This window comes from Pseudomonas sp. Y39-6 (assembly GCF_023651955.1).
Taxonomy (GTDB): domain Bacteria; phylum Pseudomonadota; class Gammaproteobacteria; order Pseudomonadales; family Pseudomonadaceae; genus Aquipseudomonas; species Aquipseudomonas veronii.
Window position 1 is genome coordinate 3,708,540 of sequence record NZ_CP069594.1, and the last position, 922,746, is coordinate 4,631,285.

A 922,746-nucleotide genomic window follows, 5' to 3' on the forward strand; every position below is an offset into this window, starting at 1 on the left:
GGCCTTTTTGCAAAGATCCGCACTTTGCCCAACTGATGGCGGACCTGCCGGTGTATGTACGTCAAAGCCATGCCGAGCGTGACCTGGCCGCCCTCGGTGAACAGGTTGCCGCCGAGCCACCTGGGAGGTGGCAGTTATGAAAGCCAATCCGATCGTGGGCCAGGGCACGTCGCTGCATCAGTGGCAGACCTCGTCCCACATGGCCGAACTGGCGCCGATCAGCGTCGAACAGTTGGTACCCGAAGGGCATCGCGCAGTGATCATCGCACCGCACCCGGACGATGAAGTGCTGGGCTGCGGCGGCCTGTTGCAAGGCTTGGCCGCACTGGGTCGGGCGATCCAGTTGATCTCCGTCACCGATGGCAGCGCCAGTCACCCCGGTTCGCGGCGCTGGTCGGTGGAGCGCCTCAGCGTGGTGCGCCCGCAGGAGTCGGCCCAGGCCTTGCACCGCCTCGGCTTGCCGCTGCACCGGTTGAAGTGGCTGCGCGCCGGGTTTACCGACAGCCAGGTCGCCGCCCGCGAAGCGCAGTTGGCCGCGTTCATTGAGCGCCACCTCAAACCCAGGGACGTGGTGTTCACCACCTGGCGCGAAGACGGCCACTGCGACCATGAAGCCGTCGGCCGCGCCAGTGCCAGTGCCGCACTGGCGGTCGGCGCGACCCTGTACGAGTTGCCCGTGTGGACCTGGCACTGGGCAACCCCGGAAGACAGCCAGGTACCGTGGCATCGCGCGCGCAAACTCCCGCTGAGTTGCCAAGTCGTCGCGCGCAAGCGCCATGCCATCCACGCGTTCGCCAGCCAATTGGAGGGCGATCCGCAGATCGGCTTGCCGCCGGTGCTGGCACCGTATGTCGTCGAGCGTTTGCTGCAGCCTTTTGAAGTGGTGTTTGTATGAGCGTGGCGACACCGTATTTTGATCGGCTGTTCGCCGACAACGATGACCCCTGGGCCTTCCGTCAACGCTGGTACGAGCGGCGCAAGCGCGCGCTGACCTTGGCGCTGTTGACCCGCCCGCGTTACGCCGCGATTTTTGAGCCCGGCTGCGCCAATGGTGAACTGAGCGTCGAACTGGCGCCGCGTTGTGACCGCCTGGCGTGCTGCGATACCGCGGCCGCAGCAGTGGCCCTGGCCAAGACACGTCTGATGGGATTTCCCCATGCCCAGGTGCAGCAGAGTCGCCTGCCCGCACAGTGGCCTGACGGCCGCTTCGACCTGATCGTCCTGAGCGAGCTGTGTTACTACCTCGACGCCGATGACCTCACCCGCCTGATCGACTGCGCCCTCGCCGCGCTGAGCGACGACGGTCAACTGCTGGCCTGTCACTGGCGCGCGCCGATCGACGGCTGCCCGCAAACCGCCGCCCAAGTGCACGCGCTGCTCGAGCAACGGCTGGCCATGCCGTGTGTTGCGCGGCACCACGACAGTGACTTCCTGCTCGACCTCTGGAGCCGCGACGGTACGTCGGTCGCCACCCATGAGGGCCTGCGTTGAGCGGCCTGAAACGGGCCCGTTAAAAAAAATCGAAGTTACAAGATGTGAAAGCAGCGAATCCTTGTCTATGCTGAGGACGCCTTGCTGGCAATCCAGGATTGAAATGCCGAGCAATCGCTGCAGCGGAGCCTGCGGCGACTAAAAAGAGCGTCGTCCCGTCCACGGGCTACGACCCAGCATCAATTGACAAGGACGTGCCCGCCATGAAACCCGCCTCCCTCAGCGAAAGCCGCCGCGGTCCAGCGCAGATCTGGAACAGTGCCCCGCAGTTGGCGCAAATCCCCGCCATTCATCCTCACTCGCTGGTGCCTGCGGGTGCGCGAGTGGTCATCGTCGCGCCCCACCCCGGCGATGAAGTGTTGGCCTGTGGCGGTTTGCTGCAACGGCTGAGCACCCTCGAACACCCGATGCTGTTGATTTCCATCACCGACGGCAGCGCCAGCCACCCCGGCTCGAATGTCTGGCCGGCGAGGCGCTTGAGCGTGGTGCGGCCCCAGGAAAGCGTCGAAGCGCTGCGCCGGCTGGGCATGCCGCTGCACAGCTTGAAGTGGATTCGCGGCGGCTTTCGCGATGACGCGCTGGCCGCCAGCGAACACCCCATGAGCCAACTCATCGCCCGATATCTGCAGCCCGGCGATGTGGTCTTCAGCACCTGGCGCAACGACGGCAACGCCGACCACGACGCCGTCGGCCGTGCCAGCGCCAAGGCATGCAGCCTGGTCGGGGCGCGTCTGTATGAGCTGCCGATCTGGGCCTGGCATTGGACGGCGCGGGAAGGTTCGATGATCCCCTGGCAGCGTGCGCGCAAGGTGCGCCTCGACACCTGGAGCGTGGCGCGCAAGCTGCATGCGGCCCATGCCTATGCCAGCCAACTGGCCGGAGACCCGGAGATCGGGCTCGCGCCGATGCTCGCCCAGGTGTTGCTGGAGCGGATGCGCGAGCCCTATGAGATCGTGTTCGTCTAGAAGCTCACTCGTCTATACCTGTTATTTCTGACAGTGGCGGCCCGTTTGATGTGCGACTAAGGTGCAAAAAACCTGCACTGCTTAAGGCGCAGTCGAGAAAGCCATGCCAACCCTTTGCATTGGCCGATGTTTTCAGAATCGGGTAACCGGTACTCCCTGATCCGTATCGTTCGTTGTTGCCATGGTCCGAACGCACCTGCTTGTCCAGGTGCCGGGAGATGTTCCCTTCGAACGAGGACGGGTCATGCGCGCACCAACATCTTCTTTGTTGTACCTGGGCATCAGCTCAATCATCGCCGTGACGGCGTGGCCACTCCCCTCTTATGGCGCATGCACGATCAACAACAGCGCCGGCGACGACATCTCCACCTGCGACAGTGCCTCGGCACCGGGGTTTACCGACACCGGTGGCAACAACACCCTGAATATCAGCGGCAGCGGCGCCATCAACGGCAATGTCACCTTCGGTGCGGGTAACGACCTGGTGGACGTGAACGGGCCGACGGCGGCGCTCAACGGTGCGCTGAACCAAGGCGACGGCGCGAATATTTTCCGCCTGAACCTGGGCACCGTCACCGGTTCGGTCACCCAAGGCGCAGGCGCGGATGTGGTACAGATCACCGGTGGGCAGGCGGGTGCAATAAGCCAAGGCGGCGGCATCGACAGCTTTGCAATGAGCGGCGGCACCATCGCTTCCCTGGCCCAGGGCGATGGCCTGGACACCTTCAACATGAGCGGCGGGGTCATCACCGGGGCGTTTGAAGATGGCGACCAAGCCACGATGAGAAGCGGCACCATTGGCCGGGTCGATATGAAGCTTGATAACAACGTGTTCGACATGCAAGGCGGCACCATCCTGGGCAATCTGGTCACCGGGTTCGGCAATGACCATATTCTCGTCTCGGGCACCAGTTACATCGGCGGCAACATCAGCACCAGCGGCGGCGATGACTTGATTGAAGTCAGCGGCGGCACGGTCAACGGGCAAATCCTCGCCAGTTTCGGCAAGGACCAGTTGATCTGGCACGATGGCGGCAAGGTCAACGGTTTGATCGTCATGGGCGCCGACGACGACACCGCGCTGCTGAAAAACCTCAACGAAACGTCGCTGTCCTCCAACCCCTTGGTGGATGGTGGCCTGGGTAACGACACGCTCACATTCGACAACACCCAGACCGACGTCCCCGCACGCTATACCGGCTGGGAACAGGTGCTGCTGGATAACGGCTCGGACCTCAAGCTGGGCGGTGCCTTCGTGCTGGGCGACAGCGCAACCGGCAGCGGCATCATGACCCTCGACGGTTCGAGCAAATTGACCGTCACCAGCGGTTCGATCGACCCCTTTACCGCCGGCCAATCCGTCACCTTGAACAACGGCGGCCTGATCGACATGACCACCGGCAGTACCAGCGCCACCGACACCCTGACGGTGAACGGGAACTACGACGGCAACGCTGGCCGACTCGCCTTGCAAAGCGTCTTGGGCAGCGACGGCTCACCCAGCGATTTGCTGGTGATCGGCACGGGCCAGATCAGTGGCACCACCGCTATCAGCGTGACCAATCTCGCCGGGCCGGGGGCCGAAACCGTGCAGGACGGCATCCAGGTGGTCCGCGCAATCAACGGCGCCAGCGGCGCCGGCACCCAGTTCACCCTGGCAAACCGGGTTTCCGCAGGCGCCTTCGACTACTACCTGTTCAAAGGGGGCGACAACGCGGGCACGGGCGAAAACTACTACCTGCGCTCTTCAGTGCCGGTGGCGCCGCTGCCGGGCCCGGTGACGCCGCTCCCCGAACCGGTGGTGGGCACCCCTGAACTGCCGACCAATCCGGGCCTCACGCCGATCCCGATCTATCGCCCGGAAGTACCGATCTATGCGGTGTTGTTTCCTGCCGCGCAACAAATCGTACAGGCCATGCTCGGCACCTATCACGAACGCATGGGCGATCAGCGCCAACAACAGCAGACCGGTGCGTTTCCTGCCGGTTGGGGGCGTGTGTATGGCAACAGCAGCCGCCAGAGCTTTGCCGGCACGGTGAGCCCGACGCTGGACAGTTCGATCTCCGCCTTCCAGATCGGTACCGACGTGTACGCGAGCGCTACCGCCAACGGCGCGGTGCAGCGAGTCGGCTTCTTCGTCGGCCACAGTCGCTTGAAAGGTGACGTGAAAGGCTTCAACGGCGGCTGGCAAGACAAGGCCGCTGGCAACACCACCTTGCGCGGTGACAGCCTGGGCGTTTACTGGACACTGATCGGCGCCAACCAGGCCTACCTCGATCTGGTGCTGATGGGCACCCGTTTCGATGGCAATAACGAATCGGACCGTGGGGTGAAGATGAAAACCCGCGGGCATAACGTCGCCGCATCCGTCGAGGTCGGCAGGCCGTTCCAGATGACCGCCGATTGGGTGGTTGAACCGCAGGCTCAATTGATCCTGAGCCGAACCAAACTGGACAGTCAGAACGATGGCATCTCCGACGTGGCCTACAACGCCGACACCAACGTCACCACGCGCCTGGGCATACGCCTGCGCGGCGACTATCAGGTCCGTGGCCTGCCGTTGCAGCCCTACGCGCGGGCCAATATCTGGCACAGCGCCGCCGGGCAGAACACCGTCACCTTTAACCGTGTGACAGACATCGACACCGAACAGAAATCCACCACCCTGGGCCTGAGTCTGGGCGCCACGCTGGAAGTGGCCAAGGGCGTCAGCCTGTACAGCGAAGTCGGCTATAACCGCAACCTGGACAGCCAGATGCTCAACGGCCGACAAGGCACCGTGGGCCTGCGAATGGAATTCTGACGGCGATTTTTTTCGCGGTGCCGTCGATTTGAGCGCCAGCCCATTGGCACCCGCGAGCCCACGCAGCGGCGGATGATTTCGCGCTGGGAGGGTGATCTGTCCCCCCGACAGATGTGAAAAATTTGTTAAGTAATTCTCCCCCAAGTCTTTTTTGCGCGGATTCAATCTGCCACACTCACGCGAATAATTATCAATACGTTTATTATTCGCCATGGATGGCGCTCGGGGGAGGCTCAGATTCATGTCCGTTCAACAACCTGTCGGTACGCGTTTTTCACCCAGCCTATTGGCATTGGCCATCTGCCTCAGCGGCACCCAGACAACGCTGGCGGCCGATACCGAAAAGGCCGCGGCACCGCTTGAACTGGGCGCCACCGAGATCAGCGGCCAGGCACTCGGCGAGACCACCGAAGGCACCCAGTCCTACACCACCGGTGCTATGGCCACAGCCACCAAGTTGCCGCTGACCATGCGCGAAACCCCGCAGGCCGTGACCGTGATCACCCGCCAGCGCATGGACGACCAGGCCATGACCAGCGTCAACGATGTGGTCAAGAACACCCCCGGCCTGTTCCTCAGCCAGTCCAGCGGCCCCGGCCGGCAGACCTACAGCTCGCGCGGCTTCGACATCGACAACATGATGTTCGATGGTCTGCCCAGCGCCTACTCGGGCTACGCCAACAGCGTGCAGCCCAACCTGGCGATGTTCGACCGGGTCGAAGTGATCCGCGGCGCGACCGGCCTGGTCACCGGCGCCGGCAACCCTTCGGCGGCGATCAACTTCGTGCGCAAGCGCCCCACCGCTACGCCGCAGGTGTCGATCACCGGCGCGGCCGGCAGTTGGGATGACTATCGCATGGAGCTCGATGCTTCCAGCGCCTTGAACGACAGCGGCACCCTGCGCGGCCGCGTCGTCGGCTCGTACCGCGACGCCAACAGCTTCCGCGACAACGAAACCAGCGACCACGGCCTGTTCTACGCGATCAGCGAAGCCGACCTCAGCGAAGACACCACTGCCACCCTCGGTTTCTCCCGGCAGGAAGACCAGACCAACTTCTTCTGGGGCGGCCTGCCCATAGGCACCGATGGCCATCACCTGAACCTGCCCCGCTCCACCAACCCCGGCAGCGACTGGGAAAACAAGGAGCTGACGATCAACACTGTATTCGGCGACGTCCAGCACCGCTTCGACAATGGCTGGAAACTCAACGTCGCCGGCTCCGCGTCGCAGCTGGACGGCGTGTTCACCGGCAGTTACCAATCGCGCTACCAGACCGAGCTGGCGCGCACCGCCTACCAGTCGCATCAGGACGACAAACAGTACGCCTTCGACACCTTCGCCAGCGGCCCGGTCGACGCCTTCGGCCGCACCCACGAAGTGGTGGTCGGCACCAGCAAACGCATCTACGACGCCACCTCCAAGGAATACAGCCCTTACGACACCAATTACCCGCTCAACGGCGCCAAACCCGACTTCCAGCGCAACGGCAAAACCCACACCCTCACCACCCAGGACGGCGTCTACCTGACCACGCGCCTCAACTTGGCCGACCCGCTCAAGGTGATCCTCGGCGCACGCTTGGACTGGTACGACTATGACGACCGCCAAAGCCAGGACGGCGACTACAAAGTCACCCGCAACCTGACGCGCTACGCCGGGGTGATCTACGACCTCGACGCGCACCACTCGGTCTACGCCAGCTACACCGACATCTTCAACCCGCAAAGCAGCAAGGACCTCTCGGGCAAGGTGCTGGAACCGATCGTGGGCGAAAACTACGAAGTCGGCATCAAGGGCGAATATTTCAACGGTGCGCTCAACGCCAGCCTGGCGGTGTTCCAGATCGACCAGAAAAACCGCGCCACCACCGCCGCCACCCAGGCCGGTTGCCCGGTGCTCACCTGCTACGCAGCCGCCGGCCTGGTGCGCAGCCAGGGCATCGACCTGGAACTGCAAGGCGCCCTCACCGAAAACTGGCAAGTCGGCGGCGGCTTCACCTACACCCGCGCGCATTTCATCAAGGACAGCGACCCGGCCAATGACAACCAGCGCTTCAGCTCCGATACACCGGAGCGCCTGTTCAAACTCACCACGTCCTACCGCTTCCAGGGCCCGCTGGAAAAACTGCGCATCGGTGGCAACGTCTACTGGCAGAGCCGCATGTACAACGACATCGCCCTCACCAACGGCAGCTATCGCCTGGAGCAAGGCAGCTACGCGGTGGCGGACGTGATGGCCGGTTACCAAGTGAACCAGCACCTGGACCTGCAAGTGAACGCCAACAACATCTTCGACCGCACCTACTACTCGGCGATCGGCAACAGCCCGATCTGGGGCTCCAACGACACCTACGGCAACCCGCGCAGCTTTGGGGTAACGGCGAAGTACAGTTTCTGACGCTGATGAGGCCGCTCGGGTAGCCGTTCTCGATCTTCAGGCAGGCGCAAAAGACGCACGAACGCGGGTTTCATCCGTGCGTTGAGAGTGGCGCGCAAGCCCCATCAGTAGAGCGATGCAAGCCCCTGCGCGCCGCGACGCTCAAACATCGCTGTTTCCGTCTCGCGCGTGGCCAGTTCGCCTTTGTACTCCAACTGGCTGAAAAAAAAGCCGTCGACATACTCCTGAGGAGGCACCGAGCCTGGTTTGTTGAACAATGGCACCAGGTCAATCGTGGCGGCGAAGTTCTCCTTGGTCAGGCTGTAGCGGCCCAGGTAGTTCCCGGACCACGGCGAATCAGCATCGACCATATCGATAGATGCATCGCGGAACGTAATGGCGGCGGCTTTCAGATCCTTGGATTGATTAAGCAGCAGGGTCAGCCGCTGAGTCTGCGAACTGCTGAGCTGACCGGCTTCATTGAGCACCTTCAACGCGCCATCGGCCTCCACCGTAAAGCCATATTTCGTGCCGGCCAAATCCGGATAAGTCGCCGCCAGCGTTGACTGGAATGTCTTGAACGTGGCGTTCAGCACGCTTTGCGCGCCTTTGGCGATCTCGATGATCCGAGGAAGCGCCCGTGATGCGGAGCGGCCGACCCACGTATCGATAGCCTCCAGCGACTGCATTGGTTCAGCGTCTGCGCTGGGATGGTAGACAGCCGCCGGGCCGGCGCTGGCCACGGCGTCCTTCGCGAGGTCCGTCAGAGGCTTGGCCACGAGTATCTGGTCGGCAGGCGTAAGGTGGGTATTGGCGGGCGGGATATAGGTAGAACTGAGGGTAAGTACCATTTCATCGGTCCATGATTGAGTGGTTCACAGCGGTTATCGACGTCAAGGGGGCAAACTTTAGGACATGGATTGTCTTCCCCCCTCAAGCCCCTTTATCCTCGACCCTCCCCGCCAGAACCCGGAACCGCCATGGACCTCACCACCCTCGTCCTCTTCCTACCCGCCTGCTTCGCCCTGAACATGGCACCCGGTCCCAACAACCTGCTGTCCGTCAGCAACGCCACGCGCTACGGCTACCGCACTGCCTGCCTCGCCGGCATCGGCCGCCTGCTCGCCTTCGCCGGCATGATCGCCCTCGCCTCCGCCGGGTTGACGGTGGTGCTGCAAACGTCGGAGTTGTTGTTCTACGCGATCAAGATCGTCGGTGCGGCGTATCTGTTCTATCTGGCGTTGCAACTGTGGCGGGCCGATCCGCAGGCGCAGGACGAATCGATTACGGCCAAGGTAGGAACATGGGCGTTGGCGCGTCAGGAGTTTCTGGTAGCGGCGGGCAAACCTCATGAAGGGCAATATGAATCCTCTCGATAGACCACTTTCGGCCAGAAGCTGCCACTCAACGCGACTCGATAATTCCCACCCGAGCGTGCATCATCGCGCTCGCCACGATCCCGTCGTGGCATCGAAGCCATCAGTGCAGAACCTGCCCGTCCGCAAAAACGAGCCTTTTGAAATGGAAGTCATCTCATGTTCGAACGTAACAAACTGGTTCCGGAGTTAATGGTCACCAACCTGGATAGCAGCCTAGCTTTTTGGGTTTCTCGTCTGGGGTTCAAAGTAGCTTATCAACACCCGGAAGATGGATTTGCATACCTTGATTTGAATGGTGCTCAAGTAATGCTTGAGCAGGTTGATTCGGACGCGGGTCAATGGCTGACTGCGCCGTTGACCAAGCCGTTTGGAAGAGGCATCAACCTACAGATTGATGTTGAGGCTGTCGCACCCATCATCCAAAAACTTGATCAGGCTGGATGTCCACTCTATCGAGAATGCAAAGACACCTGGTATCGGGCTGACAAGGTAGAAGTAGGCCAGCGCGAATTCATAGTCCAGGATCCCGACGGTTATCTCGTAAGGTTGGTAGAGAGGTTGGGTGAGCGACCGGCTTGCTCAATGTGAATCTGAATCTGAGCCAAGCCGACCGTCAGTTTTGGGTCGTTTTCTGCCTTTCGCAATGGGCAGAAAACGGCCAATAGCGGTAGTTGGAGGTGCCTACAAAACCAATAGCAATTCAGTAGGCAGCGCGACGTTTACTTTCGTGACACTCCTTCTTTGATAGAGCTAACCGTCTCAAACGGAGCGGGCGGTTGGCTCAGAGCCTATTGAGATCGACCTCAAGTCCGGCCCCCTTCAGTTCCTTCGCGAGCGAGTAGCGCCAAGCTCCGCCATTATCTAGCTCGATATAAACCACTCCGTAGTAGTCCGAAGGCAGTTCCACTCCTTTTTCATAGAGAACGCAGACGCGCCTGCGATTGATCTTGCCCATGAAGTAACCCAGCTCGAGGACCACGTTCTGTCTCGCACGATCTTGCAGCGTTTGGTCCGCTACATTCTTCTTACCGCCTACGTCGTCAGCCGTCATGAGCACCACGGCGAAATGGACATTGGCATATCGTTCCAACTTCTCAATGACGGTGTCGCTAGCGCTAGCCTGCTCATTGAGAATAATGACCTTCAGGCCCAGCTTTTCAAGCAACCGGGCCGACATCTCGCGGATAGCCTCGTTGTGCCCGTGAACCAGGAATACTGTGCTCGGGCCTTGAACGTGCTGGGCTGACGCCCCTGCTGAGAGGTCATCGCGAATGACGTTTTTTAGAACTTCGATCTCCATAACCGGGGACTTGGGTGTGACCTTGTCACCAATCTTTACGAACATCTTCACTACTCGGCCAGATAGCGGTGACGGCAGTTCGATTGAAGCCTTATCACACTCAAGCGTGACGTACGTATCGCCCTGCACTAGAAAGTCCCCAGCACTGACGGGGATCTCGATCACCACGAGGTCACCGATGCCCAAATCCTCGCCAGGCAAGCAATCGGCTTCCAAGTTAGGACACAACACAATCTGCGTCTTATCGCTCACTACTCGCCCTCCCTGATTTAAATCTAGCTTTGCATCTTCACAAGGACTGTACGCGTTCAGGGAGACCGGACACAATCCACTGCTTTGCGTACGCACAAGTACGATTGGGAAGCTGTACTCCACTTGACCACCCGTTTACCTCTTACGTCAGTCCACAGCTGCAACGGTTGGTAATTGCACGGCCTGACCCGGCTTTTTGCATTCACCCTGACCGGCCATCTGCATCCGATTCAATCATGAAGATCGAACCCATTACCGGCCGAAATCGGCCAAAGGCGGTCATGCGACGCCCCAACGTTGCAACCGCTATCAAAATAACATTACTCTGACCTCTTGAAGCTATGACGCAGTCAAAAACTATCTAACTGCGCGAATTGCATGGATGTGTAGAAGAAAAATTATGTTCAATTTTTTAACAGGATTGAAATTAATGCGCAGCAGTGATGCGAAGCCGGTTACTAAGAATGAGGCTGTTCAGATACTCGTCCCTCCCACGAAAACAGCTCTAAATCCCACTCCCAAGGTATGCCTTGTCGATATGGAATCTAGTGTTAACGAGCTATTGAAAAAAAGACTGTACGATTGTACGCCTGGGACATTGGGTGCATATGTCGACGCACCCAAGTCTAGATCCGGCATGCAGAACTTAATTGTGCCATTGACTTCATTACCCGCGAATCTTCACGAGTACGACGTCGCAGTCATTGATCTCGCGGCTAAAAAGCACGTGGATGTGAGTGAAGCTACCGCGGACCTGAAAAATGTCAGTGGTAAATCGACGTATGCTTTGTTGAGTGCTTATCCCGAGCAGGTCTTCAACTCTAAAGCTTTTGGCGCCAAAAAATTTAGCAGTAAAATTTCGGAAATGCTGGAGAAGGAATCGGTACTGATCGTATTCGCATCTGAGAATGAAAACGTCGTATACGATATTGTGGAAATAGGCAATCATATTAACTCTGTAGTCGATCACTCGCATTGCGATACACTAAGATTATGCGATGGAATTGGAGAGTTTAAAAATAAGCACGGAAGAAAAATAGCATTAGCAGAACCTTCATCTAGATTCAGTTCAATACTGGGCAAATATTTGAATGGAACTGAATATTATGTAGTTTTCCCCCACCCCAAAACTTGGGAAAACGGAAAATATGTGGCCAGCAGTGAGTTTCACCCATTACTTGTAAATGACGCTGGCGAAGTCGTAGCCTATTTAACATCTGTGGGGCAGGGCTTCTTGTTTGTATTACCTCAAATCAAGAATAAGGCTGAGTTTCTTGAAGAGTTTTTCGACTCCTTAGCCGCGGTTTTTCCTAAGCTGTTCCCCTATAATGGATTATTTTCCTGGTTGAACGATGGCAGCTACCCGTTGCCTGGCGAACTGAAGCTTCTCGAGCAACGCAAAATTATAGAAGAAAAATACAAAACTGACATTTCAGATAATGAAACTGCTGTAACCAGCCTGAAAGAAGAGTTTAAATTTCTCAGAGACATGCTTTCTGAGTCTGGAGATCCCTTAGTAGATGCGGTGCAGGAATACTTTAGATGGCTTGGATTTTCCTCAGTAAAAAGCATGGACGAACATAGTGCCGACGTTCTGGAGGAGGATATACAAGTCGAGTTGGGAAATGGATTATTGATAATAGAGGTTAAAGGAATAGGTGGTACCTCTAAGGATAAAGAGTGTGCACAGATTTCCAAGATCAAGCATCGGAGAATGGAAGAACGCCAGGCTTTTGATGTTTCAGCTCTATACGTGGTAAATCATCAACGCTACATTTCTCCTCGAAATCGCATCAACCCCCCCTTCACCACGAACCAAATAAAAGATGCTCAGCTTGACAAGCGGGGACTCGTCACAACATTCCAACTTTATAACGCATACTTCGATATCGTCAGTGGATTATTTACGAAAGAAAGCATCAGAAACCAGCTATTAACTTTTGGGCTTGTAGAGTTTACTCCTCCGGAACTACTGGAAGTTGGGGTCGCAGACGAGGTGTTCAAAAACGGCACCATTGCAATTCTCAACCTTACAGGACAACGGATTACGAAAGGAATGAAGTTGCTCGCAAAGAAAAATGGAAGCTACACTTCGACGAGAATAATTGGATTACAAATAAACAACGTTCATGTTGACGAAGCAGAAAATGGCGAGGTTGGAGTGGAACTGGATGATGCTATAAAAAGGGGCTCGAACATTTTCGTGCCGGCCTGAGGCAGCCAGGACTGTGAGTAATCTCACAACGGTAGAGCTGTGACTTTCCGCAAGGCATTAATTCATCCCTGCGTGACCGGCTGCTGTGGGTCCAGGCTGTGTGAAAACGCATGCACCGTTTTGAAGTCTGCGTTGCTACGTAAAATCTGCCAGCGTTTGGTTAGTCAGCAGACCTGCAATTTGCGTAGGAACGCGACTTTCGTTCCGATTCTCACTGTCAAACTTGCTCTAAAACGTTTTCACACAGCCTGGGTCGAATGCGGCCATCCAGCCGCTGAGAATCAAGCTGGGCCCCAGCAACCCGAAAGCCATCCTGATCTTCACCGCCTTTCTCCCGCAGTTCGTGGTGCCCGGCCAGCCCATCACCCCACAGTTCGCCCTGCTCGGCGCACTGTTCCTGGTGCTGGAATGGATCGCCATCAGCCTCTACGCCTATATGGGCCTGCACATGCGCCGCTGGTTCGCCGAGCCACGGGGCAAGCGGTTGTTCAATCGCTGCTGCGCGGGGTTGTTGTCTGCGGCGGCGACGGTGTTGCTGATGGCGCGGCGGGCTTGAATGGCGTTCTCAAGGCGGCGGGATACGCGCGGTGTTGCCTGTCGGCCTCATGGGTTGCTAACACCGCGTTTTCGGGACGAATAAGCAGCAAGCCACGTTCAGGCCCTACTGAGTAGAGGTCTAGCCCCGCGCCTTTGTACCTAAACATCCGTTTACAACAGCAATAGCCAAATGCCACCATTCGCTCATCTACGATTTGCTACAAGGACGTCGCGTGAGCCACAACTTCAAGTTCTTGACCCTGCCCCACCGCTCCGGCGAGGTCGCCAACATCTTTATCCACGGCTACTCAGCCGGCCACGATATAGAAGACCGGTGCGCGCTGAGCAAATGTATCCCGTCATCCCTCCACGAGTGCATCAACATCTTTGCGTTCTGGCCTTCCGGTCATTGGAGCCAGTTCGATAAGTTATCCAGCAGTAGCGTGGCGGCAATGGCTCGGTTGAACATCTTCGCGGGTACCGCGGCAGCAGTGGCCGATCGCGCCGTCCACTTCAACACCAGCCGCAAGCGCGCCACCGCCATGGGCAAGACACTGCTCTCGCAACTTGAGGGCTACCTGCTCAAACATCACCCCTACGTGTCGAAGGTCAATCTGGTCGGGCACTCGCTCGGCGGGCGGGTCGTCGTGAGTGCGCTACTCGATCTGCTCGACAGGCCAACTGATCACGATCTTGAAATTGGCGATGTGTTGTTGATGGCGGCAGCGGCCGAATTGTCGGGAGACGAGGCTCGAGCCATCCGCAAGCGCACAAACTGCAGGCTGTACAATGCTTACTCAAAAGATGACGACGTTCTGCGGTTGAATATGGGCGAAAGCAGCGCGGGTCGCCAGCCAATCGGTAACTGCAAAAACGTTCGGATGGAGTCCTTCGGTCATACAGACTATTGGCCGCGTCTGGAGCAAGTACTCAGGGCATCAGGCTTCCATGGCTACAAAAGTGGCCTGCCGGCGTCGAATCAGCCCCAACTGATCATCAAGAATCCCGATCCGGTCGTGACCGACCATTTCATTTATGACCTGCTCGAACTGACCAGCGATCGAATCCGCAATCAAGTCGCCAAGCACCTGCGTAGCAGCAGTTGGACGACCCTTGAGACCGACCATTCACTGTATCTGCTGACCAAGGAATTCCAACTACTGGGCGGCCACTGCTTGGCCAACCTGGCGCGTAGACGCGGTCTCAAGTATCTACAGATCCTGCTCATGCTGACAGAACACTACGACTTGGTAGACGAGTTGCACGATTGTGCTCGGGTGATTGAGATGGAGGGGTTGCTCATCAGCAAATGCTTCCACTCTTCTTTCGGTGAGGGTCATGTACTCGCGTCAAAACACGACATTGTCCAGCATTTGGAGGTCATGTCCGAGAAAGCTTACTTTGAGCAGGTCGATGCGTTGGCGGCAAGCCTGACCGTTACGTCTTACTTCTCGACCCCTAGCGCACCTGCCCCTGTGTATCGCAAGGCGCACTCAACGCTGACCAGTAAGAACAAGGAGTTAACGCTGGCATCTGCAACGCGACTGCCCTCCCTCACTCATCTGGTTTCGACCGAGCGCATCAAGGCGGCGGTTACGAACCTGAAAAGTGCAGTCAAGCCCGGCTACTCGGCCTTGATTCCCGCGGTTGCGATTCTCTTCTATGCGCGCTTGAAGCTGAATAACGAAGGGCTGCTCTAACCCTAGCGTGCTCAATGGCTGTGCCTCGCCCTCGACACCTCAAACTGTTATTTGAGTACCGCGAAGTGCAGATCATTAATCACTGAGGGGATTGGGAATGACTGGCAGGGATGCCTTAAAACTAAAGAATGATGGGCGACAGCCGACAACCTGAGCGTGCGAAGGGGGATTTTAGAAGCCCAACCAAGTATCAGATAAGCAAAGTACGCAGGATCGCGATGGGATTTCAAACTGGAAGATCAGAAACTCACGCGACGGACATGGATGCTCAATCGACGCTTTCCGGATCATTCCGGGGTACGGCCTTTAGTGCAGACCCGACGAACATATTCTAAAAACCAACACAACCCACATAAGGCCGCACATGATTATTGTCGTAATAGCCGGAATTATTTTAGCCGTCGTTATGTTCAAGCTATTGCTTCCACTTTTAGGGGAAATGGTAGGCGTGATAATCGGCGGGCTGCTGCTACTTGGCGCAATCGCTTTGTGCGTAGCTTTTCCACCGATCATTATTCTTTTTTTGATCATCGGATTCATTGTTGCCGGCAATAAAAAAACGAAGGACAAGCAATGAGCGTAACGACAGAGAAAGAACTAGCCGACGCGGTAAACCGCAATGAAGACACCATCGTGATTGAAGGCGATCTTGCAAAAAAAACCATTCGGATAAAGGCTACCGGCACGGTTGCATGGGCTGTGGCCATTGGTTCTATATGCATAGTCTTTTATGGCGTCATAGCCACCGTCGGTACGGGTGGTGTTGCCACACCGGTTGCTGGCTTCGCAGCGGTTGCCGGGTCAGGCGGAGCCCTCAGCGTTCTAGGGGCTGCAGCAACTTCGGCGGCTATATCCATGGCCGTTTCGGTGAGAAGCCTTAGCGTGTTAAAAAAGTTAAGAGGCAACTATAAGATAGTGAGTAAGTCGGACAACAAAGTCACGCTTAAGCGCAGCTAAAACAGTGCTTCGCAGTTGGCCCCGGCACTTCACCCAAAACGACCACTTCCGAGCCAATAAGTTTATTGCTCGGCGGTCGAATACAATTCATGTTCGGTACTTCGCCAGCTGCTGCGCAACATTCTATTAGCACTCGAATGAGTTTGGATTCGGGTGTTGGTCACTATTTGCTTAATGCAAACAGCATCGCGCGAGTACCCGCAAGGATCAGCTAACGCCAGCACCTACATCCGATGATGTTCCAGCAGGAAGTCCACGAACAACCGCACCCGCGCCGGCATTGCCGAGCCACCCACGAACACCGCATGAATCGGTTCCTCGTCGCCGGGGTTCCAGGTTTCCAGCAGCGGTATCAGATCGCCACGCTGCAGGTCCTCGCTCACGCTGAATTCGCCGATACGCGCAATGCCGGCACCTACTCGCGCGAGTTGGGCCAGCGCTTCGCCACTGCTGCATTCGATGTTGCCGCTGACCTTCAGGGAAAACGCTTTTCCGTCGCGGATGAATGGCCAGTTGGGTTCGGCACGTCGGAAGTTGAAGCGTAGGCAGTTGTGCCGCAGTAGATCCTCCGGTTCCAGGGGGATGCCGTGGCGCTGCAGATACGCGGGCGATGCCACCACTACCTGGCCGGTGGCGCCGATCCTGCGTGCGGTCAGCGGGCTGTCGGGCAGATAACCAAAGCGTACCGCCACGTCGGCCTGGCCGCCGAGAATGTCGACCACTTCGTCGCCGAGGGTGAGGTCGACGACGATGTTCGGGTAGCGCACGCTGAATGCCGCCACCAAGGGCACGATCGCCAGCCGCCCATGACCAAGCGCGGCGCTGACGCGCAATCGCCCCCTTGGGACGCCCTGGTCGGCGATGGCTTCTTCGACCTCGGCCATGTCGGCCAGGATGCGCCGGGCACCGCGCAGGAATGCCTCGCCCTCGGCGGTGAAGGTGAGCGATCGAGTGGTGCGCAACAGCAGCCGAGTGCCAAGACGCTGTTCAGTACGGGCGATGATTCGACTGACCGCCGAGGGTGTCAGCCCCAATGTCCGCGCGGCGGCCGACAGGCTGCCTTCCTGCGCCACGCTGACGAACACGCCCATTTCACCCGATCTGCCGTTGAAGTCCATTTGTGCTCCTTACGCAAAGGTGATTGCCAAAAATGCTATCTACCGCCTGAAAAGGCTGAATCGTAGCATTGGCGGCATAGATAAGGAGCCTTCCATGCGTATCAATCCACCACTTGTCGCACTCGCCATGGGTGCCTTTGGCATCGGCGTTACCGAGTTCGCCCCCATGGGCATGTTGCCGGGCATCGCGGCGGATCTCGGTGTTTCCATTCCCGCCGCAGGTCTGTTGGTCAGTGCTTACGCCCTGGGCGTACTGCTCGGCGCGCCGCTGATGACCCTGACCACCGGCAGGATTCCACGGCGCTATCTGCTGATCGGACTCATGGCGATTTTCACCCTGGGGAATCTGATGTCAGCCCTGGCGACCGATTACTACAGCCTCATGGTCGCCAGGGTGGTGACCTCACTGAACCACGGCGCGTTCTTTGGCGTCGGCGCCATCGTCGCCGCCAGCGTGGTTGCCCCGCAGAAACGTGCCGGAGCGGTTGCGGCCATGTTCATGGGCCTGACCCTGGCGACCATCGGCGGTGTGCCGCTGGCCGCCTGGTTCGGCGAACTGTTCGGCTGGCGCAGCGCATTCTGGGGGATTACCGGCCTCGGTGTGGTGGCCATGGCCGCGTTATGGTTCGCCCTGCCCAACCTGCCGGCGCCGCAAAGCGGCGGTGTACTGGCCGAAATTCGGGTATTGGGCCGTGGCCCGGTGCTGGGGGCGCTGGCCCTCACTGTCGTCGGCTCGGGGGCAATGTTTACCGTCTTCACCTACATCGCGCCGATTCTCAGCAGCGAGACCCACGCGTCCACCGCCTACATCACCGCCATGCTGGTGCTGTTCGGTGTGGGGTTGACGCTGGGCAACATGTGGGGCGGCAAGGCCGCCGACCGCTCGATAGATCGCACCCTGATCGTTTCGCTGAGCGTGCTCATTCTCGTCTTGCTCGCGTTCACCGTACTGATGCGTTGGCCGCTGCCGGCCGCCGTTGCCATCCTGATATGGGGTATCGCCAGCTTCGCCCTGGTGCCGCCGCTGCAGATGCGCGTCATGGAAGCGGCCAAGGACGCGCCCAATCTGGCCTCGGCGGTGAACATCGGCGCCTTCAACTTAGGCAACGCGATTGGTGCGGCACTGGGCGGAGCGGTGATCAATGCCGGGCTGGGTTATCCGGCGATTTCCCTGGCCGGGGCAGCAATGGCGGGGCTGGGGCTGCTGATGGTGTTGGCTTTTGCCTGGCGTTCCAGAACGCTTGCAACTGCGGTGCTGTGACGTGCGCGCTGTCACAGCCCAACGGTTCAGGATGAAGCGCTTTCGGTACCGCGCCCTTGCGTAATCACTGGCCAGATCATCCCCCGGTGCCTTCCGGCAGCTTGGCAATCACCTTGATCTCGAACTGGTAACCATACAGCCACGTGACACCCACGCCGGTCAGCGTCGGGTGTGGCGCCCGGCCCCAGAACTCCGGCACAACCTTCCAGATCGTCTCGAACGTCGACTCGGGATCGACGATGAAGACGGTGACGTCAATCACATCGTCGAAGGTGCAACCGGCAGCGACCAGGATTGCATTCAGGTTGGTGAACGCGCGTCGGACCTGGGCCTCCAGATCGGGTTCGGGCGAGCCGTCTTCGTGGCTGCCGACTTGCCCCGACACAAATAAAAAACCATTGGACTTGATCGCCGGCGAATAGCGATTGCGCTCGTAAAGCGCCTGGCGTCCAGGTGGAAAAACAACATCACGCTGCGTCATAGGTGCCTCCATCAATGGGTCAAAGCCGACCCGGAACTAACGATGCAGAGACTGTATGGACTTGTACCTGGGCGATAAACACGCAACCTTAGCCAGCACTGTTTGTAAAATCCAAACAATCCAATCGAGAGCGGGGGTTAGCAATGGACCGTTTTGATGCGATGCAGGCGTTTGCTCGCGTGGTGGAAGCTGGCAGCTTCACCAAAGCGGCCGAAACACTGCACATGAGCAAGACCACCGTGACACAACTGGTACAGCAGTTGGAGGCACGGTTGCGGGTTAAATTGCTTAACCGCACCACGCGCAAAGTCAACGTCACGGCCGACGGTGCAGTCTATTACGAGCGAGTGTTACGACTGCTGGCCGACATGGACGACGCCGAGACCAGCCTGTCCGGCGCCTCGACACTGCCCAGGGGGCGATTACGAGTGGATGTGCCAAGCCCGCTGGCCAGCATGATTCTAGTCCCCGCATTGCCCGAGTTTTACCTGCGCTACCCGGACATCCAGATCGACATGGGCGTCAGCGACCGGATCGTGGATATGATCGGTGAGAACATCGATTGCGTGGTGCGCGGCGGCGAGATAAAGGATCAGTCGCTGATGGCCCGGAAGGTTGGCGACCTCCAGCTTGGCGTTTTCGCCGCACCGAGCTACCTGGCCCGCGTCGGTATCCCCGCGCATCCGCGGGAGCTGGAAGATTCGCAACACCGTATCGTCGGCTTCTTGTGGGCGCGCACCGGTAAAGCCCTGCCCTACTCCATGCGCAACCACGCTGAGAGCCTCCAGGTCAAAGGCCGCTATGCGCTGGCAGTCGACGATGGCAACGCCTACCTCGCGGCCGGCCTGGCCGGGCTGGGTGTGCTTTGGCTGCCCAAGTACATGTCCACGACCTACGAAGCACGCGGCGAATTGGTGCCCCTGTTCAAGGACTGGCGTTTCGACCCGATGCCGATCTACGTGGCATTTCCGCCGAACCGGCATATCAGCATCAAAGTGCGCGTGTTCATCGATTGGGTCGCGGAGCTAATGGCGCAGCATGCGCCTGTCAGCGAGCAACGAGGTTCGTGACGGTGGCGTTGGGGGCGCGCAGACGTTTTGCTCATCTGCGCGTTCTTCGTCCTTGACGATCGGCTTGAGAGAATCGTGGGTGTTGCTGGCCCCAGCATGCTGATTTTGTATGCGGCCTCTGTCGGCGAGGCCGCGGTACTCGGTTCGCAACACCGCATCCGCCCTTCACCCTGATCTAAACTCCACACACCCATTCACCGTGGAGACCGAACATGAACAACAAAAACACCCTGTGCCTCTGGTACAACGGCACCGCCCTGGACGCTGCGACGTTTTATGCCAAGACCTTCCCGGACAGTGCGGTGAAAGCGTTACACCGCGCGCCGGGGGATTATCCCGCAGGTAAACAAGGCGACATTCTGACCGTCGAGTTCACCGTGCTGGGCATCCCGTGTCTCGGCCTGAATGGCGGTCCGGCATTCCCGCACACCGAGGCGTTTTCCTTTCAGGTGGCTACCGATGACCAGGCCGAGACTGATCGGCTGTGGAACGCCATCATCGACAACGGTGGCCAGGCCAGTGCCTGCGGTTGGTGCAAGGACAAGTGGGGCCTGTCGTGGCAGATCACGCCGCGTGTGTTGTCGGCCGCCGTGACCCATGCCGACCCGGCGACGGCCAAGCGAGCCTTCGAGGCGATGATGACCATGACCAAGATCGACATTGCCGCGATTGAGGCCGCAGTGGCTAATCCCTGACCGACAACGATCGTTTCACCGCCCAGGCACTGTTCAAGTGCCTGGGCCGTGCAACCTGCCGGTAACTACGCAGGGCTTGACACATTTACTCACACCCCCTGAAGATGGAGCCCTCATTCAGGGTGTGTCAGCTCATGCTTGCAACGTCTTTCGTTAACCTTTCCGTCATTGGCTTGATCGCCAAGGCGCAAGGTTGCGTTGCGCGCGCCCTCAAATCGAAGAAACAGTCGCTCATGTGACCGGGGCGCGCTGTCCCGTCAGATGAGCTGACAGGACATTGAGCGCGACGGACACCCTGCCCTTGCACAATTCCTTCTGCCCTTCTGACGGTGACTTAATCGGTCAATCATCAGGAGAGAGTGCATGTCAGCGTTTCAAGGTATCTGGGTTCCCGTGGTCACGCCGTTTCAGGACGGCGCCATCGACTTTATCGGCTTGCGCCGGCTGGTTGAGCATCTGCTGGAAAAGCACGTGGCCGGGATCATGGTCTGCACCACCACGGGCGAAGCCGCGGCGTTGAGCCGCCAGGAACAACTGGCGGTGCTGGATGCGGTGTTGCAGTGGGTGCCGGCGCACCGCGTGGTGATGGGCCTGGCGGGATATAACCAGATTGAGCTGTTGCAGTTCCAGGGCGAAATCCTCAAACGCCCGGTGGCCGGGCTGTTGGTGCCGGCGCCCAGCTATATCCGTCCGTCCCAGAGCGGCCTTGAAGCGTTCTTCCGCACGGTGGCCGATGCCTCCGGTGTGCCGATCATTCTCTATGACATTCCCTATCGCACCGGCGCGACCTTCGAACAGGCCACGCTGCTGAACATCGTCGCCCATCCGCGCATCGTCGCGGTCAAGGACTGTGGCGGCAACCTGGGCAATACCCTGGCGCTACTAGCCAGTGGGGCGGTGGATGTGCTGTGTGGCGAGGACATCCAGATCTTTAACGCGTTGTGCCTTGGCGCCACTGGGGCGATCGCAGCGTCGGCACATGTACACACCGAGCGGTTCGTGGCGCTGTGGCAGCAGGTGCGGGATAACCAGTTGAGCGAGGCGCGGCAGACGTTTTTCCAGTTGCTGCCGTTGATCGATACGTTGTTTATGGAGCCCAACCCGGCACCGGTCAAAGCCGCGCTGGCCTTGCAGGGGCTGATCGGCAGTGAATTACGCGCACCGATGCAGCGGGCCGGCGATGCCACCGTCAGCCGTCTGCAAGCGTTGCTGTGAAGCCGGTTGATTGAGTGTCCCGCGCCACCTGCAACCGGTGTAACGTGATGTTGCGCACCTGCTGCTTGCTCAGTTCGATATGCCGCTTGAGCAGCTGCTGCGCCTCTTCACCGCGCCGTTGCAGGATAGCGTCGAGTATCTGCGCGTGTTCTTCGTAGGTCGCCGCGATCCGCGATGCCTGGGTAAAGTCGAGCCGGCGGATGATGCGGATTTTTTCCGTAATGGCGTAGTGCATGCGCGCCATTTCGCGGTTGCCGGTGGCTTCCACCAGGGCGCAGTGAAAGCGCTCGTCCAGCGCGGACACCTCCTGGGTGTCCTGCTGGCGTTCGCCCTCCTCCACCTGCCAGATCGCCTGTAACCCTTGCAACAGCGCAGGGCGCGGTTCATCCATCAGGCATAAACGGTTGACCGCCGCCAGTTCCAGAATGATCCGCAGGTCATACAGCTCTTCGAAGTAGGTGAAGTCGAACGGTTTCACCTGCCAGCCACTGCGGAAGTACACCTCCAGGTAACCTTCCTTCTCCAGACGATAGAGCGCCTGACGCACCGGGGTGCGACTGACGTTCATGCGCTCGGCCACTTCGCCTTCGCTGAAGCGGTCGCCCGGCAGCAGGCGAAAGTCGAAGATATCCGCCTTGAGCTGCGCGTAGATGCGTTCGGCCAGGCTGTCGGGGCGCGCCTTGGGATTTTTCAGGGTTGAGCCCGGCATGCTTAGCCCCGGCTCGCGATAAAGGCGCGCCAGCCGCCGAATTCGGTGATGTCGAGCGCATCGGCCAGGGCCCAGGGTTCGCAGATAAAGCCTTTGACGCTGCGCCCGTCGGTCAGGCTCAGGTTGCCAATGCCCAGCGGTGCGGGGACTTCGGCGACGAACTCGCCAAAGCGGGCGATGGGCATGTCCCACAGCTCGACGATGATCGAGCGGCCACTGTCCGCCCTGGCCAGCCCAGGCTTGGGCGGCACGGTGCCCGGTAGCGCGTAGAGTCGATAGCTGTCGGCGGTCAGCGTTTGCTCCACCAGCACCGCATTGCGCGTGGTCAGTTGGAAATTCAGCGGCATGCCGCTCAGGTGTGCGCCGACCACCGCCAGGCGCACGCTGCCGGGCGCGGGGGTTGGTGCGGCCGGTGCGGGCAACTCGCGCGCAGTGGCGCCCAGCGGCAGGCCGAGGCCGGCTTGCCAGCGCTTGCCCAAGTGGGCCAGGGCCGTGTCGTGCCAGGCCGGCGCCAACAAGGTGATGCCGCTGGGCAAGCCATCTGCGCGCAAGCCGGCGGGCAGCGCCAGCGCGCACAGGTCCGCCAGGTTGGTGAAGTTGGTGTAATAGCCGAATTGCGAGTTGTAGCGCACCGGCTCCAGCGCCATCTCGGCCTGGGTGCGAATCGTCGGCGAGGTCGGCACCAGCAATGCGTCGAAGCCCGCCAGCGTGTCGTTGATGCGCCGGCTCAGGTCGGCGCGCAGGTATTCGGCTTTGTAGGCGTCGCAGGCGCTGTACTCAAGCCCGTTTTCGACGATGCCGCGCACCACCGGGTTGATCGCGTCCGGCTGCTGTTCAAGCATGCTGTGCAGGGCGACCGTGCGCTCGGCGACCCATGGGCCGAAATACAACTGGTCCGCCAGCGCCTTGAACGGGCTGAAATCCACTGGGGTGATCTGCGCCCCCAACGCCTTGAAGCGCTCGACGGCCTGCTCGAATACGGCCTGGTTCTGGGTATCGCCGAAGAACTCCAGGGTCGCCGGAATGGCGAGTTTGATCGCACGCCCCACCGCCACCGGCGCGGTATGGGGGTTGGCGCGGGAATAGGCGTCGCTCGCGTCGTAGCCTTCGGCCACTTGCGCCACGGATTCGGCGTCTTCCACGGTCAGGGCAAACACCGAGATGCAATCCACCGTGCGGCACGCAGGCACCAGGCCGGTATTGGACAGGCGGCCTTTGCTGGGTTTTAACCCGACGATGTTGTTGAACCCCGCCGGCACCCGACCGGAGCCGGCGGTGTCGGTGCCCAGGGAGAACGCCACCAAACCCCGGGCGACCACCGAGGCGGAACCGGAGCTGGAACCGCCGCTGACATACGCCGGATTGAAGCTGTTGACCACCGCGCCATACGGCGAGCGGGTGCCCACCAGGCCGGTGGCGAACTGATCGAGGTTGGTCTTGCCCATCAGGATCGCACCGGCCGCACGCAGCTTGGCGACGACGCTCGCATCCGACGCCGGGGCGTAGGCAAATTCCGGACACGCCGCCGTGGTCTCCCAACCGGCCGCGTCGATGTTGTCCTTGATCGCAAACGGCACGCCATACAACGGCAACTGGGTCATATCGCCACCGACCGCCGCCAGCCGCTCGCTCAATTGCGCCAACTGCGCCGTCAGTTGTTCAGGCCGCGCGCGGGCGATCCAGGCGTTGTCGGCGGCGGCGTATTGCGCGGCCAGGGTCAGCACGATGTCCGGGGTGATCGTCCCGTTGCGATAGGCCTCACGCCATTCGCCGAGGGTCCAGCCGATAACACTCTGCATAAGGGTCTCCATCTTGTATCCAAGTTTGGATTTGTTTCTAGCAAACCCCAGGCCAGCTGCGCACACCCAACGATTGCGCGGGTTCGCGCCCAGGCGGCGCGGCAAGACTGCCCACCGATGGCGCACCGAGCCTTCGCTCATGCGCCAAAAAAAGACAGCCGGCCGACCGCGCAGTTGCGACCCGTGCAATAGCGGCCTATGTTCCAAGCCACGCTTTGCCGTTTGCTGTCCCCCCACCCTACACCCAGGTGACGACATGCCCACGCTTGCCCGCCCCGCCGTGCTTGAACTGATCGGCAACACTCCGCTGGTGCGGATCAGCCGCTTCGACACCGGCCCCTGCACGCTGTTTCTCAAACTCGAATCGCAAAACCCCGGCGGCTCGATCAAGGATCGCATCGGCCTGGCGATGATCGACGCCGCCGAGCGCGACGGCCGCCTGCGCGTCGGCGGCACGATTGTCGAAGCCACCGCCGGCAACACCGGGCTGGGCCTGGCGCTGGTGGGCCGGGCGAAAGGCTACCGGGTGGTGCTGGTGGTGCCCGACAAGATGTCCACCGAAAAGGTGCTGCACCTCAAGGCCATGGGCGCCGAAGTGCATATCACCCGCTCCGATGTCGGCAAGGGCCACCCCGAGTACTATCAGGACGTGGCCGCGCGCCTGGCCAAGGACATCCCGGGCTCGTTCTTCGCCGACCAGTTCAATAACCCGGCCAACCCGCTCGCCCACGAAACCAGCACCGCGCCGGAGCTCTGGGCGCAGACCGAGCATGACCTCGACGCGATTGTGGTCGGCGTCGGTTCGGCCGGCACGCTCACCGGGCTGACGCGCTTCTTCAAGCGGGTGCAGCCGGCGCTGGAGATGGTGCTGGCCGACCCCGTCGGTTCGGTGATGGCCGAGTACAGCCGCAGTGGCACCCTGGTCACCCCGGGTTCCTGGGCGGTGGAAGGCATCGGCGAAGACTTCGTCCCCTCGATTGCCGACCTGTCTAGCGTGCGCCACGCCTACTCCATCAGCGATGAAGAGAGCTTCGACCACGCCCGCCAGTTGCTCAAGGCCGAAGGCATTCTCGGCGGCTCGTCCACCGGCACCCTGCTCGCCGCAGCCTTGCGCTATTGCCGCGCACAGACCGCGCCCAAGCGCGTGGTCAGCTTCGTCTGCGACACCGGCACGCGCTACCTGTCGAAGGTCTACAACGACCAATGGATGAGCGACGCGGGCTTGCTGCACTACAAGCACTACGGCGACCTGCGCGACCTGATCGCCCGGCGCTTCGAAGACGGCCGCGTGATCAGCGTCAGCCCCGACGACACCCTGCTCACCGCCTTCCAGCGCATGCGCCTGGCCGATGTCTCGCAATTGCCGGTGCTGGTGAACGGCCAGGCACTGGTGGGTGTGATCGACGAATCCGACATCCTGCTGGGCCTGCACCACGACGCCGCGGACTTTTCCATGATCGTCGCCAGCGCCATGACCGAAACCTTGCACACCCTCGACCCCAGCGCCAGCCTCGCCGAGTTGCAGGCGGAGCTGGATCGCGGCCTGGTCGCCATCATCGCCGACGCGTCGGGCTTCCATGGCCTGATCACCCGTGTCGACCTGCTCAATCACCTGCGGAGATCCCTTGCATGAGTCAGCCCGATAAAAGCGCGTTTGCCACCCGTGTGATCCACGCCGGGCAATCGCCCGACCCGACCACCGGCGCGCTGATGCCGCCGATCTACGCCAATTCCACCTACCGGCAAGACAGCCCCGGCGTACACAAGGGCTTCGACTATGGCCGCTCCCACAACCCCACGCGGTTCGCCCTGGAGCGCTGCGTGGCCGACCTGGAGGGCGGCCGCCAGGCGTTTGCCTTTGCCTCGGGGCTGGCGGCGATTTCCACCGTGCTGGAGTTGCTGGATGCCGGCAGCCATGTCGTCTCCGGCAACGACCTGTATGGCGGCACCTTCCGCCTGTTCGACAAGGTGCGCCAACGCAGCGCCGGGCATCGTTTCAGTTATGTCGACTTGAGCGATGTGCAAGCGTTTGAAGCAGCGTTGCAGGACGACACGCGCATGGTCTGGGTCGAGACGCCCAGCAACCCGCTGCTGAGCCTGACCGACCTCAGCGCCATCGCGCGCATCTGCCGCGCCCGCGGCATCCTCTGCGTGGCCGACAACACCTTCGCCAGCCCGTGGATCCAGCGCCCGCTGGAGCTGGGTTGCGACATCGTGGTGCATTCCACCACCAAATACCTCAATGGCCACTCCGACGTGATCGGCGGCATCGCAATTGTCGGTGACAACCCCGAACTGGCCGAGCGCCTGGGCTTCCTGCAGAACTCGGTCGGCGCCATCGCCGGGCCGTTCGACGCCTTCCTGACCCTGCGCGGCGTGAAAACCCTGGCCCTGCGCATGGAGCGCCATTGCAGCAATGCACTGGACCTGGCGAGCTGGCTCGAACACCAACCGCAGGTGGCGCGGGTTCACTACCCGGGCCTGGTCTCGCACCCCCAGCACGCCCTGGCACGTCGGCAGATGCGCGGGTTTGGCGGGATGATTTCGGTGGTATTGAACAGCGACCTGGCCGGCGCCAGGCGTTTCCTGGAACACGTCAAACTCTTCGCCCTGGCCGAAAGCCTCGGCGGCGTGGAAAGCCTGATCGAACACCCGGCGATCATGACCCATGCCAGCATCCCGGCAGCGACGCGGGCGCAATTGGGCATTGGCGATGGGTTGGTGCGGTTGTCGGTGGGGGTTGAAGATGTGGAGGACTTGCGCGCAGACCTCGCGCAAGCCTTGGCCTATATCTAATGTGGGAGGGGGCTTGCCCCCTCCCACACTGGGTACCGCGTCAGGCCAGGGTGACGTTGGCCCGCGCGCTGTGCAGTTTTTTATAGCTCTCGATCAAGCGCAGATGCCGGTCCAGCCCTTCCAGCTTCATGCTGGTCGGCGTCAATCCATAAAAGCGCACACTGCCGTTGACCGAGCCGATCACCGCATCCATCCGCTCGTTACCAAACATCCGCCGGAAGTTGGCCTCGTAGTCCGCCAATTCCAGGTCTTCATCCAGTTCCATCTCCAGCACCGCGTTCACCGCCTGGTAGAACAGGCCGCGCTCGACGGTGTTGTCGTTGTACTGCAGGAACATTTCCACCGCTTCCTTCGCTTCCTCGTACTGTTGCAGGGCGAGGTAGATCAGCAGCTTCAATTCGAGGATGGTCAGTTGGCCCCAGGCGGTGTTGTCGTCGAACTCGATGCCGATCAAGGTGGTGATATCGGTGTAGTCGTCCAGTTCGCTTTCCACCAGGCGTTCGGCCAGGGCCTTGAGTTGCGCGTCATCCAGGCGATGCAGGTTGAGGATGTCGGCACGGAAAAACAGCGCTTTGTTGGTGTTGTCCCAGATCAGGTCGTCCACCGGATAGATTTCCGAGTAGTCCGGCACCAGGATGCGGCAGGCGGTGGCACCGAGGTGCTCATACACCGCCATGTACGATTCCTTGCCCATGTTCTCGAGAATGCCGAACAGCGTCGCGGCTTCTTCGGCGTTGGAATTTTCGCCCTGCCCGGAGAAGTCCCACTCGACGAATTCGTAATCCGAGCGGGCACTGAAGAAGCGCCACGAGACCACGCCGCTGGAGTCGATAAAGTGCTCGACGAAGTTGTTCGGCTCGGTCACCGCGTGACCTTCGAACGTCGGCTGCGGCAGATCGTTCAGGCCTTCGAAACTGCGGCCTTGGAGCAATTCAGTCAGGCTGCGTTCCAGTGCCACTTCCAGGCTCGGGTGCGCGCCGAACGAGGCAAACACACCGCCGGTACGCGGGTTCATCAAGGTCACGCACATCACCGGGAACTCGCCGCCCAGCGAGGCATCCTTGACCAGCACCGGGAAGCCCTGGGCTTCCAGCCCCTGGATCCCGGCCAGAATACTCGGGTACTTGGCCAGCACGTCAGCCGGCACATCCGGCAGGGCGAATTCACCTTCGATGATTTCACGCTTGACCGCCCGCTCGAAGATCTCCGACAGGCACTGCACCTGGGCTTCGGCCAGGGTGTTGCCGGCGCTCATGCCGTTGCTCAGGTACAGGTTTTCGATCAGGTTGGACGGAAAATACACCACCTCGCCGTCCGACTGGCGCACAAACGGCAGTGCCACAATCCCGCGGTCTTCATTGCCCGAGTTGGTGTCGAACAGGTGCGAGCCACGCAACTCGCCGTCGCGGTTGTAGATGTTCAGGCAGTAGGCGTCGAGGATTTCCGCTGGCAGTTCATCCTTGCGCCCAGGCTGGAACCAGCGCTCGTCCGGGTAATGCACGAACGGCGCATTGGCCAGTTCTTCGCCCCAGAACTGATCGTTATAGAAGAAGTTGCAGTTGAGGCGCTCGATGAACTCGCCCAACGCCGAGGCCAACGCGCTTTCCTTGGTCGCGCCCTTGCCGTTGGTGAAGCACATCGGCGAATGGGCATCGCGGATATGCAGCGACCACACGTTCGGCACGATATTGCGCCACGAGGCGATCTCGATCTTCATGCCCAGGCCGGCCAGGATGCCCGACATGTTGGCGATGGTCTGCTCCAGCGGCAGGTCCTTGCCCACGATGTAGGTGCCCGCCTCGGAAGTGGAATTGGGCATCAACAGGGCCTGGGCGTCGGCGTCGAGGTTTTCCACCTCTTCGATCACGAACTCAGGGCCGGCCTGTACCACTTTCTTCACCGTGCAACGGTCAATGGAGCGCAGGATGCCTTGGCGATCCTTGTCGGAGATATCTGCCGGCAACTCCACCTGGATCTTGAAAATCTGGTTGTAGCGGTTTTCCGGGTCGACAATGTTGTTCTGCGACAACCGGATATTGTCCGTGGGGATATTGCGTGTCTCGCAGTACAACTTCACGAAGTACGCCGCACACAATGCCGACGAAGCCAGGAAGTAATCGAATGGCCCCGGCGCCGACCCGTCGCCTTTATAGCGAATCGGTTGATCGGCGATCACCGTGAAGTCATCGAACTTGGCTTCAAGTCGAAGGTTGTCGAGAAAGTTAACCTTAATTTCCATGCGGGATTACCAAAATAGCGAACTTCAAATTGGCCGCTATTATCCGGCATTTGCGTTTGAAGTCTTGTGCTTTCGCGTTTCGGCCGCCGACTGACAGGGCTGAATACCTGATTTCGACCGCTGCAATGTTGCTGTTTGAGATTGTCAGACAAACAGTCTTCAACTTATCTGAACGGGTGCCGATGTCCTACAGGCAATTCTGGGAGTAGTCGAATGCGCAATAACCAACCCGTGACACAGCGCGAGATTTCGCTCGCGCCTTCGCAGAAGCTCATCTCCGCAACCGATGTTAAAGGGATGATCACTTACTGCAACGATGCTTTTGTCGATATCAGCGGTTTTGAACGCGCCGAGTTGATCGGCGCCCCGCAGAATATCGTGCGCCATCCCGACGTCCCGTCAGCCGTTTTTTCCCATATGTGGTGCGCGCTCAAGCAAGGCCTGCCGTGGATGGGTATCGTCAAGAATCGCTCGAAAAACGGCGACCATTATTGGGTCAATGCTTACGTCACACCGATCTTCGAAGGCAGCCGCGTGGTGGGCTTCGAGTCGGTACGGGTCAAGCCGAGCGCCGATGAGATCCGACGTGCCCAGGCGCTTTACCGGCGTTTGAGCCAGGACAAATCGGCGGTTTCGCGCCGGGACAGTTGGCTGTCGACGTTATTCGACAGCGTGCCCTACGTCGCCACCGGGCTTGCCGGCGCCGTGGGCGGGCTGTTCCTCAGTGCGCCGCTGGCCATGGCCGTGGCGGTAGCCGTTGCGGTACCCGTGAGCATGATCGGCGCGCAGGTGCGTCGGCGTGCAACGTTACGCTTGCTTTCGGGCGTCGAACCGTCGACCTCGGATGCGCTGATTGCGCAGATGTACAGCGATGAACACGGCCCCCAGGGTCGCCTGGAAACCGCGTTCCTCAGCCAGAACGCCCGGCTGAAGACCTGCCTCACCCGCCTGCAGGACAGTGCCGAGCAGCTCAACGCGCTGGCCGGGCAATCCAACCGACTGGCCACGGCCAGCTCGACCGGCCTTGACCGTCAACGCGTCGAAACCGAGCAGGTCTCGGCCGCCGTCAACCAGATGGCCGCAACCACCCAGGAAGTCGCCAGCCATGTGCAGCGCACCGCGGATGCCACCCAGCAAGCCAACGTGCTGACCGGGCGTGGCCGCGAGGTGGCCCGCGATACCCGCGAAGCCATCGAGCGCCTCTCCGCCGTGGTCGGCGAAACCGGTGTCACCGTGGCGCAGTTGGCCCGCGACAGCGACGAAATCGGCACTGTCGTCGACGTGATCAAAGGCATCGCCGACCAGACCAACCTGCTGGCCCTCAACGCCGCGATCGAGGCGGCGCGTGCCGGGGATATGGGCCGCGGCTTTGCCGTAGTCGCCGACGAAGTCCGCCAATTGGCGCAACGCACGTCGCACTCCACCACCCAGATCCATGACTTGATCACCAAGCTCCAGGCGTCGTCCAGCAACGCTGTACAAAGCATGGAACACGGCCAGCGCCAGGCGCAGGAAGGAGTGGCCCGGGTACTTGAGGCCGACCAGGCGCTGGTCGGCATCAGCGAAGCGGTGTCCCACATCACCGAGATGACCACCCAGATCGCCGCCGCCACCGAAGAACAAAGCGCGGTGGCCGAAGAGATCAGCCGCAACATCACCACCATCGCCGAACTGGCCGACCAGACGTCGGTCCAGGCCCATCAATCCGCGGACCTGAGTAAGGAACTGACCCACACCGCGTCCACCCAATACGCACTGGTTGAACGTTTCAACCGCTGACGGCGGATAGGCACGCGCCCATTCTCCACATGCCGCAGGCAACTGGAGGATGGGCGCCTTCGGCCGACCTCGCCTCAACTCACCCCCAACTCCACCACCCCCGCATTCAACCGCACCGGCCATACCCGCAAGCGCTGCTGCGGTGCCTCCAGGCATTGGCCGTCCGCCAGACGGTAATGCTGTTTGTAGATCGGCGCAGCCACCACCAGATCGCCCTTGATACTGCCGACCAGCCCGCGGCCGATCACGTTCGCGCCGGATTCCGGGTCATGGTTGTCGATGGCGTAGAGGGTCTGGTCCGGCGCGTCCGGCAGGTAGAACAGCGCGACTTGTGCGCCGTCGTACCACACCACCACGCCGGAATTGTTCACCAGGTCGCTTTCGCTGCACACGCTTTTCCAGGTGGCAAGGTTACGCAAAGTGTTGGACTGGCTCATCAGGCAAGCTCCTCGATGACGGGAATCAGGTTGAGTTCGGCGGCCATGATCGGCCGGCGCTGGCCGCGTTCGTGGACAAAATGGATGTCCGGATCCGGGCGTTTGTCGTTGACGAAGGTGCGGAAGCGTTTGAGTTTTTCCGGGTCTTTGAGGGCATTGGCCCATTCGCATTCGTACCGGTCGACCACCAGTTGCATTTGCGCTTCGAGTTCGGCGCCCAGGCCCAGGCTGTCGTCGAGGATCACGTCCTTGAGGAAATCCAGGCCGCCTTCCAGGCTTTCACGCCACACCGAGGTGCGTTGCAATTTGTCGGCCGTGCGGATGTAGAACATCAGGAAGCGGTCGATGTAGCGGATCAGCGTGGCGTCATCCAGGTCGGTCGCGAACAGCTCGGCGTGGCGTGGGCGCATGCCGCCGTTACCGGCGATGTAGAGGTTCCAGCCCTTCTCGGTGGCGATCACACCGACGTCTTTGCTTTGCGCTTCGGCGCATTCGCGGGTGCAGCCGGACACCGCGAACTTGAGCTTGTGCGGCGAACGCAGGCCCTTGTAGCGGTCCTCGATCAGCAGCGCCATTTTCACGCTGTCCTGCACGCCGTAGCGGCACCAGGTGCTGCCGACGCACGACTTCACCGTGCGCGTGGATTTGCCGTAGGCGTGCCCGGTTTCAAACCCGGCGTCGATCAGCTCGGCCCAGATGTCCGGCAACTCATGCAGTTGCGCGCCAAACAGGTCGATACGCTGGCCGCCGGTGATCTTGGTGTAGAGCTGGTATTTCTGCGCGACCACACCGATGGCGATGAGTTTTTCTGCGGTGATTTCGCCGCCCGGAATACGCGGCACCACCGAATAGGTGCCGTTCTTCTGCATATTGGCCATGAACGTGTCGTTGGTGTCCTGCAACGGCACCAGCGAGGCGTCCATGATCGGTTGGTTCCAGCACGACGCCAGAATCGAGCCCACCGCCGGTTTGCATACATCGCAACCAGTGTGGCCACGGCCGTGCTTGGCCAGCAACTCTTCGAAGGTGATCACCCCTTCCACGCGTACCAGCGCATACAACTCCTGACGGGTGTAGGCGAAGTGTTCGCACAGGCTCTTGTCGACGCTGACGCCACGGGCGACCAGTTCATGCTCGAACACCTGCTTGAGCAAACCGGCGCAGCCGCCGCAACCGGTGCAGGCCTTGGTCTGCGCCTTGAGCAGGCCAAGGTCGGCGCAACCGCTGTCGATGGCCGCGCAAATCGAACCTTTGGTGACGTTATGGCAGGAGCAGACGGTGGCCGACTCCGGCAACGCGCCAGGGCCGAGGCTCGGTGCGCCGGCGGACGACGGCAAGATCAGGCCGGCCGGTTCGGATGGCAACGCAATGCCGTTCTGCATGTACTGCAGCAAGGTGTCGTAGTAGCTGTTGTCGCCGACCAGCACCGCGCCGATCACCTGCTTGCCGCTGGCGTCCACCACCAGGCGCCGGTAGCTGGCGCTGGCCTCGTCGATGAACTGGTAGCTGCGCGCACCGGGGGTGTGTGCATGGGCGTCGCCGATGGAACCCACGTCCACCCCCAGCAGTTTGAGTTTGGTCGACATGTCCGCGCCGACAAAGGGCTCGGCGGTCTGCCCGCACAACAGGGCGGCCACCCCTCGGGCCATCTGGTAACCCGGCGCGACCAGGCCGAACAGGCTGCCGTTCCACGACGCACACTCGCCGATCGCGTAGATGTCCGGGTCGCTGCTCAGGCATTCATCATTGATCACCACCCCGCCGCGCGGGCCGATCTCCAGGCCGGCCTGGCGGGCCAGTGCGTCCTGGGCGCGGATGCCAGCGGAGAACACGATAAGATCAGTTTCCAGAAATTCGTCATTGGCAAAGTTCATGCGATAGCGGTACTGCTCGCCCGCGCTGATCGATTGAGTGGCGCGGGACAAATGCACGCCCACGCCCAGGCGCTCGATCTGCGCCTTGAGCGCCAGCCCGCCGAAGTCATCCAGTTGCACCGGCATCAAGCGCGGCGCGAACTCCACCACATGGGCTTCAAGGCCCAGGCTTTTCAGGGCGTTGGCGGCTTCCAGGCCGAGCAGACCACCGCCGACCACCACGCCACGCCGCGCATTCGCGGCGGCGCCACGGATGGCATCGAGGTCTTCAAGGGTACGGTAGACCAGCCGCGAATCGCCTTGCGCGCCGTCGATCGGCGGCACAAACGGGTAAGAGCCGGTTGCCAGGACCAATTTGTCATACGCCACGCTGCCTGTGGCGGTGATCACCTCACGGCGGGCGCGGTCGATTTCCAGTACCGGCGCCCCCAGGTGCAGGGTCACGCCCGGCGTCTGGTACAGCGAAGCGTGCGACAACGCCAGCGACTCGGCATCACGGCCAGTGAAGTATTCGGACAAATGCACGCGGTCATAGGCACGCATCGGCTCTTCGCTGAACACATGCAGGCGATAGTGCTCCAGGGCGCCGCGCTCGATCAGTTGCGCCACACAATGATGGCCGACCATGCCATTGCCGACGACGATCAGGGTTTTCAGCTGTTTCAGACTGGCGAGAGTGGAATTCATATCAAGCACCCGACAAAGCTCATCACGGTTTAAAAAGCAAAAAAAAACGCCTGAAACCTTGCGGTTCCAGGCGCCTTTGCCTGTTCTGATGCGGGGTCGATCCGGACGTCTTCGCCGGTTCTACCGCTGGTGCCCATGACCTGTATGGCCTGTCGATCGTCGTTGACCGAGGTGGGTTGTACAGTGTGCTTGCAGGCTCTGTGCCAACCAGCCGCCATGCCCGTCGCAAAGGCTGCAAACGGTGCTCAACCCTGCCAGACACCGCTGGTTGTGCCTCCAACTGGTGCGCTCCGGCGTCATAAAAGTGCATTTCTGCGCGTGACGGGCCCGCGCTGGGGGCAACCAGGCCCGTCACAGCGGCGTGTGAAAAACCTGGCGCGTGACTTGCTAGGAATACGCATACCAAGCAGTCAACGCAGACTGCCACTCACGACAAAGGCGCCGTGTAATCCCCGTTTCCAACGGAGGGTTGCAGGGCGTTTTTTTATGGGCGGCAGAAATGATCCGAGGGTTACCGATGGCAAACCAAAGTGTACGCAGCGTGTGTCCTTATTGTGGCGTGGGCTGCGGCATCGTCATGCAGGTCGAGCACAACCGCGTGGTCAAGGTGATCGGCGACAAGGCCCACCCCACCAACGCCGGCCGGCTCTGCACCAAAGGCACCACCTGCGGGCAAGCCATCGCCGAGTCCGGCCGCATGGAAAACGCCTACCTGCGCCAGGCGCGGGAGCATGACCCGGTGCGGATCGGCATGGACAAGGCCATCAGCGAGACCGCCGGCCGCTTGCGCGCCGTCCTCGACCGCGATGGCCCGGACGCCCTGGCGTTCTACGTGTCCGGGCAGATGTCGCTGGAAGCCCAGTACCTGATCAACAAATTGGCCAAGGGCTTTGTGCGGACCGCGCATATCGAATCCAACTCACGCCTGTGCATGGCCAGCGCCGGCAGCGGCTACAAACTCTCCCTCGGTGCCGACGGGCCGCCCGGCTCGTATGAAGACTTCGACCGCGCCGACCTGTTCTTCGTGATCGGCGCCAACATGGCCGACTGTCACCCGATCCTGTTCCTGCGCATGATGGACCGGGTCAAGGCCGGCGCCAGACTGATCGTGGTCGACCCGCGGCGCAGCGCCACGGCCGACAAGGCCAACCTGTTCCTGCCGATCAAGCCGGGCACCGACCTCGCGCTGCTCAACGGTTTGCTGCACCTGCTGGTGAAAAACGGGCACACCGACCCGGCCTTTATCGCCGCGTTCACCGAAGGCTGGGAGGCCATGCCCGGCTTTCTGGAAGACTACCCGCCGCAGCGGGTCGCCGAACTGACCGGCCTGGCCGAAGCCGACATCCGCCAAGCCGCCGACTGGATCGGCCAGGCCGCCGAGTGGATGAGCTGCTGGACCATGGGCCTCAACCAAAGCACCCACGGCACCTGGAACACCAACGCGCTGTGCAACCTGCACCTGGCCACCGGCGCGATCTGCCGCCCCGGCAGCGGGCCGTTCTCCCTGACCGGGCAACCCAACGCCATGGGCGGTCGTGAAATGGGCTACATGGGCCCCGGCCTGCCTGGGCAGCGCTCGGTGCTGGTCGACGCCGACCGCGCATTTATCGAAGCACTGTGGAACCTGCCCGCCGACAGCCTGCCGCGCCAGGCCGGCAGTGGCACCGTGGGCATGTTCGAACAAATGGCGGCCGGGCAGATCAAAGCCTGCTGGATCATCTGCACCAATCCGGTGGCCAGCGCACCCAATCGCCAGACCGTGATCGAAGCGCTGCAAAGCGCCGAACTGGTGATCACCCAGGATGCGTTCCTCGATACCGAGACCAATCGCTACGCCGACATCCTCTTGCCCGGCGCGCTGTGGGCCGAAGCCGAAGGGGTGATGATCAACTCCGAGCGCAACCTGACCCTGATGCAAAAAGCCGTGGAGCCACCCGGCGAGTCGCTGGCCGACTGGCAGATCATCGCCAGGGTCGCGTGCGAAATGGGCTTCGCCGACGCCTTCACGTATGCGTCCGCCGCCGAGGTGTTCGACGAGATCAAGCGCGCCTGGAACCCCGCCACCGGCTACGACATTCGCGGCGCCAGCCATGCGCGCCTGCGCGAACGACCGCTGCAATGGCCGTGCGCGTCGATTGAGGCCGCAGAGCGCAACCCGATCCGCTACTTGAACAACGGCATCAACCAGCCCCTCAAGACCGACGCCGACGGCCGCCAGCCGACGATCGTTTTCGCCACCGAACACGGCAAAGCCCGGTTTTTCCCACGCCCGCACCTGTCCCCGGCGGAAATGCCCGATGAAGCGTTCCCGTTCGTGCTCAACACCGGCCGCCTGCAACACCAGTGGCACACCCTGACCAAGACCGGCAAGGTCGCCACGCTGAACAAACTCAACCCCGGCCCTTTCGTGGAAATCCACCCCGACGACGCCGCCAGCCTGGGCATCAAGCACAAAGACCCGGTCGAGGTGCGCTCACGACGCGGCCGCGCCGTGCTGCCCGCAGTGATCAGCGACCGTGTGCGGGCGGGCAACTGTTTTGCGCCGTTTCACTGGAACGATGTGTTCGGCGACAACCTGGCGATCAACGCCGTGACCCATGACGCGGTCGACCCGATTTCGCTGCAGCCCGAGTTCAAGTTCTGTGCGGTCGCCCTGCAACGGGTCGAGCTGATCGAGCACCAGTTCCTCGATGTATCGGCACCGGCCGCCCACCCCGTTTCCCCCTTAACAGAGGAACTCGCCATGTCGCGCCTCGACGCCTTCGCCGACCTGGTCGGCATCCGCAACCTGCCGTCGCCGTCATTGAGCGACAATGAGCGTACCTACCTCGCCGGTTTTCTCAGTGGCCTGCAATCCAGTGCTGCGCGCCAGGCCAGCGGTGTTCCGACACTGCCGGCGAATGCGCCCGTGGCCAGGGACGCGCGGCTGTGGCTGGACGGCCTGTTGGGCGGCTTGTTCAGCCGCACCGAGGCCAGCGCCGTGGCACCGGCGCCCGCTGCCGACACCCCGGCCGTCACCTTGCTGTGGGCCTCGCAAACCGGCAACGCCGAAGCCTTGGCCGAGCGCTTTGCCCAACGCCTGCGCGCCGGCGGCATCGCGGTGGAGCTGAGCGCGATGGCGGACTTCCCCGCGAGCAAACTGGCGCACACGCAGAACCTCGCGCTGATCAGCAGCACCTTCGGCGACGGCGACCCGCCGGACAATGGCGAAGGTTTCTGGCACAGCCTGACCCTCGCCGAAACCCGCCTGGAGTCGCTGCGCTTCGCGGTACTGGCGTTGGGTGATCCCAACTACGACCAGTTCTGCCAGCACGGCAAACAACTCGACCGGCGCCTGCTCGAATTGGGCGCCACGCGCTTGCTGGAGCGCGTCGACTGCGATACCGAATTCGAAGAGCGCGCCGATGCCTGGTTCACACAGTTCCTACACACCCTCAGCCCGGCAACGCCCGTCGCGCTCGCCACGCCGAGCGGCAAACCCAAGCCTCATGCGTCACGGTTGCTGCTCAACCTGCACCTGAACCAGCAAAGTCCGCACAAGGAAACCCGCCAGTTCTCCCTGGACCTGGCGGACTCCGCGCTGACCTACGAAGCCGGCGACGCCCTGGGAGTGATGCCACGCAACTGCCCGGAACTGGTCAGCGAGTTGCTCGAGCTGACGCGCCTGGGTTCCAGCACCTGCGTAAACATCGACAGACTCGGCGACGTGCCGCTGCACCAGGCCCTGACCGAGCACTTTGAAATTGCCCGGCCCAACAGCGAGACCCTGGCCTTCATTGCCGCACGCAGCGCCAACCCAGGCCTTAAACACCTGCTCGAACCTGAGCGCAAAGCCGAACTGAAAGATTGGCTGTGGGGCCGGCAACTGGCGGACGTGCTGCACGAATACCCCGTCGACTGCTCGGCGGACGAACTGCTCGGCACGCTCAAGCGCCTGCAACCGCGCTTGTATTCGATCGCGTCCAGCGCCAAGGCGTACCCGCGTGAAGTCCACCTCACCGTGGCGGCCGTGCGCTACGGCAAGCGCAAGGGGGTGTCGTCCACCTTCCTCGCCGACCGTGCCGGCAACGGCGAAGTGCCGGTGTTCGTGCAGCCCTCCAAGCACTTCCGGCTTCCCGCCGACGGCGATGTGCCGATCATCATGATCGGCCCCGGCACCGGCGTGGCGCCCTTCCGCGCGTTTTTGCAGGAACGTCGGGCCCTGGGGCATCAGGGCCGCAACTGGCTGTTTTTCGGTGAGCAACATGCGGCGAGCGATTTTTACTACCAGGATGAACTGCAGGGCATGCAGCGCGACGGTTTGCTCAGCCACCTGAGTCTGGCGTTTTCCCGCGACCAGGCGCAGAAGATCTACGTGCAGGATCGCATCCGCGAACACGGCGCCGAGCTGTGGCGCTGGCTGCAGGAAGGCGCGCAGTTGTATATCTGCGGGGATGCCAGCCACATGGCCAAGGATGTCGACCAGGCGCTGCGCCAGGTTGCCCATCGCCACGGCGGGCTGGGCGTCGAGAGCGCCGTCGATTACTGGCGGCGGATGAGTGAGCAGAAGCGTTACTTGCGCGATGTCTACTGAGCCGTGACAGAACGGTCACGCCGCGTCAGTGTCGGCGTGACCGATGACATCAGCGCTGAAATCCCGCTGGCCATTCCATGCTCATGGGCGATGGACCTCAATGACCAAGCCCTCGTCCTCACTCGGCACACAGAAGTGGCGGGTGATCAGTTCGAACTCGGCATCGGTCGCGGCAAAGTCATGCTCACCCTGGGCATTGCGAGCATGCAGGCGACTGCGGCAGGTGTCGTCATCCAGCTCCAGATAGTGCAGGCGATGTTCCACCTGTGCGGCCTGGGCCAGGCCACGCAACCACTCGCGACTGGCCAGGGTGTTCGCCGGGAAGTCCAGCACCACGTTGACGCCCGACTGCAGCAGATCGATCACCAGCGGCCCCAGGACCCCGCGAATGCGTTGGGCGCAGCGCACGTAATCGGCCACCGCGAGTATTTCACCGGGATAGAGTTGTGCCAGCCACAGGTCTTCGCTGAGCAAGATGGCGGCGTGTTCACTGACGAGCGCCTTGGCAAGCGTCGACTTGCCCGAGGCGATCTTGCCGCACAGCAGGTGCAGGGTGGGCATAAGGAAAGGCTCCGTTTTCGCTGTCGAAGGATGTTTGAAATACGCGTAGAACGCTTACATTGCCACATGGTTGGCGCAAGCGATTTCGCTCCCGTCAGCCCTCATTCTGCAACTGCGCCTCAAGCCAGGCCAACAGCGCCATCACCTCGGGGCGGTTGCCGCCGCCCCGCTGTCGGTAGACCGAGAGCGCCTGCGGTAAATGCACGCTCTCGACACACGGCCTTACCAGCGCCCCGCTTTCAATCAGCCGGCTCGCGGTGCGCCGCCAGCCCATGGCGATCCCATGCCCTTCGACAGCGGCCTGGAGCATTAGCGGGTAGCTGTCGAACGTGGCGCTGCGCGCGTCGCTGGCCAACGTCTGACCGAACACCTGCAACCAGCTGTTCCACTCCATCAAATGGGGCGGCTCGGAGCTGTGGTGCAAAAACGTACAGGGCTGCAGCTCGCTGAGGTGCAGCGGTCGTTCCGCACTCAGGTAGGCCGGGCTGCACACCGGGAACACCTCGTCGGCGGCAGAGAACATCAACGCATGCGGCCCGCTGGCGCGCCGCGTGCTTTGCAGGGCCACATCGAAGTGGTCATTGAATTCGGCGAGTGGCCGGGTGGACGTCACCACTTGGATTTCGATGGCCGGGTATTGCTGGTGGAAGCTCGACAGCCGCGGCATCAGCCAGTAAAACGCTTCGCACAACTGACAGAGCAGGACCACACGGTTGCGCTGGGGCGTCGCACGCAGAGCGGCGGCCTTCTCGCTGATGCTGAGCAGTGCCTGGCTGACCACCTGCGCCAGTTCACGCCCCTCTTGCGTGAGAAACACCGCGCGATTGCGCCGGCAGAACAGCTTCACCCCGACGTTGTCCTCAAGCCCGCGGATCTGCCGGCTGACGGCGGCCTGGGTGATGTGCAGCTCATCGGCGGCCCTGGAGAAACTCTCCAGGCGCGCCGCCGCCTCGAAGGGCAACAAGCTGGCGAGCGGCGGTAAGGTCTTGCCGAACATATTCATAATCTGAAGTTATGCGTTCAGGGCCGAGAACTCGTTTGTAGCACAGCATCGGGGTTATGCACCATGCAGGCACGGCCTCATGGATAAGCCTGATGACCGCCGCGCATTCCTCAACATTCGCCGGTGTCGGGCGGCGTGTTCATAACCGTTCGCATCATCCTCACAGGAGACTCATCGATGACCATCGCGCGTGACGCCATTGCATTACCCGACACCTTTGATTTCCACGGCCAGGCCGTGCGCTGGGGGCACATCGGCACGGCGGGACCGGCGCTGGTGATGGTTCACGGCACGCCCTTCTCGTCCCAGGTCTGGCGGCGTATTGCGCCGTTGTTCGCGCAACGGTGTCGCGTGTTCTATTACGACCTGCTCGGCTACGGCCAGTCGGAAAAAGCCCCCGGCCAGGACGTCTCCCTCGGCATGCAAAACACCCTGCTCACGGCGCTGCTCAAGCATTGGCAACTGGACCGCCCGCACGTGCTCGCCCACGACTTCGGCGGTGCCACGGCGCTGCGCGCCCATCTGCTGGATGGCTGCAACTACGCCAGCCTGACCTTGGTCGATCCCGTCGCGATGGCACCCTGGGGCTCCCCGTTGATCCAGCACGTGCGTCTGCACGAATCGGCGTTCAGCGAAGCACCGGCATATATCCACGAGGCAATTGTGCACGCCTACATCCAAGGTGCCGCCTTCAAGCCACTGCCGGCCGAGGTGCTGCAAACCTATGTCGCACCGTGGACCGGCGAAACAGGTCAGATGGCCTTTTATCGACAGATCGCACAGATGGATCAACGCTACACCGACGCGATCGAACAGCGACTCGCCGAGATCCGCTGCCCGGTGACGCTGCTGTGGGGCGAGGAAGATCAGTGGCTCGCCGTGGCGCAAGGCGATGCACTCGCGAGCCGGCTGGCGGAGCCGACCTGCATTCGCGTCCCGCACGCGGGGCATCTGGTGCAGGAAGACGCACCGGAAGCCATCGTTGCCGCGCTGATGAAGGTGCTGTTCGGCTGAATTAAACATATTGACATAATTGCCTAAGGCAACAATATAATTGCCCAAGGCAACTATTAGAGCGCACATCATGTCCACTCCCCTGCTTGTGCAGCGCGCCGGTATCGTGCGCGGCTTCAACCGTTTCTATACGCACCAGATCGGCGTGCTGCAGGAACACCTGCTGCAAAGCGACTTCTCCCTCACCGAAATCCGGGTGATGTACGAACTGTCCTCGCGTGGCGACCTGACCAGCGCCGACTTGTGTCAGATGCTCAGTCTCGACGCGGGTTATTTGAGCCGGTTGATCAGCGGGCTAGAGAAGAAGGGCTTGATCCAGAAAGTCCGCTCGATCACCGATGCGCGCGCGGTGCAACTGCACCTCAGCGACCTCGGCCGGTCAGTCCTGGCTCCGCTGGAAGAGAAAACCCAGCAAGAAGTCATGGCCTTATTGAGTGCCTTGCCCGAGCCGCAACAACAGCAATTGACCGCAGCCATGCAGCGCATTCAGACGTTGCTGCAAGGCAGCACGCCGAACTACGTGTTGCGCGACCCCCAACCTGGCGATATGGGCCTGGTGGTGCAGCAGCAATCGGCACTGTATGCGCGAGAATACCAATGGAATTGGGAGTTCGAAGCGTTGGTGGCGGAGATTGTCGCCAAGTACCTGCGCGAGTTCGACCCGACCCGTGAGCGCTGCTGGATCGCGGAGAAAGACGGCGCGGTGGTAGGCTCAGTGTTCGTCGTGCGCCATGACGACAGCACCGCTAAGTTGCGCATGCTCTACGTCGACGCGAGTGCGCGGGGCCTGGGCATCGGCCAGCGTCTGGTGGACGAATGCCTGCGCTTTGCCCGACATGCCGGGTACACGCGCATGATGCTGTGGACCATGAGCGCCCTCACCGACGCACGCAGGCTCTACCAGAAAGCCGGTTTTGAGCTGGTTGAAGAAGAGCCCACCCTCAGTTTCGGCAAGCCATTGGTCAGCCAGACCTGGGCGCGTGCGTTGTGATGCGGGGCTGGCACGACTCAAGCCCCGCCCGGTTTACAGATCGGTGATTTCTTTGTGGCGCGGCACGAGCGTCTTCATCACGCTCCAGGCCACCAGGTACGCCAGCGCACAGATCGCGAACATGATCATGTAGCCGGTGTGGATATCGCCGATGGACTTGTAGTAGTCAAACACCCAGCCGCCGACCTTGGTCATCACCACCCCGCCCAGGCCACCGGCCATGCCGCCGATACCGACCACCGAGGCCACAGTTTTCTGCGGGAACATGTCGGACACGGTAGTGAAGATATTGCACGACCACGCCTGGTGCGCCGACGCTCCCACGCCGATCAGCAACACCGGCACCCAGAAGCTGATGTAGCCCAACGGTTGCGCCAGCAGCACCACCAGCGGGAACAGCGCGATGACCAACATGGCTTTCATGCGGCCGTCGTAGGGCGCATCACCACGCGCCATGAAGTAGCTGGGGAACCAGCCGCCGCCGATGCTGCCGACCATGGTCATGCTGTACAGCACCGCCAGCGGCATGACGATATCGGCGCCTTTCATGCCGTACTGCGCCGACAGATAAGTCGGCAGCCAGAACAGGAAAAACCACCACACGCCGTCAGTCATGAACTTGCCGAAGGCAAAGGCCCAGGTCTGGCGATAGGTCAGCAGCTTGAACCATGAGACTTTTTGCGACGCCGCGCCTGCAGCCTGCGCGGTGAACGGCTGGACCGTCTGATCGCTGCGGATGTAGGCCAGTTCCTCGGCCGACAGGCGTTTTTGCTGATCGGGCTTTTCATACAGCGCGGCCCACACCGCGACCCAGATGAAGCCGAGCATGCCGATGATCATGAACGCCGCTTCCCAGCCCCACACCCCGGCGATCAGCGGCACACAGATCGGCGCCAGGATCGCGCCGACGTTGGCGCCCGAGTTGAAAATGCCGGTGGCCAGCGAGCGTTCTTTCTTCGGGAAATACTCGGCGGTGGCCTTGATCGCAATCGGGAAGTTGCCCGCCTCGCCGATCGCCAGTACCGCACGGGACAGCATAAAGCCCGCGATCGACACCGGAATCACCGCCAGGCCAATCGCGCCGCTCACGGCCGCGATCCCCTCACCCATCGGCACCGCGAACGCATGCATGATGGCGCCGGTGGACCAGATGCCGATTGCCACGACATAGGCCGCCTTGGTGCCGATCTTGTCGACGAACCGCCCGGCGAACAGCATGGAAATCGCATAGACAAACTGGAACACCGCCGCAATGTTCGCGTAATCGGTGTTGCTCCAGCCAAATTGCGTGGACAACTGTGGCGCCAACAGGCTGAGCACCTGGCGGTCGAGGTAGTTGACGGTGGTGGCGAAGAACAGCATCGCGCAGATGGTCCAGCGATAGTTGCCTACCGCTTGGCCCACGCGATGGGCGTTGATGGGCTCGTTCAAGTTCATGGCATCACTTTTTATTTTTGTTAGATAAGACATATGTAACGTCATATGTCGTCGTACAACTGTGACTTTTATAGCCGGCGCCCTCTGCGCTGTCAATCTGAAAGATTGCCGTTTATCTGGGTATTCTGCGGATACAGCGCTGACCATGAAAACCATGGTTGTAGGATGACACGCCAAATCGCCAAGTTCGGCGCCTCACTGAGGACATCGTCGAGCACGCCGCATTCCCTGTGTGAGAGGGAGCGCAAAAACACGTTCAGGAAGTGGCTGTCTCGTAAAGGCGAATCTTCCGACATTAATCACCGAGACCAAATCTTTACTCTTCGGGCTTTCGCGCCTAGGAGTAAAAGGAATGGCTTCCAGCGGATTACCGAGCGTTTTCTTCGATCATCGTCGGCACACGCTCACTGTTTGCGATGTTGACGAGTCGCTCGACGTCCTGGACTTCGAGGGCACAGAAGGCCTGAGCCAACCGTTCAACTATGCTGTGGAATTCACCAGCACCGACGGCGACATTGCCGCTGAAAAGATGCTCGGCCAAAACGCCTGCTTCAGTCTGTACGGGGCGCCGCAGCCTCCGCCCTTTCGCGGCCTGAGCGTGCCCTCGAGCGAACCGCTGCGTGTCTTGCACGGCGTGGTCACCGGCTTCAAACGACTGTCCGGCTCCGTTGATGAAGCCCGCTACGAAATCACTCTGCAACCGCGCCTGGCCCTGCTTGGGCGAGGCCGCCAGTTCCGCATTTATCAACACCAATCTGTCCCGCAGATCGTCGAAAGCATCCTGCGCAGCCGCCACGACTTTGAAGGCCAGGACTTCCTCTTCAAGCTGGTGCGCGAATACCCCAGGCGCGAGCAGGTCATGCAATATGGCGAAAGCGACCTGGCCTTTATCTCGCGCTTATTGGCCGATGTGGGCATCTGGTATCGCTTCACCCACGATGAGCGGTTGAACATCGACGTGGTGGAATTTCACGACGACCAGCGTCATTACACGTTCGATGTCGAGCTGGCCTACCGTCCGCAATCCGGGCTCAGCAGCGGCGGAAAAGACAGCACGTGGGGCCTGCAATCGAGCCACCACGTGGTGGAAAAACGCGTCAACATCCGCACCTACCATCACCGCGTGGCCAACGCTCACCTGAATGGCGAGATCGACCAAACGCGTGGCGCCAGCGGTACCTACGGCGAGGCTTATCACTACGCCGAAGCGTACACGGGGATGGGCGACCGATACGCCCATGACGAAGACCTGCAAAGCGAAAGTGGCTACTTCTATGCTCGCCTGCGTCACGAGCGTTACCTCAACGGCCAGACCCGACTCAGCGGCGTCAGCAGTAGCGCCGCCCTGGCGCCCGGCCAGGTCCTGAACATCTCCGGCGGCGCGCCGCAGGCCTTTGCTCCCGGCGCGGTGATCACGCAACTGACCACCCACGCCGCCCGCGATCGCAGTTTTGAAATCAACTTTGAAGCCATTCCCTACTCGGAAACCGTGTGCTTTCGCCCAGCACTGCCGCCAAAACCTCGGATCGCCGGCACCATCCCGGCCCGCGTCACCAGCCCGCAGGAGCACGACCCCTACGGCCACATCGACATCGAAGGCCGCTACAAGGTCAATTTCCTGTTCGACCGCGACACCTGGAAACCCGGCGAAGAAAGCCTCTGGCTCCGCCTGGCCAGGCCCTACGCCGGCGACACCCACGGCTTGCACCTGCCGTTGATCCCCGGCACCGAAGTGGCGATCTCCTTTGAACAAGGCGACCCCGACCGGCCCTACATCGCCCATGCCCTGCACGACAGCCAGCATCCTGACCATGTGACCTTGCGCAACTACAAACGCAACGTCTTGCGCACCCCCGCCAATAACAAATTGCGCATGGACGACACGCGAGGGCAAGAACACGTGAAGCTCAGTACTGAGCACAGTGGTAAGAGCCAGCTCAACCTGGGGCATTTGGTTGATGCCAAGCGCCAACCGCGAGGCCAGGGCGCGGAGTTGCGGACCGATGGGCATGCCGCCATTCGTGCCGGCAGTGGGATCTTGATCAGTGCCGACGCACAACCCAAGGCTCAGGGACACATGCTGGAAATGAGCACCGCGCTGGGCCGGTTGCAACAGGCGAGTGACCAGTTGGAAGGATTATCGACCGATGCCCAGGCCGCCAACGCAGGTCCAGCGGATGTGCAAGCGCAACTGAAATTGATGCGAGACCAGCTCGATCAACTCAAGGCCTCGGTCGTATTGCTCAGCGCCCCCCAAGGCGTTGCCGTAACCAGCGGCCAGCACCTGCAATTGGCCGCTCAGGACAACCTGATGATCAACGCCGGAGCCGAGGCGGATATCAGTGTGGTCAAGCGCCTGTTCATCGGCGTGGGACAAGGGGTAAGCCTGTTCGTGCGCAAGCTGGGCATCCAATTGATCGCCAACCAGGGCCCGGTAAAGATCCAGGCACAAAACGACGCGCTGCAACTGATGGCCCGCCATGGTTTGGAGATCATCAGCAGCGAAGATGAAATCCGTATCGTCGCGAAACAGAAAATCACCCTGAATGCCGGCGGCAGCTACATCACCCTCGATGCGAGCAGCATCGAGTCAGGGACCCTGGGCGACTACCTGATCAAATCGGCGTACTTCGAAGCCCTCGGTCCAGCCAGCCAGAAAGCCGCAGATCCGGAGTACCCACAAAGCCTGTTCAAACAAGCGCTGCGGTTCAACGTGCCGCAAACCCCCAATGCCCCTGATCAAGGCTGGGCAGGCATGCCCTACACGCTCTACGCCGATGGTGCAGTGCTCAATCACGGCGTATTGGACAAGTCCGGGCAAGTGTCGATCGACCACGCGGTCGTGACGCAGCAGTACCGAATGGTGTTAGCCAACGGGGTGAGCTACCAGATCCCGGTGCCTACTGACTATCGCAATGCCGAACAAGCACACCTGGCCAATGGCGGCATGCACAACCACCTCTCGCGAGCCGACACCGAGGTGAGCCAACCCACATCGCACACGGATCACCGTGCCCTGTATGCCGCCGTGATCAATGACCAGGAAGGGAAAACTTCATGACTGAACCCGATATCGTCGCCCCCGTTGCCCTGCAACACACACAGCAGGTGACCTGCTCCGCGCCCTGGTACGTGCCGAACACCGAGTACCCTCCTGCGAAAGCCACCTATAAGCCGCTGATCAACGGTGAAGAAGCCTTCGAGGCCGTGCATCTGGCTATCGCCCAAGCCACTAAAACCATCGACATCATCTGCTGGGGGTTTCAACCGTCGATGTACTTTATCCGCGATGGCAGTGCCCCAAGCATTGGCGAACTGCTGATGACCAAAGCCGGGAAAGGGATCGAGGTTCGGGTGCTCGGTTGGGAGATGCCGTTCAATGCTGCGGGCGCAGGGGGCGAGGCCAACCTTCCCGGTAAAGGACCGCTTCGTATCAAGGATCGGGCGATGCAGAGCTCCACCGCTGACCAATATACCGAAGATCGGAAATGGTTTTCCCGATGTGCATTCGCCGATCACTTAGCGCCCGCGATCCGAGTGGCTCGTAATGTGCCGGTGTTTGTCGGCCGCGGTTTCAGCATGTATGAACGGGCTGAAATTGCCTATCAGGCCAAATACAAAAGCCTCGACCCACAGCTCAGCCTCAGCACGTTGGGCGTGCTGGCCAGCACTGCGACCCACCATCAGAAGACCGTCCTGATCGACTATGAACAGACAGGCCGCGCCGTTGGTTTTGTCATGGGCCACAACATGCTCGACGAGTACTGGGACACCGACAAGCACTCAGCACTGAACCGCACCGAGGGCAGCAAGCCTGCACCCAATCGCGGGCCGCGTGGCAACACACCACGCCAGGATATTTCCAGCCAGATCAGCGGGCCGATTCTGGAGCACCTGCACCATAACTTCGCCACCGCCTGGCGCAAGGAAACCGGCGAAGACCTGCTCGCATCGCGCAAAGCGATGGCGGTGGCCCCCCAACTGCAATGCGCCCCCGGCGTCACCCGCCAGCTGGCCCAAATCGTGCGTACCCAGGCACAAGACGGCAAGCGCGATATCGAAAAGATCTACCTGAAGGCGGTCAACAACGCGACCCAATTCATCTACATCGAGAACCAGTACTTTCGCTGGCCGCCATTGGCCGAGGCCATCAAAGCGGCGGCCGAAGTCCAAACCGGCGCTGGGCGTGATCCGGGCCTGCATGGAAATTTACACCTGTTTGTAATCACCAATGCCAGCCCAGACGGCGTGGGGCCGGGGAGCTTGAACACCCAGCGCATGCTCGAAAGCCTCGGACGCGGCGATACCATTCCTGAAATCACCAAGTTGCAGCGCATTGAACAGGCCAAAGCCCAAGCCAACGCGCAGACGCCGACCTTGGCTGAACTGCTTGAGCGACAAGCCTTGCTCACGTTGACCAGCCTGACCGACGCACTGGGGGGTGGCGAGATAAGCGATAAGGCCCGTGAAGCCCAACGGGACGCCGCCAGAAACAATGCGTCTCGACAGATAGCTCTCAAAGCCCAGATCGCGGCGATTGAGCAAAGCACGCTTGAACCAGAGTCGCGCCCAGGCCTGAAAATCCACGTGTGCTCACTGGTCGCGCCTGATTCGCCGGCGGGGCAGCAGTGGATGCCGGTGTACATCCATTCCAAGCTGATGATCGTCAATGACGTGTTCACCACCCACGGCTCGGCGAATATCAACACGCGCAGCATGCAGGTGGATAGCGAGCTGAACATTGCGCATGAGTGGATGAGTGTGACGCGGGCGTTGCGGCGCAGGTTGTGGGATCTGCATACGGATGGGAGGGGGGCGCAGGATGATCCGAAGGAGGCGTTCGATGCTTGGACGGGCATCATCAAAAAAAACAAAGATCTCCAGGCAGATAAGAAAACAGGAGTGCCCTGGGCCCCACTTGTCAAATTTCACTACGGCGAAAAGATCGTGAAGGACCTTGACTGATGTGCAGACTCCTATTGCTGACAAGCCTGCTGCTGGCTGCCTGCGATAACGGCAGCGCCCCTACTCACCCTACTCAGGACCCTGCCGTGAACCCACTGACCGAGATCAAAACCAAGCTGGCCTTTACCTGTGTACACGAGCAAATTCCTTCGCCGTCCGCCGAGGCCGATGAGCTATTCCAATACGCTCGCTGGCTCCAGAAAAACAACCTGCTCAAGCAGGATAAGGCGGTCGATCTGGAGATCGAACGGCTGTACCGTATTGCGTCCGAGAATGGCCATTACAAAGCCAACATCAACCTGCAAAACGGCACCATGCGCGGCCACTTCACGCTCAGCGGTGCCGAACACCTGCGCCTGAGTCAGCAACTGATCGACGTGAACGTGGCAACGGGATATTACTTTATCGGCGTTTTCCTGAAGAACGGTTCTGCCGGACTGAAGCAGGATACGGCTATGTCATTGCGCTATTTTCGCAAGGCGGCCGATCAGGGCAGTGCCCACGCTCAGTACTCTGTGGGTGACAAGCTGGCACCGAGCGACATGGCCCCAGAGGTCGCCCGCCAGATGCGCCGTTGCGCCGCCGAGCAGGGACATGGTGATGCGGCTTCCGACCTGGGTGTCAATCTTCAAGGACTGGGCCAGTACCAGAGCGCACTTGAGGCATTCCAATTGGGAGTGGCTGCGGGAGATGACACCTCGGCATCTTTTTTGAGTAAAGGCTTCCTTGGTCCTCCTTCTACCGATGGACTGTACTACCTCGGCCAACAGAAAGACCTCGAACGTGCTGACCGCTATAAAAAAATCTGGAGCCTGCTAGCGGACTACTCCTACGCCAACCCCAAAGTCCCCGAAATCAACGATATCCTCCCCTTACCTCCCGCCAAACTCCCCACCTGGGACGGCAAACTGCAATGGCTGGAAGCACGCCTGGCCAACGTCCCACCAGAAAAGCCCAGCGAAGCGCTGATCCAGCAGTTGGCCAAAGCCAAACTCCTTGAACCTGCAACCGGCAGACCCACACCCGACTCCCCCGCGTTCATCAAGGCCAGCTACCCCGAACCGACCTGCACCAGCGGCCAGGCCTGCCCCCAGACTGGCTATTGGCGGGCATTCAGCCTGAGTCGCGATGTTTATGCGCGGCTCAGCGATGGCGTGATCCGCCGTTTCGAGAAGAACGAGATCATGCCCACCCTGCAGGTTGAGAGTCACAAGCCGCGTTTTTTGCTGCCCGACATCATCACAGTCAATGAGGAAAGCATCGAATGGCGGCTGTTGGGGTGAGGCATGCAAGGCATTTTTCGCGTCGGCGACAAGACAACCGGCGGCGGTACGGCTCTATCGGTCGCGTCGACATTATTAGGATGGAAAGACCGTGAAGGAACTCGATTGATGCGCCGATTGCTTCTGCTATCAAGCCTGCTGTTGGCCGCCTGTAATAACGGCGATGCCCTTACTTACCTGAACCAGGACCTTCCCATGAACCCGATCGCCGAGGCTAAGGAAAAACTGACCTTTACCTGCGTACACGAGACCATTCCCCAACCGTCGGCCGGAGCCGACGTTCTATTCCAGTACGCCCGCTGGTTGCAGAAAAATAACCAGCTCAAGCAGGACGAGACCGTTGATGCCGAGATCGAGCGCCTGTACCGGATTGCTGCCGAGAATGGCCATTACAAAGCCAACATCAACCTGCAAAACGGCACCATGCGCGGCCACTTCACGCTCAGTGGCGACGAACACCTGCGCCTGAGTCAGCAACTGATCGACGTGAATGTGGCGACGGGGTACTACTTTATCGGCCTCTTTCTGAAAAGCGGCTCGGCTGGGCTGAAGCAGGATACGGCCATGTCATTGCGTTACTTTCGTAAGGCCGCCGATCAGGGCAGCGCGCAAGCCCAATACGAAGTGGGGGACATACTGGCGCCGATTGACATCGCGCCGGACGTTGCTCGGCAAATGCGCCGCTGTGCAGCAGAACAGGGCTATGGTAAGGCCGCTGGCGCTCTGGGCGTAAACCTTCAAAGCAATGATCAGTACCAGGAGGCACTTGAGGCATTTCAATTGGGCGTGATGGCGGGTGATGAAACCTCTGCGGGTTGGTTGGAAGATGGCTTCCGTGGTCCTCCTCCCTCCGATAAATTGGACTACCTCGGCCAGCAGGAAGACCTTGAGCGCGCCGAACGCTATGAGAAAATCTGGCGAATTCTCGCAAACTACTCCTATGCCGCCCCCAAAGTCCCCGAAATCAACGACATCCTCCCCTTACCTCCCGCCAAACTCCCCACCTGGGACGGCAAACTGCAATGGCTGGAAGCACGCCTGGCTAATGTCCCGCCAAAAAAACCCAGCGAAGCGCTGATCCAGCAGTTGGCCAAAGCCAAACTCCTTGAACCTGCAACCGGCAGACCCACACCCGACTCCCCCGCGTTCATCAAGGCCAGCTACCCCGAACCGACCTGCACCAGCGGCCAGGCCTGCCCCCATACTGGCTATTGGCGGGCATTCAGCCTGAGTCGCGATGTTTATGCGCGGCTCAGCGATGGCGTGATCCGCCGTTTCGAGAAGAACGAGATCATGCCCACCCTGCAGGTTGAGAGTCACAAGCCGCGTTTTTTGCTGCCCGACATCATCACAGTCAATGAGGAAAGCATCGAATGGCGGCTGTTGGGGTGAGGCATGCAAGGCATTTTTCGCGTCGGCGACAAGACAACGGGCGGCGGTACGGCTCTATCGGTCGCGTCGACATTATTAGGATGGAAAGACCGTGAAGGAACTCGATTGATGCGCCGATTGCTTCTGCTATCAAGCCTGCTGTTGGCCGCCTGTAATAACGGCGATGCCCTTACTTACCTGAACCAGGACCTTCCCATGAACCCGATCGCCGAGGCTAAGGAAAAACTGACCTTTACCTGCGTACACGAGACCATTCCCCAACCGTCGGCCGGAACCGACGTTCTATTCCAGTACGCCCGCTGGTTGCAGAAAAATAACCAGCTAAAGCAGGACGAGACCGTTGATGCCGAGATTGAACGACTGTATCGAATTGCCGCTGAGAACGGTCACTACAAGGCCAATATCAACTTGCAGAACGGGACCATGCGTGGAAAGTTCAAGCTCAGAGGGGATGAGCATCTGCGCCTGAGCCAGCAACTGATCGACGCGAATGTGGCGACGGGGTACTACTTTATCGGCCTCTTTCTGAAAAGCGGTTCGGCTGGGCTAAAACAAGACCCGGAAATGGCTCTGCGCTACTTCCGCAAGGCTTCTGATCAGGGGAGTGCCCTGGCCCAAGCCTTTGTAGGCGACAAGCTGGCACCCATTAATATCGCCCCTGACATTGCTCGACAAATGCGGCGCTGTGCCGCTGAGCAGGGGCACGGTGATGCAGCTGGCGCCCTCGGCATCAACCTAAAAAATATGGGGCTCTTCCAGCAGGCACTCGAAGTGTTACAGATGGGGGTGGCTGCCGGCGACGAAAGTTCGGCCTCTCGTTTGGGCAAAGGCTTTCGTGGCCCTCAGCCTGATGACCAGTTGTACTACATTGGTCAACAGGAAGACTTGGAGCGCGCCGAACGCTATGAAAAAATCTGGCGAATTCTCGCAAACTACTCCTATGCCGCCCCCAAAGTCCCCGAAATCAACGACATCCTCCCCCTACCCCCCGCCAAACTCCCCGCCTGGGACGGCAAACTGCAATGGCTGGAAGCACGCCTGGCCAACGTCCCACCAGAAAAGCCCAGCGAAGCACTGATCCAGCAGTTGGCCAAAGCCAAACTTCTTGAACCGACAACCGGCAGACCCACGCCCGCCTCTCCCGCGGCCGTTAAGCCGCGGTTTTTGCTGCCCGACATCATCACAGTCAATGAGCAAAACATCGAATGGCGGCTGTTGGGGTGAGGTTCCATGCCTCGAATCAACTAAGGGCACCCGCCCACACTTGAGCCAGGTACCGGGAGAATGGGCGCGCCGCGCCTCAAACGCTCATTTTCTGCGTAAGGCTGCCGATAGCCTGTCATCACCCTGACAAGCGGCGACGCCCTGCGGGAATCAATGCCAAATACCTTCGCCCCGATCATTCGTAACCTTTCCCAACGCACCAGCCTGTCGATGGCGCGCACGTCGTTGTTCCAGTGCGTGGTGCTGCTCGCCTGTGTGTTTGCGGCGGCCAGCTATTCGCTGGTGTACCTCGCCCAGGAACTGAACCGATTCGAAGACAGCGAAAGCGCCTTCTACACGCGCAAGGCGGTGCAGTCCCTGGAAAAATCCCAGCGCCTGACCGTCAAGGATTACGCATTCTGGGGCGATGCCTACAAACACCTGCACGTTTCCGTGGACACGGATTGGGCCTATACCCGCGAAAACGTCGGGCCCACGCTGTTTCATGATTTCGGTTTCCAAGGCGTGTTTGTCGTCGACGACCTGGACCGCACGGTATACGCGTTGGTCGAGGGCAAGCTGCAACCGATTGAGCTGACCGAATGGCTCGACCAGCCCGTCGCGGCGCTACTCGAACAAGCGCGCGCAGGCGCCGCGACGGACACACCGGTCACGACGTTCATTAACGTGCGCGGCAACCCCACGCTGGTGGCGGCAGCGGCGATAACGCCCGGCACTGACCCCAGCGTGATCGCCGATGACCGAAAAGCCTCGGTATTGCTCTTCATCAACATCCTCGACAGCGCCAAGCTGACCGAAATCGGCAACGACTTTGGCGTCGATCACCTGCACATCGCCACACCCGATGAAATCGGCAAGACCTTGTTGTTCGCCCTTGGTGAGAACGGTGCCGCCGGCAGCCTGCACTGGCACCCCGAGCGGCCCGGTATGCGTTTGATGGCTGTCGGTTTGCCGCTGCTGGGCCTGGCGGCGTTGCTGGTGTGCCTGATGACCTGGCTGATTGTGCGCCGCACCACGGCGGACGCCCAGGCCCTCGACAACAGCCACACCTCGCTGCAAGACAGTCAAAACGCGCTGGCCACCAGCGAAGCACGCTTTCGCGATGTGGTGGAAGCCAGTTCGGACTGGGTCTGGGAAATCGACGGCGAGTGGCGTTTCACCTACCTGTCGGAGCGTTTCGAAAGCGTCACCGGCCTGGACCGCCAGGCCTGGATCGGCGCCACGCTGTACGACCTGCTGGACACCGATGCCGGCGCCCTTTCTCAGTGGCTGACCACGCCCGGGCGGCTCGCGGATATCAGCCTGCAGTGTCGCTACGTCGACGCCCGGGGACGGGAGCGCACCACCCGGCTGTCGGCGCGCGAGATGCCCTGCGGCGGGTTTCGCGGAACGGCCACCGACGTCACCGAAGAAGTCGAGGCGCGCCGCCGCATCGAGTTCCTGTCCCAGCACGACGCCCTCACCGGGCTGCCCAATCGCACGCGCCTGCAAGCGTTTCTGGACGGTAAACTCAAAGCCTTGCCCACCCTCACCCACCCTTTGGTCATGCTCAGCCTGGACCTGGATCGGTTCAAACCGGTCAATGACTTGCTCGGGCATGCCGCCGGCGACCGGGTGCTCAATGAGGTATCGAGCCGCCTCTCTGATTGCGTGCGCCACGGTGACCTGGTCGCTCGGGTCGGCGGCGATGAATTTGTACTGATCCTGATCGATGCCGGCGCCCAGGACGAAGTCGAAGCCCTGTGCCGGCGCTTGATCGAGTCCGTCGAGCGGGTGATCAGGGTCGACGAGCAGGACGTGTTCATCAGCGCGAGTATCGGCATCGCCCTCGCGCCCAATGACGCCAACGGCGTCACCGAGTTACTGCGCTACGCCGATATTGCCTTGTACGAAGCCAAGGCCGCCGGGCGCAATACCTGGCGTTTTTACTCCGGCGAAATGAACGCGCGGATCATCGAACGGCGCCGCCTGGAAAGCGACCTGCGGTTTGCGATCAAGCACGCAGAGCTGCGTCTGCACTTTCAACCGCGCTACCGCATCAGCGACGGGCAAATGGTCGGCGCCGAAGCGCTGGTGCGCTGGCAACACCCGGAGCGTGGCCTGATCGCACCGGACACGTTCATCCCGATTGCCGAGGAATCGGGGTTGATCCTCTCGCTGAGCGACTGGGTGCTGGAAACCGCCTGCGCGTGCGCCGCGCAGTGGCCGGATGAGCTGTTTGTGTCGGTAAACCTGTCACCCACCGAATTCAAGCGCGGCAACCTGGTGGAGCGCGTGCGGTACGCCCTGAATAAGTCCGGCATCGAGCCAACGCGCATGGAGCTGGAAATCACCGAGAGCGTGATGCTTGAAGATGCCGTCGGCGCGCTTGAAGTCATGCACACCCTCAAGCACCTGGGTATCCGCATCGCCATGGACGACTTCGGCACCGGCTATTCCTCCCTGAGCTATTTGCGCGCGTTCCCGTTCGACGGGCTGAAAATCGACCGCAGTTTCTTGAACCGGCTGGAGGACAGCGCCGATGACAAGGCCATTGTGCAGGCGATTGTCGGCCTGGGACGCGCCCTGTCGCTGACAGTCACCGCGGAAGGAATCGAAACCGCCGAACACCTGGCACTGCTCAAGGCGGTGGCCTGTGACGAAGGCCAAGGCTACTTCCTCAGCCGACCGCTGGACATCGACGCCTTCAACGGCCTGCTGGACGTGTGCGCGAGCACCCCGCCGTGTTAGCGCTCGACAGGCCTTGCGCTAGCGGAAGAAATGACTCGGCGTCTTGCCAAACTGTTTCTTGAACATACTGGTAAAGGCGCTCGGGCTTTCATAGCCCAGCTCAAATGCCACATCGATGATCTTCTCGCCCACGGCTATGCGCTCCAGCGCCAGCAGCAACCGCGCTTGCTGGCGCCACTGGCCGAAGGTCAGGCCGGTTTCCCGGCGGAACAGGCGCTGGATGGTGGTCTGGTCCAGGCCCAGGCGCTCGCTCCAATCCGCCACGGTCGAGGCATCGCCCGGGTCGTCCTGCAACGCCAGGCAAATCCGGCGGATGCGCGGGTCTGCAGGCTGGGGCAAGGACAACGGCAAGGCCGGCAATAGCGCCAGTTCGTCGAGGATCAGGTGCATGATCCGCGCGTCGCGCGAATCCTCGGCATACGGCGGCTTCAAGCTGACCGACGCCTTGATCAGTTCGCTGAGCAGCGGTGAAATGCTGACGGCCTTGGTTTCGCTCGGCAGGTTCGGAAAACTCGCGGGGCGCACAAACACACTGCGCATTTTCAACGCCCCGACGCAGCGCAGCGAATGCACATGCCCACTGGGCATCCAGAAGCCGCGATTGGGTGGCACCGTCCACTGATTCTGCGCCGAATGCACCACCATCACGCCTTCGGTGGCGTACAGCAGTTGATGCTTCTCGTGGCTATGGTCGGGAATCACCCAGCTCTCCGGATAGTCGGTGGCCGAGCTGATGACGGCCCACTCGCCCTCATCGATATCCCGCAGAAATTTATCCAGTGTTTTGATGGCTTCGCCTCTTTTGCGATGTTTGCTGCCCGAATTTCGCGAGACAGGCGTTTTCGACAAATCTAGCATAAACGCCGAGTTCATCCATGGAGCGGCGGTTTAAATCATCGCTGCCCGTCCCCATCGTTCACTGCCTTGTATGGAATGCCTGCATGTCGACCTTGACCGCGTCTCCCGCTGCCACCTCCAGCCCGCCCCAAGTCAGCCCCTTGGTCATGCGCGTCCTCGGCGCCTGCGCCCTGGCGCATTTGATCAATGACCTGATCCAGGCCGTGCTGCCCTCGATCTACCCAATGCTCAAGGCCAACTACGGGCTGAGCTTCACCCAGGTCGGCCTGATCACCCTGACCTTCCAACTGACCGCCTCCCTGCTACAACCGTGGATCGGCTACCACACCGACCGCCACCCCAAGCCCTGGCTGCTGCCGGCGGGCATGGTGTGTACTTTGATTGGCATCCTGATGCTCGCGTTTGTCGGCACGTTCCCGGCGATCCTGCTGGCGTCGGCGCTGATCGGCGTCGGCTCGTCGACCTTCCACCCGGAAACGTCGCGGGTGGCCCGCCTGGCTTCCGGCGGGCGCTACGGCCTGGCGCAATCGACCTTCCAGGTCGGCGGCAACGCTGGCAGCGCGTTCGGCCCACTGCTGGCGGCGGCGATCGTCATTCCCTACGGCCAGGGGCATATCGCCTGGTTCGGCCTGTTTGCGGTGTTCGCGATCCTGGTGCTGTATGGCTTGAGCCGCTGGTACCGCAACCACCTCAATTTGTTCAAGCTCAAGCAAGGCAGCAAAGCCACCCACGGCCTGTCGAAAGGCCGCGTGACCTTTGCCTTGGTGGTGCTGGCCTTGCTGGTGTTTTCCAAGTACTTCTACATGTCCAGCCTGACCAGCTATTTCACCTTCTATCTGATCGAGAAATTCAACCTGTCGGTCGCCAGTTCCCAGCTTTACCTGTTCCTGTTCCTCGGCGCGGTGGCTGCGGGCACCTTCTTTGGCGGGCCGATCGGCGACCGGATCGGACGCAGGACCGTCATCTGGTTCTCCATCCTCGGCGCGGCGCCGTTCACCCTGGCCCTGCCGTATGTCGACCTGTTCTGGACCGCGATGCTCAGCGTGGTGATCGGTTTCATCCTGGCGTCGGCGTTCTCCGCCATCGTCGTATTCGCCCAGGAGCTGGTGCCGGGCAATGTCGGGATGATCGCCGGCGTGTTCTTTGGCCTGATGTTCGGCTTCAGCGGTATCGGCGCGGCATTGCTGGGGTTGCTCGCGGACAGCCATGGCATCGAGTACGTCTACACGCTGTGCTCGTTCCTGCCGTTGCTGGGGGTTCTGACGATTCTGTTGCCGTCGACCAAAGGCGTTTGATCGGTTGAGCCTGCCGGGGCATCCGGCGGCTCGATCGCACGGGGCCGGCGCCTACAGCTAGCGCTTGAGGACGCCGGTGCCCTTCATATCATTTTCAACACGAGCATCGCGCCCAACCCGATCAGACACGCCACGCCCACCCCATAGGCCAGCGTGCGCCAGGGCTGGCACTCCATCAGGTACATGAGCGTGTGTGCCACCCGCGCCAGGGTAAAAACCCCGAACAGCACTCCCGTGGCTACCGAAGCGGTGCCCGCCACGACACACAGCCCGCCGAGGACAAAAAACAGCGGAATGTTCTCCAGGTCATTGGCCCACGCCCTGGCGGCACGGCCGACTTGCGGCAGTTCGTCTGGCTGCGGCGCACGGTTGAAGAAAGCCGCATCTTCGGGATTAGTGAACGCCCGCGCGCGCAGGCGGAAGAAGCCCTGATAGCAGGAAATCGCCAGCATCTTCAGGCACAGCATCAACACGCACAGTGCATAGACACGCAATAGCTCATTCATCCCGCAACCCCGTGATGACGATATAGAGCAGCGGCCCCACCGAAACGAACAGCGCCGTCAGCACCCAGTAAGGCAGCACCGACGCCACCGACCGCCCTCGCCGCCGGGCGTCGCGGTACATCCACACACAAGCCAGCAGCGCCATCAGGTACAGGTCGATCACCACTTGCGCGGTGTCCGGGCGCGACAGCAATTGCCGGCCAAACGCCAGCAGCGACTGCTCCGCGGTCAGCATCGTTATCAGCGTATACAGCGAAAACCCGAGCAAACCGGCCAGGGCGATAAAGGGTCTGTGCATGGTCTCTTCCTTGAAGTGATCGAGGCCCACGATAGTGATAAGGTTCAGCCCCTCGCAATGACCTCGGAGGTCATGGTCACGCCATGGACAATCCTGCTACCGCCGGCGAACACTTGCGCCGGCTGCGCCGCCAGGCACAGTTGAGCCAGCTCGACCTGGCCCTGATCACCGGAGTCTCGCAGCGTCATCTCAGTTGCCTGGAAACCGGCCGCGCCAAGCCGAGCCCCGGCACCCTGCACAATCTGCTGAGCGCGCTGCAGGTGCCCCTCGACCAGTGCAACCGCGTATTCCTCGCCGCCGGCTTTGCCCCGCGTTATGCCGCCACCCCCCTCGCCTCGCCGGCCATGGCGGCCATTCGCGAAGCGGTCAGCCATGTGCTGCACGCCAACAACCCCGCCCCGGCGATTCTGCTCGGCAGTGAGTGGCAGGTGCTGGCGGCCAACACCAGCACTGCCGTGCTCTTTGGCTTGGTCGGGATCGACCCGGGCGCCGCCGATGGCGTGAACCTGCTGAGCACCCTGCTGCAATCGGGCGGCCTGGGCGATCACCTGATCAACGCCGAAGAGATCCGCACCCTCGCCTGGCAACGGGCAACCCGCGAGGCCTTGACCAACCCATCGTTGGCGGCACTGCTGACCAGCCTGCCGGTGCCCGCCCACACCGAACTGCCCAGCGACATGCCGCCACTGGTGTTGACCCGCGCGCGCTCGACCCAGGGCGAGCTGAACTTTCTATCGACCTTCACCACCTTCGGCATGCCCCAGGACATTACCCTCACCTCGCTGCGGATCGAGCATCTGATTCCCGCCGACGACTTCACATGGCAGGTCATGCGCAGCGCTTTCGAAGGTTATGCGGCGCTGGTTTTGTGAAATATCTGTCCGTAGACTGCCGCCATACCCCCACTTGAAGGCGGCGAAAAAAACCTGATGCAAGTTACCGAAGTCTCCATTGCCCAATTGCGCGCGGCGCTTGAGTCCGGCCAGACCACGGCCGTCGAACTGGTCCAGGCTTATCTGGCGCGGATCGACGCCTACGACGGCGCGCAGACCGCGACCGCGCTGAATGCCGTAGTGGTGCGCAACCCCGCGGCCCTGGACGAAGCCGAGGCGTCCGATGCGCGCCGGGCCAAGGGCGCAACGCTGGGACCGCTCGACGGCATTCCCTATACCGCCAAGGACAGTTACCTGATCAAGGGCCTCACGGCGGCGTCCGGCAGTCCGGCGTTCGCCAAACTGGTTGCCCAGCGCGACGCCTTCAGCATCGAACGGCTGCGGGCCGGTGGTGCCATCTGCCTGGGCAAGACCAACATGCCGCCGATGGCCAATGGCGGCATGCAGCGTGGCGTGTACGGCCGCGCGGAAAGCCCGTATAACGCCGCCTACCTGACGGCACCGTTTGCCTCCGGCTCGTCCAACGGCGCCGGCACCGCGACTGCCGCGAGCTTCGCGGCATTCGGTCTGGCGGAAGAAACCTGGTCGAGCGGGCGTGGCCCGGCGTCCAACAACGGCCTGTGTGCCTATACCCCGTCCCGTGGGGTGATTTCGGTGCGCGGCAACTGGCCGCTGACCCCCACCATGGACGTGGTGGTGCCTTATGCGCGCACCATGGCCGACCTGCTGGAAGTACTCGACGTGGTGGTCGCCGAAGACCCCGACACCCGCGGCGACCTGTGGCGCCTGCAACCTTGGGTGCCCATCCCCAGCGTCGCTTCGGTGCGCCCGGCGGCTTACGCTGAACTGGCCGCGACCGCAGCATCCCTCGCCGGCAAACGCTTTGGCGTACCGCGCATGTACATCAACGCCGACCCCGACGCCGGCACCAGCGAGAAACCCGGCATCGGTGGCCCGACCGGGCAAAAGATCATCACCCGCGCCAGCGTAATCGCCCTGTGGCAAGCCGCGCGCCAGGCCCTCGAAGCGGCCGGCGCCGAAGTCATCGAAGTGGACTTCCCCCTGGTGTCCAACTGCGAAGGCGACCGCCCCGGCGCACCGACGGTGTTTACCCGTGGCCTGGTGTCCAAGGAATTCCTCCACGATGAGTTGTGGGAACTGTCCGCGTGGGCCTTCGATGACTTCCTGCGCGCCAATAACGACCCGAACCTGAACCGCCTGGCGGATGTCGACGGGCCGAAGATTTTCCCCCATGACCCCGGCACCTTGCCCAACCGTGAAGACGAACTGGCCGCCGGCATGGACGAATACGTGCGGATGGCCCAACGCGGGATCACCCCGTGGAACCAGATCAGCACCCTGCCCGACGGCCTGCGCGGCCTCGAACAGACCCGGCGCATCGACCTCGAAGACTGGATGGATAAGCTCGGCCTCGATGCCGTGATCTTCCCCACCGTCGCCGACGTCGGCCCTGCCGATGCCGATGTGAACGAAGCGTCCGCCGACATCGCCTGGAGCAATGGCGTGTGGGTGGCCAACGGCAACCTTGCCATCCGCCACTTGGGCGTGCCGACCGTTACCGTGCCGATGGGCGTGATGGCGGATATCGGCATGCCGGTCGGGCTGACCTTTGCCGGGCGCGCCTACGATGACTCCAGGTTGCTGCAGCTGGCGTCAGCGTATGAAGCCACCGGCAGCAAACGCCTGATTCCGCCGCGCACGCCGGCGCTCACGCCACGCTGACGCGCGGTCCAACGGTGGGAGCCACCGCTCCCACCTGGTTGCGCTGCTCATTCAGGCAACCAGAGGCACGGCAATCAACAGGATCGCCGTGCCATGGGCGAGCGTCGCGGCCAACACACCATGACGCATGCGCAACAACGCGCAGGCCAGCCCTTCGATCAGGGTAAACAGCAACACCGGCCAGCCCAATTGAGTGACGCTCAGGGCCAGGAACGCATGGCAGGCCGCGAACGCCACGCCGCTGATCAAGGCCGCCCGCAGTGGCGTCAGTTGTTGTTCCAGATACCCCTGCAGATAACCGCGAAACAACACCTCTTCCAACGCATTGGCGCCATAGGCCAATACCACCATGCCTGGCAGCCACACCCAGTAATCGTGGATCGCTTGCGTATCCACGCCCTGGTAAAGCCGCAGCGGTACGCCGATCAGGCAGCCCACCGCCAGGCCCCTCGCCAGTCCGACGGCGCAATTGCCCTTGGACCACAAGACCAGCCGCGACAAGTCCGGCGCTACCCACGCGAGCCCGGCAACCAGCAACAGCGATAGACCGCCCAGCGCCGCCAGCACAAAGGTGTTGGCGGTGAATGCTATCTGCACATCGTCACTGAGCGCCCACATGCGCAACGGCGTCATCGCATCGCGCATCAGCACAAACGCCGCCAACAGAATCAGGATGCGGATCGCCGTCATCGACCTGGGTGTGAGCGCGAACCACGCGCCGAACAGCAGCAGGCCTGGCGTCAAATGGGTGCCGTAGTTAACCAGTGTCGCCATGCCTTGAGTAATCATAAGCCGGCGTTTCGACGCTGCCACTCATCCACCATATCGCCGAGGGTTTTGGCCGTATCGTTGCGAATCCAGGCCATGAATGCGCGGTCGAACTTAAACCCCGGGCCGCAGTGTTCAAGCATGAAACGGCGCACGTTCTGGGTGTTTTTGTAGCGCGGGGTGATCGGGGTGCTGCGGGTGATGGGGTCGCTGTGCCAATTAAAGTCCATGTTTTCTCACAAGGCGGTTTGTTGTTTTCGCCGTAGCATAGCGATGTGCCAGTTAAGCAGGAAGTGCCGGATAGCTTCACCACGCCACCACCTTGCGTACCGCCAGCAAGGCCTCGCGCAGCGCCGTCATGTCCACCGAGCCCAACGCCAGGCGCAGCGCATGCGGTACATGGGCCGATACGGCAAACGGTTCGGCGGTGGACACGGCGATATTTTCGCGCTGCAAGGTCATGGCGATCTGATCGGCGCGGGCCTCTTCCGCCAGGGGCAACCAGAGAAAATACGACGAAGGATGGCTGATGTACGTCAGCCCCTTCAGCACCTGTGCCGCCAATGCCTGGCGCGCCCGGGCATCCTGGCGTTTCTGTGCTTCCAGTTGAGCCACCGTGCCGTCGTCGAGCCAGGCCACGGCAATCGCGCTCATTACTCCCGGCACATTCCAGGTCGTGGCCATGATGCTGCGTTCCAGGGCCTTCACCCACGCTGCCGGGGCTGACACAAAGCCGACCCGCAGGCCGGTGGCGACGCTTTTCGAAAAGCCGCCGACATACACCGTGCGTTCCGGCGCGAGGGTCGCCAACGGCGGTGGCGCGTGTTCTGCCAGAAATGCGTAGGCCGCGTCCTCGATGATCATCAGGTTGTGCTGACGGGCGATGGCTACCAACTGCTCGCGTTGCTCCAGGCTCATCACCCAACCCAGCGGGTTATGCACGGTCGGCATGCTATACACCGCGCGGACCGGATGCTTGCGACACAGGCTGTGCAGATGATCGAGGTCGGGGCCGCTGGCAGTGAGCGGGATCGCCAGCATTTCCAGGTGCAGGGTCTCGGCCAGCACCTTGAAGCCTGAATAGGTCAGCGCATCGACGGCAATCACATCCCCCGGTTTGAGCAGCGCCATCAGCGTCACGGCCAACCCATGTTGCGCGCCGCTGACCAGCAGCACCTGGTCGGCCTCGACCGTCAGCCCTCGACTCAGCAGATGGCGCGCCACCGCCGCGCGTTCATGCTGGCGCCCGGCGTGGGGCTGGTAACGCAGTAACGCTTGCAGATCGCCGGACAGCGCCAGTTGACGCAATGCCGTGCGCAGCAGCTCGGCCTGGCCCGGCAATGACGGGTAGTTGAAATTCAGATCCAGCATGCCCGGCGCCACGCTCATCTGCCCACTGCCCTGCCCCGGCGGCAGCGAGATCTCGCGCACGAAGGTGCCGCGACCGGTTTCACCGCTGACCAGGCCCATCGCCGCCAGCTCGCTGTACACGCGGCTCGCGGTGACCAGCGCGAGGCCGTGGCGCGCGGCCAATTGCCGATGGGTCGGCAGACGCTCGCCGGGCGACAGCCTGCCGCTGCGGATGTCCTCGGCGAAGGTGTCGACCAGGTTTTTGTAACGGGCGCGGGGCATGGGCGATGTATCCATGACAATTTTTTGATTGTCTTAATCTTCCTGCCTAGCATGGCCCGCACGCAACCTCTCCTTTTTTCGGGCCCCCTTCATGGAACAGACCTCACCGCTCAATCCCCTGGCCAACAGCACCCAGGGTTGGATCAATGGCTTTATCGGCGTGGTGATTTTCAGCGGTTCGTTGCCGGCGACGCGCCTGGCGGTGATGGAATTCGAACCGGTGTTCCTCACCCTGCTGCGCGCCACCCTGGCCGGCGTGTTGGCGTTGTGCCTGTTGGTTTTTTTCAAGGAAAAACGCCCAACACGCGCGCAATGGCTGCCCCTGGTCATCGTCGCCCTCGGCGTGGTCATCGGCTTCCCCTTGCTGACGGCGCTGGCCCTGCAATACGTGACGTCCGCGCACTCCATCGTGTTTATCGGCCTGTTGCCGCTGGCCACGGCGCTCTTTGGCGTACTGCGCGGCGGTGAGCGGCCACGCCCGGTGTTCTGGTTGTTTTCGATCCTGGGCAGCGCGCTGGTGATGGGGTATGCCGTCGCCCAGGGCCTGAGCGCCGCCCCGGCCGGTGACCTGCTGATGCTGTTGGCGGTGCTGGTGTGCGGCCTGGGTTACGCCGAGGGCGCCAAGCTGTCGCGCAGCCTGGGCGGCTGGCAAGTGATCTGTTGGGCGCTGGTGGTGTCGTTGCCGGTGGCGCTGCCGTTGAGCCTGATGCTCGCGCCGCCGACCTTCACTGGCATCAGCCTGCCGGCGTGGCTGAGCCTGGGCTATGTGGCGCTGTTCAGCATGTTGATCGGGTTTGTGTTCTGGTACCGCGGGCTGGCCCAAGGCGGCATCGCCGCGGTCGGCCAGTTGCAGTTGCTGCAACCGTTCTTCGGCCTGGCGCTGGCGGCGGGCCTGCTGCATGAGCAGGTCAGCCTGGGCATGGTGCTGGTGACAGTCGCGGTGATCGGCTGTGTGGCCGGAGCCAAGCGGTTTGCGCGCTAGCGTCTGCGGCGATGGCATTATTCCCATCCGGCGCGCGTCCTGTTAAACAGGACAGTCCCCTCCCAGAACAATAAGGACTTGGCATGCACACCCCGTCACTGCAAGACACCACCGCCCCCGAAGGCATCTGCTACGGCTGCGGCGGCAACAACCCCCATGGCCTGCATATCAAGAGCCGCTGGGATGCCGACGGCATTCACGTGGTCGCCGAGCACCAACCGGAAGCGAAATACAGCGGCTGGCCGGATCTGGTCTACGGCGGCCTGATCGCCATGCTGGTGGACTGCCACTCGAACTGGACCGCCATGGCCTACCACTACCGCGCCGAACAACGCGAACCCGGCAGCCTGCCGCGTATCGACTGCGTGACCGGGCATCTCGGGATCAAATTCATCAAGCCCACGCCCCTGGGTGTCACGCTGACCTTGCGTGCCCGGGTCGAGGGCGATGTGGGGCGTAAAAGCCGCGTGGTCTGCGAGGTTTACGCCGGCGATGTGCTCACGGCGATCGGCGATTCGGTGTTCGTGCGCGTCGATACCGGGCAACTGGCCGCCGCCGCCCACGCTCGCAACGCGTGATCCTGGTCTACATTGACTGGCACCGCTAATCGAGGACTGCACCGATGACTCGTCTCACCGCGAAAGACTTCGCCCCCGAACTGCTGGAGCTCTACGACGGCTACGCCCACGGCAAGATCAACCGCCGCGAGTTTCTCGACCGCGCTGCACTGTTCACCTTCGGCGGGCTCACCGCGTCGGCGCTGCTCGCCGCCCTGAGCCCCAACTATGCGCTGGCCGAGCAAGTGAAATTCACCGACCCGGACATCGTCGCGGACTACATCACCTACCCTTCGCCCAAGGGCAACGGCACGGTGCGCGGCTATCTGGTGCGCCCGGCCAAGACCACCGGCAAAGTCCCCGCCGTGGTCGTGGTGCATGAAAACCGCGGCCTCAACCCGTATATCGAAGACGTCGCCCGCCGCCTGGCCAAGGCCGGCTTTATCGCCCTCGCGCCGGATGGCCTGACATCCGTGGGGGGCTACCCCGGCAACGATGAAAAAGGCGTAGCGCTGCAACAAAAAGTCGACCCGACCAAGCTGATGAACGACTTCTTCGCCGCCATCGAGTGGCTGATGCACCACGACAACAGCACCGGCAAAGTCGGGATTACCGGCTTCTGCTATGGCGGCGGCGTGGTCAATGCAGCAGCCGTGGCCTACCCGGAGCTGGGCGCCGCCGTGTCATTTTACGGGCGGCAGCCAGAGGCCAAGGACGTGCCGCGCATCAAGGCACCGATCATGCTGCATTACGGCGAACTGGATACGCGGATCAACGAAGGCTGGCCGGCCTATGAAAAGGCCCTGAAGGCCGCGGGCACTACCTATGAAGCGTATATCTACAAGGGCGCCAACCACGGTTTTCACAACGACTCGACGCCGCGTTATGACGAGGCGGCGGCGAACCTGGCGTGGCAGCGCACGCTGGGGTGGTTCAACAAATACCTGGCCTGACCGCCTCTGAATGTGTAGAGGTTAGCCGCCGACAACTGTTTCATTTTGCTTCTTGATGAAAATCTCAGCCCTGCGCCGCCATCACCGTCAGCCAGGCCTTGAACGCCTGCATCGCCGAGGTTTCGGCGCGTGACTGCAGGCGCGTCAACCAATAGCTGCCGGTGCTGATGCACACGTTGAAGGGCTGGCGGATCGCATCACTTTCCAGTTGACGCGCGAACATCGCCGCCGGGGCCAACGCCACACCGACGCCCTGCAGCGCTGCTTCCATCATCGCCAACGATGAGTCGAACACGATGCTGCGCGGCACCAGGGTGTCGGCAGGCAGCCCGGCGGCCTGGAACCACAGGTTCCACTCATCGGCGCGATAGGAGCGCAGCACTGTGTGCTTCAACAGCTCAGACGGCGTGTGTAACTGCTCGGCGATTGACGGCACGCAGAGCACCGTCAGCGGCGCTTCGAACAATGGGCAGGCGTCGGTGCCATGCCAGGCCCCGGCGCCGAAACGGATCGCGTAATCCAGGCCTTCGGCGGCGACATCGACACGGTTGTTGTGCGTCGACAGGCGCAGGTCGATAAACGGGTAGCGGTGCTGGAAGTCCGCCAGCCGCGGCAGCAGCCAGCCCACCGCAAAAGTGCCGACCGCGCCAACGCTGAGCACTTCGCGGTAGTGCCCGCCTTCGAACTGGCCCAGGGTGTGGGCAATGCGGTCGAAGGATTCGCGCAGCACCGGCAACAACGTCTCGCCTTCGCGGGTCAGCATCAGGCCACGCGGCAGGCGTTTGAACAGGGTGACGTTCAGTTGCGCCTCCAGGCTCTTGACCTGGTGGCTGACCGCCGCCTGGGTGACACATAACTCAATGGCGGCCCGCGTAAAACTCAGGTGCCGGGCGGAGGCCTCGAATGCGCGCAGGGCATTGAGAGGCAGATGGGAACGCAGCATGCTTGCCCCTAATTTTTCTAATGGCTGGTGCGAAATATCATCGTTTGCCCAGGCCCGGCGAACTGTCTACCTTTGGCACGCCCGCGCAGGCTGTTCATTCAATCGATCATACTCATGGAAGCGATATCATGCCCCAACAAGCGGTATTTGGAGTGCGTCATTTAACGGCGCTGGCAATGTTTCTCGGCGCCGGCCAGTGCCTGGCCGCCACCGACCTGCAGGCCGTGGTAGACGCCAGCGTCAAACCGCTGATGCAGCAACAGGCTATTCCCGGCCTGGCGGTGGCGGTGGTGCAGAACGGCAAGGTGCAATACTTTAACTACGGCATGGCATCGAAAGAAGCGCAGCAACCGGTCAACCAAAACACCTTGTTCGAAATCGGCTCAGTGAGCAAAACCTTCACCGCAACCCTGGGCGGTTACGCCCAGGCCATCGGCAAGCTCACGCTGTCGGACAAGGCCAGCCAATACTGGCCTGCGTTGGCCGGCAGCGCCTTTGACCGCATCAGCCTGCTGCAACTGGCGACCTACACCCCCGGCGGCCTGCCGCTGCAGTTTCCGGATGCCGCCGACAACGCCGACGCCATGCTCGGCTACTTCCAGCGCTGGAAACCCAGCTACGCCCCAGGCGCGCAACGTCTCTATTCCAACCCGAGCATCGGCCTGTTTGGCTACCTCGCGGCGCGAAGCCTGGGCCAGCCGTTCAATGTCGCCATGGAGCACACCCTGCTGCCCAAGCTGGGGTTGAGCAACACCCACCTCAGCGTGCCCACCGCGCAATCCGGCGAGTACGCCCAAGGCTACGACAAGCAGCAGAAACCCGTCCGTGTAAGCCCGGGCGCACTGGACAGCGAAGCCTACGGCATCAAGACCAGCACCCACGACCTGGCGCGCTATGTGATCGCCAACCTGCACCCGCAAACCCTGGAAAAGCCGCTGCAACAAGCCATCGCCAGTACCCACGCTGGTTATTACCGCGTGAACGGCATGACCCAGGGCCTGGGCTGGGAGTACTACCCCTACCCCATCGCCCTGCAAGCGCTGATTGACGGCAACTCGACACCGATGGCCATGGAACCTCACCGCCCCGATTGGCTGGCGACGCCGCAAGCGCAACCGGCCAACGTGCTGTACAACAAAACCGGCTCAACCGCAGGCTTTGGCGCGTATGTGGCGTATGTGCCAAGCAAGGACATGGGCGTGGTGATCCTGGCGAACAAGAACTATCCGAATGCCGAGCGGGTCAAGGTCGCCCATGCGATCCTGAGCGCGCTGGATCACTGAGCAAGGTGGGAGCCAGGCTCCCACATCGTGAGGTCTACATCCCCAGCCAGTGCGGCAGCGCCAGCGAGATGAACGGCAGGTAGGTGACCATGATCAGGAACACCAACAGGATCATCAGCCACGGCATCGCCGCACGAATGGTCTGCCCCAGCGTCAAGCCGGTCACCGCCGAGGTCACGAACAGGTTCAAGCCCACCGGCGGGTGGACCAGGCCGATTTCCATATTCACCACCATCACGATCCCCAAGTGAATCGGATCGATGCCCAGCTTCATCGCGATCGGAAAGAAGATCGGCGCCAGGATCAACACGATCGCCGACGGTTCCATGAAACTGCCGGCGATCAGCAAGACCACGTTGACCATGATCAGGAAGCCAATCGGCGTGAGCCCTTCGGACAGCACCCAGGCGGTGATTTCCTGGGGGATCTGTTCGGTGGTCAACACATGGGCGAAGAGCATCGCATTGGCGATGATAAACATCAGCATGATCGCCAGCCGCCCGGACTCCAGCAGCACCTTGGGACAGTCGCGCAGACTCATGTCCTTGTAGACGAACAGCGCGACAAACGCCGAGTACACCGCTGCCACCGCCGCGGCTTCGGTCGGGGTGAACATCCCGCTGTAGATGCCGCCGAGGATGATCACCAGCAGCAGCAAGCCCCAGAACGCACGGCGCGCGCAGGCCAACCACTCGCGAAAGCTCGCCCGTGGCTGCGCCGGCAACTTCTTGATGCGCGCCACAATATAGATCGCGACCATCAGCATCAGGCCCAGCAGCAGCCCCGGGATCACCCCGGCCATGAACAACTTGCCGACCGACGTTTCCGTGGCGGCCGAATACACCACCATCACGATCGACGGCGGAATCAGGATGCCCAGGGTGCCGGCGTTGCAGATGATGCCCGCGCCGAACGCCTTCGGGTAACCGGAGCGCACCATCCCGGCCACCGCAATCGAACCGACGGCCGCCACGGTGGCCGGTGACGAACCGGACAGCGCGGCAAACAACATGCACGCCAACACCGCCGCAATCGCCAGGCCGCCACGGATATGTCCGACACACGCATTGGCGAAGTCGATCAGCCGCTGCGCCACGCCGCCGGTGGTCATGAACGCACCGGACAGCAGGAAGAACGGAATCGCCAGGAAGGTATAGGCATCCGAGGTTTCGAACAGCTTGATCGCCAGGGAACTCACCGAGTCCTGGCTGAACATCAGGATCGACACCGCGCCAGACAATCCGAGGGAAATCGCGACGGGCACGCCGAGGAACATGAACACAAACAACAGCAGAAACAGACAGAGCACGGCCATCAGTGACGCTCCTCATGGCCGCCGGCCAATTTGCTCGCCTCACCGGCCTCGTCGGCCAGCCCCAACCCGACCTGGCGGTGGGTGAACAGGCGATAGAAAATTTCCAGGTAGCGGATAAACACCAGGGCAAAACCGACCGGCACGATGAGCACGATGTCGCCGACATCGATGCCGAACTGGTCGAGGTCTTCGGCGCCGATGTGTGCTGTCATCACCGCACTCACCCACCTGTAACTGGCGACCATGAACAGCCCGGCGTAGGCCAGGCAGCACAGGCAGGCAAGCATCCCAAGCAAGCGCTGCACCCGGCGTCCGGTCAGCTTGACCAGCGCATCCACCCCAAGGTGGCCGGCGGTACGCACGCCGTAGGAAATGCCGAAGAAAATCAGCCAGCCGAACATGGCCTTGGTCAGCGCCACGCTCCAGGTCATGTCCTGGGCCCAGGTCATGGTGCCGTCGCCCAGGGCGTTGAAAAAATGGCTGCTCCAGGCCCACTGGTCGGCCAGGGCAAAGAACAGCGTGTAGATGTTGTTGAGCATGACGTAGACGAATGTCACCAGGGTCATGGCGGCCAGCAGGAAGGCAATGACGCCTTCCTCCAGGTGCTCCCAGACGCGCCTGAGCGTTTGCATGGCAAAACCTCGCGAAGCGGGAATAGGTTTCAGAGTGGAAACCGGATCAACCTGTGGGAGGGATCTCGGTATGCCCCGGCATTACAGGTTGGACGCATCCGCCGCCTTGATCAGGTCAGCCCCGATCTCGCCTTCGAACATCTGCCAGACCGGGCGCATGGCTTCGCGCCATTGCTGGCGTTGCGCGGGGGTCAGTTCGATGATTTCGCTGGTCTTGGCGTCGACGATTTTCTGTTTGGCCGACTGGTTCAGCGCCTCGGCCTGCTTGTTCACCTCAACGGTGACCTCGGCCATGATCTGCTCCAGGGTGCTGCGCACATCCGCTGGCAGGCCGTTCCAGAACTTCGCGTTGGTGATCACCATGTAGTCGATCAGGCCATGGTTGGACTCGGTGAAGTACTTCTGCACCTCGTTGACCTTCTGGCTTTCATAGTTCGACCAGGTGTTTTCGGTGCCGTTGACCGTACCGGTCTGCAAGCCCTGGTAGACCTCGGCAAAGCTCATCTTGCGCGGGTTGGCGCGGATCGCCTTGAACTGTTCTTCAAGCACGCTGGAGGCTTGCACGCGGAACTTCAGGCCACGGGCGTCCTTGGGTTCGTGCAGGGCTTTGTTGGCCGACAACTGCTTGAGACCGTTGTGCCAATAGGCCAGGCCGAGGATGTTCTTGTTCTGCATCGAGGTCAGTAACTGCTTGCCTTGGGCGGCCTGGAAGCGGTCGACGGCGGCCAGGTCGTTGAACAGGAACGGCAGGTCATAGATCTGCACCTGTCTGGTGTATTGCTCGAACTTGGCCAGGGACGGCGCGAGCATCTGCACATCGCCCAACAGCAGCGCTTCCATTTCCTTGCCGTCGCCGAACAGCGACGAGTTCGGGTACACCTCGACCTTGACCACGCCCGGCAGGCGTTCTTCGGCAAGTTTCTTGAACAGCAACGCGCCTTGGCCTTTGGGCGTGTTTTCGGCGACCACATGGGCGAACTTGATCACAATCGGGTCCGCCGCCTGGGCCAGGCCCACGACGAACAAGGTGGCGGCGCAGAACAGCGCCCGGGAGAGCTTGAGCATGGGAAATCACCTTCTTATTGTTGTGTTGTAGGGCAAGGTGCCTGATATGGCGCGTGTAGTGAATTTCGAATTTTTGATACCTGCGTTCGGCCTAGATGAACGCCAACCCGAACGAAAATGCAGATCCTCTCTCGCCTCTGGCTTCGGCTGCGGTCAGCGCTGGGCGGCGAGCAGCCGTTGTGCGCGCAACAGAACCGGGGCATCCACCATCTGCCCATCGATCTGATACGCGCCTGCCCCGTGGGCTCCGCCCGCCACCACGCGCTTGGCCCAGGCCAGGTCTGCGGCGCTCGGTGCCAAGGCCGCATGGATCACCGCCACCTGCCGGGGATGGATGCACAGCGCGCCGGCAAAACCCATTTCATAGGCATGCCGGATCGAGCGACGCAGGCCTTCAGGGTCGTCGATGGCCGGGTGGACGCCGTCCAGCGGGGCCACCAGGCCGGCGGCGCGAGAATGCACGATCAGCGCCAGGCGCGCCTGGTCCAGGGCAAAGTCAGCCGCTGGCGAAGGGCTGCTCAGATTCAAGTCGAGCGCCAGGTCCAGGCCGCCGAACGACAGGCGCTCCACCTGCCGCGCATGGGCAATCGCGGCCACCGCCAGCAGGCCCTTGGCGCTTTCGATAATCGGCCAGATCCGTTTGCCGGCGGCGGCCACCACCGCGACCTGGGCGGCACTTTCGACTTTCGGCAGCAGCACGCCCGCCACGTTTGCATGGGCGTTGCAGAACGCCACATCGTCAGCGTGTTCGGCGTGCTCCGGCGCGTTGATCCGCACCCACACCCGGGCGTCGGAGTGGGCGCGCAAAAACGCGCCAAGGTTCTCCCGCGCCTGCCGCTTGAGCGGCTCTTCTACCGCGTCTTCAAAATCCACAATCACCGCGTCGGCACCGCTGGCCAGCGCTTTGGAAAACCGCTCCGGGCGGCTGCCGGGAACGAACAGGGCTGAACGAACTACAGGCGTTGGCATCACCACACTCCTTGTCAGATAACGCCGCGCGCGCGCAGGTCGTCGATGGTTTCGCCCGAATAACCGAGCTGATCGAGAATGCCCTGGCTGTGCTCGCCTAACGCGGGCACCGCATCCATGCGCGGGCTGAATGCCGTATTGCGCGCTGGCGGCAACAGCGCTGGCAGCGGACCGGCCGGGCTCGCGACTTCGCGCCAGCTGTCACGTGCCTTGAGTTGCGGGTGGTCCCACACGCCGTGCATATCGTTGACGCGGGCACTGGCGATCTGCGCATGTTCCAGGCGCTGGATGACGGCCTCGGCGTCGAGTCGGGCGAAGCTGTCGACGATGATCCGGCGCAGCGCCTCGCGGTTGGCCGAGCGCTTGAAGTTGGCGCAGAAGCGCTCGTCCGTGGCCAGCGCCGGGGTGAGCAGCACCTTGTCGCAGAACGCCGCCCATTCGCGCTCGTTCTGCAAGCCGAGCATCACCGTACCGCCGTCGCCGGTGGGAAACGGTCCGTAGGGATAAATCGTCGAATGCGCCGCCCCGGCACGCGGCGGTGGCGGTGCTCCGTCGAAGGCGTAGTACATCGGGTAGCCCATCCACTCCACCAGGCTTTCCAGCATGCTCACGTCGATACGGCTGCCCTCGCCGGTCTTGCCGCGCAACAACAGCGCCGAGAGGATGCCGCTGTAGGCGTACATGCCGGCGGCGATGTCGGCGATGGAGCAACCGGCCTTGGCCATCTGGTCGTCAGCGGGCCCGCCGGTCACCGACAGAAAGCCGCCCTCGCTCTGGATCAACAGGTCATAAGCCTTCTTTTGCGCGTAGGGCCCGCCTTCGCCATAGCCGGAAATATCGCAGACGATCAAGCGCGGGAAGCGCGCATGCAGTGTCTCGAACGACAGGCCCATGCGCGCCGCCGCACCGGGTGCGAGGTTCTGCACCAGTACATCGGCGTCGGCGAGCAAGCTGTCGAGAATGGCGCCCGCCGCGTCTTGCTTGAGGTCCAGGGTCAGGCTTTCCTTGGAGCGGTTGGTCCACACGAAATGCGACGCCAGGCCGCGCACGCGTTCGTCATAGCCACGGGCGAAGTCACCGCTGCCGGGGCGTTCGATCTTGATCACACGCGCGCCGAGATCGGCCAATTGGCGTGTGCAAAAGGGTGCGGCAATCGCATGTTCCAGGCTGACAACGGTGATACCGTCCAGCGGTCGTTGATTAGCAGTCATGACGATTCCTCAAAGCCAGTGGGCCATGCACGGGGTGTTGCGCAACTGCCAGACCTTGGCGATCAACGCGTCGGCCTCGGCCGGGGTGCGTGCGCCGCTGAACTGGCTGAGGCGCTGGAATTTATCCGCCAGCTCGGCGCGGCTCAGGCTGTTGCCGGGGTCGCCCTTGGGCTCGTCGATAGCGCCGTGCAGCGTGCGGCCATCCTCGGTGGTGACGGTGACGCGGCCCAGCCAACGCTGCGGATAGGCGTCGTCGACTTCGCGATCGAGGGTCATGCTGACCTTGTCGCGAAAGGCCGAGACGGCGGGATCGCTCAGTGCCAACGTGTTGAACTCAACCAGCCCGGCCTTGCCATGCACGGCGATCAGGCCCAGCACGGTGCCCATGGAGAACTTGGCCTGGTGGACGGTGGCCGGCGTAGTGACGCGCCCCAGCACATCGATGGCGCCCTGATGCACGCGGGTCTGCACCTTGGCGATCGCGGCGGCATCGAGGCCTTCACGCTGCATCAACTGCAGCAGCGCATCGGCGGCAGGATGGGTGTGGCGACACGAGGCATGGAACTTGAACGAGGTTTCCAGCAGCGCCCAGCGCCGGCCGAGGTCGGCGGACAGCTTGTGCGGTTCGGCATCGCGGGACATCCCGGCCGCCAGGCCCTGGTCGCCTTCGAGGATATTGCGCGCGCCCGTCAGCCCGTCCGCCGTCAGGTACGCGGCGAGCAAGCCATCCGCCGCCGCCTTGGCCGTGTGCAATTGCTTGGAGTCGGCGGCATCGCGCAAAAACTCCCACAGCCCGGCAGCCTGGGTGCCGGCGCTGCCGAGCAGGTTGATGAATTGCTCCTGATCGAACCCCAGCAATTTGCCCACGGCCACCGCCGCCGCCAAGGTGCCGACGGTCGCGGTGGTGTGGAAGATGCGGTAGTGGGAGCGGCCCATGAATTCGCCGATGCGAATCCCGGCTTCATAACCGGCCACCGCGGCCAGCAGCAGTTCACGGCCGGATTTGCCGAGGTCCTGGGCCGCCGCCAGGGCCGCGGGAAAGACCACCGTCGCCGGGTGCAGCACCGAGCTGTTGTGCAGGTCATCCTGCTCCACCAGGTGCGACGAGGCGCCGTTGACCAACGCGGCGAAATACGCGCTGCTGCTGCGGCCATTGACGATCACCTGCGCCGGGCCGCTGCTCGGCCCCATTTTCTGCGCGTAGCGCTCAAACAGCGGGATCGGGTGCGCGCCCTGGCTGGCCAGCGCCGACGCCAGCCAATCGAGAAAAAGGTCTTCGGTGCGCGCCAGCACCGGTTCGGGTAACTGCGCATAGGTCAATTCGGCGAGGAACCGACACAGGGCTTGGGTATGGCTCATGTTCAGGCCCTCAGAAACTGCGTGGCAGCTCGAGCAAGTGCTCGGCCACGTAGGACAGGATCAGGTTGGTGGAGATCGGCGCCACCTGGTACAGGCGGGTCTCGCGGAATTTGCGTTCCACGTCGTACTCGCAGGCAAAACCAAAGCCGCCGTGGGTTTGCAGGCACGCATTGGCCGCCTCCCAGGACGCCTTGGCCGCCAGGTACTTGGCCATGTTCGCGCTGGCCCCGGCAGGCGCGCCACGGTCGTATTCCTCGCAGGCACGCCAGCGCATCAGGTCGGCCGCTTCGATTTCTATATGCGCTTCGGCAATCGGGAACTGCACGCCCTGGTTCTGCCCGATGGGCCGGCAGAACACCACGCGGTCGCGGGCATAGGCGCTGGCCTTTTCGATAAACCAGCGGCCATCGCCGATGCACTCGGCGGCGATCAGGGTGCGCTCGGCATTCAGGCCGTCGAGGATGTACTTGAAGCCCTTGCCCTCTTCGCCGATCAGGCTGTCCAGAGGCAGTTCGAGGTTGTCGAAGAACAGCTCGTTGGTTTCGTGGTTGACCATGTTGGCGATGGGTTGCACGGTCAGGCCGTTGCCGATCGCCTCACGCAGGTCCACGAGGAAGATCGACATGCCTTCGGACTTTTTCTTCACATCGGCCAGCGGCGTGGTGCGCGCCAGCAGGATCATCAGGTCGGAATGCTGCACCCGCGAGATCCAGACTTTCTGGCCGTTGATTACGTACTTGTCGCCGCGCTTGATCGCGGTGGTCTTGATCCTGGTGGTGTCGGTGCCGGTGCTGGGCTCGGTGACGCCCATCGATTGCAGTCGCAATTCGCCGCTGGCCAGCTTGGGCAGGTAGAAGCGTTTTTGCGCGGCGCTGCCGTGGCGCAGCAGGGTGAACATGTTGTACATCTGGCCGTGGACGGTGCCGGAGTTACCGCCGCAACGGTTGACCTCTTCAAGGATCACCGACGCTTCAGCCAGGCCGAGGCCGGAGCCGCCGTACTCTTCCGGGATCATCGCCGACAGCCAGCCGGCGGCGGTCAAGGCCTTGACGAAGGCATCGGGGAACGCTTTTTCTTCGTCGATCCGACGCCAGTACGCCGCATCGAATTCGGCGCACAAGGCGCGCACGCCCGCGCGGATGGCATTGAGTGCTTCATTGTCATTCGGGTTCATTAACGGCTCTCCGCCTGTTGTTCTGGTGTTATTCGAAATGCACACGGGCCTGCTGGGCCAAGCCATCGTGATTACCGGCCCACAGTTCTGCCACGCCGGCTTGGCTGATACGCCCGGCGACTTCAAACGGTTGCGCAGCGATCAGCGGGCGCACGCCGCGATAGTCGAAACGGCGCACCGTGGCGCGGGGATGGGCCCGACAAAAGGCGCGCAGGCTCAACGTGGCAATCAACGGCCCATGCACCACCAGGCCCGAATAGCCTTCCGTGCCGGTGACGTAGGGATAGTCGTAGTGAATGCGGTGGCCGTTGAAAGTCACGGCGCTGTAGCGGAACAGCAGGGTCGGCGTCGGCTCGATCGCTTCGCACCACTCACCCGCCGCCAGCGCCGCGCCGTTGCCCGGCTTGGGTGGGGTCGGTTCGCGGTAGACGATGTCTTGTTCTTCGCGGATCGCCAGGCGGCCGTCCTGGGTGTAGTCATGGCGCACGGTGACAAACAGCAACGCACCGGTGCGGCCGGTCTTTTCTTCGACCTGGGTGATGGTCGACACACGGCTGGCCGCCTCGCCGGCGCGCAGCGGATGCAAGAACTCGAGACGCCCACCGGCCCACATGCGATTGCGGTTATCCGCCGGCGGCAGGAAGCCGCCCCGGGCCGGGTGGCCGTCGGTGCCCAGGGCCGATTCCGGCAGCGGGTCCTGGAAGAAACACCATTGCCACAACAGCGGCACCGCCGCGCCGTGTTCGGGCACGGGCTCGCCGAATGTCGCGGCGATGCGTGTGAGCAGGTTGTGGCTCAGGTGGTCGTGGGCCGTTTCGTTTCGGCCGATCCAATCAGTGGCGCTCATCGGGTGCAGGTCCTCGGGCTGTGAATGTGTGCCCCGGATCATGCAAGCGCCCGACCGTTCTGAGAATTTGCATTTCAATAAGCCAGCGTTCGGCTATGCTGAACGCCACGCATTGATGGGCAACGGGCTTGCTTCGGTTGGTTGGCATTTTCATCGCCGGCACACTGTCAGCGCAGGCAAGCCCCGCACCGCCGTTGCACCGAACAGCCCTGTCCACCCCGGAGCCGCCATGCACTTCGATCTCGCCGACCTGCGCCTGTTTATCCATATCGCCGAATCGCCCAGCCTGACCCAGGGTGCCAAGCGCGCCTTCCTCTCGCCGGCGGCTGCGAGTGCGCGCATCAAGGCCCTGGAAGGCCAGTTGGAAACACGTCTGTTGTACCGCGACAGCCGCGGCGTGGAGATCACCCCGGCAGGCGAGCGGCTGCTGCACCATGCGCGGCTGATCATGCGCCAGGTGGACTACCTGAAAAGTGAGTTCACCCAATACGGCGTCGACTCTGCCGGACATATCCGCATCTTCGCCAACACCACGGCGGTCACTGAGTTTCTTCCCGAAGTGTTGGCCGGTTTCCTCTCCCAGCGGCCCGGTGTCACTGTCGACCTGCAGGAGCGCCTGTCCCGCGATATCGTGCGCGGCGTGCTCGATGGCACCAGCGACATGGGCATCATCGCCGGCCCTGTGGAGGCCGCGGGCCTGCAGGTGCTGCACTTCAGCACCGATAAACTGGTATTGATGGTGCCCGTGGGCCACCCCTTGGCGGACCAACCCTCGGTGACGCTGGAACAGACCCTCGCCTACCAGCACATCGGCCTGCACGAAGGCAGCACCTTGCTGAGTTTCCTGCGCGAGCACGTCGAGCGGGTCGGCAAGCAGTTGTCGCTGCGCATCCAAATGTCGAGTTTCGAGGCGATCTGCCGGATGGTCGAGGCGGGCGTGGGCATTGGCATCATCCCGGAATCCGCCGCCGTGCGGCACAGCCGGACCATGCAGTTGGTGGCGGTGAAACTGAATGAGCCATGGGCGATTCGCGAGCGCAGTATCCTGGTGCGCGAGCTGGAAGCGCTGCCGGGGACCATTCGTGCCCTGATCGCGACCTTGATGCCACAAAGCGCCTAGACTCCAGAGTCACCTTGCCAGAGGAGACTGCCCATGCAACTCGAAGGTTCCTGCCATTGCGGCGCTGTGACGTTCAGCCTGACCAGTGCCCACCCCTACCCTTACCAGCGCTGCTATTGCTCGATTTGCCGCAAGACCCAGGGTGGCGGCGGTTACGCGATCAACCTCGCGGGCGACAGCAACAGCCTGAAAGTGCGCGGGCACAAGCTGATCTCGATCTACCACGCCAGGCTCAAGCCCGAAGGCGCCAGCCGCGCCCATGCCAGCAGCGCCGAGCGGCATTTCTGTTCACAATGCGGCAGCGCGCTATGGCTGTTCAGCCCGCAATGGCCGGAGTTGATCCATCCGTTTGCCTCGGCCATCGACACACCGTTGCCGGTGCCGCCGCAGCACACGCACCTGATGCTCGGTTCCAAGGCGCCCTGGGTCGAAGTCAGCGTGCGCAAGGGCGACCTGCAGTTCGATGAATACCCGCAGGAATCGATCGCGCAGTGGCATGAGCGGTTGGGGTTGGTGCGTTAACAGTCTTTGACAGTTTTCCGACAAAGCTTGCAAAGATTGTCGGACAGCCCTTCCCTAGCATTCGAGCATCCAAACAGCCATCTGGGTGCTCTTCATGTTTCGCACATTGCGCGGTATTCCGCTGCTGGGCTGCCTGCTCGGCAGTATCGGTTGCCATGGCCAACCGCCTGCCCCGCCGCCGATCCCCAAGGGCGACTACAACGCGATCATTCGCTATCTACAAACCCGCATTCCGTGGGAGATGGCCCGGGAGCAGGTGCCCGGGTTGTCCATCGCCCTGGTCAATGGCCAGGAGCTGATCTGGGCCAGTGGTTTCGGCGTGGCCGACAAGGCCCGGGGCGTACCGGTGACGCCGAATACGGCGTTTCGCGCCGGCGCGATCTCCAAGCTCCTCACCGCCGCCGCCGCGCTGCAGCTGGTGGAACAACAGCAACTGGCGCTTGACGCACCGATCCAGCAAACCTTGCGCGAGTTCTATGTGCGCTCGCGCTTCCATGACGAGCAGGCCGACGCCGACCGCGCCATCACCCTGCGCCGCTTGCTCAGTCATCAGTCGGGCTTGCCCAGCGAACACCTGCGCGGCCTGCGCAACACCTTCGCCATGGGCCAGATGCCAATGCGTATGTCGGGCGTGTGGCTGAGCACCCCGCCGGGTTCGCAGGTGGCCTACTCGAATCTCGGCTATGCGCTGGTGGGCGCGGCTATCGAACGCAGTAGCGGCAAGGCATTCGAGACCCAGTTGCAAAACAGCCTGTTCAAACCGTTGAAGATGAACCAATCGAGTTTTGTCGGCGTCGGCGCACACGTGGCCCACCGCGCGCTCGGCTATCAGGACGGCAGCGCCAGCACCGATGCCCAGGTGCGCGACCTCGCCGCCAGCGGCTTGTGGACCAGCCCCAAGGACCTCAGCCGCTACGTACAGATGCTGTTCGCCCAAGGCCTCTACAACGACACCCGCGTAATGGACCGCGCCTCCATCGAGCAGATGTTTACCCAACAAAATATCGGCAACGTGCTGGACTTCGACTGCCAGATGGGCCTGGGCTGGTTTCTCTCGCCCTGTGGCGACAAGCCGGTCAGCCCCGGCATACGCACGTTCCAGCACAGCGGCGGGGGCGACGATTTTGCCGCGCAGGTGACAGTGCTGCCGGACCAGCAGTTGGCAGTGATCATCATGGCCAACGACAGCAACGCCGAAGACATGGTGGTCGCGCTGAGCACCGACACCCTGCGCCTGATGCTCCAGGCGCAAACCGGCGCGCCGGTATGCGCCGACGACTGCCAGGCGCCCAAGCACGGGGGCAAGTTGCGCCAGGTGCCCGCCGCCATCGACCGTAAGCGCCTGGCCGGGTTCTACGCCACGGCCTGGGGCGTATTCAGGATCAGGGATACCCCTACGCGATTGTCCGGCGAGTTGGCCGGATACACCTTCGAACTGCTGCGCGATGAAGACGGCTGGTTGCGCGCGCAGCAAAAAGTCCTGGGGTTCTGGCTCAAGGATCTCGGCGGGCTGGGCCGCGTGCAACTGGACGTGGTGACGGTGCAAGGCCGGCAGATACTCACCGCGCGCAGTCACGGCCAGCGGGTGGCCGTGGGCGAACGCATCGACCCACCGTCCCTGCCACTGGCCTGGGCCGACACCGTCGGCACCTATCAAGTGCTCAGCACCCACGAACCCGACGCGCCACTCAGCGGCATCAGCGTGCGCCTGGAAGAAGGCTTCCTGGTGATTCGCGGCCAACTGCACGACAAGCCGCTGACCGATTACATCCTGCTGCCCGTGGACAACGCCCATGCCGTGCTTGCCGGCAACGGCTATGGCCTGGGCGACACCGTCAGCCGCCAGGTCAACGGCCTCAGTGCCTCGGGCTACGCCTTCAAACGCACGCACGCGCCCCGTAAACCCTTGATTTTATAACCACGGATGAACCTCCTTATGCGCTCGAAACACCTTTGCCTGTCCATCACCTCAGTGTGCCTGTTGGCAGGCGCCGACACGGTGCTGGCACAGGACTGGGCATACAGCTTGAAAGCCGGCGTAGCCAGCATGCCCCGGTATAGCGGCAGCGATGAACGCAGGACCGAACCGCTGCTCGGCGGCGCCATCGTCAGCCCCTGGGGGATTTTCCTCGACTCCGACAAGGGCCTGGGCTGGCGTTATAAAGACGATGCCCTGAGCTTCAGCGCATACGTCGGCGCGAGCGCCTCACGCATGGACAAAAACGAACGCCTGCGCGCCGGCTCGAAACGGCTCAAGGGCATGGGCGAAATCAAATCACGCACGCAATTGGGCGTGAGTGCGAGCTATAACTTGGGCGGCGTGATTGTCGGCGCCACCTTGGAACATGCACTCAAGGAAGATGATCACAAAGACAGCGGCAAGGCATTTACCCATCTGGAACTAAGCGTTGGCACCAACCTGTATGACGGGCGCTATGGCGTGATCGACGCCAGCCTCAGCAGCCACTTCGGAGACCGTGACTACCTGCAGACCTGGTACGGCGTGACCACCGGCCAGGCGGCACAGAGCCGCTTCAAGGCCTACAACGCGGAGGGGGGCAATATCAGCAACGGCATGAGCCTGACATGGAGCGTGCCGATCAGTGAGCACACCCAGTTCTCGACCTTGCTGGATGTGCAGTACCTGGCGAATGAAGCGGGCAACAGCCCGATCGTGGAGCGGCGGTTGCAGACATCGGTGATGGGTTCGCTGAAGTACAGCTTCTGATCCGACAACCCGATTGAAACGACGGAAGGAGCCAACCGTGGCGAGGGCGCTTGCTGCGGTTGACTGCACAGCGGTCTCCGGTTTTTTAACCATTACCCCCAAAAAGCCTTATTCGGTATACGCCCAACTCATCCGAAACGACGCCCCGCCCCACTCCGAATCGAATACCTGGACCTGCCCGCCATGCCATTGGCAAACCCGCTGCACCAGCGCCAGGCCGAGGCCGAAGCCGCCGGTGCGGCGGTCGCGACTGGCGTCGAGGCGGATGAACGGCTGGAAGATCTTCGCCCGGCCTTCCTCGGGGATGCCGGGGCCGTCATCGCACACCCGCACTTCATAACCACTGCCGAACTTGACCAGCGACACTTCCACGCGGCGCTCGGCGTAACGAATGGCGTTGCGCAGCAGGTTGATCACCGCACGTGCCATGAAGCGCGGTTCGATCTGGATAAAGTCGACTTCACAGGTACGCAAGGACAACTGCACGCCTTCCGCCTCGGCCTCCAGGGCCACGCTGCCGATCACACTGTCGAGCCAGCTGTGGGCCTCGATATTTTCCTGCGTGACCTGGGTGGCGCCGCGCTCCAGGCTGGCGTAGGTCAACAACTCAGAGACCATTTCCTCCAACTCGCCAAGATCGGCGTACATGTCGGTGATCAGTGCAAGGCACTGCCGGGGATCGGCCTGTTGTTTGAGCTGGTCGAGTTCGAACGACAAGCGTGCGATGGGCGTGCGCAGTTCGTGGGAGACCGCGTTGGTCAACTCACGCTGGTTGGCGATCAGGCTCTCGATGCGTTCGGCCATCTGGTTGAAGTGCCCGGCCAGTTCGCGCACGGTGGAGCGACGCGGCAACAGAATGCGCGAGCCGAGGTCGTTATCGCCGAAACGCTGGGCGGCCAGGCGGATATGTTCCAGGTCGCGCCAATGCGGGCGTACCCAAAAATACAGCACGATAGCCAGGCACAGCCCGAGAAGAACATAGGCCCAGAGGTATATCTTGGGTTCTTGCGGCAGTTTGATTTCCAGCAACTGCGCGCCACCGTCGATAGGAGTGATGAACTCGCTAAAGTCACCACGCACCAACAGCGAGCCGTCGGTCAGGAGTTTTTGTTCACGCTCGGTCAGCGCCAGAGCGTCCTTTTCAATCAGCTTCAGGTGCAGCCCATAATGGCGTTGCAACTCAGCCAAGCGGGCTTGCCGCGCTTCGCCGAGCAGCGGCCGCAGTTGTTCGACCAGACCATAGGCGGGGCCGCGCAGGATCTCGCGGCTATACGTTTCGTTAGCGTCGGGCAGCAACTCGTCGAACGTGTAGTTGACCAGCCAGATCGCTCCCGCCAGGCCCAGGGCCAGAATCACATACAAGCGTAGAAACAGGCGCAGCATCTAGACCTCCCACGCAAACGGATTGAACAGATAGCCCTTGCCCCAGATGGTCTTGATGCACACCGGTTCACGGGGGTTATCGTTGAGCTTGCCGCGCAGTTTGCTGATGTACACGTCGACGCTGCGGTTCAGGCCATCAAAGGCGATGCCGCGCATGCGGTTGAGGATGTCATCGCGCGAGAGGATCTTGCCGGCGCTGCTGGCCAGCAACCACAACAGTTCGAACTCCATGGTGGTGAGGTCGATCTTCTCGCCGCCCAGGCTGACCACCCGGCAACTGCGATCAATGACCAGGCGCCCGAACTCGATGGCGCCGCGCACCGTCGGCTCTGGCGCCTGGCGCCGTTGCAACGCTCGCAGGCGGGCCAGCAGCACCGGCGGTTTAATCGGTTTGATCACATAGTCGTCGGCACCGGACTCCAGGCCGAGAATGTGGTCCAGGTCGTCTTCCTTGGCGGTGAGGATCACGATCGGCGTGTCGGACACCGCGCGAATCGCGCGACACACATGCAAGCCGCTCTGGCCCGGCAGCATCAGGTCGAGCACGACAATCTTGGGCTTGAAGTCAAGAAAGGCCGCCAAGGCCGCATCGCCGCGATGCACCGCCCGTACCTCAAAACCGTGCTGTGCCAGAAAGTGCGCGATCAGCCCTGCCAGCTTCTCATCGTCCTCAACGAGCAATACCTTGCCCAGCCCCAGGTTTTCCATAAGTTCTCAGTGCACAACGCGGATTGAAGTGCGCGCATTATAGGTGGCAAGTTGCCCGCCGGCAGCGCTTGACCGGCTACACGCGATGAAGCTTCATGCTTTTAAGAGTTTTTAACAAATAGCCTGCAATTTTTAACGCCGTCGCCGGGCGTTGTATGCGCAGCCGTCGCCTCAGGCTGGCACGCCACTGTGAAAGCGGAACTCGACGTCAGGGGACTCGATCAGTTCCTGCTCGGCCGCCCTCACCCGTTCGATCACCTGGGCAATATCCTTGGCCTCGCCATACTGATAAGCCAGTTTCAAGTAACCCTGGTAGTGCCGCGCCTCGCTTTTGAGCAGGCCGAAGTAGAACTTGCCGAGTTCTTCGTCCAAATGTGGCACCAGCGCCTCGAAACGCTCGCAACTGCGCGCCTCGATAAAGGCGCCGACCACCAGGGTGTCCACCAGTTTGACCGGCTCGTGGCTGCGCACCACCTTGCGCAAGCCCGAGGCATAACGCCCGGCGTGCAACTGACGCAGCGCGACCTTGCGCTTCTTCATCAGGCGCATGACCTGTTCGTGATGGACCAGCTCTTCCCGGGCCAGGCGCGACATCATATTGATCAAGTCAACATGGCTGTGATACTTAGCGATCAGGCTCAAGGCAGTGCTGGCGGCCTTGAATTCGCAGTTCTTGTGGTCGATCAGCAGGGTTTCCTGATCGGCCAACGCGGCCTGGACCCAGGCGTCAGGGGTGGGGCAACCGAGGAATTCGTGGATTTCGGGCAGGTTCATCGGGCTCACGGGCAAAGGATCACAAAAGGTCGCCGATTATACCGACCGCGCCGCAGACCACCAGCCACTGGCCTTGATGTGCATCAACATGACGTCTGGCGGGCAGCAACTATAGTTGTTCAACGCCCCCTTTCTGGAGAGTCCCGACCATGCAAGCCATCCGCAGCATCCTGGTGGTCCTTGAGCCCGAGCATTCGGAAAGCCTGGCCCTCAAACGCGCCAAACTGATCGCCGGGACTACCGGCGCGCGCCTGCACCTGCTGGTGTGCGACAAGAAACATGAGCATTCGGCGCTGTTGAGCCTGCTCAAGTCCGGCCTGACCGAAGACGGCTACAGCGTCACCACCGAACAGGCGTGGAATACCAGCCTGTATGAAACCATCATCGAGGTGCAGCTGGCCGAAGGCTGTGGCCTGGTGATCAAGCAGCACTACCCCGACAGCCCGCTGAAAAAGGCGCTGCTGACCCCGGCCGACTGGAAGCTGTTGCGCTACTGCCCGGCGCCGGTGCTGCTGGTCAAGACAGCAACGCCATGGAACGACGGCGTCATTCTCGCCGCCATCGATGTAGGCAATACCGACACCGAGCATCGCGCACTGCACCACATGATCATCGACTACGGCTTCGACATCGCCAGCCTGGCCAAGGCGTCACTGCATGTCATCAGCGCCCATCCATCGCCAATGCTCTCGGCCGGCGACCCGGTGTTTCAGCTCAAGGAAACCATCGAGGCGCGTTATCGCGAGCAGTGCAAGGCATTCCAGGCCACGTTCGATATCGACGACGCCCACCTGCATATCGAAGAAGGCCCGGCGGATGTGCTGATTCCCCATGCCGCCTACACCTTGAAAGCCGCAGTGACGATCATCGGCACCGTGGCACGCACCGGGCTGACCGGCGCGCTGATCGGCAATACGGCGGAAGTGGTGCTCGATGCGCTGGAAAGCGATGTGTTGGTGCTCAAGCCCGAGGCACTGACGGATCAACTGGAAAAGCTGGCCAACAAAGCCTGATCGTCAGGCGCCCAACACATCCTTGAGAAACCCCGGCGCAATATAGCGCTGGTAGTGCGCCTCGGACAGGATGAAAAACTCACGGTCGATGGCATCGCGCAGCTGCGGCAGGTTCCACTCGCGGAACTCCGGCAGCAGCACCATGCCATAGGCCTCCAGGTTGGAAATCACCCGTGCCCCGCGGGCGATCAACTGGTAGGCCCAGCAGTACTCGGACTGGTGCGGCACAAAGCGGATCTTGCGTTGCTCCAGCTGGCTGCGCAGGGTCTTGGGGTCGAAAACCTCCAGCTTGCCGGCCATGACCTGCACCAACAATTGCTCGAGCCGCAGCCACACCGCACGTTTTTCTTCTTCGTTATAGCCGTTCCACTGGATTACTTCGTGGTGGAAACGCTTGCAGCCGCGACACACGAGGTCACCGTAAACCGTGGAGCACAGGCCTACGCAGGGGGTCTTGATGGCTTGGTTGGACATGGGCGGCAACACGCAAATCAGCGAAACAGGGCGCCATGTTAGCCCTTTGTCTAAGGTTGATCACCCAGCAAACTTGGCTTGGCAACTTACGTTTAGATTTTTTTTGCCGTAGAATCATCCGGCCTTATAAGGCGCCAATAATCCGCTGGAAGCTGTTTTCAAAGCGTCACGAGCACAGTCGTTCCTTCAGAACGGTGTTGGCGATGGTCAATGACCCGGCAGGTCAAGCCAGCGCCAACCCTCATCAGCTCCGTTCTGCAGGCGTAAAACTTTGAAAGCAGCTTCTGTGAGGAATGTCGGCAGCGCTGGCTTTGCGGCCCAAAAAGCCCCCGAGCGCATGCGTGCCGTTCATTTCTGGATGAGCGTCCCGTGGGACCACTGATGAGGGTAATAACTGTGCTTGAAGCCTACCGCAAACATATCGAAGAGCGTGCAGCCCTGGGTATTGTTCCCCAGCCGCTTAATGCCGAACAAACCGCAGGCCTGGTCGAGCTGCTGAAAAATCCCCCGGCTGGCGAAGAAGAATTCCTCGTTGACCTGATCACCAACCGCATTCCACCAGGCGTTGACGAAGCTGCCTACGTCAAAGCCGGTTTCCTGTCTGCCCTGGCCAAGGGCGAAGCCACTTCTCCCCTGATCGACAAGAAACGCGCCGTTGAACTGCTTGGCACCATGCAAGGCGGCTACAACATCGTGACCCTGGTCGAGCTGCTCGACAACGCCGAACTGGCGCCTGTTGCCGCCGCTCAACTCAAGCACACCCTGCTGATGTTCGATGCGTTCCACGACGTGGCTGAAAAAGCCAAGGCCGGCAACGCACACGCCAAGGCCGTGATCCAGTCCTGGGCCGACGGCGAGTGGTTCAAGAACCGTCCGACCCTGGCCGACAAGATCAGCCTGCGCGTGTTCAAGGTCTCCGGCGAAACCAACACTGACGACCTGTCGCCTGCGCCGGACGCCTGGTCCCGCCCTGACATCCCGCTGCACGCCCTGGCCATGCTGAAAATGGCTCGCGACGGCATCGTGCCGGACGAGCAAGGCAAGACCGGCCCGATGAAGCAGATCGAAGAAATGCGCGGCCAAGGCTTCCCGATCGCCTACGTCGGTGACGTGGTCGGTACCGGTTCGTCGCGTAAATCGGCAACCAACTCCGTACTGTGGTTCTTCGGCGACGACGTTCCTTACGTGCCGAACAAGCGTGCTGGCGGTTTCTGCTTCGGCAGCAAGATCGCTCCGATCTTCTACAACACCATGGAAGATGCTGGCGCACTGCCGATCGAATTCGACGTCACCAACATGAACATGGGCGACGTGATCGACCTGTACCCGCATGCTGGCAAAGTCTGCAAGCACGGTACCGATGAAGTCCTGACCACCTTCGAAATGAAGACCCCGGTGCTGTTGGACGAAGTCCGTGCCGGCGGCCGTATCCCGCTGATCATCGGCCGTGGCCTGACCGAGAAGGCGCGTGCCGAACTGGGTCTGCCACCGTCCGACCTGTTCAAGAAGCCGGAAGCTCCGGCCGAAAGCACCAAGGGTTTCACCCTGGCGCAGAAGATGGTCGGCAAGGCATGCGGCGTGACTGGCGTTCGTCCAGGCACCTACTGCGAGCCTAAGATGACCACCGTGGGTTCCCAGGACACCACCGGTCCTATGACCCGTGACGAACTGAAAGACCTGGCGTGCCTGGGCTTCTCGACCGATCTGGTGATGCAGTCGTTCTGCCACACCGCGGCGTATCCTAAGCCGATCGACGTGACCACCCACCACACCCTGCCTGACTTCATCATGACCCGTGGCGGCGTGTCGCTGCGCCCAGGCGACGGCATCATCCACAGCTGGCTGAACCGCATGCTGCTGCCGGACACCGTCGGTACCGGTGGTGACTCCCACACCCGTTTCCCGATGGGCATTTCGTTCCCGGCCGGTTCCGGCCTGGTAGCGTTCGCCGCAGCCACTGGCGTGATGCCACTGGACATGCCGGAATCGATCCTGGTGCGCTTCAAAGGCAAAATGCAACCTGGCATCACCCTGCGTGACCTGGTTCATGCCATTCCTTACTACGCGATCCAGGCTGGCCTGCTGACCGTAGAGAAGAAAGGCAAGAAGAACGCCTTCTCCGGCCGCATCCTGGAAATCGAAGGCCTGGACAACCTGAGCATCGAACAAGCTTTCGAGCTGTCCGACGCCTCGGCTGAACGTTCGGCTGCCGGTTGCACCATCAAGCTGTCGAAAGAGTCGATCACCGAGTACCTGAACTCCAACATCACCCTGCTGCGCTGGATGATCGGCGAAGGCTACGGCGATGCACGTACCCTGGAACGTCGCGCCCAAGCGATGGAAGCCTGGGTTGCCAACCCGGAGCTGATGGTGGCCGATGCCGACGCGGAATACGCCGAAATCATCGAGATCGACCTGGCCGACATCAAGGAGCCTGTGCTCTGCGCGCCAAACGACCCGGACGACGCCCGTCTGCTGTCCAGCGTTGCTGGCGAGAAGATCGACGAAGTGTTCATCGGTTCGTGCATGACCAACATCGGTCACTTCCGCGCTGCCGGTAAACTGCTGGATCAGGTCAAGGGTCAGCTGCCAACCCGTCTGTGGCTGTCGCCGCCGACCAAGATGGACGCTCACCAACTGACCGAAGAAGGCTACTACGGCATCTACGGCAAGGCTGGCGCGCGCATGGAAATGCCGGGCTGCTCGCTGTGCATGGGTAACCAGGCACGTGTAGAACCGAATTCGACCGTCGTGTCGACTTCGACCCGTAACTTCCCGAACCGTCTGGGCGATGGCGCCAACGTCTACCTGGCTTCGGCCGAGCTGGCGTCGGTGGCTTCGATCCTGGGTCGCCTGCCGACCGTCGAGGAGTACATGGAATACGCCGCGAAGATCAACACCATGGCCAGCGATGTGTATCGCTACCTGAGTTTCGATCAGATCGCCGAGTTCCGTGAAAGCGCTGCAAACGCCAACATCCCGGTGCTGCAAGCCTAAGGGTGTGTTGATGTAAAGGACGCCGCGTATCGCAAGATACGCGGCGTTTTTTTATGCCTGGGGATGGCTGTGCAACGCCAGTTGCACCGCACCATCGACGCTCAAGCCGCTGAGCAACACCTCGGGCGCCTGGGCCTCGGGCAGCGCCTGCAAGACTTCATGGGCGTCATGGCGCACCCGCGCCAGCACCAGTTGCTTGCCCTCCCCGCGCACCTGGGCAAAAAAAGCGGCCAGCGCTTCGACGCTGGTGCCGTCGAGGTCGGGGGATTCTTCCAGGCTCAACACCACCGTCTGCGCGGATGACTGACGCATCAGGCGCAGGGCGGCGCCGAGGATGCGCTCGGCATTCGCAAAAAACAGCGCCTCGCTTGGCCGTATGATCAACACGCCGGGAACGGTCAGCGCATCGGCATGGTGTTGACGGTCCACGAAATCATGAGTGTCGCCCAGGCGCCCAAGCACCTGGATATCCGCCGCCGACATCTGGCGCAACATCAACACCACGCTGATCCCGACCGACAACAACAAGCCATCCAGCACGCCGAGCACCAGCACCGCCGCCACCGCACACACCACCAGCAAACGGTCGCGTCGCCACAGGAAGTAACGCCCCAGGGGCTGCAGGCTCAAACCCCGGCCCAGGGCATAGATGACCACCGCCGCCAACACCGGCTCCGGCGTGAGCGCAACATACGGCAGCACCGTCAACACAATCACCAGGATCACCAGCGCCGCGACGATCCCCGCCAAACGCGAATAGGCGCCAGCCGCCTCATTCGCCGAAGTCGCCGAATACCCGGCGCCCGTCGGCATGCCGTGGAACAACCCAGACACCAGGTTGGCCGCGCCCAGCGCCAGCAAGTCGCGGTTGGACGACACCCGGTCGCCGTGCTTGAGAGCGAACGAACTGATGGACCCGTAGGACTCAGCGTACAAAATCATGACCAACGCAAACGCCAACTCGCCCAGGCGCAGCCAATCGGCAAACGGCAGTACCGGCAAATGCCCCAGCTCCAGGCGCAGGTCGATCAGGCCGATCAGCGCGACGCCGTGGGCCTGCAGGTTCAGGCCCTGGCCGGCAATAACGCCGAGCACGATCACCACCAGCCCGCCGGGCAGGCGCGGAACGCGGGCGCATAACCACAACACCAACAAGGCCACCGCAGCCACCAGCGCGGCGGGCCAGTTCCAGTGCGGCAGCTGCTCCAGCAACTGCGGCAGGAAGCGGATCAGGTTGTTATCGGTCAGGTGGACGCCCACCACACTGGCCAGTTGCTTGAGGATGATGGTCAGCGCCAGGCCGAAGGCAAACCCACGCAACACCGGCTTGGCAATAAACGAAGTGACGCCACCGAGCTTGAACAGCCCGGCCAGCAGAAAAAACACGCCAATGATCAGCACCAGCCCGAAGGCCAGGGACAGCCTCAGCGCCGGGTCATCCCCCGCCAGGCTGGCCGTTGCCGCCGCCAACACCGCTGCCGACGACGAAGTCGCCGAGACGATCGCGAAACGGCTGGTGCCGAACAGGCCGTAGCACACCAGCCCGGCAAACAAGGCAATCACACCGGCCTGGGGCGGGAGCGCGGCAATGCTGGAATAGGCCACCGCCTCCGGCAACAGCAAACCGGCAATCGATAAGCCGGCAATTATGTCCTGGGTTCGCTTCGACGCAACGACAACGGGCGTATCGGTTTCAGTTTTCAATCGGCCCCATCCATCCTGGCTAAAAATGTGTTCCAGCTTAGCGCCCATTGCCGCGCGGCGGTTGCGCCGCGTCAGGTTTTCCGAGCGAAAAAAAGGCCGACTCGCCACGCGTGCGAATCGGCCCTGTTCGGTGCAGCGTGCGGTCAGGAGAGCAGCGAGTAAATCAGCGCAGTAATCGCCACCAGGCCGACCGCCGTGACAAACACGTTGGACGCCTGCCCGCGGTACTTGGCCATCGCCGGCACCTTGCGGATCGCGTACATCGGCATCAGGAACAGGATCGACGCAATGATCGGCCCGCCCAATGTCTCGATCATGCGAAGGATGCTCGGATTGAGCGTGGCGACGATCCAGCACACCACCAACATGAAGGCGGCGGTCATGCGGTCCAGGGTCTTCGGTGCCGGACGCCGGCCGGTTTTCGCGACCAGGCCCTTGAGGCCTTCACTGGCGCCGATGTAATGGCCCAGGAACGACTTGGCAATCGCCACGAACGCAATCAGCGGCGCGGCGAAGGCGATGGTCCGGTTGTCGAAGTGGTTGGCCAGGTACGACAGGATCGACAGGTTCTGTGCTTTCGCTTCAGCCAGTTGCGCCGGCGACAGGGTCAGCACGCAACTGAACACGAAGAACAGCACCATCGCCACCATCAACAGGTGCGCGCGCGACAGGATCTGCGAACTGCGCTCATCGGCATGCGCGCCGTACTGGCGCTTCTGGTCCACCGCAAAGGCCGAGATGATCGGCGAATGGTTGAACGAGAACACCATCACCGGAATCGCCAGCCACAAGGTGTTGAGCAACGCCGAAGGTGCCGGCACCACGTTGGCGGTGCTGAGGATGCCACCGTTCCAGTGCGGGATCAGGTACACCGCCAGGAACAGCAAGGCGACGATGAACGGGTACACCATCAGGCTCATGGCCTTGACGATCGCCTGCTCACCGCAACGCACCACGGCCAGCAGGCCGAGGATCAGCACAAACGCCAGGATCGCCCGTGGCGGCGGCATGATGTGCAACTGGTGCTCCATGAAGCTGCCGACGGTATTGGTCAGCGCCACGCTGTAGATCAGCAGGATCGGGAAAATCGCCAGGAAGTACAGCAAGGTGATCAGCGCGCCGGCCTTGACGCCGAAGTGCTCTTCGACCACGTCGGTGATGTCGGAACCTTCACGGCCGGACAGCACGAAACGCGTCAGGCCACGGTGGGCAAAGAACGTCATCGGGAAGGCCAGCAGCGCCAGGATCACCAGCGGCCAGAAGCCGCCGAGGCCAGCGTTGATAGGTAGAAACAAAGTGCCGGCACCAATCGCCGTGCCAAACAAGCCAAGCATCCAGGTGGTGTCCTGACGACTCCAGCTTGTAAGGATTACAGGTGTCGTGACATAGCGTTCGTCGACGCTATTGGCCTGATCATTCATCCGGTCGGATCTCCGCATTTCCACAGCCGGCACGAGTCAGAAAAACCTGACAGGCAGCGCCCCGGCTATAACAGGGGCGCGATTGTCCGGGATTCTTTTAAATAAGCAAAGGCTTAGCTGAGGAATGGTTAAGCGGTGCAGAGGCTCAAGGACGAGGTTGTCGGCTATTTTTTGCGCATTTGGCACGGAGAGCCCCCTGGGTAGTCGCGTGTCAGACGAGTCCCTTGTGGATGCCCGAAACATCGTCACGCCTTATAAGAAGTTGCCCGCGACGCTTGACAGCCAAACTTATGCCCCAGCATGATCGGTCATGAACCTTTTTCAGCAGCACCTCACCCGCACCACCACCACGACCGCTTCTGGCGGGTCGTGCGGTTGCTGTGGGTGCTTGAACTAGACACCTCACGGATTCAACCCAAGGCCCCGCCAGCAATGGACGGGGCCTTTTTTATTGCGCCGCCATCCGGCACGCGAAAGGAGCAACACCATGGCTGACGCCCTGCTGATCATCGATATGCAAACCGGCCTGTACGCTGGCCCGGAGCACCCCTTCGAACGCGAACGGGTGCTGCAGACCATCAACCAACTGATCGGGCGCGCGCGCCACGCCGGCGCACCGATCTTCGTCGCCCGCCACACAGGCCCGGCGGGCTCCGCGATTGCCGCGGGCAGCCCGTATTGGCAGGTGTGGCATGAGCTGGATGTCGATGAAGCGCGTGACCAGTTCTTCAACAAAACCCGGCCCAGTTGTTTCCTCGGCACCGATCTGGCGCAGCGACTGCGCGCGATGCAGCTCAATGAGCTGGTGATTGTCGGGATGAAAACCCAGTTCTGCATCGATACCACTTGCCGCGTCGCAGTCGAACTGGGGTTCTCGGTGATACTGCCCGAAGACGGCCACACCTGCATGGACACTGCGACGCTGTCGGCGGCGGCGATCATCGAACATCACAATGCCACGTTGGCCGGGGCGTTTGTGCAACGCGTGAGCGCCGCCGCGATCAGTTTCTGACAACGCAAATACCGTAGGGGGCACGCGTCGCCCCCAACACCTGCAAGCTCGGCCCTACGACGATTTTTCTGCCACAGCAAAGCGATTTTGCTGACAAATCCCGCATACTCTTGCTCTCAAAACCTTCAGGAAGAGCCGTCCGATGACAACCACTGTTCTGGTCCTGGTCGAAACCATCAACGAATACCTGCCCATCATCGAAAGCAATGACTTTCATGTGATCCTGGCACCGACGCCCGCCGAACGCGCCCAGGCCATCAAGGCCCACGGCGGGCAGATCAAGGCCGTACTGACGCGTGGCCCGCTGGGCCTGTATGCCGAAGAAATCGCCGCGCTGCCGTTGCTGGAGATCATCTGCGTGATCGGTGCCGGCTATGAGCATGTCGACCTGCAGGCGGCAAGCAACCGCGGGATCGTGGTGACCAACGGTGCCGGGGTGAACGCGCCTTCGGTGGCGGACCACGCCATGGCCTTGCTGCTGTCATTGGTGCGCGGTATTCCGCAAACGGACGCGGCAGTGCGCCACGGCGAATGGCCCAAGGTGATGCGCCCTTCCCTGGGCGGCAAGCAACTGGGGATTCTCGGCCTCGGCGCGGTGGGCCTGGAGATCGCCAAGCGCGCCGCCCTCGGGTTCGGCATGCAGGTGAGTTACCACAACCGCCAGCCGCGCGATGACGTGGACTACATCTATTGCTCGACCGCCGTGGAGCTGGCACACACCTCGGACTTCCTGATCCTGGCCACGCCCGGCGGCCCAGGCACGCGCCACTTGATCGATCGGCATGCCCTGGATGCATTGGGGCCGAACGGCTACCTGGTGAATATCGGCCGTGGCAGCGTGGTGGTGACCGCCGACCTGGTCGCCGCCCTGGAACAGCGGCGTATCGGCGGCGCGGCACTGGATGTGTTCGACGACGAGCCCAAGGTGCCCGATGCCCTCAAGCGCCTGAGCAATACCGTGCTGACCTCCCATGTGGCCGGGCTGTCGCCGGAAGCCGCGCACGATACGGTGCAACGGGTGGCCGACAACCTGCTGGAGTACTTCGCCGGCCGGCCGGTGCTGACGCCGGTCGCCTTGCCCCCGCCCGAAAAATGACCGATCAGGCACGCTGATCATCATCCAACACGCGAACCTATTAAGCCGCCCCGACCTTGTGGCCGGGCGGCTGGGCGCATTAGATTAGCCAATAGTCCGAGGCCTTTAGAATAAGCAGAAGGGATAAGCATGGCGCTGAACGACCAATCGACCCAGATCCGCCCAGGCGAAGAACTTGATGCCAGCCTGATCGATCCCTACCTCAAGGCCCATATCCCGGGCCTGAGCGGCACGCTCAAGATCAGCCAGTTCCCCGGCGGCGCGTCCAACCTGACCTACTTGCTGGAATACCCGGGCCAGGAATTCGTGCTGCGCCGCCCGCCGTTCGGGCACAAGGCCAAATCGGCCCATGACATGGGTCGCGAGTTCCGCATTCTCAATCAGCTGAAAGACGGCTTTCCCTACTGCCCCAAGGCCTACGTGCATTGCACCGATGAATCGGTGATCGGCGCCGAGTTCTATGTGATGGAGCGCGTCAACGGCATCATCCTGCGCTCCGACCTGCCGGCCGAACTGGGCCTGGACGCGAGCAGGACCGAAGCGCTGTGCAAAAGCTTTATCGACAAGTTCGTCGAACTGCACCAAGTGGACTACAACGCCTGCGGCCTGGCCGACCTGGGCAAGCCCGAGGGGTACGTGGAACGCCAGATCCGCGGCTGGAGCGACCGCTACGAAAAAGCCCTGACCCCCGACGCACCTCGCTGGGAGGCCGTGCGCGCCTGGCTCAACGACAAGATGCCAGCCGACCATCCCACTTCCAGCATCGTGCATAACGACTACCGCTTCGACAACGTGATCCTCGACCCGCACAACCCGATGCAGATCATCGGCGTGCTGGACTGGGAGCTTACCACCCTCGGCGACCCGCTGATGGACCTGGGCAACACCCTCGCCTACTGGATCGAAGCCGCCGACCCGGCGCCCGTGCAACTGATGCGCCGCCAGCCGAGCAACGCGCCGGGCATGCTCACGCGTCGCCAGTTCGTCGACTATTACGCCGAGCGCGCCGGCCTTGAGATCGACAATTTCGACTTCTACTACACCTACGGCCTGTTCCGCCTGGCCGGCATCGTGCAGCAGATCTACTACCGTTTTTTCCATGGACAGACCCAGGACAAACGCTTTGCGCAGTTCATTCAGATGAACAAGCTGCTGGAGCAGATGAGCCTGAATGTCATCGGCAAATCCGCCCTCTGATCGACCGAGCCAAGACCCACAAGGAACCCCCATGTCCAAGACCAACCTGTTCGACCTCGACGGCAAGATCGCTTTTGTCTCCGGCGCCAGCCGTGGCATCGGTGAGGCCATCGCCAAGTTGCTGGCCCAGCAAGGCGCCCACGTGATCGTGTCCAGCCGTAAGCTGGAAGGCTGCCAGCACGTAGCGGATGCGATCATCGCCGACGGCGGCAAGGCCACTGCGGTTGCCTGCCATATCGGTGAAATGGAGCAGATCAGCCAGGTCTTCGCCGGCATCCGCGAGCAGTTCGGCCGCCTGGACATCCTGGTCAACAACGCCGCAACCAACCCGCAATTCTGCAACGTGCTGGACACCGACCTGGGCGCCTTCCAGAAAACCGTGGATGTGAATATTCGCGGCTACTTCTTCATGTCGGTGGAAGCCGGCAAGCTGATGCGCGAAAACGGCGGCGGCAGCATCATCAACGTGGCCTCGATCAACGGCATCTCGCCGGGCGTGTTCCAGGGCATCTACTCGGTGACCAAGGCCGCGGTGATCAACATGACCAAGGTGTTCGCCAAGGAATGCGCCGAATTCGGCATCCGCTGCAACGCCCTGCTGCCGGGCCTGACCGACACCAAGTTTGCCTCGGCGCTGGTGAAGAACGACGCGATCCTGAAAATGGCCCTGGCGCAGATCCCGCTCAAGCGCGTGGCGGACCCGAGCGAGATGGCCGGCGCGGTGCTGTACCTGGCCAGCGATGCATCCAGCTACACCACCGGGGTGTCGCTGAACGTGGACGGTGGTTTCCTGTCCTGACCACATAAGCAGCACAATCCCCAGGTGGGAGCAGGCCCGCTCCCACTTTTTTTATCGCGTTGTCATACAGCCCCTTTGGAGCAAACGTCGCCAGCGAGTAGTCTTGGACCGACTCAGCCCCTCAGGAAAAACATGGAACTGCACGTGATCATCAACGGCCGCAAGGACCTGGCCGAACAGCTTTACCAGCAACTGCGCGAAGCCATCGACTCCGGCCGCCTGGCCGCCGGGGCGCAATTGCCGCCCAGCCGCCTGCTGGCCGCGCAACTGGGCGTGTCACGCAAGACCGTGTCCGACACCTACGCCACCCTGACCTACGAAGGCCTGCTGGTTGGCAAGATCGGACGCGGCACGTTCGTCAACAGCCGCACTCCGCCGACCGAACGCCTGCAAACCGCCACCGACCTGGCCTGCGCCGCCAACCTGGCGAAGTGGCAGGCACTGCCCTCGCCCATGCATCACCCCACGCGCGACAGTGCCCTGCGCTACGAGTTCCTCGGCGGCGCCACCAGCCGCCACCAATTCCCCCAGGACGAATGGCGACGCTGCACCCAGGACGCCCTGCGCCGTATTGCCCAGAACAGTGGCCTCTACAGCCAGACCGAAGGCCTGCTGGCGTTGCGCAGCGCCATCGCCGGGCACATTGCGTTTTCCCGTGGGGTCAAATGCAGCGCCGACGACATCGTGGTCACCAACGGCGCGCAGCAGGCTCTCGACCTGATCGCCCGCGTCGTGCTGGAGCCGGGCAGCATCGTCGCCATGGAAGACCCCGGCTACACCCCGGCGCGCCAGTTGTTCATGGCGATGGGGGCAAACGTCATCGGGGTGCCCGTCGACGATCAGGGCATTCAGGTCGAGCGGATCCCCGACGGTGCGCGGCTGATCTATGTGACACCGTCCCACCAGTTCCCCCTCGGCATGCCCATGAGCCAGGCACGCCGTGAAGCCCTGCTGGCCCGTGCGTTCGAGCTGGGGGCGATGGTTATCGAAGACGACTACGACAGCGAATTCCGTTACGAAGGCCGTCCCACCGACTCCCTGCAAAACATGGACACCCGAGGCGTGGTGACTTACGTCGGCACCTTCTCCAAAACCCTGCTGCCGGAGTTGCGCCTGGGCTATGCGGTACTGCCGCCAGCCCTTTATGGCGCGGTGCTCAAGGCCAAGCAATTGACCGATCAACACAGCTCCACCTTGCCGCAATGGGCGTTAGCCAAGTTCATCAGCGAAGGCTATCTGCTCAAGCATATTCGCCGCTGCCACAGCGTGTATGCCGGGCGCCGCGAGCGCATCCTGCAGCGCCTGGCGGGCGACCTGGCGCCGTGGTTCGAAGCGGTGCCCACCGTGGCCGGCTTTCATATGGCGGCCCTGTGCAAGGTGCCGGTGAATATTGCGTTGTTGATGCAGCTGGCACGCCAGGTCGACGTGGGCCTGTACCCGCTCGACGTGTTTTTTCACGACACGCCGGTACGCCCGGGCCTGATCATCGGCTTCGGCGCGATCGAAACCCTGGACATCGACCCGGCCCTGGACAAGGTGCGCGACATTCTCCAGCAGATTGGCTAGAGGTTTTTCGGCTGGATTGGTCATTGGTCGGCGGGAGCACGCGGCGTAGGGTGAAGACCTCTCGAACGACTCGGAAACTCGCCATGAAACGCTCACTCGCAACCGCCCTGATACTGGCCTCGTTCAGTGCCTTCGCCCATGAACCGGTGTACAACCAGGAGTCGATCAAGGTTCTGCAAGAGCACGCCCTGAGCAACGTGCCCGGCAAGAAAACCATCATGCTGAGCGTCGATTACGCCGCGGGCCAGGCCACCGTGCCCCACAGCCATACCGGCACTGCCGTGGCTTACGTGCTGGAGGGCGCCATCACGTCGCGGGTCAACGATGAACCGGCGATCACCTACACGGCCGGCCAGTCATTCTACGAGCCGGCGGGCTCGCGGCACTTCGAGTCGAGCAATGCCAGCCAGACCCGACCGGCGAAACTGCTGGTGGTGATGGTGCTGGATGACAAGGCTGAGGTGCTCACCCCTCTGGCGCACGAATAGCACCGCTGCGAGACTCAAGGGCGATTGAATCGACGGCGCAGTGCTTCGATCGGCTCGCGGCAGGCACAACCTTCAAGATGGTCATTGACCATCCCCGTCGCCTGCATCAACGCATACATCGTGGTCGGCCCCACGTAGGTCCACCCGCGTTTCTTCAAGGCCTTCGACAAGCGCACCGAAGCCGGTGACGTCGGGTTGGCGCGCCAATACGCCAGATCCACCCGCGCCGGGCGTTCGTCAGGCGTCGGTTCAAACGACCATAGCCATTTCGCCAACGAACCGCTTTCGGCCACCAACTCGCACGCCCTGCGCGCATTGTTGAGGGTCGAGACGATCTTCGCGCGGTTGCGCACAATGCCAGGGTCAGCCATCAGGCGTTCGATATCCGCTTCGCCGTACTGCGCCACACGGCGGAAATCAAAACCGTCGAACGCCCGCCGAAAATGCTCGCGCTTGCGCAGGATGGTGATCCACGCCATCCCCGCCTGAAACCCCTCCAGGCAAATCTTCTCGTACAACTGAATGTCATCCGCCACCGGCACGCCCCATTCATGGTCGTGGTAATGCGGATATTCCGGCGCAGCGGTACGCCAACTGCAATGGGTCAGCCCTGCGTCGTTGGTGCTCAGTCCTGGTTTGTCCATCCGTCACCTCGCGTACTCAGCGGCGGATGATAAGCGAAAAAATTTGCGCCCCGTCAACCGCTCAAGCACCGCCCTCGCAGAGCAACTGGTCAGACCGCAACCGGACAAGCCGCGAAAATCACTTGTGACCTGGAAAAAACCCAGCGTAGACTGGCCACGCACTGGACTTACCGGTATGACCACAACAATTAAGCCCTGGACCCACCAGGGCACCGAATAGAGATCCCTCCCATGTTCAGATGGTGCTCGCGTTCGATTTTCCTGCAAGTCGTGATCGGTCTGATGCTCGGCATCCTCTGCGGCCTGGCCCTTCCCGAATTCTCCTCGCAACTCAAACCCCTGGGTGACGGTTTCATCAAACTGATCAAGATGTTGATTGGCCTGATCGTGTTCTGCGTGGTGGTCAGCGGTATCTCCGGCGCCGGCGACTTGAAAAAGGTCGGGCGCATCGGCCTCAAGTCGGTGATCTATTTCGAAGTGCTGACCACCGTCGCCCTGGTGATCGGCCTGCTCATGGCCTTCAGCACCGGCATCGGCAGCGGTGCGAATATCCACCTGGAGCAATTGTCCTCCGCCGGCTTGCATGAACTGGCCGACAAGGGCCAACACATCAAGGGCACCAGCCAGTTCCTGATGGACCTGATCCCCAACTCGGTGATCGGTGCATTTGCCGACAACAACGTGCTGCAAGTGCTGCTGTTCTCGGTGCTGTTCGGCAGCGCCTTGAACCTGGTGGGTGAAGCGGCGTCGGGCATTTCGCGGCTGATCAACGAGCTGAGTCACGTGATCTTCCGCATCATGGGCATGATCGTGCGCCTGGCGCCGATCGGCGTGTTCGGCGCGATCGCCTTTACCACCAGCACCTACGGCCTGGACTCACTGCAGCACCTGGGCAGCCTGGTAGGCCTGTTCTACCTGACCTGCTTTATGTTTGTCGGGGTGATCCTCGGCCTGGTGATGCGCCTGTCCGGCCTGCGCATGCTGCCGCTGCTCAAGTACCTGCGCGAAGAGCTGCTGATCGTGATGGGCACCGCCTCGTCCGACGCGGTGCTGCCACAGATCATGCGTAAACTGGAACACTTGGGCATCGGCAGTTCCACCGTGGGCCTGGTGATTCCGACAGGCTATTCGTTCAACCTCGACGGTTTCTCGATCTATCTGACCCTGGCCATCGTGTTTATCGCCAACGCTACCGGCACACCGCTGTCGATGACCGACTTGCTGACCATCCTGCTGGTATCGTTGATCACCTCCAAGGGCGCCCATGGCATTCCGGGGTCAGCGCTGGTGATTCTGGCGGCGACACTCACGGCCATCCCGGCGATTCCGGTGGTCGGCCTGGTGCTGGTATTGGCGGTGGATTGGTTCATGGGCATCGGCCGTGCATTGACCAACCTGATCGGCAACTGCGTCGCCACCGTGGCCATTGCGCGCTGGGAAAAAGACATCGATATCCAGCGCGCCAACAAGGTACTCGCCGGCCAGCAGGGTTATGCGTTCCAGGCTAAAAAGCCGGTAGTGCCCGCGCACCAGGAGTTCTGACCCATTGGCATGAGCGACACAGATCACCAGTGGGAAGGAGCTTGCTCTCTCCCACACTCAATCGTCGCCTTTGTGGCAATTGTATTCGCAACATCAAGGAGCAATCGACGTGGTCACCCCCTCAACCGTCGTCAATTCAGTCGTAGAAAAACTCCGCGCCTCCCTGGCGCGGGGCCAGTGGCGGCGCGGTGAAATGCTGCCCGGTCAGCGTGAACTGGCCGAACAGCTGGGCATCAGCCGCCCCAGCCTGCGTGAAGCCGTGATCGTGCTGGAAACCCTCGGCCTGGTGCGCTCGATGCCCGGCAAAGGCGTGGTGGTGCTCGAAACCCACGTCAACGAGGCGCAATCGAGCGACGCCGTGGCCGACGCCAGCCTCGAAGATATCCTGCAACTGCGCTACACCCTCGAACCGTTTATTGTCGGCCTGGTGGCCCAATCCATCAGCAGCAAAGAGGTTGGCCAACTGCGCCTGACCCTGATGGACATGCGCGAAGCCCTCGACGCTGGCGACGCCGAAGCCGGGATGAATGCCTACATTGCCTTCCACGAAGAACTGTTCGCCCTCACCTCCAACCCGATCTTCCAGAACGTGGTGCAACAAACCAGCAACGCTCTCAAGCAAAGCGCACAGGTGCTGCGCAACTCCCCGGAACACCTGGCAGAACGCCTGCAGGAAAACGATGCCGTGGTGCGCGCCATCCGCAACAAGAACAGCGCCCTGGCCAGCGCCGAAATGCGCAAGCACATCCTCCAGGAAGGCCTGCGCATGGGCATTCGCTTGACCATCCCGGACGACCATCTGGGCAGTTGATTTTTGGAGACCGGCCATGACCGCCCACGCCTTGCCACGCGACCTGCCCATCACCGGCCTGCCCGCCATGTGCCTGGTGGCCGGTAAAAAGCCCTCGGTGAATGACATCTACCCACGGCTGTTCGACGCCATTCTCGAACAGCGCATCGCCCCGTCCACCAGGTTGACCGAGGAAAGCCTGGGCCAAACCTTCGGAGTGAGCCGCAGCGTGATTCGCCGGGTATTGGCCAAGTTGTCGCACCAGCACGTGATCATCCTGCGCCCCAACCAGCGCGCCCAGGTAGCCGCACCGGATGCCCAGCAAACGCGGCAGATTCTGGAAGCGCGGCGGTTGACGGAGATCACGGTGGTACAACTGGCCTGCGCCCAGGCCACACCGATGCAGATCCGCCAGTTGCGCGAGTTGATTGCCCGCGAGCGTGATTGTATTGAACGCGACCAGCGTGGGCCGGCGATTCGCTTGTCGGGGGAGTTTCATCTGCAATTGGCGGCGATGGCGGGGAATGCGCCGTTGGCGCAGTTTCTCAACAGCCTGGTGCCGTTGACGTCGCTGATCATTGCCCAGTACGAGGCGCAAGCCAGCAGCTATTGTGCGTGGCAGGAGCATGTGGCGATTGTCGATGCCATCGAGCAACGGGCCTCTGGCATTGCGGTGAACTTGATGACCCGGCACCTGGATCACCTGGAGACCCGACTACTCAAGCACCACTGATCCCAAGTCGATGGCGCTCACAATGAAAAAGGGGGCTTGCCCCCGATAGTGGTGGATCAGTCATACCGGTGTTGACTGATCCATCGCTATCGGGAGCAAGCCCCCTCCCACAGTTGTTTACCGCTCGATCAAACCGATGCCAGCACCGACTGACCGCTCAACGCCAGGTCCAGCAACTCACGGTTGGCCACCGCGTACATGGCGTAGTCCGTGCCGACCGCGGCACGGATTTCCACCATCATTGCGCGCCAGCGATCGGCCATGTCCTGGTGCTGCTCAAGCCACAGGGCCACGCGGGCTTCCATGTCTTGTGGCGCTTCGGCCATTTGCAGTACGGAAATGGTGATCGCCCGTTGCTGCCAGTCCACGTCGTCGCGGAAAGCTTCGCGAGCCTGGGCCTGCCAGTTGTTGGCGACCGGCAGATCGCTGATCTGCTGCAGGTACCATGGCAAGTCCAGGGCGCTGCCGACGGCGAAGTAGGCCTTGGCCACTTCGGCGGCGTCATGCCCGGTCACGTCGGCGGCTTCGATGATCGGCAGCAAGGTGTACAGGTGCGTCGTGCCTGCAACCATGCGTGCCAACAACTCCGGTACGCCGGCTTCGGTGTAGGCCTGGTAACGGGTCTGCCAGCCTTCACGGGTCGGGCCTTCGAGCAGTTCGTCGAGTTTGAGACCCAGTGCGGCCAGGTGCGGACCGAAGTGCGCGGTGTCACGCCCGGCATCCTGCTCGTTGCGACGGCTGCGCAGGAACCAGCGCGTGGCACGACGGCCCAGGCGCATCAGCTCGTCCATCAGCTCCAGTTGCACGTCGGCGGAGACCTGGTGGTCCAGGGCTTCGATCTGACGGAACCAGTGCGGGAGATGGAAAATGTCGCGCACGATCACATAGGCGCCCGCCACGTTGGCCGGGCTCATGCCGGTCGACTCTTTGAGCCGCTGCACGAAGGTGATGCCCATGTGGTTGACCAGGTCGTTGGCGATCTGGGTGCTGACGATCTCGCGCTTCAGACGGTGGCGACGCATCGCCTCGCCGAACTTGGCCACCAGGCTCGGTGGGAACGCGGTCTCCATGTCACGGGTCAGGTACTCGTCATCCGGCACCTGCGACTTGAGCAGGGCTTCCTTGAGGTCGATCTTGCTGTACGAGATCAGCACCGACAGCTCCGGACGGGTCAGGCCCTTGCCGGTGGCGGCGCGTTCGGTGAGCTGCTCCTCGGTCGGCAGGTACTCGATGGCGCGGTCCAGCTTGCCACGGCTTTCCAGGTCGCTCATCAGGCGCTTGTACTCGGCGGCACGCTCGTAGGCACGGCGTGCGGCCAGGGACAGGGCCTGGGTCTGCTTGTAATTGTTGCCCAACACCAGGCTGCCGACTTCGTCGGTCATGCTCGCCAGCAACTGGTTGCGTTGCTTGTCGGTCATGTCGCCAGCCTGCACCACTTCGTTGAGCAGGATCTTGATGTTCACTTCGTGGTCGGAGCAGTCCACACCGCCGGCGTTGTCGATGAAGTCGGTGTTCGAACCGCCGCCATTGAGGCCGAATTCCACACGCCCCAGTTGGGTCATGCCGAGGTTACCGCCCTCGCCCACCACCTTGCAGCGCAGTTCGTTGCCGTTGACGCGCAGCGCGTCGTTGGCCTTGTCGCCCACATCGGCATGGCTTTCGGTGCTGGCCTTGACGTAAGTGCCGATACCGCCGTTCCACAACAGGTCCACCGGCGCCTTGAGCAAGGCGTTCAGCAGTTCAGTCGGGGTCAGTTTGTCGGCCTGGATGTCGAAGCGTTCTTTCATCTGCGCCGAGATGGCAATGCTCTTCGCGCTGCGCGAGAAGATACCGCCGCCTTCGGACATGATGCTGGTGTCGTAGTCGCTCCACGCCGAACGCGGCAGCTCGAACATGCGCTGACGCTCGACGAAGCTGGTCGCCGGGTTCGGGTTCGGGTCGATGAAGATATGCAGGTGGTTGAAGGCCGCGACCAGTTGCAGCTTGTCGGACATCAACAGGCCGTTACCGAACACGTCGCCGGCCATGTCGCCGACGCCGACCACGGTGATGCTGTCTTCCTGCACGTTGATGCCGCGCTCACGGAAGTGACGCTGCACACCGACCCACGCGCCCTTGGCGGTGATGCCCATTTTCTTGTGGTCGTAACCGGCCGAACCGCCGGAGGCGAATGCATCGCCGAGCCAGAAGCCGTAGTCGATGGCAATGCCGTTGGCGATGTCGGAGAAGGTCGCAGTGCCTTTGTCGGCCGCGACCACCAGGTACGGGTCATCGCCGTCATGCCGCACGACGTTGACCGGCGGCACCAGGGCGCCATCCTTGAGGTTGTCGGTGATGTCCAACAGGCCGGAAATGAAGATGCGGTAGCAGGCGATGCCCTCGGCCGCGATCTCGTCGCGACTACCGCCCAGTGGCAAGCGGCGCGGCAGGAAGCCGCCCTTGGCGCCCACCGGCACGATCACCGAGTTCTTCACTTGCTGGGCTTTTACCAGGCCGAGCACTTCAGTGCGGAAGTCTTCTTCACGGTCGGACCAGCGCAGGCCGCCGCGCGCGACATTACCGAAGCGCAGGTGGACACCCTCGACCCGTGGCGAGTAGACGAAGATTTCAAACTTCGGCACTGGCTTGGGCAGCTCGGGAATGGCCCGCGGGTCGAACTTGAAGCTGAAGTACGCCTTGTTCTGGCCGTTGGCGTCGGTCTGGTAAAAGTTGGTGCGCAGGGTGGCCTTGATCAGGTCCAGGTAGCGACGCAGGATGCGGTCTTCGTTGAGCACCTGAACCTCGTCCAGGGCGCTGAGGATCGCTTGTTCCAGGCGTTGCTGCTTGTCTTCCAGGTCGTCGGCGGTGAGCTTGCGCGCCAGGTAGAAGCGCGTCTTGAACAACCGGGTCAACTCGCGGGCGATGTCGGTGTGGTTGTTCAGGGTGCTGGCGATGTAACCCAGGTCGAAGCCCAGGCGGATCTGTTTCATGTAGCGCGCGTAGGCACGCAGCAGCGCCACGTCGCGCCACGGCAGGCCGGCGGTGAGTACCAGGCGGTTGAACGCATCGTTCTCGGCATCGCCGTGGACGATATGCACGAACGCGTCCTGCAGGGTGTCGTTGAGCTGCTGGATATCCAGGTTCACGCCTTCGGCGGCGATGAACGCGAAATCATGGATCCAGAACTCACGGCCATTGGCATGACGCAGGCGGTACGGGAATTCACCCAGCACGCGCAGGCCGAGGTTTTCCAGGATCGGCAATACGTCGGACAGCGCCAGCGGGGTGTCGGCATGGTAGAGCTTGCAATGCAGCTCACGCTGGCCGGACACCTGGCCCAGCGGCTGATAGAAGCTCATCACCAACGGGCTGGCTTCGGTGAGGCTGAGCAAGTGCTGCATGTCGACCACCGCCGAATGCGCAGCAAAACGCTCGCGGTAGCCGGCCGGGAAACCTTTCGGGAAATCCGCCAGCACGTTGGTGCCGTGGGCCTCGCCGAAGCTTTCGACCACCAGGCTGGAATAGTCGTCCTGCCAGCTGCGGCAGGCCTGCACCACTTCTTTTTCCAGTTGCAGTGGGTCGATGTCCAGGCGGTTCTTCGGGTCGACCCGCAGAATCAGTTGCACACGGGCCAGCACGGACTCGGAGAAGAACGTCCAGAATTCGCAGTCCGAGGCTTTCAGGCGATCCATCAGCACTTGCTGGATCTTCTGGCGCACTTCGGTGGAATAGATATCGCGCGGCACGTAGGCCAGGCAGTAGCAGAAACGCCCGTAGGGGTCTTTGCGCAGGAACACGCGGATCTTGTTGCGTTCCTGGATCTGCACGATCGACATCACGGTGCTGAACAGCTCGTCGACCGGGGTCTGGAACAGGTCGTCACGCGGCAGTACTTCGACCACCTGCGCCAGTTCCTTGCCCAGGTGCGCCTTGGCCTGGAAGCCCGAGCGGCGTTCGATTTCCGCGACCTTGCGGCGGATATAAGGAATCACCCGCACGCTTTCGCCGTACACCGACGAGGTGTACAGGCCCATGAAGCGGCATTCCTTGATGACCTTGCCGTCGGCGTCGATCTCGCGGATCGACACGTAGTCCGGATAAGCCGGGCGATGCACGCGGCTCGGGTGGGCGGCCTTGGCGAACGACAACACGGTCGGCTCGCGCAGGTAGGACACGGCGTAGTCTTCGATGCGCAGGTCGTCGGCGGTGAGGCCGGCGCGCAGCAGCTTGGTCAGACCGAGGAAGGAGCCGGCGTCATATTCGATATGACCACCGTCCGCCTCGTCACGTACCACGAACTCTTCATAGCCGAGGAAGGTGAAGTGGTTGCCCACCAGCCATTCCAGGAAGTTCTTGATCTCGGCTTTTTCTTCGCCGTCGATGCTGAACCGGCTGGCGTCGATACCGACCAGCAGTTCCTGGACCTTGGCTTTCATCGGCTCGAAATCGGCCACGGCCACGCGCACTTCGCCCAGTACCTGCTCCAGCTCTTTGCTCAGCACGTTCAGTTCGGCGGCGTTGGCGCAGCGGTCGATTTCCAGGTACATCAGCGATTCTTGCTGGATGCCTTCGCCCTGGGTGCCCTTGGCCAGAATTTCCTGCAATTCGCCCTTGCTGCCACGGCGCGTGCTGAGCACGGTGGTTTGCAGGGTGTGGATGCTGTAGCCGCGGCGGTTCAGCTCGGTACGCACCGAGTCCACCAGAAATGGCAGGTCATGGTGCAGCACTTCGACCGCGGTGTGGGTCGACTGCCAGCCATGACGTTCGTAATCGGGGTTGTAGACCCGCACCTGGGGTTCGGTGTGGTCGAAGCGCTCAAGCAGGCGCCAGGCAGACAGGGTGCAACCGGCCAGGTCGGAAAGGCGACGTTGGGTCAGTTCGTCCAGGGAAATGATGCCGAAAAATTGTTCAGCGAACAGCGCCACTTGTGGCAGTGCCTGTTCACTGATGTGCTGCGCCAGTGCCGCTTGCAGTTGATGCTGGAAGTCGGCCTTGCTGGCTGCGGTGAAGAACGCCATCTGTGGTACTCCGCTTGGGCTTGTTATTGATGGAAGCGTCGCGTGTTATCCCCTTTGGGGGAGACCGTCAGCCCTGTTCGCAGGTAACGATACAAGCACCATAAACGAATCAGGGTGACAGGTGGGTGAAGCTGGACAAGACGATCAGGTCACATACAACTTCCATTGGACGTACACCTTGCCAGGCGACGGTGTGACGGGCAGGTCAGGCTCCCAGCAGTGAGCACATCCGTTGCGCAGCTTAACGAGTGTAGGAAGACAGCTGCTTGCGGCGCTGCGACATATTCGGTCATCGGCTGGCAACGAAGGGTTGCACAAAGGGCAACCACACACACCGAACGACAAAAAAGCCGGTCACCGGCGCTGATTTCAAGCCAATGATAGCTAACACACGCGAAGCCCGTCGGCACATACCTACGGCACATCAAGCAAGGGACCTCAAACATCAGGGAACTTTTCCTGCGCCAACCGCCAATCAAAAAAAACACAGGGAGCGTGGTTAACCGACTGTCATCTATGCAGGCCCGTCATGATTACGCCAACAGCCCCCTCGCCCATCATTTCGCAACCCACCTCGTCACCGGATAACATCAATCCGCCGATTTCGTTCGCCGACAGCGGCGTATATTCTGCGCAATGGGATAAATATAACCAGGCGGCCCCCAGGCCACAGCCGATCAGTGACGAAGAGCGGTTCGAAACGTGGAAACTGCAAAACGCTGGCAAATCATCTCAATGGAAACTCGATAATCTCCCGGATTACGCGCCCCCCTCATACGCCAAAGAAATAAGAGCATTTCACGGGCACCCTGATGGAACCCCCTCCTCCGACTACCGAGGTTCCTTCGTTCGAAACCCGGCGCTCGAAAACCACATAATGGAAACTGCGCCCCCGGTTATGGGCCCGAGCCACCTTGTGGCAGCGCACGTCAAGTTTCAGATAAAACAACAATTTGGATTAGACGTTGATCCAGATAAAACCTACTTGACGACCATCGCTTACGACCACACTTCGCACAAGCGCCCCCACAAGGGATATATCGTAAGAAAAATTTCGCTCACCGATGCAGCCATGCGAAACATCCAGGGAGAAGAACTACCGTCAGGCGTGCCGCCGTTTAGATATTCAACCTATAAACAAGGCAAACCCAGCTTCGATATACATGAAGACTCAAGGCACTCCAAAGACCAGCCCAGTATCACCGGCGTCTTCAACGCGCCTGACAGAGGAAGGATTTCAACGCATTACACCGGCATTTATACCGAGCCCTCCAGTTCGTCGCCCAATTCGTACAGCGCTGAAAACCAGGTTTCCCTCTCACCTGACGATTTTATGAAAATGACATGGGACCACGCCTATAAAAAGCCTTACGACACGTACATTGATCAATACTGGGACGCAAACCGGAAAGAGTATCCGACACGTATAAAGTTTAATTTCATACACGCCGCCAATGAGCAATATCACAATCACTCCCTGAGCAAGGAAGACCTACTACTCGCTGAGCGGGCGGCCGGAACGCCACACGGCAAATCATTCGCACAACTCACACCAGATGACCTAAACAAGCCCTACCAGCCAGACCCCGGCCTGGAAACGAAATTCCTGAGTTACAGCGGCGCCCAGTCCTCAGACATATTTTATGTTCGAGACAAGAAAACCCAGAGAACACTTCTCTTCATGCCGGGAAACGCCCCTCAAATCATTTCGTCCGACTCCCCCGAAGCAATGAATAAGTGGCTCGGCGCACACACTGCCGACCCCAACAATGAAAACTCATTTATGAGCCATTTTCTGATGGAGGACGCACCCAGCACCCTGTTTTATGGCGGTATTCAAAAGCGCTTGCGGATCCACCAGGCCCTGGCAAAAGAACAAGGCGCCGATGCCTACTACGAACGGCTCCACGCTTGGGAAGAGGGCGCTATGTTCGACGGAAAGAGAGTGGCCGACCCCTTCACGGAAACTCAGAAACGCACCGAGTCTGCCACTCGCACGGATGCGTACTACCAATTCGTGCTCAATACAGACCATACAAAAAACACCGTCATCCGAGCGTTGGGGTATCTGAGCCTGGGTACCACGGTACTCGCGCCACTCGGGATCGCATTTCCTCCCGTAGGTTATTTACTGACCGCCTTCTCACTAGGTGCGGGACTGGGGCGGGTGGGTATCGGAATAGATGACACTGCCAACAACAGGCCTGGCGGACCTGAGCGCATACTCGACGGTGCCTGGCGTTCCGTGACGCCCATCGCGTCTAGTGCGCTTGGCAACGCAGCGGCCCCCTTCGGCACCGCGATTAAAAACGTTGTGTTCAAACCATGACGCACGGATGAAATTCACACCGACATAAATATGGCAGCAGTGGCAAAATCCCCCTTTTGCGGCCAATAAACTCATAGGACTGCCATGCAATTGATCACTACCGACCTGATCGCCAACCCATGTGACGAAGAAGAAGACAACATGGCCATGCTCTGCTGCCATAGCGCTAAGGGCGAGATGTTCATACTGGCCCGTTACCCGGATGAAGACGAAGTGGAGCTGACCTGGGACGACGAACCATCGACCCTCGCGGGCCTGAAGGTCACGCTGAGTGACAGCACGTTGCTGATTGAGCTGGCGGCAGGCGATGCCGATGCGCTGGGCGGCAAGGATCACCTGGAGATTCTGCACAGCACCGCCCCTGAGGATTTGGCTGAAGTTGAAGAAACCCTGCAGAACATTCTCAGGGGCACAGGCACTTATATCCGTGCCTGAGGCTACTGCCACACAAAATTCCTACACGTTTTGCGAAAAATACCCCGCGCGCCGTTAGTCGCCGCCCCCCCCGATGCATTAAAGTAAGCCCCCCAGGCCCGGCGTTTTTTCTCGACGCTCGGGCTCATCTCTCCAGGAACCGTCATCGATGGAACATCGTGAAGCGCTGCTTGCGCTGCGAACCTTTCTTTCTACGCAGATTCTCGGCCAGGAAAAACTCATCGAGCGCCTGCTGATTGCCTTGCTTGCCGACGGCCATATGCTGGTGGAAGGCGCGCCGGGCCTGGCCAAGACCAAGGCCATCAAGGAGTTGGCCGAAGGCATCGAAGCGCAGTTCCATCGTATCCAGTTCACCCCCGACCTGTTGCCCGCCGACATCACCGGCACTGAAATCTATCGCCCCGAAACCGGCAGCTTCGTGTTCCAGCAGGGGCCGATCTTCCACAACCTGGTGCTGGCGGACGAAATCAACCGCGCCCCGGCCAAGGTGCAGTCGGCCTTGCTCGAAGCCATGGCCGAGCGCCAGGTCAGTGTGGGCCGCAGTACTTACGAGCTGTCGCCGCTGTTTCTGGTGATGGCCACGCAAAACCCCATCGAGCAGGAAGGCACCTACCCGCTGCCCGAAGCCCAGCTCGACCGTTTCCTGATGCACGTCAAGATCGGTTTCCCGGACGCGGCCGTGGAGCGGCGCATCCTGCAGCAGGCCCGTGGCGAGGCGCTCAACGGTGAAACCAAGCCCGAACGCCGCGTCAGCCAGCAGGCGATCTTTGCCGCGCGCAAGGAAATTCTCGGCCTGTACATGGCCGATGCGGTGGAGGAATACCTGGTGCAATTGGTCATGGCCACACGCACCCCGGCCAAATTCGACCCGGAAATGGCCGAGTGGATCGCCTATGGTGCCAGCCCCCGCGGCTCCATCGCCCTCGACCGCTGCGCCCGTGCCCACGCCTGGCTGGCCGGGCGAGACTTTGTCAGCCCGGAAGACATCCAGGCGGTGCTGTTCGACGTGCTGCGCCATCGCATCATTCTGTCGTTCGAAGCCGAAGCCGCCGGGATCGACCAGGACCGCGTGGTACAACGCATTCTCGACGTCGTAGCCGTCGCTTGAAATCGATGAACGCCAGCGATGGAGTGCGCGTCACGCTCAGCGAATTGATTGAGATGCGCCACCGCGTGCGCGAAGTGCAGCTGTTTTCCACGCCAAGCCAGCGCAGCCCGCTGATCGGCCTGCACCACTCCAAGCTGCGCGGGCGCGGGGTCGACTTCGACCAGGTGCGCGTCTACCAGGCCGGCGACGATGTACGCACCATCGACTGGCGCGTGACCGCGCGCACCCAGGAACCGCACACCAAGCTGTTCCACGAAGAGCGCGAACGCCCGATTTTCATCATGGTGGAGCAAAGCTGCCGCTTGTTTTTCGGTTCGGGGCAGATGTTCAAGTCGGTGCTCGCGGCCCAGGCGGCCAGCCTGATCGGCTGGGCGGCGCTGGGGCATAACGACCGCGTCGGCGGGCTGGTCTTCGGCGACAACGAGCACTACGAAATCAAACCGCGGCGCAGCAAACAGAGCCTGCTGCAACTGCTCAACCGCCTGGTGCGGGTCAACCAGAGCCTGAGCACCGAAAGCGGCCCCGAAACCGACGCCCTGGGCCTGGCCCTGCGCCGTGGCCGTGAAGTGCTGCGCCCCGGCAGCCTGGTGATCGTGATCTGCGACGAGCGCGCACTGACCGAAGGCGCCGAACAACAGCTGAGCCTGTTGTCACGCCATTGCGACCTGCTGCTGTTGCCGATCTCCGACCCGCTCGACCACGCCCTGCCCGCCGCTGGGCTGCTGCGCTTTGCCGAACGCGGTGCGCAACTGGAACTGGACACGCTGAACTTCGATTTGCGCCAGGCCTACAAGGCCCAGGCCGAAGCGCGCAGCGCCCGCTGGGAACTGCTCGCGCAGAAACTGCGGGTATTGCTGATGCCCTTGAGCACCCAGAGCGAAATGGTCGAGCAACTGCGCGAATACCTCAACCCGCAACGCCCGGCTAAAAAGCAATGAGCAGCCTCGACCAACTCCAACCGCTGATCGCCCCACCGGCGATCGGCTTCTGGCCGCCTGCGCCAGGCTGGTGGCTGTTGCTGCTGGTGATCCCGCTGCTGGGCTGGGGCGTGTGGTGGCTGCGCCGCTTCCTGCCCACGCGGCGTCCCGTGTCCCGCGCCGAACAACCGCTCGACCCGCTGCGCATCGCCGCCCTGGCCGAACTGGCGCTGATGCCCAAACCCTACGACGGCGCGCCCGCCGGGGCCTGGCTGCAGCAACTCAACGGCCTGCTCAAGCGCCTGTGCCGCAACGACTACCCCTACAGCCAGAGCCACACCCTCAACGGCCGCAAATGGCTGGCGTTTCTCGATAACCGCTGCCCCGCCGCCGGCCTCACACGCTGGATGGTGCTGGTGGAAGGCGCCTATAAGCCCGAATGCAAACTCGACGACAAAGCCATCGCCGGCCTGACCCAGGCCGTCGACACCTGGATTCGCAAACATGTTTGAGTTCGCCTGGCCGTGGATCTTCGCCCTGCTGCCGCTGCCCTGGTTGATGCGCCTGGTGCTGCCGGCGGCCGACAGCGGCGAGCCCGCGCTGAAAGTCAGCTACCTCAGCGACCTCGAAGGCCTGGCGGGCCGCCGGGCACGCTCGAACCTGCCCGGCTGGCGGCAACAGGCGCCTTTCGTCGTGCTGTGGCTGCTGCTCTTGACCGCCGCCGCCCGCCCGGAATGGCTCGGCGAACCGCTACCGATTGCCGCCAGCGGCCGCGATTTGCTGGTGGCGGTGGACGTGTCCGGCTCCATGGATTTTCCCGATATGCAGTGGGAGGACGATGACGTCAGCCGCCTGACCTTGGTCAAACACCTGCTCGGCGACTTCCTTGAAGGGCGCGAAGGCGATCGCGTCGGCCTGATCCTGTTCGGCAGCCAAGCCTACCTGCAAGCGCCGCTGACCTTCGACCGCCACACGGTACGCACCTGGCTGGATGAAGCGCGCATCGGCATCGCTGGCAAGAACACCGCCATCGGTGACGCCATCGGCCTGGCCTTGAAACGCCTGCGCCAGCGCCCGGCGCAAAGCCGCGTGCTGATCCTGGTGACTGACGGCGCCAACAACGGCGGCCGGATCGACCCACTGACCGCCGCGCGCCTGGCCGCTGAAGAAGGCGTGAAGATCTACCCGATCGGTATCGGCGCCGATCCGGAACAAACCGGTTCCCTTGGCGTGCTGGGCGTCAACCCGAGCCTGGACCTCGACGAACCGGCGCTCAAGGCCATTGCCGAGGCCACCGGCGGCCGCTACTTCCGTGCCCGCGATGGCGCAGAGTTGCAAGCGGTCAAGGAAACCCTCGACCAACTCGAACCGGTCGAACAGCAACCGACCCAGGCGCGCCCGGCCCAGGCGCTGTACAGCGGCCCCCTGGCATTGGCGCTGATCCTCAGCCTGTTGCTGGTGGTGCAGGAGCGTTGGCCGAACAACGCGCTGCAACGGCTGTTCAACAAACTGTCGACCAAGGGGCATTTTCTGCAACAGCACCCAGAATGGCGCCAGCGCCTCAAACGCCTGCGTTTGCGGAGGCGTCGATGATCGACCTGTGGCCGCACTGGTTCCGTCCCTGGTGGCTGTTGCTGCTGCCGCTGCTCGGCTGGTTGCTGTGGCAGCTGTGGCACCGGCAAAAGCGCGCCGGGCGCTGGCAGATGATCCTGCCGCCGGCGTTCCATGCCGTGCTGCTCAGCGGTGGCAATGGCCGTGAAAGCAAATCGCCGTGGGTGCTCCTCGGTATTGCCTGGCTGCTGGCAGTACTGGCCTTGCTCGGCCCCAGTTGGCAACGGGTGGAACAGACCAGCCAGAAGCCTTCCGACCCCTTGGTGGTGCTGCTCGAACTGACCCCGGAAATGCTCGCCACCGACAGCCCGCCCAGCCGCCTGGAGCAGGCACGGCGCAAGCTGTATGACTTACTGCAGGCGCGCAGCGACGCACAAACCGCCATCGTCGTGTATGCCGGCAGCGCCCACACCCTGGTGCCGCTGTCGGACGACCTGGCCACCAGCCGCAACCTGCTCGAAGCGCTACGCCCCTCGTTGATGCCCGAGCCCGGGCACCGCGCCGACCTGGCCGTGGAGAAAGCCCTCGGCCTGCTCAAGCAAGGCGGCCTCGGCCAGGGGCGTCTGCTGCTGATCGGTTCATCGCTGTCCAAGCAGGAACGCCAGGGCATCCGCTTGCTGCTGCAAGGCGGCCAGGCGCCAAGCCTGTCGATCCTCGGCATCGGTAGCCGCGAAGGCACGCCGGTGACCCTGGAGAGCGGCGAATTCCTCAAGGACGACCAAGGCGCCATCCTCGTGCCGCGCCTCGACAGCCCGACGCTCAAAGCCTTCGCCAGCGAAATGGGCGGCCGCTACCGTGCCGCGCGCCTGGACGACAAGGACCTGCGCCAACTGGGCATGCTCGACGCGCCGCAAGCCCTGCGCAACGACGGCCAACTGCTGCACCTCGACACCTGGGCCGACCAGGGTTACTGGCTGCTGCTGCCGTTGTTGCTGCTGGCCGCGTGCGCCGGGCGGCGTGGCTGGTTGTTCTGCTTGCCGTTGCTGCTGCTTGGCGCACCGCAGCCCAGTTATGCCTTCGAACTCCAGGACCTGTGGCTGCGCCCCGACCAGCAAGGCCAGTACCTGCTGAAGAAAAAACGCCCCGCAGAAGCCGCCGAACGCTTCCAAGACCCGCAATGGCAAGGCGTGGCGCTGTACGAAGCGGGTAACTACGCCGAAGCCATCAAGCGTTTTGCCGAGGGCAGTGACGCCTACTCTCACTACAATCGCGGCAATGCACTGGCCAGGTCCGGTGAGCTGGAAGCAGCCATCGATGCCTACGAACAGGCGCTGGAAGCCCAGCCCGATCTGCTGCCGGCCCTGAAAAACAAGGCCCTGGTGGAAAGCCTGATACAACAACAGGCGCAGCCCGAGCCGGCCCCGCCCGCAAAAAACGAAGATGACGAAACCACCCAACCCGGCCAAACTGCGCAACCGGGCGCCAGCGCGCAAAGTGCCACGGGTGGCGAGCAATCGCCGCAAAACCAGGGTGAAGCCGGCACCGCCGATACCCAGGCCGGCGCCACGCCACAAGCGGGCGGCAATGACGTGCCGGGCAGCGAGCTGGAGGACGAGCAAACCACCACCCCGCCGTTGCGCCCCAGCGGCGCCAGCCTGGACGACGAACATCGCCAGGCCCTGGAACAATGGCTGCAGGAGATCCCGGACAACCCCGGCGAACTGCTGCGGCGCAAATTCTGGTACGAACAGCAACAGCATCAGGACAAGACTCGATGAGCCGCCGCACCACCCTTCTGCTTCTGCTCGCGTTGTCGGCAAGCCACGCCCAGGCGGCGAACCTGGTCGCCAGCGTCGACCGCAGCCGCCTCAATTCCGGGGAAACGGTGGAGCTGACGGTGGAATCCGGCGACGTCACGCAGTTCGGCAAACCCGACCTGTCGCCGCTGGAGGCGCAGTTCGAAGTCAGCGGCACGCGCCAGATCAACCAACTCACCACCCTCGGCGGCGATAACCACGCCACGACGCGCTGGATCATTACCCTGCTGCCCAAGCAAAACGGCACCGTGGTGATCCCGCCGCTGCAAGTGGGCGAATACACGACCCAGCCGATCAGCCTGCAAGTGCTGGAAACCACCAGCCAGGACACCAACGCCGAACTCGCGCCGGTGTTCGTCGAATCCAACCTCGACCAGAACACCGTGTACGTGCAGGCCCAGGCCCTGTTGACGGTACGCGTGTATCACTCGGTGTCGCTGTACGACGACAGCAGCCTCACACCGCTGCAGATTCCCGATGCGCGCATCGAGCAACTGGGCGAATCACGCACCTACGAGAAGGTCATCAACAGCATTCGCCACGGCGTGATCGAAACCCGCTACGCGATCTACCCGCAGCACAGCGGCAGCCTGACGATTGCCGCCCAGACCTTCAGCGCGACCCTGGTGGAGTCGCGCCCGCCGCAGGAGAACACGCTGCAGGGCACCAAGCCGGGCAAGCTGATCCACGTCAGCTCCGCGCCCCTCGAGCTGACGGTCAAACCCAAGCCCGAGCTGTACCCCGCCGAGGCGCCGTGGCTGCCGGCACGCAGCCTGACCCTGAGCGAAAACTGGAACCCCGAGCCGGACCACGTGCAGGTCGGCGATTCCCTGACCCGCAGCCTGACGGTCAAGGCCGAGGGACTCTCCAGCGCACAACTGCCGGCACTGCCGAGCACCGAGATCAATGGCCTGCGCCGCTATCCGGACCAGCCGGTAGTCGGCAACCAGAACAACGACCGTGGCCTGATCGGCAGCCGAGAAGACCGCGAAGCCCTGGTGCCCACCCGCGCCGGCGCGCTGGACTTGCCAGCGGTGGAAGTGGTGTGGTGGAACACCCATGAGGACCACCTCGAACGCACCAGCCTGCCCGCCCGCACGCTGCAAGTAGCGAATAACCCGAGCCTGGTGGTGGACACACCCGCGACACCGACCGTGATCACCGCCCCCGACGATAGCCGCCTGTGGCTGTGGCAACTGAGCACCCTGCTCCTTGCCTGCACCACGTTGCTAGGTTTCGGCCTGTGGTGGCGCGCACGCCGCCAACCGGCGGTGCAACGCGCCGCACAAACCGGCCCGAGCCCGCGCACCCTGCTCGACGACCTCAAGCGCGCGACCCAGGCCAACGACCCCCAGGCCACGCGCCAGGCCCTCGACGCCTGGGCCCGGCAACAACCGGAAACCCTGGCCGACATGGCGGCGCGCTTCGTGCCGCTGTCCGACGCGCTGGATGGGTTGAACGGCGCGCTGTACAGCGAAAGCGGCCATTATTGGCTGGGTGAAGAACTGTGGCGTGCGGTAAAAGCCATTCCAATGGCCGAACGCGAGCAAGACCCGACGACCGACACCACCAGCTTGCCGCCGTTGTATCCCAAATAGCCCCCCTGATACGTCACGAATCGAGAGTCGGGACGGGGGGTGGGCCAGTCAACACCGAGCAAGCGGACCCACCACCACCACCACCACCACCACCACCACCACCACCACCACCACCACCCCGATAGCGGTGTATCAGTCAATTATGATGTCGACTGACACGCCGCCATCGGGGGCAAGCCCCCTCCCACACTGGACCTGCGTCGTCTGATCTACATAGCCCGAACCCTGTCCTTCCGCGCCCTGGATTGCCTGCCCGCCAAGACATAACGCGTCCCCCTCCCACACTGGATCTGCGTCGCCTGGTCGACATAGCCCGAACCTGTCCGACCGCGCCCTGGATTGCCTGCCCACCAAGACATAACGCACACCGCATACCCCTGTGGGAGGGGGCTTGCCCCCGATAGCGATGGGCCAGACAACACTGCTCAAGCGGACCACCACCATCGCAGGCAAACCACCTCCCACACTGGATCTGCGTCGTCTGGAGCAGCGTGTGCGCAATACAGGTAAACTCCCCTCCTTTTCATCTTCTCCACGGAGCTCGCCTTGCGTCTGTTTCACACCTCCGACTGGCACCTTGGGCAAAACCTGCATGGCCAGGAGCGCGACTTCGAACACGCCTGTTTCCTCGAGTGGCTGCTGCGTCAGCTCGGCGCGCACGCGCCGGACGTGCTGTTGATCGCCGGCGATATCTTCGACACGGTCAACCCGCCGCTCAAGGCCCAGGAGCGGCTGTACGATTTCATCATCAGCGCCCACGAACAAACCCCCAACCTCACGATTGTGATGATCGCCGGCAACCACGACTCCGGCTCGCGCATCGAACTGCCCGCGCCGTTGATGCGCCGTTTGCGCACCCATGCCCTGGGCCGGGTGTTGTGGCTCGATGACAGGCAACTGGATACCGAGCGCTTGCTGATCCCGCTGCCCGGCGCCGACGGCAAGATCGCCGCCTGGTGCCTGGCGCTGCCGTTCCTGCGCCCGGCGGAAGTCACCGGGGCGCAACTGGGCGACGATTACCTGCGCGGTATCGGCCAGGTGCATGAGTGGCTGATTGCCGCAGCCAACGCCAAACGCGAGCCCGGCCAGGCGCTGGTTGCCATCAGCCATGCACATATGGCCGGCGGTTCGGTGTCGGAAGACTCCGAGCGCAGCCTGATCATCGGCAACGCCGAAGCGCTGCCCGCCAGCCTGTTCGACGCCAGCGTCAGCTATGTCGCCCTCGGCCATCTGCACAAGCCGCAGCGGGTCAACGGCGAAGAACGCATTCGCTACAGCGGTTCGCCGATTCCGTTGTCGTTTTCCGAAATCGGCTACCAACACCAGATTCTCGACGTGACGTTCGACGGCGCAACCCTGCTCAGCGTCGAACCGCGCCTGATCCCGCGCGCGGTCAACCTGCAACGCCTGGAAGCCGCGCCGCTGGCCGATATCCTCAAGCAGCTCGGCGACTTGCCGGACATCGACCTGCTCGCCGAAACCCAACGCCAGCCGTGGCTGGAAGTGCGCGTGCGCCTCGACGAGCCGCAGCCCGACCTGCGCCAGCAAATCGAAACCGCCCTGCAAGGCAAGGCCGTGCGCCTGGTGCGTATCGCTGCCGAGTACGCCGGCAAACGCGGCAGCGACGACACCGACAACGAGCGCTTGATCGAACTCGACCAGCTCACCCCCCAGGAGCTATTCAGCCGCGCCTGGCAGGACAACTACGGCAGTGAAGTGGATGAACAGACCTTCAAGGACTTCGCGGTGCTGCTCCAGGAAGTGCAACAGGAGGGCGAACAGCCATGAAGATCCTCGCCATCCGCCTGAAAAACCTCGCCTCCCTGGCGGGCCCGTTTGAGATCGACTTTACCGCCGAGCCCCTGGCCAGCGCCGGGTTGTTCGCGATTACCGGGCCGACCGGCGCCGGCAAAAGTACTCTGCTCGACGCGCTGTGCCTGGCGCTGTTCGGTGCCGTGCCACGCCTGGGCGATACCGGCCAGGCCAAGATGCCCGACGCCGACAGCGATATTTCCATCGGCGACCCGCGCACGTTGCTGCGACGCGGCACCGGCGGCGGGTATGCCGAGGTCGACTTTGTCGGCGTCAACGGCCGCCGCTACCGTGCGCGCTGGGAAGCCAACCGCGCCCGCGACAAAGCCAGCGGCAAGTTGCAGAACAGCCGGCAAAGCCTGATCGACCTGGACAGCGACCAGTTGCTGGCGAGCCAGAAAACCGAATACAAGACCCAGCTGGAGTTGGCCCTGGGCCTGAACTTCGAGCAGTTCACCCGCGCGGTGCTGCTGGCGCAGAGCGAGTTCAGCGCCTTCCTCAAGGCCAACGACAACGAGCGCAGCGAACTGCTGGAAAAGCTCACCGACACCGCGCTCTACACCCAACTCGGCCGTCGCGCCTTCGACAAGGCCAAGGACGCCAAGGACGCCCACAAACAACTGCAGGACCAGGCCACCGGCGTGGAACCCCTGGCCGAGCAAGCCCGCGCCGAGCTGGACCAACAATTGGCCCACGCGCAGCAACAGCTCAAGACCGAGCAAGCCCAGCTCAAGCAGCTGGAGCTGCAGCACACCTGGCTCAAGGAACTGCGCGAATGGCAGGAGCGCAAGCTCAGTGCCGTCGAACAGTTGCAGCAAGCCCAGCAACACTGGGACAGCCAAGGCCCGCAGCGCGAGGACTTGAGCCGCCTGGAACAGTTGGCGCCGCAGCGCCATCACTTCGCGCGCCAGGCTGAGCTCGACACCTTGCTCACGCCGCTGGCCGCGCACATTCAAGCGCAGATCGAGCAGCAAACCGATCTGCATGGCCGCCAGGAGCAAGCCCTACAACAGCAGGCATCGGCCCAAACAGCGCTGGCCGCGGCCCTGCAAGCTCAGGTCGACGCCGGGCCTTTGCTGCGCCAGGCCTTCGAGGAACAGAACACCCTCGCCCACCTGAACAAGGAACTGGCCAAGCGCAACGAGGACCAGCAACAGCACGAAACGGCCTGCGCCGAAGGTCAGGCCTTGCTCAAGGGCTTGCAGGAAAAGCACACCCACGTCGCCGAGCGCCTGCAACGCCTGGCCGCCGGCCTGGAACGCAGCGCCGCCCTCGCGCCGTTGAGCGAGGCCTGGAACGCCTACCGCGACCGCCTGCAACAACTGATGCTGATCGGCAATCGCCTGAACAAAGGTCAGGCCGAACTGCCGCAGCTTGAACAGCGCGCCACCGCCGCCGCCGAGAAGTTCGCCCAACAACGCGATGCCCTCGACCTGCTGTACCAGGAGGCCGGCGCCGAACCTCACGCCGTCGCCGAGCAGATCCAGTTACTCGCCAGCCTGCTGCAAGACAATCGCAAGCAGCAACGCGCCTTCGAAGACCTGACCCGGCTGTGGGACAACCAGCAACAGCTGGACCAGCAAGCCAGCGTGTTGACGCAAAAACTCGCGGACGCGCAACAACAACGCGATCAGTTGAACCAGACCGGCCTGCACACCAAAGCCGAACTCACGCGCGCCGAACAGACCCTGACGGTGACCAAGCAACTGCTGGAGCGCCAGCGCCTGGCCCGCAGCGCCAGTGTCGAGGAGTTGCGCGGGCAATTGCAGGATGACCAGCCCTGCCCGGTGTGCGGCAGCCAAGCGCATCCGTATCACCAACCCGAAGCATTGCTGCACAGCCTCGGTCGCCACGACGAAAACGAAGAGGCGATGGCGCAGAAAGCCGTCGACAGCCTCAAGGAAAAACTCACCGAGCTGCGCGGTGAAGTCGGCGGTTTGATCGCCCAGCAAAAGGAATTCCTGCAGCAACAGGAGCAACTGGCAATCCAACAGCAAGCCCTGGCGCCGAGCCTGGACGCGCACCCGCTGGCGGCCGCACTGTTCAATCAGGAGGCGGCCCGGCGCAGCACCTGGCTGGCCCAGCAGCTCAGTCAACTGACGCAAAACATCACCCAGGACGAGCAACGCCAAGGCGCCCTGCTCAACCTGCAACAAAACGCCGGGCGCCTGCAGCAACAGCTGCAAGCCGCCCAGGACGCCAGCCAGCAGGCCCGCCAGTTGCTGATCGACCAGCAACGCGAACTGGCCAACGACCGCGAACGCCTCGACGAAGAACTGCAGGCGTTCGCCAGCCTGTTGCCGACCGAGACACTCGAGGGCCTGCGCAGCGAACCGGCGGCGACCTTCATGCAGTTGGACCAACAGGTTGGTCAGCGCCTCGAACAGTTGGCCCATCAGCGCGATGAACTGGCCGAGCAACAAGCGCGTCAGCAGGCGATCGAGAAAGAACACACCCATCAGCAACATCGCCAGCAGCAACTCGACGCATTGCGCCAGCAGGTCAGCGAACTGGCCGCCCAGCAACACGCGGCCCAGGAAAAACTCACCCGCCTGCTCGGTGAACACCCACGCGCCGAAGACTGGCAACAGCAACTCGAACAGGCAGTGGCGCAGTCTCGGCAAAGCGAAGCCGACGCCAATCAACAGCTGCAGGACATCCGCAACGCCTTGATCCAACTGGCCGCCGACCTCAAGGCCCAGCAAGACCGCCAGCACACGCTGCACGCCGAACAGCACGCGCTCGCGACGCGCTTGGGCGAGTGGCGCGCCCTGCACCCCGACCTGGACGACGCCGGGCTCAAGCGCCTGCTGGCCTTGGACGAGGCCCATGCCAGCGCACTGCGCCAGCAACTGCACAACAGCGAAAAAGCCGTCGAGCAAGCCCGGGTTCTGCTGCAAGAGCGCGAACAACGCCTGGCCGAGCACCAGGCGTTGCACAACGGCAACCTCGACGCCGAACAACTGGACGCCCAACTGGCCACGCTCAACCAGCAACTGGCCGAGGGCGAAAAACACTGCGCCGAACTGCGCGCGCGGCAATCCGAAGACCAGCGCCGCCAGGACGCCAACCACGCCCTGGCCGAACAGATCACCAAGGCTTATGAAGAATGGCAACGCTGGGCGCGCCTCAACGCGCTGATCGGCTCGGCCACCGGCGACACCTTCCGCAAGATCGCCCAGGCCTACAACCTCGATTTGCTGGTACACCACGCCAACGTGCAACTGCGCCAACTGGTGCGCCGCTACCGCCTCAAACGCGGCGGCAGCATGCTCGGCCTGCTGGTGATGGACACGGAAATGGGCGACGAACTGCGCTCAGTGCATTCGTTGTCCGGCGGCGAGACGTTCCTCGTCTCCCTGGCGCTGGCGCTGGGCCTGGCGTCGATGGCCTCGAGTACCTTGAAGATCGAGTCGCTGTTTATCGACGAAGGTTTCGGCAGCCTCGACCCGGAATCCCTGCAATTGGCCATGGACGCGCTGGACGGCCTGCAAGCCCAGGGCCGCAAGGTGGCGGTGATTTCCCACGTACAGGAAATGCACGAGCGCATTCCGGTGCAGATCCAGGTCAAGCGTCAAGGCAATGGTTTGAGCACCGTGGAGGTGAAGTGAGCGAGGCGCTGCTGTACTCGTTTCGCCGTTGCCCCTACGCGATGCGCGCCCGCCTGGCCCTGCGCTATTGCGGCGTGCCGCTGCGGATTGTCGAAGTCAGCCTCAAGGCCAAGCCGGCCGAGATGCTCGCGCTGTCGCCCAAAGGCACGGTGCCGGTGTTGAGCGTCGACGGTCGGGTGATCGACGAAAGCCTGGACATCATGCGCTGGGCCCTGGCGCAAAACGATCCGCAAGACTGGTTGCTACAGGGTGATCCCGCGGTGCTGGCGCTGATTGCCGAGAATGACCTGGGCTTCAAACATCACTTGAATCACTACAAGTATGCCGAGCGCTACCCGGAGCGGCCGATGGAAGCGTATCGGGCCGACGGTGAGGTGTTTTTGCAGAAGCTGGAGGCGTTGCTGGCTGACCGTGCGTATTTGCTCGCCGATCATCCAAGCCTTGCGGATATGGCTGTGGCGCCGTTTGTGCGGCAGTTTGCCCATGTCGATCGGGAGTGGTTTGCGCGCACCTCATATCGACGGGTGCAGGCGTGGTTGCAGTGGTTTCTGGACTCGCCGCTGTTTATCGCGGTGATGGCCAAGCCTGAATCTGCCTGAATCGATGTGGGAGCGGGCGCGCCGGCTCCCACAGGGCGCTCAGTACTGGGTTTTGTGATCCAGTGCGGCGTAGAAGTTGGCACTCTGTTGCAGGTATTTCTGGGTGTAGGCGCTGGTGCTGGATTGTTTGCCGATGATGTTCACGCTGGCCGCAGCTGGCAGTGCAACAGTGGCGGAAACAGCGGAGGCGGCGATGATCGAGAAGAGATTGAAGTTCATGTCGGTAACCCTTGTGTTCGTTTGGTTGAGTGGCCGGGGAGGCCTTGGAACTCAACTTACGCCCGAGGGTTGGGCCTTAGAAATGCTTTGAAACAGTAGCTGTTATTAATCGAATTAATAAAGAGGATCAGGCCCCGACGTGCGGGGCCTGTGGCTTATTGACGCACCAGGAACTTGAGGTCGCTGGGCGCATCGATCGGTAGTTTTTGCACGGTTTTGCCGAGCAGGCCGGTGTGTGGGTCGCGTTCGACCACCACGATTTCATTGCTTTTCTGGTTGGCGATCAGCAGGAACTTGCCGCTCGGGTCCAGGCTAAACTCGCGCGGGTGGTCGCCGTCCACGGAACGGCGCTGCAGTTCCTTGAGATGCGCGGTCGCCGGATCGATGCTGAACACCAGCAACTGATTGGCCGTGCCGCGATTGCTCACGTACAGAAACTTGCCATCGCTGGAAGCATGCAGCGCCGCGCCGGCCTTGTCGGACACCGGTTGCCCGGCGGCGAAGTCCACCAGTTGGGTTTGGCTGAGCGTGCCGTCGTGGTAATCGAACACCGCGACCTGAGCGCTCATCTCGGTGGTCAGCCAGGCATGCTTGCCGTCCGCGCTGAACAGCAAATGCCGCGGGCCGCTGCCCGGCGGCAAAGGCACCGATGCCGGGTTGGCCGGGGTCAGGGGCTGCTCAGGGTTGGCCTTGGGATCGTAGCGGTAGGCAAACACCTTGTCCGCGCCGAGATCCTGCACAAACACATACTTGCCATCCGGCGCCGGCACCACCGAATGCACATGGTTGGACGCCTGGCGTTGCGGGTTGACCCGGCTCGCCGGGTGCCCGCTCAACTGCACGGGCGCCGCCAGTTTGCCTTGGGCGTCCAGCGGCAGAATCGCCAGGCTGCCGCCCGGGTCTTCAAGCACCGAATAGTTGGCGACGAACAGGTAGCGGCCATCGGCGGCCACGCTGGAATGCGTCGGCTCGCTGCCCAGGCTTTGAACCTGATTGATCAGCGTGAGCTGATGGTTCTGCGGGTCGATGCGGTAGCTGCTGACGCGACCGACCGCGTCCTGTTGGCCGGGGCCGTTTTCATTGACGACAAACAGATGCTGCTGATCCTTGGAGACGGTCAGCCAGGACGGGTTGGCCGTTTTTGCCGCCAATACCGGCTGGCCCTGGAACCGCCCGGTGCGGCTGTCGAATTGCAGGCGATAGATCCCTTCGCTGCTGCCGGCGGTGTAGCTGCCGACCAACAGTTCATAGGTGTCGGCCGGTGCGGCCTGTGCCGACATCGCCCCGACGCTGCCCGCGATCAACAAGGGCCAGAATTTACGCATCAGCATCCGCTTCATCCTCTTCATTATTATTGGCGGTGATTGCGCTCATGCAGACCAGGCGGTGCTCGCCCACATCACCGGTCAGCGTCCAGCTTTGCAGAGTCTCATCGAAGACCGCGGCCTGCAGCTGTTCCAGACTGAAACTCCAGCGTTTTTGCGCACGGCCATCCATGGCGATGATCAGCAGCTTTTTTTCATCCAGTGCGAACTCGAAGGCATGCAGCCCGTCGATTTCAAGCATGTCGCTGGTGGCAAGGACGGCCGTCAAAGTAGTAGTCATCACAGTCTTTCATCAGGTTCAAAGGGCTAATGATAGGCCACTTTGCCGCCAGGACCTAAAACCATAACCGGCTACCGCATCGGCGCCACACCGCGGATTACCGTGCAAGGGCACGTCTTTATTCAACGTAAAGGAATACCCATGCCAGACCGCAATCCCCCCCTCGCCGCCGACCCGCAGCGGGAAGCGCTTGAAGCCCAGTTTCTCAAGCGTCCGACACTGCGCGCAGTCACCGCGCAGATGCTGGCGCGCAACCTGGCGGAGAAATATCCGCCGTTGACACACCCCCTCGCCGACCTGCGACTGGCCGTACCCCGTGACGGTGGCGGGCGGGCGTTGCTGCCGTTGCTGGAGGTCGCGCTGAACCATCTCGCCGACGGCAGCTTTCCCGATGTGTCGACGCGCCACGGCCTGGATAGCTACTTGAGCGATGCCAGCGGCACGCGGCTCGGTTATCCGGCCAATGGCGCCCACGCCTATGATCTTGACGTCATCGAAGCCGTCATTCGCGAACTGCCGTCGCTGCTGTTTATTGGCTTCCAAGACGCTGTGGCCACCTATTGGGGCGAAGACAGCGACGCCGGCGGCAGCCGCTGGAAATGGCTGGCCGACGTGCTGCAAGGCACGCTGCTCGACGCCGCCGCACGCCACGCCCAACCGCTGGACATCCTCAATACCCTGGCGCGCTACCCAGACCGTGCCACCCGCGCACGCCGCCCGGCCCCCGACAACGCGATTCATGCCTATACGCTAGAGGCGCACCTGACGCGCGCAGGCAGCCTGCTCACGCTGCAAGCGAGCGACCTGCTGGTGGTGTGCCGCGAGCAGGTGTTGCTGTGCCGTCTGTCCGGCGCAATCGAGGCCTACCCTGACCTGGACGCCTTCGGCCAGGCCTGGGCCGACCACCTGCAACAGCGCTTCAGCGTCGACAGCATCACCTGGCAGCAGTACGAACCCGACGGCAATATTTTCGAGGTCCAGGCCGCGCTGATCCTCAACCAGCAATTGGAGGACCTGGCCGCCCTGCAACTCCCGGCCAACAGCACGGTGCAGGCCTTGGAACAACAGTTTGCCGCCATCACCCAACCGGCGCGGTTTTTCGCCAGCGCCCGCGGCACGGCGCTGGTCACCCTGGCGTCCCTCCAGGCCGCCCTGCCCGACTGGCTGCAACGCGCCAGCGCCGCCGACCGCCTGGCTTACCGCGAATGCCTGCTTGAACAGGCCGGGATCAAGCGCCAGACCCTCGGCGATTCCGACTTCGATGGCCTGGAAAGCCTGCATAGCTATGCCGCCGAGCACTTGAACCATCAACTGTGCCTGGATCGCGCTGTCGCCCTGGGCGGCCAGCGTACCTGCAACGACGCGGCACGCGCTGCCGGCTACCGGGCCGACGAGTTGACCCTGACCTTTCATGTCGCGGTGGGCAGCCTTGCAGGCGGTTACCTCGCGCCGGTGTCCATGAGCCTGGTGGACCTGGCGCTGAAGAACCTGTCGGGAAGCCCCAGAGGCCGCATGACGCTCAGCCATCGCAGCGGCCGGGCGCTCGAAGCGTGGTTGACGCCCGCCTACGTGCTGCAACTGGTCCAGCGTGTGGACATCGGCAACAACTATCCCGCCTACCTGCGCCGAGAACTGATGGGCGACACCGCCGCCGCGCGCAAACGCCAGCGGCTGTTCAACCAACAGCGGCCCCTGCACCTGAAAACCCAGGCGCTGGAGCACGCGCTCCGCGGCGAAGCCGGCCTGACCGCGCGCGGCGCGCGCTGTGTGCGGGCACTGCTCGCAACCAACCCGCTGGCACGCCGGGTCGATGGCGACGAAATGGTCATCCGCCCCCTGGCCTTTCTGCGCACGCCGTCGGCCACGGCGGACGTGGCGCAGAACATGTTCATCATCGAACCGCTCGACACCCGGCTGGGGCCGCACCTGCTGTACCGTCCGGCCTATCGCGACGCGCTGCTCGAGTTCAGCAGCCGCGAACACCTGCTGGCGGCCATTGTGCAACCCGGTGCGCTACAGGACAGCGTGCTGACCTGGCTGCCCGACCCGGCCAGGGCGATCTACAGCAACGGCGGGTTCAGCCAGCCGCACATCCTGCGCATCGGCATCGGTTCGGAGTTCGACCGGCTGCCCGAGGTGCCCAAACCCGCAGAATTGGCGCCAGCCGGCGATGCGAGCGGCGACGAAATCCTGCAAGCGCTCAACCACGGCAGCCTGATGGACTATCTGTTCGGCTGCGAAACCCGCCAGTTGCTGGACCAGGCCGAGCGCGAATCGACCTCGAATGCGCAAAGCCGCTGGGCGTTGATCCTCGAAGGCATGCAATTGGGCTTCAACACCTTGTTGATGGCCGTGCGCGGGCCCCTGGCGACGATCGGCTGGCTGATCCAGGCGACGCAAAGCCTGACCCAGGACCTGCCGGCGCTGGAGAGCCCTGACCCTACGGCGAAAGAGCTGGCGTGGGTCGACCTGCTGCTCAATATCGGCATGCTGCTGGTGCATCAAGGCCCCCTCAGCGCGCACAGTGCCAGCCCGCCGCTCGACGAACAGCCCGTCACGCGCACGCCCTTCCGACGCCCGCCCGGCCTGGCAACCCGCCATGCGGCGGCGGTCGAACGCGGCGTCATCGGCCTGCCCAGCGAACCACCCGGCGGTGGCCGCACGCCGTTGGACTTCGACCATTCGTTGGCCGGCGACACCGCCGCGGCCGCGCTGCTGGAGAAACTGCGCGCCATCAACGTGCCGTGGCCCGTGCCCGCTCCCGCGCCACTCGACACCGGGCCTCACCAAGGCTTGTACCGCATCAACGGCCTGTGGCATGCCTCGGTGGCCGGGCTGTTATTCAGGGTCAGCATCGTCCCGGGTTTTGCTGACGTGTTCATCGTTCATCCGCAAAAACCCGAACATCCCGGGATTTTGCTGAGAACCGATGGCAACGGCCATTGGTCGCTGGACCGCGGGCTCAAACTGCTGGGTGGCGGGCCCAAGCGCCTGGCCGCCTTGCGCGAAGAAAACCTGCGCAAGAAACAAGAAGTGCTCGCCCGGGTGCAAGTGCTCAGTGAAGACATGCAGCACCTGATGGCGCCATTCCAGGCAGCGAGCACGCAGATATCTCCCGCCCTGGACGCCTTGGTCAAACAACGCAAAACCGCGCAGTTGGTGTGGAACCTGCTGCAAAAAGCCAGCGACCAGCAAAGGCCCGCCCTGGAAACACGGCACCAGCGCGAAACCCTCAAGCATCAGCAATTGCGCACCGAGTTTCAGATTCTGCTGGAGAACCTAGAATTGCTGTTTGCCCAATCACTGGCCCCGCGCCTGGAGATGGTCAAGCTCGGCGTAGAACTGGAAAAAGTCGGCGGTGCCGGCGTGCATGTGCATGACCGCGCGAAAATCCTCAAGACGGTCTGGGACCAACAACTGTTTATCCACGAGATGCTCCTGGGCCGGTTGAACGCCATGCGCTTTTCCGGCGCGGGCGAACCCATGGCGCGAATGGCGCGCCGCATGTTCGTGAATAACTTGCTCGGCGACTCCACGGTCTACGACGAATACGTGCGCAACGCCACCGAGTCAGCAAACATCCGCCAGCACATGGCCGAGGTTTCCGTTGCCATGGAAACCACCCTGGAACAGCTGGAAAACGATTCGCTGGCGGGGCGCACGATACGCCAGGAGTTGCTGGCACAGATCGAATACCCGCAGAATTTTTTCCCCGACAACCTGCGGCTCAACGCCCTCGACTACCTGGCCGTCAGCAGCGTGGAGATGACCGATGTACGCCTGCCACCGCAGGAAGAGCTGTACGTCAAACGCCTGGAGCAAACCGACCTGAGCGCGGCGCTGCTGTCTCACGTCGAAGTGCGCAGCAGCACCGAATACACCCTGGTCGAACAACGGCAGGTGTACGAGAGCGTGCTGAAAAAGTACCGCCGTTATGAAGAGGCGATCCGCGTACTCAAGGCGCTCAACCCGAGCCGCCTGCGCCCGCAGGCCGAACGTCTGCTGGCGGGCCTCGAATACGCCCAGGCGCTGGCGAACAGCGAGCTGGAATCGGTGGTGCGCAAGCAGGAAGCGTTGGAGGTGGTGCTGCCGCTGTCGAAAACCCTGCGCGCCAAGGCGCCGACAAAGCGCGTGTTCAAGACCCGCAAAAAAGAGTATTTGATCGGCGAACTCAAGCCGGCCGATGCGCAGAACGCCGAGGAGCACTTCACCCTCACCGATACGCTGACCGGTGAAGCCGTTGCCTCTTTCAACAAGCACGCGGACGGCTGGGTGACCACCGCCGAACCGCCTTCCCAAGCCCCCACGCAGCCCCCGCGAGGCCGCACGCTGGCGACCCTCAAAGGTTTGGCCCAGACGCTGATCGAACAGCGCCGCGACATTGAACGCGTCATTACCGCCGACCGGCAAAAGCTCGACTCGCCGCGCACACGCCAACAGGTCAACCCGGGCGACTGGGATGAGCTGCTCAGCGGGCACGCGGACAAGCTCACCGCGCTGGCCGAGGAAATCCAGCGCGACCACCTCGACAAACCCTCGGCCCAGGACCTGATCGATGAGTACCATGCCCAGGCCCGCGATATGCTGCGGCTGGCAGAACGGGTGTGCAGCGAGGGCTACAAGCGTCAATGGCCGACCCAGGAGAGCCTCGAGTATCTGTGGCAACACCAGCAGATCGATATCAACCTGACCAGCCTGGCCGACCCGCAACGGCCGACCCTCAGTGGCGATTTCTTCACCGAATACGCGGTGTATGACAAAGCGAAAAAACCGCCGACGGTGCTGTGGTATGCCCACTTCCATTACGCCAGCGCCGACGCCCCGCCCGCGCGCTATACCCGCGCCCATCTGAAACTGGCGGAGCAGCGCAAATACACGCAGAAGGATTTGCTCAAGCAACACGTCCAGAGCAGCTTGCGCAACCCCCAGGAGCCGGGCGCCGAGCCGATCAGGCGGATTGTCTACGTATTGATCACGCCGCCGGTGGATCAGTTGTTCCTGGCGATCGCGCCCATACCGCGCGCAACCCGGTGAGCGCAGTGTGACGTTGCAGGTGGGGGCGCAACCGCCCCCACCGCTGCACTCAGTGGGCGAACAGCGAATTGCCTTTCTGCCCGGCCAACTTCTCCGGTTTGATCAGGAACCGCGCCAGCGCCGGCAGCAGCCACAGCGCGCCGAACATGTTCCACAGCAGCATGAAGGTCAGCATCAGGCCCATGTCGGCCTGGAACTTGATCGCCGAGAAGATCCAGGTACACACGCCGATCGCCAGGCACAACCCGGTGAACAGCACCGCCTTGCCTGTGGACTTGAGCGTCTGGTAGTACGCCTCTTGCAACGGCAGGCCAGCGCGCAGGAAACTTTCCAGACGGCTGTAGATGTAAATGCCGTAGTCCACGCCGATGCCCACGCCAAGGGCCACCACCGGCAAGGTCGCGACCTTGACGCCGATGCCCATGAACGCCATCAGCGCGTTGCCCAGCACCGAGGTCAGCACCAGCGGCAGCACGATGCACAGGGTCGCCGCCCAAGAGCGGAAGGTGATCATGCACATGGTCGCCACGCACAGGTACACCAGGATCAGGATGGTCAGCTCCGACTCCTTGATCACCTCGTTGGTAGCGGCCTCGATCCCGGCGTTACCGGCGGCGAGGATGAACTCCAGGCCGTCCTTGTTGTTTTCCTTGGCGAAGTCCTGCACCGCATGCACGGCGCGGTCGAGGGTTTCGGCCTTGTGGTCGTTGAGGAACACCAGCACCGGCGCCAGGGAGCAGTTGTTGTTGTACAGGCCATCGGCGCGGGCGATGGAGTTGTTCAGCACATCCGGGTTGCGCGACAGGGTTTCCCATTTCAGGTTGCCCTCGTTCATGCCCTTGATCATCTGCTTGGACACGGTCACCAGCGAGATCGCCGACTGCACGCCCTCGGTGTTCTGCATCTTCCACATCAACTGGTCGATGGGCGCCATGGCTTCATAGCGCGAGCAGCCTTCGGCCTTGGTCTTGACCATCACCACCAGCACGTCGGAACTGGTGGAGTAGTTGCTGATGATGAAGTTGTTGTCCTTGTTGTAGCGCGAGTCCGGGCGTAGCTCCGGCGCGCCCTGGTCCAAGTCGCCGATCTTGAGGTGCTGGCTGTACCAGAGGCCGCCGCTGAACGCGACCAGCGCCAGGGCGACGGAAATCGGCGCGACCTTCGGGTTGGCGAAATTCGACAGCAGGCGCCAGAACGGGTGTTCGCGATTCGCGTCTTTCTTGCTCCTGGCCACGGCGCGCTTGCTGATGCCCGCGTAGGAAATCGCCACCGGCAGCAGGATCAGGTTGGTAAACACGATCACCGCCACGCCGATGGACGCGCCGATGGCCAGTTCCCGGATCACCCCGATGTCGATGATCAGCAGGGTAATGAAACCCACCGCATCCGCCAGAATCGCGATCATCCCCGGCAGGAACAGTTGCCGGAAGGTACGCCGTGCGGCAGTCAGCGCATTGTCCGCGTCGCTCGATTGCAGGGCGATACCGTTGATCTTCTGCACGCCGTGGGAAATACCGATGGCGAAGATCAGGAACGGCACCAGCATCGAATACGGATCGAGCCCGAAGCCGAAGAAGTGCATCAAGCCGAGTTGCCAGACCACCGCCACCAGCGTCGTGCTCAACACCGCGACGGTGCTGCGCAGGCAGTTGGTGAACCACAGCAACAGCACCAGCGTGATGACGAAGGCAACGCCGAAGAACAGCACGACCATCACCAGCCCGTCGATCAGGTCGCCGACCTTCTTGGCGAAACCGACGATGTGGATCTTGACGTTGGGGTTCTGCGCTTCGAACTTGGTGCGGATCTTGTCTTCCAGTTCATGGGAGAACTGCCGATAGTCCAGCGCCAGCAACTTGCCCTGGTCCTGCGGGTCCGGGTAGGACTCCAGCAGCGGGATGTCGACAATGCTCGACTTGAAGTCGTTGGACACCAGGCGCCCGACCTGGCCGGACTTGAGCACGTTGTTGCGCAGTTGATCGAGGCTTTGCGGCGAGCCGTTGTAGCTCTGCGGGATCACTTCCCCGCCGGCAAAGCCTTCCTCGGTGACTTCGGTCCAGCGCACGCTGGGGCTCCACAGCGACTTGAGGCCCGAGCGGTCGACGCCAGAGATGTAGAACACCTCGTCGTTGATCTGCCGCAGGGTCTCCATGTAGTCCTTGGTGAAGATGTCACCGTCCTTGGCCTCCACCGAGATACGCACCGTGTTGCCCAGGTTGGCCAGGTCGTTGCGGTGTTCCATCATCTTTTCGATGAAGGGGTGCTTGAGCGGGATCATCTTTTCGAAGCTGGTGGAGGGGCGAATCAACGTCGCCTGCCAGAACAGGAAAATACTCACCAGCAGGCAGATGACGATCACTGCCGGGCGGTTGTTGAAGATCAGGCGCTCAAGAAAGGTCGCTTTATCGTTGTGATGACTGCTCATTCTTTCCCCGCCTTCTTATTGTTTTGTGGGTTCGGCGCCGGTTGGCGTAGCAACACGAACACCCCCCTGCCCGACCAGAATCAAGTTGCCATTGCCCGCCGCCGTCACCGCCGAGAGTGAAATACGGTCCGGGCGATTGAATACGCTGAAGGTCTGGCCGTCGTCATGGCTGACCACCACGCTGCCGCCGTTACCGACCACCACCAGCGCGCCGTCATCGAGCAAGGTCGCCCCGGACAAGCCGAACTCCAGGGCGCCGCGCGCCGCATTCAGTTCGACCTGCTCCCAGGTGCTGCCGAAATCCGTGGAGCGGTACAGGTTGCCACGCAAGCCGTAGGCCAACAGGGTGTGCGGCTGGGCGGTGCCGATCACGCCGAACAGTGAACCCTCGTAGGGGCCTTCGAGTTTTTCCCAGGTCTGGCCGTCGTCGCTGGAGCGGAACATGCTGCCCTGCTCACCGACGATAAACAGGCCGGCGTCCTTGATCTGGGCAATAGCGTTGAGGTGGAACTGGTCTTCGTTGTCGAGGCGTTCGCTGACGTCTTCCCAGGTTTTACCACCGTCGGTGGTTTCGATCAGCGCCCCGTAGGCGCCGACGGCCAGGCCGTGGTTGGCGTCGTTGAACCAGACGTCGAGCAACGGCGCTTCGCGCTTGAGGTCCTGGTATTGCTGGGCCCAGGTGGCGCCGCCGTCGACGCTGGCGAGGATCTGCGCATCGTGGCCGACGGCCCAGCCGTGTTTGTCATCGACAAAAAACACCGCCGTGAGCAGTTGGCGGGTGGGGACTTTGGCTTGGGTCCAGGTGCTGCCCTGGTCATCGGAATAGAGGATGTGCCCGCGATCACCGACCGCCACCAGGCGCGAGCCCGCGTGGACCACGTCGATCATCAGGCCCTTGGCGGCCTTGGGGGATTCAATTGCAAACACCGGCTGTGCGGCGGTATCGCTGGCTGCCAACAGCGGTGGCGACAACGCGGCACCGGCCAGCAACGAGAGCGCTGTGGCCAGCAACGCAACCCTGCGTGCGGCGCGTGGGCGGCAAACAACCCAACCCATGACAGGCTCACTCATAGACCTTTCTCCCATTTATTATTGTTAGGTCGTCTTACCTTCCCGGGCTCTGAAACCTGCAATCTAGAGCGCCTGGAGGAAGTAGGGGCCATCCTATCGGGCTTTCGAATCGTCTGACAATCGGCGCTACGTTATCTTTTGTTAACTGGCGGCTTTTAACCCTGCGCTGAATATAACCACATCAACTGCAATGATATAGCCGCAGAAATGAATTATTTTTTCCACATATTGAATTATGAGAATTTATATTCCATTAATAGCCTCCCTGAAAACAATAATCCAAAGGACCACGGCTATGCGCAAACTCGGAATCGGCCTGATCGGCACAGGCTTCATGGGCCGCGCCCATGCCCTGGCGTTCAATAACGCCCGCACGGTATTCGAGCTGCCGGTCAGCCTCAGACTGGCCGCCCTGGCCGATGCCGACACCGAACGCGCCCAGCGCTGCGCCGATGCCTGGGGATTTGCCCAGGCCCATGGCGACTGGCAAGCGCTGGTCAACGACCCCACGGTCGATGTGGTAGCGATCACCACACCGAACCATTTGCACTACCCCATGGCCATGGCCGCGCTCGCCGCGGGCAAGGCGGTGTACTGCGAAAAACCGCTGGCGGTCAGCCTGGCGCAGGCCGACGCCATGCGCCACGCCGCGAGTGCGGCGGGCGTGGTGACGCGGGTCGGCTACAACTACCAGCACAACCCGATGATCGGGTGGGCAAAGCAGATCATCGCCAACGGCGAATTGGGCGAAATCATCAGTTTCCAGGGTGAGTTCAGCGAAGACTTCATGGCCGACCCGGCGTCACCCTGGTCGTGGCGCTGTGAGGTGGAACATGCCGGTGGCGCCCTGGCAGACCTGGGCAGCCACTTGCTGTCGATGGCACGCTATCTGGTGGGCGATGTGGTCAGCGTGTGCGCCGATACGCAGACCGTGCATACACAGCGCCCCGCCGTCAAAGGCGGCGACACACTCAAGTCGATTGCCGTGGACGACCAGGTACACGCCCTGCTGCGTTTCGCCAACGGCGCGCGCGGCACGGTGAGCAGCAGTTGGCTCAAGCACGGTTACAAGAACCACCTGGCGTTTGAGATCAGCGGGACGCAAGGCACGTTGGCCTTCGATCAGGAGCGCTTGAACGAACTGCGCCTGTGCCACAAGGGCCAGGACGGCTTCCAACGCCTGCTGGCCGGCCCCGCCCTGCCCGGCTACGCGGCGTTCAGCCCGGCCGCCGGCCATCAGTTGGGCTACAACGAATTGAAGACGCTGGAAGTGCACGAGTTGATTCTGGCAGTGACCGGCCAGGGCGCGGACGGCAGCGACTTCGACGCGGCGTGGGCGGTCGAGCGGCTGGCGACGGCGATTCGCGTGGCGGCTCGCGAACAACGCTGGGTCAATGTGAACTCGGTCTGAAATGTGGGAGGGGGCTTGCCCCCGATGGCGGTGGATCAGTCGATAGGCTCGGTGACTTCAACTCCGCTATCGGGGGCAAGCCCCCTCCCACATTTAGATCACCTAGAGATTCAAGTTAACGCAGCGCGCGGCGCAGCACCTTGCCCACTGTGGTCTTGGGCAGCTCGGTGCTGCGAAACTCCACGTACCTGGGCACTTTGTACCCCGTCAGGTATTCCCGGCAATGGGCCAGGATCTGTTCCTGGGTCAGGTTCGGGTCTTTGCGCACCACGATGATCTTCACCCTCTCGCCGGTCACGCCATCTTCCACACCGATTGCCGCCACTTCAGCAACGCCGGGGTGCAGCGCCACCACGTCTTCGATTTCATTGGGGTACACGTTGAAGCCCGAGACCAGGATCAGGTCCTTCTTGCGGTCGACCAGGCGGATATAGCCGCGCGTATCCATCACCCCGATATCGCCGGTCGACAGCCAGCCCTCGGCATTCAGCACCTCGGCGGTTTCCTTGGGCCGCTTCCAGTAGCCCTGCATCACCTGCGGGCCGCGCACTTGCAATTCGCCCTGCTCACCGAGGTCAGCCAATTCGCCGTCTTCGCGCATAAAACGCACCCAGGTCGACGGCAAGGGCACGCCGATGCTGCCGGTGAATTCCATCTCGCGCATGCGGGAAATGTCGATGGGGCTGATGCTCACCACCGGCGAACATTCGGTCAGCCCGTAGCCTTCGATGATCGGCAGCCCGGTGACTTCCTTCCAGCGCTTGGCCACCGCCGTGTGCGTGGCCATGCCACCGGCGATCACCATGCGCAGGTCGGAAAAGTCCCGCGCACAGAACTCCTGGTTCTCCAGCAAGCCGTTAAACAACGTGTTGACCCCGGCAATCCCGTTGAAGCGCTCCTTGCGCAGGATCATCTGCACGCGCTTCACGTCCCGTGGGTTGGCGATCAGGATGTTGCGCCCGCCCAGGCACATGAACATCAGGCAGTTCACCGTCAGCGAAAAGATGTGATACAGCGGCAACAAGGTGACGTTGGTTTCCTGCGTGTCCTGGTCCAATTGGTTGCCGACCCAGGCCTTGGCTTGCAGCAGGTTGGCGATGATGTTGCGATGGCTGAGCATCACGCCCTTGGCGTCACCCGTGGTGCCGCCGGTGTATTGCAGGAAGGCCAGGTCGTCGAGGTGCATGTCCACCGGGAAATGGGTCAGCGCCCTTCCTTGCTTGAGCGCCTGATTGAAGCGTACCGAACCGCGCAGGTTGAACCTCGGCACCTGTTTCTGCACGCGGCGCAGGATGAAGTTCATCGCCGCGCCCTTGAAGGTGCCGAGCAAGTCGCCGATGGCCGCCACCACCACGCGCTTGACGCTGCTGCCGGGCATGGCTTTTTCCAGGGTGTGGGCGAAGTTCTCGAAGATCACCACCGTCTCCGCGCCGCTGTCCTTGAGCAAATGCTTGAGTTCATGGGCGGTGTACAGCGGGTTGACGTTGACCACCACCGCACCGGCCAGGATCGTCCCCAGCAGGCAGATCGGGTACTGCAAGCAGTTGGGCATCATCAGCGCCACGCGGTCGCCGGTCTTCACACCCTGGCCTTGCAACCAGGCGGCAAACGCAATGCCCTGCATGTGCCAGTCGGCATAGGTCATTTCGGTGCCGATGCTGACGTAGGCCACCCGTTCGCGGAATTTTTCCAGGTGCTCCAGGAACACCTCGCGCAGCGACGGGTAGTCCTCGATACCGGCATCGATGTCCGCCGGGACGCCGGGCAGGTAGGCGTTCAACCAGATGCGTTCGGTGTGTTCCAGGCTGATAGCGTTCATGGCAATTTCCTTGTTGTTGTTTTGGATAGCGCTACTTTTCGACGATGGCGGTAATGCCCAGCCCGCCCGCCGCGCAGATCGAAATCAGGCCGCGCCCGCCGCCACGCTCGTGGATCGCCTTGGCCAACGCTGCCAATTGCCGGCCCCCGGTGGCGGCGAAGGGATGCCCGCAGCCCAGGGAGCCGCCGTTGACGTTCATCTTGGCGCGGTCGATGGTGCCCAGCGGTGCGTCCAGCCCCAGCCGTTCGCGACAGTAGTCGGCGTCTTCCCAGGCCTTGAGCGTGCAGAGCACCTGGGCGGCGAACGCTTCGTGGATCTCGAAGAAATCGAAGTCGGCAAAGCCCAGGCCCTCACGCTTGAGCAGGCGCGGCACGGCATAGGCCGGCGCCATCAGCAGGCCTTCGCTGCCGTCGACAAAGTTCACCGCCGCGGTCTCGCCGGTGCGCAGGTAAGCCAACACCGGCCAGCCGTGTTCGGCGGCCCACGCTTCACTGGCCAACAGCACCACCGAGGCGCCGTCGGTCAGCGGTGTGGAGTTGCCCGCCGTGAGCGTGCCGTTCTGGCGGTCATAGGCCGGGGACAGGCTGGCGAGCTTCTCCAGGCTGGTGTCGGCGCGCAGGTTGTTGTCCCGCGCCAGGCCGCGATAGGGGCTGATCAGGTCGTCGAAGAAACCGCGTTGATAGGCGGCATCCAGGCGCTGGTGGCTGCTGAGGGTCAATTCATCCTGGGCCAGGCGCTTGATCTGCCAGCGCTTGGCCATTTCTTCGCAGTGCTCGCCCATCGACAGACCGGTGCGCGGTTCGCCATTGCGCGGCAGCAGCGGCTTGAAGAACATCGACGGACGCACCTTCAGCAGCGCCTTCACCTTGTCGCCCATGGCCTTGGCGCGATTGGCCGCAAGCAAGGTGTGGCGCAGCGCTTCATTGAGGCCGATGGGCGCGTCGGACGTGGTGTCGGCGCCACCGGCGATGCCCACATCGATCTGGCCGAGGGCGATCTTGTTCGCCACCAGCAAGGCCGCTTCCAGGCCCGTGCCGCAGGCTTGTTGCAAGTCGTAGGCCGGGGTTTGCGCAGACAGCGTGGTCGATAACAGCGACTCACGCGCCAGGTTGAAATCCCGCGAGTGCTTGATCACCGCGCCCGCAGCGAACTCGCCCAGGCGCTGGCCATGCAGGTTGTAGCGGTCGACCAGGCCTTGCAGCGCGGCCACCAGCAAATCCTGGTTACTGTCGTGGGCGTACACCGTGTTGGAGCGGGCAAACGGAATGCGGTTGCCGCCGATGATCGCCACGCGGCGGGCCGGGGCCGGGTTGAAGCTGTAGTCATTCATTTAAGGCGCTCGTTCCAGATAAAAAGCCCGCGCATGTGCGGTTTGTCACCGGCGAAGTTGCGCACTTCGAACTCACGCCGCGGGCCGCTCACGGGGCGGCGCCACAGCGCGACCTGGCCGGGCAGGAAGATCGGCAGCTTGAAGTCGCAGTGCGCTTGCGCCTGATCCAGGCCGCCCGGCGGTTGCTCGGCGGCCAATGCGCGGCCCAATGTCCACATGCCGTGGGCGATGGCGCGGCGAAAGCCAAAGAGTTTTGCGCCGATCAGCGAGGTATGAATCGGGTTGAAATCCCCCGAGACCTTGGCAAACCGCCGGCCCAGATCGGCGGGCAGCACCCAGCGCTGGGTGCGCAACAGGCCTTCTTCCTGCAAGGGCAGCACGTCCGCCCATGGCTCACCCACCGGGTTTTTCACGTCGCGCCGCAGGTACAGGCTGTCGCTTTCCCACAGCAGCGTGTCCGCACCGTAGGCCCGGGTGGCGATGCTCAGCGCCTGGCCCTTGGGGTGCGCCACCCAACGCTCGCAATACACCTCCAGGCGCAGGGCCTGGCCCGCGTGCAAGCGCTGGTGCTGACGAATGCGATTGGCCAGGTGGACCATGCCGCTGGCCGGGTACGGGAAACTCGGCCGGGTCAGCAGCATCAGGTGCAACGGGAACGCCAGCACCTGCGGGTAGGCCAGCGGCACGCCCTGCTCATGCCGGAAACCACAGGCGCGGCCATACGCGGCGATGCCGGTGGCCGACAATTCCACCGCCGAACGCACCAGACGCGCCTTGGGCAACTCAGGCGCGCCGTCGAGCTTGGGTTTGCGCAAGGCGCGCAGGCCGTCCAGCAACAACTGGGGCTGCGACGGCGGCGGGTCGATGATCTGCGTCACGTAGTCCATGGCTCAAGCTCCCAGCAGGCTTTGGCCGCACACGCGCACGACTTGGCCGTTGACGCCGCCGGACGCCGGGTGGGCCAGCCAGGCGATGGTCTCGGCCACGTCGATCGGCTGGCCGCCCTGGGACAGCGAATTCATGCGCCGCCCGGCTTCGCGGATCAGCAGCGGGATCTTCGCGGTCATCTGGGTTTCGATGAACCCCGGCGCCACCGCGTTCACCGTGACCTGCTGCGCCGCCGCCAACGGTGCCAGGCCGTGGACCAGGCCGATCACCCCGGCTTTGGAAGTGGCGTAGTTGCTTTGCCCGAGGTTGCCGGCGATGCCGGAAATCGACGACACACAGACGATACGCCCGCCCGGGTTCAGGCCCTGGCATTCCAGCAGCGCGTGGCTCAGTTGCAACGGCGCTTGCAGGTTGACCGCCAGCACATTGCGCCACGCCGCTTCGGTCATCTTGGTGATGGTCTTGTCGCGGGTGATCCCGGCGTTATGCACCACCACGTCAAAGGCGCCGGATTGGCTGACATGGGCCTGCAACAGCGAGGCCGCATCTGCTGCGGTAATGTCCAGTGGCAACGCCGAGCCACCGACGCTGGCGGCGGCATGTTGCAGCGCGTCCTCGGCTTGGGGCACATCCACGCACACCACATGGGCGCCGTCGCGGGCCAATACCTGGGCAATCGCCAAGCCGATGCCACGGGAGGCACCGGTAACCAGCGCGCGGCGGCCGGCGAAGGGGGTGTCCCAGTTGACCGTGACAGGGCCGTCCAGCGGTTTTTCCAGGCGCACCACTTGCCCCGACACATAGGCCGAACGACGCGACAGAAAGAAGCGCAGGCTGCTGTCCATGGCGTCTTCGGCCCCCGGCGCGACGTAGATCAATTGCACGGTGATCGCCCGGCGCAGTTCCTTGGCCAGCGAACGCACCAACCCTTCGAGGGCGCGCTGGGCGATGGCCTGGGGCAAATCCCGACAGTCTTCGGGAGCAGTGCCGAGCACCACCACGCGGCCATGCTGGGCGAGGCGCTTGGCGTTGGCGTGGAAAAATACGTAGAGCTCATCGAGCTGCTGCAGGTCGACGACGCCAGTGGCATCGAACACCGCGCCCTGCACCTTGACCGTAGACGGCGCCTTGAGGGTCGCTGCAGTGGCGGCGACCGTGTCGGTGGCGCTGAAAATCTGTTGCACTTGCACAGCCAGGCGCCCTGCCCCCGCGACGATCACCGGGTTGGCCAGGCCTTGCTGGCCACGGCGATGACGTTGCAGCAGCAACGGTTGCGGCAGGCCGATGGCCTGGGCCAGGCGTCGGCCCCAGGGGGAATTGACGAACGATAGGTAGCTGTCACTCATATAAACATCCACTCACGATACGGTATCGGTATGAACGCCCGAGCCATGTAGGCGCGTTCATTCAGTGCCACTCAATTGACCGAAGCATTCTCGCCCTGGCTGGTACGACGCTGGGTAGATGGTTGCAACACGTGCTTACGCTGCTGCAACGCCTCGAGCAGACCGAAGTCCTGCGGGAAGTCGTCGACCTGGATGCCGTGGTCGGCATATTCCACATAGCGCGCGAGCAAGGCGTCTTCATCGCTGCTGATCAAGTCCAGCGCCCGCGCCTTGACGCGCCAGGCGGCAAAGGCCGTGGCGGCGATCGGCATCGGTTCGAGCAAGCCCTGTTTGATCGCAGGCTTGAGCCGTGCTTCGATCAGCTCCACCTGCGGCAACAGGCGGAAAGCCAATTCGCCGTAAGCCAGCTTGTCGATTTCCGGACGTGGGATATAGGAATTGGCCAGCAAGCGCTCACGGGTTTCGCCGGAGGTCTGCACCACATCCGCCACCTGGGCCAACAGCCGGTCCGAGGGTTTACGCAGGGGAATACCGAACGGAAAACTCAAGCCGCGCACCACCGCTGCCGCGGCTTTCGACGGATAGTTATCGAGTGTTTCGGCGAGGGCTTCATGGGCGCGCAGCAACGCATCCTGGGCCGACCAATGCACCAGCGGCAAATCCGCCTGGGGCCGGCCGTCATCTTCAAAGCGCTTGAGCACGCAAGACAAGATGTACAACTGCGAAAGAATATCGCCCAGGCGCCCGGTGATACTTTCCTTGCGCTTGAGCGCACCGCCGAGCACACCCATGGAAACGTCCGAGATCAAAGCCAACACCACCGACAGCCGATTGGCCTGACGGTAGTAGGACGCCAACGCCGGCTCGGTCTTGGTGGGTGCGGAAATCAGGCGCCCGCCAGTGAGCGAATGCACTGCGGCGCGCACCGTATTGGCCAGCACAAAGCTCACATGGCCGAACATTGCGCTGTCAAACGCTTCAAGCGCCTTGCGCCGATCGGGGTTGCGCGCCGCTTCCATCTCGCGCAACACATAGGGATGGCAACGGATCAGGCCCTGGCCAAAGATGATCAGGCAGCGGGTCATGATGTTCGCGCCTTCCACCGTGATCGCAATCGGGCTTTGTTGATAAGCGCGGGCCAGGAAGTTGTTGGGGCCCATGCAGATGCCCTTGCCGGCGACGATGTCCATGCCGTCGTTGACGATCATCCGCGCGCGCTCGGTGACGTGGTATTTGGCGATGGCGGAGATCACCGAAGGTTTCTCGCCGGCATCCAGCGATGCCACCGACACCTTGCGCACCGCGTCGCAGGCATACAAATGCCCGGCCATGCGCGCCAACGGGGCTTGCACGCCTTCGAACTTGCCGATGGGCAGGCCGAACTGTTTGCGCATCGCCGCATACGCGCTGGTGCCGCGTACTGCGACCTTGCCCAGGCCGACGTTGGCCGACGGCAAGGAAATCGCCCGACCGGCCGCCAGGCATTCCATCAGCATGCGCCAGCCGTTGCCGACCTGTTCGCGGCCGCCGATGACCCACTCCAGGGGAATGAACACATCCTTGCCGGTGGTGGGACCGTTCTGAAACACCGCGTTGAGCGGCCAGTGCCGACGACCGCTGTTCACGCCCGGATGGGAGGTTGGGATCAACGCGCAAGTGATACCCAGCGAACCCGGCTGGCCGAGTAGACCTTCCGGGTCTTGCGCACGAAACGCCAGGCCAAGCACTGTGGCAATTGGGCCAAGGGTGATGTAGCGCTTGTCCCAGGTCACGTTGAAACCCAGCACTTCCTCGCCTTCGTGCAGGCCTTTGCAGACGATGCCCAGGTCCGGAATCGCCCCAGCGTCGGAACCGGCATACGGGCTGGTCAGCGCGAAACACGGAATGTCTTCGCCACGCGCCAGGCGCGGCAGGTAGTAATTACGCTGGGCATCGGTGCCGTAATGCAGCAGCAGTTCCGCCGGGCCCAGGGAGTTGGGCACCATCACCGAAATCGCCGCCGCCGAGCAGCGTGTCGACAGCTTCATCACCACTTGCGAATGCGCGTAGTGGGAGAAGCCTTTGCCGCCGTACTGCTTGGGAATGATCATGCCGAGGAAACCGGCGTCCTTGGTGTACTGCCAGCCCTCGGGGGACATGTCTTGCCAGACCTGGGTGGTTTCCCAGTCGTTGGCGATGTCGCACAGGGTTTCGACTTCGTTGTCGAGGAAGGCTTGCTCCTCGGCGCTCAGGCTGGCCGGCGCGGCTTGCAGCAGGCGCTGCCAGTCGGGTCGGCCGCTGAACAGTTCGGCATCCCACCACACGGTGCCGGACTCGATGGCCGCGCGCTCGGTGTCGGACATTGCCGGCATGACTGTACGAAACAGGCTCAGAGCCTTGCTGGTCAACAGGCTGCGGCGCAGCGGTTTGATTGTCATCAGCAACGCGGGCAAGACCACTAGCAGCGCCACGACGGTGGTGCCGAAAACGGCGACCACGTTGAACAGGTAGCCGGCCGCCAGCCAGGCCAGGCCGGCGCCCAGCCAGTGGACAGCGGCGGCTTGTCGATACGCCAGGGCAATCGCGGCTGCGAAACCCACCAATAACCAGATCACCATGGGGATACCTCTACTCGATTCAGGGCGTGGCGAACGCGCGGATCAGTCGAAATGACCTGCGGTGCAAAACCACGCTACAAACTCAGAAAACCAGATTAAAATTTTATTTTGAAATTTTTATTTAATGCTTTGATGAAAACATTCGAAGCTGAGCGAGTCAGCCGTGTTGAGCCCATGTGAAAGAGAGTGGAACGGGTCGCCTGCGCGACCCGTCGATGCCATGCTGGGACAAACCGTGCAGAAAGATGCGCTGACTGCTCGTTTCCAGCGTCGCGGCAAGGCTAAAACGATGAATCAGAACTCGTAGGTTGCCGACATGCTGACCACTTCACCCTTTGCTTCAGACTTGCCATCCAGCGAACCACCACCAAGGCGATCCACATTCTTGGTTTTGAGGTTGACGGTTTCCACGAACTGCCGAGAGTACGCCCCATCAATGCTCAACCCAGGAATCGCACGGATCTTGTAGCCAAAGCCCAAGGAAGCGAACGTCCGATCACCATCCGGAATACGCGGGTCACGCGTGGAGTTACGGGTTGGCGTCTGGTCAAAGGCCACGCCGGCGCGCACGGTTAAATCATCGGTGAGTTTGTAGTCTCCGCCGAGCGAGTACATCCATGTGTTTTTGTAGTTATAAGGAATCGACACAATGGTGCTGCCATTGGACTTCAAGGTCAGGTCCTTGAACGACGACCACTCGGTCCACGTGACGCTCGCACCCAAACTCAAGCGATCAGAGAACTGATGTACCCAGTCAATGGATGTATTGGCCGGGATGTCCAGTTGCGTCGTAGCGTTGGCGCCACCGGGATAGAGGTGCAAGCCCGGGTATGCCAATTCCACCAGGGTTTTGCCATCAACCACCGGTGTGGTCATCAACGCTTCCGATCCCGGATCGGCGTAGATATTGTATTTGCCCTCCAGTTTGTTCTTGATTTTGGCGTGGTAATTCAGGCCGAGCGTGTCGAATTCCGTGGGTTTCCAGACGACACCGGCAAACCAGCCAAGGGAGTTGTTGTCCACCTTGACCCGCATCAGCGCATGCCCCATGCCTGCCGGAAATGGAATACCCCCCAACCCTGGCGACTGAGCGGCGGCGGCATAGAGATCGACGTTCTGACTTACAAAACCTTTGGTGTGCTGAAGAATGGTACCGCCACCCACGGAAAACTGATCATTGACCTTGAACGACAGAGAAGCGGTCAAGCCAACCGTTTCGATTCGGGTATCCACGGCAAAATCACGGCCTTTCCAGTCCGGGTCCCAAGTCGTGCGTGCGCCCATGGGCACCACTTGGCTCAGGCCAAAACTGAACCGGTCATTGATGGGGATCACCATGAAACCGGTAGGCACCCAAGCCTCGAAACCACCCTGGCCACCGTCCCCGGTGCGGTCGTGATAGACCGGCGAAAAGTTTTCATCAAGGGTGGTATCCGACATCGGACGGCCTGAATAATCGTAAGCCGAGCCTTTGTACTTGATGTTGATGTCCGCGTAGTTGATGGTGAATTGCGAGATGGTTTTATCAATGAACGCCATCGCCGCCGGGTTATTGAACGCCGATGATGGATCGTCCTTGAACATCGAACCACCACCGAATGCCCGGCCCCACCCGGCTGTGTTAGCGGTAGGAGTCATGAAGCCACCTGCCTGAGCCGCCCCTGCTGCCACCAGACATCCCAGCAATGTCAGGCCGATGAATGCGTGTGCCTGCTGTTTCTTATTATTCATGCTCCACTCCTTATTGTTTTTATCCGTAACGCTCAGCTGATACGTCGGGCTTTTGCGCAACAGACGCCTCTGACGAGGCGCCTGCCTTTGCACGGGTGATCAGTCCGTTGTTCTTATTGCATGTGCAGAGTCGGCGCCTTGACGGACAACGACTGAACAGCACAACTGCCCGAGAGCGACTGGCTGGAAGTCGTCGAGAGCGTTTGAGTGACTTCATCCCAAACCAGATTCAGCGTGCCTGGGCCACAGTTGGAAGGCGGGAAAGCAACGGTCCAGCCAACATTGGTCACAGTAGCGGTGCCCTTTTTGGTGACTGGGTCGTAACTGGTTGCGCTTAATACCCAACCTGGAGACGGAATGTTCTTCAGGACAGGCAAGCCACAGAGTCCGCCGCCAGAGAGAGTTGCCGCAGTGATGGTGACCACACCGCTAGTCACCGTGCCGCCAAAAGTGACTCCGCACGTGATAGGGGCGCCCGCAGACGAAGGAGACGTCACCACAATGGTGCCGGCACTAGTAGTGAAAGGTCCCGCAGGCGTGATCGTCGCCGCGTTGGCCATCGAAGCCGCGCCAAAGCACAGAGCAAGCGAAGTTGCACAAACGAGGGTTTTCAAACTTTTCATTATTTTTCCTCACATGTTATGGCGAGTCATTCGCCAGGGGTAATGGCCATGAACGAGAGGTCACGGAGAAACTGCAGAACTTCCCTTTCCAGCCAAATTTCAATTCAATTACCGCTGCAACTATCGGATATATCTATTCGACAACTTTGAAGTTGGCCGGCATCTTGATCGACACCGTCTTGATCTTGCAGTCTTCGCCAATCGGCACATTGACGGCTTCCAACTTGCCGGTGGCGTTATCCCAGGTGCCGTCGGCCGTGGAAGGGCCGCACTTGCCGCCCAGGCCGAAGGCGTGGACGTCCACGCTGATCTTCGACATCGAGCCGCTTTGGGTGTCTTTGGCCACCAAGATCCACGGCAGGTTGATCGCTTCGACCCGGCTGCACTTGAGGCCGCCGTCGAATTCGACCTTGTCGACATTGACGGACGAACCGTCGGCGGCAACCTTGCCCGCCACCTTGATGGTGCAGTCGGCACTGATCAGCTTGCCTTTGGAAAAACTGATGGGCCCTTGGGCAGTAAACGCACTACCGGCAGGTTCAATACGGGCAGCCTGGGCTTGCTGATAGACAATCAGACCCAATGCCGCCAATAAGATATGGGCGGTGAACTTGGCAGGTGTTTGCATGGTGAACGTCCTTCCCTTGCTTTTATTTTTTTGGGGTCAAACAACTCTCTTGCAATGAAATCGATAAACGCTGGGCGATAAGAAACCGCGCGAGACAAAGATCCCGAGCACGCCAGGTAACTTTTTCAGTTCATCTCAGAACGTTTTGCTATTGCCGCCGTATTGTTTCAGATAGTGCAGACGCTTGGACGGTTGAAGATTGGTCAGGGTGATATCCCCGGCATAATGCCTGAGCACCCGATGGTCCATCCGTCGTCGCCACAAATACGGCACGTAAGCCCAGACAATCATGCTTGCATAACCGTAGGGAAGTTGCGGCGATTCATCGAAGTGACGCAACGATTGATAACTGCGCGTCGGATTGGCGTGATGATCGGAGTGCCGTTGCAGTTGGAACAGAAAGATATTGGTCACGATCCGGTTACTGTTCCACGAATGTCGCGGCGAGCAACGCTCATAACGGCCGTTGGGCAACTTCTGGCGTTTAAGGCCGTAGTGTTCGACGTAGTTCACCACTTCCAGCAGCGAGAAGCCGTAGATGCCCTGGATGATCAGGAACGGAATCACCGCCGCCCCCAACCAGGCAATCATCGCGCCCCACAACACCACGCTGTACAGCCAGGCGCTGAGCACGGCGTTTTTCCAGTGCCAGGCCGGCAGGCCGAGTTTGCGCAGGCGTTCGCGCTCCAGGTTCCACGCCGAGCGGGCGCTGAACCACACCGAGCGCGGCAGGAAAGCCCAGAAACTTTCCCCCAGCCGCGAGCTGGCCGGATCTTCCGGGGTGGCGACACGGACGTGATGGCCCCGGTTGTGTTCGGTATAGAAGTGCCCGTAGAACGTCGGCGCCAAAGTGACTTTGGCCAGGAACACTTCCAGCGGCTTGGGTTTGTGCCCCAACTCGTGGGCGGTGTTGATCGCGATGCCAGTCGCCGCGCCCGTGGACATGGCCATGCCCAGGTACGTGAAGGCACTGACCTGGCCGTGCAGTTGGGTGCGCGAGGTGAGATAGGCGGCCGTTTTCGCCAGCCAGCTCGAAGGTTCCAGCGCGGCGGTGGCCTGGAGCAAACCGCCGTTGATGATCCAGTCAATACCGCCGGCAGCCAGCCAACCGGTGATCACCACCGAAGCGATGACGAACAGCACGCCGGTGTAGATGATCCAGCGGTAGTAGCGTTGCGATTCGAGGTGGTTGACGGCGGACTCGGGCGGGTTACTCACGTCTTCGCCCAACAGGCCATCGATCAGCGGGATGAGGCCGAAGATCACCAATACGCCAACCCACCACAGTTGTTGCACGCCGCTGGTGATTGCCAGTGTGCCGGCGAGTAAAGGCGTTGCCAGGGGCAGGATGCCGAGCCACCACAGGTGGCGTTTGCCGTCGGCCCAGACCTGCGGGGTGGCCAGGGTCTGATTCATGGCAACCTCCGGACGAGGCAGGTGCAAAACAGGTTCGAGGAGCGCGGAAGGCTCCGGGAAATCAACCATGCGATAAAAGACGTTTTTTTCATTGTTATTCGCTCTTAGGCATTTCAAAAATCATTTCAAAACAAACATTGAAATATTTTTTTAAATAAATAACGCGGAATCGTTAGGTCGTCAACTAGTTTATCGAGCCCTTTTTTGCGTGACCGAGCAGTCTCTTTTTCAGCTGGCTGGTCAGGTGTCTAGAGCGCGCATTGACGCCGTTGTGCCGCGACTCGGATGGCCCGATTATTTGTTCGCCAGGGCCAACGGTGGATGCAGGACGGTGGTGTTTTGCGGTGATCGGGCCCGTTTGGCCACCTGTTCCACCACCGCCACAACACGCTCCGTCGCGGTGATCGGCAACATATGGCCGCGCCCCTCCACCAGTTGCAGCTTGAGGCCGGGCACCCGGCTCGCGAGGGCCTGGCCGTGCTTTTGAAAGTCCAGCACCTTGTCCTTTGCGCCGTAGATCAGGCCGATGGGCAGGGTCAGTTGCGGGTAGCGCTTGACCATGCCCGGCAGGTGATCGTTGACCTGGTTGATCTCGGTGGAGGCCGCGTAGAAGTTGGCCGGGCGCATGCCGAGCAGCCCGCCGCCGCGTGTGGCGAAGTCCGCTGGTGCAGGATCGGGGGCAAATACGCCCTTGACCACCGAGCCTTTGGTCAGCAGGCCGATCGGCATCGTCAGCGTGTGCGACAGCCAGCGACGCAGCCACGCCGGGCGCACCGCCAATGACAGGAACACCAGCGGCAACAGGCGCTGGGGATGGGTTAGCGGTGCCACCAGGATCAACCCGGAGACCGCGTGGGGATGGTCGAGGGCCAGCGCCAGGGCCACCGCGCCACCGAGGGAATGCCCCAGCACCAGCGGTCGATCCAGGCCCAGCGCCTGGATAAAAGCCGCGATTTGCCGGGCCTGGGCCGGCAGGTCCGCCGCCGTGCCGGGATGCCGGGTCGAATAGCCCGAGCCAGGCCGGTCAAGCGTGATGACCCGGAAATGCTCGCGCAACTGCCCCGACAAGGCGTAGGTCAGGTTGCGACTGCTGCCCATCAGCCCGTGAATCATCACCAGCGGTGGGCCCTTGCCCTCGTCGAGATAATGAAAGCGCTCGCCATCGACGTCCACAAAGCGCCCGTTACTTGGAACGGCCGCTTCGATGCGCCGTGTCATCCAGGCACTGAAGCCCCATGCCACCACGCTCGCACCGACCAGCACACCCGCAGCAATAACCCATTCGACAGCCATAGCTCGGTCCTCTGCTTCCCTGCTGCCGACCGCCCGACCGGAATTGATCAAGGCCTCAGCCATCGCCCACACCCTGGACCTAAACTTCGTGCATACCGTCGCACATAAGGAGCCAGGGACTAGCCTAGGCGATATTTTCAGGTAGATTATTTAAAATCTTTTTTAAAATAAGTAATTCAATTTTCCTTTGCAATGGTGTTCTATCTAAAAAGACAAAACAAAAACAGGAGCACATCCGATGCCCACGCAGGTCCGCCTATGAATGCCCACAGTGATTCCATCGACATCGCCATCATCGGTTCAGGCTTCGCCGGCCTGTGCATGGCGATCAAGCTCAAGGAAGCCGGCTTTAGCGACTTCTTTATCGCCGAACAGGCCGAGACACTCGGCGGCACCTGGCGCGACAACCACTACCCTGGCTGCGCCTGCGATGTGCAGTCCCACGTCTATTCGTTTTCGTTTGCGCCCAACCCGGACTGGACCCGCCAATTCGCCGCGCAAGCGGAGATCCGCGCCTACCTGGAGCAATGCGCCCGACGTTTCGCGCTAGCGCCGTATCTGCGCTTCGGCATGGGCCTGCAACGTGCGGTGTTTGATGAGCAGCAACAACGCTGGCAACTGAGCTTCAGCAATGGGCGCCAGGTCAGCGCGCGGGTGCTGGTGTCGGGCATGGGCGGCTTGTCGCGCCCGGCGCTGCCGGATATTCCGGGGCTGGACAGCTTCAAGGGCCAGCGCTTTCACTCCCAGCAGTGGGACCACGCCTATACCCTGAAGGGCAAACGCGTGGCGGTGATCGGCACCGGCGCCAGTGCCATTCAGTTCGTGCCGCAGATTGCGCCGCAGGTCGCTCATTTGGACCTGTTCCAGCGCACCCCGCCATGGATCATGCCCAAGCCCGACCGAGCGATTTCCCGCGTTGAGCGCTGGGCATTCAAGCACCTGCCCTTCACCCAACGGCTGGTGCGCGGCGCCTTGTATTGGGCGCTGGAAGGCCGCGTGGTGGGCTTTGCCCGGCACCCACGGCTGATGAAGATGGTGCAGAAAGTCGCCCTGCGCCACTTGCACAAACACGTCACCCGCCCTGCCCTGCGCAAGGCGCTGACGCCGGACTACACCCTCGGCTGCAAGCGCGTGCTGATCTCCAACGACTATTACCCAGCGTTGTCGCGCAGCAATGTGCAGGTGGTGACCGACGACGTGCTGCGCATCGAAGCCGATGGCGTGATCACCGCCGACGGCGTCAAGCACCCGGCCGATTGCCTGATCTTCGGCACCGGGTTCCAGGCCACCGACCCGCTGCCCCGCGACTGCATCATCGGGCGTCACGGCGTCGACCTGATGGACGCCTGGCACGACGGCGCCCATGCCTACAAAGGCAGCACGGTGCCGGGCTACCCGAACCTGTTCCTGATCATCGGCCCCAACACCGGCTTGGGGCATAACTCGATGATCCTGATGATCGAAGCCCAGGTCGCTTACATCCTCGATGCGCTGCAACAAATGCAGCGCCACCGCATTGCCACAGTGGAGGTCAAACCCGCGGTGGAACAAGCCTACAACCACCAATTGCAGGACAAACTCACGCGCACCATCTGGAACACCGGCGGCTGCCGGAGCTGGTACCTCGACCCTCGCACCGGCAAGAACACCACCCTGTGGCCCGGCTCAACCTGGCGCTTCAAGCAGATCACCCGGCATTTTGCGCTCAAGGATTATGTCGCCAGCATGGCACCGATTGACGCGGCGCCCCGCGCAATGGCTGCGCCACATTCCACCGCAGAAGGGAGCCTGTCATGAAGTCATTCAACGGCCGCGTGGCGGCGATCACCGGCGCGGCATCCGGCATGGGCCGCGCATTGGCCCTGGCCCTGGCGCGCGAAGGTTGCCACCTGGCGCTGGCGGACAAGAACAGCCAAGGCCTGGACCAGACCGTGGCGTTGATTCAAACCGCCACCCTGGCGCCGGTGCGGGTGACCACCCAGGTGCTGGATGTGTCCGACCGGCACGCCATGCAAGACTGGGCGGCGCGTTGCGCTGCCGAGCACGGCCAGGTCAACCTGATCTTCAACAACGCCGGAGTGGCGCTGTCGAGCACCGTCGAAGGCGTGGACTACAGCGATCTGGAATGGATCATCGGCATCAACTTCTGGGGCGTGGTGTACGGGACCAAGGCCTTCCTGCCGTATCTCAAGGCCAGCGGCGACGGCCATGTGGTCAACACGTCCAGCGTGTTCGGGCTGTTTGCCCAGCCCGGCATGAGCGGCTACAACGCCAGCAAATTCGCGGTGCGCGGCTTTACCGAAGCCCTACGCCAGGAGTTGGACCTGCAACGTTGCGGCGTCTCGGCCAGTTGTGTCCACCCCGGCGGCATCCGCACCGATATCTGCCGTAGCAGCCGCATCGACGCCAACATGACCGGCTTTTTGATCCACAGCGAACAGCAGGCCCGCGCCGATTTCGAAAAGCTGTTCATCACCGACGCCGACCAGGCCGCCAAAGTGATCCTGCAGGGCGTGCGCAAGAATAAACGCCGCGTGCTCATCGGCCGCGATGCGTATGTTCTCGACCTGCTCACCCGCTGCCTGCCGGCGGCCTATCAAGCGCTGGTGGTGTTCGCCAGCAAGCGCATGGCCCCCAAACGCCCAACGCCGCTGTTTGACAGCAACGACGAGAGCCGTCTCTGAACAGGAGCAAGCCCCATGCTACCGATCCGTCGCGATATCCGCTTTGCCTTGCCGGCCGAACGCATCAAGGACTGGCACGAACAAGGTCCGTTCATCACGCATTTTTTCAATGCGTTGTCGCTGCTGTTTCCCCAGGGCGAGCTGTTTTTCATGGACAGCGTGCGCCACTACCGCCAACGCATCGATGACCCGGCGCTGAAACAGGAGATCCAGGGTTTTATCGGCCAGGAGGCCATGCACAGCCGCGAACACCTCGCCTATAACGACTTGCTGCAAGCCGCAGGCCTGCCGGCACATCGCCTGGACCGGCGCCTGAAATTCTTCCTCGACCTGCAGAAAAAACACCTGCCGCCGGCGTTCAACCTGGCGGTGACCATCGCCCTGGAGCATTACACCGCGATGCTCGCGGAAATCCTCCTGAGCGACCCTTCGCGCTTCGGCGATTCACACAAGGGTTACCAGCAGATGTGGTACTGGCATGCCCTCGAAGAAACCGAGCACAAGGCGGTAGCGTTTGACGTGTGGAACCGCGTGATCAAGCCGGGCCCCCTGCGCTACCTGCTGCGCACCGGGAGCATGCTGACCACGACGCTGCTCTTCTGGCTGGTGGTGTTCGACTTCCACCTGCGCCTGCTGATTGCCGACCGCAAGGCCGGCGGGCATGTGCAAGGGTTCTGGCGCATGCTCAAGTTTTTGTATGGACCCAAGGGCGTGTTCCCGCGGATGCTGCGGCCGTGGCTGCACTACTTCAAGCCAGGCTTTCATCCGTGGGACCACGACAACCGTGCGCGCCTGGCGAGGATCGAGGGCTTGGTCGAAGAGATCGAACAGACCCAGCGCGAATACCGATCGGCCCAGGCCTAGACCCGCCGCGCACGCAACCTGGTACAGCACCACGACCACCCTGATCGCCGTGGGTGCTCGGGTCGGCGTCGAGGCGCACGCCGCTGACGCCGAATAACGCACAGCGCGCCCTAACGGCCGGCGCGCAGCCCCTCAAAGACAGGGCCGGGAACACACCGGCCAACGCCACACATGACCAGGCGCGGCACGAAAAGCCGTTGCGGTCGCCCAGTTGATTTTTCAGGTTTCTCAGCACGCTCATGTGCGCGCTTGCGCTTTAGCGACGGAACTTTCTGATAAAAACCAGCCCCTAAGCCTGTTTCAAGATGTAATATCTGCGACTTTTTCAGGGTTCCCGGATCGCGCAGCAAGGGGAACACGCTGAAATCGCCAGCAGCAAGGAGCTTGGCTTGAGATGCAACACAAACGGTCTAATACTATGCACCCACTGATGTTTAACGCACTGCTGTGGTTATGTGGGGTTGCCTTGCTCTACCTGGCCAAGGCGGTTATGGAGCTGTTTTTAGGGCCGATCAGCGAAACCTGGATCGACCTGACACTGGTGCTGACCGCGTACCTGTTACTTTTCGTCCTCGACCCCATACGCACCCGGATAAACCGCCGCATGCGCAAACGCGCCCGGCGTAGACAGGCTTGCCAAGACGCCGGCGCAGATGCCTGACTTTTTTTCGAGGAACCCACCTGTGTCCCAACCCGGCGATACCCATCAACTCGCGCTGGACCGATTTCTGCAGGCACACCCGGATGTCCTCACCCAACTGGACACTCTGAACCCGCTGGCCGCCCAGGCCAAAGGCGAAACCCTTGCGCAATACCGCGCCGAACGCCTGCATGAGGCGTTCGAAGCCGAAGCCGAGCGCCTGGGGCTGTTTGCCTGGGAGCTGACCCTCAAGCTGACGGCCGAATCCGCCCAGGCATTCGAAGCGCAACGCCTCGAAGTGCATAAGGAAGTGGCGCAGATGGCGGGGATGAGCTGGGACGAATACTGCGAGTTGCATGGCGTGAGCGGCTGACGCGGCACGCCCCATGCTGGTTTTATCGCCTCACACCATCGCCAGCGGATGCTTGCGCTTGGGCGCTCCGAACACCCGGTCGATGGCGTCGAGGTCGTGTTCGTCCAGCACCAGTTGAGCGGCGGCGGCGTTGAGCCGCACATGCTCTTGCGTGACGGCCTTGGGGATGGCGATCATCCCGTCCTGACGCACTACCCAGGCCAGCGCGACCTGCGCGGGCGTCGCCTGATGCCGATGGGCGATCTGCTTGAGGGTCGGGCTGGACAGTAATTCGCCGCCTTGCGCGATCGGACAGTAAGCCATCAACGGCAAGTGATGTTGTTGCCACCACGGCAGCAGGTCGAATTCGATGCCGCGCTCCTGGATGTTGTAGAGCACCTGGTTGGTCGCGCAGGCCGGTGACGCAAGTTCCTGCAGGTCGGCCACATCGAAGTTGGAAACACCCCAGCGGCCGATCTTGCCGGCTTCGCGCAAGCGCTCGAACGCCTCGACGGTTTCTGCCAGCGGGTACTGACCGCGCCAGTGCAGCAGGTACAGGTCAATGTAATCGGTGCCCAGGCGCTGGAGGCTGGCATCGCACGCGCGCGGTACGCCCCGGCGGCTGGCGTTGCGGGGGTAGACCTTGCTCACCAGGAACACCTGCTCGCGCTTGCCGCGAATGGCCTCGCCGACCACGCTTTCGGCGCCGCCTTCGCCGTACATTTCGGCGGTGTCGATCAAGGTCATGCCCTCGTCGATACCGCACTGCAACGCCGCGACTTCGGCGCGGCGCCGGTCCGGGTCTTCGCCCATGCGCCAGGTACCCTGGCCGATGACAGGGACCGGAACACCGGCCAGATCGATGGTTCGCATGACAATCTCCTGATGCGTTCGCGGGTTAACAGTGTGGCATTCACCGGACAAACGGGTTCAATCGAAGTATGGTTGCCTTTTGCCAAATCGCCGGAAGGGCCTGCAATGCTGTTTGTCGTGATGCTCGGGGGCAAGCACCCACGGGCCAGGATCGAAGTCCATGACGTGGTATTCGCCGTGGCGGATACGCTGGAAGCCACCTACCCACAGTTACGCGATGCCTGGTTTGGCAGCCCCAAGGGCGTGCATATCGATTCGTGGATGGCGGTCGATGGCGTCGACGGTTGGAAAGTCGAACTCAGCCACCTGGCGCCCCAGGCCGGCGCGCAGCGCCTGTACTTCATCAACCTGGGCGGCTATGAGACCAACCGCTTTGGCGAGGCGCATCACTACCTGCTGGTGGTTGCCCGCGACAAAAAGGAAGCGACGGGCAAAGGCAAGCAACAGCTGCTGCGTCACTGGTCACAGGCCCACACCGACGGCGTGCTGGACATCGACGACTGCCTGCCCATCGATCTGGTCGACGGCCGTTACCTTCACCTCGTCCAAGCCCCGCACCGGCCGGTGCTCCAGCAGAACGACTACATTGTGCTGGCGTGAACCGGCTTTACCCGCTCCGCCGACGCTCAACCGCCGGCACCGGATGAACCGCTGCCGGAACTCAATTTACCCTATGGGCACATAGACGATGCCCTGCATGATCGGCTCCACGCTCCCGGTCAACACCACGCCGCCCTGCCCGTCCCACTGCACGGTGACTGTGCCGCCGTCGCATTGCACCTCGACGCGGTCGTCGAGCAAGCCGCGGCGAATCCCATTCACCACCGCGCCGCAGCAGCACGAGCCGGACCCGAGCGGCACGCCGCCGCCGCGCTCCCAGATCCGCAGGCGAATATGCCCGCGATCGATGACCTGGACAAAATGCACATTGGTCCCGGCGGGGAACAGCACGTGGGTTTCCAGGGCCGGGCCCAGGGTTGCCACGTCGACAGCGCCGAGGTCCGCGACAAAGAAGGTGCAATGGGGGTTGCCCATACTGCACGCCGCCGGGTCGCCTTCGAGGGGCAAGTACAGTGTGTCCATCGACTCGGCCAGCGGCACCGCGGCCCAGCCCAGCGATGGCGCGCCCATATTCACCGACACCCGCCGCCCCGCCTCACGCACACAGGTCAGCAAACCGCGGTCGGTACGCAGCACGATGGAATCGGTGCCGGCTTCATGCATCAGCCGCTCGGCCACACCGCGCGTAGCGCTGCCGCAGGTTTGCAGGAGCGTGCCATTGGGGTTCCAGAATTTGATCCGTGCGGCAGCGTCTGCGCAATCGAGCACCACCGCCAACTGATTGAAGCCGATGCCGGTGTGACGATTGCCGAGACGGCGAGCGACCTGCGCGCAGATCGGATCATCCAGACCACGGCGATCAATGATGAGGAAGTCGTCGCCATGGGCGTGCATCTTCACGAAAGACAGCGTCATGGCGTGTTCTGTGAGCGGTGACAAATCAGAGCACGCTCCCCATGGCTTTCATCAACACGGGGTCACGCCCGTAGATATCGGGCGCATACACCAACTCGCCCTGGCGATCCACTTCCACGGTCCAGTACCCGAGCAACACCGGCACCGGCGTCGCCAGGCGGAATTCATGGGTCACGCCGGTGGCCAGCAATTCATCGGTGCGAACGCGCTCCGCCGGGCTCACCAGCAGGTCGCGCAGCAGCAACGGTTGTTCGACCCGCACACAACCCGAGCTGAACGCACGCGGGCCTTTGGTGAACAGCGGTTGGCTGGGCGTGTCGTGCAGGTACACCGAGTACGGGTTGGGGAAACGCAGCACGATCTTGCCCAGCGGGTTGCGCGGGCCGGCTTCCTGGCGCAGCAGGATGTTGCCGGGGCGGGCCCAGTCGATGTGTTCGGGCGCCAGCGGGCGGCCCTCGGGGTCGAGCACTTGCAGGTTCTGCTGGCGCAGGTATTCGGGGTTGAGGCGGATGGCCGGGAGTTTGTCCTCGCGCATGATGGTGGGCGGCACGGTCCAGGTCGGGTTGAGGGTCAACCGGTTGATGCGTGATTTGAGCAGCGGTGTCTGGCGTTCGGCGCGGCCGACCTGCAAGCGGGTTTGCCACACCGGGATGCCACTCTGATAGACACTCAATTGCGCCGCGGCGACGTTGACCACCACGCCTTCGGGCTCCAGGTCCTGGCTCAGCCAGCGGAAGCGCTCCAGGTTGATGCGCAACTGTTCGCGGCGCACCGCCGGGCTGATGTTGAGTTCGGCCACGGTGCCGGCGCCGATCACGCCGTCGGATTGCAATGAGTGACCGACCTGGAAGGCCTTGACCGCCTTGACCAGTTCGTCGCGGTACAGCTTGCCGTTGTCCTTGGGTTCGCTGGCGAGATAACCACCACGGTAGAGGCGCCGCGCCAGTTCCGGCACGCGCGGGTCTTCCATGCCGGGGCGCAACAGCGGCCCGCCGGCGACCGCGTCCCAATGCGGTAATGGCTGCTTACGCAGCGTGGAATAGACGTTGCGCAGGCTGCGATATAAATCCGCGCTGGGCCGGGCCTGGTCGAAGGCTTGCGCCATGTCGTGCAGCCCGGTGGCGGCGAAGGCCAGCACCTCGGTATCCAGGTCGCGGGTGGGCGGCTGGAAATGCCACAGCGGTTCGAAGCGCGATTGCTGCAGGCGTCCGTAATGCAAATCCTGCAGGGCTTGCAGGTACTGTTCGCTGCTGCCGATATCGCTGCACAGCACGTTGTCCGTGGCGTTCGCCGGGGGCAGGCTATAGTGGGTGGGGTCCAGGCCGTCGTCGGCCAGCATCAGCAACTGCGCTTGCAGTGCCTGGCGGCGTTCGGCGACCCACAGCGGCACATCGCCCTGCTGCCGATAGAATGCCTGCAGACGCGCCAATGTCGCCGCGTCGATGCGCGACGCAAGGCTGGGGCACACGCTGGGCAACTGCGCGAGGGCCTGTTGGACCGGGCTGGCTGGAATCACCGGTAACGTGCCCATCGGTACTTCGTCGGCTGTAGCGACCAGCGGTGCAACGAGCAAGCAAATGCTCAAGTAACATGCGTGTTTTTTGAACAATAGCTTTGCTCCAATCCACAGTGGGGGGATGTACTGTAGATGCTGACTTTTATGTGCCGCCTCGGCCTGATGACCTTGACCGTGGCTACGCTGAGCACCGTTGTGCTCGCCGCCGACGGCAACCCTGTTTCCTTGTATAGCAGCCTGGCGCGCTCGGCTCCAGAACTCAATCCTACTGTACTCAAAAGCGCGCTGAACGCGGTGCAGTGCGCGGTCAATAATGGTGAAGAGCGTTCCGAGCGCCTGGCCGTGATTGACTATTCCCAGCCTTCGACCGCTCGTCGGCTATGGATTTTCGATTTACGCAAAAAGACCCTGGTGCTGCGCGACCTGGTGGCCCACGGTGCGAAGTCCGGGGAAAACTTCGCCACCCAGTTCTCCAATCGTGAAGGCAGCCACCAGTCCAGCCTGGGCCTGTTCCGTACCCAGGAAAGTTACCTGGGCACCCATGGCTATTCGTTGCGCATGGACGGCCTGGAGCCTGGCTTCAATGATCAGGCGCGCGACCGTGCCCTGGTGATTCACGCCGCCGACTACGTCAACCCATTGTGGAGCAAGCGCGAAGGCCGTATCGGCCGCAGCCAGGGCTGCCCGGCAGTGCGCCCGCAGGTGGCGCGCCAGGTGGTGGACAAACTCAAGGATGGGCAGTTCATGTTCTCGTGGTACCCGGACCAGCGCTGGTTGAAGTCTTCGACCTACCTCAACTGCAAACCCCAACAGGTGGCGAGTAGTCGTACAATCCGTGGCGGTTAGCCTGTCCCCACCGATAAAGAGAGCGTCGCATGCTTCTACATAAGTCCACCTGGATCGAGATCGGGCAGTTTCTGGAGCGCAGCCGCACGGTGGTGATCCCGATCGGCTCGAATGAGCAACACGGCCCCACCGGCCTGCTGGGCACCGACTGGATGTGCCCGGAAATCATCGCCCACCAAGCGCAGCTACACGCAGACATCCTGATCGGCCCGACCTTCAATATCGGCATGGCCCAGCACCACCTGGGTTTTCCCGGCACCATTTCACTGCGCCCTTCCACCTTTATTGCCGCGATTGGCGACTGGGTGCGTTCGCTGGCCGGGCATGGTTTCGAGAAGATCCTGTTTCTCAATGGCCATGGCGGCAACATCGCCACGATCGAAGCGGCGTTTTCCGAGCTGTATGCCGCCGCCAGCTTCGCCCGCCAACCGGCCGGGTTTGCGCTGAAACTGGTGAACTGGTGGGATCTGGACGGCGTCAACGAGCTGGCTCACCGGCAGTTCCCGGTCGGCCACGGCAGCCATGCCACGCCGTCGGAAATTGCCGTGACGCAATGGGCTTATCCGGAGTCGATCAAGTCTGCCGATTATTCGCCGCAGATCGCCAACACCGGGCCGATCCGTGAAGCGTTGGACTTCCGCGCGCGCTTCCCCGACGGGCGCATGGGCTCGGACCCGGCCCTGGCGACCGTGGAGAAAGGCGCTGAGTTGGTGGCGTTGGCGGCTCAAGGGTTGGTCAAGGTTGTCGACAGCTTCAGCCACGAAGCAACCCCTTGAGCCAACCCTCGCGCCCACCGAGTTATGGGTGGCCTGCGGTTACTTGCACTCTTGCGCCGTCAATTCCAGGCGCGACGGCGTGATGGTCGACGCGAGCGGCTTGCGCTCATACAGGAACACCTTGGTGCCGTCCTGGCTCTTGTAGGCCTCCAGTACATCATCGGCGGCAACCTTGCTGGTCAACACCACCTTGGCGTGGCGCGAATTCTGCGTCACGGTCGAGGTGAGGTTGTGTTTTTCAAGCTTGGGCAACACGCATTGCATATAACCTTCGGGGGTCTTGGCGGTATGCAGGGTCAATGTCGGAGCATTCGGAGCGGAAACACAACCGGCCAGTAACAAAGAAGCGACAGCCAGGGCCGGGGCAAAAAAAGAGCGCATAGAAATCCTGAATATATAAAAGGAAAAGTTCACATCAACCCGCTCGGACTAATGCCTTGAGCGACGCATCAAATTGTTTCAAGGCATCGAGCTGTACATCGCGCTGCTGCTCGATCTGCGCGGCAATCTCCGGGGCCGCCTTGTCATGCGCCCACACCGACGGCACCTGCTTCTGCACCGAGCCTTCGGCCTTGGCGATGTACTGCAGGTCCGCGTCATAGAAGCGCGCGATAAAATGCGCCTCGACCAGGTCGTTACGCGGGGTCAACAGTTGGTTATGGGTGTCGAGCATCACCACCACATCGGGGTGAGCCTGCACGAGCGCATCCAGCGTGTCGTAAACGGTCACCGACAAAAACGTGCCTTGCAACGAATTCATCAACCAGTCAATCGCCAACTCCGGGTCGGAACTGTTGACGAACGCCGCACGGATGCGCCCATCAAGGGCATCTCTGGCGCCATTCAAGGCTGTGGCGTGGTAGCGTTCAAGGTAGCTGAGGTTGTCGACCGTATTTTCGCTGTACAGCACCCCCACTGACTGCTCGTGCCGCAGCGAGTCTACGCTACCGCCGAGTGACAGCAAATGGCCTGTACGCAGTTCATCGGCGATTACCGGGTTGATCATGACCACAGTGCTCATCATCAGGGTCATTAAAGCCAGTTGAATAAACGTCCTCATCGCGCGATTTCCTTGAACTGCGTCTCGATGGGGAGATTTTCCGCCTTTGTGGAAAAAACAGAACTTGCAATCTTTGATGCTGACTATTATCTGAATCAATAGTGCTTACATAAAATCTATAAGGACCACGCTATGAAACCCCACCAGAAAACCTTCGACCGCATCCGCGAAGCCGTATTGCCGGATTTTCGCGATCGGGTCGCCGATTACCTGGTTGTCTATGAAGACGTGCTGCTGGACGAGGCCGCCGACCCGGACCAGGCCTACGCCATCGCCCAGCAATTGCTCGGTTACCTGCGCGGTTTGAACACCACCCGCGTGCTGGGCATGGCGGACTGGGAAGAGCTGGACCGGCGCGTCGCGCAGGAATGGCCTAAAGCGCGGGCCTTGGCAGATTGACCCATTCCTGCACCGATGGCCGCTGCCATTGGCGCTGCGCATAGCTCACCAAGTCGGCCGGCACAGGGTCGCCGTTGAGGATCAGGCGGTTGAGCATCACCGCCAGGTCCACATCGGCAATTGACCACTCCCCGAACAAGTACGCCGGATTCCCCGCCAACAGCACCTGCGCCGCACCGATCAAGCGATGGGCGGCAGCTTCGGCCAATGGCGACAACGGCGGCATCTTCTGCCCATAGAACACCACCAACGTCGAACGCTCCTGGCGAATCGGCAGCAAATCGCTGCGCAACCACGCCTGGACCTGCCGCGCCCGCGCCCGCAGCTTCGGATCGGCCGGGTACACCGCCGTTCCGGGGTAGGCCTCGTCGAGGTATTCGCTGATCGCCGAGGACTCCGACAGGGAGAAATCACCGTCCACCAGCATCGGCACGCGTTGGGTCATGGACAGTTGGGCAAAGCCCGCCGTCTGGTGTTGCGCGGCGTCGAGGTCGAGGGGCACGGTGTCGAACGCCAGGCCTTTTTCGCGCAGGGTGACGAACACCGACATCGCGTAGGGGCTGGTGAACAGCGAATCAACGTAGAGGCGCAGCGCAGCTTGGTTCATGGTGGATCTCCTTGAGTGAAACCCCACGCTACGAGATCGGCGGCGATAAAGACAATGCGCAGTTTTTATGGGGGCATTCCCCGGCGGAATAGCGCCTCAACCGGCAAACCCGCCCTGCTCCAGAAAGGCCCGTTCCGCCTCCGTGGTCGTCCTGGCCAGCACCTCATTGCGGTGGGGAAAGCGCCCGAAACGTTCGATGATCCGCGCGTGTTCCTTCGCCCAACGGTAAGTGTTGGCATCCAACTGCTGGTTGAGGAGCAGGGAGCGTTGCTGGTCTTGCGCGTCTTCGGAATGCTCAAACGGCAGATAGCAAAACGCACGCAATGCCGGTTCGATCAATTGATCCAGCCCAGCATCCACCATGCGCCGCGCATACAGGCGCGCCAACGGGTCCGTGGCAAACATATGCGCCGTGCCGCGAAACGCGTTGCGCGGGTACTGATCGAGCAGGATCAGCAAGGCCAGCGCACCTTGCGCCGAGTCCAGCCAGCCCTCCAGCTCACGCCGCGCCGCTTGCAGATGAGTTGCGTTGAAGGTGTCGCGAAACGCCGCGTCGAACGCGGCGTCCTTGGCGAACCAACGCTTGGGGCCGGCCTGCGTCCAGAAATCGACGACGGTGTGCGGGGTGTCGTTGTGTGGCTTGCTCATGATCAGCCTCTCCCGATGCCAGGCGCGAACCTGTTCGCTCTCGATGACTTCGCGCAGCGGCGCGCGCATACGTTATAGGATAACATTCGCTTTCCATCCTGCCCTTGTGATCCACGCCCATGACCGACGCTGCTCCCCTGCGCCAACGCCTGCTTTCCATCGACGCCCTGCGCGGCCTGGTGATCCTGTTCATGCTGCTGGACCACGTGCGCGAAACCTTCCTGCTGCACCGTCAGGTCAGCGACCCGATGAGCCTCGACAGCACCGAGCCCGCGCTGTTTATCAGCCGTACCCTCGCCCACCTGTGTGCGCCGGTGTTTGTGTTGCTCACCGGGCTGTCCGCCTGGTTGTACGGGCAAAAATACCAGGGCCGTGGCGATGTGTCGGCCTTTCTGTTCAAGCGCGGGCTGTTCTTGATCGTGCTGGAGTTCAGCCTGGTCAACTTTGCCTGGACCTTCCAACTGCCGCCCAGCGTCATCTACCTGCAGGTGATCTGGGCGATTGGCCTGAGCATGATCGCCCTCGCCGCGCTGCTGTGGTTGCCGCGCCCGCTGCTGATCAGCTTGGCACTGGTGATCATGGCCGGGCATAACCTGCTGGACGCGCTGCACTTCGCTCCAGGGACAGCGCTGCAGACTGTGTGGGCGCTCCTGCATGAGCGTAGTTGGATCGAAGTGTCCGATCACCTGCGATTGCGCATCACGTACCCGGTGTTGCCATGGATCGGTGTGATCGCGCTGGGTTACGGCCTGGGCCCATGGTTTGCCACGGCCATGGCGCCGGCCCTGCGCCAGCGTTACCTGTTGCGGGCGGGATTTGGTGCGTTACTGGGGTTCGTGTTGTTGCGGGCGGCCAATGGCTATGGCGAGCAGCCGTGGCACGCGTATGACAGCGGCGTGCTGACGTTGATGAGCTTTTTCAATGTCACCAAGTATCCGCCGTCGCTGCTGTTCCTCGCGTTGACGCTGGGCATTGGCCTGTTATTGCTGCTGGCGCTTGAACGCGTGGGGCAGCGGCGCTGGATCGGCGTGCTCGCGGTATTCGGCGCAGCCCCGATGTTCTTTTATCTGTTGCACCTGTATGTGCTGAAGATGCTCTATGTCGCGTGCGTGGCGCTGTTGGGCCTCAACCATGGCGCCTACTTCGGCTTCGACAGTGTCGGCGCGGTATGGCTGGTCGCGCTGCTCTTGCCGATGGCGCTGTATTGGCCGGTGCGCTGGTTTGCCGGGCTGAAGGCGCGGCGGCGGGATGTGGCGTGGCTTAAATACCTGTGACCTGTCACTGCGCCTGCGGTGAAAGGGCGCAAGCGCCCTCTCACCTTGTCGGGCCGTGTTACGCCAGTTCGGCGCGCAGTTGCCGCGCCGCCGCGACCATATGGATCAGGGCCGCTTCCGTCTCCGGCCAGCCGCGCGTTTTCAAGCCGCAGTCGGGGTTCACCCACAAGCGTTCTGCCAGAATGCGTTTGGCGGCCTTGCGCAACAGGTTGGCCATTTCCGAGGCGTCCGGCACCCGTGGCGAGTGGATGTCATAGACGCCCGGGCCGATGTCGTTCGGGTAGGCGAAAGCTTCGAACGCGTCCAGCAGTTCCATGTCCGAGCGCGAGGTTTCGATGGTGATCACGTCGGCATCCATCGCCGCGATGGACTCGATCACATCGTTGAACTCGCTGTAGCACATGTGCGTATGAATCTGGGTTTCGTCACGCACGCCGCAGGCGCACAGGCGGAACACTTCGGTGGCCCAGTCCAGGTAGTGCTGCCACTGCGCCTGGCGCAACGGCAAGCCTTCACGGAACGCGGCTTCATCGATCTGCACGATCTGGATGCCGGCGGCTTCCAGGTCGACCACTTCGTCACGGATCGCCAGGGCGAGTTGACGCGCCTGCACTTCACGGCTCACGTCTTCACGCGGGAAGGACCACATCAGCATGGTCACCGGGCCGGTCAGCATGCCTTTCATCACCTTGCGGGTGAGGCCTTGGGCGTAGCGGATCCACGCCACGGTCATCGCCTGCGGGCGGCTCAGGTCGCCGAAAATCACCGCCGGTTTCACACAGCGTGAACCGTAGCTCTGCACCCAGCCGAAGCGGGTGAAGGCGTAGCCGTCCAATTGCTCGGCGAAGTACTCGACCATGTCATTACGCTCGGCTTCACCATGCACCAACACGTCCAGGCCGAGGTTTTCCTGCACCTCAACGGCGTGACGAATCTCGCTGTGCATCGCCTCGACGTATTCGGCTTCGCTCAACTTGCCTTGTTTGTAGGACTGACGCGCCAGGCGGATCGACGCGGTTTGTGGGAACGAACCGATGGTGGTGGTCGGGAACAGCGGCAACTTGAGACCGGCGCGTTGTGTCTCGATGCGCTGGGCAAACGGCGACTGGCGCTGGCTGTCCTGAGCGGTGATCGCCGCCACGCGGGCTTGCACCGCCGGTTTATGAATGCGCGGCGACGCGGCACGGGCCGCCTGTACGGCGCGGCTTTCGGCGAGCGCGGCGAGCACGTTCGGCGCGTCGGGCTGGTCGACGGCCTGGGCCAGCACGGCCACTTCGGCGCACTTCTGGACGGCGAACGCCAGCCAGCTTTTCAACTCGTTATCGAGCTGGTCTTCACGGCCCAGGTCGACCGGGCTGTGCAACAACGAGCAGGACGGCGCCACCCACAGGCGATCGCCCAATTTTTCATGGGCGTGCCGCAAGGTGGCCAGGGCATTGTCCAGGTCGCAACGCCAGACGTTACGCCCGTTGACGACCCCAAGGGACAACACCTTATAGGCCGGCAGGCGGTCGAGAATGGTCGGGTACTGCTCCGGTGCGCGCACCAGGTCGATGTGCAGGCCATCCACCGGCAGGTTGGCGGCCAGGCCGAGGTTTTCTTCCAGGCCACCGAAGTAAGTCGCGACCAGCTTTTTCAGCGGGTCACGCTGGATCAGGTTGTAGGCACGCTCGAAGGCGTTTTTCCAGGCTTGCGGCAGGTCGAGTACCAGAATCGGCTCGTCGATCTGCACCCACTCCACGCCCAGGTCAGCCAAGCGCTGGAAGATCTGGCCGTACAGGGGCAGCAGGCGGTCGAGCAGCTCGAGTTTGTCGAAATCGCCGCCCTTGGCCTTGCCCAGCCACAGGTAGGTCAGCGGGCCGATCACCACAGGTTTGACGGTGTGCCCCAGGTCAAGCGCCTCCTTGACCTCGTCGAAGAGCTGGTCCCAGCCGAGGTGGAAGTGCTGGTCGACGCTGAACTCAGGCACCAGGTAGTGGTAGTTGGTGTCGAACCATTTGGTCATTTCCTGGGCGTGCGCCCCGCCGCAGCAATTGTCACTGACGCCACGCGCCATGCCGAACAAGGTCTGCAAGGTGGCTTTGCCATCGGCCGGGCGGAAACGCTCAGGGATCACACCGAACATCAACGAATGGGTGAGTACCTGGTCGTACCAGGCAAAATCGCCGACGGGCAACAGCTCAATGCCAGCCTGTTTTTGCAGGGCCCAATGTGCCTTGCGTAAATCGCGGCCGACAGCGTGCAGGCCGGCTTCGTCGAGTTCGCCCTTCCAAAACGCTTCCTGCGCTTTTTTCAGTTCACGATCGCGTCCAATGCGCGGAAATCCGAGGGAATGAGCGACTGCCATGACTTACAACTCCACTGTAGGTAGTAATGGCAGCCATTGTCGGCAGATGACGATAGTGAGACAAACTCATTTTATTCCTGATGATCACAAGATCTACTCATGTTAATACCGCGCTCACGGCGCCTGAACACCTGACCCTTGTAGGAGCGAGCTTGCTCGCGAAGAACCCAAGTGCACCGCGTACCGTCAGGCAGCCCGCATGATCGTTGGCGTTCTTCGCGAGCAAGCTCGCTCCTACAGGCTGTTACATCAATGGAATCGAATAGCTCACGAACAGCCGATTCTGATCCTGGTCCCGCGCGACCTCACTGCGCGACATACCGTTGCGCCAGCCGAACCCGACGTTCTTGAAGGTGCCGCTCTGCACCACATAATCCAACGAGATATCCCGTTCCCACTCGCTGGCGTTGTTCCCGCTGGCGGTGAGGATATGGTCGCCTTTCAAATACATCATCGACGCCTTCAAGCCCGGCACGCCCAACGCTGCGAAGTCATAGGCGTACTGCGCAAAGGCCGTGCGTTCGCCCGCCTGGATAAAGGTTTGCACTGTCCGGTCGGTGTAGAGGTACAGGCTGGAGCCGCCCTCCCCTTTGTTCACCAGGCCGCCCTGGTTGAGTTGGGCAAAGTTGCTGTCATCGGACACTTGCTGGTAACCGGCGGTAATCGCGTGGGACCCCAGGGAGTAGATGAAGGCCGCACTCCAGGTGTTGTTGTCGATTTCACCGCTGCCGTTTTTGGTATAGCCGCTGAACTTGTAGCCTTCGGCGCGCCCGGCGGCGCTGCTGTTTTTGCCGTCGGAGGTGGTCTTGAAGTAACGCAGGTCGGTTTTCAACGAACCGTAGTCGCCCAGCGGCAATACATGAATCAAGCCGGCAAAGTGTTGTTGGTAATAGTCTTCGAGGTTGGCGTAGTAGTACTGGACCATCAGGTCCTTGGTCAGTTGGTAGTCGGCACCGGCGTAGGTGAATTTATTGCTTTCCTGGGTGCCGCCCGCCGCCGCCAGGCCGCTGCGGTCGCTGGAGCCGCGCCCGGTGGTGTGTTGAAGCTGACCGCCGATCAGGGTCAGGTTGTCGATGTCTTTGCTGGTGACCTGCCCGCCTTCGAACGATTGCGGCAACAGGCGGCCATCGTTGCTCACCAGAATCGGCAGGTTCGGGCGCAGGTAGCCGTAGCGCGCTTCAGTCTTGGCGAAGCGTGCCTTGGCGGTGGCGCCGCCGCGAGCCCAGTTGTCCACGGCCTTGCCGTCGTCGGTAGGGATCATCGAGCTGCCCACATGGCGCCCAGCGCTGCTGTCGAGGGTCATGCCAAGCATGCCGACCGCGTCCAGGCCAAAGCCGACGGTGCCGTCGGTGAAACCCGATTGGTAATTGAGTATGAACGCCTGGCCCCACTCTTCAGTCTTCGACGGTGCGGCGCTGCCGTCACGGTTGTCGTTGTTGAAGTAGAAGTTGCGCATGCTCAAGTTGGCTTTGCTGTCGCTCAAGAAATCGGCCGACGCCAGGGGGCTCAGGGCGATGCCCAGGCTGCCGGTCAATAGGCTTAATACATTCAAAGTAGCTTTCATCAGGACGAACTCCGGCGCGGAATCCAAGTTCCGGGCGCTAAAAATGGACAGCAGGAAGCACACGGCCACACGTGAGTTGGCCGTTGCGTTAACTAACGTTCAGTTACTTGGTTGGGTGAAGTGAACCTCCGTAAAACCTCAGTCAATCAATCCATGAGCGTCATAAAACGGATATGGCCCCGGGTAGTCCCCAAATACGCCGTTGTGGCTGACCAACCCTTGTTGCGCATCCCAGCGATGCAACAAGTAACCCGCCGGTTCCAGGTTGAAATGCGCCGGCGCGGCGTCTTGCAGGTCCAGCACGATCTGATGCGACGTGCCAGGGCATACACAGCTCAAACTGCCGCCGAAACGCCGCTGCATCGACCGGTGCAAATGCCCGCACAGCAAGCGTTCCACCTGCGGGTGGCGCGCCACAACGGTTTCGAGGGCGGCGGCATTGATAAAGTGCTCGCGGTCCATATGGCCGATGCCGCTGATAAACGGCGGGTGATGCAGGATCAGCACGGTCGGCGCTTGCGGACGCAGTGCCAACTGCTGGTCGAGCCACTGCAACTGGCTGTCCAGCAGTTGGCCGCCATGGCCGCCGGGAATGGTGGAATCGAGGCCGATCAGGCGCAGCGGGTGGGCGTCGACCACCCAATCCAACGGGCCCGCCGCCGAACTCGGCAAGTAGGTGTGATCGCGGAACGCATCCAGCAACGGCCCGCGCGTGTCATGGTTGCCGGGCACCAGGTAGCAAGGCATGTGCAGGCGCGCCAGTTCAGGGTGCAGCACGGCGTATTCATCGGCGCGGCCGAAGTCCACCAGGTCGCCGCTGATCACCACGATATCGGGGCGCGGGTGGCTGGCGTTCAGATGGTCGACGGCACGGCGCAGCGCGCCCAAGGTGTCGACCACGCCGTAAGTCAGGCGCTGGCCGGCTTTAAGGTGCAGATCGCTGATCTGTGCAACAAAAAACGGACGGTTCACAAGGCAACTCTCACGCATTCAGGGTGAACAACATGTGCGGCGCGATGGCCAAGGCAATCGGCGCGCCGACGGCGTACAGCTGGTTGTCGCTGCTGTCGACCAGCAACGGTTGCGGGCCGCCCACATCCACCAGCAGGCGGCTTTGCGCGCCCTGGAAAAACTGCGCCAGCAGATGGCCGTGCAGATGCCCTTCGTGTTCCATCACCCGCAAGTGTTCGGGGCGGCAATACACGGTGCCGGGCAACTGCGCTGCATGCCACGGCAATTCGCCGCCGCAGACTTTCAAACCATGGGGCGACGGCTCAATGACCTGGAAGGCATTCAGGTTGCCGACAAAGCCTGCGACGAAGGCGTTGGCCGGCTTCTGGTAGATGTCCCGCGGGCTGGCCAGTTGCGCGACGCGGCCGTGTTCCATCACCAGGATGCGATCCCCCAGGGCCATGGCTTCGCCCTGGTCGTGGGTGACAAACACCGAGGTGATACCGAGGCCGCGCAACAGTTGATTCAACTCACTGCGCAGGCGCTCACGCAATTGCGCATCGAGGGCGGCCAGGGGTTCGTCCAGCAACAGCACCTTGGGGCGCGGCGCCAACGCACGGGCCAAGGCCACGCGCTGGCGTTGCCCACCCGACAGTTCATGAATGCTGCGCTTGCCGTGGTGTTGCAAACCGACCAGTTCCAGCAGTTCCTCGCAGCGCTTGTTGCGCTCCGCTGGCGACACGCCGCGAATCTTCAGGCCATAGACGATATTCCCGGCCACATCCAGGTTGGGAAACAGCGCATAGTTCTGGAACACCATGCCCACATCGCGGCGCTCGATGGGCAGGCGCGTGACGTCCTGGTCGCCAAAGAACACCTGGCCCACATCCGGGCGTTCCAGGCCGGCGATCAAGCGCAACGTCGTGGTTTTGCCGCAACCGGACGGGCCGAGGATGGCCAGGGTTTCGCCGCCTTCGACGGTCAGGTCCAAGTCATGCACGGCGACGGTGCCGTCGGCGAACGCCTTGCGGCAACCTTGCAGGCGGATAGTGATAGCGGTCATCGACGCTCTCCACGGGACAAACGGGCACTGATGGCCTGCAACGCAATCAGCAGCGGCACGATCATCAGCAAAAAGATAAGGGTGTAGGCGCTGGCGATTTCCAGGCGCGCCGAGGCGTAGCTGTCGGCCAGGCCCACCGGCAGGGTCTTGGTCATGGGCGTATGCAGCATCCAGGTCAGGTTGAATTCACCCAGCGACAAGGTGACCACCATCAGCACACCCGCGAGAATCCCTGCCCGGCAGTTGGGCACCACCACGCTGAAAAAGCGCTTGATGGGACCTGCCCCCAGGCTCGCCGCCGCCTCCTCCAGCACCGGCAGTTGCTGGCGTTGCATCACCGCCATCACCGGGCGCACCAGGAACGGCAAGGTGAACAGCACATGGCCGACCAAAATGAACAGCCAACTGCTGCGAAACGCGCCGAACTGGCCGTAGGTCAAGAGTAAGGCCAACGCGCTGGCCAGCCCCGGCATCGCCACCGGCAGCACCATCAGTTCCTCGAAGGCGCGACTGAAGCGATTGTTCATGCACACCAAGGCGTAGGCCGCCGGCACGCCGATCACGCAGACGCACACCGCGCAGGCCAGGGCCAGTTGCAGCGACAACCACACCGTCGGCGAATAGGCCTGCCAGACCTGAATCAACCAATCGAAGGTCAAGCCACTGGACAGGCCCACAAAGAAATTGCGCGTGAGCCCGGCCAGCAACGACATCAACACCGGCACCAACATGAAGGCGCACACCAGCAGGGTAAACAGCAGTTGCATCACGAACAGCGATGAGCGCTTCACAGGACAGTCCCCGCGTTTTTCACCCAGCGCCGGGTGAGCAGCAACACTGCCCAGGTCAGCGCGCCCAACACCACGGAAAGCGCCGCGGCGACGGCAAAGTTGGCGTAGTTGGTGAACACGTTGTAGATCGCCACCGGGGTCACGTTCAGCCGGGTGCCCAAGGTGAACGCGGTACCGAAGGCGCCCATGGACGTGGCAAAGCAGATCGCCCCGCAGGACGCCAACGCCGGTGCCAGGCCCGGCACGATCACATCGCACACCACGCGCCAATGCCCTGCGCCCAACGAGTGCGCGGCTTCTTCCAGGCTGCGGTCGAGGCTTTCGCACGCGGCCATCACCGTGAGGATCACCCGCGGGATCGAGAAGTACAGATAGCCGATAAACAACCCGGCCAGCGAGTAAGCGAAGATCCAGCGCTCACCGGCCAACTGCAGGCCCAGGGACGCCAGCAGGCCCTGGCGCCCGGCCAACAGGATCACCAAAAAGCCCACCACGACACCCGGGAATGCCAACGGAAACGTCAGCAACGCAACCAGCGCCGAACGCCCGAAAAACTGCTGGCGCGCCAGGAATACACCGCTGATGCCGCCGATCAGTAACGCCACGAGAGTGACGAACACCGCAAGCGCACAGGTTTGCGCCAGGCTGCCTAGATACTGCGCGCTGCTGAGGACCTGCCAGTAACCGCTGCCGTTGCTGTCGCGGCTCTCGGCGCCGAGCACCATCAGGTGCGCCAGCGGCAACAGCCAGAACGCGAGCAGCACCGCAAAGGCCGGGGCCAGGGCCCAGGCGGTATGTCTTGCCGATGCGGCCACTTACTTGACCTCGTTCAGGTAACGAGCGGCAAAGGCTTCCTGCACGGCAGCCATTTTCTGGTAGTCCACCACGCCGGCGCGGGCGTAATCGCTGTCGGGCAGGAACTGCGCGGCGACTTCGGCCGGCATCTGCACCGGGCGTATCGGGCGCAGGTAAGCCTTCGCCCACAGCGCCTGGCCGGCATCGGACAACACGAAATCCAGCACTTTTTCGCCATTGGCGCGGTGCGGTGCGTTGGCCACCAGGCTCATCACGTAGGGCACGCTGATGCTGCCTTCCTGGGGAATCACGAACGCGACGTTGGCGTTGTCTTTGTAGCGTGCGCGGTAGGCGTTGAAGTCGTAGTCCACCAGGATCGGCAACTCACCGGACAACACCCGCGCATAGGCGGTTTGCTTGGGCACGATGGGGGCATTTTTCGCCAGTTTCTGGAAGTAGTCGATGGCCGGGGCGAAGTTGTCCAGGTCGCCGCCCAGGGCGCGGTTGATTGCCACCGCCGACACGTAGCCGACGAAAGCGCTGGACGGGTCGAGGTAGCCGACCATGCCTTTGTATTCAGGCTTGAGCAGGTCGGCCCAGCTTTGCGGCACCGGCAAGCCACCCAGCGCATCGACGTTGACCATGATGCCCAAGGTGCCGGAGTGGATCGCGAACCAGTGGCCGGTCGGGTCTTTCAAGCCGGCGGGAATCTGCTCCCAGCCTTTGGGTTTGTAGCCATCGACCACCTCGGCCTTTTGCGCCTGCAGGCCGAAGGTCACGCCGTAATACACCACGTCGGCCACCGGAGCGGCTTTCTCCGCCACCAACTGCGCCAGGGACTGGCCGGAGTTCTTGTTGTCCAGCGGCACCTGCACGCCAGTGCTGGCGGCGATGGCCTTGAGCTGGGTGCCCCAGTCGGCCCAGTCCGGCGGGCAGTTGTAGCAAATCGCCGTGTCGGCGGCCTGGGCCAGGCTGGCCATGCCGCACAGCAGCACGGCGGCCAGGGTTTTACTGAATACGCGCATCAAGGGTCTCCTCATGGGGTTGAGTGCTTTCACCCGGCCGGATATGGCAAGGCAGGCAATGGGAAATCGGGGCGTTGCCGGCGATCTGCGCCAGCAACTGGTCAATCACGGTGCTGGCAAGCAAGGCGATGGGCTGCACCACGCTGCACAGCGTCGGGTGCATCTGGGTGCCGAGGGCGATGCCGTCGAAACCCATCACTGACAGTTGCTCGGGTACATTCCAGGCGTTGCGGCGCAGCTCGGCGATCAGGCTGATCGCCAGGAAGTCGTTGGAACACACCAGCGCGGTCGGGGCATCAGGGCCGTTGAGAAACGGAGCGATGGCGGCGAATTCGGCCTGGGTGTGGGCCGGCATTTCGATCACTGGCCGGGGTTGGAGGCCATGCTCTTTCATCCCATCGCAATAACCGGCGTAACGCAGACGTGCGCGGTCGGACTGCAACGCGGGGCCGGCGACCATGCTGATGCGCCGGTGCCCCGCTTCGAGCAAATAGCGCGTTGCCTGGGCCATACCGGCGCGGTTGTCGACGGACACCGCGCTGTAGTCGGGGTTGCTGGGTTGGTGGTAGGCGAGCACGAACGGCGTCTGCTCGGTAGCCAGGCTGTGTAGCACGCTGTTGCTTTCGGCATCCGTCACCGTCAGCACCAGACCGTCGACGCGCTGGCGCAGCAACTCTTCCACCACAATGCTTTCGCGCTCGCTGCTGTAGTCGGTGGTTGCCAGCAACAGGCTGTAGCCGCGCAAACGGGCCGCTCGCTCCATGGCCTGCAATTGCTCGGCGAAGACCGGGTTGAGCAGATTGGGCACCACCACGCCGATCAGGTTGGTGGTTTGCAGGCGCAGTTGGCGGCCGAGCAAGTTGGGCCGAAAACCCAGTTCACGGGCAGCGGCGAACACCTGTTCGCGGGTCGCCGGGCGTACCTGGTCGGGAGAGGCAAAGGTGCGGGCAGCGGTCGCACGGGAGACCCCGGCCAGCCGTGCAACGTCTTTCAAATCAGTCATGGTCACTCGCTTGAGATCGATCTCATTGGCGAGGACATTAGCGGCGCAATGTGGCAGGAACGTGGTGGACAGATGACGGTTTGATGTCAGCGCCCTGGACACACCGCGATCCGAATGTGGGAGGGGGCTTGCCCCCGATGGCGGTGGATCAGCTGGCCTATCGGGCGTCTGACACAACGCTATCGGGGGCAAGCCCCCTCCCACATTGGGTCGATGCATGCCGTTGGAGAGTCATATTCCGGGGCTATGCTTGGAAACCCGACGCGCAAAATCCGCCCGCTAACCTTTCGATCTGCTCCAAGTGCGGGCACAATGCGTGTCCTTTTTTGGCAGGCACCGCCGCAGGCTCTCAAAAATGATCAAAACGCCGTACTACCTCATCGATAAACAGAAACTTCTGATCAACATGCAGAAGATTGCTTACGTGCGCGAACAGTCCGGCGCCAAGGCGTTGCTGGCGCTCAAGTGCTTTGCCACCTGGTCGGTGTTTGACCTGATGCAGCAATACATGGACGGCACCACGTCGTCGTCGTTGTATGAATTGAAGCTTGGTCGCCAGAAATTCCAAGGCGAGGCGCACGCCTACAGCGTGGCCTGGGCCGACGATGAAATCGAAGAGATGCTGGAAAACTGCGACAAGATCATCTTCAACTCCATCAGCCAACTGCAGCGTTTTGCCGAACGTAGCGAAGGCAAGACCCGCGGCCTGCGCGTCAACCCGCAGGTGAGCAGTTCGGATTACCTGCTGGCCGACCCGGCGCGTCCGTTCAGCCGCCTGGGCGAATGGGACCCGGTGAAGATCGAAGGCGTGATCGAGCAGATCTCCGGTTTCATGTTCCACAACAACTGCGAAAACGACGACTTCAGCCTGTTCGACAAGATGCTCGGCACCATCGAAGAACGCTTCGGCGCGCTGCTGCACAAGGTCGAGTGGGTCAGCCTCGGCGGCGGCATCCATTTCACCGGTGAAGACTATGCTGTGGACGCATTCTGTGCGCGCTTGAAGGCGTTCTCCGAGAAGTACGGCGTGCAGGTGTACCTGGAACCCGGCGAAGCGGCGATCACCAACAGCGCCTCGCTGGAAGTCACCGTGCTCGACACGCTGTACAACGGCAAACACCTGGCCGTGGTCGACAGTTCCATCGAAGCCCACCTGCTGGACCTGCTGATCTACCGCCTCAATGCCAAGCTGGCGCCGAGCACGGGTGAACACACCTACATGGTGTGCGGCAAATCCTGCCTGGCCGGGGACATTTTCGGCGAGTATCAATTTGATCGTCCGTTGGCCATCGGCGATCGGCTGTCGTTCATCGACACCGCGGGCTACACCATGGTCAAGAAAAACTGGTTCAACGGCCTGAAAATGCCGTCCATCGTAGTGAAACAACTCGACGGTACAGTCGAGGTGGTTCGTGAATTTGGTTACGACGACTACCTGTCCAGCCTTTCGTAAGCTGGCGGATAAAGGAGAGATAAAGCAATTGAAAAAGAACGTTCTTATCATTGGTGCAGGAGGTGTCGCCAAGGTGGTGGCCCACAAGTGTGCGCAGCACAACGACGAACTCGGTCGTATTGCTATTGCGTCGCGCAACATCTCCAAATGCCAGGCCATCATCGACAGCGTCAAGGCCAAGGGTAGCCTCAAAGTACCCGCCGACATCCAAGCCTTCGCGCTGAACGCCCTGGACGTGGAAGCGACCAAGGCCCTGATCCGCGAGACACAATCGCAGATCGTCATCAACGTCGGCTCCGCCTTCCTCAACATGTCGGTGCTGCGTGCCTGCATCGATACCGGCGTGGCTTACCTCGACACCGCCATCCACGAAGAGCCGGGCAAGATCTGCGAGACCCCGCCGTGGTACGGCAACTACGAATGGAACCACCTGGAAGAGTGCAAACAGAAGAACATCACCGCCATCCTTGGCGTGGGCTTCGACCCGGGTGTCGTCAACGCGTATGCCGCGCTGGCGCAGCAACAGCATTTCGACCGCATTGATTCGATCGACATTCTCGACGTCAATGCCGGCTCCCATGGCAAATACTTCGCCACCAATTTCGACCCGGAAATCAACTTCCGCGAATTCACCGGACAGGTGTGGAGCTGGCAGAACAGCCAGTGGACCAGCAACACCATGTTCGAAGTCAAACGCACCGACGACCTGCCTGTGGTCGGTTCGCAGAACCTGTACCTGACCGGCCACGATGAAGTTCACTCGCTGTCGAAAAACCTCGACGTGCCCAACGTGCGTTTCTGGATGAGCTTCGGCGAGCATTACATCAACGTGTTCACCGTGCTGAACAGCCTCGGCCTGCTCTCCGAAAAGCCGGTCACCACCGCCGAAGGCCTGCAAGTGGTGCCGTTGAAAGTGGTCAAGGCCGTGCTGCCCGACCCGTCTTCGCTCGCCCCCGGCTACACCGGCAAGACCTGCATCGGCGACCTGGTCAAAGGCACCAAGGATGGCCAGCCGCGCGAGGTGTTCATCTACAACGTGGCCGATCATGAAGAAGCCTACGCCGAGACCGACAGCCAGGGCATCTCCTACACCGCCGGCGTGCCGCCGGTCGCCGCTGCGCTACTGGTAGCGCGTGGTGAGTGGGATGTGAAGCGCATGGCCAACGTCGAGGAACTGCCGGCTGAGCCGTTCCTGAAAGCGCTGGACGTGATGGGCTTGCCGACTCGGATCAAAGACGAGCACGGCGATCGGGCCTGGGATGCGATTGCCTGATAGGCGATAGCAGACCGAACCAAAATGTGGGAGGGGGCTTGCCCCCGATAGCGGTAGATCAGTCACAGCTGTATTGACTGACACACTGTAATCGGGGGCAAGCCCCCTCCCACATTTGGATTCGTGATGCTTCCTGCACACACGGGAGCGGCCTCAAAACACCGACCACCCAATCCGCTCACTCAACAGTTCCAACGCCTTGATCCCCGCCAGCGAATTCCCCGCCGCGTTCAACTCCGGCGACCACACGCACACCGTGAACTGCCCCGGCACCACCGCGACAATACCGCCGCCGACCCCGCTCTTGCCCGGCAAACCCACGCGATAGGCGAAGTTCCCCGCCTCGTCATACAGCCCGCTGGTGGCCATGATCGAGTTGACCTGCTTGGTCTGGCGCGCGGTCAGGATCTGCTCGCCGCTGTGGGCACTCACCCCCTCGTTGGCCAGGAAACTGAACGCCCTGGCCAGGTCCAGGCAGCTCATCTGCAACGCGCAGTAGTTGAAGTAGCTGTGGAGCACCGCGTCGACGTCGTTATGGAAGTTGCCGAACGACTTCATCAGGTAGGCCATGGCCGCGTTGCGCGCGCCGTGTTGCGCTTCCGATTCGGCGACGACGCTGTTGACCAGGATCTGCGGGTTGCCCGACAGGCGCCGCACAAAGTCGCGCATCGACAGAATCGGCACGGCAAAGCGTGACTGGTTGATATCGCAGATCACCAGCGCGCCGGCATTGATAAAGGGGTTGCGCGGGCGGCCGCGTTCGAATTCCAGCTGCACCAGGGAGTTGAACGGTTGCCCCGAGGGCTCGTGGCCGAGGCGCTCCCAGATGGTTTCGCCGCCGTGGTCGATGGCTTGCACCAGGCTGAACACCTTGGAAATACTCTGCACCGAGAACAGGGTATCGGCATCTCCGGCGCAGTAGGCTGCGCCGTCGTTGCCGTACACGGCGATCCCCAGTTGATCGGCGGGCACGTCGGCCAGCGCGGGAATGTAGTCGGCGACGTTGCCGAGGCCGATCAGTGGACGAACTTCGTCGAGAATCGACTCCAACAGCGCCTGCATGTCTTGTCCTGTCATCGTTCTTTGAATCAGTGGTAAGCGGGGCGCGGAGGATACTTCAATGCGCTCGGCAGTCCCACTGGCGGGAGGCGGTGTATGGCTTAGAAATACGTCACATCCGACACCTGCTCATCCAGCACATCCCGCGCCAGCGCCCACGCCTGGTCATTGGACGCCACCATCAGCAGCGGATAACCCCAGGCATTGCCAAACGTCGCGGCGAACGGCTTGAGTGCCCGGCGCTTGGCCGCGCAGGGCTCCACCTGGATCATGCCTTTGACATACGCACGCAGGGCCTGCCGGTGTGTCTTCATCCAGTGCGAGGCGTGCTCGCGCTCTTCGTAGGAGTGCGCGTGATTCAGTTCGTCCAAGGCTTTTTCATACAGCAACACAAAAGATTGCTGACGTGCCAGCAGGCCTTCGAACATCACGAAGCTGTCCTGCGACCCGCCTTCATTCGGCGCATCAAAAACGATCTTCACCACGGGAAATGCTGAACTGTCGAGTCGCATGGCAGAGTTCCTTAATGAGAGGGAGTCTCACTATAAGGCTGACGAAGCTGGACGGCATTGCACAGAATAGCCAGAATGTTTCGCAATTCAGCCAAGCTGCGAGCTCACCATGAAACGCCATCGCCTGGACCTGCATGATCCGTTGTTAGCCAAGGATGCCGATCTGGTCCAGCGTGCGGTGGTGGCCGTGAGCGCGACCAGTACGTCCGAGCGTTGGGAGCACGTTCAGCACACCCACCGCAAAGGCCAGTTGATGTACACACTGCGCGGGGTGATTCATTGCGAAATCGAGGCCGGCATCTGGATTGTGCCGCGCCAGTGTGCGCTGTGGATTCCCGGCGGCATGCCCCACGCCGCGCGTGGCGCCGGCGAAGCTGAGTTGTATTGCCTGCTGATCGACCCTGAGGCTGCCGGCGCCCTGCCCTCGCAATGCTGCACCCTGTCGGTATCCGGCCTGTTGCATGAGTTGATCAGCAAGGCGGTGAGCTTCCCGCAGTTGTACGACGTGAACAGTGCGCAGGGGCGTTTGATCGACACGCTTTTGGACGAACTGGCCCAGGCGCCCATCGAAGGCCTGCACCTGCCGATGCCCCAGGACCCGAGGCTGCGTCGCCTGGCCGACAGCCTACTGGCCAACCCCGGCGACAAGGCCACGCTCGGCCAATGGGCGGCGCGCATCGGCATGAGCGAGCGCAGCATGACGCGCTTGTTGCTGGAGGAGTCAGGCCTGAGCTTCGGCCGCTGGCGTCGGCAGTTGCATGTGATCCTGTCGTTGCAACGACTGGCCAGGGGCGAAAGTGTGCAGCGGGTCGCCCTGGACTTGGGCTATGAAAATGCCAGCGGTTTTATCACCATGTTCCGCAAGGCCGTGGGCCAGCCGCCAGCGCGTTACCTGGCGGGCCGCGTCGGGGTGTCGACGTCAACCGAGGCCCCGGCGGCCATCGCATTGCACTCGCTCCAGGCGCCCGATCAGCGCTGAACCGGAATGCGGATATCACCGTCCCGGCACTGGGTTTTCACACTCTTGGGGCAGCCGGCAAAACGCAGTTCCTTGCTCAGACACACGCGCACTTCGGACAGCACCTTGCCCTTGCAGATCACCGCCACGCCATGGTTGCCCATGGCCGGGTTACTCTCGCGAAAGAGCGCCTCGATCTCCCGTGCCTCCAGGTAACCCGGCACGTTGAACGGCTGCAATTGCTGCGGGATCTGCACCGTGGCCAAGGCCGCATCGGTGGCTTGCAGGTAACGCGTGGCTTCCAGGCCGCTGCAGGTGCCATGTTTGGACCATTCATGCTTGAGCAATGCCTGCGTGGGGAATATCAACGCGCCTTTGGCCAACTCATCCGCCGACAGCCGCGACTGCGTATCGCACGACGCCGGCCAGCCACCCCGCGCGTATTGCGGCCATAGCCCATGCAATACAAACCCGTAGCCTTTGCCGCTGCATTGCTCGTTGTTCGGGTGCGCCAGGCAGAACGTCGGCGACCACGACAGCGACAGCACATAAAAATCAAAGTCCCCCGCCGGCCGTTGCTCACGTGGCGCCGCCTGCGTCGCCATGCTTGCCAGTACCCACCCCACGGCCAGCCAGGCTGCCTTGTATTTCATCCGTCTGTTCCTTGAAAAAAATAAGCCCGCATTGTGAGTGCAGGCCAGGGTCCGGCGAAAGTGGTGAATGCAACGCCGGCGCCAGGAAAACTACTCAGGATGATAGGGATTGCGTTGCAGCACCTTGTCCAGAATCCGGTCGGTCTTCAATGCCTCGATCGCCAGCGAGGGGTGCTCGGCTTCGCCGCGAATATGGGCGTTCATGCCCAGCACATGGTGCCACTGGATATGCGTGTGGCAAGGCACCTCCAGCACTTCGTCGACCGCCCCTTCAAGCCGCAACGGCTGGTCGTCGAACACCGCAAACGTGATCCGCCCCAGGGTGCCGATCAGCTCGACGCGATCTTCACGGCGGTCCGCGACAAAGTTCCAGCAGCCCATGCCCAGCGCGCCGGAGCTGAAAGTCCAGCAGGCGGTCACCGCGTCTTCCGCCGCATACTGTCCGGCCTGTCGCGCGGTAAACCCGGCAACCTCGACAATGTCGCCGGCCAGGTACTGGAACAGATCAAAGCCGTGGCTGGCCAGGTCGGCAAAGTAGCCGCCGCCGGCAATGGCCGGGTCGGTGCGCCAATTGGCGGCACTGGTGTCTTCGACGGCTGGCGGCTTGCACAGGGACCAGGTCAGGTGACGCAGTTGGCCGATGCGTCCATCGCGCAACCAGTCGCGCACTTGCTGGAAGCGCGGCAGCGAGCGGCGATAGTAGGACACAAACAAATGCAGCCCGGCACGTTCGAAAGTGCGCTGCATCAATGCGCCCTGCTCGGCATTCAGCGCCATGGGTTTTTCGACACAACAGTGCTTGCCGGCGGCCGCGACCATCAGGCTGTATTCGAGGTGGCTGTCGGGCGGTGTAGCGATGTACACCGCGTCCACCTCAGGGTCGTTGATCAGTGCCTGGGCGTCGGTATAGAAACGACCAATGCCGTGGCGTGCCGCATAATCGCGCACAGCCTCTTCGCGGCGCCCCATCACGGCCACCAGGGCCGAACCTGGCGCTTTGTAGAAAGCAGGTCCACTCTTTAACTCAGTGACGCTGCCACAGCCGATCATGCCCCAACGTACCGTCTTCATCTGCTCCCCTCGTGCGTTGTCGTCAATCGACCAGTATCTATATCCTCACGCAGATGCGCCACCACCACCCAGCATGACATTTGCATTACACTTTTATGACAGACATCTCGCTGCGGGGCACAGACGATGAAAATACGCGCAACGGTGATTTGCGAACACGAGGGGCATATCCTCTTCGTGCGCAAAGCCAGATCTAAATGGGCGTTGCCGGGCGGTAAGGTCGAACGCGACGAGCGCCCGGTAGGCGCCGCCGAACGGGAGCTGGAAGAAGAAACCGGGTTGAACGTCGACGGACTGCTGTACCTGCAGGAATTGAAGGCGCGCGACACGCTGCACCATGTGTTCGAGGCGTCGGTGGTGAACATCGCGCAAGCACGGCCGTGCAACGAAATCATCGATTGCCGCTGGCACGCCTACAGTGCGATGGACGAGCTGGACACTACCGATACCACCCGGCACATCGTCAAATCCTTTCTGCGACGCCTGTAGTTCCGCGCTCTGTCCGGCGGCCTGTGCAGATTCTGCGTCGGGGCGCTTCACTCGAATGTGCTCAGGCAGGTTATCGACTTGCTCGCCACCGAAATCGGTAATCTCATCCAGCGAGTTGGATGGAACAGTGTGATGCTCGAGTTTGCCGAGAACATCGACGAGTTGCTGTACCAAGCCAAGCACAATGGTCGGATGCGCGCGGAGCTTGTTGATGCCGACAACAAATCCCAGGCAAAAAAAATCCCAAGTAGCTGATGGAAACTTGGGATTTAAAAAATGCATAAACCGTGGGAGGTGAACGCCCGGCTATAGTACCGATTGCCTAATCCCGTAACAAGATGGTTTTAATCCTTTCGTCGGAATAAAACAATCGTAAGTCCTTCAATAACCACACATTTATCAAGGTAGGGAGGTATATAAGTGCCACTTTTTGGTGCAAATACCATCGCGACTTTGAAGTACTATTCCCCTTTATAAAGAAGGGTTATCAATCGATCTCGGCGTCAGACTTTTCGATGACTGTCCGCTCAACTGTTTGCACGTATTGCTAAGTTCAATCCTGTTTGCCGACGCGGCACTGGCCACGCGCTCCACTTGCCTGCAGAGAGCCAGGTACTCGACGGTCTGTTCACGCTGGCGGTCGACTTTGGCATTGAGTTGTACGAAATAGATCCCCAGCAACACCGCAACGCACAACACCGCGACTGCGAAGTAGCGCAAGCTGTCGGGCGACCGGGGCTCCGGAGGGGTCATCATTTTAGTGCGCCCTGCTCTTCCGGCAGCGAACGTCGGCGATCAGGAACAGCGCGGCGACATCATCCGACGTCGCCCCGGGAAAAAGCGTTTGCATACCAGCCTCCTCAATGACGGGGGCAATTGTATGCAAATAGAAACACTGAGATTGTCGTGGATTTGTAAACCGCGCTGCTCGACCAGCAAGAAGCGCCTTATTTGCGCGCCACTTTGTAGCGCACGCAATCCTGATAGAAACTCAGGCGAATCGCCTCGGGCTTGAGCCGTGAACGGCTGTCATAGGTCTGCTCGGTGATGCCCATGGCCATCATCCGCATCCATGACTTGTTGAACTTGATGGTCTGGATCTTCTGCCGCGCGGCATACAGTGAAACGCCCGACAGCTTGAGTTCCTGTGCCCTGGCGGCCGTGCCCGCGCCCCAACTGCACATGTACTTGTCGCCCTCGCGCAACTCCCGCGCCTGTACGGCAGCCGCGCCGCCGGCCAGGGAACAGGCGATCAGCATGATTCCTACATTGCGCATTTGCTTCCTCACCTAACCAGCTGAAAATAAAAGCGATTCTGGCGAGAATTTTGTTACAAAGGGGCCACTAAATTGCCTTATCGCACGGATTGAAGGATCGCCACAACGCGGGCTCAACTCGCCGGCCGATATCTGGAAACCGGGCGGCAAGACGAGTGGTTTTATTTGCGCGAACGATGACGGGCGGTCTCGCAATCGGTCGGATCGACTTTTTGGGTAGCCCTTTCAATTGCTTTTTCGCGGGATTTTCCCTGGGTGTGTCAGCCCCTTCTGATTTTTCCAGCCGTTCGTCCAGCGTCTTTTTTCCGCGGCAGACTCCGACGTCTTACCCTTCGCCGAGACGTCACGGATGACTAACGCTTCCCACATTGCCTTTATCACACCTGAGCTGGATGGCATGCATCAACGCCGGGCCGAGTATCCCCAGCAGGTCAACGCCGGGTATGGCGCACTGGATTCGCTGAGGCTGACCGATGCCGCACTGGACGGGCTCCTGCCGTTCGAATGGACGCGGTGCTATCACCCCCGTGCGGTGGATGTGGACTGCGGATTGGGGGTTTGCTGGAGCCACTCGCTGGCGCATCGGCTGACGCTGACAGACGCCTCGGCGGTGTGGATCGACCATGAGCACCGATCGACCGCCCTGCCCTTACCGACCGAGGCGCGACCGACAACCGGCAATCGCCAGGCCGACGCCGCGATCTACCTGGGGGCGCCGCCGGATGAGCTGGTGCTGTGCCAGGCATCGCGCTTCTACCACTTCTGCCACGGTGTGCTGACCGCGATCAGCGATGCCTACGGCAACCGGCTGCGAATTGTCCGCGATGTGTTGGGGAACATTGAACGCCTGGATAACAGTGTCGGTCGCTCGCTGTTTTTCCGTTATGAGCGCGGCCACTTGGTGGCCCTCGATTACCAGGTTCAGCGGCCCGCGGGCGGTGCGGCAGGGGATTGGATGACCGAACAGACCGTGGTTTCCTACACCTATGACGACATTGGAAGACTGGTTTCGGCGACCAATGCCGTAGGGGAAAGCGAGACCTATCGGTACGACGAGCAACACTTGATCCTTGAACGCCAGTTAGCCGGCGGCGCGCGCTTCTTTTGGGCTTGGGAACGAGCTGGCAAGGCGGCGCGATGTGTCCGGCATTGGGCGAGTTTCTTGCAGATGGACACGCGGTATGCCTGGGGGGACGACGGTAGCGTGACCCTTCACAACGCCGATGGGAGTCAGGAAACCTATGTTCATGCCCCGCAGGCACGGCGGGTGCAGCGGGTGGGTCCGGATGGCGCCAAGCATTTCAGATCCTATGACGACAAGGGCCGTCTCACAGTCGAGCAAGACCCCCTCGGCGCGGTAACGGCGTATCAGTACGACGACGCTGGATGCTTGGTCGCTTTTTTTCCGGGGGAAGATGAGCCAATGTCCTACGAGTATGACAATGGACTCTTAAGAGTTGTACGTCGTGGCCAGGCAGTTTGGAACTACGCACATAACGACCAAGGCAATGTCATTCGTCAGACCGACCCCGATGGCAACGTTACCGACTATAGCTACAACCAGTATGGCCAACTGATCGGGGTATGGTTTCCCGACCATAGCTGCCTGCGGCGGTGGTGGAATGAGCGAGGGCAGTTGCTTGAAGAACACTGGCCAAACGGCAGTGTGAAGCGCTATCGCTATGACGATCTCGGTCGGAGGGTGGCGCAAGAGGACAAGCATGGGGTGGCGACCCAGTACCAGTGGGATGGTGTCGGACGATTGGTTCGTGTGGTCATGCCCGGCGGTGGCACGCGGGAATACAGCTACAACCCCTACGGAAGAATCACCGCCGAACACGATGAACTGGGGCACGTCACTCGCTACGAATACACCGACGGTCTGCCCCTGATCAGCTGCCGCATCAATGCGGACGGCACCCAGGTCAACTACCGCTACGACCACGTGCGATTGTTGCTCGCCGAAATCGAAAACGAAGTCGGCGAAATCTACCGCTTCGACTATCACCCCAACGGCCGGCTCCAGCAGGAAATCGACTTCGACGGCCGACGCACCGCCTATGCCTACGACCTCAACGGTCACCTGCTGGAAAAAACCGCACACGGCACCGACGGCAGTCAGCTCGTCACCCGTTACCGGCGAGACCACGCCGGCCGGTTGGTCAGGAAAACCCTGCCCGATGGCGGCATTGTTGAATATACCTACGACCGCCAGGGCAACCTCCTCAGCGTCGACGACGGCTACCGCCCGCTTACCTACGAATACGACCCGCAAAACCGCCTGATCGTCGAACACCAGGGCTGGGGCACACTCCGTTATGGCTACGACGCCTGCGGCCGACTCAAATACCTGCGCCTGCCAGACAACAACCAGCTAGGGTTCAACCATGACAAGGGCGGCCACCTTGCGACCGTTGAACTCAATGGCGCGCTGTTGACGTCTCACCTGTTCGACGCCGGCCGAGAACACCAACGCGCCCAAGGCAAACTGCTCAGCAGTTACCAATACGATGAGCATGCACGCCTGTTCAACCATGGCATCTGCGATATCGAAGGCACTCGCTACCGCCGCCAGTACAGCTACGACAAAGCCGGCAACCTCAGGTACTTGCTCGACACCCGCAAAGGCGAGCACCGCTACCACTACGACACGCTAAACCGTCTGGTCCGAGCTGATCATTCCCAGGCCCCACAGGAACGCTTCGCCTACACGCCGGCGGGTAGCCGTCTGACGCTCCAGGATGACCGCCACTACGACTACGACGCCTTTGGCAATCTCATCCGCGAACGGCGTGGCCAGGCCCACTCTGTCGTTACCGAATACCGCTACGACTGCCAGCAGCGCCTGATCGGCCTCACCCGCCCCAACGGCCAAACTGTCCACTACCGCTACGACCCGTTTGGTCGCCGCATCAGCAAAACCGTCGCCGGCACGACCACCGAGTTTTTCTGGCAAGGCGACAGACTGATCGCCGAGCACCACGCGCAACGGCATCGCAGCTACGTCTACGAACCCGACAGTGTCCGCCCACTGGCCCTGCTGGAAGGCTTCGGCCCACAGCACACCACGCCTTTCCACTACCAACTGGATCACCTTGGCACCGCGCAGGAACTCACCACGCCCGACGGCGAAATCGTGTGGTCCGCGCACTACCGCGCCGATGGCCGGATCACGCGATTGGACGTCGAAAAAATCGAAAACCCGCTGCGCTTCCAAGGTCAATACTTCGACCGGGAAAGCGGGCTGCACTACCATCGCCACCGCTACTACGATCCGGATAACGGGCGCTGCCTGACGGGTGGGCAGGATCAACGCCTATCGGTAAGCGCCCAACCCCACGGGGCGGGTCTGCAGGCGGGTGAACGCTCGCGGCGCGATCAGGCGATCAACTCCACGCCACCACCAACAACCCGGCGCCCAACAACAGGCACAACGGCGAATAAAAATACGTATCCCACCGTGCAAACCGCGAACCACCGACCTTTTTGAAAAAACCCACCAGCTCCGAATCGCCGATTGCCCTGGCAAACATGATCACGGCAATCGCGCTGATGCCCCATTGCAATGCGCCATGGGACACCGGCGAAAAATACAGCCCGGCCCGCAGGCAAACGAGCAAGGCGATTGCCACCAGGCCCATCGCCACCAGCAAGGTGCCCAATGCCGAAGGCTTGAACGCCAGGCGGGGGCCGCTGGCGAATTCGCCGGGAAGTTGAGGGATGGCGGCGAGGCTGCCGAGCTTGCCACCGGCGGCCCAGTACAAATGCACCATGCTGACAAAGGTGAAAATACCGACGATCCATCGTGCGACGATAAAGCTCATGGCGGCCTCTCCCGGAATTTGTGCGAAGTAGGATAGTCCCCCTGAGATTTTTTGCAGGCATTTCGTCGGCGGCCGATGGTAAAGTGCCACCCCATGAAAATCACCCGTGCCGACCGCTCGCTCATTGCCTGGATGCTCTACTGCAGCGTCCTGTTCAATGTGTTCGCGTGCAGCATTGGTCATGGGCAGATGGTGGGCATGCAGCTCAACGGCATCGGCGGGCAGTTCTGTACCGTCGACCCACGCACCCAGGCGCCCAAGCCGTCCACCCCCGCCGATGAAAGCCTGCCGACGCTGTCCAAGGCGTTTGGTTGCCCGCTGTGCTCGACCGGCGGCATGGGCCCGGCGCTGAACTCCAGCCTCAACGTCGCGGTGTTGCCGCAACCCCACGCACCGCCGCCGGCTATCGTACTGGCGGCTGACATTCCTGCCCGCTTCACCTGGCCCACGGCCCACCCACGGGCGCCGCCCGCCCTCGCCTGATCCTCGCGCTTTCTGATCTGCACTGACACCGTTTCCGTAAGGAAGTACGGGCGACTGTGCGTTGTTTTCAAGCAGGTTTTTCAGGATTCAAGCATGAAACATTTACCTCTGTTGGCAGGCCTGTTCGGCTGCCTGCCAGTCTGTGCCTGGGCGCTCGAACTGGCCCCGACCACCATCGATGGCGAACCCTCCCACGAACCCGGCCTGGCCCTGGACCAGTCCAGCGGCGTGGCATCGCGACTGGGGTTGAGCGTGCGCGAAACGCCCGCCTCGGTGGCGATCGCCAACCGCAATGACATCGAGCGCCATGGCGCCAAGACGTTCCGGGATGCAGCCAATACCTTGCCCGGTGTCAACGCCAGCGCACCGCCGGGGTTTGGGGGTTTTGTCTCGTATCGTGGGTTTACCAGCAGCCAGATCACCCAGATGTTCAACGGCATCAACGTCGCCACCGGCCTGGCCCGGCCGGTGGATGCGTGGATCTATGATCGGGTGGAACTGGTCGGCGGCCCCTCGTCCTTGATCAACGGCGCTGGCTCCGTGGGCGGTTCGCTGAACTACGTGACCAAGCTGGCCACCCGCGAAGAACAGGCCGCCGAAGGCCAACTGACCTACGGCAGCTACGACACCGCCGGCATGGCGTTCGGCCTGAACCACGCGCTGACCGACCCCAGCGCCGACGTGCAGCATTACGCACGCCTGGACGTCAGCCGCAACACCAACCACAGCTACATCGACCGCGACCAGCGCGACGCCTGGAGCGTAGCGTTTTCCCTGCTCAGCGACCTTACCCCCAACCTGTCCCATACCCTGGCCCTGGAATACCAGGACGAACATGAAGACAGCCCGTACTGGGGCACGCCGGTGCTGAACCCCAAGGCCGGCGAGCTGAAGATCGATAAACACAACCGTTTCAACAATTACAACGTCGCCGACGGTCGTTACGAACAGCGCACGCTCTGGGCGCGTTCGATCATCGACTACCGGATCAACGACAGCACCACGCTGAAAAACACCCTGTATCACCTGGACAGCCAGCGCGATTACCGCAACCTCGAGACCTACCAGTACAACGCCGACAACAGCGCGGTGAACCGCTCGACCGCGTACCAGGTGCGTCATCAGGGTGAGCAGAATGGCAACCAGTTCGAGCTGCGCCACGACAACCGCGTCTTCGGTCTCGCCACCACCTGGTCCGGCGGCTTCGAATACAAGGTCAACAGCACGACCAACAGCCCGCTGAGAGCCGCAGGCAACAGCACGGTCGATCCTGACCATTACGACCCGGGGTACTTTTACGACATCCCAGGCACCCGACCGGGCTTTATCAGCGACAAGACCAACGAGGTCACCACCAAAGCGCTGTTCGTGGAAAATCGCCTGGGCCTGACCGATAAACTGACATTGCTGACGGGCCTGCGCTACGACGCCATCGACCTGGATGTCACCAACCATGGCGCGATAACCGCCAGCAGTCCACGGCACTTCACGCGCAGTTGGGAGCCGGTGACCGGGCGCGCGGGCCTGACCTACCAGTTCATCCCGACGGCCAACGTGTACGTGCAATACAGCACGGCCGCCGAACAGCCGAGTACCACCACCCAGGTATTCGACGTATCGACCGGCAAACAGTGGGAGGTGGGCAGTAAATTCGATTACCTGGACGGTCGCGGTTCGGCCACCGTCGCGGCTTACAAAATCGAGCGCAAGGACTTTGCCGTCACCGACCCGCTGGACCCCACCAACAGCATCCCGGTAGGCGCACAGTCGTCCAAGGGCATTGAGTTGGCCAGTTCGTTGCGCATCACGCCGCGACTACTCGCCGAAGGCAACTTCGCCTGGGTGGACGCCGAGTACGACGAGTTCAACGAAAAAATCGCCAGCGGCGCGGTGGTCTCACGCAAGGGCAATACGCCGACCAATGTGCCCAAGCGCGTCGGCAACCTGTGGCTGACCTATGATTTTTCCGAGGATTGGCAAGGCGGCGTGGATGCGCGGTATGTGGCCCAGGTGTATGCGGATAACGCCAACACTCAGACAGTGCCGGCCTACACCCTGTTCGGCACATTCCTGCGCTACAAGGTGGACGCCCACACCTCGGTGACCGGCCGCGTGCGCAACCTGACCAACGAGGTGTATGCCGAGTTTGCCCATGTGTCGCCGGCGTATTACCTGGGGTCGCCGCGCACGTTTGAAGTGGCGGTGCAAACCCGCTTCTGAGGCTGGAATGCTAGCCAATGTGAAAGCGGGCACACGCTGACAAGCCCGCTTCCACATTCTTGCCCCGCGTTCTGCCGCAGGATGGGACGCTATTTCAGGCTGGCTTCAACCTTCTGTGCCACATCCTCCGTCAACCAGGCCTTCCACACATCAGGATGCGCCTTGAGAAACGCCAGCGCGACGTCCCGTGGCGCGGTGTGATTCTCGCTCATGCTCGCCAAGGCTTTGTTCAGCGGCTCGATCGGGAACTCGACTTTCTCGAAGAACCCGACAATCTGCGGATGTTCTTTCTGGAACGGCGTGGACACGCCGATACTCAACTTGGACGCCAAAGACCGTGTCGGCTTCGGATCGGGATTGTCCGCATCCGTCAGCGTCTTCCACGCCTCGGCATCGAACGCCGGCTCTTCCAGCTGGATCAATTTGTAGCGCCCCATCAAGGGCGTCGGCGACCAGTAATAGAACAGCACTGGCTTACCGCGACGAATCGAGGAAGTTATCTCGGCATCCAACGCCGCCCCCGAGCCACTGCGGAAGTTCACATAGCTGTCGTCCAGGCCGTAGGCCTTGAGTTTCTGTTTGTTGACCACTTCCGAGGTCCAGCCAATGGGGCTGTTGAGAAAGCGCCCTTTGCCTGGGGATTCGGGGTCCTTGAACACGTCCTTGTAACGCGCCAGGTCCGCGACACTTTTGAGGTCTGGTGCCAGGGGCTTAAGGCCTTTGGCGGGGTCGCCCTTGACCACGTACTCCGGCACCCACCAGCCTTCGGTGGCGCCCTTGACCGTATCGCCCACCCCGGCCACCTTGCCTTCGGCCTCGGCCTTGACCCACACCGGACTGCGGCCTGCCCATTCTTCGCCGATCACCTGGATGTCATTCTTCGCCAGGGCGGTTTCCAGGGTGATGGTGGTGCCGGGCAAGGTGTCGGTGGGCAGGTCATAGCCCTTCTCGACGATATAGCGCAGCACTTCGGTGATCAGACTGCCACTTTCCCAGTTCAGGTCGGCAAAATGCACAGGCGCCTGTGCAGCCGAAACCGGCAACGAAGCCACCGACAGACTCAGGCTCGCCAGGGACGCCGCCAACAGGGATCTCAATCCTTTCATGCCTTTGCACCTCACGTGTTCGCTGCAATAACGGACGGCTTGGCCGCCACTGCGCGAAGCCTCTGAATAGTTAAGTCAACTCAACTGTAGTAGAGGTTCCGGGAGATAAAGGCTGTTTGCTGTACGAGCGGGTTATTCGCTGGCCTTGAAGGTCACCAGTTCACCCTTGCGCCACTTGGCGGCCTTGCCGGTCACGGCCTTGAGGGTTTTGGTCAAGCCTTCCTGCAATTGTTCGTTGGCGGCAAACACCAGCATCACGCTGTGACCTTCCTTGAACACAATGCCCTGGCCTTCGGCCGAGGAAACAAAGGCATAGTCGCCCAAGCCATACACCGTCAACTTGATATCGCGGAACTTCAATTCAAACTTGCCACCTTCGCGACTGGGCAATACCGCGGCACGAAAATGATCACCGACCTTGAGTTCAAGGCGTTGTTTGTCATCCACGACCAATGCCGATTCAGTATCGATCTCGGCGATATAGATGCCTTCCGGTGTCTGTTCAGTGATGTAAACAAAACGGGATTGAAACTGCTTGACCAACTTTGCGCGCAAATCACCCAGCACGAATAACGCGTGCATATCCAGATTACTGACTGCCAAGGAAACGCCCCCAGATCAAAAAAAGCACTGTCCGCCGAAACGGGCAGCACAAAAAAGCGGCCATACCGGCACGCTGACACAACGCATTGATTAAAAACCCTGAAAAAACGCCCCTGCGGTGCCATAAGACTAATACAGGCATACACGACGAGCCTTATGCAGGCCATCGATCTTCACAGCAAATCACAGGTTTAACAGCCCGAGAAGACGGGTCGACCAGCTTCAGAGAATAACCCAATTAAAAAGCGCAGTTTCCGACAACCTGCACAAAACAAAACATCTGGAATGGAACCGAGAACCGATTGCCGACGACAATATTAAAACAGCAACACGGGTCAAAACCACCCGTTCCGCTGCTGGCGGGCCAACCAGATCGATCGACAGGAACTGACCATGCAACGACGTCAACACAACGCTACGTCTTCCAGCACTCACTCATCCTATCAAGACGAGCGCCAATACTACTGCTTGCACAGCCATGATGGGTACTCAAACTCCGTGCTTTATCAAGTTGTACCGGCCGGACGCAACTTCTTTCATATTCTGGAAGTCACCAGCGGCAGGATCAAAGGCTTTCGCAGCAACCATATCCGCGCCTGCGAACTGGCAAAAACCCTCGAGGCCGCCCTGCACGCCCCGCACGGCGGGATCGTTTCGTCACCTGGATGACTTTACCGCGCCGTCGCCCCTCAACAACTGCCATACTGGCCCGTCCATTGAAGTTTGCCCCGTGCGGGTCAGGTTTCATCAGTGCAGTTACCTTGAAGGGAAGGTTATACGTGACGGAATTTGATATTGGCGAATTTTTTATCCATGGCGAAGCCAAGGAAGTAGACGGAGAATTCCAAGCAGTTATCGTAATGCGTGCCAAGCCCCCCTTGACCACGATCACAATGCACCAAGTGGAAAAAGATCGTTGGTTCAAGACCGCGGACGCCGCCGCCGTCGCGGCAAAAGAAGCCGCCAGGGCCCTCAAGACAGCGGTGGACTCAGGGGCGTTGACCTCCTGAGAATCCGATAGAACTCTACTGCGCGACAAGCCTCCGATGCATACCCCCCCAAAACCGGCATGGAGAACGATATGGATGCGCCAGTACCAACCCTTGAAACCCTGTTTGATCAACTGGGCCTGGATTCCACCCCGAAGGACATCGACGCGTTTATCGCTGCCCATCCTTTGGCCGACGACGTCAAGCTGATCGACGCGCCCTTCTGGACGCCCCAGCAGGCTCAGTTTCTCAAGGAAGAACTTCGGGAAGACGCTGAATGGGCGATGGCCGTGGATGAACTGAACCAGCGTCTGCACCAAGCGCAATAACACCCCTCAATGCAGGCTGTCTGACTGTTCCATGCGCAACAGTGCTTGCCAGGCGGCCCTGCACTCCTCGGCTTCATCACGGCTGGCGAAGACGGTGCCACGCTGCTCACCGTTGAGCAGCACGACCCAACAAGCCTTCTGACCCAGCGCACGCAGGGTTTCGGGTACGCCACTGCCAATCATCACAGCGACATCGACTTTGTTTTGCATGGAGCTTCTCCGCAACAATCGTTAGCTAACTAACAACGGCGGCCATGCTACGTTTTTCCTACCCTCAGAAAAAGCTATCCCCTGGATAGCTCTATTGCGCAAACAGCAACAATCTCTAGTGCCTGGCCTTCGTGCCTTCGGGTTTATAGCCCAGGCGCAACCCGCCCCAATGCCGGCCCTTGACCATGATCGGCACCGACAAGTCGTGCATCAACTCACCGGTATCGCGGGTGTAGGTCTGCAACAGTACCGCTTGCTGATGGCTGCCACAGCGAATCCCGGTACGGTCGTCGAACTTGCGCTTGGTGCGATTCTGTAACGCATCCACCTGTACATCGCCGGTCAAGGGTTGGGAAAACGCCTTGTTGTGTGTCGGCACATACCCCTGTTGCGTACAGGCGATGGCAAATACCAAACCTTCGTGTCGCGGCAGCAGCGCCTCTTGAATCGCCGGCAAAACCTGATCGGTGTAGCTGTCAAAACGCGTGTGGTACTTGCTGGGGTGGGTGTTGGGGATCGCCGCGTAGTTGCGGTCGAACAGATCCTCCAGGCTGACGCGGTTTTGCAGTACATCAGCCTCGAACTGTTCGGCGATGCGGCTCGCGCCTTCGCGGGCGAGGTCGTAGACGCGCTGGTGATAGTCATCCAGCCCGACGGCGGCCAGGCGTTCGCTGATGGTTTCGGCCTGCCCTTCCATTTGCACGGCGGCATCGGCCAGTTGACGGGTTTGCTCGTCGCTCACCGTCAGGTCGCTGCGCATTTGCTCCACGGCATGGAACAGGCTGTCGAGTTGCGCCCGATTGGTCTCGGTGCCTTGGGCGATTTCGTTGACCTGCCCTTCGACATCCGCGGCCAGGCTGGCGATGTTCTGCAGTTGCTCACCGGCGTGCTCCACCTGCTCCACGCCGGTGTGCAGGTCCGCCGACAGTTGGCGAATCTGCTCCACCACCTGGCCGGTGCGTTGCTGGATATCGGCCACCATCACCCCGACTTCCTCGGTGGCGGTAGCGGTACGGCCGGCCAGCCCACGGACTTCATCGGCCACCACGGCAAACCCGCGCCCATGCTCGCCGGCACGCGCGGCTTCGATGGCGGCGTTCAAGGCCAGCAGGTTGGTCTGGCTGGCGATGGACTGGATCACCAGGGTCACCCGCTGGATTTCCTCGCTGCGCTGGCTCAGGGCTTCAATCATCTCGCGGCTGGCATTCGCGCGCTGGCTGAGTTGGTGCATGCGGGTGATCGACTGGGCCAGCACTTCGCGGCCCTCGGTACTGCGCTGATGCGCCTGGCTGGCGGCGCCCAGCGCCTGGTGACTGAGTTGGGAGGTGACTTGTTCGGTGCCGATCATCACTTCGGCGCTGTTGACGATCTGCTGGGCAGCGCTCAACTGCGACTGCAGGCGCGCAGCCAGTTGCTTGACCGAATAGGCCACGCCGGCCGCCGACAATGCGTTATGGCTGGTGGTATAGGACAGGTCGCGGGTCAAGTCGCCAATCGCATCGACCGCTTCGGACGGCGCCGCGCTGGGCGTGCGTTTTTTCAGACGGGGCAGCCAGATCACCAGCAAGGCCAGTGTCAGGCAGAGATAAATCGGCAGGCTGGCAAACGCAAGGCCGAGCAGGACCAGCACCACGGCGGTGCTCTGCAAAAGCGGCGTCAGCCAGCCGGGCAACCCGCGCACCACCGCGTGCGGTGGCACTGCTGCGCCCATCAGAGATCCGTCTCCAGCCATCTTCGTCACCCCACTGCTTGTCATTATTGTCTCTGCATTAAACGCCACTATCGGGCCATTATCTATGGGCCTTTAGTGGGGGAGCTTGCAACAGATCAATATAGCGGGCGTAACGGATATTTTCCCTGGGGAGCGCAGTACTCGCCCCCCAGCTTCAGCGCATCAGGCTTGACGCTGGTGCTTGTCGATCTGCTCGTGGCGCTCTTGCGCTTCGATGCAGTACTTGGTGGTCGGGCTGATCAGCAGGCGCTTGAGGCCGATAGGCTCGCCGCTGTCATCGCACCAGCCAAAGGAATCTTCCTTGATGCGCTCCAGTGCGCGCTCCAGTTGCGGCAGCATGCGCTGGTCGCGATCAATGGCATTCACCAACCAGGTGCGCTCTTCTTCCACGGAGGCGGCATCCGCCGGGTCGGCCGGGGTGTCCAGGCTCTCAATGGCGATGCGGTTCTGTTCAATGCGCTCGTGGTGTTCCACTTTCATGTCTTGCAGCAACTGCTCGAAAAAAGCGTGCTGTTCGGCATTCATGTAGTCATCCGCCGGCATGGCCAGCAACTTTTCCTTTGTCATTGATTTCTCTATAAAAAATACGTGCATTAAGGCGAATAAGGGAGCGTTCCGGTCAACCTCTGCAGGTCTCGGAAAGGCGCCATCCATTCCAAGCGCCACCCGGCACTCAATTTACGAGGGGCGGCAGTCTAAGGCCGACTTGAGGGCGCAGCAACTGAAAAGACAGGCATTTTTTCCAAGATAACCCCCAAAGGCACCAGGACGGGCTTGGCGAATGGTCATCGGAGTGCGTTTATAGCAAGAAATTCAGTGTTGTGGAGCTATATAGAAGACAAACGGTTGGATCTGACGAATACAGGCCTGAATGTGGGAGGGGGCAGGCCCCTCCCACATTTTGCACTGCGTCAGCGTTTTAGCTTGCGCTTGTTGCGATATTGGTCGATCACCACCGCCGCCACGATAATCAGGCCCTTGATGATGTCCTGGATATACGCGTCGACCCCGACAAAGGTAAACCCGCTGGCCATCACCCCAAGGATCAGCGCGCCGATCACGGTGCCGGTGATGCGCCCTACTCCGCCGGCCAGGCTGGTGCCGCCGATCACCGCGGCGGCAATCGCATCCAGTTCGTAGGACATGCCCATGCCGGCCTGGCCGGTGGCGGCACGCGCCGAGGCCACCACACCGGCCAGGCCCGCCAGGAGCCCGGCGATGCTGTAGACGATGATCAGGTGGCGCTTGACGTTGATCCCCGAGGTGCGCGCCGCCTGCATATTGCCGCCGATGGCGTAGGTGTACTTACCGTACTTGGTGTAGCGCAGGGCGATATGGAAGATCACCGCCACCACCAGAAAGATGATCACCGGCATCGCGCCATGCCCGATGGCCGTGTAGGAATCCGAGAGCATGCTCACTGGCTGGCCTTCGGTGTAGTAACGCGCCAGGCCACGGGCCGACACCATCATCCCCAGCGTTGCGATAAACGGCGGGATACCGGTCACCGCGATAATACTGCCGTTGATCGCGCCCGCCAGCAGCCCCACGCCGAGCCCCGCCACCACCGGAATCCACACCGGCAGGTCGGTCAGGGACGGAAACACCGCACGGGAAAAATCAGATGTTTGCGCAAGACTGGCAGCGATCATCGCCGATAACGCCAAGACCGAGCCGGAAGACAAGTCGATCCCGGTGGTGATGATCACCTGGGTCACACCGATGGCCAGCAGGCCGATGATCGACACTTGCAGGATCATCAGCACCAGACGCTGGGAGTTCATCAGGAAGCTCTGGTCTCGCACGATCCAGCCAAACAGCTCAAACACCAGGCCGATGCCGATCAGCACCAGGAAGATGCTCAGCTCGGTGGGCAAGCGCCGACGGTGCTTGACCGCTGCCGTGGCAGGCTTGTTGTCTGTTATTGCGTTCATAGCCAATCACCTTTTTATTCTATGGCGCAGGCCAACCGCAGGCCCGCGCGGCTGTCAGTGGACCGCGGTCATACCGGAGGCCAGCTGCATGACTTTTTCCTGGGTCGCGTCTGCACGGTCCAGGGTGCCCATCAGTTCGCCTTCATGCATCACCATCACCCGGTCGCTCATACCCAGCACTTCAGGCAGCTCCGAGGAAATCATGATCACCGCCATGCCCTCGCTGGCGAGGAATGCAATCAAACGGTAGATCTCGGCCTTGGCGCCGACATCGATGCCACGGGTCGGTTCGTCGAGGATCAGCAGGCGCGGGTTGGTCATCAGCCAGCGCGCCAGCAGGGCTTTCTGCTGATTGCCGCCGGACAAGGTGTCGATGCATTGCTCCAGGGACGGGGTTTTCACCCGCAGCTTCTTGCACATGTCTTCGCACAGCGCACGCAGGGCTTTCTGCTGGATAAACCCGTTGCCCGAGTAATGCGGCAACACGGCCATTTCCATGTTTTCCAGGACCGACAGGCACGGGAACAGCCCGCTGAGCTTGCGGTCTTCGGTCAACAGCGCAAAGCCTTTGTCGATGGCCATGTGCGGGTCGGTGATACGCAGCGCCTTGCCATCGAGGGTTATCTGCCCGCGAGTGCTTGGGCTGATGCCGAAAAGGGTTTCCGCCACGTTGGTGCGGCCCGAGCCCATCAGCCCGGCGATGCCGAGGATCTCGCCGGCATGCAGGTCGAACGAGACGTTGTTGAACACGCCGTCCAGGCCCAGGTCGCGCACCGACAACAGCAACTCACCGATGGGCGTTTCGCGCACCGGGAACAACTGGCTCAGTTCACGGCCGACCATCATCGAGATCAGGCTGTCGCTGTTCATGCTGTCGGCGCGCTGCAGGCCGATGTACTGGCCGTCGCGAAACACCGCCACTTCATCGGCGATGGCGAACACTTCATTCATCTTGTGCGTGATGTAGACGATGCCTTTGCCCTGGGCCTTGAGGTCGGCAATGATCGAAAACAGGTGGGCGACTTCCTTCTCGGTGATGGCGGACGTCGGCTCATCCATGATCAGGATGTCGGAATCGTAGGACACCGCCTTGGCAATCTCGACCATCTGCCGCTCGGCGATGCTCAGGTTGCCCACCTGCTCCTCGGGGTCGAGGTTGATGCGCAGGCGGGCGAGCAATTGGGCGGTGCAGCGGTGCATTTCGCGGTGGTTGACCATGCGCAGGCTGTTGAGCTGCTCGCGGCCGATCCAGATATTCTCGGCGATACTCATGTGCGGCATCAGGTTGAGTTCCTGGTGGATCATCGCGATCCCGGCCTTTTGCGCGGCCAGCGGCGTCTCAAACACAATCGGCTTGCCGCGCAGGCGGATTTCCCCGGCGTCGGGCTGGTAGATGCCGGCGATGATTTTCATCAGGGTCGACTTGCCCGCGCCGTTCTCGCCCATCAGCGCCAGCACCGAGCCTGGGCGCACACGCAGTTGTACATCGGCCAGGGCCACCACACCGGGAAAGCCTTTGCTGATGTTGAGGATTTCCAGCAGGTACGGTTCTTCCAGCAGCGACGGCTGGATACCGGGCGGCTGCGAGACAGTGGCTTGAGCAAGCATAGGGCGGTACTCCATCGACAGGGCGGGCACGACCGCCCTGCCGGCTTATTGTTGTGATGTAAGGGCTACTTGAAGTCTTTGACGTTGTCCGGGGTGATCAGCTTGAACGGGATGACAATGTTCTGCTCGATCGCTTCCTTCTTCGCCATCTTGCGCGCCGCCTCCACCGAGCCGACTGCCTGGCCCTTGGCATCCTGGAACACCGACACGGTCATTTCGCCCTTGGTGATCGCATTCAAGCCGTCCGGCGTGCCGTCGACCCCCGCAATCAAGACGCTGCCCGGCTTGGTGCCGGCCGATTTCAACGCCATGGCCGCGCCAATCGCCATTTCATCGTTGTTGGCCAGCACGGCATTGAATTCGCGGCCCTGGGTCAACCAGTCGTTGACCAGGGTCATCCCGCGGTCACGCAGCCAGATGCCGGTCTGTTCCTGCTCGATCTTGATCTGCGGGTACTTGGCCAGGACTTCTTTGATGCCCTTGGTCCGGTTGGTGGTGGAGTTGTTCGCCAGGTCACCGAGCAGGATCACCACCTTGCCCTTGCCCCCCAGTTTTTCGGCGATGTACTGCATTTGCAGCCTGCCGGCCTCTTCATCATCGGAGGTCACGGCCGCCACGCCTTTGGGCAGGTCTTTCTGGTCAGGTCGGCGGTTGACATAGACCAGCGGAATACCCGCTTCGAGCGCTGACTTGCTGATCCGCGCCGTGGACGCCGTGTCCACCGGGTTGACGATGATCGCGTCGACCTTCTGGCTGATGAAGTTCTCGACCTGGCTCAATTGCTTGACCACGTCGGCGCGCGCGTCTTCGAACTGCAGTTGCACGCCATCGCCCTTGGGGTAGGCCTTGGCTTGCTTGTCCATGAATTCACGCACATTGGTCAGGTAGGTGTCATCGAACTGCGACATGCTCACGCCGATCTTCAGATCGGCAGCCATGGCAAAACCGCTGGCCAGCAGCAGGGACAACGCCAGCGCGGTAAAACGGATCGGGGTCTTCATGAACGGTCTGTCTCCACTTTCTTGTTGGTTTTTTGGACGTTGCGTTTTTCAGAGCGAGGATGACGGCAGGCGGACGAGCGGTGCTCCCGGAATGCAGCACACCAGGGCGCCTTGGTTTTCGACGCACAGCACGTTGAGGAAGGAGAAGTAAAACGGCCGGGTGCGGGGCAGACCGCGTGGCGCAAGAGCTGGGCGTAAAACTCGCAGTACAGCGTTGAAGATTTTCATCTGACGGTACCTGGTTGTTTTTGATCTTGTTTTTGTTGAGTCGTCGGGATCGAGTCCGGAACGTACTTTATGCAACCTGGAAAAGACTTTATTGGAAAATAATTTCTATATCAACCTATTTTAGAATTTTATTCTATTTTTGTCGAAACCACCTGCTGGCGCTCGGCGCTCAGGCGTGCGGCGTCCAATATCCTTGTGGTTTCCAGCGCCTCGTAGGCGTCCACCGGCAGCGGCCCCTGCCCTTGCACGGCGGCCTGCCACTGGCGATAGAACTGGGTCCAGCAGCCTTTTTCCGACGGCACACGCTCGCGCTCGGGGCCTTGTTCGAACCAGCCCCAGCGGCGGTGCTCCTCGGCCCCCCAGTGCTCGCCCTCGGTTTTGGGCGACTTGCCGGCCATCAGTGCGTCTTCCTGACCGTCCAACCCGTCGACGGTGTAGCAACCCAGGGTGCCGCTGACCCGCAAGCGCGGTGCCGGGCTGTTCTGCAAGGCGTTGCCCCACAGGTGGGAAATCACCCCGTTGGCGTGGGTCAGGGAGACAAAGAAGCCGTGGTCGATGCTGGGGTGTTCGGCGCTGTAGTGCAGTTGCGCGAAAACCCGATCCACCGGGCCGAACAGTTGCAGCGCCTGATCCACCAGATGGCTGCCCAGGTCGCGCAGCCAGCCGCCGCCGCTGGCATTGCCCACCGATTGCGGGCTGAAACGCTCGACGCGGGATTCAAACCGGGTGACAGCGCCGAGGGCGCCGGCGTCGATCAGTTTGCGCAAGGTCAGGAAATCCGAATCCCAGCGCCGGTTCTGGTAGACGCTGAGCAACACGCCCTGGCGTTCAGCCGCGGTGATCAGCACCCGGGCCTGCTCGGCGTTGGCGGCGAAAGGTTTATCGCTGACCACGGCGACGCCGTGCTCGATAGCCTCCAGCACCAGCGCCGGGCGACCTTTAAGCGTGGTGGAAATCACCAGGGCGTCAACGCCGGCCTCGACGATCTGGCCGATGCTGTCAAAGGCTTTAACCCCTGGAAGATCAGTGCTCAATTGCTGACGGCGCTCGGGTGAACGAGTCACCACACCAACAAAAGTAGCGCCGGGCAGGGTTGCAATCAGTGGCGCATGAAAGAAGCGCCCTCCGTGGCCATAGCCGACCAGTCCAATTCGCATACATTCACTCCTTCATTGAAGTGCACACCCAATCCAACTGTGGGAGGGGGCTTGCCCCCGATGGCGGTGGACCAGATCCAGATTCATTAGCTGACCCACTGCTATCGGGGGCAAGCCCCCTCCCACATTGACCGCGTGTTAGCCGTAGAAGGCAGGGTTGCAGTCAGTGGCGCATGAAAGAAGCGCCCTCCGTGGCCATAGCCGACCAGTCCGATTCGCATACATTCACTCCTTTATTGAAGTGCACACCCAATCCAACTGTGGGGGGGGCAAGCCCCCTCCCACATTGACCGAGTGTCAGCCGCAGAAGGCAGGGCTGCAGTCAGTGGCGCATGAAAGAAGCGCCCTCCGTGGCCATAGCCGACCAGTCCAATTCGCATACATTCACTCCTTCATTGAAGTGCACACCCCTCCCACATTGACCGCGTGTTAGCCGTAGAAGACAGGGTTGCAGCCAGTGGCGCATGAAAGAAGCGCCCTCCGTGGCCATAGCCGACCAGTCCAATTCGCATACATTCACTCCTTTATTGAAGTGCACACCCAATCCAACTGTGGGAGGGGGCAAGCCCCCTCCCACATTGACCGAGTGTTAGCCACAGAAGGCAGGGTTGCAGTCAGTGGCGCATGAAAGAAGCGCCCTCCGTGGCCATAGCCGACCAGTCCAATTCGCATACATTCACTCCTTCATTGAAGTGCACACCCAATCCAACTGTGGGAGGGGGCTTGCCCCCGATGGCGGTGGATCAGATCCAGATTCATTAGCTGACCCACTGCTATCGGGGGCAAGCCCCCTCCCACATTGACCGAGTGTCAGCCGTAGAAGCGCGGACGCTCAGGCAGGCTGACTTGGACAATTTGCCCACTGCCCTGCGCTTCAATACATGCATCCGCCGCGACCGCCGCTGCAAACCCATCCCACGCCGACGGCCCGCCCACTTGCCCGGCGCGCACGCTGTCGATGAACGCCTGCAACTCGACGTCATAGGCGCCGATAAAGCGGTCTTTCCAGTCCATCAGAATCGCATTGGACAGCTTGGCTTCGCTGCGCAATTGCACCTGCGACGGCTCCGGCAGCTTGGCGATACCGGTCTCCCCCACCACTTCGCACTGAATGTCGTAGCCGTACTGGCAGTTCACAAACACTTCCACATCGATGCGCGTGCCCTTGGCGGTTTCCAGCAGCACGATCTGCGGATCGCGCAGATGGGCCAGGGCCTTGCTGGTCTTGCGCGGGAACACCACTTGCACCGACACATAGTCGTCGTCGAGCAGCCAACGCAACACATCCAGCTCGTGGATCAGGGTGTCGGTGATCGCCATGTCGGTCTTGTAGTTCTCGCCCACCCGCGGGTTACGGTGCGCGCAGTGCAGCATCAGCGGCTCGCCGATCCGGCCGCTGTCGATCACCGCTTTGAGGGCGCGATAACCTTCGTCATAGGGGCGCATGAAGCCCACTTGCACCAGGCGCTTGCCGTGCGCCACTTCGGCCTCGACGATCCTGCGACAGCCTTCGGCGGTGACCGCCAGGGGTTTTTCGCAGAACACCGGTTTGCCCGCCTCGATGGCGGCGAGCACGAATGCCTCATGGCTCGGGCCCCAGGAAGTGACAAGAATGGCTTCGACCTGAGGCGAACGGATCAGCGCATGGCCGTCCGGATACACCTCGGCGTCCAGTTTCAGATCCGCCACCACCTTGGCGGCCTGCTCCAGGTCGATGTCGGTCACCGCCACCACCTGGCTGTTGAGCAAGGTCTGGCTGCAACGACGAATATGGTCCCGGCCGATAGCGCCCGTACCGATAACACCCAGCTTCAACGACATACATTCACTCCTCTTGTTATTAGTACTGCCGGGCCTTGGCCAGCTGTTCATTGAGTTTTTTCGCCGCCGCGTTGGTGCGTTCGCTGGTGGAGACCTGCGCCACACCCACCCGCCACCACGACAGGTAGCCGTGGATCATGGTCTTGGGCAGCACCTTGATATCGATCAGCGTCGACACCGTTTGCGTGCGCGCATCGGCCAGCGCCGCTTCGAGCTGTTCGACGCTGCTGACCTTGTAAGTCTTGCAACCGTAGGCCGCCGCACTCATGGCGAAATCCACCGGCACCAGGCCGCCGTCGAGCTTGCCGCTCTCGGGGTTGCGGTAGCGGAACTCGGTGCCGAAGCTGTCCATGCCGTTGCCGATCTGCAGGTTGTTGATGCAACCGAAAGCCATGTTGTCCAGCAGCACCACGTTGATCTTGCGGCGCTCCTGGATCGAGGTGGCCAGCTCCGAGTGCAGCATCATGTAGGAGCCATCGCCGACCAGCGCATAGACCTCGCGCGTCGGCTCGGCGAGTTTCACGCCGAGGGCGGCGTTGATCTCGTAGCCCATGCACGAATAACCGTACTCGACGTGGTAAGTGTTGACGCCCTTGCTGCGCCAGCTGCGCTGCAGGTCGCCGGGCAGGCTGCCGGCGGCGGCGACGATGATCGCGTCGTCGGCCAGCGCCTGGTTGAGCACGCCGAGGACCCGGCTTTGGGTCAGGCACGAACCGGTCAGCTCGATAAATTCGCGCAGCACGCCGCGGTCGAGGTGGTCGTCGACCTCGGGGACGAAGTCGTCACCGGCGTATTCCAACTGATGCACCCGGTCGACTTCAGCATCCAGTTGCGCCCTGGCATCGCGCACCTGCTCGCCCCAACCGGCGCGATAATCGCCCAGCGCTGCGGCCAATGCCTCAAGGGCGACTCGTGCATCCGCCAGCACTTGCACGCCATCGAGTTTCAACGCATCGCCGGGGCTGATGTTGAGGTTGAGGAACCGCACCTCGGCGTGCTTGAACAACGACTTCGACGACGTGGTGAAATCGGTGTAGCGCGTGCCGATCCCGATGATCAGGTCGGCCTCGGCGGCCAACAGGTTCGCGGCCAGGCAGCCGGTTTCGCCGATCCCGCCGACGTTCAGCGGATGGCTGGACAGCACCGCGCTCTTGCCCGCCTGGGTTTCGGCGAAGGGCATCTCGAAGCGTTCGGCAAATGCCTGCAGGGCCGCATTCGCCCCGGAGTACTTGACCCCGCCGCCGCAGATGATCAACGGCTTGCGCTTGCCCTCGAAGGCCGCCACAGCATCGCCGATCATCGCCTCGGTGGGCGGGCGCCGGTCGAGGCGATGGACACGTTTTTGCAGGAAGTAATCCGGGTAATCCCAGGCCTCGGCTTGCACGTCCTGCGGCAGCGCCAGGGTGACGGCACCGGTTTCGGCCGGGTCGGTGAGCACGCGCATGGCGTGGATCGCCGCGCTCATCAATTGCTCGGGGCGGTTGATGCGGTCCCAGTATTTGCTCACCGAACGGAAGGCGTCGTTGGTGCTGATGCTCAGGTCATGGAACTGCTCGATCTGTTGCAGCACCGGGTCGGGCTGGCGGCTGGCGTAGACATCGCCAGGCAATAGCAGCAACGGAATGCGGTTGGCCGTGGCAGTCGCGGCAGCGGTCAGCATATTCGCCGCCCCCGGGCCGACCGATGCGGTACACGCGTAGATCTTGCGGCGCAGGTGCTGTTTGGCAAACCCGATGGCGGCGTGGGCCATGCCTTGCTCGTTGCGGCCCTGATGCACCACCAGGTCGCCGCTGTCCTGCTCCAGCGCCTGGCCCAGACCGAGCACGTTGCCGTGGCCGAAAATCGTGAACACCCCGGCCACGAACTTGCTCTGCACACCATCGACTTCGATGTATTGGTTATCCAGAAATTTCACCAGGGCCTGGGCCATGGTCAAACGAGTGGTGGTCATGTCGCGCCCCTTAAAGGTCCAGCAGCCAGCTGTGCTGCGGGTCGTTATGAAAATGCCAGGCGCGCTTGGGGCCGGCCATTACGTTGAGGTAGTAGGACTCGTAGCCATACGGCACGCTCACCGGGTGGTACCCCTTGGGCACCACCACCAGGTCGCTGTTTTCCACGGCCATGGCCTCATCGATGCTGCGATCGTCGGTGTACACCCGCTGGAACACGAAGCCCTGGGGCGGGTTGACCTGGTGGTAATAGGTCTCTTCGAGAAAGCTCTGGTGCGGCAGGTCGTCGGTGTCGTGCTTGTGCGGCGGGTAGCTCGACGAATGCCCGGACGGCGTGCGGACTTCCACCACCAGCAGGGAGTGGGCGGGCTCGCTGTCGGGCAGGATGTCGCACACGTAACGGGTGTTGGCGCCTTTGCCGCGCACGCTGCGCTTGCACTGTTCGGGGCGGATCAAGCGCGGCGCGAAACCCGTCGCGCCAGGCGCGGCGCAGACCGCGAGCTGCACGTCGCTCAATGCCGTCACCTGGGCGTCGGTGCCCGGCGGCAGGTAAGCGGCAAAGGGCGATTTGTCTTCAAACACCGACTGACGATCGCCGAGGTTCTGCCAGTTGAACCCCTCGCCTTCGATCGTCACCCGGCCGCTGAGCAGCACCAGGCACAGCTCCTGATCGCCGGCGGCGACTGGCAGGGTTTCGCCCAGGCTCAGGCGGTAGGCGGCAAAGCCGACATAGTCCAGGCGGCCCGCTTCGAGGGCGACCATGGTTTGCCCGCGCTTATTGCTCTTGACCAGCAAGCTCATTGCCCCGTCCTCTCGTTCAGCAGCGCACGCAAGGTGTCGTAACCTTTTTTCGCATAGATATAGCTCGGCGCGACAGCCGGGTCCTGCTCGGCTTCGACCACCAGCCAGCCTCGGTAATGCGCGGCCAGCAGCACGTCGAGCAACGCGGCAAAGTCGATATCGCCGTCACCCGGCACGGTGAAGGTGCCGTTGACGATGCAGTCGGGGAAGCTCCACATCTGGTTGCGCGCCAGTTGCACCACCGCTTTGCGCACGTCCTTGAAATGCACATGGCACACGCGGTCGATGTGCTTGCGCAGTACGTCGAGGGGTTCACCGCCACCCATGTAGCAATGGCCCGAATCGAACAGCAGGCCGACTTCGGGGCCGGTGCGGCGCATCAGTTGATCAATGTCCTCCGGCGATTCGACATAGGCGCCCATATGGTGGTGGTAGGCCAGGCGCACGCCCTGGGACAGAGTAAAGCGCGCCAGCTCGGTGAGCTTGTCGGCGTAGTCCTGCCAGGCCTGCTCACTGTGGAAACGCGGGCGTTCGATCAGGCGGATGCGGGAGCCCTGGATCGAATCGGCCACTTCGCCGTAGACCAACACCGTGGCGCCATTGTGTTTGAGCAACTCGACGTGAGCGGCGATGGCTTCGATTTCCTCCGCCACCGACCGCTGGGCCAGACGGCTGGAGTACCAACCGGAGACCAGCGCCAGGTCGTAGGGGCGCAACACATCGGCGACGCCCTTGGCGTCCTTGGGGAATTTGCCGTTGAGTTCAAAACCCTCGTAGCCGATCTGCTTGCCTTCGCTCAACGCCGTGCTCAGGGGCGTTTCGCCGCCCAGGGCCGGCAGGTCGTCGTTGCTCCAGGAGATCGGGTTGATGCCAATTCGGATTGCGGGCATGGCTGCACCTTTATTATTTTCAGGTATCACTGAGATCTGCATTATGTGGGAGGGAGCTTGCTCCCGATGGCAGTGTGTCAGGCAACACTTCTGTAACTGCACCACCGCCATCGGGAGCAAGCTCCCTCCCACATTGGATTACATTTCAAATTAAGAACTGCGTTCAGCCTCTGGCACTGCACCAGGCACTGATCAATTGCTCGAAAGTGGCCCGGACTTGGCGGATCAGGGTCTCGTCATCAATCTCCCCCGCCATCCACGCGCGACTCGGCTCCTGGAAAATCGTGCGTCCCACGGCAAAACCACGGCAGGTGCGACTCTGGCTGGCTTGGCGGAAGCCCTCGGCCAGGCACTCGGCCGAGGCATTCAGGCCCAGCAGCACCACACCGCGGCAGTACGGGTCGCGTTCCTCGATCAGTTCGTCGAGTTTTGTCCAGTCCTCGGCCGACTGTGCCTCGATTTTCCACCACGCCGGGTAGATCCCCAGGTTGTACAGGCGCTTGAGGCTGCGGTAGAGCACATCGGGGTAGGTCGAGGGGTGATCCTTGGGCGGGATGACTTCCAGCAACAGTTCATGCCCGCTGACCAGCGAAGCCTCGTACACCGCCTTGAGTTGCGCTTCCTGTTCCAGACGCAGCAGCGGTTCGTCATCGGGGTGGTATTGCACCAGGCATTTGATGATTTGCTCCTGGGGCCAGGCGATCAGGTTGCTGCCGATCGAGCGGCCGTGTTCGAACGCCAGGGGCCGCGAGTTCTGCACCTCCACCGGGCGTGCGATCCACCAGCCGCGACCGCTGGCGGCGTTGAGTGCGTCCTGGCCGAAGCGCTGGTCGGCGAGCAAACCGACATCGGCCTCGATGCCCTGCCCGCGCAGCGTCTTCTCCACGCGTTCGACGGCCTGGATAAACAGCTGCTTGATCGTGCTGATGCGGCTCGGGTCCTGGCCGCCGCGTTGCGCCAGGTCGACCAATTGCCAGCGGTGGTCGAAGGCGAACACGAACAGTTGCTTCCAGGCCTTGCGTGGCACCGTGACCCGATGCAGGCGCTGCAGGGTCACGTCTTGATCGGGACGGGTGATCGGCACCGGGCTGTTGAACAGGTAATCCAGTTCGGCCGGCGTCGGCATGGCCGGTGCGCAGGCGTGGCGCGACACCACCAGGCCGCCGCAGGCATTGGCCAACTGGCTGCATCGCGCGTCGCTGGCATCGTTCAGCCAGCCGCTGAGAAAGCCCGCCATGAACGCATCGCCGGCGCCCAGCACGTTAAGCACTTCAACGCGCACGCCGGGGTAGATCGCACCCTCTTCCAAACGGGCCGGGATCGCGCCGTGGATCACCGTGCAGCCCTGCGGGCCGAGCTTGACCACCAGGGTCGCCGGGGTCAGTTCACGGACGGTGCGCAGGGCGCCGAGCAAATCTTCACTGCCGCCGGCGATCAGGAACTCTTCTTCAGTACCGACGATCAGATCGAAGCGCGGCAGGATACTCTGCACGTGCTGGCTGACGCTCTGGTCGGCGACAAACCGGGTTTCGCCATCGGCCTTGCCCGCCAGGCCCCACAGCACCGGGCGGTAGTCGATGTCGAGCACGCGCTGGACGTTGTGTTTGGCCGCGTAATCCAGGGCCTGGACGCTGGCCTTGTACACAGCGTCGGTGGAGAAATGCGTGCCGGTGATCAGCAGGGCCTTGCTCGAGGCGATAAAGGCTTCGCTGATGTCTTCGGCGCGCAGGGCCATGTCGGCGCAGTTTTCGCGGTAGAACACCAGGGGGAAGGTTTCGCGGTCCTTGAGGCCCAGCAGCACCAGCGCGGTAAGGCGTTGCGGGTCAACCTTGATGCCGCTGACATCGCAGCCTTCACGGGCCAGGGATTCCGTCAGGAACCGGCCCATATGGTCGTCCCCTACCCGGCTCAACATCGCCGACTTGAGGCCCAGGCGCGCGGTGCCGAAGGCAATGTTGGCGGAAGAACCGCCGAGGTACTTGGCAAAGCTGGACACATCCTCAAGCCGCGCACCGACTTGCTGCGCATAGAGGTCGACGCCCAGGCGCCCGAGGCAAATCAGATCCAATTGACGCCCACTGGCAAAACGAGTCTGGCCCATGCTGGCTCCTGTTATTTTTATCAGCCTGCGTTGTGCCGCCGTGGCGACGGCACACGCTCTTGGTGGGAGCAGACTAGAACGTTCAGCGAGCCCAATCAATATTTATTCCATAATTATTTTTGGTAGAATATTTTTTCCAATACGTCAGCATAGGGGCACGCCAGCGACAGTGCATCGTTTCAGCCGTCCATTCGCTGGCGCATGCTGGGGTATTTTTTTGCGCCTACCCTGTAGACTTGCGCCCACTATCAGCGCACCAGATGAACCCGCCAGAAGGATTGCCCATGTCCCGCACCGATCAGCCGGCCACGCCCGAGACCGCTTCCCACGACACTCTCGCCAGCCCTGCGATCAATGCCGAACGCCTGTTGCAGCTGATCACCGACGAATACGAAAGCCTGCCACGCCAGCTCAAGCGCATCGCCAGCTACATGAGCCAGCAGAGCGACCGGATCATGGTCGACCGCATCAGCGACATCGCCCGCGAATGCGAAGTGCATCCGTCGGCCATCGTGCGGTTCTCCCAGCGTTTCGGCTTCAGCGGGTTCAGTGAGATGCAGGCGCTGTTTCGCGAGGCGTACACCCACAAGACCACGCCGGTGCAGAACTATCAGCAGCGCATCCGCAGCATGATCGCCAACAAGTCGCAGAAGGCCAGCGGCGGCGACCTGGCGCGCGAGTGTGTCAATGCCACGCTTTCGGGCATCGAGCGCCTGGGCCTGGAACTGGATGACGCGGCGTTCGAAAAAGCCGTCGACCTGGTGGTCAACGCCGACAACATCTACGTGGTTGGCGTGCGCCGTTCGTTTGCGGTGGCCGATTACCTGGTCTACAACCTGCAGCACACCAACAAGCGCATCCACCTGATCTCAGGCCTGGGCGGCAGCTACCGCGAGCAGATGCGCAGCGTGCGCGCCAATGACCTGGTGATCGCCATCAGCTTCACGCCCTACGGCAAAGAGACCCAGCACTGCCTGCGTATCGCCCAGCACCACCAGGCCAAGACCCTGATCATTACTGACAGCAACCTGTCGCCCCTGGCCAAGCGCGCGAACGCAGTGCTGTTGGTCAATGAAGGCTCGTCGTTTGCCTTCCGTTCGTTGAGCGCCACGTTGTGCCTGTGCCAGGCGCTGTTCATTGCGGTGGCGTATCGCCTGGAGTTGAAGGTGGATGAGATTCATGAGCAGGTGGGCTTCGACGACTGACTCGCCAGGGATCTGCAGGCGCGGGCTTGTTCGCGCAGAGCGTTAACGATGACGCCCGAGCGCCGCGTCCCCGGGCGCAGGCCGGTCATTGCACAAGGGGACTGACGACTTGGGCTTGATCAAGCCTCAAACCTACTCGGAAATATCAAAATTCACCCTCACCGCAAACGGCGTCTCCTCGTTCCTCTGCACCATGCAATCCACACTGCCCACTGTACGCCCGGTCTCAGGCAAGGCAGTAAATTCAAGGCTGCCACTGATGGAATGGGCAAAACCGAAAGAGTTGATTCGGCCAAATTGAACTTGCACTTCCTTGCTGGTGGCCAGGTCAAACGCCATACCCTTCGCCTCTTCTCTCACCACAATCAGCACCAGATTCTGAACCCGTGAAAGATCGTCATATTGGCGACCGATTACCTGCCAGTAAGTAAACGTGCTTACAACCTTCCTGAGACTCACTTCCGTCGCGTCGAACTCAGGCGCCGGCATCGGCCCGCCGGGTACTGACCCGCGCATATAGCCGGTGCCGGTGATCTGCGGTGTGCACATTCGCGAACTCAAGCCGATCAGGTTAATCACGCCCTGCGTGATTTCAACGTCCTTGCTGCCATGCTTGGCCGAAAAACTGAACGTGCCGACCAGCCGGTCCTGTGAGTCAAGGGACAGACTGAGACTCCCTGTGAACGCTACGTAGGGTGCACTGCCGAGGTTTTCGTGCGCCCAATAAGTGCCCGTGGCCTGACTTCCAAGGGAATACGTTCGCTCCTCGCCATCGTCCAGGACGTCCGAAACAACAAAATCGAAGCCGAGCCGCTCGTTGATATCGGGGCCGATTTTTTCGGTCGCACTGATGTACAACTTGTTATCCAGGAAATACATCATCATCTGATCGGCGTCCCCTTGAAAGGAATGCTCGGGAGGACTGACCTGAGGGTTATTGATCTTGGCGGTAAAACTTCCTGTTGTCTGGTTCATGGCTACGCCCCTTGAACATGATTGGTCGACTCACGCTATTTGCTTCGAGCGAGGGCGTAAACTGTCAAATCTCACAGGTTTAAAAACCACGGTTTTAATAACGATAAATAACCGACCTACGGGGGCTGGCGCGCCAGGCGGTGTTTATGAAAACTGTGTCAGTTTTGCCAACATGAAGTTTTATTTAGGAAGCGTTCAGCCATTTCTTGGCAAAATGCCCACACTTCTAGTGTGAATCGCTCACCAGGTAATCCTATGACCCGCATTTTGACCATTGAGGATGACGCCGTAACGGCCCGCGAGATCGTCGCCGAGCTGAGTAGCCATGGACTGGATGTTGATTGGGTGGACAACGGCCGCGAAGGCCTGGTCCGCGCCGTGAGTGGTGATTACGATCTGATCACCCTCGACCGTATGTTGCCGGAACTCGATGGCCTGGCCATCGTCACCACCCTGCGCACCATCGGCGTGTCGACGCCAATCCTGATGATCAGCGCGCTCTCCGATGTCGACGAGCGGGTGCGCGGCCTGCGCGCCGGTGGGGATGACTACCTGACCAAGCCGTTCGCCTCCGATGAAATGGCCGCCCGCGTTGAAGTGCTGCTGCGGCGCAAAAGCACGGTCAAGGAATTCGAAACCGCGCTGCGCGTGGCCGACCTTGAGCTGAACCTGATCAGCCGTGAAGCCAGCCGCGCCGAGCAGCCGCTGAGCCTGCTGCCCACCGAATACAAACTGCTGGAATTCCTGATGCGCAACACCGGGCAGATCCTGTCGCGGATGATGATCTTCGAGGAAGTCTGGGGTTATCACTTCGACCCCGGGACCAACCTGATCGATGTCCACATCGGTCGCCTGCGCAAGAAGATCGATCCACCTGGCCTCACGCCGCTGATCCGCACGGTACGAGGTTCCGGGTATGTCATTGCTGAACCCCTCTAAGGGCTGGCGTTCCTCCAGCAGCCGCTTGCTGGCGCTGTACAGTTCGCTGTTCGTGGCTTGGAGCTGCATCCTCATGGGGGTGCTGTATTACGAGGTGTCCGGTTACCTCAGCGACCTCTCGCGCCATTCGCTGATGCAGCGCCAGCACCTGTTCCAGCGGTTCGACGGCGAAGAACTGTTGGAAGCCCTGACCACCAGCATGACCTTCGACATGAAGGGCGTGGACGCCTATGGCCTGTTCGATGAGCAATTTCGCCCATTGAACGGACCGATCCAGGCGATACCGCCCGACTTGCCCCTGGACGGCAAGATCCACGCCCTGGCCAATTGCGTCGACTCCGACGACCCGAAACTGCCCAAAGACAGCTGCGACGCCGTGGTCACCCACACCGCCGATGGCCGCTGGCTGGTGCTGGTGCGCGCCAACGGTTCGCTGTTCGGCGTAACCCGGATCATCTGGCACGCGCTGCTGTGGGCGGTGTCGCTGACCATCATCCCCGGCGCCGCCGGCTGGCATTTGCTGCGCCGCCGCCCATTGCGACGGATTCGCGGGATCCAGGCCAGCGCCGAGGCCATCGTCGCCGGCGACCTCACCCATCGCCTGCCGCTGTCGAACCGGCGTGACGAACTGGACATGCTCGCCGCCATCGTCAACGCCATGCTCGACCGCATCGAGAAGCTGATGAACGAGGTCAAAGGCGTGTGCGACAACATCGCCCACGACCTGCGCACCCCGCTCACCCGCTTGCGCGCGCAGCTCTATCGCATCAAGCAACAAGCCGAACACGACTCGGCCCACGCGGTGCAGCTGGACGACGCCATCGCGGAAACCGACACGCTGATGGCGCGCTTTCGCGGGTTGTTGCGGATCTCGGAACTGGAAGACCACCAACGCCGCTCGGGCTTTCTGGTGATGGACCCACTGCCGCTGCTGCGCGAACTGCACGACTTCTACCTGCCCCTGGCCGAGGAAGGCGAACTGCAACTGGTGCTCGACACCCCGCCATCCCTGCCCTGGATCACCGGCGACCGGGCCTTGCTGTTCGAGGCCCTGGCCAACCTGCTGAGCAACTCGATCAAGTTCACCCCAGCGGGCGGCGAAGTGATTTTGCGCGCGGTCAACGATGCGGGCAGCACGCGTATCGAAGTCCACGACTCCGGCCCCGGCATCCCAACAGCGGAACGCAAGGCGGTGTTCCAGCGGTTCTATCGCGTGGATGAAAGCGACCAGCAAGGTGGGTTTGGGCTGGGCTTGTCGATTGTCGCGGCGATCATCAATCTGCACGGTTTCAAGCTGGACGTCGGCACCAGCCAACGCGGCGGTGCGCGGTTGGTGCTGGAGTGTCGCCAGCAACTGATGCCCAAATAAACCAGACACGACACCGATCGAAACGGTGGGAGGGGGCTTGCTCCCTCCCACATTGGGTGTCGGTTGCCCGATCGATCAGGTCAAGCCGGGAAGTTGGCGCGCAGCGCCTCAAGCCCACCGCGGTACACGCCGGCAAACAAAGCCTCCACCGCCTCGTCGGTGGTGCCCGGCACCGGGGTGAACACGCCCGACCACGTCACCTTCGCCGACGACTCCGTCAGGGCTTCGACCCGCAACGTCGCCAGGTAGGCACTCACCGGAAACGGCGACTCCTCGATGCTGTAGCTGTAAGTGCGGGCCACGTTATCAAAGGTCTGCAAGCGCTCCACCACCACGCCGCCATCGGCGGTCTTCAGGTGACGCAGGCGCCCGCCGTCGCCCGGCTTGCTCTCGACGATCAATGGCAGCCAGTCCGGCAGCGCGTCAAAACCGCCGACCAATTGCCACACCTGATCGGCCGAAACCGGAACTTCAATGACAGAAGAAGCTGTAGGCACAATCAATACTCCAGACAATAAACAATTCAGATCGCCAGATCTGTCGCACCGACAGTTGCTGGCGACCGGGGTTGAACAATGTACGCCAGCCGATTCGTCACTTCACCCCCTATTCGTGGCGCGATGGATGCTCGAGATTGACGCCATGCCGTACCGGACCACTGAAATCATCTGCGTGCCTGGACGGCCCGCAGGGCGCAAAAACACCGATGCTAACGCACAGCCACTCGTTCTGTACCTGTTAGAAATGACAGTTGTAACGCCCCCATCTCCAGCGTTTACTGGTACGCAACGGCGCCTGTCCATACGGCACCGACAGGTAAACACTCCAGGGAGGGACTCATCATGCCGCGTTATTTCAAAACCTCGATCACTGCGCTGACACTGCTCGGCGCCTCGCTGCTGTACGGCTATGGTGTAACCGCCAGTGCCGCCACATACGTCGACTCGGGCAGTGCGGCCGGGGCGCAATGTTCAACCAGTAGCGTCAACGATAGCGCACAAGCCGTGGGCAATTGTTCATCCGCTACGGTCAGCGCCAACAGCAATCCTTGGTACGCCGCATCGCTGAGCGGCCCTCAACAGGTCTTGCCGCCGCTGGTGAACGGGCAACCGTGCAGCGTCGAGGCAATCGCTAACAGTGGCTGGATGCTGGGAAGTTGCGCCAACGCCGCCAATCTCAGTTTTGCCGTATTCTGGAATGCAGCGACGCCCAGTGGCCTGCCGACGGCGACGGCCCCCTTGCCTGGCACCTTGCTGTTTCCCCTGCTGCGACCCGCCGATGTCCAGACCGTGCCCACCGCCCTGAACCTGCTAGGCGCGGCCCTGGCTCAAAGCATCAGCGCCACGTTACAGGCAACCGTGGTGCTGTATACCCCGGGCAATGCCACGCCCCAACGCGTTTCCAACTATGGCGACAACTGTGCCGGGATCGACGTGAACAACACCTTGATCAACGGCTATCCCAGTGTCGTCATGAACTGTCCGGGGGCCAATGCCACGCCCAAACCCACCGTCGCCACCTGGAACGGCAGCAGCTACGTGTTGACCGCGCTGGCCAGCCCCTCCGGCGCCAGCTATTGCTGGGCGGTGGGCATGAACGATCAGCTTCAGGTGGTCGGTACCTGCGTGTTCAGCGGCGCTACCGGCGATGTGCCGCAAACGGCATTCTGGGGAACACCCAGCAGCGCGCCCCTGCTGCTGACCATGCCCCTCAATGCGCAGAATTACGCGGTGTCGATCAACAACCCCGGGCATATACTCGCGTATGGCAGGGACCCGTCGGGTTTCGAGAAAGCACTCTTTTGGCCAGACCCCACCAACTCGTTCAGCGTGCAGTCGATCCAGCCGCTGCCTGGCAGCGCCCAGACCAACGCGGTGGGTTTGGCGGATAACGACACCGTCGCCTTGAACAGTTTCGATGCCAACCAATACCCCAGCGGCGCCTACTGGGACGGCGTCAACGGCACCGTGGAGATCAACCCTCTTTTGGACGGACGGATGAGCCGGCTGGAGGGCATTACGCGCTCCGGGGCGATCGTGTATGGCACAGCAACCGATTCCACGCTCAACTACAGGGCCGTAGGCGCAACCTTGCCATGACGAGGAAAAGCGGTTTTCCTTGCAGCCTTAGGTGCGGCTCAATCCAACCGCCCCCATGCGGCGGCAGCTCATCACTGCAGGGTCTCCCGCAACCGATACCACAGCATCCCCAACGCCAACAACGGCGAGCGCAAGACCTTGCCGCCCGGAAAGGTCATGTGCGGCACCTGGCTGAACACCTCCAGGCCCTGGCTGTGCCCGGCATGGATGGCTTCAGCCAGCAGCCGCGCACACCAATGGCTCACGTTCAGCCCATGGCCGGAATAGCCCTGGGCATACAACACGTTCGGGTACTGTTTTAGCCGCCCGACCTGGGGAAAGCGATTGGCGGTGATGCCGATCTTGCCGCCCCACTGGAACTCGATCGCGGTATTGGCCAGTTGCGGGAATACCGTGAGCATCTTCGGTTGCATATACGCGGCGATGTCCTGCGGATCACGCCCCGAATAATGGCAGGCGCCGCCGAACAACAGGCGTCGGTCGGCGGTCAGTCGGTAGTAGTCCAAGCCGACTTTCTGGTCGCACAGCGCCAGGTTCTGCGGGATCAATTGCTCGGCCAGCCCTTCCGTTAACGGTTCGGTGGCGATGATGTAGCTGCCGGCAGGCAGTACCTTGCCGCTCAAGCGCGGCTCCAGTTCCTCCAGGTGCGCGTTGCAGGCCAGCACCAGATTGGCCGCGCGCACCGTACCGCCGGCGCAGCGTACCTGCACGGTGTCGCCGTGGAGCAGTTCCAACGCTGGGGTGTGCTCGAAAATCCGCACCCCCAGGGACTCGGCGACCCGCGCCTCGCCCAACACCAGATTCAATGGGTGCAGGTGCCCGGACCCCATGTCCACCAGGCCGCCGGCATAGACCTGCGAGCCGACGACCTGGTGCATATCCTGCGGACCTACCACACGGACCTCATGGTTGTAGCCCTGCGCCAATAGGCGCTCCTGCTCGCCCTTGAACGCGGCGAACTGCGCCGCGGTATTGGCCAGTTCGCAAAAGCCCCAGCGCAGGTCGCAGTCGATACCCTGCGTGCGAACGCGTTCACCCACCAACGTGACCGAATCAATCCCGGCCCGCTCCAGATAACGCACGCCCTCCTCGCCCACATACTTGGCAAAGCCCGACACGTCGTGGCCGATGCCGCGAATCAATTGCCCGCCGTTGCGCCCGCTGGCGCCCCAACCGATGCGCCGCGCCTCCAGCAGGATCACCGACAGCCCGCGCTGGGCCAGTTCGATGGCGGTATTGACCCCGGTGAACCCACCGCCGATCACACACACATCCGCGCTCAAGTCGGCGGCCAAGGCCGGACGCTCGGGCATGGCATTGGCCGAGGCCCGGTAATAGGACCGGGCGTGGTCGTTCGATTGGATCATTTGTCGGTCTTCACTTTGCTCCAGGCGCGGGTCATCAGGCGCATGGTCGCCGGGGTCGGCGTGGTGGAAATATAGAGTTTGTCGAGCACGGCCTGGGACGGGTACACCTCAGGGTTGTTCACCAGTTCCGGGTCCATGAAGGCATTGGCTGCCGGGTTGGCGTTGGCATAGCCGACCGAGGCGCTGACTTTGGCGATGACTTCAGGGTCGAGCAGGTAGTTGATAAACGCGTGGGCTGCTTTCGGGTTGCTCGCATCGGCGGGGATCGCCAGCAGGTCAAACCACAGGTTGGAGCCTTCCTTGGGAATCGAATAGGCAATGTTCACCCCGTTCTTGGCTTCCTTGGCGCGGTTGGCGGCCTGGAACACGTCGCCGGAATAACCGAACGCCACGCAGATATCGCCGTTGGCCAAATCCGAGATGTACTTGGAGGAATGGAAGTAGGTGATGTAAGGCCGCAACGTCAACAGCTTGGCTTGCGCCTGTTTGTAGTCTTCAGGGTTCTCGCTGCGCGGGTCCTTGCCCATGTAGTTGAGGATCGCCGGGAACAACTCATCCGCCGAGTCGAGGAAGGCCACGCCGCACTGGTTGAGCTTCTTGAGGTTCTCCGGCTCGAACAGCACCGCCCACGAATCGATATGGTCGATGCCGAGCACCTGCTTGACCTTGTCGACGTTGTAGCCGATGCCGTTGGTGCCCCACAGGTACGGCACCGAGTGCGCGTTGCCCGGGTCGTTTTTCTCCAGCAGCTTGAGCAGCTTGGGGTCGAGGTTCTTGAAATTGGGCAACTGCGCGCGGTCGAGCTTGAGGAACGCGCCGGCCTTGACCTGGCGCGCCAGGAAGTGGTTGGACGGCACCACCACGTCATACCCGGTGCGCCCCGCCAGCAGCTTGCCCTCCAGGGTTTCGTTGGAGTCGAACACGTCGTAGATCACCTTGATCCCCGTCTTGGCCTGGAAGTCGGCCAAGGTGGTTTCGCCGATGTAGTCGGTCCAGTTGTAGACACTGACCGTCGGCTCCGCCTGCGCGGCGCTGCTGAATGCTGCCACCAGGGCCAGCGGGAGAAGTTTTTTCATCAGACGCATATCGACACCCCTTTATGATTGTTTAGACGCTCAACAGCAGGAACTCACGCTCCCAGGAACTGATCACCCGCTTGAAATTCTCATGCTCGGCGCGTTTGACCGCGACGTAGCCGCGCACGAACTTGTCGCCCAGGTATTGCTTGACCGTCGCGCACTCCTCCATACGCACCAGCGCATCCTCGAGCGTGATCGGCAGGCGCAGGTTGCGCCGCTCATAGGCGCGGCCTTCCACCGGCGCGCTCGGCTCGATCTTTTCGATCATGCCCAGGTAGCCACACAACAGGCTGGCGGCGATCGCCAGGTACGGGTTGGCATCCGCGCCGGGCAGGCGGTTTTCCACGCGCATGGCGTCGGGGTTCGATGTCGGCACGCGCAGGCCGACAGTGCGGTTTTCTTCGCCCCATTCCACGTTGACCGGCGCCGAGGTGTCCGGCAGGAAGCGGCGGAACGAATTCACGTTGGGCGCAAACATCGGCAGCAGCTTGGGGATGTACTTCTGCAGGCCGCCGATGTGGTGCAGGAACAGCGTGCTCATCTGGCCGTCGGCGTCGACGAACACCGGCTTGCCCGTGGCGATGTCGACCACGCTCTGGTGCAGGTGCATCGCGCTGCCCGGCTCGTCGGCCACCGGCTTGGCCATGAAGGTCGCGGCCACATTGTGCTTGAGCGCGGCTTCGCGCAGGGTGCGTTTGAACACGGTGATCTGGTCGGCAAGATCCAGGGCGTCACCGTGGCGGAAGTTGATTTCCATCTGCGCCGGGCCGTCTTCGTGGATCAGTGTGTCGAGGTCCAGGCCCTGGGCTTCGCACCAGTCGTAGACGTCTTCGAACAGTGGGTCGAACTCGTTGGCGGCGTCGATGGAGAACGACTGGCGACCGGTTTCGGCCCGCCCGGAGCGGCCGACCGGGGTTTTCAGCGGCAGGTCCGGGTCATCGCAGCGCTGGGTCAGGTAGAACTCCATTTCCGGCGCGACAATCGGCTGCCAGCCCTGCTCGGCGTAGAGCTGCAACACCTTTTTCAGCACGTTGCGCGGCGACAGCTCGATGGGGTTACCCTGCTTGTCGAAGGTGTCGTGGATCACGATGGCGGTCGGTTCAATCGCCCATGGCACCACGTAGGTGGCGTGGGCCACCGGGCGGCAGACCATGTCGATGTCGGCCGGGTCGAGCAGGTCGTAGTAGACATCGTCGTCGACAAAGTCCCCGGTTACCGTTTGCAGCAACACACTTTCCGGCAGGCGCATGCCTCGCTCATGCAGGAACTTGTTGGTGGGCGCAATCTTGCCGCGTGCGATGCCAGTCAAATCACTGATCACGCATTCGACCTCGGTAATCTTGTGTTCTTTCAGCCAGGCGGACAGCTGATCGAAGGGGGCGTTCATAAGGACCTCGTCATGGGTGGGAGACTGCACCGGCTTGTACTCCCGGCGCATTGAGGTCTATCTTGGGCTCGCCGCGCCACGGCATCTATCCACTTTGCTCCGAACACAACGCACCAATAGAGTGCGAGCAGGTTCCCCCCATGACAGAGGCAACCGCTTTGCGCGTACAGGCCTTCACCACCGGTGATGTGGCCGCTCAATGCCGTGCGACACCCGGCTGGGTGCAGCACTACCAGCAGATGTCCCCCGGGCATTTTGCCGGGCAGATCCGCTACCTCGACCTGCACGGCGTGGAGGTCTACGAAGAGAGCATGAACACCCGGGTGGAGCAGCATTTCAACGCGCCGCCGGGGTCCCTGGCGTTCTGTTTCGACGGCAGCGACAACGCGCTGTACCTGCTCAATGGCGAGAGCCGCAACACCTGGATCACCCCGGAGAACTACCGTGAAGTGGCGGTGGTATTCGGGCCGCAGTTCGTGCAGCGCCATCGGTTGGATGTGGCGAAACTCGAAGGGTTGTTCATGGCGCCGCTGACCTGCCAGCAGAATGCGTTATTCAGCCGCTGGCTCAGTGGCACGCTCACACGGTTGTCCGGTACCACCGACCCGATCAGCCGCGACGCCCTCACCCAACAGTTGCTCGACGATTGCCTGTTCATTCTCGACAACGCCTGCATATGCCTGGACCGCCAGTCATTGCAGCGCCGCAGCGAAGAGCGCCGGCTGATGACGCGCATCGGCGAATGGGCGGTCGATGCACCGGATGACACCGTCAACCTGCTGGAGCTGGCGCAGATCGCCGGCGTGCCGTTGCGCCAGTTGCAACAAGGCTTCAAGACCTACACCGGAATGAGCCCGGCGCAGTGGTTGCGTTTGCGCCGCTTGAACGGGGCGCGGCAGGAGTTGTTGAGTTCAGCCGCGGCCACAGTGGCGCAAGTGGCGATGAACTGGTCGTTCTGGCATTTGGGGCGGTTTTCCAATAGCTACCGGGCGTTGTTCAAGGAGCTGCCGAGCGAAACCCTCAAGCGCGCCGTTTGAAACGCACTCTAAATGGTGGGAGGGAGCTTGCCCCCGATGGCAATGGGTCAGTCACCAGGAATATTGACTGAGACACCGCTATCGGGGGCAAGTCGAATCGTCGCACCGCCCCTCCCACATTGGATTGCATCAAGGCTGGACGTTGAGGAAGGTTGCCATCAACGGGTTGACCCGCTCCGCTGCCTCCAACTTTTGAAATGCACTCTAAATGGTGGGAGGGGGCTTGCCCCCGATGGCAATGGGTCAGTCACCAGGAATATTGACTGAGACACCGCTATCGGGGGCAAGTCGAATCGTCGCACCGCCCCTCCCACATTGGACTGCATCAAGACTGGGCGTTGAGGAAGGTTGCCATCAACTGGTTGACCCGCTCCGCCGCCTCCAACTTTTGAAATGCACTCTAAATGGTGGGAGGGGGCTTGCCCCCGATGGCAATGGGTCAGTCACTAGGAATATTGACTGAGACACCGCTATCGGGGGCAAGTCGAATCGTCGCACCGCCCCTCCCACATTGGATCGCATCAAGGCTGGGCGTTGAGGAAGGTTGCCATCAACGGGTTGACCCGCTCCGCCGCCTCCAACTTTTGAAATGCCCTCCCACATTGGACTGCATCAAGGCTGGGAGTTGAGGAAGGTTGCCATCAACTGGTTGACCCGCTCCGCCGCCTCCAACTGCACCATATGCCCCTGCCCCGGCAGGATTTCCACCTGAGCCTCAAGCCCCTCGGCATGTCGGGCCGGGATGATTGCGTCGTCGCTGCCCCAGATCACCAGGCTTGGCTGCTGCCCGACAATATTGCGCAGATCCAGGCGCTGCCGCCCGCCCTCGAACAGCTGGGCATTGAGCTGGCGCAACGCTTGATCCACGCCTTCGAGGCGCTTGAACTTGAGCATGTCCTCCAGCATCTGCCGCGTGACCAGCGCCGGGTCGCTGAACAGTTGAATCAAGTGCGGCTTGAGCGCGTTGCGGTTAGTCGCGTCGGTGAAGCCGTGCAAGTAGTCCGCGTTGATCTCTTCGCCGAGCCCGGCGCTGGCGATCAGGGTCAGCGAGGCGACCCGCGCGGGGGCCTGGCGCGCCACGGTCAGGCTGACCAGGCCACCCATTGAGTGGCCGGCCAGGTGGACGCGGTCGAGCGCGAGATGATCGAGCAACGCCAGCAGCGCCTGGCTCAACTCGTCGGCATCGCCGCTGCGCAGTTGCTTGCCCGACTCGCCATGGCCCGGCAGGTCCAGGGCGATCACCCGGCGCTGCGCCGCCAACCCCGGGTGGTTGAACAGCCAGTTGTTCAAGTCGCCGCCAAACCCGTGGACCAGCACCAACGGCGTGCCGCCCTCACCGAGGTCGAGATAACGCAAAAGCCGCCCGCCCACCTCGACTTTCTGCGCGCTGGGCCCGGACGCTTGCGCCTCGGCCGCACTCGACACGAAGCTGGCCTGGAAACCCTCGATTACCGCATCAATCTCGGCTTCCGTGGCCTCGCCCTCCACCACGATCCCGAGCAGCCCGCCCACCGGCAAGGTCTCGTCGCTCAGCGCCAGCACGCGGCGCAGCACGCCACTGAATGGCGCCTCGACGCTGCTGGAGATCTTGTCGGTCTCCACGTCGAGCACTTCCTCGCCCTTCTCCACCCGGTCGCCCGGCTGTTTGAGCCAGACATCCACGCGGCCTTCGGTCATCGACAAGCCCCACTTGGGCATGGTCAAGATATGGATCATGCGGCAGTCCTCTTATCGGCGATCTTCAACACCGCGGCTTCGATCTTCGCTGCGTTGGGGATGTACAGATCCTCCAGCGCATCGGAGAACGGCACCGGCGTGTGCGGCGCGGTGACCATTTCGATCGGCGCGCGCAAGAACGAAAACCCGCGCTGCGCGACCAGCGCGCTGATATCGGTGGCGATCGAGCAGCGCGGGTTGGACTCGTCGATCACCACCAGGCGGCCGGTCTTCTCCACGCTTTCCAGGATGCTGTCTTCGTCCAGCGGGCTGGTGGTGCGCAGGTCGAGTACTTCGCAGTCGATGCCTTGGCGCGCCAGGTTGGCAGCGGCTTCCAGGGCGATATGCACCATGCGCCCGTAGGTGACCAGGGTCACGTCATTGCCTTCGCGCACGTAATTGGCTTCGCCGAAAGGCACGGTGTACAGCTCTTCCGGTACTTCGCCCTGCAGGCTGTAGAGCATTTTGTGTTCGAGGAAGATCACCGGGTCGTTGTCGCGGATCGCCTGGATCAGCATGCCCTTGGCGTCATAGGGCGTGGCCGGGCACACCACTTTGAGGCCGGGGATGTGCGTCCACATCGAGGTGAGCATCTGCGAATGCTGCGCGGCGGCGCGCAGGCCGGCGCCGTACATGGCGCGCACCACCAGCGGCGTGGCGGTCTTGCCGCCGAACATGTAGCGGAACTTGGCGGCCTGGTTGAGCAACTGGTCGAGGCAGCAGCCGAGAAAGTCGACGAACATCAACTCGCACACCGGGCGCATGCCGCGGGTGGCCGCGCCGACCGCCATGCCGACGTAACCGATTTCGGACAACGGCGCATCCAAGACGCGGTCGGGAAACTCCGGGTACAGGCCCTTGGTCACGCCGAGCACGCCGCCCCAGGCATCCTGCTCGCCGGGAGAGCCGGTGCCGCCGGACACGTCCTGGCCGATGATGAACACACTCTGGTCGCGACGCATTTCCTGGGCCAGGGCTTCGTTGATTGCCTGCTGATAACTGATTTTGCGAGCCATGATCAATTCTCCACGGATTATTTTTGTAGTGGGTGGCGATTAGCGGTAAGCGACGTAGACATCACTGAGCAGGTCTGCGGCCTGGGGCTTGGGATCGGACTTGGCCAGGCGCACGGCGTCTTCGATCAGTTGCGCGACCTCCGCGTCGATGCGCTCGAACTGCGCCGCATCGAGCCAGCCTTCGGCGCTGCAGCGTTGGCGAAACAGCACCAGGCAATCGTGGGATTCGCGCAGGTTCTTCACTTCGTCGGGGCCGCGATAAGTTTGCGCGTCGCCTTCGAAGTGGCCGTAGAAACGGCTCAACTTGACCTCCACCAGCGTCGGCCCCTGGCCGCTGCGCGCACGTTCCACGGCTACCCCCAGGGCCGCGTGGACGGCGAAGAAATCATTGCCGTCGACGATCACCCCCGGCATGCCGAAGCCCACGGCGCGCTCGGCGATGTCTTTGCACGCTACCGACCAGCCCGAGCCGGTGGCTTCGGCGTAGCCGTTGTTTTCAGCCACGAACAGACACGGCAGTTTCATGATCGCGGCCAGGTTCATGGCCTCGAACACCGCACCCTCGTTGGAGCCGCCGTCGCCGAAAAACGCCACGGCCACGCCCTGGCTGCCCTTGAGCTTGGAGGCCAGCGCCGCCCCGGCCGCCAAGGGCGCGCCGGCACCGACGATGCCGTTGGCGCCGAGCATGCCTTTCTCCTGGTCGGCAATGTGCATGGAACCGCCCTTGCCACCGCACACCCCGGTTTTCTTGCCGTAGATCTCGGCCATCATGCCGAACACGTCCACGCCCTTGGCGATGCAGTGGCCGTGGCCACGGTGGTTGGAGGCGATGCAATCTTCATCGTTGAGGTGAGCCATGACCCCGGCGGCGCTGGCTTCCTGGCCGGCATACAGGTGGACGAAACCTGGGATCTCGCCAGTGGCGAATTCCACGTGCAGGCGTTCCTCGAAATCGCGGATGGTACGCATCACAGTGTAGGCATGGAGCAGTTGATCAGTGGACAGGTGAGTGGACATCTTGTTGTTCTCCAGGTTGTCTCGACACACAAAAGGCTGGCTGCAGCCAGTTGCAAGACCTTCAGCACAGCCTGTGCCAACGCCTCGAAAAACCTCGCACAGGCTTGATCCAGAGCAGTGCCATACGGTTGTGCGGTGGCGGCCGCCAACCACAGAATGAGACGCGCCATTGCAACCTGCCCGTGGCGTGCGCGGCCGGATGAGACGCTGCGTCTCACACCGGGCAGTTGGTCAGGCCGCCCTTGTCCCCCTGCGCGCATGCGCGCTTAATGGCGGGCATAACAACAAAAGATCGAGAACCGGAGGCCTTATGCTCGCCGCGAACTCCAAAGACCATGTCGACTGCGTCAGTCGCGTGGTCCGCAATGCCGATCGCCTGCCCCAGGCTCCGGTGCCGTCGCTGATTTTCGATTCATGGCGCCGTTCCATGGAGCAACACCACCTCGACCCTGGCTCGCTGCAAGGGCCACGCATTCTCAGTGAACCGCTGCTCAAGGAATGCCGTGAGCGCGCCGAACTGTTCATGCACATCGCCAGCGAAGAAGTCGGCCAACTCCACCACCGCGTGCGCCATGCCGACTACTGCGTGATGCTCACCGACGCCCAGGGCCAGACCATCGACCACCGCGTGGACACGGCGATTCGCACCGATTGCCGCAAGGCCGGCCTGTACCTGGGCACCTGCTGGTCGGAAGCCGAAGAAGGCACCTGCGGCGTGGCCACGGTGCTGACCAGCAAGGCTGCCGTGACGGTGCATAAGCGCGATCACTTTCGCGCAGCATTTATCGGGCTGACCTGCTCCGCCGCGCCGATCTTCGACCCCCAGGGCAACCTGCTAGGGGTGATGGACGCCTCGGCGCTCAAATCCCCGGATGACCGGCGCAGCCAGCATCTGGTAAGACAGATGGTGGCGCAGAGCGCACAAGCCATCGAAAATGCCTTCTTCATGCACAGCGCCCGTCAGCACTGGGTGCTCCAGGCCCACAGCACGCCCGGCTATGTCGACAGCCAGCCCGACCTGCTGCTGGCCTGGGACCAGGATGGGCGCCTGCATGCGTTGAACAGCAAGGCGCGCCAGGCCCTGCGTCGGCGCTTTGGCCAGGTGCCGGCGCATATCGGCGAGGTCTTCGACCTGGATGCGTTGCGCGCGGTCACCGATCAATCGGCGCAACAGCTGCACTGGCTGGGCGAGCCCGGCGCATTGCATGTGCGGGTCAGCGCGCCGCGGCGTAAGCCGGCGCGTCCAGCGAAGGCCGTAAACAATCAGGTCGACCCCCGGGTGGAAGAACACCTGCGCCTGGCCTTGCGGGTCAAGGACCGCAACCTGCCGGTGCTGGTGCAGGGTGAAACCGGCGCCGGCAAGGAAGTCTTCGCGCGCCAACTGCATGAGCGCAGCGCTCGTCGCAACGGGCCCTTCGTGGCGGTGAACTGCGCGGCGATCCCGGAAAACCTCATCGAAAGCGAGCTGTTCGGCTATGTCGCCGGGGCCTTTACCGGCGCGTCGAACAAGGGCATGCCCGGGCTGTTGTTGCAGGCCGATGGCGGCACGCTGTTCCTCGATGAAATCGGCGATATGCCGCTGGCCCTGCAGACGCGCTTGCTGCGGGTATTGGCCGAAGGTGAAGTGGCGCCGCTGGGTGCGGCAAAAACCCGTGCGGTGGATATCCAGGTGATCTGCGCCAGCCACCGCGACCTGGCGGTGCTGGTCAGCGAGGGGCGCTTTCGCGAAGACCTGTACTTTCGCCTGGGCTGCGCACGGTTCTGCCTGCCACCCTTGCGCGAGCGCAGCGACAAACTGGCCTTGATCAATCGGCTGCTGGAACAGGAGGCGCACAGCGGCGCAATCTCCGTGGGCATCGGCCCCGCCGCGCTGGAGGTGCTGCTCGGGTATGCCTGGCCGGGCAATGTGCGGCAACTGCGCCATGTGCTGGCGTATGCCTGTGCGGTGTGCGACGGCGGCACCATCCAGCTGGCTGACCTGCCCGTGGAGGTGCGCGGCGAGCAGATCGAGGCCGACGTGGAAGAACGTGTCAGCCCGGAACGCCAGGTGGTGCTGGATGCACTGATCCGGCATCGCTGGAAGCCGTCGCCGACGGCCCAGGCGCTGGGGATTTCGCGGGCGACCCTGTATCGCCGGGTCAACCAACTGGGCATCGACATGCCGGGCAAACATATCTGACCCAGCACCGTCAAACATGTGGGAGCGGGCTTGCCCGCGATGGCGGTGTATCAGCCACCGATGCCGTGACTGAACCGCCGCCTTCGCGGGCAAGCCCACTCCCACCTTTGAACCGCGTTATCGGTACACAATCCCACCATCGATCAACGGCGACTGGCCGGTCATGTAGTCCGCATCCGGCCCCGCCAGGTAAGACACCAGCCCGGCCACATCCTCAGGCGTTTCCGCACGGCCCAGGGCAATCCCGTCCACATACTTCTTATAGGTCGCACCGACTTCGGCGCCGGTAATCTCGGCCATGCGCTTGTCGATCTCGACCCACATATCGGTGCCGACCACGCCCGGGCAATAAGCATTGACCGTAATCCCGGCGCTGGCCAGTTCCTTGGCCGCCGCCTGGGTCAGGGCGCGCACGGCGAACTTGGTCGCCGAGTACACGCCCAGCAGCGCAAAACCTTCATGCCCGGCGATCGAGCAGGCGTTGATGATCTTGCCCTTCTGCTTGAGCGCCTTGAACTTCTTGCCGGCGGCCTGGATGCCCCACAACACACCCTGCACATTGATGCCCAGGGTGCGCTCGACCTGCTCGGGGCTGACGTCCAGCAGTGAATCGATCTGCGCCACCCCGGCGTTGTTGACGATGATGTCGAAACCACCGAGGGTCTGGTATGCATGTTCGACGGCGGCCACCACCTGTTCGCGCTTGGACACGTCGGCGATAAACACCGAGGCCTTGCGCCCTGCCGCGACGATTTCAGCAGCCACGGCTTCGAGCTTGGCGCCATTGATATCCACCAGCGCGATATCGGCACCGTCCCGTGCCAGGCGCAGGGCGATGGCGCGGCCGATGCCCTGCCCGGCGCCAGTCACCAGCGCAACTTTTCCAGCGATGAGGTTTCCAGCGGTACTCATAACGACCTCCTGCAACGATGAGAGAAGCCTCGTCTATCGCAGATGCACGCCAGGGCTGTCGAGGCGCACATGAATCGGCGTGCGCGCTGAGACCGGATGTCTCAATGCGCGAATCCTTGTAAATGCGCGCACTTATGCCTAGCTTATGCGCCCCCCGTCCTGCGCTTTAAGGCCTTGCCCCATGGTTCTGCGTTTTCGCCCCGTCGTCACGTCACGTTTCGCCCTCGGCCTGCTGCTCAGCGGTGGCATCGGCAGCAGCCTGGCTGCGGAAATTGAACTGCCGGCGGTACAGGTCCAGGGCCAGGATGAGTCCGGTTATCGCAGTGAAACCGCCTCGGTCGGCGGTTTCAATGAAGCGCCGCTGCTGGACACTCCCGCCTCGATCAGCGTGATCAACGCCGCCCTGATCAAGGACCAGCAAGCCCGCCTGCTCAGCGAAGTGCTGCGCAACGACGCCTCGGTGGGCGACAGCTACGCACCGATCGGCTACTACGAAAACTTCGTGGTGCGCGGCTTCTCGCTGAACGCGGCGAGCAGCTACAAGATCAACGGGCGCACCATCACCGGCGAGCAGAACGTCGCCCTGGAAAACAAACAGCAGGTGGAAGTACTCAAGGGCCTGGCCGGCCTGCAAAGCGGGATCTCCGAGCCCAGCGGCGTGATCAACTACGTGACCAAGCGCCCGCAAGACGTGCGTTCGGTGACGGTGTCCACCGACGACCGCGGCAGCGGTTATATCGCCACCGACGTCGGCGGCTGGTTCGGCAGCGAGCGGCAGTTCGGCCTGCGCGCCAACGTGGCCCATGAAGACCTCAATTCCTACGTGGAACACGCCAACGGCCAGCGCGACTTCCTGTCCCTGGCGTTCGACTGGAACATCAGCCCCGACGCGGTGCTGCAACTGGATGCCGAATACCAGAACAAACAACAGCGCTCGGTGCCGGGCTACCAACTGCTGGGCGGCAGTGAAGTGCCCCACGATGCATCGCCGAAACAGCTGCTGGGCCATCAAAGCGGTTCCAAGCAGGTCGGTATTGATTCGCTGAACCTCAACGGCAAGTTCGAATACCGCTTCAGCGACCAGTGGAAAGGCAGTGTCAGCGCGGCGCGCAGCAAGGTGGTGATCGATGACTACAGTTCGTTCGCCTGGGGCTGTTTCTACGTGAACACGTGCAACGCCAACACGTTCAGCCCCGAGGGTGACTACGACATCTACGACTACCGCAGCCCCGACGACACCCGCCGCGACGATGAAGTGCAGGCGGCCATGACCGGGCTGTTCGACACCGCCGGCCTGGGCCATGAATTGACCTTCGGCACCAGCGCGTTTCGCCGGGTGATCGACAAGCGCAAGGCGGTCAACGAGTACATCGGCAGCGGCAATATCAATCAGGACGCGCCGACGTTTGCGCCGACCAACGTACCGCTGAACGACAGCCATCGCACCCTCGACAGCCGCCAGTACGGCGTGTTCGTCACCGACCGCATCCGCTTCAACGAGCAGTGGCAAACCCTCCTCGGCGGTCGCGAAGTGCGCCTCGATGAACAAGCCTTTGACAGCAATGGTGACCAGGCGCGCCACACTCAGCAATATGTGTTCCTGCCCCAGGCCTCGCTGATCTATAAGCCGATTGAAAACATCTCGCTGTACACCAGCTACAGCAAGGGCCTGTCCCTGGGCGGCACGGCGCCGTGGTTCGCGAACAACGCGGACGAGACCCTGGCCCCGACCGTGTCGCGACAAATAGAAGCCGGCGTGAAATACGACTGGCGCCGCATCAGCTTCGCCGCGGCCGTGTTCCAGACGCGCCAGGCCTACCAGTACGCCAAGCCAGATGGCGCCGGGAGTTTCACCTACGTGCAACAAGGCGAACAGAAGAACACCGGGCTAGAACTGTCGGCGAATGGTTGGGCCACCGACCGCCTGCAGATCGCCACCAGCGTCGCGGCGATTCGGGCGCGGGTCAGCGGCAGCGGCACGCCGGACTACGAAGGCCACCAGGCGATCAACGTGCCCAAGCTGCGTGCCAGTGTCTACGCCGACTATGCGCTGCCGTGGGTCAACGGCCTGGCGGTCCTGGGCGGCGTGCAATACAGCGCCAAGAAGTACGCCAACCGCAGCGGCAACGTCGAGGTCGGGGACTATGCGGTGGTCAACGTCGGCAGCCGTTACACCACCAAAGTCGATGGCTATGAAACGGTGTTTCGCCTGAGTGTCGACAACCTGTTCGACAAACGCTACTGGCGCGACGCGGGCGAGTACATGGGCGATGACTACCTGTTCCAGGGCGCGCCGCTGACCGCGCGCCTGAGTGCCTCGGTCAACTTCTGACCGCGCACGGCCCCGGGCTTACTTGGGCATCTTGCGAAAGCCCACCGCCAGGCGGTTCCAGCTGTTGATGGTGGCGATGGCTACGCTCAGATCGACCTGTTCCTGGGGGCTGAACTCGGCGGCGAGTGCGTTGTAGTCTTCGTCTGCGGCGCGGGTCTGGCTGACCAGGGTCAGGCTTTCGGCCCAGGCCAGGGCGGCGCGTTCACGCGGGGTGAAGAACGGCGTTTCGCGCCAGGCCGACAATGTGTACAGGCGGCGTTCGGTCTCACCGCCCTTGCGCGCATCGGCGGTGTGCATATCGAGGCAGAAGGCGCAGCCATTGATCTGCGACACGCGCAGGCGCACCAGTTCCAGCAGGGGCAGTTCGATGGACAGTTTGCCCACTGCGGTTTCCAGGGCGAGCATGGCTTTCATGGCGTCTGGGGAAGCGGTGTAGAAATCGGTACGGGGTTGCATGGTAGAGCTCCTGAACACTGGAAATTGGTGGCCAGATTAGTCAGCGCAGCACTCAGGAGAAATAGCCAATTCCGGCAAAGATCAGGTAGCCAATGTGCCCACGGGCTCAGCCCCTCAGCGCGGCAGCGGAATCACGCGCAAAGGCCGCACCGATTTGTAGGAAAAGCTCGAGTAGATCTCTTTGACGCACGGCAATGTCTGCAACACCTCCCGCGCGAATTCGCCAAACGACTCCAGGTCCTTGGCCACCACTTCCAGCAGGAAGTCATAGCGCCCCGAGACGTTATGGCAGGCGACGATTTCCGGAATGTCGAGCAAGCGCTGCTCGAACGCCCGCGCAATTTCCTGGGTATGACTCTCCATCATGATGCTGACAAACGCCGTCACCCCATAGCCCAACGCCTTGGGCGACAGGATCGCCTGGTAACCGCTGATCACCCCGCTCTCTTCCAGGTTCCTGACCCGCCGCCAACACGGGGAGGTGGTCAGGGACACGCGCTCGGCGAGCTCGGCCACGGTCAAGCGGGCGTTGCCTTGCAGTGCGTTTAAAAGCGCCTTGTCAGTGCGATCCAGACTGAGGGGCATAACGTGCCTCTAATCATTATTTTTAGGAAGGTTTCATCCCATTGCGCGGGATTTGTCAGCAAATATTGCAAAGTTCAGCTGTGGTTATGAGCATAGCATTGTAGGAAATAAGGAGTGTCCGACATGAACAATAAACACAATGCATTCGGCTTTTCCACCCGTGCCATCCACCACGGTTACGACCCCAAGGACCACCACGGCGCCCTCGTACCGCCGATCTATCTCAGCGCCACGTTCGCCTTCCCCACCGCAGAATACGGCGCCGCGTGTTTTGCCGGTGAAGAAAGCGGGCACTTCTACACACGCATTTCCAACCCGACCCTGGCCCTGCTGGAAGCGCGCATGGCGACCCTGGAAAACGGCGAGGCCGCCGTCGCCTTCAGCTCCGGCATGGGCGCGATTGCCGCCACCTTCTGGACCCTGCTGCGCCCCGGCGATGAGGTGATCGTCAGCCAGACGCTCTACGGCTGCACTTTCGCCCTGCTGCACCATGGCATCGCGGAGTTCGGCATCAAGGTGCGCCATGTCGACCTCACCGACCTGGATGCACTGCACGCCGCGCTGTCCCCGGCCACGCGTATGATCTACTGCGAAACCCCAGCCAACCCCAACCTGCAACTGGTCGATATTGCCGCCGTCGCCACGCTGGCGCACCAGCAGCCCAACGTCATCGTGGTGGTCGATAACACTTACTGCACGCCCTACCTGCAACGCCCCCTGGAGTTGGGCGCCGATGTGGTCGTGCATTCGGCCACCAAGTACCTCAGCGGGCATGGCGACATCACCGCCGGCATTGCGGTGAGCAACCATGCACTGGCGCAGCGCATTCGTCTGCAAGGGCTCAAAGACCTGACCGGTGCAGTCATGTCCCCGCAGGACGCATCGCTGCTGATGCGTGGCCTCAAGACCCTGGCCCTGCGCATGGACCGCCATTGCAGCAACGCCCAGGCAGTGGCCGAAGCCTTGCAGGCCCACCCCGCCGTCGAGCGCGTGACGTACCCGGGGTTGCGCTCATTTCCCCAGTACGAACTGGCGGCGCGGCAGATGCGGATGCCCGGCGGGATGATTGCCTTCGAGCTCAAAGGCGGGATCGCGACCGGCCGGCGCTTCATGAACGCACTCAAGCTGTTCAGCCGCGCGGTCAGCCTGGGCGATGCCGAGTCCCTGGCCCAACACCCGGCGAGCATGACCCACTCCACCTACACCCCGCAGGAGCGGGCAGCCCACGGGATCAGCGAGGGGTTGGTGCGTCTGTCGGTCGGGCTGGAGGACATCGCCGACCTGCTGGCGGATGTGCAGCAGGCTTTGACCAAGTGTCTGCGGGCTGCGCCGCGTGCGACACAGGTGGTCGAGCATGCGATGAAATAGCGCTCAGTCCACGGCCACCGTGGCCTCGCCGCAGGCCCCTGTCTGCGGCACCAGGTGAATATCCACGCGACGGTTCGCGGCGCGCCCGACGTCGGTTTCATTGCTGGCAATCGGCTGACTGGCCGCGAAGCCCTGGACGGCAAAGCAACTGTCGGCGATGTCGCCCATGCGCTGCATCCAGTCGCGCACGGCAGAGGCGCGGGCATGGGACAGCGCCAGGTTCTGTTCGACGGAACCGGTCGCGTCCGTATGCCCGGCGACCACGATCAGCCAGCCGGGTTGGGCTTTGATGTCGACCAGGGCATTGATCAGCACCTTGGCCGAGCCTGGCTTGAGCGTGGCACTGCCGGCATCGAACAGCGACAGGCTGTCCAGTCGAACGGGGTCGGGCATAAGGGGTTCAGTGCCTGGACCGGCCAACCACATGCGCCAACCGATCCCTGCGAGCAAGGCAACGATCAGCGCCCCGAGCAGCCCCCACAGCGCGATGCGTGGCCGGCGCGCCACCACTGCGGGTGGCGGCAGGATCACCACGGGGCTCACCAGCGCCGGCGCCGGCAACCTGAGCGGCGCGAGCATCGTGCCGTCCGGCGCGGGGCTTTGCTCCAGCCGCTGGATCAAGCCGCCGACCTGATAGCGCAGGGCGTGCAGCGGTTGTAGAGGGTGGTCTAGATGAGCCCGCAAACGCACCTGCAAACGGGCCAACTCAAGGTCCAATTGAACCAGCGCGGGCACGCCGTGGGCGGTCATCGCCCGGCTGCGCAGCACCAGTTGCAGTTGCTCGAACAACCATCCCAGCAAGTCCACGCGCGCCGACGCCATCGGCGGCCACAGGCGCACCCACTCACCGCCCAGCGCCTCGATCAACGCCACACCTTGGGTGATGCCCTCGACCCCATGACGCTGGCCGCGAGCCAAGGTGTAAAAGCACGCGCTGTGCAACTCCGCGCCGTTTTGCTGGAACAGCGCAAGGCAGCCTTGCTCGACCTTGGCCCAGTCCACATCCGGGCAGGCGGGATGGCTGAGCTTGGCCAATTCCTCGCGCAAAGCGATAAACTCACTGAAGCCGCGCGGATCACCGCCGACTTGAATACGCATCTCAAACAACGCCGTCATCGGGTTTCCCTTGCGTTATCGGTTCAAGGCTTCGACAGGTAATGCTGTCGCTTCAAGTGACGCACCAGCACCCGGCCTTCGGGTGTCAAGCGGGTACCGAAGGTCGCGTGCTGCCCATCCTTCAATTGCATGTCCAGGGCGTACTCCAGATGCCCCGGCAGCACCTGGGGCAGCAGCTCGATGGTGATCGCCGCCAGACGCGGCTCGTACTTGAGCAACGTGTCGGTCATGACGCCGATCAGGCCTTGGGCCGTGGCGGGCAACCCTTGCAGGATCAGGCCCATGTCCGGCAGCCCGTAATCCGGCAGATGGCTGAGCGCGCCCGCTCGGCTGTTGAGGATGCGCTGCAGGTTGTCCAGCACCGAGAGGGTGTGCTGGTCCGCCTCGCAGACCCGCTGCAGGTCCAGTTCACCGGCGAAATTCTGCAACAGGCGTTCGTAGAGCGAAGGGGTGTACTCGGTCATGGCTCAATCCTTCGTCAATGGGCGCAGGATCAAGCGGTTATCGCCCAGTTCGATCACCCGTGCGCGATCCGGGTCGAGGTCGTCACGCGTCAATGTCAGGCGCCAGCTGTTCTGCCGGGTATCGGGGTCGCGAAACAACGCCACCAACGTGACAAACTGCGTGTCCTTGTCCATCGGCACGTTCAACTGAGCGCCTTCTTCGGGCTTTACCACCACCGAGTGTTTGTCCAATAACTCACGCGCGAGCAAGCGCTCGTCATCGCCCAGCAGGCCTTCGTAGGTCGCCAGCTCCACCGCCTTGCTGTCGCGCAATTGGTAAACCCGCACCAGGGTCGGCACCGACAACGCACGCATGTCCGTGGCATCGGTGTTCAGCGCCGTGCGCGCGCTGAAATCCAGATGCAGGGTGTTGACCTGCTTGTAGAAGATCGCCTTGGCGGTGGATGCCGTGCCATCCGCCACGGTCTGGGCCAACCCACAACCGCCGAGCGGTAGCGTGAAAGCCGCCAGCAGCACAAGATTAAAAACGGTACGCGACATGCTGTGTCTCCCTGTTGCGCGGGTTAATCGAAAGGCCTTGGTAGCGCCCCAGGTTGATCGTGAGGGTCTCGTGTTCCGTCGTGCGCCAGGCGCTGTCTCCCAAGCCCAGTACACCGGTCATGCCGAGCCGGAGGGTGGCCAGCCCCAACACCGGCGCAGGCAGGCTGTGCAACGGCAGCGACAAGCGCAGTTTCGCCGTGCAACGCCACCCCAGGTAAACGCGCAACAGCACCCGCAGGTCGCGGTGTAGCTGGCCGTCGGGGAGCCAGCCACGGGCTTCCTGCGCGTGCTCGGTATAGAGCGTCAGACCGAACTGGCTGTTGGCGTCGCGGCCGATACGCCCCAGCGGCGTGCCCTGGGCCAGGCTCACCGGACGTTGCCGGGAGAGGCTGGCCGGCGCCGCCAACGTAATGTTCTGCGGCCAATGCGGAGTCACCTGCACCTGGGTGACGGGGGCGAGCAATTTGACCAGTGCGACGATGCCTTGTGCATTCCGCGTGGGCAGGCGCATCACGCTGAGCAAGGCCAGAAAGCGCGAGACCGGCGTGGCGACCTGTTGCGCGGTGCCGGGAATGCCCAGGCCGATCAGGCCCAGCAGGCATTGCGAGGTGGCATCGGTGCCGCCCGCTTCGAACGTCGCCGGGTAGGAGTACTTGCGCCAGATCCGGTAGAACTGGGTGAAGATCCGGTGATTGAACATATCCAGGAAGGCTTCCAGCGCTTCATGCCCCTCCCGACGCTGCGCGATGTCATCCAGGTACACGGTCGGCATCGGCGAATCGACCCCGTACAACCCAAGCAAGCGCGTGCGTACCGTCGCCGCTCGCTCCGGGTGCGCTTCATCGATTTCAATCGACTTCAACTCGCCGGCCGGAAAGCCCATGCCCGGATCGGGCCGAAAGCGCACGGCGTCATCCGCCGGGTGCGCGGTGCTGCCCAGCGGCGGATGGTCGGGCAAGGCCTGTTCCAGCAACTGGCAAAAACGCTGCAGATTGGCCTCGGCCACCTGCCCCTGTAAGGCATCCAGCAAACCGCTGGCTTTCAGCCGGGAATACGCTGACTGTGATTCTCGTTCCATCGCAGGCACTTTCCAGTAGGTTGCAGGATCAGCGTGAGCTGGGTGTACACATGAATGTCGGCATACAAGGCGAAGAAGCGATTGAGCATCTCGCCGAACAGGCTGATGTCGCCCTCCCCTGAAAAGCCGTTGGCGTCGAGGGTGATCTCGATATCCACGCCGCGTAGCAAAAAGCCTTTCTCGAAACGTTGGACCAAGTGATGACGGACCTCGACGATCGCCGCCAGACGACGACGGTTGAGTTCGCTGCCCGTCCAGTCGTACAAGGCCAATGTGCCGCGCAACACCTCGGCGTTGTCGAGCATCGGCAGGAAGTTCGAGCCCAGGTGACTCAGCACCCGCCAGTGAAAGCGGTCGCGGTTCGGCGGGTAGCACGGCAAGCTCGGCGCACACAGGTTGCGCACCCGCAAACCGGCCTGGGGGCTTTGCACCAGCGTGTCGAGCACGGTGCTTTGCAGTGCCTTGCGCGGCAATTGGCCGTGGGTGCCGGTCAGTCGCAACGACAGGCTTTCACGCGTGCGCAGGCGGTCGCTGTCGAAGCCCTCGCCGCCGAGGATCAGCCAGGTGTCATGCAAGCCATTGGCGGCGCGCTTGAGGCGCGTATGGAAGTAGCGTTCGGGAGCCTCGTCACGCAGCATGCCGCCTTTGTGGCGAAAGCTGCTGAATGGCACATAGTCCTGGCGCTCGGCGTTTCGCGAGGCGGTCACGCGGTCCACCGAATAGATCTCGGTATGGCCGTCCTGCAAACGCATGGGGCGCAGCAGGTAGTCGCTTTGCAACGGTGCCAGGGTCAGCGGGTCGGCCTCCAGCGCGAACAGGTTGATCACCGGCACCGCATGCAGGCGGATATGCTCGCGGCTCAGGTCGAAATCGGCCGGCCAGGGTTCGCGCAACACCACTTCAAGCTCGAACCAGGCGGCGTCGGGAGCAATCTGCAGGTGCTCCAGGCCACACAGGGTCACGAACATGAATTTTTCGCGGAAACTGAAATACTCCAGCAATAACTGATAACCGCTGAACGCACTGTCGCCCTTGGGCCACAGCCGGTCTTCATCGGCAAACCCCTTGGGTGCAAAATGCCCGGCGACCGGCTGGCGTTCGGTCTGGCCGGGCCAATGCACGAACATCGCTTGCACATTCAGGGTCAGCGCCTGATGCAAAGCACTGGCCAAAGGGCCTTCTGCATTCAGGTACAGCGGCACGCGACTCAGGTCGATCTGGCTCCAGTCGGTCAACGCGCCGCAGGCAAAACGCAGGCGCAACACGGAGCGACCATCCGGGGCGAAGCCGCGCCCGACCGAGGCCAGGGCCAGCGGGCGCAGGGCCAGGTCCTGGGTGGTGGTGTAGCGGCAACGGGTACTTTGGGGCCCGATGGGTTGCGACAGCACTTCAAAGCCCTGCGCGATCAACTCGCTGTGCTTCATCTGCGCCAGTTCCGGCACCAGTTCGACGATCGACAGCGACGGGATGGTGCGCAGGTAGTGTGGCCAGAGCAGGCTGACCAGGCCTTCGGTCAATTCCGGCAGGTCATCGTCGAGTTTTTCCCGCAGGCGGCCCATCAGGAACGCGAAGCCCTCGAACAGGCGCTCCACATAGGGGTCTTGCGCCCCCGGTTTGTCCAGGTTGAGCTGTGCCGCCCGATCCGGGAAGGCCTCCGCGAATTCCTTGCCGGCCTCGCGCAGGTAGCGCATTTCGGCATCGAAATAGCGCAGTGTGAGATTGTCCATGTTCACAGAACGACTCCTGATAGATAAGGGTTAGCCGCACAGCACGGCGGCGCGTACCGGGTCGATGGCGACCAGCGCCGCCAGCAGGGTTTCCATGCGCCGCGCCAGGCTGGGTTTGTCGGCGTCGTTGCGTTGGGCTTTCACGCGCAGCAGCTTGAGCAGGCGCGCCTTGACCTCGAAATGCAGCGCCGGCTCCCAGTCGGCCAGGGCCTGGCGTTGCGCGGTGGCGTCCAGTTCCCCCAGCAGGTGAATGGCCAGGTCGCTCTTGCCATGCTGTTCGGCCACCCGCGCCATCAGCAAGCGCAGCAGCCAGCGCTGGCGCCCGCTGTCGATACCGGGCCGCGCAGCCAGCCACGCCAGCGCGTGATCCACGCCGTCGCTGTCGGCCTGGGCCACGGCCTCACCTTCCAGGGACAAGATGTCCGCATCACTGCTGGCCACGGCCGCCGAGGGTACGGGCAGCCATTGCTGGGGTTGGTTGCCGCTGACGTGCTGGGCAATCCATTCGCGGGTGGTTTCGTCGGCGAACGGGGTGCCGTCACTCCAACTCAGCACCTCCAGACCCGGCAGGCGCTCGAGGAACATGCCCAGGTCACGTTTGGTGATAGCGGCCCAGCGGTCCTGCGGTGCGGGTTGTTTGCTCAAGGCCTGATACAGGTACCATTGCAGGTCGAGCCAGAAATGGTTCACGCCTTCGGCATACATCCGCTCGACCTGTTCGATCAACTCCGCCCAGTTCTGTTGCAGGTACAAACGCTTGAGCTGTGCCCGATAGTCTGCACGCGGCGGCGTCAGGCGCGTGTTGCCGTTGGCCTCCTGAGGCGGCGTCTGATGCACGGTGTCCCAGCGCAAGCTCTTCATCAGTCGGTGAGCGGCCAGCCAGCCCAAGGGTTGCTCGCGCAGGTAGCTCGTCAGGGCCCGGCCGCTGTCCAACAGGTCCCGTCCGGATTTGATCATCGTCGGCGGCGACGCGTTGGCATGCACAGTCGACTCAAGGCTGGCGGTGTGTTGCGGGACCAATGCGTCCATCCCGCCGGACTGCGCCAGTCGCGCCGACAATGCCGCGTACAGCGGCTGCAGATCCGGACGCTGCTCCGGCGCCCACCCACTCAAGCCGCGCTCCAGCCAGGCGAGCGCGGCGGCGGTGCGCTCGGCTTCGGCCTTGACCACTTCCGGGTACAGCGACAGCGTGTCCAACACCTTGCCACTGGCCAACCATTCCAGGGCCATCTTGCGGCTGTTCGGACGGCTGGGCAGCACCGCGTCGGCAAAGCGCTCCACCAGCGCGGCCAACAGACTCAAGCCATCCGCCAAGCCGAGTTCGCCGTCTTTGTGCAAGCGCGCCCACAGGTAGTACGTGGCGACGCGCAAGTCCTTGCAGCGCTGGGTCAGCAGCTTCTGCGCCAGTTGGGCAACCTGCTCGGCATCGGCACCCGACAGTTTGTTGACTTCTTCGCGCATGCGTTGGAAGTCATCGTCGTAGCCGGGGTCGTCGCCGACGGGGGATTCGGTGCTGATGGGGTGTAGCCAGGGTTGCCAGTGGGCGGCGTGTTCGTGTGCGACAGACAGTGCGTCACGCTCCCCAAGGCAGCGGGCGATCAAGGCGCGCAGGCTCATTCGGACCCCTCGCTCACGCCAGCGGGCTGTGTTACACCCTCATGCTTGCCGCGCGTCTGCACACGCTTCTGGAATGGATATAGATGCTGACGCAGAATGCCGTCCGGCAACGGCTCGCCAAACACTCCGTAGCGCGTTGGCCAGTCCTTTGCGGGCAATTTGAATGTTCCAAACACCCTATCGATCAGCGGCAGGTGAATCGCATAGTTTTTGTAGCGGTAGTCTGGATGACGGGCATGGTGCCAATGGTGGTAGCGTGGAAGTACCAATACGTATTCCAGCCAACCACCTTTGATGCACACATTGGCATGAGCCAGCACCGCCTGGACGCCGACCAGCACCACATAGGCATTCAATGCCTGCGCAGAAAAGCCCAGCAACATCAGCGGCATCAGTACGGCGGTGCACGTCAATAGCACTTCGACAAAGTGGACACGCGAGCCGGCCAGCCAATCCATCGCCGTACTCGAATGGTGCACCGCATGGAAGCGCCATAACCACGGCACCGCATTCTTGGCATACAGCTTTTCCAGCGGAATAAAGACCGCCGCGGAGATGAGGAGCGCCAATCCGAGCAGTAGCAGGCTACGCACCAATTGTTCGTTGTAAACCTTGCGCAGTTCGGTCGTGGTCAGCCACTCGGGAAGCAAGAAACACAACACGGCCAGCAGACTCAACAGCCCGAGCGCAGCGCAGATATAACCGCTGATACGCCCCTCGCCGAATTTGAATGGAGCGTGGCCATGGTCCCGAAGATACGTTTTAATTTTTTGCATTACACATCCTTTGTATCCAATACCTGTTAAGGGTGTTCCTTGGTTACGTCAGCGCGCCGATGGAACAGTGATTCACCGGAGTTCGAAACTCCCGTTCTGCGCATAGGGTTCTTCTGCGGCGCCCTCATTGAGAAATATCTGTTGCGGCAACCTGAAATCACGCAGCTTGAGCAACGCCAGCGGCCCCGCATCCAGTTCGGTGCGCAGGTGCCACGTCAGGCTCAGGCCGTCGGGCGCCTTGAGGGCCAGGCGGTAGCGGCTGTTGCCGTCGTCCAATGGCGTGACTTGGGCGTTTTCCAGCAGGCGGATCAGGCCCCAGGTGCCGGGGTAGTCGCCAAACAGCCGCTCGCCGGCATGTATGCTGGTCCAGCTGAGGCTCACGCCGGGATAGTCGCTGCGCCCCGGCCAGTTGAAACGCTGCCAGTTTTCTTTCTGGTTGAAGTACTGGTGCCGGTCGCCGTTGAGGATGAAGGTGGTTTGCACCACGTCGCGCACGGGTTTGCCTTGCAGTTCAAAGCTCAGCCCCATGCCGCCTTCGGTGTAGAGCACATCGGCCAGTTCGCTCAGTTGATTGATCGCGCTAAGAAACTGCGGGTTGAAACGCAGGCCCTGGCTGTGGCGCGGATCGGCTACCCAACGGCTACCTTCCTTGCGCAGCACGCCGCTCAATTGCTGCTGAAAAAACTGTGCGATGCGCCCGGAGTCCGCGCGGATCATCTGCCCCAACATCGGCAACGACGCATCGCTGGTGGTGGCGGCAAACGGGTAACGGCTGGCGAAGGCGGCGTTCCAATGGCTGACGATCGAGCGCTGCCAGTGGCTGTTGAGGCCCGCGGCGGAGGGTTGCAACACGCGTTGCCAGGCCTGTTCCAGCGGCTGCACGAACAGCGTCTGCGCCGCCCCGCCCCACTCCGCGCCCAGGCTGGCGGCCAGCAGGGCACCGTAGGATTGGGTGTCGGTGAGGTCGATGCTGCGGCCTTGAAACACGCTTTGTGCCAGGGCCTGGGTCATTTCCAGCGGGTCGGGCGCGGTGCTGATCTGCTGCAGTTTCAAACGCACCCGTGTCACGCGGGTGAGGAAGGCCGGGAGACTGAGGCCGTCTGTGTTGGACTTGTCCAGCAGCGCCAATAACGGGCCGAAGGTCGCCGCCAGCGGCCCCGTGGCGGCCTGGGCCAACGGTTCGATCGCTGGAGCCTTGTCCGGCCCGATCAACTTTTGCGCAGACTGCACCAGCGAGTCGGCCAGGGCCTGGGGTCGGCTGCCCGCCTGCGCCTGGTAGGCCACGCTGTTCAGCAGCGCGATCAAGGGCGATTGGCGCACGTCGCTCATCAGCGTCAATTGGTCGATTGACTCATCGAGACTCGCGGCCTGCTGCCAGCGCAGGCTGTTGAGCAGATCCTGCCAGGCGCTGGCGTAGTCCTGGAAGTAGCGTTCGGTGAGGCGGGCGCGCAGTTGGTCAGGGCTCAGGCGGGTGTCGACATCGGCAGGTTGGTCGCTGAGCACCCAATCGATTTCCTCGCGGCGCGCCTCGGCGATCGCATCGATGGCTTGGCGCACCGAGCCTTCCCAGGCCTGGCGGGTGAACACGCCGGGCACGCTGGCCTCGGTGGTGAACAGGGCCTGGGCGTCGGTGTCGCCGACCAGTTGCGGCAGGCCCAGGGCCGGGTAGTGATGGGCGGCGTCATCGAGCAATTGTTGGTACAGATTGGCTTCGGCATTGCGTTGACCCAGTTGGCCGAGCAGGACCTGCCGGACTTGCGCGACCAGCCGCGCGTCGGTGTCGATGCGCCAAGTGGGATTGGCGGCCAGGTGTTCAGCGTAAAACTGCCACAAAGTGGGGCCCAGGGCTTGCCAGAGGCCCGCGCGGGAAGGCTCGACTTCGCCGAGGGTTTTCACCAGCAGACTGGCGTCGGCTTTTGCCGGACGCGCCATCATCAGGTAGGCCTTGAGCTGGTCGTAGGCAGCACGGGCGCGTTCGGCGCGCTCGGGATTGTCCGGGGCCAGCTTGACCAGGGCCGTGAGCTGCTGGCGTAAAGCGGCGACGGCCGGGTCGCGGATCAGGCGGTTGTTGGCTTCGACGTAGCGCGGCCAAACAGTTTCAAGCAGCGCTGGGTTTTGATTCAGGCCGAAGCGCTGATACCACGGAGCGCCGCCTTGAACGCGATCATCCAGGCGCGCCAATTCGCGGACCAGTTCATGGAGGGCCAGGAGCTGTTCGTCGCCTTGTGATGCGCGTTGCAAGGTCGACAACGAGCTGTGTACCTGGGCGATCTGCGTGCGGTTGCTGATGAATGACAGCAGCAGTCCTGCGCTCCACAGCATGGCTAAGCCGAGGGCCAATGCGTAGCCAACTCGCGGCACGCTCCAGCCCAGTCGGCGGCCACGGGGGTTATCGCCGAGTACGCCGTGCCACACCGGGGCCACCGACCACGCCTGTTGTTGATCATGCGGCGAGCGCTGTACCGGCAGGCTGAACCACAACCCCCGCAACGGCACGCCACGGGCAAATTCGCCGGCCAGATGCGCCAAGGTGTGACGCCAACGATCAATGCCCTCGCCCTTTAAATCTCGCGACAAACGCAGCAGAAAATCATCCTTCATCACCGCGTTCATCTGCGCCAAACCCGCGCGACGCAAAGGCTCCAGCAAACGATTCAGCGCGGCGTCCAATGCCGCCGCCGAGAAGCGCGCGGGCAACTGACAGCCCACCGGCTGCGCTTTGCGCGTGTCCTGCGCCCATGCACTGCCGCAGACCTGCCAGAGGGATAACGGCAACTGCCAGCGCAAGTCACGGGCAAGGCGCTGCACCTGGCGTACACCTTTGCCCATCGCGACATCGTCGGCGGCCTGGGTTTCGTTCAGCGCCCAGACGACTCCGTCCAGCGCACGCCAGCGGCTCAGCCCACGCCAGTGCTCAGGGAATGATTGATCCAGCGCGGCCTGCGCACTACCGCCCCACAGCAGGACGGTGCCTTGGCCTTCGAGCCATTGGTGAGCGGCCAGGGTGGGGGCGATGGCTTCGATTTCGGTGGGTTCGCCGATGATGAGCAGCAGGCGGGTTTTGTGGCGCCAGAAGAGGCCGTAGTGCTCGCGTAGGTGCTCGCGCACTTTTACCGCATCTGGCGATGCGGGTTCCCGGGTCAATCGCGAGTTCGGCGTTTGGGTGACCGCCCTCACGACCTGCTGTGCCTGGCGAAACGCCAGACGATCCCAGGCCAGCAAAATGACCGGGCAGAACCAGCAGAGCGCGAACCACACCCCCAGCCCCCACAGCAGCAATTGCTTGAGCGGCATTTTCGGCCAGCCCAGATAGCCGCTGCACAAGCCATACAACAGACCACCGAGCAGTACCAGTAGCGTCATGATCAGCAGATAGCCCAACCCCACACGAACCAACGAGCCCTTACCCACGTCCTTAACTGTTGCCATAAGGCACCGCCACTCCAATCGCCAATCGTTGGTTTCCATCCTGGCTCAGCCAACCACAGGGCTGACCCGCCGCCCCCGCTTGCAGCAATGCCAGGGACATCCCGATAAACGGCGCCAGGTGCGCCAGCACGCCCCATTGCCCGGCCAGTTGATGTTCGACTGCCGACCAGCCGCCCTCTACAAACGCAGCCTGGCTGGCTCGATCCAGTGCCAGGCAGGTGGTCGGCGCAGATTGCAGTCCGGCGTAACGCTGCATCTGTGCACACAGCTCGGCGGGCGACTGGCTTGCAAGGTATTCACCGCGATGCACCAACTGCTGCCCCTGCCAGCTCACTCGCCAGAAGAAACCCGCTTCACCCCCCAGTTCGCCCTCTTCGGCACTTGCCACCGACGCCACGCCCGCGCACAACAACCAGTCGTCCTCGCCACGACAATCGCGATGGAAGGTATCGATCAGGTCATCCAAATCAGTCAGGTTCTGTAGCAGCAAACGGGCCTCGGGCAACACCACTCCCGCCCGGACCAACGCCTCAACGAAAGCAGCCTGGCCGCTCTCATCCCCCACCCAGGCAATTGCCCGCAACTGTGGCCAGCACTCGGACAACCCCGGGAGGGCCAAGGTTAAACGGGTGAGATGCCGTGCCAGTGCAGGTTCACGCTCGCTGATCAAACTCAGCGACAGTGGGCAACGCAACATGGGCTGTGTAGCGCCGGGTATCGCCAAGGGTGGCGAGACGCTTGTCATCAAGTTCAGGTAGTCTTCTTGCATGTCACCCGCCGGGCCGAGCAACAACACATCCTGCACCGGTAAACCCAGCGAGCGCCGTTGCCACCAAGCCTGCATGGCGGCCTCCAGCGCGCGCAGATACACCTTGCGGTTGAACAGCTCGATCTGCCACACCAACACACGCACCGCCAGGATCAGCGCCCAGCACAGCGGCAGCACCGCACTCCACAGCCACCATTCCAGGCGCGGTTGCTCCTGGGGCCACAGCATCAGCAAAACGGCCGACTGCACTCCCCACGGCAGTGCCAACCCCAACCACCAACTGCGCCAACGCGGCTCGCCCGGTTCGATAACGTCGGGGTACTCAGGCGGACGGTTCATGGCGCAACCACCATTGAAGTGGCCGGCAGGCTGCTGACCAACTGGCAACCACACGCGCAACGATGGCCGTGCAGCGCCACAGGCTTGCCGTCCATGGTTGAACCCGAAGCGCCTTCGGTAATGTGCGTAATGCCATGCAGGTTGCAGCGAACTTGATCATCCACGCAGGCCACTGGTTTGCCGAAGGCTTTGTAATGCCCCGACAACACCTCACCGCCAAACGGGTGCAGTGGGTCGCCCATGCGTACCAGGGGCATCATGACACCAGCTCCTTAACCTGCTCGACCAATCCGCCCGTGCGTTTCAGATAGTCCAACATGTTCTGCCTGCGCAGGGCTTCTTCACCCTCGATAATGGCTTGTGTTTGCTGTGCCACCACCTCACCGATCGCGAAGGTCGGTTGCAGGATTTTCTCCGCCCCTGGCAGGAAAGGCTCCACTTTGCCACTGACGACATCGATCACCTGGTAGCCCACTGATGCACCAGCCAGCGTGCCAGCCAGTCCTTTCCAGCCATGACGACGGATGCTGTACACCCCGCCCAGTACCAGTGCGATGCCCACCACACGCCCGGCCACCACCACCGGGGTCATGCGCTTGTTGGTTTCGTCGCCGAAATACACCATGCGGTAACGAAAATAATCCCCCCACAACTCCCGCGAACTCGTAGCGTCGTGCATAAACCAGGCACGCGAGTCATGCATCTGGTCGTCAAACAGCGCGACCAGTGCAGCTTTCTGCGGCGAATCGCTGACGCGAAACTTATTGCTGTTGTTCCCGAGCTCAACAAACAGCTCCTTGGCGCGCATTTCACCCTCGGCCTTGATCCGCTCATACTCCTGCTGCTCGTCGTCGTCATTGAGCAGGTACACCGTGTCCCTAAGCGCCACATCGACGACCCAGCCTGCCACGCTGGTCTGATCGCGCCGCCAACCTTGGTAGTCGTGTTCGAACTCCACAGCGGCCTCGCGGATCTGCTGCTGATCCCTTACCGGTTCGTAAGCCGGCGGGCTGGCCGTTCCCAACAGAAGCTGTGCTTCGTTCTCCTGACCCCGGGCCGCCTTGCGCTTTTCTTTGGCGATGGCTATCTCAGCCTCACGTTTGGCTTTTTGCGCCGCTTCCAGCGATGCATTGGTCTGTGTGGCTTGGCCGTAAAAAGGTTGATTGACGTAACTGCCACGGGCCAGACGCTCGATGCGCCAGCCAGTAAGCCAGGCCAATTGCGCGGCCATGGCGTCTTCGAGGGAGTGGCCCAGGCGTAGGAATGGGCCGTTAGACGGGGTGGTTTCTTCGGTTAGGCCCAGGGTATTGCGCCAGGCGTTGAAGCGGTCGATGAGTTCTGGAGTAATGTCAAACTCTTCTTTTGTATCAAGAGTCATATGTCGCGTAGGCAGCATCTGCCGGAGCTTATCTGGCAGCACCGCCTCAGGCACCGTCAACGGCGCTCCAGCCGCAAAAGCCTCCGCATACAGGTCATGTAGCACAATCTGCGACAGCAACTCGCCCGAACCGCCTCGCGCCTTGCCTTGATCCCCCGGTGGGTAACCGCCGCCCACATCCGAGTGCACTCCGAGGTAGACCACCTCTCGGGCATAAGGGGGATAAAGGCCATCTGCATAACGGATCGAGTCCAACGGGAAGCACAAGCGCTGCTCATGGGCCGCAACAAAATGCCGGCAGACCTTGATCCACTCGGGGAATGTCTTGACATCGGGTAACTGCTGCGTGCCATCGGCCCAGTCCATATGCCCGTCGGCAAAGGGCGCGGCATGGGCGCTGCCCACCGAAGCCACGGTGTCGAGCAAGCCAAGAAACTCGATGGTCAACGGCAGTCCCAATAATGCCTGCTCTGGGTGTTCGGCCCCTTGCGGGGTATCGAACAGCTCACTCAACCAGGTAACGAAGGTCCGAGCCTCGGCCGCCCCACGGGAAAAACCATAGACGAACAGCTTGATCGCCAGCACCTTGGGCTGCACGGTCGCGACCCTGGTCCGCAAGGGCTCCAGCAGCGAGGCCATGACCTGGCGCCGGCTGCTTTTACCCTGCGCAGTCAGCGGCCAGGTGCTGGCCATGGCTTTGAGCTTGGCCTGGGCGACTGGCAGATCCAACCCCTGCTTGTTGTTCAGGGCGAAGGACAGCGCATCGGCAATTTGCAATAGCCCCCAATTAACCCGGTCCTCCCCTCGATTGGCGAAGGCCAACCCGCGCATGCTGAAGTCCAGCTCGCCAATTTCAGGAAAGGGGGTGCCCACACCGGGGATGTAATAACGAAAATAGCCACTTTCCGGCTGCTCCAGAGTGGCGTGGTAGAGCCGAGCGATATTGGTCGGATGGGGCGGCGTGGCCTTATGGGTGTCGTAGGGTTCGTTGTTGTTAGTACCGTCAAAGAACAAGCTGATATGCAAGCTATGTGCGCAGGTAGAAGCACCACGTAAACCACGCAGGGCATTCAACTCTTGGCGGTACTGTTCCACCTCGATCATTTGTAGATCGTAGTTGGCACTTACGCTCTGCAAATCGCTGGGCAAGCGCCTTTTCTTGGGAAATATGGCCGGCACATAAACCGACTCAGCGTTCTTCACTTCGGACATACGACTGGCTCCTTCATTTCCAATGGTTCCTTGATGGGGCTATTGGGTGATGGATAGCGCCAACAAGACGTGGAGACCTTGACTTGATTGCAGGGTAAAAAATGCACTTCCAACGCACACAATCTGCCCTCATAAGGAGGGAGCTCTACTATGGTGCTATATCTCCCATAGTTTGCCTCATGCCTAGCCAACGCAACCTCATCAAAATTAAATCCATCAGGTTTACGCTTAATTTTTTCGTAAGGGCTCGGATCAGTTTCCCACTCCACTTCAAGTTTCAAGCCTGGCTGCCATTGCCTTGGCAACATCGCACAGCACATCCCACCACCATAACCATGCGGAGATATATTGGCGCCACCATAGCCATTCACCGAAAAGTAATTAATGGCCGCTGACGTGTGGTTCACTCCATTCAAATTACCCGCTAAAAACTTGGAGTCCCCCACCGAGCACCCAGCCAGTAACAAAAGTAAACAACCGCCCAACCATCGGCACATAGCACTGCCTTCTAAATAGTTCATCCCATGTTCCTTATTCACACTTAAGCTCTGTAAGAAAAATACCTGCGCCAAACCTCTTTCATTCAGAACCTCCTGCGACTCACTGGATAAACATCCTTTCTTGGAAAAAGTCAGACACATAAACCGATTCGGCGCCCTTCACTTCGGACATACGGCTGGCTCCTTCATTTCCAATGGTTCTTTAATCGGATATCCAGGTTGGCCATAAGCCATACAGGCAGTTGTGACTTTGATCTGATTGCACGGCAAGAAATGAACTTTTAATGAACACAGCTTTTCTATCTCATAAGCTGGGAGATCTACTATGGCACTGTGTTGTTTGTAGTTGGTTTTATGTTTGGCCATAAAAGTTCGAAATGCATCCGAGCCTAAAGGCGGAGATTTTGCATAGGGGTTCGGGTCAGTTTCCCACTCCACTTCAAGCTTCAAGCCTGGCTGCCACTGCCTTGGCAACATCGCACAGCACATCCCACCACCATAACCATGCGGAGATATATTGGCGCCGCCATAGCCATTCACCGAAAAGTAATTAATGGCCGCTGACGTGTGGTTCACTCCATTCAAATTTCCCGCTAAAAACTTGGACTCCCCCACCGAGCACCCAGCCAGTAACAAAAACAAACAACCGCCCAGCCATCGGCACATAGCACTGCCTTCTAAATAGTTCATCCCATGCTCCTTATTCACACTTAAGCTCTGTAAGAAAAATACCTGCGCCAAACCTCTTTCATTCAGAACCTCCTGCGACTCACTGGATAAACATCCTTTCTTGGAAAAGTCAGACACATAAAACGATTCGGCGCTCTTCACTTCGGACATATGGCTGGCTCCTTCATTTCCAATGGTTCCTTGATGGGGCTATTGGGTGATGGATAGCGCCAACAAGACGTGGAGACCTTGACTTGATTGCAGGGTAAAAAATGCACTTCCAACGCACACAATCTATCCTCATAAGGAGGAAGCTCTACTATGGCACTGTGTTGTTGGTAGTTGGTTTTATGTTTGGCCATAAAAATTCGAAATGCATCCGAACCTAAAGGCGGAGATTTTGCATAGGGGTTCGGGTCAGTTTCCCACTCCACTTCAAGCTTCAAGCCTGGCTGCCATTGCCTTGGCAACATCGCACAGCACATCCCACCACCATAACCATGCGGAGATATATTGGCGCCACCATAGCCATTTACCGAAAAGTAATTAATGGCCGCTGACGTGTGGTTCACTCCATTCAAATTACCCGCTAAAAACTTGGACTCCCCCACCGAGCATCCGGCGAGTAAAACAAGAAAACAACCGCCCACCCATTGGTACATAGCGCTGCTTTTTAAATAGCTCACCCTCTACTCCTTATTCGCACCAAAGTTCGGCATGAACCCACTTGCATTGCTCAACAGACAACTAAGGCCTATCAGCTAGACAACATCCGCCCTACTCCAATGCAACTCTGCGTATAATTTCAAGTCACCAAAATAGTTTTCTTGACTGGCTTGCAGCACTACGCGATAACAACATGCAAAACACTGCTCATGGGAAAGTTCCGAAAACCTCGCCCTGGCAACTTCGAACAGATTCTGTGCGTCACTGATGCTGCCCAACCGGTCAAATTGAGCGTCAGCCAAGTTGATGGGAGGAAAGGTTTCAGCCAGGGGCTGATTCGACCGATAGGTACCAGGCTGCCAGACAGGCTGCTGGTCCCGGTTCAGCCAACTCCAGAACAGGGTCACCCGCAGAAATTGCTCTTTCTGTTCTGGGCTCAATACGCTGGCCAACACTTCGGGCATTACGCGGGGGTCATAGAAGCGCAGCAATCCCGACTGGCCTCCCCACTCAAGCTGCGAGAGCCCTTGAAGGGACTTAGCCAAAACATCAAACGGCATAGGTGAAATCAACAGCATGAGGCGTGGCAGATGCCCGACTTGCTCAATCAGTTCTTCCAGCCAGGCTTTGTGCCGCCAGTCGTCGAGGTTGATTCGCATCAAAATGGGCGCCTGCGTCAACAGTGCCTCTTCTGGTGTTGCACTGAATAAAGAAAACCAGCGCATGCCCGGTTCCATAAGGCGAAGGGCCGGCAATAGGGATACATCCCAGGCGGCTTGATCAACCACGACATCGACATGCCCCACGTTCGCGGAACCGCACAGGCTTTCTATTTGCTCGATCCAGCGTGTGTAGTGTTCTTGCATTTTTCTACCCTCAGTCGGTGGCGCGCATGACCGCGCCCGCTGCTTGCGTTTGAGCAATTTTCAGGCACTCTTCGCACACCGAATGCGGCAACTCACGCAAAGGAAAGCGCTGGCTGGTCGTGGTTTCCCAGACGTGTTGGCCTTTAAGGTTGAGCTTGCCCGGGGTGTGGATGTCGATAGCGCCGCCGGGTGTGATGCGGATATACCCGCCACCACACGCCAAGGTGATGCCGTTTTTAGCCGTCAGTTGCAGATGCCCCTGTACGGTCTGCAGGGTGATGTCTTGCTGGGCAATCAGATTCAACACGTCGTTGTGGGATTCGATTTCCAGCGGCCCCTTGCCGGACACCAGGCGCATGCCTTCCTGCTGGGCAAGCAGGGAAATGGCCTGATTCGCGTGGACGGACAGCCGTTGAGCGGCTGCCAGGTTGATCTCATCGTTGCTTTGCACATACATCGCCTCGCCGCTTTTGAGCAGCAGGCTTTCAGGGGTTACCGCACCAATGCCCTTGGGCGCACTGAGTAGGATGGCTGAGGCGTTCAGGTCTTTGGCGTGGTCCTGGAACTGTTGCAGACCATCAATGGCGGGTTTGCGACTGCGATGAGACTGGGCGATTGCCTGCCAGTCAGCGATTTGTTGTGTGGCTCCCGCGACCAGATCGGTGGCTGGCGCCATGGTGAGCACATCACCAGAAGCCTTGGCCTGTATATCCGTACTGATGAACAACCCTTTGCCTGCACGAATGCTCCCCCAAGCATCTGTACGTAGCTCAAACCCTTCCCCACGTTTTTTACGCTGACCATCCACCAAATGCCCAAGATTCAGCTGGCTCTTACCACTGTGCTCAGTACTGACCTTGACGTGCTCCCGCCCCCGCGTGTCATCCATCCGCAGCTTGTTGTTCGCCGGGGTACGCAGCACGTTGCGTTTGTAGTTACGCAAGGTCACATGATCGACATGCTGGCTATCGTGCAACGCGTGCGCGATGTAGGGCCGGTCTGGGTCGCCTTGTTCAAAGGCGATGGCCACTTCGGTGCCGGGAATCAACGGCAGATGCAGGCCGTGGGTATCTCCGGCGTAGGGGCGGGCCAGGCGTAGCCATAGGCTTTCTTCGCCGGGTTTCCAGGTGTCGCGGTCGAACAGGAAGTTGACCTTGTAGCGCCCTTCGAGGTCGATGTGGCCGTAGGGGTCGTTGGCCTGTGGGCTGGTGACGCGGGCCGGGACGGTGCCGGCGATTTGGGGTTTGGGCTGCAGTGCGGGGCGAAAGCACACGGTGTCTGAATAGGGTATGGCCTGGAAGGTCGCGACCAAGCTGCTGTCGCGGGCGGCGGTGGTGGTCAGGCCGGTGATCACCGCGCCCGGTGTGAAGGCTTGGGGCGCGCCGCCGGAGATGTGCAGCACCTGCCCCGGCGCCAACGTGGCGCTGCTGGTGATGCCGCTGAGTTGGGTCTGGGCGTTGAGGTAACGCTCGTGGCGCAGGCGTGCGTAGAAGTAGCCGCTTTCACTGAGCAGGTCTTCGTCCTGATCCAGCCGGTCGCCGAGGGTCGTGTAGGGCTCGGCGTAGTGGTAGGCCTCGCCGTAGGTGCCGCTGGCGCCGCGGCTCTGGTCGATCTCGCCGCTCAGGTGGGCGCCGGCGTCGCGGGGGTGGTAGGCGCGGATATGCACCTGTTGTTCGACCACCTGGTGGTTCGATTGCAGGTGCCACACCGCGTCCTGCCCGCTGCTGCCCAACCCGGATTGCGGGCGATACGGCAGCGCGATGTCGAACTGGTAGAGGCGCTGATCGTCGCAGAACTCGACCACATCGATACCCAGGCGTTCGTCGCTGGTGAAGCGGTACCAGATGCCGACGTCGGCGAGCAGACGGTCGATGAAGGCCAGGTCGCTCTCGCCGTATTGCATGACCTGCTCGCGCCTGGGGTAGTCGCGTTTCAGGCTGAACAGAAAGTCCTGGCCTTCAAAGTCGTGGCGGCTGCGCAGGATGCTTTCGACGATCTGCGGCACGGATTGATGCTGGTAGACGCGAAATTGTCTGCCTTGGCCGAGCAGGGCCAGGCGCGGCTGCAGAGTGATTTCATAACGGGCCTGGTCGTTCGAGCCGGACTGACGCTTGAAGCCGGTGACCACGCCGTGCAAGGTGCGCAGCGGTTTGACCGCGGGCGCGCTGAAGCCTGAGGCCGGTGGTTTTTGCGGGGCGGCGTGCAGGCTGAAACGGGCGTCCTGGCCAAGCAGGGTTTCGGCGGCGAGGTCACGTTCGGTGCTGGTGAATTCCACGCGATAGGTGAAGGGTTGGCTCAGGTGTTCATGGCCTTCAAAGGCCAACACGTCGAGACGGGCTTCGATGTTGCGCACACTCAGGGTGTGCCGGCTGTGATCGAAAAGAACCCTCGGCAGTACGCTGGAAGTCATTCCCTTTACTCCTGGACGCGAAAGCCCAGAGAGTAAAGATTTGTTATCGGTGATTAATGTCGGAAGATTCGACTTTACAAGAGCGACACTTCCCGATCTGGTTTTAGAGCCTAAAAACTATCGATATGTCGATAATCCAAATACAGGTGCTGAGCCAGTTCTCGCGCCCTCCCCAACCGAATCGGCCCGCGCTCGATATCGACCAATAACCCCGGGCACTCCAGCGATGGCAACGCGGCAATCTCCTTGAGTCGCCCGTCGGTCACCACCAGCAACCGCTGCTGTTCGGTGGGGAAACGCGTTCTGCGTGCCACCAGCCATTGCGCCGCCTCGCCCAGCGCTGCCAACAGCGGCGTACCGCCACCCGCGCCGAGCTGATCGAGCCAGCCAGCCAGGCTTTTCGCGGCTTTCAGGCCCTGCACCTGCCACTTCGGCGACTGCCCGCTCGCCGTCAGCAATGCCATGCGCGCCCGCTGGCGGTAGGCGTCATCCAACAGTTGCGCCAATAACCCTTTGGCATCGGTCAATGCACGATGCCGCCGCGTCGATGCCGACGCGTCGACAATCACCAACCATAACTCCTGGGCCGAGCGGCTGCGCAGGTGGAAACGCAGGTCCTCACGAGACTGCGGCCGCCCGCCGAGCAAGGTGCCCGGCCAATTGATCGAGCCCTGCTGCGCGTCGCGCGACTTGCCGTGCCTGCCTTTATCCAGTCGCCCCGCCTTGGGCCGGGCATCCGCCCCCGCGTCAGGTCGGGGGCGGATGCCTAAGGCTTTTTTGGCCAGGCGGGCACGTCTCGGCGAGCGCCCGTGGGCAAGGCCGGTGCGGGCATATCGCCCCACTGGCCTTGGCCGGGTGAAGTGTCGGACGCTTGAGGCGCCTGGCCCTCACGGTTGGGCGGGCTGGGCGGCGGGGACTGCGCCTGGCGACGATGGCGCAAGGCAAACTCGGCCACGGCTTCGATATCTTCCTCGGCGATGGCGGTCGCGCCGCGCCAGGCTGCATGCGCTCTTGCGCCACGCAACCAGACAAGGTCGGCGCGCAAACCATCCACGCCCGCGGCAAAGCAGCGTTGGGTGATCTGTGCCAGCGCCTCGTCATCCAATGCAATGGCCTCGAGGCAGGCCCGCGCCCGGGTGCAACGCTCGCGCAGGGCGGCCTGCGGTTCGGCCCACAACGCGCAGAAGGCCACGGGGTCGCTGTCGAAGTCGAGGCGCCGGCGGATGATCTGCCCACGCTCGGCCGGCACGGTTTGCCCGCTCAAGGCCACATTGAAGCCGAAGCGGTCGAGCAACTGCGGACGCAACTCACCCTCCTCCGGGTTCATCGTGCCGATCAGCACAAAGCGCGCCGCATGCCGGTGGGAGATGCCGTCGCGCTCGATCAGGTTGGTGCCGCTGGCGGCCACGTCCAGCAGCAGGTCCACCAAATGATCGGGCAGCAAGTTGACCTCGTCGACATACAACACCCCACCATCCGCCTTGGCCAGCACGCCGGGTGAAAACTGCGCGCGGCCTTCGCCCAATGCTGCATCCAGATCCAAGGTGCCGACCAGGCGCTCTTCGGTGGCGCCCAACGGCAAGGTGACGAATTGACCGCTGGCCAACAGGTCCGCCAAGCCACGTGCCAGGGTGGACTTGGCCATGCCGCGCGGGCCTTCGATCAGCACGCCGCCGATCTTCGGGTCGATGGCGGTCAGGCACAGCGCGAGTTTCAGGTCGTCGGCACCGACCACGGCCGACAGCGGGAAATGGGGAATATCAGTCATCAGCTGTCTTCTTCTATATCCAGCAACAGGTTTTCCAACGCCTCGCGATACGCCCCCGGCGCTTGCCACATGCCACGCTGCTGGGCTTCGAGCAGGCGCTCGGTCATGTCCCGCAGGGCATCAGGGTTGTGCTGTTGCACAAAGGCGCGGGTGTCGGGGTCGAGTAGGTAGGCGTCGGCGAGCAAGGCGTATTGGTGATCGTCGATCAGCGCGGTGGTGGCGTCGAAGGCGAACAGATTGTCCACGGTCGCCGCCATCTCGAACGCACCTTTATAGCCATGACGCTTCACGCCTTCGATCCACTTGGGGTTGGCGGCGCGGGCACGGATCACCCGGTTCAGCTCCTCCTTCAAGGTGCGGATCTTCGGCACGTCCGGCTGGCTGTGGTCGCCATGGTAGCTGGCGGCCTTGTCGCCGCTCAGGGTTTCCACGGCGGCGAGCATGCCGCCCTGGAATTGGTAGTAATCGTTGGAATCGAGCAGGTCGTGCTCGCGATTGTCCTGGTTTTGCAGCACCGCCTGCACCTGGCTCAGGCGTTGGGCGAATTGCCCGCGGGCGGCGGTGCCCTCGTCGGCGCCACCATAGGCGTAGCCACCCCAATTCAGGTAGACCTCGGCCAAGTCCTCGCGGCTTTGCCACAAGCGACCGTCGATCGCGCCCTGCACGCCAGCGCCATAGGCACCCGGCTTGGCCCCGAAAATACGCCAGCCCGCCTGTTTCGCCGCCGCGGCCTCGTCCAGGCCGGACTCAAGCAACGCCTGGCGCTCGCAACGGACCTTGGCGGCCAGCGGGTTCATATCGTCAGGCTCGTCCAGCGCCGCCACCGCTTGTACCGCCGCATCGAACAGGCGGATCAGGTTGGCGAAGGCATCCCGGAAGAACCCGGACACGCGCAAAGTCACGTCGACACGCGGGCGGTCCAGCAGGCTGATCGGCAGGATTTCGAAGTCGTCCACCCGCTGGCTGCCCGTGGCCCACACCGGGCGTACCCCCATCAGGGCCATGGCCTGGGCGATATCGTCGCCGCCGGTACGCATGGTCGCGGTGCCCCACACCGACAGGCCGAGCTGGCGCAGGTGGTCGCCGTGGTCTTGCAGGTGCCGCTCGAGAATCAGGTTGGCCGACTGGAAACCGATGCGCCAGGCAGTGGTGGTTGGCAGGTTGCGCACGTCGACGCTGAAAAAATTGCGCCCGGTGGGCAGCACATCCAGACGCCCCCGGCTCGGCGCGCCGCTCGGGCCCGCCGGCACGAAGCGGCCGCCCAGGGCATCGAGCAGGCCGCGCATTTCCGCCGGGCCGCACCCATCCAGGCGTGGCGCCACGACACTGCGCAGACTTTCGATGACGGATTTGACGTCCTCCCAACCGGGCTCTTCCAGCTGTTCCAGCGGCCCCGCCAGCGCCTGCTCGATCAACCGTGCAGCGTACAGTTCCAGGCGCTCGCGGGTATCACCGGCGGTGCGCCACAGCTGTAGATCGATCCTTTGCAAAACCTCCGGGCGGCGTCCGGTCCAGGGTTCGGCCAGGGCGCAGTCCAGCGGGTCGAAACCCAGCTCGAAGGCCTTGGCCAACACCCGTAACAGGCTCGATTGCGCGCCTCGGCCGTCGCCACGCGGGATACGCAGCAACGCGAGCAAGGTGTCGATACGCAAGCGGCCCTGGGGCGACTCGCCGAAGATATGCAGGCCGTCGCGGATCTGCGATTCCTTCAGGTCACACAGGTAGGTATCCAGGCGCGGCAGCCAGATCGCCGCGTCGGCCTCGCTGTCCAGCTCAAGCTCCTGGTCGATACGGGTTTCGCGCACCAGCTTGAGGATGTCCTTTTGCAGCTCGCGGGCGCGGCGCGGGTCGAGCAGTTGCGCTTCGTAGTATTCGTCCGCCAACAGCTCCAGGTCGCGCAGCGGCCCGTAGGTTTCGGCACGGGTCAGCGGCGGCATCAAGTGATCGATGATCACCGCCTGGGTGCGCCGCTTGGCCTGGGCGCCCTCACCCGGGTCGTTGACGATAAACGGATAGATATTCGGCAGCGGCCCGAGCAGCGCGTCGGGCCAGCAATTTTCCGACAGCCCGACGCCCTTGCCCGGCAGCCATTCCAGGTTGCCGTGCTTGCCGACGTGGATCACGCCGTGAGCGCCGTAGGTGTGGCGCAACCAGAAATAGAACGCCAGGTAAGCGTGAGGCGGCACCAGGTCCGGGTCGTGGTACACCGCGCTGGCGTCCACCTGATAACCGCGGGCCGGCTGGATGCCGATAAACGTCAAGCCCAGGCGCAGGCCGGCGATCATCAGGCGGCCGTCGCGGCACATCGGGTCGTTGTGCGGCGTGCCCCAGCGTTCCAGCACCGCCTGGCGGTTGGCTTCGGGCAGGCGCTTGAACATCGCCTCGTAGTCGTCCAGGCCCAGGCTTTGGTGGCACGGGCGCAGGTCGAGGTTGTCCAGGTCGTTGGTGACGCCACCGAGCAGTTCGTGGATCAGCGCGGTGCCGCTTTCCGGCAGGATTTCGGGCAGCGGATAACCCTCGGCCTGCAAGGCCCGCAGGATATTCAGCGCCGCCGCCGGCGTGTCCAGGCCGACGCCGTTGCCGATGCGGCCGTCGCGCGTCGGGTAATTGGCCAGGATCAGGGCGATGCGCTTGTCGGCATTCGGCACCCGCGCCAGTTCGACCCAACGGCGCGCCAGTTCAGCGACAAAGTCCATGCGTTCCGGCGCTGCGCGGTAGCACACCACGTCCGACTGGCTGCGCTCACTGCGCCAGGCCAGGTCCTTGAAGCTGATCGGTCGGCTGATGATGCGCCCGTCCAGTTCCGGCAAGGCGATGTGCATCGCCAGGTCGCGCGGGCCGAGGCCTTGTTCGCTGGCCTGCCAGGCGGGTTGGTTGTCCTGGGCGCAAATCGCCTGGATCACCGGGATATTGCGGCGAAACGGGCGCAAATGCGGCGCTTCGGGGCTGGACTGGGCAAAGCCGGTGGTGTTGAGAATCACCGCCGCCCCGACCTCATCCAGCCAGTCCTCGACCACCGTCAGGCAGCCGGGCTCCTTCAGACTGGCCACTGCCATCGGCAACGGATTCAGGCCCGCCGCCTGCAGACGCTGGCAGAACACATCGATAAAACCGGTATTGGCCGCTTGCAGATGGGAGCGGTAGAACAGCACCGCCGCCACCGGGAACTCAGGATTCCAATCCAACTGCCAGTCGTTGAGGCACGCATTGGCTTTACGCGGGTGATAAATCGCGCTGCGCGCCAGGGTTTGCGGCTCGGCCCAGGCATAGTCGCGGCCCAGGTAGGCGCTGGCCAGGCAGCGATAAAAATCCAGCGCATTACCCAGGCCGCCCTGGCGCAGGAACTGCCACAGGCGGTCACGCGCTGCGGCATCCACGGTGCTGAGGCCGCTGAGTTCCGGGTCGGGGCGGTCATCCCCCGGCACCAGGATCAGCGTGACCCCGCGCTCGGCCAACGCCACCAGACGCTCGACGCCGTAACGCCAATAGCCGATGCCGCCGTGCAGGGAAATCAGGATGACCTTAGCGTGGCGCAGCACTTCATCGACGTACAGGTCCACCGATGCATGGTTCTGCACCTGCATCGGGTTGGCCAGGCGCAGGCTCGGGTAATCCTCGGGCAACTGCTGGGCCGCTTCGGCCAGCAGCGCCAGGCTGGAGTCGCCGCTGCACAGGATCACCAGCTCGGCGGGGGTTTGCCCAAGGTCGGCAATGTTGTCGTCCGCGACGAAACCGCCGGGCTGGGTCCTGAGCAGGTGCATGGGTTAAACGCTGAGGGCGGCGCGCAATTGCGCTTCGAGGCCCGCCGCGTCGAGGTCCTGGCCGATCAGCACTAGGCGCGTGATGCGCGCTTCATCGGCGCTCCAGGCGCGGTCGAAGTGTTTGTCGAAGCGTGTACCCACGCCCTGGATCAGCAGGCGCATCGGCTTGTTCGGGATCGCCGCGAAGCCTTTGACGCGCAGGATGCCGTGCTGCACCACCAATTGGCTCAGGGCGTCGAGCAGCAGGGCTTCGTCGGACTGGGGCAAGTCGATGGAAATGGAGTCGAACGCATCGTGATCATGATCATGATCGTCTTCACCTTCGTGATGATGATCGTGATGGCTATGGCGACCGTCGATGTGCTCTTCGGAGCCGGCGCCCAGGCCGATCAGCACGTCCAGCGGTACCCGACCGCTGCTGGCTTCGATGATCTTCACCGCCGGCGGCAACTCTTCGGCGACTTCCAGGCGCACGCGGGCCAGGTCGTCGGGGCTGATCAGGTCGCACTTGTTGAGGATCACCAGGTCGGCGCTGGCCAGTTGGTCGGCGAACAGTTCATGCAGCGGTGATTCGTGGTCCAGGTTCGGGTCGAGTTTGCGCTGGGCGTCGACCTGATCCGGGAAGGCGGCGAAGGTGCCGGCCGCCACGGCGGGGCTGTCGACCACGGTGATCACCGCATCGACCGTGCAGGCGTTGCGGATTTCCGGCCACTGGAACGCCTGGACCAAGGGTTTTGGCAGGGCCAGGCCGGAGGTTTCGATGAGGATATGGTCAAGGTCGCCGCGACGGGCAACCAGTTCGCGCATCACCGGGAAGAACTCTTCCTGCACGGTGCAGCACAGGCAGCCGTTGGCCAGTTCATACACGCGGCCGTTGGCTTCTTCCTCGGTGCAGCCGATGGAGCACTGCTTGAGGATTTCACCGTCGATGCCCAGCTCGCCGAACTCGTTGACGATCACCGCGATGCGACGGCCCTGGGCGTTATCGAGCATATGGCGCAGCAAGGTGGTTTTGCCCGAGCCGAGAAAGCCGGTAACGATGGTGACGGGGAGTTTGGCCAGTGTTTTCATCGGATGCCCTTGGGGGCGGGCATACGGGACGATAGGCCCTGCGCGACGCGCAGCAGCAGATTTCGTCACCGGATCACCCCGCCCGGTTGAATTGAAAAATCGGTTGCGAGGCAGGTCTCCTGGCTTGGGGCTTGCGGGTCTTGCGACCGGCGCTGGCTGCGCCTTCCCGCCTTGATGGCAGTGGCGTGGCAGTCAGATAAACCCTTCACAGTTGCGGGGGCAGCCGCGGCTTGAACCGCGTTCCCTTCTTAGCTCCGGCCTGGGCCGAAGAACCTCGAGGGTGCAAGGCTACAGGGGCTCAGTCAATTTGACTACCGTCGCCCTGCATGCTTTCCTACACACCTTGTTTCGGGTGCCCTTCACAGGGTGAAACGGGAAACCGGTGCGTCATAGCGATATGACCAGTCCGGTGCTGCCCCCGCAACGGTAAGCGAGCGAAGCGTCACGGCCACTGTGCTTTGTGCATGGGAAGGCGATGCTTTCAGGACTCAGTTCAAGAGCCCCCTCGCAAGCCCGGAGACCGGCCCGAAAAAATCATCTAACAAACCCGCGGTGGGCGGGCGCTGTTTGAACCCTGCGTGCCTGGCTCGCGGGTTTTGCATGCGCTCGTGTCACCCTGAACCCCTGAAGGGACGCGCCATGTCGATCATCAGCAGCACCTCGCCTAGCACCAGCAGCACCGCCACCCTGAGCCAACGTCTGGGCGCCGCCATCGGCGCGTCGATCCTCGGCGCGTGCCTGGTGTATTTCGCCGGGTTCTCGCATATCGAAGCGGTACACAACGCCGCCCACGATACCCGCCACAGCGCCGCGTTCCCGTGCCATTGAGACCTGCCGACATGATCAAGCGTATTGCGCAAACCGCAGGTTTCAGTGGGCTGCTGGCCGCCCTGTTGTTGACCTTGCTGCAAAGTTTCTGGGTCGCCCCGCTGATCATGCAGGCGGAAACCTTTGAAAAAGCCCCAGCCGCGACACAAGTGGCACACGAGCACGCCGCTGGCACCGCTGCACACACTCATGACGCCGAAGCCTGGGAGCCGGAAGACGGCTGGCAGCGCGTGCTGTCGACCACCGGCGGCAATCTGGTGGTGGCGGTCGGTTTCGCCTTGATGCTCGCCGGGCTCTACACCCTGCGCGCGCCGACTCGCACGGCTCAAGGCCTGCTGTGGGGCCTGGCCGGTTACGCGACCTTCGTGTTGGCGCCAACCCTGGGCCTGCCGCCGGAATTGCCGGGCACTGCCGCCGCCGACCTGGCACAACGGCAGATCTGGTGGATCGGCACGGCGGCCTCAACCGCGGCCGGTATCGCGCTGCTGGTATTCGGTGGCAACTGGCTGCTCAAAGCGCTGGGCGCGGCAATCCTCGCGGTGCCTCATGTGATTGGCGCTCCGCAACCTGAAGTGCATTCGATGCTGGCCCCTGAGGCTCTGGAAGCGCAGTTCAAAATCGCCTCGCAACTGACCAACGTCGCGTTCTGGCTGGCGTTGGGGCTGATCAGCGCCTGGTTGTTTCGCCGCAACCGCGACGATCGATACATCGCATGAACCTCGTGGTCGGCCTGGGCTGCCAGCGCGGCTGCGAGTTTCAAGCCCTGCTGGACCTGCTGGACGCCGCCCTCGCCGAGGGCGGTATCGAGCGCCATCGCATCACCGCCCTGGCCAGCCTTGATCGCAAGCAGGATGAACCGGGCTTGCTGGCCCTGGCCCAATGGCTGAACCTGCCGCTGCACTGCTTCAGCGCGGCGCACCTGGCGATGTATGACGACCGCCTGAGCCACAGGTCTGCCGTCGCCTTTGCCCATACCGGTTGTTACGGCATCGCCGAAAGCGCCGCCCTGGCCCTGGCCGAACAACTCGGCGACGCCCCTGCGCGCCTGTTGGTCCCGCGCAAAAAATCCGCCCGGGCCACCTTGGCATTGGCCTGCGTCGACTGAAACCGCGATAATCGCCGCTTCCGATCATGAGCGTTCCTCATGCTCGCGCGTTTTTTCACAGGATTTCTCCATGACCGTCTACTTCATCGGCGCCGGCCCCGGCGACCCGGAATTGATCACCGTCAAAGGCCAGCGGCTGATCCGCAGTTGCCCGGTGATCATCTATGCAGGGTCGCTGGTGCCGGCGGCGGTACTGGAGGGGCATCAGGCCGAACAAGTGGTCAACAGCGCCGAACTGCACCTGGAACAGATCATCGAGCTGATCAAGGCCGCCGATGCCAAGGGCCAGGATGTGGCGCGGGTCCACTCCGGCGATCCAAGCCTGTACGGCGCAATTGGCGAACAGATCCGCCTGTTGCGCGAGTTGGGCATTGCGTTCCAGATCATTCCCGGCGTCACCGCCGTGGCCGCCTGCGCGGCGCTGCTGGAGACTGAACTGACCCTGCCGGACATCGCCCAGAGCGTGATTCTCACCCGCTACGCCGATAAAACCCGCATGCCCGCCGGTGAAGACTTCGACAGCCTGGCCCGCCACGGCACGACCATGGCGATTCATCTGGGGGTCAATCACCTGGAGAAGATCGTCGCCGAACTGCTGCCGCACTATGGCTCGGATTGCCCGATTGCCGTGGTACACCGCGCGACCTGGCCGGATCAGGATTGGGCTGTCGGCACCTTGGCGGACATTGCCGAAAAAGTCGCGGCCAAAGGCTTCAGGCGCACGGCGCTGATTGTGGTGGGTCGGGTGCTGGCCAGTGACAGTTTCAGCGCGTCGTCGCTGTATCGGGCCGGGCATGCACACCTGTACCGCCCCTAATCAAAAACATCAAAAAACAAACATAAAACACTGATTTAATTAAATAAACACAAAAAAATGTGGGAGGGAGCTTGCTCCCGATAGCGGCGGGTCAGTCGACTTATCAATCGACAGATACACCGCTATCGGGAGCAAGCTCCCTCCCACACTTAATGTTCAGCGTTAGGTAGGTCGCGTAAGCAGCTGAATTTTAAGCATAAAAAAACGGCGCTCACGGGGCGCCGTTTTTTTGCTCGCAGCGAACACCTGACTCAGTAGTAGGCGTTTTCTTTCTGCGTATGGTCAGTCACATCGCGGACGCCCTTGAGCTCCGGAATGCGCTCCAGCAAGGTACGCTCGATGCCTTCACGCAGGGTCACATCCGCCTGGCCGCAGCCCTGGCAGCCGCCGCCGAACTTCAATACGGCGATACCGTCATCCACCACATCGATCAAGCTGACCTGCCCACCGTGGCTGGCCAGCCCAGGGTTGATCTCGGTTTGCAGGTAGTAATTGATGCGCTCGTTGACCGGGCTGTCGGCATTGACGTTCGGCACCTTGGCGTTCGGCGCCTTGATGGTCAATTGGCCGCCCATGCGGTCAGTGGCGTAGTCGACCACCGCGTCGTCGAGGAACGCTTCGCTGAAGGCATCGATATACGCGGTGAAGCTTTTCAGCCCCAGCGCGGTGTCTTCCGGCTTCTCTTCGCCCGGCTTGCAGTAGGCGATGCACGTCTCGGCGTACTGGGTGCCAGGCTGGGTGATAAAGACGCGGATGCCGATACCCGGGGTGTTCTGCTTGGACAGCAGGTCAGCCAGGTAATCGTGGGCGGCGTCGGTAATGGTTATGGCAGTCATGGAAACTCCTCACAGGCTTGCTGGCAGTTTACGCCAAAATATTACGCAGATACAAAGCCCCAGTAATTTTGTCGGAAAAGCCTCGCCATCGCCGTCAGAGGTTTTCATAGCGGTTCATATCCAGCACACCCTCTTCCAACGGCGTGGTTTCGCGGATGTAGGTCGACAGATCGTGGAAGTACTCCCAGAACTGCGGATGACTGCGACGCACACCCCAACGATCGACGATCTTCTCGAAGTGCTGGGCGTCGCGGGCACTTTCCATGGCCGCGACGAACGCCGGCACTTGCTCGGCCGGGATATTGAACATGAAGTTCGGATAACTGCTCAGCACGCCGGGGTAGACCGTCAACGTGTCCAGGCCCGGTTGATAGCGAGAAGCCTCACCCAGCATGAACGCGACATTACTGTGGGCACGGTTGCGCAGCAGGCTGTAGACCTCGCGATGACCGGTGCGGGTTTCGATGCGCAGCATGGTCGCTTCCGGCAATTGGTCGATGACCTTGAGCCCCGCCGCCGGGCGTGACGTCAGGCGACTCAGGGCCTGCTCGGCATCGCGCAGCACCGGTTCGAGGCCCGGCCGCGAGCAGTAGGCGCCGACACAGCGATTGATCGGGTCTGGGCTGGCATTGAGGTCACCATAACGCGCCAACAACTGGTTGACGAAATCGCGTTTCGGGTCTTTTTCATTCAGTTTCAGGCCGGTGGGTTTATCGTCGTCGATCGACTCATAGTCCATCCACAACTTGACCTTGCCGCCGTTCTGATACCAATCGTCGAGGAAATCGTCCCGCGAATTGGCCGGCATCAGGCGCAGGAAGTTCTGTTCGGCGCCATTGCGGATCAGGTCGAAGTACAAGCGGGTCTGGGCCTGATGGGAGACGTTGCCGAACACGTCGAAGTTGACCACCAATTGGTAGTAGGTGCGCTCCAGCAACGGATAATCGAACAACCACATCGTCTGCGGGACTTCACCGATCAGGCCTTTATTGACCGACGCGCTGTCGAAGTGACGGAAGATGCTCAACAACGCATTGTCGTTGCCGGCCCACAGCGTCGACCAACCGGGCGCCGGCAACTCGCCATAGCGGTAGCGACGCAGCGCTTCGTACTCGTTGCGCTTGTCACGGTACTTGAGCCACAGGCTGAGCACGCTGCCCACGTCGTCGTTCTGCCCGGGCATTGCCAGCAACGGCGTGGCACGGCCGCGATAGAGCGGATCGGTGATGTACAGGTCGTGTTCGGGGGCCTGGAACAGCGCCCAGAAGTTGTCGCGGATCACGTCCGTGGCGATCTGGCCCCGGCACACCGGGCCGCGGATGAAGGTGCGGACAAAGTACTCGGCATTATCGAGCATGAACTGGTAGCGCGCCTGGGCCGGAATCGCCTCGAACGTCTCGAACGGGTTGGCACGACGGCCCGGACCGTAGCCTGGCAAGGCGCTGACCTGCCAGTCGCCGCTGTAGAACAAGGCTTTGACCCGTTCCATTTTCGCCGCGCTGAGTGGGTACGTGATGTGGGTCTTATGGACGATCACCCCTTGTATCGGCCACAGCCGGTAGTAGATCCGGGTACCGGGATCGTCGTTGGGGCGACGGGTATTGATCAGGTCGATCGGCTGCCCACTGGGGGTGCGCGAGCGGACCCACTGGAAGAAATGCCCCGGCTCACCGCCTTCGAAATACAGATGTGCGATAAACAGGTGTTCAAACAGCCAGCGGGCGACCAGGCTTTCGCGGGCGCCGGGGGCGTTGAGCAGGTTTTCCCACTGCAGCACTTGCGCGGCTTCCTGGGCACTTGGCGCCACGCCCTGCTGGTCAATCGGCGCACCGGAGGCCAGCCAGCGTCGCAGGGTCTGGTACTGCTGGTCGCTCAAGCCGGTCACGGCCAGCGGCATGCCTTCATTGGGGTGCACGTCGGCGTAAGTGTCGAACTCCTCTGGCCGCGGGCACATGTTCTCGCGGTTCAGGCCCAGCACGATGTCGTCCGGCAGCTTGCCGTTGGGCTGCAACGGCGCGCGGCTGTGGCCCAGTTCGAGCATGCGCGCCATCAACGCAGCCTGGCTGCCTTGGGCGTCGAGCACGGAAGTGAAGCCTTCGTGCCGCCAGGCAGCCTTGCCGAACGCGTCGTAGAACAGACGCGTCGGCTTGGTCGCCTGACTGCGATCACCATCGTAGACCAGCACCTTGGTCGCCCCCCGCGCCGCGCCCTCGCCACTGCCCAGGTTCAACTGGCAGGCCGAGTCGTAGCAGGCATGGCACGCCACGCACTTCTCAGTGAAGATCGGTTGGATATCACGGGTGTAGGAAAGCGCCGGAGCGGGATCTTGGGCCTGTGTAGTGCTGCCAATCAGCAACAGAACGAAGCTGATGATGATGCGATACGGCATGAGCCTGGTCCCGATATGAAGCCAAAATGGAAAATCCCGCGGATTCTACCGATCTAACACGCGCACCAACATGAACGATATTCATGCAAAACCTGCACATGCTCCAAATCCACACAGGTTTGCTATGATCCACGCCCTCCGTAATGCCTGAACAGAGTAGTCCCATGTCCGATCGTAGCGCTCGTCTGCAAGCCCTTCACCAAGCCCTCAAGGAACGCATCCTGATCCTCGACGGCGGCATGGGCACGATGATCCAGAGCTATAAGCTGGAAGAACAGGACTACCGCGGCAAACGGTTTGCCGACTGGCCGAGCGACGTCACGGGTAACAACGACCTGTTGCTGCTCAGCCGTCCGGACGTCATCGCCTCCATCGAGAAGGCGTACCTGGATGCCGGCGCCGACATCCTCGAAACCAACACCTTCAACGCCACCCAAGTGTCCCAGGCCGATTACGGCATGGAGTCGCTCGCCTACGAGTTGAACGTAGAAGGTGCCCGCGTCGCGCGCAAGGTGGCCGACGCCAAGACCCTGGAGACGCCGGACAAGCCACGCTTCGTCGCCGGCGTGCTCGGCCCGACCAGCCGTACCTGCTCGCTGTCGCCGGATGTGAACAACCCCGGCTACCGCAACGTGACCTTCGATGAACTGGTGGAGAACTACACCGAGGCCACCAAGGGCCTGATCGAAGGCGGCGCGGACCTGATCCTCATCGAAACCATTTTCGACACCCTCAACGCCAAGGCCGCGATCTTTGCCGTGCAGGGTGTATTCGAAGAGCTGGGCTTCGAATTGCCGATCATGATCTCCGGCACCATCACCGACGCCTCCGGCCGTACCCTGTCGGGCCAGACCACCGAAGCGTTCTGGAACTCGGTCAGCCACGCCAAGCCGATTTCCGTGGGCCTCAACTGCGCCCTGGGCGCCAGCGAGTTGCGTCCGTACCTCGAAGAGCTGTCGAACAAGGCCAACACTTATGTGTCCGCGCACCCTAACGCCGGCCTGCCCAACGAATTCGGCGAATACGACGAATTGCCGGCGCAAACCGCCAAAGTCATCGAAGAATTCGCCCAGAGCGGCTTCCTGAACATTGTCGGCGGTTGCTGTGGCACCACGCCGGGGCATATCGAAGCCATCGCCAAGGCCGTGGCCGGTTACGCGCCGCGCCAGATCCCGGACATTCCCAAGGCCTGCCGTTTGTCGGGCCTGGAGCCGTTCACCATTGATCGCCAGTCGTTGTTCGTCAACGTCGGCGAACGTACCAACATCACCGGCTCCGCCCGTTTCGCCCGGCTGATCCGCGAAGACAACTACACCGAAGCCCTCGAAGTCGCCCTGCAGCAGGTGGAAGCCGGCGCCCAGGTGATCGACATCAACATGGACGAAGGCATGCTCGATTCGAAGAAGGCCATGGTGACCTTCCTCAATCTGATTGCCGGCGAGCCGGACATCTCCCGCGTGCCGATCATGATCGACTCCTCCAAGTGGGAAGTGATCGAAGCCGGCCTCAAGTGCATCCAGGGCAAGGGCATCGTCAACTCCATCAGCATGAAGGAAGGCGTCGAGCAGTTCATCCATCACGCCAAGCTGTGCAAACGCTACGGCGCCGCCGTGGTGGTGATGGCCTTCGACGAAGCCGGCCAGGCCGACACCGAAGCGCGCAAGAAAGAGATCTGCAAACGCTCCTACGACATCCTGGTCAATGAAGTCGGCTTCCCGCCGGAAGACATCATCTTCGACCCGAACATCTTCGCGGTCGCCACCGGTATCGAAGAGCACAACAACTACGCCGTCGACTTCATCAACGCCTGCGCCTACATCCGCGACGAGCTGCCGTATGCGCTGACGTCCGGCGGCGTGTCCAACGTGTCGTTCTCGTTCCGCGGCAACAACCCGGTGCGCGAGGCGATCCACTCGGTGTTCCTGCTGTATGCGATCCGCAACGGCCTGACCATGGGCATCGTCAACGCCGGCCAGCTGGAGATCTACGACCAGATCCCCGCCGAACTGCGCGACGCGGTGGAAGACGTGGTGCTCAACCGCACCCCGGACGGCACCGACGCCCTGCTCGCCATCGCCGACAAGTACAAGGGCGACGGCAGCGTCAAGGAAGCCGAAACCGAGGAATGGCGCGGCTGGCCGGTCAACAAGCGCCTGGAACACGCACTGGTCAAGGGCATCACCACGCACATCGTCGAAGACACCGAAGAGTCCCGGCAGTCGTTCGCGCGCCCGATCGAAGTGATCGAAGGCCCGCTGATGTCCGGCATGAACATCGTCGGCGACCTGTTTGGCGCGGGCAAAATGTTCCTGCCACAGGTGGTGAAATCGGCGCGGGTGATGAAACAAGCCGTGGCCCACTTGATCCCGTTCATCGAACTGGAAAAAGGCGACAAGCCGGAAGCCAAGGGCAAGATCCTCATGGCCACGGTGAAGGGCGACGTGCATGACATCGGCAAGAACATCGTCGGCGTGGTGCTGGGATGCAACGGCTATGACATCGTCGATCTGGGCGTGATGGTGCCGGCGGAGAAGATCCTGCAGGTGGCCAAGGAACAGAAGTGCGACATCATCGGGCTGTCCGGCCTGATCACCCCGTCCCTCGATGAGATGGTCCACGTCGCCCGCGAAATGCAGCGCCAGGACTTCCACCTGCCGCTGATGATCGGTGGCGCCACCACCTCCAAGGCGCACACGGCGGTGAAGATCGAACCCAAGTACAGCAATGATGCAGTGATCTACGTGACCGACGCCTCGCGCGCGGTGGGCGTGGCCACGCAGTTGCTGTCCAAGGAATTGAAGGCCGGTTTCGTCGAGAAGACCCGCCTGGAATACATCGAAGTGCGCGAGCGCACCTCGAACCGCAGCGCACGCACCGAACGCCTGAGCTACCCGGCGGCGATCGCCAAGAAGCCGCAGTTCGACTGGAGCACTTACACGCCGGTCACGCCGACCTTTACCGGCGCCAAGGTGCTGGACAACATCGACCTCAAGGTGCTCGCCGAATACATCGACTGGACTCCGTTCTTCATCTCCTGGGACCTGGCCGGCAAGTTCCCGCGCATCCTCACCGATGAAGTGGTGGGTGAAGCCGCCACGGCGCTGTATGCCGACGCCCAGGAAATGCTCGCCAAGCTGATCGACGAGAAGCTGATCAGCGCTCGCGCGGTATTTGGTTTCTGGCCGGCCAACCAGGTGAACGATGATGACCTGGAAGTCTACGGCGACGACGGGCAGCCCCTGGCAACCTTGCACCACCTGCGCCAGCAGATCATCAAGACCGACGGCAAGCCGAACTTCTCCCTGGCCGACTTCGTCGCGCCCAAAGACAGCGGCATCACCGACTACGTGGGAGGGTTTATCACCACCGCGGGCATCGGCGCCGAGGAAGTGGCCAAGGCTTACCAGGACGCGGGCGACGACTACAACTCGATCATGGTCAAGGCCCTGGCCGACCGCCTGGCCGAAGCCTGCGCCGAATGGCTGCACCAACAGGTGCGCAAAGATTACTGGGGTTATGCCAAGGACGAGCAACTGGACAATGACGCGCTGATCAAGGAACAGTACAGCGGCATCCGCCCTGCCCCCGGCTACCCGGCGTGCCCCGACCACACCGAGAAAGGCACCCTGTTCCAACTGCTGGACCCCGAGGCCCGCGAGATGCATGCCGGCCGCAGCGGCGTGTTCCTCACCGAGCACTACGCGATGTTCCCGGCGGCTGCGGTCAGCGGCTGGTACTTCGCCCACCCGCAGGCGCAATACTTCGCCGTGGGCAAGGTCGACAAAGACCAGGTGGCGAGCTACACCGCACGCAAAGGCCAGGACCTGGCCGTGACCGAGCGCTGGTTGGCACCGAACCTGGGTTACGACAACTAAGCACGCGCAGATTGTCTATGCTTGCCTCACACATCTTGTGTCGAGGCACGTATGGACGATCCAGCCAACAACAAACCGCCTACCCTGTGGCAGATGCTGCACAGCGTCGTCGCCGCCGCCTTTGGCGTGCAGAGCGGCAAGAACCGCGCCCGCGACTTTACCCATGGCAAGCCCAGCCACTTTGTGGTCCTGGGCATTCTGTTCACAGTGGTGTTTGCCTTGACGCTGTTCGGCATCGTCAAGCTGGTGTTGCTGCTGGCCGGGGTCTAGTGCAGCAACAGACGCATGCTGAAGGGGTAACCATAGGACGCAGGCTTGCCCAGAGCGGACAGTGCGCGGAAATTTACCGTCGGCATGGGCCCCAGCAAGCGCCGCGCCTGGGCGGAATCGATCAGTTGGAATAGCGCCTCCTGGCGGTCGCGCCCGCCGTGAGCGCCGATGTCCACGCCCTTGGCATCATCATTGATCAGCACCATCGCCCACCCGCCCACGGTGAAATGCCCGGCGACCAGGGACGACAACTGCCCGTTCAGACGCGCCTGCAAGATCTCCGGCGAACTGTTGACCGCACTGAACAGCGCGTCCTTGCCAGGCACGCGCCCGCTGTCCCGAAACGCCTGCATGGCACCCAGTGCCATCTGATCGTTGGCCGACCACACCAGCGCCGTGTGCGGGTAACGCTTGAACAGCTGCGTCGCTTGCTCGAAGGCGCGCTCACGGCTCCACTCGCCATAAACCAACTGACGCAGGCGCACCTCGGGGTGTTCGGCCAGCGCCCGGCGCATGCCCTGCTCTCGCAACAGGGCAACGGGAGTGGTCTTGATGCCGGAGAAGGCCAGCAGGTCGAGGGATTCGCCGGGCGCAACACGGCCGTGCTGGCGCAACATGTCCTTGAGCATCAGGTAGCCGGCCTCTTCGTCGTCGGCGACCAGGCTGCCGATCAGATCGATGCCCGTGCGGGCGCCCAACAACTGCACCTGGTCGGCGGTCAGCGCGCTGTTCACCACCAGTAATTTGACCCCACTGCCCTGGGCCATGCGCAGAATCTGCGGGGCGACATACTGCTCATTGACCAGCACCAGATAATCCGGCCGCTCGCGGCCTTGCAGTTCCTCCCGGGCCTGGACCAATGTGGTGTGAAGATCGCGCTCGCCATAGCGCACGCGCAAATCCAGGCCGAGGTCCTTGGCCGCGGCCTGCATGAATTGCGCGTAACTGACCCAAAAGGTTTCCGTCGACATGCCCGGGTTGAGAAACACCACCGACGCTGCCTGGGCCACGCCACAAAATGCTGGCCCCAGCAACCACACACACGTAAACAGAACCTTCACCATGGTTATTCAAGCCTTGAACATTGACCGCCATGATACTGGCAATCGGACAGTCATTCGAGGCTCAGTCAACGCTGTTTACTGGTGGCCGACCCAGAACACCGCCGTCCCTACCACGAGAATGATCAGAAATAGAATGGCCCAGGCATCCACGGTACTGTCGGGTTTACGGGCTTTTGTCGGATGGCTCATCGCATCGCCTCTTGTCGGTTTTATAGGTGATTGCATTCAGACTCGCCCACAGTAAAGTCGATGATTGCCCGCATGACAAATGCGTGTATACCGACAATCGCTCCCATTAGTCGATTTGGTTCTTTGCATATATTCAAACATCACTTTTGCGCATAAACGCAAACTGGTATCGTGCCCCGGCTCCGTTGGGAGTGCGCGGCCGTGCGCGCAGATTTGCCGAGAACAGGACCTATATGTACGTATACGACGAATACGATCAGCGCATCATCGAGGACCGCGTCAAGCAGTTCCGTGATCAGACCCGACGCTACCTAGCAGGTGAACTGAGCGAAGAAGAGTTCCGCCCTCTGCGCCTGCAAAATGGCCTTTATGTTCAGCGCTTTGCGCCGATGCTGCGGGTGGCCGTGCCCTATGGCCAACTGACTTCGCGCCAGACGCGCATGATGGCCAAGATTGCCCGCGACTTCGACAAGGGCTACGCCCACATCAGTACCCGCCAGAACGTGCAGTTCAACTGGCCGGCGCTGGAAGACGTGCCGGACATCCTGGCTGAGCTGGCCACCGTGCAGATGCACGCCATTCAGACCAGCGGTAACTGCCTGCGCAACGTGACCACCGACCAATTCGCCGGGGTTGCCGCCGACGAACTGATCGACCCGCGCCCCTGGTGTGAAATCGTCCGCCAATGGACCACGTTCCACCCAGAATTCGCTTACCTGCCGCGCAAGTTCAAGATCGCCATCAATGGCTCGACATCGGACCGTGCGGCGATCGAAGTACACGACATCGGCCTGGAGCCGGTCCACAACGCCGCCGGCGAGTTGGGCTTCCGTGTACTGGTAGGCGGCGGCCTGGGGCGTACCCCGGTGGTCGGCGCGTTTATCAACGAGTTCCTGCCGTGGCAGGACCTGCTGAGCTACCTCGACGCGATCCTGCGGGTCTACAACCGCTATGGCCGTCGCGACAACAAATACAAGGCGCGGATCAAGATCCTGGTCAAGGCGCTGACCCCTGAGGTGTTCGCGCAGAAAGTCGACGCCGAGATGGAACACCTGCGTGGCGGCCAGACCACCCTGACCGACGCCGAAGTCCACCGCGTGGCCAAACACTTCGTCGACCCCGAGTACAAAGCCCTGGGCAATCAGGACGCCGAACTCGCCGCGCTCGACCAGCAGCACCCAGGTTTCGCCCGCTGGCGTGTGCGCAACACCCTGGCGCACAAAAAGCCGGGCTATGTCGCCGTGACCCTGTCGCTCAAGCCTACCGGCGTCGCCCCCGGCGATATCACCGACAAGCAGCTGGACGCCGTGGCCGACCTGGCCGAGCGCTACAGCTTCGGTCAACTGCGCACCTCCCACGAGCAGAACATCATTCTCGCGGACGTTGAGCAGAGCCAACTGTTCACCCTGTGGGGCGAACTGCGCGAAGGGGGTTTCGCCACGCCGAACATCGGCCTGCTGACCGACATCATCTGCTGCCCGGGCGGCGACTTCTGCTCCCTGGCCAACGCCAAGTCGATCCCGATTGCCGAATCGATCCAGCGCCGTTTCGACGACCTGGACTACCTGTTCGACATCGGCGAGCTGGACCTGAACATTTCCGGTTGCATGAACGCCTGTGGTCACCACCACGTCGGCCACATCGGCATCCTGGGCGTGGACAAGAAAGGCGAAGAATTCTACCAAGTGTCCCTGGGTGGCAGCGCCAGCCGCGATGCGAGCCTGGGCAAGATCCTCGGCCCATCCTTCGCCCAGGAAGCCATGCCCGAGGTGATCGGCAAACTGATCGATGTGTACATCGAGCAGCGCACCGAAGATGAGCGTTTCATCGACACCTACCAGCGCATCGGCATTGACCTGTTCAAGGAGCGCGTCTATGCAGCGAATCATTAAGAACAACGAAGTCGTCGACGAAACCTGGCACCTGCTGCCCAAGGACGCGACCTTCGACGGCATCTCCAACTGCGACGACCTGATCGTGCCGCTGGCGCTGTGGCGCGAGCACGGTCATGCGCTCAAGGCCCGTGACGGCGGCCTGGGCGTGTGGCTGGACGCCGATGAAGAAGCCGAAGAGATCGGTGACGACGTGGCTCACTTCCAGGTCATCGCCCTGAACTTCCCGGCCTTCACCGACGGGCGCAACTACTCCAATGCGCGCCTGCTGCGTGACCGCTACGGTTACAAAGGCGAATTGCGCGCGATTGGCGACGTGCTGCGCGACCAACTGTTCTACCTGCACCGCTGCGGGTTCGATGCCTTCGCCTTGCGCCCCGACAAAGACCCGTATGAAGCGCTGGAAAGCCTCAAGGACTTTTCCGTGACGTACCAGGCTGCAACGGACGAGCCGCTGCCGCTGTTCCGTCGCCGTTAAGCGTTAGCATCGTGAAAAGCCCTGGCATGCCAGGGCTTTTTTATACATCGATTTTGATCGACGCCAGCACCTGCTTCTGCTCCATGGAACACGGCACACCCTCCGGCTGCGCGCGCACCGCCGCGATCACGCCCAGCAACTGCGCCTTGCTGTGCGCCAGTTGCGCCTGCATCCCTTCGATCTGCTGCACCTTACGCTCCAACGCCTCAATCAGCGCCTCGCGCTTGTGCTCGCCCGGCGCCGGCATCAGCGCCTTGAGTTCCTGCAAGGTAAACCCGGCCTGTTGGGCGCTCTGGATCAGTTGCAGGGTTTGCAGGGCCTCGGGGGCATAACGCCGATAGCCGTTGGCCTGCCTGCCCACCTGGCTGATCAACCCTTCGGCCTCATAAAACCGAATACGCGACGCCGCCAGCCCGCTCTGTTTCGCCAGTTCACCAATATTCATCGCCATGCCCGCTTGACATTAAAGTTAACTTTAAGCTTAGCCTGAGGCCTCCCCCCTTCAGGAGTCAACCATGTCACCTTTCGAACCCTTGCAACTGCCCAACGGCCAAGTCCTTGTCAACCGTATCGCCAAGGCTGCGATGGAGGAGAACATGGCCGACGCCCAACAAGCGCCGTCCCGTGAATTGAAGCAGTTGTACCAGGCCTGGGCGGATGGCGAGCCCGGCTTGCTGCTGACCGGTAACGTGATGATCGACCGCCGCGCCATGACCGGCCCCGGCGGCGTTGCGCTGGAGGACGAGCGGTCACTGGACAGCTTTCGCGAATGGGCGGCCGTCGGACGCAACAACGGCGGGCACTTCTGGGTGCAGCTCAATCATCCGGGGCGCCAGACGCCGGCCAACCTGCGCCAGCAAGCCTTGGCGCCGTCCGCCGTGGCCCTCGACCTGGGTATTTTTTCGAAGATGTTCGCCAAGCCCAGGGCTATGTCCGAAGACGAGATCCAGAACGTGATCACGCGCTTTGCCACCAGCGCGCGCCTGGCCGAGAAAGCCGGGTTTACAGGCGTGCAGATCCACGCAGCGCATGGCTACTTGCTCAGCCAGTTTCTCTCGCCCTTGAGCAACCGGCGCACCGATCACTGGGGCGGCTCGCTGCCGAACCGCGCACGCTTGCTGATTGAAGTGATCAAGGCCGTTCGCGCCAGTGTCAGCCCCTCGTTTTGCGTGGGGGTGAAACTCAACTCGGCAGACTTCCAGCGCGGCGGCTTCGACGCGGACGATGCGCGTGCCGTGATTGAGCTGCTCAATGCCCTGCCCATCGACCTGCTGGAGCTGTCCGGCGGCAGCTACGAAGCACCGGCCATGCAGGGCGAAGCCCGAGACGGGCGGACCCTGGCCCGCGAAGCGTATTTCCTGGAAATGGCCCGCGAACTGGCGACCCTCGCAAACATGCCGGTGATGGTCACCGGTGGCATTCGCCGCTTGCCGGTGGTGCAGCAAGTCCTCGACAGCGGCATCGCCATGGCCGGTATCGCCACCGCCCTGACCCTGGAACCGCAACTGATCAAACACTGGCGCGAAGGTCGCGACCCCAACCCGCAACTCACATCGATCAGTTGGAAGCGCAAGCCCCTCGCCGCCCTCGCCGTGGTGCGTCACCAGATGCGTTGCCTGAGCCGCGGCCATCGCCCCAATCCCAAGGTTGCGCCGTGCATGGCACTGGTCCGCGATCAATGGTTTATCGCCCGGCGCACTCGCCAATACCGCGCAACCATGACGCAATCTTCACATTAAGCACGGAGCATTCGCCGTGATCGAACTGTCCTCTATTGATCAGCCACTTTTAACCTCACTGACGATTGGAGTTCTTCATGGCGAAAATCAACCTGGCCCAGCAATTGGCAACCACCCTTGAACAGGCGGGCATCAAGCGCATCTGGGGCCTGACCGGCGACAGCCTCAATGGCCTCACCGACGCACTGCGCACCATGGACAGCATCGAGTGGATGCATGTGCGCCACGAAGAGGTCGCCGCGTTCGCCGCCGGTGCCGAAGCCGCCGCCACCGGCGAGTTGGCGGTGTGCGCCGGCAGTTGCGGGCCGGGGAATCTGCATTTGATCAACGGCCTGTTCGACTGCCATCGCAACCATGTACCGGTGTTGGCCATCGCCGCACAAATCCCGTCTTCCGAAATCGGCTTGAACTACTTCCAGGAAACCCACCCCCAGGAACTGTTCAAAGAGTGCAGCCACTTCATCGAACTGGTGACCAACCCCGAGCAGATGCCCCAAGTGCTGCATCGCGCCATGCGCGCAGCAATCCTCAATCGCGGCGTGGCGGTGGTGGTGATCCCCGGGGATGTGTCGCTGCTGGAAGTGGAAGACACGCTCAAACCCTGGCCGGCCCTGCATGCGCCGCGCACCCTGCCGGCGGAACAGGACCTGCAACGCCTCAGCGAAATCCTCGACAGCAGCCAGAAAGTCACCTTGCTGTGCGGCAGCGGTTGCGCCGGCGCCCACGCCCAAGTGGTGGCCCTGGCCGATGCCTTGGGCGCGCCAGTGGTACACGCCTTGCGCGGCAAGGAGCACGTGGAATGGGACAACCCGTTCGACGTGGGCATGACCGGCCTGATCGGTTTCAGCTCCGGTTACCACGCCATGCTCAATTGCGACACGCTGATCATGCTCGGCACCGACTTTCCGTACCGCCAGTTCTACCCCACCGACGCGAAGATCATCCAGATCGATCGCAACCCCCAGGCACTGGGCCGGCGCGCCACCCTGGACCTGGGCATCGCCGCTGACGTGAGCGAGACGATCGATGCACTGCTACCGCGCCTGACCCGCAAGGCCGACCGCAGCTTCCTCGAAACGTCCTTGAAACACTACGAGAAAGCCCGCCAGGGCCTCGATGACCTGGCGCAAGCGTCGAAGGCCAACCGGCCGATTCACCCGCAATACGTGGCGCGCCTGCTCAGCGAACTGGCCGACGACGATGCGATCTTCACCGCCGACGTCGGCTCGCCCACCGTGTGGGCGGCGCGCTACCTGAAAATGAACGGCAAACGGCGCCTGATCGGCTCGTTCAACCACGGCTCGATGGCCAACGCCCTGCCCCAGGCCATCGGTGCCCAGGCGGCTTTCCCCGGGCGACAGGTGATCTCAATGTCCGGCGACGGCGGTTTTACCATGTTGATGGGGGATTTCATTTCGTTGGCGCAGCTGAAACTGCCGGTGAAGGTCATCGTGTTCGATAACGCATCACTCGGTTTTGTCGCCATGGAAATGAAAGCCGCCGGCTACCTTGAGGCCGGCACCGAGCTGAAAAACCCGGACTTCGCCGCCATGTCCAACGCCATGGGCATCCTGGGCATTCGCGTGGAGCAATCCGAAGACCTCGAACCGGCCCTGCGCCGCGCCCTGGCCCATGACGGCCCGGTGCTGGTGGACGTGGTGACGGCGACCCAGGAGCTGGTGATGCCACCCAGTATCAAGCTGGAACAGGCCAAGGGTTTCAGCCTGTACATGCTCAAGGCAGTGATGAGCGGGCGCGGGGATGAAGTGATCGAGCTGGCGCGCACCAACTGGTTACGCTGACGTGAACACAGGCTGACGGGCTTGCTCGCGATTGCGCGGCTTCAGTGCATGCATCTTCAACTGATACATCGCCATCGCGAGCCAGCCCGTTTCCACATCGGCGATCAGCCGTGCTGTTTTTCTACCCACTTGCCGTAGGCATCGATAAACGCCTGCAGGAACGGCTTGGTTTTCTCCGACAGCTTGCCCGCCTCGTCGAACACACTGCCCGCGCCGCCCAGGTAGGCTTCCGGCTGCTGCATGCACGGCACGTCGAGGAACACCAGGGACTGGCGCAGATGGTGGTTGGCGCCAAAGCCGCCGACAGCCCCCGGCGACACACTGATAATCGCCCCCGGCTTGCCGCTCCAGGCGCTTTGCCCGTAAGGGCGCGAGCCCACATCGATGGCATTCTTCAGCGGGGCGGGCACGGAGCGGTTGTATTCGGGGGTCACGAACAGCACTGCGTCGGATGAACGCACTTGTTGACGGAAAGTACTGTAGGCTGCGGGCGGTGATGCCCCGTCGATGTCCTCGTTGTAGAGCGGCAAATCGCCAATTTCGACAATGTTCAATGTGAGGTTGGCGGGGGCCAGTTCGGCCAATGCCAGGGCGACCTTGCGGTTGATCGACTCTTTTCTCAAGCTGCCCACCAGGACGGCAATCGTGTAGACCTTGCTCATTGAGGTTTCCCGACGTCTGACTAAAGGAGCTTGTAGTTATAGAGCCTTCGCGACGCGTTCACCAGAAGGTTTTGATAATTCCCCCGGCGTCTGCCTCGCGACCACCCGCGTAGGAAGCGTCTGAAAACATCAACGAATAGTATTTTTTTTCCATAGGTAAACTACCCCGCTCCATGACGGTCTACAGAACCGCAAATCGAGTGTTTATCTCCAGAGGTTCTAAACAGATGGCAGCAGTACTTGTCGGACAGTTCCATGCCAGAGACGCAGAAGGACGCGTGTATTCGGTGCATGAGTTCCAGGAATCCACCCCGCCGCTAGACGGCCTGGCTGGCTCGGCGCCCACCACAACCTACAAGCTGGCCATTGGCGACCGTGTAGAAAAACTGGAAGGCGATGAATTCAAATTGATTCAGTCCGGGACCATTATCGTCCGCGAATCGGAAACCGTCCGCGCGCAATAAGCTTGAGCCCCCGAGCGTACCTGCTCAGTCCTGGCCATTGACGGCATTGACTGGGCCGGGCGATCACGGGCGGCGAACCTCCGTCACTTCAATCCCCGGGTCTCCCTCAACCTGTTTGAGCGTGACCATCAGTCGCCCCTTCTCGCCCTCGACGTCATACATCAAGCGCTTGTAGCCCGGCGTACCATACGCGGGATACGCCACCACCTGCCTGACCAGCGTGATGCCCAACACCGCACCCACCTGCGCGCCCACCTGTTCCTGGGAACGGATGAACGCATCGAGTGCGAGGTTTTCGGACGTAGTGTCGTCGGGATTGCTCAAGAGATAAGCGGCCACGCCTCCCACGGTCACCAGGACCAGCAGTTGCCTGGCCGTTACCCCGAAGAAGTTCGCGGGCATCGGCATTTGAGACCAGACCTGTTTTTGTTGTAAGTACCGGGTAACCGGCATTGGTCGTTGATGATCAGACCAACCATTCTAAACAGGTCGATGGGTAATGCCAGATGAATCAGTTGTCGCCGTAGGTAATATCCTTGTTATCCCCGACACCGCCCAACGTCCGATCCTTGCCGAAGGAGAACAGGTCGAACGGAACCTGGGGTTGGCTCGGCGGAAAGTGATACTGATAAGCAACACCCCACGGATCGGTCAGCAGCTCCTCGTTGACATAGGGGCCTTTCCAATTCGCGTCGGCGGCAGGCGGCTTGATCAACCCCTCCAGGCCTTCCTCATCGGTCGGATAGCGGCCAGTGTCTTGATGGAAGTGCTCGACGGCCTTGCCCAGCTCGGCGACCTGGGCCTTGGCCGTAGCGATTTCCGTCAGGGTCATCTCGCCAAACAGCCGCGGCCACAATGCCAGGGCCAACACGCCGATGACGACGAGTACCACCAGCACCGCCCACCGCGTAAAGCCGCCGTGGGTGTGCCGGTTGCCGACTATGACTGGTGCAGACATTCTGAGCTCCCTTGTCGCTCGGTTGATACGCTCGTTATATGCCCTGCTTGTTGCAGTTGCGCAAGGCTAACGTAAGTCGATGCGAATCAACGCTCCCGCTGTTTTTTTCCAGGCCATTGAATCCCGGCCCTGCTGACCCTAGACTCCGGCCATGCGTTTACGTCATATCGAAGTGATTCAGGCCATCTTGCAGACCGGACACCTCGGCACGGCCGCCGAATGGTTGCAGCTTTCTGTGGGCGATGTGGACGCGACGCTCAAGGACGCCGAGCAGCAATTGGGCTTTATGTTGTTCGCCAGCGTGCGCGGACGCCTGCAGCCAACACGGGAAACCCTGGAGTTACAGGCGCAAATCGCCCATGTGTATGAAGCGCTGGAGCCGGTACAACGCTTGGCCAGCCGCCTGAAGCACCATCACGCGCCAACCCTGCGTGCGCTGTGTACGCCGCCCCTGGCCAATCAACTGCTGCCGCAAAGCATCGCCGTGCTGCGCCGACGCTTCCAGGACACGCCGTGCAACCTGTCGAGCCAGCCGACCCGCGAGATTGTCAGGAGCCTGTTGCTGCACGAGGCCGACGTGGGCCTGAGCCTGCATGACCCAGAACATCCGCAAATCCAAAGCAGCGTATTGGCCCAGGGCAAACTGCAACTGCTCGCGCCCCATGGCTGGCTCAAACCCAAGCAGAAGTACATCGCCCTGCAGGACCTGGCCGGGCAGTCGATGATCGGGCTGGAGGGCCAGGACCTGCTCAGTCGCCTGCTCGACGCCAAACTGCAAGCCCTGCGCCCGCTGCCGGTGGTGCAGACGCGGGTGCAGACTTACCAGATGATGCGCAGCATGGTGGAGGCCGGTGAAGGCCTGGCGATCGTCGATCCGTTCACCGCGTTCGGCGCCCGGGAGGCCGGGCTGGACGCGTGCCCGGTATCGCCGCCGATCATGGTCAGCCTGTATGCGCTGACCCTCCGGGAGGGCGTGACCTCACCGGCACTGAATGCACTGCTGGAGATTGTCACGCAGAAAGCCGAAGGCCTGCTCGCGAGCTGAACGCGTCAGACCGCCTCGACTTCCGCCTTGAACAAGCGATACCAGAAAATCGCCACCTCACGGGTTTGCGGGTCGATCCCGCGATAGCGCAGGTGGTCGATCCCGCCCACCACATACCCACAACGCTCATACAGGCGGCAGGCGCCGAGGTTGTTGTTCTGGGTCTCCAACATCATGCCCGGCAGGTTTTTCTTGCGACTCCAGAACTGCGCCACGTCCAGCAGCGCCTTGGCCACGCCGTGACGGCGCGCGGGCAACGCCACGGCCAGCTCATCGACGTGCGCGAAGCCATTCCAATTGGTACTGACCACGACATGCCCGACCGGTCTGTCGTCCAGAAAGGCCATGAAGACCGCGCTGTCGGGCGCGTCGCGAAAGCTGGCGAACTCCTCCGGGTCGATGCCGTAGCACTTGCGGTACGGCAGGATGCGCTCCACGAGCCACTGTTCGACCCGCTTGCCCAGCTCCGGCACGCCATAGGCACTGACCTCAAAACTGAAATCATTGCCCCACACGTAGGCGTCGAAGCCCTCGTCGGCGACCCGCACACTGAGCCCTGGATACTTCGGGTTCATTACAGCTTGCATAAACATCCTTATCCCTTGATGCAATCGACGGTGTAACAACGACCACTGCCGTCGTCTTCGTGTTGCAACCCATGAACATCCGCGACAAAGCCGGGGAAACTGCTATCGAACGTGCGGGCAAAGGCCAGGTAGTCGATGATCGAACGCGTTGACTCGGTAAAGCGCTCACCCGGCATGATCAACGGAATGCCCGGCGGATAAGGCACCAGCATCACCGCGGCGATGCGCCCAGCCAAGGCATCGATGGACACCGCCTCGACGTCGCCCCTGACCAATTGGTCATAGGCGTCGGCCGGTTTCATCGCGATGTCGGGCAACACGGTGTACATCCGCTTGAGGTGTTTGGCGGTGGCGTTGCTACGGTAACAGCTATGTAATTGGTCGCACAGGTCGCGCAGCCCCAGGCCTTGATAACGCACCGGGCCCTGGGCAAATACCGAAGGCAGGCAACTGGCAAGGCTGACATTGGCGTCGTAGTTGCGTTTGAATTCCAGCAATTCGGTGAGCAAGGTACTCCATTTGCCCTTGGTGATGCCCATGGAAAACAGCACGAGGAACGAATACAGGCCGGTCTTCTCCACCACCAGACCACGCTCCCAGAGGAATTTGCTGACCACCGCAGCGGGAATCCCGCAGTCGCTCAACGCGCCGCCGGCAGTGAGCCCGGGCATCACCAACGTGACTTTGATGGGGTCCAGCAGCACGTAATCTTCGGCCACGTCGCCAAAGCCATGCCAGTCATCCTCGGGCTGCAACAGCCAATCCGCCGTGGCGACCCGGTCGATGCCGGCCACGGACGGCGGCTGCCAGATGGAAAACCACCAGTCTTCGGCGGCGATGTGCTGGCGCAGGTTGGCCAGGGCACGGCGGAAGCTCAAGGCTTCGTCGAACATTTCCTGCAGCAGCGAGCGCCCCGCCGGGCCTTCCATCATCGCCGACGCCACGTCCAGCGAGGCGATGATGCTGTATTGCGGCGAGGTGGAGATATGCATCATGAACGCTTCGTTGAACCGATCGCGGTCCAACTGCCGCGCGCCGCCGTCCTGCACATGGATCATCGAGGCCTGGCTGAATGCCGCCAGCAACTTGTGCGTGGAATGCGTGGTGAACACCAGCGGGCTGTCCGGCGTGCGCGACGTGCCCATGCCATAGCGCCCGGCAAAGAACTCGTGGAACGCCGCGTAGGCGTACCAGGCCTCGTCGAAGTGCAGCACCTCGACACTGTTGCCCAATTGCTGCTTGATCAGCTCGGCGTTGTAGCACAGGCCGTCGTAGGTGGAGTTGGTGACCACCGCCAGCTTCACTTTCGCCGGCCGCCCGCGGGTCAATGGGCTGGCCTCGATCTTGGCGCGGATCGACGCGGGGCTGAATTCACTGAGGGGAATCGGGCCGATAATGCCCAGTTCGTTGCGCTCCGGGCACAAGTACAGCGGGATCGCGCCGGTCATGATGATCGAGTGCAACACCGATTTGTGGCAGTTGCGGTCGACCAGCACCAGATCATCTCGAGCGACCATCGAGTGCCAGACGATCTTGTTGGCGGTCGAGGTGCCATTGATCACAAAGAAGGTGTGATCGGCACCGAAATTCCGCGCAGCACGCGCTTCGGCTTCGGCCAGCGGCCCGGTGTGATCAAGCAGCGAGCCCAGCTCCGGCACAGACACGGACAGGTCGGAGCGCAGCGTGTTTTCCCCGAAGAACTGATGAAACGCCTGCCCCACCGGGCTTTTGCGATAGGCCACGCCGCCACCGTGACCGGGGGTGTGCCAGGAATAATTGGAGTCGGCGGTGTGTTGCACCAGGGCTTTGAAGAAGGGCGGCAGCAGGCCATCTAGGTACGTGCGCGCGGCGCGGGCGACTTGCCTGGCGAGAAACGGCACGGTGTCTTCGAACAGGTAAAGAATGCCGCGCAGTTGGTTGAGTTCGCTCATCGCATCAGCCGGGGCGTTTTCCAGGGTGACTTGTTCACCCAGGGCGAAAATCGGCAGGTTGGGCGCCCTCAGCCGCGCCAGGCGGATCAGTTCGACCATGTTTTGCAGCAGGTGGGTGTTTTCCCCAGCACCTTCGGCGGCGATCAGCATGCAGGCCAGGCCATGGTGGGTCGAGGCCACCAGCCGGCCTTCGGCGTAGTCCACCGCAGAAAAGATACTGAAGCCCTCTTGTTCCAACTCTTGAGCGATACCCCGAACCCGGTCGCCGGCAACGGTGTCGGCCTTGATGTCGCGATGCACGATAAGGATGGGGAACTTCAGGTCTTTGTACATGGGGGCTTTGAGTCCTGAGGATGATGCACTCAGGGTAGAAGCTGTGAGCGGATGTAGCGAATGAAGATTTTGAAAGCCGCGACTCACCAATGTGGGAGGGAGCAAGCCCCCTCCCACATTGTTTGACTGCGCTCAGCCAGATTATTGCTGGGTCAGTTGGGTCCACAACGCAGGCGCGCCCGCCGACTTGGCAATCGCTTCGAGCCGCGCCGCATGCTCGGCGAGGTCCTGCGCGCTGGCGCGGATGATCGGCGTCGGTTTGCGATCCGCCGGCAGGCGACGGATTTCCGAAGGGCGATTGCCCGAACCTTCCGCCGAACCGGCACCGTCAGAAGCATTGCCGGCCAGGGACAGGCTGGTCTGCCCGCCGGTCATGGTCAGGTAAACGTCGGCCAGGATCTCGGAGTCGAGCAACGCGCCGTGCAGCTCACGGCCGGAGTTGTCGACGCCATAGCGTTTGCACAAGGCATCCAGGCTGTTGCGCTGGCCCGGGTGACGCTCACGGGCCATCATCAGGGTGTCGAGGATCGAGCAGTGCCGGGAAATATCCGCGCGATCCGTCTGCCCCATCAGGGCAAATTCGTTATTGATGAAGCCGACGTCGAACGCCGCGTTATGGATGATCAACTGCGCGCCGTTGATGAACTCGAAGAACTCGTCGGCGACTTCCGCGAAGCGCGGCTTGCCTTTGAGGAATTCGTCGGTGATACCGTGGACGCCGATCGCGCCCTCGTCACTTTCGCGGTCCGGTTGCAGGTAGACGTGGAAGTGACGACCGGTGAGGCGACGGCCCATGAGTTCGACACAGCCGATTTCAATGATCCGGTGACCATCGGTCACCGGCATGCCGGTGGTTTCGGTATCGAGTACAACAGATCGGATGGCCATCAGGGTTCAGCTCTCAACGGTGTGGTGTATTTCAAGGGGCGCAATCTTAACACGTCAGCCGGCATCAGCCCTGCTTGTAGCCCCGCACTTCGTCGACGCCACGGTTGGCCAACTGGTCGGCACGCTCGTTGCCATGGTGGCCGATGTGCCCGCGCACCCATTTCCAGGTGATGTTATGGCGGTTGCATTGCTCATCAAGCAGTTGCCAAAGGTCGGCGTTCTTGACCGGCTCTTTGGCCGCCGTCTTCCAGCCGCGTTTCTTCCAGTTGACCATCCACTCGTTGATGCCCTTCATCACATATTGCGAGTCGGTCACCAGCAGCACGTCGCAACGCCGCTTGAGCTCTTCGAGGCCGCGAATGGCGCCCATCAGCTCCATGCGGTTGTTGGTGGTGTTGGCTTCGCCGCCCCACAGTTCCTTCTCCACGCCCTTGCACACCAGCAAGGCGCCCCAGCCGCCGGGGCCAGGGTTGCCTTTACAGGCGCCATCGGTGAAGAGTTCAACGCTATCGGTCATCGGTTACATCCATCAAAACGGGTTGCCGGGCTTAGGCCGGCAGTATCCCGAGGCCGACTGATCCGGCCTGAAATCAAAAAGAGGGTTCTACGGTTGGCTTTGCTTGCGGTTGACCTTGGCCATCGGCATCGGCACCAGCTTGCCCATGGGTTGGCGTAGCACCTGACGCACCGGCCGCAGCCCGACCACGATCTTGCGTGCGACCAGTAAATAGAAGCCGCCACCCGACAGCTGCCAAGCCCCCGCCCGACGCTCCCAGCCGGCCAGACGGGCCTGCCACTTGGTCGACGCCAGCGGCGGACGATAGCACCCGAAGCGGCGTTTCTCCAGCGCGAAGCCCAGCAGGTTCAGCCAGTCCCCCACCCGCGACGGCGAAATGCAACGGGCCTGGCGCAGGCCGTCATGGGCGAACACATGGCGCAGGCCCCAGCTGCTCCAGGGGTTGATACCGACAATCAGCAAATGGCCACCTGGGCGCACGCTGCTGGCGGCTTCGCGCAACAAACCATGGGGTGACAGGCAGAAATCCAGGCCATGCTGCAGCACCACCACATCGGCGGCGTGCTCGCTCAACGGCCAGGCCTGCTCTTCGCAGACGATCTCCACCCCCGGCAACGGCGCGCCCAGGCGCACATTGCGTTGCACCTGCGGCGCGGACGGCGGCGTCTGGGCCGACGGGCCGTAATGCACCAGGTAACCGCCAAAGAACCGGCCCAGCTCGTCTTCGAGCATGCGCCGTTCTTCATCCAGCAAAAATTGCCCGATCGGCCCGGACAGCCAGTCACGGGCCGCGCTGATCAGGGCCAGCCATTCAGGATCGGCCTGGGCGAACGCTTTATCAGTCATTGCATTCTCCAACTCGCCTAGACGTTCTAAGATGCACCAATGTGTTCAGCTTGGCGAATCGAAGAATGATACAGATCAGTGCCCTGCCCGCCTTCACCGATAACTACATCTGGTTGTTACAGGAACCCCAGTCCCGCCGCTGCGCCGTGGTCGACCCCGGCGACGCCGCCCCCGTGCTGGCCTGGCTCAAGCAGAACCCGGGGTGGACGCTCAGCGACATCCTCGTCACCCACCATCACCATGATCATGTGGGCGGCGTCGAAGCGCTGAAACGCGTGAGCGGCGCCACGGTCTACGGCCCGGCCCACGAAACGATCCCGGCGCGGGACGTTGCCCTGCAGGACAACCAGCGCATCAGCGTGCTGGGCTGGGACTTCGCTGTGTACGCCGTCCCCGGCCACACCCTCGGCCATATCGCCTTTTACCACCCAGGCGTGCTGTTCTGCGGCGACACGCTCTTCGCCGCCGGTTGCGGCCGCCTGTTCGAAGGCACGCCGGCGCAAATGCATGCCTCGCTGCAACGCCTGGCCGCCCTGCCCGCCGACACGCGGGTGTACTGCACCCATGAATATACACAGAGCAATCTCAGGTTTGCCCAGGCCGTGGAACCGGACAACGCCGATATCGCCGAACGGGTGGAAAACGTCAACCGACTGCGCGCCCGTGGCGAGATCACGCTGCCGTCCAACCTGGCCCTGGAAAAACGCACCAACCCGTTTCTGCGTACCGCTGAAACATCCGTTAAACAAAAAGCGGACGAACGGAACGGCCGCGACAACCGCTCTGGGGACGAGGTATTTGCTAGCTTGAGGGCTTGGAAAGATAAGTTCTAACGTGACGCAATCTGATACGTAATTTCTGAATGGTTGACCGGAACCAAAGCGCTTTCTAGAATCGCCCGACATTTTTGCCCGGAACTTACTTCCAGCCAATGTCGTCATCTACTCGTAAATCCAATCATTCAGACGCATTGACCCGCCTGGCTCAAGCCGTGGCGGTGGCTGTCTCCGCAACTCTGGCGGGCTGCCAATCGACAAATTTCGCTGCACAATCCACCGTGCAACCCAAACCGAATCTTGCTGCCAAGATCAAGCAAAAACCTATTTGGCTCTCAGAGAAGCCGAGCCCCGAAGCGCCCCAGGATGTCTGGGAACGCATGCGTCGGGGCTTTCAATTGCAGGACGGTCTCGGCGTCAACCCGCGTATCGAGCAACAACGCCTGTGGTTCGCCAGCAACCCGTCCTTCCTGGAGAACGCCGGCGAACGCGGCAGCCTCTACATTCATTACATCGTCGAACGCCTTGAAGAACGCAACATGCCCCTGGAGCTGGCGCTGCTGCCAGTGATTGAAAGTGCCTACAACCCAATGGCCTATTCGCGCAGCGATGCCGTCGGCTTGTGGCAGTTCATTCCCTCCACCGGGCGTTACTTCAACCTGCGCCAGACCCGCGCCTACGACGGTCGTCGTGATATCACCGCGTCCACCACCGCCGCCCTGGACTATCTGACACGTCTGCATGACATGTTCAACGGCGACTGGCTGCTGGCCCTGGCCGCGTATAACGCTGGCGAAGGCACGGTAAGCCGGGCGATCGAGCGCAACGAGAAGCTCGGCCTGCCGACCGACTACTGGAACCTGCCCCTGCCCCAGGAAACCAAGGACTACGTGCCCAAGTTCCTGGCGCTGTCCCAGGTGGTGCTGGCCCCGGATGCCTACGGCGTCAACCTGAACCCGATTGCCAACACGCCGTACTTCGAAGTGGTTGAAGTCAAGCAAAGCATGGACCTGTCACGGGTCGCCGCGCTGGCCGAGATCGACGAAGACGAACTGTTCCAGCTCAACCCGGCCCTGAAGCAACGCACCACCCTGGACGGCCCCCAGCATTTGCTGGTGCCCAGCTCCAAGGCGCAACTGCTGACCAGCAGCCTTTCGGCGATGAAGCCTGAAGAGTTACTGGCATTACGCCCTAAAAAGCCGGTTTTCGACGAAGTCGAGAGCAAATCCGTGGCCGGCCGCAGCCGTAGCTACAAAGTGCGCAACGGCGACAACCTGACGCTGATCGCCAAGACCAACAAGGTCGACGTGCATGACCTGCAGCGCTGGAACAAGCTCAACGGCCAGGCACTCAAGGTCGGCCAGACCCTGGTGATGCAGGACACGCGCAAGCTGGTGGCCAAGGCCGACAGCAAGAAGCCAGTGCAGTACAAGGTCAAGAAAGGCGACTCGCTGTATATCGTCGCCAAGCGTTTCAACGTCGAGATGCAACATCTCAAGCGCTGGAACCCACGCACTGGCATGGCGCTCAAGCCTGGGCAGATGCTGGTGGTTTCCGGGCCAAGATAAACCGCAGGCAAGCGCGCTCCTGTGGGAGCTGGCTTGCCTGCGATGCAGACACCGAGGTGTATCAGTTACATCAGGGTGATGCCATCGCAGGCAAGCCAGCTCCCACATTTGATCTCTACGCCGCTCAATACCTCGCCAGCCTCCTGCCACCCTTCCCAACAGCCTTTTTCCAACCGGAACAAGCTGTTACTGTACCGATCATAAAGCCCAAGCTGCCTGGATCGGATCTCTGACTTGACGCGTCCCCTCCTTCTACTAATAAGTCTGGCCTTGAGCTTTGCTGCGCACGCGACGATTACCGAAAGCCACGGTTATGCGCAGTTCGGCACGCTCAAGTACCCGACCAAATTCACCCACTTCGATTGGGTAAACCCTGCAGCGCCGAAAGGCGGGACGTTGCGGGTCATGGCGTTTGGCACGTTCGACACCCTCAACCCTTATACCTTCAAGGGTTCGAGCCCGGTTTCCACACCGAACTTCCTGCAATACGGCGTCAATGAGCTGAACGAACCGTTGATGGTCGGCACCGGCCAGTACGCGCCGTCCGGCGATGAGCCGACGTCCAGCTACGGGCTGATTGCCCAATCGGTGGAGTACAGCGAGGACCGCAGCTGGGTGGTGTTCAACCTGCGCCCGGAAGCGCGCTTTCACGATGGCAAGCCGATCACCGCGTATGACGTGGCGTTTTCCTATCGCACCCTGCTGACCGAAGGTCATCCGCAGTACCGCACCAACCTGCAGGAAGTCGCGCGGGTCGACATCCTCAACCGCCACCGTATCCGTTTTGTGTTCAAGCGCGCCGGCAACCCGTTGCTGATCCTGCGCCTGGGCGAACTGCCAGTGCTGCCCCAGCATTACTGGAAAAACCGCGACTTCAAGGCCACCACCTTCGAACCACCGCTGGGCAGCGGGCCCTATCGCCTCAGCAAGGTCACCCCGGGCCGGCAACTGGTGTTCGAGCGGGTCAAGGATTATTGGGGCAAGGACCTGCCGGTCAACCAGGGTTTCTATAACTACGACAAGGTCGAAGTGGAGTTCTACCGCGACAGCGACGTCGCCTTCGAAGCCTTCAAGGCCGGCGAGTTCGATATCTATATCGAGCATCAGGCCAAAAACTGGGCGAATGGTTATGACTTCCCGGCGGTCAGCCGCGGCGACGTGATCAAGGCGCAGATCGCCCACCAGATCCCGACCCAAAGCCAGGGCCTGTTCATGAACACGCGGCGCCCGACGTTCAGCCAGGCCAAGGTGCGTGAAGCCCTGGGGCTGATGTTCGACTTTGAATGGACCAACCGCACCCTGTTCAGCAACGCCTATAAACGCACCTTGAGCTATTACCCCAACAGCGAATTTTCGGCGACCGGCGTCCCGGTCGGCCATGAATGGTTGATGCTCTCGCCCTACCGCGACCAACTGCCGGCCAATCTCTATACCCAACCGTTCAGCCTGCCCCAGACCGACGGGCACGGCATCCCCCGCGACACCTTGCGCCGTGCCCTGGCCCTGCTCGGCGAAGGCGGCTGGAAGCTGTCCGGGCAGCGCCTGCTCAACAAGGACGGGCAGCCGCTGCGCTTCGAGATCCTGCTGGTCAACCCGAACCTGGAGCGCATCTTGCAGCCCTACGTGGAAAACCTGAACAGTATCGGTATCGACGCGCACCTGCGCACGGTCGACCGGGCGCAGTACAAACAGCGCCTCGATCAGTTCGATTTCGACATGATCCTGATGACCCTCAACCAGACCCTCAGCCCCGGCCTTGAGCAGTGGCAGTACTTCCACTCCAGCCAGGCGGCGATCAAGGGCAGCAAGAACTACGCCGGCATCGCCAACCCGGTGGTCGACCGCCTGCTCGAACAACTGCTGGCGGCACAGACCCGCGACGAACAACTGGCCGCCGGCCGGGCCCTGGACCGGGTCCTGCTGTGGCAGCATTACAGCATTCCCAACTGGTACCTCAACTATCATCGCCTGGCCTACCGCAACCGGTTCGCCTTTGTCACCACGCCGCCCTACAGCCTGGGCCTGAGCGCGTGGTGGCTGAAAGCTTCGGAGAAAGCCCAATGATGTCTTTGCGTACAGCACTGCTCGGCAGTCTGTTGCTCTGCACGGCGGCCAACGCCGCCCCGCAACATGCGCTGACCCTCTACAACGAGCCGCCCAAGTACCCCGCCAGCTTCAAGCACTTCGACTACGTCAACCCCGACGCGCCCAAAGGCGGCACCTTTCGCGAGTCGAGCATGGGCGGTTTCGACAGCCTCAACCCCTACATCAGCAAGGGCGTGCCGGCGGACAATATCAGCCTGATCTACGACACCCTGGCCATGCAGAGCCTGGACGAACCCATCACCGAATACGGCCTGGTGGCCGGCAAGATCGAAAAAGCCCCGGACAACAGTTGGGTGCGCTTCTACCTGCGCCCCGAAGCACGCTTCCACGATGGCCACCCGATCCACGCCGAAGACGTGGTGTTCACCTTCCAGATGCTGATGAAGGAAGGCTCGCCGCTCTACCGCACTTACTACGCCGACGTCGACGAAGTGGTCGCCGAAGACCCGCTGCGGGTGCTGTTCAAGTTCAAGCGCACCAACAACCGCGAATTGCCGCTGATCCTCGGGCAACTGCCGGTATTGCCCAAGCATTGGTGGGCCACCCGCGACTTCACCAAGGGCAACCTGGAAATCCCGCTGGGCAGCGGGCCGTACAAGGTCGCCGAGGTCAAGGCCGGGCGCATGATCCGCTACGAGCGGGTCAAGGACTACTGGGCCAAGGACCTGCCGATCACCCAAGGTTTCTACAACTTCGATCAGCGCATCACCGACTATTACCGTGACAACACGGTAGCCCTGGAAGCCTTGAAGGCCGGGCAGTTCGACTACTGGCTGGAGTTCAGCGCGAAGAACTGGGCCAACGCCTACAACATTCCGGCGGTGGCCGAGGGGCGCCTGGTCAAGGAAGAGATCCCCAACGGCAACCCCACCGGCATGCAGGGTTTCGTGTTCAACACACGCAAGCCGATGTTCCAGGACGTGCGCGTGCGCAAGGCCATCAGCCTGTTGCTGGATTTCGAATGGAGCAACAAGCAGCTGTTCAACGGCGCCTACACCCGCACCCGCAGCTACTTCGAGAACTCGGAGATGGCCGCCACCGGCCTGCCCGGCCCGGACGAACTGGCGATCCTCGAACCGCTGCGCGACAAGATCCCCGCCGAAGTCTTCACCCAGGCCTTCGAACCATCCAAGACCGACGGCAGCGGCATGATCCGCACCCAGCAGCGCGAGGCCTACCAGCTGTTGCAGGAAGCCGGCTGGCGCATCGTCGACGACAAGATGGTCGACGCCACCGGCAAACCGGTGAGCATTGAATTTTTGCTGGCGCAGACCGAGTTCGAACGCATCCTGCTACCCTTCAAGCGCAACCTGGCAGACCTGGGCATCGACTTGGTGATTCGCCGGGTCGACGTCTCGCAATTCGTCAACCGCCTGCGCTCGCGGGATTTCGACATGCTGGTGGGCAGCTTCCCGCAGTCCACCTCGCCGGGTAATGAACAACGCGAGTTCTGGAAATCCTCCAGCGCCGACAAGCCCGGCAGCCGCAACTACATGGGTCTCAAGGACCCGGCCGTCGACCAACTGGTCGAAGAACTGATCGACGCCGACTCGCGCAAAAGCCTGATCGCCCATGCCAAGGCCCTGGATCGCGTGTTGCAATTTGGCTACTACGTGATCCCCAACTGGCACATCAAGACCTTCCGCGTGGCGTACTGGGACCATCTCGGTCATCCCAAAGTGCCACCGCGTTATGACGTCGGCACCGCCACCTGGTGGGCCAAACCCGACGTCAAACCTGCCACCACCCTGGACACGAGCGCCGACCCGGCGAGCGGAGGCGATTAAATGCTGGCCTATATCATTCGCCGCCTGTTGCTGATCATCCCCACGCTGTTCGGGATTCTGCTGATCAACTTCGTCATCATCCAGGCCGCCCCGGGTGGCCCGGTGGAGCAGATGATCGCCAAGCTCGAAGGCTTCGAAGGCGCCACCAGCCGCATTGCCGGCGGCGGCGCCGAAGTCGCAGTGGCCGGCTCCAGCTACCGTGGCGCCCAAGGCCTGGACCCGGCACTGATCAAGGAAATCGAAACCATGTACGGTTTCGACAAGTCGGCACCGGAACGCTTGTGGATCATGGTCAAGAACTACGCCCGGCTGGATTTCGGCGACAGCTTCTTTCGCGACGCCAAGGTCATCGACCTGATCAAGGAAAAGATGCCGGTGTCGATCTCCCTCGGGCTGTGGAGCACGCTGATCATGTACCTGGTCTCGATCCCGCTGGGGATCGCCAAGGCCACGCGACACGGCAGCCACTTCGACGTATGGACCAGCTCGGCGATCATCGTCGGCTACGCGATCCCGGCGTTCCTGTTCGCGATCCTGCTGATCGTGGTGTTTGCCGGCGGCAGTTACTTCGACTGGTTCCCCTTGCGCGGGCTGACCTCCAACAATTTCGATGAGCTGAGCTGGGGCGGCAAGATCCTCGACTACTTCTGGCACCTGGCCTTGCCCATCACCGCGCTGGTGATCGGCAACTTCGCGACCATGACGCTGCTGACCAAAAACAGCTTTCTCGACGAGATCAACAAACAGTACGTGGTCACCGCCAAGGCCAAGGGCCTGACCAACCACCGCGTGCTCTACGGCCATGTGTTCCGCAACGCCATGCTGCTGGTGATCGCCGGTTTCCCCTCGGCGTTCATCGGGATCTTCTTCACCGGCTCGCTGCTGGTGGAAGTGATCTTCTCCCTCGACGGCCTCGGCCTGATGAGCTTTGAAGCCGCGATCAATCGCGATTACCCGGTGGTGTTCGGCACGCTGTTTATCTTCACCCTGCTCGGGCTGGTGGTGAAACTGATCGGTGACCTCACCTACACCCTGGTCGATCCGCGTATCGACTTCGCCAGCCGGGAGCATTGAGATGAATCTGTCCCCCCTCAATCGCCGCCGGTTCGAGCGGTTCAAGGCAAACAAACGCGGCTGGTGGTCGCTGTGGCTGTTCCTGATCCTGTTCGGCCTGAGCCTGGGCGCCGAGCTGATCGCCAACGACAAACCGCTGGTGGTGCATTACGACGGCGACTGGTATTTCCCGGCGCTCAAACGCTACCCGGAAACCACCTTCGGCGGCGAGTTCCCCCTGGAGGCCAACTACAAGAGCCCGTATATCCAGGAGCTGCTCAAGGCCAAGGGCGCGTGGACGCTGTGGGCGCCGATCCCGTTCAGCTATCAGAGCATCAACTACGACCTAAAGGTACCGGCCCCCGCGCCGCCGTCTTCGGTCAACCTGCTGGGCACCGATGACCAGGGCCGCGACGTCTTGGCGCGGGTGATCTATGGCTTTCGCGTGTCGGTGCTGTTTGCCCTGACCCTGACCGTGCTCAGCTCGATCATCGGCGTGATCGCCGGGGCCCTGCAGGGCTTCTATGGCGGCTGGGTCGACCTGGCCGGGCAACGCTTCCTGGAGATCTGGTCGGGCTTGCCGGTGCTGTACCTGCTGATCATCCTCGCCAGTTTCGTGCAGCCCAACTTCTGGTGGCTGCTGGGGATCATGCTGCTGTTCTCGTGGATGAGCCTGGTGGACGTGGTCCGCGCCGAGTTCCTGCGTGGGCGCAACCTGGAATACGTGCGCGCGGCCAGGGCGCTGGGCATGCAGAACGGCGCGATCATGTTCCGCCATATCCTGCCCAATGCCATGGTCTCGACCATGACCTTCATGCCGTTCATCCTCACCGGCGCCATCGGCACCCTGACCGCCCTGGACTTCCTCGGCTTCGGCCTGCCGGCGGGTTCGCCGTCGCTGGGGGAACTGGTGGCCCAGGGCAAATCCAACCTGCAAGCGCCGTGGCTGGGCATGAGTGCCTTTGCCGTGCTGGCGATCATGTTGAGTTTGCTGGTGTTTATCGGCGAGTCCGCTCGCGATGCCTTCGACCCGAGGAAATGAGATGAATCAGGACAATCTGATCGAAGTCCGCGACCTCTGCGTCGAGTTCGTCACCGGCGAGCATCACCACCGCGTGGTGAACCACGTCAGCTTCGACATCAAGCGCGGCGAAACCCTGGCGCTGGTCGGCGAAAGCGGCTCCGGCAAATCGGTGACCGCCCACTCGATCCTGCGCCTGCTGCCCTACCCCTTGGCACGGCACCCCGCGGGCACCATCGAATACGTCGGCCAGGACCTGCTGACCCTCAACGAAAAAACCATCCGGCATATTCGCGGCAACCGCATTGCGATGATCTTCCAGGAGCCGATGACCTCGTTGAACCCGCTGCACTGCATCGAGAAGCAGATCAACGAAGTGCTCGGCCTGCACAAAGGGCTGACCGGCAAAGTCGCGACCCGGCGCACCCTCGAGTTGCTCGAACTGGTGGGCATTCCCGAGCCGCATAAACGCCTCAAGGCGCTGCCCCACGAACTGTCCGGCGGCCAGCGCCAACGGGTGATGATCGCCATGGCCCTGGCCAACGAGCCGGAGCTGTTGATTGCCGACGAACCGACCACCGCCCTCGACGTGACGGTGCAGTTGAAGATCCTCGAGCTGCTCAAGGAACTGCAGGCGCGCCTGGGCATGGCGTTGCTGCTGATCAGCCACGACTTGAACCTGGTGCGGCGCATTGCCCACCGTGTGTGCGTGATGCAACAGGGTTGCATCGTCGAGCAAGCCGATTGCGAAACCTTGTTCCAGTCGCCGCAGCACCCTTACACCCAGGAGCTGCTCGCCGCCGAACCCAGCGGCGGGCCGGCCGCCACCGCCGTCGGGCCACCGTTGCTGGAAGTGGACGACTTGAAAGTCTGGTTTGCGATCAAGAAAGGCTTTTTGCGCAACACCGTCGATTACGTCAAGGCGGTGGACGGCATCAACTTCAGCCTGCCCCAGGGGCAAACCCTGGGCATCGTCGGCGAAAGCGGCTCGGGCAAGTCCACCCTCGGCCTGGCGATCCTGCGCCTGATCGCGAGCAAAGGCGGGATTCGCTTCGAAGGCCAGCAACTCGACCGCCTGAGCCAGCAACAGGTGCGCCCGTTGCGCCGGGAAATGCAGGTGGTGTTCCAGGACCCGTTCGGCAGCCTCAGCCCGCGCATGTGCGTCAGCGAGATCGTCGGCGAAGGCCTGCGCATTCACAAGATGGGCAGCCCGGCGGAGCAGGAAGCGGCGATTATCGCAGCGCTCAAGGAAGTCGGCCTCGACCCGCAGTCGCGGCATCGCTACCCCCACGAGTTCTCCGGCGGCCAGCGCCAACGCATCGCCATTGCCCGCGCCCTCGTGCTCAAGCCGCGCCTGATCCTGCTCGACGAACCGACCTCGGCGCTCGACCGCACGGTGCAGCGCCAAGTGGTGGAATTGCTACGCGGTTTGCAGGCCAAGTACAACCTGACCTATCTGTTCATCAGCCATGACCTGGCGGTGGTCAAAGCGTTGAGTCACCAGTTGATGGTGGTCAAGCATGGGCAGGTGGTGGAACAGGGCGACGCGCCGGCGATTTTCGCCAACCCACAGCATGCCTATACCCGGCAGTTGCTGGAGGCGGCGTTTCTGGTGCCGACGCCTTAGCCCAGGGCCGTGACCTATCCGTTCAGCGCGAAAGGATAGGTCGTTCGCCTCAAGCCGCCAGCCCGCGCCCGGCCCGCTCCAGGTTGCGCCACAACCAGCCCGGCAATACGTCCGGGTCCAGGCTGTCGATCAGGTTCTTCAAGCCCAGCCCCAACTCCGTGTCGCCTTCAATCACCAAGCGACGCCGGAAGAACAAGGTGTCCGGATCTTCCTGGCGACTGGCCAGCAACAAGAACTCGCGCCAGTTACCACTGATGGTCACCTGGGCCTCGGCTTTTTCAGCGATGCGCAAGCCATCCCGCGCCAGCGTCAGGTACCAGCACAGCCCAAGGTCGGGGATGCGCAGGCACATCCAGCGCCCGCGCAGCAGGTCGAAGCCACCGTCGCGCAACGGCTCGGCCAGGCAGCGGTTGAGGCCTTGCTGCAAGGCCAGGCGCTGCACCCGGAACGGCACGTGGCGCACCAGCGGCAACAAGCGATCGGCGCCCTTGAGCAGCCATTGTTTGCGACTCAACACAGGCCCACCTCCTCGACCCGCAGCATGCCGGCCTGGCCATGCCAGTAACCGTTGCAACCGTCGACGCACAACGGCGGCATCGCGCCCTGGCGCACCTGGTCAAACGCCTGGACCACGCCGACCATCCCTTCGGCGCGTGGGCTCAGGCGCAACAGGTCAGCGCCACACGCGACCAGGCCGGGGTAATCGGCGAGCAGGTTGGTGACATCGGCCGACATCGTCTGAATCCCGTTCAAGGTGAACAACGGTTGCCCTTCCTGGCTGGTCAGGGCCATGCCGTCGGGGTAGTTGATGCAACAGAACTGGCAATCGTCCTTGGGCCGGTTTTCCGCGCGGGCGGTGAAGCAACGGGCCGAGTACGCCAGGGGCAAATGCCCATAGGCGAAGATCTCCACTTCGGGCAGCGGCCGGCCGAGTTCACGCACCTGTTCCAGCACATCGGCGATCAGGCTTTGCGAGCATTCCACCGGCGGCACCCAGCGCTGCATGCCCGCATCGAGCAATTGCGCCAGGGCGTGGCCGTTGTACAGGTTGAGCGCCGGACCGCCGACAAAAGGCAACTTGCGCTCGATCAGCAACTGCACCGCGCCCATGTCGTTGGCCTCGACCAGCACCTCGCCGTTGTCGCACAGGCGGCGCAGGCTCGACAGTTCAGAGGCGGCTTCGATCAAGGTCAGGCTCGACAGCACGATCTGCGCCGAGCTGCACGACTGCAACTCGCGGCCCAGGCCCAACCATTGATCCAGGGAAAACGCGCGGCGTTTGGAGCACACGGTTTCCCCCAGGTAAATCACGTCCAGGGGCAAGCCGGCCATGTCTGAATAGAAGCGCCCCAAGTGTTCCTTATCCCAATAAAACAGCACCGGTCCCAGGCTGAGCTTCATCTGTGTTTCCTCATTGCCATGCGCGATGGTAAGCACCCAGGGTGGTCTGGCTGCCTTCGGAAAGTCCGGCCAGCACCTGGCGCCACTGGTCCTTGACCACAAAATTGGCCGGGGCGCTGCGGTGGGCGTCGAGGGCGGCGCGCCAGACTCGGGTGACTTGTTCCACATAGGCCGGGCTGCGTTGCCGGCCTTCGATCTTCACCGCCTCCACGCCGATGGCGCTGAGTTCGGGCAACAGGTCCAGGGTGTCGAGGCTGGTCGGTTCTTCGAGGGCATGGAAGCGCTTGCCGCCGACCAGGAAGCGGCCTTTGCACAAGGTCGGGTAGCCGGCCGGTTCCTCCGGGGTGTAGCGGTCGATCAGCACTTCACTGAGCCGCGCGCTGAGGCCATCGGCGTCGTCGCTCCAGCGCACCGCCTTGGCCGGCGAGCACACGCCGCACAGGTTGGGCGACTCACCGGTGATATACGACGACAAGTGGCAACGCCCTTCGGCCATGATGCACAGGCTGCCGAAGCCGAACACTTCGATCGGCACCACGCTGCTCGCCGCCACCTGTTTGACCTGGGCCAGCGACAGCACCCGCGGCAGCACCGCGCGGCGGATGCCATAACGTTCGACGTAGAACTTCAGCGCCGCCGCATGGGTGGCCGAGCCCTGCACCGACAAGTGCAACGCCATCTGCGGATGATGCGCGGCAGCATAGCCGAGCACACCCGGGTCGCCGGCGATCAGCGCATCCACGCCATGATCGGCCGCACGGTCGACGGCGCGTTGCCAGCGTGACCAGATCTTCGGTTGCGGGTAGGTATTGACCGCCACATACAGCTTGCGCTGGTGCTGGCGGATATGGGCGACGGCGGCGTCGAACTGCTTGTCGTCCATGTTCAGCCCGGCGAAATGCCGGGCATTGGTGTCATCGCGAAAACCGACATACACCGCATCGGCGCCTTGGCGCACCGCGGCTTTCAGCGCAGGCAGGTTGCCTGCCGGGCAGACCAGTTGCATGGAGACTCCTCATTGAAACTCGGCGAAGGACAAGAAAGGCACCGGTGCATCCTTGAGCAGCAGTTGCTCGCGCTCGACAATCACCAGGCCATCGGCCCAGCAGGCGGCGGTGAGCATCGCCGAGCTTTGCTGGGGGTGCAGGACGGCGCGCAATTGCCCATCCGCGCCGGGGCTCAAGCGCGCGCGCAGGTACTGGCGGCGCTTGTTAGGGGTAGGCCATTCAAAACCGGCCGGCACCTGGACCGGCACCGGCAACACGCGCTCGACGCCCTGGGCGCGCAACAGGAACGGGCGCACCACCACCAACGCAGTGATCAGCGCGGCAGACGGGTTGCCGGGCAGGCCGATCCACGGTTTGCCCGCCACTTCGCCAAACGCCAGAGGCTTGCCGGGCTGGATCGCCAGGCGCCAGAAATCCACGCGACCGAGTTCCTGGATGGCTTGTTTGAGATGATCCTCCTCGCCCACCGACACACCGCCGGTGGTCAGCAGCAGGTCGCATTCGGACGACGCGAGGATCAACGCGTCGCGGCTGGCGGCCAACGCGTCGGCCATCACCCCGTAGTCGAGCACCTCCACGCCCCAACCGCGCAATAACGCGGTCACCAGGTGGCGGTTGCTGTTGTAGATCTGCCCCGGCGCCAGCGACTCGCCCGGCTCGCGCAGTTCATCGCCGCTGCTCAGCAGGCACACGCGCAGGGGGCGATAAACCTTGACCCACGGAATGCCGGCCGACGCCAGCAGGCCGACTTCCTGGGCGCGCAGGCGCTGGCCGACACGCAACAGGCGTTGCCCGCGCTGCATTTCTTCACCGCGCTTGCGCACGTGTTCGCCCAGGCGCAGCGGCGGGCACCAGATACGCTGGCCGTAGACGCGGCAACGCTCCTGGGGCACCACGCTGTCGGCGCCGGGCGGCAGCGGCGCACCGGTGAAAATCCGTACTGTCTGCCCGGCCTGTAAAAGCTCATCGCTGCTGTGCCCGGCAGCAATCCGCCCGGCCAGCACCAAGTAGCCGCCCTGCTCCGGCACATCGGCGGCGCGCAGGGCGTAGCCGTCCATGGCGCTGTTGTCCCAGCACGGCAGGTCGAGAGGTGAAAACAATTCTTCGGCGATCACCCGACCCGCGGCCTGGCCGAGGGGGATGACTTCGGTGGGCGGCGCAGGTGGCGCCTGCGCCAGCAGTTGCTCGATCGCCTCGTCCACCGGCATCAATTGCCCGCTGTCGCACACGCGGGTGTTCATGACCGCGCCTCGCAGGCGCTGAGCGCTTGTTCGAACTGAGGCTTGAGGTGCGCAACGAAGTTGCACGGGCCGGTGCGGCTGTCCAATTGACTGAGCAGAATCTGGTCCCAGGCGGTACGGCACGCGCCGGGCGAACCGGGCATGCAGCACACCAGCACGCCATTGCTCATGCCCGCCAGGGCGCGGGACTGCAAGGTGGACATGCCGATTTCCGCCAGGGACACCTGGCGGAACAGCTCGCCGAACCCGTCCACTTGTTTATCCAGCAGCGGCAACACCGCTTGTGGCGTGTTGTCGCGAGCGGTGAAGCCGGTGCCGCCGGTCATCAGGATCACTTGCACCTGAGGGTCGGCGATCCACTGCGAAACACGGGCGCGGATCTGGTAGATATCGTCCATCACCAGGCCACGGTCGATCAGCACATGGCCGGCACCTTCTAGGCGCTCTACCAGGGTCTGCCCGGAGGTATCGGTGTCAAAGGTGCGGGTGTCGCTGATGGTCAGTACGGCAATGTTCAGGGAGACAAAACTGCGTTGGGTCAAATGGGCCATGATCAAGGCTCCAGGCAGATAAAAAGATGCGCTCAGCCTGCGCCGCAACGGGCGCAGGGCCTATTCCTCGAAGGAGGTACCTCGTCAGGGCGCCAGCCGTGTGCGCTGCCAGGCGCCGTCTCGCAGGCGGTAGTCGAGGCGGTCATGCAGGCGGTCGGGGCGGCCTTGCCAGAACTCGATGCGGCGCGGTTGCAGGCAGTACCCGCCCCAGTGCTCGGGCCGTGGCGGTTGCTGGCCGGCGAACCGCTCGGTGACCTCACGCAGCAAACCTTCCAGCTCGCTGCGGTGGGTCAGCGGCTGACTCTGCGGGGAGGCCCAGGCACCAAGTTGGCTGGCGGCCGGGCGGTCGAGGAAATAGGCGTCCGACAGCGCCGGATCGAGGCGCTCGACCGCGCCTTCAATACGCACCTGGCGCTCCAGGCCGGGCCAGAAAAACGTCATCGCGGCATGGGGGTTGCTCGCCAGTTCCTCGCCCTTGGCGCTCTGGTAATTGCCAAAAAACACAAAACCTTCGGCGCTGAAGCCCTTGAGCAGCAGGATGCGGCAATGGGCGTACCCTTCCCTGTCGACCGTGGCCAGGGCCATGCTGTTGGCCTCGGCGGGAGGCGCTTCGGTCTTGCGCGCCTGGCTCAGCCACTGGCCGAACAACACCAGCGGATCGTCTTGCTCGCCGTCGTCCCGCAGGCCGTAGAGGGTGTAGTTGCGGCGCAGTTGCGCGAGGGACAGGGGCATGGGACGAACCTCCAGAGAATTCGCCACAGTGTGGGAACTGCGCAGGTTTTAGCCCTTGACCGCGATCAACAATCCGCCGCGTCATGGCGCCGCAGGCGGCTCACCACAATGACTTCGCCAGCACCACAATCACCACCATGTGCGCGAGAATGCTGCGTCGTATCCACAGCGCACGCTTGGGGCTCAGGCGCTCGCGGGTCAGCCAGTAGGCCAGCAGCAGGTAGTGCCCGATGATGCTCAGGGCGAGGAAGATTTTCAGGCTCAGGAACAGTCCGAAATGGCTGTTCCATGGCAGACCGCGGTAATGCCAGGCCAGGCCGATACCCGCGCCATACAGCAGCACCACCACGCCATGCAGCACCCGCCGCGAACGCCGGGCGATCGCATGTTCCGCGGTGAAACGCGCCGACCACGCCAGCTCCTCGCGGGCGCTGTGCCAGATCACCACTTCAAAGAACAGCGTGCCGATAAAGGCGATCGCCGCCAGCAGATGCACGATCAACAACCACGAATACAGCATGCAATGCTCCTAACCGGGGTGCCCGTCGACCCGCGCCCGCCACAACATCGGGCCATACCGCCACAGGTACAAGCCCAGGCCGACCGACCAGCACAGCCCCGCCAGCCACAAGGCCGCCACGGGCCAGATCAACACCAGTGCCACCCGGCACACAGCCGCCAGGTTCAACAGGGCGAACGCCAGGGTCATCCCGCCCGGCGGCTGCAACGGCCGACCGGTATGGCCCAGGCTGACGCGCGCCACCATCGCCAGGATCAGCCCGGCCATGGCGCCGATCGTCAGCGCATGCACGGCCAGGCTCGGGTTGAGCGGCGCACCGAAATGCCACAGCGCCATGCCCAGGCAGGCCACGGCCAACCATGCGTAGGCCAGGTGCAGCGACCACAGCAGCGGCACGCGCCACAGGCCACGGTCATGCCAGCGCGCCAGGCGCAGCAAGTGGCCCAGGCCGAGCACAGCGAACAGTACGCCGCTCCACCGGCTGGGGAACACCGCCAGCCCGCTGGCGTAAAGCAACGCCACCAGGATCGAACCGCCCAGCAACACACGGTCCAGCCACGGCCACGGCTTGACCGCATCGACCCGGCCCAGGCCACGTTGGGTGAAGAATGGAATCACCCGACCGCCGATCAGCCCCATCATCGCCGCCACCAGCCACAACCCCGTGAGCACCGCCTGGCGCTCCACGCCTTCGTCATGGGTCAGCAACCCATACAACGCCAACGCGTCTGCCACGGCGAGCAAGCCCAGCACCAGTACAATCGGGTAGTTACGGGTTTGCCTGACCTTCCACAGCGTCCAGCCCATCACCCCGGCCACGGCCAGCGGAAAACTCAGTTCCAGCACCGCCAGCAGCGGCCACGGCAGGTTCAGCAACCAACCCAGGCGCGCCGCCAGCCATAACCCGGCGAGCAACGCCAGGGGCGCGCCGCTGAGGCCGGGGCGGCCGGTCCAGGTCTGCACCGCGGTCAGCAAAAAGCCGGCGATGATCGCCACGCCAAAGCCGAATAGCAGCTCATGCCGGTGCCAGGCCAGCCAGCCACCGGCCGGTTGCCAAGTACCGGTGGCGCCGCCCAGGGCGAACAGCCACAGAGGAATGACCAGCACCGCCAACAGGCAGGCACCGAGGAAAAACGGACGGAATGCCAGGCGAAACAATGGGGGAATGGCCATGGCCTTGCGTCGATCGAGCACTTGCATAGCACGGCTCCTAAACAGATGAATGCGACAATCTTGCGCTGCAGCCTGCGCTTTGCCCTTGTCGTAGATCAAGCACGCCCGCCACGGACAGGGGAACTTTGCCAGGAAATAACCGCCCGAATCCGGTACGCTCAGCGTTTTTACTCAAGGAGTTAATTCCCATGGCCAAAGCCACCGCCCGTCACATCCTCGTTGCCACCGAAGACAAGTGCAACGAACTCAAGGCCCAGATCGAAGGCGGCGCCGATTTCGCAGAAGTCGCCAAAGCCAATTCCAGCTGCCCATCCAGCCGTCAAGGCGGCGACCTGGGCTCGTTCGGTCCAGGCCAGATGGTTAAAGAATTCGACACCGTCGTGTTCAGCGCCCCGGTCAACACCGTGCAAGGCCCGGTGAAAACCCAGTTCGGTTATCACCTGCTGGAAGTCACCAGCCGTCAGGACTGATTCAGTCCACGCTGATGCTTGAAACAACGGCCCGCCTTTTGGTGGGCCGTTGTGCATGGGATGACTGGCGATGCTCAGGCCGTTAGCGTACAAATCCCTATTCTCCTTCACCCGGCGCTCAAGGCAGATAATGCGACTGGCTTTTTCGACTCTATTCAGCTCCACCCTGGCCCTGCTGCTGGCCAGCACCGCTGTGATCGCGGCCCCGCAAACCTACCTGACCGTGTATGGCGAACCGGCCAAATATGGCACCGGCTTCAGCCATTTCGACTATGCCAACCCCAACGCGCCCAAGGGCGGCAGCCTGCGGCGTTCGGCCATCGAGATCGGGCGCTTCGACCATGTGCTGCCCTATATCGACAAAGGCATCGGCGTGTCCCAGATCGACGGCTGGCTCTACTCGCCCCTGGCCCTGCGCTCCCTGGACGAGCCGTACACGGTCTACGGCCTGGTCGCCGAGAAGATGGAACGCGCGGACGACGGCCTGTCGCTGCGCTTCTACCTCAACCCCAAGGCCCGTTTTGCCGATGGCACACCGATCACCGCCGAAGACGTGCGCTACAGCTTCGATTTGCTGATGACCCAGGGCAGCCTGCGCTTTCGCACGCTGTTCGCCGACGTCAAACACGTCGAAGTCGAAGGCGAACGCCAGGTGCGCTTCGATTTTTCCAGCGATGAAAACCGCACCCTGGCGCTGGATATCGCCACCCTGCCGGTGTTCCCCGAGCACTGGTGGAAAACCCGCGACTTCGCCAACGGCGGCGGCTACGAAGCGCCGCTGGGCAGCGGCCCGTACAAAATCAGCAAGATCGACGCGGGCAGCACCATCACCTTTACCCGCAACCCTGATTGGTGGGGCAAGGACTTGCCGGTCAGCCGCGGTCTGTACAACTTCAATCACCTGAGCCTGGAATATTTCGGCGACACCGAAGTGGCGCGCCAGGTGCTGCGTGGCGGCGCGTATGACTTCAACCGCGAGTTCTCCGCCACCGGTTATTCCATCGGCTACAACGGCCCGGCGCTGGACGACGGGCGCCTGCAACGCGCGCACCTGGCCAAAGAGATGCCGCAACCGGCCCAAGGCTATGTGTTCAACGTGCAGAAACCGATGTTCCAGGACCGCCGCGTGCGCCAGGCCCTGGCGATGCTGTGGGATTTCGAATGGGCCAACCGGCAGATGATGCGCAACCTGTACATCCGCCAGCAGAGCTACTTCTCCAATAGCCCGCTGGCCGCGAGCGAATTGCCGACCCCGGAAGAGCTGGCGATCCTCGAACCCCTGCGCGGCCAGGTGCCCGACGAGGTGTTCAGCCAGGTCTTCAAAGCCCCGGTCACCGACGGCAGCGGCATGATCCGCGACAAGCAACTGCAAGCCTTGGCCCTGCTGGAAGAAGCCGGCTGGAACCCCGACGGCGACAAGCTGGTCAACGCCGAGGGCGAGCCGCTGGAATTCACCTTCCTCTATGCCCAACCCGGCCTCGAGCGTCTGTTGCTGCCGTACAAGCGCAACCTGGCGCAGATCGGCATCACCCTGATTATCCGCCGCATCGACTCCTCGCAGTACGTCAACCGGCTGATGACGCGGGACTACGACATGATCGTCACCGGCTTCCCGGTCACCACCTCGCCGGGGATGGAGTTGTACAACTACTTCGGCTCCAGCGCCGCGTTCGACCCGGGCGCCAACAACTACATGGTGCTCAAGGACCCGGCCGTCGACAGCCTGATCAAGGGCCTGGTGAAAGCCAACACCCAGGCGCAGATGCTCACCTACGCCCACGCCCTGGACCGGGTGCTGCAATGGAACTACCTGTGGATCCCCAATTACTACCCGCCCGGCACGTCCGCCGCGTGGTGGAACCGCTTCGGCCGCCCGGCGATCGAGGCGAAGAATGACGAAGCCCTGGAAACCTGGTGGGAAATCAGCCCCACGCCACTGACAAACGCACAAATGAGCGCGGAGCTTAAAAAACGCGGAGGGATGCGCTGATGTTTGCCTATATCGTGCGGCGCCTGCTGTTGATCATCCCGACGCTGGTGATCATCCTGCTGGTCAATTTCGTGATCGTGCAGGCCGCGCCCGGCGGGCCGGTGGAACAGGCGATCGCCCACCTGCAAGGGATCGGCGGCGGCGGCATCGGCGGTTCCGCCGGCGAAGGCCTCGGCAGCGGCTCGCGGGCCAGCCGTGGCCTGGACCCGAAACTGATCAAGGACATCGAAAAACAATACGGCTTCGACAAGCCGGCGCCGGAGCGCCTGTGGCTGATGCTCAAGAGCTACGCCCGGCTGGACTTCGGCAACAGCTTCTTTCGCGGCGCGACCGTCACCGACCTGATCCTGGAAAAGATGCCGGTGACCATCTCCCTCGGCCTGTGGGCCACGCTGATCACCTACCTGGTGTCAATTCCCCTGGGGATCCGCAAGGCGGTGCGCCATGGCAGCAACTTCGATGTGTGGAGCAGCACAGCCATCGTGATCGGCTATGCGATGCCGGCGTTCCTGTTTGCGATGTTCCTGATCGTGGTGTTCGCTGGCGGCACCTCGCTGAACTGGTTCCCGGTGCGCGGCCTGGTCTCGGAAAACTTCGACGAACTGAGCACGGTGGGCAAGGTCGCCGACTATTTCTGGCACCTGGTCTTGCCGGTCACGGCGCTGGTGATCGGCGGGTTCGCCACCCTGACCATCCTGACGAAAAACTCGTTCCTCAATGAGATCACGCGCCAATACGTGGTCACCGCCCGCGCCAAAGGCTTGAGCGAACGGCAGGTGCTGTACGGGCATGTGTTCCGCAATGCGATGCTGCTGGTGATCTCGGGGATTCCCCAGGCGTTTATCAGCGTGTTCTTTGCCGGCTCGCTGCTGATCGAGGTGATCTTTTCCCTCGACGGTCTCGGGCGCATGAGCTACGAAGCCGCGGTGTCCCGCGACTACCCGGTGGTGTTCGGTTCGCTGTTTATCTTCACCCTGTTCGGCCTCTTGATAAAACTGATCGGCGACCTCTGCTACACCCTGGTGGACCCGCGTATCGACTTCGCCGCGAGGAACGCCTGATGTTCAATCTATCTCCCGTGGCCCGTCGGCGTTTCGAGCGGTTCAAGAAGAACCGCCGCGGCTGGTGGTCACTGTGGCTGTTTATCGGCCTCTTCATCCTGACCCTGGGTGGCGAGTTGATCGCCAATGACAAGCCCTTGGTGTTGAGCTTCAAGAACGAGCTGTATTTTCCGGTGTTCAAGCGCTACACCGAGCAGCAGTTTGGCGGGCAATTACCGTTCCAGGCCGACTATCGCAGCGACTACGTACAGAAGCTGATCAAGCAGGACGGCGGCTGGATGCTGTTCCCGCCAGTGCCGTTCAACGACGACACGCCCAACTACGAACTGACCCGCCCTGCCCCCAGCCCGCCCTCGGCGGTGAACTGGCTGGGCACCGACGACCAGTCGCGCGACGTGGTGGCGCGGGTGATCTTCGGCGCGCGGGTGTCGATCCTGTTTGCCCTGGCGCTCACCGCGATCAGTGCGAGCATCGGCATCGCCGCGGGCGCGTTGCAGGGTTACTACGGCGGCTGGGTCGACCTGATCGGTCAGCGGGTGCTGGAAGTGTGGTCCGGGTTGCCGGTGCTGTACCTGCTGATCATCCTGTCCGGCTTTGTCGAACCGAACTTCTGGTGGCTGCTGGGGATCATGGCGCTGTTTTCCTGGCTGGCCCTGGTGGACGTGGTGCGCGCCGAGTTCCTGCGCGGGCGCAACCTGGAGTACGTCAAGGCGGCGCGGGCCCTGGGTTTGAGCGACGCCAAGATCATGCGCCGACACATCCTGCCCAATGCAATGACGGCCACCCTGAGCTACCTGCCGTTTATTTTGACCGGGGCGATTTCCACCTTGAGCGCCCTGGATTTCCTCGGTTTCGGCATGCCGGCGGGCAGCGCGTCGCTGGGTGAGTTGATCGCCCAGGGCAAGCAGAACCTGCAAGCGCCATGGCTGGGCCTGACGGCGTTTTTCACCTTGGCGCTGATTCTGTCGCTGCTGGTATTTATCGGCGAGGCGTTGCGCGATGCCTTCGACCCCCGTGCATGAGTGAGTCTGTATGAGCGACAACCTGATCGAGATCCGCGACCTCTGCGTCGCCTTCAGCGGCCAGACCGTGGTGCGCAACCTGAGCCTGGATGTGCGCCCCGGCGAGTGCCTGGCGCTGGTCGGCGAGTCGGGCTCGGGCAAGTCGGTGACGGCCCTTTCGATTCTGCAACTGCTGCCCGAAGCCGGCACGCAAACCAGCGGCTCCGTGCGCTATCGCGGCCAAGAGTTGATCGGCGCATCGGCGGCCACCCTGCAAAAGCTGCGTGGCGACCGCATCGCCATGATCTTCCAGGAGCCGATGACCTCCCTCAACCCGCTGCACAGCATCGAAAAGCAGATCGGCGAAACCCTGCTGTTGCACAAAGGTATGGGCGGCAAAGCAGCACAGGCGCGCATCATTGAACTGCTCGAACTGGTCGGCCTCCAGAACCCCCAGGAACGGCTCAAGGCCTATCCGCACCAACTCTCCGGCGGCCAGCGCCAACGCGTGATGATCGCCATGGCCCTGGCCTGCGAGCCGGAACTGCTGATCGCCGACGAGCCCACCACCGCGTTGGATGTGACCGTGCAGCGCAAGATCCTGCTGCTGCTCAAGTCCTTGCAGCAACGCCTGGGCATGTCGCTGCTGCTGATCAGCCACGACCTCAACCTGGTGCGCAGCATGGCGCAGCGCGTGTGTGTGATGCATACCGGCGAGATCGTCGAACAGGCCGACTGCGAAACCTTGTTCAACGCGCCACAACACCCCTACAGCCGCTTGCTGCTCGACGCTGAACCGGCGGGCGAGGTGCTGTGCGGCGAAACGCGCGAAACGGTGTTGCAGGTCGACGACCTGAGCGTGCAATTCCCCCTCGGCGGCGGCCTGTTTCAGCGCAAGACCTACCTGCGCGCGGTGGACGGCATCAGCCTCAGCGTGCAGCGCGGCAAGACGCTGGGCATCGTCGGCGAGTCGGGCTCGGGCAAATCCACCCTGGGCCAGGCGATCCTGCGCCTGCTGGACTCCACCGGCAGCATCCGCTTCCAGGGCGTCGCCCTCGACGCGCTCAACCACAAACAGATGCGCCCGTGGCGCAAGCAGATGCAGGTGGTGTTCCAGGACCCTTACGGCAGCCTCAGCCCGCGCATGTCGGTGCAGCAGATCATCAGCGAAGGCCTGGAAGTCCACGCACCGTGCAGCCTCGCCGAGTGTGACGCGCAGGTGATCCAGGTGCTCAAGGACGTCGGCCTCGACCCGGCCAGCCGGTATCGTTACCCCCACGAGTTTTCCGGTGGCCAGCGCCAGCGCATCGCCATCGCCCGCGCGCTGGTGCTCAAGCCGGCGCTGATGCTGCTCGACGAACCCACCTCGGCCCTCGACCGCACGGTGCAGAAGCAAGTGGTAGCGTTGCTGCGTGAGCTGCAGGACAAGTACGGCCTGACCTACCTGTTCATCAGCCATGACCTGGCCGTGGTGCGCGCCATGGCCCACGACATGATCGTGATCAAGGACGGCAAGGTGGTGGAGCGCGGCGCCAGCCATGATGTGTTTGAATCGCCGCAACACCCGTACACCCAGGAACTGCTGGCCGCCGCACACATCCCCTTGTAGGAGCGAGCTTGCTCGCGAAAAGCGCAAGGACACCGCGTTCAACCAGCAGGCCGCGTCATCGTTAACGTTTTTCGCGAGCAAGCTCGCTCCTACAGGATTCTGCACGCATGAGTACCAGCCTCAAGGACTACCAACAGGTTCGCGGCCTGGCCATCCAGTCGCTGTTCGAGATCATCGAGCAGTCCAGCGAAGGCACGGTGATTGTCGACCGCGACGCGAACATCGTGTGGATGAACGAGCGCTACGCCAAGCGCTTCGGCCTCAAGAGCGCCGACGAAGCCATCGGCCAACCCTGCGAACAGGTCATCGCCAACAGCCTGTTGCGCCAGGTGGTGCGCAACGACCAGCCGATCCTGCTGGATATCCAGGACACGCCCAAAGGCCCGTTGGTGGTGATGCGCCTGCCGATCCACAACGACGCCGGCGCGGTGATCGGCGCCATCGGTTTTGCGCTGTTCGATGAGCTGCGCAACCTGTCGCCGCTGATCGAGCGTTACCTGAGCATGCAGCAAGAACTGGCGTCCACCCGCTCGCTGCTGCGTTCACGCCAGAGCAAGTACACCTTTGCGCACTTTATCGGCACCAGCGCCACCAGCCTCGAAGTCAAACGCCGCGCACGGCGCAGTGCGAGTGCCGAGTCGCCGGTGTTGCTGCTCGGCGAAACCGGCACCGGCAAGGAGTTGCTGGCCCAGGCGATCCACGGCGCCTCGACGCGGGCGCACAAGGCATTTGTCAGCATCAACAGCGCGGCCATTCCCCATGACCTGCTCGAAGCCGAGTTCTTCGGCACCGCGCCCGGCGCGTTTACCGGCGCCGACCGCAAAGGCCGCCCCGGCAAGTTGCAGATCGCCCAGGGCGGCACGCTGTTTCTCGATGAAATCGGCGACATGCCCCTGCCGCTGCAAAGCAAGCTGTTGCGGGTGTTGCAGGAGAAGGAATACGAACCGGTCGGCTCCAACGACATGCGGCACAGCGACGTGCGGGTGATCGCCGCCACGTCCATGGACCTGGAAGCGGCGATCAAACGCGGCGAGTTTCGCGCCGACCTGTATTACCGGCTGAATGTGCTGCCGATCCAGGTGCCGCCGTTGCGCGAACGCCTGGAGGATATTCCGGCGCTGAGCGAAGCGATCCTCGAAGACCTGCGCAGCCACCACGAACTGGACCGCGAGGCCCTGGCGCTGTTGGCGCGGCATGCATGGCCGGGGAATATCCGTGAACTGCGCAACGTGCTGGAACGCGCGGCGTTGTTGAGCGATGACCGGGTGTTGGGCGCGGCTGAGATTCGCGCCGCGATCGGCACGTTCAGCCCGGTGGCGCGCGAGGCGATGGAAACGTTCGAAGGCGAGACATTCGCGGCGGCGCGGGAGCGCTTCGATCGGCAGCTGATCACCGCGGCGCTCAAGGCCTGCGGCGGGAATGTGGTGGCCGCGGCCCAGCGCTTGGGGCTGGGCCGGTCGACCTTGTACAAGAAAATGGTCGCGCTGGGCCTGGCCACATCTCAATAAAGAGACAAAATTCTCAAAACAAAGACAATCCTTGTGGGAGGGGGCTTGCCCCCGATGGCAGTGCCTCAGTCAGCCTATTCTTTACAGAGCCACCGCTATCGGGGGCAAGCCCCCTCCCACCTTTGATGTGTTTTTGTCTCTGAATTGAGACCAGATCTGAAAAGCTTGTTCATGGATACAATAATATCTATTTATTTCAATAGGTTATGAACATGGCACGCATCTCGCTATAGCCCTCCTCCAACGCATCACCCCACAAAAATAACAATCTGATGGAGACACACCATGAGTGTGATCATTGCCTTGGCAGCCCTCGCGCTGCTGATGCTGGCTGCCTACCGTGGCTACAGCGTCATCTTGTTTGCCCCCATCGCCGCCCTCGGCGCTGTCCTGCTCACCGACCCGTCCGCGGTCGCTCCGGCGTTTACCGGGGTGTTCATGGAGAAAATGGTCGGTTTCATCAAACTGTATTTTCCGGTGTTCCTGCTCGGTGCCGTGTTCGGCAAGCTGATCGAGCTGTCGGGTTTCTCGCGCTCGATCGTGGCGGCCGCAATCCGCTTGCTCGGCACGCGCCAGGCGATGCTGGTGATCGTGCTGGTCTGCGCCCTGCTCACCTACGGCGGCGTGTCGCTGTTCGTGGTGGTGTTTGCGGTGTACCCGTTCGCGGCGGAGATGTTCCGCCAGAGCGACATCCCCAAGCGCCTGATCCCGGCGACCATCGCCCTCGGCGCGTTCTCGTTCACCATGGACGCGCTGCCCGGCACGCCGCAGATCCAGAACATCATCCCCAGCACGTTCTTCAACACCACCGCCTGGGCTGCGCCGTGGCTGGGGCTGATCGGCACGATCTTCGTGTTCTGCAGCGGCATGCTCTACCTGGCGCGCCAGCGCAACAAGGCGCAACGGGCCGGTGAAGGCTACGGCACCGAACTGCGCAACGAGCCGGAAACCGCCGAGAACCTGAGCCTGCCCAACCCCTGGATCGCGCTGTCGCCGCTGCTCCTGGTGGGCGTGATGAACCTGCTGTTCACCCACTGGATCCCGCAGTGGTACGGCAAGACCCACAGCCTCAGCCTGCCGGGCATGAGCGCGCCGGTGACCACCGAAATCGCCAAGCTCACCGCGATCTGGGCGGTGCAGGCGGCGTTGCTGGTGGGCATCGTGATGGTGCTGGTGTTCGGCTGGTCAGCGATCAAAAGCAAGCTCGCCGAAGGCAGTAAGAGCGCGGTCAGCGGTGCGCTGCTGGCGGCGATGAACACCGCCTCGGAATACGGCTTCGGTGCGGTGATCGCCTCGCTGCCGGGCTTTCTGGTGCTGGCGGACTGGCTCAAGGGCATCCCCAACCCGCTGGTCAACGAAGCGATTACCGTGACGCTGCTGGCCGGTATCACCGGCTCGGCGTCCGGCGGCATGAGCATCGCCCTGGCGGCGATGTCCGAGAGTTTCATTGCGGCGGCCCATGCGGCGAATATTCCCCTTGAAGTGCTGCACCGGGTCGCGGCCATGGCCAGCGGCGGCATGGACACCCTGCCCCACAACGGCGCGGTGATCACCTTGCTGGCGGTCACCGGGCTGACCCACCGCGAAGCCTACAAGGACATCTTCGGCATCACGATCATTAAGACCCTCGCGGTGTTCGTGGTGATCGGTACTTTCTACGCCACCGGCATTGTGTGAGGTTTTCATGACGAATTTGAACGGCAAGACCGCCCTGGTCACCGGCTCCACCAGCGGTATCGGCCTGGGCATAGCGCTGAGCCTGGCCGAGGCCGGCGCCAACCTGATCCTCAACGGCTTCGGCGACGCCAGCGCGGTGATCGCCCAGGTACAGGCGTTCGGCGGCAAGGTCGGGCATCACCCGGCGGACGTCAGCGACCCGGCGCAGATCGCCGACATGCTCGCCTACGCCGAGCGCGAATTCGGCGGCGTGGATATTCTGGTCAACAACGCCGGCATCCAGCATGTGGCGGCGGTGGACGAGTTTCCGGTGGAGCGCTGGGATGCGATCATCGCGATCAACCTGTCGTCGGTGTTCCACAGCACGCGCCTGAGCCTGCCGGGCATGAAGGCCAAGGGCTGGGGGCGCATCGTCAATATCGCCTCGGTGCATGGCCTGGTGGGTTCGGTGGGCAAGGCCGCCTACGTCGCGGCCAAGCATGGCGTGATCGGCCTGACCAAAGTGGTCGGCCTGGAAACCGCCACCAGCAACGTGACCTGCAACGCGATCTGCCCCGGCTGGGTGCTGACGCCGCTGGTGCAGAAGCAGATCGATGATCGCGCGGCCAACGGCGTCGACCCGCAGCAGGCGCAACATGATTTACTGGCAGAGAAGCAGCCGTCGCTGGAGTTCGTCACCCCGCCGCAACTGGGTGAGCTGGTATTGTTTTTGTGCAGCGAGGCCGGTGCCCAAGTGCGCGGCGCGGCATGGAACATCGATGGTGGTTGGCTGGCTCAATAGACCAAACACAGAAAATCCAATGTGGGAGGGGGCTTGCCCCCGATGGCGGAGTATCAGCTAGCACATGCGGTACTGACCCACTGCCATCGGGGGCAAGCCCCCTCCCACATTGGAACGCTATTGTTTGGAAGACCTGTACAAGAATAAGAGACGTGCTTATGTCCGAGATCCTCTGGCAACCCTCCGCCGAACGCATCCGCCACACCCGGATGGACCAGTTCCGGCGCTTTATCAATCAGCGCTACAGCGTGCAGCTCGACGACTACCCGGCGTTGCACCAGTGGAGCATCGACCAGCGCGCCGACTTCTGGCAGGCGATCGTGGCGTTTTTCGACGTGCAGTTTCGCAGCCCGCCCAGCGCGGTATTGATCGAAGGCGCCGCGATGCCCAGCGCCGAGTGGTTCCCCGGCGCAACCCTGAACTTTGCCGAGCACCTGCTGCGCCGTCGCGACGCTCACCCCGCCGTGGTCGCCATCAGCGAAGACGGCCAGCGCGAGCAACTGAGCTACGCCGAACTGGCGGCCCACGTCGCCGGCCTGCAACGCAGCCTGCGGGCGGCCGGGGTCGGGCTGGGCGATCGGGTTGCCGCGTGCATGCCCAACACCTGGCAAACCCTGGTCGGCATGCTGGCCACCACCAGCCTGGGCGCGATCTGGTCGTGCTCATCGCCGGACTTCGGCACCCAAGGCGTGATCGACCGTTTCGGCCAGATCGAGCCCAAGGTGCTGATCGCCTGCGCCGGTTACCGCTACGCCGGCAAAACCATCGATCAGAGCGCCAAGCTCAACGAGATCCTCGAACGCCTGCCCTCCCTGCAGCACCTGATCGTCGTGCCGTATGCCCGGCCCCAGGCGCGGGTCGAGGACTATCGGAGCGACGCCAATGTCGCGCTGTGGAGTGACTTCTACCAACCCGGCGGCACGCCTGAGTTCGTCGCGGTGCCGTTCGACCATCCGCTGTATATCCTCTATTCCAGCGGCACCACCGGCGTGCCCAAATGCATCATCCACGGCACCGGCGGCGTGCTGCTCACCCACCTCAAGGAGCACGGCCTGCATGCGGACCTGTCCCGCGAGGATTGCCTGTTCTACTACACCACCTGCGGCTGGATGATGTGGAACTGGCTGGTTTCGGTACTCGCGCTCGGCGCCACCGCCGTGCTGTACGACGGTTCGCCGTTTCACCCTGGCCCCGAGCGCTTGATCGACCTGATCGACGCGGAACGGATCAGCGTGTTCGGCACCAGCCCCAAGTTCCTCGCCACCCTGGAAAAAGCCGGCCTGCAGCCGCGCCTGAGCCATGACCTGAGCAGCCTCAAGGGCCTGATTTCGACTGGCTCGCCGCTGTCGCCGCAGAGCTACGACTACGTGTACCGCGAGATCAAGGCCGAGGTGTGCCTGTCATCGATGTCTGGCGGCACCGATATCGTCTCCTGCTTCGTCATCGGCAACCCGGTGCTGCCGGTACGCCGCGGCGAAATGCAATGCAAGAGCCTGGCGATGGCCATCGAGGTGTGGGACGACCAGGGGCGGCCGTTGCTCGGTGAAAAAGGCGAACTGGTGTGTACCCGGCACTTCCCCGCCATGCCCATCGGCCTGTGGAACGACCCGCAGCAGAAAAAGCTGCGCGCCTCCTATTTCAGCCAATTCCCCGGCGTGTGGGCCCAGGGCGACTACGCCGAACAGCGGCCCAACGGCAGCCTGCTGATTCACGGGCGCTCCGACGCGGTGCTCAACCCTGGCGGCGTGCGGATCGGCACCGCCGAGATCTATCGGCAGGTGGAAAAAGTCCCGCAAGTGCTGGAAAGCCTGGCCATTGGCCAACGCTGGCAAGACGATGTGCGAGTCGTGCTGTTCGTGCGACTCGACGACGGCGTCGAACTGGATGACGCCCTCGAACAGCAGATCCGCCAGGTGATCCGCGCCAATACCACACCACGCCATGTACCGGCGAAGATCCTCGCTGTCAGCGATATCCCGCGCACCATCAGCGGTAAGATCGTCGAACTGGCGGTGCGCAATGTGGTACACGGCGAACCGGTGAAAAACACCGACGCGCTGGCCAACCCGGAGGCCCTGGCACAGTTTCGCGACCGACCTGAGCTGGCGCTTTAAGATGAAAGGTTTCAGCGCCAACGCACTCATTTGCAGAAAAAAGCCCAATGCATGCTATTTTTCGGGGGTAGTCACCCACCGTTATCCCACCGGATAATCGCTGTTGTCATTTTTCAAAGCGTTACGCTCAGGGCTTTTTATGAAGGAAACATCCACCGGTAGCGAAGCCGCCGCATTGATTGCGCGGCTGGACTGGGCCAAAAACCCCCTCGGTGAGGCCAATGATTGGCCGCAAAGCCTGCGTACCGCCGTGGATATCGTCGTCCACTCGCCGATGCCGATGCAGCTGTTGTGGGGCCGCGAACTCATCCAACTCTACAACGACGCCTTCGCCCTGCTGGCGGGCAACAAGCACCCCGACGCGATGGGCCAGCCGGCGCACCAGACCTGGCCGGAATTGCACAGTTTCACCGCGCCGATCTATGACGCGGTCTTCAGCGGCCAGGTGCGCGCCTTCAGCGAGCAGCGCTTTGTGCTGCAACGCAACCAGCGCGACACCGAGATCTGGCTCGACCTGACCTACAGCCCGATCCGCGATGAACGCGGCAGCGTCGCCGGCATCCTCGTCACCGCCATCGAAACCAACGAACGCCGCCAGTTCACCCAGGAACTGCAACAGCGCTCCGAAGCCAGCCTCAAAGCCCAGCAAAGCACCGAGCAACGCCTGCGCCACCTCAACGAAAACCTCGAAGAGCGTGTGGCCCAGCGCACCCTGGCACTGGCCGAGGCCAACCAGCGCCTGCAAAACGAGATGGTCGAACGCGAACGCGCCGAAGACGCCCTGCGCCACGCGCAGAAGATGGAAGCGGTGGGCCAACTCACCGGCGGCATCGCCCATGACTTCAACAATATGCTCACCGGCATCATCGGCAGCCTGGACCTGATGCAACGCTACATCGCCGCCGGGCGCAGCGACGACATCGGCCGCTTTGCCGACGCCGCCGTGGCCTCCGCCCATCGCGCCGCCGCCCTCACCCACCGCCTGCTGGCGTTCTCGCGGCGCCAGTCACTGGACCGCCGCCCGCTCGACCCGAACCAGTTGGTGGCCTCGCTGGAAGACTTGTTCCAGCGCACCAAGGGCGCGCACATCACGCTCAAGGTGCAACTGGGCCACGATATCTGGCCGGTGAACAGCGACGCCAGCCAGTTGGAGAACGCCCTGCTCAACCTGGTGATCAACGCGCGGGATGCGATGCCCGATGGCGGCGAACTGCTGATCGAAACCGCCAACAGCTACCTCGACGGCACCGACATCACCACCCCGGAACCGGTCAAGGCCGGTGATTACGTGATGCTCGGCGTGCGCGACAACGGCACCGGCATGGCGCCGAAAATCCTGGCCAAAGCCTTCGATCCGTTTTTCACCACCAAGCCCATCGGCCAGGGCACCGGCCTGGGGCTGTCGATGATCTATGGCTTCGCCCAGCAATCCGGCGGCCATGTGACCCTCCACAGCGAACCGGGCCAGGGCACCTGCGTGCGCTTGTATCTGCCGCGCCTGCACGGCACTTCCCTGGCAAGCAGCTTGCCGGCCAGCCTCAGTGAGGCCGCGCCCGTGGCCCTGGCCGGAGAGGCTGTGGTGGTGGTCGAGGACGACCCGGCGGTACGCATGCTGGTGGTCAATGTCCTCGATGAACTGGGCTACACCGCGCACCAGGCCGCGGATGCACGCACGGCCTTGCCGCTGCTGGAATCGGACTTGCGCGTGGATTTGCTGGTGACCGACGTCGGTCTGCCGGGCATGAACGGCCGGCAACTGGCGGAAATCGCCCGTCAGCACCGCCCGGGCCTGCGCATCCTGTTCATGACCGGTTATGCGGAAAAAGCCGCCGAACGCCAGGGCTTTCTGGAAGACGGCATGGACATGGTGGCCAAGCCGTTTTCCATCGACGTGCTCGCCACCAAAATCCGCAGCATGATCAGCGTCGACGATCCAGTTCAGGCATAATCGCGCGCCGTCGCACACCCCGGTAGAGAACCATGAAAGCCCAAGCCCGCCATATCCTGGTGAAAACCAGTGAAGAAGCCGAACAGCTCAAGCAGCGCATCGCCAAGGGCGAAGCGTTCGACGTGCTGGCCAAGAAGTACTCCACCTGCCCGTCCGGCAAGCGCGGCGGCGATCTGGGCGAGATCCGGCCGGGGCAGATGGTCGGCGCGATTGATGCGGTGATCTTCAAGAAGCCGCTGCGGGTGGTGCATGGGCCGGTCAAGAGCAAGTTTGGGTATCACTTGGTGCAGGTGTTTTATCGGGATTGAGGGGTTGGCTTTAGGGCGCTATCGGGGGCAAGCCCCCTCCCACAGTTGACCGCATTGCGCGCACTGTGGGAGGGGGCTTGCCCCCGATCCGCCGCAGGCGGCCATTCACCGACTATCTAGGAATCAACGCCCCCGGCACCTGGATCACCCGGCTCGCCAACCGATGCCCGGCCAAGGCCGCCTCTTGCGGCGAGCCGCCCTTGATCCGACTGGCCAGGTACGCCGCGCTGAACGAGTCCCCCGCCGCCGTGGTGTCCACCACCGTCTCGACCGGCAACGCCGGCACCGCAAAACGCTGGCCTGCGCAACGGAGCAAACAGTCCTCGGCGCCGCGCTTGAGCACGACTTCCGCGACTGCCGGATACGCTGCGAACACCTGCTCGCTGTCGGCATGACCAAACAACGCGCGCTCGTCATCCTCGGTCAGCAAGGCCATATCCACCTCGGCCAACACTTTGTGATAGGCCGCACGCGCCGCCTCGACACTCGCCCACAAACGCGGCCGGTAGTTGTTGTCGAACACCACCCGGCCGCCGCGCCGACGGGTTTCGATCAAGGCCTGCAACAAGCGCTCGCGCCCGACTTCACCGAGCACCGCCAGGGTGATGCCGCTGAAATACACCACGTCATAGCCCGGCAACGCTGCCAGGATCGGTGCGGCGGCGGGCGTGGTGAAGCAGTCGCGCACGGCCGCTTCGTTGCGCCAGTAGAGGAATTTGCGCTCGCCGTTGGCGTCGGTCTGGATGCAGTACAACCCCGGCAACCGCCCGGGCAGGCGCTGGACCATGCTCAGGCCCAGGCCTTCGTCGGTCCACTGTTGGCACATGGCGTCGCTGAAGCTGTCATCGCCCAGGGCGGTGACGTAGTCGACGTGGCCGAGCGCCCCCAACTCGCGGCGCAGGTACACCGCGGCGTTCAGGGTGTCGCCGCCGAAGCTCTGGTGCAGGCTGCCGTCGGCGCGGTGTTGCAGTTCGATCATGCATTCGCCGATGAGGGCGATGCGGGGTGTGGTGTTCATGCCTGTTGTCTCCGGTGCGGCTGATGGCCCCTTCGCGGGCGAGCCCGCTCCTACCTTTGAATGTGTTCACACATCCAAAGGGCGCAGCGGGTTTGCTCACGATGGAGGCGACGCGGTCTAGAAGCAGGTATGCAGTGACTCGATCACCTGCAGTTGCTCATCCACCAGGCAACCGACCTGCCACTTGTCGAACGTCAGACACGGGTGGGAAGTGCCGAAGGAAATAATGTCGCCGATGCGCAGTTCAACCCCCGGCGCGACGCTCATGAACGCATGCTGGTCCATCACAGCCGTGACCTTGCACGCGCTCACATCATCGCCTTGCGCCGGCACGATCCCGGCCTTGTAGCGCTTGAGCGGCACCGGCAAACCGGCGTCGTAGGCCACATCGCGCTTGCCCAGGGCGACCACCGCGAAGCCAGGCTCAGGCAACGATTGCACGTGGGCCCAGACTTCCAACGCCGGGCGCAGGCCTTCGCTGAGGTCGCTGCGCCGGTCGAGCACGCAGCATTGCGCGTCTTTGTAGATGCCATGGTCATGGGCCACGTAGCTGCCGGGACGCAGCACGCTGAGGAAACGCCCGGCGGCGTTTTGCGCTTCGAAGGACTCGGCTATCAGGTCATACCAGGCCGATCCCGACGCGGTGACGATGGGCTTGGCCAGGTCGAACGAGCCGTTGTTCTGCAGGTCCACCGCCAGGCGCACCAGGCTCGCGGCGAAGTCGCGGATGCCAGTGATGGCGTGTTCGCCGTGGATCACGCCTTCGTAGCCTTCGATACCGGTCAGGGCCAGCGCCGGCTGGGCCTTGATCGCCGTGGCCAGGTCGCGCACCTCTTGCTCGCTGCGGCAACCGCAACGGCCGCCGACCACGCCGTACTCGATCATCACGTTCAGGCGCAGGCCACGGGCGGCGAAGAACAGGCCCAGGTCGGCGACGTTGTCCGGGTGGTCGACCAGGCAGTGGAAGTCGAAGTCCGCGTCGGCCAGCAAGTCGGCGATCAACGCCATGTTCGGCGCGCCCACCAGTTGGTTGGCCATCAACACACGGCGCACACCGCCGGCATAGGCGGCGCGGGTCTGTACCGCGCTGGCCAGGGTGATGCCCCAGGCACCAGCGGCGATCTGGCGCTGGAACAGGGCCGGCATCATGCTGGTTTTGCCATGGGGCGCAAGCTCGGCGCCGCTGTTGCTGACAAAGGCCTGCATCCAGCGGATGTTGTGTTCGAGGGCGTCGCGGTGCAGCACCAGGGCCGGCAGGCTGACGTCACGGACCAGATGGGCGCCGACAGCGGCGGCGCCCTTTGCAACGGCGTTGATGGCAGGCATGAACTGCTCCTATTCGTTGATGCGACGGGCCAGGTTGTTGGCGCTTTCGATCAACACCCGGCGGTAGTCGTTGTAGTTTTTACTGGCATCGGCGCGGGGCGCGACGATGCACAGGGTCGCAATGCTGACGCCCTGCGCGTCCCGGACCGGGGCGGCAAAGCAATGGGTAAAGGTGTCGGCCACGCTGTCGAAGGAAAAGAAGCCATCGACGCTGGCCTGACGGATCTGTGCGAGGAAGGTCTCCAGCGGCAAGCGCTGGCCGTCCGGCAGGATGAAATCGTCGGGGTCGATCAGGTCGACGATCTGCTGGTCGCTCAAATGCCCCAGCAACAGACGCCCGGACGCGGTCCACGGGATCGGTGCGTTTTCGCCGATGTCCGAGGAAATCCGGAAATGCCGCTCGCCTTCACGCATCAGCGCCACCGTGTATTTGCGCCCGTTGAGCAGGCACATCTGCGCGGTTTCGTGGGTCTGGCTGACGATTGCCTGCAAGGCGTGGTCGGCCTCGCGGGTCAGGTCGAAATGGCGCAGGTGCGCCTGACCGAGGAAGTACAGCTGACGGCCGAGGTAGACGTGCCCGTCCTTGCCCACGGTTTCCAGGATGCGGCGTTCCAGTAAGGAGGCGACCAACTCGTAGACCGTGGACTTGGGGCTGCCGATGCCGCTGGCGATATCATTCGGGCGCAGGGGCTGGCCGACTTCCTTGAGGAAATCGAGGATATCGAATGCACGGTCCAGGCCTTTGGCGCGGCGTTTGATGGTGTCTTCGGTCATGGAAGTTTCGGTCCGCTGAAAGGTATGTGCTGCACAGTGATCCCTTGTGGGAGGGGGCTTGCCCCCGATTGCAGTGTGTCAGTCAACACATCTGTTACTGGAGTACCGCTATCGGGGGCAAGCCCCCTCCCACATTGGATCTACTGTGGTTTCAAGAGTGGGGCATTTAGCCCTTTTTCTTGTAGGCCACGCAATCGATCTCGACCTTGCAATCCACCATCATGTTGGCCTGCACGCAGGCACGTGCCGGGGCGTGTTCGGGGCTGAAGTATTCGCCGAAGACTTTGTTGAAGCTCCAGAAATCCCGTGGGTCTTCCAGCCACACGCCGACGCGCACCACGTCGTTCAAGGCGTAGCCAGCCTCTTCGAGAATCGCCACCACGTTGCGCATCGTCTGGCGGGTTTGCTCGACGATACCGCCGCTGATGATTTCACCGTCCACCGCTGGCACCTGGCCCGAGACGTAGAGCCAGCCGTCCGCTTCCACCGCGCGGGCGAAAGGCCGAGGCTGGCCGCCGCCGGCGGTGCTGCCGGTGCCGTAACGAGTAATGCTCATAAATAGTGCTCCTTGACTGACAGTTAAAAACGAATGTTCTTCAGGAATTCCGCCAGGCGCGGCGACTGCGGGCGTTCGAAGATGTCCTTCGCCGAGCCCTGTTCTTCAATGCGCCCCTGGTTCATGAAGACGATTTTGTCCGAGACTTCGTAGGCAAAGCGCATCTCATGGGTCACCAGCAACATGGTCATGCCCTCTTCCGCCAGGCCCTTGATCACACTGAGTACTTCGCCCACCAGTTCCGGGTCGAGGGCCGAGGTGACTTCGTCGAACAGCATCAGGCTGGGGTTCATCGCAATCGCACGGGCGATGGCCACGCGCTGTTGCTGGCCGCCGGACAACTGGCCGGGGAAGTGATTGCGGCGTTCCAGGAGCCCTACACGGTCCAACCATTTTTCCGCCAAGGCCACGGCTTCGTCCTTAGGCATTTTCTTAACTTTCAACAAGCCCAGGGTGACGTTCTGCAGCGCCGTCAGGTGCGGGAACAGGTTGAACTGCTGGAAGGCCATGCCGGTCATGGCGCGGTGCTGGGCGATCACCCGCTCCGGGTGGCGCACGCGCTTGCCGGCGATGTCGCTGTAGCCGATGGACTCGCCATCCAGGCTGATCTGCCCGCCCTGGAACTCTTCGAGCAGGTTGACGCAGCGCAGCAGCGTGGTCTTGCCCGAGCCGCTGGAGCCGATCAACGTCACCACGTTGCCGCGCTGCATGGACAGGTCGACGCCCTTGAGCACTTCCACCGTGCCGTATTGTTTGCGCAGGCCGCGAATGTCCAGCAGCGGTTGGGTCGTTTGAGGTTGGTTCATGGCAAGGCCACCCGCTTTTCAATGTAGCGCCCGAATAACTCGATGGCGTAGTTGATGACAAAAAACAGAACACCCGCGAACAGGTAGAACTCCAGGGTCATGAAGGTGCGCGCGATCACCTGCTGGGTGCTGAGCAGCAACTCGGCGACACCGATCACCGACAGCAGGGTCGAGGCCTTGACGATTTCCGTGGAGGAATTGACCCAGGTCGGCAAAATCTGCCGCAGCGCCTGGGGCAACAGCACGTAGCCCAGGGACTGGTGGAACGTCAGGCCAATCGCCTTGCCCGCTTCCATTTGCCCGCGGGGAATGGCCTGCAGCGCACCGCGCACGATCTCGGCGACATGGGAGCCGCAGAACAGCGTCAGCCCGACCGCACCGGCCTGGAACGCGCTGATCTGCCAACCGAGCGCCGGCAGCATGTAGAAACACGCCAGCACCAGCACAAACACCGGCGTGCCACGGATCAGGTCGACATACAGACGAAACGGCAGGCGCATCCAGAATCTGCCGTAGGTCAGGATCAACCCGGCGACGATGCCGATCAGGGTGCCGAAGATAATCGCCAGCGCCGAGACATAGACGCTGGCCTGGAACCCGGCCCAGAGGGTGTCCCGGGCGATCCACAACTCATGCAGCCAGTTGGGGGATTGGTACATGCGAGCCTCTTCTAACGACGGATTGCCAGACGCTGCTCCAGGTAACGCAGCAGCATGGCGATCAGGTAACAGGCGGCCACGTAGAGCGCGGTCGTGACCAGCCAGGTTTCAATCACCCGGTAGCTTTCGACGTTGATCTTGCGGGCGTAATAGGTCAGCTCCGGCACCGCGATCGCGGCGGCCAGCGAGGTGTCCTTGAACAGCGAAATGAAGTTGTTCGACAGCGCTGGCAGCACGTTGCGCAGCATCACCGGCACGGTGATATAGGCGCGGATCCGCCACTCGCCCAGGCCGATGGCCAACCCGGCTTCGCGCAAGCCCTTGGGAATATTCAGCAGCCCGGCGCGGAACACTTCGGTCAGGTAGGCACCGGCGTACAGCGACAGGGTGATGATGAACGACGGGATCTTGTCCAGGCGGATACCCAGGCTGGGCAAGGCGAAGTAGATCAACAGGATCAGCACCAGGATCGGCGTATTGCGCACCACCGTCACATACACCGAGGCCAACAGGCGCAGCGCGCGGTGCTTGGACAGCATGGCAAACGCCATCAGCAGGCCGATCACGCAACCGATGGCGATCGACAGCAGCGCCAGTTCGAGGCCCAGCCACAGCCCCGCCAGCAAGGTGTCGAAGTCGCGCCACACGGCGGCAAAGTTCAACTGATAGTTCATAGTCGACAGTACCTGATGGGGGCGCCGTTCGCGGCGCCCCGGTTTTCACGAATCACTTGAACTCGACGGGGAAACCAATCGCCGGCTCCGGCAGGTCGACGCCAAACCATTGCTTGAACGAGGCCTTGTAGGTGGGGAATTCCACACCGGTCATGGCTTCGTGCAGTGCGGTGTTGACGAAGTTCAGCCAGTCCTGGTCGCCACGCTTGACCGCGCACGCGTAGGTTTGCGGGCTCCAGGCATACGCCGGGCTGCGGTAGCGCCCAGGGTTCTGCACCATCAGGTACTTGACCGAAGACTGGTCGGTGGCGGCGGCATCGGCGCGGCCGGAGTTCACCGCCTGGTACATCAGGTCGACGCTGTCGTACTGGTCGACCTTGGCCTTGGGCAGCGCCTGGTGGACCAGTTCTTCGGCGTAGACGTTTTGCAGCACGGCCACGGTGACGCCGTCGCCAGCAGCCTGCAGGTCCTCGATTTCCTTGTATTTGCTGTTGTTCGGCAGCAGCAGGCCGACGCCTTCGCGGTAGTACGGCAAGGTAAACGCCACCTGCTGCGCACGGCTGGCGGTGACGGTAATGAACTGGCAACTCATGTCGACTTTGTCGGTCAGCAGGTTGGGAATCCGCGCGTCGGAGGACTGCACCACAAACTCGACCTTGCTCGGGTCATTGAACAAGCCCTTGGCCACGATGCGGCCGATGTCGATATCAAACCCCTGCAACTTGCCATCCGCTCCCTGGAAGTGCCACGGCGCATTGGTACTGCCTGTACCCACGATCAGATGCCCACGCTTGAGCACATCATCGAGCTTGCTACCCGCCGCCTGCACAGTGCTTGCGAGGGAAGCCGATGCGGCGAAGAGAAAAACACACGCTTTGAACACGGAAGGTCGGTGATGCATGACAAGCACTCCAGGAATTGTGTATTCCGCTATACCGGAACTTAGTATGTAACAACGGAATAGACAGCAGAAAGTGTGCCATACGCACGAGTGGGAAAATAGGTTGGGAATAAACTCGTTTTAAATCAGCGATATAAACATTCATGCGGCACAAGGCGTATCGCCAGCAGGTGCAATCCCTCTGCTACCCAAGGCCCCACACTGTGGTGACAGGCTCACCTGGGTGCACCAGCCTGGCGTTACCGCGCACCGTGGCAGTGCGCGCACTTGAACGGGTTCTGACGGGCGTGCGAGCGACCTGTGAAGTTTGACAGTAGACGCAGGCGTTCTTCCCACCTAGCGTAAGCGCAGGTGCAACAGGGAGAAGCCCTCGTGAACTATGTCAACGCGGTGGTTGAGGACAAGGCTGCGTTTGAACGGGAACTGAATACCCCGCAGCCTGTGTTTATCGTGTTCATGTCACATGACTGCACCGCGTGCAGTGACGCGATGCCGCGCTTCATGCGAATCAGCGAGCGTTACAAGGACCAGGCCAAAGTCTTGATCCTTGACTGCGTCAACACGCCCAAGCATCCGCGTGTCGACCGCATTCCAATGCTGCTGATCTACCGCGACCAGGTACTGCTCGACGCCCTCCCCGGCCTTGCCGAAGACGCGCTGGAAAGCGCCTTCAAGCGGTACACCCAAGCCTATCCGGCCACGCCTGTGGCACCGCCCCCCGGAAAACCTGCATGAACCGTGGCGTCCGGCAACTCGCCGGCAATGGACTCAAGAATATCGGTCATGCTCAACACGCCGATGAACTCACCGCACTCATTGATCACGAAGGCGATGTGGGTCGAGGCCTGGCGCATCTGTTCCAGGGCGTTGAGGATCGAGCAACTCGCCAGCAAGTTGATCGCCCGGCGCGCCAGTTGCTCAAGGTCCGGTTCGTTGCCGGCCAGGTAATCCTTGAGCAATTCCTTCTTATGCACAAAACCTAATGGCTCATCGACAGCACCGTTGCGGATCAACGGCAGGCGCGAGCAGGACGAACGCATCAGTTTCAGGCGGATAGTATCGCGATCGTCCGCCAAATCGATAAAGTCGACCTTGGCCCGTGGCGTCATCAAGCTGCGGATCGGCCGCGCGGCCAGTTGCAGCACGCCGCTGATCATTACGCGCTCACGTCGGTCGAACAGCGGGCCCTGAGTCACATCCGGCTCACCCAGCAGGTCAGCCACCTCTTCGCCCAGCTCTTCCTGCGCCAGACTGCGACCGCCGAGCAAGCGCATCACCGCATGGGCGGTGCGCTCACGCACGGGCAACACGCCTTGCGCCGACTTCTTGCGCCGGGCCCGGGCAATCTGGTTGAACACCTCGATCAGGATCGAGAAACCAATCGCCGCATACAGGTAGCCCTTCGGAATGTGGAAGCCCAGGCCTTCGGCGGTCAGGGCGAAACCGATCATCATCAAGAAGCCCAGGCACAGCATGATCACCGTCGGGTGCGCGTTGACGAAGCGGGTCAGCGGCTTGCTCGCGACGATCATCAGGCCGATGGAAATAATCACCGCGATCATCATCACCGCCAACTCATCGACCATGCCCACGGCGGTAATCACCGCGTCGAGGGAGAACACCGCGTCGAGCACCACGATCTGCGCGACGATCGGCCAGAACATCGCATAAGCCACATTGCCCGAGCGTTGCGCCACATGGCCTTCAAGGCGTTCATGCAATTCCATGGTGGCCTTGAACAACAGGAACACACCGCCGAACAGCATGATCAGGTCACGCCCGGAGAAGCTCTTGTCGAACACCTCGAACAACGGCTGGGTGAGGGTCACCAACCAGGAAATACTCGCCAGCAAGCCCAGGCGCATCAGCAAGGCCAGGGACAAGCCGATCAACCGCGCACGGTCGCGCTGCTCCGGCGGCAACTTGTCCGCCAGGATCGCGATAAACACCAGGTTGTCGATGCCCAGCACCAGTTCCAACACAATCAACGTCAACAGGCCAAGCCAGGCCGTAGGGTCCGCTAACCATTCCATTTATAGAGTCTCTTTATCGGTGTTCAGAATGCCGGGCACGGCAAAGCGCGGTCAGGGGACCGGGAAAGGGTTAACCATTGGAATACGAGGTGCTTCAGCGGGAACAGCGACAGCGGTTGTCTTGGAGAAAGACGACTGGGGGGCTCCGAAAGGGCGTTCATGCAAGTCCTGAAATAACAAAAGGACCTCAATCCTACATTCGAAATACAAATTCCCTACAACACAAAACCATTACAAAACCTGTCCCCCCCCCCCCCCTAACACCCCATGTGGGAGGGGGCTTGCCCCCGATGACGGTGTATCAGCCAGCATATGAGTAACTGAAAAACCACTATCGGAAGCAAGTCAAATCGTCGCACCACCCCTCCCACACTTTGACCTGTGGCGTGTCAGGCTTTACGGGTCGCTTCATCCAGCGCCAATATGGTATGAGCATTCGTGACCGTGGTCGCAAGGGTGTTGATCACCCCCGACCGCAACGCCCCCAACGTGGCCGCCGCCTTGGTGTTCTCGCTGGCAATCGCCACCACATCCGGAATCCGGAACAACTCCTGCACCGTCAGCCCGATCACCCGCCCCTGGATGGCGTTGACCGCCGGCTGCCCGTGGATATCGATAAAGTCATACCCCATCATGTCGCCCACCGTGCCGGACAACCGCGCCTGGGCAATCTCCTGGGGCGAGAACCAGCCCATGCGTACCATGTTGCTGTTCTCGCTCATGTCGCCGATGCCGATCAGCGCAATGTCGGCACGCCGCGCCCGATCGAGGGTCGAGCGCACCGTGTCGTTATTGATCAGCACGCCGCGCAGTTCCGGGTTGGCCACCAGGGCCGGCGCGTACAGGCTTTCACTCTCGCCGCCAAAGCGCAGGGCCAGGCGCCGGCAGATATGGTCGGGGTTCATGTATTCGCCAGCCTTGAGCGAACCGCCGATGGCGCAGACAAATGTGCAATTGCGCGTCACCGGCAGGAACACGTTATCGGCCACCGCGCCAACGTTACGGCCCATGCCCACGGCGACGATCATGCCGTCGCTCAAAGTCTTGTTCAGGTAATTGGCCACCAGGCTGGCGACGGCCGAGCGCTGGGTGTCGGGGTCGCTGTGGTCGACGGCGATCAGGGCACGGTCGAGCTTGAAGCGCTCCACCAAGGCGCGTTCCAGCTCATTGTTCATCGCCGGGTGCTGCAACACGCGCACTTCGACAATGCCTTCATCGCGCGCACGTTTGAGCAGGCGGCTGACTTTTGCCCGCGACAGGTCAAAGCGCTTGGCAATGGCTTCCTGAGTGACGTTTTCGAGGTAATAGAGCATCGCCACTTCGGTCATCTGATCGATATCGCTGGCAATGCGCTGGCTACTGTCACTCATGGGGACGGGCTTCCGTTTCGGCGTCAAAGGCACATTCTCCCGACTCTTGCCCCGCCACGTCCACTACTGATGCCCATCGCGCTCGATCGCATTGATGCGCGCGACCTTGGCCCCGGAACGCGCCGCCTCGAACTCCGAGGCCAGGAACGCAGTGACGATGCTCTTGGCCAGCTCGGCGCCGATCACCCGTGCGCCGATGGACAGGATCTGCGCATCGTTGCTCTTGCGCGCGCGCTCCGCCGAGTACGTGTCATGGGCCTGTGCCGCGCGAATCCCCAACACCTTGTTCGCCGAGATGGCCATGCCGATCCCGGTGCCGCATACCAGCACGCCCAGGCGCTGCTGCCCGGCATTGATGGCATTGGCCACGGCCAGCGCGATGTCCGGATAGAGCACCGGCGCGGTGGAATGGGTGCCGAAGTCGGTCACCGGGTAGCCCAGCGTCTCGATATGGCGCTTTAACAGCTCTTTGAGCTCAAAACCCGCTTCATCGCATCCGATAGCCACCGGGAAAGGTGTGTTCATGGCGTCTGGCTCCGCTGCCGAGGTCGTACTTATGACTGATCAGATGATCACTCAGTGAAATATCGTTCAGTCATTTCGCGGGCATCACCCCCTCTCTGTCAAGCATGATTTAACTGACCCGGCAGTCAAAGCGGTCTAGAAAGGCGTTATTGGCGAAAAACATCAGAATCCCAGCTTTTACATGAAAGAGATTGACTGATCAGAATTTCATTTGATACACATATGCTCACAGCGAAACATGACTGTGCGACCTAATAAGAATTCACAGCACGAGGACACGCCGATGGCCACGCCATTACTGCTCCAGGCTGAACACGTCGCCAAGGCTTACGCCGGTATCCCTGCCCTGCGTGACGGGCGCCTCTCTCTGCGTGCCGGCAGCGTCCACGCCCTGTGCGGCGGTAATGGCGCGGGCAAGTCGACGTTCCTGAGCATCCTGATGGGCATCACCCCGCGCGACGCCGGCACCATCCTGCTCAACGGCACAGCGGTGCAGTTCAACCGCCCGAGTGAAGCCCTGGCATCGGGGATCGCAATGATCACCCAAGAGCTGGAACCCATCCCCTACATGACCGTCGCCGAAAATATCTGGCTGGGCCGCGAACCACGCCGCGCCGGCTGCATCGTCGACAACAAGGCCCTGAACCGGCGCACCCGCGAGCTGCTCGAAAGCCTGGAGTTCGACGTCGACGCCAGCAGCCCGATGCACCGCCTCAGCGTGGCGCAGATCCAACTGGTGGAAATCGCCAAGGCGTTCAGCCATGACTGCCAGGTGATGATCATGGACGAACCCACCTCAGCCATCGGCGAGCACGAAGCGCAGACCCTGTTCAAGGCGATCCGCCGCCTCACCGCCCGTGGCGCCGGCATCGTGTATGTATCGCACCGCTTGAGCGAACTGGCGCAGATCGCCGATGACTACAGCATCTTCCGCGACGGCGCCTTCGTGGAAAGCGGGCGCATGGCAGATATCGACCGCGACCATTTGGTGCGCGGCATCGTCGGCCAGGAACTGACGCGCATCGACCACAAGGTCGGCCGCGAATGCGCCGCCGCCACCTGCCTGCAGGTCGACAATCTGAGCCGTAAAGGCGAGTTCCACGACATCAGCCTGCAACTGCGCCAGGGCGAGATCCTTGGCATCTATGGCCTGATGGGTTCGGGGCGCAGCGAGTTCCTCAATTGCATCTACGGGCTGACGGTGGCCGATTCCGGCAACGTCACCCTGCAAGGCAAGCCCATGCCGATCGGGCAGCCCAAGGCAACCATCGACGCCGGCATGTCGCTGGTCACCGAAGACCGCAAAGACAGCGGCCTGGTGCTGACCGGCAGCATTCTGTCGAACATCGCCCTGTCGGCCTACAAACGCCTGTCGAGTTGGTCGCTGATCAACGCGCGCAAGGAAACCCGCTTGGCCCAGGACATGGTCAAGCGCCTGCAGATCAAGACCGCCTCCCTGGAACTGCCGGTGGCCTCCATGAGCGGCGGCAACCAGCAGAAAGTCGTGCTCGCCAAATGCCTGTCGACCGAACCGGTGTGCCTGCTGTGCGACGAGCCCACTCGCGGCATCGACGAAGGCGCCAAGCAGGAGATCTACCACCTGCTCGACCAGTTCGTGCGTGCCGGCGGCGCCGCCATCGTGGTGTCGTCGGAAGCCCCGGAACTGCTGCATTTGAGCGATCGCATCGCCGTATTCAAAGGCGGCCGGCTGGTGACCATCAGCACCGACACCGCCCTTTCCCAGGAAGCCTTGTTGAGTCTTGCCTCATGAATGCCAAAACCCTGTCCACCCCAGCCACCTCCATCACCGCCGCGCCGCGCAACCGCCTGCGCCTGTCCCTCGACCGCTTCGGCCTGCCGCTGGTGTTTATCCTGCTGTGCGTGGTGATGGCGTTTTCCAGCGAATACTTCATGACCTGGCGCAACTGGATGGACATCCTGCGCCAGACCTCCATCAACGGCATCCTCGCCGTGGGCATGACCTACGTGATCCTGACCAAGGGCATCGACCTGTCCGTGGGTTCGATCCTGGCGTTTGCCGGACTGTGCAGCGCGATGGTCGCGACCCAGGGCTACGGCCTGCTGGCGGCGGTGAGCGCCGGGATGTTCGCCGGGGCGATGCTCGGCGTGGTGAACGGCTTCATGGTCGCCAACCTGTCGATCCCGCCGTTCGTGGCCACCCTCGGCATGCTCAGCATTGCGCGCGGCATGACCTTCATCCTCAACGACGGCAGCCCGATCACCGACCTGCCAGATGCCTACCTAGCACTGGGTATCGGCAAGATCGGCCCGATCGGCATCCCCATCATCATCTTTGCCGTGGTCGCGCTGATCTTCTGGATGGTGCTGCGCTACACCACTTACGGCCGCTATGTGTACGCGGTGGGCGGCAATGAAAAGAGCGCGCGCACCTCCGGCATCGGCGTGCGCAAGGTGATGTTTTCGGTGTACGTGGTCTCGGGCCTGCTCGCCGGGCTGGCCGGCGTGGTGTTGTCGGCGCGCACCACTTCCGCCCTGCCCCAGGCTGGGGTGTCCTATGAGCTGGACGCGATTGCCGCCGTGGTGATCGGCGGCACCAGCTTGTCGGGCGGCACCGGCAGCATTGTCGGCACGCTGTTCGGCGCGCTGTTGATCGGCGTGATCAACAACGGGCTGAACCTGCTCGGTGTGTCGTCCTATTACCAGCAGGTCGCCAAGGGCCTGATCATCGTGTTCGCAGTACTGATCGACGTGTGGCGCAAGAAAAAACGCTAGAGAACGACCCAACTACAACAATAACGGAGTTCCCCTCATGAAACTTGGTACCACCTTGGCCGCCGTGGCGGCCCTCTCCCTGCTCGCCAGCAGTATCGCCGTGGCCGCCGACGGCAAGACCTACAAGGTCGGCGCAGCCGTCTACGGCCTCAAGGGCCAGTTCATGCAGAACTGGGTCCGCGAGCTCAAGGAACACCCGGCGGTCAAGGACGGCACCGTGCAATTGACCGTATTCGACGGCAATTACGACGCCCTGACGCAGAACAACCAGATCGAAAACATGGTGACCCAACACTACGACGCGATCCTGTTCGTGCCCATCGACACCAAGGCCGGCGTCGGCAGTGTGAAGCAGGCCATGAGCAACGACGTGGTGGTGATCGCCTCCAACACCAAAGTGGCCGACGCCGCCGTGCCGTATGTGGGCAACGACGACGTCGAAGGCGGCCGCCTGCAGGCCCAGGCCATGGTCGACAAGCTCAACGGCAAGGGTAACGTGGTGATCATCCAGGGCCCGATTGGCCAGTCGGCGCAGATCGACCGGGAAAAAGGCGAGCTGGAAGTGCTGGGCAAACACCCCGGCATCAAGATCATCGAGAAAAAAACCGCCAACTGGGACCGCGCCCAGGCCCTGTCGCTGACTGAAGACTGGCTCAACGCCCACCCCAAAGGCATCAACGGCGTGATCGCGCAGAACGACGACATGGCCCTGGGCGCTGTGCAGGCCCTGAAGTCCCACGGACTGACCTCCAAGGACGTGCCCGTCACCTCGATCGACGGCATGCCGGATGCGATCCAGGCGGCGAAGAAAGACGAAGTCACCACCTTCCTCCAGGACGCCCAGGCCCAGTCCCAAGGCGCATTGGACGTGGCATTGCGCGCCCTCGCCGGCAAGGACTACACACCGCAATCGGTGATCTGGGAACGTTATGCCAAGGACGTGAAATGGGCTGACGGCACCGCCAAGACCTACATCCTGCCGTGGGTGCCGGTGACCAACGCCAATGCCGACGCGCTGTACCAACAAGTCAGCGGCGGCAAGTAACTACTGGCTTAAAACACACTCAAGTGTGGGAGCAAGTGTGGGAGCAAATGTGGGAGGGGGCTTGCCCCCGATAGCGGTGCACCAGTGATAGATCAGGTGACTGACACACCGCCATCGGGGGCAAGCCCCCTCCCACATTGAATCTCCAGTGCTATTAAAAGAGGAGTCATTCATGTCTGGATTCTGGAACCAAGCCTTCGACCTCACCGGCCGTTGCGCGGTGATCACCGGCGGTGCCGCCGGCATCGGCCTGGCCTGCGCCAGCCTGCTGGTCGAACGCGGCGCGCGGGTGGCGCTGCTGGACCGCGACCCGGCGGTGGTGGCCGTGGCCGCCAGCCTCGGCGCCGAGCATCTGGGCATTGCCGTCGACCTCAGCCAGATCGACCAGGTGCAACACAGCGTCGACCGGGTTTTCGCCCACTTCCAACGCCTCGATTACCTGATCAACAGCGCCGGCGTGGCCTTGCTGGACAAGGCCATCGACGTCAGCGAAAGCGCCTGGGACACCACCCTCGACATCAACCTCAAGGCCAGCTTCTTCGTCGCCCAGGCCTGCGCCCGGCACATGCTCGCCCAGGGCGGCGGGCGCATCGTCAACCTGGCCTCCCAGGCCGCGGTGATCGGCCTGGACCGGCATGTCGCGTATTGCGCGAGCAAAGCGGCCATCGTCGGCATGACCAAGGTATTGGCCATGGAATGGGCGCCACAGATCAACGTCAACGCCATCTCCCCCACCATCGTCGAGACCGCGCTGGGCAAGCAGGCCTGGGCCGGCGAAGTCGGCGAACGGGCCAAATTGCAGATCCCGGCGGGCCGCTTTGCCCAGCCGGAAGAAATCGCCGGGCTGGCGCTGTACCTGCTCAGCGACGCGGCACAAATGGTCACCGGCGCCAACATGGTGATCGACGGCGGCTACAGCATTCAATAATTCATCTATTTGTCGTGAGGTTTTGTCATGTCCACCGTTACCGAACGCACGCCCGAGCAACTCACCCCGATCATCCCGAAAACCATGCAGGCCGTGGTCTGCCATGGTCCGGAAGACTACCGCCTGGAAACCGTCGACGTGCCCACCCCCGGCCCCGATGAAATCCTCACCAAGGTCGAGCTGTGCGGCATTTGCATGGGCGACATCAAGACCTATCGCGGCGCCCCGTCGTTCTGGGGCGACGCCGAGCAACCGCGCTACGTCAAGCCGCCGATGATCCCCGGCCACGAATTCGTCTGCCGCGTGGTGGCCCTCGGCCCCGGCGCGGAAAAGCGTGGGGTGAAGGTCGGCGACCGGGTGATCTCGGAACAGATCGTGCCGTGCTGGGGTTGCCGCTTCTGCAACCACGGCCAGTACTGGATGTGCCAGAAACACGACCTGTATGGCTTCCAGAACAATGTGCAGGGCGCCATGGCGCAGTACATGATCTTCACCAAGGAAGGCATCATCCATAAGGTGCCGGACTCGATTGCGCCGGACGAGGCGATCCTGATCGAACCGCTGGCCTGCTCGCTGCACGCGGCGGAGCGCGCCAATGTAGATTTCGACGACGTGGTGGTGGTCGCCGGCGCCGGTACGCTGGGCCTGGGGATCATCGGCGCGGTACGCATGCGCAATCCGAAAAAACTGATCGTGCTCGACATGAAACCCGAACGCGCCGCCCTCGCCCTGCGCATGGGCGCCGACGAAGTGTGGAACCCGGCCGAGGTGGACGTGCTGGCGAAGATCCGCGCAATCACCGACGGCTACGGCTGCGACATCTATATCGAAGCCACCGGTCATCACAAGGCCGTCAACCAGGGCCTGGCGATGCTGCGCAAACTCGGGCGTTTCGTTGAGTTCAGCGTGTTCAACGACGAGGCTACGGTGGATTGGTCGATCATCGGCGACCGCAAGGAACTGGACATCCTCGGCTCGCACCTGGGGCCGTACATGTACCCGCGCGCCATCGACTTTATCGGCAACCGCAAGATCGACATGCGTGACGTGGTGACCCACAAGTTCGCCCTGGCGGACTTCAAGGAAGCGTTTGCGGTGATGGAGCGAGGCGACAAATCACTCAAGGTCGTCCTCGAACCCTAAGCACACCACACTGAACAGCTGTGAACCCTTAAAACAAGAACACAGGAACCCGCGTTATGAATCGAGTCATCAACGATCCGGACCACGTGGTCGAGGACATGCTGCGCGGCATCCTGGTCGCGCATCCGCAATTGCGCCAGTACGAAACCAATCCACGGGTCATCGTCAAAGCCAAACCGTCGGGCCAAGGCCGCGTCGGCATCGTCACCGGCGGCGGCTCGGGCCATGAGCCGGCTTTCCTCGGCTACGTCGGCCCCGGCCTGGTCGACGCCGTGGCCGTCGGCGAGATTTTTTCCTCGCCCACCGCCAAGAGCTTCTTCGATGCGTTCCGCGCCGCCGACCACGGCGCTGGCGTGGCCTGCCTGTACGGCAACTATGCCGGCGACAACATGAACGTGAAGCTGGCGATGAAAATGGCCGCCAGCAAAGACATGCGTATCCGCACCGTGGTCGCCAACGACGACGTGGCGTCCGCGCCCAAGGCCGAGATCGCCAAGCGGCGCGGCGTGGCCGGGGAAATCTTCATGTGGAAGATCGGCGGTGCCGCCGCTGCCCAGCACTACGACCTGGACGGTGTGATCCGCGTCACCCAGAAAGCCGTCGACCATTGCCGCTCGATCGGCATCGGCCTCACCCCCTGCACCATTGCCGCCGTGGGCAAGCCGAACTTCGAGATTGCGGACGGCCAGATGGAACTGGGCATCGGCCATCACGGCGAACCGGGCATCGAAGTCATCCCGATCGAACCCGCCGCCGCCATGGCCGAGCGCATGCTCGCGCCGATCCTCGCCGACCGCGACTTCAGCCAGGACGACAGCGTGGTGGTGCTGGTCTCCGGCCTCGGCGCCACGCCGGTGATGGAGCTGTATATTTTCTACGCCGAGGTGGAACGCCAACTCACCGCCAAGGGTTTGAAAATCCACCGTTGCTACGTGGGCAACTACTTCACGTCCCTGGAAATGATGGGCGTGACCCTGACCCTGCTCGGCCTCGACACCGAGCTGAAAACCCTGATCGACCAACCCTGCCGTTCCATCGGCATGACCCAGGCGGAGTGAACCATGAGCGAGCATTTTTCCACCCGCGACGGCAGCGCCATCGTCGCCGACCTGGTCAGCGTGATCGTGGCCAACCGTGAGTACCTCAGCGAAATCGACGGCGCGATTGGCGACGGCGACCACGGCATCAACATGGCCAAGGGCTTCGCCCATTGCGGGCGCGCGATCGAAGGCCGCCAACTGAGCCTGGCCGAAGCCCTGGACGAACTGACCCTGAGCCTGATGGAAGGCATCGGCGGCTCCATGGGGCCGTTGTACGGCAGCCTGTTTATCGGCATGGCCGATGAAGTGCGCGGCTGCGAAGACATCGACGCGGCCACCTTCGCCCACCTGCTGCGCGGCGGCCTGACCTCGTTGCAAGACATCACCGAGGCCGGCGTGGGTGACAAGTGCCTGATGGACACCTTGATCCCGGCGGTCGAAGCGTTCGAGCGGGCCCATGCGCAGGGGGCGTCCTTCGGCGATGCGCTCGACGCGATGAAAACCGCCGCCTCACAGGGGCGCGACTCGACCAAGGACCTGGTGGCCAAGATCGGCCGCGCCAGCCGCCTGGGCGAACGCTCACTGGGCGTGCTGGATGCCGGCGCGGTGTCGTGCTGCCTGATCCTCACCCGCCTGGCCGATTCCGTGCAGCCGCGGCTGGTGTAACGCCTCAGGCTGGCGCTTGCTTGACCTGCTGGATATACCGCGCCACCGCCGGCGCTTGCTCGAAGCGCCGGTGAATCAACGACAGCCACGACGCCGCCTCACTGCCCTGGATACTGCGATAGACCACGCCCGGCAGACTCACATGCCCGACCACCGACGCCGGCACCACAGCCACGCCCTGCCCCAACGACACCAATGCCACCACCGCGACCAACCCGCCCGGCTGCGGCCCCAGGCGCGGCGCATAACCGCCTTGGGCGGCGACGTGCAACGTGCCGCTGATCTGCTCCGGCAGGATAAACGTCTCGTTTTGCAGATGCTCGCAACCGATGCCCTTCAACCCCAGTAACCAGGAATCCTGGGGCAGCGCCAGCACGAAACCTTCGCGGTGCAGGCGTACCGCCTCCACGCCGTCGGGCAACGTCATCGGCGAACGGATGTAGCCTATGTCGTAGCGCCCATCCGCCACCGCGCCGGGCAAGGTCGCCATCGCACATTCGCGCACGTTCACGCTGACGTCGGGAAACGCCTGGCTGAACCCGTGCATTTGTCGCTGCAACAACCCGGAATACACCGCCGAAGCCACGTAGCCCAATTCGATGTGGCCGGTCTCGCCACGCCCGGCACGCTGGGCACTGCGCTGGGCAAATTCGAATTGACGCACGGTGGCTTCGGCCTCGACCAACAGCGCGGCGCCGGCTTCGGTCAGGCTGACTTCGCGCTGCTGACGGATAAACAAGCGCGTGCCCAGGCTGGTTTCCATGTCCTGGATCTGCCGGCTCAAGGTCGGCGGGGCGATGCCCAACTGCTCGGCGGCGCGAGTGAAGTTGCGCTGTCGGGCCACGGCCAGGAAGTAGCGAAAATGGCGGATGTCCATACGAGGATTAGCTCAAAGGTAATGAAGTGCTTCGCCGTGGCTAACAAAGGCAGCAGCGTGCGGGGATAAGCTCAAGGTACTTCAACAGTAGAGAGCCCTTGCGATGTCCGTCAACTGTCTTTTCCATATTGCCTGTAGGGTAATTACAGCATGAGCCGGGTCAGTCCACGCCTGACACTGCTGACCGCTTCCGGCGTCTGCTCGCTGATTGTGCTCGACACCAATATCGTCGCCGTCACCCTGCCGAGTATCGCCCGCGACCTGGGGGCCAACTTCGCGGATATCGAGTGGGTGGTCAGCGCCTATATGCTCGCCTTCGCCGCGCTGTTGTTGCCCGCCGGCAGCGTCGCCGACCGCTTCGGCCGCAAGAGGAGCCTGATCTGGGGCCTGGGTATTTTCATCCTCGCCTCCCTCGGCTGCGGCGCCGCGCCCAGCGCGCTGTGGCTGGATATCGCGCGCGCCGTCAAAGGCGTCGGCGCCGCGCTGCTGCTCACCTCGGCGCTCGCCTCCATTGGCCACACCTTCCACGACGAAGTGGAACGGGCCAAGGCCTGGGCGTTCTGGGGCGCGTGCATGGGCGTGGCAATGACCGCCGCACCGACCCTCGGCGGCTTGATCACCGAGTACCTGGGCTGGCGCTGGATTTTCTACCTCAACCTGCCGGTGGGCCTGGGGTTGATGGCGCTGGTGCTGCACGCCATCCCCGAGTCCCGAGATACCCTGGCTGCGCGGCTCGACCCGTGGGGCAGCCTGGCGTTCAGCGCCAGCCTGCTGTGTTTGATCTGGGGGTTGATCGAGGCCAACCGCATCGGCTGGGACAACCCGCTGACCTACGCGCGCCTGCTCGGTGGCGGGTTGCTCCTGGGCGTGTTCGTGCTGGTCGAGCGGCTGCAGCAGCGGCCGATGGTCGACCTGCAACTGTTCCGTCACCCGCGCTTTATCGGCGCCCTGCTGGGCATGTTCGCCTACGCCGGCTGCGCCCAGGTGATGATGACGTTGCTGCCGTTTTACCTGCAGAACGGCCTGGGCTTTTCGGCGATTGCCTCGGGCCTGGGCATGCTGCCGTTCGCGCTGACAATGCTGATTGGCCCACGGATCGGCGCACGCCTGGCGCGACGCTTGGCGCCGGCGACCATGATGGCCAGCGGTTTGACCCTCGTCGGCTGCGGCAACCTGTTGAGCGCCTGGGCGCTGAATGTCGGCGGCTACCTGCCCTTCGCCCTGGCGATTGCAGTCACCGGGGCCGGTGCCGGTTTGCTCAACGGTGATACGCAGAAAAACATCATGGCCTGCGTGCCACGGGAGCGTGCGGGGATGGCCTCGGGCATGAGCACCACCATGCGCTTCAGCGCGATCATGTTGGCGATTGGCGTGTATGGGGCACTGCTGAGCAGCCACAGCGAACAGTTGTTGCGCGCAAGTATCGACCCGCAATGGCAGGCGCAGGTGGCGGGAATCGCTTCGCGGGTGGTGGCGGGTGATATGCCGGCGGCGCTGAACCTGGTGCCCGAGGCGGCGCGGGTGAGGCTGCAACCGCTGGCGCGGCAGGCATTTGTGGACGGGTTCAGCGGGGTGTTGTGGGTGGCAGGGTTATTGGGATTGCTCGGAGCGCTGGTGGTGGGGAGGCTGATGCGCAAGCCGATACCCACACCGAACTAAATGTGGGAGGGGCAAGCGCCCTCCCACAGGTATTACCTATACCCCAAAGAGGCTTACCAGAACCGCTGCTGGGTCAACCGGCTCCACCAGGTCAGCAGCACGCGGTCCACCGAACCGCTGGCCGCCAGGCCCACGCGCTCTTGCAGGCTCTTGCGCTCAGAGTAATGCAGGTGGAATACCTCGGCGGTCTTGGCCTTGGTGGCCAGGTATTCGTCGCTGGTTTGCAGCTCGTCGACCAGTTGCTTGTCGAGGGCTGCAACACCCAGCCACACTTCCCCGGTCGCCACTTCGTCGATCGCCAGCTGCGGGCGATAGCGCGACACGAAGTTCTTGAACAACTGGTGAGTGATGTCCAGGTCTTCCTGGAACTTCTCCCGGCCCTTATCGGTGTTTTCGCCAAACACGGTGAGGGTGCGTTTGTATTCGCCGGCGGTCAGCACTTCAAAGTCGATATCGTGCTTTTTCAACAGGCGGTTGACGTTGGGCAACTGCGCCACCACCCCGATGGAACCGAGGATCGCGAACGGTGCGCTGATGATCTTCTCGCCAATGCACGCCATCATGTAGCCGCCGCTGGCCGCGACCTTGTCGATGCACACGGTCAACGGCACGCCCGCCTGGCGAATCCGCGCCAGTTGCGACGACGCCAACCCGTAGCTGTGAACCATGCCGCCGCCGCTTTCCAGGCGCAGCACCACTTCGTCCTTGGGCGTGGCCAGGCTCAGCAAGCCAGTGATTTCATGACGCAGGCTCTCGGTGGCCGAGGCCTTGATGTCGCCGTCGAAGTCGAGCACGAACACCCGTGGCTTGGCCTCGGGTTTCTTTTTGCTGTTCTTCTTTTCGGCTTTGCTTTCAGACTTGCGCAGGGCCTTGAGCTGATCCTTGTCGAGCACGGTCGATTCAAGGCGCTCGCGCAGGCCTTTGTAGAAATCATTCAGCTTGCTGACCTGCAACTGGCCAGCCGATTTGCGACGACCTTTGCTGCGCAGTGCCGCGAAGCTGATCAGTACCACCAGAATCGCGACCACCAGGGTGACGGTCTTCGCCAGAAAGCTCGCGTATTCAGCCAAAAAATCCATGTGTCTCCTTAACAATGCACGGCGCCAGGCGCGGATCGCCCAAGCATACCGACGGGACCGCCGGGGAGCCAGTGCTCAAACCGCCAGCAGGCAGGCGCTCTAACACGCTTTTAAAACAAGCGTATGTTTTTTCATTGACAGCTCGCAGGCATCCTCATAACCTCGCCAGACTTTCAACGTACCGGGAAAACGGACGTGGGCAGCATCTATCTGATTCGACATGGCCAGGCCTCCTTCGGTGCAGACGACTATGACGTCCTGTCGCCCGTCGGCGTGGAACAAGCGCAAATCCTCGGTCGCCACCTGGCAGACATGGGCGTGACGTTCGACCGCTGCGTCGCCGGCGACCTGCGCCGCCAGCAGCACACCGCCACGGCCGCGTTCGATCAATACAGCGCCCTCGGCCTGGCGGTTCCAGCCCTGGAAGTCGACAGCGCCTTCAACGAATTCGACGCCGACGCGATCATCCGCGCCCTGCTCCCCGACCTGCTCACCCGCGAACCCGACGCCCTGGACATCCTGCGCAACGCCGCGCAGAACCGCAGCGAGTTCCAGCGCATCTTCGCCCTGATCATCGAGCGCTGGGTGGCCGGCACTTACGATACGCCGGGGCTGGAAAGCTGGCTGGGGTTTGTCGAGCGCGTCCAGGGTGGCCTGCAGCGTCTGCTGGAAGCGGCCGACAACACGCACAAGATCGCCGTGTTCACCTCCGGCGGCACTATTACTGCCCTGCTCCACCTGATTACCCGGATGCCGGTCGCCCAGGCCTTCGAACTGAACTGGCAAATTGTTAACACCTCGCTCAACCAGCTGAAATTCCGCGGTCGCGAGGTGGCACTGGCTTCCTTCAACAGTCATACCCACTTGCAACTGTTGAAGGCGCCGCAGCTCATCACTTTCCGATGAAGTGCGGCCAACCGTGACCCCAAGGTCGCTGGACTCTACCCTAAAGGATCGAAACCATGACTGACGTAGCTAAAGCCGTAGAAGCAATGAAAGCCAAATTCAACCCAGCCGCTGCTGCCGGCCTGGACCTGGTATTCGGTTTCTGTATCGATGACAGCGAACACTTCTCGCTGATCGTCAAAGACGGCACCTGTGAACTGCAGAAAGGCGAAAACCCAGACGCCCTGGTGACCCTGGTCATGAACGGCGAAACACTGAAAGGCATCGTCAGCGGCGAAACCGACGGCATGCAGGCCTTCATGAACGGCAACCTGCGCACCGAAGGCGACATGATGCTGGCGATGAAGCTGAGCGATCTGTTCCCTTCCTGAGAACGCTGGCTGTAACGCACGCATTGAAACGACAAATCCCGCCAATGGCGGGATTTGTCGTTTCTCGGCCGGCGATCAGCGGCGTCGACTTTCTTGAACTGCTCCAAATCTGGTGGGGGATGGCAGCGTTCGCCATGTTCTACATCCCTGTAAAAGTCGGGGCGGCGAATTTACCCGATTCAAGGCATGGACGGTACATGCAACAGCAACGCCACCAACGCACTCCACCCCGTCTGGTGTGACGCCCCCAACCCGCGCCCGGTCTCCCCATGGAAATACTCATGGAACAACACCAGATCACGACTGGCCGGGTCCGCCTCCAACTGCGCATACCCGGCCATCGACGGACGCAGGCCATTGTCATCCCTGAGGACCAATCGGCTCAGACGCTGGCTGAGGCTGTCGGCGACTTCCTCCAGGGACGACAGATAACCACTGCCCGTCGGGTACTCCACCGAGAAGTTATCCGCGTAGTACCGATGAAACTCGCGCAACGATTCGATCAGCATGTAATTCACCGGCATCCACAACGGCCCGCGCCAGTTGGAATTGCCGCCGTACAAACGCGAATCGGATTCACCGGGTTGGTAGCGCGCGCACAACGTGTCGCCGTTCATCTTCAGCGCCAGGGGCTGCTCGGCAAAGGCCTTGGACATTGAGCGCACGCCAAACGCCGAAAGAAACTCATCGTCATCCAGCATGCGCCGCAGCAAGTCCTTGGTGCGCTCGCCGCGCAATAACGCCAGCAACAGGCGATTGCCCTGCCCCGGTTCGTTCCAACGCGAGACCAGCTTGGCCAGGTCCGGCCGGTGGTGCATGAAGCCCAACAACCGCTCACGCAAGCCTTCGAGGCCCTCATGCTCGCGCTGTTCCAGCACCAGCACGGCGAACAGCGGCATCAGGCCGACGATGGAACGCAGGCGCACCGGTTCGTTCTGACCGTCGGGACGGTGCAGTACGTCGTAGAAGAACAGGTCCTGTTCGTCCCACAGGCCCTCGGCGCTGTCGTCGACACGGTTGATCGCGCCAGCGATATACAGGAAGTGCTCGAAAAACTTCACCGCGATATCGACGTACACAACATTGCGCTTGGCCAGTTCCAGCGCGATACGCATCAGGTCCAGCGCATACGCCGCCACCCACGCCGTGCCGTCGGCCTGATCCAGTTGGTAGCCCGGCGGCAGTGCGGCCGAGCGGTCGAACAAGGCGATATTGTCCAGGCCGAGGAACCCACCCTGAAACAGGTTGCGCCCTTCGGCATCCTTGCGGTTGACCCACCAGGAGAAATTCAACAGCAACTTGTGGAAGATCCGCTCCAGGAAATCCATGTCGCCGACGCCGGTCAACGCCTTGTCCTGCTGATACACCCGCCAACAGGCCCAGGCATGCACCGGCGGGTTGGCGTCGTCGAAGCGCCATTCATAGGCCGGCAACTGGCCGTTGGGGTGCATGAAGCGGTCCTTCACCAGCAGCAACAGTTGTTGCTTGGCATACCCCGGATCGATCAGCGCCATGGCCACCGCCTGAAAGCCCTGGTCCCAGGAGGCATACCACGGGTATTCCCAGGTGTCGGGCATGGAGAGGATGTCGAAGTTGGACAGGTGCCGCCAATGGCTATTGCGCCGTTGCAGGCGTTCGGGCGGCGGCGCGGGTTGGGTCGGATCGCCGTCGAGCCATTGGTTCACGTCGAAATAATAGAGCTGCTTGGACCACAGCAAACCGGCCAGGGCCTGGCGCTGCACATTGCGCGCGTCGGCGTCGGCGATACCCTGTTGCAACGCGGCGTAGAAGTCATCGGCTTCCTGGCGGCGCTGTTCAAACAGCTTGCGCGCATTGACCTCGGGCGCGTCCTTGGGCGCAAAGCGCAGATACACGACTTTGCGCTCCAGACCCGCCAACTCCAGGACGAAACGCGCGGCCGCCTTGGTGCCGCTGTCGCGGCGAATCGCGGTTTCCTGCCCCGCCACCACGTAATCGTTGATCCCATCCTTGAACGGCCCCGGCGCCGGTTGCCCGTCCAGCTTGGGGGCGTTGCTTTCGTTTTCGCAGAACAGCCATTCGACGCCGTCCTGGCCCCAGGCGCTGAGGTGGCGGTCCGGCAATTCATGATGCCGCGCCAGCACGCGCTCGCCGTCCAGCCGCAACTGCGGTTTCGGCGCGCCGACGGTCCAGCTCCAATCATTGCGCGCCCACACCTGCGGCAGCACTTGCAGGCGTGTCGGCTGGTCGGAGCGGTTGTGGACGCTGACGCGCATGAAGATATCGTCGGGCTGGTGCTTGGCGTATTCGACGCTGACGTCGCAATACCGGTTGTCTTCGAACACGCCGGTATCGAGGATTTCGTACTCGGCGTCCGCCAGCCCGCGCTGGGCGTTTTCGGCGATCAGGTCGGCGTAGGGAAACGCCGCGTGGGGATATTTGTAGAGCATACGCATGTAGGCATGACTCGGCACACCGTCGACGAAAAAGTACAGTTCCTTGACGTCCTCACCGTGGTTGCCCTCGGCGTTGTTCAGGCCGAACAGGCGCTCCTTGATGATCGCGTCATGCTCGTTCCACAGCGCCAGGCCCAGGCACCAGCGTTGCGCCTTGTCACTGAACCCGGCCAGGCCATCCTCGCCCCAGCGGTAAGCGCGGCTGCGCGCATGTTCGTGCGGGAAGTAACGCCAGGCATCGCCGTCGGCGCTGTAGTCCTCGCGCACCGTGCCCCATTGGCGTTCGCTCAGGTACGGGCCCCACTCGCGCCAGCACTCGGCGGAATCGGCGGCCAGGCGCTGGCCTTCAGTGGTTTGCACAATAGTGGCGCTCATCCAATCCTCCCTCAGCCATCGCGTAAGGCCAGTGTAGAACCCATTCCCGGCGGGATGCACATGAAGACGGTTTTACCCCACTCATTCGTTTGCAGAATGAAGTCCAGAGGAATCTTCGTTTGCGCGGGCCTGCGGCGCCCAACAGAATCGGGGGTAACGGCATTCATTACTCTTACCGCAGCCAGGAATTTTTCTATGCCCAGCACCGCGTTTATCAGCCCCGACGACATCCGCAAAGGTTTTTCCAAGGCCATGTCCGACATGTACCGCGATGAAGTGCCCCTGTACGGCGCGCTGATGGAGCTGGTGGCCGACATCAACCGCCGCGTGCTCGACGCCGACCCGAGCCTGGCGCAACAACTGCAACGGACCGGCGAAATCCAGCGCCTGGACATGGAACGCCACGGCGCCATTCGCCTGGGTACCGCCGCCGAACTGGCGACCATCCGCCGCCTGTTCGCGGTGATGGGCATGCAACCGGTGGGCTACTACGACCTGACCCCGGCCGGCGTGCCGGTGCATTCCACCGCATTTCGCGCCGTGCATGAATGCGCGCTGCAAACCAGCCCGTTTCGCGTATTCACCTCGTTGCTGCGCCTGGAACTGATCGAGAACCCCGAACTGCGCGCCTTCGCCGAAGCCGCCCTGGCCAAGCGTTCGATCTTCACCTCCGGCGCCCTCGCCCTGATCGAACAAGCGGAACGCGATGGCGGCCTCAACGCTGACGACGCCGAGACATTCATCCGCCAGGCCCTGGAAACCTTCCGCTGGCACCACACCGCCACCGTCACCGCCGCGCAGTACCGGCAACTGAGCGACCAGCATCGCCTGATCGCCGACGTGGTGGCCTTCAAGGGCCCGCACATCAACCACCTGACCCCGCGCACCCTGGATATCGACCAGGTCCAGGCCGCCATGCCCGGCAAAGGCATCACCCCCAAAGCCGTGATCGAAGGCCCGCCGCGCCGCCACTGCCCGATCCTGCTGCGCCAGACCAGCTTCAAGGCCCTCGACGAAACCATCGCCTTCACCGACGCCCAAGGCAGCCACAGCGCGCGTTTCGGCGAAATCGAACAACGCGGCGTCGCCCTCACACCCAAAGGCCGCACGCTGTACGACCAACTGCTGAATGCCGCCCGCGACGCACTCGGCGCCTTCCCCAACGAAGCCAACGCCGCGCATTACATGCACTTGATGGAACAGCACTTCCAGGCCTTCCCGGACGACCACACACAAATGCGCGAACAAGGCCTGGCCTACTTCCGCTACTTCGCCACCGACAAAGGCCTCGCGGCACGCGGCCAAGCCGACCAACCGCGCACGCTGGACGCGCTGATCGCCGCCGGTCACGTCGATGTAGAACCGCTGGTGTATGAGGATTTTCTGCCGGTGAGTGCCGCGGGGATTTTCCAGTCGAACCTGGGGGATGCAGCGCAAAATCACTACACGGCCAACTCGAACCAGGCCGAATTCGAACAGGCACTGGGGCGCAAGACCCTTGATGAGTTGGCGCTGTATGCCGAGACGCAACAACGCTCGATGGATGAATGCACTCACACGCTACTGGCCTGAAACAAACTGCCCGCCCGGCTCAGCAGCGCAATCCTCGCGCCCTATAACCCCCCAGAGCCGGGTGGACGGCGGGCATCATAAGTATCGGCGGGAAGGATGTCGTTCAGCCAAATCTGAAAAAATGTGCAAGGGAGCGACTGACGCGCTCCCTGCGGGGTGAATGGATCGCGCGCTTTACTCCAGCAAACCCTTGATCTCATCTTTAACCAACAAGCGTTTTTCCTTTAACTTCTTCAGTTCCTCATCGCTGCCGGCCGCCTTTTCAGCGCTCACCACCAGTTCGTCGACGGCGTTGTATTTATCAAACAGCGCGTTCAGACGCGGATTTTTCGCCCGGTGTCCATCGACTTCGTCCTTGCTCAAACCCAAGTCCTGATACAGGTCGTGTTTCACTGGCATGGCCTACCTCCGCAAGTTGATCAATGATTACGCCCTTGAAGCTAGCCCATTCCAGGGGGTCTTGTCATGTTTGCGGGCAAACCAGTTCCGTTCGTCGCTACACCGGCGATGGAATCAAACCTTTGCCGCGCCCTGCCCTCCACTGTAGATCGCCACCCGAGGGAGACCGGTTTCATGAATCACGCCGCCACCGCTGTCGACACCCAATGCATCAACACCCTGCGCACCCTGGCCATGGATGCCGTGCAGAAGGCCAATTCCGGCCACCCCGGCACGCCCATGGGCCTGGCGCCGGTGGGGTATACGCTGTGGAGTCGCTTCCTGCGTTATCACCCGGAGCATCCCGACTGGCCCAACCGCGACCGTTTTGTGTTGTCGGTGGGGCATGCATCGATGCTGCTGTATTCGTTGCTGCACCTGGCCGGCGTGGTCGAGATCGATGCCCAGGGCCAGCGCTCGGGGCTGCCGGCGATCAGCCTGGACGATATCCAGCAGTTCCGGCAGATGGGTTCCAAGACCCCAGGCCACCCCGAGTACCGCATGACCACCGGCGTAGAAACCACCACCGGCCCCCTCGGCCAGGGGTGCGCCAACAGCGTCGGCATGGCCATGGCCGGGCGCTGGTTGGGCGAGCGCTTCAACCGCGACGGCCAAGTGCTGTTCGACTACAACGTCTACACCCTGTGCGGCGACGGCGACATGATGGAAGGCATCAGCAGCGAAGCCGCCTCCCTGGCCGGGCATTTGCGGTTGGACAACCTGTGCTGGATCTATGACAACAACACCATCAGCATCGAAGGCCACACCGAACTGGCCTTCAGCGAGGACGTGATCCAGCGTTTCCAGGCCTATGGCTGGCACACCTTGCATGTGACCGATGCCAACGACCTGAGTGCTCTGAGCACGGCGCTGGAAACCTTCCAGCACAATACCGGTGCGCCGACCCTGATCGTGGTCGACAGCGTGATCGGCTACGGCTCGCCGCACAAACACAACACCGCCGCTGCCCATGGCGAGCCGCTGGGCGAGGCGGAGATCCGCCTGACCAAGGCCGCGTATGGCTGGCCGGAAGACGCCAGCTTCCTGGTGCCCGAGGAGGCGCGCACGGTGTTGCGTGATGCATTGCACGCGCGGGCCGAGCCGTTGTACCGACAGTGGCAGCAAACCCTGGCGTCCCTCGACCCGCAACTGACCGACGAACTGCAACGCATGCGCGCCGGGAACATGCCCGAGCAATGGCAGGCTGAACTGCCCAGCTTCGACCCCGACGCCAAGGGCGTGGCCAGCCGTGCCGCCGGCGGCGCGGTGCTGAATGCCTTCGCCCGGCAGATTCCCTGGCTGCTGGGCGGTTCGGCGGATTTGTCGCCGTCGACCAAAACCAACCTGACCTTCGACGGCGCCGGACGTTTCAGTGCCGACGACTACAGCGGACGCAACCTGCACTTCGGCATCCGTGAACATGCCATGGGGGCGATCGCCAATGGCATGGCGCTGTCCTACCTGCGCCCGTACACCTCGACGTTCCTGGTGTTCAGCGACTACATGAAGCCGCCGATCCGCCTCGCGGCAATCATGGAATTGCCGGTGGTGTTCGTGTTTACCCATGACTCGATCGGCGTCGGCGAAGACGGCCCGACACACCAGCCGATCGAACACCTGAGCCAACTGCGCGCCACGCCGGGGTTGCTGACCCTGCGTCCCGGCGACGCGAATGAAACCCTGGAACTGTGGAAGGTTGCCCTGGCCCAGACTCACCGGCCGAGCTGCATGGTGTTGTCGCGCCAACCGCTGCCGACTCTGGACCGCACGCAGTACGCAGCCGCGTCCGGTGCCGCCCAGGGAGCCTATGTGCTGGCCGGCGCCGCACACCCCGAGGTCATCCTGCTGGCAACCGGCAGCGAAGTCAGCCTGGCGGTGGCGGCGTATGAACAGCTCAAAGGCGAAGGCATTGCCGCGCAGGTGGTCTCGATGCCCAGCTGGGAGCTGTTCGAAGAGCAGCCCACCGCCTACCGCGACAGCGTACTGCCGCCAGCGGTGACCGCGCGGGTGGTGGTGGAACAGGCCGGCCCCTTGGGCTGGGACCGCTATGTCGGACAGACCGGCGCCAAAGTGGTGATGAACAGCTTTGGCGCATCGGCGCCCCTGGCCAAGTTGCAGGAGAAGTTCGGGTTTACCGTGGAGAATGTGGTGAAGCTGGCCAAGCAACAGATCCAACGGCAGGAACATTGATCACAACGGTGACTGACACTCCGCTATCGGGGGCAAGCCCCCTCCCACATTGACCGCATTCCCTTGGTTGATCGGCGGGGTTAGTGGCATTTGCTCATGCTCGGGTGCCGGCGGTGAGCCCCACTCTCCCATGTGGGAGGGGGCTTGCCCCCGATAGCGGTGCATCAGTCACTGCATGAGTACCTGAACCACTGAAGTGCGCCCCATTGATGGTCAGACCAGCTCTCGGGCGAGGAACGGCGCGGTGCGGCTTTTCTTGCTCTTCGCCACCTGTCGCGGCGTGCCGCTGGCAACCACCTTGCCGCCCAGGTCCCCAGCGCCCGGCCCGATATCAATCACCCAGTCACTCTGGGCCACCACGCGCATTTCATGCTCCACCACAACCACCGTATGCCCGGCGTCGACCAGATGGTTCAACTGGCGGAGCAAGCGGTCCACATCCCGTGGGTGCAGGCCGGTCGTCGGCTCGTCCAGCACATACAAGGTGGCGCCCCGGGCATTGCGTTGCAGTTCGGTGGCCAGCTTGATGCGCTGCGCTTCGCCCCCGGACAGTTCCGTCGCCGGTTGGCCGAGGCGCAGATAGCCCAGGCCGATGTCGCGCAGCACCAGCAACGACCGCAGCACTCCCGGCTGCTCGGCAAACACCTCCACCGCCTGCTCGACGGTCAAGCCGAGCACTTGGGCAATGTTCAAACCTTGCCATTGGATCGCCAGGGTCTCGGGGTTGTAGCGCGCCCCGTGGCAAGTCGGGCACGGCGCATACACGCTGGGCATGAACAGCAACTCAACGCTGACGAACCCTTCGCCCTCGCAATTCGCGCAGCGGCCCTTGGCGACATTGAAAGAAAACTGCCCCGCATCGTAATCGCGCTGCTTTGCGGCCGCTGTGGCAGCGAACAGTTTGCGCACGTTGTCGAACAGCCCGGTGTAGGTCGCCAGGTTGGAGCGCGGGGTGCGGCCGATGGGTTTCTGGTCCACCTGCACCAGCCGGTGAATCCGTTCCAGCCCGGCGCTGATGCACCCGCCGCTGGTGGGCGGGGCATCGTCTTCCAGGCTCGGTTCGTCGTCGCTTTCCGGCACGCGGCCGAGGCCGCTGCCCACCAACTCCAGCAGCGCCTGGCTGACCAGGCTGGATTTGCCCGAGCCGGAAATACCGGTCACCGCAGTGAAGCAACCCAGCGGGAAATCGACACTCAAATCCTTGAGATTATTACGTGTGACGCCCTCCAGGCTCAGCCAGCCGGCCGGTTCGCGGCGCCGGGGATTGGCCGGGCGCCGTTCGGCAAACAGGTACTCACGGGTCTGCGACGCTTCAACCTGCGCCAAACCCGCCGGAGGTCCGCTGTACAACACTTGCCCGCCGTGTTCACCGGCCGCCGGGCCGACGTCGATCAGCCAGTCGGCGCGGCGCATGGTTTCCAGGTCGTGCTCCACCACAAACAACGAATTGCCGGCGGCTTTCAAACGCGCCAACGCAGTGAACAGCGCTTCGCCATCTGCCGGGTGCAGCCCCGCCGACGGCTCATCCAGCACATAGATCACGCCGAACAACTGCGAGCCCAGTTGCGTAGCCAGGCGCAAGCGCTGCAACTCGCCGGACGACAAGGTCGGCGTGCTGCGCTCCAGGGACAGATAGCCCAGCCCCAGCTCGGTCAGGGTGCTGACCCGTTCGAGCAGATCCTCGGCGATGCGCTGGGCGGCCAGGCGCTTTTCCAGCGACAGTTTCATCGTGTCCTGCCCCGCCGCCACCGGCCGCAGCAGCTCGGCCAATTGAGTCAGCGACAGTTGCGAGAGTTCGCCGATGTCCACCCCGGCAAACTTCACCGACAACGCCGCCTGGGTCAGCCGCTTGCCGTCGCACAACGGGCAGGCGCTGCCCTGCATGAACTGCGCGACACGCTTTTTCATCAGCGCACTTTGGGTGTGGCTGAAGGTGTGCAGGATATAGCGCCGCGCGCCGCTGAACGTGCCCTGGTAGCTCGGCTCCAGCTTGCGTTTCAGCGCCTCGCGGGTCTGCTCCGGGGTGAAACCGGCGTACACCGGCACGGTCGGGGTTTCTTCGGTAAACAGGATCCAGTCGCGCTGCTTTTTCGGCAAATCACGCCACGGGATGTCGACGTCATAGCCCAGGGTCACCAGGATGTCGCGCAGGTTCTGGCCTTGCCACGCCAAGGGCCAGGACGCGACCGCACGCTGGCGGATGGTCAGCGAGGGATCGGGCACCATCAGCGCCTCGGTCACCTCATACACGCGGCCCAGGCCGTGGCATTGCGGGCAGGCGCCCTGGGGCAGGTTCGGCGAAAAATCCTCGGCATACAGCATCGCCTGCCCCGGCGGATAACTGCCGGCGCGCGAATAGAGCATGCGGATCAGGCTGGACAACGTCGTGACACTGCCCACCGACGAACGCGCACTCGGCGTGCCGCGCTGTTGTTGCAGGGCCACGGCAGGCGGCAGGCCTTCGATGGAGTCCACATCGGGCACGCCGACCTGATCGATCAGGCGTCGCGCATAGGGCGCCACCGATTCGAAATAGCGCCGCTGGGCCTCGGCATACACCGTGGAAAATGCCAGGGACGACTTGCCGGAACCCGACACGCCGGTAAACACCACCAGGGCATCCCGGGGGATATCCACATCGACGTTACGCAGGTTATGTTCGCGAGCGCCGCGAACCCGGACGAACCCAAGGTGTTGGGCATTGATCTGAGGGATGTTGCGCGATGAAGTCATGGTCAACCTTGTGGTGCGGCAAGCACGCGGCGCACCCGATGCGTCTGGGTTTCGGGGTTATAGGGCTTGCTCAGCAGATGAATGTCGGGGCTCAGCAGGTGCGGGATTTCGTTTCATTGCATATAGCTTATCCACGCAGGCCGGGGCAACTGCGCTCAGTGAAAATCCCGGCTGCGCACAGCGATGCCTTGCAGCAACGGCGACAGGTCGGTGAGGCGCCCGGCGATCAGGTGCCGCACCTCGCCCACCGCCTCCCAGCGCCCGTCCACCTTGAGCAGGCGCGAGCCGACCAGGGCCTGGCGCTGACGTTCTGCCAGGTCACGCCAGACCACCACATTCAGGTTGCCGAATTCATCCTCCAAGGTGACAAAGGTCACACCGCTGGCGGTGCCGGGGCGCTGGCGACCGGTCACCAGGCCGGCGACGCTGACAGTGCGGCCATGCTCCACCGCCATCAGCTCACGGGAACTGCGGCAGCGCCGTTTGCGCAATTCTTCGCGCAACAACGCCAATGGATGCGGGCCCAGGGTGGTGCCGAGCGTGGCGTAATCGGCCTGCAGGTCTTCGCCCATCGTGGGTGTCGGCAACTCCACCCGCGCTTCGTCGGGGCTGGGCAGGCCGGCGAACAGCCCGAGTTGTTTGTGTACCCCCGCCACTTCCCAGCGCGCCGTGTGCCGGTTGCCGGCCAACGCCCGCAAGGCTCCGGCATCCGCCAGCAAGGCTTGGGCGCGGGGATCCAGCCCGGCGCGTCGGTCGAGGTCGGCAATGTCGCTGAATGCACGGTGCTCGCGCGCCGCTTCGATCCGTCGCCCATCCTCTTCGCGAAACCCCGCGATCATGCGCAACCCCAGGCGAATCGCCGGTTGCGCGCCAGCGATGGGTTCCAGACTGCAATCCCAGTCACTGGCCTGCACGTCCACCGGGCGGATCTGCAAACGATGGCGCCGCGCGTCCTGCAGGATCTGGTCCGGGCTGTAGAACCCCATGGGCCAACTGTTGATCAACGCACAGGCGAAGGCCGCCGGTTCATGGCATTTGAGCCAGCAACTGGCGTAGGTCAACAAGGCAAAACTGGCGGCGTGGGATTCCGGAAAGCCATAGCTGCCAAAACCCTTGATCTGCTCGAAGATCTGCGCGGCGAAGGCTTCGCTGTAGCCGTTTTTGAGCATGCCGGTGCGCAAGCGTTGCTGGTGCGGTTCAAGGCCGCCGTGACGCTTCCAGGCCGCCATGGAACGGCGCAACTGATCAGCTTCACCGGGGCTGTAATCGGCGGCGACCATGGCGATCTGCATCACCTGTTCCTGGAACAACGGCACGCCGAGGGTGCGTTCGAGCACCGCTTCAAGCTGCGGCGACGGATAGGTGGTGGGCTCCTCTTTGTTCCGCCGCCGCAGGTACGGATGCACCATGCCGCCCTGGATCGGCCCCGGGCGCACGATGGCGACTTCAATCACCAGGTCGTAAAAGGTCTGCGGCTTGAGCCTGGGCAACATCGACATCTGCGCCCGCGACTCGATCTGGAACACGCCGAGGGTGTCGGCCTTGCTGATCATTGCGTAAGTGGCCGGGTCTTCCTTGGGGATCGTCGCCAGGCACAGGTCGTGGCCACGGTGGCGACGCAGCAGGTCGAAACAGCGGCGGATCGCGCTGAGCATGCCCAGGGCGAGGATATCCACCTTGAGCAGGCCGACGGCGTCGAGGTCGTCCTTGTCCCACTGGATGATGGTGCGCTCGGCCATCGCCGCATTTTCCACCGGCACCAGGGTGTCCAGCGGGTGTTCGGAAATCACGAAGCCGCCGGGGTGCTGGGACAGGTGCCGGGGGAAGCCGATCAGTTGCTGGGTCAGCGCGAGTATGCGGCGCAACACCGGGCTGTCGGGGTCGAAACCGCCCTCGCGCAGGCGTTCCAGGGGTGGCGCTTGGTCACTCCAGCGCCCGCAGCACTCGGCCAGGGCATTGACCTGGTCCGGCGGCAAACCCAGGGCCTTGGCCACATCGCGCACCGCGCCGGCACCGTGGTAGCTGCTGACCACCGCCGTCAGTGCTGCGCGGGTGCGGCCGTAGCGCTGGAATACGTATTGCAGCACCTCTTCGCGGCGTTCGTGCTCGAAGTCGACGTCGATGTCCGGCGGCTCGTTACGCTCCCGGGACAGGAAGCGCTCGAACAGCATGTTCATCAGGCTCGGGTTGATCTCGGTGATGCCCAAGGCAAAACACACCGCCGAGTTGGCCGCCGAACCCCGGCCCTGGCACAGGATCGAACGGCTGCGGGCAAAGCGCACGATGTCATGCACCGTGAGGAAATAGCTTTCATAGCCCAGCTCGCTGATCAGTTCCAACTCGCGGTCGATCTGCTGCCGGGTCTTGGCGTCGACCCCTTGCGGCCAGCGCCGGGCGATGCCTTCTTCGGTGACGGCGCGCAGCCAGGATCGGGCGTCATGGCCGGCGGGCACCAGCTCACGCGGATAGTGGTAGCGCAGTTGGCTGAGGTCGAAGGTGCAACGGCGCGCGATGGCCAGTGTTTCGTCGAGCAACGACGGCGGATACAACGCCTGTAACGCCGACAGGCTGCGCAGATGCCGCTCGCCATTGGGATGCAGGCGCGTGCCGGCTTCGGCCACCGGTACGTGATGGCGGATGGCGGTCATGGTGTCTTGCAGGGCGCGGCGGCCGCGGGCATGCATATGCACATCGCCGCAGGCCACCGCCGGGAGCTGCAGGCTGGCGGCCAGTGCCAGGCGTTGCTCCAGGTGACGCGCATCGTCCTGCCCGCAATGCAGATGCACCGCCAGCCACAGGCGCTCGGCGAAGGTACGGCGCAGCCATTGGATCGAGGCCTGGGTGTCGCTGTCTTCGGCAATCCAGAGCGCCAACAGGCCGGGCAGCGGTTGGTCGAAGTCTTCTGGCAGCAGGCGATAACGGCCCTTCTCCGCCCGTCGTCGGGCCAGGGTGATCAAGCGGCACAGGTGCTGGTAGCCGCTGAGGTCTTCCACCAGCAGTAGCAGTTTCGGGCCGTTTTCGACGCGCATCTCACTGCCGATGATCAGCGGCAAACCCACCGCTTTCGCCGCCTGCCAGGCGCGCACGATGCCAGCCAGGGTGCATTCGTCAGTGATCGCCAGGGCGCTGTAGCCCTCGCGCTTGGCCCGCTCGAACAACTCCAGCGCCGTGGAGGCGCCGCGCTGGAAGCTGAAGTTGGACAGGCAATGCAGCTCGGCGTAACTCATGCGAACCAGCCTTGCAGCCACAGCCCGTCGCATTGTCCCACGGTGCGGTAGGCCCAACCTTGCTGGCCGGCGCGGGTCTGGATCAGGTAATAGTCGCGGCGGATATCGGCGCCATCCCACCAGCCCGATTCGATGCGCTCCGGGCCCTTCAGGATCTGCACGCCCGCCTCGGCCAGCAAGGTCGGCTCGGCGAGCAGCCAGCCGGGGCGTTGCACGTTGTTCAAAGTGGGGCACGGGTTTTTATCGGTCGCCGCTTGCCAGGCACATTCGGGGCGGTGGTCGGCGTGAAAGCGCAGGCCGTGTACCGCCTCATCGCCAAGCCGGGCGCGCAGGCGTTCGCGCAGTTGCGCCCAGGGCAGGGTCTGTTGCGGGCGGTCGTCGAACAGGTCCTGGCGTTGCGGCACGAACACCGGCAGGTCCTGGGCCACCAGGCGAACACCGCGCACGGGGGACGTCACTTGCACCTGCTCCAGACGCCCGCGGGCCAGTTCGAACAGCATCGGCGCTTCACGCTCGGCGCTGAGCAGGCCGACCGGGATCACGCTGTCGGGGGCCTGGGCGTGCTCCAGGTGCAGGGCGAAACGCTGGACGCCACTGTCGCGGCCACAGAGGAAGGCGGACAGGTCGCCGGTCAGGCGGCGCAGCGGGAATAACAGGGCTTGGTGGGATTGCACGTCGTAGTTCAGCTCGATGCGTACATCGAAGCGGTCCGGCGGCTGATAGAAGCCCAGCGCCAACGGCCGCTGCCCGCTCAGGGCATCCAGATGCTTGAGCAACGCCGCATCGAAGCGCCGCGCCAGGGTGTGCCGGGGCAACGCCTGCACCTGGGCCAGGCTGCGCAAGCCCATGCGCGACAAGGCGATAGCGGCCTGCGGGTCCAGGCCGGCGCGGTCGATGGGCAGTGGCGCCAAGGCCTGCATCAACGCGTGATCATCGGCCACGGCCAGGCCATCGTAGCGGTTCGCCAGCACCCGCGCCGCCGCCGGGTTGGGCGCAGCGACGATGCGATGACGAAAGCCCAGCTCGCTCAGCTCTTTGCGCAGACGGGCCTCGAAGCGCGGCCAGGGCCCGAACAGGCCCAGGCTCGACTCGATCTCAAACAGCAAGGCACGCGGGTAAAACACGCTGACCTGGGAACTGAACTGGTAGGCCCAGGCCGCCAGAAACTGCTGCCAGCGTTCGATCTCCACGGGGTCATATTCGGCGCAGGCAAAGGTTTTGACCAGCGCATGCGCCGCCGTCAGCGATTGACCGGAGCGCAGGCCCAAGGCATGCGCGGCCGCGTTGACGGTTTGCAGGACGCGCCGCTGCGGCGTGCCGGCCAGCAGCGCCAGCGGCTCGTGCGGCGTCGGATGCATACGCTGCACCGCGTCCAGCGCCAATTGCGGGAAGACAATACACACCCAGCGCATGCCAACCTCAGTGCCCGGCCAGCGCAATCGGCGCCGGGTGGGCCAGCCCGCCCCGGCACTTGAGCACCCGCACTTGCGCGGGCCGGGCGTCGACCGCCAGGCGCAGAGCGGCCGGCGAGGCGTTGAGCGCGTCACTCAGGGCGCGCCAGGCAAACGCCAGGGTCTGCCCGGTTTCCGCCGCCACCTGCAAGCGCCGCAAGGCACGATCATCGGCCTTGCGCGGCCAGCACAACACCGCACCGCAACTGCCCGAACGCAGGCACTGCTCGACCGCCCACAACGCATCCCGCTCCTCGGCCCGGACCACCGTGAGCTGACGCAAATCCACCCCGGCGTTCTGCCAGGCGTGGGGGTACGGCGTGTAGGGCGGCGCCACCAGCACTATGCGCTCCCCCGCCGCCGACAAACGCGCCAGGGTCGGCAACACCAGTTGCAGTTCGCCCACGCCGTCCTTGGCCATGAGGATTTCGCTGAGGGCCGACTCTGGCCAGCCGCCCGTGGGCAGCACCGCATCCAGCGCCGCCAGCCCCGTGGGGTGAACACTGGCCGGTGGCGCGGCGGGCCGGCCCTTCCACACGCGCCCGCCATTGAACAGCGCGTCCAGGGCAACGACGGCGCCCATCAGCCTTGCCTCACCAGGCCGCAGAACACGCCTTCGATGGCCAGGTCCTGATCGGGCCCGACCACGATGGGTTGATACGCGGGGTTGCGCGGCAGCAGCCGCACGCTGTCGCCATTGCGTTCGAAACGCTTGATGGTGACTTCACCGTCCAGGCGCGCCACCACAATCTGCCCGTTCACGGCTTCGGCACTGCGGCGCACGCCCACCAAATCGCCGTCGAGGATGCCGTCTTCGATCATTGAGTCGCCCTGCACCCGCAACAGATAGTCCGGGGTTTTCGCGAAAGTGGCCGGGTCGAGTTGCAGGCGGCTGTGGACTTCGGCATCGGCGCCGATGGGCAAACCGGCGGCGACACGGCCCAGGACCGGGACGTCCAGCCATTCGGGCCGCGCTGGCGGGTTGAGCAGGCGAATGCCACGGGCCTGGTTGGGGTTGACTTCGATAAAGCCGGCTTCGGTCAGGGCCACAACGTGTTTACGGGCGACGCTGCGGGAGGCGAAGCCGAATGCCTCGGCGATCTCGGCGAGGCTGGGGGATTGGCCTTGTTGCGCGATGCGGTCGCGGATGAAGGTCAGGATGGCGGTGCGGCGGGGGGTTAGGGTTGTCATGGAGTACATTTGTACTCCTGTGGGAAATTTCTGACAAGAGCCGGTAGTCGGGGGTCGGGGTTGGGGTTGTGTGTATATCCGTTATTTAGGTAACGGCAGCTATTGGTTCCGCTCTTACAGCGGGTCACTTTGGAAAAAAAGCCCCAAAGTAACCAAAGGGCTCTTGCCCCACCACTCGGCACCTCGCTAGTGCTCGGTGTGCCCTCACTCCGGCCAGCGTGGTTTGACGGGGCGCCTAAGATCAAGATCAAAAACCAGAGCCAGAGCAGAACGAGTTCTATCTGATCCATGGAGATCAAAATGTAGGAGGGGGCTTGCCCCCGATGGCGGTCTGTCAGCCAATACATGCATGGCTGATCCACTGCCATCGGGGGCAAGCCCCCTCCCACATTTCTGACCGAGTTCGGCTTGCAGGATCAGGTTGGCTATAAGGCCGCCGCGCGTTGGTTACTTTTCGGGTTGGCCATTACCGAAGAAACGCATCGCCACACCACCTAAACCTTAAACCGCGCCACCGTCTGATGCAGTTCCCCCGCCATCCCCGCCAGATCATGCCCCGCCGTTTCGGTATGCAAGGCCCCTTGCAATACCTGTTGCGACAGGTTCCGAATCCCCACCAGGTTGCGATCCACTTCCCGCGCCACCAGTGCCTGTTCTTCGGTGGCGCTGGCAATCATCAAGTTGCGCTCATTGATCTGCGAAATCGAGCGGGTGATTTCATCCAGCGCCTCCCCCGAGCGTTGCGCTACGCCCAAGGTCGCCTGTACCCGTTCGCTGCTGCTGTGCATGGCGGCCACGGCGTGTTCGGTGTCCTGGCGGATGTTGCCGATCATCTGCTCGATCTCCTGGGTCGAGGTCTGGGTACGATGGGCCAGGGCGCGCACTTCATCGGCAACCACCGCAAAACCGCGCCCGGCATCGCCGGCCCGGGCCGCTTCGATCGCGGCGTTGAGAGCCAGCAGGTTGGTCTGGTCGGCGATGCTGCGGATCACATCCAGCACGCCGCTGATGTCTTGCACGCGGCCGGCGAGTTGCTGGATGCGTTCGGAGGTTTCCACCACGCCGGTGGCCAGGGTGTTGATCGAGGCCACGGTTTCCTGCACCTGCGCCCGCCCAAGCTGGGCGGTCTGTTCCGACAGGCGTGAGGCTTCGCTGGTGCTCACCGCGTTGCGCGCGACTTCATCGACGGCGGCGGTCATTTCGTTCACTGCGGTGGCGGCCTGTTCGATTTCCTGGCCCTGCAACTGCAGGCTGCTGCTGGTCTGGCTGCTGACTGCGCTCAACTCTTCGGATGAACTGGCCACGCCATCCACCGAGGCGGCGATCTGCCGGACCATCTGGTTGAGGTTCTGCTGCATCTGGTGCAGGTTGCGCATCACGCTGCCGTCGGCACTGTTGCCCAGCGGCACCTCGATGGTCAGGTCGCCCTGGGCGATATGGCTGAGCACCCGCGCCACCTCGTCCGGCTCGCCGCCCAAAGGCCGGGTGACGCTGCGCGTGACGATCACGGCGGCCGCCACGACCAGGCTCACGCATAGCAGCAACAGCCCGATCATCGTGCGGCGCGCATCGTCGTAGAGAATTTGCGCAGCCTGCTCGCGCTCGACGAACAGTCGGCCTTGCATGGCCATCAACGCATCGAGGCTCTTGAACACCTCAAGCTCGGCCGGCACCACCTGCTGTTTGAGCTGGGCCAGGCCCTGCTCGCGGGCGCCCTGCTTGATCAGCGCCTGCACCTGGGTAAAGGCCGCGACGTAGGTTTCCCGATGGGTTTTCAACGCGGCATAGGCCGCCTTGCCTTCGGCGGTATCGAACAGTGGCTCCAGGGTGGCGAACGCCTGGGTAATGCGCTGCCGGGTGGTGCCAATGGCCTCTTGGGCCTGCTGGTTATCCTGGTCGATCAGCAGGTCGCGGGTGTTGCGCCCGTTATCGCGCACGCCGGTGGCGATCACCATGATCGGTGCGATTTTCGGCCAGTCCTGCTGCACGATCTGTTCGGACTGTTGCTTGAGGGTTGCCAGGTCATGCAAGGCGTAAAACACCAAACCGACCAGAGCCAGCGGCGCAATCGCGAAGCCGATGACAATGCGTTGTGCCGTGGTTAACTGCGTCATTCTAAACATTCCTTGATGAATACCTGCCCGAAACGGGCAGCATCTTTAAAAATCCTGGGAGGGCGATCGGTCACCCTCGTAATACAAAAGCCGGAAACAACTCGCGCATGCAGCCCCATAACTCCGGCAATGCCATCTGTGCCGGGGCAATCGGCAGTTGCTCATCGAGCATGCTTGCCGTGCGGACCATCTGCACGGCGAAGCGCTTGACACCACTGGCTTGCAAACGCTGGGCCAGGCGCAGCAGGCGCGACGTATCAATCAGATGCCAATGCACCGTGGTGCGGCACTCGTAGTCCACGCCACTGGCCAGCAAGGTCTCCAAACTGCGCCAATTGGCGACGCCGCTGCCTTTGACCTGGGTGACCAGTTGATAGTCCTCGACCAGGGCCTTCACATCGAAGCCCACCCAGTCGGCATGGCGCAGCGCATTGGCAAAGCCTGCCGGTTTGATCCCCGCACTGTGCAGGCCCACGCGAAAGCCCATGGCGCGTACCTCGTCCATCGCCGCCGGCAAACCTTCCTGCAAGGTCGGCTCACCGCCGCTGAACACCACTGCGTCCAACAGGTCCTGGCGGCGCTGCAAAAACAGCAAAACCCGGCGCCAATCGATCTCCGCGCTACCGCGCGGTGCAATCAGGTCCGGGTTATGGCAGTAACGACAGCGCCAGGCACAACCCTGGCAGAACAGCACACAAGCGAGCATGCCGGGGTAGTCGAGGGTGGTCAGGGGCACCATGCCCCCAACCCGTAGCATTCGACTCATTGGCGCCCGGCCGCGCAAGCCGCTTCGGTAAAGTGAACACGCTCCTTGTGTTCGGACTGTTTGCCGGGGTTGAACGCGGACACCGGCCGGTGGTAACCCATCACCCGGGTCCAGACTTCGCAGCGCTGACGTTGTGGCTGGGATGTTTGCATGGTGAATCTCCTTGCGGGTTGAAAAACAGGTTCAAGACTGGGCGGCAAGCGCGAGGATCTCATCGCACTTGGGGCAGAACTCGTGTTCGCCGGCGAGGTAGCCGTGTACCGGACAGATCGAGAAGGTCGGGGTCACGGTCAGGTACGGCAGGCGGAAACGCCCCAGCGCTTTGCGCACCAATTGCTTGCAGGCCTGGGCCGAGGAAATCTGTTCGGCCATATACAGGTGCAGCACGGTGCCGCCGGTGTATTTGCATTGCAGTTCGTCTTGCAGCTCGAGGGCTTCGAAGGGGTCTTCGGTGAAGCCCACCGGCAGTTGCGACGAGTTGGTGTAGTACGGCGCATCCAGGCTGCCGGCTTGCAGGATGTCCGGGTAGCGCTTGCGGTCTTCCTTGGCGAAGCGGTAGGTGGTGCCTTCCGCCGGTGTGGCTTCGAGGTTGTAGAGGTGACCGGTTTCTTCCTGGAAGCGCAGCAAGGTGGCGCGCACATGGTCGAGCAGGCGCAGGGCGAACGCGCGGCCTTCTTCGGTGTGCGTGCCCTGCGTGTCATCCGTGAAATTGCGCAGCATCTCGTGCATGCCGTTGAGGCCGATGGTGGAGAAATGGTTGCGCAACGTCCCCAGGTAACGCTTGGTGTAGGGGTACAACCCGGCGTCCATGTGGTGCTGGATCACCTTGCGCTTGACCTCCAGGCTTTCCATGGCCATTTCCATCAGGCTGTCCAGGCGTTGCAGCAAGCCGCTGGTGTCTCCCTTGAACAGGTAACCGAGGCGCGCGCAGTTGATTGTCACCACGCCCAGCGAGCCGGTCTGCTCCGCCGAACCGAACAGCCCGCCGCCGCGTTTGAGCAGCTCACGCACGTCCAGTTGCAGGCGACAGCACATGGAGCGCACCTGGTTGGGTTGCATGTCCGAATTGAGGAAGTTCTGGAAATACGGCAGGCCATAGCGCGCGGTCATCTCAAACAGGCGGTCGGCGTTCTCGCTGTCCCAGGGGAAATCATGGGTGATGTTGTAGGTCGGAATCGGGAAGGTGAACACCCGCCCCTTGGCATCCCCGGCCTGCATCACTTCGATGTAGGCGCGGTTGATCAGCTCCATTTCCGTTTGCAGGTCGCCATAGGCAAATGGCATTTCCTCACCACCGATCACCGGCACCTGCTCGCGCAAGTCTTCCGGGCAGACCCAATCGAAGGTCAGGTTGGTGAATGGCGTCTGGGTGCCCCAGCGCGACGGCACGTTGAGGTTGTAGATGAACTCCTGCACCGCCTGACGCACCTCGGGGTAGCTCAACTGATCTTTGCGCACATAAGGCGCAAGATAGGTGTCGAACGAGCTGAACGCCTGGGCGCCGGCCCATTCGTTTTGCAGGGTGCCGAGGAAGTTGACCATCTGCCCCAGGGCACTGCTCAAATGCTTGGGCGGCCCCGCTTCGACGCGGCCCGGCACGCCATTGAGGCCTTCGTGCAGCAACGAGCGCAGCGACCAACCGGCGCAGTAGCCGGCGAGCATGTCGAGGTCGTGGATATGCAGATCCGCCTCACGGTGTGCGCGGCCGATCTGCTGGCTGTAGACCTCGTCCAGCCAGTAATTGGCAGTGACCTTGCCCGAAACGTTCAGCACCAGCCCGCCGAGGGAATACCCCTGGTTGGCATTGGCCTGCACGCGCCAGTCTTCACGGTCGAGGTATTCGTTCATCGAGGTGGCGACTTCCACCAGGGTCTTGCGGTCACGGCGCAAGCGACCGTGCTGTTCGCGGTAGACGATATACGCGCGCATCGACAGGAAGTAACCGGCATCCATCAACACCCGCTCGACGCTGTCCTGGATCTGCTCCACATCCAGCCGTTCGATGCCGCGCAGCCGCGCCAGTACCGCACCGAGCAACAGGTCGACCTCGGCCTCCCGATACTCGCCGGTGGCATTGCCGGCGGCGATCAGCGCCTGACGGATTTTTTCGGCGTCGAAGGCAACGAGGCTACCGTCGCGTTTGTGCAGGCGGTTACTGACCAGCGGGCTGAGCATACTTTGCATTGGAAGGCTCCAGACACTACATATAGATTTAATAAATCTTTGAAACACAATATGCAGTGATATTACGGTCAAGCGTTTGGGCTGCCATTGATCAAGGTCAAGTCTGAACGAAGATCAAAATGTGGGAGGGGCGGTGCGACGATTCGGCTTGTTCCCGATAGCGGTGGATCAGTCATGCATGTATTGGCTGACACACTGCTATCGGGGGCAAGCCCCCTCCCACAGTAAGCCTCCTCCCACAGTAAGTTCCCTGCTACAGCAAGTCCCCTGCCACATTCAACCGCCGCTCATATTCATGAAGCGCACCACCTGCACCTCCCCTGCCCCGGTGAAATCATGGCGCAGCGGCTTACCCCGCAACCCCTTGTGCAACGCCTCGATCAACGGCGCGTCGTCCAACGGGTAACGCCGCAGCAAAGCGCGGAAGTCCACCGCGTTGTCCTGCCCCAGGCACAGCAGCAACTGCCCTTCGACGGTCATCCGCACGCGGTTGCAACTGCCGCAGAAGTTGTGGGAGTTGGGCGAGATAAAGCCGATACGCGTGCCCGGATGCCGCGCCAGGCGCACATAGCGCGCCGGGCCGCCGCTGTTTTCGGTGCTGTCGAGCAAGGCATGGTGACGGGCGATCACGCTGCGTACTTCATCACTGGCACAGAACGTCTCGCCGCGGGAGCGGCCCACGTCGCCCAGGGGCATTTCCTCGATAAAGCTGATGTCGATGCCTTGGTCGATCGCGTACTGCACCAGTGCCGGCACTTCATCGAAGTTGCGCCCTTTCATCACCACGCAGTTGAGCTTGACCCGCTCGAACCCGGCCTCTCGCGCCGCCTCGATACCGTCCAGCACCTGGCGCAGATCACCGTTGCGGGTGATCGCGCGAAAGCGCTGCGCATCCAGGCTGTCGAGGCTGATGTTCATGCGCTTGACCCCGGCGTCCACCAGCGGCTGCGCGAGGCGCGCCAACTGCGAGCCGTTGCTGGTCATCACCAGTTCGCGCAAGCCCGGGAGTGCCGCGATATTGCGGCACAACCCGACAATGCCCGGGCGGATCAACGGCTCGCCGCCGGTCAGGCGGATCTTGCGCACGCCCTGGCCGACGAACAGCGCGGCCAGGCGTTCCAGCTCTTCCAGGGTCAGCACCTGCTGGCGCGGCAGGAACGTCATGTTTTTCGCCATGCAGTACACACAGCGGAAATCACAACGGTCGGTCACCGACAAGCGCAGGTAATCGATCGAACGGCCCACCCCATCCACCAGGCTCATGTCACTGCACCAACGGCGAGTCGGCGCCCTGCAGCGCGATGCCACGAATGTCCGCCGCGCCGATCAGGGTTTGCAGGTACTGCACCAATGCCTTTTGCCACACGCCTTGCTGCAACTGGGTGCGGATCGCCACCGCCACCGCTTCATACGGCAGCGGTTGGCCTTCGATACGCTGATCGACATAGATCACATGCCAACCATAACGACTCTCCAGCGGCTTGCCGGCCAGGCCCGGCGCGAGGGTGAACAACTGACGCTCCAGCTCGGGCACGGTCTGGCCCTTGCTCACCTGGCCCAGCGAACCGCCCTGGGCCTTGGACGGGCACGCCGAATACTGCAGGGCCAGCTCGGCGAATTGGCCGGGCTGCTCGTTCAGGTTCTGCAGCAGCACTTCCGCCTGGCCGTGCGCCAGATGGCGCGCCTCGGCGTCGTCCGGCGCGCATTCGAGCAGAATGTGCCGCACCGCCAGCAACGGCGCGCTGTGAAAGCGCCCGCGGTTGTTCTCGAAGTAGCGCACACAGGTGGCCTCGTCGCACTCAGGCACCTTGACCTCACGCTCGAGCAGCAAGCGCGTGGCGGCTTCTTCTTCGTTCTCGCCGGCGGCGATCTCCACCGCCAGGCCCAGCTCGGCGATCCGCTGCTGCAACAGCTCGCGGATCACCAGCGCACGGGCGGCCAGATACACCGCCTCCTCGCGGCTTTCGGCCGGGTGATATTGCAACTCCAGGGCCATGGCCTCCGGCGTGACGGGCACGCCGTTGACGCTGATGATCGGCCATTCCTGTTCACTGCTGGCGATCAACTCAGGCGTCTTCAGTTCCTCGAACAGAGCCGGGGCCGCAACCTCGGCCACCACCGGTTCTTTGACCGACGAGCCGCAACCGCCGCTGCCGCCATTACCGCCACCACATCCGCATCCAGTTGTCATGACGCTCTCCTCAATACTTCTGCCGCACGATTTGATAACGACGCCCCAGGTACCAGATCGGCGCGCTGACCATATGCACCAAGCGGGTAAACGGGAACAGCACGAACAGGGTCAAGCCCAGCGCCACATGCGCCTTGTAGATCAGGCTGACCGGCTCGATCGACGCCGCCGCGTCCACTGGCCGCAACAGCACCACGTTCTGCGCCCAGTCGGCGAGCATCACCATGACCGAACCGTCCATATGCCCGGTGGACGCGACGATGGTCAGCAAACCGAGCACCAACTGCGCGAGCAGCACCAGCAGGATCAGGATGTCCGACGGGCTCGACGTGGCCCGCACACGCGGGTCGCCCAGGCGGCGCTTGACCAGCATCAGCAAACCCACCAGGCACAGCAGGCCGAAGACGCCACCGGAGACCATCGCCAGCAACTGCTTGTGTTCAGTGCTGATCACATGGTGATAGACCGACGCCGGGGTCAGCAGGCCGACAAAGTGCCCGGCCAGCACGAACAGCACGCCAATGTGGAAGAAGTTGCTCGCCACGCGCATGCCACGGTTGTTGAGCATCTGGCTGGAGCCAGCCTTCCAGGTGTACTGCGACAGGTCGAACCGCGCCCAACTGCCCAACAGGCAGATCGCCAGGGCGACATAGGGGTACACCCCGAATACCAGCAAATTCCACTTAGACATTACCCACCTCCGTGGCCGGCACTGCGGCCTGCCCTTCTTGCTGAAAATCCACCCAGTGCAACGGCACCGCGCTTTCTTCGCGGGCTTTGCCCGGTGCGCTGGGCATCGAGCTGCAACGGTCTTGTTGTTCGGCCTGCATAAAGTCCACCGCTTCCTCTTCCCAGATCTTGTCCAGGGCTTCGAGGGAGTCGTCACGCGGCTCGGCGGCGACCTGCGCGCGCAGTTCGGCCACGGCCTGGTGCGGCTCGGCACCCGAGATCTGCAGCAACGCACGGAAGCAACTGGCATAGGCGCTCTCGCGCTCGTCCAGACGTGCGGCGAGCAGCGCCAGCAGGTGCGCCACATCCGCCAGGCCCTCGCGGGCCTCGATGTCTTCGCGGGTCGAGAGGAACTCCAGGTACAGCGGGATATAGTCCGGCAGCTCCTTGACGCCGATGGCAAACCCGGCCTCTTCGTACTGGGCCATCATGTCGACCATGGCCTGGCCACGGTCGCGGGACTCGCCGTGGACGTGTTCGAACAACAGCAACGACAGCGAGCGCCCACGGCCGAACAGCGCGCCGTAGTGTTCCTGGCCGTCCATCAGGTCATTGGCGCAGATCAGCTCGAGCAACTCGAACAACGCGCCGCGCTGCTTGGGGCTGATCTCCCGCGACTCGATGATCGCCTGTTCCAGTTCGTCGCGGCCGCTCACCAGGGTTTCGGTGGGGTAGTCCAGCAGCAACGAAATCACTTTGAGAATACGCATGCTCAGTCCTCCCAGATCTGTACGGTTTTCAACACGTCGCGACGGTTGGCCTTCTTGGCACCGAACATGTTGGTGTCGGAGCTGCCGCTGCAACCGCTGCCGAAGCTGAAGCCACAGCCGGAGCGTTCGGCGAACGCGTCGCTCATGGCGTCTTCACGGTGCGCGCTCGGCACCACAAAGCGGTCTTCGTAGTTGGCGATCGCCAGGTAGCGGTACATCTCTTCCACCTGTTCCACGCTCAGGCCGACGTCTTCGAGCACTTGCAGGTCCTGCACGCCGTCGACTTGCTGGGAGCGTTTGTAGGCACGCATCGCCAACAGGCGTTTGAGCGCACGCTTGACCGGTTTTTCATCGCCAGCGGTGAGCAGGTTGGCCAGGTAACGCAGCGGAATGCGCAGGCTGTCGACATCCGGGATCACCCCGTTCATGCCCACGGTGCCGGCGGCGGCAGCGTTCTGGATCGGCGACAGTGGCGGTACGTACCAGACCATCGGCAAGGTGCGGTATTCCGGGTGCAGCGGCAGTGCGAGTTTCCAATCGACGGCCATTTTGTAGACCGGCGAGCGCTGGGCCGAGTCGATCACCGACTGCGGCACGCCATCGGCCAGGGCCTGGCGAATCACCGCCGGGTCATTCGGGTCGAGGAAGATTTCCAGCTGTTTCTCGTACAGGTCTTGCTCGTTGGCGGTGCTCGCCACTTCGCTGATGCGGTCGGCGTCGTAGAGCAGCACACCGAGGTAGCGAATCCGGCCGACGCAGGTTTCGGCACACACGGTGGGCATGCCGGCTTCGATGCGCGGGTAGCAGAAGATGCACTTCTCGGATTTACCGCTCTTCCAGTTGAAGTAGATCTTCTTGTACGGGCAGCCGCTGATGCACATGCGCCAGCCGCGGCACTTTTCCTGGTCGATCAGCACGATGCCGTCTTCTTCACGCTTGTAGATCGCACCGCTCGGGCACGAGGCCGCGCACGCCGGGTTGAGGCAGTGCTCGCACAGGCGCGGCAGGTACATCATGAAGGTGTTTTCGTACTCGCCATAAATGTCGGCCTGGATCTGGTCGAAGTTCTTGTCCTTGCGGCGCTTGGCGAACTCGGTGCCGAGGATTTCTTCCCAGTTCGGGCCCCACTCGATTTTCTGCATGCGCTTGCCGGACACCAGCGAGCGCGGACGCGCGGTCGGTTGGTGCTCGCCCAAAGGCGCGGTGTGCAGGTGCTGGTAGTCGAAGTCGAACGGCTCGTAGTAGTCGTCCAGGCTCGGCAGGTCAGGGTTGGCGAAAATGTTCGCCAACACGCGGAACTTGCCGCCGATGCGCGGGTTGATCGAGCCGTTGGCGTTGCGCACCCAGCCGCCCTTCCACTTGTCCTGGTTTTCCCATTCTTTCGGGTAACCGATGCCGGGCTTGGACTCGACGTTGTTGAACCAGGCGTATTCCATGCCTTCACGGCTGGTCCAGACGTTTTTGCAGGTGATGGAACAGGTGTGGCAGCCGATGCATTTGTCCAGGTTCAGGACCATGCCGATCTGTGAGCGAATCTTCATCTCAGTTCTCCTCGATATCAGTCGGCAATGGGCGCGGCAAGTCATCGCCGGTGGAACCATCGAGCCAGTCGACCTTGGCCATTTTGCGCACCACGACAAACTCGTCGCGGTTGCAACCGACCGTACCGTAGTAGTTGAAACCGTAGGCTTGCTGGGCATAGCCGCCGATCATGTGGGTCGGTTTGAGCACCACGCGGGTCACCGAGTTGTGGTGGCCGCCGCGGGTCTTGGTGGTTTCCGAACCCGGCACGTTCACGATGCGTTCCTGAGCGTGGTACATCATCACCATGCCTTCCTTGACGCGCTGGCTGACCACCGCACGGGCGGTCAGTGCGCCGTTGACGTTGAAGCACTCGATCCAGTCGTTGTCCTCAATCCCGGCGCGCTTGGCGTCGATCTCCGAGAGCCACACAATCGGCCCGCCGCGGCTCAAGGTGAGCATCAGCAAGTTGTCGCTGTAGGTGCTGTGGATGCCCCACTTCTGGTGCGGAGTGATCCAGTTCAGCACGATCTCGGTTTCGCCATTGCTGCGCTTGCCCTTCACGCCTTCGATGGTCTTGGTGTTGACCGGTGGCCGGTAGCTCATCAACTGCTCGCCGAACGCCTGCATCCACGGGTGATCCTGGTAGAACTGCTGGCGGCCGGTGATGGTGCGCCATGGGATGTTTTCATGGACGTTGGTGTAGCCGGCGTTGTAGCTCACGTGTTCGTCTTCCAGGCCGGACCAGGTCGGGCTGGAGATGATCTTGCGCGGCTGCGCCTGGATATCGCGGAAGCGGATCGCTTCATGGGCCTTGGAAATCGCCAGGTGGCTGTGGTCGATGCCGGTGAATTCCGACAGCGCGGCCCAGGCTTTCAAGGCGACCTTGCCGTTGGTTTCCGGAGCCAGGGACAGGATCACCTCGGCCGCGTCGATAGCGGTGTCGATTTTCGGCCGGCCATGGCTGATCCCGGCATCGTTTTCGTGATGGTTCAGTTCGCCGAGGAACTCGACTTCTTCATCGGTGTTCCAGTTGATGCCCTTGCCGCCGTTGCCGAGTTTTTCCAGCATCGGGCCCAGCGAGGAGAACTGCTTGTAGATGTTCGGGTAGTCGCGTTCCACCACTGCGATGTTCGGCGCGTTCTTGCCGGGTACCGGGGCCACGCGCGCGCTTTTCCAGTCGGTGCCGCCAAACGGTTGGGCCAGTTCGCCGACGCTGTCGTGCATCAGCGGTACGGTGACCAGGTCTTGTTCCACACCCAGGTGACCGACCGACATGGCCGAGAACGCCTTGGCGATGCCTTTGTAGATTTCCCAGTCGGAACGCGATTCCCACGCCGGGTCGATAGCCGCCGACAACGGGTGGATGAATGGGTGCATGTCCGAGGTGTTCATGTCGTCTTTTTCGTACCAGGTGGCGGTCGGCAAGACGATGTCGGAATACACGCAGGTGGAGGACATGCGGAAGTCCAGCGTGGTCACCAGATCGAGCTTGCCGATGGCGCCGTCCTCGACCCATTCGGCCTCGGTGGGCTTGCATTCGGTGCTGTGGCCGATGTCTTCGTTCATCACGCCATTCTTGGTGCCCAACAGGTACTTGAGCATGTACTCATGGCCCTTGCCCGACGAACCGAGCAGGTTGGAGCGCCAGATGAACATGTTGCGCGGGAAGTTCACCGGGCTGTCCGGCTGTTCGCAGGCAAAGCGCAGGCTGCCGTCCTGCCAGGATTTGACCACGTAGTCTTTCGGCGTCATGCCGGCTGCGGCCGCCTCACGGCAGATGTGCAGCGGGTTGGTGTTGAGCTGCGGCGCGCTGGGCAACCAGCCGGCGCGTTCGGCGCGGATGTTGTAGTCCAGGGCGTGTTCGGGGAACTGCGACTTGTCGGCCAGAGGCGAGAGCACATCGTGCATGCTCATTTTCTCGTGGCGCCATTGCGAGCTGTGGCCGTAGAAGAAGCTGGTGCCGTTCATCTGGCGCGGCGGGCGGTTCCAGTCCAGGCCGAAGGCCAGGGGCAGCCAGCCGCACTGCGGACGCAGTTTTTCCTGGCCGACGTAGTGGGCCCAGCCGCCGCCGGTCTGGCCGACGCAACCGCAGAGCATGAGCATGTTGATCAGCCCGCGGTAGTTCATGTCCATGTGGTACCAGTGATTCATCGCCGCGCCGACGATGATCATTGAGCGACCCTTGGTCTTGTCGGCGTTGTCGGCGAACTCACGGGCGATCTGGATGGCTTTCTCGCGGCTGACGCCGGTGATCGCTTCCTGCCACGCCGGGGTGCCCGGCACGCTGGCATCGTCGTAGTCCTTGGCCACGTTGTGGCCGCCCAGGCCACGGTCGATGGCCAGGTTGGCCGCCGACAGGTCGAACACGGTCGCCACCTTGGCCACGCTGCCGTCGGCCAGGGTCACGTTGTGGACCGGCACGCGGCGGTACTGCACCGCCTCGCCAGCGACGTGCTGGAAATGCTCCTGGACTTCGCCGGCGAAGTACGGGAACGCCACTTCGGCGACGTCGTCACCGATCAGGCTGAGTTTCAGGTCGATCGCGCGGCCTTCACCGCCCTCTTTGGCGAGGATGTTCCACTTGCCCTTCTCGCCCCAGCGATAGCCGATGGAGCCTTGCGGCGAGACCAGTTCACCGCTCTCGTCGAGGGCGATGGTTTTCCATTCCGGGTTGTTGTCCTGGCCGAGGTTGCCGGTGAGGTCCGAGGCGCGCAGGAAGCGGTCCGGCTGGAAGCCTGCGCCGGGAGCGAAACCGGTCATCGGCTTGAGCATCACCAGCACCGGCAAGTCGGTGAAGCGCTTGGCGTAGTCGGTGAAGTAGGCGCTCGGCTTGTCCAGGTGAAATTCTTTGAAGATCACATGGTTGAAAGCCTGGGCCAACGCGGCGTCGGTGCCCTGCTTGGGGTTGAGCCACAGGTCGGTGAGCTTGGCCACTTCCGAATAGTCGGGGGTGATCGCCACGGTCTTGGTGCCCTTGTAGCGCACCTCGGTGAAGAAGTGCGCGTCCGGGGTACGGGTCTGCGGGACGTTGGAACCCCAGGCGATGATGTAGTTGGAGTTGTACCAGTCGGCCGATTCCGGCACGTCGGTCTGCTCGCCCCACACCATCGGCGAGGCCGGTGGCAGGTCGCAGTACCAGTCGTAGAAGCTCAGGCACACGCCGCCGATCAGCGACAGGTAACGCGAACCCGCCGCGTAGCTGACCATCGACATGGCCGGGATCGGCGAGAAGCCGACGATGCGGTCCGGGCCGTATTGTTTGATGGTGTAGACGTTGGAGGCGGCGATGATTTCATTCACCTCCTCCCAGTTCGAGCGAATGAAACCGCCCATGCCGCGCTTGCTCTTGTAGGAGTCGGCCTTGGCCTTGTCCTCGACAATGCTCGCCCAGGCTTCCACCGGCGCCAGGGTCTGGCGCGCTTCACGCCACAGCTTGAGCAGCGGCTTGCGGATCTTCGGGTACTTGAGCCGGTTGGCGCTGTAGATGTACCAGCTGTAGCTCGCACCGCGCGGGCAGCCACGGGGTTCGTGGTTGGGCAGGTCGTTGCGGGTGCGCGGGTAGTCGGTCTGCTGGGTTTCCCAGGTGATCAGGCCGTTCTTCACGTAGATCTTCCACGAGCAGGAGCCGGTGCAGTTCACGCCATGGGTGGAACGCACGATCTTGTCGTACTGCCAGCGCGAACGGTAGACGTTTTCCCAGTCGCGGGACTCTTTACGGGTCTCGCCGTGGCCGTCGGAAAATTCGTTTTGTTTGCGGTTGAAGAACCGCAGTTGATCCAACAAATGACTCATGGTGCTTTCCTCATCAGGCGTGCTGCGGGGTGCGTTGCCCCGCGAATTCAGGTCGGACTAGCAGGGGGTGGCGCAACCTTTGCGGGCATACCACCACCAGGTCACGACAATGCAGCTCAGGTAGAAACCGACAAACATGTAGAAGGCCATCGCCGGGCTACCGGTGGCGGCCATGGAGGTGCCGAAGGACTTGGGAATGAAGAACGCACCGAAGGCGCCCATGGCCGAACTGAACCCCAGTACGGCAGCGGATTCCTTGCCGGCATTCTTGATGGCCTGCTCGCGCTCGGCGGCGGATTTACCGGCGCTGGCTTTCTCGTGCTGGGTGCGGAAGATCACCGGGATCATGCGGAAGGTGGAGCCGTTGCCCACGCCTGTGGTGATGAACAGCAACATGAACAGGCCGAGGAAGCCGTAGAAGTTGCCGCCCTGGCCGTTCTGCGGCAGGAAGTGCAGCACGCCGAATACCATCACGATCATCAGCACGAAGTTCCACAGGGTCACTCGCGCGCCGCCCAGTTTGTCCGCCAGCCAGCCGCCCAGTGGGCGCACCAGAGCGCCAACCAGCGGGCCGAGGAAGGCGAACTTCAACGCCACCACGTCCGGAAACGAGGTTTTGATCAGCAGCGGGAACGCCGCCGAAAAGCCGATGAACGAACCGAAGGTCGCCAGGTACAACCAGCACATCAGCCAGTTGTGCTTGCGTTTGAAGATCACCGCCTGCTCGCTGAACGAAGCGCGGGCGCTGGACAGGTCATTCATGCCGAACCAGGCCGCCACGGTGACGGTGAGGATGAACGGCACCCAGATGAACCCGGCGTTCTGCAGCCACAGCTGGCTACCGTCGGGCAGGGTTTGCGCTTGCCCGCCGACCATGCCGAACACCCCGAAGGTGATCACCAGCGGCACGCAGAACTGCATCACCGACACGCCCAGGTTACCGAGGCCGGCGTTCAGGCCCAGGGCCGTGCCTTGCTGCGCCTTGGGGTAGAAGAAGCTGATGTTGGACATGCTGGAGGCGAAGTTGCCGCCGCCGAAGCCGCACAACAAGGCGATCAGCACGAACACGCTGTAAGGGGTGTTGGGGTCTTGCACCGCGAAGCCCATCCACAGCGCCGGCAGCAACAGCGACGCGGTGCTCAGGGCAGTCCAGCGACGCCCGCCGAAGATCGGCACCATGAACGAATAGAACACCCGCAAGGTCGCGCCGGACAGGCCGGGCAACGCCGCCAGCCAGAACAGCTGGTCGGTGGTGAAGCTGAAGCCGATGGCGTTGAGGCGCACGATCACCGTGCTCCACACCATCCACACGGCGAAAGCCAACAGCAGCGCGGGAATCGAGATCCACAGGTTGCGGGTAGCGGTTTTTTTGCCGCTGGCCCCCCAGAACGCGGGGTCCTCGGGGCGCCAGTCGTGAATCACCGGGCCCGAATCGGGCTTTTGCGCGATGGACATGTTCATTCTCCTTGGAGACGTTGGGCGGTGTTGCCCAGCAGCGGTTGTTTGCGGATTTCGCTGAGGTACATCCAGGTCAGGGACACCCAGACCACGCCGTACATCAACATGAAGCAGGACGAGCGCACGCCGGTGAGGTCCACCAGGGCGCCAAACAGAATCGGCAGCACAAAGCCCCCCAGGCCACCGGCCAGGCCGACGATGCCGGACACCGCGCCCATGTTCTGTGGGTAGTCATTGGCGATGTACTTGAACACCGAGGCTTTGCCGAACGCGAAGGCGATGCCCATCACGAACAGCAGCACGGTGAACAGGGTGGGGTTGAGGCCGATGTGCAAATCCAGGGGACCGTTGACGGTCTGCACCTGCAATTGGGTCTGCGGGTAGCTGAGCAGGAACAGGCAGACCCAGCTCACCCACAACACCCACCAGGTCACGCTCTGGGCGCCCCAGCGGTCGGACATCCAACCGCCGACTGCGCGCAGCACGCCGCCGGGCAGGGAGAAACAGGCGGCCAGCAGCGCCGCGCTTTGCAGGCTGAAACCGTATTCCTGTACGTAGTACTTGGTCATCCACAATGCCAGGCCGACGTAGCCGCCGAAGACAATCGAGTAGTACTGGCAGTAGCGCCACACGGCCGGGTCTTTCAGGCACCGCAGTTGCTCGCGCAAGGTGGCGCCGCCGGCACTGCGGTGGGCCTTGTTTTCGCTGGTGAGGAACCAGAACAGCAGCGCGGTGATGAACAGGATCGCGCCGAACACCTTGGGCACCAGGTGCCAGGTGCCGAGGGCGATCAGCGCCGGGGCGAGGAACTTGGTGACCGCAGCCCCGGCGTTACCGGCGCCGAACACGCCCATGGCGAAGCCCTGGTTGTCCTTGTCGAACCACTTGGCGACGTAGGCGATGCCCACCGAGAACGAACCGCCGGCCAGGCCGACAAACAGGCCCAGCACCAGGAACTGCCAATAGGCGGTGGCGTAGGTGATCAGGTACAGCGGCAGCACGCAGGCGAGCATCAACAGGAAGAACACGATGCGCCCGCCGAAGCGGTCAGTCAGCAAGCCCAGTGGCAGGCGCACCAGGGAACCGGTCAAGACCGGCGTGGCGGCCAGCAGGCCGAACTGGGTTTCGTTGAGTTGCAGCAGCTCTTTGATGGGCACGCCCAACACGGCGAACATCATCCACACCATAAAGCAGACGGTGAAGGCCAGCGTGCTCATGCCCAGCACCAAGCCTTGTCTTATACGGGGTTGAGTCACGGTATGCGCTCCAAAAGGTGATTTCATGAGCGCAGGTTAGGGGCGACACCCCCTTGGAACTTGACGCAGATCAACGTCGGCCAGGGGGGTATAAGGCTATGCTGATCCCATATACCTCTAAGGAGGTAGTCCCTATAACAAGAGAAAGTCTTTATTTATCAATGGATTGATCTCTTGTGCCGGCGTTTTCCCGTGGGAGGGTTTGCCGGCAACTCTTTAGAGGTAGTGCGCCAGGGATCGCCGTTTTCCAGCTCGTTTTTCCTTTTCAGGTGCCGCCATGCAGGCTTTCTCCCCCCTCCGACTACGCCGTGATGTTTAACTGGCTACGCAGCTCCCTGCCCGCACGCGCCGGCTTGGCTGTGATCCTGATCGCTATCCTGGCCCTTGCCAGTTCCTTGAGTGCGGGGCTGATCGCCTGGTTCAGTCAGGGCGACGCCGCCGCAATCAACACCGCCGGCTCCGTGCGTATGGAGACCTACCACCTCAGCTGGCGGCTCGCCGCCGCCGCGCCGGCCGAAGAGATCGACACCATCACCCAGAGCCTGCAAAGGCGACTCGACAGCGACTCGCTCAAAGCGGTGCTGGAAGACGGCCCGAACAGCGCCCTGCTGCAGAGCTACCAACAGATCCAGCAACGCTGGAACGACGAGCTGCGCCCGGCCCTGACGCGCGGTGATACGGCGCAATTCCAGGCCAGCGCGCCGACATTCGTCGAGCAAATGAATCAATTCGTCAGCCTGTTGCAGCAACAGAGCGAACGCAAACAAAGCTGGCAGCAAGGCATCCAGGGCCTGGCGCTGTTCAGCACGTTGATCATCCTGTTGATCGGCCTGTATGAATTGCAGTACGGCGTGGTCAACCCTTTGCAGGAACTGGTACAGGCCACCCGGCGCTTTCGCGACGGCGACTTCAAGACCCGGGTCAACCACCGCTCCGACGATGAGCTGGGGCAACTGGCCCTGAGCTTCAACACCATGGCCGAGACCATCGAGGCGTCCCACCGCACCCTGGAAAGCCAGGTGCGCCTCAAGACCCTCAACCTGCAACAAGCCAACGCCGCCCTCGAGCTGCTGTACCAGAGCAGCAGCAGCCTGGCCACGCGCCTGGCCAATGCCGAGGGCCTGGACGAATTGATCCGGCGCTTCCAGAAACGCCTGCCGGGGTTGCGCCTGTCGTTGTGCCTGCAAGGCCACTTCCTCGCACCGGCCCAGCAGATGCTCGCCTTGCACGGCGGCGACAGCCGTAACATCTGCGCCATCGGCGATTGCGCGAGTTGCCATAAACACAAAGTGGCGCCGCCGCAGATATTCAGCATCAGCAACCAGGGCTCGGAACTGGGCGAACTCAAGGCCCACTTCGACGATGGCCACCCTCCGCAAGACTGGGAAAAGCAATTGATCCAGGCCCTGGCCAACCTGATCGGCACTTCGCTGTCGCTCAAACGCCAGCGCGAACAGGACCATCGTTTGCTGCTGCTCGACGAGCGCACCATCATCGCCCGGGAACTGCACGACTCCCTGGCGCAGGCGCTGTCGTACATGAAGCTGCAAGTCAGCCGCATGCAAACCCTGATCCGCCGGGGCGAACCCGTGGAAACCCTGGCCACCGTCACCGCCGAACTGCGCGACGGCCTGAACAACGCCTACCGCCAACTGCGCGAGCTGCTGACCACCTTCCGCCTGCAAATCCACGATGCCGGCTTGGTACAGGAGCTATCGGAAACCGCCGAAGAGTTCTCCCGGCGCGGCGAATTCCAGGTCCACCTGCACGTCGACGCCCTCGCCTTCCAATTGTCGGCCAGCGAACAGATCCACTTGCTGCAGATCACCCGCGAGGCCTTGTCCAACTGCCTGCGCCACGCCCATGCGCAAAACGCCTGGCTGCAACTGCGCCAGGAGGGCGAGACCGTGAGCCTGAGCATCGAGGACGACGGCCGTGGCTTTTGCGGCGCCGTCGACCAACGCGAACACCACGGCCTGACCATCATGGACGAACGCGCGCGCAGCCTGCACGGCCAACTCGACATCAGCCCCCGCGAGCCCCAGGGCACACGGGTGCATTTACGTTTTCAACCGGAATTTCTCGGGCAACCTCTACAAGGTAACCTCCCATGAGCACACTCCCCCGCCACCGCATTTTGCTGGTCGACGATCACCCGATGATGCGCCATGGCATGCGTCAGATACTCGAACTCGAAGACGATCTGCAGGTGGTCGGCGAAGCCGGCAATGGCCAGGAAGCCCTGGACCAGATCGAAACCCTGCAACCGGACCTGGTGCTGCTGGACAACAACATGCCGCAGATGAACGGCCTGGAAACCCTGCGCCGCCTGCGCGCCATGAACTATGCGGGCAAGGTGCTGCTGTTTACCGTGTCCGATGCCGAGGATGACATTCGCGATGCACTGCGCCTGGATGCCAACGGGTATCTGCTCAAAGACATGGAGCCGGAGTTGGTGGTGGAGTTCATCCGTGATGCGTTGCATGGAGCGCTGGTGATCAGCCCCGGGTTGACGCGGGTGCTGGCCCAGGCACTGCGCTCGCCGCAACCCCATGCGGCGGTGGACTTGACGGAGCGGGAACGGCAGGTGCTGCGCACGATTGCCAGTGGCTACAGCAATAAGGTGATCGGGCATAAGTTGGGGATTACCGAGGGGACGGTGAAGGTGCATGTGAAGAATCTGCTGCATAAGTTGGGGTTGCGGTCGCGGGTGGAGGCGGCGGTTTGGGCGATGGAGCACTTGCGGCAGGCGGGTTGATGGTTTTTCGGGGGGTTGGGTACATATCCGTTTCTTCGGTAGCGGCGGCTGGTGGCTCCGCTCTTGCCCCAACACTCGGCACCTCACTAATGCTCGGGCAAGGGCAAGAACAGATCAAAAGCAGAGCAAGGTCTATCTGACCCATGGAGATCCAAATGTGGGAGGGGGCTTGCCCCCGATAGCAGTGTGTCAGCCACTACATGCATAAGTGATCCACCGCCATCGGGGGCAAGCCCCCTCCCACATTTTGACCGCGTTCGGCTTGCAGGATCAGGTTGGCTATAAGGCCGCACCTAAGAGCAAGAGCAAATACAGAATGAGGTCTATCTGACCCATGGAAATCCAAATGTGGGAGGGGGCTTGCCCCCGATGGCAGTGTGTCAGCCACTGCATGCATAAGTGATCCACCGCCATCGGGGGCAAGCCCCCTCCCACATTTTTGACCGCGTTCGGCTTGCAGGATCAGGTTGGCTATAAGACCGCACCTAAGAGCAAGAGCAAATACAGAATGAGGTCTATCTGACCCATAGAGATCCAAATGTGGGAGGGGGCTTGCCCCCGATAGCAGTGTGTCAGCCACTACATGCATGACTGATCCACCGCCATCGGGGGCAAGCCCCCTCCCACATTTTTGACCGCGTTCGGCTTGCAGGATCAGGTCGGCTATAAGGCCGCACCTAAGAGCAAGAGCAAATACAGAATGAGGTCTATCTGACCCATGGAGATCCAAATGTGGGAGGGGGCTTGCCCCCGATGGCAGTGTGTCAGCCACTACATGCATGACTGATCCACCGCCATCGGGGGCAAGCTCCCTCCCACATTAAGGCCACATCTTTAACCCAAGCTGACCGAACATGGGAAGAGGTACCCCCTTCGAGGCATATCCCCAAACCCCGGGCCGCCCTACCCTGATGAACCGCGGAGGCCCTTATGCTCACCCATCCCCACATCGTTCTAACCCTGCGCAGGCATCACCTGTTCAGCCGGCTGCCTGAAAAAACCTTCCAGGATGTCTGCACCCTGGCCAGTCTCAAGCGTTTGCCCAATCACACCCCGCTCATGCACCAGGGCGATCCCGCCGATCGGTTCTTCCTGCTGGTCAGCGGCCAGATCAAGCTGCACCGGGTCACTGGCGAAGGTCAGGAGCATCTGGTGGAAGTCATCCGCCCCGGCCAGACGTTTGCCGAAGCGCTGCTGTTCACCCAAGCCAAGGCGTACCCGGTGAGTGGCACCGCGCTCAAGGACAGCGTGCTGGTGAGTATCGAAGGCCAACACTATCGCCGCGCCCTGGAAGACCAACCGGCCATTTGCCTGGCGATTCTGGCGAGCATGAGTATTCACCTGCATCAGCGCCTCCAGGACATCGACACCCTGACCCTGGCCAATGCCAGTCGCCGGGTGATCAATTTCCTGTTCCAGGAGCGCGACGACGTCAGCGGTGAGGTGGTGTTGCAGGTGCCCAAGCGCCTGGTGGCGTCGAAGCTGGGGATTCAGCCGGAGACGTTTTCGAGGATTCTGCATCGGCTGGTGGAAGGCGGGTTGATCGAGGTGCGCCAACGCACCATTCGAATCCTGAACGCAGAACAGTTGATGGGGTATCAAGCCGGTTGATACCCCCTCGCGGTCAATGCCCGCTGTGCATCATCGGCATCGGTTGCTGCAACAACGCCAGGTCGATCTGCTCGAAACGCAACAGCCGACCACCGGTGTCCGCCGCGACTTTCTGCGCTTTGGCCTCATCGGCAAACGAAGCCAGTACCACGCCCATGGCGCCCTTGAGCCCGGTGCCGATCACGTAGTACGCGGTGCGGGCGTCGATCAGGTGCTTGTCGTCCGGAGCATTCCATTGGCTGCGGCCCATGTCGTGTACGTACAGCTTCGCGTCGTCGTGCCGGTTTTCCGGTTGCAGCCACCAGCCGAGCATTTCGGCGGTAGAGCAGAATTTCTTCACCCCGCCCCGCTCCACCACTTGGCCCTTGGGCCCGGGGAATTCGTTGATCACCATACCGCACACGTGGCACTCGTCGTTGGGATGAAACGCCACCGGCGCGTCACTGAAGCTCGACTCCGGCGCCTTGTCGCAGGCGCTCATCAACAAGCCGACCAACAAGGCCGCCACTACCCGTGTCTTGAAACCCATTTCACTCACTCCAGCAGTCATAAAAAATCCTCACGCCGCACGGCGGCGGAACAGCCCGTAGGCCAGCGCCAGCGGCACGGCCACCCACGCCAGCAGGCACGCCCACAGGGCCAGCGGCGGCACGTCCAGGTCTGAACCCAGGGCCATGACCCCGACGGACTGGGTGCCCGTACCGAAACCCGAGAGGTTGATCAACCGATACACGTCGGTGGGGTTGAGCAGCAGCAACCAGGGCAGCCCCTGCGGGTTGAACTGGCCTTTGCTGAGCACCAGCAAGGCCAGCAGCGCCAGGTCGAAGACCAGCACGAAGAAGAACCACACGCCGAGCGCCAGCCCGGCGGCGGTGGATTTTTCCGCGCACAGGCTGCTCAGACCATAAGCCAGCCCGAGAAAGCACCAGCCAAGCAGGGCCGAGGTCAGCATGAACCGGCCAAAGGCCCAGAGCAGCATGGCGAAGTCCACGTCGTCGACCAGCAACGCAATGGCGAGCATCGCGCAGCCGAAGCCGAGGACCGTGGCCAGCGCGAGGATCAGCCCATGGCCGACGAACTTGCCGAGCAGGATCTGCCCGCGCCCCAACGGATAGGTGAGCAACAGCAACAAGGTGCCGCTCTCGTCTTCGCCGACGATCGCGTCGTAGGCCAGCAACAGCGCGATCAGCGGCATCAGGAACGTCGCCAGGCTGGCCAGGCTGGCGATGGTCGCCGGGATCGAGGTGAAGCCCAGTTGCCCGGCGGCGGCGGCGCCCAGCCAGGCGATGCCGATGGCCAGCACCGCGAACAACAGGCTGATCGCCAACAGCCAACGGTTGCGCAGGCCGTCGCAGAACTCTTTGCGGGCCATGTTCCAGATCGGGTTCATAAGGCCGCCTCCTGTGCCGTGACCATCGCGCTGTCCATGTAATGCCGGTAGATGTCTTCAAGGGACGGCGGCAGGATTTCCACGTCGCTGGGGCTGTCCTCGGCCAGCAGTTGGCGCAGCAGTTGCACCTTGCTGCCGTTGTGCGCCGCCACTTGCAGCCCTTCGACGCCCCAGCGCCGGGTGACATGGCCGGCGGCGCTCCAGCGTTGTTGCAGCGATTCGACGCGCTGCAAGCCGCAGGTGCGGATCAGCGTCGGCAAGCCGGCCTCGGCGCGCAACTGCGCCAGGCTGCCCAAGGCCAGCAGGCGGCCCTGGGTCAGGATCGCCGCACGGTTGATGTGCGCCTCGACGCCCGGCAGCACGTGGGAGCACAGGATGGTGCTGGTGCCGGCCGCACGCAGGCGGTCGAGCAGGCGATACAAGTCCTGGGTAGCGAACGGGTCGAGGCCCACTGTGGGTTCGTCGAGCAGCAACAGGCGCGGCTCGCCGAGCAAGGCCTGGGCCAACCCGAGGCGCTGGCGCATGCCCTTGGAATAGGTCTTGACCCGCCGCCCTGCCGCCGCGGTCAGGCCGACGTCGTCCAGCAGGCTGTCGACCTGATGCATCGGCGCGCCCTTGAGCCGGGCGAAGTGACGCAGGGTTTCGACGCCGCTCAACTGTGCATAGAACGTGACGTTTTCCGGCAGATAACCGAGCCAGCGACGCACGTGGGGATCACTCGGCGCACGGCCGAACACCCGCACCTCGCCGGCGCTGGCGCGCAGCAGGCCGAGCACCAGTTTCATCGCCGTGGTCTTGCCCGCGCCGTTGTGCCCGAACAACCCCAGGACTTCGCCGGGGGCCAGGCTCAGGTTCAGGTCGTGCAGCACCGTGGCACGCCCATAGCGCTGGCTGACGCCTTCGATCTCGACGACATTCATCATGCAGGTTCCTTCTGAGTGGGGGCTTGCATCAGGGGGTGGCTGTCCATCACACCCGGCGACTTCATCACCGGAAACGCACGTTGCACCCAGCGCAGCAACTCGATGCCGGGGCTGTTCATCAACAGCCGCACCTGGGGGTACAACCACAGCAGGCGGTCGACGTTGTCGTTCGGCTCATACGCCACATCGCCAAGGCCATCGCCGTTGCGGTCCCAGCCGAGGTAGTCGCTCCAGTAGTTGCCCCGGCCGTCCGCCGACCATTCCTGCAAGCGGCTGGCGACGTATTTGACCTGGCGCTGGTTGTCGATGAAGGCGTTGCCGGCGATGCGGTTGTCTTCGGAGCCGGCGGTCAGGTGAATGCCCACCGCGCTGCGCGCGAAGCGGTTGTTTTCGATGCGGTTGAACAGCGAGTTGTAGATGAACAGTGCCTTGCCTTCGCCGCCGGCGATCATGGTGTCGCCGGTGGAGCCGTCGCGCACATCGGTGACGACGTTGTCCTGCAAGGTCGAATAGGTGATGTAGTTCATCAGGATGCCGTAGTTCTGGTCCTGCTCGGAGCGATTGCCGATCACCGTCAGCTTGCGGCTTTGCATCAACGCATAGCCGGTGCGGGTGCGGCGGGTGGTGTTGCCCAGGACCTGGTTGTCGTTGGCAAACATGTAGTGGATGCCGTAGCGCAGGTCTTCCAGGGTGTTGCCTTGCAGCAGGTTGCCGTTGGAGGTGTCGATGTAGATGCCGTCGCGGGTGTCGCGCACGTGGTTATCGATGACGCGGGCACCGTGTACCGCGTACAGGTGAATGCCGTTGCCACGGTCCTGCGAACGTACCGAGGTGTCACCCTGGATGCGGTTGCCGATCACGCTCACGTCCTGGGTACCATCGACCCAGATGCCAAAGCCCTGGCCTTGCAGGCGGTTGCCCAGCACTTGCGCGCCGCGCGCCTGGGGCTGGATGAACACAGCGGCGTTCATGGCCGTGAGGTCGTCGCCCCAATCGAGGAACGTGCAGCCTTGGACGCTGACATCCGGCGCGCTGATCAGCAGGCCGTTGCCCTGCCCTTCGGCCTGGAAGATGGCGCCGGGGGCGCAGGTCAATTGCAGCGGTTGGTCGATGCGGAACGAGCCCCGGTACTCGCCGGCAGGCAAGCGCCAACGGTTGGGGCCGTCGGCTTGCAGGGGTAAGTCGGTGATGGGGCGAACGGCGGCGACCGCTCCCGCCGAAGCCACTATCAGCATCACCAGGATGACGAGTGATCGAGTCACGATGATGTCCTCTTAAAGGAAATGCGGCTAAAAGTGGGAGGGACGGTGCGACGATTCGACTTGCTCCCGATGAGGGTGTGTCAGTTGATGCATCTGTGACTGATTCACCGCCATCGGGAGCAAGTCGAATCGTCGCACCGTCCCTCCCACATTTGCCTTGTGTCGTTTCTCAAACAGCGTGTCAGGCGGGCTCGACCTTCATCCGCCCGACCATTTCCATGTGCAGGGCATGGCAGAACCAGCTGCAGTAGTACCAATGCAGCCCGGGCTTGTCGGCAATGAATGTGATCGACGAGGTCTGCTGCGGGCTGATCTCCATGCTCGCGCCGTGGTTGACCATGACAAAGCCGTGGGTCACGTCTTCGATCATGTCGATATTGGTGATGGTCACGGTGACTTCATTGCCCTGTTTGACGGTGAACTCCGAAAGCCCATAGGCCGGGGCCATGGAGGTCATGTACACGCGCACCTTGTTGCCGTCGCGGATCACCTTGCTGTCGGTTTCCAGGTTGATCCCGTCCTTCTTGGCGATGGCCACCGTTTCGGCGAAGAATGGATCGTTGCGCTCCCAGATTTTCTTGGTCTTGATCTGGTCGCGGCGCGCCATCACACAGTCATGGGGTTCGGCGAAGGCCGGGCCGTCGTGGACCAGTTTCATTTCATCGCCGGAGATGTCGATCAACTGGTCGTTTTCCGGGTGCAGCGGGCCGGTGGGCAGGAAGCGGTCCTTGGAGAACTTGCTCAAGACCACCAGCCACTGGCCGTCGGCGTCGCGGGTTTCGGTCAGCGACGCATGGTTGTGACCGGGCTGGTACTGCACATCGAGCTTCTGCTTGATGTAGTTGACCTTCTCGCCGCCATAGGCACGGATGGCCTCGGCGATGTTCCACTTGACCACCTGGCTGTCGATGAACAGCGTGGTGTAGGCAAAGCCGCGTCCGTCGTAGGTGGTGTGCAGCGGGCCCAGGCCCAGCTCCGGTTCACCGACCACCACACCGCGCGGGTCGCTGATCTTGCCGCTGAACAGGTCGTCGAGTTTTTCGATGGCGATGATGGTGCAGGTCGGCGACAGCTTGCCGTTGGCGATGAAGTACTTGCCATCCGGCGAGGTGTTGCAGCCGTGGGGGTTTTTCGGCACCGGAATGTAGCGGGTGAACTCGCTGTCCTTGCCGTCCTCGGATTTGCGTCCGTCCACCACCGGCACCTTGACGCCGTCCACATTGATGAACTTGCCGGCCTTGATCGCCGCTTCGATGCGCGGGATGTTGAACACCACCACCCAGTCGCGCTCATTGCGCATCATGCCGGCCAGGTCGGTGGCCTTTTCCGAGTTGTAGCAGGTGGCCGCTGCGTACTTGCCGGTGTAGTCCATGTCGGCGTTGTCGAGGTTGCCGTCGACGATCACCTGGAAGGCCATCTCCATTTTTTCCGCATCGATGGCGTTGAACATGGTGAAGCTGTTGCGATCCTGCAGGTCGAAGTTTCGGCCGTCATTGGGGTGCGGGATGATGAATTCGGCGTTGCAGAACACGTACTTGGTGTAGGGCACCTTTTGCAGGCGCAGGCCGTGGATGGCCTGGACGTTCGGTACGGTGAGGATTTTGTCGCACTTCATGATGTCCAGGCGGATGCGCGCCACCCGGCTGTTGGCCTTGTCATTGATAAACAGGTACTTGCCGTCGTAGTGGCCGTCGGTGGTGGACAAGTGCGGGTGATGGCAATCGCCGTTGGAGTACTTGGCGCCCTCGCCGAGGATGCGCTTGCTCTCGTTGGTCAGGCCCCAACCGGTGGCCGAATCGACGTTGAACACCGGGATACGCATCAGCTCGCGCATCGACGGGACGCCCATCACCCGCACTTCGCCCTGGTGACCGCCACTCCAGAAGCCGTAGTAATCGTCGAGCTGGCCGGGTTCCACATGGATTTTCGATTTGGCGTCCTTGGCCGCCGCCGCGAAGGATTCACGGGTAAACACCGCGCCGCCGAGGGCCGACGCACCCGCCAGTACGGCGCCGGTCACCGCACCGGTGCCGAGGAAACTGCGCCGGGTCAGGCCGTCATGTTTATCGTCTGTATCGTTCATGGGTTGCTCCTTCAAGCGTTGGGATTTATCTGCACTACGGGAATCTGTTCGGGCGCCGCCTTGTTGCGCTTCTTGCGTTTGTTGATCAGCGGCGGGCATTTGTTTTCGTTGTGCCAGGTCATCTGGCAGTCGAGGCAGTAGTGGCATTCGTTGGCGTTGATATGGCCGTCCGGGTGGATCGCCTGGATCTCGCATTCCTTCGCGCACAGCTGGCACGGGCTACCGCATTCCTGGCGCCGCTTGAGCCAGTCGAACAGGCGGAACTTGCTGGGGATCGCCAGGGCGGCGCCGAGGGGACAGAGGTAGCGGCAGTAGACTTTGCGGGTGAACAGGTTGATCACCAGCAACGCCACGGCGTAGAGCACGAACCACCACTGGCGGTCGAACTTGAGCGTGATGGCGGTCTTGAACGGTTCCACTTCGGCAAAGCGTTCGGCGGTGGCCATGGATTCCAGGGAGAGGCCGAACAGCACCAGCAGGATCAGGTACTTGATCGCCCAAAGCCGTTCATGCACCGCGAAGGGCAATTCGAACTGGCGGATCTTCAGGCGGCGCGCGGCCTCGTTGAGCAGTTCCTGCAAGGCCCCGAACGGGCACAGCCAGCCGCAGAACACCCCGCGCCCCCACAGCAGGATGCTGGCGGCGGTGAAGACCCAGAGCATGAAGATCAGCGGGTCGGTGAGGAACAGTTCCCAGCGGAAGTCCTGGACCAGCGCATGCACGAAGGTCAGCACATTGACCACCGACAACTGCCCCAGCGCATACCAGCCGATGAACCCCACGGTAAACACCAGGTAGCCGCGGCGCAGCCAGTGCAGCAGGCGCGGGCGCCGGGCCAGGCTGTCCTGCAGGAACAGGATCGCGGTAAGCAGCAGCAGCGCGACGCCGAGCACCATGACCTGCACCTGTTTCTGGTACCAGATGCTCAACCACAGTGGGCGGCTGGCCTCATCCAGCGCGGCTTGTTCGGCGGCGGTGGGCAGCGGCCGTTCCAGGTACTGTTCGGGCATCTGGTAAGGCAGTTCGAAGCTGCTGAACGTGCCGCTGACCGGGCCGGTCTGGCGCCGCACCAGCAGTTCCAGGGTCCAGGGCGAGCCGGGGTCGAAGCCGGCCTGCGGGCGCACGATGAATACCGACATCTCGTCGAAGGCCGGGATGCCCTCGGCGTAGACATCGTCGACGCGCTGGTGGTCGAGGTCGCGGAAACTGATCACGTTGCCGAACTGGCGCAACTGCACCCGGTCGAAAATCCCGCCGCGCACATAACCCGAACCCTTGAACGAAAACAGCCCACGGCCGAGCACGGCGATGGCCTGTTCGCCGGGTTTGAGCCCCTGCATCAGGTTGCGGTAGTGCTCTTCGCCCAACAGGTTGCGGCCGATGCTCGGCGGGTTGATGTCGGCCACATAGAGGTCGATGAAGGTCTCATCCGCGGCCTCGGCGCCTTCGGCGGCGGTGTCCTTGAAGGCCGCGTCGACCTGGCCCCGGGTCAAATGCAGGCGGCGGATCGCGCCGTTGCCGGTCAATTGTGCCCAGGTGGCGGGGTCAAACCGGTCGGTGCGGATCAGCGCGACTTTCTGCGCGGTCGCGGCCTTGCCGTCGATCAGCTTGAGCCACACCGCCACGTCATGGGCCGCCCGCATCACCACTTCATTGACCACCATCGCGGTCACGGTCGCGCCAGCAATCGCGTCCACCGTCACCGCCTTCGGATCGCTGGAACGCCCGACCACCACGCGCTGGCGCACATCGACGCCGGAATAGTGCGCGGTGAATTCGTGCAGTTTGATCTCGGGAATACCGATCAACAGGATCGGCTCGTGGTGTTCCAGCACGTAGGCATCGCGGATCACCCCGGCGGCGTCGAGGATCACCAGGGTGTTGATCGGCTTGCCCGAATACGCCGGGATCGCCACCACATCCAGGCTCTGAAACACGTAGCCAATGGGCTTGCCGGCAGTCGAAATGGTCCGCACCTTGAACGGACCGTCTGGCGCGGAGACCGCATCCTGGGCGGGGAAAGCGCGTTCGATACGCTGCTGTTCGATGTCGCCGTAAGGCCGGGCCTGGGCGGTGAAGCTGGTGATGAGCAACACCACCAGCAGCGTCAGCCAGTGGCGTGTCAAGCGCGCGGAGCGAGTCATGGAGTCCCTTGAGGCGTCGGGCTGAAGAGGGCCCCGATAGTGGGGCGACGATGGCAAGTGGCCCTTGATCGAAATCAAGTCGAGTCCGATGAGGGTGCGGCGCATACGCACGGCTGGCGCGTTGTCGCACCTCTTACTTGAGCTTCAGGCGCCGCGCCAGCTTGTGCAGGTTGCTCGCGTCCACGCCAAGCAAGCGCGCGGCACTCGCCCAATTGCCGGCGCAGTGTTCCAGGGCGTGGCGAATGTTCCAGCGCTGGCACTCGTCCACCGCCACCGCCAAGGGTTGGAAGGCCTCGATCGATGACGCGGGCATGGCTCGTTCCACCGCGACGGCGGCCGTGTCCAGGCCCAGGGCGTGCGGTTCCAGGCGGATCACCGAACTGCGCGGTTCGCCACGACTGAGCTGCTTCAACGCGGCGCGACTGATCACATGCTCCAGCTCACGCACATTGCCCGGCCAGGCGTACTCGAGCAGCGCCTGTTGCGCCGTCGGCGACAGTTGCAGGTCATGCAAGCCCAGGCGCTCGCGGCTGAGCTCAGCGAAATGCCGCGCCAGCAGCAACACATCCTCGCCACGCTCGCGCAACGCCGGGATCGGCAGCGGGTACACCGACAGCCGGTGATACAGGTCGGCGCGAAACAGGCCGTCACGCACGCGGTCGGGCAGGTGGCGATTGGTGGCGGCGATGATGCGGACATCCACATGCAATGGCCGATCGGCGCCCAGGCGCTGGATCTCGCCATTCTCCAGGGTACGCAGCAGCTTGGCCTGGATGCTCAAGGGCAATTCGCCGACCTCATCGAGGAACAAGGTGCCGCCGTTGGCCGCATCGAACCGCCCGGCGCGGTCGTGGGTGGCGCCGGAGAAGGCGCCCTTGACGTGACCGAACAGCTCGCTTTCGGCCAACGCCTCCGGCAGCGCCGCACAGTTGACCTGCACCAGAGGCTTGTTGCCGCGTTGCGACAGACGATGCAGGCGCCGCGCGAACAGCTCTTTGCCGACCCCGGTTTCGCCGAGCAACAACACCGGCAACTGCGTTTCGGCCAGCAGCGCCAGCTCGTCGAGCAACTCCTGCAACACCGCGCTCTGGCCGAGGATGCCGTCGAGCGGCGCGGTCATTTCGACCCTCCTGGGGTTCAGAGCACCCTGGAAGCGTGTGGTCATGATTACCTTACTCCGGGATAAATCGTTACTTTTCAATGCGTTAAAATTGGCACGCTGCCTGCAATCACTGGTTCATACCCGTATTGCCGATGAGGAAAGCCCGATGACCGTGAGCGACTGGAACACCCAAACCCAGGACCACTTGATCGACCATCTGCTGGCGCGCTACCACGCACGTCATCGCGAGCAATTGCCGGAACTGGTCCGCATGGCGAGCCGCGTCGAACAGGTCCACGGTCAGCACCTGCAATGCCCCAACGGCCTGGCCGACCTGCTGCTCGACATGCAGCAGGAACTGGAGAGCCATATGCTCAAGGAGGAACAGGTATTGTTCCCGATGCTGCAAATGGGTATGGGGCCGCAGGCGTCGACGCCGATCCAGGTGATGCGCTACGAGCACGACCAACACGCCGAGGCCCTGGAGCAGCTGTTGAGCCTGACGAACCAGATCACCCCGCCGGCCGACGCCTGTAATACCTGGCGCAGCCTGTACCGCGAGCTGAGCGCCTTTCATGCCGACCTGCGCGAACACATCCGCCTGGAGAACGACATATTGTTTGCCCGGGCCGCGCCCAGCCTCGCCGCGGCCCGCGCATAGCGCACTTTCACAAGCGTTCACTGCGACGATCGTGCAGCGTTGCCTGTGCGCTGCCCTTGTCGTAGATCAAGTACGGCCGACGCCAACAGGATTAACCTTGGGTATCCCTTCCCGATATTCCCCGAGGTCAAGATGGTGCTCCATCGTGTTCATCACCAGATCCTGCGCAGCCACCACTTGTTCGAACCCCTGGACGAGGCGCAGTTGAACGAGCTGATGAGCAGCAGCCAATTGCTCAGTGTCGACAAAGGCGAACCGCTGTTCCGCCAGGGCGAACCGGCCGATGCGTTCTACTTCGTGATCGCCGGCGCGGTGAAAATCTACCGCCTCACCCCGGACGGCCAGGAGAAGGTGTTCGAGGTGATTGGCGAACGGCAGACCTTCGCCGAAGCCATGATGCTGATGGATACGCCCAACTACGTGGCGTGCGCCGAAGCGGTGTGCCCCACGCAGTTGTACCGGCTGTCCAATGCCACCTACATGCGTTTGCTGCAGAGCAACAGCCGCCTGACCTTCGCCCTGCTCGGCAAGTTGTGCGTGCGCCTGCACCAGCGGGTCAACGAGATCGAAACCCTGTCGCTGAAAAACGCCACCCACCGCGTGGTGCGCTACCTGCTCACGCAACTGGTGCGCTTGCAAAGCACTACCGACTGCAGCTTCGAGCTGCCGATGGCCAAGCAACTGATTGCCGGGCACCTGTCGATCCAGCCGGAGACGTTTTCGCGGATTATCCGACGCTTGATCGACGAGAAAATCATCACCCAGGACGGCCGGCAGATCGCAATTCTCGACCGCCCGCGCCTGGAGCAATTCGAGTGAAAACCTGCCTGGTCTGCCAGCACGGCAATGCCGTGGAGCGCGACCTGTGCGAGCATTGCGCCACACCGCTGCCCGAGGCCCACGCCAGCACCCAGGCGCGCCGACTGAAGCGTTTCCAGTGGTTCTGCCTGGGCCTGACGCTGTTCTGCGTGGTGATGTTCTTCTGGTTGCCCAGGGACTTTTACTGAGTCTCGGTCAACTGCCGATACAGCTGCGGCAGGCGTTGCGGTAATTGTTCCGGGCGATGGATCAGGGTGAAACCATGGGCGCCGAACATGTACGGCAGATAGTCGCCGGCCTGTTTGTCGATGGTGATGCAGAACGGAATCAAGCCCTGGCGCCGCGCTTCGACCACCGCCTGGCGCGTGTCCTCCACGCCGTAACGTCCCTCATACAGGTCCAGGTCATTGGGCTTGCCGTCGGTGATCAACAACAGCAACTTACGCCGCTGCGGGCAGGCGCCCAGCAACTGGGTAGCCTGACGGATAGCCGCGCCCATGCGCGTGTAGTAGCCCGGCTTGAGGCCCTGGATCGCGCCGCGCGTGCGGTCGTCATAGGCTTGCTGGAACGTTTTGAGCACCTGCAAGCGCACCTGGTGCCGCCGCAGTGAAGAAAACCCATACAACGCAAAGCGATCCCCTGCCCCGGCCAGGCTTTCACCAAACAGCAGCAGGCTGTCGCGTATCACATCGATGACCTTTTGCTCATCGTTGACATGGGCATCGGTGGACATCGACAGATCGGCCAGCAACAGGCACGCCAGGTCGCGGTGGGTGTGGCGTTGTTCAAGGAACAGCCCGCGTTCGGCGCAGGCGCCCTGCTGGCGCTGCACATGAAAATCCAGCCAGGCCTGCAGGTCGACCTCTGACCCCTGGGGCTGCTGGCGCTGCCATTGGCGGTCGGTGCGCAGGCTCTGGAATTGCCGGCGCAAGCGCTGGGCCTGGGCCTGCAACCGCGCGGGCAAGGGTTGCGGGGCGTCGCAACGCGGCTGCATCAATTGCAGGTTGACGAAGCCTTCCTGCAAGCACTGCCGGCGATAGTCCCACTCGGGCAACTTGATGCCGTCGCCCAAGGGGATGTCGTCGACATCGGCGGGCGGCAGATCCAGGTGCAGCTTGAGCCCGCCGCTCTTGCGCACGCGCTGGCGCGACAGGCTCAACTGGTCGAGGTCTTCGGCGACGCGGGCAGCGTCCGGGTCCTGGCTATCGTCGGACCAGCGATCGAGGTCGACGTGTTCGCTCCAACTGAACAGGTTTTCCAGGCGCACCACCAGCAGGCCGCCATCGCGACTCGCGTCGTCAACGCGGGTGGCACGCTTGGGCCCGCCTTGCTGCTCGCCGGGCGGGGCTGAGAGGTCGTCGCCCTCCTCTTCCAGGTCGGTATTTTGCGCGGTGTCCAACTGCAGCGCCGGGTACAGCCATAACGGCAACGGCCAGGCGGCCCGTGAACTGCGCGGCAAGTGACGCACGCTGCCGGGTTCGCGCAGGGCCTTGCGCAAGGCCCGCTCCAGGGCGGCTTCGTCGGGTTTGAGGCTGGCGGGGTCGGGGCGCAGTTGCAGGTGCGCCTCCACCAGGCGTTGGTAGCGCGGCAGCATCGCCGGGTAGCGCTGCAACAGCAGCCAGGTCCAGCGTTGGTTGTCGCGCGCCCAGTGGCTCATCGGCCCGGCGTGGGCCGCGAGCAGCGCCAGCCAGCGGTACAACTCGTGATTCAGCGCCGCGTCGGGAAACACCGCCAGGCGTGCCGGCAAGCGCAAGCGGTTACCGTCGCAGGACGCCAGGGGGGCTTGCTTGCAGGTGCCGGCGATACGCATCAACAGGTTGCGGCGCAGCAACAGGTCGCGCTCGCAGGCCGCCTCCAACGCCATCCCGCCAGCGCCGCCCAGGGCGCGGAACAACAGGGCCAGGCTGCGCTGATGGTCCGTCAGCGCGACCTGCGCCTCGGGGAAATCGACATTGGCACGGCGGGTGATGAAGCGGTGCCAGACGCTGCCGACCCACTCTTCCAATTCCAGGGTAAAGGCCATGAGCCGTGCTCCAAACGTAAAACGGCCCGCTGTACCAGCCGGGCCGCCCTCTTAGGGATTGACGATCAATACACAATCGGCGCCGGCGCACCGGCGACGGCTTGGCGTTGGCGGAAGCTGTACAGGTAGCAGAGCAGCCCCAGCAGGAACACCACGCCACTGGCCAACCGGGCCCAGAACAAGACGGTCAAATGCTCGACCGTGGCCATGAACGGCAAGGCCACACCGTCCGCCGGCCAGCGCTGCAACCACACCTGCACCACACCGGCTGCGGTGAGGAGCAAGGTGATCATCACCATCGACAGCACCATCAGCCAGAAGCCCCAGATTTCAATGGTCTGCGAACGCGCATCGGGCGCTTCGCCGAGGCCGCGCAAGCGTGGCATGGCGTAGCTGATCAGGGTCATCACGATCATCGCGTAGGCCCCGAAGAACGCCAGGTGACCGTGGGCCGCCGTGAGCTGGGTACCGTGGGTGTAGAAGTTGACCGGTGCCAGCGTATGCAGGAAGCCCCAGACCCCGGCGCCGAAGAACGCTGTCACCGTGGTGCCCTTGGCCCACAAGGTCGCCGCGCGGTTCGGGTGCTGGCGCCGCCGACGCTTGACCATGGTGAAGGCGAACATCACCATCGCCAGGAACGGCAGCGGCTCCAGGGCCGAGAAGATCGAGCCGACCCACAGCCACACCTCGGGTGCGCCGATCCAGAAGAAGTGGTGCCCAGTGCCGATGATCCCGGTGATCAAAGCCATGGCGATGATCACGTACAGCCATTTCTCCACCACTTCACGGTCGACGCCGGTGACCTTGATCAGCACGAACGCCAGCATCGAGCCCATGATCAGTTCCCACACGCCTTCTACCCAAAGATGCACCACCCACCACCAGTAGAACTTGTCACGTGCGAGGTTACCGGGGTTGTAGAAGGAGAACAGGAAGAACACCGCGAGGCCGATCAGGCCGGTCATCATCACCATGCTGACCGTGGTTTTGCGGCCCTTGAGCAGGGTCATGCCGATGTTGTAGAGAAAGCCCAGGCACACCACCACGATGCCCATTTTGGTAATGGTCGGTTGCTCGAGGAACTCGCGGCCCATGGTCGGCAGCAGTTCGTTATGGGTCAGCTTGGCCAGTGCCGCATAGGGCACCAACAGGTAACCGAGGATGGTCAACACCCCGGCTGCGGCAAACACCCAGAACAGCACGATCGCCAGTTTGGGGCTGTGCAGTTCGCGGTCGGCCTCCTCGGGTATCAGGTAATAGGCGGCGCCCATGAAGCCGAACAACAGCCAGACGATCAACAGGTTGGTATGGACCATCCGCGCCACGTTGAAGGGGATCAACGGGAACAGAAAGTCGCCCACCACGTATTGCAGGCCCATGATCAGGCCAAACAGCACCTGGCCGACGAACAGGATCAAGGCAAACACAAAGTAGGGTTTGGCCACGGCCTGGGATTGGAATTTCAGATAGGGATTGGCGCTGCGCATGGCTCAGCCCTCCTTGTTGGGTGGCCAGTTATTGGTATCGATCTTCGAGCTCCATTTGAGGAACTCGGCCATATCGTCCACCTCCTGGTCGCTGAGGTTGAATTGCGGCATGGCGCGACGCCCCGGCACCCCAAGGGGCTGCATTTTCATCCAGGCGTGCAGGAACGGCTTGAACCCTTCGTCACCCCCACGACGCTTGAACACATTGCCCAGCTCCGGCGCAAAGTACGCGCCTTCGCCCAACAGGGTGTGGCAACCGACGCAGTTATTACGCTCCCAGACGCTCTTGCCGCGGATCACCGATTCAGTGAGCTGGTCGACATTGCTACGGGCGGGAAAGGTTTGTTCGGTGTGGTAGGTCAAGGCCAGGAAAATCAGGAAGAAGAACACGCTTCCTCCGAAATAGATGTTCCTGGCCATGCCCTTGGTGAAGGTCTCTGACATGGTCGCTTCCTCATGGCTTGGCGGGGGTCATGATAGGAAGGTGGAGGGTGAAAACCGCTTGATGGCGATCAAGAATTGTTGATCGGGGTGGTCGGGTATTCTTGGGGGGATTGAGTAGCAGTCGGTTTGGCTCCGTGTGATTCAGGGTGTGGCGAAGAAACTAAGCGTGCTCTTTAGCGTTGCCCAGTGAGCCGCTTCGGCGGGCCCGAGGGGTTGGGTCTTGACGTAACTCAACGCGATCAGGCGGCGTGTGCCCGGTAGTTGCAGCGCCAACTGGTACTGGTAAAAGCTGTCGCTGCCTTTGTTGAAACTGTTCTGCACTTCATAGGCATCGACATCCAGTGCGGCCCCCACCTTTATGGCTTGCACTGGCGAGTAACGAAGGTACTTCTCCTGTTGTTCGAGCGTCTTGAGCTGCGCTTCGAAGTTACTTTGCAACGTTTCGCCGTCCGCCAGCGGGCTACGGCTGACGACCAGCGTGGTGCCCAGGTGGGCGAACTTGAGAATATTGATCGAGGCGTCCTGTACGACTGCATCGGGCAAGGTGAATTGGGCTTCATTGATCAAGTAGTTCATGGTGCAAGCATCTCGTTATTGGCCGGCGCCCGGTTTGTCCGCAAATGTTGATTCGACGGCGTTATGGATAGTGGCTCGCACACCCTGCTGACCGGGTGATGTGCCCTTGTCACTGCCCTGGTTGATATCCAGTTTGCCTTTGGTCTGGATCTTGCCGCTGCCGGAGGAAAACAGATTGAACGAGCCACAGGTCAGGTTGATGGCTCCGTCTGCCGTGAGCTCAATCACACTGTCGCCGCACACCAGGCGAATACTGTCTCCAGCTTCGATGGTATAGCGCGTGGCGGCGCTGTCAGACTTGGCGCCGCCCACCAGCAGGGTGTCGTTGTTGCGTACTACGCGCAGGCGATTAGCGCCAATCGTCACCGTCTCGTTGTGCCCGATGCGCTTGTTGCGGTCATGCCCCACCGAGTGGCTTTCGTCCACTTCGACGACGATGTCCTGATTGCGCTCGGCATGGATATACACCTGTTCCGACCCCTTCTTGTCCTCCATGCGGATTTCATTGAAGTTGGCTGGCGTGCCGCCCTTGCTCGAACGACTTTTTATGCCGCTCTGGGTCGCGTTCTCCGGCAAATCGTAGGGCACCGTCTGCTCCGCGTTGTACACCCGCCCAGTAATAATCGGCCGGTCCGGGTCGCCTTCCAGAAAGCTCACAATCACCTCCTGGCCGATCCGTGGGATCTGCATCGAGCCCCAGTTCTTGCCGGCCCAGGATTGCGATACGCGTATCCAGCACGAGCTGTTTTCGTTGGACTGGTCGTGGCGGTCCCAGTAGAAATGCACTTTCACGCGGCCGTACTGGTCGGTCCAGATTTCCTCGCCTTTGGGGCCGACCACCAGCGCGGTCTGCGGGCCTTTGACGATCGGGCGATAGGTGTTGGCCAGCGGGCGGAAGCTTTGTTGGGCGTCGATGCAGGTCAGGCTGCTGTCGAACTGCGCCGAGTTGGAGCCGCCGCCGCTTTCCAGGCTTTCCTGAACGATGTAATAGCGGCAGCCGACGATCAGGTATTCGCGGTTCTGGTCCTGGCGGCTGAAGCCGGTGAGGCTGAACAGATTGCCGGAACCGAGGCCGCGGGCGTTGCCGTTGAATTCGATTTGTTCATGCAGGGTTTGCAGGGCTTCGATGCGGGTGCGCGCGTAGTGTTCGCCGTCCGCGCTTTGCACGTAGGTGCCGGGGTAGTCGTACAGCGGGTAGTCGCCGGCGGCGTGCGGGCGCGGCATCGCCGAGCGCACGTCGATGCTCGCGCTGGGGCGCTGGAAGTCGTAGTCGTTGAGCTCCAGCGAGCCCGGCTGCACTTGCTGCGCCAGGTGCCAGTTGTACAGGTGGTCGCGTTCGCGTTGCTGCTCGTCCTTGGGGTAGTACGGAATCGACGCGTAGCCCGGCACCGTGGTGTGAGCACCGTAGGCATCGGCCAGCACCAGTACGTGGCGGTCCTGTTCATGTCGGAAGAAGTAGTAGATGCCTTCCTGTTCCATCAAGCGGCTGACGAAATCGAAGCTGGTCTCGCGGTACTGCACGCAGTATTCCCACTCGCGATACGACCGGCTCAGGGCGTCTTCAAAGTCGGAAAAGCCGAGGTCGCGGAACACCTGCTTGATGATCTGCGGGATGCTCAGGTTCTGGAAAATCCGGCAGTCCGACGTGCGGCTCAGCAGCCACAGCCACGGGCGCAGCGTCACCTGGTAGCTGGCGAACTGGCCCTGGTCGATGCTCTGGCTGCACTGCGCGACGATGCCGTGAAAGTGCCGCTCGCCGCCGTCCGCCAATTGCACGCCGACGCTCATCGGCTTGCCTAGCAACTGGTTGAGGTCGATGTTGGCGTCCAGGGAGGTCAGTTGCAGCTCATAGGCGAACAGCCGACCCAACTCTTCGCCGCCACCCATTTGATTGAGCAACAGCACGTCCGGCCCGAGGGGGCTGGTGATTTTGGCCAGGCGTGAGGTTTGGTTGAATAGCATCGGTTAACCCGTAAATTGCGTAATAGCTGAAGAAACCGGCTGCAAATGTGGGAGGGGGCTTGCCCCCGATAGCAGTGTGTCAGTTGATGCATCTGGTGACTGATTCACCGCCATCGGGGGCAAGCCCCCTCCCACATTTAAACCGCATTCCAACAGTCGTTATTCGGTGTCGCTGAAGTCGTAGTGCAATTCATTATCCCGGCTACTGATCCGCACACCCGCCAGCGCCTTGCCTTCGAGCATGCGCGTGAGGAATTCATGCAATTCAGAACCGTCTTATTTATGCCTTTTTGCACTAGCTTAAGTGGCCGAAAAATAAACAGACTAAATAACAAATAGACCTATCCCGTCTTACGCGCCTGGGCGATAAGCGCTGAGTGATAGTCTTAGTCATTAGGCATAAGAACCTCACTAATATCAGCGCCTCTTAATTTTAATGATTTTATTGCGCTCTTTATTTCAAGTGCGGTTTCGATGCCGAGAATAATGGCCGGGCTTTTTTCTTTCCCGCTACCGAAGCCAATACTTGTGAAAAACATTCCATATTCTAGACGCTTCCCAGTTTCTTGATAGAAACTCGGGATGGGAACCACACAGTCAAAATATTGACCACACGTACTACAGAGATTTTCCAACTGTTGAGCACTGTATTTGATGATTTTTTGAGGCCGCATCATGAATAGCTGATTTTTTTCATTGACTAATGAAAATCCAACACTCAATTTTAAATTTTCGATGTATTCCTTGAAACGTAGCGACGCGATGAAGCGCCCATCATAAGTTGCACCAATATCAGCCTTGTTTGGCGTTTTCAGTTCTCTAGGCAGATAGCTTTGATCAATGCAGCAACCACAGGTTTTGCAAAAAATACTATCAGGTGCTCCATCAAAAAAGTACGCGTGATTATCTATAGCGCTTAAGTTGTAGGCAATGGTTAAGAACTGAGTCACTACTTTAGCCCCTGGTGTTGTGTGAAGAAGTCAAAAATAGCATCTTTGTATTATGCACCTTTCCTTTTGTCGGAAAAATTTAACCCATCCATCAAGTCAATGTGGTCGATTGTGGTAAACTTCCCCACATCCGAATCATAAAACCTAAACATATTAAAATGCAGCCCCGTCTCCCGATCCAGATACTGCTCCTGAAACCGCAATTTCTGTTCTTCAATGTAATATGGCTCACGCACTTCCTCCAACGTATTGCCCCACACTCGATAAGTCGCCCGCCAGATGTCGTGGCCGTCGACCTCGGTCAGTTGTTCACGCAGCCCGTTGAGATCGGTGGGTAGTAGCGGACTTTCTACAGCGCCCCACTACCGTCGATGCGAGCCAGGAGGACATGGCCTTCGTCTTCGTAAATATTGAGGCTGGTCTGGGTGTGCTTGTGTTACCTTTAAACTAAATATCGATAAAAAAGCTCGACCTCATGCGGATCTTCAAGCGATTTTAACGCCGCCTTGTAGTGCTCCTCAACTCTCTGCTTGAGCCCCTCAGTAGCGAGTAAGTATAGAGCAGGGTACACGGTATTGGAGCGAATCCATTCATTTGAATCTACTTCATCAAACCACTTGAGTGCTAACTCAACGCTGGTCAGTAACTGCTCTTTCCAGCCCGGCTTTTCATCCGGAGTTTCGAATGAATATAGCCATATCGAAAACCTCTCATTGAAGTGCTGAAGTGATTCGCTGGATTCCTTCAGTATCCGCCAATCGGTCAGTTCGGCGACAACCTGATTGGATGTGCGAGTTTTTATAGATTTCTCTATAATTGATTTTGACCAACTTTCCGGATACTCGAACTTGTCATCTCTCAGTGCCTTTTCAAGGACTGTATTCACATGCACCATCAGTGTCGGATCGAGAAGCTGCAGCGTCAAGTGGAGAGAAAACCATCCTTTTTGCTTGGAAAGCCCCATTGAGTAGCGCCTGATTCGACCCTTACTGTCGGTTTTTTCAAAAAAACGGTCTTTTTTTTGCGTGAACCCATGGTTTTCAAACGTCTCAGCTATACCTGAGGTCAGTAATTTCAACATATTCTCGACACTTCCAATCATTACGGCAGCCTCCATAGTGGCACCCTAGCCTCACTCACAGTAACACCTGTTGCTTTTTTCCCGGAATGCCCAAATACCCCCTGCCCATTAGTGATGACTTTATCTTTTGCAAGCTGGGCTTTAGAGCGTATTGCACGGCCTGATTTAACTTCGACAGAAATGATTTTTTGTGTTTTGTTATTTCTTATTAAAATATCTACGTAGCGGCCCCGCCCTGCGCCTGGCGTTCTTACATAAACCTGCCTACCGAGCACGGTAACATTAGGGTTTTTCATGAGCCTCTGATAAACCAGGTTCTCCGCTGCTAAACCATTGACCTTATTCTGCCGTCGCTGTGCAGCGGAGCATGCCCAACCCAATGGGTCTATCCATCCCGAAGGATTAGGAGCGTATTGATAAAGGTTGAACCCACCCATCAAGTCAATAGGGTCGGTTGTTGTAAAGCGACCCACATCCGGATCATAAAACCTAAACGTATTAAAATGCAGCCCAGTCTCCCGATCCAGATACTGCCCCTGAAACCGCAAATTCTGCTCTTCAATGAAGTAAGGCTCCCGCACCTCCTCCAGCGTGTTGCCCCACACCCGATAAGTCGCTCGCCAGACGTCATGGCCGTCGGCCTCGGTGAGTTGCTCCGGCAAGCCGTTCAGGTCGTTGTGGTAATACCGCACGCGTTGGTATTCACCTTCACCGTCGACCCTGGCGAGTGGCTCATAACTGTCGCCATCGTAGAGATAAAGGCTGGTCTGGCTATGACGATGTTCCTGCAATAAACGCAGTCCATCCCAGTCGAAACGGCTTTCTCCCAGGCAAACGCCATTCTTGTCGTGTTCAGTTTTACCGATGCGCCGCCCCAGCGGGTCATAGACCATCCTGACCACGCCGCCGTTTTCATTACGCACTTCAACCAACCGGCTTTCGGCGTCGTAGGCAAAGCGCTGCAAACCACGCACAGCGCTGCGCTTTTCAACCATTCGCCCAAACGCGTCGTAGGTATAGCGCTTGTCTTGATACGTCAGCAGCCGGTTATGCCGTACCAGGCCGCCTTGTTGTGGCCCGTCGAGCAGGTTGGCCGCCGCATCGTAGGCATAGGTTTCGATCCGGCCTATCTGTTGGCTGACGAGGATACGTCCACTACTGTCGTAGGCCAGGTGCTCTTGGCGGTCGGTACGGCGGCGTCCGATCAGGTTGTCGCTGGCGTCGTAGCTGTAATGGGTTTCGACCAGGGGCGGCAACTGCCACGGCTGTTCGATGCTGCGACGCTGGCGTGAGCGGACCCGGCCACTGCGGTCATAGTCGGTATTTGTTCTGAGTTGACCCTGAGTGCGTTGCAGTTCGCGGTGCAGGCGGTCGCGTTCGAAGTCGCTGATGACGTGGCCGTCGAGATTCAGCTGATGCAGATGACCGCTGCCGTAGTACAGGCGATTGAGCCAGCGTCCGTCAGGCAAGTGGGTTTGAGTCAGGTTGCCCAATTCGTCGTAATGGTGTTGCAGACACCCCGCCGAGCTGTGTTCTTCAAGCAGTTGCCCCAGCGCGTCATAGCTAAAGCCAAGTGCTTGCTCGCGACCGTCGAGAGCGGTGAAGGTGACCGCGACCAGTTGGTCGTTCAGGTCGTGCTTATAAACGGTGGTGCCGTCGGCGGTGACTTTGCTGACCAGGCGCCCGAGCGGGTCGCGTTGGAACTGGTGTGTCAGCGCGTCTACCGGCTCGCCTTCCCTTCCCGGCAGGTAACCGACGGCGACGACGTTATCCAGCGGGTCATAGGTATAGCAGCGCCGACTGTGGTCGAGGTCTTGTTGCTGCACCAGGCGATCGGCCGCGTCCCACTCAAAGCGATAGCTTTCGCCATTTTCATTGGTCAGTTTCAGCAGTCGCCCGTAGGCGTCGTGATCGAAGGTGACGCAGCGGTTGTGCGCGTCCCAGCGCTGTTTGACCTGGCCGCGCCGGTCGTAGGCATAGCGGGACGTGTTGCCGGCGGGGTCGACATAGCCCGTCAGATAACCACTGGCGTTGCGCTGGAAATGCTCAAGGCGCCCGTCCGAAAGTCGGCATTCCAGCAACAACCCTTGCGGGCTGTACTGATAGCGCACCGACTCACCTTCAGCATTGGTGTGCACCAGCACATTGCCGAACGCATCGTACTGGTAGCCGGTGGCGTGGCCCGAGCAATCCACTTCCTCGATCAGTTGGCTCCACTCGTCCCAGTGCAGCTTCCGGATTTTGTCGGTGGCATCGATGATCTGCACCGGCTGGCCGAAATCGTCGTAGACATAGCGGGTGCGGTTGCCCAGCGGATCGATCTCTTCGATGCAGTTGCCATGCCGGTCGTAGCGGTAATGCCAACGGTTACCCGCCGGGTCGGTTTCCACTTCGGGCAATGCCCAATGCGCCAGCCACTGTGTGTTGCTGATCCTGGCCAGTGGATCGGTCACTGCGCTCAGGTTGCCGGATTCGTCGTAACTGAAGCGCCATTGGCCGTTTTGCGGATCAATCGCGCCGAGCAATTGGCGATCTTCACTCCATTCGAACTGCCAGGCATGGCCCAGGTTATCGACGTAGCGGGTGATCTGGTACTGCGGGTTCCAATAGCGGGTGCTGACCCGTTTCAGGCCATCGGTGACACGCGTAATACCGGCATCGAGGTCGTAGTCGAAGGTGAATTCATCGCCGGCATCGGTCCAATGCCGGCTGACGCGCCATTCCTCGCCATGCGGGCCAGGCACTGCGTGCCATTGGTAGAAGCAACGCAAGCCACTCGGCAGTTGGTGTTCGACCATGCGCCGCGCGCGGTCGTAAGCAAAACGTCGTTGGCTCGTGCCTTGTGCGTCGAGGACTTCGGCCAGGTCGCCGTGGGTGTCGTAGCGATAGCTGACCAGCACGTCGCTGCGCCCAGCAAAATGTTGCCGATGCAGGTAACGGCGCTCGATATGGCTCACGCGCCGCGGATGCTCGACGGTGTAGCTCACGTCGACATGCATCAGCGCATGGCTGTCGCGCAGGCGACACAGGCGCCCCTGGACGTCGTAATCCAGAAAGATGCGCCCTTCGTTACGATCACCCAGCAAATGCAGGCGCATCCGCAAGGAGTTCAGAGGGTCGGGCTCGAAGAGCCGATACAGGCCGTCGATACTTTCGATCAGGATGGCGCCGTCGGCGCTGCGCCTGACCGCAAGGCCTTCGCCGGGGCTGAAGGCGCCGCCTGACAACGGGATGTAGCCGATGTCTACGCGGCGCCCCTGTTCGTCGATGTAGGTGAGGTGTTCATCTTGATCGATCTCGACGGCGACCTCATAGGCAACGCTCCAGCCGGCGCCGAAAAGGCCTTCGTGGCGTTGATCGAGGCTGCTGTAGAAGCGCTGCCAGTCGATGGGGAGCAGGCCTGGCAGGACGAAGTCCAGTTCTTCTTCGGCGCCGAGGATTTTGGCCCCGGTCGGGCTATGCACCGGGTTGGGCGAACCGTTGACCGCGCTGTTGAGTGCCGAGGTGAGCTTGCCGGTTCCATACGCCACGGCCCCGCCCGCCAGCGCGCCGCCGGCCAGGCACGGCAATTTGCTCCAAAAGCCTTTCACATTGCCGCGTAGCGCAAGCAGCGCGGCAATCGCCAAGCCGACGCCCGGTGTCTTGCCACTGCGAATTTCGCGCACCACGACGGGGTCGCCACCGATACGCACATCGGCAGAAATCAGCCCCTCGACGCTGCCGATCTTGGCGTCACACGTGCTGCGGTCACCGCTGCGTGCGGCCGGTTGCCCGTTGATGAAGACCGAACTGGAACCCTCGGCAATAAATTGCTCGGGCATGGGCGGGTGCTTGGTGCAGGCGACCGTGTCCAGCGGACACGGCACGGTACCGGCAGCGGATGTGGCGACCGTCGGGCGCCACAGTTGTGAGAAAAATCCCTGTGCGATGTCCAGAAAACGGGGGGCCGGTGGCTCACTGGGCGCGATCGGCACAGCCATCATCTGTCCGGCGGCCCGGGCCGCTGGTTTGCCATTGATGAAAACGTCGTTTGAGCCGCTGGTGATAAAGGCCTCGATCACCGGCGGAAAAACCCAGTTGGCGGCGGTTTCGCACCAACTGGAGATCTTCACGTCAGCCCCCGAGAGCCCGGCGCTGATCCCCACCACCGCGCCGACCGCCAGTCCCAGGGCGACACATCCAACGCCACCTGTGGCAATGGTCACGCCGGTCGCTGCGGCAATCAGCGCGCCAGCGGCCAGGCAGCCCACGGACGTGATGGCGGCATAGGCGGCGACTTCCAGCACACCGCCGAGAACATCGGCCATCATTGAGGTGTGCAGCAGCGCGTCGCCTTCGCGGGCGGCCCAAAACGCGTCAGTCATGACCAGCAATCCCTGCCTGAAAAGGCCGGAATCAAATCACGCGACTAACGTGTTGCTCAGGTGAGACTTTCCGAGGGAGGCGTAAGATTTTTCCCAAAGCAGGCGGAGCGGAGGTGCCTGCGATGCAGACATCTCAGTCCATCAGGTCCACCCAGGCGATGCCATCGCAGGCAAGCCAGCTCCCACTGGTGACCGGGCCCGGCTTCCAGGATCAGGTCGGCTATAAGGCCGCCTCGCTTTGGCTTTTGATCTTGGGCGCCCCGAGCCTAGACAAGCCCCACCACCAACACCAGAACCACCGGCCAGCCCAGCACCAAAGCGCGCCAAAACCTGGGAGCATGCCGCAACTCCATGAACCCATCGGCAATCAGCCACGCCTTGACCACCGCCAGCAGCAAAACCGCCAGCCACAGCCCGGAGCCGCCAGCGAGCACGGTGCCGACGCTGAGCACGACCAACGTGGCCCAACACACGATCAGCCCTTGGGAAATGGACATCGGTACCTCATCCAATCACGTAAACCAACGGAAACAGCACCACCCACACCAGGTCCACCATGTGCCAATACAGCACCCCCGACTCCAGCCCGCCGACCGACAGCCCGCCGCGCCAGCAGCCCAGCGCCAGCCACGCGAGAATCACCATGCCCAGCAGCACATGCAGGAAATGGAACCCGGTCAGTAGCCAGTACAAGGTAAAAAACGTGCTGTGCTCCAGGCCCAACCCGGCAGCGCCGAGGTGGGCGTACTCGGTGAGTTTGATCGCCACGTAGACCAGCGCCACCAACAGCGCCGCGACGAACAAGCCGGCGCCGCGCCGCCAGCGCTGCAATCGCACCTGCTGCAATGCCAACGCCGCGAGCAGCCCGGCGGTCAACAGGCTCAAGGTCATCGCCAGCCCGGTGGAGGTGTCCAGTTGCGCGCGCCCTTCGGCAAACACCTCGGGCTTGAGCACCTGGGTCACGGCGAACGCGAGGATCAGAATCGCGAACACCGACAACTCGGCAAGGATGAAAAACCACATCGCCAGGTCGCCCGGCAGGCGGCGCGGTTCAGGCAAAGTACACATCGACCACGTCCATCAAGGCGGTCACGGTGTGCGGGTCGTCCGTCAGCGCCTCGGCCAGGCATGCCAGGCAGGCTTCACGAATGGGCATGCCGGCGGCGATCAGGCGCGCGGTGAAAATCAGCAGACGCGTGGAGGCCACTTCTTCCAGGTCGTGTTGATCGAGGCGACGCAAGGCCTGGCCGAGGCGCACCACCTGGGTCGCCAGGGCAAGGTCCACCTGGGCCTCGCGCGCCACGATGCGCGCTTCGCCCTCGACGGCCGGGTAATCGAAGCGCATCGCGACGAAACGCTGGCGGGTGCTGGGTTTCATGCCCTTGAGCAGGTTCTGGTAACCGGGGTTATAAGACACCACCAGCATGAACGACGGCGGCGCCTTGACCACTTCGCCGGTGCGCTCCAGGTACAACTCGCGGCGGTCGTCGGCCACCGGGTGCAGCACCACGGCGGTGTCCTGGCGCGCCTCGACCACTTCGTCCAGGTAGCAGATGCCGCCTTCGCGCACGGCACGGGTCAGCGGGCCGTCCTGCCACCAGGTGCCCTCGGCGCCGATCAGGTGACGGCCGATCAGGTCGGCGGCACTCAGGTCGTCGTGGCAGGCCACGGTGTACAGCGGCAAGTTCAGACGATGCGCCATGTGCTGCACGAAACGGGTCTTGCCGCAGCCCGTGGGGCCCTTGATCAGCACCGGCATGCGGTGGCGCCAGGCGTGTTCGAACAGCAGGTGTTCATTGTCCAGGGGTTGGTAGAAGGGCTCAGTCATGACAGGCATCCACAGCGGGTTTGATGGCCACGCTAAGGGCCCCTGCGACAACCTGGCAAGCACCGCCCGAGACAAACTTGATCGTGATCAAGCGAAGTTTGCGGTGCTGCCCCCTAGTCTGGCCCCGCACGAAGAACCTGCGCCCCGCACCGTGTTGCGAGGCAACGCAAAGGTCCCGCCTGAGGAGTAAATGGAATGCTGACTCGCAACAGAAAACCCTTCACCCTGAGCCTCGCCGCACTGAGTTGCGCGTTGGCCTTGGCACTGCCCTTGAGCGCCCATGGCGCACCCCAGCCGGCCGAAGTGAAAACCGCCGGCGCGCCAGACATGAGTCAGGCCGACTTCGACACCTCCAAACAGATTTACTTCGAGCGCTGCGCCGGTTGCCACGGCGTGCTGCGCAAGGGTGCCACCGGCAAACCGCTGACACCGGACATCACCCAGGCCCGTGGCCAGGCCTATCTGGAAGCGCTGATCACCTACGGTTCCCCCGCCGGCATGCCGAACTGGGGCACCTCCAATGCGTTGACCAAAACCCAGATCAGCCACATGGCCAGCTTTATCCAGCACACCGCGCCAACCCCGCCGGAATGGGGCATGGCCGAAACCCTCAAGACCTGGAAAGTGCTGGTCAAGCCCGAAGACCGTCCGAAGAAACAGCTGAACGATCTGAACCTGGAAAACCTGTTCTCCGTCACCCTGCGCGACGACGGCAAGATTGCGCTGATTGATGGCGACAGCAAGAAAATCGTCAAACTGATCAACACCGGTTATGCCGTACACATCTCGCGGATCTCCGCCTCGGGCCGCTACCTGCTGGTGATCGGCCGCGACGCCAAGATCGACATGATCGACCTGTGGCCCGCCGAACCGACCAAGGTCGCCGAGATCAAGGTCGGCATCGAGGCGCGCTCGGTGGAGACCTCGAAATTCAAGGGCTACGAAGACAAGTACGCCATCGCCGGTTCCTACTGGCCGCCACAGTTCACCATCATGGACGGCGAGACCCTGGAGCCCAAACAGATCGTGTCCACCCGCGGCATGACCGTCGACAAGCAGGAATATCACCCCGAGCCCCGTGTCGCGGCGATCATCGCCTCCCACGAATGGCCGGAGTTCATCGTCAACATCAAGGAAACCGGCAAGGTGATGCTGGTCAATTACCAGGACATCAAGAACCTCACCATCACCACCATCGACGCCGCACCGTTCCTGCATGACGGTGGTTGGGACAGCACGCACCGCTACTTCATGACGGCGGCCAACAACTCGAACAAGGTCGCGGTGATCGACTCCAAGGAACGCAAGCTCACTGCCTTGGTCGAGGTCGGCAAGACCCCGCACCCAGGCCGTGGCGCCAACTTCGTACACCCTACCTACGGGCCGGTCTGGGCCACCAGCCACTTGGGCGACGGCGGTATTTCGGTGATCGGCACCGACCCGATCAAACACCCGCAATACGCCTGGAAACAGGTGGAATCGCTCAAGGGCCAGGGCGGCGGCTCGCTGTTCATCAAGACCCATCCCAACTCCCGGCATTTGTATGTCGACACCACCCTCAACCCCGACGCCAAGCTCAGCCAGTCGGCCGCGGTGTTTGACATCGACCATCTGGACAAGGGTTACACGGTGCTGCCGATCGCCGAATACGCCGGCATCAAGCAAGGCGCGCTGCGCGTGGTGCAGCCGGAATACAACAAGGCCGGCGACGAGGTGTGGTTCTCGGTGTGGAACGGCCAGACCGAGGAATCGGCGCTGGTTGTGATCGACGACAAGTCCCTGAAGCTCAAAGCTGTTATCAAGGACAAGCGCCTGATCACCCCAACCGGAAAATTCAACGTCTACAACACCCAACACGACATTTATTGAGCCCCATCAACACAAGGACTTCCGATGAAAAATACTCTCCTCGCACTGCTGACCTGTGCCGCCGCATTCAGTCTGCAACCGGCCTTCGCCCAAGACGGGCTGGCCTTGTTCAGCAGCAAACCCTGCGTCGGCTGCCACATGGTTGACAGCAAACTGGTGGGGCCGGCCTTGAAGGACGTCGCGGCCAAGAACGCCGGGGTGAAAGACGCCGCCGTGACCCTCGCCAGCCACATCAAAAACGGCACCCAAGGCAACTGGGGGCCGGTTCCGATGCCACCGAATATGGTGACGGAAGACGAAGCCAAGGTCTTGGCCGAATGGGTCCTGACCTTGAAATAAGCACAAGGAGCGCGCCATGAATGCATCGATGATCGGTACGGCCATGGCGCTGTTCCTGCTGATTCCCACGTGGGCGCTGGCCACACCGGACGCCGCCCGCCTCGAACACCTGCTGACCCAGGACTGTGGCGCCTGCCACGGCCTGTACCTCACCGGCGGCCTGGGCCCGCCCCTCACCCCGGCGGCCCTCGCCGGGCAAAGCCGCGACAGCCTGACCGCCACCATTACCTATGGCCGCCCTGCCCGCGCGATGCCCGGCTGGGCGCCGTTGCTCAGTTCCAGCGAGATCGCCTGGCTGGTCGAACGCCTCTTGCAAGGAAGCCCCGCACCATGATGCGCCCCACTCTTCTATCGCTGTGCCTGCTGCTCGGTGCCTGTGCCCAACCGCCGCTGCGCGGTACTGGCGACCTGGGCCTGGTGATCGAACGCGCCAGCGCCAGTGTGCAAATCATCGAGACCAGCGGGATGACGGAGCTGGGCCGGATCGACGGCTTGGGCGACCTGTCCCACGCCTCGGCGGTGTTTTCCCGCGACCAGCGCTACGCCTACATTTTCGGCCGCGATGGCGGCCTGACCAAAGTCGACCTGCTGCGCCAACGCGTTGAAAAACGCATCATCCAGGGCGGCAACAGCATCGGCGGCGCCATCAGCCAGGATGGCCGCCTGATTGCCGTGTCCAACTACCAACCCGGCGGGGTCAAGGTGTTCGATGCGCAGACCCTGGCCCAGGTGGCCGACATTCCCGCCACGCCCCTGGCCGACGGCAAACGCTCGCGGGTGGTGGGCCTGGTGGATGCGCCCGGCCAGCGCTTCGTGTTCAGCCTGTTCGACACCGGCGAGATCTGGAGCGCCGACTTCAGCCAGGGCAACACCCCGCAGATCACCCGGTTCCGCGGCATCGGCGAACAACCCTACGACGCGCTGATCACTGCCGATGGCCGTTACTACATGGCCGGGCTGTTCGGTGAGGACGGCATGGCCCAGCTCGACCTGTGGCATCCCGAGCACGGGGTCAAACGCGTGCTCGCGGATTACGGGCGCGGCCAGGCAAAACTGCCGGTGTACAAGATGCCCCACCTCGAAGGCTGGGCCGTGGCCGACAACCAAGCCTTCGTGCCCGCCGTCGGCCATCACCAGGTGCTGGTGATGGATGCACGCAGCTGGCAGCAGACCGCCGCCATCGACGTCGCCGGCCAACCGATTTTCGTCACCGCACGTCCCGACGGGCGCCAGCTGTGGGTCAATTTCGCCTACCCGGACAACGACCGCGTACAGGTGATCGACACCGAGACCCACAAAGTGGTGGCCGACCTGCGCCCCGGTCCCGGGGTGCTGCACATGGAGTTCACCGGGCGTGGCGAACAGCTCTGGCTGTCGGTGCGCGACGGTGAGCAGGTGCAGGTCTGGGACCCGTACCGCATGACCTTGCTCAAGATCTTGCCGGCCTTGAGTCCCAGTGGAATTTTCTTCAGCAGCCGCGCGCAAAAAATGGGGTATTGAGATGGACCTTGACCTGCTTAGCCGTCAATTGATCGAACGCTACCAGCACGGCATGCCGCTGTGCGCCGAACCTTATCGCGAAATGGCCCAGGTGCTGGGCTGCAGCGAGGCCCAGTTGATGACGTGCCTGCACCGCCTGGAACTGGCCGGTTCGCTGTCGCGGGTCGGCCCGGTGTTCGAACACACCCGCGCCGGCGCCAGCACCCTGGCTGCCCTGGCGGTGCCGGTCGAACGCCTGGAACAGGTGGCACGGCGCGTCAGCCAGTACCCGGAAGTCAACCACAACTATGCGCGCGAGCATCAGTACAACCTGTGGTTCGTGTTGACCGGCCCACACCGTCAGCACCTGCGACAGATCCTCGACGAGCTGGAGCAAGACACCGGCCTCATTCCCCTGGATCTGCCGATGCTCACCGCCTATCGCATCGACCTCGGGTTCTCCCTGGGAGCGCATCCGTGATCATCCCGCTGAGCCAAGAGCAAATGCTCGACCTGCGCCAATGCCTGGAACGCGGCTTGCCTCTTGTCTCGCGGCCCTACGACAACCTCGCCGAACAGATCGGCGCGCATCACGACCAGGTGTTGCAGCAGATGCAGCAATGGCAGGACCAGGGCCTGTTCCGCCGTGTCGGCCTGGTGCTCAATCACCGCGCCCTGGGCTTTGTCGCCAATGCCATGCTGGTGCTGGACGTGCCCGATGCGCTGGTGGACGAAGTGGGCAACCGCCTGGGCCGCGCGCCCGGTGTCAACCTGTGTTACCAGCGCCCACGCCGCCTGCCGCAGTGGCGCTACAACCTGTTCTGCATGGTGCATGGCCGCGAACGCAAGGAGGTCACGGCGCATATCCAGCGGATGCTGGAACAGCAGCAACTGAGTGACCTGCCGCACCAGTTGCTGTTCAGCACCCACGCCTTCAAGCAATGCGGCGGGCGCTTTACGCCGCCGTCGTCGCAGGTATGGGCCCATGGATGATCTCGACCGGCGCCTGATCAATCGCCTGCAACACGGCCTGCCGCTGGTGCGCGAACCCTGGCGGCAGGTGGCGCAGGAACTGCACAGCCACCCGAGTGAAGTGCTCGACCGCCTGCACGACCTGCTCGAAGACGGGGTGCTGACGCGCTTCGGGCCGATGTTCGATGTCGAGCGCCTCGGCGGCGCCTTCACCCTGGCCGCGCTGGCCGTACCCGACGCGCGCTTTGACGCGGTCGCCGAACAACTCAACGCGCTGCCCCAGGTGGCCCACAACTACCGCCGCGAACATCGCTGGAACATGTGGTTCGTGCTGGCCTGCGGCACCGAGGCCGAACTGGCCGCCACGCTGTCCCGCATCGAGACCCTGACGGGGTTGGCGGTGCTCAATCTGCCGAAGGAGCAAACCTACCATGTCGGTCTGTATTTCCCGGTCTGACCACCACCTGGCCCTGCGCCTGGTCGCCCTCACCCAGGGTGGCCTGCCGCTGCTGGACGATCCCTGGGCCTGGCTCGCCGAGCAGTTGGGCATCAGCGTCGAGTCGACCCTCGACTTGCTCAAGCACCTGCAGGCTGAAGGCGCGATCCGGCGTGTCGCCGCCGTGCCCAACCATTACCGCCTGGGCTATCGCCACAACGGCATGACCGTGTGGGACGTGGCCGACGTGCAGATGCCGCGCCTGGGCGAATTGATCGGTGCGCAGCCGTTTGTCAGCCATTGCTACCGCCGCCCGCGCCGTCCCGACTGGCCCTACAACCTGTTCGCCATGGTGCATGGGCGTAGCCGCGAGGAAATCGACAGCTACCGCGAACACCTGCGGTTCCTGCTCGGCGATGCCTGCCGCGGCGACGAGATGCTGGTGAGCAGCCGCATCCTGAAAAAAACCGGCCTGCGCCTGACGCCGGCACCTTAGAAGGAGCGTCCTATGCTACGGATCAGTCAGTACCTGCGTACCCTGGCCGGAAAATGCCCGCCGCCGCGGACCTCGCCGCCCGGCAAGGAGCGGCCGCCGGTGGTGATCTGGAACCTGCTGCGGCGTTGCAACCTCACCTGCAAACACTGTTACGCCACCAGCGCCGACAGCGTGTTCCGCGATGAACTGGACACCCCGGCGGCGCTCCAGGTGATCGACGATTTGCACGCGGCCGGGGTGCGTGTGCTGATTCTGTCGGGCGGCGAACCGCTGCTGCGCGCAGACCTGTTCCAGCTCAGCGCCTATGCCCGGGACAAAGGTTTTTTCGTCGCGCTGTCGAGCAACGGCACGCTGATCGACGAACACAATATCCAGCAGATCACCGACGCGCGCTTCGACTATGTGGGCATCAGCATCGACGGCCTGCAGGCGACCCACGATGCGTTTCGCCAGTTGCAGGGCAGCTTCCAGCGCTCGATGCACGCCATCCGTCTGTGCCGCGAGGCCGGCATTCGCGTGGGCCTGCGCACCACCCTGACCCAGGAAAACCATGGGCAGTTGCCGCAACTGCTGGCGCTGATGCGTGACTACGATGTGCAGAAGTTCTACCTGTCGCACCTCAACTACAGCGGGCGCGGCAAACGCAGCCGGCAGTTGGACGCGCACCGGCAGATGAGCCGCGATGCGATGACGCTGATTTTCCAGCAGGCCTGGCACGACATCGAAAACGGCGTCGACAGTGACTTCGTCAGCGGCAACAACGACGCCGACGCCGTGCTGTTGCTGCAGTGGGTCCACCAGCATCTGCCCGAGCATTACCCGCAGTTGGAACACCTGCTGCACGGCTGGGGCGGCAATGCGTCGGGCAGCGGCATCGCCAATATCGACAACACCGGCGAGGTACACCCCGACACGTACTGGTGGCAGCACTCGGTGGGCAATGTGCGCAACACCACGTTCCGCCAGCTCTGGCTGGACCGGCCCGACCCGTTGCTGCTGCGCCTGCGCGAACACCCGCGGACCATCGGCGGGCGGTGTGCCGAGTGTCGCTGGCTGCCGATCTGCAACGGCAACACACGCACCCGCGCCTGGGCCAACGGCGACCTTTGGGGGCCCGATCCGGGTTGCCACCTCAGCGACGCCGAGATCGCCCTGCAGCCTCGCAACCTGATCCCTTGCTCGACCACCCGGTGACACAACCGGGGGCAGCCTACCTGATGATGTATCAAGGACGTCTCATGCACACTCCGACCACCTTACCTGCCAGTTTGCACAGCCCCTTCCACCCCGGCGAAGTCGCCTTGGTGGGCGCCGGCCCCGGCGACCCGCGCCTGCTGACCCTGCGGGCCTGGAGCCTGCTGATGCAGGCCGATGCGGTGGTCTTCGACCGGTTGATCAGCGCCGAGATGTTGGCGCTGATCCCGCTGACCTGCGCGCGCCATTACGTGGGCAAGGCCAGCGGCTGTCACAGCCTGCCCCAGGATCAACTCAACGAACTGCTGGCCGAACTGGCCGACCAGGGGCAACGGGTGGTGCGCCTCAAGGGCGGCGACCCGTTTATCTTCGGCCGTGGCGCCGAAGAGCTGGAATACCTGCTGGCCCGAGGCGTGCCTTGCCAGGTGGTGCCGGGCATCACCGCCGCGTCCGGGTGCAGCGCCTATGCCGGCATCCCCCTGACCCACCGCGATCTGGTCAACTCCTGCCGCTTCGTCACCGGGCACCTGCAACGCGATGGCGCGTTGAAGCTGCCTTGGGCCAGCCTTGCCGAGCCGAGCCAGACGCTGGTGTTCTACATGGGCCTGTCGAACCTCGCGCTGATCGCCGAACACCTAGTGGCGGCGGGCCTGCCGGCGGACACGCCAGCGGCGCTGATCAGCAACGGCGCGCGAGCCGACCAGCAGGTGGCCCGTGGCACCCTGCGCCAGTTGCCGACGATGGCCGCCGACTGCGAACCCGGTGTGCCGACCCTGACGGTGATCGGCCATGTGGTCAACCTGTTCGCCGGAGCCGCCCTGCACTTCCCCGCCAGCCTGTCGCCGGCCCGCGAAGCGGTGGCGGTATGAAACGCCTGCTACTGCTGCCCTTGCTCTGGGCCGCCGCCGCCCACGGCACGCCGGCCGAGGACTACCAGCGTCACTGCGCGAGCTGCCATGGCCTCAACCGCATCGGTGCCAGCGGCCCGGCGTTGCTGCCGGAAAGCCTGGGACGGATCAAGCCGGAGGAAGTGCGCAAGGTCATCGAGCAAGGGCGCCCGGCCAGTCAGATGGCGGCGTTTGCGCCACAGTTGAGTGCTGCGCAGATCGACGGCCTGGCGAATTTCCTGCAGCAACCGCCCGCCACACCGGCGACCTGGAACGAGCAGGACATCCATAACAGCCACACCCTGCTGGCAGACCTGAGCCGCTTGCCGACTACGCCTCAGCATCATGCCGACCCGCTCAACCTGTTTGTGGTGGTGGAGTCCGGCGACCATCACATCGACATTCTCGACGGTGACACCTTTGCCGTGCTGGACCGCTTCCCGACCCATTTCGCGGTCCACGGCGGGCCGAAATTTTCCCCCGATGGGCGCTTTGTGTACTTCGCCTCGCGCGACGGCTGGATCAGCCTGTACGACTTGCACAACCTCAAGCTGATCGCCGAAACCCGCGTGGCGCTCAACACCCGCAACCTCGCGGTGAGCAAGGACGGGCGCTGGGTGCTGGTGGGCAATTACCTGCCGGGCAACCTGGTGGTGCTGGATGCCCGCGACCTGTCGCTGGTCAAGACCCTCGACACCGCGTCGCGGGTCAGCGCGGTGTACACCGCCCCGCCGCGCAACAGCTTTATCGTGGCACTCAAGGACGTGAATGAAGTCTGGGAACTGTCCTATGCCGCCGCCCGACCCAGCTTCGAACCGCGGCGCATCCAGGCCCAGGACGTGCTCGATGACTTTTCGTTTTCCCCGGATTATCGCCAACTGGTCGCCACCTCACGCAAGGCCGGCGGCGGCCAGGTAATCGATCTGGACACCGGCCACGTGGTCACCGACATCCCACTGTCCGGCATGCCGCACCTGGGCTCGGGGACGTATTGGCAGCGCAATGGTGAGTGGGTGTTTGCCACGCCCAATATCAGCAAGGGGCAAATCTCGGTGATCGACCTCAAGACCTGGAAGCTGATCAAGCAGATCCCCACCCTCGGCCCGGGCTTTTTCATGCGCAGCCATGCCAATTCGCGTTATGTGTGGAGCGATGTGTTTTTCGGGCCGGACAACGATGCGATTCACCTGATCGACAAACAGACCCTGGAAATCGCCCACACCCTACGCCCAATGCCGGGCAAGACCGCCGCCCACGTGGAATTCACCCGCGACGGTCGCTACCTGTTGCTGAGCATCTGGGCCAACGATGGGGCGTTGATCGTCTATGACAGCCAGACACTCAAGGAGATCAAGCGCATCCCGATGAACAAACCGTCGGGCAAGTACAACGTGGGCAACAAAATCGAATTTGCCGAAGGCACATCACACTGAACCTCGCGCTGGGGACCTGCCCGTCAGCGAGGAAACCCCGGCATGGGTTGAAATGAAAATCGACAGCTCCCCCAAGGAGACCTCGGTGCGGGCGGACATGGCGATCTACTGTGGGAGGTGTCGAGCCCCGGCGAGGCTGCGACGGGGCCGGTACTGCTGACAGTTTTGCTGCCTGACCGTCCGCTATCGCAGCCTCGCTGAAGCTCGACAGCTCCCACAAGGAGACCGCGCTGCGGGCGGACATGGTGATCTACTGTGGGAGGTGTCGAGCCCCGGCGAGGCTGCGACGGGGCCGGTACTGCTGACTTTTTTGCTGGCTGACAGCCCGCTATCGCAGCCTCGCTGAAGCTCGACAGCTCCCACAAGGAGACCGCGCTGCGGCCGGACATGGCGATCTACTGTGGGAGGTGTCGAGCCCTGGCGAGGCTGCGATGGGGCCGGTACTGCTGATATTTTTGGAGCCTGGCCGTCCGCTATCGCAGCCTCGCTGAAGCTCGACAGCTCCCACAAGAAGACCGCGCTGCGGGCGGACATGGCGATCTACTGTGGGAGGTGTCGAGCCCTGGCGAGGCTGCGACGGGGCCGGTACTGCTGACTTTTTTGCTGCCTGACCGTCCGCTATCGCAGCCTCGCTGAAGCTCAACAGCTCCCACAAGGAGACCGCGCTGCGGGCGGACATGGCGATCTACTGTGGGAGGTGTCGAGCCCCGGCGAGGCTGCGACGGGGCCGGTACTGCTGACTTTTTTGCTGGCTGACCGTCCGCTATCGCAGCCTCGCTGAAGCTCGACAGCTCCCACAAGGAGACCGCGCTGCGGGCTGACATGGCGATCTACTGTGGGAGGTGTCGAGCCCTGGCGAGGCTGCGATGGGGCCGGTACTGCTGACAGTTTTGCTGCCTGACCGTCCGCTATCGCAGCCTCGCTGAAGCTCGACAGCTCCCACAAGGAGACCTCGGTGCGGCCGGACATGGTGATCTACTGTGGGAAGTGTCGAGCCCTGGCGAGGCTGCGACGGGGCCGGTACTGCTGACATTTTTGGCGCCTGACAGCCCGCTATCGCAGCCTCGCTGAAGCTCGACAGCTCCCACAAGGAGACCGCGCTGCGGGCTGACATGGCGATCTAGTGTGGGAGGTGTCGAGCCCCGGCGAGGCTGCGACGGGGCCGGTACTGCTGATATTTTTGGCGCCTGACCGTCCGCTATCGCAGCCTCGCTGAAGCTCGACAGCTCCCACAAGGAGACCGCGCTGCGGGCTGACATGGCGATCTACTGTGGGAGGTGTCGAGCCCCGGCGAGGCTGCGACGGGGCCGGTACTGCTGACAGTTTTGCTGGCTGACAGCCCGCTATCGCAGCCTCATGCTCGTTCCCACATGTTGATCGGTGTATGACCTAACTCATCCAGTTCCCGCCATCGACGTTGTAGGTCTGGGCGACGACATAGTCGGCGTCCTTCGACGCGAGGAAGATCGCCATACCGGTGAGGTCTTCAGCGGTGCCCATGCGTCCGAACGGCACCTCGTCGCCTACTCGCTGCTTCTTCTCGCCCGGCGCCAGGCCTTCGTGCTTGGCGAACAGTGCGTCCACCCCGTCCCAATGCTCGCCGTCGACCACGCCCGGGGCGATGGCGTTGACGTTGATGCCCTGCTTGATCAGGTTCAGCCCCGCCGATTGGGTGAGGCTGATCACCGCCGCCTTGCTCGCGCAGTACACCGCGACCAGCGGCTCGCCGCGCCGTCCGGCCTGGCTGGCCATGTTGATGATCTTGCCGCCGTGGCCCTGGCGGATCATCTGCCGAGCCGCGGCCTGCAGGGTGAACAGGGTGCCGGCGACGTTGATCGAGAACAGCCGCTCGACACTCTCGCGGGTGATGTCGACAATCGGCGCCAGATCGAACAGCGCCGCGTTGTTGATCAGAATATCCAGCTGGCCGGCATGGGCCACCACGGCGGCAATCGCGGCGTCGATCGACGCCTGGTCGGTGACGTCCATTGCCACCGCGTAAGCCTGCGGGCCCAGTTCGGCTGCTGTGGCCTGGGCCCGCTGCAGGTCGATATCGGCGATGGCAACCGTGGCGCCTTCATGGATATAGGCCAGGGCAAAGGCGCGACCGATGCCTCGCGCCGATCCGGTGATCAGCGCGCTCTTACCTTCCAGTCGTTTCATGGGGTGCGTGTCCCTCGGGCATTGATGGGGGATAACCGGCGCGTTTGATCTCGTGCTCGGCGGTGTCCACCGCTTGTTTTTATGGTCGAGGGCCGATTACAGCAGCTTGGCCGGGCCCTCACAAACCCGTGGCGAATGCCCGACCGATACTTTTTTAACCGCAGGCCCGGAATCAAAAAAGTATCAGTGTCGGGCGAAAGCTTCGGTAGCGCGGCTGTCGCCAACACGCGTATTTTGGCGCAATTCCCCAAGTACAAGAGGCATCACCATGCCCATCAGCCGCGCCGAGTTGTTCGAACACCGCCCCGCCGAACTCGAAGTGATCCTGCCCGAGCCGGAACACTGTTTTCGCTGGTTCGAACATGACTACCCCTACGAACTGGCGCGCTGGAATCACCACCCGGAATTCGAGATCCACCTGATCCGCCAAGGCAGCGGCAAGTTGGTGGCGGGCGATTACATCGGCGCATTCGGTGCCGGGCATGTTGCGCTGATCGGCCCGGACCTGCCCCACGACTGGATCGGCGACCTGGCCCCCGGCGAACACCTGAACGGCCGCGATGTGGTGCTGCAATTCGATGGCAGCGCCCTCCTCGCCCTGCGCAAGACCCTGCCGGAACTCGGCGACGTGCAGCCGTTGTTCGAACAGGCCCGGCGCGGCCTGGCATTCAGCGGCGAAACCGCTGTGCAAGCGGCCCGCCTGCTGGAAGACATCGGCAGCGCCCACGGCCTGCAACGCCTGATCCTGTTCCTGCAACTGCTCGACACCCTCAAGAACGCCCCGCCGCCGCAGGTGCAGGCCCTGGCCAGCCCGTGCTATGCGCCGACCCTGGACGCGCGCAGCGCCGAACGCATCAACAAGGCGTTCGACTACCTGATGCGCGAATTGACCGGCGATGTGCGCCTGTCGGTAATCGCCCGGCAACTGGAGATGAGCGAAGCGGGCTTCTCACGCTTCTTCAAGCGCAACACCGGCCACGGTTTTATCGACCTGATGCGCAAGTTCCGCATACAGCGGGCGTGCCGGCTGTTGCTGCAAAGCGAGCTGTCCGTGGCGGCGATCTGCTTTGAAGTGGGCTACGCCAACCTGTCCAATTTCAACCGGCACTTTCGCATCGAGATGCATCAGACGCCCAGCGAATATCGGCGCGAAACGGCCATGCACCTGTTCCAGCGCAGCGAAAAAATGACACCGCGTCAATACTGACCAAATGGTCGATTAATTAGGATTTTTCCCAAGCTATTCAGCCCATTGAGTAAAGTTGGTACAGCTTGTGCAAACGTTTGCGGAACGAACTTGGCCGCCAAGTTCACCTCAACCCGAAGAATCGGGTCTAAACCGCAACTGAATAGGGATTTTCAATGCACCCCACCTCAAGGCATTCCGCTTCCTTTGGTGTTTCCCTGCTATTGAGCGCCGTTACGGGAGTACTCAGCCCGCCCATTCTGGCGCAGGAACAACCCGTCGATGACTCAGCACAGGGCGAAACCCTGAGCCCTGAAGCCAGCCCGGCGAAAAAAGGCGTGTACCTGTCGGACTGGTTCAACCAGGACCTGACATTGATCGGCAGCAAAGACATCAGCTTCGGCCCCAAGCCGGCCGATGACGTCTACCTGGAATACGAGTACTTCGGCCGCAAGGGTCCCTTCGAGCTATACGGTTATATCGACGTGCCGAAGATTCTCGGCATCGGTAACAGTAATGACAAAGGCGCATGGGATCATGGCTCGCCGCTGTTCATGGAGCACGAGCCACGGATCTCCATCGACTACCTGGCGGGGCGCAGCCTGGCCATCGGCCCGTTCAAGGAATGGTACGTGGCCTTTGACTGGATCTACGACCACGGCAGTAACACCGCCAACCGTGCCAACACGCTATACAGCGGCCTCGGCACCGACATCGACACCCACTCGCGGGTCAACCTGTCGGCGAACTTTTATGGGCGTTACCAATGGGAAAACTATGGCGCCAGCAATGAATACGCATGGGACGGCTACCGCGCGCAGATGAAGTACATTGTGCCCATCGACACGTTCGACAATGGCGCCTCGCTGACCTATATCGGCTTCACCAACTACGATTTCGGCTCGGACCTGCACAAGGACAACCCGGCGCGCACCGCCAACGCGCTGGTGGCGACCAACGTGTTGCTGTACTCGTTCACCCACCTGCGCTTCACTCTGGTCGGTCGTTACTTTCACAACGGCGGTAACTGGGAGGATGGCAGCGAGCTGAATTTCGGCGACGGTAACTTCCGCGCCCGCTCCAACGGCTGGGGATACTACGCCGGCGTAGGCTACCAATTCTGATCAAGGAGTTTTAGATGAGTCTGTTTACCCGTGTCTCGCTGGCCGTCGGCCTGGCGCTGCTGCCCCACCTGGTACTGGCGCAGGCGCCTGCGCCGATCAAGCCCAAGGTGATGCTGATCACCATGTTCGCCCCCGAGGCGCAAACCTGGATCGATCGCCTGGCGCTCAAGCAGGAAGTCCGCGTGCCGGGCTTGTCTGCCGAATACCCGGTGATTCGTTGCAATACCGAAGACGTCTGCCTGCTGGTGACCGGCATGGGCCAGACCAACGCCGCCGCCTCCACCCTGGCGTTGGCGCTGTCACCCAAATTCGACTTGCGCCAGAGCTACTTTCTGATCGCCGGGATTGCTGGCATCAGCCCCAAGCACGGCACCCTCGGCACCACCGCCTGGGCGCATTACCTGGTGGAGTTCGGCACCCAGTGGGAAATCGATTCGCGGGACGCGCCCAAAGACTGGCCGACCGGCTACATCGGTATCAACACCAAGGGTCCGAACGAAAAACCGCCGCTGGACTACAAGACCGAAGTGTTCGAGCTGAACCCGAAACTGCAGGCCAAGGCGTTTGCCCTGTCGCAGAAGGTTGAGCTGACGGAAAGCCCGGAATCCAGCGCCTGGCGCAAACACTACCCTGCGGCACCGGCCAACCAACCGCCGCAAGTCACCCGCTGCGACACGCTGGCGGGCAACACCTGGTTCTCCGGCACGCGCCTGAGCGAGCGCGCCGAAGTCTGGACGCGGTTGCTCACCGACAACCAAGGCGAATACTGCACCACCCAGCAGGAAGACAACTCCACCTATGAAGCCCTGCTGCGCGCCAGTCGCGAAGGGCTGGTGGATATCCAGCGCCTGGCGGTGGTGCGCGCCGGGTCGGATTTCGACCGACCTTATCCGGGCTACAGCGAGGTGGATAACCTGCTCAAATATGCGGACCAGGGCGGCTTCGTGCCGGCGCTGGAGAACCTGTACCGCACGGGCAACCCGTTGGTCCAGGCGATCCTGAAGCACTGGTCGGCGTGGGAAAAAGGCGTGCCCGACGCCTAGCCAAAAACCACCGGTGGGAGCGGGTTTGCTCCCACCTGTTCAAGCGCGTCAGGGCAGCAAGACGATCTTATCGGCGCTGCCCACATTCACCTCCTCGAAGCATTTCACACCCTCGGCCAACGCCACTTCGCGCAGGCCGCTCGGCAGCGGCAGCAACCCTTCGTCAAAGAAGTGCCCGAACTGCTCCAGCATCACCGCACATTGTTCGCAGTTGTAGAGCAACGAATTGATCCCCACCACCGAACCGCCCTTGCGATACAGGGCCAGGGCCGGCAGTTGCACCTGACCGTCGACCGGCGCGGCGATGATCGCGATGCGCCCGAACGGCGCCAGCCCCGCCACGGCGGCGGGCAACCAGAACCCCGTGGTGTCGAAGATCACATCGGCGCCGCCCTTGAACACGGCATTGACCTGCGCGCCCAAATCCTCCGGCTGGCCCAGGGTAATCGCGGCGATACCTTGCGCCTGCAACACTTCGGCCTGCTCAGGGCGTCGCACCGCCGCCAGTACCTGCGCCCCAAGGATTTTCGCCAAGGCCAACGCCGCACTGCCGACGGCCCCGTTCGCACCGATGACCAGCACCCGCGTGCCCTCGCCGACCGCGCTGCGCTGCAGGGCGTCCCACGCGGTGGTGTACGGCACACCGAGGCTGGCGGCCTGGGCAAAACTCAGGTGGCTGGGTTTGTGCGCCACGCCCTTGGCCGACACAGTGAGGTACTGGGCGTGGGAACCGTCGGCGAAAAAACCGAGGTCACGCCCGGTGCCCCAGACCGCCTGCCCGACCCATTCCTGCGGGCCTTCGACCACCACGCCGGCGAAGTCGCGACCGGGAATGCGCGGCAGCGTGGTGTAGGGAAAGCGACCGAGCACATTCTTCACGTCGCTGGGGTTGAGACCGGCGGCCTTGATCTGTACCAGCACGTCCCCGGCGGCGGGCACCGGGGTGGCGACGTCGACGAAACGCAGGGTGGAGAGGTCGCCGGTGGCGGAAAATTGCAGCGCTTTCATGAGCGGCATCCATCAAAGGGGAAAGGACATTCAGGACAACCAACCACTGACCAACTGACGCCCCATCGGCCACAGTTTTTCGCCGAGCAACATGCCCATCAGGCCGACCAGCGCGATGGCCGGCGGCGCGGGCGAGCGGAAATCCAGCGCACCGTAGATCACGCCGACGAAGAGGCCAATGGCAAGGGAGATCAAGTAACTCATGGGGGCGGCGCCTGGTGGTTGGATGGCGCTTAGTGTAGGAAGCCGCCGCCCACCTCATCGGCCAAGTGCTTCAGGATTTCGGCCAAACCTTCAACCGCGATACTGCGACGGTGCCACGCCGAGTTCACGACGGAACATGTCGCTGAAACTGCTGGGTGAGTAACCCAGGGACCGTGCGATCGCGCTGACTGACTGGCCTTGGATCAACTCGGCCACCGCCGTGGCCAGTTGCACCTGGCGGCGCCATTCGGCGAAGCCCATGCCAAGGTGGTTCTGGAACAGCCGCGCCAAGGTCCGCACACTGGCACCGGCGGCCTCCGCGTGATGCTCGAAGGGAATCGCCAGGGATGGCGCCGCCATCACCGCCTGGCAGGCATTGACCAGGCGGCGGTCGGCCTCCGGCGGCATGGCGATGCGGATTGACGCGCGGCGTGCGCGCTGCAGCTCCAGCAGGGCCAGGCCGACCACCGCGTCGTAATAGCCGGCATCGCCACTGTCGCCCTGCTCCACCAGGGTGACGATCAACTCGCGCAGCAGCCCGCCGACGTCAATCACCTGCACCTGGCTGTCCAGCGTCGCGGCCAACGCCGGGCGCAGGTAGATATTGCGCATCTGCAAATCCGAGACCACGCGTATCCCGTGTTCCACGCCCGGCGGCAGCCAGACGGCGCGTTGGGGCGGCACCACCAGCGCTTCGCGTGGCGTCTCGACCCACATCACCCCGCTCATGGCATAGAGCAACTGGCCCCAGTCATGCCGATGGGGCTCTACATACCAACCACGCGGGTAGGTCCGCGCCAGCGGCTGCACGGGCACGGCGTGATCACTGAGGTCGGGGGGCGTGGCCAGGGCCATGGGGAACACATCCGGCAAGGGTGAGCGGCCATGGTAATGACCAGCGCCCGACAAGCCGAGCGAATTTTTACCGCGCTCAGCCTTTAGCCGACTTGGCGCATTCGCAGCCCGTCGGCGCCACACATGGCTCACCATGGGCATGGTGTTCGGCACAGCCCTGGCAGCAATAGCCCTTACCGTCTTTCATCACCGCCTCCACTCCCAGCACACATTTGCAGTGTGGGCAGGCACAGGTTGTATCTGGCATGGTCAGACTCCTTCGTTATGGTCGTCCCGGTGCGGCGGGCGCCGACACCTTTAGCAGTGACTGCGGGCCGGCGCGGATGGTTCCTCCCATCAGTCAGTCGGTGCGGGTGTTGCTGCGGTACATGAACACCAGCGCTAGCGCCAGGCAGGCCATTGCCACGATCCGGCTGCCCGACAGTTCGATGGCCGGGTGGCCCAGCCAGCCGAAATGGTCGATCAGCACGCTCATGGGGAAAACGCCTCGCGGTAAAAGTAGGTCCATTCCGATTTTTCGGGCCACTATTCCTAAGCCCGGCACGCTGCGACAGACTTCGACGAAATCCTTGTTTGGAGCAATGCCATGGATGTCATATACCGCAACCCGTCGCGCTCAAAACGGTTGGCGTCAACCAGCGGTCAGGCTGTCTTTGATAGCGCCAGCAGTTCTGGCTATATTTGGCCAAAATATGCGGAGAGCCCCATGATTACAGTGCCGTTGGGCGAAGCCAAAAACACGCTGTCAAAACTGGTTGATGAGGCAGCTGCCGGCAAAATCATCACCATCGCCAAGCATGGGCGAGCGATGGCGCAGCTTGTCCCTGTTGGAAAATCCAAAGGTCGCCGAATTGGCGCCATGCAAGGCAAGCTGGTGATTCCGGATGACTTCGACGCGCCTTTGTCCGACGACCTCATCGCGGCGTTCCAGGGCACTCATTCATGAGAGTGCTGCTGGATACCCACATCCTGCTGTGGACGTTGAACGATGACCCCAAGCTCTCCAGCAAAGCCCGAAAGCTGATTGAACATGCCGCAGAGATCTATGTCAGTGCCGCCACATTCTGGGAACTGGCGATCAAGGTCGGCCTGGGGAAACTCACTGTCGATCTGGATGAAGTCCGTGAGTGCTGCCTGCAAAGCGGTTTCGTCGAACTCCCCATCACGTCAGAACACGCCATTGCGGTCAAGGATCTCGAGCCTCATCACAAAGACCCTTTCGATCGGCTCATCGCTGCAACCGCCCTGAGCGAACCAATGAAGCTATTGACGGCCGATCCGCAGGTTGCCCAATACACATCGCTGGCGGTCCTGGTGTAGATCGCCCCAGCACCGCGGGCCTTGGATCAAAACAACCACTGCCCGATCAACCACGCATTCGCGCCACTGATCAGCGCAAACAGAAACCACGCGAGCAAGCGCGTCGGCAGGCGATTGACGAACGGGCCCATCAGTCGCGCGTCGCCGGTCATGCGAATCAGCGGATACAACGCAAACGGCAACTGCAGGCTGAGCACCACCTGGCTGAGAATCAGCAATTTGCCAATGGCCGCGTCGCCCATCAGCCACACGCCCACGAACGCCGGGATCAGCGCCAGCCCACGGGTGATCAGGCGTCGCTGCCAGCAAGGAATGCGCAGGTCGAGGTAGCCCTCCATGATCACTTGCCCGGCGATGGTGCCGGTGAACGTGGAACTCTGCCCGGAAGCCAGCAAGGCGATGCCGAACAGGATGCTGGCGAAGGCGCCGCCGACCAGAGGATCGAGCAAATGGTAGGCGTCCTGGATCTCGACCACATCCGTATGCCCGGTTTTATGGAACGCAGCGGCGGCAAGTACCAGGATCGCGGCGTTGACCAGCAAGGCCAGGGCCAGGGAGCCGATGGTGTCGATACGCGCCAGCTTGACCGCGTCCTGCTTGCTGGCGAGGTCTTTGCCGATCAGCCGGGTTTGCACGATCGAGCTGTGCAGGTAGAGGTTATGCGGCATCACGGTGGCACCGAGGATACCAATCGCCAGGTACAACGGCGCGGCATCGCTGATGGCCGACAACGACGGCGCAAAGCCGCTGAACACGTCCGGCCAATAGGGCTTGATCAGCACCAGTTCGATGAAGAAACACACGCCGATGGTGGCGACCAGCGCCAGCATGATTGCTTCCAGGCGACGGAAACCACGATTTTGCAGGGCCAGCACCAAGAGCGTGTCAAACGCGGTGATGACAATGCCGGTGGTCAACGAAACACCGAGCAGCAGGTGAAACGCCAGGGCGCAGCCGAGCACTTCGGCGAGGTCGGTGGCGATGATGGAAATTTCCGCCAGCACCCACTGGGTGCGGGCCGAGCGTTGGCTGTAGCGTTCGCGGCACAGTTGCGCCAGGTCCTTGCCGGTGGCGATGCCCAGCCGCGAGCACAGGCACTGCACCACCATGCCCGCCAGGCTGGCCAGCAGCACCACAAACAGCAGGTTGTAGCCGTAGCGCGAGCCGGCCTCGATCGCCGTGGCCCAGTTGCCCGGGTCCATGTAGCCGATGGAAATCAGCAAGCCGGGGCCGGCAAACATCAGCATTCGTTTGAAAAACGACGCCTTGGGGTCGACGATGACAGAGCCAGCCACTTCCGGCGGGCAAAACGGAGCGGTAGCGATTTTCGGCAGGCTGAATTTCACGCAGTATCCCAGGCAAACACTCTAGACAAGCCCGTAGCTTATCAGTCGGATGCAACCGTTCGCATCACCGTGTCCCGCGGCAGGTCAAACGCTTCGACCACTTGCACCACCAGGTCCATTTCCTGGTTCAACGCTTCGCGCTCCATGCGCTGGCGGATCACCCCGATCACCAGTACCGCCAAGGTCGTGATCGAATAAGCCGGGCCGGAAAATGCACGCACCCCGCTCACCAGCAACATCGCCGCCGCCAGCGCCTGGCCCACCAGCGGAATCGCCGTGGCCGCGCCGCGCCGCAGGATGAACCCGGTCAGCCCCGCCAACGCCGTACCGCTCAACGCCGTGGCGGCCGAACGGCCGACATCGATGCGATGGAACAGGCCCTGCTCCTTTTGCGCCGCCGCCTGAAGCTCGGCGTCGAACGCCTGGCGGTCGGCGTGGCTGAGTTTGTCCTTGTATTGTTCGATGAGTTTTTCCGCGACTTGCGCTTCGATGTCCGCCAGCACGACAGTCTCCATCGGTTCATCGAACTTGATCCCCAGCCGCTGCGCCACATCCTCGGCGATCTGGCGATACCCCACGCCGTGCCCCCGGGCGAGGTTCATGAAGCTGTCGCCGCCCATGCGCTGCAACTCGATGGCCAACTTCAGCGGCTCGCGCACCGTGGCATCAATCGAGGCACTGCGCTTTTGCGCGATCAATTCGGCGAGGAACTTCAGCTCGTCCGGGCGCGCCCGCACCAGCACCGGGAACAGTTCGTCATCTTCTTCGGCAAAGCGCACCTCGCTACTGCGCTGGTCGGCGCGGATCATGCCGCGTCGCTCCTGCAGCAGGTCGGTGTACTGCACCACCGTCTGCAACTGCGGCCAATAGGCCGCGTGATCGAAGCTGGCCAGGTGAACGTTGGTCACCTTGGCCTTGAGCGCGGGTGTGATCGGGATGGCGTAGCGACCGATGCAACGCTCGGTATCCGGTTTCATCGCCAGGGCCCAATCCTTACTGGAGTGACAGTTGATCACCCGCCCCGAAAGCGCTGCGCACACTTCATCCCAAGGGCTCGACGTACAGATCGCCCCGCCCATCAACAGCAAATGGTTCAACGGCAGTTCGCGCGCAGTGTCGGGGTTGGCCAACACGCTCTTGACCAGGATGCGCGCGCCGAGGGAATGCCCGATCAGGTTGATGCGCCGCACCTGCAGCGACTCGCCGTGGAGGAACTCGGCCAATTCCGGCAACAGGCTGCGGGCCACTTCATCCACCCGCGCCTCGACACTTTTGTAATGGTCGAGAAAATACCCGATCGCCTTGCCCACCCCTACCGTCGCCGCTCCCAGGCCGCCGCCGCCGAGCATCGCGGTGATCACGTCCTTGAACGGTGCGAACAGGTTTTCCAGAAAATGCCCGGCCGGCCAGAACAGCATCAGGTTGGTCGAACCTTCGATACTTGCCAGTTGCGCCGTGAAGTTGCCCAGTTGCTGCCGGTTGAAGAACGCCGAGTAACCGTGAACATAGAGATTGAGCACGTCCCCCTGAGGCTCGCCGCACAGTACGAACGTGGGCTTGCGGGTACGGTGCATTTCATCCCACTGGTGCTGCATGGGCCGGTGACTCCTGGTGACGAAGGACGCCGATAGTAACAAAGGGCGGGCCGCAGGAAGGTGAATCCTGACGGGCGCGGACGCCACAACCCCCTCAGAACAACGGCGCGGCCTTTGATTTAGTCAGATAACGCGCCGGGGTATCGCCCAGGTTGCGCCGAAACAGCGCGGTGAAGGCGCTGGCACTGCTGAAGCCCAACTCAAACGCCACCTCGGTGACGGACACGCCGTGGCTGAGCCGGGCAGTGGCTTCCAGCAGACAGACTTGCTGGCGCCAGGCGACGAACGTCATGCCCGTGCTCTCAAGGAAATGGCGGGTAAAGGTGCGCCGGCTCATGCTCGACCACGCGGCCATTTCGTCAATCGAAGTGTGTTGCGTAGGGGCCTCCAGAAAACGCTGGCAGGCGCTCGCCAGCCGTGGCTCGCGGGGCAACGGCGCGCTGAGGGGCAACTCGGGCATCGCTCCGATCTCGTCGATCAGCAGCGTCAGCACGCAGGCCTGCCTGGCATTGGGTAAGGTCGAGGGCTCGATGGCCAGCGCCGCCTGCAACAGATGCCTGAGCAGGGGCGACACTTCAAACACCTGGCAGCGTGCCTGCAACCCCGCCCGTGCGGCGGCGCCGGCGTCCAGGTAGGTATTGAGCATCACCACATCGCCGCGCATCTGCATTTCATGGGGCACGCCGCCGGGCACCCAGATCGCCCGCTGCGGCGGCACCACCCAGTTGCCCAGGTCGGTAAACATTTTCAGCGCGCCGGTGGAAGCGTAGGCGAACTGACCTCGCGGGTGCGTGTGCCGCGCAAACACGGTGCCAGAGGGGTATTCGCGCAGCGTCACCAGCGCGTCGGGGCTGTCGGAATCAAAAGTCGGCATCATGGCCCGATTCTGTCAAAAGTTGACCTTGCATAGCAAGCGGGCCACTTCCCTGCCGCCTAACATCGACGCCTTTGAAGCTGCACTCTGCCTAAAAGGAAACCCCATGCAGAAAAAACACCTGGTGCTTGCTGTGCTGGTTACGTTGGTCTGGGGGGTGAACTTCCCCCTGACAAAATTGGGCCTGCGTGCAATCGACCCCTTTGTCCTCACCGGCATACGCTTTGCCCTCGCCGCCCTGCCGCTGGTGTTTTTCATCAAGCGCCCCGCCGTGCGCTTCCACTATGTGGCGGCTTACGGGCTTATCTTCGGGCTGGGGATGTGGGGCGTGATCAATTACGGCATTCAGGTCGGCGTCAGCCCGGGAATCGCCTCGCTGATCATCCAACTCAGCGTGTTTTTCAGCATGGGTTGGGGCTATGTGCTGTTCCAGGAAAAAATCCGCAGGGCCCAAGTGCTCGGCGCCGTGCTCGCGGTGACCGGCCTGGCGGGGATCATCGCGACGCAACACGGCGACCACGCGCTGCTGGGTATTCTGTTGATCGTCTTCAGCGCGCTGGCCTGGAGTGTCGGCAACGTGATCATCAAGCAATCGGGCGTGAAAGAGATCTTCTCGTTCATGGTGTGGGCCAGTCTGTTCCCACCGATTCCGCTGTGGCTCATGGCCTGGTGGCTGCACGGCAGCGCAGCGTTCGCCAACGTGGGCGCCAACCTCGACCTGACGGCGGCGGGTTCCATCCTGTTCCAGGTCTACCTGGCCACGCACTTTGCCTACTGGGGCTGGAACTCACTGCTCAAGGCATACCCGGTATCCACCGTAGCGCCGCTGTCCCTGCTGATTCCGGTGTTCGGCATGACCAGTTCGATGCTGATCATCGGCGAGCGCATATCCACGCCCAACCTGCTCTCGATTGCGCTCATCATCACGGGACTGGCCGTGGGGTTGTACCGCACGCCCGCCAGTGCGCGTGGAAAAACACTCAGCCAGTGAAAGACACGCCCGCGAGAACGCAGTCGCCCAGCAAAAAATCACCTGCCCAGCACGATCCCACACTGCAAAAACACAATTATCGACATGTAAAAAGCGCTCTAATAGCCACCTGTTGATTGGCTTTAAAGATTTTGGAGTTCGCAATGCCCCATGAAGGCAACCTGTTACAAGCAGCCGTGGTGTTCCTGCTCGCCGCCGTGCTGACCGTGCCCCTGGCCAAGCGCCTGCAGTTGGGCGCGGTGCTGGGCTATCTGTTCGCCGGTGTGATCATCGGCCCGTCGGTGCTGGGCCTGATCGGCAACCCGCAAAGCGTCGCGCAGTTCTCGGAGTTGGGCGTGGTGCTGCTGCTGTTCATCATCGGCCTGGAGCTGTCGCCGAAACGTTTATGGGTGATGCGCAAGGCGGTATTCGGTGTCGGCCTGGCCCAGGTGCTGCTCACCGGCCTGGTGATGGGCGGGGTCGCGCTGTGGCTGTTCGGCCAGTCGTGGAACAGCGCAATCGTGCTGGGCCTGGGCCTGGCGCTGTCGTCCACCGCCTTTGGCCTGCAAAGCCTGGCCGAGCGCAAGGAGCTGAACCAGCCCCACGGGCGCCTGGCTTTTGCGATTCTGCTGTTCCAGGACATTGCGGCGATCCCGCTGATTGCCATGGTGCCGTTGCTGGCCGGGGGCGATCACCCAAGCACCCAGGCCCAGGGCGTGCAGCACGTGTTGCAGATCCTCGGCAGCATCGCCGTGGTGATCATCGGCGGGCGCTATCTGTTGCGCCCGGTGTTTCGCGTCGTCGCCAAGACCGGCCTGCGCGAAGTGTCCACGGCCACCGCGTTGCTGGTAGTGATCGGCACCGCCTGGCTGATGGAGTTGGTCGGCGTGTCCATGGCCCTGGGCGCGTTCCTGGCCGGCCTGCTGCTGGCGGACTCGGAATACCGCCACGAACTGGAATCCCAGATCGAACCGTTCAAGGGCCTGCTGCTCGGCCTGTTTTTCATCAGCGTGGGCATGGGCGCCAACCTCAGCCTGCTGCTCAGCTCGCCGCTGGTGGTGATCGGCCTGACCCTGCTGTTGATCGGTTTGAAACTGCCGCTGCTGTATGCCGTCGGCCGGCTGGTGGGCGATCTCAACCGCGAGAGCGCCTTGCGCCTGGGCGTGGTGCTGGCGGCAGGCGGTGAATTCGCCTTCGTGGTGTTCAAGATCGGCCGCGATCAGGGCCTGTTCGAACCGCACCTGTACGACATCCTGGTGCTGACCATCACCCTGTCGATGGCCGTGACGCCGCTGCTGTTGCTGGTCTGCCCGAAGCTGTTCAAGCCCAAGGTCAAACCCGTGGAAGTCCCCGAGGAATACCGCACCATCGAAAGCGATGCGCCGCGCGTGGTCATCGCCGGCATGGGCCGCATGGGGCAGATCGTCGCGCGAATCCTGCGCGCGCAGAACATTTCGTTTATCGCCCTGGACACCTCGGTCGAAACCATCGAGCTGACCCGCAGTTTCGGCGGCATGCCGGTGTTCTACGGCGACCCGCAACGTCCGGAGATCCTGCACGCGGCCAAGGTCGACCGGGCGGAGTTCTTCGTCATCGCGATGGATGACCCGGAGATCAACATCAAAACCGCCGAACTGGTGCGCAGCCTCTATCCGCACATGAAGATCATCGCCCGCGCCCGTAACCGCCAGCACGTCCACCGTTTGGTGGACCTCGACGCGTCACCGGTGCGCGAAACCTTCTATTCCAGCCTGGAAATGAGCCGCCGCACCCTGGTGGGTCTCGGCCTGAGCCAAGCCCAGGCCGACGCGCGCATCACCCGGTTCAAGAACCACGACCTGCAGGTCCTCGCCGCCCAGCACGCGGTGTACGACGACGCGGCCAAGGTCATGCAGACCGCCCAGGAAGCCCGTGCGGAACTGGCGCGGTTGTTTGAAATGGACCGTCTTGAGGAAGAGTCCGACAAGGTGTGAGGGTGCGGATGAACGATCTTGCGAATTTTCTGACAGAATACGGCGCAATTTCGTTCATCTACCGGAGCGCTTCTTCATGGCCACTTTCACCAAGACCGCCGTCCTGCTGGCCCTGGCGCTTAGCGCCGGCAGCGTATTCGCCGCGGCCAAGCCGGCGGATCAGACCATCTCCACCTTGGGCGGCAAGTTCAGCTTCGACCTGCCCAAGGCCTATGTCGCCGACACCCTGCCAGCCGGCAAGGCGGCAGACGGCACCGGGGATACCCAAGGTACGATGTACGCGAACCAAACCACGAAAAGTGTGGTCATCGTCGCCGAAACCGTGCGTAACGACGGGGTGACCATTAAAGATAATGACCCGCAGTTTCTCGACGGCGCAGTCGCCGGCTTCGTCAAGGACCAGAGCGCCGCCCTGCCCGACTTCAAGAAACAGAACGAAAAGAAACTGACCTTCAAAGGCCTCGGCCTGCGCCAGGTGGACAGCACGGCCACCCAAGGCGGCGGCAAAACCTTGAACTCCACCTTCCTCGGCGGTTCCGGCAATCACTTACTGGTGATCCAGGCGATTTCGCGGGCGGATGATGTGAAGGGGCATGCGCAGTTGGTGAAACTGATCACCGGCGGCAAGTAAACCGACCGTTAAAACCACACCGATCAACTGTGGGAGGGGGCTTGCTCCCGATGGCGGTGCATCAGTCATGCATGTGTTGGCTGACACACTGCTATCGGGAGCAAGCTCCCTCCCACATTTTTAGTGGTGTTCACTTCACATTGGTTTCCAGCCAGGCCTTCAAGTCCTGCACTTCCGCTGCGCTGATGGTGTGGTTCATGCCCGGATAAGTATGAAACTGCGGCTTGAGCCCCAACCCCGACAACACCTCGTTCGCCCGCGTCGCCGAGGCATACGGCAGCGCTTGGTCCAACGTGCCGTGGCCGATGAAAATCGCCAACTGGCCCAATCGCTCATCCGGCTTGAGCTGTGCCTTGAGCACCGGCAGCACGCTGCCACTGAGCGCCGCAATCCCGCGCACCAACTCAGGGTCACGTAACGCCACCTCGTAAGACATGATCGCGCCCTGGCTGAACCCCACCAGGAACACCCGGTCAGGCTGGGTGTGGTATTTGACGGTAGCCTTGGCGACAAACGCCTTGATCAGCCTGGCGCTGCTCTGCAGGTCGTCGGTCATCCCATCGTAATCGCCGTCACCCGGCGTCTTGGTGAACCAGCGGAACCCTTGGGCGTCCACCGGCATCGGCGCGCGCGCCGACAGGTAGGTCCAGGTGGACGGCAGCGCATCCTTGATGCCGAACAGGTCTTCCTCGTTGCTGCCAAAACCGTGCAGGAAAATCACCAGCGGCTGGTTGCGCGCATCGCCCAGGGTCTGTTCCAGGTACAACAACGGCAAGTCGGTGTGCAGGTCGGAATCGGCGTGGGCGGCACCGGCCACCAGGGTCAGCACCAGCGCGAACAGTTTGAACATGGAGATCGACCTCAGGGTTTGCGCAGCAAATAAGTGTCCATGATCCAGCCGTTGGCCAGACGCGCAGCCTTGCGCACCCGTTGGATGTCTTCAGCGACTTCACTCACCTTGCCGCTGATGAGGATTTCATCCGGCGTGCCGAGGTAGGCCCCCCAATAAATGTCCAGATCCTGATCGGCCACGGTGCGGTAGGAGTCTTCGGCGTCGAGCATCACCACCAGGGTGTCGGCATCGCTCGCCTGCCCCGCCGCCAAGCGGCGCCCGGTGGTGATCTCGATGGAGCGGCCGATGCGGTTCAGCGGCACTTTGTGCTGGGCCGCCAGGGCCTGCACGCTGGTGATGCCGGGGATCACTTCGAATTCAAAGACGCAGCGGCCACTGGCCAGGATCGCCTGCAGAATGCGGATGGTGCTGTCGTACAACGCCGGATCGCCCCAAGCCAGAAAAGCCCCCACTTCGCCGTCGGCCATTTCTTCGTTGATCATGCGCTCGAAGGTCTGCTGCTTATCGCGGTTGAGGTCCTGCACGGCGCGGGCGTAGTCGATGTCCCCGCGCACCCGCTCGGGGCAATCGGCCTCGACGAAGCGGTAGCCGGGCTCGGTGATGTAGGTCGCGCAGATCTCACGGCGCAGGTCGATCAGCTTGTCTTTGCTCTGGCCCTTGTCCATCAGGAAAAACACGTCGGTGCGGTTCAGCGCCTTCACGGCCTGCATCGTGATGTAGTCAGGGTTGCCGGCGCCAATGCCGATGATCAGGATGCGTTTCATGGGTTGCTCTCATTGCGGGGCGTGGATTTTGCCATGTTCACGCACTCAGGCGTGAGTTTCCAGGCGCAGGCGCCAGACGCCGTTGAAACGCAGCTCAGTGCAAGACAGCGGCTCCACATCGATGCGATAAAACATCGCGACGGGAAACTGCATGACGTAGAGCAACGCGGCGCGGATGACAAACGGATGGGTGATGGCCACGACATGGCCGGATTCGGTTTGCAGCGACTGCATCCACTGCGCGACGCGCGCGCAGAGCCGATCCACCGACTCGCCACCGTGGGGTGCGCTCGCGCTGTCGGTGAGCCAGGTCGTCAGTTCGGCGCTGTCGAGCGCGGCGATGTCCTGGCCTTTCCAGTGCCCGACATCGCCATCGCGCAAGGCCTCTTCGATCTGCGCCCGATCGCCGAACAAGCTCGCTGTCTGACGGGTTCGCGCCTCGGGCCCACAGCGCAGCCGCACGTTTTTCTTGAAGCGACCGGCCAGGGATAACGCCGCGTTTTGCCAATCCATCGCCAACGATTCGTCATCGGCAAAGCAGCCGCGCTTTTGCAACGGCGTGACGGCATGGCAGATCAGAGTCAAACGGGTGGCTTGCATCGCGGATCGCAGCTACAGGAAGGATGAGGCCGCCAAGACTGGCGCAGTTGGGGCGATCACGCAACGTCCGGGGCCGGATCCTGCACTAATCAAACCACTCCCGCCGCCCCTCGAACGTACTGGTGATCAACTCGACGATCATCTGCACCGCCTCGGCATGCTGCACCTGCGCTTTCACCGCCAGCCACACCTGGCGCTGCATGGGCTCGGCGAGCAATCCCGGCAAGGCCACCAGGCCACGGTCGAAGCTGCCCATGTAGCGCGGCAGCAAACCGATGCAGGCGCCGCAGCGGATCATCTCGAGCATCAACGAATAGGCATGCACCTGCACGACCGCGGCCAGGCGCTGTGCCACCACCGTGTTCCATGGCTGTAAGGCGTTCACCTGCCCATCCGGCTGCCACTGCACCAGCATGTAGTCATCCAGGTCTTCGACACTGTCGGGGCGGGTTGTCAGCCGCGAGTAACGCTTGGCGATGTGCGGCAGGTACTCCAAGCGCGCCAGCACTTGAGGCGGCGCAGTGGGGAAACTCGGGCCGGGCGTGGGGCCATCGGCGTCGGAGAGCCACAGCACCACGTCAACGTCCACCGCTTGCAGGGACAATTGGCTGTCGATGGAGATGATTTCCAGGCGCACGCTGGCGTTGCGGCGCAGCAAGGCGATCAGGTCGCGCCCGAGGATGTCGTGCAGGATCGGCTCGGCCACGGCCAGGCGAATCAGCGGTTGCTCCACCACCGGCAGGCGCCGCGCATGGGCCAGGGCAATCAATTGCGCCTGCAGCAGTTGACCATCGCGGCTGAGTACCAGGCCGTTGCCCTGAAAACTGAACAACACGTGGCGCAACTGTTCCTCCAGTTGCGCCAGGCGTTTGCGCAGCAGCGTCGCCTTGATATTCAGGCTGCGCGCTGCCTGCATGAAACAGCCGCAGCGCGCACTCACCAGAAAGTAGCGCGCGACCTCCGGCTCGATGTCGTTGGCCAGGGCCAACCAGGCGCTGCGGGACTGACTCGGCTCGCGATAGGGTGCAGGCCCCTGGGGGCCAGACGGTTCTAGAAATGCCATGGGAGACTCCCTGTCTTGTAGGTCTTGTGCATCCAATGCGGTTGACGCGGGTTACTCCAGCACCTGGTTCAACTGCGCGCCGTCGATGCTCAAGGTCGCGGTATTGAGCATGCCTTCCAGGTACGCCTTGGCGATCTGTTCCTGGCGTTGCGCGCGCAGGGCCTGGGTCAGGCGCTCGCGCAGTTCGTCGAGGGTGGCGGTGCGCGCCGGTTGCTGGGCGGTGAGTTTGAGCACATGGAACCCCGCCGGGCTTTGCACCACCTCCGAGACCGCGCCGACCTTGAGCCGCGACACCGCTTCGCGCACCGCCGGCACCAGTTGCTGCAACGGCTGCAAGCCCGAGTCGCCGCCGCGCTGGGCGGTGTCCGGGTCTTGCGAGTATTGCGTGGCCAGGGCGGCAAAATCCCCCGGCGCGGCCTGGGCCTTGCGGCTCAGTTCCTGGGCCTGGCGACGTACCGCGTCGACACTTTGCGGGTCATTCAGCGCCAGGAAGATCTGGCTGACCCGGTACATCGGCGGCGTTATCCATTGTGCTTTGCCAGCGTCGTAGGCCTGCTGCAATTCAGCGGCGCTTGGGTAGTCGGCCGGCACCTGGCTGACCGAGAGCATGTAGTCGCGAAACACGATCTGTTCGGTGGCGGCGCGGGTCTGTTGCTCCACCTCCGGGCGTTGGCGCCAGCCCTGGGCGTCGGCCTGTTCGAGCACGGCCTTTTGCGCCAGGCGCGAACGCAGCCAGCTCTCCAGGGCGCCACGGTTGCCGCGCAGTTGCTCACGGGATTCGGCCGGCAGGCTCGCCAGCACGCTTTTCAGTTCAGGCACGTCGATCTGCTGGTTGCCCAGGCGTGCCACCGCCGGCGCGCCACGCTCGTTGGGCGAGGACGTGACGACAGGCGCCGGTTGCTGAGCGGCGACCGGGTCGCTGCCCGGTCGCAGGCTCAACCCCACCGCCACCACCAGCAACGTCAGCGCCCCCGCGCCGACAACCACGGTTCGCTTCTTCACAGCACCGGTACCTCTTCAGCCACAGGTTCAGCCGCCGCCTGGGCCTGCAACTGCGCGGCGTGCTGGCTGTACTCACGCAGGTAGACGATAAATTCCTGCAGCAGGCGGTCCCACAGTTCCAACTGGCTGCGCAGGTGCGTGGCGCCGACACCGGCCACCACCACGTCCATTTCCATCAGCAGAAATTCACCCTGCACCGACAGCCGCGCAAAACGGCGCGAGGCGTTCCACACCTGGGCCAGACCTTCGGGCAGGTCGCCCTGCACGCGCAGCGCGCAGCTGTAGGTGAAATCCACGTAGCTGCCCGGCTCCGTCGCCGGGTTGCCGAAGCGCACCGCAAAGCCGATGCCCTGGCTGGCGCTGAGCAGTTGCACGATGCCGTTCTGCTCGCTCTGGTTGACCCGGTAGCCGGCCTCTTGCAGCAACTCGGTGAGGCTCTGGGCGGTGACGCTGGTGATCAATTCGTTCATGGTCTGCTCTTCCTTGTGGATCAATGATTGACGCCCGCCTGGGGCGCATCGAAGCGGGTCTTGTACAGATCGTCACCAAAACCCTGGGCCAGTTCCTCGAACTTGACCCGCGCACCGCTGGCGAAGGGTTGGCGAATACTCATCACCTCGGCCACGTCGATTTTTTCGTAGGCCGCAAGCAACTGCTGAGCCACGCCGTACATCTGCTGATTCTTGGCTGAACATTGCTGCACTTGTGTGTCACGTTCGCTCAGTTGCGCCTGCAGGCGTGCGCGCTCGGTTTCTTTGCCCTTGGCCAACACCAGCAGTTCGTCATAAGCCTTCTTGAACTTGCCGATCTGCTCGTTGCTCGCCGCCGCCTGGGCTTGCGCCTGGCTGTGCAGGTTCTGTTGCTGGCCGGCGAGTTGCTCGGCCACGCCACGGGCCTTTTCCAGCTCGGCGGTCAATTGCTTGATTTGCGCCTGGGCCTGCTTGGCCTGGTTTTCCGCCGCCAGGCGCGCGGCACTGGCCTGGGCCTGCTCGCTTTGCAGCGCCTGCAACTGCTGGGTGGTGCTGCGCAGTTGCGTGCGCAGGCGCTCTTCCATGCCTTCGGCCGAAGCACCGGTGGTAACCAGCAGCAACAGCAGCGCGCATATTCGCGTGTTCATGGGGCATCTCCCTGCGCATCAGAAGCGCGTGTTGAGTTCCAGTTGCATCACATCGACTTCGAACGGCGCGCCATACACTTCCGACGCACTCAACCAACGCGCACTGGCGTAGATGTTCTTGTCGATGCCGTAGTTGCCGCCAATGAAGTAGCCCTTGGCGTTGGTGCCGCCGAGGTGATACGAGGAGTCGTTGAAACCGTCGGGCAAGGCGTCAGGCTGGATGTACTTGTAGCCGGCCAGCACGTTCCAATCGCCACGTTTGCGCATCTCCAGCGCACTGCCGAGGGTGAACTGCACCATCATGGCGTTGCCGCCACTTTCAAACTGGCCCTTGCTATTGATGTTGTTGACGATCTGGCCTTCGCTGCGCTTGAGCATTTCGCCTTTGTCGTAGGCCAGGTTGCGGATGTAGTTGCCTTGGGTGCGCAACTTGAAGTCGCTGGGCAGTTCGCTGTCCCAGACCAGGTTGAGGTCCAGCACGTCGAACTTGGACGCCAGGCCTACGTACTGCGGGTCTGGCGTTCTGACAGGGTCAGCCGGGTTGGTGGTGTTGTTACGCAGCAGGAACACACTGTTGCCTTTTTGCATAAAGGCCACACGCGTGCCGTCGGTGTCGCAACCGGGGGCGCCGGCCCACGGCGAACAAGGGCTGGAGCGCTCACCCTGGATGTCCTGGAACTGGTAGTAGGCCGCGGCGAGCTTAAGGCTGTTGCCGCGGTTGATCTTCCAATCGGCGCCGATTTGCCCGCCGAACAGCCATTTGGTCTGACTGTCTTCCTTGTCCTTGCCGTTGCTGCTGGCGGCATCCGCGGTGTATTCGACCGGGAATGCACCGAGGGTGCCGAACAGACCCCACTCGTTGTTGAGCTTGTGGTTGAAGATCGCAGCCACGCCGTCGAAATTGAGCTCGTTGGAATACATCATGTCGGTGGCGTAGAACGGATTGGCGATTCGCCCGCCGGTCAAGGTCATGTAGTCGGTGGTTTTCCACCTCAGGTAACCCTGGTCGAGCCAGATGTCCTTCTTGCCGAAGCCACCGCCCAGGGTCTGGGTAGTGGACACCGGGTTATTGTCAGAGCCGGTGCCCAGGCGAATGCCGGCGGTCCATTCCGGCGAAATCACCGCTTTCATGCCCAGGCGCGCACGCAGGCGGAACAGGCTTTCGCGGTCTTCACGGGTGTTGAGCAGCGGCGGCAACTTGGTGTTGGAGTTGCGGTTGACGTCGTAAGGCCCGTTCTCATTGAGCTTGGCGTAATCGAGGATTTCATTGCTGTTGTTACCCGAGAAATAGCGCGACTCGTCACGCAGGCGGATATCGCCATCAAAGCTGATGCGCGAGACCCAATCCGGGAAGGTATTGGGCTGGGCCCAGTTTTCCTGCTTGGCGGTGGCCATGACTTCGGCCTTGACCTGATCGCGGATCTGGTCGCGCACCGCTTGCGGCACATACTGCACGCGCACATCGCCAGGTGCCGCCGTCGGGCCGCTGGCGACCACCGGCGCGGCATTGGCCTGGCGTGCCTGCTGGGCCTCTTTTTCTGCCTGGGCGATCAGCCCATTGGCGGTGTCCTGGGTGAGCACGCCTTGCTGTACCAGCAGGCGGATCAGGTTGATCGTGACGTTTTCCGAAGGGGCGACCGGGGCGGCCGTCGCCTGACCGACCAGGGTCGCGATGACCATGCCGACCGCCAGGGTCAGGCGATTCACGGGGGAAATCATTCGTAAGCAACTCCTGTAAAAAACTGCAAAAAATGGGTTCGATCAATCCGGACGCCGACCCTTGAGGGACAGGCGCACCGGCATGCTCACCGAGGCTGGAACGCGTTGCGCGGCATGCGGTACACGCAACGCCGCCAGCACCTGGGCATCGGTCTCGCGGTCGCCGCTGGACTTGGCCAGCTCCACACGCGTGACCTGGCCCTCGGCGCTCAACCACACATCCGCCTGTACCGCGTAGGCCTTTTTGCGTAACTCCGGGTCTTCCCTCAGCAGGCGTTGAAACACCCCCGCCAGGTATTGCTTGTACGTGCCGGTACCCAGGCCACCACCGCCGGAACCGGCCATGCCGCCGCCCTTGCCCGCGCCGATGTTGAAGCCGTCGTTACCGGACTGCGCATCGCCATCGATCTGCATCGGGTTGGCCAAGTCGTCGGCCGGCGAAGGCGGTGCTTCTTCCGCCGGCTTCACCTCTTCGGGCTCCGGCGTGGGCACCGGTTCGGGTACTTTTTCTTCCACCTGGGGCTCGGGTTCCTTGGGTTTTTCCGGCGGCGGTGGCGGCGGTGGCGGCAACGGGATAATGGTCGGCACCTTGGGTGCTTCGCGGCGTACCCCACTCATGTCATTGGCCCATTGCCAGAGAAACCAGGCAGCCACGGCGCCCAGCAGCAGGCCGGCGCCCCACTTCAGCGGGCGCAGCGGCGGCTTGTTTTTCACGGGCAACGGCGGCATCGGGATCTGTGCGGTCATGACTCAGCCCTGGCTCGGTTTGCCGGTGACCAGCCCGACCTGGGACAGCTCCAACCGCCGCAGCAGGTCGAGCACCTCGATCACCTTCTGGTACTGCACCGTGGCGTCGCCGCGCACGATCACCGGGAAATCCGGGTTCAGCGCTTTCTCGATGCGCAGGCGCTCCTCCAGCTCGCCGAGGGTGACCGGGTAGGCATCGAGAAACACCTGGCCGCCGTCGTTGACGGAGATGGCCTTGGTCTTGGCCTCCGACAGCGACACCGAGGCGCTGGCCTTGGGCAGGTGAATCTGGATGCCCGAGACCTGGGCGGTGGCGGTGAGGATGAACATCACCAGCACCACCATCAGCACGTCCACCAGGGGCGTGATGTTGATGCTGTCGACGGCGGCATCGTCGTCATCGTCGTGGGAGGCATTTACGGAAGCCATGGCGATTCTCCTCAGGCCGAAACCGGCGCGTGGTGCGGCACGCGGTGCGCCGTTTCACTGAACTGGCTCTCGCCGTGCATCTCCGCCAGGCGTGTGATGAACTCGTCGACGAACACGCGCATGTCGGCGCTGACTTCCTTGTTGCGCGTGATCAGGCGGTTGTAGCCGAACAGCGCGGGGATCGCGACGAACAGGCCCATGGCCGTAGCCAGCAAGGCCGCCGCCATGCCCGGGGCGATCGCATTGATGTTCACGTCGCCGGCCATGGCCGTGCCGAGGAACACCACCATGATGCCCAGCACCGTACCCAGCAGGCCGATGTACGGGCCGCCGGCGATGGCGTTGGACAGCGTCGACAGTTTGGAACTGAGCGCCTGGTTTTCGCGGGTACGCACGCCGTCCATGGAGCAACGGATGGCTTCGATGGTGGCCGCCGACACCGACGAGGTGTCGGCGCCCTGGGCGCGGCGGGTGCGGATCTCCTTGACCGCCACGCAGTACAGGCGCCACAGCGAAGAGTGGGTCAGGCGTTCGGCGAGTACGTTGTCGTCGTAGAACATTTCCAGGCGGGTGCCGATCTGCGCGAACTGCTCGCGAAACGCCTCGTTGGCACTGCTCACACGGCTGACCATACGGTTCTTGCGAATCATGATGACCCACGACTGGAACATCATCGCCACCAGCACCAGGATGATCACCCAGGCATCCATCGGCACCGCGTTGAGCAGAAAGCCCAGGCTGCCGAAACCGTAGCCCGACTGTTCTTCATCCACGCCGTAAGCGACCAGTTTCGACTCGGCGCCCTGGGCACTCGCATCGGCCAGCAACACGGTCGCCGGGCGGGCCACCTTGGACAGGCGCAGCTCATCCATCGCCCCGGCAAACGGCAAGTGCGGGCCGGCTGCTTCCGGCAGATCGGCGCCGATCGCCAGTTGTGTATTGAACGCCGGCATCGCCACCGCCAGGCTCGCGGTTTCGCGGCCGTTGACATACAGCGTGACTTTTTCACCCTCGGCGGTGAACGCCAGGTGCTGCCATTGACCGGGGTTCAGCGGCTGGGTCGAGACGGCGCGCTGGCCGTCGATTTCCACGAACGGCATGCCTTGGTTCAACCCGAGCAACAGGCTATGCGGAGCCTCACGCCGGGCGAGGACGATCTGTTCGCCGCTGGCCTGGTCCAGGCGCAGCCAGGCGCTGAACGTGAAGGCACCACCGGCGGCATGTTGCAGCGACGGGCTGGCCGGCAACAGCAAGGGCTGGCCACTGAACTGCAAGGCCCGCCCGACCACACCGTCGATGCTGCTGCCGGTGGCATTCAGCGCGGTGTTGGCGTAGGCGGTGGTGTCCCGTGGCGGTGTGCCGCTGGCCCCGTCAAAGTGATACAGCGCGGTGTAATTCGGGTCGAAGGTCAGCTGGCCGTTGGCGGTGGCCGGGGCCTTCTGGTTGCCGTAGTACATCCACAGGTCCTGGCGCTGAGCGCCTTCGACCTTGGGCACATCGACCCAGATCAGCGCCATGCCCATCAGCGGGTCGAAGCTTTCGATCTGGTGGTTGAACACGGTCTTGTCATCGGCACCGACAAAGCGCAGGTCGCTGCCGTCGTCCTTGACCCCGTCAAAGGTGAAGTTGCCGGTGTGCAGGCGCACCAGCAGCGCGGTGCGGCCCAGGGCCTGGTTGATCGCGGCGCCTTGGGCGGTGGTGTCCACGCTGATCTGTTTGCGGTAGTGCCAATCGTCCTGCCACCAGGCATGGGCGGTGGCCGGGAGCGCGAAGCCCAGGCAGATCAACAGGCTCAGGAATAGGCGTTGCATGGGAAGAATCTCCGGGAAAAAGGGTCAGAAGGTCGCCTGCACACTGAAGTGCAGTCGCGAGTCCTGTTTCTGGGTGTTTGGTCCGTCGAGCAGCGGGTAGCCCCAATCCAGGCTGCCGGACAACCATTTGCTCAAACTGGCGCGGGTGCCAAGGCCGACACTGGCCAGGCTGTATTCGTCTTCCTGCTCGGGCAGCGGGTCGTGCAGACGCAGGCGCGCGCCTTCGGCGAACGCGTAGAAGCGCCACTCCTGCACATAACTGCCGAGGAACTTGGCCAAAGACGGTGTGCGCAGCTCCTGGGAGAGCAGCAACCCCTCATCCCCCGTGCGCTCCGCCGCCAGGTAACCGCGCACCGAGGTGGCGCCGCCAGCGGAATACTGCTCGTTGGACACCAGCGGTCCCGAGGCCAACTGGAAGCCGGCCTTGGACGCCGACTGCCAGTCGTTGGCGAAGGTGTAGGTGTAATTGGCATCGCCCTTGAGCACGGCGAAACTCGGGCTGGAGTCCCAGCGCTTGGCACGGAATTCTTCGGCGTCGCTGCCATAGCCAAAGAATGCGCGGGTGCCGACGACCAGGTTCAAGCCCAGGCCCAGCTGGGATTTTTCGCTGTAGCGGTAGCCGTTGTAGCCAAAGGTGAACGGGGCATACTTGAGCGGCACCTGGTCGCTGCTGGCGCCGAATTTCAGCTGTTCGTCGAAGTCCTTGAAGTCGATGCCGAAGGAGAACGAGTTGGCCCAGTTCCCGTCCAGCGGCAGGTTGTAGATCGCCGACACCCCGTAGGAATGGCCCTTGCCCAACACGTTGCTGCCGCCGATAGTGGCGATGTTGCTGTCGGACTGATAACCGGAAAACTGCAAGGTCCAGCGCTCATCCAACGGCGCGCTGTAGGAACCCGACCAGACCTTGGCATTCGAGCTGTCCTGGGGCGCGGTGAAATACGTCAGCGAGATGCTGTGGCCCAGTTGCCAGAGGTTGTCGTAGCCCAGGGTCGCGACCGAGCGCAGCTTCTCGGTGTCGGCGCTGTAGTCGTTGTTCAGGCCGATACTGGCGTGCCATGGGTTCTGGTCCTCCACCTGCAAGTCGACGTCCATCGTGCCGGGGCGCTGGCCCTCGCGGACCAGCGGCGTGACCTGGCGCCCGGCACTGCGGTTGAGCCCGGCCAGCTGGGTTTGCACGCTGGCGAAATCCGGCACGGCACCTTCCTTGAGCGCCGGTACTTCCTCGCGGATTTCCACCGGCGAGTAATGCTTGGCCCCCACCACCCGCACGCGGCCGACCTTGGTTTCGCTGACTTGCAGGTAGACGATGCCGTCATCGACCTTCTGCTCCGGCAGCTCCACAAACACCGACTGGTAGCCACGCGCCTGGTAGATCTTCTGCAGCGCGTCGCGGGCGCCTTCGATATCGTTCAGGGTCTTTTGCGGGCCGAGAAACGGGTACACCGCCTCTTCGATCGTTGCCGCATCGAGCACGGTATTGCCGCGCACGAAGTACTCGTTGACGTCCACCCGGCGCGCCGGGGCATCGCCCTCTTCGGCCAGCGCCGGCTGCACCAAGGTGCCCAGCGCCAGGCAACACAGCGCCAGCGTTGACTTGAACAGATGCTCCACACAGCCCCCTAAATATCTAAAATGTTGCGCCCTCGCCGATTGCACGGCGTTTGGCCTGCTCAATTGCGGGTTGTCGAAAGTTGGCTGTGCCGTGCCAGCCAGGTGTGCAACAAGGCGAAGTTCAACGAGAACTCCGGCATGTGCAGCAAGGCGCCACAAAACACTTCACCGATGACGGTCTGGATCAATTGCACCGCCCGCGGGTTGCTCAACAGGGTGGCGATATCGCGCTGCAGCACCTGGATGCCCCACACCTTCTGGTGCAGGTCGAGGCCGACGAACCAGCGGAACAGCAGGTTGTAATTGAGCTGTTCGTGCAATTGCTGTTCGCTGGGCACGGAGTACAGCAATTGCAGCAGCAGGATCTGCAACACGGTGCGCGGCGCGATCTGCATCCCGGGTGCGGGCTGCAGCAGGTCGTGGTGGCGGTCGAACACCGCATCGATCTGCGGGCGCAACAACACCAGCGAATGGCCGGCGGGGATGTAGCTGGAGACTTCCTTCAAAGCGCCCTGCCAATCGTCCTGCGAAACGATCCACACCCAGGGCGCGCCGTAGCGGTACACCGAAACCGGCTTCTTGCGCGCGGCTTCGACGATCTTCGACAGGCGCTGATCGAGCTCCTGCATGCCGACTTTCGAGTAACGTTCCATAGTTCCCATGTGCCCCACTCCTGGCGTCCTGCTGACGGCTGGGGAGACGACTTGTGGCCGCCTCCAGCGCGTTACATAGGCAAGACGGGCGTGGCCGGGCACTACCGAACTTTTGTCACGAAAGCTTCATTTTGGATTGAGTGGGGGGCATTTTTTGGGGAGGGGGTGATCGGCTACATGTCCGGTTCTTTGGGTTCTGATCCATGGAGATATCTGATCTATGGAGATCAAAATGTGGGAGGGGGCTTGTCCCCGATGGCAGTGTGTCAGTCACTACATGCATGACTGATCCACCGCCATCGGGGGCAAGCCCCCTCCCACCCTTCCAGCCGAGTTAGCCATGAAACACCAGCCTGCTATTAGGCCGCCGCGCCAACAGCAAAAAAAACGGGGCAATCACTGATTGCCCCAAACGTACATCGAGAGGTCCTTCCACCTACAACGTGATCTGCTTGCGCTCCTCATCCGTCAACCGCGCACGCGCCTGTTCGCTCAACGGCCCCGCGCCCAGCACCTGCACCGGGCTGTTGGGGTTGTACTCCGAGGTCTTCGGCTGTTCCTGCGGCTCGCGCTGCACCGGCTCGGAGCCAAAGCTCAACACTTCCACCGTCACGATCGACGCCCTGCCCTGCTTGGCCGCCGCCTGCTGGCTGCGCGCCGCGTCTTCCGCCGCCTGGGACGCCGCCGCCCCCGCGGCGCTGGCCGAGGTCATGGCGCCGGTGTTGACGGTGGCCGTCACCGGCACCCCGGACGACTTCCCCTGGGTCTGGATGTTCGCCGCGTTGACCACATGCAAGGCGGCGATGTTGACGTTGCCCGAGACCCGAATGCCCGCCTCGCCCGCGTCGATGGTGCCGGCCGGAGCCAGCAGGTCGATGTCACCGGCCGGCACTTCGGCAATCGGTGCCAGGGTGGCAATACCGGCACCGGCGCTTGGCACACTGGGTGACAAGGTCACGTTGCCCCAGGTGTCATAGAGCCGCTTGGGCGGTGTGTACAGCACGGTGGTTTTCGAGCCACGGCCGGCGTTGATGTCGCCTTCGTTGGACCAGGCGAGAATCGCCCCGCCAAAGGTGGTCATGATCCGGCTCTGGCCAAGCAGGATGCTGCCCCGGGAATACAATTGAATATCCCCGGCACCCTGCGTGAGGACCCCAGCACTGGCCGGCGGCACGTTGCCTTCAATCCCGAACACCTGCTGCCCGCCCGGGCTGAGCATCTGGATATTGCCGCCAAACAGGGTATGCACCCCGGCACCGCCGTACAGGGTGATGTCGCCGTTGTACACGATCGGGTTACCCGCCACGTCCTTGCTCGGCAACAGTGCGTTGATGGCCGCGCGGCTGCGGACAAAGCTACCGGAACGCGGGCCAGCGGCCAGGTTGTATTCGCGACCACCTTCGCGCACTTCGGCGAAGTACACCGAACGGGCGAAGATGCGTTGCTGCTCGGGGCCCAAGCCTGCAAAGTACGCCCGCGCCTGCTCGGCATCGCCGCTGAAGGCGTAGCGCTCGTTGAGCCATTGCAACAGTTCGGCCTCGTAGGTTTTCGCCACCTTGCCGGCTTGCGCGGCCAGCGCGACACCCTCGACCGCCTGATTGGCGCGGTCCAGGTAGGGCGTGACGAACTTCAGGTAATCCAGGCCGTTGAGCCCGACCCCGGCTTCCAGCACGATGGATGCCCCCGGACGGGAGTCGCCCGCCGCCACCGGTCCCAGGCTGGTGATGGATGCTTTGTCGGCCATCAACAGGTTGCGCCCGGCACTGACTTCCAGGGTGCCGGGGCCGGCGACGTTGAAGCTGCTGTAGAGAATGTCGCGCCCGGCGGAAACCACTGACACGTCCTCAGGGCGGCTGTGAACGAACAGGTTGCCGCGGCTTTCACCCAAGTAATCGCCGTTGTAACCCAACAGTTTAGGAAGCACCGTCGACGAGCCCATATCGGTACCTGAACTGACAATGTCGCGCCCCGCCTGCATCCAGACCGGGCCTGCGGACTCATAGCGGACCTGGCCTTGACGCGGGCTGCCGAATGTCAGGATCTCACCGCTGCGCAACCCTACGATGTCGCCCTGCTGGGCATAAAACCTGGCCGGTTCTGCCTGGGAAGCCGGACGCGCAAGATCAGTCGCGCTGCGAAAGGCGAACAAGGAAAGGTCGTCCTGTATCGCGTCACTGCCCAGGTTGTTGACGACCAGGCTAAACCCGTTCCTGCCGACAAAGGCTGGCGCGAACGGCGTCGGTATAGCACCCTGGCTGTCACCCGACTGGTTGACCGCATAACCGCTGGCATAAATTGAGTCCCCGGCCAACATGGCCAATCGTCCTTTGCTCGACGGCGCCAATAACAGCGAATAAGCAGGATTGTTAGGCAGCGGGCCAGCACCCAGCGCGGATGCGCCGAGATAAATACTGCCATTGGCTGCTACCACGCCGAGCTTGGAGGGGAAGATGAAACGCCCGTCCGAACTGGAGTAGTTTTGCTCGGGCAGAGGATTCAGCTGGCCATTGGCGCTCAGCGACATGCTCTGCACGCTAGGCGTCAAACTGCCACCTGCGGAGAACAAGTCGATGGCGGTACGCTCGGTCCATAATGAGAACCATGTGGTGCCATTGCCATAAGCGCTACCGTTGTAACTGAACGCTTGGGTATTTTCGGTAGAGACGCGTCCAGGGTCGCCGGTCCCCGCCAACACCAGGTCACCTCGCGTCGACAGCGTGGCCGTGGCGTCGCCCAGCATCAAGGTGATCCCGCCCGTGGCCGTGCCCAGGCTTGCGGTGTACGGCGAGTAGGCTCGGCTTTCCTTGACATCCTGATCGTTACGCATACTGCCGTAGTTCAAGGCAATGCCCCCCAGGCTGCCTGCCTGCAGGTTCAAGGCGCCACGCAGGTTGGTCAGCACGCCATTGAGGCTGAGTGTTTGTGCCTTATAGTCGACTGATTGCAAGCTGGCGGTATTACTGCGGGTCGCACGAGCGTCCAGCCCAGGGTTCAAATCGCCTCCCATGCGTACATCCAGGTCGCCGCCCCCCGTCAACAGCAATTGACCGTCCACCACCCGCCCGGTACTCCCCACTGCCAACACCAGGCCTTCACTGCGCGGTGCTCTCAAGCCATCCACGGAGCCACGGCGCGTCTGCATGCCACCGTCGCTGCCCAGGTCCAGGGTCAGATTGCCGCCGCCCAGCGTGCCGACACCGGTGAACCCCACCAGGCGTGGCAGCTGGTCTATCTGTGCAGCGTCGTCAAAATACCGGTTGGCAGTGCCGCTTTTGCCCTTTATATAAGTGCCAAAGTTGATCCACCAACTGGTCGGTATCGGGGTGACACCCGCCGTGCTGCCTGTGCCTTGGCGCCACAACCAGTTGCCCAGGTTCGCACTGTTGAGTTGGCTGCGACCGTCATTGTCCATTGGCCTATCTTGCATCGACGTCCAGACAGCGCCCGTCAGGCTACCGCCGGTGCGCAGCAACACGTTGCCGCCGCCGTCGGGGTACCAGGCGGCGTAAGGGCTGGCGCTGCTTTCATCGACCAAGGCTTCATACGCCTTGGCCGCGCTGCCCAGCACCGTCCCATCCTCAGCGGTGACGCGAGCCTGGTTGAAGTCGGCGGCGGCACCACCTGCGCGAGACGCGCTGGACGCCCCTGCGGTGTACACGCCGTAGGGCGATTGCATTGAGACGTTGCCCGCAGCGATCAGATCCAGATCACCGGTGCCGGTGCGCAGCACACTGAAATGCTGACTCACGGGTGAAACCAGTTTGACCGGACCGACGATCACCTGTTCAGGGATTGCTGGAGTGGGTTCGCCCAAGGAAACGCACAGATCTGCGTCGCACATACTTTCGTTTTCGGGTGACACCGGCGCCCCGGGAGTAAAGCCAAACAACTCGGCTAAGTCGCTCCACACGTAGTTGACGCGCACGCACAAGTCCGGGCAAGAAGCCCACTCGGACTCCGGCACCGGAGTACCCGCCGTGACGCCGAACAGCTCGGCGGCAAAGTCACTCCAGTACCAGGCGCCGCCTGGCCGGGCCGGTTGCCCCGGGATGATGGTTTTACTGTGAGTCTCGTAAATGCCGTAGTGCGTGTCCGCCAGGGTCAGGTCGCCGGCAAAGGCCGGCTGGATAGAACGCGTGTCGGCCGCCTGGGTATCAGCACCGGACACCAGACGCAACGACCACGACTGCGAGCCTTCGGCCAACATCGGCGCCACAGCCCAGTTCTGGCGTGCCGTGGCGCCGGTCACGGTATGCAACGGCACCGATATCGCGCCGTTCGGCAGTTTGACGTCCGTGCCATAAGGAATCAGCGCGCCAACCTTGAGAGCCAGGTTCACAGCCAGCAAAACACCGTCGGTCGCACTGCCGATCAGCACCCCTCGGCTGGGTAACGGCACGCCGGCCGGCCAGGTCATCGCGCGCAGGGCGGCAGCGCCCGCCAATACGGTGCCGGCGTCCAGTCGTGTACCGGCAGCGAGCACCACAGGTTGTTGCAACAACGTGCCGGCGGCATACAGCAGGTTGCCGGCGCTGTCGCGCACCGCCGCGCTCAACACGGTATTGGCCGGCAGGGTCAGTGGCGCATCGAGGATGCCCTGCGTCGGCAGCACAGTGCCTTGCGCCAGCGTGGTGGCCTGGATCGGTAACGAGTAGTTGAGGGTCTTGCCAGTGGGGAATGCACTGCCCTCTGCCAGCACCACACCAGGGCCGGGCACGATCACATCGCTGCCGAACCCTTGCAGGCCGGGGGTCAGCACCCAGCCGTTGTCGTCCGGGGTGGGCGGCGGCGGGGCAAAACCGTCGTTGATGCTGCCGTAGACGTCCAGGTTGCCACCGGCACGCACCACCAGGCTGCCGACCTCGCCAGAACCATACACCAACGTCTTCGGCGTATTGCGGTTGAGGCTGGCATAGCGCATGCCCGACAGGTCCAGGTCGCCACTGACCACCAGATCGCCTTCGGCGACGATTTCCACGCCTGGGCGCAGGTGGAAGGCGTCGGCGTAGCGGCTGTTGTTCAAGCCCGCCAGCTTGCCTTGCGTCAACCCGAGGTTGTTCAAGGCATTGTTGATAAAGGTTTCACTGAGCGCGTGTTTTTTATTCAGATAATCCTGATCGATCACCTGATACGGCCGGCCACTGGCCGACGGCTCAACGCCGGGCGGCGCATCGGTGTAACGGGCAACGGCGTTCAGCGCGATGGAGCGAGCGCCAAGGATATCGACGCGCCCGCGCGCATCGATGGCCACATCATTGGCATTCAGCCGGGGGGCATTCAGTTCCAGGGTGCCACGGGCCAGGCCGTCGTATTGCCCCGGGCCACGGCCCAGGACCGCAGCCGTGCCGTGGCGCACGTCGATACGCGCGCCATCGGCCAAGGTCAATTGACCGTCACCGCTGTTGAGTTCAACCATCGCCCGGTTCGGCGCATCGATGATTTTGCCGTAGCTGTCGACCCGCAACGCCGTACCGTGGGCATCCAGCACCGCACTGCCGGCGAGGGTCAGACCCTGCTTGCCGGCCAGGCGGATACTGCCGACCCGCTCACCACTGGCGTCGATAGTGCCCACCACCGTCAAACTGCCGTTATCCACCGAGACGTTGACCTGATTGGCCTTGAGTTCATCGCCGATAACCAGGTTGCCCTGCTTGAGCTGGAAGCTGCGCGAACCCCACACCTGTCCCTGGTTCAAGCGTTGGTTCAACGCGGCGAAATCCCCCATCTGCTGCGCACGAATGTCCACCCCGCCCGCCTGGTACGGTACCAGGGTGCCACCGGCATCGTAATAGCCGCTGCTACCGGCGCGGATCTGCCCTTGCAAGTCGACCTGCCCTGCTCCGGCGTCCACCGCCACGGCTTTGAGCAGGCCACCTTGGTTGTATCGGGCTGACAGGTCGACGAGCGCACCTGCGGCCTGATAAATGTTGCCGTGGCGGCTTTCCAGGCTGACGTCACCGCCCCAGCTGTATTTGCTCACGTCGTTGTTCCGCACGGTGCGACCACTGAGGTCCAGACGCGAAGAGGCGCCCAGGGTCAGCGCTTCATCGGCGCTGAGGGTCAGCTTGCCGCTTGGCAACACCACCGCCGTATCGACCGCCACGCTGCGCCCGGACAGCAATAACTCGGCGCCCAACGCGTCGATGGCCGTCGCATCCGCCGGGGCCGCACCGTTGGCCGGGGCCACTACGGTCACTGCGCCACCGGCGGTGATCCGGTTGACCGAACCGGCTTCACCGGTCAACAGCGGCGCGGTGATGGTCAAGTTGCCGCCACTGTAGGCAAAGCCCTTGCCCGCTTCATAAGCGCCCTGGGACTGATGCACCGCCAGGCTGCCTTTGTGGTTGGCCGTAATGCGTTCGTCGGCGTTGAGGTGGACATTGGCAAAGCCCAGGGTCATGCGGCCATTCTCGGTCAGGCCATCGGGCTGGGCATTGCGGCCATAGCCAAATTCGATGCGCCGAGCCTGCAGCTCCAGGGTGCCGCTGCCGGTGCCCGCACCTTGGTTGATCACGGCCGGCGGCGCACTGGTATCGCCTCCCCACACCAAGGTGCCGGTCTGGATCAACGCCACATCCGCCGCGTTGCCATAGCCATAGATCGCCGGAGTCGTCAGTAACAGTTCATCCAGCAGTGACTTACCCGAGCTGTCGAGGGTGCTCAGGGTGGCGCTGCCATAGAAGTTCAAGGATTGCCCAGCTGTCAGTGCCAGGCTTTTCAGGGCCGGTGCGCCGCGTGAGGTATCGCCGCGCAACAGGCGATCCATCACTTGCTGATTGAGGGTCAAGCCCGACGGCAACACGCCGCGCGCGGCGGCCTCAGCCAACGCCTCCGGGCTGCCGACGTTGATCCCACCCACCGCCAGCGCCAGATGACGGGTGCCGTAGCGCACACCGTCACCCAAGGCAAAGCGGTTGGTGGTGGCAAAGGCAATCGAGCCCTCGGAATACAGTGACGTTTCACCGCTGCAAGCCCCTGGATTGCACTGGCCGATCAGGATGCTGCCTGGTCCTCTATTATTGTCGCCAGCGGTTGGGGCCAGCATCTGCAAGCGCCCATTGGACACTGCCAGGACACTATGAGCGCCTGGTCGATAGATAAAACCATCATCCGAGTCATAGGCAGCCTTGCCGAGCCCCAGGGTGTTGATCGACGCACCTTGTTCGATCTCAATGGCGCCCGAGGACGTACCCGTCATCAAGAACACTTCCGGCGCCGCCAAGCTCGCACCTTGACGCACAACCACCGAGTTCGCGCTGGATCCTGTGTCGAACCCGACAAAATTACCACCCTGGCCGTACATCACCGTCGTCAAGCCGCCCACCACCAAACGGGCGGCCCCCAAGGCATTCAAATCGCTGGCGCGTACCGCCACTGTCGACGGCGTGGTACTGGCTTGGGCAGTGTCAGAAATCACCTCGATAGCGTCGCCCTGCACCGTTACAGTGGCACCGAATCCACCCTCCGCGGGTTTAAAACGCCCCTCGCCATCAAAGGTGAACCCCACGTCTTTTTGACCGGCGATCAGTTGCAACTTCAGGGTTTTGGCGTCGGCTTCAAGGGCCGCACGCGGGACGCCCAGGCGCGCAGCGTCAGCGCGCACGAAGTCTGCGTAACGGGTTTCGTTGTACTGGGAATACCGGCGCAATACCGCCGCCGGCGTGACGATCACCTGGCTCGACAGGCTGTCGCGAATGCCGGTGTGGGCAATCGACAGGAAGCCCTCGGTTGACCAGGAACCGTTATTCATGGCCGAAGCGTTCGGCATCGAACCTGCGGCAAACGCCGTTGCCAAGCCGTTGATCTCGACCCGAAACGCCCCCGGCAACAAGGCGTAACTAGACGGCAGCAAGGTGTAGGTCCCCGCCGGCAAGCCTGGAACCCCGGCACCGATACTGATTTGTTGCCCCACCAGCGGCTGGGTCGCACCCGGCTCGCCACCGCTGGGCGCGACTCCCGGCTGGGCGCCGGGAACAATCGCATAGATCGGGTTGGTGGCCAGCCCCGGCAAGGTAAAGCGCCCGTCCGCACCGATTTGCACCAACGGGTTGTAGCGCGCATCGGTGGAGCCGCCGCGCCCGGAGACAAACGCCGCGCCGAGCAACTCGCCGCCACCGGCAAGGTCCAGCACCGCGCCCTGCTGCACATTCAGCGAGCGCCCGACCAATTGCATACCAACGGCCAGACTGCCCGTGTTATAGGTGCCGCCGACGCCCAGCAACTCCACCTGTTTGCCGTTGTACTGCCAGGTCACGCCGTCGACTGTCCCGCCATACGGCAGCACCAGGCCACCGGCGCTGACGGAGGTCAGGCTGCCAGGCAACAGGTTGATCACTTTGGTGGAACGGACGATGCCGCCATCCATGCCCAGGGTCAGCACGCCCATGGGCGCCCGTAACACGCCGCCTTGTTCGATGGTCGAGGCACTCAGCAGTAAGCTGCCAAACACTGAATAAGGTTGCGCCGGGGCCTCACTGCCGACCCGGCCGATGCGCAAGGTGCGTGTCGGGTCAAAGTCGCTGTTAGGCCCCGTGTAGCCGGCCGTGACCTCGGCAACGGCCCCCGTAGCCGGGTAAATCTGCGCCGCCGTCAGGCTCAAGTCGGCCTGGGTGGTCAAGGCGGTTTTAGTATTGTTCGCGCTGCGGGCCAGAAAGCGCATATCCCCCAGGCTGACCAACTGGGCCTGATCGAAGGCGCGTCGGTCAATGCCGTTAGCCAACGCCTTGGAGCGCTCGGCATGGGCACCGAAGTTGAGGCTATCACGCACATCCAGCACGTTTGCCGCTTCAACCCTCAAGAGCCCGGCTGTACCCTGCGTGGAAACGCCACCCTGGACCGTCGGACGAACGGCGCCGTCGCTGCCCTGGCTGTTGTTGCCAACCCCGGCCAGGCGTACATAAGGCGCCGCCAGGAGCACCTGGGACTGTCGGGGCGCGCCATCCGTCAACGCCATGGCCCCGGAATACAGGCTCAGGCTCTGCCCCAGACGCAGGGACACGTCACCGTCGAAGCTGATCAGACCATTGCTCAACAGCGACAGGTTATCGAAGCCGCCGGCGTCGACCTGGCTGACCGTGAGCCGGCCATGACCGTAGACCAGGCTGCCCGCGGCCGATTCGGGGGTGCTGCCGGCGGGCAACGGCACGCCCGGATCGGCGGCACTGACAATCAATTCACGGGCTTGCCGCACGCGAGCGGCGGCCGATTCGGCGTACAGCGGCGTTTCCAAGGCCAGGCTCAGGGAACCACCCGCCGCACCGGCACCACCGCTGCCGGCCTTGAGCGTACCGTCGAGGTACACGCCGGTGTTGGATGCCAGGGAGATGTTGCCGCCACGGCTGGCGATCACGCTCGGGCCGGCACCGTCCAGGTCCAGCACCGCCTGGCTGCCGGAAGCGTCAAGGCGCGCGCCTTCGCGCACCACCACAAACAAGTTGGCGGCGGAGGCGATCCCGGTGGCCGGGTCGATCACCCCGCCAATCACGATAGTGCCGCCCTGGCCGACCGTACCGTAGCGCCGGCCGAGACTGTCCACTGCGGTGAACGCCCGCCCGGCCACGTCCAGTACTGCGTGTTCACCGATCCAGATCGAACGGCCATGGCCCTGGTTTTCAACGCCATCGGCCACGTTGGGTTGCACGCTGACAGCGCCCAGCGTGATGCTGCCACCCCAGGCATTCAGGCTGCCATCCACGGTCAACTGGCCAATGCTGCGTAGACTGATCGCTTGACCCGGATCAACCTCAATCCGCGCGCCCTGGCCGATGCGCAGTTGCGCCGACGCCATCTGCGCCGCTGTCGACAACAACGTACCGGCTTGCAAGCTCACACTCGCGCCTTTGCGGGGGGTCAACAGGCCCTTGGTGGGGTTTTCCTGATACTGCGGCGGAGTCCAGATCTCCAGCGCAGTGCGTGGCGCTGCACCGCTCGCCACGCTTTGTGCGTTGTCATTGAGGCGGTACACCGGGGTTGTCACGGCAAGCTGGGTGCCATCGGCGACCACCAGACCTTCATTGCCCGTGATGTCATAGGCGCCAAAGCCCTTATTGAAGAACCCACTGCCGAGCTGCAACGTCCCGGTACCTGGGGCAACCGCCGAATCGCTGATCAGCACCTGGCCGGCCTGCACACTCAGGCGCCCGCCGCCATTGACCCCATACCCGAGCAACTCACCGTCGAGGGCCAGGCTGCCTCGGCTGTCGCCACTATTGGCGTTGGCCGCGAGCGTCAGGTCACCACCCTTGCCGCCAGTGAGCTGGCCCTTGGCATCCAGGGCTGCGCCGGATGACACGTCGACCTGGCTACCTGCCGTCAGGGTCATATCACCGCTACTGCGCAACGCCACGCTGCCGCCGTTGAGATAGGGCAAACGGCTGCCATCGCCGGTGCCCAGCCGCTGATTGCTCCACAAGCCGCTGGCATCCAGGGACACGCCGTTGTTCACCGTCAGGCTGCCACGCCCGCCGAGGGTCACATCGACTTTGCCGGCGGGGGTGATCTGCGTTTGTACGTTACCCAACTGCAGGCTGCCGGAATGCGCGGTCAGGTTGGCATTGACCTCGATTTTCGGAGCAAACAGGGTGATGTCGCCGGCTGCGGCCACCTCCAGCGCACTGTTGACCAGAATCGAACCGGTGCTGGCGATTTTGATCGCGCCCAGCTCCGTCGCGTTCAAGGCATCGGTGTCCAGATAGAGCGTGGACACCCGATCAGCCGGCAGTGCGGTGGTCAAGTCCAGACCTGCGGCGATAGCCGCCGCCCGCTGCCCGAGCACGACGTTTTTCACGGTGCCGGCATCCGCCCCCAGGGCGTACTGCAACGTGGCGCTGTCCTTGACGTAATACGGCACGTAACTACCGACCACGAATTGGGCACCGCGGGCCACGGCTTTTTGCGATTGCAAATAACCGTCCAGGCCTTTTTGCGCGGCCTGGGTCTGGCGTTCGCCCTGATAGGTGTCACCCACAACCTGGCCCTCCAGAACCGCACTGGCGGTACTGACGACCAGGCGTCCGGCATCGCGCCCTACGGTGTAGGCACCTTCTGAACGCTCACGCGGGGCGATCAACGGGTTGTAGTAATACTCGGTCACGCCCCAGCGCTGGCTGTGGTCTTCATAGCCTTTGTAAATCCCGCTGTAGAGCAAGTCCCCCGGCGCGGTGGACAGTTCATACAAACGCCCGTCCGGCCCTTTGAGCCAGGTTTGCTGGACCTTGCCCGCCTGCACATCGAGGGTGCCGCCGGACAGGTTGATCTGCGAACCCTGTTGGGTCACCACGTCCTTACCGCTGAAGGTCACCGTACCGCCCTGGGCCATCCACTCGCCAATGCCGTGGTTAAGGGTGCCCAAATAACCGCCCACTTCCAGCAGGCCACCCGCGGTGTACCAGCGGTCGGTGGCATAGCCATTGGTGCCAGCCGCGACAAAAATCAAGTCGCGGACATCCACCCACACATCGTTGTTATTCAGGGACTTGTCGTCGCGATTGACCGCCGCATCGCGCTGCTCGTTGCCTTGGATATTGACCTTGACGCTATTGGACGCCATCGACACCTTGACCCCGGTGGCGCCGGACACGTCGATCACCGCGCCGTCGCGCACCAGGGTGCGCTGCGCAGCCTTGATACCGACTTGGCCGCCAGTGGCCAGGGTCACGGAACCGCTGCGAAAATCCACCGTGCCGTCGCTGGTGATTTCCACCAGGGACTGGTCACGGCGGTAGGTATCGGCCGGCACAATGTTGCCGTTCTGATCGAGCGACGGCGTCATCAGCCCGGCGCGCTGGCTGTCGAGGGCGCTGCTGCTGTCGAGCAAAATCGCGCTGAGGCTGCCCTCGCCCAGGGTCACGCTAGCGTTGTTGCCCGTGCCCTTTACATGCAGGGTACCCCGGGCTTCCACCGACGAACTGGCGAGTAACACACCGTTTTGCAACACCTGCTGGCCAGCCAGGGTGATGTCACCGGTAGAGGCCTGAATCAGCCCGCTGTTGCTGACCTTGCCGTTGCCGGTGACGCTGACTTCATTGCCCCGCGTGGTGGACGCAACATTGCCATCGGTGCTGTAGCCCTTCTTGATCACAAAGCTGTCGCCCGCCGCCAGGGTGGTCTGGCCTCGCGCGGTGGAAATGGTCCCGGCGTTCTCCACCTCTTTGCCGAGCAACAGCACATAACCGCCGCCCGCAGTGGAGGTGGCGGGCACCTGGGTCTGGATCTGCGCACCACGCTCGACCGTCACCTTGCCGGCGGCCTGGGTGAAACCGGGCGCGCTGTTGCTTGAACTGTACAGCCCCTTGGCGGTGAATTGCTCATCGCTGAAGCCCGTGGCGGCAGCCACCAGGTTGCGCACGTTGACCTGGCTGCTGCCGCTGAACACGACGCCGTTGCTGTTGAGGATCAGCACCGTGCCGTCAGCCTTGAGAGCCCCTTGGATCTGGCTCGGCGCCGTGCTGTTGTTGACCTTGTTGAGCGCGGCCCAATCGCTGTTCTGTTGGAACTGCACGGTGGTGTTGCGACCGATGTTGAAGGTGTCCCAATTGAGGATCGCCTTATCGGCCGTTTGCTTGATCGAGACCAGCGTCTTACCGTTGGCATCGGTTTGCACCGGCCCCTCGGCGTTGACGAACAGCGGCTTGCCATCCGCGCCGATCACCACATTCAAGCCGTTGCCGCCCAGACCGTTATGGATCGTCTCCGGCCCCGCGCTGGCGTTATTGCGGGCAGCGGCCTGCGCCGCCTGTTGCGCGGCAATTGCGGCGACGCTGGTGTTGAGGGTCTGAAAGGAGCGTTGCAACTGCTGACCAAGCGCCTGTTGCTGGGCCAACGGCGGCGGCGTTCCCGGTGACGTCGCGCCAGGGCGTGCGCCGCCATCGGCCTGCGTCACGCCCTTGGCGGCAAACCAACCCGAACTGAACGCCTGGGGCTGCGCCGCGTGGGCACCGCCGGTAAATACCAGCAGTGCGATCACATGGGCCAGGGGTTTAAGGCGCAACACCGGTTGACCGGCAGTGGCAGGCACGTTGGCAGCGCGGTTGGCAGGCAGCTTCAGACGGGAACGCATCACTTACAGGTCCTTTTGACGGGGCAGGCGAACGACGGGCGCGCGAACACTGCGCGGGCACGTGTTGTGGTTATTGCTTAAGGCGGTTGCCGAGGGGTGCGACCGAACTGATGTCACACAATGTTCATACAACGCGGTTCAACTGGCGGGTCGCGATGCACAACGACAAAACCGGCAATGACGCGAAGTCATTGCCGGTTGTGGGGCCAACCCTGTCGAGACGGGGTGTTACAGCGGACGACCGATACCGTTGCAGGTGTTGGTGTCGCCGATGCGCAGCGAGCTGGTGGTGGCAACGAAGTTGTCGTAGACCGCTTTCTGCCAGGTAGTGGACAACGGAATGAACGAGTGGCTGCTGATAGCCGCGTTGTTCACGCCGGTGTAGTGACGTTTCAGGAAAGTCTGGATGCGGGTGTTGTCAGCGGTGTCTTTGTAGCACTGGCTGAAGACCAGGTTGGTGTAGCCGACGATGGGGTAGCCCGCAGTCGGGTTGGCAAACGTAGGGACCCAGTTCAACGGGTCGGTGGCGGCGGCGGAACCGACGGTCGGTGGCGCAATAGTATCGAGAGAAGCTTGAACGTTCACTTCAGTCGGCAGGAAGCCATTGACCGAGGCAACGGCGGCGGCGCTGTTGAACGCTGCGTAGTCAGGGCTGACGTAACCGATGGCACCGTTGTTATTGGTGATCGCGGTGGCGACACCTTGGCTGCCGGTTACAGCGAGGTAGCTTGAACCGACCGGAGCGCTGGTGGCGGGGTCAAAGCCGATGGCGGTGACGAAGCTGTTGCTGACATTCGGTACCGACGCGGGTTTTACCGCTTTGAGGTGGTTGGTAAAAATCTCGGTGGTCCCGCTGGTTTCCTGACGGTAGACCACTTTGATCTGCAGGTCTGGGCCGGCAGCCCCGTTGAATTGCACGTTTTTCCAGTTAGTGATCTTGCCGGCGAAGATATCAGCCAACTGAGCACTGGTGAGCTGCAGCGAGGTTTTACCGTCGATGTGGTAAGGCACGGTCACCGAAGTGGCTTCAGCCGGGACTTGAACCAGCGGGCCATAGGCGGCGCGGCCTTTAACGGTATCAGCGTTGTAAGCAGCCAGTTCCGCGGCGCTCACCACCGAATCGCTACCGGCATAGTCAACGGTGATACCCGAGGCCAATTTCAGCTTGGTCGAATCGTTACCGAAGAACGCCTTCTTGCCGTCGCCGCTGCCCACACCGATGTAGGGGCTAAAACCTGGAATGCTGGCAGAGAGGATGCCGGTAGCCGTCGTCGATGTGGCAGTGCTGCCGTAGAGTTTTTCCGGCAAGGTGGCCCCGCCACCGACCACTGCGGCCATGGATTGGGCCGAAGCCAGTGCTGCAACTGCCAAAGAGGCCGCGATCATAGTGCGCTTAAACATGAAGAATCTCCTTTCGTCGTGTTTGTACGTTTGAGGTAGATGGCTCTTGCATGACGCCATGGCTTCGGTCCCAAGCCGTGTTCCGGGGGGGGCTGGGGGTGAGGCCATGGCTAGAGAATTTCGCAGCTTCCGATGACAGCTAAGGGAAAAAACCTCGGGAGGAAGGGCTTGATTTTTAAAAAGATTCTCGGGTGTTTTGGTCATGGTTTTGAGCGGTTTGGAGGCAGGTGACAGCGCGGTTTCAGTGGGGGTTTCGTCAAGGCGGCGTAGGCTGCGGCGAGGGGCTTGGCTGTGACGAAACGATGAACCCGAGGTTGCGGGCTGGCGGTATCGGCCCACCCCAAAATCAACTGAACAGGTAGGGTCCAATGTGGGAGGGGGCTTGCCCCCGATGAGGGAGTGTCAGCCAAAGATGCATAGACTGACCCATCGCAATCGGGGGCAAGCCCCCTCCCACATTCAGGTCACCAGTTGGTTGATCTCGATGATCGGCAACAGCACCGCCATCACGATCACCAGCACCACCGCGCCCATCACCACGATCATCAATGGCTCGAGCAACGCGGTCATGCCCATGGCACGGCGTTCGATGTCCCGCGACAGGGTCTGCGCCGCGCGTTCGAGCATGGGCGGCAGTGAGCCGGTTTTTTCACCGCTGGCGATCAGGTGGATCAGCACCGGTGGGAACACCTTCTCCACCGCCAGCGCCGGAGCGAGGTTGACGCCCTCGCGCACTTTGGCGGTGGCGTCGTTGACGCACTGGCTCAGGCGCTCGTTGGACAGGGTCTGGCGCGCGGCTTCGAGGGCGCGCAACAGCGGCACGCCAGCACCGCCGAGGATCGCCAGGGTCGAGGCAAATCGGGCGGTGTTCAGGCCCAGCACAAAGCGCCCGATCAGCGGCAAGCGCAGCACGCGGCTGTGCCAGTTCAAGCGCGCCACCGGGTCGCGCAGGTACAGGCGCCAGCCCCAGAAGCTGCCGACGATCCCGGCAAAACACAGCCACCCCCAGGCGCGGATGAAGTCGCTGGCGTTGAGCATCGCCAGCGTCAGCCCCGGCAGGTCCTGGCGCGCCTGGGAGAACGCGCTGACCACCTGGGGCACTACGTAGCTGAGCAGGAAAATCACAATGCCGATGGACACCAGCCCCACCACGCCGGGGTAGATGAATGCGGTGAGGATCTTGCCGCGCAGGTTGTTGCGCTCCTCGATGTAGTCGGCCAGGCGCTCCATCACCTGAGCCAGGTCGCCGGACTCCTCCCCCGCCGCGATCAGCGCACGGTAGATCGACGGAAAGTCCCGTGGCCGTGCCGCCAGGGCATCGGCCAGGCGCATGCCGCCGCGCACATCGGCGCGCACAGCGGCCAGGGTCTGGGCGATGTGTTTTTTCTCGGCCTGTTCCACCGTCGCGCTCAGCGCCGCTTCCAACGGCAGGCTGGCGCCGAGCAGGCTCGCCAGTTGCCGCGTGGCCCAGGCCAGGTCGTTGTCCGACAGCTTGGCGCTGAACAGGCTGCTGCCGCCCGCGGCCTGTTGATTGCCTTCGACCTGCACCAGAAGCGCGGTCAGGCCACGGCTGCGCAACGCGGCAAACGCCGCGCTCTGGCTGTCCGCCTCCAGGTGCCCGGCCTCGACCTTGCCGCTGGCGTCGGCGGCTTCATAGCGATAGCGATTCATCAGGCGTCCCGTGTTACGCGCAGGATTTCTTCGGCCGCGGTGGTGCCGCTGCGCACCCAGCGCTCGCCGTCTTCACGCATGCTGAACATGCCGGCGCGGCGTGCCGCCAGACGCAGCTCCTGCTCGCCAGCGCCCTGGTGGATCAGGCTGCGCACCTCGTCGTCGACGCAGAACAATTCATGGATACCGGTACGCCCGCTGTAGCCGATCTGGTTGCACTGCGCGCAGCCCACCGGGCGCCAGGTGCCCGGCACGGCCGGGTCTGCCTGCTTGCAGTGCGGGCACAGGCGCCGCACCAGGCGCTGGGCCAACACGCCCAACAGTGAAGACGCCAGCAGGAACGGTTCGACGCCCATATCGATCAGGCGGTTGACCGCCGACACCGCATCGTTAGTGTGCAGGGTGGCGAGCACCAGGTGGCCGGTGAGCGAGGCTTGCACGGCGATCTGGGCGGTCTCCAGGTCGCGGATTTCGCCGATCATGATGATGTCCGGGTCCTGGCGCAGGATCGCACGCAAGGCCAGGCCGAAGGTCATGTCGATCTTGGCGTTGACCTGGATCTGGCTGATGCCCGGCAAGTCGTACTCCACCGGGTCTTCGACAGTGAGGATATTGCTGGTGCTCGCATCCAGCCGCGCCAGCGCGGCATAGAGGCTGGTGGTCTTGCCGCTGCCGGTGGGCCCGGTGACCAACACGATGCCGTGGGGCTGGCGGATCAGCGTGTCGAGGCGCGCCAGCAGTTGCGGCTCCATGCCCAGGGTCTCCAGTTGCAGGCGCCCGGCCTGCTTGTCCAGCAAGCGCATCACTACGCGCTCGCCATGCCCGGTGGGCACTGTCGACACGCGGATATCAATCGGCCGCCCGGCCACGCGCAGGGCGATGCGGCCGTCCTGGGGCAGGCGTTTTTCGGCGATGTCGAGCTGGGCCATGATCTTGATCCGCGACACCAGCGCGCCATGCAGCGCCTTGCGCGGCGAGACCACGTCGCGCAGGGTGCCGTCGACGCGGTAGCGCACCACGGAGTGGGTTTCGTAGGGTTCGATATGGATATCACTGGCCTCATCGCGGGCGGCCTGGGTCAGCAAGGCGTTGATCATGCGGATCACCGGCGCGCCGTCCTGGGTGTCGAGCAGGTCGGTGATCTCGGGCATGTCCTGCATCAGGCGGTCGAGGTCGACTTCGTTTTCGGCGGCACCGACCACCGCAGCGGCGCTGCCGGTGTCGGCATAGGCGCTGGCGAGCAGGCCGTCGAGTTCATCATCGCGCACCTGTTCAACGCGGCTCTGGCCGAACTGACGTTGCACTTCGCTGATCGACCAGCCGGGGGTCGACGGGCAGACCGTCAGCAGCAGGCCGGCCTCGCCGGGACGCAGGAGGATGCGTTGGGATTTGGCCCAGGCGTAGGGCAGCAGGCTCATGGGGTTGACCCTTTTGGATTGAGTACATATCCGTTGCTGCGGTAACGGCGGCTTATGGTTCCGCCCTTACGGCGGGCCGCCGCGCACTGTAAATGTGGGAGGGGGCTTGCCCCCGATAGCGGTGTGTCAGTCAATTCATCTGTAACTGAACCACCGCTATCGGGGGCAAGCCCCCTCCCACATTTTGAAGCGGTGAGTGCCCAGGAATTCTCAGTCAAATCCGACTGCACCCGTCTGGGCACTGCATTGATTGCAGCGGAGTTGTGGCACAAATCCAGGCCATGAAAAAACACCGCCCCCCCGCGTAAACACGATGCGAAGCGAGCCGCTTTTGATCTTAAACCACGCAAGCCTGCGTTCGGGCACACCGAGCCCAAGCGAGGTGCCGAGTGGTGGGGCAAGGGCCCTTTGGTTACTTTGGGGTTTTTCCAAAGTGACCCGCCGTGAGGGCGGAACCATAAGCCGCCGTTAGCGAAGCCCCGGATCTGCACTCGCTCAATATCAATCACGAGCCGGCACCGCCCTGATCACCGCCCTCGGCCCAGCCCCCGGAATCGCCTTCTCCACCGACGGCAACTGCGGTGCCTGCACATCCGGCATTGCCCAACTGCGCTCCGGCTGCAAGCCTCCCTGGGCGCGGCGCATGAACTCATAGCGGTTCAACGTGATACTGCGCCCCGCGCCACTGTCGCGAATGATGTAAGGGCGCAAAAACACCATCAGGTTGGTCTTGTTCACACTGCGCTTTTCATTGCGAAACAACGCGCCCAACCCCGGGATATCCGACAGCCACGGCACCGCGTCATTGCTCTGGCTGTAGCCGTCCTGCAACAACCCGCCGAGCACCATGATCTGCCCGTCGTCCAGCAGGATGCTGGTATCGATCGCCCGCTTGTTGGTCACCGTGCCCGCGTCCACCGACGCCCGCGCGTCCACGCTGCTGACTTCCTGGTAGATATCCAGCTTCACCGTGCCGCCTTCGGAAATCTGCGGGCGCACGTTGAGCTTGAGCCCCACTTCTTCGCGCTGCACGGTCTGGAACGGGTTGTTGCTGGTGCCGCCGCCGCCCGTCACATAGCTGCCGGTGACGAACGGAATGGTCTGCCCGACAAAAATGCTCGCGGCTTCGTTGTCCAGGGTCAGCAGGTTCGGTGTCGACAGCACGTTGGTGCCGCCCTTGCTCTTCAAGGCGCGGGCCAGCACTTTGAGGTCGAGCACCTTGCCGATCCCGGGGATGTCGACGCTGCCATCGACCAGGCCGATATTCAGGCCCTTGGGCAGCACATCGATGCTGGTCTTGCTGGTCGACGTGCCATTCACCCCGCTGCCCCCCAGGTTCACCCCGCCAAAACCGCCCTTGCCGCCGAGGTTGCCGGCCTGCCACTGCACGCCGAACTCGCTGGCGTCGTCTTCGTTGACTTCGACGATCAGGCTTTCGATCACCACCTGGGCGCGGCGCTGGTCAAGCATGTCGATCACTTCGCGCAGGTTGCGGTACAGCGGGTCCGGCGCGGAGATCAGCAAGGTGTTGGTGGTGGCGTCGGCCTGGATCGTCACGCCGCCGGCGCTGAACGCGGTGTTCTGATCGCTGGGGCTGCTGCCGGTCGCCGGTTTGTCCTGGCCATACCCGGCCTGCACGCCGCTGCCGGTGGGCGTGCCGCTGCTGTTCTGCGCGGTGCTGTTGCCCTGGGTGCTCTGGGCATTGCCGCCCATGGCACTGAGCTTGCCCCGCGCCTCGTCGCTGACGCCGGACTCGCTCTCGCCGGTGAGCAAGCCGCGCAGCGACTGCGCCAGCTTGCCGGCCTGGGCGTTGCGCAGGTAGACCACGTGCATGTTGCTCGGGTTGCTCTGGGCATTGTCGAGTTTGTAGATCAGGTTGCGCGCCAGCTCGGTGCGCTCGGGGCTGCCGGAACGGATGATGATCGAGTTGGAGCGCGGGTCACCGATCACGTTGATCTTCTGGGTCTGGTCGGCGCCCTGGGTTTCCAGGAGTTCGCTGACCATGGCGGCGATGTCCACGGCGATGCCGTTCTGCACCATCACCACGTCGGTGTCGATGGCGCTGGGGGTGTCGATGCCGTCGATGATCTGCGCCACTCGCGCAAGGTTTTCCGCGTAATCGGTGATGACGATGCTGTTGTTGCCCGGGTAGGCGTTGATCGGGTTGTTCGGCGACACGATCGGGCGCAGCACCGGGATCAGGTTCACCGCGTTTTCATATTGCAGGCGAAAGGTGCGGGTCTGCATGCCGCTGCTGCCGGCGCTGTAGATCGGCCCGCCGAGCAACTTCGCATCGGCCTCCGGCACCACCTGGGCCACGCCGCCGACGTCGACCACGCTGAAGCCCTGCATGCGCAGCGCCGCCAGCAGCATGTCGTAGGCTTGATGCGCCGGCACCTGGCCTTCGCTGACCAGGGTCAGGTTGCCTTTGACTCGAGGGTCGACCAGAAACTGCTGGCCGGTGGCACGGGACAGCGCGCGCACCACCGCCTGGATATCGGCATCGACAAAATTCAACTGCACCGGCTGATCGCCCAGCGGGTTGCGCGTCTTGACCGCAGCCGGCGCGTGGCCACGGGCGCTGTTGGTCAGCGGGTGCTGGACGCGGGGCTTGGGCGCCGGCTCGCGCTGGCGCTCCAGCACGCTCTCGCTGCTGCGCCGGGTGTCGGCCAGGGGCTGGCCGAGTTCGCTGTCCACCTGCAACGGCTTGGTCGGCGACGGGTTGTTGCTGCACGCGCTCAAGGCCAGTAACAGCAGCGGCGCGATCTTGCGAAAAGGCGCAGGGTTGGGGACTGACCACTTCATGAAGCTTCCTTAGCGCCAAGCGCCTGATCCATGCGAACGGTCCCGGACACAGTGCCGGCCGAGTTGTCGATAGCGTCCGCGCTACGCTGCAAGCGCGCCTCGGACACCTCCAGGGAAAACGAACGGGGATTGCCCAGTAACCAGTCCATCACCGCATCGGCCGGCGCGTTGTCGAAGCTCAGGCGCCAGGCGCCGGCATCCAGCGCCTGCAACTGGTAGCGACCTTGCAGGCCGGCGCTGTCCAGGGCCTGTTGCAGCGTGGCGGCATCGGCGGGCCGCGGCGCCGCGACGCCCTGCAACAGCGCGTGCAAGGTGGCGGCCTGGGTGCGCAACTTGGGGGTTTCGGCCTGCCAATACGCGATCGTCTTCAAGGGCGGCTGAATCAGCACCAGCCAGGTCAACAGACCTGCCAGCACCAGGCCGGCGCCGCTGAGCATGCGTTGTTCGCGCAGGGCCAGGCCGCTCCAGAACGCCTGGGCCTGGCTGCGTAGACGGCGCCACTTATTCATCGACGGCTCCCGGTTTTTCGGCGGTTTCCACCGGACCCAACGTCCAGCCATGCTCATCGCGGGTCGCGCTAAACCCGGCCTGGGCCAGCGCCGCTTGCCCATCGCCCGGCGCCGTCGGGCTACGGCTGTCGGCCAGCAAGCCCACGTGCAAGCGGCCCTGTTCGAAGCTCAGGTTGTCGACGTTGCCGACCATGAACGGCAGGCTGCTGCCGGCTACTTGCAGCAGGCTGCCAAAGCGCTGGGCGGGGTCGGCGGCGGCGCCGGTTTGGCGGGCGGCCAACTGTTGGCGGGCCTGCTGCAAGGGGTTGAGGATCACCGGTAATTCGGGGAAGGCCTGGCGCACCTGCTGACTCAGCAGCGCCTTGAGCTGCTGGCCTTCGCCCGCCTGGCGCGCGGCGTACAGGTTCAGGCCCAGGGTCCAGACGGCAGTGGCCAGGGCGACAGCGGCCAGCGCCCTGCCCCAGCCACCGCTCGCCGGTGGGTTGAGGCGGCCGTGCAAGCCCCAGCCAGGCACGGCGCCACTCCAGCGTTGCGCCTCCGGCGCCAGCGGCACCTCCAGCCCTTGATCCAACACCTGTTGTTGCCCGAGCGGATGCACCGCCGCTTGGTGCAGGCTATGGCGTGTCAGCAAATAACCGTCGTGCATGGCCGCGGCGCCGAGCGGCAAGGCATACGGCGCCGGGTACAGGCCGCGCAACCTGAACTGGCCCTGCGCCAACACCTGGCCCAGGCGCTCCAACCCGGCCTTGGACACCCAGGCCACCTGCACGCGCCCATCGCTGTCGCGCGGGCCGTGGGCCACCTGCATCTGCTCCACCGGCCCGAGGATCAACGCCTGTGCGGCACAGGCCACGGCGGCGGCGGTTTTGGCGGCGGCCAGCGGCGGCAGCTCGAGGCTGGTCGACAGGCTGTCGGCGGGGTGCAGGAAGCACTCCACCGACGGCTTGGACCGGCCCAACTGCTGCAGGCTTTCGCAACCCTCGCTCACCACGGTGCCACGCTCCAGCCAGGCAAATTGCACCTGGCTGTCGACCGTCAGTTGATCGAGTGGCGGCAAGCCGATCCGCAGGCGTTTCATGCGCCCACCCGCGACCAGATCACCTGGGGCCGGCGGTCTTCGGGGCGATGCAACAACGCGTCGATCGTTACCCGGCGCTGTTCACGGCGTACCTGGCCCTGCAGGCGAAACCACTCGCTGGTGATGCCCACTTGCACGCTGTCCACCGCCACTTGAGGCAGGTGCAGGCGGTTGACGAAATCGCCACGGTTGATAAACCAGCGCCCGCTGTCGCGCTCGGCCACCAATGCCTGGGCCTGGGCCAGACTGAGTTCCGGCACCACCGCGCTGAGCACTTCGGCACTGGCGGTGTTGCCGTTGACCCAGGTATTGCCGGGCAGCACGCCGACGAAGGTCTGCAGGCGTCGTAACAACAGCGGGTCGAGCCCTTCGATACCGCTCAGGTCATCCAGGCTGCGCAGCATCGGGTAGCGCGCCGGCAGCAGCGTCTTGTTGGTACGTTGATCATAGGAGGCGATCACTCGCCGGCTGATACGTCGGCTCACGGCCGGGTCGATGTCGATCAGGCGGCACAGGCGCTCGAAAGCTTGCAGTTGTTCGGCGTCCAGCCGCTGGCGATTGACCAGGTTGCGCAGGTTGAACTTGCCCTGCTCGTCCTCCAGGCGCCCTTCAAACGCCCCGCCCTGGGGCCGCGCCCACGGCTGATCGAGGCGCGTCAGCACGTCCTTCTGGCGCGCCTCCCACAGCAACAGGCGGCTGTGTTCCAGGCGACCTTGCAACAGCCACTGACCCTGAATGCGCAATTGCTCGGCCTCCACGCTGCGGGTGAATACGCTCTGGCGCGTGAGCATGGCGCCGGCGATCACCGCCACCACCGCCGCGATCAGCAACGCGCTGATAATCGCCATGCCGCGCTGCTTCGCCGCTGCGGGCGAATCCCGTTTCATCGCGCGCCTTACAGCTGCCAGGAGCCGATATCGGCATTCACGCCGTCGCCATCCGGTTGGCCGTCGGCGCCCAGGGAGAACACATCGACCTCGCCGTTGGCGCCTGGGTTGAGATAGTGATAAGGACGGCCCCACGGGTCATTGGGCAGACGGTCGAGGTAGGCGCGCCAGTTGCTGTTTTTCGCATCCGCCGGGCGTTCCACCAGCACTTTGAGGCCCTGGTTCATCGTCGGGTAACTGCCGTGGTCGAGGCGATAGAGTTTCAGCGCCTGCATCAACCCGCCGATGTCCTGTTTCGCCGCGGTGGCCCGCGCCTGGTCCGGACGGTCGAGTACCTTGGGCACCACCATCGCCGCCAGAATCCCGAGAATGACCACCACCACCATGATCTCGATCAGAGTGAAGCCACGCTGGCCGCGAGGGCCTGGCAGTGGGGATGTTAGGCGTGCGATATCCATCTCGACATTCCTTGGCTTGAGTGCATTTCGGGGCGCAGTGTTGCAAGAACACATGTCAGTCGTATTGAAAATCCTCGGGAGTTTCGGTCGCCAATCGGTCAACTGCCAGCGCTAGGCTGCGCACCTGTTTCCAGGCTTTGAGAACGCCATGCGCAGGCACCGCAACGAGCGAGGTTTTACCCTGATTGAAGTGCTGGTGGCGCTGGCGATCATCGCGGTGGCCATGGCCGCGGCCGTGCGCGTGGCCGGGTTGATGACCCAGAGCAACGGCCTGTTGCGCGACAAGTCGATGGCGATGCTGGCGGCGCAAAGCCGGCTGGCGGAGTTGCAGTTGGAGGGGCGTTTGAGCAGCGGTAAGAAGACCTTCGCGTGCGATCAGGGCCGCTTGAAACTGCGTTGCGAGCAGACCCTCAGCAACAGCCCCGACAGTCAGTTGGTGCAGGTCGATGTGCAGGTGCGGGACGCCAGCCGCGAGGCGCCGCCGTTGGCGCGCCTGGCGACGACCCTGGCCAGGCCGCAGGTCAAGGCCGAGTGAGGCGTGGCAATGCGGGCGCCTGCAGCAACGTGTCGAGCTGCACGCGCACCTTCTCGCCGCCGCGTTCGATCTCGACACCGTCACCCGCGATGGCCGTCAAGCGCACGCCGGGGCTGAGGCGCTCGCCGAGCAGAAAACTGCGCGGAGGGCCATCGTTGAGGCTGAGGATCGCCACCGCGCCCCGCGCTCCGGCCAAGACCCCCGAGACCTTGACCTGCAATGCCGTCGGCGCCGTGGAAAACCACTGCAACGCCGGGTTATCGCTGCGCGCCGCCAACACCTCGGCGGCCACCGGCGGCGTGTGGGATTCGGCGGAAGTGAGCAGCAACGGCGTCCAGACCGCCACGCCGGCCAACGCGGCAACCACGGCCAGTGCCTGCACGCCGAGGGCGGGAGAAAAACGAAGGGCAAGTGCCATGGGTGGACCTCCTGTTTGTCCGTGGCATCAGCCTACAGGCCAATTCGCACGTTTTTATTTCATAACCTCGCCAGCTTTCCAGGTGCCGCCCCATGAAACAGCAAGGTTTCACCCTGATCGAACTGATGGTGGTGCTGGTGATCATCGGCATTGCCAGCGCCGCCATCAGCCTGACCATCAAGCCCGACCCGCTGCACCTGCTGCGTAAGGATGCCGAGCGTTTGAGTCAGTTGCTGCAAGTAGCCCAGGCCGAAGCCCGCGCCGATGGGCGGCCGATCACCTGGCGCGCGGACGCCAAGGGTTTCCGCTTCAACCGTCGCAGCGATGACGGCCTCGGCGTGGAGTCATTCCAGGGCGACACCCAACTGCGCCCGCGCCTATGGGAGAGCACGCCGATGCAGGTCACGATCGAGCCGCGGCAAACCTTGGTGCTCGACGCCGAATGGATCAACCCGCCGGTGCGGGTCGAGCTGTCCGACGGGCAACACCGCCTCAGCCTGCAACGTGATGCCGCCGGTTTGATGCGCGTGGTGAGCCAGCCATGAGTGCCTCGCAGAAAGGCTTCACGCTGATTGAGGTGATGGTGGCGATCATGCTGATGGCGCTGGTCAGCCTCATCGCCTGGCGCGGCCTCGACAGCGTGACCCGTGCGGATCAGCACTTGCAGGCCAGCACGGAACAGACCGAGGCGTTGTTGCGGGCGCTGAACCAGTTGCAGCGCGATCTCAACATGCGCGCCAGCGTGGAGCTGAGCGTGCCGGCTTCTCTGCAAGCCGATAAAACCAAGCCCAGCGGGTTGGCGGCGGTGACGGTGCGCAGTTCCGACAGCAAGGGCTTTCGCCTGGACGTGATCCGCAGCGCGCCGGTCGCGGCGGATGGGCTGCAACGGGTGCGGTGGTGGCTCAAGGGCGACAGCCTGTACCGCGCAGCCGCACCGGCGCGGGATCGCTTTCCGTTGCCGGCGGCTAAGGATGGGGTGGTGGTGTTGACCGGGGTCAGTGATCTGCAGGTGCGGGTTTGGGAGGCGGACAAGGGCTGGCGGCAGTTGAGCGGGAATCGGCGGGAAGATCCGCTGGGGCTGGAGGTGAGCCTGGTGCGGCAGACGGCGCAGGGGGTGGAGCGGTATCGGCAGGTGGTGGGGCCGCTTTGGTAGGGGTGGGTGATGGGGGCATATTCGTTTTTTCGGTAATGGCGGCTTGGGGTTTTGATGGGGGACATATCCGTTTTTTTGGTAACGGCCGCTTAGGGTTCCGCTCTTACAGCGGGTCACTTTGGAAAAGCCCCAAAGTAACCAAAGGGCTCTTGCCCCACCACTCGGCACCTCGCCTAGGCTCGGTGTGCCCGAACGCAGGCATTACTCCGCGGGCCGCCGTCACGGGCCATCCATGGCCCGGGACGGCTAAACCGGCATCCCTGCCGGTTTACCCGCTGCGTAACACCTGCGTTCGGCCAGCGTGGTTTTACGGGGCGCCTAAGATCAAGATCAAGAACAGAGCAAAAGCAGATCAAAAGCAGATCAAGAGCAGAGCAAGGTCTATCTGATCTATGGAGATCCAAATGTGGGAGGGGGCTTGCCCCCGATAGCGGTGGGTCAGTCATGCATGTAGTGGCTGACATATTGCTATCGGGGGCAAGCCCCCTCCCACATTTTTGACCCGGTTCGGCTTCCAGGATCAGGTCAGCTATAAGGCCGCCTCGCTTTGGCTTTTGATCTTAGGCGAGGCACCAAGTGGTGGGGCAAGAGCCCTTTGGTTACTTTGGGGCTTTTTGTACGGACCGGAACCATAAGCCGCCGTAACCTAAATAACGGATATGTACTCAATCCAACCCAATCCAAAAAAAATGCCCGGTCAACCTAACTCAACAACACCACCCCCCCCGGCAATTCCGTACACTTCGCCCCATACGCATCACGAATCAACAACGCCACCCCCGCCAATTGCTGCAAACTGAACCGCGCCTGCACCCGGCGCTGGCCCAGTTGTTTGTTCAATAACACCAGCATCCCCGGCCGGTAGCGATTGATCTCGTCCACCACCGTCGCCAGCGTCGCGTTGTTGAACACCAGCACCTGCTCGCGCCAAGCCACCACCGCCTGGGCGTCCACCGTCTCCACCGCGCCGATCCCGGCGGCGCCATAGGTGAGTTGCCGGCCACTCTCCATGTGTACAGTGCGTCCGGCGACATCCACCGACAGCCACCCTTCGATACAGGTGACGCACACGTTGCGATCGGTATGCCGCACATTGAACCGCGCCTGTGCCGCACTGACCCAGCCAGCGCCGGCCTGGACCTTGAGCGGCTGGGCCACATGGGCGAGCACTTCGACTTCGCCTTCGAGCAATTCGATCCCCTGCCCCACCCGGCTGATGCGCGTCTGGGTATTGAGTTCCAGGCTCACGCCGTCGCTCAACAGTACCTGGCGCTGCTCGCCGACCGCAGTGCGATAGTCCGCGGTCAAGCCGGCCAGCCCACCCGGGGCGCCGACGCCCACCATCACCAACGCCGCCGACGCCGCTATTGCGCCGCCGAGGAAGGCTCGCCGGCCAAAATGGCGCGGGGGCTGCGCCTGTTCAGCCGCTGTGCCCACTTGCCGCCATAACGTCTTGGCCTGCTCGAACGCCTGGGCATGCTCCGGGCTCTGGGCGCACCACGCTTTCAGGGCCTTGGCATCGGCTACGGTGGCCCGACCCGAGGTCAGCAGAAGCAGCCAGTCGCGGGCTTCATCGTGCAATGGGCTGGCGGGGGTTGCCCGGGCGGTGGAGAGGCTAAAAATGTTCAAGCGCGCAAATACTCACGGATTTATCAGGGACTCAACACTAAGACGGTTTTCCGGCCCCGGGACCGAACCGCTGGATCACTTTTCTTTCCAGGCGCTTGGCACAGTGGCCCAGGGCGGCCTTGATTTCCTTTTCGACCATGCGCGTGGAAATGCCGAAACGTTGGGAGATTTCCAGGTGCGGCGCTTCTTCCAGGCGCGCGGCGATGAGGATCTTGCGACGGCGCGCCGGCAGTTCGTAGAGCGCCTTGACCAGGGACTGGATTTCTTTCTGCCCGCCCACTACCCGCGAGGGGTCCTGGGCTTCATCGGCGCTTTGCAGCAGCTCTTCGACTTCGCTGCCGGTCAACAGCCGGGCGTCGGCTTCGCGGCGATCGGCGGCGATGTTCAAGGCCATGCGGTACAGGTAGGCATTGGGCTGCGCCAGGTTCGGCGGCATGTCCATGCGATCGACGCGCAGGTAGGTTTCGTGCAGCACATCGTTGGCCAGGTCCTCCGAGCCCAGGCGCTTGCGCAGACGCACCTTGAACTCCTCGTAGGACGCCAGGAACAGGCTGACCATCGTGCTGTGCCCGGAATCTTTCATCCGCCCCAGGCTCCTTTCCCTGCTGTGCATTCCATGCGCGTTCCTGTTGTGTCGGGCATCAAAAGTAAAGTCACCGGCTGGCGCAGCGAGCTCGGCGCCGGGCGTTCGACCCGGGCAGCGCCCAGGCTGCGCACCAGGGCTTCATCGCGTTGTTCATCGCCGGTGGAACTGACCAACCGGCTGTATTCGATCAACCCCTGAGGGCTGACCCAGACCTGCACCAGCGCTCTGAAGCTGCCGGGGTGGGTCAACGGCGAACGGCACAGGCTGGTTTCGATCGCCTGTTGCAACGCCGCGGCATAGCTGTTGTTGATCCGTGCTGCGTTGCGTGCCGATGCACCACGGGCGGCAGGGGGTTGGCTGACCTCGGGCAGTTGCAAGGTGAACGCGTCACTGCGTGCATAGCGCGCCATCAGGCCACTCCCCGTCAGCAACATCGCCAAAGCCTCCTGCGCCGTGAAGCGCCCGCGCACGCTGATGGAGCGCCGGCCCCGCGTCAGTTCACGGTCGACCAGCACCGCCATGCCGGTGGCGCGGCTGTACGCTTGCAGTGCGTGTTCCAGATCTTGTGCCGGCAGGTCCAGTATCAACAGCGGCGGCTCTGCCCTCGCCGGGGTACCCAGCGCCAGCAGCAACAGCAAGGCCAGGGCACCGATGGCGCGCCGCAAGCCCCACTGTTCACCCCCCGCTCTGCATCGCTGCACGGCCGACGTGTCCTTGAAAACCGTCATCCTGAGGCCAGTTTATGAACCTGATGTTACGGTGATAGCAAAAAAAACATCACGGTGATGGGAAACCCGCTGCACTACACTTTCAAGCCTTATCGGCCCAATTCCCCAGGCCCGCCAGGAGGCCCCATGAAGCGACTCCCCACCCTCGCCAGCCTGTTGCTGTGTACCGCGCTGCCCCTGCTCGCCCACGCCGAAACCGCCGCCAAAGGCTGCACCGAGGTGACGGTGGATGGCTATAAGGCTCCTGACTATGGCTGCCTGGGCCAGCAGATGGGCAACAACGCGGACGCGGCCAAGGCGGCGCAGAAAAACCGCGAGGCGCAGAACGTACCGGTGCAGAAGCGGCCGCCGAATCAGGTGGGACTGTCCACCCCGGCGGCGACCAGCATTCGCATGGGCAATACGTTCGGGACGTCGGTCAAACCGCAGCGGCCTTGAACCTCTGACAGGCCATCAAGGCTGAACCGCTCAACCGAGCACGCCCATACAATTCGCTTGGCTGCCCTACCCCCTAATCTCCTGACTTTCCAAAAAGGCGGGAGAGTAGGCATGTACAAAAAAGTGAGAACGGTATCGCTGGCATTGACGCTGTTGACCGGCGCCATGATGAACTGCGCCTTTGCGGCGACGCCAGCGGTCGCCGTGGCACCGCAATATGACACTAGCCATGTGTACGTCGCCCCGGCCGATGTGGACCGTTTCACCCAGAGCTTCCTCGCCACTTTCGGCGGCAGGAGCACGCCTCAGGTGGTGGTGAATGTGCTGCCGGTGCCCAGCAGCACCACCTCGCAGTTGCTGCAGACGCCAGCAGGCACAGTGTCGCTGTTTGGCTTCACCACCCCCATCCCGCATCCGTTCGGCCAGGAGCGCAACGGCTATCTGGTCAAGGACATGGACGCAGCGCTCAAAGCCGCCCGGGACAACGGTGCGGCGGTGATCGTCAGCGATTTTCCCGACCCGATTGGCCGGGACGCGGTGATCCAATGGCCAGGTGGTGTGAACATGCAGCTCTACTGGCACACCAAGACCCCAGACTACGCGGCGTTCCAGACCCTACCGGAAAACCGCGTTTACCTCTCCGCCGATCGCGCCGACACGTTCATCCGGTCGTTCCTGGGCTTCTCCCATGGCAAGGTGCTGGCCGATGACAAGCACGCATCCGCGGTCGATGTGGGCCAGGTCAGCGGCACCTACCGGCGCGTCGAGATCGAATCGCCGTTCGGACGCATGACGGTGCTGGTCACTAACGGCCAACTGCCCTACCCGTTTGGGCATGAAACCACCGGCTACCAAGTGGCGGACCTGACCGCCACGCTCGGTAAAGCCACCGGCTCGGGTGCCAAAGTGCTGGTGCCGGCCTTCACCAGTAAAAACCGGCGCAGCGCGCTGGTTGAATTCCCGGGCGGCTATATCGCGGAAATTCACCAGCTCAATACGGTGCACTGAGCCCATGCCAATGACTCGACGCACCGGCTGGGGCCTGGCTGTGCTGTGGCCGCTGCTCGCCAGCAGTGGCCATGCAGACGAGTTGGCCACGCGACCGGCGATCAAGACCAACCGCTGGCAGGAAGACTGGTCCGTACTCAGCGATCCGGCGCTGCGCACGCAGCCACTGGACAGCTTGAAGTACCTCCCGCTGTCCAGCGCCAACCCATTCACCTACCTGTCCCTCGGCGCAACATTGCGCGAGCGCTTCGAGATGAACGATGCCAGCGGTTTTGGCGTACACAATGTGGCCCGTGATAGCTACTTGCTCCAACGCTTCCAGGTCCATGCCGACCTGCACTTGAATGAAAACTGGCGTGTGTTCACCCAACTCGAAGATGTGCGGGCCTACGACAAGACCACGATCGGCGGCGCCGATCAGAACCGCGTGGACCTACGCCTGGCCTTCGCCGAATACATCAACACCTTCGACGCCGGCACCTTCAAGAGCCGTATCGGCCGCCAGGACTTTGCCTTTGACTTGCAGCGTTTCATCTCGTCGCGGGACGGCCCGAATGTGCGGCAATCCTTTGATGCGCTGTGGGCCGACTGGGAGACCCGTCAGTGGCGCTTTATCGGCATCGCCAGCCAGCCGGTGCAGTATCAGGACGGGCGGCACTTCGACGACACATCCAACAGCGATGCGCGCTTTCATATGCTGCGGGTCGAGCGACTGGTAGGCGGCAAGAATGAACTGTCAGCCTACTACGGCGTGTATGAGCGCAGCGCCGCGCACTATCTGGATGCGGACGGCGATGAAACCCGCCATTTCGTCGACGCACGCCTGGGCGGGGCGGCCCAGGGTTTCGACTGGGACATCGAAGCCATGCTGCAAAGCGGCTCGGTAGGCCACAAGGACATTCGCGCCTGGGCCGGCGGCAGCCGCACCGGATACACCTTCGATAGCCTGGCGTGGAAACCGCGCATCGGCCTGCAATTGGATATTGCCTCGGGCGACCGTAAAGCCGGCGACGGCACCCTCGGCACTTTCAACCCGCTGTTTCCCAACGGCTACTATTTTTCCCTGGCGGGCTATACGGGCTACAGCAACCTGATTCACGTCAAGCCCTCGATCACCGTTCAGCCTGTCGACAAGCTGAGCGTGCAGACCGCCGTCGGCCTGCTCTGGCGGCAGACCACCAGCGACGCGGTCTACACCCAGCCGAACTTGCCGGTCGCCGGCACCGCAGGCCAGGGTGATCGCTGGACCGGTGCTTACGCTCAACTGCGTACCGACTATGTATTTACGCCAAACCTCAGCGGCGCGGTTGAAGCGGTGCATTACGCAGTCGGCCGGACCTTGCGCGATGCCGGAGGCGACGACAGTCATTATTTGGGGGTAGAGCTCAAGTTCAGTTGGTGAACCCAAGCAAGCACACCCATACAAGCCCGTTGCCCGGTTTGGGGCAATAGTGATCCTGATGTTTTTCGTTCCTCAACCAAGGAGTTTTCCATGAGCACATTCGTTGCCAAAGACGGTACCCAGATCTACTTCAAGGACTGGGGCAGCGGTAAACCCGTGTTGTTCAGCCATGGCTGGCCGCTGGACGCCGACATGTGGGAATACCAGATGGAATACCTGAGCAGCCGCGGCTTTCGCACCATTGCGTTTGACCGCCGGGGTTTCGGGCGCTCGGATCAGCCGTGGAGCGGTAACGACTACAACACCTTTGCCGACGATATCGCCCAACTGATCGAACACCTGGACCTCAAGGACGTGACCCTGGTCGGCTTTTCCATGGGTGGCGGCGACGTCGCGCGCTACATCGCCCGCCACGGCAGTGCCCGTGTCGCCGGCCTGGTGCTGCTGGGCGCGGTGACGCCGCTGTTCGGTCAGAAACCGGACTACCCGCAGGGTGTGCCCACCGATGTGTTCGACGGTATCAAGGCCGGCCTGCTGAAGGATCGGGCGCAGTTCATTGCTGATTTCAACTCGGCGTTCTTCGGCATCAACAAAGGCCAGAAAGTCTCCGACGGCGTACTGACGCAAACCCTGCAGATCGCCCTGCTGGCATCGCTCAAGTCGACCGTGGATTGCGTCACCGCCTTCTCCGAGACCGACTTCCGCCCGGACATGGCCAAGATCGACGTGCCGACCCTGGTGATCCACGGCGATGGCGACCAGATCGTACCGTTCGAAACCACCGGCAAGGTAGCGGCCGAGATGATCAAGGGCGCCGAGCTGAAGGTCTACAAAGACGCGCCGCACGGGTTTGCAGTGACCCACGCCCAGGCATTGAACGAAGACCTGCTGGCGTTCCTGAACCGCTGAACCGCTTAGATCCCGCTCTCCTTATTTGGCCGGGCTTGCCCGGCCTTTTTTTGCTCAGGCAAAACGCTGACCGAGGGTGAAGCGACCCGGCCCGGCGATCAGCACGCTGGTGAAAATGATCAACAGCAGCCAGCCGAACTGCCCTTCCAGCAACGTCCACTCCGGGTGCACCACCAGCATCGCGATCAACAGCACCGCGAGGATCGGCAGGCAGGCCAGGCGCACCAGCACCCCGGCGATGATCAACAGCGGGCACAGCACTTCGGCGCCAATCGCCAGCAGCAACGTGACGTGGGCGCCGAGGTGAAACGGGTCTTCGATCAGTTTCAATTGCTCGCTGTAATTGAGCAGTTTGGGCATGCCATGCACCCAACACAGAAACAGTGCGCCGCTGACCCGCAGAAACAGCAGACCCACATCCTGATTTCTTGATTCGTTCATAAGCGACCTGTCCGTGAGATGACTGCCGCCGATTGTGTGCGCAAAGATGCCGGCGAGCTTGCAAGCGTGTGCTGACCTCACTCCCCGGTGCCGGCAAACCCCGCGACGATTTCATCGATCACCACCCGCACCCGCGCGGTGTGGCGCAGGTCGGCGTGGGTCACCAGCCAGACGTCGTAAGGCATCGGCCGAGTGCGCTCCGGCCAGAGACGCACCAGCCCGTCGCGTTCGCCGGTACACACCGGCATTTCACCGATACCGATGCCGGCGGCAATGGAACGGCGCACCAGCAGGCCGGAGCTCAGGGTGGCCGCGATGCGGCCGCGGCCCAGGGGTTCGCAGACCAGGGTCATGTCCTTCTGGCTCTGCAGATAGGCGTGGTACACCACCAGATCATGGCCTTCGAACAGGCTGCCGGGCTCCGGTGCGCCGTGGCGGTCGATATAAGCCTGGGAGGCAAACAACCCAACCGGCCAACGTGCGATACGCCGCGCGATCAGGTCAGGGCTGTCCGGGCGCATGTTACGCACGGCGATGTCGGTTTCGCGCTTGGCCAGGCTGAGAAACTGGGTGGACGCGTCCAGATGCACGCGCACGTCGGGGTGCTGCTCGTGCAAGCGGGCAATCGCCGGGATCAGAAAATCGATGGCCAACGAGTCGGTGGTACTGACCCGCACGGTGCCGGTCAGGCGTTCGTCCAAGCCTTGTATCTGGCGCTCCAGCTCGAGGGCCGAGCGCTCCATTTTTTCCACGCTGCGCAGGGCGGCTTCGCCGACGGCGGTCAGCGCGTAGCCTTCGGAGGTGCGCAGGAACAGGGTGGCGCTCAAGGACTTTTCCAGCGCGTTGATCCGTCGGCCGACGGTGGCCTGGTCAACCCCCAGCACCCGCGCCGCGCCACGTAAGGTCGACTCGCGGCACACCGCCAGGAAGACCCGTGCATCGTCCCAATTCATGCCCTCTCCTTATGCTGCATATATGCATCGATGTGCCGCATACTCGCAGCGTTATTGCATCATGCAACGGGGCTATGCTGAGCGCCAGAGAAAACCCTCAGGACCGCCGTCATGCCCGACACTCACACCCCGCCCCGCCGCGCACTGTGGTTACCGATCTTCGCCGGCCTGTGCGCCAGCCTGGTCAGCATCGGCCTGGCGCGCTTCGCCTATACCCCGCTGATCCCCTCGCTGATCCAGGCTCACTGGTTTGCCGCCAGTGACGTGGTGTACCTCGGCGCCGCCAACCTGGTGGGCTACCTGGTCGGCGCACTGATCGGACGGCCCCTCGCCCGGCGCACCTCGAACACGGCCGCCTTGCGGCTGATGATGGTGGCCGTGACCCTGGCGTTCTTTGCCTGTGGCTTTCCCTTGTCGTTGCTCTGGTTCTTCGCCTGGCGCCTGCTGTCGGGCATCGCCGGGGGCGCGATCATGGTGCTGGTGGCGGCGACGGTGTTGCCCCACGTACCCGCGGCGCGTCGGGGCCTGGCCAGCGGCGCGATCTTCCTCGGCATCGGCCTGGGCATTGCAGGCTCCGGGACGATTGTGCCGCCGTTGTTGAGCCTGGGTTTGCAACAGACGTGGTTCGGCCTGGGCCTGTTGGCGCTGGTATTGACGGCAGCGAGCTGGTTCGGCTGGCCTTCGGGCACCCTGCATGAAGCGGCACCGCAAGCCAACGCATCCGTCGCGACCCCGCCGGGCGTATACCTGCTGTTTGGGCAATACGCGTTCATGGCCGCCGGGCTGGTGCCAGCCATGGTGTTCCTGGTGGACTACGTCGCCCGTGGCCTGGGGGCCGGGCCGCACGTCGGGGCGATGATCTGGGTAATGTACGGCCTGGGGGCGATTGTCGGCCCGGTCACGTATGGATTTCTCGCCGACAAGCTCGGTGCGCGCCTGAGCATCCGCCTGGTGCTGGCGGTGCAGGCGATTGCGGTCGGCCTGCTGCCGATCTCCAGTTCGTTCACCGCGTTGGCGCTGCTGGCGGTGATCCTCGGTTCGTTCCCGCCGGGTATCGTGCCGCTGGCATTGGCGCGGGTTCATGAGCTGGTGCCCAACCATCACCATCAACAGCTCGCCTGGAGCCGCGCTACGGTATCTTTCGCCACGTTCCAGGCGCTGGCAGGCTTTGCCTACTCGGCGCTGTTCAACGGCAGCGGCGGCCAGCATGCCCTGTTGTTCATGATCGCGGCCGGGGCCATCGTGGTCGCGCTGCTGCTGGAACTGGGCATGATCCTGCTGAACCGCCGCCCGTCAGAGGCGGTCCCAACCCATACGCTCATCGCCACAGGAACTCTCGAATGACGCTCCCGCACGAAATGACCCTGATCGAAATCACCCAGCCCGGCGGCCCCGACGTCCTGCAACCGCGGCGGGTCGCCGTACCGGTGGCGGGCCCCGGCGAGATCCTGATCCGTGTGCAGGCGGCCGGGGTCAATCGCCCGGACGCCCTGCAACGCGCCGGCAAGTACCCGCTGAAACCCGGCATGAGCCTGATTCCGGGGCTGGAAGTGGCCGGTGAAGTGGTGGCGCTCGGCGACGGCGTCAGCGCATACGCCATTGGCGACAAGGTGTGTGCCCTGACCAATGGCGGCGGCTATGCGCAGTTTTGCGCGGTGCCCGCCAGCCAGGCGTTGCCGATCCCCAAGGGCATGGACTGGATTCAAGCCGCCGCCGTGCCGGAAACGTTCTTCACGGTGTGGTCCAACCTGTTCGGCCTCGCCGGCGCGCATAAAGGCCAGCGCGTGTTGATCCACGGCGGCACCAGTGGCATCGGCACCACCGCGCTGATGCTCTGCCGCGAATTCGGTATCGAGGCCTTCGCCACCGCCGGCAGCGCCGACAAATGCGCCGCCATCGCCAAGCTGGGCGCCGAACCGATCAACTACCGCGAGCAGGACTTCGCCGACGTCATCGCACAGAAGACCGCCGATCAGGGGGTTGATGTAATCCTCGACATCATGGGGGCCTCGTACCTGAACAATAACCTCAAGGCCCTGGCCATGGACGGTCACCTGGTCATGCTCGGCTTTCTCGGCGGCGGCAAGGCGCATGACGTCGACCTGCTGACCATCCTCGGCAAACGCGCGGTGTTAACCGGTTCACTGTTGCGCCCCCGCACCCGCGAGGAAAAGGCCATGATCGCCGAACAGCTGCGCGAACAGGTATGGCCTGTGCTGGCCGCCGGGCGTTGCCTGCCGATCATCGACAAGGTCTACGCCTACACCGACGCCGCCCAGGCCCATGCCCGGATGGAAGGTGGGGATCATATCGGCAAGATTGTGTTGCAGGTGGCGTGACGCCTGATGCCGTCACTGTCGGGCCTTGGCAGGGCCCGACAGCTCGCACAAGAAATGACCTATTGGGCATGCACCGGGTAATCGATATAGCCCACTTCATTGCCACCATACATCCCCTCCGCCCGCAGCGGATTCAACGGCCAGCCATTGAAGAGCCGTTGCGGTAAGTCCGGGTTGGCAATGAAGGGCCGCCCGAACGCAATCAGGTCGGCCAACCCCGCGTCGACCAACCGCGCACCGCGCTCGGCGGTGTAACGCCCGGCGTAGATAATCCGCCCGGTGAAGGTGTCACGCACGGCCTGACGGAACGTGTCGGGCAGGTCGGGGGCGTTGTCCCAGTCGGCTTCGGCAATCGAGACATAGGCGATGCCCGCCGCTTGCAGCACCTTGATCGCTTCCAGGTAGGTGTGGTGCGGGTCGTCTTCCACCAGGCCGATGTACACGCGGTCCTGGTCGGTGCCGCTGAACAACGGCGAAAAGCGCACGCCCAGGCGTTGCGGGCCGACCACCTGGCTCACAGCCTCGACAATCTCCCGCAAAAAACGCAGACGGTTGTGCAGCGAACCACCGTACTCGTCGTCGCGCTGGTTGGCGTGGGCCGAGATGAACTGGTTGACCAGGTAACCGTTGGCCGCATGGATCTCCACCCCGTCAAACCCGGCGTCCAACGCATTGCGTGCCGCCTGTGCGTAGTGCCCGACCAATGCCTTGACCTCAAGGGTGGTCAAGGCACGGGGCACGGGCGGTTGGACCAGTTCACCCTGGCCAGGCCCGGTGGCGATGAACGCCTTCGCCTGTTCGGCCTGGAGCGCGGACGGTGCGACGGGCGCGGCGCCGTCAGGCTGCAACGCATTGTGGGACACCCGGCCCACATGCCAGAGCTGGGCGAAGATCACCCCGCCTTCGGCATGCACCGCGTCGGTGACGGTGCGCCAACCGTCGATCTGCGCCGGGGTGTAGATGCCCGGCGTCCAGGCATAACCCTGGCCACGCGGCTCGATCTGAGTGCCCTCGCTGACCATGAAACCGGCCGAGGCGCGTTGACGGTAATACTCGGCCATCAGCTCAGTGGCGACATCGCCGGGTTGCGCGCTGCGTTGACGCGTCAGCGGTGGCAGGACGACGCGGTTGGCCAAGGTGTGATGCCCGAGTTTTATCGGGGTACTTAAAACACTGTGGGTCATTTGAAAGATTCCAAATTCAGGACGAGCGAAACCGTTGGCGGCTCTTGAGAGCCGCCAATCCATGCAGGTTTAAAACCGTTGATTAACTTATGCGGTGAGCTTCAGCAGGGTCTTGGCAACAGCGCTGGAACTGGCAGGGTTCTGCCCGGTGACCAGCAAACCGTCTTCAAGCACAAAGGATTGCCAATCGGCGCCCTTCTCATACTTGCCGCCCAGTGCCTTGAAATCGTTTTCGATCAAGAACGGCACCACATCGGTCAGGCCGACCGCGGCTTCTTCCGCGTTGGAAAAGCCAGTGACGCGACGGCCCTTGACCAGCGGCGCGCCATTGACCGCCTTGACGTGGCGCAAGGCACCCGGTGCGTGGCAGACAAAACCGATGGGCTTGCCGGCCCGCTCGAACGCCTCGATCAGGGCGATGGACACCGGCGACTCCGCCAGGTCCCACAGTGGGCCGTGGCCACCTGGATAGAACACGGTGTCGAAGTCGGCGGTGTTGATCGTGTCCAGCTTGACGGTGTTGGCCAGGGCCTGCTGCGCGGCCGGGTCGGCGGCAAAGCGGCGGGTCTGTTCGGTCTGCGCATCCGCTTGATCGCTCGCCGGGTCCAGTGGCGGCTGGCCGCCGGCCGGGGACGCCAGCACCACATCGGCGCCGGCGTCCTTGAACACGTAGTACGGTGCGGCAAATTCTTCGAGCCAGAAACCGGTCTTGCGCCCGGTATCGCCCAGCTGGTCGTGAGAGGTCAGTACCATTAATACTTTCATGTTCCAGTGCCTCGATAGGGTTAAGGTCAGTGTGTGTCAGGGCAACCCAACAGCTGTCGGGTCAGCAGCAGCGCCTGATCAAACGGCGCGGATGTACGGGTGATCTTGCTCATGACGCTGCTCCCCAGCCATAACGCATACAGGCTCCGGGCCAGGCTTTGCGGGGCTTGCGCCACTGTCAGCGAACCGTCCTCGACGCCGCGCCCGATCGCGCCGGCAAGCAAGGCGATGGTCCTCGACGTGCCGCGATCCAGGGCCAAGCGCATGGGTTCTGAAAGGTCTGACACTTCCGCACCGAGTTTGACGGCAAGGCATTTGCCCGCGTCGGTGCAGCCGGTCTGGTTGTCGATCCAGCCTTGCCAATAGCGCATCAACTTGGCGCGCGGGGACAACCCGGGCTGCTCGAACAGTTGCGTCATGCCCTCTACGTAGTGATCGAAGTAGTGGTCGAGCAATACCACACCGAATGCATCTTTGGAGTGGAAGTAGTGATAGAACGAACCTTTGGGCACATCGGCGGCTTGCAGGATTTCGTTCAACCCCACCGCAGAAAACCCTTTGGCGCCGACAATCGATTGCGCCGCGTCGAGAATGGTCTGCCGTGGACTTTTGCTGGCGCTGTGCATGCTTCACTCCGTCCGATTAGACCAGTCGTCTAGTGCATGGGGTGAATGTTAGGAGCCGGGCCGGGCGCCCACAATGTCATATCCGCAAGGATTGCGGACATGCGCCGAACCCGGTTGCCGTTTTCCCGGCACGCGCCGACAATCGCCCCTCCCGCCCGCGTTGGAGTATGGCGATGCATAGCGTTGCGCTGATGGTTTACCCGAACTTCCAGTCCCTGAGCCTCAGCCTAGGCTCGGTGTTCGAGTGCGCGAACCTGCTGCGCGGCGAGCCGGCCTACGAGTTTCACCTGGTGTCGGAAAGCGGCGGCGCGGTGATGACGTCCCAGGGGTTCTCGGTGAACACCACGCCGATCCGGCCGCAGGGCTATGACACCCTGATCGTCAGCGGTCACCTGGAATTTCGCCTGCCGGAGGCCAACCTGCTGGCGCTGGTCAAGGCCGCGTCCGCTCAATCGCGGCGTGTCGCCTCGCTGTGCATGGGCATCTTTGTGCTGGCCGAGGCCGGGTTATTGGCGGGCAAGCGCACCACCACTCACTGGATTCACGCACCGGCGTTTCGCAAACGCTACCCGGATATTCAGTTGGAAGAAGACAAACTGTTCATCGTCGACGGCCAGATCTGGACCGGCGCCGGCATGAGCGCCGGGGTCGACCTGGCGCTGGCGATGGTGGAGAACGACCTGGGCAGCGACCTCGCCCGGCGTATCGCGCGCAAGCTGGTGATTGCCCAGCGTCGGGGCAGCGAACAGTCGCAGTTGTCGGCGTTGCTGGAATTGGACCCCAAATCCGACCGCATCCAACTGGCCCTGGCCTATGCCCGCGAGAACCTGACCCACGACCTGTCGGTGGAAGCCCTGGCCGATGTCGCCCGGCTCAGCCCGCGCCAGTTCAGCCGGGTGTTTCGCGAAGAAACCGGGCAGACACCGGCCAAGGCCATCGAATCCCTGCGGGTGGAAGCGGCGCGGGCGATGATGGAAACCAGCCGCCACCCGGTCGAGGTGGTCGCCCGCGAAACCGGCTTCGGCGACCGCGAGCGCATGCGCCAGGCGTTTCTGCGTGCCTTCGGGCAGCCGCCCCAGGCCATGCAGCAGGCTTTTTTCAGCGAGCGCAGCGTTTAGTGCAACGACGCCCGCGTGATCAGGTAACTGGTCAGTTGCGGATCATCGTCCAGCTCGAGGGTCTGCACCGGGCGTGGCAGGTTATCCAGCACGGTGCGCCAGAACGCCTGGGACACTTCATCCTGGTCATAGAAACGCACCAGCCAGTTGGCCGCGCCGCTGCATAGCACCTGGGTGGCGATCGCGCTGCCGATGCCCTTGCGCCGATAGCGCTTGAGGATGAACAGGTCGGCCAGTTCCAGGGCATCGATGCCCGGCAATTCACTGCCTTCGATCAGCAGGAAGCCGGCGATATAACCGTCGACCAGCAGCAGGTTGGCACTCCACTGCGGGTCGTGCCAATAGCGGTTCAGGTGTTCGTCATGGATGTAGAAACGGCCGTCCGCCTCGACATCTTCCTGCTCCCAGTCCGAGGACTCATAGGCGTAGTACTGGTACAGATTGCGGATCAGCTCGGACGCTTCCGGGCCGGTCTGGATCAATTCGACGGTGGTTTCAGGCATGAGGCTCTCGGTGAAAAAACGCAGGGCGCCATTGTTCACAAAACGCTGCCCCAGTCCAATAGCGGCATGAACCTTTCTACTTGCTGAACCGATTGCAAATAGCTGCCGCCCCGTCCGAACCTTCGAAACATTTCGAATAAACTTCGCCGGCTGCCTCTTTTTTCTCAAGGACATGTACTTTGACCAACGTCTGTTCCGCCGGCCTGGATGTGGGCTTCGCCTCCCTGGATTACCTGCAGATTTTCATCCTGGGCGTGATCCAGGGCATTACCGAGTTGTTGCCGGTGTCGTCCACCGCCCATATGCGTGTGGTCCCCGCCCTGCTCGGCTGGCAAGACCCGGGCTCGGCGTTTTCGGCGGCGATGCAACTGGCGGCGCTGGCGGCGGTGGTCAGTTACTTCTGGCGCGATGTGCGCCAGGTGGTCACCGGCAGCATTGGCGCGGTGCGCCAGGGTGACTACAACAATCAGTGGTTCAAGCTGGCGGTGGCGATTGTGCTGGCGACCATTCCGATCTGCATTGCCGGCCTGGCGTTGTCGTCGACCTTGAATGCCTGTAACTCGCCGCTGCGCGGGCTGATGGTGATCGGCATCGCCTGCGTGGTGATGGCAGTGTTGCTGGCGGCGGCCGAACTGCGTGCGCGGCATACGCGGGAGGTGAGCGAAATGCGCCTGCGCGATGCGTTGATCGTCGGTATCGCACAGATTGGCGCCTTGATTCCCGGGGTCTCGCGCTCCGGCTCCACACTGACCGCCGCGCTGTTCCTCAATTTCAAGCGTGAAGAGGCTGCGCGTTTCTCCTTTCTGCTGGGCCTGCCGGCGATCGCCCTCGCCGGCTTGAAGGAGCTGTGGGTGCTGCTGCACGCCGATATGCCGGTGCATGCCTGGCCGCACTTGCTGTTTGGCCTGGTAGTCGCCAGCGTCTCGGCGTTCTTCGCGATCTGGGGCCTGATGAAGTTCCTGGAGCGGTTCTCCACCTGGCCGTTCGTGATCTACCGTGCGCTGCTGGGGATCTTCCTGATCGTGGCGGTCAGCACCGGGTTGTTGAGCTGAGCCTCATCGACCTCAGCGCTCGAAATCGCGCGCATCGTGCCGCTCCGGCAGTTGCTCTTCGAGCGGCCCGGACACCCGGTTGACCCGCCGTCCACGCTGCACCGCCGGGCGCGCCTCGATCGCATCGGCCCAGCGCAGCACATGCTTGTAATCCTGCACCGAAAGAAACTGCGCCGCGTCATACAGGCGGCCTTTGACCAGGCCACCGTACCAGGGCCAGATGGCGATGTCGGCGATGGTGTAGTCGTCACCAGCAATGTACTCGCTCACGGCCAGGCGCTTGTCGAGCACATCCAGTTGGCGCTTGGTTTCCATGGCAAAGCGGTTGATCGGGTACTCCATCTTGCTCGGCGCATAGGCGTAGAAATGCCCGAAGCCACCGCCCAGGTACGGCGCGCTGCCCATCTGCCAGAACAGCCACGACAGGCACTCGGCGCGGGCCGCAGGTTCGGTCGGGAAGAACGCCCCGAATTTCTCCGCCAGGTACTGCAGGATCGCGCCGGACTCGAACACGCGAATCGGCGTGGCGCCGCTGCGGTCGAGCAAGGCGGGGATTTTCGAGTTCGGGTTCACCGCGACAAAGCCGCTGCCGAACTGGTCGCCGTCGCCGATCTTGATCAGCCAGGCGTCGTATTCCGCGCCGGTATGCCCGAGGGCCAGCAGCTCTTCGAGCAGGATCGTGACTTTCTGCCCATTGGGCGTGGCCAGCGAGTACAGCTGCAGCGGGTGCTTGCCGACCGGCAGTACCTTGTCGTGAGTCGCTCCGGCGATGGGCCGGTTGATACTGGCGAATGTGCCGCCACTTTCGGTGTCCCAGGTCCAGACCTTGGGGGGTACGTATTCGGTCATGCTCACGACTCCTGATGTGCTTGAGGTCAACGAATCGACCCAGACTAAACCAAAGGTTGGGGTTGCGTCACAACCCAGCCTTCATCCTTGAGCGCTGGGTGGACACTTATCGGTAACGCCTTTCAATTGCCCCAGGTAACTGTCCACTTCCTTGAACAACCACTGGGAAAACGCCTGCTGCTTGGTGTGCGAACCTTCGCGGGGCGGCCAGACCAGCCAGTAGGGATACGCGTAGGGCACACTGATATCGCCGAGCTGCACCAGTTCGCCACGGGCGATGGCGTCCTGCACCAGGCTGCGCCGCTCCAGGGCGATGCCCTGCCCCAGGCGCACCGCCTCCAGGATCAGGTTGGAGTCATTGCTGCATAAGCCGGCGTGCTCGCCGGACATCTCGACGCCCGCCGCCTCGCACCATGGCAGCCAGGACTCGGTGCTATGGATGATCGGGCTGTCGACGATCTGCTCTGGTGTCTGCGGCAGCTGCCCATGATTGAAATGAGGCGCGGCCACGGCGATCACTTCATCGTGAAACAACAGCCGCTGCTCCACGCCGTCCCAATCGCCCTCGCCCATGCGGATGCCGATATCGACCGATTCCTGATGCAGGTTGGAAATGCTCAGGCTGGCTTGCAAGCGAATGCGGATATGCGGGTACAACGCCTGGAACGTCGGCAGGCGTGGGACCAGCCAGGAGCAGCCGAACGAGGGCAGCACCGCGACCACCAGTTCATCGGTCTTGGGTTGGGCCTGGATCAAGCGCGTGGCTTCGGCGATATCTCCCAGCGCCTTGCGAATCTGCAAGGCGTACAGGCGCCCGTCTTCGCTCACCCGCAGGCCGCGACCTTCGCGCACGAACAAGGCCAGACCGACGAGCTCTTCCAGCACCTTGATCTGCTGGCTGATGGCTGAGTGGGTAACGTGCAGTTCCCTGGCCGCCAAGGTCACGCTGCCCAATCGCGAGGTGGCTTCGAAGCTGCGCAGGCAGGTCAAGGGAGGAAATGCGTTCATGTAAGCTAAGCTAACCTTTTACGGTAAAAATAATCGATATTGCAGGACCTACAGCCGCTTTAAAGTTACCTAAATTAACCAATCCTGCCAACTACCCATTACCAAGGAGGCTTTATGAAACTGGTCGGCATGCTGGACTCGCCTTATGTACGTCGCGTGGCCATTTCCCTGGAACTGTACGGGGTGGATTTTGTGCATGAGCCCTTGTCCGTGTTCAGCACCTACAACGCATTCGCGCGGATCAACCCCGTGGTCAAGGCGCCCACCCTGGTGTTGGACGATGGGACCGTGTTGATGGACTCCAGCCTGATCCTGGATTACCTCGAAACCCTCGCGCCAGCTGACAGAAAGCTGCTGCCGCAGCCCCCCGCGGCACGCGCCAAGGACTTGCAGTTGCTCGGGCTGGCCCTGGCGGCCTGTGAGAAAAGCGTGCAGATCGTCTATGAACACAACCTGCGGCCGGCCGAGAAGCAGCATGCGCCGTGGCTCGACCGCGTCAGCGGGCAATTGCTGGCCGCGTATACGCTGCTGGACAAACACCTGAGCCAGGCCGACAGCGAAGCGCTGACCCAAGCCTCGCTGACGGTGGCGGTCGCCTGGTCCTTCAGCCAGTTCACCGTGGCCTCGGTGGTCAAGGCGGATGCGTTCCCCCATGTGCAACGCCACGCCGAACGCCTGGAGCAGCACCCGGCCTTCAAGCGCTACCCCATCGAGTGACCGGAGTTACACCCAGCCGCCATCGACAATGAAGTTCTGCGCCGAACACATCGCTGACGCCTGCGAGGCGAGAAACAGCGCCATGCTGGCGATGTGCTCCGGCAATACGCTGCCAGGCAGGCACTGGCTGCGGCTGATCAGTTCCTTGGCGGCGTCGTCGACCCACATCGTCAATTGTTTTTCGGTCATCACCCAACCCGGCACCAGCGTATTGACGCGGATACGGTCCGGGCCCAGCTCACGCGCCAGCGCCCGCGTCATGCCGTGGGCGGCGGCCTTGCTGGCGGCGTACACCGGGTAGCCGGCGGAGGCCATCATCCAGCCAACGGAGCCCAGGTTGATGATCGAACCGCCACCCGCACGTTTCATCATCGGCACCACAGCCTTGGCGGCAAAAAAGGCGTGCTTGAGGTTGACCGCGATCAGCTTGTCGAACGTCTCCGAATCAACTTCCTCCAGGGTATGACGCACGTCGTTGGCGGCATTGTTCACCAACACGGTGATCGGCCCCAGGGCGTATTCGAAGCGCGCAATCGCGGCCTTGTAGGCAATCTCGTCGGTGATATCGCAGTGACCGAACTCGACGGTGTGCCCCTGGGCACTCAACAACGCGGCCAGGCGCTCGCCCTGGCCTTGCGCGCGGTCGACGAACGCCACCTTGGCCCCCTGCCCGGCGAAGGCTCGCACCATGAATTCGCCGATCCCCGAAGCGCCTCCGGAAATCAATACGGTCTTGCCCTTGAGGTCGGGATAAACGGCCTGTTCAGTACTCATATCAAGGTTGCCTCGATCAATTAGTCTTATTTTATTTTACGAAATCGGCGTTTAAGGCTATAAATTTGCGGCCTCACCGACAAAATATCGCACATTAGTAGAACTATTCCACTCAAAACAACAAAAGGAAGTTCGACCATGAAGCACCCTCGATACCTGTTGTCCGGCCTCGCCTTGTCCATGCTGATCGCCAGCGGTGGCGCGCAGGCCGCCGGTCTGTCCAGTGAACACAAACCCTTCGGGAAAACCAACGACGGCACCGCTGTCGAGCAGTACATATTGCGCAACAGCCATGGCATGCAAGCCACGGTCATCACCTATGGCGGCGTGTTGCAGGCGCTGAAAGTGCCGGACAAGCACGGCAAGGTCGAGGACGTGGTGCTCGGCTTCGATGATGTGCAGGGCTATCAGCGCGGTACGGCGTTTTTTGGCGCGACCATTGGCCGCTTCGGCAATCGCCTGGCCGGCGGTGCGTTCGAGCTCGACGGCAAGCGTTATCAGGTGCCGCTCAACGACGGTCCCAATTCGCTGCATGGCGGCGCCCAGGGCTTCGACAAGCGCGTGTGGCAAGCCAAGCCCGTCAAGGACAAGGATTCGGTCGGCGTGACCCTGACCTACCTGTCCAAGGACGGCGAGATGGGCTTTCCCGGCAACCTGACCACCGAAGTCACCTATCGGCTCAACGACAACAACGAATTGCACATCGACTACAAGGCCACCACCGACAAACCGACGGTGCTCAACCTCACCAACCACAGCTATTTCAACCTCGCCGGCGCGGGCAACGGCGACATCCTCAAGCAGGTGGCGACCTTGCACGCCAGCCACTACACGCCGGTGAATGCCACCTTGATTCCCACCGGCGAAGTGGCACCGGTCAAGGGCACGCCGATGGACTTTCTCCAGCCCACCGCCATCGGCCAGCACATCAAGGACGCGCATCCGCAACTCAAATTCGCCGAGCCGAAACAGGGCGGGTTTGACTTCAACTGGGCGCTGGATACCCAAGGCGACATCAAGCAACTCGCCGCCGACGTGTACGACCCCGCCTCCGGCCGCCGTTTGCAGCTCTACACCACGGAACCTGGGGTGCAGTTCTATACCAGCAACTTCCTCGATGGCTCGGTGAAGGGCAAGGCAGGCAAAACCTACCTGCATTGGAGCGGTTTCACACTGGAGACCCAGCACTTTCCCGATGCGCCGAACCAACCGACGTTTGCCTCGACACGCTTGGACCCCGGGCAGACCTACACCCAGCGCACCATCTTGAAGTTTTCCGCCGATTGAGGATGGCGGCGGGCTTGCCGGCGACCGAAACGCTGTCGCCGGCAAGCCGGCGCCCGGCGCTAATGTGATGCAAATAGTCCCCAAAACCGTGCTTGGCTGCTATTGTGCCGCGCTTTGAAAAGCCGCCTACCAGCAAGGAATTGGACGTTGAACACTGACGAAAAAATAATCGGGGACCTGTTCGAGGTGGATAAGCGTCTGTCACTCAAACCCGTGGTGGACTTCAACGCCTACCTGCGCAACGCATTCGGCGACGGCCCCTGCACCTGCGTGCGCTGTGCTGCCGCTGGCGGGGAGGAAACCGGCTATGAGTTCCAGCACACCTTCAACCTCGACACCAAACCCACCCACCGCCGCTTTGCCTCGACGGCCGGCAGCGATGTGCTGTTGATGTTGAAAAAGGCGTGGCTGTCGTACACCAAGGCGGAGTTGCCGCTCAGTGGTGTGCTGGCATTGCCGACGGTGAAGGAGTTTGTCGAGCCACAGCTGCACAAGCGCCTCGCCCCGTTGTTTCTGGCCAGTGGGTTGGCCAAGGATGTCGAGGGCGAACTGCGCATCCAACCGCAGGCCATGGCCTGATCCCTCCCTTTGAGCCGCCCTTGAATGTGCGGCTCAGGCGTCGGGGTGATAAATCGAACCGTTGAGTGAGCACAGTAGCGAGCGTCCTACCCAGGGACGCCGCTGTCCCTACGCCAATCCTGCCTATTTCGGCTTTTTCCTTGCGCAAGTTTCATCAGTGGGATCAGCATGGCCCACGATGAATAGCCGCTTGATCGAATAACGCGCCTTCACCGCCAAAGCCGAACACCGTCGCACCGAGACGGGCATCCTGCGCGTGACAATGTCGCCCGACTGCCGCCGCGCAGGGTTGGCGCAGCAAAAGCACAGCTCAGGTTTTGCGTTGATCACAAGGAGTTCTGGATGGCCGCACCAAGCAAGAAGATGAGCCTGTTGGGCCTGACCACCCTCGTAGCGATCAACATGATGGGCTCGGGGATCATCATGTTGCCGGCCAGCATGGCGCAACTGGGCGCGATTTCGCTGCTGTCGTGGGTCGTCACTGCGCTCGGTTCGATGGCGATCGCCTACGGCTTCGCTCAATGCGGGCTGTTCTGTACCCGCAGCGGCGGGATGTCGGCGTATACCGAGGAGGCCCACGGCAAGTCGGGGTTTTTCCTGTGTTCGTTTCTGTATTTTCTGTCGCTGATCATTGCCAATGTGGCGATTGCGATTTCGGCGGTGGGTTATTTGTCGTCGTTCATTCCGTGGCTGGGCAGCGGGCCGGGACCGTTGTTCGTCGGCAGCCTGGCGCTGATCTGGCTGACCACCGTGGCCAACTTCGGCGGCCCGCGCATCACCGGGCGCATCGGAGTGGTCACGGTATGGGGCGTGATCATTCCAGTGGCGGGACTCTGCGTGATCGGTTGGTTCTATTTCAAGCCCGAGGTGTTCACGGCCGCCTGGAACCCACACCAACGGCACCTGTGGGACGCCGTCAGTGCGAGTATTCCTCTGACCCTGTGGGCCTTTCTTGGCATGGAGTCGGCCGCCCAAGGCTACGACGCGGTGGAGAACCCCAACCGCACCGTGCCCCTGGCCTGCCTGCTCGGCACGCTTGGGGTGGCGGTGGTGTATGTGCTGTCGACCGCGGTGATCCAGGGCATCGTGCCCAATGCCGAACTGGCGGCGTCCTCCGCACCGTTCGCACTGGTTTACGCACAGATGTTCAGCCCCTGGGTCGGCAAGCTGATCATGGCGTTGGCGGTGGTGGCCTGTATCGGCTCGTTGCTGGGCTGGCAATTCACCCTGGCGCAAACAGCCAAGATGTCGGCGGACCAACGCCTGTTTCCGCGTTTTTTCAGCCGCATCAGCGCCGCGAATGCACCGGTGCTGGGGCTGCTGGCGTGTGCCACGCTGCAAAGCCTGATTGCCTTGTCGACCATCTCGCCCAGCGCCAGCGCGCAGTTCAGCAAACTGGTGAACCTGGCGGTGGTGACCAACCTGCTGCCCTACGTGACCGCCCTCACCGGCCTGCTGGTGATGATGTACAAGGCACACGCCAGCGCGACGGTGCAGGCGCGCAATACGCTGGTGGTGCTGGTGGCCGTGGGGTATTCGCTGTATGCGATTTATGCCTGCGGTGAAGAGGCGGTATTTGGCGCGATGCTGGTGCTGGCGTTCGGGTATCTGTTGTATGGCTTTCTGGCCAAACGGTTTGTCGGGGAACCGGCAGACTCCCCTGGCAGATGAAGATCAAAATGTGGGAGGGGGTTTGCCCCCGATTGCGCCAGTCGATACATGCATTGACTGAACCACCGCTATCGGGGGCAAGCCCCCTCCTACAGTGTTTACCGCGTTTGCCTGAACTGATTATTTACGCGCCGCCTCCCACTGCTTGAGCAGGTCGCCGTAGGCCACGGTTTCGCCTTTGGGTTTCTCGTTGGCCAGTTTCGGCTTCGGCGCGCCGGGCTGGTCGAACCAGTATTGGGCGTCACGTTCCGGGTTCATTTTCGGACCGCACACCGGTTGCACTTTGGAGCGCTCCAGGCGCGTCATGATCGCGTCTTGCTCCTTGGCCAGGTTGTCGAGCGCCTGTTGCGGGGTTTTCTCGCCGCTGGCCGCCGCCGCAATGTTGCTCCACCACAGTTGCGCCAGGCGTGGATAGTCCGGCACGTTGGTGCCGGTCGGGGTCCACTCGACCCGGGCCGGGCTGCGGTAGAACTCCACCAGGCCGCCAAGCTTCGGCGCCAGGTCGGTCATGGCCTGGGAATTGATGTCCGACTCACGGATCGGCGTCAGGCCGACGATGGTTTTCTTCAGCGACACGGTTTTCGAGGTGACGAACTGCGCGTACAGCCAGGCCGCGAGCTTCTGCTTCTCAGGCGTCGACTTGAGGAAGGTCCAGGAACCCACGTCCTGATAACCCTTCTTCATGCCCTTTTCCCAATAAGGTCCGACGGGCGACGGCGCCATACGCCATTTCGGTGTGCCGTCGGCGTTGACCACGGGCAGGCCCGGCTTGGTCATGTCGGCCGTGAACGCGGTGTACCAGAAGATCTGCTGGGCGATGTTGCCCTGGGACGGCACCGGGCCGGATTCGGAGAAGGTCATGCCGGCCGCTTCCGGCGGTGCGTAGGCTTTCATCCAGTCCACGTATTTCTGCGTGGCGAACACCGCCGCCGGGCCGTTGGTGTCGCCGCCCCGGGTGACGCTGGAGCCCACCGGGTGGCAGTCCTCGACGCGAATGCCCCACTCGTCCACCGGCAAACCGTTGGGCAAACCCTTGTCGCCGCCACCAGCCATGGAGAACCAGGCATCGGTGAAGCGCCAGCCGAGGGACGGGTCTTTCTTGCCGTAGTCCATATGCCCATAGATGCGCTTGCCGTCGATTTGCTTGACGTCCTCGCTGAAGAACTTGGCGATGTCTTCATAGGCCGACCAGTTCACCGGCACGCCGAGGTCGTAGCCGTATTTTTCCTTGAACTTGGCTTTCAGCTCCGGCCGCTCGAACCAGTCAGCGCGGAACCAGTACAGGTTGGCGAATTGCTGGTCGGGTAACTGGTAGATCTTGCCGTCCGGCGCGGTGGTGAAGGAGATACCGATAAAGTCCTTGATATCCAGGGTCGGCGAGGTGAAGTCCTTGCCTTCGTTGGCCATCAGGTCGGTGATGGATTCGGTTTTGCCGTAGCGAAAGTGCGTACCGATCAGGTCGGAATCGTTGACCCAGCCGTCATAGATATTCTTGTCGGACTGCATCTGGGTTTGCAGCTTTTCCACCACATCGCCTTCCTGCAGCAGGTCGTGGGTCAGCTTGATACCGGTGATTTCACTGAAGGCCTTGGCCAGCACCTTGGATTCGTACTCATGGGTGGTGAGGGTTTCCGACACCACGTTGATCTTCATCCCACGGAACGGTTCGGCGGCCTTGATGAACCACTTGAGTTCCTCGAGCTGCTGGTCGGCCGTGAGGGTCGACGGCTTGAACTCGCTGCCGATCCATTTTTTCGCCGCCTCTTCATACGCATCGGCCCAGGCCGTGGCACTCAAACCGCTGAGGGCCAGTACGGCGGCCAATGAAATGCTATGTCGCAGCTTATTGTTTTTATCGAACATAGAGACCTCCTGGTTGATTTCAAAAGGGACTACAAACGCCACACACCCCTTGTAGGAGCGAGCTTGCTCGCGAAAAACGCCCAGACACCGCGCACGCCCAGAAACGCCGCGTTATCGTTGACGAATTTCGCGAGCAAGCTCGCTCCTACAGGGAATAGAGGCATCCGCACTAGCCCCAACGCATCACACACAACAGCCATACAAGGGAGAGCGCGGACGCCACCCAGATGCTCCAGTCGGTTGCGCCGATCACCAGCAGGTGCAGGTAGGCGCTACCGAGAAGACCGATAAACAAACGATCACCACGGGTGGTGCTGATCGGCAGAAACCCGCGCCGAGGGATACTCGGCGCGCGCAATTCCCAAGTGGTCATGCCCGCCAGAATCAGGGCGATACCGCCAAAGAACAGCGCAGTGGGGGTGGTCCAGGCCATCCATTCCATCATCGACTCCTCAGACCCGGCCGAGGGCAAAGCCCTTGGCCACGTGGTTGCGTACAAACCAGATCACCAGCATGCCGGGCAGGATGGTCAACACCCCCGCCGCCGCCAGTACGCCCCAGTCGATCCCCGACGCCGAGACGGTGCGGGTCATCACCGCCGCGATGGGCTTGGCATTGACCGAAGTCAGGGTGCGTGCGAGCAGCAGTTCGACCCAGGAAAACATGAAGCAGAAAAACGCCGTCACGCCGATGCCGGAGCCGATCAATGGGATAAAAATCTTCACAAAGAACTTGGGGAAGGAGTAGCCGTCAATGTAGGCGGTTTCGTCGATTTCCTTGGGCACACCCGACATGAAGCCTTCAAGAATCCACACCGCCAATGGCACGTTGAACAGGCAGTGCGCCAGGGCCACCGCGATATGCGTGTCGAACAGGCCGATGGACGAATACAGCTGGAAAAACGGCAACAGAAACACCGCCGGCGGCGCCATGCGGTTGGTCAGCAGCCAGAAAAACAGGTGCTTGTCGCCCAGGAAGCGATAGCGCGAGAACGCATACGCCGCCGGCAGCGCCACGCTCAAGGAGATCAGCGTGTTCAGGCTCACGTAGTACAGCGAGTTGAGATAGCCGGTGTACCAACTCGGGTCAGTGAAGATCACCTTGTAGTTGGCCAGGGTGAAATCCTGCGGAAACAGCGTCAGCCCGCCGAGGATTTCGGTATTGCTTTTGAAGGACATGTTCAGCAGCCAGTAGATCGGCACCAGCAGGAACAGGATGTAGATCAGCAGCGGTATGACTTTGCGCTTGCTCATGTTGGTGGCCTCAGCGGTTGGCGTCGGAATGGGTCATGGCGGTGTAGAACAGCCAGGACACCAACAGGATGATCAGGAAGTACACCAGGGAAAACGCCGCGGCCGGGCCTAGGTCGAATTGGCCGACAGCCATCTGGGTCAGCGTCTGGCTGAGGAACGTGGTGGCGTTACCCGGCCCGCCACCGGTCAGTACGAAGGGCTCGGTGTAGATCATGAAACTGTCCATGAAGCGCAGCATCACCGCGATCAGCAGCACACTTTTCATCTTCGGCAGCTGGATATGTCGGAAAACCGCCCAGGCCGACGCCCGATCGATACGCGCCGCCTGGTAGTACACGTCTGGAATAGCGCGCAGCCCCGAGTAGCACAGCAGCGCCACCAGGGAGGTCCAGTGCCAGACATCCATCACCAGCACCGTGACCCAGGCGTCCATGGTGTTGGCCGCGTAGTTGTAGCTGATGCCCATCGCATTGAGGGTAGAGCCGAGCAGGCCGATATCGGCGCGGCCGAAAATCTGCCAGATGGTGCCCACCACGTTCCACGGAATCAGCAACGGAATGGCGAGGATGATCAGCACCAGCGACGACCAGCGGCCCTTGGTCGGCATGGTCAGGGCGATGGCGATGCCCAGCGGGATTTCGATCAGCAGCACGCACGCCGAGTAGATGAACTGGCGCAGCAGCGAGTCGTGCAGACGCGGGTCGAGCAGCACCTGTTTGTACCAGTCGGCGCCGACGAAATAGCGGCTGGACTGGTCGAAAATGTCCTGCACCGAGTAGTTGACCACCGTCATCATCGGGATCACCGCACTGAATGCCACCAGCAGGAACACCGGCAACACCAACCACCAGGCCTTGTTGTTCTGCACCTTGTTCATGGCCGCACCTCCAGCAGGTAATCGTCGGCGTAGAGCATCAGCCACTGCGCGGGGAAGCTGATAGAGGCGGTGCCTTCGGGCACCGGTTTGTCTTCGGCCAGACGCACTTTCAGGGTGGCGCCGTCCAGGTTCAGGGTCAGGATCTTGTAGGTGCCGAGGTCCTCAATATGGGTGACGTCGGCTTGCAGTGCGTCGGGGTTATGCTCATCCCACACATGAATGAATTCCGGGCGGATCCCCACCTGCAAGGTCGTGTAGGCCGTGTCGGCAAGGCGTTGCTGCACAGCCTCGGACAACCGCAGATGGGTGTCGGCAAAGCGCACTCCGCCGGCCTCGGCCTGCACTTCGATCAGATTCATCCCAGGGCTGCCGATGAAATAGCCGACAAACGTATGGCTCGGCCGCTCGAACAACTCCCGCGGCGTGCCGAATTGCACAATTTGCCCGCCGTACATCACCGCGATCTTGTCGGCGAAGGTCGAGGCTTCCAGCTGGTCGTGGGTCACGTAGACCATGGTGATATTGAACTGCTCGTGGATCTGCTTGAGCTTGCGCCGCAGTTTCCATTTGAGGTGCGGGTCGATCACCGTCAGCGGTTCATCGAACAGGATCGCCGAGACGTCGTCGCGCACCAGGCCCCGGCCCATGGAGACTTTCTGTTTTTCGTCGGCGGTGAGGTTGCGTGCCTTTTTGCTCAGCAGGCTTTGCAGGTCGAGGACTTCGGCAATTTCCTGCACCTTGCTGTGAATTTTCGCCTCGGCCATGCCCTGGTTACGCAACGGGAAAGCCAGGTTGTCGAATACCGTCATGGTGTCGTACACCACCGGGAACTGGAACACCTGGGCGATGTTGCGTTTTTCCGGGGTCAGCTCGTTGACCACTTTATGGTCGAACAGCACGTGCCCTTCGGACGGGCTGAGCAGGCCGGAGATGATATTGAGCAGGGTTGATTTGCCGCAGCCCGAAGGCCCGAGCAAGGCGTAGGCGCCGCCCTGCTCCCATACGTGGTTCATTTCCCGAATGGCGTAGTCCTCGGGACCTGTCGGCGTAGGGCTGTAGCTGTGCGCCAGGTTCTGCAAATGGATCTCAGCCATCAGGCAACCCTCGCGACACGGCGTCCGGGGGCCTGGACCAAGCGGCCCTGGCCATCGAACACAAACAGTTTATGGGTGGGGATATACACACGGATCGGCGCGTCGACGTCGTACTCATGCACCCCCGGCAAGTGCAGCACCAGCAGGAAATGCTCGCTGCGCACATGCAGGAAGGTTTCCGAGCCGCTGATCTCGGCGACTTCCACGGTCACCGCCAGTTCGAGGTCGTCGTCGTTGCTGGGCACCAGGCTGATATGGCTGGGGCGCACGCCAAAGCGGAACTCGCCCTCGCCGATGGGACGCAGGTCAACATTGAGTGGGAAGTGTACGAAATTGGCGAAGCTCACTTCATTGCCGCGGATGCTGCCCGGCATCAGGTTGATCGGCGGTTCGGAAAACAACTCGGCGGCCAATACGGTCTGCGGCTGGTGATAGACCTCGGCCGCCTTGCCGCTCTGGATCACCCGGCCTTCGTGGAGGATGGTGGTGGTGCCGCCGAGTGCCAGCGCTTCGTTGGGCTCGGTGGTGGCGTAAATCGCAATGGTGTGGCGGGCCTTGAACAGCTCGCGCATTTCCTGACGCAGCTCTTCGCGCAGTTTGTAGTCCAGGTTCACCAACGGCTCATCGAACAGGATCAGTTCGGCATCCTTCACCAACGCGCGGGCCATCGCCGTGCGTTGCTGCTGGCCGCCGGACAGCTCCAGCGGGTGGCGCTTGAGGAACTTCTCGATGCGCAGCATCTTCGCGGTTTCCAGCACCTTGCTCTGGATCAGCTCGTTGGACACACCCGCCTGGCGCAACGGCGAGGCGATGTTCTCGAACACGGTCATGGTCGGGTAGTTGATGAACTGTTGATACACCATCGACACGTTGCGCAGGCGCACCGGTTTAGCGGTGACATCCACGCCGTTCATCAGGATGCGGCCGCTGTCGGGCTTGTCCAGGCCGGCCATCAGGCGCATCAGGCTGGTCTTGCCGGACAGGGTGCGACCGAGCAGCACATTGAAGGAGCCGGCCTCGAAACGCAGGTTGGCGTCGTCGATCCAGGTCTGGCCTTCGATGACGCGGGAGACATGTTCCAGGGTCAATGACATGACACGCCCTTTTTTATTATTGGAATGAATCTGGCCAGTGGTCACAGCGAGTTTCGTGCCAACCGCAGCAGGTGCTTGATCCACAAGGAAATGCCCTGAAAGCGAGGTTCGGGAGCGAACAAATATGAACAATTCGGACTGAACAACTGAACACTCAGTGGGTTGACAATGAACAGTTCTGAACAACACTGTTTGAACCCGATTGACTGAACAACGCAGAACACATGCGGGAGGGGCGGTGCGACGATTCGACTTGCCCCCTCCCACATCGACCGGGTGACATCCGTTAGATTGCGCAAGACCCAAAAACAATAAAAAGAAGGTCTCCATGGCCGAACCGCTGACTCACGACACCCTCATCCAGGAGTCCTGGCGCCGCTGCCGCGCATTCGGCCTGGACCACCAGAGCCCACCCAGCTTTGACCAACTGCCCGCCGAGGGCATCAGCCAATTGCTGGAGAGCCAGCATTCCCTGGTGCAGACCACCCACCAGGAAGTGTTGCCTTACTACGAGAACATCCTGAGCAACTCTAACTGCCTGATCATGCTGGCCGACAACCAGGGCCAGGTTTTGACGTCGTGGGGCACCCAGCGCTTTATCGACCCCAAGTTGGCCCGTGGTTTCAGCCCCGGCGCCAGCTGGATGGAGCGTTCCAGCGGCACCAATGCCATCGGCACCGCGCTGGCCTGTGCCCAGGCGGTGCATATCGAACACGATGAACACTTCCTCAAGGCCAACCGCTTCATGACCGGTTCGGCGGCGCCGATCTTCGACGCCCAGCGCGAAATCATCGCGGTGCTGGACGTGTCCAGCGACAGCTACCTGCCGCCCTCCCACACCCTGGGCATGGTCAAGATGATGAGCCAGACCGTGGAAAACCGGCTGATCCTCAACCTGTTTCGCGGCGAGCATTTCCAGCTGACCTTCAACACCGGGCTGAACAACCTCGACAGCCAATGGGCGGGCCTGCTGATCTTTGATGAAAGCGGCCAGGTGTTATCGGCCAACCGCCGCGCCGACAACCTGCTGGGCATCAGCCTGTCGCGGGTGATGATCGACCGCTTGTTCAAGGTGTCGATGCTGGAGTTACTGAATCAGCCGGAGGGTTTGCCGTTCTCCTTGCAGGCGGCCGGCCGCAATCGCTTCCAGTGTTTGTTGAAGCGGCCCAAGCAGATGCCGGTACACGCGCGGGTTTTCAGCGAACCGGCGCCGCCGCAAGCCACACCGATCAGCCTCAAGACCCTGCATTTCGGCGATGTGCGCGTGGAAAAAGCCGTGCGCCAGGCCGAGCGCCTGCTGGAAAAGGACATTCCGCTGCTGATCCACGGTGAAACCGGCGTGGGCAAAGAGGTGTTCGTCAAAGCCCTGCACCAGGCCAGTTCGCGCAGCCAACAGGCCTTTATCGCGGTGAACTGTGCGGCGATTCCCGCTGAGCTGGTGGAATCGGAACTGTTCGGCTACGAAAAAGGCGCCTTCACCGGCGCCAATCAAAAAGGCAGCGTCGGCCTGATCCGCAAGGCCGACAAGGGCACGCTGTTTCTCGACGAGATCGGTGATATGCCACTGCCGACCCAGGCCCGCTTGCTGCGGGTCTTACAGGAACGCTGCGTGCAACCGGTGGGCAGCAGCGAGTTGTTCCCGGTGGATTTGCGCATCATCTCCGCCACCAACCATGTGCTACGCGAGCAGGTGCAGGCCGGGCGCTTCCGTGAGGATTTGTACTACCGCATTGGCGGGCTGACCCTGGAGTTGCCGCCGCTGCGCGAGCGCACTGACAAGCGGGCGTTGTTCCAACAACTGTGGCAGCAACACCGCGAACCGAAGCAATGGGCCGGGCTGAGCGCCGAGGTGCTGGCGTTGTTCGAGCAGCACCCGTGGCCGGGCAATTTGCGCCAGGTCAGCAGTGTGTTGCAGGTGGCGTTGGCCATGGCCGAGGAGCAGCCGATCCGCCCGGAGCATCTGCCGGACGACTTCTTCGTCGATCTGAACGTGACGGCGCCGCTGCCCGACAGCGCGCCTCTGGAGGACAGCATTGACCTGACGCGGCGCTTGAAAGCGGCAGGCGGGAATATTTCCCACCTGGCGCGGGAACTCGGCGTGAGCCGCAACACCCTGTACAAGCGCCTGCGCCAAGGCAATGACTGAAACCCGGGCAGCAATCGACCGCTGCCCTCAGGCTTGAAACCGCCTCGCCCGCACGCGACACTGCGCCGCTCCATCACGAGGACACCGCCGATGACCGCAACCGCCGCCACCGTTTCTGCACGGGAGGCTTATCAAGTGCTCAAGGATATGGCCCTGGAAACGCGGGTCATCAGCGCCTGCGCGGCAGCGGATGACACGGTGAGCGTGGAAACCGACGGCTGGCGGATGGTGCTGCTGACCCAAGGTACGGTGCTGGTGGGGTGCCAGCACTGCCGCTCACCCGATGGACGGCATGGCTCATTGGACAGCTGGCAACGCTATGGCACCAACCCAGTGGCATTGATGAGTACGTGGGAGCACGCGCAAGTCGAGCGCCTGTTGTCGGTGTCTCAGCGCCAGCTCCACGACACGCCGGTGTAGATGCCCCGACCGTCCCCGGGCGTGGAGCGGGCGGCGTCCAGGCCCTTGTCGTCATAACCCGGGGTGACGGTGTTGGCGTAGCGGCGGTTGGTCAGGTTGCGCAGGTCGACCCAGGCTTGCCAGTCCTGCTGCGGGGCGTCGTAGCCGAACGTGGCGCCGAGTAAGGTATAGGCCGCCGCGTAGTAGGAATTGGCGTAATCCACCGCCACCCGCGAGGAATGCTCGGTGTTGAGGCTGGTGTAGAAACCGGTCGGATGGCTGTAGCGCAACTGTGCCTGGTAGTAGTGCTTGGGAATACCCGGCAAGGTGTTGTCGCCGAAGCGGTCGTCGTTGCGGTAGTGGAAGTCGCTGAAGGTGTAGGCCTGGCGCAGGGCGAGCTTACCGCTGCCGCCGCCGTCCCACAGCGGGCTGAGCAGGCTCAGTTCGACACCTTGGTGAACCGTCGGGCTGGCGTTGGACTCGGCGAGGATCGCGTCGCTGGTGGGGGTCTGGGCCTGGGTTTCAACGGTGAGCAACTCGTGGCGCACTTCCGAGCGGTACAGTGCCAGGTCCCATTGGCCGAACCACGCATCACCACGGCCACCGACTTCCAGGGTGGTGGCGGTCTGGTTTTTCAAACTCACGCCTTCGCGTTGCAGGCCGGTGGCCGGGCCGCTGCCCGGCCCGAAGTATTTGTTGGAACCCCAGATCATCGACCAGGCATGCGGAGGCTCGACCGAGCGGCTCAGGTTGCCGTACACCTGCAATTGCGGGGTGAAGTCATAGCGCAGGCCGATGCGCGGCGCATAGTCCCAGTCATGTTGACTGAGCGGCGCCTGGCCGTCGGGATAGGTCACCTGGGTTTCGCGGCGGGTGTAGATCGCGGCCAGGCCGGTGGTCAGCCACAGGTCCGGGACCAGTTCCAGGTCGTTGCCGATATGCAGCACCGTGTCGGAGCCCAGGTAGCTGTAGTCGCGGGTCTTGGTGCCGGGGGCATAGCCTGCGGTATTGCGGACAGGAATTCGCACGTATTCCGACGCGCCATTGTTGGGCATCGCCTGGGTGGTGCGCAGGCCGATCGTGGTTTTACTGTCGTGACCGAACAGGGTGTCCTGGCGAATGTAGTTCAGCGTGCCGCTGATATCGGTGTAGGCGACTTTCAGGCGATTGGTGCCCTCGCGCAGGTCCATCGGGTAGTCGTGATAGGCCAGGCCGACTTCGAGCCGTGCGTTGTCGTCGAGCTGCAACGTGGTCTTGTTGGCGATCCAGGTGGAGCCCGGTTGCAGGCGTTTTGAATCGCGGGCGGCGTTGAGGCTGTTGGCGGCACGCGGATCATGGCTGATCTGGTAGCGCGTGAGCTTGCCTGGCGTGTCGTTGGTGGTTTCGCGGTAGCGCAAGTAAAAGCGCGTCTCCAGGTTCGGATTGAAACGGTAGCCGAAGTTGGCCGCGACGCCCTTGCCCGTGCCGGCGCTCTGCTGCTGATAGCCGTCGGATTCGGAATCGGTGAGGCTGATGTAATAGTCGGCATCCCCCAGCACCTGGCCCGAACTGATCTCGCGCTGGGCGTAGCCACGGCTGCCCGCTTCGTAGCGCACTTGCAGCTTGGGCGCGTCGTAGCCGGTGTGGGTCACGTAATTGACCGCCCCACCCAGGGCCAGCGCGCCCTGATCAAAACCGTTGGCACCGCGCAGCACCTCGACGCGGCTTTGCCACAAGGGGTCCTTGAGTTCATAGGGCGTACCGCCGGGGCCTGTCAGCGGCAAACCGTCGAGCGTCTCGTACAACCCGGAAGCATGGGCGCCGGGGCTGCGGTTGAGGCCCGAGCCACGGATCGAGAGTTTGACGCCTTCATTATTTGCCGCCTTGGCGTACACCCCGGCCTGATACTTGAACACGTCCTCGTTGGTGCTCACCCGCCCCTGTTGCACGCTGCCCATGTCGATGTAATTGGTGCCGCCGGGCACGCGCTTGAGCTGCGCCTGCGCCACTTCAGCCGCGCTGGCTTCGCTGGTGGTGACTTCGACCGGCGCCAGTTGCAGGTCTTCGGCCTGCACAAGGGAACTGAGGGTCAGGGCAGCAAAAAGCAGCGGGGGTTGGCGCAGCAACATGGGGCGAGTCCTTGGAATGCGGGGGCGTGAAGGCCAGGCCTCGCACGCGAACTGTGATGGGAAGACCGGGACGCTCGCCAGGTCACGCCTTATTCACGGCGCAGAGCCTTCCCGGCCCCTGAAAAAACTACCTGTCTCCTAGCCCGCGGCGGACGCCAGCGCGCGCATGAAGTCATCCGCCTCCGACCCCGCCGGAAAGCGGAACCCGTACATTTCGTCGGTCGTCAGAATGCTGTTGAGGGCGTCGCGAAATTGCGCTTCGGTCGGCGACTCCTGCAGCAGTTTGTGTGCCGGTAACAACAGCTCGGCAGAAACGCCTTGCGCACTCGCGGCGTCAATCACCGCAAACAGGATAAATCGCAGGCGGATTTCGCGATCCGTGGGCCAAACCGTTTTTCGCTTACCCAAGGTAGGGCCTCATATTTAAGAAAAGTCCGAGGCTATTGCCGACAGATGGACGTTTCAAGCAGTGCAGTGCAAGATAGGGCACTTCCTACAGAGGAAACGGAAACACCGCACTCGACGGTCCTAACGCTCACTGCACCGGCAGAAAATTCATCAGCAACAGGCTTTGCGCGTAATTGACGCCAATGCGTCGGTAGCGCTCATCGAGCATCTGGGTCAGCAGGTCGAGCCGCGCGACGATCTTGCCGAACTCGACGGCGAAACTGAGGTTACTGCCCTCCTCCGAGATCTCGTTGGAAAACAGCAGCAGCACGCCATTGGCATCCTGACGCTGGCTGAGCAGCCAGGTGGCCTTTTCGATATTGCGCGCCGCGTTGCTGACGAATTGCGGGTTGATCGTGTCAGAGATATAGAACCGGGTGCGCCCGCCATGTGCAGTCACCAGCATGCTGCCAATCGCATAGATAAACGCCCCGACCCGATCGCCGCGAAACTCGGGGCTCAAGGAGTAACTCAGGGCCGCCAGATCGCGACGATCCCCCAGGGCGGGCAGCGGTTGACGGTTTTCGATGGCCGAGCGGATTTCCCGCGCCGCGCTCACCGCGTCCAGGTAACCCGACTGCCGCCACTGGTTGGGGTTGCGCAGGTACAGCTTGTTCATCAGCAGATACAGGCTTTGCAGGTTATCGCGCATGCCGAGGGTGGCCATGCGGTCGACGCTGGTCTGGAGAAACTCATCAGGCTTGCCATTGCTGAATTGCCTGGCGATATCGCGCCCCTGTTGCTGGCTGCAGGCGGTGGTGCAGAGCAGAAACACGAGGACGAGCCAGCGCGGGCGGTTCATCCATCGGCAGGTAAGAGGCGGGAACGTATGATCCATCGGCACCAAGTCTAGTTCTTATGTCCACACGCAGTATGAGTATGGCTGGGATAGAGATAGATCCGAAAAATCCGAAAAAGTGCAGGATTGGGCAACAGAAAACCCGGAATGACATGAGAAGCCCCCAGAGCATGTTAATGCGTTTCGCAAAGACACAACTTCGAGCACCCTATGCCGTATCGCGATCGGCAGGATTACCCAATCAGGATCTAGTACCGAGTGGCTTAGTCACAAATACAAAATAAGTGACTTTCAATATTTAAAATCACGCTCTGCAAAGCCCATACGCTGAAATACCGCTTCCTTTCAGACGTCTGCTGTTTAGATTGAAATGGGGACTCTGGCGCTCAACGCCGGTTCAACGACCGAAGTGACGCCGGCATCACCTATCGCTTGAACCAGCAGAAACGAGATTGAATACAATTAACAAAAACATAAAATTGATGAGCCTGCAGCCTGCCAGATCGTTACATCCCTGAGGTATCGGATCTAAACTGCAAAATATACTTAGCTATTTTGAATGAGGTTCCCGATCATGGCGTTCTGTTTTGGTCTATTCGCGCCACATTACCGTTATAAACATTACGTTTTGATCGACAACGACGGTTGCTGTATAGGATTCAAGACCTGCACTCGAAACCCTGGCGCAAAATGGGTTGAAACTGAAGAGATAAACCTGGCCTGGCTGAATAAACCATCTATCAACCGGTGCCCACCGCCCCCTTCAACAGCCCATCTAAAAACATAGAGCAAAAGACATTTTCATTCAAATCTACAGATTGCTTTTGCCTTATCGGCTTTCTTCGCAAACACACTTACCAGTACGCAATCCCTTCACATCAATATCACACTATTTTCACACTCCACGCGATTCAAAACCAACTAAGTTGCTTAAGTATGGGAAGTACTCTCAACTCGTTCTATTGCATTATTTTCACATTAATTGTTAAACAATGATGCTGGTAGCAGACCAGCCGCAATGGGGCAGACCAAAGCGACCTCAGGGTCGGTCGGCACCCGAACCAACACAACCGCGCAACGATCCGCAGGTTCAGGCGCCAAAATCGGCGACCTCAACCTTGCCGTGCAAAGCCCAGACATCAAGCGCTTTATACAAACAAAACGGCCAGTTTCAGCAGAACTGAAACTGGCCGTCAATGCGTTGCGTCTTCCGGGCTTGACCGGCGATCGTCCGCTTAGAAAATCGAGATGGGGTAATCCACGATCAGACGGGTTTCGTTGTAATCCCCTTCCGCCTGATCAGCGTTACCGCGGTGCCAGGCTTGACGCACGCGCATCGACAAGTCTTTGACCGGGCCGCTCTGCACCACGTATTTGGCTTCAAAGTTGGTTTCATGGTGCTTGCCGTCAGCACCATAACCATAGGCACGGTAGGCGCTGCCGACCGGCATGTGCGTGCCGTCGATATTGTCACCGTTGAGGTAGCGCGTCATAAAACTCAGCCCTGGCACGCCATAAGTCGCCATGTTCAAGTCATAACGGGCCTGCCAGGACTTTTCGCCTGGGCCGTTAAAGTCAGAATATTGAACCGAGTTGGCCAGGAAGATGGAGTCGGCCAGATCACCCGACTTGTTATTACCCACGGCCACATAGTCGAACGGCGTGTCGCCGTGAACCTTCTGGAACGCCAGTGTGACGGTATGAGCACTCAGGAAAGAGTACGCCGCCGCCAACGACCAAGTGGTGTTGTTGATGGAGCCGGCTTTGGACTGGCCGGAGTCGGTGGTGCGGTAGATGTTGAAGTCCAGGTTCAATGATTGATCGGCAGTGAACGGAATCGTGTAGTTGGCATTACCGTAGTATTGATGCCAGACGTCCTTGAGGTCCGAGGCAAACACGCTCATGGACAAGTTATCGGTCAGCGTGTACTTGCCACCGAGGTAGTCAATGCTCTTGGCCGGTATGTTGGCATAACCGGCATACAATTCGTGGCTATTGTTGGTCGTGGTCGGACCGTTACTGCTGGTGAAGTGCCCGGCGTCGAGGTTCAACCCTTCAATTTCGCTGCTCAACAGGTTGAAGCCAGTCGCCGTTTGAGGCGTGGCGCGAGTACCCGCCGTGGCCAGGACCGGGTTGTTGGGCTGCAAGTTGCCATAATGCAGTTCAGTCTTGGAGAACCGTGCCTTGATCGACGCGCCTGCACTGCTGAAGTCATTCTCCGGCCGGCCGTTGCTGTCGACCGGCAAGTTGCCAGAGCCTGCATTGCCTTTGCCACCGTCCAGCTTCACGCCCCAGTATCCGTAAGCATCTACACCAAAACCGATGGTGCCTTGGGTGAAGCCGGAGGAGAAGTTGCCTTGCATCACCTGCAACCAATCCTGTTTGTCGCCCGCCGAATTCTTACCGTCACGATCAAAATAAAAGTTGCGAAGCAGCAGGTTCAAACTACTGCCTTCAACAAACCCCTTGGCAGTCGCTTGGTCCTCCACACCCGCGGCTGACGCTAGTTGACTAACACCCAGCGAGACCGTCAGCGCCACCAAATTCCACTTAAAAGACATTGTTTGTTCCCCTGTTTTTAATAGAGCTGCCTCGTCTCTCAACGCACAGTCAGCAGGGTCTCCCCTGAAGTCAGGCGGTCAAAAGCGAAGAGTCATAAGTCGATGGCAGATGAGAAGGTTTCTAAGTCGCAACGCATTGACTGCGCAGCGCAAGGTACCGTTTTATAACGGTTTATTTTTAGTACAGGGCAGAGCCTAAGGTGAAAAACTTATAACACTTTCCCGCCGATGGAATGACCTCGTTTCCCGTGAAAGTAATTTTCCATTTCTGTAACAATTCAGGTTTATACAAGACAGCCGGACGCGTGAAATGAGCTGGACATCGATGTTTCGCATACATCTAAAGTCCCAACTGCACGATGAAAACGGCACGCTCTGAGCCTGGATATCCGCAAAGGGCCAAACTGATTCAGGCGTTCTTGGGGCTCCCTTATCGAGAGCGGCGAATGCCGCAATATTTAAAGCAACGTTGTGCTAGCGTACCTGTAGGACGGATTACATGATGGTCTTAGACGCATGCCTCGAGGTCGATACGACTACAAGCCTCGAGACAGGACATCACATCGTTATAGAGCCAGCCTGCAGATATCGCAGCGCCATGGGGGTACAGAACCTGATGACACACATTGCCCCATTGCCCCCCCTTGATTTGAATCACGATCACCCACTCATAACGGCCGCGTTGTGAACGCTGAGCTACCTCATTCAGGTTCGCAGACGCCGCTTGAGGGTTTGTGCGAGGCGCAGGTGCAGCAACGTCTGGCGCAGGACGGGCCGAACGAACTCCCCGCCTCCCGCCGACGCAGCGCCTTGCGCCTGATGTGTGACGTGGCCTTCGAGCCGATGTTTCTCCTGCTGGTCGCGTGCGGCGCTTTGTACATGGTGCTGGGCGATGTCCAGGAAGCCCTGATGTTGCTGGGCTTTGTCTTCGTCGTGATGAGCATCAGCTTTGTCCAACAGCGGCGCAGTGAACGCTCCCTGAATGCGTTGCGGGACCTCTCCAGCCCAAGGGCTAAAGTGCTAAGGGAAGGTAAAGAGTGCAGCGTTCCCGCGCGGGACCTGGTCGTTGGCGATGTTGTAATGCTGGCTGAAGGCGATCGCGTACCCGCTGACCTGCAACTGACAACATGCGCCAACCTATCAATTGATGAGTCCTTGCTGACCGGAGAATCCATGCCAGTCAGCAAGCTGGTCGCGCCGCAGTCTCATACACTTGGTGATCCAGCGCCGCCGCCAATGGATGCGGCCCTAGCGCAGGCATTTTCAGGCACATTGGTCACGTGCGGCACCGCCCAGGGACGTGTCACCGCCACAGGCGAGCGCAGCGCGCTGGGCCGGATTGGCCAGTCACTGGCAGACATCGAGGTGGAACCCACCCCGACACAACAGCAAACGCGTCGTGTGGTCAAGCGGGTCGCTGTCATAGGCCTGGCGCTGGCGGCGGCGCTCGCTATCGCTTTCGGGCTGCTGCGCGGTGACTGGCTGCATGGGATGCTGGCGGGCCTGACGCTGGCGATGGCAATCCTACCGGAGGAGTTGCCGGTTGTACTGACGCTCTTTCTAGGCCTCGGCGCCTGGCGACTCGCCCGTGAGAAGGTGTTAGCGCGTAGCATCCCTGCCGTCGAATTGCTCGGTGCGACCACCGTCTTATGCGTCGACAAGACCGGTACGCTGACGGCTAACAGAATGACGGTCAGGCGCCTTTGGTCCGAGGAGGCTGAGTATGAAGTCGCCAGAGACGGTACTGACGGCGGCACGCCTTTGCAGGAGGCGCTCCATGGTGTGCTTGAGTACGCGGTTCTCGCCAGCCACCGGCATGCTTTCGACCCGATGGAGTCGGCCATCGGCGAGACCGGGCAGAGCCTGCTCGCGCTCACCGAGCACCTCCACGCCGACTGGACGCTGATCGACGACTATCCCTTGTCACCCCAGATGCTGGCAATGTCGCGGGTGTGGCAATCACCGAATCAACGAGAGCGACTCATTGCTGCAAAGGGAGCGCCCGAGGCAATCGTCGATTTGTGCCATATGGATCCCGTTCGCAGCGCGCGCATTGCGGCTCAGGTGCTGGCGATGGCGGCAGACGGGCTTCGCGTTCTCGGCGTCGCACAGGCGACCTTCGCCGCCGAGGTATTGCCCGGTTTACAGCACGACTTCGACTTCAGGTTTCTAGGATTGGTCGGGCTCGAAGATCCGATTCGTCCAGATGTGCCGCAGGCTATTGCCGAGTGCCGGGCCGCCGGCATCCGTGTGGTGATGATGACGGGCGACCACCCGGCCACAGCGATGTCGGTCGCCAGGCAGGCCGGGCTGGGCACCGATGCGCCGGTGATCACGGGAACCGAACTGTCCACGCTGAACGATTCTGAGCTGGCCGCACGACTGATCACCACGCAGATCTTCTGCCGTGTTCAGCCAGAGCAGAAACTGCGCCTGGTACGCGCGTTCCGTGCACAGGGTGATGTCGTCGCCATGACCGGCGACGGTGTCAACGACGCGCCTGCACTGAAGGCAGCCGATATTGGCGTTGCGATGGGTGCGCGTGGCACCGAGGTCGCACGCGAGGCGGCCGCGCTGGTTTTGCTCAATGATGATTTCGAGTCGTTGGTGACCGCCGTGCGCTATGGCCGCCGCATTTTCGCCAACTTGCGCAAGGCGATTGTGTTTGTGGTGGCCGTACACGTGCCGATCGTCGGCCTATCGATGCTTCCAGTGCTTTTCGGCTGGCCGATGGTGCTGATGCCGGCGCACATTTTGTTCTTGCAACTGATCATCGACCCCGCCTGCTCGGTCGTGTTTGAGGCCGAACCGCTTGAGCCGGATGCGATGAAGGCTCCTCCACGTCGAAAGGAGCAACGGTTGTTCGACAGCGCAGTGATGATACGCGGCCTCTGCCAGGGCATTGGCTTACTGATACTGCTTCTCGCGACGTATGCGGGTATGAGGTTCTTTGCGCCGGTAGCGTCTGAGCAAGATGAGCTTGCGAGAACACTGACCTTCGTCGTCCTGGCGCTGGCCAACCTCGCCCTGATCCATACCAATAAGTCATGGGGCCGCACGCGCTGGGTGGGGCCTGGCGCGTTTGGCACCCAGCTCAGTTGGATCGCTTTCGCAACGTTGGCCATGTTGGCGATAGCGCTGTTTTTTCCGCCGGTTACCCAGCTGTTCTCATTCGTGACACCCGCGCCAGTACTGCTACTTTTCGCATTTGGCATCGTCGCGCTGAGCGTAATGTGGTTCGAAGTCGTGAAATGGCTAATACGAATGAGGAGCGAGCATAGCGACTGAGCGAAGCCTTTCGTGCTGATCCCCGAGTTCGCCGGGGGCTGCACATGTCGCAACCCTGGCGAGGTCTGTTCAGCAGTTAATCGCTTAGATTGGCTCCCAGCTTTGGAAAAGCAAACCGGATCAGCAGCGCAACATCGGGTGCTTCGCCCCTCGAACATTATCGGGTAACGCGGCGAGTGGACTCGTCACGTTGGCGAACCTCTTACTCGGGTCAACGCCTTCATAAAAGGTGTACGTCAGGATTCGAACCCTGGAATTGCCAGTAACGCTCACTGGCTTCCAGGAGTCCAAAGTAACTTTTTAAAACAATACGTTAGATTCTAATAATTACCGCACCAAGGCACTTTTGAATGCGTTGGAGCCCGCGCCGATCATGGGGCGCATAAGGTTGCGGAAATCATTCCGCCCTCCCCCGCGTGCTGCCGATCGAACACTATCGCCAATAGTCGTAGTGAAACATCCGGGGGCCGCTGATAATCTGCGACCACGTTCGCCAGCCGTTTAGGGATGGAGGCGAAAATAGAAGCCCTGGAGCCGCGAACCTCCGGGGCTTTGCTTTTTTGGCGCAGGCTGACACCCAACTCTTCTGGGCATTTTTCCTTTGGCCCTAAATTGTTCAGGGCGCTGGGCGAAATCCCTTTCAGTACCGACATGGCCGAAATCGGAATGGTTGTGATGTGCCTTGATCTTTCCCGATAGGCACGTTCGATTGCACCCGCCGGATTGTTTGGCTGTCATGGATTTGGTGTGTTTGTGCATTGGCGTAGCCGTGAAGCAAGCCTACGATCAGCCCCTGAGGCAGCCGACCTTGCGATTGCTCATGGTCGCGTTTAGCGCGGATACAATAACGCCCGCGTGGCGGCGGGCGTTTGGCATAGATCGTCGAAGCGTTATCGCCTTAATCGAAGGCGCCGTTGAGGACTTCGTAGATTATGCCGGAAGCAATTGCGACCAGTATCAAGTCCGTGCCTGCCTGCTGCCATTCGTAGCCGTCGTAATGTGGAAGTCTGCCCAGCAATCGACCATCAAGTTTCTTGGCGATGCCTGGAGGAAGAGGCTTCCCTCTGGCCAGGTTCTTTTGTATTCCGGGTGGCAGTGAAGGGCCTGGGCTCCAGTAGTCACGGTAGCCGCCGAGCACTCCCAATACGCTGCCCCGGTCAATGCTTGGCCCGCGAGACCAATCGTCTCCGCTGGGACCTTTCCCCTTATTACCCTGGTTGCCATGACCTTGACCACCTTGTGAGTTGCCTTTTCCATTGCCTTGACCTTTCCCATTGCCAGGGTCTGCGAGTGCAGCCACCGAGCCAACGGCCAAAGTAAGGCAGATAGCAGCTACAAGCGTGCGTGATCTAAACATGACGGTCTTCTCCGGAAGGGAATGCTCCCTGAAATGTAGACGGTATTGAAGGTTTTGGTTCCGTAATACTCATCCCGCTCGCTGCATCCGTTAACGGAGCGTGGCGCCCAACGATAACCGCCGATTAGGCCCCCTCCAGGTTAAAAAATTGCGGGATCAGGTGCTGCTTTCGAATTCACCAATCGTCGATGCCTTACACCCAGCACTGCCAAACACGTACATACATTCCCCTTGTATTTGATAGCTTAAAGCCATCAAGCGGCATGCCTCATGCGCAGAGCCACCTTGGACAAGACGTAGACGTCTGGCAATCATCACTCATTGGTGAATTGTTTCTATCAGGGAAGAGGATCTGAAGCTGGTGACCGCCACCCCATCCTCCATAGCCAAATGCTCAGGCATGCACGCGCGCCTATGGCTGACCCTGCCCGACCAAAGCGTTAAGCATTGGTGCCTTCCCAGGAATCTGTTTTGCGACCAACAGTCGTTGCCCAGGAGCACCCTCAGGAAATGGATTCCGGAAACCATTCAATAGACGGGGCGAACTCCGAAAAGCCAAACGAGTAGGAACTTAAATATGGAGATTTATAGTATGTCAGCTCAAGAAAACTACGTTGGTGTTGGCGGATGGACTGCTTACCACGAACTGACTCCAAAGGACCATGCTGTATTCAAAGAAGCCTTGGAAGGCTTTGTGGGGGTGCAATACACCCCTGAGACGGTTGCGACCCAGGTCGTCGCCGGCACAAACTATCGCTATCACGCCAAAGCACAGCAGCCTGGTTCGCCAGCAATCTGGGCAGCAATCGTAGAAATCTACGCCCCCCTCAAAGGTAAGCCGCACATCACCCAGATCATCCGCATCTAAGCGCGCTTAACACCCTTCGGGTCACGCGAGGATTGCGGGACTCGAAGGCTGATCGCGCGCCCTTGCTTGTGCTGCGCTTCTGGCTTCTCCCTCCCCTGGAGCCGCAAGCATGACGATTGATGTCCTCCCCGATCTGAATGCGTATCCCACCCCTGAGCGGGCGTTTCGCTATCTGCGACTTATTGCGAGGTGGCCGAGGCTCGTGGGGTGCGATGAAGGCTACGTGCCGGACCTCTTCCCCGCCCAGCATTACGGCGACTACCTGATCCTGAACATCGACCTGAAGCCAGGCCGGATCAAAAACTGGAGAAAGCCGATCGCCACCGACATCGAAAAGATGATCGAGGCGAACCAGGAAGACTGATCAACCAGCGCCGTGTATCGGATATCGCTCAGCCCTCTGTGATGACAGCAGGGTGTCACCTTGCCCCTGGCCTTAGCGGATTTTGTCGCGGCGTAGACGGGCAACACTCGGAGGGGCGACATCCGATGCGGACGAATTCGCGGCCTATAACGCTATAGGCCGCCACTGATACTCAAGGAATCAGTCATCCCGATCATCACGATCTCGACCGTGATAACGATCATACCCGCGATCATCGTATCGGCGATCGTACCCACGGCCCCGACCTTGGTCATCGTAGCCCTGGTCGTATCTGCGCCCATGATCATCCCCTCTGTAACGATCATGCCCATACCGTCCTCCGTCGTCCCAGATAGGCACGCAACCACCAAGCAGAATAAGACCAGAAATGGCCAAAAGGGTTATTGCTGCGCGCTTCATCTTGAACGTCCTAATTGCTTGAGAGGGTTAATTTTTTGACTGCAAATCAGCCCAATGATTCAGCCGTGCCCGCGAATAAACATCGGCCCGAGCGGCCGCCAGGGCATGATCAATTACACGTCGCTGAAGAGCATCGCGCCGGGGAAAATTGGCCAGGCCGATCTACCTGAGCGCCATGTGCATCGACGCCCGGGGCGACCGCTACAGCAAGTCCGTGGAGAGGGTGAGCACTAAAACCTTCAAGGCTGCCGCTACCGGCTTGTCCGACTCCGAGGCCGCGTCATACCCGTTCTTCAATGCTGATCCAGCGGCTATTGCTGTGACAACGGCACTGCCGCTAGCGCCGCTATCAGAATTCGCATGTCGTACCTTGTCCATAGATGGCATTGATATCTACAGCGCTCATCGAGAGCAAGCACTCACGACACCGGATATTTTGTCTGATGGCGACTGCCAGGTACGGAAAAAATGGTATCGGACAAGTGAACCTATTCCTTTCGGATCAACGTCAGCCAGATGCCATGGGTTCTCAGGATTCGGTGCTATCACCGTGTATCGGTCGCCCGAAGTCTGCAAAATCCCTCCGAGGCTTCCACCTACCAGGTCGGTCGCCTGCCACCCATCTCTGATGCACTCGGCGACAGCCTTAGCCGAATGCTTCGACTCGATTTCAAGCAATGGTGGATTCTTCCTGATGTCGCTAACGCTTGAACACCCAGCCAGCAGAATAACCGCCAGTCCCGCTACAACACTTCGCATGTCGTTCCCTCTTTGGTTTGGCGGGACTGTAGCACCTGGCCGCAGAAAGCAAAAAGCCCAGCGCGAGGCTGGGCTCAAAGCAACTAATCTGCAAGAGACTAAGCGTCTGGAACTTCTTTATCGAGTGCAAGCTTTGGATCAGCCACCTCTACCCAGCCCTTCTTCAAATACTCATCTGCCACAATTTTACGTATCAAAAAACAGTAGATGATTGGCAGTCCAGCAATAGGTATAGCTGCCCAAGGCGGGCCTGCAAACAGCCCCAACCCTATAGCAATACCCCAGATCAATAAATGGCGCCAAAGGCCGGCGAAGCAAAGATAGAGTGGGCCTAGGAACAATATTGCCAGAACCTGAAACGCATCGACTTCTTCAACCTTGCCATTGTCTAGACTTTTGAAGTATCGGGCCATTGCACTCTCCGTGTGGGGGTTAATTCGGAAAAATAGCACTGGGAAAGCCAGATGCAAAGAGCCCTGCGTGGGGCTGGGCTCTTCTGTTGTGAGCTCAGCCCTTCTTCAGTGCGATGAAAGCACCGCCGATTCCAAAAACAGCACTGTAGCCGGCCCCGCACGGAACGTCGGGTTGTGCTTGGCTGCCTCAAGCATATGCGGAGCGAGATCATGTGCATCAAGCGCTTCTTTTGATGCCCACTTCTCGATCAATACAAAGCTATCGCTATTTCCGACTACAGGGTGGATATCATATTGAATGCACCCTTGCTCAGCCCTGACCAAAGGAGCGAGTTTTTCAAAAGCCGCGAGCTGGTCCGAGCCTCGACCTGGCTGGGTATTGATGATGACGACAAGCCGAACTTCATCAGACATAGGTAACACGCCGCATACTAAAGAGGGGAAAATACAGTACGCTACAACCAAGTACAGATGCAAAAAGCCCAGCGATGAGCTGGGCCTAACTGGTTCAACTAGGCTCCGGTCACGGGAACTCTGCCAGCGTTGCAGTAAGGTAGTTGAATCTTTGATTTAGACTTATCGGCGGACTTCACCGTCCCATAGGCGGTTGCTAGTGTGGACACCGCGTCCACTGCCATCTTCAGTCCGGGTGTCGAATCGGCGCCCACCTTTGCCAAGCTACCGTTATCGTTTAGGTCTACTGAGAATTTAGAAGTTTCGAGCCATCCAGCCTCGTAACGGATATAGCTTTCCTGGGCCGCCGGGATTAGCTTCGTTTCAGTGACTTGGACCGCAAAGCAGCCAGTGTTTTCGTCGCCGCCGGCGTAACGTAGCATCTCACCTTCTTTATTCAGGATTTTGTCCTGAATGTAATGCTCCTTTACCTGAACTAGCCGAAAAAAAGGAACACCCTCACAACCATTCTTGCAGTCAGATTGCTCATACGTGACAATTTTCCCTGAGCATCCTGCCAGCACTGCTATCACTGAAAAAATCATAAACCGTTTCATGCCCACTTCCTCCCCTATATGGCTTATTGCCACAACAAGATCGTAGCGGGCGCTAGCGGAAGCGCCATTTTCTACGATCTCACCTGCTGAGAGATGGCTTGCGAGAAAGCTATCGAACAAGGAGATCCGATGCTCGCTGCAAAGATCGGCGGGTTTCAATTCCGAGATATCCGACCCAAGGCGGCGTCTGAAATTGTGGATATCGGCGATGCGAGCCTGCTATTGGGGCATAGCAATCAGGAAATCACAAAGCGCGTTTATAGGAGACTCGGCGCCACCGCGAAGCCGTCAAAATAGAAAAGTTATGGAACGCTTCCATAATAGTTCTGGAACGCCGAGCAAATTAAGATCGGAAGTGTCCAAGCCCCAGAAACGCAAAAGCCCCGCATCAGCGGGGCTTTCGTGTAAATCTTGGCGGGAAACCAGGGATTCGAACCCTGGGAACGCTATTAACGTTCGCCGGTTTTCAAGACCGGTGCATTCAACCACTCTGCCAATTTCCCTTTTGCATCACAGGATTATAGCAGCCCATCCTGTCTCAGCGGGCGCCATAATACCCGAATGAAACACACTGTCAAACTCTCGCCATCGCTTGTTACAGAGCGTCTGTTATGATCTTTGCGACTGAACGTTTCAAAACCGAAGGAGTGTCGCCATGCGCGAACAGAATTACGCAGTGAATGGTAACGCGCAGGCTGAGCAGCTTGAAGTCAGCCGCGTCTTGCGCAACACCTATGGCTTGCTCGCCCTTACCCTCGCATTCAGCGGCGTGATGGCGTTCATGGCGCAGCAGATGCACGTCGGCTACCCGAATGTCTTTGTCGTGTTGATCGGCTTCTACGGTCTGTTCTTCCTGACCAACAAGCTGCGTGACTCGGCCTGGGGCCTGGTGTCGGCGTTTGCCTTGACCGGTTTCATGGGCTTTATCCTCGGCCCGATCCTTAACCGTTACCTCGGCATGGCCGGCGGCGCGGAAGTGGTCAGCTCGGCGTTTGCCATGACAGCCCTGGTGTTTGGTGGTTTGTCGGCGTATGTGCTGATCACCCGCAAGGACATGAGTTTCCTGGGTGGCTTCATCACCGCCGGCTTCTTCGTGTTGCTGGGGGCAGTGGTCGCTGGCATGTTCTTCCAGATCAGCGGTCTGCAGTTGGCGATCAGCGCAGGTTTTGTGCTGTTCTCCTCCGTGTGCATCCTGTTCCAGACCAGCGCCATCATCCACGGCGGTGAGCGCAACTACATCATGGCGACCATCAGCCTGTATGTGTCGATCTACAACCTGTTCATCAGCCTGTTGCAGATCTTCGGCATCATGAGCCGCGACGACTGATTGCCAGCAGTACAAAAAATGCCCCGTATCGCAAGATACGGGGCATTTTTGTTTCAGGGCGCTTTGTTCAGGGCTCAGTACTGGTTGGGCTCCATCTCCAGATCGACCTTGAAACGCTGGGCAATATCCTGCTGGATACGTAGCGCCAGGTTGGCAATGTCATGCCCGGTGGCGCCGCCGTAGTTGACCAGCACCAATGCCTGCATCTTATGCACGCCGGCATCTCCATCACGAAAGCCCTTCCAACCGGCCTTGTCGATCAACCAGCCGGCAGCGAGTTTCATCTGCCCGTCGGCCTGGGGATAGGCCACCAAGTCCGGATACAAGCCCTGCAGCTCGGCGGCCAGCGCCTGGGACACCAATGGGTTTTTGAAGAAGCTGCCGGCATTGCCCAGTTCTGCGGGGTCCGGCAGTTTTTCCCGACGGATGCCGCAGATCGCCCGGCTGACATCGCTCGGGGTGGCGTCGGTAATCCCCTGCCCGGCCAGGCGCTGCTGCACGGGGCCGTAGTCGAGCTTGAGGTGGCTGACGCGGCTCAGGGCAAACCGCACCCGCAGGATCAGCCACCGTCCGGTTTCGTGTTTGAACAGGCTGTCCCGGTAGGCGAAGTTGCATTCTTCCAGGCTGAAATCACGCAACTCGCCGGTCTGGCGATCGAGGGCCGTCAAGCCGGCGAACACATCCTTGATCTCCACTCCGTAGGCGCCGATGTTTTGCATCGGTGCAGCGCCCACGGTGCCGGGGATCAGGCTGAGGTTTTCGAGGCCGCAGAAGCCATGTTCCAGGGTCCACAGTACGAACGGGTGCCAGGCTTCGCCCGCTTCGGCCTCGACCACCACATGCTGGCCGTCATCCTGCAGCACCCGAATACCCTGGGTCGCCATGCGCAATACCAGGGCCGGAATGTCCCGGGTCAGCAGCAGGTTGCTGCCACCACCGATCACCAGCAGCGGTACTGCCTGGGCGGCGGCATAGGCCAGGGCCTCGCGAACATCCGCGTCGCTGTGGGCCTCGGCGAAGAGCTGGGCACGCACGTCGATGCCGAAGCTGTTGAATGGCTTGAGCGATACCTGCGCAAGCACTTGCAAGGTCATAACCGCCCCTTCAATTCGATCACCAATAAATCACAGGCTCGTTCAATCAGGTCCAGGACCCGCTCAAAGCCTTGTTCGCCTTCGTAGTAAGGGTCTGGCACCTCGTCCACTTCAGAGTCGTAGCGGCGCAGGAACAGGTCGAGCTCGGCCTTGCCCTGCCCCGGCTGCATCGCTTTGAGGTTACGCAGGTTGCTGTGGTCCATGGCCAGGATCAGGTCGTAACGCGCAAAGTCGGCGCGGGAGACCTGCTGCGCACGCTGGGCCGACAGATCGTAACCGCGCTGCTGCGCTGCCTGTTGGCTGCGTGAGTCCGGTGGGTTGCCGATATGCCATTCCCCCGTGCCGGCGGACGCCACGTCGACCTGGCCAGCCAAACCCGCTTCGCGCAATTTATGGCGCAATACGCCTTCAGCGGTGGGCGAGCGGCAGATGTTGCCCAGGCAGACAAACAGAACCTCCATCAGGCCCCCAGCAGGCGGCGGACGCGCTCGAGGTCTTCGTGGGTGTCAACACCCGCAGGCGGTGCTTCCAGAGCATCGCCGACATGGATACGCACGCCGTGCCACAGGGCACGCAGTTGTTCCAGGGATTCGGTGTTTTCCAGCCAGCACGGGCCCCAACTGACGAAGTCATGCAGGAAACCGGCACGGTAGGCATAGATACCGATGTGACGGCGGTACGGCACGCCTTCTGGCAACCGGTCAGGATGCCTGGCAAAAGCATCCCGCGCCCAGGGCAACGTCGAGCGGCTGAATGTCAGCGCCAGGCCGTTGATGTCGCTGACCACCTTGACCACGTTCGGGTTGAACAGCGTTTCAATGTCTTCGATGGGCTCGGCCAGGGTCGCCATGCGCGCTTCGCCATGGGCCGCCAGGTTCGCGGCCACCTGGTCGATCACGCGCGGCGGGATCAACGGCTCGTCACCTTGCACATTGACCACGATGGCATCAGGCGCCAGGCCAAGTTGTGTGGCCACTTCGGCCAGGCGGTCGGTGCCGGAATTATGGTCTTCGCGGGTCAGTACCGCTTCGGCACCGAAGGTTTTGCACGCATCGATAATGCGCGGATCATCGGTGGCCACCACCACGCGTTCGGCGCTGCTTTTGCAGGCTTGTTCCCACACCAGCTGAATCATCGGCTTGTTGCCGATCAGTTGCAGCGGTTTACCCGGCAAGCGGGTCGAGGCGTAGCGCGATGGAATGACAACGGTAAAGGCTGTAGTCATTTATCCAGGCGCTCGTCGGTGGTCAGCGTGCGGGCTTCGCTTTCCAGCATCACCGGGATGCCATCACGGATCGGGTAAGCCAGGCCGGCGCCTTTGCTGATCAGTTCGGTCTTGTCCGCGCTGAGCTTGAGTGGGCCTTTGCAGATCGGGCAAGCGAGGATGTCGAGCAGTTTGGTGTCCATGAGTGTTTCCTGGAATGAAGCGTTTAAGGCAAGAGACGGGCGGGCAACAGACGCATCAGTTGCATGTCGAACCAGGCGACAAACGCTGGCGACGGCACCGCATCCACCGCAAGGTACCACCAGTCGGACTGGGCAAAGGCGCGGCACTTCACCGCGTCCTTCTCGGTCATGACCAGCGGCAATGATGGCGTGAAATTCAAGACTTCCGCGCTGTAGGACGCATGGTCGGCAAAAGCATGGGGTATCGGCTGCCAGTGTAGCGTTTCAAGGGTGTTGAAGAAACGTTGCGGGTTGCCGATACCGGCGACCGCATGCACCTGCTGGCCCGCCGGGAAGTAATCGACCGGCTGGCGTTCGCCGGTTTGCAAGTTGACCAACGCCGTGGGCAGCAGACGAAAGGCGAAACCATCTTCGCGATCGGCCGCGGCGCCATTATAGAGCAGCGCATCCACGCTCTTCAGGCGCTCCGCCGGTTCGCGCAACGGCCCGGCAGGCAGGCAGCGGCGATTGCCCAGGCCCCGGGCGGCGTCGATCAGCACCAGCTCAAGGTCGCGAGCCAGGCGGTAATGCTGCAGGCCGTCGTCGGAGAGGATCAGGTCCAGGGTTTCGCTGGCCAGCAGCGTCTTCACTGCGCGGCTGCGATCGGGGTCGATCATCAAGGGGACGCCGCAGCGCTGCACGATCAGCAAGGGTTCATCGCCAGCCACTTCAGCAGCGTGGCCGGCCTCGACCCGCCACGGCAACTGCGGTGGCTTCGCGCCATACCCGCGACTGACCACGCCCACACGCAAACCTCTGCGCTGGCAATGCTCGATCAACCACAGGATCAACGGCGTCTTGCCAGTCCCGCCCACGGTGATATTGCCGACCACCACCACCGGCACCGGCGATTGGTAGATCTCGCCCTCGCCCGCCAGGAAGCGCGCGCGCTTGCGCTGCACCACCGCGCGATACAGCGACTCCAGCGGCCGTAGCAACGTCAGCGCCGGATGGCCTTCGTACCAGGCCTTGAGCAAGCGATCGGACATGGCCATCAGGGTTGGCTCACCGCCTCGACGGTGCTCATGCGCAAGTGGCTGAACCCCAGCTTGCCGGCAGCGTCCATCGCGGTAATGACAGCCTGGTGCTGGGTCTTGCCATCAGCACTGATCGACAGCGGCATCTTGGTATCGCCACCGGACTCTTTCTGCAGGGCTTCCATCAGGCTGTTGAGGTCGTTCTTCTCGAGCAACTGGTTATTCACCGAAAACACGCCGTCGGCACTGATGGCGATATCCAGTTGCTTGACTTCCTGGTCCTCGGCCGGCGAGCCGCTGACCGCTTCCGGCAAATCGACCCGTAGCTGGGTCTGCCGCGTAAAGGTGGTGGTCACGACAAAAAACAGCAGCAGGATAAACACCACGTCGATCAGCGACGCGAGGTTGATATCAACATTTTCCCGTTGCTTGCGGCGAAATTTCACGCTTTGTCCCCGACCAAGTCCACGTCACGGTCGCCCTGCACCACTTCCACCAGTTTGATGGCTTCCTGCTCCATGCCGACCACCAACTCATCGATCCGGCGTTGCAGGAAACGGTGGAAGAACACCGAGGGAATACCGACCATCAGGCCCGCTGCCGTGGTGATCAGGGCCTTGGAGATACCACCGGCCAGCACCGCGGCGTTGGTGCTCATGCCCGAGCCCATGAACGAGCTGAAAATATCGATCATGCCCAGTACCGTGCCCAGCAGGCCGAGCAACGGTGCCATGGCGGCGATAGTGCCGAGGGCGTTGATATAACGCTCCAGCTCATGGATGACCCGCGCGGCGGCCTCTTCGATGCACTCTTTCATGATCTCGCGACCATGCTTGGAGTTGGCCAGCCCGGCCGCGAGAATTTCACCCAGGGGTGAATTGGCACGCAGCTCCTTGAGTTTCTGCTTGTCGAGCTGCTTGTTCTTGATCCAGCCCCAGACCTGCCCCAGCAGATGCTCGGGCGTGACACGGCTGGCGCGCAAGGTCCACAGGCGTTCGGCAACGATGCCGAGTGCGGCGATGGAGCTCAAGATGATCGGCAACATCATCCAGCCGCCGGATTTGACCAATTCCCACACAGTGAATGTCCCCTCGAAAAAGTGCGCCACTTTACCATATAGGTCAGGCAGCGGGGCTCGTCGACCCACGACCCGCCGATCACAGGCTTCGGCCATTGGTAACGTGCGGTTACGGTAGCGCTTCTCGCCAGAAGCGGCGTTGACTGCGCGCAACAATCGGTGGCGCGAAGGCGCCCAATCGCAAACGTACCGCGCCCTGTTCGGCGCTGTCATACACCTGCGCTCCCAACGCTTGATAGCGCTCCACCACTTGTGGATGAGGATGACCGAACGCATTGCCGCGCCCTCGGGAAATCAGCACCGACTTCGGCGCCAGCCGCTGCAGAAACGGCCAGGATGACGAACTGCGGCTACCATGGTGAGGGGCTTGCAGCCAATCGGTCGGCACCGCCAGGGTCGAGGCCAGAAACGCCTGCTCTGCGGCGCGATCGATATCGCCGGTGAGCAGCAGGCGCTCGCCATTGGCCTGTACGTGCAATACACAGGATTTGGGGTTGCCATCAACTGCGTCTGGCCATTGCCACAATTCAAAGGACACGCCGTCCCACGCCCATTGTTCACCGCTGATACAAGGCTGAGTGTCGAGAAGCGCCGGCAACCCTTCGGTTTCACCACCGACGACCCGTTTGATCGGCAGTCCACGGGCGACAGCCGCCGCACCGCCGGCATGATCGGCATCGGCATGGCTCAGTAACATCATGTCCAGAGCGTCTACCCCGAGCCTCTTCAGCGACGGCAACACCACCCGCGCGCCGAGATCGACCGCCCCGGAGCGCGGGCCGGCATCGTAGAGCAAGGTGTGATGGCGGGTGCGCAGGATCAACGCCAGCCCCTGCCCGACATCCAGCTGCAGTACGTCCACCTGCCCGTGGGGCACCGGCTCGCGCGGCGGGAACACCGCCAACAACAGCATCGGCCAGCCGAGCAGCCGAATCGGCACACCCTTGGGCAGCAACAGCAACACCGCACCGACCAGGCTAACCAGCCAATAGCCCATGGGCACCTCGGCCGGTATCCACGCGGGCAATTGCCCCGCCAGCAGCGCCAGGGCGTTGAACAAGCCGTCCAGCGCCCCACCCGCCAGCCACAACAAGCCCGCGCCCACGAACGGCACCGCCAGCAATGCCGTCCCGAGCAGGGCCAGGGGCAACACCACCAGGCTGATCCACGGCACCGCAAATAGATTGGCCAGCGGCGCACTGAGGCTGATGGGCAAACCCAGCACCAGTAACACCGGGAAAAGACCGATGGCTATCAACCATTGCGGACGGGTCCATGCCTGCCAAGCACTCCAGCGGCCTAACCGACCGCCGAACGTCAGCCCCAGTACCGCCACGGCCGCAAAGGACAACCAGAACCCCGGCTGCAAGCTGGCCAAGGGTTCAAGGATCAGCACACCATTGAACGCCAGCAACAGCGGCCACCAGATGCCCAGATGACGGAAACGCAAACGCCACAGCAACACCAGCCCCACCATTACACAGGCGCGCTGCACCGGCACGCCGAACCCCGCCAGCAGGCCGTACCCCAACGCCGCGGTAAACGCCAGGCCACATGCACACGGCAGCCACGGCCAGGTGCGCGGCCAGCAGCCGTAGCGCGCCAAAGCGGCGACGAGCGCATAGATCAACCCCGCCAACAGGCCAATGTGCTGGCCGGAAATGACCAGCAAATGCACCGTGCCGGTGTCCTGCAAGACACGCCAGTCGTCGGCCGTCAGCCCGGAGCCGTCTCCCAGCACCAGGGCCGCCAGCCCCGCCTCGCGCCCTTGGGCGTCCACCGCCATCAAGCGCTGACGGACCGCGTCGCGCCAAGCATTGCGGGCCGGCGCCAGGCGTTCGCCGTCCTTTACCGAGCCGGTGGCACCGATGCGCTGGGCGAGCAGCCAGGCTTCATGGTCGACGCCATGGAAGTTGAGCAGCCCCGACGGACGTTTAAGCGTCACCGCGAGGCGCCAACGCTCACCGCTGCGTACCGGTGGGCCACCGTGCCAGTACAGCCGAATGCGCGCGGGCAAGCGGGCGTTGCGCGACCGGCTGTCGCTCAGTTCGAAACGCACGCCGCTGTCAGTCTGCTGCGGCAACCCGCTCACACGCCCCTCCAGCCAACGCGTCTGGCCGTCGAGCATCGGACGCAAGCGGTCATCCAGCGCCCACTGCGCGCTCACACATGCCCAACACAAGCCGAACAGGAAAAACGCCAGCGGATAAGTGCGAAACGGCAGCAGCATCAACGCCACCACTGCCAGGGCCAACAGCATCCCGGCAGACGGCAGTGCGGGTAGAAATCGCAGCGCAAGCAGCCCGAGTGCAAGCGCGAACATCCCTGTCCTCATGGATCATTCCTTTGACGTGATCCATTCAGTCTTAGCTGGCCCCCGGCCGCAGCCTATGATGTTTTGTCACAAAGTCTGAATTTTCTGTTTATAGAATGCGCGCATACTTGCCCCTCGACTTGATCTGGACCCCTTATGCCCCGGCGCTTATTCAAACGGTACATGCCCGACCCCACCAGTATCAGGGAACACAAGTCATTACAGTTTCTGGGCACCTTGCTGCATGACCCGAACCTCTGGCACCTGAATCGGCACTCGGTAGCCCGCGCCATGGCGGTAGGCCTGTTTGCGGCGTTTATCCCGATCCCCTTGCAGATGCTCTTGGCGGCGGTGCTGGCGATCACGGTGCGGGGCAATATGCCGATTGCCATCAGCCTGGTGTGGCTGACCAACCCGATCACCATGCCAGTGGTGTTCCTGTGTACCTACATGACCGGCGCCTGGCTGATGAACGTGCCGGCGCGCAGCCTGCCCGACGACCTGACGTGGGAGTGGATCAGCGGTCAGTTGAGCACGCTGTGGCAGCCGTTCCTGCTCGGCTCGCTGGTACTGGGTGTGGTGTTGGGCGCGCTGGCCTATTGCCTGACCATGGGTTATTGGCGCTGGTGGGTCGCGCACCAATGGAATAAACGCAAACTGCGTCGCGCTTGAGCCCTAGGCTGCGCACAAACGCAGATGCACACGCAAGCCCTGGCCGGTATTCTCCGCCCACAAGCTGCCGTCCTGACGTTGCACCGCATTGCGCGCGATGCTCAACCCCAGCCCGAAGCCACCGTCGCCAGGCCGTGAGCCGTCCAGGCGGATGAACGGCGCGAAGATCCGTTCCAGATCGCGCTCATCAATACCCCCGCCCTGATCCTCCAGCCATAGGTGCCAATATGCGCCATCACGGCGCCCATCGAGGCTGACGACACCGCCCGCAGGTGAATGCCGTATGGCGTTGCGCAGGATATTTTCCAGCGCCTGGGCCAGGGCGTTCAGATTGCCGCGTACCCAACAATCCGGCCCCAGCCGGCATGGCAGCCGCGAGGCTGGCCAATCGCTTTCGAAACAGGCGTTGTCCTTGAGCATGTCCCACAACGCCTGAACCTGAATGTCTTCGACAGGCAGCGGCGTCCGCTCGGTGTCCAACCAGGCCAATTGCAGGCTGTCCTCGACCAGGCGCTGCATGACGTCGATCTCCCGCCCCAGCCGTTCACGCAGTTGCGCCAGATCCTGCTCGCTGTCACAGGCCACGCGTAAACGGCTGAGGGGGGTGCGCAGTTCATGGGACATGTCCCGCAACAGCTGTTGCTGCAATACCACCGTGCCCTGCAACCGCTCGGACATATGGTCAAACGCCCGCCCCAGCTCGCCCAATTCATCCTGGCGGCTGGTGGCATCGTGGGACAGCCGCGTGTTCAATTGATCGGCACGCCAGGCGTTGGCCTGCTCGCGCAATTGATTGAGCGGCATGATCAGCAGCCGGTACAGGCCGATGCACAACAACAGGGTAAACAGACCGGGAATCACGCCATTGGTCACCACCCGCCAGAACAGTTGGTAGCGCCCCGGCATAAAGCGCTGGGGCAACTCGATCACCAGCGAGCCGACACTGGGGTCCAGGGGAAACGGGATTTTCAACCATGGCAGGCCTTTGGCGTGGCGGCTGACCGGCCAGTCCAGGCCGCGCAGAAAAGTCAGGCGCTGGCTTTCCTTGTCGGTCAACGGCGTGCTGGCGAGGGATTGCAGGTCGTTGCCGATCACGCCGATCCAGGTGCGCTCACGCGCAGCCATCAGTTGCAACCAGGCGTCCACGCCGTCAGCGCCCTGGGTACTCCAGGCCAACTCCGCTCCCGCCGCATAACCGCTGAGAATCTCGCGGGAGGTGTCGGACAGATAAGCGTTCTGCTGCTCCATGTACCGGCCCCAGGACCAACTGAGCCAGATCATCAACAAGCAGAAGGCAATCAGCAGGCAGGCCAACTTCCAGAACAACGAGTGCCTGCCCGGCAGACGTTTCAAGCCCCCCTCAAAGGCCGTCATCGTGACCGCTCAACACATAGCCCTTACCCCAGACGGTACGCACTTCACGCTCGCTATAGCCGATGGTCTTGAGTTTGCGGCGAATCTGGCTGATATGCATATCGAGGCTGCGGTCATGGGGCGCATAACCGCGCTGCAGCACGTGCTGATAAAGGAAGGCTTTGCTCAGCACTTCCTCGCCGTTGTTGTGCAAGGTCTGCAGCAGGCGGTACTCGCTGCGGGTCAACCCGGCCCAGTGCTGCTGATAGAAGACGTCGGACAGTTCATCGTCAAAGCGCAGGCTCCGGGCGTCGTCGCGCACGGGCGGCAAACTCAGCGGCGGACGGCGATCCAGGGCCACCCGGCGCAGGATGGCTTCAATACGCACGCGCAACTCGATCATGCTGAACGGCTTGGGCAGGTAATCGTCCGCACCCAGGCGAAAGCCGTTCACGCGATCGGCTTCGGCGCCCAGGGCCGACACCAGGATCACCGGGACCGCATGGCTCTGGCGCAGATGCGTGAGGATCGACAGCCCGTCCAGCCCCGGCAGCAGAATATCCATCAACACCACGTCGAAGACGTGCTCGCGGGCCATCTGCAGGCCTTGCTGGCCGTTCCGGCACCACGTGACCTGAAAGCCACAGCGCCCCAGATGCTCGTGGACATAGGCGCCCAGCACGGGGTCATCTTCGATGGTCAGGATACTGGGTAGACCAACTTCCACGGGATTCATTAGCGCCTGCAAGTCATTCTCAATCACTGATTATTCAAGATTCCTCCGCGCCAGGCAATCGCCACGTCGCGCCAAATGGCCCGAAGATTGCCTGCTGTCATTAATTTGCAAGATTCCACGCCGCGCAAATGGCTACACTGCGCAGGGGTGCGGGCCGGATGCCTGCACGGGCGATCGATCACAACGTGGTAGCAGGAGAGTGGCGTGCTTAGAAGAATGGGGATAAAAGGCCGCGTACTGTTGCTGACCTTATTACCGACCAGTCTGATGGCCTTGTTGTTGGGCGGCTATTTCACCTGGATGCAGCTCTCGGAGTTGCAATCCCAGTTGCTGCAACGTGGCGAAATGATCGCCGAGCAGTTGGCCCCACTGGTGGCTCCGGCGCTGAGCAGCAAGAACGCCGACCTGCTCGAACGCATCGCCACCCAATCCCTGGAACAACAGGACGTGCGCGCCGTTTCCTTCCTCGCGCCGGACCGCTCGTCGATGGCCCACGCCGGCCCGACCATGCTCAACCAGCCGCCGGTGGGTAACAGCTCGCACCTGTTGCAGCGCACCGGTAACGACGCCACGCGCTATCTGCTGCCGGTGTTTGGCCGTCATCGCAACCTTGCCGGCGAGCTGATTCCCGATGAATCCGACCGCTTGCTTGGCTGGGTCGAGGTGGAACTGTCCCACAACGGCATGTTGCTGCGCGGTTATCGCAGCCTGTTCGCCAGCCTGCTGCTGATCGCCATCGGCCTGATCTGCACGGCAACCTTGGCCCTGCGCATCAGCCGCACCATCAATTCGCCGATCGGCCAGATCAAGCAAGCCGTGGCCCAACTCAAGGACGGCAACCTGGAAACCCGCTTGCCGGCGCTGGGCAGCCAGGAGCTGGATCAACTTGCCTCAGGCATCAACCGCATGGCCGAGACCCTGCAGAACGCCCGGGAAGAACTGCAGCACAGCATCGACCAGGCCACCGAAGACGTGCGCCAGAACCTGGAAACCATCGAGATCCAGAACATCGAGCTGGACCTGGCGCGCAAGGAAGCCCTGGAGGCCAGTCGCATCAAGTCGGAGTTCCTGGCGAATATGAGCCACGAGATCCGCACCCCGCTCAACGGCATCCTCGGTTTCACCCATCTGCTGCAAAAAAGCGAGCTGACACCGCGTCAGCTGGATTACCTGGGCACCATCGAAAAGTCCGCCGATAACCTGCTGGGCATCATCAACGAGATCCTCGATTTCTCGAAAATCGAAGCCGGCAAGCTGGTACTCGACAGCGTGCCCTTCAACCTGCGTGACCTGCTGCAAGACACCCTGACCATCCTCGCCCCCGCCGCCCATGCCAAACAGCTGGAACTGGTGAGCCTGGTGTACCGCGACACACCGCTGGCATTGGTGGGTGACCCGCTGCGCCTCAAGCAGATCCTGACCAACCTGATCAGCAATGCGATCAAGTTCACCCGCGAAGGCACCATCGTGGCCCGGGCGATGATCGAGGATGAACAAGAAGACAGTGTGCAACTGCGCATCAGCGTGCAGGACACCGGCATCGGCCTGTCCAACCAGGACGTGCGCGCGCTGTTCCAGGCGTTCAGCCAGGCCGACAACTCGCTGTCGCGCCAACCGGGCGGCACCGGCCTGGGCCTGGTGATTTCCAAGCGCTTGATCGAGCAGATGGGCGGCGAAATCGGCGTCGACAGCACACCGGGCGAAGGCTCGGAATTCTGGATCAGCCTGAACCTGCCCAAGACCCGCGACGACGTCGAAGACCTGCCCTGCGCGCCGCTGCTCGGCCGCCGCGTGGCCGTGCTGGAAAACCACGAACTGGCGCGCCAGGCCTTGCAACACCAGCTCGAAGACTGTGGCCTGGATGTCACGCCGTTCAATACCCTGGAAAGCCTGACCAACGGCATCACCGGCGCGCATCAGACCGAACAGGCGATCGACCTGGCGGTACTCGGCGTCACCGCCAATGACCTCCCGCCCGAGCGCCTCAACCAGCATCTGTGGGACCTCGAACACCTGGGCTGCAAGGTGCTGGTGCTGTGCCCGACCACCGAGCAAATGCTGTTCAGCCCGTCGGTGCCCAACCCCAACAGCCAGTTGCAGGCCAAGCCCGCGTGTACGCGCAAGCTGCGCCGCGCCCTGACCGACCTGATCAGCCCGCGCCCCACGCGCTGCGAACCGGGCGAACCGTTGTCCAGCCGCGCGCCGCGGGTGCTCTGCGTGGATGACAACCCGGCGAACCTGTTGCTGGTGCAAACCCTGCTGGAAGACATGGGCGCCAAGGTCCAGGCCGTGGAAAGCGGCTATGCGGCCATCAATGCCGTCCAGCAGGAAACCTTCGACCTGGTGCTGATGGACGTGCAGATGCCCGGCATGGACGGTCGTCAAAGCACCGAGGCGATTCGCCAGTGGGAAAGCGAGCGCCACGGTACACCGCTGCCGGTGGTGGCCCTCACCGCCCACGCCATGGCCAACGAAAAGCGTGCGCTGCTGCAAAGCGGCATGGACGACTACCTGACCAAACCCATCAGCGAACGGCAATTGGCCCAGGTGGTGCTGAAATGGACCGGCCTGGCCCTGCGCAACCAAGGGCCGGAGCGCCCGACCGAAGGCCTCGGCCCAGGCGTGCGATTGCTGGTGCTGGACCACGAGGAAGGACTGCGGCTGGCCGCGGGCAAGGCGGACCTGGCGGCGGACATGCTCGCCATGTTGCTCGCCTCCCTCGAAGCCGACCGCCTGGCCATTACCCTCGCCCGGGAGGCCAATGACAACCATGCCTTGATCGAACGCGTCCATCGCCTGCATGGCGCCACCCGCTACTGCGGCGTACCGCAACTGCGCGCCGCCTGCCAACGCGCCGAAACCCTGCTCAAGCAGGACGACGCCAAGGCCATGGCCGCGCTGGACGAGTTGGACATGGCCATTGCCCGGTTGGCCAGTGAAGCGCGGGTCAGCGCCTGAGATTTTTTACAACGCCGGGCCCGTTCCCACAGGGTCCGCGTTACCAAAACGTACATTGCAGGGAGCTTTTTCATGCGCGTCATTCTTTTCAGCAGCCAGACCTACGACCGCGACAGTTTTCTCGGCGTGTCGCTGCCGCCCGGCCTGGAACTGCAATTCCAGCCCGCCCGGCTCACCCTCGACACCGTGGCCCTGGCCGAACGCCACGAAGTGGTCTGCGCGTTTATCAACGATGACCTCAGCGCGCCCGTGCTCGAGCACCTGGCCACGGGCGGCACCCGCCTGATCGCGCTGCGCTCGGCCGGTTACAACCATGTCGACCTCGCCGCTGCCAAACGCCTGGGCCTGACCATCGTGCGTGTGCCCGCCTATTCGCCTCATGCCGTCGCCGAACATGCCGTGGCGCTGATTCTCGCCCTGAACCGGCGCCTGCACCGTGCCTACAACCGCACCCGCGAGGGCGATTTCAGCCTGCATGGCCTGACCGGCTTCGACCTTGTCGGCAAGACCGTCGGCGTGGTCGGCACCGGGCAGATCGGCGCCACCTTCGCCAAGATCATGGCCGGTTTCGGCTGCCACCTACTGGCCTACGACCCGTTCCCCAACCCGCTGGTCCAAGCGCTCGGTGCGCGCTATGTGAGCCTGCCCGAGCTGCTGGCCGAAGCGCAGATCATCAGCCTGCACTGCCCGCTCACCACCGACAGCAAGCACCTGATCAACGCCCGCTCCCTGGCGCAGATGCAGCCCGGCGCGATGCTGATCAACACCGGGCGCGGTGGCCTGGTGGACACCCCTGCGCTGATCGAAGCGCTCAAGGACGGCCAACTCGGCTACCTGGGGCTGGATGTGTATGAAGAAGAAGCCCAGCTGTTTTTCGAGGACCGCTCCGACCTGCCCCTGCAGGACGACGTGCTCGCGCGCCTGCTGACGTTCCCCAACGTGATCATCACCGCGCACCAGGCATTTCTCACCCGCGAGGCCCTGGCGGCGATCGCCGAGACCACCCTGGCCAACATTGCGGCCTGGGCCGATGGCCGGGCGCAGAATCGTGTCGACGGATGATCAGCGGTCACATACCAGGCGCATGATCCGCAGGCGCGCGTGCTAGGATGCCGCGCCTATTTGGAGGAACCATGGCCGAACACGATTTCCGCTTCAGCTTGCTGAGCCCGCAACACACCCTGATCGAATGCCGCGCCCTGGTGCCGGGCCGCTATCAGGTCACCGGCAACGGTGGTTCGATCAAGCATGGCGACGTACTGATCGTCACCCTGCGCGGCAGTAAAACCCTGTCGATGCGCCTCACCGTCGAAGGTGACGCGCGCTACTCCATCCGCCCGGCAGGCCAGTGGGTCGCCATGGCCCAGGGGCCGAAGTTCGGCGAACTGGAGATTCACACCTGGAAGGTCAACTGCGACAGCTGCGAGGCCGTGCTGGAGTTTGAATTCGCGGTGGAGACCAAGCTGACCAAGGAACCGCTGCAACCGGCCGCCAATGCGCGCATTGCCGAGTTGGGTTGGGCCAGCGAAGGCGCCAAGCACCGCTGCCCGAAATGCCAGAAGGCCGCGCAATGAAAGGCCTGCTTCTGCTGGCCGCCGTCGGCGCGAGCCTGATGGGCTGCGCTGGCGATGCGGCAAAGCTCGAGCGGGATCACAGCTACGTGGTGGAATGGATCGGTGAGCGGCCGCTGATGGATTACGCGCACCTGAGTGTCACCTTGGGCGCCGATGGGCGCGCCTACGGCAACGGCGGGTGCAACCACTGGTTCGCGCCGTACACCGTGGAGGGCGACAAACTCAGCTTCGGCAAGATCGGCAGTACGCGCAAACTCTGCGGCGACGCCCTGATGGAGCAGGAACACCGCTTCTTCCAGGCCCTGCAAGGCGTTGAGCGCTGGGACATCTCGCCGATCGAGCAGACCCGCTTCTGGCCGGCCGAAGGCAAGCCTATCCGCCTGTGGCTGGAAGAAGGCTGATAGCAGGCTCAATGGGATCTAACTGTGGGAGGGGGCTTGCTCCCGATTGCGCTATGTCAGTACCGAATATGTTGGCTGACACACCGCCATCGGGAGCAAGCCCCCTCCCACATGTTCAACCGCGCAGGGCCTTGAGCTTGGCCAGCACGCCTTGTGCCGTCTGTTCGCCCATCAACTGCTCACGCACCTTGCCCTTGTCGTCGATGATGTAAGTCACCGGCAACGCTTCGCTGCGTGGAATATCAAAGATCCCGTCCGGGTTCTGCGCCAGCACGGTGAACTTGATGCCCAGCTTGTCACTGGCTTCCTTCAGTTCCGCGCCCTGCACATTGTCGAAATTGACCCCGAACACGCCGACGTTCTGCCCTTTGAGCTGTTCAGCCAAGGCATTGAGCTCCGGGATCTCCGTGCGGCACGGGCCACACCATTCCGCCCAGTAGTTGACCACCAGCCATTGCTTGTCCAGGCGTTCGGCCGCCACTTTCTGGCCATATTGGTCAACGCCGTAGTCATTACCGCAGCCGCTGAGCAGCAGGGTTGTGATGATCGCCAATGCACCGATCAGTCGCCTTGTCATGGGGTAATCCTTCGCAAAAATGAACGTTGGCTGCGACGGATCGCCTCTTACGGTTTAAGGACCGGGCGCAGCGCAGGTAGAATACCCGCCACCTTACGCAAGATGCGACCCGCACATGACCGATCTGACGCTTTATCACAACCCGCGCTGCTCGAAATCCCGCGGAGCGCTCGAACTGCTGGAAGCACGCGGCCTCGCGCCGAAGGTGGTGCGCTACCTGGAAACCCCGCTGAATGCCGCGCAACTGAAGGCCCTGCTGGCAAAACTGGGGATCAGCGCACGCCAATTGCTGCGCACCGGCGAAGAGGAATACAAAACCCTCAACCTGGCAGACGCGACGCTCAGCGAAACACAGTTGATCGCCGCCATCGCCGAGCACCCCAAGTTGATGGAACGTCCGATCCTCGAAACCCCCGACAAAGCCATCATCGGCCGCCCACCGGAGAGCGTGCTGGAGATCCTGCCGTGAGTACGCCGTATGTGCTGGTGTTGTATTACAGCCGCAACGGCTCGGTCAGCGAAATGGCCCGGCACATTGCCCGAGGCATCGAACAAGGCGGGATGGAAGCGCGCCTGCGCACCGTACCGGCGATCTCCAGCGAGTGCGAAGCCGTAGCGCCGAGCATTCCGGCCGAAGGCGCGCTGTACGCCAGCCTGGATGATCTGAAGAACTGTTCAGGCCTGGCCCTGGGCAGCCCGACCCGCTTCGGCAATATGGCCGCGCCATTGAAGTACTTTATCGACGGCACCAGTAACCTGTGGCTGACTGGCGCCCTGGTCGGCAAACCGGCCGGGGTGTTCACCTCCACCGCCAGCCTGCACGGCGGCCAGGAGACCACGCTGATGTCGATGCTGCTGCCGCTGCTGCACCACGGCATGCTGATCACCGGCCTGCCCTACAGCGAACAAGCGCTGCTCGACACCCAGGGTGGCGGTACGCCTTATGGCGCCAGCCACCATGCTGGCCCCGACGGCAAGCGCCTGCTGGATCAACATGAAATCGCCCTGTGCAAGGCCCTCGGCCTGCGCCTGGCGAAAACCGCTGCGTTGCTGGAGAACGGCCGTGGCCAAAAAACCTAAGATCCTGCCACCCCAGGCGTGGCTGGAGCCGCGGGTCAAAGTCGCACGCGCCCTGAGCCTGCTGGCGTTTTTCGGCCTGGTGGGCTTGCTCTGCGTGTATTACCTGTTCGTCGCCGACCTGCACGGCGCACGGCCGTGGGTGATCCTGCTGATCGAACTGGTGCCGCTGCTGGTGCTGGCGCCGGGGATACTGATCGGCAGCGCACGCGGACATTCATGGATGTGCTTTGTGGTGAACCTGTATTTCATCAAGGGCGCACTGGCGGCGTATGACCCGAACCGCCAGTGGTTCGGCGTGCTGGAAATGCTGGCGAGCCTGGCGCTGTTCTGTACGGCGCTGCTGTATGTGCGCTGGCGGTTCCAGTTGGATCGGCGCTTGGCCGGCGAGGGTCAGCCAGCCTGACCCATCATCATCGCGGACAAGCCCACAGTTGAAATGCAGTTTCCTGTGGGAGTGGGCTTGCCCACGATGGCATCACCTCGGTCTCAATGATTGACCGTATACGCCAGCATCATCGACAACTGACACATCGGCCGCCCGCTCTCGGCATGCCACTGGTTGAACGCCCCCTGCACCGTCGCCAGGTCGCGCAGGCTGGTGGGGGCCTTGTCGACGATCTTCTGCGCGTGCAGGGCCGCGACCACGTCATCGCTCGGCACGAACGTATCCTTGCCCACCATGCGCAGGAAGCGCGGCGCCGACAGCCCGCCCAACTGATGACCGTGCTTGCTCAGGTATTTCCATAAACCGACGATATCGGTCACCGGCCAGTCGGCGATAAACGCGCCGAAGCTACCCTTCTCCTGGGCGATATCCAGGATCATCTGCGCGTTGCGCGGCACACTCTTGAGCTTGCCCAGGTGGCGGATGATGCGCGTGTCCTGCATCAAGCGCTCCAGGTGCTCGGCGCCCATCAGCACGACTTTTTCCGGGTCGAAGCCAAAGAACACCTGCTCGAATGCAGGCCATTTGGCATCCACCACGCTGTGCTTGAGCCCGGCGCGGAAAACCCGCAGCGCCAGGGTCGACAGGTAGCGATCATCACTGATCTGGCGTAATTGCGCCGGCGTCTTGGGCACAGGCAGACGGGCTTCCAGTTCGGCCGCCGAACCGAAGCGGTTCAGACAATATTCGTGCAGCCACTTGTAATCGCGCATGCCCTCTCCTGGGGATTGAAATGAAAACGGCGCCTGTGAGCGCCGTCGTTCAGAGCGTTGAGAAACGTCAGAGGTTCACCACGTTGACGAAGCGCGAAGCGGCGTTCTCGTCGATACGCAGGCTGGTGAAGTCGAACAGGTTACGGTCGGCCAACTGCGACGGGATCACGTTCTGCAAGCTGCGGAAGATACTCTCGGTACGCCCTGGGGTCTTGCGTTCCCAGTCCTGGAGCATCTCCTTGACCACCTGGCGCTGCAGGTTTTCCTGGGAGCCGCACAGGTTGCACGGGATGATCGGGAATTGCTTGAAGTCGGAGTAGGCCTGGATGTCCTTCTCGTTGCAATACGCCAGCGGGCGAATCACCACGTTGCGTCCATCATCGGCGCGCAGCTTGGGCGGCATGGCCTTGAGGGAGCCGTTGAAGAACATGTTGAGGAAGAATGTCTCGACGATATCGTCGCGGTGATGCCCCAGGGCCATCTTGGTCGCACCGATCTCATCGGCAAACGTGTAGAGCGTGCCACGGCGCAGGCGCGAACACAGCGAGCAGGTGGTCTTGCCCTCCGGGATCAGTTCCTTGACCACCGAATAGGTGTCTTTTTCGACGATGTGGTACTCGATGCCCAGTGTCTTGAGGTAGGCCGGCAGCACGTCTTCGGGGAAGCCCGGTTGTTTCTGGTCCATGTTGACGGCAACGATCTCGAACTTGATCGGCGCAACCTTTTGCAGGTGCAGCAGCACGTCGAGCATGGTGTAGCTGTCTTTGCCGCCGGAGAGGCAGACCATGACCTTGTCGCCGTCCTCGATCATGTTGAAATCGGCGACCGCTTCACCGGCCAGGCGACGCAGGCGTTTTTGCAGTTTGTTCTGGTTGACCGTAAGAGTGCCCATGGCGCTTGGATCCGCTAGAGGTGTGTGACGAAAAGCGCGGTATTTTACCGGTAAGGTTGACCAAGTTCCAATGTGGGAGGGAGCAAACCTCCTCCCCCACTTGAGTGCATTGCCAACGACAGACCGCGCCGCGATTAAGCCCACTGTTTACAGCGCAATTTGCTCTAAAGCCCTACGGTTTTTCCGGTCATCACTTCCTATACTGCGACTTGAGGTCGCACATAACTATCCAGACCTTTCAGGCCATCTGGCCCGTGGGCGCTCCGATGGGGGGCGATGGTAATAACGACAGGAGTGACTGGCATGATCCATCACGTCGTGGGGCTTTTTACCCATCCCGACCAGGAATGGCGGGAAATTCGTGGCGATAAAGAAGAAAGCGTCAGCCACATGTACCTCACTCACACCTTGATTCTCGCGGCGATCCCCGCCGTATCAGCTTTTATCGGCACCACCCAGGTCGGCTGGGTCATCGGCAGTCGTTCCCCGGTCATGCTGACCCAGGAAAGCGCCTTGTGGATGACCGTCATGTCGTACCTGGCGATGCTCGGCGGCGTAGCGGTCATGGGCGCCTTCATTCACTGGATGGCGCGCACCTACGACGCCAGCCCCAGCATGGCGCGTTGTATCGCCTTTGCCACCTACACCGCGACACCGTTGTTCATCGGCGGGCTGGCGGCGCTCTACCCGCACATGTGGCTGGGGATGGTCGTCGGCACGGCGGCGATCTGTTACACGGTGTACCTGCTGTATGTGGGGTTGCCGACGTTCATGAGCATCGATCCGGACGAAGGCTTTCTGTTTTCCAGCTCGGTGTTGGCCGTGGGTCTGGTCGTGCTGGTGGCAATCATGGCGTTCACCGTGATCGTCTGGGGCCTGGGCGTTGGCCCGATCTATACCAACTAAGCGGTTTCACCCAGCAGGCAAGGCCACCGCAAGGTGGCTTTGTGCGTCATGCATGACCATTCGGCGCCTGACCGATTCGGAAACACCCGCCTTTGCGGCATACTGGCCACCTCTGGAGAGATGTACAGCATGCCCGAGCAACTCAATACCCGCGTCGAAGATTGTTTCCTGCTAGCCGAATCCTTTTTCAAACGAAGCTTCAAACGCCCCCAGGTCAGCCTCAAGTTGCGGGGCCAGAAAGCCGGTGTCGCGCATTTGCACGAAAACCTGCTGCGCTTCAACCCACAGTTGTACCGCGAAAACAGCCAACACTTCCTGAAACAGACCGTGGCCCATGAAGTGGCGCACCTGATCGCCCACCAATTGTTTGGCGAGCGCATCCAGCCCCATGGCGAGGAATGGCAACTGATCATGCGCGGTGTGTATGAACTGCCGCCAGACCGTTGCCACACCTATGAGATCAAGCGCCGCCAGGTGACCCGCTATATCTACCGCTGCCCGTGTGCGGACAGCGACTTCCCGTTTTCGTCACAGCGCCATGGGCTGGTGAGGCAGGGGCGGCGTTATCTGTGCAGGCGCTGTCGGCAGACGTTGGTGTTTACCGGGGAAACTCGCGTCGAGTGAAATATGCGGTGTGTGTGTGAGGGCCTCATCGGGGGCAAGCCCCCTCCCACATTTTGACCCTGTTCACAGAGCTAATTGTGGGAGGGGGCTTGCCCCCGATGAGGCCCGCCCAGTCACTACACAATCACCTTGGCAGCACGCAACGCGCTGATGCGCTGTGAGCTCAAGCCCAACTCCATCAGCACTTCATCACTGTGCGCGCCCACCGCCGCCCCGATATGCCGGGGGGCTGGCAACCCTTCGGAGAACTTCAGCGGGCAAGCCATCTGCGCCTGGGTCGAGCCGTCGGGCCGCGGCACCTGGGTGACCAGTTCCCGCGCCTTCAACTGCGGATGCTCCACGGCTTCGCTCAGGCTCAACACCGGTTCGACGCACGCATCGACCCCGGCAAACAACTCGCACAACTCCTCGAAGCTGCGCTTCTCAAACTCAACCTGCAGCGCCTGCTTGAGCGCCTTTTGCTGCTCAGGCTCGGGCGACAAACCTTGTGCCGCCAGTTCCGGTCGCCCCAACGCGGCGCACAATTGCTGCATGAATGCCGGTTCCAGACTGCCGACCGACATCCAGCGCCCATCGCGGGAACGGTAATAATCGTAGAAACTGCCGCCATTGAGCACATGGGTCTCCCACCCCGGTTCCACGCCACAGGCCAGGTAGCCAGCGCCGGCCATGGCATTCAAGCTGAACGAGCAGTCGGTCATGCTCACATCCAGGTATTGGCCAACGCCGCTCTGTTGCCGCGCAATCACCGCCGCGAGCAGGCCCACCACCGCGTGCAGCGAGCCACCGGCGACATCCGCCAATTGCACGCCCAACGGCAGCGGCCCGCTGTCCCGCCGCCCGGTATGGCTGGCCACTCCGGCCAACGCCAGGTAGTTGATATCGTGCCCAGCGCGGTCCTTGTAGGGGCCGGTCTGACCGTACCCAGTGATCGACACGTAAATCAGCCGCGGGTTGATCGCCTTCAACGCCGCATACCCCAGGCCCAGGCGCTCCATCACCCCGGGGCGAAACTGTTCGAGCACGATGTCGTAGCCCTTGACCAGCTCGCGCACAATCTCCAGCGCCTCGGCCTGCTTCAGATCCAGGGCGAGGCTGCGCTTATTGCGATTGAGGTAAGCATGGCTGGCCGAGGTGCCCTGATCATGGGGCGGCAGCACGCGCAGCAGGTCCATGCGCGTGGGCGATTCGATGCGCAGCACCTCGGCGCCCATGTCCGCCAGCATCAGCGACGCAAACGGGCCGGGCAGCAAGGTGGAAAAATCCAGTACTTTAAGGGACGCCAAGGGACCTGACATGGAGACTCCGTTTCCGATTCGACTGGCGACAGCGTAGTCAGCCTTCAGCGCCGACGGCAATCGTCAGAACGATCATCGGCAGTGACCGTTTTGATCACGGCGGGCTTTTTCCCGGCGGCGGCCTTATCATTGGCCCACGTTTGCTTGCAGGGGGTTCCATGAAATTTGCGATAGCACTGTTTTCCGCCGCCCATGCGCCCTCCTCGCGTCGCGCCTTGCTGTTCGCCCAGGCGGCACTGGCCGGCGGGCACGAGATTGTGCGCCTGTTTTTTTATCAGGACGGCGTCTACAGTGCCTCCAACACCATCGTTGCGCCACAGGATGAGCAAGACATCGCTCGCCAATGGCGTGAGTTTGTCAGCGCGCATCAGTTGGACGCCGTGGTGTGCATCGCCGCCGCTCTGCGCCGTGGCGTGCTCGACAGCGAAGAAGCCGCGCGTTACCAGCGCAGCGCGGTGAACCTGGAGGCGCCATGGGAGCTGTCGGGCCTTGGGCAATTGCACGACGCGACCCAGGCCGCCGACCGCCTGATCTGTTTTGGAGGGCCGTGACATGTCCAAATCCTTGCTGGTCATCAGCCGCCAGGCACCGTGGTCCGGGCCGAGCGCGCGGGAAGCCCTGGATATCGTATTGGCCGGCGGCGCGTTCGATCTGCCCATCGGCCTGTTGTTCCTGGATGACGGCGTGTTCCAACTGGCGCCGCACCAGGACGCCAAGGCCGTGCAGCAAAAAGACCTCGGCGCCAACCTGCAGGCACTGGGGCTGTTCGGTATCGACGAGGTGTTTGCCTGCGGCCACAGCCTGGCTGCGCGCGGGCTGACGCACCCGGTCAATGCACAGCCACTGAACGACGAACAGATTTCCCAGTTGATTGACCGTTACGACCAGGTGATAACCCTCTGATGTCGACTTTACATGTGGTGTCCCACTCCCCGTTTACCGATAGCCGCCTCGACAGCTGCCTGCGCGTCTGTGGCAGCGACGATGCGATCCTGCTCTGTGGCGACGGCGCCTACGGGCTGCGTCACCCGGCGCTGCTGACCAAAGGCGTGAAGGTCTTTGTGCTGGCCGAAGACAGCCTGGCGCGCAACCTGCCGCTGCCCGACTGGGCCGACTGCGTGGATTACCCAGGTTTCGTGCAGCTGTCGATCGACTACGACAAGGTCAACACCTGGCTATGAACACCCTGACCGTGGGCGCGCGCACCCTCGAACTGGACAAGGACGGCTACCTCGTCGACCTGAACGAGTGGTCGGCCGACGTGGCCAACGCCCTCGCCGCCGCCGAAGCCCTCGAGCTGACCCCGGCGCATTGGGAAATCCTCGAGCTGCTGCGCCAGTTTTATCAAGAGTTCCAGCTGTCCCCCGCCACACGCCCGCTGATCAAGTACACCGCCTTGAAGCTGGGCGCGGACAAGGGCAACAGCCTGCACCTCAACAAACTGTTCAACGGCACTCCCGCCAAACTCGCCGCCAAGCTGGCCGGCCTGCCCAGACCGACGAATTGCTTATGACCGACTTTGCTCCGCTGACCCTCGAAACCCCTGCCGAGCACCCGTTTGCGCCGTTCGTGCGTATCCTGGGCAAAGGCAAGCGCGGTGCGCGCAACCTGACCCGCGAAGAAGCCCGCGAAGCCATGGGCATGCTGCTTGACGAAAAAGTCGAAGACACCCAGCTCGGTGCCTTCCTCATGCTGCTGCGCCACAAAGAGGAAAGCCCGGAAGAACTCGCCGGTTTCACCGAAGCGGTGCGCGAGCGCCTGCACGCCCCGGCGCTGGAGGTGGATATCGACTGGCCGACCTATGCCGGCAAAAAGCGCCACCTGCCGTGGTTCCTGCTGGCCGCCAAGTGCCTGGCGCAGAACGGTGTACGCATCCTCATGCATGGCGGCGGCGCCCACACGGCCGGCCGGCTGTACACCGAGCAATTGCTGGAAGGTCTACAGATCCCGCTGTGCCGCAATTGGCAGCAGGTCGAGACAGCCTTCGAGCACGGCAACCTGGCATTTATCCCGCTGGGCGACTGGGCCCCGCAACTGCAACGCATGATCGACCTGCGCAACACCCTGGGCCTGCGCTCGCCGATCCACTCCCTGGCACGCCTGCTCAACCCGCTGAATGCACGCTGCGGCCTGCAAAGCATCTTCCATCCCGGCTACCAGGGCGTACACCGCGATGCCAGCGGCCTGCTCGGCGACACGGTGATTGTGGTCAAGGGCGATGGCGGCGAAATCGAGATCAACCCCGACACGATCAGCCACCTCTACGGCAGCACCGGTGGCGAAAGCTGGGACGAAGAATGGCCCGCCCTCGCCGCCCAGCGCCATGTCAAACCGGCCAGCCTGGAGCCCGAACAGTTGAAAGCGCTGTGGCGCGGCGAGGTCGAGGACAGCTACCCGCAACTCGCCTTGATCGCCACCATGGCCCTGGCCTTGCGCGGCCTCGGTCATCCGCGGGAGCAAGCGTTCGAATTGGCCCAGCAATACTGGGACGCACGGGATAAATCGATTTAATCGATCATTCCCCCGCAATCTTTGCGCTTTTAGTTCGAACTCATCCCTTTAGACTGGACTCCAACGCTTATTAGCCAAGGAGCCAGTCATGGGTTTGCTGATTGAAGGACGCTGGCACGACCAGTGGTACGAAAGTAGCGCGGATGGCGCGTTCCAGCGGGAACAGGCACAACGCCGCCACTGGGTGACCGCTGACGGCCAGCCCGGCCCCAGCGGCGAAGGTGGCTTCAAGGCCGAAGCCGGTCGTTACCACCTGTATGTGTCGCTCGCCTGCCCGTGGGCCCATCGCACGCTGATCCTGCGCAAACTCAAGGGGCTGGAAGGTCTGATCGACGTGTCCGTGGTCAGCTGGCTGATGCTGGAAAACGGCTGGACCTTCGACAAGGCCCGCGGCTCCAGCGGCGACTCGCTGGATGGCTTCGCGTTCATGCACCAGCGCTACACCGCCGACACGGCCGATTACACCGGGCGCGTCACGGTGCCGGTGCTGTGGGACAAACAACTCAAGCGCATCGTCAGCAATGAATCAGCGGAGATCATCCGCATGTTCAACAGCGCGTTCAACGGGCTGACCGGCAACACCCTGGACTTCTACCCCGAGGCTCTGCGCCCGCGCATCGATGCGCTGAACGAGCGCATCTACCCCGCCGTGAACAACGGCGTGTACCGCGCAGGCTTCGCCACCTCGCAGCAGGCCTATGAGCGTGCGTTCGATGATGTGTTTGCCGAACTGGACCACTTGGAACAGCACCTGGGCGAGCATCGCTACCTGGCCGGTGAGTACCTGACCGAGGCGGATGTACGGCTGTTTACCACGCTGATTCGATTTGATGCGGTGTATTACAGCCACTTCAAATGCAACCTGCGGCGGATTGCCGATTATCCGAATCTGTCGAATTGGTTGCGGGAAATCTATCAATGGCCGGGAGTGGCCGAGACGGTGGACTTTGCGCACATCAAGGGGCATTACTATGCCAGCCACCGCACCATCAATCCGACGGGGATTGTGCCCAAGGGGCCGTTGCAGGTGTTTGATGCCGAGCATGATCGCGGGCGGTTGAGCGCTAAGGGCGTCTGGCGTTGATCCAGAGGATGGGTTGGATCTAATGGCCTCATCGGGGGCAAGCCCCCTCCCACATTGGAAGGCATTCCAAAATATGGGAGGGGGCTTGCCCCCGATGCATTCAGGCTCAGACCTGGGCCTGGGCGCCTTCAAACCATTTGAGCTTCTCGCGCAGCACCACCACTTCACCCACGATCACCAGCGTCGGCGCATGCACTTCATGCTCCGCCACCAGGCGCGGCAGGTCGGCCAGGGTGCCGGTGAACACGCGCTGGTTGGACGTGGTGCCCTGCTGGATCAACGCCGCTGGCGTGTCCGCCGAACGTCCATGCTTGATCAGCTGTTCGCAGATGATCGGCAAACCGATCAAGCCCATGTAGAACACCAGGGTCTGCGACGGGCCCACCAGATCACCCCAAGGCAGGTCCGAGGTGCCGTTCTTCAGGTGCCCGGTGATAAAGCGTACCGATTGCGCATAGTCACGGTGGGTCAACGGAATCCCGGCATACGCCGCGCAGCCGCTGGCCGCCGTGATCCCCGGCACCACCTGGAACGGAATGCCATGGGCCGCCAGTTCTTCGATCTCTTCGCCGCCACGGCCGAAGATGAACGGATCGCCGCCCTTGAGGCGCAGCACGCGCTTGCCTTGCTTAGCCAGGTCGACCAATTGCTGGTTGATCTGGTCCTGGGGCACGGCGTGATCGGCGCGACGCTTGCCCACGTAGACGCGCTCGGCATCACGACGGCACAGCTCAAGAATCGCTGGGGCCACCAGACGGTCGTAGAGCACCACATCGGCTTGCTGCATCAAACGCAAGGCGCGGAAGGTCAACAGGTCCGGATCGCCGGGGCCGGCGCCCACCAGGTAGACTTCGCCTGGGGCATAAGGCGGCGCGCCGTTGACCTTTTCGATCAGCAAACGCTCGGCTTCATCGCCCTGCCCGGCCAGTTGCCGGTCGGCAATCGGGCCCTGGAAGACTTCTTCCCAGAACGCGCGGCGCTGCTGCACGTCCGGGTACAAACGCTTGACCCGGGCCCGAAAGCGCGCCGCCAGCCCGGCCAACTGGCCATACGTGGACGGAATCCAGGTTTCCAGCTTGGCCCGGATCAAGCGCGCCAACACCGGCGCATCGCCGCCGCTGGACACCGCGATCACCAGGGGCGAACGGTCGACAATCGCCGGGAAGATCACGCTGCACAGGGCTGGCGCATCCACCACGTTGACCGGTACGCAACGGCGCTTCGCATCACTGGACACTTGCGCGTTCAGTGGTTCGTCGTCCGTTGCGGCGATGATCAGGGTGCAACCGTCAAGGTCGGCCTCCTGATAACCGCGCACGATCAGTTCCCCGCCACTGCCCAGCACCAGTTCACGCAACTGGTCTTCGATCTGGGGAGCAACCACCCGCAGCAGCGCGCCGGCGTCGGCCAGCAGGCGGGACTTGCGCAAGGCAATCTCCCCGCCACCGACGACCAACACACGACTGCCGCGCAGGTTATGAAACAGCGGCAGAAATTCCATTTAGCCGATGACCTCGATGCCCGCCATGTACGGCTTGAGCACGTCCGGCACACGGATCGAACCGTCGGCCTGCTGGTAGTTTTCGAGCACGGCCACCAGGGTACGGCCTACGGCCAGGCCCGAACCGTTGAGGGTATGCACCAGTTCCGGCTTGCCGGTTTCCGGGTTGCGGAAACGCGCCTGCATGCGACGGGCCTGGAAATCACCGCAGTTGGAGCACGACGAGATCTCGCGGTATTTATCCTGGCTCGGCACCCACACTTCGAGGTCGTAGGTCTTCACGGCGCTGAACCCCATGTCGCCGGTACACAGCGCCAGCACGCGGTACGGCAGTTCCAACAGTTGCAGCACGCGTTCGGCGTTGGCGGTCAGGCCTTCGAGGGCTTCCATGGAGGTCGACGGCTCGACAACCTGCACCATCTCGACTTTGTCGAACTGGTGCTGGCGGATCATGCCGCGGGTGTCGCGCCCCGATGCACCGGCTTCACTGCGAAAGCACGGCGTGTGGGCGACGAGCTTGAGCGGCAGGTGCTTGGCGTCGAGGATCTCGCCGGCGACGATGTTGGTCAGCGACACTTCGGCGGTCGGGATCAGGTACAGGTCGGCTTCGCCATCGCGGCTGATCTTGAACAGGTCTTCCTCGAACTTCGGCAACTGGCCGGTGCCCTGCAGGGCCGGCGCCTGAACCAGATACGGGGTGTAGGCCTCTTCGTAGCCGTGCTCGCCGGTGTGCAGGTTGATCATGAACTGCGCCAGGGCGCGATGCAGGCGGGCAATCGGGCCGCGCAGCAAGGCAAAGCGCGCACCGGACAGCTTGGCGGCGGTTTCGAAATCCAGGCCGCCGTTCAGTTCGCCCAGGGCGACGTGGTCCTTGATCGCGAAATCAAAGGCCTTTGGCGTGCCCCAGCGGCGCACTTCGACGTTGCCGTCTTCGTCCGCACCGACCGGCACCGACTCGTGCGGCAGGTTCGGAATGCCCAGCAGGATCGAATCCAGCTCGCCCTGGATCTTGTCCAGTTCGAGTTTGCCGTCGGACAGCTCGGTGCCCATGCGCTCGACATCCGCCATCAACGGCGCGATGTCTTCACCGCGCTGCTTGGCCTGCCCGATGGACTTGGAACGCGCATTACGCTCAGCCTGCAGTGCTTCGGTGCGGGTCTGGACGGTCTTGCGCTGTTCTTCCAGCGCTTCGATGCGCGCAACATCCAAGGCAAAGCCACGGGATGCCAGGCGGTCCGCTACGTCCTGAAGGTTGCTACGTAACAGTTTGGAATCGAGCATGTCGGTCTCTCGTTTATCAAAGTTTGGTCAAGGACAGGCCGGCCCAGGTGGCGAGCAGCCCGCCGAACACGCTGATGCCCAGGTACCCGAAGGCGACCAGGGCCTGCCCGCTTTCCAGCAGGCGCACCGTATCCAGTGAAAAGGATGAAAAGGTCGTCAGACCGCCTACAAAGCCGACAATCAAGCCAGCACGAATTTCAATCGGCACTTCCGGGCGCAACAGGAACCAACCGTACAACAGCCCGATGATCAGGCAGCCGACCAGGTTGACCGCCAGGGTCGCCGTATAAAAATGCCTCGGCCAGTTGGCGTTAACCCAATTACCAGTGGCGAAACGCAATAATGTACCAGCGATGCCGGCAACGGACACGGCAAGAATCGTCTTGAGCACTACTTTCTCCGCTGTTTGGGACTGAGACGGTCGAGTTGAGCGAGGTGATTGAGCTTTTCACCGATCTTCAGCTCCAGGCCACGGGGCACCGGCTGGTAGAACGGCTGCGGCTCGAGCGCGTCAGGGAAGTAATCTTCGCCGGCGGCATAGGCGTCCGGCTCATCGTGGGCGTAGCGGTATTCATCGCCGTAACCCAGTTGTTTCATCAATTTGGTCGGCGCATTGCGCAGGTGCAGCGGCACCTCGAGGGAGCCATGTTCGGCCGCAGCGCGCAGTGCCGATTTGAAGCCCATGTACACCGCGTTGCTTTTCGGCGCGCAGGCCAGGTAGGTAATGGCCTGGGCCACCGCCAGCTCGCCTTCGGGGCTGCCCAGGCGCTCCTGCACTTCCCACGCCGCGAGGCACAGGCTCAAGGCGCGGGGGTCGGCGTTGCCGATGTCTTCGCTGGCCATACGCACCACGCGGCGCGCGAGGTAGAGCGGGTCGCAGCCACCGTCGATCATGCGCGCGAACCAGTACAACGCGCCGTCGGGGTTGGAGCCGCGCACCGATTTGTGCAGCGCCGAAATCTGATCGTAGAACGCTTCGCCACCCTTGTCGAAACGCCGGCGCGTGTCGCCGAGCAGGCTTTGCAGGAGTTCGACGCCAATCTCGCTGCCGTCCTCGGCCAGGTCGGAGGCGTTCTCCAGCAGGTTCAGAAAGCGCCGCCCATCGCCGTCGGCGGCGCTGAACAGGATCTTGAAGCCTTCTTCGCTGAGGCTCAACTGGCGCTTGCCCAAGCCCTTGTCTTCGCTCAAGGCGCGCTGCAGCAGCTTTTGCATCGCCGCTTCATCCAGGCTCTTGAGCACATACACCCGCGCCCGCGAGAGCAAGGCGTTGTTCAATTCGAAGGACGGGTTCTCGGTGGTCGCACCGATAAAAATCAGCGTGCCGTCTTCGACATACGGCAAGAACGCGTCCTGCTGCGACTTGTTGAAGCGATGCACTTCGTCGACGAACAAGATGGTGCGCTTGCCGTATTGCCCGGCCTGCTGCTTGGCCACTTCCACGGCCTGGCGGATCTCTTTGACCCCAGCCAGCACCGCCGAGACCGTTTCGAAGTGGGCATCCGAGACTTTCGCCAACAGCCGCGCCAGCGTGGTTTTACCCACCCCCGGCGGCCCCCAGAAAATCATCGAGTGCAGCGCACCCTGCTCCAGGGCTTCGCGCAAAGGCTTGCCGCGAGCGAGCAGGTGTTCCTGACCGACGTACTCATCCAGGTTGGTCGAACGCAAGCGTGCGGCCAGGGGTTGAGCGATCGGGTCACTTCGAAACAGGTCCATGGGCAGCGTTTGAAACCTCTAGGCAGGTTATTCCTGGATCACGTCGGCACCCTTGGGGATGTCGAACTTGAACGTGGACGCGGGCACCGGCACGTTGGCCTTGACCCCGGTGAACAGGATATCGGTGCGCTGGCCGACGCTGTCGATCAGGCGCATGTTATTGATCACGCCGTTACCGAACGAAAGGTGCAGGCTGTCGAACAGCGTGTCCTTGGATTTCGGCTTGAGGGTGAATTCGATCACGTTGCTGGTTTGCTTGGAGGTGATCTCGAAGCTGTCGTTGATCTTCGACACATCGCCCGACAGCAACAGCGCCGGGGTCTGGTTCAAGCGCGGATCGAGCTTTTTGATGGTCGCCTGTTCCAGGTCCGGGTCCCACAGCGTGACTTTCTGGCCATCGGAAACGATGGTCTGCTCGGCCTTCCCTTCCGTGTGCCAGTAGAACAGCCCAGGGCGCTGCACGGCCATTTCACCGGCGGTTTCCTGCAACTGGGTGCCGCCGGCATCCAGGGTCAGCTGGGAGAAGCGCGCGGTCAGGGTCTTGGATTTGTCCAGCAGGTTGGTCAGGCTGGCGACGGAGGCCGGATCAGCGTGAGCCGAAACAGCAGTCAGGGCCAGTGCCGGCAACAACAGCATGCGGATAAGACGCATGGGAGTCCTCATTGAGTCGTTAGGGCGCGCCGCGTGCTGCCACGCGGCGCGTGATCAGTCGCGCATCTGCCCGGGGGCGATGACTTCGCGCGAGCCGTTGGTGTTCATTGCGGTGACGACGCCGGCATTTTCCATGGCTTCGATCATGCGGGCGGCGCGGTTGTAGCCGATTTTCAGCTTGCGCTGCACGGCGGAGATCGAGGCGCGACGGCTTTCCAACACGAAGGCCACCGCTTCGTCGTACAGCGCGTCGGTTTCGGCATCATCGTCGCCACCGCTGCTGCCGCCGTCGAAGCCGCTGCCGGCTTCTTCAACACCGGCGAGGATGTCGTCGTTGTATTCCGGCGCACCGCGCAGTTTCCAGGCTTCCACCACGCGATGCACTTCATCGTCGGAAACGAACGCGCCATGCACGCGAATCGGCAGGCTGGTGCCCGGCGGCATGTAGAGCATGTCACCGTGGCCCAGCAATTGTTCGGCGCCGCCCTGGTCGATGATGGTCCGCGAGTCGATCTTGCTCGACACCTGGAACGCCATGCGCGTCGGGATGTTGGCCTTGATCAGACCGGTGATCACATCCACCGACGGCCGCTGGGTCGCGAGGATCAAGTGGATACCGGCAGCACGCGCCTTCTGCGCGATACGTGCGATCAACTCTTCAACCTTCTTGCCGACGATCATCATCATGTCGGCAAATTCGTCGACCACCACGACGATGGTCGGCAACTTGGTCAGCAATGGCGCTTCGTCGTGGATGCTTTCGCGCTTGTACAGCGGGTCGGTCAGCGGCGTGCCGGCGTCCTGGGCTTCCTTGACCTTGGCATTGAAGCCCGACAGGTTGCGCACGCCCATCTTCGCCATCAGCTTGTAGCGCCGCTCCATCTCGGCAACGCTCCAGCGCAGGGCGTTGGCGGCGTCCTTCATGTCGGTGACCACCGGGCAGAGCAAGTGCGGAATGCCTTCGTAGATCGACAATTCGAGCATCTTCGGGTCGATCATGATCAGCTTGGCGTCTTCCGGGCCGGACTTGAACAGGATCGACAGGATCATCGCGTTGACCCCCACCGACTTACCCGAACCGGTGGTACCGGCCACGAGCAGGTGAGGCATTTTCGCCAGGTCGGTGATTACCGGCTTGCCGCCGATGTCATGGCCCAGGGCCAGGGTGACCGGCGATTTGAAGTTGTCGTATTCCGGGGTCGACAGCACCTCGGAGAAGCGCACGATCTGGCGGTCTTCGTTGGGAATCTCGATGCCCACGGTGGTTTTGCCGGGGATCACTTCCACCACGCGCACGCTGGTCACGGCCAGGGAGCGGGCGAGGTCTTTGGCCAGGTTGGAGATTCGGCTGACCTTGACCCCGGCCGCTGGCTGGATTTCGTAACGGGTAATCACCGGGCCAGGGTGGATCGAATCCACCGAGACTTCGACGCCGAATTCCTTGAGTTTGATTTCCAGCAGATGGCCGACGGCCGCCAGGGACTCCGGGGAATAGTTGAGTTGTTTCTTCTCGGCCGGGTCGAGAATCGAGATCGGCGGCAGCGTGCCTTCGACCGCGCTGTCGACAAACAACGGCGCCTGTTTTTCTTTCTGCACGCGATGGCTCGGTTCGGGAGCCTTGGGCGGTGCCGGGGCAATCACCGGCGGCACCTGTTTCTCGCGCTCCGACATGTGCTTGCTCAGGGCTTGTTCGCGTTCGATCAGGCGCTCCTTGACCTTGGCCTGTTCACGCCGGTCCGGCGTGCTCGGGGCCACGACCTCGTTGACGCGGGTGTCCACCTCGCGCAATTGGGCCACCATGCGCTTGCGCTCCACCCGGGCCGCCCACCAGCGGTTCGCGGCGCCCTGGAACAGCTCCAGCAGGTCGAGGGTGATTTTGCCGGTCACGTCCATCACCTTGAACCACGACAGGTCGGTGAACACGGTGAGGCCGAACAGGAACAGCGCGATAAACATCAGGGTGCTGCCCTGGATATTCAGGGTCTTGCGGGCCAGGTCGCCGAGGCTCTCACCCAGCGCGCCGCCAGCGCCCGCCGGCAGGCCGGTCGGCGCATGGAAATGGATATGCGCCAGCGCCGCGCCGGACAGCACCAGGAACACCAGGCCGATCAGGCGCCAGGAAAACAGCCAACCGCTCCACTGCCACGGCTCATGACGCTGGCGGAAGATCTGCCAGGTCTTGATCGCCAGCAGCAACGGGAAGATGTACGCGAAATAACCCAGCACCATGAACAGGATATCGGCGCTGTAGGAACCGGCAGGCCCACCGAAGTTCTGCACGTCATCGATCTTGCTGTTGTGGCTCCAGCCCGGATCGTCCTTGCCATAGGTGAGCAAGGCCATCATCAGGAACAGGCACAGCGCGCCGATGGCGATCAGCGCACCTTCCTTGAGCCGATAATGCAGGTGCTGACGCCAGGCCGGCACGACTGTTTTTTGTGTCGCGGTGGATTTCTTCAAAACGGGTCTTTTCCTGCGCCTTTAGCGCGTCCATCTGTTGAATGACTGCACACTGCCGCCCAATCCGAGCAGCCGAAAAATAAACGAACGCCGTTAAATCTACCTTTAACACCGAGCGATTGACGAGTGAAACGGCGATAACGCCAGAATGCCCGCATTGTACGGGTTTGTGTCCGCGATGCCACGCCCTTGCCCCTTGCGCGGCAGCCTGGACAATTCAAGTGTCACACACTGTTCAATTTGAGCATGCATTGTCTTTGCTGACAAAGGCTTATGCGCTGTTTTTAGCAATCCAGGCAAGCTTGGCAATTGGCCTGCATGGGGCAGCCCCGAATACGACCACGTCTCTGCGAGAGAGTTGCAGAAACACCCGCTCACGCTAATCCACAGCAATGCCCGATTCGGGCTGGCCCCCTGACGCCGGGTCGACAATAATCAACCCTCTGGGCAGGCCCGACGCCTGCCACTCCCCTCCCCTTCCGTAAGCCTGGATGCCATGCTGACCTGGTTACAACGCGACACCCTGACCTTCCCGCCGCTGGCCAAAGCCATGCGCGAACCCAATGGCCTGCTCGCCGCCGGTGGCGACCTGTCGGCCGAGCGACTGATCCAGGCCTATCGCCACGGCTGCTTTCCGTGGTTCTCGCAAGGCCAGCCGATTCTCTGGTGGTCACCGGACCCTCGCACGGTGATTTTCCCCGACGAACTGCACGTATCCCGCAGCCTGGGCAAATTATTGCGCCAGCAGCGCTATCGCGTGACCTTCGACCAGGACTTCGCTGCGGTCATCCAGGCCTGCGCCGCGCCTCGCGCCTATGCAGATGGCACCTGGATTACCGAAGGCATCCAGAGCGCCTACCAGGAGCTGCACGCACGGGGTTACGCGCACTCGGTCGAGGTCTGGGACAATGGCGAACTGGTGGGCGGCCTGTATGGGCTGGCGATGGGCCGGCTGTTTTTTGGCGAATCCATGTTCAGCCGCGCCGATAACGCCTCGAAGTTCGGCTTTGCCACGCTGACCCGGCAGCTGCAGGCATGGGGTTTTGTGCTGATCGACTGCCAGATGCCCAACGATCACTTGCACAGCCTGGGCGCCCGCGCCATACCGCGCAGCGAGTTCGCCGGCTTCCTGCGCGACTATCTGGACCAACCCAACGCTGGACCGTGGGTTTCCTAGGCGACTTCCTCGCACCTGGCTTACACTTATTTCAAAGCTTATCCGAGGGTTGATCATGACCGAGCTGGCGCGATTGAAGTTTTATGCCACTCAAGCCCACGCTTGCAGCTATCTGCCCGACGAGCAGGCCACCACGCTGTTCCTCGATCCCAGCCAGCCGATGGATGTGCATGTGTATGCCGACCTTTCGGAAATGGGCTTTCGGCGCAGCGGCGATCACCTGTACCGACCGCACTGCCAAAACTGCAATGCCTGCGTGCCGGCACGCATTCCCGTGGCGCAGTTTGTGCCGGACCGCAACCAGAAGCGCATCCTCAAGCGCAACGCCGACCTGACGGTCACGGCGGCCAACCCCAGGTTCAGCGAAGAATACTTCGATCTTTACCAGCGCTACATCGAACAACGCCACGCCGACGGCGACATGTTCCCACCCAGTCGCGACCAGTTTTCCACCTTCCTGGTGCGTGAACTGCCTTTCTCACGTTTCTACGAATTCCGACTCGACGGGCGCCTGCTGGCCGTCGCCGTGACCGATTTGCTGCCCAACGGCCTGTCGGCGGTGTACACCTTCTATGAACCCGACGAAGAGCGGCGCAGCCTGGGACGCTTCGCGATCCTCTGGCAAATCAGCGAAGCCCGGCGCTTGGAACTGGAGGCGGTGTACCTTGGATACTGGATCAAAAACTGCAAAAAGATGAACTACAAGACCCAATATCGGCCGATTGAACTGCTGATTAATCAAAGATGGGTCACGCTTAACTAGAACCTCTTGGCTTAAACACCCTTTTTCGGGCACAATGCACGCCGCTTTTGCCTGGCGCAGTTGCACCGGGCCATTCACTGGATACCGAGGGCTTTACTGCATGTCGAAAGAAGACAGCTTCGAAATGGAAGGCACTGTCGTCGACACCCTGCCCAACACCATGTTTCGTGTGGAGTTGGAAAATGGGCACGTCGTAACCGCGCATATCTCCGGCAAGATGCGCAAGAACTACATTCGTATTCTTACCGGTGACAAAGTGCGCGTCGAGCTGACGCCCTATGACTTGAGCAAAGGGCGCATCACTTACCGCGCCCGCTAATCAAGTCAATACAAGACGCCCGGTTATGCCGGGCGTTTTTGTGTGTATAGCATTTACCTGACACCCGAAACCCAATGCGGGAGGGGGCTTGTTCCCTCCCGCATTGGATCGCCATTGTTCTGGCAATTACATTTCAAGACAGCAAAAAGGCGCCTTTCGGCGCCTTTTGCGTAGCTGCAGAACGATTAGGCCATTTCGGCCGTGGTTTCGAACTCGAAGGTCAGCTCGCCGTCCTTCAGGTCGATATGCACCACGCCACCATGGTCGGAGAGCTCGCCGAACAGGATCTCTTCGGCCAATGGCCGCTTGATCTTGTCCTGGATCAGACGCGCCATCGGGCGAGCGCCCATTGCCGCGTCGTAACCACCTTCGGCCAGCCAATTGCGCGCCGCGTCCGTCACTTCCAGCTGCACGCGCTTGTCTTCCAACTGCGCTTGAAGCTCGGTGAGGAACTTGTCCACCACGTTTTTGATGACCTCATGGCTGAGGCGACCAAACTGGATAATGGTGTCCAGGCGGTTGCGGAACTCCGGCGTGAAGCTCTTCTTGATCACTTCCATCGCATCGGAAGAGTGATCCTGATGCGTAAAGCCGATCGACGCCCGCGCCGCAGTTTCAGCACCGGCGTTGGTGGTCATGATCACGATCACGTTGCGGAAATCCGCCTTGCGCCCGTTGTTGTCGGTCAGGGTGCCGTGGTCCATGACCTGCAGCAGCAGGTTGAAGACTTCCGGGTGAGCCTTCTCGATTTCATCGAGCAGCAATACGCAATGCGGTTGCTTGGTGATCGCCTCGGTCAACAGGCCGCCCTGATCAAAACCGACATAGCCCGGAGGCGCACCGATCAGGCGCGACACGGTGTGACGCTCCATGTATTCGGACATGTCGAACCGCACCAACTCAATGCCCATGGCCTTGGCCAACTGCCGAGCCGCTTCGGTCTTGCCGACGCCGGTCGGGCCGGCGAACAGGAACGAACCGACGGGCTTGTCCGGCGACTTGAGGCCCGCCCGCGACAACTTGATCGCAGTGGACAGCGAGTCGATGGCCGCATCCTGACCAAACACGGTGAGCTTGAGGTCGCGCTCCAGGTTACGCAGCAGCTCTTTGTCGGAGGTGGTGACGTGTTTTGGCGGAATCCGCGCGATCTTGGCCACGATATCCTCGACCTGAGCCACGTCGATGCGCTTCACACGCTTCTCGACCGGCTGCAGACGCTGATAGGCACCCGCCTCGTCGATCACGTCGATGGCCTTGTCCGGCATGTGCCGATCGTTGATGTAGCGCGACGCCAGCTCGGCAGCGGCCCGCAACGCTTCATCGGTGTACTCGATGCCATGGTGCGCTTCGAAACGCCCCTTGAGCCCACGCAGGATGCCGATGGTGTCTTCAACCGAAGGCTCGGACACGTCGACTTTCTGGAAGCGACGCGCCAGGGCACGGTCTTTCTCGAAGATCCCGCGGAATTCCTGGAACGTGGTCGAGCCGATGCAGCGGATATCACCCGACGACAACAATGGCTTGAGCAGGTTGGAAGCATCCATCACACCACCGGAGGCCGCACCGGCCCCAATGATCGTGTGGATTTCATCGATGAACAGGATCGCCTGCGGGCGTTTTTTCAGCTCGCCGAGCAGCGCCTTGAAGCGCTTCTCGAAATCGCCGCGGTACTTGGTCCCGGCGAGCAACGCGCCGAGGTCAAGGGAGTAGACGACGCTGCTGGCCAGCAAGTCCGGCACCTGGTTGTCGACGATACGCTTGGCCAGGCCTTCGGCAATCGCGGTTTTACCCACGCCCGCCTCGCCCACCAGCAACGGGTTGTTCTTGCGACGACGTGCGAGGATCTGCGCCACGCGCTCAACTTCAGCCTCGCGCCCCACCAGCGGATCGATCCGCCCCTGGCGCGCCAGCTCATTGAGATTGCTGGCATAGGCATCCAATGGGTTGCCCGAAGAAGAAGACTCACCGCCCTCGTCGTCCTGCATTTCCTGCTCACCCTCGGAATGATCGCCGTGCCCAGGCACTTTGGAGATACCGTGGGCGATGTAGTTGACGACATCGATACGGGCAACGCTCTGCTGCTTGAGCAGGAACACTGCCTGGCTTTCCTGTTCGCTGAAGATGGCGACAAGCACATTGGCGCCCGTGACTTCACGCTTACCGGAGCTCTGTACGTGGAAAACAGCACGCTGCAATACCCGCTGAAAGCCCAGGGTCGGCTGGGTTTCACGGTCCTCGTCATGCACGGGGATCAGTGGCGTCGTGGAGTCGATGAACTCCTGCAGGTCATGCTTGAGTTTGTCGAGGTTGGCGCCGCACGCACGCAAAACGGTGGCGGCAGCTTCGTTATCCAAAAGTGCCAGCAGCAGGTGCTCGACGGTCATGAATTCATGACGCTTCGAACGGGCCTCTTTGAAGGCAAGATTGAGGGTGACTTCGAGCTCGCGGTTTAACATAGCTTCACCTCATACCCAAGTGGTCGGCGTTAACCGTCCTTCTCGATTTCACAGAGTAGCGGATGCTGGCTTTCCCTGGCGTACTGGTTGACCTGCATGGCCTTTGTCTCGGCGATGTCGCGGGTAAACACTCCACATACTGCCCGTCCTTCTGTGTGAACGGCCAGCATTACCTTGGTCGCCAACTCGCGGTTCAGGTTAAAAAACACCTCGAGTACTTCGACCACGAAATCCATCGGTGTGTAGTCATCGTTGAACAAAACCACCTTGTACATCGGCGGCGCCTGTAGAGCAGGCTTGGCCTCCTGAACAGCAATGCCTGCAGAACCGTCGTCATCGTGCTCGTGATCCGGTCGATCCTGATTGAATGTTAGTCGAATCTGGCTGATTGCATGCATGGAAAGAAAGGTTCGTCAGTGGTTCAAATACAGTGGTGGGGGCGACCTGTCAGAATTTCAACTCCGACCGTTCGGTCACCTTGACTATCGGCAAATCGGTGTTACAACCAATAGAACCCACAGTGGGTAAAAAAGGTCCGCGCAGTCAACCTTATTTATTCGGGTTAGGACGGATAAACTGGATGATACTCCAGTGATGGAGTCTGGTGCAGAGGGATATGGGTATGTCTGGCGTCAAGATCAGTGGCAAGGTCAAATGGTTCAACAATGCCAAGGGTTACGGCTTCATTAATGAAGAAGGTAAGACCGAGGACCTTTTTGCGCATTATTCAGCGATCCATATGGATGGCTACAAAACGCTGAAAGCGGGCCAAGCTGTGAGCTTTGAGATCATTCAAGGACCGAAAGGGCTGCACGCCGTGAACATCTGTGCAAGCACGATCACTACACCTGCAAAACCCGTTGTATCCGCCGCTCAAAAAGAAAAGAAGCTAACGGCCTGATTCACTGCCAAGCGAGAAGCATGCAAATAAAAAACGGCCACCCAACCCATTGGAGTGGCCGTTTTTTATGCCTGCGTGTTTACATGTGCGAGATCAGCGCATCGCCAAAGCCCGACGACGACACCAACTTCGCGCCCTCCATCAGGCGCTCGAAGTCATAGGTCACGGTCTTGGCCGAGATAGCGCCATTGGTGCCCTTGATGATCAGATCGGCCGCTTCGGTCCAGCCCATGTGGCGCAGCATCATTTCCGCCGACAGGATCAGCGAACCCGGGTTGACCTGGTCCTTACCGGCATATTTCGGCGCGGTACCGTGGGTGGCTTCAAACATTGCCACGGTGTCGGACAGGTTGGCGCCCGGCGCAATGCCGATACCACCGACTTCCGCCGCCAGGGCGTCAGACAGGTAATCACCGTTGAGGTTGAGGGTCGCGATCACATCATATTCAGCCGGACGCAGCAGGATCTGCTGCAGCATGGCATCGGCAATCGCATCCTTGACCACGACATTCTTGCCGGTCTTCGGGTTCTTGAACTGCATCCACGGCCCGCCATCGAGCAGGGTTGCGCCGAATTCTTCAGCCGCCACTTCGTAGGCCCATTCCTTGAAGGCACCTTCGGTGAACTTCATGATGTTGCCTTTGTGTACGATGGTCAGCGACTCGCGGTCGTTATCCACGACATATTGCAGGGCCTTGCGCGCCAGGCGCTTGGTGCCCTCTTTGGACACCGGCTTGATGCCGATACCGCAATCCTGGTCGAAGCGGATCTTGGTGACGCCCATTTCCTCCTTGAGGAACTTGATCACTTTGATCGCTTCCGGCGAACCGGCTTTCCACTCGATCCCGGCGTAAATATCTTCGGAGTTTTCACGGAAGATGGTCATATCCACGTCGCCAGGCTTTTTGACCGGGCTCGGCACGCCTTCGAACCAGCGCACCGGGCGCAGGCACACATACAGGTCGAGTTGTTGGCGCAGGGCCACGTTCAACGAACGGATGCCACCACCGACCGGCGTGGTCAGCGGGCCTTTGATGGAGACTACGTAATCGCGCACCGCGTCCAGGGTTTCCTGGGGCAGCCAGGTGTCCTGGTCATAGACTTGGGTTGCCTTCTCACCGGCGTAAACTTCCATCCACGAAATCTTGCGCTTGCCGCCGTAAGCTTTTTCAACAGCGGCGTCGACCACCTTGATCATCACTGGGCTGATGTCGACACCGATACCGTCACCTTCGATATAAGGGATGATCGGTTGGTCAGGAACATTGAGAGAATGGTCTGCATTGACGGTGATTTTGTCGCCGACTGCCGGAACCTGAATCTTCTTGTATCCCATGCTGAACTCCATCTATGGATTGAACATCTGGCTGCGTTCGAGCCTACTCCAGATAAATGACGACTTAAACCTCACACCACGCTCATTTGCATCGAAAACAGCATATTTAGTCGCCTACAAGCTTGAAAGCAAAGGGAAAAGCGCCAATCTTGAGCACATCATGCGACTTTAGGCGCAACTTGGTCCCTGCGACCTTTAGACCAATGGACGACCCACCTTTTGTATGAAGGCTCGGCGTAAGCATAGCGACCTATGTATAATGCCGCCGCTGACCAAAGAGTCACGACGGCCGACCGCCTGCTTCTTCAATAGAAAGCAGCGCCCAGCGCCAGAAAAGCCGGACTAAACAATAGTCCACCCGCTTGACGCTCGACTGATGCAACCCAACATCACCGCGAAGAAACCTCGACCTTTCGCTCATGGATGACTTTGAACGAACGCGCTCTACCCGGCGCATCTCGAGTTTCTGCGCACGCTTTCAGCAAAGAAGAGAGTTAATCCGAATATGCCCACCCGCTCGAAGATCATCTACACCTTCACCGACGAAGCACCAGCCCTCGCCACCTATTCACTGCTGCCTATCGTAGAGGCCTTCACCGCTTCCGCTGATATTGCCGTGGAAACCCGCGACATCTCCCTCGCCGGGCGCATCCTCGCAAGCTTCCCCGAGCAACTGGGCACCAAAGCCGTCCCGGACCACCTCGCCGAACTGGGCGCCCTGGCCGTTACGCCTGAAGCCAACATCATCAAGCTGCCTAACATCAGCGCCTCGACGCCTCAACTGCAGGCGGCGATCAAAGAACTGCAAGCCAAGGGCTACGCCCTGCCGGACTACCCGGAAACCGTAACCACCGACGCGGAAAAAGAAACCCGTGCACGTTACGACAAGATCAAGGGCAGCGCCGTGAACCCGGTACTGCGCGAAGGCAACTCCGACCGCCGCGCACCGCTGTCGGTCAAGAACTACGCACGCAAGCACCCGCACAAGATGGGCGCCTGGGCTGCCGACTCCAAGTCCCACGTCGCTTACATGAGCCACGGCGACTTCTACGGCAGCGAAAAAGCCGTACAGATCGAGGCAGCCGACGCGGTCAAAATCGAACTGATCGCTAAAGACGGCACCGCGACCGTACTGAAGGAAAAGACTTCCGTACAAGCTGGCGAAATCATCGACAGCTCCGTGCTGAGCAAGAACGCCCTGCGCAGCTTCATCGCCGCTGAAATCGAAGACGCCAAGAAACAAGGCGTACTGCTGTCGGTTCACCTGAAAGCCACCATGATGAAGGTCTCCGACCCGATCATGTTCGGCCAGATCGTTGCCGAGTTCTATAAAGACGCCCTGACCAAGCACGCCGCCGTGCTGGAGCAGATCGGCTTCAACCTGAACAACGGCATCGGCGACCTGTACGCTCGCATCAAGGCCCTGCCGGCCGAGCAGCAAGCGCAGATCGAAGCCGATATCCAGGCGGTCTACGCCGCTCGCCCTTCCTTGGCGATGGTCAACTCCGACAAAGGCATCACCAACCTGCACGTGCCGAGCGACGTGATCGTCGACGCCTCGATGCCGGCCATGATCCGTGACTCCGGCAAAATGTGGGGCACCGACGGCCAGCTGCACGACACCAAGGCCGTGATCCCAGATCGCTGCTACGCCACCATCTACCAAGCCGTCATCGAAGACTGCAAGGCCAATGGCGCGTTCGATCCGACCACCATGGGCAGCGTGCCAAACGTTGGTCTGATGGCACAGAAAGCCGAAGAGTACGGCTCTCACGACAAGACCTTCCAGGTCAAGGCTGACGGCGTCGTCCGCGTTACCGACAGCAAGGGCAACCTGCTGATGGAACAGGCCGTCGAAGCCGGCGACATCTTCCGCATGTGCCAGGCCAAAGACGCGCCGATCCAGGACTGGGTCAAACTCGCCGTCAACCGCGCCCGCGCCAGCAACACCCCGGCCATCTTCTGGCTGGACCCACAGCGCGCCCATGACGGTGCGGTGATCGAGAAAGTCCAGACCTACCTGAAAGACCACAACACCGACGGCCTGGACATCCGCATCATGTCGCCGGTCGACGCGATGAAGTTCACCCTGGAGCGCACCCGCAAGGGCCTGGACACCATCTCGGTGACCGGTAACGTACTGCGCGACTACCTGACCGACCTGTTCCCAATCATGGAACTGGGCACCAGCGCCAAGATGCTGTCGATCGTGCCGCTGATGAACGGTGGCGGTCTGTTCGAAACCGGCGCTGGCGGTTCGGCACCCAAGCACGTGCAGCAACTGCTGGAAGAAAACTTCCTGCGTTGGGATTCCCTGGGCGAGTTCCTGGCCCTGGCCGCATCGCTTGAGCATTTGGGCGTGACTTACAACAACCCGAAAGCCCTGGTGCTGTCCAAGACCCTGGACCAGGCCACCGGCCAGTTCCTCGACAACAACAAGTCGCCATCGCGCAAAGTCGGCAACATCGACAACCGCGGCAGCCACTTCTACCTGGCGCTGTACTGGGCCCAAGCCCTGGCCGCACAGACCGAAGACACCGCGCTGCAAGCGCAATTCGGCGAACTGGCCAAGACCCTCGCCGCGAACGAGGCAACCATCGTTGCCGAGCTCAACGCCGTACAGGGCAAGCCAGTGGACATCGGCGGCTACTACGCGCCGAACCCGGAGCTGACCAGCAAAGTCATGCGCCCGAGCAACACCCTCAACGCGGCAATTGCCAAGCTGAAGTAAGGTTGTAAGGATGCAAACAAACCCCGGCCCCGTGCCGGGGTTTGTGTTTCCAGCGAATAAACCGGATTCAAATGTGGGAGGGAGCTTGCCCCCTCCCACACCGACTGCAATCCTGCCTGAAGACCGCACCGCACTCAGAATCGAGAGGCATCCAATGACCTGGCAACCCCACATCACCGTCGCCACCATCGTCGAAGACAACGGCCGCTTCCTGATGGTCGAAGAACTCAAGGGCGGCCGCGCCGTGCTCAACCAGCCCGCCGGCCACCTCGACCCGCACGAAACCCTGACCGAAGCCGCCGTGCGTGAAACCCTCGAAGAAACCGGCTGGGACGTCGAAGCCACCGGCATCGTCGGCATCTACCTGTACACCGCGCCGAGCAACGGCGTGACCTACCAGAGGGTCTGCTTCACCGCCAAGGCGCTGAAACACCGCCCGGACTATCAACTTGACGACGGCATCGTGCGCGCCCGCTGGCTGAGCCGTGACGAGCTGATGGGCCTGCGCGACGCCTGGCGCAGTGAGCTGATCATCCGGTGTATCGATGATTATCTGGCCGGCTTTCGCCACAGTCTCGAATTGATCCGACCTTCTCTTTAGCCTTGAAGGCTTGGGCCTGTTAGAATCGCGTCCTTTTTCAAGACACCCGTTGAAACCCTATGCGTGATCCAGCCCCTTCTGACACACAAAAGAAGCGCGTCATCGTCGGCATGTCCGGCGGCGTGGATTCTTCCGTTTCCGCCGTTCTGCTCATGGAGCAGGGTTATGAGGTGGAAGGCCTGTTCATGAAGAACTGGGAAGAAGACGATGGAACGGAATATTGCACCGCCATGGACGACCTGGCGGATGCCCAGGCCGTGTGCGACAAGATCGGCATCAAGCTGCACACCGCCAACTTCGCCGCCGAGTACTGGGACAACGTGTTCGAGCACTTCCTGGCCGAATACAAGGCAGGCCGCACGCCGAACCCGGACATCCTGTGCAACCGCGAGATCAAGTTCAAGGCGTTCCTCGACTACGCCATGATGCTCGGCGCCGACCTGATTGCCACCGGCCACTACGTGCGCCGTCGTGACATCGACGGGCGCACCGAACTACTCAAGGGCCTGGACCCCAACAAGGACCAGAGCTACTTCCTGCACGCCGTTGGCGGCGAACAGATCGCCAAGACCCTGTTCCCGGTCGGCGAACTGGAAAAGCCCGAAGTGCGCCGGATCGCCGAGCAGCACGACCTGGCCACCGCCAAGAAGAAGGATTCCACCGGGATCTGCTTTATCGGCGAGCGCCGCTTCAGCGACTTCCTCAAGCAATACCTGCCAGCGCAACCGGGCGAGATCAAAACCACCGAAGGCGAGGTCATCGGCCGCCATCACGGCCTGATGTACCACACCATCGGCCAGCGCCAGGGCCTGGGCATCGGCGGCTTGAAAGACGCCGGCGACGAGCCCTGGTACGTGCTGGTCAAGGACCTGGAGCACAACGAACTGATCGTCGGCCAGGGCAATGACCACCCATGGCTGTTCTCCCGCGCACTGCTCGCTTCGGATATCTACTGGGTCAACCCGGTGGACCTGAGCGCGCCGCGCCGCCTGACCGCCAAGGTGCGCTATCGTCAGAGCGACCAGCCCTGCACCCTGGAAAAAACCGCCGACGGTTACCGCGCCACTTTCGATGACCCGCAGCGCGCGGTCACGCCTGGCCAGTCCGTGGTGTTCTACGATGGCGAGGTGTGCCTGGGGGGCGGCGTGATTGAAGTCGCCGAACCCTGGAGCAACCCGGCATGAGCCCGACCCAGGAGCAATTGACCGCGCTCGGCGGGGTCTTCCTCGCCGCCGTGCTGGTGGACAAGATCGCCAAGACCGGCCAGGTTACCGAGGCCGGCCTGACCTGCATGCTCGGCAGCCTGCTGGTTCGCGACCCCAAGGACACCCTGGAAGTCTATGGCGGTGACGACCTGGCGCTGCGTGAAGGCTACCGCGCACTGGTCGGCGCACTGGAGCGCGACCCGAGCACCTTGCAGCGCGAACCGCTGCGCTACGCCCTGTCGATGCTCGGCCTCGAGCGCCAACTGGCCAAGCGTGACGACCTGCTGGAGATCATCGGCAAGCGCCTGCCGCAGATCCAGTCCCAGGTTGAACACTTCGGCCCGGCCCACGAAAACGTCATCGCCGCCTGCGGCGCGCTGTATCAGGACACCTTGAGCACATTGCGCCAGCGCATCCAGGTGCATGGCGACATGCGCAACCTGCAACAACCGAACAACGCCTCGAAGATCCGCGCCCTGCTTCTGGCCGGTATCCGCTCGGCGCGGTTGTGGCGCCAGTTGGGCGGTCATCGTTGGCAGTTGGTCATCAGCCGTCGCAAATTGCTCAAAGAGCTTTACCCGTTGATGCGCAACGAATAAGTCGCAGCCACGGGCTATTTTCAAGCCGTTACGCGTAATACGCCGGTCAGTTGGCAACGGACCGGCGGATTTTTTCATGTATGATACGCGCCCCATTTCGTTGCCCGACTGTCCGAGAACACCCCATGCAGCTCTCTTCGCTCACTGCGGTTTCCCCTGTTGACGGCCGCTACGCCGGCAAGACCCAGGCCCTGCGCCCGATTTTCAGTGAATACGGCCTGATCCGTGCCCGCGTACTGGTTGAAGTGCGCTGGCTCCAGCGCCTGGCCGCTCACCCTGCCATCAGTGAAGTGCCGGCGTTCTCCGCCGAAGCCAACGCGGTATTGAACACCCTGGCGGAAAACTTCTCTCTGGAGCACGCCGAGCGTGTCAAAGAGATCGAGCGCACCACCAACCACGACGTCAAAGCCATCGAATACCTGCTCAAAGAGCAAGCGGCCAAGCTGCCGGAACTGGCCAACGTCAGCGAATTCATCCACTTCGCCTGCACCAGCGAGGACATCAACAACCTGTCCCACGCCCTGATGCTGCGCGAAGGCCGTGATGAGGTGATGCTGCCGCTGATGCGCCAGACCGCCGAAGCCATCCGCGAACTGGCGATCCGCTTCGCCGCTGTGCCGATGCTGTCGCGCACCCACGGTCAACCGGCCTCGCCGACCACCCTGGGCAAAGAACTGGCCAACGTGGTGTATCGCCTGGAGCGCCAGATCGCTCAAGTGGCGGCCGTCCCGCTGCTGGGCAAGATCAACGGCGCCGTGGGCAACTACAACGCCCACCTGTCGGCCTATCCGGAGATCGACTGGGAAGCCAACGCCCGCGCCTTCATCGAAGACGAACTGGGCCTGGGCTTCAACCCGTACACCACGCAGATCGAACCGCACGACTACATCGCCGAGCTGTTCGACGCGATTGCGCGCTTCAACACCATCCTGATCGACTTCGACCGTGACGTCTGGGGCTACATCTCCCTGGGCTACTTCAAACAGCGCACCATTGCCGGCGAAATCGGTTCGTCGACCATGCCGCACAAGGTCAACCCGATCGACTTCGAAAACTCCGAAGGCAACCTCGGCATCGCCAACGCCCTGTTCCAGCACCTAGCCAGCAAGTTGCCGATCTCCCGCTGGCAGCGCGACCTGACCGACTCCACCGTACTGCGCAACCTCGGCGTGGGCTTTGCCCACAGCGTGATCGCCTACGAAGCCAGCCTCAAAGGCATCAGCAAGCTGGAACTCAACGAGCAGAAAATCGCCGCTGACCTGGATGCATGCTGGGAAGTTCTGGCCGAACCGATCCAGACCGTGATGCGCCGCTACAACATCGAAAACCCGTATGAGAAGCTCAAAGAGTTGACGCGCGGCAAAGGCATCAGCCCTGAAGCACTGCAAACTTTCATCGACGGCCTGGACATGCCCGCCGCTGCCAAGGCCGAGCTGAAACTGCTCACCCCGGCCAACTACATCGGCAACGCCGTGGCCCAAGCCAAACGCATCTGATCATCGCAAGCCCCTTTGAGACGCCCGGCCGCGCCGGGCGTTTTTATTCCAGTCTGAAAAGTGCTTTTTTTCAATAGGTTACACATGAATCCTGATATCCCTCTTCAACTTCTGGGCGGCATCACGGCACGGGAATTCCTGCGCGACTACTGGCAGAAAAAACCGCTGCTGATCCGTCAGGCCATTCCTGATTTCGAAAGCCCGATCGACGCCGATGAACTGGCCGGCCTGGCCCTGGAAGAAGAAGTCGAGTCGCGCCTGGTGATCGAACACGGCGAGCGTCCGTGGGAACTGCGCCGCGGCCCGTTCGCCGAAGACACCTTCAGCACCCTGCCCGAGCGCGAGTGGACCCTGCTGGTGCAGGCGGTCGACCAGTTCGTGCCGGAAGTCGCCGAACTGCTCGAACAGTTCCGCTTCCTGCCCAGCTGGCGCATCGACGACGTGATGATCAGCTTCGCCGCGCCCGGCGGCAGCGTGGGTCCGCACTTCGATAACTACGACGTGTTCCTGCTGCAAGCCCATGGCAAGCGCAACTGGAAGATCGGCCAGATGTGCAGCTCTGACAGCCCGATGCTGCAACACGCCGACCTGCGCATCCTCGCCGAATTCGAAGAGATCGCCGAATGGGTGCTGGAACCAGGCGACATGCTCTACCTGCCGCCACGCCTGGCCCACTATGGCATTGCCGAAGATGACTGCATGACCTACTCGGTCGGCTTCCGCGCGCCAAGCGCCGCCGAAGTACTGACCCACTTCACCGACTTCCTCAGCCAGTACCTGACCGACGAAGAGCGTTACACCGACGCCGACATCCAACCGGCCAGCGATCCACACCAGATCCAGAGCGATGCCCTCGACCGCCTCAAGAGCCTGCTGGCCGAGCACATGAGCGACGAGCGCATGCTGCTGACCTGGTTCGGCCAGTTCATGACCGAGCCGCGCTACCCGGAACTGGTCGCCGGCCCGGAAGAGCTGCTGGAAGAAGACGTGGTCGGCAGCCTGGAAGATGGCGGCGTATTGATCCGCAACCCAAGCGCGCGCATGGCCTGGTCCGAAGTCGACGACGACCTGCTGCTGTTCGCCAGCGGCCAGAGCCGTTACCTGCCGGGCAAGCTGCGCGAACTGCTGAAAATGATCTGCGCAGCCGACGCCCTGCACATCGACAACCTGAGCGAATGGCTGGCGGACGACGATGCCCGCGACCTGCTGTGCGAGCTGGTCAAGCAGGGAAGCCTGGGGTTTGCCGATGAATAAGATTCACGTCAATGTCGCGAACTGGCATAAGGATATCGCCGAGATTCGGCGCATTCGTGAAGCGGTATTTATCGCCGAACAATCGGTCCCACCCGAACTGGAATGGGACGCAGACGACGCGGACGCCGTGCATTTCCTCGCGTTCGAGGGCGACTTTCCGATTGGCACCGCGCGCCTGCTGCCCAGCGGCGAGATCGGCCGCGTGTCGGTCCTCAAGGATTGGCGCGGGCTTAAAGTCGGCGACAAGCTGATGGAAGCCGTGATTGGCGAAGCCGAGAAGCGCGGCCAGAATAAACAGTTCCTCAGTGCGCAGGTTTATGCCGCGCCGTTCTATGAGCGACTGGGCTTCAAGATCGTCAGCGAGGAATTCCTTGAAGTCGGGATTCCGCACGTCGATATGGTGCGCGAGGGCTGATCCGGGACCGCGTCGTTGCTATCGGGGGCAAGCCCCCTCCCACATTTTGACCGAGAGCATCCCTTGGAATGCCGTCAAGTGTGGGAGGGGGCTTGCCCCTCCCACATTTTGACCGAGAGCGTCCCTTGAAATGCCGTCAAGTGTGGGAGGGGGCTTGCCCCTCCCACATTTTGACCGAGAGCGTCCCTTGGAATGCCGTCAAGTGTGGGAGGGGGCTTGCCCCTCCCACATTTTGACCGAGAGCGCCCCTTGGAATGCCGTCAAGTGTGGGAGGGGGCTTGCCCCCGATAGCATTACCAACAGCACCCCAAAACACCCTGCCATCCACCGATGCCAGGGTGTTTTGCCGTCTACGATTCAACTTGCGACCCGCCAGGCCGACAAACTGGCACTATCAAGCCTTATGACTCGCAGAGATAACGGACATGTCCCTACGCACCCTGCTCACCGCCCTCCTCCTGACCGCCAGCTTCACAGCGGCGGCCGACACCGAAGTCGTCAATTTGAGCCACCGCACCAGCGCCGACCTGCTGCCCGTGGCGCAGAACTTCCTCGGCAAGGACGGCACCGTCAGCGCCTACGGCAATCAACTGATCGTCAATGCCGACCCCGTCAGGATCCAGGACCTGCGCACCCTGCTCTCGCAACTGGACATACCGGCCAAGCGCCTGCTGATCACCGTCGACACCAACGAAAACAACCAGCAAAGCAGCGGCGACAGCCAGACCCGCATCATCAGCTACGGCACCGCCAGCCGCGACGGCGGCATCCAGCAGATCCAGGCCAGTGAAGGCGTGCCCGCACTGATCCAGGTAGGCCAGAGCGTGCCACTGACCACCACCCAGCCCGATGCCTACGGCCGCCCGCAGAACCAGACCCAATACCGCAACGTCACCCAGGGGTTCTACGTGACCGCTAGCGTGACCGGCGACACCGTACACCTGGCGATCAGCACCAACCGTGACCGCATGAGCCAGGAGCGTCCCGATGTAGTGAACGTGCAAAGCACCGACACAACCGTCAGCGGCCGCCTGGGCGAGTGGATTCCGCTGGCCGGCATCAATCGCGAAACCCAGGCCGACAAATCCTCTACGACCCGCACTTACGCTACCCAGGGCCGCGACGACCTGACTTTACGGGTTAAAGTCGACACCTTGAACTGAAGCACCGATAACTGACTGATGAGTCGTATAAGACTAAAGATGTAGTGCCTGAAAAAAAGCACTACAAAACATTTGACGATCCAAAAAAGCATGGGCATGATGGCCTCGCTCCCGCTAATCAGAGGCCCTGGCAAGGGCCTTCGGATCGTCGCTCTAAGCTACCCAACTGAGCCGATTCGTGTCTGTACCGCCCACAAGGTGTGTTTGACGAGGTTGCGACTGGAACGAAGTTGTCCCGAGGGACGGAAGCTAACCAGGTAACCCGGCTACACACTGATGAATCGCCCCAAGGCCCACGACGCCCGAAGACCGTTCGCAGTTCGCCCCTACCTGCCCTACTCCCCCCTCGTCATTCGTTCATCCCGTCGCTTCCCCGCCAGACTTGACTTGAACACCTGTGCTTCTGGTCAGCGAGCAGCCAAGCCCACGCACTGTATACGTGGCTGGCAAACGGAATTTTCCACCCAGACCTATGCGACGAGGTTTATCTCCATGGCACTGACACGCGAACAGCAAATTGCAGCCCTTGAAAAAGACTGGGCTGAAAACCCACGCTGGAAAGGCGTGACCCGCGCTTATTCCGCTGCTGACGTCGTCCGCCTGCGTGGCTCGGTTCAACCTGAGCACACTTTTGCAAAACTCGGCGCCGAGAAGCTGTGGAACCTGGTCACCCAGGGCGCCAAGCCATCCTTCCGTCCCGACAAAGATTTCGTCAACTGCATGGGCGCCCTGACCGGTGGCCAGGCAGTCCAACAGGTAAAAGCCGGTATCCAGGCGATCTACCTGTCCGGCTGGCAAGTGGCAGCGGACAACAACTCCGCTGAATCCATGTACCCCGACCAATCGCTGTACCCGGTGGACTCCGTACCGACCGTGGTCAAGCGCATCAACAACTCGTTCCGTCGCGCCGACCAGATCCAGTGGAAAGCCGGTAAAGGCCCAGGCGACGAAGGCTACATCGACTACTTCGCGCCGATCGTGGCTGACGCCGAAGCCGGTTTCGGCGGCGTACTGAACGCCTACGAGCTGATGAAGAGCATGATCGAAGCAGGCGCCGCCGGCGTTCACTTCGAAGACCAACTGGCCTCGGTGAAGAAATGCGGCCACATGGGCGGCAAGGTACTGGTACCGACCCAGGAAGCTGTACAGAAGCTGACCGCTGCCCGTCTGGCGGCTGACGTTGCCGGCACACCGACCATCATCCTGGCCCGTACCGACGCCAACGCTGCCGACTTGCTGACTTCGGACTGCGACCCGTATGACCAACCGTTCGTCACTGGCGAACGTACCCAGGAAGGCTTCTACAAAGTGCGCGCCGGTCTCGACCAGGCCATCGCTCGCGGCCTGGCCTATGCGCCTTACGCCGACCTGATCTGGTGCGAAACCGCCAAGCCGGACCTGGCAGAAGCCCGTCGTTTCGCCGAAGCGATCAAAAAGGAATACCCGGACCAACTGCTGTCCTACAACTGCTCGCCTTCCTTCAACTGGAAGAAAAACCTGGACGACGCGACCATCGCCAAGTTCCAGCGCGAACTGTCCGCCATGGGCTACAAGCACCAGTTCATCACCCTGGCCGGCATTCACAACATGTGGCACAGCATGTTCAACCTGGCGCACGACTACGCCCGCAACGACATGACCGCCTACGTGAAACTGCAGGAGCAGGAATTCGCTGACGCCGCCAAGGGTTACACCTTCGTGGCTCACCAGCAGGAAGTGGGCACCGGCTACTTCGACGACATGACCACCGTGATCCAGGGCGGCACCTCGTCCGTGACCGCGCTGACCGGTTCGACCGAAGAAGAACAGTTCCACTGAGTGACTGAGCAAACGGCCATTGCGGCCCCGGTAAACAGCTAACCGCAATGCCGCACGACCTGACGCCCCGACTGGTTCGGGGCGTTTTTTTGCCCGAAGAAAATCCCCCCCTGACACCACAAAGATCAAACATGTGGGAGGAGGCTTGCCCCCCCCGATTACGGTGTGCCAGTCAATACCTCTGCTGCTGATCCACCGCCATCGGGGGCAAGCCCCCTCCCACATTGAGGAATGGGCCAACCAGAAGAATTTGTGTGAAACATTGATCCAAAGCGGTATTTGGTTCAGATAAATCAGTTAAAAGATGCGCTCCGGCAACTAGCGGTAATCAAGCAAGTAACGACAACTTCCTGCACCACACCGCAACCACCCGCTTAACGCCCACCCAAATAACATTCATTATCATTTGGACCATGAAAGCGTCGTTACAGGTTAAACAAAACATATTTGATAAAAAGCCCGCTAATGCCCGTAACTCAAGGGCTGCAGCCCTACGGAGGCGTACTATGTGCTTATTCCACCGAATAATTTCGCTATATGAATTTTACTTGCCCGGTGTTTAGCCATAAAATCACCGCGATTGATTGCGCTGCGACATATCGTCACTGCATTGTTACTTTTTCGAGCTCAGAGACCTTTGCTCTCTGCTAAGGATTACCAGCATGACCGAAGCGACAGGACTCATGGCCCACAACTGGGGCTTTGCCATTTTCCTCCTCGGTGTTGTCGGCCTCTGTGCCTTCATGCTCGGCGTCTCCAGCCTACTCGGGTCAAAAGCCTGGGGCCGCAGCAAAAACGAACCGTTCGAGTCCGGCATGCTGCCCACAGGTGGCGCCCGCTTGCGGCTCTCAGCCAAATTCTATCTGGTCGCGATGCTCTTCGTGATCTTCGATATCGAAGCCCTCTTTCTCTTTGCCTGGTCTGTGTCTGTCCGCGAAAGCGGCTGGACCGGATTCGTCGAAGCCCTCGTTTTCATAGCAATTCTGTTGGCAGGCCTTGTCTACCTATTTCGAGTGGGCGCCCTTGATTGGGCTCCGGAAGCTCGTCGCAAGCGGCAAGCGAAGCTGAAACAATGAGGCTTTGGCGATGCAATACAATCTCACCAGGATCGACCCGGATGCTCCTAACGAGCAGTACCCCATCGGCGAACGGGAAACCGTTTCCGATCCGTTAGAAGACCAAGTCCACAAAAACATCTACATGGGCAAGCTGGAAGACGTGCTGAGCGGCGCGGTCAACTGGGGGCGTAAAAACTCCCTGTGGCCGTACAACTTCGGTCTGTCCTGCTGCTACGTGGAAATGACCACCGCCTTCACGGCGCCCCACGACATCGCGCGCTTCGGCGCCGAAGTGATCCGGGCCTCGCCGCGTCAGGCGGATTTCATGGTTATCGCCGGTACCTGCTTTATCAAGATGGCGCCGATCATTCAGCGTCTCTACGAGCAAATGCTCGAGCCGAAGTGGGTTATCTCCATGGGTTCGTGCGCCAACTCCGGTGGCATGTACGACATCTACTCCGTTGTTCAGGGGGTGGACAAGTTCCTGCCCGTGGACGTCTACGTGCCTGGCTGCCCGCCCCGCCCCGAAGCATTTCTGCAAGGCTTGATGCTGTTGCAGGAATCGATTGGCAAGGAGCGTCGCCCACTTTCCTGGGTTGTCGGAGATCAAGGCGTTTACCGCGCCGAGATGCCGTCACAAAAGGAACAGCGCCGCGAACAGCGTATTCAGGTCACCAACCTGCGCAGCCCCGACGAAGTCTGATCCAGAGCCGCTTCTTTTATAGAACGAAAACCTGGCTTCATTCTTTACGTTGACCGAAAGCGATAAAAAACCATGACTACAGGCAGTGCTCTGTACATCCCGCCTTATAAGGCAGACGACCAGGATGTGGTCGTCGAACTCAATAACCGTTTTGGCCCTGACGCCTTCACCGCCCAGGCCACACGTACCGGCATGCCGGTGCTGTGGGTGGCGCGCGCCAAGCTCGTCGAAGTCCTGACCTTCCTGCGCAACCTGCCCAAGCCGTACGTCATGCTCTATGACCTGCATGGCGTGGACGAGCGTCTGCGCACCAAGCGCCAAGGGCTGCCGAGCGGCGTCGACTTCACCGTGTTCTATCACCTGCTGTCGATCGAACGTAACAGCGACGTGATGATCAAGGTCGCCCTCTCCGAAAGCGACCTGAGCGTGCCGACCGTCACCGGCATCTGGCCCAACGCCAGCTGGTACGAGCGTGAAGTCTGGGACATGTTCGGTATCGACTTCCCGGGCCACCCGCACCTGTCGCGCATCATGATGCCGCCGACCTGGGAAGGTCACCCGCTGCGCAAGGACTACCCTGCCCGCGCCACCGAATTCGACCCGTTCAGCCTGACCCTGGCCAAACAGCAACTGGAAGAAGAAGCCGCACGCTTCCGTCCGGAAGACTGGGGCATGAAGCGTTCCGGCACCAACGAGGACTATATGTTCCTCAACCTGGGCCCGAACCACCCTTCGGCGCACGGTGCCTTCCGTATCATCCTGCAGTTGGACGGCGAAGAAATCGTCGACTGCGTGCCGGACATCGGCTACCACCACCGTGGTGCCGAGAAGATGGCCGAACGCCAGTCCTGGCACAGCTTCATCCCGTACACCGACCGTATCGACTACCTCGGCGGCGTGATGAACAACCTGCCTTACGTGCTCTCGGTCGAGAAGCTGGCCGGCATCAAGGTGCCCGACCGCGTCGACACCATCCGCGTCATGATGGCCGAGTTCTTCCGGATCACCAGCCACCTGCTGTTCCTGGGGACCTACATCCAGGACGTCGGCGCCATGACTCCGGTGTTCTTCACCTTCACCGACCGTCAGCGCGCCTACAAAGTCATCGAAGCCATCACCGGTTTCCGCCTGCACCCGGCCTGGTACCGCATCGGCGGTGTGGCCCACGACCTGCCGCGCGGCTGGGAAAAACTGGTCAAGGAATTCGTCGACTGGCTGCCCAAGCGTCTCGACGAATACACCAAGGCCGCCCTGGACAACAGCATCCTCAAGGGTCGGACCATCGGCGTCGCCGCCTACAACACCAAAGAGGCCCTGGAATGGGGCGTCACCGGTGCCGGCCTGCGTTCCACCGGTTGCGATTTCGACCTGCGCAAGGCCCGTCCGTACTCCGGCTACGAGAACTTCGAATTCGAAGTACCGCTGGCTGCGAACGGCGATGCCTATGACCGCTGCATGGTCCGCGTCGAAGAGATGCGCCAGAGCATCAAGATCATCGACCAGTGCCTGCGCAACATGCCGGCCGGCCCGTACAAGGCGGATCACCCGCTGACCACGCCGCCGCCGAAAGAGCGCACGCTGCAGCACATCGAAACCCTGATCACGCACTTCCTGCAAGTTTCGTGGGGCCCGGTGATGCCGGCCAACGAATCCTTCCAGATGATCGAAGCGACCAAGGGTATCAACAGTTATTACCTGACGAGCGATGGCGGCACCATGAGCTACCGCACCCGGATTCGTACTCCAAGCTTCCCGCACTTGCAGCAGATCCCTTCGGTGATCAAAGGCGAGATGGTCGCGGACTTGATTGCGTACCTGGGTAGTATCGATTTCGTTATGGCCGACGTGGACCGCTAAGCATGAATAACACGCTTATCCAGACAGACCGTTTCACCTTGAGTGAAACCGAGCGCTCGGCCATCGAGCACGAGCTGCATCACTACGAAGACCCGCGCGCGGCGTCGATCGAAGCCTTGAAGATCGTCCAGAAGGAACGTGGCTGGGTGCCGGACGGCGCCCTCTACGCCATCGGCGAGATCCTCGGCATCCCCGCCAGCGACGTTGAAGGCGTGGCCACGTTCTACAGCCAGATCTTCCGCCAGCCCGTGGGCCGCCATATCATTCGCGTATGCGACAGCATGGTCTGCTACATCGGTGGTCACGAGTCGGTGGTCAGCGAGATCCAGAACAAGCTTGGCATCGGCCTCGGCCAGACCACCCCGGACGGCCGCTTCACGCTGCTGCCGGTGTGCTGCCTGGGCAACTGCGACAAGGCGCCGGCGTTGATGATCGACGACGACACATTCGGTGACGTGCAGCCTGCTGGCGTGACCCAATTGCTCGAGGGCTACCCATGACCCTGACTTCCTTCGGCCCGGCCAACCGCATCAAGCGGTCGCCCGAGACTCACCCGCTGACCTGGCGCCTGCGTGACGATGCCGAGCCGGTATGGCTCGAGGAGTACCAGGCCAAGAACGGTTACGCCGCTGCGCGCAAAGCCTTCGCCGACATGGCCCAGGACGATATCGTCCAGACCGTGAAGGACGCTGGCCTCAAGGGCCGCGGCGGCGCAGGCTTCCCCACTGGCGTGAAGTGGGGCCTGATGCCCAAAGACGAATCCATCAACATCCGCTACCTGCTGTGCAACGCGGATGAAATGGAGCCAAACACCTGGAAAGACCGCATGCTGATGGAGCAACTGCCCCATCTGCTGATCGAAGGCATGCTGATCAGCGCCCGCGCGCTGAAAACCTACCGCGGCTACATCTTCCTGCGTGGCGAATACACCACCGCCGCCAAGCACCTCAACCGTGCCGTGCAAGAAGCCAAGGCTGCGGGCCTGCTGGGCAAGAACATCCTCGGTTCGGGTTTCGACTTCGAACTGTTCGTACACACCGGCGCCGGGCGTTATATCTGCGGTGAAGAAACCGCACTGATCAACTCCCTCGAAGGCCGCCGCGCCAACCCGCGCTCCAAGCCGCCCTTCCCTGCCGCCGTTGGCGTGTGGGGCAAGCCGACCTGCGTGAACAACGTCGAAACCCTGTGCAACGTGCCGGCGATCATTGCCGACGGTGTGGACTGGTACAAATCGTTGGCCCGCGAAGGCAGTGAAGACATGGGCACCAAGCTCATGGGCTTCTCCGGCAAGGTCAAAAACCCTGGCCTGTGGGAACTGCCGTTTGGCGTGACCGCGCGCGAACTGTTCGAGGACTACGCCGGCGGCATGCGCGACGGCTACACCCTCAAGGCCTGGCAGCCAGGCGGCGCCGGTACCGGCTTCCTGCTCCCCGAGCACCTCGACGCACAGATGTATGCCGGCGGCATCGGCAAGGTGGGCACCCGGATGGGTACTGGACTGGCGATGGCGGTGGACAACACCGTGAACATGGTCTCGCTGCTGCGCAACATGGAGCAGTTCTTCGCCCGCGAATCCTGCGGTTTCTGCACCCCGTGCCGCGACGGTCTGCCGTGGAGCGTCAAGCTGCTGATGGCGCTGGAAAAAGGCGAAGGCCGCGAGGGTGACATCGATACCCTGCTGGGGCTGGTCGGTTTCCTCGGCCCAGGCAAGACCTTCTGTGCTCACGCACCGGGCGCCGTGGAGCCATTGGGCAGCGCAATCAAATATTTCCGCTCGGAGTTCGAAGCCGGCATCGCGCCTACCAGCGCCGCCGTCCCGCCTCTGGCGAGGCCGATCGTAGTCGGCGCGTAACGCTTAAACAGGCGAAGGGTCCGTGCCCTTCGCCTCGTCATGTGCTGACGCCGTCAAGGCTGTGTTGATGCACATGAATAACAAGATTCCATTAGCCACGCCCGCTGACAACGGGCCAACGAAGATCTTTGAACCATGGCCACTATCCACGTAGACGGCAAAGCGCTCGAAGTCGATGGGGCAGACAACCTGTTACAGGCGTGTCTGTCACTAGGCCTCGACATCCCTTATTTCTGCTGGCACCCCGCTCTTGGTAGCGTCGGTGCCTGTCGCCAGTGTGCGGTCAAGCAGTACACCGACGAGAACGACACCCGTGGTCGCATCGTCATGTCCTGCATGACCCCAGCCACCGACAACACCTGGATCTCCATCGACGATGAAGAATCCAAGGCGTTCCGCGCCAGTGTCGTCGAATGGCTGATGACCAACCACCCTCACGACTGCCCGGTCTGTGAGGAAGGCGGCCACTGCCACCTGCAAGACATGACGGTGATGACCGGCCACAACGAGCGCCGCTATCGCTTCACCAAGCGCACCCACCAGAACCAGGAACTGGGCCCGTTCATTTCCCACGAAATGAACCGCTGCATCGCCTGCTACCGCTGCGTGCGCTTTTATAAAGACTACGCGGGCGGCACCGACCTCGGCGTCTTCGGCGCCCACGACAACGTGTACTTCGGTCGCGTTGAAGACGGCGTACTGGAAAGCGAATTCTCCGGCAACCTCACCGAGGTCTGCCCGACCGGTGTGTTCACCGACAAGACGCACTCCGAGCGCTACAACCGCAAGTGGGACATGCAGTTCGCCCCGAGCATCTGCCATGGCTGCTCCAGCGGTTGCAACATCTCCCCGGGCGAGCGCTACGGCGAACTGCGTCGCATCGAAAACCGCTTCAACGGTTCGGTCAACCAGTACTTCCTGTGCGACCGTGGCCGTTTCGGCTATGGCTACGTCAACCGCGAAGACCGCCCACGCCAGCCACTGCTGGCCGGCGGCGCGAAGCTGAACACCGACGAAGCCCTGGATAAAGCCGCCGACCTGCTGCGCGGTCGCAACATCGTCGGCATCGGTTCGCCGCGTGCCAGCCTCGAAAGCAACTACGCGTTGCGCGAACTGGTCGGCGCCGAGCACTTCTACTGCGGTATCGAAGCCGCTGAACTGGAGCGCATCCGCCTGGTCCTGCAAGTGCTGAACGACAGCCCGCTGCCAGTGCCGAACATGCGCGACATCGAAGACCACGATGCGATCTTCGTGCTCGGTGAAGACCTCACCCAGACCGCCGCACGTATGGCCCTGTCGCTGCGCCAGTCGGTCAAAGGCAAGGCCGAAGCCATGGCCGACGCCATGCGCGTACAGCCTTGGCTCGACGCCGCGGTGAAAAACATCGGCCAGCACGCGCTGAACCCGCTGTTTATCGCCAGCCTGGCCGAAACCAAGCTCGACGACATCGCCGAAGAATGCGTACACGCAGCGCCAGATGACCTGGCCCGCCTCGGTTTCGCCGTGGCCCACGCCCTTGACGCCAGCGCGCCGGCCGTCGAAGGCCTGGACGCTGAAGCAATGGCACTTGCCCAACGCATCGCCGACGCCCTGCTGGCGGCCAAGCGCCCACTGATCATCGCCGGCACCTCGCTGGGTTCCAAAGCGCTGATCGAAGCGGCAGCCAACATCGCCAAGGCTTTGAAGCTGCGCGAGAAGAACGGTTCCATCAGCCTGATCGTGCCGGAAGCCAACAGCCTCGGCCTGGCCATGCTCGGTGGCGAGTCCGTCGACAGCGCCCTGCAAGCCGTGATCGACGGCAAAGCCGACGCCCTGGTAGTGCTGGAAAACGACCTGTACACCCGCACGGATTCGGCCAAGGTCGACGCCGCGCTGAACGCTGCCAAAGTGCTGATCGTCGCCGACCACCAGAAGACCGCTACCAGCGAGCGTGCCGACCTGGTATTGCCGGCCGCGACCTTCGCCGAAGGCGATGGCACCCTGGTCAGCCAGGAAGGCCGCGCCCAGCGCTTCTTCCAGGTGTTCGATCCGAAGTACATGGACGCCAGCATCCTGGTTCACGAAGGCTGGCGCTGGCTGCATGCCCTGCGCTCGACTCTGCTCAATCAGCCGATCGACTGGACCCAACTCGACCACGTCACCGCAGCCGTCGCGGCGAGCGCCCCGCAACTGGCGCGTATCGTCGACGCTGCACCGTCCGCCGCGTTCCGCATCAAGGGCATGAAACTCGCCCGTGAGCCGCTGCGCTACTCCGGTCGTACCGCCATGCGGGCCGACATCAGCGTGCATGAACCGCGTACTCCGCAAGACAACGACACCGCGTTCGCCTTCTCCATGGAAGGTTACTCGGGTTCGGTCGAGCCGCGTCAGCAAGTGCCATTTGCCTGGTCGCCGGGCTGGAACTCGCCGCAGGCCTGGAACAAGTTCCAGGACGAAGTCGGTGGTCACATCCGCGCTGGCGACCCGGGCACCCGCCTGATCGAACCCCAGGGCGATGCGTTGAACTGGTTCGCCGCCGTACCGCGTCCGTTCAACCCGGCCCAGGGCACCTGGCAGGTTGTGCCGTTCTTCCACCTGTTCGGCAGCGACGAGACCTCGTCCAAAGCCGCACCGGTTCAAGAACGCATCCCGGCTGCCTACGTGTCCCTGGCCAAGTCCGAAGCCGACCGTCTCGGCGTCAACGATGGTGCCCTGCTCAGTCTGAACGTCGCTGGCAAGACCCTGCGTCTGCCGCTGCGCATCAACGACGAGTTGGGTGCCGGCCTGGTTGCACTGCCAAAAGGCATCGCCGGTATTCCACCGTCGATCTTTGGCCAAACCGTTGACGGTCTGCAGGAGGCAGCGCAATGACCTGGTTCACCCCTGAAGTCATCGATGTGATCATTGCGGTCGTCAAGGCCATCGTGATCCTGTTGGCCGTGGTCGTGGCGGGCGCCCTGCTCAGCTTCGTCGAACGTCGCCTGCTGGGCTGGTGGCAGGACCGTTACGGTCCGAACCGCGTTGGCCCGTTCGGCATGTTCCAGATCGCTGCCGACATGCTGAAAATGTTCTTCAAGGAAGACTGGACCCCGCCGTTTGCCGACAAGGTGATCTTCACCCTGGCACCGGTCGTGGCCATGAGCGCCTTGCTGATCGCCTTCTCGATCATCCCGATCACCCCGACCTGGGGCGTGGCGGACCTGAACATCGGCTTGCTGTTCTTCTTCGCCATGGCCGGCTTGTCGGTCTACGCGGTGCTGTTCGCCGGCTGGGCCAGTAACAACAAGTTCGCCCTGCTGGGCAGCTTGCGGGCCTCGGCCCAGACCGTGTCCTACGAAGTGTTCATGGGCCTCGCGCTGATGGGCATCGTGGTGCAGGTCGGCTCGTTCAACATGCGCGACATCGTCGAGTACCAGGCGCAGAACCTGTGGTTCATCATTCCGCAGTTCTTTGGCTTCTGTACGTTCTTCATCGCTGGCGTCGCCGTGACTCACCGTCACCCGTTCGACCAACCGGAAGCGGAACAGGAACTGGCCGACGGTTACCACATTGAATATGCCGGCATGAAATGGGGCATGTTCTTCGTCGGTGAGTACATCGGCATCATCTTGATCTCGGCCCTGCTGGTCACGCTGTTCTTCGGCGGCTGGCACGGTCCGTTCGGCATCCTGCCGCAGCTGGCGATCTTCTGGTTCTTACTGAAGACCGCGTTCTTCATCATGCTGTTTATCCTGCTGCGCGCTTCCATTCCGCGTCCACGGTATGACCAGGTGATGGATTTCAGCTGGCGCTTCTGCCTGCCGCTGACCCTGATCAATTTGCTGGTGACGGCTGCCGTTGTGTTGTTGAACACGCCCGCGGGCGCGGTTCAGTGAGGATTTGACCCATGTTCAAATATATTGGCGACATCGTTAAGGGTACCGGTACCCAGTTGCGAAGCCTGGTGATGGTGTTCGGTCACGGCTTTCGCAAACGCGACACCCTGCAATACCCGGAAGAAGCGGTGTACCTGCCGCCGCGCTATCGCGGCCGCATCGTACTGACCCGCGACCCCGATGGCGAAGAGCGTTGCGTAGCCTGCAACCTGTGCGCCGTGGCGTGCCCGGTGGGTTGCATCTCCCTGCAGAAAGCTGAAACCGAAGACGGTCGCTGGTACCCGGACTTCTTCCGCATCAACTTCTCGCGCTGCATTTTTTGCGGCCTCTGCGAGGAAGCTTGCCCGACCACCGCGATCCAGCTCACACCGGATTTCGAGATGGCCGAGTTCAAACGTCAGGACCTGGTGTACGAGAAAGAAGATCTGCTGATCTCTGGTCCCGGTAAAAACCCTGATTACAACTTCTATCGTGTTGCAGGTATGGCCGTTGCCGGTAAGCCGAAAGGCGCCGCACAAAACGAAGCCGAGCCGATCAACGTGAAGAGCTTGCTGCCTTAAGGAAGAAAGATGGAATTCGCTTTCTATTTCGCATCGGGTATTGCAGTGGTGTCCACGCTTCGCGTGGTCACCAACACCAACCCCGTGCACGCCCTGCTCTACCTGATCATTTCGCTGATCGCCGTGGCCATGACCTTTTTCAGCCTCGGCGCACCGTTCGCCGGTGTACTGGAAGTGATCGCCTACGCTGGCGCCATCATGGTGCTGTTCGTGTTTGTGGTGATGATGCTCAACCTCGGGCCGGCCTCGGTCGCCCAGGAACGCGTCTGGCTCAAGCCGGGCATCTGGCTCGGCCCGGTGGTCCTCGCCGCGCTGCTGCTGGCTGAACTGCTGTATGTCCTGTTCGCTCACCAGAGCGGCCAGGCCATCGGCCACACCACCGTTGACGCGAAGGCCGTGGGCGTCAGCCTGTTCGGCCCGTATCTGCTGGTGGTCGAACTGGCTTCGATGCTGCTGCTCGCCGCAGTCATCACCGCCTTCCACTTGGGCCGTAACGAAGCCAAGGAGCAATGATGATGCCTGCTATCCCTTTGGAGCATGGTCTGGCGGTCGCCGGCATCCTGTTCTGCCTTGGCCTGGTCGGCCTGATGGTTCGCCGTAACATTTTGTTCGTGTTGATGAGCCTGGAAGTCATGATGAACGCTGCGGCACTGGCGTTCATCGTGGCAGGTAGCCGTTGGGGCCAGCCAGATGGACAAGTCATGTTCATCCTGGTGATCAGCCTGGCAGCCGCCGAGGCCAGTATTGGCCTGGCGATCCTGCTGCAACTGTATCGTCGCTTCCACACGCTTGATATCGACGCTGCCAGTGAGATGCGCGGATGAACATGATCTTTCTGACTTTCGTATTTCCCCTGATCGGTTTCCTGCTGCTGTCGTTCTCTCGCGGACGCTGGTCGGAAAACCTCTCGGCCCTGGTCGGCGTAGGCTCCATCGGCCTGTCGGCGATTGTCGCCGCCTACGTCATCTGGCAATTCAACGTCGCGCCGCCGGAAGGCGGCCACTACACCCTGGTGTTGTGGCAGTGGATGTCGGTGGAGGGCTTCAAGCCCAACTTCGCCCTCTACGTCGACGGCCTGTCGATCACCATGCTCGGCGTGGTGGTGGGTGTAGGTTTCCTGATCCACCTGTTCGCGTCCTGGTACATGCGCGGTGAAGCCGGTTACTCGCGTTTCTTCGCGTACACCAACCTGTTTATCGCCAGCATGCTGTTCCTGGTGCTGGGCGATAACCTGTTGTTCCTGTACTTCGGCTGGGAAGGCGTGGGCCTGTGCTCGTACCTGTTGATCGGTTTCTACTACAGCAACCGCAACAACGGTAACGCGGCACTCAAGGCCTTTATCGTGACCCGGATCGGCGACGTGTTCATGGCCATCGGCCTGTTCATCCTGTTCCAACAGGTAGGCACGCTGAACATCCAGGAACTGCTGGTGCTGGCACCGCAGAAATTCCAGGTCGGCGACTTCTGGATCACCCTGGCGACCCTGATGCTGCTGGGCGGCGCTGTCGGTAAATCCGCGCAATTGCCACTGCAAACCTGGCTGGCGGATGCGATGGCCGGCCCGACACCTGTTTCGGCACTGATCCACGCCGCAACGATGGTGACCGCGGGTGTCTACCTGATCGCCCGTACCCACGGCCTGTTCACCCTGGCGCCGGACGTCCTGCACCTGGTGGGCGTGGTCGGCGGCGTGACCCTGGTACTGGCCGGCTTCGCCGCGCTGGTGCAGACCGACATCAAGCGTATCCTCGCCTACTCGACCATGAGCCAGATCGGCTACATGTTCCTGGCCCTGGGCGTCGGCGCCTGGGACGCGGCGATCTTCCACCTGATGACCCACGCGTTCTTCAAGGCCCTGCTGTTCCTCGCCTCCGGTGCGGTGATCGTCGCCTGCCACCACGAGCAGAACATCTTCAAGATGGGCGGCCTGTGGAAGAAACTGCCACTGGCCTACGCCAGCTTCATCGTCGGTGGTGCCGCACTCGCAGCCCTGCCATTGGTGACCGCCGGTTTCTACTCGAAAGACGAAATCCTCTGGGAAGCCTTTGCCAGCGGTAACCAGAACCTGCTCTACGCAGGCCTGGTGGGTGCGTTCATGACCTCGCTGTACACCTTCCGCCTGATCTTCATCACCTTCCACGGTGAAGCCAAGACCGAAGCACACGCAGGCCACGGCATCTCGCATTGGCTGCCACTGTCGGTGCTGATCATCCTGTCGACCTTCATCGGCGCCATGATCACCCCGCCACTGGCCGGCGTACTGCCGGAAAGCGTCGGCCATGCCGGCGGCGAGGCCCAGCACAGCCTGGAAATCGCCTCGGGCGCCATTGCCATCGCGGGTATCCTGCTGGCGGCCCTGCTGTTCCTCGGCAAGCGTCGCTTCGTCACTGCCGTCGCCAACAGTGGCATCGGCCGTTTCCTTTCGGCCTGGTGGTTCGCCGCCTGGGGCTTCGACTGGATCTACGACAAACTGTTCGTCAAGCCTTACCTTGCGATCAGCCACGTACTGCGCAAAGACCCGCTCGACCAGACCATCGGTTTGATCCCGCGTGCCGCCAAGGCTAGCCACACCGCCCTGAGCCGCAGCGAGACTGGCCAATTACGTTGGTATGCAGCTTCCATGGCGGCCGGTGCCGTCCTGGTGATCGGCGCCATCGTTGTGGTAGCGGTCTGACCATGTCTAAGTACATTGCGAACTTTGCGAACTTGCGAAAGGAAACGAGCCCGTCATGATTCTGCCCTGGCTAATCCTGATCCCCTTTATCGGCGGCCTGCTCTGCTGGATGGGTGAACGCTTCGGCGCCACCCTCCCCCGCTGGATTGCGTTGCTGACCATGTCCCTGGAACTCGCGCTCGGCCTCTGGCTGTGGGCCCATGGCGACTATTCATTTGCTCCGGCGCCTGGCGCCGATCCGACCTGGGCGCTTGAGTTCAAGCACGTCTGGATCCAGCGCTTCGGCATCAACGTACACCTGGCCCTCGACGGCCTGTCGTTGCTGATGATCCTGCTGACCGGCCTGCTGGGTGTCCTCTCGGTACTCTGCTCCTGGAAAGAGATCCAGCGTCACGTGGGCTTCTTCCACCTGAACCTGATGTGGATCCTGGGCGGCGTGGTCGGCGTGTTCCTCGCCCTCGACCTGTTCATGTTCTTCTTCTTCTGGGAAATGATGCTGGTGCCGATGTACTTCCTCATCGCGCTCTGGGGTCATAGTTCTTCGGACGGCAAGAAAACCCGGATCTACGCGGCGACCAAGTTCTTCATCTTCACCCAGGCTTCCGGCCTGATCATGTTGGTGGCGATCCTCGGTCTGGTCTTGGTCAACTTCAACAGCACGGGCGTGATTACCTTCAACTACGCCGATCTGTTGAAAACCAAGATGTCCCTGACCACCGAGTACATCCTGATGCTGGGCTTCTTCATCGCCTTCGCGGTGAAGCTGCCGGTGGTGCCGTTCCACTCCTGGCTGCCGGATGCCCACGCCCAGGCGCCGACCGCCGGTTCCGTGGACCTGGCCGGTATCCTGCTGAAGACGGCGGCCTACGGCCTGCTGCGTTTCGCCCTGCCGCTGTTCCCGAATGCCTCGGCCGAGTTCGCGCCGATCGCCATGACCCTGGGTCTGATCGGGATCTTCTACGGTGCGTTCCTGGCCTTCGCGCAAACCGACATCAAGCGTCTGGTTGCCTTCTCGTCCGTTTCCCACATGGGTTTCGTACTGATCGGTATCTACTCCGGCAGCCAGGTGGCGTTGCAAGGCGCCGTGATCCAGATGTTGGCGCACGGTGTTTCAGCCGCCGCACTGTTTATCCTCAGTGGTCAGTTGTACGAGCGTCTGCACACCCGTGACATGCGTGAGATGGGTGGCGTGTGGTCGCGCATCGCCTACCTGCCGGCGATCAGCCTGTTCTTTGCCGCCGCGTCCCTGGGCTTGCCGGGCACCGGTAACTTCATCGGCGAGTTCCTGATCCTGATGGGGACCTTCGTGCAGACACCGTGGATCAGCGCCATCGCTACTTCCGGCCTGGTATTCGGTTCGGTCTACTCGCTGATCATGATCCACCGTGCGTACTTCGGTCCGGCCAAGTCCGACACCGTCCTGCGCGGGATGGATGCTCGCGAACTGATCATGGTGCTCGGTATGGCGGTCCTGCTGATCTACATCGGCGTGTACCCGCAACCGTTCCTGGACACTTCTGCCGCAACGATGCATGGCGTGCAGCAGTGGTTCGGCACCGCCTTCTCTCAACTCGCTTCGGCCCGGTAAGAGCGCTATGGAATTCACGATCCAACACTTTATCGCGCTTGCGCCGCTGCTGATCACCAGCCTCACCATTGTGGTGGTGATGCTGTCGATCGCCTGGCGTCGCAATCATGCGCAAACCTTCCTGCTGTCCTGTGCGGGTTTGAACCTGGCCTTGCTGTCGATCATCCCGGCACTCAAGGTCGCGCCCCTGGCGGTGACCCCGCTGATGATGATCGATGACTTCGCGCTGCTGTATATCGCGTTGATCCTCGTCGCCACCCTGGCCTGCGTCACCCTCGCCCACGCCTACCTCGGCGAAGGCGGCACCGGCTACCCGGGCAACCGCGAAGAGCTGTACCTGCTGATCCTGCTGGCTGCGGCCGGCGGCATCGTGCTGGTCAGCGCGCAGCACCTGGCCGGTTTGTTCATCGGCCTGGAACTGCTGTCGATCCCGACCTACGGCCTGGTGGCCTACGCCTTCTTCAACAAGCGCTCCCTGGAAGCCGGCATCAAGTACATGGTGCTGTCGGCCGCCGGTTCCGCGTTCCTGTTGTTCGGTATGGCCCTGCTCTACGCCGAAGCCGGCAGCCTGAGCTTCACCGGTATCGGCCACGCCCTGGCGGCCACCAGCATGCCTGCGCCGATCGCCCAACTGGGCCTGGCGATGATGCTGATCGGCCTGGCTTTCAAACTGTCGCTGGTGCCCTTCCACCTGTGGACACCGGACGTGTACGAAGGCGCTCCGGCGCCGGTGGCCGCGTTCCTGGCCACGGCGACGAAAGTTGCGGTGTTTGCGGTGGTGGTGCGTCTGTTCCAGATCTCCCCGGCGGCCAACACCGGCGTGTTGAGCGACGTACTGAGCGTGATCGCCGTTGCCTCGATCCTGTTCGGTAACCTGCTGGCGCTGACCCAGAACAACCTCAAGCGTCTGCTGGGTTACTCGTCCATCGCCCACTTCGGCTACCTGCTGATCGCCCTGGTGGCGAGCAAAGGCCTGGCCCTGGAAGCGATCGGCGTGTATCTGGTCACCTACGTGATCACCAGCCTCGGCGCCTTCGGTGTCATCACCCTGATGTCCTCGCCTTACAAAGGCCGTGACGCCGACGCCCTGTACGAATACCGCGGCCTGTTCTGGCGCCGTCCGTACCTGACCGCCGTGTTGACCCTGATGATGCTGTCCCTGGCCGGTATCCCGCTGACTGCAGGCTTTATCGGCAAGTTCTACATCATCGCGACCGGCGTTGAAGCGCATCAATGGTGGCTGGTTGCCTCGCTCATCCTGGGTAGCGCCATCGGCGTGTTCTACTACCTGCGCGTGATGGTCACCCTGTACCTGATCGAGCCAAACCTGCGTCGTGTGGATGCTGAGCTGCACTGGGAACAGAAAGCCGGTGGCGTGATGCTGCTGGCCATCGCCGTGCTCGCCTTCTTCCTCGGCGTGTACCCACAACCGTTGCTCACTTTGGTGCAGCACGCGGTACTGGGCGTTTGATCGCTTAGCGGTACGCAGTAAACAGAAACGGCACCTTCGGGTGCCGTTTTTGCGTTTATGGGGCAGAGAAGATGCGGCCTCAATGCGTCTAAAGATTGGCCGACACTAAACCATCGAGCGTTTCGCGAAGCCGCTGATGCACCGGCAAGCGAAGGCCAAAGGTGCCGCGCAGCACATCAAGCAATTCATCGGCACTGGCTATCGCGCGTTTTTCGCTGGGACCGTCCAGGGAGTGCATCGCGTAGTGGCCGTTGTTCAAGGTGTGACGCTTACCCGGCGCGAGCAGTGCCACTTTCAACTGACCGAGAAACGGCGAGCCCGCGTGGGTGGAGACGTACCAGTTGCCGATTTCATAGTCGATGTCTGCCTGCACCTGCAGGTCGAACACATACAAGCCACGCCACTCCCCGCCGACCTCGGCCCACAGGGTGTAGCTGCCGTGCTTAACGGTCAGCCGAAAGGGTTCGTGGGCGGTGGCCTGGATCGCTGCGCTGTCCAGCAGCAACGGGCTGCTCGGCACCATGCCGCCAAAGCCGACGTCGCAGATATAGCGCACACCGTCCACCGTCACCAGGCTCAGGCGATGGGTACGCGCGGTGTGTGCGTCCGGTGGCCCGCCCATCACGACCCGTCCGGTGATGCCGCGTGCGTCGAAGCCCAACTCCTGCAGCAGTTCCAGAAACAGTTGGTTCAGTTCATAGCAATACCCGCCGCGTCCATCGAGCAAGACTTTTTGTTCGACGCTGGGCAGGTCGATCGGCACCGGCAAGCGCAGCAGGGTCGACAGGCTTTCAAAGGCGAACGTACACACATGCCGCAATTGCAGGTCCTGCAAGGTTTGCAGGGTCGGCGGCGGCGGCGCAGCGTAGCCCAGGCGTTGCAGGTACAGGTGGCTTTGGGTCAGGCGGGACATGACGCGATCCTTGGGCGCGTGGCGAAGGCCCCACTATGCCGTCCGGACCGGCAATTTGTCATTTCGAATGAACCTTTTTAAACGCTTTCCTATCCATCTATAACAAGACAGGGAGGCAACATGAGTAGCGCAAAAATCTACACCATTACCTATCAACTGCACGGTCAACCGAAGTCTTTCGTGGTGCGTGCCGAAGTGATGAATAACGCCGAGGCCTGGCACTGGGCGGCCGTTGATGCCGATATTGCGCATGTCAGCCGCATCGGTCGGGTCGGCCACGAACAGGTGAAAAAAACCACCCGGCCCTGGGCCGAGAAGTACGGCATCACCGACGTCAACTGGGTACCGCCCAAATAAACAAACGCCCCGTTCAACGACGGGGCTTTTTTTTCGACAGCATTTGGTTGCTCACGCTCTTTCGGGGCATTGCGTGTGCGATCCGGGCCGGGGCTGCTTGTAATCGATCATCGAGAACGCCCCACACGCCTTCGTTCAACGTGTTTACCGCACACCCCGTCGCCAAGCATGAGAAGATGCCGCCCTGCCCTATCCCCTACAAACGCCAAGGAGATTTTCCCCGGATGTTCGAACTCAAACCCTGCGACCCCATCACCTACCGCCAGCAGACCCGTCGCAGTACGTTGATCGTGGCCGTGTTGTTCGTGGCCCTGGCGATGCTGTTGTCGAGCCTGGCGGTGATGCTGTTTGGCGAAGCCGGCGGCGACAACTTTCGCTACAACGTGGGTGGGGTGTTTGCCGGGGTGTTGATCACCCTCGCCCTGGTACGTGGCCCGTTCTGGACCCAGCCATGGCTGGCGCCGGCGGTGTATGGCTGGCAGCTCAAGCGCAACCTGATGCGCGTGACCAACGTGATGCACAAGGTCACCGACCGCGTGCAAGCCAATGACCCGACGGCGCTCAAGGTGCTGCGGTTCTATCACCTGGGGCTGACGCAGATGCATGAGCTGGACGCCAACTCCAGCGCCCAGGTGCAGTTGGTCGGCGAGATCGAGGCACATAGGGCGAAGATGCAAGCGTTGGGGCTCGATACCGAGCAAACCCGTTTCGACCCGTCCTGGCTGGACAGTTTCAAAGGCGCTTAAGCCAACACCCCGATACGCTGCGCATCCGGCCAGAACAGCGCCGCCTGCCCACACGGCAGGCCGGCGGCATCGAGCAACGTCCACACCACACCGGCATGGATCATGAACGGCTGCTGATGTGCATCCACCCGCCAGCCGCTGTAGCCATGGGCGATGCCGTTGGCGCTGACGTGCTCCAATAACACCTGGCGCGCGGCGCGGTCGAGTTCCGAGGCGCTGAAGCGTGACGGCATGCCGATGAAGGTCTCGCGCGGGTATTTGAAGCACGCCAAGGCGCACGCATTGGCGTAGTTAAACCGCGGGTCCGCCGCGCCATCGTGGGCCAGCAGGCTGTAGGGCGCATGGGCATGCAGCCAGGTCAGGCGTTGCTGTGCGTCCAGATGCTCGGGCGCCGGCAAGCCCTGGCCGGTCCAGTGTCGATAGGCGTCATCCAGCACGCGTACACAGTCTTCTTGTCGGGTCACACACTACCTCACATTGTCAGTTGGAACGCTTTGCCCGCCAGCAGAACACGGCGCTGATGGCTATCGCGGCGCCCGCCAGGCCAAACACCCAAGGGGCCGCGGCGACCGGCAGCAACAACCCCGCCAGCAGCGGCCCGAGGCCGGCGCCGATATCGCGCCATACCGCGTTGGAGGCCAATGCCGACACGCGCATCGAACCGGGGTTGCGTTCGGCCACCAAGGTCGTCACCAGGGGTAACTGCAACGCCCGCAACACCAGCACTGCCGCCGCGCCGACGATCACCCAATAACTGCCGAATGCCGCCAGGGCCAAAGCGCTCAGGAACGAAAACAACAACAGCATCGACGTGGCGCCGAAGCGTTGCGCGGCGCGACCGCCCAGCGGGCTCAGGAGCATTTCCGAGACATAACGCAAGGCCATCAAGGCACCGGCGATCAGCACCGCGTCGCCCCCGAGAAGCTTCTGTGCCTGGATCGACAGGCCAAAGATAAACAGCCCATCCAGCGCCACGCCTTCAATAAACGACCACAGCGCCACGCTATCGGGCCACTTGAAACGGCGCCCCGGACTGCTGTGCAAATCATGGCCGACAGTAGGCAACCGCCGCGCCATCCACAAGCCCAGCAGGCAGCATCCGGCGAGAATCAGAAAGATCGGACGCGGCCCGGCCCATAAGGTCAGCCCGCCGCCGAGCGGCAATGCGAGCATCGGCCCGAGGGCGATCAAGGCCCGCGACCGCCCTGCCCGGCGTGCGGCACCCGTCGGCTCGGCGGTCGCCAGCACTTGGGTCGACAGGTTCAACGCGGCAAAACACAAGCCCCAGACCAGCCGCAAGCCCAGCAATGCAGCGAAGCCCGACAGCATCGAGTTACCCAAGGCACACAGCGTCGCGGCACCGGCGGCGATCATGCAGGTCAGACGATCGCCGTGGCGGGCATAGAAATTGAGCACGTGGCGGTAACCGAAAATCCGCACCAGTCGGTTGGCCGCCAGCAGCACCCCGGCCTGGGCCAGCGTGATGCCGAACGCCTGGGATTCCATGGGCAGCAGCAGATAAAGCAACACGTCACTGGGCAGGCATAAAGCCAAGGTCAGCGCGGCGCGGCGGGAGGTGATGTCGGCAGTGCGTTGGGCCTGGCTTGCCATAAATCTGAAACATCCCGAAATATTCAGGTCGCCACCGTAGCCTTCTCGAACGGCTTTTTACAACGCTCGATTAAACCTTTTTGTCATACGGCAACAACCGCAGGCCGCTGGCCACGCTGCCCACCAACGCAAACGCGCAGCCTAGCCACAACGCGTAGTGCGGGCCGCTGCCCAGGGACCAGTGAAAACACAACGCCACCAGCGACGCTCCCAGCGTCTGCCCCAGCAACCGCGAGATCGCCACAATGCCACTGGCCCCGCCGCTGCGGGCCAAGGGCGCGCTGGTCATCAATGCCTTGAGGTTGGGCGACTGGAAGAACCCGAAACCGGCTCCGCACAAGGCCATGCGCCAGCCGATCTCGAACGCCGACGCATCATTGTGCAACGTCGCCAGGGCCGCCATGCCCACGCTCAGCATCAACAGGCCGATCCCACACAACAGGCCGAGGGACACGCGGTCGGCCAGGCGCCCGGCGACCAAGGCCATCACCGCCACCACCGCAGGCCAGGGCGTCATCAGAAAGCCGGTCTCCACCTGGCTGTGCCCGAGCACTGCCTGCAGCAGAAACGGCAGCGACACAAAGGCCAGGCCCTGGGCACTGAAGGCGCAGATCGCCGTGAGCGAAGACAGCGCAAACACCGGGCGCTTGAACAAGTCCACTGCCAGCATCGGCGCCGGGTGCCCGGCCTGGCGGCGCAGCAGCAGCGCGCCGCAGACCAGCGCCAGCGCGATCAGGCCCAGGGTCAACGCACCTTGGGCGCCATGCACCGCCGTCCCCAGGCCAAGCACCAGCAAGGCGAACAGCCCGGCACACAACAGCGCGGCGAGGCGATCGAAGGCATGCCCGGCCATGGGAATGACCGGCAATGAGCGCAGGCCCAACATCAGCGCCAGCAAGCCCAGCGGCACGTTGATCAGGTACAGCCAGTGCCAACTCGCCACCGACAGGATCGCCGACGCCGCCGTCGGCCCGAGCGTGAACGCCAGCCCCACCACCAGCGAGTTATAGCCCAGGCCGCGCCCGAGCATGCGCGACGGATAGATATGCCGCAGCAACGCCGTGTTGACGCTCATGATCGCGGCCGCACCGAGCCCCTGCACCACCCGCGCCGCCGTGAGCGTCACCAGCGACCCGGCGATCCCGCAAAACAGCGACGATACGATAAACAGCAACAAGCCACCGAGGTACACCCGACGGTGCCCGAGCACATCGCTCAGCGAAGCGAAGGGCAACACCGTGGCAATGATCGCCAACTGGTAGGCATTGACCACCCAGATCACCGACGCGGAGTCGGTGCCAATGCCGTCGGCCAGGGTCGGCAGCGCCGTGTTGACGATGGCCGTGTCCAGGGTCGCCATGCCGATGCCCAGGGAAATGGCGATCACCGCCGGCAGGCGTTTATTCAGGGGCAGCCCATCGGCAACAGAAGACATGCACAATCCGCACAGGTGACAAAAGGCCTCTAGATTACGGGCTGCGACGATTTTTTCCAGTCGCCAATGCGTTGGCTGTCAACATCTTCATGTTGCCTGCAGCCGTAAAAAAAACGCGCCAACTCCGTATCGGTGATGGCGCGTGGGCTGACGCAATGACCCAGGCAAACGCCTGGTCAGATCGACACGGCACTCAGGTCCAGGCGCCCGTCCTTGAGCGGCGGGCACCAGTAATAGCCGCCGGTCAACGGTGTGCTGATGCGGTACAGGCCGTCGACGATGCCGTCTTCCAACCCGCTCATGCGGCGCAGTTGCGCTTCAAACGCATCGAAGGAATGCCCGAACGCGAGGAACATCAAGCCAGCCTGGCCGTTTTCTGCCCAGGGCATCGAGCGGCGCACCACGAACGCTTCCGGGGTGAAGCTTTCCTGAGCGGTGCGTTTGGTGTGGGCGGACTCGGGCGCGTCTTCCAGTTCTTCGTTGTCGCCGTGGCGGCGACCGATGATGTGGTCGCGTTCCTGGGCAGGCAACGCGGCGAAACCATCGAGGTCGTGCTGCCATTGCTGGATCGCGGCGAAACTGGCGCCGCTGTCGGTCAGCGCGGCTTCGACGGCGGCATCGTCGTGGGGGTTTTCGGTGCCGTCTTCGTAATCGGTCAGGTCAAAACCGCTCTTGTAGCGGAAGCCTTCAGTCGACTGCACCAGGCGGAACGCCGGGGCCAGGGTTTTCTCCAGCGCACGGCTGCGCAAGAGCAAATCGCCGCGATCCACGCCATGCAGCCACACCCACAATGCTTGCTGCGTGGAGGGGTTGTGCGCGCCCGGCGCGCTGACAGCTGGGAATGCGCGCAGCCCTTCGATCTGCGCGCCCAGTGCGTTGACCAGCGGCTCACCCAGACCGACCACTGCGGCCGAATCCGCCCACTGCACCAATGCGTTCAACGCAGCAGGTACAGCGGCCAGGGAGTCCACGGCAAAAAACAGATGGCGTGCCTGTAAAGGCACCGGTGCGGCAAGAATGCCCGGCTGGTACTGACTCATGTGAACTCCTTCAAGAAAGCCTCGCAGTTTACCCGCCATGTGCAGCCGTGCGTACAAGAAAGCGCGCAAGCCTTGCCACAGAACCCGTTGTTGGGTGACTCTCTAGTCATGTTTTGCAACTATTTCAGGGGTAGCGACATGACCACCGATAACCTGCTCGCCCAGCTGTTTCCTTCCTGCGCCGCCGATATTCCCGAGCAATTCCGCCTGGGAGCGCCCATCGAACAGCGCGATTACCTGGTCGACGGCCAGTTGCGGGTGTGGAACGGCCCCTTGGCCCAAGTGCTCAGCCCGGTGCAACTGGGCGACGAACGCGTACAAATCGGCAGCACGCCGCTGCTGGATGCCGACACCGCCCTCAGCGCCCTCGACGCCGCCGTGCGCGCCTATGACCGAGGCCAGGGGGAATGGCCGACGATGCGCGTGGTCGACCGCATCCGCCACGTCGAAGCGTTCTTGCGGCGCATGCGCGAACAGCGTGATGCGGTGGTCAAGCTGCTGATGTGGGAAATCGGCAAGAACCTCAAGGACTCGCAGAAAGAGTTCGACCGCACCTGCGACTACATCACCGACACCATCAATGCCCTCAAGGAACTCGACCGCCGCAGCAGCCGCTTCGAGCTGGAACAGGACACCCTCGGCCAGATCCGCCGCGTACCGATGGGCGTGGCGCTGTGCATGGGACCGTACAACTACCCGTTGAACGAGACGTTTACCACGCTGATCCCGGCGCTGATCATGGGCAATACCGTGGTGTTCAAGCCGGCCAAGCTCGGCGTGCTGTTGATCCGCCCGCTGCTGGAGGCATTCCGCGACAGCTTCCCGGCCGGGGTGATCAACGTGATCTATGGCAGCGGCCGCGAAACCGTCAGCGCGCTGATGGCCAGCGGCAAGATCGATATTTTCGCGTTCATCGGCACCAACAAGGCCGCCAGCGACCTGAAAAAACTGCACCCGCGCCCGCACCGCCTGCGCGCAGCCCTGGGCCTGGACGCGAAAAACCCTGGCATCGTGCTGCCCCAGGTCGACCTGGACAACGCCGTCAGCGAAGCGGTCACCGGCTCGCTGTCGTTCAACGGCCAGCGCTGCACCGCGTTGAAAATCCTGTTTGTGCATGAAGACGTGGTCGACAGTTTCATCCAGAAATTCAACGCCAAGTTGGCGACCTTGAAGCCCGGCATGCCGTGGGACGACGGCGTGGCGCTGACGCCGCTGCCGGAAGTGGGCAAGGTCGATTACCTCAAGGCACTGGTGGCCGATGCAGCCCAACACGGCGCCCGCGTGATGAATGCCCATGGCGGCGTCAGTCGCGGTTCGTTCTTCTACCCGGCGGTGCTGTACCCGGTCAACCCGCAGATGCGCGTGTACCACGAGGAACAGTTCGGCCCGGTGGTGCCGATCGTGCCCTACCGTGACCTGGAGACAGTGATCGATTACGTACTGGAATCGGATTTCGGCCAGCAACTGAGCCTGTTCGGCACCGACCCGGCCGAAATCGGACGGCTGGTGGACACCTTCGCCAATCAGGTCGGCCGCATCAATATCAACGCCCAGTGCCAGCGCGGCCCGGACACCTTCCCCTTCAACGGCCGCAAGAACTCGGCCGAAGGCACACTGTCGGTACATGACGCCTTGCGTGTGTTCTCGATCCGCACCCTGGTGGCGACCAAGTTCCAGGACAGCAACAAGGCACTGCTCAGCGAGATCCTGCACAACCGCAACTCGAGCTTCTTGACCACTGACTACATTTTCTAGAGGACGCCTCGCCGTTGATTAACCTGCACTTGCCTGTATTTGCCCGGCGCCTGCTGCGCCCGCTGCTCGACCCTTACCGCCGCTATCGCCATGCCAAGCTGATCCACGCCGTGCGCGTGTCCATCGGCTTGCTGGCGACGATCCTGCTGACCACCGGCATCAACCTGCCCCACGGCGAGTGGGCGTCGGTGACCATGCTGGTGGTGATCGGCGGCCTGCAGCACCACGGCAACATCGGCAAGAAAGCCATGGAACGCGCCTACGGCACACTGATCGGCGCCAGCGTCGGCTTGCTGCTGGTGGTGCAGGAGACATATGTGGGGCAGCCGCTGCTGACCTACTTGTTGATGTCGGTGGTGTGCGGGTTCTTCTCCTATCACGCCATCGGCAAGGGCGGATACACCGCCTTGTTGTCGGCGATCACCGTGTTTATCGTCGCCGGGCATGGCGACAATCCGCTGTCGGACGGGCTGTGGCGCACGGTCGATATCCTGATCGGTATTGCGTTGGCCCTGGCGTTTTCCTTCGCCTTGCCGCTGTATGCCGTGTACTCCTGGCGCTACAACCTGGCCAGTGCCTTGCGCGACTGTGCCGCGATCTATAACCGCATCATCAGCGGTCAATCGGTCACTGATGACGAACACCTCAAACTGCTCAGCCGCGTGAATACAGCGATGCTGCAACTGCGTTCGTTGATGCCTTCGGTGTCCAAGGAGGTACGGATCTCCATGACCCAGCTGGACACGATCCAGCGGCATTTGCGCATGTGCATCAGCACCCTGGAGATTCTGGGCAACACCCGGCCAGACCCTCGCGACGAGCAGGCGATGGCGCGGATGCAGGTAATGTTGAAGGGCGAGCATCGGCAGATTCGCGTGCAATTGGTGGGCATGGCGCGCGCGCTGAGGTCGGGCGTGACACCACGGTTGGAGCGGCCGAGCCAGGCCACGGCTACCGAGCCGACATTGGATGCGCCGGTCTACAGTGCGTTGGATGGGTATCGGTTGCTGACCGTGCAATTGGCGGCAAATGTGGATGAGATGCGCCAGCAGTTGGCCAAAAGTGCTGGCCGCTGGAAGATCTGAACCTGAGGGCATTTAGCGCGTTTACCTGCGCCAACACATTCACACTTCTTCTTACATATTTTTCACGACTTATTCACATCGCGGGACGTAGGGTGAAGCCTCATCCGTTACAAACGTTGCACATCAAGCCCGCCGCCCCAGCGGGCTTTTTTTTGTCCCGGATTCGAGCTAGCGCGCCACCTTGCCGGCGGGCGCGGACGCTTGCTCGCGAATGGCGCGCTGGGTATCGAGCACCTTGGCCAACGCCACTTGCGCCTCGGGGCTTTGCTGCGGCACGCGAATCGCCGCCGAGACCAGCGTGATCAACTTGGCCATTACTTCGGCATCCGTGGCCGGGCGGCCCAGGCTCATGGAGTTCATCAGCAGGCGCAGTTCGGTGCCGGCCATCACACCGGAAATCGCCTTGAGGGCAAATTGCAGGCGTACCCCCAGTTCGTTGCGCGGCAAGTCCGGCAAGGCCAGGGCGAAGGCTTCGAAGAAGCGCTGGAACACCGGCTGGTAATGGACCTTGAGGTATTCCTGGATAAACGGCGAGGTGTCGCTGTAGACCCGCCCCAGGAAACGAATGAACGAACGCCCTTCCCCACTCGCCGGGTCGCTGCGCTCCAGGCCCATGGCCGGGGCGAACAGCACACCGAGCAGCGTGTCGCAATCGAGGGGGCCGTCAGATTCGGCTTCGCAGCGTGCCAGCAGTTCCAGGCGCTGCTCGTTGAGCGGCTCCAGGCGCTGCATCAGCAGGGTTTTCATCAGGGCGTCCTTGTCCCCGAAGTGATAGTTCACCGCAGCCAGGTTCACCTGGGCACGCTCGGTAATCTGCCGCAACAAAACAGCGTCATACCCGTATTTGATGAAGAGAGCCTCTGTCGCATCCAGCAATCGAGTCTTGGTAACGTTTGGAGAACTGACTTTCTTCACGACCATAAAAGTTCCACGCGGGAAATATTGTTTTAAAAATAAATTTGATTTTTTATACCGGGGCCACCGCTCGAAAGCAAGTAGTGACACTGCGCCATATCAGCGCAAGCCTTGGCAGACGGGCCCGTCGAGGCTGACCAAAGGTTTTTTTTGCGATGGGGTTTGCCCCCGGTGCATTTATTTCAAAGGGTAAAAACCCTCTACAACGATGGCTGGCGGAGCGGGTTGAACGCGGTTAGTATTCAAAGAATATTTTAAAAACAAGAAATCAAACCAGTCCGTGACGTGTCCCAGGCAGCTCCCGAACTTGTTACAAATTTTTACCGGGGCAGCACGGCAGCGTCGAGACTGCAGGCGTAGTCATGATGACAGATACCCCCGCGCACCCAGGCTTGATCTCCCTGCAAGGCATCGGCAAACGCTATCAGCTCGCCGGACAGCACCTGTCCATCCTCAATGATGTGTGCCTGTCCATCGCCCGCGGTGACAGCTGCGGCATCCTCGGCGCCTCCGGCTCCGGCAAAAGTACCCTGCTCAACATCCTCGGGCTGCTGGACCTGCCCAACTGCGGCCAGTACCGCTTTGCCGGCCACGACATTTTCAGCGCCAGCCCGGATGAACTGGCGGCGATCCGCAACCAGCAGATCGGCTTCGTGTTCCAGAGTTTCAACCTGCTGCCGCGCCTCAGTGCATTGGACAATGTCGCCCTGCCCCTGAGTTATCGCGGCGTGTCACGCCACGAGTCGGTGGAGCAGGCCCTGCGCATGCTCGAACAAGTCGGCCTGGCCGAGCGCGCGCACCATCGCCCCGCCGACCTCTCCGGCGGCCAGCGCCAACGTGTGGCGATTGCGCGGGCGCTGGTGGGCAAGCCCTCGGTCATCCTGGCCGACGAACCCACCGGCAACCTCGACAGCAGCACCGCCCAGGACATCATGGACCTGCTCCTGGCGCTGAACCGCGAGCAGCAGGTCACGCTGATCATCGTCACCCACGACGCACACATCGCCGAACGCCTGGAGCGCAAGATCCTGGTGCGCAACGGCGTGGTGCATGAGGCCGGGCGCCCATGAGCCTGCGGGTCGAGCAGAGCCTGAGCCAATTGCTGCATGAAGCGTTCGTCAGCCTGCGCACCCTGGGCAAGCGCTCGATCCTCGCGCTGCTGGGCATCGTGATCGGCAGTTCGTCGGTGGTGGCGCTGATCAATATCGGGCATAACGCGGCGGTGGATGCCGCGCTGATTTTCAAGGACATGGGCACCGACACCCTGGTCGCGCAGTTTCCGCCCAAAGCCGACAGCAGCGTACCGATGCGTGCCCGCCTCGACCTCGACGCCGTGCGCCAGGCCGTGCCCGGGATCGCGCACATCGGCGCGCTGAGCCTGTTCAGCGGCCCCATCGTGTTCCAGGGCCGCAGCGTCAACGCCAACTTCGTCGGCAGCACACCGGATATCCCCGCGGCCCTGCGCCTGGCGCTGCGCGAGGGGCGCTTCCTGTCGGCGTTCGATGCCAACGAAACCTACGGCGTGATCGGCGACCAGATCGCCCAAGCCCTTGGTACCCCCGGCGCACCGTTAAAGCTGGGCGACCGCGTGCGTATCAACGACTACCTGTTCCAGGTGGTCGGCATCCTGCACCACCAGCCCCGGGCGATGCTGATGCCGGTGCAGGCCAACGAATCGCTGTTCATTCCCGCCGACGGCATGCGCCGCATCTACGCCAGCCCGCAAATCGGCAACGTGATCATCCGCGCCGCGCCGGGCCAGGACATGGAACGCATCGCCCGGGACGCCGCCGCCGCGCTGCAACGCCAATTGACCGAGCACAGCGTCGACATCACGGTGCCCCAGCAAATGATCGACGGCATGACCCGGCAGAGCCGCACCTTCGCCTACCTGCTGCTGGCCCTGGGCGCGATCTCGCTGGTGGGCGGCGGTGTCGGGGTGATGAACGTGATGCTGATGAACGTCTCCGAACGCCGCCGCGAGATCGGCATTCGCATGGCGCTCGGCGCACGCCAGCGGGATATCCGCAACCTGTTCCTGCTCGAAGCCATCACCCTCACCGCCGTCGGCGCGCTGTGCGGCGCGGTGCTCGGCATGACCGCCGCGTGGCTCTACGCCTGGCTGTCGGGCTGGGCCTTCGCCCTGGCGGTCGCCGCCCTGCCCCTGGGGGTGGGCAGCACCTTGCTGGTGGGGTTGTTCTTCGGCATTTACCCGGCGGTCTCGGCCTCACGGTTGCAGCCGGTGGAGGCGTTGCGCGATGAATAAACGCCTGCTGCTGCTCCTGGCGCTGATCAGCCTGCCGAGTGTCGCCGCCGATATGCTGATCCGGCCCACGGCGCCCAGCACCACGCGCAGCGGCTATGATCGCGGCGTCTCGCTGAATGCCCAGGTCACCGCCATCACCCTGGGCGACGCGGTGTACCTGGGCCTGCGCAACAATCCGGCGATTCGCAGCGCCTACCTGCAGCGGGTCGCGCAGAAATTCGACCTGCGCGTGGCCGAAGACGTGTTCAACCCCAAGCTCACCCTCAACAGTTATTACCGCAGCTCCCGCGGCTCCGCCGACAATGCACGCAATACCAACGTGGCCCCTGCCACCAGCCTGCTGGGCGAGTACGGCACGCGCCTGAGCATGGCCTGGACCCAGCAACTGAATAACGCCAACCGGGCCGGTCGCTACCGCAGCGACGGCCTCGACCTGGCGCTCATCCAACCGCTGATGCGCGGCGCCGGCTGGGACGCGACCACCGCGCCGTTGCGCCTGTCGCGCCTGTCGGAACAGGCCAACCGCCTGAACCTCAAGGCCACCGTGGCACAAACCATCAGCCAGATCATCGCCACCTACCGCGAGTTGCTGCGCGCCCAGGAGCAACTGAGCATCGTCCAGGACGCGCTGAAACGCGCCAACACCTTGCTGGAAGTCAACAAGGCGCTGATCAGCGCCGGGCGCATGGCCGAGTTCGAGATCGTGCAGACCGAAGCCGATATCGCCACCCAGCAACTGGGCGTGGAAGAAGCGCAGAACCAACTCGACACCAGCCGCCTGGCCTTGCTGCGCCTGCTGGCCCTCGACCTGTCGACGCCGATCCGCGCCACCGAAGCCCTGGAGGCCAAGCCCATGCAGATCGACAAACGCGAGGCCTTCAACCTGGCGCAGAACCAGCAACCGGAGTACCTCGCCACCCTGCTCGGCAGCCAGCAGGCCGACCTCAACCTGGTGATCGCCAAAGACTCCGGGCGCTGGCAAGTGGACCTGGTGGCCGGGGCGAACCAGATACGCAACAACTACGACAACGACACCGGCAGCGGCAACAACCGCAGTTGGGACAGCTACGCCGGGGTGCAGGTGCAAATCCCCATCGGCGACATCAGCACGCGCCAGGCCGAAGTGCGCGCACGGGTGAATGTGGAGGATCAGGCCATCCGCATCACCGACGCCCGCCAGGAACTGGAACGCAGCGTGAACAACGTGGTGCGCGACCTCGGCACGCGCTGGCGCCAGTACGAAATCTCCCAGCGCGCCGTGGAATTGTCGCGGCGCAAGATCGAGATCGAACGCGAAAAACTCAGCGCCGGGCGCTCCACCAACTTCCAGGTGCTGAGTTTCGAGACCGACCTGCGCAACGCCGAAAACACGCAGCTCAATGCGCTGATCGCTTACTTGAACGCCCAGACCCAGCTCGATCTGACCCTGGGCATGACGCTGGAAAGCTGGGAAATCGCCCTCAATGACTACTAACCAAAAACGCCTGCTGGCGGCTGGATTGATCGTGCTGCTGGCGGCCGCCGGCGTTGCGGTGCAAAGCCATCGCAGCGCCGCCGACCCGATCCTCCCGACCGAACAGTGGCTGGCGGTGACGCCTGGCGCGCTGGTGCATCAGATCGGCCTGGTGGGCAAGATCGAGCCCGACACCACCCTCACCCTCACCGCGCCGTTCGACGGCAATGTGCAGGCCAACCTGGTGGAGCAAGGCCAACGCGTCGACGCCGGGCAAGTGTTGCTGCGCATGGACCCGGCCCTGCTCGAAGTGCAACTGCGCGATGCACTCTCCGCGCAACTCAAGGCCCGGCGCACCGTGCAGGAAATGCAAGACTGGGACAGCAGCCCCACCGTCAGCCGTGCACGCCGCAGCCTGCGCACCGCGCAAATGAGCGCCGACAACACCCAGCGCAAACTCACCGAAAGTGAAAACCTGTTTCAGCGTGGCATCATCCCGCGCAACGAACTGGACGACCTCAAGCAACAGACCCAGCAGCAACAACTGGACCTGATCGCCGCACGCGATGAACTGCAACAGGCACTGGAGCAAGGCAAGGGCGAATACCGACAGATCGCCGAGATGGAGCTGACCAATGCCACGGTGAAGTACGACGCGCTCTACCGACAGCTCGAAGACAAGGAGGTCAAGGCGCCCTTCTCCGGCATCGTGGTGCCCGCACCCGGAAGCAGCAACGCGGCAGCAGGCGCTGGCAACACCAACGCCCCGGTGCAGGCCGGCAGCAAGGTCAGCCAGGGCCAGGTGCTGTTCGGCCTGGCCAATATCGAACGGCTGAAAATCGTCGCCAGGGTCTCCGAGCTGGACATCAACCAACTGCACCAGGGCCAGGCGGTGGAAGTGATGGGCGATGGCTTCGACGGCGAACGGTTGAGCGGCTCGGTGAGTGTGGTCAGCGGCTTGGCGATTGCCGGCGATACCCAGGGCAGCGCGCAGTTCCCGGTAACCCTGTCGATCCCCAGGCTGACCCCGCAGCAACTGCAGCGGGTACGGCTGGGGATGAGTGCGCGACTGACCATCGTCACTTACAACAACGCGCAGGCGATCGTGATTCCGAGCCAGGCGATCCAGCCGGACATGACCGTCGAATATCGGCCGACGATGGACCAGCCGGTGGAACGCGTGACCGTGACCACCGGGCAATCGACGCCGCAGGGTGTCGAGGTATTTGGCCTAAAACCCGGTTTTGTGAAGACCCCTAGGTAGAGGAAGTTGCCCCCTCCCACCTTTAGATCATTGTCAGCTTCAACGCCAGCGCCTTGGCCTGAAGCGCCACATCGGTCACTGCCGTGCTCTCCCACCACATCCCGCGCAGCGGCGGGCCCATGGCGAACAGGCGCCGGCTGGCCTGGCCCTGGGCATCCAGCACCGCCCCCGAGGCATCCGCTGCGATCCCCAGCGCCAGCGGCCCGGGCTGTATCAACCCGCGTTTGAGCAACTGCTGGGGCAACGGCCGGGCTACGCGGCGCCAGTCGTATTCGATGCCGCTGGAATTGATCAGTGCCGCGCCCGCAACCTGGGTGATCGCTTGCTCGCCACGGTAACGCAAGCGGATGCTGACGCCGTTGACCGCAGGCGCCAAGCCCTTGAACGACGCCGCGCGAATGCGCAGGCGCCCTTCCTCATGCAGACGCGCCACCAACTGCGCACTCAGCGGCGGCGAACGGTGGTGATGACTTTCCCACCACGGCCGCACATGCCGCACGAACTGGCGCTTCTCGCGCTCGCTGGCCTGGCTCCACAAACGGCCGATATGCGCGCGCACGGTGTCCAGCGGCGCCTGCCAATCGATGCCCTGCGCCGTCGCGATGCGACACTGCCGACGCACCTCGCGCAGCAACTGCCGAGGGCTGCGCAGGCGGTGGTCGGCGGCGAGAAAATCGTCCCAGCCCGGTGGCTGTCGACGCACATGGGGCAGCAGACCGTGGCGCGAGAACACCTCGATCGGGCCCCGGTGCCCAGCCTGTTCCAGGGACACCACGGCATCGACCATGGTCAGCCCGGAACCGATAATCAGCACCGTCGCGCGCGGGTCGAGTTGGCTCATGGCCTGCACGTCCCACGGGTCGACTGCGGCGGCGTTCAAACCGCTGGATTCGGTCTGCGGCGTGCGCGCCGCCGGGAACATGCCGGTCGCCAACACCGCCTGGGCACCGCGCAGTTGCTGGCCGTTATCCAGGGTCAGCAGCGTCGAGGCGGGGTCCACTTGCAGGTCGACCACTTCGGCGCGGATATGCTCGACGGTAGACGTCGACAGCGCCTTGGCCTCGGCCAAGCGTTGCTGCGCGTACAACCCGAACATCCCGCGCGGCGGGAACAGCTCGCTGATCGGCACATGCTGCTGGTCCGACTCCGGCCAGCCGCCAGCGCCGATGTAGTCGGTGAGCCATTGGGTCAGGTCGTCGGCGTTGTCCGGGTCGACACTCATGCGCGCCGCATTGCCGTTCAAGGTATGGCCCAGCTCGACCGCACTGTAGGCCTCGCCGCGACCAAGTTCGGCGCGCGGTTCGATCACCAGGATCTGCCTCGAGCCGGGCAGGCGCAGCAGTTGCACGGCCAGCATCGTACCGCTCAGGCCGCCGCCGATGATCAGGACATCGGCGTTGCGGATGGATTCAGTCATGCCTGTTCGCCTTTACTGTTTACCCAGATAGATGTCATGCAAATCGCCCCGCGCCAACAGTTCAGCGGCGCTGCCGCTCAAGACCACGCGGCCAGTATCCAGCACGTAGCCCTGGGACGCATAGTTGAGCGCGACGTTGATGTTCTGCTCGGCGATCAGGAAGCTCACCTGCTGCTCGCGGTTGAGCTGCGCGACGATCTCGAATATCTCCTGCACGATCATAGGCGCCAAACCCATGGACGGCTCGTCGAGCAGTACCAAAGTAGGACGGGTCATCAACGCCCGGCCGATGGCGACCATCTGCTGCTCGCCGCCGGAGGTGAGGCCGGCGCGGGTGTGACGCTTGGTCTTGAGCCTGGGGAACCAGGCGTAGATGCGTTCCAGATCGGCCTCCATGGCCCGGCGGCTCAGGCGGCGCACGAAGCCGCCGCTGCGCAGGTTGTCTTCCACCGTGAGCTGGCCGAACACATGGCGGCCTTCGAGTACATGCACCATGCCCTGGCGCACCCGTTGGCTGGGGTCGACGCCGGCCAGGTCGTGGCCGGCGTATTCGATCACGCCACGGCTGACTTCGGCACGCTCGGCGCGCACCAGCCCGGAGATCGCCTTGAGCGTGGTGCTCTTGCCGGCGCCATTGGCGCCGAGCAGGGCGACGATCGCGCCCTTGGGCACGCTCAGCGACACCCCGGCCACGGCGAGGATCGCGCCATCGTAGATCACTTCGATGTCGTTGACCGTCAGCAGCGCGGCGTGTGCGGATTCACTGGCAGGTAGGCTCATGGTTTATTCATCTCCGGTGCAGGTGCGTGGCGTCAGGCCTTTTTCCTTGGCGAACGCGGCGGACTTTTCGTCGATCAGCGGGCGCAACAGCGCGCGGTCGGCGGCGATCCAGTCGCTGACCAGCGTCCAGTTGGCGCCGTCCCACTGCTGCACCCGCGCCGAGCCGCCACCTTCGTGGTCACGGCACGACAACTTGAGGTTCTGCATCAGGCCCAGGTAGCCCATGGCCTTGAGGCGCGCGTCGTCGATATTCAGGTGCTCCAGGCCCCAGCGGCCTTCTTCGCCATTGAGCGGGCGCTGGCCGAATTTGGCCTGGGCGGTGCGGATCGCTTCCACCGCCACGGCGGCGTTCACCAGGCCTGAGTTGTAGTAGACGCTGCCGAAGTTTTTCAGGTCCTTGAGGTCGCTGTGGCCCTTGTCGAGGACGTATTGCTTGAGGCGCTTGTGGATCTCGAAATCGGCGCCGGCCGGGTATGGGGTGAGCGCCAGGTAGCCTTTGGCAGCAGTGCCGGCAGGCAATACGTCTTCGCTGGAACTGGCCCAGATATCGCCGATGATATGGTCGACCGGGAAGCCAAAGCGTGCCGCGGTTTTCACCGCGACCGGCGTGGACACGCCCCACGTGCGCAGGAACACCCAGTCCGGGTTGGCCTGGCGCACCTGGCGCCATTGCGCGGACTGTTCGTTGCCCGGGTCGGCCACCGGAATCTGGATATTCTCGAAGCCGTACTGCTCGGCGAGCAGCTTCAGCGGGCCGAGGGTTTCGCGACCGTAGGCCGAGTCGTGGTAGACCGTGGCGATCTTTTTGCCCTTGAGTTTGTCGAAACCGCCTTCGCGCTGGGCGATGTAGTTCACCAGGCTCGACGCCTCGCTGTAGAAGGTCAGCATCACCGGGAAGTTGTACGGGAACACGGTGCCGTCGGTGGCTTCGGTGCGGCCGTAACCGAGGGTGATCAACGGGATCTTGTCCACCTCGGCGCGCTCGCTCAGGGCGTAGGCCGCCGGTGCGCCATTAGGCTGGTAGACCGCGACCGGCGCGCCATCCAGGCCGTTCTTGAAGCGCTCGTAGCACTCGATGCCCTTCTCTGCCGTCCATTCGGTCTCGCATTCCTGCCACACCAGTTTTACGCCATTGATGCCGCCTTCGACCTCGTTGATATAACGCAGGTAGTCGATCATCCCGGCCCACACCTGCACGCCGCTGGAGGCATAGGCGCCGACGCGGTAGGTGGCCAACGGAAAGAACTGCTGGTCGGCCGAAGCCACGGCCTGGGGCACTGCAGCGGCCAGGGTGGCCAGCGCGAAGGCGGCGCCGGCCAGGGAACGTTTCAAGGATGCACGCATGGGAGTTCTCATAGAGGTCAAAACCGTAGGGGCCACTGACGCAGCCGATCGCGAAAGTTGTGCAACAGGCGAATCAAGCCCTCGGGTTCCTTGATCAGGAACACGATGATCAGCACGCCAAAGATGATTTTCTGCAGGTTCTGCAATTGCCCCGCATCCACCGAACCGCCGAACAGCGCCTGCCCGGCATGGCTGAGGAAGATCGGCAGCAAGCTGATAAACGCCGCGCCGACGAAGTTGCCGGCGATGCTGCCCATGCCACCGATAATGATGATGAACAGAATCTGGAACGAGCGATTGATATCGAAGCTGCTCGCGCTGGCCGTGCCCAGGTAGGCAAAGGCCCACAGCGCGCCGGCGATGCCCAGGTAGAACGAGCTGACCGCAAACGCCAGGCGCTTGTAGCGCACCACCGGGATGCCGACCACGGCGGCGGCGGTGTCCATGTCGCGGATCGCCATCCAGTTGCGCCCCACCTGGCTGCGCACCAGGTTGACGGCGGTCCAGGTCAACAGCAGCACGGTCAGCAACGTCAGCCAGTAACGGCCCAGCGGCGTGTTGAGGTCATAACCGAGCAACGCCAGCTTCGGCGCGGAGATGGTGCCGGACGAGCCGTAGTTGTAGAACCAGGGGAATTTGACGAACAGCCACTCGAGGAAAAACTGCGCGGCCAGGGTGGTGACCATCAGGTAGAAGCCCTTGATCCGCGAGCTGGGCAGGCCGAACAGCAAACCGACCAGCGCGCTGATAATGCCGCCGCCGAGCAACGCCACCGGCAAGCCCAGCTCCGGCAGGCGCAGCAGAAAGCCGTAGGTGGCAAACGCACCGACCGCCATGAAGCCGGCCGCGCCCACCGAGGTCTGCCCGGTGTAGCCGGTCAACAGGTTCAGGCCCAGCCCGGCCAGGGACAGCACCAGGAACGGGATCAGGATCGCATTGAGCCAATAATCATTGCCCCACAGCGGCACCACGACAAACGCCAGCGCCAACAGGCCGAGCAGGCCCCAAGGCACACGCCGCTGAATCAGCCGCAATGGCGCGGTTTCTTGCACAACAGGGATCGACATGGTTTCAGACTCGCTCGATGGCACGCTCGCCGAACAGGCCGGCGGGGCGGATATACAGGAAGGCCAGGGCCAGGGCGTAGGCGAACCACGGCGTGATGCCGCCGCCGAGCAGTGGGCCGATATACACCTCGGCAAGGTTCTCCGCCGCGCCGACAATCAGCCCGCCGACAATCGCCCCGCCAATCGAGGTAAAGCCGCCGATGATCAACACCGGCAAGGCCTTGAGCACCACCAGCGACAATGAAAACTGCACGCCCTGACGCGCGCCCCACAGTAGCCCGGCCACCAGCCCGACGGTCCCGGCCACCGCCCAGACGATCTGCCAGATACGGTTGAGGTTGATGCCGATGGACAGCGCCGCCGTGGTGTCATCCGCCACGGCGCGCAACGACACGCCGATGCGGGTCTTGTTGAACAGCAGCGCCAGCACCGTCACCAGCACCACGGCGGCTGCGGCGGCGATCAGGTCGAACTGGCTGAGCATCAGCGGCCCGACGAACAGCGGCACGTCGTCGATGCCCAAGTCCAGCGCACGCACCTGCGAGCCCATCAAGCCCTGGGCCAGGCCCTCGACAATGAACGACAAGCCCAGGGTGGCCATGAACAGGGTGATCTGCGAACGGTTCACCAGCGGGCGCAGAACCAGGCGCTCGATGAGCAAGGCGCCGACGATCATCACCACCACCGTCAGCAACAGCGCCAGGGCAAACGGCACGCCCTGCTCGTGCAGGCTGACGAAGGTCAGGGCGGCAAACAGCAGCATCGAGCCCTGGGCGAAATTGAACACGCCGCTGGCCTTGTAGATCAGCACGAAGCCGATGGCGACCAGCGAGTACAGGGTGCCGGCGAGCAGGCCGCCGAGCAGGGTTTCAAAAAAGAACGTCATCAGTGGACCACTCCCAGGTACGCCGCGATCACGTCGGGGTTGGCCTGCACTTGCGCAGGGGTGCCGTCGCCGACCTTGCGCCCGTAGTCGAGCACCACCACATGGTCGGACAGGCCCATGACCACGCCCATGTCGTGTTCGATCAACACCACGGTGGTGCCGAGGTCGCGGTTCACATCGGCGACAAAGCGCGCCATTTCCTGTTTCTCCTCGGCGTTCATCCCGGCCATGGGCTCATCCAGCAGGAGCAGGCTGGGCCCAGCGATCAGCGCCCGGCCCAGTTCCACGCGTTTCTGCAGGCCGTAGGACAAGTTGCCGACCGGCACATCACGGTGGGCCTGCAACTCAAGAAACTCGAGAATGCCCTGGGCACGCCGGCGGAACGCCTCGGCCTCGCGCCGTGCGCGGGGCAAGCCGAGGGCCTGTTCGATAAAGCGGGTGCCCATATGCCGCGACAGGCCGGTGAGGATGTTGTCGAGCACGCTCATCTTTTTGAACAGCGCGTTGTTCTGGAAGGTCCGCCCAATGCCGCGACGCGCGGCGCCCAAGGGGTCGATACGGTGGAAGTGCTGCTGCTCGAACACGATCTCGCCGGCATCGAAGCGATACACGCCGTTGAGCACATTGAGCAGCGAACTCTTGCCGGCGCCGTTGGGGCCGATCAGCGCGCAGATTTCGCCGCGCTGGACATCGAAGGACAGCGCGTTGATCGCCTTGACCCCTTTGAACGACAGCGAGATATCCCGCACCTGGAGAATGGCTTGACTCATGCGATGTCCCGTTTGAATTCAGCCAGCCACACCGGCTCGACAACGGACTTGCCCGTGCTGGGTGGCTGCCAGATAGAGGCCAGGCGTTGAAAGCCCAGCAGTTTACGCACGCGGTTTTTCAGCAGACGGCGCAGGCCGCTGTGCGGCTGGGCGATGGCCCACTCACACAGGCGTCGGCGCCAGGTGCCGTGGGGCGCCAGGCGGCTTTCGATGTCGTCGGCCAAGTGCTGCAGGCGCGCAGGTGACAACAGCAAGCCGGTGGGCGCGGCTTCGCCGCGATCACGCCGGGCCGATGCCAGGCTTTCCGGGAAGGCCAGCCCGTGACCGCTGTTCAGCCATTGCGCCAGCAGTACCGCCAGGCCGCCTTGCCAGTGAGTGCCCTCCTCGCTCCACAGCACGCTCTCGCCGGCCGGCTGCCACCAGCGGCTGAGGTGCCGGGCCGGGTCGGTCGCACCAAGCACTTGGGCGAAATCCACCAGGTTGGCCGACTGCCAGTGCCGCTGCTGCTGACGCCCCTGCACGTAGGAATGGCTCGGGCGAATGCGCCAGAGTTGTTGGCGCAGCGCCTCGGGCTCCAAGTCATCGGCCAGGGTCAGTACCTGGCCGCCGACCGATTGGGCGGCCAGCGCCAGCAATAACAGGTTGGGCTCGAAAGCCCCGCTGAGCGCCAGTTGCGATTGTTCGCTGAACCCGTGCTGACGCAGGCCATCGGCCAGGCGCTCGACATCGCGCAACACATCGATCCAGCGCCAGGCATACCACTGGCCCTGGCGCTTGTGGCGCAGGGCGGTGTGCAGCGGCGTGATCTGTGCCCAATGGCGCAGTTGTTCCAGGGCCGTGGGCAACTGACCGAGCAACTCGGCCGGCCATTCCAGAGCCGGCGGAGGTTTGAGTACATGCACGCTCATAGGGGTGATGCTCCTATTGGGTGGGTAAGCGTGCGGTGGTCCGCTGGCTGAATGAGAATTGAACGGAAAGTCGATAGCGTTGATATAAAGACTAAGCAGGAACCATGCCGATATAAAACGCCGCATAACCCAGGCGTTCATCAACAGTTATGAAGCTGACACAGCACAAAGTGCTTCTTCGCTGTTGCTGGAGCAACAGCGAACACCCTGCCGAGCGGGGTCGGAATTGATAAGTCACCGGCATTCAAACATGTGTTCCGAATAACCACTTTCGCTATTAGAAACGATCACGTTATACCTGTCATTTTTGACAGTAGATATTGTGTTGCCCGCTTAATAGACTCAAGCCGAACCCACGTCACAACAAAGGAGAGCCGCTTATGAGCAGCTCGAATAAAACCAAGCCAAAAGCCACTTCAGGCACAGCCAGTGCAATAGTGAATGACGACGAGGACTTTAACAGTTTCGAGGGCACACGCTTCTATTTCTATCTGGATGAACAAACAAACAGATGGTATATCTCAGGCGCAAGCGATGAAGACCATCTTGGTCAATATCAATATATTTCGCTGTGGTTGCCTAACGAGGGTGACGTTGTAAAAAAAACCTACGTAATCGTTGACGACCATGGTGCGCAGGGGAAAGCCAATGCGTCATGGACAAAAGCAACTTCCTCGTCATTTCGCCCTTACACCGCCATCAGCGGAAGTGTGACGGTCACGCTGAACAGCACCCTGCAGACAGTGGAGTCAACCTTCGAATTTGCAGCACAAAGCGGTTCAAAAACAGTCTCTCTTACCCAGGGCGAGATGAAACTCCAGGGATTTACCGAGGACGAAAAAGCCAGAGCCAGCGGTTCAATAGTGTGCGACTTCAGCGAGTTAATTACTGAGCGCTATGAATCTACTGAGACAGCGTTCAGCCTAGGAGACGATTCAGGTAGTTTCCCGGCTTATCTACAGGCCTGGTCACGACAGCTCACGTCGAAACCCGACCTCAAGGACTATCGATTATCCATCAACATAGCCAAAGGCCTTGCACCCGGCACTTACAGTTTTAGTCCAGACAGTAAACAGGTGCGGATATTCTTCTTCAATATCCCTGAAAGTCTCGTCTGGCCGGCCGACAGCGGCACGATCACATTTAAATCCATTCCAAACTTCGAGAGCTTTGCAGGAAAACTCTCGGGACAGTTTAACTTCACGGCAACCGTCGAACTTGACGATGGCAAAGTACGCGTCTTAAAAGTAGAAAATGGAATTTTCGATATGGAACGATGAGAACCGTGAGTCGTCGTCGGGTGTTGTGAGTTATTCACACCACCCGACGGTCCTTTCACACGGTTGAATCAGGCACGCTCAACAGCCCTATCTTTCTGCACATTCGCTAACGTTCGATAGCGACTGCCTGGATGGGACACCGGCAACCTCGGGCCTTCACCAAACAACTTCTCGCGCAACGTGCCCTGGGCGTATTCCTTCTTGTACACCCCACGCTTCTGCAACTCCGGCACCAGCAGTTCCACCGCGTCGATAAAGGTTTCGTGGGTCAGCGCATAGGCCAGGTTGAAGCCGTCCACATCGGTGTCTTCCACCCACTCCTGCAACAAGTCCGCGACCGTCTCCGGGCTGCCGACAAACAACGGACCAAAGCCGCCGATGCCGACCCAGTCGGCCAGCTCCTTGGGCGTCCAGACCTTGCTCGGGTCCGCCGTGGAGAAGGCTTCCACCGCCGACTGAATCGCGTTGGTATGCACATGCTTGAGCGGTTCGTCGGGCTTGAACTGGCTGAAATCGATGCCGGTCCAGCCGGAGATCAGCGCCATGGCGCCTTCGTAGCTGACGTAGGATTTGTACTCGTCGAACTTGGCCTTGGCCTTCGCGTCGGTCTCGCCGACGATCACCGTCTGCAGGTTGAAGATCAGGATCTTGCGCGGATCACGCCCGGCCTCGGCCGCGCGGCGACGAATGTCGGCGACAGTGTTTTTCAGCAGCGTCTTGGACGGTGCGGCGACAAACACGCACTCGGCCTGCTCGGCAGCGAACTGCTTGCCACGGCTGGACGCCCCCGCCTGGTACAGCAACGGCGTGCGTTGCGGCGACGGCTCGCACAGGTGGATGCCGGGCACCTGGAAGTGTTTGCCGACGTGGCGGATCTCGTGGATCTTGCTCGGGTCACTGAAAATCCGCCGCTCGCGGTCACGCAGCACGGCGCCCTCTTCCCAGCTGCCTTCCCAGAGTTTGTAGCAAACCTCCAGGTATTCCTCGGCGTAGTCGTAGCGCGCATCGTGTTCGGTCTGGGCGTTCTGGCCGAGGTTCTTGGCGCCGCTTTCCAGGTAAGAGGTGACGATGTTCCAGCCGACACGGCCTTTGGTCAGGTGGTCGAGCGTGGAAAGGCGTCGAGCGAACGGATACGGGTGTTCGAAGGACAACGACGCGGTCAGGCCAAAACCCAGGTGTTCAGTGACCAGCGCCATCGGCGCGATCAGCGACAGCGGGTCGTTGACCGGCACTTGAGTGGCCTGGCGGATCGCCGCGTCGCCATTGCCGTTGTACACGTCGTAGATGCCCAGCACATCGGCGATAAACAGGCCGTCGAACTTGCCGCGCTCGAGGATTTTCGCCAGGTCGGTCCAGTACTCCAGGTCCTTGTACTGCCACGAGCGATCACGCGGGTGTGCCCACAGGCCGGGGGATTGGTGGCCGACGCAATTCATGTCGAAGGCATTCAAGCGGATTTCACGGGACATCAAGCAGTCCTCCCGGGGGCGACACCGTTGAGGTGGTAGTTGCCGACAAGCTGGTACTTCCAGCGCAGCGGCTCTTCGAGGGGCGACGGCAACGCGCTGCGCTGGCCGGTCAGTTCGAATTCGGCGGCGCTGGCGAACAGCAAGGCTTCGGCGGCGGCGATCTGCGCTTCGGTGGCGGCGACAGGCGTTGGGTGGGTTTCGGCGTATTCCAGCAAGGCGGCGGCCACCTCCACGCGGATCTGCCAGTCGCCGAAGCGGCTGATTACGTAAGGGTCATCACTTTTTTGCAGCACACGTCGGGTGCTCTCCAGCAATTGGCGAGCCTGGTCGAGCGCGGTGGGTTGGGTCAGTGCATTCATGGGGCAGGCTCCTCAGTTCCAGGCATGGCGTGCGGGTTTGACGCCGTTGAGCACGAAGTTACCGATCAGGTGGTATTTCCAGCGGACCGGGTCGTGCAGGGTGTGGGTGCGCGCGTTGCGCCAGAAGCGGTCGAGGTTGTGCTTGCCGGTCACCGAGCGGGTGCCGCCCAGCTCGAAGAGCTTGCTGCTGGCGAGCAACGCGGTTTCGGCCGACAGCACTTTGGCCTGAGCGACGATCAGCGAGGCGTTGGCGACGGTGTCTTCGTTCGGTTCGGCGAGGGCCTGGTCGACCGCCTTGCCAGCCTTGGCGAGAATCGCTTCGGTGCCGTGTACGCGCCATTCCAGATCACCGATGGCGGCGATGGTGAATGGGTCCTGCCAGCCGTGATCCTGTTGGCTGTCGATCCATGGGCGGGCCTGGCGCGCGAAGACTTTCGCTTGCTCGAGGGCACCCACGGCGATGCCGGTATCGATCGCGGCCTGGATGATCTGCGAGATCGGGCCGTCAGCGGTCGGTTGGTCGAACGCCAGGTGCGCGGGAATCACCGCGCTCAGCGGCACCGTCACGCCATCGAGGGTCACGCCGCCGCTGGCGGTGGTGCGCTGGCCGAAGCCATCCCAGCTGTCGATGACCGTGAGGCCCGGCGCATCGCGCTCGACGAAGGCAATCAAGGCCTTGCCCTGTTCGTTGGTGCCCACCGCCGGCACGATATGGGCGAACAGCGCGCCGGTGCAGTAGAACTTCTCGCCATTGATCTGCGCATGATCGGCGTGAACGCGAATCTGCGTGTCGAAGGTGCCGGCGTTCTTGCTCTTGGCTTCGGAGAAAGCGTTACCGAAACGGTAGCCGGCCAGGACCTTGCCGAAGTAGTGGAGTTTTTGCTCCTCGCTGCCGGTTTGCAGCAGGATATCCACCACCCCCAGGTGGTTCTGCGGGATCTGCGCCAGGGACGGATCGGCGGCGGCGATCAACTTGATCACCTCTGCCACCGTCACATAGGACACCTCGGCGCCGCCATAGGCCTTGGGGATGGTGATGCCCCACAGGCCGCTGGCGGAAAATTCGTCGAGTTCAGCGACCGGCAGGCGCCGCTCGCGGTCGCGCACGCTGGCCTCGACAGCGAAGCGTTCGGCCAGGCGCGTGGCGACCGCGATGGCTTCGGCGTCTGATCGGATGATATGAGCAGGGTGTTGAGGGTGGGCTGACATGGGCCGACTCCAGAGTCCAAGGGGATGCTGGAGTGATTGCAGGAGTCGTGCCCGAAACCAATCTTCAATAAGATCAGTAGGTTGCCGTCATTTCAATGCAGGGGAACCCGCCTGCGATCGAGCAAAGTGTCCATCCGCTGTTGGCGGGTCAACAGTTAGATCACCACATTGCGCACAAAGCGCACCGCCACGTCGCCGTCATTGCGATAGGCGTGGGCCTGGCGGCTGGCGAACATGAAGAACTCACCGGCGCCGACCGGTTTTTCCTGACCATCCAGCACCAATGTCAGGCGGCCTTCGAACACGAACAACTGCACGCTCCAGCCATCCGGGTCCGGCTCGGGGCTGTAGCAATCGCCCGGCTCCAGGCGCATCTCCCACAGCTCGACTTCACGCCGCGCCGTGGCCTTGGCAAGCAATACAGCTTTGCTGCCGGGGATGTCACCGGCCCAGGCCAGTTCGTTGATACGGCTATGGTCGGGTGCATCCGGGGCCTGGATCAGGTCGCTGAAAGCCACATCCAGCGCTTCGGCGACGCGGTCGAGGGTGGACAGGCTGACGTTTTTCTCGCCAGCCTCGATGGCCACCAGCATGCGTCGGCTGACTCCGGACTTTTCCGAGAGCGCGGTCTGGCTCAAGTCGGCGGCATGACGCAGGCGACGAACATTCTGGCTGACATGCTGCAGGACCGAGGCCCGTTGCGGATTTTCTTTGTGCACTATATTGCTCAATGGGTGGGTGTGCGCAGTATACTGCCCAGCGTGCGGCGCATTGTGCGGTCCGCGCCCTTCCCTTGCAAGACTGAGCCACCATGACCACCCCGAATGCTCCCTCGCGTTTCAACCGCTTCAGCAAAGCCGAATGCATCCTGGTGTTCATCACCATGATCTGGGGCGGCACCTTTTTGCTGGTGCAGCACGCCATGACTGTCAGCGGGCCGATGTTTTTCGTGGGCCTGCGGTTTGCTGCGGCGACGATCGCGGTCGGTTTTTTCTCTTTGCGCACCCTGCGCGACCTGACCCTGTTCGAGTTGAAAGCCGGCGTGTTTATCGGCGTGGCGATCATGTTTGGTTACGGGCTGCAGACCATCGGCCTGCAGACGATTCTGAGTAGCCAGTCGGCATTCATTACCGCGCTCTATGTCCCGTTCGTGCCGTTGTTGCAATGGCTGGTGCTGGGTCGTCGGCCAGGGTTGATGCCGAGCATTGGCATCATGCTGGCGTTTGCCGGGTTGATGCTGTTGACCGGCCCGGCCGGTGCTTCGCTGAATTTCAGCCCCGGCGAGATCGCCACGCTGATCGGCGCGGTGGCGATTGCCGCCGAGATCATCCTGATCAGCGCATTTGCCGGGCAAGTGGACGTGCGCCGGGTGACCGTGGTGCAACTGGCCACGGCGTCGTTGTTGTCGTTCCTGATGGTGGTGCCGATGGGCGAGGCGTTGCCGGGGTTCTCCTGGTTGCTGTTGTTCAGCGCGGTGGGCCTGGGCCTGACCAGCGCGGTGATCCAGGTGGCGATGAACTGGGCGCAGCAAAGCGTTTCGCCGACGCGGGCCACATTGATTTATGCCGGGGAACCGGTGTGGGCCGGCGTGGTTGGGCGGATTGCCGGGGAGCGTTTCCCGCCGATTGCCATGGTCGGGGCGGCGTTGATCGTGGCGGCGGTGGTGGTGAGTGAGTTGAAGACGCGCGGGCAGAAGGCGATCGAATTGCAAAATGCGCGGGAACAGGAACAGCAGGGGTAAGGTCCGAGCCCGGGCGGTGGCTGTCAAATCGCCATCCCGGGCACGCCCAGCGTCCACAATCAGGCGCTGGTGCGCGTGGTGGGGGGTTAGCTGAAACAATGCCAAATGGGCGTTTTCAGCCTACCTTGTAGGATCCTGCCACACGTTGCCGTTTGGTGATCAAGAAAGCGGCACGTATGATGCATCCCAAACTCCCGCAGATTAGAAGCCTATGTCCCTGATAGTTCTACTGCTTCTGCCTTTTATCGGCAGCTGTCTGGCGGCCTTGCTGCCGCACAACGCACGTAACACCGAATCCTTGCTGGCCGGCCTCATCGCCCTGATCGGTACTGTTCAAGTCGCCCTGCTCTACCCTCAAATCGCCCACGGCGGGGTGATCCGCGAAGAATTCATGTGGTTGCCCAGCCTGGGCGTGAATTTCGTCTTGCGCATGGACGGCTTCGCCTGGCTGTTCTCGATGCTGGTGCTCGGCATCGGCACGCTGGTGTCGCTGTATGCGCGTTACTACATGTCGCCGGACGATCCGGTGCCGCGCTTCTTTGCGTTTTTCCTGGCATTCATGGGGGCCATGCTCGGCCTGGTGATCTCCGGCAACCTGATCCAGATCGTGTTCTTCTGGGAACTGACCAGCCTGTTCTCGTTCCTGCTGATCGGTTACTGGCACCACCGCGCCGATGCGCGACGCGGTGCCTACATGGCGTTGATGGTCACGGGCGCAGGCGGTTTGTGCCTGCTGGCCGGCGTGATGCTGCTGGGGCATATCGTCGGCAGCTATGACCTGGACCTGGTCCTGGCGGCGGGCGATCAGATTCGCGCGCACTCGCTGTACCCGGTCATGCTGGCCCTGGTGCTGATCGGCGCGTTGAGCAAAAGCGCGCAGTTCCCGTTCCACTTCTGGCTGCCCCACGCCATGGCGGCACCGACACCGGTGTCGGCCTACCTGCATTCGGCGACGATGGTGAAGGCCGGCGTGTTCCTGCTGGCCCGCCTGTGGCCGTCGCTGTCCGGCAGCGAAGAATGGTTCTGGCTCGTCGGCGGCGCCGGCGCCCTGACCCTCCTGCTCGGCGCTTACTGCGCCATGTTCCAGAACGATCTCAAGGGCCTGCTGGCCTACTCCACCATCAGCCACCTCGGCCTGATCACCCTGCTGCTCGGCCTCAACAGCCCACTGGCCGCCGTCGCCGCAGTATTCCACATCCTCAACCACGCCACCTTCAAGGCCTCGCTGTTCATGGCGGCGGGCATCATCGACCACGAAAGCGGCACCCGCGATATCCGCAAGCTCAGCGGCCTGGTGCGCCTGATCCCGTTTACCGCGACCCTGGCGATGGTGGCCAGTGCGTCCATGGCCGGCGTGCCGTTGCTCAATGGCTTCCTGTCCAAAGAGATGTTCTTCGCTGAAACCGTATTCATCTCGTCGACCGCCTGGGTGGAAATCGCCCTGCCGGTGATCGCGACCATCGCCGGCACGTTCAGCGTGGCCTACGCGCTGCGTTTCACCGTGGATGTGTTCTTCGGCCCGCCTGCGACGGACCTGCCCCACACCCCGCACGAGCCTCCCCGCTGGATGCGCGCGCCGGTGGAGCTGCTGGTGTTCACCTGCCTGCTGGTGGGGATCTTCCCGGCCCAGGTGGTCGGCTCGATCCTCGCCGCCGCCGCGCTGCCGGTCGTCGGCGGCGTGTTGCCGCAATACAGCCTGGCCATCTGGCACGGCTGGAACGCGCCGATGATCATGAGCCTGGTGGCGATGTGCGGCGGTGTGCTGCTCTACCTGCTGCTGCGCAAGCAACTCAAGCGCGGGCGCTTCAAGTACCCGCCGGTGATCAGTTACTTCAACGGCAAGCGCGGCTTCGAGCGCTGCCTGGTGCTGATGATGCGCGGTGCGCGCAAAATCGAGAAACGCATCAGCACCAAGCGCCTGCAGACGCAGTTGTTCCTGCTGGTGCTGGTCGCCGTGATCGGCGGGCTGATCCCGCTGCTCAACAGCGGCCTCAGTTGGGGCGACCGGCCGAAGATCCCGGGTTCCATCGTGTTCGTCACCCTGTGGCTGCTGGCGATTGCCTGCGCCCTCGGCGCCGCCTGGCAGGCCAAGTACCACCGGCTGGCGGCCCTGACCATGGTCAGCGTGTGCGGCATGATGACCTGCATCACCTTCGTGTGGTTCTCAGCGCCGGACCTGGCGCTGACGCAACTGGTCGTGGAAGTGGTGACCACCGTGCTGATCCTGCTGGGCCTGCGCTGGCTGCCACGGCGGATCGAAGAAGTGTCGCCACTGCCCAGTACGCTGCGCAAGGCACGCATTCGTCGCTTGCGCGACTTCCTGTTGTCCACCGTGGTCGGTGGCGGCATGGCGCTGCTGTCCTACGCGATGCTGACCCGCCAGACGCCCAACGACATTTCCTCATTCTACTTGAGCCGCGCCCTCCCCGAAGGCGGCGGCAGCAATGTGGTGAACGTGATGCTGGTGGACTTCCGTGGCTTCGACACCCTCGGCGAAATCACCGTGCTCGGCGCCGTGGCGCTGACCGTGTACGCCCTGCTGCGACGCTTCCGCCCCTCCAAGGAAAGCATGCAACTGCCCGCGCAACAGCGCCAACTCGCGCCGGACGTAGCCACCGACCTGATCAACCCGCGCCAGGCCAGCGACACCGCCCTGGGCTACATGATGGTGCCGGCGGTGCTGGTGCGCCTGCTGCTGCCGATTGCGCTGGTGGTGTCGTTCTACCTGTTCATGCGCGGCCACAACCAGCCGGGCGGTGGTTTTGTCGCCGGCCTGGTGATGTCGGTGGCGTTTATCCTGCAATACATGGTCGCCGGCACCCAGTGGGTCGAGGCGCAGATGAGTTTGCGGCCGATGCGCTGGATGGGCTTCGGCCTGTTCTCGGCGACCCTGACCGGGCTCGGCGCATTGTTCGCCGGCTACCCGTTCCTCACCACCCACACCTGGCATCTCAGCGTGCCGGTGCTGGGCGACATCCATATCGCCAGCGCCCTGTTCTTCGACGTCGGCGTGTACGCCATGGTCGTCGGCTCGACGCTGCTGATGCTCACCGCCCTCGGTCACCAATCGGTGCGGGCCCATAAACCGAGCAACCAGCCGAAAACCGTTGCCACACCGGAAGGAGCCGCCTGATGGAAGAAGTCATCGCAATTGCCATTGGGGTCCTGGCGGCCTCCGGCGTCTGGTTGATCCTGCGGCCACGGACGTTCCAGGTGGTGATGGGTCTGTGCCTGTTGTCGTATGGGGTCAACCTGTTCATTTTCAGCATGGGCAGCCTGTTTATCGGTAAGGAGCCGATCATCAAGGACGGCGTGCCGCAAGACCTGCTGCACTACACCGACCCGCTGCCCCAGGCGCTGGTGCTGACGGCGATCGTGATCAGCTTCGCCATGACCGCGCTGTTCCTCGTGGTACTGCTGGCGTCGCGGGGCCTGACCGGCACCGACCATGTGGACGGCCGGGAGCCCAAGGAATGACCTGGGTCAACCAACTGATCGTCGCGCCAATCCTGCTGCCGTTGCTGACCGCCGCGCTGATGCTGATGCTCGGCGAGAAGCACCGCCCGCTCAAGGCGCGTATCAACCTGTTCTCGAGCATGCTCGGCCTCGCTATCGCCATCTTGCTGTTGTACTGGACGCAACAAGGCGGCCCCGGTTCGATCGGCGTGTACTTGCCCGGCAACTGGCAAGTGCCGTTCGGCATCGTGCTGGTGGTGGACCAACTGTCGGCGCTGATGCTGGTGCTCACCGGGATCATCGGCGTGAGTGCGTTGCTGTTCGCGATGGCGCGCTGGGACCGTGCGGGCACCAGTTTCCATGCGTTGTTCCAGATCCAGATGATGGGCCTCTACGGCGCCTTTCTCACCGCCGACCTGTTCAACCTGTTCGTGTTCTTCGAGGTGTTGCTGGCGGCCTCCTATGGCTTGATGCTGCACGGTTCCGGCCGGGCGCGGGTGTCGTCGGGGCTGCATTACATCGCGATCAACCTGCTGGCGTCGTCGCTGTTCCTGATCGGCGCGGCGATGATCTATGGCGTCACCGGCACACTGAACTTCGCGGACCTGGCGCTGAAAATCCCGCTGGTGCCAGAGGCCGATCGCGGCCTGTTGCACGCGGGTGCGGCGATCCTCGCCACCGCATTCCTGGCCAAGGCCGGCATGTGGCCGCTGAACTTCTGGCTGGCGCCCGCGTACTCATCGGCCAGCGCGCCGGTGGCGGCGATGTTCGCGATTATGACCAAGGTCGGCGTGTACACCGTGCTGCGCCTGTGGACCCTGCTGTTCTCCGGCCAGGCCGGGGCGTCGGCGCTGTTCGGCGGCGACTGGCTGGTGTACGGCGGCATGGCGACCATCATCTGCGCGGCGCTGGCGATGCTGGCGGCGCAGCGCCTGGAGCGCATGGCCAGCTTGAGCATCCTGGTCTCGGCCGGCATCCTGCTCTCGTCGGCGGGGTTCGCCCAGCCGAGCCTGACAGCCGGAGCACTGTTCTATCTGGTCAGTTCCACGCTGGCGTTGAGTGCGCTGTTCCTGCTGGCCGAATTGATCGAACGCTCGCGCTCGGCCAACGACCTGCCGCTGGATGAAGAGATCGATGCGCTGCCCAAAGCCATGGAATCCCTGCATCCGCGCCCCGGCGTGAACCTCGATGACGAACAGAAAGCCGTGGTCGGCCAGGTGATTCCCTGGACCATGGCCTTCCTCGGCTTGAGCTTTGTCGCCTGCGCCCTGCTGATCATCGGCATGCCGCCGCTGTCGGGGTTTATCGGCAAGCTCAGCCTGTTGAGCGCGCTGGTCAATCCGCCGGGCTTGGGCCATGCGCTGGATGAGCCTGTCCGCCCTGCCGCGTGGGGCCTGGTGACGTTGCTGATCTTGTCCGGCCTGGCCTCGCTGATCGCCTTCGCCCGCCTGGGCATCCAGCGCTTCTGGACCCCGGAAGAACGCCCGTCACCGCTGCTGCGCCGTTATGAGTGCGTGCCGATCTTCTTCCTGCTCGGCCTGAGCATCCTGCTGACCTTCAAGGCCGAGCCGCTGATGCGCTACACCCTGGACACCGCCAAGAGCCTGAACAACCCGGAACAGTATGTGATGGCGGTCATGGCCACTCGCCCGGTGCCCAGCCCTGAAGCCAAGACCGCGGCGCTGGAGGTGCAGCCATGAAGCGCCTGTTCCCGGCCCCGTGGTTATCGCTGGCGTTGTGGGTGTTGTGGCTGCTGCTCAACTTGTCGATCAGCCCCGGCAACCTGTTACTGGGCGCGCTACTGGGTTTGCTCGCGCCGCTGCTGATGGCGCCGCTGCGCCCGCTGCCGATCCGCATCCGCCGCCCTGGGGTGATCATCCGCCTGTTCTTCCGGGTGGGGCGTGACGTGATCATCTCCAACCTGCAAGTCGCCTGGGGCGTGCTGGTGTGCGGCTCGCGGCCACCGCGTTCGCGCTTTATCAAAATCCCCCTGGACCTGCGCGACGCCAACGGCCTGGCCGTGTTGTCGATGATCACCAGCGTGACCCCCGGCACCGTCTGGTCGGAACTCGCCCTGGACCGCAGCATCCTGCTGCTGCATGTCTTCGACCTGGACGATGAAGCGCAGTTTATCCAGCACTTCAAACACGACTACGAACGGCCCTTGATGGAGATCTTCGAATGAGCGCCCTGCTCTCCAATGCGATCCTGTTCAGCCTGTTCCTGTTCTCGCTGGCCATGGCGCTGACACTGGTGCGCCTGTTCAAAGGCCCATCGGCCCAGGACCGAGTCCTGGCGCTGGACTACCTGTACATCCTGGCGATGCTGATGATGCTGGTGCTGGGCATTCGGTATGCCAGTGATACCTACTTCGAAGCGGCGCTGTTGATTGCGCTGTTTGGCTTTGTCGGGTCATTTGCCCTGGCCAAATTCCTGCTGCGTGGCGAGGTGATCGAATGATGCCGTTATGGGTTGAAGTGTGCGTGGCCGTGTTGCTGGTGCTGAGCAGCGTGTTTGCCCTGATTGGCGCAATCGGGTTGCTGCGCATGAAGGATTTCTTCCAGCGCATGCACCCGCCGGCACTGGCCTCGACGCTGGGCGCGTGGAGCGTGGCGTTGGCGTCGATCATCTATTTTTCGGTGCTCAAGTCCGGGCCGGTGTTGCACGGGTGGTTGATCCCGATCTTGCTGTCGATCACCGTGCCGGTGACGACGCTGCTGCTGGCGCGCACCGCGCTGTTCCGCAAGCGCATGGCCGGTGACGATGTGCCCGCCGAGGTCAGCAGCCGTCGCTGAGTTCTGATGCGACACGGTCAAAAAAAATGTGGGAGGGGGCTTGCCCCCTCCCACATTTGGATCGAGGCTAGGCGAAGGATCGGATGTGTGCCGCCAACTCCGCCAATTCGGCATCATCCGCCCGCACAAAATCGTGGGACGAGATGTACCCCTCGTAGCGATCAAAGAACTTGTCGACCCTGGAACTGATGGGCTTGAAGTCACTGTTCTGTCCGGTCCCATGCATGGGAAACAGCTTCGCATGCAGGTGATCCACCCCGTAGCCTTCCAGAATCATCCCCGTGCGCGCCACATCGGGAAACGCCCGGTCGATCTGCTGCGCGGTTTTCTTCGCCGCCACCACCAGACCTGCCAGCACTTCATCCGACTGGGCGAAGGCGTAGCTTCCGTAGTGCTGCTTGGGGATCACCACGCTGAAACCGGGAGTGTTGGGGAAAATAGACAGGAAGGCCATATGCTGTTGGTCTTCCCACAGAATATGGGCCGGGGAGGTTTTTCGGACAATGCTGCAGAAAATACAATCCATTTGAATCACCGTCAGTTTCATCATGGGCTTGGTCTGGTCGACCATCTAAAGCCAGGATTGGGCGGGCGTCAAAGCAAATGGGCTTTTTCCAGAACGTCGCAGGTTGGCTACCGCTCGAAGCCGTGTTCCGACAGCGTTACGAAGACCGGCCCTTCGCGCATGTTTCGCTGAACCCAAAATGAAAAACGCCCCGAACCAGTCGGGGCGTTTTTCATTCAGCGTTTACTTATCAAGCCTGATCAGCCAAGCGCCACGTCGTCCCACCCTTGCCGTCTTCCAACACCACACCCATCGCGGTCAGTTGGTCACGGATCCGGTCGGACTCTGCCCAGTCCTTGTTGGCCCGCGCCGTCAAGCGCGCCTGGATCAGCGCGTCCACTTCAGCCGCATCCACACGCCCTTCGGCGCCGGCTTGCAGGAAGTCGTCGGCTTCCATCTGCAACACGCCCAGCACGCTGGCCAGTTCTTTCAGGCGTGCAGCCAGACCGGCCGCTGCGTCGAGATCGCTCTCACGCAGGCGGTTGATCTCGCGCACCATCTCGAACAGCACCGCGCAGGCTTCCGGTGTGCCGAAGTCGTCGTTCATTACTTCGGTGAACCGGGCCACGAACGCTTCGCCGCCGGCCGGGGCCACGGAGGGCAGGCCTTTCAACGCGTGGTAGAAACGCTCCAGGGCGCCTTTGGCGTCCTTGAGGTTGTCTTCCGAGTAGTTGATCGCGCTGCGGTAGTGGCTGGACACCAGCAGGTAGCGGACCACCTCCGGGTGGTACTTTTCCAGCACGTCGCGGATGGTGAAGAAGTTGTTCAAGGACTTGGACATCTTCTCGCCATTGATGCGGATCATGCCGCAGTGCATCCAGGCGTTGGCGTAGGTCTTGCCGGTGGCGGCTTCGCTTTGGGCGATTTCGTTTTCGTGGTGCGGGAACTCGAGGTCGCTGCCGCCGCCATGAATGTCGAAGGTCTCGCCCAGGCAGCAGGTGGACATCACCGAGCATTCGATGTGCCAGCCCGGACGCCCGGCGCCCCAAGGCGATTCCCAGCTTGGCTCGCCGGGCTTGGTGCCTTTCCACAGCACGAAGTCGAGTGGGTCTTGCTTGGCTTCATCGACTTCGATGCGCGCACCGATGCGCAGGTCTTCGATTTTCTTGCGCGACAGCTTGCCGTAGCCCATGAACTTGGCGACGCGGTAGTACACGTCGCCATTGCCTGGAGCGTAGGCGTAGCCCTTGTCGATCAAGGTCTGGATCATCGCGTGCATGCCCGGGATATGGTCCGTGGCACGCGGTTCCATGTCCGGCTTGAGGATGTTGAGGCGCGCCTCGTCCTCGTGCATGGCGGCGATCATGCGCGCGGTCAGGACGTCGAACGGCTCGCCGTTTTCCTTGGCGCGGTTGATGATCTTGTCGTCGATGTCGGTGATGTTGCGCACATAGGTCAAGTCGTAGCCGCTGAAACGCAACCAGCGGGTCACCAGGTCAAAGGCGACCATGCTGCGGCCGTGGCCGATGTGGCAGTAGTCGTACACGGTCATGCCGCACACGTACATGCGTACCTTGTTGCCATCCAGCGGCTTGAAGACTTCTTTGCTCTTGCTGAGCGTGTTGTAGATCGTTAGCACGACGGTTCCTTAAATCACTGGCCCCACGAATCACGCAAGGTCACGGTACGGTTGAATACCGGATGGCCAGGTTTCGAGTCCTTGATATCCGCGCAGAAGTAGCCTTCGCGCTCGAACTGGAAACGGTCTTCCGGCTGTGCATTGCCAAGGGATGGCTCGGCACGACAACCCGTGAGTACTTGCAGGGAGTTCGGATTGATGTTGTCGAGGAAGCTCGCGCTGTCTTCGGCTTTCTCAGGGTTCGGCGAACGGAACAGACGGTCGTACAGACGCACTTCGCACTCGACGCTGGCGGCGGCCGGCACCCAGTGGATCACGCCCTTGACCTTGCGGCCTTCAGGGTTCTTGCCCAGGGTTTCTGGATCATACGAGCAGCGCAGTTCGACGATGTTGCCCGCGGCGTCCTTGATCGCTTCGTCGGCGCGGATCACGTAGCTGCCGCGCAGGCGCACTTCGCCGGTAGGTTCCAGGCGCTTGTAGCCTTTTGGCGGCTCTTCCATGAAGTCGTCACGGTCGATGTAGATTTCACGGGCGAACGGCAGTGCGCGCACGCCCATGTCTTCTTTCGGGTGGCGTGGCAGTTCGAGGTTCTCGACCTGGCCTTCCGGGTAGTTGGTGATCACGACTTTCAGCGGGCGCAGCACGCACATGGCGCGCGGGGCGCTGTGGTCGAGGTCGTCACGGATGCTGAATTCGAGCATGCCGAAGTCGACCACGCCGTCGGAACGGTTGGTGCCGACCATTTCGCAGAAGTTGCGGATGGACTTGGGCGTGTAGCCGCGACGGCGGAAGCCCGACAGCGTCGACATGCGCGGGTCGTCCCAGCCGTTGACGTGCTGTTCATCCACCAGTTGCTTGAGCTTGCGCTTGCTGGTGATGGTGTAGTTCAGGTTCAGGCGGCTGAATTCGTACTGGCGCGGGTGTGCCGGAACCGGCAGGTGCTCCAGGAACCATTCGTACAGCGGACGGTGACTTTCGAACTCCAGGGTGCAGATGGAGTGGGTGATGCCTTCGATGGCGTCCGACTGGCCGTGGGTGAAGTCGTAGTTCGGGTAGATGCACCACTTGTCACCGGTCTGGTGGTGATGGGCATGGCGGATGCGGTACATGATCGGGTCGCGCAGGTTCATGTTCGGCGAGGCCATGTCGATCTTGGCACGCAGTACACGGGCACCGTCTGCGAACTCACCGGCGCGCATGCGGGCGAACCAGTCCAGGTTCTCTTCCACCGAACGGTCGCGGAACGGGCTGTTCTTGCCCGGCTCGGTCAGCGTGCCACGGTATTCCTTGGCCTGTTCAGGGGTGAGGTCGTCGACGTAGGCCTTGCCGGCCTTGATCAGCACGATGGCCCAGTCGAACAACTGGTCGAAATACTTGGACGCATAGCGCACTTCACCGGACCATTCGAAGCCCAGCCACTTGATGTCGCTTTCGATGGCGTCGATGTATTCCTGGTCTTCCTTGGCCGGGTTGGTATCGTCGAAACGCAGGTGCGTGACGCCACCGAACTCCTGGGCCAGACCGAAGTTCACACAGATCGACTTGGCGTGACCGATGTGCAGGTAGCCGTTGGGCTCCGGCGGAAAGCGCGTGACGATCTGCGTGTGCTTGCCCGAATCCAGGTCCGCCTGGATGATCGGGCGCAGGAAATTGACCGTGGCGGCAGGACCGGCCTTGGCGTTCGAGGTAGGGTCGACAGTGGGCTTGCTCATATTATCCTTGAACAGACGAGTACGTGGCCTTGGGCAGGCCAGATAAAACAAAGGGCTTATCATAGCCGAAGCGGTCAACCGCCTGACAGGGTGCGGCCAAAAACTGCTGCTTTAATTGCCCGGGCGGTAAAAAACCACCTCGAAATTCCCGCAGGGCACGCTAAACTGCGCGTCTTGGCCAACGTTTAGCCAAACAGGTCAGGCGCACAGCGCCCGAACCCACGAATTCCCTGAAAAGAGTAGTACACATGACTCAAGTCAAACTGACCACCAACCACGGTGACATCGTCATCGAGCTGAACGCCGAGAAAGCGCCGATCACCGTCGCCAACTTCATTGAATACGTGAAAGCCGGCCACTACGAAAACACCGTTTTCCACCGTGTCATCGGCAACTTCATGGTCCAGGGCGGCGGTTTCGAGCCTGGCATGAAAGAAAAGAAAGACAAGCGCCCAAGCATCCAGAACGAAGCGGACAACGGCCTTTCCAACGACAAATACACCGTCGCCATGGCCCGTACCATGGAGCCGCATTCGGCCTCCGCGCAGTTCTTCATCAACGTCGCCGACAACGCCTTCCTCAACCACAGCGGCAAGAACGTGCAGGGCTGGGGCTACGCGGTGTTCGGTAAAGTCACCGAAGGCACTGACGTCGTCGACAAGATCAAAGGCGTTGCCACCACCAGCAAAGCCGGCCACCAAGACGTGCCAGCAGACGACGTGATCATCGAGAAAGCCGAGATCATTGAGTGATATTGCTGATTTCAGACTTGCATCTGGAAGAGGAACGCCCGGACATTACCCGGGCGTTTCTGGATTTACTCCACGGCCGCGCCCGTGGCGCCCAGGCGTTGTACATCCTCGGGGACTTCTTTGAAGCCTGGGTTGGCGACGATGGGATCACCCCTTTCCAGCGCTCGATTTGCGCGGCCCTGCGCGAACTGAGCGACAGCGGCACCGCGATTTTCATCATGCACGGCAACCGCGACTTCCTGATCGGCAAGACGTTCTGCAAAGCCGCAGGCGCCAAGCTGCTCAAGGACCCGAGCGTCGTGCAACTCGCCGGCGAGCCGGTGCTGTTGATGCACGGCGACAGCCTCTGCACCCGCGACGTCGGCTATATGAAGCTGCGGCGCATCCTGCGCAACCCGATTGTGCTGTTTATCCTGCGTCACCTGCCCTTGCGCACCCGCCACAAACTGGCGCGCAAGCTGCGCAACGAAAGCCGGGCGCAGACGCGGATGAAGGCCAACGACATTGTCGACGTCACCCCTGAGGAAGTGCCGCGGGTGATGCAGCAGTTCGGCGTGCGTACCCTGGTCCACGGCCATACGCACCGCCCCGCCATTCATAAGTTGCAGATCGGCGATCAGGCGGCCAAGCGTATTGTGCTGGGGGATTGGGACAAGCAAGGCTGGGCATTGCAGGTGGATGAGCAAGGGTTTCAGCTGGCGGCGTTTGACTTCGTCAATCCGCAACTGGCACTGCCGGGCGCCTGATCAACTGTGGGAGGGGGCTTGCCCCCGATGGCAGTGGGTCAGCTTCAAATAGGTTGACTGATACACCGCTATCGGGGGCAAGCCCCCTCCCACAGTTGATTGCATTCCAACCCTGGTTGATTGCATTTCAGCCCTGGCTGATTGCATTCCAGCCTTGGCCGATCAGTGCCCTGATGCAGCCGGCCCCGCCTTCGCGGTAAACGGCGGTTTGGCCAGCCACACCAGCAGCATCAAGCCCATGAACATCCACCCCAGCAACGTGAAGTAATCCACGGTGGACATCATGTATGCCTGGCTGGTGAGGATCTGGTCGAGTTGGGCGTAGGCCTTTTGCCCCGCGCCGCCCAACGCATTCAACGCATCGCGGGTCGCCGCGTCGTAGGTGGTCATGTTCTCGCTCATGTACGCATGGTGCTGGTCGGCGCGGCGAATCCAGATCCAGGTGGTCAGCGAGGCCGCGAAGCTGCCGCCCAGGGTCCGCAGGAACGTCGCCAGGCCGGCGCCGTCGGCGATCTGGTGCGGCGGCAGGTCGGACATCAGGATGCTCAAGGTCGGCATGAAGAACAGCGCCACGCCGATGCCCATGAACAGCTGCACCAGGGCGATGTGCTGGAAGTCCACCTCATTGGTGAAGCTGGCGCGCATGAAGCAGCTCAAGCCAATCGCCAGGAACGCCAGGCCCGCCAGTACGCGCAGGTCGAATCGGTGCGCGTACTTGCCGACAAACGGCGACATCAGCACCGGCAGAATACCGATCGGCGCCACGGCCAGGCCGGCCCAGGTCGCGGTGTAGCCCATCTGGGTTTGCAGCCACTGCGGCAGGATCAGGTTGATGCCGAAGAAGCCCGCGTAGCCGAGGACCAGCACGATGGTGCCGATGCGGAAGTTGCGGTAGGCGAACAGCCGCAGGTTGACCACCGGGTGTTTGTCGGTCATCTCCCAGATGATGAACACCGCCAGGGCAATCACCGAAATCGCCGCCCCCACGATGATGAAGTTGGACTCGAACCAGTCCAGGTCGTTGCCCTTGTCGAGGATGATCTGCAACGCGCCGACCCCGACGATCAAGCTCAACAACCCCACATAGTCCATCGGCTGGTAGCTGGTGACCACCGGGCGTTTCTTCAACTGCGAACGCACCACCATCACCGCAAAGATGCCGATGGGCACGTTGATGAAGAAGATCCACGGCCAGCTGTAGCTGTCGGTGATCCAGCCGCCGAGGATGGGACCGGCAATCGGCGCCACCACCGTGACCATCGCCAGCAGTGCCAGGGCCATGCCGCGCCTCGCCGGCGGGTAGACCGCGATCAGCAACGTCTGGGTCATCGGGTACAACGGCCCCGCCACCAGGCCTTGCAACACCCGAAAGCCGATCAGCTCGGGCATCGACGTGGAAATACCGCAGAGAAACGAGGCCAGCACAAACAGCACGGTGGCCCAGAGAAACAGCTTCACCTCGCCGAAGCGCCGGCTCAACCAGCCGGTCAGCGGCAGGGCAATGGCGTTGCTCACCGCAAACGAGGTGATCACCCAGGTGCCCTGCTCCGAACTCACGCCAAGGTTGCCGGAAATGGTCGGCAACGCTACGTTGGCGATCGTGGTATCGAGCACCTGCATGAAGGTCGCCAGCGACAGGCCAATCGTGGCCATCACCAAGCTGGGTGGCGAGAAGGACGCGTTATGGCTCATCAGCGTTGCACAGCCTTGGGCGCGGCGAGGCTGTTGTCATGAATCAACTGGGTGATCATGGCATCGGCTTCGGCCAACTGGCGGTCATACACGTTGGTGGTGAACGAGGCCTTTTGGGGTGCCTGTTGCGCCAGTACCGGGCCGCTGCGGTCGTGCAGGTCGACGTTGACCACCGTGCTCAAGCCCACCCGCAGCGGGTGCTTGGTCAGTTCTTCGGCATTGACGTGGATGCGTACCGGCACCCGTTGCACGATCTTGATCCAGTTGCCCGTGGCGTTCTGCGCAGGCAGCAAGGCAAACGCGCTGCCGGTGCCGGCGCCGAGGCTGTCGATGGTGCCGCTGAACTTCACATCGCTGCCGTAAATGTCCGCTTCGATGTCCACCGGTTGGCCGATACGCATATTGCGCAGTTGGGTTTCCTTGAAGTTGGCGTCGATCCACAGCTGGTTCAGCGGGATCACCGCCATCAACGCCGTCCCCGGCTGCACGCGCTGGCCCAGTTGCACGGTGCGCTTGGCCACATAGCCGGTGACGGGGGCGATCAGGGTGCTGCGCGCATTGGCCAGGTAGGCCTGGCGCAGTTGCGCGGCGGCGGCTTGCACGTCCGGATGGGACGAGATCACCGTGTCGTCGACCAGGGCGTTGCTGCTTTTGAGCTGCTGCTCAAGGTTGGTCAGGGCATTCTTGGCCGCGGTCAGGCTGTCACGGGCGTGGGACAGTTCTTCCTGGGAAATCGCCCCGCCCTGGGCCAGGGTCTTACGCCGGTTGTAGTTGTCCTGGGCAGTTTGCACGTCGGCTTTCTGCGCATTGACCTGGGCTTTCATGCCGTCGACGTTGCTGTACAAGCCCCGCACCTGGCGCACGGTGCGGGCCAGGTTGGCCTGCGCACTTTGCAGGCCGACCGCCGCGTCGTTGGGGTCGAAGTTGATCAGCACCTGGCCTTCGTGGACCAGGTCGCCATCGTCGGCGCCGATGCTGACCACGGTGCCGGTGACCAGCGGGGTGATTTCCACCACGTTGCCGTTCACGTAGGCGTCGTCGGTGCTTTCATTGAAGCGGCCGTAGAGTTCATACCAACCCCACACGCCGACCACGCCGAGGATGACGATCAGCACCAGGCCGACCAGCATGACTTTGCGTTTGCGCGGGTTGTTATCGGGCGTTCCCGTTGCGTTGTTGCTTTCGGCAGTGGCCATGTCAGTTACCTCAAATTATTCCGTGCGTGTAGCTGGGGTGGTCGATGCCACATTTGCGGCGTCGTAGCCGCCACCCAGGGCTTGCATCAATTGGATCGACAGATCGATTTGCGCGGCGTTCAAGGTCGCCAGCTGACGCTGGGCCTGCAGCAATTGCTGCTCGATGCTGAGCACGTCCAGGTAGTTGCCGATCCCGGAGCTGTAACGCTGCATCGCGGTGTCGTAGGACTGCTGGGCAATGTCCGCGGCGTGTTGCTGGGCCTGGATCTGCCGACCGGTTTCGCGCAGTTGTGAAAGGCTGTTGCCGATATCGCCGAGGGCTTGCACCAGGGTTTTGTTGTACTGGGCCACGGCCAGGTCATAGTCGGCATCGCGCGCATCGAGGTTGGCGCGCAGGCGGCCGCCATCGAAAATCGGCAGCGAAATCGTCGGCGCAATGTTGAAGAAGCGGCTGGCCGAACCGAACATCGCATCCCCCAGCAACGACTCGGCCCCGGCGCTCGCGCTCAGGTTGAGGTTGGGGTAGAAGCTGGCCTTGCCGGCGGCGATGTTCTTGCTCGCCGCTTCCACCCGCCAACGTGCGGCGATCAGGTCCGGGCGCCGGCCCAGCAGTTCGGCGGGCAGCACCGAGGGCACAGCGACGGCGCTGGGCTTGAGCACCGCCGGGCGCGCCAGTTCGTTGCCGCGGTCCGGGCCTTTGCCGAGCAATACCGCCAGGGCGATTTTCGCGCTCTGCAGTTGTTTTTCCGCATCGATCAGTTGCGACTGGGAGCTGGCTTCCAGGCTTTCGGTCTGCTGGTACTGGTACCGGCTGTCGATGCCCGAGTTCAGGCGGCGCTGGCTCAGGCTGAGCATTTGCCGGGTGCGCTTGAGGTCGTCATTGGCCAGGTCCCGCACGATATGCGCCTGGCCCAGGTCGCTGTAGGCCTTGGCCACATCGGCCGCCAGGGTCAGGCGCGCGGCCTGCTGGTCGACTTCGGCGGCGCGGGCCTGGCCCAACGCGGCTTCCCAGGCAGCACGCTGGCCGCCCCAGAGGTCGAAGTTGTAGTTGAAGCTGGCGCCGATGTTTCGCACCGTCGAGTAGGCATCGCCCTGCCCCAGCGGGTCCTTGTCCCTGGCCAGGCGCGAACGGCTCACACCGGCGCTGGCGTCCAGGGTCGGCAGGCGTGCGGCGTTGGCGGCATAGGCGGCGGCTTCGGCCTGGTGGGCACGGGCGCTGGCCACTTGCATGTCGGGACTGTTTTGCAGGGCTTCCTGGATCAAACCGTCGAGCTGCGGATCGCCGAGGCTTTTCCACCAGTCGGCGCTGGGCCAGGCGGCGCTCGACAGGGTCACGCCGGTCAACGACTTACCGGTCTGCAGGGTGTTCGCGTCGAGGCGTTGGCCCTGGGTGTCGAGGCCGCTGAAATTGGCGCAACCGGCCATGCTCATGGCCGTCAGCACCAGGCAAAGGGCACGTGTGTTCATGCTTTACCTACCCGCTGCAGGGTGATCGGATCACCGGCAGCTATCAGCATTTTCATGAGGATCTTTTCCAGGGTTTGCAATTCACCCGGCTCCAGTGCGCTGGCCAACTGGTTCAACGCCTCGGCGCCGATGTACGGCAGCCTGTCCGCCAGGCGCTGGCCGTCGTCGGTCAACACCAGTTGCACTTGGCGACGGTCCAGCGCCGACCGCTTGCGATCAAGCAGGCCTTTTTGTTCCAGGCGATCGAGCATGCGGGTCATCGAACCGCTGTCCAGGGACAGGTGGCGACACAGCTCCGCCGGGGTGTCGACACCGAACTGCGCCATGATGATCAACACCTTGAACTGCGCGGCGGTGATGCCGTGCGGTTCCATATGGATGTCGATGATTTTGTCTTTAAGGATCGCCGCACGGCCCAGCAACAGCCCGAGGCGGCAGTTGTGGAAGTTGTCCGGGGTGAAGTGTTTCATCGGAAGTCACCTTATTACTGCCTAGGCAGCGAATGTGTGACGAGATATTACTGCTTAGGCAGCTAATGTCAAATGAAATGATTAGCTTGCTTGGTATGTGCGAGCGAGCAAGCCCGCTCGCACTTTTTCATCGAGGGCGGATCTAGAAATCCCGCTTATAGAAAATATCCAACGAACTGGCCACACCACTGGCCACCTCCAGATACACCTTCTTGCTCAACAGGTAGCGCAAAGCAATGGTGCTGGCCGGCTCGAACACCCCAACCCCATAACGCAGGCTGAGTTTCTCCGAGATCTTGCCGCTGGCGACCACGGCGGTGTTGGTGCCGCTGCCTTGGGTGTCGAGCTCGAAATCCTGGATGCCGAGGTCCTTGGCAATGTCCGAGGTCACGCCGGCACTGCCCATCAAGCCCAGGCCCAGGGCGGCTTGGGCGAGCATATTGTTATCTTCACCGGTGGTGCTCAGCGGACGGCCGAGCACCAGGTAGGACAGCGCCTGCTCCTGGCTCATGGCCGGCTCGGAGAAGATCTGCGTAGTGGGCTGTTCGGCGCTGCCGCTCAGGCGGATACCAGCGACGACATCGCCGGTCTTGCGGATCGCTTCGATATCCAGATAAGGCTGGTCGAGCGGCCCGGCGAACAGCAAACGCGCACGGCGCACATCCAGCTTCTGGCCGTAGGCACGGTAGCGGCCGTCGTTGAGCCACAGCTCGCCGCGGGTGTCCAGGTTGTCGCCGATATGCACATGCCCCTGCACCTTGGCGGTGAGGCCGAAGCCCGAGAAGTTGAGCTGGTCTTCACCCACCGCCACGTCGATATCCATCGCCATCGCCATCGGCGGCTTGCCCTCTTCAGTCTGGCTGCCGACGATCACCGTGTCATCGGAGACCTTGACCGTCGACGGCGGCAGTTCGCGCACGGTGATGTCACCCCGCGGGATCTGCACCTTGCCGACGATCGCGAGCTTGTCGTTCTTCAGGCTGATCTTCAGGTCGGGCGCGACTTCCAGCACTGCGTAAGGTTCAACGGTGACCGGCAAGTGCGCGCCTTGCAGGCTGAGGTCGACCGCCAGGGCGCGGCCCCAGTCGATGTGGCCCTTGAGGCTGCCCTGCCCGGCCTTGCCGCTGTGCCAGCTGCCATCGAGTTGCACGCTTTCGCCGGCAATCAGCGCCTGTACGTTCAAGCCTTCGAGGCTGATGGGCAGTTCCGCCCCGGAAATCTCGCCGCCCACCAGGTTCATGCTGCCGTTGACCAGCGGCGCCAGCAGGCCACCGGAGATGCGGCCATTGCCGTTGAGCTTGCCGTTGAGTTTTTCCACCATCGGCACAAACGGCCGCGCCACGGTGAGGTCCAGACCGGTGAGGCTGAAAGTACCGGTGATCGGCTTGTTTTTCGCCAGCGGGTTGATCTGTGCCTGCAACCGCAACTCACCGAGCTTGCCGCCCTGGAAGTTGAGCTGGGTGTCGATGCGCTTGGGGTTGAGGGTGGCGTCCAATTGCAGCGTGTCGTAGGGGAAATCCAGCCACTGGTGCTTGTCCTTGACGCGCAACGTGCCGCCACTGGCATCCACTGCGATCACGCCTTTGGGGCCGCTGGCCGGCAGGTCGAGCTGTACGTCGGCGTTGAGCGTGCCCTGCCAGGCGAAGTCCTTGGGCAACCAGGCCGCCAGGCTATCGATGGGGAATTGCTTGAGGTGGTAACGCAGCTTCGGTTCAGGCATCAGGCGCTGATCTTCAGCACACAGGCTGGCCCGGCCCGCGACCCAGCAGTGGGCGGCGAAGGTCAGCCTGCCATCGGCCAGGCGCTCGATTTTCGCCGGGGCCTGCAGCTTCCAGTCCTGGCCGCCGGCCTGCACGTCACCGCTGGCCAGGCGTCCGCGCCAGTTGCCTTGGTCGAGGTTGCCATCCAGGGCCAGGGCCAGCTTGACCAGTGGGCCGGCCAGATCCAACTGGACCTTCTGTTGCCTGACATCGCCCTGGGCGCTGGCTGTCAGGGTGCCGACTTGGGTGTCGCCGCTTTGGATGCCGCTGCCCTTGAGGTCGATCTTTGCGCGCTGGGCGTTATCGAGCGTGGCGTCGAGGCTCAGGCTTTGCAGGCGATTGTCGGCAAACGCCAGTTGCTGGCCCTTGAGGTCGAGTTTGCCTTGAGGCGCTTTGAGGCTACCGGCCACATCGAGTCGGCCATTGACCTGCCCGCGTAACTGCGGCCACAGCTGGGCCAGCCGCGTCAGTTTGATATCGATCTGCCCGGCCAGGCGTTGTTGCAGGCTGCCGCTGCCGTAGATGCGGTTGTCGCCCAGGCGGATATCCAGGTTGGCCAGGGTCCATTGCTCACCCGCGCCTTCGGCCTTGGCGGCCAATACGGCGGGCTGCCCGCGCAGACGGCCCTTGAGGCCGAGGTCGGCGCTCAGTTTGAGCTGCTGGTTCTTGAACTCGCCTTTGCTGCGCAGCGGTCCGGCCAGCGTGCCCGGCAACTCTGCGACCCAGTACGCCGGGTTCAGCGCCGACAGGTCGAGCGCCGTGTCCCAGGCGAGGCCGTCGGCGAACTGCAGGTTGAGGTGGCCTTCGGCCTTGCCTTGGCCAGCGGTCAGTTTCAGCTCGGGCAGGAACACTTGTTTGAGGTCGCCGCTGAACGGCGTGACCACGTTGAATTTGCCCGCGGGGCCATCGAGGTCGGCCTTGAGGTTGCCGAGGTAGTTGCCGTCTTTATAGAAAATTTCACCATTGAAGGTGCGCAAGGTGACTTGCGGCTCGTCAATCAAGGGGTAGAGGCGATGCCAGGGGAAGTCCAGCCAATCGATTTTCGCATCGGCTTGAAAGCCCTGCTGCCAGTCCAGCTGTGCCGTGAGTTTCAGGCTTTGCTTGTCACCGGCGCTCAGATCCAGGCCGGCGATCTGCGCGCCCTTGGCATCGACCTTACCTTGCAGCAGTAAGTCCACCGGGCCCTTTTCTGCGGGCAGTACGGCTTTGCCGAGCAATTGGTAACCGCTGTCCAGGTCGCCTTTGGCGGTGAGGTCAAGTTGATTGAGTTGCAGGGTGTCAGGCAAATCGGCGCTGGGTTTGAAGGCGTCGGCGGTGATGTGCAGCTGTGCCGGCAGGTTTTCCACCAGCGGTTGCAACTCGCCGCTGAGCTTGGCCGGCAGGTAGCCGCTGCTGTCGGCGTCGAGCTTGAGGGTCTTGAGCAGGTCGCCATCGGCCCTGAACGCCACCGTCCACGGCGCGCCGCCGGGGGCGTAAGGCAGACTCAGGTTGCCGCTGGCGGTCAACGGCCAGTCGCCGCTGGGTTGGAGTAGCCCGGACAGGTCCAGCACCAGATCATCGCGTTGCAGATGCACGGAATCGATCTGCAGGCCCGCGGCGGTCCAATGCGCCGCCAGTTGCATACCCTTGAGTTCCTCACTGCCGTTAAACAGCAGGCTGCCGACGCGAACGTCGCCCAACTGGAGCGCAACCGGCAACTTCAGCGCCGGCAGCTGGATCGGCCCGCTGCTCGGCTCCGTGCTCGGCGCAAATTGCAGGCTGACTTGATCCACCGCCAACCGGTCAATGCACAGCGTCAGGCGCAGCAGGCAGGCCGGCGACCAGTCGAACGTCGGCGCGTTGAGCTCGACACGGTCACTGCCCTGCTGCCACAGCAGATGCTCGGCACTCCATTGGCCGCCCAAACGGCCCTGGAAATTATCCACGCTCAAGCCCGGCACCTGGCCCAACGCCCAACGGCTGCCCGCCTGGGTTCCGAGTACGGTCCACAGCGCCAGCAACACCATGGCCAGGAGGGCAACGGCAGCCAGCCCGGCTATTTTCAAACCACGCATCACAGCTCAGGCCCCATGGAAAAGTGCAAACGGATACCGCCCGGGTCTTCCAGGGCATGGGCCAGGTCAAGGCGAATCGGCCCGACGGGCGACACCCAGCGCAGGCCGACGCCCACGCCGGTTTTCAGGCTTGGCATTTCCAGGGTGTTGAAGGAGTTGCCCTGGTCGATAAAGGTCGCGATCCGCCATTTTTCGGCGATGGAATATTGATACTCGGCGCTCAAGGCCACCATGTAGCGGCCACCGATGCGGTCGCCACGGTCGTTCTCCGGCGACAGGGTCTGGTACTCGTAACCACGCACGCTCTGGTCGCCACCGGCAAAGAAACGCAGCGACGGCGGCACCGACTTGTAGCCGTTGGTGGCGCTGCCGCCGATCTGCGCCCGCGCGAGGAAGCGGTGCTTGTCCCACACGGTGGTCAGGCCTTTGACCATGGCCGTGCCGTAAAGCAGGTTGGTGTCGGAGCCGAAGCCTTCCTTGGCCAGCTTGGTGTCGAATTGCAGGCGATAGCCGTGGTGGGGATCGATGCGGTTGTCGCTGCGCAAATAGGAATAGCTGAGCCCCGGCATCAACAGGTTGCTCAGGCCCGAGTCATCGCCCAGGCGATATTCTTCACGCTGCCACTTGAGGGAGACCACCCGGGTCCAGCCGCTGGGCAACTTGCTGTGCCATTCCGGGCCGAGGGTGAGCAATTTACTCAGGGTGTCGGTGTTGGCCAGTTCTTCATTCTGGTAGCCGCCGGCAAAACGCAGTTTGTCGGTAAGCGGTGGGTCGAGCGGGATGTCGTACCACAGGCCGACGTTCTGCCGTGGCGCCGACAATTCGGCTTCCCAGCCATAACTGTGGCCCTGCGGATTGACCCAGTGGCGCGTCCAGTTGGCTTTGCCGCGCGGGCCGACGTCGGTGGAAAAGCCGAGGCCCAGGCCCATGGTGCGTGGCTTGCGGGTTTCCAGTTGCACTGCGACCGGGATCACATCGTTGGCCGACGCAGCCGGCGCGGCGTCCACCCGCACGCCTTCGAAAAAGCCGCTGGCTTGCAGGTTCTGGTTCAACTCGGCAATCAGTTCGGAATCGTAGGGCGCGCCGTTTTTGAACGGCACCATGCGTTGCAACAGTTCTTCATCGAACGGCGTATCGCCAGCAAAATTGACCTTGCCCAAGGTGTAGCGCGGGCCGCTGTCATACACCAGTTCGATATCGGCGACGCCCGCCTTGGGGTCGACCGACAGGGTCTGGCGGGTAAAGCGCCCATTGAAAAAGCCGTAGCGCGAGGCCTGGTTCTGGATCAGACGCTTGGCGTCTTCGTAATGGCCGTGGTTGAGCACGGCACCGGATTCAAGGTCGCGGCTGGCAGGCACACGAAAGGCTTTGAGGGCGGCGGCCGGGCCGTCGACCCGAATGGTCACGTCGCGCAAATGCACCGGTTCGCCGGGCTCGATGGTCAGGGTCAGGCGCGGGTTCTTGCCGCCCTGCACATCACTGCTGATCTGCGGCTGATAGAAGCCCAAGGCCTGGGCCGCTTTGCGCGCCTGCTCTTCGGCGCCACGGCTGAAGCGCAGCAACGCTTCTTCATCGCGATCGCCTACCCCGCCGATGTAGCCTTCGATGTTGGCTTTCAACGCGTCGTTTGAGGGTTTGACTCGCACGTCCAGTTCGCTTTGCGCCAAAGCGCCGCAGCTTGTGAACAGCAGAATCAAGCCGCTGGTGAATCTTCCTGGAAACTTCATAGGCGCGGATGCTACACGAGCTGGAGAGACTCTTTGAACTCAGATTTATCTGAAAATCCTGACTCAAGTCGTTACAGCCTGTAACGGCTGTGGATTGGCATGAAAAAACACATGCTCCAGGATCGGTCCTACAGCGACTTCGCCGATTTCCTCATAACCCTGACGCTTGTAGAACTCCAGGTAACGCGAGTTGCCGGTATCGAGCACCACACCGGACGAATGCGGGTCCTCGGCGCACCAGTTGTGTACCGCGCCGAGCAGTTGCTCACCGAAGTGCTTGCCCTGGAATTGCGGGTGAATACCCAGCAACGGCAACACATGCACCGAATCGCTGGGCAGGCACGCCAGCACCGCCTGGTGATAATCCAGGTAACGCCGCGTCCCCCGCACACCGGTGCTCAACCACATGCGCAATTGCCACGCCCAGCTCTCGGTGATGCCCAGGCGCCGCTGGGGTGGCGCGATCAACGCAACGCCGATCAGTCGGTCGTCGACGAACAGGCCGATGGCGGGAAGCTTCTGGAAGAAATGCTGTTTGACCAACTCGCGCACGGTGGCACGGACCCGCTGCTCATACCCCGGCCGCTCAGCTTCGAAGATGTAGGCGAACGTCGGCTCATGGCGATAAGCCTGGTACAGCAGGGAGCGCGCTTCGCTGGAATAGTCGCTATTGAGCAGGCGGATTTCGGCAATCGCAGTTGAAGTGTCAGACATACAGTGAATCTCCCTGGGCGCCATTCAAAAGACGGCGTTCTTATGGGTACGAACTTACGCAGCGCGAGTCGTTCCCAGACATTAGCAGCGCATCCGTCCTACCGCCACGCTGGCCCCCGTCCGACTTGTCGGCTAGCATCGCCCTTTTGCCAGACTGGACAGCCGACCATGAAAATCGTCTCTTTCAATATCAACGGGCTACGGGCTCGCCCGCATCAGTTGGCGGCGCTGATTGAAAAGCATCAACCCGATGTGATCGGCCTGCAGGAAACCAAGGTCCACGACGACCAGTTCCCGCTGGCCGAAGTGCAGGCCCTGGGGTATCACGTGTACTACCACGGCCAGAAAGGCCACTACGGCGTGGCCCTGCTCTCGCGCCAGGAAGCGCTGAGCGTACACAAAGGCTTTGCCAGCGATGAAGAAGACGCCCAGCGTCGCTTTATCTGGGGCACCTTCGCCGATGCGCAAGGCAACCCGATCACCATCATGAACGGCTATTTCCCCCAAGGCGAAAGCCGCGACCACCCCACCAAGTTCCCGGCCAAGCAGCGCTTCTACGCAGACCTGCAACAGTTGCTGGAAAGCCAGTTCAGCAACGACCAGGCGCTGGTGGTAATGGGCGATGTGAATATTTCCCCGGAAGACTGCGACATCGGCATTGGCCCCGACAATGCCAAGCGCTGGCTGAAAACCGGCAAGTGCAGCTTCCTGCCGGAAGAGCGCGAGTGGATGGCCCGCCTGAAGAACTGGGGCCTGGTGGACAGCTTCCGCCACCTCAACCCCAACGTGACCGACCGCTTCAGCTGGTTCGACTACCGCAGTCGCGGGTTTGAAGATGAACCCAAGCGTGGCCTGCGTATCGATGTGATCCTGGCGTCCAACGGCTTGCTGCCCAGGGTCAAGGATGCTGGGGTGGACTACGAACTGCGCGGCCTGGAAAAACCCTCGGACCATGCACCGATCTGGCTGGAATTGAGCTGACTTCACGGACGGCGCGCTTAAACAATGTGGGAGCAAGCCCGCTCTCACATTTTTACGGTTGAGTGACAGTCATATTACTGAAACCCAACTGACTTAATCTCGCGGCACTCCCTTTGCCTTGAGACGGTGCCGGCATGATCCTGCGCGTTCTGTTACTGCTGACCCTTTTTCCCCTGAGTGCCGTTAGCGCGCCGCTGCCCATCCCCGATCAGGGCCCCGCCTTGCGCATCCAGGGCTCCAACACGATCGGCGCGGCGCTTGGCCCGGCGCTGGTCAAGGGGTTGATGGAGCAGCAGGGGCTGCAAGGGGTCCACGCTGAACCCGCCGAAGGCGCCAATGAACAGCGCGTGATCGGCAAGACCCGCCAGGGCAAGACGCTGACCATCGAGGTCGACGCCCATGGTTCCAGCACCGGTTTTGCCGCCCTGCACAAAGCCAGCGCCGACCTCGCCGCCGCCTCCCGCCCGATCAAAGACAGCGAACTGGTGGACCTCGAACCCCTGGGCGACCTGAAAAGCCCCGAGGCCGAACAGGTGATCGCCATCGACGGCCTGGCCATCATCCTCAACCCGCGCAACCCGCTGAATACGCTGAACACCGAGCAACTGGCGCAAATCTTCAACGGTGAGATCAGCACCTGGGAAGCACTCGGCGGCATCGGCGGGGCGATTCATTTATATGCGCGGGATGATCGGTCGGGCACCTATGACACCTTCAAGGACCTGGTCCTGAGCCGTCGCGGCAAGCCCCTCGCCGCGTCGGCCAAGCGGTTCGAGGCCAGCGAGCAACTGTCGGACGCGGTGAGCCAGGACCCGCAAGGCATCGGTTTCATCGGCCTGCCCTATGTGCGCCAGGCCAAAGCGGTGGCGATCGTCGACGGTGACTCGCAACCGATGCTGCCGCTGAACAGCCTGATAGCCACCGAGGACTACCCGCTGTCGCGCCGCCTGTTCTTTTACCTACCGCCGACCACGCACAATCCGTGGGCCAAGGCGCTGGTGGACTTCACCCAGAGCAGCAAGGGCCAGGCGATCGTGGCGGCCAACGGGTTTATCGCGCAGCGGGTCCAGGCGATAAGCGTGGAGCCGCGCCCGTCCATGCCCGAGGACTATCAGGCAATTGCCCGCGAGGCCCAGCGCCTGACGGTGAATTTCCGCTTCGAGGAAGGCAGCGCGAGCCTGGACAACAAGGCGCGCCAGGATGTGCAGCGCGTGGTGGCGTATATAAAAGGCCACGGCAAGCTCGACAAGCAGGTGACGCTGGTAGGGTTTGGCGATATCAAGAATGACCCCGAACGCGCGGCGCTGTTGTCCAAGCTGCGGGCGATGGCGGTGCGTCGGGAATTGGTCAAGAGCGGCGTGGTGCTCCGCGATATCCGCGGGTTCGGCGCGCAGATGCCGGTGGCGGCGAATACCGCGGATGAGGGCCGGATCAAGAATCGGCGGGTGGAGGTTTGGGTGTACTGAGGTTTGTGTTTTGTGTTGTTCGCACGGGCCTCGTCGCGGGCAAGCCCCCTCCCACACTAGACCGCGTTCTCATGCACAACTCGGTCAACTGTGGGAGGGGGCTTGCCCGCGACGGCAGGCGACGCGGTGTTACTGCCCGCCGCGCATCAACTCTTTAGGCACATACTTGCCGATCTCGAACTTGCCGATCGCCGCACGGTGGACTTCGTCCGGGCCATCGGCCAGGCGCAGGGTGCGTTGCATGGCGTACATGTAGGCCAACGGGAAGTCGTTGGAGACGCCAGCGCCGCCATGGATCTGGATCGCGCGGTCGATCACCTTCAACGCCACGTTCGGCGCCACCACCTTGATCTGGGCGATTTCGCTTTTCGCCACTTTGTTACCCACGGTGTCCATCATGTAGGCGGCTTTCAGGGTCAGCAGGCGTGCCATGTCGATTTCCATGCGCGAGTCGGCGATCTTGTCGATATTGCCGCCCAGGCGCGCCAACGGTTTGCCGAACGCGGTGCGGCTGATCGCGCGTTTGCACATCAGTTCCAACGCACGCTCGGCCATGCCGATGGAGCGCATGCAGTGGTGAATGCGGCCCGGGCCAAGACGCCCCTGAGCAATTTCAAAGCCGCGACCTTCACCCAGCAGGACGTTTTCATACGGCACGCGCACGTTGTCGAACAGCACTTCGGCGTGGCCGTGGGGCGCATCGTCGTAACCGAACACCGGCAGCGGGCGCACGATTTTCACGCCAGGGGCGTCCACCGGCACCAGGATCATCGAGTGCTGCTGGTGGCGCGGCGCATCGGGATTGCTCAGGCCCATGAAGATCAGGATCTTGCAGCGCGGGTCGCAGGCGCCAGAAGTCCACCATTTCTTGCCGTTGATCACCCACTCATCGCCCTGGCGCTCGGCGCGGGCGGCCATGTTGGTCGCGTCCGAGGAGGCCACGTCGGGCTCGGTCATGGCGAAGGCCGAGCGGATCTCGCCGCGCAACAGCGGTTCGAGCCAGCGCTGTTTCTGTTCGGCGTTGGCGTAGCGCACCAGCACCTCCATGTTGCCGGTGTCCGGGGCGGAGCAATTGAACGGCTCCGGGCCCAGCAGCGAACGGCCCATGATTTCCGCCAGCGGCGCGTATTCAAGGTTGGTCAGGCCAGCGCCCAGTTCGGATTCGGGCAGGAACAGGTTCCACAGGCCTTCGGCTTTCGCCTTGGCTTTGAGCTCCTCCATGATCGCGGTGGGCTGCCAGCGGTCGCCTTCGCTGACCTGGCGTTCGAACACCGGTTCGGCCGGGTAAACGTAAGCGTCCATGAACGCAGTGACGCGTTCACGCAGTTCCTGAACCTTGGGCGAATAGGCGAAATCCATGAGCAGCTCCCTTCTTTGAGAGGTTGTTTAGGTCATGCAATCGATGCTAGAACAGCGTTGATAATTTACCTAGCCTATTCTCGGCGTGTATTAACATTCATCACCGATATATGATCGGGGCATGGCCACCTAACAATAAGAGCGCAACGAAATGAATCTGAGCAAGGTCGACCTCAACCTGTTTATCGTCTTTGACGCGATCTACACCGAAGCCAACCTGACCCGTGCCGGGCAGATTGTCGGCATCACCCAACCGGCGGTGTCCAACGCTCTGGCACGCCTGCGCGAGACCTTCAACGACCCGCTGTTCGTGCGGACCGCCCAAGGCATGGTGCCCACGCCGATGGCGCAGAACATCATCGGCCCGGTGCGCAACGCACTGTCATTGCTGCGCGTGTCGGTGCAGGAAAGCCGGATTTTCAACCCGCAACAGGCGGCCAAGACCTACCGCATCAGCATGACCGACTTGACCGAAGCGGTGATCCTGCCACTGCTGTTCCAGCGCTTGCGTCGCCTGGCGCCGACGGTGGTGATCGAGAGTTTCCTGTCCAAACGCCGTGAGACCACCAAGGAACTGGCCGCCGGGCGCCTGGATTTTGCCGTCGACGCACCGCTCAACACCGACCCGCAGGTGCGCCACGTCAAGCTGATGGAAGACCGCTACGTGTGCGCCATGCGCAAGGGCCATCCGATGGCGGGCAAGGACAAGTTCACCCTGGACGATTACCTGTCGCTGACCCATATCCATATCTCCAGCCGCCGCAACGGCCTGGGCCATGTCGACCTGGCCCTGGGCAAGATGGGCATCCAGCGCAAGATCGCCCTGCGCTCCCAGCATTACCTGATGGCCTCGCAAGTGTTGCAACAGACCGACATGGTGATGACCGTGCCCGAGCGCTTCGCCCGCCGCCATGAACTGCACTGGTTCAACCTGCCGGTCAACGACGTGCCGCCGGTGGAAACCCACCTGTACTGGCACGAGAGCACCGACCAGGACCCCGCCAACCGCTGGATGCGCGAGCAAATGATCGAGTTGTGCCAGCAGGTCACGGCGCACGAGAAGAAACTCGACAAGCTGCAAGCCTGAACCTGTCGCCGTGTAGGAGCGAGCTTGCTCGCGAAAAACCCGAGGGCGCCTTTGGGTATCAGGGCTACCGCGTTCTCGTTGACGTTTTTCGCGAGCAAGCTCGCTCCTACAGGGATTGATGATCGACCTTGACGTTTACGTCAACCTGACATTAGCTTAGCGCCAAGACTTTCTTGAGCGCCTTCATGAGCACGACCTACAGCATTTCCGACCTCGCCCGCGAGCTCGACATCACCACCCGCGCCATTCGCTTCTATGAGGAACAAGGCCTGCTGGCCCCGGAACGCCGGGGCCAGGAACGCATCTACTCGGCGCGGGACAAGGTCAGCCTCAAGCTGATCCTGCGCGGCAAGCGCATCGGTTTTTCCCTGGCCGAATGCCGTGAACTGATCGAACTCTACGACCCCACCAGCGGCAACCATGTCCAACTCAACAGCATGCTGGTGAAAATCGCCGAGCGTCGCGAACAGTTGGAGCAGCAGTTGCTGGACATCGAACAAATGAAGCTGGAACTGGACACCGCCGAAGAGCGCTGCACCCAGGCCCTGGCCGAAACCATCCAAGGCCAGGCTGGCCATTGATCATAAGGTAGTTGCCATGTCCCTCCCCTCCCACGTGCGCCTGGTCGAAGTCGGCCCGCGCGACGGTTTGCAGAATGAAGCCCAACCCATCAGCGTCGCCGACAAGGTGCAGTTGGTGGATGCCCTCAGCGCCGCGGGCCTGAGCTACATCGAAGTCGGCAGTTTTGTTTCGCCCAAGTGGGTCCCGCAGATGGCCGGTTCCGCCGAAGTCTTTGCGCAGATCCAGCGCAAGCCCGGCGTGACCTACGGCGCGCTGGCGCCGAACCTGCGCGGCTTTGAAGATGCGCTGGCCGCCGGGGTCAAGGAGGTCGCGGTGTTTGCTGCGGCGTCCGAGGCGTTTTCGCAGCGCAACATCAACTGCTCGATCAGCGAAAGCCTGGAGCGATTCGTGCCGATCATGGCGGCCGCCAAACAGCAGGGTGTCAGTGTGCGCGGCTATGTGTCCTGCGTGCTGGGTTGCCCTTACGAAGGCGCGGTCGCCCCGGAACAAGTGGCGGCGGTGGCCCGCGAGCTGTTTGCCATGGGCTGCTATGAAGTGTCCCTGGGCGACACCATCGGCACCGGCACCGCGGGAGCCACGCGCCGGCTGTTCGAGGTGGTGGGCGCGCACGTGCCACGGGACAAGTTGGCGGGGCACTTCCATGACACCTATGGGCAGGCCGTCGCCAACGTCTACGCCAGCCTGCTGGAAGGGATCAACGTGTTCGACAGCTCTATCGCCGGCCTAGGCGGTTGCCCATACGCCAAGGGCGCCAGCGGTAACGTCGCCACCGAAGATGTGGTGTACCTGCTCAACGGCCTCGGGATCGAGACCGGCATCGACCTGGAGCGATTGATTCTCGCGGGCCGGCAGATCAGCGACGTGCTCGGCCGGCCCAGCGGCTCGCGCGTTGCCGGGGCGCGTAACGCCAGTTGAGTAACTTAGCCGTGACAATGTGTTACCGCAGGCCGGCCGGACGAGTAACACGGGAACATATTTTCCCGTGTTTACCGTAGGACATTTCTCACAAAAAACTCAACTCATTGATTTTAAACGATTTTTAAAAGTTGGCACGGCTTCTGCTATCTCTATGGCATAACAAGAATAAAAAGCGCCAAACCTAATAAAAATAAGACGAAACGACTCTGACATAACAAAAACAACACGGCAGAGACGCAGCTAACAGATTTTTTTGGAGAAGATGTGCTTCGCAGGGTACGGCATGCCGAAACCCGCAACCGGATAGAGAAAAATAAAACTACCTCAGGTAGCTACCCACTGGTTGGATCGTGTACGAAGAAGCAGATCAGCGCTCAAAAAAATACGTTTGCTCTTGACCCTGGATGGGGTCGCCAAAAACAGCGGTAAAGGGTAACGGTTGCCAAAAACAACAATAGACCGCCCCTCAATAATAAAAAAAGAGCACGTAACAACAAATTAAAGGGGACCTTCGGGTCCCCTTTGTGCTGTCTGGGATTACGCAATTTAAACTGTGGGAGGGGCTTGCTCCCTACCCCCACAAGTTTTCAGCGAAACGACTAAGACAGCGTTCGCAGCTCTTCGATCGAGATCTCGCGCATGCGGAATTTCTGGATCTTGCCGGTGACCGTCATCGGGAATTCGTCCACGAACTTGAAATGCTTGGGCGTCTTGAAGTGCGCGATACGCCCCTTGCACCACGTGTGCAACTCCAGCGCGCTGGCCACATGCCCGGGGTGAAACTTGACCCAGGCAACAATCTCTTCGCCATAACGCTCATCCGGAATACCAATGACCTGCACATCGGCCACCGCCGGGTGCGTGAAGAAAAACTCTTCCAGCTCGCGCGGGTACACGTTCTCGCCACCGCGAATGATCATGTCCTTGTTGCGCCCGACGATGCACACGTAGCCGTGCTCGTCCATGGTCGCCAGGTCACCGGTATGCATCCAGCCGGCGTCGTCGATTGCGTCGCGGGTGCCGTCGGGGTTGTTCCAGTAACCGAGCATCACGCTGTAGCCACGGGTACACAGCTCACCGATCTCGCCACGCGCGACGGTGTGACCGGCGAGGTCGACGATCTTGCTTTCCAATTGCGGCTGGGTGCGGCCGACCGTGGTGACGCGGCGCTCCAGGTCGTCATCGGGGCCGGTCTGCAGGGACACCGGGCTGGTTTCGGTCATGCCGTAGGCAATCTGCACTTCGCTCATGTGCATTTCGCCGATGACCCGGCGCATCACTTCGATCGGGCAGGTGGCACCGGCCATGATCCCGGTGCGCAGGCTGGACAGGTCGAACTCGCCGCGTTGCGGATGGTCGAGCATGGCGATAAACATGGTCGGCACGCCGTACAGGGCGCTGGCGCGTTCTTCGGCGACGGCGGCCAGGGTCAGCAGCGGGTCGAAGCCGTCGTTCGGGTAAATCATGGTGGTGCCGTGGGTGATGCAGCCCAGGTTGCCCATCACCATGCCGAAACAGTGATACAGCGGCACGGGGATCACCAGGCGGTCCTGCGCGGTCAAGCCCAGGCTTTCGCCGACCATGTAGCCGTTGTTGAGGATATTGAGATGACTGAGGGTAGCGCCCTTGGGGAAGCCGGTGGTGCCGGAGGTGTACTGGATATTGACGGCCTGGTCGAAGTGCAGGCTGGCTTGGCGCGCGATCAATCGCTCAGGCGGGATGCCCGCACCAAGGGCCGCCAGTTGCGACCAGGGCAAAAAGCCCGTGGGCGGGCGCGGCGCAAGGCTGATCACGCCGCGCAGGTCCGCCAGTTTTTCGCAGTTCAAGCGACCGACGGGTTGCTCCGCCAACCCGGGCAGCAGTTCCTGCAACATCGCGTGGTAATCGGAGGTCTTGAACGAACCGGCACACACCAGCCATTGGCAGCCGGATTGCTTGAGCACGTATTCCAGCTCAGTGCTGCGATAGGCCGGATTGATATTGACCAGGATCACCCCGAGCTTGGCGCTGGCCAACTGACTGATGCACCACTCGGCGCAGTTCGGCGCCCAGATGCCCAGGCGATCGCCGCGCTGCAGGCCCAACGCCAGCAGCGCGCGGGCGTGCAGGTCGACGGTCTCGGCCAGTTGCTGCCAGGTGTAGCGGCGTTGCTGGTGACGCACCACCAAGGCTTCCCCATCGGGATACTGCGCAACCGTGTGATCGAAGGCCTGACCGATCGTCATGGCCAACAAGGTCTTGTCCTGAGAGCCACGGCTGTAGCTCTGATTCGGTTGATCCATAACGACCCCTGTTGTCTTTTTTGTAGGTTGACGTAAACGTAAACTACGATTGACAGCGCCGCAACGCAAGCTTACGTTAACGTAAAGGTGAGCATCCCCTCCCCCGGTGCCGTCACCCCACAACAACAAAGCTCAATAAAGGTGCCTGTCCATGAGTTACCCCTCCCTGAACTTCGCCCTCGGCGAAACCATCGACATGCTGCGCGACCAAGTGCAGTCCTTCGTGGCCAAGGAGATTTCTCCGCGCGCGGCACAAATCGACATCGACAACCTGTTCCCCGCCGACCTGTGGCGCAAGTTCGGTGACATGGGCCTGCTGGGCATTACCGTGGCCGAAGAATACGGCGGTGCCGGCCTGGGCTACCTGGCCCATGTGGTGGCCATGGAAGAGATCAGCCGTGGTTCGGCGTCGGTGGCGTTGTCCTACGGCGCCCACTCCAACCTCTGCGTGAACCAGATCAACCGCAACGGCAGCCATGAACAGAAACTCAAGTACCTGCCGAAGCTGATCAGCGGCGAACACGTCGGCGCCCTGGCCATGAGCGAGCCGAATGCCGGCTCCGACGTGGTCTCGATGAAACTGCGCGCCGACAAGCGCGGCGACCACTACGTGCTCAACGGCAGCAAGACCTGGATCACCAACGGCCCCGACGCCAGCACCTACGTGATCTACGCCAAGACCGACCTGGACAAAGGCGCCCACGGCATCACGGCGTTCATCGTCGAGCGCGACTGGAAAGGCTTCAGCCGCAGTAACAAGTTCGACAAGCTCGGCATGCGCGGCTCCAACACCTGCGAGCTGTTCTTCGATGACGTGGAAGTGCCGGAGGACAACATCCTCGGCGTGCTCAACGGCGGCGTCAAAGTGCTGATGAGCGGCCTGGACTACGAACGCGTCGTACTGTCCGGCGGCCCGACCGGGATCATGCAAGCCTGCATGGACCTGATCGTGCCGTACATCCACGACCGCAAGCAGTTCGGCCAGAGCATCGGCGAATTCCAGCTGATCCAGGGCAAGGTCGCCGACATGTACACCCAGCTCAACGCCAGCCGCGCCTACCTGTACGCGGTGGCCCAGGCCTGCGAGCGCGGCGAAACCACGCGCAAGGACGCGGCCGGGGTGATCCTCTACAGCGCCGAACGCGCCACGCAAATGGCCCTCGACGCGATCCAGATCCTGGGCGGCAATGGCTACATCAATGAATTCCCCGCCGGACGCCTGCTGCGCGACGCCAAGCTGTACGAAATCGGCGCCGGCACCAGTGAGATCCGGCGCATGTTGATCGGTCGCGAACTCTTCAACGAAACCCGCTGAAGGAGCGCGCCATGGCCACCTTGCACACCCTGCTCAACCCGCGCTCGGCGGAGTTCGCCGCCAACAGCGCGGCGATGCGCCAACAGGTCGACGCCCTGCACACCCTGCTCGCCCAGGTGCAGCAAGGCGGCGGCGCCAAGGCCCAGGAGCGCCACACCTCGCGCGGCAAACTGCTGCCACGCGAGCGGATCAACCGCTTGCTCGACCCGGGCTCGCCGTTCCTGGAACTCAGCCAACTGGCCGCCCATCAGGTGTATGGCGAAGACGTGCCGGCCGCCGGGGTGATTGTCGGGATCGGCCGCGTGGAAGGCGTCGAATGCATGATCGTCGCCAACGACGCCACGGTGAAAGGCGGCTCCTACTACCCGCTGACGGTCAAGAAACACCTGCGCGCGCAGACCATCGCCGAACAGAACCGCCTGCCATGCATCTACCTGGTGGATTCCGGCGGCGCCAACCTGCCGCGCCAGGATGAGGTCTTCCCCGACCGCGAGCACTTCGGGCGGATCTTCTTCAACCAGGCCAACATGAGCGCCCAGGGCATCCCGCAGATTGCGGTGGTGATGGGCTCGTGTACCGCTGGCGGCGCCTATGTGCCGGCGATGGCGGACGAAGCAATCATGGTGCGCCAGCAAGCCACCATCTTCCTCGCCGGCCCGCCGCTGGTGAAGGCCGCCACCGGTGAAGTGGTCAGCGCCGAAGACCTCGGCGGTGCCGACGTACACTGCAAGATCTCCGGCGTGGCCGACCACTATGCCGACAGCGATGAACACGCCCTGGCCCTGGCCCGGCGCAGCGTGGCCAACCTCAACTGGCGCAAACAAGGCCAGTTGCTGCAACGCACGCCAGTGGCGCCGCTGTACAGCGGCGAAGAGTTGTACGGCGTGATCCCGGCCGATGCCAAGCAGCCGTTCGATGTGCGCGAAGTGATTGCGCGACTGGTGGACGGCTCGGTGTTCGATGAGTTCAAGGCGCTGTTCGGCACCACCCTGGTCTGCGGCTTTGCACACTTGCACGGCTACCCGATAGCGATCCTGGCCAACAACGGGATTCTGTTCGCCGAAGCCGCGCAAAAAGGCGCGCACTTCATCGAGCTTGCGTGTCAGCGCGGGATTCCGTTGCTGTTCCTGCAAAACATCACCGGTTTTATGGTCGGCCAGAAGTACGAGGCCGGCGGTATCGCCAAGCACGGCGCCAAGCTGGTCACGGCGGTGGCCTGCGCCAAGGTGCCGAAATTCACCGTGATCATCGGCGGCAGTTTTGGCGCGGGTAACTACGGTATGTGCGGCCGCGCCTACGACCCGCGTTTTTTGTGGATGTGGCCCAACGCGCGCATCGGCGTGATGGGCGCCGAACAGGCGGCCGGCGTGCTGGTGCAGGTCAAGCGCGAGCAGGCCGAACGCGCCGGCAACGGCTTCAGCGCGCAAGAGGAAGCGGCGATCAAACAGCCGATCCTCGACCAGTACGAAACCCAGGGCCACCCGTATTACTCCAGCGCCCGCCTGTGGGATGACGGCGTCATCGACCCGTTGCAGACCCGCGACGTGCTGGCCCTGGCCCTGTCTGCCGCACTGAACGCCCCCATCGAGCCGAGCCGCTTCGGCGTGTTCCGCATGTAAATGGAGCTGTACCCCATGAACGATTTCAACACCCTCGAACTGATCACCGACAGCCGTGGTTTCGCCACGCTGTGGCTCAGTCGCGAAGCCAAGCACAACGCCTTCAACGCCGAGATGATCCGCGAACTGATCATCGCCCTCGACCAGGTGCAGGGCAATGCGTCGCTGCGCTTTCTGGTCCTGCGCGGGCGCGGCAAACACTTCAGCGCCGGCGCCGACCTGGCCTGGATGCAACAGTCGGCCGAACTGGATTACGCCACCAATCTCGACGACGCGCGCGAACTGGCGGAGCTGATGTACAACCTGGCCAAGCTGAAAATCCCGACGCTGGCAGTGGTGCAAGGCGCAGCCTACGGTGGCGCGCTGGGCCTGATCAGTTGCTGCGACATGGCGATCGGGGCCGATGACGCACAGTTCTGCCTGTCGGAAGTACGCATCGGTTTGGCGCCTGCGGTGATCAGCCCGTTTGTGGTGCAAGCCATCGGGGAACGCGCGGCGCGTCGTTATGCGCTCACGGCCGAACGCTTTGGCGGCGAACGTGCGCGCGACATCGGCCTGCTGGCGGAAAGCTATCCGGCCGAAACCCTGGATCAACAGGTCGACCACTGGATTGCCAACCTCCTGCAAAACAGCCCGGCAGCGATGCGTGCAAGCAAGGATCTGCTGCGCGAAGTCGGTAACGGCGCCCTCACCCCGGCGCTGCGGCGCTATTGCGAAAATGCCATCGCCCGGATCCGCGTCAGCGCCGAAGGCCAGGAAGGTTTACGCGCATTCCTGCAAAAACGCCCGCCCAGCTGGCAGTCGCAGGAGCCACGCTCATGAGCACACTGACCACGATACTGGTGGCCAACCGTGGCGAAATTGCCTGCCGCGTGATGCGTACCGCCAAGGCGATGGGGTTGACCACCGTGGCGGTCCACAGCGCCACCGATCGCGATGCGCGCCATAGCCGCGAAGCCGATATCCGCGTCGACCTGGGCGGCAGCAAAGCGACCGACAGTTACCTGCAAATCGACAAACTGATCGCCGCCGCCCAGGCCAGCGGCGCCCAGGCGATTCATCCGGGCTACGGCTTCCTTTCCGAAAACGCCGGTTTTGCCCGTGCCGTCGAGGCGGCCGGGTTGATCTTTCTCGGCCCGCCCGCCTCGGCAATCGACGCCATGGGCAGCAAGTCCGCCGCCAAGTCACTGATGGAAACCGCCGGCGTGCCGCTGGTGCCGGGCTACCACGGCGAAGCGCAGGACCTGGACACCTTCCACGCCGCCTGCGCGCGCATCGGCTACCCGGTGCTGCTCAAGGCCACGGCCGGTGGCGGCGGCAAGGGCATGAAAGTGGTCGAGGACGTCAGTCAACTGGCCGAAGCCCTGGCTTCCGCCCAGCGTGAGGCGCTGTCGTCCTTCGGCAACGCGCAGATGCTGGTGGAGAAGTACTTGCTCAAGCCACGCCATGTGGAGATCCAGGTATTTGCCGATCAGCAGGGGCACTGCCTGTACCTCAACGAGCGCGATTGTTCGATCCAGCGGCGTCACCAAAAAGTCGTCGAGGAAGCCCCGGCGCCCGGCTTGAGCGGCGACCAGCGCCGGGCGATGGGTGAAGCCGCGGTGCGTGCGGCCCAGGCCATCGGTTATGTGGGCGCGGGCACGGTGGAGTTTTTGCTGGATGCCCGTGGCGAGTTTTTCTTTATGGAGATGAACACGCGGCTGCAAGTGGAACACCCGGTGACCGAGGCGATTACCGGCCTCGACCTGGTGGCCTGGCAGATTCGCGTGGCCCAGGGCGAAGCGCTGCCGATCACCCAGGCACAGGTGCCGTTGATCGGCCATGCGATCGAGGTGCGCTTGTATGCCGAAGACCCGGCCAATGATTTCCTCCCCGCGACCGGCCACCTGACGCTGTACCGCGAATCCGCACCCGGCCCGGGCCGCCGCGTGGACAGCGGCGTCGAGCAAGGCGACAGCGTTTCGCCCTTCTACGACCCGATGCTCGGCAAGCTGATTGCCTGGGGCGAGGACCGCGAACAAGCGCGGCTGCGGCTGTTGAGCATGCTCGACGAGTTCGCCGTCGGCGGACTCAAGACCAACCTGGGCTTTGTGCGACGCATCATCGCCCATCCGGCGTTTGCCGCCGCCGAGCTGGATACCGGCTTTATTCCGCGCTATCAGGACGAACTGCTGCCGCTGCCCGGAGCGTTGAGCGACGAATTCTGGCAGGCCGCGGGTTCGGCCTTCATGCAGAGCCTGCCGGCCGGCGACGGGCCGTGGGCAGACACTCGCGGCTTTCGCGCAGGGCTGCCCGCCGAAGTCTCACTGCACTTGAGCTGCAACGGCCAGGATCGCCTGGTGACGTTGGCGCAACACACGCCGCGACTGCAAGGCGAACAGCTGCTGATCGACCATCAGGGCGTGCGCCGTGCCCATCTGGCCGTGCGTAGCGCAGGCACGCTGTTCCTGCGCTGGGAGGGCGACATGCATGCCGTCAGCCTGTTCGATCCGATTGCGGCAGTCGAAGCCAACCAATCCCACCAAGGCGGCCTCACCGCGCCGATGAACGGCAGCATCGTGCGGGTGCTGGTGGATGTCGGCCAGACCGTCGAAGCCGGCACGCAGTTGGTGGTGCTGGAGGCGATGAAGATGGAACACAGCATCCGCGCGCCCCAGGCCGGCGTGGTCAAGGCACTGTTCTGCCAGGAAGGCGAAATGGTTGCCGAAGGTTGCGCGCTGGTCGAGCTTGAACCCGCGGACTAGAACTTCGCCGTGGCCTGCACGACGACGCCGAGGATGCGGCAATCGTCGCTGAACAGGCGCTTGGGGTAAGTCGGATTGAGCGGCACCAGGTACAGTTGGCCGCTCTCTTCGCACAACTGGCGGAAGGTCGCCTGCGGGCTGTGCGCCCACTGCGCGACCACCAGCTTGCCGGGTTCGGCATCGATGGCCGGGTCCACCAGGATCATCATCCCGGCACCGATGCTCAGGCCACTGGGCGCGGTCATCGCGTCGCCGACCACGGGCAGCCAGTAAGCCTCGCCCTGGGCATGGTAGTCCGTCAGTTCGAAGCGCGCCGCGCCGTAGGCCGGGCGCTCTTCGCGAAGTTCGCACACGCCTTTCCAATCGCTGACCGGGTAGCGGAAGTACGGGTTGTAGTGTGGTGGCCCAACCGGCAGCGCATCGGCCTTGCGACGAATATCCAGCGCGACTTCCAGGGAGCCCAGCCCCAGCGCTTCCAGCACCCGGTTCATGTCCGCCAGGCTTGGCACCCGGCGCTTGTTCAGCCAATGCCCGACACCGCCCTGGGACATGCCCAGGCGTTCGGCCAGTTCATCCTGCGTGACCTTGCGGTCTTTCATGTTGGCCCTGACCAACGCGATCCATTTATCCATGGGGCCTGACAATACGTCGCGTATTTTTCAGGGCAATAAACAGTTTGTAGTAATCCATAAAACGACATAAATACGATACGTACTATCATCGGGTATCAGCGTTTCGACACCCAACCCGAGTACCGCCCTATGACGACAAGCCCGTATCGCCTGCCCTGCGAACCCGAATCCCATGAGCTGCTCGACATGCGCAGCAGCGGCGCCGCCCAACGTGCGCTGGATTACTATTTGAAAGAAGAGATGTGCGCCTCGGCCCCGAACGACGCCTTCTTCAGCATCAAGCCCGGCGTCAGCCCGGAGGAAGCCCTGGTGCATGCCTCGGACCTGTTGCGCAGCGCGGCTGCCACAGCCTACGAATCGGCGAGCAGCCATCAAGGCAACCAGCGTGACCTGGCATTTTCAGTGGTGTATTTGATTGATATGGCGAAGGCGATGGTGGAGCGATCGTTGCAGGCGCCGCAGGCCCAGGACGGTGCATGAGCCACGCGAAAGAAAAAATATTTCTATCCCGCGGATAAAAACATTTGACTTGCAAATGATAATGATTATTATTGGACCAAGCTGATCGCGAGATCAGTCGATAGACCAAGGGACCTTAGGTCGGACTCTTGGAATATCTCCTCATCAGGCTAATCACGGTTTTTGACCCGGCTCTTTGGCCGGGTCTTTTTTTTGCCAGTGTTTCTGGCTTTGCTTCAGGCTAATGAAGACTGTGTGTTGCTTGATGGCACGCATGATAGCAAAAGACCATCGTCAAAAGAAAGTCGGGCGACCGCTCTGGCTCAGACCTTTGCGAAATAGCACTTGAGAATCAATCTCACAGATTCTAAGCTGCTGCGGCGTCAAGGATGACGCCCCCCTCCTCCCGCAACAATTTTGCATCCGGATTTTGCCCGGCCTCTGTGTAAGATAACCGCCACAACACTCATACTCAGGCAGCCAGACTATGACCGTGGCCTTGACCTCCATCAAAATCAGCACCAACTTCGACAGCGGCAACATCCAGGTTCTGGATGCCAGCGATGCCTATCACTTGTTGCTGGCAATCAAACCCGATACCCGCAGTCACCATTTCCAATGGTTCCACTTCAAGGCCGAAGGCATGCACGTGGGCCACACCCACACCTTCCGCCTGAGCAATGCCGGGCAATCGTCCTATAAACACGCCTGGAGCGGCTACAACGCCGTGGCGTCGTATGACCACGTCAATTGGTTTCGGGTGCCTACGCGTTTCGACGGCGAAACCCTGCATATCAGTCTCGAAACCCGTGAGAAACACGCCTGGTTTGCCTACTTCGAACCCTACAGCCGCGAGCGCCACGACTGGCTCATCGACCAGGCGCTGAACCATGCGGGCACCCGCTTGCTGGCCACCGGTAAAAGTGTCGAAGGCCGCGATATCCAACTGTTGCGCCGTGGCAAAGGTGGCGAAGGTCGGCGCAAGGTGTGGATCATCGCCCAGCAGCACCCCGGCGAGCACATGGCCGAATGGTTTATGGAAGGCATCATCGAACGCCTGCAGCAGGACGGCGACGCCGAGCTGAAAAAGCTGTTGGCCGTCGCCGACCTGTACCTGGTGCCGAACATGAACCCCGACGGCGCGTTTCACGGCCACCTGCGCACCAACGCCATGGGCCAGGACCTCAATCGCGCCTGGCAGAGCGCCAGCCAGGAGATCAGCCCGGAAGTGCTGTTCGTCCAGACGCAAATGGAAAAGTATGGCGTCGACCTGTTCCTCGATATCCACGGTGACGAGGAAATCCCCTACGTATTCGCCGCCGCCTGCGAAGGCAACCCCGGTTACACCCCGCGTATCGAAGCCCTGGAAAAGCACTTTCGCAGCCACCTGAGCGCCTTGACCCGTGACTTCCAGACCACCCACGGCTACACCCGCGACCTGCCGGGCGAAGCCAATATGACCCTGGCCTGCAATGCCGTCGGTGAGAAGTACGACTGCCTGTCGCTGACCCTGGAGATGCCCTTCAAGGACAACGACGACGCGCCCAACCCGAACACCGGCTGGTCGGGCAAACGCTCGATGCAGTTGGGCAAGGATGTGTTGAGCAGCGTGGCCGATGTCGTCGGCCTGTTGCGCTGAATGTGGCGAGCGTGCTCGCCACACGGATCAAGCGCGGGCCTCAGTCCTGGGTGCCCGTCATGCTCTGCAGCACGCCGTCACGGCGAATCAACCCATGGAACAGCGCCGCCGCCAGGTGCAACAACACCGTGAAAAACAGCACGTAGGCGAGATAGCCATGGGCCTTGCGCAGCACCGCGAACAGCGGTGCGTTGGCCGACACCAGCGCCGGCAGTTGCACCGAATGGCTGAGCATCACCGGGTCGCCCGCCGCCGAAATCATCGCCCAACCGAGCAGCGGCAACACCAGCATCAAGGCATACAGCAGCCAATGGGAAGCCTTGGCCGCCAACACTTGCCATCGCGGCAAATCGCCAGGCAACGGCGGTTGGCGCGTGGAAAAACGCACCGCCAAACGCACGATCACCAACGCCAGGATCGCGATACCCAGCGGCTTGTGCAGGTGGATCAACCATTCATGCCGTTCGGAAACCGACGCTGCCAGGCCCGCGCCGATAAACAGCATGGCGATGATCATCAGCGCCATCAGCCAGTGCAGCAGGCGCGCCAGGGGGGCGAAAAACCGTGGTTGGGCATTCATGGCTTCGACTCCTGAGGGGGGCGGTGCAACGGGCTGACTTCTGCGGCGCGGCGCAGGTAGGAACTGGCGTAGGCGGCCGAACGCGCAGCCAACAGCGGGTCATTCGAAGCCTCGATGCCGCTTGGCAGAATCAGCGGATCGAAGTTGATGTCGCGGCAATCGCCGTCTGCTTGCGCTTGGCTGCTTTGCAGCACCAGGGTGCCGGCGTTGAGTATTTTGTGTTCGCCGATCCAGGGTTTGCTTGCATCGTCGAGCGGATCGCCGGGGTTGGCCAGGGTCAGGTTCAACTGCCAACGCAGCGGTCCTGAAGCCAGGCGTTGCACCAGGTCTTTTTCCAGGAAGTCACTGCCGGCTGGCGCGGTATCGCCCACAGCATCCTGGCTTTGCGCGACAACCGCCCAACGCACGGCCTGGCGCTTGCCATCGGCGCCCACCAGGAAAAACGCGTTGATGCCGTTGTAGGTTTCCGTCGCATAGCTCGCGGATGGCTTGGCCGTCTTGACCCACGCCAGGAACGGCGCGGCCTCGGGATGGGCCGCAAAGAACGCCGGCATATTCGCCGGGTTGGGCTTGCCGGTGGCCGGATCGGGCGCGCCGGCCTTGAGCAGTTGGTAGAACGCCTCGGGGGTGCCCACCGGAAACACCGGCATGCTGTTCATCCCGGTGCGCCACTGCTGGCCGTTGGCCTGGCTGAATTGCACGGCAAAACTGCGGATCGGCACACTGCTGTCCGGCGCGTAGGGGTTACCGCTGGGCAAGGCAAACCGGCCGATCAATGGGGTCCTGGCCGCATTGAATACCTGGGCACTGGAGTAGGCACGCGCCTCGGCGCTGCTCTCGAAGTACCCCGCGACACACACGCCCTTGGCATGGTTGCGCCGAAACCCCGGGTGGATGCCGTTATTGGTTTCCAGGGCATTGACCAGGGTTTTGGGCTGCAGGCGTTGTGGGTCGAAGGTGCCGTTGACGTAGGCAAACGCCCCGGCGACAGCCGCTACCACGCCACCGATACACGCCAGCCTGATCGCCAGGCTGGCCGTGCTGAGTGGCGGACGGGGCGGTGATGAGTGATCTACCATGAAAAGCTCCAGGGCACATGGCCAAGGGGAAATTGAGCTATGAGACGAATCCCATGTAGGTTTATTCCTCCTTCACTGTAGTTTTTTTCAGAGCAGCCCAGCGCCGAGTCCTTAGCCCTCCTACACCCGATTAAACGCGGCCGGTCGCTTGTCGAGAAACGCCTGCATGCCCTCCTGCTGATCGGGCGTGGCGAACAGACTGTGGAACAGTCGGCGTTCCAGCCGCACGCCCTCGTGCAGCCCGAGCTGCAGGGATTGCTCGACCGCCTCGCGCGCCGCCCGGGTGGCCAGGCGAGAAAAACCGGCGATTTGCGCGGCCACCGCCAGCGTCTGCTCCAGCAAGCTCGCCGCCGGATAGACACGCGACACCAACCCGGCCTGCTCAGCCTCATGAGCCGTCATCGGCCGCCCGGTCAGCACCAGATCCATGGTCTTGGCCTTGCCGATCAAGCCTGTCAGACGTTGGGTCGCCCCCATGCCAGGGATCACGCCGAGCTTGATCTCCGGCTGGGCAAAGGTGGCGCTATCGGCGGCAAAGATCATGTCGCACATCAGCGCCAGTTCGCACCCTCCGCCGAAGGCGTAACCGTTGACGGCGGCGATGGTCGGCGTGCGCAGGCGGGTAAATGCCTCCCAGCCGACGAAGTAATCCTCGTTGAGCATGTCCTGATAGGTCTTGCCGCTCATCTCCTTGATATCGGCTCCGGCGGCAAAATACTGCGCACCGCCGGTGATGACAAAACACCCGACCTGAGGGTCCTGGTCCAGGGCCTCCAGACAAGAAACCAGCTCGGTCATCAGCGCCGAGTTCAGCGCATTCTTGACCTGGGGACGATTGAGCCTGACCAGGACCACCCGACCCTGACGCTCGATCACTACATTCATAGGCACCTCCATTGATTGATATCGTTTAATGAACACACACGCTTCACGAATCCCAGATCGCGCCATAGGCGGGTATCCCCCGGGCTTCCAGCTCTTGCACGACCTGCTGCGTCAGTCGTTGGTTGGCGATACAGATCACAGCCTCCGCGCCACAGGCTTGCACGGCGCCGTAGGCCAACTGCACCAGGTCAGGTTTGCCGCGCTCATCGGTGTCCCAGATCAACGCGTCGGGCTGGGCACCCAGGATCTCGTCGACCCATTCGTCGCCGTAGGTCTTGCGCGGGCTGCGGGTCGACCAGATCAGCTGGATCGGCAGCCGCGCCGCGAGTAAATGCGGCATGACCGGGCCGATCCCGCTGCCGGTGGCGACGTACACCACCGACTTGAACAGGGTTTCCACATGGGCCACGCCAGCGGTGGTGATGCCCTTGACCCACACATGGCGCGGCAGGTCCTCGATAAACCGCCCCGTCCAATCCCCGGCGCGGGAAATGGTCAGCCGAAACCCGGTTTGGCCCGGTGTGGGGATGTTGGCAAACGAGTGCCACTCCAACAGCGGATGTCGGCTGATCGCGGTCGACGAACCGGCGAATGGCGTGGTGTGGGTAAAGCGCGTAATCACCGCATGCCCGGAAGGCCGCGTGTGCTCAACGGCGACCTTGCGCAGCCGCAGCCAGGGCAGTGCGATGCTCAGCGTCAACAGCACCAGCATCCAGAACGCGCCACTGTGCAGCAGGCTCGCACCGCGTTCGACGGACGCCAGCAAGGTCAGCGCCCAAAACAACAGCAACGCGGCCCACCCCGCAAACCGATGAACCCGCTCGAAGCCATTGTGAAATCGCCCCCGGATGCGCGGTTGCGCCATGCCCACCATCAACAGCAACACGCCGAGCAGCGTCGCGCCAAGCCACAACCCAGCGGACGAAACGCTGCCCGGCCGCTGCAGATAGTCCGCGGCCTGCACACCGACCCACCCCGCGAACCAGCCCGTGGCCGCCAGCGCCGCGCCACTGTGCAGCCCGCCGACGTGGTACACCTTGGCCGCGCTGCGCCGCACACGCAGCGGCCAGGTGACGGGGATGCGCGTCGCCAGCCAGAACAACGCATTGATCAGGTATTGCTGGCGAATCAGGATGGCCAGCGACAGGTTGATCAGCACCAGCGCCGACAACGTCTGGGCGCTGACGCCCTGCAGGCCGACGCCCAGCACCGCAAACGCCAGGTTGCTGAGCAACACCAACGCCGCCAGGCGGTTGTAGTAGGAAAACACCGGCAACGCCGTCCAGCGCCGCCAAAGCGCCGGTTTGGGCGGCACCACGGTTTGGCTCAGGGCATCAAGCATGGCCGGGCTCCTGCACCGCGAACGCCTGCACGGCCACCCACCTTTCACGCGCCCGTTGCAGCAACAGCGCCTTGTCGATCTTGCCGCGGGCGGTCAGTGGAAAATGCTCCACTGCGTCGATCAGCGCCGGCACGCAGTAGTAGGCCAGGCGCTGCTCGCATTGGCGTCGGCAGGACGCCACGTCGGCGCTGGCCGGCGAAACAAAGGCGACCAAGGTGCGGCTGTCGAGTTTTAGCGTGACGGCTCGCGTGCAGCCATCGCCGGCTTCCAGGGCACTGGACACCGCGTCCAGCTCCACCCGGAACCCGCGGACTTTCACTTGGTCATCGACGCGCCCCAGGTGCTCGAGTTGCCCGTCGGCCGTCCAGCGTCCCAGGTCGCGTGTGCGGAACATCATGGCGTCGCCGCCCACAAAGGGGTCCGGGCGGTACCGTTCGTGGGTCAATGCGCGGTTGTTCAGGTAGCCCGCCGTTACCCCGGCGCCGCCCGCCCACATTTCCCCGGCTTGCCCCGCCTCACAGGGGCGGCCCTGTTCGTCGAGCACATACACGCTGTTGTTGGGGGTCGGCTGGCCGATGGTCAATGGGGTGCCAGGCACATGCCGATGCAGCGTATTGACGATGGTGGTTTCGGTGGGGCCGCAGCCGTTGTAGAACGTGCAATGCGCCGCCCAACGCTCGGCCAGGGCCTGGGAACAGGGTTCTCCGGCGACCGCGACCACCTGGAGATCGGGGCACTGCCGAGGATCGAGGCCGGCCAGGATCGAAGGGGTTGCGATCAACACATGGCACTGTGCAGCGGTCTGCGCAATGACTTTGCCGCGAATCAGCAACGTCGCGCCATGGGCCAGGCAGCCGAGTATTTCCCAGGCCGCCATGTCGAAGCCGATATTGAGGATCTGCCCGACGTTGCGGCCCGGCGCCATGCCCATCCGCCCGGGCTGCGTCAACAGGATGTTGCATACGTTACGGTGACTGACACACACGCCGTTGGGGCGCCCCGTGGTGCCGGACGTGAACAGCACGAAACACAGGTCGTGGGTGTCGACGACGGCGCCCACCGGCTTATTGTCCTGGGCGATCCAGGGCACTTCGGCCAGGAACGTGTCCAGGCACAAGCTGCGATGGGCCGCGTCTGACGGGATGCGATCCGCCAGGTGCGACAGGGTCAGGATCAGCGGGCTGGTCAATGACTCGAGGACCATGGCCAGTTGCAGGGGCGGGACGATTCTGGCGTCCTGCGGCACATACGCGGCGCCGACCTTCAACACGGCCAACAGGCCCACCAGCATGGGGATCGAACGCTCGACGAACAGCGCCACAGTGTCGCCGCGTTTGACGCCCTGCTCGATCAAGCCCGCGGCCAAACGATTGGCTTGGCGGTTGAGTTGTTCATAACTGATGCGCTGCCCCGCACACACTGCCGCCGTCGCATGCGGTGCCAGCGCCGCTTGCGCTTCGATGGCGTGGTGGATACAGGCGGCGCTCGGCGGGGTCGATGGGCCAAAGCCCCATTGCTCAACCAAGGCGCGCTGCAGGACAGGCAGAGGCGCCAGCATGGGCGGGGAAAAAAGCGGTTTTTCGGTCGGTGAAAACATCATGGATACACCCTCATCGGTTGACTGCCGAAAAATGGCTGGCAGGTACGAGGGTGGATTGAGGTACGAGCCTGCGATTACAGGCGCTCAGGCTTTACAGAAACTTCTCACCGACACGCGTAAAGTTTCTTTTCATCGCGAGTGGAATAACCTACAGGGAGCAGCGTCTACCTGCACACAACCGGTTAGACTCGACTCCCCATGCATGAACTCGACGAACAGTTACGTGAACTCATCCCCAGGCTGCGGCGCTTTGCCCTGTCCCTGAGCCGTAACGCCAGCAGCGCCGACGACCTGGTGCAATCGACCCTGGAACGGGCGATCACCCGCTGGGCCGACAAAACCGTCGACGGCGACCTGCGCGCCTGGCTGTTCTCGATCCTCTACCGGCAGTTCCTCGATGCCCATCGGCGCACCCGGCGCTATGCGCGCATGCTCGAGTTCTTCACCGGCCGCGACGATGTGCAGCCGTCGGTCGAACGCACGGTAATCGCCCAGTCGACCCTGCAAGCCTTCGACCGGCTCAACAGCGAACAGCGCGCCCTGCTGTTGTGGGTGTCGGTCGAAGGCTTGAGCTACAAGGAAGTCGCGCAGATTCTCGACGTGCCCATCGGCACTGTGATGTCGCGTCTGTCCAGGGCGCGCCAAGCCCTGCGTCAACTCAGCGATGGCGAAATGACCAGCCCTTCCCTGCGGATACTCAAATGATCAGCCTGCCCCCCAGCGAACGCGATTTGCATGCCTACGTCGACCAGCAACTGCCGGAGAGCGATCGACGCGTGCTGGAAACCTACTTGGCCGCCCACCCCGAGGTCGCCTCCCAGGTGCATGCCTGGCAGCAGGACGCGCACGTATTGCGCGCCGCCTTGAGTGGCGCGTTGCAGCAGCCGGCCAACCCGGCCCTGGACCCGGCGCTGATCCGCCAGCGCATCAAGCAGCAGTCGCGCCGCCATTTCGCCACGGCGGCGGTGTTGCTGATGGCGGTCAGCCTCGGCGGCCTGGGTGGCTGGCAGGCGCGCGAAGCCACGCAACCGCCCATGCTGCCCATGGCCGATGCCATGCAGGCTTACCGCCTGTTTGCCCAGGACGGTGTGCTGCCCGCCGACTATCACGCCCAGGGCAACGCCACGATGCAAACCTGGCTCGACCGCTATTTCAACCAGGCCCAGCGTCTACCCGACTTGAGCCAGGCGGGTTTCACCGCCGTCAGCGGGCGCTTGCTCAGCACCGAACAAGGCGCAGCGGCGATGGTGCTGTACGAGGATCGGCAAGGCCGGCACATCAGTTTCTACATCCGCCCGCCGGGCCCGGAAAATAACTTCCTGCCCCGCGGCAGCCGCAGCGCCGATGGTTTGCTCGCCGAGTACTGGTCCGGCGGCGGGTACAACTACGCAATGGTCAGCCCGCAGGGGCTGCCGACCACGCCGCTGCTGCAGTTCTGAAGCCCACGCCTCGTAAAGGCCATGCGTTTTCGAGATGGCTGGCGGCGCGCTTCGCTATTGGTCAAATCCCGATTGTCGCCCTAAAGTGAGCGACCACCGCACACAGAGTGACTCCCCTTGGCGCCGCGTTCCCTGATCCGTCGTTTGCTCGGTAAAAAACACCCCACCCACGACGACTCACCCATCCCCACCTTCTTTCAGACCAAGGCCGAGCAGCACGGCTATACCCTCAGCGCCGCACAGGCCCGGGCGATTGCGGCGATGGCGCGCGAGACCCACCACCTGCTCGCCGGCCAGCCCACCCGCAGCCTGTATTTGCACGGGCCGGTGGGGCGCGGCAAAAGTTGGCTGCTGGACGGGTTTTTCCAGGCATTGCCGATCGCCGAAAAACAACGCGTGCATTTCCATGATTTTTTCGCCCGCCTGCACCGGGGCATGTTCGCCCACCGTCAGCACCACGACGCACTGGCGGTGACCCTGGATGCGCTGCTGGACGGCTGCCGCGTGCTGTGTTTCGACGAATTCCATGTCCACGATATCGGCGATGCGATGCTGATCAACCGCCTGTTCAAGGCGTTGTTCCAACGTCGCGTCCTGGTGCTGGTGACGTCCAATTATCCGCCGCAAGGGCTGTTGCCCAACCCGCTGTACCACGAGCGATTCAAGCCGGTGATCGACCTGATCGCGGCGCGCATGGACGTGCTGGAAGTCAGCTCGCCCAAGGACTTCCGCAGCCTGCCCCAGGCCCATGCCGAACAGCGCTTCAGCAGCGGTCGGTACGTGTGGCCGGGGACACCGGCGCAGCGAACCGCGCTCGGGCTGCCGGCCACGGATTGCCCGGCGCAGGCGCTGACGGTCGGCAACCGCCAGTTGCGCTGCCGCAGCCAGCAGGCACGGCGCATCGCCTTCACCTTCCATGACCTCTGCGAACAACTCACGGCGGTGATGGATTACCTGCTGCTGTGCCAGGACTTCGACGAGTGGATCATCGACGGGCTGCCGCATCTGGCAGACTGCCCGATCGCCGTGCAACAGCGCTTTATCAACCTGGTGGACGTGCTCTACGACCAGGATAAACAGCTGATCCTGATCGGCGCGCACCCGCTGGAGCAGGCCTTGAGCGGCCAGGCCATCGATCTGGCGCGCACCGCCAGTCGCCTGAACCAATTGCAGGCGGTCCGCCCGCAACACACGCCCGACCCGGTATCATGAGCGCCTTTTTACGCCCCCTTGCCGAGTGACCGCGCCGTTCATGAATACCCTCGCCCAACTCAAGGCCGGCCAATTGGCCGGCATCCAGCGCCTGGACCTGTCCTGTGGGCTGACCGAATTCCCCCGGGAAATCTTCGAACTGGCCGACTCCCTGGAAATCCTCAACCTCAGCGGCAACGCCCTGAGCAGCCTGCCCGACGACCTGCATCGCCTGCCGCACCTGCGTGTGTTGTTCTGCTCGGACAACGCCTTTACCGAACTGCCGGCCTGCCTGGGCCAATGCGCAAAGCTGAGCATGATCGCCTTCAAGGCCAACCGTATCCGCCACGTGCCGGCCGCCGCGTTGCCGCCGCTGTTGCGCTGGTTGATCCTCACCGATAACTGCATCAGCCAACTGCCCGACGAATTGGGCGAGCGGCCGCTGCTGCAAAAACTGATGCTGGCCGGCAACCACCTGGCGCACCTGCCGCCAAGCCTGGCCAATTGTCACAACCTGGAGCTGATCCGCATCGCCTCCAACCGCCTCACCGGCCTGCCCGATTGGCTCCTGGCGCTGCCCAGCCTGACCTGGCTGGCCTACGCCGGCAACCCGGTGGAAATGGCGGCGGACGTGGCCGCCGACGATGCGACGCCTGACATTCCATGGTCGGCGCTGGAACTGGCCGAGGTGCTCGGGGAAGGCGCCTCCGGGGTGATCCGCAAGGCGCTCTGGCAGCCCTCGGCCAAGCCGGTGGCGGTCAAGCTGTACAAAGGCAGCATCACCAGCGACGGCTCACCGCTGCACGAAATGCAGGCATGCATTGCCGCCGGGTTGCACCCCAACCTGATCAAGGTGGAAGGCCGCGTGGTTGGCCACCCCGACGACCAGGCCGCGCTGGTGATGGACCTGATCGAGCCGAGCTACCGCAACCTCGCCGCCCTGCCGAGCCTGGCGTCCTGCACCCGCGACATCTACGAACCGGCTACCCGCTTCAGCCTCGCGGTGGCATTGCGCATGGCTCGCGGCATCGCCTCGGTGGGCGCGCACCTGCACCGCCATGGCATCACCCATGGCGACCTGTACGGCCACAATATCCTGTGGAACGCGGCGGGCGACTGCTTGCTCGGGGATTTCGGCGCGGCGTCGTTCCATGCCACCGCCGACACCCTGGAAACCCGGGCACTGCAACGCATTGAAGTGCGTGCGTTCGGAGTGTTGCTCGGGGAGTTGTTGCAGCGGATCGACGTAGGCTTGAGCGACACCACACGCCAGATCCTAGAAGGCTTGCAGGCGCGCTGCTGTCAGCCCGAAGTGCTGGCGCGGCCGGGCTTCGAGGAAGTCGAAGCGCTACTGCAATCTATTCCACAGCACTGAACCCAATGTGGGAAGGGGCTTGGTCCCGATGGCTGTGGCCCATTCAACATCATCGTTGACTGACACACCGCTATCGGGAGCAAGCCCCCTCCCACAGTTTTGAGCGCGTTTATTCAGGCACGGATCAGCCGGCCAGGCCGACGAACATATCCTGCACGTCGTCATGGTTGTCCAGGCCTTCGAGGAAGGCTTCGACTTCAGCCATCTGCTCGTCGGTCAACCCCGTCACCGGGTTCTTCGCGATATAGCCCAGTTTGGCCGACAGCACGGTAAAACCCTGCTCCGGCAGCGCTTTCTGCACGGCGTCGAGGTCGGTGGTTTCGGTGATGAACAGGGTGGTGCCCTCTTCTTCGCCCTCTTCGAAATCCTGGGCGCCGGCTTCAATGGCCGCCATTTCAGGATCGGCGTCCGGGCTGTCCGGCGCGGCTTCGATCAGGCCGACGTGGTTGAAGTCCCAGGCCACGGAGCCGGAAGCGCCCAGTTGGCCCTTGCGGAACGCCACGCGGATTTCCGCCACGGTGCGGTTGATGTTGTCGGTCACGCACTCAACGATCAGCGGCACCTGATGCGGGGCGAACCCTTCGTAGGTCACGCGGTGGTACTGCACGGTTTCCCCGAGCAGACCGGCGCCTTTCTTGATGGCGCGGTCCAGGGTTTCCTTGGGCATCGAGGCTTTTTTGGCCTGCTCCACCACCAGACGCAAGTGGGCGTTGGTCGCGGTGTCGGCACCGTTACGGGCAGCGATGGTGATCTCTTTCACCAGTTTGCCGAAGATCTTGCCCTTGGCATTGGCTGCCGCTTCTTTATGTTTGACTTTCCACTGTGCGCCCATGACTTGCTCTCTTCCTCATCCATCGCGCCGAGACGTCTACTGGCCGGCGCTTTGGGGGCAGAGTTTATAGGGCAAAAACGCAACGTTCCACCAAAAAACCTTCACGGCGCCAGCTCGAAAAACGCCTGAATCAAACGCAGCGACCGACGGCGCTCCATGCACCCCAACATGTGTCGGTTGAGCAGCCCCTGCCCGTGGATCGGCAGCGCACACACGCGCGGGTCCGGGCTGACCTCCATCGAGGACACCACGCCAACCCCCAACTCGGCGGCAACGGCTTCGGTCACCGCTTCACGGCTGTCCAGCTCCAGCAGCACTTTCGGCTGCACCCCGGCGCCGAGGCAGGCGTGATCGAAGGTGCGCCGGGTAATGGAGCCTGGCTCGCGCAGCACCATGATCACCTCATGCAATTGCTCCAACTGAATGCCCTGGGCCAGCGTCGCCCACGGGTGGCTGGCCGGCACCAACGCGCAGATCCGCGACTCGCCCAGCGCCTGCAAGTGCAGGCCGTTGCGTGGTTCGACTTCGGTGAGCACCGCCACATCCGCATGCTCGGACAGCAGCGCTGCCAGGGTTTCCTGGGCATTGCCCAGGCGCAGGTTCACGGTGATCCCTGGGTAGCGCGCGCGCAGGCTGGCGATCATCGGCATCACCAGGTGCGGGCCATCGGCCGCCACTTCGAGGCGCCCGCTGAGCAACTGCCGATTGGCCTCCAGCAGGGCCTGGGCTTCGTCCACCAGGCCAAAGATCGCCCGGGTGATCGCTGCCAGGCGTGTCCCCTCTTCGGTCAACTCGACGCGCCGCGCAGTGCGGCGCAACAAGGGGATCTGGTAGTGCTCTTCAAGGGCCTTGATGTGCCCGGTCACCGCCGGCTGGCTGATGAACAACCGCGCCGCCGCGCGGGTAAAGCTGCCCTCGCGGGCCACTGCGTCGAATGCGCGCAGTTGGAACAAATTCATGTTGAGTGACCTTTCTATCGGCCTGACTGATAGCTCGCATAACAACAAACAATTTGATTGATGACAAGCCAAACTGCAATTTAGGCGCCGTAACGTCCACCCCGAACACTTTGCGAGGACTTGAAATGAGCAGCGCCGCGCCGATCCTGCTGACCCCAGGCCCCCTGACCACCTCTGCCCGCACCCGCCAGGCAATGCTGGTGGACTGGGGTTCATGGGATGAGCGCTTCAATCAACTGACCGCCAGCGTCTGCTCGCAACTGCTGGCGATCCTCAACGGCGCCGCCACTCACCATTGCGTGCCGTTGCAAGGCAGCGGCACCTTCGCCGTCGAAGCGGCCATCGGCACCCTGGTGCCACGCAACGGCAAGGTGCTGGTGCTGATCAACGGCGCCTATGGCAAGCGCCTGGCGAAGATCTGCGAAGTGCTCGGCCGCGATTTCAGCACCTTTGAAACCGCCGAAGACGAACCCTGCAGCGCCGCCGACGTCGACCGCCTGCTGCACGCCGACCCGGCCATCACTCACGTCGCGTTGATCCATTGCGAAACCAGTACCGGCCTGCTCAACCCGCTGCCGCAGATCGCCCAGGCGGTCAAAGAGCATGGCAAGCGCCTGATCGTCGACGCGATGAGTTCCTTCGGCGCGCTGCCGATCGATGCCCGCGAAGTACCGTTCGACGCCCTCATCGCCGCCTCGGGCAAGTGCCTGGAAGGCGTGCCGGGCATGGGCTTTGTCTTCGCTGAAAAACACGCGCTGGGCGCCGCCCAAGGCAACTGCCACTCCCTGGCGCTGGACCTGTTCGAGCAACACGAATACATGGCCAGGACCGGCCAGTGGCGCTTCACCCCACCGACCCACGTGGTCGCCGCGCTGCACGAAGCGCTGCTGCAATACCACGAAGACGGCGGCCTGCCCGCGCGCCAGCGACGCTATGCCAACAATTGCCAGGTGCTGCTGGACGGCATGGCCGAACTGGGCCTGCGCAGCTTCCTGCCGGCGGCGATCCAGGCACCGATCATCGTCACCTTCCATGCGCCGACAGACCCGCGCTACCAGTTCAAGGCGTTCTACGAACGGGTCAAGGCCAAGGGTTTCATTCTGTACCCCGGCAAATTGACCGAGGTGGACACCTTTCGCGTGGGCTGCATCGGCCACGTCGATGCGGCCGAGATGCGCGCGGCGGTCGCGGCCATTGCGCAGGCGCTGCACGCGATGCAAGTGCTGGACATCTGATTGCCCTTTTTACCCCCAGGATCTGAACCATGAACTATCAACACCCCGATACCCTGCAGGCTGTCATCCTCGACTGGGCCGGCACCGTGGTCGACTTTGGCTCGTTCGCGCCGACGCAGATTTTTGTCGAAGCCTTCGCCGAGTTCGGCGTCCAGGTCTCCATCGAAGAAGCCCGTGGCCCGATGGGCATGGGCAAATGGGACCATATCCGCACCCTGTGCAACCAGCCGCAGGTCGCCGAGCGTTACCGCCAGGCGTTCGGCCGCATGCCCAGCGACGAGGACGTGACCGCGATCTACCAGCGCTTCATGCCGCTGCAGATCGAAAAGATCGCCGAGCACTCGGCGCTGATCCCCGGCGCCCTCGACTGCATCGCTGTGCTGCGTGCGCAAGGGCTCAAGATCGGTTCCTGTTCCGGCTATCCCAAGCAAGTGATGGACAAGGTCGTCGCGCTGGCCGCCACCAACGGCTACGTCGCCGACCATGTGGTCGCCACCGACGAAGTGCCCAACGGCCGCCCATGGCCGGCGCAGGCCCTGGCCAACGTGATCGCCCTGGGCGTTGACGATGTGGCGGCATGCGTCAAGGTCGACGACACCGTACCGGGCATTCTCGAAGGCCGTCGCGCCGGGATGTGGACCGTGGCGCTGACCTGTTCCGGCAACGCCCTGGGCCTGACCTACGCGCAGTTCCGCGCCCTGGACAGCGCCGGCCTGGCCCATGAGCGCACGCGTATCGAAGCGATGTTCGAAGTTTCGCGCCCGCACTACATGATCGACACCATCAGCGACCTGCCAGCGGTGATCGCCGACATCAACCAGCGCCTGGCCCGCGGTGAAATGCCGCAAAGCCACTGATCGAGGTCAACTCAACGGCATTCGCGCCGAGCAAACCCTGCAAAACAGGCTTACAGTAAAAGGACTTCGTCGCCAAAGAACGGAGGTTTGCCCTGATGAGTGAGGAATCAAGCGATGCCGTGGAAAAATTCCGATTCACGTTACAGCACCATGTCGATTGCGTTGCACTGGTTGATGGTGGTGTTGCTGGCGGTGGTCTACGCCTGTATTGAGTTTCGCGGGATCTTCCCCAAAGGCAGTGGTGGGCGAGCGCTGATCGTGGAAATGCACTTCATGTTCGGCCTGACCGTGTTTGTGCTGGTCTGGCTGCGCCTGTTTGCCCGCTCGCTGGGGGTCGCACCGAAAATCGTACCGGCACCGCCGCAATGGCAGAGCCTGCTGGCGACCCTGATGCACTTTGCACTGTATGCCTTCATGATCGGTATGCCGATCGCCGGCTGGCTGATCGTCAGCGCCCAAGGGCATTCCGTGATGTTCTATGGGATCGAGTTACCGCCCCTGATCGGCGAAAACAAGGACTTGTCCAAGCAGATCAAAGAGTGGCACGAGCTGGGCGGCTCCATCGGTTATTGGTTGATCGGTCTGCATGCCGTGGCGGGTCTGTACCACCACTACTTCATCCGCGATAACACCGTGTTGCGCATGCTGCCCAAGCGTTAGGCAGCCAACCCTCGGCGGCCTTGCAAGCCGCCGGTGTGGACGAAGATCAGACGCGTGCCGGGAGGGAAGCGTCCGGCTTCGACCTGTTGCTTCAACGCCAGCAGTGCCTTGCCGCTGTAAAGCGGCTCTAGCGGCAGGCCGCAGGCCCGTTGCGTGGTCTCGATAAAGTCGAGCAACCACGGGTCGACCTTGGCGAAGCCGCCCCGGCTGGCGTCCAACAACGCAAAGCCGTCCTGCACGATGGCGCGCACGTTCTGCGTTACGCCGTGATCGTCCGGCACCGCCATTGCACCGTACACCGGATGTCTCCCCGCCTCGGCCAACGCCAGCCCGGCCACAGTCGTGCCGGTGCCTGCCGCCAGCCACCATGCGTCGTAATCGTCCCACCCCACGTTGCTCAATTGCGCACGCGCCTGCTCGACCAATACGCCGCAACCCAACGCCCCGGCGATGCCCCCACCGCCTTCGGGCACCGGGTAGAGATGGGGATAATGTTCGCGCCACGGCTGCCAGAAATCGGGTTCATGCCGCGCGCGGTAGCCGCCATAGCCCAGCCAATGCAACTGCATGCCGAAGGCTTTCAAATCGAGAACGGTGGGCGTGTCTTGGGGATGGCCGCGCAACAGGCCGACGGTGGGAAAATCAAAACGCTTGCCGGCCGCCGCCAGCGCATGCAGGTGGTTGGAGTACGCTCCGCCGAGGCTGATGATCCCGTCGGCACCGGCCTGTTGCGCCCGGGCCAGGTGTTCGCTGAGCTTGAACCACTTGTTGCCGCTGATCAGCGGGTCGATGCGGTCCAGGCGCAGCACGGCCAATTCGACCCCGTTCAGCCAATCCAGCGGCAGCGGTTCCAGGGGCGCATGGGGGAGCCAGTCGAAAGGGCCCATCGGCGCAAGTCCGTATGAAAAAGGGGCAGTAGTCTAACACTGCCCCTTCTCGGCGTTTTACAACTCAGCTGCCAGGCGCGAGCCCTGGTTGATGGCGCGCTTGGCGTCGAGTTCGGCGGCGACGTCGGCACCGCCGATCAGGTGCACGTTCTGGCCCGCAGCGACCAGGCCGTCCTGCAATTCGCGCAACGGGTCCTGGCCAGCGCAGATCACAATGTTGTCCACCGCCAACAACTGCGGCTCGCCCTCGGCGCCGATGCGGATATGCAGGCCCGCGTCGTCGATCTTCAGGTACTCGACGCTGTTGAGCATCTGCACCTGCTTGTTCTTCAACCCGGTGCGGTGAATCCAGCCGGTGGTCTTGCCCAACCCGTCGCCAACCTTGGAAGCCTTGCGCTGCAGCAGGAACACCTCGCGCGCCGGCGGGTGCGGTTGCGGCTTGATCCCGGCGACGCCGCCACGCGCTTGCAACTGCGTGTCGATGCCCCACTCTTTCCAGAACGCATCGCGGTCCAGGCTGGTGGACACGCCTTGATGCACGAGGAACTCCGACACGTCGAAGCCGATACCGCCGGCACCGATCACCGCGACGCGCTTGCCCACGGGTTTGCGCTCGAGGATCACGTCGAGGTAGCTCAGCACCTTCGGGTTATCGATGCCCGCAATTGCCGGCGTGCGCGGGGCGATACCGGTGGCGAGGATGATCTCGTCGTACCCGCCTGCCGTCAGTTGCGCGACGTCGACGCGGGTGTTGAGGCACACCTCCACATGGGTGGTCTGCAATTTGCGGTTGAAATAACGCAGGGTCTCGAAAAACTCTTCCTTGCCCGGCACGCGCTTGGCGATGTTGAACTGGCCACCGATCTCGCTGGCCGAATCGAACAACGTCACCTGATGGCCGCGTTCGGCCGCCACCGTGGCAGCGGCCAGGCCCGCGGGACCGGCGCCGACCACGGCGATTTTCTTGATCTGTTTGACCGGCAGATAGTTGAGCTCGGTCTCGTAGCACGCGCGCGGGTTGACCAGGCAGGTGGTCAACTTGCCGCCGAAGGTGTGGTCGAGGCAGGCCTGGTTGCAACCGATGCAGGTGTTGATTTCATCGGCACGACCGGCCGCGGCCTTGTTGACGAACTCCGGGTCGGCGAGGAACGGCCGCGCCATCGAGACCATATCGGCATCGCCTGCGGCGAGGATCTGCTCGGCAATCTCCGGGGTGTTGATGCGGTTGGTGGTGATCAGCGGGATCTGCACCGCGCCGCGCAATTTGGCGGTGACTTTACTGAACGCGCCCCGCGGCACCTTGGTGGCGATGGTCGGAATGCGCGCTTCGTGCCAACCGATCCCGGTGTTGATGATGCTCGCACCGGCCTGCTCGATGGCCTTGGCCAGTTGCACGATTTCTTCCCAACTGCTACCGCCTTCCACCAGATCGAGCATCGACAGGCGGAAGATAATGATGAAGTTCGGGCCGACGGCTTCGCGCACCCGGCGCACGATCTCCACCGCCAAACGCATGCGGTTTTCGTAGCTGCCGCCCCAACGGTCGGTGCGGTGGTTGGTGTGGGCGGCGAGGAACTGGTTGATGAAGTAGCCTTCGGAACCCATGATTTCCACGCCGTCGTATTCGGCGGACTGCGCCAGCAGCGAGCAGGTGACGAAATCCTGGATCTGTTTCTCGATGCCCGCTTCGTCCAGTTCCTTGGGCTTGAACGGGTTGATCGGCGCCTGGATCGCGCTCGGTGCCACCTGCTTGGGGCTGTAGGCATAACGGCCGGCGTGGAGGATCTGCATGCAGATCTTGCCGCCGGCTTCGTGTACGGCGCGGGTCACGATCTTGTGCTTCTGCGCCTCTTCGTCGGTGGTCAGCTTGGCCGCGCCGGAATACACCCCACCTTCATCGTTCGGGCCAATGCCGCCGGTGACCATCAGGCCCACGCCGCCACGGGCGCGCTCGGCGAAGTAGGCCGCCATGCGTTCGAAACCGCCCGGTTTTTCTTCCAGCCCCGTGTGCATCGAGCCCATCAGGGTACGGTTGCGCAAGGTGGTAAAACCCAGGTCCAACGGGGCCAGCAGGTGCGGGTACGCAGCAGCGGTCATGGTCAAGCTCCACAACGGATCATCACGGGACGTGGCACGCTCTTACGGCTTGCCATCGGTTTATGTCCCACAGACTAAGAGGCGTTCGGCTAGCACTCAATGACCGAAACTGACAAGTTATTGATCCAAATGCACAGCGCCCCTTGGCAAGCCGAGCCGCGGGCCCTACCCTAGTCGCGAACCCTGCACTCGGTCTGTTGTCTGTTCCCCCATGCGTAAACTTCTCGCTTTTACCGTCACCCTGGCGCTGGTTGCCGCCGTCGCCGCCTATCTGGTCTGGACCCAGGAACGCCCCGTGGCGCATTACCTGTCCGACCTGCGCATCACCCTGGCCGTCAACGAAGGCCAGCCTGCCGATCGCGGCAACCTGCTGGGCATTCAGCCGGAACTGTTCCCTGGCGACTACCAGAGCCTGGAACGCCTGCACCTGAAGCTCGCGGCCTACCTGCAAACGGCGCGAAACCAGGGGCTGATCAATGAAAAAACCATCGTGGTGCTGCCGGAACATATCGGCACCTGGCTGATGCTCCGCGGCGAAAAAAACGAGCTGTATCAGGCGACCCACCTGAAAGATGCGATGAACTGGCTGTCGATCAGCAACCCGCTGCAGTTCATGCGCGCCTGGATCAGCGCCACCGGCGACAACCGCATGGACGACGCATACTTGCGCATGAAAGCCCCGGCAATGGCGCGGGACTACCAAGCGCTGTTCGGCGGCCTGGCCAAGGAGTTTGGCGTGACCCTGGTGGCCGGTTCCATCGCGTTGCCCAACCCCAGCGTGAGCGAGGGGCAACTGCAGGTCGGGCATGGCGCGCTGTACAACGCCAGCCTGGTATTTGCGGCCGATGGCCTGCCCCTGGGCCAGCCGCAGCGTCAGCTCTACCCGATCTACGACGAGCGCGGCTTCATTGCGCCCGGGGATGAAAACACCGTCAGCGTGGTCGACACCCCGGCCGGACGCCTGGGCATCCTGATCGGCAGCGACAGCTGGTACCCGGACAACTACCGCAAGCTCAATGAGCAAGGTGCAAGGTTGATCGCCGTCCCCGCGTTTGTTATCGGCCGCGACACCTGGGGCCGCCCTTGGCGCGGCTTCAAAAGCGTGTCGACGCCCGCGGAAATCAGCCTCAAACCCGAAGAACTCAGCGAAGGCGAAGCCTGGCGACGCCTGACCTTGATCAGCCAGCCGCCCATCAGCCAGGCCATTGCGGGCATGAGCGTATTTCTGCGCGGGCAGTTCTGGGACCTGGGCAGCGCCGGCCAGAGCTTTCTCAGCAGCAACGGCCAGGTGTTCGCCGACGGCGACGCCCGTGGCGCGCGCTTGCTGAATATCTGGCTGTAACGCCGTGAAGCCGGTACGCCTGGGGGATCTGTCGGTGGGCTTCGTGCACACCCTGGCCGACGCCATCAGCAGCCACGGCCTGGACCCGCAACCGCTGTTGCTGCAATACGGCCTGGACCCGCTACGGCTCGCCGAAGCCGGCGCGCGCTTGTCGATCCCGCGTTACATGCGCCTGGGCCATGCCGCCATTCAACTGACTGGCGACCCGGGCCTCGGCCTGCGCATGGGCCAATCGAGCCGCTTGAGCCAGGCCGGCCTGGCCGGCGTCACGGCCGCCCAGGCGCCCAACGTGCGCGAAGCGGCCCGCACCCTCACGCGCTTTGAAGCGCTGTACGGCTCCAACTATCGCGGGCAGTCGAGCTTTCATGAAGACGCCGAAGGCGCGTGGCTGCGTTTCTACTCCATCAGCCCGTATAACGCCTATAACCGCTTTGTGGTCGACTCGATCATCGCCGGCTGGCTGCACCAACTGTCGAGCCTGGCCCAGCAGCCGGTGCAGGCGCAGCGCATCGAGATCGAATTCGAAGCACCGGACTACAGCGAACAATACAGCGTGCTGGGTGACAGCCCGGTCCACTTCGGCGCCGAGGCCAATCAACTGCGCCTGAGCCAGACAACCCTGGCGCTGCGCAACCCGGAGCATTGCCCGAGTACCTGGCAACTGCTGTTACAACTGTGTGAAAGGGAGTTGGAGCAGTTGACCCGCACCCGCAGCCTGCGCGAGCGCATTACCCGCTTGCTCGGGCCGATGCTCAATGGCGGCCGGGAACCCGACCTGGAAGAAGTGGCGGCGCGCTTGAAGCTGCCGACCTGGACCCTGCGCCGCAAACTGGCCGATGAAGGCACTCAGTTCCGGGCGATCCTCAACGATACCCGCCGCGACCTGGCCATGACCTATATCCGCGATACGGAACTGGCATTCGGCGAGATCGCCTACTTGCTCGGTTTTGCCTCGGCCCAGGCCTTTCAACGGGCGTTCAGGCGATGGAACAACCAAACCCCAGGGGAATTTCGCCGCAGTCAGCGGCAATCCGCCTGAAGCCGGTCTTACAGCTCAGTAGCGTCGTCGGCGGGGTCCAAAGGGTCCCATTCAAAGGCCTGGTACTCCAGCAGTTCTTCTTGGTAATCGTCCATGGTGAACTCCTTTTTGAGTTGAAAGCAGCCGCAGGTAAATGACCTGCACAGCCAGCCTAATGTGCCGTGATGACGGAAAAATGTCGGTGTCATGACGTTCCTGCACGTTCAGATTAAACGTAGCAGCGTTGTGCGGATTTAGCACTGGGTCATCGAAAAACAATTGCAACCATTGCAATTGCAATTATAAGTCGATTTCCCTTAGGGTAAGCCTCCCTTGCCGAGGAGTCAGACCGATGATTGCCACCACCGCGCACGCCGCACAGCTTTGCTGTGATGCGTTGAACCAGGCCGGACATACACGAAGTTCGCCATTGCATACCGTCATGAGCATGGCCAACACCCTGGAAGCCAGCCGGCAGGCCTGGGTGATTCGCGGCCAGTCCCGTTCCCGGCGCGTGGGCAGTTGGCCCGTCTGGTTTGCGCGCAAAACTGCGGAAAAACCGTTGCTGTACCTGCACAGCGCGGTGTCGTCGGCACAACTGTGTGCCTTGTCGACCGAGACGGCGCAGCGCGGCATCCTGTGCAACGACATCGAAACCCAACCCTCGGCCTGGCCCAAGGGCGCACAGCCTTCTCTCCCGCTGTGGCTGGCGAGCAATCCGCATTGCACACCCTACGATCCTGCCACGGGTGAGGAAGTCCGGGCGATTGTGCTGGCGGGACTGCGCACCTTGTATATCGACGGCAAGCCCGGGTTTTACTACCTGGCGCTGCATGACGACGACAACGCAGTACCGTTGACCGAGCAGGACCGTGAAGATGCGCTCAAGGGTATGTATCCGCTCCAGCGCGATGCCCCAGGGGACGTGCGCTTGCTCGGCGCAGGTCGGGCGCTTGAAGAGGTCGTGCAGGCCAAACGCTTGTTGGCAGAGGACTGGAATATCACCGCGCAGCTGTGGAGTTGCCCCAGCTACACGCGGCTGGCCCGAGAGGCCGCGGCGGCCGAACGCTGGAATCGCCTGCACCCCACCGCCCCCAGACGCAGCAGCCACTTGCGCGAGTGCCTGGCCGGGAATGCCGCGCCGGTGATTGCAGTGACCGGCTATGCACAGCCGATTGTCGACCCGTTGGCGGCTTACGTAGATGCGCGGTTCGTGGGGCTGGGCGCGGGCTCGGTGCAGGCATCGGCGCCCAGTCGCTATTGGATTGCGGTGTCTGCATTGAGCGCCCTGGCGAAGGACGGGCTTATCGCTGCACAGCAGGTCGAACGGGCGATGAAGCGCTACTCACTGCAATGAGCCGGAATGCGAACAACGGCGCAAGGGGCTTGCTCCCGATAGCGGCGGGTCAGTCGACAGCCGTCTGCTTTCGGGACCACGCCATGTTCCACGTTGAATCGTCGTGTCTCAGGATTTGCGCCGGCTACGGACCTGCACACCAGCCTCCATCGCCAACCCGGCAGTACGTTCCAGGGCTTCGGCAAACCCCTGACGCTGCTCCGGTGCGATCTGCGACAGGAACAGCTCATCTACCGTGCTTTCGTAGATGCCCCACATCTTTTTGCGCAACACCCGGCCGGCCTCGGTGATCGTGGCAAACGCGGCACGGCCGTCGCCGTCGGAGCGGGAGCGCACCACCAGGCCGTCTTTTTCCAGGCGGTCCACCAGGCGCGTCAGGTTATAGCGCTCGATGGCCAGCACATCGGCCAATTCATGCATGCGCCGAGTACCTTCGGGGCCGCTTTCCAGGCCCCACAATGCGTCGTACCAGGCGTAGGGCGGCAGGTCGGCCGCAGCCAGGCGCCGCTCGATTTCACGGATGACCGTCCTGTGGGCCCTGACAAAACGGAACCAGACATCAGGCTCTTTCGACGACATGCAACACCATCCGGGGAATTTCAAGAAGGTTGCAATAGTAGCTCATCCCGCGCTAGATTCAGACATGTAGTTGCAATTGCAACTATATGTGCGCCGCTCCCACAAGGAGCTCGCTGCTTGATATTCGCCGACCCTGGAGCCTCACATGACCCCGAATACCGCAGTAAGACTGGACGACGACCCACAGGAAACCCGCGAATGGCTGGAAGCCATCGAATCGGTGCTGTCCACCGAAGGCCGCCCGCGTGCCCACTACCTGATCGACCAGTTGCTGGATTTCGACGTGGCGCAACATGGTGACGTCTACGGGCGGGTAACCACGCCCTACATCAACACGATCCCGCTGGACCGCCAGTTGCCCTACCCTGGCAACCTGGCCCTCGAACGCCGCACCAGTGCGTTTATCCGCTGGAACGCCATGGCCATGGTGTTGCGCGCCGGTAAACACTCCGGCGTCGGTGGGCATATCGCCACCTACGCGTCGGCCGCCGTGCTGTATGACGTCGGCTTCGACCACTTTTTCCGTGGGCGCACCGACACCTTCGATGGCGATCTGGTCTACATCCAGGGCCACTCCTCCCCCGGCATCTACGGCCGCGCATATCTCGAAGGCCGCATCAGCGAGGCCCAGCTCGACAACTTCCGCCGCGAAACGGGCGGTGCAGGCTTGTCGTCCTACCCGCACCCACGGCTGATGCCGGATTTTTGGCAGTTCCCCACCGTGTCCATGGGGCTCGGACCGATCACCGCCGCCTACCAGGCGCGCTTTATGCGCTACCTGGAGTTGCGTGCGCTCAAGCAGCACCAGGGCCGCAAGGTCTGGGCGTTCCTCGGTGATGGCGAAATGGACCAGCCGGAATCCCTGGCCGCCATTTCCCTGGCCGGGCGTGAAAAACTCGACAACCTGATCTTCGTGGTCAACTGCAACCTGCAGCGCCTGGACGGCCCAGTACGCGGCAATGCCAAGGTGATCCAGGAATTCGAAAGCCTCTACCGCGCGGCCGGCTGGAATGTGATCAAGGTAATCTGGGGCGGCGGCTGGGATGCGCTGCTGGAAAAAGACCAGAGCGGGCTGCTGCGCCAACGCATGATGGAGTGCGTGGACGGTGATTATCAGAACTACAAATCCCAGGACGGCGCCTACGTGCGCGAACATTTCTTCGGCAAATACCCGGCGTTACTGGCATTGGTTGCGGACCTCTCAGACGAGGACATCTGGAAACTCTCACGCGGCGGTCATGACCCGGACAAGGTCTATAACGCCTATGCTGCCGCCATGAGTCATTCAGGCCAACCCACGGTGATCCTGGCGAAAACCGTCAAGGGCTTCGGCATGGGCGAAGCCGGCGAAGGCCAGAACATCAACCATCAGCTGAAAAAAATGGGCGCCGACGCCGTCAGAGCGTTCCGTGATCGCTTCGGCCTGGAAGTCCCCGACGAGCAGTTGGCTGAAATTCCTTACCTCAAGCCGGCTGCCGACAGCGAAGAGGCGCGCTACTTCGCAGCCCGGCGCCAGGCGTTGGGTGGCTACGTGCCGGCGCGCCACAGCGCCGTCGAATCGCTGCAGATTCCTGAACTGAGCGCTTTCGCGACCCAGCTCAAAGACACCGGCGAGCGCGCCATCTCCACCACCATGGCCTTTGTGCGGATCCTCGGCACACTGCTCAAGGACCCGCACCTGGGCAAGCTGATCGTGCCCATCGTGCCGGACGAATCACGCACCTTCGGCATGGAAAGCCTGTTCCGTCAGATCGGCATTCACTCCGCCGTCGGCCAGCTCTACACCCCACAAGACGCCGGGCAACTGAGCTACTACAAAGAGAGCAAGGACGGACAGATCATGCAGGAAGGTCTGAATGAGTCCGGTGCGATTTCCTCCTGGATCGCGGCGAGTACGTCCTACAGCAACCATGCTCTGATGACCGTGCCCTTCTACATCTTCTACTCGATGTTCGGCTTCCAGCGCGTCGGCGACCTGGCCTGGGCGGCAGGCGATGCCCGGGCACGCGGCTTCCTGCTGGGTGCCACGGCCGGGCGCACCACCCTGATGGGCGAAGGCTTGCAGCACGACGATGGGCATAGCCATATCCTGGCGTCGGTGATTCCGTGCTGTGTATCGTATGACCCGACTTTTGCCTACGAACTGGCGGTGATCATTCGCGAAGGCATGCGGCGCATGTATGTCGAGCAGGAGGACATTTACTACTACATCACCCTGCTCAACGAGAACTACCCGCACCCGGCAATGCCCGAAGGCGTGGAAGAAGGCATTCTCAAGGGCTTGTATCCGCTGAGCACACACCAGCAGGCACAGGTGCAATTGATGGGCAGCGGTTCGATCCTGCGGGAAGTGATCGCCGCGGCAGCGTTGCTCGACAAGGATTTTGCCGTACACAGCAGCGTATGGAGTGCGCCCAGCCTGACCGAGCTGCGCCGTGACGGGCATGAAGCCGAACGCTGGAACCTGTTGCACCCGGAACACGGGCCGCGCTTGAGTTACGTCGAGCAATGCTTGGCCGGGCATACGGGTCCGGTGCTGGTGGCCACTGACTACATGAAGCTGTTCGCCGACCAGATCCGCCCCTTTGTGCCGAACCGACGCTTTGTAGCGCTGGGCACGGACGGCTTCGGGCAGTCGGATACTCGGGAGGCCTTGCGCGAGTTCTTCGAGGTGGACCGGCATTTCATTGTGCTGGCGGCACTGAAGGCGCTGGCCGATGACGGGCTGATAGGTCGCGAGAAAATCAGTGAAGCGATCAGTCGCTACGGGATCAATGTCGACAAGACCAATCCCGTAGCGGTCTGACTTACTGCGCGGGCGTCGGCAGGGGCGGAATCGCCTCTGTCGGCGGCGGCAGGTCCGGCGTGGTTGGCGCAGGTGCCGGTGCCGGCGCAGGGCTCGGTTCTGCCTGCGGGACGATCGGCGCAGGCTCCGGTGCCGGTGTAACCGGCGTCGAGACGGCCGGCGCTACAGGTTCTTCCTTCGGCGCTGGCACCTTCTCCGCTGCCGGGGCAACTTTGGGTTCCGGCACCCCCAGTTCAGCCTTGGGCTGTTCGGGAATATGTTCGGTCTTCTTCACCTCTTGGGGCAGGAACACATCCACCAGTGCGAAATAGCGCTCGTAGAACTTCGGCGCCGAGACAGTCTCACTCGCCACCTTCACCATCGAGTCGTCGGTGGAGCCGATCGGCATCGACACCGAGCCCAGCACACCCACACCCAGGCTGGCGGAGTTGTTGACCTTCTTCAGCGCATAACGATCCTGCAGGGCGTTGGCAAACATCGTCGAGTGGCTTTTACCTTTGCCATCATTGGCACACACCACATTGAAGCTGATCTGCATGTGAGTTTCGCCGGTCTGCTGGAAACTCTTGTTACCCACCACCAGCTTCGGATCGCTGCTGGTGATGATGTAGCCCTGGCTCAGCAAGGCACGGCGTGCGGCCTCGCACGCGGCGATGTCACTGACCGGGTAATTACGGGAGAACGTACCGGAGTCGTCGAAATTCTCGTGCTCGTAAACAGCGGTCTTGGGTGACGAGCAGCCCGTGGCGCCCGCCAACACCAGCGCCAACCCGAGGCTACGCAAGTGAAATGATGTCGACATTGAAAATCCTGAGGAAAACGGTCTGGGCGGTATTGTGCAACAGAACGAGGCCTTGGCGCGCGCATTCCTGTCGATAAAACGTCACAAGCCTACACAGCGGTGCCTGCAGGGAAAAGCCCGGCGCACATATGGTCAATAAACACGCGCAACTTGGCAGATGCATGACGACTTGACGGCCACAGTATCCAGAAACTGCCACGGTGTTCGAGATAATCATCCAACACCCGTAGCAAGCGCCCCTGCCCCACGGCCTCGTTGACCATGTAGTCGGGCAGACAGGCGATGCCCAATCCCTCGTGTACCACATGGTTGAGGGACTCAATGGTGGTACTGACCAGCGGTGTACGCAAGGTCGGTTCGGCGGCGCCCGGCAGGTGACGCAACGGCCAGTTTTCCAGCTTGCCGGTGGCGCAGAATTTGTGCCGCAGGCACGCGTGATCGTTGAGATCCTGCGGTTGCTGCGGGGTGCCGTGTTGAGCGAAGTAGCCCGGCGTGCCCACAAGTACCAACTGGTAATAGCCCAGATGCCGCGCCATCAAGCGCGAATCTTCGGGCTTGCCTGTGCGAATCACCGCATCGAAACCTTCCTCGATCACGTCCACCATGCGGTCGGAAAAATCCACATCCAATTCGATATCCGGGTAGGCGCGCATAAAGTCGCTGAGCACCGGCATCAACAAGCCGCGTACCTGCGGCAGGCTGACGCGCAACTTGCCGCGGGGCGTGGCGCTGGCGTCCGTCAATTCCTGCTCGGCCGCCTCGACCTCGGCCAGAATGCGCCGCGAACGCTCAAGAAACAGCGAGCCTTCGCTGGTCAGGGTGATACTGCGCGTGCTGCGGTGAAACAGCCTGACGCCCAGGCGCTCTTCCATGCGCGCGATACTTTTGCCCACGGCCGACGACGATACCCCCAGCACGCGACCGGCGACGGTGAAGCTGCGCGTCTCCGCCACCTGCACAAATACCGACAGGCTGCTCAAGCTGTCCATGATCACGTCTCGACTGATTACGGACGCATCCGTCCGCTAAGTTCGGAACCTTAGCCTGTTTTTCCGCACAGCACAGCCCCTTACTCTGCCGCCTTGCCCCTTTTATATGGATAAAGCGTCATGAGCGACAACCCTTCACTTACCCATTGCCCGGCGAACGCCGAGCCTGACGTGCTGCCGCTGGGAGGCTTGTTGGCCCTGGCTTGCGCGGGTTTTATCACCATCCTCACCGAAGCCATGCCTGCGGGGCTCCTGCCGCAGATGGGCGCAGGCCTGGGTGTGTCGCCCGCCCTGGTTGGCCAACTGGTCACGCTCTACGCACTCGGATCATTGCTCGCGGCCATCCCCTTGACGCTGCTGACGCGGGGTTGGCGCCGACGCCCCCTACTGCTGGTGGCCATTGCTGGCTTCGCCCTGGTCAACAGCGTGACGGCCGTATCCAGCCACTACGGGCTGACCCTGGTAGCGCGCTTTTTCGCCGGGGTATTCGCCGGGTTGCTCTGGGCCCTGTTGGCGGGTTACGCCAGTCGTATGGTCGCCCCCCACCTGCAAGGCCGGGCGATTGCCATCGCAATGCTTGGCGCACCGCTGGCCCTGACCCTGGGCGTGCCGGCCGGCACCCTGCTGGGCACCCTCGTTGGCTGGCGCTTGAGTTTTGCGATCATGACCGGGCTGACGCTGGCATTGCTGCTCTGGGCGCGCTGGCAACTCCCGGACTTTGCCGGCCAAGCAGCACAACAGCGCCTGGGCCTGCGCCAGGTGATGAGGTTGCGCGGTATTCGTCCGGTGCTTTGGGTGACCTTTACCTACGTGCTGGCCCACAACATTCTCTACACCTACATCGCCCCCCTGCTGGAGCCCGCCGGCATCCAGGCCGATATCGACCGGGTACTGCTGGTGTTTGGCCTGACGGCGTTGTTGAGCATCTGGCTGGTGGGCCTGCTGATCGATCGATGGCTGCGCCCGTTGGTGCTGTTCAGTTGCATGCTGTTTGGCCTGTCGGCGCTGGCGTTGGCGTTCTGGATCGACTCGCCGGCGATCATCTACACCGCCGTCGCGGCCTGGGGGCTGGCATTCGGTGGCCTACCGGCCTTGCTGCAAACCGCCCTGGCCAAGTCGGCGGGCGAGTCGGCGGACGCCGCGCAGTCGATGCTGGTGACGGTATGGAACCTGGGCATTGCCGGCGGCGGTCTGGCGGGCGGGTTGTTGTTGCAGAGCTGGGGCGTGCTCGCGTTTCCCTGGGCGGTAGTGGCGTTGATGTTGCTGGCCCTTTGCAAACGCCCATGAAAAAGCCCCCGGTCTTTTCAGGCCGGGGGCTTTTTATTCAAACCGAGATCAGTACTTCTTGATCTCAGCCTTGGTTTCCAGCTGCTTGCGGTACGCCGCGAAATCCTGCTGCCCAACACGGGAAGCGAGGAAACGGCGGTATTGCGCCTTCTCATCGTCCGATGGAGCCGCCGCTTCGGTGACGCCGTTCAAGCGCACGATCACCAGGCTGCCATCAGCGAGGGTCACGGTGGTGAAGGTCGGCTTGTCCTTGGACGCAGGTTTGGGCATGCGGAACAAGGCTTGCAGCACCACCGGGTCGATCGTTTCCTGGCTACGGGTAGCCGCTTCGGTGACTTTCCAGGCCTGGCCATCAACGGGCTGGTTCAGCGGGGTCTTGCCATCACGCAGGCTGGCGATCAACTCGTCAGCGTGAGTCTTGGCGGCCGCGCTGGCGCGTTCCTTGGTCATCTGGGTGCGGATCGCCGCTGCCACGCTTTCCAGCGGCAGTTGCGTAGGCTTCAGATGCTCTTTGGCCCGCAGCACGATGATGGTTTCCGGGTCGAGCTCGATGGCGGTGCTGTTGGCACCCTCATCCAACACTTCCGGGCTGAACGCGGCAGTGACCACGGCACGGTTGGCCGCGACACCCTCACCGCCTTCGCGACCAAACGGCGCAGAGGTGTGAACGGTCAGCTTCAGATCGGACGCCGGCTGAGCCAGGTCGGAGGCTTCGAACGCCGCATCTTCCAATTGCTTGGTCGCTTCGACAAAACGCTGTTCAACCTGTTGGTTCTTGAGCTCGTGAGTCAGCTTGTCTTTCAGGCTGGCGAACGATGGCACTTCTGGCGCTTCAACGCCCAACAGCTTGATCAGGTGCCAACCGAAGGTGCTGCGCACCGGTGCCGAGACCTGGTCCTTATTCAAGGCGTACAGGGCAGCTTCGAAGTCCGGATCGTAGACGCCAGGACCGGCAAAGCCGAGGTCACCGCCATTGCTGGCCGAACCCGGGTCCTGGGAGAACTCCTTGGCCAGGGCTTCGAACTGCTCACCCTTGGCCAGGCGCGCCTGGATTTCCTCGATCTTGGCCTTGGCTTGGGCGTCGGTGACCTTGTCGTTGACTTCAATCAGGATGTGCGCGGCACGACGCTGCTCAGCGAGGTTGGCGGTTTCTTTCTCATACGCTGCCTGCAGTTCATCGTCCTTGACGGTGACCTGGTCGAAGAAAGACGACTTCTTCAACTCCAGATAGTCGATGACCACCTGGTCCGGGGTCATGAACTCTTTGGCGTGCTGGTCGTAGTAAGCCTTGACCTCGTCGTCGGTGAGTTTCACCGCCGCAGGGTTGGCCTTGATATTGACGGTGGCGAAATCGCGGGTCTGTTTTTCCAGGCGGGCGAATGCCAGCACCTGCGCGTCAGTCACGAAGGCGCTGCCGAGGATGCCCAAGCGAGTCTGCTCGATCAGCATTTGCTGGGTCATCATCTGACGGAACTGCAGACGGCTGTAGCCCAGTTGACGGATCACCTGGTCAAAACGCTCGGCGTTGAACTTGCCGTCCACCTGGAACTCCGGCGTCTGCAGGATCACTTGGTCCAGCGCGGCGTCAGAGAAGGCAAACTTGGAATCAGCGGCACCTTGCAGTACCAGCTTGCGATCGATCAGGCTCTTGAGCGCCGCGTCGCGCAGCAGTTTTTCGTCCAGCAGGGAAGCATCGAAATCCTTGCCCATCTGTTGCATCAGTTGGCGACGTTGCATGTCGACGGCCTGGCTCAGTTCGGTCTGGGTGATTGCTTCACCGTTGACCTTGGCCACGTCCTGCTTGGTGTTGGTCGAAGCCTGAAAAATAGCCTCGATACCGGTGAACGCCATCAATGCGACGATGATCCCGATAATGGTCTTGGCAATCCAGCCTTGTGAATTGTCCCTGATATTTTGCAGCATGCGTCCCCCAGAAACGGTTGAACTTCAAAAATTGGCAACCGTGGAGCGTGGGTAGAGTCCGGATAGAAGAAAGGCGCATCCGAGGATGCGCCTTCTCTCGTAACTGGCGGAGCGGACGGGGGTTAGAACCCACACCCCCGGCGTGGTGACCCGATGGATACGTGGGTCAGCTGCCGCTCCGCTGCCAGGCCAGACCTGCGTCGGACCCGGGTAGGTAAAGGCTTGATCGAGGCTTAGTTAACGGCTTCTTTCAGGGCTTTACCGGCTTTGAAACCTGGTTTCTTGGCAGCAGCGATTTGCAGTGCTTTGCCAGTCTGTGGGTTACGGCCAGTGCGAGCTGGGCGGTCAGTCACAGAAAAAGTACCGAAGCCTACCAGTACCACCGAATCGCCGGCCTTCAGAGCGCCAGTGACGGATTCGATTACTGCGTCCAGCGCACGGCCAGCAGCAGCTTTCGGGATATCAGCGGATGCGGCGATAGCATCAATCAGTTCCGACTTGTTCACTCTAAGTCCCCTTATATATCTATTGAGTATGATTCTAAGTTTTTTGGTGAAAGCAAAAACCAGTGCTGAATGGCCTACAGACACTTAAGAGCCGCTTTATAACAAGGGCTCTAAAAAGCTGTCAAGGAAGCCCCCAGGCTTTAACGCATTAATGCGTGCTAATTCTTTCCTTGGAATCAGACTCGCGCTTTTCGTCCTTCGCGACTATCTCCGGAGCCACATCCGGCAAGGGCTCCGGCGCGTATTGCAGCGCAATTTGCAGGACCTCGTCAATCCATTTAACCGGTTTAATCTGAAGATCTTGCTTGATATTGTCAGGAATTTCCTTCAAGTCGCGGACATTCTCTTCAGGAATGATCACGGTCTTGATTCCACCCCGGTGTGCGGCGAGCAATTTTTCTTTCAGACCACCGATGGCCAATACCTGGCCACGCAGGGTGATTTCCCCGGTCATGGCCACATCGGCGCGTACCGGAATGCCGGTCAGGGCCGATACCAGGGCCGTACACATGCCTACGCCAGCGCTAGGGCCGTCTTTCGGGGTCGCCCCCTCCGGCATGTGGATATGGACGTCGTGCTTCTCATGGAAGTCCAGGGGAATCCCCAGGCTCCGGGCGCGGCTGCGCACGACGGTCTGCGCGGCGGTGATGGATTCGACCATCACGTCACCCAGGGAACCGGTCTTGATCAATTGGCCCTTGCCCGGGATCACCGCGGCTTCGATGGTCAGCAATTCGCCACCCACCTGGGTCCACGCCAGGCCAGTCACCTGCCCTACCTGATCCTGCTGTTCCGCCAACCCGTAGCTGAATTTACGCACGCCCAGATAGTGCTCCAGCACATCGGCGGTAATCTTCACCGAGAAGCGTTTTTCCAGCGCATGTTCCTTGACCGCCTTGCGGCAAATCTTCGCAATCTGGCGCTCAAGCCCCCGTACACCGGCCTCGCGGGTGTAGTAACGCACCATATCGCGGATCGACTCGACCTCGAATTCAATCTCGCCTTTCTTCAGGCCATTGGCCGAAATCTGCTTGGGCGCGAGGTATTTGACGGCGATGTTGATCTTCTCGTCTTCGGTGTAACCCGGCAGACGAATCACCTCCATCCGGTCCAGCAACGCTGGCGGAATGTTCATGGAGTTGGAGGTACACAGGAACATTACGTCGGACAGGTCGTAGTCGACTTCCAGGTAATGGTCGTTGAAATTGTGGTTCTGCTCCGGATCGAGCACTTCGAGCAAGGCCGATGCCGGATCGCCACGCATGTCGCTGCCCATTTTGTCGATTTCATCGAGCAGGAACAGCGGGTTGCGCACGCCGACCTTTGTCATTTTTTGAATCAATCTTCCTGGCATCGAACCGATATATGTGCGGCGATGACCACGGATTTCCGCTTCATCACGCACGCCGCCAAGGGCCATTCGCACGAATTTACGGTTGGTGGCATTGGCAATCGACTCGGCCAGGGAGGTTTTACCCACACCCGGCGGACCGACCAGGCACAACACCGGGCCACGAATTTTCTTCACGCGCTTTTGCACGGCAAGGTATTCGAGAATGCGTTCTTTGACTTCTTCGAGGCCGTAATGGTCGGCATCGAGGATATCTTCGGCGCGAGCCAGGTCCAGGCGCACCTTGGTCTGAGCCTTCCACGGCACCTGCACCAACCAATCGATGTAGGAACGAACCACGGTGGCTTCGGCCGACATCGGCGACATTTGCTTGAGCTTGTTCAGCTCGGCGTTGGCCTTGGTCAGGGCGTCTTTCGGCAGGCCGGCGGAATCGATGCGCTTTTTCAGCTCTTCGATTTCGTTGTGGCCTTCCTCGCTGTCGCCGAGTTCCTTCTGAATGGCCTTCATCTGCTCATTCAGGTAGTACTCGCGCTGGCTGCGCTCCATTTGTTTCTTCACGCGACCACGGATGCGCTTTTCAACCTGCAGCAGGTCGATTTCGGCATCGAGCAGCGCCAGGACGTGTTCGACACGGGCCGGCAGGTCGATGATTTCGAGGATGTCTTGCTTCTGCTCGATTTTCAGCGCCATGTGCGCGGCCATGGTGTCGACCAGGCGGCTAGGCTCATCAATGCTGTTGAGGGAAGACAGGACTTCAGCCGGGACTTTCTTGCCCAACTGCACATACTGCTCGAATTGCGAGAGCAGGCTGCGTACAAATACTTCGGACTCGCGCTCCGGGGCCTCGACTTCGTCGATCAGTGCCACTTCGGCGCGCAGGTGGCCGTCCACCTCCATGAAGCGCTCGACCGCACCGCGCTGCTCACCTTCCACCAACACCTTGACAGTGCCGTCGGGCAGCTTGAGCAATTGCAGGACAGTCGCAACGGTACCGACGCGATACAGGGCATCTTCGCCTGGATCATCATCAGCAGGATTTCTCTGGGCCAACAGCAGGATCTGCTTGTCGCCCGTCATCGCGGCCTCGAGGGCTTCGATAGACTTCTCGCGCCCCACGAACAGCGGGATAACCATGTGCGGATAGACGACGACATCACGCAACGGCAGGAGAGGCAATTCGATGGTTGTCTTCATGATTTCGCCTCTATGACAGTTGAAAAGTAAGCATGAAACCAAGATGGGGGCTGCCGGCAAAAAAAACAAGCTCAATGCCAGCAGTTAAATGCAGGAAAAACACGCCCTTAAAACAAAAGGGGCCCCTAAAGGCCCCTTGTTGTTATGCAGCAGCCGGACGCTTACGCGTCTGGCGCAGCCTTGGCAGCCGGCTCACTGTTTTCATAGATATACAGTGGCTTGGACTTGCCTTCGATAACGCTTTCGTCGATCACCACTTTGCTCACCTCGGACTGCGAGGGGATTTCGTACATGGTGTCGAGCAATACGCCTTCGAGGATCGAACGCAGGCCACGCGCACCGGTTTTGCGCTCCAGTGCCCGCTTGGCCACTGATTTGAGTGCGTCGGTACGGAACTCGAGGTCTACGCCTTCCATTTCGAACAGCTTGGCATATTGTTTGGTCAGGGCGTTTTTCGGCTCGGTGAGGATCTGAATCAGAGCAGCCTCATCCAGCTCGTCCAATGTCGCCAGGACCGGCAGACGACCAACGAATTCCGGGATCAGACCAAACTTGACCAGATCGTCAGGTTCGACTTCACGCAGGGACTCGCCCACCTTCTTGCCTTCTTCCTTGCTGCGCACTTCCGCACTGAAGCCGATGCCGCCACGGGTGGAACGGTTTTGAATAACCTTTTCCAGACCGGAGAACGCACCGCCGCAGATGAACAGGATATTGCGCGTATCAACCTGAAGGAATTCCTGCTGCGGGTGCTTGCGGCCGCCTTGTGGCGGTACGGAAGCAACCGTGCCTTCGATCAGTTTCAACAAGGCTTGCTGCACGCCTTCACCGGAAACATCCCGAGTGATCGACGGGTTGTCGGACTTGCGCGAAATCTTATCGATTTCGTCGATGTAGACGATACCCATCTGGGCCTTCTCTACGTCGTAGTCGCACTTTTGCAGCAACTTCTGAATGATGTTCTCGACGTCCTCACCCACGTAGCCAGCCTCGGTGAGGGTGGTGGCGTCGGCGATGGTGAACGGAACGTTCAGCAGGCGAGCGAGGGTTTCCGCAAGCAGGGTTTTACCCGAGCCTGTAGGACCGATCAGCAAGATGTTGCTCTTGCCGAGCTCGACTTCGTCGTTTTTCTTGTCACGCTGGTTCAAACGCTTGTAGTGGTTGTACACCGCTACGGCCAGAACCTTTTTTGCACGCTCTTGACCAATCACGTACTGATCAAGGATGCCGCTGATTTCTTTAGGCGAAGGCAATTTATGCGCGCTGCTTTCGGCCTGGGCTTCCTGCACCTCCTCACGGATGATGTCATTGCACAGGTCGACGCACTCGTCGCAGATAAAGACCGAGGGGCCGGCAATCAATTTGCGTACTTCATGCTGGCTTTTGCCACAGAAGGAGCAATAGAGCAGCTTGCCGTTGTCCTCGCCGTTGCGGGTGTCAGTCATTCGTTCGATCCAAATCCGATAGGCTTGCAACACAAGATGAAGGCTTATGCGGGCTTTTTCAAGCCCGCAGGTGATCGGACTTGCCGACCTGGCCTATTTTGAGCTGCTTATATTAAGCGGGGCGCTTGTCAATCACTGCGTCGATCAACCCGTAATCACGCGCGGCTTCGGCGCTCATGAAATTGTCACGGTTGGTATCACGCTCGATTTCTTCCAAGGTGTGCCCGCTGTGCTTGGCCATCAGCGTGTTAAGACGCTCACGAATAAAGAGGATTTCCTTGGCATGGATTTCGATGTCCGATGCCTGGCCCTGGAAACCGCCCAGTGGCTGGTGAATCATCACGCGCGAGTTCGGCAGGCAGTAACGCTTGCCTTCGGCACCTGCGGTCAGCAGGAAAGCGCCCATGCTGCAGGCTTGGCCGATGCAGGTGGTCGACACGTTTGGCTTGATGAACTGCATGGTGTCGTAGATCGACATGCCCGCGGTCACCGAACCGCCCGGCGAGTTAATGTAAAGATGGATGTCCTTGTCCGGGTTTTCCGCTTCAAGGAACAGCAGTTGCGCACAAATCAGGTTGGCCATGTAGTCCTCTACCGGCCCCACCAAAAAGATCACTCGCTCCTTGAGCAGGCGCGAGTAGATGTCGTAGGCGCGTTCGCCACGAGCGGACTGCTCGACAACCATCGGGACCAGGCCGCCTGCGGCCTGGATATCAGAGTTCTGCTGAATATAGGAATTACGGAACATGCTCTGCAGTTACTCCCAAATAGTCATGTCTTGAAAACGCATAAGCCAGCGCGAGGCTGGCTTATGGTTGTATTTCAAACGAGTTGGACAATCAGTCGGCTTGTGCTGCTTCCGCCGGCTTGACTGCTTCTTCGTAAGAGACCGCTTTATCGGTCACCTTAGCCTTCTGCAGAACAGTATCCACAACTTGTTCTTCCAGCACAACCGAACGTACTTCGTTCAGTTGCTGGTCGTTCTTGTAGTACCAAGCCACAACCTGCTCAGGCTCCTGGTAGGCCGAAGCCATTTCCTGGATCATTTCACGAACGCGGTCTTCGTCAGGCTTGAGGTCGAACTGCTTGACCACTTCAGCCACGATCAGGCCCAGCACGACGCGGCGCTTGGCTTGCTCTTCGAACAGCTCGGCCGGCAGTTGGTCAGGTTTGATGTTGCCACCAAACTGCTGAACGGCTTGTACGCGCAGGCGATCCACTTCGTTGGACAGCAAAGCCTTAGGCACTTCGATCGGGTTGGCGGTCAGCAGACCGTCCATGACCTGGTTCTTGACCTTGGACTTGATGGCCTGACGCAGCTCGCGCTGCATGTTCTTGCGAACTTCGGTGCGGAAGCCGTCGATGCCGGTTTCCTTGATGCCGAATTGAGCGAAGAACTCTTCGTTCAGCTCTGGCAGCTTAGGCTCGGACACGCTGTTGACCGTCACGGTGAACTCGGCGGCTTTGCCGGCCAGGTCCAGGTTCTGGTAGTCAGCCGGGAAAGTCAGGTTCAGAACGCGCTCTTCGCCGGCTTTTGCGCCAACCAGGCCGTCTTCGAAACCCGGGATCATGCGGTTGGAACCCAGCACCAGCTGAGTACCCTTGGCGGAGCCGCCAGCGAATGCTTCGCCGTCAACCTTGCCCACGAAATCGATGTTCAGCTGGTCTTCGTTCTGGGCAGCACGTTCGGCCACTTCGAAACGGGTGTTCTGCTTGCGCAGGATTTCCAGCATGTTGTCCAGGTCGGCATCAGCCACTTCGGCGCTCAGGCGCTCGATCGCGATACCGTCGAAGCCGGCAACTTCGAACTCTGGGAACACTTCGAATACAGCAACGTATTCCAGGTCCTTGCCCGCTTCCAGGGACTTAGGCTCGATCGAAGGCGAACCAGCCGGGTTCAGCTTTTGCTCTACAACTGCTTCGTAGAACGACGCCTGGATCACGTCGCCTACCGCTTCCTGACGCGCATCAGCACCAAAACGGCGCTTGATTTCGCTCATCGGCACTTTGCCTGGACGGAAGCCAGCGATCTTGGCCTTTTGGGCAGTCTGCTGCAGACGCTTGTTGACCGCAGTCTCGATGCGCTCTGCCGGCACGGTGATGCTCAGGCGGCGCTCGAGAGCAGTAGTATTTTCAACAGAAACTTGCATGGATATTCCTCGTTGCACAGACGTTAGCCGGCCGTTTCCGACCCCAGAATCAAGGGCATGCATTCTAGTGGGTCAAACTCAAGAAGTCACCCTACTGGAAACGGGTAAAAAAACAGCAGGCAATTTATCGGTACGAAGACACTGTTGCGCCTCGCCCCGGTGACAAATACAGCCAATCGCGCCAGGGCTCTGCGCCGACCCTTCTATATATAGAAGAAGTCGCCAATCATCTCCCTGACGGCCGCCCCTGCGAACAGGACCAGCAGGCAGCGCGGCATCATCGAGACACATAAATACGACGAAACGCCCTGCCTTGCGACCCAGAACCTGCAGCCGCGGAATACTCGAACCACTAAAACAAAAAAGGCGCCAGACTGTTAAATCTGGCGCCTTTCGAATATGGGGTGGACGAAGGGGATCGAACCCTCGACAACGGGAGTCACAATCCCGTGCTCTACCAACTGAGCTACGCCCACCATATTGCGTTAACAAAGAAACCAAACCACTTCTTTGTCGAGCCTGACCCCGCCTTCCGGCCGGGCAAAGCTTTAATTGGTGCGGATGAAGAGACTCGAACTCTTACGCCTCGCGGCGCTGGAACCTAAATCCAGTGTGTCTACCAATTCCACCACATCCGCGCTTGAAGCTCTTAAAGCAAAGGCGCCAGATGATTAATCTGGCGCCTTTTCAAAATATGGGGTGGACGAAGGGGATCGAACCCTCGACAACGGGAGTCACAATCCCGTGCTCTACCAACTGAGCTACGCCCACCATCTAACGCTACTTGTGCCAAAGCTGCCTAATGGCGCACCCGGCAGGACTCGAACCTGCGACCATCCGCTTAGAAGGCGGATGCTCTATCCAGCTGAGCTACGGGCGCCTGATTAATCTGTACTCTTGGAGGATTACAAACTAAGTGCTTCCAGCCTTGCAGAACAACAATCCTGCTAGACCTTCTTAACCAGTGCTAGGCTGTGCCCGACAAGTGCGACGAATAGTATAGACGCGCCGGAAAGCCGTCAAATCTTTTTTGAAAAAAATTCATTTTATTTAAGGGGTTAGGCCAATTTGCAGACCAAGCGCCTTTGCCCCCACGTCTTGGCATGCGAGAATGCGCGCACTTTTCTTCCCCCTCTCGATGGTTAATCACGCGTAATGACTGCACAACTTATCGACGGCAAATCAATCGCCGCCAGCCTGCGCCAGCAGATCGCCAAACGCGTCACCGAGCGTAGCCAGCAAGGCTTGCGCACGCCTGGCCTCGCGGTGATCCTGGTCGGCAGCGATCCTGCGTCTCAGGTTTATGTCTCGCACAAGCGTAAAGACTGTGAAGAGGTCGGCTTTATTTCCAAGGCCTACGACCTGCCTTCCGAGACCACCCAGCAGGCCCTTACCGACCTGATCGACGGCCTCAACGATGACCCGAACATCGACGGTATCCTGGTGCAACTGCCATTGCCCGCGCACCTGGACGCCTCCCAGTTGCTCGAACGCATCCGCCCGGACAAAGACGTCGACGGTTTCCACCCGTATAACGTCGGCCGCCTGGCCCAGCGCATCCCGCTGCTGCGCCCATGCACGCCGAAAGGCATCATGACCCTGCTGGAAAGCACCGGCGTCAACCTTTACGGCCTCGACGCCGTGATCGTCGGCGCCTCCAATATCGTCGGGCGCCCGATGGCCATGGAACTGCTGCTCGCCGGCTGCACCGTGACCGTGACCCACCGCTTCACCAAGGACCTCGCCGGTCACGTCGGCCGCGCCGACCTGGTGGTAGTGGCTGCCGGCAAGCCGGGCCTGGTCAAAGGTGAGTGGATCAAGGAAGGCGCGATCGTCATCGACGTCGGCATCAACCGTCAGGCAGACGGCAAGCTGGTCGGCGACGTGGTGTACGAAACCGCCCTGCCCCGTGCCGGCTGGATCACCCCGGTACCGGGTGGCGTTGGCCCGATGACCCGTGCGTGCCTGCTGGAAAACACGCTGTATGCAGCGGAAACCCTGCACGGCTGATCGACAGCCGCGCTGAAAAGAGCCCTGCCTTGTCGCAGGGCTTTTGGTTTCTGATGAACCTCACGCTCTGCTATCGTGCATCCGCGGCTGACATGTTCGGCGCCCGCCAGATGCCGCAGGAACCCCAGGAGTGCTTTAGCCATGCGCAACCTACATGCCGTCCCTCTGCTGATCCTCATCGCGGTATTGATCCCCGCTTGCACCACCCAACTGACTGAAGCGGGCAAACAGGTCAACCTCGTCACGGCCTCATCCGCCCACGCTTGCCACGTCGTCAAAGCCTTCACGGTGCAGGGCTCATCCAACGGCGACGCGCTGAACACCGCATTCAATAAAGCCGCCGAGGCTGGCGCTGACAGCCTGAGCATCGTCAATGTGGGGGACGCTGGCAAAATGCAGGTAGCCGCCTTGAACTGCCGACGCTGACGGGCTTGCCCAATAGAACATGCACCCGAACATCCGGCTCGTTCACCCAGGCGCAGCACCCGGTTTCGCGTTTCTTCGACATCCTTTTCACCCGCCATCGACAGGATCGGGCGCAACCTACCTCTACTCCTTTGAAAATCCCCATTAGACCCGCCCTCATAGCGGGCCTTTTTTTGCCCGCGATGGGCTACAAGCCTAACCAATCATCGCCTTACAGCCTTTATTTAAAGGCTCTCTATCGTTTTCTGATCCATACTCCTAAAATGTAACGTCATTTTTCATAAAGCCCGTTGCAGAACGGTATTTCTTACTTTTTTTAGCGAGTTCATCCGCGTGAAAATTCGTCTCTCTCTCGTCAGCCTTTTATTTGCTTTCACCGGCACCTTTGCGCACGCCGCCGAAACCACCCTGGCCCCGCGTGACACCTCAAAACTGCAAATCGCTTCCGGCAGCGCCATGCTGGTCGATCTGCAAACCAACAAAGTCATCTATTCCAGCAACCCGGACGTGGTGGTGCCGATCGCTTCCGTAAGCAAGCTCATGACCGGCCTGATCGTGCTGGAAGCCAAGCAGAACATGGACGAATACATCGACATCAACATCACCGACACGCCGGAAATGAAAGGCGTGTTCTCCCGCGTGAAAATCGGCAGCCAGATGCCGCGCAAAGAGATGTTGCTGATCGCCCTGATGTCCTCGGAAAACCGCGCCGCCGCGAGCCTGGCTCACCACTACCCGGGCGGCTACGTAGCCTTCATTGCGGCGATGAACGCCAAGGCCAAGGCGCTGGGCATGACCAGCACCCATTACGTCGAACCTACCGGCCTGTCCATCCATAACGTGTCGACCGCCAGGGACCTGAGCAAGCTGCTGGCCTACGCGCGCAAATTCCCGATGCTGAGCCAATTGAGCACCACCAAGGAAAAAACCGTGGCGTTCCGCAAGCCCAACTACACCTTGGGTTTCTCCAACACCGACCACCTGATCAACCGCGCCAACTGGGACATCAAGCTGACCAAGACCGGCTTCACCAACCAGGCCGGCCACTGCCTGGTGCTGGTGACCAGCATGGGTAACCGCCCGGTGTCGCTGGTGATCCTCGACGCCTTCGGCAAGTTCACCCACTTCGCCGATGCCAGCCGAATCCGCAACTGGGTCGAGACCGGCAAGGGCGGTTCGGTGCCGGACGTTGCGTTGCGCTACAAGGCCGACAAGAACCTGAAGAACCGCCCGAACGCGACAGAGGTTCGTCGCTGAACGGCGCCCCCCCCAAAACGCCCGCCTGACCAATGCCCCGACATGCTCGGGGCATTTTTTTCGGCATAAGCCTCGCAAAAACAGGCCGTTGCATCGCTAACCGGGGTTGCGGATCACGCCCACGATCTGCGGCAAAATAGCGCACAGACAGGCTTTTACTTTGCGCCTGAACTGCCGCTAAATGTTCACCCCTTTCAGTCGACTTCGTTCATGGCTCGTCTCAAACGCATCAGTCCCTGGCTAGCCTGCCTGGCCATCGTGCTGAACATGCTGGCCATGCCGCTCAGCCGCGCCATGCAGACGCCGGACATGGGACTGTTGATGTGGGGCGGATTCTGCTCGGGGGGCGCCTCGCAAGCGCTGCCTCCCAACTTGAGCAAGCTGATCGACCCGCTCCAGTCGGCGCCGTCGCAATCCGCCATGAAACACAGCGATTGCTGCTGCGGTCATGCCGGACTGGCGGCGCTGCCGTCCGACTACTACAGGCATTTCCTACCGCGATACGCCCCCGACACCACCCTCGACAACCCCGAGTTGCCGACGCTGCACCCCAGAATCCGCTGGCCGAGCCTGAGCCCGCGCGCCTCCCCTACCGTTTGATCGACACCCGCGCCGCCCCATAGGCGGCGCGATCTGCTTGTCAGCCGCCCGCCTGGGCGTCCTCGAAGTGTCTTGATCATCAGGAATGGTGCGTTATGCCTGCTCGAATGACTTTGCCTCGCGCAAAGCGTGTCTCTGTGTCCCGCCCGCTATGGCCCTTGCTGTCCATCGGCCTGTTCGCCCTCAACCCGCTGTCCTCGGCACTGGCCGAAACCGGTAAAACCGAAGACTCCACCCTCACCCTCGGCACCGTCACGGTCCAGGGCGCCAGCGCCAGCAGCGGCCCGCTGAGCACCAGCAGCGTGCTCAGCTCGGTGGACATTCTCGGCGCCGACATCCTCGAAAAAATGCCGGTCAACTACAGCTGGGAACTGTTCAGTCGCGCGCCAGGGGTGATCCTCACCGAGTTCAACCAAGGCACCACCTCCGGCAAGATTTCCTTTCGCGGCTTCAACGGGGAAGGCGAAGTCAACGCAGTGAAGTTGCTGATCGACGGCATCCCGAGCAACAGCAACGACGGCAACATGCCGTTCATGGACATGATTTTCCCCATGGAGCTGGACAGCATCGAAGTGGTGCGCGGCACCAGCGATGCGCGCTATGGCCTGAACAACATCGCCGGCAACGTCAATATGCTGACCCGCACCGGCGGCGACTACACCAAGGCGCGGGTGCGCTACGGCAGTTACAACACCCAGGAAACCCAGCTGGCCAAAGGCATCGAAGGCAGCAACTGGACGCAGAACTACTTCTTCGCCTACCAGAAATCCGACGGTTACCGCGATCACGCCGAGGCGGACAGGTTTTCCATGTCCGGCAAATGGTTCTACACCCCGGACGACAACAGCTACCGCATCGGCCTGATCGCCCGTCACTACGAAACCGAGGCGCAGGAACCCGGCTACTTGAGTGAAGAGGACGCCCACCAGCACCCGACCATGACCAACAGCTACAACGCCACCGACAAAGGCACGCGGCGGATGAACCAGGTCAGCCTGCACTTCGACACCGACCTGGCCGAAACGCTGGCCTGGTCGGCAAAAACCTACGTCAACACCTTCGACGACCGGCGCTGGACGCAATACTGGCGCACCAGCGCCCAGCAGGAGCGCGACGCCTACGAAACCCAGTACGGCGCCCTCACCTCCCTGACCTGGCGCCCGCAAGTCAGCTGGCTGTACGACTTCGCCCTGGAAGGCGGCGCGGACATGCAGCAGCAGCAGAACAAGAGCGAGCGCTACCGCACCAAGGACCGCCTGCGCCTGGCCCAAACCCGCGACCAGCGATTCGACTTCGACACCTACGGCGCCTATGTCCAGGCCGAGATCAAGCCGTTCGAGTCGCTGAAAATCGTCCCGGCGTATCGCGTCGATAAGATCCAGGGCGACTTCACCAACGAAATGACCGGCATGGACTACGACATCAACGACTATGGGCTGATCAAACAACCCAAGCTCAGCGTGGTGTATTCACCGTGGGACGTGGCCAGCGTCTATGCCAACTGGGGGCGGACCTTCCAGGTCGGCACCGGCGCGGCGGCCTATAAGATTCCACCGCGGGATACCAACCTGGCGCCATCAATCAACGACGGCTGGGAAACCGGGGTCAAGTTCACCCCGGCGGACTGGATCGACGGCCGCATCGCCTATTGGCAGCAAGAAGCCAGCGGCGAAGTCAGTCGCCGGCTCAACGACCCGAGCGGCGAGTCGGACAACGTCGGCGAAACCCGGCGCTGGGGTTACGACGCGCAAGTCAATCTGCACCCGGACGAACGCACCGAAATCTGGATGGCCTACTCCTGGCAGTACTCGAAAATCCTCCAGCCCAGCGCGACTTTGCCCAACAGCAAAGGCCAGGAAATCGACCACATCCCGCATCACCTGTACAACGCTGGCGTCAGCTACAAGGCCACGCGGGCGCTGCAGTTGACGGCGTGGATGAACGGCCAGACGAATTACTACCTGGAACGCGAGAACACCAAGGGCACTTACGGCGGCTACGTCTTGATGAACCTCGGCGCGACTTACCAGGTGACCGAATCGGTCAGTGTCGACCTGCAGTTGAAAAACCTCACCAACCGCTACTACGAATACGTCTGGTATGACCCGGACGGCGCCCAGGCCTCGCTGCACTCACCCGGCGACGGGCGCGCGCTGTACACAGGCGTCACCGTCGACTTCTGATCGGCAGCGCCGCCGGGGCGCGATGAACGTTCAGGCCGGCAAGCGCAAAAACTGAACGTTCACTTCAAACCCGTCGTCCCGGCCTGTCGCCGGCGACGCCAGGGTCATGTGCGCCTTGACCCCATGGACGATGGTCTTGGCAATCGCCAGGCCCAACCCGCTGCCGCTGGCTTCGCTGCTGCCGCGCACGAAGCGTTCGGTCAGGCGCTGCAACACCGGCGCCGGCACGGCCGGTCCGCCGTTGACCACCCGCAGCAACGCATCGTCCGTGAGGCTGACGTCGACCGGTTGATCCGCCGCGCCGTACTTCAACGCATTCTCGATCAAGTTGCGCAGCAGGATGCCGAACGCGTCCGGGTCGATCGCGCAATACACGCTGCCCTCGCTCGGCAGTTGCAAGCGGATGCGCTGCCCGCTGCTGCGGTTCCACTCATCGACCCCATGGGCCAGTAAGGGAATCAGGTCCTGGGGCGCCTCGGACAACAACCCGCCGCCCTCAGCCTTGGCCAGTTGCATGAGTTTTTCCGAAAGCCGCGCCAGTTCGCGCAAGGCGTGTTCGATCTTCGCCGCACGCACGCGCAACGGGCCTTCCGGCGCTTCCTGGCGCAAACGCTGGATCTGCGCCAGCGTCGCCGCCAATGGCGTGCGCAACTCGTGGGCGCTGTTGGCGGTGAAGCTGCGCTCGGCCTCCAAGGCCTTGCGCAAGCGCTCCAGCAGGTGGTTGACCGCGTCGGCCAACGGGTCGATTTCAGCCGGCAGCCGGGCCACGCTGATCGGCGACAAATCCCCCACACCACGCGCTTCCACGGCACGGCGATAAGCCAATACGCTGCGCAGGCTGAAGCGCACAAACAACCATGTGCCCAACAGGCTGATGGGGATCAGCGCCAATAACGGCATCAACAGGGCCAACAAGGCTTCCCGCGCCGCCTCACGGCGATGCCCCAGCGGCTCGGCGATCTCAATGAACAGCGTATCGCGCAGCGCACTCGCGCCGTACAGCCGGTATTTTCGGGTAGTGGAAAACCCTTCGCTCGGGTGTTCGTTGAAGATCTTCGGGTTGGCGTCATGGGACTGCATCAGAATCTGGCCCTGGGCATCGCGCACCAGGTACGTCAGGTATTCCTTGTGCATCTTCAGGGTGGCGACGTGCTGGGCGGTGCGCGGCTCTTCGCGGTTGCTGATTTCCAGCACGGCCAGGGGCAGGATGCGTTGCGCGGTCTCTTCCAGGGCGCTGTCGAACGCCTCGTTCAATTCGTGTTGCACCACCAGCCAGGCGCCGACGGTCGCCCCCAGCCAGAGCAAGGTCATGCCCAGGGTCAACCCGAGGCCGAGGCGTTTTTGCAGGCTGATCGGCGACTTCATCCGGCCATCAACCGATAACCCATGCCACGCACGGTTTCCAGCAGGTCGCGCCCGAGTTTTTTGCGCAGGCGGCTGATATAGACCTCGATGGTGTTGCTCTCGATTTCCGCACCGAAGGCGTACAGGCGCTCTTCGAGCTGCGACTTCGACAACAACGCCGTGGGGCGCTGCACGAACGCCTCGAACAGCGCCCATTCGCGCGCCGTCAGGTCGACGGTGATGCCGGCACGCTGCACGGTGCGCGCGTTCATATCGATCTGCAACTCGCCGAGTTTGATCTGCGGGTTGGGATTGCCGCTATAACGGCGGGCCACGGCGGCCACCCGGGCCGACAGCTCGAACAGGTCGAACGGTTTGACCAGGTAATCGTCGGCCCCGGCGTTGAGGCCGGCGATACGATCGGATATCTGGTCCTGGGCGGTGAGGATGATCACCGGGGTCACATTGCCGGCCGAACGCTGCTGGCGCAGAAAGTCCAGCCCGCGACCGTCGGGCAGCATCAGGTCCAACAGGATCAGATCATACGGCGTGCTGCGCACGCTGTTGTTCGCATGCTCCAGGCGCTGCACCCAATCGACCGCATGGCCGTCGTCGGCAATCTGTTCGCGCACCGCCTCGCCCAGCCCGGGTGCATCCTCGACCAATAAAACCCGCATCTGGCACCTCCTGTGGTGGTTGTCGTGCCGCACCTTACCGAGCTTACCTGACGTGAATCTGAAGATTCAGCTGGTTGTCAGGAATGCCCTTTAGGGTAAGCCGCAAATGCCAATCCGGCCGGAGACAGATCATGAAATCAGCTTTTATTGTCAGCACCGCACTGCTGGGCGTCCTGCTCGGCGCAAACGCCTTGGCCGACGACGACTGCAGCGAGCCGGTCAGCGACTGGCAACCACGCGAAACCCTGCGCCAGCAAGTGGAACAGCAATACGGCTGGAGCGTGCAACGCATCAAGGTCGACGACGGCTGCTATGAACTCAGGGGCACCGACCGCAAAGGCAATGCGATCGAAGCCAGCTACGCACCCGCCTCGCTTCGTCTGCGCAAACTGGAAATCCATTTCGGCGCCAACGGCGACGCCCGGGATTACCTCAACCGCCCTGGATCGGAATGATCAGCGGTTTTTCCACGGCTTTCAGGTTGCTGTCAGCCAGCAGGTCCAGGCTCTCGCCACAACGTTCAACCAGGACATCATCATGAAAAAGATCATTGCTGCAACCTGCCTCGCCGGCGCCATTGCCCTGCCGGGTCTGGCCCAGGCCCGCGAAGTGACCCTGACCACCCAACTCAAGGACTACAGCGGCAACGGCGCGTACCTGGCGATCTATGTCACCGACGCCAACGGCCAGTACCAGAAAACCCTCTGGGTCGCCGGCAAAAAGGCCAAGTACTACCGGCACCTGAGCGACTGGGCGCGTGGCAGCGCCATGAAGCCGAGCGAGTTTGACGGCCTCAGCGGCGCCAGTGTCGGCAGCGGCCGCAGCCTCACCGTCAGCGTGGAACTGGCCGACACCTTGATCGACGCCGGGTATCAGATCCGTATCGACAGCGCCGTGGAAGACAAGCGCGACAGCCGCGCCGACGTCAGTGTCCCGCTGACATCGGCCGGGTCGGGCAAGCCGGTCAGCGGCAGCACTTATGTCGAGTCCTTTACCTACGACCTGTAACACCTGCGACTTCTGGAGGCTGAACATGCTTCGCCAGTTCCATTCACTGCCCGGTCTGATCGCCGCCCTGTTGGTCATGATATTGGCCATCAGCGGCGCAGTGCTGTCCGTCAATCCGGCTCTGGAACGCCTGCACAGCACGTCAACCGCGGCCGGGCAGCTCAATGTCGGTCAGTTGGCGGGACGCATCGCCAACCACTTTCCGGGGGTGGAGCAGATCCAGCGCAGCGCCTCCGGAACAGTGATCATCTACTACAACCAGGACGGCCAGGCGGGTGCGCAAACCGTCGATCCACTGACCGGCCAGGGCCTCGGGCCCTATGAGCCGTCCGCCGTTTCGCGCTGGGTAAAAGACCTGCACCGCTCGCTGTTCATGGGTACCACCGGGCATGGGATCGCGGGCGTCGGCGCACTCTTCATGTTGATGCTTTGCGTGTCCGGCGCGCTGTTGCTGGCGCGCCGCCTGGGTGGCCTGCGCAACCTGTTGCGGCCGCTGCGCGGCTCGTTCAGCCAGCGCTGGCACGCCGAAGTCGGGCGCCTGGCCGTGCTCGGGCTGCTGCTGTCGGCCTTGACTGGGCTGTACATGTGCGCCACGACCTTCGGTTTGATCGCCGACGGCAGTCAGGCTGAGCCGGCCTTCCCCGCGCATATCAGCGTCGGCGCGGCGCAGCCGGTGGCCAACCTGCAAGCCTTGCAGGCCATCGATCTGAACGACCTGCGCGAACTGGTTTACCCGAGCCCCGGTAACCCCGAGGACGTGTTTTCCCTGCGCACCGCCCAGGGTGACGGCTACGTGGACCCGGTCAGCGGCACGCTGTTGTCGTATCAGGCCCACGATTCAATGCACAACCTGTATCAACTGATCTATCAATTGCACACCGGTGAAGGCCTCTGGTGGCTGGGCTTGATCCTCGGGGTTAGCGCCCTCAGCGTGCCGTTGATGAGCGTGACCGGCATCCTGCTGTGGTGGCGCCGCCGCAAGGCCGCGCCGAAGATTCGCCATAACAGCCCGGCCCACGCCGCCGACAGCGTGATTCTGGTGGGCAGTGAAACCAACAGCACCTGGGGTTTTGCCAATACCTTGCACGCGGCGTTGCACCAGGCCGGGCACCGGGTTCACAGCGCCGCGATGAACGATTGGAAGGGCGAGTACCGCGCTGCCCAGCGCCTGTTCATCCTCACCGCCACCCACGGCGACGGCGATGCACCGGCGTCGGCCGCGCAGTTCCTGGCACGGCTGCAGCAAGTGGGCCTCAAACCCGGCCTGCCCTTTGCGGTACTCGGGTTTGGCGACCGGCAGTTTCCGCGATTCTGTCAGTACGCCCATCAGGTGCAGGACGCGATGGTACAAGCCGGCGGCACGCCATTGCTGGGGCTGGAAACCGTGAACCGTCAATCCTCGCAGGAATTTGCGCGCTGGGGCGATGCGTTGGCGGCGCCACTGGGCCACGAGCTGCCGCTGATCCACACGGCGCAGCGCCCGCGCAGCCGTCGTCTGGAATTGACCGAGCGCATCGTCTATGGCGAAGCCGTGAACGCACCGACCCACGTCCTGCGCTTCAAGGCCGCGGGCGCGCTACCGAGCTTCCAGGCCGGCGATCTGGTCGGCATTTTGCCGCCGGACAACCCGGTGCCGCGCTTTTACTCGCTGGCCAGTTCCTCTGAAGACGGCACGCTGGAAATCTGCGTGCGCAAACACGAAGGTGGCCTATGCTCGGGGTTCCTGCATGAGCTGAAGATCGGCGGGTCGGTCGAAGCGTTCATCCAGCCCAATCCGCAATTTCGTCCGGCGTCGGGCGCGCACCCGGTGATTCTGATCGGTGCCGGCACCGGTATCGGGCCCCTGGCCGGTTTTATTCGCCATAACACCGCCAAACACCCGATGCACCTGTATTGGGGCGGACGCAACCCGGCTTCGGATTTTCTCTATGAACCGGAGCTCAAGCGTTACCTGGCCGACCGCCGCCTGACCGCATTGCGCGCGGCGTTCTCCCAGGTTCAGGAGCGCAGCTATGTGCAAGACCGGTTGCTCGGCGATGCCCTGGCGTTGCGCGCCCTGATCGAAAACGGCGCCCAAGTGCTGGTGTGCGGCAGCCGCGAGATGGCCAAAGGCGTGATGCAAGCGCTGGATAACGTGTTGGCCCCGCTCCATCTGAGTGTGCTGGCCCTGAAAGCACAAGGACGCTACCGTGAAGATGTCTACTGAGCCCCAACGCTACAGCCTGAACGGCGAGACCATGGGCACGCGCTATACCGCCGTGTTCTATGCCGAGGCAGGCGTCGACACCGACGCGATCAACCGCGGCCTGGCGCAGGCCGTGGGCCGGGTGGACCAGCAGATGTCCACCTGGAAGGCCGATTCCGACCTCAACCGCCTCAACGCCGGCCCCGAGCAAACATGGTTGCCGGTGCCCCAGGAACTGGCCACGGTGTTGGCCGCCGCGTTGCGGGTCAGCCAGCAATCCGGCGGGGCTTTCGACATCGCCGTCGGTGATCTGGTGGACGCCTGGGGCTTCGGTCCCGGCGCACCCTCAGTCACAGAACAGACCATCGACGCCCTGCCGTCACGCAGCGGCCTGTCGGCCACTGCGGCATTGACGGTGGACACGCAACGCCACCAAGTGCGTAAACGCGCGCCGCTGCACCTCAACCTCAACGGGATCGCCAAAGGCTTTGGCGTCGACGAACTGGCGCGCTGCCTGGACGGCTTCGGGCTGACCCGCTACCTGGTCGGCATCGATGGCGAAATGCGTGCCCGCGGCGTCAAGCCGGATGCTCAACCGTGGGTCGTGGCCATTGAAAAACCAAGCCGGGGCCAGCGTGAAGTGATGGGAGTCATGGAACTCAGCGACGCCGCCATCGCCACCTCCGGCGACTACCGACACTGGATTGACGTGAAAGACCGACACTATGCTCACACCATGAACCCGGCCACCGGCGCCCCGCTGTGCAATACCGTCGCCGCCGTCACGGTGGTGGCCGCCTCGTGCATGCTCGCCGATGCCTGGGCCACGGCGTTGATGGTGCTGGGCGAAATCGAAGGCCCACGCCTGGCGCAGGCACGCGGGATGGACGCGTTGTTCGTGCTGCGCGAGGGTGAACAACTCAAAGAAATATCGATTGTCGGCGGTATTCTGCAGGCGCAGATTGAAAGCCGTCCGCCCCAACCCCGTCCACGAACGTGAGTCCCGCACACCGATGAAATTCATGCACCGGCACACCGAATCCCACCGCAGCGACCGTATCGGCTGGCTGCGCGCCGCGGTCCTGGGCGCCAATGACGGCATCGTCTCCACCGCCAGCCTGTTGATCGGAGTCGCCGCCGCCAACGCCAGCCACGCCTCGCTGATCGTCACCGGCATGGCCGGGCTGGTGGCGGGGGCGATGTCGATGGCGGCCGGCGAATACGTTTCGGTGCATTCCCAGGCCGATACCGAGCACGCCGATCTGGCCCGAGAGCGAGCGGAACTGGCGAGTAACCCGAAAGCCGAACACCGCGAACTTGCCAACATCTACATGCAGCGTGGCGTATCACCCGAATTGGCTCATCAGGTCGCCGACCAATTGATGGCGCACGACGCCTTGGGGGCTCACGCCCGGGACGAGCTGGGCATCAGCGAAGCCCTCACCGCCAAACCGCTGCAAGCGGCGCTGGCCTCGGCGGCGAGTTTCGTGGTCGGTGCCGCGTTGCCGCTGGCGGTGACGCTCATCGCGCCAGAGCACAGCGTGGTGCCGTGGATCTGCGGCATGTCCCTGCTGTTTCTTGCCAGCCTTGGCGCCGTGGCGGCCAGGGCCGGCGGGGCGAAAGTCTTCGTCGGCGCCTGGCGCGTAACCCTGTGGGGCGTGCTGGCCATGGGCATTACGGCCAGCGTCGGGGCGTTGTTCGGCGCTGTGGTGTAGCGCGAAAACACACCGCGCCCCAACGTGGCGGGCACGGTGTGTCTTACTTTCTTTCGGCCAATACCTTGAGTGCCTGCGCCGCAGCTTGCTCTTGCCCGGCCTGGGCGGTGGCATTGGCCGCTTCGCGCCAGCGCTGCGTATCCACATTGGCCGGCAACTGGCTCGGGCGCTGGGTGAGGATTGCCCAGTGACCGGCGCTGCTCCACTTCGACTCAAAGTCACTGAAGCTCATCAACAACCGCCGATCCATGCCTGAGCGCAGCAGCACCGTGCTTTTCTGCTGGTTGAAACCCACCACGACCACGTAGTGCGTGCTGGACAACAGGCCGCCGCCGATCCGCGCCATCACCGGGTAACCCGCGCTCACCTGCGCCAGCACCGAGGTGAGCTTGGCGTCGAGCGGATACACCATCAACCCGTATTCACGGGCCAGCACCTGCATGTTGCGCTCAAGGTCCGCCTCGCCGCCCGGCAAGTGCAGCGGCTTATCCAGCAAGCCCGGTGTCATGACAATGCCTTGTTGCGACAGCATGCTGGCTAACGCCGTGGGACCGCTTTGATAAGCGTCGCTGCGAAACGTCGGCACGCCATTGAGCTCGACACGCTCCGGCAGGCCCGGCAGTTTCGACGGCTGCCCGGAACAGGCCGCGAGCCCCAGGGTGCAGGCCAGCAGCAAGGACGTTGTAACGTTGGACCGTAACCGCAATTTTCTACCCTCTTGATCAACTGCCGGTAAGGGCCCTGATCATAGGACGCTCTTCCGCTCGGGTATAGCCTTGAACCGCAGTAAAACGCCCGGGATAGAGCAAAGAAGTTGGATCGACACGACCATTGGTCAATAGCAGGCAACCGTCGTCTGACTAGACTGTCCATTGAGAAGACTGTGTGTGCGCCCTGCTGGGCGAAAGGAGGCCAGAATGAGCCTTGCAACGACGATTTTCCTGTTGATCTGCGGTTGGCTCGCAGTGGCCGCCGCCATGTTGTGGGGGGTGTTGCGCATTACCCGTCGGCACCATCACCCCCACGTCAAAGCAGCTGCATCCGCCAAGCCGCACAAGACGGCGGTGCATCACGCCTAGCCAGGCATGCAATTGAAGTCCTGCGTTGCCGCGACTTCCTTACCGTGACCATCCAGGAGCGATGCGCGCACGGTGGTGCCCAGGCTGGATTCGATCAGGGTGTAGTGTTCACCCGCCTTGAAGTTCTCGTACTCCACGCGGCCCTGGCAGTCCTGCTGGTTATCGTCGCCCGGCTCTTCCTCGAACAACGTCACATCCAAACGATGGGCTCCCGGCGGCACTTCGAAAAAGCGCCCGTCATCCACGCGCTTGCCGTCGACGCGCTCGGCCATCAGGTCATTCGGCGCTTCTTCTTTCAATCCGATCCAGGCTTCGCTGGGGTCGGCTTTGGGCATCGGGCCGGCGCAGGCCGACAGTAACAACACAGCGCTCAAGGCGGGAATCAGCAATAACGGTTTGAGTGACATGGCAGAGCTCCAAAGGATTTCAGTTAAAAGACGCATCGCATCCGATGGGTCACAAGCTTGGAGAGCCACCCTTTGTAGAACAAATGAATACACATGAAACGATCTTCAGCCCATACCTAAATCTTCCTTCACCTGGCTGAAAGGTGCGTGTTAGGTGGGTCGGGCAAGACTGCCGGGGTTTGCAATCCTGCTCCCTCGGAGGTTCACGCATGCTCGGGCTGGTAAAGACCGCACTGCAAAAGCCGTACACGTTTATCGTGTTGGCCATATTCATCTGCATCATCGGGCCGATGGCGGCCCTGCGAACCCCCACTGATGTATTCCCCGATATCGGCATCCCCGTCGTTGCAGTGGTCTGGCAGTACAACGGCCTGTCGCCGGACGCCATGGCCGGGCGGGTGATCTACACCTACGAACGCTCCCTGAGCACCACCGTCAACGACATCGAACACATCGAATCGCAATCCCTGCCGGGCATGGGCATCGTCAAGATCTTCTTCCAGCCCGGCGTCGACATCCGCACCGCCAACGCCCAGGTGACAGCGGTGTCACAAACCGTGCTCAAGCAAATGCCCCCCGGCATCACGCCGCCGCTGATCCTCAATTACAGCGCATCGACGGTGCCGATCCTGCAAATGGCGTTCTCCAGCCCGACACTGTCGGAAGCCAAGATCCGCGACCTGGTGCAGAACAATATCCGCCTGCCCCTCAGCGCCCTGCCCGGCCTGGCCATGCCCACGCCCATGGGTGGCAAGCAGCGGCAGATCACCCTCGACCTCGACCCGCAGGCGCTGGCCGCCAAAGGCTTGTCGGCGCAGGACGTGGGCAATGCCCTGGCGTTGCAAAACCAGATCATCCCGGTGGGCACCGCCAAGCTCGGCCCCAACGAATACACGATCCTGCTCAACAACAGCCCCAAGGCCATCGATGAACTCAACGACCTGCCGATCAAGACCGTCGACGGTGCGCTGATCACCATCGGCCAGGTGGCCCACGTGCGTGACGGTTCGCCACCGCAGACCAACATCGTGCGCGTCGACGGCCATCGCGCGGTGCTGATGCCAGCGTTGAAAAACGGCAGCATCTCCACCCTGTCGATCATCGACGGCATCCGCCAGATGCTGCCGCGCATCAACGAAACCCTGCCGCCGTCGCTGAAGACGTCATTGCTCGGCGATGCGTCGGTGTTCGTCAAACAATCGGTGGGCAGCGTGGCCCAGGAAGGCATCATCGCCGCGCTGCTGACCAGCGCGATGATCCTGCTGTTCCTCGGCAGCTGGCGCTCGACGCTGATCATCGCCGCCTCGATCCCCCTGGCGGTGCTGGCGGCCATCGCGCTGCTGGCGGTCAGCGGGCAAACCCTCAACGTGATGACCCTCGGCGGGCTGGCGTTGGCGGTGGGGATTCTGGTGGACGACGCCACGGTGACCATCGAAAACATCAACTGGCACCTGGAACAGGGCAAGGCGGTGAAGGCTGCGATCCTCGACGGCGCCGCGCAGATCGTCGGCCCGGCGTTCGTCTCGCTGCTGTGCATCTGCATCGTGTTCGTGCCGATGTTCTTGCTGCAAGGCATCGCCGGGTACCTGTTCCGGCCGATGGCCCTGGCGGTGATCTTCGCCATGGCCAGCTCGTTCATCCTCTCGCGCACCCTGGTGCCGACATTGGCGATGTACCTGCTCAAGCCGCACACGCCGGAACCGGGCACCGGCCACCACCCGGAAGATGCGTTCATCAACCACCACGAAGGCGAGCAGCACACCAAGCCACGCAACGCGGCGCTGCAGTCGGTGCTGAATTTCCAGCAGGGTTTCGAGCGGCACTTCTCGAACATCCGCGACACCTACCATGGCCTGCTGACGTTGGCCCTGGGCAATCGCAAGCGCTTCATCGTCGGCTTTTTAGCCTGTGTGCTCGCCTCGTTTTTGCTGCTGCCCAGCCTGGGCCAGGATTTCTTCCCGGCCACCGACGCCGGGGCGCTGGCGCTGCATGTGCGTTTGCCGCTGGGTACGCGGATCGAGGAAAGCGCTGCGGCGTTCGACCGGATCGAGGCGCGGATACGCGAAGTGATCCCGGCCGACGAACTCGACACCATCGTCGACAATATCGGCATTCCGCTGAGCGGCATCGACATGGCCTACAGCAGCAGCGGCACCATCGGCCCGCAGGACGGCGATATCCAGGTCAGCCTGAAACAACACCACGCGCCCACCGCCGACTACGTGAAAAAACTGCGTGAGGCGCTGCCGCAAAGTTTCCCTGGCAGCCACTTTGCGTTCCTGCCAGCGGACATCAGCAGCCAGATCCTCAACTTCGGCGCGCCGGCGCCACTGGACGTGAAAATCTCCGGGCGCAGCGATGCCGAAAACCGCGCCTACGCCGTGGAACTGGAACGCCGTCTGCAACACGTACCGGGCATCGCCGACCTGCGCATCCAGCAGTCCACCGGCTACCCGTCGCTGCAAGTGAATGTCGACCGCCTGCGCGCCAACGGCCTGGGCATCACCGAGCGCGATGTGACCAACAGCATGGTCGCCTCCCTCGCGGGCAGCTCGCAAACCGCACCGACGTTCTGGCTCAACCCGGCCAACGGCGTGTCCTATTCCATCGTCGCCGCCACCCCGCAATACCGCCTCGACAGCCTGCCGGCGCTGGAAGCACTGCCAGTGACCGGTGCCGATGGTCAACCGCAAATCCTCGGCGGCGTGGCCAGCATCTCCCGCGTGCAAAGCCCGGCGGTGGTGACCCACTACAACATCGAGCCGACCCTGGACCTCTACGCCAACGTGCAAGGCCGCGACCTCGGTGGCGTGGCCCGCGACGTGCAAAAAGTGCTGGACGACACCGCGTCCATGCGTCCCAAAGGCGCGACGATCAGCCTGCACGGGCAGATCGATGCGCTGCATGAAGCCTTCAGCGGTTTGAGCGTCGGCCTGCTCGGCGCGGTGGTGCTGATCTACCTGCTGATCGTGGTCAACTTCCAGTCGTGGGTCGACCCGTTCGTGATCATCACCGCGCTGCCGGCGGCATTGGCGGGGATCGTGTGGATGCTGTTCCTCAGCGGCACGTCGTTGTCGGTGCCGGCGTTGACCGGGGCCATCCTGTGCATGGGCGTGGCCACCGCCAACTCGATCCTGGTGGTGAGCTTCTGCCGGGAACGCCTGGCCGAACATGGCGATGCGCTCAAGGCCGCACTGGAAGCCGGCTACACGCGCTTTCGTCCGGTGTGCATGACCGCCCTCGCGATGATCATCGGCATGCTGCCGCTGGCCCTGTCCGAGGAGCAGAACGCGCCGCTCGGCCGCGCCGTGATCGGTGGCCTGATCCTCGCCACCACCGCCACCCTGTTATTTGTTCCCGTGGTCTTCAGCCTGGTCCACGGTCGTCAGCCTACTCGCGCAACTGTTGGAGAAACGCCCCATGTCGTCTGATCACAAACCCTCGCGCAAGCGTCTGATGCTCATGGGTGTCGGCGGCCTGACCCTGGCCGCCCTGCTGGTCGCCAACGGCCTGTACGCCCGCACAATGCACGAACGCTCCGTCACCGCCTGGACCGAAACCGCCGCCGTGCCGCAGGTGATGGTGTTCCAGCCGCAGCAGAACGTGGCCGGTGACACCCTGCGCCTGCCCGCTCACCTTGAAGCCTGGAGCAAGGCGCCGATCCATGCGCGGGTCAGCGGCTACTTGAAGGACTGGAAAGTCGACATCGGCAGCCAGGTCAAAGCCGGGCAAATCCTCGCCGAAATCGACAGCCCCGATCTCGATCAACAACTGGCGCAGACCCATGCGCGCCTGGTGCAGCAACAGGCCAATGCGCGGCTGGCCGCCACCACCGCGACACGTTGGCAAAACCTGCTGGCCAGCCATTCGGTGTCGCGCCAGGAGGCCGATGAAAAAACCTCCAACGCCGCAGCGGCCAAAGCCAACGCCGAAGCCGCCGCTGCCGATTACGCGCGCTTGTCGGCGCTGGAAAGCTACAAGACTATCCGCGCGCCGTTCGCTGGCACCATCACTGCGCGCAACACCGACATCGGCCAGTTGATCAAGGCCGATACCGACAGCGACCCGGAGCTGTTCAACATCGCCGACACCCACCAGTTGCGCCTCTACGTGCCGGTGCCGCAGAACTACGCGGCCGTCATCCACCCCGGGCTTGAAGCCGAGCTGAGTGTTCCCGAGCACCCCGGCGAACACTTCAAGGCACACCTGATCGGCGACTCCACCGCCATCGACCGCCGCTCCGGCACCCTGCTCGCGCAGTTTGTCGCCGACAACCCCAACGGCGAGTTGCTGCCGGGCGATTACGCCGAAGCGACCCTGCCGATTCCGGTAGACACCCATGGCGTAAGCATCCCGGCCAGCGCGCTGATCTTCCGTGCCCAAGGCACCCAGGTCGCGGTGCTGGATGCGCAAAACCACATACACCTGCAGGCCATCCATATCGGCCTGGACCTGGGCGAACGCCTGGTGATCGACCAGGGCCTGAAACCCGCCGACCGCGTGGTCGACAACCCGCCCGACGCCCTGCGCGAAGGCGACCCCGTGCAACTGGCCGACGCCTCCGGAGGTGCCCATGCGCCCAAGGCTTAAACCGCTTGCTGCGGTGATGCTGCTGGCGTTGCAAGGTTGCTCGCTGGCGCCGACCTACAACGTGCCGGCGATCGACCTGCCAGCCAACTATCGCGAACAGACCAGCGATGGCCCCTGGCACAGCGCGCAGCCGTCCGACCAACTGGCGCCGCAGTGGTGGACGCTCTACCGCGAACCGCGCCTGGATCAGTTACAACAGCAATTGCTCAAGGCCAACCCGGACCTGGCGGCAGCGCTGGCGCACTTCGATGCATCCCAGGCGTATGCCAGCCAATTGCATGCCGGGCTGTTCCCGCAGATCACCGCCAGCGCACAACCGCTGCGTCAGCGCCAATCCGACTCGCGTCCGCTGCGCGGCACCACGCAGCCGTCGGTTTACAACAGCAACACGGCGGGGTTTTCGTTGAGCTACGACTTGGACCTGTGGGGCAAAATCCGCGACCAGGTGGCGGCGGGTGATGCGCAGGCGCAAGCGTCGGGCGACGATCTGGCGGTGGCGCGCTTGAGCTTGCAGCATCAGTTGGCGACCTTGTACGTGCAGCTCAATGGGCTGGATGCGCAAAGTCGGATTCTCAACAGCTCGCTGGAGGATTTCAGCCAGGCCCTGCAACTGACCCGCAGCCGCTACGAGGGCCAGATTGCTTCGGAACTGGACCTGACCCGCGCGCAAAACCAGCTCGCCCAAGCCAAGGCGCAACTGGATGAAGTGCGCGGGCAACGCAACCTCACCGAGCATGCCATCGGTGAACTGGTCGGCGTGGCGGCCAGCGACTTCACACTGCCGGCGAGCCAACAACTGATCGCCCTGCCGGGGATTCCGTCGCAACTGCCGAGCCACCTGCTGCAACGTCGCCCGGACATTGCGGCGGCAGAGCGCCGAGTGTTTGCGGCCAACGCAAATATCGGCGTGGCCAAGGCCGCGTGGTACCCGGATTTCAGTCTGACCGGGCTGATTGGCGGGCAGACCCAAGGCGTGGGGAATTTACTGTCGGCGGGCAATCGGTATTGGGCGCTGGGGCCGCTGATGAACTTGCCGATCTTCGATGGCGGTCGCTTGAGCGCCAACGAACGCCAGGCCAAGGCCGAGTTCGAACAAGCCTCGGCACAGTACCGCAGCCAGGTACTGAAAGCCGTGCGCGAGGTCGAAGACAACCTGGCGCAACTGAGGGATTTGCAGCAGGAGGCACAGGATGAACAAGCCGCGGCAGATGCGGCGCAGCATACGCAAGCGTTGGCAATGAACAGCTACCAGGCCGGCGCGGTGAGCTATCTGGATGTAGTGACCGCACAGACAGCGGCGTTACAGGCACAGCGGACCTTGCAGGCGGTGCAGACACGGCAGTTGCAGGCGAGTGTGGGGCTGGTCACCGCGCTGGGCGGCGGCTGGCAACCTGGCGCCTGACGCTTTTTTTGTGCAAACCAGTTCAAAGGTGGGAGCTGGTTTGGCTTTGATGAGGCTGGATCAGCCAGACATCATCGACTGATCCAGCGCATATTCAGTCTTCCGGCCGACTGTTGAGAAACACGGTCACTGCCGTGTAATCACTGTCATTGGCGTGTCGGTACGCGGTATTGCTGTGATAGCGGCGGCGTCAGTTCCGGCCTCATCGGGGGCAAGCCCCCTCCCACACTGGTCCGGCGCCAGACACACAATGTATGAACACCGCAGAGCCCATGTGGGAGGATTCAAGCCCATCCCACACTGGTCCGGCGCCAGACACACAATGCATGAACACCGCAGAACCCATGTGGGAGGATTCAAGCCCATCCCACACTGGTCCGGCGCCAGACACACAATGCATGAACACCGCAGAGCCCATGTGGGAGGATTCAAGCCAACCCCACACTGGTCCGGCGCCAGACACACAATGTATGAACACCGCAGAGCCCATGTGGGAGGATTCAAGCCCATCCCACACTGGTCCGGCGCCAGACACACAATGTATGAACACCGCAGAGCCCATGTGGGAGGATTCAAGCCAACCCCACACTGGTCCGGCGCCAGACACACAATGTATGAACACCGCAGATCCCATGTGGGAGGGAGCTTGCTCCCGATAGCGTTCGCACAGACACATCCTGCCAAAAGCCTGCCCTTCAACCTGCAGTTCACCCATCTAGCCTCTCAAAACACACCCAGAGAGAGGCCAGGGAATGCCCGACTTACCCGCTTCACACCGCCTGCGTATCGGTCGATTCAGCGAACCCAACCGTATCTACCTCATCACCACCAACACCCACGAACGCATCCCGATATTCAAGAATTTCCATCTCGGTCGCTTGGTGGTCTGGCAGTTTCGATTAGCTCAGTACCAAGGGCTGGCGAACTCCCTGGCATGGGTGACCATGCCGGACCATTTCCATTGGCTGCTCGAACTGAAAAAAGGCTCGCTGGCTGACCTGATGCGCCAGGTGAAGTCCAAAAGCACACGGAGCGTCAACGGTGCGAGCGAACGCAAGGGGAGGCTTTGGCAGGAAAGTTTCCATGACCGGGCGCTGCGCAAGGAAGACGACCTGGTGAAAATGGCCAGGTATGTGGTGGCCAATCCATTGCGGGCGGGATTGGTTAGCCGGATTGGCGACTACCCGTTGTGGGATGCCATTTGGGTATAGACACAGTTCAACTGTGGGAGGGGGGGGCTTGCTCGCGATGGCGGTGGGTCAATCACATGTGTATCGGCTGAACCACTGCTATCGGGAGCAAGCTCCCTCCCACACTGATCCTGCGCCAGACACACAATGTATGAACACCGCAAAACCCATGTGGGAGGGAGCTTGCTCCCGATAGCAGTGGTTCAGCCAGCTTATCTGTAACTGACCCACCGCCATCGCGAGCGAGCCCCCTCCCACAGGTTTTACCGCGTTTCAGGCCGCGCGTTTGCCGCTGGCAATGGCGGCCGAGGCGGCCACCATCGCCCGCAACAACACCGCACACCCCGCCGCCAGGTCATCCGGCGCGGCGTTTTCGATTTCGTTGTGGCTGATGCCGCCTTCGCATGGCACGAAGATCATCCCCGCCGGGCCGAGTTCGGCGACGAAGATCGCGTCGTGCCCTGCCCCGCTGACGATGTCCATGTTCGACAACCCCAACCCATTCGCCGCATCGCGCACTGCGTCGACGCAACCCTTGTCGAAATACAGCGGCGGGAAGTCGGCGGTGGGTGTCATTTCAAAACTCAACCCATGCTTGGCGCAGGTCTCGTCGATCACCTGGCGTACCTGGGCGATCATCGAATCCAAGCGCGCCGGTTCCAGGTGGCGGAAGTCCAGGGTCATACGCACCTCACCCGGGATGACGTTGCGTGAGCCCGGATAAGCCTGCAAGCAACCGACAGTGCCACACGCATGCGGCTGATGCCCCAATGCCGCCGCATTCACCGCCGCGACCACGGCGGCCGCGCCGACCAGGGCATCCTTGCGCAGGTGCATCGGCGTCGGCCCCGCGTGGGCTTCAACGCCGCGCAGGGTCAAGTCGAACCACTTTTGCCCGAGGGCACCGAGCACTACGCCGATGGTTTTCTTTTCATCCTCAAGAATCGGCCCCTGTTCGATATGTGCCTCGAAATAGGCGCCGACTTTGTGCCCACTCTCCGGCCGCGTCCCCGCATAGCCGATCGCATTCAGTGCCGCGCCGACGCTGATACCCTGCGCATCGACCTTGGCGAGGGTGTCGGCCAGGCTGAATTTCTCGGCAAACACCCCCGATCCCATCATGCACGGCGGGAAGCGCGAGCCCTCTTCGTTGGTCCACACCACCACTTCCAGCGGCGCCTCGGTTTGCACCTTGAGGTCGTTGAGGGTGCGCAACACTTCCACACCGGCCAGCACGCCGAAGCAGCCATCGAACTTGCCACCGGTGGGCTGGGTGTCGATATGGCTGCCCGTCATCACTGGCGGAAGGTCGGGGTTACGCCCGGGGCGACGGGCGAAGATGTTGCCGATACCGTCGACGGTCACGCTGCACCCGGCCTCTTCGCACCATTGCACGAACAGGTCGCGGGCCTGGCGGTCGAGGTCGGTGAGGGCCAGGCGGCACACGCCGCCCTTGGCGGTGGCGCCGAGCTTGGCCAGCTCCATCAACGACTGCCACAAACGGTCGCGGTTGATGTGCTGATGGGTCGATTGCAGAACGTCCAGGGCAGCGTTCATGGGGATCTCCTCAGGCTACATGTTATGAATGGAATGCAGTTCAAATGTGGGAGGGGGCTTGCTCCCGATTGCAGTGGGTCAGTCACCCATGCAGTGGTGGAATGACCACCTGTTTGACTGCATTCCATCGCGTTACAGCAGGGATTTGGCCGGCATCGGCGTCAGGCCACGCCTGGCATTCAGCCCGTAATACAACACGCCGCCCAACGCCGAACCGGTAAACCAGCCATAGCTGTAGAACCAGCTGAACACGTCGCTGCCCAATGACAGCAAGGTCAGCACCACCGGCACGCCAAACGCGACAAACCCGCTCCAGTTCCACGCCGGGTACACGTCGTCACGGTACAAACCGGCGAGGTCCAGGCGCTGTTTGCGCGTGATGAAGTAGTCCACCACCATGATCCCGGCGATCGGCCCCAGCAGGCTGGAATAGCCGAGCAACCAGTTGGAATACACCGTCTCCAGGCTCACATCGGAAACGATCAGCCCGAGCTTCTTCAGCAGCTCGTGGCCCATCAACACCAACCCCACCAGGCCGGTGAGAATCACTGCCGTGGTGCGGTTGATCAGCTTGGGCGCGATGTTCTGGAAGTCGTTGGTGGGCGACACGATGTTCGCCGCCGTGTTGGTGGACAAGGTGGCGACGATGATCAATGCCATGGCCACGGCGACCCACACCGGGCTCTGGATATGCCCGATCAGCGTCACCGGGTCGGACACGCTGACGCCCACCAGTTTCACCGACGCGGCGGTCATGATCACACCGAGGGCGGCGAACAGGAACATGGTCAGCGGCAGGCCGAAAATCTGCCCGAGGATCTGGTCCTTCTGGCTCTTGGCGTAGCGGCTGAAGTCGGGAATATTCAGCGACAAAGTGGCCCAGAACCCCACCATCGCGGTCAGGCCGGCCATGAAGTAACCGGTCAGGCTTGCACCTTCGGGGCGTTTGGGCGGGATCGCCATCAACTCGCTGAGGGATACGTTCGGCATCGCCCACACCAGCAGGCCAATGCCCACCGCCACCAGCAGCGGTGCCGACAGGGTTTCCAGGCGCTTGATCGACTCGGCGCCGCGCAGCACCACCCACAGGTTGAGGGTCCAGAAGATCATGAAGCCGATCACCTCACCGGTGCCGCCCAAGGCCTTCCACCCCTCGAAAATCGAGCCCAGGAACAGGTGAATCGCCAGCCCGCCGAACATGGTCTGGATGCCGAACCAGCCGCACGCCACCAGCGCTCGGATCAGGCACGGCACGTTGGAACCGAGGATGCCGAACGACGAACGCAGCAACACCGGGAACGGAATGCCGTACTTGGTACCGGGGAAGGCGTTGAGGGTCAGCGGGATCAGCACCACGATATTGGCCAGGAGGATCGCCATCAGCGCCTCGCCCACCGACAAACCGAAGTACGCGGTAAGCACCCCGCCCAGCGTGTAGGTGGGCACGCAGATCGACATGCCGACCCACAGCGCGGTGATGTGCCACTTGTTCCACGTGCGTTCATGCACCTTGGTCGGTGCCATGTCGTGGTTGTAGCGAGGGCTGTCGAGGACGTCGGGGCCGGCGTCGAGTTCGTACAGGCCGTTGCGTTCAATAACTTGCGATCTGTTCTGTTGCATGGCCGCTCCACGGTTTTTTCGAATTATTGTTGCTCACCTGCAAGGTCGGTGCAGGTGGCCGGAGTACCTCGTAAACAACATGACATCAAGGGTCCGGCCAGCCGCCACTGCACTCAATAAACGTGCCGACAACCCGCCCTGACCCTGCACCGCATATATAACTCGCTGATGTTTATCAGCTTTATTTCAAACGCCGATGAGTCCTTCGGTACTTGCCGCGTGACGCAGGCTGGATAACGCGCAAGTTGTCCGAACGTTCAGGACTCAATCTGGTGCAGCACAATTATTTTTATTTACCACCGCCGTCAAGTGGCATGTCTCAAGCGCCTGATTTGCAATAAGAAATGTTGTTCATATTTGGAACCTGTCAAGTGCGTCAAAATGGTGATCAGTCGCCACATTTTGGTGATTTTGATTTTTTATCCTTATATTTCAATAAGTTAAAGACAAACTAAGCGTATGAAAAATCTTCTTGCTCATTCTAAAAACACCGGCTAGTTTCTATTCCTGTCACCGATGACAGGTTTTTACCAAGCCTGTGCTGAAAACAACTACAACACTTAGAACTGGCACCAGCCGGTCAAGCCTGTGAGGAACTCGACATGTCGCTGTTGATCCGTGGCGCCACCATCATTACCCACGACGAAAGTTACCGCGCCGATGTTTTATGCGCAGACGGTCTGATTCGCGCAATTGGCACGGGCCTGGATATTCCCGCTGGCACCGAAGTACTCGATGGCAGCGGCCAATATTTGATGCCCGGCGGCATCGACCCGCACACCCATATGCAACTGCCCTTCATGGGCACCGTGGCCAGTGAGGATTTTTTCAGCGGCACGGCGGCGGGTCTGGCGGGGGGCACCACCTCGATCATCGACTTTGTGATTCCCAACCCGCAGCAATCCTTGCTCGAAGCCTTTCACCAATGGCGCGGCTGGGCGCAGAAGTCGGCGGCCGACTATGGCTTTCACGTGGCGATCACCTGGTGGAGCGAGCAAGTGCGCGAGGAAATGGCCGAGCTGGTCAGCCATCACGGCGTCAACAGCTTCAAGCATTTCATGGCCTACAAGAACGCGATCATGGCGGCCGACGATACCCTGGTGGCCAGCTTCGAACGCTGCCTGGAGCTGGGCGCGGTACCCACCGTGCATGCGGAAAACGGCGAGTTGGTGTATCACCTGCAACGCAAACTGATGGCCCAGGGCATCACCGGGCCGGAAGCGCACCCGCTGTCGCGTCCGTCCCAGGTCGAGGGCGAAGCGGCCAGCCGCGCGATCCGTATCGCCGAGACCATCGGCACGCCGTTGTACCTGGTACACGTCTCGACCAAAGAGGCGCTGGATGAAATCACCTATGCGCGTGGCAAAGGCCAGGCGGTGTACGGCGAAGTGCTCGCCGGGCATTTGCTGCTGGACGACAGCGTCTACCGCCACCCCGACTGGCAGACCGCCGCCGGCTACGTGATGAGCCCGCCGTTCCGCCCGCGCGGGCATCAAGAGGCGCTGTGGCATGGCCTGCAATCCGGCAACCTGCACACCACCGCCACCGACCACTGCTGCTTCTGCGCCGAGCAGAAAGCCGCCGGGCGTGACGATTTCAGCAAGATCCCCAACGGCACCGCCGGTATCGAAGACCGCATGGCGCTGTTGTGGGATGAAGGGGTCAACACCGGGCGCTTGTCGATGCAGGCGTTCGTCGCGCTGACCTCCACCAACACCGCGAAGATCTTCAACCTCTACCCGCGCAAAGGCGCAATCCGCGTCGGTGCCGATGCCGACCTGGTGCTGTGGGACCCCGAGGGCACGCGCACGATTTCCGCCAAGACCCACCACCAGAACGTCGACTTCAACATCTTCGAAGGCAAGACCGTGCGCGGCGTGCCGAGCCACACCATCAGCCAGGGCAAGCTGGTCTGGGCCGACGGCGACCTGCGCGCCGAACGCGGTGCCGGGCGGTATGTGGAACGGCCGGCGTATCCGTCGGTGTTCGAGCAGTTGAGCAAGCGGGCTGAGCGTTCCAAGCCGGTTGCGGTGAACCGCTGAGACCGCTATCGGGGGCAAGCCCCCTCCCACAATTGACCGCATGCTTTCAGACACAATGCGATCACTGTGGGAGGGGGCTTGCCCCCGATGAGGCCAACCCAGGCAACAAAAATGCCCGCCAGAGGCAATCCGAAAAAAACCGTGAGGCCCACACCGTGATCCAGACCCTGACCCACCTCCCCCATCCCCATGAAGACGGGGCGACCCTCGCCAGCCATTTCACCGACCTGGCACCGCCCCTCAACGCTCGCCAGGCGCAACTGGAAGCCTCGCGCTGCCTGTATTGCTACGACGCGCCGTGCGTGAATGCGTGCCCCAGCGAAATCGACATCCCGTCGTTCATCCGCAACCTCCACACCGACAACGTGCAAGGCGCCGCGCAGAAGATTCTCTCGGCCAATATCCTCGGCGGCAGCTGCGCCCGGGTCTGCCCCACCGAGATCCTATGCCAGCAAGCCTGCGTGCGTAACCACGGCGAAGAATGCGCGCCGGTGCTGATCGGCCTGTTGCAACGCTACGCCATCGACAACGCGCACTTCAGCGAACACCCGTTCCAGCGCGCCGCCACCACCGGCAAGCGCATCGCCGTGGTCGGCGCCGGACCGGCCGGCCTGGCCTGCGCCCATCGCGCCGCGTTGCACGGCCACGATGTGGTGATCTTCGAAGCCCGGGAAAAAGCCGGCGGCCTGAATGAATACGGGATCGCCAAGTACAAACTGGTGGATGACTTCGCGCAGAAGGAGCTGGAGTTCCTGCTGCAGATCGGCGGCATCGAGATCCGTCACGGCCAGCGCCTGGGCGACAACCTGTCGTTGAGCGAACTGCACCAGCACTTCGATGCGGTGTTCCTCGGCCTCGGCCTGGCCGCCAGCAAGCAACTCGGCCTGCCCAATGAGGACGCCCCCGGCCTGCTCGCCGCCACCGACTACATCCGCGAACTACGCCAAGCCGACGACCTCACCCAATTGCCCCTGGCCGACCGCTGCATCGTGCTCGGTGCCGGCAACACCGCCATCGACATGGCCGTGCAAATGGCCCGCCTCGGCGCCCGCGACGTCAACCTGGTGTACCGCCGGGGCCTGGCGGACATGGGCGCCACCAGCCATGAGCAGGACATCGCCAAGGCCAATCAGGTTCGCCTGCTGACCTGGGCCCAGCCGGAGGAAGTGCTGCTGGACGAGCAAGGCCATGTGCGCGGCATGCGTTTCGCCCGCACGCACCTGGACAACGGGCGCCTGCAACCCACCGGCGAAACCTTCGAACTGGCCGCCGATGCGATCTTCAAGGCCATCGGCCAAGGTTTCGACAACGCCGCACTGCACGACCCGCTGGCCCAGCAACTGCAGCGAGTCGGCGAACGCATCTTCGTCGACGAGCAACTGCGCACCAGCATCCCCGGCGTGTATGCCGGCGGCGACTGCATCAGCCTCGGCCAGGACCTCACCGTACAGGCGGTGCAACACGGCAAGCTGGCGGCAGAAGCCATGCACGCCCAACTCATGCTCAACGTGGAGGCTGCGTAATGGCCGATCTCTCGATTGTCTTCGCCGGTATCAAAGCCCCCAACCCGTTCTGGCTGGCCTCCGCGCCGCCCACCGATAAAGCCTACAACGTGGTCCGCGCCTTTGAAGCGGGCTGGGGCGGCGTGGTCTGGAAAACCCTCGGGGAAGACCCGGCGGCGGTCAACGTGTCGTCGCGTTACTCGGCGCATTACGGCGCCAACCGCGAGGTGCTGGGCATCAACAACATCGAGCTGATCACCGACCGCTCTTTGGAGATCAACCTGCGCGAAATCACCCAGGTCAAAAAGGACTGGCCGGACCGCGCGCTGATCGTGTCGCTGATGGTGCCGTGCGTCGAAGAGTCCTGGAAAAACATCCTGCCGCTGGTGGAAGCCACCGGCTGCGACGGCATCGAGCTGAACTTCGGCTGCCCCCATGGCATGCCGGAGCGCGGCATGGGCGCGGCGGTCGGCCAGGTGCCGGAGTATGTGGAACAGGTGACGCGCTGGTGCAAGACGTACTGTTCGCTGCCGGTGATCGTCAAGCTCACGCCGAATATCACCGACATCCGGGTGGCGGCGCGTGCGGCGTATCGCGGCGGTGCGGATGCGGTGTCGCTGATCAACACCATCAACTCCATCACCAGCGTGGACCTGGAACGCATGGTCGCCCTGCCGACGGTCGGCACCCAGAGCACCCACGGCGGTTACTGCGGCTCGGCGGTCAAGCCGATCGCGCTGAACATGGTCGCCGAAATCGCCCGCGACCCGCAGACCCACGGCCTGCCGATCTGCGGCATTGGCGGCATCGGCAACTGGCGCGATGCGGCGGAATTCGTCGCCCTCGGCTGCGGTGCCGTGCAGGTGTGTACGGCGGCGATGCTGCATGGCTTTCGCATCGTCGAAGAAATGAAGGACGGCCTGTCGCGCTGGATGGACAGTCAGGGTTACACCAGCCTGCAGGATTTTTCCGGGCGCGCCGTGGGCAATACTACGGACTGGAAGTACCTGGATATCAACTACCAGGTGATCGCCAAGATCGATCAGGCCGCCTGCATCGGCTGCGGGCGTTGCCACATTGCCTGCGAAGATACGTCGCACCAGGCCATCGCCAGTTTGAAACAGGCGGACGGCACGCATAAGTACGAAGTGATCGATGACGAATGCGTGGGCTGCAACCTGTGCCAGATCACCTGCCCGGTGGCCGATTGCATCGAGATGGTGCCGGTGGACACCGGCAAGCCGTTCTTGAACTGGACCCAGGATCCGCGTAATCCGTACCGGGAAGCGGTGTAGTCCTGTAGAGCGCTATCGGGGGCAAGCCCCCTCCCACAGTTGACCGCATTCTTTCAGACAAAATGCAGTCAATGTGGGAGGGGGCTTGCCCCCGATGAGGCCCTCAGCCTCACCACAAAACTCAAGGCTCAAACAGTTGACCGCATTCTTTCAGACAAATGCAGTCAATGTGGGAGGGGGCTTGCCCCCGATGAGGCCCTCAGCCTCACCACAAGCCTCAAGGCTCAAACAGTTGACCGCATCCTTTCAGACAAATGCAGTCAATGTGGGAGGGGGCTTGCCCCCGATGAGGCCCTCAGCCTCACCACAAGCCTCAAGGCTCCAACCCAATCCCGCGCAAAATCACACTGGTCACCGTCTGAATCGCCCTCTCGAACTGCATATCCGACAACGGCTGGTGATCGTTCAGAATCTTCACCTGATGATCAAAGTCAGCGTAGTGCTGGGTCGAGGCCCAGATCATATACAGCAGGCTCGCCGGCTCGACCGGCAGGATGCGTTTGTCTTCCACCCATTGGCGAATCTTCGCTTCCTTCATCTTGGCCCAGTCGTACAGGCTTTCATCCAGCGCCTCACCGAGCGTCGGCGCGCCGTGGATGATTTCGTTGGCCCAGACTTTCGACCCATACGGCCGCGTGCGCGAGCGTTGCATCTTGGCGCGGATGTAGCTGCTGAGCACCACTCGCGGGTCATCGAAGGTTTCGAAGCTCAGGGCATCCTGCTTCCACACTTCCAACAGATCGAACAGCACCGCGCTGTACAGCTCGCTCTTGGTGGTGAAGTAGTAATGCAGGTTGGAACGCGGCAGTTGCACTTCGGCGGCAATATCGGCCATGGCGGTGCTGCCATAGCCCTTCTCGGCGAAGATTTTTTCCGCCGCTAGCAGGATTTTTTCGACGTTGACCCGACGAATTCCGATCTTGTGCTTGCCCATAAGGGCTCCCCGACAAAGACATAACGGAAAGACTACCACCCGCTCTAGATCGGGGCGACAGGAGGAGCCGAAACTTCGTACACTGCCCGTCCTATCCTTTGATTGGTATTGCTCAATGTTGATCAAGAAAACCCTGACCACCGTCGCTCTGCTGGCCTCGCTGCTGGGCGCTTCGGCGGCGTTTGCCCATGCTCACCTCAAGAGCGCGACGCCTGCGGCAGACAGCAGCGTCGCGGCACCGAACGATGTGCGCCTGACCTTCAGCGAAGGCGTGGAGGCGACCTTTTCCAAGGTTTCCCTGAGCAAGGACGGCACCGAAATCGCAATCAAGGGCCTGGCAACGCCGGATGCCGACAAGAAAACCCTGGTGGTGACGCCCGCCGCTCCTCTGGCAGCCGGCACCTACAAAGTGGTGTGGAACGCGGTCTCGGTCGACACCCACAAGAGCAACGGCGAATACAGCTTCAAGGTCGGCCAATAACCTATGGCGACGCTGCTGGTGCTGTGCCGTTTCCTGCATTTCATCGTCGTCTTGTTGATGTTCGGGGCCTGTGTATTCAGGCCCTGGCTGATGGGCAATGCACCGCAGTTGGCGCTGGACCGGCAAGTGCTGCGTATCAGCCGAGCACTGGCCTGGCTCGGGCTCGGCTCCGGCGTGGCCTGGTTGCTGCTGATCACGGTCAGCATGGCCGGCAGTTGGGACGCCGCACTGCAACCGGCCACTGTGCAATTGGTGCTGGGCAAGACCTTTTTCGGCCAAGTGTGGCTCTGGCATCTGCTGCTCAACGTGCTGCTGTTGATCGCCTTGATCAAACCCTGGTCGGCGTTGCGCCTGCCCTTGATCGGCCTGCTGCTGGCGACCCTGGCCCCAGTCGGTCACGGCGCCATGCTCAACGGGCTCAGCGGCCAGTTGCTGATCCTCAATCAGGTCGTCCACCTGGCGTGCGTGGGCGCCTGGCTTGGCGGTTTGCTGCTGTTGGTATTGATCCTGCGCCAACCGCAGCGCCATGGGCTGGAGCCGACTCTGCGGCGTTTCAGCGGCGTGGGTTATGGCCTGGTCGCCGGCTTGCTGGTCACCGGCTTGATCAACGTGCGTGTATTGACCGGGCAACTGTGGCCCACCCCGCTGTTCAACGGTTTCGCCCTGATTCTGCTGATCAAGGCGATGCTGGTGCTGGGCATGTTGGCCCTGGCGCTGCTGAACCGCTTGCGTATCGAGCGCTGCGAACAACGACTGGAGACCTTGAAGGCCAGTGTGACGGCTGAATGGTTACTAGGTATTTCAGCGGTAGCCGCCGTCTCCCTCCTCGGCACGCTGCCCCCGATGGCGATGGCCGGCTGAATCCATAGTCAGCTTCCCCACTGGACCACGACCACTTCTGCTCAGTGAAGCGTAGTCATCGTATAACTTCTGATTGACAAGCCACAAAAACCCCGCAAATATCGCCCCAATGTTGTACGACGACGTATGACAAATAATAAAAACAACAAACCCAAGGGAGCGTCACTGTGCGTCCATCCGCCCGCAATTCCTCCTCGCGTCTCGGCCTTATCGGCCTCGGCAGCCTGGCTTTCACCCTGCCCCTCATCGCCCAGGCCGAAGGGTTTGTCGACGACGCCAAGGCTACGCTCAACTTACGCAACGCCTACTTCAACCGCAATTTCACCAACCCGTCCAACCCCCAGGCCAAGGCCCAAGAGTGGACGCAGAACTTCATCCTCGACGCCAAATCCGGCTACACCCAGGGCACCGTGGGCTTCGGGATTGATGTGCTGGGCCTGTACTCGCAAAAGCTCGACGGCGGCAAAGGTACCGCTGGCACCCAGTTGCTGCCGGTTCACGACGACGGTCGCCCCGCCGACAACTTCGGGCGCCTGGGCGTGGCGCTGAAAACCAAGCTGTCGAAGACCGAACTGAAAGTCGGCGAATGGATGCCCGTGCTGCCGATTTTGCGTTCCGACGATGGCCGCTCCCTGCCGCAAACCTTCCAGGGCGGCCAGGTCACCTCCAATGAAATCGCCGGCCTGACCCTCTACGGCGGGCAGTTTCGCGGCAACAGCCCGCGCAACGATGCGAGCATGGAAGACATGTTCATGAACGGCAAAGCCGCCTTCACCTCAGACCGCTTCAACTTCGGCGGCGCCGAATACACCTTCAACGACAAGCGCACCCAGGTCGGCCTGTGGTACGCCGAACTGACCGACATCTACCAACAGCAGTACCTCAACCTGACCCACAGCCAGCCGCTGGGCGACTGGACCCTGGGCGCCAACCTCGGCTTCTTCAACGGCAAGGAAGACGGCAGCGCCCTGGCCGGCGACCTGGACAACAAAACCGCGTTCGCCCTGCTCTCGGCCAAATACGGCGCTAACACCTTCTACGTCGGCCTGCAGAAACTCAGCGGCGACAGCGCATGGATGCGGGTCAACGGCACCAGCGGCGGCACCCTGGCCAACGACAGCTACAACGCCAGCTACGACAACGCCAAGGAAAAATCCTGGCAACTGCGCCACGACTTCAACTTCGCGGCGCTCGGCGTTCCGGGCCTGACCCTGATGAACCGCTACATCAGCGGCAGTAACGTTCACACCGGCACGATCACCGATGGCAAGGAATGGGGCCGCGAATCGGAACTGGCCTACACGGTGCAGAGCGGTGTCCTGAAGAACCTCAACGTGCGCTGGCGCAATTCGACCATGCGCCGGGACTTCAGCAATAACGAGTTCGATGAGAACCGGGTCTTCGTCAGCTACCCGATTTCGTTGCTTTAAAGATCTAAAACCCGGGCACATCCATTGTGGGAGGGGGCTTGCTCCCGATGACGGTGTATCAGGCAATGTCTCTGTGACTGACCCACAGCCATCGGGGGCAAGCCCCCTCCCACATTGACAAGCGGGGACTCTCTAACAATACTTCGGCATAGTCATACGACAACCTACAACAAAAACTGGAATCCAGATGACCACCACTACCCCAGCGCCCTTCAACCGCCTCCTCCTCACCGGTGCCGCCGGCGGCCTCGGCAAAGTGCTGCGCGAACGCCTGCGGCCGTATGCCCAGGTGCTGCGCCTGTCGGATATCGCCGACATGGCCCCCGCCGGCGCCAATGAAGAAGTGCAGCCCTGCGACCTGTCCGACAAACACGCGGTACACCACCTGGTCGAAGGCGTCGACGCCATCCTGCATTTCGGTGGCGTATCCGTGGAGCGCTCGTTCGAAGAAGTCCTCGGCGCCAATATCTGCGGGATTTTTCACATCTACGAAGCCGCCCGCCGCCATGGCGTCAAGCGCGTGATTTTCGCCAGCTCCAACCATGTGATCGGCTTCTATCAACAGGGCGAGCACCTCGACGCCCACTCGCCGCGTCGCCCGGACAGTTACTACGGGCTGTCCAAGTCCTACGGCGAAGACATGGCCAGCTTCTACTTCGACCGCTACGGCATCGAGACCGTGAGCATCCGCATCGGCTCGTCGTTCCCCGAACCGCAGAACCGCCGGATGATGCACACCTGGCTGAGCTTCGATGACCTGACCCAACTGCTCGAACGCGCGCTGTACACGCCGAACGTCGGCCACACCGTGGTCTACGGCATGTCGGCCAACCTCGACACCTGGTGGGACAACCGCTACGCCGCACACCTGGGCTTCACCCCCAAAGACAGCTCCGAAGTATTCCGCGCCCAGGTCGAGCGCCAGCCGCCGCTGGCCGCCGACGACCCGGCCAAGGTCTACCAGGGTGGTGCGTTCTGCGCCGCCGGGCCGTTCGGTGACTGACGTCACACTAACCCAAGGGAGTGAGTTGCCATGACCGCTGAATTGATTGTCGACGCCCGCAACGCCGTAGGCGAATGCCCGGTGTGGGTGCCCGAAGAAAACGCCCTGTACTGGGTGGATATTCCCAACGGCGGCCTGCAACGCTGGAGCGCCGCCACCGGCCATATCGACGCGTGGAAAGCCCCGCAGATGCTCGCCTGCATTGCCCGCACCGATGCGGGCAACTGGGTCGCCGGGATGGAAAGCGGCTTTTTCCAGCTCACCGCGCACAACGACGGCAGCCTCGACACCACGCCCCTGGCCGAGGTCGCGCACCCGCGCGCGGACATGCGCCTGAACGATGGGCGCTGCGATCGCCAGGGCCGGTTCTGGGCCGGCAGCATGGTGCGGGACATGAGCGCAAATGCGCCCGCAGGCATCCTCTACCGTTACGCGTCGGGCGCCGCGCCGCATGCGCAGTTGGACGGCTTTATCACCCTCAATGGCCTGGCCTTCAGCCCCGATGGCCGCACGATGTATGTCTCGGACTCGCACCCGCTGGTGCAACAGATCTGGGCTTTCGACTACGACACCGACACCGGCACACCGTCCAACCGCCGCGTGTTTGTCGACATGCAGCCACACCAAGGCCGCCCTGACGGCGCAGCCGTGGATGTCGACGGCGGCTACTGGATCTGCGCCAACGACGCCGGCCTGATCCACCGCTTCACCCCCGACGGTCGCCTGGACCGCTCCCTGCGCGTGCCGGTGAAAAAACCCAGCATGTGCGCCTTTGGCGGCAGTCGCCTGGACACCCTGTTCGTCACCTCGATCCGTGACGACCAGAGCGAGCAGTCGCTGTCCGGCGGCGTATTCGCCCTCAACCCCGGCACGACAGGACTGCCCGAACCCCGCTTCGCCCTCTAGCTGCATCGCTGTGCCTTGAATACAACAATAACAAGACAGGAGTGACCGCTCATGGACTTCAAACGCACCTTGCTCGCCGCCGCAATCTTCACCCTCAGCAGCGCCGCCCACGCGCTGGAAATCAAATTCGCCGACATCCACCCCGCCGGCTACCCCACCGTCGTGGCCGAAGAGAACATGGGCAAGGCCCTCACCCAAGAAAGCAACGGCGAACTGACCTTCAAGTACTTCCCCGGGGGCGTCCTGGGTTCGGAAAAAGAAGTCGTCGAACAAGCCCAGGTCGGCGCGATCCAGATGACCCGGGTCAGCCTCGGCATCGTCGGCCCGGTGGTGCCGGACGTGAACGTGTTCAACCTGCCATTCGTGTTCCGCGACCAGGCGCATATGCGCAAAGTCATCGACGGCGAGATCGGCGATGAAATCCTCGCCAAGATCACCGACTCCGAATTCGGCCTGGTCGCCCTGGCCTGGATGGACGGCGGCACGCGCAACCTCTACAGCAAAAAACCGGTGCGCAAGATCGAAGACCTCAAGGGCATGAAGATTCGCGTGCAGGGCAACCCGCTGTTCATCGATGCCTTCAACGCCATGGGTGCCAACGGTATCGCCATGGACACCGGCGAGATCTTCAGTGCCTTGCAGACCGGGGTGATCGACGGTGCCGAGAACAACCCACCCACCATGCTGGAACACAACCACTTTCAGAACGCCAAGTACTACACCCTCACCGAGCACCTGATCCTGCCCGAGCCGATCGTGATGTCGAAAATCACCTGGAACAAGCTCACCCCCGCGCAACAGCTCATGGTGAAAAACGCCGCCAAGGCCGCCCAGGCCGATGAGCGTGTGCTGTGGGATAAAAAATCCGCCAGCAGCGAGGAAAAACTCAAGGCGGCTGGCGTGGAGTTCATCCGCGTCGACAAACAGCCCTTCTACGACGCCACCGCCGCGGTTCGCGCCAAGTACGGCGCGCCTTACGCCGACATCATCGCGCGCATCGACGCCGTTCAATAACCCGCCCTGCCTCTCGCATAAGGCCCGGCGCGGTCGGCATCGACGCGCCCGGTCACGGTGAACGCCATGAAGAATCTAGTGCTGCGCATCAACGACCGCCTCTACATGACCTGCATCTGGGTCGCCGGCCTCTCGGTCCTCGGGGTCGCGCTGATCATCCCCTGGGGCATCTTCGCCCGCTACATCCTCGGCACCGGCTCCAGCTGGCCGGAGCCCACCGCCATCCTGCTGATGCTGGTGTTCACCTTTATCGGCGCCGCCGCCAGCTACCGCGCCGGGGCGCATATGTCGGTGGCGATGATCACCGACCGCCTGCCTGCGCGCCAACGCCAGGTCGTCGGCATCCTCTCGCAACTGCTGATGGGCACCATCTGCCTGTTCATGACCATTTGGGGCAGCAAGCTGTGCCTGTCCACCTGGAACCAGTTCATGAGCGCCATCCCCACCCTGCGCGTGGGCATCACCTACATGCCGATCCCGATCGGCGGGTTGCTGACCCTGGTCTTCGTGGTGGAAAAACTCGTGCTCGGCGACCAGAGCAACCGACGGGTCGTGCGCTTCGATCTGGTTGAAGAAAGCGAAGGGGCTGCCTGATATGGACGCATTGATTCTGTTGGGCAGCTTTGTCGGCTTGATCCTGATCGGCATGCCAGTGGCCTATGCCCTGGGCCTGTCGGCGTTGATCGGCGCGTGGTGGATCGACATTCCGTACCAGGCCCTGATGATTCAGATCGCTGGCGGGGTGAACAAGTTTTCGCTGATGGCGATTCCGTTCTTCGTGCTGGCCGGCGCGATCATGGCCGAGGGCGGCATGTCGCGGCGGCTGGTGGCGTTCGCCGGGGTGCTGGTGGGTTTTGTGCGCGGCGGCTTGTCCCTGGTGAACATCATGGCCTCGACGTTTTTCGGTGCGATCTCCGGCTCCTCGGTAGCCGACACCGCCTCGGTCGGCTCGGTGCTGATCCCGGAAATGGAGCGCCGTGGCTACCCCCGGGAGTTCGCCACGGCGGTGACCATCAGCGGTTCGGTGCAAGCACTGTTGACCCCGCCCAGCCACAACTCGGTGCTCTACTCCCTGGCGGCGGGCGGCACGGTGTCGATCGCCTCGCTGTTCATGGCCGGCGTGGTCCCGGGCCTGCTGATGAGCGCGTGCCTGATGGTGCTGTGCCTGATCTTCGCGAAGAAGCGCGACTACCCCAAGGGCGAAGTCATCCCGCTCAAGCAAGCGCTGAAAATCTGCGCCGACGCACTGTGGGGCCTGATGGCCATGGTGATCATCCTCGGCGGCATCCTGTCGGGCATCTTCACCGCCACCGAGTCCGCTGCGATCGCGGTGCTGTGGGCATTCTTCGTGACCATGTTCATCTACCGCGACTACAAATGGAACGAGCTGCCCAAGCTGATGCACCGCACGGTACGCACCATTTCCATCGTGATGATCCTGATCGCCTTCGCGGCCAGCTTCGGCTACATCATGACCCTGATGCAGATCCCGGCGAAGATCACCACGCTGTTTCTGACCCTGTCGGACAACCGCTACGTGATCCTGATGTGCATCAACGTTATGCTGCTGTTGCTCGGCACGGTGATGGACATGGCGCCGCTGATTTTGATCCTCACGCCGATCCTGCTGCCGGTGGTGCTCGGCATCGGCGTCGACCCGGTTCACTTCGGCATGATCATGCTGGTCAACCTCGGCATCGGCCTGATCACTCCACCGGTCGGCGCGGTGCTGTTCGTGGGGGCGGCGGTGGGCAAGGTGAGTATCGAGAACACCGTGAAGGCGCTGCTGCCGTTCTATGGCGTGCTGTTTTTGGTGCTGATCGCGGTGACTTACATTCCGGCGTTATCGCTGTGGCTGCCAGGGCTGGTGCTGTGATGCTGATTGAACTGGAAGATCACCTGACCCACCTCACCCTCGCCCCGGCCGTGGGCGGCAGCATCGTCAACTGGCGCGTGCGCGCCAGCGGCCAGCCCCTGCTGCGGCCTAGCGATCAAGCGGCGCTGGACAGCGGCCTGCCCGGCAAACTGGCCTGCTATCCCCTCGCGCCGTGGTCCAATCGCATTGCCAACGGCGGTTTCGACACGCCCGCCGGCTGGCTGGCACTCACGCCCAACAGCGCGACCGATCCGCTGCCGATTCACGGTTCGGCCTGGCGACAGGCGTGGCGCGTGGTCAGCCAGTCGGCGGATGAAGTGCTGCTTGCGCTGGAATGCGCCACGCCGTTCGCCTATCGCGCCGAGCAGCGGTTTGGGTTGAGCAACGGCGTGTTGAGTATCGGGCTGAGCGTGACGCATCTGGCCGAAGCCGCCGCGTGGCACGGTTTGGGCTTGCATCCTTACTTCCCGCGCCGGGCGGGTACGCGGTTGCAGGCCAAGGCTGGGCAGGTATGGATGAGTGATGCGTCCAAGCTGCCGACGGCGCTGGCACCTGTACACGCCGATTGGGATTTCCAACAGCTCAAGGGATTGCCCCAAGCGTTGGTCGACAACGGTTTTTGCCAATGGGACGGGCATTGCCGGATCGAACAGCCGGAGCTGGGTTACACCCTGGAATGCCAGGCCACTGGCGCCGATTACTTCCTGCTGTACTGCCCGCCGGGGCTGGGGTTCTTCTGCATCGAGCCGGTGAGCCATCCGGTGAATGCCCATCACTTGCCGGGCAGGCCGGGCCTGAAACTGCTGGAGCACAACCAGTCGACCCAACTCAATTTCACCCTGAAATACATTCCAACTGTGGGAGGGGGCTTGCCCCCGATGGCAGTGTGTCAGCCACTACATGCATGACTGACCCACCGCCATCGGGGGCAAGCCCCCTCCCACATTGGATCTCCTTTGCATTGGCGACCCCATGACACGCCCTATCAGATCCAGCCAAGCCAGCTCCAGTAGGTCGCCGCAAACACCAACATCAACAAGTAACCCATCAGCGTCACCAACACCCCCACCTTGGCAAACTGCCGCGCCGTAAACGTCCCGGTCCCCAGGCACACCATGTTCTGCGGCGCATTGATCGGCAGGATAAACCCGTAGCTCACCACAAACCCCAACAGCATGGTCATCCCCAACCGGTTGAACTCCCCCGGCAAGGTCTGCAACACCGCAATCAGGATCGGCAACAACGCCGAGGTCAACGCGGTCGCACTGGCAAACCCCAAGTGGATCACGATCAAAAACGCCCCGAGGATGGCAAACACGCCCAGCGGCCCGACCTGGTCCAGCCCGGTGTGCGCCACCACTTGCGAACCCAGCCACTGCCCGGCCTGGGTGGTCAGCAACGCCGTGCCGAGGCTGATGCCGACGCCAAACACAATCACCGTGCCCCACGGAATCCGCGACTGCACATCCTTCCAGGTCATCACGCCGATCCCCGGCAACAGCAGGAACACCAGCCCGGCGTAGGTGGTCGAGGTGGTGTCGAAATTGTGCAGGCGCCCTTCGGTAGCCCACGCCAACAGTAACAGCACCGACACGGCAAGCAGGCGTTTTTGCGGGCCGGTCATCGGGCCGATGTCCACCAGCGACTGGGCCACGGCTTCTTTGCCGCCGGGGATGCTGTCGCTTTCCGGCGGCAGCAGTTTGATCACCAGGAACAGCAACACCGCCGACATGATCAGCGCCCATGGTGCGCCGGCGATCAGCCAGTCGATCCACGACACGCGCTGGCCGAGCATCTTGTCCATGAACCCGACGGTCAGCAGGTTCTGCGCGGCGGCAGTCTGGATGCCGACGTTCCAGATGCTGGTGCCCTGGGCCACCACGATCATCAGGCCGGCGGCGATGTTGGAGCGTTTATCGACGCCAAACGCCGCCACCACGCCCATCATGATCGGCACCACGCAGGCACTGCGCGCGGTGGCGCTGGGTACGACGAGGCTCAGGAGAATAGTCACCGCGATCGCCCCCAGCAGAATGCCGCGGGTGCTGGTGCCGACCCGGGTCAGCGTGACCAAGGCGATGCGCCGATCCAGGCCGGTGTGGGTCATGGCGGCGGCGATGAACAACGCCCCCGCCACCAGGGCCAGCGCCGGGTTGGAGAAGCCGGTCAGCGCCATGCCGATGGCCGGGCTGGAGCCGATCAGGTGCGCGGGGTCTTGCAGCGACGGCGCGGTGCCGAGCAAGAACGCCATGAGCGAGGTGATCATGATCGCGCTGGCCTCATAGGACACCGCCTCGCTGATCCACACCACCACCGCAAACGCGAGGATCGCCAGCATGCGATGCCCGGCCACCGGCAAATCCGCGGGCAGCGGTAACAGCAGCACCCCGACCATCACCAGTACAGCGACGACCAGGCCCAAGGGCAACTTGAATGATGCAGCGGTTGTTGCGGGGGCGCTCATGGGGGAGTCTCCGTCGGCGTCAAATCAGGCTGGGAGCATGGCGCAAAATGCCGCACGCGGTGTTGACAGGTATCAAACCTCTAGGCCAATAACTGACTCAACACCGCCCGCAACTTCCCGGGCTTGACCGGTTTGTTCAACAACGGTGCGTCCAGCCGCCGCAGGATGCGCCGGCACTGGTCGGTGCGGTCGGCGCTGATGATCACCGCGGGAATCGTCTGGGCAAAATGCTCGCGCAGGTACTTGACCACCTCACAGCCCACCACGCCGTGGTCCAGGTGATAGTCCGCCAGGATCAGTTCCGGCGCCCTGCCCTGCAATGCCAGCAACGCGCCGGCCTGGTCGGTGGCCGTGACCACCTCGCAGCCCCACTGCCCGAGCAGCGCGCTCATGCTTTCGAGGATGCTGACTTCGTTGTCCAGCACCAGCAAACGCCGCCCCGGCAGCGGGTTGCCGGTGGTCGGTTGCGTGGGCAGTTGGCTGATAGCCAACGGCATTTCTTCGCTGATCGGCACTTCGAGGCTGAACATCGACCCGCGTCCCGGCCACGAGCGCACCGCCACCGGGTAACCGAGGATCTCAGCGATCCGCTCGACAATCGCCAGCCCCAGGCCCACGCCCTTGCGGTCCGAGGCGCGGCCGACGTCCAGTTGGTTGAATTCGAGGAAGATCGCGTCGAGCCGGTCGGCCGGGATGCCGCGCCCGGTGTCCCACACTTCCAGGCGCAGGTGATCGCCGCGACGACGGGCGCCGAGCAGGATGCAGCCGTCGTCGGTGTAGCGGCAGGCGTTGCTGAGGAAATTGCGCAAAATCCGCGTCACCAGGCGCAGGTCGGTCCGGATCGCGTAATGGCCGGTGTGTGCGCGCAGATTCAGTCCGGCGGCCAGGGCGACGGACTGGAACTCGGAGACCAGCGGCGCAAACAACTCATCCAGGCGATACAGCGCCACGTCCGGCTTGACCGCTGCCTGGTCGAGCCGCGAGATATCGAGCAAGTCGGTGAGTAAATCCTCGGCACCTTCCAGGGCCTGGTGCGTGCGCTCCACCAGCACCTGTTCGACGCTCGGCAACGACCGTTCGCGCAGGGTGGCGATCAACAGCCGTGCGGCGTTGAGCGGCTGCAACAGGTCATGGCTGGCGGCGGCGAGGTACTTGTCCTTGCTGCGGTTGGCGGCCTCGGCGGCGTCGCGGGCGTCGCGCAGCTCCTGTTCGACCTGTTCGCGCTGGGCGATCTGCTGTTGCAGGTTGCGGTTGGCTTCGAGCAGTTCATCAGTGCGCGCCGCCACCCGCTGCTCCAGCTCATCGTTGAGGCGGATGTAGCGGTTGCGCTCGGCCTCCAGCTCATCGAGGCGGGCCGTGAGTTCCGGGTAGTGGCTCTTGCGCGCCGACTGGTCGCCCAGCCCCAGCAGCCCGGCCAGGGCGCGCTGCTGGTCGTCAGAGAGCTTCGCCATAGACGACCTCGACGTCACGCTGGCTCGATTCACGGGGGTTGGTGAGGATGCACGGGTCGTGCATGGCGTGCTGGGACAGGAACGGAATGTCCGCCACCCGCACGCCGTGCAGGCCGAGGGTTTCGTGGAAGCCGATGGCACGCTTCAGCGCGATCAGATGCTCGACCAGCCGCCCGCGGATCTGCGGATGAGTCAGGCCGCGGCAGTCGATGCCGAACGTCTCGGCAATCACCTTGAAGCGCTCCGGCGCCGAGTTGTAGTTGAACGCCACCACATGCTCCACCAGCACCGCGTTGCACAGGCCGTGAGGCAGGTCGAGGAAGCCGCCGAGGCTGTGGGACATGGCATGCACCGCGCCGAGGATCGCATTGGAGAACGCCAGCCCCGCCTGCATGCTGCCGAGCATGATCTTCTCGCGCAGGGCGATGTCCGCCGGGTTGGCGATCATCTGCACCAGGTTGCCGTTGATCAGGCGCATGGCTTCCAGCGCGTGGGGGTCGGTCAGCGGGCCGTGGCCGGTGGAGACGAACGCCTCGATCGCATGCACCAGCGCATCGATGCCGGTGCAGGCGGACAGGAACGGGTCCATGCTCGCCGTGGTTTCCGGGTCGATCAGCGACACGTCCGGCACCACCGCCTTGCTGACGATGGAGAACTTCATGCGCTCCTGCTGGTTGGAAATGATCACGAACTGCGAGACATCCGCCGAAGTGCCGGCGGTGGTGGGGATCAGGATCAGCGGGGGGCTGGGCACGCGAATGGTGTCCACGCCTTCGAATTCGAGGATGTTGCGCCCATGGGCGACCACGATGCCGATGGCCTTGCCGCAGTCCATCGGGCTGCCGCCGCCGATGGCCACGATCACGTCGCAATGGTTGTCGCGGTACACCTCGGCACCGAGCATGACTTCTTCGACGCGGGGGTTGGGTGAGACGCCGCTGTACAGGCAGTAATCGATGCCGATGGCCTGCAGGCTGGCTTCCACGTCGGCGACCCAGCCGGCGGCGATCACACCGGGGTCGCTGACCACCAGCACTTTGCGCGCACCGAAGGTCTTGGCGTAATTACCGACGTTGTGCCGGCAGCCGGCACCAAAGATGATTTCAGGCGAAACGAACTTACGCAGAAGGCTGAGATTTGGGCTCATTGGAAAGCCTGTTTTTATTATTTTTGAGAGATGCGCTCCACACTAACCCATCCGCGCGCGAATGCAATCAGACCAAAGAGTCATTCCCCAAACGACCCCGGCCAGCGCGAGGCTGGCCGGGGGTGAATCAGCGGCTGGCGAAGTACATGGTCACTTCAAAGCCGATACGCAGGTCGGTAAACGCGGGTTTAGTCCACATGGGGCGATCCTCTTGTTGTGCCGGAAGATTCCGGTAATGGCATTAATGCATGGGGGGATGGGGGTGCGAATGCTACTTTCGAACGAGCCTGAAGCATGCCTTGGTAGCAGATGTACACCGATCAAAAATGTGGGAGGGGGATTGCTCCCGATGGCAGTGGGTCAGCCAATACATGCATAACTGAGCCACCGCTATCGGGGGCAAGCCCCCTCCCACAGTTGGTTGCATTTCAAGTCGGGGTTAGAAGAGGCCCAGGGGGTTGGTCTGCGGGTAGTGATCCAACAGGCAAAGCCCTCTTGTTGTGCCGAAACGGGTGTACGCCGATCAAAATGTGGGAGGGGGCTTGCCCCCGATGGCAGTGTGTCAGCCAATACATGCCTGACTGATCCACCGCTATCGGGGGCAAGCCCCCTCCCACAGTTGGTTGCATTTCAAGTCGGGGTTAGAAGAAGCCCAGTGGGTTGATGTCGTAGCTCACCAGCAGGTTCTTGGTCTGTTGGTAGTGATCCAACATCATCTTGTGGTTCTCACGCCCCACGCCGGACTTTTTGTAGCCGCCAAACGCGGCGTGCGCCGGGTACAGGTGGTAGCAGTTGGTCCACACGCGGCCGGCCTTGATCGCCCGGCCCATGCGGTAGGCGCGGTTGATGTCGCGGGTCCACAGGCCGGCACCCAGGCCGAACTCGCTGTCGTTGGCAATGGCCAGGGCTTCGGCTTCGTCCTTGAACGTGGTAATACCCACCACCGGGCCGAAGATTTCCTCCTGGAACACACGCATTTTGTTATGGCCCTTGAGCAGGGTCGGCTGGATGTAGTAACCGCTGGACAGGTCACCCTCCAAACGCTCGGCCGCGCCGCCGGTGAGCAGTTCGGCGCCCTCTTCCTGGGCGATTTTGAGGTAGGACAGGATCTTGTCGTATTGCTGCTCGGACGCCTGGGCGCCGACCATGGTTTCGGTGTCCAGCGGGTTGCCGCGCTTGATCTTGACGATCTTTTTCATCACCACTTTCATGAAGTCGTCGTAGATCGACTCCTGCACCAGCGCCCGCGACGGGCAGGTACACACTTCGCCCTGGTTGAAGAACGCCAGCACCAGGCCTTCGGCGGCTTTCTCGATGAACTGCGGCTCTGCATTCATGATGTCTTCGAAGAAGATGTTCGGCGACTTGCCGCCCAGCTCCACGGTCGACGGAATGATGTTCTCGGCCGCGCAATGCATGATGTGCGCGCCGATTGGGGTAGAGCCGGTAAAGGCGATTTTGGCGATGCGCTTGCTGGTGGCCAGCGCTTCGCCGGCTTCACGGCCAAAGCCCTGGACGATGTTCAGCACGCCCGCGGGCAGCAGGTCGTTGATCAGCTCGGCAAACACCATGATCGACAGCGGCGTCTGCTCGGCCGGCTTGAGCACGATGCAGTTACCGGCGGCCAGGGCCGGGGCGAGTTTCCAGGCGGCCATCAGCAGTGGGAAGTTCCACGGAATGATCTGCCCGACCACACCCAGCGGCTCGTGGAAGTGGTAGGCGGCGGTGTGTTCGTTGATCTCGGCGGCGCCGCCTTCCTGGGCGCGGATGCAGCCGGCGAAGTAACGGAAGTGGTCGGCGGCCAGCGGCACGTCGGCGTTGAGGGTTTCACGCACGGCTTTGCCGTTGTCCCAGCTTTCGGTGACGGCCAGCACTTCGAGGTTCTGTTCGATGCGGTCGGCGATTTTCAGCAGCACCAGGGCGCGATCCTGGGCCGAGGTCTTGCCCCAGGCGTCGGCGGCGGCGTGGGCCGCGTCGAGGGCCTTGTCGATGTCGGCGGCGTTGGAACGCGGGAATTCGGCGATCACTTCACCGGTCACCGGCGAGGTGTTGGTGAAGTATTCACCGCTGATCGGCGCGACGAATTCGCCGCCGATGAAGTTGCCGTAGCGTGACTTGAAGCTGACGATGGCGCCAGGGGTGCCAGGTTGTGCGTAGATCATGTTAAAGCCTCTGTCTGGGTCCGGGCCTGTCGGTCAACAGGCGATGACCCGATAGTAAAGAGCCCCCGCTGCCGGGCGAATGCGCCGTTGGCAGGAGGGCTCTTGTCATTTGGTCGTAGATTCAGTGTTTGGCGACCAGTTCTTTAGGCAATTTGAAGGTCCAGAGCATGCCGCCCTGGTTGAAGTCCTTGATGCGTTTGGCCACTTCACCGCCCCACAACGGCACCGCGCCGCCCCAGCCGGAGAGCACCGAGACGTACTGTTCGCCGTCCATTTCCCAGGTCACAGGCGAGCCGAGCACGCCGGAGCCGGTCTGGAATTCCCAGACCTTCTCGCCGGTCTTGGCGTTGAAGGCCTGCAGGAAGCCTTCCGGCGTACCGGTGAACACCAGGTTGCCCTTGGTGGTCAGGACCCCGCCCCACAGCGGCGCGAAGTTCTTGTGGCGCCAGACTTCCTTGCCGGTTTTCGGGTCGATGGCGCGCAGCACGCCGATGTAGTCTTCGTTCAACGGCTTGATGGTGAAGCCCGCACCGAGGAACGCCGCACCTTTTTTGTAGGTGATGCCTTCGTTCCACATGTCCATGCCCCATTCGTTGGACGGCACGTAGAACAACCCGGTGTCGCGGTTATAGGCCATCGGCATCCAGTTCTTCGCGCCGAGGAACGCCGGAGCGACGAACACCGAGGTGCCCTTGGCTTCGCTGCCTGGCGCGCCTGGGCGGCTGGCTTCGTTGTAGATTGGCCGACCGTCTTTATCCAGGCCGGTGGCCCAGGTGATCTTGTCGACGAACGGGAAGCCGCGGATGAACTTGCCGTTGGTGCGGTCGAGCACGTAGAAGAAACCGTTACGGTCGGCGGTGGCCGCCGCTTTGATCTCTTTGCCGCCTTCGGTGTAGTTGAAGGAGACCAGTTCGTTCACGCCGTCGTAGTCCCAGCCGTCATGGGGCGTGGTCTGGAAGTGCCACTTGATGGTGCCGTCATCCGGGTTCAGCGCCAGGCGCGAGGACGAGTAGAGGTTGTCGCCAGGGCGCAGGTGCGAGTTCCACGGTGCCGGGTTGCCGGTGCCGAACAGCAGCAGGTTGGTTTCCGGGTCGTAGTAGCCGCCCAGCCACGGTGCCGCGCCGCCGGTTTTCCACAAGTCGCCAGGCCAGGTCTTGCCCGCCTCGCCGCCGGAAATGCCGTTTTCCACGGCTTTACCGTCCTTGTAGACGTAGCCCATGTGACCTTCGACAGTCGGACGGGTCCACAGCAGGTCACCGTTTTTCGGGTCGTAGGCTTCGATCTTGCCCACCACGCCGAATTCGCCGCCGGCCACGCCGGTAATCAGCTTGCCGTTGATCACCAGGGGCGCGGCGCTGATCGAGTAGCCTTCCTTGTGGTCGGCGACTTTCTTGCTCCACACCACTTTGCCGGTGTCTTTGTTCAGGGCCACCAGCTTGGCGTCGAGGGTGCCGAAGAACACCAGGTCGCCGTACAGCGCCACGCCGCGGTTGATCACGTCACAGCACGGGCGGATGTCATCGGGCAGACGCGCATCGTACTGCCAGAGCTTCTTGCCGGTGCGTGCGTCCACCGCGAACACCCGCGAGTAGGACCCGGTGAGGTACATCACCCCGTCCTTGATCATCGGCTGCGCCTGCTGGCCGCGCTGTTTCTCGCCGCCAAAGGAGAACGCCCAGACCGGGCGCAGGTCCTTGACGTTGTCCACATTCAGGGTATCGAGCGGGCTATAGCGCTGGCCTTGGACGCCCAGACCGTTGGTGACGATCTGCCCGGGGTTTTTCGGGTCCTGGAGAATCTCCTGATCGGTCACGGCCGCCATGGCCTGGCCGGATAACAGAATGGCACCGAGCAACACACTCAAGGCGAAGGGTTGGCGGCGTGCGGGTTGGGTCATGACGGCTACCTCTGCGGTTTTTTGTTATACCCGGGAAATTTTCCCGGTCTGGTACAGATTCTTGGGCGCAGGGGCGGTTGTCACAATTGACCGCAGTATCGAGATTGCTAGTTCCTTAGTAGCGGGTCCGGTCCGTCAGCGCGCCGAATCCACGCGCTGCATCTGCTCGCGCTCGTAACGCGGGTACAGGTGGCTGACGCTACGGATCAGTTCATAGCGGCTCAGGTTGATCGCGGCGAAGCGCTCGGGGATGGGGCTGCGGATCATCTCGGCCATGTCGCTGCCGTGGGCGGCGCCGTCGCGCAGCAGTTGGTCGAGCCAGGTCAGGTAGTCGCGCATCTGCGCGAACGGCTGTGCATCGTTGGCCACCGGGCCATGGCCGGGCACGACCAGGGTCCAGGGCAAGGCCTGCAGGGTGTCGATGTCCGCCAGCCACGCCGCCAGCCCGGGGCTGTTGGGGGTGGTGAGGGCGCGTTGGTAGAACACCAGGTCGCCGGCAAACAGCACGCCGGTAGTCTGGTCGAGGATGGCCAGGTCGGCGTCGGTGTGGCCGGTCAGCGCAAGCAGGCGCAGGTCGTGGCGGCCAAAGCTGAGCACACCGGGTTCGAGCACTTGCGTGGGCAATTGCACTTCGGTGCCGCGCATCCAGTCGCCGACCATGCGGTAGAGGTTCTCCGCCATGCCGTCGCCCTGCTCATGCAGCAGGCGCGTGGTGCCGGCCAGGGCGCCGATGGGCACGTCCTTGAAGGCCTGGTTGCCCAGCGCATGGTCGGGGTGGTGGTGGGTCAGCAGCACCTGGATCACCGGTTTGTCGGTGACGCTGGCGATCGCCCGGCGCAGGGCTTCGCCGTAGCGCCGCGACGGCCCGGTGTCGATCACCACCACGCCGGCCTCGGTGACGATGAACGCGGTATTGACGATATTGCCGCCGTTGTCCTTGGCGAAATTGTCGGTGCTGCCTTCCAGCAGCCAGGTGTCGTCGGCGATCAGTCGTGGCTTGAGGGCGTAGTCGAGGTCGGCCACGGCGGGCAGGCTCAAGCTCAGGCACAACAATAGAATCCAGCGCATGCCGCGCTCCTTCTGGTCAGGGAATGGCTGCGTCGAATTCATTGCCGCTGTTGTCGCGCAGCACCAGGCGCGTCGGCCCGGGTGCGTCGATGTCAAAGGCCAGGTTGGGGTTTTCGCTGACCGCCGGGAACAGCACCAGCTCGGCCAGCACCTGGCCGTCCTGGCCACGCAGTTGCGCGTGGTTGAGATAGAACTCGGGGATGCCGCTGACCATGCCGTTATCCATCGGGTGCGCCACCTGCACGCGTACCCGGCTGAATTCGCCGCGTGGGTAACGCCCGCCGAGGACTTCGCCGATATGCTCTTCCCAACCCGGCTGGGTGCGGACCACGCTGGGCGCGGTGCAGCCGCCGCCGGCCGCGTCGATCAGGGTCGAGCCGACGTGCCACAGCCCGTCATCGGTGAGCACCGCCGCACGCAGGGGCGTGGCCTGTTCGATGCGGATACGGATCGACAGCCAGGGCAACACCCCGGCCTTGGGCTGAAAATCGACAATCCTGGGCAACGGGTTGAGTTCGGCCCAGGCGAGGATCTTTACCACGTGCCCCTTGAACGCCCGCGCGTCGATTTCCAGGGGCACCTGGCGCGCATCTTCGGCGAACGGCGGCGCCAGCAGCTTGACCCGCTCATCGAACACGAACGGCGCATCGGCCAACAACTGCTTGTGGTAGAACGCCCACATCACCGACGGCACCGGGTCCGTGCCCGGTTCGACGGCCGCGGCGTGGGCCGCCAACGGTAACCAGCAGGCCAACATGCAGTTCAGTCGCCAGTTCATCGCCTGCTCCTATTGGTACATTTCGGGCACTTCGTACTGCAGGCCGTAATGGCTGTAGATGGTTTGCAGCGAACCGTCGCGGATCAGGCCTTCCAGCGCCTCTTCCACCGCATAGGCCAACTGACGATTACTTTCGTGTACCGCCATGCCGATCTCCCAGCGCTGCCGGCCCATGCTCGGGTAAGCGTTTTGCGCCAGGGCCAGTTGCGGATCGCGTGCTTGATGCACCTGCCAGTCGATCTCGCCGCGCATCGCCATCACCGCGTCGACTTCACCGGCCTTCATCGCCGCGAACGCCTGGGGTACACCGGGGTAGTGATGGGTCTGGCGGGCGAGCATGCCGTTGAACACCGAGGTCAGGTAGAACGACGGCACGCTGTCGACTTCGACGCCGATCGGGTGCTCCTCGAACACCGCCACGCTGGCGACCTTGTCCAGGCGGCGGCGGTCGTAGGCCACCTGCCATTGTTCGTTCTGGTACGGCCCGAACATCACCACATGGCCGTTTTCCAGTTCGCCCTGATCGTTACGCCTTTGCGCGTAGTCGTGGTCGTAGGGTGCGCGCATCATCAGGTCGGCCAGTTGCTGGTTATGCAACTGGCTGCCGCGCCAGATGTAGTCGCGCAGGTCGTCGTCGAGTTTTTCCCCGGCCGGCGCCCAGATCAATTTGAGCTGCACCCCCAGCGCCTTGGCCAGGGCCTCGGCCAGCTCCACGTCGACCCCGCGCGGGGTGGCACCGTCTTCGAAACTGTAGGGGGCAAAGTCCTTGTACACCGCCACTTTCAACTCACCGGCGGCGATCATCTGGTCATAGCTGCGCACCTGCGCCTGTGCCGTCTGGCAACACAGCAGGGCCAGGCCGAGCACATAAGCGAACAGGCGCATGGCTTACTCCTCGACGTGAACGCTGTCCAGGTAGGTGCGTACCGCCCACAAGGCTTCCTGGCTCAGGTAATCGGCCATTTTCGGCATATATACCCGGCCGTCGCGCACCGCGCCGTGACGCACGCGCTGCACAAACCACTCATCACCGGCCTCGCCCACATCCAGCATGCGCAAGTCGGGGGCGATGCCGCCGGACTTGGCTTCCAGGCCGTGGCAGGCGGCGCAGTTCTGATTGTAGGCGGACGAACCGATTTCCAGGGCTCGGTCGTGTTCAGGCGACGTGCGGTAAGGGTTCACTGCCGCCCAGCCGTCCTCGTCGACCGGCACGCCGGCGTCCTTGATCGAGGTCAGGCCCTTGGTTTCCACTGCTTGCGGGACCACGTTGCCGTGGGCCCAGGCCGAGCCTGCACCGATCACACCGGCCAACAGCCCGGCGACGAGCAAGGCATTGCGTTTTGTTGTCATTATTTTTGCCCTCAGGATTGCACGCAAAACCTCATTGCAGAGGTTATGGCAACCATCTTAGAAACCCTGGGGCATAGGCCGTATGCTGCTTTGGTGGCCGGCTTGTCCTCCCTTGGTAGTAGGGCTTGTGGGGCACGCCTAAAACAGCGGCGCTTCGGGAAGTCTTCCCGGCAACAGCGGGACTTTTTCCGTATCCGCGCAGCGCCCTGGCGCTCCACCCTGTGCAGGCCAAAACCTCCACTGGGAACTGCAACCATGATAATAAGATCGCTACCCGCCCGTTCGCCGCTGAGCCTTGCCGTGCAGGCTTTCCTGCTGGTCGGCAGCCTGTCCTTGAGTGCGGCCAGCTTCGCCGCCGCCGACCCTGCCGCGCCGTCCACCGCAAAGGCGACGCGCAACGTCACCTGGGAAGACATCGCCAACGACCACCTGAGCACCAAGGACGTACTGCAATACGGCATGGGCACCAACGCCCAGCGCTGGAGCCCGCTGGCCCAGGTCAACGACAAGAACGTGTTCAAGCTCACCCCGGCCTGGTCGTACTCGTTCGGCGATGAGAAGCAGCGCGGCCAGGAATCCCAGGCCATCGTCAGCGACGGCGTGGTCTACGTCACCGGCTCCTACTCCCGCGTGTTCGCCCTCGACGCGAAGACCGGCAAACGCCTGTGGACCTACAACCACCGCCTGCCCGAAAACATCCGCCCGTGCTGTGACGTGGTCAACCGCGGCGCGGCTATCTTTGGCGACAAGATCTACTTCGGCACCCTCGACGCGCGCCTGATCGCCCTCGACAAGAACACCGGCAAAGTGGTGTGGAACAAGAAGTTCGGCGACCACGCCGCCGGTTACACCATGACCGGCGCCCCGGTGCTGATCAAAGACAAGGTCAGCGGCAAGGTGCTGCTGATCCATGGCAGCTCCGGCGATGAGTTCGGCGTGGTCGGCCAGCTGTATGCGCGCGACCCGGACACCGGCGAAGAAGTGTGGATGCGCCCGTTCGTCGAAGGCCACATGGGCCGCCTGAACGGCAAGGACAGCACCCCGACCGGCGACGTCAAAGCGCCGTCGTGGCCGGATGACCCAACCACCGAAACCGGCAAGGTCGAGGCCTGGAGCCACGGCGGCGGCGCACCTTGGCAGAGCGCGAGTTTCGATGCCGAGACCAACACCATCATCGTCGGCGCCGGCAACCCCGGCCCGTGGAACACCTGGGCGCGCACGTCCAAGGACGGCAACCCGCACGATTTCGACAGCCTCTACACCTCGGGCCAGGTCGGTGTCGACCCGAGCACCGGCGAAGTGAAATGGTTCTACCAGCACACCCCGAACGATGCCTGGGACTTCTCCGGCAACAACGAACTGGTGCTGTTCGACTACAAGGACAAGGACGGCAAAGTGGTCAAGGCCACCGGTCACGCCGACCGCAACGGGTTCTTCTACGTGGTCGACCGCAATAACGGCAAGCTGCAGAACGCCTTCCCGTTCGTCGACAACATCACCTGGGCCAGCCATATCGACCTGAAGACCGGTCGTCCGGTGGAAAACCCGGGCCAGCGTCCGGCCAAACCGCTGCCCGGTGAAACCAAGGGCAAGCCGGTGGAAGTCTCGCCACCGTTCCTCGGCGGCAAGAACTGGAACCCCATGGCCTACAGCCAGGACACCGGCCTGTTCTACATCCCGGGCAACCAATGGAAAGAGGAATACTGGACCGAAGAGGTCAACTACAAGAAGGGCTCGGCGTACCTGGGCATGGGTTTCCGTATCAAGCGCATGTATGACGACCACGTCGGCACACTGCGGGCGATGAACCCGACCACCGGCAAGGTGGTGTGGGAGCACAAGGAAGCCCTGCCACTGTGGGCCGGCGTACTGGCGACCAAGGGCAACCTGGTGTTCACCGGCACCGGCGACGGTTTCTTCAAGGCCTTCGACGCGAAAACCGGCAAGGAGCTGTGGAAGTTCCAGACCGGCAGCGGCATCGTCTCGCCGCCGATCACCTGGGAACAGGATGGCGAGCAGTACATCGGCGTCACCGTCGGCTATGGCGGCGCGGTGCCGTTGTGGGGCGGCGACATGGCCGAGCTGACCAAGCCGGTGGCACAGGGTGGGTCGTTCTGGGTGTTCAAGATCCCGAGCTGGGATAACAAGACCGCCCAAAAATAACCCGTCCCCAGCCCCGTCGTAGCAGCTGGCGCTCGACAGCTGCTACGTTACGGGGTTGCTTCGTCTGGAGGTTCCAAGATGAACTATCTGCCCTTGTTACTCCTGCTCGCCCTGCCCCTGGCCCACGCCGACGACGGCGACGACACCCCGCTGGTCATCAACGGCTGCACCCTCGCCGAACACAGCCAATGCCCCGGCGCCAACCTCAGGGGCGCCAACCTGAGCAACCAGGACCTCAGCAAAATGAACCTGGCCGGCGCCGACCTGCGCGATGCGGACTTGCGCCACGCCAACCTCGACCTGGCCAACCTGGAAAAAGCCCAGTTGCAGGGAGCCAACCTGACCCGCGCCAGCCTGCAACAAAGCAACCTGCGCCTGGCCGATTTCACCGGTGCCACGCTGATGGCGATCCAGGGTTGGGGCCTGTTCGCCCAGGGAGCGCAGTTTGAAAACGCCAACCTGAGCGCGGCCTACCTGCAATTCGCGCGGCTGTCCGGGGCAAAAATGCGCAAGGCCAACCTGCGCGCCGCCGACCTGGAAATGACCTGGCTGAGCAAGGCCGACCTGCGAGGGGCGGATCTGAGCGATGCGAATCTGCAGGAAGCCAAGTTCAGCGAAAGCAACCTGGAACAGGCCACCCTCACGGGCAGCCGCCAGCACTATGCGAACTTCCAGGATGCCAACATGGAAGGCTGCAAGGACTGCCCCACCACCTGGAATCGTTAGCACACCGCCATTTGAATGTAGGAGCGAGCTTGCTCGCGAAAAACCCGAGAGCGCTGCGGGGGGGTATGGTTTTTCGCGTTATCGTTGACGGTTTTCGCGAGCAAGCTCGCTCCTACAGTGGGGTCTAGGTGCCCGCGCTAGGCATGGGCACTGATCGGTAACTTTTGTAGGAGCGAGCTTGCTCGCGAAAAACCCGGGAGCGCTGCGGGAGGTCTGGTTTTTCGCGTTATCGTTGACGGTTTTCGCGAGCAAGCTCGCTCCTACAGTGGGGTCTAGGTGCCCGCGCTAGGCATGGGCACTGACCGGTAACTTTTGTAGGAGCGAGCTTGCTCGCGAAAAACCCGGGAGCGCTGCGGGGGGTCTGGTTTTTTGCGTTATCGTTGACGGTTTTCGCGAGCAAGCTCGCTCCTACAGTGGTAACAGGGGTACACGGGGGAGGATCAGCCCGCTACGCGCACCACGCCTAGGTCGATTCCCAGGTGGACCAGTTCGGCATGGGAACTGACCTGCAATTTGCTCTTGAGCAGGGTCAGGTGGTTGGACACGGTCTTGCTGCTGATATTCAACTGGTCGGCAATCACTCGGGTCGGCGTGCCTCTGGCCAGCATCAGGAAAATCTCCAGCTCACGCGGGGTCATGCCTTGCAAGCGTTGGTCGCTTGGCGTGTAGGCCAGTTGGGTGGCGAGGGACTGTTCGATATAGGCGTGGCCGTCGAGGACGCGCCGCACTGCTTCGATCAGCACCTCGGGCGCCGAGCTTTTGGTCAGGTAGCCCGAGGCGCCGGCTTCCAGGGCCTGGCGCACCAGCGGCAGTTCGTCGTGCATGCTGAAGAACAGCACGCGCAGTTGCGGCAGGCGCTGGCGCAGGCGGCGCGTGGTTTCCAGGCCGCTGATGCCGGGCAGGCCGAAGTCCATGATCACCAAATGCGGCAGTGCTTCCTGGACCCGGCTCAAGGCCTCTTCGCCGCTGGCCGCTTCGCGCACTTCGATGGCCGGCAACAGTGCACGCAACAGGCTGGCATAGCCTTGGCGCACCACCGCATGGTCGTCCACCAACAGAATATTCATGAGGCCTCCAATGGCATGTTCAACGCCAGCGCCCAACCGGCGCCGGGGTGGCTGAGGATTGTCAGTTCGCCGCCCAGGCAGCGCGCGCGTTCGTACATCGAATACAGGCCGACGCCCGGACGCTGCGGCGTTTGCGCGCCGCAGCCGTTATCGCGCACCCACAGGCGCAGGCGCGAACCGTGACGATGCAGGCGCACGCGCACCTGGCTGGCATCGGCATGCCGCACGATATTGGTCAGGGCTTCCTGCAGCAGGCGATAGAGGTGCGTCTTGCTCGCCCCGGACAACGCCGGCAGGTCCGCGCTGACCCGCAGCCGGCAATCGATGCCATGGCTGGCCTGCCACTGCGTCACCAGCATCGCGAACGCCTCGGCCAGCGGCAGGTGCTGCAGGGCCACCGGGTACAGGTCGTGGACCAGTGCGCGAAAGCCTTGCTGCAAGTGATCGCAGTGATCCTCCAGTTGCGCCACCGTGCGCGCGAGCAATTGCGGTTGGTCGGTGACCAGACGCAACAGGCAGGCCTGGGCGCGAATGCCGGCCAGGTATTGGCCGAGGTCATCGTGCAGGGTCTGGGCCAGGTGGTTGCGCTCCTGCTCTTGCACCGCCATCAGGGTTTGGGTCAGTTGGGTATTGTCGGTGTGCGCCTGCTCCAGGGCGTCGGTCATGCGGTTGAAATGCAGCGCCAGTTGCCGCGCTTCGGGTGATCCTGCGCTGCGCAGGCGCACATTGAGCTGGCCGGCGCACACCTGTTGCAAGGCGCGCAGCAGTTCGTCGAGTACGCCCATGCCACGGCGCACCGCCCAGCGGATGGTCAGCAGGCTCAGGGCCAGGGCCAGGGCGCACAGGCTCAACAGTTGTTGCAGGGAGTCCCAGACTTCATCGATCTCATCCCGCGGGTCGACGGCGATGGACACGCGGCGGCCGTCCGGCAGGTCCAGCACCTGGGCACTGCGCCGCGCCTCGGCAAACAGCAGGCGCCCGAGCCAGGCGTCCAGGCCGGACGGCAGCGGCGCCGGCAAGGTCTCGTCGGGGGCCAGCCAATGCACGCGCACATGGCGCAGGCTGGCGGTGAGATGCGGTTGCAGGCTGGCCGGGTCGCGCTCGGCGGTTGCGCTGAGGTAATGCACCACCGCTTCGGCCGATTGCAGCTCACGCTCCACATCGGTCAGGGCCTGATGCAGCAACAGCGCGGTGCAGGCGCAGGTGACCAAGGCGAAGAAACCGCACACCCACAGGTTGATGCGCCACAGTGCCGACATACCTAGTGCGCCACGCTGGCGGGCACGCTCAGCGCCGGGCGTGGTGCGTGCAGCTTGTCGACGCCGATCAGGCTCACGATCAGCAGGAACGGCAAAAGCAGCGCCTTGAGGATTTGCATGATCGTTCATCTCCCGGATGGACACGGTGGGGGTAACCCATGCTAAGACCGCGCCACCTGCGCGGGGCTACTACCTTGGTACTGGCTCAGCGGTACTTTCTGCATATTTGCAGCAGACATAAGGCTTCCTATGCTGGCGCTACCTGACATGGAGTGCCTTATGCGCCAGCTCGCCCCCTACGCCGTGCTCTACCTGCTGGCGATTGCCTGCGCCGCCGGGGTGGCCACTGCCAGCCAGGCCGCCGAGGCGCCGTTGGCGGTGCAGATCGGCTACCTGGGCTATCGGCCCGACCCTGGGCCGCTGCTGTCGAATGTGATCCCCGAGCCCACCGACGCCGGGCAACGCGGTGCGGAGCTGGCGATCATCGACAGCAACAGCACCGGCGCCTTTCTCAACCAACGCTACAGCCTGACCAGCGCCACGGTGGACAGCCCCGACGCCCTGCTCGCCGCCGCCCAGGCCCAGCACGACCAGGGCCTGCGCCTGTTCGTGGTCAACGCCCCCGCCGCCAGCCTGCGCCAGCTCAGCGCGGCCCTGCCCGACAGCCTGCTGTTCAACGCCGGCAGCCCCGATGACAGCCTGCGCAGCACCGACTGCCTGGGCAACGTGCTGCACACGCTGCCCAGCCGCGCCATGCTCGCCGATGCCCTGGCGCAATTTCTGGTGGTGCGCAAATGGCAGAAGGCGCTGCTGATCGTCGGCCCCACCGAGGATGACCAGGCCTACGCCGCCGCCCTGCGCCGCGCCGCCAAGCGCTTCGGCGTGCATCTGGTGGCGGAGAAAGCCTGGCGCTTCGATAACGACCAACGCCGCAGCGCCCAGGCAGACATGCCGCTGTTCACCCAGACCGCCGAATACGACGTGGTGCTGGTGGCGGACGAGCGCGGCGACTTCGGCGAATACGTGCCCTACCAGACCTGGTACCCGCGCCCCGTCGCCGGCACCCAGGGCCTGACGCCCACCGGCTGGCACAAGACCGTCGAAACCTACGGCGCCGCGCAACTGCAAAAACGCTTCGAAGCCCTGGCCGGGCGCTGGATGAACGACCGCGACTTCGCCGCCTGGATGGCCGTGCGCAGCGTTGCCAGTGCGGTGAACAAGCTGCGCCAGGTCGACCCCATGACCATCCGCCAACTGGAGATCAGCGAGCAACTGCCGCTGGACGGCTTCAAGGGCCGCAAGCTCAGCTATCGCCCGTGGAACGGCCAACTGCGCCAACCGATTCCGATCGTGCAGCCCCGCGCCCTGGTCAGCACCTCGCCCCAGGACGGTTTCCTGCACCCCTTCAACGAAATGGACAGCCTGGGCTACGACAAACCCGAGGTGACCTGCCGCTTCCCTTGATCGCTCCCCTACTCACAATAATAAGGAATCCGCCATGCGCCGCACCCTGCTCTCATGCGCCCTGCTGCTTGCCGCCGGGCACGCCGTGGCCAGCACCGCCTGGGTCTCCAACGAGAAAGACAACACCCTCAGCCTGATCGACATGCAGACCCTGCAAGTCACCGACACGCTCAAGGTCGGCCAGCGCCCGCGGGGCCTGCTGCTGTCCCATGACAAAAAGCTGCTGTACATCTGCGCCAGCGACTCGGACCGCGTGCAGGTGATGGACGTGGCCACGCGCAAGATCATCAAGGAGCTGCCCTCCGGCAAAGACCCCGAGCAGTTCGCCCTGCACCCCAATGACCGCTGGCTGTATGTGTCCAACGAAGACGATGCACTGGTCACGGTGATCGACACCGAGACCTCCAAGGTGCTAGGCCAGATCAACGTCGGCGTAGAGCCCGAAGGCATGGCCGTGAGCCCGGACGGCAAGTGGGCGGTGAACACCAGCGAAACCACGAACATGCTGCACTGGATCGACACCAGCACCCAGACCCTGGTCGACAGCACCCTGGTGGACCAGCGCCCGCGCTTCGTCGAGTTCAACCACGATGGCTCGCAGCTGTGGGCCTCGGCGGAGATCGGCGGCACCGTGACCATTCTCGATGTGGCCAGCCGCGCGATCCTCAAAACCCTGACGTTCAAGATCAAGGGCGTCCACCCGGACAAGGTGCAGCCGGTGGGGATCAAGCTCAGTTCCGACGGCAAGTACGCCTTTGTCGCCCTGGGCCCGGCCAACCATGTGGCGGTGATCGACGCCAAGACCTTCGAGATCCTCGACTACCTGCTGGTAGGCCGCCGCGTGTGGCAGATGGCATTTACCCCGGACGAAAAACAGTTGCTGGCCACCAATGGCGTCAGCGGCGATGTGTCGGTGATCGATGTGGACAGCCTCAAGGTGCTCAAGTCGGTGAAGGTCGGGCGTTATCCATGGGGCGTGGTGGTCACGCCATGAACGCCCTGGAGGTGCGCGACCTGAGCTTCGCCTATGGCGAGCGCCAGGCTTTGCACGAGGTGAGTTTCAGCCTGGCACCGGGGCGCTTTGCCGCGTTGCTGGGGCCCAACGGCGCCGGCAAGTCGACCTTGATCGCCCTGCTCACGCGCTTGTACGACCTGCAAAGCGGCGACATCCGCGTCGGCGGCCACTCCCTGCGCGATGCACCGCGCGCAGCCCTCACGCAACTGGGGGTGGTGTTCCAGCAAAGCACCCTGGACCTGGACTTGAGCGTCGAACAGAACCTGCGTTATCACGCCGCGCTGCACGGTTTGTCGCGGCGCCAGACCGACGTGCGCGTCGCCGCCGAGCTGGCGCGCCAGGCCCTCACCGAGCGGCGCCGCGAAAAAGTCCGCGAGCTCAACGGCGGGCACCGGCGCCGCGTGGAAATCGCCCGGGCGTTGTTGCATGAACCGCGCTTGCTGCTGCTGGATGAAGCCAGCGTCGGCCTCGACCCCGCCAGCCGCCTGGCGCTGAACCAGCACGTGCGCAACCTGTGCCTTGAGCAAGGCATCAGCGTGCTGTGGACCACCCACCTGCTCGATGAAGTGCAACCCGACGATGCGTTGATGATCCTGCACCAGGGCCGCTTGGTGGCCAGCGGGCAGGTCGATGCGCTGATCCTCGAACAGGGTGGCGACCTCGGCAGCGTCTTTGCGCGCCTGACCCGCCCCACAACGACGGGAGCCCCGGCATGAACGCTTACTGGCAATGCTTGCGCGGCATCGTGCTGCGCGAGTGGCTGCGCTTTGTATTGCAGCGCACGCGGTTTCTCAGCGCCCTGGTGCGCCCGCTGTTGTGGCTGCTGGTGTTCGCCGCCGGGTTCCGCGCCGCGCTGGGTATCTCGGTGATCGAACCCTACGACACCTACATTCCCTATGAGGTCTACATCATCCCGGGGCTGGCTTGCATGATCCTGCTGTTCAACGGCATGCAGGGTTCGCTGTCGATGGTCTACGACCGCGAGATGGGCAGCATGCGCGTGCTGCTGACCAGCCCGCTGCCGCGCACGTTTTTGCTGTGCAGCAAGTTGCTCGCCACCGCGCTGATTTCACTGTTGCAGGTGTACGGGTTCCTGGCGATCGCCTGGGTCTACGGCGTGCAACCGCCTGTCATGGGGCTGTTGATCGCCCTGCCGGCCTTGCTGCTGGTGGCCTTGATGCTGAGCGCGCTGGGTTTGCTGCTGTCGAACGCGATCCGTCAACTGGAGAACTTTGCCGGGGTGATGAATTTCGTGATCTTCCCGCTGTTTTTCATATCGTCGGCGCTGTACCCGTTGTGGAAGATGCGCGACTCCAGCGAGTGGTTGTATTGGCTGTGCGCAATCAACCCCTTCACCCACGCCGTCGAGCTGGTGCGCTTTGCCCTGTATGAACGCTTCGCCGGCCTGGCCCTCGCGGTGTGCCTGGGCTTGACCGTATTGTTCGCGGTGTTGGCGGTGTTGACCTTCAACCCCCAGCATGCAGCGTTGCGCAAAAAAGGCTGAGGGCGGCAAAAACTACTACTTTAGTACTGGTTTTACTGTCTATCGTCGCATTCCCAAGGGCTCGGGACTCACGTGTAATGGGCGCATAACGATAAGGATCGCCCTGCCATGCTGCCTGCCCGACTGCCCTTGTTGGCGCTGCTGTGCCTGTTTGCCGCCAACGTACAGGCCGATACCGCATTATTTTCCGCCGACGGCTATCGCATCAGCCTGTATCGCAGCCCCACGCCCGATCATGTGCAGGGCGCGACGATCATCGACACCCCTGCCCTGCAAGCCCTGCTGACCCAAACCCCAGCCCCGGTGCTGATCGATACGTATCGCCGCCAGTGGCTGCAAGGCCGCTTCATCGAAGACCAGCCCCACGCCAACCTGCCCGGCAGCCGTTGGCTGGCCAACACCGGCGACGGCGACCTCACGCCGGAGTGGCAAAGCTATTTCGTGCGCCACCTGTACACCTACAGCGGCGGCAACCTGGCACGACCATTGGTGTTCTATTGCCGCTCCGATTGCTGGCTGAGTTGGAACGCGGTAAAACGTGCGGCCAACCTGGGCTATACCTCTGTGTATTGGTATCGCGATGGCCTGGATGCCTGGGAAGCGGCGAAGCTGCCGGTGTCGGTGGCGCAACCCGAGCCATTTGAATAACCACAATAAGAAAGGTGAACGGCCATGTACAAAATCCTGATTGCCGATGATCACCCACTGTTTCGCGAAGCGATTCATAACGTCATCAGCGATGGTTTCCCCGGCAGCGAAGTGATGGAGACCGCCGATCTGGACAGCGCCCTGGCGCTGACCCAGGAACACGACGACCTCGATCTGATCCTGCTCGACCTGAACATGCCCGGCATGCACGGTCTCAATGGCCTGATCAACCTGCGCAACGAATCGCCGACCATCCCGGTGGTGATCGTGTCCGCCGAGCAAGACAAGCAAATCGTGCTGCAGGCCATCACCTATGGCGCCGTCGGTTTTATCACCAAGTCGTCGCCGCGCCAGCAAATGACCGAGGCGATCCAGCAGATTCTCAACGGCAATGTGTACCTGCCGCCGGACATCATCCGCACCCAGAAACCCGGCACCCACCGGCGCCTGAACGAAAACCCGGGCTTCGCTCCGGAATTGCTGCAGGCGTTGACCCGCAAGCAGTTGCTGGTGCTGGAGCGGATGACCAAGGGCGAGTCGAACAAGCAGATTGCCTACACCCTGGAGATCGCCGAGACCACGGTGAAGGCCCATGTGTCGGCGATTTTGCGCAAGTTGAATGTGCATAATCGGGTGCAGGCGATCTTGAGCGCGGGGGATATTGATTTTGGTTCTTATCTGCGTCGCTGATCTTTCGGAAAGCGCATAGAACCCTTGTGGGAAGGGGTTTGTGTGGGGTTTGTGTGGGGCTTGTGTGGGAGGGGGCTTGCCCCCGATAACGGTGGATCAGTTATAGGTGCAGTGACTGACAGTCAGCTATCGGGGGCAAGCCCCCTCCCACATTGGATCTCCATTTGATCTCTGGTTCTCTGGATCTCTGGATCTCTGGATCTCTGTTTGATCGCTGTTTGAGGAGCGTTCGGTGGTCATTTGCCTAAGAGGTGGCTCATCGCGGTCTTGAGCTTCATCGGCCGCACCGGCTTGTGCATTAAGGTGTGTCCCAGTTCGCGGATCTGCAGCTTCAGTTCGTTGCTGTAATTGGCGGTGATCATCATGGCCGGGATCGGGCTGGCGCGCCGGGCGTTGATGCGTGCCACGGCGTCGACGCCGTTCTGCTCATCGTCCAGGTGGTAATCGGCGATCAGCAGGTCGGCCTCGGCGTGGTAGTTGTCCACCTGCCGCGCCAGGTCTTGTTCCGATAACGCGGTGACCACCCGGCAGCCCCACCCTTCCAGCAAGGTCCGCATTCCCGCGCAGATCGCTGCGTCGTTATCCAGCACCCACACCCGCGCGCCTTGCAGGCGCTCCAGCATCGGTTCGCTCATGGACGGCTGCGGCAGCGATTTGGGCGCGGTGGCGCTCAAGGGCACGTCCACCGCGAACATCGAGCCCTTGCCCGGCCACGACTTGACGGTGATGCGATGGCCGAGGATGCCGGCGATTTTTTCCACGATGGCCAGGCCCAGGCCCAACCCGCGATCCTGGTCGCGCCGCTGCACATCGCCGCGTTTGAACTCCTGGAAAATTTCCTCCAGGCGATCTTCGGCAATGCCCATGCCGCTGTCCCAGACCTGGATCGACAAGCGCTGGTGCTGGCGGCGGCAGCCCAGCACCACGCGCCCCGAGTAGGTGTAGCGAATCGCATTGCTCAGCAGGTTGCGCAGAATCCGCGCCAGCAGCTGGATATCGCTGCGCACCAGCGCCGAGCAGCCGACGAAGTGCAACTCCAGGCCTTCGCTGCGCGCCAGTTGGGTGAATTCGACGGCGAGGTTGTCGAGCAGCTCGCTGAGGGCGAACGGGGCGATATCGGCTTTGATCACCCCAGCATCCAGCTTGGAAATATCAACCAGGGTGCCCAACAGGTTTTCCACGTCTTCCAGCGAGTTGCTCACGTTGCGCACCAGGGTTTCATTGGCCTGGGGTTCGCGGCGTTCAAGCAAGGCGCCGGTGAACAGGCGCGCGGCGTTCAGCGGTTGCAACAGGTCGTGGCTGACGGCGGCGAGGAATTTGGTTTTTGACAGGTTGGCCTGCTCGGCTTCGAGCTTGGCTTCGCGCAGGCGCGATTCCACGCGGCGGCGCTCGTCGATTTCGCGCAGCAACTGGTCGTTCAGCGAGGTCAGTTCCGAGGTGCGCTGGGCGACGCGCAGCTCCAGGTTCTGATAGGCCTGGTGCAAGGCTTCGGCGGTGCGCCGGCGCTCGGTGATGTCGCGGATCAGCACAAAGATCCCCACCACTTCGCCACTGGCCAGGCGGTTTGGCACGTAGGAGCGCAGCATGTAGCGCTCCTGGTTGTTGATGTTGGTTTCGGCGAATTCGAAGGTCACGCTCTCCCCCGCCAGCGCCCGCGAGACGTAGGCATCCAGGCGCTGACAGTGTTGTTCGCTGTGGACTTCGCGCAGGCTCTGGCCGAGCATCATGCCCCGCGGCCAGCAGTACCATTCTTCATAGACCTTGTTGGTGAACTCATACACCAGGTCGGCATTCAGGTAGCCGATCAGCGCCGGCACATGGTCGGTGATCAGGCGAATCCAGCGCTCGCTCTCCTGCGCCTTTTGCGCCGCGGCCTGCTCGCGGCGCAGGGTTTCGGCGCGCAGGCGGGCGTTGATCAGCAAGTGGTTGCTGGCGCGCAGTTCGGCCATCGCCTGGTTCAGCGCGTCGGTGCGCTCGCGCACTTGTTCGGCGAGCACCACCGAGTGCTGGAACGTGGTGTAGGGGTCGTTGCCCTGGGTCACCCCGGACTCGATGCGCTCGATCAGCGCCGCGTTGATCCGCGTCAGCTTGTAGTTGTCCAGGCGTAGCCGCGCCAACTCGGCCAACAGTTCATTGCGATCCTGGGGCTCGCCCTCGGGCAATGGCGACGCCGGTGAAGGTCTGGTTGATATGCATGCCATTGAACTGTTCTCCGTAGGTGTTGAACCCCATCACCCGCTGGTCGCGCAGGAAGCCGCCGATCTGCTCCAGGGTGCCGCTGTCTTCCAGCTCCAGGCGGCGCAGGAAGCAGTCGCAGCCAATGGTCAGCAGCAGCTCGCCGAGGCGAGATTGCAGGCCGTCGAACAGGGTTACCAGGTTCGGCAGGATCGGCCCGGGTGTCATCACCGTGAGGACGATGCCGTTTTCCACGGCGCAGTAGAAACTCAGGCTCAGGTCGTCATGCACCTGCTGGATCGCCCTGACGTAGTACTGGTCGTGGATACGTACCGCCAGCGGATGCGCGGCAAAGACGCGGTGGTCGAGGTCGGCCACGGCCACGCCGATGTGCCGCGCGTACTCCTCCGCGGCGGGCTCGGCGTTGAGCTCGAATACCCGCCGCGACGGGCTGTCGGCGCCGGTCACTACGAGTTTTTCCGCACGCGGCAGAATGTGGTGGGTGGTGAACACCTCGAAGTCCAGCCAGGTATTGACCAGCACCACCACGGCCGCGCCGCTGTGGAACGCGCCGTTGAAATACACGTGGGTGTGCGTGAGGTAATTGTCGTCGCCGGCCGAGCCGCCGAAATGCGGGATATCGCCGAGCGCCGCGCTGAGGGCCGCGAGCACCATTTCTTCACGGCTGGACAGCCCGTCGAGCAAGGTCAGGGCGAAGGTGTTGCCCTTGATCGGCGCCAGGGTGTTGCTGCGACAGCCGCCCACCAGGCGTTCGACCATGTGCTGGGCGTCGATCAGGCTGAAGTGTTCCACCTGGTCGATCAGTTCGGTGGCAATCGAAAAATGCGCGTGGTTAAAGCCCATCGCCGTCACGCAATTGCGCCCGTAGCCTTGGGGTGTGATCTCGCCGGCGCTGGTGCAACCGACGAGGCGCACATTGCCGAAACAACGTTGCAGGGCTTGGCCGAGCGCCTGCAGGTCGTAGGAAGCCGAGCAGAAAAACAGCACGAAGCCCAGGTACGGATGCAGCAGTTGCTCGGCCAATTCTTCGGCGGCCTGCCCGGCATCGGTGGCCAGAGACATGGCACTGACTACGCCTTCATGGTTGTGCATCGTCGACTCTCCGCTCTGAGGCATGAGTGTACGAAGGCTGGGGGGGCGGAACCTATGCTACTTGGGTACTGGGTGGGGGGATGCGATGGGATGAGACGCCCAGGATGCAGGTAATCAAATGTGGGAGGGAGCTTGCTCCCGATGGTGGTGGATCAGCTACAAATGAGCCAACTGAACCACCGCTATCGGGGGCAAGCCCCCTCCCACATTTTGACCGCGTACCACTTAAAGACCAGGGCAGTCAGGTCTTACCAGGTGAGCACGGCACCGACGGCGAAGGTGTCGGTGTCTTCATTTTGTGCGCTGGTGTCATGCCCCTTGATCTGGAACTGGTTGTATTCAGCGACCAGCTTCAGGTTGTCGTTCACGTCGTGAAACAGCGCAATGCCACGGGTGTCATAGTCGGCGCCGCTGCCCACCACGCCGTTGCCGTCGTCCTTGGTCTTGCCATACGACAGCGCCAGGCGGTTCTTGCCCAGCTTGTAGGAGCCTTGCAGCAGGTAGCCGTTGCTGTCGACATTGCGCAGGGTCGCTTCGCCGGCATTGTTGGTGAAGAACGGGTTGATGCCCTTGGCCTGGAAGCCCGAGCCGGTCAGGGACAGGCCGCCCATTTTCGCCTGTACGCCGTAGCCCACGCCTTTGGAGGTGACGCTGTCGACATTGGAATCGGTGTTGTCCGAGGTCTGGTAGCTGCCGTTGAGCCAGCTGTAGATCTTCGCCCCGCCCAGGTCGAACTGGTAGGTGATCTCGCTCTCGGTACGCGGGTTTTTCTGGTAGGCCTTGCCTTGGGGGCTGCTGTCGTTGGTATCGACCGGGTCGAGGATGCCGACGGCAACACGCAGGCCGTCCATCACCGGGGTGCGGTAGGTGATCTGCGAGGTCGGGAACGGGTATGGATAGCCGCTGCCGATATTGCCGAACGAAACCCCGCCGCCGTCGACCAGGCCGAGGCTGTCGCTGACCTGGCCGTAGCCCGCGAGCAATTCGTCGAGCAGGATGTTGGAGCGGGCGAACAGGCCGAAGTCCTTGCCGATCAGCACTTCGCCCCACTCCGGGTTGGCCACTGTGCCGTAGAACTGGCGCACATCGATGGCGGTGTCGGTGCCGTTGGTCTGGCTGTCGTTGATGGTCACCCAGAACGAGGCACGGGCGCCGAGCTTGAGGTCGTCGGCCTGCTTGGTCATGTTGAAGCCCAGGTAGTTGGGCAAAAAGCCCATCTTCACCCGAGCCTGGCGGCGGTCGTATTGGTCACCGGCGCGGTCTACGTTGCTGTTGACGTAGAAGGCGTTGATGTAGCCATCGGTGGAGAAGGTGGTTTCGTCTTTGTCGTACAGCATGATTTCGGCGCTGGCGAACGGGCTCAGGCCCAGGCCGACGAGAAACACAGGCAACAGACGCAGGGGGAGTTTCTTATTGTTATGCATGGTGCGCTCCGCAACGGGGACATGATGTCGGAGGCGATTATCGAAAGCTGCCAGGCCACGGCCTACGCTGCCTTGGCGCCAATTTCAGGGTGCTTTGGACGGGCAGCGGGGGCTCGGCAAATTCGGTGTAAGACCGGCCCGTTCACAGACGCGGCACTTAGGGTGTAAGACCGACCCTGAACAACATGCCGAAAGACCGCGTCATGTCCTGTTACAGGTCGACACTTTGCCTCGCAGCGCTTTTTTCCCTTAATCTGCCAAGCCCATGTGGGACACATCGCGAATGTAACCCGCAGCCCGCCACCAAGGACCGCCGCCCATGCCCGCGTTGATTCAGGCTTTTCTGGACGAGGCATCGTCGACCTACACCTATGTGGTGCATGAGGCCGACGATGGCCCCTGCGCCATCGTCGACTCGGTGCTCAATTACGACCCGGCCTCCGGGCGCACCGACACACGCCAGGCCGACAAGGTGATTGCCTACGTGCGCGAACATCGCTTGCAGGTGCAATGGCTGCTGGAAACCCACGCCCATGCCGACCATCTGTCCGCCGCGCCTTACCTGCGCCGGACGTTGGGCGGCAAGATCGCCATTGGCCAGGCCATCAGCAAGGTGCAGCACGTGTTCAAGCACCTGTTCAACCTGGAGCCGGAATTTCACGTCGACGGTTCGCAGTTCGACCACCTGTTTGCCCCGGATGAAATCTTCCCTATCGGCAACTTGAAGGCCCAGGCCTTGCACGTGCCCGGCCACACCCCGGCGGACATGGCCTACCTGATCGACGATCAACTGATCCTGGTCGGCGACACCCTGTTCATGCCCGACGTCGGCACCGCCCGCTGCGACTTCCCCGGTGGCGATGCACACCAGCTGTATGCGTCGATGCGCAAGCTCCTGGCCTTCCCGCCGCAGACGCGACTGTACGTATGCCACGACTACCCGCCACAAGGCCGTGAGGCCCGGTGCCAGACCACCGTGGCCGAGCAGCGCGCGGGCAATATCCATGTGCATGACGGGGTGGATGAAGCGGCGTTTGTGCAGATGCGGACCCAGCGCGATGCCGGGCTGGGGATGCCGACACTGCTGCTGCCGGCGATCCAGGTGAATGTGCGGGCGGGGAATCTGCCGCCGCCCGAAGAGAATGGGGTGGTGTACCTGAAGATCCCGCTCAATCAGCTCTGAACGCGCTCAACCGGCCACCTGCGTCGCGGGTTCACGCGATGGAGAACTGAGCCACAATCTGCTTGAGATCCATCGCCAGCTTCGACAGTTCGTGGCTGGCAATCGACGTTTGCCCGGCGGCCGACGAACTCTGGATCGACAGGTCGCGAATGCTGATCAGGTTCTGGTCGACGGAGCGCGCCACATGCGCCTGTTCTTCGGAGGCCGTCGCGATCAACTGGTTCCGGTCGTTGATGTCGGCAATCGCTTCGGTGATCTGGGTGATGGCCTGGCCTGCTTCGTGGGCGATTTTCAGGGAGTCCACCGCTTCGCTGCGGTTCATGGTCATCGACGACACCGCCTCGTTGGAACAGACCTGGATCTTCGCGATCATCTGCTCGATTTCCTGGGTCGAGGTCTGGGTCCGGTGAGCCAGCGCCCGCACTTCATCGGCCACCACCGCAAACCCTCGGCCTTGCTCGCCAGCCCGCGCCGCTTCGATGGCGGCGTTCAGCGCCAGCAGGTTGGTCTGTTCGGCAATCGAGCGGATCACTTCCACCACCCGTGCGATGTCCTGGGCCTGCTTGGCCAGGCCTTCGACTTCCATACCGGTCTGCTGCACGGTGGCGCTGAGTTTTTCAATCGACGCGATGGTCTGGGTCACACGCTCCTGGCCGATTTGGGCCGAGCGTTGGGAGTCCTGGGTCGACTGGGAGGCCGAGACGGCATTGCGCGCGACTTCTTCCACCGCCGCGGTCATCTCATTGACCGCCGTGGCGGCCTGGTCGGTTTCCATGCTCTGGCGCTCGATACCGGCGCTGGACTCACGGGTAATCGAACTCATCTCTTCGGCAGCCGAGGCCAACTGCCCGGAGGCTTCGGAGATATGCTGCAAAGTGGTTTTGAGGTTCATCTGCATCGCGGCAGTCGATTGTTGCAGCTCCGTCAGCTCATCCTTGCCGTTGACGGCGATGGCCACGCGCAGATCACCGTCGGCGATCTTGGAGGTCGACACCAGCAACTCACGCACTGGCGTAATGATACTGCGGGTAAACAGGCTCGCGACGACCACGGTCAACAGCACTGAAGCGCCCATCAGCACCCAGGTAAACAGACGAGTCGCGTTGTATTCGCTGGAGGCGATCCGCACCGCCTCATTGGAGCCGCGCCCGTTCAGGGTGATCAGGTCGTTGATCGAGTCCTGCGCCTTGAGGGCGACGGGGGCTTGCACGTCGCTCAGATAAGCGGCGATCTGCGCGGAGGAGCCTGTGGTAGAGAGTGTCAGAAACTCGTCGATCTTCTGGTTGTAAGTGCCAATACTGCTCATGACTTCGTCATATTTGGCCTGTTCCTCGGGACTCGACACCATGGAAGCGTAGCTCTGGGCGATCTTCATCAACTCCGATCGGACACTTTGAAGGCTATCCCGTGAACTTTGATCCTGCCGGGCACTGTCCATGGCAAAACGGCGCAACTCCAGACGCAACTTAAACAGGGCTGAATCGATTCTTCCGGCCAGGCGAATACTGGGCAGCCAGTTGTTTTCAATCTCAACGGTTGAAGAATAGACGGAATCGACTTTTACCAGCGTCATGCCCCCTTGTATTAACAGCAGAATGCAAACCACTCCGAAACAAAGGGTGGTACGTAGATTCAATTTCAGGGATCTCATAGACATCTCGATTCACCTTTTACGTGGACTTGTTAGTTAGGTGGCTTATAGCAACTAATTTGTTTAATAACGCGTGAAAAATTCGTGAGCGATCAAGGAAATTTTTATGATGCAAGAAAAAAACCCCGTTCTTTTTAATTACTTAGCTAAACAACAAAACTCATCCAGCCTGATGCCCAAAGCGCGTTGGAAGTCAATCGGGCCAGGCGGCAATATTTAGAATACGAAGTTAGATTAAAGTCGTAGGGTACACGGCACCTTGGCGGCTGATTCTCCATGACTTGTCCGGCCACTTGAATGGGGAACGTAGCCGATACAATAGAGCGCTCAGGTAAAACATACATTGACAGGTGTCAATACTAAAAAGCGCGCGCCAATAAAGAGCAATGCATGAGTTGCGTTGCGTTGCGCCGCGAACCTTGTCTCAGACCATCAATCCATCCGGCGGCAGTGGCAACGCGGTCTTATAGCGCACTTGTTTAAGAGCGAAGCTGGAGCGGATATTGGCAACACCTGGCACTTTGGTCAGAAAGTCCATCATGAAACGCTCCAGCGACTGGATCGTCGGCACCAACACACGGATCAAATAGTCCGGGTCGCCGGCCATCAAGTAGCACTCCATCACCTCGGGCCGGTCGGAAATCGCCCCTTCGAATTGCTGCAAGGCCAGTTCGTTCTGCTTTTCCAGGCTGACATGGATAAACACGTTGACGTGCAGCCCCAGCAGGTCGGCATCGAGCAAGGTTACCTGGTCGCGAATCAGGCCCAGTTCCTCCATCGCCTTGACCCGATTGAAACACGGCGTGGGCGACAGGTTGACCGAGCGGGCGAGGTCGGCGTTGGTGATGCGCGCATTCTCCTGCAGGGCGTTGAGAATGCCGATATCGGTACGGTCCAGTTTGCGCATGAGACAAAATCACCTGTTTATTATGTTTATGCAGTTTTTTTATCCGCAAATGAGCCCGAGCGCAACGAAACACAGATAAATATTCTTCTACGCCCCGCCTATGATTGTTGTAGGACAAGATTTCTCCTACCCGGAGGATGACGGTCAGCTAGCGCGCCCACTACAAGAAATTCACAAGATCGAGCGTAGAAAGCCATGAACCAGCCGTATGCACCACTGCGCCTGCACGTTCCCGAACCCTCGGGCCGCCCAGGCTGCAAGACTGACTTTACCTACCTGCGTCTGACCGACGCCGGCCTGGTGCGCAAACCCAGCATCGACGTAGAACCCGCCGACACCGCCGATTTGGCCAAGGGCCTGATCCGCGTGCTCGACGACCAGGGCCAGGCCCTCGGTCCGTGGGCTGAAGACGTGCCTGTCGAGATCCTGCGCCGGGGCATGCGCGCCATGCTCAAGACGCGCATCTTCGACAACCGCATGGTGGTCGCCCAGCGTCAGAAGAAAATGTCGTTCTACATGCAGAGCCTCGGCGAAGAAGCCATCGGCAGCGCCCAGGCCCTGGCCCTGAACATCGACGACATGTGCTTCCCCACCTATCGCCAGCAAAGCATCCTGATGGCCCGCGACGTGCCGCTGGTGGACCTGATCTGCCAACTGCTGTCCAACGAGCACGACCCGCTCAAGGGCCGGCAACTGCCGATCATGTATTCGGTGAAAGACGCCGGCTTCTTCACCATTTCCGGCAACCTTGCCACCCAATTCGTACAAGCCGTGGGCTGGGGCATGGCCTCGGCGATCAAGGGCGATACCAAGATCGCCTCGGCCTGGATCGGCGACGGCGCCACTGCCGAATCGGACTTCCACACCGCCCTCACCTTCGCCCACGTCTACCGCGCGCCGGTGATTCTCAACGTGGTCAACAACCAGTGGGCCATCTCCACCTTCCAGGCCATCGCCGGCGGTGAAGCCACTACCTTCGCCGGACGCGGCGTCGGGTGCGGCATCGCCTCCCTGCGCGTGGACGGCAACGACTTCATCGCGGTGTACGCCGCTTCCGCCTGGGCCGCCGAACGCGCGCGCCGCAACCTCGGCCCGACCCTGATCGAATGGGTCACCTACCGCGCCGGCCCGCACTCCACGTCGGATGATCCGTCCAAGTACCGCCCCGCCGACGACTGGAGCCACTTCCCCCTGGGCGACCCGATTGCGCGCCTCAAGCAGCACCTGATCAAGATCGGCCAGTGGTCCGAAGAGGAACACGCGACGGTCAGTGCCGAACTGGAGGCCGAAGTGGTCAAGGCGCAGAAAGCAGCCGAACAGTACGGCACCCTCGCCGGCGGCCAGATTCCAAGCGCCGCGACCATGTTCGAAGACGTCTACAAAGAGATGCCGGAGCACTTGAAGCGCCAGCGTCAAGAGTTGGGGGTCTGACATGAACGATCACAACAACAGCATCGAATTGGAAACCGCCATGACCACCACCACCATGACCATGATCCAGGCCCTGCGCTCGGCCATGGACGTGATGCTTGAGCGTGACGACAACGTGGTGGTGTTCGGCCAGGACGTTGGCTATTTCGGCGGCGTATTCCGTTGCACCGAAGGCTTGCAGAACAAGTACGGCAGTTCGCGGGTGTTTGACGCGCCGATCTCCGAAAGCGGCATCGTCGGCGTGGCGGTGGGCATGGGCGCCTACGGCCTGCGCCCGGTGGCGGAAATCCAGTTCGCCGACTACGTCTACCCAGCCAGCGACCAGATCATCTCCGAAGCGGCGCGCCTGCGTTATCGCTCGGCCGGCCAGTTCACCGCGCCGTTGACCCTGCGCATGCCCTGCGGCGGCGGCATCTACGGCGGCCAGACCCACAGCCAGAGTATCGAAGCGGTGTTCACCCAGGTCTGCGGCCTGCGCACGGTGATGCCGTCCAACCCCTATGACGCCAAGGGCCTGTTGATCGCCTCGATCGAAAACGACGACCCGGTGATCTTCCTCGAGCCCAAGCGCCTGTACAACGGCCCGTTCGACGGCCACCACGACCGCCCGGTAACGCCGTGGTCGAAACACCCGCAGGCGCAAGTGCCGGACGGTTACTACAGCGTGCCGCTGGACGTGGCCGCGATCGTGCGTCCGGGTTCGGCCGTCACCGTGCTGACCTACGGCACCACCGTGTACGTGTCGCAAGTCGCCGCCGAAGAAACCGGTATCGACGCCGAGGTCATCGACCTGCGCAGCCTGTGGCCGCTGGACCTGGAAACCATCGTCAACTCGGTGAAAAAGACCGGCCGTTGCGTGGTGGTGCATGAAGCCACCCGCACCTGCGGCTTTGGCGCCGAGCTGGTGGCGCTGGTGCAGGAACATTGCTTCCACCACCTGGAAGCGCCGATCGAACGCGTCACCGGTTGGGACACCCCCTACCCGCACGCGCAGGAATGGGCGTATTTCCCAGGGCCGTCCCGTGTGGGCGCGGCGTTGAAACGGGTCATGGAGGTCTGAATGGGCACGCACGTTATCAAGATGCCGGACATTGGCGAAGGCATCGCAGAAGTTGAACTCTCGGCCTGGCATGTGAAGGTCGGCGACCTGGTCGTCGAAGACCAGGTGCTGGCGGATGTGATGACCGACAAGGCGATGGTGGACATTCCCTCGCCGGTCCACGGCAAGGTACTTGCCCTCGGCGGCGAGCCGGGTGAAGTCATGGCCGTGGGCAGTGTGCTGATCAGCATCGAAGTGGAAGGCGCGGGCAATACCAAAGACGTGCCGATGACGGCTGAACCGGCCAAGGCGGCGCCTGCGCCGGTAGCGCAAAGCAAGCCGGCCCCAGCGGTAGAAAGCACACTGGCACTCAAACCGTCCGTCGCGCCCCAGGCCCCCGTGGCCCGCGATGCCAACGAGCGTCCGCTGGCCTCCCCCGCCGTGCGCAAGCATGCGCTGGATGCAGGCATTCCCCTGCGCCTGGTGCAGGGGTCCGGTCCGGCGGGCCGGATTCTGCACGAAGATTTGGACGCTTACTTGCTCCAGAGTCCGGCGAAAAAAACTACGGCCGCCAACCCCTACGCCGAACGCAACGACGAAGAACAGATCCCGGTGATCGGCATGCGCCGCAAAATCGCCCAGCGCATGCAGGACGCCACCCGGCGCGCCGCGCATTTCAGCTATGTGGAAGAGATCGACGTCACCGCCCTCGACGAACTGCGCGTACACCTCAATGAAAAACACGGCGCGACACGCGGCAAGCTGACGCTGCTACCGTTCATCGTGCGCGCCATGGTCGTGGCGTTGCGCGATTTCCCACAGATCAATGCGCGTTACGACGACGAAGCCCAGGTCATCACCCGCCTCGGCGCGGTGCATGTGGGCGTCGCCACCCAGAGCGATGTGGGCCTGATGGTGCCGGTGGTGCGCCACGCCGAAGCGCGCAGCCTGTGGGGCAATGCCGAGGAAATCGCGCGTTTGGCCAACGCCGCGCGCACTGGCAAGGCCAACCGCGACGAACTGTCGGGGTCGACCATCACCCTGACCAGCCTCGGCGCCTTGGGCGGCATCGTCAGCACGCCGGTGCTGAACCTGCCGGAAGTGGCCATCGTCGGCGTCAACCGCATCGTCGAGCGGCCGATGGTGATCAAGGGCCAGATCGTGATCCGCAAGATGATGAACCTCTCCAGCTCGTTCGATCACCGCGTGGTCGACGGCATGGACGCGGCGCAATTCATCCAGGCCATTCGCGGCCTGCTCGAACAACCCGCCAGCCTGTTCCTGGAGTAAGGGCATGACTCAGACATTGCACACCACCCTGCTGATCATTGGCGGCGGCCCTGGCGGTTATGTGGCGGCGATCCGCGCCGGCCAGCTGGGCATCCCGACCATCCTCGTGGAAGGCCAGGCGCTGGGCGGCACCTGCCTGAATATCGGCTGCATCCCGTCCAAGGCCTTGATCCACGTGGCCGAACAGTTCCAGCAGACCGTACACCACAGCCAGGGCTCCCAACTGGGCATCGAAGTGGATGTGCCGACCCTGGACATCCGCAAAAGCGTGGCTTGGAAAGACGCCATCGTCGACCGCCTGACCAGCGGGGTTGCCGCGCTGCTGAAGAAACACAAGGTGCAGGTCATCCACGGGTGGGCCCAGGTGGTGGACGGCAAGACCGTCGACGTCGACGGCCAGCGTATCCAGTGCGAACACCTGCTGCTGGCCACCGGCTCGAAAAGCGTCAACCTGCCGATGCTGCCGATCGGCGGGCCGATCATCTCGTCCACCGAAGCCCTGGCGCCGACCCGCGTGCCCAAGCGCCTGATTGTGGTGGGTGGCGGTTATATCGGCCTGGAACTGGGGATTGCCTACCGCAAGCTGGGCGCCGAAGTCAGCGTGGTCGAAGCGCAGGAGCGTATCCTGCCGGCCTACGACGCCGAGCTGACCCAGCCGGTGGCCGAGTCGCTCAAGCAATTGGGTGTGAAGCTGTACCTCAAGCACAGCGTCACCGGCTTTGAGCACAACCGCCTGCAAGTGCGCGACCCGAAGGGCGACACCGTGTCGCTGGAGACCGATCAGGTGCTGGTCGCCGTCGGTCGCACCCCCAACACCCGGGGCTGGAACCTCGAAGCGCTGGACCTGGAGATGCACGGCGCGGCGGTCAGGATCGACCACCGCTGCCAGACCAGCATGCGCAATGTGTGGGCCATCGGCGACCTCAGCGGCGAGCCGATGCTCGCGCACCGGGCCATGGCCCAGGGCGAAATGGTCGCCGAACTGATCAGCGGTCAACACCGCGAATTCAACCCGGCGGCGATCCCGGCCGTGTGCTTTACCGACCCGGAGTTGGTGGTGGTCGGCAAGTCGCCCGACGAGGCCAAGGCGGCGGGGCTGGACTGCATCGTGTCGAGCTTCCCGTTCGCGGCCAATGGCCGGGCCATGACCCTGGAGTCGAAAAGCGGCTTCGTGCGGGTGGTGGCGCGGCGTGACAATCATCTGATTGTCGGCTGGCAGGCGGTTGGCGTCGGCGTGTCCGAGCTGTCCACCGCCTTTGGGCTGAGCCTGGAAATGGGCGCGCGCCTGGAAGACGTGGCCGGCACCATCCACGCCCACCCGACCCTCGGCGAAGCCGTCCAGGAAGCCGCCCTGCGAGCGCTGGGCCACGCCCTCCACCTGTAAAAAACGCAACCCCCCGTGGAAGCAGGCTTTTGTGGGAGGGGGCTTGCCCCCGATGAGGGCGCGCCAGTCGGCACATGCGTTGACTGGCCCACCGCTATCGGGGGCAAGCCCCCTCCCACAAAAGCCCGCTCCCACATGAAGCAAGAATGCAGTATTGTTGCGCTCATTCAGAAAAAAACCGACTTGACCAGAGATAGAGGGTGTCATGGGTAACGAAAGCATCAATTGGGACAAGCTGGGTTTTGACTACATCAAGACCGACAAGCGGTTTATCCAGACCTGGAAAAACGGCGAGTGGCAAGCGGGCACCCTGACCGAAGACAACGTGCTGCACATCAGCGAGGGCTCCACCGCCCTGCACTACGGCCAACAGTGCTTTGAAGGCCTCAAGGCCTATCGCTGCAAGGACGGCTCGATCAACCTGTTCCGCCCGGACCAGAACGCCGCGCGCATGCAGCGCAGTTGCGGTCGCCTGTTGATGCCGCAAGTGCCGACCGAAGCCTTCATCGACGCCTGCAAGCAAGTGGTTCGTGCCAACGAGCGGTTCATCCCGCCGTATGGCAGCGGCGGCGCGCTGTACCTGCGCCCGTTCGTGATCGGCACCGGTGACAACATCGGCGTGCGTACCGCGCCGGAGTTCATCTTCTCGGTGTTCGCGATCCCGGTCGGCGCCTACTTCAAGGGCGGCCTGGTGCCGCACAACTTCCAGATCTCCGGCTACGACCGCGCCGCGCCACACGGTACCGGCGCCGCCAAGGTCGGTGGCAACTACGCCGCCAGCCTGCTGCCAGGTTCCGAAGCGAAAAAAGCCGGCTTCGCCGACAGCATCTACCTGGACCCGGCCACGCACTCGAAGATCGAGGAAGTCGGTTCGGCCAACTTCTTCGGGATCACCCGAGACAACAAGTTCATCACGCCGAAGTCGCCTTCGGTACTGCCAGGCATCACCCGCATGTCGCTGATCGAACTGGCCAAGACCCGCCTGGGCCTGGAAGTGGTCGAAGGCGAAGTGTTCATCGACCAACTGGATATCTTCCAGGAAGCCGGTGCCTGCGGGACGGCTGCCGTGATTTCGCCGATCGGCGGTATCGAGTACCAGGGCAAACTGCACGTGTTCTACAGCGAGACCGAAGTCGGCCCGATCACCCAGAAGCTCTATAAAGAGCTGACCGGCGTGCAATCTGGCGACGTCGAAGCGCCAGAAGGCTGGATCGTCAAGGTCTAACCCCGCCACACCGCAAAACCCTGTAGGAGGGGGCTTGCCCCCGATAGCGGAGTGTCAGTCACTGGAGGTATCGACTGACCCACCGTCATCGGGGGCTTGCCCCCTCCCACATTTGAACTGCGATCATTCTCAGGATTGAGTCGGAATATTTTCCACCATCTTCTTGCCCATGCTGATCCTCGGCTCCACCCCGTACCCCAACGCCTCGTAGAACCCCACCACCGTGTCATTACCGCCGGTGATCTGCAGGTTGATCTTCATACACCCCAAGGCGCTCAAGGCCTGCTCCGCATGCCGCACCAGCGACGCACCCAGCCCTTGCCGGCGATAGTCGGCGCGCACCGCCACCGAATACAACCAACCACGATGCCCGTCGTACCCCGCCAGAACAGTACCGATCACGACGTTCTTATCCGTCGCCACAAAGAACAGCCCGTCATTGACCGCCAGCTTCTTATCGATCGCCAGGGTCGGCAGGTTGTGCGCGGTGTCATAACCAAAAGCGTCCTGCCACAACGTAACCACCTGCGCCCGGTGCAGACGGTCGCGGTAGACGCCGATAGGGTGACGCGACGACAGCGCTTTCTCCATCACCAACGTGCGCTCGTTGCCATGGTAGACGTCGCGCACGGTGTGAAAGCCCAGTTTGGTATAGAACGACTCGGCGCTCAGCGAAGACGGCACGTTCAACACCGTCACCCCGGCCTCACGGGCGCGCAATTCGATTTCGATCATCAGCAGCCGACCGATGCCCTGCCCTTGCAGCGCCGGGTTGACGAACACCGAGCGCACCACATTACCGTCAAGGGAAGCGGTGGCGACGATCACTTCGTCCTGAACCGCCACCAGCACCGACCGACGCCGGAGCAGTTCGAGCACCGCATCGGGTGTGAAGTTGCCCGCCACCCGGGCGATCACATCCGCCGGATAGTCACGCGCATTGCTGCTGTGCAAGGCGGCGAGGATGACCCGGCTGATCCCATCTGCATCGGCGGCCTGGGCAATACGAACGGCGATAGACATGCACTCTCCTTCCTGACTCGGATACCACAACCACCTCCATACTAATGTGGGAGCTGGCTTGCCTGCGATAGCGCTCCGTCAGCCAACCTATCCGCCACCGCTTGATCGCATTCCAGCCCGCACAGCCGATTCGGCTGCCACACCCCACTTTTCAGCTTTCCCGGCTGAGCGCCGCCTCGGTTTCAGCCGGGATTCCTCCGTCAACCCGCACAAAATAGCTCCACTGCTCAACCCATGGATTCGTGCCCCCATGCAAACCACCAACACCGTCTTGATGATTCGCCCGGCGCGCTTTGCCTTCAACCCGGACACCGCGATCAACAACCGTTTCCAACGCCAGCCCCTCGACCCGCTCGACGCACAGCACAAAGCGCTGGAAGAGTTCGACGGCTATGTCGACACCCTGCGCCGGCATGGCGTCGAAGTCCTGGTCGTGCAGGACACCCCGGCACCGCACACCCCCGACTCGATCTTCCCCAACAACTGGTGGAGCAGCCATGCCGACGGCAGCCTGGTGCTCTACCCGATGGAAGGCCAGAACCGCCGATTGGAGCGCAACAAGGGCGTGCTGCACGTCCTCGAACAGCGTTTTGCAATCAAGGACACCATTGACCTCAGCCATCTCGAAGAACAGAACATCTTCCTCGAAGGTACCGGCAGCATGGTGCTCGACCGCCAGCACCGGATCAGCTACGCCTGCCACTCCGGGCGCACCCACCACGACGCCCTGCGCCAGTTCGCCGAACGCCTCGACTACCAGCTCTGCGTGTTCCACGCCGTCGACCGCCACCACGCGCCGATCTACCACAGCAACGTGATGATGAGCGTTGGCCGCAACCTCTCGGTGGTGTGCCTGCAAGCCCTGCCGGACGCCGAAGAGCGCCAGGCCCTGGAGCATTCCCTGCGCGACACCGGCAAGGACATCCTCGCCCTCGATTTCGACCAGTTGGAAGCCTTCGCCGGCAACATGCTCGAAGTCCACGACCGCGACGGCCAGCCGCTGCTGGTGATGTCCGCCAGCGCCTGGAACGCCCTGCAACCCACGCAGCGCCGGCATGTGGAACGCCACACGCGGCCGGTGGTGGTGAACATCGACAACATCGAACGCATCGGCGGCGGCAGTGCCCGCTGCATGCTCGCGGAGGTGCATCTGCCCGCCCGCGCCACCTTCCAATAACTACAGGAGCCACTCCATGACCCGCTATATCGACGTCAACGACCTCAGCTACCTGGTCTCGCAAAAAGGCCTGCAAACCTGCATCACCGAGATGGCCGAGTACATCCGCGCCGACTACCTGCGCTGGCAGGACTTCGAGAAATGTGCGCGCCTGGCCAACCACTCGCCGGAGGGCGTGATCGAACTGATGCCGGTGTCCGACGCGTCGCTGTATGCCTTCAAATACGTCAACGGCCACCCGAAAAACACCCAGGCCGGCATGCTCACCGTGATGGCCTTCGGCGCCTTGGGCGATGTGGACACCGGCCGACCGCTGCTGCTGGCGGAAATGACCCTGACCACCGCGATTCGCACCGCCGCCACCTCGGCCCTGGTCGCACGCTACCTGGCCCGGGACAACAGCCGCAGCATGGCGCTGATCGGCAACGGTTCGCAAAGCGAATTCCAGGCCCTGGCCTTCCACACCCTGCTGGGCATCAATGAAATCCGCCTGTTCGACATCGACGCCAGGGCCACCGCCAAGCTGGCGGCCAACCTCAAGGCGTTCCCGGCAATCAAGGTGATCCTGGCCGCCAGCGTGGCCGAAGCGGTGAAAGGCGTGGACATCGTCACCACCGTCACCGCCGACAAAGCCTACGCGACCATCCTCACCGACGAGATGATCGAACCCGGCATGCACCTCAACGCCGTGGGCGGCGATTGCCCGGGCAAGACCGAACTCGACCGACGCATCGTCGAGCGTGCGCGGGTGATCGTCGAATACGAACCGCAGAGCCGCATCGAAGGTGAAATCCAGCACATGCCGGCCGATTCGCCGGTCACCGAACTGTGGCAAGTGATCAACGGCCAGGCGCCCGGCCGCGAGAATGCGCGCCAGGTCACCCTGTTCGACTCGGTGGGTTTTGCCATCGAAGACTATTCGGCGCTGCGCTACGTGCTGGACGTGGCCAAGGCGCTGGACGTCGGCAGCGAACTGGAACTGGTGCCCGACCTGGCCGACCCGAAAGACCTGTTCGCACGCCTGGCCCAACCTCCGCGCGTACAGCACAAAAAGCGCGCCTGAAACCGCTCTGGCCTGCCGCTTTGCGCCGAGGGCAGGCCAGAACCGCAACGATCAAAAGCCGATTCAGCGGGTGCCGCAGCCGATTCCGCTGCATTGCCTGTTTTAACAGCGCAATTCGCGCTTTGAGCACGGGGTAAACGACACAAAAAACGCACCACCTTGAAGCATTCTGAGCGCGACCGAAGAGTCAGCAAATGAATGCGCGCTGCTCCTTTGACTGCCCTGACATCAATTACAAAATATAGGGACTCCACATGACGCCACTCCGCTCATTGTTCGCTGCGTTGCTATTGCCGCTGTGCGCCAGCGCCGCCCACGCCCAAGACTGGAACGAAATCCGCTTCGGCGTATTCCCCGAATACCCACCCTTCGAGTCCGTCGCCGCCGATGGCAGCCTGCAAGGCTTCGATATCGAGCTGGGCAACGCGATCTGCGCCAAGCTCGAAGTCAAATGCACCTGGGTGCATAACGAATTCGACGGCATGATCCCCGCCCTGCGCGCGCGCAAGTTCGACGCGATCATGTCCTCCATGGCCGTGACCCCGGCGCGGGAAAAACAGATCGACTTCACCGACCGCCTGTTCCTCAGCCCCACCTCGGTGATCACCCGCAAGAACGCCGACTTCGGCGACACGCCGGAATCCCTCAAGGGTAAACAAGTCGGCGTGCTGCAGGGCTCGTTGCAGGAAGCCTACGCCCGCGCGCACCTGGCCAAGCTCGGCGCCCAGATCAAGGCGTACCAGTCCCAGGACCAGAACTACGCCGACCTGCAAAACGGCCGCCTCGACGCCACCCTGACCGACAAACTCGAAGCCCAGCTCAACTTCCTGTCCAAGCCCGAAGGCGCCGACTTCAAGACCGGCCCGGCCTTCAAGGACCCGACGCTGCCCCTGGACATCGCCATGGGCCTGCGCAAGAACGACCAGGAACTGCGCGCGCTGATCAACAAGGGCATCGCCGCCGTCCAGGCCGATGGCACTTACGCCCAGATCCAGAAGAAGTATTTCGGCGATCAAGACATCTACAACGAGTAAGCCAACACCGCCCCTGTGAGAGAAGACTTGTGTGGGAGGGGGCAATCCCCCTCCCCCAAAAGCCCGCTCCCCCAGGGGTCTGTCTGCGCCCTTTAGAGATCTCCCCATGAACGAATTCCTCAACCTGCAGGGCTACGGCCCGATGCTCGCCCAGGGCGCCTGGATGACGGTCAAGCTGGCGTTCCTCGCACTGGCCCTGAGCCTTGGCCTGGGCCTGATCGCCGCTGGCGCCAAACTCTCCAGCGTCAAACTGCTGCGGGTGCCGGCCACGCTCTACACCACGCTGATTCGCAGCGTGCCGGACCTGGTGCTGATCCTGCTGATTTTCTACAGCCTGCAACTGTGGCTGAACGACCTGACCGAAGCCTTCGGCTGGAACTACTTTGAAATCGACCCGTTTACCGCCGGGGTGGTCACCCTGGGGTTTATCTACGGCGCCTATTTCACCGAAAACTTTCGCGGCGCGATCCTCAGCGTGCCGGCCGGTCAACTGGAAGCCGCGACCGCCTATGGCCTGAGCCGCTGGCAGCGCTTTCGCCTGGTGCTGTTCCCGCAGTTGATGCGCTTCGCCCTGCCGGGGCTGGGCAATAACTGGCTGGTGTTGCTCAAGTCCACGGCGCTGGTGTCGATCATCGGCCTGTCCGACCTGGTCAAAGCCGCACAGAACGCCGGCAAGACCACCAACGAGCCGCTGTACTTCCTGATCCTCGCGGGCCTGGTGTACCTGGTGATCACCACCCTCTCCAACCGCATCTTCAAGCGCCTCGAACGGCGCTACAACCTCGGCATCAAGGGGATGGCGCGATGATCGAACTGTTCCAGCAATACGGCCTGGCCTACCTGTACAGCGACGGCGCGGGTGTGTCCGGGGTGGCGATGACCCTGTGGTTGTTCATCATCTCGGTGCTGTTCGGGTTTTTCCTGTCGATCCCCCTGGCGATCGCCCGCGTCTCGGAACACGCCTGGCTGCGCTGGCCGGTGGAGGTGTACACCTACCTGTTTCGCGGCACGCCGCTGTATATCCAACTGTTGATTTGCTACACCGGGCTGTACAGCCTGGAGGTGGTGCAGGACAACGCCCTGCTCAACCAGTTCTTCCGCAACGCGTTGAACTGCACGCTGCTGGCGTTCGTCCTCAACACCTGTGCCTACACCGTGGAAATCTTCGCCGGGGCGATCCGCAACATTCCCCATGGCGAAATCGAAGCGGCACGCGCCTATGGCCTGCACGGCTGGCGACTGAACCTGTTTGTGGTGGTGCCCGCCGCGCTGCGCCGTGCGTTGCCGGCCTACAGCAATGAAATGATCCTGATGCTGCACGCCACGTCGCTGGCGTTTACCGCCACCGTCGCCGACATCCTCAAGGTGGCCCGCGATGCGAATGCCGAGACGTTCCTGACGTTCCAGGCCTTCGGTATCGCCGCGCTGCTCTACATGCTGCTGTCCTTTGCACTGGTGGGCCTGTTTCGACTGGCCGAACGTCGCTGGATGCGTTTTCTTGTTCCTACCCGAGGCTAACCCATGAATCAGTCCGCGCAGGCCCTGGCCACTTATCCCGTCGAGACACCCGCAGCCCCTATCGCCAAGGCGGCGACGGCGGCGGTCAAACTGCAAGTCGAAGGCATCCACAAACGCTACGGCGAACATGAAGTGCTCAAGGGCGTTTCCCTCAACGCACGCAACGGCGATGTGATCAGCCTGATCGGCGCCAGCGGCTCGGGCAAAAGCACGATGCTGCGCTGCATCAACTTTCTCGAACAGCCGGACGCCGGGGTCATCACCCTGGACGGCATCAGCATCGAAATGCGCCAGGGCCGCGCCGGCACCCGCGCACCGCACCAGGCGCAACTGCAGAACCTGCGCACACGCCTGGCCATGGTGTTCCAGCATTTCAACCTGTGGAGCCACATGACCGTACTGGAAAACATCACCATGGCCCCGCGCCGGGTGTTGGGCGTGAATGCGGCCGAGGCGGAACGACGTGCGCGGCTGTACCTGGACAAGGTCGGCTTGCCGGGCCGGGTGGCGGATCAATACCCGGCGTTTCTGTCCGGCGGCCAGCAGCAGCGCGTCGCCATCGCCCGCGCCTTGGCGATGGAACCGGAAATCATTCTGTTCGACGAACCGACCTCCGCCTTGGACCCTGAGCTTGTAGGAGAAGTCCTCAAAGTCATACAGACGTTGGCTGAGGAAGGTCGTACCATGTTGATGGTCACCCACGAAATGGGCTTTGCCCGCCAGGTGTCCAGCCAAGTGCTGTTTTTGCACCAGGGCCGCGTCGAAGAACAAGGCGGTGCCGAAATTCTCGACCATCCCAACAGCGAACGCTTGCAGCAATTTCTTTCCAACCGCTTGAAGTGAAACCCATGGATACCAAGGCCAACGGACCCCATTCCTCCCCTGCGCTGGATCGCATCGATGAGGCGATCATCGACGTGCTGCGGCATCAGGGGCGTATCACCTACGAGAAGCTCTCGTCGCTGGTGCATCTGACCCCCAGGCCCTGCCTGGAACGGGTGCGCAAGCTCGAACGGCGCGGGGTGATCCGCGGGTACGGGGCGATCATCGACGTGCAGATGGTCTCACCGGGGCTGTCGCTGCTGGTGCTGGTGGCCTTGTCCAACCAGAGCGGGCGCTCGGCGCAAAAGGCCTTCGAAGCCTGCGTCAAAGCCTGCCCGCAGGTGTTCGAATGCCAGTTGATCAGCGGGCCGTTCGACTACAGCCTGCGCATGCGTTGCCGGGATATGGAACATTACCGAGTGCTGACGGAGACCTGGTTGAACAACGATGAGTTGCACATCGACAAATTGGTGGCCCACCCCGAACTCGCGGTAGTCAAAAACACCGCCACCGAACTGGCCTGACCCCCAGACACCGAAGATCAAATGTGGGAGGGGGCTTGCCCCCGATTGCAATCTGTCAGCTACAAATTAGTTGACTGATACACCGCCATCGGGGGCAAGCCCCCTCCCACATTTGGATCTCCGTGGATCAGATAGGGCTCATTCTGCTCTTGGCCGCGGCCTTATAGCCGACCACATCCTGGAAGCCGAACGCGGTCAAGAGTGTGGGAGGGGGCTTGCCCCCGATTGCAATCTGTCAGCTACAAATTAGTTGACTGATACACCGCCATCGCGGGCAAGCCCCCTCCCACATTTGGATCTCCGTAGATCAGATAGGGCTCATTCTGCTCTTGGCCGCGGCCTTATTAGCCGACCACATCCTGGAAGCCGAACGCGGTCGAGAGTGTGGGAGGGGGCTTGCCCCCGATTGCAATCTGTCAGCTACAAATTAGTTGACTGATACACCGCCATCGCGGGCAAGCCCCCTCCCACATTTGGATCTCCGTGGATCAGATAAAGCTCATTCTGCTCTTGGCCGCGGCCTTATAGCCGACCACATCCTGGAAACCGAACGCGGTCAAGAGTGTGGGAGGGGGCTTGCCCCCGATTGCAATCTGTCAGCTACAAATTAGTTGACTGATACACCGCCATCGGGGGCAAGCCCCCTCCCACATTTTCTACCCCGGTACGGCAGATGCCTCCAAAAGTCGCTACAAGCGTTCATCAGCTCGCCGTAGCAAGCAGCAAATCCTGCACCGAACGCCCCTGCCCACGGTGGCGATCATGCGCGTACAACGATGCGGCAATCTCATCCGCCCGGATCGGCAGCACCGACAGCAAGGTATCGCTCAACCCATGGCTGGCCTGGCTGAAACCCTGGATGTAGATGCCGGCCTTGCACCGCTCATCCGTCACGATGCGGTAGTCGCGGCTGACTTCGAAGTCGCTCATATAGGCCTGCAGCGGCGCCAGCAACTCGCGGTGCATCTGGCGCTCGTAGCCGGTGGCCAGGATCACCGCGTCGTAATGGCTGACGCTGGTTTCGCCGTTGGCGTTATTGCGCAGGGTCAACTCGATGCCCAACGGACCGGCGCTGACGTTCTCGACTACGGTCATGGTGCGGAAGGCCTGGCGCGCGGTGCCGGAGACTTTCTGGCGATAGAAGATGCCATAGATGCGCTCGATCAACTCCAGGTCAACCACCGAATAGTTGGTGTTCTGGTACTCGGCGATCAGCCGCTCACGCTCGGCGCCGACCTGCTGGAACACCAGGTCGGTAAAGGCCGGCGAAAACACTTCGTTGACGAACGGGCTGTCATCCGCCGGTTTCAGCGCCGAGCCGCGGAGGATCATATCGACTTGTACCGCCGGGAAGCCGTCGTTCAAATCGATGAACGCTTCGGCCGCGCTCTGGCCGCCGCCGATCACCGCGATACGCATCGCCTTGCCCTGCACGCAAGGCTGCTGGGCCATGCGCGCCAGGTACTGGGAATGGTGGAACACGCGGGGGTCATCCCTGAACGCCTTGAACACGTCGGGCACGCGCGGCGTGCCGCCAGCGCTGACCACCACCGAACGGGTGGTGCGGACATGCTGTTCACCCAACGCATCGCGGGAAATCACGCGCAGTGCTTCAACCTGCTGCTGATGCAGGATCGGTTCGATGGCCAGCACTTCCTCGCCGTAGCGGCTCTGGGCCTGGAACTGCCCGGCGACCCAGCGCAGGTAGTCGTTGAACTCCATGCGGCACGGATAGAACGTGCCGAGGTTGATGAAATCGACCAGACGGTTGTGGGCTTTCAGGTAGTTGACGAAGGAATACGGGCTGGTGGGGTTGCGCAGCGTCACCAAGTCCTTGAGGAACGAAATCTGCAGTTCGCTCTGGGTCACCAGGGTATTGCCGTGCCAACGGTAGTCGGCCTGCTTGTCGAGAAACAGCACGTCCAGTTTGCCCTGGGCCTTTTCGCGCTCCTGCAGGGCGATGGCCAGCGCCAGGTTCGAAGGGCCGAAACCGATACCGATCAAGTCGTGAACCGCGGGCGAAGCAATTGCCTGTGTCATTCCAGTGTCCTCTGGATAAGCCCCTTGGCGGTGGGGCGGGAATACCTTCACGACCTGCACAACAGGTCATGTGTTGATAGGAAACGAGGACAATGAATTAAAATTTAACCACTCGACGCTCAGGGTGCGTCCCACTCGCGCATCCGCACCCGGCAGTGCTTCATCGCATTGACAATGTGTTTTTCCACCAGGCTGCGGGAAATCCCCAGGCGCTCGGCAATCTGCGCGTGGGACAGGCCGTCGAGCTTGCGCAGCAGGAAGCTGTCGCGGCAGACCGCCGGCAACTCGGCCAAGGCGCGTTCGAGCATCTGCAAGCGCTGAGTGTGATCGTGGGTGGCGTGGGGCGAAGCGTTGGCGAAGCGCTCTTCGGCGTCCAGCACCTCCAACGGCTCGACCTGACGCAAGGCGTTGCGTCGATGGCCGTCGATCACCAGGTTCAGCGCGGTACGGTACAAAAAGGCGCGGGGCTGGTCGATGGGGGTGTCACTGGCGCGTTCCAGCACCCGCACATAAGCGTCATGCACCACATCTTCGGCCACCTGGCGGTTGCCCAGCTTGGCGTTGAGGAAACACACCAGCTCGCGATAGTAGTTTTCCAACATGACTCCCGACCACCTGACGGCGGTATTAGGTCCTTGAATGCTTAAAAAGACAGCCCATGAGTGATGGCAGTTTGGGTAAGTGCAATTTATAGTAATTCTCATCTACTTTTAAAGAAGACTTGCTTCAGCGGGCAATTTTTTTACTCGCCAGCACTGTAACTACTTGTGAAACAGCCTAAATCTTCGGGCCATGCTCTCGTTTAACTGTCAGCCCCCCCGCAACTGCGGTCCGAACTTTCCTGGCTGGAACCAACCCATGAAACGCCCTCGACCTGCCCGACACGCCCTGCTGGTTGTGGCGTGCCTGATCCCTGTTATCGGCATCGCCGCCTGGCAATTGCAGCCGCCGGGGCGCGACAGCCTGGTCACCGTTACCGTGACCCGCGGCAACATTGAAAACAGCGTCACCGCCCTGGGCACCCTGCAACCGCGACGCTATGTGGATGTGGGCGCCCAGGCGTCCGGGCAGATCCGCAAGATCCATGTCGAAGCCGGCGATCAGGTGCAGGAAGGCCAGTTGCTGGTAGAGATCGACCCCTCGACGCAAAAAGCCAAGCTCGACGCCAGCCGCTACGCCATCGAAAACCTCAAGGCCCAATTGCAGGAGCAGAAAGCCCAGCACGCACTGGCGCGCCAGAAGTACCAGCGCCAGCAGCGCCTGGCCGCCGGCAACGCGACCCGCGAAGAGGACGTGCAAACCGCCAAGTCCGAACTGAGCGCCACCCAGGCGCGGGTCGACATGTTCCAGGCGCAGATTCTCCAGGCCCAGGCCAGCCTGCGCAGGGACGAGGCGGAATTGGGCTATACGCGCATCTATGCGCCGATGACCGGCACCGTGGTGGCGGTGGACGCACGGGTCGGCCAGACCCTCAATGCCCAGCAGCAAACGCCGCTGATCCTGCGCATCGCCAAGTTGTCACCGATGACCGTGTGGGCCGAGGTCTCGGAAGCCGATATCGGCCACGTCAAACCCGGTATGACCGCCTATTTCACCACCCTCAGCGGCGGCAACCGCCGCTGGACCAGCAGCGTGCGGCAGATCCTGCCGATCCCGCCCAAGCCGCTGAACGAAACCCAGGGCAGCGGCAGCCCCAGCAGTTCGAACAAGAGCGGCAGCGGCCGCGTGGTGCTGTACACCGTGCTGCTGGACGTGGACAACAGCGACAACGCCTTGATGGCCGAAATGACCACCCAAGTGTTTTTCGTCGCCGGCCAGGTCAAGGATGCGCTCACCGCGCCGGTCGCCGCCCTGCAAGACAGCACCAGCGCCGACCGGCAGACCGCCCGCGTGGTCGCGGAAAACGGCCGCATCGAAGAGCGCGTCGTGCGTCTGGGCATCAGCGACCGCCTGCGCGTCGAAGTGTTGGAAGGCCTCAGCGAAGGCGATCACCTGCTGATCGGGCCGGGCGACGGCAGCGGGGGGTTGAATTGAGCACGCCCCTGATCGAACTCAAGCACATCCGCAAATCCTACGGCGGCGGCGACAGCCCGCAGGTCGACGTATTGCGCGGCGTCGACCTGTCGATCCATGCCGGGGAATTCGTCGCCATCGTCGGCGCCTCGGGTTCCGGCAAATCCACACTGATGAACATCCTCGGCTGCCTCGACCGCCCCACCGCCGGCGACTACCTGTTCGCCGGCGAAAACGTCGCGCACCTGGACAGCGACGCACTGGCTTGGCTGCGCCGCGAAGCCTTCGGCTTTGTGTTCCAGGGCTACCACTTGATCCCGTCGGCGTCGGCCCAGGAAAACGTCGAAATGCCGGCGATCTACGCCGGCATCAGCGCCGCCGAACGCCACGCCCGCGCCAGGGCCCTGCTCACGCGCCTGGGCCTGGCCGACCGCACCGGCAACCGTCCGCATCAACTGTCCGGCGGCCAGCAGCAACGGGTCTCCATCGCCCGCGCGCTGATGAACGGGGGGCATATCATCCTCGCCGACGAGCCCACCGGCGCCCTCGACAGCCACAGCGGCGCCGAGGTAATGCGCCTGCTCGACGAACTGGCCAGCCAGGGCCACGTGGTGATCCTGATCACCCACGACCGCGACGTGGCGGCGCGGGCCAACCGCATCATCGAAATTCGCGACGGCCTGATCATCAGCGACTCGGCCGACAGCACCCGCCACCGCCCGGCCAGCGCCGACAGCGCGGCGCTGCAAGCCGTCGACCTGCGCCAGCGCCTGGCCGAAGGCGCCGAGCACAACGGCGCGTGGAAGGCCGAACTGCTCGACGCCGTGCAGGCCGCCTGGCGCGTGATGTGGATCAACCGCTTCCGCACCGCCCTGACCCTGCTCGGGATCATCATCGGCGTGGCCTCGGTGGTGGTGATGCTGGCGGTGGGCGAAGGCAGTAAGCGCCAGGTCATGGCACAGATGGGCGCATTCGGTTCCAACATCCTCTACCTCAGCGGCTCCTCGCCCAACCCGCGCACGCCGCTGGGCATCGTGACCCTCAACGATGTCGCGGCATTGGCGACGCTGCCGCAGATCAAGCGGATCATGCCGGTCAACGGCAGCGACGCCGGCATCCGCTACGGCAACCTGGATTACCTGGCCTATGTGGGCGGCAACGACGTCAACTTTCCGCAGATCTTCAACTGGCCGGTGGTCGAGGGCAGTTACTTCACCGAAGCCGACGAGCGCGCCGGTGCCACGGTCGCGGTGATCGGCCACCGCATCCGCGAGAAACTGTTCAAGCAGGTCAGCCCGATCGGCCAATACATCCTCATCGAAAACGTGCCTTTCCAGGTGATCGGCGTGCTCGCGGAAAAGGGCTCCAGCTCCGGCAATAAAGACAGCGACGACCGCGTGGCCATTCCCTACTCCGCCGCCAGCGTGCGCCTGTTCGGCACGTACAACCCCGAATACGTGGTGATTGCCGCCGCCGATGCGCGCAAGGTACGGGAAGCCGAACAAGCCATCGACCAACTGATGCTGCGCCTGCATAACGGCAAGCGTGACTACCAACTGACCAACAACGCGGCAATGATCCAGGCCGAGGCGCACACGCAAAACACGCTGTCGCTGATGCTCGGTTCGATCGCCGCGATTTCGCTGCTGGTGGGCGGCATCGGGGTGATGAACATCATGTTGATGACCGTGCGCGAACGCACCCGCGAAATCGGTATCCGCATGGCCACCGGCGCGCGCCAGCGCGACATCCTGCGCCAGTTCCTGACCGAGGCGCTGATGCTCTCGGTGGTTGGCGGCCTGTGCGGTATCGGCCTGGCGCTGCTGGTCGGCGGCGTGCTGATGCTGGCCAAGGTCGCGGTGCAGTTTTCCCTGGTGGCGGTGCTCGGCGCGTTTGGCTGCGCACTGGTCACTGGCGTCGTATTCGGCTTTATGCCGGCCCGTAAAGCTGCCCGGCTCGATCCGGTTAAGGCGTTGACCAGTGAATAAACGATCCCCCGCCCCCCCTGTGTGCGTACTCGGCCTGTGCCTGCTGCTCAATGCCTGCGCCGCCAGCCTGCCCGCCGTCGACAGCGGCGTGGCAGCACCGACCGCCTGGCAGTACGCCGAGCGTGACGCCGCCCAACTCAACAACCAGCGCTGGTGGACGCAATTCGGCAGCCCGCAACTGAACCGCCTGATCGAACAGGCGCGCCGTGACAGTTTTGACGTGGCGGCCGCCGTCGCACGGGTGCGCCAGGCCCAAGCCACGGCAGTGATCGCCGGCGCACCGCTGTTGCCGGAAGTGAAGTTCAACCTGTCCACCAGCCATCAGAAGTTACTGCGCGGCCAGGGCGGGCCGGACCTGGACGCGACGCAAAGCAATGACACGGTCAACAGCTTCGGCGCCAACCTCAGCGCCAGTTATGAAGTGGATTTCTGGGGCGGCCGCACGGCCGCGCGAGACAGCGCCCTGCATAGCCTGCGGGCCAGCGCGTCGGACCAGGCTACCGTGGAACTGACCCTGCTCAGCAACGTCGCCGACCGCTACGCGCAAACCCTCGCCGCACGCCAGCGCGAGCAGATCGCCGAGTTGAACCTGGCGAATGCACGCAATGTGCTGGAACTGGTGCAGACCCGCTACGACGCCGGTTCCGCCACGGCCCTGGAACTGGCCCAGCAGCAAAGCCTGGTCGCCAGCCAGCAACGGCAATTGCCGCTGATTCAACAACTGGCGCAAGAGTCGCGGATCACCCTCGCCGCCCTCCTCGGCCAGCCGGTCCAGGCGTTGGACCTGGGCACCGAGCCCTTCCAGGCCCTCACCTGGCCGCGCATCGGCTCGGGCGTGCCCAGCCAACTGCTGAGCCGGCGCCCCGACCTGGCCAAGGCCGAGGCCGAACTGGCGGCGGCGCAAGCAGATGTTCGCGTCGCCCGCGCGGCCATGCTGCCTGCGGTGACGCTCGGCGCGACCTTCGGCTCCGACGCCGGCAAAGCCGTGGAGATCCTGCGCAGCCCGTATTACACGCTGACGGGCGGCCTGGTCGCACCGATCTTCAACAACGGCCGTTTAACCGCCGAACGGGACAAGGCCCGCGCGCGCCAGGACGAGTTGCTGCAGACCTATCGCGGGGCGATCATCAACGGTTTCGCCGATGTGGAAAAAGCCCTCAGCAACATCACACGCCTGGACCAGCAGCGCCAATGGCAAACGCAAGAGCTGCAGGCGGCGCAGAACGCCTTGCGCATCGCCGAAAGCCGCTACCAGGCGGGCGCCGAAGACTGGCTGAGCGTGCTGGACAGCCAGCGCACCCTGTACACGGCCCAGGACCTGAATGTGCAACTGCGCTTGTCGCGCCTGCAAGCCAGTATCGCCTTGTACAAAGCTTTGGGCGGCGGCTGGGAATCCGACATCCGATAAACGAAAGTCGCATTTCGTACACTCGCCGTTTTGTCCTCCTACATTTTTCCCCCCACGGTCCTTGGTAAAAAAGTCGTCCCGAATGAGCAGCCACAACAGTGGCTTCTTTTTCTCACACGACAGGCCAGGATCGCTGATGAAACCCCTTCCAGCTGCAAGCGCAATCACCTACCGTTGCCTGGTGCTGGTCGCAGCCCTGGCGCCCACCGGCGCTTACGCTGAAACGCCGCGCTCGCCGTTCGGCATCGAATGGTTCCTGGACTGCCCGCAGCCGGCGCTCGAACGCCTGGACCCGGAAGTCATCGAACGCACCCAATGCGGCATCGTCACCGCGCCCCTGGACCATGGGGCGCCAGAGCGTGGTCGCATCAGCTTCGACATCACCCGTGTCGGCGCCAAACTGCCGCTGTCACGCCAAGGCGCGATATTCGCCAACCCGGGTGGCCCCGGGCTCGACGCCGGCGGCGCCTTCGCCGTACACCTGGCCACCGTCTGGAAGCACTACGCCCGACAACCCGACTGGGGCGACACTTACCGCCAGTTGGCCGATACCTATGATGTGATCGAAGTCACCCCGCGGGGCCTGGGCCGGCTGCCGGGCTCACGCCTGGAATGCCGCTCCGACGCGCGGATCGTGCCGCAAGCGGACGTCAGCGAAGACCGCAGCGCGGCCAACCTCGCCGCCGCGCGCCAGAATGCGCGGTTGATCGCCCAAGCCTGCGCCAGCCACCCGCTGACGCCTTACATCACCACCGAGCAAACCGCCCGCGACCTGGAATTTGTGCGCAAGCAATTGGGCGAGTTGCAGTTCAACTACCTGGGCAACGCCTACGGCACCTGGCTCGGCGCCTGGTACGGCGGCCTGTTTCCGGCGAACGTGGGGCGCATGGTGCTCGACTCGAACATCAACTGGACCTCAACGTTCGAGCACGCCAGCGTGATCGTCGCCAGCGAAAAGGAGAAGATTTTCGAGCGCTTCGTGGCCCAGGCCGCCGCCCTCGACCCTGGGGTGTATCAGCTGGGCGACACGCCGGCCGCCGTGCGCCGTGTGTTCATGGAACTGCTGCCCAGCGTGCGTACCGCGCTGCGTTCCAGCAACCGTTTCTACAGCGACCCCGCCGGCCTGATGGGCGCCCACGTGCTCAGTCGCTGGCTGCGGGACACTCCCGACGGCGACGACCTGGCGCTGGAAACGCGTGCCCGCGCGCACCGCTTCAGCCCCGACCCGGTGATCGAAGAGCGCGCCAAGTCGATGTTCAGCCTGCTGCTGCAGCGCGTGCGCGAACCCTTGCAGGCCAACGTGCCCAAGCCCGGGCCGTTGCGCATGTCGGCCGCCGACTCGGTCAAAACCGCGATCCTGTGCAATGACTCGACCTACTCCAACGAAGACCTCTGGCAGCAGAAAGAAACCGAATCACTCGCCAAGTACCCGGTCGCCGGCAGCGCCCTCGAGGCGCGTCAATGCACCACCTGGCCGCAACAACACAGCCGGGGCTTGCCGTACAAGGAACTCGCCCGGCTCGACAGTCTGCTGATGGTCCAGGCCGAATTCGACGACCAAACCCCGTCCACCGGCGCCGCCTGGGCCTTCGAGCGCACCTTCCCGGCGAGCCGCGTACAACTGAAGAACGCCTATGCCCACGGGGTTTCGTTCAGCGGCGTGAGTGCCTGTGTGAACCAGTGGGTGGGCGATTATCTGATGCATGGGAACAAACCGCCGCGCTCGACGGTGTGTACGGATGCCACTGTGCAATGAGTCTCCGTTTGCGACCTTTCCACACCAGAAACGACACCCTGCGTTGACGCTACGGCCCAATCGTTATTAAGTACTATTTATCCGCATTAATACGATAAATAGACCCCATGCTCACTCGCCCGCTACGACGCAAACGCCAGAAGCTGTCCGACGTGATTGTCGAGTCGGTCAAGCGCTCCATCGTCACCGACGCCTTGAAGCCCGGCGACCGCCTGCCCACCGAGCGCGAGCTGATGGAAAGCTTCCAGTGCTCCAAGGGCTCGGCCCGCGAAGCGCTCAAGGCCCTGGAAGTCGAAGGCCTGGTCAGCACGCGCACCGGCCCGAGTGGCGGAGCCTACCTGAACCAGGCCGGCACCGAACCGGCCAGCCGCGCACTGCGCAACTACCTGCACTTCCAGCACCTGGATGGCGAGCAGGTGTACCAGTTGCGCAAGGTCATCGAAGTGGAACTGGCGGTGTCGGTGCTCGGGCGCCTGAGCGAAGACGACTACCAGGCCCTGCAGGCCAACGTGGATTTTTGCAGCGCGCCGGAAGACAGCGAGGCCGGCCAGCGCGAACAACGCCTGGCGGAACTGGAGTTCCACAACCTGCTCGCCAAGGCCTGCCCCAACCCGCTGCTGAGCTTTACGGCGCAATTTCTCAACGACCTGCTGCGCGACCTGGTGGTGCTGAAAAAAGCCTACAAGCCCAAGCGCAAGCAGTTCGACGCGGCCAACCTCGACTATCACAAGCAACTGTTGAGCGCCTTTCGCGCCGGCGATGAAAGCGCGGTGCGCAGCCTGATGCATGAACACATGTGCGACGCCGAACACCATATGACCGCGCTCGAAGGCCAGGTCAGCCCGCATTTTCTACTGGAGTTCGATCACTCTTAAGAACACCCCAGCTCCAATGTGGGAGGGAGCTTGCTCCCGATGAGGTCGGCACAGTCACCGTTATATCGACTGACACACCGCTATCGGGAGCAAGTCAAATCGTCGCACCGCCCCTCCCACAGTTGACTGCATTCCAACCCGCACACTGCGTTACCCCAATAAAAAAATGCCTGCCCACAGGCCCTGCTCCACCGTATCGCCCTTGCCGCTCCTGCCAATAACTAAACCAGGGAGTCACCCCATGCAGCGTCGTACGTTATTGAAAGCCAGCCTCACCCTCGCCTCCGCCCTGAGCCTGCCGCTGAGCGTGCGCTCGGCATTCGCCGCCGAGCCTTTTACCTTTTACGGCCTCAAGTCCATGTCTGGCGCCTTTGCCAGTTATGGCAAGTTCGCCGACATGGGTTCGCGCCTGGCGGTGGCGCAGCACCCCGAGATTCTTGGGCGCCCGCTGAACTACAAGGTCATCGACACCGAAGGCAACGCGGGCAAGGCGGTGCGCAAGGTACAGGAAGCGATTGCGCAGGACGGCGCGCGGTTCTTCCAGGGCTGCACCCTGTCGTCGTCGGCGCTGGCGGTGGCCAAGGAAGTCGACAAGGCCGGCGGCGTGTTCATGACCCCGGTGGGTGCCGATGAGGTCACCGGCAAAGACTGCAACCACGCGACCTTCCGCTGGTCGGTGCCGACCTACGGCGCGATCCGCGAAACCCTGGTGCCGCTGATCAAGCTGCTGCCGGACGCCAAGCGCTGGTACACCATCACCCCGCAATACGTGTTCGGCGAAGCCTTGCTCGAAGGCGCCAAAAACGTGCTCAAGGAACATGGCCTGGAACACGTCGGCAACAGCTACCACTCGCTGCAGGAGCAGGAATTCTCCGGCTACCTGACCAACGCCATCGCCACCAAGCCCGACGTGCTGGTGCTGCTCAACTTCGGCAGCCAGTCGTCCAACACCCTGCGCCAGGCGGTCAACTTCGGCATCAAGGAGCGCATGAAAGTGCTGCTGGTGTGGTCTGCCGGCCTCGACCAGTTCCAGGAACTGGGCAGCGATGTGCTCGAAGGCGTGTACCTCGGCGCGCAGTACTGGCACCAGGTCGACAGCCCGCTCAACCGCGAACTGGTCAAGCTGACCCAGGCCAAGTACGGCATCAACCCCACTTACCCGCTGGCCGCCGACTACATCAGCACCAAGGTCATGCTGGACACCATCATCGCCACCGGCAGCTTCGACGGGCCGACCGTGGCCAAGGCCATGCAGGGCCTGAGTTTCGAGGGCCCCACCGGCAAGGAGTCGATCCGTGCCGGCGACCACCAGGTAATCAAGGATTACTACCTGCTGATCGGCAAGGCCGCCGCCGACATGGCCGACAAGGACGACCTGGCCAAGGTGCTCAGCGCCGGCCAGTCATTCCCGCCGGTCGAGGCCACGGGCTGCACGCTCGGCTGACCCCCTGACTATTTGCACCGCAGGGCCGCGCGAGCGGCTTCCTGCCGAGGGTTCCTGCATGCTCAATCTTTACCTGTTCCAGATACTCAATGGCCTTGGCCTGGGGATGATCTACTTCCTGATCGCGGTCGGGCTGACGATCATTTTCGGCCTGCTCAACTTCGTCAACTTCGCCCACGGTGCGTTCTTCCTGCTGGGCGCCTACATCTGCTACACCGCCGTGAGCCTCACCGGCAGCTTCTGGCTGGCGCTGCTGCTGGCACCGCTGGTGGTGGCCGCGCTGGCGTGGGTGATCGAGCGCTTGCTGATCCAGCGGATTTATCACTTGCCGCACATGTTCCAGATCCTGGTGACGCTGGGGATCGCGCTGATCATCCAGGAAGCCAGCGTGATGATCTGGGGCCCGGTGGGCAAAAGCGTCGCCGTGCCGGAACTGCTGCGCGGGGTGCTGGTGCTGGGCGATTTCGTCTATCCCTATTACCGCCTGTTCCTCATCGTATTTTCCGGGCTGGTGGGCCTGGGCCTGTGGCTGCTGCTGGAACGCACGCGCTTCGGCGCACTGGTGCGCGCCGGCAGCGAGAGCACCGAAACCGTGTCGCTGCTGGGCACGAATATCTTCCGCCTGTTCTCCATGACCTTTGCCCTCGGCGTCGGCCTGGCCGGCATGGCCGGCGTACTGTTCGCGCCGTTGCGCGGTGCCCAGCCCTTTGTCGGACCGGAAATTCTCGGGATCGCCTTTGTGGTTGTCGTCATCGGCGGCATGGGCTCGTTCAGCGGCGCGCTGGTCGGCGGTTTGCTGGTGGGCGTGGTGCAAAGCCTGATGACCACACTCTGGCCCCAGGGTGCGAGCCTGATGATCTACGGCGCGATGGCCGTGGTGATTCTGGTCCGCCCCTACGGCCTGTTCGGGAGAGCCTGACATGAGCGAGAAAAATCCCCTGCCGTTCGCCAAGACCCAATCCAAAGCGATGTTGCTGTGGGTGCTGGCAGTGCTGATCGGCCTGCCGCTGGTCCTGCCCTCGGCGACCCTGGCCAGCGAGATCCTGATCTTTGCCATGGCCGCCCTGGCCTGCAACCTGTTGCTCGGCTACACCGGGCTGTTGTCGTTCGGCCAAGGCATCTTCTTCGGGGCCGGTGCGTACTGCGCGGCGCTGCTGATGATCCACCTGCAACTGGGTCTGTTCAGCGCACTGCTCGGCGCTGCCGTGGCCGGCGGCTTTCTGGCGCTGCTGGTGGGTGCCCTGGCGATCCGCCGCACCGGTATCTACTTCGTCATGCTGACGCTCGCGTTCAGCCAGATGGCGTATTTCGTCGCCTACACCCTGAGCGACTGGACCGGCGGCGACAACGGCCTGCTCAGCGTGCCGCGCCCGGAGATCCGCATCGGCGACAGCGTGTTGCTGTCGTTGGCCGACGCCCGCGCGTTCTACGGTTTTGTCGCGGTGCTGTTCCTGCTGATCTTTATCGGCGCACGCCGCGTCATCGCCTCGCCGTTCGGCAGCACGCTGATGGCGATCCGCGAAAACGAAACCCGTGCCTCGGCCATCGGCTATGACACGCGCCACTTCAAGATCCTGGTGTTCGTGCTGTCCGGCGCGGTCACCGGGATTGCCGGGGCGCTGTACGCCATGTTGCTGCACTTTGTGCCGCTGTCGAATATCGACCTGGCGATGTCCGAGAACATCCTGATCATGACCATCGTCGGCGGCACCGGCTCGCTGTTCGGTTCGTTGCTGGGCGCCGGTTCCATCGTGCTGCTGGGGGATTTCCTCTCCGACCTGTGGCCGCGCTGGCTGATGCTGCTGGGGGTGATCCTGATCCTGGTGGTGATCTTCATGCGCGGTGGTTTGTGGGGCGGCCTGGCGTCGCTGTTCGAGAAAGTGCGCGGCCGCCGCAAGGCCGTCGTCGTCGCCAAGGAGCAAGGGCTATGAGCATCCTGTTGGAAACCAACAACCTGGAGCTGGCCTATGGCGCGTTCCATGCGGTCAACGGCGTCAACCTGAAGGTCGCGGCCGGCACCATCCACACCATCATCGGCCCCAACGGCGCGGGCAAGACCAGCCTGTTCCACTGCCTGACCGGCGAACGCCAGGCCACCGCCGGTGCGATCCATTTCGACGGCCAGCCACTGATGCGCAAACCGGCCCACGCCCGCGTCGGCCTCGGTATGGCGCGTTCGTTCCAGCTCACCAGCCTGTTCCAGAACCTCAGCGTGCGCGAAAACCTGCGCCTGGCCGCCCAAGGTCGCGACGGTGCGCGTGCCTTGAATTTCTGGCGTCGGGTCGAGAGCAAGCGCGAACACCTGGAGATGGCCGACCAGGTGCTCGAACGCCTGCAACTCACGGCCCGCGCCGCGACCCTGGCCGGCGAGTTGTCCCATGGCCAGCAACGGGTGCTGGAGGTGGGCATGTCGATCTGTTCCAAGCCGAAACTGTTGATGCTCGACGAGCCCACCTCGGGCATGGGCATCGATGACATCCCGATCATGACTCAACTGATCAGCGACCTGGGCCGCGACCACACGGTGCTGCTGATCGAACACAACATGAGCATCGTCATGTCCATCAGCCAGCGCATCACGGTGATGAGCCACGGCCAGATCCTGGTGGAAGGCACGCCGGAGTTCGTGCGCGCCGATGAACGTGTGCGAACGGCTTATCTTGGGGAGGCTGCCTGATGCTGATCGTCGAGAATATCCATTCCTACTATGACAAGAGCCACGTGCTCGAAGGCGTATCGCTGACCGTCAACCCCGGCGAACTGGTGACCCTGCTCGGCCGCAACGGCGCCGGCAAGACCACCACGCTGCGCAGCATCCTCGGCATCATCTGCCCGCGCCAGGGCCAGATCCACTTCAACGGCCAAGCGCTGGTGGGCCAGAAGATCTTTGAAATCGCACGCCAGGGGTTGGCGTTGGTGCCGGAGAACCGCGGGATCTTCCGCCTGCTCACCGTCGAGGAAAACCTGCGCATCGCCGCGCGCAAGAGCAGCCGCTGGCAACTCGAAGACGTCTACGGCATGTTCCCGCGCCTCAAGGAGCGACGCAAAAACGCCGGCCACGCGCTCTCCGGCGGTGAGCAACAGATGCTCGCCATCGCCCGCGCCCTGCTCAACGATCCCAAGCTGCTGATCCTCGACGAACCCACCGAAGGCCTGGCCCCGGTGATCGTCGACGAGTTGGTGAAGATCCTGCGCAAGGTCAAGGACGACGGCCTGCCGGTGCTGCTGGTGGAACAGAACCTGATGGTCTGCGACAAGCTCGCCGACCGCCATTACGTGCTCGAACAGGGCCGCGTGGTGTACGAGGGCAGCGCGCAAGCCTTCCGCGCCGACCCGACGATCAAGAACCGCTACCTGGCCCTGAGTGCCTGACCGGAGTTCGAAGATGAATAGCTTTGCACAACCGCTCCAGAGCAACGCCCCGCTGATCAACCGCGACCGTCTGTGGCAATCGCTGATGGACCTGGCCCGACTCGGCGCCACCGTCAAAGGCGGCGTGTGCCGCCTGGCCCTCACCGACCTCGACCGCCAGGCCCGCGACCTGTTCGTGCAGTGGTGCGAGGCGGCCGGGTGCAGCGTCAGCATCGACGCCATCGGCAATATTTTTGCCCGGCGCCCAGGGCGCAATCCCGCCCTGCCGCCGGTGATGACCGGCAGCCACATCGACACCCAGCCCACCGGCGGCAAGTTCGACGGTTGCTTCGGGGTGATGGCCGGCCTGGAAGTGATCCGCACCCTCAGTGATTTGAAGATCGAAACCGAAGCGCCGATCGAGGTGGTGGTATGGACCAATGAAGAAGGCTCGCGCTTCCCGCCGTGCATGATGGGGTCCGGGGTGTTCGCCGGGAAGTTCGACTTGCAGGACACCTTGGACAAGCAGGACGACCAGGGCCTGTCGGTGGGCGCCGAATTGCGGCGCATCGGTTACGCCGGTTCGCGTGCGGTGCTCGGCCATCCGGTCGGTGCGTATTTCGAGGCGCATATCGAACAAGGCCCGGTGCTGGAAGACCGCGCCACCACCATCGGCGTGGTGATGGGCTGCCTGGGCCAGAAGTGGTTCGACCTGACCCTCACCGGCGTCGAAGCCCACGCCGGCCCGACGCCGATGCACCTGCGCAAGGACGCCCTGGTCGGCGCCGCCGAGGTGGTCAGCGCGGTCAACCGCATCGCACATCAACAGCAACCCCACGCCTGCGGCACGGTCGGCTGCCTGAGCCTGCGCCCCGGCTCGCGCAATGTGATTCCGGGCCAGGTCCAGATGACCATCGACCTGCGCCATCTGCATGCCGACAAGCTGCAGGCCATGGTCGATGAAGTGCGCGGCGTGATCGAAGCCAGCGCCGCACGCCACGGCCTGACGTTCGAGTTGACCGCTACCGCCGACTTCCCGCCGCTGGACTTCCACCCGGCCTGCGTCAACGCCGTGCGCGACGCCGCCGACGCCTTGGGCCTGAGCCATATGGACATCGTCAGCGGCGCCGGGCACGACGCGATTTTCGTCGCCGAACTGGGCCCGGCCGGGATGATTTTTGTGCCATGCGAAGGCGGCATCAGCCACAACGAAATCGAGAACGCCGCACCGGATGATCTGGCGGCAGGTTGCGCGGTGTTGCTGCGCGCCATGGTCAATGCGGCACAGGGGGATCAGGCATGAGTGAGATCGGCCAACTGACGGCGGTGCAACTGCTGCAGCATTTTCGTGACAAGAGCTTGTCGCCGGTGGAAGTCACCGAAGACGCGCTGTTGCGCATCGAGCGCTATAACCCGCTGGTCAATGCCTATTGCCATGTCGATGCCGAGGGCGCACTCAACGCCGCACGCGCCTCGCAAGCGCGCTGGTTGAAAGGCGCACCCTGCGGTGCGCTGGATGGCGTACCGGCGTCGATCAAGGACCTCACGCTGACCCTCGGCATGCCCACGCGCAAGGGCTCGCGCACCTCTTCGGCCGAGGGCCCGTGGGACGTGGACGCGCCCTTCCCGGCGTTTATGCGCAAGGCCGGTGCGGTGCTGCTGGGCAAGACCACCACCCCGGAATTCGGCTGGAAAGGCGTCACCGACAACCCGCTGTACGGCATCACCCGCAACCCATGGGACACGCGCATGACCACCGGCGGTTCCTCCGGCGGCGCGGGCGCGGCGGCTGCGCTGAACCTGGGGGTGTTGCACCAAGGCAGCGATGCCGGCGGCTCGATCCGCATTCCCTGTGCGTTTACCGGCACCTTCGGGATCAAGCCGACCTTCGGCTATGTGCCGCAATGGCCGGCCAGTTCGATGACGATCCTGTCGCACCTGGGGCCGATGACCCGCACCGTGGAAGACAGCGTCTTGATGCTGCAAACCGTCGCACAACCGGATGCGCGAGACGGCTTGATCGGCGCGCCAAGGACCACGCCCTGGTTGTCGGAGACCGTGGATTTGAAGGGCCTGCGCATTGCCTACAGCCCCACCTTCGGCTACGTCGATGTCGACCCGCAGGTGGCCAAAGTGGTCGCCCGGGCTGTGGCGGGCCTGGTGCAGTTGGGCGCCCATGTCGAACAGATCGACCCGGGTTTCAGCGACCCGCAGGAGGTGTTCAACACCTTGTGGGCGGCCGGCGCGGCCCGCCTGACCGGCCCGATGAGCGAGGCGCAAAAACAGCTGCTCGACCCCGGCCTGCTGCGTATCGCGCAACGCGGTGAGGGCCTGAGCCTGGACGATTTCAGCGCGGCCCTGGAAGCACGGGCAGCCCTGGTGGCGCGGATGGCGGCATTCCATGAACACTACGATGTGCTGGTGTCGCCGATGATGCCGATCACCGCGTTCGAGGTCGGGCACAACGTGCCGCCAGGCTCCGGGATGCACGAATGGATGGAGTGGACACCGTTCACCTACCCCTTCAACCTGACCCAGCAACCGGCAGCGTCGGTGCCGTGCGGGTTGGCGGCGAATGGCTTGCCGGTGGGGTTGCACGTGGTGGCGGCGCGGTTTGCCGATGAGACGGTGTTGCGGGTTTGCCAGGCATATGCAAAGGCATTCCCTACCGCCCCCCTGCCAGCCCCGATCACCGGAACAGCGTAGATCCAACCCAACGCTGGGAGGGGGCTTGCTCCTGATTGCAGTGTGTCAGTTGACTGATCGGGTTCTGGCACACCCCCATCGGGAGCAAGCCCCCTCCCACAGTTTTTGAGCGCATTCCACTACAATAGGCCCCCAATCATCCCCGGGGGCTTCATGGACATCGAACTGGCACGCACTTTCCTCGAAATCACCCGCTGCGGCAGCCTGGCCGCGGCGGCCGAGAAACTGCACGTCACCCAGACCGCCATCACCGCACGCGTGAAGAACCTCGAAAGCCAACTGGACAGCACGCTGTTTGTGCGCAACCGCGCCGGTGCGCGGCTGACCGCCGACGGCGAGGCCTTTGTGGTGTACGCCAACCAGTTGCTGCAAACCTGGGAAGCCGCGCGCCGCGACCTGCCATTGCCCGAGGGCTATCGCAATGTGCTGCATATCGGCGGTGAGGTCAGCCTGTGCAACCCGTTGATGCTCGGCTGGGCCCAGGCCTTGCGCGAACATATCCCAGGCTATGCACTGCGCACGGAAATCCGTGAGGGCGAATACCTGCTGCGCCAATTGGAACTGGGTGTGCTCGACGCCGCGCTGGTGTTCCAGCCGCAGTACTGGCCGGGTTTGCAGGTGGAGCAGGTGCTGGAAGAAAAGCTGATCCTGGTGCAACTGGTGAGCAAGCCGGGCCCGTATGTGTATATCGACTGGGGCCCGGGGTTTCGCCAGCAGCATGACGCCGCGCTGCCCGACAAGGCCCGCGCTGCGCTGAGTTTCAACCTCGGACCCTTGGCGCTGCAGTACATTCTGGAGAACGGCGGTGCCGGGTATTTCCGTACCCGAGTGGTGCAAAGCTACCTCGACAGCGGCGTGATGCAACGCGCGCCCAAGGCGCCGGAGTTCAGCTTCCCGACGTTCCTGGTGTACTCACGGGCGCGGGATTCGGCCGTGTTGCAGCAGGCGCTGGAGTTGCTGCGCGGTGTGGTCAAGGCGGAAAGCGACTGGTCGCAACGCTGGGACCCGCTGATTTGAATGTTCACGCCTGAGCCCGTCCTAGCGCGGGTTCGCCTATTGGACCAAAACTCGCACATTCTCCACCGCCCGAGAGCATGGCACGCGTGCCGTTGAAACTGGCGCTGACGCCATAATGCAAAAAGGGCATACAGGCGCTCGGCCTGTATGCCCTGGGTACTACCGGTTTACTGCATCAGCTCTTGGTGCTGCTGAGCAGCGTCTGTTTGCACAAGTGGCCAAAACTGACGTACTCGACATTGTCACCACCGACACCGATGCCCGGATACTCCAGTACCTCCATGCGCCACACGCCGTAGTTAAAGTCGCTGCGCCAGGTGTTTTTGTAGCCCTGGGCATAATCGACAAAGGTGGTCTGGAAATCACCGGAGCACGTGCCCACGTTGATCGTGCCGCCGGCTTGACCCGAGCTGTCGGTGGCTGCCGAGTAGGCCTTGTAGACGATATTGCCGGTGTCCGGGTTGATATGCTGATCGAGATACACAATCGGATGCAGCCCTACCAGCGGCGCACCGGTGCTGTCCGACAGGCCCATGGTCCAAGTCAGATCGCGATAGGCTTGGGTGGTCATGTAGCCATAGCCCACATTGGAAGCGGAGGACGGGATGCGCAACACATTCGCCTCGCCTTTCACATCAGGGCTGTTCACCCGCGGGCTGGAACCCAGCGACAGGTTGTATTTGCCCGTCGCGCTCCACGGTTCGTTCGGGTGCTGGTTCGGACGCACGCGCACTTTGACCACCCCTCCGACGCCAGGGCTCGGGATCGAGGTCGATAGCACATTCGCGCCCACGGTGACCCACTGCGCGCCATCGAAACGCTCCAGTATCCATTTGCCTCGCGCGCTGCCGCTGGCAGCGTCGGCAGTCAATGCGATCCCCACGCTCTGGCCACGTACTGCGGTGAAGTCGAAGTAATCAACGTCATCGAGACTGTCGGCATTGCCACTGATGTAGTTCAGCGTGTCAGGCAGTTTGAAGGCGGTGTCCGGCGTGTCATTGGGTTCGAAGGCGTCGAGGTTGGTATCGACCGCCACACCGAACTGAAAGCCCGACCCCTGGACCGCCGCGTTGGCTTCCATGAACCAGTAGTAATCACCGGCCGGCACCACGCCGCCAAGGCTCTCATCAGCGGTGCCCGGGTTATTGGAGGTGCCCAAGGGCAGCGGATTGCCCTGGCCGTCGTCCTGGAACAAGGTCAACGACATGTCGGTGCCCGCCGTCTGGCTGACCAGCAGAGCGTTGATCCGGGCCTTCTTCGGCAGGTTGAAGTGGTAGCACAGCAAATCGCCGGTTTGCACGCCGGTGATCGTATAGAGCGCGTTGACATCCAGCGTGGTTTCACAACCCTGAACCAGCGCCGCCTGCACTGCAGCAGCCTGTTTGGCAGTGGCTTTCTGTACTTGGGTGACGGGGGCCGGCGCGGTGTTGTCTTCCACCACCGAATCGGCCTCGGCCTTCGCGACGAATACCGCTTTCTTCGACTGAGCGTCTGCCCGCAGTTGCTGTTTCAGCGCCGTGGGAGCCTTGTTGGCGGCGATTTTTGCACCGGATTTCAACGCCTGTTTGACGTTGGGTTGAAGCGCTTGCGCAGCCAGGTGAGGGTATTGCTCGGCCAGGGCGAAGGCCGAAACGAAGCAGGAGGCCGCCATGGCTGCACCCAGCATAAGGTTTTTTTTCGATTTCATTTTTTATCCATCCATAGTTAAAAACTGAAGGTCAGGTGACATCCGGTCACCTGGGATGGACTGTAGGATATTGCTGTATATATGTACAGTATTTTTTGAAAGGAATGCAGTGCCTTTCAGATGATGACGTTGCACCACCTGCGCCAAACCGACCAAACCACCGTTGCGATGGCCCAAATGAACGCAAGGTAATAGGGCCACAACACCCAACGTTTGAGCGCTAAAGGAATAGACGCCAGTTCGGCTTCGGTCACAAGACCGGCTTTCACATGGCGTTTAGAGTCTGCAAGGTATTCAAAAATCAGCATCATGCGATATTGTCTGTCGATCCACTGGTTTCGTCGCCAAAAACGCTTATTGTTGCGAACTTCTTCGTTTTCACTGAAGTAACTTTCCAACTCGTCGAGTTTTGTATATTCGGCAAATAGCATAAGTCCCAAGATGACAAACATTCCAAAAAACCAAACAATGGTATAGGCGAGAAAAAAATCCATGGTTAAGCCCCCTCTGGCTGGAATATCAAATCACCAATGAAGTTGGCGTCGAAATATAGGCAATCGAATACTGTCCGGACACAAGCCCTAGGGGGCTCAATCATATTTAGGAAGTTGCCTACACAGAAGAAGATCAGTGCCTACAGAAAGTGCTAATATCTGGTCATCTCCAGAGCCCCTTAAACCTCACCGACCCTTCCAGTACGGAATAATCAGGTTCACCCAGGTGGCGGTGAAGACAGGTGAGCTACCATCGGTACCAAATGCCCCAAACGACTGATGCGATCAGCCAAATAAAAGAAAGACGATACGGCCAAAGTGCCCAACGCTTGAGGGATATCGGGATTGAAGCCAGCTCTGCCTCAGTCACATCGCCCCTCTTTACATGCAGTTTGGGCATTCCTAACAATTGATTGATCAGGAGCATGCGCTGAAACCTGTCGATCCGCATATTTCTTCCCCAAAAACGTTTGTTATCGCAAACCAGCTTGTTTTCACTGAAGTAGCTTTCCAACACTTCGAGCTTTTTGCACTCTGCGTATAACATAAGTCCCACGCCAACCAGAGCGCCTATAAACAGTAAAATACTAAAGACGAGAAAAAGATCCATAGTCAGGCCCCCTCTGGTTGAAAGATAAAAACACCATCGTTCTCTATGATCTTTCCGCCGAGAAACCCCACCTTCAAACTGCACCGGCCCTTGCCAGTACGGAATATCCAGGCCTTCGAGTTGACAGCTTCAGTTATGGACAGCGGCGTTGTGCAGGGTTTGGGTTGACCTTCGCGGTCGTTCCAGGTGCCGGTGAAGTAACCCGTACTGTCCTTTTTCCTTACGCGAAACAGCATCAACTGCTCAGGTGTAGGAAAACGAGCGACCACTAGAGCCAAGTGCACCAATAGCCCCAGCTAATAGCCAAAATCATCGCAAGGCGATATGGCCACACGGCCCAACGCTTAAGTGATAACGGAACGCAGGCCAACTCTTCCTCAGTCACAAGACCTTCTTTCACGTAGCGTTTTGGCATTAGCAGGATATCAATCATCAGGCCCATGCGATGAAATCCGCCGAACCGTGGGCTTGGCCCCCAGAGTTGCTTACGTTTACGAACCTCTGCGTTTTCACTGAAGTAACTTTCCAGCTCGTCGAGTTTTGTACGTTTGGCAAAAAGCATCAGTCCCAGGACGACGAACGTCCCAATGGACATTACAAGGGTGTAAGCAGGAAAAAACGACATCGTTAAACTCCCTCCCTCGTTCAAATTGGAATGTTGCACCACCTGCGCCAAACCGACCAAACGACCGTTGCGATAGCCCAAATGAACGCAAGGTAATAGGGCCACAACACCCAACGTTTGAGCGCTAAAGGAATAGACGCGAGTTCGGCTTCGGTCACAAGACCGGCTTTCACATGGCGTTTAGAGTCTGCAAGGTATTCAAAAATCAGCATCATGCGATATTGTCTGTCGATCCACTGGTTTCGTCGCCAAAAACGCTTATTGTTGCGAACTTCTTCGTTTTCACTGAAGTAACTTTCCAACTCATCTAGTTTTGTATATTCGGCAAATAGCAACAGTCCCAAGACGACAGACATCCCAACAAACAACACAATGGAATAGACGAGAAAAAAATCCATGGTTAAGCCCCCTCCGGCTGGAATATCAAATCACCATCGATCTCTAGGATCTTTCCACCCAGAAACGCACCCTCATCGCCAAATTCACTACTTCCGACATACCCTCCAGCAGCGCCTCCAATAATTTCGCACGCCAATGCACCGCGTCCTTTCAAAGCAATACCCAGAAACATGTTGCATGTACGACGAGCTGCTTTCGCCCCGACTGTTCCAAGAACAGCTCCCCCCTTAACCCCACCCGCCAACCTCCCCATCTCCACATACTTCGCCCGCCGACACTGCGCCTCCCGCCCCACCATACACGCCTCCTTGATCTCCAAACCCGCTGCGCCCACATCCAGCGCCAGCCCAACATAAGTGCCCTTGCCCAACCACTTCGACGTCTGCGAAATCGCCTTCAAGCGCTGTGCATACCCGGCGATCTCGCCCTTATTCAGATAGCTTTTGGTTGAAATCCCCAGCACCTTCTTCAGCGATTGATTGCCACGCAATCCCGTGCCAAATCGTGCGGCACCACGCAGTTGCGTGCCCAGCAGCGCCAGCAGCACTTGGCGCTGGCGGATAAACGCCTGGCGATCCAACCCGCCGGCTTTCAGGCGTTGATGCAGACGCTCGATTTCCTCCAATGTGTTCACGACTTCATCCAGGTGCCGCGACCACGCCGATGTCGCACTGCCGACACCTATCGAGCCATACGTCAGAAGGCTCTGCAGCAGGTCGTAGTTATCGATCATCGTCTGTGCAGCCGCAGCGTCCAGCTCCAGGTTGCGATCAATTTCCTCGGCATAACGCACCCACCAGGATTCGTTCCAGGAGCAACTGACGCTCTCTGTGTCTGGAACAATCACCATCCGCCCCGGCGTCACCCACCCGCGGCGCAGGTGATGATTCAACACATCAAAATGGTCAGAGTGCTGGCGGCTCATGCCGTGGCCCATCAGCCAGGTTTTCAAACTGCTGTAGCTGATTGGCTTGTCGTTGATGTATCCCCGCGCCATGCCTTACATCCTTGATGCGATGAAGTTGGCGTCGAAATATAAGCAAGCAAACACCGCCCCGGCACAAGTCCGAGGGGGCTAAATCACATTTGGGAAGTTGCCTACGCAGAAGACGATAAGCACCTACAGAAAAGTGCTAATACCCGGTCATCTCCAGATACCCAACCCCGCCTTCAAACTGCACCGGTCCTTCCCAGTACGGAATATTCAGGTTCATCCAGGCCTTCGGGTTGACGGCATCGGTGGTGATATCCAGCTGCTTGCCGGGAATTTTCAGCGACCAGCGTGTGGGGATACTTCGCCCGTCGATGTCAGTGCTGGCCAGTGGCGTAAGTTGGATATCGGCGTTGTGCAGGGTTTGGGTATGGCCCTCGCGGTCGATCCAGGTGCCGGTGAGATAACCCGTGCCGTCCTTTTGCCTTACGCGAAACAGCATCAACTGCTCGCCACGGTCCAGGTGCAGGGAAAACCAGTCCCAGCCGGTCTGGCCGGCGGCCAGGGGTTGGCTGCTCCACTCGCGGTCGAGCCAGGCCGGGCCCGTGACCTGGTAGACCTTGCCGTCGAGGCTGACGCTGCCGTTGGCGGTGAAAAACGGCTGGCTGTAGTAGTACGAGGCCTGGCCTTGGTCGGACTTGCGGCTGTAGCCGTTGTCACCTTGCAGCACCAACGGGCGACTGGACGTCAGTTGCAAGTCGTAGGCGAATTGCGGACCGCTGGCCTTGAGCTGCATGTCCGCCAAAGGGCCGGCGGCGCCTGGGCGGGTGGCGAAGCTCCAGTCATCGATCCACGCGCTGAACGGCGCGGCCTGGGCCCCGGCCTGGCCGACGCCGCCACGGGCGTAGCGCTCGGCGGCGTAGTGCCGGGTGGCCGAGGTGACGGCGGCGTGGCCGAGCCAGATCGTTGAGTCGTGCCAGCCCGGTTGCGTCGGCCCGGCCTTGAGGGCATTGCGAAACAAGGTCCATTGCACGCCGAACACATGGCCCTGGGCGTCTTGCAGGTTGGCGGTGACGTACCACCACTCGATGCGAAAACCGGCGTGAGGGCCGTGGTCCTCGGGAAAAGCGAAGACCTTGCCGGGCACCACCTGGGCAAAATCCGCCGCATCACTGCCCAGGCCGGCGAAACTTTCCTCGGGGGCGGGGGCTTTGTCACAGCCGCTCACCAGCACCAGAGCGAGGCACAGCAGCGCCTTAATCTTCATGGGCAAACGTCCTCAACAAATCCGCCGGGCGACTGCGGTACAACTGCCACAGCGGCCACGCCGACGCCAGCAACGTGGCCAGCAACGCCAGCCCCAGCAGTTGCGCCAGCTGCCAGGGAAAAATATGCAACGGCAGGCGCCAGCCAAACGCCTGCACATTGATCACCGCATCCAGGCACCACGCCAACAGCAACCCCAAGGGCAACGCCAGCAGCAGCGTCAGCACCGCGAGCAGCCAGGTCTGCCCCAGGTTGAGCAGCATCAATTGCCGGCGCGTCACGCCCAATGCCCACAGCGGGGCGAGTTGGCCGAGGCGGCTTTGGCTCTGGGTCAGCAGGCTGATGAACAGCGCCACGCCCGCCACGCCCAGCGTCAGGCTGTTCAAGGCGGCGGTGGCGGCAAAGGTGCGTTCGAACACTTGGCTCGACCAGCCCTTGAGGGTCTGTTGGTCAACGATACGGCTGTCGTCCAGGGTGAACTCGCGCTGCACCTCATGCACCAGCGGCACCACGTTTTGCGGCAGTACGCGCAGGTTGAAGCGCGCCGGCGACAGCGTCGGCCAATGCGCCAACAGGTGCTGCGCATTGACCAGCACGTGGCCCTTGGGGTTGCCATAGTCGGCGTAGATCCCCACCACCTGGGGCGACCACACACCGTCGGGCGTGGGGATGTTGACGGCGTCGCCCACTTGCACATTCAAGCGCCGCGCCAGTTGCTCGCTGAGCATCAGCGTGTCACTGCGCAGCAACTGGTCCCACGGCGCGCTCACGGCTTCGAGCAACGGCCAATGCTGGCGATAGGTCGGCGCGTCGACCACGCCAAACACATCCGCCGGCCAGCCCTGTAATTGCACGGCGACCTGCCAGGTGGGCAGCACCGCCTGCACCAGCGGTTGTTGCGTGAGCCAGGTATTCAACCGGTCGGCCTGGGCCGGGGTGCTTGGGTTGAGGTACAGCTCGGCGGTGAGGCGTTGTTCCAGCCAATTGCTGAAGGTCAGGCGAAAACCCGAGGTCATGGACCCCGCACCGATGTTGGCCGCCAGCGCCAACAGCAACGCCATCAGCGCCAGGCTCAAGGCCGGCAACTGTTGGCGGCAGTCGGCGAGAAACCACTGCCCGAGCACCGAGCGGCTGCGTCCCAGCAGCGCTTTCAACAGCGCATTGAGCAGCACCGGCAGCCCCAACGCGGCACCGAGCAGCAAGGCCGCCATCAGCACAAATCCGGCAGCCAGACTGTTGCCCCACCATAGCGCCAACAGTGCGATCAGCAGCGCCGCACTCGCCACCCGGCCCTGACGCCGCAACCAGCGCCCATGGGCCTCATGCCAGGCCTGGGGGTTGGCCAGCGCCAGCAACGGCAAGCGCGCCGCGCGCCACACACTGCCGGTCCCGGCGAGCAACGCCCCGAGCAGGCTCAGGCCCAACCCGGCGAGCCACCACCACGGGCTGAGGCTCAACTGCCCTGGCACTTCAGCGCCGTACAGGCCGCGCAGGCTGGCGGCCACATCCGGCAGCAAGACACTGGCGAGCACATAGCCGCTGGCGACACCGAGCACACCGCCAAGCAGGGCCAGGGCGCCCAGTTCCATGCCCAGGCCGAGGAGCAACATCCGCCCGCTGACCCCGCAAGCACGCAAGGTGCGCAGCAGCCCGCGCCGCTGTTCCAGGGCCAGGCCGATGGCGGCATGGACGATAAACAGCCCGACCACAAAGGATAAAAAACCCAGCGCATCCAGGTTCAGGTGAAAGCTTTCGGTGAGGCGCGCGAGGTTATTGTCCTGCGCCTGTTTGAGTTGCAGTCCGGCCGGCGGCGTGGGATGGGTGGCGGCGAACGATGTGTCGAGCAACAACCGCGACAGGCGCCCCGGCATGTCCAACAACGGTTGGGCAAAACCGATGTCGGTCAGCAACAGGCCGGGGGCCATGTCCGCTTGAACCTGCAACGGCGGCAAGGCTTGCCCGCTGGCCGTCAGCGGCCGTTCACCGGCCTGCAACCCCAGCGCCTGCAAGGTGTGTGGGGCGATCCAGGTGCGCCCCGGCGGGTCGAAGAACGCGACCATTTGCGCCTGGCTCAAGCGCTGCCCCGCCACCGCGCCGCTGCCGGGCAGCGACACCGGATCGATGCCCATCAATTGCAGGCGCCGGTCCTCATGCCCCTTGAGCTGCACCCGCCCTTGCACCACCGGCGACACCGGCCAGCCGGCGCGGCGCAACTGGGCAAACAGCGCCTGGGGGAAGCTGGCACCGTCGGGCATGCTGAGGCTGGCCTGGGGTTCGCCGCCGATCAACTGACTGGCTCGGGCGTAGCTGTCCCGCGCCTGGCTGTTGAGCGCTTGCACCCCGGTCAGCAGCGCGGTGGCCAGCCACAGCCCGGTCAGCACACTGAAAAACTGCACGGGGTGGCGCCGCCAGTGGCTGAGCAACGCGCGTAAAGTCCAATAGAGCACCGCCATCTCAGCCGACGTCCGCAGGCAGGACGTGGCCGCGGTGCAACACCACCTGCCGGTCGAGCCGTGCGGCAATGCGCGGGCTGTGAGTGACCATCAACAAGCTGGTGGGGGTGTCGCGCAACAGGTCCAGCAGCAGTTGCAGCACTTCATCGCTGGTGGCCTCATCCAGATTGCCCGTCGGTTCGTCCGCCAGCAGCAAGCCGGGTCGAGACGCCAGCGCCCGCCCCACCGCCACCCGTTGCTGCTGGCCGCCGGAGAGTTGTTCCGGGTAGCGCTTGAGCAGATCCCCCAGGCCCAGACGCTCGACCAACTGCGCTTGCCAGTGCGGATCAAAGCGCCCCGCCAGGCGCGCCTGGAACGCCAGGTTGTCGTCGACGCGCAAGCTGCCGATCAGGTTGAACTGCTGGAACACCAGGCCGATCTCAGTGCGCCGCCAATCGGCCAACTGCCGCTCGCTCATCTGATCCAGACGCTGCTCACCCACGCGGATACTGCCGCCGTCGACACGATCCAAGCCGGCCACCAGGTGCAGCAGCGTGCTTTTCCCGCTGCCGGACTCGCCCATCAGCGCCAGGCTGCCACCCTCCGCCAAGTGCAGATCAACCCCGGCCAATACCGTCAGCGGGCCCTGCGCAGTGACGTAGCATTTATGGACACCTTGCACCTGCAACATGGGAACGCTCGCTCGCCAATGGACTGCAATCGAGGATAACGGCTGACCGCCCTCGCCACGCAAATTTTTCACATACATTTCACCGGTTACCTACCGAGCACCGAATAAAGTGCCGAACAAGCGCCAATAACGCTCAACTTATTAGTTGTCGGCACACATAACTTTTAACGCTCCAGTTTTCAGCAAAAAGACAGCAACTGTATGACAGGCTCTTGCTCCACTACGGGCCCAGTCAAACGGTTGTGCCTGACTAATAAAAAGCTGCCTGACATCCCACGGTGAATAGTGTGGTTAACCTGACCCTGACCAAACCGCGTTCGTATCAAGCTCGGGCAAAACGCCTGAAAAAACTCTGGCTGGGCACGGCAGCGCTCGCCCTGTGCGGCACATTGCTGGCAGGTTTGCTGGCCTGGCCTGTATCGCCACCGGACCTGAGTACGGCCAATCGCCTGCTGACGTCAGGCCTGCTGGCCAATTGGCGCGACGGCAATCTGGTGGTGCTGGTCCGCCATGAAGAACGCTGCGACCGTTCCTCCAATCCTTGCTTCGGCCCCGCCGATGGCCTGACGATCAAAGGCACCCAACAGGCCGTCGAAATCGGCAAAGCCTTCAAAATACTGGGCATGGAGGGTACAGACGTGTTCAGCAGCCCGACCACCCGCACTGCCCAGACCTCGCTGTTCATGTTTGGCAAGACCGAACTGTCGCCAAGCCAGCTATCGATCTGCGGCGATGCCATGGGTGAGGAAATCCTCAGCCACAAGCAACCCGGGCACAACTTTATGCTGATTACCCACAGCGCCTGCATCAGCGACATCGAACGGGACCTCGGCTATCCTCACGCCAAATCCACCGAATACGGCAGCGCGTTATTCGTCAAGGTGCTGGGCAACGGCAAGCTCAAGGCCGTGGGCATTATAAACAGCGAAGACTGGCCAGAGGCGCTCAAGCAACTTTAGACACTTTTACCTACACAAGAGGCAGATGTTCAGCCAAACGACAGCCAACTTCTGGCATGTTTAACTGCGCCTGTTAGTTAAGGACGTCATGAATACTTTCAGCCCATTAGTGAACACTGTGACATTTTATCGCACTATTTCCTTACATCCTTTTCCTACACTTAAACGTCAAGGAGCGACGTTCGCATGACCCGATTCAAACCCCTTCCCTTACTGCTACTGGCCTTCGTCGCGTTTTATCTCCTGCCCCTGGGCCTGCACGGTCTATGGATACCCGATGAAACCCGCTACGCCCAGATCAGCCAGGAAATGCTCATGAGCGGCAATTGGACCGCACCGCATTTCATGGGCGTGCGTTATTTTGAAAAACCCGCCGCCGGCTACTGGCTGATCGCCCTCGGTCAGGCGGTGTTCGGCCAGAACCTGTTCGGTGTGCGGATCGCCTCGGCGTTGACCAGCGGCCTGAGCGTGCTGCTGGCCTACCTGATCGCCCGCCGCCTGTGGAACGACCCGCGCAAAAGCTTCGCCTGCGCCCTGCTCTACTTGAGCTTCGGCCTGGTGGCGGGGCAAGCCGGCTACTCCAATCTTGATCCGCAGTTCACCTTCTGGGTCAACCTCAGCCTGGTGGCGCTGTGGTTTGCCCTCGACAGCCGTACCCCGCGAGCCCGACTCGGCGCTTGGGCCGTGCTGGGGCTGGCCTGCGCGATGGGCTTCATGACCAAGGGCTTCCTCGCGTGGCTGCTGCCGGTGCTGATCGCGGTGCCTTATATGCTCTGGCAGCGGCGCCTGGGTGAGTTGCTGCGGTACGGCCCGCTGGCGATCGTCGTGGCAGTCCTGGTGTGCCTGCCGTGGGTGTGGGCGATCCATGTGCAGGAGCCTGACTACTGGAATTTCTTCTTCTGGCACGAGCACATCCGCCGTTTTGCTTCGGGCACTGCACAACATGCGCGGCCGTGGTGGTTCTTCCTGCCGATCATGGTCGTCGCGTGCCTGCCCTGGGCGGGGTTGCTACCAACCACACTGCACAAGACCTGGAAAGAAAAGCGCCAACCGGCGACGGCCTTTCTCGCCCTGTGGATGCTGCTGCCGCTGGGCTTCTTCAGCCTGAGCAGCGGCAAGCTGCCGACCTACATCATGCCGTGCCTGTTACCGCTGGCGTTGTTGATGGGGCATGCCTTGATCGATGTGATGCAGCAGGGCAAAACCCGCGCGATCTGCATCAACGGCCTGCTCAACTTCGTGCTCGGCATGGCCGCGATGGTGACGTTGATCTATCTGCAGATCGGCGACCCGCTGTACGGCAACAGCCACGCGGAGATGTTCAGCCTGTCGTTGACCTTCATTGTGCTGCTGGGCTGGGTGCTGACCAACCTGCTGCAAGCCTTTCGCCCGCTGACACTCTGGGCGACGCCGGTCCTGGGCATCGGCTTGCTGGTACTACTCCTGCCAGCGGGTATGCCGGCGCGGATATCGAATAACGAAATGCCCGATCAGTTCGTGCTTGAACACCTGGATGAACTGCAGCAAACCCAAGCACTGCTGAGCAACGAGTTAGGCTCGGCATCGGCGCTGGCGTGGCGCCTGAACCGGTCGGATGTCGCGTTTTATGACACCGAAGGCGAGCTGCAATATGGCCTGCAATACCCAGATACCATACAGCGCAAGGTCGGGCTGGATGACGTCCAGTCGTGGCTGGCCGAAGCCCGCCGCCAAGGCGCGGTCGGGGTGCTGATGCGCGTCAGGAGCACCAGCGAACACCTTGAGGAAGGGCAACTGCCACCCGGCGGCAAGCGCTATCGCAAGGGCGACCTGGTGCTCACTATTTATCCAAAACTCCCCTAGGAACCGTCCATGAGTGTCTGGAAAACCGAACGTGGCGCCCTGCTGCTATTGCTGGGCGTGTCGGCCCTGCTCCTGCTGCTGGGCCTGGGCAGTCGCGACCTGTGGGGGCCCGAAACCCGTTGGGCGAACATCGTCGTGCAGATGCTGCAAAGCGGTGACTACTTCGATCCCTACCTCAAAGGCACGCCGTATTACGATAAGCCTTTGCCCTCCTACTGGCTGATCAGCGGGTTCGCCAACCTGATGGGCGGCCTGGGGCCGTGGTCGCTGCGCCTGTCGTCGGTGATTGCCGCATGGTTGAGCATCTGGCTGGTGTACCTGATCGGCGAGCGCCTGTTTCGCAAAGGCACCGGGCTGATTGCCGGGTGGATGCTCGCCACCACCTTCTACTTCCTGTTCTGGGCGCGCGTGGCCACGGCGGATGTGCTCACGGTGTGCGGTGTGCTGGCGGCGGTGTGGTGGTACTGGCGCGGGCCGGATGACACACGGCTGTGGCGCTACACGGTGTTTTTCCTGCTGTTGGCCGCGACCTCGCTGTTCAAGGGCTTGATCGGTTTTGTGCTGCCGGGCCTGGTGCTGCTGCCGCACCTGCTCAGCGAGCATCGCTACAAACGTCACCTCAACCCGCGCCTGGTGCTGGCCCTGCTGATTGCCGCCGGGTTCTATGCCATCCCCTTCGTGCTGTCGCACCTCTACGGAGCGCCGACCTACGGCGAAAGCGGCCTGGCCCTGGTATTCCGCGAAAACGTCGTGCGTTTCTTCGACCCCTTCGACCATATGGGGCCGATCTACACCTATCTGATCTACCTGCCCGCCTACACCCTGCCCTGGGCACCGTGCTGGTTGCTCGGCCTGTGGCTGGCCGTGCGGCATTGGCGCCAGACCCCGCCCAACGTGCGCTGGCTGGTATGGGGCCTGGGCCTGCTGTTCGTGTTCTTCACCGCCAGCGGCAGCCGCCGCAGTTACTACGTGCTGCCGCTGGTCCCGTTCGCCCAGTTGCTGGGAGCCTGGTGGCTGAGCGAACGGCTGGCGAAAAAAACCGCCAGCTGGCCGCGCTGGCAGAAAGGCTTTGGCATTGCCGCCGCACTGATGCTGCTGGTGCTCGGCGTGGTGTACCCGTGGACCAACGGCAACGGCGGCGTGACGCGTTTCGTCGAGGACGTGCAAGCTCAAGCCGAGAAGACCGCGCCATGGAACCAATGGCAAATGGTGCTGGTGGAAGTCGACAACAAACTGCCGATGTACCTGCAAAACGGCGGTCAGCCGTTCTACTACGTCGCCGAAACCCAGGACTTCCCCCGCCAGGGCGACAGCGCTGCGTTCATGACCTGGCTGGAACACACCAGCGGCCGCCGCTTCGATCCGCAACACACGATTATCATCGCGCAGTACTCCAAGGACGATCCCACGCCCCTGGCCTACCTGGGCGCGGATCATCAGGTGATCACCACCCAGCCTGACAATGGCGAGCGGCTGTTTCACCAGCGTGCGGGGGGGAGTGTGGCGTTTATCCCGATGTCGCGCTGACCTGCCCGCCCCTGGCGCTCGACGACAGCCAAAGCCACACGCTGTTGGCGCCGCAGGGGTTGCCGCTGCGGCGCCGAACATCCCTCACCGGCTCACTGATAGGGAATCAAGCGATCGCGGTCCAGGTCTCGCATCAGGTCGCCGAGCATTTCACTCTCGCTGCGCGGTTCGGTCATGGGGATGTACCAAGTCGTGGCCGTCCAGCCGCCACGCTTGTAGGCATAGGTTTTCAGCAGTTGACCGTCCTTGAACACCGAGCCATGCAATTGCCGCTCGTAGGTGTAGGGCACTGGCACGGTCAGCAGCGTCAGAGCGCCGAGTACTGCGGGGAGCACTCCGGCCCCTTTACCGCCACTCTGGTCGACCAACAGGCTGTAGCCGGTCTTGCTGAAACCACCGTCGAGAAAACTGAAGGCGCCTGTATCACGCAGCAACTGGATGACTTCGCGCTGCTTTTGCTGATCGAACCGGGATTCGGGCGGCGGCATGGTGACGCTCATCGGCACATAGGCGCGCTGGGCTTTGTAGTCCAGGGGTTTGAGGGCGGTGCCGCAGCCGCCGAGCAACAGCACGGCAGCCATTAAGGTGATCCTGATCATTGCGTGTGCTCCACAGGCAGTAGGCCATCACGTTGTACATCCTGGGCAAAGGCGCGGGTGATACGGTTTACGTTCTCTTGCTGCATCCCGCCGCTGCCATCGAGCAGCCAAGTGTATTTGTGGGTCACGTTGCGATAGCTGTATTGCTTCAACAGCTTTCCATTCTGTTGCAGGGAAAACTCGGTGGTGGTGTCGATACTCTGGGACAAGGGCAGCAGAAACAGCGTCGCCGTACTCAGCAGAATTACCGGGAAAGGTGGCAACTCGCGCTGGCTATTGAAGCGGATCAACACCGAATAATCCCCTTCCTTGCCTTGGCCGGTTTCGACACTGCGAAACACTCCGGTTTCGCGTAACTGGTTACGGATTTGCGCGGCATTCAGCGGGTCGTCGACCATGACATGGATCGGCTTGAGGTAGTCCTGACCGTCGGGCAACGCGCGCTCTGGCAGGGTATTGGTGGCCGCACAGCCAGTCAGCAGCGCCAGGACGCCCAGGGTAATAACGCGGTTCATGGACGCATCTCTTGAGGGGTGTTCTGGCCCGCAGCGGTAGACGGCGGCGCGATGATATGCGGGGCGGCGCTGCGATAATCCAGCGGTATCAACTCCAGCGCCGGCAAGCGCGGAACCGATTGTCGCGCGATCGGTTCATCGCGACCTTGCTGGTCGCGCCAACGGAAGGCGCACAGGGACGCCCCCAGGCACAGCGAGCGAAATTCACCGAGGTAATAGGCCTTGCCGGCTTGCAGGCGCATCGGCAGGTTGAACTTCTCCCGAGCCTGGACCGAGGTGTAAGTGGTGCCCAGGGTGGGTGAATAGGTGCTGGAGAAGAACTGGAAATCATAAAACTCATAATCTCCCGGTTTGAGCGGCAGCACGAACACACTGGCGACGCCGGTCTGGTCCTTCACATCCTGAGGCGTTTCCCGCCCGACACCGACCCATATACCCGCGGCCCCGAAGGCGGAGCCACGCTTGCGAAACAACAGGCGCTGGTTGGGTGCGGGAGACGCCTTGAGGTTCTGCGGGCCGATGGAGCCCACAAGATAAGCCACCGGTTCTTCGGGGCCGGGTTGCAGCGGCTGACTGACCAGCGACGCGGGCTGGGTACCGCAGCCCGCCAAGGCTGCAGCCATTAAGAGCAAGGCCAAAGGCCTGGAAAAGCAAAACATGTCGAATCCTGAACGCGGGCAAAAAGGGAGCTGCAGACGCCACAGGAAAGACATGCAATGAGCCATCCTGGCGCTGCGCCTCGCGTCACTGCGAGGGGGGCGAATGGTACGGGACGGATGAGGGTTTGACCACCCGCTCACCCCCCAGGCTTTCCAGCGCAGCCCTACCAACGCCCCGTCGCCAAGCTGTACGGCGAAAACTCCGCAAACCGCCACCTCAACGCCAACGCCGCCGGGCGGCGGACCACCTGTTCCACCGTGACCGTCCACAACCGCTGCGCGCCCTCGAACCGCGCCACCTCGGGGCCGTTGAGGATCAACGAAGTGTGCCCGGCCAGGTGCATCACGTCGCCCGATGCAAAGTCGATGAACAACAACCCCGCCACCGGGTTGGCGTGCAGGTTGCCCAGGGTGTTGAAGAACAGGTTGCCGGCAAAGTCGGGGATGGTCAGCACGTCGCCCTCCACGCGCACGAAGCCGCGGTTGCCGCCGCGATGGGAGACGTCCACCGAGCGTTCGCCGTCGATGTCCACATAGCTGGCGACGAAGAACGTGTCGGCGTTGCGGATCATTACGCGTGCGGCGTCATCCAGGCGGCTGCTGCGCTCGGCCACGCCCCCGGGTTGGCGGGCGATCCCATCGACAGGGCGCAGTTGGATGTATTTGGGGCAATTGCCGAAGGTCTGGACCACATCGACCGCAAACCCCTCGGCATCCAGCGCGCCGACCCGGCCATTCAGGCGATTGCGGCGGCGCGTGTCGAGGTCGATGCCGAGCAAGCCGACGGCGGCCCCTGGCTGCAGGGCGGAGCGCGCCGGGTCGCCGCTGCCGGGCAGGCTGTCGATCTGTAAGGTGTGCGGGTCGGGTGAATGGGCAAACCCCGGCGCGCCTTCGATCATCGTCGCCCAGGGCATGCCGTGCGCGTCCACCACGCCGAGCATCAGGTACGGCAACAGCGGATAGAACCCCCGGTGTTGCTCGGGCAGATGATCGCGGATCACCTTGGCGCCAATCATGTCCATACGCTCGGCGGCGCCGGCGCTGGCTTGCATCTGCCGTTCGCCGGCGTGCCAGGGGGAGTGTTCGATCAGGTTCATGGCGATCACCTCGTGTCAGATAGCCAGATGCTGCGCCCCGCCACGCGGCGAGAGAATACCCACGTTCGGCAATCGAGCATTACGCCAACTGAAATGCCGGATGCTCGCGCAACGCCGCCACGCAGTGATCGACAAAACTGCGCACGCGCATCGGCGCCTGGCGGCCTTCGCGGTAGACCACGTTGACCGGCAACGGCGCCAGCTCGTGGGCGGGCAGGACGCGGCGCAATTGCGCGCTGACCAGGTGCTCGTGAACCGGGTAGCTCAGGCACCGGATGATCCCCGCGCCATGCACAGCCGCATTGATCGCACCTTGCACCGTGGTGCAGCGCAGGCGTGTACGCGCCTTGAGGTGGGTATGGGGGAAATCCCAGTGGACCTGATCGGCGCTGGCGATCAGGCGATGCTGCTCGAGCTCGTGCGGGTGCGCGGGTTCGCCGTGGGCCGCAAGGTAATCGGGGCTGGCGCAGAGGACCTGCCGCACCTGGCCGACTGGCCGCGCGATCAGCGACGAGTTGGGCAGCGCACCGACCAGGATCGCCACGTCCAGCCCCTCTTCGTGCAGGTTCGGGTAATAGTCGTGGTAGCGGGCTGTCAGGTAAACATCGGGATGGCGATCCATATAACCGGCCAGGATCGGCGCCATCACATACCGGCTGAACAGAAACGGCAGGAACACCCGCAGATTGCCCTGGGCCTGCACATGCGAGCCGTTGGCCGAGGCTTCGGCGGCGTCCACGGCCGCCAGCAGGCGGACACAGTCGGCGAGGTACGCACGGCCGGCTTCGGTGAAGCGGACACCCCGCGTACTGCGTTGCAGCAACGCCACCTGCAGACGCGCTTCCAAGCGCGCCAACGCGCGCACCAGCGTCGCGCCGGACACCCGGGCGCTGCGCGCCGCCGCCGCCAGGCTCGGTTGCCCGGCCAGCGCCGCAAACAGCTGCATATCGCGATAGCGCTCCATCAGTTCGGCCGCTGCGACGCTGGGTTCAGGCCACGGTCCTGCGCGAAATGCTGGGTGAGGAAGTCGACGAAGGTCTGCACCTTCGCCGGTACGCGGGCGCCCTTCTGGAACACCACCTGGATCGGCAGCGGCGCGGGCTCGAACGCGTCGAGGACAATCTCCAGTTCACCGGCCGCCACCGCCGCCGCCACTTGATAGGACAGCACCCGGGTCATGCCCCAGCCGATGCGCGCCAGGTTGATCGCGGCGTTGTTCGCCGTGACCACCAGGCGCGGCTCGATGGGCACCGTCAGTTCCTGCTCGCCGTCGACGAATTGCCATGCGCTGATCAATTGGCTGGCCGACGACGTAGCGATTTTGGCCTCACGCAACTGCGTGGGATGTTGCGGCCGCCCGTGCCGGTCGAGATAGCCGGGCGACGCACACACCACCCGCCGCACTTCACCGACCTGGATCGCCTGTTGCCCCGGCTCCTGCAGATGGCCGATACGCACGGCCACGTCGACACCTTCGTCGATCATGTTCACCACGCGATCGACCAGCAAAGCGTTGATGTTCACCAGAGGAAAACGATCGAGGTACGCCCCCAGCAACGGCGCCACATACAGCTCGCCAAACAGCACCGGGGCGGTCACGGTCAGTTGGCCGCAGGGGATGGAATAACTGCCCGCCGCCGCTTCCTCGGCTTCATTCAGCTCGGCGAGGATGCGTCGACAATCTTCCAGGTAGCGCTGGCCGGCTTCGGTCAGGTGCAGGCTGCGAGTGGTGCGCGCCAGCAGTTGGGTGCCGATGCGCTGTTCCATCGCGGCAATCGCCCGGGTCACGCTGGGCGGCGAGGTTTTCAGGCGGCGTGCGGCGGCGGCGAAGCTCTCCTCCTCGGCCACCGCGAGGAACACCTGCATTTCATGAAAGCGGTCCATCGGTGTCCCTCTTGAAGGTTACTGTGATTGCAGGCCCACCGCCGTGCGTGGCATGCCGACAAAACCCGGCAAGGCTTCGATACTGGCCAGCCAGGCGCGTACTTGAGGGTAGTCGGCCAGCGCCACATTGCCTTCCGGCGCGTGAGCCACGTAGGTGTAGAAAGCGATGTCGGCAATGCTCGGCTGCTCACCGACCAGGAAGCGGCTTTGGCCCAACTGCTGCTCTACCAATTGCAACAAGGCGTGGGAGCGGCTGATGGCGGCGACGGTATCGACATCCGCGCCAAACACCACCGCCAGCCGCGCGGTCGCCGGCCCGGCGTGGAGCTGACCGGCGGCGGCCGACAGCCAGCGCTGCACACGCGCCTGCTCCAGCGGGTCGCTCGGCAGCCATTGGCCGTTGCCGTACTTGCTCGCCAGGTACAGCAGAATCGCGTTGGAATCGGCGAGTACGGTGCCGTTGTCATCGATCGCCGGCACCTGGCCGAACGGGTTGATCGTGTCGACGAATTCAGCGGTTTTGTGCGCGCCTTGCTTGAGGTCGACCAGGATGAATTCGCTGGGCAGGCTCAACAGCGACAGCATCAGCTCGACCCGATGGGAATGGCCGGACAGGGGGAAACCATAGAGTTTGATCGCAGGCTGGGACATGAAAGGCTCCAAAGAAGTGGGGGTCTTGACGCCAGGCATGTTCCGCCGTGGCGCCTATCGATGGAATCACCAGGATTTACAATCGAGCATTTCACGCGGTGAAACAATCACCGACGGTCCATCGCCTGGCCGTCAGCGCTCTTGCAGCCGATCGCGCAAAAACCGATGGCTCCTGGAAAACAGGCGCCGGTAGGTGAGCAGCACCGCGCCGACCGTGCCCAACGCCGACGAAGCGGCGATCAGAAACATGATCACGATCTGGTAGCGCACCGCATCCACCGGGCTCTCGCCCGCCAGCACCTGGCCGGTCATCATGCCGGGCAGGCTGACGATGCCGACCACGGCCATCTGGTTCAGCGTCGGGATCATCCCGGCGCGCACCGCCTGGCGGATCGCTTCCTGCGCCGCTTCCCAGCGTGAGCCGCCGAGGGCGAGGATCATCTCGATGGTGTTGCGGCCCGAGGTCAGTTCCTGGGTCATGCGCTCGATGCCCAGGGACACGCCGGTCAGGGTATTGCCGAGGATCATGCCGAGGATCGGGATCGCGTACTGCGGCTCGTACCATGGGTGGATGCGAATCACCGCAAACAAGCCCACCGCCGTGACCAGCCACGAACTACCCCACACCGAGACGATGCTGTCGATCCGTTGCCCACGGTAAGTGCGCCGCCCGCGCCCCGCCGCCGACAGGCCGGCAATCAGGGTCATCGCGCACATCAGCGGCAGCACCACGTACCAATAGGCGAACGCGAACACCCAGCCCAGCAGGTAACCGATCGCCAGCAGTTGCACCACGGTACGCACGGCGGCCCACAGCAACTGGCGCTCCAGGCCCAGGCGCAACGCCAGCGACAGCGCGCCGTTGATCAGGATCAGCGCGGCGGCGATGGCCATGTCCAGCGCGGTCAGGTTCTGGTAGTTCATGCTTGGGTGGCTCCGCTCAGCACACCGGCGCTCATGTGCAGGTGGATGTCACTCATGCGTTGGGCCTGTTCCAAGTCGTGGGACACCCAGACATACGCGCGGGTCGGGTCATCGGCGAACCAGGCATCGATCAGCGCTTCGACATCACGCGAGGACGCGGGGTCGAGGGCGGCGGTGGGTTCATCCAGCAACAGCACCTCGGGGTTGAGCTGCAGGGTGCGGATCAACGCCACCACCTGGGACTCGCCGCCCGACAGGTCACTGGCATTTTTTGCCAGGAAGTCCGGCGACTTGCCGGCATGCTGCAGCAGCGCGGTGACGGTCGCCAGCTCGAAATGACGTTTACGCAGGCTCTTGAGGCTGAACGGGAAACGCAGGTTGTCCAGCACGGTGCCGTCGATCAGCGCCGGGCGTTGGGACAGGTAGCAGATGCGGCTGCGGTACTCGGGAATGTCTGCGTTAGCGATCGGCCGATGATTCCACAGGACCTGCCCCGATGTGGGCGCGTCCAGCAACGCCAGTGCGCGCAGGAACACGCTCTTGCCGGAACCGGACGCGCCGGTGATCGACACGCGGTCGGCGCGGTGCAGGGCGAAGTCAGTGGGCTGGAGCAAGACCGCCTGGCGACGCTCATCCCGGCGCGCCAGGGCGCGGGTTTCGATCAGTGCGCTCATGGACGCGAGGCTCCTCATGTTTCGGTCAGGCGCAATGGTGAAGCAGGCGGGCAGGCTTTTCATAGCAAAAGTTCAAGCGATGGCGACCGGTCCCGTGGCGGGCGCCTTGCAATCACCCCCTGCCCTGCCTATATTTGCCGCCTGGCGCTCTCTACGCCACCTTCCGCGGAAAGGGCTGCGCCCAAGACAGTGAAGCACTCAATCATTTCTACGACTCCCAACCTTAAAGCGGAAAAGGTGTGTGCAAGGAGCTCGTATGTCGCAACGCCGCGTATCCTCGACCACTGATGGCCGTCTCAACCTTGAGCAGCAGCGCAAGCGCGCCAAGGAACTGTTGCCGCGCCTGAAAAGCGAAAACCCCGACGCCACCTTGTCCCAGGCGCAATGGCAGATCGCCAAGCAGCTGGGTTTCAGCAGTTGGCCGCAGCTCAAGGCCCATGTCGACGCCATCGACTTCGCCGCCCGCCATCCCGATTTCGCCGCCAGCGATGAAGCCCGCACCAGCCATTGGCGCTGTGGCAACGACATTGCCCACAGCCTGCAACTGGCGGGGTTCAAGGGGCACTTCCAGATGCTCACCGACCCGCTGTGCATGGGCCCGGTTCGCGACCTGCCCCGCGAGGCATTCCGCGCCATGCGCAGCGCATTCATCAGTCACGCCTTTGCCCTGGGCGAAGCGGATGTGGCGCGCCGTGTCGCCGACGAATACAACCAACTGGAAACCTTGGCCAGCGCCGAACACAGCGTGCTGTGGTGCGAGGCGGATGCGTATGACCAACTGTTCCTGATCCGCGCCCTGGCCGCTCTTGACCAGGCACCGCGCAAGCTGGAGCTGATCGAGGTGGACCGCATCCCGGGGGTAGAACGGTTTATCGGCATTGGCCAATTGGCCCCCGACGTACTGGCGTGGTTATGGCCGCAGCGGCGCCTGATCGACGACGAGGCGGTGCAGTTGGCCAAACAGGCGTGGTCGGCGTATTGCGCCAGTTCCCCGGTGCAGTGGGCGGAACTGGCCCACGGGACGCACACGGCGCTGCCCTTTCTTGCACGCGCTTTACTGCGCCAGTTGCAGGAGTTGCCCGGCAGTCAGGATGGCTTGTCACTGACCGAACGCCTGTCCCTGGCCTACATCGCCGAAGCGGGGCCGGTAGCGTTCGGGCGCGTGTATGCCGAGTTGATGGCCAAGCGCGAACCGCTGCCGTTCCTCGGCGACATGATGTTCCATGCACTGCTGCGGCCGTTGATAGACGACGAGCATCCTTTGTTGACGAAAACCGAGGCTCATCTTGAATGGCCTCGGCGGGTGCTGGCGCCCGGATGCGCAAAGACCCGCTATCCGGGCACAAGGTGCGGCTTCAGGCTTTAACGTTCTGCCGGATATTCCAGCCGAACTTCACTGGCCCACCGTCCTTGGCGCCGTCGGCCTTCTGCGGCTGGTAGCTGACGTCGACGCTGGCGAAGTTCAAGGCGATGCTGTCGTAGAGCGCCTCATCCTTACTTTCAGCAGCGGTGCCGTAGGACACCACCATGACTTCCTTGAGGGTGATCACCAGATACTCCACTGGGCTGGAACCGCCCGCCTTGCGCACTACCAGTCTTGCTTCGGGATAATGCTTGCCGGTCGCGCAGGCCATCATCAGCAGGCATCTTTATTGAAAACCATTGGGAATTCATCAAGCGGTACATGCCAGTAATCGGAGCAGACATTCTTGTCGCATGCACCTCAATAGGATTGACGGCGATCCTGACAATGCTCACCTATCTCTCGACGTACCCCATTGGTTTTGCTACCAAGACATCATTTTTCGGCGCTACGGGGCTTGGTGCAGTATTTGCCCTTGCCAAATACGAAGTGTTATACGGACGCATCCACTGGGTCTGGCTGAACATGGCGATATACCTCATCTGCCTGCTGGTATCACTTCCCGCAATCGCCTACCGCCCCAACGCTTATCTCTACTCCATGGCCCTCCTCAGCCCCCTGATCGGCCTCCTGATCCTCAACAGCAAGCGCTGCCGCGAACTGCGCCACAAGATGCTAGAAATCCGCCACAAGCGCGAAGCCATCATCGCCACCCTGAAAAAACAAGGCCGCTGGAAATGGTGGTAACCCGCGCGGTTGCTGACACCCCCGACTTTCGGCCTCACCAACCCGATAACCGAAGCAACCTACATCCGGCTCGGAAGCATCTGACTTCTCGCCCTCGCCTGCCATGCCTAGCCTGCTGGTCCCGCCCACAATAAGGACACCGCTGGCATGCGGCGCTATTTCATTACCCGAGGAGCCAAGACCACCGCTGGCGGGACCGTCGTCGGCGGTTTGACGGGCTTTCGCATCACCCAAGTGGACATCGCCCTTGAAGGTCATGAGGTGCTTTGCCCGGTGTGCAAAACCACCGGAGTCATAGTCTGTGTTGGCCCGCGCCTGGAGCAGTGGGCACTAGGGCGACGGGTGGCGCTCTCGGATGATCTCTGCCGCTGTAAATGCGACCCGCCCCCGCGCCTGCTGGCCGACCAGTTCGAGCGGTTTCAGACCCTTACCGCCGAAGACTCCGCGGCACACCGCCGAAGCGCGACCGCATCGGAAGCGCCAGCGTCAACACCCGCGAGAAATCCTACCCTGAGCTCAGCACCTTCCGCTTTCAGCGAAATACTCGAGTCAGCCTGCGAGCGCAATTGGCGCTTCTACCAGAAGCAGGCAGAAGACGTGATCGCCCCCGGCGGCAAGCTGATCGCCGACCCCAGGTTGCGCAACCGGCTCATCAACTCGGCGTATGCCCAGCTCTGGCGCCTCGACAACCGTTTTCAGTGGGCGGGCCTTGCGGCGTTTGCCTCCAAGCAAGTGGGGTGCGGTTTGCTGCACGCGGCAGAATCCATCGAGAAAATTCAGGCGGAATTTGAAGCGGCGGAGCAATTGCGAAGGAGTGCCCGGAAAGGGGTTTGGGGGTTGTTCAGCGCCGAGGAGCGTGAACGGCAGGCAAAGCTGCGGGAGTACGAGCGGCGCCTGCGGGAGTATGAACAGGCCAGCCGTAATAACCCGGTGCCTGATGTTGATTGGCGGCGCGAGGGTGAGCCGTTATCGAGCGTGCAGCAGCTTTATCAACATGTGTACGAGATGATGGCGATGGGCAATACCACGCTGTTTTTGGATGTGTTTCCGTTGCATGCGTTTTATAAGGAGCGGGGGTTGGGGTTGCTTGAGACCTGTCTTCGGTCGCGCAAGAATATTTATGACAAGGCTCAGCCACCCGTGCTATGGCCCATCGGAAACGAGACACTAGAGTTTGGTACGAATCACAGTGAAATCCTGAAAGCTTTCGAGGCAATTGAAGCTGGCAATATCGCCAAAAGTGTTGAGTATCTCGCTGACCACGAACAAAGAAACATCCTTCAGCCAGCCATGTATACCGACCAAAAGCTGGTAGCCCTGCTGCGTAGTAACCATCTTTCCTATGTCACAGGCATACCGTCCGGGGCCGCGCAAGCCATTGAGCTAACGCTGGCAAATCAATGCCGCCCCGTCGAAGATGATCGAACCATTGAATTCAGCAACAGCCCTATCGCTAACCTGGCCGATATCGATCAACGCATGGCCTTCGTGCTCAAGGCTGCGGCGAAATTTGATGCACTGCTGCGTAGCAATGAGCGGCAGCGAATCGAACAGGCGCTAGAAGACATCGCTGAAGACCGGGGTGTCCGATGAGCCGGATCACGCAGATCGGTTGGCGACGTGTTGGGCTAGGACTGATCGCTGTCGTACTTTTCTTAGGGTTAGCGATACGTCTCGGCACCGATGAACCGGAGATTGCATTGACGCCTGGCGAACCCTGGGAAGATATGCGCCAGCGCTCCAGCGCAAAGATTGGCCCAGCCATTCCGGGGCATCACTGGTTCAGGGCGCCCAAATCCGATGCCCGACTGCGGCTCGTAGACCCTCAATATGGATTCATAACTCCTTTGGCCCGTTTCTTCACGATAGGCTTCGATGATGAGCAAATCGATGGCATCCGCATGTCCCCTCAAATCGAACCGCTATTGCTCGATGACACGCTTGAAATCGTGCTGGACTTACAGGAACAGTGGCGCAAAGGTGGCTGGACCCCCATCCATATAAAAGACGACCCACCCTTCGCCGACACCCCTCAATGGCGTGCCCGCTTGCGGAACGTGAACCTGGGCGGTACGTCCTATTGGCAAGCGGCGGACAAATACCAAGTGATGATGGTGGTCAATCGCTTCAAGGACGTTCGACATCCCACTGAAGAACGCTATCTCATCAAGCTGCACCTGGCCGCGCCGTGGATACCGCAATGATCAGATACCCACTTTGGCGCCGGCGAACCGAGGGTTGCTTAGACGCCCGGCTGCGGCTCGTAAAGCCTGAATATGGATTCGTGCCCCCAGGCTCGCTTCTTCACAGTGAGCTTCGAGAGTAATGGAAGGGTCAGCAGTGTCCGCATTTCCCCTCAGGTCGAACCGCTTTTTGCTCGATGACACGCTTGAAGTCGTACCGGATTTACAAGAGCAATGAAGCGGCATTTTGACCGCGCGCCTTCAGTTCGCTGGCCGCAGCAGCTGCATCTGCTGGCGATAGTCATCCGTCACCTGCCGCGCCTGGCTGCTGCTGGTGATCACCTTCGGCGTAATCAGCACAATCAGCTCAGTGCGGTCCTTGGATTTGCTGGTGTTGCCGAACAACCAGCGCAGGCCGGGGATTTTCCCCAGGTACGGCACGGCACTGACGCTCTCGCTGTTGTCCTGTTTGATCAACCCGCCGAGCAATACGGTCTGCCCGCTCTGCACGGCGACTTGCGTCGAGACTGAACGCGTGGAGATACGCGGATTCACCGGCGTGTCGCTGCTGCCGGTCTGGTTCTCGGCATCGCTGACCTGCTGCTGGATATCCATGTACACCAGGCCGCCCGGATTGATGCGCGGCACCACGTCCAGAATCACCCCGGTCTGCACGTATTCGACGCTGCTCAGGGTGGTGTCGGCATTGCCGGTGTTCACCGTGGTCTGGCTGATAGGAATGTTGTCGCCCACCTGGATCTGCGCCGGCTGGTTGTTCATCACCACCAGCGACGGCGCCGACAGCACCTGGGTGCGGCCGTTGGTTTCCAGGGCATGCAAGGCCACTTGCAGGTTGGAACTGACGAAGGAATAGAACAACGAATCCGACGCCCCCAACCCTGCCCCGCCACCGCCCAACGCGCCCTGGCTGCCGGAGGCGTTGGCGACTGTGGTGCTGGTGGAATTGCCGGCCAGGCGACCGAGGTACCACTGCACGCCAAGGTCCAGTTCACCGGTGAGTTTGACTTCGAGGATGCGCGTCTCGATCTGCACTTGCAGCGGCGGATTGTCGAGGCGTTTGATCGCGGTTTCGATCTCTTTCCATTGCGCCGGGCGGGTACGCACCAGCAGTTGGTTACTGCTTTTTTGCGCGGTGATGCGGGTGCCGGCTTCGAGGCTTTTATCCGGTGCCGGTTCGGACGCTTCGGCGACGGGCTCGGGCTCGTCGGCAGGCGGCGGCGTGTTCTGCAGGCCACCGGTATTGTTGTTGAGCGATGACAACGTGGTGGTGCGCAACCCCGGCGCGACCTTGGCCGGCGTATCGTCCTTGATCGCGCCGTTGCCGTAGATCTGCCGCAGGTACTTGGCCAGGTCCGAGGCCTTCATGTTGCGCACGTCGTACACATACATCTGCGGCTCGTTGCCGCCGCCTTCGTCGATGGTGCGAATCCAGTCGCCCACCTCGCTGAGGTACTGCGGCTGGGAAGAAATCGCCACCACCGAGTTGGTCCGCTCGATCGGCAGAAAGCGCAGCATGCCCGCCAGGGGCATGCCGCTGTCCGGGCCGAACATGGCTTGCAGCTCGGGCATCAGCTCGGCCACCGACGCGCGTTGCAAGCCGAATACGCCCACCGACATGCCCTTGAGCCAGTCCACATCGAAGGTGTCGATGGTGGCCTGGTAGTTGGCCAGTTCTTCCGGGGTGCCGGCCAGACTCAGCACATTGCGCGCCGGGTCCACCAGCAGAAAAGCGTTTTCGCGGGCGAACGGCTTGAGCAGTTTCTGCATCTCGGTGGCGGAGATATAGCGCAACGGAAACAGCCGCGCCGACAGGCCGTTGGACGGTGGCGCCAGGTTCATCTGCGGCACCAGCTTGCCCGCCACCGCCTGGTTGGCCGGCAGGATCACGTAGCGGTTGCCCTGTTTGATCATGGCGTTGTCGGTCCAGGACAACAGGGTTTCCAGGATCGACAGCGCCTGCTGTTTGTCCACCGGCTTGGAGGTGGAAAAGCTGACATTGCCTTTCACGCCTTGGTCGATGCTGTAGTTCTCGTGCAACAGGTCGCCCATCACGCTGTTGATCACCGCTTCGATCGGCTGGTCGGCGAAGTTGAACACGATATCGCCGCCCTGCTCTTTCGCCGGCAGGCTGGCGCTGGGTGGGCGCACGAATTGCTGACTGCCCCGCCTCATCTGGCGTTGGGGCGCTACCTTCGCCGCGGGCTGCGGGCTTTGCGCGGCGGGCACCTCACTCGGCGGGCGTTGCGCGCCGGTGCCTTGCATGGCTTCGTGGAGTAACGCGTCGTCCGCGTCGAGGCGGTCGGGCAGTGAGCCACAGCCGCCCAGGGAGACGGCGGTAGTCAGGCAAAACAACGAGGTGCGCAGATCGATCAAGGGAAGGGCTCGCGAGGCAGGGAAATCGGTGGCCGGGTCGACGGCGGCGGCAAACGCTTGGCGTACAGGTTCAAGGTTTGCGTGCGGCCGTCCAGGGTGAAACGGGCGGATTGCGGCGTGAGGTGGTCCAGGCGCCAGCCGTTGGGCAGCACCTGGCCCAGGCGTACCGTCAGCGGGCGGCCGTCGGCCTGCTTGAGCATCGCCATTTGCAGATTGCCGGTGATCAGGATGCCGCTCAGGGTCAGGTTGGCCAGGCTGCTGGCCTGGGTGTTGCCGACGGCGCGATCGGGGCTGCGATCCGCGCTGAACAACGGGGTTTGCCAGGTGCCGGCGAGGCTGTCCAACGTCACGCTGGGGGCGACTTGCACCCGCGCAGAGGAATGCCCGCGCACCGCCGGTTCGGGCAGCCACTGCGGCTCGTCGCCGATGCTGCTCAGGATGAACGCCATCAACAGGCCCAATGCCCCGACCAGGCCGAGCAAGCCCCATTCCAAGGGGCGCAAGACACCGATCATCGGGCCACCTGCGGTTGCAGGTAACCGCGCACCAGCACCTGCACCACCAACTGCCCCGCCCCGCCGCTGGCCGGCGCCTGTTTGCCACGGCGGATGCGCAGCTCATCGACGAACAGAAACGGCGGCTGGTATTCCAGCTCATGCAGGATCGCGGTCAGCGGTTCGATGGCGCAATCTAGGGTCAGGCTGACCTGCACCTGTCGATACGGTTCGCCGTCGTCCTGCTCCGGGGTGATGGGTTTGCGCTGGGTCAGGCTGCAGCCGCCGCCGAGGTTGGCGTGGCGGCTGATCAGATCGGCGAGGCGTTGCATGAGGTCGGCGGCGACCCCATCCGGGTCATCCCCCGGCAGCAGGCTGGTTTGGCTGGCCGGGTCCTGGCGAGCCTGCTCCAGTTGCTCGCGCAGCGCATCACCCTGGCGCAACACGCCGGCATAGCGTTGCTGCTGTTCGCGCAGTTGTTCGGCCTGTTCGCCCATGGCACGCAAGGGCCCGGCGAACCAGCTGTCGATCAGCAGCCAGTACGCCGCGCCGAGCACCACGGCCAGGATCAGCAACGCCGTGCCACGGCGTTCACGGGGTGTGAGGGGTCGGCGCATCGGCGGCCTCCGGGCGAAGGTGGGCACGCAAGGCAAACTGATCCTTGCCGCTGCGCGCATCGGGTTGAATCACGCCTTCGAACTGCGCATTGTCCAGGCGGTGACAGCCTTTGATCCGGGTGATCAGGGCGCTGGCCTTGGCGCTTTGGCCGGAGAAGGCAATCTCGCTGCCCTTGATGTCCAACTGGTCGAGCCAGGTGTCGGCGGGCAGGCATCGGGTGAGGTCGTCGAGCAGCGCCACCAGCGGCGGCTGGGCCACCTTGCGCCGGGTCAGGTACTGCACCGCGCCACGGGTGGCGAGCAGTTGCTGACGCAGCGCATGCACCTCGGCGACCTGGGCCTTTTGCTGCTGGACGCTGTCGTACATGGTGTCGAGCACGCGCTGGCGGTCGTTGAGCCACAGCAACATCGCCGCAATCAGCAACGCGCCGCACAGCCACGGCAAGCTGCGTTGCAAACCCTTGCCCGGCGGACGCGGACGCGGGCGCAAAGGCGCGGGCAGCAAGTCGATGCCCAGGTCGCCGACATCCACGCGATGCGGCTGCAGGCCGAGGGCGGCGCAGTCGCTGAGGATCTGATCGAGGCGCTCGCGCAGGATCGCCACCAGCGTCACCTGCAGTTGGGTCGGCGTGCGCCGTTCCTGGCGCGCGACGAAGTACAGCCGGTCGGCCTCGAACGGCGTGTAGCGATCCAGTTCATAGCCGACCACGGCGCTAAGGTTGCGCGCAGCGGCTACGGGCAAGTGGATGGTTTGCAGCAGCACCGCGTCGGCCGCGAGCACCAACACATGCCGCGCATTGCCCGGCGCCGACGCGACCGGCTCGCTCAACGGCCAGTGCCAGCGCTGCTCGGGCGGCTCGCGCAACGCCAGCCACGCCGGCACACACGCGCGCAGCTCCGTGAGCCACAGGCGCCAACCTTGTTGCAGCAGGCTGCCACGCCAATAACGGGCGATGGGTTCCAGTCGATTCATTCTTGCCAACGCAACACCCGGTAGGGTTGTGCGCCGTCCTCCGTTGGGCTCAATAAAACCGTGACTTGCAGGCGTGCTTCATAGCCGCCGGGGCGTTGTGCGCGGCTGTCGACCACCAGCACCTCGCCAGGGTCGGCGCCCTGTGCGCTCTGCTGCGGCAGGTTGAGGGCCTGGCGCATCAGCGCGCTGGCGAACGCCGGAGCGGGCCGATCCAGGTCGCTCCACAAGGTGAGCTCGGGCAGCAATTGGCGGTACAGCGCCTGGCTCATGCCGGGCAATTGGCGCACTTCTTCGAGCACGCGAAACGGCGCCAGCCCCTGCTTGCGCCGTGCGTCCAAGGCCTTGGCCACCTGCGCGGCCTGGGCCGGGCTGGCGCCGCAGGCCAGGGCCAGGCGCGTGAGGTCGTGCGCCTCGGCGTTGACCAGGTACAGCTTGCCGCGCTCGCTGCGCAGGCTGACGTGCAACTGCGCGTCATCGAAGGTCAGGAGCCTTTCACGGCCGTCGGCGATCCAGTGCCGATCGGCCATCGCCAGGGCGACGCCGGCTTGCGCTGCGAGCTCCGTCTGGGTGTGCTGGCGATGCCACAGCGCCTGGCGACTTTCCAGCTGCACCCAACCGGCCAAACCGCCCAGCAACACACTGAGCAAGGCCAGCACCCACAGCACCAGCAGCAGCGCCGCCCCGCGTTGCCGCCTCATTCGCCCGACGCTCCGCTGGCCAGGTTCAAGCGCAAGGCAATCACCTGAGTGACCCACGGCACCGGCCCGTCGATATGCGCGGCGATCCGCACCGCAGCGGGCAAGCGCCGGGGCCACGGCCACTGGTCGATCCATCCGGTGGGTTGGCCCAGGGGCGATACGCCGCGATAACTGAAGCGCAGCGCCGCAAGGTTCGTCAGCAGCACTTGCGGCGCATCGCGGGAAGCATCGGCCTGCCGTTCCAACCGCGAGAACCCCACCTGCAGATCCTCGGCGACCCGTTGCAGGGTGAAGCGCTGAATCCCGCCGCCGAGCACACCGGGCAAGGTCGCGACAAACTGCAGACGCTCGGGCTCCCCTAAGAAAAAACCGGCGCTCTGGCGGTCGTCTTCGCTGACATCCAGCGGCAACGCCTCACTGATCGCGGTGCGCAGGAACTGCTGGGCGGCGCGCATTTCGTCCAGGCTCACGGTGTACTGTTGGGCCTTGGCCACCGCACGATTGGCGCCGAGCAACGCACCGCTGAGCAGCACCAGCAGCACCGCGAGCAAGCTCAGCACCACGAGGATTTCCAGCAGAGTGAAGCCCCGCTCACGGCGCCTCACTGGCGCACCTTCAGGGTGCTGAACCGGGCCTGGCGCGGCCCCTCGCTGACGATCAGGTCGAGACGATACAGATGGGCTTGCTGACGCACGCAGATCAGTTGCCAGTGGATGCCGTCCAGCGCGCCCTGGCTGACACCTTCGACCAGGCGCCCCGCTGCTTCCTGGTCCAGCACACTGAGGGCGGCATGGGTCAGGCGGTCGCTGTGAGCCGCTTGCGCCAACGAGCGCGCGCTCTGGCCGAAGGCGACCAGCAGCACCGTGCTGCACACCGCCATCAACGTCAGGGCGGCGAGCATTTCCAGTAACGTGAAACCGGCCTGGCGCTTCATGGCAGCGCCTTGGACTGCACGCTGCCGGTTAGCCAGCCAATGTCGATGCGCCAACGCCGGCTACCGTTGGCCAGCAGCAGATGGCCGCCGGTGGAACTGCCGTCGGGATAGAACTCTACGGCGGCGCCGACCTGTTCGGCGGTATGCACGGTGACCTGCAGCTGCGGCGGCCAGGCGTGCGGGGCGCGGCCCGGGGCCTGGAAGGTCAGGCGCTGCAGATCGAATTCGGTCCTGGCCACACGCGCCTCGACAATCGCCGCGGCCCGCGTGGCGCGCAGGGCGTCGACCATCTGCCCGACCACGCGGCGCTCGTTCGCCGCCTGCACGGCCTGGCGCACACCGAGCCCCAACAAGCCGACAGCGAGGCTGATCAACAGGATGACCACCAGCATCTCCAGCAAGGTAAAGCCGCGTTGGGGCATCGGCGGGTTATTCCCAGTTACCCAGGTCGGCGCTGTAGCCGTCGCCACCCGGTTGGCCGTCCTGGCCGTAGAAGATCAGGTCGAAGGCGCCGTGTTCGCCCGGGAAGCGATAGCCGAATGCATGGCCGAACGGGTCTTTCAGCTCCGACAGCTTGGCATACGGCCCGGCCCAACTGCTGGCGTTGCCGGGCTTGTCCACCAACTGCTGCAGGCTGTTGGGCGGTGAGCCGACATCCAGGGCGTAGCTGTCGATTTTCATGCTCAGGCTGGCCAGTTGCGCCTTGCCCGCACCGTACTTGCCCTTGTCCACATTGCCACCGACCTGGCGCACCACGATGGTCGCGACAATGCCCAGCAGCACGATTACCGCGAGCATTTCCAGCAGGGTGAAACCGCTTTGACGGCGTTGAGTTCTCATCGATCGGGTTCCTTGAAGGTTCATATATGGCTGGTCAGGCTCATCAGCGGCAGCATGATCGCCAGCATGATCACGGCCACCAGCAGCGCCATGACCACGGTGAGGGACGGCACCAGCGCGGCGAGCAGGCGCTCGATGCCGCGCCTGGCTTCGATGTCGAAGATGTCGGCGACTTTGAGCAGCATGCTGTCCAGCTCACCGGCCTGTTCGCCGACGTCAATCATTTGCAGGGCCAGGTCGGGCAGCAGCGGTTGCGCACCGAACGCACTGGCCAGGGTGCCGCCGCCTTTCACCGACTCGGCGGCCTCGGCCACTTGGGCTTGTAACGCGCGGTTGGTGCAGACCTGTCGGGCGATGACCAACGCAGGCAGCAAGGCCACGCCGTTGCTCAGCAAGGTGCCCAGGGTGCGTGTCAGGCGCGCCGCTTCGACCCGCTGCAACAGCGGGCCGAGCACGCGCAGGCCGAGCAGGCGGCGGTCGTAGCGTTCGCGGCGCCGGGGGTCGCGCAGGCGTGCCGCCAGGGTGCCCAGCGCGACGCTCGACCCGGCCAACAGCAGCAGGCCGTAGGCGCCGAGGAATTGGCCGAGGGCCAGAATCACTTCGGTGATCAGCGGAATCGGCACGTCCAGGTCCTGGAAGATCGGCACGAACTGCGGCACCACATACGCCAGCAACAACGCCAGGGAGCCGAGCACGCCGACCACCAGGAACGCCGGGTAGATCAGCGCATTGATCACCTCGCCGCGCAGCCGCTGGCTGCGTTCGAGGTAGTCGCTGAGTTGGCGCAGGGTGCTTTCCAGCGCGCCGCCGGCTTCACCGGCACGCACCATGCTCAGGTACAGCGGGGAAAAGGTGCTGCCCTCTTCTTCCAGCGCGGCGGATAACGGTTTACCCGCCTTGACGTGGTCACGGATACGCTCGATCAGTACACGCACTTGAGGCTGGCCGGGCTGCTTGAGCAGCAAGCCCAGGGAACGTTCCAGCGGCTGACCGGCGCCGAGCAACGTCGCCAACTGCTGGGTGAAACTCACCAACGCCGCGCCCGTCAACGGCCCCCGCCGCAAGGCATGGCGCAGGCCCTGGCGGCCGGCGGCGTCGATCTGCAACAGCAGCCAGCCGCGCTTGTGCAGGATCGCGATGGCGGCGCTCTGATCCTTGGCTTGCAGCGTGCCGCGCTGGGTCACGCCCTGGCTGTCGAGGGCACGGAAGGTGAACAGACTCACGCGCCCTCACCACGGGTGACGCGCAGCACTTCTTCCAGCGAGGTGACGCCCGCCACTGCCTGGCGCAGGCCTTCTTCATGCAAGGTGCGCAGGCCCGCACGTCGGGCGGCCTGCTCCAGCGTCGCGGCATCGGCGTGGCGCATCAGCAGGCCGCGCAGTTCGTCGTTCATCACCAGCAATTCGGTGATCGCGCTGCGGCCGTGGTAGCCGCCTTCGGCGCCGGGGCGATAGAGCAAGATCGGGCGCTCATCGGTGAAACGCTGCAGGCCATGTTCCTCGATCAACTCCGGCGGCGCTTCGAAGGCGACGCGGGTCGCCGGGTCCAGGCGCCGCACCAGGCGCTGCGCGAGGATGCCGCTGACGGTCGAGGCGATCAGGTAACTTTCCACGCCCATGTCCAGCAGGCGCGTGATGCTCGCGGCGGCGCTGTTGGTGTGCAGGGTGGAGAGCACGAGATGGCCGGTGAGCGACGACTGGATCGCGATGCGGCAGGTTTCCAGGTCGCGGATCTCGCCGATCATGATCACGTCCGGGTCCTGGCGCACGATGGAGCGCAGCGCGCCGGCGAAGTCCAGGCCAATGGCCGGCTTGACCTGGATCTGGTTGATGCCTTCGAGCTGGTATTCCACCGGGTCTTCGACGGTGATGATCTTGCGCTCGGCGCTGTTGAGCCGCGCCAGTGCGGTGTAGAGCGTGGTGGTCTTGCCGGAGCCGGTGGGCCCGGTGACCAGCAGGATGCCGTGGGGCCGTTCGAGCACGTCGAGGAAGGCGGCCAGGCGCTCGCCGTCGAAGCCCAGGCTGGGGAAGTCGAACTGCACGGTTTGCCGGTCGAGCAGGCGCATGACCACCGACTCGCCGAAGCTGGTCGGCACCGTGGACACCCGCAAGTCCAGCGCCTTGCCCTGGATGCGCAGCATGATCCGCCCGTCCTGGGGCAAGCGCCGCTCGGCGATGTCCAGGCGCGCCATGATCTTCACCCGCGAGATCACCGCCGCCGACGAACTGGCCGGCGGCGCTTCGGCGTCGTGCAGCACGCCGTCGATGCGGTAGCGCACCTTGAGTTGGTTTTCGAAGGGTTCGATATGGATGTCCGACGCACGCTGCTCCACCGCCCGCTGCAGGATCAGGTTGACCAGGCGGATCACCGGCGCCTCGGAAGCCATGTCCTTGAGGTGTTCGATATCTTCCAGCGCGCCGCCCTGCTCATCGAGGTTCTCGATCAGGGTGCCCATGGCGGAACGGCCCTGGCCGTAATAGCGCTCGATCAGCGTCTCGACTTCAGTGCGCGGGCCGATGGCCAGCCACACCGGCACATCACAGGCGTAGGCCAGGGCCTGGAAGGGATAATGCTGCGTCGGGTTGGCCGCAAGCACGCGCAGCCCGCCGTGGGCCCAGCCCATGGGCACCACTTGGTAATGGCGCATGAAGCGCTCGGTGAGCGCGGGCAACGGGTCGAGCAACGGCGGCGCGGCATCGGCGAGTAACAGCGGCGCGCCGAGCAACTCGGCCCAGGCGCGCGCCAGTTCGACTTCGGACACCAGCCCCAGGCGCGTGAGCAGGCCGAGCAGGTCACTGCCGTCCAGGGACAAGCGTCGGGCGCGCTCCAGGTCGACGGTTTTCAGCCCGGCGTGCTGCATCAGCCACACGCACACGCGGTCGGTGTGCGGTATCTGCGTATGGCAGGCATCGATGGGCATTGACGACATAATGGGGTGTCTAGTTGCGAGAAAGTATGGCTATTTGGAACTACTGGATATAAAAATAAAATGCCATTAGTTCGCCACGCCGCAGTCGGAGTTAACTGGGTTAATCGACTGGAAGTTCCAGCGCTAGTTCCTGAAGCGGGGAAACAAACTGAAAAGAATAGCCTGCGACCGGCTTGAAACAGCCGCGAAAGCCTTGATTTAAAGCCCCCAAGCCGACACCCAAGGATTCAGCTAATTGCAATTAGCCACTTCGCTAATCAGAGCCAGGCGCCGAAGTTTTTCCTCGACGCGCATCAAGCTCAAACTTTCAAACAACCTTGTTATTGATCTTCATTGCCGCTGAGCGCTGGGTTTGCCGCGTGGTAGCAAACACAGACGATCTGCCCGTCAGAAGTCGACCGTCGCCGACAACAGGTAAGTCCGCGGCGTCGACAAGGTCAGCCCCGGTTCGCTGTCGTCCGACGCGCCCGCCGAGCTCCAGTAGCGTTTATCGGCGACGTTTTCCACATTCGCGCGCAGGGTGATGTGTTTGTCATCGACCTTGAACGCATACCGCGCGCCCACGTCGATGCGGTTCCAGGCGTCGATTTCCTTGACGTTGGCCTGGTCCAGGTATTGCGAGCTGGAGTAGATCCCGCGCGTGGTCAGGGTCAGGCCTTCGAGGCGCGGCACGTCCCATTCCGCGCCGAGGTTGACGTTGTACTTGGGCGTGGCCGGGGCGCGGTTGCCGTCGAACGTGCCGTTGGTGGTGTGGGTCAATTCGCTGTCGATGTACATCACGCCGCCCAGCAGGCGCAGGCCCTTGAGCGGTTCGCCGAACAGGCTGAGTTCCACGCCGTCGTTCTGGCGCTTGCCGTTGGGGCCGAACACCCGCGAGGTCGCGTTGGTTTCATAGGCCGGTTGCTTGATGCGGAACACCGCGGCGGTCACGGCGAACGCACCGGCGTCGTATTTGGCGCCGACTTCCACCTGGCGGCTGATGAACGGCGGGAAGATTTCATCTTCGTTGACCGAGGTGGAAGGCGCGACCTTGCCCTGGCTCAGGCCTTCCAGGTAGTTGGCGTACAGCGACAGCGCGTCGGTGGCCTTGAACAGGATGCCGCCGGACGGCGAGATTTTTTCTTCGTCGTAGGCGGTGTCGCCTTTGACGTTGTTGGTCCAGTCATCCACCTTCACCCGCTGCCAGCGTGCGCCGAGGGTCAGCAGCAGGCGATCGTCGAAAAAGCCCAGGGTGTCGGACAACGCCACGCCGCTGAATTTATTCTCGGTGTATACCTGCGCATCCTGGCGGATGGCGGTGGACGGCGTCGGTGTTTGCACCGGGTTGTAAAGATTGCTCAGCGCCGCCGCATAGCGTGCGCCGCCGTTGGTGAAGTCCATGTAGAAGTAGCTGGCCGCCAGGTTGACCTCGTGGCTCACCGGCCCGGTATGGAACCCGCTGCGCACGCCTGCCGTGGCGGTACGCACATTTTCATCGCGGCTGAAGTCGCGCGGCTGCACGCTGAAATCCCCTGCACTGTTGCTGACGGAAACGGCGTGACGCAGGAAGTCGTGGTTGCTTTTGCGCGCGCCGACACCGCCGTAGAGCATCAGGTTATCGCTGAGGTCGAACTCGGCATTGAGCGTGCCGAACGTGTCGTTGGTGCTGGCCTTGCTCCACGACTGCGCGTAGTTGCGGCGTACATCGTTGGCGCTTGGCACCGGGGCCGCGGCGGCCACCTGCACGCGCTCCTGCGGGGCGTTGGTGTCGCGCTCGGTGTGGCCGATATCGCTGGAAAGGCGCAGGCGCTCACCGCGAAAGTCCAGGCCCAGCACGGCCATTTCACGGTCGACACGCTGATGGTCCCACTCGGTATCACCGGCCTGTTTCACGCCGTTGAAGCGCAGGCCGAACTTGTTGTCCTCGCCGAAACGCCGGCCCACGTCCACCGCGCCGCCAGCCTGGCTGTCGGAGGCCCAGGTGCCGGTGAACGAGTTGATGTCCTTGTCGGTGGCGCGCTTGGGCACCACGTTGATCCCGCCGCCCACACTGCCGCGCGGCGAGATGCCGTTGATCAATTGGCTGGGGCCTTTGACGATGTCGACGCGGTCGGCCATTTCCATGTCGATGGTGTAGGTCGGCAACACGCCGTACAGGCCGTTGTAGGCCACATCACTGTTGAACAGGCTGAACCCGCGAATGGTGAACTGTTCATAGCGCCCACCGGCCGGGTTGGTGGCGCGCACCGACGGGTCGCTGGCGATCAGGTCGCCGAGGGTCCGCGCCTGCTGGTTCTTCACCGCCTCCTGGGTGTAGGTGGTCATGCTGAAGGGCGTGTCCATGAAGTCCCGCGAGCCCAGCAGGCCCTGCGAACCGCGTCGCGCCACTTGCCCACCGGCGTAGATATCGCCGTCGGCTTCGCTGCGGGTCCCGAGGATGGCGGTCGGAGACAGTTGCAGGCTGCTGCCCTGCGGCACCGGCACCAGCATGTAGGCCTGCTCCCCCATCGGCTGCAGTTGCAGGCCGGAACCTTGCAGCAGGCGGGCAAAACCTTCTTCCACCGCGTACTCGCCGGATAAACCACTGCTACCGCGGCCACTGACCAGCGCCGGGTCCACCGCCAGGTTGACCCCCGACAACCCGGCGAAACGGGTCAACGCGGCACCCAGGCTACCGGCCGGCACTTGGTAGCTGCGGCGGGTGGCGGTGTCTTCGGCATAGCTGATCGGGGTAAACAGTGGGCTGGCGCTGAGGCTCAGCATCAGGCTCAGTTTGAGCAAGGGGCGGACGGCGGGCATGGGCGGAAGCTCTCGATTTTGTTCACTTACCTGGAATGACAGGCGAGGTGAAAAAAAGGGACAGGCTTCCGCGCTTTTTCTAGCAAATAACCACTAAGGCTCAATCAACCGACAGGTTGACTCGACGATCCCGGCGCCGCGCAGTACCGCCACGGTGGCGTCGGGATCGTCCGTTTTCAGTGCAGGAACTTCAACCAGCCAGCCAGTGCCAGCGCGGCAAAGCAGGTCCAGCCCGAGAACAGCCAGCGCCACACGCGCGCACGCGGCACGAACCCCACGCCCCGCACAAAGGCCACACTCATCGCCGCGAACAAGGCCATTGCCAGCCCATGATCAGCTTTGCCGTCCGGGGTGGCCATCAGGGGCGGATAGAGCGTACACACCAGCATGATCGCGATCGCGATAAGCAAGCTCAGCGAGTGAATGCGTGAGGGCGCCGGAGCCTCGGCGACACGCGGCATCATGGCCGCGGCTCCTCACGGTCGCTCAGGGCGCGCCCCGCTTCGTTCTCGCCCCACATCGCATTCAATATGGCCAGCAACAAGGCGAAACCGACTCCCAGCATCCAGGCGAAATACCACATAGTCTTTGCTCCTCTGATGGCGTTAGTAGGCCGAATGTTCGTTGGCTTTGATCTGTGCCACGGTGACCTTGCCGCGCATGACGCGATAGGCCCACGAGGTGTAGATCACGATCAGCGGCATGAAGATCAACGTGGCCCAGAACATGATGGACAGGCTGAGATGACTGGACACGCTGTCCCACACAGTCAGGCTGGCCGCAGGCACGGTCGACGACGGCATGACGAAGGGGAACATGGACACGCCGGCCGTGCTGATCACCCCGATCACCGCGAGCGACGAGGCGACAAACGCGGCCAGTGTGCGGCGCATCATCATCAACAACGCAGCACCAGCGGCGCCCGCCAGGCCCAGCGCAGGCAGCAGCCACAGCAGAGGGTAATGGCCATAGTTGGCCATCCAGGCGCCCGCTTCGCGTACCACGGTTTTGTTGAGAATGTCCGGCAGCCCGGCGGTATCCACCACCGAGGTGATGCGATAGCCGTCAATCGATTGCAACCACACACCAGCAATAACGAATGTACACAGCAGCACCAGCGCCGCGCCCACCCCGCCCTTGATGGCACGGGCCTGGATCACGCCCTCAGTGCGGTGCGCCAGATAGGTACCGCCTTGCAGGGTGATCATTGCACTGCTCACCACACCGGTCAGCAGCGCAAAGGGGTTCAGCAGTTGCCAGAAACTCCCGGTGTAAGTCGATACCAGCATGTTGTTGAAGTGGAACGGTACGCCTTGCAACAGGTTGCCGAACGCGATGCCGAACACCAGCGGCGGCACGGCCCCACCGACAAACAGCCCCCAGTCCCAGGTGCTGCGCCATTTGGCGTTGTGAATCTTGCTGCGATAGTCAAACCCCACCGGGCGGAAGAACAGCGCCCACAGGACCAGAATCATCGCCCAATAAAACCCGCTGAACGCGGTGGCATACACCACCGGCCACGCTGCGAACAGCGCGCCGCCCGCGGTGATGAACCACACTTGGTTGCCGTCCCAGTGCGGCCCGACGGTGTTGATCGCGACGCGGCGTTCCACGTCCGAGCGGCCCACGAAGGGCAGCAAGGTGCCGACGCCCATGTCGTGGCCGTCCATGATGGCGAAGCCGATCAGCAGTACGCCGACCAGTGCCCACCAGATAATTTTCAGAGTGAAGTAATCAAGCATGGTGGAGTTCCTTCAGGTTGGCATCGTAAGCGTAACGGCCGGTTCCGAGGCTGCCGGGCCCTTGGCGGGCGAACTTGACCATCAGGAACATTTCAACCACTAGCAGCACGGTGTAGAACGCGACGAAGCCTGCCAGCGAGCCATAGAGGTTATTGACGCTAAGGGTGGAGACACTCATGTGAGTGGGCAGCACGCCGTAGATGGTCCAGGGTTGACGGCCGTATTCAGCGACGAACCAGCCCAGCTCGCAGGCCAGCCAAGGCGCCGGCAGCATGCAGAGTGCCCAACGCAGCAACCAGCGGCGGCGTGTGCAGACCGACTTCAAGGTGCTCCAGAAGGCCAGCCCGAACAGCAACAGCATGGCGAAACCCAGCGCGACCATGACCCGGAACGCCCAGAACATCGGGGTCACGCGCGGTACGGTGTCGTTCATCGCCTTGTCGATGATCTCCGGCGTGGCCTGGTTGACGTCTTCAACATACTTTTTCAGCAGCAGGCCAAAACCGAGGTCCGCTTTGTACTCTTCGAAGGTATCGAACGCCGCCTTATCGGTGCGATCGGCCCGCAGGGCTTCAAGTGCATTGACGGCGGTAATGCCACGCAGGATGCGCGCGCGGTTTTTCGCTTTGATGTCATGAATGCCCGGGATCTGCTTGCTCACCGAGCGCGTGCCGATCAAGCCCATCACCCACGGCACATCGACTTCCCAGTTATTCCTGGACTCGGCTTCATTGATGCTGGCCAGCAAGGTCAGGCCGGCCGGCGCGGGTTTGGTTTCCCACATGGCTTCCATGGCCGCCAGCTTGGTTTGCTGCGCCTCACCCACGGTGTAACCCGACTCATCCCCCAGCACGATGACGCTCAGCACCGAGGCCAGGCCGAACGCCGCCGCCACCCGGAAACTGCGCTTGGCGAATTCGACATCGCGATTTTTGAGCAAGTACCAGCTGGAAATCGACAACACAAACATCGAACCGGTGACGTAACCGGCAGACACGGTGTGTACGAACTTGGCCTGGGCCACCGGGTTGAACAACACCGCCCAGAAATCGACCATCTCCATACGCATGGTGATGTAGCTGAATTCCGAGCCGACCGGGTTCTGCATCCAGCCATTGGCGATCAGAATCCACAGCGCCGACAGGTTGGTACCGATGGCCATCAGCAACGTGACCAGCAAGTGGTGCTCTTTCTTCAGGCGATCCCAGCCAAAAAAGAACAGACCGATCATGGTCGATTCGAGAAAGAACGCCATCAAGCCCTCGATGGCCAGCGGGGCACCGAAGATGTCGCCCACGTAGTGCGAGTAGTACGCCCAGTTGGTGCCGAACTGAAATTCCAGGGTGATGCCGGTTGTCACCCCCAGGGCGAAGTTGATACCGAATAACTTGCCCCAAAAGCGCGTCATGTCCTTCCAGATGACGTTCCCGGTCATCACATAGACGCTTTCCATGATGACCAGTAGCCACACCATGCCAACCGTCAGCGGTACGAATAGAAAGTGGTAAAGCGCAGTGGCTGCGAACTGCAGCCGTGACAAATCCACCAGTTGTTCTGAGATCACTTGCTTGCCCCTTGAGTCGAGGTGGGTACACCGAAACGGTTGCCGACGATGTTCGGGTCGACACTGACGTGCGAATCCCGGATGAACAGCCACCACAGCACGCTCAGCAGCACGAGCTTGATCAGCACCGCGGTGAGTAGATGGCGTAGTAGGCGTTTGTCGGAAATAGTCATGTCTATGCACTAAGCACAGGGCATGCCAAAGCCAGATCTTCTATTTTTATCGTTATAAAACAATTTGTTATGAGTTTTTTAGCGGTAGCCCTGGCGCACCGCTGCTGGTCAATGCGCTGCCAGTCTGGCAGCTTGGCAGTCACTGGCAGTCGTAGAGGGCTAGGCCAGGCCTTGTTCCTTCAGGCGCCGGTACAAGGTCCGGTCGCTGATCCCCAGGTGCTTGGCCAGTTCGCTGCGGGTGCCTTTGAATGTGGCCAGGGCCTGCGCCAGCGTGCTGCCGTCGAACGGCGTCGAAGCCGCAGGCGCAGCCTGAGGTGGCGGCGCCACGGAGGCCTGGGGTAAATGGATGGCGCGGATGACCCCATCGTCAGCGAACAGGCTTGCTCTTTCCAGGACGTTGCGTAACTCACGCACATTGCCTGGCCATGAGTACTGCTGCAGGGCTGCCAGGGCTTCGGCATCGATGGTCAGTCGACGTTTACCGGCACCACGCCGTTGCAGGAATGAATTCACCAGCAAGGCGATGTCTTCTACCCGGTTGCGCAAGGGCGGCAAATGAATGGGGAAGGCGCTGATGCGGTAGTACAGGTCCTGCCTGAACTCGCCTTTTTCCATCATTTTTTCCAGCGGCTTGTGGGTGGCGGCAATCAACCTGAAATTGGCGTGGAAAGTCTCGACACTGCCGACCCGGCGATAGGTGCCCGATTCGATCAGGCGCAACAGTTTGACCTGCATGGCCAACGGCACATCGCCAATCTCATCCAGGAACAATGTGCCGCCCTGGGCGGTTTCGACCAAGCCGGGCTTGCGGGTGATGGCGCCGGTGAAGGCGCCTTTTTCATGGCCGAACAGCTCGCTCTCAAAGAGTGTTTCGGTCAAGCCCGAGCAATCCACCACGACAAACGGCCCGCTGGCCCGTTCGCTGGTTTCATGGACGGCGCGCGCGAACAGCTCCTTGCCGGTACCCGACTCGCCCAGGAGCAGCACCGGCAGCATGGACGGCGCCACCCGCTGCAGTTCCGACAGGGCAAGGTTGAAGGCCGGTGAACAACCGACCAGCCCTTCGTTGCTCGGCCGCGCCGAGGCGCTGCGCACCAGCGTCAGGCGCTCAACATAAGCGGTGATCACCCCATGTTCGTCGAGGATCGGCCGTAATTCGACGTCGACATGCTCAGGCCCCCGAGGCGTGTGGTGGATGTGCAAGACACGATCCGGCCCGCGCTTTTCCTGGGCCTTCTTCATCGGGCAATTCTCACCCGCCTGGTCACAAGGGACGTCGTAATGGTGTGAGATCTGATAACACTTATGGCCGATAAAGGGTTTGTCAGCGCTGCCGAACTGGCGCTGATAGGCCGTGTTGGCTGCCAGGATGTTGTAGTCCGGATCGAGCACGATCATCGGATTGGGTTCGTGTTCCAGAAACGAAACAAGCGACTGCACTTGATCCGGGTGTGGAACGGCGTTGGCTGGGGTAGGCAGAAAAGTCTTCATCATGGCTCCTGGAATCCATTTTTCCATCCTGTTGTGGCACTGCCACCTCTGTCAAGGCACTGCCAATGGCAGAAGAATCCCCCAGATACAGGCCTGAATACCCCTATACAGAAACACAAAGCCCAATAAAATCAATTGGATATTAGGCTATTTCGGCAAAACCATGGCCTGGCAAACTTATTGCTATGTCAGTCCTTAGTCTAAGCGGCTCGAAAAAAAAGCCCCCCCTAAGGAGACAGTTCATGCGCGTCAAACTTCACGTCGAAGGCTTCTTCGACTCTGCCACCAACACCGTCAGCTATCTGGTACTGGACGAGACCACCCTCCACTGCGCGATCATCGACAGCGTATTGGATTACGACCCTAAATCCGGCCACACCGCCACCACGTCCGCCGACCGCCTGATCACCCGGGTGAGCGAGCTGAATGCGCAGGTCGAGTGGATTCTCGAGACCCACGTCCACGCCGACCACCTGACCGCCGCGCCCTACCTGAAAGAAAAGCTCGGCGGGAAGATCGGCATCGGCAGCCAGATTTCGACGGTACAAAAGGTCTTCGGCACGCTGTTCAATGCCGGTAGCGATATGCCTCGCGACGGCAGTCAGTTCGATCACCTGTTCGTCAACGACGAGTCGTTCAGCATTGGCACGCTGCACTGCACCGCACTGCATACACCCGGCCATACGCCGGCCTGCATGACTTATGTCGTCAGCGATGGCAGCGAAACGGCGGCCTTCGTCGGCGACACGCTGTTCATGCCCGACTACGGCACAGCCCGCTGTGACTTCCCCGGCGGCAATGCGCGCACGCTGTTCCAGTCAATCAACAAAGTGTTGAGCCTGCCGGCGGATACATTGCTGTATATGTGCCACGACTACCAGCCGGGCGGCCGCGAGGTGCAATTCGTCAGCACCGTTGCCGAACAGCGCGAGCAGAACGTGCATGTGCGTAATGGCATCAGTGAGGAGGAGTTCGTGGCGATGCGTACCAAGCGGGATGCCTCGATGGACATGCCGACCCTGATCCTGCCCTCGGTCCAGGTCAACATGCGAGCCGGGCATTTGCCCGAGCCTGAATCGAACGGGATTCGCTACCTGAAAATCCCACTCAACGTCGCCTGACATTCCCCCCACCCTAAAAAAAATCATAAGAAAAATACCCATAACGGAGACACTTATGGATATCCGCCGCCTTGCGCCTGCTTTATCAGTATCAGAACAGATTTTCCCCAGCCAATTGGCCGAACTGAAAGCCGCCGGCTTTCGTGCCGTCATCTGCAACCGCCCCGATGGCGAAGGCAGTGACCAACCGTTGTTTGCCGAAATCAAACGCGCCGCCGACGCGGTCGGCATCGAAGCGCACTACCTTCCCGCCGAGTCGGGCAAAGTCACCGACGAGCAGGGGATTGCCTTCGGCGAGTTGCTGGAAACGCTGCCCAAACCGGTGTTGGCTTATTGCCGGTCCGGGATGCGCTCGACAACGATGTGGGCGCTGTCGCAAGCAGGTCAGCACGACCTGCCGCACATCGTCGAAAGCGCCAAAAAAGCCGGCTTCGATATGAAAGGCGTGATCCGGCGGATCGCGAACCAGGGCCGCACGCCGGTCGAAGTGGCCGAAGCACAACATACCGTGGTCATCATCGGTGCCGGCGCGGCGGGTATCGCCACCGCCTCCAGCCTGCTGGCCCGCGCGCCGGGGCTCGACATTGCGATCGTCGACCCGGCCGATGTGCATTACTACCAACCCGGCTGGACGCTGGTCGGCGGTGGTGTGTTCGATGCGCGCCAAACGGCGCACACCATGGGCACCACCCTGCCCCGCGGCGTGCATTGGATCAAGGCGGCGGTGGCGGCTTTCGAACCCGAGCGAAATGCGGTGATTCTGGATGGCTGCCGGGTCGTCAAATACGAGCAACTGATTGTGTGCCCCGGCCTGAAGCTCGATTGGCATGCCATCGAGGGGTTGTCGGAGACCCTGGGCCGCAATGGCGTGACCTCCAATTACCTGTATCACCTGGCGCCTTATACCTGGGAAAAGGTCCAGCAACTGCGGGGTGGCCGGGCGATTTTCACGCAGCCGCCGATGCCGATCAAATGCGCCGGGGCGCCGCAAAAAGCCATGTACTTATCGGCCGACCACTGGAAACGCAGCGGTGTGCTGGATGCCGTCGAGATCGAGTTCTACAGCGCCGGCGCGGTGCTGTTCGGGGTTCCCGACTATGTGCCCGCGCTGATGGAATACGTCACCGCTTACGGCATCGACCTGAATTTCGGCAACACCCTCACCCGCGTCGATGGCCCGGCGCGGACGGCCACGTTCAGCGGCGTGAACCCGGATGGCAGCCCCCGTGTGCTGACCCGTGAGTTTGATTTGCTGCACGTGGTGCCACCGCAGGTCGCGCCGGACTTCATTCGGGTCAGCCCGCTGGCTGACGCGGCCGGCTGGATCGATGTCGACCCCGCCACGCTGCGCCACAAAACCTTTGCCAATATCCATGCGCTGGGCGACGCGGCCAACACGAGCAACGCCAAGACCGCGGCCGCTGCGCGCAAGCAGGCGCCGGTGGTGGCGCATAACGTGCTGGCGGCCATGGGCAAGGCCAACGGTTGCGCGCAGTACGACGGTTACGGCTCCTGCCCGCTGACGGTGGAGCGCGGCAAGATCGTCCTGGCGGAGTTCACCTATGGCGGCAAGGTCGCCCCCAGCTTCCCGTCATGGCTGATCGACGGCACCCGCCCTTCCCGGCTGGCGTGGCTGCTCAAAGAGCGGATTCTTCCGCCGCTGTATTGGAAGGGTATGCTCAAGGGCCGCGAATGGCTGGCGAAACCCGAGTTGACCGACCAATGAAATCAGCGCTGAACGCAAGGAGACTGAGATGATCATCGTCTTACTGCTCGGGCTGACAGTCGGCGTGATTCTGGCCCTGACCGGCGCCGGCGGCGGCATACTCGCGGTGCCGTTGCTGGTGTTTGGGGCGGGCTTGAGCATGGCCGAGGCCGGGCCCATCGGGTTGTTGGCGGTGGGCCTGGCCGCGACGCTGGGCGCGGTGATGGGCCTGAAAAACGGCACCGTCCGCTACAAGGCGGCGCTGTTGATCGCCACCGCCGGGATCATCTGCTCGCCGCTGGGCCTGTGGTTGGCGCAGCGCACGCCGAATCGTCCGTTGACGATCCTGTTTGCCTGCGTGCTGATGTACGTGGCGTTCCGGGTATTCAAACGGTCGTTGCCGCCGTCCCCGGCGTCGAAGGCCGCCGTCGCGACCAAACCGCCGCCCTGCGTATTGGACGCCCAACGCGGCAAGCTGAACTGGACGGCGCCGTGCGCCTGGGCGCTCACGGTGTCGGGCGTGATCGCGGGCGGGCTTTCGGGCTTGCTCGGCGTGGGTGGCGGCTTTGTGATGGTGCCGGCGCTGCAGCGCTACACCAATTTGACCGCGCAGTCGGTGCTGGCGACGTCGCTGGCGGTGATTGCGCTGGTGTCGATGGCTGGCGTGGCCGCCAGCTCGGCGGCCGGGCATTTGCAGTGGGCCGTGGCCCTGCCGTTCTCCGTGGGCGCCTTGTTTGGAATGGCCGGCGGGCGCCTGATCGCGGCGCGGCTGGCAGGCCCGCACTTGCAACGCGGATTTGCCGCCGTGTCGATGCTGGTGGCGGTGGCCCTGCTGGTCAAAGCGCTTGGATCATGAGCGCGGATTCCCGACTTTCCAGGCGTGCGTGAAACACGCCTGTCAGGGTTCAACGTCACGCTTCGGTCGTGCCTGGCAGGCGTGGGCATTGGCGCGCCATCGTGGCAGCCGTTGATCACCCGGGCCGCCAAGATACAAGTACCCGCGCGATACGTTATTAGATAAAGGCTAAATAAATATCCAACTTATCGGCCGAATCGAATCACTGGCTTAATCCGAGAAAATACTATAAGTGCGCGCGCAACATTATAAATCGCATGAATATGCACCCCAAAGGAATTGAACTTTACCGCCTCACCCCGTTAGCCATTAGTCGAATACTGCCTTTCGCGGACAGCGTTTTATAGTGTGTAATAGAAAAATCACCCACTATTAAAATCGACTCCCGGTACTTTGAATGTCGCCCATCCCCTCTTCAGCGAATACCCTTCCGATAAATGAGGAACTGTTGCAATTACTCCAAGCGACGGCTAACGCCCAAACCGCCTGGATGACAACCGTCAATCATTTGGAAGCGGCCTGTGATGAGGTATGGCTGGCTCGCATGTGGGAAGTGGAACACCTTGAAAATCAATACAGGGCCTGCCAGGACCAGCTGTTTTCCTATCTGAAAAAAGCGATCAAGATCTAGACTTATCAGTACGGCCCTGCACTCTTTTCGGTCGTTCGCGCGCCGAAAACAGCGCCCGCCAGAACTCGGGCCGGCTGAATATTCGACTAAAGTACAAAGCCGCACTACGCGTGTCGAAAAAGCCACCTTAGTTGAATAACCGACAACTCCGCCAACGCCCGACAGACGTGGAGCTGTATCCTTTCAGTCGCACCGCCAATCAATCTCCCTCGCATCCTGATATTTTTCATACATGGCCCGATTTGCCATCTGGATCAGCCTGACCGTCACACTAGTGCTAAAGCATTAAGAGGGATGGTCGACATTCAGGTGATAAAGGATCAATCAACCTGAGTTACTCACTGGAGTCCATATGTTCGGCTGGATCAGCAATATCCGAGTCAGTGCTAAATTAAGTTGGGGATTCGGCCTGGTACTGGGGCTTGCGTTGTTGCTGGCCGCGACCGGCTGGTACGCCGTGGTGGCATTGACCGACCGCGGGCTCAAGGTTGAGGAAATTGCTCAGGTCAGCGATTACACCAAAGACTTGCGGATCATTCGCTTGCGCATCGGTACGAACACCCAACCGGATGCCTATCAACCGCTGCAGCAAACCCTGGATCGCCTCGCAACCCACTTGGACAGCATCAGGGAAAAATTCATCGACCCGCAGGATCAAGACCTGATTCAACAGCAGGAAAATGCAGTCAAAGGGTACGGGCAACTGCTGCATGACCTGGCCACGCCCAATATTGACCAGGCGGCCTTGTTTAAACGGATGGGTCAGTTGGGCGACGTGTTGCTCGACACCACGCAAAAGCTGATTGAGTCGCAAAACACCAAACGCGATTCGGATGCCGCGTCCGCCAAGGCCTCGCTGGGCCTCGTTGCGGCCCTGGCGCTGCTGCTGGGCGCGCTCGCCGCATGGGTGATCACACGGCAAATCGTCAATCCACTGCAGCACACGCTCCAGGCGGTGAACCGCATTGCCCGGGGTGATTTGACCGAGCATGTGGCGGTGACCCGGCGCGATGAGCTGGGCCAACTGCAGTCGGGCCTTCAGCAGATGATGCTCAACCTTCATGAGCTGATCGATGGCATTCGATCCGGCGTTATTCAGGTTGCCAGCGCGGCCGAACAACTGTCGGCGGTGACCGAGCAAACGAATTCGGGGATCAGCACCCAGAAAGCCGAAACAGATCATGTCGCCACCGCAATGAACGAGATGACCGCCACCGTCCACAACGTCGCACGCAACGCCGAGGAAGCTTCCGTCGCTGCGTCGGCCGCCGATCAGCAAGCCAGCGAGGGCGAGCAGATCGTGGGTGAAGCCATCGAGCAGATCCAGCGCCTGGCGACAGAACTCAACCAGTCGGCAGACGCTGTGCGCCACCTCCAGGAACAGAGCGATAAAATCGGCGGTGTCCTGGACGTGATCAAAGCCGTCGCCCAGCAAACCAACCTGCTGGCGCTGAACGCCGCGATTGAAGCCGCCCGCGCCGGAGAGGCCGGCCGTGGTTTTGCGGTGGTGGCCGACGAAGTGCGCAACCTCGCCCTGCGCACCCAGCGCTCCACCGAAGAAATCGAGAGCCTGGTCGCCGGTGTGCAAAGCGGCACCCAAGCCGTGGCCTCGGGCATGGAAAGCAGCCTGCTGCTGAGCGAAAGCAGCGTGGAATGCACCCACCGTGCCGTCAGCGCGCTGGAGAACATCACCAGCAAGGTCTCGATCATTCAGGCCATGAATCAGCAGATTGCAACGGCGGCGGAACAGCAAAGCGCCGTCACCGAGGAGATCAATCGCAGCGTGATCAACGTTCGCGACATCTCCGACCAGACGGCCAACACCTGCGAGGAAACCGCCGCGTCGAGTAACGAACTGGCGCGGCTGGGACATGAGCTGGAACGGCTGGTGGAGCGTTTCAAGGTCTAGGTGCGGCGGCCTGCGCGGCCTGGGCTTTGCCAGAGGCCATCACTCCCCTTTCTGATCGTCTGTCAGGAGCGGGCAAGGCTCAGACTTTGCCCCCTCAGCCCCTCCCCCAAAAAACAAAGGGCGAAACAAGGCTAGACCACCTAATGCACAACGGCCAGCCTCTAGCGCCTGGCGCGGTTGGCGCGACCCGCCATTCAACTTTCATAAAAGCTTAACGAAAGTGCTGCAGAGTTCGGGAGCCCGTTATCACAATGAGTTCCTTCGATGAAAAATTTGATGAAGTCTGCTGCACTCGCCGTTGCGGTTTCTCTTTGTGCAAGTTCCATGGCTTTTGCTGAGGAAAGCGTTCGTCTGAGCGGCTCAGGCGCTAGTTTCCCGGCACCGATCTACCTGACCTGGTTCAAGGATTTCAGTAAGAAAACCGCAGGCGTCACTGTGGATTATCAATCCAAGGGCAGTGGCGCCGGTGTGCAGGACTTCCTGAACAAAACCGTCGATTTCGCCGCCAGTGACTCGGCAATGAAAGACGAAGATATCGCCAAGGTTGCCGAAGGCGTGCAGTTGCTGCCGATGACAGCAGGTGAAATCGTGTTGGCTTTTAACCTGCCGGGCAATCCTAAAGAACTCAAATTGCCACGCGACGTTTACTCCAACATCTTCTTGGGCAAGATCACCAAGTGGAACGACCCGAAAATCGTTGCTGCCAACCCGGGCCTGAAACTGCCTGATATGCCGATCACCGTGGTCGTGCGTGCAGACTCCAGCGGTACCACTGCGGTATTCACAAAGCATCTGGCGACGATCAACCCACAGTTCCAGAAAGATTTGGGTGAAGGCAACACCGTCAACTGGCCTGCCAGCGACAAATTCATCAAATCGCCGAAGAACGATGGTGTGACAGCGACCGTGCGCCAGACTCCGGGCGCTATCGGCTACATCGAGTACGGTTTCGCCAAGCTGGCCAAGGTTGACTTTGCCCAACTGCAGAACAAGGCCGGCAAGTACGTTGTCCCTAACGCAGAAAGCGGTGCCGAGGCCCTCGCGGCTGTGAAAATGCCGGAAAGCCTGGTGGCCTGGCTGCCGGATCCGGACGGCGCCAAGTCCTACCCGATCACGTCCTACACCTGGATGATCTTCCGCAAGCACAACGAGAACCCGGCCAAGGCCAAGGCGATGCGCGAAATGGTCGAATACAGCCTGACCGAAGGGCAGAAAATCGCCGACTCGATGGGTTACATCCCGCTGCCGAAATCGGTTGTCGATGAGGTTCGCAAAGCGTCCGCCAACATCCAGTAACGCACGTGAGGCCTCTCTCGGTATGCGCGTTCAGCCATACCGGGAGCGTTTCCCCCTTGTTCCGGAGTTAGCCTATGAGCACACCTTTTGTCGTACCGGTTAACCAGGATTCTGCCTGCCAGCCACCCTCTGCAAAGGATTTCCTGGTTGATCGCACCTTCCGTGCGCTCGCACGAATAGGGGTGATTCTGATTCTGGCGTTGGTCTTCGCCTTGGTATTCGAGGTGGGACGCAAGGCCCTTCCAGGCATGGAAAAGCACGGTTTTGATGTGCTTCTCGGCAGCGTCTGGGACGTTAACCAAGGCAAGTACGGCATTTTGCCGGCCATTTGGGGCACGCTCTACAGCGCCCTGATCGCGCTGCTGATCGCAGGCTTTTTCGGCGTCAGCATGGCGATTTTCCTGACCCAGGATTTCCTGCCGGCGAAGCTGGCAGCCGTGTTTCGAACCATCGTCGAATTACTCGCGGCCATCCCCAGCGTCGTTTATGGCCTGTGGGGAATTTACGTGGTGATCCCGACGATTCGCCCGCTTACGGCGTGGCTGAACAGCGAACTGGGCTGGATACCTTTTTTTGGCACGACCTTGAGCGGGCCGGGGCTGCTTCCTGCGGCGTTGGTACTGGCCATCATGATTCTGCCGACCATTGCGGCCGTGTCGCAGGACGCCCTCACCGGTGTCCCGATGAAAACCAAGCAAGCCGCCTACGGCATGGGGACGACCCATTGGGAAGCGATTCTGAAGGTGATGGTGCCATCCGCTGCCACCGGTATTTTCGGCTCCCTGGTCCTCGGCCTGGGTCGCGCGCTGGGGGAAACCATGGCGCTGGCCATGCTGGTGGGCAACGCGAACAACATCTCGCTTTCTCTGTTTGCCCCGGCCAATACGCTAGCGGCCTTGTTGGCGCTGAACTTCCCCGAAGCCGGGCCGAACGAAATCGAAGTATTGATGTACGCCGCACTGGTACTGATGTTTATCACGCTCCTGGTGAACGTCATCGGTTCCATGATCATGGTCTATGCCCAACGTGGTACTAAATGATGACTGACATCACTTCCTCTACAGCCGCTTTACCAAGCCTGCAGCGCAAGTTTGAAGGCCGCGCCCTGCGCAGCCTGGTGTTGACAACACTGGTCTGGGGTGGTGCTCTACTGGCCAGCGTGCCGCTGATTTCCGTGCTCTACATGCTGATCACGCGCGGAGGGGCACGCCTGAGCCTGGAGGTATTCACCGAACTGCCGCCAACCGGTTTCGAGACCGGCGGTGGCTTCGGCAACGCGATGGCAGGCACCTTCGTCATGGTCGGTATCGCGGCGGCAATCGCGGTGCCGGTCGGCATCATGGCGGCCATCTTTCTGGCGGAACTGGGGCCAGACAGCAAGCTGGCAAACGCCGCGCGCTTTGCCGCCAAGATGCTCACGGGCCTGCCATCCATTCTGGCCGGGGTGTTTGCCTACGCGCTGGTGGTGATGACCACCGGTACCTATTCAGCACCGGCGGGTGGCGTGGCACTGGCGGTACTGATGTTGCCCATCGTCGTGCTGACGGCTGAAGAGTCGATGAGGATGGTGCCTAAAATCATGAAGGATGCGGCCTACGGCATGGGCTGTACCCGCTCGCAGGTCATCTGGAAAATCGTCTTGCCTACCGGCATGCCGGCGATCCTGACGGGCGTCATGCTCGCCGTGGCCCGCGCCGCGGGCGAAACCGCGCCGTTGTTGTTTACCGCGCTGTTCAGCAACTACTGGATTTTTCACGACGGCAGCCTGGCGGTCATGAATCCGACTGCATCGCTTGCCGTGCTGATTTACAACTTCTCCGGCATGCCCTTCGACAACCAACTCGAGCTCGCATGGGCAGCCTCACTGGTGCTGGTGATGATCGTACTGGTCGTGAATATTGTCAGCCGCATTTTCGGCAAGCCCAAGTATTGAGAACGGGAGCATCTGAATTTTGAACGTATCAACTGCGCAAATAGCCGCTCCGTTTGTCACCCAGGCGCCTGTGGTCATGGACTGCAAGCTGGACAAAATTTTCTACGGCAACTTCATGGCGGTACGTGACAGCCATGTGCCGATCGAAAAAAACAAGATCACCGGTTTCATCGGCCCTTCTGGCTGCGGCAAAAGTACCGTGCTGCGTAGCCTCAATCGGATGAACGATCTGGTGAAAGGCTTTCGGTTTGAAGGGCACGTGCATTTCCTTGGGCAAGACGTCTATGGCAAGGGCGTTGACCCGGTGGTCGTGCGACGTTACATCGGTATGGTTTTTCAGCAGCCGAACCCATTTTCGATGAGCATTTTCGACAACGTTGCGTTTGGCCTGCGCCTCAATCGCTACAAAGGCGACCTGGGAGACCGTGTAAAGCACGCCCTGCAAGGCGCGGCGCTGTGGGATGAGGTCAAGGACAAGCTCAAGGTCAGCGGCCTGTCACTCTCCGGCGGCCAGCAACAACGGCTTTGTATCGCTCGCGCCATCGCGACCGAACCTGAAGTGCTGTTGCTGGATGAGCCCTGTTCGGCACTCGACCCGATCGCGACGCGCCGGGTCGAGGAGTTGATGGTTGAGCTGAAGAAGGATTACACCATCGCCCTGGTCACCCACAATATGCAGCAAGCCATCCGTGTTGCAGACACGACGGCGTTTTTCTCGGTTGATATTTCCCAGGGCACGCGCACCGGTTATTTGGTTGAGATGGGCCCAACGGCGCAGATTTTCGATAACCCGCGCGAACAAATGACCGGGGATTACATCAGCGGCAAGTTCAGCTAAACAGCAAACGTCCAGTCAAGACCGCATACCGCTATAGTGCCAAAGGTGCTTTAGCGGGCATCCGGTCGTTTTACCTGCTTATCTACCGTTTCCCAGGATTGCCAATGCCTGCACCCCGTCGTCTTGATTTACCTGCAATCGAACGCGCGCTACGCGAGGTGCAGAGCCGCTTTTCCGAGCTCAGCAGGCACTTTACCGAGCCGCGCGACCCCTTGACCGACGAAGTGCTGCACAATGTACTTGAAGGTTATGCGTTGATTGACAGCTATGTCGCAAGCGGCGTAGACCTGTTCGACCTTCAGCAACTGAACCTGATGCTGGAGATCAACGCCACCGTGCTCTGTGGCCGGGACCCGGTACGCCGACGGGAATACGCTCAACATCTGGCGGCGACCGAGGAACACTTCTTCAACAACGTCGAGGGGGGGATAAAAGACTTGTTCAATTGGTACTGTGCGTATCGCAGCGAATCCGTCTGGAAACGTGCAGCCGGTGTCTACGTGCGAATCCTCAGCAAGCCGCAGTTGTTTATTGAAGGCAATAACCGCAGTGGGTCGCTCATCGTCAGCTATTTGCTCATGCGCGCAGGTTTGCCTCCGTTCGTGCTGACGCTGAAAAACGCCGAGGGCTACTTCAACCCGTCATCGGTCATACGCAACTCCGCCAAGCATGGCGTCAAGGCGTTGTATGAATTGCCCAAGATCAAGAAAAAGTATGCAGCCTTCCTGGAAGAACAGGCATCTGATTCAATGAAATTTTTTCTCAACGACAAGGCCTCGTCCCTCTACCAGGAGGGTCATCGATGAGCCGGTATCCCACGCTCGCTAAATGCCGAGCTTCCGGCAGCCGGGTATGGCACGCCATGCGGCGCGCCGTCCCGATGCACGGATTCAGGCGTCAGCGCATACGCATTTCGTTCGATATCGATGACACCCTGGCCTGCCAACTCCACCACTGCGCGGTCGAGCCAAGCCGGCTGCCGGCCTGTGTGCATCGTTGGCTGGGTGAACCGCTGCGTATCGGCACACGCTCCCTGACCCAAGAGTTACGTCGCCAGGGCTGCAGTATCTGGGTCTACACCTCGTCCGGTCGCACTCCGTCCTACATCAGGCGTTGGCTTTTGCTGTACGGCATCCGCGTCGACGGGGTGGTCAACAGCATGCTGCATAACCGTGCCCTGACGGTGCATGGCCTGTCGAACGCGCCCTCGAAATTTCCGCCGGCATTCGATATCGACTTACATGTCGACGATTCCGAAGGCGTGCGGACTGAAGGGCGTGATCACGGTTTTCGCGTTGTTGTCGTGCATCCGGAGGATGAGCGCTGGGCACAGAAAGTCCTCGATGCCGTGGCGGAAGTCCAAGCACAGCTCGCTTGGCAACAACCGTTCAGGAACAAGAAGCCAGCACAACAATGCTCGGAAATTGTGCCCTCGTGAGTTTTAGTAACCCTGGCTTATCACCGCGGCCCATGGCTGCAAAAAAATCTTCACGGTCTGGACATTCTCTTGTGTGTTCATCGAAATCGCTCCATTGCCTTTACCCTAACCGGACACGTTGTGGGCCTGCGGGTGAGGAAGAGGGTATTCGCACGCCGCGCGGGTATTGGCTGGCAGTCAATTCGATCAAAAGCGACGCGCAACGCGATCTTGCCTGATGCGCAGGACGTGCTTAGGGCGCGAGTATTTCCTGAAGAAACGCGATGAATACACTGATGCGGCTGGAACCACGGTGGTTGGGCAGATACAGCGCATTGATGCAGGTGCTTGCACTGCCTGGGTTGACTTCATATTGCTCCAGCACCCGCGTCAGCCGACCTGCACTGACGTCCTCACGTACCAGCCAATCGGCCAATAGCGTCACCCCGCCACCGGCCAAGGCAGCCTCGCGCAGAATGTCGGCATTGTTGCTTTGCAGCCGTCCCTGCACATTCACGCGGATGACGTCCTCATCGCCCAGGAATGTCCAGTCGTGGTGGCCGGTGTGGTAATCGAAACGCAAGCACGGGTGCTCGAGCAAGTCGCGAGGGTGTCGCGGCAGTCCGGTTCGTGTCAGGTATTCGGGACTCGCCACCACCCAACGCTGGAAATAGCCCAGCCGCTTGCTGACGATGTCATCACTGACAACCGATGAACCAAGACGTACTGACACATCGATTTGTTCGCTGAGCAGGTCACTGACCTCGTCGCTCAGCGAGAGACTGATTTCCAGACCGGGATGGCGTTCAAGCAAGCGCCCCAAGTGCGGGGCGATGATTCGCCGGCCGAATTCCACCGGGACACTGACCCGCAAACGCCCCTGAGCTTCGCTGCCACGGTCGGCAACGACGGCATCCGCGCCATCGATGGCCTCAAGGATCGCCACGACTTTATCGAAATAGTGCTGCCCCGCCACCGTGACGCTCGTATTGCGCGTGGTGCGGTTGAGCAGGCTGGCGCCCAACTCACTTTCCAGCCCCGCGACCTGCCGTGTCACAGACGATGTGGAGATGCCGAGCTTACGCGCCGCAGATGAGTAACCCCCACAGCGCACCGTTTCGACAAACATTTTCAGCGCCAGCAACTTGTCCATGCACGGATTCCGAGATCGAAAGGTAAAGGTAGCGACTGTGCATGACCAGGCAATGGGAGTCTTGCATGGCTGTGCTCAATGGCTTGATTGGTTAAGGAGGCTTGCGATCTCCCTATTGATCGGATGATAATCAAAATTGATCAAATGATCGACCGATTAATAGAGCGACGTCTCGGAGCGGGTACATGCCACGGCGAGAACCGGTCGCTCTGAACCCGTGCAAGCACAAAGGCGCGCACTTGAACCCGTCAAGACAACAATAAAAAGGAGATCGACGATGCAATGCCCCTGCTGTCTTTCAAAGACCCGTCGCCAACTGCTGGGCATCATGGCAGCTACCGCCGGTGGTCTGCTGGTTACCCGTTTATCACCCGCCTCGGCGGCACCGATCAAGAAAGGTGCCGATGTCCCGGTGCGATCGGTGGACATCCATGCACATTACTACCCTGAAGAGTTCTTACACCTCCTGGGAAGTGAGGGCAAAACGTTCGGTGCAAGCTATACCCGCCAGGAAACTACTTTCAGCTTCGCCACCCCGGCCGGAGGATTGGGGCCATTGCCGTTGAAATTCATCGACGTGCAGGCGCGTTTGCTCGATATGGACCGTTCCGGCGTCGACGTACAGGCGCTGTCCCTTAGCGTGCCAATGGTGTACTGGGCAGATCGACAACTCAATGCCCGCCTGGCACGTGCCTGGAACGATGCTGCGTCGATGGTCCATCGCCAACACCCACAACGTTTTGTGGTGCTGGCCACGTTGCCGATGCTAGAGGCTGACGATGCCATCGCCGAGCTGGAACGCGCCGCCGAATTGCCTGGGGTTCGTGGGGTGTACATGGGCACAAACATCAACGGCCTGGACCTGGACAATCCGCGCTTCGCGCCCGTCTTTGCCCGTATAGAACAGCTCGGACTCCCAGTATTCCTGCACCCGCAACAAACGGTCGGCGGCAACCGTCTGAGCAACTACTACTTGAGCAACTTGCTGGGCAACCCGTTCGATACCGCTATCGCGGCGTCACACCTGATCCTCGGCGGAGTATTGGATCAATACCCTCAACTGCATGTGTCATTGCCTCACGCCGGTGGGGCTTTGCCAATACTCGTGGGACGTCTCGATGCCGGGTGGACCTCACGTCCTGAGACACGACGCCTGGCCCAGAAGCCGAGCAGCTACTTGACGCGATTCAGCTACGACACCGTGTCGCACTCCGGGCCGGTGCTGGACTATTTGATCGCCAACGTCGGTATCGACCATCTGGTCCTGGGCAGCGACTACTGCTTCGACATGGGCTATGAACAGCCGGTGCGTTTTGTCGAAAGCGTAGGCTTGGGCCCGCGCGAGAAAGCGGCAGTACTCGGCGCCAACGCAGCCAGAATCCTGAAACTCCCCGTATAGCGTTGGCGAAACTCTCGATTTCCCTTTGGCCGGTTTGACCGGCCTTTTTTTTGCGAACCGTTCAAGACTTCACCAAATCGTCTCTGCCGTTCGCTCGGGACCCCAGCCAAGATGATCGAACCGAATAAACAAATACCGATCAATCATAACCATGGGCCCATGCAGCTTTAGATAAATCAGTCAAAAGACTATAAAAAACCAACCGACCCGCATTGCCGACAGCAAGCACTACACCCATTAAATTATATTGGCCCATCTGTAGACAAACATGGATAAACATCATTTTCGGTAATAATCAGTATCCCGCCTGAGCATTTCTACAAACAACCTGGCGACAGCATAATCAGCTCCAGAAGCCAACAAAGAGATCTTGTCCCCTCTCTCATTCTTACTGGAAGACACCCTGATGAAATATGCAATGCTCGCCTCACTGATGATGTTTAGCGTATACGCTTCAGCCCATGATGGCGCCAACAACAATGCCTCTGCCCCTGAACCTGAGCAGTACAATTATTCCGAACACCTGGATATCGCCAAGGTCATCCACATCACTACAGCCGAGGACACAAACAACGCTTGTGGCCCAGTGGACGCGCACATGGTGTATGTGGATCACAAGGGTATAACGCACGACCTGCAATACAAAATACTCGGTGGCGCTTGCCAGAATGGTTAAAACCTCAAAGTTTACAGGTGCTAAAAAAGAGGAGACCGCTTCGATCTGAAGCTAATCTCCTCTTTTTATATTCAGTCTAGAAAGACTGCAACAGCCCAACGATCACACCCCACTTTCATCCCGCCAACGCAAGGCTCTCGCCAATAAATCCGATGTGAGCCGCTCCATCAGGCTTGGGCGATCCCCATAATCCGATTGCCCATACTCACCCCCCAATCCGCCATACGCATGCCTTCTGCAAGTTGTTGGTGCTGCCAGGCAAGCAGGGCTTTATCGAGGTCGCCGATGTCGTCGATTGCTTGCGCCAGGGCCAGTGCATTGCGGGCTGCCTTGGCCGTGCTTCCGGCGGTATGAGGACGCGGCACAAAAGCGGCGTCGCCAGTCAACAGCACACGGCCAAACACCATCTGAGGAACTTTGAGATCAAGGATCGCTTGCACAAAAATATCTTGGGTCTGGCGAATCAGCTCCCGAAAAGCCGGGTTCGCCTGCCGCTCACCCATTCCCCGTATGTAAGCATCCTGCCCAGCGGCCAAGGCTCCGGGTGGAATGGAGTGACTACGCCGACGGCCATCGCTGTCAGTGAGCACAGCGTCCAGTTCCGCCCCTTGCGCAGCTTTCAGGTACCACAGCCAATTGAACCGACGCTCGCCCGGATTAACGGAGCCATTCACGCTCGGCACCATGTATTCCAACATCAGCGATTCAGGGTCTTGTTGAAAAACAAAGTCCTCGTAAAGCTGCATTTTGGCGAAGTCTGGAAGTTGCTCTTCATCGACCAGCCCGCGCCACACCACATACCCCGAATAGCTGGGTACTGTTCCAGGCAACACCACGCTTCGCACGGTTGAACCCGAGCCATCAGCGCCAATCAGCAGGTCTGCCTCGGCAGTGCTGCCGTCGGCAAAAATCGCAGTCACCCGGTGTTCATTCTGAGTCAGATCCACCAACGTCTTGCCACGGTGATAATGCTCAGCAGCAAATGCAGAAAATAATGAGCTGTACAGTGTGTTCCAGGACGTCTGGGTTTGCGGCATCGGCTCTTTATGCACGACGCTACCCTCTCGATCCAGATAGAGACGATCATGGGACCGGACGCCGAGCGCACCTGCCGGATGAATGCCCGCATAACGAAAATGGTGCAGGACGTCCGCTTGCAGAACGATGCCCCCGCCACGACTATCCATCGCCGCAGGGGATCGCTCGTAAATATCGACCTGCCAACCAATCGCGCGTAACGCCGTGGCGGCGAACAGCCCGCCCAGGGAACCACCAATGACCAAGGCCTTTGGAACGCCTGAACTCTTCATTACCTTTCTCCTCGTTGCAGGGTGATTCCCGCAGCTGCGGTTTACCGTTGCGTTATGCCAACACCGGATAGTCGATGTACCCCTTGGCGTCGCCGCCAAAAAAGCTGTTGCCGTCAGCCACGTTGAGTTCGTTGCGACCACGCAAGCGAGCCGGTAAGTCGGGGTTGGCAATGAACGGGCGACCAAACGCAATGAGGTCTGCACGGCCCTGCGCAATGGCCTGTTCGGCCGTTTCGCCGGAGTAGCCACCCGCCAACATCAGAACGCCGTGGAAGTCAGTACGCAGTTGCTTGATGATCGCGTCCCAGCGTGGATCGTTACTTTCATCGAGCACTGTGCCGACCATCATCGGTTCTACCAGGTGCAGGTAAGCGAGATTCCAGTGATTGAGCCGGGATGCGATGTAGCCAAAGGTTTGTTCCGGGGTGTCATCGCCCATTCCCATGAAACGTCCCATCGGTGTCAGGCGGACAGCAACGCGTTCGGCACCTACTTCCGCGGTCACGGCTTCCACGACTTCAAGCAGCAACCGCGCACGGTTTTCGATACTTCCCCCGTAGCGATCACTTCGCTGATTGCTGGCGCTGTTGATGAATTGGTCGAGCAGGTAGCCGTTGCCCGCGTGAATTTCCACACCATCCATACCGGCCAGAATCGCGTTGCGAGCGGCCCTGCGGAAGTCACCAACGATCGCTTCGATCCCAGGAATTTCCAGCGCCTGAGGGACAGGTACATCACCCCATACGCCCTCGCCCTCTTCATTCAGGATGAAGGTCTTGCCGGGCACTGGCTGCGCGGTCGGTGCCACCGGCAAGCCGCCGTTAGGCTGGAACACCGGGTGCGACACTCGCCCCACATGCCAGAGCTGCAGGAAAATGCGCCCGCCTTCTGCGTGCACGGCTTCGCTGACAGCCTTCCAGCCCTGAATCTGCTCGTCGCTATGGATGCCGGGCGTCCAGGCGTAACCCTGGCCCTGCTGCGAAATCTGTGTAGCCTCGGTAATGATCAATGCAGCACTGGCACGCTGACGGTAGTACTCGACGTTCATCGATGTCGGTACGTTGCCAGGTTGCCCCGCTCGCGAGCGAGTCAGAGGCGCCATGACGACGCGGTGATCGAGGGTGAATTGGCCGAGTTTGATAGGGCTGAACAAGTGATGAGTCATGATGATGTCCTGAATGGATTGGGATTGAAAAACCGCCTCAGGCGGCTTGGCTTCGCTTCAGTATCTGGATCATTATTTCGATGGGCTGCGCGCCACTGATCACGTCATCCGCGATCTGGATACTCGGCACCGAGCGCACACCGGACGCCTTGGTTTGGGCTTCGAGCTTCAAGACTTCAGCGGTGCCTTCATCGGCCTTGAGAAAGTCGACAATGACCTCTCGGTCCAGCCCGGTTTCGGCAGCGATGTCGGCCAGCACAGTGAGGTCGCCGATATCCCGCCCTTCGCTGAAGTACGCCTTGAAAATGGCCTTGACCAGCAAGGAAGCATCTCGACCCGCCTGTTGCTCGTGCCATACCAACCGATGCGCGGCCAGGGTGTTGGGGGTTTTTTCGACGCGCTCGTAATCGAACTCAAGACCGACGGCCTTACCGGCGTGAGTGACCTGTGCGTCCATCGCCTGGCTACGCGCCCAGCTGCCGAACTTGCCAGAGCGATAGGCTTTGCGATCCATGCCTCGAACCGGCATGTCCGGGTTCAACTGATAAGGCAGGAAACTGATTGGGCGGTCCGTTGAAAAACCCGAAGCGGCCAGCGCGCGTTCAAGATTTTCCTCACCGATCCAGCACCATGGGCAGATGAAGTCGTAAGTCACCTGAATTTTGGATGAATGCAAACTCATGACGGTCTCCGTGGTTGAATGTTTCACCCCCCCAAGGTAGGTGCCGGAGCGCCGACAGAGAATCCACCTGCTGCACAACGTTGCTTTTCGCAAAACGCAACGATGCACCGATCACGTCGTCGGCTGTGTTTGCGACTTGAGCAATTCGGTGAGGAAATCAATGAACGCATTGATACGTTTCGAGCCGCGATGATTGGGCAGGTACAAAGCCGAGATCGCTGAACTGGCGCTGTTCGGATTGACGACAAAAGCGTCGAACAAGGAAGTGAGTCGACCACTGTCGACGTCATCATTGACCAACCAATCGGGTAACAGCGCCACCCCGCACCCGGCCAGCACCACTTCGCGCAGGACCTCGGCATTGTTGCTCTTGAATTGCCCTTCGACGGGCACGCGCAGCTCTTGGCCCTGCTCTGTAAATGTCCAGAACTGCTGTGGCGCGCCATAGTTGAAGCACATGCACTCGTGTTGCATGAGGTCCATGGGCCCGTCGGGAAATCCTCGAGCGTTCAGGTACTCGGCGCTGGCGACTACGCGGCGGCGAAAGTTGCCGATGCAGCGGCTGACCAGCGTTTCCATCGCCGCTGGCGACCCCAGCCGGATCGATAGATCGATGCGTTCGCCGAGCAAATCGACGATGGCGTCCGATAGCGTCATATCCAGTACGAGCAGGGGATAGCGCGCTAAAAGCGCGCCGATATGAGGGGCAATAAGACGCTGTCCAAACGCCACGGGCACGGAGATACGCAACTGTCCCGCGGGCACTTCACCGCGGTCCGAAACTGACTCGTCAGCGTCAGCCATGGCGCTCAGAATATCCCGGCTTTTCAGGTAGTACACACTACCGGCATCGGTCAACGTGACTCGCCGGGTAGATCGATTCAGCAGCACGGCACCCAGGTCATCCTCAAGCCTGTCGATCATTCTGGTGACTGAAGAGGTCGCCAGATTGAGTTGCCTGGCGGCAGACGAAAAGCCTTTGGAATCTACTGACTGGATGAATATTTTCAGTGCGAGCAGCTTGTCCATGAAACCCCTTCCGTCATTACGCTCCTTGAGCGCCTATCTTTGGACATCGGCGCACCCTGCGCGAGTTAACGGTTGTTAATTCTGCCGCCGTTGCGCCTGGCGCAATGTAGCGTTGCGCCTTGATGGGGTACTCCATCACAAGCGCCCTCTCTAAGCTCACGACATGGAAAATCGCCGCCCATCGCACGCGGCGGATTGAAAAATCTGTCGTTAATTCAGCTCGAGAGGTAAGGCGATGAAGCGCAAGACGATCATCGGTGCCGTTCTGGCAATCGGCGTCGCGGGGTTAGGCTTTGCGTTCTGGATGATGTGGAGGCCGGAAATTGCCACTGTCAGCCAACACCTGAATGCTGATCGCGAGACGCTGGACAGAGGCCGCCGCGTGGTCGAAGCGGGCGACTGTGCGGTCTGTCACACACGGCCAGGGGGCGCCTACATGGCCGGTGGGTTGCCGCTGGTAACGCCCTTCGGAACCCTCTTCACCACCAACATCACCCCGGACCCGCAGTCCGGTATCGGTCAGTGGTCGCTGGACGCCTTTGAACGGGCCATGCGTGAAGGCATCGCGCGTGACGGCCACTTTCTCTATCCGGCCTTCCCCTACGTGCATTACCGGAAGCTGAGCGATGCCGATATTGCCGACGCCTATGCCTTCCTGATGAGCGTGGACCCGATCAAATACACCGCACCGGAAAATCATATGGTCTTCCCCATGAACTTCCGTCCGCTGGTGTCTTTCTGGAACTTACTGTTCCTGCATGGGGATCCGCTGGAACCACTTCCCAACCGATCAGCACAATGGAACCGCGGACGTTATCTGGTCGAAGGCGCGGGGCACTGTTCGTCGTGCCATTCGCCCCTGAATCTGATTGGTGGGGAGAAAGGCAGCGAACTGTTCAACGGTGGCGTCGTCGACGGCTGGACAGCTCCCGCCCTGCGCGGAATGACCGAGGCACAACACCCCTGGAATGAAGCCCAGTTGGTCGCCTATCTGACGGGCGAGGTCGCCGAAGGACATGGCGCAGCGGCGGGCCCGATGTTGCCGGTCAGCCTGAGCATCGCGCAATTGCCGGAGGAAGACGCGCATGCCATCGCGCAGTACATTCTTGACCTCAAGAAAACTTCATCGGATGCCCCATCGCCGCCCTGCACCTCTGGGGTCAAGCCCAGCGCCACGGCGCTACGGGGCGCCGCGTTGTTCGAGGGGGCCTGCGCGAGTTGCCATGGCCGCGCGGCGCCGATGCGCGTCATTGAATCGCGGCCGGCACTGGCGAACACCTCGGCGGTGAGGGCGGACTCGCCACGCAATTTGATCCAGACCATCCTGCAGGGCATCCCGATGTCCAGCGCCGCTTCCAGCCACTACATGCCTGCCTTCGCCCACAACCTGGACGACACCCATGTAGCCGCACTTGCCGAGTACTTGCGCAATGAAAGCTGTGCAAACCGACCCTGGACGGATCTCGACAAGACAATCAAAAGTATTCGGGCTCAGGAGCAGCAACCGTGATCACACTTGACATCAACGGCAAGACTCACGAACTGGACATCGCGGACGACATGCCCCTGCTATATGCCTTGCGCAACCAGGTGGGGCTCAATGGCGCCAAATACGGCTGCGGCCTGGGTCAGTGCGGCGCGTGCACCGTGTTAGTGAACGACAAGCCGGTGTTTTCCTGCCTGACGCCGTGCGGCGCACTGGCGGGCAAATCGGTACGCACCGTCGAGAGCCTGGGCAGCGTCGACCAACCGGGGCCGTTGCAGAAAGCCTTTATCGATGAACAGGCCGCCCAGTGTGGTTATTGCATCGCGGGAATGATCGTGAGGGCGCAGGCGCTGCTGGAGGCCAACCCTCATCCGGACGATGAAACGATCCGCCGCCACATGGCACCGAATTTATGCCGCTGCGGCACCCACGTGCGGATCTTCGCCGCGATCAAGTCGGTTGTCGCGCAGGGAGGCAAGGTATGAAAAACCCCACGCAAAACGTCAATCTGAGCCGCCGCGCCTTCGTGATAAACGGGGCTTTGGTGATGGGGTTCGCGATGCTTCCAGGTATTCCCCGGGCCTTCGCTGACACCGAGGTGGACACCTTGGGTACGACAATCCTGGCGCCTGATCTGCCCGGCAGCCTGCGGGCCACGCCCTATCTGGACGCCTGGATCCGCATCGATGCGAAAGATGGCATCACCGTCTACACCGGCAAAGTGGAGCTGGGCACGGGTGTTAAAACTGCGCTCCTGCAGATCGCCGCCGAACGCCTTGAAGTGTCACCTGGGCTCATCCGTTTTCTCACTGCCGACACTGCACTGACACCCAATGAAGGTTACACCGCCGGCAGCCATACGATCGTCGACAGCGGCACTGCACTGTTCAACGCCGCGGCCCAGGTGCGGCAGTTGTTACTCGAGTCCGCAGCACGGCAATGGCAGCGCAGCATCGACAGCCTGACCACGCGGGATGCGGTGATCTACGATACACAAGGCCGCAGCATGACCTACGCACAGGCAGTGGTGGGGGTTCAACTGCATCGCTTTGCGTCGGCCAACTCGCCCTTCAAGCCAGCTGGCAGCTTCACCCTGATCGGCAAATCGTTACCTCGGCTGGACATCCCGGCCAAAGTCAGCGGCGGTGCGGCCTATGTGCAGGACATGCGGCTGCCCGATATGCTGCACGCCCGGGTGATACGCCCGCCCCGGCGCGGCAGTCAGCTTCTGGAGATCGACGAGGCCGCCCTCAGGCAACTTCCCGGCGAGGTGAAACTGGTCCGCAATGGCAGCTACCTCGCCGTGGTCGCCACCGATGAATGGCTGGCGGTCAAAGCGATGCGCGAAGGCTACGCCAAGGCCCGCTGGACAGAAGGTAACCCGCTGCCTGACTCGACACACATCCATCAACTCCTCACCGAATTACCGGCGCGGCGCTATCCGGTGAGCGCCAAGGGTGACCTCCCGCAACCGCTGCCGCGTGCTTACAAGGCCCGGGTGACCAAGCAATACCTGATGCACGGCTCCATTGGGCCCTCCTGCGCAGTGGCCTGGTTCAAGGATGGAACATTGACCGTCTGGACCCATACCCAAGGTGTCTACCCTCTGCGCGCGGGTATCGCCGAGATGGTCGGCCTGCCAGTGGCTCAGGTGCGTTGCATCCACGCTGAAGGTTCCGGTTGCTATGGCCACAATGGCGCCGATGACGCCGCCGCCGATGCCGCGCTGATTGCCATGGCCATTCCCGGCAAGCCGATTCGGGTGCAATGGATGCGCGAACAGGAAAACCTCTGGGAGCCGTACAGCTCCGCCATGCTTGCCGAGGTGGAAGCGGGACTGGACGACAGTGGGCGTCTTCGTGACTGGAAATACGAACTCTGGAGCACCCCGCACAACGAACGTATCGTCAATGCCGGGCGCCTGTTGCCGGCGTGGCTGTTGGCCAACCCCTTCACCCCCGCCCCTTCAGTCCCGATTGCTCAGCCCGAAGGTGACGGCGACCGTAATGCCGTTCCGTTGTATGAGATACCCAACCTGAAGGTCGACATGAACTTTGTGCTGACCATGCCATTCAGGACCTCGGCCATGCGTTCGCTCGGTGCCCACATCAACATCTTCGCCATCGAAAGCACCGTCGATGAACTGGCGGCTAGGGCCACCATCGACCCGGTGCAATTTCGCCTGAATCACTTGAGCGATCCGCGAGCACGGGCGGTGGTGGAGCGCGTGGCCGCTGAGTTCCGCTGGCCGCACAAAGCAACGGGACCCGGCAGCGGAATCGGCTTCGCCTTTGCCCGCTACAAAAACATCATGGGTTACTGCGCGATCGCCGTGCAGTTGCATGTGCAGCGCCAGACTGGCCAAGTGATGATCGATCGCGTAGTCGCCGCCGTCGACGTGGGGCAAATTGTCAGCCCCGACGGGCTGCTCAATCAGATCCAGGGCGGCATCGTGCAGTCCGCGAGTTGGACGCTCTATGAACGAATCCTCTATGACGCCAGCGGCATGCACAGCTTCGACTGGAGCGGCTATCCGATCATGCGTTTTCCGGATTTACCGCAACAGGTCGAGGTCCACATGATTGATCAGCCGGATCAGCCATTTCTGGGTGCCGCAGAAATCGTCCAGGGCCCCATGGCCGCAGCACTGGGCAATGCCATCAACGATGCCACCGGCAAGCGTTTGCTCGATCTGCCCCTGGCACGACGTGGCTGGCAGGATGCGCTGGGGTCATGACCGATCCGGGCGGTGTCGACGTTATGCCCTTCAGCCAAAAGTCAGCCACCCGATTCCGGCGAAACGTCTGAATCGGTAGCCAGGCGCACGCTCGTGAGCGCCTGGAGCTCATGCAGCAATTAGTTAACGCGAACACTAATAACCCGAATCAATCAGCCTTCAGCAGCGCTCTCCATGTTGCCGGCGTACCCAGTTCAGAATCGACCAACTGATTTTCGAATCGATTGCGCTCACCTATGGCACTGACCGAGCGATCGGTAATAGAGAACCAAAAGATACCGACAAAGGCTACGGCCATGGAAAACAAGGCCGGATATTCGTATGGGAACCAGGCTTGCGGATTATGGAGGATCTTGACCCACACGGTCGGGCTAAGAATGCATAGGGTAATGGCTGATACCAGCCCCAGCGATCCGCCAATCACGGCGCCACGTGTCGTCAGGCCCTTCCAGTAAATCGACAATAACAGCACGGGAAAGTTGGAACTTGCGGCGATGGAGAACGTTAAGCTCACAATAAATGCAATGTTCTGTTTTTCAAAAGCAATGGCCAATAGAATCGACAACACCCCCAACGCGATGGTTGTAACGCGAGAGACGCGCATCTCTTCACGGTCGCTGGCGGTGCCCCGGCGCAAGGCATGTGCATAGAGGTCATGCGAAACAGCAGACGAGCCTGCAAGGGTGAGCCCAGCCACCACCGCCAATATCGTCGAGAACGACACAGCACACATAAACCCTAGGAACACATTACCGCCTACGTTGTGTGCGAGGTGAATCGCAACCATATTAACGCCGCCTGATATTCCCCCTGATGCATCGTGATAGGCCGGATTGCTGGCAACCAAGGCGATAGTGCCGAAGCCGATGATTACGATCAGGGCATACCCTATGCCGACAAGACCGGTGGCATAAAGAATACTTTGGCGTGCGGCCTTAACGTTACCGACAGTGAAAAACCGCATGAGAATATGTGGAAGGCCTGCCGTGCCGAAGACTAATGCCAGGCCTAGGGAAATCGCAGACACCGGGTCGCTGATCAGACCGCCTGGACTCATGATTGCTATATGGGAAGGATGCACCTGGGTCGCTTGAGTAAACAGCTGGTTCAGGCTGAATCCAAATTGGGACAGCACCATGAAAGCCATGAAGACGCAGCCGGTCAGCAGTAATACGGCCTTGATAATCTGAATCCAGGTGGTTGCTAACATCCCACCAAAGAAAACATAAATCACCATTAGCGTGCCCACTAGAAGCACTGCTGCGGTGTAATCGAAACCAAACAGCAACTCCACTAGTTTTCCGGCACCTACCAGTTGAGAAACCAGGTAAAGCAACACGATCACAATGGAACTGGAGGCTGAAAATGCCCGTATGGGCCGCGGTTTCAACCGATAGGACAGTACATCCGCCAGGGTGTAGCGCCCCAGGTTTCGCAGTGGCTCCGCAATCAGAAACAGAATGATCGGCCAACTGGCAAGGAAGCCGATCGAGTAAATCAGCCCATCAAATCCACTGGTGAAAACCAAGGCGGAGATGCCCAGCAAAGACGCCGCAGACATGTAGTCGCCAGCGATAGCCCAGCCATTCTGGAAGCCGGTGATTTTTCCTCCTGCGGCATAGTGATCCGCGACGCTATTGTTTTTGCGTGCCGCCCACCGGGTGACGAACAGCGTGAAAATAACGAAGGCCAAAAACATGCCGATGGCAATGGGATTATGTTTTTGTACGGCGCCAGGGATATCGGCCGCGTATACCGTTACCGAAGCAAGCATGGCGGAGATTGTAATAAGTAGACGCTTCATTTGTTGAAGCTCCTGATAATTGTTTTTATTTTAGGGTCGTAGCAGGTGTTAGTGCGCCAGACATAGACAGCAACGAGGAGAGTCGTGAAAGCGAGCATTCCAAAACCGATTGGCACGCCCCACGTCATCGGCTGCCCTTCTGTGATAGGCGTACCCAAACGGGCAGGTATAAAGGCCAGGGAAAGAATAAAACCAAAATAGACGGCGAGCATAAGCGCCGTCATGCTCCACGAAAATAGTCGGCGCTGTTTTACCAAAGCACGAAACTCCGTATTTTCGAGAATCGGGTTTTGAATAGTGTCGTCAACCTGTTCAGCGGGCATGGTCGGGCCACCGTCTTGCGGATATGCATGTTCCATGGTGATCTCCAGCAAATGGCTTGTGGCTGAGTTAAAACTTCACGGGCACTGCAGTCTCACGCATCACGGCTTCCGGAGTCCGGTACAACTCCGCCATGTCACGCTCTTCCTCGCTTTTCAGTTGCGCCTGCATATACGCGCCAAGATGCCTGGCGTGCTGAACAATCGACGCGCCGAAACGACAGCGCTGCTCGCTGTAGTCCGCCAATGCCTCTTCAACCGTTGCATGTCGCGCAAGTGCTTCCACGATTGCCAACGCATCACCGGCGGCCTTGGTAACACCCATCCCACAATGGGGACGCGCCACGAATGCCGCGTCGCCGAGCAATGCGACACGGCCAAAATTCATCTTCGGTACTTCCAGGTCGTAAATTGGCTGGAATAACGGCTGAGCAGCTTTCTTAACGACTTCGGCAAACTGCGGGGCCAGTAATGTCTCTGCGGACTTGTACATATTGTCGAGCACATCACGGCGTATCAGCGCCGGAGGAATCCCGCCTTCAAACTGTTTACCGCTTTCATCACGCAGCAAATCCTTCAAGTCATCGTCACCGCTGGTGCGGTACCACACGAAGTTGTAACGGCGCTCGCCGACAAGGGTGCTGTTGGAATGCCCGGCAACTGGATACCCCAGGATCTGCTCATGCGGGGGCAAACAAAACGCGAATTTATCGAAAAGTGCGGCGTGGGCAGCGTCAGACAGAGCACTTTCATCGACTAACCCGCGCCAGGCGATATAGCCGGCATATTGCAGATGCACATCGGGTAAAAAATGTTGGCGAATCGTCGACCGAAACCCATCAGCCGCAACAATGACGTCTGCTTGATGAGTCGTCCCATCGGCCAATGTCACGCTGGCATGGGTTTCAGTACTTTCGACCGACACCACACTGCCACCGCAGCGATACCGTGAGTCTGGGAATGCGCAGCGAAGCACCTGGTACATCTTCCCCCATGCGGTCAACGTTTGTGGAAGCGCATTCTCAAGTACGGCTTCGCCGTCCTGGGCCAAAGTGACGCGCGACAGCACATCGATACCTACCGATGCGTCGAGGGGAATTCCCGCTGCGGCCATCGCTTCGAACAACTCAGGGTGTGTAACGATCCCTGCGCCTCGTCCAGCGAGTTCATCCGGAACGCGTTCGAAGACCTCAACGTCCCAACCGTTGCGCAACAGCATATTTGCTGCAAACAGGCCGCCCAGCGAGCCGCCCACGACTATGGCGCGGGGCTTGTTCGAGGCGTTCATCATGGCTGCTCTCCCACCGTTGCAGAGGCATGGGAGGCGTAAGAACCCACAGCATCGATCTCGGAGGCCGGGAAATTGAGCTCGATGGTGACACCAGACGGATCTTCGATGAACACTTGATGCAGGCCTAGGCTCGGCACGGTGCGATCGCGCCACGCAATCCCTTCGGCTTTGAAGACGTCCCAGAACTCGACCAGGCCGGTGACCAAAAAAGCAATGTGATCAACCGTCCCAGTGCCTGTCAGCGGGATTTCTTTATCGCCCAGGTATTTTTTCAGGCCTTCAGGATTGGAAGGATCAATCCCGATAATGTGGACCGTGCCGAAGTCCTTCTCATCACCGCCCATGTACAACCAAACGCCAGGAAAATCGAATGGCGGCCGGTAGCCAGGAGTAAAACCGAGGACCCTTTCATAGAATCGACTGGACTTTTCCAGGTCGAACGACCGGATCGAGTAGTGAGCGAGCTTCACGACTTGCATGGTGCCTCCAACAGTTTTTTTGTATTTATTTATCAGTTGATAAACAATACGACCAGCTGAAATTGAAGTAAATAGGTGGCGGATCAAATTTTTGAGGACAGGCTTGAACCACGCTGTGGCGTCGCCAACAGCGAACGGGCTTCAGGCGTTGGGAAAGGGCTTTTCAGAGCAGGATGGTGCGTGGACACCCCTCATCACCCGCTCAGTTGAAGGCTGAAACAGGTGATGAGTGGTCGACAGAAAAGCAGGGCAAAATAGGCGATCAGGAGGCAACAAACAGGAAATCGAAACCGATCAATTCAAGCGAGGCTTCTTACCCAAATCGTTATCGACTTGCTGCAATACGTGGGGACTGCCGTTAAGGAACGCATCGACCATTTGCTCGATCAGCGCATCTATGTCCTCAGTCACGGGAAGATCGTAAATCCATTTGCGAACACCGATATAGAAAATGCTGGCATGCAGACTCCAGATCAGCTCGAGCTCTTTTTCATTGATCGTGTCACCTGAGGATGGAGCCAATCCATGAGCCTGGCGGATTTCTGCAATGACAGGGATGAAGACCCGCTCACGCAATTTAGCCAGATACCGATCATTGATACCTTCACGTGTCAGCCCGGCGAATACGAAGATACGAATCCACTCTCGCCGCAGAATCACACGAGCGTATGAGGTGTAGAAATGAACCAGGCGAGACTGAAGGGGTTCGGAGCGATCCTTGATCATCGCCTCCCACGAGGAATCCCACTGATATACCTCGTCGTACACGCGGTCTATCAGTGCCTCTTTGCTGGGGAAATATCGATAGAGTAACGGTTGGGTAATATCCAGTTGTCGCGCCAGCTCACGGGTACTGCCCGAGAATCCGCACGTCGCAAAATGCTCGATAGCTTTCTGCACGATTTGCTTTTCCCTGACCTCAGGCGAAAGGCGTCGAGTCGTCGATTTGACGGGGTCTGCTGATTTCGCTGATTTTCCCGACTCGTTCTCGTCTCTATCTTTTGAGTCTTGCATAACGCCTCGCTGGAGCTTCATTAAGGCATCATACAAAACAAAAGAATGCACTGGCTATGAACCACACCTATTTGGCCAGACGACTTTCAATATCCTTCTTGAACAACGCAGGTCGGCTTAAATAATGCCCCATGGCCAACACTTCCATTTGGCCGTCGATCTCCAGCGCAAATGCCGGAAAGCCGCGCGCATTCAGAGCTTCAAGCATCTCGTTGCTGCGCTTGATGTGGTCTTGCAATGAGTCTGCCGTGATCAAATCAAAAGTTGCCATAAACGATTCGGGTTCAAACCCAAGCTCATTGGCAATGCCGGCGATTACCCCTCGGTCAGCAATGGCCTGACCTTCTTGGTAGTAGGCAGTTTGCAGGCGTTTGAGCATTTCGATGCCACGTCCGGACAGCTGTTGAGCGGTCAACATCGCTGCAATCGGTGGCGAAGAGTCCAGCTGGACATTTTCATGTTCCAGTACGCCTTGAACATAGGCGTCCGCGAAGGTCTGTTTGCTGAATGCCGTAATCCGGGCTTCGTGAGGACGAACAAAATCGCGCCACTCACCCGACATCAACTTGCTTTTGTCCCCCGAAAGCATGCCCACGCCATGGGCCTGAATTTCCAGGCCAGGAATAGCGGTGGCCGCCGTGATCATCGGCGCCGCCCCATAGCACCAGCCACAGAACGGGTCGTAGACGTAATGCAATGTCGCAGTGCTCATTCAAATCTCCGGGATCTGCCGTGCCACACGGCGAAAGGGGTTCGTTACGTCGTGGATCAAACATGCGAAAACAGCAATGAGGCGATCAGCGCTCGGCCAAGCCTTCAGGCCCGAGCAATTCGCTGATGAAATCGATAAACGCATTGACGCGTTTGGAGCCACGATGATTGGGAAGATACAACGCAGAAATGGCCGAACTGGCATCGTTCGGATTGATAACAAAGGACTCGAACAATGACGTCAAATCACCGCTGCCAATACCGTCGTTGACGAGCCAGTCAGGTAACAGAGCCACCCCGCCACCCGCCAGCGCAACCTCACGTAAAACTTCCGCATTGTTGCTTTTGAAGCGCCCCTCAATCGGTACCCGAGTCTCCTCACCTTCCTTTAAGAAAGTCCACACCTGCTGCTTTGGGCCGTAACTAAAACGCAGACACTCGTGTTGCATGAGGTCCATGGGATGTTCAGGAAAACCATGTGCATTCAGGTACTCGGCACTGGCCACAACCCGGCGTCTGAAATGACCGACGGGACGACTGACGACACCATCCATGGCTGCTGCCGATCCCAATCGGATCGCCAGATCGACGCGTTCCCCCAGTAATTCGACGATGTCATCGGAGAGCGTCATGTCCAACACAAGTTGAGGGTATCGCTTCAACAGCGAGGCAATATGCGGCGCAATCAGACGGCGCCCCAGCGCTACGGGCACGGAAATACGAAGATGGCCCGCAGGGAGTTCCCCGCGGTCAGTGACCGAGGCATCCGCCTCGGCGACAGCATTCAGCACCTCCCGCGCTTTCAAGTAGTAGGCGGCCCCGGCATCTGATAATGAGATTTGACGCGTGGATCGATTAAGCAGGACAGCGCCTAGTTCCGCCTCAAGCCCATCGATCATCCGAGTCACAGAAGACGTCGCCAGGCCTAACTGTCGAGCGGCAGAAGAAAAGCCCTTCGAATCCACAGCCTGGACGAACATCTTCAATGCGAGCAGCTTGTCCATGACACTCCTTGACTCACCCGTTGTTCATCTTGAGCATTGCGCCAGTTCGGGTCCGACGAGAAACCACCGAGAAGACGACCAAAGCGACCAGTGACAATCCGCTTCCCACCGCAGCAATCGCCAACCAGCCGGCATGTTCATAAAGCGAACTGGCCACCGAAGAACCGATTGCACCACCGATAAAGATACTGATCATGTACAACGCATTCAGACGGCCTCTGTTAGCAATGCCCAAGGCGTAGACGGCTCGCTGACCCAACACCATGTTCATTTGCACTGCAAAATCCAGCGCTACACCGGTGACCGCTAACCCAATCACACCGTAGAAGGGATTGATGAAGGCCGGTAGGAAACTCAATATACCCAGCACCATGGCCAACTGCGACGCTCGTCGAGTATGTCCTGCATCAGCGAGTCGACCACTGATAGGTGCGGCAATTGCACCGATCGCGCCGACCAGAGAGAAAATCGCAATCTGACTTTGCGTGAGGCCGAACTCACGACTCAATATCAACGGCACAGCGGTCCAGAACAAACTGAACGCCGCAAACATCAGCCCTTGATAAAGCGCGCGCTGACGCAGCACGGGCTCGCGACAAAACAGTTGTCCCAGGGACATCAGCAATTGACCATACGACGCGCGATGGGTCGGTTGCCATTTAGGCATGGTCATGCCAATCACGATGGAGATAACGAGCATCAAGGCGGCGGCCCCGATAAACACCGCCCGCCAGCCCAAATGATCGGCAACCAGACTCGACAGCGGCCGCGCAAGCAGAATCCCTAGCAGCAAGCCACCCATAATCCCGCCAACTACCCGACCGCGAGATTCTTCCGGTGTCAGATGTGCCGCCAACGGGATAAGCATCTGCACGGAGACTGAGCTGAAACCGATGAGTGCCGACACCACTAGAAATACACTCGGCTGCTTGGACAAACCGGCGGCTACCAGGCTGAAGATCGTAATCACAATTGTCGCGATCATCAGCCGACGGTTTTCTACCAGATCCGCCAAGGGCACCAGGAAAAACAATCCGAGCGCATAACCAATCTGAGTCAGCGAGACGATGAAACTCGCGCTTCCACTCGACATGCCGATATCCGGGGCGATCAAGCTGATAATCGGTTGAGCGTAATAGATGTTGGCCACGATGGCACCGCAACAAAAAGCAAACAGAAGCACGAGCCCCTTTGTCATCGACGCTTTTTGTATCGTCGCTGCTGTATCTCTTGTAGAAACGCCCATGCCATAGACTCCTGAGGTTCGACAGCGGTGACTCTTCAGAAAAAGTCACGCGCATTGATGTTTTCCAGGTCAACAACATAGGCGGCACTGCATCTTGAGAGAATATGGTCAGGACGCAACGTCGCGTTGCGTCTTGCGCAAGAGATACCCAGGCTCGGTGAGCGCCCCCGCTTGATTCGAGGACGAGGAATCGCCATGCGCCAAGTAAACTGACTCGCCGATGATCCAAAGGCCAAATACAACTTCCGATGGGATCTGGCTGCTTACACGGTGGCCGAGAAACTAACCGGCTTTCGGCTGGAACGACGCACCAATTACCTGATCAAGCGGAATGGCCAAGACAAGCAGATCCAGACATGCACGCTCGAGTGCAGTGGATGTTCGTGTGATTGCGGCGCTGAATACCGTTGCTCGTATGAAGCAAGCGACTGCTCAAAATGCGGCCACACCGGCAAGAGGCGAATGACCTTTGGTTTTCCCGGCATCTCCCATTTGGAGCGGGAAGCAGGCGTGAAAAATAGAGAAGTCACGCAAATGTCACGCACACGAAAAAGGCCAATGCTGTGAACATTGGCCTAAGTCGTTAAATTATATGGTCGGGACGGAGTGATTCGAACACTCGACCCCTAGCACCCCATCTCCTTTTTCATACTTCTTGAAAGACTTCAAAATTTCACTCTGGATTTTTCTAAGCTAGTATTTACTTGAGCTCCAGCGGTGTTCTGCTCTACGAGAGTCCAGGAACGTCCATCAAGAGCTGACGTTTTTGTGGGGGTAAAAGTAGGGGGAGCCCGTTTCATGGCCAAAATTACCATCAAAGAACTCGAGTCGCTGACCGCCAACGATGCCGGCCGAATCCTCAGGGAGGATGGCAATCTCGCCGGTCGAATCTCAGTCCGTAAGGACGGTGTGTCGGTCAGCTTTTTCTATCGCTATCGGTGGGGCGAGCAGAATAAAGAGTACTCCTGCGGGTCCTGGCCGCGCAAATCCCTGACGGACATCCGTAAGGCGCGTAACCAGGCGCGGGTGCTCATTGATGAGCAGATCAATCCCAACGAGCACAAGAAAACCGCCAAGGCACAGGCATACGCCGTGGCTAACGTAGAGTCCGAGCAGGAAAAGACCCGTAAGGTGCAAACACTGACTGTCCAAGATCTGGCCAAGGCCTGGCTGTTGGATGGCGTGGCGCGTAAAGACGGTAATGCCGAGTTGCAACGACGCTTTAACAAGGACCTTTTACCAGCACTTGGCAAGACAGCGGTGAACAATGTTTCAGAACACGATGTTCGGGCGCTGATCCGGGCCGTGGTCAACCGCGGCGCTTACCGGCAAGCCATCAGCTTCTTCGCCGACCTCACCCAGATGTTCAGCTGGGCTAGAAAGCGCCAACCTTGGCGGGCCTTATTGATCGAGGGTGATCCAACTGAGCTGGTAGACATCTCCCCCTTGATCCCTGCCGACTACGAAGCCGAAAGAAGGCGCATCCTTTCACCGGCTGAGCTGTTGGAACTGCACAACCGCTTCCGGCAAATGACTGCCGATTACAACGCCCTGCCCGCCGGGCAAAAATACGACGGCATACGGCCGCTAAAGAAAGAAACCCAACTCGCACTCTGGATCAGCCTGGGCACGCTGTGCCGGATTGGCGAGTTGCTCCAGGCCGAATGGAAGAATGTCGATCTGGACCGGCAGACCTGGTTCCTCCCCAGCGAAAACGTCAAAGGCACCCGGGGCAAGAAACAGGACCACCATGTTTTCCTCTCCCCCTTCGCCCTGCATTTCTTCCAGGAACTCAAGACCCTGACGGGAGACTCCCAGTGGTGCTTTCCGAATAAGCAGGATGATGGGCATGTGGACGTAAAGGTGGTGAGTAAGCAGGTCGGCGATCGCCAGGCCCGGTTCAAAAACTGCAAGGCCCTCTCCAGACGGCGTCACGACGACACCCTGGTCCTGGCCGACGGCCAAAACGACGACTGGACGCCGCATGACCTGCGCCGCACGGGCGCGACCATGATGCAGGCCTTAGGCGTTAGCTTGGACGTCATCGACCGCTGCCAAAACCATGTGCTGGCTGGCTCGCGGGTCAGGCGCCACTACCTGCATCACGATTATGCCGAAGAGAAGAAGCACGCCTGGAACCTGTTAGGCGATCGGCTCAGTGCAGTTCTGTCATCAACCTATGAGCACAAACCGACCGAGTCGATGATGTCTTTTCCATCGTACGCGGCGACAAGGACGCGGACACCTTCATAGGGTTCTCGTACCCAGAGTTATCCGGAATTCAACATCCACGGTAACTCGTATTGTGACCTTAAATTCGTCCATCTGGCGAGGCACTGATCGCCGCGATGAGTGCCAAACAAATGGAGATGCACTACTACAATCCATAGAACTCCAGGGACCTGACAGGAAGCGTGCGAATGTGGATGAAACACAGACTCTGCCTCGTCAGGCTGGTTCGGTTCGCATCAGCTTCGCTCATCATCGTAACGCCCGGTGCAGGCGCAGAAGATCTAGAGCCCAGGTCCTACGCCAATACGCCGGTCGGTATCAATTTCCTGCTCATGGGTTACAGCGACCTGCATGGCAACGTAACGGCCAACCCCTCAATCCCGCTTCAGGACGCCAAGCTCAACATCAAGACAGTCGTGTTCGCCTTTGCCAGGTCCCTGGACGTCTGGGGCCGCTCCGGGAAATTCGATATCGTCGTGCCCGAGGCAAGATTGGCCGGCTCCGCTCTGTTCGACGGTGAACCCAAGGAGCGGAATGTGACCGGGTTGATCGACCCAAGATTCCGCTTCTCGGTCAACCTGTATGGCGCCCCGGCGCTGTCCCTGTCTGAATTCCCCGGCTATCAACAGGATGTGATTATCGGTACCAGCCTGGCGATCACGGCCCCCCTCGGACAATACGACGCAAACAAGCTGATAAATCTTGGTAACAATCGCTGGTCATTCAAGCCCGAACTCGGGATTTCCAAGCGCCTGGGGCCAGTGACTTTGGAATTATCCGGCGCGGGCACCTTTTACACCGACAATAATGAGTTCCTCGGCGACCACACACTTTCCCAGAACCCGATTTATCAGGTACAGGGGCATCTTATCTATGCCTTTAACAATGGTGTTTGGGTTGCGCTGGATGCGACCTACTTCGCTGGCGGGAGTAGCTCAATCGATGGGGTCGGTAATCACGATTTTCAGGAAAACACACGTTACGGATGCACCCTCACGCTGCCATTGAACCGAAACCATTCGCTAAAGCTTAATGCGAGTAATGGCGGGCATACCCGCACGGGCAGTGAATACGACTCCATTGGAATAGTCTGGCAGTATCGCTTCGGCGGCGGGCTGTGAAACTTGGGTCTTACTTTAAATTCCATTCATTGATCCGAGTGTTCCCAACGTCATAAGTCGTTGACCGCTGGGGTAGCCACCCAGCCGGCTTCCAAGCCTCCGGACAGCATTTGACCAACATCTTCTCCAACCTCCGAGTCAATCAGCTTGTTTAGCTTGGTGTTCATGGTCATGAGGAGGTCGGTGTTATTTGTCAGATCCAGCGCGAGGTTTTTGAGTTCGTATGGGTCATTCTGGAGGTCGAAAAGCTCGACATCGTTCAGCCGAAACAACTCCTCGATCGTGAACGGACGGTTGTGCTGTTTTGGAGAGAAGTAGCGTGTGAACTGATAGCGGCCGTCGAACACGCTGCGAATCGCACCGCGTTTCATCATGTCAGGACGCAGACCGGATTCCTTGATCTTCGTCGCGTTCCCCTGCTTCAGCAAATCGCGGGCCTTTTCCAGGAATTCGCCGTCCAGTGTGGCGAACATGTTGAAGCAGAAGAGCTGTCCATCGCGCACCGCATCAGGACCAGCCTTCTCGGGTTCGGCAAGAATCGAAGAGAAGTCCTTGCCCGGAAGCTCATTAGCGATCGCCGCCTTCTTTTCCGAACTCGCGTTCGTGAAGGAGATCAGTGTAGGCGCGATGTCTAGATGCGACGTAACGGCTTTGCAGCGCTTGCCCCCAGGATAGGCCGGGTGTGCCACGATCAGCGGCACGTTGTTCTGCTCGCGGTAGGAGGTTGCACCCTTACCCGACAGCCGGTGCGCGCCATCGAGGTCGCCGTGGTCCGAGGTCAGGATGACGATGGTGCTTGAGGCGAGCCCGGTTGCCTCCAGTTCATCGAGCACTGTCTCGATGTGGCGATCCACATCGCGCAGGCAGTTGAGATAGTAATTATGCCGCTTGCGCCAGCGCGATGTCTCATCCCCAATTGGGCCGACCATCACACTGTTTGATCTGTCGAAATCAGTGTGGGCAAGAGGTCTTCCGGGGGCGTCGAGTCGCTGTGGAAAGCTGGCGGGAAGGTCGAAGGCCCACTGCGGCGCGTATAGTACGTGCGCCGGATCGGGAGCGATGTGAGCCAGAACGTTTTCCCCTTGGACGGGATGCCCCGGTTCGTCCGTGTCATAGAACATCACATCATGCGGGTTGACCACGTTCACCGCCAGGAACCAAGGCTTGCCCTGTTCTGTAAGTGCCGCCGCCTGCCCGCGCAGCCAGCTCGCCGCCGCCGCAGCGATCACTCCATCGTGCAGGTAGCCGCCCTGGGTATGCGCAATGATGTCGCCTACCCCGAAGTAATCGGAAAAGCCGTAGGCCTCCATCTCCTTGGTGAAAATCTTCTCGGGTGCCGCTAGCGTGTTCGTTGTCTCGAACTCCCGGCTGAGGTGCCACTTGCCCTTATAGGCGGTGTAGTAGCCGGCCTCGCGCAGGAGGTGACCGAGCGTTTTGATCTCAGTCGACATACTACTGATCCAGGGGAAGTTCACATTGTCGAACATCCGGGTCTGCTGGATGTGACGACCGGTATACAGCACGGAGCGCGAGGACGTACAAACGCAGGAGTTGATGCGATGGTTCTCGAACACGACGCCTTTCTTCGCCAGTCTCTCGTGGGCTGGTAGGTGGTAGTCTCTGGGTAGTTCAAATGGACGGAAATAGCGCTCCTGGTCGGTCAGGATGAGCAGAATGTTATAGGGCCCACCCGCCCCCTTGCGATGTTCTGGGGCGGACGATTGCGTTGCCGCTGTCGCCGCATTACTAAGCGGGCTACCGCCAAAAGCCGCTGCAAGCGTACCCGCACCAATGGCCTTGAGAAGTTCACGGCGCTTTATGTCCAAGACGGATTCATCGTCCTCTTCCATGTACTCTGTCTCCGGGATTGAATGGCTTGGGTGTTTGACGACTGTTTCATTCAAGTCAGACCACAATGACCTGAGCTGTATACAGCTGGTGGAATGGCGGGGTATCCCTAGTCAAGACTAGCAGGCGTCGCTGGTTCCACTTGTCAGTGTCTCCAGCTCAATGGCCTCTCGCCTCGACCTGATCAAGCCAGTACACAAAGCTGCGGGATTGCGTCCACCCTGCCTTCGGCCTCTTTGCGCAAAAAAGTCACCCCCCCCTTGGCGCACGAGCTAATCAATCAGTTTTAAAGCACACGCTGAGCGAGCCTCTCTGCTCTGCCCCAATCGTTCCGGCTACACAGCTAAAGCAACAAAAATCTCAAAACCGCCAGGTTGCACTGGTACTCAACGCCTGAATCCAAGCATTGTTAAAACTACCTGAGATGCGTGTCCCGTCCGGTTTTTCCTGGGTGATAGGCATATCTCCCATGGAGGCGAACTCATAACTCACATTAACTTCTGTCTGAGAATCCAGCGTATAGGTGAAACCGGATCCGAAACGCCAGGTTTCAGCCATTGGAATAGTGACCGTGCGATTTTTATCGTCCACAGCTGAACTGTCATAGCCAATGCCAGCCATCCACATCCAGCGACGATCAAAGCGATACTGTGTACCCAGCGACAGGTGCCAGGTATCTTTGAACTTTGCGTCGAGGCTTACCGACTTAGGCTGATTGCTATCGAGGTCTATACCAACCTGTCCAAAGCGGGACCAATCTTGCCAATTAGCACTAGCCAACAGTGCCCACTGAGTATCCAGCTCATGATAAATGCTAAAAGTCAGTGTCTGCGGAACATGCATATTGATCTTGGTGGCAGCATCAAGCACTCCCCGTTCCTGCAGTGCATGCTGGGCAACTGGACCGATTCCCTCGAGCTTGAGCTTGTCCTTGAAGTCGAGATTGATTTCACTTGTATAACTTAAGCCCAGACGAGTACCTGGTTGTGGCGAGTACATCACTCCAAGGCTGGCTCCATAACTCCAGTCATCGGCTTTATATTTTGCGCTGCCATCGCCCGCTAGAGGCCCATTGTTGACCGCCAACTCATTGACGAGCTTCGCATAATAAGCTCTGACGCCTATACCAAAGGCCCAATTCTCATTCAACTTATAGGCCAGCGTAGGCATGAAGGTCATTCCCAGCAGTTCGCCGTTCTGGAGGAAGTATCGTCCGCTCCAACTATTGTCATAGTCGACGCTCAGCCCAAAATCTCCGTAGTTAGCAAAACCTACAGACCAGCCATCGCCAAGTTCATGGCTAACAAATAAGCTTCCGCCTGGCACCCACTCCACTGCATTCCCACTATCACCTCCTCCAACATTAGTGCCGTTGTCGACATCGAAGCGCAGGTTTCCGTGTAGCAGTTGGGCTCCAGCAGTGATCTGTGTGCCAGGCAGAAAAGCCATTCCTGCCACATTGCTAGCAAGAGTGCTGGGATCCTGTGCTCGGGCAGCTGCACCGGCATTAGCTAAACCGACGTTATCAGTACCAACCTCGTAGAGCATCAGCCCACCAGCCAGCACAGGAAGTGGGGCTGTGGTTAGAATGGCCAACACGGTCACGCGCAGATTTGTTTTCATGTTGTATATCCTTGGTGTTACCTGATGGATGACAACCTTCGGGAGATGCTTTGCTTATCCCCAGCCCCAATACTGCTTTAGGGCCTGATTGCGCTTAATGGCTATTCTTCTTCGTTCAGCGCTTCCAGATGCCCGGCCCTGACCGCCTTGGCCAAAGTCCTATGGTCCTTCACCGTCTGCTTGGCATAGGCTACGGCGAAGTCGCCCAGCGCCTTATCGAAAACGTCGCCCTTGCCCAGATACCCGGAAATGGTTGCTGCATCCCCTGATTTGGCATGCGCCCTAGCCAGGGTCTGGCCGCACAATCCAGCGTAGCGTTTGATTTGCGACAGGGTTACGCCTTCGACGGGTACCGAGAACTTCATGTCGCGCAGTTGCCGTACGAAAAAATCGCGTCCACCGCGTCCACGCGCCCAGCCCAGGAAGATATCGCTGGAGGACTGCATCAGCCGTTGCCCCATGACAACCCGCTCACCCTGGTTCTTGTAGATGCTCTTCCCCGCGTAAGGCGCCAGTACTGAGTGACTGGACTCCTTAATCTGCAGAATGAGCGGGTGGTTTTCTTCGGAAAACATCAGGGCGATGAAGCAGCGCGTGCCAACACTGCCGATCCCCACTACCTTGAGTGCGGCGTCCACCAGTCGATAACGGTCCAGCAGCACGCGACGCTCGTCTGAAAGCGTCCCACGATATATATCCAGTCCCTCCTGGACCTTCTCCATGAATTTTGGATCATCTAAGTGAATGAGTACTGGCGGCTGGTCGACGATGCGCTGCTGCCCAGCAATGCTGCCGACGATTTTCGGGAAGATGTTTTCGACCACGCGTTCTCGGGCTCTATCGGCGGCCTCCTGACGCAACTTCTTTGTCTTTTGATCGGGAGCGGTATCAATCAGGGATTGCATATCCATTCGCGAGTACCAGACTTCCAGCGGGTTCATCTTCGAGTATTTGCGTAGGTTCTCCCGATAGCTCAGTACACAAGCAATAGCGCCCTCGCGAGCCTCCTCATCGCCGAACTGGTTATCGAAAGCGGCCAGCGCGAAGCTCCCAGCAAGGCGCTTGACGTCCCATTCCCAAGGGGCGGGGAGGGTTTCATCGAAGTCATTGAGGTCAAAGACTAGATTGCGCTCCGGGGAGGCGAACAGCCCGAAATTCAGCAGATGGCAATCGCCGCAGGCCTGCACCTGGACCCCGATGTTCGGCGTACTAGACAAGTCGTAAGCCATCAGCGCCGCCGAGCCGCGGTAAAAGGTGAAAGGGCTGCGCAGCATGCGCCCGTAGCGGATTGGTACCAGTTCCTGAAGGCGCTCCTTGTTGGACTCCTGCAGTATGGCGATGACGTCGCGGCCCTTGTCGGGCGACTTCCAGATCGCGTGGCTTTCCCGCGGCACTGTTTCGCGCAGCAGCCGACCGGCTTCGATGCGCTCTTCGCGAGAGCGAAATTGCCGTGTCAGTTTCGCCCTACGGACTTTCTTGCGGGAGATTTTCTTGTCGGAGGTCATGATTCTATCGTCACCCCTGCACTTTATTCGAGGTGCGGAATTTGCTGGCCCTTAATTTCACCAACATCACCTCTTTTTAAAAATTAGAACAATTTCATGTGCGCTTGTTGATCTGCATCAAACCCCACGGGTTTCATGCTTTCGGCCCAGAGACCATGGCGCCTCTGGCTAATGAGTCTTGCGTTGGCTGAACTTGTTCAGGTTCATCCTGCCGGGGCGCCGCTGAGAAAAAGGAACGCCAGCCCGAGGGAAATATAGACTGCCAGTAACTGCACGCCGAACCAGTCGGAGCGACCATCGTCGGCGACCTCGCTGGTAATCAGCACCGCCAGCACGAGTCCGGGCCGGAAGGCCAGGTCCATACCAGTCGGACCGATGAATAGACTGGCCAATACGAGCGTAGGGGCGACGAACAGGGCCACCTGCACGCTCGAACCAATGGCGATGGACAGCGATAGATCCATGCGATTTTTTAGTGCCGCGGAGATGGCAGTCGCGTGCTCCGCCGCGTTTTCGTATGAGCCGAAACGCATGAACAGGCTTGCCTGTCTACTGCTGTTACGCCGACTTCTTTTGACGCTTCTGCTGATACATCGCCTGATCCACCATTGTAAGAGCTTGAGAAATTCGTATCGTCTTGTTGGTCACACTCATAAATGGATGAGTGAAATAGCAATTTGGGGCCATGGCTCCCTTTTGGCGCGAATCACCCCGGCCGGAGATCACCTTTTCTATTTCCAATACACAAACGAGGCAGGCAAGCGATACGCTCTGCCAATTGGTACGTATGGTCCGGGGGACGATGCCGCTACCATGACTCTGTCGGATGCACAACAAAGAGCAATGGAACTCGCAAGCCTGCATAAAACAGGCATCAAAAACATCCGTGAACATCTTGAGTCCGAAGAAGCCGCACGTATTGCCGCACGCGACGCTAAGGTGGCACAGCTAAATGCTGAGAAAGCTACTGCAACAACCGAGCCCGCCCGCCAAGCCGCCCGTAAGAGCGTAACTGAACTATTTGAACACTGGGCCAAAGTCGACTTGATCAATCGCAAGGACGGAGGCGCCGAGGTGCGCCGAATGTTCGAAAAAGATGTACTACTGTTGGCGCCGAGGCCGAATTGGCCCAGTGGGGATGCGGACAAAAACTTGGACTGGTTATGCCGCGAAGCCCAGGCTTTCACGATACTCAATGAGACTGAGCGCGCCGAGGGAAATCTTTATACGTTTTTCGTTGTACCAGCGAATGTATGAATCCAAGGCCTGAATGAACTGCTCGATGCTCGTTGACTGCCAGTTGCGAGGATAGAACAGTTCCGTTTTCAGTCGGCCGAAGAAACCTTCACAAGCCGCGTTGTCTGGTGAGCAGCCTTTGCGCGACATCGAACGAATCAGCTTCGCATCAGCGATGCGCGATAACCAGCCGGGCCAGCGGTAGTGAGCGCCACGATCGGAGTGAACAACAGGCCGTTTATCGTTGCTGGCCACCGTTTCGATAGCGGCATCCAGCATCGTGTTCACAAGCTCGGCGTCGGGACGCGTGCCGATCGACCAACTGATGACCTTCCCATCGAAGCAGTCGATCATGGGGGACAGGTACACCTTGCCTGCCGGGATCTGGAACTCCGAGATGTCGGTCAGCCATTTCTCATTCGGAGCTAGGGCCGTGAAGTCGCGGTTGAGGAGGTTTTCCGGCGCCGGACTGATCTCCCCGAGGTAGGAACCGTATCGACGCCGTTTCGGCTTGGCGACGACTAGGCACTCCTGCTTCATCAAGCGCTGCACCACCTTCTCTGAAAGGCGCACACGCTGCCTGCTCAACGAAGCTCGCATCCGACGGTAGCCATAGCAACGATGATTGCGCTCGAATATGTCCGCCATGGCACGACGCACTTCGGTGTACTTTTCCGCGACCTGCATTCGGGCTCGATGATAGAAATAGGAACTTCGGGCCAAGCCCAACGCGTCAAGCAGCTCTAGCAAGGAGTACCTCTGCCTAAGGGCATCAGCCAGCAATGTCTTCTCCCGATTGGTCAGGACTTGCCGGTTGATGCCCGTCTCTTTTTTTATGAGTTCATTCGCCCTCATCAACAGGTCATGTTCAAGCTGCAAACGGCGAACATCGAGCTGGAGAGATTCGAGTTGCCGCTGCAACTCCTCTCGTTCCGGTGACGATGAGGGTTCAAGTCGACACTTCATGGATGGGGATACCTCTGGGCCGAGTAGCTGGTTTTTCCAGTTGTACAAGGTCGGCCTGCACACGCCCAGCTTTTGAGCCAGGGCTTTCGCACTTTCTTTTCGCGTGCACAGCGCGATGACCGCTGCCTGCTTCACCGCTGGCGGCCGGGCTAACCCGTCTGATCGACCGACAACACGCGTATGCAACTCGGGTGCATTTCGTAAATCCAGGCACGCAACGAATCCCGCACGGGGTAGCCCAACGCCTTGATGGTAGCGGCGATGTTGCGACCGTATTCGAGATAGTGCCCGACAGCCTTTTCCCTTTGGGCCAGTGAGTACTTCGACTTCGAGTTCTCGTAGCCACGCGGCAGGTCGAGGCATCGCTCATACTCTGCGTGCCAGCTCTTCAAAGAGTTCTTCGTCGGGTAGCCCAACTGACGAATAGTTGCCCCGGTTCGCTTGCCCAGTTTGATGTAGAGCTTGACCGCTCGGATACGGTCTTCGTATGAATACATGAACTACCTCCAGGTAGTCCAAGATTTCCGCCGCATCCCCCCATTCTGCCAGTACAGCATTTGCACCGAATTGCCGCCTGGTTGATGCTGCCGCTCCCCACTGCGCTAGTCGCTGGCTGATCAAGGTTGACGTGCAGCGCTTCTTCGAATCGATATCAGAAGTCGATTGCTACCGAGTGTTCCGCAGCCTCGGATAGCCATGTATTAAACGGTGAAAACGCCGTTTTGCACGCTGCCATGTCAAATCTGAGCACTGAACCTACTGCGCAAAAAAAAGATTTCAATCTCAGACGCGTACTTTTCTGTCGTGGAAATATAAGCCGACTTTTTCAACAGAATCGACCAAAAGCAGTCATTGGCCGCGTGCGAGGTTCGCACTCTTTTCCGTATAGATAACCTATGCAAACTGATTATATGTCGTATCTCAATCATAGATTTCACTGATTGCATTAGGGGGGCTATTGTTAATCCATCAGATAAACAAACAGCGCCGGACCCCTTTGGCTCGGCTATTCCTTGAACAGGAGACTAAGCATGACTGTGCAACGTGTTCTTATTACAGCAGGTGCCGGCGGTATCGGCCGTGCCATTGTCCAAGCGTTCATGGCCCAAGGCGCCAAGGTTTTTGTTTGCGACATCGATGCCGATGGTTTAACAAGGCTTGAAGCGGACTTTCCAGGCGTGAAATCCACGCTGTGCGACATATCTAATCTCGCAGACATTGAAAAAATGGTGGCCTTGGCAGCTCAAACCCTGGGCGGGTTGGACGTGCTCATCAACAACGCCGGTATCGCCGGACCTACCGCTCCAGTCGATCAGCTGGATCCGACTGATTGGGCCAAGGTCGTGCAAATCAACCTCAATGGCACGTTCAACGTGACCCACTTCGCGATTCCTCACCTGAAGAAATCCGCTGCCGGTTCGATCATCAACATGTCCTCGGTCTCGGGCCGTTTCGGTTACCCGAACCGCAGCGCCTATTCCACGACCAAGTGGGGCCTGATCGGGTTCACCAAGACCCTGTCGATCGAACTGGGCGCCGACAATATTCGCGTCAACGCCATTCTGCCGGGCGCCGTAGATGGCCCACGCTTCCAGAACGTGCTCAAGGGCCGTGCGCAACTGAGCGGTCGGAGCATCGAAGAAGAGACTGTTGCGGCGTTGGGCACCCAATCGATCAAGCACCTGGTCAACCCGAACCATATCGCGGACCTGGCGTTCTTCCTCGCCTCGCCGAGCGGTGAGTCGATTTCCGGTCAGATGCTGCCTATCGACTGCGACATGCAACACACTTCCTGAGGATAGAGATCATGAGTTTGAAGCTGCGTGACCAACTGATCGGCGCCTGGAAACTGCACTCCTACGTCGAAACACCGGTAGACGGTTCCGAACCTTTTTATCCGATGGGCGAGAAGCCAATGGGCATCATCATGTACACGCCGGAGGGCTACATGTCCGCGCAGTTGATGAAACCAGAAGGCCGCGACAAATTCGCCATCAATGACTTCTACGAAGGCACGCTAGAAGAATACAAGGCCGCCGGTTCCACCTACATCGCCTACACCGGTCCGTTCAAGGTCGATGAAGAGCACCGCACGCTGACCCACAGCATGTTCATCTCGCTGTTTCCCAACTGGATGGGCCAGACCCAGCCACGCGTCGTGAGCCTGGAAGGTGACGTCCTGACTCTGGGCACTGCAAGCCCCATCAACTCCAAAGGCAAGTCCGTCAATTCGAAACTGGTATGGCATCGCGCCAAACCTGAATAACAGTAGCGCCCCGCACGTTGTTCCTTTCATCGCCGGCTGCCCTTCTGCGGGGCAGTCAGTGAATACTTAGAGTGGTTTTTCGTAATGCACCGAATAGTGATTGTGGGTGGAGGTGCCGGCGGGCTGGAATTGGCCACCCGACTCGGTCGTACCCTGGGCAAGAAGCGCAAGGCGCGCGTGACATTGGTCGACGCGCACCTGACGCACATCTGGAAACCTTTGCTGCATGAGGTCGCCACGGGCTCACTGAACAGCACCGACAACGAACTCAACTACGTGGCCCAGGCCAACTGGAACCACTTCGAGTTTCAGATTGGCCGGCTCAACGGGCTGGATAGAACGGCTCGACAAATCAGCCTCTCGGCGACGCTGGATGAGCAAGGCAATGAGCTGGTGCCTGCGCGCGCAATGGGCTATGACAGCCTTGTGATCGCCGTGGGCAGCGTGACCAATGACTTCGGTACAAAAGGCGCCGCCGAGCACTGCATTTTCCTCGACGACCCCAAGCAAGCCCTGAACCTGCACCGCAAACTGCTGAGTCACTACCTCAGTGCCCATGCGCGTGAGGAAACGGGCGATCACCTCAACGTGGCCATCGTCGGCGCGGGCGCCACCGGCGTCGAACTGGCGGCGGAGTTGCACAATGCTGCACAGGAATTGGCCGCTTACGGACTCAACAGCATCGAGCCGCAGAACATGCGGATCAATCTGATCGAAGCCGGACCCCGAGTGTTGCCCGCCCTGCCTGAACGCATCGGCTCGGCAGTGCTGCGTGAGCTGGGAAAGCTCGGCGTCATAGTGCGCACCTCGTCATCGGTCAAGGCAATCACGGCTGACGGCATGATCATCGCCGATGGCACCTTCATTCCGGCGACCTTGAAAGTCTGGGCTGCGGGTATTCGCGCGCCGGCTTTCCTGAAAGAAATTGACGGCCTTGAGACCAATCGAATCAATCAATTGGTGGTCAAGCAAAACCTGCAAACCACCCGCGACGAAAACATCTTTGCCCTGGGTGATTGCGCAGCGTGCCCGATGGGCGATAGCAGCGATAAAAACGTGCCACCACGGGCACAAACTGCACACCAGCAAGCCTCGCTGTTGGCCACTTCCCTCAAGAATCGTCTGGAAGGCAAACCGATCGCAGACTACCAGTACAAGGACTACGGTTCCCTGGTCTCACTGGCGAAATTCAGTGCCGTGGGCAACCTGATGGGCAGTTTGATGGGCAGTTTGATGGGCAGCGTGAAAGTAGAAGGCTGGTTGGCGCGAATGTTCTACATTTCGCTGTACCGCATGCACCAGATGGCGCTCTACGGTATGTTCCGCACCGGCTTGCTGATGCTCAGCGATCGCATCGGGCGCAAGACCAATCCAAGAATGAAGTTGCACTGAAGCATTGTTACTGGAGAGGCGCATGGAACTGAGCGATATCGATTTGAATCTTCTGGTCTCCCTTGAGGTCTTGCTCCAGGAGTGCAATGTCACGCATGCGGCCCAACGCTTGAACATCAGTCAACCGGCCCTGTCTGCCCAGTTGGCCCGGTTGCGCCTGGCGTTCAACGACCCTCTACTTATGCCTGCCGAACGAGGCCGGGGCATGACGCCCACGGCCATGGGACTTTTGCTGGAGGAACCGCTGAGCACGGCGCTCAAGGGCCTCAAGCAGTTGGTCAGGTTTCAGCCCAGCTTTAACCCGCAGTTGGACTCGCGACTGTTCAATATAGCCGCCAGCGACAATGCCATGATCGCCCTGGGCACCCCTTTGCTGACCAAACTGCAAACCTTCTCCCCGCAAACGCTGCGTTTCATTTTTGGCCAGCCACAGAAGGACCAGATTGCGACACAGTTTGAACGCGGCGAAATTGATTTGCTGATCGATGACGTGCGCTTGATTCCTCAAAACATGAAAAGCCGAACGCTGTTTCGCAGTGGCTTTGTCATGGCGCAACGCCAAGGGCATCCAAGAGGCACGGCGCCTCTGGATCTTGAGGCGTACTGCTCGCTCCAGCACCTGCTGGTATCGAGTGACACCGGCAACCCGCAAGGCTACATGGACGAATACCTTTCGACCTTGCAACGCAGCCGTAATGTGGTCGTCACCCTACCCCAGCTATCGCTCGTACCGAAGACACTGCAAAGCGGCAACTTGGTTTGCACCCTGCCCGCTTCGCTGCTTGTCCACTTCGTTGATGGCCTGGATCTTTTCGAGCTGCCGTTCACTGTACCCGAGTACGTTTTGAGCGTGGCCTGGCACCCCCGAAACCACTATGACCCCGGCGTCACCTGGCTCAGGGAACTGATCCTCGAGATTGCATCGGTTTAATAGTGTTGCTCAGTACATCATGTGGGGCAGGCCAAAGAACTTGTCCAGGCTGATATTCAGTTGCAGTCCGAGTACCAGCGTGTCCGGAATATCGCGAGGCGAGGTCGGGGTGTACCGAGTGTCAGGATTGAAGGTGTACTGGATGTTGGGTAGCACCACCACCCCCGGTGATACATGAATCCCATAGTTCAACTCGACAATTTCTTCATGGGAAGAAACGTTGGAATGACCGCCCCCCACGCTACGCATGCCCGAGAGATAATCGACCTCTTTGCCGCTGAAGCGGATTTGTGAAACAGCCAGCCCCATCGTGTCCTCGTCGCGGTCTTCGAAGGAACCCGTTTTCACGAGGCCGCCCTTGACGGTGTATTGAATCGCCTCGGCGTCATCGAGGTTGTAATAGACACTGCCAAAGGCCGAGAGGTTACGCCGCGATGAAGTATCGGGACGTAGCAAGACTTGTCCTCCTGTCAGGTAAATAGCTGTTTCACCTCTCTGATTCTTGGGACTGCCACCATGCTTCCAGCGTTCGCGTCCTTCGGTGTTGAGTAACACGTCGCTGCGCCGGGCATCCAGATATGACACTCCTAAACGGTAATAACGAGGTTTTACTTCATCATTGAAGTGAGTTTCGTACCCCGTCTCGGCCATGTAATTGGTCCCGTGGATATGTTGGGTACCGACATCAAACAGCCCGGTGCGATCGTCGAACGTCGTGTCATCCGCCACAAACGCGCCTGCCTGCACGTAGGTTCGTGGGCCAGGGCTGAACTTGACGCGCCCACCCCATGAAGAAACCGGCGCCACAGCAGTTCCCGTACTTTGCGGGAAGCCATACAGCACCCCGCAGAATGCATGACTCATGAACTGGCAGGTGAGTTCGGACTGAGCAAAATAAGGCAATGCGCCCATGCGTCCGACGATCACATTCAGATCATTGTCATGGAGCAGGGAAAATCGTTGTTCCAGTGTCAAGTTCAGGAACCGCACCAGATTGAAAGGCGCGAAGTTTTCCTGAGAGTCGACGCCACCGCCAATGTACTCGTTGTTCAACCCCTTGCTGTGCAAGGCAATGACCGTCCAGTGCAATGCGGCCTGGTTCCATCCCAGCATTTTTTGCAGATCAAGATCCATACCCACCGAGGCGTACTCGGAGGCCGTTACGCCCTTGCGTAGACCTCCGCTGACGTTACCGGCGACTTCGACATTGAGCCCTGCACGAAAATAACCCCCTTCTTCGGCCGCATCATCAAAAAAACGCTTTGTCGACGATCCCATCAGTTTCGCATTGTCCGCGAGTCCCTTGCGAGCCGGGGCCGCCTGGTTTGAAGGGTCGGCAAGGGTCATGGGCTCGGCCCAGGCCTGGAGACAATTGGATGCCGCAAACGAGATGAACAAATAAGAAAGAGGCTTGAACGCAGGCAGGAAACGCACACACAAACGCATGACGATTGATTCTCGAAATATCCGTAGGCAGCCGAGGCAGAGAGAAGGAGAACGCTGAACGGGATTGAACCGTTCACCCGGCGCCGGTCGGCACCGGGTAAATATTGGGCGCCTTCAAGCCTGCGCCTTGCTCCAGTTGGAAAGGTTACGACTGAGCAGGATGGCCAATGCGGTTCCGACCAGGCAAATGACGATCGCGATGCCGAATGCGTCGCTGAAATCGCCGTTGTTCCGGGCCGCCATCGAGGCGCCAAGACGAGGACCTACCGTGGCGGCAATGGCATAACCGGTAAACATGATGCCGTAGTTGACACCGAAGTAACGGGCACCGAAGCGCTGCGAAACCATAGAGGGGAAAACCCCCATCACGCCCCCGAACGACACGCCGATGCCACAGATGGCAATGACGAAGCCCAGGGTCGATGTCGCGTTGATCAACAACAGCAACATCAGCGCGACCAGGATGAAAATGATCACCAGGGAATTCGGACATCCAATCCGGTCAGACACCGAACCCCAGATAAAGCGCCCCGCCGCGTTGCTCGCCGCATAGAACCCCACGTAGAGCGCGGCCGCACTCGAGGTGATGGCGAACATGTTTTGCCCCACTTGCGAGGCGTTGGCGGCGATCATCAAGCCGGACACGGCACCCGCTGCCATCAGGCTCAGCATCAGATAGAACATGGGGCTGGCGAGCATCTGTTTCCAGTCGGAGCCCGACGCCTCTTTGCCGGTCTTGACCGGTGGCGTCCATCCGGCTGGGCGGTAGTCGCTACGTGCCGTGCGAGAAATCACGCCACAGATGATCGCGATGACGATAAAACCGATACCCAGTGTGCGCACGGTCGACAGCACACCCTGACTGTCAATCATGGCTTGAGCCAGCGGTGCAGAGATCAACGCCGCCGCACCATTGCCCGCTGTCACCAGACCTGTCGCCATGCCACGCTTGTCGGGAAAGTAACGTGCCGCATTACCCAGCGCACCGGCATAGGCCACCGACATACCGACGCCACCCACCACGCCATAGCCCAGATACAGGCCCGTCAGCGAAGAGAAATAGCCCATGCCCACGTAAGCCAGACCAAAGAGGACACCACCGACCAGAATCGCTTCACGCGCGTAACCCTTATCGACGATCTTGCCGGCGATGATCATCGGGATCGGGCACACGGCGGTGCTGATGGTGAAGGCCAGGGAGATTTCTTGCGGCGTCCAACCTCTTGCCAGAGCAAGGGGCCCTGCCAGTACGCTGAAGGCATAGATGGAACCCGTGCACAGTAAAATCAATACTGCTGCGGCAATGTTTATCCAGCGGTTGGCGGTCAAGTAAACGTCCTCTCCAGTATTGCGTTCAGGCACCTGAAACATCGAGCGGATTCATGCTCAAAGCATTCCCCTCCCCTAAACGTGTGCTCAGAGGCAGGCGCGATGGTTTGACAGGTGTGACCCTATGTCGCCTTGCAAGACGCTCAAGACTGTCTGCCGGGGCTTATCGTGAGCGGCACCTTATGCCTTATCGAAAGTTCCATAAAACAATCCGCGGCTATATGTCGCATATGGAATTTGGATAGGTCTTCGAGTGGCAGGTGGCGCCTGGCATGGCGGGGCAGTGATCGAGGAAGAGCCTGTTCGCAAAAACCAGGCAAAGCGCTGTCGAAGCCGGCAGCGCCCGGTTTTGCTGGGGGTTGAATCAGATACGTTTGAAGAGTGCCGAGCGCTGGCTGGTATCACCACCGTCGGCGGCGCTGTAGAAACGCTCCATGAAGATATCACGCTCGAACAGCCGTCCCTGCATCAGGCACGTGACGGCGGCGTCGATCATCGGCGGCGGCCCGCACAGATAAGCCTTGTTGGCACTGAAGCGACCGTCGAAATGCTGCTTCGCGGCGTCATGCACAAAGCCCTTGAACCCTGTCCATTCAGGATCCTCCACCGCCTGACTGAGGGCCGGGACATAGGTGAAGTTGGCGTGGTCCCGGGCCAGTGCCTCGAACAGTTCGCGGTTGTACAGTTCGGCACGGTTGCGCGCGCCCTGGAACAACACGATCTGCCGGGTATCACCGGCCTGCAACAGGTCGAAAATCATCGACTGCGGGCTCGACAGCCCGGAACCACCTGCGATAAAAATCAAGTCGCCAGGCTGAGACGTGCGCACAAAGAACTGGCCGTAGGGTCCGGACAATTCCACCGCATCACCCACCTTCAAATCGTCGTGAATCTTGCCGGTGACCAGCCCGCCGTCGACCCGGCGTACATGCAGTTCAACTTCATCGGCGCGGCTCGGTGGATTGGCCAGCGAGAAGGCCCGTGTGCCTTCAACCCCAGGCAGTTGCAGGTTGATGTACTGTCCGGACTGGAACGCCATCGGCCGATCGAGCTTGAGGTGCACGCCCTTGATGGTCGGCGACAGGTCCACCAGGGCGCTGACCACCGCCCGGTAGTCTTCGACAGGATGGCCGAGGAAATCCGGGTCCGCGTCGATATCGGCCTCGATCACCATGTCGCTCTGCGGGATCGCACAGCACGCCAGGACCTTGCCTTCATCGCGCTCGATATCCATCAGCGCAAAGGGCGACGCCGCGCCAAGATCCACTTCGCCTTCCAGCACCTGGACCTTGCAGGTGGCGCAGGTGCCATGGCCGCAGGCAAACGGCAGCCACACACCCTGGCGCAATGCAGCCTGAAGGATGGTCTGCCCTTCTTCCACTTCGATTTGCTCGCCAGTGGGTTCGATGGTTACTTGGAAGCTCATGGCGGTGTCCTCAGTTGAAGCTGCCGGCAATGCCGTTCAAGCCAGGGGTGTTGAGGTGCAACAGACTCTTGTGGTCGATGCCGTTGGCGATCAGGCTCGCGCCGTTGTCCGGGGTGAATGGCCGATCGTTGAGGCGCCACAGTGCCTGGCTGAAGTCGATCCGTGCTGTATCCGGATGCTGGGCAATCGCTGGCTTGACCACCTGTTCGATGAAATCGCCGAACAGCATCGCCGGTGGCAGCGGGAAGGTCAGCGGGGCGCAGAACATCAGGTGTTTTTCCCAGCACAGGTACACCAGTTGCAGGCCACGGAAATTTTCCTGGCGGTCCAGAGGTTGGGCGTCATAGGCGCCGATGGCAGTTACAGGCATGATGGTTTTCCTTATTGTTGTCTGTTTGGGGAAGCAAGCCCGCAGGCTTGCTTCGGCACGCAAAGTCAATGTTCAACCGGTCTTGAGCAGGTCCGGGTCCACCGGGGCGGCCGGCACACTGTTGCGGTCGTTGGGGTGCCAGTCCTGCCAGCGTCGATGTTCGGCGGAACCGAGGTATTCGCAGTTGTCCTCGCCGGGGTTGATGTTGTAGTAGTCGCGTACCACCGACTCGACATCCTCGCCACCGCAATTGCCCTGCAGGATCTGGTGCACCGGTAGCCAGGCCTGGATGTACTTGGTCGGCTCGTATTCGAAGATGTCGCAGCAGCCCTGGGAGCAGAAGTGATAACGCTCGCCTTCGTGCTCGGTCGCGCGATGGCTAAGGGTGGTCTGGTCATCTGGCTCGCCGAACGACAGCGGGATCTGGCAGATCTGGCAGAGCATCGGCAGGGTCGGGTTGTAGAAGCGCTCGCCCTTCTCTTGCAGTGCGCGCCAGTGCTCGAAGCGCGGGCGATAGATCTTGTCGAAAGTGTCGGGATATTTGGATGACAGCCAGTCGAGCTCTTCGTCGGTGGGCATCCAGGTGTGGAAGTTGGTCGCCTGGCTGTATTGGTAAAAGATCGACCAGGCCTGATGGCTGACGTGGTCCTTGCCGATCTTGGCCTCTTCGACGTGCTTGGGCGGACGTATGCCGTAGCGTTCCAGATCCTTGAACAACGCGCCACCTGCGTCTTCGAAATACACACCCCAGGCTTCGGACCACGACATGACCTTATTGGGCAGCATGTAGTCCATCATCATCCCCACCAGCGTCAGCAGGCGGTAGCCGCGCCAGAACCACTTGTCGATCCAGCGCTGGATGATCGGCACGTTGTCTTCGTGCTGTTCGAGCAGGAACTTGATCACTTCAAGACCCAGGGTCATGTGCCGGGCTTCGTCGGACTGCGCGGAGAAACCGAAGGTCACCGTGGCCATGTCGCCGTTGAACGCCGCGCCTGACATGAACGGCACGAACAGCAGGTTGGTCAGCACGTACTCGAACGAAAACGAAATCGCCGTGAGGAACTCGAACGGGCCGGCCGTGCGCGCGTCCTCGAAGAACGACTTGGGCACCGAGAGGAACCACAGGCGGTCATGCATATGGGAAAAATCATGCAGGCCGTTGAAGTGTTTGTTGTAGTGACTCATGGCGTGGATCTGGGTCTGCACGTGGCGCAGTTCATCGATGGCCTGCATCTGGCAGGCGATCCGCGCTCCGGCGCCGCTGAATTGCCGGCCAACCCGGGCGAAGCCTTGATAGGCCTGGTATTCCAGCGGCGTGATGCCCGACAGAAACAGCTTCAGCGCGTTGACATAACGGGCATCGGAGAGCGAGGTATGGCCGTTGTTCTGCGAGAACGCATCGAAGATCGCATAGAGCTTTTTCTCTTTCTCGGCCTGGTATTTCCAGTAGCTGTCCATGGTCAGGCGGAACGGGTCTTCCCACTTGTCCCAGTCGGTGATCTTGATACCCTCGAAGCGCTCATGCGGATAGATATCCTCGTGGGTCTGGTAGCTGGGCTCCCAGTCCAGGTCACGGGTCATGCAGCGGTATTTCTCTTTGGCATTAAGGCGTTTTTTCACGGCCATGATGGCACTCCCGAATTCTTGTTATGGATCAAACACGCAATGGCGACTGGCGATCAGTTGCTCCAGTGCAGGGAGAAGCTGTCATCCTCTTCCACCACGTTGCCGCCCAGGGTGATCACGTACATCAGCATTTCCTGGATATCCCAGTGGCTGCCGGTGATCTGCTCCACCGTGTCGCGACGAATATCCAGGCGGCCCCGGGCTTCGATGCGGATCATCGAGGGCTGGTGCTGGATCTCGGCATGGGGGTTGTCCTGGACAATGGCACTGACGATCGAGCGCGCGTAATCGGTGTCTTGCAGGTTGATGTAAACGAGGGAAGTCATACGTTGGCTCCTGTCAGGCCGATTTTTTTCAAACGCGCGGCGAACTCAGTGCATACGCTATCCAGTGCCGACTCATCGAGACCTAAAGCAGTCAAGGGTTGCAGAGCCTCGACCGAGCGCTGGCTCCAGTGATTGACCCAACCCTGCACGAGGTCCTTGTTGGCCGCGCTTTCATTGATCACCGTCTTGAGCATCGCATCGACCCAGCGCTGGCTTTCGGCAAACCACAGGCGCATGAACTCGGTCAGCATGCCGACCTGGCCCGCGCCGTTGGCCGACAGTTGCTCGTCGAGCTTGTGGAACAGCAGCGGGTACACCAGGCCGTCGCTGACCAGGTTCTGCGCCACGGTCAATTCGAACCAGTCACGCACCACCAGGGTGTCCTCGACGTAGCGGCGCATGCCCTGCCACACCAGATCACTCAGCCACTGCTGTTTGGCCTGGGCCAGCAATAGCACGTCGCCGTCATCGAGCATCAGGCCGATGCGCGACAGGTACTGGGCGATGCCCAGACGGTCTACGGCATGGAACATGTGCATCTGCGTGACGCTGGTGCCAAATCCGTCGGCGGCAATGTTGCTGTTGTTCATGTTGGCGCCCATCTCGGCGTGGCGCAGCGGCAACAACAGCTTACTGATCAGCTGGATATTGGCGCTAGACAGGCCGGCGAGCATGTCGCGCTTTTCGCAGAAGGCGTAATCGTGCTCGGCGTTTTCCTGCATCCTGGCCCGGGCCTGGACATAGGAGCCGTAGTAGTACTGGCGTGGGTCGCTGACCACGTACCAGTCGGCCATGACCACTGCGGTGCGGGTGGCATCGTTGAGCAGTTTGTCCGGCTGCCACAGCGGCCAGTAATGAAAGTTGGTCGCCGATTCCAGGTCGAAACTGGCTTCCTGGTAACGACTGGCGACCTTGTCGCCAAACCGGCGCCGGGTGTGGCTGAAGGTGTTGCGTAGGGTCTGGGCGGTGGTCGTCTTGATTTCAACGCTCATGGGCGTGCGTCCTGTCATTGTTGTTGTAGGGTCGACGTGCCAGGGTTCAGCAGCTCGGGTCTGCTTCGCCATAGCGCCACTTCTGCATGTCGGCATCGATGGCTGCGGACATTTGCGCATTCATGTGCACTACGCGGTTGTGGGTGCAGAATTGTTCGAAGGCCACTCGCGGCAGCACCAGCTCGACGTAGAGCTCGGGATCGCCAATGGCGAAGTCGAATTCGACGAAAGGCTCATCGGCGGAACTGCGCACGCGAACGTAGCGCGGCATATCGTTGAAAGCAGTGGGTGTTGGGTTCATGCATCTGCTCCTGGTTGGGGCTGATGCAGAACAGAGCAATGGCTGTGCCACAGTCCATTGTCGGGGCGGGATGTGCTTATAGGTGGTTGATTAACAACAAGTTATTTTATTTATCTGACAGGACGAATGGAGACCGCGGCGGGTGTTCAGCAGACTGCGTGGCCAGCGCTTTTCAGCATTTGATGAAGCGTTTTTCAGCATTTGCGCTATCCGACCCAGGACGCCCCCGCCAACTCGCGATGCCGGGGGAATGCCTGTTCAACTGTCTTTTTTCTCCAGGCGATAAGCTAACTGGGCACGGGTCAACCCCAGTACCCGAGCTGCTTTGGAAACGTTGCCATCCACTTTTTTCATCGCCGTTCGCAGCAGACGCGCCTCGAACTCTTCGAGGTTGAAGGCATCGCTGAGCAACGCATCGCAAATCGGATCGACATCGGCTGATTCCGGGGCAGGGGTGGACTTCAGATGTCCCTTGGTATCGATTTGATTCAGCGCCCGGCCTGGCTCTTGCACCGTCGAGAACAGCCCGTGCAGGTCTATCATCTGGTTGTTATCGGTGAGGATGACGCCCCGTTCGATCATATTTTCCAGTTCGCGGATGTTACCCGGCCAACCATGATCCATCAGAGCCAACATCGCCTTGTCGGACACTCCCGAAATTCGCTTGTTGTAAAGGGTCTGGTACTTGCCAAGGAAGTGATCCACCAACAGCGGGATATCTTCCTTGCGCTCACGCAAGGCGGGAATGTAGACCGGGTAAACGTTGAGACGGTAGTACAGGTCCGCGCGGAAATGGCCCAGTTTGACCGCCTCGGCGAGATCGGTATGGCTGGCTGCCACAAGACGGACATCGACCCTGATCGTGTTCGTCCCCCCTACCCTCTCCAATTCACCTTCCTGCAGCACCCGCAACAACGCGGCCTGCGCGCGGGGCGTCAGTTCCGCCACCTCGTCGAGGAACAGCGTTCCGCCGTTGGCCCGCTCGAACTTGCCTTCACGACTGGTGTTTGCACCGGTGTAGGCGCCTTTCTCCACGCCAAACAGTTCAGCCTCTATCAGCTCGGGGGAGATACAGGCACAGTTCAAGGCAATGAATGGCTTTGAAGCCCTGGGTGACTGCAGATGCAAGCCACGAGCAAAGATTTCCTTGCCGACCCCGGTTTCGCCCTGCAGCAACACGCTGACCGGGCCTGAGGCCGCACGCTGAAGCAATTTGCTGGCCTGGCGAAAACTTGCAGAGCGGCCCACTGAATTGGCAATCAGGGCGTCATGTTCCGCATTATCACGGACGTTATCCTGCAAATGGCTCAATTGGCTTTGCAGCGCCAATAATTCATCGGCCATCGAGTCGGGTTGCAGAAGTCGTTCGATCTCTTCGCGGTCCTCCCATTCGCGGGCAGGTTTTCCAACTATCCGACAGTGACTGGCCCCGCATCCCAGGCATTCCACCTCCTTGTAGAAGATGCTTTGCCTCATGTAATAGGTGGTAAAGCCGCTGGAGTACCCGGTGAGCAGCCAGCACACCGGATCGTTGACGGGTCCATGTTCCTTTAAGTGCAACTCCGCTTCGTAGGCGTCCTGCCATTGGAACTCGGCGTAGAAACTTCCTTCGGCTACATCGAACTCCAGCTTCAATGGTTTGACATTGACCATGCCCTTGATCAACGCCAATTGCGGCCCTGCGAAAAAAGCATCCGACGTTGAGAGGTCGGGTCGCAACGTCCGGGCGAGATTGGCGTCGCGCCATCCGGAATGGTAGCCCAGGCGCATCATCAAACCTCGGGCGCGGGGTATGCCCAGGGTGTTGATCAATTCCTTGCGCAAGTTGGCGAACAGGCTGCTATGGACTAGGAGCATCCGCTGCTCCTGCATCCAGATTTTACCCTGGTCGGTATCGAAGCTGATTTGCGAAACCAGATCGCGACTGGTTGGAAACTTTGGATCGAGGGCAGTAGGCATCGAGAACCTGCATGTCAGGAGAGTTGATCATCGGCGCATCGGGCTGGATTTGCTGATTTGCTGATTTGCTGAACTGCATGTCGCAAATCATGAAATCTTGCTTCGATGGCTTCGCCCAAGGCGCTGATCAAAACTCGTTCGGTTATTTTTTTTGTTTTTTTTCAATTACTTAGTAATTATTGGAGACTTGAGATCACGTATGGCACATACGTTGCTTTGTGCACCTCAACAACAATAATAACCGTAGAGGTGACATATGGCGCTCGATACTGCAAGCCAATCATTGCTTGGGCAACTGGCTGATCAAGGGATCGCTCCGTTTCATCAAATGGATATTTCACAGGCGCGAGGTTTCATGTCTGGCTTGCGCACAGCGATCGGGCCCGGTCCGGATCTGTACCATGTCGGCGAGACGACCATCGGGTCGGCTGGACATGACATTCGCCTGCGGATGCTGAGCCCTACAGCCGTTCCCACTGGCATCATCGTCTACTGTCATGGCGGTGGCTGGTGTCTAATGGGCATTGAGGATTACGACAGTCTAGGTCGTTTTCTGGCCGAGGAAACCGGGTGCTCGGTAATACTGGTCGATTATCGACTAGCCCCTGAACACCCCTACCCGGCCGCGATTGAAGACGTCTGGGCAGCTCTTGTCTGGGCTGACGAAAATCGATTCGCCTTGGGCGGTTCCATCCACTGCCCACTGCTTGTCATGGGTGACAGTGCCGGAGGCAACCTGGCCGCTGTCGTCGCGCAAAAAGCTGGACTTGCAGGGCAGCCACAACTTGCACAACAGGTGCTGGTCTACCCGGTCGTGCAGCCTGACACCAACGGCGAGAGCTACCTGAACCCACTGAATCAAGGGCTCTTGGGCAAGCAGTCCATGGAATGGTTCTGGGATCACTACCTGACGGACGTGCAAGCCCGTCATTCCCCTCAAGCTTCACCTCTGCTCGCGACCGACCTGAGCGGGCTGCCTCCTACCTTATTGATCACGGCCGAACATGACGTGTTGTGCAATGAAGGACATGCGTACGCGTTAAAGCTGACGGCCGCCGGCATCCCGGTCCAATGGCGTCAGTTCACCGGGCAGATGCATGGGTTCTTCACACTTTTGAATGTGCTGCCAGAAAGTGTTTGCGCTCGCCGATATATCACCGACGGCATAAAGGCACGCCTGCGAATGCTCAAATCAACAACGACATGACCATCACGCTGACCGCTGCCTGATACCCCACCCAGAATCCACCGAGAATAAGGAAAACAAAAAATGACTCGATTCATTGCATTCTGCCGCGTTTTTTTTGCCCTGCTGGTGTTAGGCCAGACCAGTTTCAGTGTTGCCTCTGAAAATGGTGGAACTAACTGGCCCCTGGGAGTGAACACGGTAATTCCCGCGATACTTCCACCTCAAGGAGCCACTGAACTCTACAGTTACACGGCTTATTATTCCGCCGATAGCTTTCGTGGCAACAACGGAAAGTCATCGTTACCCGACTTCAAACTGGATGTATTTGTCCAGGCACTGCGGATGGTGCATACCTGGGACGTGAAAACCGAATCGGGGGTGGGACTCAGCTCAGGAGCGATCCTTTCGGGAGGCCGCAATTCTTTGGAAGTAGCAGGTTTCAAGGATCATAAAAGCGGACTTAATCAGCTGTACTTCACCCCCCTTTATCTGACGTGGTCGCCAACGCCTGAGCTCCATCTGCTGACGGGGTTCAGCGCGTTCATTCCTCTGGGAAATTACGATAGAAAAGACCTGATCAATACCACCAGCAACTATGCGTCCTATGTCCAGGAGTTCGGCTTAACCTGGTTGCCCACTCCGGCCTGGGAATTCTCGGTTTCCCCCACCGTTTCTTTCAATCAGAAAAACGATGATACCAACTATAAGTCAGGCAATATTTTGGATGTCGACTTCAATGCCGGCTATCGCCTGCCAATGAATCCGAAATGGCAAGTGGGCCTGGCCGGTCACTACACCAAGCAGTTCACCGATGATCAGTTCGATGGCCATGACGTCCCTGGCGGCAACCGTCTGAGCAAATTCGCCATAGGCCCCCAGGCTGTTTACTACTTCAATCCGGCGACAGCCATCGTATTCAAATGGCTGGCAGAAACGTCCGTCAAGAATGGTCCGAAGGGCAATTCGCTGTGGTTCGAGTTTGCCGTGCCGCTGTAGATTGCTGCTCCTCTTTAAGGCGCCTTTGGCGCCTTTTTTTTATCGCCACTTTTCTGCGGCTTTCATGAAATGGTTAAAACAGCGTTTGCTCATTCCATCATTTCAGAAACCCTTTGCTAAATCAGTACCTCTCCACTTTCAAAAAACAACTTAACCTATTGATATTTATCAATTTATTCAACTTGGCACATGGCTTGCTCTAATGATATCAGCAGGTGAAGAACCCACTCACCGCTGCCTCGGTAAACCGCAAAACGATAGGTCGCCGTGGTTGAGCAAGCAGACATAACCCCACAACAATAAAAGGTGAGTCCCATGTCCATAAGCAACCCAACCAACCACATTTCCCACTCTCGAACAGAAATCGATGCTGTCGTCGTAGGCGCAGGCTTTGCCGGTCTCTATATGCTCCATCTGCTTCGCGACAAACTGGGACTCGATACCCAGGTTTATGAAGCAGCTGATGGCGTAGGTGGAACCTGGTACTGGAACCGCTACCCCGGGGCTCGATGCGACATCCCAAGTCACCACTATTCGTATTCGTTCTCGGAAGAACTTCAGCAGGAATGGACCTGGTCCGAGAAGTACGCTGCCCAACCGGAAATCCTCAGCTATCTCAATCACGTGGCCCAGCGTTTCGACCTGCTCAAGGACATAACCTTTCAGTCCCGGGTCGTCTCTGCGCATTATGACGAGGCTTCACAGCGTTGGCTGGTCGACACCGACACCGGCGAACACGTGAGTGCGAAGTATTTCATCCCGGCCGTCGGCACCCTGTCGTCGGCGAACATTCCGAAGTTCAAGGGACACGGCAGCTTCAAAGGTGATGTCTATTTCACTGGCCAATGGCCCAAGGACGGCGTTGACTTCACCGGCAAGCGCGTCGGCATCATCGGCACGGGTGCCACCGCGATGCAGGCGATTCCCCTGATTGCCGAACAGGCCGCGCATCTCACGGTATTCCAGCGCACGCCCAACTATGCCGCTCCGCTAGTTAACGCTCCGATGGACACCGATACCGACCGGCAGGCCAAAGACAATTATCGTGGGCTTCGTCAGCAGGCCTGGGAAACGTTCGCGGGGGTTCCATTCAATAACCTGAAACCCTCGGCCCTAGAGGAGACGTCTGAACAACGCCAGGCGCATTATCAATCCTGCTGGGACGATGGCGGCTTCAGTTTGTGGATTGGCAGCTATCAAGACATTTTGTTCGACAAGCAAGCGAACGAGACGGCCGCCCAGTTCGTCAGGGAGAAAATTCGCCAGCGTGTCACCGATCCAGCAATCGCCGACCTGCTATGCCCGCCCGCTGGACAGACCTACGGCACCAAGCGCCAGCCTTGTGAAACCAACTACTACGAAACCTATAACCGCGATAACGTGACACTCGTCGACATCAAGGCTGCCCCTATCGACGCAATCACAGCGTCCGGAATCACCACCACCAACGAACAGTACGATTTCGATTGCCTTGTGTACGCCACCGGATTCGATGCCTTTACCGGCGCCCTGTTCAAGATGGACATCCGCGGCCGAAACGGTCAGACCTTGCAGGATTGCTGGTCTGCCGGCCCACGTACGTTGGTTGGCCTCTCGGCACATGGTTTCCCGAACATGTTCACCATCACCGGACCGCAAAGCCCTTCGGTGCTGTTTAATATGCCGCTTGGAATCGAGATGCATTGCGAATGGATTGCCGAGTGTATCGACTACATGACCTTGAACGGTTTCGGCAGTATTGAAGCCAATCTTCAGGACGAAAATGAATGGATTGCCCACGTCAAAGAGGTCGCCGACGCGACGCTTTTGCCACACGCGACCTCATGGTATTCAGGGGCAAACATCCCCGGCAAATCGCAGGTGTTCATGGTTTATCTAGGTGGTGGCAAACATTACAAACAGGTCATTACCGATATTGCCAACTCGGGTTACAAAGGCTTTACCCTCGAGCGATCTGTAAACGCCGGTTTAGCGACAGCACGTCAGGCGGACATGGCTGTTTGAAGAACGTCTGAACGAGCGAAAAAAGGCGGGAGAGTCGAATGACTCTCCCGCCTTGCGCATGCATTGGATGTTTCGTTTATCTGAATCCGTCGGACTCAGGATCTCGCCGGTAAGCTCGACCGCGCCGTGTTCGCTGCTTATGGCTGCGGTGATTTGGCCGACGAGCTGGTCGGACTGCCCGGAGCAACCACATCGTTCCTGGACAAACCCGAGGCACAGGCCGAAGCCGAAGAAGAGCTGCTGTTGTGAGTTCACGCTGCTTTCAGTAGGGACTCAACAAATCACGTACATACGAAACCGCCGCTCAAATGAGTGGCGGTTTTTACGTATGCTGCAAGCCATCTCCGGTGATCGCTTGGCCTGCCTACTACTGGAGCTGCGTCTGCGCGGTAAGTCCACCCGCCAAAGCCATGGCACGTCGATCTTCTACGTGGACATCATGGTATGCAGTTGGCTGAGTCTAGAAGACGCCGTACTGATAAAACTTGTGGGTGGCTTTTGTCTACAGCCCATCGGAGAAGCAGCCCGCAGGTCGGTGATATCCATTTCACTGGATTGGCTCCCAGTTATGTATTTGACCCAACCACCGTTCCGGCTTTTTCTTTTTGGTTTGTTCGTACAGCTCATATCACCTGGCCAAGACCTGATGGTTCAGTCCTTGATGCCGCCCAGCCGGTGTAACGAACCTGACGGCTCGTTCGTGTTTTGATAACGCCTTATTTGACCATTCATAAAATGTCCCGTATACGTTACTTTTATACTTTAAAGTACCGTATACGGGACATGGACATATCTACCCTCTCGCAACGACTGAGTCGACAGATACGTGAGAAACGCCTCAATCGTGGCCTTACCCAAGCTGCGCTTGCCGAGCTTGCGGGCTTGCCCCGGCAGAAGGTCATCGCTATCGAAAAGGGCAGCCTGTCGGTTGCAATGAATGCCTATGCGCGGGTGCTGATTGCGCTGGACTGCGAACTGACTGTTGTCCCTGCCGCCATGCCAACGCTCGATGAGATCAAGGGCCTGTTTGAATGAAGACCACCGCCTTACAGGTCAGCACCCCACAAGGGTCGAGCGGCAGCGTGCTGAGCGGCGCTGAGGACTACATTTTCCGTTATCACAACGAAGCCCCTCCTCAAGCAGCTATCAGCCTGCTAATGCCCGTTCGCCCTGATGAATTCAGGCGGCGCGAGCTACATCCGATCTTTCAAATGAACCTGCCCGAAGGCTACGTTCTCGAGCAGTTGCGCAACCGACTGGCGAAGACAGTCAACGTCGATCCTTTTCTGTTGCTGGCACTATCGGGAAGCAGCGCACCTATTGGTCGAGTTTTCGTGCATTCTGAAGCGGTAGACAAGCTGCTTCAAGGCCGACAAACACCGAGCGGCGAGAAGCTGGAGGAAATCCTGCATTGGGACGGCACCGAGGATATTTTTGCCGACCTGGTCGATCGCTACATCCTGCGAGCCGGTATCTCTGGCGTGCAGCCAAAGGTACTGGTCCCTGAGCAAACCGAGGCGCAAACACGCAAGGTCACGTCCAGCACACCGGACTTGATCATCAAGAGCGGTCGTGAAGAGTTCCCTGGACTCGCGATCAACGAATTCCTGTGCATGAGCATGGCCAAGGAGGCCGGCATACCCGTGCCGGAATTTTACCTGTCGGACAACATGAAGCTGTTCGTCATGCGCCGTTTTGACAGGGACAGCCAACTCAACGCCCTGGGCTTCGAAGACATGACCGCTTTGATGGGGCTTTCGGCCCCGCAGAAATACAGCAAGAGCTACGCGGCCATCGCCAAAGCCATTCGGCTGTACTGCCCTCCCGAGCACGTGCGAAGCTCCCTTCAGCAACTGTTCGACAGCGTCGCCCTGAGCTGCATCATCGGCAATGGCGACGCCCACCTTAAGAACTTTGGCCTGCTGTATTCAGAACCAACCAAGCGCGATGCACAACTCGCCCCCGCCTACGACATCGTTAACACCACAGCCTACATTCCCGAAGACTCGCTGGCCCTGGACCTTGCGGGCAACAAGTCGCTATTTGCCGCCCGCCTGGGCCTTCTGGAGTTCGCTCACAGTTGCGACATCGAACAACCCAAGGAGCGCATCCGCAGGCTGCTGGAAGCCGTGGAACGGGTGCTCGCTCGCCACAGAGAGCACTGCGAGCAAGCCCCGCACGTTGTCCAGGCGATTCGCTGCAGCGCAGAACCCTACCTGCACGCATTCGGGTAATATCGATGAGCCGAACAGGTTCATAATTTGGCCCATCCGTTCAGTACCGAACAAAAGGAAACAGAGAAATGGACTTCACCCCCGTTGGGTCAGTTTTCAATCAGCGCCAACAGCTAGTGAAGACTTTAGTGTTTTCGGGCGAGAGTGGAAGGTTCCCTATATGTTCTGGTTCGTGGGGAGCACCGAAAAATCGATATGGCAGCAGGCCGTATCAAGCGCAAATATCAACCAGATCCCCTCTAACCATTCATCAAGGTTTGACCCACAAATTCACCCGACCCTGCAGACCGGATTGGAAGCGATGCTGGTTGGCGCCCTGGCCTGGCTGAATGCGCCCTCTTGAGCAGAATGGGATTATGCAGCCTGAGCATCTTTGCTATTGAGATACCGTCAGAATCGGCGCGGCGGCCTTATGCCCCAATTCTGGGGAATGAGCTTCTGGCTGAGTCAGGCTTTCGCTGTCGAGTTCTTGCGGCGTTACCGGGGCTACTCGGTCAGCCAGTATCAAAGCCAGAACCAGAACGACAAAACCCAATATCACGGGGAATGATCCGCGCCAGAACACGATGCGTTGGCGGCGCTGATGTGCGTTCATTTGTGCCACCCTCTCTCAGTTCCGGCTAGATTATTTTGTTCAGCATGGCTGAGCCGCTTCAATGTAGCGTCTGCTGCCGGTGATCGCTAGCCCGTGAAAAGTTGTCGGCTGACCGACTCCGCAAAATGTGAAGTTGGTGCTAGCGCCACACTGTTTCGGGGGAGTGGTCGGCTCTTGACTCCGCTCATTCATGGGTTCTGTTTTCACAACGACGTCATTCCCTTTTTTAGCCTGTAGCGTCTCTACGGTGATCTCCTAACGGTGAGGGTGAGAGATTGACTGATGCCATCTCACGTCGGTGACACCCAGTCGCTCTGCAAACTCAACAATGGTCGAGTAGCTAGATGACTTGGCCGGACGGATACTTGACCACTACAGATCTCATAGATTGACCGCCTCCCAAGGGTGGGAAGAACGTCTTTTGCAAAGATGCGCTGGATCTGTGAGAGCCTGCTCTGCCGTCCTTCCTTGAGGACAAGCCTACGATGCTCGACCCACTTATCGAACACTGCCTTGAACGTGCTCTCGTCCGCGAGGCGGACGGACTGCCGCTTCTGCTTACGGTGTACTCGGGGGTTGATGCCCTTGGCCAAAAGAGCTCGGGCTTCGTCGCGCAAGGTACGCGCCTCCCGGAGGCTGACCTCGGGGTAAGTGCCCAGCGACATGCGTTTCTGCTTTCCAGCCCAGTAGTAGCGGCAGTGCCACTACTTGTCGCCTTCAGGTGCGACCGCCAGGGATAGCCCATCAAGGTCGCCGAGGGTGTGGGACTTTCCGGTTGCTTTGCTTGCCGGACAGCCAGATCTGAGAGTGCCATGCTCTAGCTCCTGAACTCTTGGTCAGGACCAGATACTGGTCGCGTAGGCCTCGCTCATCCAGCAACAATCCGGAAACCGTGACACCCGTATTGATGAACTTAAAAGTCGTGGCTGTCGGTGGTTTCCAGTGAAATTCGCTGGAACGAAAAAGGACCAGAATGTCCTGATTTCAACGACTTACAGACTTCACTGGACGTCTGTAGATCATGATTTTGAGCGGGACACGGGTCCGGTAGAGGAGCATTTGCATCTGCGGTATCGCAATTGCCCCCCCCTCAGACGCTCCTCACATCACGGGCAGCTGAAGCAGAACCTTCAGCCTGCCGAACAGATCAATAGCTGCACCTAAATCTCTTACCATACAGACCAGACGTATAATTACTCCGCCAAATGGGCCCTGAGTCCTGCCCTCGTTAGGCCAGGTAACCGTGAGCGAAATGCAGTTCGATCCATTCAAAGCCTGCGTCACGGGCACGGCGGGCGGCATCGACAAAGTTCTGGCGAACACGGGCGATGTCTTCCAGGGTCATGGCGCGCGGCACATTCGGCAGATGAGCGCCGAAAGCGATGGCCGATGGCGCGATGGTTTGCCAAGCCCGGGCATCGGAAGCGGGGATATGGTCGTCGCCTTCCCACGGGCGATTGGCACTGGCCTTACGGCCGGCATGGGCGATTTGGATGCCTGGCACCGAGCCTGCGGCCTTAATGGCTTGCACCATAGGGACGAAGGCTTGCGCATGCTCATCGCTCCAGATCCCCGCGCATCCAGGTGTGATGCGCCCCTCAGGGGCGACAGCAGTGGCCTCGACAATCAGCAAACCGGCCCCCCTGCGGGCCAGGCTGGCGAGGTGGACGTGATGCCACGTCGTTGACGATGCCGTCGTTAGCCATGTATTGGCACATCGGAGGGATGGCGATCCGGTTGCGCAACGTAACGTCTTTCAGTTTGAAGGGTTCGAACAATGCAGACATGGGAAAGCTCCAGGAAACGAGATGCAATTGCATTCTATTGTTCGACGTTAATCGAACTATGGTAATGAACGATAGCCCTGTTATTATTCGAGTCATGCGAGCCTTCAAACACCCCGACATCGAAGACCTGATTCTCGAACGCGTGCTGTACGCTTTGAGCGACGTTGTTCGCTTGGAAATCGTTCGGCCTGGCAGGGGTGCCGAGGCCAGTTGCGAAGAGCTTGACAGGGAGCGTCCGAAATCTAGCATGTCTTATCACTTCCGAGTTTTACGGGATGCAGGGCTTGTACACACCCGTAACGTGGGCACTACGCATATGAACTCGTTGCGTTCCGACATACTTGACAGTCGGTTTCCCCGGGTTACTTGAGAGCATTCTTTCTCAGCAGTAATCCAGACCTCCGGCAAATGCCCAAGCCACCGGAAGTAACTCGACGATTGCATCCCCGTCTGTCGCGGGCGGCGATGAAACTTATTCCTTGCCCATTAAATTAATGGCCGGTCCTCGGTACACCCTCTCAGCCACGCTTTAAATTTCTTGATCGCCGAATGGATGCACCCATGCAAACAGACCTATTTCTGGCTCGACCCGAGGATCTCAATCTACTTCCTTCTGATGGTGTCGTGAACGATTTCGGCATTGTCCTGAGCATGATAGAAGCTGATGTTATTTTCTCATGCCTGAAATCAGATATTGCCTGGCAGGCCGATACTGCGATCATCAATGGCAACGTCATCGAAACCAGGCGCCAAGTGGCGTGGTATGCAGACACCCCATCGCGCTACATCCATTCCGGCGTTCTGAGACAATCGTTGCCATGGGATGTCGAAATCCTCGACTCGCTCAGAGCCCGGGTTGAGCACTTGACCGCAACGACTTTCAACTCGTGCTTACTCAATCGTTATGAGGATGGCACCCAAGGCATGGGATGGCACAGCGACAGTGAGGCTATGGGTGAGCACGCTGTGATCGCGTCACTGAGCCTGGGGGGAACTCGAAAGTTTGCCTTCAAACACAAGGGCTCTGGTGAACGCCGGGAAATGGCTCTGCACCATGGACAACTGATCGTGATGCGAGGGGACACACAACAATATTGGTTCCATGCACTGATGAAAACCAACGCTGCGGTCACCCCGCGTATCAGCCTGACGTTCAGACGGTTCCCGTAGACAGCAATGCCTGCAAGTTTTCAACTCATCGTCGCGCCCCACCGGCAAGCAGCCCCTCCGACCATCAGCTAGCTACGTTGCCACTGGAAAAACGCCATTGTATAAACACTGTCAGTTTCTATAGAATTCGCAAAGCACTGAACATCCGATTTCGAGCATCGCCAAGCCCATGCCCCAAAAGACCACCAAGTCCACGCCTGCCAAACCACGTAGCCGATCCTCGATTGGCGCAGTGCGCAGCCCGCAAAGCACCGAGGCCATCCTGGAAGCAGCCGCCGCTATTCTTGAAGAGCAAGGGTATCGGGCGTTCACCATGGACGCACTTGTCGAGCGCGCCGGGTCAAGCAAGCCGACCATCTATCGGTGGTGGCGCAGCAAAGGCGCTTTGTTGAGGGATGTTTACGAGCGCACAGCGTTGACTTTCGTCACCTCCCCCGACACCGGGAATCTGGAACAGGATTTGATTGAACATTTGCGCTCGCTTTGGAGTTGGTGGCGGTCTTCAAGCGCCGGCGAAACCCTTCGCAGTGTCTTCATTGAAATTCAGTTGGATTCAAAGGCCATTGCGGAATTCCGAGAGGAATTTTTACCGCGTCGCGAACGTACTTTGCGCAAGATATTCGCCAGAGCTGTGAGCGCTGGGGAGATTGTCGACGGCCCTGCAGTCGAAGTTGCCGTCTCGATGCTCACAGGTATGTCCTGGCTGCATCTGGTCACCGCGAACCTGGATAATCTTGACGACATCGACAATTCGGTCGCTGTGATCGTCAAAGGCTTGAGAGTTCGATAGTCGATTGGGTACCTGAATCTTTTTTTTGCCCCTAACGACACTGATAGTTTTTATTAGCTTCACCGCACTCATAACCCGTCATCTTTTCATTGCTGCCCGTCAGTCTTTACGCCAGAGAATACCGTTCATGAACAGTCGAAAAAATGAGGGGTTTACGGACGTGCGATCCAGACGCCCCTTTGCCGCCCAAGCGTCAGCCGCTGTCCTGCTGATCCTGCTTGCCGGTTGCTCTTTCAGCGACTTGAAGCCCCAGTCCAGAATGCTCTCACCCGGGGATGCCGGTGAAACCCTGGCCAATAGCGGCATCACGTTATCGCCTGCCGCTTGGCCAACCGAAACCTGGTGGACCAGCTTCAACGATGCGCAGCTCAACACATTGGTCGAAGAGGCGCTCGCGGATAGTCCGACACTGCGCTCCGCCGCCGCTCGTGTGCACCAGGCTGGCGCCCTGGAGGCCATCGAAAGTGCCTCGCTGTTGCCTCGAATTGACGCGACGGCAAGTACCACCCGCGAACGCTTCAGTGCTAACGGCACCACGCCCGCGCCCGTGAAAGGCACCTGGCAAAACGTCAACCAGGCGACACTGAATGTCGGGTACGAACTGGATTTCTGGGGTAAGAATCGTTCCGCCGTTGAAGCCGCCGTGGGCCGCCGACATGCGCTTGAGATCGACAGCCACGCGGCTGCGCTGATGCTATCGGCGTCCATCGTACAAACCTACATCGCCTTGCAGGACACTTATGAGCAACTTGACGTTGCTCAAGCTTTACTCGACCAGCAAGTCCACATCGAACAGCTGACGCAGCAGCGCTTTACCGCCGAATTGGGCACGCAGATCGACATAAAGCAATCCCAAGCCTCGCTGCCCGCCAGCCGGGCCAATATTGCGGGCCTCAAAGAAGTGATTGAGCTTAACCAGAACAAGCTCGCCTCTTTACTGGGCAAGGGACCTGACCGTGGACGCTCGATCGCCCGCCCCCACATGCAGGCAAGCAACACCGTCGCGCTACCCAGCCATATTCCTGCCGAGCTGGTCGGGCACCGTCCCGATGTGGTCGCTCAACGCTGGCGCGTAGAGGCATCGGGGCATGAGATTGATGTGGCCAAAGCCCGGTTTTACCCAAACGTGAACCTCACGTCCTTTATTGGCCTGCAAAGCCTCGCGTTCGACACCTTCAACGACCATAGCAGTCGAATTTTGGGCTTTTCGCCGGCGATCAGCCTGCCCATCTTCGAGGGTGGACGCTTGCGCGGCAATTTGGATGCTCAGGATGCGGCTTACGACCTCGCCGTTGAAAACTACAACCAGACCGTCATCGACGCACTACGTGACATTGCGGATCAATTGTCTTCGCTGCGTTGGTTGAAAGAGCGCCTGGTACAACAGACTGAAGCGGTCAACACAGCCCAGGCCGCGGCCGATTTGGTCAACCTGCGCTATGGCGCGGGGTTGGCAACGTACCTGCAAGTGCTGGCCACCGAGAACGCGACACTGACCCAGAAAAGTCAATTGGTCACGCTGCAGTCCCGTGCGCTTTCTCTGCAAGCCAACTTGAGCCGGGCGCTGGGCGGCGGCTATCGCCCCGAGCTCTCCACCACCGCCCCTGCACTCCCAACCGTAGCTGATAAATCATGACCACCCAAACACCCTCCCCTGTCCATCCCGCTCAACCCAAAGCATCCTATCGTCCGCAGTTGTTGCTGATCCTGGGCATTGTGCTGTTAATGGCCACCTTGGGAATCTGGTACCTGATGGGACTTGGCACTGAATCTACCGACGATGCCTATGTGGACGGCAACATCGTTCAGGTGACCTCCCAGGTCAGCGGCACCGTGACGATGATTAGTGGCGACAACACCGACCATGTCGATGCCCATGCGCCTCTGGTCACGCTCAACGCCGTTGATGCCGAGATCCAGTACCAACGCACCCAATCCAACCTGGCCCGCGCCGTGCGTCAGGCCCGCACCCAGTATTACCAGGTGCAACAACTGGAAGCTGAGGTCAGCCAACGACAGAACGACGTGCGCAAGGCCCAGGACGACGTCCGCCGGCGCAGTCAACTTGCCGCCAGCGGCGCTGTCTCCCGTGAAGAGATCAGCCATGCCGAGGAAGTCCTCAAAAACGCCCTGGCAGGCCTCGACGGCACCCAGCATGCACTGGCCGTTCGCTTGGCTATGGTCGACAATACGACGCTGCGCACCCATCCCGATGTGCTGGTGGCCGCAGCCAATTTACGCGATGCCTTTATTTCCCTGCATCGCACGCAAATCTACTCGCCGGTTACCGGCCTGATCACCAAACGCAGCGTGCAAGTTGGCCAGCGCATCAATCCGGGCGTGGCGCTGATGTCGGTGGTTCCGCTTGATCAAGTGTGGGTGAACGCTAACTTCAAGGAGTCGCAGATCCAGGATTTGCGGATCGGCCAACCCGTAGTGCTGCGTGCCGATGCCTATGGCCGCAAAGTGGTTTTTCACGGCACCATCGTGGGCCTGGATGCCGGCACCGGCAGTGCGTTTTCCTTGATGCCCGCCCAAAACGCCACGGGTAACTGGATCAAGGTGACCCAGCGCGTGCCGGTGCGAATCGCCCTGCAACCTGAGGAAATCGCCGCCAACCCGCTGCGCCTCGGACTCTCCATGCACGTGTCTGTAGATACCACCGACACCAGTGGCCAGGTACTCAATAAAAAGACGCCCGCGCAACCGGCCTACAGCACCAACGTCTTTGAAAATGAGCTCAAGGACGCCAATGACGTCGTGGAGCAAGTGATCAGCGCCAACGATGACCGTGGCCAATATGCCAAGCATCTGAAACCTTGACGGGGTAGCTCATGTACCGGAAAAACGCCGCCTTGTTGATCACCGTAGGGCTGCTGTGCGCATTGGAGTATCTGCAGGCAGGCATGATCGCCTTTGCCTCCGCCCCCATCCGCGGCGAGATTGACGCCAGCCCTGAAGAATTCACCCTGATTGCAGCGCTCTATGCGTGTATCGCAGTGGTGGTTATCTCAAAACAGCGCTGGTTGGTGGAACGGCTCGGCTGGCGCAACTTCATGCTGGGCTCCATCAGCATTTACGTGTTGGGGGCTTTTGTGTGCGGCGTCAGCAGTGACCTGACCACCTTCACCGCCGGCCGCGTGGTCATGGCGCTGGGAGGCGCATCGTTCATGACCTCCGCACGCCTGATGGTCAACCTGCTCCCGCCGGGTCCCGGGCGATTCGTCGGGGTAAAAGTATTCGCCACGGGGCTGGCCAGCGGTACGGCAGCGGCGCCCTTTCTTTCATCACTGGTAGTCGTCGAGGACACGTGGCACGCGATCTTCTGGCTACTGATCGCCGGTGCGTCGGCGGCGGCCGTGCTCTGCACTCGCTTTTTACCCAACACACCGATTCATGAGGATGACCAGACGCCCTCCAGCCCGGCGAACATCCTGTTGTTATCCGTCAGTACTTTCTTCCTGCTGTATGTGCTCCAGCGCTCCTACTACGACTTTTACAACGAGACGTTCATCCTCCTCGCCTTCGCGCTGCTAGCCGCCCTGGGCGTGTATATCTTCTTCCACGCCGAACACGGTAAAGAGGCGCCCTTCCTTAAGGTCAAGGACTTGATGCAGTCTCGCTACATCCTCGGGGTTGCGTTGTTCTGCTTCACCTACATTGTGCTAGGCAGCAACAACTACATTTTGCCGTACTTCCTGCAAACGGCGCTGGGGTATTCCTGGGACACCATCGGTACGTTCCAGGCCTTCGGCTTGGCTGGTGCGCTGTTGACATGGATCGTCATGGCCATCGTCATTCCAAAGTACCCAGCTCCCAAGAAGTTTTTCGTGGCCGGATTCGTTGCCCTGATCAGTTTTGGCATGCTGCTGTCATCCCTGACACCCGACGCCAATATGTGGTCGAACATCTTGCCTGCGCTGGTGCTTAACGGGTGCTTCGTGATGCTGGTGCTCGCCACGGCGGCCATGCAGACATTTCGTGACGTGACACACCATGACACGCTGTTCGCCCATGCCTATCAGATCAAAAGTATGCTGGCGCAGATTGCCATGGCACTCGGCACCACCGTTGCCACCCTGTTTCTGCAATGGCGCACCACCCTGCAATACAACAACCTCAACGGGCATTTCAGCTCAGGCGATCCGCTCTATCTGGAACAGACTCAGATGCTGACTCAAGCACTCACCCCTGCCGTAGGCGCGGGCCCAGCCAGTCAGATTTCAGTGTCGACGCTTGCACAATCCTTGCACCAACAATCAACCCTGGTCGCAAGCATGGAATACTTTTGGGCTGTCATCGTAGTAGCCGCCATTGCACTGATCATTTCCATGCTGCAAAAGACCTTCAAGTAAATGAAGCTCCAGCGCTTGAGCGTGCATAAGCAAACCTAAAGAGCAATTGTTAGCTTGATCCAGTACCGCTTGGCGCAAGGGTGTCGTCGTCAAAAGCAAGGAGTGTCGGTAACCGGCTCCTCAGAGCCGATCACCGTGACCTGACGTCAGAACGGATAAAGTTGGTCGGAGGGCTCGACCGTGACCCACTTCACTTCGGTGAACTCTTCGATCACGGCGCTGCCGTCGAACCGGCCGTAGCCACTGTTCTTCATGCCGCCATAAGGTGCCTGTGGTTCGTTTTGCACGGTGGCCCCGTTGATATGCACGCAACCCGCGTCCAACCGGCTGGCGAGGTCCAGGGCGAGGCTGACATTGCGGCTAAAAATCGCCGATGACAGGCCGAACGCGGTGTCGTTGGCGACTTCCAGCGCCTGCTCGGCGCCTTTGACTCGCACCACAGTAGTGACCGGGCCGAAGGTTTCTTCATCGTAGATCTCCATCGCTGAGGACACTCGGTCCACCAGCGTCGGCGCCATTTGAGCCTGATCCGCCAGCCCACCTACAACAATATTGGCGCCCTTGCCGATGGCATCGTCGAGCAACTGGTTGATGCGCTGCACGGAGCCCTGGGAAATCATCGGTCCCACCACGCTGGCAGGGTTGGTCACAGGGTTACCCTGCTCAAGATTGCGGATACGCTGCGCGAACTTTGAAACGAACACGTCCGCCACGGCTTCATCGACGACAAACCGTTCGGTCGACATGCAAATTTGCCCCTGGTACAGAAAGGCGCCAAACACTGCGGCATTGACTGCGCCATCCAGGTCGGCATCATCGAGCACGATAAACGGCGCCTTGCCGCCCAGCTCCAGAAGGCAGCGTTTAAGGTGTTTCGCACTGGTCTGGGCAATCATCCGGCCGACTTTGGTCGAACCGGTGAAGTTCACCCGGCGAACCGTATCGTGGGCAATCAACACTTCCGTCACGGCGCCAGCATCTTCAGGCGCAGAGATGATGAAATTCAACACGCCGGGCGGAAAGCCCGCTTCATAGAAGGCCTGCGCCAGCAACTCATGGGTCCGCGGGCTATTTTCCGAACCTTTGAAAATAACGGTGTTGCCACACGCCAATGGGTAGGCGATGGATCGGGTGCCCAGGATGACCGGGCCGTTCCAGGGCGCGATGCTCAATACCGTACCGGCGGGCTGACGCAGGGTTACCGATAAAGTGCCAGGTTTGTCGGTGGCAAGGGTTTCACCCTTGATTTGCGTCGTGAGTGCGGCGGCTTCACGGAGCAGGTTGGCCGAAGCCCCCACATTGAACTGCGACCATAACTGGGAAGCACCGATCTCTTCTGCCATGACACTGCAGAAAAGGTCCATCTTGCTTTCCAGTACATCGGCTGCCGCCAGCAACAGACGACGACGTTCGGTAGGACCGACCTTCGACCATGTTTTGAACGCCTGCTGCGAAGAGGCCGCAACACGCCGGGCATCTTCGACGCTGCAGGCGGCGCCAGTGGTGACGACCTTGCCGCTGACAGGGTCAACACGCTGGTAGGTCTTACCGTCCGAGGCATCTTGCGGGATATTGTCGATTACGAGCTGAACATTCATTTTGGGGTCCTTTAATGAGCCTGAACAATCACGCCAGGTCGGCCGCGGCCGGCATGCGTAGAATCGGTTTGATCGTGATACCGCTTTCGCTGTCGGCCATCGCTTTGTTGACCTGGTCAAACGCGTAGAACCGGCACAGCTTGTCAAACGGGAAGCGACCTTGCAGGTGCAGTTCGACGAGGGTGGGAATGAAGGCGTTGGCGACCACGTCGCCCTGGACAATGCCCATGATTCGCTTGCCGGGGATCATGACGTCGTTGATGTTGAACGCGACCTCAGTACCCATCTTGGTCGCCCCTACAATCCCGCAGGTCCCCAGCGTGGTGAGGGCGTCGATGGCCTGACGCAATACTTCCGCGCGGCCAGAGCATTCCAGGCTGTAATTCACCCCGCCGCCAGTGATCTCGCGAATCCGCTCAACAGGGTCTTCTTCCCGGCTGTTAATCACGTGGGTGGCGCCCACTTCGAGCGCAAGGCTCAAGCGACTCGGCATGACGTCGACGGCAATAATAGTGGTCGCGCCAGCAACCTTGGCCGCCATCACCGCAGCCAGGCCTACCGCGCCAGCACCGAAGGCGGCGAAACTGGCTCCCGCCTCTACCTGCAGAGCTTTGAGTACCGAACCTGCGCCCGTCTGAATGCCACACCCCAGCGGGCCGAGCAGTTCGAGTGGAGCCTGCTTGGAGACTTTCACGACATTGCGCTCGTTGGCGATGACGTAGGTCGAAAAGGAAGACTGGCCGAAGAAGTGGTCATGTATCGGAGCATCGGTGTCGCAGCTGCAGGTGGAAGTACTGCCGTCGAGGCGCCCGCCACCGAAGTTCAGCGGATGCATATGGGAACAATGTGCGGGATGCCCGGTCTCGCAGGGCAGGCACAAGCCGCAGGACATATAAGTCATGACCACATGATCGCCAGGAACAATGGTCGTTACCGCGGCGCCCACCGCCTCAACCACGCCCGCACCTTCGTGGCCCAAGATGATTGGCAACGGCGTAGGAAAGAGCTGATCACGAACGACCATATCGGTGTGGCAAACACCTGTAGCCACGACACGCACGCGGACCTCGTCGGCACGCGGGGCGGCCAGCTTTGCGCGCTCAAGATGGAGCTTGCCACCTGCTTCACGCAACACGGCGACGGTTACTTCGATGGCTGTGAGATCGCTTGTGGACATGCCTTTATCCTCTTGAATAAGTTTTTCTGGGTATGCCGCTTTGACTTACGCCTCTTGAAGAGCACGCGGGCGATTGCTCCGTTGCTCCGCTTCAGGGTTGGCTGCCGGGCGCAGCTGAAAATCAAATGACAATTGTGCAAAACGTCCTGCCACTTCATGGGCAGCAGCCAAGGCTTGGTCATCGATGAAGTGCACCTCACCAATCAATCCATCCCGGGTGGCGTAAGCGAAGTCATCCCAGAGGTATTTGTCGTTGGACAGGTTGATCTGCGTGGTCAAGTGTTCGTAGCCCGGGGCGGATACGAAAAAGTGGATATGCGCCGGGCGCTGGCCATGGCGGCCCAATTGGTTGAGGCACTCCTGGGTCGGACCCTGAGGGTTACAGCCGTAGCCCGACGGCACGATACTTCTGGCGCGATAACGCCCCTCGGTGTCGGTCACAATGCGACGACGCAGATTGAATTCGGATTGGCTTTTATCGAAGTGGGAATAGTTGCCCTGGCTGTCGGCTTGCCACAGGTCTACCAGGGCACCAGCGATCGGCTGCCCTTGCAAATCCAGGATCTGGCCCTCGACAAACATAGGCGTCGCGACATCATCTTCGGCACCATCATCCATGCGGGCATAGCCCTGACTGAGCGGCGCGCCGGCTACATACAAAGGCCCTTCAATCGTGCGCGGTGTTCCTCCGGTGCGCCCGGCTTCGGCTTGCTTGGCATCGTTGAGCAGATCGAGAAAGTGCTCAACGCCCAGGCCTGCCGCCAGCAGGCCGGCCTCGTTGCTTTTGCCGAGTCGATTGATGTATTCGACACCGGCCCAGAACTCACCATCACTGATCTCCAGTTCTTCAATGAGCCTGGCGGTCTCTTGCAGAATACGTAACACGATTTGTTTATTGCGCGGGTTACCCGCCGCGTTCTTCAGCCCTGCTGCGTTCTGGAGAAACTCAAGCATTGGGGGGGTATGGGAAATGCTGATAGCCATAGAGGTTTCACCTATTTTTATTGTGGGTGTAGCGCGCCAGCCTCTGGGAACTGGCGCATTGCAGGAACGCAATCAGACGGCCTCTGACCACCCGAGCCGGGTGAGAGCCTCTGCCAGGTCCGATTGCATGTCGTGGTTCCACAGCCAGTCGAAACGACTGGCCAGAGTTGTCGACAGAAGGGGTTCTTGGTCTTCGACCTGACGGTCTCGAAACTCGTAGAGTTCGCCAGCTTCCCAGGACGTTCGCTGCACGCGGCAGGCGCGAGGTCTGCGGATAGCGTCGTACACCTCAAGCACGCTTTGGGCATCACTTTGAAGCACCCGAGAGTCTCCCAGCAGTCGCGCGAGCAGCCAGGCATCTTCCAGCCCTTGCCCCGCCCCGGCCCCTTGGTGGGGGAGCATGGCGTGGGCAGCGTCACCGATCAGCCCTACGCGGCCATGGGTATAACCTGCAAGCTCTTCCAGTTCGTGAAGCGCCCAGAGGGTAGGTTCGGGAATGCACTCGAGCAGCACGCGAACGGCATCCCCCCACTCGGAGAACGCTTCCAGCATCTGGGCCTGGCTGGTGCTTTTGACCCAAGGTGTGTCTTGCGGCCATACCGGGTTGGGGTCGGTGCGATCAGAAACGAACGCAACCACGTTGATCAGTCGGCCCTGCTTGACCGGAAAAGTGAGGATGTGGGCGTCGAGCCCCAGGTACATTTGCGGGACGTTGATCAGGTGCTCATCAACACCCGCAGTGCGATAGGCGGCGCGCAGTTGCTCGCTGTCGATCATTCCCCGATAGGCGCAGGTTCCGCTGAATCGGGGCGCGACCAAAGGCTGACCCAGTCCCTGGAGTACATAGTCGCGAATCGAGGATTTGATACCGTCGGCGGCGATCAAAAGGTCGCACTGATAGTCCGTGCCATCAGTGAACTGAACGCTGACCCTGTCCCCCGTCTCATGGACACCAACCGCACGCTTGTCGAAGCAGGCGATACCTTCTGGCAATTGCTTGGCCAAGGCGTCGAGGAAATCTGCGCGGTGAACGGAAGACTGACCGACGCCTTGGGCAACGCTGGCACCGAGATAACCGGCATCGACGCCTCGACGCCATTCAAACCAGATGTCTTGCCACGGTTGCGGGGTGCGGTCAGCGATGAGTTCGTAGGGTTTGCCAATACCCAGTCCTTCGATGGCGCGGACGGCGTTCGCACCAAAGGACACGCCTGCGCCGACCTCGCCAAAGGCGGGAGCAGCTTCAAATAATTTCACATCAAGATGTTGATGACGGCAAAGATCCAGTGCCAAGGCAACGCCAGCGATACCACCGCCAACAATGCCCACTTGCAAGACAGAATGAGGGCTACTCATGGAGGAAACCTTATGTGTTGTTTTTGGAATAGCCCGATCATGACTATTCACAAACCATTGATAAATACCCTAAACCCCATACAAACTATCACCATCCTGAATACCAATTAACTTTCAAGAGCCGCCTCAAAGCCGAGAAAATTTGCGATGAACCTGCGTGAACTGGATCTAAATCTGCTGGTGATCTTTCACCAATTGCTGGTGGATCGAAGTGTTTCAGCTGCGGCCGAGAGCCTTGGGCTGACTCAACCCGCCGTCAGCAATGCGCTCAAGCGTTTACGGAACACGTTCAATGACGAATTGTTTGTGCGCACCCATCAGGGGATGCAGCCGACGCCCTATGCCGCTCAACTGGCTGAACCAGTCTCCCAGGCAATCAACCTGCTGCACGGCGCGATCAATCGCCATGACGAGTTCGATCCGACGACCAGCCAGAAGCGCTTTGTAGTGGCAATGACCGACATCGGGGAGATTTACTTTGTGCCACGGTTGATCGACGCCCTACTCAAACAGGCCCCCGGGATATCGGTCAGCACATTGCGCAGCAATGCCGAACTTTCCGAGAGTCTGGCCAATGGCGAGGTGGATCTGGCCGTCGGATTGCTGCCGGATCTACAAGCGGGCTTCTACCAGAGGCGCCTGTTCCACCATCGCTACGTGTGCTTATGCCGCAAGGACCACCCTCTCACTGAACAGCCCATGACACGGGAGCGCTTTTGCGAATTCGGGCATGTCCGGATCGTCGCCGCCAGCACCGGGCATGGAGAAATCGATACACATATGCAGCGGGCCGGCCTGCAACGCGACATTCGACTGGAGGTGCCACACTTCGTCGCTGTCGGCCATATCCTGCAGAACACAGACCTGATCGCCACGGTGCCCGAGCGTTTCGCTAACAGCTGCGCGGGCCCCTTCGGGCTGACGAGCCTGCCGTTGCCTCTGCCGCTTCCCGAGATCGCCATCAACTTGTTCTGGCACGGTAAATACAATCGGGACCCGGCCAACAAATGGTTCCGGCAACTGATGTTTGATCTGTTCAGCGATTGAGCGATGAAGGCTGACGGTGCTCACCTGGCGTCAGCCTGCATCACTGCAAATGCTCACACAGCTTGACCAGCTCATCGACCACGTACCTCACCTTCGGCCGCAGATGGGACACCTTTGGCCACACGGCATGCACATCGACAGCTTCCGGTTCATACACTTGCAGGACCTCCACCAGCCTGCCCGCTTCAATATCGTCCTGGAACAGGCTGCGTGGCATCTGGCACAAGCCCGTGCCAGCGACTGCTGCGAGAATCATCGCTTCGCCGTCACCAATCTGATGGGTCGAGGGCGGCGCGTAGCGTACGGTCTGCCCCGCTTGCATGACCCGCCACGACAACGGCTGGCCGCGTCGATGCCCGACAATACAACGGTGATGGTTCAGGTCTTCCAGAGTCTGCGGAACACCAAAGCGTCTCAGGTAGTCGGGGGCGGCACAAATGGCCCAGCGTTGTCGGGTCAGCCGCCGCGCCACCAGACCGCTGGTGTCTTGCAGTTCTCCGAAACGGACCAACAAATCGATACCCTCCTCGAACGGGTCAACAAGGTGGTCGGAAAACGTCAAGTTCAGTTGCAAAGCCGGGTACTTGTTGGCGATCTCAAACAGCAACGGGGCGACGACACGACGACCGAATGCCACAGGAATGTCCACTCGCAGACGTCCGGAAGGTTCACCACCGCCTGGCCCCAGCCCGCTCTCTGCAGCGCCAATCTCCTCAAGTGCTGTAGAGCAAGCCGCGAAATAGGCCTCACCATCCGCGCTCAGGGAAATCCGGCGAGTGGTGCGATGAAACAGCTGCGTACCCAAGCGCTCTTCCAGACGTGCAATGGCTTTGCCTACAGCGGATTTTGACAGGCCCAAACGCTCGGCAGCCTGGGTGAAGCTGGTCGAGCGCGCAGCCACGACGAACGTGATGACGCCCTGAAACGAATCGATAGGTACCATGCTGGATCGCCGATTGTAGAATTCAAGTCTACCCAGATTATAGTTTTAGGCCATTTATCGCCAGAATGTTCAACAGTAGGATGGGTTCTCGAAAGACAACGGTGCAGATCGTGATGACACATCGCGCACCTCTCTCCAGATCAATGCCCCAAGAGGACACCATCATGCCCGTCGTACGTGTGAGCTGGTTCGAAGGTAAAGAACACGCGCAAAAAGCCGCTGTTGCCGCAGACATCACCGAAAGCATCGTCAAACACACCGGTACCGATGCCAGCTATATCTACGTCATTTTTGAAGACGTTGCGGCTTCGGATTGGGCTGGCGCCGGCAAACTGTTCGGGGACGCGCCGGAGAAATCCTGACCCATCAGCACCGAATGCATCGGCTTGGCCAGCGATGCATCCTCAACAGGCTTTTTATGAAGCCTCTGACGGAAGAGCTATCCATGCACCCACATATCTCCTGCCTGTTCTCCCTCGCTGTGAAACCCGAAGAGTTTCCGGAGTTCAAGGCGCTGATCGCGACGATCGTGGCAGCCACCCGCACCGAGCCTGGCACGCTGGTTTATGAATACAGCGTCAACGAAGACAACAGCACCGTTCACATCCTTGAACGCTATAACGCCGATGCCGTCGTCAGCCACGTAGACACCACCTTTGCGCCTTTCGGCAAGCGATTCCTCGAACTGTGCACTATTGCCAGCCTGGTGGTCTATGGCACACCGGATGCCGAAGTCCGAAAACGCCTGGACCCGTTCGGGGCGGTGTACATGACCCCTTTCGACGGCTTCAGCCGCTGAGTTCATTGACTGCGCAGGCTCGACGGCAACAACCGGGACTGCGCGCATCCCCTTTCCCACACAGAGATCACCATGTCCGGTATTGCTGAAATCATTAAGTCCCGAATTTCCGCCAACAGCTACGACACTGAACGTCAGCTGACGGATCAACAGGTCACCGACCTGATCGATCTGGCTACACACGCCCCCTCCGCCTTCAACCTGCAAAACTGGAAGTTCCTGGCAGTCCGCAGCGCCGAAGCAAAGGCGCGGTTGCTGCCATTGGCCTACGGTCAACAGAAGGTCATGGATGCAGCCGTGACCTTTATTGTCTGCGGCACCCTCAATCCCCATGAAACCCTACCTGCGGCCCTGAAACCGACTTTGGATGCCGGCATCATTGACCAGGCGATCTACGACATGTGGGTGGGCGCCGCGCAGGGCATGTACCAGGCAAACCCGCAGTTGCAACGCGACGAAGCGATCCGCTCTGGTTCGCTGGCCGCCATGACTCTGATGCTGGCCGCCAAGGGCCAAGGGCTGGTTTCGGCGCCCATGATCGGGTTCGACCAGTCGGCAGTGGCGCAGGCATTTGGTCTGGCCACGACTGAGATTCCCGTGATGTTGATCACCGTTGGCTATCCTGGCTCGGCCAACTGGCCACAAAAGCCTCGTAAAGCCGTTAAAGACGTTCTGCAATTCGTGTAAGCGAATGCTGCCAGTGGTAGCCAGGCACGTCCTGACGTCCGCTGGCGGCTGCCGATCGACTCACAACCGCGACATGCCTGGGGCAGTGAAGCAGTGACCGCTATCTCCAAATCACCTTCTTCGTTACGCGCGATTCTGATTGCTGCCTGTCTGGGGTTTCTTGTCGTTCAACTTGACGTCAGCGTCGTTAACGTCGGCCTTGGCGCTCTTAAGAGCGCGTTCGGCACCGACCTCACAGGCCTGCAGTGGGTCATTAACAGCTACGCGCTGCCTTTTTCTGCCTTGCTTATCCTGGGAGGCGCATGGGGCGACAAATGGGGAGCAAAAACCGTCTTTGCTGCGGGTTTCGCTATCTTTACCCTCGCCTCCGTTGGCTGTGCTCTCGCCGCCAGCATGACCATGCTGATCACGATGCGCGTCGTGCAGGGCATCGGCGCAGCCTTGCTGATACCGACATCACTCACCTTGATCCGCGTGTCATTTCATGACCCCGATGCACGTCGTTCCGGTGTGGCGCTCTGGGGCGCCTGTGGTGGTATCGCACTGGCGGCCGGTCCCGTGATCGGTGGCCTGATGATCGAGTACTTCGGCTGGCGAAGCGTATTTCTGCTGAATATTCCGATCGGCCTGCTGGCTATCGGGTTGATCCTGCGCTGCGCCCCCGCCTCCCCTCGGGTTGATAAGCAGGTCGATATTCCAGGCCAGATCAGTATTGCGATTTGCGTGGCCTCGCTGACCTATGGCTTAACCGAATCCAGTGCAAAAGGTTGGGTAAGCGAAACACTCACCGCGATGGCGATGGCCGTGATCTGTGCGGTGGCATTTGTTCTGATTGAGCGTCGGGTAAAACATCCGATACTGCCCGCTCACTTGGCCAAAAACAAAGTACTGGGGAGCATGGCGCTCGCAGGCGCTGCGATCAATCTGACCTTTTATGGAACGGTCTTTGTTTTCAGCATCTACTTCCAAACATTCCTGCACTACGATGCGTTCAAAACAGGCTTATCGTTCATCCCGCTGACGGCGGTGCTGACACTTTCAACGATGCTCTCATCAAAGTTCGCCAAGCGGTTCGGTGCCACTCGCATTATCACGACGGGTTTCACCGTTCAGATTGTCGGGTTCATTGCGCTTTCGCAAACCACTTCCGACACCTCGCTCTGGTTGCTCAATGGTGCACTGATGTTGGTGGGTATTGGCAGCGCCATGTCGGTACCGTCCATTACCAACTCGATGCTGTCCTCGGTTACACAGCACGACGCTGGAATCGCCTCCGGACTGATGGCCTCCGCCCGGCAACTGGGCGGCGTGATCGGCGTCGCTGTCTTCGGCACGATGATTGCGCATTCGGATAAAGCCGCTTTTTCCGCTGGGCTATCCACCGCGATGCTATTTTCCGCGCTGGTCTTGGCGCTCTGCATCGCCGTAAACCTGTACGCAGCCTCCGCTCGGCGTCAATAAATGCCGGCATGGATGAAGAGCCGCCCCCTCGCGCCCTGAATCAACTGCGCCATTTCTTCAACTGGATGGGATTGCACTTTGAAATACCCACTGAACAATCAATCGCTTCTCTCGCTGCTCGGCGAAGACTTTCACTTTCCCCATGAAATCCCTGGCCAAGCGTTTCGGGTTTCTGACTTTGAAGGCCTGAAACTCAACAGCTTTGTCACCAGCGACCAGGTCAACCTCGCCTATTGGGAAGCCGGTGCAGGCAGGCCGCTGATTTTCATCCCGGGTTGGTCAGCCAACGGCGCGCTGTACTTTCACCTCATGCACATCCTCAGCCAGCATTACCACGTGTACGTCCTGGATGTCAGAAACCAGGGGCTTTCCGAAAAGGTAGCCTTTGGTAACCGTATTTCCCGATATGCCATGGACGTGAAAGAGTTTGCAGATCACCTGGGGGTGTCCCAAGCCGATTACTGCGGTTGGTCGATGGGCGCGTCAATCCTCTGGGCCTATATCGACCTGTTCGGTACACAAGGCATACGCACGCTGAGCGTCATCGACCAGGCACCCTCGATTTATTGTCACGCAGACTGGACGGAACAGGAGCGACTGCAAGCCGGGGCGTTCACCACCTCACCAGAGCGCATGATTGCGTCCTACGCCAAAGGAGCGCCCACCAACCAACTGATCAGCGCGACTCGTGTTCTGGAACGGGCCATGGCCCTGGACTCGCCCTACTTTCACAACGTCATCAGCCTGACACTGGCCGTTGTGAGGGATGACATGGCGTTCCTGGAGCGCGTGCTGTTCGATCACGTCACTAACGATTGGCGGGATGTCATCCAAACAAAGATTGATGTTCCAACCGCCATTTTCACCGGCGAATACAGCGACTGGCTGGACAGCCAACGCTGGATGAATTCGGTGGTCGCGGGCTCCGTGCTGCATGTGTACACCAAGGCTGAACAGGGCGACCACTTCCTGGCATTGAAGAACCCGGAAAAGTTCGCCAGCGACCTGCGGGGCTTCCTGGATAACTGCTGAGTCAGACCGTGCCCGGCGAAATGCCCGCTATTGCTCCCATCGAGGGTGGGCAAATCGCTCGGCCAGAAAATTGATCAGCACCCGAACCTTGGGCGCCAGATGCTTGCGCGTGGGGTAGACCACGTAGATGCCCAGTTCGACCGACTGGTACTCAGGCAGAATCTCCACCAGGTCCCCCGCCCGCAAATCCTCGGCCACCATAAAGCTGGGCTGCAAGGCAATACCGCCCCCTGCCAAGGCAATGCTGCGACAGGTATCGCCATTGTTGCAGCGAACAATGGAACGGGTGCGCACACTTTCGCTGCCGTCAGGGCCCTGGAACTGCCATTCATTGCCGCTGGCAAAGTTGGTATAGGCAACCACCCCGTGCTGTGCCAGGTCGGCCAGGGTGCGCACCTGAGGATGGTTCGCCAGATAGTCGGGCGAGGCACACAGGCACATTCGCGTGCCCGCCAGACGGCGACTTACCAGTGAAGAATTTTCCATACGCGCAATGCGAACAGCCGCATCAAAGCCCTCCTCCACCAGATCCACCAGCCGGTCATTCAAGCTGATGTCCAACTCGATGTTGGGGTAGGCCTTCATGAAGTCGCCCCATATCGGCGCCAAGTGCAGCACTCCGAAACTGACCGGTGCATTCACCCTAAGAACGCCGTTGGGTTCCGGTGCGGTGGACGATATGGCCTCCTCGGCCTGATCCATGAGCGCCAGCACCTCACGCGCCTGGTGATAGAACTGCCGTCCCTCATCCGTCAATGAAAGACGTCGCGTTGTTCGATGAAGCAGCCTCACCCCGAGCCGTTCTTCAAGACCACTCACATAGCGCGAGATAGCCGCTTTGGACATCTCCAAGGGCTCGGCTGCGCCGACGAAGCTGCCTTTATCGACGACGGTGCAGAAGACCTGCATCTCCAGCGCTCTATCCATCACTGTCTCACTTAGTGGAACTATTAATCACATTTGGCCTTATTTATCTCAATTTCACAACCTATAGACTTAGCCTATCGAAACGCACATCAATGCAAATGAGGTCGCTATGAAAATAACAGTAGTGGGTACCGGCAACATGGGTTCGGCGTTCGCAAAACAGCTGTCCAGCGTTGGCCATATCGTTCGTATCACGGGCCGCGACATCGACAAGGCCAAAGCCTTGGCCGCTCAGTTTGACAATGTCAGCGCTTTTCCGGCTGCCGAGGCACTGGGTGACAGCGATGTTGTTGTCGTTGCAACCGCCTACGAAGATGCCGCCAAAGCCCTGCAAAGCCTGGGCGACCTGGGGGGCAAGGTGATTATCGACATCACCAACCCACTGAGCGCCGACTACATGTCGCTGACCATTGGGCACGTCACCAGCGCGGGCGAGGAAATTGCCAAAGCTGTGCCTCAAGCCCATGTCGTTAAAGCGTTCAACACCCTGTTCGCCCAAGTGCTTGCCGACGGCCCGACATTCGCCAATGACCAGTGCGGCAGTGTGTTTGTCGCCAGCGACAGCGAGCGGGCCAAACAGACCGCGACCGCCTTGGCACACAGCCTGGGTTGGAACACGGTTGATGCGGGTGCACTGATCAATGCCCGTTACCTGGAGCCATTGGCAGGCTTGAATATCTACCTCGGCTACGGCGCAGGCCTGGGCACGTCCATCGCCCCTGTCTGGCTTAACAAGTAATCATTGAGGAGTATTCACCATGAACACTTCGTTCCCCCTGTTGTTTGTGTCTCATGGTGCTCCGATGTTTGCCATCGAACCTGGTCTGGCGGGTCAACGTCTGGCCAGGCTCGGTCGCGAACTGCCGAGACCTGACGCCATCGTCATCGTATCCCCGCACTGGATGACCCGTGGCGAAGTCGGCGTTACGGCGAGCACCGCCCCTGAAACCATTCACGACTTCGGTGGTTTTCCCGACGCGTTGTACCAGTTGCGCTACCCCGCACCGGGCGCTCCGGCCCTAGCAGCTCATATCGTGGATCTGCTGCAGAATGCGGGATGGAAGTCCCGGCTTGACGCCCGCCGAGGTCTGGACCACGGCGCTTGGGTGCCTCTGCTGCATCTGGCCCCTGAGGCAGACGTACCCGTCGTTCAGGTATCGATGCCTGCCGGCCTCGATACCCACCAGGCCTGGAAACTGGGCCAAGCCCTAAAGCCACTGCGGGATATGAAGGTGCTGATCGTGGCTTCCGGAAGCCTGACCCATAACTTGTATGAGTTTCGGGGTGCGGCCCATCATGGGGCCGATTACGTGAAAGAGTTTGCGGCCTGGACAGCCCAAACCCTGCAGGCGGGCAATACCGATTTCCTGCTGGACTATAAGCAGCACGCACCTTCAGCCGAACGTGCCCACCCGACTGATGAGCATTTTTTACCGCTGCTCATCGCCCTCGGCGCGGCCGGCGAACACTATGAGACTCGTGTCCTGGATGGCGGCGTGAGCTACGGCGTACTGGCGATGGATAGCTACCTGTTTTCTTCGAACAACACTGGTGGACTCGACTCCACTCAACCCAGCCAAGGCGTTACAGATCATGCGTGATACTTCTTTTTCCGAAGCCGTTCGCGAGCCGCAAACGGGCCTGTTTTACCGCAAAGGTAGCCGTACTTCGGCGCCCAAGGGCCGCCTGCTTCTGCTGCATGGCGTCGGTTCAAATGAAGCGAATCTCGCGTCATTGGCCGCAGCGCTGCCCGAGGAGCTGGAAGTGATTCTGCTCCGCGGTCCGCTGCAGGTTGGCCCACAAGGCTTCGCCTGGTATCAGGTGAACTTCACCAGCAACGGCCCGTCGTTCAATCAAGAGCAAGCAGAGTCCAGCCGGCAATTGTTGCAGCGCTTCATCGAAGCGCAGCCCAAGCTGCCGACCGTGATCGCAGGCTTCAGCCAAGGCGGCATCATGAGTGCAAGCCTTGGGCTCACCGAACCCGAACTGGTTGCAGGTTTCGCGATATTGAGCGGCCGGATGCTGCGCGAACTTGATCCTCGGATCGCTTCAGCCGAACGGCTCAAGTCGGTCTCTGCCTTCATCGCCCACGGCCATCGGGACAACGTCCTGCCGGTGAATTGGGCGAAAGAGGCGGACGCCTGGCTGGATCGAATCGGCGTCGTCCACGAAACACATTTCTACGACATGGCCCACGAGATTGTCGCTGAAGAACTGGCCGACTTTTCGCAATGGCTGACCAACACGTTGTCACTTTCCAAATAAACAAAAGGAACTGCGCCATGATCGACTCACGTACCGCTCCATACGCCGCCTTCGTAATGCGCCTGGCTCTCGGCCTCATGTTCATTGCCCACGGCCTGACCAAAGTGCTGGTGTTTACCCCGGCAGGTACCGCAGGCTTTTTTGAATCCATTGGCTTCCCGGGCTTCCTGGCGTACCCGGTCATGGCCTTTGAAGTCATCGGCGGTTTGATGCTGGTGCTGGGTGTCTATGCGCGCTGGGTGGCCGCTCTGGCGGTGGTTCAGCTGTTCGTTGCCGCAACCGTCCACTTCGGCAATGGCTGGAGCTTCACCAACGCCAATGGCGGCTGGGAATATCCTGTCTACCTGTCCGTAACGGCACTGGTGGTAGCGTTGCTGGGTGACGGCGCCTTTGCGGCAAAGGCATCCAACAAAGCGTAAGTCACAGCGGATTCAAAACCTGCCGACGCTGCGGAAATCTCCGGAGCATCGGCAGTTTTCGTTTAGGAAGCGTAACGGTTCACGTCAGGCGCGACGTCATAAAGCTCACAAAGGCCTTTATCTTGGGCAACGGCTGGCGACTAGATGGCCAGAGAATGCTGAAGATACGGTGGTCGCGAACGTAGCGATCCAATACAGGCACCAATCGTCCATCAGCGATGGCGTCCTCGACAAAAAAGTCAGGGAGGCAGGCTATTCCTTGCCCCGCCTCAGCCATTGCGAGCAACGGTTCAATCGCGTTGGCGGTAGCTGATTGCCCCAGCTCAATACTGTCCTGCCCCTTTTTTGACACCAGAGGCCAAGGGTCGAGTTTACCGCTGGTGGGGTATCGGTAACGCAGGCATGAATGGCCGGACAGTTCGGATGGCCGTAACGGTACACCCCGGCTTGAAAGGTAGTCTGGCGACGCGACCAGGCGATGACTGTAGCCGTTGAGCTTGCGCATCATCAAGCGAGAATCTTCAACCTCACCGATACGCATCACGGCATCAAAACCCTCCTCGATGACGTTGACCAACCGATCACTGAACTCCAGCTCCAACTCCACTTCGGGATACGCCTGCTGAAACGCAATCAAGTGAGGCATCAACCTCATGCCCAGCTGTGGCAAGCCGAGGCGCAACTTTCCCTGAGGCTTGCCGGCAGCCTGGGTGAGCTCCCGTTTGGCAACCTCGTACTCTGCAAAAATCCGATGGCAGCGTTCCAGAAACAGGCTGCCCTCGGACGTTAGCGTGATGGCGCGCGTGGATCGATGAAACAGCCTTACGCCAAGCTCTTCCTCCAGGCGTGCGACCGCCTTGCCAATGGCCGATGAAGACACGCCGGTTCTGCGCCCAGCTTCGGTGAAGCTGCGCGTCTGCGCGGCATGAACGAACGCGCCGAGAGCCCCAAAATGATCCATAGCCACTCCTGTCTATTTGAGCTTTTTATTCATAAATGTTCGGAACTTAATCCTATTTTTCTTTCACATCATACAACCTATAGTCACCGTCATCGTGACTACAACCCCTTATGCCGGATTGCCAAGTCACCGTTATCCGCCTACACGAGGCCCTTTTTGAATGACATCGATACCGCTCACCTGCGGGCTTGCGCCGGAGCTCAAGCAACATCCCGGCTATGCACGCGTATTTAAACCCGGCCATTTGACCTTCGGATTTATCGCCCCTCTGGAAAGCTATCCCAATAGTCCGGGCCCGACCCTGCAGGATCACGCGCAGTTGGCTCGCAAGGTTGACGAAGCGGGCTTTTCCGCCATCTGGCTACGCGACGTGCCCTTTTACGATCCGAACTTCGGTGACGTGGGTCAAATCCTTGATCCGCTGGTCTATGCCGGCTACCTCGCAGGCGTGACCAAACAGATTGCCATCGGCACCGCCGGCATCGTCCTCCCCTTGCGCGATCCATTGATCGTTGCCAAGCAGGCAGCGAGCATCGATCAGTTGCTTGGGGGACGTTTTATTCTGGGCCTCGCCACGGGCGATCGGCCGGTGGAGTACCCTGCCTTCGGACTCGACTTCGGTAACCGCGCCGAGCGTTTCCGTGATGCGCTGGCAATCATTCGCGCTACCACGGAAACACACTGGGCCGTGCACCAATCGCGGTTTTATGGCCAGTTGAATGGAGAGATCGACCTCGTTCCCAAGCCCGTGGGGGCACGCTTGCCGACCATTATCGTTGGCCAGGCCGGCCAGTCGCTGGAATGGATTGGTGAAAACACGGACGGCATTCTTTCCTATATTTCCAATCCAGCCTTGATTCCTGAAGTCATCGAGCGTTGGCGTGCCGCCTGTGGCGCCAACGTCTACAAGCCCTATGGCTACGGCACCCTATTTGACCTGGACCGAGATCCAAACCATCCCGTCCAGGCGGGTCGCGTGCTGCGTGCCGGGCGAAATGCGCTGATTGAACACTGGAAACGCCAACAGGATCAGGGCGTCGGTCACGTTGCCCTCCACTTCAAACCTCAGCGACGCCAAGCCTCGGAAGTCATCGACGAACTGGGTGAATATCTCTTGCCGCACTTTCCAAGTGCGTCCTTACCCGTTGAGCCAGCGCCAGCGCAGGCCCACTCATGAATCGTCCTCTGCATCATATGGATTTCATTTTTCAGACGACCCTGGGGACCTATCCCTTAGCAGCGCAGTGCGAGATGCTCGCCGAACTCGGCTACCAGGGTCTGACGATGTCCGCCTGGAGCAAAGACCTGAAGTCGATCGCCCAGGTTAAACCCACCTGGGGCCTGGACGTAGGTGCGGTCTACCTGATCTATCGCCAGGGCCAGGAATCATTTGTGACCAACATATTCGAGACCATCGAGGGCTGCACCACCATCGAATTGGCTCTGCATTCCGGCGACGAAGTCACGAACTTTGACCGCCGAATGCTCGAACGCCTGCTGCCGATCTGCGAGCGCCGAGGCTTGGAGATCAGCCTGTACCCACACGCCCGCTACGGCATGCAGACGACCACAGAGGCGGTGGCCCTATGCCGAGAGTTCAAACATCCGCGCCTCAATATCGTGTTCAACGGCTATCACTGGTACGCGACTGAGGAGCAGGCCCTGGAGCAGCGTCTTGATGCCGTGTGGCCTTGGCTGAAACAAGTGAACATCGCCGGCACTCGGCGCTCCCCGCTCGGATGGGGCGGCCTGGCAACCATCGAACCGCTCGATGAAGGTGAAATGGACAACTTCGTGCTGTTGGGCGCGCTCGAACGGCGCGGCTTTGACGGACGTTTTGGCGTGCTCGGCTGGGAAAGCATGGGCGGTGACGTCTACGGCAACCTGCGCCGCTCGGTCACTGCGTTCCGTTCCATGGAGCAACGATTGACCGCCCACCCTGAATGGGCTGTCCTGACCGACTCGCCTCACTGAGCCAGGAGATAAACCATGGCTCATCGCATCCATGCACTCGATTCCTTTTTCTACTCGTCGATGGGCGTATACGCCTTTCAAACACAGTGCGAAATGTTGGCTGAACTCGGTTACGACGGCATGACTGTCGCCGCCTGGGGTGGCACACCACTGACCGACCTCTCGCTGCTGCCGGGCGTACCGAAACAACATGGCCTGCGGATTGAAGGGCTATACCTGGTGCTGCATGAGGGACGCAACGACGCCCTGATACGGCGTATCGTCAAAACCGTCGAGGGCGTAGAGCTTATCGAGCTGGCGATACAAACCTCAGTCAATGGCAGCCAAGCCATTCTGCGGTTTATCGAGTCGCTGCTGCCCATTGCCGAACAGCGCGGATTACGGATCGCGCTGTATCCACATCTTCACCATGTCACCCAGACCACCGCGCAGGTGGTGCAGATTTGCGAGCACTTTGCTCACCCTCGCCTGGGGGCCTCGTTCAATGGCTATCACTGGTACGCGAGCCAGGAAGGCGAATTGGAACAGCGTCTGGCGGCAATGAAGCCCTATCTGATGCAGGTGGTTACGTCGGGCAGCGCACTTTCGCAACTCGGCTGGGGCGGCGCGGCCACCATGGAGCCGGTCGACCGCGGAGAGCTCGACAATTTTGCTTTGATCGCAGCGCTGAACCGCGTCGGTTACACGGGCAGTATTGGCGTACTTGGCTGGGATTATGGTGGTGATATCTACCTCAAACTCCAGCGATGCCTGGCAACGCTTCGCGATATCGATCGACGCCTAGAACGTTATCCGCACTGGTCGGACTTCCCATTGAAGTAACGCATCGCTGCCTCACGAACCTAATTTGAAAAATGGAGCCTGTGATGACAGCCCTCTCTGTACTTGACCTCATGATGATCGGCGAAGAAAAAACCTTCGCCCACACGCTAGAAGACGCAGTCTCTCTGGCGCGACACGTGGAAGCTCACGGCTACAAGCGCTACTGGATCGCCGAGCACCACGACCTGCCAGGGATCGCGTCTTCGGCTACAACCCTGCTCATTCAGCATCTGGCTGCGGCAACGAGCACCCTGCGAGTGGGCTCTGGCGGCGTCATGATCCCCAACCACTCACCTCTGTTGGTGGCTGAACAGTTCGGGACATTGGACACCTTGTTTCCAGGCCGCATCGATTTAGGCATTGGCAGAGCACCTGGATCCGCTGGGCCGGCTATCCACGCCATACGCGGCGATGCCTCTGAGCGCGACTTCACGCAAGACATCCAACAATTGACCGACTATCTAGCGGACGATGGAAATCAGCCAGTTCGCGCGATCCCTGGAAAACATGACGTTCCACTATGGCTATTGGGTTCGAGCATGCACAGTGCTGATCTCGCCGCGAAACTGGGGCTGCCCTACGCATTCGCTTCACATTTCGCACCTCGATTTTTGATGGAAGCCATTACGCATTACCGCGCCACGTTCCGGCCGTCAGCAGTGCTGGAGAGTCCTTATGTCATCGCAGGCGCGAATGTTTTCGCTGCCCCGACTCGAGCCGAAGCCGACTACCTGGCGAGCTCACACCGTCAGTGGGTCAGCAACTTGTACACGGGCAAAGCAGGCGCTCTGCCGCGTCCAGAAGAGGGCTTTATGGAACGGCTGTCCAACTATGATCGGCAGAATTTGGCTGAAGCCATGTCGTGCACTGCAATTGGCAACAAAGACGATGTAGGACGTTGGCTGCGCCAGTTCATCGCAACCACGGAGGTGGACGAGGTGATAATCGATGCGAGGATTTACGACCCTGACGCACGCTGCCGCTCCTATCAACTCGCCGCCGAATCCATTTCCGACCTGCTCGACTGATACCAACGGGAACGGTGTTACTGCGGTCCCTCTTTCGCTGACCTCGACACGAGGCCAGCGAAGGCTATGAACCCGAGGTATCCGATATGCTCGATACAGATCAAAAATCGACGTCCACCTTGCCCCACTTCGACGCGACCATGCGCGCGATCGCACACCCAGTGAGACGAAAAATCCTCCAGTGGCTCAAGGCGCCGACTCTGCATTTCCCCCCGCAACCATGCGGTTTTGAGTTCGGGGTGAGCGTTGGCCAGATCACACAACGTTGCGGCCTGTCCCAATCGACAGTCTCCCAACACTTGGCGGTGCTCAAAGGGGTGGCATTGGTCGATGTATACAAAACCGGCACTTTTCATTTCTTGAAGCGTAACGAGACGGCTATTCAGCACCTCACTGGCTGCCTGAGTGATTTGCTGGAAAACAGACGCTTACCGGCCATCCACGAGGCGGAGTAGAAAGGCAGGGCAAACAGCGCCCTTTCACCATCGATTGTTCATTAGAAACAAATTGACGGAAGTCCCCAAACAGAATGGTCGTGTTTGTTTCTTCGGCATACGAATATACTCCCTACCAGTACTTTAAATACTCCCACCCAGTACCGATGTACAATGGCCGTTCACGCCTATAACTGGAGTCGTTCGATGCCACATTCTCCCGCTGAAAAAAACGTGTATTGGGAAGAGTCAATCGGGTCAGAGGCCAGCTGGACGCGCTGCAGACCGCGCTTGAGCAGGGCGCCGAGTGCGGCCCTGTATTGCAGCAGATTGCTGCACTGCGCGGCGCAGTAAATGGCTTGATGGCCGGCGTTCTTGAAAGCCATCTGAGGGAGGAATTTTCAAATTTAACCGACACGTCCGAGACGCAGCGTTCCTCAATCGACGAAGTGGTTTCGTTGGTGCGTACCTACCTCAAGTAACTACCGGTACACCTACCGATCCCGACGATTTTCCTCGGTCAGACAAGCATTACTACTTGGAGAAAGGCCTTTATGAAATCCCGTGCTGCAGTTGCATTTGAACCCGGCAAGCCGCTTCAAATCGTCGAGATCGATGTTGCACCGCCACGCGCAGGCGAGGTGCTGATCAAGATCACCGACACCGGCGTGTGCCATACCGACGCGTTCACGTTATCGGGTGATGATCCTGAGGGTCTGTTCCCCGTGGTCTTGGGCCATGAAGGCGCCGGCATAGTGGTGGAAGTGGGTGAAGGGGTCACAAGCCTCAAGCCCGGTGACCATGTCATCCCCCTCTACACCGCTGAGTGCGGCGAATGCCTGTTTTGCAAATCCGGCAAGACCAATCTTTGCGTCGCCGTCCGTGAAACCCAGGGCAAAGGTGTGATGCCAGACGGCACCACCCGCTTTTCCTACAACGGCCAGCCGCTCTACCACTATATGGGGTGCTCCACGTTCAGCGAGTACACCGTGGTGGCTGAAGTCTCCGTCGCGAAGATCAATCCAGACGCAAATCACGAACATGTGTGCTTGCTCGGCTGCGGCGTCACCACCGGGATCGGCGCAGTGCATAACACCGCCAAGGTACAACCAGGGGACACCGTTGCGGTGTTCGGGCTCGGCGGTATCGGGCTTGCGGTGATTCAAGGCGCGCGCCAGGCCAAGGCAGGACGCATCATTGCCGTGGATACCAACCCTGGAAAATTCGAACTCGCCAAGTCTTTTGGTGCCACTGATTGCATCAACCCGAAAGATCATGAAAAGCCAATTCAGCAGGTGATCATCGACGCGACAGGCTGGGGCGTCGACCACTCGTTCGAGTGTATCGGTAACGTGAACGTCATGCGTGCAGCGCTGGAAAGTGCACACCGTGGTTGGGGACAGTCGATCGTCATTGGCGTGGCTGGGGCGGGTCAGGAAATTTCTACACGCCCTTTCCAACTCGTAACGGGTCGTACCTGGAAAGGCTCCGCCTTCGGTGGTGTAAAAGGCCGTACCCAACTGCCGAAGATGGTTGAGGACGCGATGAAGGGCGAGATTGAGCTGGCGCCTTTTGTGACGCACACCATGCCACTGGAACGCATCAATGAAGCGTTCGACCTGATGCATGCAGGCAAGTCGATCCGTACCGTCATCAAGTACTGATGCATGGCCCAGGGTGCAAGCCCCTGGCGTCAGTCCGAGTTCCCTACCGATCCGGAGATACACAGTGAGCGACATAAAACTTCATCCATCACTGGATAATGGTCTATCCCCTGTTGCCTCGAACTTCACCGGCGGGACACTGCAGTGCCTGTGTACCGCCAATAAGGTCGAGGTCACGATCTCAGCTCAGACTTTGCACAACCACGCCTGTGGCTGCAGCAAATGCTGGAAACCGGCAGGTGCGACATTCGCTGTTATTGCGGTCGCCCCACGGGAAAAAGTCAGCGTCACCGCGCCCGCGGATAAACTCGCCATTGTGGACGAGCACGCGGCCATTCAGCGCCATGCTTGCACCGAGTGCAGCGCGCATTTGTACGGGCGTATCGGGAACAAGGATCACGCGTTCTACGGATTGGACTTCGTACACACTGAGCTTTCACCCCAGGCCGGATGGTCTGCTCCAGGGTTCGCTGCTTTCGTTTCATCGATAATCGAAACAGGGACGCCACCTCAAGAGATGAAGGCAATCCGTGCACGTCTTCGTTCAATCGGCGTTGAACCCTATGACTGCCTGTCCCCTGACTTGATGGATGTGCTGGCTACGCAAGTCGCCAAGTTGAGGGGCGTAGTTCAGCCAAAATAATACTGTTAACTGTCAGGCCTAACCTCAGCACCAGGCGCCGTCAATCAATTTGAACGATTGACGGCGCCTGACCGATTGAGCGCTATTGGCTCCCGATTAACCGGTTCCCAATCAATACACTAGTGCAGAGATTTTTTCTTTTTAAACGCATGCAACAGTGCGTCAGCCGCCACGATCGCGTCATACACCAAGTCAGGCGTCACCGTAAAAGGCATGTTGTGAATCGTGTCGTTTTTGTCGCATGCCAGTTCGGCGACCTTTCTCCACTCCGCTTCCTTAAAGCTTTTGAGCCCTAAATCCTCAAGCGTCAACGGGAGACCGACGGCGATCGCAATATCAACAACCTCTTCAATCTCCTCCATCGGTGCGGCCTCCATCACTAATTGAGTGAACAAGCCGAAAACCACCTTTTCACCATGCTGTGCTCCGTGTAGATCATGCACTATGGTCATTCCGTTATGGATCGCATGCGCCGCAGCACAACCACCAGATTCGGCTCCGACAGCTGACATATAAATGGTGGCTTCAATGGCGTTCTCCAATGCAGCAGTGATGACTTTCTTCTCCACCGCAAAAGCCGCCTGCGCTGAATACTTCTTGATGGTTGCATAGCACGTTTGGGCAATAGCAAAACCGATCAACGTAGGCTTGAGCATTTTTCCGTCATTGCCCAGGATCAGGTTGTCGCGTTGCGCAGCAAAGCACGCTCTCGCCTCAAAATAAGTTGCCAGACCATCACCCACACCAGCCGCAAAAAACCTGGGCGGTTGTTCCGCCAAAATGCGCGTATCCGCTAAAACAACGTCCGGATTCTTTGATAAAAACAGGTAGCGATTAAACGTATCGTCGTCATTGTAAATCACTGAAATCGCGGTACAGGGCGCATCCGTCGAAGCCAATGTGGGCAGAATCAATACTGGTTTTTCCAGGAAATGTGCTGCTGCCTTGGCGGTATCCAATGTTTTTCCGCCACCAATACCGACAATATAGTCAGCCTCACGCGCGGCTTGGACATGCTTGTTGATTTCGCTGTCGGAACACTGCCCACCGAACACGGCCAACTCAGCACGCTGTTCATGCTTGAATCCTGGCATCGCTTTTTCATGAACCCGGCCCACAATAAATTGATCGCAGATCAGATAGGCATTGGCCCCATAGGCTTTACCATGCATCGATAAATCAACCAGTGCATCAGCCTGAACCAGAAACTTGGCCGGCGATGCAATACCTTTAGTAATAGTCATCTCAATCCCTCACGTCGCATGCGCGAAAACGCTCAACACGCATAAACTTGAACGTTCTCCAGCGCTGATGACGAATCAGTTAAATACCATCCCGCCATCAATAATGACCGCCTGACCTGTCATGTAGTCAGAGTCAGGACCGGACAAGAACGAAACGCAGGCTGCCACATCCTCAGGCTGGGAAAGCCGCTTCAAGGTGATGTGTTGTGCAAATTGTTCCATCCCCCATTCAATACTCTGGTTGGCATTGTCCGCCACATCCTGGGCAACCTTGCGCATCATGGGAGTGTTCACAATGCCTGGGCAATATGCGTTCACCGTAATACCGAGATGGGCCAACTCACGGGCCGCTGTTTGCGTAATGCCCCGCACTGCGAACTTGGTCCCCCCATAAACAGCGAGGTCGGGGTTGCCGATATGACCTGCCTGAGAGGAAGCGCTGATGATTTTCCCGCCATGCCCCAGCATTTTAAACGCCTTTACCGCGGCCTGTATGCCCCAGAGAACACCACCTACGTTGATATCGAACGTTCTCCTGTAGATCTCTGGCGTAATCGCTTCAATGGGAGCAATAGGCGCGATACCCGCATTATTAATGACCACATGTAGATCACCCAAGCCATCCACCGCTGCCTGCACGGCCTTGAAAACATCCTCGCGATCGGCCACATCAACCTTTATGGCCAGAGCTTTACCCCCCTCTTTTTTGATTCTTTCAGCCACGTGACTGGCTGTATCAATGTTCATATCAGCACAGGCTACGGCAAAGCCATCTGCCGCCAATCGCAACGCGATGGCCTCACCGATCCCTTGACCTGCACCGGTTACAAAAGCGACTTTTCCTAAAGATTTGCTCATTTCAGTTTTCCTTCTCAATCGTGACGGAGAATTAGATAGCGACTACTGACTGCTAACGTACGTGCCTACGCTCAAAAACTCGCCTGAAGTTTCAGACCGGCAACCCAAGCGTTGTCCACCTCGTAGACACCGCCTGGATTACGCACGTACTGCACGTTCGGGCGTACGGTCAGCCAGTCGGTAACGTGCACGCCGTAGTTGAGTTCGATGTTGTATTCACTGTGCTGCACAGGGACATAGAGCGGGTCGTCGTAGTAGGTGATGCCCGTACTGTCATTGATCAGGCGCTGCCGTTTGGTCACGTCGTCGTTGACCTTCAGGCGCGCGACACCCAGCCCGATGTCATCCTTGGGCCGGGCATCAAAAGGGCCTTTGTAGACCGCACCAATGTTCTGGAAACTCTCGATGCCGCTGGTAGCCTTGTCATGAACGGTCAGGCTGGCAAAGACGCTCAGGCCGCGCGAGGCATCGCCGTGATGAGTGGTCAATTGCTGCTGGCCCATGATCCACGCACCATGCTTGCTGCTGCGTGATTTGGGGGCTTGGCCAGTCAGCGCCTGCGGAGCACCGTTGACATCGTCATATACGTCATTGGCGCTGGCACTGCTGTGGTAGTAACCCAGACGGTATTCACCCGGTAACGCTTCCTTGCCCAATGTTGGCTTCCAGACAACTTCCACCGGCACCAGCGCACCTTTAGTACCACTGCCGCTGAGTTTGAAGCCATTGCCGGTGCTGAGATTCGACGGGTTCTGCTCGTACACCCCGACCTGCAGCGCCCACTGCTCGTCTAGGTTGTAGCGAACGCGCAAGCCCCACTGGCTGACGGGGCCGCTGTACCAGACATCCCCAGCCACGTTGCCGATGGGCGCACTGCAGAACGACAGGCTCTGGAAGTCGCACGGGAAACTGGCAAAGTCTTCATTGACACCCAGGCGGCCCAGTTTGAGATCCAGGGCGCCGTCAAAAAACTTCTGGCGATACCACATCTGGGTCAGGCGCCAGGTTTGCCCCCTGCCCCACACTTCCTGCACCGAGCTGAGCTGCGGGGCGCGCGGGTCAGAGATGCGTTCGTTGGAAAGGTTATTGCCATTGCGCTCCGTCACCAGCAGCTGGAACTCGGCGTCGTCCCAGCCCAGCAGCTTCTGCAGGTCCAGGTGTGTGCCGAGCGCCCACTGCGCGGTATAGCGTGCGGTACGATCATGGTTGTAGCCACCGTGGACATTGGTGGCTGCTTCGCCGACGTAACCGACGATCACGTCAACGCCCTTCTCCAGCAGTTCGCTGCGTACCCCTCCCCAATCACCCGTTCCCCATTGCGGTGAAGGGTCAGCGGCGGACGCAGGTACGGCGATGCACGACAGGAGCCCAAGCCCCAGCGGCAGTTTCCAAGCGATGTTCATGTCGATTTTTCCTATTGTTTTTATGTTTTACGACACAGCGTTAACCGGACCGCAGGGCAATGCCCTGACGGCCATGAAGCAAGCGATCAATTGAAAAGTGGACAGTGATGGATCAGCTCAGATGCCGGCCAGACACAGGTATTTGATCTCGAGGTAATCCTCAAGCCCGTACTTGGACCCTTCACGGCCGACACCCGACGCCTTGACCCCACCAAACGGCGCGGCCTCGGAACTGATGATGCCGGTGTTGACCCCGACGATGCCGTACTCCAGAGCCTCCCCCACTCGAAACACGCGACTCAGGTTGGCGGTATAGAAATACGCCGCCAGGCCGAACTCGGTGTCGTTGGCTTTGGCGATGACTTCGGCGTCATCAAAGAAGCGGAACACCGGCGCCAGGGGGCCGAAGGTTTCTTCCTTGGCGACCCGGGCGTTGTCAGGTACGTCCACCAGGATGGTAGGTTCGAAGAAATTCTCACCCTGGGCATGCGCGCGCCCCCCCTGAACAACCTTGGCGCCCTTGGCCAGTGCATCCTCGATATGCTCGCGCACCTTGGCAACGGCCTTACCGTCGATCAGCGGCCCGAGGGTGACGCCGTCGGTAAAGCCATCGCCCACCTTCAGGGCACCGACCGCCGAAGCCAGTTTGTCGACGAACGCGTCGTACACCTTGTCGTGCACGTAAAGCCGGTTGGCGCACACGCAAGTCTGCCCGGCGTTACGGAATTTTGAGGCCAGCGCGCCGTCCACGGCGGCATCAAGATCGGCATCCTCGAAGACGATAAACGGCGCGTTGCCACCTAGTTCCAGGGAGATCTTTTTGATGTCGCGGGCGCATTTCTCCATGATCTGGCGCCCGATCTCGGTGGACCCGGTAAAGGAAATCTTGCGCACCGCCGGGTTGCTGGTCAGCTCTTCGGCAATCTCCGCCGCTGCGCCCGTGACCACCGACAACACGCCCTTGGGAATGCCCGCCTGCTCAGCCAAATAGACCAATGCCAGTGCCGAGAACGGCGTCTGCGAGGCCGGTTTGATCACCATGGTGCAGCCAGCGGCCAAGGCCGGTCCGGCTTTGCGGGTGATCATTGCACTGGGGAAGTTCCAGGGCGTAATAGCGGCACAAACACCCACCGGTTGTTTGATCACCAACAGGCGCTTGTCGGTCGCGCCGGGGATCAGATCCCCGTAGACACGCTTAGCCTCCTCCGCGTACCACTCGATGTACGACGCACCAAAAACAATTTCGCCCAACGCCTCGGGCAGAGGCTTGCCCTGTTCCAGGGTCATGAGGTGGGCCAGGTCGTGCTGGTTCTCGATGATCAGGTCGTACCAGCGGCGCAACACATTGGCGCGGGCCTTGGCGGAGAGCTCACGCCAGGTGGGCAGCGCATGCTCGGCGGCTTCGATGGCGCGGCGTGTTTCCGTTTGCCCCATGCGCGGAACCTGGCCGATGGTCACTCCGGTCGACGGGTTGACCACGGTGATCTTGGCTTCGTTGTCGGCAGCCAGCCACTCACCGTCGATATAGGCTTGATGACGCAACAGTTGAGGGTTGTTCAAAGTCATTGCAGGTTCTCCGTTACGCGGCGCGGTTGCGCGCCGTCAACACTCACGGCCTTGAACTTGAAGCCCCGGTAGTCGTCATTCTTGACCGCCTCCAGCTGTTCGCTGAACGCGCCCAGGCCGCCCATGTAGAAATACACCTTGTTGCTTTTGCCCGGGATGTTGGCGCCGAAGATCCACGAGTCGGTCTTGGCGAACAATGTCTGATCGGCGATTTCCTGGCAGATCACACCCCATTCGTGCTCGCTTTGCGCCGACGGCTCCACGCAAGCCAGCTCGTTCTGCTCCATAAAGTCGATCAGCTCGGACACCCACTCCACTTCGGTTTCAATGGTCGGTGGAAGATTGGTAAAGGGACCGTTGGGCCCCAGGATCATGAACATATTGGGAAACTTGGCGGTGGCGACCGACAGGTAGCTCGACGGGCCGTCAGCCCAGTGATCCTTCATCGAGACGTTGTCGCGCCCGCGAATATCGATACGCTTGTAGTTGCCGTCCACGGCATCGAAACCGGTGGCGAACACCAGTACATCCAGCTCGTGTTCGACCCCGTCCGCCGTGCGAATGCCCTTGGCGGTGATCTCCTCGATAGGGTTGGCCTTAACGTCGACAAGAGACACATTATCCCGGTTGAATGTGGCGTAGTAACCGCTGTCACACAGCGGCCTTTTCGCGTAAAGGTCGCGGGGCATCAACTTGCGGGCGATTTCTGGGTCTTTGACGATTTCGGCGATTTTTTCCCGCACGAAGTCCTGGGCGGCGAGGTTCGCTTCTTCGCTGGTTGCGATGTCATTAAAGGTCTGGAACATGTAGCGAAAACCGCCACCACCGTCCCAGGCGCGCTGAAATATGGCTTTTCGCTCAGCGGCGTCGACACTCATGGTTGGAATATCGCTTTCCTGGAAACCGAACGCCAACCGCGAACTGCGCACTTCTTTCCAGATGGCGTCGTAGTTGCGCTTGATGTCATCGACAAATTCGCGGCTAAGCGGGCCATTACCCACTGGCACGGTGTATTGGGCGGAACGTTGGAACACAGTCAAATGGCCGACCGTTGGCGCGATCGCCGTGATGACCTGGCAACCGGTAGAGCCGGTACCGATGACGCCTACCCGCTTGCCCTCCAGCACAGCATCGGCAGGCCAGTTGGCCGTGTGGTACATATGGCCCTTGAATTGATTGAGGCCATTGATCTTCGGAACGTTAGTCGCTGAAAGCAGGCCCAGCGCCGTGACCAGATACTTGGCGCTGTATTGATGCCCGTCATCGGTGGTGACCAGCCAGCGACTGCTTTGCTCGTCGAACACAGCAGAGGTGATTGCGGTCTCCAGTTGGATATCCCGGCGCAGGTCATGTCGATCGACTGCGTGGTTCAGGTAGGACAAGATTTGCGGTTGGGTCAGATAGCGCGTGGTGATATCCCACTCCTGGCACAACTCTTGATCCCAAGAGAAGCAATAGACAAAAGACTCACTGTCGGATAACGCACCCGGGTATCGGTTCCAATACCAAGTGCCGCCGATACCGCCCGCTTTATCAAAGGCGCGAACTTTCAAACCGAGTTCATCGCGCAACTTCTTGAGCATGTAAATGCCCCCAAAGCCCGCGCCAATCACAATAGCATCGTAGTTAATGATGTCGGTGCCAACAGAACGTTTGGCCAGAACTGTAGTTGTCATTATGTTCTCCTGTTTCGATCAGTGCGCCGGCGGGATTGAACTCACTTCAGTGCGTTATTCAAAGCTGCAGGCAAGCCGTATCCGTTTCCCTGAACTCGGCGTCCAGGGAACGTAATCATCAAATTGTGCGTAGGGCTAAGACATGCCCCTTGATTCAACTAGAGCGAGAAGCCGCCGTCGACGGCGATAGCCTGGCCGGTGACATGGGGTGCGCAAGCCACGTAAACCACGAGTTGGCCCATGTCTTCCACGGTTTGCGCTTCACCTTGGGGCAACAGGCTGGATTGATGCCGCTCCCAGGACTGCACTTCGGTTTCACCGGGCTGGGCCCAGCGTGCGGAAAGCCCCTCATCGCCGCGCCACATGCCGGTGCCGACCACACCTGGGCACAGAGCATTGACTGTGATGCCTTCGCGGGCAACTTCCTTGGCAAAGGCGTTGGTAAAACCAATCACCGCAAACTTGGAGGCGCTGTAGTGGGACAGGTCCGGGAAACCGACTTTGCCGGCAATCGAAGCGAGGTTGATAATGCGGCCGAAGTTGTGCTCGCGCATCAGCTTGAGTTCCGCCTGGCAGCACAGGAAAACCCCGCGCGCGTTGATGTTCATAATGCGGTCCCATTCGCTGACAGGTAATTCATCGACCCTGCCGAGACTGACCACACCGGCGTTGTTGACTGCCACATCGAGACGGCCAAATGCCTGTCTGACCTGCTCAATCATGCTTGCGACGCTCTCGGCCTGGCTGACATCCACCTGCAGGGCGACAGCACGACGACCGAGGGCACGCACATTGGCCGCCGCTTCCTCAGCGATGTTCAAGTCGTAGTCGGCGAGTACCACGTCAGCGCCCGCCTGGGCCAGGCTCAGCGCAATGCCTTGGCCAATACCACGACCGGCGCCGGTGACTAGGGCAATTTTTCCTTCCAGGGAGAAATCGACAGCTTTGAATTGGCTCATGGGGTGCCTCTGTTCATTCTTGTTGTTGAAATACAGCCGTCTCATGCGGCCCGCTGAGACAGACAGAGCAAGTCGAGTGCCAAGATCGGCTCATCGGGCTACAAAGCCCGGAACATAGGGGTTACGTGATTAAATCACGGTGTGAAAAGGGCGGCTGATCCAAGACATAATGGCTCTCCTTCCTCACGTCCCCCTGCGAATGCTGAGATGTTATGTCTCACCGGGACCGGCTGACCGATTCAGCTTGAAGGGGACAGCCATCGCGCCTTTAATGAGCCTCACAGAAAAATAAGATCCAATCTTCGGAGGTACCATGTCCTCTGGTTTGTCTAAGGTTCATGTCGAACATGTGAATCGCGTATTACGCACGGCTGGAAATGCCCCGACCTTGCCGGTGCCGAATATCATCCTCGATTCCTGGCGACGCTCGATACAGCACTACAAACTCGATCCTGGGTCATTGCAGGGTCCCAGGGTTCTGGAGGCTCACCAAATCAATGAACACCGCCAGCGTGTCGACGATTTCCTGCACTTGGCCGGTGATGAGATGTCGCGGCTGCACAGCCGCGTACGAGACGCCGATTACTGTGTGATGCTCACCGATACGCTGGGTTGCACCGTCGACTACCGGATCGAATCGACCCTGCGCGGCGAGTACCGCCGTTCCGGCATGGACGTCGGCACCTGCTGGTCGGAAAAGGAGGAAGGTACGACAGCTGTTAGCGCTGTGTTGATCGACAAACTGCCGGTCACCGTGCACAAGCATGATCATTTCCGCGCGGCGTTCATCGGCAATACCTGCTCGGCGGCACCGATATTTTCACCCAATGGCGAGATCCTGGCGGTATTGGACGTCTCTTCGGTGCGCGCTCCGGATGACCGGCGCAGCCAGCATCTGATTCGGCAGATGGTTATCCAAAGTGCCAGCGACCTTGAAAATGCCTACTTCATGTACAGCACCCAGGACCTGTGGGTGTTACGGGCCCATCCCCTGCCCGGCTACGTCGACAGCCAGCCTCAGTGCCTGTTCGCCTGGGACCGTGATGGCCGCATCGAAGCGCTCAACCCCGCCGCGCGACGCCTGCTGTTGCAGCGCTGTGGCCGGATCCCCACACATATCGACGAAGCCTTCGCCTCGGCGCAGCTGCCCGCCGCCGGGGATGACAGCATCCACTACCTGCCGACAATGGGCCTGCATGTGCGCCTCAAGGTCCCGCGCCGGCCCATCAGTGCGCCTGCGGCTAGCACACTGGCGTCAGCCGTCGACCCTAAGGTCGCCCAGGCGCTGGAGCTGGCTGTGCGCGTCAAGGATCGCGGGCTGCCGGTGCTGATTCATGGTGAGACCGGAGCCGGTAAAGAGCACTTTGCTCTGCAACTGCACGCCGCCAGTAAGCGACACGACAAAGCCTTCGTTGCAATCAACTGCGCGGCGATACCCGAGAGTCTGATTGAGAGTGAACTGTTCGGATATGCCGCTGGCGCGTTCACCGGCGCATCCAACAAAGGCATGCGCGGCCTGCTGCAGCAAGCCGACGGTGGCACGCTGTTCCTGGATGAAATCGGGGATATGCCGCTGATGTTGCAAACACGCCTGCTCAGAGTCCTGAGTGAGGGTGAGGTGGCCCCGTTGGGAGGTGCCCGGCCGCAGTCCATCGACATCCAAGTCATTTGCGCCAGCCACCGTGATATTTCTACGCTGGTAGAAACAGGTGGCTTTCGCGAAGATCTGTATTTCCGTTTGAGTGGAGCGCGCTTCGACA

At 61.8% G+C, this 922,746-nt stretch carries 805 protein-coding genes, 5 tRNA genes, 16 pseudogenes and 2 riboswitches (2 of these 828 running past the window's edge); of the genes and pseudogenes, 391 read left to right on the forward strand and 435 right to left on the reverse strand.

Annotated elements, in window-relative coordinates; genetic code table 11:
* From JN756_RS16785 to JN756_RS16810, 6 genes are all read left to right on the forward strand, one after another.
* Nucleotides 1–140, forward strand: the 3' portion of a protein-coding gene (locus JN756_RS16785) for an acyl-CoA dehydrogenase family protein (protein WP_046486060.1). It extends 859 nt beyond the left edge of the window; only the last 140 of its 999 coding nucleotides appear in the window; the start codon falls outside the window, past its left edge; the stop codon is at nt 138–140.
* Nucleotides 137–895, forward strand: coding sequence for a PIG-L deacetylase family protein (locus JN756_RS16790; RefSeq protein WP_017846399.1), 759 nt, complete (start codon nt 137–139; stop codon nt 893–895). Before JN756_RS16785 ends, JN756_RS16790 begins: the two co-directional genes overlap by 4 nt.
* Nucleotides 892–1,491 (forward strand): SAM-dependent methyltransferase, encoded by a 600-nt coding sequence (locus JN756_RS16795; RefSeq protein WP_201021091.1) that lies wholly within the window; start codon nt 892–894, stop codon nt 1,489–1,491. Before JN756_RS16790 ends, JN756_RS16795 begins: the two co-directional genes overlap by 4 nt.
* Nucleotides 1,492–1,694: 203 nt before the next feature.
* Nucleotides 1,695–2,456, forward strand: coding sequence for a PIG-L deacetylase family protein (locus tag JN756_RS16800; protein ID WP_057004602.1), 762 nt, complete (start codon nt 1,695–1,697; stop codon nt 2,454–2,456).
* A 244-nt stretch (nt 2,457–2,700) separates the two neighbouring features.
* Nucleotides 2,701–5,259, forward strand: a complete 2,559-nt coding sequence (locus JN756_RS16805; protein WP_201021092.1) for an autotransporter family protein — start codon at nt 2,701–2,703, stop codon at nt 5,257–5,259.
* Between the two features lie 241 nt (nt 5,260–5,500).
* Entirely contained in the window at nt 5,501–7,657 is a 2,157-nt protein-coding gene (locus JN756_RS16810; protein ID WP_128191369.1) for a TonB-dependent siderophore receptor, read from the forward strand.
* A gap of 104 nt (nt 7,658–7,761) precedes the next feature.
* On the opposite strand, the gene JN756_RS16815 is transcribed toward JN756_RS16810, so the two are convergent.
* The gene (locus JN756_RS16815) at nt 7,762–8,487 is read right to left on the reverse strand and encodes a hypothetical protein (RefSeq protein WP_201021093.1); all 726 of its coding nucleotides are present in this window, start codon (nt 8,485–8,487) and stop codon (nt 7,762–7,764) included.
* Between the two features lie 129 nt (nt 8,488–8,616).
* Between JN756_RS16815 and JN756_RS16820 the strand changes: the two are divergent.
* Nucleotides 8,617–8,985 (forward strand): annotated as a pseudogene (locus JN756_RS16820) (LysE family translocator); the annotation flags it as partial.
* A 186-nt stretch (nt 8,986–9,171) separates the two neighbouring features.
* Nucleotides 9,172–9,603 (forward strand): bleomycin resistance protein, encoded by a 432-nt coding sequence (locus JN756_RS16825; protein ID WP_201021094.1) that lies wholly within the window; start codon nt 9,172–9,174, stop codon nt 9,601–9,603.
* Nucleotides 9,604–9,796: 193 nt separating this feature from the next.
* On the opposite strand, the gene JN756_RS16830 is transcribed toward JN756_RS16825, so the two are convergent.
* On the reverse strand, nt 9,797–10,567 hold the full coding sequence (locus JN756_RS16830; protein ID WP_201021095.1) for a TIR domain-containing protein: 771 nt from the start codon (nt 10,565–10,567) through the stop codon (nt 9,797–9,799).
* A gap of 430 nt (nt 10,568–10,997) precedes the next feature.
* On the opposite strand from JN756_RS16830, the gene JN756_RS16835 reads away from it, so the two are divergent.
* The 5 genes and pseudogenes from JN756_RS16835 to JN756_RS16855 all read left to right on the forward strand — a co-directional run bounded on the left by JN756_RS16835 (nt 10,998) and on the right by JN756_RS16855 (nt 15,976).
* Complete coding sequence (locus JN756_RS16835) at nt 10,998–12,782, forward strand: hypothetical protein (RefSeq protein WP_201021096.1); 1,785 nt, start codon at nt 10,998–11,000, stop codon at nt 12,780–12,782.
* A gap of 298 nt (nt 12,783–13,080) precedes the next feature.
* A pseudogene (locus JN756_RS16840) lies at nt 13,081–13,338 on the forward strand (LysE family translocator); the annotation flags it as partial.
* Nucleotides 13,339–13,552: 214 nt separating this feature from the next.
* Nucleotides 13,553–15,019, forward strand: coding sequence for a DUF726 domain-containing protein (locus JN756_RS16845; RefSeq protein ID WP_201021097.1), 1,467 nt, complete (start codon nt 13,553–13,555; stop codon nt 15,017–15,019).
* A 364-nt stretch (nt 15,020–15,383) separates the two neighbouring features.
* Nucleotides 15,384–15,596: a hypothetical protein gene (locus JN756_RS16850; protein ID WP_108524221.1), complete on the forward strand. Its 213-nt coding sequence runs from the start codon at nt 15,384–15,386 to the stop codon at nt 15,594–15,596.
* Entirely contained in the window at nt 15,593–15,976 is a 384-nt protein-coding gene (locus JN756_RS16855) for a PM1101 family membrane protein (RefSeq protein ID WP_017846408.1), read from the forward strand. Before JN756_RS16850 ends, JN756_RS16855 begins: the two co-directional genes overlap by 4 nt.
* A gap of 224 nt (nt 15,977–16,200) precedes the next feature.
* Here the strand turns inward: JN756_RS16855 and JN756_RS16860 are convergent, their stop codons facing one another.
* A complete protein-coding gene (locus JN756_RS16860; protein WP_201021098.1) occupies nt 16,201–17,094 on the reverse strand; it encodes a LysR family transcriptional regulator in 894 nt (297 codons plus the stop codon).
* 94 nt (nt 17,095–17,188) lie between these two features.
* On the opposite strand from JN756_RS16860, the gene JN756_RS16865 reads away from it, so the two are divergent.
* Nucleotides 17,189–18,355, forward strand: coding sequence for an MFS transporter (locus JN756_RS16865; RefSeq protein ID WP_201021099.1), 1,167 nt, complete (start codon nt 17,189–17,191; stop codon nt 18,353–18,355).
* Between the two features lie 76 nt (nt 18,356–18,431).
* Here the strand turns inward: JN756_RS16865 and JN756_RS16870 are convergent, their stop codons facing one another.
* Nucleotides 18,432–18,836: a RidA family protein gene (locus JN756_RS16870; RefSeq protein WP_017846411.1), complete on the reverse strand. Its 405-nt coding sequence runs from the start codon at nt 18,834–18,836 to the stop codon at nt 18,432–18,434.
* 143 nt (nt 18,837–18,979) lie between these two features.
* Here JN756_RS16870 and JN756_RS16875 point away from each other — a divergent pair, with 143 nt between their 5' ends.
* The 3 genes from JN756_RS16875 to dapA all read left to right on the forward strand — a co-directional run bounded on the left by JN756_RS16875 (nt 18,980) and on the right by dapA (nt 21,816).
* The gene (locus JN756_RS16875) at nt 18,980–19,906 is read left to right on the forward strand and encodes a LysR family transcriptional regulator (protein WP_046383610.1); all 927 of its coding nucleotides are present in this window, start codon (nt 18,980–18,982) and stop codon (nt 19,904–19,906) included.
* Between the two features lie 212 nt (nt 19,907–20,118).
* Nucleotides 20,119–20,601, forward strand: a complete 483-nt coding sequence (locus tag JN756_RS16880; protein ID WP_017846413.1) for a VOC family protein — start codon at nt 20,119–20,121, stop codon at nt 20,599–20,601.
* Between the two features lie 363 nt (nt 20,602–20,964).
* A complete protein-coding gene (gene dapA, locus JN756_RS16885; RefSeq protein ID WP_057004610.1) occupies nt 20,965–21,816 on the forward strand; it encodes a 4-hydroxy-tetrahydrodipicolinate synthase in 852 nt (283 codons plus the stop codon).
* On the opposite strand, the gene JN756_RS16890 is transcribed toward dapA, so the two are convergent.
* Together JN756_RS16890 and atzF are read right to left on the reverse strand one after the other, a co-directional pair.
* Nucleotides 21,791–22,525 carry a GntR family transcriptional regulator gene (locus JN756_RS16890; RefSeq protein ID WP_057004611.1) on the reverse strand — a complete coding sequence of 245 codons (735 nt, stop codon included), beginning with the start codon at nt 22,523–22,525 and terminating at the stop codon, nt 21,791–21,793. The two genes, dapA and JN756_RS16890, sit on opposite strands and share 26 nt — an antisense overlap.
* Before the next feature lie 2 nt (nt 22,526–22,527).
* On the reverse strand, nt 22,528–24,324 hold the full coding sequence (atzF, locus tag JN756_RS16895; protein WP_177030391.1) for an allophanate hydrolase: 1,797 nt from the start codon (nt 24,322–24,324) through the stop codon (nt 22,528–22,530).
* 256 nt (nt 24,325–24,580) lie between these two features.
* Here atzF and JN756_RS16900 point away from each other — a divergent pair, with 256 nt between their 5' ends.
* Both JN756_RS16900 and JN756_RS16905 read left to right on the forward strand, forming a co-directional pair.
* A complete protein-coding gene (locus tag JN756_RS16900; protein ID WP_057004613.1) occupies nt 24,581–25,957 on the forward strand; it encodes a pyridoxal-phosphate dependent enzyme in 1,377 nt (458 codons plus the stop codon).
* The gene (locus JN756_RS16905) at nt 25,954–27,120 is read left to right on the forward strand and encodes a cystathionine gamma-synthase (RefSeq protein WP_057004614.1); all 1,167 of its coding nucleotides are present in this window, start codon (nt 25,954–25,956) and stop codon (nt 27,118–27,120) included. Before JN756_RS16900 ends, JN756_RS16905 begins: the two co-directional genes overlap by 4 nt.
* 40 nt (nt 27,121–27,160) lie before the next feature.
* On the opposite strand, the gene JN756_RS16910 is transcribed toward JN756_RS16905, so the two are convergent.
* On the reverse strand, nt 27,161–29,359 hold the full coding sequence (locus tag JN756_RS16910; RefSeq protein WP_126588531.1) for an OsmC domain/YcaO domain-containing protein: 2,199 nt from the start codon (nt 29,357–29,359) through the stop codon (nt 27,161–27,163).
* A gap of 297 nt (nt 29,360–29,656) precedes the next feature.
* On the opposite strand from JN756_RS16910, the pseudogene JN756_RS32445 reads away from it, so the two are divergent.
* Both JN756_RS32445 and JN756_RS16915 read left to right on the forward strand, forming a co-directional pair.
* Nucleotides 29,657–29,845 (forward strand): annotated as a pseudogene (locus JN756_RS32445) (PAS domain-containing protein); the annotation flags it as partial.
* Nucleotides 29,846–30,097: 252 nt separating this feature from the next.
* Nucleotides 30,098–31,138: a methyl-accepting chemotaxis protein gene (locus JN756_RS16915; protein ID WP_411221045.1), complete on the forward strand. Its 1,041-nt coding sequence runs from the start codon at nt 30,098–30,100 to the stop codon at nt 31,136–31,138.
* A 74-nt stretch (nt 31,139–31,212) separates the two neighbouring features.
* Here JN756_RS16915 and nirD read toward each other — a convergent pair whose 3' ends face one another.
* Both nirD and nirB read right to left on the reverse strand, forming a co-directional pair.
* Nucleotides 31,213–31,575, reverse strand: a complete 363-nt coding sequence (gene nirD, locus JN756_RS16920) for a nitrite reductase small subunit NirD (protein ID WP_017846422.1) — start codon at nt 31,573–31,575, stop codon at nt 31,213–31,215.
* On the reverse strand, nt 31,575–34,136 hold the full coding sequence (nirB, locus tag JN756_RS16925; RefSeq protein WP_017846423.1) for a nitrite reductase large subunit NirB: 2,562 nt from the start codon (nt 34,134–34,136) through the stop codon (nt 31,575–31,577). The genes nirD and nirB overlap by 1 nt, the downstream gene beginning before the upstream one ends.
* 517 nt (nt 34,137–34,653) lie before the next feature.
* On the opposite strand from nirB, the gene JN756_RS16930 reads away from it, so the two are divergent.
* On the forward strand, nt 34,654–38,709 hold the full coding sequence (locus JN756_RS16930) for a bifunctional nitrate reductase/sulfite reductase flavoprotein subunit alpha (RefSeq protein ID WP_201021100.1): 4,056 nt from the start codon (nt 34,654–34,656) through the stop codon (nt 38,707–38,709).
* Between the two features lie 81 nt (nt 38,710–38,790).
* On the opposite strand, the gene JN756_RS16935 is transcribed toward JN756_RS16930, so the two are convergent.
* Together JN756_RS16935 and JN756_RS16940 are read right to left on the reverse strand one after the other, a co-directional pair.
* Nucleotides 38,791–39,270 (reverse strand): P-loop nucleotide/nucleoside kinase family protein, encoded by a 480-nt coding sequence (locus tag JN756_RS16935; RefSeq protein ID WP_046383619.1) that lies wholly within the window; start codon nt 39,268–39,270, stop codon nt 38,791–38,793.
* Nucleotides 39,271–39,364: 94 nt separating this feature from the next.
* Nucleotides 39,365–40,273 carry a LysR substrate-binding domain-containing protein gene (locus tag JN756_RS16940; protein ID WP_201021101.1) on the reverse strand — a complete coding sequence of 303 codons (909 nt, stop codon included), beginning with the start codon at nt 40,271–40,273 and terminating at the stop codon, nt 39,365–39,367.
* Between the two features lie 177 nt (nt 40,274–40,450).
* On the opposite strand from JN756_RS16940, the gene JN756_RS16945 reads away from it, so the two are divergent.
* Nucleotides 40,451–41,287 carry an alpha/beta fold hydrolase gene (locus JN756_RS16945; RefSeq protein WP_169865302.1) on the forward strand — a complete coding sequence of 279 codons (837 nt, stop codon included), beginning with the start codon at nt 40,451–40,453 and terminating at the stop codon, nt 41,285–41,287.
* A 70-nt stretch (nt 41,288–41,357) separates the two neighbouring features.
* Nucleotides 41,358–42,278, forward strand: a complete 921-nt coding sequence (locus JN756_RS16950) for a bifunctional helix-turn-helix transcriptional regulator/GNAT family N-acetyltransferase (protein WP_017846427.1) — start codon at nt 41,358–41,360, stop codon at nt 42,276–42,278.
* Between the two features lie 33 nt (nt 42,279–42,311).
* Here the strand turns inward: JN756_RS16950 and JN756_RS16955 are convergent, their stop codons facing one another.
* Entirely contained in the window at nt 42,312–43,715 is a 1,404-nt protein-coding gene (locus JN756_RS16955; protein WP_017846428.1) for an MFS transporter, read from the reverse strand.
* Nucleotides 43,716–44,067: 352 nt separating this feature from the next.
* On the opposite strand from JN756_RS16955, the gene JN756_RS16960 reads away from it, so the two are divergent.
* The 6 genes from JN756_RS16960 to JN756_RS16985 all read left to right on the forward strand — a co-directional run bounded on the left by JN756_RS16960 (nt 44,068) and on the right by JN756_RS16985 (nt 55,309).
* On the forward strand, nt 44,068–46,776 hold the full coding sequence (locus tag JN756_RS16960) for a type VI secretion system Vgr family protein (RefSeq protein WP_201021102.1): 2,709 nt from the start codon (nt 44,068–44,070) through the stop codon (nt 46,774–46,776).
* On the forward strand, nt 46,773–48,680 hold the full coding sequence (locus tag JN756_RS16965; RefSeq protein WP_177030385.1) for a phospholipase D-like domain-containing protein: 1,908 nt from the start codon (nt 46,773–46,775) through the stop codon (nt 48,678–48,680). Before JN756_RS16960 ends, JN756_RS16965 begins: the two co-directional genes overlap by 4 nt.
* An 86-nt stretch (nt 48,681–48,766) precedes the next feature.
* Nucleotides 48,767–49,963 (forward strand): SEL1-like repeat protein, encoded by a 1,197-nt coding sequence (locus tag JN756_RS16970; protein ID WP_350339027.1) that lies wholly within the window; start codon nt 48,767–48,769, stop codon nt 49,961–49,963.
* Nucleotides 49,964–49,966: 3 nt separating this feature from the next.
* Nucleotides 49,967–51,355 carry an SEL1-like repeat protein gene (locus JN756_RS16975; RefSeq protein WP_350339028.1) on the forward strand — a complete coding sequence of 463 codons (1,389 nt, stop codon included), beginning with the start codon at nt 49,967–49,969 and terminating at the stop codon, nt 51,353–51,355.
* Nucleotides 51,356–51,463: 108 nt separating this feature from the next.
* The gene (locus JN756_RS16980) at nt 51,464–52,579 is read left to right on the forward strand and encodes an SEL1-like repeat protein (protein WP_201022309.1); all 1,116 of its coding nucleotides are present in this window, start codon (nt 51,464–51,466) and stop codon (nt 52,577–52,579) included.
* A gap of 153 nt (nt 52,580–52,732) precedes the next feature.
* A complete protein-coding gene (locus tag JN756_RS16985; protein ID WP_201021104.1) occupies nt 52,733–55,309 on the forward strand; it encodes a bifunctional diguanylate cyclase/phosphodiesterase in 2,577 nt (858 codons plus the stop codon).
* Between the two features lie 18 nt (nt 55,310–55,327).
* On the opposite strand, the gene JN756_RS16990 is transcribed toward JN756_RS16985, so the two are convergent.
* On the reverse strand, nt 55,328–56,167 hold the full coding sequence (locus tag JN756_RS16990; protein WP_017846438.1) for an AraC family transcriptional regulator: 840 nt from the start codon (nt 56,165–56,167) through the stop codon (nt 55,328–55,330).
* 83 nt (nt 56,168–56,250) lie between these two features.
* Between JN756_RS16990 and JN756_RS16995 the strand changes: the two genes are divergently transcribed.
* Complete coding sequence (locus JN756_RS16995) at nt 56,251–57,462, forward strand: MFS transporter (RefSeq protein WP_017846439.1); 1,212 nt, start codon at nt 56,251–56,253, stop codon at nt 57,460–57,462.
* An 83-nt stretch (nt 57,463–57,545) separates the two neighbouring features.
* Here the strand turns inward: JN756_RS16995 and JN756_RS17000 are convergent, their stop codons facing one another.
* Complete coding sequence (locus tag JN756_RS17000; RefSeq protein ID WP_046383631.1) at nt 57,546–57,968, reverse strand: MAPEG family protein; 423 nt, start codon at nt 57,966–57,968, stop codon at nt 57,546–57,548.
* Nucleotides 57,961–58,266, reverse strand: coding sequence for a DUF2834 domain-containing protein (locus tag JN756_RS17005; RefSeq protein WP_017846441.1), 306 nt, complete (start codon nt 58,264–58,266; stop codon nt 57,961–57,963). Before JN756_RS17005 ends, JN756_RS17000 begins: the two co-directional genes overlap by 8 nt.
* Before the next feature lie 83 nt (nt 58,267–58,349).
* Here JN756_RS17005 and JN756_RS17010 point away from each other — a divergent pair, with 83 nt between their 5' ends.
* Entirely contained in the window at nt 58,350–59,138 is a 789-nt protein-coding gene (locus tag JN756_RS17010; RefSeq protein ID WP_201021105.1) for a helix-turn-helix domain-containing protein, read from the forward strand.
* 54 nt (nt 59,139–59,192) lie between these two features.
* Nucleotides 59,193–60,902, forward strand: coding sequence for an amidase (locus JN756_RS17015; protein WP_162231536.1), 1,710 nt, complete (start codon nt 59,193–59,195; stop codon nt 60,900–60,902).
* A gap of 51 nt (nt 60,903–60,953) precedes the next feature.
* On the opposite strand, the gene JN756_RS17020 is transcribed toward JN756_RS17015, so the two are convergent.
* The 3 genes from JN756_RS17020 to JN756_RS17030 all read right to left on the reverse strand — a co-directional run bounded on the left by JN756_RS17020 (nt 60,954) and on the right by JN756_RS17030 (nt 63,302).
* Nucleotides 60,954–61,691 (reverse strand): CPBP family intramembrane glutamic endopeptidase, encoded by a 738-nt coding sequence (locus JN756_RS17020; protein WP_057004631.1) that lies wholly within the window; start codon nt 61,689–61,691, stop codon nt 60,954–60,956.
* Nucleotides 61,688–61,900: a DUF6434 domain-containing protein gene (locus JN756_RS17025; protein ID WP_046383635.1), complete on the reverse strand. Its 213-nt coding sequence runs from the start codon at nt 61,898–61,900 to the stop codon at nt 61,688–61,690. The genes JN756_RS17020 and JN756_RS17025 overlap by 4 nt, the downstream gene beginning before the upstream one ends.
* 76 nt (nt 61,901–61,976) lie before the next feature.
* Complete coding sequence (locus JN756_RS17030; RefSeq protein ID WP_046383636.1) at nt 61,977–63,302, reverse strand: aminotransferase-like domain-containing protein; 1,326 nt, start codon at nt 63,300–63,302, stop codon at nt 61,977–61,979.
* A 91-nt stretch (nt 63,303–63,393) separates the two neighbouring features.
* Here JN756_RS17030 and JN756_RS17035 point away from each other — a divergent pair, with 91 nt between their 5' ends.
* From JN756_RS17035 to yghX, 3 genes are all read left to right on the forward strand, one after another.
* Nucleotides 63,394–64,284, forward strand: a complete 891-nt coding sequence (locus JN756_RS17035) for a DMT family transporter (protein ID WP_079443998.1) — start codon at nt 63,394–63,396, stop codon at nt 64,282–64,284.
* A gap of 83 nt (nt 64,285–64,367) precedes the next feature.
* On the forward strand, nt 64,368–64,862 hold the full coding sequence (locus JN756_RS17040; RefSeq protein WP_046383638.1) for a PaaI family thioesterase: 495 nt from the start codon (nt 64,368–64,370) through the stop codon (nt 64,860–64,862).
* 44 nt (nt 64,863–64,906) lie between these two features.
* Nucleotides 64,907–65,794 (forward strand): YghX family hydrolase, encoded by an 888-nt coding sequence (gene yghX / locus JN756_RS17045; RefSeq protein WP_102617552.1) that lies wholly within the window; start codon nt 64,907–64,909, stop codon nt 65,792–65,794.
* A gap of 64 nt (nt 65,795–65,858) precedes the next feature.
* Here the strand turns inward: yghX and JN756_RS17050 are convergent, their stop codons facing one another.
* Nucleotides 65,859–66,737, reverse strand: a complete 879-nt coding sequence (locus JN756_RS17050) for a LysR family transcriptional regulator (RefSeq protein ID WP_108524239.1) — start codon at nt 66,735–66,737, stop codon at nt 65,859–65,861.
* A gap of 128 nt (nt 66,738–66,865) precedes the next feature.
* Here JN756_RS17050 and ampC point away from each other — a divergent pair, with 128 nt between their 5' ends.
* The gene (gene ampC, locus JN756_RS17055; protein ID WP_057004635.1) at nt 66,866–68,020 is read left to right on the forward strand and encodes a class C beta-lactamase; all 1,155 of its coding nucleotides are present in this window, start codon (nt 66,866–66,868) and stop codon (nt 68,018–68,020) included.
* Between the two features lie 34 nt (nt 68,021–68,054).
* On the opposite strand, the gene dctM is transcribed toward ampC, so the two are convergent.
* From dctM to JN756_RS17095, 8 genes are all read right to left on the reverse strand, one after another.
* Nucleotides 68,055–69,335 (reverse strand): C4-dicarboxylate TRAP transporter large permease protein DctM, encoded by a 1,281-nt coding sequence (gene dctM, locus JN756_RS17060; RefSeq protein WP_017846452.1) that lies wholly within the window; start codon nt 69,333–69,335, stop codon nt 68,055–68,057.
* A complete protein-coding gene (locus tag JN756_RS17065) occupies nt 69,335–69,967 on the reverse strand; it encodes a TRAP transporter small permease (protein ID WP_057004636.1) in 633 nt (210 codons plus the stop codon). Before JN756_RS17065 ends, dctM begins: the two co-directional genes overlap by 1 nt.
* 81 nt (nt 69,968–70,048) lie before the next feature.
* Entirely contained in the window at nt 70,049–71,032 is a 984-nt protein-coding gene (locus JN756_RS17070; protein ID WP_079444003.1) for a TRAP transporter substrate-binding protein, read from the reverse strand.
* Nucleotides 71,033–71,185: 153 nt separating this feature from the next.
* The gene (locus JN756_RS17075) at nt 71,186–72,001 is read right to left on the reverse strand and encodes an HpcH/HpaI aldolase/citrate lyase family protein (RefSeq protein WP_108524241.1); all 816 of its coding nucleotides are present in this window, start codon (nt 71,999–72,001) and stop codon (nt 71,186–71,188) included.
* A 14-nt stretch (nt 72,002–72,015) separates the two neighbouring features.
* Nucleotides 72,016–73,212, reverse strand: coding sequence for a CaiB/BaiF CoA transferase family protein (locus JN756_RS17080; protein ID WP_079444005.1), 1,197 nt, complete (start codon nt 73,210–73,212; stop codon nt 72,016–72,018).
* 9 nt (nt 73,213–73,221) lie between these two features.
* Nucleotides 73,222–74,571 carry an MmgE/PrpD family protein gene (locus JN756_RS17085; protein WP_201021106.1) on the reverse strand — a complete coding sequence of 450 codons (1,350 nt, stop codon included), beginning with the start codon at nt 74,569–74,571 and terminating at the stop codon, nt 73,222–73,224.
* Between the two features lie 10 nt (nt 74,572–74,581).
* Nucleotides 74,582–75,745 (reverse strand): acyl-CoA dehydrogenase family protein, encoded by a 1,164-nt coding sequence (locus JN756_RS17090; protein ID WP_201021107.1) that lies wholly within the window; start codon nt 75,743–75,745, stop codon nt 74,582–74,584.
* Nucleotides 75,746–75,773: 28 nt separating this feature from the next.
* A complete protein-coding gene (locus JN756_RS17095) occupies nt 75,774–76,592 on the reverse strand; it encodes an HTD2 family dehydratase (protein ID WP_201021108.1) in 819 nt (272 codons plus the stop codon).
* A 229-nt stretch (nt 76,593–76,821) separates the two neighbouring features.
* Between JN756_RS17095 and JN756_RS17100 the strand changes: the two genes are divergently transcribed.
* The 4 genes from JN756_RS17100 to JN756_RS17115 all read left to right on the forward strand — a co-directional run bounded on the left by JN756_RS17100 (nt 76,822) and on the right by JN756_RS17115 (nt 80,962).
* Nucleotides 76,822–77,712, forward strand: coding sequence for a LysR family transcriptional regulator (locus tag JN756_RS17100; RefSeq protein WP_017846460.1), 891 nt, complete (start codon nt 76,822–76,824; stop codon nt 77,710–77,712).
* 33 nt (nt 77,713–77,745) lie between these two features.
* Nucleotides 77,746–78,234, forward strand: coding sequence for a GFA family protein (locus JN756_RS17105; RefSeq protein WP_201021109.1), 489 nt, complete (start codon nt 77,746–77,748; stop codon nt 78,232–78,234).
* A gap of 94 nt (nt 78,235–78,328) precedes the next feature.
* Complete coding sequence (locus JN756_RS17110) at nt 78,329–80,152, forward strand: serine hydrolase domain-containing protein (protein WP_201021110.1); 1,824 nt, start codon at nt 78,329–78,331, stop codon at nt 80,150–80,152.
* A gap of 18 nt (nt 80,153–80,170) precedes the next feature.
* Complete coding sequence (locus tag JN756_RS17115) at nt 80,171–80,962, forward strand: MipA/OmpV family protein (protein ID WP_046383644.1); 792 nt, start codon at nt 80,171–80,173, stop codon at nt 80,960–80,962.
* Between the two features lie 108 nt (nt 80,963–81,070).
* On the opposite strand, the gene JN756_RS17120 is transcribed toward JN756_RS17115, so the two are convergent.
* The 3 genes from JN756_RS17120 to JN756_RS17130 form a co-directional block, all read right to left on the reverse strand.
* A complete protein-coding gene (locus tag JN756_RS17120; RefSeq protein WP_079444012.1) occupies nt 81,071–82,345 on the reverse strand; it encodes an ATP-binding protein in 1,275 nt (424 codons plus the stop codon).
* On the reverse strand, nt 82,346–83,053 hold the full coding sequence (locus JN756_RS17125) for a winged helix-turn-helix domain-containing protein (RefSeq protein WP_017846464.1): 708 nt from the start codon (nt 83,051–83,053) through the stop codon (nt 82,346–82,348).
* A gap of 171 nt (nt 83,054–83,224) precedes the next feature.
* Nucleotides 83,225–83,827: a MiaE family protein gene (locus JN756_RS17130; protein WP_017846465.1), complete on the reverse strand. Its 603-nt coding sequence runs from the start codon at nt 83,825–83,827 to the stop codon at nt 83,225–83,227.
* 149 nt (nt 83,828–83,976) lie between these two features.
* On the opposite strand from JN756_RS17130, the gene JN756_RS17135 reads away from it, so the two are divergent.
* On the forward strand, nt 83,977–84,840 hold the full coding sequence (locus JN756_RS17135) for a universal stress protein (protein WP_177030518.1): 864 nt from the start codon (nt 83,977–83,979) through the stop codon (nt 84,838–84,840).
* A 3-nt stretch (nt 84,841–84,843) separates the two neighbouring features.
* Here JN756_RS17135 and JN756_RS17140 read toward each other — a convergent pair whose 3' ends face one another.
* A complete protein-coding gene (locus JN756_RS17140) occupies nt 84,844–85,314 on the reverse strand; it encodes a DUF1289 domain-containing protein (protein ID WP_017846467.1) in 471 nt (156 codons plus the stop codon).
* Nucleotides 85,315–85,710: 396 nt separating this feature from the next.
* Here JN756_RS17140 and acnB point away from each other — a divergent pair, with 396 nt between their 5' ends.
* Nucleotides 85,711–88,311, forward strand: coding sequence for a bifunctional aconitate hydratase 2/2-methylisocitrate dehydratase (gene acnB / locus JN756_RS17145; RefSeq protein WP_017846468.1), 2,601 nt, complete (start codon nt 85,711–85,713; stop codon nt 88,309–88,311).
* Between the two features lie 51 nt (nt 88,312–88,362).
* Here the strand turns inward: acnB and JN756_RS17150 are convergent, their stop codons facing one another.
* Complete coding sequence (locus tag JN756_RS17150; protein WP_046383647.1) at nt 88,363–90,015, reverse strand: SulP family inorganic anion transporter; 1,653 nt, start codon at nt 90,013–90,015, stop codon at nt 88,363–88,365.
* A gap of 143 nt (nt 90,016–90,158) precedes the next feature.
* Nucleotides 90,159–91,436, reverse strand: coding sequence for a serine/threonine transporter (locus JN756_RS17155; protein WP_057004649.1), 1,278 nt, complete (start codon nt 91,434–91,436; stop codon nt 90,159–90,161).
* Between the two features lie 487 nt (nt 91,437–91,923).
* Between JN756_RS17155 and JN756_RS17160 the strand changes: the two genes are divergently transcribed.
* The 6 genes from JN756_RS17160 (at nt 91,924) to JN756_RS17185 (ending at nt 97,594) form a co-directional block, all read left to right on the forward strand.
* Nucleotides 91,924–92,448 carry a cysteine hydrolase family protein gene (locus JN756_RS17160; RefSeq protein WP_017846471.1) on the forward strand — a complete coding sequence of 175 codons (525 nt, stop codon included), beginning with the start codon at nt 91,924–91,926 and terminating at the stop codon, nt 92,446–92,448.
* Nucleotides 92,449–92,590: 142 nt separating this feature from the next.
* Nucleotides 92,591–93,544, forward strand: a complete 954-nt coding sequence (locus JN756_RS17165; protein WP_017846472.1) for a 2-hydroxyacid dehydrogenase — start codon at nt 92,591–92,593, stop codon at nt 93,542–93,544.
* Nucleotides 93,545–93,673: 129 nt separating this feature from the next.
* The gene (locus JN756_RS17170; RefSeq protein ID WP_046383649.1) at nt 93,674–94,741 is read left to right on the forward strand and encodes a phosphotransferase family protein; all 1,068 of its coding nucleotides are present in this window, start codon (nt 93,674–93,676) and stop codon (nt 94,739–94,741) included.
* Between the two features lie 31 nt (nt 94,742–94,772).
* Nucleotides 94,773–95,540 carry an SDR family oxidoreductase gene (locus tag JN756_RS17175; protein ID WP_017846474.1) on the forward strand — a complete coding sequence of 256 codons (768 nt, stop codon included), beginning with the start codon at nt 94,773–94,775 and terminating at the stop codon, nt 95,538–95,540.
* A gap of 132 nt (nt 95,541–95,672) precedes the next feature.
* Entirely contained in the window at nt 95,673–97,106 is a 1,434-nt protein-coding gene (gene pdxR, locus JN756_RS17180; protein ID WP_046383650.1) for a MocR-like pyridoxine biosynthesis transcription factor PdxR, read from the forward strand.
* Nucleotides 97,107–97,189: 83 nt separating this feature from the next.
* A complete protein-coding gene (locus JN756_RS17185) occupies nt 97,190–97,594 on the forward strand; it encodes a cupin domain-containing protein (protein WP_017846476.1) in 405 nt (134 codons plus the stop codon).
* Between the two features lie 14 nt (nt 97,595–97,608).
* Here JN756_RS17185 and JN756_RS17190 read toward each other — a convergent pair whose 3' ends face one another.
* Nucleotides 97,609–98,238, reverse strand: a complete 630-nt coding sequence (locus JN756_RS17190) for a DNA-3-methyladenine glycosylase I (protein WP_017846477.1) — start codon at nt 98,236–98,238, stop codon at nt 97,609–97,611.
* Nucleotides 98,239–98,454: 216 nt separating this feature from the next.
* On the opposite strand from JN756_RS17190, the gene JN756_RS17195 reads away from it, so the two are divergent.
* From JN756_RS17195 to JN756_RS17205, 3 genes are all read left to right on the forward strand, one after another.
* On the forward strand, nt 98,455–99,780 hold the full coding sequence (locus JN756_RS17195; protein ID WP_173677810.1) for a C4-dicarboxylate transporter DctA: 1,326 nt from the start codon (nt 98,455–98,457) through the stop codon (nt 99,778–99,780).
* Between the two features lie 109 nt (nt 99,781–99,889).
* Nucleotides 99,890–100,591, forward strand: coding sequence for a FadR/GntR family transcriptional regulator (locus JN756_RS17200; RefSeq protein WP_017846479.1), 702 nt, complete (start codon nt 99,890–99,892; stop codon nt 100,589–100,591).
* Between the two features lie 16 nt (nt 100,592–100,607).
* Nucleotides 100,608–101,303: a GntR family transcriptional regulator gene (locus tag JN756_RS17205; protein WP_017846480.1), complete on the forward strand. Its 696-nt coding sequence runs from the start codon at nt 100,608–100,610 to the stop codon at nt 101,301–101,303.
* A 128-nt stretch (nt 101,304–101,431) separates the two neighbouring features.
* Here the strand turns inward: JN756_RS17205 and JN756_RS17210 are convergent, their stop codons facing one another.
* The gene (locus JN756_RS17210) at nt 101,432–106,300 is read right to left on the reverse strand and encodes an NAD-glutamate dehydrogenase (RefSeq protein WP_201021111.1); all 4,869 of its coding nucleotides are present in this window, start codon (nt 106,298–106,300) and stop codon (nt 101,432–101,434) included.
* A 529-nt stretch (nt 106,301–106,829) separates the two neighbouring features.
* Here JN756_RS17210 and JN756_RS17215 point away from each other — a divergent pair.
* The 11 genes from JN756_RS17215 (at nt 106,830) to JN756_RS17265 (ending at nt 122,077) form a co-directional block, all read left to right on the forward strand.
* Complete coding sequence (locus tag JN756_RS17215; protein ID WP_126588550.1) at nt 106,830–108,629, forward strand: dermonecrotic toxin domain-containing protein; 1,800 nt, start codon at nt 106,830–106,832, stop codon at nt 108,627–108,629.
* 84 nt (nt 108,630–108,713) lie between these two features.
* Nucleotides 108,714–109,064, forward strand: a complete 351-nt coding sequence (locus JN756_RS17220; RefSeq protein ID WP_057004655.1) for a hypothetical protein — start codon at nt 108,714–108,716, stop codon at nt 109,062–109,064.
* A gap of 148 nt (nt 109,065–109,212) precedes the next feature.
* Nucleotides 109,213–110,172 (forward strand): AAA family ATPase, encoded by a 960-nt coding sequence (locus tag JN756_RS17225; protein ID WP_003218556.1) that lies wholly within the window; start codon nt 109,213–109,215, stop codon nt 110,170–110,172.
* Between the two features lie 5 nt (nt 110,173–110,177).
* Nucleotides 110,178–111,110, forward strand: a complete 933-nt coding sequence (locus JN756_RS17230) for a DUF58 domain-containing protein (RefSeq protein ID WP_108524251.1) — start codon at nt 110,178–110,180, stop codon at nt 111,108–111,110.
* On the forward strand, nt 111,107–111,601 hold the full coding sequence (locus tag JN756_RS17235) for a DUF4381 domain-containing protein (RefSeq protein ID WP_108524252.1): 495 nt from the start codon (nt 111,107–111,109) through the stop codon (nt 111,599–111,601). Before JN756_RS17230 ends, JN756_RS17235 begins: the two co-directional genes overlap by 4 nt.
* Nucleotides 111,594–112,682, forward strand: a complete 1,089-nt coding sequence (locus JN756_RS17240; RefSeq protein ID WP_057004657.1) for a vWA domain-containing protein — start codon at nt 111,594–111,596, stop codon at nt 112,680–112,682. The genes JN756_RS17235 and JN756_RS17240 overlap by 8 nt, the downstream gene beginning before the upstream one ends.
* Nucleotides 112,679–114,418 carry a tetratricopeptide repeat protein gene (locus JN756_RS17245; protein ID WP_046383654.1) on the forward strand — a complete coding sequence of 580 codons (1,740 nt, stop codon included), beginning with the start codon at nt 112,679–112,681 and terminating at the stop codon, nt 114,416–114,418. Before JN756_RS17240 ends, JN756_RS17245 begins: the two co-directional genes overlap by 4 nt.
* Nucleotides 114,415–116,055, forward strand: coding sequence for a BatD family protein (locus JN756_RS17250; RefSeq protein WP_201021112.1), 1,641 nt, complete (start codon nt 114,415–114,417; stop codon nt 116,053–116,055). The genes JN756_RS17245 and JN756_RS17250 overlap by 4 nt, the downstream gene beginning before the upstream one ends.
* A gap of 546 nt (nt 116,056–116,601) precedes the next feature.
* On the forward strand, nt 116,602–117,843 hold the full coding sequence (locus JN756_RS17255; protein ID WP_201021113.1) for an exonuclease SbcCD subunit D C-terminal domain-containing protein: 1,242 nt from the start codon (nt 116,602–116,604) through the stop codon (nt 117,841–117,843).
* Nucleotides 117,840–121,478, forward strand: coding sequence for an AAA family ATPase (locus tag JN756_RS17260; protein WP_201021114.1), 3,639 nt, complete (start codon nt 117,840–117,842; stop codon nt 121,476–121,478). The genes JN756_RS17255 and JN756_RS17260 overlap by 4 nt, the downstream gene beginning before the upstream one ends.
* The gene (locus JN756_RS17265; RefSeq protein WP_046383658.1) at nt 121,475–122,077 is read left to right on the forward strand and encodes a glutathione S-transferase; all 603 of its coding nucleotides are present in this window, start codon (nt 121,475–121,477) and stop codon (nt 122,075–122,077) included. Before JN756_RS17260 ends, JN756_RS17265 begins: the two co-directional genes overlap by 4 nt.
* 39 nt (nt 122,078–122,116) lie before the next feature.
* On the opposite strand, the gene JN756_RS17270 is transcribed toward JN756_RS17265, so the two are convergent.
* The 3 genes from JN756_RS17270 to JN756_RS17280 form a co-directional block, all read right to left on the reverse strand.
* A complete protein-coding gene (locus tag JN756_RS17270; protein WP_046383659.1) occupies nt 122,117–122,296 on the reverse strand; it encodes a hypothetical protein in 180 nt (59 codons plus the stop codon).
* Nucleotides 122,297–122,451: 155 nt separating this feature from the next.
* Complete coding sequence (locus tag JN756_RS17275; protein ID WP_201021115.1) at nt 122,452–123,627, reverse strand: lactonase family protein; 1,176 nt, start codon at nt 123,625–123,627, stop codon at nt 122,452–122,454.
* Nucleotides 123,614–123,901, reverse strand: a complete 288-nt coding sequence (locus JN756_RS17280; protein WP_046383661.1) for a DUF5629 family protein — start codon at nt 123,899–123,901, stop codon at nt 123,614–123,616. The genes JN756_RS17275 and JN756_RS17280 overlap by 14 nt, the downstream gene beginning before the upstream one ends.
* Before the next feature lie 141 nt (nt 123,902–124,042).
* Between JN756_RS17280 and JN756_RS17285 the strand changes: the two genes are divergently transcribed.
* Entirely contained in the window at nt 124,043–128,935 is a 4,893-nt protein-coding gene (locus JN756_RS17285) for a DUF6543 domain-containing protein (protein WP_201021116.1), read from the forward strand.
* 49 nt (nt 128,936–128,984) lie between these two features.
* On the opposite strand, the gene JN756_RS17290 is transcribed toward JN756_RS17285, so the two are convergent.
* Entirely contained in the window at nt 128,985–131,360 is a 2,376-nt protein-coding gene (locus tag JN756_RS17290; protein ID WP_017846495.1) for an efflux RND transporter permease subunit, read from the reverse strand.
* A 15-nt stretch (nt 131,361–131,375) separates the two neighbouring features.
* On the reverse strand, nt 131,376–132,416 hold the full coding sequence (locus tag JN756_RS17295; protein ID WP_169865359.1) for a WD40/YVTN/BNR-like repeat-containing protein: 1,041 nt from the start codon (nt 132,414–132,416) through the stop codon (nt 131,376–131,378).
* A 310-nt stretch (nt 132,417–132,726) separates the two neighbouring features.
* Between JN756_RS17295 and JN756_RS17300 the strand changes: the two genes are divergently transcribed.
* A complete protein-coding gene (locus JN756_RS17300; protein WP_201021117.1) occupies nt 132,727–133,842 on the forward strand; it encodes a Gfo/Idh/MocA family protein in 1,116 nt (371 codons plus the stop codon).
* A gap of 115 nt (nt 133,843–133,957) precedes the next feature.
* On the opposite strand, the gene JN756_RS17305 is transcribed toward JN756_RS17300, so the two are convergent.
* The 10 genes from JN756_RS17305 to JN756_RS17350 form a co-directional block, all read right to left on the reverse strand.
* Nucleotides 133,958–135,661: an AMP-binding protein gene (locus tag JN756_RS17305; protein ID WP_201021118.1), complete on the reverse strand. Its 1,704-nt coding sequence runs from the start codon at nt 135,659–135,661 to the stop codon at nt 133,958–133,960.
* Nucleotides 135,662–135,692: 31 nt separating this feature from the next.
* Complete coding sequence (locus tag JN756_RS17310) at nt 135,693–136,991, reverse strand: acetyl-CoA C-acetyltransferase (protein ID WP_201021119.1); 1,299 nt, start codon at nt 136,989–136,991, stop codon at nt 135,693–135,695.
* Nucleotides 136,988–137,878, reverse strand: a complete 891-nt coding sequence (locus JN756_RS17315) for a MaoC/PaaZ C-terminal domain-containing protein (protein WP_169881971.1) — start codon at nt 137,876–137,878, stop codon at nt 136,988–136,990. The genes JN756_RS17310 and JN756_RS17315 overlap by 4 nt, the downstream gene beginning before the upstream one ends.
* Nucleotides 137,879–137,881: 3 nt before the next feature.
* On the reverse strand, nt 137,882–139,225 hold the full coding sequence (locus tag JN756_RS17320) for a 3-oxoacyl-ACP reductase (protein ID WP_126588557.1): 1,344 nt from the start codon (nt 139,223–139,225) through the stop codon (nt 137,882–137,884).
* Nucleotides 139,226–139,296: 71 nt separating this feature from the next.
* Nucleotides 139,297–141,822, reverse strand: coding sequence for an acyl-CoA dehydrogenase (locus JN756_RS17325; protein WP_201021120.1), 2,526 nt, complete (start codon nt 141,820–141,822; stop codon nt 139,297–139,299).
* 294 nt (nt 141,823–142,116) lie between these two features.
* The gene (locus JN756_RS17330) at nt 142,117–143,553 is read right to left on the reverse strand and encodes an outer membrane protein transport protein (RefSeq protein ID WP_057004669.1); all 1,437 of its coding nucleotides are present in this window, start codon (nt 143,551–143,553) and stop codon (nt 142,117–142,119) included.
* Nucleotides 143,554–143,666: 113 nt separating this feature from the next.
* Nucleotides 143,667–144,176: an alkane oxidation protein activator PraB gene (praB, locus tag JN756_RS17335; RefSeq protein ID WP_164887053.1), complete on the reverse strand. Its 510-nt coding sequence runs from the start codon at nt 144,174–144,176 to the stop codon at nt 143,667–143,669.
* A gap of 133 nt (nt 144,177–144,309) precedes the next feature.
* On the reverse strand, nt 144,310–144,804 hold the full coding sequence (praA, locus tag JN756_RS17340; RefSeq protein ID WP_017846505.1) for an alkane oxidation protein activator PraA: 495 nt from the start codon (nt 144,802–144,804) through the stop codon (nt 144,310–144,312).
* Nucleotides 144,805–144,939: 135 nt separating this feature from the next.
* On the reverse strand, nt 144,940–146,220 hold the full coding sequence (locus JN756_RS17345) for an alkane 1-monooxygenase (RefSeq protein ID WP_046383671.1): 1,281 nt from the start codon (nt 146,218–146,220) through the stop codon (nt 144,940–144,942).
* 294 nt (nt 146,221–146,514) lie between these two features.
* Nucleotides 146,515–147,513, reverse strand: a complete 999-nt coding sequence (locus JN756_RS17350; RefSeq protein WP_169865769.1) for an alpha/beta fold hydrolase — start codon at nt 147,511–147,513, stop codon at nt 146,515–146,517.
* 258 nt (nt 147,514–147,771) lie between these two features.
* Between JN756_RS17350 and JN756_RS17355 the strand changes: the two genes are divergently transcribed.
* The 5 genes from JN756_RS17355 to JN756_RS17375 all read left to right on the forward strand — a co-directional run bounded on the left by JN756_RS17355 (nt 147,772) and on the right by JN756_RS17375 (nt 152,074).
* Nucleotides 147,772–149,310 (forward strand): flavin-containing monooxygenase, encoded by a 1,539-nt coding sequence (locus JN756_RS17355; RefSeq protein ID WP_201021121.1) that lies wholly within the window; start codon nt 147,772–147,774, stop codon nt 149,308–149,310.
* Nucleotides 149,307–150,197 carry an SDR family NAD(P)-dependent oxidoreductase gene (locus tag JN756_RS17360; RefSeq protein WP_017846509.1) on the forward strand — a complete coding sequence of 297 codons (891 nt, stop codon included), beginning with the start codon at nt 149,307–149,309 and terminating at the stop codon, nt 150,195–150,197. Before JN756_RS17355 ends, JN756_RS17360 begins: the two co-directional genes overlap by 4 nt.
* A gap of 15 nt (nt 150,198–150,212) precedes the next feature.
* Nucleotides 150,213–151,061 (forward strand): metal-dependent hydrolase, encoded by an 849-nt coding sequence (locus JN756_RS17365; protein ID WP_057004673.1) that lies wholly within the window; start codon nt 150,213–150,215, stop codon nt 151,059–151,061.
* A gap of 430 nt (nt 151,062–151,491) precedes the next feature.
* Complete coding sequence (locus tag JN756_RS17370; RefSeq protein ID WP_376740626.1) at nt 151,492–151,722, forward strand: hypothetical protein; 231 nt, start codon at nt 151,492–151,494, stop codon at nt 151,720–151,722.
* A gap of 22 nt (nt 151,723–151,744) precedes the next feature.
* Nucleotides 151,745–152,074 carry a DUF6388 family protein gene (locus tag JN756_RS17375; RefSeq protein ID WP_046383675.1) on the forward strand — a complete coding sequence of 110 codons (330 nt, stop codon included), beginning with the start codon at nt 151,745–151,747 and terminating at the stop codon, nt 152,072–152,074.
* A gap of 30 nt (nt 152,075–152,104) precedes the next feature.
* Here the strand turns inward: JN756_RS17375 and JN756_RS17380 are convergent, their stop codons facing one another.
* Entirely contained in the window at nt 152,105–152,926 is an 822-nt protein-coding gene (locus tag JN756_RS17380; protein WP_017846513.1) for an aldo/keto reductase, read from the reverse strand.
* Between the two features lie 105 nt (nt 152,927–153,031).
* On the opposite strand from JN756_RS17380, the gene JN756_RS17385 reads away from it, so the two are divergent.
* Complete coding sequence (locus tag JN756_RS17385) at nt 153,032–153,526, forward strand: DUF1543 domain-containing protein (RefSeq protein ID WP_046383677.1); 495 nt, start codon at nt 153,032–153,034, stop codon at nt 153,524–153,526.
* A 66-nt stretch (nt 153,527–153,592) separates the two neighbouring features.
* Here JN756_RS17385 and dapF read toward each other — a convergent pair whose 3' ends face one another.
* Nucleotides 153,593–154,402, reverse strand: coding sequence for a diaminopimelate epimerase (dapF, locus tag JN756_RS17390; RefSeq protein ID WP_201021122.1), 810 nt, complete (start codon nt 154,400–154,402; stop codon nt 153,593–153,595).
* A 25-nt stretch (nt 154,403–154,427) separates the two neighbouring features.
* Nucleotides 154,428–156,011, reverse strand: coding sequence for a L,D-transpeptidase family protein (locus JN756_RS17395; protein WP_108526546.1), 1,584 nt, complete (start codon nt 156,009–156,011; stop codon nt 154,428–154,430).
* Between the two features lie 39 nt (nt 156,012–156,050).
* Between JN756_RS17395 and JN756_RS17400 the strand changes: the two genes are divergently transcribed.
* Nucleotides 156,051–156,764 carry a murein L,D-transpeptidase catalytic domain family protein gene (locus JN756_RS17400; protein WP_017846517.1) on the forward strand — a complete coding sequence of 238 codons (714 nt, stop codon included), beginning with the start codon at nt 156,051–156,053 and terminating at the stop codon, nt 156,762–156,764.
* 29 nt (nt 156,765–156,793) lie between these two features.
* The gene (locus JN756_RS17405) at nt 156,794–157,540 is read left to right on the forward strand and encodes a creatininase family protein (RefSeq protein WP_057004677.1); all 747 of its coding nucleotides are present in this window, start codon (nt 156,794–156,796) and stop codon (nt 157,538–157,540) included.
* 39 nt (nt 157,541–157,579) lie between these two features.
* Here the strand turns inward: JN756_RS17405 and JN756_RS17410 are convergent, their stop codons facing one another.
* Entirely contained in the window at nt 157,580–157,921 is a 342-nt protein-coding gene (locus JN756_RS17410) for a hypothetical protein (protein ID WP_046383680.1), read from the reverse strand.
* 34 nt (nt 157,922–157,955) lie between these two features.
* Nucleotides 157,956–158,600 (reverse strand): hypothetical protein, encoded by a 645-nt coding sequence (locus JN756_RS17415; protein WP_057004679.1) that lies wholly within the window; start codon nt 158,598–158,600, stop codon nt 157,956–157,958.
* Between the two features lie 132 nt (nt 158,601–158,732).
* Here JN756_RS17415 and JN756_RS17420 point away from each other — a divergent pair, with 132 nt between their 5' ends.
* Nucleotides 158,733–158,999, forward strand: coding sequence for a hypothetical protein (locus JN756_RS17420; protein ID WP_017846521.1), 267 nt, complete (start codon nt 158,733–158,735; stop codon nt 158,997–158,999).
* Here JN756_RS17420 and yfcF read toward each other — a convergent pair.
* Nucleotides 158,974–159,606, reverse strand: coding sequence for a glutathione transferase (gene yfcF / locus JN756_RS17425; RefSeq protein ID WP_201021123.1), 633 nt, complete (start codon nt 159,604–159,606; stop codon nt 158,974–158,976). The genes JN756_RS17420 and yfcF overlap by 26 nt on opposite strands.
* Before the next feature lie 96 nt (nt 159,607–159,702).
* Nucleotides 159,703–160,254 (reverse strand): DUF924 family protein, encoded by a 552-nt coding sequence (locus JN756_RS17430; RefSeq protein ID WP_201021124.1) that lies wholly within the window; start codon nt 160,252–160,254, stop codon nt 159,703–159,705.
* Between the two features lie 119 nt (nt 160,255–160,373).
* Between JN756_RS17430 and JN756_RS17435 the strand changes: the two genes are divergently transcribed.
* Complete coding sequence (locus JN756_RS17435; protein ID WP_201021125.1) at nt 160,374–161,528, forward strand: acetyltransferase domain-containing protein; 1,155 nt, start codon at nt 160,374–160,376, stop codon at nt 161,526–161,528.
* Nucleotides 161,529–161,586: 58 nt separating this feature from the next.
* Here the strand turns inward: JN756_RS17435 and metE are convergent, their stop codons facing one another.
* From metE to JN756_RS17480, 8 genes are all read right to left on the reverse strand, one after another.
* Entirely contained in the window at nt 161,587–163,875 is a 2,289-nt protein-coding gene (gene metE / locus JN756_RS17440; protein WP_201021126.1) for a 5-methyltetrahydropteroyltriglutamate--homocysteine S-methyltransferase, read from the reverse strand.
* Between the two features lie 244 nt (nt 163,876–164,119).
* Nucleotides 164,120–165,439, reverse strand: coding sequence for an OprD family porin (locus tag JN756_RS17450; protein WP_046383684.1), 1,320 nt, complete (start codon nt 165,437–165,439; stop codon nt 164,120–164,122).
* 138 nt (nt 165,440–165,577) lie between these two features.
* Nucleotides 165,578–166,411, reverse strand: coding sequence for a phosphodiesterase (locus JN756_RS17455; protein ID WP_201021127.1), 834 nt, complete (start codon nt 166,409–166,411; stop codon nt 165,578–165,580).
* Nucleotides 166,412–166,421: 10 nt separating this feature from the next.
* Entirely contained in the window at nt 166,422–167,453 is a 1,032-nt protein-coding gene (locus JN756_RS17460; RefSeq protein WP_046484481.1) for an ABC transporter ATP-binding protein, read from the reverse strand.
* A complete protein-coding gene (locus tag JN756_RS17465; RefSeq protein WP_017846529.1) occupies nt 167,450–168,244 on the reverse strand; it encodes an ABC transporter permease in 795 nt (264 codons plus the stop codon). Before JN756_RS17465 ends, JN756_RS17460 begins: the two co-directional genes overlap by 4 nt.
* A complete protein-coding gene (locus tag JN756_RS17470; RefSeq protein WP_017846530.1) occupies nt 168,241–169,059 on the reverse strand; it encodes an ABC transporter permease in 819 nt (272 codons plus the stop codon). The genes JN756_RS17465 and JN756_RS17470 overlap by 4 nt, the downstream gene beginning before the upstream one ends.
* Nucleotides 169,060–170,064, reverse strand: a complete 1,005-nt coding sequence (locus JN756_RS17475; protein WP_017846531.1) for an ABC transporter substrate-binding protein — start codon at nt 170,062–170,064, stop codon at nt 169,060–169,062.
* Nucleotides 170,048–171,067 carry a LacI family DNA-binding transcriptional regulator gene (locus JN756_RS17480; protein WP_046383687.1) on the reverse strand — a complete coding sequence of 340 codons (1,020 nt, stop codon included), beginning with the start codon at nt 171,065–171,067 and terminating at the stop codon, nt 170,048–170,050. The genes JN756_RS17475 and JN756_RS17480 overlap by 17 nt, the downstream gene beginning before the upstream one ends.
* Nucleotides 171,068–171,422: 355 nt before the next feature.
* Between JN756_RS17480 and JN756_RS17485 the strand changes: the two genes are divergently transcribed.
* Together JN756_RS17485 and JN756_RS17490 are read left to right on the forward strand one after the other, a co-directional pair.
* Entirely contained in the window at nt 171,423–172,520 is a 1,098-nt protein-coding gene (locus JN756_RS17485; RefSeq protein WP_079444044.1) for a carboxynorspermidine decarboxylase, read from the forward strand.
* Nucleotides 172,521–172,548: 28 nt separating this feature from the next.
* The gene (locus JN756_RS17490; RefSeq protein WP_017846534.1) at nt 172,549–173,793 is read left to right on the forward strand and encodes a saccharopine dehydrogenase family protein; all 1,245 of its coding nucleotides are present in this window, start codon (nt 172,549–172,551) and stop codon (nt 173,791–173,793) included.
* Between the two features lie 153 nt (nt 173,794–173,946).
* Here JN756_RS17490 and glsB read toward each other — a convergent pair whose 3' ends face one another.
* Entirely contained in the window at nt 173,947–174,855 is a 909-nt protein-coding gene (gene glsB / locus JN756_RS17495) for a glutaminase B (RefSeq protein ID WP_017846535.1), read from the reverse strand.
* Between the two features lie 98 nt (nt 174,856–174,953).
* On the reverse strand, nt 174,954–175,364 hold the full coding sequence (locus JN756_RS17500) for a hypothetical protein (RefSeq protein WP_017846536.1): 411 nt from the start codon (nt 175,362–175,364) through the stop codon (nt 174,954–174,956).
* Between the two features lie 109 nt (nt 175,365–175,473).
* Here JN756_RS17500 and JN756_RS17505 point away from each other — a divergent pair, with 109 nt between their 5' ends.
* The gene (locus JN756_RS17505) at nt 175,474–176,343 is read left to right on the forward strand and encodes an AraC family transcriptional regulator (RefSeq protein ID WP_126588574.1); all 870 of its coding nucleotides are present in this window, start codon (nt 175,474–175,476) and stop codon (nt 176,341–176,343) included.
* Here the strand turns inward: JN756_RS17505 and JN756_RS17510 are convergent.
* Nucleotides 176,334–176,975 (reverse strand): ribonuclease T2 family protein, encoded by a 642-nt coding sequence (locus JN756_RS17510; protein ID WP_046383691.1) that lies wholly within the window; start codon nt 176,973–176,975, stop codon nt 176,334–176,336. The two genes, JN756_RS17505 and JN756_RS17510, sit on opposite strands and share 10 nt — an antisense overlap.
* A 90-nt stretch (nt 176,976–177,065) precedes the next feature.
* Nucleotides 177,066–178,046 carry a Gfo/Idh/MocA family protein gene (locus tag JN756_RS17515; protein ID WP_057004684.1) on the reverse strand — a complete coding sequence of 327 codons (981 nt, stop codon included), beginning with the start codon at nt 178,044–178,046 and terminating at the stop codon, nt 177,066–177,068.
* Between the two features lie 126 nt (nt 178,047–178,172).
* Between JN756_RS17515 and JN756_RS17520 the strand changes: the two genes are divergently transcribed.
* Entirely contained in the window at nt 178,173–178,535 is a 363-nt protein-coding gene (locus JN756_RS17520; protein WP_046383693.1) for an NUDIX hydrolase, read from the forward strand.
* Nucleotides 178,536–178,613: 78 nt separating this feature from the next.
* On the forward strand, nt 178,614–178,790 hold the full coding sequence (locus tag JN756_RS17525; RefSeq protein ID WP_156422910.1) for a hypothetical protein: 177 nt from the start codon (nt 178,614–178,616) through the stop codon (nt 178,788–178,790).
* A 692-nt stretch (nt 178,791–179,482) separates the two neighbouring features.
* On the opposite strand, the gene JN756_RS17535 is transcribed toward JN756_RS17525, so the two are convergent.
* On the reverse strand, nt 179,483–179,812 hold the full coding sequence (locus JN756_RS17535) for a hypothetical protein (protein WP_201021128.1): 330 nt from the start codon (nt 179,810–179,812) through the stop codon (nt 179,483–179,485).
* 349 nt (nt 179,813–180,161) lie between these two features.
* Here JN756_RS17535 and JN756_RS17540 point away from each other — a divergent pair, with 349 nt between their 5' ends.
* Complete coding sequence (locus JN756_RS17540) at nt 180,162–183,302, forward strand: DUF6531 domain-containing protein (protein ID WP_442966354.1); 3,141 nt, start codon at nt 180,162–180,164, stop codon at nt 183,300–183,302.
* On the opposite strand, the gene JN756_RS17545 is transcribed toward JN756_RS17540, so the two are convergent.
* On the reverse strand, nt 183,199–183,636 hold the full coding sequence (locus tag JN756_RS17545) for a DUF3995 domain-containing protein (RefSeq protein ID WP_046383694.1): 438 nt from the start codon (nt 183,634–183,636) through the stop codon (nt 183,199–183,201). The two genes, JN756_RS17540 and JN756_RS17545, sit on opposite strands and share 104 nt — an antisense overlap.
* Before the next feature lie 93 nt (nt 183,637–183,729).
* Between JN756_RS17545 and JN756_RS17550 the strand changes: the two genes are divergently transcribed.
* The gene (locus JN756_RS17550) at nt 183,730–184,119 is read left to right on the forward strand and encodes a DUF2946 domain-containing protein (protein ID WP_046383695.1); all 390 of its coding nucleotides are present in this window, start codon (nt 183,730–183,732) and stop codon (nt 184,117–184,119) included.
* Nucleotides 184,120–184,212: 93 nt separating this feature from the next.
* A complete protein-coding gene (locus tag JN756_RS17555) occupies nt 184,213–186,339 on the forward strand; it encodes a TonB-dependent receptor (protein ID WP_201021129.1) in 2,127 nt (708 codons plus the stop codon).
* Nucleotides 186,340–186,428: 89 nt separating this feature from the next.
* On the opposite strand, the gene JN756_RS17560 is transcribed toward JN756_RS17555, so the two are convergent.
* Both JN756_RS17560 and JN756_RS17565 read right to left on the reverse strand, forming a co-directional pair.
* Complete coding sequence (locus JN756_RS17560) at nt 186,429–187,445, reverse strand: ABC transporter substrate-binding protein (RefSeq protein WP_026139967.1); 1,017 nt, start codon at nt 187,443–187,445, stop codon at nt 186,429–186,431.
* Between the two features lie 132 nt (nt 187,446–187,577).
* Nucleotides 187,578–188,027, reverse strand: a complete 450-nt coding sequence (locus tag JN756_RS17565; protein ID WP_017846547.1) for a hypothetical protein — start codon at nt 188,025–188,027, stop codon at nt 187,578–187,580.
* A 414-nt stretch (nt 188,028–188,441) separates the two neighbouring features.
* Between JN756_RS17565 and JN756_RS17570 the strand changes: the two genes are divergently transcribed.
* The 3 genes from JN756_RS17570 (at nt 188,442) to JN756_RS17580 (ending at nt 189,366) form a co-directional block, all read left to right on the forward strand.
* Nucleotides 188,442–188,717, forward strand: a complete 276-nt coding sequence (locus JN756_RS17570; RefSeq protein WP_081610137.1) for a hypothetical protein — start codon at nt 188,442–188,444, stop codon at nt 188,715–188,717.
* Between the two features lie 110 nt (nt 188,718–188,827).
* Nucleotides 188,828–189,058 (forward strand): hypothetical protein, encoded by a 231-nt coding sequence (locus JN756_RS17575; protein ID WP_017846549.1) that lies wholly within the window; start codon nt 188,828–188,830, stop codon nt 189,056–189,058.
* A gap of 71 nt (nt 189,059–189,129) precedes the next feature.
* The gene (locus JN756_RS17580; protein WP_017846550.1) at nt 189,130–189,366 is read left to right on the forward strand and encodes a DUF2789 domain-containing protein; all 237 of its coding nucleotides are present in this window, start codon (nt 189,130–189,132) and stop codon (nt 189,364–189,366) included.
* 6 nt (nt 189,367–189,372) lie between these two features.
* On the opposite strand, the gene JN756_RS17585 is transcribed toward JN756_RS17580, so the two are convergent.
* The 13 genes from JN756_RS17585 to JN756_RS17645 all read right to left on the reverse strand — a co-directional run bounded on the left by JN756_RS17585 (nt 189,373) and on the right by JN756_RS17645 (nt 204,798).
* Complete coding sequence (locus tag JN756_RS17585; protein ID WP_017846551.1) at nt 189,373–189,576, reverse strand: hypothetical protein; 204 nt, start codon at nt 189,574–189,576, stop codon at nt 189,373–189,375.
* Between the two features lie 115 nt (nt 189,577–189,691).
* On the reverse strand, nt 189,692–191,332 hold the full coding sequence (locus tag JN756_RS17590; protein WP_372812720.1) for a methyl-accepting chemotaxis protein: 1,641 nt from the start codon (nt 191,330–191,332) through the stop codon (nt 189,692–189,694).
* A gap of 138 nt (nt 191,333–191,470) precedes the next feature.
* Entirely contained in the window at nt 191,471–191,875 is a 405-nt protein-coding gene (locus tag JN756_RS17595; RefSeq protein WP_010564800.1) for a TraR/DksA family transcriptional regulator, read from the reverse strand.
* Between the two features lie 344 nt (nt 191,876–192,219).
* Entirely contained in the window at nt 192,220–193,242 is a 1,023-nt protein-coding gene (locus JN756_RS17600; protein ID WP_017846553.1) for an ABC transporter permease, read from the reverse strand.
* 54 nt (nt 193,243–193,296) lie between these two features.
* Nucleotides 193,297–194,850 (reverse strand): sugar ABC transporter ATP-binding protein, encoded by a 1,554-nt coding sequence (locus JN756_RS17605; RefSeq protein WP_057004686.1) that lies wholly within the window; start codon nt 194,848–194,850, stop codon nt 193,297–193,299.
* Between the two features lie 65 nt (nt 194,851–194,915).
* Complete coding sequence (locus JN756_RS17610) at nt 194,916–195,851, reverse strand: sugar ABC transporter substrate-binding protein (protein ID WP_057004687.1); 936 nt, start codon at nt 195,849–195,851, stop codon at nt 194,916–194,918.
* 48 nt (nt 195,852–195,899) lie between these two features.
* On the reverse strand, nt 195,900–196,079 hold the full coding sequence (locus JN756_RS17615) for a hypothetical protein (RefSeq protein WP_079444050.1): 180 nt from the start codon (nt 196,077–196,079) through the stop codon (nt 195,900–195,902).
* 128 nt (nt 196,080–196,207) lie between these two features.
* A complete protein-coding gene (locus JN756_RS17620) occupies nt 196,208–197,236 on the reverse strand; it encodes a Gfo/Idh/MocA family protein (protein WP_057004688.1) in 1,029 nt (342 codons plus the stop codon).
* Nucleotides 197,237–198,046: 810 nt separating this feature from the next.
* Nucleotides 198,047–199,057, reverse strand: a complete 1,011-nt coding sequence (gene iolG, locus JN756_RS17625) for a bifunctional inositol 2-dehydrogenase/D-chiro-inositol 1-dehydrogenase (protein WP_017846557.1) — start codon at nt 199,055–199,057, stop codon at nt 198,047–198,049.
* Between the two features lie 19 nt (nt 199,058–199,076).
* Nucleotides 199,077–201,008 (reverse strand): 3D-(3,5/4)-trihydroxycyclohexane-1,2-dione acylhydrolase (decyclizing), encoded by a 1,932-nt coding sequence (gene iolD, locus JN756_RS17630; RefSeq protein ID WP_046383702.1) that lies wholly within the window; start codon nt 201,006–201,008, stop codon nt 199,077–199,079.
* 10 nt (nt 201,009–201,018) lie between these two features.
* A complete protein-coding gene (gene iolB / locus JN756_RS17635; RefSeq protein WP_201021130.1) occupies nt 201,019–201,807 on the reverse strand; it encodes a 5-deoxy-glucuronate isomerase in 789 nt (262 codons plus the stop codon).
* Nucleotides 201,804–202,697, reverse strand: coding sequence for a myo-inosose-2 dehydratase (gene iolE / locus JN756_RS17640; RefSeq protein ID WP_046489005.1), 894 nt, complete (start codon nt 202,695–202,697; stop codon nt 201,804–201,806). The genes iolB and iolE overlap by 4 nt, the downstream gene beginning before the upstream one ends.
* 163 nt (nt 202,698–202,860) lie before the next feature.
* A complete protein-coding gene (locus JN756_RS17645; protein ID WP_201021131.1) occupies nt 202,861–204,798 on the reverse strand; it encodes a bifunctional 5-dehydro-2-deoxygluconokinase/5-dehydro-2-deoxyphosphogluconate aldolase in 1,938 nt (645 codons plus the stop codon).
* Between the two features lie 284 nt (nt 204,799–205,082).
* On the opposite strand from JN756_RS17645, the gene JN756_RS17650 reads away from it, so the two are divergent.
* Nucleotides 205,083–206,003 carry a MurR/RpiR family transcriptional regulator gene (locus JN756_RS17650; RefSeq protein WP_108526532.1) on the forward strand — a complete coding sequence of 307 codons (921 nt, stop codon included), beginning with the start codon at nt 205,083–205,085 and terminating at the stop codon, nt 206,001–206,003.
* Nucleotides 206,004–206,135: 132 nt separating this feature from the next.
* On the opposite strand, the gene JN756_RS17655 is transcribed toward JN756_RS17650, so the two are convergent.
* Nucleotides 206,136–206,978, reverse strand: coding sequence for a hypothetical protein (locus JN756_RS17655; protein ID WP_057004692.1), 843 nt, complete (start codon nt 206,976–206,978; stop codon nt 206,136–206,138).
* A gap of 255 nt (nt 206,979–207,233) precedes the next feature.
* On the opposite strand from JN756_RS17655, the gene JN756_RS17660 reads away from it, so the two are divergent.
* Nucleotides 207,234–207,917 (forward strand): response regulator transcription factor, encoded by a 684-nt coding sequence (locus JN756_RS17660; RefSeq protein WP_003219726.1) that lies wholly within the window; start codon nt 207,234–207,236, stop codon nt 207,915–207,917.
* Nucleotides 207,895–209,286 carry a sensor histidine kinase gene (locus tag JN756_RS17665; RefSeq protein ID WP_079444054.1) on the forward strand — a complete coding sequence of 464 codons (1,392 nt, stop codon included), beginning with the start codon at nt 207,895–207,897 and terminating at the stop codon, nt 209,284–209,286. The genes JN756_RS17660 and JN756_RS17665 overlap by 23 nt, the downstream gene beginning before the upstream one ends.
* An 80-nt stretch (nt 209,287–209,366) precedes the next feature.
* Here JN756_RS17665 and JN756_RS17670 read toward each other — a convergent pair whose 3' ends face one another.
* Nucleotides 209,367–209,783 carry an SRPBCC family protein gene (locus JN756_RS17670; RefSeq protein WP_057004694.1) on the reverse strand — a complete coding sequence of 139 codons (417 nt, stop codon included), beginning with the start codon at nt 209,781–209,783 and terminating at the stop codon, nt 209,367–209,369.
* A 345-nt stretch (nt 209,784–210,128) separates the two neighbouring features.
* On the opposite strand from JN756_RS17670, the gene JN756_RS17675 reads away from it, so the two are divergent.
* On the forward strand, nt 210,129–211,385 hold the full coding sequence (locus JN756_RS17675) for a hypothetical protein (RefSeq protein WP_057004695.1): 1,257 nt from the start codon (nt 210,129–210,131) through the stop codon (nt 211,383–211,385).
* A 71-nt stretch (nt 211,386–211,456) separates the two neighbouring features.
* Here the strand turns inward: JN756_RS17675 and JN756_RS17680 are convergent, their stop codons facing one another.
* Genes JN756_RS17680 through JN756_RS17690 form a run of 3 tightly spaced genes read right to left on the reverse strand, consistent with a single transcriptional unit; the run spans nt 211,457 to nt 215,218 of the window.
* The gene (locus tag JN756_RS17680; protein ID WP_201021132.1) at nt 211,457–212,752 is read right to left on the reverse strand and encodes an NAD(P)/FAD-dependent oxidoreductase; all 1,296 of its coding nucleotides are present in this window, start codon (nt 212,750–212,752) and stop codon (nt 211,457–211,459) included.
* Nucleotides 212,749–213,837: a polyamine ABC transporter substrate-binding protein gene (locus JN756_RS17685; RefSeq protein ID WP_079444059.1), complete on the reverse strand. Its 1,089-nt coding sequence runs from the start codon at nt 213,835–213,837 to the stop codon at nt 212,749–212,751. Before JN756_RS17685 ends, JN756_RS17680 begins: the two co-directional genes overlap by 4 nt.
* A gap of 22 nt (nt 213,838–213,859) precedes the next feature.
* Nucleotides 213,860–215,218 (reverse strand): glutamine synthetase family protein, encoded by a 1,359-nt coding sequence (locus JN756_RS17690; protein ID WP_046383711.1) that lies wholly within the window; start codon nt 215,216–215,218, stop codon nt 213,860–213,862.
* Nucleotides 215,219–215,358: 140 nt separating this feature from the next.
* Between JN756_RS17690 and JN756_RS17695 the strand changes: the two genes are divergently transcribed.
* A complete protein-coding gene (locus tag JN756_RS17695) occupies nt 215,359–216,255 on the forward strand; it encodes a helix-turn-helix domain-containing protein (RefSeq protein ID WP_201021133.1) in 897 nt (298 codons plus the stop codon).
* 612 nt (nt 216,256–216,867) lie between these two features.
* Here the strand turns inward: JN756_RS17695 and JN756_RS17700 are convergent.
* Genes JN756_RS17700 through JN756_RS17710 form a run of 3 tightly spaced genes read right to left on the reverse strand, consistent with a single transcriptional unit; the run spans nt 216,868 to nt 220,004 of the window.
* Complete coding sequence (locus JN756_RS17700) at nt 216,868–217,971, reverse strand: acetoin dehydrogenase dihydrolipoyllysine-residue acetyltransferase subunit (protein ID WP_017846571.1); 1,104 nt, start codon at nt 217,969–217,971, stop codon at nt 216,868–216,870.
* Nucleotides 217,968–218,987: an alpha-ketoacid dehydrogenase subunit beta gene (locus JN756_RS17705; protein WP_017846572.1), complete on the reverse strand. Its 1,020-nt coding sequence runs from the start codon at nt 218,985–218,987 to the stop codon at nt 217,968–217,970. The genes JN756_RS17700 and JN756_RS17705 overlap by 4 nt, the downstream gene beginning before the upstream one ends.
* 39 nt (nt 218,988–219,026) lie before the next feature.
* Nucleotides 219,027–220,004, reverse strand: a complete 978-nt coding sequence (locus JN756_RS17710) for a thiamine pyrophosphate-dependent dehydrogenase E1 component subunit alpha (RefSeq protein WP_046383715.1) — start codon at nt 220,002–220,004, stop codon at nt 219,027–219,029.
* A 310-nt stretch (nt 220,005–220,314) separates the two neighbouring features.
* Here JN756_RS17710 and JN756_RS17715 point away from each other — a divergent pair, with 310 nt between their 5' ends.
* Nucleotides 220,315–222,183: a sigma-54-dependent Fis family transcriptional regulator gene (locus JN756_RS17715; RefSeq protein WP_046383716.1), complete on the forward strand. Its 1,869-nt coding sequence runs from the start codon at nt 220,315–220,317 to the stop codon at nt 222,181–222,183.
* 117 nt (nt 222,184–222,300) lie between these two features.
* Here the strand turns inward: JN756_RS17715 and JN756_RS17720 are convergent, their stop codons facing one another.
* On the reverse strand, nt 222,301–223,095 hold the full coding sequence (locus tag JN756_RS17720; protein WP_017846575.1) for an acetoin reductase: 795 nt from the start codon (nt 223,093–223,095) through the stop codon (nt 222,301–222,303).
* Nucleotides 223,096–223,276: 181 nt separating this feature from the next.
* Here JN756_RS17720 and JN756_RS17725 point away from each other — a divergent pair, with 181 nt between their 5' ends.
* Nucleotides 223,277–225,427, forward strand: a complete 2,151-nt coding sequence (locus JN756_RS17725; RefSeq protein ID WP_201021135.1) for a TonB-dependent siderophore receptor — start codon at nt 223,277–223,279, stop codon at nt 225,425–225,427.
* Nucleotides 225,428–225,445: 18 nt separating this feature from the next.
* Here the strand turns inward: JN756_RS17725 and JN756_RS17730 are convergent, their stop codons facing one another.
* Both JN756_RS17730 and JN756_RS17735 read right to left on the reverse strand, forming a co-directional pair.
* Entirely contained in the window at nt 225,446–225,883 is a 438-nt protein-coding gene (locus JN756_RS17730; RefSeq protein WP_046383718.1) for a carboxymuconolactone decarboxylase family protein, read from the reverse strand.
* Nucleotides 225,884–225,997: 114 nt separating this feature from the next.
* Entirely contained in the window at nt 225,998–226,468 is a 471-nt protein-coding gene (locus JN756_RS17735; protein ID WP_017846578.1) for an Lrp/AsnC family transcriptional regulator, read from the reverse strand.
* 123 nt (nt 226,469–226,591) lie between these two features.
* Here JN756_RS17735 and JN756_RS17740 point away from each other — a divergent pair, with 123 nt between their 5' ends.
* On the forward strand, nt 226,592–227,836 hold the full coding sequence (locus tag JN756_RS17740) for a methionine gamma-lyase (RefSeq protein ID WP_108526520.1): 1,245 nt from the start codon (nt 226,592–226,594) through the stop codon (nt 227,834–227,836).
* A gap of 3 nt (nt 227,837–227,839) precedes the next feature.
* Here JN756_RS17740 and JN756_RS17745 read toward each other — a convergent pair whose 3' ends face one another.
* The 20 genes from JN756_RS17745 to cobW form a co-directional block, all read right to left on the reverse strand.
* Nucleotides 227,840–228,952, reverse strand: a complete 1,113-nt coding sequence (locus tag JN756_RS17745) for an OmpA family protein (RefSeq protein ID WP_057004700.1) — start codon at nt 228,950–228,952, stop codon at nt 227,840–227,842.
* A 23-nt stretch (nt 228,953–228,975) separates the two neighbouring features.
* Complete coding sequence (gene tssE / locus JN756_RS17750) at nt 228,976–229,416, reverse strand: type VI secretion system baseplate subunit TssE (protein ID WP_201021136.1); 441 nt, start codon at nt 229,414–229,416, stop codon at nt 228,976–228,978.
* 3 nt (nt 229,417–229,419) lie between these two features.
* Entirely contained in the window at nt 229,420–229,956 is a 537-nt protein-coding gene (gene tssJ, locus JN756_RS17755) for a type VI secretion system lipoprotein TssJ (RefSeq protein ID WP_201021137.1), read from the reverse strand.
* A complete protein-coding gene (gene tssG / locus JN756_RS17760; protein ID WP_201021138.1) occupies nt 229,937–231,034 on the reverse strand; it encodes a type VI secretion system baseplate subunit TssG in 1,098 nt (365 codons plus the stop codon). Before tssG ends, tssJ begins: the two co-directional genes overlap by 20 nt.
* Nucleotides 230,998–232,767 (reverse strand): type VI secretion system baseplate subunit TssF, encoded by a 1,770-nt coding sequence (gene tssF / locus JN756_RS17765; RefSeq protein ID WP_057004703.1) that lies wholly within the window; start codon nt 232,765–232,767, stop codon nt 230,998–231,000. Before tssF ends, tssG begins: the two co-directional genes overlap by 37 nt.
* 24 nt (nt 232,768–232,791) lie before the next feature.
* Complete coding sequence (gene tssA, locus JN756_RS17770; RefSeq protein WP_201021139.1) at nt 232,792–234,378, reverse strand: type VI secretion system protein TssA; 1,587 nt, start codon at nt 234,376–234,378, stop codon at nt 232,792–232,794.
* A complete protein-coding gene (locus tag JN756_RS17775) occupies nt 234,375–235,154 on the reverse strand; it encodes a sterol desaturase family protein (protein WP_169865808.1) in 780 nt (259 codons plus the stop codon). Before JN756_RS17775 ends, tssA begins: the two co-directional genes overlap by 4 nt.
* A gap of 72 nt (nt 235,155–235,226) precedes the next feature.
* Entirely contained in the window at nt 235,227–238,583 is a 3,357-nt protein-coding gene (locus tag JN756_RS17780) for an ImcF-related family protein (protein WP_250690787.1), read from the reverse strand.
* The gene (locus tag JN756_RS17785; protein ID WP_502940945.1) at nt 238,570–239,691 is read right to left on the reverse strand and encodes a KPHS_23130 family T6SS system protein; all 1,122 of its coding nucleotides are present in this window, start codon (nt 239,689–239,691) and stop codon (nt 238,570–238,572) included. Before JN756_RS17785 ends, JN756_RS17780 begins: the two co-directional genes overlap by 14 nt.
* A complete protein-coding gene (locus tag JN756_RS17790) occupies nt 239,688–239,951 on the reverse strand; it encodes a PAAR domain-containing protein (protein ID WP_057006124.1) in 264 nt (87 codons plus the stop codon). The genes JN756_RS17785 and JN756_RS17790 overlap by 4 nt, the downstream gene beginning before the upstream one ends.
* Entirely contained in the window at nt 239,948–242,281 is a 2,334-nt protein-coding gene (locus tag JN756_RS17795; RefSeq protein ID WP_201021141.1) for a T6SS phospholipase effector Tle1-like catalytic domain-containing protein, read from the reverse strand. The genes JN756_RS17790 and JN756_RS17795 overlap by 4 nt, the downstream gene beginning before the upstream one ends.
* Nucleotides 242,269–242,802 (reverse strand): Tli1a family immunity protein, encoded by a 534-nt coding sequence (gene tli1a, locus JN756_RS17800; protein ID WP_082107747.1) that lies wholly within the window; start codon nt 242,800–242,802, stop codon nt 242,269–242,271. Before tli1a (JN756_RS17800) ends, JN756_RS17795 begins: the two co-directional genes overlap by 13 nt.
* 138 nt (nt 242,803–242,940) lie before the next feature.
* Nucleotides 242,941–243,621: a Tli1a family immunity protein gene (tli1a, locus tag JN756_RS17805; RefSeq protein WP_312023782.1), complete on the reverse strand. Its 681-nt coding sequence runs from the start codon at nt 243,619–243,621 to the stop codon at nt 242,941–242,943.
* Complete coding sequence (tli1a, locus tag JN756_RS17810; protein WP_411220337.1) at nt 243,609–244,136, reverse strand: Tli1a family immunity protein; 528 nt, start codon at nt 244,134–244,136, stop codon at nt 243,609–243,611. The genes tli1a (JN756_RS17805) and tli1a (JN756_RS17810) overlap by 13 nt, the downstream gene beginning before the upstream one ends.
* A gap of 75 nt (nt 244,137–244,211) precedes the next feature.
* On the reverse strand, nt 244,212–244,982 hold the full coding sequence (gene tla1, locus JN756_RS17815) for a toxin Tle1 chaperone Tla1 (protein WP_057006126.1): 771 nt from the start codon (nt 244,980–244,982) through the stop codon (nt 244,212–244,214).
* Between the two features lie 10 nt (nt 244,983–244,992).
* Nucleotides 244,993–247,392 carry a type VI secretion system Vgr family protein gene (locus tag JN756_RS17820; RefSeq protein WP_250690788.1) on the reverse strand — a complete coding sequence of 800 codons (2,400 nt, stop codon included), beginning with the start codon at nt 247,390–247,392 and terminating at the stop codon, nt 244,993–244,995.
* Between the two features lie 110 nt (nt 247,393–247,502).
* The gene (locus JN756_RS17825; protein ID WP_104904542.1) at nt 247,503–248,105 is read right to left on the reverse strand and encodes a vWA domain-containing protein; all 603 of its coding nucleotides are present in this window, start codon (nt 248,103–248,105) and stop codon (nt 247,503–247,505) included.
* A gap of 53 nt (nt 248,106–248,158) precedes the next feature.
* A complete protein-coding gene (locus JN756_RS17830) occupies nt 248,159–249,160 on the reverse strand; it encodes a magnesium chelatase ATPase subunit I (RefSeq protein WP_128192519.1) in 1,002 nt (333 codons plus the stop codon).
* Entirely contained in the window at nt 249,160–252,921 is a 3,762-nt protein-coding gene (gene cobN, locus JN756_RS17835) for a cobaltochelatase subunit CobN (protein ID WP_201021145.1), read from the reverse strand. Before cobN ends, JN756_RS17830 begins: the two co-directional genes overlap by 1 nt.
* Nucleotides 252,922–252,924: 3 nt before the next feature.
* The gene (gene cobW, locus JN756_RS17840; RefSeq protein ID WP_046383143.1) at nt 252,925–253,992 is read right to left on the reverse strand and encodes a cobalamin biosynthesis protein CobW; all 1,068 of its coding nucleotides are present in this window, start codon (nt 253,990–253,992) and stop codon (nt 252,925–252,927) included.
* 92 nt (nt 253,993–254,084) lie between these two features.
* Nucleotides 254,085–254,284: riboswitch (cobalamin riboswitch) on the reverse strand.
* 41 nt (nt 254,285–254,325) lie between these two features.
* Nucleotides 254,326–254,535: riboswitch (cobalamin riboswitch) on the forward strand.
* Nucleotides 254,536–254,631: 96 nt separating this feature from the next.
* Here cobW and JN756_RS17845 point away from each other — a divergent pair.
* The 4 genes from JN756_RS17845 (at nt 254,632) to cobM (ending at nt 256,742) form a co-directional block, all read left to right on the forward strand.
* Nucleotides 254,632–254,820, forward strand: a complete 189-nt coding sequence (locus tag JN756_RS17845; RefSeq protein WP_017846597.1) for a CbtB domain-containing protein — start codon at nt 254,632–254,634, stop codon at nt 254,818–254,820.
* Nucleotides 254,821–254,831: 11 nt separating this feature from the next.
* Nucleotides 254,832–255,536 (forward strand): CbtA family protein, encoded by a 705-nt coding sequence (locus JN756_RS17850; protein ID WP_128192521.1) that lies wholly within the window; start codon nt 254,832–254,834, stop codon nt 255,534–255,536.
* Nucleotides 255,533–255,925, forward strand: coding sequence for a cobalamin biosynthesis protein (locus tag JN756_RS17855; protein WP_128192522.1), 393 nt, complete (start codon nt 255,533–255,535; stop codon nt 255,923–255,925). The genes JN756_RS17850 and JN756_RS17855 overlap by 4 nt, the downstream gene beginning before the upstream one ends.
* Before the next feature lie 70 nt (nt 255,926–255,995).
* Complete coding sequence (cobM, locus tag JN756_RS17860; RefSeq protein ID WP_108526425.1) at nt 255,996–256,742, forward strand: precorrin-4 C(11)-methyltransferase; 747 nt, start codon at nt 255,996–255,998, stop codon at nt 256,740–256,742.
* Between the two features lie 251 nt (nt 256,743–256,993).
* Here the strand turns inward: cobM and nfuA are convergent, their stop codons facing one another.
* Nucleotides 256,994–257,578 carry a Fe-S biogenesis protein NfuA gene (gene nfuA, locus JN756_RS17865; RefSeq protein WP_003190728.1) on the reverse strand — a complete coding sequence of 195 codons (585 nt, stop codon included), beginning with the start codon at nt 257,576–257,578 and terminating at the stop codon, nt 256,994–256,996.
* Nucleotides 257,579–257,672: 94 nt separating this feature from the next.
* A complete protein-coding gene (locus JN756_RS17870; protein WP_108526423.1) occupies nt 257,673–259,967 on the reverse strand; it encodes a fatty acid cis/trans isomerase in 2,295 nt (764 codons plus the stop codon).
* A 164-nt stretch (nt 259,968–260,131) separates the two neighbouring features.
* Between JN756_RS17870 and metH the strand changes: the two genes are divergently transcribed.
* Both metH and JN756_RS17880 read left to right on the forward strand, forming a co-directional pair.
* On the forward strand, nt 260,132–263,842 hold the full coding sequence (gene metH / locus JN756_RS17875; protein ID WP_201021146.1) for a methionine synthase: 3,711 nt from the start codon (nt 260,132–260,134) through the stop codon (nt 263,840–263,842).
* Nucleotides 263,843–263,893: 51 nt separating this feature from the next.
* A complete protein-coding gene (locus tag JN756_RS17880; protein ID WP_017846603.1) occupies nt 263,894–264,112 on the forward strand; it encodes a DUF2970 domain-containing protein in 219 nt (72 codons plus the stop codon).
* Here JN756_RS17880 and JN756_RS17885 read toward each other — a convergent pair.
* Nucleotides 264,109–265,176 (reverse strand): ABC transporter substrate-binding protein, encoded by a 1,068-nt coding sequence (locus tag JN756_RS17885; protein WP_057005420.1) that lies wholly within the window; start codon nt 265,174–265,176, stop codon nt 264,109–264,111. The genes JN756_RS17880 and JN756_RS17885 overlap by 4 nt on opposite strands.
* A gap of 422 nt (nt 265,177–265,598) precedes the next feature.
* Here JN756_RS17885 and JN756_RS17890 point away from each other — a divergent pair, with 422 nt between their 5' ends.
* Nucleotides 265,599–267,257, forward strand: coding sequence for a nitrite/sulfite reductase (locus JN756_RS17890; protein WP_017846606.1), 1,659 nt, complete (start codon nt 265,599–265,601; stop codon nt 267,255–267,257).
* A complete protein-coding gene (locus tag JN756_RS17895; protein ID WP_017846607.1) occupies nt 267,241–267,735 on the forward strand; it encodes a DUF934 domain-containing protein in 495 nt (164 codons plus the stop codon). The genes JN756_RS17890 and JN756_RS17895 overlap by 17 nt, the downstream gene beginning before the upstream one ends.
* A 40-nt stretch (nt 267,736–267,775) precedes the next feature.
* Here JN756_RS17895 and JN756_RS17900 read toward each other — a convergent pair whose 3' ends face one another.
* Nucleotides 267,776–268,180, reverse strand: coding sequence for a MerR family transcriptional regulator (locus JN756_RS17900; RefSeq protein WP_057005451.1), 405 nt, complete (start codon nt 268,178–268,180; stop codon nt 267,776–267,778).
* A gap of 70 nt (nt 268,181–268,250) precedes the next feature.
* On the opposite strand from JN756_RS17900, the gene JN756_RS17905 reads away from it, so the two are divergent.
* On the forward strand, nt 268,251–269,474 hold the full coding sequence (locus JN756_RS17905; protein WP_201021147.1) for an NADH:flavin oxidoreductase/NADH oxidase family protein: 1,224 nt from the start codon (nt 268,251–268,253) through the stop codon (nt 269,472–269,474).
* 77 nt (nt 269,475–269,551) lie between these two features.
* Complete coding sequence (gene poxB / locus JN756_RS17910; protein ID WP_057005422.1) at nt 269,552–271,276, forward strand: ubiquinone-dependent pyruvate dehydrogenase; 1,725 nt, start codon at nt 269,552–269,554, stop codon at nt 271,274–271,276.
* A 104-nt stretch (nt 271,277–271,380) separates the two neighbouring features.
* Here the strand turns inward: poxB and JN756_RS17915 are convergent, their stop codons facing one another.
* Nucleotides 271,381–271,938: an NADPH-dependent FMN reductase gene (locus tag JN756_RS17915; protein WP_017846611.1), complete on the reverse strand. Its 558-nt coding sequence runs from the start codon at nt 271,936–271,938 to the stop codon at nt 271,381–271,383.
* A gap of 227 nt (nt 271,939–272,165) precedes the next feature.
* Between JN756_RS17915 and JN756_RS17920 the strand changes: the two genes are divergently transcribed.
* On the forward strand, nt 272,166–272,402 hold the full coding sequence (locus tag JN756_RS17920; RefSeq protein WP_046383133.1) for a hypothetical protein: 237 nt from the start codon (nt 272,166–272,168) through the stop codon (nt 272,400–272,402).
* A gap of 63 nt (nt 272,403–272,465) precedes the next feature.
* Here JN756_RS17920 and JN756_RS17925 read toward each other — a convergent pair whose 3' ends face one another.
* Complete coding sequence (locus JN756_RS17925; RefSeq protein ID WP_017846613.1) at nt 272,466–272,810, reverse strand: hypothetical protein; 345 nt, start codon at nt 272,808–272,810, stop codon at nt 272,466–272,468.
* 103 nt (nt 272,811–272,913) lie between these two features.
* Nucleotides 272,914–273,360: a type II secretion system major pseudopilin GspG gene (gene gspG, locus JN756_RS17930; RefSeq protein ID WP_046383132.1), complete on the reverse strand. Its 447-nt coding sequence runs from the start codon at nt 273,358–273,360 to the stop codon at nt 272,914–272,916.
* A 151-nt stretch (nt 273,361–273,511) separates the two neighbouring features.
* On the opposite strand from gspG (JN756_RS17930), the gene JN756_RS17935 reads away from it, so the two are divergent.
* Nucleotides 273,512–274,405 (forward strand): LysR substrate-binding domain-containing protein, encoded by an 894-nt coding sequence (locus JN756_RS17935; protein WP_201021148.1) that lies wholly within the window; start codon nt 273,512–273,514, stop codon nt 274,403–274,405.
* Between the two features lie 5 nt (nt 274,406–274,410).
* On the opposite strand, the gene JN756_RS17940 is transcribed toward JN756_RS17935, so the two are convergent.
* The 5 genes from JN756_RS17940 to JN756_RS17960 form a co-directional block, all read right to left on the reverse strand.
* Complete coding sequence (locus tag JN756_RS17940; RefSeq protein ID WP_017846616.1) at nt 274,411–274,980, reverse strand: GNAT family N-acetyltransferase; 570 nt, start codon at nt 274,978–274,980, stop codon at nt 274,411–274,413.
* Nucleotides 274,981–275,000: 20 nt separating this feature from the next.
* Nucleotides 275,001–277,256 carry an Orn/Lys/Arg family decarboxylase gene (locus tag JN756_RS17945; RefSeq protein WP_046383130.1) on the reverse strand — a complete coding sequence of 752 codons (2,256 nt, stop codon included), beginning with the start codon at nt 277,254–277,256 and terminating at the stop codon, nt 275,001–275,003.
* Between the two features lie 141 nt (nt 277,257–277,397).
* Nucleotides 277,398–278,138, reverse strand: coding sequence for a DNA polymerase III subunit epsilon (gene dnaQ / locus JN756_RS17950; protein ID WP_164887049.1), 741 nt, complete (start codon nt 278,136–278,138; stop codon nt 277,398–277,400).
* Between the two features lie 70 nt (nt 278,139–278,208).
* Entirely contained in the window at nt 278,209–278,661 is a 453-nt protein-coding gene (gene rnhA / locus JN756_RS17955) for a ribonuclease HI (RefSeq protein WP_017846619.1), read from the reverse strand.
* An 87-nt stretch (nt 278,662–278,748) separates the two neighbouring features.
* On the reverse strand, nt 278,749–279,507 hold the full coding sequence (locus JN756_RS17960) for a class I SAM-dependent methyltransferase (protein WP_017846620.1): 759 nt from the start codon (nt 279,505–279,507) through the stop codon (nt 278,749–278,751).
* Nucleotides 279,508–279,572: 65 nt separating this feature from the next.
* On the opposite strand from JN756_RS17960, the gene gloB reads away from it, so the two are divergent.
* From gloB to JN756_RS17995, 7 genes are all read left to right on the forward strand, one after another.
* Nucleotides 279,573–280,340 carry a hydroxyacylglutathione hydrolase gene (gene gloB / locus JN756_RS17965; RefSeq protein WP_057005425.1) on the forward strand — a complete coding sequence of 256 codons (768 nt, stop codon included), beginning with the start codon at nt 279,573–279,575 and terminating at the stop codon, nt 280,338–280,340.
* 98 nt (nt 280,341–280,438) lie between these two features.
* Nucleotides 280,439–281,851, forward strand: coding sequence for a lytic transglycosylase domain-containing protein (locus JN756_RS17970; protein WP_057005426.1), 1,413 nt, complete (start codon nt 280,439–280,441; stop codon nt 281,849–281,851).
* Between the two features lie 234 nt (nt 281,852–282,085).
* Entirely contained in the window at nt 282,086–283,915 is a 1,830-nt protein-coding gene (locus JN756_RS17975) for an extracellular solute-binding protein (RefSeq protein WP_046383127.1), read from the forward strand.
* Entirely contained in the window at nt 283,912–285,744 is a 1,833-nt protein-coding gene (locus tag JN756_RS17980) for an extracellular solute-binding protein (protein WP_169882113.1), read from the forward strand. Before JN756_RS17975 ends, JN756_RS17980 begins: the two co-directional genes overlap by 4 nt.
* Complete coding sequence (locus tag JN756_RS17985; protein WP_017846625.1) at nt 285,745–286,818, forward strand: microcin C ABC transporter permease YejB; 1,074 nt, start codon at nt 285,745–285,747, stop codon at nt 286,816–286,818.
* Between the two features lies 1 nt (nt 286,819).
* On the forward strand, nt 286,820–287,839 hold the full coding sequence (locus tag JN756_RS17990) for an ABC transporter permease (protein WP_017846626.1): 1,020 nt from the start codon (nt 286,820–286,822) through the stop codon (nt 287,837–287,839).
* A 1-nt stretch (nt 287,840) separates the two neighbouring features.
* Nucleotides 287,841–289,445 carry an ABC transporter ATP-binding protein gene (locus JN756_RS17995; protein WP_017846627.1) on the forward strand — a complete coding sequence of 535 codons (1,605 nt, stop codon included), beginning with the start codon at nt 287,841–287,843 and terminating at the stop codon, nt 289,443–289,445.
* A 49-nt stretch (nt 289,446–289,494) separates the two neighbouring features.
* Here the strand turns inward: JN756_RS17995 and ubiT are convergent, their stop codons facing one another.
* The 8 genes from ubiT to JN756_RS18035 form a co-directional block, all read right to left on the reverse strand.
* Complete coding sequence (gene ubiT / locus JN756_RS18000) at nt 289,495–289,962, reverse strand: ubiquinone anaerobic biosynthesis accessory factor UbiT (RefSeq protein ID WP_017846628.1); 468 nt, start codon at nt 289,960–289,962, stop codon at nt 289,495–289,497.
* Nucleotides 289,956–290,846 carry a U32 family peptidase gene (locus JN756_RS18005; protein WP_046383125.1) on the reverse strand — a complete coding sequence of 297 codons (891 nt, stop codon included), beginning with the start codon at nt 290,844–290,846 and terminating at the stop codon, nt 289,956–289,958. Before JN756_RS18005 ends, ubiT begins: the two co-directional genes overlap by 7 nt.
* Before the next feature lie 10 nt (nt 290,847–290,856).
* Entirely contained in the window at nt 290,857–291,852 is a 996-nt protein-coding gene (gene ubiU, locus JN756_RS18010) for a ubiquinone anaerobic biosynthesis protein UbiU (RefSeq protein ID WP_017846630.1), read from the reverse strand.
* 9 nt (nt 291,853–291,861) lie between these two features.
* Nucleotides 291,862–293,094, reverse strand: a complete 1,233-nt coding sequence (locus JN756_RS18015; RefSeq protein ID WP_046383124.1) for a molybdopterin molybdotransferase MoeA — start codon at nt 293,092–293,094, stop codon at nt 291,862–291,864.
* Entirely contained in the window at nt 293,091–293,645 is a 555-nt protein-coding gene (gene moaB / locus JN756_RS18020; protein ID WP_046383123.1) for a molybdenum cofactor biosynthesis protein B, read from the reverse strand. The genes JN756_RS18015 and moaB overlap by 4 nt, the downstream gene beginning before the upstream one ends.
* Before the next feature lie 84 nt (nt 293,646–293,729).
* Nucleotides 293,730–294,377 (reverse strand): pyridoxamine 5'-phosphate oxidase, encoded by a 648-nt coding sequence (gene pdxH / locus JN756_RS18025; RefSeq protein ID WP_128192529.1) that lies wholly within the window; start codon nt 294,375–294,377, stop codon nt 293,730–293,732.
* Nucleotides 294,378–294,477: 100 nt separating this feature from the next.
* Nucleotides 294,478–294,897, reverse strand: a complete 420-nt coding sequence (locus JN756_RS18030) for a hypothetical protein (protein WP_057005429.1) — start codon at nt 294,895–294,897, stop codon at nt 294,478–294,480.
* 9 nt (nt 294,898–294,906) lie between these two features.
* Nucleotides 294,907–296,097 (reverse strand): NnrS family protein, encoded by a 1,191-nt coding sequence (locus JN756_RS18035; RefSeq protein ID WP_017846635.1) that lies wholly within the window; start codon nt 296,095–296,097, stop codon nt 294,907–294,909.
* A gap of 161 nt (nt 296,098–296,258) precedes the next feature.
* Here JN756_RS18035 and JN756_RS18040 point away from each other — a divergent pair, with 161 nt between their 5' ends.
* The 11 genes from JN756_RS18040 to JN756_RS18090 all read left to right on the forward strand — a co-directional run bounded on the left by JN756_RS18040 (nt 296,259) and on the right by JN756_RS18090 (nt 310,537).
* Nucleotides 296,259–296,540, forward strand: coding sequence for a peptidylprolyl isomerase (locus JN756_RS18040; protein ID WP_003208024.1), 282 nt, complete (start codon nt 296,259–296,261; stop codon nt 296,538–296,540).
* Nucleotides 296,541–296,670: 130 nt separating this feature from the next.
* Nucleotides 296,671–298,530, forward strand: coding sequence for an extracellular solute-binding protein (locus tag JN756_RS18045; protein ID WP_057005431.1), 1,860 nt, complete (start codon nt 296,671–296,673; stop codon nt 298,528–298,530).
* The gene (locus JN756_RS18050; protein WP_057005432.1) at nt 298,530–299,591 is read left to right on the forward strand and encodes a microcin C ABC transporter permease YejB; all 1,062 of its coding nucleotides are present in this window, start codon (nt 298,530–298,532) and stop codon (nt 299,589–299,591) included. The genes JN756_RS18045 and JN756_RS18050 overlap by 1 nt, the downstream gene beginning before the upstream one ends.
* On the forward strand, nt 299,591–300,613 hold the full coding sequence (locus tag JN756_RS18055) for an ABC transporter permease (protein WP_057005433.1): 1,023 nt from the start codon (nt 299,591–299,593) through the stop codon (nt 300,611–300,613). Before JN756_RS18050 ends, JN756_RS18055 begins: the two co-directional genes overlap by 1 nt.
* 10 nt (nt 300,614–300,623) lie before the next feature.
* Nucleotides 300,624–302,201 (forward strand): ABC transporter ATP-binding protein, encoded by a 1,578-nt coding sequence (locus JN756_RS18060; protein ID WP_046383118.1) that lies wholly within the window; start codon nt 300,624–300,626, stop codon nt 302,199–302,201.
* Between the two features lie 107 nt (nt 302,202–302,308).
* Nucleotides 302,309–303,709, forward strand: a complete 1,401-nt coding sequence (locus JN756_RS18065) for a sigma-54 interaction domain-containing protein (protein WP_201021149.1) — start codon at nt 302,309–302,311, stop codon at nt 303,707–303,709.
* Nucleotides 303,710–303,994: 285 nt separating this feature from the next.
* Nucleotides 303,995–305,386, forward strand: a complete 1,392-nt coding sequence (locus JN756_RS18070; RefSeq protein ID WP_046383116.1) for a GntP family permease — start codon at nt 303,995–303,997, stop codon at nt 305,384–305,386.
* Between the two features lie 7 nt (nt 305,387–305,393).
* The gene (locus JN756_RS18075; protein WP_017846642.1) at nt 305,394–306,167 is read left to right on the forward strand and encodes a 3-hydroxybutyrate dehydrogenase; all 774 of its coding nucleotides are present in this window, start codon (nt 305,394–305,396) and stop codon (nt 306,165–306,167) included.
* Between the two features lie 158 nt (nt 306,168–306,325).
* Nucleotides 306,326–308,281, forward strand: a complete 1,956-nt coding sequence (locus JN756_RS18080) for an acetoacetate--CoA ligase (RefSeq protein ID WP_169865650.1) — start codon at nt 306,326–306,328, stop codon at nt 308,279–308,281.
* A gap of 139 nt (nt 308,282–308,420) precedes the next feature.
* Complete coding sequence (locus JN756_RS18085) at nt 308,421–310,229, forward strand: ATP-binding protein (protein ID WP_057005437.1); 1,809 nt, start codon at nt 308,421–308,423, stop codon at nt 310,227–310,229.
* Nucleotides 310,230–310,261: 32 nt separating this feature from the next.
* A complete protein-coding gene (locus tag JN756_RS18090) occupies nt 310,262–310,537 on the forward strand; it encodes a peptidylprolyl isomerase (protein ID WP_046383114.1) in 276 nt (91 codons plus the stop codon).
* Between the two features lie 112 nt (nt 310,538–310,649).
* Here the strand turns inward: JN756_RS18090 and JN756_RS18095 are convergent, their stop codons facing one another.
* From JN756_RS18095 to JN756_RS18130, 8 genes are all read right to left on the reverse strand, one after another.
* On the reverse strand, nt 310,650–311,555 hold the full coding sequence (locus tag JN756_RS18095) for a sugar kinase (protein WP_201021150.1): 906 nt from the start codon (nt 311,553–311,555) through the stop codon (nt 310,650–310,652).
* 117 nt (nt 311,556–311,672) lie between these two features.
* Nucleotides 311,673–312,881 carry an amino acid deaminase gene (locus JN756_RS18100; RefSeq protein ID WP_017846647.1) on the reverse strand — a complete coding sequence of 403 codons (1,209 nt, stop codon included), beginning with the start codon at nt 312,879–312,881 and terminating at the stop codon, nt 311,673–311,675.
* 9 nt (nt 312,882–312,890) lie between these two features.
* The gene (locus JN756_RS18105; protein ID WP_046385252.1) at nt 312,891–313,655 is read right to left on the reverse strand and encodes an IclR family transcriptional regulator; all 765 of its coding nucleotides are present in this window, start codon (nt 313,653–313,655) and stop codon (nt 312,891–312,893) included.
* Nucleotides 313,656–313,821: 166 nt separating this feature from the next.
* Nucleotides 313,822–314,211 carry a RidA family protein gene (locus JN756_RS18110; RefSeq protein WP_017846649.1) on the reverse strand — a complete coding sequence of 130 codons (390 nt, stop codon included), beginning with the start codon at nt 314,209–314,211 and terminating at the stop codon, nt 313,822–313,824.
* A 23-nt stretch (nt 314,212–314,234) separates the two neighbouring features.
* Nucleotides 314,235–315,017: an amino acid ABC transporter ATP-binding protein gene (locus JN756_RS18115; protein ID WP_017846650.1), complete on the reverse strand. Its 783-nt coding sequence runs from the start codon at nt 315,015–315,017 to the stop codon at nt 314,235–314,237.
* A complete protein-coding gene (locus tag JN756_RS18120) occupies nt 315,014–315,676 on the reverse strand; it encodes an amino acid ABC transporter permease (RefSeq protein ID WP_201021151.1) in 663 nt (220 codons plus the stop codon). Before JN756_RS18120 ends, JN756_RS18115 begins: the two co-directional genes overlap by 4 nt.
* An 11-nt stretch (nt 315,677–315,687) precedes the next feature.
* Nucleotides 315,688–316,350, reverse strand: coding sequence for an amino acid ABC transporter permease (locus JN756_RS18125; protein WP_046383111.1), 663 nt, complete (start codon nt 316,348–316,350; stop codon nt 315,688–315,690).
* A 52-nt stretch (nt 316,351–316,402) separates the two neighbouring features.
* On the reverse strand, nt 316,403–317,251 hold the full coding sequence (locus tag JN756_RS18130) for a transporter substrate-binding protein (protein ID WP_017846653.1): 849 nt from the start codon (nt 317,249–317,251) through the stop codon (nt 316,403–316,405).
* Between the two features lie 372 nt (nt 317,252–317,623).
* On the opposite strand from JN756_RS18130, the gene JN756_RS18135 reads away from it, so the two are divergent.
* Nucleotides 317,624–317,986, forward strand: coding sequence for a thioredoxin family protein (locus tag JN756_RS18135; RefSeq protein ID WP_057005440.1), 363 nt, complete (start codon nt 317,624–317,626; stop codon nt 317,984–317,986).
* A gap of 2 nt (nt 317,987–317,988) precedes the next feature.
* On the opposite strand, the pseudogene JN756_RS18140 reads toward JN756_RS18135, so the two are convergent.
* The 3 genes and pseudogenes from JN756_RS18140 to rpiB form a co-directional block, all read right to left on the reverse strand.
* Nucleotides 317,989–319,284, reverse strand: a pseudogene (locus JN756_RS18140) (TerC family protein); the annotation flags it as partial.
* Nucleotides 319,285–319,673: 389 nt separating this feature from the next.
* Nucleotides 319,674–320,654, reverse strand: a complete 981-nt coding sequence (locus tag JN756_RS18145; RefSeq protein ID WP_017846656.1) for a sugar-binding transcriptional regulator — start codon at nt 320,652–320,654, stop codon at nt 319,674–319,676.
* A 63-nt stretch (nt 320,655–320,717) separates the two neighbouring features.
* Complete coding sequence (gene rpiB, locus JN756_RS18150; protein ID WP_017846657.1) at nt 320,718–321,179, reverse strand: ribose 5-phosphate isomerase B; 462 nt, start codon at nt 321,177–321,179, stop codon at nt 320,718–320,720.
* 283 nt (nt 321,180–321,462) lie between these two features.
* Here rpiB and JN756_RS18155 point away from each other — a divergent pair, with 283 nt between their 5' ends.
* The 7 genes from JN756_RS18155 (at nt 321,463) to dhaL (ending at nt 328,755) form a co-directional block, all read left to right on the forward strand.
* Complete coding sequence (locus JN756_RS18155; RefSeq protein WP_046383108.1) at nt 321,463–322,950, forward strand: sugar ABC transporter ATP-binding protein; 1,488 nt, start codon at nt 321,463–321,465, stop codon at nt 322,948–322,950.
* Nucleotides 322,947–323,933 (forward strand): ABC transporter permease, encoded by a 987-nt coding sequence (locus JN756_RS18160; protein WP_017846659.1) that lies wholly within the window; start codon nt 322,947–322,949, stop codon nt 323,931–323,933. The genes JN756_RS18155 and JN756_RS18160 overlap by 4 nt, the downstream gene beginning before the upstream one ends.
* Before the next feature lie 37 nt (nt 323,934–323,970).
* Entirely contained in the window at nt 323,971–324,978 is a 1,008-nt protein-coding gene (locus tag JN756_RS18165) for a substrate-binding domain-containing protein (protein ID WP_201021152.1), read from the forward strand.
* A gap of 172 nt (nt 324,979–325,150) precedes the next feature.
* Nucleotides 325,151–325,906 (forward strand): SDR family oxidoreductase, encoded by a 756-nt coding sequence (locus JN756_RS18170; RefSeq protein ID WP_126588297.1) that lies wholly within the window; start codon nt 325,151–325,153, stop codon nt 325,904–325,906.
* 27 nt (nt 325,907–325,933) lie between these two features.
* Nucleotides 325,934–327,049 (forward strand): MDR/zinc-dependent alcohol dehydrogenase-like family protein, encoded by a 1,116-nt coding sequence (locus JN756_RS18175; protein WP_046383106.1) that lies wholly within the window; start codon nt 325,934–325,936, stop codon nt 327,047–327,049.
* Nucleotides 327,050–327,105: 56 nt separating this feature from the next.
* The gene (locus JN756_RS18180) at nt 327,106–328,107 is read left to right on the forward strand and encodes a dihydroxyacetone kinase subunit DhaK (RefSeq protein WP_108526400.1); all 1,002 of its coding nucleotides are present in this window, start codon (nt 327,106–327,108) and stop codon (nt 328,105–328,107) included.
* A gap of 3 nt (nt 328,108–328,110) precedes the next feature.
* Nucleotides 328,111–328,755, forward strand: a complete 645-nt coding sequence (gene dhaL / locus JN756_RS18185) for a dihydroxyacetone kinase subunit DhaL (protein ID WP_017846664.1) — start codon at nt 328,111–328,113, stop codon at nt 328,753–328,755.
* 4 nt (nt 328,756–328,759) lie between these two features.
* On the opposite strand, the gene JN756_RS18190 is transcribed toward dhaL, so the two are convergent.
* Nucleotides 328,760–329,632 (reverse strand): LysR family transcriptional regulator, encoded by an 873-nt coding sequence (locus JN756_RS18190; protein WP_046383104.1) that lies wholly within the window; start codon nt 329,630–329,632, stop codon nt 328,760–328,762.
* 150 nt (nt 329,633–329,782) lie between these two features.
* Here JN756_RS18190 and JN756_RS18195 point away from each other — a divergent pair, with 150 nt between their 5' ends.
* Nucleotides 329,783–331,291: an MFS transporter gene (locus tag JN756_RS18195; RefSeq protein ID WP_017846666.1), complete on the forward strand. Its 1,509-nt coding sequence runs from the start codon at nt 329,783–329,785 to the stop codon at nt 331,289–331,291.
* 53 nt (nt 331,292–331,344) lie between these two features.
* Here JN756_RS18195 and sohB read toward each other — a convergent pair whose 3' ends face one another.
* Nucleotides 331,345–332,370 carry a protease SohB gene (gene sohB / locus JN756_RS18200; protein WP_057005447.1) on the reverse strand — a complete coding sequence of 342 codons (1,026 nt, stop codon included), beginning with the start codon at nt 332,368–332,370 and terminating at the stop codon, nt 331,345–331,347.
* Between the two features lie 195 nt (nt 332,371–332,565).
* On the opposite strand from sohB, the gene JN756_RS18205 reads away from it, so the two are divergent.
* Together JN756_RS18205 and JN756_RS18210 are read left to right on the forward strand one after the other, a co-directional pair.
* Nucleotides 332,566–333,276, forward strand: a complete 711-nt coding sequence (locus tag JN756_RS18205) for a histidine phosphatase family protein (RefSeq protein ID WP_108526394.1) — start codon at nt 332,566–332,568, stop codon at nt 333,274–333,276.
* A 56-nt stretch (nt 333,277–333,332) separates the two neighbouring features.
* The gene (locus JN756_RS18210; RefSeq protein WP_108526392.1) at nt 333,333–333,647 is read left to right on the forward strand and encodes an SCP2 sterol-binding domain-containing protein; all 315 of its coding nucleotides are present in this window, start codon (nt 333,333–333,335) and stop codon (nt 333,645–333,647) included.
* A gap of 179 nt (nt 333,648–333,826) precedes the next feature.
* Here the strand turns inward: JN756_RS18210 and JN756_RS18215 are convergent, their stop codons facing one another.
* Nucleotides 333,827–336,457, reverse strand: coding sequence for an MGH1-like glycoside hydrolase domain-containing protein (locus JN756_RS18215; RefSeq protein WP_177030554.1), 2,631 nt, complete (start codon nt 336,455–336,457; stop codon nt 333,827–333,829).
* 195 nt (nt 336,458–336,652) lie between these two features.
* Here JN756_RS18215 and hglS point away from each other — a divergent pair, with 195 nt between their 5' ends.
* Nucleotides 336,653–338,029, forward strand: coding sequence for a 2-oxoadipate dioxygenase/decarboxylase HglS (gene hglS, locus JN756_RS18220; protein WP_201021153.1), 1,377 nt, complete (start codon nt 336,653–336,655; stop codon nt 338,027–338,029).
* Between the two features lie 174 nt (nt 338,030–338,203).
* On the opposite strand, the gene JN756_RS18225 is transcribed toward hglS, so the two are convergent.
* Nucleotides 338,204–338,428 carry a DUF465 domain-containing protein gene (locus tag JN756_RS18225; protein ID WP_046383097.1) on the reverse strand — a complete coding sequence of 75 codons (225 nt, stop codon included), beginning with the start codon at nt 338,426–338,428 and terminating at the stop codon, nt 338,204–338,206.
* A gap of 174 nt (nt 338,429–338,602) precedes the next feature.
* Here JN756_RS18225 and tkt point away from each other — a divergent pair, with 174 nt between their 5' ends.
* Nucleotides 338,603–340,657 (forward strand): transketolase, encoded by a 2,055-nt coding sequence (tkt, locus tag JN756_RS18230; protein WP_201021154.1) that lies wholly within the window; start codon nt 338,603–338,605, stop codon nt 340,655–340,657.
* Between the two features lie 213 nt (nt 340,658–340,870).
* Here tkt and uvrA read toward each other — a convergent pair whose 3' ends face one another.
* From uvrA to JN756_RS18315, 17 genes are all read right to left on the reverse strand, one after another.
* A complete protein-coding gene (gene uvrA, locus JN756_RS18235; protein WP_201021155.1) occupies nt 340,871–343,390 on the reverse strand; it encodes an excinuclease ABC subunit UvrA in 2,520 nt (839 codons plus the stop codon).
* A gap of 155 nt (nt 343,391–343,545) precedes the next feature.
* Complete coding sequence (locus JN756_RS18240) at nt 343,546–346,638, reverse strand: error-prone DNA polymerase (RefSeq protein ID WP_201021156.1); 3,093 nt, start codon at nt 346,636–346,638, stop codon at nt 343,546–343,548.
* Nucleotides 346,614–348,029: a Y-family DNA polymerase gene (locus JN756_RS18245; RefSeq protein WP_057006075.1), complete on the reverse strand. Its 1,416-nt coding sequence runs from the start codon at nt 348,027–348,029 to the stop codon at nt 346,614–346,616. Before JN756_RS18245 ends, JN756_RS18240 begins: the two co-directional genes overlap by 25 nt.
* A 7-nt stretch (nt 348,030–348,036) precedes the next feature.
* Complete coding sequence (imuA, locus tag JN756_RS18250; RefSeq protein ID WP_046383092.1) at nt 348,037–348,651, reverse strand: translesion DNA synthesis-associated protein ImuA; 615 nt, start codon at nt 348,649–348,651, stop codon at nt 348,037–348,039.
* Complete coding sequence (lexA, locus tag JN756_RS18255; protein ID WP_017846678.1) at nt 348,651–349,268, reverse strand: transcriptional repressor LexA; 618 nt, start codon at nt 349,266–349,268, stop codon at nt 348,651–348,653. Before lexA ends, imuA begins: the two co-directional genes overlap by 1 nt.
* A gap of 485 nt (nt 349,269–349,753) precedes the next feature.
* On the reverse strand, nt 349,754–351,373 hold the full coding sequence (locus JN756_RS18260; protein ID WP_108526374.1) for a methyl-accepting chemotaxis protein: 1,620 nt from the start codon (nt 351,371–351,373) through the stop codon (nt 349,754–349,756).
* A 70-nt stretch (nt 351,374–351,443) separates the two neighbouring features.
* Nucleotides 351,444–352,139 (reverse strand): anaerobic ribonucleoside-triphosphate reductase activating protein, encoded by a 696-nt coding sequence (locus JN756_RS18265; protein WP_169850799.1) that lies wholly within the window; start codon nt 352,137–352,139, stop codon nt 351,444–351,446.
* Nucleotides 352,136–352,291 carry an anaerobic ribonucleoside-triphosphate reductase gene (gene nrdD / locus JN756_RS18270; RefSeq protein ID WP_017849317.1) on the reverse strand — a complete coding sequence of 52 codons (156 nt, stop codon included), beginning with the start codon at nt 352,289–352,291 and terminating at the stop codon, nt 352,136–352,138. Before nrdD ends, JN756_RS18265 begins: the two co-directional genes overlap by 4 nt.
* A gap of 31 nt (nt 352,292–352,322) precedes the next feature.
* Nucleotides 352,323–354,323 (reverse strand): ribonucleoside triphosphate reductase, encoded by a 2,001-nt coding sequence (locus JN756_RS18275; protein WP_017849318.1) that lies wholly within the window; start codon nt 354,321–354,323, stop codon nt 352,323–352,325.
* A 276-nt stretch (nt 354,324–354,599) separates the two neighbouring features.
* On the reverse strand, nt 354,600–355,586 hold the full coding sequence (gene moaA, locus JN756_RS18280) for a GTP 3',8-cyclase MoaA (RefSeq protein WP_017849319.1): 987 nt from the start codon (nt 355,584–355,586) through the stop codon (nt 354,600–354,602).
* Nucleotide 355,587: 1 nt separating this feature from the next.
* The gene (locus JN756_RS18285; protein ID WP_057006085.1) at nt 355,588–356,514 is read right to left on the reverse strand and encodes a peptidylprolyl isomerase; all 927 of its coding nucleotides are present in this window, start codon (nt 356,512–356,514) and stop codon (nt 355,588–355,590) included.
* A 10-nt stretch (nt 356,515–356,524) separates the two neighbouring features.
* Nucleotides 356,525–357,205 (reverse strand): respiratory nitrate reductase subunit gamma, encoded by a 681-nt coding sequence (narI, locus tag JN756_RS18290; RefSeq protein ID WP_017849321.1) that lies wholly within the window; start codon nt 357,203–357,205, stop codon nt 356,525–356,527.
* Nucleotides 357,198–357,953, reverse strand: a complete 756-nt coding sequence (narJ, locus tag JN756_RS18295) for a nitrate reductase molybdenum cofactor assembly chaperone (RefSeq protein WP_046383085.1) — start codon at nt 357,951–357,953, stop codon at nt 357,198–357,200. The genes narI and narJ overlap by 8 nt, the downstream gene beginning before the upstream one ends.
* Nucleotides 357,954–357,955: 2 nt before the next feature.
* Nucleotides 357,956–359,494: a nitrate reductase subunit beta gene (gene narH / locus JN756_RS18300; protein WP_017849323.1), complete on the reverse strand. Its 1,539-nt coding sequence runs from the start codon at nt 359,492–359,494 to the stop codon at nt 357,956–357,958.
* Between the two features lies 1 nt (nt 359,495).
* On the reverse strand, nt 359,496–363,269 hold the full coding sequence (locus tag JN756_RS18305) for a nitrate reductase subunit alpha (protein ID WP_017849324.1): 3,774 nt from the start codon (nt 363,267–363,269) through the stop codon (nt 359,496–359,498).
* Nucleotides 363,270–363,326: 57 nt separating this feature from the next.
* On the reverse strand, nt 363,327–364,724 hold the full coding sequence (locus tag JN756_RS18310; RefSeq protein WP_046489190.1) for a NarK family nitrate/nitrite MFS transporter: 1,398 nt from the start codon (nt 364,722–364,724) through the stop codon (nt 363,327–363,329).
* A gap of 2 nt (nt 364,725–364,726) precedes the next feature.
* Complete coding sequence (locus JN756_RS18315; protein ID WP_032804979.1) at nt 364,727–365,983, reverse strand: MFS transporter; 1,257 nt, start codon at nt 365,981–365,983, stop codon at nt 364,727–364,729.
* Between the two features lie 311 nt (nt 365,984–366,294).
* Between JN756_RS18315 and JN756_RS18320 the strand changes: the two genes are divergently transcribed.
* From JN756_RS18320 to JN756_RS18330, 3 genes are all read left to right on the forward strand, one after another.
* Complete coding sequence (locus tag JN756_RS18320; protein WP_128192647.1) at nt 366,295–368,097, forward strand: HAMP domain-containing protein; 1,803 nt, start codon at nt 366,295–366,297, stop codon at nt 368,095–368,097.
* Nucleotides 368,094–368,741: a two-component system response regulator NarL gene (narL, locus tag JN756_RS18325; protein ID WP_017849328.1), complete on the forward strand. Its 648-nt coding sequence runs from the start codon at nt 368,094–368,096 to the stop codon at nt 368,739–368,741. The genes JN756_RS18320 and narL overlap by 4 nt, the downstream gene beginning before the upstream one ends.
* Nucleotides 368,742–369,671: 930 nt before the next feature.
* Entirely contained in the window at nt 369,672–370,352 is a 681-nt protein-coding gene (locus JN756_RS18330) for a Crp/Fnr family transcriptional regulator (RefSeq protein ID WP_017849329.1), read from the forward strand.
* 13 nt (nt 370,353–370,365) lie between these two features.
* Here the strand turns inward: JN756_RS18330 and JN756_RS18335 are convergent, their stop codons facing one another.
* From JN756_RS18335 to JN756_RS18365, 7 genes and pseudogenes are all read right to left on the reverse strand, one after another.
* Nucleotides 370,366–370,881, reverse strand: coding sequence for a nitrous oxide reductase accessory protein NosL (locus JN756_RS18335; protein ID WP_017849330.1), 516 nt, complete (start codon nt 370,879–370,881; stop codon nt 370,366–370,368).
* A gap of 30 nt (nt 370,882–370,911) precedes the next feature.
* A complete protein-coding gene (locus JN756_RS18340; protein ID WP_046383080.1) occupies nt 370,912–371,742 on the reverse strand; it encodes an ABC transporter permease in 831 nt (276 codons plus the stop codon).
* A complete protein-coding gene (locus JN756_RS18345) occupies nt 371,739–372,662 on the reverse strand; it encodes an ABC transporter ATP-binding protein (RefSeq protein ID WP_017849332.1) in 924 nt (307 codons plus the stop codon). Before JN756_RS18345 ends, JN756_RS18340 begins: the two co-directional genes overlap by 4 nt.
* Nucleotides 372,662–373,900, reverse strand: coding sequence for a nitrous oxide reductase family maturation protein NosD (locus JN756_RS18350; protein WP_057006108.1), 1,239 nt, complete (start codon nt 373,898–373,900; stop codon nt 372,662–372,664). Before JN756_RS18350 ends, JN756_RS18345 begins: the two co-directional genes overlap by 1 nt.
* 208 nt (nt 373,901–374,108) lie before the next feature.
* Complete coding sequence (nosZ, locus tag JN756_RS18355) at nt 374,109–376,010, reverse strand: TAT-dependent nitrous-oxide reductase (protein WP_046383078.1); 1,902 nt, start codon at nt 376,008–376,010, stop codon at nt 374,109–374,111.
* Between the two features lie 11 nt (nt 376,011–376,021).
* Nucleotides 376,022–378,154, reverse strand: coding sequence for a transcriptional regulator NosR (gene nosR / locus JN756_RS18360; RefSeq protein ID WP_201021159.1), 2,133 nt, complete (start codon nt 378,152–378,154; stop codon nt 376,022–376,024).
* Nucleotides 378,155–378,287: 133 nt separating this feature from the next.
* Nucleotides 378,288–379,253 (reverse strand): annotated as a pseudogene (locus JN756_RS18365) (sigma 54-interacting transcriptional regulator); the annotation flags it as partial.
* 208 nt (nt 379,254–379,461) lie between these two features.
* Here JN756_RS18365 and JN756_RS18370 point away from each other — a divergent pair.
* The 3 genes and pseudogenes from JN756_RS18370 to JN756_RS18380 form a co-directional block, all read left to right on the forward strand.
* A pseudogene (locus tag JN756_RS18370) lies at nt 379,462–379,917 on the forward strand (hemerythrin domain-containing protein); the annotation flags it as partial.
* A 132-nt stretch (nt 379,918–380,049) separates the two neighbouring features.
* The gene (locus tag JN756_RS18375; protein WP_017849338.1) at nt 380,050–380,736 is read left to right on the forward strand and encodes a Crp/Fnr family transcriptional regulator; all 687 of its coding nucleotides are present in this window, start codon (nt 380,050–380,052) and stop codon (nt 380,734–380,736) included.
* Entirely contained in the window at nt 380,733–380,924 is a 192-nt protein-coding gene (locus JN756_RS18380; RefSeq protein ID WP_057006111.1) for a hypothetical protein, read from the forward strand. The genes JN756_RS18375 and JN756_RS18380 overlap by 4 nt, the downstream gene beginning before the upstream one ends.
* Here the strand turns inward: JN756_RS18380 and JN756_RS18385 are convergent.
* The 13 genes and pseudogenes from JN756_RS18385 to JN756_RS18440 all read right to left on the reverse strand — a co-directional run bounded on the left by JN756_RS18385 (nt 380,918) and on the right by JN756_RS18440 (nt 395,451).
* Entirely contained in the window at nt 380,918–382,759 is a 1,842-nt protein-coding gene (locus tag JN756_RS18385; protein WP_017849340.1) for a nitric oxide reductase activation protein NorD, read from the reverse strand. The two genes, JN756_RS18380 and JN756_RS18385, sit on opposite strands and share 7 nt — an antisense overlap.
* A gap of 65 nt (nt 382,760–382,824) precedes the next feature.
* Nucleotides 382,825–384,246 carry a cbb3-type cytochrome c oxidase subunit I gene (locus tag JN756_RS18390; RefSeq protein WP_128191884.1) on the reverse strand — a complete coding sequence of 474 codons (1,422 nt, stop codon included), beginning with the start codon at nt 384,244–384,246 and terminating at the stop codon, nt 382,825–382,827.
* Between the two features lie 3 nt (nt 384,247–384,249).
* A complete protein-coding gene (locus tag JN756_RS18395; RefSeq protein WP_017849342.1) occupies nt 384,250–384,690 on the reverse strand; it encodes a c-type cytochrome in 441 nt (146 codons plus the stop codon).
* A gap of 141 nt (nt 384,691–384,831) precedes the next feature.
* Nucleotides 384,832–385,266: a DcrB-related protein gene (locus JN756_RS18400; RefSeq protein ID WP_201021160.1), complete on the reverse strand. Its 435-nt coding sequence runs from the start codon at nt 385,264–385,266 to the stop codon at nt 384,832–384,834.
* Nucleotides 385,267–385,281: 15 nt separating this feature from the next.
* Nucleotides 385,282–387,228, reverse strand: a complete 1,947-nt coding sequence (locus tag JN756_RS18405; RefSeq protein ID WP_250690789.1) for a type VI secretion system Vgr family protein — start codon at nt 387,226–387,228, stop codon at nt 385,282–385,284.
* A 159-nt stretch (nt 387,229–387,387) separates the two neighbouring features.
* A pseudogene (locus JN756_RS32450) lies at nt 387,388–387,486 on the reverse strand (hypothetical protein); the annotation flags it as partial.
* Between the two features lie 128 nt (nt 387,487–387,614).
* The gene (locus JN756_RS18410) at nt 387,615–388,178 is read right to left on the reverse strand and encodes a hypothetical protein (protein ID WP_132849944.1); all 564 of its coding nucleotides are present in this window, start codon (nt 388,176–388,178) and stop codon (nt 387,615–387,617) included.
* 77 nt (nt 388,179–388,255) lie between these two features.
* A pseudogene (locus JN756_RS18415) lies at nt 388,256–388,614 on the reverse strand (RHS repeat-associated core domain-containing protein); the annotation flags it as partial.
* A gap of 6 nt (nt 388,615–388,620) precedes the next feature.
* Nucleotides 388,621–389,295, reverse strand: a complete 675-nt coding sequence (locus JN756_RS18420) for a hypothetical protein (RefSeq protein ID WP_201021161.1) — start codon at nt 389,293–389,295, stop codon at nt 388,621–388,623.
* Complete coding sequence (locus JN756_RS18425; protein ID WP_250690790.1) at nt 389,280–393,623, reverse strand: RHS repeat-associated core domain-containing protein; 4,344 nt, start codon at nt 393,621–393,623, stop codon at nt 389,280–389,282. Before JN756_RS18425 ends, JN756_RS18420 begins: the two co-directional genes overlap by 16 nt.
* A 266-nt stretch (nt 393,624–393,889) precedes the next feature.
* Nucleotides 393,890–394,120, reverse strand: a complete 231-nt coding sequence (locus JN756_RS18430; RefSeq protein WP_057004353.1) for a cytochrome C oxidase subunit IV family protein — start codon at nt 394,118–394,120, stop codon at nt 393,890–393,892.
* Nucleotides 394,121–394,127: 7 nt separating this feature from the next.
* On the reverse strand, nt 394,128–394,691 hold the full coding sequence (locus JN756_RS18435; RefSeq protein WP_017849347.1) for a cytochrome c oxidase subunit 3: 564 nt from the start codon (nt 394,689–394,691) through the stop codon (nt 394,128–394,130).
* Nucleotides 394,675–395,451, reverse strand: a complete 777-nt coding sequence (locus JN756_RS18440; protein ID WP_017849348.1) for a CbbQ/NirQ/NorQ/GpvN family protein — start codon at nt 395,449–395,451, stop codon at nt 394,675–394,677. Before JN756_RS18440 ends, JN756_RS18435 begins: the two co-directional genes overlap by 17 nt.
* Before the next feature lie 195 nt (nt 395,452–395,646).
* Between JN756_RS18440 and nirS the strand changes: the two genes are divergently transcribed.
* The 11 genes from nirS to JN756_RS18495 are packed head-to-tail and all read left to right on the forward strand — an operon-like array spanning nt 395,647 to nt 404,556.
* Nucleotides 395,647–397,320: a nitrite reductase gene (gene nirS, locus JN756_RS18445; protein WP_046383073.1), complete on the forward strand. Its 1,674-nt coding sequence runs from the start codon at nt 395,647–395,649 to the stop codon at nt 397,318–397,320.
* Nucleotides 397,321–397,344: 24 nt separating this feature from the next.
* Nucleotides 397,345–397,659 carry a c-type cytochrome gene (locus tag JN756_RS18450; protein WP_046383072.1) on the forward strand — a complete coding sequence of 105 codons (315 nt, stop codon included), beginning with the start codon at nt 397,345–397,347 and terminating at the stop codon, nt 397,657–397,659.
* Nucleotides 397,660–397,675: 16 nt separating this feature from the next.
* Nucleotides 397,676–397,993, forward strand: a complete 318-nt coding sequence (locus tag JN756_RS18455; RefSeq protein WP_017849352.1) for a c-type cytochrome — start codon at nt 397,676–397,678, stop codon at nt 397,991–397,993.
* The gene (locus JN756_RS18460; RefSeq protein WP_046383071.1) at nt 397,990–399,159 is read left to right on the forward strand and encodes a cytochrome D1 domain-containing protein; all 1,170 of its coding nucleotides are present in this window, start codon (nt 397,990–397,992) and stop codon (nt 399,157–399,159) included. The genes JN756_RS18455 and JN756_RS18460 overlap by 4 nt, the downstream gene beginning before the upstream one ends.
* Before the next feature lies 1 nt (nt 399,160).
* Nucleotides 399,161–399,619, forward strand: coding sequence for an Lrp/AsnC family transcriptional regulator (locus JN756_RS18465; protein WP_017849354.1), 459 nt, complete (start codon nt 399,161–399,163; stop codon nt 399,617–399,619).
* A 23-nt stretch (nt 399,620–399,642) separates the two neighbouring features.
* Entirely contained in the window at nt 399,643–400,131 is a 489-nt protein-coding gene (gene ahbB, locus JN756_RS18470) for a siroheme decarboxylase subunit beta (protein ID WP_032804989.1), read from the forward strand.
* Nucleotides 400,124–400,567, forward strand: a complete 444-nt coding sequence (locus JN756_RS18475) for an Lrp/AsnC family transcriptional regulator (protein ID WP_046383070.1) — start codon at nt 400,124–400,126, stop codon at nt 400,565–400,567. Before ahbB (JN756_RS18470) ends, JN756_RS18475 begins: the two co-directional genes overlap by 8 nt.
* Nucleotides 400,542–401,042: a siroheme decarboxylase subunit beta gene (ahbB, locus tag JN756_RS18480; RefSeq protein WP_017849357.1), complete on the forward strand. Its 501-nt coding sequence runs from the start codon at nt 400,542–400,544 to the stop codon at nt 401,040–401,042. The genes JN756_RS18475 and ahbB (JN756_RS18480) overlap by 26 nt, the downstream gene beginning before the upstream one ends.
* Before the next feature lie 12 nt (nt 401,043–401,054).
* Nucleotides 401,055–402,236, forward strand: coding sequence for a heme d1 biosynthesis radical SAM protein NirJ (gene nirJ / locus JN756_RS18485; RefSeq protein ID WP_017849358.1), 1,182 nt, complete (start codon nt 401,055–401,057; stop codon nt 402,234–402,236).
* A gap of 44 nt (nt 402,237–402,280) precedes the next feature.
* Nucleotides 402,281–403,105 (forward strand): uroporphyrinogen-III C-methyltransferase, encoded by an 825-nt coding sequence (gene cobA / locus JN756_RS18490; RefSeq protein ID WP_017849359.1) that lies wholly within the window; start codon nt 402,281–402,283, stop codon nt 403,103–403,105.
* Entirely contained in the window at nt 403,102–404,556 is a 1,455-nt protein-coding gene (locus JN756_RS18495) for a cytochrome D1 domain-containing protein (protein WP_201021163.1), read from the forward strand. The genes cobA and JN756_RS18495 overlap by 4 nt, the downstream gene beginning before the upstream one ends.
* 1,389 nt (nt 404,557–405,945) lie before the next feature.
* Here the strand turns inward: JN756_RS18495 and JN756_RS18500 are convergent.
* Complete coding sequence (locus JN756_RS18500; protein WP_108525171.1) at nt 405,946–406,719, reverse strand: L-iditol 2-dehydrogenase; 774 nt, start codon at nt 406,717–406,719, stop codon at nt 405,946–405,948.
* A gap of 268 nt (nt 406,720–406,987) precedes the next feature.
* Between JN756_RS18500 and JN756_RS18505 the strand changes: the two genes are divergently transcribed.
* The 3 genes from JN756_RS18505 to JN756_RS18515 all read left to right on the forward strand — a co-directional run bounded on the left by JN756_RS18505 (nt 406,988) and on the right by JN756_RS18515 (nt 410,072).
* Nucleotides 406,988–407,926: an AraC family transcriptional regulator gene (locus tag JN756_RS18505; RefSeq protein ID WP_108525169.1), complete on the forward strand. Its 939-nt coding sequence runs from the start codon at nt 406,988–406,990 to the stop codon at nt 407,924–407,926.
* A 155-nt stretch (nt 407,927–408,081) separates the two neighbouring features.
* Nucleotides 408,082–409,029 (forward strand): nucleoside-specific channel-forming protein Tsx, encoded by a 948-nt coding sequence (locus tag JN756_RS18510; protein ID WP_201021164.1) that lies wholly within the window; start codon nt 408,082–408,084, stop codon nt 409,027–409,029.
* 14 nt (nt 409,030–409,043) lie between these two features.
* Entirely contained in the window at nt 409,044–410,072 is a 1,029-nt protein-coding gene (locus tag JN756_RS18515; protein WP_046383067.1) for a purine-nucleoside phosphorylase, read from the forward strand.
* Between the two features lie 48 nt (nt 410,073–410,120).
* On the opposite strand, the gene JN756_RS18520 is transcribed toward JN756_RS18515, so the two are convergent.
* From JN756_RS18520 to JN756_RS18540, 5 genes and pseudogenes are all read right to left on the reverse strand, one after another.
* The gene (locus JN756_RS18520) at nt 410,121–411,080 is read right to left on the reverse strand and encodes a quinone oxidoreductase family protein (RefSeq protein WP_046383066.1); all 960 of its coding nucleotides are present in this window, start codon (nt 411,078–411,080) and stop codon (nt 410,121–410,123) included.
* A 30-nt stretch (nt 411,081–411,110) separates the two neighbouring features.
* Nucleotides 411,111–411,284 carry a DUF1427 family protein gene (locus tag JN756_RS18525; protein ID WP_017849167.1) on the reverse strand — a complete coding sequence of 58 codons (174 nt, stop codon included), beginning with the start codon at nt 411,282–411,284 and terminating at the stop codon, nt 411,111–411,113.
* A 90-nt stretch (nt 411,285–411,374) separates the two neighbouring features.
* Complete coding sequence (locus JN756_RS18530) at nt 411,375–412,139, reverse strand: AraC family transcriptional regulator (protein WP_079444132.1); 765 nt, start codon at nt 412,137–412,139, stop codon at nt 411,375–411,377.
* A gap of 76 nt (nt 412,140–412,215) precedes the next feature.
* Nucleotides 412,216–412,386 carry a metallothionein gene (locus JN756_RS18535; protein WP_079444133.1) on the reverse strand — a complete coding sequence of 57 codons (171 nt, stop codon included), beginning with the start codon at nt 412,384–412,386 and terminating at the stop codon, nt 412,216–412,218.
* A 93-nt stretch (nt 412,387–412,479) separates the two neighbouring features.
* Nucleotides 412,480–412,614: pseudogene (locus JN756_RS18540) on the reverse strand (DMT family transporter); the annotation flags it as partial.
* 111 nt (nt 412,615–412,725) lie between these two features.
* Between JN756_RS18540 and JN756_RS18545 the strand changes: the two are divergent.
* Nucleotides 412,726–413,085, forward strand: a complete 360-nt coding sequence (locus JN756_RS18545) for a type II toxin-antitoxin system Phd/YefM family antitoxin (protein WP_227778671.1) — start codon at nt 412,726–412,728, stop codon at nt 413,083–413,085.
* Nucleotides 413,082–413,459 carry a type II toxin-antitoxin system VapC family toxin gene (locus JN756_RS18550; RefSeq protein ID WP_046383063.1) on the forward strand — a complete coding sequence of 126 codons (378 nt, stop codon included), beginning with the start codon at nt 413,082–413,084 and terminating at the stop codon, nt 413,457–413,459. The genes JN756_RS18545 and JN756_RS18550 overlap by 4 nt, the downstream gene beginning before the upstream one ends.
* Nucleotides 413,460–413,485: 26 nt before the next feature.
* Here JN756_RS18550 and JN756_RS18555 read toward each other — a convergent pair whose 3' ends face one another.
* From JN756_RS18555 to JN756_RS18565, 3 genes are all read right to left on the reverse strand, one after another.
* Nucleotides 413,486–414,805 carry an Nramp family divalent metal transporter gene (locus tag JN756_RS18555; protein WP_046383062.1) on the reverse strand — a complete coding sequence of 440 codons (1,320 nt, stop codon included), beginning with the start codon at nt 414,803–414,805 and terminating at the stop codon, nt 413,486–413,488.
* 41 nt (nt 414,806–414,846) lie between these two features.
* Nucleotides 414,847–416,400: a DUF726 domain-containing protein gene (locus JN756_RS18560; RefSeq protein WP_017849161.1), complete on the reverse strand. Its 1,554-nt coding sequence runs from the start codon at nt 416,398–416,400 to the stop codon at nt 414,847–414,849.
* A gap of 94 nt (nt 416,401–416,494) precedes the next feature.
* On the reverse strand, nt 416,495–417,277 hold the full coding sequence (locus JN756_RS18565) for an AraC family transcriptional regulator (protein ID WP_169864321.1): 783 nt from the start codon (nt 417,275–417,277) through the stop codon (nt 416,495–416,497).
* Between the two features lie 103 nt (nt 417,278–417,380).
* Between JN756_RS18565 and JN756_RS18570 the strand changes: the two genes are divergently transcribed.
* From JN756_RS18570 to JN756_RS18580, 3 genes are all read left to right on the forward strand, one after another.
* Nucleotides 417,381–418,265, forward strand: coding sequence for an EamA family transporter (locus JN756_RS18570; protein ID WP_046489217.1), 885 nt, complete (start codon nt 417,381–417,383; stop codon nt 418,263–418,265).
* Between the two features lie 143 nt (nt 418,266–418,408).
* Nucleotides 418,409–420,217: a monovalent cation:proton antiporter-2 (CPA2) family protein gene (locus tag JN756_RS18575; RefSeq protein ID WP_046383058.1), complete on the forward strand. Its 1,809-nt coding sequence runs from the start codon at nt 418,409–418,411 to the stop codon at nt 420,215–420,217.
* Between the two features lie 76 nt (nt 420,218–420,293).
* Nucleotides 420,294–420,848 carry a DcrB/PsbP domain-containing protein gene (locus JN756_RS18580; protein ID WP_017849157.1) on the forward strand — a complete coding sequence of 185 codons (555 nt, stop codon included), beginning with the start codon at nt 420,294–420,296 and terminating at the stop codon, nt 420,846–420,848.
* Nucleotides 420,849–420,978: 130 nt separating this feature from the next.
* On the opposite strand, the gene JN756_RS18585 is transcribed toward JN756_RS18580, so the two are convergent.
* The 22 genes from JN756_RS18585 to gspG (JN756_RS18690) form a co-directional block, all read right to left on the reverse strand.
* Nucleotides 420,979–421,698 (reverse strand): alpha/beta hydrolase, encoded by a 720-nt coding sequence (locus JN756_RS18585; protein ID WP_201021165.1) that lies wholly within the window; start codon nt 421,696–421,698, stop codon nt 420,979–420,981.
* Between the two features lie 11 nt (nt 421,699–421,709).
* Nucleotides 421,710–422,465, reverse strand: coding sequence for a precorrin-6A synthase (deacetylating) (gene cobF, locus JN756_RS18590; protein WP_128191875.1), 756 nt, complete (start codon nt 422,463–422,465; stop codon nt 421,710–421,712).
* Nucleotides 422,466–422,510: 45 nt separating this feature from the next.
* Entirely contained in the window at nt 422,511–423,065 is a 555-nt protein-coding gene (locus tag JN756_RS18595) for a histidine phosphatase family protein (protein WP_126588320.1), read from the reverse strand.
* An 85-nt stretch (nt 423,066–423,150) separates the two neighbouring features.
* Nucleotides 423,151–424,128, reverse strand: a complete 978-nt coding sequence (locus JN756_RS18600) for a LysR family transcriptional regulator (RefSeq protein WP_046383054.1) — start codon at nt 424,126–424,128, stop codon at nt 423,151–423,153.
* 51 nt (nt 424,129–424,179) lie between these two features.
* Nucleotides 424,180–425,130 carry a peptidylprolyl isomerase gene (locus JN756_RS18605; RefSeq protein WP_046383053.1) on the reverse strand — a complete coding sequence of 317 codons (951 nt, stop codon included), beginning with the start codon at nt 425,128–425,130 and terminating at the stop codon, nt 424,180–424,182.
* The gene (locus JN756_RS18610) at nt 425,127–425,600 is read right to left on the reverse strand and encodes a YbjN domain-containing protein (RefSeq protein ID WP_046383052.1); all 474 of its coding nucleotides are present in this window, start codon (nt 425,598–425,600) and stop codon (nt 425,127–425,129) included. Before JN756_RS18610 ends, JN756_RS18605 begins: the two co-directional genes overlap by 4 nt.
* A 20-nt stretch (nt 425,601–425,620) precedes the next feature.
* Complete coding sequence (locus JN756_RS18615; RefSeq protein WP_017849150.1) at nt 425,621–426,247, reverse strand: hypothetical protein; 627 nt, start codon at nt 426,245–426,247, stop codon at nt 425,621–425,623.
* 18 nt (nt 426,248–426,265) lie between these two features.
* Nucleotides 426,266–427,966, reverse strand: coding sequence for a putative porin (locus JN756_RS18620; RefSeq protein ID WP_057004369.1), 1,701 nt, complete (start codon nt 427,964–427,966; stop codon nt 426,266–426,268).
* Between the two features lie 42 nt (nt 427,967–428,008).
* On the reverse strand, nt 428,009–428,713 hold the full coding sequence (locus JN756_RS18625) for an energy transducer TonB family protein (RefSeq protein ID WP_057004370.1): 705 nt from the start codon (nt 428,711–428,713) through the stop codon (nt 428,009–428,011).
* A gap of 3 nt (nt 428,714–428,716) precedes the next feature.
* On the reverse strand, nt 428,717–429,142 hold the full coding sequence (locus JN756_RS18630) for an ExbD/TolR family protein (protein ID WP_017849147.1): 426 nt from the start codon (nt 429,140–429,142) through the stop codon (nt 428,717–428,719).
* A gap of 11 nt (nt 429,143–429,153) precedes the next feature.
* The gene (locus JN756_RS18635) at nt 429,154–430,953 is read right to left on the reverse strand and encodes a DUF2341 domain-containing protein (RefSeq protein ID WP_057004371.1); all 1,800 of its coding nucleotides are present in this window, start codon (nt 430,951–430,953) and stop codon (nt 429,154–429,156) included.
* 24 nt (nt 430,954–430,977) lie between these two features.
* Nucleotides 430,978–432,564 carry a ShlB/FhaC/HecB family hemolysin secretion/activation protein gene (locus JN756_RS18640; protein ID WP_104902986.1) on the reverse strand — a complete coding sequence of 529 codons (1,587 nt, stop codon included), beginning with the start codon at nt 432,562–432,564 and terminating at the stop codon, nt 430,978–430,980.
* 59 nt (nt 432,565–432,623) lie between these two features.
* On the reverse strand, nt 432,624–433,217 hold the full coding sequence (locus tag JN756_RS18645) for a transposase (RefSeq protein ID WP_017849144.1): 594 nt from the start codon (nt 433,215–433,217) through the stop codon (nt 432,624–432,626).
* Between the two features lie 436 nt (nt 433,218–433,653).
* The gene (locus JN756_RS18650) at nt 433,654–446,274 is read right to left on the reverse strand and encodes a filamentous hemagglutinin family protein (protein WP_201021166.1); all 12,621 of its coding nucleotides are present in this window, start codon (nt 446,272–446,274) and stop codon (nt 433,654–433,656) included.
* Nucleotides 446,275–446,502: 228 nt separating this feature from the next.
* On the reverse strand, nt 446,503–447,675 hold the full coding sequence (locus tag JN756_RS18655) for a substrate-binding domain-containing protein (RefSeq protein ID WP_046383046.1): 1,173 nt from the start codon (nt 447,673–447,675) through the stop codon (nt 446,503–446,505).
* A gap of 459 nt (nt 447,676–448,134) precedes the next feature.
* The gene (gene gspF / locus JN756_RS18660) at nt 448,135–449,346 is read right to left on the reverse strand and encodes a type II secretion system inner membrane protein GspF (RefSeq protein ID WP_017849141.1); all 1,212 of its coding nucleotides are present in this window, start codon (nt 449,344–449,346) and stop codon (nt 448,135–448,137) included.
* Nucleotides 449,346–450,764: a type II secretion system ATPase GspE gene (gene gspE / locus JN756_RS18665; RefSeq protein WP_177030137.1), complete on the reverse strand. Its 1,419-nt coding sequence runs from the start codon at nt 450,762–450,764 to the stop codon at nt 449,346–449,348. Before gspE (JN756_RS18665) ends, gspF (JN756_RS18660) begins: the two co-directional genes overlap by 1 nt.
* 501 nt (nt 450,765–451,265) lie before the next feature.
* Nucleotides 451,266–453,569 (reverse strand): type II secretion system secretin GspD, encoded by a 2,304-nt coding sequence (gspD, locus tag JN756_RS18670; RefSeq protein WP_126588325.1) that lies wholly within the window; start codon nt 453,567–453,569, stop codon nt 451,266–451,268.
* Nucleotides 453,566–454,078 (reverse strand): type II secretion system protein M, encoded by a 513-nt coding sequence (locus tag JN756_RS18675; RefSeq protein WP_017849138.1) that lies wholly within the window; start codon nt 454,076–454,078, stop codon nt 453,566–453,568. The genes gspD (JN756_RS18670) and JN756_RS18675 overlap by 4 nt, the downstream gene beginning before the upstream one ends.
* Nucleotides 454,071–455,156: a type II secretion system protein GspL gene (gspL, locus tag JN756_RS18680; protein WP_201021167.1), complete on the reverse strand. Its 1,086-nt coding sequence runs from the start codon at nt 455,154–455,156 to the stop codon at nt 454,071–454,073. Before gspL ends, JN756_RS18675 begins: the two co-directional genes overlap by 8 nt.
* Nucleotides 455,153–456,043 (reverse strand): type II secretion system minor pseudopilin GspK, encoded by an 891-nt coding sequence (gspK, locus tag JN756_RS18685; RefSeq protein WP_201021168.1) that lies wholly within the window; start codon nt 456,041–456,043, stop codon nt 455,153–455,155. The genes gspL and gspK overlap by 4 nt, the downstream gene beginning before the upstream one ends.
* An 8-nt stretch (nt 456,044–456,051) precedes the next feature.
* Nucleotides 456,052–456,501, reverse strand: coding sequence for a type II secretion system major pseudopilin GspG (gspG, locus tag JN756_RS18690; protein ID WP_108525149.1), 450 nt, complete (start codon nt 456,499–456,501; stop codon nt 456,052–456,054).
* A 148-nt stretch (nt 456,502–456,649) separates the two neighbouring features.
* Between gspG (JN756_RS18690) and gspI the strand changes: the two genes are divergently transcribed.
* Nucleotides 456,650–457,036, forward strand: a complete 387-nt coding sequence (gene gspI, locus JN756_RS18695; protein ID WP_017849134.1) for a type II secretion system minor pseudopilin GspI — start codon at nt 456,650–456,652, stop codon at nt 457,034–457,036.
* On the opposite strand, the gene JN756_RS18700 is transcribed toward gspI, so the two are convergent.
* Nucleotides 457,023–457,454: a type II secretion system protein N gene (locus JN756_RS18700; protein WP_201021169.1), complete on the reverse strand. Its 432-nt coding sequence runs from the start codon at nt 457,452–457,454 to the stop codon at nt 457,023–457,025. The genes gspI and JN756_RS18700 overlap by 14 nt on opposite strands.
* A 92-nt stretch (nt 457,455–457,546) precedes the next feature.
* Here JN756_RS18700 and gspH point away from each other — a divergent pair, with 92 nt between their 5' ends.
* Nucleotides 457,547–457,999 carry a type II secretion system minor pseudopilin GspH gene (gene gspH, locus JN756_RS18705; protein WP_046383040.1) on the forward strand — a complete coding sequence of 151 codons (453 nt, stop codon included), beginning with the start codon at nt 457,547–457,549 and terminating at the stop codon, nt 457,997–457,999.
* A complete protein-coding gene (locus tag JN756_RS18710; RefSeq protein WP_046383039.1) occupies nt 457,996–458,607 on the forward strand; it encodes a type II secretion system protein GspJ in 612 nt (203 codons plus the stop codon). Before gspH ends, JN756_RS18710 begins: the two co-directional genes overlap by 4 nt.
* Before the next feature lie 702 nt (nt 458,608–459,309).
* Here the strand turns inward: JN756_RS18710 and JN756_RS18715 are convergent.
* The 3 genes from JN756_RS18715 to JN756_RS18725 are packed head-to-tail and all read right to left on the reverse strand — an operon-like array spanning nt 459,310 to nt 461,460.
* Nucleotides 459,310–460,236, reverse strand: a complete 927-nt coding sequence (locus tag JN756_RS18715) for a FecR family protein (protein WP_057004378.1) — start codon at nt 460,234–460,236, stop codon at nt 459,310–459,312.
* Nucleotides 460,237–460,273: 37 nt separating this feature from the next.
* Nucleotides 460,274–460,819 (reverse strand): RNA polymerase sigma factor, encoded by a 546-nt coding sequence (locus JN756_RS18720; RefSeq protein WP_017846682.1) that lies wholly within the window; start codon nt 460,817–460,819, stop codon nt 460,274–460,276.
* The gene (locus JN756_RS18725) at nt 460,816–461,460 is read right to left on the reverse strand and encodes a secretin and TonB N-terminal domain-containing protein (RefSeq protein ID WP_126588347.1); all 645 of its coding nucleotides are present in this window, start codon (nt 461,458–461,460) and stop codon (nt 460,816–460,818) included. Before JN756_RS18725 ends, JN756_RS18720 begins: the two co-directional genes overlap by 4 nt.
* 216 nt (nt 461,461–461,676) lie before the next feature.
* Here JN756_RS18725 and JN756_RS18730 point away from each other — a divergent pair, with 216 nt between their 5' ends.
* The 4 genes from JN756_RS18730 to JN756_RS18745 all read left to right on the forward strand — a co-directional run bounded on the left by JN756_RS18730 (nt 461,677) and on the right by JN756_RS18745 (nt 465,307).
* The gene (locus JN756_RS18730) at nt 461,677–461,988 is read left to right on the forward strand and encodes a hypothetical protein (RefSeq protein ID WP_046383038.1); all 312 of its coding nucleotides are present in this window, start codon (nt 461,677–461,679) and stop codon (nt 461,986–461,988) included.
* Between the two features lie 111 nt (nt 461,989–462,099).
* Nucleotides 462,100–462,996 carry a hypothetical protein gene (locus JN756_RS18735; protein WP_057004379.1) on the forward strand — a complete coding sequence of 299 codons (897 nt, stop codon included), beginning with the start codon at nt 462,100–462,102 and terminating at the stop codon, nt 462,994–462,996.
* 10 nt (nt 462,997–463,006) lie between these two features.
* A complete protein-coding gene (locus tag JN756_RS18740; protein ID WP_201021170.1) occupies nt 463,007–464,398 on the forward strand; it encodes an alginate export family protein in 1,392 nt (463 codons plus the stop codon).
* Nucleotides 464,399–464,488: 90 nt separating this feature from the next.
* Nucleotides 464,489–465,307 (forward strand): alpha/beta fold hydrolase, encoded by an 819-nt coding sequence (locus tag JN756_RS18745; protein WP_108525145.1) that lies wholly within the window; start codon nt 464,489–464,491, stop codon nt 465,305–465,307.
* Nucleotides 465,308–465,361: 54 nt separating this feature from the next.
* On the opposite strand, the gene JN756_RS18750 is transcribed toward JN756_RS18745, so the two are convergent.
* Both JN756_RS18750 and JN756_RS18755 read right to left on the reverse strand, forming a co-directional pair.
* Complete coding sequence (locus tag JN756_RS18750; RefSeq protein WP_026139987.1) at nt 465,362–465,748, reverse strand: DoxX family protein; 387 nt, start codon at nt 465,746–465,748, stop codon at nt 465,362–465,364.
* 77 nt (nt 465,749–465,825) lie between these two features.
* On the reverse strand, nt 465,826–466,701 hold the full coding sequence (locus tag JN756_RS18755) for a LysR family transcriptional regulator (protein WP_017846689.1): 876 nt from the start codon (nt 466,699–466,701) through the stop codon (nt 465,826–465,828).
* Between the two features lie 111 nt (nt 466,702–466,812).
* On the opposite strand from JN756_RS18755, the gene JN756_RS18760 reads away from it, so the two are divergent.
* Together JN756_RS18760 and JN756_RS18765 are read left to right on the forward strand one after the other, a co-directional pair.
* Nucleotides 466,813–468,045 (forward strand): YbfB/YjiJ family MFS transporter, encoded by a 1,233-nt coding sequence (locus JN756_RS18760; protein ID WP_057004382.1) that lies wholly within the window; start codon nt 466,813–466,815, stop codon nt 468,043–468,045.
* Complete coding sequence (locus tag JN756_RS18765) at nt 468,042–469,040, forward strand: NAD(P)H-quinone oxidoreductase (protein ID WP_201021171.1); 999 nt, start codon at nt 468,042–468,044, stop codon at nt 469,038–469,040. The genes JN756_RS18760 and JN756_RS18765 overlap by 4 nt, the downstream gene beginning before the upstream one ends.
* Nucleotides 469,041–469,099: 59 nt before the next feature.
* On the opposite strand, the gene JN756_RS18770 is transcribed toward JN756_RS18765, so the two are convergent.
* The 3 genes from JN756_RS18770 to JN756_RS18780 form a co-directional block, all read right to left on the reverse strand.
* Nucleotides 469,100–470,224 (reverse strand): alkene reductase, encoded by a 1,125-nt coding sequence (locus tag JN756_RS18770; RefSeq protein WP_017846692.1) that lies wholly within the window; start codon nt 470,222–470,224, stop codon nt 469,100–469,102.
* A gap of 87 nt (nt 470,225–470,311) precedes the next feature.
* Nucleotides 470,312–470,989 carry a type 1 glutamine amidotransferase domain-containing protein gene (locus JN756_RS18775; protein ID WP_108525139.1) on the reverse strand — a complete coding sequence of 226 codons (678 nt, stop codon included), beginning with the start codon at nt 470,987–470,989 and terminating at the stop codon, nt 470,312–470,314.
* 26 nt (nt 470,990–471,015) lie between these two features.
* Nucleotides 471,016–471,615, reverse strand: coding sequence for a TetR/AcrR family transcriptional regulator (locus tag JN756_RS18780; RefSeq protein WP_046383030.1), 600 nt, complete (start codon nt 471,613–471,615; stop codon nt 471,016–471,018).
* Nucleotides 471,616–471,788: 173 nt separating this feature from the next.
* Here JN756_RS18780 and JN756_RS18785 point away from each other — a divergent pair, with 173 nt between their 5' ends.
* Complete coding sequence (locus JN756_RS18785; protein WP_079444156.1) at nt 471,789–472,733, forward strand: GlxA family transcriptional regulator; 945 nt, start codon at nt 471,789–471,791, stop codon at nt 472,731–472,733.
* On the opposite strand, the gene JN756_RS18790 is transcribed toward JN756_RS18785, so the two are convergent.
* The gene (locus JN756_RS18790; protein WP_026139989.1) at nt 472,730–473,236 is read right to left on the reverse strand and encodes a GNAT family N-acetyltransferase; all 507 of its coding nucleotides are present in this window, start codon (nt 473,234–473,236) and stop codon (nt 472,730–472,732) included. The two genes, JN756_RS18785 and JN756_RS18790, sit on opposite strands and share 4 nt — an antisense overlap.
* A 179-nt stretch (nt 473,237–473,415) precedes the next feature.
* Here JN756_RS18790 and JN756_RS18795 point away from each other — a divergent pair, with 179 nt between their 5' ends.
* Nucleotides 473,416–474,288 carry an undecaprenyl-diphosphate phosphatase gene (locus JN756_RS18795; RefSeq protein ID WP_017846697.1) on the forward strand — a complete coding sequence of 291 codons (873 nt, stop codon included), beginning with the start codon at nt 473,416–473,418 and terminating at the stop codon, nt 474,286–474,288.
* 12 nt (nt 474,289–474,300) lie between these two features.
* On the opposite strand, the gene yghU is transcribed toward JN756_RS18795, so the two are convergent.
* Entirely contained in the window at nt 474,301–475,137 is an 837-nt protein-coding gene (gene yghU / locus JN756_RS18800) for a glutathione-dependent disulfide-bond oxidoreductase (protein ID WP_046383028.1), read from the reverse strand.
* Between the two features lie 81 nt (nt 475,138–475,218).
* On the reverse strand, nt 475,219–476,145 hold the full coding sequence (locus tag JN756_RS18805) for a LysR substrate-binding domain-containing protein (RefSeq protein ID WP_169864337.1): 927 nt from the start codon (nt 476,143–476,145) through the stop codon (nt 475,219–475,221).
* Nucleotides 476,146–476,259: 114 nt separating this feature from the next.
* Between JN756_RS18805 and JN756_RS18810 the strand changes: the two genes are divergently transcribed.
* The gene (locus JN756_RS18810; protein ID WP_046383026.1) at nt 476,260–476,862 is read left to right on the forward strand and encodes a glutathione S-transferase family protein; all 603 of its coding nucleotides are present in this window, start codon (nt 476,260–476,262) and stop codon (nt 476,860–476,862) included.
* 6 nt (nt 476,863–476,868) lie between these two features.
* Here the strand turns inward: JN756_RS18810 and JN756_RS18815 are convergent, their stop codons facing one another.
* Nucleotides 476,869–477,636, reverse strand: coding sequence for an SDR family NAD(P)-dependent oxidoreductase (locus tag JN756_RS18815; RefSeq protein WP_017846701.1), 768 nt, complete (start codon nt 477,634–477,636; stop codon nt 476,869–476,871).
* Nucleotides 477,637–477,774: 138 nt separating this feature from the next.
* Between JN756_RS18815 and JN756_RS18820 the strand changes: the two genes are divergently transcribed.
* The 3 genes from JN756_RS18820 (at nt 477,775) to potE (ending at nt 481,173) form a co-directional block, all read left to right on the forward strand.
* Nucleotides 477,775–478,923, forward strand: a complete 1,149-nt coding sequence (locus tag JN756_RS18820) for an aldose epimerase family protein (protein ID WP_057004388.1) — start codon at nt 477,775–477,777, stop codon at nt 478,921–478,923.
* A gap of 147 nt (nt 478,924–479,070) precedes the next feature.
* Nucleotides 479,071–479,502 carry a hypothetical protein gene (locus tag JN756_RS18825; protein WP_201021172.1) on the forward strand — a complete coding sequence of 144 codons (432 nt, stop codon included), beginning with the start codon at nt 479,071–479,073 and terminating at the stop codon, nt 479,500–479,502.
* 342 nt (nt 479,503–479,844) lie between these two features.
* Nucleotides 479,845–481,173 (forward strand): putrescine-ornithine antiporter, encoded by a 1,329-nt coding sequence (potE, locus tag JN756_RS18830; protein ID WP_046487170.1) that lies wholly within the window; start codon nt 479,845–479,847, stop codon nt 481,171–481,173.
* Between the two features lie 120 nt (nt 481,174–481,293).
* Here potE and JN756_RS18835 read toward each other — a convergent pair whose 3' ends face one another.
* The 6 genes from JN756_RS18835 to JN756_RS18860 all read right to left on the reverse strand — a co-directional run bounded on the left by JN756_RS18835 (nt 481,294) and on the right by JN756_RS18860 (nt 487,354).
* Nucleotides 481,294–483,036 carry an ABC transporter substrate-binding protein gene (locus tag JN756_RS18835; protein WP_057004393.1) on the reverse strand — a complete coding sequence of 581 codons (1,743 nt, stop codon included), beginning with the start codon at nt 483,034–483,036 and terminating at the stop codon, nt 481,294–481,296.
* Between the two features lie 169 nt (nt 483,037–483,205).
* Nucleotides 483,206–483,478 carry a DUF2160 domain-containing protein gene (locus tag JN756_RS18840; protein ID WP_017846706.1) on the reverse strand — a complete coding sequence of 91 codons (273 nt, stop codon included), beginning with the start codon at nt 483,476–483,478 and terminating at the stop codon, nt 483,206–483,208.
* Between the two features lie 10 nt (nt 483,479–483,488).
* Nucleotides 483,489–484,289, reverse strand: a complete 801-nt coding sequence (locus JN756_RS18845) for a carbohydrate ABC transporter permease (RefSeq protein ID WP_017846707.1) — start codon at nt 484,287–484,289, stop codon at nt 483,489–483,491.
* 10 nt (nt 484,290–484,299) lie between these two features.
* Complete coding sequence (locus JN756_RS18850) at nt 484,300–485,166, reverse strand: carbohydrate ABC transporter permease (protein ID WP_005789024.1); 867 nt, start codon at nt 485,164–485,166, stop codon at nt 484,300–484,302.
* Nucleotides 485,163–486,260, reverse strand: coding sequence for an ABC transporter ATP-binding protein (locus JN756_RS18855; protein WP_057004394.1), 1,098 nt, complete (start codon nt 486,258–486,260; stop codon nt 485,163–485,165). The genes JN756_RS18850 and JN756_RS18855 overlap by 4 nt, the downstream gene beginning before the upstream one ends.
* Nucleotides 486,260–487,354: an ABC transporter ATP-binding protein gene (locus tag JN756_RS18860; protein WP_017846710.1), complete on the reverse strand. Its 1,095-nt coding sequence runs from the start codon at nt 487,352–487,354 to the stop codon at nt 486,260–486,262. Before JN756_RS18860 ends, JN756_RS18855 begins: the two co-directional genes overlap by 1 nt.
* Nucleotides 487,355–487,682: 328 nt before the next feature.
* Here JN756_RS18860 and JN756_RS18865 point away from each other — a divergent pair, with 328 nt between their 5' ends.
* Together JN756_RS18865 and JN756_RS18870 are read left to right on the forward strand one after the other, a co-directional pair.
* Nucleotides 487,683–489,500: a sigma-54-dependent Fis family transcriptional regulator gene (locus JN756_RS18865; protein ID WP_169881985.1), complete on the forward strand. Its 1,818-nt coding sequence runs from the start codon at nt 487,683–487,685 to the stop codon at nt 489,498–489,500.
* 90 nt (nt 489,501–489,590) lie between these two features.
* Complete coding sequence (locus JN756_RS18870) at nt 489,591–489,920, forward strand: DUF7693 family protein (protein ID WP_057004397.1); 330 nt, start codon at nt 489,591–489,593, stop codon at nt 489,918–489,920.
* Here JN756_RS18870 and JN756_RS18875 read toward each other — a convergent pair.
* The 4 genes from JN756_RS18875 to JN756_RS18890 form a co-directional block, all read right to left on the reverse strand.
* Nucleotides 489,890–492,007 (reverse strand): TonB-dependent receptor family protein, encoded by a 2,118-nt coding sequence (locus JN756_RS18875; RefSeq protein WP_201021173.1) that lies wholly within the window; start codon nt 492,005–492,007, stop codon nt 489,890–489,892. The genes JN756_RS18870 and JN756_RS18875 overlap by 31 nt on opposite strands.
* Before the next feature lie 138 nt (nt 492,008–492,145).
* On the reverse strand, nt 492,146–492,415 hold the full coding sequence (locus JN756_RS18880; protein WP_017846713.1) for a hypothetical protein: 270 nt from the start codon (nt 492,413–492,415) through the stop codon (nt 492,146–492,148).
* 127 nt (nt 492,416–492,542) lie between these two features.
* Nucleotides 492,543–493,256 (reverse strand): hypothetical protein, encoded by a 714-nt coding sequence (locus JN756_RS18885; protein WP_017846714.1) that lies wholly within the window; start codon nt 493,254–493,256, stop codon nt 492,543–492,545.
* Nucleotides 493,257–494,488: 1,232 nt separating this feature from the next.
* Nucleotides 494,489–495,814 (reverse strand): OprD family porin, encoded by a 1,326-nt coding sequence (locus JN756_RS18890; protein ID WP_057004399.1) that lies wholly within the window; start codon nt 495,812–495,814, stop codon nt 494,489–494,491.
* 684 nt (nt 495,815–496,498) lie between these two features.
* Here JN756_RS18890 and JN756_RS18895 point away from each other — a divergent pair.
* On the forward strand, nt 496,499–499,102 hold the full coding sequence (locus tag JN756_RS18895) for a cation-translocating P-type ATPase (RefSeq protein WP_126588335.1): 2,604 nt from the start codon (nt 496,499–496,501) through the stop codon (nt 499,100–499,102).
* A 371-nt stretch (nt 499,103–499,473) separates the two neighbouring features.
* Here the strand turns inward: JN756_RS18895 and JN756_RS18900 are convergent, their stop codons facing one another.
* Together JN756_RS18900 and JN756_RS18905 are read right to left on the reverse strand one after the other, a co-directional pair.
* Nucleotides 499,474–499,755 carry a hypothetical protein gene (locus JN756_RS18900; RefSeq protein WP_156422907.1) on the reverse strand — a complete coding sequence of 94 codons (282 nt, stop codon included), beginning with the start codon at nt 499,753–499,755 and terminating at the stop codon, nt 499,474–499,476.
* A gap of 245 nt (nt 499,756–500,000) precedes the next feature.
* Nucleotides 500,001–500,459 carry an anti-virulence regulator CigR family protein gene (locus JN756_RS18905; protein WP_081610141.1) on the reverse strand — a complete coding sequence of 153 codons (459 nt, stop codon included), beginning with the start codon at nt 500,457–500,459 and terminating at the stop codon, nt 500,001–500,003.
* 592 nt (nt 500,460–501,051) lie between these two features.
* On the opposite strand from JN756_RS18905, the gene JN756_RS18910 reads away from it, so the two are divergent.
* A complete protein-coding gene (locus JN756_RS18910; RefSeq protein WP_046385245.1) occupies nt 501,052–501,327 on the forward strand; it encodes a hypothetical protein in 276 nt (91 codons plus the stop codon).
* A gap of 109 nt (nt 501,328–501,436) precedes the next feature.
* On the forward strand, nt 501,437–501,691 hold the full coding sequence (locus JN756_RS18915; protein ID WP_057004403.1) for a hypothetical protein: 255 nt from the start codon (nt 501,437–501,439) through the stop codon (nt 501,689–501,691).
* A 152-nt stretch (nt 501,692–501,843) separates the two neighbouring features.
* Here JN756_RS18915 and JN756_RS18920 read toward each other — a convergent pair whose 3' ends face one another.
* The 4 genes from JN756_RS18920 to JN756_RS18935 all read right to left on the reverse strand — a co-directional run bounded on the left by JN756_RS18920 (nt 501,844) and on the right by JN756_RS18935 (nt 504,452).
* Nucleotides 501,844–502,023, reverse strand: a complete 180-nt coding sequence (locus tag JN756_RS18920) for a hypothetical protein (protein WP_057004404.1) — start codon at nt 502,021–502,023, stop codon at nt 501,844–501,846.
* A gap of 945 nt (nt 502,024–502,968) precedes the next feature.
* The gene (locus tag JN756_RS18925; RefSeq protein WP_046383008.1) at nt 502,969–503,283 is read right to left on the reverse strand and encodes a hypothetical protein; all 315 of its coding nucleotides are present in this window, start codon (nt 503,281–503,283) and stop codon (nt 502,969–502,971) included.
* A 105-nt stretch (nt 503,284–503,388) separates the two neighbouring features.
* Nucleotides 503,389–503,697: a putative quinol monooxygenase gene (locus JN756_RS18930; RefSeq protein ID WP_057004405.1), complete on the reverse strand. Its 309-nt coding sequence runs from the start codon at nt 503,695–503,697 to the stop codon at nt 503,389–503,391.
* 98 nt (nt 503,698–503,795) lie between these two features.
* Nucleotides 503,796–504,452: a hypothetical protein gene (locus tag JN756_RS18935; RefSeq protein WP_158276048.1), complete on the reverse strand. Its 657-nt coding sequence runs from the start codon at nt 504,450–504,452 to the stop codon at nt 503,796–503,798.
* Between JN756_RS18935 and JN756_RS18940 the strand changes: the two are divergent.
* Nucleotides 504,384–504,590: pseudogene (locus JN756_RS18940) on the forward strand (site-specific integrase); the annotation flags it as partial. The gene JN756_RS18935 and the pseudogene JN756_RS18940 sit on opposite strands and share 69 nt — an antisense overlap.
* A 115-nt stretch (nt 504,591–504,705) precedes the next feature.
* Here JN756_RS18940 and JN756_RS18945 read toward each other — a convergent pair.
* Nucleotides 504,706–504,796, reverse strand: a tRNA-Ser gene (locus tag JN756_RS18945).
* A gap of 152 nt (nt 504,797–504,948) precedes the next feature.
* On the opposite strand from JN756_RS18945, the gene JN756_RS18950 reads away from it, so the two are divergent.
* Complete coding sequence (locus JN756_RS18950; protein WP_057004407.1) at nt 504,949–505,620, forward strand: Bax inhibitor-1/YccA family protein; 672 nt, start codon at nt 504,949–504,951, stop codon at nt 505,618–505,620.
* 74 nt (nt 505,621–505,694) lie between these two features.
* Here JN756_RS18950 and murB read toward each other — a convergent pair whose 3' ends face one another.
* The 8 genes from murB to JN756_RS18990 form a co-directional block, all read right to left on the reverse strand.
* Nucleotides 505,695–506,714, reverse strand: coding sequence for a UDP-N-acetylmuramate dehydrogenase (gene murB / locus JN756_RS18955; RefSeq protein WP_017848009.1), 1,020 nt, complete (start codon nt 506,712–506,714; stop codon nt 505,695–505,697).
* The gene (locus JN756_RS18960; protein WP_108525115.1) at nt 506,711–507,175 is read right to left on the reverse strand and encodes a low molecular weight protein-tyrosine-phosphatase; all 465 of its coding nucleotides are present in this window, start codon (nt 507,173–507,175) and stop codon (nt 506,711–506,713) included. Before JN756_RS18960 ends, murB begins: the two co-directional genes overlap by 4 nt.
* Nucleotides 507,175–507,939 (reverse strand): 3-deoxy-manno-octulosonate cytidylyltransferase, encoded by a 765-nt coding sequence (gene kdsB, locus JN756_RS18965; protein ID WP_017848011.1) that lies wholly within the window; start codon nt 507,937–507,939, stop codon nt 507,175–507,177. The genes JN756_RS18960 and kdsB overlap by 1 nt, the downstream gene beginning before the upstream one ends.
* Nucleotides 507,936–508,121 carry a Trm112 family protein gene (locus JN756_RS18970; RefSeq protein ID WP_003174668.1) on the reverse strand — a complete coding sequence of 62 codons (186 nt, stop codon included), beginning with the start codon at nt 508,119–508,121 and terminating at the stop codon, nt 507,936–507,938. Before JN756_RS18970 ends, kdsB begins: the two co-directional genes overlap by 4 nt.
* Before the next feature lie 23 nt (nt 508,122–508,144).
* Nucleotides 508,145–509,155 carry a tetraacyldisaccharide 4'-kinase gene (gene lpxK, locus JN756_RS18975; RefSeq protein ID WP_046382926.1) on the reverse strand — a complete coding sequence of 337 codons (1,011 nt, stop codon included), beginning with the start codon at nt 509,153–509,155 and terminating at the stop codon, nt 508,145–508,147.
* Nucleotides 509,155–509,583 carry a flagellar polar localization protein PocB gene (pocB, locus tag JN756_RS18980; protein WP_046382925.1) on the reverse strand — a complete coding sequence of 143 codons (429 nt, stop codon included), beginning with the start codon at nt 509,581–509,583 and terminating at the stop codon, nt 509,155–509,157. The genes lpxK and pocB overlap by 1 nt, the downstream gene beginning before the upstream one ends.
* Nucleotides 509,580–510,215 carry a flagellar polar localization protein PocA gene (pocA, locus tag JN756_RS18985; protein ID WP_046382924.1) on the reverse strand — a complete coding sequence of 212 codons (636 nt, stop codon included), beginning with the start codon at nt 510,213–510,215 and terminating at the stop codon, nt 509,580–509,582. The genes pocB and pocA overlap by 4 nt, the downstream gene beginning before the upstream one ends.
* Nucleotides 510,216–510,324: 109 nt before the next feature.
* Nucleotides 510,325–512,538 (reverse strand): DNA internalization-related competence protein ComEC/Rec2, encoded by a 2,214-nt coding sequence (locus tag JN756_RS18990; protein ID WP_201021174.1) that lies wholly within the window; start codon nt 512,536–512,538, stop codon nt 510,325–510,327.
* 147 nt (nt 512,539–512,685) lie between these two features.
* On the opposite strand from JN756_RS18990, the gene JN756_RS18995 reads away from it, so the two are divergent.
* Entirely contained in the window at nt 512,686–513,201 is a 516-nt protein-coding gene (locus JN756_RS18995) for a DUF2062 domain-containing protein (RefSeq protein ID WP_017848016.1), read from the forward strand.
* 3 nt (nt 513,202–513,204) lie between these two features.
* Here JN756_RS18995 and JN756_RS19000 read toward each other — a convergent pair whose 3' ends face one another.
* Both JN756_RS19000 and JN756_RS19005 read right to left on the reverse strand, forming a co-directional pair.
* Nucleotides 513,205–514,575: a sensor histidine kinase gene (locus JN756_RS19000; protein WP_046382922.1), complete on the reverse strand. Its 1,371-nt coding sequence runs from the start codon at nt 514,573–514,575 to the stop codon at nt 513,205–513,207.
* Entirely contained in the window at nt 514,562–515,290 is a 729-nt protein-coding gene (locus tag JN756_RS19005) for a response regulator transcription factor (protein WP_201021175.1), read from the reverse strand. Before JN756_RS19005 ends, JN756_RS19000 begins: the two co-directional genes overlap by 14 nt.
* Before the next feature lie 204 nt (nt 515,291–515,494).
* Here JN756_RS19005 and JN756_RS19010 point away from each other — a divergent pair, with 204 nt between their 5' ends.
* The 4 genes from JN756_RS19010 to JN756_RS19025 all read left to right on the forward strand — a co-directional run bounded on the left by JN756_RS19010 (nt 515,495) and on the right by JN756_RS19025 (nt 520,223).
* Nucleotides 515,495–518,248 carry a response regulator gene (locus JN756_RS19010; RefSeq protein ID WP_046382920.1) on the forward strand — a complete coding sequence of 918 codons (2,754 nt, stop codon included), beginning with the start codon at nt 515,495–515,497 and terminating at the stop codon, nt 518,246–518,248.
* 72 nt (nt 518,249–518,320) lie between these two features.
* Complete coding sequence (locus JN756_RS19015; protein ID WP_057004413.1) at nt 518,321–519,310, forward strand: 2-hydroxyacid dehydrogenase; 990 nt, start codon at nt 518,321–518,323, stop codon at nt 519,308–519,310.
* Between the two features lie 71 nt (nt 519,311–519,381).
* The gene (locus JN756_RS19020; protein WP_017848021.1) at nt 519,382–519,822 is read left to right on the forward strand and encodes a hypothetical protein; all 441 of its coding nucleotides are present in this window, start codon (nt 519,382–519,384) and stop codon (nt 519,820–519,822) included.
* On the forward strand, nt 519,819–520,223 hold the full coding sequence (locus JN756_RS19025) for an META domain-containing protein (protein WP_017848022.1): 405 nt from the start codon (nt 519,819–519,821) through the stop codon (nt 520,221–520,223). The genes JN756_RS19020 and JN756_RS19025 overlap by 4 nt, the downstream gene beginning before the upstream one ends.
* A 115-nt stretch (nt 520,224–520,338) precedes the next feature.
* Here JN756_RS19025 and JN756_RS19030 read toward each other — a convergent pair whose 3' ends face one another.
* Nucleotides 520,339–520,800 carry a TlpA disulfide reductase family protein gene (locus JN756_RS19030; protein WP_017848023.1) on the reverse strand — a complete coding sequence of 154 codons (462 nt, stop codon included), beginning with the start codon at nt 520,798–520,800 and terminating at the stop codon, nt 520,339–520,341.
* A gap of 115 nt (nt 520,801–520,915) precedes the next feature.
* Between JN756_RS19030 and arsC the strand changes: the two genes are divergently transcribed.
* The 3 genes from arsC to JN756_RS19045 are packed head-to-tail and all read left to right on the forward strand — an operon-like array spanning nt 520,916 to nt 522,283.
* Complete coding sequence (arsC, locus tag JN756_RS19035) at nt 520,916–521,269, forward strand: arsenate reductase (glutaredoxin) (RefSeq protein ID WP_177030103.1); 354 nt, start codon at nt 520,916–520,918, stop codon at nt 521,267–521,269.
* Nucleotides 521,266–521,880, forward strand: a complete 615-nt coding sequence (wrbA, locus tag JN756_RS19040) for an NAD(P)H:quinone oxidoreductase (RefSeq protein ID WP_017848025.1) — start codon at nt 521,266–521,268, stop codon at nt 521,878–521,880. The genes arsC and wrbA overlap by 4 nt, the downstream gene beginning before the upstream one ends.
* Nucleotides 521,864–522,283, forward strand: coding sequence for a DUF2069 domain-containing protein (locus tag JN756_RS19045; protein WP_017848026.1), 420 nt, complete (start codon nt 521,864–521,866; stop codon nt 522,281–522,283). The genes wrbA and JN756_RS19045 overlap by 17 nt, the downstream gene beginning before the upstream one ends.
* Before the next feature lie 83 nt (nt 522,284–522,366).
* Here JN756_RS19045 and JN756_RS19050 read toward each other — a convergent pair whose 3' ends face one another.
* Entirely contained in the window at nt 522,367–523,038 is a 672-nt protein-coding gene (locus JN756_RS19050) for a DNA-3-methyladenine glycosylase I (RefSeq protein ID WP_017848027.1), read from the reverse strand.
* A gap of 67 nt (nt 523,039–523,105) precedes the next feature.
* Nucleotides 523,106–523,930, reverse strand: a complete 825-nt coding sequence (gene ttcA, locus JN756_RS19055) for a tRNA 2-thiocytidine(32) synthetase TtcA (RefSeq protein ID WP_017848028.1) — start codon at nt 523,928–523,930, stop codon at nt 523,106–523,108.
* 303 nt (nt 523,931–524,233) lie between these two features.
* Here ttcA and JN756_RS19060 point away from each other — a divergent pair, with 303 nt between their 5' ends.
* Both JN756_RS19060 and JN756_RS19065 read left to right on the forward strand, forming a co-directional pair.
* Nucleotides 524,234–524,836 carry a Yip1 family protein gene (locus JN756_RS19060; protein WP_057004416.1) on the forward strand — a complete coding sequence of 201 codons (603 nt, stop codon included), beginning with the start codon at nt 524,234–524,236 and terminating at the stop codon, nt 524,834–524,836.
* Between the two features lie 129 nt (nt 524,837–524,965).
* Nucleotides 524,966–525,460 (forward strand): SprT family zinc-dependent metalloprotease, encoded by a 495-nt coding sequence (locus tag JN756_RS19065; protein ID WP_026140162.1) that lies wholly within the window; start codon nt 524,966–524,968, stop codon nt 525,458–525,460.
* Nucleotides 525,461–525,576: 116 nt separating this feature from the next.
* Here JN756_RS19065 and JN756_RS19070 read toward each other — a convergent pair whose 3' ends face one another.
* Nucleotides 525,577–526,758, reverse strand: a complete 1,182-nt coding sequence (locus tag JN756_RS19070; RefSeq protein WP_057004417.1) for a CaiB/BaiF CoA transferase family protein — start codon at nt 526,756–526,758, stop codon at nt 525,577–525,579.
* Between the two features lie 158 nt (nt 526,759–526,916).
* Here JN756_RS19070 and tusD point away from each other — a divergent pair, with 158 nt between their 5' ends.
* From tusD to JN756_RS19100, 6 genes are all read left to right on the forward strand, one after another.
* A complete protein-coding gene (gene tusD / locus JN756_RS19075) occupies nt 526,917–527,309 on the forward strand; it encodes a sulfurtransferase complex subunit TusD (RefSeq protein ID WP_046382916.1) in 393 nt (130 codons plus the stop codon).
* A 1-nt stretch (nt 527,310) separates the two neighbouring features.
* Entirely contained in the window at nt 527,311–527,661 is a 351-nt protein-coding gene (tusC, locus tag JN756_RS19080; protein WP_017848033.1) for a sulfurtransferase complex subunit TusC, read from the forward strand.
* Nucleotides 527,661–527,939: a sulfurtransferase complex subunit TusB gene (gene tusB / locus JN756_RS19085; protein ID WP_017848034.1), complete on the forward strand. Its 279-nt coding sequence runs from the start codon at nt 527,661–527,663 to the stop codon at nt 527,937–527,939. The genes tusC and tusB overlap by 1 nt, the downstream gene beginning before the upstream one ends.
* Nucleotides 527,936–528,271, forward strand: a complete 336-nt coding sequence (locus JN756_RS19090) for a TusE/DsrC/DsvC family sulfur relay protein (protein ID WP_017848035.1) — start codon at nt 527,936–527,938, stop codon at nt 528,269–528,271. The genes tusB and JN756_RS19090 overlap by 4 nt, the downstream gene beginning before the upstream one ends.
* Nucleotides 528,268–529,269: a glycosyl transferase family protein gene (locus JN756_RS19095; protein WP_108525109.1), complete on the forward strand. Its 1,002-nt coding sequence runs from the start codon at nt 528,268–528,270 to the stop codon at nt 529,267–529,269. Before JN756_RS19090 ends, JN756_RS19095 begins: the two co-directional genes overlap by 4 nt.
* A gap of 88 nt (nt 529,270–529,357) precedes the next feature.
* Nucleotides 529,358–530,353, forward strand: coding sequence for a glutathione S-transferase family protein (locus JN756_RS19100; protein WP_057004419.1), 996 nt, complete (start codon nt 529,358–529,360; stop codon nt 530,351–530,353).
* 106 nt (nt 530,354–530,459) lie between these two features.
* On the opposite strand, the gene cysG is transcribed toward JN756_RS19100, so the two are convergent.
* From cysG to ftsK, 6 genes are read right to left on the reverse strand one after another with little or no spacing between them, the layout of a single operon-like run.
* Nucleotides 530,460–531,854, reverse strand: a complete 1,395-nt coding sequence (gene cysG / locus JN756_RS19105) for a siroheme synthase CysG (RefSeq protein ID WP_201021176.1) — start codon at nt 531,852–531,854, stop codon at nt 530,460–530,462.
* The gene (gene serS / locus JN756_RS19110; protein ID WP_017848039.1) at nt 531,855–533,135 is read right to left on the reverse strand and encodes a serine--tRNA ligase; all 1,281 of its coding nucleotides are present in this window, start codon (nt 533,133–533,135) and stop codon (nt 531,855–531,857) included.
* A 16-nt stretch (nt 533,136–533,151) separates the two neighbouring features.
* On the reverse strand, nt 533,152–533,526 hold the full coding sequence (crcB, locus tag JN756_RS19115) for a fluoride efflux transporter CrcB (protein ID WP_017848040.1): 375 nt from the start codon (nt 533,524–533,526) through the stop codon (nt 533,152–533,154).
* Nucleotides 533,526–534,848 (reverse strand): replication-associated recombination protein A, encoded by a 1,323-nt coding sequence (locus tag JN756_RS19120; RefSeq protein WP_057004422.1) that lies wholly within the window; start codon nt 534,846–534,848, stop codon nt 533,526–533,528. Before JN756_RS19120 ends, crcB begins: the two co-directional genes overlap by 1 nt.
* A gap of 27 nt (nt 534,849–534,875) precedes the next feature.
* Entirely contained in the window at nt 534,876–535,499 is a 624-nt protein-coding gene (lolA, locus tag JN756_RS19125; protein ID WP_017848042.1) for an outer membrane lipoprotein periplasmic chaperone LolA, read from the reverse strand.
* 54 nt (nt 535,500–535,553) lie between these two features.
* Complete coding sequence (gene ftsK / locus JN756_RS19130; protein ID WP_017848043.1) at nt 535,554–537,959, reverse strand: DNA translocase FtsK; 2,406 nt, start codon at nt 537,957–537,959, stop codon at nt 535,554–535,556.
* A 496-nt stretch (nt 537,960–538,455) separates the two neighbouring features.
* Here ftsK and aat point away from each other — a divergent pair, with 496 nt between their 5' ends.
* From aat to infA, 3 genes are all read left to right on the forward strand, one after another.
* Nucleotides 538,456–539,136: a leucyl/phenylalanyl-tRNA--protein transferase gene (gene aat / locus JN756_RS19135; protein WP_017848044.1), complete on the forward strand. Its 681-nt coding sequence runs from the start codon at nt 538,456–538,458 to the stop codon at nt 539,134–539,136.
* 55 nt (nt 539,137–539,191) lie between these two features.
* On the forward strand, nt 539,192–539,899 hold the full coding sequence (locus JN756_RS19140) for an arginyltransferase (protein WP_201021177.1): 708 nt from the start codon (nt 539,192–539,194) through the stop codon (nt 539,897–539,899).
* 100 nt (nt 539,900–539,999) lie between these two features.
* Entirely contained in the window at nt 540,000–540,218 is a 219-nt protein-coding gene (gene infA, locus JN756_RS19145) for a translation initiation factor IF-1 (RefSeq protein ID WP_002553999.1), read from the forward strand.
* 185 nt (nt 540,219–540,403) lie between these two features.
* Here the strand turns inward: infA and clpA are convergent, their stop codons facing one another.
* Together clpA and clpS are read right to left on the reverse strand one after the other, a co-directional pair.
* Nucleotides 540,404–542,674, reverse strand: a complete 2,271-nt coding sequence (clpA, locus tag JN756_RS19150) for an ATP-dependent Clp protease ATP-binding subunit ClpA (RefSeq protein WP_017848046.1) — start codon at nt 542,672–542,674, stop codon at nt 540,404–540,406.
* A gap of 29 nt (nt 542,675–542,703) precedes the next feature.
* Entirely contained in the window at nt 542,704–543,072 is a 369-nt protein-coding gene (gene clpS, locus JN756_RS19155) for an ATP-dependent Clp protease adapter ClpS (protein ID WP_010567912.1), read from the reverse strand.
* A 224-nt stretch (nt 543,073–543,296) separates the two neighbouring features.
* Here clpS and cspD point away from each other — a divergent pair, with 224 nt between their 5' ends.
* Complete coding sequence (cspD, locus tag JN756_RS19160; protein WP_201021178.1) at nt 543,297–543,575, forward strand: cold shock domain-containing protein CspD; 279 nt, start codon at nt 543,297–543,299, stop codon at nt 543,573–543,575.
* Nucleotides 543,576–543,654: 79 nt separating this feature from the next.
* Here the strand turns inward: cspD and icd are convergent, their stop codons facing one another.
* The gene (gene icd, locus JN756_RS19165) at nt 543,655–544,911 is read right to left on the reverse strand and encodes an NADP-dependent isocitrate dehydrogenase (protein WP_026140163.1); all 1,257 of its coding nucleotides are present in this window, start codon (nt 544,909–544,911) and stop codon (nt 543,655–543,657) included.
* A gap of 505 nt (nt 544,912–545,416) precedes the next feature.
* On the opposite strand from icd, the gene JN756_RS19170 reads away from it, so the two are divergent.
* The 22 genes from JN756_RS19170 to nuoN all read left to right on the forward strand — a co-directional run bounded on the left by JN756_RS19170 (nt 545,417) and on the right by nuoN (nt 571,810).
* Complete coding sequence (locus tag JN756_RS19170) at nt 545,417–547,642, forward strand: NADP-dependent isocitrate dehydrogenase (protein WP_017848049.1); 2,226 nt, start codon at nt 545,417–545,419, stop codon at nt 547,640–547,642.
* 154 nt (nt 547,643–547,796) lie between these two features.
* Nucleotides 547,797–548,243, forward strand: a complete 447-nt coding sequence (locus JN756_RS19175) for an NUDIX hydrolase (protein WP_017848050.1) — start codon at nt 547,797–547,799, stop codon at nt 548,241–548,243.
* Between the two features lie 59 nt (nt 548,244–548,302).
* The gene (gene mnmA, locus JN756_RS19180; RefSeq protein ID WP_079444191.1) at nt 548,303–549,427 is read left to right on the forward strand and encodes a tRNA 2-thiouridine(34) synthase MnmA; all 1,125 of its coding nucleotides are present in this window, start codon (nt 548,303–548,305) and stop codon (nt 549,425–549,427) included.
* Nucleotides 549,424–550,047, forward strand: a complete 624-nt coding sequence (gene hflD / locus JN756_RS19185) for a high frequency lysogenization protein HflD (RefSeq protein WP_201021179.1) — start codon at nt 549,424–549,426, stop codon at nt 550,045–550,047. The genes mnmA and hflD overlap by 4 nt, the downstream gene beginning before the upstream one ends.
* A gap of 125 nt (nt 550,048–550,172) precedes the next feature.
* A complete protein-coding gene (gene purB, locus JN756_RS19190) occupies nt 550,173–551,543 on the forward strand; it encodes an adenylosuccinate lyase (RefSeq protein WP_046382910.1) in 1,371 nt (456 codons plus the stop codon).
* Between the two features lie 84 nt (nt 551,544–551,627).
* A complete protein-coding gene (locus JN756_RS19195; protein ID WP_017848054.1) occupies nt 551,628–552,797 on the forward strand; it encodes a ribosomal protein uL16 3-hydroxylase in 1,170 nt (389 codons plus the stop codon).
* Nucleotides 552,790–553,212: a GNAT family N-acetyltransferase gene (locus tag JN756_RS19200; protein WP_017848055.1), complete on the forward strand. Its 423-nt coding sequence runs from the start codon at nt 552,790–552,792 to the stop codon at nt 553,210–553,212. The genes JN756_RS19195 and JN756_RS19200 overlap by 8 nt, the downstream gene beginning before the upstream one ends.
* Before the next feature lie 425 nt (nt 553,213–553,637).
* Complete coding sequence (locus JN756_RS19205; RefSeq protein WP_017848056.1) at nt 553,638–554,375, forward strand: secretin N-terminal domain-containing protein; 738 nt, start codon at nt 553,638–553,640, stop codon at nt 554,373–554,375.
* Nucleotides 554,376–554,867: 492 nt separating this feature from the next.
* On the forward strand, nt 554,868–556,193 hold the full coding sequence (gene aceA, locus JN756_RS19210; protein WP_024076175.1) for an isocitrate lyase: 1,326 nt from the start codon (nt 554,868–554,870) through the stop codon (nt 556,191–556,193).
* Between the two features lie 662 nt (nt 556,194–556,855).
* Nucleotides 556,856–557,269: an NADH-quinone oxidoreductase subunit A gene (locus JN756_RS19215; protein WP_003219575.1), complete on the forward strand. Its 414-nt coding sequence runs from the start codon at nt 556,856–556,858 to the stop codon at nt 557,267–557,269.
* Between the two features lie 10 nt (nt 557,270–557,279).
* Complete coding sequence (locus JN756_RS19220; protein WP_003219572.1) at nt 557,280–557,954, forward strand: NuoB/complex I 20 kDa subunit family protein; 675 nt, start codon at nt 557,280–557,282, stop codon at nt 557,952–557,954.
* Between the two features lie 72 nt (nt 557,955–558,026).
* Complete coding sequence (gene nuoC / locus JN756_RS19225; protein ID WP_017848058.1) at nt 558,027–559,811, forward strand: NADH-quinone oxidoreductase subunit C/D; 1,785 nt, start codon at nt 558,027–558,029, stop codon at nt 559,809–559,811.
* A 2-nt stretch (nt 559,812–559,813) separates the two neighbouring features.
* Entirely contained in the window at nt 559,814–560,311 is a 498-nt protein-coding gene (gene nuoE, locus JN756_RS19230) for an NADH-quinone oxidoreductase subunit NuoE (protein ID WP_017848059.1), read from the forward strand.
* A complete protein-coding gene (gene nuoF / locus JN756_RS19235; protein ID WP_108525107.1) occupies nt 560,308–561,663 on the forward strand; it encodes an NADH-quinone oxidoreductase subunit NuoF in 1,356 nt (451 codons plus the stop codon). Before nuoE ends, nuoF begins: the two co-directional genes overlap by 4 nt.
* A gap of 135 nt (nt 561,664–561,798) precedes the next feature.
* Complete coding sequence (gene nuoG, locus JN756_RS19240; RefSeq protein WP_046485048.1) at nt 561,799–564,513, forward strand: NADH-quinone oxidoreductase subunit NuoG; 2,715 nt, start codon at nt 561,799–561,801, stop codon at nt 564,511–564,513.
* A complete protein-coding gene (gene nuoH / locus JN756_RS19245; RefSeq protein ID WP_017848062.1) occupies nt 564,510–565,517 on the forward strand; it encodes an NADH-quinone oxidoreductase subunit NuoH in 1,008 nt (335 codons plus the stop codon). The genes nuoG and nuoH overlap by 4 nt, the downstream gene beginning before the upstream one ends.
* Nucleotides 565,518–565,528: 11 nt before the next feature.
* A complete protein-coding gene (gene nuoI, locus JN756_RS19250; RefSeq protein WP_003174725.1) occupies nt 565,529–566,077 on the forward strand; it encodes an NADH-quinone oxidoreductase subunit NuoI in 549 nt (182 codons plus the stop codon).
* A gap of 9 nt (nt 566,078–566,086) precedes the next feature.
* Nucleotides 566,087–566,590: an NADH-quinone oxidoreductase subunit J gene (gene nuoJ / locus JN756_RS19255; protein ID WP_046382908.1), complete on the forward strand. Its 504-nt coding sequence runs from the start codon at nt 566,087–566,089 to the stop codon at nt 566,588–566,590.
* Nucleotides 566,591–566,592: 2 nt separating this feature from the next.
* Nucleotides 566,593–566,901, forward strand: coding sequence for an NADH-quinone oxidoreductase subunit NuoK (nuoK, locus tag JN756_RS19260; RefSeq protein ID WP_026140165.1), 309 nt, complete (start codon nt 566,593–566,595; stop codon nt 566,899–566,901).
* On the forward strand, nt 566,898–568,751 hold the full coding sequence (gene nuoL / locus JN756_RS19265) for an NADH-quinone oxidoreductase subunit L (protein WP_017848065.1): 1,854 nt from the start codon (nt 566,898–566,900) through the stop codon (nt 568,749–568,751). Before nuoK ends, nuoL begins: the two co-directional genes overlap by 4 nt.
* Before the next feature lie 55 nt (nt 568,752–568,806).
* Nucleotides 568,807–570,339: an NADH-quinone oxidoreductase subunit M gene (nuoM, locus tag JN756_RS19270; RefSeq protein WP_010566880.1), complete on the forward strand. Its 1,533-nt coding sequence runs from the start codon at nt 568,807–568,809 to the stop codon at nt 570,337–570,339.
* 7 nt (nt 570,340–570,346) lie between these two features.
* Nucleotides 570,347–571,810: an NADH-quinone oxidoreductase subunit NuoN gene (gene nuoN, locus JN756_RS19275; protein WP_017848066.1), complete on the forward strand. Its 1,464-nt coding sequence runs from the start codon at nt 570,347–570,349 to the stop codon at nt 571,808–571,810.
* An 88-nt stretch (nt 571,811–571,898) separates the two neighbouring features.
* Here the strand turns inward: nuoN and JN756_RS19280 are convergent, their stop codons facing one another.
* Nucleotides 571,899–572,723 carry an arylamine N-acetyltransferase family protein gene (locus JN756_RS19280; RefSeq protein ID WP_201021180.1) on the reverse strand — a complete coding sequence of 275 codons (825 nt, stop codon included), beginning with the start codon at nt 572,721–572,723 and terminating at the stop codon, nt 571,899–571,901.
* Nucleotides 572,724–572,843: 120 nt separating this feature from the next.
* Here JN756_RS19280 and JN756_RS19285 point away from each other — a divergent pair, with 120 nt between their 5' ends.
* Complete coding sequence (locus JN756_RS19285) at nt 572,844–573,080, forward strand: DUF6555 family protein (protein ID WP_046382905.1); 237 nt, start codon at nt 572,844–572,846, stop codon at nt 573,078–573,080.
* A gap of 224 nt (nt 573,081–573,304) precedes the next feature.
* Complete coding sequence (locus JN756_RS19290) at nt 573,305–573,826, forward strand: DUF3087 domain-containing protein (RefSeq protein WP_046382904.1); 522 nt, start codon at nt 573,305–573,307, stop codon at nt 573,824–573,826.
* Here JN756_RS19290 and JN756_RS19295 read toward each other — a convergent pair.
* From JN756_RS19295 to JN756_RS19310, 4 genes are all read right to left on the reverse strand, one after another.
* On the reverse strand, nt 573,823–574,263 hold the full coding sequence (locus tag JN756_RS19295) for an MEKHLA domain-containing protein (RefSeq protein WP_046382903.1): 441 nt from the start codon (nt 574,261–574,263) through the stop codon (nt 573,823–573,825). The two genes, JN756_RS19290 and JN756_RS19295, sit on opposite strands and share 4 nt — an antisense overlap.
* Before the next feature lie 43 nt (nt 574,264–574,306).
* Entirely contained in the window at nt 574,307–575,437 is a 1,131-nt protein-coding gene (locus JN756_RS19300; RefSeq protein ID WP_201021181.1) for an MFS transporter, read from the reverse strand.
* Between the two features lie 70 nt (nt 575,438–575,507).
* On the reverse strand, nt 575,508–576,872 hold the full coding sequence (locus JN756_RS19305) for an MFS transporter (RefSeq protein ID WP_046485032.1): 1,365 nt from the start codon (nt 576,870–576,872) through the stop codon (nt 575,508–575,510).
* A 176-nt stretch (nt 576,873–577,048) separates the two neighbouring features.
* Nucleotides 577,049–577,912: a Dyp-type peroxidase gene (locus JN756_RS19310; protein ID WP_201021182.1), complete on the reverse strand. Its 864-nt coding sequence runs from the start codon at nt 577,910–577,912 to the stop codon at nt 577,049–577,051.
* A 138-nt stretch (nt 577,913–578,050) separates the two neighbouring features.
* Here JN756_RS19310 and JN756_RS19315 point away from each other — a divergent pair, with 138 nt between their 5' ends.
* Together JN756_RS19315 and JN756_RS19320 are read left to right on the forward strand one after the other, a co-directional pair.
* A complete protein-coding gene (locus JN756_RS19315) occupies nt 578,051–579,667 on the forward strand; it encodes an NADP-dependent glyceraldehyde-3-phosphate dehydrogenase (RefSeq protein ID WP_017848074.1) in 1,617 nt (538 codons plus the stop codon).
* A gap of 23 nt (nt 579,668–579,690) precedes the next feature.
* Entirely contained in the window at nt 579,691–580,752 is a 1,062-nt protein-coding gene (locus JN756_RS19320) for an FUSC family protein (protein ID WP_057004491.1), read from the forward strand.
* A gap of 168 nt (nt 580,753–580,920) precedes the next feature.
* On the opposite strand, the gene JN756_RS19325 is transcribed toward JN756_RS19320, so the two are convergent.
* Nucleotides 580,921–581,673 carry a TetR/AcrR family transcriptional regulator gene (locus JN756_RS19325; protein WP_017848076.1) on the reverse strand — a complete coding sequence of 251 codons (753 nt, stop codon included), beginning with the start codon at nt 581,671–581,673 and terminating at the stop codon, nt 580,921–580,923.
* Nucleotides 581,674–582,029: 356 nt separating this feature from the next.
* Here JN756_RS19325 and JN756_RS19330 point away from each other — a divergent pair, with 356 nt between their 5' ends.
* Genes JN756_RS19330 through JN756_RS19345 form a run of 4 tightly spaced genes read left to right on the forward strand, consistent with a single transcriptional unit; the run spans nt 582,030 to nt 586,650 of the window.
* Nucleotides 582,030–582,737, forward strand: coding sequence for an ABC transporter ATP-binding protein (locus JN756_RS19330; RefSeq protein ID WP_017848077.1), 708 nt, complete (start codon nt 582,030–582,032; stop codon nt 582,735–582,737).
* Entirely contained in the window at nt 582,734–583,933 is a 1,200-nt protein-coding gene (locus JN756_RS19335) for an ABC transporter permease (protein WP_046485024.1), read from the forward strand. The genes JN756_RS19330 and JN756_RS19335 overlap by 4 nt, the downstream gene beginning before the upstream one ends.
* Complete coding sequence (locus JN756_RS19340) at nt 583,926–585,407, forward strand: TolC family protein (protein ID WP_046382896.1); 1,482 nt, start codon at nt 583,926–583,928, stop codon at nt 585,405–585,407. Before JN756_RS19335 ends, JN756_RS19340 begins: the two co-directional genes overlap by 8 nt.
* Nucleotides 585,397–586,650, forward strand: coding sequence for an efflux RND transporter periplasmic adaptor subunit (locus JN756_RS19345; RefSeq protein WP_079444198.1), 1,254 nt, complete (start codon nt 585,397–585,399; stop codon nt 586,648–586,650). The genes JN756_RS19340 and JN756_RS19345 overlap by 11 nt, the downstream gene beginning before the upstream one ends.
* 22 nt (nt 586,651–586,672) lie before the next feature.
* Here the strand turns inward: JN756_RS19345 and JN756_RS19350 are convergent, their stop codons facing one another.
* From JN756_RS19350 to JN756_RS19380, 7 genes are read right to left on the reverse strand one after another with little or no spacing between them, the layout of a single operon-like run.
* Nucleotides 586,673–588,067 (reverse strand): FAD/NAD(P)-binding protein, encoded by a 1,395-nt coding sequence (locus JN756_RS19350; protein ID WP_201021183.1) that lies wholly within the window; start codon nt 588,065–588,067, stop codon nt 586,673–586,675.
* Between the two features lie 12 nt (nt 588,068–588,079).
* Entirely contained in the window at nt 588,080–588,847 is a 768-nt protein-coding gene (locus JN756_RS19355; protein WP_079444200.1) for an ABC transporter ATP-binding protein, read from the reverse strand.
* Between the two features lie 3 nt (nt 588,848–588,850).
* Complete coding sequence (locus JN756_RS19360; RefSeq protein WP_046382892.1) at nt 588,851–590,191, reverse strand: ABC transporter substrate-binding protein; 1,341 nt, start codon at nt 590,189–590,191, stop codon at nt 588,851–588,853.
* Nucleotides 590,192–590,208: 17 nt separating this feature from the next.
* Entirely contained in the window at nt 590,209–591,258 is a 1,050-nt protein-coding gene (locus JN756_RS19365; protein ID WP_108525093.1) for a branched-chain amino acid ABC transporter permease, read from the reverse strand.
* 4 nt (nt 591,259–591,262) lie between these two features.
* Nucleotides 591,263–592,144 (reverse strand): branched-chain amino acid ABC transporter permease, encoded by an 882-nt coding sequence (locus JN756_RS19370; protein WP_079444202.1) that lies wholly within the window; start codon nt 592,142–592,144, stop codon nt 591,263–591,265.
* Nucleotides 592,144–592,914 (reverse strand): ABC transporter ATP-binding protein, encoded by a 771-nt coding sequence (locus tag JN756_RS19375; protein ID WP_128191852.1) that lies wholly within the window; start codon nt 592,912–592,914, stop codon nt 592,144–592,146. Before JN756_RS19375 ends, JN756_RS19370 begins: the two co-directional genes overlap by 1 nt.
* Nucleotides 592,911–593,822 carry an AMP-binding protein gene (locus tag JN756_RS19380; protein WP_046382888.1) on the reverse strand — a complete coding sequence of 304 codons (912 nt, stop codon included), beginning with the start codon at nt 593,820–593,822 and terminating at the stop codon, nt 592,911–592,913. Before JN756_RS19380 ends, JN756_RS19375 begins: the two co-directional genes overlap by 4 nt.
* A gap of 380 nt (nt 593,823–594,202) precedes the next feature.
* Between JN756_RS19380 and JN756_RS19385 the strand changes: the two genes are divergently transcribed.
* Nucleotides 594,203–595,102, forward strand: a complete 900-nt coding sequence (locus JN756_RS19385; protein ID WP_201021184.1) for a hypothetical protein — start codon at nt 594,203–594,205, stop codon at nt 595,100–595,102.
* A gap of 68 nt (nt 595,103–595,170) precedes the next feature.
* Here JN756_RS19385 and JN756_RS19390 read toward each other — a convergent pair whose 3' ends face one another.
* The 4 genes from JN756_RS19390 to JN756_RS19405 form a co-directional block, all read right to left on the reverse strand.
* Entirely contained in the window at nt 595,171–596,571 is a 1,401-nt protein-coding gene (locus JN756_RS19390; protein ID WP_046382886.1) for an LLM class flavin-dependent oxidoreductase, read from the reverse strand.
* On the reverse strand, nt 596,571–596,930 hold the full coding sequence (locus tag JN756_RS19395) for an acyl-CoA dehydrogenase (RefSeq protein WP_046382885.1): 360 nt from the start codon (nt 596,928–596,930) through the stop codon (nt 596,571–596,573). Before JN756_RS19395 ends, JN756_RS19390 begins: the two co-directional genes overlap by 1 nt.
* A 12-nt stretch (nt 596,931–596,942) precedes the next feature.
* On the reverse strand, nt 596,943–598,139 hold the full coding sequence (locus JN756_RS19400; protein WP_046382884.1) for an SfnB family sulfur acquisition oxidoreductase: 1,197 nt from the start codon (nt 598,137–598,139) through the stop codon (nt 596,943–596,945).
* 155 nt (nt 598,140–598,294) lie between these two features.
* Entirely contained in the window at nt 598,295–598,858 is a 564-nt protein-coding gene (locus tag JN756_RS19405; RefSeq protein ID WP_017848086.1) for a helix-turn-helix domain-containing protein, read from the reverse strand.
* A gap of 92 nt (nt 598,859–598,950) precedes the next feature.
* Between JN756_RS19405 and JN756_RS19410 the strand changes: the two genes are divergently transcribed.
* The 7 genes from JN756_RS19410 to JN756_RS19440 all read left to right on the forward strand — a co-directional run bounded on the left by JN756_RS19410 (nt 598,951) and on the right by JN756_RS19440 (nt 606,131).
* A complete protein-coding gene (locus tag JN756_RS19410) occupies nt 598,951–599,880 on the forward strand; it encodes a DMT family transporter (RefSeq protein ID WP_017848087.1) in 930 nt (309 codons plus the stop codon).
* Nucleotides 599,881–600,091: 211 nt separating this feature from the next.
* The gene (locus JN756_RS19415) at nt 600,092–603,013 is read left to right on the forward strand and encodes a monovalent cation/H+ antiporter subunit A (protein WP_177030112.1); all 2,922 of its coding nucleotides are present in this window, start codon (nt 600,092–600,094) and stop codon (nt 603,011–603,013) included.
* On the forward strand, nt 603,013–603,357 hold the full coding sequence (locus tag JN756_RS19420; RefSeq protein WP_007986256.1) for a Na+/H+ antiporter subunit C: 345 nt from the start codon (nt 603,013–603,015) through the stop codon (nt 603,355–603,357). Before JN756_RS19415 ends, JN756_RS19420 begins: the two co-directional genes overlap by 1 nt.
* Nucleotides 603,354–605,036: a monovalent cation/H+ antiporter subunit D gene (locus tag JN756_RS19425; protein ID WP_201021185.1), complete on the forward strand. Its 1,683-nt coding sequence runs from the start codon at nt 603,354–603,356 to the stop codon at nt 605,034–605,036. The genes JN756_RS19420 and JN756_RS19425 overlap by 4 nt, the downstream gene beginning before the upstream one ends.
* Complete coding sequence (locus JN756_RS19430) at nt 605,033–605,521, forward strand: Na+/H+ antiporter subunit E (RefSeq protein ID WP_017848090.1); 489 nt, start codon at nt 605,033–605,035, stop codon at nt 605,519–605,521. Before JN756_RS19425 ends, JN756_RS19430 begins: the two co-directional genes overlap by 4 nt.
* On the forward strand, nt 605,518–605,796 hold the full coding sequence (locus tag JN756_RS19435) for a K+/H+ antiporter subunit F (protein ID WP_017848091.1): 279 nt from the start codon (nt 605,518–605,520) through the stop codon (nt 605,794–605,796). Before JN756_RS19430 ends, JN756_RS19435 begins: the two co-directional genes overlap by 4 nt.
* Nucleotides 605,793–606,131, forward strand: coding sequence for a Na+/H+ antiporter subunit G (locus tag JN756_RS19440; protein ID WP_017848092.1), 339 nt, complete (start codon nt 605,793–605,795; stop codon nt 606,129–606,131). The genes JN756_RS19435 and JN756_RS19440 overlap by 4 nt, the downstream gene beginning before the upstream one ends.
* 67 nt (nt 606,132–606,198) lie before the next feature.
* Here JN756_RS19440 and JN756_RS19445 read toward each other — a convergent pair whose 3' ends face one another.
* The 3 genes from JN756_RS19445 to JN756_RS19455 form a co-directional block, all read right to left on the reverse strand.
* Entirely contained in the window at nt 606,199–606,657 is a 459-nt protein-coding gene (locus tag JN756_RS19445; RefSeq protein ID WP_201022312.1) for an HIT family protein, read from the reverse strand.
* A 229-nt stretch (nt 606,658–606,886) separates the two neighbouring features.
* On the reverse strand, nt 606,887–608,275 hold the full coding sequence (gene cysS, locus JN756_RS19450; RefSeq protein ID WP_017848094.1) for a cysteine--tRNA ligase: 1,389 nt from the start codon (nt 608,273–608,275) through the stop codon (nt 606,887–606,889).
* A 14-nt stretch (nt 608,276–608,289) separates the two neighbouring features.
* Nucleotides 608,290–609,987, reverse strand: coding sequence for a glutamine--tRNA ligase/YqeY domain fusion protein (locus tag JN756_RS19455; RefSeq protein ID WP_017848095.1), 1,698 nt, complete (start codon nt 609,985–609,987; stop codon nt 608,290–608,292).
* Nucleotides 609,988–610,235: 248 nt separating this feature from the next.
* On the opposite strand from JN756_RS19455, the gene JN756_RS19460 reads away from it, so the two are divergent.
* Together JN756_RS19460 and lpxH are read left to right on the forward strand one after the other, a co-directional pair.
* Nucleotides 610,236–610,739, forward strand: coding sequence for a peptidylprolyl isomerase (locus tag JN756_RS19460; RefSeq protein ID WP_017848096.1), 504 nt, complete (start codon nt 610,236–610,238; stop codon nt 610,737–610,739).
* The gene (lpxH, locus tag JN756_RS19465; RefSeq protein WP_057004440.1) at nt 610,736–611,485 is read left to right on the forward strand and encodes a UDP-2,3-diacylglucosamine diphosphatase; all 750 of its coding nucleotides are present in this window, start codon (nt 610,736–610,738) and stop codon (nt 611,483–611,485) included. The genes JN756_RS19460 and lpxH overlap by 4 nt, the downstream gene beginning before the upstream one ends.
* A gap of 162 nt (nt 611,486–611,647) precedes the next feature.
* Here the strand turns inward: lpxH and JN756_RS19470 are convergent, their stop codons facing one another.
* From JN756_RS19470 to JN756_RS19500, 7 genes are all read right to left on the reverse strand, one after another.
* Nucleotides 611,648–613,177, reverse strand: coding sequence for a DHA2 family efflux MFS transporter permease subunit (locus JN756_RS19470; protein ID WP_046382879.1), 1,530 nt, complete (start codon nt 613,175–613,177; stop codon nt 611,648–611,650).
* Nucleotides 613,177–614,373 carry an HlyD family secretion protein gene (locus tag JN756_RS19475; RefSeq protein WP_201021186.1) on the reverse strand — a complete coding sequence of 399 codons (1,197 nt, stop codon included), beginning with the start codon at nt 614,371–614,373 and terminating at the stop codon, nt 613,177–613,179. Before JN756_RS19475 ends, JN756_RS19470 begins: the two co-directional genes overlap by 1 nt.
* A 15-nt stretch (nt 614,374–614,388) precedes the next feature.
* Nucleotides 614,389–615,840 carry an efflux transporter outer membrane subunit gene (locus tag JN756_RS19480; RefSeq protein WP_201021187.1) on the reverse strand — a complete coding sequence of 484 codons (1,452 nt, stop codon included), beginning with the start codon at nt 615,838–615,840 and terminating at the stop codon, nt 614,389–614,391.
* On the reverse strand, nt 615,837–616,310 hold the full coding sequence (locus tag JN756_RS19485; protein ID WP_046382876.1) for a MarR family winged helix-turn-helix transcriptional regulator: 474 nt from the start codon (nt 616,308–616,310) through the stop codon (nt 615,837–615,839). Before JN756_RS19485 ends, JN756_RS19480 begins: the two co-directional genes overlap by 4 nt.
* Nucleotides 616,311–616,452: 142 nt before the next feature.
* Nucleotides 616,453–620,124 carry a translocation/assembly module TamB domain-containing protein gene (locus JN756_RS19490; protein ID WP_201021188.1) on the reverse strand — a complete coding sequence of 1,224 codons (3,672 nt, stop codon included), beginning with the start codon at nt 620,122–620,124 and terminating at the stop codon, nt 616,453–616,455.
* Nucleotides 620,124–621,851: an autotransporter assembly complex protein TamA gene (locus JN756_RS19495; RefSeq protein ID WP_017848103.1), complete on the reverse strand. Its 1,728-nt coding sequence runs from the start codon at nt 621,849–621,851 to the stop codon at nt 620,124–620,126. Before JN756_RS19495 ends, JN756_RS19490 begins: the two co-directional genes overlap by 1 nt.
* Nucleotides 621,852–621,914: 63 nt before the next feature.
* A complete protein-coding gene (locus JN756_RS19500) occupies nt 621,915–622,565 on the reverse strand; it encodes a GNAT family N-acetyltransferase (RefSeq protein WP_017848104.1) in 651 nt (216 codons plus the stop codon).
* 168 nt (nt 622,566–622,733) lie between these two features.
* Between JN756_RS19500 and xthA the strand changes: the two genes are divergently transcribed.
* Both xthA and JN756_RS19510 read left to right on the forward strand, forming a co-directional pair.
* Nucleotides 622,734–623,546 (forward strand): exodeoxyribonuclease III, encoded by an 813-nt coding sequence (gene xthA / locus JN756_RS19505; RefSeq protein WP_017848105.1) that lies wholly within the window; start codon nt 622,734–622,736, stop codon nt 623,544–623,546.
* Nucleotides 623,547–623,680: 134 nt separating this feature from the next.
* Nucleotides 623,681–625,012: a substrate-binding domain-containing protein gene (locus tag JN756_RS19510; RefSeq protein WP_057004445.1), complete on the forward strand. Its 1,332-nt coding sequence runs from the start codon at nt 623,681–623,683 to the stop codon at nt 625,010–625,012.
* A gap of 129 nt (nt 625,013–625,141) precedes the next feature.
* On the opposite strand, the gene JN756_RS19515 is transcribed toward JN756_RS19510, so the two are convergent.
* On the reverse strand, nt 625,142–626,371 hold the full coding sequence (locus tag JN756_RS19515) for an acyl-CoA dehydrogenase (protein WP_017848107.1): 1,230 nt from the start codon (nt 626,369–626,371) through the stop codon (nt 625,142–625,144).
* 151 nt (nt 626,372–626,522) lie between these two features.
* Between JN756_RS19515 and JN756_RS19520 the strand changes: the two genes are divergently transcribed.
* Nucleotides 626,523–627,458 (forward strand): LysR family transcriptional regulator, encoded by a 936-nt coding sequence (locus JN756_RS19520; RefSeq protein WP_017848108.1) that lies wholly within the window; start codon nt 626,523–626,525, stop codon nt 627,456–627,458.
* A gap of 11 nt (nt 627,459–627,469) precedes the next feature.
* Here the strand turns inward: JN756_RS19520 and JN756_RS32455 are convergent.
* A pseudogene (locus JN756_RS32455) lies at nt 627,470–627,556 on the reverse strand (outer membrane lipoprotein carrier protein LolA); the annotation flags it as partial.
* Between the two features lie 87 nt (nt 627,557–627,643).
* On the opposite strand from JN756_RS32455, the gene JN756_RS19530 reads away from it, so the two are divergent.
* A complete protein-coding gene (locus JN756_RS19530; RefSeq protein ID WP_017848109.1) occupies nt 627,644–628,039 on the forward strand; it encodes a MerR family transcriptional regulator in 396 nt (131 codons plus the stop codon).
* Between the two features lie 16 nt (nt 628,040–628,055).
* Nucleotides 628,056–628,955 carry a hydroxymethylglutaryl-CoA lyase gene (locus JN756_RS19535; protein ID WP_201021189.1) on the forward strand — a complete coding sequence of 300 codons (900 nt, stop codon included), beginning with the start codon at nt 628,056–628,058 and terminating at the stop codon, nt 628,953–628,955.
* A gap of 602 nt (nt 628,956–629,557) precedes the next feature.
* Here the strand turns inward: JN756_RS19535 and JN756_RS19540 are convergent.
* Nucleotides 629,558–631,240, reverse strand: a complete 1,683-nt coding sequence (locus tag JN756_RS19540; RefSeq protein ID WP_201021190.1) for an AMP-binding protein — start codon at nt 631,238–631,240, stop codon at nt 629,558–629,560.
* A gap of 151 nt (nt 631,241–631,391) precedes the next feature.
* On the opposite strand from JN756_RS19540, the gene JN756_RS19545 reads away from it, so the two are divergent.
* The 4 genes from JN756_RS19545 to JN756_RS19560 are packed head-to-tail and all read left to right on the forward strand — an operon-like array spanning nt 631,392 to nt 636,918.
* Nucleotides 631,392–632,555: an isovaleryl-CoA dehydrogenase gene (locus tag JN756_RS19545; protein WP_057004448.1), complete on the forward strand. Its 1,164-nt coding sequence runs from the start codon at nt 631,392–631,394 to the stop codon at nt 632,553–632,555.
* Nucleotides 632,556–632,566: 11 nt separating this feature from the next.
* On the forward strand, nt 632,567–634,174 hold the full coding sequence (locus tag JN756_RS19550) for a carboxyl transferase domain-containing protein (RefSeq protein WP_057004449.1): 1,608 nt from the start codon (nt 632,567–632,569) through the stop codon (nt 634,172–634,174).
* Between the two features lie 15 nt (nt 634,175–634,189).
* Nucleotides 634,190–634,996, forward strand: coding sequence for a gamma-carboxygeranoyl-CoA hydratase (locus JN756_RS19555; protein ID WP_017848114.1), 807 nt, complete (start codon nt 634,190–634,192; stop codon nt 634,994–634,996).
* The gene (locus JN756_RS19560; protein ID WP_201021191.1) at nt 634,993–636,918 is read left to right on the forward strand and encodes an acetyl/propionyl/methylcrotonyl-CoA carboxylase subunit alpha; all 1,926 of its coding nucleotides are present in this window, start codon (nt 634,993–634,995) and stop codon (nt 636,916–636,918) included. The genes JN756_RS19555 and JN756_RS19560 overlap by 4 nt, the downstream gene beginning before the upstream one ends.
* On the opposite strand, the gene JN756_RS19565 is transcribed toward JN756_RS19560, so the two are convergent.
* A complete protein-coding gene (locus tag JN756_RS19565) occupies nt 636,915–637,550 on the reverse strand; it encodes a LexA family protein (protein ID WP_201021192.1) in 636 nt (211 codons plus the stop codon). The two genes, JN756_RS19560 and JN756_RS19565, sit on opposite strands and share 4 nt — an antisense overlap.
* Nucleotides 637,551–637,679: 129 nt before the next feature.
* On the opposite strand from JN756_RS19565, the gene JN756_RS19570 reads away from it, so the two are divergent.
* Both JN756_RS19570 and JN756_RS19575 read left to right on the forward strand, forming a co-directional pair.
* Nucleotides 637,680–638,030 carry a DUF6124 family protein gene (locus JN756_RS19570; RefSeq protein ID WP_026140171.1) on the forward strand — a complete coding sequence of 117 codons (351 nt, stop codon included), beginning with the start codon at nt 637,680–637,682 and terminating at the stop codon, nt 638,028–638,030.
* 466 nt (nt 638,031–638,496) lie between these two features.
* Nucleotides 638,497–639,648: a M14 family metallopeptidase gene (locus JN756_RS19575; RefSeq protein WP_201021193.1), complete on the forward strand. Its 1,152-nt coding sequence runs from the start codon at nt 638,497–638,499 to the stop codon at nt 639,646–639,648.
* 40 nt (nt 639,649–639,688) lie between these two features.
* Here JN756_RS19575 and JN756_RS19580 read toward each other — a convergent pair whose 3' ends face one another.
* From JN756_RS19580 to JN756_RS19600, 5 genes are all read right to left on the reverse strand, one after another.
* Complete coding sequence (locus JN756_RS19580; RefSeq protein ID WP_017848120.1) at nt 639,689–640,228, reverse strand: cytochrome b; 540 nt, start codon at nt 640,226–640,228, stop codon at nt 639,689–639,691.
* Complete coding sequence (locus JN756_RS19585; RefSeq protein WP_017848121.1) at nt 640,225–641,307, reverse strand: catalase family peroxidase; 1,083 nt, start codon at nt 641,305–641,307, stop codon at nt 640,225–640,227. Before JN756_RS19585 ends, JN756_RS19580 begins: the two co-directional genes overlap by 4 nt.
* Nucleotides 641,308–641,427: 120 nt before the next feature.
* The gene (locus JN756_RS19590) at nt 641,428–642,192 is read right to left on the reverse strand and encodes an enoyl-CoA hydratase-related protein (protein WP_017848122.1); all 765 of its coding nucleotides are present in this window, start codon (nt 642,190–642,192) and stop codon (nt 641,428–641,430) included.
* A 43-nt stretch (nt 642,193–642,235) separates the two neighbouring features.
* Nucleotides 642,236–643,534, reverse strand: coding sequence for an FNR domain-containing protein (locus JN756_RS19595; RefSeq protein WP_201021194.1), 1,299 nt, complete (start codon nt 643,532–643,534; stop codon nt 642,236–642,238).
* Nucleotides 643,527–645,134: an amino acid adenylation domain-containing protein gene (locus tag JN756_RS19600; protein ID WP_201021195.1), complete on the reverse strand. Its 1,608-nt coding sequence runs from the start codon at nt 645,132–645,134 to the stop codon at nt 643,527–643,529. The genes JN756_RS19595 and JN756_RS19600 overlap by 8 nt, the downstream gene beginning before the upstream one ends.
* A gap of 198 nt (nt 645,135–645,332) precedes the next feature.
* On the opposite strand from JN756_RS19600, the gene JN756_RS19605 reads away from it, so the two are divergent.
* The 4 genes from JN756_RS19605 (at nt 645,333) to JN756_RS19620 (ending at nt 649,139) form a co-directional block, all read left to right on the forward strand.
* Entirely contained in the window at nt 645,333–645,839 is a 507-nt protein-coding gene (locus tag JN756_RS19605; RefSeq protein WP_046382864.1) for a sigma-70 family RNA polymerase sigma factor, read from the forward strand.
* Entirely contained in the window at nt 645,836–646,573 is a 738-nt protein-coding gene (locus tag JN756_RS19610) for an anti-sigma factor family protein (protein ID WP_057004453.1), read from the forward strand. Before JN756_RS19605 ends, JN756_RS19610 begins: the two co-directional genes overlap by 4 nt.
* 117 nt (nt 646,574–646,690) lie before the next feature.
* Entirely contained in the window at nt 646,691–647,785 is a 1,095-nt protein-coding gene (gene zapE, locus JN756_RS19615) for a cell division protein ZapE (RefSeq protein ID WP_046485411.1), read from the forward strand.
* Nucleotides 647,786–647,825: 40 nt separating this feature from the next.
* Entirely contained in the window at nt 647,826–649,139 is a 1,314-nt protein-coding gene (locus JN756_RS19620) for a leucine-rich repeat-containing protein kinase family protein (protein ID WP_169881572.1), read from the forward strand.
* A 124-nt stretch (nt 649,140–649,263) separates the two neighbouring features.
* Here the strand turns inward: JN756_RS19620 and JN756_RS19625 are convergent, their stop codons facing one another.
* Nucleotides 649,264–649,971, reverse strand: a complete 708-nt coding sequence (locus tag JN756_RS19625) for a YebC/PmpR family DNA-binding transcriptional regulator (RefSeq protein ID WP_017848129.1) — start codon at nt 649,969–649,971, stop codon at nt 649,264–649,266.
* Between the two features lie 101 nt (nt 649,972–650,072).
* Nucleotides 650,073–650,930 (reverse strand): LysR substrate-binding domain-containing protein, encoded by an 858-nt coding sequence (locus tag JN756_RS19630; protein ID WP_046382861.1) that lies wholly within the window; start codon nt 650,928–650,930, stop codon nt 650,073–650,075.
* Between the two features lie 125 nt (nt 650,931–651,055).
* Between JN756_RS19630 and JN756_RS19635 the strand changes: the two genes are divergently transcribed.
* The 3 genes from JN756_RS19635 to JN756_RS19645 all read left to right on the forward strand — a co-directional run bounded on the left by JN756_RS19635 (nt 651,056) and on the right by JN756_RS19645 (nt 653,682).
* The gene (locus JN756_RS19635) at nt 651,056–652,165 is read left to right on the forward strand and encodes a 2-aminoethylphosphonate--pyruvate transaminase (protein ID WP_108525056.1); all 1,110 of its coding nucleotides are present in this window, start codon (nt 651,056–651,058) and stop codon (nt 652,163–652,165) included.
* A gap of 29 nt (nt 652,166–652,194) precedes the next feature.
* Complete coding sequence (phnX, locus tag JN756_RS19640; RefSeq protein WP_201021196.1) at nt 652,195–653,022, forward strand: phosphonoacetaldehyde hydrolase; 828 nt, start codon at nt 652,195–652,197, stop codon at nt 653,020–653,022.
* A gap of 114 nt (nt 653,023–653,136) precedes the next feature.
* Nucleotides 653,137–653,682 carry a cytochrome b gene (locus tag JN756_RS19645; protein ID WP_046382858.1) on the forward strand — a complete coding sequence of 182 codons (546 nt, stop codon included), beginning with the start codon at nt 653,137–653,139 and terminating at the stop codon, nt 653,680–653,682.
* Here the strand turns inward: JN756_RS19645 and JN756_RS19650 are convergent.
* Both JN756_RS19650 and JN756_RS19655 read right to left on the reverse strand, forming a co-directional pair.
* Nucleotides 653,679–654,569, reverse strand: a complete 891-nt coding sequence (locus tag JN756_RS19650) for a 1-aminocyclopropane-1-carboxylate deaminase/D-cysteine desulfhydrase (RefSeq protein WP_201021197.1) — start codon at nt 654,567–654,569, stop codon at nt 653,679–653,681. The two genes, JN756_RS19645 and JN756_RS19650, sit on opposite strands and share 4 nt — an antisense overlap.
* A gap of 57 nt (nt 654,570–654,626) precedes the next feature.
* On the reverse strand, nt 654,627–656,666 hold the full coding sequence (locus tag JN756_RS19655) for an NADPH-dependent 2,4-dienoyl-CoA reductase (RefSeq protein WP_017848135.1): 2,040 nt from the start codon (nt 656,664–656,666) through the stop codon (nt 654,627–654,629).
* Between the two features lie 211 nt (nt 656,667–656,877).
* On the opposite strand from JN756_RS19655, the gene JN756_RS19660 reads away from it, so the two are divergent.
* Together JN756_RS19660 and JN756_RS19665 are read left to right on the forward strand one after the other, a co-directional pair.
* A complete protein-coding gene (locus tag JN756_RS19660; protein ID WP_057004459.1) occupies nt 656,878–658,008 on the forward strand; it encodes a carbon-nitrogen hydrolase family protein in 1,131 nt (376 codons plus the stop codon).
* Between the two features lie 4 nt (nt 658,009–658,012).
* Nucleotides 658,013–659,047, forward strand: coding sequence for an AraC family transcriptional regulator (locus JN756_RS19665; protein ID WP_046485428.1), 1,035 nt, complete (start codon nt 658,013–658,015; stop codon nt 659,045–659,047).
* A gap of 8 nt (nt 659,048–659,055) precedes the next feature.
* Here the strand turns inward: JN756_RS19665 and JN756_RS19670 are convergent, their stop codons facing one another.
* A complete protein-coding gene (locus JN756_RS19670) occupies nt 659,056–659,235 on the reverse strand; it encodes a hypothetical protein (protein ID WP_126585751.1) in 180 nt (59 codons plus the stop codon).
* A 143-nt stretch (nt 659,236–659,378) separates the two neighbouring features.
* Here JN756_RS19670 and JN756_RS19675 point away from each other — a divergent pair, with 143 nt between their 5' ends.
* Nucleotides 659,379–660,383: a transketolase-like TK C-terminal-containing protein gene (locus JN756_RS19675; RefSeq protein ID WP_198718197.1), complete on the forward strand. Its 1,005-nt coding sequence runs from the start codon at nt 659,379–659,381 to the stop codon at nt 660,381–660,383.
* A gap of 108 nt (nt 660,384–660,491) precedes the next feature.
* Here JN756_RS19675 and JN756_RS19680 read toward each other — a convergent pair whose 3' ends face one another.
* Complete coding sequence (locus JN756_RS19680) at nt 660,492–660,962, reverse strand: MarR family winged helix-turn-helix transcriptional regulator (RefSeq protein WP_108525050.1); 471 nt, start codon at nt 660,960–660,962, stop codon at nt 660,492–660,494.
* 145 nt (nt 660,963–661,107) lie between these two features.
* On the opposite strand from JN756_RS19680, the gene aceE reads away from it, so the two are divergent.
* On the forward strand, nt 661,108–663,768 hold the full coding sequence (gene aceE, locus JN756_RS19685) for a pyruvate dehydrogenase (acetyl-transferring), homodimeric type (protein WP_169864396.1): 2,661 nt from the start codon (nt 661,108–661,110) through the stop codon (nt 663,766–663,768).
* Nucleotide 663,769: 1 nt separating this feature from the next.
* Here aceE and JN756_RS19690 read toward each other — a convergent pair whose 3' ends face one another.
* Together JN756_RS19690 and JN756_RS19695 are read right to left on the reverse strand one after the other, a co-directional pair.
* Entirely contained in the window at nt 663,770–664,570 is an 801-nt protein-coding gene (locus tag JN756_RS19690) for a DUF2242 domain-containing protein (protein WP_057004463.1), read from the reverse strand.
* An 89-nt stretch (nt 664,571–664,659) separates the two neighbouring features.
* On the reverse strand, nt 664,660–665,559 hold the full coding sequence (locus tag JN756_RS19695) for a LysR family transcriptional regulator (RefSeq protein ID WP_046382850.1): 900 nt from the start codon (nt 665,557–665,559) through the stop codon (nt 664,660–664,662).
* Nucleotides 665,560–665,679: 120 nt separating this feature from the next.
* Here JN756_RS19695 and JN756_RS19700 point away from each other — a divergent pair, with 120 nt between their 5' ends.
* Nucleotides 665,680–666,846, forward strand: a complete 1,167-nt coding sequence (locus JN756_RS19700) for an MFS transporter (protein WP_128191832.1) — start codon at nt 665,680–665,682, stop codon at nt 666,844–666,846.
* A gap of 48 nt (nt 666,847–666,894) precedes the next feature.
* Here the strand turns inward: JN756_RS19700 and JN756_RS19705 are convergent, their stop codons facing one another.
* The 10 genes from JN756_RS19705 to JN756_RS19750 form a co-directional block, all read right to left on the reverse strand.
* A complete protein-coding gene (locus JN756_RS19705; RefSeq protein ID WP_057004465.1) occupies nt 666,895–668,769 on the reverse strand; it encodes a SurA N-terminal domain-containing protein in 1,875 nt (624 codons plus the stop codon).
* A 233-nt stretch (nt 668,770–669,002) separates the two neighbouring features.
* Nucleotides 669,003–669,290, reverse strand: coding sequence for an HU family DNA-binding protein (locus JN756_RS19710; RefSeq protein ID WP_221034285.1), 288 nt, complete (start codon nt 669,288–669,290; stop codon nt 669,003–669,005).
* 133 nt (nt 669,291–669,423) lie between these two features.
* Nucleotides 669,424–671,820, reverse strand: coding sequence for an endopeptidase La (gene lon / locus JN756_RS19715; protein WP_046382847.1), 2,397 nt, complete (start codon nt 671,818–671,820; stop codon nt 669,424–669,426).
* 161 nt (nt 671,821–671,981) lie between these two features.
* Entirely contained in the window at nt 671,982–673,265 is a 1,284-nt protein-coding gene (clpX, locus tag JN756_RS19720; protein ID WP_017848146.1) for an ATP-dependent Clp protease ATP-binding subunit ClpX, read from the reverse strand.
* Between the two features lie 112 nt (nt 673,266–673,377).
* Nucleotides 673,378–674,013, reverse strand: a complete 636-nt coding sequence (clpP, locus tag JN756_RS19725) for an ATP-dependent Clp endopeptidase proteolytic subunit ClpP (RefSeq protein WP_017848147.1) — start codon at nt 674,011–674,013, stop codon at nt 673,378–673,380.
* Between the two features lie 91 nt (nt 674,014–674,104).
* The gene (gene tig / locus JN756_RS19730) at nt 674,105–675,415 is read right to left on the reverse strand and encodes a trigger factor (protein ID WP_046382846.1); all 1,311 of its coding nucleotides are present in this window, start codon (nt 675,413–675,415) and stop codon (nt 674,105–674,107) included.
* Between the two features lie 400 nt (nt 675,416–675,815).
* Nucleotides 675,816–675,891 (reverse strand) — tRNA-His (locus JN756_RS19735).
* A gap of 77 nt (nt 675,892–675,968) precedes the next feature.
* A tRNA-Leu gene (locus tag JN756_RS19740) sits at nt 675,969–676,053 on the reverse strand.
* 57 nt (nt 676,054–676,110) lie between these two features.
* Nucleotides 676,111–676,186 (reverse strand) — tRNA-His (locus JN756_RS19745).
* Between the two features lie 32 nt (nt 676,187–676,218).
* A tRNA-Arg gene (locus JN756_RS19750) sits at nt 676,219–676,295 on the reverse strand.
* A 275-nt stretch (nt 676,296–676,570) separates the two neighbouring features.
* Here JN756_RS19750 and folD point away from each other — a divergent pair.
* From folD to JN756_RS19775, 5 genes are all read left to right on the forward strand, one after another.
* The gene (gene folD / locus JN756_RS19755; RefSeq protein WP_017848149.1) at nt 676,571–677,425 is read left to right on the forward strand and encodes a bifunctional methylenetetrahydrofolate dehydrogenase/methenyltetrahydrofolate cyclohydrolase FolD; all 855 of its coding nucleotides are present in this window, start codon (nt 676,571–676,573) and stop codon (nt 677,423–677,425) included.
* Nucleotides 677,426–677,566: 141 nt separating this feature from the next.
* On the forward strand, nt 677,567–677,851 hold the full coding sequence (locus JN756_RS19760; protein WP_201021198.1) for a hypothetical protein: 285 nt from the start codon (nt 677,567–677,569) through the stop codon (nt 677,849–677,851).
* A 333-nt stretch (nt 677,852–678,184) separates the two neighbouring features.
* Nucleotides 678,185–679,108: a D-alanyl-D-alanine endopeptidase gene (pbpG, locus tag JN756_RS19765; protein WP_057004467.1), complete on the forward strand. Its 924-nt coding sequence runs from the start codon at nt 678,185–678,187 to the stop codon at nt 679,106–679,108.
* 210 nt (nt 679,109–679,318) lie between these two features.
* Nucleotides 679,319–679,708: a DUF2946 domain-containing protein gene (locus JN756_RS19770; RefSeq protein WP_057004468.1), complete on the forward strand. Its 390-nt coding sequence runs from the start codon at nt 679,319–679,321 to the stop codon at nt 679,706–679,708.
* Between the two features lie 95 nt (nt 679,709–679,803).
* Nucleotides 679,804–681,891 carry a TonB-dependent receptor gene (locus JN756_RS19775; RefSeq protein ID WP_152032034.1) on the forward strand — a complete coding sequence of 696 codons (2,088 nt, stop codon included), beginning with the start codon at nt 679,804–679,806 and terminating at the stop codon, nt 681,889–681,891.
* A 30-nt stretch (nt 681,892–681,921) separates the two neighbouring features.
* Here the strand turns inward: JN756_RS19775 and JN756_RS19780 are convergent, their stop codons facing one another.
* Complete coding sequence (locus JN756_RS19780) at nt 681,922–683,256, reverse strand: sensor histidine kinase (protein ID WP_201021199.1); 1,335 nt, start codon at nt 683,254–683,256, stop codon at nt 681,922–681,924.
* Complete coding sequence (locus JN756_RS19785; RefSeq protein WP_017848219.1) at nt 683,253–683,912, reverse strand: response regulator transcription factor; 660 nt, start codon at nt 683,910–683,912, stop codon at nt 683,253–683,255. The genes JN756_RS19780 and JN756_RS19785 overlap by 4 nt, the downstream gene beginning before the upstream one ends.
* A 131-nt stretch (nt 683,913–684,043) precedes the next feature.
* On the opposite strand from JN756_RS19785, the gene JN756_RS19790 reads away from it, so the two are divergent.
* The 5 genes from JN756_RS19790 (at nt 684,044) to JN756_RS19810 (ending at nt 688,820) form a co-directional block, all read left to right on the forward strand.
* Entirely contained in the window at nt 684,044–684,367 is a 324-nt protein-coding gene (locus tag JN756_RS19790; RefSeq protein WP_017848220.1) for a PepSY domain-containing protein, read from the forward strand.
* An 82-nt stretch (nt 684,368–684,449) separates the two neighbouring features.
* Entirely contained in the window at nt 684,450–684,920 is a 471-nt protein-coding gene (locus tag JN756_RS19795) for a DUF2271 domain-containing protein (RefSeq protein WP_017848221.1), read from the forward strand.
* Between the two features lie 25 nt (nt 684,921–684,945).
* Nucleotides 684,946–687,126, forward strand: coding sequence for a PepSY domain-containing protein (locus JN756_RS19800; protein WP_126588701.1), 2,181 nt, complete (start codon nt 684,946–684,948; stop codon nt 687,124–687,126).
* The gene (locus JN756_RS19805) at nt 687,116–688,105 is read left to right on the forward strand and encodes an FAD:protein FMN transferase (protein ID WP_017848223.1); all 990 of its coding nucleotides are present in this window, start codon (nt 687,116–687,118) and stop codon (nt 688,103–688,105) included. The genes JN756_RS19800 and JN756_RS19805 overlap by 11 nt, the downstream gene beginning before the upstream one ends.
* A gap of 13 nt (nt 688,106–688,118) precedes the next feature.
* A complete protein-coding gene (locus JN756_RS19810; RefSeq protein WP_046382838.1) occupies nt 688,119–688,820 on the forward strand; it encodes a VIT1/CCC1 transporter family protein in 702 nt (233 codons plus the stop codon).
* A gap of 43 nt (nt 688,821–688,863) precedes the next feature.
* On the opposite strand, the gene JN756_RS19815 is transcribed toward JN756_RS19810, so the two are convergent.
* Nucleotides 688,864–689,526, reverse strand: coding sequence for a C39 family peptidase (locus tag JN756_RS19815; protein ID WP_201021200.1), 663 nt, complete (start codon nt 689,524–689,526; stop codon nt 688,864–688,866).
* A gap of 211 nt (nt 689,527–689,737) precedes the next feature.
* On the opposite strand from JN756_RS19815, the gene JN756_RS19820 reads away from it, so the two are divergent.
* Nucleotides 689,738–689,899, forward strand: a complete 162-nt coding sequence (locus tag JN756_RS19820; protein ID WP_164887010.1) for a hypothetical protein — start codon at nt 689,738–689,740, stop codon at nt 689,897–689,899.
* Here the strand turns inward: JN756_RS19820 and JN756_RS19825 are convergent.
* Nucleotides 689,896–690,306, reverse strand: coding sequence for a PA0061/PA0062 family lipoprotein (locus JN756_RS19825; protein ID WP_057004473.1), 411 nt, complete (start codon nt 690,304–690,306; stop codon nt 689,896–689,898). The two genes, JN756_RS19820 and JN756_RS19825, sit on opposite strands and share 4 nt — an antisense overlap.
* A 209-nt stretch (nt 690,307–690,515) precedes the next feature.
* On the opposite strand from JN756_RS19825, the gene JN756_RS19830 reads away from it, so the two are divergent.
* The 4 genes from JN756_RS19830 to JN756_RS19845 all read left to right on the forward strand — a co-directional run bounded on the left by JN756_RS19830 (nt 690,516) and on the right by JN756_RS19845 (nt 697,509).
* On the forward strand, nt 690,516–693,737 hold the full coding sequence (locus JN756_RS19830) for an efflux RND transporter permease subunit (protein WP_201021201.1): 3,222 nt from the start codon (nt 690,516–690,518) through the stop codon (nt 693,735–693,737).
* A complete protein-coding gene (locus JN756_RS19835; protein ID WP_126588703.1) occupies nt 693,727–694,896 on the forward strand; it encodes an efflux RND transporter periplasmic adaptor subunit in 1,170 nt (389 codons plus the stop codon). The genes JN756_RS19830 and JN756_RS19835 overlap by 11 nt, the downstream gene beginning before the upstream one ends.
* On the forward strand, nt 694,880–696,298 hold the full coding sequence (locus JN756_RS19840; RefSeq protein WP_201021202.1) for an efflux transporter outer membrane subunit: 1,419 nt from the start codon (nt 694,880–694,882) through the stop codon (nt 696,296–696,298). The genes JN756_RS19835 and JN756_RS19840 overlap by 17 nt, the downstream gene beginning before the upstream one ends.
* A 752-nt stretch (nt 696,299–697,050) precedes the next feature.
* Entirely contained in the window at nt 697,051–697,509 is a 459-nt protein-coding gene (locus JN756_RS19845) for an REP-associated tyrosine transposase (RefSeq protein WP_108525039.1), read from the forward strand.
* 252 nt (nt 697,510–697,761) lie between these two features.
* Here the strand turns inward: JN756_RS19845 and JN756_RS19850 are convergent, their stop codons facing one another.
* Nucleotides 697,762–699,045, reverse strand: coding sequence for a Zn-dependent hydrolase (locus JN756_RS19850; protein WP_046382831.1), 1,284 nt, complete (start codon nt 699,043–699,045; stop codon nt 697,762–697,764).
* A gap of 132 nt (nt 699,046–699,177) precedes the next feature.
* The gene (locus JN756_RS19855; protein WP_046382830.1) at nt 699,178–700,665 is read right to left on the reverse strand and encodes an NCS1 family nucleobase:cation symporter-1; all 1,488 of its coding nucleotides are present in this window, start codon (nt 700,663–700,665) and stop codon (nt 699,178–699,180) included.
* A gap of 602 nt (nt 700,666–701,267) precedes the next feature.
* Between JN756_RS19855 and hydA the strand changes: the two genes are divergently transcribed.
* The 3 genes from hydA (at nt 701,268) to preA (ending at nt 705,504) form a co-directional block, all read left to right on the forward strand.
* Nucleotides 701,268–702,707 carry a dihydropyrimidinase gene (gene hydA, locus JN756_RS19860; RefSeq protein ID WP_046382829.1) on the forward strand — a complete coding sequence of 480 codons (1,440 nt, stop codon included), beginning with the start codon at nt 701,268–701,270 and terminating at the stop codon, nt 702,705–702,707.
* Between the two features lie 155 nt (nt 702,708–702,862).
* Nucleotides 702,863–704,230 carry an NAD(P)-dependent oxidoreductase gene (locus tag JN756_RS19865; protein ID WP_201021203.1) on the forward strand — a complete coding sequence of 456 codons (1,368 nt, stop codon included), beginning with the start codon at nt 702,863–702,865 and terminating at the stop codon, nt 704,228–704,230.
* Nucleotides 704,230–705,504, forward strand: a complete 1,275-nt coding sequence (gene preA, locus JN756_RS19870; protein WP_017847462.1) for an NAD-dependent dihydropyrimidine dehydrogenase subunit PreA — start codon at nt 704,230–704,232, stop codon at nt 705,502–705,504. Before JN756_RS19865 ends, preA begins: the two co-directional genes overlap by 1 nt.
* 313 nt (nt 705,505–705,817) lie before the next feature.
* On the opposite strand, the gene JN756_RS19875 is transcribed toward preA, so the two are convergent.
* Nucleotides 705,818–706,438: a TetR/AcrR family transcriptional regulator gene (locus JN756_RS19875; RefSeq protein WP_017847463.1), complete on the reverse strand. Its 621-nt coding sequence runs from the start codon at nt 706,436–706,438 to the stop codon at nt 705,818–705,820.
* Nucleotides 706,439–706,553: 115 nt separating this feature from the next.
* Here JN756_RS19875 and copC point away from each other — a divergent pair, with 115 nt between their 5' ends.
* From copC to JN756_RS19920, 9 genes are all read left to right on the forward strand, one after another.
* Nucleotides 706,554–706,919 carry a copper homeostasis periplasmic binding protein CopC gene (copC, locus tag JN756_RS19880; RefSeq protein ID WP_017847464.1) on the forward strand — a complete coding sequence of 122 codons (366 nt, stop codon included), beginning with the start codon at nt 706,554–706,556 and terminating at the stop codon, nt 706,917–706,919.
* 3 nt (nt 706,920–706,922) lie between these two features.
* Nucleotides 706,923–707,780 (forward strand): copper homeostasis membrane protein CopD, encoded by an 858-nt coding sequence (gene copD, locus JN756_RS19885; protein WP_201021204.1) that lies wholly within the window; start codon nt 706,923–706,925, stop codon nt 707,778–707,780.
* Nucleotides 707,781–707,947: 167 nt separating this feature from the next.
* The gene (locus tag JN756_RS19890; protein ID WP_046382825.1) at nt 707,948–709,210 is read left to right on the forward strand and encodes an OprD family porin; all 1,263 of its coding nucleotides are present in this window, start codon (nt 707,948–707,950) and stop codon (nt 709,208–709,210) included.
* 187 nt (nt 709,211–709,397) lie between these two features.
* Nucleotides 709,398–710,213: an NAD-dependent epimerase/dehydratase family protein gene (locus JN756_RS19895; protein ID WP_126585764.1), complete on the forward strand. Its 816-nt coding sequence runs from the start codon at nt 709,398–709,400 to the stop codon at nt 710,211–710,213.
* A 30-nt stretch (nt 710,214–710,243) separates the two neighbouring features.
* Complete coding sequence (locus tag JN756_RS19900; RefSeq protein ID WP_102617282.1) at nt 710,244–711,119, forward strand: SMP-30/gluconolactonase/LRE family protein; 876 nt, start codon at nt 710,244–710,246, stop codon at nt 711,117–711,119.
* 51 nt (nt 711,120–711,170) lie between these two features.
* Nucleotides 711,171–712,133, forward strand: a complete 963-nt coding sequence (locus tag JN756_RS19905) for a TRAP transporter substrate-binding protein (RefSeq protein ID WP_108525035.1) — start codon at nt 711,171–711,173, stop codon at nt 712,131–712,133.
* Nucleotides 712,134–712,199: 66 nt separating this feature from the next.
* Entirely contained in the window at nt 712,200–712,727 is a 528-nt protein-coding gene (locus JN756_RS19910) for a TRAP transporter small permease (protein WP_057004482.1), read from the forward strand.
* Between the two features lies 1 nt (nt 712,728).
* Entirely contained in the window at nt 712,729–714,009 is a 1,281-nt protein-coding gene (locus JN756_RS19915; RefSeq protein ID WP_046382820.1) for a TRAP transporter large permease, read from the forward strand.
* Nucleotides 714,009–714,917, forward strand: coding sequence for an aldose 1-epimerase (locus JN756_RS19920; RefSeq protein ID WP_201021205.1), 909 nt, complete (start codon nt 714,009–714,011; stop codon nt 714,915–714,917). Before JN756_RS19915 ends, JN756_RS19920 begins: the two co-directional genes overlap by 1 nt.
* 77 nt (nt 714,918–714,994) lie before the next feature.
* Here the strand turns inward: JN756_RS19920 and JN756_RS19925 are convergent, their stop codons facing one another.
* The 10 genes from JN756_RS19925 to pedF form a co-directional block, all read right to left on the reverse strand.
* Complete coding sequence (locus tag JN756_RS19925) at nt 714,995–716,473, reverse strand: DASS family sodium-coupled anion symporter (protein ID WP_017847473.1); 1,479 nt, start codon at nt 716,471–716,473, stop codon at nt 714,995–714,997.
* Nucleotides 716,474–716,553: 80 nt separating this feature from the next.
* Nucleotides 716,554–717,924, reverse strand: coding sequence for an ATP-binding response regulator (locus JN756_RS19930; RefSeq protein WP_201021206.1), 1,371 nt, complete (start codon nt 717,922–717,924; stop codon nt 716,554–716,556).
* The gene (ercA, locus tag JN756_RS19935; RefSeq protein ID WP_017847475.1) at nt 717,908–719,071 is read right to left on the reverse strand and encodes an alcohol dehydrogenase-like regulatory protein ErcA; all 1,164 of its coding nucleotides are present in this window, start codon (nt 719,069–719,071) and stop codon (nt 717,908–717,910) included. Before ercA ends, JN756_RS19930 begins: the two co-directional genes overlap by 17 nt.
* A gap of 127 nt (nt 719,072–719,198) precedes the next feature.
* The gene (pqqA, locus tag JN756_RS19940; RefSeq protein WP_010209364.1) at nt 719,199–719,270 is read right to left on the reverse strand and encodes a pyrroloquinoline quinone precursor peptide PqqA; all 72 of its coding nucleotides are present in this window, start codon (nt 719,268–719,270) and stop codon (nt 719,199–719,201) included.
* Between the two features lie 442 nt (nt 719,271–719,712).
* Nucleotides 719,713–721,233 (reverse strand): acetaldehyde dehydrogenase ExaC, encoded by a 1,521-nt coding sequence (gene exaC, locus JN756_RS19945; protein ID WP_017847476.1) that lies wholly within the window; start codon nt 721,231–721,233, stop codon nt 719,713–719,715.
* A gap of 121 nt (nt 721,234–721,354) precedes the next feature.
* Nucleotides 721,355–723,130: a PQQ-dependent methanol/ethanol family dehydrogenase gene (locus JN756_RS19950; protein WP_046382819.1), complete on the reverse strand. Its 1,776-nt coding sequence runs from the start codon at nt 723,128–723,130 to the stop codon at nt 721,355–721,357.
* A 135-nt stretch (nt 723,131–723,265) separates the two neighbouring features.
* On the reverse strand, nt 723,266–724,198 hold the full coding sequence (locus JN756_RS19955) for a quinoprotein relay system zinc metallohydrolase 1 (RefSeq protein ID WP_017847478.1): 933 nt from the start codon (nt 724,196–724,198) through the stop codon (nt 723,266–723,268).
* A 16-nt stretch (nt 724,199–724,214) separates the two neighbouring features.
* The gene (locus JN756_RS19960) at nt 724,215–724,976 is read right to left on the reverse strand and encodes a quinoprotein dehydrogenase-associated SoxYZ-like carrier (protein WP_057004484.1); all 762 of its coding nucleotides are present in this window, start codon (nt 724,974–724,976) and stop codon (nt 724,215–724,217) included.
* Nucleotides 724,977–724,985: 9 nt separating this feature from the next.
* Entirely contained in the window at nt 724,986–725,861 is an 876-nt protein-coding gene (locus JN756_RS19965; protein WP_046382816.1) for a substrate-binding periplasmic protein, read from the reverse strand.
* Nucleotides 725,862–725,864: 3 nt separating this feature from the next.
* A complete protein-coding gene (gene pedF, locus JN756_RS19970) occupies nt 725,865–726,326 on the reverse strand; it encodes a cytochrome c-550 PedF (protein ID WP_017847481.1) in 462 nt (153 codons plus the stop codon).
* 255 nt (nt 726,327–726,581) lie between these two features.
* Here pedF and exaA point away from each other — a divergent pair, with 255 nt between their 5' ends.
* The gene (gene exaA, locus JN756_RS19975) at nt 726,582–728,489 is read left to right on the forward strand and encodes a quinoprotein ethanol dehydrogenase (protein ID WP_079444253.1); all 1,908 of its coding nucleotides are present in this window, start codon (nt 726,582–726,584) and stop codon (nt 728,487–728,489) included.
* Nucleotides 728,490–728,567: 78 nt separating this feature from the next.
* Nucleotides 728,568–729,215 carry a pentapeptide repeat-containing protein gene (locus tag JN756_RS19980; RefSeq protein ID WP_201021207.1) on the forward strand — a complete coding sequence of 216 codons (648 nt, stop codon included), beginning with the start codon at nt 728,568–728,570 and terminating at the stop codon, nt 729,213–729,215.
* A gap of 440 nt (nt 729,216–729,655) precedes the next feature.
* Here the strand turns inward: JN756_RS19980 and JN756_RS19990 are convergent, their stop codons facing one another.
* Both JN756_RS19990 and JN756_RS19995 read right to left on the reverse strand, forming a co-directional pair.
* The gene (locus tag JN756_RS19990; protein WP_017847484.1) at nt 729,656–730,282 is read right to left on the reverse strand and encodes a response regulator transcription factor; all 627 of its coding nucleotides are present in this window, start codon (nt 730,280–730,282) and stop codon (nt 729,656–729,658) included.
* Nucleotides 730,279–731,541, reverse strand: a complete 1,263-nt coding sequence (locus tag JN756_RS19995) for a HAMP domain-containing sensor histidine kinase (RefSeq protein ID WP_079444256.1) — start codon at nt 731,539–731,541, stop codon at nt 730,279–730,281. The genes JN756_RS19990 and JN756_RS19995 overlap by 4 nt, the downstream gene beginning before the upstream one ends.
* Before the next feature lie 279 nt (nt 731,542–731,820).
* Here JN756_RS19995 and JN756_RS20000 point away from each other — a divergent pair, with 279 nt between their 5' ends.
* From JN756_RS20000 to JN756_RS20025, 6 genes are all read left to right on the forward strand, one after another.
* Nucleotides 731,821–733,005, forward strand: coding sequence for a lanthanide ABC transporter ABC transporter substrate-binding protein PedA1 (locus JN756_RS20000; RefSeq protein ID WP_079444257.1), 1,185 nt, complete (start codon nt 731,821–731,823; stop codon nt 733,003–733,005).
* 34 nt (nt 733,006–733,039) lie between these two features.
* On the forward strand, nt 733,040–733,999 hold the full coding sequence (locus tag JN756_RS20005; protein ID WP_017847488.1) for a YVTN family beta-propeller repeat protein: 960 nt from the start codon (nt 733,040–733,042) through the stop codon (nt 733,997–733,999).
* Nucleotides 733,996–734,736 (forward strand): lanthanide ABC transporter ATP-binding protein PedB/LutE, encoded by a 741-nt coding sequence (locus tag JN756_RS20010; protein WP_201021208.1) that lies wholly within the window; start codon nt 733,996–733,998, stop codon nt 734,734–734,736. Before JN756_RS20005 ends, JN756_RS20010 begins: the two co-directional genes overlap by 4 nt.
* Nucleotides 734,733–735,524, forward strand: coding sequence for a lanthanide ABC transporter permease protein PedC (locus tag JN756_RS20015; RefSeq protein WP_057005597.1), 792 nt, complete (start codon nt 734,733–734,735; stop codon nt 735,522–735,524). Before JN756_RS20010 ends, JN756_RS20015 begins: the two co-directional genes overlap by 4 nt.
* A gap of 108 nt (nt 735,525–735,632) precedes the next feature.
* The gene (locus JN756_RS20020; RefSeq protein ID WP_046382809.1) at nt 735,633–736,172 is read left to right on the forward strand and encodes a PQQ-dependent catabolism-associated CXXCW motif protein; all 540 of its coding nucleotides are present in this window, start codon (nt 735,633–735,635) and stop codon (nt 736,170–736,172) included.
* A 24-nt stretch (nt 736,173–736,196) separates the two neighbouring features.
* Complete coding sequence (locus tag JN756_RS20025) at nt 736,197–736,862, forward strand: response regulator transcription factor (RefSeq protein WP_017847492.1); 666 nt, start codon at nt 736,197–736,199, stop codon at nt 736,860–736,862.
* Between the two features lie 236 nt (nt 736,863–737,098).
* Here JN756_RS20025 and JN756_RS20030 read toward each other — a convergent pair whose 3' ends face one another.
* The 3 genes from JN756_RS20030 to JN756_RS20040 all read right to left on the reverse strand — a co-directional run bounded on the left by JN756_RS20030 (nt 737,099) and on the right by JN756_RS20040 (nt 741,574).
* Nucleotides 737,099–739,063, reverse strand: coding sequence for a PAS domain-containing hybrid sensor histidine kinase/response regulator (locus tag JN756_RS20030; RefSeq protein WP_079444258.1), 1,965 nt, complete (start codon nt 739,061–739,063; stop codon nt 737,099–737,101).
* Nucleotides 738,993–740,150 carry a nitric oxide-sensing protein NosP gene (gene nosP / locus JN756_RS20035; protein WP_046382808.1) on the reverse strand — a complete coding sequence of 386 codons (1,158 nt, stop codon included), beginning with the start codon at nt 740,148–740,150 and terminating at the stop codon, nt 738,993–738,995. Before nosP ends, JN756_RS20030 begins: the two co-directional genes overlap by 71 nt.
* A gap of 248 nt (nt 740,151–740,398) precedes the next feature.
* Entirely contained in the window at nt 740,399–741,574 is a 1,176-nt protein-coding gene (locus JN756_RS20040) for a porin (protein WP_017847495.1), read from the reverse strand.
* Between the two features lie 319 nt (nt 741,575–741,893).
* On the opposite strand from JN756_RS20040, the gene JN756_RS20045 reads away from it, so the two are divergent.
* Nucleotides 741,894–742,757, forward strand: coding sequence for an MBL fold metallo-hydrolase (locus tag JN756_RS20045; RefSeq protein ID WP_079444260.1), 864 nt, complete (start codon nt 741,894–741,896; stop codon nt 742,755–742,757).
* Between the two features lie 31 nt (nt 742,758–742,788).
* On the opposite strand, the gene JN756_RS20050 is transcribed toward JN756_RS20045, so the two are convergent.
* Nucleotides 742,789–744,414 (reverse strand): methyl-accepting chemotaxis protein, encoded by a 1,626-nt coding sequence (locus tag JN756_RS20050; RefSeq protein WP_108525027.1) that lies wholly within the window; start codon nt 744,412–744,414, stop codon nt 742,789–742,791.
* A 418-nt stretch (nt 744,415–744,832) separates the two neighbouring features.
* Nucleotides 744,833–745,315 (reverse strand): Lrp/AsnC family transcriptional regulator, encoded by a 483-nt coding sequence (locus JN756_RS20055; RefSeq protein WP_017847498.1) that lies wholly within the window; start codon nt 745,313–745,315, stop codon nt 744,833–744,835.
* A gap of 195 nt (nt 745,316–745,510) precedes the next feature.
* On the opposite strand from JN756_RS20055, the gene JN756_RS20060 reads away from it, so the two are divergent.
* From JN756_RS20060 to JN756_RS20080, 5 genes are all read left to right on the forward strand, one after another.
* The gene (locus JN756_RS20060) at nt 745,511–746,746 is read left to right on the forward strand and encodes a 3-methyl-2-oxobutanoate dehydrogenase (2-methylpropanoyl-transferring) subunit alpha (RefSeq protein WP_057005599.1); all 1,236 of its coding nucleotides are present in this window, start codon (nt 745,511–745,513) and stop codon (nt 746,744–746,746) included.
* Nucleotide 746,747: 1 nt separating this feature from the next.
* Entirely contained in the window at nt 746,748–747,806 is a 1,059-nt protein-coding gene (locus tag JN756_RS20065) for an alpha-ketoacid dehydrogenase subunit beta (protein WP_017847500.1), read from the forward strand.
* A complete protein-coding gene (locus tag JN756_RS20070) occupies nt 747,807–749,075 on the forward strand; it encodes a dihydrolipoamide acetyltransferase family protein (RefSeq protein WP_017847501.1) in 1,269 nt (422 codons plus the stop codon).
* Between the two features lie 4 nt (nt 749,076–749,079).
* Entirely contained in the window at nt 749,080–750,459 is a 1,380-nt protein-coding gene (gene lpdA, locus JN756_RS20075; RefSeq protein WP_177029507.1) for a dihydrolipoyl dehydrogenase, read from the forward strand.
* 205 nt (nt 750,460–750,664) lie between these two features.
* Nucleotides 750,665–751,684: a branched-chain amino acid aminotransferase gene (locus JN756_RS20080; protein WP_017847503.1), complete on the forward strand. Its 1,020-nt coding sequence runs from the start codon at nt 750,665–750,667 to the stop codon at nt 751,682–751,684.
* A 129-nt stretch (nt 751,685–751,813) separates the two neighbouring features.
* On the opposite strand, the gene JN756_RS20085 is transcribed toward JN756_RS20080, so the two are convergent.
* On the reverse strand, nt 751,814–752,707 hold the full coding sequence (locus JN756_RS20085; protein ID WP_017847504.1) for a GNAT family acetyltransferase: 894 nt from the start codon (nt 752,705–752,707) through the stop codon (nt 751,814–751,816).
* Nucleotides 752,708–752,957: 250 nt separating this feature from the next.
* Between JN756_RS20085 and ctlX the strand changes: the two genes are divergently transcribed.
* From ctlX to JN756_RS20120, 7 genes are all read left to right on the forward strand, one after another.
* On the forward strand, nt 752,958–753,884 hold the full coding sequence (gene ctlX, locus JN756_RS20090) for a citrulline utilization hydrolase CtlX (protein ID WP_201021209.1): 927 nt from the start codon (nt 752,958–752,960) through the stop codon (nt 753,882–753,884).
* Between the two features lie 16 nt (nt 753,885–753,900).
* The gene (gene ocd / locus JN756_RS20095; RefSeq protein WP_169866027.1) at nt 753,901–754,947 is read left to right on the forward strand and encodes an ornithine cyclodeaminase; all 1,047 of its coding nucleotides are present in this window, start codon (nt 753,901–753,903) and stop codon (nt 754,945–754,947) included.
* Nucleotides 754,948–755,201: 254 nt separating this feature from the next.
* Nucleotides 755,202–755,981 carry an ABC transporter substrate-binding protein gene (locus tag JN756_RS20100; protein ID WP_201021210.1) on the forward strand — a complete coding sequence of 260 codons (780 nt, stop codon included), beginning with the start codon at nt 755,202–755,204 and terminating at the stop codon, nt 755,979–755,981.
* A gap of 106 nt (nt 755,982–756,087) precedes the next feature.
* On the forward strand, nt 756,088–756,789 hold the full coding sequence (locus tag JN756_RS20105) for an ABC transporter permease (protein ID WP_057005601.1): 702 nt from the start codon (nt 756,088–756,090) through the stop codon (nt 756,787–756,789).
* Entirely contained in the window at nt 756,786–757,499 is a 714-nt protein-coding gene (locus JN756_RS20110) for an ABC transporter permease (RefSeq protein ID WP_046382798.1), read from the forward strand. Before JN756_RS20105 ends, JN756_RS20110 begins: the two co-directional genes overlap by 4 nt.
* A 3-nt stretch (nt 757,500–757,502) precedes the next feature.
* Nucleotides 757,503–758,342 carry an ABC transporter ATP-binding protein gene (locus tag JN756_RS20115; protein WP_201021211.1) on the forward strand — a complete coding sequence of 280 codons (840 nt, stop codon included), beginning with the start codon at nt 757,503–757,505 and terminating at the stop codon, nt 758,340–758,342.
* A 5-nt stretch (nt 758,343–758,347) separates the two neighbouring features.
* Nucleotides 758,348–758,845 (forward strand): Lrp/AsnC family transcriptional regulator, encoded by a 498-nt coding sequence (locus JN756_RS20120; protein WP_029296543.1) that lies wholly within the window; start codon nt 758,348–758,350, stop codon nt 758,843–758,845.
* 702 nt (nt 758,846–759,547) lie between these two features.
* Here the strand turns inward: JN756_RS20120 and JN756_RS20125 are convergent.
* Both JN756_RS20125 and JN756_RS20130 read right to left on the reverse strand, forming a co-directional pair.
* Entirely contained in the window at nt 759,548–760,885 is a 1,338-nt protein-coding gene (locus JN756_RS20125) for a lysine N(6)-hydroxylase/L-ornithine N(5)-oxygenase family protein (RefSeq protein ID WP_128192401.1), read from the reverse strand.
* Between the two features lie 119 nt (nt 760,886–761,004).
* Nucleotides 761,005–761,487 carry a sigma-70 family RNA polymerase sigma factor gene (locus JN756_RS20130; protein ID WP_017847509.1) on the reverse strand — a complete coding sequence of 161 codons (483 nt, stop codon included), beginning with the start codon at nt 761,485–761,487 and terminating at the stop codon, nt 761,005–761,007.
* 256 nt (nt 761,488–761,743) lie between these two features.
* Between JN756_RS20130 and JN756_RS20135 the strand changes: the two genes are divergently transcribed.
* From JN756_RS20135 to JN756_RS20195, 13 genes are all read left to right on the forward strand, one after another.
* Nucleotides 761,744–762,919 carry an efflux RND transporter periplasmic adaptor subunit gene (locus JN756_RS20135; protein WP_057005604.1) on the forward strand — a complete coding sequence of 392 codons (1,176 nt, stop codon included), beginning with the start codon at nt 761,744–761,746 and terminating at the stop codon, nt 762,917–762,919.
* Entirely contained in the window at nt 762,916–764,886 is a 1,971-nt protein-coding gene (locus JN756_RS20140; protein ID WP_201021212.1) for a MacB family efflux pump subunit, read from the forward strand. The genes JN756_RS20135 and JN756_RS20140 overlap by 4 nt, the downstream gene beginning before the upstream one ends.
* On the forward strand, nt 764,879–766,294 hold the full coding sequence (locus JN756_RS20145; protein ID WP_126589062.1) for an efflux transporter outer membrane subunit: 1,416 nt from the start codon (nt 764,879–764,881) through the stop codon (nt 766,292–766,294). Before JN756_RS20140 ends, JN756_RS20145 begins: the two co-directional genes overlap by 8 nt.
* A gap of 136 nt (nt 766,295–766,430) precedes the next feature.
* A complete protein-coding gene (locus JN756_RS20150; protein WP_108525015.1) occupies nt 766,431–768,050 on the forward strand; it encodes an alpha/beta fold hydrolase in 1,620 nt (539 codons plus the stop codon).
* A 107-nt stretch (nt 768,051–768,157) separates the two neighbouring features.
* Nucleotides 768,158–768,925 (forward strand): FadR/GntR family transcriptional regulator, encoded by a 768-nt coding sequence (locus tag JN756_RS20155; RefSeq protein WP_046382795.1) that lies wholly within the window; start codon nt 768,158–768,160, stop codon nt 768,923–768,925.
* Between the two features lie 241 nt (nt 768,926–769,166).
* Complete coding sequence (locus JN756_RS20160; protein WP_046382794.1) at nt 769,167–770,369, forward strand: ABC transporter substrate-binding protein; 1,203 nt, start codon at nt 769,167–769,169, stop codon at nt 770,367–770,369.
* A gap of 58 nt (nt 770,370–770,427) precedes the next feature.
* Nucleotides 770,428–771,288, forward strand: a complete 861-nt coding sequence (locus JN756_RS20165; RefSeq protein ID WP_046382793.1) for a branched-chain amino acid ABC transporter permease — start codon at nt 770,428–770,430, stop codon at nt 771,286–771,288.
* Between the two features lies 1 nt (nt 771,289).
* Entirely contained in the window at nt 771,290–772,300 is a 1,011-nt protein-coding gene (locus tag JN756_RS20170) for a branched-chain amino acid ABC transporter permease (protein ID WP_046382792.1), read from the forward strand.
* The gene (locus JN756_RS20175; protein WP_046382791.1) at nt 772,297–773,046 is read left to right on the forward strand and encodes an ABC transporter ATP-binding protein; all 750 of its coding nucleotides are present in this window, start codon (nt 772,297–772,299) and stop codon (nt 773,044–773,046) included. Before JN756_RS20170 ends, JN756_RS20175 begins: the two co-directional genes overlap by 4 nt.
* Complete coding sequence (locus JN756_RS20180; RefSeq protein ID WP_017847519.1) at nt 773,046–773,741, forward strand: ABC transporter ATP-binding protein; 696 nt, start codon at nt 773,046–773,048, stop codon at nt 773,739–773,741. Before JN756_RS20175 ends, JN756_RS20180 begins: the two co-directional genes overlap by 1 nt.
* Nucleotides 773,742–773,754: 13 nt before the next feature.
* Nucleotides 773,755–775,023 carry a Zn-dependent hydrolase gene (locus JN756_RS20185; protein WP_250690791.1) on the forward strand — a complete coding sequence of 423 codons (1,269 nt, stop codon included), beginning with the start codon at nt 773,755–773,757 and terminating at the stop codon, nt 775,021–775,023.
* A complete protein-coding gene (locus JN756_RS20190) occupies nt 775,020–776,426 on the forward strand; it encodes an amidase (RefSeq protein WP_201021213.1) in 1,407 nt (468 codons plus the stop codon). Before JN756_RS20185 ends, JN756_RS20190 begins: the two co-directional genes overlap by 4 nt.
* A gap of 153 nt (nt 776,427–776,579) precedes the next feature.
* The gene (locus JN756_RS20195) at nt 776,580–777,443 is read left to right on the forward strand and encodes a LysR family transcriptional regulator (protein WP_017847522.1); all 864 of its coding nucleotides are present in this window, start codon (nt 776,580–776,582) and stop codon (nt 777,441–777,443) included.
* A 175-nt stretch (nt 777,444–777,618) separates the two neighbouring features.
* Here JN756_RS20195 and JN756_RS20200 read toward each other — a convergent pair whose 3' ends face one another.
* The 10 genes from JN756_RS20200 to JN756_RS20245 form a co-directional block, all read right to left on the reverse strand.
* A complete protein-coding gene (locus JN756_RS20200; protein ID WP_057005608.1) occupies nt 777,619–779,130 on the reverse strand; it encodes a hypothetical protein in 1,512 nt (503 codons plus the stop codon).
* 116 nt (nt 779,131–779,246) lie between these two features.
* Complete coding sequence (locus tag JN756_RS20205; RefSeq protein ID WP_108525011.1) at nt 779,247–779,624, reverse strand: hypothetical protein; 378 nt, start codon at nt 779,622–779,624, stop codon at nt 779,247–779,249.
* A 247-nt stretch (nt 779,625–779,871) separates the two neighbouring features.
* A complete protein-coding gene (locus JN756_RS20210) occupies nt 779,872–780,234 on the reverse strand; it encodes a hypothetical protein (protein WP_108525009.1) in 363 nt (120 codons plus the stop codon).
* Nucleotides 780,235–780,236: 2 nt separating this feature from the next.
* On the reverse strand, nt 780,237–780,470 hold the full coding sequence (locus JN756_RS20215; protein WP_108525007.1) for a hypothetical protein: 234 nt from the start codon (nt 780,468–780,470) through the stop codon (nt 780,237–780,239).
* Between the two features lie 32 nt (nt 780,471–780,502).
* The gene (locus tag JN756_RS20220; protein ID WP_108525005.1) at nt 780,503–780,859 is read right to left on the reverse strand and encodes a hypothetical protein; all 357 of its coding nucleotides are present in this window, start codon (nt 780,857–780,859) and stop codon (nt 780,503–780,505) included.
* A 20-nt stretch (nt 780,860–780,879) separates the two neighbouring features.
* Nucleotides 780,880–781,257: a hypothetical protein gene (locus tag JN756_RS20225; RefSeq protein WP_104902814.1), complete on the reverse strand. Its 378-nt coding sequence runs from the start codon at nt 781,255–781,257 to the stop codon at nt 780,880–780,882.
* Between the two features lie 2 nt (nt 781,258–781,259).
* Nucleotides 781,260–782,255 carry a hypothetical protein gene (locus JN756_RS20230; RefSeq protein WP_128192402.1) on the reverse strand — a complete coding sequence of 332 codons (996 nt, stop codon included), beginning with the start codon at nt 782,253–782,255 and terminating at the stop codon, nt 781,260–781,262.
* Between the two features lie 136 nt (nt 782,256–782,391).
* On the reverse strand, nt 782,392–783,456 hold the full coding sequence (locus JN756_RS20235; protein ID WP_128192403.1) for a lipocalin-like domain-containing protein: 1,065 nt from the start codon (nt 783,454–783,456) through the stop codon (nt 782,392–782,394).
* Nucleotides 783,446–785,908 (reverse strand): ABC transporter permease, encoded by a 2,463-nt coding sequence (locus JN756_RS20240; protein ID WP_201021214.1) that lies wholly within the window; start codon nt 785,906–785,908, stop codon nt 783,446–783,448. The genes JN756_RS20235 and JN756_RS20240 overlap by 11 nt, the downstream gene beginning before the upstream one ends.
* Before the next feature lies 1 nt (nt 785,909).
* Nucleotides 785,910–786,578: an ABC transporter ATP-binding protein gene (locus JN756_RS20245; RefSeq protein WP_057005614.1), complete on the reverse strand. Its 669-nt coding sequence runs from the start codon at nt 786,576–786,578 to the stop codon at nt 785,910–785,912.
* A gap of 278 nt (nt 786,579–786,856) precedes the next feature.
* Here JN756_RS20245 and pmrG point away from each other — a divergent pair, with 278 nt between their 5' ends.
* The 3 genes from pmrG to JN756_RS20260 all read left to right on the forward strand — a co-directional run bounded on the left by pmrG (nt 786,857) and on the right by JN756_RS20260 (nt 790,906).
* Nucleotides 786,857–787,537 carry a lipopolysaccharide core heptose(II)-phosphate phosphatase PmrG gene (gene pmrG, locus JN756_RS20250; protein WP_057005615.1) on the forward strand — a complete coding sequence of 227 codons (681 nt, stop codon included), beginning with the start codon at nt 786,857–786,859 and terminating at the stop codon, nt 787,535–787,537.
* 186 nt (nt 787,538–787,723) lie between these two features.
* Nucleotides 787,724–789,379, forward strand: coding sequence for a lipid IV(A) 4-amino-4-deoxy-L-arabinosyltransferase (gene arnT / locus JN756_RS20255; protein ID WP_201021215.1), 1,656 nt, complete (start codon nt 787,724–787,726; stop codon nt 789,377–789,379).
* A 9-nt stretch (nt 789,380–789,388) separates the two neighbouring features.
* Nucleotides 789,389–790,906 (forward strand): ArnT family glycosyltransferase, encoded by a 1,518-nt coding sequence (locus JN756_RS20260; RefSeq protein WP_108524995.1) that lies wholly within the window; start codon nt 789,389–789,391, stop codon nt 790,904–790,906.
* 92 nt (nt 790,907–790,998) lie between these two features.
* On the opposite strand, the gene JN756_RS20265 is transcribed toward JN756_RS20260, so the two are convergent.
* The 9 genes from JN756_RS20265 to JN756_RS20305 all read right to left on the reverse strand — a co-directional run bounded on the left by JN756_RS20265 (nt 790,999) and on the right by JN756_RS20305 (nt 797,909).
* Entirely contained in the window at nt 790,999–791,505 is a 507-nt protein-coding gene (locus JN756_RS20265; protein ID WP_079444284.1) for a hypothetical protein, read from the reverse strand.
* Nucleotides 791,502–792,020: a hypothetical protein gene (locus JN756_RS20270; RefSeq protein WP_104902808.1), complete on the reverse strand. Its 519-nt coding sequence runs from the start codon at nt 792,018–792,020 to the stop codon at nt 791,502–791,504. Before JN756_RS20270 ends, JN756_RS20265 begins: the two co-directional genes overlap by 4 nt.
* Nucleotides 792,017–792,643, reverse strand: coding sequence for a hypothetical protein (locus tag JN756_RS20275; protein WP_227778682.1), 627 nt, complete (start codon nt 792,641–792,643; stop codon nt 792,017–792,019). The genes JN756_RS20270 and JN756_RS20275 overlap by 4 nt, the downstream gene beginning before the upstream one ends.
* Nucleotides 792,644–792,843: 200 nt before the next feature.
* The gene (locus JN756_RS20280; protein WP_057005619.1) at nt 792,844–793,776 is read right to left on the reverse strand and encodes a pyridoxamine 5'-phosphate oxidase family protein; all 933 of its coding nucleotides are present in this window, start codon (nt 793,774–793,776) and stop codon (nt 792,844–792,846) included.
* A 79-nt stretch (nt 793,777–793,855) separates the two neighbouring features.
* The gene (locus JN756_RS20285; RefSeq protein ID WP_201021216.1) at nt 793,856–794,740 is read right to left on the reverse strand and encodes a LysR substrate-binding domain-containing protein; all 885 of its coding nucleotides are present in this window, start codon (nt 794,738–794,740) and stop codon (nt 793,856–793,858) included.
* The gene (locus tag JN756_RS20290) at nt 794,740–795,660 is read right to left on the reverse strand and encodes a LysR family transcriptional regulator (RefSeq protein WP_108524989.1); all 921 of its coding nucleotides are present in this window, start codon (nt 795,658–795,660) and stop codon (nt 794,740–794,742) included. The genes JN756_RS20285 and JN756_RS20290 overlap by 1 nt, the downstream gene beginning before the upstream one ends.
* Nucleotides 795,661–795,678: 18 nt before the next feature.
* Nucleotides 795,679–796,311: a glutathione S-transferase family protein gene (locus tag JN756_RS20295; protein WP_201021217.1), complete on the reverse strand. Its 633-nt coding sequence runs from the start codon at nt 796,309–796,311 to the stop codon at nt 795,679–795,681.
* Nucleotides 796,312–796,443: 132 nt separating this feature from the next.
* Nucleotides 796,444–797,235 carry an ABC transporter permease gene (locus JN756_RS20300; RefSeq protein ID WP_017847549.1) on the reverse strand — a complete coding sequence of 264 codons (792 nt, stop codon included), beginning with the start codon at nt 797,233–797,235 and terminating at the stop codon, nt 796,444–796,446.
* Nucleotides 797,232–797,909 (reverse strand): ABC transporter ATP-binding protein, encoded by a 678-nt coding sequence (locus JN756_RS20305; RefSeq protein ID WP_046490630.1) that lies wholly within the window; start codon nt 797,907–797,909, stop codon nt 797,232–797,234. The genes JN756_RS20300 and JN756_RS20305 overlap by 4 nt, the downstream gene beginning before the upstream one ends.
* A gap of 256 nt (nt 797,910–798,165) precedes the next feature.
* Between JN756_RS20305 and JN756_RS20310 the strand changes: the two genes are divergently transcribed.
* Nucleotides 798,166–799,275: a DUF1835 domain-containing protein gene (locus JN756_RS20310; protein ID WP_236255044.1), complete on the forward strand. Its 1,110-nt coding sequence runs from the start codon at nt 798,166–798,168 to the stop codon at nt 799,273–799,275.
* Here the strand turns inward: JN756_RS20310 and JN756_RS20315 are convergent.
* Nucleotides 799,265–799,549: pseudogene (locus JN756_RS20315) on the reverse strand (Hcp family type VI secretion system effector); the annotation flags it as partial. The gene JN756_RS20310 and the pseudogene JN756_RS20315 sit on opposite strands and share 11 nt — an antisense overlap.
* A 110-nt stretch (nt 799,550–799,659) precedes the next feature.
* Here JN756_RS20315 and JN756_RS20320 point away from each other — a divergent pair.
* From JN756_RS20320 to JN756_RS20330, 3 genes are all read left to right on the forward strand, one after another.
* Entirely contained in the window at nt 799,660–800,019 is a 360-nt protein-coding gene (locus JN756_RS20320; RefSeq protein ID WP_236255045.1) for a hypothetical protein, read from the forward strand.
* Nucleotides 800,020–800,166: 147 nt separating this feature from the next.
* Nucleotides 800,167–801,612 (forward strand): PAAR domain-containing protein, encoded by a 1,446-nt coding sequence (locus tag JN756_RS20325; protein ID WP_250690792.1) that lies wholly within the window; start codon nt 800,167–800,169, stop codon nt 801,610–801,612.
* Complete coding sequence (locus tag JN756_RS20330; RefSeq protein WP_046486556.1) at nt 801,609–802,223, forward strand: hypothetical protein; 615 nt, start codon at nt 801,609–801,611, stop codon at nt 802,221–802,223. The genes JN756_RS20325 and JN756_RS20330 overlap by 4 nt, the downstream gene beginning before the upstream one ends.
* Before the next feature lie 240 nt (nt 802,224–802,463).
* Here the strand turns inward: JN756_RS20330 and gspD (JN756_RS20335) are convergent, their stop codons facing one another.
* The 18 genes from gspD (JN756_RS20335) to JN756_RS20420 form a co-directional block, all read right to left on the reverse strand.
* A complete protein-coding gene (gene gspD, locus JN756_RS20335; RefSeq protein ID WP_201022313.1) occupies nt 802,464–804,587 on the reverse strand; it encodes a type II secretion system secretin GspD in 2,124 nt (707 codons plus the stop codon).
* Between the two features lie 5 nt (nt 804,588–804,592).
* Complete coding sequence (locus JN756_RS20340; RefSeq protein ID WP_046382760.1) at nt 804,593–805,111, reverse strand: type II secretion system protein, XpsN-like; 519 nt, start codon at nt 805,109–805,111, stop codon at nt 804,593–804,595.
* Complete coding sequence (gspM, locus tag JN756_RS20345) at nt 805,108–805,707, reverse strand: type II secretion system protein GspM (protein WP_017847564.1); 600 nt, start codon at nt 805,705–805,707, stop codon at nt 805,108–805,110. Before gspM ends, JN756_RS20340 begins: the two co-directional genes overlap by 4 nt.
* Nucleotides 805,682–806,680, reverse strand: coding sequence for a type II secretion system protein GspL (locus JN756_RS20350; protein WP_201021219.1), 999 nt, complete (start codon nt 806,678–806,680; stop codon nt 805,682–805,684). Before JN756_RS20350 ends, gspM begins: the two co-directional genes overlap by 26 nt.
* Nucleotides 806,677–807,378 (reverse strand): hypothetical protein, encoded by a 702-nt coding sequence (locus JN756_RS20355; protein WP_057005695.1) that lies wholly within the window; start codon nt 807,376–807,378, stop codon nt 806,677–806,679. Before JN756_RS20355 ends, JN756_RS20350 begins: the two co-directional genes overlap by 4 nt.
* Nucleotides 807,375–807,983: a type II secretion system protein GspJ gene (locus JN756_RS20360; protein ID WP_201021220.1), complete on the reverse strand. Its 609-nt coding sequence runs from the start codon at nt 807,981–807,983 to the stop codon at nt 807,375–807,377. Before JN756_RS20360 ends, JN756_RS20355 begins: the two co-directional genes overlap by 4 nt.
* Nucleotides 807,980–808,312 carry a type II secretion system protein gene (locus JN756_RS20365; RefSeq protein ID WP_108526245.1) on the reverse strand — a complete coding sequence of 111 codons (333 nt, stop codon included), beginning with the start codon at nt 808,310–808,312 and terminating at the stop codon, nt 807,980–807,982. The genes JN756_RS20360 and JN756_RS20365 overlap by 4 nt, the downstream gene beginning before the upstream one ends.
* Nucleotides 808,309–808,734 carry a prepilin-type N-terminal cleavage/methylation domain-containing protein gene (locus JN756_RS20370; RefSeq protein WP_108526247.1) on the reverse strand — a complete coding sequence of 142 codons (426 nt, stop codon included), beginning with the start codon at nt 808,732–808,734 and terminating at the stop codon, nt 808,309–808,311. Before JN756_RS20370 ends, JN756_RS20365 begins: the two co-directional genes overlap by 4 nt.
* A 7-nt stretch (nt 808,735–808,741) precedes the next feature.
* Complete coding sequence (gene gspG, locus JN756_RS20375) at nt 808,742–809,152, reverse strand: type II secretion system major pseudopilin GspG (RefSeq protein WP_156422917.1); 411 nt, start codon at nt 809,150–809,152, stop codon at nt 808,742–808,744.
* A 20-nt stretch (nt 809,153–809,172) separates the two neighbouring features.
* Entirely contained in the window at nt 809,173–810,375 is a 1,203-nt protein-coding gene (gene gspF, locus JN756_RS20380; RefSeq protein ID WP_108526249.1) for a type II secretion system inner membrane protein GspF, read from the reverse strand.
* Nucleotides 810,372–812,081, reverse strand: a complete 1,710-nt coding sequence (gene gspE / locus JN756_RS20385; RefSeq protein WP_169864966.1) for a type II secretion system ATPase GspE — start codon at nt 812,079–812,081, stop codon at nt 810,372–810,374. The genes gspF (JN756_RS20380) and gspE (JN756_RS20385) overlap by 4 nt, the downstream gene beginning before the upstream one ends.
* A 387-nt stretch (nt 812,082–812,468) precedes the next feature.
* Nucleotides 812,469–814,859 carry a TonB-dependent receptor gene (locus tag JN756_RS20390; protein ID WP_201021221.1) on the reverse strand — a complete coding sequence of 797 codons (2,391 nt, stop codon included), beginning with the start codon at nt 814,857–814,859 and terminating at the stop codon, nt 812,469–812,471.
* 176 nt (nt 814,860–815,035) lie between these two features.
* Nucleotides 815,036–815,323, reverse strand: coding sequence for a cyd operon YbgE family protein (locus JN756_RS20395; protein ID WP_057005701.1), 288 nt, complete (start codon nt 815,321–815,323; stop codon nt 815,036–815,038).
* Nucleotides 815,320–815,442 carry a cytochrome bd-I oxidase subunit CydX gene (cydX, locus tag JN756_RS20400; protein ID WP_017847575.1) on the reverse strand — a complete coding sequence of 41 codons (123 nt, stop codon included), beginning with the start codon at nt 815,440–815,442 and terminating at the stop codon, nt 815,320–815,322. Before cydX ends, JN756_RS20395 begins: the two co-directional genes overlap by 4 nt.
* A gap of 22 nt (nt 815,443–815,464) precedes the next feature.
* Nucleotides 815,465–816,601, reverse strand: coding sequence for a cytochrome d ubiquinol oxidase subunit II (cydB, locus tag JN756_RS20405; RefSeq protein ID WP_108526253.1), 1,137 nt, complete (start codon nt 816,599–816,601; stop codon nt 815,465–815,467).
* Nucleotides 816,594–818,165, reverse strand: coding sequence for a cytochrome ubiquinol oxidase subunit I (locus JN756_RS20410; protein ID WP_057005703.1), 1,572 nt, complete (start codon nt 818,163–818,165; stop codon nt 816,594–816,596). The genes cydB and JN756_RS20410 overlap by 8 nt, the downstream gene beginning before the upstream one ends.
* Nucleotides 818,162–818,338 carry a cytochrome oxidase putative small subunit CydP gene (gene cydP / locus JN756_RS20415; protein ID WP_017847578.1) on the reverse strand — a complete coding sequence of 59 codons (177 nt, stop codon included), beginning with the start codon at nt 818,336–818,338 and terminating at the stop codon, nt 818,162–818,164. Before cydP ends, JN756_RS20410 begins: the two co-directional genes overlap by 4 nt.
* 159 nt (nt 818,339–818,497) lie before the next feature.
* Nucleotides 818,498–819,829 (reverse strand): sigma-54 interaction domain-containing protein, encoded by a 1,332-nt coding sequence (locus JN756_RS20420; RefSeq protein WP_057005704.1) that lies wholly within the window; start codon nt 819,827–819,829, stop codon nt 818,498–818,500.
* 242 nt (nt 819,830–820,071) lie between these two features.
* Between JN756_RS20420 and JN756_RS20425 the strand changes: the two genes are divergently transcribed.
* The 11 genes from JN756_RS20425 to JN756_RS20475 all read left to right on the forward strand — a co-directional run bounded on the left by JN756_RS20425 (nt 820,072) and on the right by JN756_RS20475 (nt 831,556).
* Nucleotides 820,072–820,950, forward strand: coding sequence for an MBL fold metallo-hydrolase (locus tag JN756_RS20425; RefSeq protein WP_057005705.1), 879 nt, complete (start codon nt 820,072–820,074; stop codon nt 820,948–820,950).
* 55 nt (nt 820,951–821,005) lie between these two features.
* A complete protein-coding gene (locus JN756_RS20430) occupies nt 821,006–822,676 on the forward strand; it encodes a bifunctional protein tyrosine phosphatase family protein/NAD(P)/FAD-dependent oxidoreductase (RefSeq protein WP_017847581.1) in 1,671 nt (556 codons plus the stop codon).
* A 28-nt stretch (nt 822,677–822,704) separates the two neighbouring features.
* Nucleotides 822,705–823,511: a sulfite exporter TauE/SafE family protein gene (locus tag JN756_RS20435; protein ID WP_017847582.1), complete on the forward strand. Its 807-nt coding sequence runs from the start codon at nt 822,705–822,707 to the stop codon at nt 823,509–823,511.
* A 397-nt stretch (nt 823,512–823,908) separates the two neighbouring features.
* Complete coding sequence (locus JN756_RS20440) at nt 823,909–824,142, forward strand: hypothetical protein (RefSeq protein ID WP_169881617.1); 234 nt, start codon at nt 823,909–823,911, stop codon at nt 824,140–824,142.
* A 352-nt stretch (nt 824,143–824,494) separates the two neighbouring features.
* Nucleotides 824,495–826,051, forward strand: coding sequence for a methyl-accepting chemotaxis protein (locus tag JN756_RS20445; RefSeq protein ID WP_057005708.1), 1,557 nt, complete (start codon nt 824,495–824,497; stop codon nt 826,049–826,051).
* Nucleotides 826,052–826,315: 264 nt separating this feature from the next.
* On the forward strand, nt 826,316–827,347 hold the full coding sequence (gene pstS, locus JN756_RS20450; RefSeq protein ID WP_026140103.1) for a phosphate ABC transporter substrate-binding protein PstS: 1,032 nt from the start codon (nt 826,316–826,318) through the stop codon (nt 827,345–827,347).
* A gap of 74 nt (nt 827,348–827,421) precedes the next feature.
* Entirely contained in the window at nt 827,422–828,387 is a 966-nt protein-coding gene (pstC, locus tag JN756_RS20455) for a phosphate ABC transporter permease subunit PstC (protein ID WP_046382745.1), read from the forward strand.
* A complete protein-coding gene (gene pstA / locus JN756_RS20460) occupies nt 828,387–829,280 on the forward strand; it encodes a phosphate ABC transporter permease PstA (protein ID WP_026140105.1) in 894 nt (297 codons plus the stop codon). Before pstC ends, pstA begins: the two co-directional genes overlap by 1 nt.
* A gap of 76 nt (nt 829,281–829,356) precedes the next feature.
* The gene (pstB, locus tag JN756_RS20465; RefSeq protein WP_017847588.1) at nt 829,357–830,118 is read left to right on the forward strand and encodes a phosphate ABC transporter ATP-binding protein PstB; all 762 of its coding nucleotides are present in this window, start codon (nt 829,357–829,359) and stop codon (nt 830,116–830,118) included.
* Nucleotides 830,119–830,222: 104 nt separating this feature from the next.
* Nucleotides 830,223–830,924, forward strand: a complete 702-nt coding sequence (locus tag JN756_RS20470; RefSeq protein WP_057005723.1) for a hypothetical protein — start codon at nt 830,223–830,225, stop codon at nt 830,922–830,924.
* Nucleotides 830,925–830,980: 56 nt separating this feature from the next.
* Nucleotides 830,981–831,556, forward strand: coding sequence for a hypothetical protein (locus JN756_RS20475; RefSeq protein WP_046382744.1), 576 nt, complete (start codon nt 830,981–830,983; stop codon nt 831,554–831,556).
* Nucleotides 831,557–831,788: 232 nt separating this feature from the next.
* Here JN756_RS20475 and JN756_RS20480 read toward each other — a convergent pair whose 3' ends face one another.
* Complete coding sequence (locus JN756_RS20480) at nt 831,789–832,688, reverse strand: LysR family transcriptional regulator (RefSeq protein WP_046382743.1); 900 nt, start codon at nt 832,686–832,688, stop codon at nt 831,789–831,791.
* A gap of 277 nt (nt 832,689–832,965) precedes the next feature.
* Between JN756_RS20480 and JN756_RS20485 the strand changes: the two genes are divergently transcribed.
* Both JN756_RS20485 and JN756_RS20490 read left to right on the forward strand, forming a co-directional pair.
* The gene (locus JN756_RS20485; protein ID WP_128192416.1) at nt 832,966–834,087 is read left to right on the forward strand and encodes an amidohydrolase family protein; all 1,122 of its coding nucleotides are present in this window, start codon (nt 832,966–832,968) and stop codon (nt 834,085–834,087) included.
* Between the two features lie 406 nt (nt 834,088–834,493).
* Nucleotides 834,494–834,763, forward strand: a complete 270-nt coding sequence (locus JN756_RS20490; protein ID WP_046382741.1) for a DUF2790 domain-containing protein — start codon at nt 834,494–834,496, stop codon at nt 834,761–834,763.
* 167 nt (nt 834,764–834,930) lie between these two features.
* On the opposite strand, the gene JN756_RS20495 is transcribed toward JN756_RS20490, so the two are convergent.
* The 4 genes from JN756_RS20495 to JN756_RS20510 all read right to left on the reverse strand — a co-directional run bounded on the left by JN756_RS20495 (nt 834,931) and on the right by JN756_RS20510 (nt 838,949).
* Nucleotides 834,931–836,073 carry an FAD binding domain-containing protein gene (locus JN756_RS20495; RefSeq protein WP_079444318.1) on the reverse strand — a complete coding sequence of 381 codons (1,143 nt, stop codon included), beginning with the start codon at nt 836,071–836,073 and terminating at the stop codon, nt 834,931–834,933.
* A gap of 52 nt (nt 836,074–836,125) precedes the next feature.
* Nucleotides 836,126–837,238 carry an alkene reductase gene (locus JN756_RS20500; protein WP_201021222.1) on the reverse strand — a complete coding sequence of 371 codons (1,113 nt, stop codon included), beginning with the start codon at nt 837,236–837,238 and terminating at the stop codon, nt 836,126–836,128.
* Between the two features lie 37 nt (nt 837,239–837,275).
* Nucleotides 837,276–837,920, reverse strand: a complete 645-nt coding sequence (locus JN756_RS20505) for a DsbA family oxidoreductase (RefSeq protein WP_201021223.1) — start codon at nt 837,918–837,920, stop codon at nt 837,276–837,278.
* Between the two features lie 111 nt (nt 837,921–838,031).
* On the reverse strand, nt 838,032–838,949 hold the full coding sequence (locus JN756_RS20510; protein ID WP_201021224.1) for a LysR family transcriptional regulator: 918 nt from the start codon (nt 838,947–838,949) through the stop codon (nt 838,032–838,034).
* Between the two features lie 235 nt (nt 838,950–839,184).
* Between JN756_RS20510 and JN756_RS20515 the strand changes: the two genes are divergently transcribed.
* From JN756_RS20515 to JN756_RS20525, 3 genes are read left to right on the forward strand one after another with little or no spacing between them, the layout of a single operon-like run.
* Nucleotides 839,185–840,459 (forward strand): c-type cytochrome, encoded by a 1,275-nt coding sequence (locus JN756_RS20515; RefSeq protein WP_128192419.1) that lies wholly within the window; start codon nt 839,185–839,187, stop codon nt 840,457–840,459.
* A complete protein-coding gene (locus JN756_RS20520) occupies nt 840,456–840,920 on the forward strand; it encodes a (2Fe-2S)-binding protein (RefSeq protein WP_017847599.1) in 465 nt (154 codons plus the stop codon). Before JN756_RS20515 ends, JN756_RS20520 begins: the two co-directional genes overlap by 4 nt.
* Nucleotides 840,917–843,172 (forward strand): xanthine dehydrogenase family protein molybdopterin-binding subunit, encoded by a 2,256-nt coding sequence (locus JN756_RS20525; RefSeq protein ID WP_057005729.1) that lies wholly within the window; start codon nt 840,917–840,919, stop codon nt 843,170–843,172. Before JN756_RS20520 ends, JN756_RS20525 begins: the two co-directional genes overlap by 4 nt.
* Nucleotides 843,173–843,320: 148 nt before the next feature.
* On the opposite strand, the gene JN756_RS20530 is transcribed toward JN756_RS20525, so the two are convergent.
* The 8 genes from JN756_RS20530 to JN756_RS20565 form a co-directional block, all read right to left on the reverse strand.
* Nucleotides 843,321–844,976, reverse strand: coding sequence for a cation acetate symporter (locus JN756_RS20530; RefSeq protein WP_108526275.1), 1,656 nt, complete (start codon nt 844,974–844,976; stop codon nt 843,321–843,323).
* Complete coding sequence (locus JN756_RS20535) at nt 844,973–845,335, reverse strand: DUF485 domain-containing protein (RefSeq protein ID WP_079444324.1); 363 nt, start codon at nt 845,333–845,335, stop codon at nt 844,973–844,975. The genes JN756_RS20530 and JN756_RS20535 overlap by 4 nt, the downstream gene beginning before the upstream one ends.
* A 31-nt stretch (nt 845,336–845,366) precedes the next feature.
* Nucleotides 845,367–846,587 carry an FAD binding domain-containing protein gene (locus JN756_RS20540; protein ID WP_201021225.1) on the reverse strand — a complete coding sequence of 407 codons (1,221 nt, stop codon included), beginning with the start codon at nt 846,585–846,587 and terminating at the stop codon, nt 845,367–845,369.
* Entirely contained in the window at nt 846,584–847,066 is a 483-nt protein-coding gene (locus JN756_RS20545) for a VOC family protein (protein ID WP_057005733.1), read from the reverse strand. Before JN756_RS20545 ends, JN756_RS20540 begins: the two co-directional genes overlap by 4 nt.
* 294 nt (nt 847,067–847,360) lie before the next feature.
* Nucleotides 847,361–848,080 carry a TetR/AcrR family transcriptional regulator gene (locus JN756_RS20550; RefSeq protein ID WP_169881627.1) on the reverse strand — a complete coding sequence of 240 codons (720 nt, stop codon included), beginning with the start codon at nt 848,078–848,080 and terminating at the stop codon, nt 847,361–847,363.
* Nucleotides 848,081–848,147: 67 nt separating this feature from the next.
* On the reverse strand, nt 848,148–848,792 hold the full coding sequence (locus tag JN756_RS20555; RefSeq protein ID WP_102618318.1) for a DsbA family protein: 645 nt from the start codon (nt 848,790–848,792) through the stop codon (nt 848,148–848,150).
* 85 nt (nt 848,793–848,877) lie between these two features.
* Nucleotides 848,878–849,795: a LysR family transcriptional regulator gene (locus JN756_RS20560; RefSeq protein ID WP_201021226.1), complete on the reverse strand. Its 918-nt coding sequence runs from the start codon at nt 849,793–849,795 to the stop codon at nt 848,878–848,880.
* A gap of 13 nt (nt 849,796–849,808) precedes the next feature.
* Nucleotides 849,809–851,041 (reverse strand): MFS transporter, encoded by a 1,233-nt coding sequence (locus JN756_RS20565; protein ID WP_057005734.1) that lies wholly within the window; start codon nt 851,039–851,041, stop codon nt 849,809–849,811.
* Between the two features lie 798 nt (nt 851,042–851,839).
* Between JN756_RS20565 and JN756_RS20570 the strand changes: the two genes are divergently transcribed.
* Complete coding sequence (locus JN756_RS20570) at nt 851,840–853,294, forward strand: tyrosine-type recombinase/integrase (RefSeq protein WP_201021227.1); 1,455 nt, start codon at nt 851,840–851,842, stop codon at nt 853,292–853,294.
* Nucleotides 853,295–853,461: 167 nt separating this feature from the next.
* The gene (locus JN756_RS20575; protein WP_201021228.1) at nt 853,462–854,394 is read left to right on the forward strand and encodes a transporter; all 933 of its coding nucleotides are present in this window, start codon (nt 853,462–853,464) and stop codon (nt 854,392–854,394) included.
* 50 nt (nt 854,395–854,444) lie between these two features.
* Here JN756_RS20575 and JN756_RS20580 read toward each other — a convergent pair whose 3' ends face one another.
* The 4 genes from JN756_RS20580 to JN756_RS20595 form a co-directional block, all read right to left on the reverse strand.
* Nucleotides 854,445–856,244 (reverse strand): sulfatase family protein, encoded by a 1,800-nt coding sequence (locus JN756_RS20580; protein ID WP_201021229.1) that lies wholly within the window; start codon nt 856,242–856,244, stop codon nt 854,445–854,447.
* Between the two features lie 358 nt (nt 856,245–856,602).
* Nucleotides 856,603–857,865, reverse strand: a complete 1,263-nt coding sequence (locus JN756_RS20585) for an OmpP1/FadL family transporter (RefSeq protein ID WP_236255047.1) — start codon at nt 857,863–857,865, stop codon at nt 856,603–856,605.
* 101 nt (nt 857,866–857,966) lie between these two features.
* A complete protein-coding gene (locus tag JN756_RS20590; protein WP_201021230.1) occupies nt 857,967–859,370 on the reverse strand; it encodes a DUF2252 domain-containing protein in 1,404 nt (467 codons plus the stop codon).
* A gap of 203 nt (nt 859,371–859,573) precedes the next feature.
* Nucleotides 859,574–859,903 carry a calcium:cation antiporter family protein gene (locus JN756_RS20595; protein ID WP_201021231.1) on the reverse strand — a complete coding sequence of 110 codons (330 nt, stop codon included), beginning with the start codon at nt 859,901–859,903 and terminating at the stop codon, nt 859,574–859,576.
* On the opposite strand from JN756_RS20595, the gene JN756_RS20600 reads away from it, so the two are divergent.
* Nucleotides 859,902–860,627 carry an Arm DNA-binding domain-containing protein gene (locus JN756_RS20600; RefSeq protein ID WP_201021232.1) on the forward strand — a complete coding sequence of 242 codons (726 nt, stop codon included), beginning with the start codon at nt 859,902–859,904 and terminating at the stop codon, nt 860,625–860,627. The two genes, JN756_RS20595 and JN756_RS20600, sit on opposite strands and share 2 nt — an antisense overlap.
* On the opposite strand, the gene JN756_RS20605 is transcribed toward JN756_RS20600, so the two are convergent.
* A protein-coding gene (locus JN756_RS20605; protein ID WP_201021233.1) for an IS3 family transposase occupies nt 860,532–862,069 on the reverse strand; the annotation gives its coding sequence in 2 pieces (ribosomal slippage) (nt 860,532–861,760 and nt 861,760–862,069; 1,539 coding nt in all). The genes JN756_RS20600 and JN756_RS20605 overlap by 96 nt on opposite strands.
* Nucleotides 862,070–862,603: 534 nt before the next feature.
* On the opposite strand from JN756_RS20605, the gene JN756_RS20610 reads away from it, so the two are divergent.
* From JN756_RS20610 to JN756_RS20625, 4 genes are all read left to right on the forward strand, one after another.
* Complete coding sequence (locus JN756_RS20610; RefSeq protein ID WP_201021234.1) at nt 862,604–863,368, forward strand: SDR family oxidoreductase; 765 nt, start codon at nt 862,604–862,606, stop codon at nt 863,366–863,368.
* 11 nt (nt 863,369–863,379) lie between these two features.
* Nucleotides 863,380–863,838 (forward strand): lipocalin-like domain-containing protein, encoded by a 459-nt coding sequence (locus JN756_RS20615; RefSeq protein WP_201021235.1) that lies wholly within the window; start codon nt 863,380–863,382, stop codon nt 863,836–863,838.
* Nucleotides 863,839–863,922: 84 nt separating this feature from the next.
* On the forward strand, nt 863,923–865,230 hold the full coding sequence (locus JN756_RS20620) for an NAD(P)/FAD-dependent oxidoreductase (protein WP_201021236.1): 1,308 nt from the start codon (nt 863,923–863,925) through the stop codon (nt 865,228–865,230).
* A gap of 22 nt (nt 865,231–865,252) precedes the next feature.
* Nucleotides 865,253–866,161: a LysR family transcriptional regulator gene (locus JN756_RS20625; RefSeq protein WP_201021237.1), complete on the forward strand. Its 909-nt coding sequence runs from the start codon at nt 865,253–865,255 to the stop codon at nt 866,159–866,161.
* Between the two features lie 9 nt (nt 866,162–866,170).
* Here the strand turns inward: JN756_RS20625 and JN756_RS20630 are convergent, their stop codons facing one another.
* The 9 genes from JN756_RS20630 to JN756_RS20670 all read right to left on the reverse strand — a co-directional run bounded on the left by JN756_RS20630 (nt 866,171) and on the right by JN756_RS20670 (nt 875,939).
* Nucleotides 866,171–867,508: a carbohydrate porin gene (locus JN756_RS20630; RefSeq protein ID WP_201021238.1), complete on the reverse strand. Its 1,338-nt coding sequence runs from the start codon at nt 867,506–867,508 to the stop codon at nt 866,171–866,173.
* A 213-nt stretch (nt 867,509–867,721) separates the two neighbouring features.
* Nucleotides 867,722–868,936 carry an L-lactate MFS transporter gene (locus tag JN756_RS20635; RefSeq protein ID WP_236255048.1) on the reverse strand — a complete coding sequence of 405 codons (1,215 nt, stop codon included), beginning with the start codon at nt 868,934–868,936 and terminating at the stop codon, nt 867,722–867,724.
* Between the two features lie 364 nt (nt 868,937–869,300).
* The gene (locus JN756_RS20640; RefSeq protein ID WP_201021240.1) at nt 869,301–870,362 is read right to left on the reverse strand and encodes an NADH:ubiquinone reductase (Na(+)-transporting) subunit F; all 1,062 of its coding nucleotides are present in this window, start codon (nt 870,360–870,362) and stop codon (nt 869,301–869,303) included.
* 10 nt (nt 870,363–870,372) lie between these two features.
* Nucleotides 870,373–870,732 carry a phenol hydroxylase subunit P4 gene (locus tag JN756_RS20645; RefSeq protein WP_201021241.1) on the reverse strand — a complete coding sequence of 120 codons (360 nt, stop codon included), beginning with the start codon at nt 870,730–870,732 and terminating at the stop codon, nt 870,373–870,375.
* A 72-nt stretch (nt 870,733–870,804) separates the two neighbouring features.
* On the reverse strand, nt 870,805–872,361 hold the full coding sequence (locus tag JN756_RS20650; protein WP_201021242.1) for an aromatic/alkene/methane monooxygenase hydroxylase/oxygenase subunit alpha: 1,557 nt from the start codon (nt 872,359–872,361) through the stop codon (nt 870,805–870,807).
* 53 nt (nt 872,362–872,414) lie between these two features.
* Nucleotides 872,415–872,687, reverse strand: a complete 273-nt coding sequence (locus JN756_RS20655) for an MmoB/DmpM family protein (RefSeq protein ID WP_019689403.1) — start codon at nt 872,685–872,687, stop codon at nt 872,415–872,417.
* Nucleotides 872,684–873,679 carry an aromatic/alkene monooxygenase hydroxylase subunit beta gene (locus JN756_RS20660; protein ID WP_201021243.1) on the reverse strand — a complete coding sequence of 332 codons (996 nt, stop codon included), beginning with the start codon at nt 873,677–873,679 and terminating at the stop codon, nt 872,684–872,686. Before JN756_RS20660 ends, JN756_RS20655 begins: the two co-directional genes overlap by 4 nt.
* A gap of 46 nt (nt 873,680–873,725) precedes the next feature.
* Nucleotides 873,726–873,980, reverse strand: coding sequence for a phenol hydroxylase subunit (locus JN756_RS20665; protein ID WP_201021244.1), 255 nt, complete (start codon nt 873,978–873,980; stop codon nt 873,726–873,728).
* 258 nt (nt 873,981–874,238) lie between these two features.
* Nucleotides 874,239–875,939, reverse strand: a complete 1,701-nt coding sequence (locus JN756_RS20670; protein WP_201021245.1) for a sigma-54-dependent Fis family transcriptional regulator — start codon at nt 875,937–875,939, stop codon at nt 874,239–874,241.
* A gap of 256 nt (nt 875,940–876,195) precedes the next feature.
* Here JN756_RS20670 and JN756_RS20675 point away from each other — a divergent pair, with 256 nt between their 5' ends.
* The 8 genes and pseudogenes from JN756_RS20675 to JN756_RS20705 all read left to right on the forward strand — a co-directional run bounded on the left by JN756_RS20675 (nt 876,196) and on the right by JN756_RS20705 (nt 882,705).
* Nucleotides 876,196–877,146, forward strand: coding sequence for an alpha/beta hydrolase (locus JN756_RS20675; RefSeq protein WP_201021246.1), 951 nt, complete (start codon nt 876,196–876,198; stop codon nt 877,144–877,146).
* 63 nt (nt 877,147–877,209) lie between these two features.
* Nucleotides 877,210–878,124 carry a SphA family protein gene (locus JN756_RS20680; protein WP_201021247.1) on the forward strand — a complete coding sequence of 305 codons (915 nt, stop codon included), beginning with the start codon at nt 877,210–877,212 and terminating at the stop codon, nt 878,122–878,124.
* 315 nt (nt 878,125–878,439) lie between these two features.
* Entirely contained in the window at nt 878,440–880,128 is a 1,689-nt protein-coding gene (locus JN756_RS20685) for a flavin-containing monooxygenase (protein WP_201021248.1), read from the forward strand.
* Nucleotides 880,129–880,254: 126 nt separating this feature from the next.
* A complete protein-coding gene (locus JN756_RS32125; protein WP_268933207.1) occupies nt 880,255–880,377 on the forward strand; it encodes a hypothetical protein in 123 nt (40 codons plus the stop codon).
* Between the two features lie 73 nt (nt 880,378–880,450).
* A pseudogene (locus JN756_RS20690) lies at nt 880,451–880,606 on the forward strand (recombination directionality factor); the annotation flags it as partial.
* Nucleotides 880,607–880,911: 305 nt separating this feature from the next.
* Nucleotides 880,912–881,163, forward strand: a complete 252-nt coding sequence (locus JN756_RS20695) for a helix-turn-helix transcriptional regulator (RefSeq protein WP_201021249.1) — start codon at nt 880,912–880,914, stop codon at nt 881,161–881,163.
* A complete protein-coding gene (locus JN756_RS20700) occupies nt 881,160–882,362 on the forward strand; it encodes a type II toxin-antitoxin system HipA family toxin (RefSeq protein WP_201021250.1) in 1,203 nt (400 codons plus the stop codon). The genes JN756_RS20695 and JN756_RS20700 overlap by 4 nt, the downstream gene beginning before the upstream one ends.
* Nucleotides 882,363–882,522: 160 nt before the next feature.
* Nucleotides 882,523–882,705, forward strand: a complete 183-nt coding sequence (locus JN756_RS20705; protein WP_201021251.1) for a hypothetical protein — start codon at nt 882,523–882,525, stop codon at nt 882,703–882,705.
* 33 nt (nt 882,706–882,738) lie between these two features.
* Here JN756_RS20705 and JN756_RS20710 read toward each other — a convergent pair whose 3' ends face one another.
* The 3 genes and pseudogenes from JN756_RS20710 to JN756_RS20720 form a co-directional block, all read right to left on the reverse strand.
* Nucleotides 882,739–882,957: a hypothetical protein gene (locus JN756_RS20710; protein ID WP_201021252.1), complete on the reverse strand. Its 219-nt coding sequence runs from the start codon at nt 882,955–882,957 to the stop codon at nt 882,739–882,741.
* Nucleotides 882,958–883,334: 377 nt separating this feature from the next.
* Nucleotides 883,335–883,771: pseudogene (locus JN756_RS20715) on the reverse strand (tyrosine-type recombinase/integrase); the annotation flags it as partial.
* A 420-nt stretch (nt 883,772–884,191) separates the two neighbouring features.
* Nucleotides 884,192–884,744: pseudogene (locus tag JN756_RS20720) on the reverse strand (oxidoreductase); the annotation flags it as partial.
* Nucleotides 884,745–884,802: 58 nt separating this feature from the next.
* Here JN756_RS20720 and JN756_RS20725 point away from each other — a divergent pair.
* The 6 genes and pseudogenes from JN756_RS20725 to JN756_RS20750 all read left to right on the forward strand — a co-directional run bounded on the left by JN756_RS20725 (nt 884,803) and on the right by JN756_RS20750 (nt 891,059).
* Nucleotides 884,803–885,136, forward strand: a pseudogene (locus JN756_RS20725) (ArsR/SmtB family transcription factor).
* Between the two features lie 169 nt (nt 885,137–885,305).
* Nucleotides 885,306–885,914, forward strand: coding sequence for an alpha-ketoglutarate-dependent dioxygenase AlkB family protein (locus JN756_RS20730; RefSeq protein ID WP_201021253.1), 609 nt, complete (start codon nt 885,306–885,308; stop codon nt 885,912–885,914).
* Nucleotides 885,915–886,083: 169 nt separating this feature from the next.
* On the forward strand, nt 886,084–886,704 hold the full coding sequence (locus JN756_RS20735; protein ID WP_201021254.1) for a TetR/AcrR family transcriptional regulator: 621 nt from the start codon (nt 886,084–886,086) through the stop codon (nt 886,702–886,704).
* A gap of 127 nt (nt 886,705–886,831) precedes the next feature.
* Nucleotides 886,832–888,340: an efflux transporter outer membrane subunit gene (locus JN756_RS20740; protein ID WP_201021255.1), complete on the forward strand. Its 1,509-nt coding sequence runs from the start codon at nt 886,832–886,834 to the stop codon at nt 888,338–888,340.
* Nucleotides 888,337–889,527: an HlyD family secretion protein gene (locus tag JN756_RS20745; protein WP_201021256.1), complete on the forward strand. Its 1,191-nt coding sequence runs from the start codon at nt 888,337–888,339 to the stop codon at nt 889,525–889,527. Before JN756_RS20740 ends, JN756_RS20745 begins: the two co-directional genes overlap by 4 nt.
* Before the next feature lie 11 nt (nt 889,528–889,538).
* The gene (locus JN756_RS20750; RefSeq protein WP_201021257.1) at nt 889,539–891,059 is read left to right on the forward strand and encodes an MFS transporter; all 1,521 of its coding nucleotides are present in this window, start codon (nt 889,539–889,541) and stop codon (nt 891,057–891,059) included.
* Between the two features lie 146 nt (nt 891,060–891,205).
* Here JN756_RS20750 and JN756_RS20755 read toward each other — a convergent pair whose 3' ends face one another.
* From JN756_RS20755 to salA, 4 genes are all read right to left on the reverse strand, one after another.
* Nucleotides 891,206–892,657: an aldehyde dehydrogenase gene (locus tag JN756_RS20755; RefSeq protein ID WP_201021258.1), complete on the reverse strand. Its 1,452-nt coding sequence runs from the start codon at nt 892,655–892,657 to the stop codon at nt 891,206–891,208.
* Nucleotides 892,658–892,685: 28 nt separating this feature from the next.
* Nucleotides 892,686–893,834 (reverse strand): NAD(P)-dependent alcohol dehydrogenase, encoded by a 1,149-nt coding sequence (locus tag JN756_RS20760; protein ID WP_201021259.1) that lies wholly within the window; start codon nt 893,832–893,834, stop codon nt 892,686–892,688.
* 45 nt (nt 893,835–893,879) lie between these two features.
* A complete protein-coding gene (gene catA / locus JN756_RS20765; protein WP_201021260.1) occupies nt 893,880–894,818 on the reverse strand; it encodes a catechol 1,2-dioxygenase in 939 nt (312 codons plus the stop codon).
* Between the two features lie 72 nt (nt 894,819–894,890).
* A complete protein-coding gene (gene salA / locus JN756_RS20770) occupies nt 894,891–896,174 on the reverse strand; it encodes a salicylate 1-monooxygenase (protein ID WP_201021261.1) in 1,284 nt (427 codons plus the stop codon).
* Nucleotides 896,175–896,321: 147 nt separating this feature from the next.
* On the opposite strand from salA, the gene JN756_RS20775 reads away from it, so the two are divergent.
* Complete coding sequence (locus JN756_RS20775; RefSeq protein ID WP_201021262.1) at nt 896,322–897,221, forward strand: LysR family transcriptional regulator; 900 nt, start codon at nt 896,322–896,324, stop codon at nt 897,219–897,221.
* Nucleotides 897,222–897,261: 40 nt separating this feature from the next.
* Here JN756_RS20775 and JN756_RS20780 read toward each other — a convergent pair whose 3' ends face one another.
* A complete protein-coding gene (locus JN756_RS20780; RefSeq protein ID WP_201021263.1) occupies nt 897,262–898,164 on the reverse strand; it encodes a LysR family transcriptional regulator in 903 nt (300 codons plus the stop codon).
* A gap of 164 nt (nt 898,165–898,328) precedes the next feature.
* Between JN756_RS20780 and JN756_RS20785 the strand changes: the two genes are divergently transcribed.
* The 5 genes from JN756_RS20785 to JN756_RS20805 all read left to right on the forward strand — a co-directional run bounded on the left by JN756_RS20785 (nt 898,329) and on the right by JN756_RS20805 (nt 902,143).
* Nucleotides 898,329–898,526, forward strand: coding sequence for a tautomerase family protein (locus tag JN756_RS20785; RefSeq protein ID WP_201021264.1), 198 nt, complete (start codon nt 898,329–898,331; stop codon nt 898,524–898,526).
* An 83-nt stretch (nt 898,527–898,609) separates the two neighbouring features.
* Nucleotides 898,610–898,963 (forward strand): putative quinol monooxygenase, encoded by a 354-nt coding sequence (locus JN756_RS20790; RefSeq protein WP_201021265.1) that lies wholly within the window; start codon nt 898,610–898,612, stop codon nt 898,961–898,963.
* Between the two features lie 72 nt (nt 898,964–899,035).
* Nucleotides 899,036–899,650 (forward strand): nitroreductase family protein, encoded by a 615-nt coding sequence (locus JN756_RS20795; protein WP_201021266.1) that lies wholly within the window; start codon nt 899,036–899,038, stop codon nt 899,648–899,650.
* Between the two features lie 102 nt (nt 899,651–899,752).
* Nucleotides 899,753–901,111: an MFS transporter gene (locus JN756_RS20800; protein WP_201022316.1), complete on the forward strand. Its 1,359-nt coding sequence runs from the start codon at nt 899,753–899,755 to the stop codon at nt 901,109–901,111.
* A 78-nt stretch (nt 901,112–901,189) separates the two neighbouring features.
* The gene (locus JN756_RS20805; protein WP_201021267.1) at nt 901,190–902,143 is read left to right on the forward strand and encodes an alpha/beta fold hydrolase; all 954 of its coding nucleotides are present in this window, start codon (nt 901,190–901,192) and stop codon (nt 902,141–902,143) included.
* Between the two features lie 27 nt (nt 902,144–902,170).
* Here the strand turns inward: JN756_RS20805 and JN756_RS20810 are convergent, their stop codons facing one another.
* Nucleotides 902,171–903,070 carry a LysR family transcriptional regulator gene (locus tag JN756_RS20810; protein WP_201021268.1) on the reverse strand — a complete coding sequence of 300 codons (900 nt, stop codon included), beginning with the start codon at nt 903,068–903,070 and terminating at the stop codon, nt 902,171–902,173.
* Nucleotides 903,071–903,179: 109 nt separating this feature from the next.
* Between JN756_RS20810 and JN756_RS20815 the strand changes: the two genes are divergently transcribed.
* Genes JN756_RS20815 through JN756_RS20830 form a run of 4 tightly spaced genes read left to right on the forward strand, consistent with a single transcriptional unit; the run spans nt 903,180 to nt 905,754 of the window.
* On the forward strand, nt 903,180–903,809 hold the full coding sequence (locus tag JN756_RS20815) for an NADPH-dependent F420 reductase (RefSeq protein ID WP_201021269.1): 630 nt from the start codon (nt 903,180–903,182) through the stop codon (nt 903,807–903,809).
* Between the two features lie 19 nt (nt 903,810–903,828).
* On the forward strand, nt 903,829–904,671 hold the full coding sequence (locus JN756_RS20820) for a DODA-type extradiol aromatic ring-opening family dioxygenase (protein ID WP_201021270.1): 843 nt from the start codon (nt 903,829–903,831) through the stop codon (nt 904,669–904,671).
* The gene (locus tag JN756_RS20825; RefSeq protein WP_201021271.1) at nt 904,664–905,335 is read left to right on the forward strand and encodes an alpha/beta hydrolase; all 672 of its coding nucleotides are present in this window, start codon (nt 904,664–904,666) and stop codon (nt 905,333–905,335) included. Before JN756_RS20820 ends, JN756_RS20825 begins: the two co-directional genes overlap by 8 nt.
* Nucleotides 905,336–905,352: 17 nt before the next feature.
* Nucleotides 905,353–905,754 carry a DoxX family protein gene (locus JN756_RS20830; RefSeq protein WP_201021272.1) on the forward strand — a complete coding sequence of 134 codons (402 nt, stop codon included), beginning with the start codon at nt 905,353–905,355 and terminating at the stop codon, nt 905,752–905,754.
* Between the two features lie 79 nt (nt 905,755–905,833).
* Here the strand turns inward: JN756_RS20830 and JN756_RS20835 are convergent, their stop codons facing one another.
* Nucleotides 905,834–906,715, reverse strand: coding sequence for a LysR family transcriptional regulator (locus tag JN756_RS20835; RefSeq protein ID WP_201021273.1), 882 nt, complete (start codon nt 906,713–906,715; stop codon nt 905,834–905,836).
* Nucleotides 906,716–906,875: 160 nt separating this feature from the next.
* Between JN756_RS20835 and JN756_RS20840 the strand changes: the two genes are divergently transcribed.
* From JN756_RS20840 to gfa, 8 genes are all read left to right on the forward strand, one after another.
* The gene (locus JN756_RS20840) at nt 906,876–907,892 is read left to right on the forward strand and encodes an LLM class oxidoreductase (RefSeq protein WP_201021274.1); all 1,017 of its coding nucleotides are present in this window, start codon (nt 906,876–906,878) and stop codon (nt 907,890–907,892) included.
* Complete coding sequence (locus JN756_RS20845; RefSeq protein WP_201021275.1) at nt 907,889–908,689, forward strand: sugar phosphate isomerase/epimerase family protein; 801 nt, start codon at nt 907,889–907,891, stop codon at nt 908,687–908,689. Before JN756_RS20840 ends, JN756_RS20845 begins: the two co-directional genes overlap by 4 nt.
* A 15-nt stretch (nt 908,690–908,704) precedes the next feature.
* On the forward strand, nt 908,705–909,511 hold the full coding sequence (locus tag JN756_RS20850) for a sugar phosphate isomerase/epimerase family protein (RefSeq protein ID WP_201021276.1): 807 nt from the start codon (nt 908,705–908,707) through the stop codon (nt 909,509–909,511).
* Nucleotides 909,512–909,555: 44 nt separating this feature from the next.
* A complete protein-coding gene (locus tag JN756_RS20855) occupies nt 909,556–910,539 on the forward strand; it encodes an LLM class flavin-dependent oxidoreductase (protein ID WP_201021277.1) in 984 nt (327 codons plus the stop codon).
* A gap of 86 nt (nt 910,540–910,625) precedes the next feature.
* Complete coding sequence (locus JN756_RS20860) at nt 910,626–910,994, forward strand: ArsR/SmtB family transcription factor (RefSeq protein WP_201021278.1); 369 nt, start codon at nt 910,626–910,628, stop codon at nt 910,992–910,994.
* 218 nt (nt 910,995–911,212) lie between these two features.
* Nucleotides 911,213–911,455, forward strand: coding sequence for a metal-sensing transcriptional repressor (locus JN756_RS20865; RefSeq protein WP_201021279.1), 243 nt, complete (start codon nt 911,213–911,215; stop codon nt 911,453–911,455).
* A 72-nt stretch (nt 911,456–911,527) separates the two neighbouring features.
* Nucleotides 911,528–912,637 carry an S-(hydroxymethyl)glutathione dehydrogenase/class III alcohol dehydrogenase gene (locus JN756_RS20870; RefSeq protein ID WP_201021280.1) on the forward strand — a complete coding sequence of 370 codons (1,110 nt, stop codon included), beginning with the start codon at nt 911,528–911,530 and terminating at the stop codon, nt 912,635–912,637.
* A 64-nt stretch (nt 912,638–912,701) separates the two neighbouring features.
* Complete coding sequence (gfa, locus tag JN756_RS20875) at nt 912,702–913,280, forward strand: S-(hydroxymethyl)glutathione synthase (RefSeq protein WP_201021281.1); 579 nt, start codon at nt 912,702–912,704, stop codon at nt 913,278–913,280.
* Nucleotides 913,281–913,399: 119 nt separating this feature from the next.
* Here the strand turns inward: gfa and JN756_RS20880 are convergent, their stop codons facing one another.
* The 6 genes from JN756_RS20880 to JN756_RS20905 all read right to left on the reverse strand — a co-directional run bounded on the left by JN756_RS20880 (nt 913,400) and on the right by JN756_RS20905 (nt 920,986).
* Nucleotides 913,400–914,524, reverse strand: coding sequence for a glycerol dehydrogenase (locus tag JN756_RS20880; protein ID WP_201021282.1), 1,125 nt, complete (start codon nt 914,522–914,524; stop codon nt 913,400–913,402).
* A gap of 75 nt (nt 914,525–914,599) precedes the next feature.
* Entirely contained in the window at nt 914,600–915,382 is a 783-nt protein-coding gene (locus tag JN756_RS20885) for a (S)-acetoin forming diacetyl reductase (protein ID WP_201021283.1), read from the reverse strand.
* Nucleotides 915,383–915,453: 71 nt separating this feature from the next.
* Nucleotides 915,454–916,785: a carbohydrate porin gene (locus JN756_RS20890; protein ID WP_201021284.1), complete on the reverse strand. Its 1,332-nt coding sequence runs from the start codon at nt 916,783–916,785 to the stop codon at nt 915,454–915,456.
* A gap of 117 nt (nt 916,786–916,902) precedes the next feature.
* Nucleotides 916,903–918,351, reverse strand: a complete 1,449-nt coding sequence (gene gabD, locus JN756_RS20895; protein ID WP_201021285.1) for an NADP-dependent succinate-semialdehyde dehydrogenase — start codon at nt 918,349–918,351, stop codon at nt 916,903–916,905.
* Nucleotides 918,348–920,027, reverse strand: a complete 1,680-nt coding sequence (locus JN756_RS20900) for a flavin-containing monooxygenase (protein WP_201021286.1) — start codon at nt 920,025–920,027, stop codon at nt 918,348–918,350. The genes gabD and JN756_RS20900 overlap by 4 nt, the downstream gene beginning before the upstream one ends.
* A gap of 158 nt (nt 920,028–920,185) precedes the next feature.
* Nucleotides 920,186–920,986 carry an SDR family NAD(P)-dependent oxidoreductase gene (locus JN756_RS20905; protein WP_201021287.1) on the reverse strand — a complete coding sequence of 267 codons (801 nt, stop codon included), beginning with the start codon at nt 920,984–920,986 and terminating at the stop codon, nt 920,186–920,188.
* A 313-nt stretch (nt 920,987–921,299) separates the two neighbouring features.
* On the opposite strand from JN756_RS20905, the gene JN756_RS20910 reads away from it, so the two are divergent.
* Nucleotides 921,300–922,746, forward strand: the 5' portion of a protein-coding gene (locus JN756_RS20910; RefSeq protein ID WP_201021288.1) for a sigma-54-dependent Fis family transcriptional regulator. It continues 422 nt past the right edge of the window; 1,447 of the gene's 1,869 nt are visible here — the first part of the coding sequence; the start codon lies at nt 921,300–921,302; its stop codon lies off the right edge, out of view.

What these genes read in the sequence shown, in the direction of transcription:
- JN756_RS17250 (WP_201021112.1), top strand. Translation starts at nt 114,415, where the DNA reads ATGAGCCGCCGCACCACCCTTCTGCTTCTGCTCGCGTTGTCGGCAAGC.
- JN756_RS16930 (WP_201021100.1), top strand. Translation starts at nt 34,654, where the DNA reads ATGGCAAACCAAAGTGTACGCAGCGTGTGTCCTTATTGTGGCGTGGGC.
- ercA (WP_017847475.1), bottom strand. Translation starts at nt 719,071, where the DNA reads ATGAGCCCAAATCTCAGCCTTCTGCGTAAGTTCGTTTCGCCTGAAATC.
- JN756_RS17295 (WP_169865359.1), bottom strand. Translation starts at nt 132,416, where the DNA reads ATGGGTTGGGTTGTTTGCCGCCCACGCGCCGCACGCAGGGTTGCGTTG.
- xthA (WP_017848105.1), top strand. Translation starts at nt 622,734, where the DNA reads ATGAAAATCGTCTCTTTCAATATCAACGGGCTACGGGCTCGCCCGCAT.
- JN756_RS18910 (WP_046385245.1), top strand. Translation starts at nt 501,052, where the DNA reads ATGTCAGCTCAAGAAAACTACGTTGGTGTTGGCGGATGGACTGCTTAC.
- JN756_RS20710 (WP_201021252.1), bottom strand. Translation starts at nt 882,957, where the DNA reads ATGAACGCACATCAGCGCCGCCAACGCATCGTGTTCTGGCGCGGATCA.
- JN756_RS17855 (WP_128192522.1), top strand. Translation starts at nt 255,533, where the DNA reads ATGAACCTCGTGGTCGGCCTGGGCTGCCAGCGCGGCTGCGAGTTTCAA.
- JN756_RS19805 (WP_017848223.1), top strand. Translation starts at nt 687,116, where the DNA reads ATGTCTACTGAGCCCCAACGCTACAGCCTGAACGGCGAGACCATGGGC.
- JN756_RS19495 (WP_017848103.1), bottom strand. Translation starts at nt 621,851, where the DNA reads ATGAAGTTTCCAGGAAGATTCACCAGCGGCTTGATTCTGCTGTTCACA.
- JN756_RS17565 (WP_017846547.1), bottom strand. Translation starts at nt 188,027, where the DNA reads ATGCACGCGTTATTCGTGCTGGGTGATTTGCGCGCAAAGTTGGTCAAG.
- JN756_RS18840 (WP_017846706.1), bottom strand. Translation starts at nt 483,478, where the DNA reads ATGGAATGGATGGCCTGGACCACCCCCACTGCGCTGTTCTTTGGCGGT.
- JN756_RS17675 (WP_057004695.1), top strand. Translation starts at nt 210,129, where the DNA reads ATGCCGCGTTATTTCAAAACCTCGATCACTGCGCTGACACTGCTCGGC.
- JN756_RS20210 (WP_108525009.1), bottom strand. Translation starts at nt 780,234, where the DNA reads ATGGATCTTTTTCTCGTCTTTAGTATTTTACTGTTTATAGGCGCTCTG.
- serS (WP_017848039.1), bottom strand. Translation starts at nt 533,135, where the DNA reads ATGCTCGATTCCAAACTGTTACGTAGCAACCTTCAGGACGTAGCGGAC.
- JN756_RS16990 (WP_017846438.1), bottom strand. Translation starts at nt 56,167, where the DNA reads ATGCTAGATTTGTCGAAAACGCCTGTCTCGCGAAATTCGGGCAGCAAA.
- cobW (WP_046383143.1), bottom strand. Translation starts at nt 253,992, where the DNA reads ATGAAAACACTGGCCAAACTCCCCGTCACCATCGTTACCGGCTTTCTC.
- JN756_RS17890 (WP_017846606.1), top strand. Translation starts at nt 265,599, where the DNA reads ATGTACGTATACGACGAATACGATCAGCGCATCATCGAGGACCGCGTC.
- JN756_RS18675 (WP_017849138.1), bottom strand. Translation starts at nt 454,078, where the DNA reads ATGAATAAGTGGCGCCGTCTACGCAGCCAGGCCCAGGCGTTCTGGAGC.
- JN756_RS19375 (WP_128191852.1), bottom strand. Translation starts at nt 592,914, where the DNA reads ATGAGTCAAGCCATTCTCCAGGTGCGGGATATCTCGCTGTCGTTCAAA.
- JN756_RS16960 (WP_201021102.1), top strand. Translation starts at nt 44,068, where the DNA reads ATGGCTTCCAGCGGATTACCGAGCGTTTTCTTCGATCATCGTCGGCAC.
- JN756_RS17120 (WP_079444012.1), bottom strand. Translation starts at nt 82,345, where the DNA reads ATGCTGCGCCTGTTTCTACGCTTGTATGTGATTCTGGCCCTGGGCCTG.
- metE (WP_201021126.1), bottom strand. Translation starts at nt 163,875, where the DNA reads ATGGCAGTCGCTCATTCCCTCGGATTTCCGCGCATTGGACGCGATCGT.
- JN756_RS19510 (WP_057004445.1), top strand. Translation starts at nt 623,681, where the DNA reads ATGATCCTGCGCGTTCTGTTACTGCTGACCCTTTTTCCCCTGAGTGCC.
- JN756_RS17140 (WP_017846467.1), bottom strand. Translation starts at nt 85,314, where the DNA reads ATGTCCAACCAAGCCATCAAGACCCCCTGCGTAGGCCTGTGCTCCACG.
- JN756_RS17535 (WP_201021128.1), bottom strand. Translation starts at nt 179,812, where the DNA reads ATGCGCAATGTAGGAATCATGCTGATCGCCTGTTCCCTGGCCGGCGGC.
- JN756_RS17545 (WP_046383694.1), bottom strand. Translation starts at nt 183,636, where the DNA reads ATGAGCTTTATCGTCGCACGATGGATCGTCGGTATTTTCACCTTTGTC.
- JN756_RS19930 (WP_201021206.1), bottom strand. Translation starts at nt 717,924, where the DNA reads ATGGCGAAGCTCTCTGACGACCAGCAGCGCGCCCTGGCCGGGCTGCTG.
- JN756_RS20195 (WP_017847522.1), top strand. Translation starts at nt 776,580, where the DNA reads ATGGACATCGAACTGGCACGCACTTTCCTCGAAATCACCCGCTGCGGC.
- JN756_RS20045 (WP_079444260.1), top strand. Translation starts at nt 741,894, where the DNA reads ATGCCCGCGTTGATTCAGGCTTTTCTGGACGAGGCATCGTCGACCTAC.
- JN756_RS20480 (WP_046382743.1), bottom strand. Translation starts at nt 832,688, where the DNA reads ATGGACAAGTTGCTGGCGCTGAAAATGTTTGTCGAAACGGTGCGCTGT.
- JN756_RS17280 (WP_046383661.1), bottom strand. Translation starts at nt 123,901, where the DNA reads ATGACTACTACTTTGACGGCCGTCCTTGCCACCAGCGACATGCTTGAA.
- ctlX (WP_201021209.1), top strand. Translation starts at nt 752,958, where the DNA reads ATGCAAACCACCAACACCGTCTTGATGATTCGCCCGGCGCGCTTTGCC.
- JN756_RS19280 (WP_201021180.1), bottom strand. Translation starts at nt 572,723, where the DNA reads ATGTCCCGCCTGACCCAAAGCCACCTGTACCTGCAACGCCTGGGCTAC.
- JN756_RS17170 (WP_046383649.1), top strand. Translation starts at nt 93,674, where the DNA reads ATGGCGCTGAACGACCAATCGACCCAGATCCGCCCAGGCGAAGAACTT.
- JN756_RS20110 (WP_046382798.1), top strand. Translation starts at nt 756,786, where the DNA reads ATGATCGAACTGTTCCAGCAATACGGCCTGGCCTACCTGTACAGCGAC.
- narL (WP_017849328.1), top strand. Translation starts at nt 368,094, where the DNA reads ATGAGCACACTCCCCCGCCACCGCATTTTGCTGGTCGACGATCACCCG.
- JN756_RS19830 (WP_201021201.1), top strand. Translation starts at nt 690,516, where the DNA reads ATGCTCGGGCTGGTAAAGACCGCACTGCAAAAGCCGTACACGTTTATC.
- JN756_RS19065 (WP_026140162.1), top strand. Translation starts at nt 524,966, where the DNA reads ATGCCCGAGCAACTCAATACCCGCGTCGAAGATTGTTTCCTGCTAGCC.
- JN756_RS18960 (WP_108525115.1), bottom strand. Translation starts at nt 507,175, where the DNA reads ATGGAGGTTCTGTTTGTCTGCCTGGGCAACATCTGCCGCTCGCCCACC.
- JN756_RS20185 (WP_250690791.1), top strand. Translation starts at nt 773,755, where the DNA reads ATGAATAGCTTTGCACAACCGCTCCAGAGCAACGCCCCGCTGATCAAC.
- JN756_RS19925 (WP_017847473.1), bottom strand. Translation starts at nt 716,473, where the DNA reads ATGAGCGCCCCCGCAACAACCGCTGCATCATTCAAGTTGCCCTTGGGC.
- JN756_RS16875 (WP_046383610.1), top strand. Translation starts at nt 18,980, where the DNA reads ATGGACCGTTTTGATGCGATGCAGGCGTTTGCTCGCGTGGTGGAAGCT.
- JN756_RS17420 (WP_017846521.1), top strand. Translation starts at nt 158,733, where the DNA reads ATGAAACCCCACCAGAAAACCTTCGACCGCATCCGCGAAGCCGTATTG.
- JN756_RS17970 (WP_057005426.1), top strand. Translation starts at nt 280,439, where the DNA reads ATGTCGTCATCTACTCGTAAATCCAATCATTCAGACGCATTGACCCGC.
- glsB (WP_017846535.1), bottom strand. Translation starts at nt 174,855, where the DNA reads ATGCAGGCGCTGTTGGAGTCGATTCTCGACGAAGTTCGTCCACTGATC.
- JN756_RS17570 (WP_081610137.1), top strand. Translation starts at nt 188,442, where the DNA reads ATGCAACGACGTCAACACAACGCTACGTCTTCCAGCACTCACTCATCC.
- nirS (WP_046383073.1), top strand. Translation starts at nt 395,647, where the DNA reads ATGCTGACTCGCAACAGAAAACCCTTCACCCTGAGCCTCGCCGCACTG.
- JN756_RS17480 (WP_046383687.1), bottom strand. Translation starts at nt 171,067, where the DNA reads ATGACTGATTTGAAAGACGTTGCACGGCTGGCCGGGGTCTCCCGTGCG.
- JN756_RS16955 (WP_017846428.1), bottom strand. Translation starts at nt 43,715, where the DNA reads ATGAACTTGAACGAGCCCATCAACGCCCATCGCGTGGGCCAAGCGGTA.
- JN756_RS17500 (WP_017846536.1), bottom strand. Translation starts at nt 175,364, where the DNA reads ATGCGACTCGACAGTTCAGCATTTCCCGTGGTGAAGATCGTTTTTGAT.
- JN756_RS16795 (WP_201021091.1), top strand. Translation starts at nt 892, where the DNA reads ATGAGCGTGGCGACACCGTATTTTGATCGGCTGTTCGCCGACAACGAT.
- JN756_RS18085 (WP_057005437.1), top strand. Translation starts at nt 308,421, where the DNA reads ATGAAGGAAACATCCACCGGTAGCGAAGCCGCCGCATTGATTGCGCGG.
- JN756_RS19960 (WP_057004484.1), bottom strand. Translation starts at nt 724,976, where the DNA reads ATGAACTGGCGACTGAACTGCATGTTGGCCTGCTGGTTACCGTTGGCG.
- lpxK (WP_046382926.1), bottom strand. Translation starts at nt 509,155, where the DNA reads ATGGCCATGTCCGATCGCTTGCTCAAGGCCTGGTACGAAGGCCATCCG.
- JN756_RS19660 (WP_057004459.1), top strand. Translation starts at nt 656,878, where the DNA reads ATGCGTAAACTTCTCGCTTTTACCGTCACCCTGGCGCTGGTTGCCGCC.
- JN756_RS19700 (WP_128191832.1), top strand. Translation starts at nt 665,680, where the DNA reads ATGAGCGACAACCCTTCACTTACCCATTGCCCGGCGAACGCCGAGCCT.
- arsC (WP_177030103.1), top strand. Translation starts at nt 520,916, where the DNA reads ATGACCGATCTGACGCTTTATCACAACCCGCGCTGCTCGAAATCCCGC.
- JN756_RS20680 (WP_201021247.1), top strand. Translation starts at nt 877,210, where the DNA reads ATGACTCGATTCATTGCATTCTGCCGCGTTTTTTTTGCCCTGCTGGTG.
- JN756_RS17725 (WP_201021135.1), top strand. Translation starts at nt 223,277, where the DNA reads ATGGTTCTGCGTTTTCGCCCCGTCGTCACGTCACGTTTCGCCCTCGGC.
- JN756_RS20575 (WP_201021228.1), top strand. Translation starts at nt 853,462, where the DNA reads ATGTGGATGAAACACAGACTCTGCCTCGTCAGGCTGGTTCGGTTCGCA.
- tli1a (WP_312023782.1), bottom strand. Translation starts at nt 243,621, where the DNA reads ATGTCCGAAGTGAAGAGCGCCGAATCGTTTTATGTGTCTGACTTTTCC.
- JN756_RS18190 (WP_046383104.1), bottom strand. Translation starts at nt 329,632, where the DNA reads ATGGACATCCGCCATTTTCGCTACTTCCTGGCCGTGGCCCGACAGCGC.
- JN756_RS20070 (WP_017847501.1), top strand. Translation starts at nt 747,807, where the DNA reads ATGGGCACGCACGTTATCAAGATGCCGGACATTGGCGAAGGCATCGCA.
- tusB (WP_017848034.1), top strand. Translation starts at nt 527,661, where the DNA reads ATGTCGACTTTACATGTGGTGTCCCACTCCCCGTTTACCGATAGCCGC.
- JN756_RS20350 (WP_201021219.1), bottom strand. Translation starts at nt 806,680, where the DNA reads ATGAATCGACTGGAACCCATCGCCCGTTATTGGCGTGGCAGCCTGCTG.
- JN756_RS17260 (WP_201021114.1), top strand. Translation starts at nt 117,840, where the DNA reads ATGAAGATCCTCGCCATCCGCCTGAAAAACCTCGCCTCCCTGGCGGGC.
- JN756_RS17095 (WP_201021108.1), bottom strand. Translation starts at nt 76,592, where the DNA reads ATGAGCGCCACTGATTGGATCGGCCGAAACGAAACGGCCCACGACCAC.
- JN756_RS20080 (WP_017847503.1), top strand. Translation starts at nt 750,665, where the DNA reads ATGGGTAACGAAAGCATCAATTGGGACAAGCTGGGTTTTGACTACATC.
- JN756_RS17980 (WP_169882113.1), top strand. Translation starts at nt 283,912, where the DNA reads ATGATGTCTTTGCGTACAGCACTGCTCGGCAGTCTGTTGCTCTGCACG.
- JN756_RS18815 (WP_017846701.1), bottom strand. Translation starts at nt 477,636, where the DNA reads ATGAGTACTGAACAGGCCGTTTATCCCGACCTCAAGGGCAAGACCGTA.
- JN756_RS18465 (WP_017849354.1), top strand. Translation starts at nt 399,161, where the DNA reads ATGGACCTTGACCTGCTTAGCCGTCAATTGATCGAACGCTACCAGCAC.
- pdxR (WP_046383650.1), top strand. Translation starts at nt 95,673, where the DNA reads ATGGAACTGCACGTGATCATCAACGGCCGCAAGGACCTGGCCGAACAG.
- gspL (WP_201021167.1), bottom strand. Translation starts at nt 455,156, where the DNA reads ATGAAACGCCTGCGGATCGGCTTGCCGCCACTCGATCAACTGACGGTC.
- JN756_RS20860 (WP_201021278.1), top strand. Translation starts at nt 910,626, where the DNA reads ATGCTCGATACAGATCAAAAATCGACGTCCACCTTGCCCCACTTCGAC.
- JN756_RS20615 (WP_201021235.1), top strand. Translation starts at nt 863,380, where the DNA reads ATGAGTTTGAAGCTGCGTGACCAACTGATCGGCGCCTGGAAACTGCAC.
- JN756_RS20640 (WP_201021240.1), bottom strand. Translation starts at nt 870,362, where the DNA reads ATGAGCTTCCAAGTAACCATCGAACCCACTGGCGAGCAAATCGAAGTG.
- JN756_RS20550 (WP_169881627.1), bottom strand. Translation starts at nt 848,080, where the DNA reads ATGCAAGACTCAAAAGATAGAGACGAGAACGAGTCGGGAAAATCAGCG.
- JN756_RS20815 (WP_201021269.1), top strand. Translation starts at nt 903,180, where the DNA reads ATGAAAATAACAGTAGTGGGTACCGGCAACATGGGTTCGGCGTTCGCA.
- JN756_RS19410 (WP_017848087.1), top strand. Translation starts at nt 598,951, where the DNA reads ATGACCACCCCGAATGCTCCCTCGCGTTTCAACCGCTTCAGCAAAGCC.
- hydA (WP_046382829.1), top strand. Translation starts at nt 701,268, where the DNA reads ATGTCGCTGTTGATCCGTGGCGCCACCATCATTACCCACGACGAAAGT.
- JN756_RS17695 (WP_201021133.1), top strand. Translation starts at nt 215,359, where the DNA reads ATGACAGAGGCAACCGCTTTGCGCGTACAGGCCTTCACCACCGGTGAT.
- JN756_RS19635 (WP_108525056.1), top strand. Translation starts at nt 651,056, where the DNA reads ATGAGCAGCGCCGCGCCGATCCTGCTGACCCCAGGCCCCCTGACCACC.
- JN756_RS18310 (WP_046489190.1), bottom strand. Translation starts at nt 364,724, where the DNA reads ATGTCCATCGCGCAAAAGCCCGATTCGGGCCCGGTGATTCACGACTGG.
- JN756_RS19795 (WP_017848221.1), top strand. Translation starts at nt 684,450, where the DNA reads ATGAAAAAGATCATTGCTGCAACCTGCCTCGCCGGCGCCATTGCCCTG.
- JN756_RS20300 (WP_017847549.1), bottom strand. Translation starts at nt 797,235, where the DNA reads ATGAACTACCAGAACCTGACCGCGCTGGACATGGCCATCGCCGCCGCG.
- poxB (WP_057005422.1), top strand. Translation starts at nt 269,552, where the DNA reads ATGGCGAAAATCAACCTGGCCCAGCAATTGGCAACCACCCTTGAACAG.
- JN756_RS19645 (WP_046382858.1), top strand. Translation starts at nt 653,137, where the DNA reads ATGCCGTGGAAAAATTCCGATTCACGTTACAGCACCATGTCGATTGCG.
- JN756_RS17745 (WP_057004700.1), bottom strand. Translation starts at nt 228,952, where the DNA reads ATGACGGCGTTGTTTGAGATGCGTATTCAAGTCGGCGGTGATCCGCGC.
- JN756_RS16810 (WP_128191369.1), top strand. Translation starts at nt 5,501, where the DNA reads ATGTCCGTTCAACAACCTGTCGGTACGCGTTTTTCACCCAGCCTATTG.
- JN756_RS20670 (WP_201021245.1), bottom strand. Translation starts at nt 875,939, where the DNA reads ATGCCTACTGCCCTCGATCCAAAGTTTCCAACCAGTCGCGATCTGGTT.
- JN756_RS19335 (WP_046485024.1), top strand. Translation starts at nt 582,734, where the DNA reads ATGAGCCTGCGGGTCGAGCAGAGCCTGAGCCAATTGCTGCATGAAGCG.
- JN756_RS20490 (WP_046382741.1), top strand. Translation starts at nt 834,494, where the DNA reads ATGAAATATGCAATGCTCGCCTCACTGATGATGTTTAGCGTATACGCT.
- JN756_RS17385 (WP_046383677.1), top strand. Translation starts at nt 153,032, where the DNA reads ATGCTGTTTGTCGTGATGCTCGGGGGCAAGCACCCACGGGCCAGGATC.
- JN756_RS20280 (WP_057005619.1), bottom strand. Translation starts at nt 793,776, where the DNA reads ATGAACCTGATCGAACACTCCCCCTGGCACGCCGGCGAACGGCAGATG.
- JN756_RS17795 (WP_201021141.1), bottom strand. Translation starts at nt 242,281, where the DNA reads ATGTCCGAAGTGAAGAACGCTGAGTCGGTTTATGTGCCGGCCATATTT.
- JN756_RS18505 (WP_108525169.1), top strand. Translation starts at nt 406,988, where the DNA reads ATGCCCATCAGCCGCGCCGAGTTGTTCGAACACCGCCCCGCCGAACTC.
- JN756_RS17560 (WP_026139967.1), bottom strand. Translation starts at nt 187,445, where the DNA reads ATGAAAGGATTGAGATCCCTGTTGGCGGCGTCCCTGGCGAGCCTGAGT.
- JN756_RS20685 (WP_201021248.1), top strand. Translation starts at nt 878,440, where the DNA reads ATGTCCATAAGCAACCCAACCAACCACATTTCCCACTCTCGAACAGAA.
- JN756_RS18330 (WP_017849329.1), top strand. Translation starts at nt 369,672, where the DNA reads ATGCTCACCCATCCCCACATCGTTCTAACCCTGCGCAGGCATCACCTG.
- JN756_RS20245 (WP_057005614.1), bottom strand. Translation starts at nt 786,578, where the DNA reads ATGTTGCAGGTGCAAGGTGTCCATAAATGCTACGTCACTGCGCAGGGC.
- hglS (WP_201021153.1), top strand. Translation starts at nt 336,653, where the DNA reads ATGCCCAGCACCGCGTTTATCAGCCCCGACGACATCCGCAAAGGTTTT.
- JN756_RS18350 (WP_057006108.1), bottom strand. Translation starts at nt 373,900, where the DNA reads ATGCTGATAGTGGCTTCGGCGGGAGCGGTCGCCGCCGTTCGCCCCATC.
- JN756_RS20135 (WP_057005604.1), top strand. Translation starts at nt 761,744, where the DNA reads ATGAAACGCCCTCGACCTGCCCGACACGCCCTGCTGGTTGTGGCGTGC.
- JN756_RS18845 (WP_017846707.1), bottom strand. Translation starts at nt 484,289, where the DNA reads ATGAGCAAGCGCAAAGTCATACCGCTGCTGATCTACATCCTGTTCCTG.
- gspK (WP_201021168.1), bottom strand. Translation starts at nt 456,043, where the DNA reads ATGAAACGGGATTCGCCCGCAGCGGCGAAGCAGCGCGGCATGGCGATT.
- lexA (WP_017846678.1), bottom strand. Translation starts at nt 349,268, where the DNA reads ATGTACTCCATGACAACCCTAACCCCCCGCCGCACCGCCATCCTGACC.
- JN756_RS17680 (WP_201021132.1), bottom strand. Translation starts at nt 212,752, where the DNA reads ATGATCCAATCGAACGACCACGCCCGGTCCTATTACCGGGCCTCGGCC.
- JN756_RS19350 (WP_201021183.1), bottom strand. Translation starts at nt 588,067, where the DNA reads ATGACTGAATCCATCCGCAACGCCGATGTCCTGATCATCGGCGGCGGC.
- clpP (WP_017848147.1), bottom strand. Translation starts at nt 674,013, where the DNA reads ATGTTCCGTAATTCCTATATTCAGCAGAACTCTGATATCCAGGCCGCA.
- JN756_RS20355 (WP_057005695.1), bottom strand. Translation starts at nt 807,378, where the DNA reads ATGAGGCGGCAACGCGGGGCGGCGCTGCTGCTGGTGCTGTGGGTGCTG.
- JN756_RS19770 (WP_057004468.1), top strand. Translation starts at nt 679,319, where the DNA reads ATGGCTCGTCTCAAACGCATCAGTCCCTGGCTAGCCTGCCTGGCCATC.
- JN756_RS19020 (WP_017848021.1), top strand. Translation starts at nt 519,382, where the DNA reads ATGGCCGAACACGATTTCCGCTTCAGCTTGCTGAGCCCGCAACACACC.
- JN756_RS19965 (WP_046382816.1), bottom strand. Translation starts at nt 725,861, where the DNA reads ATGCGCCTGTTCGCTTATGTGCTCGGCCTGGCCCTGCTGTGTTGCCAG.
- JN756_RS19850 (WP_046382831.1), bottom strand. Translation starts at nt 699,045, where the DNA reads ATGAACGCTGCCCTGGACGTTCTGCAATCGACCCATCAGCACATCAAC.
- JN756_RS16860 (WP_201021098.1), bottom strand. Translation starts at nt 17,094, where the DNA reads ATGGACTTCAACGGCAGATCGGGTGAAATGGGCGTGTTCGTCAGCGTG.
- JN756_RS19060 (WP_057004416.1), top strand. Translation starts at nt 524,234, where the DNA reads ATGATCCATCACGTCGTGGGGCTTTTTACCCATCCCGACCAGGAATGG.
- JN756_RS19545 (WP_057004448.1), top strand. Translation starts at nt 631,392, where the DNA reads ATGAGTTACCCCTCCCTGAACTTCGCCCTCGGCGAAACCATCGACATG.
- pedF (WP_017847481.1), bottom strand. Translation starts at nt 726,326, where the DNA reads ATGACAACAAAACGCAATGCCTTGCTCGTCGCCGGGCTGTTGGCCGGT.
- JN756_RS18995 (WP_017848016.1), top strand. Translation starts at nt 512,686, where the DNA reads ATGCCCCGGCGCTTATTCAAACGGTACATGCCCGACCCCACCAGTATC.
- JN756_RS18075 (WP_017846642.1), top strand. Translation starts at nt 305,394, where the DNA reads ATGACGAATTTGAACGGCAAGACCGCCCTGGTCACCGGCTCCACCAGC.
- JN756_RS19955 (WP_017847478.1), bottom strand. Translation starts at nt 724,198, where the DNA reads ATGCGCTGGATTCTATTGTTGTGCCTGAGCTTGAGCCTGCCCGCCGTG.
- aceE (WP_169864396.1), top strand. Translation starts at nt 661,108, where the DNA reads ATGACCCCGAATACCGCAGTAAGACTGGACGACGACCCACAGGAAACC.
- JN756_RS19475 (WP_201021186.1), bottom strand. Translation starts at nt 614,373, where the DNA reads ATGGCCACTGCCGAAAGCAACAACGCAACGGGAACGCCCGATAACAAC.
- JN756_RS20665 (WP_201021244.1), bottom strand. Translation starts at nt 873,980, where the DNA reads ATGAACCCAACACCCACTGCTTTCAACGATATGCCGCGCTACGTTCGC.
- JN756_RS17590 (WP_372812720.1), bottom strand. Translation starts at nt 191,332, where the DNA reads ATGACAAGCAGTGGGGTGACGAAGATGGCTGGAGACGGATCTCTGATG.
- JN756_RS20705 (WP_201021251.1), top strand. Translation starts at nt 882,523, where the DNA reads ATGTTCTGGTTCGTGGGGAGCACCGAAAAATCGATATGGCAGCAGGCC.
- JN756_RS17315 (WP_169881971.1), bottom strand. Translation starts at nt 137,878, where the DNA reads ATGGACTACGTGACGCAGATCATCGACCCGCCGCCGTCGCAGCCCCAG.
- nosP (WP_046382808.1), bottom strand. Translation starts at nt 740,150, where the DNA reads ATGCACAACCATGAAGGCGTAGTCAGTGCCATGTCTCTGGCCACCGAT.
- JN756_RS20790 (WP_201021265.1), top strand. Translation starts at nt 898,610, where the DNA reads ATGCACCCACATATCTCCTGCCTGTTCTCCCTCGCTGTGAAACCCGAA.
- JN756_RS20200 (WP_057005608.1), bottom strand. Translation starts at nt 779,130, where the DNA reads ATGAAATCGAAAAAAAACCTTATGCTGGGTGCAGCCATGGCGGCCTCC.
- JN756_RS18920 (WP_057004404.1), bottom strand. Translation starts at nt 502,023, where the DNA reads ATGGGCATGATCGTTACAGAGGGGATGATCATGGGCGCAGATACGACC.
- JN756_RS17925 (WP_017846613.1), bottom strand. Translation starts at nt 272,810, where the DNA reads ATGCCGATGCCCGCGAACTTCTTCGGGGTAACGGCCAGGCAACTGCTG.
- catA (WP_201021260.1), bottom strand. Translation starts at nt 894,818, where the DNA reads ATGGCTATCAGCATTTCCCATACCCCCCCAATGCTTGAGTTTCTCCAG.
- JN756_RS17240 (WP_057004657.1), top strand. Translation starts at nt 111,594, where the DNA reads ATGTTTGAGTTCGCCTGGCCGTGGATCTTCGCCCTGCTGCCGCTGCCC.
- JN756_RS20570 (WP_201021227.1), top strand. Translation starts at nt 851,840, where the DNA reads ATGGCCAAAATTACCATCAAAGAACTCGAGTCGCTGACCGCCAACGAT.
- JN756_RS20055 (WP_017847498.1), bottom strand. Translation starts at nt 745,315, where the DNA reads ATGCGCAAACTGGACCGTACCGATATCGGCATTCTCAACGCCCTGCAG.
- JN756_RS19800 (WP_126588701.1), top strand. Translation starts at nt 684,946, where the DNA reads ATGCTTCGCCAGTTCCATTCACTGCCCGGTCTGATCGCCGCCCTGTTG.
- JN756_RS16865 (WP_201021099.1), top strand. Translation starts at nt 17,189, where the DNA reads ATGCGTATCAATCCACCACTTGTCGCACTCGCCATGGGTGCCTTTGGC.
- JN756_RS18890 (WP_057004399.1), bottom strand. Translation starts at nt 495,814, where the DNA reads ATGTCTTTTAAGTGGAATTTGGTGGCGCTGACGGTCTCGCTGGGTGTT.
- JN756_RS19855 (WP_046382830.1), bottom strand. Translation starts at nt 700,665, where the DNA reads ATGCAACAGAACAGATCGCAAGTTATTGAACGCAACGGCCTGTACGAA.
- JN756_RS17900 (WP_057005451.1), bottom strand. Translation starts at nt 268,180, where the DNA reads ATGAATATTGGTGAACTGGCGAAACAGAGCGGGCTGGCGGCGTCGCGT.
- JN756_RS19395 (WP_046382885.1), bottom strand. Translation starts at nt 596,930, where the DNA reads ATGAATGCACTGACCCAACCCACCGCGCTCGACCAGGCTCGCCAATTG.
- JN756_RS20425 (WP_057005705.1), top strand. Translation starts at nt 820,072, where the DNA reads ATGCGCGTCAAACTTCACGTCGAAGGCTTCTTCGACTCTGCCACCAAC.
- JN756_RS19530 (WP_017848109.1), top strand. Translation starts at nt 627,644, where the DNA reads ATGAGCACGACCTACAGCATTTCCGACCTCGCCCGCGAGCTCGACATC.
- JN756_RS19340 (WP_046382896.1), top strand. Translation starts at nt 583,926, where the DNA reads ATGAATAAACGCCTGCTGCTGCTCCTGGCGCTGATCAGCCTGCCGAGT.
- JN756_RS20260 (WP_108524995.1), top strand. Translation starts at nt 789,389, where the DNA reads ATGAGTGTCTGGAAAACCGAACGTGGCGCCCTGCTGCTATTGCTGGGC.
- JN756_RS18215 (WP_177030554.1), bottom strand. Translation starts at nt 336,457, where the DNA reads ATGAGCGCCACTATTGTGCAAACCACTGAAGGCCAGCGCCTGGCCGCC.
- JN756_RS18245 (WP_057006075.1), bottom strand. Translation starts at nt 348,029, where the DNA reads ATGCGCTGGGTGTGTATTGTCTTCCCGCAATTGGCGCTGGACGCGGTG.
- JN756_RS17555 (WP_201021129.1), top strand. Translation starts at nt 184,213, where the DNA reads ATGAAACATTTACCTCTGTTGGCAGGCCTGTTCGGCTGCCTGCCAGTC.
- JN756_RS17320 (WP_126588557.1), bottom strand. Translation starts at nt 139,225, where the DNA reads ATGAGTGACAGCTACCTATCGTTCGTCAATTCCCCCTGGGGCCGACGC.
- JN756_RS19915 (WP_046382820.1), top strand. Translation starts at nt 712,729, where the DNA reads ATGGACGCATTGATTCTGTTGGGCAGCTTTGTCGGCTTGATCCTGATC.
- JN756_RS18760 (WP_057004382.1), top strand. Translation starts at nt 466,813, where the DNA reads ATGCCCGACACTCACACCCCGCCCCGCCGCGCACTGTGGTTACCGATC.
- JN756_RS18395 (WP_017849342.1), bottom strand. Translation starts at nt 384,690, where the DNA reads ATGTCAGAGACCTTCACCAAGGGCATGGCCAGGAACATCTATTTCGGA.
- JN756_RS20120 (WP_029296543.1), top strand. Translation starts at nt 758,348, where the DNA reads ATGGATACCAAGGCCAACGGACCCCATTCCTCCCCTGCGCTGGATCGC.
- JN756_RS18375 (WP_017849338.1), top strand. Translation starts at nt 380,050, where the DNA reads ATGGTGCTCCATCGTGTTCATCACCAGATCCTGCGCAGCCACCACTTG.
- JN756_RS17540 (WP_442966354.1), top strand. Translation starts at nt 180,162, where the DNA reads ATGACTAACGCTTCCCACATTGCCTTTATCACACCTGAGCTGGATGGC.
- JN756_RS20900 (WP_201021286.1), bottom strand. Translation starts at nt 920,027, where the DNA reads ATGACAACTACAGTTCTGGCCAAACGTTCTGTTGGCACCGACATCATT.
- JN756_RS20675 (WP_201021246.1), top strand. Translation starts at nt 876,196, where the DNA reads ATGGCGCTCGATACTGCAAGCCAATCATTGCTTGGGCAACTGGCTGAT.
- JN756_RS18865 (WP_169881985.1), top strand. Translation starts at nt 487,683, where the DNA reads ATGGCCGAACCGCTGACTCACGACACCCTCATCCAGGAGTCCTGGCGC.
- icd (WP_026140163.1), bottom strand. Translation starts at nt 544,911, where the DNA reads ATGGGATACAAGAAGATTCAGGTTCCGGCAGTCGGCGACAAAATCACC.
- JN756_RS17300 (WP_201021117.1), top strand. Translation starts at nt 132,727, where the DNA reads ATGCGCAAACTCGGAATCGGCCTGATCGGCACAGGCTTCATGGGCCGC.
- JN756_RS19400 (WP_046382884.1), bottom strand. Translation starts at nt 598,139, where the DNA reads ATGTCAGCCCACCCTCAACACCCTGCTCATATCATCCGATCAGACGCC.
- nuoK (WP_026140165.1), top strand. Translation starts at nt 566,593, where the DNA reads ATGCCTGCTATCCCTTTGGAGCATGGTCTGGCGGTCGCCGGCATCCTG.
- JN756_RS18225 (WP_046383097.1), bottom strand. Translation starts at nt 338,428, where the DNA reads ATGCCAGTGAAACACGACCTGTATCAGGACTTGGGTTTGAGCAAGGAC.
- JN756_RS20760 (WP_201021259.1), bottom strand. Translation starts at nt 893,834, where the DNA reads ATGTCCACAAGCGATCTCACAGCCATCGAAGTAACCGTCGCCGTGTTG.
- JN756_RS18710 (WP_046383039.1), top strand. Translation starts at nt 457,996, where the DNA reads ATGAGTGCCTCGCAGAAAGGCTTCACGCTGATTGAGGTGATGGTGGCG.
- JN756_RS17085 (WP_201021106.1), bottom strand. Translation starts at nt 74,571, where the DNA reads ATGAGCCATACCCAAGCCCTGTGTCGGTTCCTCGCCGAATTGACCTAT.
- JN756_RS18015 (WP_046383124.1), bottom strand. Translation starts at nt 293,094, where the DNA reads ATGAACACCCGCGTGTGCGACAGCGGGCAATTGATGCCGGTGGACGAG.
- JN756_RS16880 (WP_017846413.1), top strand. Translation starts at nt 20,119, where the DNA reads ATGAACAACAAAAACACCCTGTGCCTCTGGTACAACGGCACCGCCCTG.
- JN756_RS19365 (WP_108525093.1), bottom strand. Translation starts at nt 591,258, where the DNA reads ATGTCGATCCCTGTTGTGCAAGAAACCGCGCCATTGCGGCTGATTCAG.
- JN756_RS19205 (WP_017848056.1), top strand. Translation starts at nt 553,638, where the DNA reads ATGTCCCTACGCACCCTGCTCACCGCCCTCCTCCTGACCGCCAGCTTC.
- JN756_RS17430 (WP_201021124.1), bottom strand. Translation starts at nt 160,254, where the DNA reads ATGAGCAAGCCACACAACGACACCCCGCACACCGTCGTCGATTTCTGG.
- JN756_RS20485 (WP_128192416.1), top strand. Translation starts at nt 832,966, where the DNA reads ATGCAATGCCCCTGCTGTCTTTCAAAGACCCGTCGCCAACTGCTGGGC.
- JN756_RS18095 (WP_201021150.1), bottom strand. Translation starts at nt 311,555, where the DNA reads ATGAACACCACACCCCGCATCGCCCTCATCGGCGAATGCATGATCGAA.
- JN756_RS19460 (WP_017848096.1), top strand. Translation starts at nt 610,236, where the DNA reads ATGACTCAAGTCAAACTGACCACCAACCACGGTGACATCGTCATCGAG.
- JN756_RS18780 (WP_046383030.1), bottom strand. Translation starts at nt 471,615, where the DNA reads ATGCACAGCGCCAGCAAAAGTCCACGGCAGACCATTCTCGACGCGGCG.
- JN756_RS18585 (WP_201021165.1), bottom strand. Translation starts at nt 421,698, where the DNA reads ATGTTCAAACTGTTCGCGCTGGTGCTGACCCTGGTGGCCGGTGCCGCC.
- JN756_RS17075 (WP_108524241.1), bottom strand. Translation starts at nt 72,001, where the DNA reads ATGCCAACGCCTGTAGTTCGTTCAGCCCTGTTCGTTCCCGGCAGCCGC.
- JN756_RS19120 (WP_057004422.1), bottom strand. Translation starts at nt 534,848, where the DNA reads ATGGACCTGTTTCGAAGTGACCCGATCGCTCAACCCCTGGCCGCACGC.
- JN756_RS18810 (WP_046383026.1), top strand. Translation starts at nt 476,260, where the DNA reads ATGAAACTGGTCGGCATGCTGGACTCGCCTTATGTACGTCGCGTGGCC.
- clpA (WP_017848046.1), bottom strand. Translation starts at nt 542,674, where the DNA reads ATGTTAAACCGCGAGCTCGAAGTCACCCTCAATCTTGCCTTCAAAGAG.
- JN756_RS19695 (WP_046382850.1), bottom strand. Translation starts at nt 665,559, where the DNA reads ATGGACAGCTTGAGCAGCCTGTCGGTATTTGTGCAGGTGGCGGAGACG.
- JN756_RS18195 (WP_017846666.1), top strand. Translation starts at nt 329,783, where the DNA reads ATGAGCCGGGTCAGTCCACGCCTGACACTGCTGACCGCTTCCGGCGTC.
- JN756_RS19840 (WP_201021202.1), top strand. Translation starts at nt 694,880, where the DNA reads ATGCGCCCAAGGCTTAAACCGCTTGCTGCGGTGATGCTGCTGGCGTTG.
- gspI (WP_017849134.1), top strand. Translation starts at nt 456,650, where the DNA reads ATGCGCAGGCACCGCAACGAGCGAGGTTTTACCCTGATTGAAGTGCTG.
- exaC (WP_017847476.1), bottom strand. Translation starts at nt 721,233, where the DNA reads ATGATCTACGCACAACCTGGCACCCCTGGCGCCATCGTCAGCTTCAAG.
- JN756_RS20565 (WP_057005734.1), bottom strand. Translation starts at nt 851,041, where the DNA reads ATGGGCGTTTCTACAAGAGATACAGCAGCGACGATACAAAAAGCGTCG.
- tig (WP_046382846.1), bottom strand. Translation starts at nt 675,415, where the DNA reads ATGCAAGTTTCTGTTGAAAATACTACTGCTCTCGAGCGCCGCCTGAGC.
- JN756_RS18175 (WP_046383106.1), top strand. Translation starts at nt 325,934, where the DNA reads ATGTCCACCGTTACCGAACGCACGCCCGAGCAACTCACCCCGATCATC.
- JN756_RS17110 (WP_201021110.1), top strand. Translation starts at nt 78,329, where the DNA reads ATGTTTCGCACATTGCGCGGTATTCCGCTGCTGGGCTGCCTGCTCGGC.
- JN756_RS18970 (WP_003174668.1), bottom strand. Translation starts at nt 508,121, where the DNA reads ATGGACACCAAACTGCTCGACATCCTCGCTTGCCCGATCTGCAAAGGC.
- JN756_RS17895 (WP_017846607.1), top strand. Translation starts at nt 267,241, where the DNA reads ATGCAGCGAATCATTAAGAACAACGAAGTCGTCGACGAAACCTGGCAC.
- potE (WP_046487170.1), top strand. Translation starts at nt 479,845, where the DNA reads ATGGCCGCACCAAGCAAGAAGATGAGCCTGTTGGGCCTGACCACCCTC.
- JN756_RS18835 (WP_057004393.1), bottom strand. Translation starts at nt 483,036, where the DNA reads ATGTTCGATAAAAACAATAAGCTGCGACATAGCATTTCATTGGCCGCC.
- JN756_RS18645 (WP_017849144.1), bottom strand. Translation starts at nt 433,217, where the DNA reads ATGGAACGTTACTCGAAAGTCGGCATGCAGGAGCTCGATCAGCGCCTG.
- JN756_RS18425 (WP_250690790.1), bottom strand. Translation starts at nt 393,623, where the DNA reads ATGACTGACGCGTTTTGGGCCGCCCGCGAAGGCGACGCGCTGCTGCAC.
- JN756_RS19625 (WP_017848129.1), bottom strand. Translation starts at nt 649,971, where the DNA reads ATGGGCGCACAGTGGAAAGTCAAACATAAAGAAGCGGCAGCCAATGCC.
- JN756_RS19490 (WP_201021188.1), bottom strand. Translation starts at nt 620,124, where the DNA reads ATGCGTGGTTTGAAAATAGCCGGGCTGGCTGCCGTTGCCCTCCTGGCC.
- JN756_RS17380 (WP_017846513.1), bottom strand. Translation starts at nt 152,926, where the DNA reads ATGCGAACCATCGATCTGGCCGGTGTTCCGGTCCCTGTCATCGGCCAG.
- JN756_RS17995 (WP_017846627.1), top strand. Translation starts at nt 287,841, where the DNA reads ATGAATCAGGACAATCTGATCGAAGTCCGCGACCTCTGCGTCGAGTTC.
- JN756_RS18050 (WP_057005432.1), top strand. Translation starts at nt 298,530, where the DNA reads ATGTTTGCCTATATCGTGCGGCGCCTGCTGTTGATCATCCCGACGCTG.
- JN756_RS20795 (WP_201021266.1), top strand. Translation starts at nt 899,036, where the DNA reads ATGTCCGGTATTGCTGAAATCATTAAGTCCCGAATTTCCGCCAACAGC.
- JN756_RS19095 (WP_108525109.1), top strand. Translation starts at nt 528,268, where the DNA reads ATGACCGACTTTGCTCCGCTGACCCTCGAAACCCCTGCCGAGCACCCG.
- JN756_RS19390 (WP_046382886.1), bottom strand. Translation starts at nt 596,571, where the DNA reads ATGTCCCGTGAAATCCGCTTGAATGCCTTCGACATGAATTGCGTCGGC.
- JN756_RS18930 (WP_057004405.1), bottom strand. Translation starts at nt 503,697, where the DNA reads ATGTCTGATGAAGTTCGGCTTGTCGTCATCATCAATACCCAGCCAGGT.
- gspE (WP_177030137.1), bottom strand. Translation starts at nt 450,764, where the DNA reads ATGAGCCTGCTGCCCTACGCCTGGGCCAAATCCCAACGCATCCTCCTG.
- JN756_RS20370 (WP_108526247.1), bottom strand. Translation starts at nt 808,734, where the DNA reads ATGCCCCAACGCGGCTTTACCTTGCTGGAGATGCTGGTGGTCATCCTG.
- JN756_RS18070 (WP_046383116.1), top strand. Translation starts at nt 303,995, where the DNA reads ATGAGTGTGATCATTGCCTTGGCAGCCCTCGCGCTGCTGATGCTGGCT.
- JN756_RS19030 (WP_017848023.1), bottom strand. Translation starts at nt 520,800, where the DNA reads ATGACAAGGCGACTGATCGGTGCATTGGCGATCATCACAACCCTGCTG.
- JN756_RS17125 (WP_017846464.1), bottom strand. Translation starts at nt 83,053, where the DNA reads ATGGAAAACCTGGGGCTGGGCAAGGTATTGCTCGTTGAGGACGATGAG.
- JN756_RS17090 (WP_201021107.1), bottom strand. Translation starts at nt 75,745, where the DNA reads ATGAACCCGAATGACAATGAAGCACTCAATGCCATCCGCGCGGGCGTG.
- JN756_RS20155 (WP_046382795.1), top strand. Translation starts at nt 768,158, where the DNA reads ATGCTCACTCGCCCGCTACGACGCAAACGCCAGAAGCTGTCCGACGTG.
- JN756_RS18850 (WP_005789024.1), bottom strand. Translation starts at nt 485,166, where the DNA reads ATGAACAAGGTGCAGAACAACAAGGCCTGGTGGTTGGTGTTGCCGGTG.
- JN756_RS19015 (WP_057004413.1), top strand. Translation starts at nt 518,321, where the DNA reads ATGCGCGTCATTCTTTTCAGCAGCCAGACCTACGACCGCGACAGTTTT.
- JN756_RS20745 (WP_201021256.1), top strand. Translation starts at nt 888,337, where the DNA reads ATGACCACCCAAACACCCTCCCCTGTCCATCCCGCTCAACCCAAAGCA.
- JN756_RS20510 (WP_201021224.1), bottom strand. Translation starts at nt 838,949, where the DNA reads ATGGACAAGCTGCTCGCACTGAAAATATTCATCCAGTCAGTAGATTCC.
- JN756_RS18055 (WP_057005433.1), top strand. Translation starts at nt 299,591, where the DNA reads ATGTTCAATCTATCTCCCGTGGCCCGTCGGCGTTTCGAGCGGTTCAAG.
- JN756_RS20290 (WP_108524989.1), bottom strand. Translation starts at nt 795,660, where the DNA reads ATGGACCGCTTTCATGAAATGCAGGTGTTCCTCGCGGTGGCCGAGGAG.
- JN756_RS19675 (WP_198718197.1), top strand. Translation starts at nt 659,379, where the DNA reads ATGATTGCCACCACCGCGCACGCCGCACAGCTTTGCTGTGATGCGTTG.
- nuoI (WP_003174725.1), top strand. Translation starts at nt 565,529, where the DNA reads ATGTTCAAATATATTGGCGACATCGTTAAGGGTACCGGTACCCAGTTG.
- JN756_RS19355 (WP_079444200.1), bottom strand. Translation starts at nt 588,847, where the DNA reads ATGAGCCTACCTGCCAGTGAATCCGCACACGCCGCGCTGCTGACGGTC.
- JN756_RS19535 (WP_201021189.1), top strand. Translation starts at nt 628,056, where the DNA reads ATGTCCCTCCCCTCCCACGTGCGCCTGGTCGAAGTCGGCCCGCGCGAC.
- JN756_RS17185 (WP_017846476.1), top strand. Translation starts at nt 97,190, where the DNA reads ATGAAACGCTCACTCGCAACCGCCCTGATACTGGCCTCGTTCAGTGCC.
- gabD (WP_201021285.1), bottom strand. Translation starts at nt 918,351, where the DNA reads ATGACTTTGAACAACCCTCAACTGTTGCGTCATCAAGCCTATATCGAC.
- JN756_RS18860 (WP_017846710.1), bottom strand. Translation starts at nt 487,354, where the DNA reads ATGTCATTGACCCTGGAACATGTCTCCCGCGTCATCGAAGGCCAGACC.
- JN756_RS19100 (WP_057004419.1), top strand. Translation starts at nt 529,358, where the DNA reads ATGGGTTTGCTGATTGAAGGACGCTGGCACGACCAGTGGTACGAAAGT.
- nuoG (WP_046485048.1), top strand. Translation starts at nt 561,799, where the DNA reads ATGGCCACTATCCACGTAGACGGCAAAGCGCTCGAAGTCGATGGGGCA.
- lpdA (WP_177029507.1), top strand. Translation starts at nt 749,080, where the DNA reads ATGACTCAGACATTGCACACCACCCTGCTGATCATTGGCGGCGGCCCT.
- JN756_RS19905 (WP_108525035.1), top strand. Translation starts at nt 711,171, where the DNA reads ATGGACTTCAAACGCACCTTGCTCGCCGCCGCAATCTTCACCCTCAGC.
- JN756_RS20275 (WP_227778682.1), bottom strand. Translation starts at nt 792,643, where the DNA reads ATGGCTGCAGCCTTGGCGGGCTGCGGTACCCAGCCCGCGTCGCTGGTC.
- aceA (WP_024076175.1), top strand. Translation starts at nt 554,868, where the DNA reads ATGGCACTGACACGCGAACAGCAAATTGCAGCCCTTGAAAAAGACTGG.
- JN756_RS20830 (WP_201021272.1), top strand. Translation starts at nt 905,353, where the DNA reads ATGATCGACTCACGTACCGCTCCATACGCCGCCTTCGTAATGCGCCTG.
- JN756_RS20445 (WP_057005708.1), top strand. Translation starts at nt 824,495, where the DNA reads ATGTTCGGCTGGATCAGCAATATCCGAGTCAGTGCTAAATTAAGTTGG.
- JN756_RS18005 (WP_046383125.1), bottom strand. Translation starts at nt 290,846, where the DNA reads ATGAAGCTCAGCCTGGGACCGGTGCTGTTTTATTGGGATAAGGAACAC.
- JN756_RS17850 (WP_128192521.1), top strand. Translation starts at nt 254,832, where the DNA reads ATGATCAAGCGTATTGCGCAAACCGCAGGTTTCAGTGGGCTGCTGGCC.
- JN756_RS19385 (WP_201021184.1), top strand. Translation starts at nt 594,203, where the DNA reads ATGAGCAGCTCGAATAAAACCAAGCCAAAAGCCACTTCAGGCACAGCC.
- JN756_RS18405 (WP_250690789.1), bottom strand. Translation starts at nt 387,228, where the DNA reads ATGCTATTCAACCAAACCTCACGCCTGGCCAAAATCACCAGCCCCCTC.
- praB (WP_164887053.1), bottom strand. Translation starts at nt 144,176, where the DNA reads ATGAAAAGTTTGAAAACCCTCGTTTGTGCAACTTCGCTTGCTCTGTGC.
- JN756_RS18385 (WP_017849340.1), bottom strand. Translation starts at nt 382,759, where the DNA reads ATGGCCTTTACCCTGGAATTGGAAGAGTGGGTCGGCAGCGTCTGGCAC.
- JN756_RS18335 (WP_017849330.1), bottom strand. Translation starts at nt 370,881, where the DNA reads ATGGGTTTCAAGACACGGGTAGTGGCGGCCTTGTTGGTCGGCTTGTTG.
- JN756_RS18600 (WP_046383054.1), bottom strand. Translation starts at nt 424,128, where the DNA reads ATGGCATTTCTAGAACCGTCTGGCCCCCAGGGGCCTGCACCCTATCGC.
- JN756_RS20835 (WP_201021273.1), bottom strand. Translation starts at nt 906,715, where the DNA reads ATGGATCATTTTGGGGCTCTCGGCGCGTTCGTTCATGCCGCGCAGACG.
- JN756_RS16945 (WP_169865302.1), top strand. Translation starts at nt 40,451, where the DNA reads ATGACCATCGCGCGTGACGCCATTGCATTACCCGACACCTTTGATTTC.
- JN756_RS20535 (WP_079444324.1), bottom strand. Translation starts at nt 845,335, where the DNA reads ATGGAACATGCATATCCGCAAGACGGTGGCCCGACCATGCCCGCTGAA.
- JN756_RS17030 (WP_046383636.1), bottom strand. Translation starts at nt 63,302, where the DNA reads ATGCCCCGCGCCCGTTACAAAAACCTGGTCGACACCTTCGCCGAGGAC.
- JN756_RS20810 (WP_201021268.1), bottom strand. Translation starts at nt 903,070, where the DNA reads ATGGATAGAGCGCTGGAGATGCAGGTCTTCTGCACCGTCGTCGATAAA.
- JN756_RS20560 (WP_201021226.1), bottom strand. Translation starts at nt 849,795, where the DNA reads ATGGACAAGCTGCTCGCATTGAAGATGTTCGTCCAGGCTGTGGATTCG.
- JN756_RS18785 (WP_079444156.1), top strand. Translation starts at nt 471,789, where the DNA reads ATGCATAGCGTTGCGCTGATGGTTTACCCGAACTTCCAGTCCCTGAGC.
- JN756_RS20580 (WP_201021229.1), bottom strand. Translation starts at nt 856,244, where the DNA reads ATGGAAGAGGACGATGAATCCGTCTTGGACATAAAGCGCCGTGAACTT.
- narI (WP_017849321.1), bottom strand. Translation starts at nt 357,205, where the DNA reads ATGTCTAAGTGGAATTTGCTGGTATTCGGGGTGTACCCCTATGTCGCC.
- JN756_RS17000 (WP_046383631.1), bottom strand. Translation starts at nt 57,968, where the DNA reads ATGAATGAGCTATTGCGTGTCTATGCACTGTGCGTGTTGATGCTGTGC.
- JN756_RS20030 (WP_079444258.1), bottom strand. Translation starts at nt 739,063, where the DNA reads ATGGCATGCATATCAACCAGACCTTCACCGGCGTCGCCATTGCCCGAG.
- JN756_RS20850 (WP_201021276.1), top strand. Translation starts at nt 908,705, where the DNA reads ATGGCTCATCGCATCCATGCACTCGATTCCTTTTTCTACTCGTCGATG.
- JN756_RS19910 (WP_057004482.1), top strand. Translation starts at nt 712,200, where the DNA reads ATGAAGAATCTAGTGCTGCGCATCAACGACCGCCTCTACATGACCTGC.
- JN756_RS20775 (WP_201021262.1), top strand. Translation starts at nt 896,322, where the DNA reads ATGAACCTGCGTGAACTGGATCTAAATCTGCTGGTGATCTTTCACCAA.
- JN756_RS20325 (WP_250690792.1), top strand. Translation starts at nt 800,167, where the DNA reads ATGCGGCGCTATTTCATTACCCGAGGAGCCAAGACCACCGCTGGCGGG.
- JN756_RS19515 (WP_017848107.1), bottom strand. Translation starts at nt 626,371, where the DNA reads ATGGATTTCGCCTATTCGCCCAAGGTTCAGGAACTGCGTGAACGCGTC.
- JN756_RS18735 (WP_057004379.1), top strand. Translation starts at nt 462,100, where the DNA reads ATGTACAAAAAAGTGAGAACGGTATCGCTGGCATTGACGCTGTTGACC.
- JN756_RS18170 (WP_126588297.1), top strand. Translation starts at nt 325,151, where the DNA reads ATGTCTGGATTCTGGAACCAAGCCTTCGACCTCACCGGCCGTTGCGCG.
- cysG (WP_201021176.1), bottom strand. Translation starts at nt 531,854, where the DNA reads ATGGAATTTCTGCCGCTGTTTCATAACCTGCGCGGCAGTCGTGTGTTG.
- JN756_RS20515 (WP_128192419.1), top strand. Translation starts at nt 839,185, where the DNA reads ATGAAGCGCAAGACGATCATCGGTGCCGTTCTGGCAATCGGCGTCGCG.
- JN756_RS17355 (WP_201021121.1), top strand. Translation starts at nt 147,772, where the DNA reads ATGAATGCCCACAGTGATTCCATCGACATCGCCATCATCGGTTCAGGC.
- JN756_RS20630 (WP_201021238.1), bottom strand. Translation starts at nt 867,508, where the DNA reads ATGACCCTTGCCGACCCTTCAAACCAGGCGGCCCCGGCTCGCAAGGGA.
- JN756_RS19565 (WP_201021192.1), bottom strand. Translation starts at nt 637,550, where the DNA reads ATGGATAAATGGATCGCGTTGGTCAGGGCCAACATGAAAGACCGCAAG.
- dapA (WP_057004610.1), top strand. Translation starts at nt 20,965, where the DNA reads ATGTCAGCGTTTCAAGGTATCTGGGTTCCCGTGGTCACGCCGTTTCAG.
- JN756_RS20695 (WP_201021249.1), top strand. Translation starts at nt 880,912, where the DNA reads ATGGACATATCTACCCTCTCGCAACGACTGAGTCGACAGATACGTGAG.
- JN756_RS19175 (WP_017848050.1), top strand. Translation starts at nt 547,797, where the DNA reads ATGACCTGGCAACCCCACATCACCGTCGCCACCATCGTCGAAGACAAC.
- phnX (WP_201021196.1), top strand. Translation starts at nt 652,195, where the DNA reads ATGAACTATCAACACCCCGATACCCTGCAGGCTGTCATCCTCGACTGG.
- JN756_RS20840 (WP_201021274.1), top strand. Translation starts at nt 906,876, where the DNA reads ATGACATCGATACCGCTCACCTGCGGGCTTGCGCCGGAGCTCAAGCAA.
- JN756_RS19585 (WP_017848121.1), bottom strand. Translation starts at nt 641,307, where the DNA reads ATGGTAGATCACTCATCACCGCCCCGTCCGCCACTCAGCACGGCCAGC.
- JN756_RS16980 (WP_201022309.1), top strand. Translation starts at nt 51,464, where the DNA reads ATGCGCCGATTGCTTCTGCTATCAAGCCTGCTGTTGGCCGCCTGTAAT.
- JN756_RS20660 (WP_201021243.1), bottom strand. Translation starts at nt 873,679, where the DNA reads ATGAGCGTTGAAATCAAGACGACCACCGCCCAGACCCTACGCAACACC.
- cydP (WP_017847578.1), bottom strand. Translation starts at nt 818,338, where the DNA reads ATGACTATTTCCGACAAACGCCTACTACGCCATCTACTCACCGCGGTG.
- JN756_RS19810 (WP_046382838.1), top strand. Translation starts at nt 688,119, where the DNA reads ATGAAATTCATGCACCGGCACACCGAATCCCACCGCAGCGACCGTATC.
- JN756_RS19580 (WP_017848120.1), bottom strand. Translation starts at nt 640,228, where the DNA reads ATGAATGCCCAACCACGGTTTTTCGCCCCCCTGGCGCGCCTGCTGCAC.
- dapF (WP_201021122.1), bottom strand. Translation starts at nt 154,402, where the DNA reads ATGACGCTGTCTTTCGTGAAGATGCACGCCCATGGCGACGACTTCCTC.
- JN756_RS18790 (WP_026139989.1), bottom strand. Translation starts at nt 473,236, where the DNA reads ATGCCTGAAACCACCGTCGAATTGATCCAGACCGGCCCGGAAGCGTCC.
- gloB (WP_057005425.1), top strand. Translation starts at nt 279,573, where the DNA reads ATGATACAGATCAGTGCCCTGCCCGCCTTCACCGATAACTACATCTGG.
- lon (WP_046382847.1), bottom strand. Translation starts at nt 671,820, where the DNA reads ATGAAGACAACCATCGAATTGCCTCTCCTGCCGTTGCGTGATGTCGTC.
- JN756_RS18595 (WP_126588320.1), bottom strand. Translation starts at nt 423,065, where the DNA reads ATGCAAGCCACCCGTTTGACTCTGATCTGCCATGCCGTCACGCCGTTG.
- JN756_RS18305 (WP_017849324.1), bottom strand. Translation starts at nt 363,269, where the DNA reads ATGAGTCATTTGTTGGATCAACTGCGGTTCTTCAACCGCAAACAAAAC.
- JN756_RS17655 (WP_057004692.1), bottom strand. Translation starts at nt 206,978, where the DNA reads ATGAACCAGACAACAGGAAGTTTTACCGCCAAGATCAATAACCCTCAG.
- JN756_RS19360 (WP_046382892.1), bottom strand. Translation starts at nt 590,191, where the DNA reads ATGCGTGCATCCTTGAAACGTTCCCTGGCCGGCGCCGCCTTCGCGCTG.
- JN756_RS20500 (WP_201021222.1), bottom strand. Translation starts at nt 837,238, where the DNA reads ATGACTCATCACTTGTTCAGCCCTATCAAACTCGGCCAATTCACCCTC.
- JN756_RS16900 (WP_057004613.1), top strand. Translation starts at nt 24,581, where the DNA reads ATGCCCACGCTTGCCCGCCCCGCCGTGCTTGAACTGATCGGCAACACT.
- JN756_RS16890 (WP_057004611.1), bottom strand. Translation starts at nt 22,525, where the DNA reads ATGCCGGGCTCAACCCTGAAAAATCCCAAGGCGCGCCCCGACAGCCTG.
- JN756_RS20525 (WP_057005729.1), top strand. Translation starts at nt 840,917, where the DNA reads ATGAAAAACCCCACGCAAAACGTCAATCTGAGCCGCCGCGCCTTCGTG.
- JN756_RS18755 (WP_017846689.1), bottom strand. Translation starts at nt 466,701, where the DNA reads ATGAATTGGGACGATGCACGGGTCTTCCTGGCGGTGTGCCGCGAGTCG.
- JN756_RS18510 (WP_201021164.1), top strand. Translation starts at nt 408,082, where the DNA reads ATGCACCCCACCTCAAGGCATTCCGCTTCCTTTGGTGTTTCCCTGCTA.
- JN756_RS18450 (WP_046383072.1), top strand. Translation starts at nt 397,345, where the DNA reads ATGAAAAATACTCTCCTCGCACTGCTGACCTGTGCCGCCGCATTCAGT.
- mnmA (WP_079444191.1), top strand. Translation starts at nt 548,303, where the DNA reads ATGCGTGATCCAGCCCCTTCTGACACACAAAAGAAGCGCGTCATCGTC.
- JN756_RS17005 (WP_017846441.1), bottom strand. Translation starts at nt 58,266, where the DNA reads ATGCACAGACCCTTTATCGCCCTGGCCGGTTTGCTCGGGTTTTCGCTG.
- JN756_RS20340 (WP_046382760.1), bottom strand. Translation starts at nt 805,111, where the DNA reads ATGATCGGTGTCTTGCGCCCCTTGGAATGGGGCTTGCTCGGCCTGGTC.
- JN756_RS20435 (WP_017847582.1), top strand. Translation starts at nt 822,705, where the DNA reads ATGATCATCGTCTTACTGCTCGGGCTGACAGTCGGCGTGATTCTGGCC.
- folD (WP_017848149.1), top strand. Translation starts at nt 676,571, where the DNA reads ATGACTGCACAACTTATCGACGGCAAATCAATCGCCGCCAGCCTGCGC.
- JN756_RS19600 (WP_201021195.1), bottom strand. Translation starts at nt 645,134, where the DNA reads ATGATGTTTTCACCGACCGAAAAACCGCTTTTTTCCCCGCCCATGCTG.
- clpS (WP_010567912.1), bottom strand. Translation starts at nt 543,072, where the DNA reads ATGCATGCAATCAGCCAGATTCGACTAACATTCAATCAGGATCGACCG.
- JN756_RS18545 (WP_227778671.1), top strand. Translation starts at nt 412,726, where the DNA reads ATGGATGTCATATACCGCAACCCGTCGCGCTCAAAACGGTTGGCGTCA.
- JN756_RS18720 (WP_017846682.1), bottom strand. Translation starts at nt 460,819, where the DNA reads ATGAAAGATTCCGGGCACAGCACGATGGTCAGCCTGTTCCTGGCGTCC.
- JN756_RS17715 (WP_046383716.1), top strand. Translation starts at nt 220,315, where the DNA reads ATGCTCGCCGCGAACTCCAAAGACCATGTCGACTGCGTCAGTCGCGTG.
- JN756_RS18180 (WP_108526400.1), top strand. Translation starts at nt 327,106, where the DNA reads ATGAATCGAGTCATCAACGATCCGGACCACGTGGTCGAGGACATGCTG.
- JN756_RS17155 (WP_057004649.1), bottom strand. Translation starts at nt 91,436, where the DNA reads ATGAATGATCAGGCCAATAGCGTCGACGAACGCTATGTCACGACACCT.
- JN756_RS17610 (WP_057004687.1), bottom strand. Translation starts at nt 195,851, where the DNA reads ATGAAGACCCCGATCCGTTTTACCGCGCTGGCGTTGTCCCTGCTGCTG.
- JN756_RS17235 (WP_108524252.1), top strand. Translation starts at nt 111,107, where the DNA reads ATGAGCAGCCTCGACCAACTCCAACCGCTGATCGCCCCACCGGCGATC.
- JN756_RS18260 (WP_108526374.1), bottom strand. Translation starts at nt 351,373, where the DNA reads ATGACGCAGTTAACCACGGCACAACGCATTGTCATCGGCTTCGCGATT.
- JN756_RS17415 (WP_057004679.1), bottom strand. Translation starts at nt 158,600, where the DNA reads ATGAGGACGTTTATTCAACTGGCTTTAATGACCCTGATGATGAGCACT.
- JN756_RS17345 (WP_046383671.1), bottom strand. Translation starts at nt 146,220, where the DNA reads ATGAATCAGACCCTGGCCACCCCGCAGGTCTGGGCCGACGGCAAACGC.
- JN756_RS20160 (WP_046382794.1), top strand. Translation starts at nt 769,167, where the DNA reads ATGCAGCGTCGTACGTTATTGAAAGCCAGCCTCACCCTCGCCTCCGCC.
- JN756_RS20205 (WP_108525011.1), bottom strand. Translation starts at nt 779,624, where the DNA reads ATGGATTTTTTTCTCGCCTATACCATTGTTTGGTTTTTTGGAATGTTT.
- gspG (WP_108525149.1), bottom strand. Translation starts at nt 456,501, where the DNA reads ATGGATATCGCACGCCTAACATCCCCACTGCCAGGCCCTCGCGGCCAG.
- JN756_RS17025 (WP_046383635.1), bottom strand. Translation starts at nt 61,900, where the DNA reads ATGGACTTTAATTGGCACAGCGACCCCATCACCCGCAGCACCCCGATC.
- JN756_RS17705 (WP_017846572.1), bottom strand. Translation starts at nt 218,987, where the DNA reads ATGGCTCGCAAAATCAGTTATCAGCAGGCAATCAACGAAGCCCTGGCC.
- JN756_RS18045 (WP_057005431.1), top strand. Translation starts at nt 296,671, where the DNA reads ATGCGACTGGCTTTTTCGACTCTATTCAGCTCCACCCTGGCCCTGCTG.
- JN756_RS20390 (WP_201021221.1), bottom strand. Translation starts at nt 814,859, where the DNA reads ATGCCCGCCGTCCGCCCCTTGCTCAAACTGAGCCTGATGCTGAGCCTC.
- gspH (WP_046383040.1), top strand. Translation starts at nt 457,547, where the DNA reads ATGAAACAGCAAGGTTTCACCCTGATCGAACTGATGGTGGTGCTGGTG.
- JN756_RS20505 (WP_201021223.1), bottom strand. Translation starts at nt 837,920, where the DNA reads ATGAGTTTGCATTCATCCAAAATTCAGGTGACTTACGACTTCATCTGC.
- JN756_RS17870 (WP_108526423.1), bottom strand. Translation starts at nt 259,967, where the DNA reads ATGCCGTATCGCATCATCATCAGCTTCGTTCTGTTGCTGATTGGCAGC.
- JN756_RS19305 (WP_046485032.1), bottom strand. Translation starts at nt 576,872, where the DNA reads ATGTCTTCTGTTGCCGATGGGCTGCCCCTGAATAAACGCCTGCCGGCG.
- JN756_RS17360 (WP_017846509.1), top strand. Translation starts at nt 149,307, where the DNA reads ATGAAGTCATTCAACGGCCGCGTGGCGGCGATCACCGGCGCGGCATCC.
- JN756_RS18495 (WP_201021163.1), top strand. Translation starts at nt 403,102, where the DNA reads ATGAAACGCCTGCTACTGCTGCCCTTGCTCTGGGCCGCCGCCGCCCAC.
- dhaL (WP_017846664.1), top strand. Translation starts at nt 328,111, where the DNA reads ATGAGCGAGCATTTTTCCACCCGCGACGGCAGCGCCATCGTCGCCGAC.
- JN756_RS19070 (WP_057004417.1), bottom strand. Translation starts at nt 526,758, where the DNA reads ATGTCAGGTCCCTTGGCGTCCCTTAAAGTACTGGATTTTTCCACCTTG.
- copD (WP_201021204.1), top strand. Translation starts at nt 706,923, where the DNA reads ATGGCGACGCTGCTGGTGCTGTGCCGTTTCCTGCATTTCATCGTCGTC.
- nuoM (WP_010566880.1), top strand. Translation starts at nt 568,807, where the DNA reads ATGATTCTGCCCTGGCTAATCCTGATCCCCTTTATCGGCGGCCTGCTC.
- JN756_RS18320 (WP_128192647.1), top strand. Translation starts at nt 366,295, where the DNA reads ATGTTTAACTGGCTACGCAGCTCCCTGCCCGCACGCGCCGGCTTGGCT.
- moaA (WP_017849319.1), bottom strand. Translation starts at nt 355,586, where the DNA reads ATGAGCCTGGTGGATGGGGTGGGCCGTTCGATCGATTACCTGCGCTTG.
- tssG (WP_201021138.1), bottom strand. Translation starts at nt 231,034, where the DNA reads ATGGAACGAGAATCACAGTCAGCGTATTCCCGGCTGAAAGCCAGCGGT.
- JN756_RS18560 (WP_017849161.1), bottom strand. Translation starts at nt 416,400, where the DNA reads ATGCAGCACCAGTGGGATGAAATGCACCGTACCCGCAAGCCCACGTTC.
- JN756_RS17585 (WP_017846551.1), bottom strand. Translation starts at nt 189,576, where the DNA reads ATGCAAAACAAAGTCGATGTCGCTGTGATGATTGGCAGTGGCGTACCC.
- JN756_RS17070 (WP_079444003.1), bottom strand. Translation starts at nt 71,032, where the DNA reads ATGCTCAAGCTCTCCCGGGCGCTGTTCTGCGCCGCCACCTTGTTCGTC.
- JN756_RS17105 (WP_201021109.1), top strand. Translation starts at nt 77,746, where the DNA reads ATGCAACTCGAAGGTTCCTGCCATTGCGGCGCTGTGACGTTCAGCCTG.
- JN756_RS20750 (WP_201021257.1), top strand. Translation starts at nt 889,539, where the DNA reads ATGTACCGGAAAAACGCCGCCTTGTTGATCACCGTAGGGCTGCTGTGC.
- JN756_RS18210 (WP_108526392.1), top strand. Translation starts at nt 333,333, where the DNA reads ATGACTGACGTAGCTAAAGCCGTAGAAGCAATGAAAGCCAAATTCAAC.
- JN756_RS20295 (WP_201021217.1), bottom strand. Translation starts at nt 796,311, where the DNA reads ATGTCCCAGCCTGCGATCAAACTCTATGGTTTCCCCCTGTCCGGCCAT.
- arnT (WP_201021215.1), top strand. Translation starts at nt 787,724, where the DNA reads ATGACCCGATTCAAACCCCTTCCCTTACTGCTACTGGCCTTCGTCGCG.
- JN756_RS18905 (WP_081610141.1), bottom strand. Translation starts at nt 500,459, where the DNA reads ATGTTTAGATCACGCACGCTTGTAGCTGCTATCTGCCTTACTTTGGCC.
- JN756_RS20470 (WP_057005723.1), top strand. Translation starts at nt 830,223, where the DNA reads ATGCCTGCACCCCGTCGTCTTGATTTACCTGCAATCGAACGCGCGCTA.
- JN756_RS19220 (WP_003219572.1), top strand. Translation starts at nt 557,280, where the DNA reads ATGCAATACAATCTCACCAGGATCGACCCGGATGCTCCTAACGAGCAG.
- JN756_RS20890 (WP_201021284.1), bottom strand. Translation starts at nt 916,785, where the DNA reads ATGAACATCGCTTGGAAACTGCCGCTGGGGCTTGGGCTCCTGTCGTGC.
- JN756_RS17305 (WP_201021118.1), bottom strand. Translation starts at nt 135,661, where the DNA reads ATGAACGCTATCAGCCTGGAACACACCGAACGCATCTGGTTGAACGCC.
- JN756_RS19310 (WP_201021182.1), bottom strand. Translation starts at nt 577,912, where the DNA reads ATGAGTCAGTACCAGCCGGGCATTCTTGCCGCACCGGTGCCTTTACAG.
- JN756_RS20215 (WP_108525007.1), bottom strand. Translation starts at nt 780,470, where the DNA reads ATGCTGTTTCGCGTAAGGAAAAAGGACAGTACGGGTTACTTCACCGGC.
- JN756_RS19610 (WP_057004453.1), top strand. Translation starts at nt 645,836, where the DNA reads ATGATCAGCCTGCCCCCCAGCGAACGCGATTTGCATGCCTACGTCGAC.
- JN756_RS19330 (WP_017848077.1), top strand. Translation starts at nt 582,030, where the DNA reads ATGATGACAGATACCCCCGCGCACCCAGGCTTGATCTCCCTGCAAGGC.
- JN756_RS17690 (WP_046383711.1), bottom strand. Translation starts at nt 215,218, where the DNA reads ATGAACGCCCCCTTCGATCAGCTGTCCGCCTGGCTGAAAGAACACAAG.
- tssA (WP_201021139.1), bottom strand. Translation starts at nt 234,378, where the DNA reads ATGAGCCTGCGCGCCTTGATCGCCCGCTGCCTTGGGGAGCGTGACGCA.
- JN756_RS16950 (WP_017846427.1), top strand. Translation starts at nt 41,358, where the DNA reads ATGTCCACTCCCCTGCTTGTGCAGCGCGCCGGTATCGTGCGCGGCTTC.
- JN756_RS19980 (WP_201021207.1), top strand. Translation starts at nt 728,568, where the DNA reads ATGAACTATCTGCCCTTGTTACTCCTGCTCGCCCTGCCCCTGGCCCAC.
- JN756_RS20785 (WP_201021264.1), top strand. Translation starts at nt 898,329, where the DNA reads ATGCCCGTCGTACGTGTGAGCTGGTTCGAAGGTAAAGAACACGCGCAA.
- JN756_RS17130 (WP_017846465.1), bottom strand. Translation starts at nt 83,827, where the DNA reads ATGAACCTGCCCGAAATCCACGAATTCCTCGGTTGCCCCACCCCTGAC.
- JN756_RS19785 (WP_017848219.1), bottom strand. Translation starts at nt 683,912, where the DNA reads ATGCGGGTTTTATTGGTCGAGGATGCACCCGGGCTGGGCGAGGCGGTG.
- JN756_RS17310 (WP_201021119.1), bottom strand. Translation starts at nt 136,991, where the DNA reads ATGAATGACTACAGCTTCAACCCGGCCCCGGCCCGCCGCGTGGCGATC.
- JN756_RS19540 (WP_201021190.1), bottom strand. Translation starts at nt 631,240, where the DNA reads ATGGATCAACCGAATCAGAGCTACAGCCGTGGCTCTCAGGACAAGACC.
- JN756_RS20330 (WP_046486556.1), top strand. Translation starts at nt 801,609, where the DNA reads ATGAGCCGGATCACGCAGATCGGTTGGCGACGTGTTGGGCTAGGACTG.
- JN756_RS20845 (WP_201021275.1), top strand. Translation starts at nt 907,889, where the DNA reads ATGAATCGTCCTCTGCATCATATGGATTTCATTTTTCAGACGACCCTG.
- JN756_RS16790 (WP_017846399.1), top strand. Translation starts at nt 137, where the DNA reads ATGAAAGCCAATCCGATCGTGGGCCAGGGCACGTCGCTGCATCAGTGG.
- cobA (WP_017849359.1), top strand. Translation starts at nt 402,281, where the DNA reads ATGCACACTCCGACCACCTTACCTGCCAGTTTGCACAGCCCCTTCCAC.
- cspD (WP_201021178.1), top strand. Translation starts at nt 543,297, where the DNA reads ATGTCTGGCGTCAAGATCAGTGGCAAGGTCAAATGGTTCAACAATGCC.
- yfcF (WP_201021123.1), bottom strand. Translation starts at nt 159,606, where the DNA reads ATGAACCAAGCTGCGCTGCGCCTCTACGTTGATTCGCTGTTCACCAGC.
- JN756_RS17775 (WP_169865808.1), bottom strand. Translation starts at nt 235,154, where the DNA reads ATGCAAAAAATTAAAACGTATCTTCGGGACCATGGCCACGCTCCATTC.
- JN756_RS19560 (WP_201021191.1), top strand. Translation starts at nt 634,993, where the DNA reads ATGAGCACACTGACCACGATACTGGTGGCCAACCGTGGCGAAATTGCC.
- JN756_RS20645 (WP_201021241.1), bottom strand. Translation starts at nt 870,732, where the DNA reads ATGCCTGTAACTGCCATCGGCGCCTATGACGCCCAACCTCTGGACCGC.
- JN756_RS18885 (WP_017846714.1), bottom strand. Translation starts at nt 493,256, where the DNA reads ATGAACCGCCCGCGCTGGCTCGTCCTCGTGTTTCTGCTCTGCACCACC.
- JN756_RS20265 (WP_079444284.1), bottom strand. Translation starts at nt 791,505, where the DNA reads ATGATCAGGATCACCTTAATGGCTGCCGTGCTGTTGCTCGGCGGCTGC.
- JN756_RS20050 (WP_108525027.1), bottom strand. Translation starts at nt 744,414, where the DNA reads ATGTCTATGAGATCCCTGAAATTGAATCTACGTACCACCCTTTGTTTC.
- JN756_RS19435 (WP_017848091.1), top strand. Translation starts at nt 605,518, where the DNA reads ATGAGCGCCCTGCTCTCCAATGCGATCCTGTTCAGCCTGTTCCTGTTC.
- JN756_RS17175 (WP_017846474.1), top strand. Translation starts at nt 94,773, where the DNA reads ATGTCCAAGACCAACCTGTTCGACCTCGACGGCAAGATCGCTTTTGTC.
- JN756_RS18775 (WP_108525139.1), bottom strand. Translation starts at nt 470,989, where the DNA reads ATGAAAGTATTAATGGTACTGACCTCTCACGACCAGCTGGGCGATACC.
- clpX (WP_017848146.1), bottom strand. Translation starts at nt 673,265, where the DNA reads ATGACTGACACCCGCAACGGCGAGGACAACGGCAAGCTGCTCTATTGC.
- JN756_RS19920 (WP_201021205.1), top strand. Translation starts at nt 714,009, where the DNA reads ATGCTGATTGAACTGGAAGATCACCTGACCCACCTCACCCTCGCCCCG.
- nuoN (WP_017848066.1), top strand. Translation starts at nt 570,347, where the DNA reads ATGGAATTCACGATCCAACACTTTATCGCGCTTGCGCCGCTGCTGATC.
- JN756_RS17210 (WP_201021111.1), bottom strand. Translation starts at nt 106,300, where the DNA reads ATGGCGTTCTTCACCGCAGCCAGCAAGGCCGACTTCCAGCATCAACTG.
- JN756_RS19555 (WP_017848114.1), top strand. Translation starts at nt 634,190, where the DNA reads ATGAACGATTTCAACACCCTCGAACTGATCACCGACAGCCGTGGTTTC.
- JN756_RS19705 (WP_057004465.1), bottom strand. Translation starts at nt 668,769, where the DNA reads ATGCTGCAAAATATCAGGGACAATTCACAAGGCTGGATTGCCAAGACC.
- JN756_RS18700 (WP_201021169.1), bottom strand. Translation starts at nt 457,454, where the DNA reads ATGGCACTTGCCCTTCGTTTTTCTCCCGCCCTCGGCGTGCAGGCACTG.
- ampC (WP_057004635.1), top strand. Translation starts at nt 66,866, where the DNA reads ATGCCCCAACAAGCGGTATTTGGAGTGCGTCATTTAACGGCGCTGGCA.
- JN756_RS17740 (WP_108526520.1), top strand. Translation starts at nt 226,592, where the DNA reads ATGAACAATAAACACAATGCATTCGGCTTTTCCACCCGTGCCATCCAC.
- JN756_RS17510 (WP_046383691.1), bottom strand. Translation starts at nt 176,975, where the DNA reads ATGAAATACAAGGCAGCCTGGCTGGCCGTGGGGTGGGTACTGGCAAGC.
- JN756_RS17615 (WP_079444050.1), bottom strand. Translation starts at nt 196,079, where the DNA reads ATGAAAATCTTCAACGCTGTACTGCGAGTTTTACGCCCAGCTCTTGCG.
- JN756_RS17710 (WP_046383715.1), bottom strand. Translation starts at nt 220,004, where the DNA reads ATGTCCACTCACCTGTCCACTGATCAACTGCTCCATGCCTACACTGTG.
- JN756_RS17885 (WP_057005420.1), bottom strand. Translation starts at nt 265,176, where the DNA reads ATGGTGAAGGTTCTGTTTACGTGTGTGTGGTTGCTGGGGCCAGCATTT.
- JN756_RS17845 (WP_017846597.1), top strand. Translation starts at nt 254,632, where the DNA reads ATGTCGATCATCAGCAGCACCTCGCCTAGCACCAGCAGCACCGCCACC.
- JN756_RS17230 (WP_108524251.1), top strand. Translation starts at nt 110,178, where the DNA reads ATGAACGCCAGCGATGGAGTGCGCGTCACGCTCAGCGAATTGATTGAG.
- pstB (WP_017847588.1), top strand. Translation starts at nt 829,357, where the DNA reads ATGGACTGCAAGCTGGACAAAATTTTCTACGGCAACTTCATGGCGGTA.
- JN756_RS18520 (WP_046383066.1), bottom strand. Translation starts at nt 411,080, where the DNA reads ATGAAAGCGCTGCAATTTTCCGCCACCGGCGACCTCTCCACCCTGCGT.
- JN756_RS19670 (WP_126585751.1), bottom strand. Translation starts at nt 659,235, where the DNA reads ATGACACCGACATTTTTCCGTCATCACGGCACATTAGGCTGGCTGTGC.
- JN756_RS18750 (WP_026139987.1), bottom strand. Translation starts at nt 465,748, where the DNA reads ATGAACGAATCAAGAAATCAGGATGTGGGTCTGCTGTTTCTGCGGGTC.
- JN756_RS19590 (WP_017848122.1), bottom strand. Translation starts at nt 642,192, where the DNA reads ATGAATGTAGTGATCGAGCGTCAGGGTCGGGTGGTCCTGGTCAGGCTC.
- JN756_RS20495 (WP_079444318.1), bottom strand. Translation starts at nt 836,073, where the DNA reads ATGAAGAGTTCAGGCGTTCCAAAGGCCTTGGTCATTGGTGGTTCCCTG.
- nuoC (WP_017848058.1), top strand. Translation starts at nt 558,027, where the DNA reads ATGACTACAGGCAGTGCTCTGTACATCCCGCCTTATAAGGCAGACGAC.
- gspG (WP_156422917.1), bottom strand. Translation starts at nt 809,152, where the DNA reads ATGAGAACTCAACGCCGTCAAAGCGGTTTCACCCTGCTGGAAATGCTC.
- tssE (WP_201021136.1), bottom strand. Translation starts at nt 229,416, where the DNA reads ATGACCGAGTACACCCCTTCGCTCTACGAACGCCTGTTGCAGAATTTC.
- JN756_RS17985 (WP_017846625.1), top strand. Translation starts at nt 285,745, where the DNA reads ATGCTGGCCTATATCATTCGCCGCCTGTTGCTGATCATCCCCACGCTG.
- JN756_RS17905 (WP_201021147.1), top strand. Translation starts at nt 268,251, where the DNA reads ATGTCACCTTTCGAACCCTTGCAACTGCCCAACGGCCAAGTCCTTGTC.
- pdxH (WP_128192529.1), bottom strand. Translation starts at nt 294,377, where the DNA reads ATGCCCCTGTCCCTCGCGCAACTGCGCCGCAACTACACCCTCTACGGC.
- JN756_RS18100 (WP_017846647.1), bottom strand. Translation starts at nt 312,881, where the DNA reads ATGCCTGCCATCAACGCCGTTGCAAAGGGCGCCGCCGCTGTCGGCGCC.
- JN756_RS18265 (WP_169850799.1), bottom strand. Translation starts at nt 352,139, where the DNA reads ATGAGTCGAATGCTACGGGTTGGGGGCATGGTGCCCCTGACCACCCTC.
- nosZ (WP_046383078.1), bottom strand. Translation starts at nt 376,010, where the DNA reads ATGAACGATACAGACGATAAACATGACGGCCTGACCCGGCGCAGTTTC.
- JN756_RS17515 (WP_057004684.1), bottom strand. Translation starts at nt 178,046, where the DNA reads ATGAAGACGGTACGTTGGGGCATGATCGGCTGTGGCAGCGTCACTGAG.
- cydX (WP_017847575.1), bottom strand. Translation starts at nt 815,442, where the DNA reads ATGTGGTATTTCGCCTGGATGCTGGGAGTCGGTTTCGCCTTGTTGCTG.
- JN756_RS20625 (WP_201021237.1), top strand. Translation starts at nt 865,253, where the DNA reads ATGGAACTGAGCGATATCGATTTGAATCTTCTGGTCTCCCTTGAGGTC.
- JN756_RS18105 (WP_046385252.1), bottom strand. Translation starts at nt 313,655, where the DNA reads ATGACCGAAGACACCATCAAACGCCGCGCCAAAGGCCTGGACCGTGCA.
- JN756_RS20230 (WP_128192402.1), bottom strand. Translation starts at nt 782,255, where the DNA reads ATGGCGCGGGGATACATCAACGACAAGCCAATCAGCTACAGCAGTTTG.
- tli1a (WP_082107747.1), bottom strand. Translation starts at nt 242,802, where the DNA reads ATGAACTATTTAGAAGGCAGTGCTATGTGCCGATGGTTGGGCGGTTGT.
- JN756_RS17220 (WP_057004655.1), top strand. Translation starts at nt 108,714, where the DNA reads ATGCAATTGATCACTACCGACCTGATCGCCAACCCATGTGACGAAGAA.
- JN756_RS19140 (WP_201021177.1), top strand. Translation starts at nt 539,192, where the DNA reads ATGACCGAGCTGGCGCGATTGAAGTTTTATGCCACTCAAGCCCACGCT.
- JN756_RS20040 (WP_017847495.1), bottom strand. Translation starts at nt 741,574, where the DNA reads ATGCATAACAATAAGAAACTCCCCCTGCGTCTGTTGCCTGTGTTTCTC.
- praA (WP_017846505.1), bottom strand. Translation starts at nt 144,804, where the DNA reads ATGCAAACACCTGCCAAGTTCACCGCCCATATCTTATTGGCGGCATTG.
- narH (WP_017849323.1), bottom strand. Translation starts at nt 359,494, where the DNA reads ATGAAGATTCGCTCACAGATCGGCATGGTCCTGAACCTGGACAAATGC.
- JN756_RS18340 (WP_046383080.1), bottom strand. Translation starts at nt 371,742, where the DNA reads ATGAACCCGATCTGGAACATGGCCCGCAAAGAGTTCTGCGACGGCCTG.
- JN756_RS17065 (WP_057004636.1), bottom strand. Translation starts at nt 69,967, where the DNA reads ATGCAAACGCTCAGGCGCGTCTGGGAGCACCTGGAGGAAGGCGTCATT.
- JN756_RS19620 (WP_169881572.1), top strand. Translation starts at nt 647,826, where the DNA reads ATGAATACCCTCGCCCAACTCAAGGCCGGCCAATTGGCCGGCATCCAG.
- JN756_RS20270 (WP_104902808.1), bottom strand. Translation starts at nt 792,020, where the DNA reads ATGAACCGCGTTATTACCCTGGGCGTCCTGGCGCTGCTGACTGGCTGT.
- JN756_RS17475 (WP_017846531.1), bottom strand. Translation starts at nt 170,064, where the DNA reads ATGCGCGTATTCAGTAAAACCCTGGCCGCCGTGCTGCTGTGCGGCATG.
- JN756_RS16800 (WP_057004602.1), top strand. Translation starts at nt 1,695, where the DNA reads ATGAAACCCGCCTCCCTCAGCGAAAGCCGCCGCGGTCCAGCGCAGATC.
- JN756_RS17990 (WP_017846626.1), top strand. Translation starts at nt 286,820, where the DNA reads ATGAATCTGTCCCCCCTCAATCGCCGCCGGTTCGAGCGGTTCAAGGCA.
- JN756_RS19900 (WP_102617282.1), top strand. Translation starts at nt 710,244, where the DNA reads ATGACCGCTGAATTGATTGTCGACGCCCGCAACGCCGTAGGCGAATGC.
- JN756_RS18805 (WP_169864337.1), bottom strand. Translation starts at nt 476,145, where the DNA reads ATGAACGCATTTCCTCCCTTGACCTGCCTGCGCAGCTTCGAAGCCACC.
- JN756_RS18615 (WP_017849150.1), bottom strand. Translation starts at nt 426,247, where the DNA reads ATGAACACGCGAATATGCGCGCTGCTGTTGCTGCTGGTTACCACCGGT.
- JN756_RS17960 (WP_017846620.1), bottom strand. Translation starts at nt 279,507, where the DNA reads ATGACTGATAAAGCGTTCGCCCAGGCCGATCCTGAATGGCTGGCCCTG.
- JN756_RS17410 (WP_046383680.1), bottom strand. Translation starts at nt 157,921, where the DNA reads ATGCGCTCTTTTTTTGCCCCGGCCCTGGCTGTCGCTTCTTTGTTACTG.
- JN756_RS17685 (WP_079444059.1), bottom strand. Translation starts at nt 213,837, where the DNA reads ATGCGTCTGATGAAAAAACTTCTCCCGCTGGCCCTGGTGGCAGCATTC.
- hflD (WP_201021179.1), top strand. Translation starts at nt 549,424, where the DNA reads ATGAGCCCGACCCAGGAGCAATTGACCGCGCTCGGCGGGGTCTTCCTC.
- JN756_RS17780 (WP_250690787.1), bottom strand. Translation starts at nt 238,583, where the DNA reads ATGGCAACAGTTAAGGACGTGGGTAAGGGCTCGTTGGTTCGTGTGGGG.
- JN756_RS17915 (WP_017846611.1), bottom strand. Translation starts at nt 271,938, where the DNA reads ATGAGCAAGGTCTACACGATTGCCGTCCTGGTGGGCAGCTTGAGAAAA.
- JN756_RS16825 (WP_201021094.1), top strand. Translation starts at nt 9,172, where the DNA reads ATGTTCGAACGTAACAAACTGGTTCCGGAGTTAATGGTCACCAACCTG.
- JN756_RS19825 (WP_057004473.1), bottom strand. Translation starts at nt 690,306, where the DNA reads ATGTCACTCAAACCGTTATTGCTGATTCCCGCCTTGAGCGCTGTGTTG.
- JN756_RS18390 (WP_128191884.1), bottom strand. Translation starts at nt 384,246, where the DNA reads ATGCGCAGCGCCAATCCCTATCTGAAATTCCAATCCCAGGCCGTGGCC.
- JN756_RS20190 (WP_201021213.1), top strand. Translation starts at nt 775,020, where the DNA reads ATGAGTGAGATCGGCCAACTGACGGCGGTGCAACTGCTGCAGCATTTT.
- JN756_RS19845 (WP_108525039.1), top strand. Translation starts at nt 697,051, where the DNA reads ATGCCCGACTTACCCGCTTCACACCGCCTGCGTATCGGTCGATTCAGC.
- rpiB (WP_017846657.1), bottom strand. Translation starts at nt 321,179, where the DNA reads ATGAACACACCTTTCCCGGTGGCTATCGGATGCGATGAAGCGGGTTTT.
- JN756_RS20700 (WP_201021250.1), top strand. Translation starts at nt 881,160, where the DNA reads ATGAAGACCACCGCCTTACAGGTCAGCACCCCACAAGGGTCGAGCGGC.
- JN756_RS20855 (WP_201021277.1), top strand. Translation starts at nt 909,556, where the DNA reads ATGACAGCCCTCTCTGTACTTGACCTCATGATGATCGGCGAAGAAAAA.
- iolB (WP_201021130.1), bottom strand. Translation starts at nt 201,807, where the DNA reads ATGAGCTTGCTGGTCAAGAGCAATAAGCGCGGGCAAACCATGGTCGCC.
- JN756_RS20880 (WP_201021282.1), bottom strand. Translation starts at nt 914,524, where the DNA reads ATGACTATTACTAAAGGTATTGCATCGCCGGCCAAGTTTCTGGTTCAG.
- JN756_RS18575 (WP_046383058.1), top strand. Translation starts at nt 418,409, where the DNA reads ATGCCCCATGAAGGCAACCTGTTACAAGCAGCCGTGGTGTTCCTGCTC.
- JN756_RS17460 (WP_046484481.1), bottom strand. Translation starts at nt 167,453, where the DNA reads ATGACCGCTATCACTATCCGCCTGCAAGGTTGCCGCAAGGCGTTCGCC.
- JN756_RS19895 (WP_126585764.1), top strand. Translation starts at nt 709,398, where the DNA reads ATGACCACCACTACCCCAGCGCCCTTCAACCGCCTCCTCCTCACCGGT.
- JN756_RS19605 (WP_046382864.1), top strand. Translation starts at nt 645,333, where the DNA reads ATGCATGAACTCGACGAACAGTTACGTGAACTCATCCCCAGGCTGCGG.
- iolG (WP_017846557.1), bottom strand. Translation starts at nt 199,057, where the DNA reads ATGTCGTTGAAGCTGGGTGTTATCGGTACGGGCGCTATCGGCCGGGAC.
- JN756_RS19425 (WP_201021185.1), top strand. Translation starts at nt 603,354, where the DNA reads ATGACCTGGGTCAACCAACTGATCGTCGCGCCAATCCTGCTGCCGTTG.
- JN756_RS16805 (WP_201021092.1), top strand. Translation starts at nt 2,701, where the DNA reads ATGCGCGCACCAACATCTTCTTTGTTGTACCTGGGCATCAGCTCAATC.
- ttcA (WP_017848028.1), bottom strand. Translation starts at nt 523,930, where the DNA reads ATGGGCACTCTTACGGTCAACCAGAACAAACTGCAAAAACGCCTGCGT.
- JN756_RS17330 (WP_057004669.1), bottom strand. Translation starts at nt 143,553, where the DNA reads ATGAATAATAAGAAACAGCAGGCACACGCATTCATCGGCCTGACATTG.
- JN756_RS20735 (WP_201021254.1), top strand. Translation starts at nt 886,084, where the DNA reads ATGCCCCAAAAGACCACCAAGTCCACGCCTGCCAAACCACGTAGCCGA.
- JN756_RS19820 (WP_164887010.1), top strand. Translation starts at nt 689,738, where the DNA reads ATGAGCCTTGCAACGACGATTTTCCTGTTGATCTGCGGTTGGCTCGCA.
- preA (WP_017847462.1), top strand. Translation starts at nt 704,230, where the DNA reads ATGGCCGATCTCTCGATTGTCTTCGCCGGTATCAAAGCCCCCAACCCG.
- cydB (WP_108526253.1), bottom strand. Translation starts at nt 816,601, where the DNA reads ATGCTTGATTACTTCACTCTGAAAATTATCTGGTGGGCACTGGTCGGC.
- JN756_RS16835 (WP_201021096.1), top strand. Translation starts at nt 10,998, where the DNA reads ATGCGCAGCAGTGATGCGAAGCCGGTTACTAAGAATGAGGCTGTTCAG.
- JN756_RS18125 (WP_046383111.1), bottom strand. Translation starts at nt 316,350, where the DNA reads ATGAACTATCAGTTGAACTTTGCCGCCGTGTGGCGCGACTTCGACACC.
- JN756_RS20555 (WP_102618318.1), bottom strand. Translation starts at nt 848,792, where the DNA reads ATGAGCACTGCGACATTGCATTACGTCTACGACCCGTTCTGTGGCTGG.
- JN756_RS20305 (WP_046490630.1), bottom strand. Translation starts at nt 797,909, where the DNA reads ATGAGCGCACTGATCGAAACCCGCGCCCTGGCGCGCCGGGATGAGCGT.
- exaA (WP_079444253.1), top strand. Translation starts at nt 726,582, where the DNA reads ATGATAATAAGATCGCTACCCGCCCGTTCGCCGCTGAGCCTTGCCGTG.
- JN756_RS19470 (WP_046382879.1), bottom strand. Translation starts at nt 613,177, where the DNA reads ATGAGCCATAACGCGTCCTTCTCGCCACCCAGCTTGGTGATGGCCACG.
- JN756_RS17485 (WP_079444044.1), top strand. Translation starts at nt 171,423, where the DNA reads ATGATCAAAACGCCGTACTACCTCATCGATAAACAGAAACTTCTGATC.
- JN756_RS17580 (WP_017846550.1), top strand. Translation starts at nt 189,130, where the DNA reads ATGGATGCGCCAGTACCAACCCTTGAAACCCTGTTTGATCAACTGGGC.
- JN756_RS18620 (WP_057004369.1), bottom strand. Translation starts at nt 427,966, where the DNA reads ATGATTTCCCCCGTGAATCGCCTGACCCTGGCGGTCGGCATGGTCATC.
- ubiU (WP_017846630.1), bottom strand. Translation starts at nt 291,852, where the DNA reads ATGCAACTGGTCTGCCCGGCAGGCAACCTGCCTGCGCTGAAAGCCGCG.
- JN756_RS19215 (WP_003219575.1), top strand. Translation starts at nt 556,856, where the DNA reads ATGACCGAAGCGACAGGACTCATGGCCCACAACTGGGGCTTTGCCATT.
- JN756_RS20005 (WP_017847488.1), top strand. Translation starts at nt 733,040, where the DNA reads ATGCGCCGCACCCTGCTCTCATGCGCCCTGCTGCTTGCCGCCGGGCAC.
- JN756_RS18630 (WP_017849147.1), bottom strand. Translation starts at nt 429,142, where the DNA reads ATGGCTTCCGTAAATGCCTCCCACGACGATGACGACGATGCCGCCGTC.
- JN756_RS18765 (WP_201021171.1), top strand. Translation starts at nt 468,042, where the DNA reads ATGACGCTCCCGCACGAAATGACCCTGATCGAAATCACCCAGCCCGGC.
- JN756_RS18455 (WP_017849352.1), top strand. Translation starts at nt 397,676, where the DNA reads ATGAATGCATCGATGATCGGTACGGCCATGGCGCTGTTCCTGCTGATT.
- JN756_RS17040 (WP_046383638.1), top strand. Translation starts at nt 64,368, where the DNA reads ATGCACACCCCGTCACTGCAAGACACCACCGCCCCCGAAGGCATCTGC.
- JN756_RS17190 (WP_017846477.1), bottom strand. Translation starts at nt 98,238, where the DNA reads ATGGACAAACCAGGACTGAGCACCAACGACGCAGGGCTGACCCATTGC.
- JN756_RS19680 (WP_108525050.1), bottom strand. Translation starts at nt 660,962, where the DNA reads ATGTCGTCGAAAGAGCCTGATGTCTGGTTCCGTTTTGTCAGGGCCCAC.
- JN756_RS18165 (WP_201021152.1), top strand. Translation starts at nt 323,971, where the DNA reads ATGAAACTTGGTACCACCTTGGCCGCCGTGGCGGCCCTCTCCCTGCTC.
- JN756_RS19595 (WP_201021194.1), bottom strand. Translation starts at nt 643,534, where the DNA reads ATGCTTGATGCCCTGAGCCAAACCGTGGTGCCGCCCAAACCGGCGCTT.
- JN756_RS18570 (WP_046489217.1), top strand. Translation starts at nt 417,381, where the DNA reads ATGCAGAAAAAACACCTGGTGCTTGCTGTGCTGGTTACGTTGGTCTGG.
- JN756_RS18915 (WP_057004403.1), top strand. Translation starts at nt 501,437, where the DNA reads ATGACGATTGATGTCCTCCCCGATCTGAATGCGTATCCCACCCCTGAG.
- JN756_RS18460 (WP_046383071.1), top strand. Translation starts at nt 397,990, where the DNA reads ATGATGCGCCCCACTCTTCTATCGCTGTGCCTGCTGCTCGGTGCCTGT.
- JN756_RS18870 (WP_057004397.1), top strand. Translation starts at nt 489,591, where the DNA reads ATGACCGCAACCGCCGCCACCGTTTCTGCACGGGAGGCTTATCAAGTG.
- JN756_RS20780 (WP_201021263.1), bottom strand. Translation starts at nt 898,164, where the DNA reads ATGGTACCTATCGATTCGTTTCAGGGCGTCATCACGTTCGTCGTGGCT.
- JN756_RS19990 (WP_017847484.1), bottom strand. Translation starts at nt 730,282, where the DNA reads ATGAATATTCTGTTGGTGGACGACCATGCGGTGGTGCGCCAAGGCTAT.
- JN756_RS20000 (WP_079444257.1), top strand. Translation starts at nt 731,821, where the DNA reads ATGCGCCAGCTCGCCCCCTACGCCGTGCTCTACCTGCTGGCGATTGCC.
- nuoJ (WP_046382908.1), top strand. Translation starts at nt 566,087, where the DNA reads ATGGAATTCGCTTTCTATTTCGCATCGGGTATTGCAGTGGTGTCCACG.
- JN756_RS19315 (WP_017848074.1), top strand. Translation starts at nt 578,051, where the DNA reads ATGACCACCGATAACCTGCTCGCCCAGCTGTTTCCTTCCTGCGCCGCC.
- JN756_RS18565 (WP_169864321.1), bottom strand. Translation starts at nt 417,277, where the DNA reads ATGATGCCGACTTTTGATTCCGACAGCCCCGACGCGCTGGTGACGCTG.
- nirJ (WP_017849358.1), top strand. Translation starts at nt 401,055, where the DNA reads ATGCTACGGATCAGTCAGTACCTGCGTACCCTGGCCGGAAAATGCCCG.
- JN756_RS18475 (WP_046383070.1), top strand. Translation starts at nt 400,124, where the DNA reads ATGGATGATCTCGACCGGCGCCTGATCAATCGCCTGCAACACGGCCTG.
- gspF (WP_017849141.1), bottom strand. Translation starts at nt 449,346, where the DNA reads ATGAATCGCTATCGCTATGAAGCCGCCGACGCCAGCGGCAAGGTCGAG.
- pstS (WP_026140103.1), top strand. Translation starts at nt 826,316, where the DNA reads ATGAAAAATTTGATGAAGTCTGCTGCACTCGCCGTTGCGGTTTCTCTT.
- JN756_RS18120 (WP_201021151.1), bottom strand. Translation starts at nt 315,676, where the DNA reads ATGTACCAATCCCCCAACTGGCTGCATGAGTTGTGGATCGCCCGGGAC.
- aat (WP_017848044.1), top strand. Translation starts at nt 538,456, where the DNA reads ATGCTGACCTGGTTACAACGCGACACCCTGACCTTCCCGCCGCTGGCC.
- sohB (WP_057005447.1), bottom strand. Translation starts at nt 332,370, where the DNA reads ATGGATTTTTTGGCTGAATACGCGAGCTTTCTGGCGAAGACCGTCACC.
- JN756_RS19780 (WP_201021199.1), bottom strand. Translation starts at nt 683,256, where the DNA reads ATGAAGTCGCCGATCAGCCTGCAAAAACGCCTCGGCCTCGGGTTGACC.
- nirD (WP_017846422.1), bottom strand. Translation starts at nt 31,575, where the DNA reads ATGAGCCAGTCCAACACTTTGCGTAACCTTGCCACCTGGAAAAGCGTG.
- JN756_RS19380 (WP_046382888.1), bottom strand. Translation starts at nt 593,822, where the DNA reads ATGAGCGTGCATGTACTCAAACCTCCGCCGGCTCTGGAATGGCCGGCC.
- JN756_RS19325 (WP_017848076.1), bottom strand. Translation starts at nt 581,673, where the DNA reads ATGGTCGTGAAGAAAGTCAGTTCTCCAAACGTTACCAAGACTCGATTG.
- JN756_RS17080 (WP_079444005.1), bottom strand. Translation starts at nt 73,212, where the DNA reads ATGACTGCTAATCAACGACCGCTGGACGGTATCACCGTTGTCAGCCTG.
- ocd (WP_169866027.1), top strand. Translation starts at nt 753,901, where the DNA reads ATGACCCGCTATATCGACGTCAACGACCTCAGCTACCTGGTCTCGCAA.
- JN756_RS18500 (WP_108525171.1), bottom strand. Translation starts at nt 406,719, where the DNA reads ATGAAACGACTGGAAGGTAAGAGCGCGCTGATCACCGGATCGGCGCGA.
- JN756_RS20310 (WP_236255044.1), top strand. Translation starts at nt 798,166, where the DNA reads ATGTCGCAACGCCGCGTATCCTCGACCACTGATGGCCGTCTCAACCTT.
- JN756_RS17660 (WP_003219726.1), top strand. Translation starts at nt 207,234, where the DNA reads ATGACCCGCATTTTGACCATTGAGGATGACGCCGTAACGGCCCGCGAG.
- tkt (WP_201021154.1), top strand. Translation starts at nt 338,603, where the DNA reads ATGAATCACGCCGCCACCGCTGTCGACACCCAATGCATCAACACCCTG.
- JN756_RS19300 (WP_201021181.1), bottom strand. Translation starts at nt 575,437, where the DNA reads ATGGCAAGCCAGGCCCAACGCACTGCCGACATCACCTCCCGCCGCGCC.
- iolE (WP_046489005.1), bottom strand. Translation starts at nt 202,697, where the DNA reads ATGCCCGCAATCCGAATTGGCATCAACCCGATCTCCTGGAGCAACGAC.
- JN756_RS19790 (WP_017848220.1), top strand. Translation starts at nt 684,044, where the DNA reads ATGAAATCAGCTTTTATTGTCAGCACCGCACTGCTGGGCGTCCTGCTC.
- JN756_RS20225 (WP_104902814.1), bottom strand. Translation starts at nt 781,257, where the DNA reads ATGGATTTTTTTCTCGTCTATTCCATTGTGTTGTTTGTTGGGATGTCT.
- JN756_RS17100 (WP_017846460.1), top strand. Translation starts at nt 76,822, where the DNA reads ATGCACTTCGATCTCGCCGACCTGCGCCTGTTTATCCATATCGCCGAA.
- JN756_RS20825 (WP_201021271.1), top strand. Translation starts at nt 904,664, where the DNA reads ATGCGTGATACTTCTTTTTCCGAAGCCGTTCGCGAGCCGCAAACGGGC.
- JN756_RS19455 (WP_017848095.1), bottom strand. Translation starts at nt 609,987, where the DNA reads ATGAGCAAGCCCACTGTCGACCCTACCTCGAACGCCAAGGCCGGTCCT.
- JN756_RS19000 (WP_046382922.1), bottom strand. Translation starts at nt 514,575, where the DNA reads ATGACGGCCTTTGAGGGGGGCTTGAAACGTCTGCCGGGCAGGCACTCG.
- JN756_RS17720 (WP_017846575.1), bottom strand. Translation starts at nt 223,095, where the DNA reads ATGAGTACCGCTGGAAACCTCATCGCTGGAAAAGTTGCGCTGGTGACT.
- JN756_RS18090 (WP_046383114.1), top strand. Translation starts at nt 310,262, where the DNA reads ATGAAAGCCCAAGCCCGCCATATCCTGGTGAAAACCAGTGAAGAAGCC.
- JN756_RS17735 (WP_017846578.1), bottom strand. Translation starts at nt 226,468, where the DNA reads ATGCCCCTCAGTCTGGATCGCACTGACAAGGCGCTTTTAAACGCACTG.
- JN756_RS19050 (WP_017848027.1), bottom strand. Translation starts at nt 523,038, where the DNA reads ATGCGCGATTACAAGTGGCTGCACGAATATTGTCTGAACCGCTTCGGT.
- JN756_RS17435 (WP_201021125.1), top strand. Translation starts at nt 160,374, where the DNA reads ATGACCGACGCTGCTCCCCTGCGCCAACGCCTGCTTTCCATCGACGCC.
- JN756_RS20015 (WP_057005597.1), top strand. Translation starts at nt 734,733, where the DNA reads ATGAACGCTTACTGGCAATGCTTGCGCGGCATCGTGCTGCGCGAGTGG.
- JN756_RS18625 (WP_057004370.1), bottom strand. Translation starts at nt 428,713, where the DNA reads ATGACCGCACAGATCCCGATGCCGCCGTTGCCCGTGAAAAACAAGCCG.
- uvrA (WP_201021155.1), bottom strand. Translation starts at nt 343,390, where the DNA reads ATGACTTCATCGCGCAACATCCCTCAGATCAATGCCCAACACCTTGGG.
- ahbB (WP_017849357.1), top strand. Translation starts at nt 400,542, where the DNA reads ATGTCGGTCTGTATTTCCCGGTCTGACCACCACCTGGCCCTGCGCCTG.
- iolD (WP_046383702.1), bottom strand. Translation starts at nt 201,008, where the DNA reads ATGACCACCACTCGTTTGACCATGGCCCAGGCCCTGGTGAAATTTCTG.
- JN756_RS18060 (WP_046383118.1), top strand. Translation starts at nt 300,624, where the DNA reads ATGAGCGACAACCTGATCGAGATCCGCGACCTCTGCGTCGCCTTCAGC.
- nfuA (WP_003190728.1), bottom strand. Translation starts at nt 257,578, where the DNA reads ATGACTGCCATAACCATTACCGACGCCGCCCACGATTACCTGGCTGAC.
- JN756_RS18065 (WP_201021149.1), top strand. Translation starts at nt 302,309, where the DNA reads ATGAGTACCAGCCTCAAGGACTACCAACAGGTTCGCGGCCTGGCCATC.
- JN756_RS19520 (WP_017848108.1), top strand. Translation starts at nt 626,523, where the DNA reads ATGAATCTGAGCAAGGTCGACCTCAACCTGTTTATCGTCTTTGACGCG.
- JN756_RS18160 (WP_017846659.1), top strand. Translation starts at nt 322,947, where the DNA reads ATGAATGCCAAAACCCTGTCCACCCCAGCCACCTCCATCACCGCCGCG.
- tusC (WP_017848033.1), top strand. Translation starts at nt 527,311, where the DNA reads ATGTCCAAATCCTTGCTGGTCATCAGCCGCCAGGCACCGTGGTCCGGG.
- murB (WP_017848009.1), bottom strand. Translation starts at nt 506,714, where the DNA reads ATGACCTTGCAAGTGCTTGCGCAGGTATCGCTCAAGCCATTCAACAGC.
- ahbB (WP_032804989.1), top strand. Translation starts at nt 399,643, where the DNA reads ATGCTCGACCTGCGCCAATGCCTGGAACGCGGCTTGCCTCTTGTCTCG.
- JN756_RS20115 (WP_201021211.1), top strand. Translation starts at nt 757,503, where the DNA reads ATGAATCAGTCCGCGCAGGCCCTGGCCACTTATCCCGTCGAGACACCC.
- JN756_RS16940 (WP_201021101.1), bottom strand. Translation starts at nt 40,273, where the DNA reads ATGAATATGTTCGGCAAGACCTTACCGCCGCTCGCCAGCTTGTTGCCC.
- pstA (WP_026140105.1), top strand. Translation starts at nt 828,387, where the DNA reads ATGACTGACATCACTTCCTCTACAGCCGCTTTACCAAGCCTGCAGCGC.
- JN756_RS19430 (WP_017848090.1), top strand. Translation starts at nt 605,033, where the DNA reads ATGAAGCGCCTGTTCCCGGCCCCGTGGTTATCGCTGGCGTTGTGGGTG.
- JN756_RS17830 (WP_128192519.1), bottom strand. Translation starts at nt 249,160, where the DNA reads ATGACTGATATTCCCCATTTCCCGCTGTCGGCCGTGGTCGGTGCCGAC.
- JN756_RS19090 (WP_017848035.1), top strand. Translation starts at nt 527,936, where the DNA reads ATGAACACCCTGACCGTGGGCGCGCGCACCCTCGAACTGGACAAGGAC.
- JN756_RS16850 (WP_108524221.1), top strand. Translation starts at nt 15,384, where the DNA reads ATGATTATTGTCGTAATAGCCGGAATTATTTTAGCCGTCGTTATGTTC.
- tusD (WP_046382916.1), top strand. Translation starts at nt 526,917, where the DNA reads ATGAAATTTGCGATAGCACTGTTTTCCGCCGCCCATGCGCCCTCCTCG.
- JN756_RS20025 (WP_017847492.1), top strand. Translation starts at nt 736,197, where the DNA reads ATGTACAAAATCCTGATTGCCGATGATCACCCACTGTTTCGCGAAGCG.
- JN756_RS19485 (WP_046382876.1), bottom strand. Translation starts at nt 616,310, where the DNA reads ATGAAACACTTCACCCCGGACAACTTCCACAACTGCCGCCTCGGGCTG.
- JN756_RS20180 (WP_017847519.1), top strand. Translation starts at nt 773,046, where the DNA reads ATGCTGATCGTCGAGAATATCCATTCCTACTATGACAAGAGCCACGTG.
- JN756_RS19570 (WP_026140171.1), top strand. Translation starts at nt 637,680, where the DNA reads ATGACGACAAGCCCGTATCGCCTGCCCTGCGAACCCGAATCCCATGAG.
- gspM (WP_017847564.1), bottom strand. Translation starts at nt 805,707, where the DNA reads ATGCGCCGACCCCTCACACCCCGTGAACGCCGTGGCACGGCGTTGCTG.
- JN756_RS19195 (WP_017848054.1), top strand. Translation starts at nt 551,628, where the DNA reads ATGAATCCTGATATCCCTCTTCAACTTCTGGGCGGCATCACGGCACGG.
- gspG (WP_046383132.1), bottom strand. Translation starts at nt 273,360, where the DNA reads ATGTCTGCACCAGTCATAGTCGGCAACCGGCACACCCACGGCGGCTTT.
- cobN (WP_201021145.1), bottom strand. Translation starts at nt 252,921, where the DNA reads ATGCACCTGCTCAGGACCCAGCCCGGCGGTTTCGTCGCGGACGACAAC.
- JN756_RS17245 (WP_046383654.1), top strand. Translation starts at nt 112,679, where the DNA reads ATGATCGACCTGTGGCCGCACTGGTTCCGTCCCTGGTGGCTGTTGCTG.
- JN756_RS17650 (WP_108526532.1), top strand. Translation starts at nt 205,083, where the DNA reads ATGTCCCGCACCGATCAGCCGGCCACGCCCGAGACCGCTTCCCACGAC.
- JN756_RS20105 (WP_057005601.1), top strand. Translation starts at nt 756,088, where the DNA reads ATGAACGAATTCCTCAACCTGCAGGGCTACGGCCCGATGCTCGCCCAG.
- JN756_RS20545 (WP_057005733.1), bottom strand. Translation starts at nt 847,066, where the DNA reads ATGCAAGTCGTGAAGCTCGCTCACTACTCGATCCGGTCGTTCGACCTG.
- JN756_RS16855 (WP_017846408.1), top strand. Translation starts at nt 15,593, where the DNA reads ATGAGCGTAACGACAGAGAAAGAACTAGCCGACGCGGTAAACCGCAAT.
- JN756_RS17370 (WP_376740626.1), top strand. Translation starts at nt 151,492, where the DNA reads ATGTTTAACGCACTGCTGTGGTTATGTGGGGTTGCCTTGCTCTACCTG.
- JN756_RS20235 (WP_128192403.1), bottom strand. Translation starts at nt 783,456, where the DNA reads ATGAAGATTAAGGCGCTGCTGTGCCTCGCTCTGGTGCTGGTGAGCGGC.
- JN756_RS16910 (WP_126588531.1), bottom strand. Translation starts at nt 29,359, where the DNA reads ATGGAAATTAAGGTTAACTTTCTCGACAACCTTCGACTTGAAGCCAAG.
- JN756_RS20820 (WP_201021270.1), top strand. Translation starts at nt 903,829, where the DNA reads ATGAACACTTCGTTCCCCCTGTTGTTTGTGTCTCATGGTGCTCCGATG.
- JN756_RS17520 (WP_046383693.1), top strand. Translation starts at nt 178,173, where the DNA reads ATGAAAATACGCGCAACGGTGATTTGCGAACACGAGGGGCATATCCTC.
- JN756_RS17595 (WP_010564800.1), bottom strand. Translation starts at nt 191,875, where the DNA reads ATGACAAAGGAAAAGTTGCTGGCCATGCCGGCGGATGACTACATGAAT.
- JN756_RS20655 (WP_019689403.1), bottom strand. Translation starts at nt 872,687, where the DNA reads ATGACTTCCCTCGTTTACATCAACCTGCAAGACACCGATTACGCGCGC.
- JN756_RS20065 (WP_017847500.1), top strand. Translation starts at nt 746,748, where the DNA reads ATGAACGATCACAACAACAGCATCGAATTGGAAACCGCCATGACCACC.
- JN756_RS17225 (WP_003218556.1), top strand. Translation starts at nt 109,213, where the DNA reads ATGGAACATCGTGAAGCGCTGCTTGCGCTGCGAACCTTTCTTTCTACG.
- JN756_RS16975 (WP_350339028.1), top strand. Translation starts at nt 49,967, where the DNA reads ATGCAAGGCATTTTTCGCGTCGGCGACAAGACAACCGGCGGCGGTACG.
- JN756_RS18820 (WP_057004388.1), top strand. Translation starts at nt 477,775, where the DNA reads ATGAAGCACCCTCGATACCTGTTGTCCGGCCTCGCCTTGTCCATGCTG.
- JN756_RS17160 (WP_017846471.1), top strand. Translation starts at nt 91,924, where the DNA reads ATGGCTGACGCCCTGCTGATCATCGATATGCAAACCGGCCTGTACGCT.
- JN756_RS18550 (WP_046383063.1), top strand. Translation starts at nt 413,082, where the DNA reads ATGAGAGTGCTGCTGGATACCCACATCCTGCTGTGGACGTTGAACGAT.
- JN756_RS20585 (WP_236255047.1), bottom strand. Translation starts at nt 857,865, where the DNA reads ATGAAAACAAATCTGCGCGTGACCGTGTTGGCCATTCTAACCACAGCC.
- JN756_RS17785 (WP_502940945.1), bottom strand. Translation starts at nt 239,691, where the DNA reads ATGAACCGTCCGCCTGAGTACCCCGACGTTATCGAACCGGGCGAGCCG.
- kdsB (WP_017848011.1), bottom strand. Translation starts at nt 507,939, where the DNA reads ATGACTACAGCCTTTACCGTTGTCATTCCATCGCGCTACGCCTCGACC.
- JN756_RS20730 (WP_201021253.1), top strand. Translation starts at nt 885,306, where the DNA reads ATGCAAACAGACCTATTTCTGGCTCGACCCGAGGATCTCAATCTACTT.
- JN756_RS16905 (WP_057004614.1), top strand. Translation starts at nt 25,954, where the DNA reads ATGAGTCAGCCCGATAAAAGCGCGTTTGCCACCCGTGTGATCCACGCC.
- JN756_RS18430 (WP_057004353.1), bottom strand. Translation starts at nt 394,120, where the DNA reads ATGTCCATTTCCCAAGGGCTGATCGTGTGTTGGGCCACGTTGGTCGTG.
- JN756_RS18635 (WP_057004371.1), bottom strand. Translation starts at nt 430,953, where the DNA reads ATGCAACGCCTATTCCTGAGCCTGTTGATCTGCCTGGGCTTCGCGCTC.
- JN756_RS17135 (WP_177030518.1), top strand. Translation starts at nt 83,977, where the DNA reads ATGCAAGCCATCCGCAGCATCCTGGTGGTCCTTGAGCCCGAGCATTCG.
- JN756_RS16815 (WP_201021093.1), bottom strand. Translation starts at nt 8,487, where the DNA reads ATGGTACTTACCCTCAGTTCTACCTATATCCCGCCCGCCAATACCCAC.
- JN756_RS19445 (WP_201022312.1), bottom strand. Translation starts at nt 606,657, where the DNA reads ATGGATTGTATTTTCTGCAGCATTGTCCGAAAAACCTCCCCGGCCCAT.
- JN756_RS17505 (WP_126588574.1), top strand. Translation starts at nt 175,474, where the DNA reads ATGAAACGCCATCGCCTGGACCTGCATGATCCGTTGTTAGCCAAGGAT.
- JN756_RS20755 (WP_201021258.1), bottom strand. Translation starts at nt 892,657, where the DNA reads ATGAATGTTCAGCTCGTAATCGACAATATCCCGCAAGATGCCTCGGAC.
- JN756_RS17270 (WP_046383659.1), bottom strand. Translation starts at nt 122,296, where the DNA reads ATGAACTTCAATCTCTTCTCGATCATCGCCGCCTCCGCTGTTTCCGCC.
- JN756_RS17365 (WP_057004673.1), top strand. Translation starts at nt 150,213, where the DNA reads ATGCTACCGATCCGTCGCGATATCCGCTTTGCCTTGCCGGCCGAACGC.
- JN756_RS18285 (WP_057006085.1), bottom strand. Translation starts at nt 356,514, where the DNA reads ATGACAACTGGATGCGGATGTGGTGGCGGTAATGGCGGCAGCGGCGGT.
- tssJ (WP_201021137.1), bottom strand. Translation starts at nt 229,956, where the DNA reads ATGTCGCGTACCGTTTTTAATCTTGTGCTGCTGGCGGCTTTCACGCTA.
- JN756_RS18035 (WP_017846635.1), bottom strand. Translation starts at nt 296,097, where the DNA reads ATGCAAGTGCTCGATCGACGCAAGGCCATGGCCATTCCCCCATTGTTT.
- JN756_RS19415 (WP_177030112.1), top strand. Translation starts at nt 600,092, where the DNA reads ATGTCCCTGATAGTTCTACTGCTTCTGCCTTTTATCGGCAGCTGTCTG.
- JN756_RS17035 (WP_079443998.1), top strand. Translation starts at nt 63,394, where the DNA reads ATGGAACAGACCTCACCGCTCAATCCCCTGGCCAACAGCACCCAGGGT.
- JN756_RS17285 (WP_201021116.1), top strand. Translation starts at nt 124,043, where the DNA reads ATGCCAGACCGCAATCCCCCCCTCGCCGCCGACCCGCAGCGGGAAGCG.
- JN756_RS20130 (WP_017847509.1), bottom strand. Translation starts at nt 761,487, where the DNA reads ATGTTGGAAAACTACTATCGCGAGCTGGTGTGTTTCCTCAACGCCAAG.
- dctM (WP_017846452.1), bottom strand. Translation starts at nt 69,335, where the DNA reads ATGGCCGTGCTCTGTCTGTTTCTGCTGTTGTTTGTGTTCATGTTCCTC.
- JN756_RS16995 (WP_017846439.1), top strand. Translation starts at nt 56,251, where the DNA reads ATGTCGACCTTGACCGCGTCTCCCGCTGCCACCTCCAGCCCGCCCCAA.
- JN756_RS18145 (WP_017846656.1), bottom strand. Translation starts at nt 320,654, where the DNA reads ATGAGTGACAGTAGCCAGCGCATTGCCAGCGATATCGATCAGATGACC.
- JN756_RS20010 (WP_201021208.1), top strand. Translation starts at nt 733,996, where the DNA reads ATGAACGCCCTGGAGGTGCGCGACCTGAGCTTCGCCTATGGCGAGCGC.
- JN756_RS20650 (WP_201021242.1), bottom strand. Translation starts at nt 872,361, where the DNA reads ATGGCCGTGAAAAAACGCCTTAATGCCAAAGAGAAATACCGCTGCATG.
- JN756_RS20170 (WP_046382792.1), top strand. Translation starts at nt 771,290, where the DNA reads ATGAGCGAGAAAAATCCCCTGCCGTTCGCCAAGACCCAATCCAAAGCG.
- JN756_RS19290 (WP_046382904.1), top strand. Translation starts at nt 573,305, where the DNA reads ATGTTCGAACTCAAACCCTGCGACCCCATCACCTACCGCCAGCAGACC.
- JN756_RS20150 (WP_108525015.1), top strand. Translation starts at nt 766,431, where the DNA reads ATGAAACCCCTTCCAGCTGCAAGCGCAATCACCTACCGTTGCCTGGTG.
- metH (WP_201021146.1), top strand. Translation starts at nt 260,132, where the DNA reads ATGTCCGATCGTAGCGCTCGTCTGCAAGCCCTTCACCAAGCCCTCAAG.
- JN756_RS20420 (WP_057005704.1), bottom strand. Translation starts at nt 819,829, where the DNA reads ATGAAGACTTTTCTGCCTACCCCAGCCAACGCCGTTCCACACCCGGAT.
- JN756_RS18530 (WP_079444132.1), bottom strand. Translation starts at nt 412,139, where the DNA reads ATGGCCCTGGCCACGCCCCCCGACCTCAGTGATCACGCCGTGCCCGTG.
- JN756_RS17400 (WP_017846517.1), top strand. Translation starts at nt 156,051, where the DNA reads ATGCTGACTTTTATGTGCCGCCTCGGCCTGATGACCTTGACCGTGGCT.
- JN756_RS17920 (WP_046383133.1), top strand. Translation starts at nt 272,166, where the DNA reads ATGGCAGCAGTACTTGTCGGACAGTTCCATGCCAGAGACGCAGAAGGA.
- JN756_RS20610 (WP_201021234.1), top strand. Translation starts at nt 862,604, where the DNA reads ATGACTGTGCAACGTGTTCTTATTACAGCAGGTGCCGGCGGTATCGGC.
- moaB (WP_046383123.1), bottom strand. Translation starts at nt 293,645, where the DNA reads ATGGCCCATTTGACCCAACGCAGTTTTGTCTCCCTGAACATTGCCGTA.
- JN756_RS18345 (WP_017849332.1), bottom strand. Translation starts at nt 372,662, where the DNA reads ATGAATGTCGTCGAGATCGAAGGCGTCAGCCAGCGCTATGGGCGTGCC.
- JN756_RS20020 (WP_046382809.1), top strand. Translation starts at nt 735,633, where the DNA reads ATGCTGCCTGCCCGACTGCCCTTGTTGGCGCTGCTGTGCCTGTTTGCC.
- nuoH (WP_017848062.1), top strand. Translation starts at nt 564,510, where the DNA reads ATGACCTGGTTCACCCCTGAAGTCATCGATGTGATCATTGCGGTCGTC.
- JN756_RS18115 (WP_017846650.1), bottom strand. Translation starts at nt 315,017, where the DNA reads ATGAACCAACCTCAAACGACCCAACCGCTGCTGGACATTCGCGGCCTG.
- JN756_RS19550 (WP_057004449.1), top strand. Translation starts at nt 632,567, where the DNA reads ATGGCCACCTTGCACACCCTGCTCAACCCGCGCTCGGCGGAGTTCGCC.
- JN756_RS18525 (WP_017849167.1), bottom strand. Translation starts at nt 411,284, where the DNA reads ATGAGTTACTTGATCTCCCTTGCCATTGGCCTCTTCGTCGGCGTGATC.
- JN756_RS19575 (WP_201021193.1), top strand. Translation starts at nt 638,497, where the DNA reads ATGACCGTGGCCTTGACCTCCATCAAAATCAGCACCAACTTCGACAGC.
- JN756_RS18730 (WP_046383038.1), top strand. Translation starts at nt 461,677, where the DNA reads ATGAAGCGACTCCCCACCCTCGCCAGCCTGTTGCTGTGTACCGCGCTG.
- gspD (WP_126588325.1), bottom strand. Translation starts at nt 453,569, where the DNA reads ATGAAGTGGTCAGTCCCCAACCCTGCGCCTTTTCGCAAGATCGCGCCG.
- JN756_RS18770 (WP_017846692.1), bottom strand. Translation starts at nt 470,224, where the DNA reads ATGACCCACAGTGTTTTAAGTACCCCGATAAAACTCGGGCATCACACC.
- JN756_RS18435 (WP_017849347.1), bottom strand. Translation starts at nt 394,691, where the DNA reads ATGTGTACTTTGCCTGAACCGCGCCGCCTGCCGGGCGACCTGGCGATG.
- JN756_RS17350 (WP_169865769.1), bottom strand. Translation starts at nt 147,513, where the DNA reads ATGGCTGTCGAATGGGTTATTGCTGCGGGTGTGCTGGTCGGTGCGAGC.
- nuoF (WP_108525107.1), top strand. Translation starts at nt 560,308, where the DNA reads ATGACCCTGACTTCCTTCGGCCCGGCCAACCGCATCAAGCGGTCGCCC.
- JN756_RS18990 (WP_201021174.1), bottom strand. Translation starts at nt 512,538, where the DNA reads ATGTTCGCGCTTGCACTCGGGCTGCTTGCGCTGCGATTTCTACCCGCA.
- JN756_RS17205 (WP_017846480.1), top strand. Translation starts at nt 100,608, where the DNA reads ATGACCGCCCACGCCTTGCCACGCGACCTGCCCATCACCGGCCTGCCC.
- JN756_RS18875 (WP_201021173.1), bottom strand. Translation starts at nt 492,007, where the DNA reads ATGTTGCTGCGCCAACCCCCGCTGCTTTTTGCTGCCCTGACCCTCAGT.
- JN756_RS19835 (WP_126588703.1), top strand. Translation starts at nt 693,727, where the DNA reads ATGTCGTCTGATCACAAACCCTCGCGCAAGCGTCTGATGCTCATGGGT.
- JN756_RS17945 (WP_046383130.1), bottom strand. Translation starts at nt 277,256, where the DNA reads ATGTACAAAGACCTGAAGTTCCCCATCCTTATCGTGCATCGCGACATC.
- JN756_RS20365 (WP_108526245.1), bottom strand. Translation starts at nt 808,312, where the DNA reads ATGAAGCGCCAGGCCGGTTTCACGTTACTGGAAATGCTCGCCGCCCTG.
- JN756_RS19500 (WP_017848104.1), bottom strand. Translation starts at nt 622,565, where the DNA reads ATGTCTGACACTTCAACTGCGATTGCCGAAATCCGCCTGCTCAATAGC.
- JN756_RS19995 (WP_079444256.1), bottom strand. Translation starts at nt 731,541, where the DNA reads ATGTCGGCACTGTGGCGCATCAACCTGTGGGTGTGCGGTTTCTTCGCC.
- lolA (WP_017848042.1), bottom strand. Translation starts at nt 535,499, where the DNA reads ATGCGTCTTATCCGCATGCTGTTGTTGCCGGCACTGGCCCTGACTGCT.
- JN756_RS19655 (WP_017848135.1), bottom strand. Translation starts at nt 656,666, where the DNA reads ATGACCGCTGCTGCGTACCCGCACCTGCTGGCCCCGTTGGACCTGGGT.
- JN756_RS17790 (WP_057006124.1), bottom strand. Translation starts at nt 239,951, where the DNA reads ATGATGCCCCTGGTACGCATGGGCGACCCACTGCACCCGTTTGGCGGT.
- JN756_RS18740 (WP_201021170.1), top strand. Translation starts at nt 463,007, where the DNA reads ATGACTCGACGCACCGGCTGGGGCCTGGCTGTGCTGTGGCCGCTGCTC.
- JN756_RS20590 (WP_201021230.1), bottom strand. Translation starts at nt 859,370, where the DNA reads ATGACCTCCGACAAGAAAATCTCCCGCAAGAAAGTCCGTAGGGCGAAA.
- JN756_RS16985 (WP_201021104.1), top strand. Translation starts at nt 52,733, where the DNA reads ATGCCAAATACCTTCGCCCCGATCATTCGTAACCTTTCCCAACGCACC.
- JN756_RS18440 (WP_017849348.1), bottom strand. Translation starts at nt 395,451, where the DNA reads ATGACTGAGCCCTTCTACCAACCCCTGGACAATGAACACCTGCTGTTC.
- yghX (WP_102617552.1), top strand. Translation starts at nt 64,907, where the DNA reads ATGACTCGTCTCACCGCGAAAGACTTCGCCCCCGAACTGCTGGAGCTC.
- JN756_RS17600 (WP_017846553.1), bottom strand. Translation starts at nt 193,242, where the DNA reads ATGAACGCAATAACAGACAACAAGCCTGCCACGGCAGCGGTCAAGCAC.
- JN756_RS17665 (WP_079444054.1), top strand. Translation starts at nt 207,895, where the DNA reads ATGTCATTGCTGAACCCCTCTAAGGGCTGGCGTTCCTCCAGCAGCCGC.
- JN756_RS20165 (WP_046382793.1), top strand. Translation starts at nt 770,428, where the DNA reads ATGCTCAATCTTTACCTGTTCCAGATACTCAATGGCCTTGGCCTGGGG.
- JN756_RS20540 (WP_201021225.1), bottom strand. Translation starts at nt 846,587, where the DNA reads ATGATGAACGCCTCGAACAAGCCCCGCGCCATAGTCGTGGGCGGCTCG.
- JN756_RS19200 (WP_017848055.1), top strand. Translation starts at nt 552,790, where the DNA reads ATGAATAAGATTCACGTCAATGTCGCGAACTGGCATAAGGATATCGCC.
- JN756_RS20220 (WP_108525005.1), bottom strand. Translation starts at nt 780,859, where the DNA reads ATGTCGTTTTTTCCTGCTTACACCCTTGTAATGTCCATTGGGACGTTC.
- JN756_RS17165 (WP_017846472.1), top strand. Translation starts at nt 92,591, where the DNA reads ATGACAACCACTGTTCTGGTCCTGGTCGAAACCATCAACGAATACCTG.
- JN756_RS18950 (WP_057004407.1), top strand. Translation starts at nt 504,949, where the DNA reads ATGCGCGAACAGAATTACGCAGTGAATGGTAACGCGCAGGCTGAGCAG.
- JN756_RS19875 (WP_017847463.1), bottom strand. Translation starts at nt 706,438, where the DNA reads ATGGGCAAGCACAAGATCGGAATTCGTCGGGTCAACGTCGAAAAAATC.
- JN756_RS17275 (WP_201021115.1), bottom strand. Translation starts at nt 123,627, where the DNA reads ATGCTGATGCGTAAATTCTGGCCCTTGTTGATCGCGGGCAGCGTCGGG.
- JN756_RS18610 (WP_046383052.1), bottom strand. Translation starts at nt 425,600, where the DNA reads ATGAACGAATTGATCACCAGCGTCACCGCCCAGAGCCTCACCGAGTTG.
- JN756_RS18900 (WP_156422907.1), bottom strand. Translation starts at nt 499,755, where the DNA reads ATGTCGGTACTGAAAGGGATTTCGCCCAGCGCCCTGAACAATTTAGGG.
- JN756_RS17935 (WP_201021148.1), top strand. Translation starts at nt 273,512, where the DNA reads ATGCGTTTACGTCATATCGAAGTGATTCAGGCCATCTTGCAGACCGGA.
- JN756_RS19760 (WP_201021198.1), top strand. Translation starts at nt 677,567, where the DNA reads ATGCGCAACCTACATGCCGTCCCTCTGCTGATCCTCATCGCGGTATTG.
- JN756_RS17730 (WP_046383718.1), bottom strand. Translation starts at nt 225,883, where the DNA reads ATGCAACCCCGTACCGATTTCTACACCGCTTCCCCAGACGCCATGAAA.
- rnhA (WP_017846619.1), bottom strand. Translation starts at nt 278,661, where the DNA reads ATGACCGATAGCGTTGAACTCTTCACCGATGGCGCCTGTAAAGGCAAC.
- JN756_RS17010 (WP_201021105.1), top strand. Translation starts at nt 58,350, where the DNA reads ATGGACAATCCTGCTACCGCCGGCGAACACTTGCGCCGGCTGCGCCGC.
- JN756_RS20530 (WP_108526275.1), bottom strand. Translation starts at nt 844,976, where the DNA reads ATGAAGCGTCTACTTATTACAATCTCCGCCATGCTTGCTTCGGTAACG.
- cobM (WP_108526425.1), top strand. Translation starts at nt 255,996, where the DNA reads ATGACCGTCTACTTCATCGGCGCCGGCCCCGGCGACCCGGAATTGATC.
- JN756_RS20620 (WP_201021236.1), top strand. Translation starts at nt 863,923, where the DNA reads ATGCACCGAATAGTGATTGTGGGTGGAGGTGCCGGCGGGCTGGAATTG.
- tla1 (WP_057006126.1), bottom strand. Translation starts at nt 244,982, where the DNA reads ATGCAAGAACACTACACACGCTGGATCGAGCAAATAGAAAGCCTGTGC.
- JN756_RS19690 (WP_057004463.1), bottom strand. Translation starts at nt 664,570, where the DNA reads ATGTCGACATCATTTCACTTGCGTAGCCTCGGGTTGGCGCTGGTGTTG.
- pstC (WP_046382745.1), top strand. Translation starts at nt 827,422, where the DNA reads ATGAGCACACCTTTTGTCGTACCGGTTAACCAGGATTCTGCCTGCCAG.
- nrdD (WP_017849317.1), bottom strand. Translation starts at nt 352,291, where the DNA reads ATGCAAACATCCCAGCCACAACGTCAGCGCTGCGAAGTCTGGACCCGG.
- JN756_RS20595 (WP_201021231.1), bottom strand. Translation starts at nt 859,903, where the DNA reads ATGCGTTTCGGCTCATACGAAAACGCGGCGGAGCACGCGACTGCCATC.
- JN756_RS19285 (WP_046382905.1), top strand. Translation starts at nt 572,844, where the DNA reads ATGAGTAGCGCAAAAATCTACACCATTACCTATCAACTGCACGGTCAA.
- JN756_RS20125 (WP_128192401.1), bottom strand. Translation starts at nt 760,885, where the DNA reads ATGACACAGGCAATTGCTTCGCCCGCGGTTCACGACTTGATCGGTATC.
- JN756_RS18745 (WP_108525145.1), top strand. Translation starts at nt 464,489, where the DNA reads ATGAGCACATTCGTTGCCAAAGACGGTACCCAGATCTACTTCAAGGAC.
- JN756_RS20905 (WP_201021287.1), bottom strand. Translation starts at nt 920,986, where the DNA reads ATGAGCCAATTCAAAGCTGTCGATTTCTCCCTGGAAGGAAAAATTGCC.
- JN756_RS20440 (WP_169881617.1), top strand. Translation starts at nt 823,909, where the DNA reads ATGTCGCCCATCCCCTCTTCAGCGAATACCCTTCCGATAAATGAGGAA.
- JN756_RS17940 (WP_017846616.1), bottom strand. Translation starts at nt 274,980, where the DNA reads ATGAACCCGAAGTATCCAGGGCTCAGTGTGCGGGTCGCCGACGAGGGC.
- JN756_RS19420 (WP_007986256.1), top strand. Translation starts at nt 603,013, where the DNA reads ATGGAAGAAGTCATCGCAATTGCCATTGGGGTCCTGGCGGCCTCCGGC.
- JN756_RS18030 (WP_057005429.1), bottom strand. Translation starts at nt 294,897, where the DNA reads ATGCTGTATTCGTGGTTGTTGATCGTGCATCTGCTGGCGGCGATCGCC.
- JN756_RS17700 (WP_017846571.1), bottom strand. Translation starts at nt 217,971, where the DNA reads ATGATCCATATCTTGACCATGCCCAAGTGGGGCTTGTCGATGACCGAA.
- JN756_RS18155 (WP_046383108.1), top strand. Translation starts at nt 321,463, where the DNA reads ATGGCCACGCCATTACTGCTCCAGGCTGAACACGTCGCCAAGGCTTAC.
- JN756_RS19775 (WP_152032034.1), top strand. Translation starts at nt 679,804, where the DNA reads ATGCCTGCTCGAATGACTTTGCCTCGCGCAAAGCGTGTCTCTGTGTCC.
- JN756_RS20320 (WP_236255045.1), top strand. Translation starts at nt 799,660, where the DNA reads ATGCTCACCTATCTCTCGACGTACCCCATTGGTTTTGCTACCAAGACA.
- JN756_RS18420 (WP_201021161.1), bottom strand. Translation starts at nt 389,295, where the DNA reads ATGGAGGCTGCCGTAATGATTGGAAGTGTCGAGAATATGTTGAAATTA.
- JN756_RS18580 (WP_017849157.1), top strand. Translation starts at nt 420,294, where the DNA reads ATGGCCACTTTCACCAAGACCGCCGTCCTGCTGGCCCTGGCGCTTAGC.
- JN756_RS20885 (WP_201021283.1), bottom strand. Translation starts at nt 915,382, where the DNA reads ATGAGCAAATCTTTAGGAAAAGTCGCTTTTGTAACCGGTGCAGGTCAA.
- JN756_RS17050 (WP_108524239.1), bottom strand. Translation starts at nt 66,737, where the DNA reads ATGCTGCGTTCCCATCTGCCTCTCAATGCCCTGCGCGCATTCGAGGCC.
- JN756_RS17605 (WP_057004686.1), bottom strand. Translation starts at nt 194,850, where the DNA reads ATGCTTGCTCAAGCCACTGTCTCGCAGCCGCCCGGTATCCAGCCGTCG.
- JN756_RS17620 (WP_057004688.1), bottom strand. Translation starts at nt 197,236, where the DNA reads ATGCGAATTGGACTGGTCGGCTATGGCCACGGAGGGCGCTTCTTTCAT.
- JN756_RS17325 (WP_201021120.1), bottom strand. Translation starts at nt 141,822, where the DNA reads ATGGTGATCTGGTTATTGGTGGGTTTCGCAGCCGCGATTGCCCTGGCG.
- JN756_RS17820 (WP_250690788.1), bottom strand. Translation starts at nt 247,392, where the DNA reads ATGACTTCCAGCGTACTGCCGAGGGTTCTTTTCGATCACAGCCGGCAC.
- JN756_RS19480 (WP_201021187.1), bottom strand. Translation starts at nt 615,840, where the DNA reads ATGAACACACGTGCCCTTTGCCTGGTGCTGACGGCCATGAGCATGGCC.
- JN756_RS19950 (WP_046382819.1), bottom strand. Translation starts at nt 723,130, where the DNA reads ATGACCCAACCCGCACGCCGCCAACCCTTCGCCTTGAGTGTGTTGCTC.
- atzF (WP_177030391.1), bottom strand. Translation starts at nt 24,324, where the DNA reads ATGCAGAGTGTTATCGGCTGGACCCTCGGCGAATGGCGTGAGGCCTAT.
- JN756_RS19440 (WP_017848092.1), top strand. Translation starts at nt 605,793, where the DNA reads ATGATGCCGTTATGGGTTGAAGTGTGCGTGGCCGTGTTGCTGGTGCTG.
- gspE (WP_169864966.1), bottom strand. Translation starts at nt 812,081, where the DNA reads ATGTCGTCAATGCCCATCGATGCCTGCCATACGCAGATACCGCACACC.
- JN756_RS17290 (WP_017846495.1), bottom strand. Translation starts at nt 131,360, where the DNA reads ATGAGCAGTCATCACAACGATAAAGCGACCTTTCTTGAGCGCCTGATC.
- JN756_RS20740 (WP_201021255.1), top strand. Translation starts at nt 886,832, where the DNA reads ATGAACAGTCGAAAAAATGAGGGGTTTACGGACGTGCGATCCAGACGC.
- JN756_RS19005 (WP_201021175.1), bottom strand. Translation starts at nt 515,290, where the DNA reads ATGAATCCCGTGGAAGTTGGTCTACCCAGTATCCTGACCATCGAAGAT.
- JN756_RS16870 (WP_017846411.1), bottom strand. Translation starts at nt 18,836, where the DNA reads ATGACGCAGCGTGATGTTGTTTTTCCACCTGGACGCCAGGCGCTTTAC.
- JN756_RS17880 (WP_017846603.1), top strand. Translation starts at nt 263,894, where the DNA reads ATGGACGATCCAGCCAACAACAAACCGCCTACCCTGTGGCAGATGCTG.
- JN756_RS18275 (WP_017849318.1), bottom strand. Translation starts at nt 354,323, where the DNA reads ATGCAAAGTATGCTCAGCCCGCTGGTCAGTAACCGCCTGCACAAACGC.
- purB (WP_046382910.1), top strand. Translation starts at nt 550,173, where the DNA reads ATGCAGCTCTCTTCGCTCACTGCGGTTTCCCCTGTTGACGGCCGCTAC.
- JN756_RS20395 (WP_057005701.1), bottom strand. Translation starts at nt 815,323, where the DNA reads ATGATGCCGCGTGTCGCCGAGGCTCCGGCGCCCTCACGCATTCACTCG.
- JN756_RS16915 (WP_411221045.1), top strand. Translation starts at nt 30,098, where the DNA reads ATGGCCGTGGCGGTAGCCGTTGCGGTACCCGTGAGCATGATCGGCGCG.
- JN756_RS17550 (WP_046383695.1), top strand. Translation starts at nt 183,730, where the DNA reads ATGAAAATCACCCGTGCCGACCGCTCGCTCATTGCCTGGATGCTCTAC.
- JN756_RS17115 (WP_046383644.1), top strand. Translation starts at nt 80,171, where the DNA reads ATGCGCTCGAAACACCTTTGCCTGTCCATCACCTCAGTGTGCCTGTTG.
- JN756_RS19370 (WP_079444202.1), bottom strand. Translation starts at nt 592,144, where the DNA reads ATGACGTTCTTTTTTGAAACCCTGCTCGGCGGCCTGCTCGCCGGCACC.
- JN756_RS17215 (WP_126588550.1), top strand. Translation starts at nt 106,830, where the DNA reads ATGATTACGCCAACAGCCCCCTCGCCCATCATTTCGCAACCCACCTCG.
- JN756_RS19170 (WP_017848049.1), top strand. Translation starts at nt 545,417, where the DNA reads ATGCCCACCCGCTCGAAGATCATCTACACCTTCACCGACGAAGCACCA.
- nosR (WP_201021159.1), bottom strand. Translation starts at nt 378,154, where the DNA reads ATGACTCGCTCCGCGCGCTTGACACGCCACTGGCTGACGCTGCTGGTG.
- JN756_RS18110 (WP_017846649.1), bottom strand. Translation starts at nt 314,211, where the DNA reads ATGAGCATTACTCGTTACGGCACCGGCAGCACCGCCGGCGGCGGCCAG.
- JN756_RS20285 (WP_201021216.1), bottom strand. Translation starts at nt 794,740, where the DNA reads ATGGAGCGCTATCGCGATATGCAGCTGTTTGCGGCGCTGGCCGGGCAA.
- JN756_RS16965 (WP_177030385.1), top strand. Translation starts at nt 46,773, where the DNA reads ATGACTGAACCCGATATCGTCGCCCCCGTTGCCCTGCAACACACACAG.
- JN756_RS20060 (WP_057005599.1), top strand. Translation starts at nt 745,511, where the DNA reads ATGAACCAGCCGTATGCACCACTGCGCCTGCACGTTCCCGAACCCTCG.
- JN756_RS17450 (WP_046383684.1), bottom strand. Translation starts at nt 165,439, where the DNA reads ATGAAAGCTACTTTGAATGTATTAAGCCTATTGACCGGCAGCCTGGGC.
- JN756_RS17405 (WP_057004677.1), top strand. Translation starts at nt 156,794, where the DNA reads ATGCTTCTACATAAGTCCACCTGGATCGAGATCGGGCAGTTTCTGGAG.
- JN756_RS20870 (WP_201021280.1), top strand. Translation starts at nt 911,528, where the DNA reads ATGAAATCCCGTGCTGCAGTTGCATTTGAACCCGGCAAGCCGCTTCAA.
- JN756_RS18655 (WP_046383046.1), bottom strand. Translation starts at nt 447,675, where the DNA reads ATGTTTAAGCGCACTATGATCGCGGCCTCTTTGGCAGTTGCAGCACTG.
- JN756_RS18515 (WP_046383067.1), top strand. Translation starts at nt 409,044, where the DNA reads ATGAGTCTGTTTACCCGTGTCTCGCTGGCCGTCGGCCTGGCGCTGCTG.
- imuA (WP_046383092.1), bottom strand. Translation starts at nt 348,651, where the DNA reads ATGGGCGCCGTCGTTGCCCTGGACGCGCTGTTCAATGGCGGGCGCGTG.
- JN756_RS20085 (WP_017847504.1), bottom strand. Translation starts at nt 752,707, where the DNA reads ATGTCTATCGCCGTTCGTATTGCCCAGGCCGCCGATGCAGATGGGATC.
- JN756_RS17020 (WP_057004631.1), bottom strand. Translation starts at nt 61,691, where the DNA reads ATGATTACTCAAGGCATGGCGACACTGGTTAACTACGGCACCCATTTG.
- narJ (WP_046383085.1), bottom strand. Translation starts at nt 357,953, where the DNA reads ATGCGTATTCTCAAAGTGATTTCGTTGCTGCTGGACTACCCCACCGAA.
- JN756_RS20600 (WP_201021232.1), top strand. Translation starts at nt 859,902, where the DNA reads ATGAACAGGCTTGCCTGTCTACTGCTGTTACGCCGACTTCTTTTGACG.
- cobF (WP_128191875.1), bottom strand. Translation starts at nt 422,465, where the DNA reads ATGAAACGCATCCTGATCATCGGCATTGGCGCCGGCAACCCTGACTAC.
- JN756_RS18400 (WP_201021160.1), bottom strand. Translation starts at nt 385,266, where the DNA reads ATGAACTACTTGATCAATGAAGCCCAATTCACCTTGCCCGATGCAGTC.
- JN756_RS20475 (WP_046382744.1), top strand. Translation starts at nt 830,981, where the DNA reads ATGCGGCGCGCCGTCCCGATGCACGGATTCAGGCGTCAGCGCATACGC.
- JN756_RS20240 (WP_201021214.1), bottom strand. Translation starts at nt 785,908, where the DNA reads ATGGCGGTGCTCTATTGGACTTTACGCGCGTTGCTCAGCCACTGGCGG.
- JN756_RS18080 (WP_169865650.1), top strand. Translation starts at nt 306,326, where the DNA reads ATGTCCGAGATCCTCTGGCAACCCTCCGCCGAACGCATCCGCCACACC.
- JN756_RS19345 (WP_079444198.1), top strand. Translation starts at nt 585,397, where the DNA reads ATGACTACTAACCAAAAACGCCTGCTGGCGGCTGGATTGATCGTGCTG.
- copC (WP_017847464.1), top strand. Translation starts at nt 706,554, where the DNA reads ATGTTGATCAAGAAAACCCTGACCACCGTCGCTCTGCTGGCCTCGCTG.
- JN756_RS18855 (WP_057004394.1), bottom strand. Translation starts at nt 486,260, where the DNA reads ATGGCTGAGATCCATTTGCAGAACCTGGCGCACAGCTACAGCCCTACG.
- JN756_RS19650 (WP_201021197.1), bottom strand. Translation starts at nt 654,569, where the DNA reads ATGGGCCCTTTCGACTGGCTCCCCCATGCGCCCCTGGAACCGCTGCCG.
- JN756_RS18130 (WP_017846653.1), bottom strand. Translation starts at nt 317,251, where the DNA reads ATGCATCACCGACCTTCCGTGTTCAAAGCGTGTGTTTTTCTCTTCGCC.
- salA (WP_201021261.1), bottom strand. Translation starts at nt 896,174, where the DNA reads ATGAGTAGCCCTCATTCTGTCTTGCAAGTGGGCATTGTTGGCGGTGGT.
- JN756_RS20100 (WP_201021210.1), top strand. Translation starts at nt 755,202, where the DNA reads ATGACGCCACTCCGCTCATTGTTCGCTGCGTTGCTATTGCCGCTGTGC.
- JN756_RS17645 (WP_201021131.1), bottom strand. Translation starts at nt 204,798, where the DNA reads ATGGGCCAGACTCGTTTTGCCAGTGGGCGTCAATTGGATCTGATTTGC.
- JN756_RS18040 (WP_003208024.1), top strand. Translation starts at nt 296,259, where the DNA reads ATGGCCAAAGCCACCGCCCGTCACATCCTCGTTGCCACCGAAGACAAG.
- JN756_RS19025 (WP_017848022.1), top strand. Translation starts at nt 519,819, where the DNA reads ATGAAAGGCCTGCTTCTGCTGGCCGCCGTCGGCGCGAGCCTGATGGGC.
- yghU (WP_046383028.1), bottom strand. Translation starts at nt 475,137, where the DNA reads ATGACCGAATACGTACCCCCCAAGGTCTGGACCTGGGACACCGAAAGT.
- JN756_RS16935 (WP_046383619.1), bottom strand. Translation starts at nt 39,270, where the DNA reads ATGCCCACCCTGCACCTGCTGTGCGGCAAGATCGCCTCGGGCAAGTCG.
- JN756_RS19630 (WP_046382861.1), bottom strand. Translation starts at nt 650,930, where the DNA reads ATGAATTTGTTCCAACTGCGCGCATTCGACGCAGTGGCCCGCGAGGGC.
- JN756_RS18535 (WP_079444133.1), bottom strand. Translation starts at nt 412,386, where the DNA reads ATGCCAGATACAACCTGTGCCTGCCCACACTGCAAATGTGTGCTGGGA.
- infA (WP_002553999.1), top strand. Translation starts at nt 540,000, where the DNA reads ATGTCGAAAGAAGACAGCTTCGAAATGGAAGGCACTGTCGTCGACACC.
- JN756_RS20175 (WP_046382791.1), top strand. Translation starts at nt 772,297, where the DNA reads ATGAGCATCCTGTTGGAAACCAACAACCTGGAGCTGGCCTATGGCGCG.
- nirB (WP_017846423.1), bottom strand. Translation starts at nt 34,136, where the DNA reads ATGAATTCCACTCTCGCCAGTCTGAAACAGCTGAAAACCCTGATCGTC.
- JN756_RS20430 (WP_017847581.1), top strand. Translation starts at nt 821,006, where the DNA reads ATGGATATCCGCCGCCTTGCGCCTGCTTTATCAGTATCAGAACAGATT.
- JN756_RS18650 (WP_201021166.1), bottom strand. Translation starts at nt 446,274, where the DNA reads ATGCGTTCCCGTCTGAAGCTGCCTGCCAACCGCGCTGCCAACGTGCCT.
- JN756_RS18925 (WP_046383008.1), bottom strand. Translation starts at nt 503,283, where the DNA reads ATGGCCCGATACTTCAAAAGTCTAGACAATGGCAAGGTTGAAGAAGTC.
- nuoL (WP_017848065.1), top strand. Translation starts at nt 566,898, where the DNA reads ATGAACATGATCTTTCTGACTTTCGTATTTCCCCTGATCGGTTTCCTG.
- nuoE (WP_017848059.1), top strand. Translation starts at nt 559,814, where the DNA reads ATGAATAACACGCTTATCCAGACAGACCGTTTCACCTTGAGTGAAACC.